The organism is Chloracidobacterium sp. (genome assembly GCA_016716305.1).
Classification (GTDB): Bacteria; Acidobacteriota; Blastocatellia; order Pyrinomonadales; family Pyrinomonadaceae; genus OLB17.
Window position 1 is genome coordinate 973,187 of the sequence record JADJWP010000002.1, and the last position, 922,746, is coordinate 1,895,932.

Genomic DNA, 922,746 nt, shown 5'->3' on the forward strand with positions numbered 1-922,746 from the left:
TTCTGAACGAGTTCTGTATTCCGCCGACCAAAGCCGTCGAGCCAACCACAAATAGCGAGTATGCGGTAGCGAGCACCGGATCGACATGCGCCATGTAAACAAGAACCGGAACGGTCAGGATGCTGCCGCCGGCGCCGATCAATCCCAACGAGATCCCTATCGCCGCGGCGAAAATGTATGCAAGGATCTCCATTGTCAGATGCCTCGCTGCCCGCGGCCCATGCCGTTACCTCGACCAGGACCTGTTCCCTGTCCTTTACCGCCTCCGCATCTTTCAAATGCGGGCAGGTGATTCTCCTCGGACGCCCTTTGCAGGTAGCGATATGTTTCGATAATGTCCTTGCGTTCTGTCGATCTGAAAAGCCTTGTGTAGAGGTCACGGTTCAATATCTCACCATCAATTCCCGCTTTGCATGCATCCGCAACACTTGCGAACCTGGGAACGTTGCCCTGCCAAGGATTGTCCGGAATCGGAACGCCGTATTTCGTGAAGATCTCCTTTAGCATTTCGGCGTGACGGATCTCTGCCCGAACGATATTCGAAAACGGCCGTGGATCGCCAAGATCCTTGTTCACCTGTTGGTAGGTCGCAGTTGCCAAATATTCATCGTTGAGTGCAAGCAGTAATCCGTTGATCTCTTCTTTATTCAAATCACCTTTATATGAGGCCATATCGAAATTGCAGACCTTGCACTCGTTTTCTGCCACCGGCTTATCGGCATCCACGGCCGGAGGCGTTGCGTTGTTCACAGGCCGGTTTTCCGCAGCTGAGGCATTGTTCCCAAGCCGATCGGCACAACTCCCCATAAACATCGACGAAATTGCGATCGTTAAAACCACTATGTATCTCATTCCTTTGCTCCTAAAAGATCGGCCCGAGTCACCCCGGGCCGTTCCAAATGTCTATTTTTGGCTGCTCGCACATGCTGTTGCCAGCACATCGGTCTTAAGCCCAGAATCCATCCACGCGTTTGTTCCGCCGGTGACGTTATAAACCTCCATGAAGCCGGCGTTCTCAAGAATGCTCGTCCCAAGGCTTGAGCGGTAACCACTCTGGCATATAACGTAGGTCGGGATCTCGGGATCAAGCTGATCGATCTCACGCGAAAGCCGATCCAACGGAATGTTGATCGCATTCGCGGCATGTCCGTTCGCATACTCGGCCGGACGCCGTACATCAACGAACTGTACCGTATTCTCAGATTCGATGATCTTTGCGACCTCGATCGCAGCGACCTGCGGCACGGATTTCTTTTCGCCTTCGAAGTCTGTCAGAAGAATGAAGCCCTTTACGGTCTCGATACCGACCCGAGCAAGCCGCATGAACGCTTCATCTACCTGCGCCTGAGTGTCTGCGGCGATCGCGACCGGCGTCCCGATCGGGATCAATGTCCCGGCCCACGACGCGAACTGGCCGGCCAACCAAATGTTGATCGAATTCGGTATATGCCCAGCCCCAAATTCGGTATTCTGCCGAACGTCGACAACGACCCCATCGAAATTCAGGATCTCTCCCGTTGTCATCGCGGCAGGCTGCTCAAGATCCGAAAGTGATACCGAACCCTTAAGGTTCTGGGAAGCGCTGACCGGGAAATATGCGGGAACCTCTGGTTGATCAGATGCGACAACCTTAATGAACTCGTCTTTGCTCATCGGCTTGAGAGCGTAGTTAAACTTCCGCTGTTCGCCAAGCGTTGACCAAGTCTCTTTTGAAAGCGATTTGCCACATAGCGACCCGGCACCGTGAGCGGGATAAACCTCTGTCTCATCCGGCAGCGGAAGGATCTTTTCGTAGAGCGAATCGTAAAGCATGCCGCCCATTTGCTCCGCGGTGAATCCCTTCGATCCTACGAGGTCAGGCCGGCCGACATCGCCGATGAAAAGCGTGTCACCAGTGAACATTTTGAGCGGTTCGTCGGGAACTTCGGTGTTCTTCGCCACGATCGTGATCCCCTCCGGTGTATGGCCCGGTGTTTCCAAAAACGTTAGCTCGATCGCGCCAACAGTTAGCCTATCTCCGTCTTTGACCTTTAATGTCTCAAACCGAGTATTCGCCCTTTGACCATATATGATCTGTGCCCCGGTCTTTGACGCGAGCTCAAGATGGCCGCTAACGAAATCGGCGTGCGAGTGGGTCTCGATCACATATTTGATCTTTTGGCCGTTTGCATTGGCCTCGTCGATGTATTGCTGCACGTCGCGCTGGGGGTCGATTATCGCAGCCTCGTCGCCCGAACCAATGTAATACGACGCATGAGCAAGACATCCTAAATAGAACTGTTTGAATTTCATTTTCGTCTCCCTTTTTCCTAAAACGACGTACGGTTAGACCGCGGTTCTTTTATTCCACGGCATCTTTGCAATAAGCAGTCCCATTCCGCACCAATCGATCACAGCAGTGAATGCAAGTCCGAAACCGACGAATCCCGCAAGCGCAATAAAGTACGGATGGACCAGCAGGCTCATAGCGACACCAACGAAAACCAAAAGACCCGCAGTGAACCTGACCTGACGCTCGATCGACCATGGTGCGTGTTCATCCCGCTCAACCGGGAGTTCTTCTTTCTTCCAGGCCTCGATGCCGCCGATAACGTTCACGACATTTGTAAAGCCGAGAGCCTTCAGTTTTTGCTGCGCTTCGGTCGACCTGCGGCCTGTTCGGCACATTACGTAGATCGGCTTGGTATGATCGATCTCTTTATGTCTTTCCTCTAGTTCGCCCAATGGGATCGAGCTGGCGCCCGAAACGCGTCCACCGGCAAACTCCATCTGTTCACGGACGTCAACGAGGTGTATCTCGCCGTTGTCCAGTTGTTCCTGCAATCCTAAAACTGTGCATTCACTCATAGTCGTTCTTTCTCCTAAACTGTTGCAAAGAGCTCTGCCTTCGCTTTTAGCCTCTCTCCAAGGGAATCGCATACAAGATCGCAAAGCTTAAAAATATGGTCATCGATTATCGAGTAATAGACCGTATTCCCTCTTTGGTCCCGGCGCAGTATCCCCGAATCTGTCAGCAGCTTCAGATGTTTGCTAACGTTCGGCTGACTCGCCTGACACGCCAGCGTCAATTCGGTTACGCTCATCTCTCCTTCTCGAAGAAGATTCAGCAGCCGCAGCCTGTTCGGTTCTGACAGCACGCGAAACCGCTCGGCGACCAATTCCATTGCTTGTAATGACATTCCCTTACCCATGTGAATAACTATATGCCGATATAGTTATATTGTCAAGCCAAAAATGGACGCCTTACTGATTTTTCATCGATAAGGCGCCGCCGTTCGTTAAACGTATTTTCCTACAACCTTGGCGATCGCGTCCTTGGAGACCGCACCTACAATGCGTTCCTGTTCTTCTCCGCCCTTAAAAAGAATCAGTGTCGGAATGCCCCGAATGCCGTAACGATTAGGTACATTCTGATTCTCATCGACATTCATTTTGTAGAATCCGGCCTTGCCGTCGAACTCTTCGGCAACAGCCTCTACAGACGGCGCGATCATTCGGCATGGACCACACCATTCCGCCCAAAAATCGACCAGAACCGGTTTGTCCGAACCCAAAACATCGGTCTCAAATTCATTATCCGTCACATTCTTTGCAAAGTTTCCCATTTCGATCTCCTATATATTGCGTTGATTATAACTTACACCGTTTGATCGCTCAAACCGCAACGCATATTCCCGTTTGTTCAGGTCGATATCTCGAACCTTGGCTTTAACTGTAACAAATCGTGTTACAAATGTCAACTATCCTTTGAGCAATTGAAACGGCGCCTTTTCAGGCTAAACGAGATTCGCCTTCAGCGTAATGCTGGTGGCTGCCAATGCCTTGCTTATCGGGCAGGCGAGCTTGACCTCTTCAGCCACGGCCGCGAATTTCTCACTATCGATTCCCGCAACTTCGGCTGTGGTCTCAAGTTCGATACGGTTGATCTTGAACCCGCTTTCGTCCTTGCCCAGAAAGACATTTGCCGCGACCTTTACGTTTTTCGCCGGAGTTCCGGCACGCTCGAGTGTTACATTCAGGGCCATCGCATAACAGCTTGCGAGCGACGCTCCGAGCAACTCTTCCGGGTTGGTGCCCGGCGTTTCGCCGAAACGTGTGTCAAACGAATAGGTTCCGCTAAAAGTGCCGCTGCCGAGCGCAAATTTGCCTTCGCCTTCCTTCAATGTTCCGTTCCATTCTGCGGTCGCTTTTCGTTCTGCCATGTTAGGTCATTCTCCTTGTTTGAGTCAGTTTAGCATCCGGCCCGACTGCTTACGCCGAGGCCGCCTGGGCGAGAGTCGGATAATCTGTGTACCCCTTTTCGCCAGGTGTGTAAAATGTCGATTCATCCCACTCGTTGAGTTCAGCCCTGAGGCGAAATCGTTCGGGCAGGTCAGGATTTGCCAAAAACGATTTCCCGTAAACTATCGCATCAGCCCCGTTTGCCGCGATCATATTTTCTCCTCGTTCCCGATCGAAACCGACGCCGGCCATATAGACACCTTTGTACCGCGGCCTGAGAACAGGATGCCAATCCCTGTTCTGGTCGAACGTTCCGATGTGGAGATAGGCGAGGCCCCGGTCATTCAATTCGTCAACCACATAATCGTACAATTCCTCGGCATCATCTTCTTTTATGTCGTTGAATTCCCCGCCCGGCGAAAGCCGCAATGCGGATCTCTCTTTTCCGATCTCCGCGATCATTGCGTCGATAACCTCAAATAAGAACCGCGCCCTGTTCTGGATCGAACCACCGTATTCGTCGGTTCGCTGGTTTACATTTGTAGACAGAAACTGCTGCACCAGATAGCCGTTTGCGCCATGGAGTTCGACGCCGTCAAAACCAGCGCTGATAGCGTTTCTGGCGGCCGTCGCAAAATCGCGCACAATTTCCTTGATCTCGCCGACTGATAGTTCTTTCGGTACGACAAATTCCTTCATCCCGTCATCGGTATAGTTCGATCCGGCAGCCTTTACGGCAGACGGCGCCACCGGCAATTGACCGTTGGGCAAAAAATCGGGAAGCGCTATCCGACCTGTATGAAATATCTGCATGAAGATCTTTCCGCCTTTCGCATGTACACCTTCGGTGACCTTTCGCCATGCTTCGATCTGTTCGTTCGAAAATATTCCCGGCGTTCGGACATATCCCTTGGCCATCTGCGAAATGTTGGTCGCTTCGGCTATAAGGAGCCCCGCAGATGATCGCTGAACGTAATAATCGACGGCGTAGTCAGGCTGGACGCCATTGTCATTTGCACGACTCCGTGTCATCGGGGCATAAATGATCCGATTTGCCAGCTCCAAATCACCGACCTTCAATTTATCAAAAAGTGTTGTCATTCCTTTTCTCCCTTTGTTCGCTTTAATTTGTTCCGGCTTCGACTTGTAGGTCGAGTTACCGTTCAGTATTTCCAGTGTGCGCGTGAAGCCACACGTACTGCATTGTCTAGTTTAGTTCCACGACGATCTTGCCGAAATGTGATCCCGTTTCCATGTAGCGAAGCGCGTCCTGAACGTCCTGGAATCCGAATTTCCGGTCGATGACGGGACGCATTTCGCTGACCGTTAACGCCCGGTTCATGGCTTCGAACATCGCCCGAGACCCGACATAGATCCCCTCAATCCGCACCGCTTTCATGAAAACCGAAGTGGGGTTGAACGACGCCGCACCAGACAAGGCTCCGATCATCGCGATTTGACCACCGAAACGTGTCGCATTTATCGACCTTGGTAGCGTGCCTGCTCCGCCGACCTCGATCACATGGTCGACCCCCTTGCCGTTCGTAAGATCGAGCACCGCCTTGTCCCATTCGGGTGTATCGATGTAGTTGATCGTATCGTCGGCCCCGAGTTGTTGAAGCCTCTCGATCTTTCCGTGGCTGCTCGAGGTCGCGATCACTCGTGCCCCGGCCATTTTCGCGAATTGAAGAGCAAATATGGAAACCCCGCCAGTACCTAGAGTCAACACAGTGTCGCCCGGCATCACCCGTCCTGACTCAACAACAGCGTGCCATGCAGTCAACGCAGCACACGGTAGTGTTGCGGCCTCTTCAAACGAAAGATGATCAGGGACACGAACAAGTCCTTTTTCATCAAATGCGGCATATTCCCGTAGTACTCCGTCCCACTGCGAACCCGCTCCGATCGACGTTCGGCGAATCGCATCTGATGGGTCACCGTCGTACCAATGTTGGGCAAAGATCGGCATTACACGGTCGCCGACTTTCCATTTTGTAACCCCGGCTCCTATCGATTCAACCACCCCGGACCCGTCCGAAAAGGGAACCGCCGGCAGCTTCATTCGAGGATTATAAGTGCCGTTCACCACCATCAGATCACGATAGTTTATCGACGCCGCTCGGATCCGAACCAAGACCTCACCGATTTTGGGTTCGGGAACGGGCCGTTCTTCGATCGTAAGACGATCGATACCGAATTCGTTGATGACTGAGGTTTTCACAATGTTTGATCCGTCGTGACAGCCGCGTACCCAGGATGCCGCGACATCGGCTTTCCGAAACCAGAAGACAGTGAACGGTCCCAAGGCAAAAGCAAGCGCCGCGGCACAACGTAAATTTCTATTTCTTTCGGGCTGACTTCAGATCGAGTTTGATCACGACCTCGTCGCGGATCAGATCATCTGCCTTCCCGGCATACACGATCCCAAAGTCCTTACGGTTAATTGCGAACTCGGTCTTAACGGCAACGGCCTCGTCGTTGATCGATATGGACGCAGGAAATGTCACCGACTTTTTAACACCGCGCATCTCGAGGTCGCCAGTGATCATATACGAACCGGCACCTTTCGCAGCGTCAGGAACTATCTTCGTTGAAACGAATGTCGATTTGGGGTATTTTGCCACTTCGAAGAAATCACCGGTCTTTAAGTGGTCTGTGAGACCGTCCGCATCTGAGTACACAGAAGCCATCTCAATATCCACGGAAACCGTGCTTTCCTCGGCTTTCGAATTCACGAGGTCGATTATACCCGTGAACTGTTTAAAGCCGCCATCGTGCTTGCCCGTGACCTTCGATCCTGTAAACTCGATCTTCGAGTTCCCTGGCGTAAGTTGTACGGCTTCACCCTTCGTGGCCATCGAGGGCGTGTTAGCCGGCGTCGCACCGGAATTAGCCGGCGATGAATTGGTCGACGGAGCGGAAGTTGTCGCCTTTGGCTTGTTTGCCGCCGGGTCCTCACACGCAGTAGCGAAAACTACGGCCGCAACAATCGTGAGTGTCAAAAGTTTCATCTGTTCAAGTCTCCTCTAAGATAGATTCATTGTAAATGGAACGCCGTTTTTGTCATCCGCGAAATATCACAGTCGTATTCTTCAACCTGTACGCTTGCTCTCACTTCGCATTGGTCCAAATTCTAATAATTCGGATCGGTTACTGAACAAATCGATTCAGCAAAAGGCTCGCCCGAAGAATGTAGGGATAAAGACGCATAAGCTCGGACATCGCACCGAGCACAATGCCTGGTGGATGGAATTCGAATGTGACGCATTGAGTAAAGTTCACTGTCATACTTTCCCTTGATAAGACCTTCCCCGGCTCGATAGAATTTCCCTTGATCGCAAAGGCTGTAATAATTTTGTAACAATGCTGGCTACAAATAGTCTCAAAAAAAATCACGTCTCGACGTGTTCGACCATCTCCATGACATTCTGAAGCGTAAATCGTGAGAGTTTCTCTGCAATACTCTTATCGATCTCTTTTTGGAGATTACAGAGCACTGCCTCGATGTTCCTGCCGATCGGGCAATCCTGGTTCGGCGCTTTTGCGTGAAGAGCAAAAACCTCCCCACACGCCACTGCCTTATAAACTTCGGAGAGATTGATCTCATCAGGACATTTCGACAACCGTGTCCCTCCGGATGCACCGGTTTGAGAAACTACGAGATTCGCATGGCTTAACTGGCCAATCAGCCGTCTGATCACGACCGCATTCGTATTCACGCTTGCGGCGATGCAATCCGACTTGACATTCTCGTCGCGTTTCTTGGCGAGCATCGTCAAAATATGTACTGCCATGGAAAATTGACTGTTTGCCGCCATATCTGTAACGAGTATAGTTACAAACGCCGTCAATGTCAAGCCCTTAGAAGCGTTTGCGATCTGACCTGAGATCTTGCGTCCCGCTTTACGGCGATTGATATATCAAGCGGTCTTTTTTCATGCCGCCCCCGACGAGCGCTCCAACCGCCGCTCCTGCCGGAAGTCCGTAAAATACCCCTGCGGCCGGCGCGAGTCCGTCCCCTTCCCGAGAGCCAACCTCATACAACACACCGATCCCAACACCGATCCCGAGCCCGACTGCGGCTCCGATAAGTCCGGACTTGAGCTTTGACCCGCTTCTCCCGCTGTAAACCCGAAAGATCTCGCCCCTGGGTACCGAACGAATGCGGCCGTCGATCTTCAGATTTAGAACACCATCGCTCGCATTCACGAATCGCCCCTTTAACTGCTCTCCCCCGTGGAGCTGAATTACGATCCGACTCTCGCTCGCCTGGCTCATTACTGTGTTCCAGTCTCCGGCGTATGTTTGAGGAAACGCATGTAACGTGAGGGCTATTATAGAAATGACTGTGATCGCAACGGTCGTACGCTTTTTCATAAGTATATCTCCTTGCATCAACGAGGATATAACTTATCGAAAAGCGTTATTTCTCAGACTGTGGCACTATCTGAAAGTGTCCCAATCCGCCAGTTCTTTCAGTTCGTTAATAGATTCCTTCGAGATGATCCGAAAAACGGCAACACCGTCATGATTTTCGAGTTTTCTGGCTGAAACGACGTCGCAAATGATGATAGCAGCCTGATCGAGGCCGCTTTGCCAGTTCTTTTCGCAAGTAGAACGGGTGATGATGGTATCGGGATCGATATTTGCCGCGACCAGAAAAAGCTTTGCCAGAGAGAGGAAGGGAGCCCATCCGGAGACTACTGCAACCATGTCATCGTCGTCCGGACGTGTACGCCCGCTAAGCGTATTCGCCACTGAACTGACCTTTAGGAACACGCGTTTCGTATCGCGTTTTAGTCTTTTGTTCAACTCATCACGCTCATCGTACATTGCGGTTATGACCAAATTCTGGCCGAACTCAATTTTCTCCGGGTCGATCGATCGGACACCTTTAACCTCGGTTCTCAGCGACTCTTGAATTTCGGCTGCCAGTATCTCCTGAAGTCTGAGATCTGATTCGACCAAGACGATGAGAGTGTTTTCCGATGACGCGATGTACTCGTCCAGCATCGATCGAAGTTCGATCGGTGTTACCCCGTATTTCCGAGCCTCATCGATGATTCGCCCGATCAAGTCCCCTGCCCCCTGCTCGTCGATCGGGATCCGGGATTGGTTTGCTACAAAAACGCCACTGCCTTTACGAAACTCTACTAAACCATTCTCAGCAAGGTTACGATAGACGGAGGAAACGGTATTTGGATGGATCTGAAACCTTCGAGCGATCTCTCGCACACTTGGAAGCCGCTCACCGGAATGTAGATCGCCAGAGGCGATCCCGATCGAGATCTGCTCCAATAGCTGTTCGCGAATTGGAACTTCAGAATTTTTCGAAAGCCATATCTTCATCGGAAAGGATCGAGTCAGCTCTCGAGATCAAAAAAGCCAAGCCTGAAATTCAGACCTGGCCTCTCGGGTGATCGATGGGTTCGAAAACTACTTTGCAGGTATCTTGATCTCGCGGCCCGCACCGAGAACGGAATTTGGCAGAAGTCCATTATATTTTGCAACAACTGTCGGATCTGCACCGTGACGTACAGCGACCTTCGAAACCGTATCGCCTGCCTGGGCCTTTACGACGCGGGCATTCGAAGCCGTAGCGGCGTTTGCCGATGACGGACGGGAATAAGATGTAGCCGTCACACGACTTCCGGGTACTGACGCAACCGGCACGAATACCTTTCCTCTCGGTTCCTTCATTCCCGGATTTGCCGCCATCAGATCAGCAACAGTGACACCCGTCCGATTCGCGATATTTTGCCACGACTCGCCCTGGACAGAGGTAGCAAGGTTTGTATTGTTTACCTTGGAGGCCGGGATCCGCCTGAACACAGCCAAAACGTCATTTGCCTTTCCGGGCGGGACGTTCACAATGTATGGTTCGGGAGGCGTCATATTCGAACGCAGATGCGGATTAAGATAACGCAAATACTGCACGCTTGTGTCAGAGGCCTGCGCGAGCAAATTCAAGTTTGTGGACGCAGGTACGCGGATACGGTCGTACAAAAGAGCCGGCGCCGGACGAACGTGGCCAAAACCATACTGATGCGGGCTGTTCGCTATAAGGATAGTTGCCAAAATGTTCGGAACGTAATTTCTTGTTTCTTTTGGCAGATACGGATACGCCGCCCAGAAGTTCGCCGTTCCCGCTCGTCTGATCGCTCGGTCGACGTTTCCTTCACCACAATTGTAGGCCGCCATTGCCAGTTCCCAGTTTCCGCCGTACCGGTTCGCAAGAAACTTCAAATAACGAGCGGACGCTCGCGTAGCCTCATCAAAGCTGTTCCGCTCATCAACATGTGCCGTCCGACGCAGACCGAACCTTGATCCCGTTCCCGGGATAAACTGCCATAGCCCCGATGCTGAGGCCCAGGACATCGCCGTCGGCTTCCAGGCACTCTCGACCTGCCCTAGCCAAGCTACGTTCTCAGGAATCCCCTCCTCGCGAAATATTCGTCGGGCCATTCGCATGAACATCCCGGAACGATAAAGCCCTACTTCCATCGTCTTACGTCCGCGTCCGCGGTAATAATTGATGTACTGCTGGATCATCGGATGAACCTGAAACGTAAATCCCAGCGATTTATTGGCGACTGCGTACTGGATGTATTGGTACTGCTGCTGGGCGACCGGGTTATTTTCAACGTCTAACTCATCTTCCGTAAGAACAAGTTTTGAAAGTTCGTCTAAGGGCGACGCTTCAAATTCCTGAGAGTTGAACCCAACAAGGTTCTCTGTCGGCAACGCAACATTGACCGAAGTCATGTTTACGTTTCCCGATGTGGTCGGCGAGTTGGTCCGTTTAGCTGGCTTCAGCCGATTCGCAACGTCGTCAGCCAACGCGTAATCCGTTTCATTCCACCTCCAACCGCATGTTGCGGATAGAGCCTTGATCTGCGGCGTCTGAACATCGGACGGGAATTCTATCCGATAGACCGTCTCTAAAAGCTGTGCATAGCAATTTTGAAGCCTGACGTCAGATTGAACGCTCAGAGTCGACGAAAGAAAGATCTCCACCGAACGATCGAATTTTTGTCCCGATTCGGCCCGTTTGTTTTCCTTGAGGGCAAACAACCCTTCACGAAACGCAGATCCCGAATCTTCGATGATCTTATTGATCTGCGACTGCACTCTCTGTACGTCGGCGGTTTGTGCGTTGGCCGCGTGGAACACTGCCAAGGCTATGAAAATTAGAAGGAAAAACTTTATGGTAAAAAATGATCTCATTGAATCTCGTCTGTTGACCTTACGGATTACCTTCAGGGCTAAGGCGAATTCGTCGAACGAAAACACTCGAAGCGTCATAAACAAAACGCTTCAAGCTCGGTAAAGTTCCCAAAATGCCGGCCTGTACAATTACAGACCATCTTCAAACCTACCATGAACCGCGATTTCGGTCAATTTTTAACTGGTTGCCGCTATTCAAAAACAAAACGAACGCCGATAGTAAAACTACGCCTTTACAGCTACCTTTGCAGCCGGTTTCGGCTCTTTGAGTGCAACCTCGAACACCTCAAGGACGTTGTCAACGAATACAAACGACAAATCGTCGATTACTTCCTTGGGCATATCCTCAAGATCGCGCCGATTCGGCGCCGGCAGGATCACGGTCTTTAACTTTGCTCTCCGCGCAGCAAGAAGCTTTTCTTTGACTCCGCCCACGGGCAGTACGTTGCCACGCAAAGTGATCTCACCCGTCATTGCGACGTCCTTTCGTACCGGCCGTTGAGCCAAAACCGACACGAGCGCCGTCGCCATTGTGATGCCGGCCGACGGTCCGTCTTTCGGGATCGCGCCTTCGGGCAAATGTATATGAATATCGTAATTTTCGAGCACATCATCGGAAATCCCTAATTCCCGTGACCGCGCTTTTGCATACGAAAATGCCGCCTGGGCCGATTCCTGCATAACTTCTCCAAGCTGGCCAGTGAGCATCAGTTTTCCCTTGCCCTTAGTCAAAAGGGCTTCGATAAACAATATATCTCCGCCGACGGCGGTCCAAGCGAGACCTGTCACAGTACCGATCTGGTCTTTCTTCAATGCGCCTTCATTGAAGATCTTCGGGGCCCTTAAGAAGGACTTAACATCGTCGGCCATCACCTTCACTGGCTTGAACTGGTCTTCGAGTTCAGCTTTCTGGCGGGCGATCTTGCGGCAGATCTTTCCAATATCCCGCTCAAGCTGTCGCAAGCCGGCTTCCTGGGTGTATTCCCCGATTATTCTTGCGATCGCTTTTCGATCGAACTTTACGTCGTTCTTCTCAAGCCCGTTTTCCTGGACCTGTTTTGGTATCAAATGCCTGCGGGCGATCTCGACCTTTTCTTCTTCGGTGTAGCCGGAAAGCTGAATGATCTCCATTCGGTCACGAAGAGCCGGCTGAATGGTATCTAAGACATTTGCGGTCGTCATGAACATCACGTTAGAAAGATCGAACGTGATGCCGAGGTAATTGTCTCGAAAACTGGCATTCTGTTCCGGATCAAGAACCTCAAGGAGAGCACTCGACGGGTCGCCCCGAAAATCGGCTCCGACCTTATCGATCTCATCAAGCATTATCAGCGGATTGTTTGTGCCGGCCTGCTGCACGGCCTGAATGATGCGCCCCGGCATTGCTCCGACGTAAGTCCGACGATGGCCACGGATCTCAGCCTCATCGTGAAGGCCTCCGAGGCTCAAGCGTACGAACTTTCGATTTAATGCCCGTGCGACCGACCGGCCAAGCGAAGTTTTGCCTACGCCCGGAGGCCCGACAAGGCATAAGATCGAGCCCTTCGGCTTTTCCATCAACTTTCTGACGGCCAAAGATTCTACGATGCGTTCTTTCACACGCTCGAGGCCGTAATGATCATCGTCAAGGATCTTTTCCGCCTTTTTCAGTATCAGATTGTCTTTGGACTGTTTGGACCAAGGCAGTTCGGTCATGATATCGAGCCAATTTCGTAGCGTCGCTGTTTCGGCAGTATCTGGATGCATTCGCTCGAGCTTTTTCAACTGCCGCAGCGATTCCTCTTCGGCATTTTCCGGCATCTTCGCCTTAAGTATCTTGTCGCGATACTGTTCGATCTCCTCGTAAAGCTCGTTTCCCTCACCGAGTTCCGACTGGATCGCCTTCAGTTGTTGTCGAAGGAAATACTCACGTTGGGATCTGTCGATGTCAGCTCGAGCCTGAGTGTTTATCTCCTGCTGGACAGTGAGCACATCGATCTCTTTACTCAAAAGTTCATTTACCCGCCGCAGGCGCTTCACAGGTTCCGCGATATCCAGGACGCTTTGTGCATCCTCGACTTTCAGCTCGAGATTCGATGCCGAAAGATCAGCCAGGCGACCTGCATCGTCAAGGTTGGCAATGATCGCCAAAACCTCAGGCGAAATCCCTTTTCCGAGAGATGCCGCACGCTCCATCGAACCGCGAACATTGCGAACAAGAGCTTCGACCTCGAGCGAGTTATCAGGTGCAAGTGGTTCTGATATCGGTGTAATGCCTGCCTTGACATAATCGCCTGTGGAATCTATCGAGTCGACCTTTGTTCTCGAAAGTCCTTGAATCAGAATACGGATCCGACCGTCGGGCAGCTTTAACATCCGCATGATTATCGCGACCGTACCAACGGTATAAAGATCGGCCTGTGATGGGTCTTCTTTATTTACATCCTTCTGCGAGACCAGAACTATCATCCTGTTCTCTTTAAGGGCCTCTTCGACCGCCTTGATCGATTTGTCGCGAGACACAAAAAGCGGAACGATCATGAAAGGATAGATCACAATATCGCGCAGGGGCAGCGATGGCAGCTCCGAAGGAATCTGCATCATTGGTTCGATCACGTCGCCCTCGGCGAGCGAAATCGGGAAATCTTCGATCTCTACCATATCCCTTAATGTTAGGCAATTAAGCTTAAAAGGGCAAAGCATGAGAAAACGGGCCCGATCGGCCCGTTAATTTCTACGTTCGCATTGTTGAGCGCTTAGTTTCCTAAGAGTCTGAAGGTGTAGAAAAATTGTGCAAACTCGACCGGCCCACTCACCCTTGCCCGGATCCCGAATTTCAAGGTCATTGGTCGGTTGAACAACCTGTTGATGACCGATTGCGGCAGCCCAAGTGCTGCGAAATAATCGCGTGAAAGGCCCCGGCTGGCGACCGACGAATTGTTCGAATAATCAGACTGAAAATCGCCCGCTGTGACCGAAAACGATCGAACGCGTGAGCCCGCAAGGCTTGTGGTGAACGAGCCGTTCATTGGCAGCCCCGTGTTTGGATCGATCGCTGAGGGATCGTTCAGTGCTTCACTTTCGATCGTCAATCTAGGCGAGTATATGAAATTGATCACGCCCGATTGATTCGCAAAAGAATCGAACCCGATCCCGTTGTTCAACATTGGATAAATAACGTTGTCGACCGCATTCCGAGGGATCGTGATCTGCCAGACGGTATCGAAGACTTCCGTCGTTGCCATCGGCGACGCTAAAGTATGTGCTGCACATTTGTCGTCCGCTGCAAGGACCAAGCCGACCTCGTCGAGCAATATCTGAGGGTCGCAACTCCGGTATACATATAATGTGCCGGCATAAAACGAACCAAGGAACTTTACGTTCCGGCCGAACGAATTCGGATCATAAAACTCTTCAGTCTCCGGATATTTGTTTTTCGATGCGGCCAAAAGATAGCCCTGTTTGGATTCACGAGCGTCCCTTACCGCTTCCTGTCTTGCTTCTTTTATATCCTGGCGAACAGCTCGCGGCCGTTGAGCCTGGCCGAACTCAGATGCGATCATGATCAATGCGACGATCAAGAATAGATTTTTCATATTTTCCTCCATTGGAATGTGTTAACGATAGATTTGACCATCGATCCTGATGGAAATCGGTTCGAATGGGAGATGAGATACATTTACAGCACTCTAACCTTGTCGCTATATCCGGATGAGAACAAAGCGAGGCAACTCTCGGATCAACTGCTAAAAGTGAAAGAAGACAGGCATCTCGAAAACACTACGCGAGCTAAGGTGAAGCTTCGGCTCATTGTGTAGTCCTTGTTCGGGCGGAAAGGCCCGATATGTCGGAAGGGTCGGTGCAAACACCGAACGAGAATTTGGCAGGTACGACTACTTTACTTTTTTCTTTGGTTTTTTTGCCAAAGAGCGTTCACGCGATCTTACAAGATCCTTGAGTTCCGTCATGAATGCCGATACGTCCTCAAACTCGAGGTAAACGGATGCAAAACGAACATAAGCAACCTTGTCAAGGCTCTTTAGCCGACGCATGATAACCCGCCCGATCTCGCTCGTTGCGAGTTCGCGGTCAAGAGAGTCCTGGACGTTGCGTTCTGCTTCGTCAACGATAGCCTCAAGCTGTGGCGTAGAGATCGGACGCTTTTCGCAGGCCCTAAGCAAGCCTGCCATCACCTTTGCACGGTCGAAAGCTTCCCGCTTCCCGTCTTTCTTCACAACCATATACGGTATCTCATCGATCCGTTCATAAGATGTGAAGCGTCGACCGCAGCCGAGACACTCGCGTCGGCGACGGATCGAATCACCGTCCTTAGCTTCGCGTGAGTCAACAACTTTGTCTTCGATATGGGCGCAGAATGGACAACGCATAAGGGTTTTAATCTTGATTACGCAACAGTTGGACCGGCATTCGGGGCTTCAGATTCGATCTCCTCCACTGCGTGTTCGCTGGAAAGGAGACTTCGAAATCGCTCGATACTGATATCACCGTGAGCAAAATAATATATTCCAAATACAAGTGCCGGTGCAAAATAAACGAGGTGCATCGCGATCGAGGCCGCAGCTGCATCTTCGGAACGGATGTCCGGCTTGAGGAATATCAGACTCGCATAGGTTGCAGCGTGAAAGGCTCCGGCGGCTCCTCCCGGTGTTGGAACTACCGAACTAACGACCGCAAATCCCATTATGAAAAGTGAATCACTAAACGTTATCGGAAGATCGAACGCAAGCAAAACGAACCAGGTCGGAAACGCGATCGCTAGCCAAAGGGTCACGGACCAGAAAACGACTGAAGCCGTTTCTCGCCAATCTTTCAGAATTGCTGCGGCAGATGCCAACTGCCGAAGCAAGCTCAAAATTATTGCACGAATTCTTGAAGGAAAGTACCTGCGATCGGTCAATCGGCCGACAAATTCGATCACTCGAGGGGCGACCCTTTGATAGACAAACAGAGCAACAAAACCCAACGCAACGCCGACAAGCATAAGGTAGCCCGCCATTGAAACGTAAGCAAAATCCCCTTCACGCCCAGCAGGGGCAGTGAACCAAAGGAGATTGACCGCAAAGAAACAGACAAGAGCTGCGAGATCAAATATGCGTTCGAGGCCGAGGGTCACCAATGCGGCCGAAGGTCGGACCCGCTTATCACGCATCGGCAGCCACATCGGTCGTACGATCTCGCCCGCACGTCCTATCAGAAAGATCGCGGCAAACCCCACGGTGGTTGTGGCAAAGAGCTCTTTCAGGCTGCTTTCGGTAATTGGAGCCAACAAGACCTTCCACCTTACGGCTCGAAACAAAAAACCAAGGCAAATGATCAAAACAGCCGCGAAGAGATAATACGGATCAGCTTTGGTGAAACTACGGCGAACCTCTTGCCAATCAAGATCCCTGCCGAAATACCACAGAATGAGGACGGCGAACGCCAACAACAATATGAATTTGATGTATTTTCGCAATGGAGAAAACGGATCTTCGATTTCTAGTTTCCTGCTGATCTCTACATACGTCACCAGATACCCCGAACGTCGTGCAAAAGATCAAGAACAAGAAGATACCGTAATACTTTGTGAAACGCTAACGTGGGTGAGCGTGGACGACATATGGTCTTTGGGTTTATAGTTTTCATGGAACTTTTGAATTGTCGTGTCGTAAACCAATAACGGCGGAGTTGATGATGTTGCCTTGCCGCGGCAAACGCACTGGATTGTGGGGATAAACGCGTTGGAAGCTTCTAAAGCGGTCGAATTTAACGGTGCTGACCTTGTGCGTCGCGCGCGATCTGGCGACGGCGCGGCTTGGGAGGAGATCGTTACCGCATTTTCGCGACGGATCTTCAATCTTGCGTACAGGTTTACGTCGAGTGTTGACGCTGCAGAGGATCTAACACAGGAAGTTTTTATTCGGATCTACCGGACGTTAGATCAATACGACGCCAAGCAGGGCGACCTCGCAAACTGGCTGATGAGACTCGCGAGGAATTTGATAATCGATGACTATCGGCACCGCCAGCGAAATCCGCAAAACACGATGGCGGATGCGGTCGATGATCACCAGTATCATCTTAGAGCTGTCGGCACCTCTGCTCATAAGGAAATGGAACGCCGCGAACTTGCGGCCCAGGTACAAGACGGAATTGATAAGCTGCCGGCCGATTTGAAAACCTGTGTGATTCTTCGGGATATCGAGGAATTGAGCTATCAGGAGATCGTTGAGGTACTCAAGATCCCTGAAGGAACCGTAAAATCGCGAATAAACCGAGGGCGTATTGAACTTGCGAAGATATTAAGAAGAATGAGGGTAGTGGCGGTGTGATTTAGGCGACGGGCAAATGTGTCAATTTTTGACGTCAAATCAATGGCCAATGTTCAAGGGGTTAGAGAAATGGCAAGTGAACGAGAAATTTTGATTGACTGTTCGACTTTTGAGGAATCGATCTCAGATTACCTTGAGCGAACCCTTAGCAACTCGGCCCACAAGGCGGTTGCAGAGCATGCATTGAAATGCCCTCTTTGCCACACGCTCTTGAATGAAGTAAAAGAATCTCTTGCTGCCTGCCGCGAACTCGCCGCGATCGAGTCTCCTTTAACTCTCTTGGAGGCACGCATCTTATCAAAGACGATGCCTGAGACCTCGATGCAATGCGAGGAATTCGAAAGCCACTTGACGGACTATCTCGACGGCTTTCTTCCTGCACAGCTTTTCCATCGATGGGAGCGGCATGCGGTTCTTTGTGACGATTGTACAGATCTACCGGGAACAGTAGTCAGGTCGCTCGCTGCTCTTGTAACCTATAAATTGGAAGAGCTGCCGATCCCGGCTGGCCTCAATGAAAGAATCTTGCAGAGCACGTTAGGATCGGAGATCGCTGTTGGTGCGAATGATCCTTTGATGGGCCGGATCATGGATTGGATTCGTGAAATACGCTTCCCGATATCGGTTCCGCAGCTTGCACCTGTCGCGATGATGCTAATGTTCGCGTTCTTGTTCATAAGTCAAACGGTCTCAGCAGATGGAACGCTTTCAGATGTCTATTCGAAGAGCATACAGATCGCCGAACAGACATACCGTCAGAGTTCTGAAGCGTTCTCAGGCACAAGCGACGGACAGCCGCGTCCGGCCGAACCGGCGAATGGAACTACCTTTGTTGAGGGCGATCGACGATGAATTGTGCATATCACAGTCAGAACGTAGCGGTAGTCCAGTGCAACGGATGCGGGAAGGCCTTATGCCCTGCGTGCGACCATCGCATCAAGGGATTCCCTTATTGTCAGGATTGTATCGTCTTGGGCGTCGATCTTCTTCGACAGCAGAACCAGTCGAATTACGTACCGTTCATAAAGAAACGGACCTCTCCGATCGTCGCCACGCTCCTGTCGTTTGTGTTGCCCGGGCTCGGGGCGGCCTATAATGGTCAGACCGTTAAAGCGCTTGTATATTTCGCGATATTTGTTGGCCTTTTTCAAATGTCGGTGTTGACGGGCGGAACTCCGCTCTTTGTCCTCGGCTTTGTCGGAATGTGGTTCTTTGCCGCCCTTGATTCCTGGCGAACCGCGCAAATGATACGCTCCGGCTTAACACCGGACGTTGCAGAAGACATTTTCGTGAAGCGATTTTCGGGGAACCCGAAACTGTGGGGCATTGTTCTTACGATACTCGGCGGCGCATTTCTATTGCAGAGTATTTTCAACATCCGCGGCTTGATGCGCGGCCTAATGCCCGCAATGTTGATCGGCTTGGGCATCTATATACTTCGCGGTTATATTTTCAAACCGAAAGACGAAGAAAGCAATTGGGTAGATTTCGACAGTGCCCGTCCGGCCCCATTATTTGTTAGTGCTAAGACCGATCGCGGCGTTAGACATGAGAGTTACGGTGAAGGGCGAGGTGAAGCAAAGGACCATCGATTTGGCGGTTGGAGCAACCGTTGATCATTGAGTTTCTAATTTAGGAAGGGTATCATTTTATTAAAGCGTTTCTTGTGAGGACGCCAGGCAGTTTAGGAGTATTAATATGCCACTTTGGGTAAAAGCAGCGAGTAAATGGGGAAGCATTCTGGTCATCATCGCATTGGTGATCACGCTTCTCAAGCAGCTCATCGCCTTCGTTGGCTTCGTTACCGGAGCGATCAAGATACTTATCATTTTGGTTTTTGTCGCATTGATCGTCGGCGTTGGTTTCATTGTCCTGAAAAGCTGGAGCGACTCAAGGCGCTCAAAGGATTAGGACATTTCTCGGCAAAAGTGGTATAGTTCCAGAACGGTTTAAGCGAGCCTTCCGGGTTTGCCAAATCGTTTGCTGTTGTTTATCATCTAACAAATTTTTGCTTTTTCATTAATCTAGCGGCAAACAGCCTCTCGATTTGCCCGCTTGGATCAGCAGTAATTTAGCAATCTGGTTTCGCGTTAGTCGCTCGCGGCTATTCTTGCGTGATTCCGTGTGCCGGGACGGTGGATTCCTGGTACGAAATCATTAAAAGGAGCTTAAAAGCATAATGCAGAATAACGCTAAGTACTTTACTTTTCTTTTTTCGCATTCATCAAGATCAAGAATTCAAATACGCCGGGTGCAGGTCTCAAAAAAGATCCTGCAGAACGGTTTACTCAGTATCGCTTTTATAATCGGTCTTTCTACTTTTGCGACGGGTATCTACGGTGTCTTTTCAAATTCAGATCTATCGATCGCCGGGATCGCCGAATCAGCCTCACCAGTTTCGACTCAATTCGTTTCTTCCGTCTCAAGTCAGCCATTATCAATAGACTATTCACGTCCGGCGGCCTCAAGTCATCTTGCATTAAATAGCGGCGGCCCGGCTTTATCGGAAACCGAGATCGAAGACGCTGAAACGGAAAGCCTATTAAAGGTCATAGAATCTACCGCAGATCCGGCTAATTTACCTTCGATCTGGGCGCACTTAGGAAAGATCAATAACGAATTCGGCTTTAGGCGTAATCCTTTCGGCGGACGATCGTATGAGTTTCATTCGGGAATGGACATCGACGGAGAGCGTGGAGATGTAGTCGTTGCTCCGGGCAATGGAACAGTCATTGAAGCAGGTTGGAAAGGTGGTTACGGAAATATGATCGAGATCGATCATGGGAATGGGCTAACAACCCGATACGGCCACCTTTCGAAGGTCGACGTTGCAGTAGGTGATACCGTGACACGCGGTCAGTTGGTTGGATATGTCGGATCGACCGGACGTTCCACCGGACCTCATCTTCACTACGAATTGCGGATCAACGACAAGCCGATAAATCCACGGCGATTTTTACCGCCCGAACCGACCGAGCTGAGGAAGGCCGGATAGGGCCAACGCAATAGACGACCAAGCCGCATTGCTAAGGTCTTGGCGAAGCGTTCTTTTAGAATCCTTTATCAAGTTCTTTTTATTCTCAACCAGCTGTCTCAGGGTTTGTTTGTCTACATTGGTCATAGTGTCATGTGACGGATGATATTTTAGTGTCGTAGCCTCGGACTGCATCTGTATCTGATTACTTTGCATCCGATAGGCTTCTCCAGCCGTGAATAATTTATCTTGGTCTGCCCTATTCTTTACGCCTAAAATATCAGACATATATTGTCGCACCTGATTCTTCTGTTGTTCATTCTGATTTCCGCTTATGAATCTCAACACTAACCCAAGCGCAACGTCATCAGTTATAGAAGGATCAGGCGGCTGATTTCTCTGTTCTACTTTAAGCATATCGTTTCTTTCAATGACAGATCTTGTATGTTGTTCAAATCTTTCACGCTTGTTGTCTTCAGACTCGGCAGAAACCGTACCCGCATCTGACGTAAAAGCGAAATACGTAATAATTGTTGAGATAGTGGCTGCTGATGCAACAGAGTATAAAAGTCTTGGTTTCATCTAATTTCTCCTCCTTTTATCGGTTACGGGTTTGATTCTCACTTTAGACCTCTCGACCTTCTAGGGTGATTATTCTTCGAAGGTCATGAAATGCCGGGTCGTCTTTTAGCCTTCTTATCACCGGCCCTTCCGAAACTTGATATGAAATACCTTCCAAAGTACTCAATAATCGCAGTCCATCCTCAGACTGCGCCCTGAACAGTTTTCGAATATTCATCTGCTTCAAAGACAAAATCATCGGGCTGCTGCTAAGGCCCTTTCCACCCTTGTCTTTATACCCCGCCTCTTCCAAGTAATGAATGATTGCTGCTACGGCCCCAGTCACTGGATCGGGAACAGGCGGTTCATAGGCCATCTTTTCAAGTTCTTGAAACACCGCGCTGTTGACCAACGCATTACCATTTGAATCTTTATAATTACCGGAATCTAATCGAGTTATAATGTCCTGCAAGGTTTTGTATGGGTATAGGCCGAATTTCTCATATTCTCTATGTTCTACTTCGATCCAGGACAGTTCTTCATTCTCCATTGATTCGCTCCCCCCTCTTTCATCAATGTACTTCTATTGTCAGTCTTCACTCTATTTGTAATCTTCACGCCATATTGTTCATACTAAGCTTCGATCGGGACTTCACTTTTCGTCAATAGACTACTCCGTTTCGCTCCGAAACGAGCGGGAAATCGGTTGACAGGAAGTCCTTTTGTCTCAGGTAGGCGAAACAACAGGAGAATGTTGCTCGATTCGAAATAAACTTTCATTTTCGCCGCGATCGTAACGCGGTTCGTTCGTAAAGTCAATGACTTTTTCTGAAACAATTCAAGTCGAATTTAATGCAGCAGAAAGGTGTTTTGATGAAGTTTGGTCTATACTCTCTTCAGCTTGAATCACTACAAGAAAAGGAACTTCTGAATGTATAAGAAACTAACTACTTCTCTCTCTCATTGCGTAGTCTCCGCATTACTACTTTCGTCCGTTTCCTTCGGCTTTGCCCGATTCGACGAAGGAATGTTCACGCCCGATCAGATAGCCACTCTGAATCTAAAGAAAAAGGGGCTGAAAATAAGGCCAGAGGAGATATATAACCCGGCGGGTGGTGGCTTGACTGACGCTGTGATCCGATTGAGTATCGGATGTACTGCTGAATTCGTCTCACCCGTAGGATTGATCTTAACAAACCATCATTGCGGGTTTGACGCTCTTGTTTCGGCTTCGACACCGGGTAATGACCTCGTCGAAAACGGATTCAAGGCTGATAATCGGAGCGGCGAGATCCCCGCTAAAGGATATTCGGTCTTTATCACTCAACGTGTCGAGGACGTGACTGCAAAGGTCAGGGCCGGGACCGACAGTCTATCCGGCGATGCATTAACGGCAGCGTTGAAGAAAAATACCGACGAACTACAGGCGGCCGAGCAGTCGAAAGCACCGAAAGGATCGACGATCCGCATCCAAATGCTCAATAACGGATTCTTTCATTATTTGTACCAGACCATCCAGATAAAGGACATCCGCGTGGTCTATGCTCCGCCGAGGAACATAGGCGTCTTTGGCGGCGACCCTGACAACTTTGAATGGACCAGGCATACCGGTGATTTCACCTTCTTAAGGGCTTACACCGCTCCCGACGGAAGTTCAGCGGATTACTCACCCAGCAATATCCCATATAAGGCAAACCGTTTCCTGACGATGAACATCGGCGGACTCAAAGAAAATGACTTTGTGTTCGTACTCGGATATCCGGGTGGTACGACGCGTTATCGCGAATCGCAATCGATCGAGTTTGCGCGTGATGCGAATTTCCCCTTTTTAGCATCATGGCTTGATGCCCGCAGCAGGGCTCTTCGACTGATCGGCGAGTCCGATGAGAAAAAACGGATCGAACTCCAATCCGAGATCGCAAATTTCGACAATGCAAGAAAGGTCTATGACGGTGGGCAATGGCGTCTCAGACGCGCAGGAGTCGTCGAAAAACGTAAAGCTGAAGAAGCTCGCTTTGCCGCCTGGGTCGCCGCCGATCCGGAAAGGCAAAGAAAGTACGGAACCGTGCTGTCCGAACTCGCTGCAGTCTCGGCCGAATCGAACCGATTTGCAAAACGTGACGTCATTGTTCGGCGTATCCCGGACGCGACCATGCCGATGTTTCGTGCGATCGTCCAGGCGGTGAGCGAAGGTAAGATGTTGAGCGAAACCGAGCGGACGGACAAGCTGGCAGAGCTGAAAGCAGCACTGAAAGACCGTGATCGTGTCTATGAACGCGAAATGCTTAAATACTTCTTGAAGGCATTTGCCGACTTGCCGGAGGGCCAGAAGTTTGAAGGCGCCGAGAATCTTTTTAAGTCGCTCGAAGGCAGCGGGCGGCGGGCTGCCGAAGCAGCATTTGCGGAAACCGTCGCGGACGGCACATATTGGACGCCTGAGACCGTTGCGGCACTTTACGGACCGCAGACAATGGACTTTCGCCCCGAACGCGATAATGTACGCGGATTCGCTACCGCTCTCGCCCAGGAAAAAGCTGCTTCAAATGGACGGGCCGCCGCATTTGCATCGAAGATCGATCGACTGAGGCTCCTGTACCAGCAAGGGTTATCAGAGATGCGTGGTATCCGACCTTATCCGGATGCTAATTCAACGCTCCGCTTTTCATTCGGCAATATCAAAGGATACAGCCCTCGGGAATCTGAATTCCGAACGCCCTTCACCACGATAAAGGGCATGATCGAAAAAGACACCGGGATCAGGCCTTTCGACATGCCGCAGAAACTCAAAGACCTTCAGGCTGCACGGGACTTTGGCCGTTTTGGCGAAGGCGACAGCGTTGTTGTTAATTTTCTTTCCACCAACGATATAATCGGCGGCAACAGCGGCAGTCCGATACTGAACGGAAATGGCGAACAGGTTGGCCTATGCTTTGATGGGAATTATGAAGGACTCGGAAACGACTTCTTTTACGATCCCGAAGCGAACCGGACGATCTCGGTCGATATTAGATTCGTTCTTTTTGTAACAGAGAAGTTCGGCGGTGCCGGATGGATACTCAATGAAATGAAGATCGTTGGCGGCCCAAAGGTTCGCGGGGCTACGAATTGAGAGGATTATTCCACTAACAACTAGATCGACCAACAAGAAAGGAGACTTCAGAATAGAGGTCTCCTTTCCTTTTCCGGTTCAACTTGCCGATCATCCGGTTTTCTTGTGGCACATCATACACTGCGTCGTCGTCGGAGCCTTTGATGCAGGCAGTTGCTTTTTCACTTCGGTATGACAGCCCGCACAATTTCGATGCAACGCCTGCTGATTTGTGAGAGAGATCATTGCAGTACTCGACTCGTGTTTGATCTCCGGGATCGCCGGCATCAACTTCGGAACGGCTCCCGCCCGTGCATGGCAATCTCTGCAAGCGGCAACTCCGGCAGCCTTAGGGTCTTTCGCAAAAAGATCCGCGGTCAGGGTCGTCGTCCGATCGGCCGGCCATGCCGTTTTCAGCGGTGGGTGCTTTATCAATTCAGATGCAGGCTTCGCCGTATGGTGACACTCTGCGCAACCGATCGGACCCGTGCCGTCGATGCTGTATTTGCCGCCATTATGGCTCACATGATTGAACGTGACCGACCCGAGTTTTGAGTCCTTGCCCAAGACGATGACCTCGGGCATTTTGATGTCGTCTGTAGTTGCCGATTGAGCCTTACCTCTGATCGCCGAATCATCGACGAATAACGCCAACGAAAAGACTGCAGCCGCCAGTGCAGTCGCTGCGATCAGGAACATCCGTTTGATCATCCTCTTGCCTCCTATTTCGATACGTTCTACTTGTCGTAGTTGAGCTTGATCGAATTCATGCCTCGAAGTATAGCACGTTGACGGCGTACGACACGTTTTCGATTCTTGGCCGGATTGAAGATGTTTAGCGGACTCGGGATCATTGCTGCAAGGTAAGCGGCCTCTTCGCGAGATAAGCCGGATGCCGATTTTTTGAAATATGTTCGTGCCGCCGCCTCGGCCCCGTAGACGCCATCGCCCCATTCGATAACATTAAGGTATAGTTCAAGTATTCGCTTTTTCGATAGTTCTCGTTCGAGAAAATACGTGTAAACGGCCTCCCGCCCCTTTCGGAGGAAGTTGCGGTCTTCAGAGAGAAAAAGGTTTTTCGAAAGCTGCTGAGTGACTGTCGAAGCACCTCGTTTGAAACTTGGCATTGGGGGTATCCAGTCATTGGGGTCGAAGTCTCCCTCTTCTTTTGCTTCCTTTTCCCCTTGTTTTACGGCTTCGTCCCACGCCTTTTCGATCGCTTCCCAATCGAAACCATTGTGCTCGAAAAACCGGGCGTCTTCACCTGCCAGCACAGCGCGATGCAAATTGGGTGAGATCTGTTCGATGGGCGTCCAGATCATGTACTTTCGTGGTTCCCGTCCTTCGGCTTTTGCCTCGGCGAGACGAAACTCTATCATCGACGAAGTAGCTGGATTCTCTGAGCGTAGGGCGGAAATATTCGGGAACGTTATCAACTCGTAGGCCAGCCATACGCCGATCGCACCAAGGAGAATGAGAAACAGGATCTTTGTCCAATACCACATAGTCAGAACGACGATAAACTGAACTCAGCTTTGTCCAATCACCATTTTCTATTTTCCATTTTCCTTTGTCCATTTTATATTTACAATACTCTTTATGGGACAATTTGATAACGTCGTGGCGGTTATCCTCGGTGGCGGTGCAGGCTCGCGGCTGTTTCCGCTGACCAGAGAGCGATCGAAACCTGCCGTACCACTCGGCGGCAAATACCGGCTGATCGACGTGCCGGTTTCGAATTGCATAAACTCGAATGTGACCCAGATATTTGTACTTACGCAATATAATTCCGCATCGCTCAATCGGCACATATCGCAAACATACCGGTTCTCGAGTTTTTCAACTGGGTTTGTAGAGATCCTCGCCGCCGAACAAACAAAAGAAAGCCCTGATTGGTTTCAGGGAACCGCCGACGCCGTTCGTCAGATACTTCCCCACCTTCGCGATTGGCGTGTTGGAAATTTGTTGATCCTTTCGGGCGACCACCTATATCGGATGGACTACAGGAAGTTTCTCGCGCGTCACACCGAGACCAATGCGGACGTGACAATATCAGTGATACCAGCGAACCCTACGGATGCGGAGGGGTTTGGGCTTTTGAAAACCGACGCGGATGGAAAGATCGTCGAGTTTCGCGAGAAGCCAAAAGGAGCTGACCTCGAAGCGATGCGCGTCGACACCTCAAATTTTGGACTTAGCGAAGATGAGTCAATAAAGCGCCCCTTTCTTGCCTCGATGGGGATCTATGTTTTCAACTACGCGAAACTCGTAGAGCTATTGAACGAGAATCCTTCTGCAATGGATTTTGGCGGCGAGATCATTCCTTCGGCCATTGGAAGCTGCAATGTGCAGGCTCATCTGTTTGACAGCTATTGGGAAGATATTGGGACGATCCGGGCATTTTACGATGCAAATCTGGATCTCGCGTCCCCGCTGCCGAAGTTCAACTTCTTTGACACGTCGGCTCCGATCTATACGCGCAGCCGCTATCTGCCTCCGTCAAAACTCCACGGCTGTGACATCGATAATTCCATGGTCAGCGAGGGCTGCATCTTGAATGGCGTATACGCACGCAACTCGATAATCGGGCTTCGCAGCCGCATCGACTCAGGTGCAAGGATCGAGAATTCGATCTTGATGGGTTCTGACTTTTTTGAGTCGATCGAGGAGATCAAAGCCGATCTGGAAAGCAGCCGCCCGTATCTTGGAATCGGGAAAAACACCGAGATCAGACGCGCTATTATCGACAAGAATGTAAGGATCGGGAAAAACGTAAAGTTACTTAACGAATCGAATATCAAGTTCTACGATGCCGACGACGGCTCTTTCTACATCCGCGAAGGGATCATCATAGTTCCAAAAGGTTCCACGATCAGCGACGAGACCGTGGTTTGATCTGGCAGAGTTAGTTTTTTCTCTTTGTTTCGGGAACAACGTAACTGTCGCGGGCCCGAACCGCGACGTTTGCCTCATCGACCCTAACCTTCACTTTCCTGGTCCTGCCAGATCCAGTATCCTCTTTCGGGTAGTATCCGATACTGTAAAACTCGCGAAGCTCGCTCGCGATCTTTGCAAACGCCCGATTCAGATTTCCGATAGAATCAGCCACGTGAAGCCGACCTCCGGTTCTGTATGCCAATTGGTCAAGATATTCCTGGCCGCGGGCATACTCCTCGGGCGTCGTTCCACGGTCGCCGGGCGTAACTACTACCGGCTCCTGCGCGGGTAACGGAAGACCGTTCTTCGATTGAGCGATCGGAGGCGTCCCCTGAGGCTTCGAATCCGGGATCATAATGGTGGATCTGCCCTTCATTGCCTGTACATCTTCAAATGTGTCGTAGCGGATCGGATAGATCAACGCGTCCATTTCCAGCGCGTCGCGAAGATTGTCAAGGTCGTGAGAATTTCGGCTTGTAGTATCGACGCCGTCGGTAAAGATCACCATCGCCTTTCGGCCTTCAAGTTTCCTCAGCCGGTCGTTCATGGTCATATCGACCGCTTCGTAAAGGCTCGTTCCCGTCGCAATTCGGGTGTTCCTGATCGCACGGTAGATCGTGTTCCGATTATTCGTCGCCTCGCACATCATATGAACTTCTTCGTCAAATGCTATGACCATCACCTGATCGTCGGGCCTCAATTGGTCGATGAATGCGATCGCCGCTGATTGGATATCGCCGATCTTGAATTTCGACGAATAGCTCATGTCGAGGACAAGGGCGACAATAAATGGCTGAGCTTCGTTCGAAAAATGCGATATTTCCTGGTCAACGCCGTTCTCAAAGACCTTAAATTTGCTTCGTTCAAGGCCGCCCACGAACCGACCTTTTCGATCGAGAACCCGCACTGGTACGGTAACAAGTCGGGTATCGACCGAAATGACCTCGTCCGAGTCTTCCGTGGCGATCGCCGAGATGTCATTCTTGGCTTCGACTTGTGGCGTCGGTGTTGGCGACGGGGCCGGGTTTCGACTATTCGCTTTGCCTTCACGCGAAGAGGGCGGCACCCGCCGAGACTGTCCCGCCGTCTCGAAGACAAAAAAGTGCAGCGCGGAAAAAATAAGACAAATCGAAACGAATGGTTTCATGATCAAGTTGCTTCAGCGATTGTACGATGCTTTGACCTCTCCGAAAAGATGTATTTGCGCAATAAAGGCCGCCAACGCGGCGGCCAAGTGCACAGATCGAAATAAGGCCCTAATTTCCGGCAAACTTATTTTCGCTCTGACCGACGATATAGCTCGATTTCGCGCGAACAACGAGGTTGGGGCGCATTACGCGGATGCGTATCTGCTTACGATCACCAATATTGCCGACATTTTCGGGATAATAGCCGAGCGAGTACTGACGCCTGAGTTCCTCGGCAATACCTGCAAATGCCGCGTCGAGATTATATGTTGTGTCCGCTTCAAACTTTCGTCCGCCGCTGTTCTGTGCAAGCGTCTCCAGATATCGACGCCCGGTCTCGTAATCCGTACCGCCGGATCCTCCGCCACCCATTCTGACATTGCCGCCGCCGAGTATCGCTCCTAAAATATCGCCGAGACCTATGCGCACACCTCGCCGCGAGCCCCGGTTGATTCCGCCACCACCGCTGTTACCGCCAAATCCGTCACTTTGTGTGTTATAGCGGATCGGATATATCAAAGCGTCAGACTCTTCGGCATCCTTGATAGTGCTGTCGTAAGATGCTCTGCGCGAGGTAGTGTCGACGCCGTCAGTAAATATTACGACCGCCTTACGGCCTTCGACGCGGACCAATTCCCTGTTGAGAACCTGATCGACCGCCACGTATAAACTTGTTCCATTGCCAAATTGCGCCTGCCTGATCGCGTTGTGCAGTTCATAACGGTTATTGGTCGGTCGGGTCAGCACGGTGACCTTATCATCAAAAGCAACGACCATAACACGGTCATTGCTTCTAAGCTGGTCGACAAATGAGATAGCGGCACGGTGAATTTCATCGATGCGATAAGCAGTTGAAGGACTGACGTCGATCATCAAAACGACCGTAAATGGCTGTTCGACCGACTGAAAGAAGCCGACCGGCTGTTCGATCCCGTTTTCGTAGATCTTGAAATCACGCTGTTGAAGCCCGCTTACGAACCTGCCATCGCGATCTAAAACAGAGACCGGGAGCGTAACCAGATTTGTCTCGATCTTGATCACCTCATCTTCCTCGTCACCAGCGGCCGGGAGATCTTTGCGGGTCGTGCCCTGGGGCGAACCTTGAAGCACAGGTGCCTTTCTGCCGGACTGCGTATCCGCAACATCCTCAATTACTTCCGGCGTTGGTGTTGGCGTGGGCGCAACTCGAGGCCGTGTTGCTCGATTTGACTGGGCAAACGCGGAAAGCGAGAGCATTCCCAAAAGTAAAAGCGCAGTAGCTGCTTTTTTCATAGTTACTGATCCTCCGGGCCTAGGATGTCTTTTGGGGAAAGCGCTGAATATGATTGAGTTCAGCAGAGTATAGTTGCTAACTATTTTTGTCAAGAACTTTTATCGCCAGATCGTGAAAATCGCGTCTAACGGCGTTGATGTTAACGAAGGGCAGAGAGTGATGGTGGGTCCTGTTGGTAAGAAGCACAAAGACGCGTTCTTTGACCGGGTCGATCCAAAGGCTTGTGCCCGTAAACCCATTGTGACCAAAGCTTTCCGGTGACATTCGTGTTCCGGCAGTGGAATCTTTGGTCGAAGCAAGCTGAAATGTGAATGAGCGATCTTCGTTCAGCCCTTTCGTGAAGTTAGTACGGAAGAGTTCGCAAGTCTCCGGCTTCAGCAAGGTCGTGTACTGCGGCAGGAACTGAAGAGCGATCTTGAACACCTCTTCCGCCGTCGAAAACAACCCCGCATGCCCCGCGACACCGCCCATAAAATATGCGTTCCCGTCGTGAACCTCGCCCCAGATAGGATAGCTGCGAAGTGCGGAGGGCGGGATGCGGAGCTCCGGAAACTTTTCGATGCAGGTTCGCCGTTCGTATTCGTTGCCGTTCTCGCTGGCCGCGACCACTAAGCGTTCGATTCCGCGATTCGAAGGATTGAAACTCGTTCTTGACAGGCCTAGGCTCTTTGCGACCCAATTATCAAATTGCGAGTCTCGGCTCAGTTTTTCGATCACGAGAGCCAATGCGATGAAATTGAGGTCACTGTATTCGACCTTTGAGCCACGCCCTCTGATTTCTTGAGCTCCGATGATGTTCGCAAGGTCAATGTAGCTCGGTGTTCTCGCAAGAAAATAGAGCGGCAGCCACGCGGGAAGCCCGGAAACATGCGTCCCTAGCTCCTGTATCGTCAGATCAGAGACACGCAAATGCTCAAATGCCGCATCTTGATCGACCAAGGAAGTTCCAAGCCCTATCTCGCCATCCTCGATCTTAGACGCAGCGAACAAACCGGTCACAAGCGGCTTCGTCAAACTCGCCAGATCATAGATCGTATCGAGCCTGGCGGGTATGAGTTCGGGCTCGACAACGGCATATCCGAGTGCATCATGAAATTTGACCTCGCCCTTCTCCGCGACCAGATAGACCGCCGACGGGAAATCGTTGGCGGCGATGCGTTCTGAAAGAAATTTTGAGATCTGCTCGTTCATTATCGTTTCTATGTTACCTGAGTGTTGCATGGTTGACACCAACGGACGATATAAATAGACTCAGCATTCGAACTAATTCAATTTGGAGGTTTCATTTCGATGAGCAAAGAAAAGAGCGCCGCACGTTCGGCTGAGTTGATCATGCAGTTGTACGACCTTCGTCGCGAGGCGACCATGCGAAAGGCTCGCGACTGGATGTTCACGTTCAACCCGACGAGCGCTGATGAAATTGAAAAAACGATGATGGATCCCGAGGTCGGCGGCTATTTGCGAATGGTATTGTCTTATTGGGACATGGCCGCGTCCTTCGTAGGTCACGGCGCGATCGACGCCGAGATGTTCAATGATACCGTCGGTGAGCACATCGGTGTTTTTGCAAAGATCGAGCCATTCATCGAAGAACTTCGGACGAAATGGGACATGCCCGATGCTTTCAAGAATCTGGAGAAAGTAATTTACGACAAACCCGGCGGCAAAGAACAGCTTGAAAAAACGCGTAATTGGATGAAATCGATCCAGGATCAAATGAACAGCGACCAGACAAACGAAGCTGCCGCTTAGTCTTCCGCATTTATTTGGTTCTCACTAATAGCGGTCAACCCAATAGCTATCAGCTGTTTCTTGCGTTCAGGCGGCCTACGTGCTGCTCGATCTTTTCAAGCACACCCACGGCGAGCGAGAGAGCACGACGGCCGTCAAGTCCAGTGACCGGTACGGGTGTGTCGTATTCGATCGCGTCGAGAAACGCGTTTATTTCTGCTCGCAGAGGTTCGACGTCGTTGATCTCAAGCCGGTTGATCGAGATTCCCAAAAGCGGGTGGGCCGCTTCGGGATTCAATGATGTTAACGAAGCGAATTTCGTCGCATAGTCCAACACGACGTAAGCATTTGTCTGATAGAACCGCGTCTTTCGGATCTTTTCTGTTCCTATTCGTGACGCGGTGATATTCGCGACGGCGCCGTTCTCAAATTCGATTCGAGCATTGGCAGCATCGACCTTGTCGGATATTACCGGAATACCGACCGCACGAATTTCGCTCACCTTCACGTCGTCGCCTACCAGCCACTGAACTGCGTCAAGATCGTGTATCATCACGTCCAATACAACATCGACATCAAGCGAGCGGTTCGGGAACGGCGACACGCGATGGATCTCGAAATAGAGCGGTCCATTTACATGCGGTCGAAGAGCGACCATCGCGGGATTGAACCTCTCTAACTGGCCGACCATCAGTTTCGCACTCGAACGGATCGAAGCAGCGATCATCTTATCGGCTTCGGCAAGCGACGCAGCAATGGGCTTTTCGACCAGAACATGCACTCCAGCCTCAAGAAACGAGCATGCGATCTCACAGTGCGTCTCGGTTGGAGTAGCGATAGAGACCGCATCGACCCGACCGACAAGCTCGCTCCAGTTGTTGAAGACGGCACCACCGTGCTTGAAAGCGATCGCTCTCGCAGTGTCAGAGTTGACATCGCAAGCTCCGACATATTCCAAACGTCCCTCTTTGGCAATTTCGGAATAGTTTCGTGCATGATGCTGACCAAGGCTGCCTACACCAATCACCGCAGCCCTCAGTTTTCGTTCGCCTGCCATTGTTTGAACACGATCTCCATTTCAGTAATACTTACTATTTTCGGCTATGTTCGTTTAATAAACAAAGATGGACCTGTTGAATCGATCTCTAAACTCAAAGCACTTTTGGCCGATTTTCTTTACTTTGGCTATTTTTATCTATTTTTTTGGGCTGACGATCCCGCTTCTCGGTCCAGATGAACCACGCTACACCCAAGTTGCGAGGGAAATGTTTGAGCGAGGCGATTGGGTGACGCCAACGCTGGGCGGGTTCAACTGGTTTGAAAAGCCTGCCCTACTTTATTGGCTTCAGCATGCGGCATTCAACGTGTTCGGGGTCAGCGAATTTGCGGCTCGGTTAGGTTCGGCATTCTTCGGATTAGGGACGGTCGCGTCGCTTTTCTTACTTGGGCGCACCGCCGAGGCTGAAAAGGACGATTTTGAGACGAATGGCGCATGGATCGCGATGGTCGGGGCATCGACTTTGGGTCTGATAGTCTTTTCGCGCGGAGCAAGTTTCGACATTATCCTCACATTCCCAATAACAGCCGCGTTAACCGGCTTCTACCTTTACGATCGATCGGACAGATCGTCCCGCGTCCGTTTCGCCGGGCTGGCTGCGTTCTACGTATTTACCGGGCTGGCCATTCTCGCCAAAGGCCTTGTCGGACTTGTGTTCCCGTTCGCGATCGTCGCATTTTACCATTTGATCTCTCTGAAAATGCCCTCCAAAGAGGTCCTGATTTCTTTGATCTGGGGGACTCTTTTGACTGTCGCCGTTGCCTCGTCGTGGTATTTACCGATGTATCTGAGACACGGATACGGTTTCATCGACGAGTTTTTCATTCAACATCATTTTCAGAGATACACCTCGAACAAATATCAACACCCTCAACCGTTCCATTTTTTTCTATGGGTATTGCCATTGATGACGATCCCGTGGATGCCGTTCTTTATCGTAGAGGTATGGAGGAATATCCGTGACCGATTTTCTCGTGAGCGCACGCGATCCTGTTCAGCCAGTGCGTCACTTGTACGTTTCGCATTCGCCTGGATCATCGTTCCGCTTGTCTTCTTTTCGTTTTCGGGTTCGAAACTGCCGGGTTATATACTGCCTGCGGTTCCCCCAGCAGTCGTCTTAGCAGCGATCGCCGCAGCGAGATTTGCGAACCGAAGCTCGTTTCGTGCGGCTTGTGTAAAGCTTCTCGCGGTAACGACCTTGGTTACCATAATCATTATTTTGCAGTTCGTGCTTCCCGGCTTCGCTGATAACGACTCCGTCAAACGCCTGATCACGTCGGCTGACGATCGTGGGTATGGCATGAACAAAGTCGTTGGCTTTGTGACGATCTCGCATAATGCCGAGTTCTACGCCGCCGGACGGCTGCTTCGGGGAAGCGACGGTAAGCAGCGTAGGTTGAATGGCCCGTCCGAGGTTACAGAACTGCTTATGTCTGAAGGGAAACCAGTGCTGTTGCTGATCCGTCCGGAACACCTGAAGCACGTCGTTGACGATCCGGAATTTGCTGTCGAGATGATTGCGGACAATGGCGAACTGGCGATAGTTGCAGCTACACTCCGCCGGGATGCAACTCCGAAGCTCTAGTTAGCCGATCCATCAATGCGGCTCCAATACCCTCGGGGCTAACGGTTTCGCAATAGATCGTCTTGATCCCTTGTCGATCGCACTCGCGAAAAAACTCATAAAGATTCCGGGCATATTCGTCGACCGATTGACAGGTGCGAACTGCCCCAAGGTTGGCTGATGGGGTTGAAATACCAATAAAAGCCGCATCTGAAGACGAATCGAGCGTCTGACCCGGATCAACAACGACGACACTCGCGGTCGGTGAATAGTGACGGTGTTTTAGGCCGGGACTCTTGGGGCTCTCAACATCAATTCGAGTCTCTTTCCTGATCGAGGGAATCGCCCGCCGAAGTTGTTCGACCGATATCGCTCCGGGCCTCAATACCGCTGGCGGTTCAACTGTACAGTCGACAACTGTTGACTCAAGCCCGATATTCGTTAGTTCGCCCTGAAGTATGCAGTCGATCCTGCCTTTCAGATCTTCGTATACGGCCTCCCATGTGGTCGGACTCGGACGGCCCGAAAGGTTCGCAGATGGTGCAGCAATGGGGGTTCCGCATGCCGAAATGAACCTATTCGCGATCTTGTTTGACGGCATTCGGACCCCAACGGAACCCAAGCCGGCAGTCGCGATCATGGGCACACGATCTGACTTCGGAAGGACCACCGTAAGCGGTCCGGGAAAGAAGGCATGGACTAGTCTGTGGGCTGATTCAGGAACATCGCTCGCCAGTTGGTCGATCTGGCCGACGGATGCAACATGGACGATGAACGGATTATTGGCTGGCCGATTTTTCGCTTCAAAGATATTGCCTAGCGCTTTCTCATCAAATACATTCGCGCCGAGCCCGTAGACCGTTTCCGTCGGAAACGCTACGATCCCGCCATTTCGTATGAATTCTGCGGCGACATCCGGAGAAGTTGTCAAAACGGTCAGCACAACAAGAGTTTCACCTACAGCGGCTGAGAAATCAATCGTTCGTCATTTTGGCAGTTCGGAAATTTACTTACGCAAATTCCGAACGTCTCCGCGTCTAAGATATGTGACCGAGTTTGAAATGCCTTGATGAGGCGGATCATCGAGTCAATATTAATACTGATAGGAGATACTAGATCATGTTTACAACGGTTGGAATCATTGCAATACTTATCGGCCTTTTACTCCCAGCGGTTCAGAGATAATTTTTTCCCACATTTTCCCCCAAGCCGCCCGCTTAGCCCCTCTACGGCCAAGCGGGCTTCTTATTTTTTCTGACCCATTACGGTAAGATTTGTTTAATGACCATCGCCGACAAACTTGCCTCGCTTCCGACCTCTTCGGGAATTTATCTGCACAAGGATGATCGCGGTCGGATCTTGTACGTCGGTAAGGCAAAGAACCTCCGAAGTCGCGTAAGACAGTATTTTCAATCGAGCCGTAATCAGGACGCAAAGACGCGGCGACTTGTAAAGTTGATCTCAGATTTCGAGTTCATTGTTGTCGACAGCGAGGTCGAGGCTCTCGTACTTGAATCAAATCTGATCAAGAAGCACAAGCCTCGTTTCAATGTGATGCTGAAAGATGATAAGCAGTATCCACATTTGAAACTGACCAACGAGCCATTCCCGAAGGTCGTGATAACTCGGCGTCTGGTTCGCGATGGTTCGAGCTACTACGGCCCATTCCTGCCAGCGGTTCTTGCCAGAAAGACGCTGAATCTTATCAATCGTGCGTTCCAGCTCCGGACATGCGAGATCGAGATCGACGGCAAATTGCCCAGGCCGTGTCTTGAATATCACCTAAAAAGATGCCTTGGTCCGTGCGTTAAGGGATTATGCAGCCAGGAAGAGTATCAGGAGGCAGCACGCGACGTCAAAACGCTTTTGGACGGAAAGAACAAAGAACTTGCAGGTGACCTTGAACAGCGAATGTGGAGGTTCGCCGACGAGAACAAGTTCGAATTGGCTGCCAAGTACCGTGACCTGCACCAAACGGTGATCTCACTAGGCGATCAACAAAAAATGGCCACGACAGCAGACCGAGATGTAGATATCTTCGGATTTTATCGCGAGGGTCAGCGTCTTGCTTTGCAATTGTTCACAATGAGAGAGGGGCGGATCGTGGGTCGACGGGAGTTTTTCTGGGAAGACCTTGCCGAAGATGAGGGCTTCAATGCAAGCGAATTTCTGGGTGAGGTCCTTGTGCAATACTATTCTACCGATTACGTGCCGTTGGAGATTCACGTGCCTTACGACTTCGAAGACCGGCCGCTTCTCGAAACTCTGCTTACCGAACGTCGCGGACGTCGCGTGAAGATCCTTGACCCGCGTCGTGGAAAGAAACGCGAACTCGTCGTGTTGGTCGAAACAAACGCCAAGATCGCATTTGAACAGCGATTCCGAGTATTAAAGCCTGATTTGGAAAAGGTCTTATCCGAACTCCAGGAATTACTCGAACTTTCTTATTTTCCGGAGCGGATCGAATCGTTCGATATATCCAACATCTCCGGTTCAGAGAACGTCGCAGGTATCGTTGTTTATGAAAACGGTAAGCCGGCAAGGGGCCAGTATCGACGATTCATTATCAAGTCCGTCGATGGAGCGAACGACTTCGCCTCAATAAACGAGGCGGTACATAGACGATATCGGCGAGCACTCGACGAAAACCACGCGTTGCCGGATCTGATCTTCATCGACGGTGGAAAGGGACAGCTTACGGCAGCCGCGGCGGCGATGAGCCAACTTGATCTTGAGCAGATAAAGCTCGTCGGATTGGTAAAGCCGCCCAATCGCCATAATGAAATCTCGCATATGCTGATCCACGGTCGTGAGGATCGCCCGATCGAGTTCGATCGCAATTCGCTTGCTTGCCGACTGATCTTGCAGATCCGGGAAGAGACACACAAAACCGCGATCGAATTTCATCGCAAACGGCGGGAAAAACGAGATTTCACCTCTGAACTAACTGAGATACCCGGAGTAGGAGATAGCCGGAAACTGAAACTGCTGCGACATTTTGGCTCGATCGAAAGAATCGCAAAAGCGACGGTCGCAGACCTAAAACCGCTGGTCGGCCCACGAACGGCAGCGGAGATCTTCGAACATTTCGAGCGACAGCGCGAGATCGGTCATCGTGATTCTGTTTAGGGTTCCTCACACATAAGCGTTTTCACCTGCTTAAACAATTTCCTGAACTCTTTCTCGCGCAGGTCATTCTCCGGACCATCGGAACCATCGTATTCGATCGATCGGTTAGCACAATTCCACCAGCCGAAAGACATCGTTTCGACCAACGCGAACTTGAATCGATCCGGAGAATTGAATTGGTCGTCAAAAATTCGCTTCAATCGAGCAGGGTCCGAATTGACCTTGCGTGACGCCATATTAACGTCGGCCCAGACTCTTAGCAATGCCTCGCCGCCGGCAACCAGTGCAGGTAGGTAAGTTTCCTTGCAGTCGCTGGCACCACCATAGCTTTTCAGTGCCTCAGGATTTTTGTAAGCCAACATGGTGACGCGCGAAAGCTGGTAAACCTGATCGATCTCTTTCAGTTTCGCGTTACGGACGTTCTCCCAAAAGCCCGACTGGACCAACTTTAGTCCAGCGAGTTCACCGCGAACCCTCGCATAATCGGCTTCGAGAACTTTAACATCGAGCTTCTCGATCTCAGAGTAATTCCAAACTGTCGCACTTGTTTCGATCCTGAATTCGCCCGGCCGCAACAGTCTCTGTGTGTTCCGAAGCTGCTCCGCCGAGTATTTACTTGAATCGTAAACGCCGCGGTATTCACATGCCTCGGTCGACCAGTCAAAAGTCTTGTTCTGACCAGTTGCGGCGAACGAAAATAACAGAATAGCGAGGATAACCTTAATTCTCATAATCCATCACAGGCGTTTGTGATCCATTCAGAATGACGGATGCCACGCTGAGATTTGCATACTCGATCGTTCTTTATGGATTAAAACCGCCGACCGAGTGTTCGTCCGGATCTGCCGCCGGTTCCAAAAACTCGATCGCACGCTCGATCTTTTCGCGGGAGCCAAGCAAAACGACGGTATCCGCTTCATGTAGTTCGTATTGTGCACCCGGACTTATCTTGGTCTCGTTCCCGCGAAGAACGGCGATGACGGTCGCACCGGTTTTTCCTCGCAGATCGATCTCTCCAAGAGTCTGGCCTATGACATGCGAACCGGGCTTTACCTTTACGGTCTCGGTGCTTGCAGCATCAAGAGCGACGCTTAGGTCATCCATTTTCAACGGAACGATCGAAGGCGAACGAAGCATTTCATAACCTTGCTTGCGAATTCTCTCAACCTGACTCTCGATCACATTTCGAGCAATTCCATATTTATGGAGAACCCGTGTGAATATCTCAATGCTGGTCTCAAATTCCTCGGGAATCACTTCATCGGCTCCAAGTTCGAGCAGTTCTGTGATCTCAGCGACATATCGGGTCCGCACGATGATATGAAGTTCCTCATTTAAGCGGCGTGATTGTTTTACGGTTAGTCTCGCCGCATGAGGATCGGACATTGCCAACACCAGTGCCCATGCTTTTTCGATCCCGGCATGACGCAAAACTTCGCGTCTTGTCGCATCGCCAAAGTTTATCTTTTCGCCTTTTGCTTTTGCCCGCCGAACCTCTTCGGCATTCACTTCGAGAACAACGTAGGGCACGCCGATAGCCCTCAGTACACGAGCCAGGTTTCTTCCGTTCAGACCATAACCGACGATGATAACGTGCTGCTGCAATCCGCCGCTGGACGTCATATGAATGTCTTCGGCTTCGGCATTTTCGATCGAATGCCGGCCGCCATCCTTAAAAAGACGCTGAACCGCCGACCCGAAAAGCGGAGCGTAACCGATCACGAAAGGAGTTGCGATCATCGAGATCACAGAGGCCGCTAAAAAGTTCTGATAATCTGCGTCGGGCAACACCCCGGCAACGCGGCCTGATTTCGCCAATACGAACGAAAATTCTCCGATCTGAGCAAGCCCGAGTGCTGCCATCGCCGAGACACGCTGCGGGTAACCGAGCAACCTGACTATCGCCCAAACGATCAAGGCCTTTCCGGCGATCAGACCGACTACCAACAGGATCACATTTACCCAGTTCGCAGCAAATGCCGAAAGCGATAGCAGCATCCCGATCGAAACAAAAAACAGGCTGTTGAAGACATCTCGAAACGGAAGGATATCAGCAGCGGCCTGATGGCTGTAATCTGTATCGGCGAGCACAACGCCGGCGATGAACGCGCCGAGTGCCAGCGAGAGGCCGAACTGCGACGTCACCCAGGAAAGTCCGAGGGCGAGGAGTACGATCGTCAGCAGAAAGACCTCCGGGCTACGGAGCTTTATCACTTCTTTCAGGAAACGCGGTATGACCAGCCATGCCAGGAACACGATCAACGTCAGTGTCAGCAGCGAGACCGTCAGGTTGATCACGATCGAAGCGGTGGAAACGACGTCCTTTCCGGCGAGTATCGGTATCATCAGAAGCATCAACACGATGCTGATATCTTGAAATAGGAGAATACCGATCGCGGCGCGCCCGTGCGGAGAATCGACTTCATTCCTGTCAACGTAGCTCTTCAAGACGATCGCCGTGCTGGAAAGCGCAACCAGAAAGCCGAAAACCACCGACTGTGCTGCTGTTCGGCCGAATGCCATCGAAACGACCGCCGTCGCCGCGGTTGTTATGGCGACCTGCAACCCACCGCCGATCAAGACCAACCGCTTCATCTCGCGGAGTTTTCGAACCGAGAACTCAAGCCCTATCGTGAACAGAAGCAGCATCACGCCGATTTCGGCAAGTAGCTCGATGCCCTCGAGTTCCTTTATAAAGCCCAGACCATAGGGACCGATGGCAATGCCCGTCAAGATCAGGCCGACCAACAGCGGCAATTTCAAACGCAAACAGATGTATGCCACCGGCAATGCGGCGAGAATGATAATGATCAGGTCATTGAATAATTGCGGCGTGTGCATTATCCGCTAAATGATATACCAGTTCGGGTTTCACCTCACGTGTAATTGATTTTCAGCAGATTAACGGTGACAATGTCCACGATGTAAATGTCATTCAGGAGGATAACAGATGCAGTCGTTTCTGAGTTTTGGCTTGTTGCTTATCGTATTGTCGTTTTGCGGTATCGGGGACCGTCTTAAGAGCCTGCAGGGCGGCTCGGAATCAGGGCCTGCGTCAAACTCGCCGACAACGACGGGCGACGGAACGGCCGAGAAGGCGAAGATGTCCGCCTCGCAGCAGGCTATCGCCGATAGCGGTATCGAGGTGAAATGGGATGATCAGGGAATCGCGTGGAAGCTGCCTAGTTCGTGGAAGAAAATGAGCGTAATGAAGGAATCGTTCAATTACGGCTCCCCGGACAACGCTTTCTTGATCGGATCGGTCTCTGTAATGGCTGACAGTTTTCCGTCAGATGTTAGCCTGAAAGCAACGTATGAAAGTGCATTGGAACAATTGAAACAAGGAAAGTACGAGAAGGTCCGATATCTTGAGATCGATGGTGTTAAGGGTGTCGAATGGTGGGAATCGATGCCGGAAGACAAAGACGGGCCGCGGCGTCATCAATGGATCGCTTTCAGGCGATATCAGGGTCAGAATCAACAGCTGAACATCATGCTCTCGACCAAAGGCACGAATTTCGAAAAGCACCGCGATACATTTCCCGCGGTCATGTACTCAATGACGATCCCAAAAGGATAATTAAGAAAGCCCGGCTTGCCGGGCTTTTGATCGTCATGCGGCCGCGGTTAGCAGAAACGCTTTGTTAGCGGCGGCATTATCGAAAAACTCCTTGAAGCTCGATATCTTGCCGTCCCGGACCGTGCAGATGTGGACCCATTCGGTCGAAAAACTGTGCCCGGTTGCCTTTACCGTAGCGGTCGTTTCACCAAGAACAACGACGCGGTCGCCCTGTGCGATGAACTCCGTAGGGGCAAAATGTGAAAATTCCTCACTAGCTCCCAACTGCTCGAAGAATTCGGCCACCGCGTTTTTTCCTTCTCGCGCGCCTGAATATGCCGCATTCTCGACGATCGGGGTCTGCCATTTTATATCGTCTGTATAAAGTTCAAGCAATCCTGCAACGTCGCCATTTGCGAAATACTCGTACGCCTTTTTTACTATTTCCGTATTTTCCATTGTGTATATTCACACCTCAAATGCAGCTCGAATCAACGGCTGCGGAAAATGATCGAAGGAGACATTTGCGATTACGGAGGATTGTAGCGCCGTTCTTACTCAAATGCACTATTACGGATGCAGCGTTGGCGCATCAGCATGAGGAACAAAACACTTTCGGCAGCGAGCTTCATACTTGTCTGCTGCGCCGACCTCTACTCGAGCGTCCGATTCGACCGTCCGCTGAGAGTAATTGGCGGTGCTGCCGCATTTTACACAAATCGCATGCGTCTTGGTGATAAACTCCGCTATCGATAGAAGCTGGGGCATCGGTTCGAAAGGCCTGCCGGTATAGTCCTGGTCGAGACCGGCAACGATCACACGTTTGCCGCTGCGGGCAAGCTCGTTAACCGATTCGATCAAGGCCATATCGAAAAACTGACCCTCGTCGATCCCGATCACTTGTGTGTCGTCCAATACGAAAGACATCAATTCGGCGGCTGAGGCGACTGGGGTTGAATCGTGTTTTTGTCCAGAATGGGATGCGATCTCCTCTACGGAGTATCTTGCATCGATCCTGGGTTTGAACACCTGAACTTTTTGGCGAGCGATGCGGGCTCGGTTCAATCGCCGGATCAGTTCTTCGGATTTACCTGAAAACATCGATCCGACGATGACTTCAACCCATCCAGTTCCGTTCAGTCTGTTCTTTCTGCGTTCCTCTGTGTTATCGAAAGTAAACTCTTCAACCATACGTATTGCCGTTGTTTAGGAAAACTTTGATTATAGGTAAAAAAAGGCCCCGTGAAAAACACGAGGCGCGAATTCTTTCAGCTGTCCGGTACCGGGCGCTTAGTTTGTTTGCATCAACGCCTAAGGTCCCGTCCGGTCATCTCTTCGGGCGCCTGAATGCCAAGGATGCCTAATAGGGTCGGAGCGACATCCTGGAGAGAACCGCCAGTTCGAAGTCCGACTCCTGCACTCGATTCGTCGATGATGTGAAAAGGAACCGGATTGGGCGTCGCAAGCCGATCTGGCTCGCCATTCGATGCGATCATCGATTCAGCATTACCGTGTGAGGCGGTAATGACGGCTATACCATTTACTTCTCGGATCTTCTCCAAGACACCTCCAAGACACGTATCGATGTACTGGGCTGCTTCAATCGTCCGATCGAGATTGCCGGTCTCCGCAATTAATCCCGGCACGGGATAATTGACAATGAAGACAGCCGAAGGATCGGACTCGATCTTTCGGATCAATCGGTCGGTCACCTTGAAACTTCTCATTTCGGGTTCCGTTTCTCGATTGCTTGTATCGCCCGCCGGGATCTCGATATGCTGCTCGAAGGGGCTCATTGCCTCGAGGCCGCAATTAAGAAAGCTGCTGACATGCGGGAATCGGTCAGTTTCAGAAATACGAAAATTGATAACCGAATTTGCGTCGAACGCGTCAGCGAGGCCACCTCGCTCGTGCCGTGGAGGGAACGCGACCGGGAGGTTAAAAGCCCGGTCGTATTCAGCAAGACAGACGGCCTCAACACGCGGCTTCGCCGACGGTGTGACCAGCCCTTGGTCCGGAACGGCGATCGACCGAGCGAGTTGACGCATCGTATCGGCGCGATGATTAAAGAAGATCACAAGATCACCATCCGCTACGGTTGCTACCGGTACGCCCGGAGAACTCTCGATCACGATCGGTGAAATGAATTCGTCCGAGATACCGCGGAGAAATGAACTTCGAACGGCGGTGACCGGATCTGATGCTCGCTCGCCCTCAGCATGGACCATCATCGTAAAGGCACGAGCCGTTCGCTCCCAGTTTTCGCTGCTGTCCATCGCATAGAACCGTCCGCAAAGCGATGCGATCTTTCCGATACCGATATCAGCGATCTTGATCTCGAGTGCTTCGGTATATACATCGGCCGTTCGCGGCAACACGTCACGTCCATCGAGGATCGCATGGACATACGCTTCTGACGCACCGTCGCGTTTCGCCATCCGTAGAAGTGCGTAAAGATTTTCCATCGATGAATGGACGTCAGCATCGCTAAGCAGACCGACGAGATGGATCTTGGATCCGCGCGATACCGCCGAGCCGATCGCGGCTCGGATAACGCTGTTGTCAAAAAAACCGCCGTCTACAACCGCGTCCTGGATCCGCGAGAATACCGTCTTGACGACGCGGCCCGCTCCTAGATTCATGTGGCCGAGTTCCGCATTTCCAGCAACACCTTCGGCCAGCCCGACGTGGACGCCGGCCGCGTTTAGCAGGGTTCGGGGATATCGTCTGCAGATCTCGTCGTAATACGGTGTAAAGGCTCGGGTGATCGCGTTGCCTTCCGAGTCAGAGGCCACGCCCCAGCCATCAAGAATGATCAATACGGTAGGTCGGATTTCGCGGGTGGTCATAACAAATGGTTCTGAAAAGTAGGATTTCGGCTTCGGATCAAATCGATGAGGGCGGACAAGAGTGAGGAACTTGAATCGGTAACCGGACAGTCTGGCCGACCTCTTGATTATAACCGATTTGCGGGTCCTTTTGGCAAGGATTTAGTTAATATGCGTTTGGTGCGGTTCGTTCCATCCAGCGTTCGGGAAATCGTAGCGGTTCGAAGTCAAACTGGCTGTAAAGTCCATGTGCGTCACGAGTTGCCAAGATCCAACGGCGCAATCCCTGAAGCTCAGGGTGGTCGATGATCGTCTGCATCAGCCATTTGCTCAAACCGCGGCCTCGATGGGTTCCGATCACGTAAACGTCCCCGACGTAGGCAAAAGTAGCGCAGTCGCTGACGACTCGTGCAAATCCGACCTGCTCATTTCCATCGTAAATACCAAAACAGATCGAATTCTCGATCGCAGTGATTGTCTGTTCTTTCGTCCGTTCCGCAGCCCAATACGACTCTTGAGAAAGAAACCGATGGATGGAATCGATCTGCAGCAATGATCGCTCCGTACTGATCAACAATCCATCACGCTCGACATTCATGTTCGACCAATCTGATAAAACGCGGACATGCCGGGATACCTAGCCGATTCTCCGAGGTCTTCTTCGATCCTCAAGAGTTGGTTGTACTTTGCGATCCGGTCAGAGCGGCAGAGACTGCCCGTTTTTATTTGTCCAGCGTTCGTCGCAACCGCAAGATCCGCGATAAATGTATCCTCGGTCTCACCTGACCGATGAGAGATGACAGCTGTCATTTTGTTCGTGCGCGCGAGTTCGATGGCATCAAGTGTTTCTGTGAGAGTTCCGATCTGATTGACCTTTATCAGGATAGAATTTGCCGCTCTTTCTTCAATACCGCGACGCAAGAACTTCACGTTTGTCACAAAGAGGTCATCCCCGACCAACTGCACATGATCACCAACCCGTTCTGTCAGATTCTTCCAACCGTCCCAATCGTTCTCGGCCATTCCATCCTCGATCGAGATTATTGGATACTTGTCGCACCAATCAGCCCAGTAAGCTGCCATTTCATCGGACGACAATTTCCGGCCGTCCGATTTCTTAAAAACGTATTCTCCATCAACAAAAAACTCGCTTGATGCAGGGTCGAGCGCGAGCATGACGTTTTCACCGGCATTGTATCCTGCATTTTCGATCGCTTCGAGGATCGTCTCTACCGCTTCCTCATTAGATCTCAGGTTTGGAGCGAATCCACCTTCGTCACCAACCGATGTCGAATAGCCGAGCTTTTTCAGTACAGCCTTGAGGTTGTGAAAAATCTCCGCGCCCATCCTCAGAGCCTCTGAAAAGCTCTCGGCACCGACGGGCATGACCATGAACTCCTGAAAATCGACGTTGTTATCTGCATGCGCACCGCCATTGAGAATGTTCATCATCGGCACCGGAAGCGTTTTTGCATTTGCGCCACCAATATAGCGGTACAGCGGGATCTCAAGGATCGATGCGGCTGCCCGTGCATTTGCTAACGAAACGGCCAGGATCGCGTTTGCTCCGAGATCTGACTTGTTTGCGGTGCCATCAAGCCCAAGCATCGTCTCGTCGACAAGTGTTTGGTCGAGCGCATCAAGGCCTTCGATCTCGGGTCCTATCTTCTCATTTACGTTCGCAACCGCATTCAAGACGCCTTTTCCGAGGTAGCGGAGTTCGTCTCCGTCGCGCAGTTCGACGGCTTCGTTCTCACCAGTCGAGGCACCGCTGGGTACTGCGGCACGACCCGTAGTGCCGTCTTCAAGAATAACCTCCGCTTCGATCGTCGGGTTGCCACGCGAATCCATGATCTCGCGTGCCCACACTTGTTCAATTAAGCTCATATGTCACCTAGTCCCAAACACTTAGAAAGTTCACGATATCCCTTAATTTAACTTGTATTCGCTCGAAAAACAAAAGACCCCGATTCGCGGGGTCAAAGTACCAATGCGAATTCTCACACTCGGTTCCTATTCCCGATCGGTCGAGGTCTTTTCCATTCGGACCTTCAGTATGCGCCGTTTCGCGGCTTTTTCAACCTTGAAGACATGTCCGTTGTACTTTACTGCGTCGCCCTCGTTCAAGATCTGCCCAGCTTCGGCCATGAGAAATCCGGCAACGGTCGTGTAACTTTCGGAAACGGGAACATTCATGTTCAAACGCCGATTGAGGTCGCGAACGGCAAGGCCGCCCTCAAGCAGAAAACTGCCATCCGATTGCTCGTGTATCTGTTCGTTGACCTCTTCGTCATGTTCATCTGAAATCTCGCCGACAATCTCTTCGAGCAGGTCTTCCAACGTAATGATGCCCTCAACGCCGCCGTGTTCGTCGACCACAAAGCCGAAATGGAACTTTTCCCGCTGCATCTGCTTGAGCACGTCCTCAAGCCGGGCGGTATCAACGACGTACATCGGTTTCTGTATGATGCGCTCGATCTTAAAGGTCTTCGGACGATTCATGTAGATCAGAATATCTTTGCTGTGTATGACGCCGCGGACATCATCAAGCGATTCGCCATAGACCGGCAATCTCGAATAGCCATGCTGACGAAATGCCTTGATGATCTCCTCCAGGGTCGATTCAGCCGAAACCGCCACGATCTCGGTCCGCGGGATCATTGCCTCTTTGACGGTTGTCTCTGAGAATTCGAAAACCTGGTTAATGAGCCTCCGCTCATCCTCGTTCAGCAATCCCTTTTCCTGCGATGCATTTATGAGTTGTCTGATCTCGTCTTCAGAGTAACTCGAACCATGATCGCCTGACGGACGCAGACCGAATGCCCGAGCCGTTTTCGTTCCCGCCCAATCCAATAGACGAATAGGGTAATAGAAAACCTTATAGAAAACCTGCAAAGGTACGGCGATGAAATAAGAGACCTTTTCGGATATTTCGAGGGCCGCGGTCTTCGGTGCGAGTTCTCCGAAAACAATGTGCAAAAATGTGATAAACGAAAATGCGATCGCAAAGGAGATCGTATGAAGGATCGGTCCAGAAGCAAGAAACGCCATCCCGGTGATAGATGCCACCTGAGCAAGGAATGGTTCCAGGACAGAGGCAACGGCCGGTTCGCCGACCCATCCGAGGCCGAGCGATGAAAGAGTGATCCCTAATTGCGTAGCAGAGATATACGCATTCAGGTTGTTCAGCATCGACAGCACTCGCTGAGCAGACCGATTCCCCTCTGCGGCCAAAGCCTCGATCCTCGATTTACGAACGGCAACGAGAGCAAACTCGCTGGCGACAAAGAAGCCGTTCGCGAGGACAAGGAAAAGAACCACGAAAAGACTAAAAATTATCGATGATATCGAAGGCGTTTCTACTATCGTCGAAGCTTCGGCGAATAGCAGAAACACGGATAAACTGGCAGGATCGTCCATTGCGGCTAACTACTTGATTCAGAACAAAGCGAACCTATTCGAAAACAACTACTCCCTATCAACTGCCGCACAACGGCATGAAATAACGGGATTATAACACAACGTTGACACGTTACGACAATAGTCCCGAAACCGACTAAATAACAGATCGGTTGTCGATTATCTCCTGTAGTAATAAGCGGCACGACCCGCATCCGTTTCCCGCGTTGCTAACCGTCAGCAGGGTTTCGAGGTCATTCATCTCCAGCTCTTGTACCAATTTTACGATCGCCTCTTCGCTTAAGCCGAAACATGTGCACAACAATGCACTCTCACCTGAAAATTCCGATATCAACGAATTGCGATACTTAGTTAGCGCCTTGCGAATCGCATAATTGACCGCGGCCAGGCACTGCCTTCGATCGCTCGGCTCGGTTCCGATCGCGTTGCGAAATATCCCCGAAACAAAATCGTCATCAATTCCACCGAGCCGGGAAAGAAGGGCATTTTTCAGTCGATCGGCCGCAAGTTCAGCTGCTGCTGTCATAAAGCCACAACCGTTTGTACTGAATCGGGCATCCAATATCCGTTTGCTTTGTTGATCGATCTCGAGTTCGAATGTCACTCCTGAACCACACACGAAACTCACTGCTGATCCGCTTGTATTAGCATCTTGAACTTGGCCGGTTCGCTGCAAGTCGGAGATTATTTCGACCATTTTTTCCGGGTATCGACTCACTACATGATTTTGACACAGACCGATTCTAACTAACAGACGGCTTGGTAGGAGTCAGTCGGTATGACCGTCGTCTGCAATTGGTGTAGAATCTGTCTGGAATGAAGCTAATCCAAGTTTTTATATCGATTGCCGCCCTTTTGACGATAGCGTCCTGTCGACCTGCGGCGTCGCCGGTGACGGTCGGCAACAAGCCGATCTCGATCAATGACGTTCCGCTCAAAGACGCTCCGCGGCAACCGATGAAACCGGTAAGTGAAATGAATTGGACGACTTTCGATGGAAAGGTCCAAAAGTTGAAAGATTTCAACGGTAAGGTCGTCATTCTCGATTTTTGGGCAACTTATTGTCCGCCGTGTATCGAAGAAATACCGCATTTGATCGAACTTCAAACTCGGTATGGCGATGACCTTCGTGTCATCGGGCTACATGTCGGCGGTGAGGAAGACAGGCCCAAGGTTCCGGAATTTGTCGAGCGGCTGAAGATCACCTATCCGCTTGCGTCGCCTGAGGACGAGTTGACACGCTTTGTTTTTGGTGACGAAACTGCGATCCCTCAAACAGCGATCTTTGACCGGAACGGAAAACTCGTGAAGAAAATTGTCGGGTTCAATGAGGCTATCAAGAAAGAGCTCGATGAAGCCGTTGCTAATACCGTTGCAAAGTAACGCGTGGGCGTTGTTGCGGTTAACCACCCTTTTCTTCAGGCCATGAAGCCCTTTTGGAATTCAACTAGATTATGAATCCGAAGATCCGCGAGCAGATATCAGCGGGTGGAGTGGCCGTCCGCCTGGATCGACCGTTGCCCGAACTTGCGATCGTACTTATGGTTCCCGAAATGCGTTGGCAGTTACCAAAGGGTTTGATCGACGAAGGTGAATCGCCGGAACAGGCCGCATTACGGGAGGTAAGGGAAGAAGCGGGAATCAACTGCTCTATCGTTTCGCCGATCGAGACTATTGATTACTGGTTCACCGTTGACCGCGACAGCCCGCCGCTGAAGATCCATAAGTATGTTCATTTTTTTCTCATGAAGTATTTATCAGGCGATGTCGCCGACCATGATCACGAAGTTGACGAGGCGCGTTGGGTGACTTTAGATGAAGCGATGGATCTGCTGGAATTCGAAAGCGAAAGAACGGTCGTTTTGAAAGCATTCCGATCTATTTCAACATCGGATCTTAGCGGAAACAAATGGTAATTTATGCGTGACATCCCGGTCGGAAACGGATCCCTACTGGTGAACTTCGACGAACGCTATCATCTGCGTGACGTCTACTTTCCGCATGTCGGCCAAGAAAATCAAACCGACGGCTATCCGAGTCGATTCGGCGTCTGGGCAAGCGGACGTTTTTCATGGGTCGATTCGGACGAATGGTCGCGTGAACTTGGCTATGTTGGCGAAACGCTTGTCACCGACGTTAGACTCACGAATTCAACCATCGGTGTTGAGATAGTCTCGAACGACACGGTCGCCAGTCATGAGAATGTGTTTCTCCGGAGAATTCAGGTTAAGAACCTGTTTTCAGAAGATCGGGAAATTCGAGTATTCCTTCATCACGACTTTAGGCTTTATGAGAACAAGGTCGGCGACACCGCGTATTACGATCCGGAGACCGGGGCGATCATTCATTATCAAAAGCACCGCTATTTCCTCATAAATACCGACCCCCACTTCAATTCGTTTGCGACCGGTCGCAAGGATTTTAAAGGCCAGGAAGGCACGTGGCGCGATGCGGAGGACGGCGAACTTCATGGAGGCGCGATTACCGAAGGGTCGGTCGATTCAACCGTCGGAGTACATTTTCGCCTTGGAGCGGGCGAGACGTTCGGGTTCTTTTGCTGGCTTGCTGCTGGGACCTCTCATAGCGATGTGGCGACGCTCGACTCGCTTGTACGTACACGAGGGCCGCAGAAGTACCTTGATTACACTTCAAATTACTGGCGTGCCTGGGTCAATAAGAATGGGACCGATCTGTCTGAATTGCCCGAACCGATCGTCGATCAGTACAAACGGTCATTGTTGATCATACGCACACAGATCGATAACGACGGCGCGATCCTTGCAGCAAATGACTGGGACGTAACCGAGCGCGCAACCGACCATTACAGCTATTTGTGGACCCGCGACGGTGCCCTCGTTGCAAATGCGTTGGATCAGGCGGGTTACTCGCATTTGACACGAAAGTTCTTCGAATTCTGCGCTCGGATCGTTCATCCAAACGGCTATTTTCTCCAGAAATACAATGCAGATGGCACGGTAGCTTCGGGTTGGCACGCATCGTGGGATCTGAATGCGAAAAAAGAGGTCGTCGCAATTCAGGAGGACGAAACAGGGCTCGTACTTTGGTCACTTTGGGAGCATTATCAGCTTTTTCGTGACATCGAGTTCGCCCATCGGATGTACACGAAACTTGTAATACCTTGCGCTGATTTCATGGACAAGTTTGTTCACCCCGATCTCGGCTTGCCTAAGCCAAGCTGGAATCTGTGGGAAGACCGTCGAGGGATCCATACATTCACATGTGCGACAGTCGTTGCTGGCCTGCGTGCGGCGACGGCGTTTGCACGGCTGTTTGCAGAGGAAGATCGGGCCGAGCGTTACGTTGAGACAGCGGAATCGATGCTTGATGCGATGCGGTTCTCGCTTTACAGCACGGAGCATGGGCGATTTTACCGGTCGCTCCAGCTTCATGGTGACGACCATTTCGAGCCAGATTCCACACTCGACGCTTCCCTGTTCGCTCTTTTCTACTTTGGCTGCTTCGAAGCCGATGATCCAATGGTTGTCAGTACAATGGAGGCGATCGAAGAGGGACTTCGAGTAAACGGCGGCATTGCTCGATTTAGCGGTGATGGGTACATGCGGGTCTCTGAAGCACCGAGCGGGAACGCATGGATGATCTGCACGTTGTGGTTGGCCGACTACTACATAACACGAGCGCGGTCAAAACAGGACCTTCAGCCGGCAATGGAGTTCGTCAAATGGTGCTGTGAGCATGCTCTACCGTCCGGCGTGATGGCTGAACAGATCGACCCGTCGAATGGAAGGAGCTTGTCGGTCGCCCCCTTGACGTGGTCGCATTCGACCTTCGTTTCAACAATACATAGATACTTAGAAAGGTATCGATCATTGGAGATTTGAGTTTCAATTAGGTGGACTATCGCATCCTAAAGTCCATTAATTCATGCATGCCGTGACCTTGCACTATAAAATAGAACCAACGTAATGAGAAGAGCAAAAATTCTAGCCACACTGGGACCTGCGTCGAATACCGAATCGATGATCAAATCAATGCTCGAGGCTGGTGTGAATGCGGTGCGTATAAACATGTCTCACGGTACGCACGACGAGCATTCGGCAACAATTGGGCACGCCCGATCAGCAGCACAGAAACTGGGTGTGCCGCTCGCAGTTCTTGTCGACCTCTCGGGGCCGAAGATCCGGACGCGCACGCTCGAGGGTGGTTTGCCGGTCGAACTCGTTGCCGGCGAGACATTTACGATCACGACTCGTGATATTACGGGAAATCGACTTGAAGTCGCAACGAATTTTCTTGAGCTTCCTACCGCAGTCAAACCGGAGACGATCATCCTTCTCGACGACGGAGCACTGGAACTGCGAGTGGAATCCGTTACCGCAACCGATGTTCTATGCCGCATTGTCGTCGGCGGCTGGCTGAAAGAACGCAAGGGCATCAATCTGCCGAATACACCGCTCCCGATCCCGTCAATGACCGAAAAGGACCATGAGGACCTCAAATGGGCAATGGATCAAAACGTTGATTACATTGCACTTTCATTCGTGCGCAAAGCCGAAGATTGTCGGGAAGTGAAAGACCTCATAAAGAACCTCAACCGACGGACGATGGGGCGGGCACTTCTGGTTGCGAAAATAGAAAAGGCCGAAGCTATCGAGAATCTCGATTCGATAATAGCCGAGACAGACGGCGTGATGGTCGCGCGCGGCGACCTCGGTGTCGAGACAACTGTCGAGCACGTGCCGGTCTATCAAAAGCGGATCATCGAGAGGGCCGTAGCTAATGACAAGTTCGTGATAACCGCGACACAGATGCTTCAGTCAATGATCGACAGTCCGCACCCGACGCGTGCCGAAGCGTCAGACGTCGCGAATGCTGTTTGGGACGGTACCGATGCAGTTATGCTGTCGGCCGAGACTGCGACCGGGTCATATCCGTTGGAAACGATCAGAACGATGGCTCGAATAATAGATGCTGCCGAAACCATCAAGCCGGAACAATTAAAGAAACCGGTAAAATTCTCACTGCCTCCTTCCGGCCGCACAAGCCAAGCTCTTTGCAAGGCTGCAGCCTACGCCTCAAAAGAAGTCATGACGGAAAAGGTCGCTGTCTTCACGGAATCCGGGTTAATGGCAAGGCGATTGTCTTCAGTTCGTTCCGGTTTGCAGACATTTGCCCTTACCGCACTGACGGACGTTTATAACCAGCTATCGTTGATATGGGGTGTAATACCCTTCGTTCACGGCGAACTCAGTACGACAACTGACAAACAGATAGGCGAGGGAACAATGCTCGATCTGCTTGGATCCCAGCAGGACTCGACAGGTGACCTTCTAAAGGTCGGCGAAAAGACCTTGCTTGAAGCAGGCGTCGTCGAAGACGGTGAGACGCTAATAATGATGGCTGGCCGCCTTTCCGGGCATGGACTTTCGAGTTCTGTGATCGTTTGGACCATCGGCGAAGATATACCCGCCCGCTGATCGTCTTGCGCTGGTAAGGTTCATGAAGTGTGGTTAGAGTTCTGGTCGCCGTCGCAATTTGAACTATTCCACATTTGGCTGGCTCGTCGCCGACAGCTCCCTCACTTTCGTTTTGAAATAATTCTGGTCTGCTCGGCTCAGACGACTGTTCCGAACAGCTTTCCAACCAGCGCCGTGGCGCCCATCGCGATCGCTCCCCAAAACAAAACTCGAACGGCGCCAACGACTATACTGGCCCCGCCTGCTCGTGCAGCAACGCCACCAAGCAACGCGAGGAAGGCAAGCGAGCTAACAGCTACTAACGGGATCATGTTCGACATGTTTAGAACGGCGGCAACGCCAAGAGGAAGCAACGCTCCAAGAGCGAAACTAACAGCAGAAAAGACAGCCGCTTGTATCGGCCGAGCGCTCAGCGTCTCCGAAATACCCAATTCATCCCGGGCGTGAGCTCCGACCGCATCATGTTCTGTCAGCTGGCGTGCGACTTCCTGAGCAAGACCGGGTTCTAATCCGCGGGCAACATAAATTCCTGCGAGTTCCGTCAACTCATGTTCAGGATCGGCAGCAAGCTCACGTCGTTCACGCTCCAAGTCCGCATTTTCGGTATCCGACTGCGAATAGACCGAAACGTATTCGCCCGCGGCCATTGACATCGCTCCAGCAACGAGGCCGGCTGTGCCCGCAACAATGACCGCGCCGTGATCCGCGTTCGCTGCAGCAACCCCGATGATCAAACTGGCGGTCGAGACGATACCGTCATTAGCACCTAAGACCGCTGCTCGTAACCACCCGATCCTGTCCGTTCTATGGAGCTCGCGATGGCTCACAATGACCCTCCCATTAACTGCCGCTTACGCTATTGATGATGTTTCGAGGGCAAATTCTCACGGCCCCACCGAAGCGTCCGCGCCATCCATACTAATTCTTCTATAAAGCCGACAATCCGTTTAACGTACGCCGGATCATTCAGATCTCCGTCTTCGCCAAATGCACTTCGCACGGACGGAAAATTTAGATCAAGAAACGTTGGCACCAGGCCGAGTTCCCTTACCATCGGAACCATAGACTCGACGACCCGAGTCCCGCCCCACGGGCCGGCAGAAACGCCTACAAACGCAACTGCCTTGTGAATATACTCCTTTAATAGAAGATCGAGAACGCTCTTCAAACAGCCGGGATATCCATGATTGTATTCAGGGGCTACGATCACAAGGCCGTCTGCCTTTGCCATCGCCCCGCGCCATTCAGGAAAAAGATGGCCAATCGCAGTGCCATAATCATCCGTCGGCAATTCGAAATCTCGAACATCGAAAAATCGTGTTTCGATCTCGTGATGCTCAGCCAGCTTGGCATGCACCCATCGTGCAACATGCGCGCTGCTTCGGTCTTTGCGGTTGGTACCGAGGATTATCGGTATGAAAAGCTGATCGGCAGGCATAGATCGAACCCCTGGTAAGCGCAAATACTATACAGATTGATCTCTCAGATATGAAGCTACGTCCCTAATGAACTGGTGTACCGATGCCTCAGCTATCCGATGGCCGACGACCGCGTCCATCAGGCTCCCGACGATACCCAGCGGAGGTTCGTAGCTGCCAGCGAGATCGAGCTGAGTTTCGGTAGCCGTAAGAGGATACATAAGGAGTTCCGCTTTCATGAACGGAAACAACCGCGGCATTTTCGCAGCTTCCCATTCAAGGTCGATACGGGTTGATTCCGGCGAAGTAACCGACTTCGGAATGTCCGTAACCGACAGCACACTGATGGCGATGTCCGTCCCGACCTCGACCCCCGCGATATTCACATGAAGTTCTGACGCAAGGCTTCGGGCCCGGTCGGCAGCGACTTTCGTCGCATTCCGGAACACGGCGGCCGCGTCAGATGAAAGCGTAGCTCGAACCGCGGAATAGGGATGATTTACGTAGTCGAAAACTCGTATGTATTTGCCTCCGCTCACAGACACCCCCCAAACAAATGTTTGAATTATCCAAAGAGATCGAAATTCACCGTCAAACACGGCAAGTATAGTTTGATTTATTTGATTCGCAAAATGAGCATTCGCCGACCTCAAATTATGTCTGTATCGCCTTCCCTCGAGGTAGCCAGTCTGCGACGTAAGTGGTCATCCGCGGACGAAGTGTCAGTGCATTTAGTTCATATGCGCAAACGGTGCGGTAGATCACAGCCACTAACTTGTCAGACCGACTGTCTGCCAACTCCAGGGTTGATCTAAAGAGGATTACTTAGTGCCTAAAACTTCCGCGACGGTTTCTTTCTTGATTCCCTTGCCTTTTTTGTTCTTGAACTCGCTAACCGAGATCTGAGGGTCGCGCCAAGCATCAAGATGGCCAACCTGATGGACACACTGGATCGTGCACGTCGGAGCGCACCATTTTTCAGTTATATACTCTCGTTCCATGTCCTCACGGGTATATTCAAGGATCGGGATTCCGGGAGTGCCACGCTGTTGTGAACACCAACTGACGATGCCGTTCTCATCAATATAGAGATATCGTGCTCCGGCTCGACAACGCCACTCGTATTCTTTGCCCTCGACAAGTTCGTCCTGAAACCAGTTCCACCGCGCATACGACCGAGTTCCCTTTGACTTGATCTCTTTGTATACTTCTTTCTCCCGATCGGTAAGGCCTTTGTTCAGTCCCATTTCGTCGTGTATGACACCAACGGTCGACGAAAATCCAAGCTCGCGAGCCCGATTCGCAATGATCAGAGCTTCGTCCGGATTCGCAACGCCGCCTCCGACAACTGAATTTATATTGACTTTGAATTTCGCGTAGTCCCTTAAATTTACTAGTTTTGAGTCGAGGACCTTAAGACTCTTTTTTGATACGTCGTCAGGCGTGACATTATCGATCGAGATCTGAAGATAATCGAGACCCGCATCATTTAGTTTCCTCACCTTTTCCGGCTGGAAATAGTATCCATTCGAGATAAGACCGGCGATCATCCCATGATGCCGAATACGAGCGATTATTTCATAGATGTCCGGGTGCATCATCGGCTCACCGCCCGAGATCGTAATGACGGACGAACCGAATTCAGCGAGCTTATCGATGCGCTGAAGCATTACGTCGATCGGCACCGGGTCGCTGGTCTTGTCGTATTCGTTGCAGTATGTACACGAAAGATTGCAGCGACGCATAGGTACGATGTGAACAAGTACCGGATGTTTGGTCGATGCGAACGCGCGGACGGTGTGCTTAACGCCGCGGGTAAATCTGCTGAAGCTACTCGCCTTGGGCATAAATGAAAACTTTGAAGCATCCGCGATCGGGGAACAATCACTAAACGCTTGCCGAACTGAACTCTTAATTATAGGTTTCGTGCCGGTGCTTTTCAAACCAAACAAAAGGCCTCAGCCTCAAAGACCAAAGCCCGGAACAAGAAATGCTGGAAGATCTGACTAGCCTTTTATGATCTTCGTACCTTTTGGTAAGTTGACCTGAAAAGAATCCGCCCTCAAGGTGACATTCTTATTCAAATTCGAGAGGTGGACAGTTGTCGTATCATTATTGATCTCGACTACCTTCGATTGAATGGGCATACCGTCGCTATCTATCCAGATCTCGGCCGTTTTATAGCTGGTCTTCACCTTTGGCGTCAACTGTAAATGCCACGTTTTAATGCCACCTTTAACGGTCGCCTCGCCGAGGTAAACGACGCTGTAATTAGCTCTAAGTTGAGCTCGCGTCATATTCATGAATGCCAGTGCACCGCCCGCAGTACCCTTGCCTTTCGCTTTATCTACATTTCCAGTGTACGCCTGCTTTAGGTTCGGCTGATACATCACATACTGCTTGTCTACGACCGCCAGCGATTCTTCGGGCCGTTTCCAATCAACTCTGATCAACGGGTTCTTGTTTCGCTGCGGCAAATATTGAACCGTGCCTTCCGTCGTATCGACGACACCAAGCTGGACATTCTCTTTCGCCATCGTGATGCTTGCACGCAGCGAAGTAAGTTTCTTGTTATGCTCGTCCATACGTGTCAGGATCGTATTGATCACGTCCTGGCCAAATATACTGTTGACCGCCGCAGTGTTGAAAAAGATAAAGGTCAAAGCGGCCGTCAGCCCGATTTTGTAATTCAACTTCATATAAAAATAACTGTCGTTCGTTTCATCATGTGCGATCTTGACCAGCCCGACAGTTTCGACATTATTTGATCTCGACCTCGTAAACGGTTTCGCCATTCGCATTCTTCGTTTCGCGAGTCTCAACGATCACCGCATCCGGATCCCCACTCAATTCTCTCACTTTTTTCTCAAGAACCGGTCTATCAGGGCTAAAATCCGATGCTTGGACGACGAGACGCGACGTTGGGGTTGCAAGCCTTTCACGTTTGTCGAACCACGATTTCGGCGTCAAAAAGATGAATGCGACGATCAAAAGGCAGAAAATGACATAGATCGACGTCTCGCGGCTATGATTCCATAAAATAATTCGCTTGACTCTTTCCATTTCGAGGGATCGACCTACGGCTTTACTGATCGACGATTCGACCATCGCGCATCCTGATGATCCGCGTACACACCGCGGCAGCCTCAGGATTATGGGTGATCATTATGATCGTCTGGTTGAATTCTTCATTAAGCTTGCGGAACATATCCAAAACGATCTGCGAATTCTCAGTATCAAGATTGCCCGTCGGCTCATCGGCCAGAATGATCGCCGGACTATTAATAACTGCACGCGCGAGTGCGACGCGTTGCTGTTCTCCGCCAGACATTTCGAGCGGCTTGTGATGCATTTTATCTTCGAGTTTCAGGAGCCGCAAGACCTCATGCCGGTTCGTCGAACTGTTGTTGCTGCTTCCCGTATGGATCTTTTCAGCAAGTTTCAAATTTCCTTCTGCCGTTAGAGTCGGAAACAGGTTGAATCTCTGAAATACGAATCCTATCTTCCTCCGCCGTATATCCGTCCGCTGCGCGTCGCCAACTTTTGCAAGATCCTCACCATCGATAAGGATCGAACCGCTGGTCGGGCTCAGCAAACCGCCGAGCAGGTGCAGTAAAGTCGATTTTCCGCAGCCTGAAGGACCCATGATGGCAACAAATTCACCACGTTCGACCTCAAGCGATACCCCTCGAAGTGCGGGGACATCCAATTTGCCGATTTTATAAGATTTGGTCAGATTCTCGGTCCGTAAGATTGCGGTCATTTGAAGCTATTGAATTCTGGTTACACCGGCGTTGGGGGTCGAAGAAGGGTTAGCGGTTTTTGCCTCAGACAACTTCTTATCAAGGTCGACCTCTTCAAGTTCCCAGCTATTCTGAAGAACGAACGCAGTTGTCGGATATTTTTGTCCGATGACGACCGATTCGGGCATTTTGTAGGTCAACTTCATCGAATACTTTTCCTGAGGCCTCGTAACGATGATCTGAAGCGGTAAGTTGGCATAATCGGCCGTTTCTGTCAGCTTGCCTTCGAGCCCGTAGACTATATCGCTCTCGATCTCGCCTTTCCCGTCGAAGATCTGCTGTCGTGCGAGCCGAATTCCGCCGACGCGGTCGAACCAAAATCGCCGCGTTATCCGCAACTCGCTGCTGTCCGTTCGAACGAATTCATCAAGCAAGTAATATCCGCGATTCACGACCCTCAGCGGCGATTTTTTCGGCTGCGATGCGTCTTCCTCTATTTGAAATATCGAACTCCTTGTGTAGATCCGGTCACCAGAGGTCGGACGAACCAACATCGCATCTGTAAAATGCTGAGGCCGAAGGTTGGCAAAGGCGTTTACATTCTGTGTGATCGTACTGTTTCCATTGTCAGTGACGATCTCCTTTTGAAGTATCGAATAATCAGCGTCGTTCGTGCCGATCACGAACTTTTTATATTTTCCGCTGCCACCGTCCTGCAGGATCGCTACGCGGAATTTCTCACCATCGGAGGTCATTTGAGCAACATCGGTTTTGAGAACCGGAACCTGCACCTTTAACAAAATGCTTGCCGGGCGTTGAACCACGACCTCGCCGTCCGCAGCCCGATAGACCTCTTTGCTCCCAAACTGGGCGAACGAGTTGTCCTCGAATTTCAGGTCCATCTTCGCCCGCATCGAACCTACACGAGCGAACCTGTTGATCTCAGCCTCTAGCTCCTTTTGCGACGCTTCTTCAGCTTTGAGCAGGGTCGGTGTCTTGCTTTCTTTCTTGACGATGTTACAGCCCGTCAAAAACAGGATCGCAAAGACCGATAGGATCGCAAACGACCTCACGCATGAATTCATGAAAAACATTCTCAATCTCTGATGTCCCGCTCGACTTGGCTGTTGTATATTAATAACGCTTCAAAACAGACTGAAAAAGCGATCCAAACCGAAAATAATAGCACGTACGGCGACTTTCAACTAGTCGGGCAAAAACAAACGGAGCGAGGAGATATGAATCCCGGCTCCGCTAACAGGCGTTATATTAAGACAAGGCTTTTTAGCTCGAAAACACTCCCGGACCTCGGGTGAAATAGTCCTGCATGGTAAATGCAAACATGATCACCAGCCAGAAGAAACTGGCTATCGCAGACAGCCAGATCAGTTCCTTGCTCCACCTAACGTGCATAAAATAAAGCATCACGAATGTCATTTTGGTGAAGGCGATGAATAGGGCAAGGAGCGTGTTTGCACCAGCAAAGAATCGTCCGTCAAGATCCCATTGCGAGGTAACGTACGTGATGATCGTTCCAAATACCAGGATAAGGAATATCACGATGTAACCCGGGATACCGATGTGAGCGTGTTCGCTATGATTTTCCGACATGATATCGTTTTAATGAATAAAGTGACGTCCTAACAAATACAGAAGCGGAAAAAGGAATATCCATACAATGTCGACGAAGTGCCAATACAGCCCGGACATTTCGACCGGTGCAAAATACTGTGCACTGAAAGTTCCGATCCATGCTTTCCACAATAGCCACGTCATCAGACCGAGACCGACTATCATATGCAGAGCGTGAAGACCGGTCATGACAAAGTAAATGAAATAGAACATTCGGACTCGTTCCTGAAACTTATGCGGGTCGAGAACCCCGTTGGAGAAGTATCCGATCTTTTCGCTTTCGGTCAGATACCCTTCCTTTTCGGCCTGAATCACTAGTTCGGTCCCGTAGTTCCACTGGAACTCACCACGCGGATTGATGTAGGGTTTCTCCTCGCTTCCGCTCGCCGATGCAGCCGAGGCGACCGTTTCGAACGGCAGGATCAGCTTGGTCGAAGATCCGACGTGCGTCCCGGCCTCTCCTTCCTTCACCTTCTTGTTCAAGCCGCTGATCGGCACGAGGCCGTGATTGTATTTATCGGTATATTCGATAACCTTGACGCCAAGGAAGACCGTCCCGAAAAACATGGTCAGAACGATCATTGCAACCTGCATGTTGCGGTTGCTCCGCTGAGCGTAATATACCGTCAACGCCATCGTAAGGCTGCTGACGATCAGTACCAACGTGTTCAACCCGCCCCAAAAGGCGTCAAGATGGTTACTTCCCGCAGCAAACGCCATCGGATAGCGCCATCTAAAGACCATGTAGGCCGTGAACAATCCGCCGAAGAACATGATTTCCTGCACAAGGAACATCCACATCCCGATGGACACGGACTCTTCCTGTTGCTTCATGTCTTCAAATTGGTGTTGAAGACCCGGAGGATGATGATGTTCGTGTGTGTCTGCGTGTGTCGACATTTATGTTTTACTTGCGGATGATCAATGCCGTCAGAAATCGTATCCTGAAAGAGGCAATGAACCTCGCATTTTCTAGTTGTGACCAAAGACTAACCCGCGGGAACAACTTCAGCTCGTTTTCTGGCGCCATCAATATCGAGACCGCTTTCCTCGCCAAACTCGTATGCCTCCCACGTAACAACCGGCATTTCCTCAAAATTCTCGGTCGGCGGCGGTGAACTCGTTCGCCATTCCAGTCCCGGAAGCATCCAGGGGTTGTCGCCTGCTGCCTTCCCTTTCACTAATGAATGAGCGAGATACACCACCGGCATTATTAGCCCGACGCCAAGCACCGAGGCACCGGCTGTTGAAAAAATGTTCAGAACCTGCAACTCCTCGGGATACGAAGCATACCTACGAGGCATGCCCTGATATCCGAGAATGAACTGCGGGAAAAACGTCAAGTTGAAGCCCACAAAAACAAGCATCGCTGAAACCTTGCCCCAAAACTCCGAATACATTTTTCCGGTTATTTTCGGCCACCAATAATGAATGCCGCCAAGGTAGGCGATAACCTGCCCGCCTACCATTACGTAGTGAAAATGGGCAACAACGAAATAGGTGTCGGTCAGATGAACAGTAAGCCCGACAGAACCTAGGAACAAACCCGTCAGTCCGCCGATAAGAAACAGCCCCAAAAAACCGATGGCATACAACATTGGGGTGTCATATGAGATCGAGCCTTTGTACATCGTCGCCGTCCAATTAAACATCTTTATCGCTGACGGCACTGCAACCACCATCGTCAGGAACGAAAAGACAAGGCCCGCATATATCGACTGGCCGCTAACGAACATGTGGTGTCCCCAAACAAGGAAACCGAAAACAGCGATCGCGATGCTTGAGAATGCTATAAATTCGTATCCAAAGATCTTCTTACGCGAAAAATTCGAGATCAATTCGCTGACCACACCCATTCCAGGCAATATCATGATGTAGACGGCGGGGTGCGAATAAAACCAAAAAAGGTGCTGGAACAAGATCGGATCTCCGCCGATCGCCGGGTCGAAAATACCAACCCTCGCAACCCTTTCTATCGCTACCAGAAGGATCGTGATCGCAACGACCGGGGTTCCCAGGATCATCACAAGGCTTGTAGCATAGTGAGCCCAAACGAAAAGCGGCAGACGAAACCATGTCATTCCCGGGGCACGCATGGTATGTATCGTCACTATAAAATTTAGTCCCGTCAGGATCGATGAAAATCCATTGATGAATATCCCGAGTCCGACGGCCATTACATAAGAATTCGAGAACGTCGTGCTATACGGAGTATAAAACGTCCACCCGGTATCAACGCCGCCCTGAAGCAAAGCGTATACCGTCAAGATACCGCCGATCCAGTAGAGGTAAAGGCTCAAGAGATTGATACGCGGTAAAGCGAGGTCCTTGGCACCGATCATGAGCGGCAAAAGGAAATTACCAAGTATTGCCGGGATCGAGGGGATCAGGAAGAAGAAGATCATCAAGATCCCGTGCTGTGTGAATGCCTTGTTGTAGGTCGCCGACTGCATCAGGTCGCTAGCCGGTGTGAGTAGTTCGAGCCTGATGGCCGACGCATAGAGGCCTCCGCCCAGAAAGAAGAGCGAAACCGATATCAGGTACATCAACGCAATACGTTTATGATCCTTCGTCAATAGCCACGACTTAAGCGTAAACCCATTGGTGAGATAATTTACCTTTGGCTGTTCCGGAATCCCGGCGTTAATTGCGTCTGCGTTTTGCATAAAAATTCACCACCCTACTTGTTGCTGTTGGCGGTTGTATTACTGTTCGTACTCGACCCTGGTGCGCTCGCCGGCGATGACATCGGCGTTGTGGCCGTCCCGGTTACACCACTGAGAGATTTGATATAAGCGACAAGCGAAACCAATTGTTCCTCTGTTACCTGGCCCTTGAATGTCGGCATTATAGGTTGATATCCTTCAACGATCTGCGAGCCCGGATTCAGGATCGAGTTTCGCAAATATTCTTCGTTCGCTACTACTGTCTGGCCTCCGACGAGTTTCACGTCTTTGCCAAATATACCTTCCAGCTTTGCCCCACGCTGCTGCGGCCCGCCTGCATGGCATGACGCACAACCAAGCCTGTTTTCGAAGAGGTCTCGGCCTTGTTCAACAGGAGTCTGCCCTGTTACATTTCCCTGTAACCAGTTGTCGAAATCGCGCTGCTCCATTACATATACGAAACCGCCCATTCCAGAATGGTTCAGGCCGCAGTACTCGGCGCAATATAAATGGTACTTTCCGGGTTTTGTCGCTTCAAACCACAAGTAGGTGTAGCGTCCCGGAACGACGTCGGCCTTTGTTCTGAATGCAGGTATCGAGAAATCGTGAAGGACGTCTTCCGTCGTCATTGTCAGCTTGATCTTCCGCCCGACCGGAACGTGAAGTTCGTTGATCTCGCGCTGGCCGGTTTCATGCTGGATCTTCCACATCCACTGCTTTCCGACCACGTAGACCTGCATGGCGTCTTCGGGCATTCGATACTGGTTGTAATATACGACCGCTCCGCCGAGGAATATCGTCATCGAAATGACAAATGGGATTATCGACCAAACGGTCTCGAGCATTATCGACCCATGCATTTCTTCGGGTGTGGCAAACTTTTCGCGTTCCCGAAATTTAACGACAAAGAAAAAAACTGCTGCAACGATCGGGATCGCAAAAGCAACACTAACCGCGATAAGGTAAAAATAGAGATAGTCGACCTGCCAAGCAAATGTCGATGCTTGGTCCGGAAATAATGGGATCCACGAATTCGTTTGCATAAGTTAAGTCGTCACCGCACAAACGCGGCACACATCCTATTCCTGCCTCTTGGACTTATTCCGCCGCCAAAAAACAAATCCCATCGCACCCATACCGAGAAGTGTGGCGACGGCTGCTGCCCTCATCAAATTGAGTATGGCAAAACCATATTTGCCCGTCGACGGGTCATAATGAAAACAATAGAGCAGGAGCTGATCTGTTACACTGCCGACCTTGTTTTCGGCTGATTCGACCAAACCAAGCTTTACGTCACGCGGGGCGTAATCAATCCCGTAAAAGTACCGTGAAAGCCTGCCTTCGGGAGTTACGATCATGATGCCGCTCGCATGGGCGAATTGCTTTGTAGCCTCGTCCCACTCGTAAGTGAATCCGACCGATTCGGTGACGCGGTCGATCATTGTTTGTTCGCCGGTGAGAAAATGCCAGCCTTTTTCAGTTCCTGGACGACCGTACCGCTCCATGTACGAGGCCTTTTTATTGCGGGCCAGGTCGGGTTTACCGTTCTCCTTGGCATCAAAACTTATGGCTACGACGTCGTAATCCTTCCCCGTGTCGAGAGCGATACCTTTCAGCGTTCCGGTCAGCCCATTGAGAACCTGATTGCACAGCATCGGGCACTCGTAATAGACCAAGGCAAGAATGACGGGCCGGCCTTTGTTGAAATAATCTCCAAGAATTACGTTACTGCCATTCTCATCTTTGAACGCGGCATCGAGTGGAAGTGTCTCGCCAAGCCTTTGCGTGATCCCAACGGCATTCAACTGCTTTGGCAACCCTGACGCGACCTCTTTTCCAGGCTCATATTTTCGCGGCGAGTATAGGGGCGAATTGTAATGCTCGTTCTTCTGCGCCGGAACGATCGCAACGTAGACCGACGCTAACACCAACAAGATGGTGAATAAACGGCTAATTGTCATTGATACGCCAGCTTTACACATTGCATTTATCGGACTACTGCTCTGCACATAGGTCGCCAATCTAACGAATCGTTTCAGAAGCCATTCTCCCGGCACTCGAATCAGAGACGACCATTTTCGAACTGGCCGCAAGTTGCTCGGCCTCGGGTCCCGAACGCGCTTTTATCGGCTGACTCAGGTACTTCTCTTTCGCCTTGTTAACGGGCATCACAATGAGCGTACCTGTTTCAGGGTGCTTTATTCCGTTGGCCCAAACGTCTTTCCACTGTTTTTGCAGTTCCCAATACTCTGATTGCGGCGCAGTGAGTTCAAGATTGACCCTGCCCTTCGGCGAATCGACACCGAACCCGGGAGCACCCTGCAGTCGTGGCTCGGCCGGCAGGCGGTCCTTTTCGCTTACGAGCATCGGGTTATTCGACTTGAGTCTTTGAGATGCCTCGTCTTCAAGTACACCATAGAGTGCCCACATCAATCCGAATGTGATAACAACTAAAACGAACAGCCCGACCGCAAAATAAACGATGCCCTTTATCTGGATATCATTTCTTTCGTAGCCAAGGTCGAGGTCGACCGCCGCATTTTCGTGACTTGAGTGTGCCATATCGAACGTATTCTTTGTCTGAACCTCTTAGTGGCCTTTTCCATGCTCGATCGCCTTTTCAAGGAATGGATCCATCACCGGCACGATCGGTCGTTTTCGAAGCTGGCCAATGAAATACCAGAGCCATATGCCGCCGATCGCGATCGGGGCAGCAAAATCGAGCCAACTAACAATGAATGCTCCTTTTTCAATGGTCTTGTCTATTCGCGGATTTGGTGCGATCAGATAGAACATGTCGACCAGCCGCATTATTAATATGAACACCGCTAGTGTTGCAAGCCATTTTGCCTTTCGCTTGAAATCCTGCTGCAGCAAGATCAAGAATGGGAACGCGAAATGGAAAAGCACGAGCAGCGCCCCGACCGCGAGCCAAGGCCCCTTCATGCGGGTCAGATACCACCCTGTTTCCTCAGGAATGTTACCGGACCAAATGATCAAGAACTGAGAAAAATTAAAGTAAGCCCACACCATCGTCAATGCGAGCATTAGTTTGCCAATGTCGTGAAAATGGCGTTTACCGAGAACCCGATTCATCGGAGACCGGCCCGCCAGATACATCAGCATCACCACACAGAAGCAAAAGCAGCTGAGTGCCCAGCCGGCGACAAAAAGAAGCCCCCATATAGTCGAGAACCAATGGGCATCGAGCATCATCACCCAATCGACAACAGCGAATGTTACTACGAGACTGTAGACAACCAACGTCGGTCCCGAAAATGCCGTGGCGGTTCCAAGATATCTTGCCGATTCATCGTATGACTTGGCATTGTCCTGCTGCGAAGACCACTTATTAAGCAAATAGACGATGACAAGCAAGATCGAGAAGTAAATGGCCGAACGCAAAATCCAGCTTTCCTGTGTCATGAACCAGCCCCGATGCGCGATGGCATAGTCATCCGGTGACCAGGTCGTCCAATAGTGGTAATACGTTATAAATGCTAGCGGTATGAATAACACCACAACAAGCGGGAGCGTTCTTGAGCCCGCCTCAACGAGCCTACGGATAACGACGCCCCAAGCTCCACCGGTCAAGTATTGAAGCATCAAGACACCGATCGACCCGATCGAGATGCCGCCCCAAAATATGAACCCCAGAAGCCACGAACGAAGAGCCTGCTCGGGTGAAAAATAAAGCCCGACCGCCCAAGCGATCAAAGCGATTCCACCTGCACCGAGTGCGATCGTGCGAATTCGCTCGAGATCCGCCGGAGCCTGATAGTTTTCCATATCAGCCATTAACGTGACCCTCCTGCGGTGTTTGAATTTGAGTTAGCAGCAGCCTGCATGGTCGACGCCGGAGTATTAGCGGCCGTATTCGAAATGGACCGGATCGTATCGTCTGGATTCTGTCCTGCCTGAAGCGCCCGTATGTAAGCAACGATCGCCCAACGATCAGCTGCGGGTATCGACGCTGAGTATCCGTTCATGCGGCCCCAACCATTTGTGATCACATCAAAAAAATGACCGACCGGAGCATTTCTGAGCCGATCATCATGATAGGTCGGCGGCTGAGGGAATCCACGACGGACGATCATCCCGTCACCAGCCCCGATAGGGCCATGGCAAACAATGCAATATATGTTGTATCGGTCTTCGCCGCGATCAACTAAGGCTCGTGTAACCGGTATCGGAAACTCATCGATCGCGTTCGGGAAACTCGATACGAGAGTGTTCCCGGACGGGCTGATAGTCGTTTGAACCTGAACGTTTGGATCTGGGTTGTCGACTTTGCCCGTATGGAAGGCCTTGTTCTCTTTCAAAAGCCCTCGAGCAACGGTACCTTCAGGGATGTCACGCGACGCACGCTTATCCGAGAAAAATTCACTTTGCTTGTAAGCCTTATATCGCGGCTGATCCTGCATATCGAATCGAACCCCGCAGCCGGTCATAACAACAAGTGTGAGAACACCAGAGGCGAACGCAGCCGTGCGTTTCATAAACGTCCTGTTCAAACTTTCTACACCGGAGTTACTCTTCGACATCGAAAACCTCCTGTGCATTTAACCCTTCCATGAAATCCCGCGTCTGCTCGTAGTCGTAATTAGGGTCTTCCGCCTCGACCAGCAGAAAAAACTTCTCTCTTGATGCCAAAGCAAATCGTGGGACATTGAAGACCGGATGGTACGGCCGCGGAAGCCCGTTCAAAAAAAGCATTCCAAAGACCGCCGTAAACCCAGCGAGCAAGATCGTCAGCTCGTAAGCCGGTGGCACAAAAGACGGCCAGCTAAGAAACGGACGGCCGCCGACATTCATCGGGTAATCGATATAGTGGACAAATACCTGAAGACCGATACCGAGACACAAACCAGTGATTCCGCCAAAAAAAACGAGGATCGGCAATATACTGCGTTTTATTCCCAATGCCTCGTCGATCTCATGAAGCGGAAATGGCGAAAACGCGTCGGTTTTCGTATAGCCAGCTTCACGGACGCGATTCGCCGCGTCGACCAGATCGGTCGCCGTATCGAATTCGGCCATCAAACCGTAAAGTTTCTTTTCCATAGCGCTTATACGTCGCTCTAAACCCTTTTCCGATCAATTATTTGGCGGATCTGTCCGGTCGTATGTGTACTCGACCTCAAGAACGCTCTCGTCAAAGTCCTGCTGATGCCCATGAACGTTTGCATCAGGAAGCAACGTGCGAACCTCGAATATTGAAATGATCGGCAAAAATCGTACGAACAAAAAGATCAGCGTGAAGAAGAATCCGATCGTCCCGATAAACATCGACCAATCGAAGACCGTCGGCGAATACATCGCCCACGACGACGGCAAAAAATCACGATTGAGGCTTGTTACGATGATCACGAAGCGCTCGAGCCACATACCGATACTTACCACTATCGAGATCATGAAGAGCCAAAACGGACTTTCGCGAAATCGCTTGAACCATAGAAGCTGGATCGACAACCCGTTACAAATGATCAGCAGCCAATATGACCACCAATATGGGCCGCCGAACACTCTGTTCTTCATCATGAACCACTCATAGAGACTTGCGCTGTACCATGCAAAGTAGGCCTCCATCGCATAGCCATACACTACGATCAGGCCAGTAGCGAGCATCACCTTGCCCATGTATATCAAATGGGTATCGGTAATGAAGTCCTTCATGTTGTACCAAACACGCAACGGAATGCAGAGGATAAGGACCATTGCAAATCCGGCGAAGATCGCCCCGGCGACAAAATACGGTGGGAAGATCGTTGCGTGCCATCCAGGCAGCTGCGAAACGGCGAAGTCGAATGACACGATCGAGTGCACTGAAAGTACAAGCGGGGTCGATAACCCTGCCAACAACAAATATGCTATTTCATACCTGTGCCAATGTCGGGCCGACCCTCGCCAACCCCACGAGAGTATCCCGTAAGCGAACTTAAAGAACTTGTTCTTTGCCCGATCTCGAAGCGTGGCAAAATCGGGGATCAGACCGACGTACCAAAAGAGCAGGGATATCGTTGCATAGGTCGAGACCGCAAATACGTCCCATATCAAAGGACTTCTGAACTGAGGCCAGATGCCCATCGTATTTGGGTACGGGAACAGCCAATATGCAGCGAGCCAAGGCCGACCGGTATGCAGCAACGGGAACATCGCGGCACAGGCTACAGCGAATAGCGTCATCGCCTCAGCAAATCGATTGATAGACGTTCGCCATTTCTGGTTGAGCAGTAGAAGGATCGCTGAGATCAGTGTTCCGGCATGACCGATACCGATCCACCACACAAAGTTGATGATATCGAAAGCCCATCCGACCGGTTGGTTGTTACCCCAAATTCCAATACCTTTCGCAAGCAGGGTAACCACAGAAAGAAGCAGCAACTGAGCAACGATGAACGAGATGCCGAATCCGATAAACCAAAAGAACGGCGTCTTCTTTTTCAGCGTCAGGTCACTGATCTTGTCTGAAACCGTACCGAAGGAATGATCGCCTTCGACCATCGGCGGATAGATCTTCTTTTGGATCTCTTTTAGGTCCTGCATAAATTTGCGATCTCAGAATTGCCGGAGAGTCACCCGCCGACATTCAAATTAACGTTGTGCTGTCTCGCCGTTCGTTGCGACGTTTCTTTCTGACCCACTTTCCTCGGCAGTTCAATGCCCGCCTGATGACTTATTCTTGTCATCTGCCTTTTTCTTAAAAACCGGAGCCTTATAATCGGGCATTTCTTTATTACGGTTTTTCATTTCAGCCATGTAAGTCGTCCGAGGCTGCGTGTTTAATTCATTGAGAAGATTATAGTTCCGCTTATCCTTCTTGATCTTCGCCACCTTACTGAGCGGGTCATTCATGTCACCGAATACGATCGCCCCTGTCGGACATACCGACTGACACGCTGTGAGAACTTCCCCGTCACGAACCCTACGGCCATCTTTCTCAGCCTCGATCCGTGCCGCCGAAATGCGTTGGGTACAATATGTACATTTTTCCATGACACCGCGACTGCGAATGGAGACCTCAGGATTACGCATCAGCTTGTACTGTGCGGTATCCCAGTCCTGATATAAAAGGAAGTTGAATCGGCGAACCTTATAGGGGCAGTTATTAGAACAATACCGTGTACCGACACAGCGGTTATAGACCATGTCATTGAGGCCCTCAGGATTATGAACCGTTGCAGTTACCGGACAAACAACCTCGCAGGGTGCCAACTCACACTGCATACACAGAACAGGCTGAAAATGTGCTCCTTCCGGCTCATTGATGCTTCCGCCACTGTAATAAGTGTCAATGCGCATCCAATGCATTTCACGGCTTTTCTCGACCTGTTCCTTTCCGACAACCGGAATATTATTCTCTGACTGGCAGGCGAGGACACACGCATTGCAGCCAACGCAGGAGTTCAAGTCGATCGACATTCCCCATTTGTGGTTTTCTGCGTACCATTTTTGGTATGTGGTGTCGTCATACATCGACTTGTCCGCGAAATTCTCTTGATGACCCTCTACAAGGTGCTCGTCAAGATGATGCACATCCCAAACTCGCAAGAGATCACGTCCTTCCATGTTGAAATGGATCTGAGTCGAGGCTATCTGAACGTTATTCCCAGTTTTCGCGATCTCACCGAAACCGAAATTCATCGCGTCCGAGCGGACGATCTTGAACGCGTTGTACCCCAGACCGGTTCCGACCTTGCCCGCCCTTGTCCGGCCATAGCCCATATAGATCGTTATAACGTCGTCGGGCTGGCCAGGAGAGATCCACATCGGTACGCCATCGAGTTCGGCGCCTTGATATGTGAGTTTCACGGTATCGGACCCCATGTTCGAGCCGTGAGTATTGATGAACGCCCTTCCTCTTTCGCCACCTGAGATCTCGCGCGGATCGTTGCCGCGGTTTATCTGTAAACGGGCTGCAGTTGCAGGGCTGATCAAAGCGACGTTTTCCCAAGTGATCTTTGTTAATGGGTTTGGCAGCTCTTGCATCCAGCCGTTGTTTACGAATCGGCCGTCATAAATGCTTGGGTCAGGAAGAACGGCAATCTCAAGTGAACCCGATGCGGCAGGCTTCGAATCGACCGCAGCCATGAATCCCGTATTCACCGCAACAGTCTTCGACGCAGCGGCAGTGTTTGGCACGATGCCGTCATGCACCGCCTTTCGCCAATTGTCTTCGAATGTCTTTGCACCCGAAGTTGCAGCGCCTGTCTGGGTATTCGTGTTTCCGACTGCGTTGGCCGCCGCAGCGGCGGTCTGACCAGTTGAAATGTTTTGAGCCTGCCAATATTCGCGTACAATATCGTAGTCCTTTTTGTCGAAGTTCTCGCGGAAGAAAAGCTGGACTATCTCATGGACTGATTTTCCGTCATAAAGCGGCTGTATCAGCGGTTGGATGATCGACGCTGTTCCATCATAGGCCCTTGCGTCACTCCACATTTCCAAAAAATGCTTCTCAGCGACATGCCAATGGCAAACTTCTGCCGTCTCATCAAAGTACTGGCCCAAATGAACGCGCAACCCAACCTTGTTCTCGAGGCGGTTCAGATCGATCTTTAAGTCAGCCGGCGTGTTGTAAACCGGATTGCCGCCAAGAATGACGAGCATTTTTACCCGGCTCGCATCAATATCCGCAACAAGTTCGCGAAGCTGCTCGATCTGTGTCTTTTCTGGATTGGCGACGATTGGATCGGTATAAACAACCGTCTCCCCTACATTTCCGAGAGCGCCGTTGATCGCGTGAGCTATGGCGTGAACTATCGGCGGCTGATTATCGCCGACGATAACTAATGATTTACCGCGCTTCGCAGTCAAATCTCTAGCCATCGCCGCGATCCAGGCTTCATTTTCAGTGTAGGTAGACGAGGCGCCGGCAACCCCGATCGCCTTCGCGATAGCTTTCGCGATCTCAACCATTTGGCTCGGCTTTACCGCCAGCCTGTGGTCTGCTTTTGCACCCATCAGGGTTGTGGTCGTTTCGATCGCATAGAGGCGATTCATTTCCTTCTTTTCTTCGGAAATTTTCCGCCCCTTCGCAAAATCCGCCATGTAACGGACATTTGAGCCCGAAAAAATATCGGCATCGAGAGAAAGGATCCGATCAGCCTTATCAAATCGATACACACAGTGTACCGGCGAACCGAAGGCAAGTTTTGCTCCCGCCAGGGCGTTATCTCGATTGACCGGTTCGTATTGGATCCATTTGGAGTTCGGGAGTTCCGCTGTCAGCTGTTTGAATTGGGCCTGAAGTGTCGGCGACGTGACCGTTGGCGTCAAGAAGCGAACGCCCGCTCCTCCGTCCTTTCGGTTCTCTTCGATCGCTGCCCTGATCGCATTCACAAAATTCTGCCACGAGCTTGGGCTGCCGCGATACATTATCTCTTGCGACCGATCCGGGTCGTACATATCCAGCAACGCAGCTTGAGCATAGATATCGGTCGCGCCGAGGCTTCCTGGATGTTCCGGATTGCCTTCCAGTTTTACCGGCCGGCCTTCGTACGACCTCGCAAGCAAGCCCGTTGCAATACCCCCCATTGTCATTGCGGTCGCATAGAACAACGGCTTTCCGGGGAGCATATCGTCGTTCGGACGAACATACGGCACGATCTTTTCCGGGGGTTGAATTACACACCCCGAAAGTCCGGCAAGTGCAAGTGATGCACCCATCACCTTAACAAAGTTGCGGCGGCTAAGTCCGTCATTCCAGTCTTCGGCATGCAAAGGAAACTCGCCTTTCACAAACTCGGCAAATTCTGGCGTGTCAGCGTATTCTTCGACACTGCGCCAATATTCTTTGCCGGTGCTTGCGGACAGTATCTTGTCCCTTATCGATGCAAAATTCTGTTTGCTTTCGTGACTAGGCATCTTTTCGTGATTCCTCAAAAATCTGACTTGATCGATCGGCCCTGAACCCTGTCTCTCATCGGTTTGGGCCTTTCTGACCGGTTCGGACCGTTCTGACGTCTGATCTACCGATGGCAGATCGAGCAGCTTGTCAACATATCCTTACTTCTTATCCTGTAATCGCTCTTCAATTGGATCCGTTCCTGCGCGGACAGGTCACTATCCTGCCAACGCATATTGTAAATCTCGGATTTTGGACGAATGAACTTCTCGGGTTCGCGGTGACAGGCAAGGCACCACTCCATTTGCAAGGTATTCTCTTGGTAGACCGACGGCATGTTATCGATCGCACCATGACAAGTCGAGCAACCGACTCCCTTAGCAACGTGAATACTATGATTAAAGTAGGTGTATTCGGGCAGATCGTGGACTCGCTCCCATTCGATCGGCTTATTGTCTCGATAGCTGGCCCGAACCGGTTCAAGGTACGGACTGTCGGCCCATATTTGCGTATGACAATTCATGCAGGTCTGCGTCGAGGGCATTCCCGCCGAGGCGGTCGTCTCGACCGTCGTGTGGCAGTATCGGCAATCTATGCCGTCATCACCGACGTGATGCTTATGGCTGAACTGTACGGGCTGCTGTTTCTCGACGTATCGCCCGGTGAGGTACGAAGAGCGGGCAACCTGCGTGTAAACGTAAAATGCCGTCCCAGCAAGGACCACCCCCAAGATCATACTGATCCGGGCAATATTGTTCGCACTTTTAGGAAAAAATTGTGCCATTTTTGAGTCTCTTCAACCGCTGAGGTACGCGGCAGCTAAAGTTCGCCTGTTCCCAGATTTGCGACGAAACCTAAGCCGGGGAATGCGAATTAATAGAATGTTAAGAGAATGCCTTACGTAAAACTGACGCTAATTTTACTAAATCCTATAAAATCCGCAAGTTTCAAACAATTATAATCGATTGCCCGGCTCCGATTGTGCAATAGTTCACAAAATTAGTTCTTCTGATGAGGTTAATTAATCAAAACCAATACCATCCGACAATTCGCAAAGTGAATCGGCCTCGACGGCCGGTCAGCCGCCGAGAGTCTCATCGTTTGATAGGGCGGCACCGATCGCCGATGCCAATTCTCCGAGCTCTCCGGCGACGATGGTCGTATTTGAGAAAGACGGCCCGAAAGAAAGTTCGCGAGCCCGCTTGATGATCGGATCAAGCAGAAGTCTGCCCGCTCCCATTATCTCCCCGCCAAGTACGATTCTCTCAATATTCAAAAGATTGATCACGCTCGCGATCGCCGACCCAACATACATTCCTGTTCGATCGAGCATCAGCTGTGCGAAGTCGTCTTCGCTCCGCGCCGCTGCAACAATGTCGGCGATCGTGATCTCCTGCTCATCAAACTTGCTAAGGACCGACGTACTGTCTTGGTGAAAGCGACTCCGGGTGCGGCGAACAATGTTCTCGCTAGATGCCACATCTTCAAGACGCATACCATCTGAATTGATCGCTACGTATCCGAATTCACCTGCGAACCCCGACACCCCACGCCATATTTGCCCGTTGAATATAAAAGCACCGCCAACACCGGTGCCGAGCGTCGCATAAAACAGGTCTTTCGCTCCGCGTCCCGCACCAGCTTTGAATTCGCCTATCGCCGCAGCATCCGCGTCATTCATAAGTACACACTCAAGCCCGGTCGCAACTTTTATCTCATTTGCAATATCGGTCTTTGAATGCTCGGGAAATCCGATAGAATATTCGACCCGATTAGATCTTCGGTTTATCAGTCCCGGCACAGATAGTCCAAATCTCGATGTTTCGCCTAGGTTGTCATTCAACTTGCCGACAAAAGCAATCAGCTGAGCGATTACGTCGCCGTTCCGGTCAAGTTTTTCAGAAATGCTAGCCGCCACCTTGCCCGAAGCGTCGACAGAAACGGCATGAAGGCCGGAAACGGAAACGTCCACTCCGACCGAAAGTTGTTTTTCTTTGCTCGACTCGCTCATATTTATCCTGCCCAAGACTAGGGCGATTTTAGTCACAACCTATCAGGCTGTCAATAAAGGCGTTGTTCAACGTGCGTTTCGTCGTTTGTCCGGCTAACCCTGACCGCGGGACCTTGATTTTCCTTGATTTCGGCAAACCAAAAGCGGACAATCGGTGTCTAATCCTTAAATGTTTTCAGAGGTTGGCAATTTATGAAATCAAACCTTCCCCGTTTTGCCTTGGTCTTGCTGATCGTGCTGAGCGCCTCAGTATTTGCTCCGATCGGCCTCGAAGCACAGTCCCGTCCACAACGCCCAACACCGAAAGGCGACGAGAAAAGAAATCAGCGTCCGGTACCAAAAACGGAAGAAGAGCTTAAGAAGGAAGCCGAGGAAAAGGCCAGACTCGAACAGGAGAAGAATGCTCAGGAGGAACCCGGCGTCATAGCGGTTGAGACCGAGATCGTCAACGTGGATGCGGTAGTCTTCAATAAAAAGTCGGGTCAGATCATCACCGGTCTTAAGAAAGAGAATTTCGGTATCTTTGAGAACGGCGTCAAACGCGACATTTCTGTGTTCACAACTCCCGAATCGCCCATCACCGTTACCTTGCTGCTTGAATACAGTAAGTGGTCGGAGCTATTTGGTTCGGCTTCGGGCGGAATATTCGAACCCGGTGTATACGAAACCGTTCGACCGATTGCTCAGTTCCTTTCACGTTTCATCAAACCGCCGGATGATTATGCATCGGTCGTCGCGTTTGATATGCGTCCGGCAGTGATCACGGATTTTACCAATGATCCGGGCCGAGTTCGCGGCACGATCGACCTTTTGCTAAGAAGCCAGCCTGCGTTCCGTGAAAACAATCTTTTCGACGCCATGAAGTTCGTCTTGATCGGTGGCAACAGCGAATCTGAATTTCTCGACGGCGCCAAGGAACGTTCGGTCTCATACGGTGGAATGGTCGATGTCAAAGCCAAGCGACGCGCGATAATTCTTGTAGCCTCCGGTATCGATACGTTCAGCAAAACGAATTACGGCGAGATCCGCCGGGTTGTCCAGGAAGCCGGGATACCGATCTATATAATAAGTACCGGAAACCTCTTCTATAAGCGTTACGAGCACCTTTTGCCTGCGACCGACGGTATTAGCGGAATGCCGGGACGCCTTACTTTTCTCCAGGCTAAGAACCAGATGAATACGTTTGCCAAGGAATCAGGGGGAATGCATTTCGAAATGACTTTCGAAGGCGAGGTGCCTGGATACCTCAATTCGATAAATGGACTTTTAAGAAGCCAGTACAATCTCGCGTACGATCTTGTTGAAAAGCATGATCCCGGCAAGAAATACAAATTAGAGGTCAAGGTCGATGTTGACGGCGACGGCACGTATGACGACAAGCAGTTCGTCGTCCAGCACAAGCCGTTCATTTACGTGCAGAAAGACGATAAGAAAAAGAAATAGTCACGTTAGACCGATGTGCGATGGAACAGGCGGCTATCTGCCGCCTTTTTCATTAGAATTAAGATGGTTTCTGGGTCGAAAAACGTGATCGCTCGAGGTTGGGCCACAGATTGCGAACAATCTCGTTGTATTAACACATAGTCAACTGCTATTCTGGGTGTTTCGGATAATTATGAGCAGACGCATCGTTGAAAGCTATAGGGCGAAGCTCGCTAACGAGGAAGGTTACGTCAGAACTTCTGGTGCCGCACTGAAGATTGCTTTGTGCTATCCGAACACGCACTCGATCGGAATGGCGAATCTCGGTCTTCATACGATGTACGAGCTCTTCAATTCGATTCCAGAGGTCTCCTGCGAACGAGTCTTCCTGCCTGATTCAGATGAATTGAAAGAATACGAAAGGTCCGGCTCGCCACTTCTTTCGCTCGAAACTCAGACTCCTGTCAGAGACTTCGATGTAGTAGCGTTTTCGATCTCGTTTGAAACCGATTACCTTAACATGGCCCGAATGTTACAGCTTTCGGGGATTCCTGTATGGTCCGGGGAACGCAATCATTTTCACCCGTTGATCGTAATGGGCGGTGCTGCATCATTTCTGAACCCGGAACCGATCGCCGATTTCACCGATATCATCGCAGTAGGTGAGGGCGAGATATTGGCGTACCAACTGGTGGATTCGATCTTCGAGCACGAGACCAAAGACGATATTCTGCTTGCTCTCGCTCGGATCGGTCGAGGCTTTTATATTCCTTCGTTTTATGACGTCGTTTATAACGATGATGGAACGGTTTTCGAATATCGACCTAAACACATCGGTGTCCCTCGCCGAGTCGGCCGCGCTCTTGCGTCGGTGAATCCAAAGGAAGGGACGTTGCGGCGGGCCTTAAAACGTGGCGAGAATGAACTTGCCGAATTTCTTGTCAACCAAGATACGTTTTGCCCTTCAACGGCGATATGGTCTCCCGGTGCCGAAATGGGCGACCGGTTATTGGTCGAGATCTCACGCGGATGCTCGCAGGGCTGCCGATTCTGTTGGGCCGGCTACAATTACTACCCGCCTCGTGTCGTTCCGGCAAAAGACATTCTCGCGAAGGCCGCGGAATGGCGCAGTAAAACTGACAAGATCGGCCTCGTTTCGACCGCCGTCTGCGATCATCCCGAAATATCAACGATCCTTAGAGAGCTGCGTGCGATGAACTACCGGATATCTGTATCCTCACTTCGACTCGATCAGATCTCGGAGGAACTTCTCGACGCCCTCGTCGAATCGAACGACCAGCAGATCGCCGTAGCTCCCGAAACCGGATCTGACCGTCTCAGGCGAGTAATAAACAAGAATCTAACGAACGATGAGATCGTCGACATCTGCGGAGCCGTTTTCGACCGCGGCATGCTGACCCTGAAGCTCTATATGATGGTCGGCCTTCCGACCGAAACACAGGAAGACCTGGATGAAATGTTCGTCCTGGTCGAACGCATCAAGGATCGAATGCTCGAGGCTGGCAAAAAGATCGGTCGCGCCGGCAAGATAATTCCGTCGTTGAATGGCTTTGTTCCGAAACCCAACACGCCGCTCCAATGGGATGCAATCTGCAACGAACGAGACCTTAAAAAGCGTATCAAATACGTTTGTAAGGGCCTTTCAAAGATTCCTAATGTTGACGTTCGATTCATGTCGGCGCGCATTGCTCACGAACAAGCGCTATTCTCGTCAGGTGACCGAACCGTGGCAAGGGTCATCGATGCTGCCGCTCGTTTCGGCGGCGATCTGGATCGCGCTATTCGAGAGACGAATGTCGATCCCGGGTTTCATACGTCCCGAGACCGATCGTACGACGAATTTCTTCCCTGGTCGATCGTCGATTCCGGACTGTCATTTGATTTTCTCAAGGCCGAACATGAAAAAGCACGAGAAGCTCTCTCGAGCCTCCCGTGCCCCGCTGTTGAAAAATGCACCACGTGTGGAGTTTGTCCGACAACATGGCTCGCTGACGCACCGGCATCCCTTATTCAGATACAACCTGTAAAGATCCGCGAGGCAATGGCCGCGGCAGTTCTTGCGTGATCGCCGGCCCTTACTGCTTGAGTAAATAGCCTTGCGGCGAAGCGTTATGGTCAAAGTTGTACGTGTATTTGTAAATGCCGAACGGCAGAAGGTTTACACTCTTGGTATATGCGACCCGAGCTGTGATAACTGTACCCGAAGCTTTGACCTCTACAAACGCGTCCGGCGGGACGTTGTAATCATGAGCAGCACGCTGGATCGATGCCTGCACTACCTCGAGCGGCTTCAATGAACCTGATGTCGCAAGGCCTTTGACAACGGCTGTGTCCATCTCTTGCTTGAAGCTCGCGCCTTCGTATGCGACCGGAATGTAGTTGTAACCGGCATGTCCGACAAGGGCTATTATCACGAAGATTATAAGAAATTTGACTCCGGCACTGCCCTGCTCGGAGCTTTTCTGCGCTTGAAAGGTTTTCATTTCGAGATACTCCTCGATTCGAAGGATTCTAAGAGGATTTAGTCTGCGAGAGGAATCGTTCTAATAAGTCTTTGATCAAAAACGGGTCGATGTTCGCGCTGTCTACGATCACCGGTTTACCGATACCACCTAACAAGATCCATTGGAGCGATCTGCCTATTACCTTCTTGTCGAATGCGAACGCAGCAATGATATCCGAAGGCTCGATGTGGTCGATCGCAGGCAACTGCCCTAGCCGATGAACAACATCGTACAACAAGTTTATATCATCCGATGCCAATAATTCAAGCCTTTTCGACAATTCTGCGGCGAACAAGATACCGTAACCAACCGCTTCACCGTGCAGCAAGTATTTGAAATCCGTTACTTTCTCGAGTGCGTGTGCAAAAGTGTGCCCAAAATTGAGAACCTTCCTGGAATATCTGTTGTTATTACCAGCCGATTCGCGTTCATCTGCCATTACGATCTTGGCCTTGAACGTGATCTGGTCGGCGATAAGCTTCGAGAGTGCTGAATCACGTCCGCTTAGATCGCCGGTGGCCAACAGTCCGTTTAATGGATATCGGTGAAGAAATTCTTCCGTTCGGCGAAACAGTTCTTTACCGCCGACCGCTCCTTGTTTGATGGCCTCACAGAAGCCAGCCCTCATCTCTCTCGGCGGGAGCGATCTGAGGGTATCGATATCGGCGTAGACGCCGGTAGGCTGATAAAACGCGCCGACCATGTTCTTTCCATACTTGGTGTTGATCCCGGTCTTCCCGCCGACTGATGAATCGACCATCGCCATCAATGTAGTAGGTAATTGAAAGAACCTGATTCCGCGGAGATGGATCGCGGCAGCAAATCCGGCGAGATCGCCGACGACACCACCGCCGAGGGCGACGATCACATCGGTTCGCGAGATTCGTTCAGACCCGAGAAAATCAAGCACTGACTCGGCGGTCCTAAGAGTTTTATATTTCTCGCCGTCCCCGATCAGAAAGGTCGATACCGTAAACCCGGCTTCCTCCAGGCTTCGTTCGATGACATCCCCAAAAAGCCTATTTACTCGTCGGTTAGAGATGATCACGGCCCTTTCGGCCGAATCGCCCGCAACAGATCGGATCCGGGCGCCCGAAGTCGCCAAAAGACCGCTACCCACGGACACATCGTAGCTGTGCTCCTGTACGGACAGGTTGATCGGTATTTCGTAGATCATTCAGCGTGTAAAAGAAAGTGCACAGATCACCAATCTAACCGATGGCCTTTGCGATCACGGCAGCTAAACGCTTCGCTTGCTCTTCGATAGCCGACTGATCCGCTCCTTCGATCATCACGCGAGCAAGTTTTTCAGTGCCCGAATAACGCAGCAACAGCCTTCCTTTACCTTCGAGTTCCCTTTCGATCTCGTTTGAGGCGTTCATGATCGCTTCGACCTCGTCGAATGGCTGCTTGTCTCGCACCGGTACGTTTACAAGGATCTGCGGATAACGTACAAACCCTTTCACCGCCTCAGAAGCCGACGTCCCGCGTTCGTTGATAGCTTTCAACAGGAGCATTGCGGTCATCATCCCGTCACCGACAAGGCTGATCTCCGGGAAAATAATGTGGCCCGACTGTTCGCCGCCGATCTCTGAGCCGGAACGAATGAGTTCGTCAAGCACGAATTTGTCACCCACGCTGACTCGAAGCATCGAGATGCCCCGAGATCTCAATGCGAGTTCGAGACCGATGTTGCTCATCACAGTTGCAACAACCGTCTTGTTGACCAGCCTGCCATGATCAGCGAGGTAGTTGGCCAAAACCCAGAGCGTTGCATCGCCATCGACCAATTCACCGTTCTCATCAACAAAAAGAGATCGATCGGCATCTCCGTCAAATGCGATACCGATATCGGCACCGGTTTCCGTGACATGCTTCCGAAGGTTATCAATGTGAAGGGAGCCACAATCGCGATTGATATTCCGGCCGTCAGGAGAAATGTGGAGCGCGGCAACCTCGGCGCCAAATCGAGCAAAAAGGGCGGGCGCGAGCCCGGAAGCGGCCCCATTCGCACAATCAACGACGATCTTCTTCCCGCCGAGGTCAAGTTTTGAAAATCTCGATTCGATGCTGTTCAAATACGAGTTTTGAAACTCCTCTGCACGCTCGGTGTGCCAACTTGAAGGATCGGGTGAATTAGGCGTTATGATCTCATGCTTTAGCTGATCCGCAATTTCGGATTCGATCGCCCTCTCCAGATCGTCGTCGGCCTTCTTGCCTGTGGGGAAAAATATCTTGATGCCGTTATCTTGATACGGATTGTGGGATGCACTGACGACGATCCCGGCATCAAAACCAAACTCTTTTGTCAGAAATGCGATGCCTGGCGTCGTGATCACTCCCGCAGATTCACATTCGGCGTCAGCCGCAGACAATCCGAAATGCAGCCCGCGTTCGATCGCTTCGCCCGACTCTCGTGTGTCGCGACCGGTAATGACCCTTGGTACTCGTCCAATTCGATACGCCAGATTTCGCGCCAAAGATCCGCCGATAAGTGCGATCGTTGTCGGATCAAGCGGGAATTCATTCGAACGTCCGCGAATACCATCGGTTCCAAAAAACCTTTCTGATATTGCGTTTGTGGGATAATTCATATGAGTCAAAAACAACAATTTATACAGTAAAACCGTTGACTCGTAAAACGCAAGAACGTCATAATCCTTGATTGTGGATAGTATAAATTTTCATTGCAGGTTGACAACCAAAACCATATTAAGGGAATCTATTCTCTGAGGGATGTTCACCCCCAAAGCGATCGTTCAAGGTTTACCACTCTCCTTTAAAATAGATTATGAAAATTGCGGGATATAGCGCCCTGCTGGCGGTTTTCGGTATTGCTGCTTCGGCATCTACTTCAGCCCAGGGTGTCAATGTCGGTGACCGGAAATTTAAGGTCGTTGTGTCGGACACGGTGAAGGTAAAGCCCGCGACCGCGGGCCCCAAAGCTGTTCCGACCCCAATGGTGGTCGGTCGTACCAGAATAGCCACGGAACCGAAGGCAGCCGAAACCCTCGTTTCGACCCGGTCGCCGTCAACCGACGACAGGTCGCTCTCTTTTCGCGAGATCAAGAGTAAGATTGCCGAAGCCAAGCGGCAGATGCAAACACGACCGATCGCAACTTCCTCGGTCGGCAGTGTTTTTGAGGGCATCGAGATCGTACGAATCGCTTTTCATGACTGGCGTTCTGACGAGATCGATTATGCCGTGATCACCAAAGAGGCGTTCCTTTCGACCGCTGAAGACAAAGTCGTGACATCGCAGAATGGCCGTAACCTGACGATCCGTACGATCCGTGGGAACGGTGTCAACACGCCGATAACCGTAACTGATAATACAGGAATGCAGCATCTTCCGCTTATGGTTCAGTATCCGGTTGTTCGCAATGGCAAATATATCGAAACGGCATATTATATGTCGACCCATCCGGGTCTTGTCACGACCGAGGTTGTCAATGCCGGCCGGATCTACGTTAGAAATGTGATCGAGATCGCCCGTGAGCGTTTGAGATCTCGTGGGATACTTATTCAGCCGAAGACTGCCGATATTGCCGAAAGGCTTGCAGCCGTCGAACATGTAGATCATCTACGCTTCCGTACTGAGCCGCACAAGGCCATTTACGACGATGTCTACACCCTTTTTGCCTTGAACGAGGGACAAACTTACCGGTATGCGGTTAGTTCCGCCGGTGCCGGTGGAATGGTCCAGATGATTCCGTCGACCTATCGCATGGTTCGCGCACAGTTTCCACAAGTGCCGCTGATGCCGGATTTTGTGGAAGGGATGCGCGACCATGTAAATGCCGCCCAAGCGATGCTTTTATATATGCAATGGACATGGGACGACCTTCGCTCGAGGCCGGCGATCTCAAGCGCTATACTTAGCGGGATCGCGAAACAGGAACAACTAATGGCTGCGGGTTATAATTCGAATCCGGCAAGGCTCGCAGGGTATATCGATCGCGGCGGACCGGCGTGGACCAACCTAATTCCGCGCGAAACAAAGATCTATCTTCAGATATATGAATCGGTCGAAAGGCATGTACCTATGAACGAACGGACAAGGTAACCGATCAATGACCAAAAGAACATCAGAGCCGCCTGCCTTTGAGCGGCTTCTTTTGTTTACAGGAATCGAAGCTCTTGATTCTGATGAAAGAAAAGATATGAGTTCGCTTTCGTCGCCCTAATCGTCCGGTTTGGCTGAACCAACAGGCATTTCCCTGGCAAGTTCCCCAACTTCTGCCTGAATATCTGCGAAATTCTTTGTCACAAGGTTTTCACCGAAAAAGAAATCATCCTGAGTGATCTCAAATACCGCAAAGGGAGGAGCAATGAATCTTGCCAGTTCACTTTCGGTGTCGAACTCGACCTTTACGGTGTTTAGACCCCACAGTTCCCCAAGATATACGTCGAACAGCATTACGGCCCCGTCGTATTCATGAAAATAACGATTCTTGCGAATCTCGTCGCCTTCAAACTGCTGAAAGTGTGTGTATTCCGTTTCGTTCAAATAAATCTCGGCGATCTTCCAAATACCGGCGTCGGATGATGCGACCGGAAATCTCTGTTGGATGATATGAGTCCATTCTTTGGTTTCCGGCAGACGTACCGACCGCAGCCTAAGCCTTGTGTTTGCTATGTAGTTATCGAAGATCTGAATGTGCGAACTTGCACGCGTTAATGGCTCCGGCAGAGCCTCGACCAGAAATGTTCGGTGCAATTCGGTGCGATAGCTTTTGTCCATAACCCTTAATTTAATTATACTTTTGCTTTTCACCAAATCAGGAGACCGATATGTATCGTACGACATTTTTGATTCTTATTGTTTCGTTCACTCTCGCGATCGCGGCAGCTTGTGGCGGAAGCGGGGATCCGGCCAACAAGCCCGTCGCCAATACCAACGCCAACATACCAGCGACTAATTCAAACAATCCGTTAGCCGTCTCGACACCGACTCCGGCCCAGGTTCAGAATGACGCACCAACTTTAGGACCGGTTTTCAAGGCATTTTGCGCTGCCGTGGAAAAGAAGGATGACGCAGCACTTCGCAAGGTGTATTCATCAGAGTCGTTGCGCGATGCTCAAAAGATAATGGACGAGGACGGGATATCGTCACTCGGGGAGTACTTTTCGCAAGATGGGACTTCAAGCGAGCTATGCGAAGTCAAGAACGAAACCATCAACGGTGACACCGGCACAGCTCAGGTGACCACGAAGAGCATGAAGAGTGTTGGCGTCGTATTCGTAAAAGAGGACGGACAATGGAAGGTCACAAATCGAGTTCCGGGCTTCGAAAGGAAGTGAGCACTGTCTAGATCAACGAGAAAAGGCGGCCAAAAAGCCGCCTTTTTCTGGTTCAACTAAACTCTAGCCTAATTTGATGTTCCTTTGGCTTCGTCGGTTTGGTAAGGCGGAAGTATTACCCTTGCAGCCTTTTCTCGTTTTAGCCCGAGAGCCCAATCCGCCTGCATGAGCGTGTGAATATCACGCGTTCCTTCATAGATCACCGCGGCCTTGCAGTTTCTGAGGTAACGTTCGACCGGATAGTCGTTCGTATATCCGTTCGCCCCGTGTACTTCGATCGCCATCGATGCTGCCTTTTCTGAACGAATCGTTGCCTGCCATTTCGCCAGACTCGCCGCCTTTGCTGACGGCTTACCCACATTCTTGAGGTAGCCGCATTTCAGCCAAAGAAGATGAGCCATCTCATAATCGGCTTCCATCTCTGCGATCTTTTGCTTGACGAGCTGGAAATTGGCGATCGTCTGTCCCTGCACCTCGCGTGTATTTGCATATGCTACAGAGGCATCCCGCGAGGCCTTGATCACGCCCGTTGCTCCCGCCGCGACCGTATAGCGGCCATTCTCGAGCGAGAACATCGCGATCTTGAAACCCTCACCCTCGTTACCGAGCATGTTCGCATGCGGAACGCGAACGTCCTGCAACGAGAAATAACCGGTATTGCCGGCTTTTATGCCAAGTTTGCCGTGAAGAGTTCCGCTCGAGAATCCTGGCATTGACCTTTCAACAATGAAACAAGATATCCCGGTATGATCGCGTACTTTTTGCTTCTCAGTGTCGGTCCAACAAAAGAACAGGAAATGATCGGCAACGTCGCCAAGCGATATCCACATCTTTTCCCCATTCAAGATCCAATCGTCACCGTCGCGGCGTGCGTAGCTTCGCATACCGACGACGTCCGAACCCGCGTTCGGCTCGGTCAATCCGAATGTCGCGAGCTTTTCGCCCTTTGCCTGCGGCACGAGGTACTTCTGCTTCTGCTCCTCGGTTCCCCAGGCGAGTAGGCTCATGCTGTTCAGCCCGACGTGGACGCTCATCGCGACCCGAAGGAACGTATCGCACGCCTCAAGCTCCTCGCAGACCAGCCCGAGCGAGATGTAATCAAACCCCGCTCCGCCGTATTCCTCCGGAATGCAGACGCCCATCAGCCCAAGCTCGGCCATCTTGTCAAAAACGCTCCGCTCAAAATGCGCTTTCTCGTCCCATTCCTTAATGTGCGGAGCAACCTCGCCCGCACAAAACTCACGAACAGTATTCCTCAACTGCTCCTGCTCTACTGTCAATTCAAAATCGATCACAATTGTTAAATGTCCCCTCTGATTGGTTTTAGTGTGATAAAATCGCTTCGCAAATTCAAACAAAAGCTTAGCACTTAAAAGATCATTAGGCGATTTAGTTGAGGGCATTTCCGCTAACAGACAATGCACAAACTTCTTATATTTCTGATTCTGATTCTCACGTCTTCAGTAAGTTTGTTTAGCCAGGACAATACCCCGCAGCCAGAAACGGGGCGGGTAATCAAAGTAGTTTCAGGCGACTTGATCGAAGTTCGTTCGCAAGGGCGAAAGTTGACAATCCGGTTGCACGGTATCGTAGCTCCAACTCAAGCTTATTCGGCGGAATCGCGAGAATCTCTTTCCAAACTCCTTCGAACTAGTACCGTTGAATTCGTTCGCATCCAAGAAAGCAGTGATGAAGTTCTGGCAAAGGTTTTCGTTGCAGGAGTCGATGCCGGCTATTCGCAGTTAGTAAGAGGTCAGGCCTGGCCTGCAACTAAAAAGGAAGAGACCGATAACGCCGACTATCGAGCAGCGATGGAAAATGCGCAACGGTCAAGCACGGGCCTATGGGGAGTCGGATTTATTTCCTGTGGTGAAGTTGAGATCGATAAAGCCGCACCGAAAGATATCTCGACGACAGACACGCCAAATTCCTCCTTCAGAATCTACGGAAAAGTGGACCTCGAAGTAGTAATTAATACTGACGGAAGTGTAAAGTCTGCTCGAGCACTTTGCGGCCATCCCCAATTGCAGACAGTAGCCGCGAAAGCGGCCCTTGCAGCAAAATTTGAAGGTGGAAGAGAGTATTTAATCAAGGGTAGATTGACCTACAACTTTAAGCCGAAGAATTGATTTTGATGACCGTTAAAATGAACCAAACTTACACTAAGGTAGTTTTAGTTTTATCGTTTGTCGCTTTCATGGCAGGCGTCCCTCAGCACCTCTTTTCCCAGAGTAAACAGGAAATGCCTGCCCTCCTTTCCCAGCGAGAGCAGATGGAGGTACGGGAGGGTTGGTTGCGGAAGCGGTTAGGGACGCTTTTGCCGGGGATGATGAAGCGGCATGGTATCGATATGTGGATCGTTGTGAATGAGGAATTTAACAGCGACCCCGTAACGCCGCACATCACGCCGCCGATACCGATAGTCGGCCGGCGGGATGTTTTCATCTTCATCGACCGCGGTGAAACGATCGAGCGGATCGCGATGGTCCGCTATGACGAGGAGCGGCTCAAGAACCATTACCGGATGGTGATGCCCGCCCGCGATAAATTTGGCGAGGAGCTGAAAAAGATCGTCGATGAGCGCGCGCCGAAAACGATCGCGCTCAACATCGGCGGCAGCCGCGGGCAGCAGAGCGGGCTTTCTTATGATTCCTACCGCTTCCTGGCGGGATCGCTCGGTGCCGAGAATGAAAAGAAGTTCATTTCGGCGGCCGATCTGCTCGTTGAGTTTTTTGACACGCGGCTGCCCGAGGAGCTTGAGCATTATCGCAACGCCGTCGCGGCTACCGAGTTGATCGCCCGCCGTGCTTTCTCAAATGAGGTGATAACGCCGGGCAAAACGACGGTCGGCGACGTTCGCTGGTGGATGCTTGAGCAGGTCAATAAGCTTGGGCTGACGGTTTGGTTCCAGCCCGATCTCCGCATCCAGCGGCAGAAGGCACAAACTGAAACGACCGGCCCTTTCCTGAGCACGGCAAGCGAAGCTGAGGTGATAATGCCAGGCGATCTCCTCCATGTTGATTTCGGCCTGAACTACATGGGACTCTCCACCGACTGGCAAAAGCACGCCTACGTATTGAAACCGGGCGAAAGCGCAGCACCTGCAGGTTTAACGGCGGCACTTAAGAACACAAACCGCCTTCACGACATCCTTTTCAGCATCGCTCGAGCAGGAATGACCGGAACCGAGGTCTACGAAAAAACGATGGCCGAAGCCAAGAAACAAGGCATCGAGGCGATGATCTATTCGCACCCGATCGGCACGCACGGCCACGGCCTCGGGCCCTCGATCGATTTTCGCGGCAACATCGGCGGCGGCGGGAACAAGGTCATCCTCGGCTCGTATATGTCCATCGAGCTCAACACCTCAACGCCGGTCGCCGAATGGGGCGGGCAAAAGGTCACAATGATGGCCGAAGACGACGCCGTAATGACCCCAACCGGATACGAGTTCATTCGACCGCGCCAGACCGAGATCTCCATTATAAAATAAAGATCCGAGGGTGTATCCGCTCTTAATGAATTGTCGCAAATATGAACGATCTCCGATCTGAAATGATCTCAGCGCAGAAGGCAATGAAGATCATCGCCCGTGAGGCGACCGGGCTCGGTCCGGAACGGATCGATCTTCACAATTCGGTCGGCCGCGTTCTTGCGGAGGATGTCGTTGCGGATACGGACATGCCACCGTTTGACCGGTCGCAGATGGATGGCTATGCGGTGGTTGCGGCTGATACTAAAGACGTTCCGGCGGTGCTGAAGCTGGTTGGCGAATCGGCCGCCGGCCGCGGCTGGAAGGGACGGCTTAAAGCCGGCGAGGCCGTCAGAATAATGACCGGAGCACCGCTGCCCGCTGGGGCTGATGCCGTGCAAAAGATCGAGCTCACGCGTGAAGCCGACGGCACCGTCATCATCGATAAGCCGACTGCAAAGGGCCGCTTTGTCGTCCCTAAGGGCAAAGAGGTCGCGAAGGGCAAGGTCGTGCTTCGCCGGGGTGAGCGGCTCACTGCATCCAATATTGCCGTTCCGGCCGCCTTCGGTTACGCAAAGTTGAAGGTTTCGAAGAGGCCGCGTGTCGCCATTCTCGCCACCGGGACGGAGATCGTGCCTATTGCAAAACGCCCGAAGCCCGACCAGATACGCAACTCCAACTCATTAATGCTCGCCACGCTTTGCCAGGCAGCAGGGGCCGAGACGGTCATTCGTCCGACGGTCGGCGACAAGCTTGCCGACCTGACCGCCGCCATCGCATCGGCCGCGAGATCCGCCGATCTAGTCATCACCACCGGTGGCGTTTCGGTTGGCAAATACGACCTGACAAAGGAAGCGATCGCCGGGCTCGGTGCGGAGATATTTTTCGAAAAAGTGAAGCTCAAGCCCGGCAAACCGACCGTTTTCGCACGGATGAAGAGGTCATATTTCTTCGGCCTTCCCGGCAATCCGGTCTCTGCCGCTGTTACGTTTCATCTCTTCGTCCGGCGGGCATTGATGCTCATGCAGTCCGCTTCAGCCATCGACCTGCCATCGGGCTTCGCTATCGTCGAGGGCGAGGCAAATGGCACCCGCGAACGCGATTCTTATCTCCCCGCTATCGTCGCGACCGACGCAAATGGCCGCCTGCTCGCGGTTCCGCTCCGCTGGCATGGCTCATCGGATTTCATTGGCTTTGCGAGTGCAGAAGCTCTTGTCCGCATTCCCGCCGGCGGTTCCCTCACCTCCGGCGAGGTGTGCGAAGTGCTTTTCCTCTGATACATTAGCGGTACCCACAACGAGCGAAACTATGAGCGAACTCTCGCATTTTGATGAAAGCGGACGCACCCGGATGGTCGATGTTTCCGGCAAGGAGCCAACGAAACGCGTCGCAGTCGCCTCGGGCCGCGTACTGCTCTCGCCGGAGACGGTCGCAAAGCTTCGCGCCAATGAAACGCCAAAGGGTGACCCGCTTGAGATCGCCAGAATTGCGGGAATAATGGCCGCAAAACGCACCTCCGAGCTTATTCCGCTCTGCCATCAGGTACCGCTTTCAAAGGTAAATATCGAGGCTCGGCTGACGGATTCGGGCATCGAACTTCGTGCCCAGGCCATCACAACTTCGCCGACCGGCGTCGAGATGGAAGCGCTCACAGCCGTTTCGATAGCAGCCCTGACCGTCTATGACATGTGCAAGGCCGTTCAGCGGGATATCGAGATAACGGACATCCGGCTCGAATCGAAGGCCGGCGGCAAACAAGACTACAACAGAAGCTAGATCACGGACCTAACCCGAAATTCCTTTTAACCGACCGAACTTTGCGGTAAACTGGCTCGTATACCAATCGGACGACCAAAGGAGTAATGAAAATGGAATATAAAGTTGCAAAAGACGCCGAACCTCAGTTCACACTGTTGTTGATCGCAACGCTGATCAGCATCGGGCTGTGGGTCGCTTCGTGGTTCTTACCGTTTGTGTCTTATCTCGTTTATCCACTGCAGCTGTTCGCGACATTCATACATGAAGGCGGCCACGTTCTTGCAACTTTGTTAACCGGAAATTCTGTACAAAGCCTGACCGTTTCGCCAGACACCAGCGGTGCGGTATGGTCACAGGGTTCGGGTTGGTTATCGCAGCTGTTTATATCCAGTTCGGGCTATTTAGGCACCACCGCTTTCGGTGCAGGACTTTTGGCCTGGAAGCGTTACGGGTTTTCATCCCGATACGCGTTGTACGGGTGTGCGGCGATCATCGCGGTTCTCACAGCTGGATTCGGGTTCATGGCCCCGATCCTTAATCTGTTCGCGACCGTCACGTTCGGCGGCATGTTGTTCACAGTCTTTTCCGGAGCTTTCATCGCTTCCGCGCTGGTCGCGATCGCAAAGTACGCAGAGATAAGGTGGGTAAATTTCGCGCTCGCGTTCATAGCGGTCCAAGTTTTACTTAATGCTGTCTTTAGCCTCGTAGACCTGTTTTTCATTTCTACGTTAACAAGCAGCCATTCTGATGCCGTGAACATGGCCGCCGCCACTGGCATTCCGGCCATGCTCTGGGTCGTTATATGGATCGTCATCTCGCTCGCTATGATCTCGGTCGGGTTGAGAATTTATACTGTTTCAAAGAGCTCTTCGACTGCAGAATCTCTTTTCGAGGATCAGTAGACAATGAACAATCTGCCGATCCTACTTTCGATCCTGACGCTCGTAGGGGTTGCGGCTGGACAGATCAAGTCGCCGCAACCACCGCCGGTCAAAACACCATTTGCCGAATCGCTTCAAGCCGTTGTTGTTACCTCTAAGGATTGGGAAGCGACGCAAGGCACAGCTCGGCTTTTTGAGCGGACCAACCCGCGGGCAAAATGGAAGTCGGTAGGCGATCAGTTCGCAGTGGTTGTCGGGCGTTCGGGCATGGCATGGGCGATCGATTCAGCACCTGAGAACATCACAGAATTCAAAAAGGAAGGCGACGGAAAAGCCCCAGCAGGGATGTTCCCGCTCACGTTCGTTTTTGGGTCGGCAACGAAACCGGAACAACTAGAATTCCCGTACACAAAGATCGAGCAGTTCACCGAGTGTGTCGACGACCCGAAATCGACCCACTACAACAAGATCGTCGATCGAATGAAGGTTGGGATCTTCGATTGGAAAAGTTCTGAGAAGATGCTCGAGGTCGGCGAAGAATACGGCCTCGGGGTCTTTGTGGCCTACAACTCTTTCCCGGTGCGTCCTGAGAACGGTTCTTGTATATTCCTTCACGTGTGGAAAGATGCCTCGACCCCGACTGCCGGATGTACGGCCATGGAACGCCTCGATCTTGAGCGATTAATAACGTGGCTCGACGCGTCAAAGACCCCTTACCTAGTCCAAATGCCTGACGGTGAACTCAAAAAGTTTCGAAATAAATGGAAACTGCCGAAAATCTGAAGACTCTTGCCGAAATGCCGATCGGCGGCCGGCTCGTTGTTCGATCACGAAAGGATTGGCGCTTTGCTTCGATCGCATGCATTTCTGAGGGCACCGTTACGATCTCGGTCGCTTCGGCATCTGGACGCACATATCGCATTCGCCGAAACACCGACACCGAGATCGTAGTCGAAGGCCTGATCCCTTTGCTTTTGGCCGACGAATCTGACCACTGGCTTGACAACTTTTCGGTCTACGACTCACGCTGGTAATCGCCCGCTGGCCCGCGCTTCCTGCAGCCCCCTCGATTTGCTATCATTGAAGTTTGCCTGATACACAGGTTTCGCAACAATGCCGGCTGTAAAACAAATCGAAGAGGCGATCGTTGTCCGCGGCGCACGCGTTCACAATCTCAAGAACATTTCGGTATCGCTGCCGCACAACAAGCTGACCGTGATCACGGGTGTTTCCGGCTCGGGCAAATCGAGCCTCGCATTCGATACGATCTATGCCGAGGGCCAGCGCCGTTACGTTGAATCGCTCTCGGCCTACGCACGTCAATTCCTCGAGCGGATGGATAAGCCTGACGTCGACGAGATCACCGGCATCGCTCCAGCGATCGCGATCCGACAAAAGAACTCAACCCGTAATCCACGCTCGACGGTTGCGACACAAACCGAGATCTACGATTATTTGGGGCTGCTCTATGCGCGTGCAGGCCAGACGATCTGCCACGTCTGCGGTCGCGAAGTAAAGAAGGACTCCCCAGAGTCTGCTGCCGATGAGATCTTAGATACTCTTGCCGAGGGAACGAGATTTTATGTTCTCTTTCCAATACTTCAGGGAATCTCCGGTAAAACTGAAAAAACCAAGGGTCGGTCAAAACCCAAAGCATCTGCGAGTGACCTAAGTGTATCTGCGTTTCTTATATCCCTTCTTCAGCAAGGATTTTCGCGCTTGTTCCGAAACGGCGAAACGATCGAACTTCAGAGGCCCGAGGACTATTGTTTCGACGACTTTGAAGACACATTTGTACTTATCGACCGTCTAAAGGCCTCGTCGGATATTCGCCAGCGCCTTGTTGACTCGCTCGAGACATGTTTCCGCGAAGGCCACGCTGCGATCATACGATCAGGTGGTGCGTTGACCGGAGATTCGACAAAAATTGGCCCTGGAAAAACGAGTGATAGACCCGTAATAGAGATCCTCAATTATTCGGACCGATTCATCTGCAAATACGACGGTACCGAATACGAAATTCCTGAACCACAGCTTTTCAGCTTCAATTCGCCAGTTGGTGCTTGCCCTACATGCCAGGGATTTGGAAACACGATCGGTGTTGACTATGGGTTGGTCATTCCAAACCCCTTGTTCTCTTTGAAAGACGGGGCGATCGAGCCTTTCACAAGACCACAACACGCATGGGCGCAGAAAGAACTCCTTAAATACGCATCGTCAGCGAACATAGATACGCGGATACCTTTTGCCGATCTTCCTGACTTTCAACAGAACTGCATTATTTATGGAGATGAAGGCTGGCGCGGGATCAAGGGCTTCTTTCAGTGGCTGGAAACCAAGAAATATAAGCTCCACGTAAGGGTGTTCCTTGCAAAGTATCGTGGATATACGAGGTGTCCGGACTGCAACGGTGCCCGTTTGCGGCACGAGGCTCGCGATGTAAAGATCGGCGGGCGTTCACTGCCAGAGATCCTCAACCTTTCGATCGATGATGCATTCCGTTATTTCAATGAACTCACGCTCACGGAAGAACAGGCGAAGATAGCAGAAAAGCTCCTATTGGAGGTCCGACGTCGACTCGAGTTTCTTGTGAACGTCGGGCTTGAGTATTTATCTCTTGATCGCCTGGCAGCAACGTTGTCAGGCGGTGAAGCGCAGCGCATTCAGCTTGCTACAAATCTTGGATCACTTCTCGTCGGAACGCTTTACGTGCTCGATGAACCTAGTATCGGCCTTCACCCACGCGACAACGGACGGCTGATTTCTATTCTTAAGGATCTGCGTGACATCGGAAACACCGTTTTGGTCGTCGAACACGACGAAGAGACGATCCGTGCAGCCGATCATATAATCGATATTGGTATCTACGCAGGTGAACACGGTGGCGAACTTGTTTTTGAGGGAACGCTTCCAAGGCTCCTTAAGAATTCAGATTCGCTTACCGCGAGATACCTTAGGGGCGACGCTGAGATCAAGATTCCAAAAACACGAATGAAAGCGGAAAAGGGAAAGATCCGCATCGAGGGTGCCCGAGAGCACAACCTTAGGGATGTAACGGTCGATTTCCCGCTTGGAATGTTGGTCGCGGTCACAGGAGTTTCGGGTTCGGGCAAGTCCACGCTTGTGCATGATGTACTTTTCGCCGGGATCAAAAAGCAGCGAGGTGAATGGAATTCGCACGTCGGACTTTTTCGAGATATCACGGGGCATGAACTGATCGACGATATAGTCTTGGTCGACCAATCGCCGATCGGCCGAACGCCCCGTTCCAATCCGGTTACCTATATCAAGGCATACGATGCGATCCGCGATGTCTTTGCCGGAACTCAGTCGGCTAAGACCAAGGGGTATAATTCGTCACATTTTTCTTTCAATGTGCCAGGCGGACGGTGCGAAATATGTCAGGGCAGCGGTACCGTTACCGTAGAGATGCAGTTTTTAGCGGATGTTGAACTGACATGTGAGGTGTGTCGCGGAACAAGATTCAAGGAAGAGATTCTCAACATAAAATACAAGGGAAAGAGCATAGCTGAGGCTCTAGAACTTACCGTCCGCGAAGCGATCCACTTTTTCAAGGAAGTCAATAAACTCGTTTCACGACTAAAGGTACTCGAGGCCGTTGGGCTCGGTTACTTGAGGCTCGGGCAATCGGCCACGACCCTCAGCGGCGGCGAAGCTCAACGCGTGAAGCTCGCATCGTACCTTTCGCAAAAGACCAATTCGAAGACTCTCTTCGTCTTTGACGAGCCGACAACCGGACTTCATTTCGATGACATAAACAAACTGCTTGCCGCATTTCGGGCGTTGCTGGAAGCCGGCGCGAGCATTATTGTGATCGAGCACAACATGGATGTCATCAAAACCGCGGACTACGTGATCGACCTCGGACCCGAAGGCGGCGTCGGCGGTGGTCAGATCGTCGCGGTCGGAACTCCTGAAGAGATAGCGGGTGTTCCGTCGTCACACACCGGACAATTCCTCAGCGGTATCCTGAGATAAAGTGACCGCGTAGGTCCATCAATCGTCGCCAAACTTCGCTCTCCATATCGGAGCGATCTGTTCGAGAACTTTACAATCGCAATAGCCGCCGTTTCTCGTTAGCCAGTTGGTCAACTTACCAAAATCGAGACCGTTATCCATCATGAATTTCATCGAATGCTGTAGACTGTGATTGCATTCTGATTCGTAAAGTTCGTCTTCGACATGATCGAGCAGTCCGCTTATCGAATCTTGACGGGCCGGCATCGCCGCCAGAAACTCCGACAGTTCGTCGCCGGAAAGTTGTTCGAGATTATCGATCTCGCGCTTTCGTAAAATTGCCATTGTTAGAATTCTGCTTCAGACAGTCTCAACATTTCAGCCCTTTCCGCCTCTTCGCGTTCCTTTTGTTTCACGCCCTCCCTGCCGTCGTATGCAATGAACTTCGGAAGCAATATTGCCGCACCGACGACCGAAACAACACACAGGAGGCCGCCAGAGATCAGTGCCCCCTTCACACCAAATCTTTCGGCAACGATTCCCATCTTGGCGCTTCCGAGCATCGGACCTGTCAAATAGCTTATCATCTCGATGCTTGCCAAGCGCCCGCGAAGATGGTTTGGGATGGTTTGGTTCCAGATCGCACCTCTGAAGATCCCCGATATCATGTCAAAAAAACCAGCCGCGGCGAGAAAGAGCAGTGCGATGACGACGCTGTCCGAAAAACCGAAACCGACGATCGCCGCACCCCAAAGCACCGCTGCCCCTGTCACCATCACGCCATGCCGATGAACTGTCTTGGTCCAGCCTGAAGTGACACTCGCGAGCAACGCACCCGCGGCGATGGCAGCGGGAAAAAACCCGACATACTGTTCACCGAAATAGACAGCGAGCGCCGGATAAAGGGCCTGCGGCATTGCGAAGAACATCGCCGCAATGTCGATAAAATATGTTCCTAAGAGTTCCTTTCTGCTAAAGGCATATTTCCACGCGTTTTTGATCGACCTCAAGCTGGGTCTTTCGGCGTTTTCAGGGGATTCCACCGCGGAGATCGCGTATACTGCGTAGATCGTTCCGCCAAACGAAACCAGATCAAGTGCATATGCGAACGATGGCCCGAGTTTCACGGCGATCAACCCCGCGATCGCAGGGCTAATGATCGCACCGATACTCCATCTGATCGAATTGAGAGCCATGACCGCAGACATCAAATCTGGCGGGATGACCTTTTGGATGAATGATTCGAACGCAGGCCTTTGAATTGCGGCCAACCCCGCTTGTAGTGCGACACAAAGAAACAAAACCCAGATCCGAGGATTCGATGAAAGCGAATTGATAAGCAAAATCGCAGAAGCCAAACCTTGTCCGAATTCTGTGAGTCGCAAAAGACGGCGTTTATCGAAATAGTCGGCGAGTGCCCCGCCGACGAACGCCAGGATCACCATCGGAACAAACTCAGCAAGATAGATATAGCCAACCATTGCCGATGAACCCGTTAGCTGATACATCTGCCACGGGACGACGATAAACGTCATCATCGAGCCGAAGAACGAGATCAGTTGGCCGAAAAAAAGGAGTCGGTAGTCACGAGAGACCCTGAGTGGTGATAGGTCGAGCAGCATCGGGTTGACAATGCACGAATCTGTGCAACGGAAAACCTGCCGCAGCCCAAATGGCTAGGTTCCGTGGATCTTCAATTTGAATTCGTCATTGGAGGTGTAGACTTCTGCCCGCTTTCCGGAGATACGCTCGGATTGCTTGAGGACCATCGGCAGGCCGCCTCGGGGAACATTGGCTCCGTACTCACGACGTGCGAATACCGATGAAATCTGTGGATTCAAACGCTGCGTTATACCGAATCTGATCGCGCGAGAAGCCGGCGGGACGAATCCGTTGGTCCGCCTGCCGTTTACGAATTCAATCGAACTTTCATATATATTGATCCGCGTCAGCACATCGCGAAGCACAAAATCGCGGTGAACCAACAAGTTAGCGATGGCCTCGCGAACAGCATAGACATGAAAGTTTGAACGTGCCTTGACCGGAGAATCAACGTCTGAAACGGATCGTTTTGGCTTGTCCTTGACGAGATCGCAGTAGCGCTGCACAAACGCGAGGATTCCTTCAAATTGATGAAGCAGGTTGCCGCGGATCTCTTGGCGCTCTACGAGTTGTGCATTCCCATTATCGCCCGAGTAACGTGCGATGAATACAACCGATCGCGGAAACATAGCCTCGATTCGGTCGGCCTTGCCGAACAGCACGAGCGCGGCAACGGTCGGAAAGAACTCATCGGAGTTTCCAGCCGCCATTAGCAGGTCCTTCTTAATAAATTCCTTAGTATCGTAAAGGTTTGATACAGGATTGAAGTCATCAAAACCGCGAGCGAATGTCCAAAGTAATCCGTCGTCAAAATCGTCTTCATTCGCGGTAAAAAGAGGAATGTTTTCGTATCCGAGCGGTCTTATCTCGTCCAGCCACATCGACAGCTGTTCCCTTGAAACTTCCCGCTTCTCGGAGCCGAACCGCATATAAAAGCGGCCGTCACGTGTACGATAGGGACGACGCTTTGCCTCGACATCAAGTGCGACGATTCGCTTACCGCTGTCAAATGCAATGCAGTCGATCAACGGAACGATAGGAGGGACGATCTCGTCGCGACATATTCGATTGATCTCTTGTTGAACATCCTCAGGATTACTCACACCTTCAATGCGTAGTTGATCATTCACACCAAAGATGATGGTTCCGCCGTCAGTATTCGCTAAAGCTACAATGCCCTGAGTGATCCTTTCCGGATTCGAAAGCTTTACTTTGAGTTCGAGGTAAGTGTCCTCACCGCCACGGATCAGTCGAAGCAATTCGGTCCGTGTCGTTATCTGTGCGGATTGGTTGTGAAGGTACTCCTGATGAGAACGCTCGGCGGGGGTGTCAAACCTCGGACTGTGTCGGAATCGTCTTCGCGGCATAAGTACCGGCGTGAATATTTTTGTCTAGACGGACCACACCCAGTATCCGCCCGAATGCCCCGGTTCAGGTGCATTTCTGGATTTCCCCCATCGGGGCTGTCTACTATTGAACCATTTCGCCTGTAAAATGTAAAAGTATCAGCAAACGCTCGGTAACATTCATGAATGGTACCGACACGATCGTCCCGTCTTAGACTTGAGATCGGCAAATATCAACTTTCGATTAGGCGGGGGATCGAGCCTCCTTAATCTCTAAATGCAAGAAAAATAGAAGCATATTTCAATGAAGTAAGCCTCAGAACGGACTGCTTTTGGTTTCCAACAGCGTTTCAGGTCCAAGATCGGGCGATTCTGATCGTTAAAAAGAATGGCTGCCGAGTGGTCCACCAGTCAAATTTTCGCCAGGCGACGTTACACCGCCTGATCGCAAATCATTTGTTTTTCCATTGGGCTTTAGGTTAATGTTTGGATATTGAACCGCTTCGCAAAGAAAACTGACATTACGTATTCGGTCATATGAGTCGGACGCATCGCTTGCGCCGATCTGACCTTTGGTTGGACCAAGCTTCGTCGAAGCCATCTTCGGCGAGGCTATTCGTTCATTAGGTAGTGATAAACGGTCCGATTCCGTGCTCGACGTCGAAGGTGAATGGCTCGAAGGTGGAGTGTTAGCGGCCAAGAATCGATAATTGTGCGATCTGAAACAATAACAGCGTATGTGGGTCTGGGCTCGAACGTAGGCGACCGAGCGGGCAATTTGGTATACGCAATTCGTGGTTTGCTGGAAGCGAGCTTTGAACTGATCAAATTGTCCGGGGTCTATGAGACGGAACCAATTGAGATCGAAAACGCGCCGCCATTCCTCAATATGGTCGCCGAAATCCGAGCTACAGGTGTCACACCGTCTCAAATGATGGCGCGGATGCTAAGGATCGAGTACCTTTTGGGCCGAAAGGAGAAGTCACTAAAAAAACCAAGAACTATCGATCTTGACCTCTTGTTCTTTGGCGATCATCGAATCGATACGCCGTTCTTGACGGTCCCGCATCCCCGGGCTCATATTCGGAATTTCGTCCTTGTCCCGATGGCCGAGATCGCTCCTTATTTCGTACATCCATCACTGAACAAAACGATCGATTGCCTTTTAACTGAATCGGTTGATGATTCGTCCGTAATTCGATGGAGTCCCGTGGCAAATTCGGTCGATGCGATACTGCAGAACGGCTAGACTTGCTAGCCCCAAAGTTCTAGACTCTACTTGCATTTATGGCCTATCTCAAACCAGATAAACCCGAAAAGGTATATGTACCGGCTTTGCGGGCAGCAAAGGAGAAAGGGGAGAAACTAGTTTGTCTCACCGCCTACGATTACCCGACCGCGCGCATCGTCGACGAAGCGGGCGTCGATATGATCCTTGTCGGTGACAGTATGGGTAACGTGATCCATGGTTATGGCAATACGATCCCGGTGACTTTGGACGAAATACTCTCTGCGACGAAAGCGGTCAAGCGAGGCTCAAACCGTGCACTTATAATCGCCGACATGCCATACGGCAGCTATCATACTGGTGATAACAAGGCGGTACGAAATGCATTGAAATTGATGAAATACGGCGGAGCCGAGGCCGTAAAGCTCGAAGGAGGCCGCAATCGGATCGATCTCGTCAAACGTTTGGTAGACGAAGAGATACCGGTAATGGCTCACATCGGACTAACGCCGCAATCGGTCCACAAGATGGGCGGCTACCGCGTTCAGGCAAAAACGGCCGATGCCGCTAAGGTGTTGATCGAAGATGCGAAGCTGCTCGAAGAGGCCGGAGCATTTGCGATCGTGCTCGAGTTAGTTCCGCGCGAAGTTGCCGAGATCGTGACCGACGAACTTTCGATATCGACAGTCGGCATCGGTGCGGGCAGTTCATGTGATGTGCAGGTACTGGTCCTTCACGATCTGATCGGATTTACATTCGGACGTCAGCCGCGATTCGTCCGTCAATATGCCAATGTTAGTCAGGTGATCACCGATGCGATCACGAAATGGATGGCAGATGTACGCGGTGGCTCGTATCCGGCAGAAGCCGAATCGTACGCAATGCCCGAAGACGTTGACCTTTCGAATTTGTGACGCTTACGATCGCTTCAATTGAATGGAGATAATCAACCGCCGTCAACGAATGTTCTCGATCGCGCGAAAGCTCCGACGCGAGCATAAAACCGTTGGATTTGTGCCGACGATGGGTGCACTTCACGAAGGGCATCTTTCGCTGGTTCGGGAGGCAAGGCAGATTTCGGATGTGGTCATCGTATCGATCTTTGTTAATCCGACACAGTTCAACGATAAAGTTGACCTCGAACGCTACCCCCGCGACCTGGCAGCGGATGCCGCGCTGTTGGCCGACCACGGTGTCGATTATATTTTCGCCCCGGAGGCATCTGAACTATACCCTCCGGACTTCTCTACGTATGTTTATGTTGAGGGACTGTCTGAGAGTCTGGAAGGCGCATCTCGTCCAGGTCATTTCCGCGGTGTCGCTACCATCGTCACGATCTTATTGAACACGGTGAGACCAGACTTCGCGGTATTTGGTCAAAAGGATGCACAACAACTTGCCATTATTCGGCGTCTGAACCGAGATCTCGGATTCGAAACCGAGATCGCTGCGGTTCCGACCGTTCGCGAAGAATCAGGTCTTGCGATGTCGTCTCGCAACCGGCTCTTGACCGAGGAAGAACGCGAAAGAGCATCAGTGATCTATCGTTCGCTGCGGGACGCAAAAACCGCCTTCAAGCAAGGTGAACGAATTGCTTCAAAGCTCGTCGATTTGGTCAACACCACACTCTCTTCAGAATCTCTTGCAAATGTAGAATACGTCGCAGCCGTTGACTCAGAATCCCTGGAACCAATTGAAAAGATTGATGATAGAGAAGCCCTCATCGCCGTTGCGGTCCGTTTCGGGAGTGTGAGGTTGATCGACAACGTTGTCTTGAACCGAAGACAGTAGATTGGCCCCTAAATTGCATCAAACAACTACGGGAGAATGGTCTTCGACCTGATAGCTGCTATGAAACACATTATTATTTCTCTTGTGGTATACCTTTCAATGGTTTTCGCTGCGCTTACTGTGAGTGCTCAAACATCATTGACCTCTCTGGACGGCGGAAAGAAGGACATTGAGGATCAAAATGGTAAGGTGGTCGTTCTTGCGTTTGGCGCTAGCTGGCTCCCGTTATCCGGAAAGCAGGCGGAATATGCTAATTCGATCGCAAAGAAATATGCAGGAAAGAACGTTGCCGTCTTCTTCGTGATGACCGATTCCAATGCGCCCAGATCAAAGAACTTTGCGAGCAACGAGGCGCTTTTGAAATTTGCGTCCGCAAATAAGGTAGCCGTACCCGTGCTTCGAGATCCGGATGGTAGTTCGACGTTCGAGAAGTTTGGTGTCGACCAGGTGCCCTCCTTCGTCATCCTGGACAAGAACGGACGCAAAGTAGAGGTATTTGGCGGGATCGACCCTAAGTGGGATATAACTGTGCCTATCTCAAGAACTATCGACAGGCTTTTGTAATGCGAAAGAAGCTCTTTGATGAAAAAAGCAGGCGATCTTCGGCCTGCTTTTTCTTTTGACTGTGGGCCACTATAGAATTACCTTTCAAGCACCAATCGATAGACCAAGTTGATCGGCAGTCCTACCACATTCCAATAATCACCCTCAATACCTTCGATGAAAAGTGCCGCCTGTGCCTGCACAGCATACGCACCGGCCTTGTCTAACGGATCGCCGATCTGGGTGAGAAAGTCGATCTCCTCGTCGGACATTACCGCAAACTTGACGTGTGTTCTTTGGAGCCCTGTTCTTATCTTGCCCGGACCAACGACCGCAACGCCGGTCAGAACTTCGTGCCATATTCCGGAAAGCGACGCTATCATCTTACGGGCATCGGCCAGATCGATCGGTTTGCCGATGATCCTCCCGTTGACCACGACGGTCGTATCAGAGCCGAGTACGATGGAATCCGGCATCTTATCGGCAATTACTTGTGCCTTGGCTAGAGCCAGTCGTTCGACATAAAGTTCAGCCGATTCCCCCTCGAGCACATTCTCATCGATATCGGGCACTGCCTTTTCAAATTCCCACCCAACTGATGCGAGTATCTCGGATCTACGCGGGCTGCCAGACGCAAGCACCAATTTTGGCAGCCTGACCTTCAAATCGTTCGTATTTAGCATTTAGATATGTTCTCGTTTAAGATGATAGTTGATTGTCCTCGGATGACAAATGAAGGAATTGTTTCAGACAATGGCTGAATTAATAAAGGTGCTTCCGGATAACGAAGCCCTTCGACGGTCGATCGTCTTTGCAGCGTGGGCCAAGATCGCCGGTGCCGACATGAAGCCACACACGACCGCTCACGAATTGCGTGGAACACGCTTACAGGTTGCGGTGGCAAACGAAACCTGGCGTAAACAGCTGAGTTCGCTGGGTCCGGAGTACATCCGACGGCTTTCGGCTCTTGTCGGTGACGGCGTGGTCACTTACATTGAGTTCTTGGTCATTCCGGAGTCGTTCGCAGAAAGAAAGAAACGAACCGTCGAAATAGTTTCCGTGCTTTTGGATAACGAGATTCTAACGCCCGATTTACTTGAAGCATCTCGTTCGATCCGCAACGAGGAGTTCAGAAAGGCATTCTTGCTGGCTGCTGCAGGCAGTCTGATGTATAGGGAAAAACATGGACATCCGTAAGATCGCTAAACTTGCGCACCTGGAGATTTCAGATGCCGAGGTCGAACTTTACACACCTCAAATGGCTGAAATCGTTAAGTATGTCGAGCAATTGAAAGAGTTGGACACCAGTAACGTTGAACCGATGCTTGGCGGTCTGACACTCGAAGGCGAGCGAACGGACACGATCCGAGCCGACGTTCCTTTGCCTTCATTCGATCAAACAGAGGCTCTTGCTGAAGCACCGGCGGGAGTCTCTGGACATTTTCAGGTCCCGAAGGTTCTATGATGGGTCGATCGGTATTTCAAAAGCATCGGTCGGGTCTTTCGTCGAGACCGATCTCGATCGGCATCGTGGTCCTGATCGCGTTCAGCGCGTATTCGTGCAATATCCCGAATCTCGACACTCCGGAATGTCTCGCATCGAGATCGGTTGTTCGGGAATTCTACTCATTCCATTTTGGCAATGACATGCGTTTCTCTGCAGGTGGTTTAGAGGCAAGGAAGCGATTTTTGACGCCATCATATTACAATTCGCTTCTAAATACTGTATCGGACGCAGACGTTTTTACGACTAACAATACCGATTTGCCGCGTGCCTTTCGTGTCGGCAAGTGTGAGACGATCGGCGAGGGACGCTCGTCATTTGAAGTCTTGTTATTTTGGCGAGACGATACCCGAACAGAACAGCGTGCAATAAAGGTCGAAACCGCGTTGATCGCGGACGATTGGCTTATCGACCGCATCATTTACTAATGAACAGAATGATCCGAACCAACATCGAACGCACTCTTGACAACGCCGAGCGACTGAATGAGTCGCTTAACTCATTTCTTTCGATCGAGCGGGAGCAATCGCTCGCAGCGGCAGGCAAGCTTGCAATGGATGAGGGTCAAAGACCGCTTTTCGGATATGGAATCGCCATTAAGGACAACATCTGTACAAAAGGTCTCCAAACATCCTGCGGCTCTCGCATCCTTCGGGGTTACCGAGCTCATTACGACGCGACCGCGGTAGAAAGACTGCATGCGGCGGGTGCTATCGTTATCGGCAAAACGAACATGGATGAATTTGCAATGGGCTCGTCCAACGAAAATTCAGCGTTCGGTGTTGTCAGAAATCCATGGGACGTCGACCGTGTTCCAGGTGGCAGCTCGGGCGGTTCTGCTGTTGCAGTCGCCTCGGGTGTTGTACGCGCTGCTCTTGGTTCAGAAACCGGCGGTTCGGTACGTCAGCCAGCTTCACTCTGCGGTATTATCGGCCTAAAACCCACCTACGGCCGTATTTCGAGGTATGGCTTGGTCGCTTTTGCGTCGTCGCTCGATAATATCGGCATTTTCGGCCAGACCGCACGCGACGCCGCGAAGATACTCCACGTGATCGCCGGACGTGATGAACGCGATTCGACTTCAGCGGACGTTGCCGTCCCCGACTACGAATCCACGATCGACTCGGAAATTGCAGGGAAAACGATCGGTGTCCCGCGCTCGCTCTTCGGGGATGGTTTGGATCCCGAGGTCAGATCATCGGTCGAACGAGCGATCGAAAACTTCGTCTCGCTCGGCGCAAGCGTTGTCGACGTCGAACTTCCGCATGCCAGTTACGGTATCGCCGTTTATTACATCATAGCGACGGCCGAAGCTTCTTCTAATCTTGCCCGCTATGACGGCGTGCGTTTCGGATTTAGGGCCGAAGGTGCTCACGAACTTCGGGCAATGTATTCGAGAACCCGTGAAGAAGGCTTTGGGGAGGAAGTTAAACGGCGAATAATGCTTGGAACCTACGTTTTGTCCAGCGGTTATTATGACGCATATTATTCGAAGGCCCAGCGCGTCCGGTCCCTCGTTAAACAGGATTACATGTCGGCATTCGAGAAGTGTGATGTGATCATTACGCCTACGTCGCCGTCGACCGCCTTTAAGATCGGAGAACGATCGAGCGACCCCTTAGCAATGTATCTAAGCGATGTCTATACCGTCTCGGCGAACCTAGCCGGCGTTCCGGCGATCAGCATACCTTGTGGACTTTCATCAAACGGCTTGCCGATCGGGGCTCAGCTTGTTGGAAATTTTTGGAGCGAAGATGTTCTGCTCAATATGGCGTCGGTATATGAAACAGCATTTCCGCTGGGCGAAAAGCCGGACATCTTTGCCGAATAGCGACGTACGTTTTTCTGACCGAGATCACTGTAGCCGCAATTGGGTGTATTCAAGATTTCTAGCAATAACGCCGAAATCGTTCACCGGCAAGATATTTTGCCAACGGTGCGGGTCTTCGAGAAGTTTGTTCACTTCGGCAACAGGTATGGGCCGTGAGAAGAGGTAGCCCTGCCCATAATCGCAGCCTAGAATTCGCAGCTGATGAAACTGATGGATGCTCTCGATCCCTTCGGCAATAACGCCTAAGTTGAGTGCTTTTGCAAGAGCGATCACGGTCCGGACTATCTCGCCGTTTTCCGACCCCTCTTCCATCGAACTAACAAACGAACGGTCGATCTTCAGCATGTCAATCGGAAAGCGGTGGAGGTAGCTAAGGCTTGAATACCCTGTACCAAAATCGTCAATGCTGATCCTCACGCCAAGTTCCTTGATCCGATTCAGGACCTTTACAGCATTCTCGGCATTCTCCATGACGGCGCTCTCAGTGATCTCCAGTTTGAGACACTCCGGTGCAATCCCGGTTTCAAAGACGATCGTACGAAGTTGATCGATGATTCCCGGCTGGTCGAGATAGGCGGCAGAGAGATTTACGCTCACGACCATTGACGGACGAGCCAAGCCTCGTTTTTGCCAATCGACGACCTGGGTGCAAGCCATTCTTAACAGCTGCGCCGTCATCGGAATTATCAGTCCGGTGGTTTCGGCGATCGAAATGAATTCGCCCGGCGTGATCAATCCGCGGCTTGGATGATTCCATCTCACCAGAGCCTCGAATCCCATCAGCTCGACATTATCGAGATTCACGAGCGGCTGGTAGTAAAGTTCGAATTCGCTTTTCTCGACCGCGAGCCTGAGATCGGTCTCAAGTTCGAGAAGGCAGACGGCACGTGCGTGCATTATCTGGTCAAATATTACGTGGCCAGTATTAGTCTGCTTGGCGTAGTACATCGCAATATCAGCGTCGCGGAGCAGATCCTCAGCATCGGTGTACCGTGGATGACTGAAAACGATTCCGATGCTTGCGGTCGTAAAGATCTGCCTTCCATCAAGGCTGTAAGGAACCGCGATCTTGTCGTTGATATATTCTGCAAATCGGACGGATTCATGAGGGTCCACGACATCCTCTATCAGGATCGCAAATTCATCGCCGCTAAAGCGGCTAACCATTCCCTTTTCACCAACCGCCTCGGCAAGACGGACGGCAACGTCCAGAATGAGTTTATCGCCGACCGAATGGCCAAGACTGTCGTTGACCGTTTTGAACCGGTTCAGATCCAGAAAGAGAACGGCGAACTTGCCTTCGGCGTTGGCGTGGGTCTTTTCGAGTTCGGATCTAAGATGTTCGATGAACTGGATGCGATTCGCGAGCCCGGTGAGTGAATCGTGATATGCAGCATGACGAAATCGTTCGCGGCTCTCCCGAAGCATCTGGCTGCTCCGCTCGAGTTCAGCTACGTAGTGTTCCAATTCGGTTACGTGGATCTCAGCCTGTTCTGCTCGATTGCGTTCTGCAGTCTCCGCCTTCGCGGCTTTTACCTTTATCTCACCGACATAGCGAAAATGACGAAGTACGATCAGTCCGAAACAGACCACGCCGACAGAAAGAGTCAACAGCGCTGAGGTGTTGTCGCGATGTTGTGCGAGAAGAATCGCACAAACAAGCGCGATCAGCCCCAATGGCAGCAGGAGCAGAAAATACAGGTTTATTAGCTTATCTTTCTTATCCATTGAGCGGACACACTTCCAGAAATGTGAAATGAAAAATCAGGCGGGGAAAACTGGAAAGGCGAACTTGATGGCCGGGCGAAAGTGACCCGACGCAAACAGGATAACCGAAATGGCGTCAAAATTCCATAGTTTTCTTCATCGAAGAACGCCTCCCATTGTTGGAGAACTAACGAGAAAACGGGCCTCTTTCGAAGCCCGTCTGGTAACCGACACTACGTTTTCGGTTATTTTGTAATGCCGACCTGCGTCAAAGCATAAGCGTAGTCAAAGGCCACTTCTTTAAGACGGTCGTACCGTCCGGACGAACCACCGTGTCCCGCGCCCATGTTGGTCTTCAGCAACACGATGTTCTTATCGGTCTTGAGTTCACGCAGTCGGGCAGCGTATTTTGCTCCTTCCCAGTACGGAACCTGGCTATCGTTCAATGAGACCTCGATAAGCATATTAGGATAGGCCTGCGCTTTGATGTTCTCATACGGCGAATACTGGATCATGTAGTCCCAGGCTTCTTTTTCGTTCGGATTGCCCCACTCGATCCACTCGCCGGTAGTCAAAGGCAGAGTCTCGTCAAGCATCGTATTCATGACGTCAACGAAAGGCACCTGTACTATCGCAGCCTTGTAAAGATGCGGAGCTTGATTCATTACAGCACCCATCAACAGCCCGCCCGCCGAACCGCCCTGTATCACAAGCCGATCAGTTGAGGTATAGTTCTTGGCGATCAGCCATTTCGAACAGTCGACGAAATCGTTGAACGTGTTCATCTTTTTGAACATGCGTCCGTCCTGCCGCCATTTTTCACCAAGCTCGCTGCCGCCGCGAATATGAGCGATCGCGTAAATCATCCCTCGATCGACAAGCGAGAGCCTCGCCGTCGAGAAATTCGGCGTCATCGACGCACCGTAGGAACCATAGGCGTACAGCAACATCGGCGATTTGCCGTCGAGCTTGGTTCCTTTTTTCATCATTATCGATACCGGAACTTTGACCCCGTCGCGGGCGTCCGCCCAGACCCGTACAGTTTCATACTGCGACTTGTCGTATCCGCTTGGAATCTCTTGCTGCTTGATCGCCTTGCTTTGTCGCGTACGAAAATCGAACTCAAATGTGGTGTTTGGTGTGATCATTGAAGAATAACCATACCGAATGACCGGCGTATCGTACTCAGGATTATTTGCAAGGCCCATCGTATAGACGCTTTCAGGCGTTTCGATCCGGGCAGACGCCCGACGCGTTTTCATGTCCATCACCCGAAGATATTCGAGTCCGTTCTCAAGTTCGGAAACAACGGCGTGATCCCTGAAGAAGCTGATCCCCTCTATCTTTACCGCAGGATTGTGCGGGATATAGTCCTTCCAATTCGCCTCGCCGGGGTCAGCAACCGATGCTCGGACCACCTTGAAATTTTCGGCATCCTTGTTCGTGACAATGTAGAATTCGCCATTATTGAAGGTCGCTGAGTATTCGTGGCCCTCACGACGTGGAGTAATGACCCTCCATTCACCGAGCGCATTGTCAGCCAGCATATATCGAAACTCGTTCATCGTCGCCGCACCGGAATTAATGAAGAACATCTTCCTATCTCGCGAGCGGCCAATTCCTACGTTGAACAAAACGTCCTTATCTTCAAACACCAGATCGTTCTTATCCGAACCTAGTTCATGCCTAAAGATCTTATCTGTTCGCTTCGAAACTGGATCCTCTTGCCCGAAGAAAAGGTACTTTCCGTCACTCGACCATTCGATCGACGTGACTCGCTCGATCTTGTCCCTTAAGATCGCACCCGTGCGAAGATCCTTCACCTGCAAAGTGTACTGTCGATATCCTGTGGTGTCGGTCGAAAACGCAAGCAAATTTCCATCGTCGCTCGGCTCAAATGCGCCGATCGAGAAATATGTATATCCTTTCGCCATCTCATTTTGGTCGAGCAAAATCTCGGCATCCTTGCCGTCCTGCGTTTTGCTGCGAAGAAACGTCGGGTATTGCTTGCCTTCCTCAACCCTTGTAAAGTACCAAAATCTGCCGAGCTTATACGGCACGCTTAGGTCGGTTTGCTTGATCCGGCCGAGCATTTCTTTATAAAGCGCGTCGACAAATGGCTTGTGTTTGCCCATATGTGCCTCGACGTACGCATTTTCGTCTTCAAGGTATTTGATGATCTCTGGATTTTTTTTCTCGTTCCGGTCACGCAGCCACGCATAATTGTCGGTGATCTCGTAACCATGGATCTTGAGGACTTTCGGATCCTTCTTCGCTACAGGTGGTTTCATATCGTTCTGTGCCAGCGCGGCGGTTCCCGTACAGGCAATGATAGCTAATGTCGCAACAGACAGCAGTCTTTTCATCTTGTTACTCCTTATTATGGCTCGTGGAATCAAGTGTCGTCTAATATCCTTTTTACGTAACTTGTTGCTCGATTGTTTCGAAACCGGCACGGTACGATTCACTTTCGCCGCAAACCAATCGGCAAAAGCGAAAAATGGAGAACAGGTTTATTTCCCGTTCTCCATTTTCGAAATTGTTACCAATTCTTTTTGTCTACCTCTCAGCGATAGGAACGTATTTAAGGCCCCGCGGCCCGACATATTCTGCTCGCGGCCGAATGAGCTTGTTGTCAGCGTATTGTTCAAGAATATGGCCCGTCCAGCCCGAAATACGGCTAACGGCAAATATCGGCGTAAACAGGTCAAGCGGAATGCCCATCAAATAATATGTTGAGGCAGAATAAAAATCGACATTGGGAAACATGCCTTTCTTTTCGTGCATCAGCTTTTCGATTAGCTGCGACATCTCGAACCACTTCGAAACACCCGTCTTGTCCGCCATTTGCTTAGAGTATTTACGCAGCCAGGTCGCCCGGGGATCTTCGGTCTTGTAAACGGCATGACCGATACCCATGATCTTACGCTTTTCTTCCAGAGCCTTTTCGATCCACGCCTCGACCTTGTCGAGTTCGCCGATCTCGATGAGCATCTTCATTACGTTGGTATTCGCACCGCCGTGAAGCGGGCCAGCCAGCGCCGCGATCCCGGCAGTCACTGCTCCGTACATGCCGGCAAGCGTCCCCGAGACGACACGCGTCGTGAAGGTCGAAGCATTCAACTCATGGTCGGCATGAAGGATCAACGCCACGTCGAACATCCGTGCCTCTTCCGCATCAGCCCGCTCGCCGCGAAGCATATAGAGAAAGTTCTCGGCGATCCCAAGGCTCGTGTCAGGTTCGACAACCTCAAGGTCGCGGCGGATCCGATCCCAAGCGGCTGCGATTGTGCCGATCTGTCCGGTGATCCTGATCGCTGCCCGGGTTGCACGCTCTCGATCGGTTCCATGTCCGTCCTTGTCGTAAAAATCGAGAGATGAAACTGACGTCCGCAGAACATCCATCGGATCGGATTCCTTCGGAAAAGTCTTCATCATGTCGATGACCGCCGAAGGCACATTGTAATTTGCCCGGAACTGCGATCTCAGAGCTTCCAGTTCGGACCCCTTCGGCAAGCGTCCGTTCCAGAGAAGGAACACCACCTCTTCGAACGTCGAATTTTCGGCAAGATCATGAATATCGTAACCCTGATAGATCAGAACACCGTTCACGCCATCAACGTCGCCTATCGAACTCTGTGCAGCCACCACGCCTCTAAGTCCTGCTGCTGCTGTCGATTCTGTTGCTGTACTCATTGTTTTATAATCTCGTTCTCAATAATTTAGTTGAAATGGATTTCCTCGATTTTATCGAACAGAAGCTGTATTAACAAGTTCCGTGTTTCGGAAATATAGCCGTCGTTCGACTGCAGCTGTTCGGATCTGAGGAACGAATTGTGGGAGATCATCAACACGCGGGTGCGTTGCCGGAAGAATGCACCCTGCGAAAAAAAACTCCACATCAAAGGCAACGACCCAAAGGAGGAAACAGTCGTTGTACTAAGATGCGGAGTAAATTGGTAAATGCTTTAGGTCCGGTTTTCTATCACCGGATCTTGGTCTCGAATGCCGTTCGAATACGAAGTTGCTGATTCTTATTAAGGCGAATATGTTTGCCGCGTTCGATAACGACCGCGCCAACGCCGAAAGCGGCACCGACACCCGCTCCAACCGCGGCACCGACCGGTCCCGCTGCGATCGCACCGATACCGATACCGGCTCCGGTGGCAGCACCGATCTTGATCGAATCATCTTTGATCGATCGTTTTCCGATCGCTGTGCCTTCGGTATCGACCATCCGAACATTATCGCCCTTGATCGGCAATACCTCGGTAAGGATCGCGTCGAAGTTGGCCCAACGCTCGTCAGACAATACGATCCTGTCAAAAGATAGCAACATCTCAGACCGCCGCTTGATACGGCCGGGCTTGGTTATTCGGTCGATCCGTCCTTCAATGATCGCACCTTCGAGCTCAAATGGAGACATGACCTTGGCAGTAAACTTGTCGCCTTCTCGATTCTGTTCGGTATTCAGATCTTCCTGAATTTCGACTATGAGCTCTAAGTCCCTTGGAATGACAATGATCGGCTCACCATTGTTCGAATAACTTACCTTTTGAACTGTTGTCGGAACGTCTGAGGCTGCGGCGGTCGAAGGTGACGCCGGCTCTTGGTTCACAGGCAGGCTCGGTGGCGTCTCTACCTTGTTGCCACCAGATATTGGCTTGGGCTCAACAGATTCGGTATTCGCCACGTTTTGCGTCGGAATTGCTCCTCGGCGAGAAATTGTACTCGGAACCGTCGATTCAAATGAGAGCTTGTCGAATCCCGCGGCGTAACCGAGTTCAAAGCCTTGCCTGTAGCCGTCACTGTAATCCTCAAGAGCACCATATTCAGTGTTGTAGGCACGTTTCGCCTCTGAATACTCGGTATGGCGTGAAAGATCTTTTCCGAGGTTATCGATCGAATCGCGGTAACCGGCCATATACCCATCGGAGTATCCGGTCCGATATCCCCGCTGCAGCGCGGCTCTGGTATCTTGTGCCGAAACTGTCTGTACTGAAAGGGTTAAGTCCGCAACGATCACGAAAGATAAACAGATGAGGACAGCTAAAAAACTCCTGGTAAGCTTCATTTTGACTCCTTTGATATTACATGTGGATTAGAAGAAATGGTTTGTCCGCTATGATTTATACACTATTACTTAATTCAATACAAGAAGTTTTTCGAATGTATGAAACAAAAAAAGGCAGCGGGCCGATCGGGCCAGCTGCCTAAGCGTCTTCAGGAGGAATCACGCTAAAAGCTCTTTCGAAACAGATACGACATTCTAATAAAAAATGTTCGGCTGTTTCTTTCGAAACCGTATTCACGCTGCGCTGTGAACGGGCTCCACCCATTGTAATTCGCGTTATCGTTATAGCCGGCGTAAAACGCGGTTCCCGGACTGGGCGTCCAGCCAAAAAGCAACTGTCCGGCGTAGTTGTTTCGAGTCGAATCAAAATCTAAGCGCATACGGGTGAATACGAACCTGGAAAATTGGAAAGTGGAACGCAGACTAACGAGATCGGCATCGAATGCACGTTTTCTCGTGTCGGTGCGTACCAACCTGCTCTTTCTGTAGCTCAAAGAGACCCGTAACGGATCGACCGGCTTCACCTCGGCAAATAGTTCAGCGTCGAATTGTTGTCCTGTTCCCGGGTCGAGTTGTCCGCTTGACCCGAAGTCGAAGTCGAACGAATTGTTGATGAACCCGACAAAGGCACCATAATTAAATCGTTTGTGAGGCGTTTGGTTGATATTGCCTGAAACGTATTGCTGCCACGAACCGCGTGTAGGTTCGCCCTGAAACGCCCCTTGGGACCGAGTCGGAATACGCTTCAGACCGAATTCTTCTTCATAGAGTTTTTCGTAGCCTATTCCGGCCTCTAGAAATACATAGGTGTTTCGCTGAAGGTTGAGATTGGCGTTGTTGCCCAAATTGAAGCGTTGCAGCCTCCCGCTCCAGTCATAATCGACCCCAGAATATTGGGCCCAACTCAGCCGGATTATTTTGTTCTTGGGTTCCGATTTTGTGCTGAACCGGTTATAGAAAAACGCAAAATTCGTGTTCTTTCGTCGGGTAAATCCGGCGTCAGCATGGTAATCGCTGCTTCTTCCACCAAATTCCACAAACCAACCACGCCGGTCCTCTGAATAATCAAGATTCGCATAATAGCCGACACCGTTGCCGGTTCGATACTCATTGAACGGACTTCCCAGAACGGTCACGCCGCCATAAGTGCCACCGCCACAGATCTCCCTGTTTTTGACCGTTTGAATTGGATCCGCGTCCGGGTCGAATCGCGGGTCAAAGAAACATCGCCGAGTAGTGGTTCCAAGTACTTGAAACGTCGAGGTGAGTTTCGAAGTGAGCTTGAGTCTGCCGTCGATGCCTGCAGTAAGGTTCTTCTGTTCCGGAAAACTCCGAAATGTGCTCATAAATCCGATATTGTTTGCTTTTCCGAAGTCACGTTTGACACGGATGACGGCAAACAACGAATTCTTATCGATAAACTCGTCTATTCGCGGCCTCACGGACGGATCGTTCCGATCATCTTCATCATAGTTTCCGGGCGCATTATCGGAAGCCACAAGGAATCCGAACGAGGTTTTCCCCACCTTACCTGTGAGTTTGGCAGCAAGATCGGGATCAACGATCGTGCGCGAATGAAACACACGTAACGGTGTATTGAAGATATCCTGGCCTTCAAGAAAGAACGGCCGCTTCTCTTCAAAGAAGATCGGGAATCGCTGGTTTGCGGTGACGACCGGAGCATCTGCTTCGATCTCTGCAAAATCAGGATTGATAGCGGCGTCAAGCGTAATATTCGGCGACAGCGTATATTTAAGTGTTACACCGATGTCCTGTTTTATCGGCTCATTGACAAATCGGCCTGGATCGATGGCCCCCGGCGTTAGCTGAAATCTCGGAATCGTTCTGACACGACGGCCCGTTTCGGAAACGGTAATACTGGGAACGACCTCGAGCGTTCGCTCGTAAATGATCTCGTCAAGACCGCCTATCTTCCCGTGTTTGATCAAAAACCCGGAAATATCACGGTCATCGGGGAGCCATTGAGTGAATTCATCGTTGAATCGGTCTATATTGCGGGCGACGTTGAATCCCCAAAGCTTACCCTTGCCAGCTGAATAGCGAAGTGATTTGAATGGGATCTTGACCTCAACGGACCATCCCCAATCTTCTATCACCCCTTTCGACTCCATTACGATATCCACCGAAAAATCAGCTCCCTGGCCCTCGGTGTAGATCCCGTCTTGCTGAATGCCCAACGGGTTGAACCCAAGTACGTAGGCGCGCCTTTGATCGTTGTAGGTATCCAGCCAGACCCGGACATTATCCTCGCCAAATACGTTGTCTCGACGGGCAACGGTTGCCCGGATCTTGTCCTTTTCGTCAAAGCACTTGAATGCGATGTACAAGTGCTTTTCGTCGTACATGAGATATGCCTCCGTCGGCCTTGACGGAGCTATGTTATCGCCCGGAAAAGTTTGGTAGAAGTCCTTGAAAACTGCCGCACTTTTCCACGATTCTTCATCGATTCGGCCATCGATGACGATTCCCAAGGCCACTTTCGGTATCGAGATCGGAACCGACTTCTCATGCGGTAAGACGATCTTTGAGCCTTTCGCCGGGGCAGGAACTTCCGTTGTCGAAACAGACGGAGCGGACTCCTTTTTTGCTGGCGAACTAGTTTCTTTACTGCCGTTACCACCGTTCCCATTGCCGTTTCCACTGGGTTGGGCGTTCAAAGAAAAGGCGAGAACAAGGACCGCGAACAACGGGTATAACTTTTTCATGAATGCACCTGAAATATGAAGATTGTCTCGGTACCCCTTGAGTGTTCGATGCGTTGCTGACTAGAACGTTATTCCGGTCAGAATGTTTCAATTAAAATGTGCGTGGGTTAAATGACCCACGCACATTGCTCTGATCAAAAAATGTCTAAAGCCGAGGCACTGCGAACCAGTAGTTTACCGTTTGCAAATTCGAAGTCGTATTTTTTGTCGCCCGATCCGAGCCGGAGCGTTCGCGAGCGTTCACGTGCGGGACCGATATTGAAAGTCTCTATCTCACTATTGGAAGTAAGTGAAGCGCTGGCGGTATCAGGCAGCGTCAATGTGATGACACCGTCTTCAGCCTTTGACGATATGCGTTCGAAAGCGCCCTCCAGAAATACGTTGGCGTTTATCGTATTCGATTCAAATTCACCATTGAAGCCGATCACCCTCACCTGCCCGTCATCAGCATCCAGAGTCAGCTTTCCCTGCGAATCCCTTATGTCGATCGGCGAATCCGAGCCTTTGACATCGAGCGTACCGGAAACTCCGCTCAGCCTGATCTCACCGTCAGAGGTGACTTTCACGTTCGATTCGCGTGGCAAATAGATCTCGAGCCGTACCCGTTCAGCATTGAACAAACCGCCGCTACGGACTGACGATGCGTCACCTGAAACCTTTATTGTTATTTCAGGCCCATTCTGCTCTTCCGAAATATTCGCCGGTGACATTGTCCTGGCGTTGCCGGATTCGCTCAAAACGTATCGGACTTCTTTCTGCGCGCCACCACGGATTATTACATCGCAGCCGTTCGCTTCGACCACAACTCGCGGCGTGCCGTTGACCTCGAACGACTTCGTCCGTCTTTTGATCGTCGGTGCCGAAGATCGCCAATTGATCTCTGCTAATTGGGCCAATACTTCAGCTTGCTTTGCCATCCCTTCCTTGATGCTTGCCTTCATCTCATCAGTGGCGATCGTGGCCTGGATCTTTTCGAGTTCTGGCTTCACTTTTGAGATCGCGATCTGCGCCTCTTTCATCGCAACGGCCGCTGATCTTTCTGAATCGCGCATTGCACGAGCGATCGCACGGTTTGCAATAGCAGAATTCAAGGCGGCTTCATCGACTGCTTCGACTTCGCCGACGTCACCCTCTTTCAGAAGATTCGTCGCCGGACTTTGGGTTCGACCATCTTTCTGCCGCAATATCGATAGTCCGCCGTTGACGCTGTTGAGTCTCACCTGTGCCTCACCATTACCAAGTCGGCCATGAAGATTTCGCCCGATGTATTCTCCTTTCTTCACCGGCAGGCCAAAGTCATTGGCGATCACGCCGTTCAGGGAATCGGCCTTGATGGTCGCGTTGACATCGGAAGGCAGTGTCAAGTTAGCCCTGCCGTTCACTGTGTTAAGCGATATCCTGCTTCCGGCCTCAACGCGTTCGAACGCTGCTGAGACTTCCCCGTTCACGGTTGAGAGTTCGGCATTTCCCCGAAGGTTCGAGGCGTTTACATTGCCATTCACGGCTGATGCCTTTGTGAAATTCACGAAATTAGCGACCGTAACCGATCCGTTGACCGTCTCTATAGCGCTCAGGACCGCAGTCCTTGGGACCGAGAGTTTGTAATGGACCTCGAGCTTGCGTGTGCGGCTCCGATCGCTTCGGTCGCCATATCTCCAGCCCTTATAATCGGTCTCTACCTTCAACGAATCCGGGCGATCTGTCACGATTATTTCGACTTCGTTGAGCGTCTCGGCCGAATCCGCAACTTTAGTAGCCTCCAGCCTTACCTCGCCGCGATCCCATGCTTCGATAGCGATCGACCCGTTAATGTTCGAGACACTGACCTTGCCATTCGGGGTCAGCGTGTAGGTCTTTTCAAACTTATCCGTCACGTCGTGAACCGCAATCACCTGCAACGAACGTTCAGCGACCGCGTTTTTTTCGTTCAGACTGACAGGCGTATCGCCGCCAGATGCAAGGAATAGGCCGGCAACAACTATCGAATATAACCAACTCATTATTTTTCTCCGTTATGACTGCTATTTGGGAAAACTCCCGTTTCTGCAAACAAAACACCGCCTCCAAACTATTTGTGACATTTTTTTTGTTAGATTCGGACATTGATTTACCGATCGATAATGGCTGCAACATATGTATGCCCTGCAACATCTGACAGATTTACATATAAGGTGTGATTTGGTAGCCTACTGTGTTTGATCAGCGATTGGGACGGAGATCATCATGAATCTAAAGAATACGCGTTTACACATTCTTCGAAAGCCTACGCAGCTGTCGGCTTGCGCGAAGACCGGCGTGTCTCTCCATTGTCATACTGAGCATTCAAAGGAAATGCTCGACTTCGTTCCACACTACGCCGAAAAGCTTCCGATAATTGCGCAGTTCTGGAAACGCGAAAGAGATAATTACCTGAAAAAAGAAGGCAAGGGCATCGACTTCTCTAGCGCCTATTGGTCGCCACCAATGAATCCTGATGCGGTTTACGAGATCGAGAAAAAGCAGATCAACGATACGGGAATTGATGCGATCGTTTCATTGACTGACCATGACAGCATTGATGCGACGCTGAAGGTCAATGAAACCGAGCCGAATACACACGCGCCGATCTCTATGGAATGGACGGTTCCTTTTGAGTATGGCTATTTTCATGTTGGTGTCCATAATCTGCCAAAGGCCCGAGCAGTTGAACTGACCAAGACACTGCTTGATTACACCTTCATCGACGAGAATCATACGAACGAGAAACTCGCCGAGATGTTCGCGATGCTCAACGAGATCCCATCTGTGTTGGTAATACTGAACCACCCGCTATGGGATATCGAACTTGTTGGAAAGGAACGGCATGAGGCTTTGCTGAAAGACTTCATTCGTGTCCATGGAAAATGGATCCATGCATTCGAGATCAATGGTTTCCGTGCATGGTCGGAAAACAAGGCGGTCATCGAAATGGCAGAGTCCCTCGGAATGCCGATCGCCACTGGCGGTGACCGACACGGCTGCAAACCGAATACGGTGATCAATCTAACCAACGCCTCGACGTTTGATGAGTTCGTAGATGAGATCAGGGGCGAAAAACGGAGCGAGGTTGTGTTGATGCCGGAGTACGAGCATCCCATCCACTCGCGGCAGCTGCAAAGTTTCTCTGAGATACTGAACCACTACCCTGAATTTCCGGATGGCAGACAGCGATGGTTCGACCGCGTATATTTCGACGTCGGCGACGGTCACGGACTTCGCCAGCTTTCAGTCCACTGGCAGCGTGGCGGACCGACGTGGCTGCGATGGGCGATATGGACACTCGGAGTTTTGGGCAGCCCAAAGGTAAGGCCGGTCTTCCGCCTTGCACGCAAAAAACGCGACCGTGTGCCGAAACACGCGGCTGAAACGCGATTTGAGATACCGAATGTCGAAGAGGTCGCGCACAGTTTGTCCTCGGAACCGGCTTCTTAGTTCGCATAATACGTTTTGTGGCACATGATCGGTGCCGAATAAAAGGGATCATTAGATGGCGGTCATGGGCCGCCTATATATTTTAAAGAGCCAATTTTTTGTGAGCGAACTTTTAAGAATTGCATTTTTCCCCGATTCGTATCTCGAGGTTAACGGAGCGGCAATGACCTGCAAGCGGTTGGTCGATTACGCCAAGCGAAACGATCGTCCATTCCTTGTTGTCCATGCAGCACCAAAGTCAGAGGCCTGGAAGGACGGCAGTGTTGATTATTTGGCCTTGAAACGCTCTCCGATCTCGTTCTCTCTCGACGAGGAACTAGCTTACGACCCATTGTTTCAGCGTCATACGAATAAGGTTTTACGAGCGCTGCTTGAGTTTCGCCCGGATATTATTCACATCACAGGACTTAATGATGTAGGTATAATGGGTTCTTATCTTGCCTGGAAACTGCAGATCCCGCTACTTGGCTCGTGGCACACGAACGTACACGAGTTTGCTGCACAACGATTGCGAAGAATGCTTCGCTTTTTGCCCGACAAAATGGTCAACGGCATTTCGAATTTTGCCGAACGGAAGATACTCGACGGGACCGTTCTTTATTACAAGATGCCGAAGGTCGTACTTGCTCCGAATCAAGAGCTTGTCGAACTTCTCGGCCAAGGAACCCACCGGGTTTCTCGTCTGATGGGCCGCGGCGTCGATACCGAGATGTTCTCACCGTCAAAACGTACGGTTGATGATGAGATAATTCGACTTGGGTTCGTCGGTAGGCTTCGCGCGGAAAAGAATGTCAGGTTGTTGGTCGAACTGGAACACGCGTTGATCAAAGCCGGAAAGAAAGGATTCAAGTTTCTGATCGTCGGCGAAGGCAATGAGCGCGAGTATCTTGAAAAAAATCTCAAGAACGCTGAGTTTACTGGTTTTCTCTCGGGTGAAAAGCTGTCAGAAGCATACGCGAACATGGACATTTTCGTATTCCCGTCTGAAACTGATGCGTTCGGAAACGTAGCTCAAGAGGCCGCTGCATCGGGTGTTGTGCCGATAGTTTCGGACAAAGGCGGGCCTAAATATCTCGTGACGCACGGAGAAACCGGCTTCATCGCCGCCGGTTTCGACGATTTTCTTAAATACACGATCGAATTGATGGAAGACAAAGACAAGCTTGAAGCAATGCGAATTCGGGCTCGTGACGGAGCCCTTTCGAGTTCCTGGGACACGATCTTCGCAGGCGTGTTTGATGCCTATGAAGAGACAATTCGCGTTGCCGAAATGCGAAAGAGAATAAATGAAGAAAAGGCAGGTGAACGGTAGGATAATGGAGTAGTCAGCTTCCTTTGTTCGACACTCCGAAGCGGAGTTGGGTCGGATTTATGAAAGAGATCACGTTTGAAGAAACTGCGGTAGAAACATCGTCGAATACGATCGGCGATGCCCTGCGGTCACTCTGGAAAGACCCGGGTCAGTTCGTCCGACTTTGGAATTACAAAGGTGCCATCTTGAGCGGCATTGTTCGTGCACCGATTTTTCTTGCCACCTATTTGATCGGAAAGGAAACGCTCCGACTTGCGATCGCTGCGGCCCTTGTTCAGTTCAGTTTCCGTTTCTTATTTGCGGGTGTCGCAGGTGCGTTGATCCAATCGTTTCGGCGTGTAGAGCCTTTCTGGAAGGCCCTTTTGGCGATCTTGCTATTGATCCCTCTCGTCAGTCACGTTCTTGAATTCCTTCTTCAGACGATCTTCGGCTTTCTAACATCAACACAGGACCTGACCGGTGACGCGATCCTTCGTTCGATCTGCTTTTCGATCATTTCGGCCCTGTTCACCCTCTTCGCCATGCGGCGCGGCGTCATGATCGTCGGTGAATCGGAAAGCAAATCGTTGATGAGCGACCTCTCGCGGTTGCCGGTGATCATTTTCCATTTCCTCGCCTTCATCCCGAACGAGATCTCGTTCATGCTTCGCCGCGGAGCGTTCCTTGCCGCCCTGATCGCTCTCGGTGCTTTTGGCATTTTTTCGCAGCTCATCTGCTGGGCATTCACGAACAAGGCTTCATGGACCTACGGGAACGGAAGAGAACTCGCTGTCCTGAAATACTGGGGTGTCGACGGCATGATACTCCTCGTCATTGCTGTTGCGCTGTCGTCGTTCGTATATTCGAGGAAGCGAAAACACTAACCTACTCCGCCGTGACGCCGCAAGATATCAAGTCAGTCCACATTACGAATTATTACCACAAGAACTCTGGTGGGATCAGCACGTCGTTCAATAATCTATTAGCGGCCGCCGGCCGACACCAGCGTCACGTTCGTTTGATCGTACCGGGCGAGGTCGAAACCATCGAAGAGGTCAACGAATTCGCCAAGATCTACTACGTTCCGGCCAAGTATTCGCCTGTTTTCGACAAACGATATCGAGTGATGATGCCCTGGCATTACATGAGATCAGAGTCGCCGATCAGAAAGATATTATTGGCCGAGATGCCCGACATAATCGAGGTCACCGACAAATATACGCTCAGTTTGATCGGCGCAATGATCAGAACGAATAATTTCAAACGGTTGGGAAGACCCATACTCGTTCACTTTTCATGCGAACGAATGGATGACAATGTTGAATCGTTCCTGCTCGGCGGATCGATCGGCCGATGGCTGTCGCGGCGAATCGTTGGCAATTATTTGATGCCGAGCTTCGATTTTCACATAGCAAACTCGGAGTACACTGCCGAGGAGTTCAGACAGTCAACCTTACCCGCCTCGAACGACCGCCGCTTGAAGTTCTTTTTCAACAAATGCTGGCAATGGCTGAAAAGTCCTCGCATCGATCTAAGTCAGCGCATCATCGTTTGTCCAAGGGGAGTTGACTCGGTCCTTTTCACACCCGACCGGAGATCGGAGAAGATTCGGGTCGATATGTGTCGACGAGCCTCGATCCCGGAAAGCTCGGTCGTCATGTTGTACGCCGGCAGGATCTCGCCCGAAAAGAACATCGGACTTCTTGTCGATACGATGAAAGAGTTGACGAAAGATGCTACACGCGATTTCCGTTTGATCGTTGCCGGTGCCGGACCGCTGAGTGACGAACTTCGCGAACGATCGACCCGCGAGGCAGACGGCCGGATTATTCAGATCGGCCACCTCGAAAAGAAGACACTTGCAGATTTTTACGCGAACGCTGATGTTTTCGTGCACCCGAATCCGAAAGAACCGTTCGGGATCGCACCTCTTGAGGCAATGGCCTCGGGTGTGCCGACCGTCGCACCGAACTCCGGCGGCATACTCTCATACGCAACTGAATCGAACGCCTGGCTGACCGAACCTAACGGACCCGCATTTGCGAAAGCAATACTGAGGGTGCTCGACGATGACCCGGAAAGGCTCAGGAAAGTCACTGAAGCGGTCGCGACCGCGCGTGCAAATACGAGAGAGATCGCGACCGATCGGCTTTTTGATGCGTACGACCGGATCTTCGAGGTGTTTCACACCGAACCGGAACTCTTCACGGATGTCGCGGCGTCGCATTCGTTCGACTATACTGTGCTTTTGGATGATTGATCTCGTACTTGCAAATTTGCGTGTTCGTCCGCTTCGTACACTGATCAGTGTCGTCGGGGTCGCATTGGGCGTTATCCTCGTCGTGCTGTTTACGGGTTTAGCCCGCGGAATGACCAACGAAATGGCAAAACGCGCGGCGAATTGGAAGGCCGAGATCGTGTTCACGCGCCCGGGAGCAATGGGCCTTGATAGTTCAAACGCTCCCGTGCAGACGGCCTATGCCGAAAGGCTTCTTCGAATCGAGGGTGTCAAATCGACGGTTCCTGTTTATCGTTATATCACTGCAAGCACAAAGGGTCGTTGGGGTATCCAGCAGATCGATGGCGTCGATTGGGAACCGTTTGCGGCAATGAACGATATGCAGATCCTTGCAGGCCGCCCGGTTCGGGCGGACGACGAGGTGATCTTTGATGAGCGACAGATGAGGGACGACGGTCTTAAGGTCGGTGACCCGGTCGAGCTCTTTGGCGGCAAGTCCTACAAGGTAGTGGGCGTTTTTTCGCCACCGTCTGGCTCACGCATTAAGATGTCGCTAGGCGCTCTCCAGCGCGTGCTCGAATCGGAAGGCAGGTGTACATACATTCTCGTCAAGGTGCATGATGACGCTGACGTCAACGCCGTCGCCGCGCGCATAAATCAGGAATTGCCCGGAAACAAGGTAAATCTTACTAGCGATTTTGTTATCGATGCACAGCAGCGTATCCCCGGGTTGAATACGCTCCTGCGCGTTCTGGTTGGCTTAGGAGCATTCGTCAGCACCATCTTTGTTTTGTTATCGATGTATACAACGGTCACGGAACGACGAAAAGAGATCGGGATCTTAAAATCGCTCGGAGCGTCAAAGGGATTCATCATCAAGACGATCGAAGGCGAGGCATTATTGATCGGCGTGCTTGGGGTCGTTTTCGGACTTCTGATCGCATTGTTGGCAGCTGAGGCGATCGGTCGCGGATATGAGCTCTCGATCGAATTCAGTGCGGGTTGGGTCATAACAGCGATCTTGATCGCGATCGTCGGCAGCCTTATCGGTGCGCTTTATCCTGCCTGGAGAGCATCCGATATTGATCCGGTAGAAGTGATGGCAAACGAATAGCCAAAGTCCTTTTTTGTTCACACAGTCTTAACTTCACTGTGATGCAGATTTCCGCTCGGGCCGACAAACTTGCACATTCATGCACGTTTACATATCGATGGCGATCTCCTCAGAATGAAACCCGAGACCACAATTCGTACAGCGGTTCAGAACAAACATCTCACATCAAAAGAGGGAATGCTGCAGCGACTCTTCGCCGCATGGTTCGACGCCTTCGTCTATAACCAGATCTGGGAGGATCCGCGAGTCGATATTGAAGCACTTCGGATCGATGAAGATTCTAGGATACTAACGATCTCGTCAGGCGGCTGTAACGCGCTGAATTACCTGCTTGAATCGCCTGAGCATGTTACTGCCGTCGATCTTAATCAAAATCACATATATCTGCTCAACCTAAAGATCGCGGCTTGTAGATTCATGCCTGGATACTCGGAGTATTTCGAATTCTTTGGTACGGGTAAAGGACCAGACACTCAAGCCAATTACATCAAATACATCGCGAACAACCTGGATCGCAGAACTCGAAGTTTTTGGGAATCGAACACACTTGGGGGAAGCATTCTTTTTGGTGACAGGATCAGCTTCTTTCGAAATGACGGTCTTTACGAACATTCGAGAAACGGTTATTTTCTCAGGTTTTTTCATCGACTTGCCCGGCTGCTTGGATGTCGTCCGGAAGCCGTTCTCGAGGCCCGAAACCTCGACGAACAACAGCAGCTCTTTGCCGAACACATCGATCCTTTCTTCGACAGCCTTATCATCAGAACCGTTGGCAAATTGCCAGTCACGATGTTTGGACTCGGAATACCGCCGCAGCAGTATGAAGAGCTGAAAAAAGATCTGTCCGAGAACGGCAGTGTTATCGACATCTATCGCGAACGAGCAAAGCGGCTCGCCTGCGATTTTCCGATCACTGAGAACTACTTCGCATGGCAGGCGTTCGGAAGGATCTACGACACAGAAAAAAGACAGGCAATACCGGAATATTTGAAAGAAGCGAATTTCGAAGTGCTGCGGTCAAATATTGGTCGGCTGACATCCAAGGTTGGCAGCGCAACTGACGAGATCGTCAATAGTCCCCTTGGGACATTCAATCGGTTTGTTCTGCTCGACGCCCAGGATTGGATGAATTCCGAACAAGTGGCCGAACTGTGGGCCGCCATCGCTGAAAGATCGAAACCAGGTGCACGGGTCATTTTTCGAACGGCCGGTTCCGCCTCACCAGTCGAATCCTCGCTGCCCAATGAACTGCGTAGTAGATTCCAATACGACGGAGAAACTTCGGCTAGACTTTTCAAGAGCGACCGAGCGTCGATCTATGGCGGCTTTCATTTATACGAATTTCTGGCCTGAAGGTTAATTCAAATGGACGATGCCTTCAAAACGATGGATCGGATGTATCGGCTTCAACGGTACTTCTACGACGCGACCCGCAAATACTATTTGCTTGGTAGAGACCGGCTTCTGGACGAGATGGAAATAAATCCGGACGAGAGCGTTCTCGAGGTTGGCTGCGGAACGGCAAGAAATCTGATCATACTAGCAAAGAGATATCCGTCGGCATCATTTTATGGTCTCGATGCTTCAGCAGCGATGCTCCAAACGGCGCGATCGAAGATCGCTGCATCCCGGGTACCCACAATCACGCTCCGAACTGCTCTCGCTGATGATTTCGAACATCAAAAAACGTTCGCCTTGAATGAGCCGTTTGGTAAGATATTTTTTTCGTACTCGATCTCAATGATCCCCTCGTGGCGGAACGCGATCGAAAACTCCCTGCGCAACCTCCCTTCAGGCGGTCGACTTTACATAGTAGATTTCTACGACTTTGAGGGCCTTCCGCGTCTCTTTCAGAAACTCCTCAAATGGTGGCTGATAAAATTTAACGTGCAATTCTGGGAAGATCTGATGCCTTTTCTCGATTCGCTCGAAACCGACGGGCGCTTTGGTGTCTCGATAAGACCTCTTTTCAACCGCAACTCGTTCATAGCGTCCATACAGGTTCGCTAGCCCTGCATTCCGTCCTGTCCATTCATAATTGGCCTTCGCTAATCTCCATTTTTTTGGAAAAGACATCAAATTATTGTTACAAATTCGTGAATGAGCCTATTTAACTTATTTATGTGCAACAGTTAAGTATTGGTACGACTTTTGCTAATTTGTCCAGCAAGTTACGCTAATTCATTGTTTACGTTGTTCTGATCTTTCAAACAATGAAAGCGGCTTTTGTTTAGACGATTCAAATGGAGGGCAAAATGAGAAGACTTTTCAGAATTGTACCGATCTCGATCCTGTTGGTCGGCCTCGTAACACTTAGCTTCGGCCAAACATCGACAGGAACGATCTCGGGAACCGTTAGTGATCAAGCCGGAGCTGTGGTGGCTGGTGCCACAGTCAGCATCAAAAACGCTGAAACTGGATTTGCTCGCACCGCAACCTCTGGTTCGGACGGCCGATTCAGCTTTACGAATATCCCAACAGGTCCGTACGAGCTGACGGTCGAAGCCGGCAATTTCGCGAAATTGGTTCAAACCGGCATCCAACTTGTTGTAAATCAGAATGCTGTCGTTAACCCTAGCCTGAAACCGGGTGGAGTTGAAGAGGTCGTAACGGTCACCGAAAACGCTTCACTTCTTAACACCACAACAGCTGAGGTCGCGACTCGCTTTGACGAACGGCGTTTGTCCGAGCTGCCGATCGCACCGAATCGCAGCGTTTTTAACGTGCTTCTTTCGGTTCCGGGCGTCAGTCAACTCGGAAGCGGTCAGACCGGCTTTGCTAACGGCATCAGCTTTTCTTCGAATGGTGGCCGGCTTCGATCTAACAGCTTTTTGATCGACGGACAGGACACCAACGACCCGAGCGTCGCCGGCGGGCAAGTTGCCTTGAACAATCCTGATGCGATTCAGGAAGTTCGTATTGTTACCAACCAGTTCCTCCCCGAATATGGACGAAATTCGGGCTCAGTAGTCAATTTCATCGGAAAATCCGGCACCAACGATTTCCGGGGCTCCGCGTTCTGGTTTCATAACAACCAGACGCTAAATTCGTGCAGCAATCTCGACAAAGCAGCCGGTTTTTGTAATCCAAATGCGACCGACCCCGCGCGCACAAGCCCGCCCAGGCGAAACGAGAATCAACTTGGTTTCACGGTCGGTGGCCCGGTGATGTTCCCGTGGCCAGGTGGCGGTGACGACCCGTTCTTCTGGAGCGGGAGAGACCGAACCTTCTTTTTCGTTGACTATCAGCGTTGGACGGATCGGGCTCTCGGCTCAGGTTTCACATTGAGCGGGGCTCCCACAGAAGCTGGCCGCCAGATCCTCTCGAGTGTTGCGGGCAGCCGTCCGCAAGTGCAGGCTTTGCTTAATTTCGTTCCCGCGGGTACGCCGAACGGAACGAATGCAACATTTACTCTCGGCGGAAATACATATCTTGTCCCGCTTGGCAACCTGACCGGTTCATCGTCATTTACATTTGATGACGACCAGGGATCATTCCGCATCGATCACAGATTCAACGATAAGAATTTGATCTATGGCCGATATCGATATGATTATCAGTCGACCGCCGGTACAGGTCAGGTAACCCCTCCCGGACTTACAACCATCAACGATACCAAGACGAAAGCGGCGAACCTGGTCTGGAACTCGATCCTTAACAGCCGGACATCCAACGAAGCAAGGATCGCGTGGTCGCGTTTCGACTCGATCACGGGTGCAGAAGATCCAAGTTCGGAATCCATTCCTTCGCTTGAGATCCCAGGTCTGGGATTGAATGGGTTCAACGCCGCGGCAAACCGAACTGCGATCGGACTGGCGGTGAACCTCCCGCAATTTCGTATCAACGATACGTATCAGATAACCGATGCTCTTACATATATGACGGGGAATCACACGTTCAAATTTGGCGTGGACCTCCGACGTTCGGACGTCAAGAGCTTTTTCTTCCCGACGGTCCGCGGTCGACTAGTTTACAGTTCACCCGTAGGACAGCCGGTCAACATTCAGAACTTCATCGATGATATAGCTCAAACCGCGACGATCAACCTTCCGCTTGCGGGCGGCGATACGATCGGATTTTACCGTTGGTATGAGTACTATTTCTTCGCGCAGGACGAATGGAAGGTGGCACCGAATTTCACCCTCACCTATGGAATTCGATATGAATATCCGGGCGATTCATTCAGTTATCTGAAGGATCTGAATGAGAGAATCCTTGCCGCAAACGGGGGCAATTCGGCATTTCGCCTTAATCCGGTGCCTGAAACCGATACCGACAACTGGATGCCGCGCATCGGGTTCAACTGGAATCCGCGAACAAGCGGTAAAGGCATAATGGGCTTTATCACCGGCGGCGATAAGCTTGTTATTCGCGGCGGTTATGCCCGTTCGTATGACGCCAGTTTCATCAACATCAATTTGAACGTTGCGAGTTCGTTCCCATTTGTAGCGGCTCAAAACGTGAACACGGTCGGAGCCTTCGTCAACCTTCGGAATACGACAGTACCAAATGTCGGGCAGCCAAATACGCTTGTGCGTACGGTAGTGTCCGATGATTTTCGTGCTCCGGCTTCCGATCAGTTTTCGCTTGAGTTTCAACGAGAATTGACCCGTGATACCGTCTTCAAGATCGGGTACGTGAGAACGCGCGGTACTGGTTTATTCCAGACCGTCGACGGCAATCCCTGCCGGCCGGGTCTTATTTGCCGAACAGTTGGTGCCAACCCCAACTTTGGCAATCGAGTCAATCCTAACCTCGAAACGATCCGACTGAGGACCAACTCGGGAAGTTCGACCTACGATGCAATGCAGGTCAGTTTGGACAAGCGCTTAAGCAACAACTTCAGTGCCGGTGTCCACTACACCTGGAGTACTTTCATCGATGACGGTTCTGAGATCTTCAATCCGTCTTCGGCTGAGGTCGCTGTTGCGCAGGATTCGTTCAACCGACGTGCCGATCGTGGCCGCTCGAGCTATGACCGCCCGCATCGCTTTACGGGCAACTTTGTCTACGAGCTGCCTTTCTATCGTTCACAAGACGGTTTTGTAGGAAAGGTATTGGGCGGATGGCAGGTAAATTCGCTCTTCACGTTCCAGAGCGGTGCTCCTTTTACCGTATTTCTCGGCTCAGATCCGGCATGTGCGGTTTGCGGTATTGACGGCCTCGTGGGCAACCCGATCCGGCCGAATTTGAACACCACGCTCGATCTTTCGAGAATGTCGGTCAAAGAGATCCGTGCGGCCGGCGGTGCATCGCTCTTCAGTGCTTTGGCGGCAGGTCAACGTGTAGGTAATGCAGGAAGGAACATTCTTCGCGCCGACGGCATAAAGAATGTCGATTTTGGCATTATCAAGAATACACGGATCACCGAGAGCGTACGCGTACAGATCCGTGCGGATATGTTCAATGCGTTCAACCTGCGTAATTACGGCATCCCGAATGCGACCATTACAGCCGGTGCCAACTTCCTCAATGAGGGAGCCACCAACGGCGGTAACCGTCGAATTCAGTTGGGCGCACGTCTCGTGTTCTAAGCTGAACGTTGCGGTAATTTCATGGGGCTGTCGTCGGGCAGCCCCTTTTTATTTTTCTTCTGCTGGTTTTGCCGTGATCTCATTGTTTGGCAGCGGCTGCATCAAGTCTTTCAGCTCGGCTGCGGGCGTCTCGGGATCGAGCCATTTCTCGTAATCCTGTTTGTGAAGTATTACGGGCATTCGGCCCTTTGCGTGAATCGGTCGTACGACATCGTTGGCTTCGGTGGTCAATATAACGCCGCAATTGCGGGTTTCGCCTTTGATCTCACATTCGCGCGATATGCCTGCGAACGCAAAGAGCGGCTCATCCATTTCGAACTCGTACTTTTCTTTTCGTTTATCGGGCAGATCCTTCCATTCATAGAAGCCGGTCGCGGGTATCAGCACGCGGCCGTGAATGAATGCATTCTTGAACATGGGTACGAAATGGACGGTCTCGCTTTTGGCGTTGATCACCTTTCGCATCACACCTTTGTAATCGCGATCTTCGATGGTCCAGAATATACTCTCAGCCTTGCGGTTACGATCGACAGCAAGAATGTTCGTGCCCGGAAATATCTCGTTGCTCGGCGTGAAGTCGAATTTTCCGTCGATCAGGTCAAAGTGTTTCTGCACGTCCTCGTGGCGTGCACTTAATTTGTATCGTCCGCACATACGCTTAATGAAAATCGTGTGATCTTATTTGACTCATAAAAGCATTTATCGGCTCGAAATACAACGCTTTTATCATGCCGCCTTCTTCGGCGGTTCCCTTGATCAGCAAAAATGAACTGTGAGTGATGACGCGGCGAAAGCGTTCGAAGACGTCCGGCATCACGATGAAATTCGAGTGCCCGGTTTCGTCTTCCATTGTGATGAAAACAACACTGTTTCCGGTACTCGGCCGCTGGCGAACGATCACAGATCCCGCAACTGTCACCACATCCTTCTTTCGCAGGCTGTGGGTCTCGATCGCCTCGATCACTCCGAGCTTCTTAAGCTCATCTCTCAAAAAAGCCATCGGGTGCTTGCCGATCGTTATTGCCATCGACCGAAGATCCGATTCCATCGCCTGCCATTCGGACATCGGCTTTATGAACTTTGTGTCCTTGCAGCCTTGAGAAAAAGCTTTATCGTCGCTGCCGTTACCGGTGCCGATAATTTCGCGCTCGGCATTAAACAAATCGCCGTTCGGTTGTATCGCAAGTTCCGATCGCCAAAGCGCCTCGCGGCGATGAACCTGCCTTTCAAAATTCAAGGCACCGGCGAGCGACAATGCACGTATCTCTCTTTTGTTTATCAGCGGTACACGGCGGACGATGTCTTCGACCGAAGCATAAGGGATGAATGGTGAATGGTCTTCTTCGGAGAATTCCGAATGCCGAATTCCGCATTCCGAATGTCGCATTCTGCCTTCGACTATCGCCTCGGCAACCTCCTTCCTCAGGCCTTTTACATATTTCAGACCTAACCGCACCTCGCCGTCCTCGATCGTGAATAGATAGTCTGACCGGTTCACATCGACATGTCGGAAATGCAGCCCGTGCCGCTGTGCGTCTTTTATCAGTGTCGCCGGGACGTAGAACCCGAGCGGATAATTATTTAGCATCGCGGTGGTGAATTCGGCAAGGTAATAGACCTTCAAATACGCCGAGGCATAGGCCAGCAATGCAAAGCTCGCGGCATGCGATTCTGGAAACCCGTAATTCGCAAATGCTGTTATGTTGTTCACTATGCGGTCCTGTAATTCGGGCTCGATGCCGTTTCGGGTCATTCCATCGCGAAGATTTGTTTCGATCTTCGCCAGCCGCTTATCCGCACGCTTAAAGCCCATCGCACGCCGCAATTCCTCGGCCTGTCCGCCGGTGAAACCAGCCATTATCATCGACATTCTGAGAAGTTGTTCTTGAAAGAGCGGTACGCCGAGCGTCCGCCTAAGGGTATCCTCAAGCCACGGATGAATGTGGTCGATCTCTTCTAAGCCCTGCCGCCGGCGGATGTAATGGCTGAGCATCTTGCCGACGATCGGGCCGGGGCGGATGATCGCCACCTGCACGACCACGTCGTAGAAAGTCTGCGGCCGCGACTTAGGCAGAAAGTTGATCTGGGCGCGGCTCTCGACCTGGAACATCCCAATTGTGTCGCCTTTCTGCAGCGTCTCAAAGACCAAATTATCGTCCTTCGGTATCTTTGCCAGATCGACCACTTCACCGCGATGCTCTTCGATCAGCAGCAGCGTGTCGCGAAGCACGGCCATCATACCGAGCCCGAGCAGATCGACCTTTACGATACCGAGCCGTTCGCAATCGTCCTTGTCCCACTGGATTATCGAACGGCCTTCCATAGATGCCGGTTCGATCGGAACTACGCTGTCCAATCCTTCCGGCAGCATCACCATCCCGCCGGAGTGCTGGCCAAGATGCCGCGGAAAATCGAGTATCCGTGTGTAAAGCTCAACGAATTTGCGAGTGCGAAAATCATTCTTTAGGTCAAAACCATTTTCCTTGAAACGCTCGATCATCTCGCCGAATTCCGCCACCCCGTAATGTGAGATCGACTTCGAAAGCGGGCCGAGCATCTCCTCGGGAAAGCCGAATGTCTTGCCAACTTCCCGCACGGCCGACCGGCTTCGGTAGGTGATCACATTTGCCGTCATCGCGGCACCGCGTCGACCGTATTTTTCGTAAACGTGCTGAATGACGAGTTCGCGATCGTCACCCGATGGCAGGTCGATGTCGATATCGGGATATTCACCGCGTTCTTCCGACAAAAACCGTTCGAACAATAGTTCGCCTTCGATCGGATCGACCGCAGTTATCCCGAGCGAATAACAGACCACCGAGTTCGCCGCTGAGCCCCGCCCCTGCGACAATATCCGACGCGAGTGGCAAAAATTCGAAATATCCCAAACGAGAAGAAAATACCCGGCAAGTTTTAGCTTGGCGATCAGTTTGAGTTCGTGATCGAGTTTCGCCTGCACCTTGGGTGTAAGCGAACCGTAACGGTTTATCGCACCCTTTTCCGTCAGCTTTCTGAGCAATGAATCCATCGTCTCACCCGGCGGGACCTGGAAATCGGGGAAGGTGTAGCCGACGTCGTCCATCGAGAAAGAGATGCGGTCAGCGATCTCGTGTGTGCGGGCAACCGCCCCGGGAAACTCTTCAAAAAGCCGCAGCATCTGCTCCTTGGATTTCAGATGCCGCTCGGCATTCTGCGACAAGATCTTTCCGGCCTCATAGATCGGCGTGTGGTTCTTGATGCAGGTAAAGACATCAAAAAGTTCACGGTCGGCTTTCTCCGCGTAATATGCACCGTTGCTTGCAAACATCGGCAAATGCAGTTTATGGGCGAGCCCGACGAGCTGCTGGTTCATATTCTCTTCGCTCCGCAGATAATGGCGCTGCAGTTCAACATAGAGCCTTTTCTCAAAAACGTAATTGAGCCATGCCAGATCGCGCGTTCCCTCGCCGCGTCGGATGCTCCGATGCATAAAGCCATCCTCCCCGCCTGTGATGCAGATAAGGCCTCTCGAATGCTCCTCAATGTCTTTCGGCGTAGCGAAATGCTCACCCTTCGGCGAGCGTAGTTTAATGGTCGTTATCAGCCTGCAAAGATTTCTATAGCCCGCCAGATCGATAGGCAGAAGCGGCAGAAAACTGCCGTCGTCCATCGTGATCTCAGCACCGATCATCGGCTTTATGCCCGCACCTCTCGCCTCGAAATGAAATCTCGCCGCGCCCGAGACCGTATCGCGGTCGAGTAACGCAACGCCGGGAATATCAAGCCCCACCGCCCGCTCGATAAGAGCCTCAGGCATCGAACCCGATGCAAGAAAACTAAATGCCGAACGCGCGTGCATCTCGTAAAACATCAGTCGTATCCTCCCGTCACGAACCAGCCTTCCTGCGTCCGGGCAAGACGGTAGATGCGTCGGCCGTCGAGCTCGACATCCCACTCCATCTGCTGCCAAAACCGCTTGGTCCACCATTGTGAAGACCCGAGCCAAGCACCGCCGTACTCTGTCACATGCCCGACAAAATACTGCGTGCTGACATATACCAACCGGCCATCCGCCGTTCTGATGTCAGCCGGAAGCGGCGGGTGGAAATAATTCAACGCAAGCACGGGATACTGATCTTCTATCTCTTGCCTCTCGTTTCCCGCCGGCAATTTCGTGTGGTCCAACTCGAACGCCTCGGGGAGCCGCTGATCGATCAATGCGGGTACGCCGACGTTCTCTGCGCCGACGATCTTTTTGATCTTGTCCACCGTCAGCAGAAGACTTTCCGGCTCAGGCCGTGTCGCCGCAAAAAGTCCGCGCTCGATCGCCCTCGGCCGTGCGAAATGACAAACGAGCCGCATCGCCTTGATCGCGGCCTCGGGTGGATCATTGCCGATCCGCAGGTTCGCCAATTTCAGCCAAAACGCCTTGTCACGCGTTGGGAACGAAAGCTTGATGCTGTATTCGGCCGTCGTTCTGTTATCCAGCATTAAATTGATATCCATCTGTTCAGAGCTGCATCCGATGCCGCTCGCTTCGGCCAGGACCTTGCTTATTCCGTGGCCGAGAATGAAGATGAGCTGCTCGAAATCCTCGACCGGAAAATCGAGATCGTAGTCCCACGCGACGCGGTTCTCTGTCAGGTTCGGGGTCAGAATGTGCGTGCCGTTCCGGTTTATCAGGTCGAGCGTCCGGCGAAAGTCCGGCCCATAGCGTGCGATCAATTCATCTTCGGGAACAGACTTCAGGTCAGCGGTCGTTTCCATCCCGAGTGCGGTAAAAACACTCAGTGTGTCCTCGCTCAACCCGATCGCGGCGAGCGGAAGCGGCTGATCCGCATCTTCCTCGATAACGGTAATACCATCTTTCACGCGGGCGTAAAGCAAAGCGGTACTTGCATTTGCGGCTATAGCAAGAGAGCCTGTTATGCCCCGCAGCTTCATCTCACAGGCAATGCTTTGTGCGATGCGGCCCGGCGGCCCGATGCGGTTCTCAAGTCCGCTGACATCAAACAAAACACCGCCGTCGATCGCCTCGATACGATAGGCAAACTGTTCGGCAAAGGCGGTCAGCGGCGGGTGGTGAGCGGTGAGCGGCGAGTCGGGACCTTCCTTATCGCCGCACTCCTTTTTGTCTTTGCGAGAAACCTCCTCGCCCGAATTCCGTATTCCGCAATCCGTACTCGGAGTTTGAATGATGCATGCATAAAGCCTACTCATCTGCATACTCCGCCTCGATCTTCCTGAATTCCGGCCTGACGATAAAAGGCTTCCGCGTATTCATATTCACCTGCAATTCTCCGAGCAGCTTGAATCGGCCCATTCCCTTCCACACTACCTGATAAGTATCGAAATAAAATGCCTGGTCCGCCGCCGAACTCACTAGCGAACGATTACCCGTCACGACCAACATCGTCTGACTGTCGCGAATCTTAGTGCGAAAGCGATACCAATAGGTCTTCGGGATAAGGTTCAGTTCCTTGTGCGGAATGCCGCCTAAATTTAACCAGACCATCCCAAACCCTTTTGCCTGCAGTACGTAATCTGCCGCGGTCAGAGCGTGTTCGACGCCGCCGCCGCATCGTACCCAAAGCAGATTCTCAAGTACCACGCCGTTGGCCGCCGCCGAATACGGATCAAGCGCGTCATTAAGATCGATTGCCGCACAAACCTCGCCTCGCTGCGTCAGCCACGAGAGGATATTGAGCGTCAGGCTCGTCTTTCCAGCAGTATGCTCACCTGTAAACTCAGTAATGCCGCCCCGCAAGAGCCTGAGCCCGCCGGCTTCGATATAAGAGCGCCCGACCTTTTGCTCTTCGTGTAGATGTGATAATTTTTTGACTACACGTAAGACAGCCATGTGATCTCAAAGCGGTCATTGACCGCTCGCCGGATTTTGCGTATCTGCAATTATATCTCATAGATGAAACATAGGTAAAGTATTTCCCCCTATAATGGACAAATAAATCCTCCAGCAATTTGTCACTGAACCGTCCTACTACCGATGATCGTTACAGCGATGCCGCCCAGGATCAACACAGAAGCGATTCCCAAGCGGAGATCTGCGCTCTCGGACAAAAACAAGACCCCACCTAAAGCCGCGATCAAAGGGACCGCAAGCTGAAGGACGGCAGCGCGCGTCGAGCTATGGTATTTCAACGCAGCGTACCAGGCCGTATACCCAAGACCTGATGCAACAGCTCCGGAAAGAACGGCCATAACAATGCCGCGCGACGAAAGACGCAATTGCGAAAGGAATGGAATCGCAGCGATCAACGCGAACGGCACTGACCGAACAAAATTCCCCGCAGTATCGGCAAGGGCGTCATCACTTTTCTTTCCACGCAAGGAATAAAAACCCCAGGCGATGCCTGACACTCCCATCAACAATGAACCCACCAACGGCGGAGCGGAAAGCCCAGGAAACACAAGATAAACAAGCCCGCCAACCGCAATGACCAAACCCAACCACTCAAGCCCACCCGGCAATTCACCCTTGACGATCGCAGACCCGATCATCGTCATCTGAACACATCCAAAAAGTATCAGTGCCCCGGCTCCGGTCGTCAGACCGAGATATGCAAATGAAAAACAGATGGCATAAATGAACAGAAACAAAGACGAGGCCCAATTTCCGGTTTTCACAGGGCATTTCGTCTTCCCTGTCAGAAAAAAGATCGCGGCGAGAACGATCGCACCCGAAACGAGCCTGACAGCAGTAAATCCGGAGGCATCAGCTTCGGCCGAACCAAGCGCCGCCCGACACAGGATCGAATTGAAGGCAAATGCGAAAAGAGCGAAGGATGTAAGAAAGATCGGACGCATATTATCGTTGAAAAATAGCACGTGTAGATCCGTTCAGAAAAATTTCACAATTTTCTTAACGATATCTCAAGACTTCTCGGATGCCGGATAACTAGAGTGGTGTCGGTGCCGATATTCAAAGTTCGGTATCCGACGAATGAATAACAATAGGAGCATTTATGTTAGACACTACATTCAATCAACAGAAAGCCGAGGCGTTTTCGCAAGGACTCGTCGAAATCCTGAACAAGAGCGCCGTCGCTCTTGCGATGAGCATAGGCAACCGGCTCGGGCTCTTCGAAACAATGGCCAAACTCCCGGCGTCGACTGCCGAACAGATCGCCGGAACCGCGGGCCTTAACGAGAGGTACGTGCGGGAATGGCTCGGGACTATGGTGACAGGCCGTGTCGTAAACTACTTTCCGGAATCGAAAACATACCAACTGCCGGCAGAGCATGCTGCCTTCTTGACGAACGAGGGCGAGTTCAATTTCGCTTCGACAATGGAGTTCATTCCCGTTCTCGGGAACGTCGAAGACAAGCTGATCGATTGCTTTAGAAACGGTGGCGGGGTTCCATACACCGAGTACCCACGCTTCCATGAGGTAATGGCCGCCGAAAGCGATCAAACAACGGTCGCCGCTCTTGATTCACACATCATTCCCCTTGTGCCGGGCCTGCACGAAAAACTTGAAGCCGGTATCAAGGTCTTGGATGTCGGATGCGGAAGCGGGCGAGCGATGATCGAACTCGCCAAACGATATCCGAACAGCTTGTTTGCCGGATATGACTTCTCAAAAGAATCCATCTTGCGTGCAAGATCCGAAGCGAGAAAGGCAGATGTCGGCAACGTCCGATTTGAGGTCCGCGATGCCGCGAATATAGGCGAATCCGCTGCATACGATCTGATCACATCATTTGATTCGATCCATGATCAGGCAGATCCGGCGGGAATGCTTGCGAGTATTTCGAAAGCGCTTCGATCCGACGGCGTCTATTTGGTCCAGGATATCAGGGGTTCGTGCCACATCGAGAAGAACCTCGAACATCCGCTCGGACCGTTCGTTTACACTATTTCATTGACGCACTGCATGACGGTATCACTCGCATACGGCGGTGCGGGGCTGGGGGCGATGTGGGGCGAAGAAACCGCGATCGAGATGATGACGAAAGCGGGTTTCACCAGCATCACGAAAAACTATCTCGAACACGACTTTATGAACACATACTACGTTGCGACGAAATAGGTCGCACGGCCACGGATCTTGCTGATCCAATGGAACGACCGTTTTTTCTGTCTTCGGATCGTGTCTTATCAGCTGATTCGTGGCCGATCACGTCATTTCGTGAATCCGGCCTTCAAAGCAGCACCGCTGACCCTGATCAGGGTAATGTTAGGCGGGCCTTCCCAACCTCGGTGCTCTTCGACTATCAACACTGCGATCCGGTCTTCAAAAGGACTCTTCAATAGCCCAGCGATCTCGGCATTACGAAATCCGCTGATCTGTCCCTTTCTATATGATTCGCGGCTAATGACCTTTGAGCCGCGGCGTATTGATTCCAATTTGACCGTAACATTGCCGATTACCTCAAGGTCATTGTCGGTCTTGATACGAACATCGATCTTTGGTGTCAATTGGTCATCCTCAAACTCTAAAACGGGAAAAATCAAACGAGAATCACTGATCGGCCTGATACCATACTTCGCAAGCTTCGCGGAATATTGTTTCTGCTTCTTTGGCCAAAATGTGGCCAGGTTCTCGGCCTCGGGCTTTTCGAGCGACTCGCTTGAATAACGTTCGGACCAGAGTATTTTGTCAGTCACGAGGTCTTGGATCACGATCTCGGCGAAATAACATCCGCACGCTTCGTCGGGGGGTTCGACAAGATACGCGAATTTTCCGTCGCGTGACCATCCGATCGGGTAAAACGATGCCGTCAGGAACGTGGTGCTCGTCGGTTCTTTGTTCGGATCGGGCTCGCCAAAACCGTTCAGAGTGAGACGCTCGGGCTTTGCGAATAGCCTCGTCTCCGTTGTTTGCGTAATTGCCTGATCACACAGCAGCAAAACAAGTGTGAGGGTCAGCAGTGACCCAAATGTAAACCAACATTTCCGCATAATTTCTCCACCAACCTAGACGATCATTCAGGAGCTTCTTGCGTTCTTTTTTCGGGCCGCATATGCGGGAACAGGATCACATCGCGGATCGAATGCTTATTGGTCAAAAGCATCACGAGCCTATCGATGCCGATGCCGATGCCCGCGGCGGGCGGCATTCCGTAGCTGAGTGCCCGGATATAGTCTTCGTCCAAGACCATCGCTTCCTCGTCGCCGCGTTCGCGTTCCGACATTTGATCGACAAAACGGTCGTACTGCTCCTTCGGATCGTTTAATTCACTGAATCCGTTCGCCACTTCCATTCCGTTGATGAAAAGCTCGAACCGCTCCGCGATCTGCGGATTCTCGGGCGAAGCCTTTGAGAGCGGCGAGATGGACTTCGGGTAATCAATGATGAAAGTTGGGCGAATTATAATCTCTTCACCGTTTTTTGCTACTCCTACTACCCTTTCGATGTGATCATCAAAAATAGTCAAGATTGCTTCAAGATAGGCGCCTTCACCTTGCACCGGAGGCGTGATATCTGGAGAAAGGTCAGTTAGCTTTGAAGTAATGCTCTCAAACGCATCTTCCTCTGAAATTTCAACGGTTCCTTCATCTTCGCTATGATGTACAACTTCGTTCATTAAATTGCCGAACGATGAAAGCCAATTCAACTGCTGCAAGAGTGCCTTTGCGTTGTTCTCGGACTGCAACCAACTAATAGGATCGTCGCCAAATTGCTTAGCGAGCCAGTTGGAGACCTTTCCGCCCAGCGATGGTCGAACATGTCGAAAATACCAATCGACTATGAAAGGCAAGCCGCGATAAATGGCGGTCTCCATCTTGATTCGGTCAAAAGATGAAAAATCAATAGTCACCCAAAATTTGCTTCGACTCCCCAAAACACGAGGATCGACATTCAGGTTTTCCAAGCTCAGCCCGCCCGTTGCTTTCATGACTGATTGGCGGAGCAACTCCTCACAGAAGTCCATCATCCCGTTCACGTCCATGTAGGCACAGTAGAATTCGAGCATTGTGAATTCGGGGTTGTGCTTGTACGAAATGCCCTCGTTGCGGAAGTTGCGGTTCAGTTCATACACCTTCTCAAAGCCGCCCACAACAAGCCGTTTGAGATAAAGTTCAGGAGCAATGCGGGCGTATAGGTCGATGTCGAGCGCATTGTGGTGGGTTTTGAACGGCTTTGCGGCGGCTCCCGTTGCTTTTGGCGTAAGCATTGGGGTCTCGACCTCGACATAACCATGATCCTCCAGATACCGGCGCAAAGACGAGATGGTCTTTGCGCGGGTTTCAAAAACCTCGCGCGTCGTTAGTCCTTCGCGCTCGACTTGCAGGCTCGATGCGATCAGGTCCGCGTATCGCTGCCGCTGGCGGATCTCAGGATCGGCAATGCCGTGCATTTTGTCCGGCATCGGCAGCATTGCCTTTGAAAGGAACTGCAGTTTTTCGACATGAACCGAAAGCTCGCCGGTATTCGTGACAAAAAGAAATCCTTCGACACCGACAAAATCTCCGTGATCGAGAAGACTGAAGACCTCCCATGCACGTCCGTCTTCTTCGATCACTTCACCCGTGTCGTTATTGATTGCGACGGCGTCCTGTTTGCGGACGTATATTTGTAACCTCGATATCCCGTCAGAGAGGTGTACGAACGCGGCCTTACCCATCACCCGAGGCGGTACGGCCAGACGCCCCGCAATACGAACATTTCCGAGAGCCCTCAGTTGTACATTGAGAGCGTCTTTCTGCTCCGACGGCGGGCGTTCGCCCTCGCTAAGCTTCGCAACAACTGTCGCCATTTCTTTGATCGCCGCAGCGACCGGCCCATGTTTCAGAATGCTCGAGATCGTATCTTCAGAGCCTGATAGGTACGAGCGGTCAAAACGGTTCGGATATGTATTGCCGACAAGTTCGCGAAGTTTCGCGAGATGCTCCTTTCGCGCCTCCGTTTGGTCATTCGGTTCGATGATTTCGTGAAATTGCGGAATCTGCATAAATTTTTGTCAATCGTTAGAACCTTCGATTAAATCAGACAAACTACACCGAACGCAAAGGAAAACTATCCAGGGCCGCACAGGGAGCAGCGTCACCTTCGCCAAAGCTCTTGTATGTGGCATTATATAAGTTCCGCAAAAGGTCTCGATCTAGCCCGTGAAATCGCGATCTTTGCGGATAGGTGCGTTTATGAAGCCTTTCCGTCGAATGCCTGGCCTGATCGAGAGGATCGCAGCCGAGATCGATTCCGGTCGCCGTTCTGTAACGCTGTCGGGTCTGTCTTCGGTGGCGTCAAAGGCCTATATCCTCACCCAGCTTCGCTCACTCACCGGAAAACGTTTTGTTGTTTTGACCGAGTCGAACATTTCCGCGGATCTTTGGACCACCGATCTTCGCTTCTTCGGCGAATTAGCGGAAAATCTGCCAGCCATAGTCGAATTGCCGGGATTTGAGACCGAGGTGTATTCGGGTGTCTCACCACACGCTGAAACGCTCGAACGTCGTGCATTGGCGCTTTGGCAATTGTCGCACGGCACGCCTGATTTTCTTATTCTGCCTCCGCGGGCATTGTTGGCACGAACCGTTTCGCCGCGTGAGATCGGGAAGATCGGCCCGCGGATCGATCGAGACGACGATATTTCGCCCGAGTCGCTGATTGTGTCATTGGAAGCCGCGGGTTACGTTCGCGAGGATCCGATCTATAACGTCGGTCAGTTTTCGGTGAGGGGTGGAATCGTCGACGTTTGGTCCCCGCAAGACGCAATGCCTTCGAGGATCGAGTTTTTTGGCGATACGGTCGATTCGATCCGTTCCTTTGATCCGGAAACACAGTTGTCAACCGAACAAATACGTTCGCTGAGCATCGCCCCGATGCGCGAATTTGCGGTTTCCCCAAACGACCTCAGGGACTGGGCGGATTTAGCACGCGAGCATTTCGCCGACCCGCGGTTTGAACGAGCGCTAAGGGATCGGACTGATTTTGCGGACGAAGGTGAATCGTTCCTGGGCTGGGAATTCCTACTGCCTTTATCCCGTCCGCTTGGATCAACCGTTCTCGACTATTTCAACGATGTCGTGTTGATCGTAGACGAACCGGCGATGATCGAGCGGGAATTTCAAAAACTTTACGACGACATCTCGACACAATATGCGGCCCTGATGGATGCCGGAGGTATCGGACTCGAACCAGATCGGCTGTTTCTGAAGCAAGAAGAGTTGAGGGCTCGCTTGGACACGGTGAGCCGAGTAGAACTTAGAGCTTTGGGGAAAACTGCCGCAGTAACTGACGAAGAGTTTGCCGCTGCTGAATTTACGATGTCGTCAGACTTAAGCATCGGCCAACGAGCTCGCGATCCGCTTTTCTTATTTCCATCGGTCGAAAATAGCGGGGAGATCGTCGTCTCGTCCCGAGCAACCCGCAAGTTTCATGGCAATTTCGCTGATTTTGCGGCTCATGTAAAGTCGCAGAAGATGAGCGATCGGGTCATTTATGCGATGGTGACAAAAGGTATGGCTGAAAGGATCGACGAGATCCTTCGCGATTACGCAGTCGTTGCCGAAACCGGAACGATCGTAATCGGCCATCTTTCGGGCGGATTCGAAATGCCCGAGCAAGCGCTGATCATCTACACTGAAAGCGACATCTTTGGTGAAACGTCCGAAGTTCCGGCACCCACGCCGACGGCCACGATCCGCAAACCGCGGCTCGGTGCCTTCATCTCGGACTTTCGTGACCTGAAAATCGGAGATTATGTTGTTCACGTTGACCACGGTCTTGGCAGATTCGAAGGTCTCAAGACCATCTCGTCGCATGGAACCGAACGCGAGTTCATGCTGCTCGTCTATGCGGACGATGCAAAGCTCTTTGTTCCGGTCGAACGTCTGGATCTCGTCTCGCGGTATTCATCGGGCGAGGCGACATCGCCCGCTCTCGATAGACTTGGGAGCATTGGATGGCAAAAGACCAAGGCAAAGGCCAAACGCGCGATGCGCGATATGGCCGATGAGCTTCTGAAACTCTATGCTGAACGGAAGCTCGTTCAGGGTTACGCATTCTCGCCCGATGCACCATGGCAACACGAGTTCGAAGACGCATTTCCTTTCGAACTTACGGTTGACCAGGCCTCGGCGATCGTTGACATAAAAGCCGATATGGAAACGCCGCGACCGATGGACAGGCTGATCATTGGTGACGTTGGATACGGAAAGACCGAGGTAGCGATGCGGGCCGCTTTCAAAGCGGTAATGGACGGGAAACAGGTCGCTGTGTTGACCCCGACAACGATTCTTGCGTATCAGCATTTTGAGTCCTTCCGCCGTCGTTTCGCGGCCTTTCCGGCTAAGATCGAACTGCTGTCACGTTTCCGAAGCTCGAATGAACAAAAAGCGGTCGTCAAAGCCGCTGAGACTGGCGATGTCGACGTAATCATCGGGACACATCGGGTTCTTTCCAATGATGTTAAGCTGCCGAAACTCGGGCTTGTTGTCGTTGACGAGGAACAGCGATTCGGCGTCGCCCACAAGGAAAAGCTTAAGCAGTTGAAAAAGAAGGTCGACGTTTTGACCCTCTCGGCAACCCCTATCCCGCGGACACTGAACATGTCACTCTTGGGCATGCGCGACATGTCCGTGATCGAAACCCCGCCACGCGACCGCCTCGCGATCAATACGCAGGTCGTGCAGTTTTCGGAGGGCGTGATCCGGACAGCGATCGATCTCGAACTCGCTCGGAACGGCCAGGTCTTTTTCATTCATAACCGGGTCGAAACGATCGAGTCGATTGCTGCCTTGCTGCAAAAGATCGTCCCCAATGCCCGGATCGCCATCGGTCACGGGCAAATGAACGAAAAGGAGATGGAGCAGATCATGCTCGATTTCATCGACTACAAATATGACATACTGGTTGCGACGACAATTATCGAAAACGGAATAGATATTCCGCGTGCGAATACGATCATCATCAATCGAGCAGATAACTATGGCCTTTCGCAGCTATATCAGCTTCGTGGCCGTGTCGGGCGTTCGAACCGTCGTGCATACGCGTACATGCTCATTCCGAGCGAACTTGAACTTACGCCGATAGCGAGACGGCGATTGAGTGCGATCCGCGAATTCTCCGATCTCGGGGCCGGATTCAGGATCGCAGCTCTCGACCTCGAACTCCGGGGCGCTGGAAACCTGCTCGGCGGACAGCAATCGGGGCATCTCGACGCTCTAGGGTTCGACCTTTACACGAAAATGCTCGAACGGACGATCGCCGAGATTCGCGGTGACGATGTTGCCGACGACAGCAGTGTCTCCATAAATCTTGGTATGGACGTTTCGATCCCGAAAGACTACATCGCCGAAGCAAGCCAAAGACTGCGAACATATAAGCGGATATCGTCTGCTGAGGATGAAGCAGCAATACATCAGATCCACGCCGAGATCGAAGATCGTTTTGGCAAGATCCCGGAATCGGTCGATAATCTTTTCGCTTACGGCCGATTGCGTCGGCGAGCCGAACTAATGCGTATTGTTTCGATCGACCGTGCGGGTAACGAGATCGCAATAAAAATGAGCGAATTAGCGAAAGTTCGACCCGATGCCATTATGGGATTGGTCTCAGAAACGGAGGGCGTGACGTTTTCCCCGAGTGGTATTCTCCGAGTTCCACTCGGATCCGCAAACCCGATCATTGCGGCACAGGACATTCTGGATTCGATCGCGGTGAGTTGATCATTGCTCGGTGCAATCGTCGCCAGGATTAAAATCGCACACGAAAAGGATCGGAGCATATTCGCGGGTCTGTTTTCTGACGTTCTGCCAAACCAGCGAACCGGAGTATTTTTCTCGAGTCCAACCGAGTTTCTTGCGGTTCTTCCAGACATACTCATAGGCGGCCTTTTCGTCTTCGCCCCATAGATGTTTGGATTCGTGAAGCAGAATCGCCGCCCGTTCGACATTGTCCGACGGATACTCAAAGAAATCAGGATAGAGCGTTACGATACCGAAAGGAAAATTCGTAGCAGCATAGGCGTTTTCTTTCTCAACCGAGGCATTTAGCCAGTTGTCATTTCTGCGAAACCGGGCAAGATGTTTGAGCAAAACAACGTCTTCGGAAAAGCCGCGTTCCTCGAGATGCGCTATCGCCGCTTCGGTCGCCTCACGTTCGACGGGCAACAGACCGTCTGATGAAATGATCAGCGAAAGATAAAATCCGATAAGGAGCGCTGCACACACGACCACAACAGAAGCGATACGCCGGAACAATTTCCCGAAGATCATTTTTCGAGATCGAATAGGAGCCATAGAATACATTTTGTGCAGCGGAGTTTAGATCGATCGACTTCTGCATCCCGGACAATGATGTCGTTCCCACGGGGCGAATTTTCGCAAAGAAACTGGTATTATTTAAGTTTGATCCGGTGTTAACCTTTGCGGACGCATTTTTTTCTGCTTGAATAAACGCGAAGCAGGATGTGTGCATCCAAGTGACGCATCATCATTGTAACAAAACGAGAATATTTCGGAGTCTTTGAATGAAACCTAATTTGTTGAGCCTTTTTGCTGTCTTCTTGGTACTTTTTTGCGCGGCGTCGGTCTTTGGCCAGGAAACCGAAGAACGGGTCGTTGACGAGGTTGTCGCGCAGGTGAATGAGGGCGTTATCACGTTGTCGCGTATCAAACGTGAGATGAAAGCGATAATTGCGGCTGAGGTTGAACAAGGTAAATCACGCGAGGAAGCCGAAAAGCGTGTGAACGAACGCCAAGGCGAATTGATCGCAAATCTAATCAATGAAGAACTTCTCGTCCAAAAAGCGAAAGAATTGGGCCTTGAACGCGAGATCGAGGGAAATGTTAATCAGCGCTTTCTTCAGATCATGCAGCAATACAATATGAAGACGCTTGATGCGCTCTATACCGAAATGCGTCGAACCGGCGTAGAGCCGGATGAGATCCGCGAGTTGTGGCGTAAACAGGCGACCCGTGAGATCGTTTTGCAGCAAGAGGTTCAGCGAAAAGTTTACTGGGAGGCCACCAGCAAGGATCTAAAGGATTATTTCGAAAAGAACAAAGCTAAGTTCACCAAGCCTGAAACGGTAACACTCAGCGAGATATTTCTTAGTTTTGCCGGCAATACCGAGGCGGCCGTTAGGGAAAAGGCCGCTCGGATCGTCAAGGAACTTCGTGCAGGAGCGGACTTTAACAAGATGGTCGCCGAGAATTCTGACCGTGAGGGTGCGGCGAAGACAAACGGAAAGGTCGACACCTTCAAGGTCAGCGACCTGGAGGAGAAATTCGCAACCGCGATAAAGGACGTGAAAGCCGGTGGAATTACAGAACCTATCGAGATCGATCAGATCGGATTGACGATCTTGCGTGTGGATGAACGGACCGCGGCGAGCAGCGAGTCGCAGTTTGATGAGAGCGCGGTCCGATTGGCGATACTGAGTGAAAAAGCTCCCGAGGCCGGCAAAAAGTTCATGTCCTCGCTGCGAGAAGATTCTTATATCAAGATCAATGATACATATCGGCCGCTCGTCGCCCCGATCCTATTTTCTGAGGAGCGAAAAGAAAAGGCTGCTAATTAGCAAGTTCATAGGAAAATTGATGACGACGCAGAAAGGCAAGGAGCCTGATTGTGTCGTCATTTTTATGCAGACCATTGATACCAATGCGACTTGACCTATTTCTCAAAATCAGTCGCCTCATTCCGCGACGCTCGCTTGCACAGAGATTCTGCGATTCGGGTCAGATATTTGTGAACGGAATGGTCGCAAGATCTGCAAAAAATGTAAAGGCAGGTGATTTGATCGAGATCCGAGCGCGCGAGGAAATTAGGGTTTATCGCATAGAATCGGTCCCGATCTCAAAGCAGATTTCAAAGGGTGACGCTGCAAACATTACCTTGCTGATTTCTCAGATTCGAAAAGAACAGATCCTATCTCCCTAAGATCTCCTTTATGGCAGACTGATATATCTCGACCCGGCGCTTTGCCCGTTTTATCTCCGGATGTTCGTCTTTATACGTCTTTGAAAGCTCCCAAAGTGCCGCCTCGAGCGAGACCTTCTTGATGAGTAGCTTGCCGAGGGCGAGGGTCAGTTTACCTGCCTCAACAGGTTTGACCGCCAAAAGTCGTTCCGCTTCGCCATTTACGAGCGAGAGTTCGTACTTAAGTTCGGAGACTTTTGGAAAGTCATCTGTATAGTCGATCAATAACGCCTCCAGCTCTGACTCTATCTCGGTCTTTCTGAGAACAACCTCAGCAAAGGCCGGCGTTGAACGCACAGGATTTCCGTCGGGAGTGATGGTCGGCCGTATCTTATTAGGAGACGTCTGGCCAAAAGAAACGCCGCTCAGGAATAGACAGGCAGCGGTCAAAACTGTTAGACGTGCTACTGTGTTTCTCATCTATCCGGCGCGGACCGCAAAGGTAGCATCTTCGATCGGTTGATTGACGGCGAATTCCGTCAGGACATAGTTCCATACTATCTCTGTCGTACCATTCGCACCTGTGACCAGATATTGCAACGAATAGGCATGGGGCATCACCAGGCCTTTCACGTTCCTGAAATCTGCAAAATTCTCAACAATCTTGAAGCGCGTCTCACTTTGTCTGGCGGATTCATCTATAGTTCGCCCGATCGATGCCGACGATGTTCTCGTGTATTCGGTGCGAACGTGGCGAAATGTTTCTTTATCAAAGAAAAGCGTGATATCCAGATCGCCTCCGCCTCTGGGAGAATATCCGAGAGCGTAGACTTCGCGTCCATCGATCTTCTTGGTGCCCTGGCTGCTGAGCTTTGGCCTTCGCGATTCTGTCTTCATAATCGCCCAGTTCGTCGACAGTACTCCGCCGAACAATCCGTTCGAGACCAAAGCCCCGTTTGAAATAATGAAGTTCCCGAGAGTTGAACGATTTCCCGGGCGCACGAAATCGACGGACGTCTTGTTTCCGTCAAAAACGATCCGCTCCGACGGATAGTCTGCGGCGTTCAGGCTGTACCCGATAAAACTGCGATCACCGGCCGAGGCAAGCACGACCCGTCCGCTGGCACTGGGATTCTTCTGTGTAACGTAATTGACCGTGACCTCGCCAACCGCGATGAATGTCTTGAATGCCGCACGAACGTCTATTGGTGCGATCGAATCGAGATTCTTCGCAACGATCTCCTCTGGTTTTAGTTTCTGAGCATGAGCCGCTCCAGCAATTATTGCGACCGCCAAAATGGTCAACAAGGCTCGTTTGCACATATGGCTCTCTCCTTCCAAAAGACGTTATGGTCTCCGAAAAATCGAATTCCAGATCTAATTATCCGGCCGTGTTAAATGAATTCGGGTCGAGGTCCTGATTAAAGAAAAACTCAAAGTACTCGGATTTGAACTCGTACTCCCGCACACCGCGTATATCTTCAAGCCTCAAATACATTTTGTGAGAATGAGGCAGATTGATATCGTTCACCTTTTTAAAATTCGAGAAATCTTCAGTAAGCGTCTGTCTGACCTCACGCTGCTGTGACGAGCGGTCCGCGGCGTCTGCACCGCTCCCCGACCCGCCGACACGCTGTCCTTGCTGAACAGCGATAGTCGCACGATACTCGGTCCTTATGTGTTGAAAAGTTTTTGAGTCAAAATATAGTTTGATGTTCAAGTCAGAACCGCGCCGTGGGGTGTAATCGAGGACGACCGCTTCGCGTCCTTCAACGCTTTTCGTCCCGTCATACTTCAGCTTTGGTTTTTTGAGATCAAGATTTGCAAGGGTCCACGAACGGGCAAGCGTGCCGCCGAGCAATCCTTCTTTTACGATATCGTCAAAACGGAAAAGGTAATCGCCAAGATATGACCGTGCGTTGCCCGAAGCAAATGCCACCTTCAATTTCTTTCCGTCGTAAACGATCGTCTCGCCCGGATAGTTGGGAATGCGAAACGCCATTCCTATTAACGAGCGTTCTGCATCAGATGCCATCACTATTTGACCATCACCGCCGGTGCCCGCCTGCCGAAGAGCGGTAAACGAAACATTACCGCGAGCAACGAGGTTCTTTAGGCCGGTTCTCTTGTCAATCGCTGCGATAGAATCGAGGTGCTTTGCCACCAACTCTTCGGCGGTCATTTTTTGAGACGCGACGCTGATCGACGCAAGGGCTAAGAAAACTAGACAACCGGCGATTGAAAAGGATCTTGAAATCATAAATTTCTCCAAAACAGGTCTGACAACGATCTAAACGGCAGCACACTCGCCGACCGGATCGCTCATAAACGCTTCACACGACTCTATTATCGGAACTTCAGCTTCGACGAGCCCGTCACCAAATTGGTTGCTTTGAGCAAGCGTAGAGAAGTATATCGAAATGTTCTCCAGGATCTCATCCGCCGAATGCGAGTGGTATAAAGTTTGACGAAATTGCGCACCGCCAACGAGCCCTTTTGTGAATTGTCCGGCAAGCTGCTTCATTTTGCCAAGAGCAACCAGTTCAGGCATTTCTTCAAGGCACATCTCAAAAAATTCGAGCAGCACGGCTTTCTTCTCGTCCAGATCAGGCTGGTACGGCTCGCGACCGGCAAGCACATCCGCAAATTGACGAAAGATCCAAGGATTCTGCATTGCCCCTCGGCCGATCAAAATTCCGTCAACACCCGATTCGCGCCATTTTCGCAAACCGTACTCGATCGTAGTGATATCGCCGTTGCCCGAAACCGGGATCTTCACTGCAGCCTTAACCGATCTTATAAAATCCCAGTTCGCAAGACCCTTGTATCCTTGTTCCCGCGTCCGGCCATGAACCTGTATGTGTTCGACGCCACACTGTTCCGCCATCTTTGCGATTTCGACGACGTTTATCGACGCGTCAGAGTACCCGGTCCTTAGCTTCAGTGTTAGTGGTATCGTTATTGCGTTCTTGATCGCTTTCAGTATTTCCTCGAGGCGGCCCGGCTCACGAAGCAAACCCGAACCGCCGCCGTTCTTCACGACTTTCGGCGCAGGGCATCCGCAGTTCACGTCAAGAATGTCAGCTCCGACCTCTTGCGCCATCTCGGCGCCCATCGCCATACGCTCAGGTCGGCCGCCGAAGATCTGTACCGCAAACGGCCGTTCCTCTTCGTCAAAGTTCATTTGGCGCCTGGATTTCGGATTTCCCCTAGTCAATCCCTCGACCGAGATGAATTCAGACACGACGAGCCCGACCCCTCCGCGCCTTTTGATCAAACGGCGAAAGGTGTAGTCGGTCACTCCGGCCATTGGTGAGAGTATCAACGGCGGGTCGATCGGAATGTCGCGTATCTTGAACGGCTGCATTGATCAGACAATCATGGGCAAACTGGAAAAAAGGGGCACCTAACCGGTTTTCTTTCTGTTCTTCAAGACAAAGATGAGGCCGACAAGGAACATAATAAACGATATTACAAGTACCAGTGCGCCGCCGATGACTCCGAAGATCGGCCCCTCGTCCCAGTCAACACGGCCGTCCGTGGCAAACGGTAAAGCTGCCGAAACGCCTGTTAACGCGACGCCAAGCAAAAATCCTAAAACACCAATTACGAGAACGATCTTCCAGAGCATGTTTTCTTCTCCCTTCCTGCGTCTTCTAAAAAAGATGAGAACAAAATGAGACCGGCTGACTCAAACGAAGTCTTGAGGTTAACATAATAATACATTTTGACCGAAATAATCCCGTGAATATCGATGCTCATATTCCGCTAAGATTTAACGCACGGAAGTTTGTAATTCCTTGGGCGACGGCAGTATAATCCGTCAGTTTTGATTAATTTCACATCCGGTTCACTTTTCCGTAAGGCATCGCTCACACCGTCGAAAAGGTGCAATCCAGGATCGTTGAATACGAATCGTAAGGACAACACAACTCGAACAGATTGAGGATAACATCATGAGAATCCCTGCCAACTTTCTTTCGATCATGGTCATTGTGGCCATAACTGCGATTTCTTCCTTTGGACAATCACAGTCAACGACCGGTCTGATACAGGGCACGGTCGTCGACCCGAATGGTGCGGTGATTTCTGGAGCATCGGTCTCAGCACGCAACATTGCCACCGGGTTTGAACGCACTGTCACATCAAATTCTGACGGTTTTTTCACGGCTCCGCTGCTGCCGCTCGGGCGTTATCGCGTTACGACGACCGCAGGCGGTTTCGCATCTACGATACTCGAAAATGTCGATGTTTCGGTAGGGCAGACGCTCTCGCTTCGAATAGAGTTGAAGGTCGGTGAAACTGCCGCTACCGTCGACGTCTCAACTGACGCTGAGGCGGTCGAGACCGCCCGAACGGAACTTTCAACCCAGATCAACGAACGATCGGTTGAGAACCTGCCTATCAATCGGCGTGACTTTTCGCGTTTTGCTCTTTTGACTCCGGGTGTTTCCATCGTTCAAGGGCCGGATGGCGACGAGATCACGATCAATGGTCAGAAAGGGATTCAGAATAACGTGTCCATCGATGGTGCCGACGCCAACAACCCGTTCTTCGGCGAACAGCGAGGCGGACAGCGTCCTGCGTTCACGATCAGTCTCGAATCTGTAAAGGAATTTCAGGTAGTTCCGGTTGGAGCTTCCGCCGAATTCGGCCGCAGTTCCGGCGGTTTTATCAACGCCGTAACTAAATCGGGCACAAACAGTTTTTCAGGAGCTGCATTCCTGTTTTTCCGTAATCAATTTCTATCCGGACAAAACCCCGACGCAGTTGATGCCGGGCTTCCGGTCGAGGATTTTACGAACTACCAGTTCGGCGGGAATGTGGGCGGACCAATAAAAAAAGACAAGGCCTTCTTCTTTGTTGCCTATGAGCGTAACGACGGCGAAAGCAGCAAGCCGAATTCGATCGATCCGATCCTGGCCAACATTTTCGCGACACGTTTCAATTCACCTAACGAGCAGACCGTGATACAACGGACGAACGACGCAGACGTTCTCCTGGGCAAAGTTGATATCAACATAAATAACAATAACCTTCTCACGTTCAGGCACAATTACAGCCGTGCCGAGCAGGTAAATGGCACCTTTGACGTTCCGACTTGGGGTTCAAGCGCTAATGGTCGCGAAACGTCCACTTCAAACTCTTTTATCGCTCAACTGGTCACCAATTTTTCGCCGACGCTTCTAAACGAATTTCGTTTCCAATGGGCGAAAGAAGAAAGACCGCGCTTTTACGATGGGCCCGACCTTCCGGATACGACAATCGGCACGTTTGACGGGTCGATCTCTTATCGATTCGGCCGACCGTTCTTTCTTCCCGTTCCGTCCGACGACGACCGGCTCCAGTTTACCGACAACCTTACTGTGATCCGCGGAAATCATTCGATCAAGCTGGGTGTCGATTTTAACCGCGTCAAGGTGTCGCAGACGTTCATCGGTTTTGCCCGCGGCCGGTACATCTTTGCGGCTCCGACAATAAGCGAAGCGATCGATGGCTTCATCGACTACATCGACGAGGTGAACGCTGACGCACTTGCCCTTTACCTGCAGTTCGCACCGATCGGAAATCGTACGGTCGAAGAAGCCGGAACTCAGGCGTACACTAACATCGAACCCGGGTTGTACATTCAGGATAATTGGCAGGCAAAGCGAAACCTTACGGTTAACCTTGGGTTTCGATGGGAAGCACAGTTTCAGCCCGACCCGATAAACCAGCCTTCGGCAACCCGTTACGGACAGTTTCTGAATGACCCTCGCTTTACTTCTGACGGTACGATACCGGATTTTACAGATGGGTTTGCTCCTCGTTTGGCGATGTCCTGGTCGCCTGGCAATGACGGTAAAACTGCAATCAGACTGGGGGCAGGAATCTATTATGCCCGCATTCCAGGACTTGTTGTTGCAGGCCCCAGGAATACTGACGGCGTGATCGCGGGGAACATTTTCTTTGCCAATTTCCTATGTACGGGCGACAAGATAGGCGGTTTGAACGGTTGTCCCGATTATCCGGGCATCGTTCCAACGGCCGGTTTCAGCCCGTTTAATCCGGGTGTTGCGGTTTTTGAGCGAAACTTCAAGAATCCGCGTACTATCCAATATAGTGCCAGCATCGAGCGCGAGGTTTATAAGAATACCTCGGTGCTCTTCGCATACAACTATGCAAAATCGACTCGGCTTACGCGGTTTGTAAATCGAGGCGACTCAAGGCTTTACGGTGGTGTAGCGATATTCGAGCGGCCTGACGGTTCGGGAATCGGCGAGATCCGATCGACCGAAAGTTCTGCTCGGTCCCTTTATCAGGGGTTAACCTTCACACTGAACAAACGGTTTTCAAACCGCTGGCAGTTCCAGGCCAATTATCTTTTGTCGTTCGACAAATCAGACGATGACAACGAACGTGATCCGTTCACTTTCCGATATGTTGATCCTCGCGATCTCTCGCCCGAATACAATTGGTCCGATCGCGATCAGCGACATCGCTTCAACGCGTTCGCGACCTTCTTGCTGCCGTACGAGATCAATCTCTCACCGATCGTCCAGTATCGTTCGGCTCAGCCAACGTCTGTCGTAAATCGAGGATCGTTTCCAAACATCGTCAAACGCAATACACTGCGTCTCGAGAATGATTTCTTCACGTTCGATATTAGGGCATCAAAGGCCTTTAAGATAACGGAGAAGGTTTCGATCGAGGGCATCTTCGAGGCATTCAATCTCTTCAACAATCGCAACCAACGGAGTCTGCCTCGGCCACTTACCTTTAACTTCGACGGAACGGTCTCTGCCGGTTTCGGCGAGCCGCGACAGGCTCAGGTCGGCGTCAGGTTGAAGTTCTAACAGAATGAAGCGAAGAATGAAGGCTCGCGACCATTTTGGTCCCGAGCCTTTTTTTGTGACAGATGTGTTCGGGTCTAGTTGGCTTTGGTCAATTCGACGCCGGTTGCGTCAAATGAGATCTCGGTCACGGTACCATCTGGATTTCGTTTATCAAATTTTGCACCGTCATCATTGATCAGATGATCGACCTTTTCTTTTGAAAGCACTGTAGTAACAAACTTCCCTTCGGCCTTTACCTTCATGCCGGCCGAGTTCAAAGGTATAAAAAAGAGATGATCGCCAAAGGTCACTCGGACCGATCTGCCTCCCTCCTTATCTGCCATTTCCATCCAACAGCCTTCGGTCTTGCATGATCTGACGATCACGCCTGCGACGGTCACCGTCTGACCTTCGTACTTCTTCGGATCGGCAAATGCCTTTTCGACAGTTGCCTTTTTTGAAGATCGGCTGATCGCCGCTCCACGCGTTATTTTCTCGCCTTTTTTAAGATCTACCGGCTTGTTCTGTTCGTTCTTGGCTACCGGCTCGCCCTTGCTGTTCAGTTCCTGTCCAAAGACCGGAGCGGAATAGACCAACATCAATGCACAAACTACAAAAAGAAATTTCATAATGTCTCCAAAATTCAATAAGATCTCTGATAAACGATCCGTCCGTTCACAACCGTTACTGATACATTGGCAACGTGCGGGGCATCCGGGGCGGAACTGACTCTATTTTGCGATAAAATGACCAGATCTGCCAATTTGCCGACCGCTATCTGTCCCTTGACCTTCTCTTTGAACTCCGCAAATGCAGAACCTATAGTGTGAGAATGTATGATTGATGTCAGCCAGCTGCCATTGTTGAATTCTAATTTTCCGTCATTCCCAGCCGAAAGCAGCAATAGTGGATCAAATTCGGTCATTGGAGCATCCGAACCAAGCGCCAGTTTCGCTCCGGCACGACGTAATCGCTCGTAGTAACCGCTTCGGTACCCGGCACCTCGGCCAAATAGATAGGGTTGGATCGACAAAGTGATGCCAAGCCTTCCGAGCCTCGAAAGGTCGGCCGGTGCGATCCCTTCGGCGTGTTCGATTCTGAATCGCCGGTCGCGTTTGCCGTTCAAGCGGATCGTCTCTTCAATAATATCGAGGACTATTCGATTTGATTTTGCCCCGATCGCATGGATCGCGACCTGCCATCCCGCTTTGTCAGCGGCGATAACATCTTCACGCAGTTTCTGCGTCCAATCATCATCGCCTTCGTGAAATCCCTTTACGCAACCGGTCGTGACCATCGAATCGGGATTGTCGAATTCGGGAAGTTTTTTTGTCTTGGCCCATTCCGAGAGACCCTTGCAATCGTAGATACGTGTCTTCAGTTTGCCAAGACGTTCGAGCTCGCGATATACATCCGCTCGATCGTCTGAATCGGTATCTTGTGCGCTGGTAACGCCATACGATGCAGCATAATTCGATGCCGTTTCTGCTATCTCGGACCATCTGCGGGTATGGTCGGGCGGAATGTGACGAATCAACAATTGAAGTGCTTTTCCCTTTAGAACGCCCGTCGGTTCGCCGCTGATATCGCGAACTATCGTTCCATCAATTGGGTCTGGGGTATTTCGCGAAATACCCGCGATCGTCAATGCTCTCGCGTTCGCAAAAGCAACACTTGGGTCAGCACTGTAAACGAAGATCGGATTGTCCGGTGTCAGGTCATCGATCAAACGAATTGTAGAAGCGCTCGGCGGCTGCAGGTTCCTATCGTTCCAGCCGCTGCCGAGGATCCAGCGCCCCTTTGGAAGAAAACGCACGAAATATGCAAAGAGCTGCCGCATCTCGTCGAACGAACCAACATTGCGGAGATCGACCGACGAAAACTTGTTACCGATCGCCATGAAATGAACGTGGGCGTCATTAATTCCGGGGATGACGATTTTGCCGGCTGCGTCAATGACGGTCGTACGTATTCCGACCAGTCTGCGAACCTCGGCATTGGTTCCGACCGAAACGAATCTGGTACCAATGATCGCGACTGCCTCGACCCGCGGCTTACCGGGGTCCATGGTTAGTATCTCGCCATTAAAAATAACAAGATCGGCGTCCCTCTCTTGTGTCAAAGCCGAACCGCCGATCGATAATATGAAAAGGAATGTTGCGAGAGCCTTCACTTGACTTCGTAAACGACCCGGCCGTCGACAACAGTCGTCAGCACCTTCACATCTCTGATCTTTGACGGTTCGATCGTAAATATGTCGTCCGATAAGATGACAAAATCGGCAAGCTTACCGACTTCGATCGTGCCCTTCTCTTTTTCCTGAAATTCGGCAAAGGCCGATCCAAATGTAAACGCTCTGACCGTTTCTTCAACCGAGATCTTCTGCTCCGGTATCCAACCGTTCGGGTTCTTCTCGTCCAGCGTTCGCCGGGTGACGGATCCATACACTCCCCATATCGGATTAAGCGGTGCTACTGGCGAATCCGATCCAAAAGCCAGAACCCCGCCGCTGTCCAGCAACGTGCGGAATGCGTAAGTCCCTTTGAGCCTTGGCTCATCAAGTCGCTTCCACGCCCATCGGCCATCGTCAATGATATGAAACGGCTGCATCGATGCAACGACCTTTTGGGATCCGAATCGCTTTATATCTTCCTGCCGAAGGTGTTGTGCGTGCTCGATCCGAAATCGACGGTCGCGGTCGCCATTGGCTGCCGCGGTCTTTGCAAAAATATCCAAGACGGTCGCATTAGCTTTGTCGCCGATCGCATGAACGTTGACCTGCAGCCCGGCTTTGTCCGCGTTAAGGACCATTTCAGGCATAGTGGGTATCTCGTCCGAGGCGAGTCCGACGGAATTTGGTGCATCAAGGTAGGCTTGAAAGAACCACGCCGTTGTCGAACCAAGACTGCCATCGGAATATCCTTTGAGACATCCGACCCGCAGCCAGTCGTTGCCAAACGCAGCACGCGCCCCGGTTCGTTCCCAGCGCTTGTAGTCAGCTAACGGAGAGCAACCGTAAACACGCGTTTTCAGCGATCCTCGTCGAAGCAATTCTTGATAGACTCCGATATCGGTTCCGGCCGATACGTCCTGAACGCTCGTCACCCCAAGCGATGCTGCATGGTCTGTCGCTGCCTGCGCGGCTTCCAGACGTTCTTCCCACGACGGTGCAGGAATTATGCGGGTGACGTAGGACATGGCAGCATCTTTCAGCACTCCGGTAGGATTGCCGAGTCCATCGCGTACGATCTCGCCGCCGTCGACGTCCTTAGTGTTCTTATCGACCTTTGCCATCCTCAGAGCTAGTGAATTCGCAAGCGCCATGTGGCCGTCAAGGCGGTCGATAAATACGGGATTGTCCGGCGTCACAGCGTCGATCATCGCTGCGGTGGGAAGGTTGTTCGGGGTCCAATTTTCGTGATCCCATTTACCTCCAAGGATCCAACGTCCTCTTGGGAGTTTCGCAACGAATTTCCTGATCCTTTCGACGAACTCCTCGGGTGTTTTCGCATCGCGCAGATCGACTGAGGAAAGCTGCTGACCGGTCTCAAGAAAATGCACATGCGCATCGTTGAAGCCCGGGATCACGAGTTTTCCACCGGCATTGATCCGGCGAGTGGAACTACCGATATATGGCCTGATGTCAGCGTCCGAGCCGACGGCTATGATCCTTCCTCCGGCGACGGCTATTGCCTGAGCTTTTGGTCGTTTTGTGTCCATCGTTTGGATGGTCGCATTGATGACGACAAGGTCAGCTTCGCGGCCCTGGGCAGCGATCTGGAACGATGTAGCGACGATAATGATGACGAGAAAAATAGTTCGCATTATCAAAATAAAGGGCAGTGAGAAGCCTGAAAGTGTATTCTAAGATTTAGCTACCGGATTATAACAGTGAAAGAGAAGTATATCCATTTTATTGCGATAGTGATCGTGGTGACATACGGCGGTATCATTGTTTTCCTTTACGCGGCCGAACCGCGCTCCATCGAAGAGGCGACGTCAAAAGCCCGCACAACGATCGAGACAATTGCGACCAAAGGCACTGTCGTAATCGGAACTTACCAGGTGGACGCCGCGAAATTCAACGACGGATTAGCGGCATTTCGGCAAGACCGATTTGTCGCAGCCCGCGATTCCTTCGAGCTTGCAGATCCTGAAATGCGCGACCCGCGAACGCAATACTATGTCGCTTACAGCTATTACCGACAAGGTTGGGGCCGCATTTCGAACGACGATCAGTTGTTTCGGCGGTCGCTCGAAACACTCGACCGATTGAAGGTGATGGATCCTGATTTTCGGAGTGACGACGCCGACCTCAAGGCCGCATCGCCGGCCGAACTGCGTAAAGAGCTCGAAGAAGGATTGAAAGTAACAACGAGTGATCTTAATCCGCTTCGCGTCTTCCGCGAGCGAATGTAAGCGGATAACGCGGAAGCAAGAAACGATAACGGCGTGTACCGAGTTTCCAGTATCATCAAAGATGGACACAGAGATCGATAAATCCGATTTGGCTAATTCTCTGGTTCTGCCCCAAAGTGGCAGAGTTAACGAGACTGACGCGGTCGCTGAGACGATTGAAGACGCGGCCGTGACCGATCAGGTTGCTGCACGTCACCCGGCCCGGCAAGCCACCTATATTTACCTACCATTTATTTTCCTGACCGTTACGCTCCTCGGCGGTCTGCGATTTAGCGGTGGCGACAGTTCATTCATATTCATCGCACCGGCTTTGATCTGCCTGGTGTTCGCACTTATTCTGCTGATCTTGTTTTTCCGGGCCAGGCTTATTTCGATCGATGGTTGGTTCACCGAAGAATTCTCAACACTAAAGAATCTTGCGAACGGTTCTGTGATGTTGACGCTATTTGCGGCCTCCGCCCAGATCTTCAACTCACTGCTTCCGGAACGAGGACTTCCGTTCTGGGTCGTCGCATTTTGCTTCTTTTGGATCTTGTGGAACAACCTTTTCGCCGACTTCGACACCAAAAAGCTTCTGCGTAGCCTCGGCGCCCTTTTCGGCCTTGCATTTGTCGCGAAGTACATGCTGCTCGCGAATCTGACCGCCCCGGCCGAGCGAAGTTGGTTGAGGTCGTTGTTCGAAAATCCCGCACAGGAAGCGTTGACCTGGCTATTAGACCTGCCGCGGTTTTCGCCTGTAACCGGCTATGTACAATTTTTTGCGGTCTCGCTGTTCTTCCTAGGGCTGTTTCTAATGCCGTCATCGACGCTTGATAAGAAATGAAATTCCTTACAGTCATCTTTACAGTTGTTCTCGCCTTTTCTGCAGTCCAGGCACAATTGCCTTCGCGTCTGATCAAGAATGCCGAACGGTCGCTCGGCGGCTCGAAGCTGCTTAAGAACCTGCGCTCATGGCAATTGTCTGGGACGATCCGACGCGAAAGCGACGGCAATACCGGCCGATTCGTCATGCAAACCACACAGCCGAATCTCTTCAATTTATCGTACGACCTCAACGGATTTGAGTATGAATGGGGTTTCAACGGCCGCTCGGGTTGGGCACGCGACTCCCGCGATGGACTGCGGACACTGACCGGCGATGAGAGCGTTGATCTTCAGGCTGAAGCCGGCTATCGCAACAGCCTTTGGCTCAGGGCTAAGCAAGAACGTTCGAAGGTCGTGGCAGCCGGACCGAACGCGATCGCCATAAACACATCCAAGGGTACAGGTATTCGTGTTGTTTTTGATCCGCGAACCGGACTTCCCGTCCGTGAGGAATATTCACTCGGCAGCGCAAAACGCACATTCGAATACAGCGATCATCGCAATGTAGGCGGAATGTTGCTGCCTTTCGCGATCAAGATGCAACTCGATTCAGAAGTATATGACCTGACGGTCGAAGATGCCGGCATCAATCGCCAGATAGCTCGCACCGAATTCGATTTTCCTCAGATCTCGGGTGAGCCGCTGCCTGACATCGCCCTATTGCTGGCCGAACTTCAGGACAACGAGGACAGGGTCGAAAAGATCCTGGACACTTATTCTTATGTTCAGAAAAGCATTCGCCGTGAGCTTGGGAAAGACGGGGTCCTCCGCGAGGTCGAGTCTGAGACATTTCAGCTCTCGTTTTACAAGGGCAATCGAATTCGGCGTCTGATCGAAAAAAACGGAAAGCCGCTCAACGAACGTGAACAGGCCACCGAAGATAGATCAGTAGAAAAACGTGTCGAGGAGATCGAAAGGCGATTAGCAAAACAGGAGGCAAAAGCAAACTCCGGTCCGCCTTCCGAAAATGGCCAGCGGGTATCGATCGCAGAAGTGTTGAGGGCATCGCGTCTCGTTAACCCTCGTCGTGAACGCTTCAGAGGCCGTAGCGTAATAGTCTTCGACTTCGAACCTAATCCTGCGTTCGACTACAAAAACGCAAAAAGTATGTTGAAGTTCTTTGGTAAGACGGCCGGAGTGATGTGGATCGACGAAAAGGACAAACAGGTCGCACGGCTCGAAGCCTTTTTAGCGGACAGTTTTAATATCGGCGGCGGCGTGCTTGCGAAGCTGCGAAAGGGAGCGTCTTTTACGCTCGAACAGGAACGAATCAACGACGAGATATGGCTGCCGTCGACGGCTGACGTCAATCTCTCCGTTCGCGTTCTTCTGGTTCGAGGTATCAATGTGAACCAGATAGTCCGTTCGTACGATTATCGCAAGTTCGCGACCGAGGTGAAAAGCGCTGCGGTTGACGAGACAAAGAACCCGTAGGTCCAAAGACTTAGTTCTTTATCGGCAAAACGATCTGTCGGCCGTCGCGTAGGATGCGGATGGTCTTGAGCGTAGAACCATCTTCAAATGTCGTACTTTCGTTGACTGGCCGATCGTCGATCGCTTCGATCGAGTCACCGCTCCGAATACCGGTTCGATCTGCGATCCCGTTCTTGCGAACCGATCGCACTGACACCCCTGAAACGGCCCGATCAGTTTCGACCCCCAGCAATTCGAAGATCTCAAGAAGCGTCGGCTTGCCCTGACGGTCAAAGTCCGGAGGTCGATCGGCCGGTGAAATTCGTTGAGGATCGATACCAGGCGGGAGGATGGGTTTTTCCGGCTCTGTAGCAGACAGGACGATCGAACTGCCGGTCTCGGGCTCTCGCGCAGACGAACTTCGGCGTGTTTGTGTTGGGCGCGTAGCTGTACGCGCCTGCTCAGCTATAGGTGGAACCGCAACGGCTGCCGTCTGTTCTTTGAGGCCGTCAGCGTCGTGGACTACTTTTGGGCTTTCCGATTTTTCGGCCGCCGCCGCTTCATTTGTCACGGAGTCTGAAACTACGACATCCTTCAATCGCTCGTCCGACGGAACGATCAGATCGTTGACGTATAAAAACATCCCAAGAAGCACTAACAGCGAAGCCGGTACAACAAACACCAAAATAGGATTTGACCTTCTTGCGGTACGAGGCGATCCCGCGTTAGCGATCCGCGCTTTCAGCCTGTGTTCAAAATCCCTGGGCGCATCAACACGTACGAGACTGCCGAGCAGCCGTGACATCCGCTCGTCGTCCGGAATGGTCTTATGTCGTTCTGTCTCACCCATTTTCTTTAGACCTGCCCCTTTAGTTTCTCTTTCAAAAGGCCCCGAGCTCTGTTGATCCTCGATTTGGTAGTTCCGAGACCGAGATTCATCACAGAGGCTATTTCGTCGTATGAAAGCCCCTCAATATCGCGCAGCACGATCGGAACACGATATTTTGGCGGCAGCGTCGTTATTGCCCTTGCTATCGCTCGGCTTTGTTCCGCGTCGATGATATCGGCGTCCGCCAGCGGTTTCGTGTCAGCGGGCTGGAACTCGGTCGGATCATCGAGATCATTCTGAAATAGTCCAGTTAACGACAACAGCTTTCGTCGCTTGCGTTTTCGAACCTCGGTTATCGCAAGGTTTGTGGCGATGCGATAAATGTAGGTCGAAAACGCGAACCCTGTGTGATAACGCTCGATAGCAAAGTAGACTCGTACGAATGTCTCTTGTGCGAGATCTACTGCCTCCTCGTAGTCGTTCAAAAACCGGTATAGAAAGTTTGTGATCGGACTGCGGTACCGGGCGACGATCTCGGCAAACGCGTTCTCGTCGCCATTCTTTGCAGCTTCGATGAGTTCGTGATCGGACAACACCCTATCATCCACGGTGATTCTTTGAACCTCCGTTGTGCAATGATCGGTGTTGTCGAGGGCCATACACTCATACTTTTTTACAATACAAACTTTCTTCGGACAAAAGCTGTCCTACGATTACGTACACGCGACAACGCTCCTAAAGTTGCGTTTTCGCTTCTCAATTGCCTTATTGTCGAACAGAAGCCACGGTGATGACGATGAATAGGCTTCCACCATTTTGCGGCAGTGTGATGGTGCCAACCAACGTCGGGACCCCCTGGTCGAACTTGAGCTTTGATGTAGTGATACCTAATCCCTCGTAATTCACCACACCACCCCCATTGTCGACCCCGATCGGCCGGTGACGGACAGGCATCCTCAGACCAAATCGAAAGCTCTCGACCGTAACCGTCCACGCATCCCCATTTAGGACGCGTTTAGGGCTGCCGACACGCCATTCGATAAAGCTTGGGTTCTCCCCCAGCTGTCCCTTTCCGCTGATGGTCGAAATACTTTTGGAGTCGAACACCCCGTTGGCGGCCATACGTCCCACTTGAACGTCCGCGACGCGATAACGCGCCGGACCGAACGACGATTCGAGTTGGCGCAATATCGGGGCGAGCCGTGACTGCATCGTGTCGTCGATACCGGTTTCGTCGTCGGTTACGATCAAATGGAGCGTTATCTCAAGGTTCGGTTCACTTCGGTCCGGGTCAGGCTGCTGAGCAGAAATGCTCAAGGCAAGCTGTGAAGCGATGGTAAAAAGTAGAAGCGAAAAAAGGGCTCGGTTCTTATGCATAGGATTATTCTCCAGATTGGTAGTTCGGAAGAGTAACCCTTTGCACCGCGAGCGGTCTGAAAAGTTGCAAAACTGTGTCTAGTTTGAAACGAAGATCGCATCGTCGATCTTCTGCCCGAATGTGATCGTACCGATACTCGACTCCTCAATGATCTTGTCCTGGGCCCAAAGGACGGTTCTGAAAGGGACGAGCGTCCCCTGAGAGTTGCGGTAGTCGTAGAAGCGACGGCGATATTTCTGGCCGCCGTCATCATATTCGAGCATCATTACTCGCAGGCTCTTCACACTAATATAAAATCTCGTCTTTCGCTCTACCTTGTCGGTGAGATCAATGACATAAAACTCAACGCCCATTATCTTCTCGCGTTCGCCGAGTTCGATCCTTGATTCGTTCTCCTTGTATCGGAGCAATGCCTCGATATTCCGAAAGTGTAGATTCTCGAACGAACGCAGGGCATCGGCGTTCGGTGTGAAGACCGAATCGTTATAAATACCGATCACCTTTGCGTCCTTATAGAGAAGCGAGTAACGCGCGTTTGCGAAGTCTTGTTCGAATCTGATCTGATCGGTCTCCTGCTTATCTCCGCGGCGCGTCCACCGTTGATAACTGATCGAATCCACCCGGCCATCCGGGTTCGTCAGGGTTGCTTTACCTCGTTCGAATGCAGATTTCCTGATCTGATCGAGAACTGCGCGTCCGCCGCCAAAGCCGTATATGAATACGGTTGATTCGACGATCTGTTCAGCGGTAAAGGCCGTGTTCGAGTTTTTTCCCGTCGACGGCTGGACCGGTCGGTTTCCTTCTGGCGAGGGGGTCGGTTGTTGAGCGAACAAGATTGCCGACGACAAAAACAGAATCGGGAGTAGGGCAGCAAGTCTGCTCGAGCGCAATGACACCAATGAAATTCTCCTGATCAACATTTGAAAATTGCAAAAGCGGATTGTAGCACAATCGCAAAGCACGGAGCATCGTAACGCTCGCGAATCTGCTTTACTCGATGAGGTTTGTAAGCAAAAAGATGCATATTACTTGAAGAAAGCTTCCGATGACCTGGTTTATCGCATATGATTGCAATAATCTCATTCACATGCTTCACGTCGCGCTTTTTGAACCTGAAATACCGCCAAATACAGGCAATATAGCGCGTTTGTGCGCGGCGACCGGATCACCACTTCATATCGTCGGAGTGCCTGGATTTCGAATGGACGACCGTACGCTGAAGCGAGCGGGGCTTGACTACTGGCAGCATGTCGAACTCCATAGACACATCGATCTTGAATCGCTCCAAAAGTCCCTTCGGTCGTCCAGATTTCTCTTTCTTACGACCAAGTCAGACCGGCTATACACTGATGTTCGTTACGAAGAAAACGACTGTATTGTATTCGGGCCCGAGACGCGCGGTCTTCCTGGCAGCGTACTTTTGGCAAATCACGATCGATGCCTGAAGATACCGATGCAAAACCCGAATGTTCGAAGCCTTAACCTCGCTACGAGCGTCGGGATCGTGTTGTATGAAGCGATACGCCAGCATTCCACGACTAATTCGACACAACAGTTGCCTTCCGCTCGAAATTAGATGCCGGACATCCTTTCAATTCGTCAATTCGTCTAAACATCGTGTCGGGAATACGACACGATAACGTAGAAGGGAGAAGTTTTGAAGGATGAGAGTATTTACCAAGTTTTTTGTGTTGACTTTGGCAGTTGTTGCTATCTCGTTGAGCGGTGCCTACGGGCAAACCGCCGCATCGGGAGTTTCAGGTGACAGTATTGATCGGCAAGTTCGGAAGAAGATCAATATGTTGCCTTACTACGAGGTGTTCGACTACATTACCTACTCGGTCAATGGCGACACCGTCACTCTCTCCGGCAAGGTTCGTAATGGTGTAAACAAGAGCGATGCAGCGAGTGCGGTAAAACGGATCGAGGGTGTTTCGAATGTAGTCAATAATATCGAAGTGCTGCCGCCGGGCGGCTTTGATGAATCGATCCGTCGCAATCTGTTGCGTTCGGTGGCCAATATGGGCGGATTGTCGCGATACCTTTGGCCCGTAAATCCGTCGGTCAGGCTCGTCGTAGATCGAGGACACGTGACTCTCGAAGGTTACGTCGCGAACCAGACTGATAGCGATCTCGCGAGAATGGCGGCGAGCACGGTCTCGGGTGTTTTTTCGGTCACGAATAACCTTGTCGTTGACAAAAACCGTGCGGGCTAGCCATTGACGATGGTCACAATTTACCGAAGACCGGCCGGCGTACGATTCCTGCCGGTTTTTGCTTTTTGTGGCCTAGACATCTCATTCGCCGATCGCCCACGACCACACTCATTTGCCTTTACCGCACCAATCCGTCATTATTTCTGTTTGCTTTAGGGGACGGAATATCGACTATGATACCCAACGACAAGATACGAAACATCGCCATTATCGCTCACGTTGACCATGGAAAGACGACGCTCGTTGACGCAATGCTGGCTCAATCAGGCACGCATCGTGACAATGAAACGGTCGTTGACCGAGTGATGGACTCAATGGACCTCGAGCGTGAGCGCGGTATCACGATCATGGCGAAGAACACGTCAGTCCGTTACGGCGACTACAAAATTAACATTCTCGACACACCGGGTCACGCTGATTTCGGCGGCGAGGTCGAGCGTGTTCTGAAAATGGTCGACGGCATTGTTCTTCTTGTTGACGCTGCTGAGGGCTGTCTGCCGCAGACAAGATTTGTGCTACGGAAAGCGCTGGAACTCAAGCTCCCCTGTATCGCTCTCGTCAACAAAATCGACCGTCAGGATGCTCGTCCTGAAGAGGTTTTGGATGAGATCTACGACCTGTTCATCGATCTCGGGGCCAATGATCAACAGATCGAGTTTCCGGTTCTTTATTCGATCTCACGTGACGGCGTTGCCAAAAAGAGCCTCGCAGACGAAAGCAAAAACCTGATCCCGTTATTCGACCAGATCATCGAAACCATACCCGCACCGCACGCGCTTCGTGACGATTCCCTCCAGTTGCTTGTGGCAAATATTGACTACAATCCATTCGTTGGGCGCCTTGCGATCGGCCGGATCTTCTCAGGACAGATAGCCAAGAACCAGGAAGTCGCGGTCGCCAAGCGTGACGGCACCATCGGCAAGACACGCGTAAAGGAGCTTTTCGTTTTCGAAGGCCTCGAACGAACGACGGTTGCAGAAGCAGGTACTGGCGAGATCGTCGCGCTGGCCGGTTTTGACGATATCGAGATCGGAGAAACGATCACCACAACAGAAAATCCGAAACCTCTGCCCCTCATTAACGTCGACGAGCCGACCATCGCGATGATCTTTGGCGTTAATACGTCGCCATTTTCAGGCATCGACGGTAAATTCGTGACCTCGCGTCAAATCAAAGAACGGCTCGATCGCGAGTTGCTTGGCAACGTTGCGCTGCGTGTCGAGCAGACTGAAGCGGCGGAACAGTTCAAGGTCTCGGGCCGCGGTGAACTGCAGCTCGCGATCCTGATCGAAATGATGCGTCGCGAGGGATATGAACTTCAGGTATCGAAACCGGAAGTGATCACCAAACGGGACGAGAAGACCGGTGAATTGCTCGAACCTATCGAACTCGTCGTGATCGATGTCCCGGAGGAGTTCATCGGCGTTGTAACTGAAGCAATGGGCCGCCGCAAGGGTCAGATGACCAAGATGATCAATAACGGCAGCGGCCGCGTCAGGCTGGAATTTGAAGTACCCTCGCGCGGTTTGATCGGATTCCGCGGCGAGTTTCTCACGGAAACAAAAGGGACTGGCTTGTTAAATACACTGTTCCTGCGGTTCGACAAACACCAGGGCGAAATGAAATCGCGCCAGACCGGCTCGCTTGTATCTGACAGAATGGGCGAGACGAACACGTACGCTTTATACAACCTGCAGGAACGCGGTGTTTTGTTCGTCAAACCTCAAGTGAAGGTATACGAAGGCATGATCGTCGGAGAAAACGCCCGAGCGGTCGATCTGGATGTAAACCCGATCAAGGAGAAAAAGCTTTCGAATATGCGCACCACGAGCGCAGACGAAGCGATGCGTCTCGTCCCGCAGCGTGAAATGTCGCTCGAACGAGCGCTCGAATTCATTGCGGACGACGAATTGATAGAGGTGACGCCCAAAGCGATCAGGCTCAGAAAGCGCGTTCTGAAGGCAAATGAGCGGCCTAAGAAGTAAAGGTCATTTTTTTGTGCCGTGTGCAGTGAAATCCAGTTCGTGCAGATCCCCCAACAGTTCGAATGACCGCTGTTCAGGTTCGAAGACATACCGCTTATGGCCGGCGGTCAACACATAAAACTCGCCAGCCTGCATTTCATCGAATCGAAAGTAACCGAACGGATTGGTCGCAGCTTCGACGGTGGTGCCGCGGAGCGCATTCAGCAGCGTCAGTCGCGCCCGTCCCAATCCATTACCGTTAACGTCAACGATGCGTCCGCTTATCGAAGCATTCCCAGATGTTGGAGCAATATCGTTCTCCAAGCGCGCTAAACCGATGAGACCGCTCGACGTTCCGGAAAGGACTATCTGCTCGTCTGATTGAAGGTTCATTACCGGGTTGAGATCGGAGTTGCGAAGATCGACCGATGCGATCCCGCCGTTTCCGAATATCTCGGCCGAACTTGCGGATCGGAATGAACTATCGAGCGTTCCGTCAGGGTTATATCGGACAACAATATAATTTGAATTGCTTCCGAATGTGCCCCAGCCGGATACAAGGATCTTATCGTCTGACTGGATGACAACGGAACGTGCCTGGCTGTGACCGGTGCCGATCGCAGTGGTCACGATGCCGTCGCCTCCGAAACTTGTGTCAAGGCTGCCGTCGTTCTCAAATCGAACGACAGCAATCTCCGTGAATGTGCCGTTGTTTGCCTGGCCGGCTAACACGATCTTACCGTCGGACTGTAGTGCGACCGATGCGGCAAGGTCTGATCCAGAAAAGACAGGCGTTGTTGCGATGCCATCAAGATCGAAGGTCGTATCGAGACTGCCGTTCGCATTGTATCTGACAACCGTGAAATCGTCGTTCGATCCGTTAGATGAAGATCCGGCAGCGATGATCTTGCCGTCCTTCTGGATCGCGATGTCAACGATATTGGAATGGCCGGATCCGACCGACGTGGTCACTATCCCATCGGCATCGAAAGTAGTATCAAGGGTTCCGTTCGGATTATACCGAACGACCGTAAAGTGGAAAAAGCCGGGGTTGGCCGCGCGCCCTGCTACGACGATCTTTTCATCGGACTGAATTTCGGACGTAAACGCCTGGTCATTCCCGATGACAACCGACGTAGTGACCTTCCCATCGGTGTCAAACGAAGTATCAAGCGTGCCGTCGATGTTATATCGGACAACGGCAAAATTATCTTGCGAACTAACGCGGGTCGAACCCGAGACGACGATCTTGCCATCAGGCTGAACGCTGACCGATCGAGCTTCATCGATTCCGGTTCCAACCGCGGTGCGTACCCGTCCGTCACCGTCAAAAGTGTTGTCGAGCATTCCGTTTGGATTAAGACGGGCCACGACAAAATCGAAGTTCCCCGAAAACAAGAGCGTGCCGACTGAAATGATCTTTCCATCTGATTGGATAGTCGAATCGCCATGTGCAACCTCGAAGTTACCTGCCTGAACACTCACACGCCCGTCCGTATCGAACGCCGTGTCAAGAGTTCCATTCGTATTGTAACGAGCAAGGGCCGAATCTATATCGGTTGATGTTGAGGTCAGGCCAACGGCGATGATCTTCCCGTCAGGCTGCATCGCCGATGCAAGGGCCTCGTCGCGAGAGGTCCCGAATGTCGTAGTGACTTTGCCGTCGCCATCAAAACTGGTGTCGAGGCTGCCGTCTGCGTTATAGCGTGCCATCGCGAAGTCGTTGTTACCTACCAATGCAAAACCTGTCACGACTAGCTTGCCGTCTGCCTGTAACAATACGGAACGGCCCTCATCCGAACTGGCGGAAATTGGGGTTGTTGCCAACCCGTCGACGTCGAACGACGCGTCAAGGCTTCCGTCCGGGTTGTACCTTGCGATCGCAAAATCAAGGTTCGTCATAGTTGCAATACCCGCCGCGACGATCTTGTCGTCGGGCTGTATTACAACCGAATAAGCACCATCCCTGCCGGCACCGAATGATGTCGTGACACGTCCGTCGAGGTCGAACGTAGAGTCAAGACTGCCGTTAGGATTGAATCGGGCGAGGGCGAAATCTTCGGCTGTAGAACCTGAAAATCCGGCAGCGACTATCTTTTCGTCGTCCTGGATCGCAACCGAAAACGCTTCGTCAAACCGGCCGGCAAATGCGACTATCACTTTTCCGTCGCCGTCGAATTCCGTGTCGAGGCTGCCGTCCGTGTTGTAGCGGGCAACTGCGAAATCATCGTTGGACGGCCCTTCGCTGATTCGCGCCCTTCCCGCAACGACGATCTTTCCGTCGGGCTGTATCGCGACCGATCGGGCAATGTCTATCAAATTGCCGGAGGAAATTGGCGTAACAGCGAGTCCGTCACCATCAAATGTCGTGTCCGGCGTTCCGTCAGAGTTGTACCGTGCTACCGCAAAATCGGACGATGTACCTACACCTACGGTCTGGCCAACAGCAACGATCCGACCGTCCGCCTGGATTGCCACGCCGTGAAAGATGTTATTGCTGGTGGAGCTGGGGAAAACAGGCCTGACGATTCCCGAATTGCCAAACGTCGCATCAAGACTGCCATCTTCGTTGTGTCTGGTGATCAGCGTTTCGAGCATTGCGGACCCGTCAGCATGCACGCCAACAGAAACTGATTTGCCGTCCGGTTGAATGGCGACACCGTTCAATTGATCGTTACCAATGCCGAAGCCTACTCTGACAGTACCCGTTCCATTGAAGGTGGGGTCAAGGTCACCGGCGGCTTGAGGCGATGGCATCAGACTCAGATCGTCTGCGAGTTGACCGTACATAAAACTGATCGCCAAGACTCCTAGCAACACTGACATCGAGATGCTCTTTTTCATCGGTATCGCCCCCACAGGTCATTTTGACGATTGTCGCTGGCCTTTGATTCGAAAGTCTTCAATATTTTCTGAATTATTTGTGGATTTTTGTTATCTGATGGCTTTGAGGCATTAAGCAAAGAAAGGTCCGTGAACGTGCTAAATGCGTGTTCTGTCCTACCGAATGCCTTCTTGACACTATGCACCGTCTAAGATATTTTACTGATCGGTTAATTAACCGATCAGTTTTATATACTTTGGAAGCTCTGGGATTGAACCGAGAAAGTCGCTCGGCATACTTGAGTCTTTAACTCACTCTGCCGATGAAATTCGTTCGCACATGACCAAATGGTCTTTGTCGATGTCGTGATGCTGAAAACCCGGTACCGACAAGAAATATACAGCGAATGGCCGAGATGGCCGCAGAAATGGTCATTTGGCCGCACCTGCCTAAACTTACCGAAACCATGCAACCAAAATTTGACGACCCGCTCAGCTCCACGTTTTCCGCACTTGCGGACCCGACCCGGCGCGCGATACTTGCGCGCCTCGCTTCGGGCGAGGCGACCGTGACTGAACTTGCAAAGCCGATGAAGATGTCGATGCCGGCCGTTACCAAACACCTCAAGGTTCTCGAAAAGGCTCGGCTCATCAGACGCGGACGCAAAGCCCAATGGCGCCCCTGTTATCTCGAGGCAACTCCGCTAAAAGATGTGGCGGACTGGGTCGAGCGTTACCGGCGATATTGGGAACAAAGCTATCAAATTCTGGATGTTCATCTAAAAAGAATACAGGCGAATGAACCTGGCTTTGGCGACATCTTTGATAAGGAGACAAGATAGTGGCGAACACGACCAAAATAGTTGCTGAACCGTACAAGCAGGAATTTCATATCATTCGAGAATTTGGCGCTCCGTGCGAGTTGGATTTCGAGGCTGACGTCGACCCCGCGATACACGTCAAGTGGGTGCGTCCGAAGGGATGACGATGACGATCGAGACATGGGACTGCCGCAACGGCGGTTCGTATAAGTACACCCATGAACGAGATACAAAAAGATATTCGTTCTTCGGCGTCTTCCATGAAGTGCTCACCCCGGAGCGCATTATCGGGACATTTGAATTTGATGGGCTGCCCGAACGCGGCCATATGATACTTGGAGCAACCGTTTTCGAAGAGTTGGCAGATAGCTGCGAGATAAATTCGGTATATCATGGCAGGTAATCCCGCCAATCTTAACCGAGCTATTTGCCGACGCGAACCGCGTGAAAGCCGGTCGTGTTGCTCAGGCGATGTTCAAGATGAACAAGATGATCATCGCCGACCCCGAAGCCGCTGCATTCGATCAGAAAGCTTAAGTCAGCGATCGAATCGACTCCATTCCGGCGTTGCGACGAAAGTTGGTCAAGTATTCAGCTCAACTCTCGGTATCGCGAAGAATAGCTAATCAAACGGGGCATCGCGGTCGGTATTCGCGGAAACATCTTGGTCGTGTCCGGAGTGAATAATTCTCTGGTTGAGAGTAAAATTGCGGGAAACGGCAATCGCCTCGTCAGCATTATGCAAAAGCGTCTCTCGAAATCAGATTTTATTAGCTATCTGGAATGTCCCGGTGAGTTTTGGCTTCGATCTCACAAACCGTCGTTATTCAACATTAACGATACGGTTGAATCTGAACATTTGCGCCAACAAGGCTATGAAGTTCAACGAATGGCACGCCAACTCTTGCGCTTCGAGAGTACCGACGCCTCGGTCGAATTCGAACGAGTATTTGAGACCGATGCTTTCTACGCCCGGAGCGATATCGTTCGGATCGACGCCGCAAGCCGCACGGTCGATCTATATGAGATCAAGTCATCGACAACCATTAAGGACGAGCACATCGAAGACCTGGCATTTCAAAAGTTGGCCGCGAAGAGTTCGGGCACCTCGGTTGGCCGCTGCTTCTTGGTCACTCTGAATGGTGAATATATCCGACGCGGTGCGATCGACATCGAACAGCTCTTTATGATCACTGATGTGACCGAGCGGGTCGACAGTTTGATGGCTTTGACAGAGCAAAAGGCTGCGGAAGCACTAGGTTTTCTCGATACCGTCCCGAAGCCGTCGCTAACGGATTATTGTGATGCGAAAAAGTTGGACTGCGAGTTCGTTCGCCATCACTTCCCGAATCTGCCGGAATACACGGTCTTTGATATCGCACGATTGAACAATGGCAAACGACGACAATTGCTTGCGGATGGTATCGTTGATATTGCGGATGTCCCGACCGATTTTCCACTGTCAGACAAACAGCGTCGTCAGGTCGAGGCAGCTCGTTCTGGTGAGGTCGTGATCGACCGCGAAGAGATCGCGAAACGTGTCGAATCCTGGCAGTACCCGCTGCACTTTCTCGATTACGAGACGTTTTCCTACGCCATCCCGCCGTTCGATGACATAAAGCCATTTCAACACATGTGCTTCCAATACTCGCTTCACACGATCGATGCCCCGGGCGGCAGACCCAGGCATGTATCTTTTCTCTCTCGTGACGAAGAGACTCCGGCTCGAGCGATGGCGGAAAGCCTTGTTCGCGCTATGTCGGGCGGTATCGGGACCGTTTTTGTCTGGTACGAACAGTTTGAAAAAGGGCGCAATTCCGAGATGGCCGCGATGTATCCGGAATTTTCTTCGTTCTTCAACGAGGTCAATTCCAGGATGTACGACCTGATGAAGATCTTTTCTGACCATCTATACATACACCCAGGATTCAAAGGACGAACTTCGATCAAGAAAGTCCTTCCTGTGCTCCGACCGCAATTGTCGTATGCCGAACTCGGTATCGGCGACGGTATGACCGCTTCGATCAATTGGTATCGAACCCGAACATGGAATTCGATCGGAGAAAGCGAACGACAAAAGATCTTTCAAGACCTGGAGGCCTATTGTCATTTGGATACGCTTGCAATGGTCGAGATCTTTAACGAGATCGTATCGCTCTAAGGTCCATGGTTCGGCCTTTTGACAAATCGATCGGCTAAATCTACTTTCGAACTTTAATTCAATGGATGAAAGTCGCGAAGAATGGAAGGTCTGTCATGTGAATGCATACCAACTATCGTTGTTGGAGCACCAGTTCACGCCGTGGTCTATCCGAAGCCGACAGATCTCTGCGCATCGCGGCATGGTTTGATCGCATTTCGTGTGAGCTTGGCGAGATCGAATTTCGCGGCGGCCGAGACAACCATATTGAAACCAAAAGGAGATAAGAATATATGAAGATAGCGATGATAATTGTCCGAACCCTTATGGGACTGCTTTTTCTGTTTGCTTCAATAACGTTTCTCTTTGGACTTTTCCCACAGCCCGAGTTAACCGGTCCGATGAAGACGTTTAACGAGGGACTTGCCGCTTCGGGCTATTTTTTTATGCTCTTGAAGATCACCGAGCTCGTTTGTGCCATAGCGCTGTTGGTCGGCCGTTTCGTGCCGTTGGCATTGGTCATCCTTGCACCGATCGTCGTAAATATTTTCTTCGTCCACTTGTTCCTTGATCGTACTGGCCTTCCGATCGCCATCTTTTTGGTGGCCGCGATGTCGTTCGTCGCTTATTACTATCGAAAGAACTTCGAAGGTGTGTTATCTGTGAGCTAAGATCGGGGTTAAATTTGGATCAGAAGTTTGTAAAAGCTGCCTTCGTAGTTCGCCCTTAGATAAAGCGCGAATCGTCTTTTAGGATCTTACGGCTCTGTTTCGGGTATAGGACGATTGCCTGCGGTTAGCTATACTTATGTCTTGCCGCCGCTCGGTCAAGATCCAATGACAGAAGAAACCAGCGTAGAAAACGAATTCACAGAGAAGTTCGTAGCCGAATCCACGCCCAAGAAATCGCGATATGATCGCTCAATAGTCGAGGGGCCGCTTAGCCGCGCAGTATGGAAGATCGCCTGGCCGACGATGTTAACCAATGTCATCGCCGGGATGCAGGGAATAATCGATCACGTTTTGGTCGGTAATCTTGTCGGATACAAAGCAAACGCCGCCATTGGGATCAGTTTTCAGATATTTCTGGTCGTGATCGTTTTCATTTCGTCGTTGTTTACGGGAATGAGCGTTTTAGTTGCACGGTTTGCCGGCGCGCATGATGTCGAGAAAGTTAACAACACCGTCTATCAGGCATTTCTGACAGCCGCATTCATAGCAGTCGGTATCATGGCCCCGGTCGGTTACTTTGCCGCGCCGTATCTGCTTGATTTTGTTAGCCCGGACGCCGGTGTCAAAGCAGAGGCGCTTCCGTTCCTTCGGATCACATTCGTATTCAGCTTTGGGCTTTTGATCTATTTCATGACGAGCGGAGCACTCCGTTCTGCAGGGGATGCCAAGACACCGATGATCCTCGGTATCGTTATGACGGTACTCAACCTAGTGCTGAATATCGTATTCATAAGTGGCTTCGGACCGATACCAGCATTCGGTACCGCCGGATCGGCGATTGGGACAAGCATTGCCACCGGCATAGTCGGGCTATACGCGATCTTTAAGCTATGGAGCGGCGGATGGGTCGTCGGATTTCCCCGCGGTAATGGTTGGGGGCCAAATTGGAATGTTATCCGATCGCTCTTCAAATTCGGACTTCCGACAGGCTTTCAGGGCATAGCAATGAATATCGGCGGTGTTCTGATGCTTTATTTTATCGGTTCGCTTGCGCAGAGTGCAGCGTCTCAGGCAGCGTTTGCCGTTGCGTACACGCAATTGTTTTCCTTGGTTACATGGACATCTGTTGGGTTAATGGGTGCGGCGGCGGCTGTCGCCGGGCAGAACCTGGGTGCCGACAATCCCGACCGGGCGAACGCAGCTGTACATACAGCGGCAAAATTCGGCCTTGTCGGAGCAACGTTTTTGGGCCTGCTGTTTTTCTTCTTTCCCCGACTGCTGCTTGGATTGTTTGGTATGAGCGAACCGGCGGTTCTTGAGATCGGGACGCAATTACTTCGCGTATTGAGCATCTCCGGCATTTTTATTGCGATGGCGCTCACCTATACCGGTGGATTACAAGGGACCGGCGACACCAAGAGCCCACTCTATATATCGATAATTTCACAATTGGTGCTCCCACTTAGTATTTGCTTTGTGATCAAGCAAACCATCGGCCTCGAGCCTATACACATTTGGCTGGCGATCCTCGCGGGGCATTTTACGCGGTTCATTCTTAGCTTCACCCGATTCAGGCAAGGCCGATGGCGAAACATCGTGGTAGATATAACGGTCAGCCCGAACAGGTGATCAATGCTAATGTACCTGCAGCTTATTTTCCCTGATTATCACTGTCCGATTCTTCGTCAATATCCTCATCAGAATCGGGGTCGTATTCTCTATAGCCGTGGGCATCGTCGTAATAGTATGAACCGCTAAACTGTTCGGCATATTGTGGCTTATCATCGCCGTGACCCGTGTTCGGCGATCGCGGATCGTCATTCGGACTCTGCAAAAAGTCCTTTGATGGTCGTTTTCGGGCGGTATTACTCATTTCTGTTGCCTATCCGACGATTATATACGATTATTTATCGACTCCACTTGCGTGCGACTCGTCATGAAAAAAGAAACCTTTTTTTTGAAGCTCTTTGCTCTCCTTGCACTTTCTTTTTCGGTGCATCTGGTCGTCAGCGGCCAGACGCTTACCGTGCGCCAGATCATGGCTGAGCCATCGATCGCGGGTCAGCGGGTCGAAGGCGAAAGGCTTTCGCCGGATGGAAAGAAGGTCATTTACTTATGGAATGCCGAAGGCAAGATGCCGCGCGATCTTTATTTGGTGCCGACAGACGGAAGTTCGCCACCCGTTAAGATACTGAGCCCTCGCGACCTTCCTATTCCTACGCCGTCGCCGAGCCCGGAAAACAAACTGAACTATGGCTTAGAGATCCGTGACCAGTTCGTGCGAGACCGCGAAAATCAGCTTGGCAGCGTCGAATGGTCGCCTGATTCGAAGAAACTGGTATTTTCGCATTCGGGCGATGTTTACGTCATTACCCTAGGCGAAGCGAAACCAAAGCGATTTACCAAGACCCAATCTCCCGAGTTCGGAGCCCGCTTTCTCAGCAACGAACGAATTCTCTATATGCAGGGCGGCAACGTGTACGTGCTGAACACGGCCGACGCGACCGTAGTTCAACTCACGAAAGAGGCGAATCCGCAGCAAAACATCGGCGTCGGGGCGGTCACACCGAGCAAAGACGGCAAAATGCTCGCTTATGTTGTAACGGATAGCTCGAAACAGCGCGGGCTGATAGTTCCGAATTACCTGCCCGAATTTGCCGTCGCGAACACATTTCGCCGCGGTTGGACGGAGCAAAAGGTCCTGGTTGTACCTACTGACGGCAGCCGCGATTCGGCGTTTGAGATCAAATTGCCAAGATCCGAGGGCGTCTCGAGTTTTCGCCGTATGGTCTGGGCCGCGGACAATCGCTCGTTGATAGTTGACCGATTGGATAAAGACACCAAACGCCGCCAGCTTTTTTACGTTTACAATGTCGGCAGTAAAGACGAAAGGGTGATATTAATCACCGAGGAGACCGACGAAAAATGGCAGGCTCCGCTTTCAACGATCTTCGAGCCAAACCCAAAGAACCCGGCTCAGCTTTTCTTCGGCTCCGAACGCGACGGCTACAACCATCTCTACCTCGCTACGCTCGAGGCAGACACGCGGGGCGCGGCGAGTGTTTCAGATCCGAATGCGAGAGTCGCCGAAGGCTCGCCTGGTTACACATCAAACGTAAAGATCGAACAGCTTACAAAAGGCAACTGGCAGGTAGAATGGGCAAAGTGGATAAATGGTGCTCGACTGATCTACATGTCCACAGAGAACGGTTATCTCACTCGTACTTTTAGCCAGTTCGAAGTCTCAAGCCGGCAAAAGGTTGAGTTCTTTGGGGACAGTGGCAATCCGAGGATGATAACCGGGCCACAATTATCGGAGAATGACGAACCATTCTTGATCTTTGAAGCTTCAAGATGGAACGAACCCGGCGAGTTGATGAGGGTGAAGGCCCATTGTCCTGTTGGTCAACTCTCGACCGGAGGATGTCCCCAGATCCGAATTCCGGACTTTGTTACTCAAACCACTCCGAAAGATTTCGGAAACAGAAGATGGACAGAACCAAAATTCATCGAAATAAACTCAAAGGATGGCAAGAAGATCCCGGCAAAGATATATCTACCGCCCGGCCATGACCCCAAGAAGAAATACCCAATGGCGATATTTGTTCACGGTGCGGGTTACTTGCAGAACGTTATCAACGGCTGGAACAACTATTATCGCGAGTTCATGTTCAACGATATGCTTGCTAAGAAAGGCTACGTTGTTTTGGACATTGATTTTCGCGGATCGGCCGGTTACGGACGCGATTGGCGAACCGACGTTTATGATTTCCTCGGCGGCAAGGATTTTGACGATCACATCGATTCGATCGATCACATGGTCGCCAACTACGGCGTCAACCAAAGCAAAATTGGTGTTTACGGGGGCAGCTACGGCGGCTTTATGGCAGGAATGCTGGCTATGCGGGCTCCTGAACGGATTGCGGCGGCAGCGGCGTTGAGGCCTGTTTTCGATTGGAAGAACTATTACGCTGCCAATCCATTCTACACGGCCCAACGACTTGGTTTTCCTGAGAAAAATCCCGAAGCATACAAGCGCAGCTCGCCGATATCTTATGCGGACAAACTCGAACGCCCGCTTTTGATCCTGCACGGAATGGCCGATGACAACGTCCACGTTCAGGATTCAGTTCAGCTGATCGAAAAGCTAATTCGGCTAAACAAAACACAGTATTTCGACGTGATGTTCTATCCGTCGGAAAATCACGGCTTTATCCGACCCGAGAGTTGGGCCGATGAATACGAACGCATTTTGTTGTTGTTTGAGAAACATCTTAAGTAAATGGACATTCGTGAACGGAAAATGGAGAATGTTGCGATGGCTCTCGATTTTAGAGGCCGGATCATCCGTTTTTCATTATGCGCATCTTAGTCACCGGCGGTGCCGGTTTTATCGGCTCGCATCTGTGCGAGCGGTTGCTGAACGAGGGGCATGAGGTCGTATGTCTCGACAACTTCTTCACCGGTCGAAAAAGCAATGTTCTTCACCTGCTGGATGACCGTAATTTCGAATTGATCCGTCATGACGTTACCGAACCGATATTGCTCGAAGTAGACCAGATCTATAATCTTGCCTGCCCGGCGTCGCCGGTCCATTATCAGTACAATCCGGTCAAAACGGTTAAGACAAGTGTGATGGGAGCGATAAATATGCTTGGGATGGCCAAACGTGTTCGAGCAAGAATACTTCAGGCGTCGACAAGCGAGGTCTACGGCGATCCATTGATCCACCCGCAAACCGAGGACTATTTCGGGAATGTCAATCCGATCGGGCTAAGAAGCTGTTACGATGAAGGCAAACGCGTCGCCGAAACACTGATGATGGATTACCATCGTCAAAACGGGGTCGACACGCGCATCGTTCGCATTTTCAATACTTACGGCGAGCGAATGCTTGAGAATGATGGCCGGGTGGTCTCGAATTTTGTCGTCCAGGCCCTTCGAGGCGAACCGTTGACGATCTATGGTGACGGCTCGCAGACACGTTCGTTCTGTTATGTCAGCGATCTCGTCGACGGCATTATACGCCTTATGAATGCCGAGGCGGACGATATACATCTACCGGTGAACATCGGAAATCCGGGTGAGTTCACGATGAATGAACTCGCTTCCGAAGTCGGCTTCGCCACCGGAATGCAGATCTCGATCGCGTACTTCCCGTTGCCGAAAGACGATCCAAAACAACGGCGTCCCAACATAGAGCGTGCAAACAGACTTCTCGATTGGGAACCAAAAGTCCCCCTAGCTGAAGGTCTGAAAAAGACCGTGGAGTACTTTTCAAATACGATAAAGAACCTGAAATGAAGATTTTAATTACCGGCGGAGCCGGATTCGTCGGCAGCCATCTTGCAGACAAACTGATCGCCCAGGGGCATGAGATCACGGTGATCGATGATCTCTCAACCGGTCGCTACACTAACATCGCCCATCTCGAAGGCGCCGATCGTTTTCGTTTGATCATCGATACCGTCCTCAATCAGAGCTTGATGGAAGACCTTATTAGGGAGACCGATCGGGTCTACCACATGGCAAGTGCGGTCGGTGTCCGCCTTATCATGGAGCAGCCTGTGAAAACGATCGAAACGATCTTTCACGGCACGGACGTCATCCTGAAGTTCTGTTCACGGTATCGAAAGCGTGTCCTGATCCCGAGCACGTCTGAGGTTTATGGAAAAGGTGCTTCGGTGCCGTTTCGTGAGGAAGACGACCTTCTGACGGGAGCGACCGATAAGCATCGTTGGGCATATGCGTGTGCGAAGACGCTCGACGAATTTCTCGCCCTCGCACATTGGAAGGAATCGCGGCTGCCGGTCGCTGTCGTCCGTCTTTTCAACACAGTTGGCCCTCGGCAAACCGGTCAATACGGAATGGTGGTGCCGCGATTTGTTCAAGCCGCAATAAAAAACGAACCGATAACGGTACACGGTGACGGTACGCAATCGAGATGCTTCGGACACGTCGGCGATGTCGTTGAAGGGCTCGCAAAGATGCTTGATATACCTGAGTGTTTTGGCCAGGTCGTTAATCTCGGTAACGAAGAAGAAGTCTCGATCAAGGCTCTTGCCGAAAGGGCGATCGAATTGACTGGCAGCCGAAGCGAGATCCGGTACTTGAGCTATGACGAGGCATATGGAGACGGTTTTGAGGACATGCGTCGACGCGTACCAAGCCTTGAGAAAGCCAAGCGTTTGATCGGTTACCAGCCAACCCGGACGCTTACTGACATCATCAATGATGTTGCAGCGGAATATCGCAATGAGGTCGGGACCGCAAATTCAAATGGCTAAATTGTTTCACTTAAGAATTCGTAGCCTGATCGTTGTGGGAGGTGTGCTGGTGGTTTTCGCGGCATTTGCTCAGGCTGCATTTGCTCAGGGCGGAATAAAGGGCAAAGTGCGGAACAATAGAGGTTCTGGCATCCCAAATGCTTCAGTAACCGCTCGGCTGGATGGAAAAGACATCAAGACGGTAAAGGCCGACGAAAAGGGCGAATTTGTTATGACGGGGCTGTCATCAGCGACCTACAGTGTGCTTTTTGACGCCTCAGGTTATGCTCCCGGGGTCATGTATGGGGTTGAAGTTAAAAACAGCACGCGCGACCTCGGGAGCCGTTTGATCCTAATGCCCGATCAGGGAACGCAGGTCATAGTTCGCGGCAGCGTTTTCTACCGCGAAGGGACAAGTGTCACCGGAGCGAAGGTCGAGTTGCGTCAGATCAATGCTGATGGTTCGACGAAATTGATCGGAACGGTCTACACGAACATCAGCGGAGATTTTTCCTTCAGACGCCCCGAAGGCGTCGCAAAGTATCGCGTCACAGCTAGCTTTAAAGGGGTTTCCGGATCGAAAGACGTCGAGGTCGACAATCCCGCGATCTACCGAACAGCCATAACTCTGGATCTGCCTCGTACTGAGAAATAAAAATGCCGGCAAAACCGGCATTCCTTGTCGCTTACAATTCACGACGTCAATTAATTGTCTCTGAGATCTCGTCAGGTGCATGTGCGGCATTCATATTGCCTGCATCCGTAACGATCAGCGGCATCTCCTCAAGCACAACAGTGTCTGCGATCGTCTGGATCCAATAAGTTCCCGCGCTCGGAAACACGACGTTCACAAAAAAGCTGACATTATCAGTAAATCCGCCGGGTGCGAGTTCGATCGCGGTCGGCTGCGACGTTACGACAAGATTTGATCGGTCCGGCGAAAGGATCCGAACCTCGGTCTGATGATTTCCAGTGCCGGTCCAATGGTTGATCACAGCAAACTTGATCAGGGACACCGGCAGTTTCTCGACCATGATGTTTTGAAAGATACCCATTAGCGAGATCTTGTTTCCCATCTCGATTCGAACGTCGTCGCACAATAACGTGTAAATTAGCTTTAGATTTGCGGTTTGCATTTCGATGTTTGTTTAGAATTCCAATGGGCGTACCTTTCCACGTAACAAACGGCTTGGATAATTTGTTTCGTTCCGGAATTCGATCTTCGGAACGGGCGATCCCGCATCCCAATTCAACGCTCCCCGTTCAGAAAGCAGCCCAAAATATAGACACACCTAAATATTTGCTTTTAATCCGAATCCGGTCAAGGTTATAATTTCATTAAACAGAATTTCGACGATCGGTACCGCCATTATCCGGCGTCTGCTTTTGGGATCGTTCTTACTGTAGTCACCAAGTCTTCGATTATCTGAAATGCTCTACTACGTATTGATAGGACTTTCGCTTGTTTTGACGGGTGTTGCTGGTCTGCAAATGGCCTACATGTTCTATCTCGACCGGTTGGATAAAGACCGAAAGAAACGCTTAAGACACCTCGAACGCAGATGCAAAAGCCTCACGTTGAGGCTCGAGCAGGCTGAATCGAGGATCGAAGAGCTGAACATTGTGCTGGAACTGCATTATCGAGACCAGAACGATGAGGAGCAGTGGGCCGACGTCATCGATGACCGTTAGTCTGCGACCTCGAGTTTGACGATCGTAGCGCCCCAACCGCCGGAAAATTCATCCCCGGATCTGAAACTTCTTACAAACTTTGTATCTCGCAAAACCGACCTCACGATCTCGCGCTGAACTCCGACACCTTTACCGTGAATTATCCGCACGATGGAGAAGCCTCTTTTCCGCGCTTCTTCAAGATATGCCGAAGTAGCCATCTTCACTTCGCTCGGATGGAAAGAATGCAGATCGATCGAATCTGTGATCTCGATATCGACGGTTTCGGGAAATGGGTTTTCTGCGGGATCTTCAACCATCACGCGACATTATAGGTTCGCCAACAGTTCCCCTTATTTCTTGGCGGGCTGCTGGTATTGCGCTACATCTTCAGGCGGCGTCACACGCATACGGTTGCGGTCCCTGAATACTACGAAGCGCTTTTCGTCCATTCGGCCTTCAGGATGCCGAAGCTGAATTGTAAAGGCCTTATTGTCACCCTGCCCGTCCACGCGGAGCGGCAGCGTACCCCACACTTCGCCCTGGGTTCGCCATGCCGTGTAAAAAGATTGATCGTACTTATCAAAAGCAAGAACAAGTATCCCGTCGAAATCAGGCTCGACCCCATCGATCGGTTTTGAAATATTTGTCCGGGTCAGGATCACCCAGTTTCCGGGAGTTGCCGAGCGGTCCGTTGAAACTGTCTTAGCCGCAGATTCAGTATCCAACCGCTGCCAAGTGACAAACTTGCGATTGTTTTGTTGAAAGAAGACTATATCGCTAGGAACACTCAGCTCGACCTGGCGGCCAAACAGCCACCCTGCCGGCGCCGGTGAAACCGATGGATCGAGCCTCACGAGGTACCAAATATCGTACTTTTCATCCAACTTCTCGGGTTCACCAGCGATCCGTGCGGCTTCGATCTCCTCATCCTTGTCTTTTGCGGCCGACTTCTTCTCACCTTTGGCAGCGTCGTCGATATCGGCGACCTCCTGTTTCGGAACAAAATTCCAATCCATGATCTCAAAGGTCGATCCGTTCGCCAATCGAAACAAAACGTTCTCCGGACTCATCTCGGCAGCTAAACGCAGATTCGAGGCCGCACGAAGCTTTCCGGCGGCCTGAGGCGGCTGCTCCTTGAATTGCTCGGCGAGCTTCTGAGATCTCTCGAGCGTTTCGTTGGTGATAACGTTCTGAGCTTCGATCCAGCCCTCAGTGTTTTCCTCGTCTCGCGCCCGCACGCGATACCAAAGCACCTTCTCGAACTCCATCTGATCGATCACGTCAAGCCGATCCCCGCGTTTCACTTCAAGCAGGTCCGCCGCAACAACCGCATAAGACGTTCGTATCTGTGCGGTCTTTGCAATGACGATCGCAGTATCAGAAAGTCCGACCACATTCGAGAGTCCGCTCACCGTTGAATCCAATAGACTGCAACCCGTCTGAGTGACTAACGAGACGGCAACGAATAATATTGCAATGAGTCGCTTCTTCATTTCTGCTCGCGGGACAATTTCCGCCAGTTATTATAACCCAAGCGATCAAGAATTGCTTTTTGGCGTGCGGTTAGCTTTGCGGCGACCTTAAATCCTGTCTGGGGCCCTCTTCCGGTGCCCTCGATACCTGCAAGCTTGTTGATCTCACCGAGGTCGATCGATTCGTTCCCGCGGACAAAACGATCGAATACTTTACGCAGACCCGGTCGCGAATCTACTGCTGCAAAGATCGCCGCATTTGCGTCGGTCGATGGGGCCGGGTGTTGGTGTTCAGAGTAGATCTCGCCAAGAAAATCGCCTATCGACACTCTGCCGTTAGACTCTGAAAGAAGCGCGATGTCCGCTCTGAATGCTGCAATAAGGCCACGAGCATAGATCTCAGTATTTCTTCCCGACCATCGATTCGAAGAGACCTCGATCAACGGGGCCCGCGTACCCTGCCCTGTATCGATCGCATGGGCCCGTCCAAGAGTGGCAAGAAAATCTCCGAAGCCGATCCGATTCAAAGCAAGGCCGGTCTTCAGTGATTGATACAACGCGAAACCCTCGTAAAACCAATCGTATGGCCCGGTTAGCGAAATACCATTCGGTATCCAAAGGTGAAACAGCTCGTGCCGCAGTTGTTCGTGAAGTCGCTGAAGCGACTGCGTGCGAAACGCCATATCGGATGAGACGATCGAAACTGTCCGGCCTCGAGTCTCGGCATACCATGTGCCGAACGGTACGTTGTCTCCTGGACGCGATAATACGACGGTAAACGGTCGGGTTGATTCTGTACGAAACAAATGTCTGTATTCGCCATAGATCTCATTGACAAATCTAGACGCCTCAACATCCGTAAAGAGCCAGTCACCAGACAAAAGCAATTTTCCTGGCGTACCCGAGACGGCGATCGATCGCCAACCGGGGCCGATCGGGATCACGGCTGATTCAAGATCTTCGAAGACCAATTCACGAACTCGATCTGGGCTGTTCTCCGCAAACGCCCTCCATCCTGCCGGAAGTATCAGATCGATATTTGCGATTCGCGGAGAACTTCGCTGCTGCTTAAAGGGCAGTAGATCCGCCATCATTAAGACGCCGGTTTCGCCACGGGCCCACGTTATGTGCGCTCCGGCATTTGCCTGTCTTAGAGGTTTCAGATCTACGGAATACGTCCATCGCTCGTATTCGCCTGACGCCAGATATTCGCCCGGTCCGAGTTTTCGATAGGAAACCGGTTCACCTCTCGGTCCATACAATTCGATCGAGGTTATACGGTCAGCGATCCCATCAACGCCAGCAATTGAGGTCTGGAACGAAAAATTGAGCTTATTATCGAGTACAGCTTCCGGCACAAAACGCCCGGAGACCTTTAGAACCTGGGGTCCTGCCTCGCCCATTTCGAGCGTTGCCTCTACACCCTGGCCATTGCTGTTTGTAAAGAATTGTAAAATCAACAAAAGTGAGGCAAATAAGCTCGAATTTGATGGTAAATTCTTTGACATCGAATAATCTTGGGAACTAAGATAATGGTTTACTCGTTGTTGTAACAGGCTCCTTGTTCAGGATAGAGAATATTATGAGTCTAATCAAAATCGTAATTTACGCTCTCGTATTTTTGCTGAGTCTTTTGTTTCTTGGCCGGTTTTTCTTTTGAGTCAACTGAGCCAACAAATGCGTTGCTTTAGCGGTTCAGAGCATCTGATCGCTGCCGCGGACGATAGTCATTAGAAAGTGTTGCTAACACTAGCGGTCGTCATTGACCGCTAGTTCTGTTTTGTATGAACGAACTAAGAAAGGTCAAACGGGCGCTGATCAGCCTTTCGGATAAAACAGGAGCGGCCGAATTCGCTCGGGCGCTTGCCTCGCTTGGTGTACAGATTATCTCGACCGGAGGCACAGCTAAAATGCTCCGCGAGCATGGACTCCAGGTCACCGAAGTCGCTGACCTAACCGGCTTCCCGGAAATGATGGACGGCCGTGTGAAGACGCTGCACCCAAAGATCCATGGAGCATTCCTGGCACTTCGTGATAATCCCGATCATATAGCCGCAATGGCTGCGCATGGCATTGAACCCATCGACATGGTCGTTATCAATCTTTATCCCTTTGAAGAGACGGTAGCGAAGACTGGCGTTGGCCTCGAGGAGGCAGTGGAAAACATCGACATCGGAGGTCCGGCGATGATCCGTTCGGCGTCAAAGAATTGGCGCGATGTAGCGGTATTGACCGACTCACGGTTGTACGACGAAGTTATCGAAGAAATGAAAGCAAGCGATTGCTCGTTATCGGTCGAAACGCGTCAGCGGCTTGCAACACTCGCATTCACACGTACAGCTGCTTATGACCTGGCAATTTCGTCGTATCTTGCGAAACAGCTTTCGAACGATGAGCTCGATCGGTTGGAGCCGTTCAACCCGCTCGGCGATCTGGTATTTTTCACGCCGGAAGAGGATGATCCCGAAAATGACGAAGAGTCGATCGATAATGATCCGGAGTCAAAATTTCAGAGCATCATTGAACTCACATTGAAAAAGCACGCAGATCTTCGGTATGGCGAAAATCCGCATCAGAAAGCTGCATTGTACCTGACAGGTGAGACAGTTGGAATCGCCAATGCAAAGCAACTGCATGGAAAAGAAATGTCGTTCAACAATTATGTTGACGCCGAAGCCGCATGGAACTTGGTCAACGATATTGACGATCTGGCGGCTGCAATAATCAAGCATACAAATCCTTCCGGCGTGGGCATCGGCGCGACGAGCGAGGAGGCGTACCGACGAGCACTATCTACCGATCCGATCTCTGCATTCGGTGGAATCGTCGCTTTTAACCGCGAGGTCGATATCGGCGCTGCGGCCGCCGTCAACGAAGTATTCACAGAGGTCGTCGTCGCCCCCGGTTATACTGTTGACGCAATTGAACTTTTCAGGACAAAGAAAAATCTCCGGGTGATCAGGGCAAAACCGGGGTCATCATCGGGCGTTGAGTTCGAACAGATCAGCGGGGGCATGCTGGTTCAGGAAAAGGATGGTCTCCGGATCTCGATCGATGAGATCAAGATAGTAACCGAAAAACAGCCGACGGAAATGGAACTTCGATCAATGATATTAGCGTGGCGGGTCTGTAAACACGTCAAGTCAAACGCTATAGTCATCGCAAACAACGTTCAGACGATCGGAGTGGGTGCCGGACAAATGAACCGCGTGGATTCAGTTCGCATTGCCGCAATGCGCTCGGAACGTTTCGGACTTCCTTTGATCGGGGCCGCACTGGCATCTGATGCTTTTTTTCCATTTCGTGATAACGTCGACGAGGCCGCAAGCATTGGCATTTCGGCGATAATTCAACCGGGCGGATCTATAAAGGACAAAGAATCGATCGCGGCAGCTAACGAACACGGTATTGTGATGGCGTTCACCGGAATCAGGCATTTTAAGCACTAGTGTTCAAATTTGTTAGTTAATGTAATACTTTAATAAACACTTGACATTGTGGATGCGATCCTATAGCATAACTATATACAGCACAACTGAAGGAACGCCCGGTTGGGTTCGATTGCATCGAACCTGCCGGGTTTTTCAGTGCGACCGGCGGGCCGTCTCAATATCACGAACTCGGCAAAATCGGTAACTTCGGAGTCGCAGACCTCAAGAAATTGGCATTTGACGCATGCCAAATTGTCTTTCGCGATCAACTGTGACCAATTGCTCAAGGCAGGAATGTTTCGATCCCGAGTTTATGACCATCGCTCGAGATCGAAACTGTACCGCGATCTCCGGTCGTGATCACCTGTGCTCCAACCGCTCGCCAACGTTCGACGACCTCTGAGTGTGGGTGGCCGAACATCGATCGCCGACCGACCGGAATGACGGCAATGTCCGGCCTAACCGCGTCTATAAATGCCTGAGTAGACGACGAGCGACTCCCGTGGTGCGGAACCTTAACGACGGAGGAGGAAATTGTCTGAGACTCGTATAATATCCGTTCCTCAGCTTCTTTTTCTATGTCGCCCGTAAAGAGAAAGGAGTGCTCACCGAAAACGATCCTGATGACGACGGAGTCATTATTGTCCGAAAGACCTGTGAACCGATCCTCCGGAGGCCAGATCACTTCGACCGTGACACCATCAACATTGATTCGGTCACCCGTTTTTACTTCACTGACGGGTACGCCTCTACGAATCGCAGAGTCGAGCAAACGCTGTAATTCAATGGATGAACCCCGCGTCGGGCCGCGAATGACCTTTCCGACTCGGAAGTTTGAAACTACGTCTGATAGCCCGTCCGCATGATCTGCATCAGCATGCGTAGTCAGTAAAAGATCGACACTAGAGTAACCCTTCTCCCAAAGGAATTCAGAAACTACGATCTCACCGATCCGCGGCACGTCGGGCTCAAATCGCTCATCATCATCGGAGTCCGCACCATAATCGGGTCGGCCGCCTCCGTCGATGAGCAATGTGAATCCATTCGGAAAAGTCACAAGCGCGGCATCGCCCTGTCCAACATCAAGATAGTCAACGATGAGCTTCGCGTTTGGAGTCGGTTCGCTGTAGGGATGGAGCACTATCGTCGCCGCAAGTACGGTCGCGGAAAGAAACGATAAAGACAATGTCCCGAACGACGGCCTCGGATCTTTTGGAGTTGATCTGAATGGTTCCCAAACATATGCCATCCCGGCGAAAAACAGCAATGGTGCAAAGTAAACAAAATATATGATCTCCATTGCCCCCGAGTATACTGGTACCCGCAGATCGGCCCATTCGTTCATGACAAAGATCCGTTGTCCGAAGATGAGAAGATCATTAAGTAATTCCGTTATCCGCACGAACGGTAAAGAAAGCGAGTTGCTGAATTGACCCGCCGCAGTTGCAACTACAGCGACAATGCTCTCTATGGCCAATAATACGCCGACCCAAATATTCAGAATCAGAGCAGTCAGTGAAACGCGATGAAAGTAGACCACTGACAATGGCAGCAGCCAGATCTGAACGACAGTCGAAACGAAAAGTCCCTCAAAAACCCTGGAAACAATACGCCGCATGCCCTCACGTCCGAACCACGAGGCTTGCTGCCATTTGAATAGCCTCGCCGACCAGACTTGCCGACCAAGATCGATCCGCCATGCGGCTTCGTTCCAGTAAAGCAACTCGCAAAACCATTTCACCGGTTTCGGGCAAATAGGTGGAAATGGCCTTTCCGCGGTCGGAAACCACGAACCGATCAAGCGCAGCTTCTGGATCATTGGAAACGCAAATGCAACGATCGATGCAACACTTATGAACGTCAGCTGAAATGAAGGATTGAAAAGGTCTGACGGTTTCCAGAAAAGTAATAGCAATCCACAGCCACCTAGAGCATTGAGCATCGATGCGTTCCGATAGATCACGCGTGCAAACAGGATGATAGTGAACATTGTCGCTGCACGAACGACCGGCGGTTCGGCTCCGACGACAAGTGCGTATATCCACAAAAACACGACCGCTAGTCCAAACTGGATCCTCCGGTCACGAGAAAATGTGCTGACGATCACTACGATGATCCCGCCAATGAATGTTATGTGAAGGCCCGAGATGACAAGGACGTGAAATGTACCGCCCTGCCGAAATACTTCTGCTGTCTCGCGATCAAGGAAGAATTTATCTCCAAGCGTCGACGCGATCAACACTCCGGACGTTTCTGGGCTAAAACGAACACGCATGTCTTCGATCAGCACGCGGCGCAGGTCATATGCGATCCGAAGGGGAGCGATCCCGTTCGCTTCTGAAAGAACTTCTATAAGCATCGGGCTTTTTATCGTTCCCGTTGCATCGATGCCCTGATGATCGAGGATCAGTTTTCGACTACGAGTGCCCGGATTCCGAAATCGCTCGTCGCGTTCCAAAGCTGTCGCCACACGAACCCGATCCCCTTCCCCGAGATCCAGTCGTTCGAGATCGAGCTTTGCATCCGCTTCGGAAACCGAAATGAAAAGCCTGACACGACCTGAAACGCTTAACACGCGGTCCCTGTACGTCACATTCTCACTGTCGATATCTATGACCGATCCTTCGTAGGCAGGCTCGGGCCCACTGACGATCCGTCCGGTCACCTCGAGTGGATCGCCCGATGGTATTTGGCCGTTATCATAGATCGCCTTCAATCTATCAGAACCAATAGAAAGCTGTTCGAGGTGAAAGACCACGGATCCCAGCCCGATGAAGGCCGACAGGCAAAACACTATCGCGAATTCTCGTTTGAGGAGGACAAGGCACAGCAACGCAAATAATGCAGTCGCGATCGTTGAGGTATAAAGGGAAAGCCAACCGAAACCTGCAAACGCAATTCCCAAGGCAAATGCAGAACCGATCCAAATCAACGGACTCAGCGAGAATTTGCTTGGGGTCGGCGCATTCTTCATCTCAACGGTCATTCAGTTCGGACGAGGTGACGAATGCGGCGAAACCGGGCGTCGCTGATGCCCTTTATAAACATAAGGTTCTCGGGCCTTCGAAATTTTCCGTGCGTAGTGCGAAATTCGATAATTCGATCAGCAACAACGGCACCTACGTACGGCAGCCGTTGAAGTTCTTCTTTGCTCGCAGTATTGATATTTACCGCTTGCGGCGAGATCTGCAGGGGCTCTACAAAAGGCTGTTTCGAGGCCGGACGAACAGATGAACAACCCGCACTAATAATAAGCAGCGTCGACCAGACAAACACCGACAAAAGAACAGAAAAGCTGTAAGGTTTGCACCTACTTCTATCGTCCATTTCTTTGCATCTTATATGTGCAAAATGCTAAAAGTGCCCGTGTTACAAAGACTTGAACTAATTAACATTGCGGAAATTGACCACTTTTCCACAGAAATTGTGGAAATCAGCGTTGATCGGTCATGACCAGCACAAGCCGACCCCATAACATTAAAGGTTGAAACTAGATCCTGCCCCGCTTACCAAAGCCGATATCGTCTATTTCTCCATTTCAGAAAGATCCTGGAGATCGTCATACGCTTTTTGTAGCACCGGCCTTGCGCGAGTACTTCCGTCCATGTCGCCGATATAGCCTTCCCTGACCATAGCGTCGAGGATCGCGGCAGCGCGTCCATATCCGATCCTCAAGTGCCGCTGCAGAAGTGATGTTGATCCCCGCTTTGCATTTACAACACATTTCAGTGCATCAAAGAACAGCGGATCGCGGCGTCCTGGCAGATCGTCCGATTCGTCCAGTTCATCTTCACTTTTGGTGATCGTCGTATCATAGTCGGGCCTGCCCTGTCGTTTGATATGTTCGACGATCTTGCCGATCTCTTTCTCGTCCACAAAAGCTCCGTGGACACGAAGAACCTGCGAACTGGCGGGCGGTAAGAACAGCATGTCGCCGCGACCCAGCAATCCTTCTGCACCGTTGGCGTCAATGATCGTTCTTGAATCGACCTTTGACGAAACGCGGAATGAGATCCGGGCAGGAAAATTGGCCTTTATCAACCCGGTGATGACGTCGACCGAGGGCCGCTGTGTCGCGAGGACGAGATGGATCCCCACGGCTCGCGCCATCTGAGCAAGCCGAGTGATCGAATCTTCCACCTCTTTACCACTGACCATCATAAGGTCAGCGAGTTCATCAATTATGATGACGACATATGGCAGTATACGGTGCGGATCGCCGTTGTCATCCCACTGTTCCAACGAGTTTCGCCGGCGGGCCTCGAGGTTATAGCCGTCGATATTTCGCACGCCGTATCCGGCAAGGTCCTTATATCGGCGCTCCATTTCGGTCACTGCCCATTTCAGAGATATCGCCGCTCGTTTCGGGTCCGTTATTATCGGTGTCGCAAGATGCGGGATATCAGCATAAACGCCGAGCTCAAGCCGTTTCGGGTCGACCATGATGAACTTGACCTCGTCGGGTTTCGCTTTATATAGGATCGAAACGATCAGTGAATTCACACCGACCGATTTGCCTGCCCCAGTGGCACCGGCGATCAGTAGATGCGGCATCTTGGCCAAGTCGGCAACATAATTGTGCCCGTCGATCGTCTTGCCGAGAGCGATGGTCAGCAATGACGCCGAATCGCGAAACTTCTTAGATTCGATCACGTCGCGCAAGTAGATGGTCTCCCGCCTCTGATTCGGAACTTCGATCCCAACAAATGCTTTTCCCGGTATGCGGTCTATCCTGATCGATTCGGCTTGCAGCGCGAGGCATAGGTCGTCGACCAATCCGGTCACACGTGAATACTTTACTCCCGGGTCAGGCTTGAATTCGTACGTCGTGACAACTGGGCCAGGATTGATATTTTCAACTCTTCCGGATACATTAAATTCGCGCGTTTTCTCGATAAGCGAATCGGCGATCTTGATCAGCTCTTTTCGTTTGTGTTCGATATGAGGCGGAGCGGGAGTGAGGAGTTGAGAGCTTGGCAATACATATCGTTCGAAGGCGTTCGCAGACGACCCGATCTCGATCTCGCCTGGCTCTTCATTGAATTCCGGAGTGTCATTATTGTCCGCGCCGAGATCGCCGGTGGTCTTTGGCGGCGTGATCGGAATATCTAAAGACTGGCCTTTTGCAGTTTCTGACGATCGACCGGCCGCTGCCACCGCAGCCAATTCGTTTTCGGCAATTTCCGGAACTTTGACGGTGGGCGGAACATCATTTTCATCTTCGGCTGTTATGTTTGCCTCGTTCGTGGAAAACGGGTCAAAACTGCCTGTACCGGTCGTTGTTTTCTCGACCGCCTTCGTCTTCCTCGCATCTCCGATCGTAATCGTCGGAGCGTCGATCGTCACCTTGCCACTTCGCGATTCGCGACGCTTTTCGAGCCGTTCTTTAGCAATATCACGTCTCTCAGCCTTTGCCTTGAGCCGTTTCGCGTTCCATTCGTCGAAATGGATCTTGAAGTTTTGACGGGCGACATCGAAATGCCCCCAGAAACCCAAAAAGGTAAGGTCGGTAATCAGCAGAAAGGCAACCGTGAAAAAAGCGGCAAGCAAGATCACAGCGCCGACCGTGGACACGAGGATGAGGGCGTAATACGCAACAAAGCCACCTATCAATCCACCATGCCAGCCCGCAAGATTTGCCAAAGCAGCAGCCGATGTAACAAATAAACCGAATCCGATTATCCGATGTATTTTGGGCCTTAAATTCTCAGACTGAAATACCCGCCAGGCGATCAACGCCAGAAGAGCCGGAAAAATATATGCCACGACACCGCCGATCGACAAAAGGAGTTCGGCAAAATTGGCACCGACCACTCCGATCCAGTTCCGCACGTTCTGTGACGATGCGGTGTTGAAGGTCGGGTCGCTCGGACTGTACGAAACAAGGCAGAGAAAAATCAGAACAGCTGCGGCGAGCAGAATGACGGCCACTACCTCATTCATTCGCGAGTGCTGTTTGCCAGCCGCATTTCGGCGCTTCAACAAAGTAGTGCCATCGTCGAGGCAAAAATTCAGCTCATCGTCGCGATATGTCTTGTTACATTTTGGACAGATCTTCATTCGACGTCTAGATATCAGCTATCTGTGCTCATTGCCCTGCCTGCTCTTCTGAACTGCAAATACGCCGCGATGAATCCGTCGATATCACCATCGAGGACAGCATCGACATCGGTTACTTCAAATTTTGTCCGCGTGTCCTTAACCAAACGGTACGGATGCATTACGTAATTCCGGATCTGCGAACCGAATGAAATATCCAGCTTGGTCGACTCGTGCTCGGCCGCGTCCGCACGGCGTTTCTCGAGTTCGATCTCGTAAAGTTTTGATCGCAGCACGTTCATCGCCACGATCCGGTTCTGCAGCTGCGAGCGTTGGTTCTGGCACGTCACTACCGTGTTCGTGGGAATATGGGTGATGCGAACAGCGCTGTCGGTGACGTTGACGTGCTGGCCGCCTGCACCAGACGAACGATAAGTATCGATCCGAAGATCCTTATCCTCGATGTTCACTTCGATATTCTCGTCGATCTCTGGCGAAACGAACATCGATGCAAATGACGTCTCACGGCTGCCGCCGGAATTGAACGGCGAGATCCGCACCAACCTATGAACGCCCGCCTCGGCAGAAAGCAGACCGTATGCGTAATCACCTTCGACACGAAACGTCGCCGACTTGATACCCGCCTCGCTTCCCGATTGTTCGTCGAGGATCTCGACCTTAAATCCCTTTCGCTCAGCCCATCGTATGTACATTCGGAGCAACAACTGGGCAAAGTCCTGCGCATCAGTTCCGCCCGCTCCGGCCTGTATCGAGCAGATCGCGTTATTTGTGTCCGTCTCGCCAGAAAGAAGCGTTTGGACCTCGGCTGCGGACACCTCCTTTTCAAGGCTGCCGATCAGCGTTGCAAGTTCTTTTGCGGAATCAACATCTTCCGCGGCAAATTCAAAGAGCACTTCAGCGTCGGAAACCCCGGTTTCGAAATTCTTCTGTTGCTGCAGAGCTTTTTCGATCCGGCTCCGCTTGCCCATCACCTTCTGTGCGGCGGCAGAATCGTTCCAGAATTCCGGATCGGAGATCTGGGCCTCAAGCTTTGCCAATTCGGCTTCTTTCGCAGGCGCGTCAAAGAAACCTCCCAAGTTGGGTAACTTTCTCTTTTATCTCTTCGTATTTTGTCTGTAATTCTGTAATTTCCATTGCTACTTATCGCTTCCGGCATTCGCGATATATTGTCTGATGCCGAGAAATGTATTCTTCCAACCCAATTCACAAGCTGCGAAAAACTCATCTGCAGCCGGTTCACACGGAAATCCGGTTTGTTCGGCCCGTAGAATGCAACCGTCGTCGGCGGTCTCTATTTCAAAGGACGTCAACGCATCATCAGCAAACTTGAACGGGAGCGAGCCCGACTTTGCGTAATAATGGCCAAACTTCATCGACATCCGACGCGGCGGGTCAAATTCGACAAGCGTTGCGCTGGAAATAAAGTCCGGATCGTCCTCTTCACCCCAAGAAGCCGTCCAAATTCCATCTTTGCGTGCGTCGACGATCGCTCTCGATGCTCCCCACCATTGCCTGATCGCCGAGGGTGTGATCAGCAGGTCGAACATCCTCTCCGCGGCGACGTCGAACGATTCTTCGTGGGTATGCGAACGTGTTTCAGGGCCAATCGCCATATTTGACCGTACTCAACCGTTTATCCATTTGATCGGCGGATAATTAAGGGTCTGTAATTCCCGCCCAAAAGCTCGTCGCGTTCGTATCCGGATCGGCTTTCTTCGCTCGGTAAGGCGCTTTCCGAACGGATGACGATGACGCTGCCGATATAGAGAACCGACGCGGGGCCCGCGATCGCGAGAGTCCATTCAAATTGACGGACGTCCTCGTCGAAAAAACGTATATCCGAGGAGCCAGAGAGACACAATCGAACACAGCCATGCGAACCAATCGCCGTATTTCACGTAAAACGTTTGCGAGCCATCCGATTTTGCCACCGACCAAACCCTCATATCCTCAGTATAAACCGGAGCCGCATCCAGCACCTCCCCGCGTTCATTTATATACGCAGTGATGCCGACATTCGTAACACGCAGCACTGGCCGGTTCGTCTCGACCGCCCGGAAGACCGCATTCGCGAGATGCTGCCGCAGCACAGGCGTCGGGCCAAGGTAACCGTCATTCGTCATTTCAATGATCACATCGGCGCCATTCTTCGCATACTCCCGCGAAAGCTGGCCGAAGTGCGATTCGAAACAAATCATCACACCCGCCTTCGCATCACCGAGCGGAAACAGGTCGTGTTCCGAGCCGTAAGAAAAGCTGCCTACAAACACAGGCACAAAACTCTCGAACGGAACCGGGACGGCCTCGCCGAACGGAAGCAGGTAAATCTTATCATACTGCGCGACCTCGCGGCCCTGTTGATCGACCATCACGGCCGAGTTAAAGAACTTGCCGTTCGACCGATCCGGTTCGGCCGAATTGAAGAGCACTGAGACGTTGTTCTTCTTAGCAAAACCATCGATGAATGACTTTGTTTCAGGGTCGTCCTCGTACATGAAGTTCATCGGCGATTCGGGAAAAATCACAATGGTCGGCAGTCGTCTGTCCGTCGCCGGCCGTCCTTTCGATTCAGCCAATGCAGATTCGGCAAGATCGATATGCCGCAGGCGAAGTTCCCGCCATTTTTCGAAGGTCAGCCCGGACATCGGAACGTTTGGCTGTAGAGCGACGACCGTCGCTGAACGATCATTCTTTGCAATCGATCGAATGCTGTCGACAAAGAAACTTAGAAGCAGGATCCCGGCTAACCATATTCCTATTGGAATTGAACCAACCAGGATCTGCTTCAGAGTGCGCTGGGAAAATACCAACAGTAAGGCCGATGAAACAAAGATGCAAAACCAACTCACAAGCAAAACGCCGCCAGCCTTTGACACGAAGATCAGAGGTTCGGAGAACGCCTGCGAATATCCGACCGCATTCCAATTATTTCCCGTCAACCAATACCGTGCGAACTCTGTGAATACCCAAACGAACGGAACCGAAAGAAACGCGGATGACCCGTAACGCATCAGCAAACGCGCCGTTGCTGCCGCAAATATACCGGGAAAAATGGCGGCCGCCGAAGTCACGATGAACAGTAAGAAGTAAGCCAGCGGTCGGGGAAACCCGGCGTAGTTGATCGGAGCGAACGTCAACCACCAACACGTGCCGAAGAAAAACACGTTACCGAAAAGCCAGCCAAGAACGAACGACTTGAAGATGGATTCTCTCTCACGTTCGATCGCCAAAAGCAACGGCACAAACGCGAACCACGCCGTGAACCACCACTCAAACGGCGGGAATGCAAATATCAACAGCAACGCCGAGGTAAGGGCCAGCAAAACACCCGTCCTTTCCGCAGCAATTTTCTTTCTAAGTCGGCGAATCACGTTAGAAGTTTATCAGAATTTTCCTTTCGGCCTTTATGCCGGATTCCAAGTGTGAGGACACAGGCTCACAGATCGAAAGATCGCAGTCAAAAGGAAAACCATACCAGGCAATGTCAAATTGAAAGAGTCCCGACCACTTTGACCGAGGGACCCTTCAAATTGCACAAATTTTGTCATACCGAAAATGACAAAATCCGTCATTGGCCGAAACTATGGGACCGTTGTCAGGTCAAACTGAAATATCCCGCGGTCTTTCAGCAAGCAAACCGCTCAACTTGAACGCAAGATCGAGCATTTTACTAAATGTCCTGTAATCTTCGATTTAAAAGAAGGTGAGCCCGGTCGGTTTCGACCAGGCTCATATAGGAAGGACAACTGAAGGAACGCTCGGAAGGGTTTCAAGCACAGTGGCAAACCGCGCTCGGAGAAGTGTTGGCGGCGGGGTCTTGATCTTCCGGATCAAGCTAGCCGCTTTCTACTATGCATCTACTGTGCCAAAACTTCCGGCTTCCAAACGACCATTCAAAGAACTATTTCAGAAAGCTGCTATCTCGTTATTTCTTATGAGGTTACGGCGATCCGTGGCATTGATCCATTGAATCCCATTCGATCTAATCTGCGACGACTGACGATCTCAGGCTTACACTATTTGGAACATCGAGCCGCTTGTCTTTGCAGTCCGTTTGCGTCTTGATTTTCTTTGTCGATCTCTAATGCAGCAGCAGCATAAGTGCGCGCCTGTTGGCAATCACCGCGCTCGAGGTATATTTTACCGAGCGAAACGTGTCCGTCGATTAGTCGGTTATCCCAAAATAGAGCCGTCTTGAAAGCACTCGCCGCCTGATCGCGGTCGCCGCGTCGAAGATGGATCTTGCCCAATATCAAATAGCTCTCTGCGCTCATCGGTTCGCTGACGAGAATTCGGCGAATAACGGCCATCGCCTCATCGTCATTGGCATTTTTGTACAACGTCCTCGCCTGTACCAGCAGAGCCTCTGTCGCGTTGAGAGGAGCCTGCGGCTGCTCACTGCTACGCTGGCTTAAAACGACACTCACAAAATCCCTTCGCTGAGGCTGTTCGACTCGTAAATTTATCTCCGATATACCTTTTGTCCGACCCCATTCGCGCTCAAGCATTGCGTAGCGGTTTCCCGAGGTCAACATTAAACGAGCTTGATTGTCGACACCGGCTGCCGTCGGGTCTTTCAACTCGGCAAGCGACTTGGAGAGCACATAGTAGGCTTCGCCGTCACGAGCATTCGCGGAGATCACGGCCCTAAGTTGTTCCGCAGCACGCAGGTGATCGTTATGCAAGTAAAGGGCGATCCCGTAATTGAATCGAATACCCGAATCATCAGGTGCCGATTCGGCCGCTTTTTTCAATAAGTCGACCCCCTCGGTGAGCAATGCCGCAGCCCTCGCCTGGTCCTTCTTTTCAGCACGCGATGCCTCGACCGCAATGGCTCCGAGCATATTGTAAACACTTGTGATCTTGAGGTCGTCTGCCAAGGGACGAAGAACGCCCAAGGCCTGCTCATAGTTCGCCTGCTGCCAACGGATCACACCTATGTAAAATGAAGCTTCGGCGAAACTCTCATCATTACACTGCGATATCTTGTTTTCCCCTTTGGCCTTTTCGCGACAGATCTGATTCGTATTTACAACTCGTTCAAATGAATCGATCGATTCGGCATACTTCCGTTGACCAAGGTAGAGGTGTCCAAGTTCTAACGCCGCGTCTGCAAATGCGCCATCAGAACCTGAATCTGCGTATAGCTTGATCGCATTCTTAAAGTAGTTTTCACGAATTTCGGGGGTTTGTGTAAGCAATCCTTTGATGTATGCCTCGAAAGCGCGAGCAGGAACCTTGTTAGCTGATTCGATCAAAGCATTTTGCGAAAATGGCAGCGCTTTATCGCGTTGATAAAGTATCTGATAAGCGATTTGGCCTTGTATCGTCTGCAGGTTGCCGAGTGCGTCATTCAGTGCGATATCACGAGTGATCCTTCGGCCATCAGGCAGTTCCTCGCTTAAGAACCTGCCTTCGATAACCCGAATTATCCGTGCAGTGATATTGATCGTCGCGGCAACATCGTCCTGTGCCGGGACAATGTTGTATCTGCCCGATATCAGTAGCGTAGCCCCGCTTTCGCGTGCGAGCCGCAGCGACGTCGCGAGACTTGGGATACTTGTCAGCGGGATCCGGAGCCTTTGTTGAATGATCTTTCGCTCGCTGTTCGATACGACGTTAAGTCCGGGTACTCTTAGCAGATCTGAAAGTGAGAGGGCAAAACTCTCACCGACCCAGTTGAACTCCGGCCTGTTCGAGGTGTTTTCAAACGGCAGTATGATGACTGTATCGCCCACACGACTCGGCGACTGGGCGAACATAGGTAAAGCAGCGGCCGCAATTAAAAATAGACATGAGATCGATTTCTTGAACATTCTCCACCTGAAAAGCAAAAAATTCGCTTGGTTCTCAAGCGAATCTTAACAGAGTATGATGCAATCGCTGCGTATAAAGATGGTATCCGGTACGGGATTTGAACCCGTGTTGCCGCCGTGAAAGGGCGGTGTCCTAACCCCTAGACGAACCGGACACACAAACAATGTGCGTATTACGCACCGCCTGTAGGCCGTGATCAGCCGGGCCTAGGCGAACAAGAAGAATACCTTTTTGGAAAATTTGTTGTCAAACTAGCTGATACATGTTCCTACTGGCAAGACCGAAATATGCTGAGATCGAGGCGTACCTAGCTGCAGCTGAAAGCACCACATTCTCCTATCTGGATATCGGCGCTACTCAAACGCATCCTCCAGACGGTTATGTCGTCGACCACAATCGGGTTCAGATAGGGCGGGGTTTTGAAGACTGGGACCGGGCAAAACATGCGGTCCGTAAATGGAAAATGTTCGATCTCGGATGGGCTGAACTGCTTTTTACCGACACGCCCATCGAGAAAGATAGGATCGTTGCCATCCTCGTAAACCATTTCGGTTTCTATTCGCTCAATGCAGCCCGAATCGTCTTTACGATCAACGAGCGGAGCCGCTTTGGGTTTGCTTATGGCACTCTAACCGATCATGTCGAATCGGGCGAAGAACGCTTCATGGTTGAGATCAACGAACGGACCGGCGAGGTTTGGTATGACCTCTTTGCCTTTTCGCGACCAAACCATTTATTGGCAAAACTCGGCTACCCGCTGACCCGCCGACTCCAGAGACAATTTGCATCAGATTCCAAGTCAGCGATGCTTCGCTCTATGGAGATAATCAGATAAGATTAACGAAAATGAAACGCGTATTCTTGATCGATTCGATGTCTCACATCTTTCGGGCTTATTTCGCTCCGATGGGTGCCAGACAGGAACCCTTACGGAACAGTAAGGGTCAGGTAACTCAGGCCGTATTCGTTTTTACGAATATGCTTCGTAAGCTGATCAATGACGAAAGGCCCGACTATATCGCTGCAGTTTTCGACACTGCGGCCCCGACATTCAGACACGACGCATTCGAAGCATACAAAGCAAACCGTGAGGCAATGCCGGAAGACCTGGCCGCTCAATTGCCCTTTATTGTAAGGGTTTGCGAGGCATTTAATCTTCCGATACTTAAGTACGACGGTTTTGAGGCCGATGACATCATCGGCACGCTTGCAATAAAGGCAGCTGAAAAGGGACTTAAGGCGGTGATCGTTTCAAACGATAAAGATCTCTGTCAGCTGGTCCGTGACCCTAATATCGTTGCAATGCGCCAGAATTCAAACAACATGAAGCGGAAAGTACCGGTTCCGCCGATCGAGTGGTGTGACGAGGCATGGGTAGAAAGGAAATTCGGTGTTCCGCCGTCCAAGATCATTGACCTGCTCGGCCTAATGGGTGATTCGATCGATAATATTCCCGGGGCACCTGGTATCGGGGAAAAGGGTGCGTTAAAGCTAGTCTTGGAATACGGCTCTGCGATCGGTGCGATGGAAAATGCCGCGAAGGTCACACATAAGACATATCGCGAGAGCCTGCAGAATAATCAAGATTTAATTCGGCAGTCGCTTGAGCTTGCTACAGTGCATTGCGAGGTTCCGATCGATCTCGACCTCGACCGATTGAAATTCCGAGAGCCCGATCGTTCAAAGGCCTATGAACTTTTTCGCGAACTCGAGTTCAATACTCTCACCAAGGAGTTTTCAGATGCAGCCACACTTTTCGATATGCACGAACCGGCGGGAGGTGGCGAGCGGGTCGAACAAATTTACCAGTCAATTCGAACACGAACCGAACTTGACGGTTTGATCCGGAAGTTGTGGGAAAATGAACGGTTTGCGTTTTATGTTGACGATTCGAACGAAGCTAAGTGGCATAGTGCGTTCGACAAACTTCCCCCACTCGGAGTGGCCATTTCTTATTCGCCCGGCATTTCAGCGTATATCGATCTCGCGAACTTTGAAGGAGGCGCGCAAGCCGCATATCGGCAATTAGCAGACACGTTTGCCAACCCGTACCTCGAAAAACTTACTCACGACTTCAAAAAGAATCTATCCGTTTTGCGCAAAATAGGAGCCGAGATCAATTCGGTCACCGATGACATAATGATCGCCTCGTACCTGCTCGATTCTGGTCGGCCCCATCACGAGATCGAGTTTCTCGCACAAAACCATCTTGACGCTTATCCGCAAAACTCAAATTCTGAGGGATTTACGGCTTCCGGGTGGCAAGCAGCTACGCGCGCGGACTGGGTCTTTCGGCTTGCGCCGTTGCTCCGTAAGAAGATCGTTGCTGATGGCCTCATTAATGTCTACACTGAGATCGAGATCCCGGTAGCACCGATCCTGGCAGACATTGAGACGTCCGGAATGAAGGTCGATGCAGAAGCGCTACACAAATTCTCCGAGTTCATTTCAAAAGAACTCGATGCCCTCCAGCTAAAGATCTTCTCGATCTCGGGTCGCGAGTTCAATATTGGCTCGCCAAAACAGGTCGGTGAGATCTTTGAGGAACTGAACATTGCCACCGGGAAGAAGACCGCCACGGGACAGATTTCGACCAGCAAAGACGTTTTGGCGGAACTCGCCGCCGATTACGAGATCGCCCAATTTATAATTGATTATCGAGAACTCGACAAATTAAAGGCGACATATGCCGATGCTCTTCCAAAGATGATAAACACCGATGGCCGCATCCACGGTGTCCTTAATCAGACTGTGGCTGCGACCGGTCGACTAAGTTCAACGGAGCCGAATTTACAGAACATCCCGGTCCGAACGGAACTCGGACAACGTATTAGAAAGGCCTTCATTCCGGAAAGAGGCAACAAACTGATCTCCGCCGACTATTCTCAACTCGAGCTTCGTATACTTGCCCATATAACCAAAGATCCGGTAATGCTTGAGGCCTACCAAAACAACGAGGACATTCATGCGAAGACCGCCCGGCTTGTTTTTGGTGCAACGGATGAAAAAGATCTGAAAGAAAAACGCCGCCTGGCAAAGATCGTCAACTTCGGCATTGCCTACGCGGTCGAAGCGTTCGGGCTCTCGCAGCGTGTCGGCATTTCGAAACAGGAGGCGCGAAAGGTCATTGACGACTATTTTGCAACCTATAAGGGCATCCGAGCCTATATGGACCGTATTCCGGAAGAAGCCCGCGAAAAAGGCTATGTCACGTCGCTGTTCGGCCGCCGAAGGTATTTTCCGGGGATAAAGGACCGAAATTTCGCCGTCCGCTCGCGGGCCGAACGCGAAGCTATAAATATGCCGATCCAGGGAACCGCATCGGATATCGTGAAGATCGCGATGATAAACGTTGCAAAGGCTCTTCGTGATTCCGGACTCAAGACGCAAATGATAATGCAGGTCCATGACGAACTGCTATTCGAAGCTCCCGAGGCCGAGGTGGCTGCTGCCTCCGAAATGATCAAACGCGAAATGGAATCTGCGGCCGTTCTCGATGCTCCACTGATCGCGGAGATCGGAGTCGGGGACGATTGGATGAGTACGAAATGACACGAAGCTACATTAATCAACCAAAGTGAACACATTGGCGAGATCCGAACGAACGAAAGTGAAGCGCTTGCCGGCTCGTGGAGCTTATGACCAGGAGACGATCTATTCGATTCTCGACGACGGCTTTATCTGCCACGTCGGATTCGCGATCGACGGGCAGCCCTACGTGATCCCGACGGGATACGCCCGGATCGGCGATCATGTGTACATTCACGGTTCGTCTGCCAGCCGGATGCTCCGAAGTCTGGCCGAGGGCATTGATGTTTGCGTTACGGTGACGCACGTTGACGGATTGGTCCTCGCACGTTCGGCGTTTCACCATTCGATAAATTACCGATCCGTCGTCGTCCTTGGTCAAGCGAAAATGGTCGAGGACCCTGCAGAAAAAGAAATGGCGCTTGAGGCATTCACTGAGCATATCATTCCAGGCCGATGGCCCGAGATCCGCTGGCCCAGCGAACTGGAACTAAAGGCAACAACAGTATTGAAACTTGCTATCGACGAGGCCTCGGCAAAGGTACGCACTGGCGATCCGAAAGATGATGATGAAGACTATGGGATGAATGTTTGGGCAGGTGTTGTTCCTCTCAGTTCCAAACCCGGCCAGCCGATTCGTGATTCAAGGCTTGCCGACGAGATCGACCTGCCGACCTACATTTCCGAATACCTGCGAAAATAAAAAGGACGGGATAGGCCCGTCCTCTGCATCTTTGGTGGAGATGAGGGGGATCGAACCCCTGACCTCGGCATTGCGAACGCCGCGCTCTCCCAGCTGAGCTACATCCCCTTGAGAAACTTGATAATAAAAATCACGTATCAAACTGTCAAGGAATTCGGCTCGCTCCGTTTCCGAAAGCGAGCCGAAGGTCAAACTCTATACATCGAAATTCGATTACTGCACACCCGCAGGCAAAAGCGAGCCCTTCGGATCGGATACGTATGCGAAACCATCTTCGATCTTACCTATCATTCCATGAAAGTGGATGTCAGCCCCCGAAACTACAACAACCGCGTCGCCGGGGCTTACCTTCTTATCATTGACAGGAAACTTTATGATGGTCGCGTTGCCGTTCTCATGTGCAACTGCCTCATATTCGAATGTAGCTGCGTCGAAACTAAGTGTTTGTGAAAATGAAACTTCCATTAAATTTCTCCAATTACTGACCTACTGGAGTGTATTACTGCGTGAGCCGAAAGTCCAAAGCAATTGCGTCATGATCTGACAGGGGCGTCCCTTTGTCGTCCTGCAGCCTGCCGATCGTTCTGGCCGCATGGTCACCCGCTGGTTCGATACCGCGGCCGGCAAACCAATCAAGCCTGCCCGAAACGCTTCCTCCAACGCGATTTGCCGCCCAGAAAATGAACGGAAAGCACCAGGCCGGAACCCAATCCCGGAGATTGGTGTTCTTTTCGATGCTCTCAACATGATAATGAAGCGTACCTACGCCAGTTTCATTAAGTGTACGAAAATCGTAGCCACGCTTTTCCAACATTTCGAATAGCGGCCGCTCAAAATACCGTTCAGGATGCGGCAAGTGATTTTTCGCCACGTTCTTCGGCCCCATAAAGACACGCCGCCAATATCCCATTATCGCCCGCGTCGAGCTTTGCGAATTGAAGGTCGTCGTGTTCCAATCGCCACCGATCAACGTCGGCATCGGCTCGAGTGTTTCAAGATGATCGAGAATTATCTTCATCTGCATCTTGCGATGCGCCCGTGAACAGTGGGCGTCGAGATGCACCGTAACCGCGCGAAAACGCCCGGCCGGATGTTCGATCTCGGCGATCAATGCGCGAAGCCAACCAAGCCGCTTCTCTTTTCCCCACATCTTGTCCTTGCCATTCGGAAGAGGCACGGCCCGGATATTTCTCATTGGCCATTTTGAGAACATCGATAGTCCGTGGATAGACCTCGTGTTATCGCCTTTTGCCTCTGCCTCAACGCCGCTTCCCTTTTGCAGGGCGATATAGACCGGTGCAAATGCGTAGTTCAACCCAAGAGCCGAAGCGATCTCTTTGGCAACGAACCTGTTACTGCTGCGCGCCATCCCATGGTCAAGTTCTGTAAGCAAAAGAACATCCTTATGGCTCAGTCCTTCATGGTCTCTCAAGGCGCTGACGATGCCATCAAACACGATCCCTCGCTCAATGTTCCAGGCGAGTGCCGATATTTCACGATTATTGTCAGACTCCGGCCGGGCATCTGAAAATTCTTCGTAGACCACGGCATTGAGAATCCGTTCGGCCTCCACTTCGATAACTTCATGAAGCTCGGCTGCTTTCAGCGCGTCGATCGAATCGAATCTCAGAAGAGCGTCAAAGTGACGATTCAGATCGTGATCGAGATATTCTGGCGGATGCACCTTGTCGGAAAATCTGGGCGTCATAAAAAGATTCAGGATAGCGGTTTAGAAACCAAATGAAAAGAGCGGCCACAGCCGCTCTCGCACACTGGAACGCTAACCTTGCTAGTCGTCGTATCGCTCCTTAGCCGGAGCGATCGCCAAGAAATCATCTGAGATGCGTTGTGAATAGGTCTCCAACAATTCTAATACTCGTTCCCGTCTCTTGGAATGAAAGATCAGCCCGACATGTCTTGCTTTCTTTACCCGATAGACGATCTCGGGCTCATCATAGCCAGACGTATCCGGCACCTCGTCCTTTGAAAGTGCTAAAGCAACACCTGCGTATTCCTTTCTTAATTTCGGTGGCTTATACGGATCATCCTTGTCCGCGATCGAGAGCTTTGCCCATTCGCGCCATAAATTGAAGCCGCAAGCGTGCTCGAGGACGTTCGCGATATATGCTCCGCCTACCCGACAAGCAACCTCGAGCAGGTAAAACTTGCCGTCCGATCTGCTGTGAAGGAACTCGCCATGTGTTACTCCGTTTTCGTACCCGAATGCCTTCAGTAATTTTGCATTCAACTTTTCGAGTTCCTTACGTTCCTTTGAACCGTAATCGACAATAGACGTCGTAAAGACGCCGCCGTAATGCGTCACGGAAAAAGGCGGACGTCCATACCGGCTTACCCCTGCACACACAACTTTTCCTTCATTCACAACAGAATCGATATGGTAAACGTCACCGTCGATAAACCGTTCGACCAGAAACTGCGAAGGGTGGTCGCGCCAATTATTTCGTTCGTCCAGATCTTTCAAGACTTTCCACACCTGCTCCTTGCTTTCGCATTTTCGGATGCCGAATGCCGATACTTCATGACGCGGCTTGACGATCACCGGCATCTGCACCCGATCGAGAAAGACGTTTATCTCATCAGCATTGAGCGGACAGATATAATCAGGACATGGTATTCCGGCCTCATCAGCAATTCTACGCATCGCATATTTATCGCGAAAACGGATCGCATTCGAATAAGACATTCCGCCGAGCTGCAGATGTTCGCGGACCCGTGCAGCAGTCGTCACGTCAAACTCATCAAGGCCGACAACTCGGTCGATCGGCCGCGAACCCGCAATATTCGTCACGACTCGAACATAGTCTTCGACCGAGGCTTCGTTCTCAACGGTTTTCACGTCGTTTAGTGCGGTCCAGATCCACGGCTCGTCAAGCAGTTTCTTACGCGTTACCAGAGTCACATGCCAGTCGGCATTCTGGCATTCTTCCAGAAATTCATTCCCCTTGTGCTCGCTTGCTATGCAAACAATGTGCTTTTTCATAACAACTTCGAAAGTGCGCCGAACATATCATCAGCTAACGAACTCCCCTGACCCTTAACTACGCCCTTCGCTTTCACCTGCGGAGGAAACTATCGATGCTCCAATCGCCGGAACCCTTTAACAGGAATGCGATGGCGATGAATAGAAAAAGAAATGCCTTCTCCTGCGTCGCAAACGGATCCGAACCATGTACGCCTACCAAAGCCACGATCATCGTGATCGCGATAAAAAATGAAGCAAATCGAGTAAACAAACCAATTGCGAGCAGAATGCCACCCGCAAATTCGGAAAGCCCGGCAGCCCAGGCAAAAAACGTCGGCATCGGGAAACCAAGCGATGCGGTGCGTTCGATCAGTCCTTCTTGCGGTGGCACCTTGCCAATTCCGTGTGCAAACGCCATCGCGATCCCGGTAAAGATCCGCAAAAGTGTCAGGCCAGCGTTTGCGGCGAACGATAGACCGGTTTCGCCGCCAAACATCAACTTATTCAGCATCTGTATTTCTCCAGTTGAGATTTTATTTTGAAGTAAAAGAATGGCACAATTTAGGGTCAAAGACAACATAATTTGGCCTTTATACATTTCAAGGTCGCGGCTCTAACTTTAAGATTTTGGGGAATTTAGATGGGTGACATAGATCTGGCGGTACTTGTTAGTCATTTGGTAATATTCATGGTCGTGCTCTTGTTGGCGATCTCTGCGCACGAAGCCGGCCATGCGTGGATGTCACACAAATTCGGTGACGACACGGCATATATGCTTGGCCGCGTTACGCTTAATCCGGTCGCTCATACCGACCCGATCGGAACGCTGTTGATCCCGATCGTAGCGTTTATCCTGGGCTCGATCGGCGGAGCGGCAGGGAGCATTCCACTGATCGGGTGGGGAAAGCCGACGCCTGTAAATCCGCGGAACTGGACCAACTACAAGCTCGGAAACGTGATGGTTTCGATCGCCGGTGTACTGGCAAACCTGATACTGCTGATCATCGGCATTGCCCTTACAAAAGTTCTTTACCTGTATGGTTTTACGCCAAACGACCTTTTTCGCGGCGCGACCAACCCGATAGCGATGTTCGTCAGCAATCTGATGTTTCTTAACTTATCGCTCTTCGTGTTCAACCTGCTGCCGTTTCCGCCGTTGGACGGCAGCAAAATACTTTCGACGTTCTTGCCCGAAAGTGCCCAGCCGATCCTGAATATGCTCGAACAATTCGGATTTCTGATTTTGATGTTCTTCGTCTACATCGGGCTTTTCAGCATGATAATTTATCCATTTTACGTCGGGCTCCTTTATGTCCTCGTCGCCATCTATTAACCATCAATGAAGAAACGCATCTTTAGCGGCGCCCAGCCGACCGGTCAACTTCACATTGGCAATTATCTTGGCGCATTGAAAAACTGGGTCGCGCTTCAAGATGAGTACGAGGCATTCTATTGCATCGTCAATCTCCACGCGATCACGCTGCCGCAGGATCCGGCGTCGCTCCGCAAGGCAACATTTGACCTTGCCCGCATCTATTTGGCCGCGGGCGTTGATCCCACGCGTTCGACCATCTTCATTCAGTCCGACGTCCCCCAACACGCCGAACTCGCATGGACACTCTCCTGCATGGCCCGCATGGGCGAGCTTGAGCGGATGACACAGTTTAAGGACAAAGGCAAAGGCAACGCGGAACGTGCGGGCGTTGGTTTGTTCACCTACCCAATCCTGATGGCCTCTGACATCCTGCTTTACCAAACCGATCTCGTACCGGTCGGACAGGACCAGAAGCAGCATCTCGAACTGACCCGCGACCTCGCCGAGCGGTTCAACCGCGACTATGGCGAGACGTTCAAGGTACCCGAGCCTTACATCCCGAAAGCCGGAGCTAGCATCAAGTCGTTGCAAGACCCCGAAAAGAAGATGTCGAAATCGGACGAGAACGCCGCCGGCTCGATCTTCCTGCTCGACGAGCCAGACGCAATCGCAAAAAAGATCAAACGGGCCGTTACCGATTCTGGAACCGATATAACGTTCGATGATTCGCGGCCCGCAATAACGAACTTACTCACGATCTATCGGCTTCTGACCGGTAAGACGGACGATGAATGCATCGAGCATTTTGCAGGGAAAGGATACGGCCACTTAAAAACAGAACTCGCCGAGATCGTTGTCGAATTCCTCCGGCCCTTTCAGGAACGCGTAAAGCAGTACGACGACGAGGCCTTGATGCAGATCCTCAAACCCGGTGCCGAAAGGGCCCGCAGTAAAGCTGCAAATACTCTCAGCACCGTTTACGAGAGAATGGGCATCACGCAGGTTTAGGCAGTCTCGTTGTGTTGTCTGATTAAAGGTCAGTACTTGCCCTTGCACAGGGTGATACAATTGTTTATCCCTTTGCCCATGATATTGATATTTCGAGTTAGATCTGCCGGGAATCCCTCCGGTTCCCGCGTGCAAAAGGAGCCAATATGGACGCAGTAAAAAAGTCTTTTGACATCCCGAAATTCAAAGAACAATACGAAAACTACATCGGCGGCGAATGGGCCGCCCCAAAGAGCGGCGAGTATTTCGACGTGATCTCGCCGGTTGACGGTCAGTCGTTCACAAAGGTAGCCCGCTCGAACGAGCAGGACATCGAAGCTGCTCTCGATGCTGCGCACGCCGCATTTGAGACGTGGGGCAAAACCTCGGCCACCGAACGCAGCAACATCTTGCTGAAGATCGCCGATCGAATGGAGCAGAACCTCGACATGCTGGCCCGTGCCGAGACCTGGGACAACGGCAAGCCGATCCGTGAGACGACGGCCGCCGATATCCCGCTTGCGATCGATCATTTCCGGTATTTCGCGAGCGTGATCCGTGCCGAAGAAGGAAGCGCCTCGGAGCTCGATCAGAACACGCTTTCGGTGATCATCAAGGAGCCGCTCGGCGTGGTCGGCCAGATCATCCCGTGGAACTTCCCTATCCTCATGGCGACCTGGAAGCTGGCACCGGCTCTCGCAGCCGGAAACTGCATCGTCCTAAAACCCGCCGAACAGACACCCGCAAGCATTCTGATCTGGGCAGAACTTGTTGGCGATCTGATCCCGAAAGGCGTGCTCAATATCGTCAACGGCTTCGGCGTCGAGGCGGGCAAACCGCTTGCGACAAATCCAAGGATCGCAAAGGTCGCCTTCACCGGCGAGACGACGACCGGACGCCTGATAATGCAGTATGCATCGCAGAATCTGATCCCGGTGACGCTCGAGCTCGGCGGTAAATCGCCGAACATCTTCTTCAAGAGCGTGATGGATGCGGACGACGAATTCTTCGACAAGTGTCTCGAAGGCGCAACGCTATTCGCGCTCAATCAAGGTGAGGTCTGCACGTGCCCGTCGCGGGTACTCGTTCAGGAATCGATTGCTGACGAGTTCATTCCACGCTTCATCGAACGCGTTAAGCAGATCAAGATGGGCCATCCGCTCGACCCGACGACGATGATGGGCGCGCAGGCGAGCCATGACCAGTACGAAAAGATCCTGAACTATATCCAGATAGGCAAGGACGAGGGAGCCGAGGTGCTCTGCGGCGGCAACGCTTACAAAAACCCGGACCTCGAAGACGGATATTACATCGAGCCGACCGTGCTGAAAGGCCACAACAAGATGCGCGTCTTCCAGGAAGAGATTTTCGGCCCGGTGACGTGCCTGACCACGTTCAAGGACGAAGCGGAAGCGATCGAGATCGCCAACGACACGCTCTACGGCCTCGGCGCCGGCGTCTGGACCCGCGACGCCCACGAACTCTACCGCGTACCGAGAGCGATCCAGGCCGGACGCGTATGGGTGAACAACTATCACAATTACCCGGCACACGCTCCGTTCGGCGGATACAAGAAATCCGGCTTCGGCCGCGAGAATCACCTGATGATGCTCGACCACTACCGCCAGACAAAGAACATGCTCATCTCTTACGACAAGAAAGCGATGGGATTTTTCTAGGCAATTAAGCTGCTTAGCAGCGACAGAATGTATCCCCAGGTGGAGCGAGCGAAACCTGGGGTTATAGTGAGAAATGAAATCTAAGCCCCGTGGGGGCGACAGTGTTTCAATGTCCGTAAAATTGCTTCTCGCAAGTTTGTTTTTAGTACTCGTTCCTGGCATTGCATCGGCTCAGAGAGCAGCCGGCTGCGAACGGGTCGACCCATCGGAGAAAACTTTCTGGGGTTGGATTAAGGAGAACAATCCAACTGAAGGTGGAGTATTTCAAAAGTTAGAAGGTCGTGTTATTTTGCCCGATGAGTCGGTCCTGTCGGGAGCTTTAGTGGAATTATTTAATAATCCTGATCTTGACGTTGATAAACGGAAAAGGCTGGCCGCCTGTCGTACTGGTGATAAGGGATTCTTCAGGTTTAAAGGGGTGCGTCCTGGTAGGTACGAAATTAGGGCGAGCTATGGCCGTGGCCTGGATGCTGGTCAAACAATGGTAAATCTTGACCCAAAGAATAAGGACGCCTCTAAAAAAGACATAATAGTCCGAATGGAAATAAGCAACTAGAAGCGCGCAACCTAGATGACTAAGAGAGTATTAAGAGTGCAAATCACTCCCGAAGCCGCCGAGGTCGTCGACGAACTCCGTGCCAAACACGGAGACCTGATGTTCCACCAATCCGGCGGGTGTTGTGACGGGAGTTCGCCGATGTGTTATCCGAAAGGGGAGTTCATGGTCGGATCAAGCGATGTTTGGCTGGGCGAGGTGGCCGGTTGCGATTTTTATATGGCCAAGGACCAGTTCGAATTCTGGCAGCACACCGAACTGACCATCGACATCACCAAAGGCCGCGGTGCGAGCTTTTCACTCGAGATCCCTCTCGGGCTGAGGTTTGTGACGAAATCGCGCGTGTTCAGCTACGATGAATCACAGAATCTGATCGAAACGCACCCCGGCGATGCAACCGAGGCCCGAGTTGCAGAAGCCCGCACGTAAGTAAGGGCGTAAAATCCAGCTTGAATATTTCGCCCCTGCTCACGCGCGGGCTTGTGCATATGAAGATCACCGTCTACGAAAAACCCACCTGAACGACCTGCCGCAATCTTGCGACGCTGTTTCGTGAAAACGGCATCGATTTCGAGCAGGTAAATTATTTTGTCGAGCCGCTGACGGCAAAGGTCATTACGGATCTGCTCAAAAAGCTGAAGATCCCGGCGTTCGGTCTGCTGCGAACCAAGGAAAAAGAGTTCAAAGAGCTTGGGTTCGACGAGAAAACCCCGGAGGGCGCCATCATCGATGCTATCGTGAGAAATCCGGGTCTACTTAATCGCCCGATCGTCGTCGTCGGCGACAAAGCGGTCGTAGCCCGACCGATAGAAAAGGCACTGGAACTGATATGCTAGGCCAACGGGTAGTCAGTAATTATGAAGTTCACACTAACGATCATTGCCATGTTTTTCGTTTCGGCCATTGTTTCCTGCGATGTTCAAAGCGGCATCACAAAGAACGCTGTAGAAAAATACGGCCCGACGCCGACGCCTTCGGTAATGCCGACTCCGGTCGAGGAACCGATCGACCCGAAGGATGTCGTCAAGGTCGATTCAAGCTTGCAAGGGCCGACGATATCGATCAGCGAATCGAACCGGAAAAGATCAGTTGTATGCGATAAATTCAACCGCGTGATGGTTAACGGACGCGACAATGAAATTACGGTCACTGGGGGTTGCCGCCAGATAATGATCAACGGCGACCGTAACGAAGTGACGGCTGCGGCCGCGGCCGAAATCGTCTTGAACGGCAGCGACAACAAAGTGAGATACTCACGCTATGCAAACGGCAAGCGGCCCGTAATTTCTGATAACAAGACGGGAAATGTGGTTGAGAAGGCAGAGCCACCGACCAACAAATAGTGATATCCAGTACCGAAAACGACTCAATCCCAGCAATTGTCAAGGATCATCAAAATGAGCTTTACGAACGGAAATGGAAACGGAAACGGGCATCGGCCGAAACCCAAAAATGTACTCGGCGGCGAATTAGAAATTTGCTGCATGGACCCGATGACCGGATTTTATCGAGACGGCTTTTGCCGCACGGGCGTGGATGATACGGGCCGCCACACGGTCTGCATCGAAGCCACCGATGAATTCCTAGCATTTTCCAAAGCCGTCGGCAACGACCTTTCGACTCCGATGCCGCAATATGCTTTTCCCGGACTGAAAGCCGGCGATAAATGGTGCCTCTGCATGCTGCGGTGGAGAGAGGCGTTGCAGGCAGATATGGCACCGCGTGTTTACCTTAATGCAACTCACGAGGCAGCCCTCACGGTCGTTTCGCTCGAAGACCTGCGCGCGCACGCCGTTGACGACGAATAGAATGAACACTGTCGAACATCTTCGCCAGCTCTTTGCTTACAACGACTGGGCCAACCGCCGGATCATCGTGGCACTTAAGACCTTCAATTCACCCAGATCGCTCGAGATCGCCGCTCATCTGCTGATCACCGAAAAGGAGTATTACGAGCGACTCTATGGAAAGAATTCGAGCGGCTTCGATTTTTGGCCAAGGCTCTCGCTCGACGAATGCGGTGCACTTGCCCGTGAAACAGCCGAATCGTTTGAAAAACTGCTTCGTCGCTTCGACGACGAAGGACTCGACATTCGTGCAAAGTATCATTCTAGTGAGGGTATACCGTTCGAGAACACCTATCGCGAACTCCTTACACATGTCCTTTTCCATTCGTCCATCCATCGGGGGAACATTGTCCTTCGCCTCAGAGAAGACGGGTTCGAGCCGCCGATGACCGACTACATTATCTATTTGCGCGAGACAAAATATATCTAGCACCTTCGCCCTACCGGCCGCTTTGCGTTAAAATCCTTTATCGATGCAAGAGCAGCCCGAACAATTTACGTTTGATTTTCATACCGAGACCGCCGAGATCGTCGGCGATTCGCGTGATGAACTAAAGATCAAGCTTGGCGAATTCGCCGGCCCGCTCGATCTGCTCCTGTATCTCATCAGGCAGGAACAGGCCAATATCTTCGATATCCCGATCGCGACCATCACGGACGAATACCTGAAATACATCCGGCTGATGAAGACGCTTGATATTGCTATCGCCGCAGACTTCCTCGTAATGGCCGCAACCCTGATCGAGATAAAGTCAAAGATGCTGCTTCCGCGTGACCCGCTTGCCGAGCGCGATGAAGAGATCGAAGACCCCCGGCAGGAACTTGTTGACCGGCTGCTTGAATACGAGAAATTCAAATCGGCCGCGGAAATGCTCTACGAGCGTACCACGATCGAGCAAGCCGTCTTTCAGCGCGGAAAGATAGAATCTGACGACAACAATGCCGAGATCAGTGCTTCCGTCTTTGACCTGATCACGATATTTCAGAAGATCCTCGCCCGACACAAAGACGAGGTCCAGATGGAGATCCAACGTGAAGAAATATCGCTTGCGGATATGATCAAAAACCTCCGAAAGCGGATCTTTGAGTTGGGCGAGTTGAATTTACTGACCTTTTTTGAGGAAATGCATTCGCGTCGTGAACTGGTGACGGCTTTCGTCGCCGTGCTTGAGATCGTGAGGACCGAGACCGTCAAGCTCGTTCAAAAAACAACCTTCGGTGATATCGTTCTTAAGAGGACGTAAGTTCGAATGGAAAGTGAGATCGAAAAACCAAACCGCAGCAGTTCCGAGCTTATCGCGCTCGTAGAAGCCTTGATATTTGTCTCTGATGAACCCATTACAGCCCGGGCCCTGAGTGAGGTCCTTGGGGAAGACAAAGAGAGTATCATTGCCGCTGTCGAGGCTCTGATCGAAGAGTATAGTTCGCGGGAAAGCGGCCTCCAGATACGCGAGATCGCCGGCGGCTGGCAGATCGCAACTCGAACCGAACTGCACGAGACCGTCCGAAAGTTCCTTAAGACCCGTCCATCCGCAAAGCTATCGCTTGCATCTCTCGAAACGCTCGCGGTAATCGCCTACAAACAGCCGGTCACGGTCCCGGAGATCCTTGAGATCCGTGGTGTTCAGTCTGCTTCCGCGATCAAAACGCTTCTTGAAAAGAGGCTTATCGTCACCAAAGGCCATAAAGAAACCGTTGGCCGCCCGATGCAATACGGCACATCGAAGGAATTTCTGATCCAGTTCGGCCTTAAGGACCTTTCCGAACTCCCGAGCATCGAAGATTTTGAAGATCTGGTCCAATGAGGGTCAAAAGATCGGCCAACATCCTGGTCATTCGCGAAACGCCTGGTTGTTTATGGATCCTCGGGGTATTCTTCGCGGTTATCGGAACGGCGTTCGTTTATGGTTCGCTTGGTGGATACACCAATTTTGACGAAGCTCCGCCGTGGGTCCTCGGCTTGCACTTTTTTGGCGGAATCTGTGCAATTGCCGCTGGGTATTGGGTCCTCTTCTTCGCTCCCATCACGACCGTTATTATCGATCGAAATAAGCGAATGGTCTCGATACGGCGAAAGGGCATAACAGGAAAGACCGACACCGAATTTGGCTTCGACGAGGTAGGGAGATTCGATGTCTTCGAAGAGTTCGACAGTGATGGCGACGACGTATACACTTTGGGTCTCGTCCTCGCTGACGAAAGGAATTTGACGATATCATCGCTTTCGAGCCCTCTTGAAAGCGATAAACGAGATTTGGCTTTTGAATCGAACCAGTTCATGGGTAAACAAATGCCGAGTTATCGAAATGCCGACCGTGAGACCGAAGAATAAACGGACGGAAGAAAACAAGTAGGCGTACTATGCCAGAAAGACTACAAAAGCTCATTGCCCAAGCGGGCATCGCGTCGCGACGTGCTGCCGAAGAATTGATCGCAAGCGGTGCGGTCACTGTTAACGGAAAGATCGTGACCGAACCAGGCACAAAGGCCGATCCGGAAAAGGACCACATTAAGGTCAACGGAAAAATGATCAATGCTCGTCTCGAGAAACGAGAGAGCGTCTACCTTCTTGTGAACAAACCAAAAGGTTATCTCTCGAGTGCGGCTGACCCGGAGGGAAGGAAATTGGTAACTGACCTTGTTAAGGGCTACGGCAAACTGCATCCTGTTGGGCGGCTCGATTACAACACCGAAGGCCTGATAATCCTCACTAACGACGGAGATTTCACAAACTATGTCGCTTCGTCAAAGAAGATACCAAAGATCTACGAAGTGAAGGTAAAGGGGTTGCCGACCGATGTGGCAATTCGCAAGCTCACCCGAGGCATAAGACTCGAAGACGGCTACAAGACCGCACCTGCGGACATCAAAGTGTTAAAACCTACTGACAAGAACGGCTGGTATGAGGTCACGCTGCGCGAAGGCCATAATCAGCAGATCCGAAAGATGTTCGATGCTGTTGGTCATTCGGTGGTTAAGTTAAAACGTACTCAGATAGGGCCGATTGGCGACAAATGGCTTGCGGTTGGGAAATTTAGAAAACTCAATGCGGACGAAATCATTGCGCTTTACCCGCTTTCCAAGAAAAGTCCATCTTAACGGATCAATGCTCTGTGTTCGACCATAATGCAAAGGTTCTGTACGACTTTGATCCCCGCGCTCGCGAATGCCTCCGCCGCCGGATCGTTCGTGATGCCTAATTGGAACCAAACCGATCTCGGACTTTTTTCGATTATTTCGTCAACGTGACGTCCGATGTCTTGCGTCCGCCGAAATACAATGACCATATCCAGGTCACCGGGAATCAGGCGCAAGTCCCGGAAAACATGCTTCCCCAAGATCTCCGTCACGTCAGGATAGTAAACCGGAACCGGAACTATCTCGTATCCAGAGTCTTGAACATATTTCGATACGTAGAATGCCGGTTGGGCCGCGCGCGATTCGGGTTTTATGCCGAGGATCGCGATTCGCCGGGTTTCTTCGAGCAGAGTTCGGATGTCATTGTCAGAGGTCAAAATAAGCTTGGGCCGATCCATAAGCCCAATATTAGCTTACCGACGTTACAGAGAAAACTCACCGTTGGTGCAAGCCAAAACTTGCCGAATCAATATCCGTTATGACATCATAATTGTTGTTTATACCTATCGAATTTATGAACTTTGAACTAAACGAAGAGCAAAAACAGATAAAGGCAAGTATTCGCGAATTCGCCGAGAAGGAGATCCGTCCGCACGTAATGGAGTGGGATGAATCGCAGCATTTTCCCATTGAATTACGTCCAAAGCTCGCCGAACTCGGTCTCATGGGAGTGATCTTTCCGGAAGAGTACGGCGGTGCGGGAATGGGTTACGTTGAATACGCATCGATCATCGAAGAACTTGGTCGAGTTTGCGGATCGGTTGGGCTTTCGGTCGCTGCGCACAATTCTCTTTGCTCAAATCACATATACACCTTCGGAACCGAGGAACAAAAGCTGAAATACCTCGTTCCCCTTGCTCAAGGTGAGTCGTTCGGAGCTTGGGGACTGACCGAGTCGCAGGCCGGTTCAGACGCCTCCGGCACCCGCACGACCGCAACCCGTTCGAACGGCGGGTGGATGGTCAACGGATCAAAGAACTTTATTACACATGCCATAGCGTGCAATACACTTGTCGCCGTCGCAGTTACGGACAGGTCAAAAGGAAATCGAGGTATCTCGGCGTTCATTTTCGACAAAACGATGGATGGGTTTCGATCGGATAAGAAAGAGAACAAGCTTGGGATGCGGGCATCCGAGACGGCATCAGTGGTCTTTGAGGATTGTTACGTTCCTGACGAAAATAGGCTTGGAGGCGAAGGTGAGGGCTTTCTGCAGGCAATGAAGATCCTGGATGGTGGAAGAATCTCGATCGCGGCCCTTTCGGTTGGAATAGCACAAGGCGCTTACGAGGCTGCCGTCAAATATGCGAAAGAGCGTCAACAATTCGGAAGGCCTATCGCTGAATTTCAGGCTATCCAGTTCAAACTCGCGGACATGGCAACCCAGATCGAGTGCTCACGGCTTTTGACGCTGCAGGCGGCAGCCGCAAAAGATGCAGACAAGCCGGTGACCCAGATGTCAGCAATGGCAAAGCTCTATGCTTCCGAAACGGCGGTTCGAGTTTCTGAGGAATCGATCCAGATTCATGGCGGGTATGGTTACACTAAGGACTATCCTGCCGAAAAATACTGGCGCGACTCGAAATTATGTACTATTGGCGAAGGAACGAGCGAGATACAGAGAATGGTGATAGCTAAAAACCTGCTAAGAATGTAAGAACCCGATCTGATTCAGCTTCGAGTTCCGATCATCTCGCTGCGTCATGTGAAACACTTTGCGACGGTTGGTTGTTTCATGTTGCATTTGTGCAACATCGATGTTAGACTTTCAGTCCATATTTCATTTCAAAGGAGACGCAAAATGAGTACAAGTACTGTACAGAGTTCAAACAACATCGCCGCTGCGCTGATCGGCGAATTGGAGCATGAAGCTGCAACGACACGAACATGCTTTGAAAGAATCCCGGCGGAAAAGTTTGCCTGGAAACCCCATGAAAAATCGATGGAGTTCGGCAAACTCGCTTCGCACGTGGCTGAGATGTTTGGGTGGACACCTGTCACCCTGCAAAATTCCGAACTAGATTTCGCTAAGATGGACTACAAGCCATTTGAGCCACAGTCATCTGACGATCTGCTCGAGTTCCTTGATAAGAATGTTGCCGAGGCTATCGAAACGCTCCGGAACACACCCGACGAGGTATTCATGGAAAACTGGACGATGCGAAATGGCGATACGGTCTATTTCACGATGCCAAAGGTCGCAGTAATGAGGTCTTTCGTGATGAATCACATTGTTCATCACCGTGGACAGCTTTCGGTCTATCTCCGCCTAAATGACATTGCCGTTCCATCGATCTATGGCCCGTCGGCAGATGAAGGACAGATGTGATCCGGGTCGATTGCTGTTGATTTTCTAGGGCAGGCCGTAAACGACCTGCCTTTTTTGCATTTATCCACAAAAATGAGAAAATTACGCTTCCCCGACACCAGATGGATATCAAGCAGTTAACCGAAAAGCTCCTCTCGGGCGACCATCGATCGGTCGCAAGGGCGATCACGGCGGTCGAGAACGGCACAAACGTGGCCGCGGCTCTGATGCGCTCGATCTTTCCGAAAACTGGAAAGGCCGTAGTGATCGGTATAACGGGGTCACCGGGTGCAGGCAAATCTTCGCTGGTTGATAAGCTCGCACTTTATTACAAGAACAAAGGCGAACGAATAGGCATCGTGTGTATTGATCCGTCAAGCCCGTTTTCCGGCGGTGCGATACTCGGCGACCGTATTCGTATGTCGACCCTCGGACTTGATAAGAATATCTTCATTCGTTCGATGGCGACACGTGGCAATCTTGGGGGCCTTTCGCGTTCGACCGTCGATGCGGTAGCAATTCTCGATGCCGCGGGATTTGATAAGGTCATTGTCGAAACGGTCGGTGTTGGGCAAGACGAAGTTGAGATCGTCAAAACTGCAGACGTATCGGTCGTGGTCCTCGTCCCTGGGATGGGCGATGATATTCAGGCGATCAAGGCCGGTATTATGGAGATCGGTGATGTGTTTGTTATCAACAAAGCCGATCGTGAGGGCGTCATCCGAACCCAGAAAGAACTGGAATCTTTGTTGACACTTGCTCACAGGCCCGATATGTGGGATCCGCCGATCGTCAAAACCGTCGCGACCGAAAGTAAAGGTATCGAAGACCTTGCGACCGCGATCGAAAGATACGATCAACACAGCAAGAGGAACGGCGACACCGTGCTTGTTCGGAAGCAGGCGATCGCTCGGTGGCGGTTGGTCGAACTACTGCAGGATCGTCTTCTTGAGAAGGAAATGGATCGCAACGGAACTCGCGAAATGCTCGATGATCTTTCCGGTGAAATAGCCAGGAAAACGATCGACCCGTACACCGCCGTAGACAGAATACTTGTTCGAAAATGAAGATTAACCACCTTGGAATAGCTACAAATGGCATCGATGAAGCTCTGGAGTTTTGGGCCGAAGCCCTCGGGCTCGAGAACGTGCATACCGAAGTTGTCGAAGATCAAAAAGTGCGTGTTGCGATGCTTCCGCTCGGCGAGAGCCGAATAGAACTGCTGGAACCGATTGCTGATGATTCGCCGATCAGCAAGTTCCTTCAGAAACGCGGAGGTGGAATTCATCATATAGCGGTCGAGGTCGACGATATTAAGGCTTCGCTCGAGCGCTTGAAATCTCAGGGAATGCGTCTGATCGATGAGTCACCGCGTGTAGGTGCAGAGGGTTGTTTGGTAGCGTTCGTTCACCCCGGGTCGACCGGCGGTGTCTTGTTGGAATTGGTGCAAACTAACGATCGAGAGATGTATCCTAGCTGATCAACGTTAGATTTGGTATGATGGCGGTTTGAGATTCATTCGGGTTTCAGAACAAACAGAATCGATAAAAGTGAGGATTTAGGAATTGAGTAATTTAACAAAAGGCTTGGTCTTATTGGTTGTGATCCTGGCGATCGGCGGTGGTCTGGTTTTCTGGAAGAGCAAGGTCGGCGGCCATACGGGAGGTGCGTTCAACAGCATCAGCAAAGAAGAGGTTGAAATGTTGATCGCTGACGTCGCGAAGCAAAACCCGATGGCTCTGAAGCGGCTCGCTGAAGATGCCGAACTGCGCAAGCAACAGCTCGAAAACCTCAAACAGCTGCTCGCTTTCGCAAGTCAGGCACAACGCGAAGGGCTTGGCAATGAACAACCGAATCGCCAAGAGCTTGAGAATATTCGATCCGAGGTAATGGCCGTCAATTACGATCGCGAAATGAATGCTGATAAGGGTCCCATGCCGCCATTTGGCTTTATAACCGAAGACCAGATAAAGCAGTTTTGGGGCGAAGGCGAACCGCCGCAGCAGAGTTTCTTTGCGTCCCTTAAGGACAAGATCGGCCTCGGTAAACGCGATAATGAACTCGCGTTCAACAAATTTCTAGATACCAAGGTCACTCTGTTAAAAGCCAGCAACCCGCAGATGAAAGATCGCGAGATCTCTGAAGACGAGCGGACTCAGGCACGCGAATTTTTTGCTAAAGTAAGCATCTACGAACAGGAATATCGTGAAAAAGCTGCGGCCGGCCAACTGCCAAAAGAGTTTCAGGATAAGGTCAACCTTCAGATCAAGCTTCAGCAGGCACAGTTCCTGGCACGTATTTTCTCTGAAAAACTGGCCGAACGTACAAAGGTGACCGACGAAGAGGTCAATAAGTACATTGCCGAAAACCCGGAATACAACACATCGGAGAAAAAGGCGAAAGCTGAAGAGATACTTGCGCGTGCAAAGAATGGCGAAGATTTTTCGGCGCTGGCGAATGAGTTTTCTGAAGACCCAGGCAACAAAGGCGGAGCCGATGGAAAGTCGCGCGGCGGTTTATACGAAAATGTCAGAATCGGGCAGATGGTCAAGCCGTTCGAAGAAGCCGCTCTTGCACTTGAACCTGGCCAGATAGCTCCCGGATTGGTCGAAAGTGATTTCGGCTATCACATCATCAAACTCGAGAAGAAGGGGCAGACACAGGAAACGAGCGGCGAGCAGGGAGCGACTTACGACGTGCGTCACATTCTTATCTCAACCGGATTCAAAGATCCAACGAATCCGATGGGACGCGAAACGCCCGTTAAGGTGTATGTCAGGCAAAAGATCGAAGAAGAACGTGAGAAAAAGGTCATCGACGAGATCGTAGCTAAGAACAATGTTCAGGTCCCCGAGGACTTCACGGTTCCCGAAGTAACTGATGAGCAGATCCAGGAGATGATGAAGAAACAGCAGCAAACAATGGGCATGCCTGACGAAAATGAAGAAGCTCCACCGGCAAAGCCTGCGAGCAAACCGGCTGCACCTAAGAAAGAGAAGTAGTCTTTGTGGTTAATGTCGGTATTGATTGACGGCCCATGCCGCTTACTATGTTCTTAGGCGATTATTGTATTGAGATCATTCCGGATACGGAATTTCGATTAGACGGAGGGGCGATGTTCGGAGTCGTCCCTCGCGTTTTGTGGGAACGCGTTTGCCCGCCTGATGAGCTCAATCGCATCCGCCAGCAAATGAACTGTGTCTTTATCGACACCGGCAATGAGAAGGTCTTGATCGAGACCGGTATCGGCGAAAAATGGTCCGAGAAAGAAACCATGATGTATGGCATCTTTCGTGAAAAGCCTTTCGCAGAAACGCTGTTTGAAAAGACCGGTTGCCGCCCTGAAGACATCACGTTCGTCATCAATACTCACCTTCACTTTGACCACGCCGGCGGAAACACTGTTATCAGTGGTCAGTCAGAACAGCTTGCGTCAGCGGGCGGCCAGTTCGCCGAGGCCCAAGTAACTCCCCAATTCCCGAATGCCCGCTATTTGGTTTCCCAGCGCGAGCTTGAGCACGCCGAAGCTCCGCATGAACGCGACCGTGCAAGCTATCTTCCCGAAAACTGGCGGCCGATGATCGAGACCGGCCAGCTTGAGCCTATGCCCGACGAATACGAACCGATTCCCGGCCTAAAGCTCCAAACCGTCCGCGGCCACTCAGAAACAATGCAGACCTGGCGGCTCGACCGCGGCGGCAAAACTCTCTACGGCTTTGCCGACCTCATCCCGACCCGCCACCACGTCCCGCTCCCATGGATAATGGGCTACGACCTCTACCCGACCGAAACGCTGGCTTTCAAAAAAGAAGTTCTCCCGAAAGCGGTAGCGGAAGGCTGGATGTGTCTTTTTTATCACGATTTTGAAACACCGCTTTGCAGAATTTTTTCCGACAAAGGAAAATTTAAGGTAGTTCCGTACCAACAAGAAAACTAAGTGCAACTGAGCAAATAATGGAAAACGTTAATATAGGCATTATTGGCGGCAGTGGTTTGTACCAGATGCCGGAGTTGGAAAACGTTCGCGAGCAGGAGGTGGAGACGCCGTTCGGTAAGCCGTCGGATGCGTTCATTATTGGCGAACTGGATGGCGTGACGGTGGCGTTTCTGCCGCGGCACGCCCGCGGGCACAAGTTTACCCCGACGGAAGTGCCGTACCGGGCGAACATCTACGCGATGAAGCTGCTCGGCGTGGAGTATATCCTGTCTGTTTCGGCGGTCGGATCGCTTCAGGAACAATATGCCCCGACCGATATGGTCATTCCCAGCCAATTCTTTGACCGTACCCGTGCCCGTGCCAAGGAATCGACGTTCTTCGGCGAAGGCATCGTCGGTCACGTCACTTTCGCTCATCCCGTATGCGATGAGCTTGGCGACATCCTCGAGGCCTCCTGCAAGACAGTCGGTGTAAAGGTCCACCGCGGCGGAACATATCTCTGCATGGAGGGCCCGGCCTTTTCGACCAAGGCCGAGTCGATGGTTTACCGCCATTGGGGCATGGACATCATCGGCATGACCAACCTGCAGGAGGCCAAACTCGCCCGCGAGGCCGAGATCGCCTACGCGACTCTCGCTCTGGTAACCGATTACGATTGCTGGCACGAAGGCCACGACGACGTCACGATCGACATGGTCGTCGAATACCTGAACAAGAATGTTCGAAATGCTCAGCTCATCCTGAAAGACGCCGTCAAACGCGTCGCCGCAAAGGAAACGCCGAATCAGTTTGCCGGAGCCACAAAGAACGCGATCTTCACCGCCCCCGACCACTGGCCCGAAGCGACGGCGAAAAAGCTAGAGGCTATTGTAGGTAAATACGCATCTAAGTGATCCGAGGCGATGTTTTGGAGAGCCGAGTAAACTAAATCAGCCTGCGTGGCATCTTTGTGTAGTTATGAGAATTTCCGTTCTGGCAATATTCTTGGCGGCCACTCTTTTCAGCATTCCTTCAGTCGCCCAGCGAAACGTCACGCCAGCGATCGAGCGCGATCCGCTGCTTGAGGCCGACGCAAAGCATAATCTCGATGTCGCCTGGCAGGCATTTGGTCCCGCTCGCAAGGCCTACAAACAGGTTCTTTTGCGATTTGAAGAAACGTTCGCCGCCTATCCCGATTTTTCAAAGATGGATGAATTTCTGTACCTTGCCGGAATGAGCAGCTATTACCTATCGAAGAATGAAGGTAAGCAAAAGGTGAATCTTAAGATCGAAAAAGAAAAGGAAAAGTATGCACCTGAAAAGCTTCGTCAGGACGCGGTTGCTTACCTCAGCCTGATGATCGACAGAAATCCGGATAGCCAATACAGATCCAACGCCGATCGTATTCTAAAAGAACTCAAACCGTGAACCTCGATCAGGTAACAATTCACTGTTCGAAAACGGTTGAAACGGTCGAGTTTTTTCAAAAGCTCGGCCTTCGTCTCATCGTTGATTCCCTTCCGCGTTATGCCCGGCTTGAGTGTCCGGACGGCGATTCCACTCTTTCCATCAATATTGCCGATGAGGCCCCGGCCGCAAACCAGATCGTTCTATATTTCGAGTGCGATGATCTAAACGGCGAAGTTGAACGGCTCAGATCCCTCGGCCTTGAATTCACACAAGAGCCCAAAGACGAGCCCTGGCTATGGCGACAGGCATATCTGCTAGACCCAAACGGCAACAAGATCTGTCTCTTTCACGCCGGCGAGAATCGCAAAAACCCACCTTGGCGTGTAAAATAGTGGATTGCTATTCTCATTCCAATATTTGCGGAGAAGTCCATTATAAAATGTCATTAACAGTAGTAGGTTCCGTCGCTTTTGACGCGCTTGAGTCCCCGTTCGGAAAGCGCGACAGGGTTCTGGGCGGTGCGGCGACGCACTTTGGCCTTTCGGCCAGCTTTTTTACCGAGGTGAATGCGGTCGGTGTTGTCGGCGGCGATTTTACCGACGCTGAATGGGAAGCCTTCAGGCGTCATCATATCAACACAGCTGACATCGAGGTTGTCCCGGACGGCAAGACATTTTTTTGGAGCGGCCGTTACGATTACGATATGAACACGGCCCATACGCTCGATACACAGCTAAATGTGTTCGAGACCTTCGACCCCAAGCTGTCGGATCGCTCGAAAGGCGCGAAACTGCTGTTTCTCGCAAATATCCTGCCGATGCTTCAGAAGGGCGTCCGGGAACAATGTCCTGACGCCAGGTTTGTAGCTATGGATACGATGAATTTCTGGATCTCATCGATGAAGGACGCGGTTATCGAAACCATAAAGGTCGTCGATTGCATCATCATTAATGATGCCGAAGCCCGTCAGTTGACCGATGAGCCCAGCATTTATAAAGCCGCTCGAGCGATTATGGATCTCGGATTAAAGGCCGTTGTTATTAAACGCGGGGAATATGGTGCTACGCTTTTCACTAAGGATGGGTATTTCGCGGCTCCTGCTTATCCGCTTGAGAGTGTCTTTGATCCTACCGGTGCGGGTGATACGTTCGCCGGCGGTTTTATGGGTTACCTAGCGGCACAGAACGATATCAACGATGAAACGATGCGGCGTGCAATGATATACGGCTCGGTCATGGCTTCGTTCAACGTCGAGAAGTTCGGTACCGAGCGTGTCGATGCACTTGATTACCCCGAGATAAACGAGCGATTCAAAGCGTTCAAGAGAATGACCCATTTTGACGACATCCCGTTCGAAAGAGCGAATGTAGCCTAAGTCCCAAACCGCCGGATGGCTAAACAGCTGGACAATTCATTCGTCGCACTTTCCAGGCCTGCATCGATGTATCCGCATGTTCTTCTTGGCGGAGGGGTTGCGATCCTGCTTTTAGTAGGCCTTGGTTTGGCAATTTCGACTTCGACTTGGCCGTTGGTTGCGGTATTTGCGTTATCGCTGGTCGGCTTGTCGGCGTATTCGTGGATATCGTTTGACAAGCTACGCACACTTTCGGCCATCGAGAACCAAAAGCACATTGCCTGGGAATCGGCTCTTCCTGATATTCAACGAGAGAATCTGAACGTCGAGGTGCTCGAACTCTCGCGGATCCTCGATGTCGACCTTGACCAGGTCAGCGACCTGCAATCGGCTTACATTGTTGCCGAGGATCTCGCCCTGCGGCAGATCCAACAGGAAGACAATGTTCCCCTCATCCGGCACGTTAGCATTGGCGGCATTCCGTTTGACGCGGTCTTGTTAAAAGAAGGATTGCTGATCTGTTGTGACGTTTCGTTTCTGGTCGCACCCGATGTTCGTCAGGAAAAAGTAGACGCGATGATGAGGAAAATAGCATCGGTCAAACAGGTAGTCGAGGCAATGAAGCTAGGGCTGACGGTAAAATTGATGATGATCATCATCACACAGTTGACGCCTGAAGATGAAGACTATCTTCGTCGCACATTAGGCACGAAGCGATTCTCCTCGACCCCGGTGGACATCGACATCAGACTGCTTGATTTTGAGGCATTACAACGAATTTATGTCACCGATTGACCGCTTGATCAAGCGGTCCTGATCGGTCTCGCTGTGACGGAACAAATACGGACATTTCAAAACTATATGCTCGAGAACAAAGTTGGAATGATATTCGGAGTTGCTAACAAGCGGTCGATCGCGTGGGCTTGTGCGTCGGCATGTGCAGCTCAAGGTGCTAAACAAGCGTTCACGTATCAGGGCGAACGTTTGCAGGAAAACGTCGAAAAGCTCGCGGCTGAGCTGCCCGATTCGCTCGTCGTGCCTTGTGATGTTACCGATCAGGCCGAGGTCGACGCCGCATTCGATGCTGTTAAGGCGCGATACGGACGGCTTGATTATTTGGTTCATTCAATCGCGTTTGCCCCAAAGGAAGCACTCGAAGGCGAGTTTGTGACAACGACCCGCGACGCCTTTCGCACGGCTCTCGAGATCAGCGCGTTCTCGCTGACGCAGGTCTCGCTCGCCGCAGCCCCGCTCATGACAAACGGAGGCAGCATCGTGACCATGACCTATTATGGCGCGGAAAAGGTCGTCTCGAACTACAACGTAATGGGCGTCGCAAAGGCGGCTCTCGAGGCATCGGTGCGATATCTCGCCTCCGATCTCGGCAAGCAGAACATACGTGTCAACGCGATCAGTGCCGGACCGATAAATACCCTTTCGGCGCGGGGCGTCAAAAACATGGGCTCGCTTCTCGGCTATGTCGGCGAAAAATCGCCGTTGAAACGCAATGTGACCGCTGCCGAGGTTGGCAACACGGCTCTTTTTCTAGTAAGCGAACTAGCTTCGGGCATCACGGGCGAGACGATATACGTCGATTGCGGTTATAACATCATGGGGATATAACGTCTTCGACACGTTGATCCTGAACGCGATTTTCGATCGCCCCAATTGGAATAATGGCTGAAACTGACAAGACAAAGCCCAGAAGGCTGAAGAACAAGAACAAACCGCCGGAACCGAAGACCGTCGCCGAAGCGAAGAAGCGCGAGGAAGAACCTGGCTACTGGCAAATGACCGACGACGAAATGCTTTTGCGTTCGCCGGAGCCTGAGGACGAACTGAAGACGTCCGATTCGTGGCGTGTATTTCGCATCATGGGCGAGTTTGTCGATGGATTTGACAACCTTGCGACAATAACTCGAGGCGTTTCGATATTCGGATCAGCCCGAACCCGAGAAGACGACGAAATGTACATCGCCGCCCGGGAAACGGCACGACTCCTCGCAGAGGTCGGATTCGAGATCATCACGGGCGGCGGCCCGGGAATTATGGAAGCTGCGAATCGCGGCGCCTTTGAGGCCGGAAAGGTCTCTGTTGGCTGCAATATCCAACTCCCGTTCGAACAGGCCGCAAACCCGTATCAGAACAAGTCGTTGACATTCAAGTATTTCTTTGTCCGGAAGACGATGTTCATCAAATACAGTAACGCCTATATTATTTTCCCTGGCGGGTTCGGAACAATGGATGAACTGTTTGAGGCACTCACCCTAATTCAGACCCGCAAGATCCGCAACTTCCCGGTTGTATTGTTTGGTTCGCAATATTGGCGGGGCCTACTTCAATGGATAACATCGGCGATGCTTAATGAACACAATATATCCCCGGAAGATCTGAATCTGATACACCTGACCGATTCACCCGAGGATGCCTTGGATTTTATCGTGAAGGTCTGCGGAGTAGATACCAAACGCCTGGGCGAGAAGTTACCGTAAATATTTGGTCATCCATTCGAGATATCCGTCAGCCGCGCGTTCTGATCGCACAGCGACGATCTCAGGGATCTCGTAGCTGTGATTCTCGCGGATAAATTTCTCCAGTTCATCGTATTTTTCTTCGAGCGTCTTGATGAGAAGCAGGTGTTCGTCGTCTTTTTGGATCGCCCCATCCCAGACGTAGACTGACGTCATTCGCGGCATCACCTGCACGCACGTGGCCAACCTCGCTTCGACGATCTTTTCGGCAAACGCTTTGCCGACGTCCTCGTTGCTGACCGTTGTCATTACTAAGAGCATTTTGTCAGTAGTAGGCTATTTCTCTTCTGATCAGACGAATTGGCTTTGCCGCTTTCATCTTGAGTTCTTGAAGTTCGTCCGGTTTTGCCTCATGGCCCGTCGCTTTCAACATTAGCTCCAAAAGCCCATCATCCGATTCACTCACAGATGTGCTTTTTATCCAATTTCCATTTGCATCGTATTCGTACGTATAGGCGACGCTGGTGACAGAAGACGGCGATCTGACCGTGTAGACAAGGTAGTTACCCTTTTCATCATACGAGAACGACCAGCTTTTCTTTTTGTCACCTTCGATGTCAAAGAGCGTTTTTGAGATCGGACGGTCACGATCGTCATACTCAAAAACGACCCGGTGTCCACCGAGACACGGACCGAAAGGCGCCGTCGCTTTTTGGCCGTCAATCAGGAAAAAAGCGGCTTCGACCACGTTTCGCCTTTGGTCGTAGGTGAAGATCGTCTTTGCACGCTCGTTCTTCGGATCAAAATACCTCTCTTCGGCCACTATGCCGTTCGACCCCAGAATTCGCACGGTCCTTTCACGAAGAGCACCGCTCGCGTCAAATCTTTGGATCTCGACGGGCTGCAGGCCTTTGAAAGTGAATCGCGACTCTTCTTTTTCAATGCCGTCGGGATCTACAAGCGTCGAGCGATCCAGATTCCCCGCAGCATCGAAAACTCGAAATTGGGTACCAATTTGCTCGCCGAAATCGCTTACTAACTGTCGTTCTACCTCATTGCCGTTAGCGTCATATTTGATCGTCTCGCGCGCACCCGATCTGGGCCCGCTTTCATGAATTACACGAACGGACCTCACCGGGCCTTTCAGATTTGCAGCTTCACGGTCGCTAACGCGTTGAGCCAGGGACGATATGCATAACGATGCAGTGATCAGAATTGCTGTCAGAATCAGGATTCCGAGTCTCATCATTTCGATTTCAGAACTCTTTCGTATTCCCCACCTTCGACCCATTTCAGTATCTCAGCAACGCGCCATATCGGGAAAGGATGCGATAAGCCTGCGTTGATGATATCTGCCCAGAATTTGTCGAGCTTGCTTTGGTCGTAGTTCTTCTGGAATTCGCGAGCCTGTTCCAGAAACAGTTCATAATTGATCTTTGAAGCAAACGTGCCGCCGGCGAGCTTCATCATCGTTCGCCCGACCACATGCGGATCCTGTACAACGAGCAATGCGGCCCGGTCACACGAGAGTTCGGCCCGCCGCATCCACGCCAGGAGGGCGCCTCTCATTGTTGCCGTAAGCAGTTCCTTAAGAATTCCCGCGATCGGAAGCGAAGCAAGCGGGATCGTTGCGATCGCCAGTATTAGTTGGGCCGCGGTCAAATAAAGCACATGCTCAGCATGAATATGGCCAACCTCATGCGCGATGACGGCAAGCGTTTCTTCTTCGTTCAGCCGCTCGATCAGCGCCGAATGCAGTACGATGATCGGTTTTTCAACACCGCCAGTGAATGCGTTGACGATCGGGTTTTGCTGGATATAGAGATCCGGCATTGGGACTCCGAGCGTTGTACATGCGATCTGCAGTTTTGCATGAAGGTCAGGGCACTGCTGCGGCGTCACCTTAACGGCGCTTGCCATGAAGGTAACCCTGATAGCCGATTCCCCCGTCACTTCAAGCAGCTTTTTCAAGGCGGTATCAATGCCGGGAATCGCCCGTAGGGCAGCAAGAGCCTTACTGTCTGCTGGATGAATATAATCGTGCTTTCCTAGATCGGCGAACTTCTTGTGCGGCTCGTTTGATAGCGGAAGCTTACATTTCCCACAGTTCGCTGTATTGTTCTTATAACCTTCTTTGACCGAGTTCCTTTGACCGCAGTATCTGCATCTAACAAACAGACTTTTTGTCACCGCGGTTGATTCACTCTCGCCTTCGCTTTTTTTCTTTGCCATAGATAGAGTTTAGTTCACGCCTTTCGTAATCTTCAAACTTGTAACATAACTGAATCTAACGCCGAAAAGCCCAGAAGTGTTTCGCTTACGTACGTGAAAGATGTGCGACCGTCTCGACATGATGGGTTTGCGGGAAAAGGTCGATCGCGGTTATTTTCGCGATCCGATAGCCGCGATCGACAAAGCGCCGTAGGTCACGCGCAAGTATCGACGGTTCGCACGCAACGTAAGAGACGCGCTCGGGATCGAGATCGATCAAATTTTGGATCGTTTCCTTTTCCGTACCGGCTCGAGGCGGATCGAGTAGTACAAAGTCAGGCTTCGGAGCTTCCCCCGACGCCAGATAGTCGCGTACGCTTGCCGCATAAAAGTCCAGGTTTGCGGCATTCGCGGCCTCAGCATTGCGATTTGCCATTTCAACTGCGGCCTCATTGTCCTCAACCCCGATCACACTCTTAAAACGCCGTGCTAACGGCAGCGAAAATAGCCCGACACCTGAATAAAGGTCGAGAGCAATTTCGCCTTTCGAATCACCGATGGCGATCTCGACAAGCGTGTCGATCAGATATCGATTACCCTGAAAGAACGATCTCGCTGAGAAATTGTACCTTTCATGCTCGGTCCTGAAGGTTATCTCGTTCGTCGGTTCGAGCAATTCCGGAGAAAAAACGGATATCTCGCTGCTGCTGCCGCACGCCGCATCGATCTGGGCCTTTTCTCCCGAAAAGCTGCTCCATCTCATTGATATCCTGAAGCGTTCGAGCTGGGCTTGGAGTTCGGGAACAAGAACACGGCACCGTTCAATATCGATCAGATCGCGTGAATTACGGCGGAAATAGCCGATCCGGCGCCCGCGTGGATCTACATGCCATTGCGCTCGCAGTCGATATTCAAATTCGGCAGGACTGGGAATAATGACGATTTCGTCCTGATGGTCGATCTTGCCAATTCGGGAGATGCAGTCGCGTATCATCGCGACCTTAGTTCTAAGCTGGGCGGAGTAGTTAAGATGTTGAAAATCGCACCCGCCGCAGTTGCCGAAATACTCACACGGTGGATCGACCCTATCGCCACTTGGCTCGACGATCTCTTCGATCTCAGCAAATCCGGTTTTTCCTTTGATCTCGGTCAGTACAACGCGAAGCGTGTCGCCGGCGGCCGCCAACGCGACAAATACCGTTAGGCCATCGGCGAATGCAAGACCAAGGCCGCGCGGGACTATCTTTTCGATCTTAACGGTCAACTGATCGCCGATCGTGTATTTTCTGCTCAAGCAACGTTCTCTACTTCGATCTCGATACCGCCCACCATCCCGGCGAAAATGTTGTAAATTAGAGCCCCGATCAAACCACTGATAAAGGCGACGATCGTATAAATGATCGGGATCGCGACGATTGCCACAATACCGCCAACTATACCGGCGCCGCCTACCGCCAAGGCTTCGCTGCCTTTGCCCAGACTTGCCCCAAAGAGTGAGAATCCGATTATGAATAATCCATAAGGAACCGCGAACAGCAGGCTGATCACAAACGCCATCGCAGCGTACATTTTTGCGACAGAAAGCGGGCCGAGTTTCTTTATCCTGAGTTTGTTCATTGAGTTCGCTCCGTAGGGTGAGTTTTTGCGCACCTATTGTTTAGCACAAAATCAGGTCAAAACAAACTTCCACCGATTTTGGCTTTCGCTTGCTTACTTTAGTTCAAAATTGCTGTTCACGAGGATCTTTCGCATTTCCTGCAGGTCTTCATCCCTAGTGTACGTGAGCGTGAATATGACCGCCAGCCCCTTTATCACGGTCGCATACATCCGCTTTTTCCCGGCATCAGACGACGTGTCCAGAAAGGCGAACTGTTTCCGGCCGAGCCGCTCGGCCTGAGTTTCCGAATATTTGAAATCGGCGGGAAGCTTCATTCTCGTGAACTGGCTCCTCATCAGATCAAAATAATCGACGGCGTCCTTTACGGCTGGAACCAGGTGGAGCTCTTCTACCGCGATCCGCAAGATAGCATTGTCGTGCGAACCGGGCGTCGAACGATATGCGGTGACGAGTATGCTCACGCGTTCAAGTGCCCTTTCGATCTGGATCCGGCTGGCTCGATCGACAGTTTCAGGCGGTTTCAAACCGAGATCGATACCTTGGGATCGGGTATATTCGTCGAAATCGTCGCCGGGTATATGCCAGCTATCCGGAAATACGATCTCGAATCCGAGATCGCTGTTCCTGTATGTTCGCCCTTCGAGCGCAGAGCGTCGATCGTCGGTCGAAGTACCCGGCTTGATCGGTACAACACTGGGAATCGGCCTCGCGGGTCCATCCGGAGCCTGAGAATACGCGTTGAATGCGAAAGCCGAAACGCAGAAAAAGATCGAAAACAATCTGATCATAGATGAAAAAGGCTCAAGCGCGGCACACCCGCTTCGTCCCGAATCCTTTTGAGAAGCATTAAGCGAAACGTCTGTTCGTAGGCCTCAGCATCCATCCCGCTCTTATAGCCTCTGAGTTGAGCCGTGGTTTCTCGCTCTAAGCTTTTTAGATGCGCTTTATCGAAATTGGATAGCAACGATCGATCAAGAAAATGCTCGATGTCGCTCAGCGATCTGTCAACGGCCTCGAAATTATCGGTGACGGTGTTCCGCAATCCTTCGAGGCGGAGGCATGCACGATCGATATCCTCCTGCAATTTTTCGATCTTGCATGACCGAAGTTTCTCGACCGCGGTTCGGATGTGTTCGTCCACTCGTTCCTTGGTAAAAGATGGGTCCGCTACCGGAGCACATTCATCGGTTGACCTGCCGACCTGCGAGGTGAGCCACTCCTGATACTGAGCCTCTACTTCCTCACGGCAATATAGAAGCCCTTTGATCGTTCGTGGCCCGGGATTCTTGTCATATTTGTCGAAGACCGACTCGATCGCACGCAAAACGATATGAAGCGGCACACCGCGCTCTTGCCAGCCCTCGATCATTGCCCAGTCGATAGGACTCAATAAGAGGTGCTTTCCGCGGCGGCGGATAAATGCATCTTCGATCTCAGTGAAGTAATTGTAATAGTTCAACTTGGTACCTTAGAAGAGATTGTTCGTGATAAAGATTCGCTCATCACTATGTTAATCTATCGCCAGTATGGCAGACGAACGGCGAGCAAGATTTGAGACCTCATCAGGGATCGAACTTCCCAACGATTTCAACCCAAGCAATACGAAAGCGGTCGACTACGACACCGATCTCGGCGATCCGGGCCACTATCCATATACCCGCGGAGCTCGGCGAAATATGTATCGCGGCAAGTTTTGGACGATGCGCCAATATGCGGGTTTCGCGACTGCCGAGGAATCGAATGAAAGGTACAAATACTTGCTGTCGCAAGGGACGACCGGGCTGAGCGTAGCATTCGATCTCCCGACTCAGATCGGCCTCGATTCCGACGATGAACTTGCGTTAGGCGAAGTTGGAAAGGTGGGCGTGGCGATCGACAGCATTGAAGACATGCTCCGGCTACTCGACGGCATCCCGCTCGATCGTGTTTCGACGTCGATGACCATCAACGCGACAGCCTCGATACTGCTGTGCCTTTACCTTGCGGTCGCCCGAAAGCAGGGCGTTACGTTCGACAAGGTCACCGGCACGATTCAGAACGACATTCTCAAAGAGTATATTGCCCGCGGCACATATATTTATCCGCCCGCACCGAGCATGCGGTTGATAACCGACACATTCGCCTTTTGCGCGGCCGAAGTGCCAAATTGGAACACAATATCGATCTCCGGCTATCATATTCGCGAGGCCGGCTCGACCGCCGCACAGGAGCTTGCTTTTACGCTTGCAGACGGGATCTGCTACGTTCAGGCCGCGATCGATGTCGGCCTCGACGTCGATCAGTTCGCTCCGCGGCTCTCATTCTTTTTCAATTCTCACAACAATTTGCTGGAAGAGGTTGCAAAGTTTCGTGCCGCACGCAGAATGTGGGCGCGGATCATGCGAGATCGATTCAATGCCAAAGATGCAAGGTCACACGTCCTTCGCTTTCATACACAGACCGCAGGCTCCACACTAACCGCCCAACAGCCTGAGGTGAACGTCGTCCGTACCACCCTTCAAGCCTTGGCTGCGGTGCTTGGCGGCACACAGAGCCTTCACACAAATTCGATGGACGAGGCACTCGGACTTCCGACCGAGTCTGCCGCACGAATCGCTCTCCGGACGCAACAGGTTATTGCCTTTGAATCAGGGGTAGCAGATATCGTCGACCCCTTTGCCGGCAGCTATGCGATCGAGGAGCTCACCACCCAACTCGAGACTCAAGCGAACGAATACATCGGGAAGATCGATGCGATGGGAGGAATGTTGCGAGCGATCGAAACGGGTTACGTGCAGCGTGAGATACAGGATGCCGCGTACGACTTTCAACGGGCGGTTGAGACCAATGACGCTGTAGTCGTCGGCGTCAACAAATTCCGTTTAGACGAAGGTTCCTCGATCCCCGTGTTATCGATAGATCCGAAGATCGAGCGCGACCAGGTAGCGCGGCTCGGAGCGCTTCGCGATCGGCGTGATCAATCGACGGTCACTCGATCGCTTGCCCGCCTTCAAGAAGCCGCTAACGGCACCGAAAATCTCATGCCACTGATACTCGAAGCGGTCGAGAACTACGCCACGGTTGGCGAGATAAGTCGTTGTCTGCGAGGGGTTTGGGGTGAATTTCGCGAGGCTGTGACCTTTTGACTTTTATGCTGACACCTTTACGGATAGTGTGTTAAGATTTTATCAGGCTTTCCCGCCACTCGGAATTCGTCTCCGGCAGCCCGCCAACAACGACCAAGCGTCGCCCCCCTAAGTCATGGAACAACTCAACGATTTCCTTCAGTCCCTTATTTCAACATCGAGCTATGAGCTCCATTTGGAACCAAACAAAGTGCCCTACTTAGTATCCGCAGGCGGTCAATCTGACGTGGCGAGCGATCCGCTCCAAGGCACTCAGATTAGCATGATGGTCTTTCCATTGATCCCGATGGATATAAAGAACGAACTGCCTAACAAACCTGAGATCCAGTTCGTACATCCGCACAATCTTGGCAAGTTCAGCTTCACCGTCCAGAAATCGCCCGCCGGGTTCAATGTCACGGTTCGGCCATTGCTTGGCGAGGAACTGCCTGATTCTACGTCGACCGAGACCAAGGAAGTACCGGAAATTCAAAACAACGATCATCTGAGGACGAGTGAACCCCAGACATTTGTCATAAATAGCGAGCCGAATGTTGTGGCGAACGAAGGCAACCTTGAAACCTCTGCGGCAAAGGAGCTTCCTGAAATCGAGATCATTTCTGCGAACGACCCGCAGTTTGCAACGGTCTTCTCCGAAACCGCCACTTATGAACCGCCCGGGCGTCGAGACGATTTTGCACGCGAGGAAATTGTCGAACCAGCCAAGGAGTATGTACCCGAGAATTTCCAAAGCGAGCCCGTTGTCGAACAGCCAACACATGTGGAACCTGTCACACTGGATCGGCGATCTGGTGACCGACGGCGTGCAAACACAGTGATGCAAGCTCGAATGGATGTTCTCTTTCATCGAATGGCCGAGGTCGGTGCATCGGATCTTCATCTTTCTGTCAGCATGCCGCCGATGATCCGAAAAGACGGCAAGGTGCAGCGCCTCGATTGCGACGAAGCGATCCTTACACCGGACGTGATGCGTGAACTGCTGCTTTCGATCATGCCGCTGAAGAATCAAGAGGAATTCGACGTCCGGCGCGACACCGATTTCGCATATGAGATCGCCGATCTCGCTCGATTCAGATGCAACGTTTTTATGGATCGGAAAGGGATGGGCGCAGTTTTCAGAATAATTCCGGCAAAAATGACTACTGCCGAACAGCTCGGACTTTCAGACGCGATACTCAATCTCTGCGATCTCTCAAAAGGCCTCGTCGTAGTCACCGGCCCAACAGGTTCGGGTAAATCGACTACGCTCTGCGCAATGGTCAATCACATCAATATGCAGCGTGAAGACCATATAATAACTATCGAAGACCCGATTGAGTTTGTTCACGAAAATATCAAGTGCCTGGTAAATCAACGTGAGGTACACAACCACACAAGCTCGTTCAAAGACGCATTGCGTGCAGCGTTACGCGAAGATCCGGATATCCTTCTGGTCGGCGAAATGCGCGATCTCGAGACGATCTCTATAGCGATCGAGACCGCCGAGACCGGACACCTCGTTTTCGGCACATTGCATACTACAACAGCAGCGTCGACGGTTGACCGCATCATCGATCAATTTCCGGCTGATCGGCAACAGCAGATCCGCGTCATGCTTTCCGAATCTCTCAAAGGTGTGATCGCTCAGACACTTTTACCGAAGATCGGCGGCGGTCGCGTTGCGGCGCTTGAAGTCCTGATCGTAACGCCTGCGATCAGCAATTTGATCAGAGAAGGCAAGACGTTTCAGATCCCTTCTGCAATGCAGACCGGTAAGAACCATGGAATGGTGATGTTGAATGATGCCTTGTTCGACCTGGTGCAAAAGAAGATGGTCGAACCGCGTGATGCGTACATAAAGGCGGTAGATAAAACAAACTTCGAAACAATGCTAACGCGAGGCGGTTTCAGCATATAGTGGGTTATCTGGCCGGTCCGCGCTGAAAGAATCTTGAATTTATTGCAACTCTTCGTCCGCTTTCGGTCTGAATGAAGCTCTTTCCGTCGCTGACGTTGACGTTATTCGCGGTGAGCGTGGTACCGGTCGCGCGCTGAAACTCTGATATCGCGCGATTAAGATAGGTCTGCGCCAACAGTTCGCGCCCGCGGGCAGAGATCAGTTCGTTCTGTCGCTGCAGCACGAGGTAAAAGGTCGTTGTCCCCGCACGAAATTGCCGCTGTTCGCTTTCGGAAAGCTGCTCGGCCGCCGCCCTGGCGGAAGTTGCCGAAGACAATCTCGCCTCTGCAGACCGAAGCGCCTGCAGCGAGTTTCTGACCTCAGCTTCGATGATCTGTTCTGCCTGATCGCGAGTGTTCTTGATTCGCCTTTCTTCGACGAGAGTTCTGCCGAGGTTCGCCTTTGCAGTTGTATTGCCCCAAGGCAATGTGACCGTCACACCGATGCGATAGGTCGGATAGTCTTGTGCAAACAGGTTTCCTAGCGAGCTCAAATATCCGCCCACGAGATTTGGCGGCACGCGGCTATTACCCGAGGAATCAAAGGCCGCCGGGGTCTCGGTTCCCGCGAGGCCCTGCGAAGTGTAGATACCGACAAGGTCTATCTGCGGCTTCGTCTGATTCCGATAGTAGGTTTGGTCGATCTTATTGATCTCGGCCGTAGTCGTTAGTTGAATGAGTTCGGGCCGATTCTTTAGTGCTTCTGCAACCGCCACCTCGAGCCCGACCCGCGGGGCTTCCAGACTTATCGGCGAAACGGGTGTAATGGCCCTTGACCAAGTTTCCGAGGCCCTATCGCTCAACATCAGCGTCTTGAGGTGATTCTCGGCACGAGTCACTTCTTCCTGCGCAGCAAAGACATTCAGCTCGAACGTCGAGATCTGTGCTGTTGCAGCAACGATATCGATCGGTGCAAGAACCCCCTGTGCGACAAGCCTCTGGTTGCTTTCGAGCTGAGTGCGGGCCTGCCTGACGGCATCTAGCTGCACCTGCATGTTTCGAAGTGCAAATGCTAAATTCCAGTAGGCTTGTTCGACCGAGGCAATGACCTCGATCGCCCGCTGTCGAAACTGAGAGTCCGAAATACTAAGGTTTTTCTTCGCGATCTCGATCGAGCGCCGATTGGCATCTGTACTCCGATTGCGAAGCAGTGGCTGCGTGTACGAAAAACTAAGGACCGAAGGGAACTGCGGGTTAAGAAATGAGTTCGTATTGCTCGTTGTGAACCGTGTCGAATCGAATCTTGCTGAATAAACGCCGCCAAACCAAGGCGAAAACCCCGTTAAACCCGCAGACCCGAAGTAACGGGTCTGCGTAACAGCACCGTTGACCGCACCTCCGATAAGCGAGGCTGTCGGTGTTGTAAGACTCTCGTAGTAGCTTTGGGCATCAATAAGCGGATCAAATACGCCGCGGGCACCTCTCAGGTTAAACTCGGCGATCTCTACGTTATTTCGCGAAGCGTCGACGTCATTATTGTTATCCAATGCGAGCCTGATCGCCTCGTCAAGAGTAAGCGGCAACTGATCTAGAACATTTACGCCGACCCGATCTGGCGAGGGCATACCCTTGACCGGAGCCTCGAAATTCGGTGCGACCGGCGGCGGATCTGCCGGCATGGTCGATGGTGGAGCGGTCTCAATCGATATCGGAGTCGGTTTTGTGATCGGTGTCGAAGTTGGGGCGGGCGTTGGCACAACCGCCTGCGCATTAACGCCAATTAGAAACAGCAGGTTAAGGCCGGCCGCGGCCACGCCACGATAAAACCATTTGCCGCAATTACTTAAGACCGTCCTATTCGACATCAAACTAATTCCCTTGCGTCGCATCTGCCGCTCCATTTGGCTCCGAAACGCCTGGACTCTTAGATTCGCGCTTCGATCGAAATATCGATTCCCTGATCGCTGACAAATTCCCTCCGATCCGACGCATGATCGTCGATTCGGAAGCATCATCAAACAGCGAGTAGAATACCGGAACCGCCAACAGCGTCAAAAGTAGGCACAGCGACTGGCCGCCAACTACGAGAATACCGATGGAACGGTTTGTTGCAGCACCTGCTCCTGTGCCGAGCGTCAGCGGTATCATGCCGGCAACCAGGGCCAGGGTCGTCATTAATATTGGGCGCAATCGATCACGGTTCGCCTGGATAATCGCATCATAGCGATTCAGCCCTTTTGCTCTGAGCGTATTGGTGTGGTCTATCTGGAGAATGGCGTTCTTCTTGACGATCCCAAACAATAGCAATATCCCAAGTGCGGAGAAAATGTTCAGGGTCTGCCCTGCGAGAGCTGTCGAAAGCAAAGCGAAAGGGACAGCGAGCGGCAGGGTCAAGAGGATCGTGACGGGATGTATGAACGATTCGAACTGCGCCGCGAGGATGAGGTACATGAAAACGAAAGACAGGAGGAAAGCGTACATAAAGGACTCATACGCCTTCTGGAGCTCCTTTGATTGACCTGTCACACCCGTGACGTACTGGGGCGGCATCTGAAGTTCCCGGGCATACTGCTCGATCTTGGCGAGTGCATCAGACTCCGAGGCGTTTGGCGGCAGTCCCGCAGAGACCGTTACTTGCCGTTGGCGATTTAGGCGATTGATCGAGGAGGGGGCAAGTGCTTCCTCAAGCTTGACCACCCGCTCGAGCCCGATAATTCCGCCATTGGAAGAAGCCACAGAAAAATACTTGAAATTGGTGCGATCACGACGAAAGGGTTCATCAGCCCTGACGACCACATCGTATTGCTGCGATCCCTCGCTGTAAGTCGATACGATCTGGCCTGCCGAAAGTATGTTCAACGCTTGGGCCACGTCTCCTGCCCTGACTCCGAGGTCGGCGGCACGCGTGCGGTCGATCACCACGCGTATCTCGGGAGTACCGATCTCGACCGAATTGTCGGGATCCCTGAATATCGGATCCTGCTTCATCCGTTCCACAAGTGTGTTCGCATATTCAGTTAGCCGATCCATATCCGGGCCGGCTATATATAACCCGACAGATGAACCTCCCCGACCGAGACCTATACTTCCGGCGATCGACGATGAGGCCGACACACTGACCTGATAGTCCTTAGATGAGTACTTTCTTGCGATCGCGCGTGTTTGGTTGATCAGATCAGCCTGCGATTTCTCGCGTTCCGAGACCGGCAGCAGAGCGACGTTGATGAAACCATTGTTCGGCCCAGAACCCCGACCGAAACCTGCAAGTACCAGAGTGTTCTTTACACCCGGAACCTCGGCTCGAATGTCCCTGGCGATCCGATCGAGGATCGACTGGGTCGCCGAAAGCGACGTTCCCTGAGGTCCGCGAAGATTCACCTGAAAAAGCGATTCGTCTTCGTCCGGAAGGAATGCCATTCCGACAAATTTATATAACGGATAGATCGACACCACCGTCGCGATACAGATCAAAACAACTACCCATCTATAACGCATCGAGAGCCGCAGCATGAAAGTGTAAAAACCGTCGATCTTTTGATAGAACCATCCATCCTTGCTTTCATGGCCATTTGAACCTGGCGTCGAATGGTCCGTCTCGTTACCCGAATCTATCTCGTCGCCGTTCGATTGCCACGAGCCGGGTTCAACTGCCTCGGGTTCACCTTTCGATCGCCGTTCCACGGGCTTCTTCTTTTTGATCCAGCGCGCGGCGAGCATTGGCGTAAGTGTGAACGAGACGATCAGCGAAACCGCAATTGCGGCTGCGGCGGTCAGTCCGAAAGAAGACATGAACCGACCGACGATCCCGCTCATGAAACCGACGGGTATGAAAACCGCGAGCAGGGAAAGCGTGGTCGCAAGAACCGCAAGACCGATCTCCCGAGTTCCTTCGATCGCCGCTTGAAACGGATCCATTCCCTTTTCTTCAACAAATCGATAAATATTCTCGAGAACGACGATGGCATCATCGATCACGATCCCGACCATCAGGGTGAGGGCCAGCATCGTCATTTGATTCAACGAATAACCGAACGCCGCGATCGCGGCGAATGCGGCAATGATCGAAACCGGAATAGCAAGAGCGGATATGATCGTCGACCGAAAATTCCATAGGAATAGAAATACGATTATGGCCGCAAACAAACCGCCAAGCACGAGATGTTCTTCAATCGCGGTGAGAGAATTCTGAATGAACTCCGATTGATCACGAATGATGGCCACCTTCATGTCGGAGGGAAGATTTGGGATTATCTCCTCCATACGTGATTTCACGTTATTGATGACCGCTATCGTATTCGCGCCGGCTTGCTTGCGGACACCAACTGAAACAGACTGGACGCCATCCAACGAGGCTGCGGAACTCGGTTCGCCGCCTGTTTTCTCAACGTACCCAATATCCTTGATCTTGATCGGAAATCCGTTGCGGGTCGTGATCACGATGTCGTTGAACTGCTCGACCTCGGTCAACTTGCTCATCGTTCGAACACCCAGCGTTCGTTGTCCCTCGACCAAGTTTCCACCAGGCAATTCCTGGTTCTGCGAACGTATTGCAGCCGAAACATCGGTCACCGCAAGTTCAAACGCTCGGAGCCGATCAGGATTTACGCTAATGCGAATCTGAGGCGTTCGTGATCCCCACATGAAGACCTCGCCGACTCCGTCAGCTGACTCGATCCGCTTCTGTATAAGCACTTCGACCAGTTCGGTAAGTTCCATCACGCCGCGCGGAGCGCTGACGGTATACATCAATATCGGCTGAGAATCGGGGTCAGATTTTTGGGCAACAGGTGGATCGGCGGTTTCCGGTAAACGGTTGACGACAGTGCTCAACTTCTGCTGAATCTCTTGATAGGCGACGTCCGGATCTTTTTCAAGGTTGAAGGTGAGTGTTACATTCGAGCTTCCGCGGGACGAACTCGAGCGCATTTCTTCGACACCAGGCACCGTGTTGAGCGCTCCCTCGATCACGTCGGTGATCTCGCTTTCGATCTCTTCGGGCGATGCACCCGGATTACCAACGCGCACTGAAATAGTCGGAAGATCGATCTTGGGAAAGCGATCGACCCCGAGCGTAAAGAAGCTAAAGCCTCCCACGACCGTTAGGAACAAGACGATTACGGTTGCGAATACCGGCCTGTGAACACAAATTTCAGCTAACCACTGCATAAAACCTCATGGCAAAAGATCGGCGAGGAATCTAGGACGAGACTCTCGCACCTTCGAAGAGTAGGTCGAGATTGCTCGTTGCTACCGTTTCGTCGGCGTTTAGACCCGACAATATCTGAACGCTGTCACCTTCTTCTGTTCCAAGTTGGATCACTCTCAATTTTGCGACACCATCGACGATGACGAATGCCCGATATGATTGTGTGGGCTGATGATTGAAGACCGCCGCTTTCGGAACGAATGTCCCGGTCGTCCCACCATCTTTGTTGATCCTCGCAGTAGCGAACATGCCGGGACGCAAAGAATTATCGCTATTCTCGATCGAGGCCTCGACGATCGCTGCCCGCGAAGCCGCGTCGATCGCTGGATTTATCGCCGTGACGACCCCCGAAAATCTGCGGTCGCGATAGGCATCGACCTCGAGCGAAACTCCACGACCGAGAGTGACCGTCGGAACATCGGCCTCTGCGACCTGTATTTGTATCTTGATCGGGTTTGTTCTAAGCAAGGTAGCTAGAACCGTTGCAGTCGAAACAAATTCACCTACAGCTACCTGGCGCTCGCTTATAAAACCTGGAAACGGTGCCTTGATGACAGTGTCGGCCACGGCCTGTTCGGCGATCTGTACGCTTGTGCGTGCTGCTTCAACAGATGCTTCGGCGCTTCGAATCTGTTGATTCGATTGACGCGCGGTATTAACAGCAGCATCAAGCTGTTCCTTAGCAGAATTCGCACGCGCCCGCGCCGTGTCGCGCATAAGCCGATACTGTTCGTAGGTGATCATCGCGACGTCGCCGCTTTCGACCAATTCGCGATATCTTCGTTCATTCGTTTCGGCCTGCCGAAGTTCGGCTTGCAGCAGTTCGTAGTTCGCATTCGCTGCCCTGACCTCCGGGATAGCCGAAGCATTGAACGAGGCACTCGGTGAAAGGCCCAGCCGAGCTTCTGCTTGCCTTACAGCAGCGACTGCCTGCTTTACACTTGCCTGAGCAGCCGCGAGTTGGAGTCTCGCGTCGCGGTCGTCGATCTTTGCGATAACGGTCCCGGTCGAAACGAACTGGCCGACATTGACAGCGATGTTTGAAACCTTTCCGGCAACTTTTGGGGCTATATTTGAAACCTCGTCCGCGACCAGACTGCCTGTGGCCTGAATAAATGCTGGCACCTGCCGAGCCTCAACCTTCGCCACAGTGACCGTAACCGGAGCTTCTGCGTTAGTGCTGTTCGAGTTCGAAACAGGCACCTCAGCGGATTTTGTGGTTCCGCACCCGGTTGCGATAAACCCGACAGCGACTGCCCCAAGCGATAAGAGGCAGGCACGAAAAGGCGATTTGATTCCTCGTAACATAGAGTTCAAAATATAAATTCAATTTTATACTACGAGTCGTCGTGCGTTAAGGTTGCTATTGTAAATTTTTGTAAATGCTATAGTTACGTTTCGCCCGATAACGCCGATCGGATTTGCACAATTCGCAATTTTTGATTAAAGATTGAGAAAAACTGACTTTCAGGGGTAATCGATGATCGAAGAAATCTCAGCTACACGATTGAAGGAACGAATGGATGCGGGCGAGGATCTGCAATTGATTGACGTACGTCAGCCCGACGAATTTGCGTTTGCCAGAATAGCCGGTTCGAAACTCATACCACTTGGGGACATTTTAAGCCGGATCTCAGAACTCGACCCAACCCGAGAGGTCATAATTCATTGCAAGATGGGCGCACGAAGTGCACGAGCGATCGAAGCTCTGAAGGCGGCCGGATTTACTGGTGAAATGAAGAACTTGCGTGGCGGCATAACCGCGTGGTCGAATGAGGTTGATCCGAAGGTCCCAAAGTATTGATTTGATCTTCGCTCAGTTCGGTACTATTTTCCGGTAGCGGTTTCGTCGATACCTTCAGAGCGCAGGTTGTCACTGACGTCCGTTATTGACATCCCCTCGGTAGCATACGTCCTACATGCGATCACCGCCTTCGACTTTTCGCCGTTTCTGACCCAAACCTGGCAGTTGAGGCAGTCACCATTCCAGCAAAGATCCGCATGCGAGACGAACTCCATATCAAGATACTGCAGACACCGAAGTATCGTGTTTCTGTCTGGAACTCTTTCGACCGAACCGCATATTTCAACGTCGATCAAACGGTCATACGGCTCAAACATTTCATCGTTCTGCATAGATTCCGTCACGAAATTTGCACAAAAATTGCGGAACTTGGAACTTGAAGCTAACTTCGGTAGACTAGTTTATCGAAAGGAGCCGAGATCGACAATGTCTTTAGTAATTTATGTAAAACCGGGTTGTCCTTATTGCCAGCAAGCCCGCGACCATTACAATTCATTGGGTGTTGAATTCACCGAGTATGACGCTCAAAACGACATTGCCCGACAGCGAGAGATGCTCGAGATATCGGGCGGCGATCTCGTAGTTCCGTGTATTGTCGAAAATGGAGAATATGTTGCTTCTGGGTGGGGCGATCCGCCTCGCGGCTGAACGATCGTGCCTTCCTGATCGGCAGTTTGCCGGTTAACGCACATTCGCAGTTTCGATTTTGGATAAATGACCCCAGAGCTTAAACTGTTCTAAAGGTCAGATAAAAGCGTTCGAGGGAGATGGTCAACTTTTTGATTGTATCCCGAGAGCGCAGCCCATATGATTGGTTCTCAAATTAACCAATACAAGATCCTGGAGAAGATCGGCTCGGGCGGACAAGGGACGGTTTATAAGGCTCTCGATACGAAGCTCAACCGTACCGCCGTCATCAAAATTCTCCCACCGGAATTAACAGCAAAAACGGCAAACTTCAAACGATTCGAGCGCGAAGCCCAACTGTGTTCACAGCTGGATCATGCCAATATCTGCACGATCTATGATTTCCACGAGGCGAATGGGGTTTTCTACATCGCCATGCAATACGTCGACGGAAAGAACGTAAGACAGCTCGTAGGCGGTAGACCGTTGGAGTTAAAGAGCGCACTTTCGATCGCGATCCAGGTAACCGATGCCCTCGCTTATGCACACTCGAAGAACATAATTCATCGCGACATCAAAGCTGGCAACATTATGGTAACCGAAAGCGGCCAGGCAAAGATTCTGGATTTCGGATTGGCAAAATTGCTAGAGGATGAGCACGAAGAGCAGACCCGCGGTCTAGACAAGACCGAGATCACCGAATTAGGTATCCCATACGGAACGGCGACCTATGCGGCGCCAGAACAAGCCCGCGGTGAACGTGCCGACGCTCGCTCTGACATCTTCTCGACCGGTGTGCTGCTTTATGAAATGCTGACCGGCATATGGGCATTTCAAGGAAAGACGGTTATCGACGTGCGCCATCAGGTGTTGTACGGCACTCCTAAACCGATCGCCGAAATGCGTCGCGACCCGGTTCCACCTCAACTTCAGACGATAGTCGACAAGGCTCTGGCGAAAGAACCTAAAGGCCGCTATCAAAAGATCTCTCAGATGCGCGATGATCTGCGAGCAGTGCTGCAGGAGATTTCGGGGGCTCCGTTAATGCAGAGCGATACCGTGATCCCTAGCCACGTTGATAGCGGTGTTTTCAAACGGGCCTTGAATTGGTTCACTGGTAAGTCAGCACCCGAGAATTCGACCAGCCGACCGGGTTCCGCATCCAACCCGCCTTCATTCATCCCGGAATTGAGTATAACTGCTACATCCACCGGTACCGAAAAGAAAAGTGTCGCGATCTTGCCGTTCAAAAACCTCGGACAGGAAGAAAGTGCAAACTTTTATGAATTTGCGCTTGCGGACGCAATAATTACCGAGCTCGCTCAATTGCGTTCTCTTATAGTTAGGCCAAGTTCCGTGATCGCTAAATACCAGGGCAAGGATGTTGACCCGCGTGAAGCCGGCCGAGAACAGCGTGTCAATGCTGTTCTGTCGGCGGGATTTCTGCGGGGCGGCGACAAAATGCGTGTTACCGCTCAGCTTATCGACGTCTTGACGGGCGACATTTTATGGAGTGACCGGATAGACGCTGAGGGAAATGACATCTTATCGCTACAGGATGGGATCGCTCAGCGAATTCTCGAAGGACTGCGACTCGAACTATCAGATAACGAACAGGAAATGCTCGGCCGGCGCATGACCGAGAACCACGAAGCTTGGGAAGAGTACTTACGTGGCCGCGATAATTTTGGACGGTTCATATTCCGAACTCTTTCAGCGGACGATTGTGATTCGGCGATCCATAACTTCAAGAAAGCCGTCGAATACGACAGTCATTTTGCACTCGCATACAGCGGCCTCGGAGCTTGCTATGCAAATCGGGTTTTCAAAGGAATGGGCGAGGCTAACGATTATACCCTTGCGGAGGCGGCGTTCAGTAAGGCCTTTTTCTACGATCCGAATGTGGTCGAGGCCCGCGTTCTAATGGTCATGATCTACATGGCGCGTGGCGAGAAGAAAAAAGCTCGCGCCGAGATCGAATTACTGCAAAAACAATTTCCGAACGAAGCACCTCTCTATTTTGTCAAGGGGGTCATACATCGGCTTTCGGGCGAGTATGACGAGTCGCTGAAGGCATTCGAAAAGTTATCGAGGCTTGATCCTGCGGCCCGAGCGGTTTCGGCTTATAACCGTGCTCGGATCTTTATTTACAAACGTGAGTACGACCGCGCAATTGCCGAGCTCGAAAAAGGCGAAAAAGCCGAACCCGACCACCCGATGCTTAAGATCTTCAGGTCTGGGACATATTATTACCGAGGTGACGTCGAGGATGCCATCAAACTTATCAGCGAAGTGCTCGCTGACAACCCGCGAATGGACGGCATCAGACCGTTGTACGCAATGTATCTCGCGGGAGCCGGCCGTCGGGATGAAGCTCTGGCACAACTCACCGACGACGCCCTTTCTGTGTCAAAGGCCGACCACGATATGGCATACTGGGTGGCCTCGTCATATGCACTGCTCGGAGACAAAGACCTTGCATTAAAGTGGTTCAACAAAGCAATAAAGCTCGGAAATGAGAATAAGCCTCATTTCGAGCTTGATAAAAGTCTCGATTCGATCCGCGATGATCCGCGATTTGCCGAAGCAATGGCGAAGATCGGAAATGGGACCTAAACCAACGCCTAGGTCGCCACCTCTTCCTTTTCAAATACGATCATTTCACGAACTCTTCGCTTAAGCGCTTTCTCGAACTGACGAGCCTCATTGATCCCGTCAAACGACAACTGCTGCAGATTTGCCTCGATCCGTTTGCGATAGTCCGAAACAAGCGAGTCTGATACACCAAGCATGTCTGCGACCTCCAACTGTGTTCCACTATCCGAGATGAGGTAACAGTGCCAAAGTACATTGATCATGCGGTCGTATTGCTTGGCCTTTCCACGAACAGACTTATTTAGGTTCTCAAGGAACCCATCGACAAAACTTGCGGCTCCATTCTCGGCCTCGTTGCGGAGAAAATCTTGTTCGGGCGTCTCTCGTAAATCCGGAATCTCAAATGAAACCCGATCGTCGTCGTCGCTATCACCGGAACCACCGACAGGTACGAGATGAATGTCCATGATCGGCAGTCGGGACATTACGAACGAACGAAGCGATCGGACATCAACGGGTGAGTCGATTGCCTTGAACACGCGGATTATCAGTTTCTCAAGCTCGACGTTGCTGATAACGATCTGAGCATCGCCGGTGCAGCCAACCATTCTCGTATCGCGACTGTGAAACGAAACGGCCTTCACGCGCTCGTCCATTTCCTGCACGTCGCGTCGCATTTTTGTTTCCGTCCAGCTTGCGAGACCATAGAGCCTGTCGGCCAGTCGGCGGTGGGCTTCAGGATTTCCGATATTATCGAATCTTTTGAAAGTCGCACTATTTTGAATGAGCGTCGAGATTCTGCGTGCTAACCGGTACGATTCCGGATAGCGTTTACGCAGTTCAGACGTGAGCATGTTCGTAAGCTCGATCTGGCTGATCTCGGCTTCGACCTCGGAATCAGACATTCCGGTCTCTATGTAATGCTGAAAACGGTCTTTGCTGAGAAGGGCGACGAAGAGCTCTTGCGTAAGGTCGGTATAGGCGTTGTATTTACCCTCTTCAACAAGGAATCCGGCCCGTTTGGAAGCCCGAACCAACGGATGTGAGGAAACGATGCGGTGCAATTCGATCCAGATCTGATTTACATCAGAGGCCTGAAGGCTCTCGTTCCATTTGCCAACCTTGATGCGCCTTCCTTGGTGTGAGACCGGTACACGCTCTTGTTGATTGAGTGAGTTCATATTTGACCTTGAATCTTTTTTAATGCCGGCCTAACCTCATTGGTTCGAGGGTTTCGCTTTTTCGCTGCAAAAGGTTTGGTGGGGACCGATTCCTACAACAGAGCGGTTGAAGTACTAACACGAGCAAACGCGTATTTAGCTTTGGAACTTCTAGTTGGAGCTTTTTTGAACACTAACCGCTGAGCAACGCAGTCAAATTGGCTGGCGGGTTGTGAGCACGAACGCTCTCACGACCGACAATTAAAATACTAACAGCATTCGTGGAAACGAGCAACAGTTTTTTGCAAGTTTACTTCTTGTTTAATCTCTATGCGTAAATGTTGGCCACACGAAGTTTAATCGGATTATCCGGAGATCAGAGCGATCGCGTCGGACCGGTGTCTTGATTCGAAAAGCCCGTTTATGGAAGCGATGTTACATTGCAGATTTAGTTTTAATGTATCAATTTGAAAGGATGGCAGTTTGTTTCACAAACGCCGAAGCACGGTGGTTTCGATTTGCTGACAAAAAGCAAAACAATGGCAAATTTCTGTAAGAACGGGGATTGTCCAACGTCTCAAGAACTGTTGGCATTCCAAAATGGCGATATTTCAGTTGCGGACGGTAAGTGGATCAGGATCCACTTAGTTGGGTGTGAGTTCTGTACAGCTGAAGCAGATTTCTATGATCGGTACCCGCAGGGCGACGAGCAGTCCGACTCGGTTGAATCGCCAGAAATGCCGGCCCCGCTTTACGAGTTAGCCCAGGCACTTATCGGCAAACGGCGGGATATTGCGAACTTCGAGAGGCTTGTTTCTGAAATAAACTCAGATAACAACCAAATCTGACCGTCAATTCCCGCAGATCTCGTCGATCGCCTCAGAGTATTTTTCGTCAATGACGCTACGCTTAATTTTCAGCGTTGGCGTCATTTCGCCTTTATCTATCGAAAACTCGCGAGGCAGTAGGTAGACGCGTTTCACTCGTTCGTAATCATTCATTTCGCGGGTCAGTTCGACGGCGTCACGCTGTATTCGCTTTATCACATGCGGGTTCTCGCACATTTCTTCCCGTGTTCCGGAAGCGTCAATTCCCTCTTCAATAAGCGTTTCTTTTAGCGCATCCCAATCGGGAACGATCAGAGCGCCAACCTGCTTACGGCCGGAACCAACCGCGACCGGCTGTGATACCAGCGGACTTTGCTTTAACAGGCTTTCGACCTGAAGCGGTGCGACATATTTTCCGTTTGAAAGCTTGAATAGGTCTTTGATACGGTCTGTCACATAATAATGTCCGTCTTCATCGACGTAACCGACATCGCCAGTATGGTAGTAGCCATCTTCGTCTATTACCTTTGCGGTCTCGTCAGGCTTGTTATAATAGCCACGCATCACATTCTTTCCGCGGACCAATATTTCACCTTCGGTCTCCGAAATCTTCATTTCGATGCCCTCAAACGGTGTGCCGATCGATCCGACCTTGTTATCATCTGGACGGTTAGCGCACGTGACACACGCCTCGGTCATACCGTACCCCTGCAAGATCGGGATACCTGCTGACCAAAATGCGTACGAGAGTTTCTTGGAGAGCGGGGCACCGCCGGAGACAAAAAACCGCAGACTTCCCCCAACGCCGTCTCGCCATTTCGAAAAGACCATCCGGCTGGCAAAGGCGTGTTTCGCCTTTAACGCCGGCGAGACAGATTCGTGCAGATCACGTGCTTTTCCATACTGCTGGCCGATATCTAGCGCCCAATCAAAAAGCGATGTCTTCCAGCCGCCGGCGGCCTTACCTTTTTTGACAATCTTGTGATAGACCTGCTCGAAAAGCCGAGGTACTGCGGTCATGATCGTAGGTCGTACCTCTTGCAGGTGGGAAGCGATCTGATCGAAGGCCGCACAATAGTGTATTGCGACGCCGTTCGAACAAAGCACATAAAACACGGTTCTCTCGAAGATATGTGAAAGCGGCAGTACGGCAAGCGACCGGTCGGTGTTCTTTATCGGCAAACCCTTTGAAATGGCGACAACATTCGAAACAAAATTCTCGTGCGAAAGCATCACGCCTTTCGGTTCTCCTGTTGTGCCTGAGGTATAAATGATCGTCGCGAGATCGTCGGTTTTCACTTGAGCAAGCAACTCGTCAAAATTGTCGATCTCGGTCTTACTATTACCTAGCTTCTCGACATCATCCAGCAAAAGCGCCCGATTGTCGTCGGTACCGGCCGCATCGGCATCGAAGAAGATCAGTTTTTCAAGCCGCTCAACACTGCGTATCGCGTTTTCAGCATGCTTCCAAAGCTTCTTCCCGGAGATGAAAAGCATCTTCGCACCGGAATCTTCAAGTATATAGCGTATCTGTTCGACCGCCTGGGTCGTATAGATCGGAACATTGACGGCGCGTAACGAAAGGATCGCGATGTCAGTCAAGGACCACTCGGGCCGGTTCTCAGAAATGATCGCAACGCGGTCTCCCGCCTTGACGCCCATTCGCGAGAGCCCGAGAGCGATCCGTTTTATCCGCTCGATCGCGTCGGCACCGGCAAGACGATGCCAAACGTCATCGATCTTGAACGACAACGCGTCAGGTTTGTTGTTTCGACGAAACGACTCGATACAAAAGTGCGGTATCGTTTGCGGCATTGAATCAAAGCCGATGATATTTTGTGCTGGCATTAGTGACCCTTGGGCGATAAGTTCTTTTGATGTACCGTTAACCCGCTATATTCTCAAATCGATCGGGTCAAGTCCAATAGTTGCGGTCAAGCGAACGGTAATTGATCGCTTCGCTGAGGTGAGCCGCATCAATGCTGTCGCTCCCCTCCAGATCCGCTATCGTTCGGGCGACCTTCAATATCCGGTCATGGGCGCGTGCCGACAAACCCTGTCGCGCCATAGCGGTTTCGAGGAGACGTTCGCTCTCGGCATCGATCTGACAGTATTTCCTTATCTGGGCTGGCGACATTGCCGAGTTTGAAAAAATGGCTTCGCCGTCAAAGCGTGCAAGCTGGATGTCGCGAGCCCTTATTACACGTTGGCGAACTTCGGCGGACGTCTCGCCTTGCGGCACACCTCGTCCGCGCAGCTCGTTGAACTTAACTGCAGGAACGTCGATGTGAATATCGATCCTGTCCATCAACGGCCCTGAGATCTTGCCGACATAGCGTTGAATCTGCATCGGCGAGCATTTGCATTCGCGCGACGACCCGAAATAGCCGCAAGGACAGGGATTCATCGACGCTACAAGTGTGAAATTTGCCGGAAACGTCAGCGACGATGCTGCACGCGAGATCGTGACATTCTTGTCTTCCATCGGCTGGCGCAAGACCTCGAGAACGCTCCGGTCAAATTCCGGAAGCTCATCGAGAAACAAAACCCCCAGATGTGCAAGGCTGACCTCGCCCGGACGCGGAACCGAACCGCCGCCGATCAAGCCAGCCTGTGAAACGGTATGATGCGGCGATTTGAAGGGCCGCTCCGTGATCAGACCCGATCTCCCGGTAAGGCCGGCAACAGAATGGATCTTCGTTATCTCAAGAGCTTCATCGAATTCAAGCGGGGGCAGAATCGTCGGCAGACGCTTTGCGAGCATCGTCTTACCAGAACCCGGAGGCCCGATGAACAGTATGTTGTGCCCGCCTGCACTCGCCACTTCCAGAGCTCGTTTTGCCGTTGCCTGGCCGCGCACCTCGGCAAAATCCGCGCGATATTTCGACTCCGGGTTTTTGATCTCGCTTATATCGAGCGTTGTCGGCGGCACACGTGGCTGACTTCCCGCCTGAAGATCCTGTATAAGTAATGCGGCATCACGGAGCGTCCTGACGCCGTAGACATTGACCCCCTGAACGACCGCGGCTTCTTTTGCGTTCTCTTCAGGTACGATCAGGTTCATTTTCGCATTCTCGCGGGCGCTTAGGGCGATCGAAAGAACACCACGGACGGGCCTGACGCGGCCGTCGAGCGAAAGTTCGCCGATGCTCAACGAACTCTCAAGGCTCTCTGCGTTTCCCAGGTCGCCGTTCGCGCCGAGAATGCCCAAAGCGATCGGGAGGTCAAAGCTCGCGCCTTCCTTTCGAACGTCTGCCGGCGCCAGATTGATGGTCGTTTTCAAAAACGGAAAAAAGAACCCGCTGTTGTTTACAGCGGCACGAATGCGTTCGCGAGACTCACGTACCGCCGTATCCGGAAGGCCGACGATAGTCACCGGAGGCGTTGTGTCAGATTCGCCTGCGGCCGGTCGCATATTCACCTCGATATCGACTATCAGTGCATCGATACCATAAACAGCCGCCGACTGCGTAAGGAAAAGCATATGGTCTTCAGAGTTTGGGCTTGAGAGACTTTATACCAGATTAAGCCGCATCCGAAAAATTCAGATCAACGTCGTTCGGTCTAAGAGGTTCGGTAAATTCGAAACGATCGGTTATCACCTTCGACGCCGACAAGATGGAAAAGAAGTTCATCGCCTGTCCCGGGGCCGTTGGGAAAGTGGATCGTTCCGAACTGGAAAAGCGTTGGATGCCATCGGTCTTTCTTGAACTTGATCATTTCATCAAGCCTTCCGTCTGCGTCGACGTGCCAAATGGCGGCGACGTTCTCTGTTTGTGCCGGAGCATTTTCCGCCGTTGTTGTGAAGAACAGATCGTCGCCCATCCGTTTGGAATAGAATACTGTTCCGCTGACCTCACCGATGACGGTCCGCTCAAATGTCGTCCGATCAAGCCGAAAGATCTGGTTTTTTCGATACTCGGCATCCATCCCGTAGTAGATAGCCTGCTCGGTGAAGATCATGCTCACGGCACGCCAGGTCTCATCTCCGCTCCCGACGATTTCGGTCGTGGCAAATTCGTCGTTCGTTCTTACTATCCGGCATTCGTGGTCGTCGTCGCCGGTCAGGCAATAGAGATATCCGCTGAACTCGTCAAAATAAAGCCCATGGATGTGCTTGATCGAACCAGCCGGAAACTCGTGAAGTACGCTCAAATAATCCTCGCCCGGTGCATATTTGTACACTCGCATAACGCCGCGATCGTCGTTCGCAAGATACTCGCCAAAAAAAACGTTGCCGCCGTTATCCTCGGCACACGCCGATCGAAGGACCCGGCAAGGCCGAATGAGGCCCTTGAGCTCTCGGAATTCGCCGTCCCTTTCGATCCCGACCGTCTTATCGAACGTGACGAACCGCTCGCCTTTTTTCAGCGGAAGCACATTCGTCACCATGAACCGCAAGAATCTCTGTCCCGCTCTCGATCGCGACAACGCACGTTTCCAGACAGGCGCCCGGACGGCACTTATCTTTTCGAATGGCGGCTTCAGGTCGGCTGAACGGAAAATCTCGTTCCTGCGCGACAGAACATAATTTCCCGGTTCGGCCCATTCGACCGTGAACCCTGCTAAGTCCTTAAGTTCCTCGATCGCAAAGGTCATTTTCAACCGTCCTTTTGACAAAAGAACGAACCGATCACCAGCACATCCATCTTGGTGCGCATAAAACACTCGATGGCTTGGAAAGGCTGACAAACGATAGGCTCGTTCTCATTGAAGCTCGTGTTCAGGATAACAGGAATGCCGGACTTTTCACCGAATCTCGAGATAAGATCATAGTACAGTGGATTTTCGTGCCGCGAGACGGTCTGGAGCCGTCCGGTGTTATCTACATGATTGACCGCGGAAAGCCGATCGCGCCATTCGGGCCTGATCTTGTAGACATGAAGCATAAAAGGCGAAGGATGATCCTGCTCGAAGATCTCGGTTTGCCGCTCGACCAGAACGCTCGGAGCGAACGGACGAAATGCTTCACGATGTTTGATCCTTGCGTTGAGTATCTCTTTCATGTTCGGGAAACCGGGATGTGCAAGTATCGAACGGTTTCCTAGTGCCCGCGGGCCCCATTCCATCCGCCCTTGAAACCAACCTATGACGTTCCCGTTCATGATCTCATCGGACGTTCTATCGAGCAGTTCGTCTCTATCAAGCTCAACATAACGGAGTTTGTATCGTTCAAGTTCGGTTCTGATGTAATGATCACTGTACTCGTCGCCGAGGTACGCATTCTCCATCTTCCACCGCACGCCTTCATTAAGTATCGAATTGCTTACATAAAGAGCGGCTCCCAACGAAAGGCCGTCGTCACCCGCGGCCGGCTGAATACAGGTTTCACGAAACGGTGTCTCGATTAGCAGTTTTCCGTTCGCGACACTATTCAGCACGCAACCTCCGGCCATTGAGATCCTCGATGTTGGGAGTCTTTCATGAAGAAGGGCTAGTAAGCGGAGGTAGTATTTTTCAAATATACGTTGTAGTCCAAAAGCGATATTCTCATCTCGTTTCGTAATTTCAGAATACGGTTCGCGTGGCTCACCGAGTTCCTGTATGAATTTGTCGGAATATAATCGATGAACGATCATTTCGCCCGAATCATTTATCTCCATGCCCTGATTCGCACCAAACGGAAGGAAGTAATCCGGATTCAGTTCAAATCCTTTCGACGTCGGCCTGAGCATTCCCTGAAAGAACTCGGCGTACTCGTCAGAGCCCAAGGGTGCCAGACCCATCACCTTTCCTTCATCGCCGTATTTTCCATAACCGATGAATTGGCATACGGCAGTGTAAAGAGTCCCAAGCGAATGAGGGACATAGATCTTCTGAAGCGGCCTTATTTCACTTCCAACGCACTCTGACATCAGGCACGATACGAAATCCCCTGAACCGTCGATGGTGATCCCTGCGGAATATTCCCATTCCGAGGCAAAATAAGCGCTCGCCGTATGAGCAAGGTGATGTTCGACGTTGTAAGAGTCAAACCTGAGTATTGCCTCCTCGACGCCACACTCTTTTGCGATCATCGTTTTGAGATCGTCGAATCCCTTGCTTTTCTGCCTGATCTTCGCCAGATTCAAGAGCCTTGAAGGATTTTTGATCGCAAACTCGAGCTTTTTGTGAAGATTTGCGGATGAATCTCGTCCAACGGCGACCGCGTCGATATCTGAGAATTTGAGGCTTGCGATCTCCAGACATTTGAGGATCGCCAATTTAGGAAACCCGGCGAAATATTTGGTCCGATTCAAGCGTTCCTCTGCGATCGCGGCAATGGGTATACCATCGACGACAACAGCGGCCGACGAGCCGGCGTGAAATGTATTTATCCCTAAAATTGTGCTCATTATTCGACTTTCGGACTTTGTTTCTTGTTGATAGATTCGAGATACACGCTATCGGCGAGTTTCGTTAACGGCCTTATGACCGAACTGACCTTGCGGAGGATTTCGGACGAGTATACGACCGCCTTATATTTTGCGGGAAGCAGGTCGACGTCCGCGCCTTGAATACCTAACCCGAAGTAACAATCTGTCGACATTTCAGTCGGGCCGAACGTCTTGCGAAAGGTCTCCATCATTTCGGACGGCGTCCAATAACGAATGTCGAACCCCTCGCCCTCGGTAAAGCCGCGCCGCCTTAGCTGCTGATACTGTCGTAAGCCATAGCGATTGGGCATTTGGATCACGACTCGGCCGCCGTTTCGCAAGACCCTCCTGTCCTCCGCGAGAGCGATCCGGACATTTTCCTTACTGAGATGCTGATAAACGCCGTACGAAAAAACGACGTCGAACGAATCTTCCCTGAAAGGCAAATATCTGGCATCTCCGACGACAAAATCCGCTTCGACACCTAATTGTGCCGCCACTCGGCGGGCCGCGAATACCGCTTTCAAACTCGGATCGAGCCCGACAGGTTTATATCCTTTTCTCGCAGCCGCAATGGTCCACCGGCCCCAATTGCATCCGACATCGAGAAGTCTTTCGCCCCTGCCGAGACCAAGGCGTGTTTCTGGGATCGGATAGCGAGGAAGGCGGTTCTGTACCGCGAAATACATAGTTCCGGACGTGTATGGGACCTCGGCTTGAACAAACGGGTCAATACCGCCATCGCTAATAGGCAGCCCGGAATCGATAGAGCGGCCAGTTCGACGAAATTCTTCGACGGTTTTTAACGACTGATCTATGTAGCCATGGGTCGACTCGGCGTCGTCGACCAACATTATCGGGATACCATCCAAAAGAGCGTACTTGTGCCCGCCGGGACATACGAGGTCATTATCCTGCGATTCGAGCGATTGTTTGTCACGAGGACACACAACGTGGTCGGCCAGCCATTTGTTCATTGAAGGTCTACGGGCAGGAATTATTAGATCGCTCCGCGCGTAACTTACTATCGTATTTTCGTTACTCAAGGAATTCAAGTTGTAAGCGGATCCGACACCGCCGAAAAAACTTTACCTTTTATCGATTTCGCATTAATATTCCTTAACGGTCGAAGCAACCAGTATCGGAGGGCTAACATCATAGACGCGGACAAAGTACGAAAATCCGGCAGTTTTAAAGGAGTTTCCATGGACTCGAACTCTGCGACGATGAAAGCTGATACTGTGTTTGGGTTTGAAGAAGCAGTCGACCTTCCACTCTTTCAGTCTCCCGCTAAGAAAGTCATCCCTTTCGAGCCGTCTCCGACTATCGTCGATACGACGGATGACCTTGAGCTTTGCCGTCTCGCATCCGAAGGGAATCTGCCTGCGTTTGAGATGATATATCAACGGTATCATCGGCGAACTTATTCTCTCTGCCTTCGCATGACGTCAAGCCAGACCGAAGCTGAAGACCTGACTCAGGAAGTTTTCATTCAGCTTTTCCGCAAGATCGGCAGTTTTCGTGGCGACTCGGCGTTTTCGACATGGCTGCACCGATTGACGGTAAATCAGGTTTTGATGCACTTTCGCCGCCGAAGCGTAAAGAACGAGAGGACTACGGACGACGGTGAGATCCCCGAGCGCTCAGTTCCGGGTTCAGCCAACCCGGGCCGAATGCAGGTAGTTGACCGAATAGCCTTAAAGAACGCGATCGCCGAACTTCCGAACGGTTATAAGAACGTCTTCGTTCTTCATGACGTTGAGGGATTTGAGCACGAAGAGGTTGCAAGACAATTGGGGATCTCGGTTGGTACGTCAAAATCTCAGCTTCATAAGGCTCGTCTCAAGCTTCGGGGATTGATCTTGAAGCAGTTAGATTAACCTGGCAAGATTTAAGTTAAAACGCGGATAAGACGTGTGCTTGTTCGTGTTTATTTTTTGCTCGCAGATAAAGGAATTTTTGTTGAAAAGGCAACGGATAACGCATTGAGATAATCTATAATTCAGAGATATATCTCAACAATTTTCCTCTATGAAGTGTCAGGATTGTCAAGAGTTGGTCAGCTCGTACCTTGATGGTGAGTTGGATGCCGCATCCGCGGCTTTGGTGCGGGACCATCTGACCGATTGTCCAGAGTGCGGAAAGGTCTGCGAAGACCTCGCAGCAATACTGATCAACTGCAAGGAAACGGACGTAGACGAAGTTGTGCCACCCAACGCTGACGCGCTTTGGTGCAGGATCAACAACATCCTTGAGTCGGATGTGAAAGCCACCTTGAAAGAGTCTGAGCCGGTTCCCGAGACGAAGGCGAGGCGATTTCAATTCTCGTTCTTGCAGGTCAGTTCTGCGGTGCTCGGTATCGCTTTGATCAGTTCACTGTTAACGGTCGTTGGGATCAGAAATTATTTCGAACCATCGGGCGACGATTTCACATCGCGTTCAGTGGAAAGTCAGACCACGTTCGAAAAACTCTTGAGCAGGGTCGGGCTGGCTGAAACGCCTCAGCAGGCGAGGGAGCGGCGCATCCGCGAACAGCAGGCCGTCATTGAGTATTGGGACAAGCGGGTCCAGGCTAGAAGAGCACATTGGGATAAGCGTATGCGGGATGCGTTTGACCGAAATTTGGTCGAGATCGATCAAACGGTCAATGAATATACAATGATCCTCGAAAAGGATCCCCATGACGAACTTTCGGGTGAAATGCTCGATTCGGCCCTGAATGATAAGATGAATCTGCTTCGACAGTTCTCCGAGTTGTAGTTTTTACTGATGTCTTTTACGTCTGATCACACGGCGCTAGACCGCCTAGCTGCGAAGACTACGGTTCTGCTGTTGTTGAACGTGGTTTTTTTCTTTGCGGTCGATGTCGACCCTGCTCACGCTCAAAAGAGATTTTCAAAAAACTTTCCAGCTGGCAACAAGGTTCGGATCCAGCTTACCAACCGATCCGGGACGATCACCGTCGAAGGATGGGATCGGCGCGAGGTGAATATATCGGCGTATCTTGAGGCTCCAGCAGCCAATATTTCACCTCAGGAGATAAGCGACACGATCTACCTTAACCTGGTCAAAGACAATCAGGGACGCGTCGACGTCGGCAATGTGAATTTTACTATCCGCGTTCCCCACACATCGAGCGTCGACATCGAAACCCTTATTGGAAACCTGATCGTATCGAACGTTCGCGGCGGCCTTGTCCGCGCTCATATAACGAGTGAAGGTGACATCACGCTCACCAATATCGGCGCAGCAGCGGTTTCCGCACAGAATGGTATCGGCGACATTTTTTACGACGGCGAATTGCAGCCCGGCGGCAGTTATCGTTTTACATCAATGAAGGGCAATATCAATCTGAGGATCCCATTCACCTCTTCGTTTCGACTGGTCGCAACTGCCCCCTCGACCCGCAACATCTCGCTTGGGTCGTTTTCGAATGCGAACATGAATTACACCGGCGACGGACGGCGGGTTGTCGGCCGCTTCGGTGATGGCGGAGCTACATTGACCGTCACCAATCAGCGCGGAAGCATAGCATTCCTCAGCCGTTAGCGGCCCTTATTCCCGGTTCCAAAAAAACTGTTGCCCTTCGAACACAATAAGGCGTAGACTGTAGTTGGCTCTCGCCCGCGCTCACGTCCTTTACCATCATGAAAAAGATCAACTATCTGCTTGTATTCTTCGCCGTTTTTGTGTTTGTTTCGACCGGAATCGCGCAATCGACGCCGCTGTTAAAACGCGTCACGTACAAAACTGACCGTTTGGATTTCGGCGTAGGCGGGACTCTTGCCATCATAGGCGCTCCGAAGGGATCGATACGGATCGAGGGCTGGAACAACCGTGAGATCGAAATGATGGCCGAGATCGAGATCGAAGCGCCGACAGAAGCAGACCTCGACAGATTGTCGACCGTGACCGGCTTTGTCTTGGAAGAGAGCCTGGGCAGGACCGGCATAGTCAGCATAGGGGTCAACGACAAGAAGAACATCAAGCGGGTCGACAAAAAGTTTCCGAAAGCACTGTTGTCGATGCCGTTCCGGATAAATTATGTGATCAAGGTACCGCGTTATACCGATCTGCAGATCGACGGCGGCTCCGGCGACCTCAATATCTCAGGCGTTGAGGGAACGATGATAATAAAATACCTCGAATCGAATGCGAAGATAGACCTGGTCGGAGGCGGAATAAACGCTACCTTCGGTACAGGATCGGTCGATGTATCGATACCGAGTTCGAATTGGAGAGGCAGGTTTGCCGACGTTCAGGTCGCCTCAGGCACGATGAATGTTGTGCTGCCGAGCGGACTTAATGCTGAATTCGACGCGTCCATACTTCGCAACGGCAAGATCGAGAATGGCTATATGGGATTCAAACCGCGGGCGCGAAAGGGCGAATTTACCGATCGGTCGATTGTCGCCAAAACAGGTACCGGTACGGTTCCGCTTAAGTTCACGGTCGGCGACGGCACACTGAAGATCATCGAACTCGGCCGCCCCAGCTAGCGGTTGGCAAACTTCATTTCAGAATATTTTGGTGGTAACGTTATACGCGTTACCACTTTTTTATGTCTATAAAATCAGATATCTGGCTCCGAAAAATGGCTGAGGAGCATGCGATGATCACGCCATTTCTTTCCGAACTGCTGCGCGAGGTTGACGGCAATCGGATCATATCAGCCGGTGCATCAAGCTATGGTTACGACATGCGTCTGGCGGACGACGGTTTCCGGATCTTTTCGTCTGTTCATGCAAAAGAGATCGACCCGAAGCGGTTCGACGAACAGTTTTCGCTCATCGAACCGCAGCTGCATTCGGCCGAGGACGGCGCGAAATTTTATCTGCTGCCTCCGCACCATTACGGCCTCGGCGTAACGGTCGAGACTTTTAAGATGCCACGTAATGTGACCGGCGTCGCGCTAGGCAAATCTACTTACGCGCGGGCGGGCCTGTTGGTCAACACGACGCCGCTTGAGGCCGGCTGGACGGGACGGCTCGTTGTCGAGATCGCAAACCTCGCAAACCTGCCGCTTCGAGTCTATGTCAATGAAGGGATCGGACAGATCCTTTTCTTTGAATCGGATGAAGAATGCGCCGTTAGCTATTCCGACCGGGGTGGAAAATATCAGGGCCAAACAGGCCTAACCTACGCCAAGGTCTAGTTCGGCATGCCAGCGACCGGATCTCTACTGATCACCGATACATATGTTCTGTAGAATACTCGCACTAACACTCTGTTTGTTTGTATCGTCGGCAACGTTCCCACAGACCGCGAAGGACGCACGTCCGCGCGCTCGTGATATCGGCATCGCGATCGGTATTTTGCCGACGGGGGCGAATAACGCGATCACGGACGTTAGGGGAGTTACGGTCGGGCAAACGACAATCATAAAGGGCGAGAATGTGCGGACCGGCGTTACCGCGATTCTTCCGCACAACGGAAATCTGTTCAAGGAAAAGGTGCCCGGAGCCGTATTTATCGGCAACGGTTTCGGAAAGCTCGCCGGATCGACGCAGGTCAATGAACTCGGCGAGATCGAAACGCCGATACTTTTAACGTCGACCCTAAGCGTCCCTAAAACTGCTGATTTCCTAATGGATTACATGCTCGGTCTGCCCGGTAACGAGCAGGTCCGTTCGATCAATCCCCTCGTCGCCGAGACAAACGACGGCGGCCTGAACGACGGCCGAGGCCGACATATCACCCGCGACGATGTATTTAATGCCCTCAGAACCGCAAGAGGCGGGCCCATCGACGAAGGCTCCGTCGGCGCTGGAACTGGGACTGTGGCTTTCGGCTGGAAAGGCGGAATCGGAACGTCGTCGAGAAAACTGCCGAAAGGCCTTGGCGGCTATACTGTTGGCGTGCTGGTCCAATCGAATTTCGGCGGTGTCCTGACCATCGACGGTGCGCCTGTCGGCGAGGAGCTAAAGCAGTTTTACCTCAAGGAGGCGGTTTCGGCAGGCGGAAGGCGAAATGGCGAGCGGCCGCTGGATCGAGATGCTTTCCCGACAATTGCTACGGACCGCGGCGGCGACTTCTCGGCTGACGGCTCGATCATAATCGTCATAGCTACTGACGCTCCGCTTGATTGGCGGCAGCTCGAACGGCTCGCCGAACGGTCGATCGCCGGACTGGCCCGGACCGGATCGTCAATGACTAACGGCAGCGGCGATTACGTTATTGCCTTTTCAACGGCCAACCCCATAAACTCGGGTGACCGCGTTCGTACCATCAGCGTGCTTGGCAACGATGCGATGTCACCATTGTTTCAAGCCGTGATCGAGGCCGCTGAAGAAGCCATCATCAATTCCCTATTCAGGGCAACCGGCATGACCGGAAACGGCAGAACCATCGAATCACTGCCGATCGACAAGGTCACCGAAATACTGCGCAAATATGGGAAGATCAGATGATCTTCCCGCGAAATGTAGACTCACTACCCGGACCCTTGTCAGACCGTGTCGTCTGTAGACGTATCATAACTGGCTGCGCTTGTGTCAACCGAAGCGTCGAATCCGGTGTCGACTGAGGCTACTGAAGCATCGTACGTTCCGGCATCGTACGCCCCAGCGTCATATGTACCGCCCGTTTCGACTGCCGATGACGGATCCGCATCATACATCACCGAATTCGGATCAGCCTGATCAGCATAATTGTCAGCCGAAGCCTGATATTCTCCCGCCAGATCAGCATTTCTTGCCGCACCTTCGGCATCGCCTTGGGCCGCGTACCATTCCGCATTGTCAGCATGATAATCGGCGTTCTTTTCCTGGTAAACGGCGTTATCCAGGTTGTATACATCGTTGTCGGACTGGCCAGTATGATCGAAGCCTCCGGCGGAATAATCGGCATCGCTGGTGGCATAACCGGCATTCAGTGCATCTTCCTTCGCGGCTTCGTAATCGCCCTCAGCGATGTGTTCGGCCTGTTGAGCACGATAATCCTCGGCGATCTCTTGCTTGTACGCCGCATTCTCAAGGTCAGAGGAATCTGAGGTCCCGAGCATGCTCGAATCACCCGCTTGATAAGCCGCTTCCTCGGCGGCTTCGCGGGCATCGGCAGCCGCAGCATAGTCGCCTTCGGCAACAAATTCGTCGGCCGCCGTCTGAGTCTCACGAGCCTCATCGGCATGTGCCTGTTTTTCAGCTTCGGCCGAAACATCTGCATGGTCGTCGACCGAGGGCTCGGCCGACACCACGGATTCGGCAGGTGCCGCGATCAAAGGTTCGGATACCACATCGTAAGATGTGTCTTCGGTACCAATGTCAGCAGATTCATCAGATGCAGACTCCTCCGTGATCGGAAAGCCGTCGGCTCCTACGGTGAACTCGACAGAATTGGACGCAAGTTCTTCTTCGGTCGGCAATCCCTCGGCCGACCCAAGATCGGATGCCGTCGATTCTTCGCCGTCAACCGTCATGCTATCGACAGTTCCGTCGCCGTCCTCATCGACAAGATTCGTTTCAAATTCACCGTCACCATCAGAATCAACAAGGACATTGTCGATCGTCCCATCGCCGTCAGTATCGGTACCGACAGCGTCGACCACGCCGTCGCCATCGACATCAGACGCGATAACATCAAGCTGGCCATCGCCGTCAGTGTCAGCCGCAACGGCATCGACCCTGCCATCACCGTCAATATCGCCGGCGACCATATCTAACTCACCGTCGCCATCCGTATCGACGGCCGCGGCATCTATATGACCGTCTTTATCGAGGTCTGCGTATGTGATCTCGCTGCCTTCGGCACTATCGTCGAACAAGGCCTCGACGATCTCTTCGACCAATGTGCCCTCGTCGGCCTTTTCGGTAGTGATCTCAAAGGTGCTTTCGGTCCCATCGGGGGCCGTTTCGGTTACGAGAATTTGATCGTCAGTCGCCATAATTTAAATTATCCTCCATTCGTCTCGGCTTTTGAACGTCGGACGCGCTATTCGCCGGTTTCGTATTTTTCTTTAATCGCGTTATTACTCCGCATTTTGTATCGGGGCATTTGACCGGAAGTTCGGCCTTGCCGGCGAGGATCGAAAGCGGTATGCGCATCCCCGTGCCGCAGCCCGAGCACTTTACCCTAAGCACTTGTTCCTTACCAGGCGCAACGGCCGCCGGTTTTGGCGCCGAGGCCTTGATCGTATCACCGATTATCTTCAGATAACCCTTCAACTCGGCACTTTGAGAATACTGAGTCAATAACTTAAGACGCGGGCCGAGATACGGCGTTGATGAAGTCGTTAATTCTGAAAGGCGAAGCATGTCTCCGTCGTCGACCGCCTGCTGCTCGAGCCACGAATCGATGTTGATCTGGCGATATATTAATGATGACTTGAGCGACCAAGAGAGTAATACCCTGCGTGCTATCTCCTCATTCCCAACAGTCAGCAGTCCGGCACGATCAGCCGTTATTTCAGCCTGTCTGGCCCAAGCCAGAAGCGGCATTTCGATGGCGCCGCCGATCAAAGCAGTTGGGCTCAGTATGGCGTTGAAGATGCCGCCAGCCATGAACCCCTTCGCAGTTCCCTGTTCACCCAAAAAGAACCTAATGACAGTTTTCCATAATGCATGGCCGGCCTTGCAATGGCCCATCTCGCGAGCCAAAAGAAACAGCATGTCGACGCCCTGAAAATTCCCGGCCATTGCCGATCCGACCACGATGAACGAATCGCGGTCGCTTCCGAAAGTAAGCATGTCCCACGGACGTTCACCCGAAAGATAGACGTCCGGCATATGCGACATCCCGAGGATCCTTGCAGCCCTGACTGCCTGGCCGAAGATATGCGGCATTTGCCGTTCACCGAGCAATACACCGTTGAAAGTGACCTCGATCCATCTGCGTCCGACCTTTTCAGAAACTGCCTTTGCTGCGGCGTTCAGCGGCGTCATTGCTCGAAGCGCGGCCATCGCTTTGGCATCTGCCGCCCATGCGAACGATGATGAGTCGACCTGATAACCCGGAACCAATGGTCTTAGCCACCTGCATTCAGGACACATCACCTTTCCGTCTGCGAGGCCTGCCCCGGCACCCCCGCACGTTCGACAGATCATCTGCTGCTGTATGTACTGTGGATGCGGTTGTCCGACATAGGCCGCGGGATACTGCTGCGGAGTTGGGACCGCAGGGGTTTGAGGCCTGAATTGCGATGGCTGCGGCATTACACCCGCGGGATCCTGAGCGCTCGGTTGGGCCGAAGCCGAAGATCGCGGTGCCTGCATTGGAGCTGCCGGACTTAACGGCGGAGAAGCGGGCGTTACGGCGACCGGAACGCCACAATAGATACAGAACCTCGAACCATTGACCGGCTGCTCGTGGCCATTCTGACATTTCGGTTTTGCAGTTGCCTGATCGGTCATTTTTTCGATGCTATCAATACCCGTATGGATTTGTTGCCGCTGACATCATCGACATCAAGATCCACAGCAAATAGAAACCCGCGTGAATTACAGTCGACGCGATCCCGCCCCAAAGCGCGACCAGGGCCATCCAACGCCCGTCTTGCGGCGAACGCCCGTTCTTGATCGCATCAAGCTCCATCCATCCAAGTATCGCGGCGGGAAGGCCGGTGAAAGGGCCGCAGCAAAGCAATGCGGCAACGGCAAGGATGAGCGCGATCATTGCCTTCTGACTCGACCCTGTTGCGGCGGAAATCGGCGTACCGCCGGCAGCCGCAGCCGATCCCTGCCATTGTTGGGCCGGCTGCTGACCGATGAATGGTGGCGGTGCCGACAACGGTGCAGCACAATTGAGGCAAAAGGCCGCTTCGTCAGGATTTGGTTGATTACATTTTGAGCAATACTTGGGCATAGGTGATTTTGAGGCCGACGCGAAGATCCGTCTGGGTCACATCGCACGAATGTCTCTCTTCAACAAGAACGTCCCTACTTGATCAAGCGAAATTTCGCGGCGGAACAGGTCAAATTAGTTCGTGAGTTTTGCTACTATATCGTAACTTCCTGTTTTTGCGAAGCAATGCAAAAACTTGATGTCGGTAGAAGGATCCCTTGACATATGGCGTCTATCGAAAACTATATCGGCGGCAGTCTGGTCGAGCCGCTCGCTGGTCAATACCTCGACAATTTTGAACCGGCCACGGGTATCGTCTATTCACTTATCCCTGATTCGGACGAACGAGACGTCGAACTGGCGGTCGAGGCGGCGAAAGCAGCGTTCCCGGCCTGGTCGACGACGCCGCCTGATGAACGATTCGCTATCCTGATGCGGCTTGTGTCGCTGATCGAACGCGATCTCGAACCGCTTGCAGCGGCCGAATCAAGAGATAATGGCAAGCCGATATCGCTCGCCCGAACCATCGATATCCCGCGTGCGGCAGCGAATTTTCGATTCTACGCGACCGCCGGTATGCACCTCGCTAACGAATCGCATGAGACATTTGGTGCAGGCGGAATTCACGCGATCAATTACACGCTGCGGCAGCCGCTCGGCGTCGCGGGCTGCATTTCGCCATGGAACCTTCCGCTGTATCTATTTACATGGAAGATCGCACCGGCGATCGCCGCGGGCTGCACGGTTGTAGCGAAACCAAGCGAAGTTACTCCAATGACCGCTTTCTTGTTGTCAAAGTTATGCATCGAGGCGGGCTTGCCTGCCGGAGTACTTAATATCGTCCACGGCACCGGACCAAAGGTCGGATCGGCCATCGTCGCACACCGCGACATCAGGGCAATTTCATTCACCGGCGGCACAACAACCGGCGAAGAGATAGCCCGCGTCGCCGCACCGATGTTCAAGAAACTCTCGCTCGAACTGGGCGGCAAGAATCCGAACATCATCTTTGCCGACTGCGATTACGAAGAAATGCTTGCGACGGCCGTGCGCTCGTCCTTCTCCAATCAAGGCGAGATCTGCCTCTGTGGTTCACGAATCTTCGTAGAACGGCCGATTTTTGAACGTTTCAAGAACGATTTCGTTGCGCGTGTCAGTTCCCTGAAGGTCGGTGACCCGAATGATGCGGATATCGACGTCGGCGCGATCGTTTCGAAACAGCACTTCGAAAAGATCCTCTCGTACATCGAACTCGCCAAAACCGAAGGCGGCACAATATTAACCGGCGGACACGTGTCAGAAGCCCCTGCGTCCGCGGGTGGCCGGTCGCTCGGCGGATATTTCATCGAGCCTACGGTCATCGAGGGCCTTCCGCACGATTGCCGCACGAATCAAGAAGAGATCTTCGGCCCGGTCGTAACGATAATGCCGTTCGACACCGAAGCCGAAGTTCTCGACTATGCTAACAGCGTTCGTTACGGCCTTTCGTCGACCGTTTGGACGGAAAGCCTTTCCCGTGCCCATCGAATCTCAGGTAAATTGGAATCCGGCATCGTCTGGGTCAATTGCTGGATGCTTCGCGATCTACGCACACCTTTCGGCGGCGTGAAGGACAGCGGCATAGGCCGCGAAGGCGGCTTCGATGCATTAAGGTTTTTTACCGAGGAGAAGAATGTTTGTGTTCGGCTTTGAGGCTCTTTTACGCGTTTCTTAATTAGAGATGTGTTGGAGGCATGAGCAATGAAAAAACTTATTCGGTTCGGTTTTCTATTTCCTTTGTTGGCGATAATTGGTTACCTTGTTTTCGGGATCATACTTGTTAAGATACTGAAGCCGACCGAAAAGCGAGATCTTTCACATTTTTTCCATCCCGGCGACCGGCTTGTGAGTAGATTCGAAGGCTTTGACCAGACAGTTCTCGCGATCAAAGACGGATGGCTCCACACACGGCTTGAGGTAAAGCCGCACGCGGCAGGCCCGCCCGAACATTTTCATGAGCATTTTGCGGAATCGTTTACAGTGAAATCGGGTACGCTCAGCATTTTGGTTGATGGCGAAAAAAAGTCACTTCGAGCAGGCGAATCCGTCACAATTCCGCCGATGACGAGGCACAAGCCGTTCAACGAAACAGGTGAAACTGTCATCATAGAGAGTGACGACCCGAAAACTCTCCCGGTCGAATTCGGCTATCTTCTTGTACAGCTCTATGGTTTCATGGACGAATATCCCAATGGCCCAAGCACTCCGCAGATGCTCATGCAGCTTTCGGTCTATGGCGGCGAGGCCGATTCATGGATCGCTGACGGCCCTCCGATCAGTGTGCAAAAGGCCTTGCGTACGTTAATGGAACCGACTGCGAGATTGATAGGATATCGAGACAACTACGAGAAATACAGGCCGAAACGTTCACCGCAGGTTTAGTTTGTTGCCCTCGACACCAAAAAATTGTTATGAAATTTCTATTTACGGTAGTTATCACGATTGCATTTGCAGCCGGGTCGCTTGCGCAGATCAAGGCTCCAGCGGAATCTGCCATGGACCGATTTCTTCGGTACGTCAAGATCGACACACAGGCGGTCGAGGAGGCAGGCAAAGTGCCGAGTTCCGATAAGCAATGGAACTTGGCCAGGCTGCTTGAGAAGGAACTCAAGGCGCTTGGCGTCCAGAACGTTCGAATTAGCGAACACGCGATCGTATACGGGCTAGTGCCGGGCAACCTCCCTGATAATTCGAAGGTCCCGACGATCGGCTTTATTGCTCACATGGACACATCGCCGGCCGTTTCAGGCGAAAATGTGAACGCCATCATTCACAAGAACTATCAAGGCGGCGACATTGTCCTGCCGAACGATAAGACGCAGGTGATCACGGTAGAGAAAAACCCTGCGCTGAAGGAACTGATCGGGGACGATATCATCACCGCCGACGGCACGACACTGCTCGGCTCTGACGATAAATCGGGAATTGCTGAGATCATGACGATGATCGATATTCTCCGCAATAATCCGCAGTTCAAGCACGGCAACATCGCTGTGGCCTTTACACCTGACGAAGAGGTCGGCGGAGGCATCGATAAGTTTGACGTGAAAGGGTTCGGCGCGAAGTACGCCTACACCGTAGACGGTGGAGAACTCGGTGAAATTTCGGACGAAACATGGACCGCAAAAACCGCGACGATCACCTTCAGCGGTAAATCGACCCATCCCGGCTATGCAAAAGACATCCTTGTAAACTCATCGTTTGCAGCAGCCGACTATCTGTCGCGTTTCAACGACCCGAAGGTCCCTCGGCCCGAAACTACCGAAGGCCGCGTCGGATTTGTTCATCCCTACAATTCCACATTGGATATCGAGACCTCGGTCGTCAGGGTTTTGCTTAGGAACTTTGAAATGTCCGGCGTCGACGAACAGGAAGCAATGCTCCGTCGAATGCTCGATGATACGATGAAGAGATTTCCGAACGTTGCTGCGAAATTCGATATTCGCGTCGGTTATTTGAATATGAAAGAAGAGCTGAAAAAATATCCTCAGCTGGTTCAATTCGCTAGCGACGCCGCGAAACGTGCCGGGGTCACGCCGAAGATGAAGCCCATACGAGGCGGAACGGACGGGGCTCGGCTCACGTTCATGGGTCTGCCTACTCCCAACCTATTTACAGGCGGGCACAATTTCCATGGCAAGCTCGAGTGGAACTCACGAAAAGGCCTTGAAAGATCGACCGAGACTTTGGTCAACCTGGTTCAGATCTGGGCCGAAAAGGGCGGCAACTGACCCCTCAGCTCAATTTACATCCGGTTCGCTGGGTTGACGGGTCACGAGCACCTTGTCTACCCTCCGACCATCCATATCTACGACCTCAAACTTGAATCCTTCCCAATCGAATCGCTCGCCTTCGTTCGGCAACTTCTCAAGTCGGGCCAAAACAAAACCGGCGAGCGTTTGGTACGCGTCGCGTTCGTCCTCTGGAAGTGGTCTGAGGTCGAGTAGATCAATTAGATCTATGACCGAGAGTTGTCCGTCGAGCAGCATCGATCCATCCTCACGTAAAACTACGCTCCTTTGAACGATCCCTCCTGCGGGCAGATCGCCAACAATCTCTTCTAGAATGTCGTTGAGAGTAACAAGTCCGACAACGCTTCCGAATTCATCGATCACTAGAGACATCGTAGAACCCGATCCTTTGAACGTCTCGAGTAGTTCTAGAACCGTTTTCGTTTCGGGGACGAAAATCGGCTGTTTCAGTACCGCTTCTATATCCAACTCGCCAACCGTCAAGTAGTGAGCAAGCAGATCCCTCGCTTTTACGACGCCAACGACGTTATCCAAAGTCTCTCTGCAGACCGGCATCCTTGAATAACCGGCCTCTGATAACTCTTTTCGAAGCACCTCCGGATCATCGTCAAGGTCGATCCATTCGATCTTGATCCGAGGCGTCATCACTGCCGTGATCCTTTGATCGTCGAGCTTAATGACGCTTTCGATCAGCTCCTGTTCGACCTCTTCCAACACTCCAAGCTCAGTGCCGTGTGCGATATGCGCTCGGATCTCTTCTTCGGTTATTCCCGATTCACTTGTCTGTGTCAACCGAAACAACTTCAAGATCGTTCTCGTCGAAACACTCAAAAGCCATACGACTGGTGCGGTAAGCCGTGAGACGAAATACATGGGCCTCGAAAATAGTTTCGCGATCGTTTCGGGCCTCGCAAGGGCAATGTTTTTCGGAACGAGTTCGCCGATGACCAGCGAAAGATAGGTGATGATCACGATCACCACGCCAAAGCCGATCGAATGGGCATATGGTTCGAGCAACGCGATCTGCGACACCACACTTGCGACCTCATCTGAAAGCAGCGCCCCGCCAAATGCCCCTGAAAGAACGCCCACAAGCGTGATCCCGATCTGGACTGCAGAGAGAAACCGATCAGGATTCTGTTGAAGTTCTAATGCCTTGGCTGCGCCCGCATCTCCGTCCTCTGCCGCCTTTGCAAGCCGAACCCGCCGCGAAGATACAACGGCGATCTCCGTCATCGAAAAAAGTCCGTTGATGACTATGAGAAATCCGATCAGGATAGCTTCAAATGCAATTTCGCTCATATCGTCATTGTTACACACCCCACCCGACCCATCCGAATCGGTCATTTTTTCTCGTCGCAAATGTGCGATAGAATAGTCCAAATGTCTGAAAGCGATCAGATCAATTCGTCAAGGGCGCCCGAACCCGTTGGCCTTTATCCGCACGCACGCCGTGTCGGCAACCTGTTATTTCTTTCCGGTGTCGGACCACGGGAACGCGAGTCAAAAACAATTCCGGGCGTTGACCTGGACGAGACCGGGGCGATCGTTTCTTACGATATCGAAACCCAGTGCAGGTCGGTCTTCCAGAACATTCGCTTCATTCTGGAGGATGCGGGTTCATCGTGGGACAAGATCGTCGACGTGACCGTATTCTTAACAAATATGAAAGACGATTTTGCTACATACAATCGGGTCTATGCAGAATATTTTGCCGATAACCGGCCGTGCCGGACAACGGTGGAGATAAGCTCGCTTCCGACGCCGATCGCTATTGAATTGAAGGTTATTGCAACTGTTAAATAAAAAAGGGGAGAAAGATTATGACAGCACCAGCAGCAGAAGGTATTGCCACACGCGGATTTGCCGTTTCAGGGCCAGAGGCCACGTTTGAACCGTTCGAATTTCAGCGCCGCGAGGTCGGCCCGAAAGACATCCTTATCGACATACTATATGCAGGGATCTGCCATTCGGACATCCATCAGGCTCGCGCCGAATGGGAGCCGATGATACCGTCGCTTTACCCGATGGTTCCGGGCCATGAGATCGTTGGGCGGGTTACCAGGGTGGGCAGCGATGTGACAAAATTCAAAGAAGGCGACATCGCCGGAATCGGCTGTTTCGTAGATTCGTGCCGCGAGTGTGGTGCCTGCCACCACGGCATCGAACAATATTGCATCAAGGGCTCGGCCCAGACGTATAACAGCACCGAGATGGACCGGACCACACCCACCTTCGGCGGTTATTCGAAGCATTACGTCGTCGATGAAGCGTATGCTCTAAATGTGAACGCACCCGACGAGGACCTTCCCGGTGTCGCACCGCTGCTGTGCGCCGGCATCACCACGTACTCGCCGCTCAGGAAATGGGGCGTCGGCCCAGGCAAGAAAGTCGCGATAGCCGGACTAGGCGGGCTTGGACACATGGGTGTGAAGCTTGCTGTTGCAATGGGCGCCGAGGTCACGGTGTTGAGCACGTCGCCGTCGAAAGAAGATGATGCTAGAAAGCTGGGTGCCCACAAATTTGTCAATATCCGCGACGATGAAGCACGGACCGCCGCGACCGGCAGTTTTGACTTCATCCTCGACACGATATCGGCAAATCACGATTACAACGCGTATCTGTCGCTGCTCGGGCTTAATGGCGTAATGGTGATCGTGGGTGTGCCGACCGAGCCGGCCCCGCTGAATGCCTTCTCGTTGATCGGCGGCAATAAGGTGCTCGCCGGTTCGCTGATCGGCGGAATTCCGGAAACGCAGGAGATGCTCGATTTTTGTGCGAAACACGGCATCACCTCAGACATCGAACTGATCAAGCCTGATTACATCGATACAGCCTACGATCGCACCGTCAAAGCAGACGTCCGTTACCGTTTCGTCATCGATATGGCGAACGCGTAAGTCGTTTTCAACATTGCGTCTTTGCAGGCATTCGGCGTCCTGCAAAGACGCGATAGGTCACATCGTTTCAAGCTTTATGCGCCATGTCGCACTGCTCCGCGGCATCAACGTCGGCGGAAACACGATGATCAAAATGGGAGAGCTTCGGGCGATGTTCGAAGCTCTCACTTTTGAAAACGTTGCGAGCTACATCAATAGCGGCAATCTGGCTTTCGACATTGCCCGCAGGATGCCTGCAGCTGCGGGTTCAACGCTTGAATCGACCCTCGTTGATCAGATAGAATCCGCCCTGCAATTGACCTTTGGCAGGACGGTTTCGGTGATGGTCCGCGAGCAGCAGCACATTCAAACCATTCTTGATAGCAATCCATTTGCCGGCCAGTTCGAAAGCCACAAAGAGATGCACGTCTTATTCCTCAGGTCGGAGCTATCGGAAGACAGCGCCGCCCTGCTTGGCGAATTGGCGCCGCCCGGCGAACGCTTTCAATTGATCGGGCGCGAGATATATTGCCACCTTCCGATGGGCGTTGCCGACAGCTATCTTGGCAGGGGTCAGTTCGAAAAGAAACTCAAGATCGCCGCCACCGCCCGCAACTGGCGGACCGTCGAAAAACTCGCGGTCTTATGAGCATTTTTCGTGTATTTCGTGGTTTAATTCTCGTATGATCCGACGTCCTTTCAACTTCAAACAGTGGATCGACGACAACCGTCATTTGCTGAAGCCTCCGGTCGGCAACAAGTGTGTCTACGACGATGATGATTTCATCGTGATGGTCGTCGGCGGGCCAAACTCGCGCAAGGATTATCATTGGGACGAGGGCGAGGAGCTTTTCTATCAGCTTGAGGGTGATATTAAGGTGCAGGTGCAGGAAGACGGCAAGGCGGTCGAGGTGCCGATCCGCGAGGGCGAGATGTTCCTGCTGCCGCCGCGGATCCCGCATAATCCGATCCGCGGTGCGAACACGGTCGGGCTCGTCATCGAACGCAAACGCCGGCCCGGCGAACTCGACGGCCTGCTCTGGTTTTGCGAGAGCTGCAACGCGAAACTCTACGAGGAATATTTCCAGCTTGAGGACATAACTACCCAGTTTCAGGGGGTTTTCAAACGATTTTACGGCGACGAAGGCCTGCGGACGTGCAAGGCATGCGGCACCGTGATGGAGCCGCCGCCGGTGGTCAGTTGAATCTGCAGGCGGCGTCGGCCGTGTTTTTTGAAGATCGCTGCGCGGCAGTTACGATCGGCTGACGAGCGAGGCGATGAGCCGGGCGACGATCACCGTCGAGCCGCATTCGGTGACGCGAACGGCCGTGAAAATGAGGCCCGCGGCGAACCGGCGAGAGGCACGCAAGCCGCCGTATCGAGCAATTTCCCAGGCAAAAACGCGGTTCGCTTTCGCTGGTCGCCCGTATTCACCCTGTGGCCGAGCGAGGTCACCCGCCCATCGTCGGCTGTCAGGGACGCGTCGCCGGCCGAGCCTGCACATCGGCATTTCGGATGGCCGCTGCCCGGCTCGCTGCACCTTGATAGTGCCGAAAGCCCAGCCCGGACGATCGGCGACCAGCACGCGATCGAATATTCGACCACCGACCCCGCGCGACCTGACGACCCGCAGCACTTTTTCCGCGTTCCGAATTCCCCGTTCCGCATTTTCTTAACAGAAACTTCTTGACTCGACCGAGGCTTCGGAATATTCTTGGCTGCAAATGGATTTTTACTTTCTGCTATTTTCGCTGTTCTTCCCGCGGATCGTGATGCTCGTCTATCTGGCGATGTATCCTGACCTTTTCCCTGCGAACAGCGTTCCGCAGTGGGCCGACATACTGCTCGGCGTCGTTTTCCCGCGAGTGCTCATCCTGATCTATATCTATCAGAACATGGGCTACGAGAATATCTGGTTCGTCGCCCATCTGGTCGTCGCCGTCATGGCATATCTGGGCGGAGGCCGCGAAACCCACCGCCGCCGCTCGAACCGGGACGAATAGACCCGAACATCCGAGCAGCTCGGATCGAACCTCGAAAAGACGGAACTTATCCGATAACCGTTACATCGATGGATAAATGAAAAGACCCGCGAGACTGCTCGCGGGTCTTCCAATTTTCCAAGCTCTATCTTGACATTCGTCGTTCGAACAAATTATAAAGATGTCGAACGATAATCCAATTTCCCTATGAAAAAAATCCTCGTTTTTGCTGTAATTGCTGTGTTTCTATGTTCGCCCATTATTGGCAGACCACAAAGTGAGTCGAGTGGTAAAGCCTCGCAGGAACAACGTGACCGCGAAAAGCGAGAGCAGAAAGATCGCGAACGTGAAAATCGGGAAAAGTATAAATTCTTCTCCGTTACTAGCGATCCGCCTGGAGCTACGGTAACCATCGGAAACGAGGAGATGGGGCGAACACCATTTCGTAATCCCGTAAAATTTAAATATTTTTATAATGGACCGACCTTCGCATTCTCTAGCTACATTCCAACGCATTGGACGATGACCGTTTCAAAGGAAGGTTATGTAACCAAGACTATTCAGATAACTCGCGGCCCTTATCAGTGGGTAAGTTTGAATGGGCAAAATCGAATTATTTACTATGTGTTAGATTCGCCTGAATTCCATGTGAAATTGGACAAAATTGGGGAGTTTTTAGGAACCAACCCGTTTGCAAAGAGTTCTCGAGATTCGCAAGATACAACTCTCCAAACGCGGCCTATCCTCGTGACTGAGGAAATTGTAGCGAGAAGCCTACCAGCTGTTGTCACAATCCAAGCCGGATCATCATCTGGCAGCGGTTTCTTTATTTTGGAATCTGGCATTGTCGTAACGAATAAGCACGTAGTCCAATCAAATCAGGTTGTTAACGTTGTTACTTCAAAAGGGGAGACATTTCGCAGCTCTTCGATCTATGTTCATCCACAAAAAGATCTAGCCCTAATAAAAGTTGATGGGTCAAACTTTCCAATTGTTCCCATAGCAAATCCTGCCGATGCCAAGGTGGGCGCAGATGTACTGGCCGTCGGCAATCCCGGTATAAGTACGGTTACGCTTAACAACACTGTTACCCGCGGGATTTTAAGTTCATTCCGGAATTCCGCAACCGACGGATTGTTGATTCAAACTGATGCAGCGATTAACAGCGGAAATAGTGGAGGGCCATTGCTGAATAATCGAGGCGAAGTTATTGGTGTTAATACTTGGAAAATTATCGGTGGTGACAAAGAGGGGCTAGGGTTCGCGATATTTTGCAGCGAGATACTTCAAATGCTTAAGGAGCATTTTGATTACACACCTGTTTACGAGGCACGGGAAGGTGTGATTGCGAGAGTGCCGACAGCCGAAAAGGTTGTGGCTGAAATCGTTTCGGAGCCAGACGGTGCCGAAATTTTCGTAAACGGAAAGTTTGTTGGGAGCACTCCCTCCCGGATCAGTTTGAGTCCCGGTGAGCACGAAATAAAGGTAATCCGAAAAGGCTTTAAGGAGTGGGTTCGAAGCGTGACCATTGCGGTTGGTAGTTCTCCTAAACTAAACGCGATTCTGGAGTCGGGTGATCCACAGTAGTACTAGACTTTCTTTCAAATATTGATCCTAGTCTCCCTTGGCGACCACAAACAAAAAGCCTCGCCGATAGCTCGACGAGGGTTTCATTAGCAAACTGGCCGCCCGCTTACGCAAGCGGTCCTGACTTATTCAGCGACGGCTAATTCTAAGCATAGGGCTCCGGCCAAACGGGGCCAACTTCTATTGCAGACGGTCTTGGTCTATTTGCCTTCTTCTTTCAATTCGCTAACAGTGACGCCGTGGGTTCTAAGTTCAGCGACGATCTGGCGGTGGCTCGACGTACCGAGTTTGATCACCGCAAACTCTTTTTCCGTCTGCACGGTAAGCCAGTGTTTTTTCTTTTTGATGAACAAAAACGGCAATGCAAAAATAAATCCGACCAACAGCGCGGTTGCGACAGCTCCGCCGCCAGACAGCATAGGCTTTTTTGCGTATGAATAATCGGCAACCTTGATATCAGTGTAGTTAAATTCCTTTGCTTCAGCTTTGAATGCTGTCTTGTCAGGCACAACACGAAACGTAGTCTCGCCGATTGTGAGCACTGCGTCGGTCTCGATCGATTTCTTACCCGAAGGCACGACCATTTCTACCTCATAAGTTCGAGCCGCAGTCTGAGCAAATGCCGAAGAAACGATTAACACCGAAATTATCAAACAACATGCAACAGCTTTGCGGACAAAGAAATGTCTTGTTGGGATTCTGTACATTTATCTTTTCTCCTAGTTCGATCTTTTGGGTTTGCAGAAGAGTCTATCGGGGGTTGTGATTTCTGTCAATCTTCGTCGTGTGGCGTTTTTCCGGCTGGATATTCACGGGTATAGAAAGTCTTGTGTCTAAATTAGGTGATTCAAGATTCGCAGTTGGCATCGGAAGAACTAAATCGACTCCAAACGAAGAGCTGCGCCTGATCAAGGCGGGGAGTTTAAGGTTATTCAGCGACCTTCGTTTCTTTGGCGTTCTCTTTCTTTTCGCGTTTGATGCCGCCGATCGAAACGAATGATGAATTCAGAATGATGAATGACGAATATGCCGAATCTGATCGAAATCTATTGAGCGATCCTTTCGCGGAGCCATTGGGCCAGTTCGTCTTCGGAGAGGGTTCCTTCGGCGAGAGAGAGGAAGGTCAGGTATTTCTCGACCTGGGTCGCGTTAAATTGATAGCCATTTAGCAATAAGAAGGTGCGTGTCGCGACCAGCGACGTTCGCTTGTTGCCGTCAACGAACGGATGATTTTTCGCGATCCCGAAACCGTAAGCCGCAGCGAGCCTGGCGATGTCGGCCTCGGGTTCGTAGGTGTGGATGTTTTGCGGTCGTGCGACGACAGATTCCAGGAGCCCGAGATCGCGGACGCCGCCGCCGCCGCCGTGTTCTGCGATCTGGCGTTGGTGAATAGCGAGAACGGCATCGAGTCGGAGCCATTTCATCGTTCAGCCAGTTTGCGAAGAACGTCGCGATCTTCACGCATAACCCGTTCGGCAATCGCCATCTGCTCGGCGAATTCTGGGTCATAGGGAGTCAACTCTATACCAGCTGGCGTTTCCAGCACAAATAGTTTGTCACCTTTATCAACCCGTAGGCGCTCGAGGACGTGTCGTGGCAAGACGACGCCAATTGAATTTCCAACCGTGGTAACACTTAGCATTGCTCTCTCCGGTGCGATCCTCAATGATTGCCTCCCCGTCTCTCGCGATGAAAGTTCGAGAACGAAATCAGAATCCGCATTCATGAGTTCGTCGTGAATCTCTCGGTCATCGAAAAAAGACCAGAAATCGTCTTCGGCGCGCTTGAAATTGACGCGGACAGAATTAGGATATCCGGGCCTAAGTACAAATGTTACTGGCTCGCCGTCGATCAGACCTTGACGATTTATTCCATGTTCGCGATATACCGGATAATGCGGCTGCGAGTGGTGATGGGCTGTGATCGATCGTTGATTCCGCTTGTCAAAAAGGTGTATTGTTTCCATCGTTATAACCTCTAATGTAAAGTTAGGTTAATGTTATAACAATTGTTTGTCAAGAGTTTTCTTACAAAAAAACCTCGCCGATTTCTCGACGAGGCTTCTCTGTTTCTAACTAACGCGCTGACTTACTCAGCCACGGCCATTTCTTTGGCGTTCTCTTTCTTTTCGCGTTTGATGCCGCCGATCTGGACGAGGGGTTCGGCCTTGATCTGGTTCTTGTCCATGACCATCTGCTGATAGAGCTTACGCATCATCTGCATTTCCTCGGCAGCGGTCTTCGGGCCTTCCATTTCAGGCTTGTTCGGACGCTGAAGATCGATCTCGTTGAGAACGAGGTTGTGCGATGCATCGCCGAGCTCGACCTCTTTACCGCGAGCAAAGACCTCGTGGCGGCCGTGCTCTTTGTACCACTGAGCAACGGTCGCGTTCTGGTGCATGTGCTCGATGATGTTGCGCCAGCCGATGCCGGTGTTGTATGCACAGAAACTGATCTCGCCTTCCTGCGTACCGTACGGGATGATGCACATCTCGGTCCGGCGGAAATCGTAGTTGAACAGATCCTGGAACCACATGCCTGCAATAAAGAGGAAGTTCCACGGGTCTTTACGGCGTTTCTCGATATCCTCGATCGTGCGGTCGGGGCCGACCTTTCCGTAATCCTTGCCCGAAAGGCCGAAGGATTTGTCGAACTTCATCAGGATGCCCTTCAGCGTAAGGCTGTTCGGCGCGCCGTATGGGTTGTAGTTCTTCAAAAGGGCGAGGCCCATCATTATATTAGAGAACCACTTTCCGCGGTTCGTGTCGGTGATGTGCTGCATGTCGGTCACGAGGCCCTGAATGTTCAGGAACTGCGGGACCGGCGCCATCTCTTTTGTTTCCTTGTTGACCATCACCGCAGTTCCGACGCCGCAGTTCGGGTGGCAGCCGCAGCTGACCTGTCCCCATTCGCTCTCGGGCCCGTGGACCACGTCAGCAAAATCGGCGAATGCTCCCATCAAGGAAAGCGGGAACCAATCGCGCGTCGGTTCGGTGATGCCGACCTGGCCTTTTACATCGTGAGCAAGGTGAGCAAGCGTATAACGCTGCTGCAGGCGACGCTGTTCGGTGATCAGTTCGTCGCGGCCGGTAAATGATACGGGCTGGAACGCGATGAACGAGATCTTTTTGGGATTCTCAAGCGCGAACCGGATGATCGATCCGACCTGGTCGTTGTTGATGCCGTTGACGAGCGTGGTAACCAGGATGATGTCAACGCCGGCTTCGTGCAGGTTGTTGATCGCACGCAGCTTTACGTCAAAAAGGTTGCCGATCTGGCGGTGCGAGTTTGCATCGTTGCCGATGCCGTCGAACTGCAGGTAAACGAAACGAAGTCCGGCTTCGGCCGCCTCACGGCAAAACTCTTTCGATTTAGCGAACTCGATTCCATTGGTCGCGGCCTGCACCGAATTGTATCCGACCTTTCGTGCATAGCGGACCGCATCAAGAAAGTAAGGCGAGAGCGTCGGTTCGCCGCCCGAATACTGGACCGACATCTGACGACGCGGTTTGATCTGGATGGCGTTGTCGAGGATCTCTTTGACGTCTTCCATTGAGAGTTCGTGAACGAACCCGACCTGATTGGCGTCCATGAAGCACGGATCGCACATCATGTTGCAGCGGTTGGTCAAGTCGACCGTCAAAACGGCACCGCGGCCGTATTTGATCGTCGATGAACCGTGGTTATGGAGCTTCTCGTCATTGTGCGACTGCATGTCGCGGCCCGGAAAGAGCGATTCGATGTGCTGAAGGAACTTGGAATCCATCGCCATCATGTCTTCGAAGTGGCCGTGCTTCGGGCAGTCCTTGATCATCCAAACCTGGCCGTCTCGCTCAATGATCTGGGCCTTGATCTCGCCCACGTTCTCATTGATCAATGTCGATACGTCGCGCGAACCGCTAAGGATCTCTTCGCGGGCCTCGATAACGCAATTCGGGCAAAGCGAATCGGTCTGCCGCGGGAAGCCAAGCGTCGGCTTGGATTTCTGCCACGACTTTAGGATCGGCTTATCTGCCCATTTCGGTGTGAACGATGGATTAGGTTTGAACTGATTGACCGAACGTATGGCATTGAAAGCCCCGGCCGCAATGTATGTAAGGCCTTTCTCAAGGTGTTTAACAGGTCTCATAATAATGATCTCCACGATTTGCAGTTTTTCTTAAACCGCATAGTGTCCGCAATGTTCTCGATTTTGAATTAAAAAAATGCGCGGAAATAGCTTCTTATCTAGTAGCAAAAGGCGTGCCAATAGAGCCTGTCGATCGATGATCGCGTAAGTACAACGGCTATAATCATTTACGAGCCTGATGTGCGATCGATCCCAATTATCGGTATGTATCGTGTTGACACAGCCACGGACCAACAATGAGCTGTAGGCCATTTCGACACAAAGCGAACGCCCTTGGCCCTTAAACAAATTCGTTCAAAATGAACGAACAGCCGGTTCGATTATGCCATCGTTTAAGCGCCATAGGAGTGGACAGGACGCCAAATCACATTCATCGATTCGCCGCTTCGATATTTGCTAAGTCCTGAATCGATCGCCCGATTTTTCGGCAAAACACGGAATCTTAAGCGCTCAAATCATCCCTTACCTTAGGTAGCATACATTAACTGCTCAAAACAAATATGTTATGAAATTGCATTTAGCGCTTTACAACAATATTTTTTTGTGTTAGATTTTTGTCCACTTCAAGGTAGTTTGGGTCGCAATCGGGAATTTTCGAACAACCAACTTATGAGCATACGCTTCGGGACGTCGGGTTGGAGAGCCGTAATAGCCGACGAATTCACGTTCTCGAACGTAAAGCGGGTTACGAATGCGATCTGCAGTTATTTGAAAACCGAAAAAGACGAAAGCGGACAGATCTTGATCTTAGGGCATGATTCGCGGTTCATGGGCGAGAAATTTGCTTCGGCTGCGGCCGCGATCGCGGCAGAAAAGGGCTTTCGGGTGTTGAAATGCACCGGCCCGACGCCGACACCAACGATCTCACATTCGATCCGTGATCAAAAGGCTGCCGGAGCGATGAACTTCACCGCTTCGCACAATCCGCCGGAATATCAGGGCATAAAGTTCTCGACGGCCGACGGTGCACCGGCTATGCCCGAGATCACAAAGCAGATCGAGGCCGGAATCGAGAGCAATATCGAGGCGGCAAACGCGACAGGCGGCTCGATCGAGGACTTTGATCCGCGGCCGGCGTATCTCGCCGATCTTGCCGCAAAGATCAACTTCGCGGCGATCGCAGATGCAAATGGCCGGTTCGCATACGATGCACTTTGGGGTACAGGCCGCGGTTATTTGGATAAGATCCTCCGTGACCATGGGCTCGAGGTCGAAACGATCCACGATTGGCGCGACGTCACGTTCGGCGGCAGGTCGCCGGAACCGGCGGAAGATCATCTCGACGAACTGCGTGAGGCCGTCACGTCAAAGAAGCTCACGCTCGGGATCGCGACCGACGGCGACGGTGACAGGTTTGGGATCATTGACAGCAACGGAGCATTTATCACCGCGAACGAGCTCGTCGCATTATTGACAGATTATTTGGCGGAGAGCCGCGGATGGACGCAAGGCGTTGCCCGCAGCGTGGCGACCTCGCATCTGGTCGACAGGGTTGCCGCAAAGCGCGGCATTAAGCTTTATGAAACGCCGGTCGGGTTCAAGTTCATCGGCGAATTGATAAATCGGGACGAGATAATCCTCGGCGGCGAAGAATCGGCAGGATTATCGATACGCGGCCATTACCCTGAAAAGGATGGCCTGCTCGCATGTCTTTTAGCGGCTGAGGCGGTCTCAGTAAGAAAAGCCTCGCTGACCGAGCAGCTCGACGTGCTTTATAAAGAGGTCGGGAAGCTCGAATCGGGCAGGATCGGCGTAAAGCTGACCGATGAGGTTGCGGCAAGTTTGAAAGAAAGGCTCGCTCAAGAGCCGGCAGAGATCGGCGGGCGGCGGGTTGAAAAGATAAATCGGATGGACGGCGTGAAATTCATTTTCGCCGACCAGAGCTGGATGCTGATGCGTCCATCGGGTACGGAACCTCTCGTCCGGATCTATGCCGAAAGCGAGAGCCGAAAAGACCTTGAAGACCTGCTCGAGCAGGGACGCAAATATTTACTTGGTTAGATAAAGCTGTATGCGATCGCGAGCAAAGATCACAGTAAACCGTAAAGCGGCAAAAAAGAAGAAGACGCTGATGCCGCGTTGGGTTCCGTATGCAGCGGCGATAACGCTGACGGCAATGATCGTGCTGACCGTGAATTATCGTGCGTTTACCGAATTCAGCCGCGAGCGGGCGCAGAATACGCAATTGCAGGAAGAAGCACTCAACCTGACGGACGAGAATATCGCTCTGCAGGAAGAGATACATTATTTGAAAACAGATCCGAAGCGCATCGAGCGCGAGGCCCGCAAGTTCGGGCTTCGGCCTCGACAGGAGAAAATTTCCGCGCCGGCAAAATAGATATCGCGGAGCAGTCTATTAGCCGGCATTCACCAACCCGTAAACAAACCGCCTTTTGCCTATCTCCTCCGCGTTGCCTACAGGTAAGCCTTCCGTAAAATTCGAGGCCTGTGTTTCCCGAAAACACAGGCCTCACTTCTTTAGATCACTCGCCGGTCGATCGTATTTGCGATCTCAAGGAGTTTCGGGTGCCACGCGTCCCTTTGTCTTGCCTTCCAAACTGAACCGATAGACGAAATGGTTAAGACCCGACACTATTTCGTCCAAGATCATGCAGCAAAACAATGCAAATTATTGCTTCTGCGTGCATAAACCCGCGCGGAACGGTGATTGCAGACAGGTCAGTTATTGAACGCAAATTTTTGTGTTTGCAGGGGGACTTAGTATGCGATCTAAATCATTTGTCCGGATCTTTGCATCGGCCGTTTTTGCGATGCTCTTTCTTTCGATAAACAGTTTCGACGTCAACGCCCAGGGCCGCGGCAAAGGCGGCGATCGCGGCGATCGACAACAGAATCGCGATGGCCGTAATACGGCGAACGACCGCAGAGGAGATCGCGGCCGTGATGAACAGGTACGAAGCGACCGAGGGTCGCGTAAACAGCAGGAATACAGCGACCAGAACTCGCGACGCCAACAGGAATACAGTGACCGTAACTCGCGACAACAGCAGATTCGTAGCGACCAGAACTCGCGACGCCAGCAGGAATACAGTGACCGGAACTCGCGACAACAGCAGATTCGTAGCGACCAGAACTCGCGACGCCAGCAGGAATACAGTGACCGGAGCTCGCGACAACAGCAAAACCGTAGCGACCGCGAATCGCGACGAAAGCAGGAATACAGCGACCAAAATTCGCGACGCCAGCAGGAATACAGTGACCGGAACTCACGACAACAGCAAAACCGAAGCGACCGTGAATCGCGTAGACAGCAGGAATACAGCGACCAAAATTCGCGACGCCAGCAGGAATACAGTGACCGGAAATCGCGACAACAGCAAAACCGTAGCGACCGCGAATCGCGTAAACAGCAGGAATACAGCGACCAAAATTCGCGACGCCAACAGGAATACAGTGACCGGAATTCGCGTCAGCGAGGGTCGCGAAATGACCGCGTCGGCGACCGAGATTCAGGTCTTTGGGCCGGATACGACTACGAACGAAGCCGCCGCTCACGATCGGACGATCGGCGCTATGATCGCAGCGATGACCGCTACGATCGCGAATACAGGTCAGACCGGGGCCGGCAAAGCGAAAGGGCACGCTGGAACCGTGGTTACGCGGGGACACCTGTTTGGGCCAACCGGAATTACGATCGGCCGGCCTGGAACCGATACGCGAGAGATCAGAGAAAATATCAAAAGGAAGTTTACAAGGACTATCGCAAGCAGCAACGCGGGCGATACTATGCCGGCTGGAACCGATATGAAACGTACGGCCAGGGTTGGAACGGCGGCTATGGCCTCTATGGCGCTCCTTACTATCAGACGAATGTCTACGGCGTCCGAGATCGTCGGTTCGACGATCATTATTACGATCAAAACCGATCGTATCAGCGGTACCCGAGTTATCGGTCGAGTTATTACAGCCCGGTCTACTATCAGGGGATCGATCTTAACTATCTGAACGACGATCAGTACGGCGATCAGTACGGCGATTACGGATATGCCGACAACGGCAACTGGAAGGATGTATTGCTGCGGACCGTTCTAAGTGCGTTCCTCGGTGGCCAGGGATCTCAGTATGATCGGGATGCATATTATTCGCGCGAGTATCAGACGATAAGCTATCTTCCGTATCGAAATGGCGGCCCGCAATATTATGGCCAACAGCCGCTTTACTCGACCTATACATATGGGTATCCGGAGTATGATGACGATTCGGACGCTTACGGCTACGATCCGTACGGCCGATCATACGACGACTACAGCGGGATCGACCCGATATTGATGAACATTTCGGGTTCCGGATCAGGAACGTATCTCAACGAGCTTTTGGGACGGGCGGTCGCAAGCGGATACCAACAAGGTTTGGCCGACGGACTCTATGCACGGAAGCAGGGTTGGAACGACCAGTATTATCGCGATCCGTATAGTTACGAAAACAACAATTACGCCTATGGTTCGTGTTCGACGAGCCTGGCAGAAAACCGTCAACTGCTTAGTTCCGGCTATGAACTCGGCTATCGCGATGCATTGAGCGAAAGAGATGCAGGTTACTATCAGGAAGGATCGCAGGGCGTTGACCTTGTAAGCCTCTTGTTGAGCAACGTGCTTCGCGTCGGGGCTTGATCGTAACTCTGAGCCGATATTTGGGCCTCACGAATGGTCGTGAGGCCTTTTTTCTTACACATCGGGACGATGGATGGCCGGGCGGGCTTGCCTTTCGACGTGAAAAATTGTTTAATTTTAGTTTGCCTTTTCAGGCACAGGTCGCGCCGTTGATGGCGAACGACCGCACCACGGCCGAAAGGAGGTGAGACGATAAATGGCATATATTTCAGTAAACAACAACGAATCGATCGAGAGCGCACTTCGAAGGTTCAAGCGAAAGGTTATCAGCGAAGAGATCATCAAAGATCTCAAAAAGCACGCTCACTTCATCCCGCCGGGACAGAAAGCAAAGCTGAAATCGGTAAATGCTCGCAAACGTAACCGTCGCCGGTTCCGTCAGCAGCGTCCGATGAATTCATCACCGCGTCCGGGTGGTTTCGGTCAGGGACGCTAGGCGTCGAGTTTTTGTGAAACATCGTGAAAAAGTGAAAAAGGAAAGACTCATTTCCGTTTTTCACTTTTTCTCTTTTAAATAAGCGAAAGCACGTAAGATGAGCCCGCAAAGACCCCGCATTTTGATAACGAACGACGACGGCATCCATTCTGATGGGATAGCCGCCCTCGAATCGGCGCTCGGCGAGATCGGTGACATCTATGTGGTCGCCCCGGAATCTGAAATGAGCGGAGCGGCACACAGTCTGACATTGGCCCGCCCGCTGAGGATCAGACAGATCGACGAACGCCACTGGACCGTCGACGGAACGCCGACCGATTGCGTTACGCTCGCAATTAACCAGATCCTCGCGCCCGATATCCGCCCGACGATCTGTGCTTCCGGCATAAACCATGGCGCCAATCTCGGCGATGACGCAACGTATTCGGGAACGGTCGCCGGCGCTCTAGAAGCGACGATCCTCGGCGTTCCCGGCCTCGCGTTCAGTCTCGTGGCCAATCGCAGCCACGACTTTTCGGAATCGGTGAAGATCGCAAGGCAGGTCACCGAACGCGCGCTTCGCGAAGGCATCCCCGACGGCACTCTTCTGAACGTGAATATCCCGAAAGGCTCACCGAAGGGGCTGAAGGTAACGAAGCAGGGATTTAAGACCGCGCGGCCCGTGATCAGCGAGCATATCGATCCGCGGGGCAAATTGTATTATTGGATCGGCGAAGTACGCGAAGGGTTTCGTGCCGAAGGCGGAACCGATTTCGAGGCCGTCGATGAAGGATACGTTTCGATAACGCCGATGCGAAGCGACCTTACGAGCCATTCGGCGCTTGAATTGATAAGGAGCTGGGAAAACTAAAGGGCCCGAATCGAATGGACGATCTGGCGATACCGCGACACAGGATGGTCGAGCATTTGCGATCGCATTACAAGATCGCCGATGAAAGGGTCCTCGCGGCAATGGAAAGCGTTCCGCGCCACCGATTCGTTCCGGAGGCGTTGAGGACGCAAGCTTATAAGGACAACGCCCTGCCGATCGCCGGCGGACAGACGATCTCGCAGCCGTACATCGTTGCAAGGATGACCGAACTTCTTGGGCTTAAGGGAACGGAACGCGTGCTCGAGATCGGCGGAGGCTCGGGCTATCAGACAGCGGTCCTCTCGGCACTCGCAAAACGCGTCTACACGATAGAGCGCCTAAGCGTACTGGCGGCTGAATTGAAGAAGAAGGTCGTCGAGTTCGGCCTCAGGAACGTATCGGTAAGGTGTGACGACGGCACAGCCGGCTGGAAGGTCTACGCACCATTCGACGCGATCCTGGTTGCTGCCGGCGGGCCCGAGATCCCGGAACCGCTCCTTGAACAATTGGAGATCGGCGGCAGGCTGGTAATTCCGGTCGGCGAGACGCAAAAGTCGCAAATGCTGATACGCGTGACACGTACGGCGAATGGATACGAAAAGGAAAACTGCGGGCCTTGCGCGTTTGTTCCGCTGATAGGTCAGCACGGGTGGGAGAGAAGTTTTGGTCGCGACTGAGCGGCCGGATAAGAAGAGGAGTAATTCTATTTTGAAGAAACTTTTTGATTACTTGCGGCGATTGAAGGCATGGGTCGAGGGGTATGCCGAAAAACCGCACGCCGAATGGGCATTGTTTGTCATCGCTTTCGTCGAATCGTCTTTTTTTCCGATCCCGCCGGACGTTCTCCTGATCGCGATGGCCGTGATCACGCCGAAAAAGGCATTCCGTTTCGCGCTGATATGTACCGTAGGGTCGGTATTGGGTGGTATTTTTGGGTATTTCATAGGCTGGGCCTTTTTTGAGACCATCGGGCAGCCGATACTCCAGTTTTACGGTGCGATGGGTCATTACGAGACTGTTCGCGTCCTTTACAACGAACATGCGTTTTGGGCTATCCTCTCAGCCGCATTTACGCCGATCCCGTACAAAGTATTCACAATTGCAGCCGGGACCTTCGAAATCTCGTTAACGACAATGATCGCGGCTTCGATAATAGGGCGCGCCGGTCGTTTCTTCCTGGTTTCCTCGCTCTTTTATTTCTTCGGTGCTCCGATCAAGAAGTTCATCGACAAGTATTTTGAGATCCTCACGATCGTGTTCCTCGTCCTATTGGTCGGCGGATTCGTGCTGATCAGAGTTTTCTTAAGATGATCGCAGTTTGACATGCATCGGATGCTTACATAGACTTATCTATCGCGGTTCGACCGTGAAGAAAGCGGGGCGTAGCGCAGTCTGGTAGCGCGCACGGTTCGGGACCGTGAGGTCGGAGGTTCGAATCCTCTCGCCCCGACCATATATTAAAATTCGGCTTGCCATCGGTCTCTCCCGTGCAAGCCGTTTTTCATTGGCTATAGAAATTCAGCGACGCCTGGATCTTTTTGATGGCTCAAAGCAGATTCAAGTGGGTTTGACGATGATCAGACAGTGACCAATTCCCTTTCAAACCTTTCGATCAGAAGAGCGGGCGTCGATGATGCCCGTCTCCTCGCCATAATCGGGACGGTTTCTTTCTACGAAGCGTATTTCGAGCAGGACACGCCGATCGATATAGCAAATTATCTTTGCGACAATTTCAGCGTCGAGCAAATGACCGCCGAACTCAATGATCCGAACGCTGCATTCTTTATCGCACTCCAAAACGAAAAAGCCGTTGGCTACGCAAAGCTGCTTTCGAACGCGAAAGCGGAAGGCGTCAGCGGCAGCCGTCCGATCGAATTGAAGCGAATCTACCTCGTCGAACGCGTTTGGGGATCCGGGATCGGCGAAGCACTGCTTTCCCGTTGCGAAGATTTTGGCCGCTCGTCCGGGCATGACACGATCTGGCTCGGCGTTTGGCAGGAAAACCAGCGAGGTCAACGGTTCTACGCAAAGCACGGATTTTCAAAGGTCGGCACGATCACCTTCCCTTACGGCGATTCCGTCGGCATTAACGACGTGATGGAAAAGGAGCTTTAGTCGATCTGATAGGTCGCAATGCTCGTCGGCGTCTCGAAACAACGCACCTTGTAAACATTCACACGCTTGTCGCCGACCCGCGAATTCAGATATTCGACGAAGTACCGGGCAATGTTTTCGGCCGAAGGATTCAGTTCTTCGTCAAAAGGCGGAAGTTCGTTCAGATTACGATGGTCAAGGTATGCAACGATCTCATCGGCGGCCTTTTTCAGGTCGCCAAAATCGATCAGCAGGCCGATGTTGTTCAATTCGTCGCCGCGAGCGTAGATCTCGACCTTGTAGTTGTGGCCATGAAGGTTCTCGCATTTCCCTTTGTACCCGCGCAACTGATGCGCGGACGAGAAATCACGTTCGATCATTACTTCATAGAAGCCTGCCATTGGCTAAATGATAACACCCTCACCACTACCCTCAAAAAGCCGCCTTGCATCTGAAAGTTCGCTCGTGATGCGCATTCGCGGCAGGCTTTGGAGGAAGTCGCGTCCGTAGCCCTTTGTCCGAAGCCTCGGGTCGAGGATCGCGATGACGCCGCGGTCGGTCCGGCTGCGAATCAACCGGCCGATCCCCTGCTTGAGCGAGATGACGGCTTGCGGAACGCTGTATTCGAAGAACGCACGTCCGCCATTATCCTCGATGAATCGAGAGCGTGCCGCCACGATCGGATCGGTCGGAACAGCGAACGGCAATTTGTCGATGATCACACACGAAAGCTGTTCGCCCTGAACATCGACACCCTGCCAGAAACCAGCGGTCGCAAAGAGCACGGCATTCGGCGTTTCACGAAACCGGTCGAGCAGGCCCGCACGCGACATCGATCCTTGTACAAGGCACGGAAAATTAACGCGTGAAGAGACCAATTCGAAAAGTGCGTTCATTGACTGGTTGCTGGTGCAGAGCACGAACGCATGACCTTGTGTCACCTCGAGGATCTTTATGATCTCGCCCGCGGCCATTTGCGTAAATTCCGGCGACCTAGGATCGGGCATCGCCTTTGGCAAATAGAGGATCGCCTGCTTTTCATAATCGAACGAGGTCGGCGCGACCATTCCTGTCGTCTTTGAGGAATCAAGCCCGAGCCTTTCGCGGATGAAGTTGAAACTCCCATTGCTTGAGAGCGTGGCCGAAGTGAGGATGCAGGTATCGACCTTTTCGAAAAGCTTCTCGCGGAGCAGTTCGGAAACGTCCACCGGCGAAGCCCGCAGGAAGATGCCCTTGCCGCGCCGCTCGAGCCAATAGACGTAATTTCGTTCGGACTGCGACACAACGAATTCGAGGTCAAAACGTGCCTGTCGGGCGCGGCGCAAAAGGCTTTCTGCCTCGGGCAGCGTTTCGGCAAAGGCATCGAGCGCAGTTTCGAGGTCTTTGACCGCCGTATCGAGCGCAAAATGAGCCTCGCCAAGCGGCGTCGGTTTAGATTCGCCGCTTGATGTCCGATGGGTGAATACATCGGGAAGCAGCGGATAGCGGCCGTCGGTTCGGGCCTGCGTAAATCTTATCCAAAATTGATCGGCCAGCCCGATGATGCGTGCTGAAAGGCGTGTCAATTCCCGCGTCGAGACCGCATCCGTTATCGGAAGTCCATCGATGTCGCGAACGAGTTCGTCGATCTGAAAATTCGAGACCTGAAATCCGAAATAGTCCGACGCAATATCCTCGATCAAATGCGCCTCATCGAAGATCACCGCAGAATAATCAGGTATCACTCGCCCAAACTGATTGCCCCGTACGTTCAGGTCGGCAAAAAAAAGGTGATGGTTGACGACGATCAGATCGGCGGCGTCTGCGCGGCTTCGCATCCGGGTTATGAAGCAAGGCTCGAACTCGGGGCATTTTTGGCCTATACAGATATCGGCACGTGCGTTTATGCGGTTCCAAAATGAGAGCTCCTCGGGCAGATCTACGAGTTCACGCCGGTCGCCCGTCGCGGTCTCATTGACCCAGCGGCTGATCGCGCGAAAGTGATCCATCTGTTCGAGCCCGTCGAGTACGGGCTGATTCTCGGCTTTCTTGATACGGTATAGGCAGGCGTAGTTCGAACGGCCCTTCATGTATGCCGCAGTGAATTTGTTAGGCAAGATCTTTTGCAGGAACGGGATGTCCTTTTCCATCAGCTGTTCCTGCAGATTTTTGGTGCCGGTCGAGATTATTATTCGTTTCTTGTCACGAATGATCGCAGCGATGGCAGGTATCAGGTAGGCGAGCGTTTTACCGGTCCCTGTGCCGGCTTCGACCATAAGGTGCTTTTTGTCGGTGAAGGCGGTCGCGATAGCGGCAGCCATTTTCACCTGGCCCTCGCGGTACTCGTATTTGTCGTGAAAACGCGAGACGAGGCCGTCCGTGCCAAAAACCTTTTCGATCAGATCGTCTTCCATTTGCCGATGAATTACATTGACACCTAAGTTGGCGGAGTGTCAAAATCAGAGTTTACGGCTTGCTTTGAAATTATCCCAGGGCCGATGGCTTCTCGTCATTCCCTCACGTAAACAAGGACCAGTATCGGTAGCGCATCCGATCAGCCGAAAAGTTTTGCCGCCGACCGTGCGCCGCCAGCCGCGAGCGTGGCAAAGATCGACCACTAAAGTAAGAAACACAACCTATTTGTTCTTTTTCTATTCTTCGGAGGAATTTTCTTGATGAACCGATCTCTGCTCAGCGAAAATCGTCTCAGCATCGTATTAACACTTTTCACGCTTGCGATCGTCACGGCGCTTCTCGTCGCGCCGGGCCAACTCGCGTCCGAAACAAAAGGCACGAGCGGCCGGGGCTTGATCGAAAGGACAGAGAGCCATGACCCGGCGATCCCTAATTACGATATCCGGTCGGACAAATCGGCGTTCGAAAAACTCGCAGGCTTTCGCGCAACAGCCGGCCGAGACGCATCGGCGGTCGCCGACCTCCGGGTCGGGTTCGTCAGCGGCGAGGAGAAGCTGAGACGAACGGTTCCGACGCTGAAACTCGAATACAACTCGGACATCATGACGCCTGAGGTGATCGCCCCCGACCCGCTTCGCGGAAAGGCCTCGATCACAAGCCTGGACGGCCGGACACGGGTCGAGACGCTGCGGGAATTCGTCAAGGAAAACCCCGATCTTTTCGGCACGAACGATAACCAGGCAAACATGTTGAAGACCGCTGCCGACTACACGAACCCGGATGGCAATCTTTCGTACGTCCATCTTGAGCAAGAGATCAACGGTATTCCGGTCTTTCGCGGCGAGGTCAAAGCCGGGTTTGCGAAGAACGGTGAGATGTTCAGGGTGATCAATAACCTTGCGCCGGGCTTGGACCACGGCTCGCTTTCGAGCGATTTCCGCGACCCGGCCGACGCGGTCCGTTTCGCCGCACAATATATCAACGTTGATGTTTCGAAGCTCGATATGGCTCGCGACGCATCGGCGTCAGATGAGAATAAGGTGGTCTTCGGACGCGGCGATTGGGCAACGACGGCAGAGCGGATGTACTTTCCGACCGAGCCGGGCGTGGCTGTTCCGTCTTGGCGCGTCCTGATCTGGCAGCCGGTGAACGCCTATTACATCATTGTCGATGCCGAAACCGGTACGATGCTCTGGCGTAAGAACATAACCGAGGATCAGACGCAGGCAGCGACCTATCAGGTTTATACGAACCCGAACGCGATGGTCAACTCGGCAGATTCACCCGCTCCGTTGACACCGGGGCCGATCGATCCGAACCTCGGAACGCAGGGTCCGCTGCTGTCGCGTACGAACGTAACAAGGGTCGGGAACGAAGCTCCATATACCTTCAACAACAACGGCTGGATAACAGACGGTACAAATCTGACCGACGGCAACTCGAACGAGGCAGGCATCGACCGCGATGGGGTCAACGGTGTCGATGCCGCGCAGACCGGTTCGCCGAACCGCGTTTTCGATTCGGCGTGGAACCCGCCGCCCGGAAGCCCAACACCCGGCGACACACCGTTGACGCCTGCCGCACAGCGTGGTGCCGTAATACAGATGTTCTATGCGATGAACCTTTATCACGACGAACTCTATCGCCTCGGGTTTACCGAACAGGCAAGAAACTTTCAGCAAGACAATTTTGGACGCGGAGCATTGGGGAATGACCGCGTATCATCGGAAGGCCAGGATTCGTCAGGAACAAACAACGCGAACTTTTCGACTCCGGCCGACGGCGGACGTGGTCGGATGCAGATGTACATCTTCACGGGCCCTGAACCCGACCGCGACGGAACAACTGATATCGATATCGTTTATCACGAAGCGACACACGGAACGTCGAACCGTCTGCACGGGAACGGCAGCGGGCTTTCGCTGAACATGTCGCGCGGCATGGGCGAAGGATGGAGCGATTTCTATGCCCATGCAATGCTTTCGGAACCAGGCGATCCGATAAACGGCGTCTATACGACCGGCGGTTATGTGCTCGTCACGCCGTCGTACTTTGGCAATTTCTATTACGGCATCCGCCGCTTCCCAAAAGCGGTAATGGCGTTCACCGGCGGCCCGAACAATCGGCCGCATAACCCGCTGACGTTCGCCGACATCGACGGTTCGCAGATCAATCTGAACGACGGAGCCTTTGCGCCAAGAGGCGGCGGAGCGGCGGACCAGGTGCACAATGCCGGTGAGGTCTGGAGCAGTGCTCTTTGGGAAGTTCGTGCAAAATTCGTTACGCGGCTCGGTTGGGAGGTCGGCAATCGCCGATGGCTGCAGTTCGTGACCGACGGAATGAAGCTTGCTCCGCTTGGCCCTACGTTTTTGACCGAACGCGACGCGATCCTTGCGGCAGCTCAGGCTAGCGGGACGGGCGCTGACGTTACGGATATCTGGGCGGGATTTGCGATCCGCGGGATGGGATTCTCGGCTTCGATTCAAAACACAGGCTCGGACTCAGGGAACGCCCGTGTTACCGAGGCATTTGACCTGCCAAATCTCGTTCAGGTCCCGACCTTCTCTTTTTCTGACTCTACCGGCAACGGCAACGGTTATCCCGAGCCCGGCGAGGTTCTTGCGTTGACGATACCGTTAACCAACACGACCGGCGGCCCGGCGACGAATGTGACGCTTCAGGTAGTAGGCGGCGGCTCGGCAAGTTACGGAACGATCAACCACCTTGCGAGTTCGTCGCAGGTCATCAATTACAACGTGCCGGCCGGAACGCCCTGTGGATCGGTCATAGATCTGACGTTCAACGTGAACAGCAGCCTTGGGGCGACCAGCTTCACCCGGACATTGCTCATCGGCCAGCCCAATGTGACATTCACCGAGAATTTTGACGGTGTGGCTGCTCCCGGATTCCCGGCCGGTTGGACCGCGGAAGCCGTCAGCGGCGGCATCAACTTTGTGAATTCGACGACGACACCCGATACGGCTCCGAACGCGGCTTTCGCGCTCGATCCGCTGACGGTCGGCGGCGGTACCAATCTGACCTCGCCGCTTATTCCGATATCGTCGCCTGCCGCGACCGTCTCGTTCCGCAACAACTTCAACACCGAAGCGGGTTGGGATGGCGGCGTTCTCGAGATCAGCATCGGCGGAGGCGCTTATCAGGACATCGTTGCCGCGGGCGGAGCGTTCACGCAGAACGGTTACAACAGCACGCTGGGCTCGAATGGAACGAACAATCCGCTTAATGGACGAGCTGCATGGAGCGGGACTTCGGGCGGATATGTCACTACCGTCGCTCGGATGCCGGCAGCGGCAAATGCCCAAAGCGTAAGGCTCAGATGGCGATTTGGTGCCGACGACAACACAGCCGCCGTAGGTTGGTTCGTCGACTCGGTCTCGGTCGTCGGCAGCTATTCGTGCACGATCATCGACAATCTCAGGTCGCCGTTCGATTTCGACGGCGATGGCAAGACCGATGTTTCGATATTCAGGCCGACGGTCGGCGAATGGTGGATAAACCGCAGTTCGGGCGGCGTTTCTGCAGCCCAGTTCGGAACAACGACCGATGTCATCGCGCCGGGCGATTTCACCGGCGACGGTAAAGCGGACCTCGCATTCTTCAGGCCCTCGACAAGCGAGTGGTTCATCGCGAGAAGCGAGGATGGGACGTTTTACTCGTTCCCCTTCGGAGCGGCGACCGACAAGATCGTGCCTGCCGATTACGACGGCGACGGAAGGACCGATGTCGCGGTCTTCAGGCCGTCAAACAACACGTGGTACATCCAGCGGTCGTCAGACCTCGGCGTTTCGATCGTAACCTTCGGAGCGGCGGGCGACATGCCGACACCGGCTGATTACGATGGTGACGGCGAAGCCGACATCGCGATCTTTAGGCCGGCAGCAGGCGAATGGTGGATCGCTCAGAGCGGCAGCGGCGTCACGGCATTCCAATTCGGATCTGCCGCCGACAAGCCGGTTCCCGGCGATTTTACCGGCGACGGTAAAGCGGACGCTGCTTTTTGGCGGCCGTCGACAGGCGAATGGTACATTTTGAGAAGCAACAATTTCAGTTTCTACTCATTCCCTTACGGAACGAACGGTGACGTGCCAACGGCCGGGGATTATGACGGCGACGGGAAGATCGATGCCGCCGTTTTCAGATCGTCGAACACCAACTGGTATATCCTCGGTTCGACCGCGGGCAGCCAGGTGATCACGTTCGGCGCGGCGGGTGACAAACCGGTTCCGAACGCCTTTGTGCCCTGACGTCAGACCGATCTGATCGGAGCACGGTTTCGGCCGTGCTCCGGAAAGGTTCAGCACCGGCCCAGACCCTGGCCGGTGTTTTTTTTGTGATCCGATTCAGCAGAACTCACAAATTTTGTGTAATTTCCGGCGATCTGCCGAAAATCGGGGTGATCTTCTTCCCTTTGCCGGGATCGATACTAGCGGTTTTTCCATTGACGAAAAATCGGAATTCTGTTACAAAGTATTCAACTCTATATTCGTTCTTTATTTTTTCCGTCATACAGCGTCGGCAAAACGGCGACAGTGTTTATATCGAATCGCCCCTCACAGTTGCGTCATCGATCTTGAAAGCGGCGAATTTTTAACTTTCATACCCCGTAATATTGGACTTATTTTCCGATTTGTCACTTGCTTGAGCTGCATTATTGCGGCTAGTTCTTTTCTCTTTTCAAAGCTTTAGGAGGGCTTTTAAATGCAACACAGTACGCGAACAGAGACTCGTGGAAGTCTGCTGTTAAGTCTATTCGTACTGGCGCTGGTCACGACATTTTTCGTGTTGCCGACACAGCTTCAGTGGGAAGTCAATAGCCAAGGCCGGGGTATTATTCAGAAGACCACGAGCCATGAAGAAGGTATCGAAAATTACGATATTCGCAATCAAAAAGGCGAAGAGATCGATAATCTTTTTCAGAAGATGCGCAATACGGTCGGGAAGGATGCCGCCGCAATTGCTGACATTCGGCAGAAATTCGTGACGGGCGAAGAATCCCTGAGAACTCGCGTCCCGTCTCTGAAGATCGAATACAACACCGACATCAACATCCCGGAAGTGATCACTCCTGATGTTTACCGACACGAGATCGAAAGGCTTTCAGGCCCGACGACGGTAAAACGTTCGGAAGCCCTTCGGAACTTTGCAAAACAGAACAACCAATTGATCGGAATGGAGATCGATCAGCTCGACCAGCTCAAGGTCATCGCTGACTACGTGAACCCCCGTGGCAACATGGCGTTCGCTCACCTCGAGCAGCAGATCAATGGTGTGCCGGTTTTCCGCGGCGAGATCAAGGCTGGCTTTACGACCTCGGGCGAGATCATCCGTGTGATCAATAACCTCGCACCCGGCCTCGACTACAACAGCCTGTCGACCGACTTCCGCGACCCTGCCGACGCAGTTCGCGCAGCCGCCCGTTACATAAACAGCGATGCATCGAAGCTCGATATGTCGCGTGACGATTCGGCCTCGACCGAAAATCGCGTGGTCTTCGGACGCGGCGATTCGGCTACTACGGCAGAAAGAATGTACTTCCCGCTCGAACCGGGCGTTGCCGTTCCGGCATGGCGAGTACTTATCTGGCAGCCGGTAAACGCGTATTACATCATCGTCGATGCCGATACAGGTGCGATGCTTTGGCGAAAGAACACGACCGAAGATCAGACCACAGCGGCGACGTACAACGTTTACAACAATGCGAATGCCTACATGAAGGCAGCTGATTCGCCGGCTCCGCTCTCACCCGGACCGGTCGATCCGACGACGGGACAGCAGGGTGCCATCATTTCCCGGTCGAACATTACGTTGATCGGCAATGAAGCACCGAACACGTTCAACAACAACGGCTGGATCACCGACGGAGCCAATATCACCGACGGTAACGCCGTTGAAGCCGGTTTGGACCGCGTCGCCCCGGACGGCGTCGACGCACCAATGCCCGGCGACACAGCTTGCCCCGGCGCAGGCTGCCGTGTTTTCTCATCCCCGACATGGAATCCTCCTCCGGGAAGCCCGACGCCCGGTGACGATCCGCTTACGGCCCAAGCCCAGCGCGGTGCGGTCATTCAGATGTTTTACGTGATGAACCGATATCACGACATCATGTACCAGCTTGGCTGGACCGAACAGGCGTTCAACTTCCAGACCGATAACTTCGGCCGCGGCGGTACGGGCAACGACCGGCTGAGAGCCGAAGGCCAGGACTCGAGCGGAACGAACAATGCGAACATGTCGACCCAGGCCGATGGAACCAGGCCGAGGATGCAGATGTTCCTCTGGACGGGTCCTACACCCGACTATGACGGTACAGTCGATTCCGAAGTGCTGATCCACGAGGTCACACACGGCCTTTCGAACCGTCTGCACGGCAACGCCAGCGGTCTTTCGACCAATATGGCTCGCGGTATGGGTGAAGGATGGTCTGATTGGTACGCGTACACGCTGCTTGCCGAACCGACCGATCCGATCGACGGTATTTACACAACCGGCGGCTACGCTACCTTGCTGGTCGCATCCGGATTCACCGGCAACTACTATTACGGCATCCGCCGCTTTCCGCGGGCGCCGATCACCTTCCTCGGACCGAACGGAAAGCCCCACAACCCGTTTACGTTCCGTTACATAAACTCGGATTGCAATACGCTTATCGGTACTACGACCTCGAATCCGCCGCCTAACAGCGCGTTTCCGAGAGGCCCGATCGGCGTTACTACCTGCGACCAGGTCCACAATATTGGTGAGATCTGGAGCTCGATGCTTTGGGAAGTTCGTAACCGCATGGTCACACGTCTCGGCTTCAACGCCGGAACAACGCGTGCACTTCAGGTGGTCACGGACGGAATGAAGCTTGCACCGATCGGCCCGACGATCCTCCAGGAACGCGATGCTATCATCGCTGCTGCTTCGGCATTGCCGGCGGCACCTGAAGCGGCGGCTGACGTATTGGACGTCCGTGAAGGATTCCGCGTTCGCGGTGCGGGCTTTAGCGCCGCCATCTCGAGTGCCGGAACCGGCGCGAATAACACCGTCGTAACGGAAGCTTTTGACGTTCCGAACGCGATCTTCACCAATCCGATCAGCGTCAGCGATTCCAGCGGCGACAACGACGGGTTCCCGGAACCTGGCGAAAGCGTCCTGGTAAGTATTCCGGTGACGAATAATTCGGGTGGCGGAACGATCAACAACGTGAACATTAGTGTCACAGGCGGCGGCACTGTCAATTATGGCAACATCGCTAATGGTGCGACAGTTACGCAGCAGGTTCCGTATACGGTTCCCGGCGGCGCAGCTTGCGGAAGCCTGCACCAGATCACGATCACGGGAACGTCCGCACTCGGTGCGATGAACCCGCAGAACTTCTCGTTCCGTCTCGGCGCACCAGTCGGCGGGGCTCCGGTTGCGTTCACAAATTCGACCCTGATCAATTTGCCGAACGGACAGCCGACGACCACCTCTGGACCGGCATCGCCTTACCCGTCAACGATCAATGCGACGGGCCTGACGGGACAGAAGAACATCCGACTGACGCTCAACGGCTTCAGGCACGAATGGTATAACGACATGGACTTCCTCCTGGTCGGCCCGGGCGGTCAGAAGTTCATCTTTATGTCAGACAACGGCAACAATGCGACCGAGGCTCTTCCGCCGATCACATTCTCGATCACGGACACGGCTGCAGCATTGCTTCCTGGCACGAACGCAGGCGTCATTGCTGACGGCGGCGAATATAGGCCGTCAAATGTCGCGACGCCAGATCCGTTTGTTGCACCTGCACCCGCAGCTCCGTACGAGAGTGCGGCTCCGGTCGGTACGGCGACCTTTGCCTCCGTTTTTGGAACTGACGGCACTGCAATGAACGGCACATGGTCGCTTTACGCCGTTGACGATGCCGGATCGGATCCGGGCACGATCAATGGTGGATGGACGCTCACGTTCGAAGCCAACGACTATGCCTGCTCGGTTACCCCACAAACGGGCAACGGGCGTGCTGACTTTGACGGCGACGGAAGGACCGATGTATCGGTTTACCGCGGCAGTCAAGGCACATGGTACCTGAACCAGAGCACAGCCGGATTCGGAGCAATTGGTTGGGGCATCGCAACCGACGTTCCGGTTCCTGCTGACTACGATAACGACGGCAAGACCGATACGGCGATCTTCAGGGCCGCAGCAGATCCGGCATTCCCGGACTTCTACGTCCTGAACAGCAACGGCTTTACCGTTTCGGGCGTCTCTTGGGGAATCCCGGGCGACGTACCGACCGTGTCCGATTACGATGGCGACGGAAAGGCAGACTTTGCCATTTATCGCCAGTCAGACGGAACGTGGTATATCCTGCTCAGCAGCAACGGCGGAAACGCCATCGTCAATAACCCCGGAACGACACCCGTACCGGCGGATTACGACGGTGACGGCAATTCCGACGGTGTGATATTCACGAACGGAAACTGGGTCGGAACGGCATCGGGCGGCGGATCGATAAACATATCGTTCGGCTCGGCCGGTGACATCCCCGTACCCGGAAACTACGACGGCGATAACAAGGTCGACCAGGCCGTGTTCCGCCCGAGCACCGGAACGTGGTATATCCTCCGCAGCAGCAATGCCCAGGTAGATATCATCACCTTCGGTACGACCGGTGACGTCCCGGCTCCGGGCGATTACGATGGCGACGGCAAGGATGACCTTGCTATCTTCCGTAACGGCACCTGGTGGATCAATGCGTCAACGGCCGGTGTATCGGTACAGAACTTCGGTTTGGCTACCGACCTTCCGATCGTTTCGGCGGCTCGTCCGTAGTCATAGGACACAGGGTCGCCTTGGCGATCTTGTGATGCAATAAGAACGGCTGCCGGCAGATGACCTCTGCCGGCAGTCTTTTTTGTTGACTTTTAACACCCCGAAGCCTACCTTTGTTTTAGGCCCATTACTCAGACTTTCGCTTCGATTCGAACGTCAAATCTCCAGACATTACTTTCAGCAAGAGGAGTCTAGTGTTGTATGAAGTTCTCTTTTCGCTCGCGTAGCGGGTTTAAGTTCATCGCCCTATCTGCGGTCGCGGCCGTCGGCATCGTCGGCTATATCGGCCTCGGCCCCGAGATCGACAAAGCGGCCGCATCGGCCTCTGGCCCGTCGCCGTCCCATACCGCCGCGCCGGGCGAGATCAGCTGCACCGCGTGTCATGCCGATTTTGAGGTAAATACCGGGACCGGCAATGTGACCATCACCGGCATTCCTGCCTATTACACGCCGAACCAGCAGGTGCCGGTGACGGTGACGGTAAATCAGGCCGATGGCGTGATATTCGGATTTCAATTGACCGCCGTCACCTCGACCGGCCAGCAGGTCGGCACGTTTACGCTGCCCTCGGGAATGCCGCCGACCATGCAGCAAAATACGGGCTTTGTGAACAACGTTGAAAGACGCTATGTCTCGCATACGATCGACGGCGTCACGCCGACGACATTCGGCACCAAATCGTGGACGTTCACCTGGACTGCTCCGTCGCAGCGCGTCGGAAAGGTGAGGTTTTACACCTCAGGTAATGCCGCGAACAGTGATGGCGGGCCCGGCGGCGACTACATCTATACCCGTAACCGAGGAACCCTTTCGGGCGAGATCATCTCCAATTTCGATACCGATAGTCTGACGGACGTAGCGGTCTTCAGGCCATCGACCAATGCATGGTATGCCCTCAACAGCACGAACGGCGGCTTTCAGGCGGTCGAGTTCGGCATCGCTGGCGATCAGATCGCACCAGCGGATTTTGACGGGGACGGCATTACCGACCGGGCTGTTTTCAGGCCCTCGACCGGTGTCTGGTTCGTGGAGAAGAGCACTGGCGGTTATCTCATCACCCAGTTCGGCGCGGCAGGCGATATTCCCGTGCCGGGCGACTACGATGGCGATCTGAAAGCCGACCTCGCGATCTTCAGGCCGTCGACGGGAGTTTGGTATATTTTCCGCAGCTCCGATTCGGCATACGACATCAGGCAGTTCGGCATCGGGACGGATAAGGTCGTTCCGGGCGATTACGATGGCGACGGCAAGTCCGACATCGCTGTCTGGCGTCCCTCGACCGGCGTTTGGTACATCTTCAGAAGCTCCGATCTCGGCTACTCGATATTCGGCTTTGGCTTGAGCGAGGACCGGCCCGTCCAGAACGACTATGACGGTGACGGCCGCCTCGATGCCGCGGTCTTTAGGCCCTCTAACGCCACCTGGTATGTGCTTGGCTCGACCGAAGGATTTTCGGCGGTCCAATTCGGTATCGGAACCGACGTAAGCGCACCGGGCGATTTCGACGGCGACGGAAAAGCGGACCGCGCGGTCTATCGCGACGGCGTTTGGTACATCTTACGCAGTTCGGACTTTGGTTATACGATCCTTGGTTTCGGACTGCCGGGCGACATCCCCATCCAAAAGGCTCAGCTTCGCAACTGACCTTTTCCTAGATACTGACCGGCCAAACAGAAAGAGCCCGTGACGCTTTTGAAGCACCACGGGCTTTTGATCGGAGGAAACAACGCACCTGATCAACTGTTCAGGTGCCGGCCCCAGTTCCCTTTCGGGACTACGGCCGCCTGACTACGGCTTTTCTGGAGCAGGCTGCTGCACGACCGGCTGGATCACCGGCATCGGGGACGGAACCGGCACGGGAGCCGACTCAGAAGAACCCGAGTTCGATACCGGATTGCCCAAAGGCACCGGCTGGATGATCGTTGCATTCGGCCTGGTTCCCGACGAACCCTTCTTCGTCTCATAATCCGGGCGATAAATACGCGGGGTTATGAAGAAGAGGATCTCGTTGGTATTTCGCTGAACGCCTTTTCGCTTGAAGAGTGCTCCAAGGATCGGAATTCGTGAAAGGCCGGGTGTACGATCTTGATTTTCACGTTCGTCGTCGAACAGAACACCACCTACAACCGTGGTTCCGCCATCGGGAACGGTCACCTGCGTCTGCATCGTCTGGGTGTTGATGGCCGGGGCCGCACCTGAGACAAGCGTTGCCGTCGAGCTGTTTTCCGCGACCACGTCGAGAACGATCGTACCCAGATCGGTGATCTGCGGTGTGATCTCGAGTTTGAGCGGAACGTCGATGTATTCCGTTGTGGCGATCACGGCTCCACCGGCGGCCGATCCGGGCTGGATCGTCGTGATCGGGATCTGCGTTTTGCTTTCGATCACAGCCTGACGGTTGTTAAGAGCGGTAACACGCGGGGTCGCGATGACCTTAGCCTGTCCCTTCTGCTCACCGGCAGTGATCAGCATGTTGATCTGTGCGGTTCCAAAAACGCCCGTCGTCAGGCCGATCGCCGTATTTGCGATCTGCGAGGCGAGGTTGTTGTTGATCGAGCCGACCGGTAAGCTCGGCGGGATCGGCAATCGGGGGTCGACCGGGGCTTCGGGCAGGGTACCGCCGCCGGCTCCGCTTCCTCGGGCGCCGATTACAAGTGCTGAAATCTGAACACCGACGTCGCGGCTGAAGTTACGTGTCGCGACCACGATGCGTGCTTCGATCTCGACCTGCGGCTCAGGCTGGTCAAGAATCTCGATAAGCTGACGGATGGCGTCGATATTTTCGCGCACATCCGTGATGATCAGAGAATTGCTGCGGAGGTCGACCTCGACCGAACCACGACGCGAGAGGCGACGCTTGACTATCGGAAGAAGTCCTTCGTTGCCGACGCCGGCACCGCTGCTCATCGAGGAGCCCATTCCGCCGCCTGAACCCGACTGTGTACCGCTGGTCGCGGAACCGCGGCCGATGTTGCCAACGGCACGGGCGTAGTTCAAACGCATGAACTCGGTGTAGAGCGGCGATGAATCAAGCTGATTGTCCATCTGGAGACGCCGGATCTCGCCTTCCGTCGCAAGTGTTTTCGAATCTGCGACCCGGAGGATGGTTCCGTTTACCTGGACGCCAAGCTCCTGCGATCTCAGGACCGAATCAAGGGCGACATTCCAGGGCACATCATTTACATTGACTGTGACCGGAACGGCCTTGACCGATTTATCGATCACGAAATTGATACCGTACTGTTCGGTGATGTAGCTCAGAAGTTCGCGAATGTCCATATTCACGATCTTGAGATTGATCGGCTCGCCGACGAAACCGGCGTCGCCGTACATCTTGCCTTGCTGCCGCACGTCCTGGCCGGCGACAACAATGCCTAACAGACTTACTAAGATCGACGCGATCACTGCCTTTCGCAGGTAACCGCTGATGTTATGAAGAGAATTCATGTTTCCTCCGTTGCATAGTCCATCCACGCCCAGATATCACAAGCCGTGGTATGAGTTGAAGTGCTTCGCTATTTGCGACACCCGGCGAATTTTCCGGAATGTCCAAAACTTGTTTATTTGTTGCTCTTGGCAACCTTGACGGGTTTCTTTGCGCCTTTGGCAGGTTTGCCTTTAGCTTCTTCGGTGGTGGTCACCTGACGGTTCATTTCATCAAGCGGCGAGACGACCGGCCCGACCGCCGGCTTGCCGTCGGTGGTTACCGTCGTTCCTGGCTGGGCGGTTGACGCGGAACCCTGTACCGGAGCGGTCCCCTGTATCTGTGCCTGGTCAGAGAACTGACGAAGCGATTTGTTTTCGACCGATGAAACGAACTTGCCGTTGCTCATCTTGGTCACCTTACGGAAAACAAGGCGGTTTTCCTCAACAGCTACGAGTTGCCCGTCAAAGAATCGTTCGCCCGGATAGATCGTGTACGAAAGCCTGATCGGCGTTGCTTCGACCATCGCCGCATATCCGCGGGGTGTTCGGAAAATTCCGGTCACGCTCATCTCGTTGAGCGTTAGGACGCTCGTTACTTTCGGCAGAGGCTGGCCATTCGCCGCAGCGTTTTCGCGCATCTGTTTGTAATACGCTATGCGCTGCTCGATCGCTGGAGCACCAAGATCGATCACCGGCGGAGGTGTCTTCTTCGTACCCGTCGCAGCACCTGCTCTCGAGTCTTTCGTCCGGGCCCAGCCGGGCTTCGCGAACGGGTCGCGTGTCTGCGCATCGGCCCCGGTGACGTAACCGCTGATCAGGACGAAGCCCAACACGGCGAGGTTCATGCTCAAGAGTCGAAATAACTTTGCTTTGTTCATCATGGCTTTATCTCTCTAGATCCTTTTCAGTAGAAAAAAGGGCTGGTTATTTGGCGGCGGGAGGAGCGGCTGTCGGCGGTACTGCGGTTGCCGGCGGCTTGGGCGCACCCGGTTTTGTCGGATCCGGTTTCGGTGTCAGGGCTTCAGGATCGGCATAGAAAGCCGTCAAAAGAAACTGCGCATGCAAGGTCTTTTCGCCGGTCTGCTTGTCAAGCTGATTGATCTTGAAATCCGAGATCGAAACGATCCTGGGCAGCTTTGCCATCTTGTCGAAAAAGGCCCGCAGATTGTTGAAATTGCTGTCAACCTCGACCTCGACCGGCTTGGCCATGATCGAATCCTGCTGGGTATCGTCACGAGGCGAGAACCGCATTACGACGAGACGCGAATCCTTGGCATTGTCCTGCAGTCCCTGAAGTACGTTTGTGATCTCACGCTGTTCCGGAAGAAGGACCTTCAGTTCTTCGTATTCCAACGACTTGCTGGCAAAAAGTGCCCTGAATTCATTGATACGCTGGGTCGCAACACGAGCGGCCTCGTTCTTGGCAGTGATGGTCGCGATCTCTTCGTTGAGTTTGGCAACCTCGGCCCGCGTTTCGCTGGTGATGAAGTACCAGACCGTCATGTAAAGCAGCGAGGCAATGCTGACCAACAAGATCAGTTGGAAGTGCCATTTAAGGTTTTTGATTTTCTCTAACATTGTAGTGTCCTTCTCTTTCGTAAGATCAACAATTCGTATTGACCGAAAAGGTCCGATCAGTTCTTAGCTACTTGCGGCTGGCCGGCAGACTGAGCTGCTGGGCCTCCAGGTGCGGCCGATGCATTCGTCGGCATCGGATTGTTGGCTCCGGCTGCCTTCGAGGGCGTATATGCGGTCTTGATCGTGAAATCGACGACATTGACCTTTGGCTGTTCGCCGCCGCCCGCCGGGACCGAAGCCATCTGATTGACGACCTCCTGACGCTGCGTCTCGATGTTGAGGTTCGAGAACAAGCCGTTCGAGAATTCGAGGCTGCGACCGAACTGGGTGACCGCGGCTTCGTCGGGCGAGTTGCCTTTGATGATCACCTGATCGCCGGCCTGTTCGATACTCTGAAGGTATAGTCCGGGAACCATGGCGATACGCTCTCGCATTGCTTCAAGCACCGCACTCGGACCCGCCTGTTTTGCCCTCAGATTCTTGATCGCCTCGATACGCATATCGATCTGCTGTATCTTCTGTTCAAGCTCTCGCTGTTCTTTCATCACGACCTCGAGCTCGGCAGCGATCTGCTTCTGTTCAGCCAGCCTTCGCTCGGCATCGGTTTTGGCCATTTGCGAACTGATAACATCCCATCCGACAACGGCCGCGAGCAGGAATGCCGTAGCGAGCGACATCAAAAGGAGTCGCGAAGCCGGGCTGCCGACCTTGCGGTCGACCGCGACGACAGCGCCGCCCTGACGTTCAGTTACTGAATTCAGTAGGTTTATTTTGATCATGGTTATTAAACTCCCCTCATCGCCAGGCCAACGGCAACAGCCATTTCGGGCATGATTTCGCTCAGGTAATCGGGATCGAATTTACGTGCGTCGACCTTGATGTTGCGGAAAGGATCAAGCACCTCTACCGGCAATTCGAGCCGTGCCGATAGATCCTGTGCCAGGCCGGTCAGCTTCGATCCGCCGCCCGAGATAAGGATCTTCTGGACGATGGTCTCGTTGTCTTCGGTCGTGGCACGGTAAAAATCGAATGTTTTTTGAATTTCCATTGCAACGATCTCGGTCACGTTGCTGATAAGCGGTTCGATCGCGGTCTCTTCAACACCTTCGACGGCGTTATTGACTCCACGCTTGACGGCCTCGGCCTGTTGGAAGCTGAGTCCGAGGCTTCGCTGTAAAACGTCTGTGAACTGGCTGCCGCCGACCGTTATGTCACGCGAAAAGAGCGATCTCGTTCCTTTGACGATATTCACGTTCATCGTCGATGCTCCGATATTGAGCAGCGTGACGACCTGCGAGTCGGTCGGCTGATAGTTCAGCTCGTAACAATTCTGGAGGGCAAATGTATCGACGTCGATGACGTACGGCTCTTTGCCGGCAAGTTGGACCGCCTGACGGATATTGTCGATACGCTCGCGTTTGCAAGCGGCGATCAGAACATGTGTAGAATCGGAGTTTGAAGCGGTGATCTGATAATCGAGGCTGACGTCGGATAGGTCATACGGAATATGCTCCTCGGCATGCCAATCGATCGATTCTTCGAGTTCTTCCTGGCTCATCGGCGGCAAGATGATGTTCTTGATGATGACCGAATGGCCGCTGACGCCCGTTACGACGAGGTCGGCATTCACACCGTTGCTGCTGCAAACGTTCTGGATAGCGTCAGAAACGGCGTTGAGCTCCATTATCTGTCCATCGATGATCGTTTCGTCGGGTAGATTCTGATAACCGAGGCTGACGAGGTTAAGGCTGTTTGCTTTGCCGTCGAGCTCGACCATTTTGACAGAGCTCGATCCGATATCCAGACCGGCTGCGCTTTTCTTTTTACCGAACAGCATTTTCTTCTTGCTCCTTCACGGCTCTAATGCCAATGATCTTTATATTGTTCTAGGGATTTTTTGGATACATCGGATCGGAACGGCTGCGTTGCACTCGGGGAACTTTGCCACCTTTTGATCTACAGCATCGGAAGGACGTTCACAGACAGGCCAACTGAAGGCAGTGATTCGCAGCCGTTCCTTTCCGGATGTTTGTGACGGCGTTAGAAACGCCGTCGCAGGATGTTGTATTTCAGAAAAAGTTTTCGCATCGGGTGGCGAAGGGAAACGGTCATTCAGCACCGTCAAGTGATTAAGTTACAGGAATGGTCAACATCTGTCAACACTTTTTTGCACTGTTGAACGATTGTTGAAAGAAAAATATTCAGAATGACCGATGCTCGTATTTACGGGCCTTTCCGCAGATCCGATATGTTGCGTTATTTCAGGCTGACCGAATTTCTTTCGGCTGGAAGGCAAAAATGTTCGAACAGCTTTCTTAGAACAGAATGAATGAACCGTCATCGGTCGCCCGCGGCATTCGATGGAACACCGATCATGACAATCTTTGTGACATCGGCTTGGGTGAAACAAACCGGGAGAGCAAAAGGTTAGACGACTCTACGAACCGTGCCTGGTCCTGATCTCCATCTTTGCGATCGATTCGAGATGGACCTCATCAGGGCCGTCGGCGAGCCTGAGCGAACGTGCGTAGGTCCAAAACGCAGCAAGCGGGAAATCCTGAGAGACTCCGCCTCCGCCGTGGACCTGGATCGCACGGTCGATCACCTTCAGAGCCATCTGCGGAACCGCGGCTTTGATCATCGCGATCTCTTTTTGTGCGGCCTTATTTCCGACCGTATCCATCATCCACGCTGCTTTGAGCACTAATAAACGAGCCTGGTCGATCGCCATCCGCGATTCGGCTATCCATTGGCGAATGACGCCCCGGTCAGCGATGGGCTTGCCGAAGGCGACACGGTCCATACCGCGCGTTATCAATAGCTCTAAGGAACGCTCGGCCACACCGATCAACCGCATACAATGATGTACACGCCCCGGCCCGAGCCGTCCCTGGGCGATCTCGAAACCGCGTCCTTCGCCTAAAAGCAGATTCGATCTGGGAACGCGGACATTGGTGAAGGTGATCTCGGCGTGGCCGTTCGGCGCATCATCGTACCCGAAAACACTGAGCAATCGCCGGACGACAACACCCTCGGTGTCCATCGGCACAAGGATCATGGATTGCTGACGGTATCGCGAAGCGAATGGGTCAGTTTTGCCCATGAAAATGGCAAGTCTGCATCTGGGATCGCCGGCGCCGGTCGACCACCACTTTTTGCCGTTAAGCACATATTCATCGCCGTCGGCAACTATCGACGCCTCGATGTTCGTCGCATCGCTCGAGGCAACTTCCGGTTCGGTCATCGCAAAACATGAACGGATCTCGCCGGACAGCAAAGGCTCTAACCAAGCTTCCTTCTGCTCGTCGGTCCCGTAGAGATGCAGCACCTCCATATTGCCGGTGTCGGGCGCGGAACAATTGAAAACCTCGCTTGCCCAGGTCACACGGCCCATTATCTCAGCCAACGGTGCGTATTCGAGATTTGAAAGACCGGATATGTCCGGGAGGAACAGGTTCCACAGTCTCGCGTTCCGGGCCTTTACTTTGAGGTCTTCGATCACGCGGCTCGGCTCCCAGCGGTCGCCCGAGTTTATCTCGTCAAGATACCTCTGCTCGTTCGGATAGATATGCTCGTCCATGAACGCCAAAAGCCGTCCCCTGAATTCGTTTGCTTTTTCGGAATATTCGAAATCCATGTGTTAGTTCGTCCTCGCAAGCGGTGCCAGCCATCCCGGCTCTAAGGGCTCTTCGCGCATCGGCTTACCTTTTGCGATCGTCCAGCGATGAATCCATGACAGCCCCCGGGAAGAAATGGCCTCGGGGAGTTTGTACGCCGGGTCGGCAAGGGCCTCGTCCAATGTTATGAAGGAATATCCTCGCTTTCGAATCATTGCAGCGAGTTTGTCAAAATGGTCAGCATTCAATTCGTTAGCGTGAAGAAGGAGGGTCTGTTTGACCTCATATCCGAGCAGCTCCACGCTGATCTTTTCAAAATGATCGAAGACCTTATCCATGTATTCGATGTACGAGGCGACGATCTTCTCGGCGGACTGCATATCACCTCTCTGCTTTGCATTCGCGTAGGCCATCGCATAAACGTAATCATTGTTATCGACAGTGACCGGAGCGGTGATGTAACCGCGGCGGGAGAGAAAGTCGTTAAGCTGTTTGCGGTACTCTTCGGTGGGCCCGGTTCTGAGTTGGGTGTGGCGGTAATAGCGAAGTTTCTTGCCTTTTGCATCAAGAAGCATTCGCGTTACCGTCTCGCCGCGGACGACGTCTTCGGCGTATTGCTCGAATGATGCACGGTCGATCTGAATGTGAGAGAAGGAGTGGTTGCCCAGCTCATGGCCATCATCGAGCCAACGTTTTAGCAATGCGGTTCGCCGGTCGATCTCGCCAACGACAAATAGTTTTCGCTCATTAACGAATCCGATCGCAGGGACACGGGCGGCCTTGAGTTTCGAAAGAAGGTTTTCGGTAACGTATTCATATTCAGCCAGACCGCCGTGGGTCGCTGGAAGGTCGTCAAATGTGACCGCGACCGAGCGATTCGCGGGCTGAGCGGCCGCGGCTGCCGACATTGCAAGCGACAGAAGGAACAGAAAGAGATATTTCGGCCGAACGACGGAGGCCCGCCCCATTTGATACATTCGAGTAAGTTAGCACAGGTGCCCCGCGAGGCGTAATCTGCCCTCATCGCCGGCCGAGGGCATCCTTCCATCGTTTTCCCCACGAACGCCCGGTGCGAATGTCAGCGAACTCGTTATGCGGCTCGACGAGGGAGAATCGATACTCCTCGCCGCCTACACAAAACTTGAACCCGCCGCCGAAGTAATACCACGGAAAGGTAATGCCGCTTATTTCGTCGATCGGTACGTCGAATCGAGGGCTGTCGTCCTCAATGTAACTCAAGCGTCCGTTGGAAAGGCTAAGCGTGCCTGGCTCGCTGTCTCTGAGGCCGGTGAGCCGCCAGACCGGTGTGCTGATCGAGGTCATCAGAGGGCATTTTAGCGCCATTCGGCGGACTGTCCTATAATCGAGCGAATGACCGAGTCGATCAACGAAACCATAGCACCGCGTGAAGGCATCGAGACAGCCAAATTGGGAGTGTACGTCAACGCTCGGATCGGCGGGGTTCAGACCGAGGTTGGCGTGCGGCAGTTTCCCGGCGGGAGCTCGAACCTGACCTACCTGATCACGATCGGCGATGAAGAATTCGTTCTCCGCCGTCCGCCTTATGGCAACACGGTCAAGACTGCCCATGACATGCGGCGTGAGTATGATGTCTTGTCAAAACTCTCGGCGGTTTATACCGCGGCTCCGAAGCCGCTTCTTTTTTGCGATGACAATGACGTGATCGGATCAGAGTTCTACCTTATGGAGAGGCGGCGGGGTCTGATCATTCGCGGAGCCGCTCCCCCGGAGATGGAGAATTCGTCAGAGTTGCAGCGGTCGGTTTGTCGGGCATTTATCGGCAATCTTGCGGACCTGCACAACCTGAACTATGCGGCGGCGGGCCTCGGCGATCTCGGACGGCCTGAGGGCTATCCGCGCCGGCAGGTCGAGGGCTGGACGAAGCGATACTTTGCGGCGAAGACCGATGAGCATCCGGAACTCGAAGCGGCGATCGAATGGCTCAATGCCAACATTCCGCCCGAATCCGGTGCCTCACTCATTCACAACGATTACAAGTTCGACAACGTGATGCTCGACCCCGATGACCTGACGCGTATCACAGCAGTGCTCGATTGGGAGATGGTCACGGTCGGCGACCCCTTGATGGACCTCGGAACCACGCTCGGCTATTGGATATCAGCCGACGCCGGTGAAGAAATGATGCGGATGCCATTCAATCCGTATGTGCTTATGAAGAACGTTTCGCGAAGAGAGTTGGTGGAAATGTACGCGGAAATTTCGGGCCGGGACGTGTCGAACATTCTCTACTACTACGTCTTTGGGACCTTTAAGATCGCCGTGATCGCTCAGCAGATCTATGCGAGATATGTAAAAGGACTTACTCAGGACAAGCGATTCGCAAACTTTGACCGCTTCGTCTGCGCTCTCGGTCGCATTGCCGGGCACACTATTCAAAAACGCTCAGTTTGAATCGCCGCCTGTTCGCTGCTTCCACGTTTGGGGATTTGACCCATCGTCGCGGCGCAGCATTGTGATCGCACCAGGTGATGGACAGACAAGAGCGCAGAGGTTGCAGCCGACACATTCTTCTTCTATCACTCGCGGGTAGCGATGGCCGTTGGATTGGACGAATTCGAACGACTGGTGGGCGCCGTCCTCGCAGGCGATGTAGCAGAGGTTGCATCGGATGCAGTGCTCTTCGTTGACGTGGGCCTTGACGTCGTAGTTCAGATCGAGGTTGCCCCAGTCGGTTACGCGGTTGACGGACTTGCCGACGATGTCGTTGACCGAGGCGAAGCCTTTCTCGTCGAGATACGTGTTCAAGCCGTCGATCATGTCTTCGACGATGCGATACCCGTAATGCATCACCGCCGTGCATACCTGAACGTTGCCGGCACCGAGCAGCATGAACTCCACCGCGTCGCGCCATGTCGAAATACCACCGATGCCGCTGATCGGGATGTTGAACTCCGGATCGCGTGCAAGCTCGCTCACCATATTCAACGCTATGGGTTTGACCGCCGGCCCGCAGTAACCGCCGTGGGCCGCTTTCCCATTAACGTTTGGATACGGAACAAGCGTGTCGATATCGACGCCGATCACCGAGTTGATCGTGTTTATCAGCGAAACCGCATCGGCACCGCCTTTCATCGCCGCACGTCCCGGCGGCCCGATATGGGCGACGTTCGGTGTCAGTTTTACGATCACCGGTATTTCGCTGACCTCTTTCACCCATTCCGTCACCATGCAGGTGTATTCAGGCACCTGGCCCATCGCGGCTCCCATTCCGCGTTCGCTCATGCCATGCGGGCAGCCGAAATTCAGTTCAAACCCGTCGCATCCGGTGTCCTGTGACCGCTTGACGATCTCGTGCCATGCTTCCCTTTTTGACTCGACCATCAGCGACACGATGACCGCGTGGTTCGGATATTTCTTTTTGCACTCGGCGACCTCTTTCAGGTTGACCTCAAGCGGCCGGTCGGTGATCAGCTCGATGTTGTTGAGCCCGATCATCCGCGTCGACCCGTGATCGATCGCCGCCAACCGCGACGAAACATTTACGATCGGTTCACCCAACGTCTTCCAAACCGCACCGCCCCAACCCGCATCAAACGCGCGCTCGATCATCGAACCCATATTCGTCGGCGGCGCCGACGCGAGCCAGAATGGATTTGGTGACTTGATCCCGGCGAAGTTGATACGTAGATCTGCCATACGTTATCGGATTCTAAACCTACTTCGATAAAGTAGATAGTAAAGGAAAGTGCAAAGTACCAAAACCAAACCCGCGTCGAATAGCGAATACTCGGATGATGGCGGCGTTGACCTTACCTCGACCGGTACTTCTCCTAGCTCGTTTTCTGTTGTACTCGGCCGCTCCTCGTTACTATTTGTCAGCATTTCGTCAACTACAGCGAGCCTAGTAAGGCTCCTCCTAAGCTTTGTCTCGCGAACAACCTTCGATAGTTTATCCAATTCGTCGAGCTCACTAAATCGCCAGGGATAATCCGAGCTTACTGTGCCATCGCTTTCTACTTCCAGAAGCCAGATCCCCTTAACGTTTTCATCACCTTTATGTTCAACACGAGGACAGGCGATCATCGACGAGTTTTGCCACTTGATAAAGATCTTATCGCCGGACTTAAGTATGTCGCCGGACGTTGTTTTATCATTTCCTGCGATCACTTTCTCGACGACAATGAACCCTTCAGAATAGTCGACATTGTCCCGAGTGAATTCGCTAACGTTTTGTAACGTGCCGACCAGGATCAAATCAGAATCCTTTACAAGCTCCGCAGTCGATATCAATGCCCACTTTGCGATGAGATTGGAAGACAACGAAAGAGCAATGACTATAGTAAGGATCGATCTTTTCATAATGGCATTTGGGTAACGGAGCCTAATCTATAGAATATAGACGCGCGAAAAGGAATATTGTTCCCAAACCTACTCGAGTCCTTTAAACCCCTTCCAGCTTCTTCTTCAACGCCTTCAAAAACTTCTTGTTGTTCAGAATATCCTGCCCGACCGACTCCGTGTCGGAAGAACGATTTTCCATCACTTTCCTAAGTTCGTTGTTGATCTGCGTTTGATAGGGAGCTGCGTTCGGTTGCTCAGCGCGTTGCTTGAAGTAATCGAGTACTTCCCCATCGAGGTAGATCGAAACCTTGACCTTATTGCTCTTATTCAATTTTTCGGCCCAACGCGAGCGTCGAAACTTGTGAACACCGACGGGCATCATGTCGTCAGCGTCCCAACCTTTCGCCAGGCCCTTATCGTACTCTTCCTGCGTCATTTCGAAGAGAACTTCTTTCTCAGAACTTTTTTGCTTCCTCATATATCCTGGATTCAGTCCGGCTCGCCTTTCGAGCTGAGATTATGCGGATCTTATCGCTGCCCTTGATAGTGTGAGCAACTATCAAAAGCCGAACATCCGACCGGCCGATCAATGTGAATCGCTGCTCTTCATCGGAGGAATGGGCATCGTCAATATCATCCACAGCGAATGGGTCGTAGAACGCTTCGACAGCCTCAGTAAACGAAACGCCGTGCTTTTTGAAATTCGCTTCGGCTTTTCGCGGGTCCCATTCAAACTCCATTGACTAGTATACCTACATGTATGGATATATCAAGATATTTGCCGGGACCTTCTCCGTCGGGGCTAGAATGTCCCTGGCTGGTCTTCCGCCGGCATTATGTTCTCGGCGTCGGGTTCGTGTTCATGATGGATGCCGGGAACGGGGTGAACAGCTTCTTCAGGCGGAACACCGGTTTCGTCGACCGTGTCTTCATGTTCAGGTTCCTGGTCTATGTCATTTCTTTGCATATTCGCGCCTCCGATCTACGGATATGTATATGGTGCTTGAATGCCAAGCGGTATGCCGAGTGCCCAATAAATAATAAGAAAGATGATCCACGTGATCATGAATACGACCGTGTAAGGCAGCATCAATGACACGAGGGTCCCGATCCCGGTGTTCTTCACATATCTTTGAGCAAAAACGACGACGAGCGGGAAATAGGGCATCAGCGGTGTGATGATATTGGTCGTCGAATCGCCGATCCGGTACGCGGCCTGAGCCAATTCGGGCGACATACCCAATTGCATTAAAAGAGGAACAAATATCGGAGCAAGCAATGCCCATTTGGCCGATGCCGAGCCGATCAGCAAATTAACAAATGCAGTGAGCAAAATTATGCCGATGATAGTAACCTGCGGCGGAAGTGCCAACGACTGCAGCGCACCAGCGCCTTTAAGGGCGAGCAACGCGCCGAGATTAGATTGCCCGAATGCGGCGATAAAGAGCGACGCAAAGAATGCGAGAACGATGTAGTAGCCCATCGTGCTCATCGTCTTGCTCATTCCCTGAACAATGTCCTTATGGCTCTTGACCGTTCCGGCTACATAGCCGTGAACGATGCCCGGTATCAGGAACAGCAAGAAAATAAGAGAAACGATCGAGAGCATCAGCGGTGCCGACGAAGCCGTCAACTGCGGCGAAACCGGCTCGGCATTCTGTTGGAACGCCTCGCCGTATTTCTTTGCGTTCTCCTCGCCAAGGCGGGATTTCAACGCATTGTCGTAGGCGGTCTTTCCGAATATCTCCTGCCCGACTATCGGGGCCGCTTTCGCAAGCACGTCGTCAGGTACGCCCGAAGCTCTCAATCGATCGACAGATGCCTGTGAGACGCGAAAACCGGGAGCCGAACGCATGGGCGAATTCTCAGGGATCGACACGGCCACCAGGATGCCGATGCCGATCAGCATCGCAGCAAGCCCTGCGATCAACCCTTTTCGCTCCGCCGCTCCGAGTTCTTCCATCTTTGGCATTTCATCGGGATCGCCGTCGATCTCTGCGGTCTTACGGAGTCGCGGCTCGATGATCTTGTCGGTAAGGAACCAGCCCACCCCGACGAGCATCAATGTCGACGATGCAGTGAAGTACCAATTAGAGAGCGGGTTTACGACGTATGACGCATTAATGATCTGTGCACCTGACTGTGTTAATCCAGCCAAAAGCGGATCAAGGCTGGCCGGAATGAAGTTTGCGCTGAAGCCGCCGGAAACGCCGGCGAATGCCGCGGCGATCCCGGCCAGCGGATGCCGGCCAGCCGAATAGAAGATCACGCCCCCGAGCGGGATGACCAGAACGTACCCGGCATCGGCGGCCGTATGGCTGATGATGCCGACGAAAATGATCATCGGCGTCAGCAATGCCGGCGACGTGAAGCTCAGCAGTCCTTTAAGCGATGCATTTATGAATCCGGTATGCTCGGCGACGCCGACGCCAAGGAGCGCGACGAGTACGACACCAAGCGGATGAAAGCTCGTAAAGGTCGTGACCATGTTCGACAAAAATGCCGCGATGGCCGTGCCGGTCATCTGGTTGTTTATTACCAGCGCTTTCCCTGACCTCGGATCGATCTCGGCAAATGTCATTGTCGAGAGGATCGCTGAGAGTATCCAGACAACGAAAAGCAACAAAAGGAAAAGCGCGGCAGGATCTGGCAGTTTGTTTCCGACCCGTTCGATCAGATCCAGAGCCTTCTCGACAAAACTTGTAGATTTGATGACTTCGGCTGAACCGTTTTCATTTTCCATAGTTACAATTTACGAAATTGCCGCGGGAGAATGGGCTTAGATTTATTTCCAAGAATATTACTTTGTAATCGCCGAACCGGCAAATTCCACATCTTCGGCGAACAGCTGGCGATGTATGCCGATCGCAGCAAGCTTGCCCATCTGCGCGGCATCGACAGCCTCAGCACCGCCGTTCACGCAATCGCCGCCGGCAAAGATCATCGGGTCGGTGGTCTGCATTCGCTCGTTGACGACAACTCGTCCTAGTTCGTCGGTCGCAATGCCGCAGACCTCTGAAAAGAACGGCGTCATTTTAGTTTGCCCGATCGCCTTTATGACCATGTCGCACGGTATCTCGTATTCGCCTTCCGGACCGCTGACCCGGAGTGACGATAAAAGACCAACGCCGCCGATAGCTGTCGGCATGGTGTTCCAGAGGAATTCCACGCCGTCCTTCTTTGCCAATTCCATCTCATACGCGTAGGCAGGAGCATCTTTTTCTGCCCGGCGATATATCAGTGTCACGCGCTCGGCCCCAAGCCGTTTCGCCTGTGTCACGGCATCGATCGCGGTGTTTCCGGCCCCGATCACGGCCACGTTTCTGCCGATCCGAATGTCCTTCCAATTGCGCGTTTTTATCTGTCGAATGAACTCGAGCGCATCCAATACGCCGTCAAGCTCTTCGCCCTCGATACCCAGTTTTCGGGTTTCGCCAATGCCGACCGCGAGAAAAAGAACATCGTGGGAATCGCGAAGTTCCCGGATGGGAACATCTTTTTGCATTCGGAATTCTTCAACTTTCTCCGGTTCCGATCCGCCAATGGACGCCGATGGCTGCGATAGATCGCCCACGATACGCGTGTTCGTCCGGATCAAAACGCCCAAAGCCTCGATCTGACCGACCTCAGCAAGCGAATCTGCCTGCGACATTTTGTATTCGGCCATACCGTAGGTGTCGAGCCCGCCCGGCTTTTCGTTTCGATCGTAGATCGTGACGTCATAGCCGAGCCTCGCGAGGTACATAGCACACGAAAGGCCCGCCGGACCGCTGCCTATGATACCGACAGACTTTCCGTTCGATTCGCCCTTGGTGAATATCTGCTTGTCGCTGGAGAGGGCGTGGTCGGTAGCGTAACGCTGAAGGCGCCCGATCTCGATCGGTTTCTGCACCAATGTTTTCTCGACGCATGCACCTTCACACAAGACATCCACCGGGCAGACACGCGCACATGTCGCCCCGATCGGGTTTGCATCAAAAATGACGCGAGCCGAACCGCTCAGATTGCCGCTCGCGATCTTCTTTATGAAGGACGGAATGTCGATGTGCGTCGGGCAGGCGTGCATGCACGGCGCATCGTAACAATAGAGGCAGCGGCCAGCTTCGACCGCGGCCTCGGCCGGAGTCATTGCAGGATCTATCTCGGCGAAATTCGCCTCGATCTCACCAACGCTCAGAGGTGATCGGAAATTATCGGGCATATCAATTTATGCGGCAACACGACCGGTGGCGAATGTGTCTCTCGAACAGTCGTGCGGATGTTTATCGATCGTGCCCGGACGCCGTCGGGCACACTCTTTACGGCTCGTATCTCCGCCTATAGTTCGGCGTCGGCTTCTATTTCGATCAGCATATCGGGGTCGATCAATCTTGAAACTTCGACCATCGTTGTCGCGGGCATGATCTCACCAAAATACTCGCCGTGGCCCCGACCAAATTCCTGCCATTTGGAGATGTCGGTTACGAACATCCGCGTGCGGACGATGTTTTCGAGACTTGCGTCAAAGTGCTTTAATGCTCGTTCGATATTTAAGATGCACTGAACAGTCTGAGCGTATGCATCGCCAACGCCGACGATCCTGCTGTTTTCATCGGTCGCAGTGGTGCCGGTGACATAGATGCGGTCGCCAACCCTTACAGCGCGCGAATAGCCGACGATCGATTCCCATTTTGCTCCCGACGAATATCGCTCTCTATGCTGCACAATGTTCAATCAGCTACGATCGGCCCATAAAGATCCGGCCGGCGATCGCGGAAGAATTGCCATGTGTTGCGGACCTCGCGGATCTTTTCCATGTCGAGTTCTGCAACGATAAGCTCGTCCTGATCTCGGCTGCCTTCCGCAATGATCTGGCCACGCGGATCGCAGAAATAACTTTGTCCGTAAAATTCACCGATGTTCCACGGAGCCTCGGTGCCGACCCGATTGATCGCGCCGACGAAGTATCCGTTCGCGACGGCGTGCGCCGGCTGCTCGAGTTTCCACAGATATTCGCTAAGCCCAGCGACCGTCGCTGACGGATTGAAGATGATCTCCGCACCGTTCAGCCCAAGACAACGGGCGCCTTCCGGAAAATGCCTGTCATAGCAGATGTAAACGCCGATGCGTGCGAATGCCGTATCGAAACACGGATAGCCAAGATTCCCCGGGCGGAAATAGAACTTTTCCCAGAAACCGGGAGCCACGTGCGGGATGTGGGTCTTGCGGTATTTGCCCAGGTACTTCCCGTCCGCGTCGATCACCGCCGCGGTGTTGTAATAGATCCCTGAGATCTCTTCCTCATAGATCGGAACGATCAGCACCATACCAAATTGCTTTGCGACGTCCTGCATAAGCTTGACGGTCGGGCCATCGGGGACTTTCTCGACCGCATCGTACCAGCGAGTTTGCTGCTCGGCACAGAAATACGGTGTCGTGAAGATCTCTTGAAAGCAGAGCATTTGCACGCCCTGGTTTGCGGCCGATTCGATAAACTTCATTTGATTATCGATATTCGCCTTTTTGATCTCGTCGATCGACGCATCGACCGGTGCAACGTTATGTGCCTGTATAAGGCCTGCTTTGATCGTTCTTGACATAGTTATCTATCCCCGTGCGTCTTCCTGGCTTTGCTCACACGGCAGGCCGCGAACAAAGGCATGAACCTCATCGAAATTGGATATCTTGTTCGGTATCAGCCACGCTGCACTGCCGTCTTTGAAGCGGAGTTCCGTACGCCAAAGCCCCTTTTTTGTTGCAGATCGCATCGCCATTGTATCGACAACGCTTCGGAGTTCGGAGTAGGGGATCTCACCCCCACCTGCCAGGCCGATCCCGCTTTCCGAAAAATACTTGACGCCCTTTGATGTCGCACGCGTCATAAGAAAAAATATAACGACAAAAGTCAATATCAGCGCGGCACCAAGCCCAAGCGGGACAACCTTTCCACCCTGAATGCCGTTGAAAATAAAAACGATGCCTATTGGCACGAAGAAAACACCAAGCAAGATCATCAGGATCTTTGTAAGCTTGCTTTCTCTCACGTCGAGTCTTTGCGCGTTTAGCGGTACTGACATATTGAATTACCTCCGGGAACAGAAATCGTTTCGATGGATAGAGCGTTCACCGTTCAGGCCAATTGCCGTCAAGAAGACCGTAGAGTGCGAAAACTCATTAGCAGATGATACAACACAAAAGCGATTCCGAACGTAACGAACCAGGCATAAGTGTAAAGCGTGTCAAAGAAATTGGGATCGGCAACCTGACCACCCGGTGTCGTTGCTGCTCGTAAAAATCCCGGAACGACAGGAGCGATAGCGACAACCAGGGCAACTATCGCACGCCAATTAAAGCCGCTGCCGTAGGAATATATGCCATCCGTTTTAAAGAGTTCGGCAAGTTCCAGATGCTTCTTCCGGATTAGAAAATAATCGCAGATCAAAATGCCGCCGATCGCGCCCATTAAGCCGGAATATCCGATCAGCCACGTAAAAATGTATGCCCCCATCGAAGACATCAATTGCCACGGCATCATCACGATCCCTATCACGGCGGTGATCAAACCGCCCGCGACGTACGAGATCCGTTTCGGATTGAGATTCGAGAAATCATTCGATGGCGACACGACGTTCGCGGCCATGTTTGTTGAAAGCTGCGCGGCAAAAATGACGATCATCGCAAAAAGTATCACGGGTACGCTGTCGAATTTTTGAATAAGCTTGACCGGATCAGGGATCGCCTCGCCGTAAATGATCACCGTCGCGCTCGTCACAGCAACGCCGATGAATGCAAACGCAGTCATCGTCGTCGGCAATCCCAATGCCTGTCCCATCATCTGAGAACGCTGGCTCTTGGCATATCTCGTAAAATCAGGAATATTCAAACTCAGTGTCGCCCAATATCCGACCGATGCTGTCAGCGCACCCGGAAAGATCGTCCAGAAATCAGCCTGCTGCTTTTGCAGAACCGAAACACCTGTAAGCACATTCCCCAATCCACCGGCGGCATTCGTTGCCCAAACCAGCAAGACAAGGCCGCCGAACAGCAAAAGCGGTGCGGTCCACGATTCAAGATATTTGATCCCTTCGATCCCTTTTAGAATGATCACAACCTGAATGATCCAGAAGAGGAAGAATGACATCCATGTGTGCAATGGATGCCCGCCGATCATCGAGTCGATCCCGGCCCAGCCGTTCCAGAGTGCCGTAAACAAAGCATCGATCGCGGTTCCGCCGATCCACGTTTGAATTCCGAACCAGCCGCATGCAACGATCGCCCGAAGGATGGCCGGAATGTTCGCGCCTTTGGTTCCGAACGAAGCGCGAGCCAGAACCGGAAATGACACGCCGTACTTCGTTCCCGCATGAGCATTCAAGACCATCGGGATCAGTACGATGCAGTTCCCGAGCAGGATGGTCATCATGGCCTGCCACCACGTCATCCCGGCCTCGATGAACCCGCCAGCCAGCGTGTAGGTCGTAATGACAACGCTCATCCCGATCCACAAGGCCGCAATGTTCCATGTCGTCCACGTTCGTGTCGCCTGCGATGTCGGTGCGAGATCGCGGTTCCAAAGCGGCGATGATTCGATCTCGAAAGAGGTCGCGTCGTCAAGATCGAAGCTGCCATCCGGTCGGGTTTTATTAGTTGCCGTCATATATGATCTGCTCGTCCCGCCTGTAGTACCACGGCGGCAATAACAATATTTATTGACAACACTTGCGGGGAGTTATACAGTTATTCCACGTACCACTCGAACTTGGCCGCAGCCGAAGGCTCACGCTTGTTTTTTACGAAAGCTCCCTAAATTGCGACATTTTTCGAACTCGTGGTCTGCTCGAAACCGATCAAAGAAACGGAGAAATACATGGCCGATCCAAGAGAACCAAACACAATAGACGAACCTGATGTCGAGGCTTACCGCGAGCCGAATACGAAAGAGGCTCCGGAAAGCAGTAATTTGCGTGAACCAAATACCGGCATATCTTTAGAACCGAACCCGGACGACGAGTAAACGCTTCGAGGTTCTGGAGGTTCACAAACCGACTGCTGCCAAAAATTCGGGCCAGCGCGCGTCACCCTGCAACGACCGCAGCCTCGGATCTACCTTGGCATGCGTAACTCCCGGATCTCGCTGATCGATCGCACGGTCGAGCCAGGTGAACGCGACATCGGCCTCGCCGCGCATTGCGTGAATTTCGGCGATCTGAAATTCATTGCCCGCCGTTTCCTCATTCTTGATACGTTCCAATTCACGGTCAGACGCCTCGACATCGCCCTGGCGGTGGTAAATGATGGCGAGTGCCCATGATCGCCAGAAGCCGTCTGGTTCTGACTTTGCTTTCTCAGACGCTTCGTCGAAACGCCCTTGGTCCAAGTATACAAGAGCTAAAAGGGCGTTAGTAGCTGACCGTCTCGGAGCGATCTCCAACGCACGTAGAAACGCGGTCTCTGCCTCGTCAAATGATCCGGCCGCGTGACAAAGCAGGCCGAGGTTGTGCCAAACGGCGGTGCTCAACGGATCCTGGGCAAGAACCCGTCGGCTCAACTCCATCGCCTCATCAAATTTTGCCATTTTATACGCCAGGATACTGGCTCCGTCAAGAGCCGACGCACTTCCCGGAGCGAACTCAAGTGCACGAGCGTACGATATTGCGGCTGCATTCAGGTCCCAATCGTAAGATGCCTGAATACGGCCCATTTGTGCGTGGCCTTCGGCGAGATCGGGTTCTAAGGCCAGCGCCCGCTCGACCGCTTCTCTCGATCGGGCAAACCCTTCGTCGACGGGCGCCCACGAGGCTCCGGCCTCGATCGAGAATGCACGGGCAAGCTCGGCCCAACCAAGTGCAAATTCAGGGTCGATCGCGATCGCCTGCTGAAAACACTCTATCGCTTTTGCGGTATCCTCACGGGTCGTTCGGTCGAGGCGATAGCGGCCAAGCAGCAACAGCCGCTGCGCCTCAGGGTCATCCGCGCGGCCTTTGAACGCTTCGGCAACTTCTGAAACTACAAGGTCACTCGGATTCGGATCGGGCTCTATTCCCGTAAGCAATCCGCGAAGCTCCTCAACGACGGACTGAGCGATATCGTCCTGCACCGCAAAAATATCATTCAAGGTACGATCGTACGCCTCGGACCAAAGCTGAAAGCCATCCTCGACCTTTATGAGCTGAACTGAGATCCTTACGCGTTCGCCTGCGGCCCGGACACTGCCTTCAAGAACTGTCGCGACATTGAGTATCCGGCCAACCTCGGCGATGGTCATCTGCTTGTCCTTGAAGGAAAAAGCAGACGTCCTGGCTGCAACCCTCAAGCCGCTGATCTTGGCGAGCACGTTGAGAAGCTCCTCGGCCAATCCGTCCGAAAAGTAATCGCCGTCTTCGCCGCGGCTGAGGTTTCGAAAGGGCAAAACGGCGATCGAATTCAATTTTTGCTCAATTACCAGGGGCTCGATGGCGTATCTGAGCGTCGGTAGATCGGCAATATTCGCAGGATGAAACCGTACGGTTGCCGGTTCGAGAGCGATCGCGCCAAAACTCGCCGGCCCTTCGAGCAGCGCATTGCCGTCATCGAGGCAATACAGCAGCGTATCGTCGTAATAATCTCGCCTACATTCAGGGCATCGTTTCATAGCTGTTCATTTACCTAGGCCGACGGACCAGTTTAGGATGACATGGATGGGCGGCAGCGAGCCGTCGGTGCCGCGGCTGATGAACATCAGGCGTTGACCGTCTTTCGAGACTATGTAATCGTCGCCGCGTGGAGCCCTCGCGAGAATGACGTCGAACAAGACCTGCGGCACACCCGCCTCGAATGTACCTCCGGCCTTTACTGACACTGACATCACCTTGCCGTCTGGCTGTACATAGACCAGCTCGTTGCCCTTTTGACTCCAACGCGGGCTAAAGCCGCCATTAGTTGAAACCAACCATTTGTCCGCCGACGCCGGGAATGGTTGGACATAGATCTCGTCCTTACCGGATTCTCCGGATGTATAAACGATGTACTTGCCGTCTGGCGAAAAGAAAGGATCGCGGTCCTCCATTGGAGACTTAAAGAAAACGTACGGCTTTCGCTCGCCATCGAGCGGCAAAACGCAGATATCCCGCTTATCCACGTTATCCAGCAAATTGTAAAGAACAGCGCGACCGTCGGGCGACCAGCTCGATGGAAATACGCGGACGGGCGACTCGAGCAGCACCTCGAGCTCACCCACACCGCTTGCAAGCTTCTTGACCAGGCGGAATTTACCATCGCTAAAATCATTCCAAACAACAAACTTGCTGTCCGGCGACCAGATAGCCTGCGGAGTCTCGCCCGGCGACGTCCCGAGCCGCGAGGTGGTACCACGAAGCGTGTCAAATATAACGAGTTCGTTCAATGTTGACCCGATTGGCCGACGAGCGATAGCAATGAACCTCTCGTCAGGCGAGAGCTCAATGTTGATTATCGGCCCCGGCTGTCCGATCGGTTCTAAGGCTTTGCCTGCTCTGTCATACCAAATCACCTGTCGAGCATCCTCGTTTTCGGTGCTGGGGTCGAAAACTAGATTTCCATTCCCAGAGACCGAAAAAAATGCCCGATTGTTGAAATTTATCCGAATCCGATCGGCTACGCGGAATGGTTCGCCGATAAGCTGCTGAGAAGTAGGATCGAACCCCTGAGCCAGCAGTGAACCGCCACGGGCAAAAAGGATGTAGCCCGAATTTCCGTCCGGCGACGGCGAATAGATCGCGTTTGAGTCAGCCTCGAATAAAAATTTCCGCTCCGGTTTGTCAATCGAGCCTACGTATACTTCGGATCTTGCCTGATCAGCGCTCGTGTTAAGGAATATAAAGCTCCTCCCGTCGGGCAGGAAACGCGGCCACCTGTCCACGCCATCGTTTCGCTGTTCGTAACCCGGGACAGGTTTCGGTTTGCCGCCGGACGACGCGATCTGGTAGAGACCGCTACCGCCTTGAAAATAAACTATCGTCCCATCGCGATTCCAAGTGCCGTCAAATCCGCGAACGTCCGATGGCAGATCGGCAAGTTCCCGAACCGTCCCGTCCACAAGGTCGATACGCTTTAGCTTGCCCGAAGCCTGAAATCCAAGCGACCGGCTGTCAGGTGACCAGAACGCAAAACCTTGAGCCCCCTCGGTCCCGGGCACAAGACGCCCCTCTATAGAATCGGTCGGACGCAGCCAAATGATATTCGCTGCATCTACCGTAACCAGCATCGCAATTTGTCGCCCATCAGGAGAGATGGAGATCTGGCCGTTCCCGGAAAATCGTCCGGGGGGCTGTATCGTGAACGCGGCCCTCATGGATTCTGCGGAGCCAGAAGGCCGATCTGATCGAAAAGAACCTACGGCCAGCACGACGACAGCCAGCAGTAACAGCCCCGCCAACAGCCACGGCAGCCGCTCCCACGACAAGAACCCTGGTAGCTGTATCGTGACCGGACCGCTATGAGCCACCGTCCGGTCGCCCTTAAGCAGGGCAGTAACGTCTTCATCCACGACACGGTCAGCAGACAATATCGCCGTCTTGGGCTCATCCGAAACGCTGCCCTGCACGAGCGGCGTACCGTCATCGAGACAATACAACAGAGTTTCGTCCAGGTAATCCTTTCTACATTCAGGGCATCGTTTCATAAGATTCTACTCCGGTAGATTTACGCGTTTGAGTATTGCCTTAAATCGCGGATCATCACGCAGGGGCCGCATATATATATCGACGCTGATGCGATGCATTTCCCAATCACGTGCCTCTAATGCCTTTTCCAACTCAGCGAACGCTTTGTCCTTCTCACCCAAAGCACCATAGATCGCAGCGATCCGGGCCGTCGGCACCCACTCCGTTTTTGCAAAATCCCGATACCGGGCGATCATTTCCTCCGCCTTGTCGCGGCGTCCGGCTTTGGCATAGGCAAATCCCGCATCACGAATGGCCATTTGGCTATTTGGCTCATCTTGGAGCCATTTCTCACATATAGCAATCGCCTCATCGTACCTACGCATTTCGGTGAGGACCGTTGCAAGTATCCATCGCGAAAGCTGGTGGTTCGGTTCAAGGTCGTGAATCTTTCGCGCCACCTCAAGCGCTTCCTCATTTTGTCCTCGTATAAGGTACGCCCAGGCGACAGTAACCCCCATATTCACATCCAGGGGTTCTGCTTTGAGTCCTTGTTTGATCTCGCTGATGGCTTCGTCAGTTCTGCCGGTGGGGAGCAGATATATTTGACCGTAGCGAAAATGGGCGGAGAAATTATTCGGATCTAGTTCGAGTGCCCGTTTGAACGAGCGTTCGCCCTCAGCCCAGTTCCAGTCATAGATCACCTGTACATAAGCGAGAAAAGTGTGGGCCTCGGATAGCGTCGGATCAATTTCCAATGCTTTTTCGGCTGCGGCTTTTGCTTCAGGAAAGGCCTCCCTTGGAGAAAGGTAAGGATAGGCCGGCATAGTGCCATAGACTTCGGAGAGCCTCGCATATGCCAATGCGAATTTTGGATCGAGCTTGACAGCCTGTTTGAAGTATTCGATGGCGCGGAGCATGTCTTCCTTTGTCCGCTTGGCAAAGCTGTGGCGTCCGCGCATGTAAAGCTGGTAGGCCTCATTACTGTCTGTATATTTTTTGGTTATGCCCGTTTCGTTGCCCGACAACTTCAGCTCGAGCTTTTGCGTGATGGTCGTAGCGATCTCACGCTGCGTGGCCAGCAGATCGGCCATTTTACGGTCATACTGCTCGGCCCAGATCAGTTTTTTTGTGCGTGCGTCGATCAGCTCGACGCTGATCGTCAGATCGTCACCGCGCTGAGCGACGCGGCCGGACATTATCGCATCGACCTCAAGTTCCCTCGCGATCGTCGCCACGTCCGATTGAGAACCTTTATATCTAAGAACGGTGCTCGTAGGACTTACCTTCAGACCGGGAAGCTGAGAAAGACGATAGATGAGCGATTCCGCAAGACCGTCAGAAAGATAATCCGTGTCGGCATTTCCGCTGCGGTTTTCGAACGGAAGAACAGCTATCGAATTTATTTGACCGCTGTCCGAAGCGGTAAAATATCGATATCCAAAGAATCCACCGAGGATGATAACCGCCAGAGCGAGCGGGGCAAACAACAACCGTTTATCTAAACCGCGAGGCTTAGAGACGATATCACCCGTGCCGGTCGGCAAGACCGCGGTCTGGTCTGTCATTTGTATCTGCGCGCGGGTCGGAGCTTCGCCCGGAGATGCCGTCGAGTGCAAGATCGCGGTCTGAGGTTCGTTGGACGGGAACCCGGTCGCTACCGCTCCCGGTTCTGACCTTGCCGGGCCGTAGAGCAACTCTGCTCCGTCATCGAGACAGAACATCATCGTATTGTCGTACTCGCGGCCGCACTCAGGGCAACGTTTCATAGATGTTTAGTGGAGCAATGCGGCTTCAATCCGAAATACGCCCCTCGGCATATTTGTGCAAAACGCTTGATATGAGCGTTTGGTACGGTATTCCTTCGGCGAGTGCTCGCTTTTGCAAGGCACGGAGATCACGCGAAGCGATGCGGATGTTTATCCGAGCATCCTTTTTGAACGTGCTTTCGGCTACTTTGCGATGCCGCGCCAGCTCCTTTTTCTCGGACGGCACTGCTTTCGTTCGTCCGCTTTCGTAAGCGGCTAGTATTTCTTTCTCTTCGGGGTTCAATTTACTCATTGTCATCTCCAAGATACTTTTTTGTCGCTTTCCGGCTCGGGATTATGGTCTTAAGAAAGATCTCATCGTCGTTCTCGACGAAGGGAACGAGATATACATATTCCTCGACACGAACCACGATAACCTGCTGTCCCGGATACTTTTCCTGTTTCGGATGTTCGAATATCTCGACCGCGTCGCCCGCCTCTATGTGAAAAACGACGTCCTCAAAACAGATGCCACGCTCTTTCCTGAGCAGCTCATTCTTTTCCGGATTCCAGGCGTAAGTTTTCACATTCTCAATGTATCACAATGTGTGCCGAATGTCATCAATCCGGCAGATTCATCCGTTTCAGAAGATCCTTATATCGTGGGTCGTCGCGGAGTGGTTTGAGCATTGGTTCCGTCTTCATTAGGACCGACATTCGCCAATCGCGTTCTTGAAACGCGGTTTGCGGTTCGTCCGACGGGAACCCAGTCGCTATCGCTCCCGGTTCTGACCTTGCCGGGCCGTAGAGCAACTCTGCTCCGTCATCGAGACAGAACATCATCGTGTTGTCGTATTCTCGTCCGCATCGTGGGCATCGTTTCATATTACCTATTCCGCTGCCTACTTCATTTTCCAAACCCGCTGATCAAGACGACGTCTTTGGACGTGGAGCCGCGTGAGAAGAGGGTTGGCTTGCCGTCGCGGGAGAGGTCGAACGACGCGATCTGATCGGTCGTGAAATTGGTCAATTGTTTTGGTGCTCCGCCGTCGATCGGCATACTCCAGATATTCGAGACGCCGTCGCGGGTGACGATGTACGCGAGCGAGCGGCCATCGGGCAGCCAACGGAGAACCCTACCTTCTGCCGTACTTGTTATTAGTCGGACAGCGTTGTAACCGGCGGGAGCCTCAAGGGACTTGGTCGGTTGTCCGCCTTCAAACGGAATGATGGCTATCTTAAGCGGCGAGTTCTGCTGCTCACGGTAGGAGAAGGCAATCGACTTTCCGTCGGGCGAGACGGCCGCTCTTCCTGAACTGTAGTCAGTGAGCCGCACCGGTTCACCACCGTCGATCGAGACCTTCCACAACCCATTTTCTCCCGGATTCGAGATCTCATAGACAACCCAACGCCCATCAGGTGAGATATCGGGAAAGCTTCCTTTTTCTGTCAGCTGTTTTGGGTTGCCGCCATCGATATCCATACGCCAAATGCTCTGGTTCTCAACAAAAACGATGTAGCGGCCATCGGGCGAGACCACCAGATTCGCACCACGGGTTTGCGTCAATTGCCGTGGATTGCTGCCGTCTCCGTCCATGATCCAAACGCTTGGAGAAATACCGCTCAAAAGGTTGTATACGATCTTCCCGTCCGGCGTCCAACGAAGCCCGAATTGGCCTTCATATTTATTCGGGCCCCTCGTCACATGCTTTAGGCTTCCTGCTGTACCGTCCGGTGCGATCCAAATGTTTACGACCCGCTCCTCCTGCACTGTCACCATTGAAGCAGAGTCGGCCGTAAGGCTCAGGTCGTAATAGACATTAAAGTCGTTAGTGATCTTTCGCCCTTCGCCGTCCGGGTAGGAGAATTGATAAACCTGATTCGTGAGTGTGCCAAGCTCGGAGCAGGCGGTGATTAGTCCGCGGCCATCCGCAAGCCACGCAACCCGGCTTACATTTGACCACTTCTGGGGACCAATTGGCGTGATCGAGCCATCTTCGACGTTTATCGCAACTATATTTTGGTAGCTCCCGCTCCCGTCATTATTCGCAAGTCCAGTAGCAATGACCTTTCCGTCCGGCGACCATGCCGGCCCGGTTTCCCTAAAGCCGTTAGGACCGTTAGTGGTCGCAAGCGGTTGCTCTCCTGTACCATCAGCGTTGGCGATGATCATTGTGCGTTCGCCTACCTGAGTGCGGACAAACGCGATCCGCTGGCCGTCAGGCGAGAATGTGACGGGACTGTTGACATGCGAGTTCAGCTTTTTTGGATCACCGCCTAAAACGGGCACCTGATAAAGAACGTAGTTCGGTTCGCCGATCCCTCTTCTGATGAAATAGATGTAGCTGCCGTCAGGCGAGAAGGTCATCCGTCCATAAACCAGCTCGGCGGGCGGGATGATCTGTACATTGCTGCCGGTGGCGATGTGCCTAACCCAGAGGCTCTGCTGGCCGTCTTCCTTTACATGTACGACGTACTTGCCGTCCGGCGAGATCGCCGCACTTCCCGCCTTGCCGTTGTCGGTGAGCTTTGTGATCTTCATCGAGTCGAACGACAACTCCGGGCCGGATTGCTTTCCACTCGCGAATTTGTAAATAGCAAAACCGATCCCGGCGACGATGAGAACCGCAAGCACTGCAAACAGCGGCTTCGCCGCCCTATTTGCGGAGAAGCCCTGCTTCTCCGGCATCCCACCCAAAGATTCCCGAGGCTCCGCCTCCGCCCCACTCGGAAACACCGCGGTCTGCTCCGTAGTGTGAATCTGCGCCCGAGTCGGAGCCTCGCCCGGTGCAGCGGTCGAGTGCAAGATCGCGGTCTGCGGCTCGTCGAACGACTTCGGTCCGAAAAGAAGCTCAGCTCCGTCGTCGAGACAGAAGCTCATCGAATCATCGTTATAGTCTCTACCGCATTCAGGGCATCGTTTCATAAGATTCTATTCCGGCAGATTCGCTCGTTTCAGGATCGCCTTGAATCGCGGGTCGTCGCGGAGTTCGTCAAACTCGGGGTTGATCGCAAAGTGGTAGGAATGATGCCAACGGTCGGCAATGGTTCTTTCCATCCAGGTCAAAGCCTCTTCCTTGTCGCCGAGTGCAGCAGAAGCCTGAGCTGCCGAAAAGGCCGAAACATTCCCGTTTGCCGCCTCAGCTTTAAGCTCGTTGAGGATCTCCAGTGCCTTAGCCCTCTGACCCGATCTGATCATGGCAACAGCCAGGGCGCCGATTACCCGCCGACGTGCGGCCGGGGTTGTCGCTTTCTGAAATTCGGCTATGGCTTCCTGTTCCATGCCCTTGTACAAATACGCCTTGCCCAAATAAAAATGAGCGGCGGAGAAATTCGGGTCGAGTCTTAGAGTTTCGTTCAATTGGACGACCGCCTCATCATATCGCCCAGCAGAAACAAACGTGTTTCCGACCTCGGCGCTTGAGATCAGCGACAACGGGTCGAGGTCTCTCGCGATCTTTGCTTCAGTAATTGCCTCATCAAAACGCTTTTGCCACGAAAGAACAACTGCGAGCCATGAGTGGGCGGTCACGTATTTGGGATTTAGTTCGATGGCCCGGCGAAGTTCCTTCTCACCACCGGCAGGATCAAACTCATAGTCATTCAAATAGCGGCCAAGTGCAGCGTGGGCCTCCGCCAGCGTATCGTCCAATTCCAGAGCCCGAAGGGCCGCTGCTTTTGCCTGCGGCATACTCTCCTTTGGCGCGCCCGCCAGATAACTCGGAAACAACACATACGTTTCAGCGAGGCCTGCATAGGCAAGAGCAAATGCGGGGTCTTTTTCGATCGCTTGCTTGTAAAACTCGACCGCCTGTTTGAGCGACTCGGCGTTTCGCTTATTCCACGCAAAGCGGCCTTTCAGATACAACTGGTACGCTTCGTTATTGTTTGTGTATTTCTTTGTGAGGCCCGTCTCTTCGCCGGATAGCTTCAATTGCAGCTTTTGCGTTATCGTCGCCGCGATCTCACGCTGGGTTGAGAGCAGTTCCGACATTTTGCGTTCGTACTGCTCACCCCACAGCAGTTTGTTGTTTCGCACATCAACAAGCTCGACGCTGATCGTCAGATTGTCGCCGATCTGCGCCAGCCGTCCCGTCATCACCGCATCGACGCCAAGCTCGCTCGCAATGGTCGCAACCTTGGTGTCTTTTCCCTTGTATTGAATGACCGAACTCGTCGGGCTGACCTTCAGATCCGGCAGCTGCGAAAGCCGATAGATCAGCGATTCGGCCAAACCATCGGAAAGATACTCTGAATTCGGGTCACCGCTCCTGTTCTGAAACGGCAAAACCGCGATCGAGTTGATAGAACCGGAATTTGAGGAGTTAATGTATCGATAGCCGAAGAACCCGCCAACGAGAACTAGAACAGCCACGGCCAAAGCTGCCAGCGACTTGGCTCGCCGAGCGGAAACGCTATGCTCTTCCGGCAGGCCTCCCAAAGATTCTGGAGGCTCCGCCTCCGCTCCTGTGCTTAGAATGGCGGTCTGCTCCGTTGTATGAATCTGCGCACGAGTCGGAGCTTCGCCCGGAGCGGCGGTTGAGTGCAAGATCGCGGTTTGTGGTTCGTCCGTCGGGAACCCATTCGCTATCGTTCCCGGTTCTGACTTTGCCGGGCCGAAGAGCAGTTCGGAGCCGTCATCGAGACAGAAGCTCATCGAATCATCGTTGTAATCTCTACCGCATTCGGGGCATTTCTTCATAACCTACAATTTTCGATCTCGGCGATCAGTCTAACCTTGATTGCTCTACTTTTCGGATCAGGGCTGCGAAACGCGGATCATCGCGAAGGTCGTCCCAAATAACGAATAAGGAAAATACTATCGGGCGTGACGCCCGTTCGGCTACTTCCTTCTCCAGGATCAAAAAGGCTTTGTCCTTTTCACCGAGGGCACCATAAGCTATGGCTAGGCCAGAGCTGGAAACATAACGGCGCTCAGATTCTGACTGTAACGCAGCAAGCAATTCGGCGGCCTCGCCTCGCTCACCGGCCTTTACGAGCGATTGGATCAGAAGTGCCTTCGCAAATGGATGATCACTGCCCGCCAGGGCTCTCCGATGCGCGGCGACGGCTTCCGCGTACTGCTTCTTACCGTAATAAGCGAAACCTAAATACCAACTGGTGACCCAGAAATCCGGATCGAGAGCCGCAACCTGGTTTAGCTGCGCGATCGCCTCATCAAAACGACGTGCTCGAATAAAAATAAGGCCCAGATCCGCGCCGATGATCGGTGATACGGGGTCAAGTTCCTCCGCCCGCTTTCCTGCAGCAATTGCCTCATCAAATCGTCCCGCTGCCGACAGGCATTCAATGCCGAACTGATGGTGAGCATAAGCGTAGTTCGGATTAAGCTCGATCGCGCGGCGAAACTCTTTTTCCGACGCCGGAAGATTCCACGCGAAATTGGAATAATAGATCCCGAGGGCGACATGAGCTTCAGCTAGTGAATCGTCCAATTCGATGGCTCTGAGAGCAGCCGCTTTCGCCTTCGGCATGCAGTCCATCGGCTGCGCAACGCTGTAGTTGGGGAAGAGCACGTAAGTTTCGGCCAACGCTGAGTAGGCAAGCGCGTAATTCGGGTCCTTTGCGATCGCCTGTTCGAAAAACGCGGCCGCTTGTTTGAGTGATTCTCCGGTCCGCCTATTCCATTGGAACCGCCCTTTGAGATAGAGCTGGTATGCCTCGGGATCTACCGTGTAGGTCCTTTGAACCTTCGCAACATCGGCTCCTGACAGTCTTGATTTCAGGTTGTTCGAGACATCACGGGCGATCTCGCTTTGCAGTGACACGAGGTCGGTTTGCTTTCGGGTGTATTGCTGGCTCCAGATGGCGTTTTCGGTGGCGACATCTACCAATTCCAGACTCACGGTCAACTGGTCGCCGCGTTGAGCAACCCGGCCGTTCAAGATCGCCTGAACGTTCAATTCGCTGCCTAGAGTTTTCGCGTCCGTCTCTTTCCCCTTGTAACGGAAAACGGAAGAACGTGCCTTAACGTTCAGATCAGGCACCTTGGTCAGGCTCCCGATCAACGTCTCTGTCATTCCGTCGCTTAAATACTCGACATCCGGATTGCCGCTCTCATTAGTAAACGGCATCACGGCGATGGAATTGATCTGTGTCGAACCAAATGGCCCCAGATATCGATAACCGAAATAACCGCCAACTGCGATCAGTATCGCCAACAATGGTGCCGCGATCAACCGCTTATCAAATCCGCGAGGCTTCGCGGCAACATCGGCTGTGCCTGCCGGCAATACCGCCGTCTGATCGGTCATGTGGATCTGCGCTCGGGTGGCCGCTTCGGCCGGTGGCGTGGTCTCGTGCAGTATCGCCGTCTGTGGCTCGTCGGGCGAAGGCACCGAGCCCTGAAGCAGCGCAGTTCCATCTTCCAGACAAAACGCTAGCGTATCGTCGTAATAATCCCGTCTGCATTCAGGGCATCGTTTCATAAAATTCTATTCCGGCAGATTTAGCTGTTTCAGCATGGCCCTGAATCGAGGTTCCGTGCGCAGATCATCAAGCTCGCCCGCAGTGGCGAAGTAACGGGTGGCTGATCCGCGTTCCTCGACTTCCTTTTCAATCCAGTCGAGAGCCTTCTCTTTTTCCCCAAGCCCGATGTGGATCATTCCAAACGAAAAACTTTGAACATAACGACCAGTTGAATCCTGCTTCATCTCTTCGAGCATTTTTTTCGCTCCGTCACGGTCGCCGGATAGTGCCAGCCATAGTCCTATATAACCTTTTGTCGACGGATCAGGGTCCAAGTCGAAAGCTCTTCGCGTTTCGTTTAATGCCTCGGGATACATACCTTTCAGGCCGTAGACCTCGCCCAGCGCAAAGTGTGCCAATGCAAAATCAGGATCGGCGGAAAGTAAACGTTTATAAACGGCGATCCCTTCGTCATAACGCCGGTCGGCAACCAGCGTATCCCCAACATTTAGCGCAATGATCGACGAAAGCGGATCAAGTTCTTCTGCCCGTTTCAACTCAACCAAGGCCTCATCAAACCTCTTGACAGAAGCAAGCAAGTTACCAAGCCACTGATGAGCGGTCGGATAGTTTGGATTTAGCTCGATCGCACGGCGAAACTCCTTTTCCGCACCGACACGGTCAAATTCATAGTGGACAAGATATTCCGCGAGGGCGGTGTGTGCCGCGGCAAGGGAATCGTCCAGTTCAAGTGCCCGTAGGGCTGCCGCCTTTGCCTTCGGCATACTGTCCTTCGCCGTGGCAACGGTGTAGCTCGAAAAAATGACATAGGTCTCAGCCAATCCCGAATAGGCTAGCGCGTAGTTCGGATCTTTTTCGATCGCCTGCCTGAAGAAATCGGCCGCCTGCTTGATCGCCGGGCCGGTTCGTTTGTTCCAGGCAAATCGGCCTTTCAAATAAAGCTGGTAGGCTTCTGGATTTGCCGTGTAGGTCTTTTCAACTTTGGCTGAATCGGCGCCCGTTAGTTTCGATTTAAGCTTCGCCGAAACGTCACGGGCGACCTCGCTCTGCAATGCCACGAGATCCGAGCCCTTTCGCTCATATTTATTGCCCCAAATTGTGTTCTCGGTCAGCCCGTCGATAAGCTCCACGCTCAGCGTCAACTGATCGCCCCGTTGGACAACTCGGCCGGTCAGGATCGCCTGAACACCTAACTCCGACGCCACCTTCTTCGGATCGATCTCTTTACCCTTATACCGGAAGACGGACGAACGGGCCTTCACGCTGAGGTTCGCAATCTGCGACAGGCTGTTGATCAGCGTCTCGGTCATGCCGTCAGAAAGAAACTCCGTGTCCGGATTACCGCTTTCGTTGACAAACGGCATCACGGCGATGGAATTGATCTGATTGGCTGGAGTGAAGTATCGATATCCGAAAAATCCGCCGAGGACGATGACTGCAAGTGCCAGCGGAGCAAACAACAAACGTTTATCGAAACCGCGAGGCTGAGGGACAATATCGCCCGTGTTCGCAGGCAAGATCGCCGTCTGGTCTGTCATCTGTATCTGCGCGCGGGTCGGAGCTTCGCCCTGAGCCGCTGTCGAATGCAGGATCGCCGTCGTCGGTTCGTCCATCGATGCCGGGCCGTAAAGCAATTCAGCTCCGTCATCGAGACAGAACATCATCGTATTGTCGTATTCACGACCGCATTCAGGGCATCGTTTCATAAGTCCCTATTCCGGCAGACCCATCCGTTTCAGCAGATCCTTGTATCGCGGGTCATCGCGGAGCGGGTCGAACAGCGGTTCGACCTTGGCCCATCTAAACCATGAATCACGCTGTTCGATCGATTTATCCAACTCGGCAAAAGCTCTGTCTTTTTCTCCCATCGCACCGAAGACCACCGCAACAAAGCTTGGAATGACATACTGAGTTTTTGATATTTCGCGAAATTTTTCGATGACGCTCTCGGCATCCGCTCGTCGTCCGGACCGCCCGTATGCATAACCGGCCACCATAAGCATTTGCTGATTATTCGGATCGTCCTTGAGTGCGTTTTCGCTAAGAGCGATCGCTTCAGCGTATTGTGAGACTGCATTAAGCGTCATTCCATACAATAGCCGCGCGATAACGAAGGTCGGATCGGCTTCGTACGCTCGCCTTGCCTGAGTGAGCGCACGGTCGCGTTGTCCGTCATACAAATAATGCCGTCCGAGATTCGCGACCATGTTCGGATCGAGTGGCTCAAGCTCCAACGCCCGCTCGACTTCGGCGAGAGCCTCTTTTGTCCGACCGACGGAAATAAGATACTCGGACGCATACCTATAGTGAGCTGTAGCGCTATTTGGATCGAGTTCGAGCGCGCGTTTGAATTCGCGTTCAGCTTCCGGCCAGTTCCGGTCGAGCGAGGTGAGCGTGTTACCCATTGCCGTGTGAGCTTCCGACAATGTTGGATCGAGCGCGATCGCACGCTCCGCAGCCGCTTTCGCTTTTGGAAAGGCCTCCATTGGCGAAGCATACGGATAGTTCGGCATCTGGTTGTATGCCTCGGCGATCCGCGCGTAGGCAAGGGCAAAATTTGGGTCAAGCTTTATTGCCTGCTCAAAGCTTTCGATAGCCTTGTTAAAGTCATCCCTGTTTCGCCGGGCAAAATGGTATCGCCCTTTTAGATACAGCTGGTATGCCTCGCTGCTTTCGGTGTATTTTTTTGCGATCCCTCTTTCGTCGCCTGTCAGCTTCAGTTGCAGCTTTTGTGTTATCGTAGTCGCGATCTCGCGCTGAGTTGCAAGCAGATCGGCCATCTTGCGGTCATATTGCTCGGCCCATAGAACCTTCCCTGCTTTGACATCTATCAATTGAACGCTGATGTTAAGATTATCGCCGATCTGAGACAGCCTTCCGGTCATAACCGCATCGACGCCGAGTTCGTTTGCCACCTTTGCAGCGTCGCTCGCCATGCCTTTATATCTCATCACTGAACTCGTCGGACTGACTTTTAGATTTGGCAATTGGGAAAGACGATAGATAAGCGAATCCGCCAAGCCATCCGAAAGATAATCGGTGTCAGCACTGCCGCTGCGGTTTTCGAATGGAAGTACCGCGATGGAATCGATCTGGCCAGTGTTAGACGGAGCCAGATAGCGATAGGCACCAAACCCACCGAGGACGATCGCTGCCAAAACAATCGGAGCAAGCAACAACCGCTTATCAAAACCACCGGCTTTCTTAGTTGTCTCGGCCCCCGGGTGCGAAACGGAAGTTCGATCGGTCGTGTCTATCTGTGCCCGAGTTGGAGCTTCGCCCTGAGCGGCGGTCGAGTGCAATATCGCCGTCGCCGGTTCGTCGTCGCCGAACTGGCCGCCCGCTGACGCCGACCGGTCTGACCTTGCCGGACCGTAGAGTAGTTCGGCTCCGTCATCGAGACAGAACATCATCGTATTGTCGTACTCGCGGCCGCACTCAGGGCATCGTTTCATAAAATTCTGCTTGGTGGATCAGAATGATCCTGTTACCACTCTGACCTCGTCACGTCACGCACCGAACTGCCTTAGATGGTGGTCGATATGCTTATGGGCGATCAATGCCCATTGCTTGGCCGACAACCTTCCAAAGAATGGATGTTCGCGGCAATCGTGCGTTTCAGAAAGTGTTCCAAGTCTTTTGATCGCCTCGATCACCAATGCTCGATCTTCGTCAAAACCTTTCGGCGGACGCCCGTCCTGCAGCTGGTCGACCTCACGAGGCATTTTGACATCTTTCGGCATCGGAAGCAGATATATCACCAATGGCTTTATGATCGTTCGTGAAAACAGATTGCTGCGATCAGGCACCGTTCTGACGAACGGCCATTCGGAGGTTTGAGCCAAATGCGAAAGCATCTGCTCGACGTTCATCTTTCCCCACAAGGGCTGGGCCCCGCTATCAAGGCCGTTCAAACGCCTGATCATTTCGGCCCGGTCATTTTCATTTCTAATTGTTTTCATAATCCCAGGCACGTCACCGTTTGAAAATCGCGCCTGCATTCAGGGCATCGTGTCATAGGTTTTAGAGACGGATTTGAGCGCTTTATTCTAACTTATTAACTGCCATTTGGTGCGCGTATATGCGATCTGAAATCCATTGCGCTGGGCGTTCTTTTGCGATTGACTTCCGGGGGCAGCGCCCATCATCGCCATTTCGCAGCCCTTTTCGGCCGCGAGCGTAAGGCGGGCACTCAAAAGAGCATTCTGCGCACCTCGATTTCGGCCTTCCGGGATCGTACTCGCTCCGGCAAGAAAAGCGATCTCATCAAAAACGAACAGCATTCCGGTAGCGATCGGACGGTCTCCCAACTCACCAATGAATGGGTAGGCACCCGAACACTGCGCGCTTACACGGCCAAACTTCAACATGAAATCAGCCAACGCCGCGTCCTCGGTCGTCCATGCATCAGCTGACGTCGTCGCCCAAAGTTCCGCCTCGCTCGGCTCGATCACGCGCGTCTTCACCTCGGAGCCCGAATTCGGGGTCCGATCGACGGACTTTCCAAGCATCCGAAATAGAACGTTCGTTAATTCGATCGGGCGATACCCGCGTTCTCCGAGCAGGGTCATAAGCGACGGATCGGTCATCGGGCTCACCTCGTGAAAAACCGGTGCGTTGCGGCTCTGAAAAAACTCCTCGATCTCGTCTAGCTGGCCAGCGGTAGTTGGTGTAAAAAGCCCGAGCCCGAACGTCTGCGTGAGCGGCGACTCAATGCCGTCGTAGATGAGATGAGCACCGCCGATCGTGCGCCATGCTGATGTGCTTGTTGGATCCAGACGAACTCGGGTTTGGGCAAAGTCGGTGCTCGTGCGCCCTTCTGTATGTTCGAGCTTCTGCGATAGGGACCTATCTGAATAGAGCATATTTCAACCGATCAAGAGCAATGTTCACACGAAGACGCGCTATCGCACACCAACTTCGCCAACGATCGATCCTTTATTCAGGCAGACCGATCTTTCTGAGCAGATCCTTGAACCGCTGGTCGCCGTGTAAAAACCTGTAAGCGTCAGTCGATTTTATGGTCAGGATGTCCGGTTCGCGCTCTTCGTAGGCCTTATTTAGAAATTCGATCGCTCTGTCGGCATCGTTCGCCGCTGCGTATGCGAATGCAATGTTCGCATTAGCGACATATGCTTTTGGGTCGCGATCCAGTGCGGTTTGTCGATTTGACAACACTGTCTTCAAATGGTGATCCCAGAAGCCCTCCCAGCCTTTTTTGACAAAAGCCGATCTGTATTCACCGATCATTTGCTCATTTTTTCCATCCAATTCGAATGCGGCCAAATACTGTTCAACGGCTTCGGGATACATCTTTAAAGTAGCGAAAGCGTCACCGAGGTTGTATCTGACCCGCGGGCTTTCAGGATAAAGGTCAACTGTCCGTTTAAGCTGTGCCAGAGCTTCATCGGGCCTGCCTGCAAAGCCAAGGATATTGCCCATCATCCGATTGATCACCAAAGACAGCGGATCGAGTTCAAGTGCGGTCGAGATCTCGGAAAGAGCTTCATCGTTCCTTCCTATACATGCAAGGAACTCAGCGTACCACTGATGAGCGGTCGCATAGTTTGGATTTAGCCGGATCGCATTCTTGTATTCGCGCTCCGCCGATCCCCAATCAAATTCGTAGGTGTTTATTATGTAACCGAGTGACGCATGAGCTTCCGCAAGGTTTGGATCAAGTTCGAGGGCCCTGAGGGCTGACTGTTTAGCCAGCGGTTTATATTCGCTCGGCCTTAAATTGTCGTATAAGGGCATCAACGCAAGCGCATCGGCCAGGCCTGCATGTGCGAGTGCAAACTCACTGTCGGTCCCGATGGCTTGCTTAAAGTAGCCTGCCGCGCGTTCGATACTCTTGATCGTTCGTTTGTTCCAGTGGAACCGTCCTTTGAGGTAGAGCTGCTGAGCCTCGGCGTTCGATGTGTAATTTTTTGCAACACTTTTTTGCACTTCGGACGAGAGTTGCGGCCTTAGCCGGGCCGAGACATCACGGGCGATCTCGCGCTGAAGTGTGACGAGGTCATTCATCTTTCGCGAGTAGCTGGCTGACCACAGAACGTCCTGTGTCGCTGCATTGACCAACTCAAGACTGATCTTCAGATCGTCACCGGACTTTGCCAGATTGCCCATCAATACGGCCTCGACATTCAACTCTTCCCCGATACGCTTTGGCAGATTTTCCTTCCCTTTGTATGTAAATACGGTGCTTCGCGCTTTTACGGACAATTTAGGGATCATCGAAAGGCTGCTGATGAGATTGTCGGTCAACCCGTCAGAAAGGTAATCAACATTCGCGTCGCCGCTCTGGTTCACAAACGGCATGACGGCGATCGAGCGGATCTGTTCGGATTCGGAAATGAAGTAGTATCCGAGGATCCCGCCGACCGCAGCGAGACCGAAAACGACCGCGGCAACCATAAGGACGTGTCGGCGAATAAAATGAACTGACGTCGAAGTTTGCGATCGACCTCGGACTGCCGTGTTGTCTTCATCCGGCACCCCAGCTAAACGAGCCGTGGACGTATCGATGGTTCGAATCGAACCATCGGCGGTTTTCGATCTTGACGGATCGGTAACGGATCGTCGCGGATCGGTCGCAAGATCTGTTCCGACCTCGTCGAGATCCAACCGGCGCCGCACGCTTTTAAGATCGGTCAGGACATCGTTGATCGACTGGTATCGATCATCAATGTTCTTCAGCAAACACCTGTCGACGATCGAGGCGACGACTGGCGGGACCTCAGCGGCAACGATCTCGAGCGGAGCGGCGTCCTTTTTAAGTATCAATCCGATCGTCTCGATCGCGTTTTCGCTGGCGAAAGCCTTCTTCCCCGAGATCATCTCGTACATTACTGAGCCGAAACTAAAAATATCCGACCGCGTGTCAACGCGGCCTCCTTTGGCCTGCTCAGGTGACATGTAGTCGGCGGTTCCAACGATCACGCCTGGTTGAGTATCACCGCGTTTGACCGCTTTCGATGAAGCAGATACAAATGGGTCTGCCGCCGATTCGGTCAGCTTCGCAATTCCAAAATCCAGGATCTTTACCAGCCCGCTTGGGCGGATCATTATGTTGTCAGGTTTTATGTCGCGATGAATAATGCCTGCGGAATGCGCTTCATCGAGGGCTGACGCGATCTGGATCGCAATGTCGATCGATGTTCGCAGGTCCACCCTACTCAACGTCAAGAGTTCCTTGAGTGTCTTTCCATTTATGAATTCTGTTGCGATGAAGTGCGTTCCGTCCGCTTCGCCGATCTCGTGGATGGTAATAATGTTCGGATGATTTAGGGCGGATATTGCCTTTGCTTCAAGTACGAATCTGCTTAATCGATCTTTGTCGTCAACGAATTCTTCGGGAAGCAGCTTGAGAGCGACCTTGCGGCCGAGCCTTGCGTCCTCCGCAAGGTAAACTTCGCCCATGCCGCCAACTCCCAGCAAGCTTTCGATCGTGTAATGGCCGATCGTTCGGCCGATCATCGGTTTTTGCTTTACACCATTCGAGAACAGTTCGGCGGCGAGCGATAGCGGCGGTTCGTTGAGAAAGTCGTCCCTGGTCTCGTCGAAGGCGAGCAGCGATTCGACCTCGGCCCGGATTTTGATGTCATCGCCGCAAGCATCGTCGAGAAACGCGGCCCGCGGAGCGGGCTCCAAATCAAGGGCAGCATGAAAGATCGCCTCGACCTTTTCTAGTCTTTCAGGGTCCATTGAGCTAAGCCTTAAGTATCGCGGGCATCTTTGTTCGGACGATCTAATTTGCTTTGCTCAATTCACGCAGCAGCCACGTGCGAGCAAAACGCCAATCACGCTTGACCGTTTCGGACGACATCTTCAGCACTTCGGCGATCTCGTCGGTAGTCAGGCCGCCAAAATATTTCAATTCGACGACGCGGCTCTTGCGTTCATCCATGGCCGCCAGCGTATTCAGTGCGTCGTCAAGAGCGACAATGTCGGTCGTCTGGCTGTTAGCGAGTGATGCCGCGTCGGTCAGTGTCACCCGTTCTTGCCATCCGCCTCGTTTCTGGCTGTGTTTGGATCGGGCGTAATCGACCAGAATGTGGCGCATGGCCGTTGCTGCAACGCCAAAGAAGTGTGCCCGATTCATCCAGTCATTATCATTCTGTTTCGCGAGTTTGAGGTAGGCCTCATGGATAAGCTCGGTCGTCTGAAACGTGTGTCCAGAGGGTTGCTGGCGCATGTATCTGCGTGCCATTTGACGAAGTTCGTCATAAACGAGCGGCATCAGGTGCTCAAGCGCAACTTGATCTCCCTTGCTCCAATCGATCAGAAGAGCCGTGATCTGCTGCGTACTGCTTTCAAGCATAAATCGTAAGGATGTGATAGCTGCGACTTGAGTATAAAACTTAACCCGGAAAAATAAAATTGCCGCGAGCGTTACACCTTTCCACAAAAATTCCCGTTTATATGTTCAGAGAATAACTTTTGAGCTCCCGATCGAATGTCTCTTCCCTCGATCAGCAGGTATTTCCACGCACGGGTCGAAAAATGTGGGTTTGCATGAAACGAAACCGTGGCTGATCGAACGATCACGGCTCGAACAGGTTTTCGATCAACAGAACTGAAGTTAATGGAGAAATAGATGAAATCAACAAGGTCGGTCGCCGTTCTGACGTTTTTAATTGGCATTTTGCTTTGTATTCCGGGCTTCTTAACCACCGAGGTGTCGGCCCAAAGCTCAAAGACCATCGTCGTGGTCAACAAAACCGGTGTAGTGATCTCGGCGCTTTATGTGACCCCCCACAGCTCGAAGGAATGGGGCGAAGACATTCTGGGAGCCGACGTACTTCCTTCAAATGACGAGATCGGCATCGTCTTTTCTCGTAAAGAGACCGCGAAGCTTTGGGACCTGAGGGTCGAGGACGACGAGGGCACCTATATCGAATGGGAGAACCTCGATCTTCGGGCGATCTCAAAGGTCACGCTCTATTACAAAAATGGCAAGGCAACCGCGATCTTCGACAATGCGATCCCTGATATGGCCGGCAACTGGATCGGTTATTACGACGACGGAACCCGATCGCCATATGTCTGGCGGATCACTCAAAACGGCAGTAATCTCGCGATCACCGACACAAAGAACAGTTCGACGAAATCTCGCGGAACGGTTCAGGGAAACTCGGTGCGGGCGCTGGATTTTGCTACACAGAATGGGACGCTTTCAGCTGACGGCACACGGATATCATGGTCGGACGGTGTCGTTTGGGTAAAGGCCGCGAAGGCACCCGACCTGAACGGTGTATGGGTCGGCTATTACGACGACGGCACGAGGTCGCCGTACGTGTGGAATATCGGACACATCGACTCGACATTGACCATACAGGATGCAAGGCCCGGCGGTACGACCCGATCTCGCGGGACGATACAGGGCAACAGCATACGAGCTCTCGACTTTGCTACTAAGAACGGAACGCTCTCGGCCGATGGAAATCGCATCACCTGGTCTGACGGCGTCGTTTGGGTAAGGCAATAGGTTCTGCCTTGCTTCCCCGATCGGGAATCAAACAGTTCAAAACAAATCAACTAAAGAGGAGAAATATTATGAGAAACATTAAGACTCTTGTCTTGGCCGCATTGTTCACGCTCGGTCTTTTCTACTTTCCGGGAATAACCACAGTTGACGTCGCGGCTCAGGGCGCACAGGACTTCATACTGGTCAACCGGACCGGTGTCGAGATCTATGCGCTTTACGTCACGCCACACAATGCCGACGAATGGGGCGAAGACATACTTGGCGCGGACACGCTGCTGAGCAACGAGGAACTCGAGATCACGTTTTCCCGAAAGGAGCGTGCAAAGCTCTGGGACCTTCGTGTCGAAGACAGCGACGGAAACTTCATCGAATGGGAAAAACTGAACCTGCTCGAAATATCGAAGGTCACACTTTATTACAAGAATCGAAAACCAACGGCGATCGTTGAATAACGATCGCGAACAAAAACACCAAGGAGAAATTATGAAATCAAGACTTTTGACCGCGATCGCGGTTTCGGTGCTCGGAACGTCGATGATCGGATGTTCATTTTCAGTAGGCACCGGCGACAATACGAGCACGGCAAAGCCCGCTAACACTGCCAACTCGAATGCTTCCAATGCGAACAGCAAATCGGGGACAACTACGGCTAAATCTGACAGCACGGCGAAGCCGACGCTGAAAAATGAAGCCAAACCGGAAGGCAAAGCCAAGTCAGCAAAGAAGAATCCGATCCCGTCCAACTGGATATACGTTTATGACGATGTCAAAGGCTACGGATTCTCGGTACCTGAGGGTTCGCAGGGACAGAGCGAAACCATCGAGGGTATCGACGTTATGGCCGTCACAACGCCCGCTCCTTCGGAGATCGATGTCTTTGTCCTAGCCTACAAGGACAAGACCCTTACGAAAGAGGACCTTCTCAGCGATGCGGTCGAGTTCCTCGAAGGCCTCGGTCAAAAGGTTACGCCCGGCGCGCTCAAAGCCGAAAGTGACGACTATGCCGTCGCTGACGCGACGACCGTCAATGCTAATGGCGAGAAAGGTAAGTTGAGGATCCTTGTCGGAACCGATATCACGGACAATTACGTGATGATCCTTGGCACCGAAGAGGGCCGGTTCGCCGCCAATGAGTCGATCATCGATTCGATCTGGGGAAGCTTTGAAATGTGGAGCGATACCGGAGAGTAGTATGGTCTAGATGGGTTAAGCGGGCGATCCATTCCGGGAAATTCCTGTCACGCGCCGCCAATCAGCGGCCCGCCGGAAAAGATGGATCAGCCTTGTGAACGTGGCGGCTCTGGGAGATATCCCAAAGCCGCCGCGTTTTTTTTCAGTTTCTCACACACTCGCCGCGTTTGAGGAACTGCCCGTCGCCGGCTTTGCCTTTGTGCTCGCCGTTCTCGATCACAACACTGCCGCGTGAGAGGACGGTCTCGACCTTGCCCTTGATCTTCCAGCCTTCGTATGAGGAATAATCGACGTTCATGTGTTCATTCTCGACGCCGAAGGTCGTCTCGCCATCCGGATCGAAGATGACGATATCAGCATCCGAGCCAACCGCGATCGTCCCCTTTTTTGGGAACATCCCGAACATCTTTGCCGCCGCTGTCGATGTCAGCTCGACAAAGCGATTAAGCGAAATGCGGTTCTCGACCACACCGCCGTTATAGATCAGAGCGAGCCGATTCTCGACACCGGGTGCGCCGTTCGGGATCTTGGAAAAATCGCCTAGACCGAGTTCCTTTTGCTCTTTCATGCAGAACGGGCAATGATCGGTCGAGATCACCTGTAGGTCGTCCATCTTGAGGCCTTTCCACAGCTCGGCACAGTTGTGCTTCTCGCGCAGCGGCGGCGTCATCACGAACTTCGCACCTTCCCAATCGTCACCGTAATCTTCGATCGAATGAAAAAGATACTGTGGGCATGTTTCGGCAAACGCCGCAATGCCGCGGTCGCGCGCCTGTCGCACCTGATTCAGCGCATCGGTACACGAAAGGTGAACGATATAGACCGGCGACTCGGCCATTTCGGCGATCGCGATCGCGCGATGGACACCCTCGGCCTCGGCTATTGTCGGCCTAGTAAGCGCGTGATATTTCGGTGCGGTTCGTCCATCGGCAAGAAAACGCTTGATTATCTCGTTGATGACGACCCCGTTCTCGGCGTGCATGCAGATCAGGCCGCCTCGGTCACCGGCCGCCGACATCGCGCGAAAGATCGTCGCGTCGTCCGCGAGAAAAACCCCGGGATACGCCATAAATAGCTTGAAGCTTGTCACGCCGGAATCCATGACCCGATACATTTCGGCTTCATCGCCGTCTTCGAACTCGGTTGTTATCAAATGAAAGCCGTAATCGATCGTGCATTTTCCGTTCGCTTTTGCATGCCAGTTATCGATACCCTGTGTCAACGACTCGCCTTTGTTCTGCACCGCAAAATCGATGATCGTCGTCGTCCCGCCAAACGCCGCCGCCCGCGTTCCCGTAAAAAAATCATCGCTCGACGAGGTCCCGCCAAACGGCAGCTCCATATGCGTATGCGGATCGATCCCGCCGGGGATCACGAGTTTCCCGGACGCATCGATGACGAGATCGGCTTCCATATCGAGTGACTTCCCTATCGTCGTCACGGTCTCGCCGTCGATGAAAATGTCAGCGTGATAGTCGTCAACCGCTGTGACGACGCGGCCGTTTTTAATTAGTGTTTTCATCGTCTTTGCCTTTTCTGTTAACCCTAGTGGAATGTCGTTGTCCTATTCTAGCGTTGAGTGAAGTGTGGAGACGACGGCTCGTGTATTTCGCGATATTTCATCATTCTCCGAACTGTATAGTATTGTCTATGTAATCGATCACCGGTCGCCAATCGTTCGATTCGGACTCTGGGTATGCATGTGCAAAAGTAAACATACTTACGCCCACAAAGACTCTGGTAACCCTAACAATAATATTCAGTCCTTGAGGTCCCTGGACGTTGAGTTGGATCCTATATGCCGGATGAGACCCAATCCGCTCCCATCGGGACGTTTGAACTTTCGCGTTCGTCGAATATTGTTGTTTCAGACCGTCAATTGCGTAGTTGAGAATCTTTTCAAGATCGGCCGTTGAAGACGTCATGATCTCGTCAGAATTCCCCGGTGAGGTTTGTGCAGCAACTTCCGTTGTTGCAAACGGCATCCGGGGTGCGGACTTAGCCCAAAAAATATTCTGATTTGCCGATGTTATTAACACCGCCGCCATGTCTAGATTACTCTCACCGACCGTCCCTATTACGCGGCCACTTTGTTCCGCTCTGTACCATTCCGCCGGGACTTCTACGCTACCGTTCAATGGAAGGGAAAGCTTAACAAAATCTAGACTTGGTTTTAAAACTTTGGATGTGTCGAGAGTTCGAGAATCTTGTGAAAAATAGAAGTTATTTCTACCTCGCTCACGATATGCCTGAAATTTGCCTAAAAGGCTGCCTAAAAGGCCGCCGCCGATTCCTAACCCAATTACAAGAAGTACCGTTATTCCGATAGCCTTAGATTTCGGGGCAATTACCCCACCGGGCTTTTCGTCCAATGGAACATCCTTCTCATCTTCCTCCAAACCGAATATTGACATGGTTTTGTTTCCTCCTACGGTGCTGGCGCCTTTTTTCTTCGGTGCTTTCTCGACGTGGCTGGCTGAGATCCAGGCGGCGAGTTTGCCGGGGTCGACAGCGTAGTTGTATAAGTTACAGCGAATGTCCCCGACGATTGTGTTTAATGTGACGACTTCTTCTTCCGCGTTAGACCCGACTCTTTCTGAGATTTACGGACGAACCCCATTGCTCCGTAAAGTGGGGTGTCATTGCCGTAGGCGAGGTCGGCGTCGATAAAGATGTCGGCAAAATAGCCGTCCACCGCAGTAACGACACGTCCGTTTTTGATCAGTGTTTTCAATTTCAATTTTGTCCTGTAACGGAGTGAAAGCCAAAAACGTTAACGGTCCCTACTCACTGTTAGGGTCGAGTGCTTCGCGCAGCGCCAATAGTTCTGGTAGAACAAGTTGATCCTTTGGTCGGTTGGCCGCTTGCTTGGCAGCGATCAAAGCATCCAGGGACAGCACCTTGACAACCCGGTCGTAAATTGTAAAATCGACCGACTTTTCTCTCGCCACAGTATAGTCGCCGACACCCGCAACCTCTGCCAACAGATCTATATCGCCGATTGTCGTGCTGAAAGTAAAATTCGTACCGTTTCGAAGCGTGCTTTCGTCGAAGATAAAAGGCAGTTCGTCAGGAATACCTCTCGCACGCGGTTTGAACCGGCCAAGCGCCGCACACAGCTTAACAAGGTTAATATTGGTCCTCGAATAGCAAAGATCGAGATCCTCGGTCACATACGCCGAAGAATGAAGCGTGATGGCTACGCCGCCAATGAGAACGAATTCGACATCATTATCGACGAGTGCCGTAATTGCGTCTTTGAGCTCGATCATTTCTTCAGAAGCCGTGCTTCTCTCGCTTTGTCCAGTTCGACATGAAACCTCATTGCCGATTGAAGGTCATCGATACGCTGTTGCGGAGTCTTTCTAAGTTTCCCGACGATCAGAGTGAGGTCAATGCCAAAGTCCCTCGCCTCAGCGATCTTGCTTCCCGGACGCGGGTTCAGCAGTTTTTCTTCAGGCGTTCTCATACGTACATTTTAACCCAAGACCACATGTTGGAAAGCTTGAAATGATGCCTCGATCAATCTTCCAGCGACTTCCCGCCGATGCTCTCTCAGTCTCCGCTCGGGATCACTTCCGGACTCGCTCAAAAAGCATATCTCTCATTCTTGAACCGCCAACATGTAATTTTTCGATATTACCCTTCGCGTCCCGCGTTACCCAGACGACGAAGCCCTGGGTCGCGAAATGGTCTTTGTAGATCGGCCTGAGCGCAAGACGTGTGATCGGTCGCTGGATGATGAATGCCTTGTCACCGTCGACCGAAAAGGTCAGCGTAGCCTGAGCTTCTTCACTGTACCAATCACCTGCGAAAGTGGCTAGGTCAGCGGCGGATGGCGTCCAGCCGGTTACGAGAGTAAGGCGTGTGACGGAACCGTCTGGGTTGTTAATGACTGCGGTCGCCGGACTGCCGTCGGTGAACTTCATCTTGCGGTCCCCGAGCATGAAAGATCCGTCAGCCACAGGTTTCAATGCCGTGTTGCCAAGCTTTAGTTCGCCTTTATCGAGCGTGATCGGGTTAACGTTCCTAGTGATATCGTTTTTCCAGATGCCCGCGTACTTCTTAAGTCGCCCTTCGGGTACGGGCACGCCCTCCACCTTCGAGGGCTCGGGGAACGGCCCAAAGATCTCGTCGACCACGCTATATACGATCTCGCCCGATGAAGGCGGAAACCCGTTACAAAGAGCGGCCACCGATACTTTCTTCTCAGGGAATCTGGCGAGATATGTCTGATATCCCGCAGTTCCGCCACTATGCGTTACTTCCTTGATTCCCCTGTAGCTGTCAACGACGACACCCAGCGCATAACTGATCTTACGCCCGTCATTCAGGACGGCTTGTGTTTCGAGTGCGTTGACAAACGGCTCGCCGAAGGTCTTCGCGTCGAGAGCGGCGTTCCATTTCAGCCAATCGCCGACGGTCGTCAGCATTCCGCCGTTCCCGACGACGTTCATGAACGGCATGTTCAGCATCCACGGAGCGGTCGGGCCGGCTTTCGAGTACGCCTGAGCACGGCCCGGGACGATGCGTTGATAGTTGTCACGCCAAGAGCTTTTTGTCATGCCCAGCGGCTTGAATATCCGCTCACCGACAAAATCGCCAAACTTCTGCTTCGACACACGCTCGACGATCTCGGCCGCGAGCTGATAGCCGCTATTCGAATAGGAATACTCGGCTCCCGGAACGAAATCAAGATGTTTCTGCCTATAGATAACATCCAGAGCAACCGCCTGGTTTATTACACGGTCACCACGCCCGACACCGGTCAATTGCATTACCGAGCCCCAATCGCGAAGGCCCGCTGTGTGCGTAAGGATGTGCCGGATAGTTATCGGTTTTTCATATTCGGGAAATTCGGGGATGTACTTACGCACAGGATCGTCGATATTAAGTTTCCCGTCCTGCTGCAGCAAAATGAGAGCCGCGGCAGTGAATTGCTTCGCAACGGAACCCGATTCAAAGATCGTCTGCGGCGTGTTCGCGATGCCGTGCTCCAACTCAGCCATCCCAAACGCCTTTTCAAAAACGCTCTCACCGTTAAGCGAAACGCCAACCGCACAGCCCGGAGCCGGCATCGGATTGGTCTTTGCGGCCTTGTCAAAGGCCCGCTCCGCTCCGGCGATGACCTTTGCTCTGTCAGGTACCTGTGCATACAGACCCAAACTAAACACCAGTATAAAGACGAAAGTTATCGACTGTTTCATAAGCTAATCCTCTGAAATACGCTTCCGCATCTTTGAAATGCTCGCCGAATATCCGATCTTTTCATACGCCCGAATCGCTGAGACATTGTCCACATAGACCTCAAGTCTCATCTCGGTCACGCCGTTTGAAACCGACCATCGTTCAAGTTCCTTGATGATCTTTTGGTTCACACCTTTGCCGCGATGTTCTGGAACGGTGAACATGAAGCCCATGTACGCGTGTTGTTCATGATCCAGATACGGTTTCGAATCCTCGATGCGAGCATAACCCGAGCCAACGACCTGACCATCAAACTCGGCCACCACTACCCGAATGTGCGGTGCCGCGAGCATTGCCGCCATATCGTAATAACGGATGCTCTCTGGCTTCAGAGTCTCATCAAATGGCCGCTCGGCCTCGATCACTCCCTGTTCAAAGTCAAGGAGTATTTCCAGATCGGCAACTTCGGCTGTTCTGACCGTTACGTCCATAAGTTCACGGATCCTTTCTTGTCGCACGAACAAAAGGCATATCTCGCATGCGGCCTTCGCCTATATGCATCCTCACAACCTTTCCCGACGGATCGCGGTCAAACCATACGATCTGGCCCGAACCAGCAAAGCAGTCCTTGTATAACGGCCTTAGCGCTATTCGCGGCGAATTTTTGATCGACAAAAACGCGTTTGAGCCCTCGGCCTCGAACCTGACAGTTGCTTCGGCATCGTCGCTGTACCAGTCGCCGGCGAATCCGGCCAGATCAGCCGCCGACGGCTGCCACTCGGCTTCTGCGGTGAAGCGGATGCTGTCGCCGTTGGTTATCGCGTCGAAAGAGACCGGTTTTCCAGCGCTATCGTTGATGAAGACGATCTTATTCGAACCGATCATCATTGATCCGTCGGGCATCGCACGCACAGGCGTAGCACCCGCGCGCAATTCGCCATTGTTCAGGGTAAATCGCGTTGCTGTCTTATTCCGTTCGTTCTTCCAGAGCCCGACATATCTCTCAGGCTGCTGGATCGGCAGGTTTTCTGCACTGGCGGCGGCCGGAGGTTCGGGAAAGGGGCCGAGGATCTCGTCAGCGATGCTGTTCGCAAGGGCCGTCGAATCCGGCGCTGTTCCATTGCACAGCACCGCGATCGAGAGCTTTTTATCGGGAAAACGCGCAAGAAAAGTCCTGTAACCTGCCGTCCCTCCGCTGTGAGCGACTTGTTTGTTGCCTTTATACGAATTGATACCAAGGCCGAGCGCGTAGCTGATCTTTTGTCCGTTGTTCAGAACGCCCTGCGTTTCAAGCGAATCGGCGAGCGAAGCGTTCCACGTTTTTGCATCGAGCATCGCATTCCATTTAAGCCAATCACCGATGGTCGTCAGCATTCCGCCGCCGCCGTGGGCGGTCATCATCGGCATGCTCAGTCGCCAAGGGCCATCACCACTCTTTGCATAGGCCTGTGCCCGGCCGGGTACGATCCGTTGAAAATCGTCGCGGTAACCGGTGCTCTTCATTCCGACCGGCTTCAAAATACGCTCAGTGACGAACTCGGGTAATTTTTGCTTGGAAACACGCTCGACGATCATCGCCGCCAGCTGATAGCCGCTGTTCGAATACGAATACTCGGCCCCGGGCATAAAATCCAGCCCCTTTTGCCGCACCACCGTATCAAAGATCATCTGCTGCGTGACTATATGCTGGCCCGCGCCTTCCCCGCTCAACGCCCTCACCGCAAACCAATCCCGCAGCCCTGCTGTGTGATTGAGCAGATGCCGGATGGTAAGGGGAGCTCCGTAGTCCGGCAGTTCAGGGACATATTTCCTGACAGGATCGTCGATACTCAGCTTCCCGTCCTGCTGCAGCAGAACAAGAGCCGCCGCGGTGAACTGCTTCGCAACAGAGCCCGATTCGAAAATGGTCTGTGGGGTATTTGCAATACTGTGCTCCATTTCAGCCAGCCCAAACGCCTTTTCGAAAACGGATTCTCCATTCAGCGAAACCCCGACCGCGCAGCCCGGAGCAGGCATCACGACCGACTTTGCGACCTTTTCAAATGCTCGTTCAGCGGCTGATGTGACCTTGTCTTTTTCGAGTAGCTGGCCAAACCCGGTGCCTGCAACCAGCAAGATCACTGCCGCGATCGTTTTACCAAAGAAATACCTCATAAATTCACCTGGACAAGTAGATCCGATCAATCTTGTTATTCCGGCTGGAGTTCAAAATGGCCGATCCTTCCCTGTTGATCACGACCAAGTTCCAGTACTACGGTCATGCTCTGAAACTCGACGTTATACCGATAGAGCATTTCATCGCCCATATCGGTCTTTTCGAGAAGTTCAAATTTTAGTATCCCGCCAAGCGTTTTGAGGTGAGCGATCAGACGATCATTCGGATCGGAAAGGGCTTGACGCACACGGGGCGTAAATCGCTTCTCATCGACCTTTCCCTTGAGAACATCCTCGAGCGCTCGGCGCATATCAGCTGTGAATGCAGGTTCTGCGTCCGCGATCGGCTTAGGCTTTAGCTGCGGGTCGATGACCTCCGCAACACCGTTGGCCAAACGGGCCGGGTTCGTGTTGGACGAGTTGGCGAACGCGATGACCGTCAACTTTGCCGACGGGTACCTCGCGATAAAAGACTTGAATCCCTGCCAGGCACCGCCATGCTCGATCACGCCCTGACCATTGACAGTCCGAAGTGCCCAACCAAATCCGTAACGCTCTTTCTTGCCATTATTTAGACGAACAGGCGTCCACATTTGTTTGTATGATCGCTCACTGAGAAGTTTGCGCTCTGCCAGGCACGCTTCCCACTTGATCATGTCAAGTACAGAAAGATATAGTGCGCCGTCGGCAGTGGTGTTGAGCGCCGGCGACACCCACGCTTGATTTTTGACCTCGCCATTTCTGAGTTCGTACCCTGCAGCCCGATTTGCAACGATATCGTATTCGCTGATAACGCGAGCCGTTGTCATCCCGAGCGGCTTGAAAACGCGCTCCGCGAGGAAATCGCCATAAAACTTACCCGAGACTTTTCTGATCAGAATTCCCAGCGTTACGAATCCAAAATTGCTGTATTGCCACTTTTCACCGGGAGCAAAGCCTAAGGGGGTTTCCTTGATGATCTTAAGGAGGTCGTCCTCAGTGTAGTCTTTGCGGAAATCGAATTTCTGCGGATAGTCTCCCATTCCGCTAGTATGCGTCAGCAGATTTCGGACAGTGATGTTCGCCCAACTTGGCGGCACCTCACCAAGGTATTTGCCGATCTTCTCATCGAGGCCTATCTTTCCTTCGTCGACCAAAAGCATCACGGCAAAGGCAGTAAACTGTTTGCCGACCGAGCCCGACTGAAAGATCGTCTCGGGCTTGACCGGGACATTATGCTCAACATTTGCGAGACCATAGCCCTTTACGATCATCGGCTTGCCGTCCTTTATCACGGCCAGAGAAACGCCCGGGATCTTTTCGCGTTCCATTTGCTGCTTTACAAACTCGTCGACGTCTGTTTCGGACTGCGCGGCGATGGTCAGCACTTGTGAAAAAACGAATACTGCGGTCAGTACGTATCTCATCATATGAATTTCTTTGAATTTCTATCGCAGATCACGCTGCGGGATACTTCGCCATCCCCGACTCCCATGCGCCAAATTCGCGTCTCGCGTCGTTGAGGATCCCCGGGTGCTTCAGTTTAAAGTCCGATTGCTCGCGTTCGTCGACCGACAGATCATACAAATATTCATTCTTTGCATCGCGGATATATTTCCATTTACCGTTGAGCATTCCGCCTTGTGATTTTGTTCGCCAAAAAAATCTCCGGTCGTGGTTCGGCACTGTTCCGCGGAGCACTGGTAAAAGATCCTCGCCATCCAACGGAAAATTAGCATCGGGCCGCGATCCTGCCGCCGCGATCATCGTAGCCGTCCAATCCATCGTGATAACTGGCTGATCGGAAACAGTGCCCCGGTTCGTTACGCCCGGCCATCGAACTATCGCCGGAACACGAATACCTCCTTCGTATAGTTCCATTTTCTGACCGCGAAATGGCCAATTGAACGAAAATCGTTCGCCGCCGTTGTCGCTCGTGAAGATCACAAGCGTATTCTTTTCAAGGCCGGTCGATCTGAGGGCGCTCAAGACTCGCCCGATCCCAGAATCGAGAGACCTCATCATTTCTCCATAGATCTTGAGAGAACCGCCAGCACGAAATCCGGCCGAGCTATAGTCAATCGTGTCACTAAATGCACGGTCGTTCGGGCCTTCCCACGGCCAATGTGGGGCGGTGTAATGAAGGCTCAGATAAAATGGATCCTTGCGGGGTCTTTTGAGATAATCGACGGCTCGATCTGAAAGCAGATCGGTCATATACCCCACTTTCTCGACAGGTGTCCTTCCTTCATAAAGGTCCAATTCGGCCTTCATGTCCTTGTGGGTAAAATGATCGACGGCGCCGCTCATGATCCCGAAAAACTCATCAAACCCGTAATGGAGCGGCCCGAAATCCGGCCAATAGCCAAGATGCCATTTGCCGATAAGGGCCGTTTCGTAACCCGCTTCCTTAATTAGCGACGAGACTGTCGGATGAGATCGAGGGATACCTGTGGTTTTGATTCGATCGCCGATAGCACTTCGTTCATGTATCGGCTCTTCCAGACCGACGGGCAAGCGTGCCGGATAGCGGCCGGTATGAAATCCCACACGGGTCGGTGTGCAGACGGGTGCGGCCGAATAGGCTTTCGTAAACCGAGTTCCCTGTCGGGCAAGCCGATCGAGATTAGGCGTCTGGTAGTCGGGGCGCCCATAGCAACTCAGATCTCCCCAGCCCATATCATCGGCAAGAATAAAAAGAATGTTCGGTCGACTAGCCGCCTCTGAACGGGACGCCGCAAGAGATCCTGCAACGGCGATCCCCGCAGCACCAGCAATAAACTGTCGCCGATCCACTTTCATCATTATAGTTGTCAACAAAGAGCCAATCCCGCATCTAAAGCCTCGATCAGCCGATCTACAGTGTCCGTCGTCGTATTGAGCATCATCCCGGTTCGGATAACGTTGCCGTAGAGGCCGCCTTTGCCGATCAGAACGCCTTGTCGCTTTGTTTCTTCAAATACGCGCAAAACAGCTTCGGGGTTTGGTTCTTTTGTATTTCTGTCTTTTACGAGTTCGATGCCCTGCATCAGCCCCATTCCGCGAACATCGCCGACGCATGCGTATTTTTCCTTCAGTTTCAGCAACTCGTTGTGGAAATGATCGCCGACGATGCGTGCGTTTGTCCGCAGGTCGTCCTCTTCGATCACGTTGATCACCGCAAGGGCGGCGGCGGACGAGACCGGGTTGCCGCCGAAGGTTGAAAAGGTCAGGCCGGGAAAAGCGTCAGCGACTTCCGGTGTTGCGATCGTCCAACCGATCGGCACTCCGTTGCCCATTCCTTTGGCCGATGTGATGATGTCCGGCTCGACGCCCCAATGCTCGATCCCGAACCATCGGTCGCCCGTGCGTCCCCAGGCCGCCTGGACTTCGTCCGAAATGAACAGGCCACCGTGACGCCTGGCGATCTCGGCGACACGCGGGAAATACTCCTTCGGCGGGATGATAAATCCACCCACGCCGAGTATCGTTTCGGCCATGAAGGCGGCAATGCTCCCGGTCGTTGTCGTATTGATAATGTCCTCGACGTCGTCGGCACAAGCGACCCCACACGACGGATACTCAAGTTTGAACGGGCAACGATAACAATAGGGTGCAGCGGCGTGAACGATTCCCGCAACCTGCGACGCGATCGGTTTCCACGTTTTATGCCCGATCGTGGAGAGTGCCGTCGCCGAGCGCCCTGCATAGCTATGCCGAAGTACGATGATCTCGTTGTTGCCGGTCGCGATCTTTGCGGCGAGAATGGCGGTATCGTCGGCCTCGGTGCCGCTGTTTGTAAAGAACGACTTTTTCAAACGCCCCGGCGAGATCTCTGCGAGCTTTTCTGCCAGGTCGCTCTGCGGCTGGTTTGCGTAGAGTGTAGATGTATGTGCGATCTTATCGACCTGTTCTTTCCACGCCGCGTTGACCCTCGGATTTGCATGACCAATGCTTACGGTGAGCACTCCTCCAAAACAATCAAGGTATTTGTTTCCCTGGTCATCCCAGACGTATTCGCCCTCGCCTTTCACCAATGCGATCGGCTCTTGGTAATAGTTGGCGACGGCCGGAAAAAGAAATTCCTTGTGCTTACGGACGGCATCAGACACCGTCGATCGTGTTTCTTGTGGTTCCATTTCAATAAAGGTTTCCTTCGCGTTTGCGGCCGGTGTAATCGACGTAAACTACCTTAAGTTCGGTGTAAAAATCGAGCGACGTCGAGCCCTGTTCGCGTGCACCGAGTCCGGTGTGCTTGACGCCGCCAAACGGAATATGTGCCTCGCCGCCCGTGGTCGGTGAGTTTATATGGGTCATGCCGGTCTCGATCTCATCAATAAAGCGGTACGTCGAATTTACATCGTTCGTGAAGACAGACGACGACAAGCCATATTCACTGTCGTTCGCCACCGCCATTGCCTCGTCAAAGTCCTTCACACGAATTACCGAAAGGACAGGGCCGAATATCTCTTCCTGCGCGATACGCATATCGGTGGTCACGCGGTCGAAAACGGTCGGCTCGACGAACCAGCCGTTTTCGAGCCCGTCACCCTCGGCACGGCGCCCGCCGCACACCAATTCGGCTCCGTCCTCGCGGCCTATATCGATGTATTTTAACACGGTGGTGAATTGGCTTTCGTCGACCGAGGGTCCGATATCCGTGTTCGGATCGTCGCCCGGCCCAAGGCGGAAACTCTTCGCACGTTCGACTATTTTCGAGACGAACTCATCCGCGACCTTGTCGATCACGATCGCCCGCGACGTAGCCGTGCAGCGTTGCCCGGTCGAGCCGAAAGCACCTTGTGCAGTCGATTCGACCGCGAGAGCAATATCGCAATCTTCGAGGACGACGACCGGGTTCTTGCCGCCCATTTCGGCCTGTACCTTCACGCCCCTCGGCGCGACCTGAGCGTACAATTTCAGACCGGTCTCGGTCGATCCGGTGAACGAGATCGCCTTGACGGCAGGATGGCAGACGATCTCATCACCCGCTTCGCCCCCGGAACCGAGGACAAGATTCAAGACGCCCGGCGGCAGTCCGGCTTCGTTGAAAACTTCCGTTAACAAAACCGCGGTCATCGGCGTAAGAGTCGCCGGCTTGAAAACAACAGTGTTCCCTGCGACCAACGCGGGAGCGATCTTCCACGCCGGGATCGCGACCGGAAAATTCCACGGAGTGATCGCAGCAACGACACCATGCGGTTCCCTGATCGTATATGCAAAATTAGCGGGCAGTTCTGAGGGGATCGTCTCACCGACCATTCTTCGCGACTCGCCTGCACAAAACTCGACGACGTTAATCGCGCGTGTCAGTTCGCCGCGGGCCTCGGCCAACGTTTTCCCTTCTTCGCGTGTGATCGCGGCGGCAAGCTCTTCCTTGCGTTCTTCCATTAATCGCGCTGCCCGAGCAACGATCCGTCCGCGTGCCGGTGCCGGAGTGCGTTTCCACGATCTGAATGCAGCATGGGCGGCTTCGACCGCACTTCGAGCCTCTTCACGCGACGCGAGTTCGATGGTACCGATAACATCATCGGTATGCGCCGGATCGATGTTAAGCGATGTTCTGCCCGAAGCTGAGTTGAGCCATGCACCGTTGATGTAGCTGCGGAATATAGTCATAAATTGCTGCAATAATTGAGGGTTAAACAATTAGAATCGTGCGGTTTATAGTGATAATCTTATACACGCAATGAACGCGGAAAGCAACAAAAACCTATGTCAGCTTTTGGAGGAAAGGGCGGGTTTCGCGCCCGATAAAGCGTTTTTGTTCTCAGAGGCCGATGAACGCGTCTGGTCGTATGCCGAGTTTGTCAAAGATGTGAACCGCACAGCTAACATGTTGAGTTCGCACGGAATCGGCAAAGGAGATGTCGTCAGCCTGCTGCTTCCAAATTCGGCGGAATACGTCATTGCATATTTCGCCTTCTGGAAGATCGGAGCACTGGCAGGGCCCGTGAATTCGCTGCTAAAACCAGAAGAGGTCGAATGGATCGTGACAAATTCCGAGGCAAAGCTAATGCTTGTCAGCTCAGATCTTGTCGCGAGCATCCCCTCGCAATTCCGCGGTGATCGCCGAAACAATGGCCGAGACCGGTTCGTGATGTTCGACGAAATAAATGCCGCCACCGAGGGTTTCAGCGGTGAGATCGGGACGACCGATCTTGGGCCCGATGACGAGGCGATAATCATCTACACCTCGGGAACTACCGGAAAGCCGAAAGGATGTCTGCTGACGCACGGTAATCTGATAGCGAACGCTCGGCAGATCTCGGGATGGATGGGTTTCGGCCCCGATGACAGACTGCTTTCCGTGATGCCTCTTTTTCACATGAACGCGGTCTCGGTAACAACTATATCGGCATTATACGCCGGCGGTTCGACCGTGATCTCACCAAAATTTTCGGCGTCGCGGTTTTGGGAGATCATCGAAAAATACCAGATCACCTCATTCGGCTCCGTCGCGACGATGCTTTCGATGCTGTTGGAGCGAAAGGACGATAGCCGCACGCTCGCCGGAAGTCCGCGTTCCCTGCGATTTGCGATGTGCGGCTCGGCCCCTGTTCCGGCAGAGGTGATGAAGAGGTTCGAAGAGACATTTGGCGTTCTTGTCGTAGAAGGCTACGGCCTGAGCGAATCGACGTGCCGCTCGACCTTCAATCCGCCGAATGAAAAACGACGGCCGGGCTCGTGCGGCATGCCTATAGGGAACGAAATGCGTGTTGTAGACGAAGAAGACAACGAAGTTCCGGACGGCACTCTCGGCGAGATCGTCCTTCGCGGCCCTAATATCTTCAAGGGCTATTTCAAGAACCCGGATGCGACCGAAAGGGCGTTTGCCGGCGGATGGTTTCATACCGGCGACATAGGTTACCGCGATCCTGACGGCTTTTTCTACATCGCCGACCGCAAAACCGACATGATCATCCGCGGCGGCGAAAATATCTATCCGCGTGAGATCGACGACCTGCTTTATACGCACCCCGCGATCGCGCATGCTGCGGTAATCGGCGTTCCTGACGAATTATATGGAGAGGAGGTCACGGCATTTGTCGTCCTAAAAGACGCAGATTCGGTAACCGAAACCGAGATCGTTGACTTTTGTAAACAACATCTCGCCGATTTCAAATGCCCGAAGACCGTGCATTTCGTTGATGATATTCCGAAAGGCCCGACAGGGAAACTTCTCAAGAGAGAGTTGGCAAAACTCTTTGCGGAATCGCGTGCGAAGTGATGGCTGTTTATCTGAGAAAATGCACGCCATTTGTGCGGCCTTCGGCACTTGTATGTTGTAAACTTAGCGTTTCTTTATGTCGAAACGAAAACTAGGAATTGCAGTTGTCGGAATAGGCGGTGCGGTCGGAACGACGATGGCCGCCGGTATCGAACTGCTCAAGAAAGGCCTGATCGGCACCAATGGTCTGCCGCTTGCGGACCGCGCGATCAAAGGACTTGTCGACTACACCGACCTAGCCTTTGCCGGCTGGGATCTTTTCCCCGAAGATCTTGCAAAGGCGGCCGAGAGCCACGAAGTGCTGACATACAAACAACACGTTGCCGTTGAGGACGAACTCCGGCAGATCAAGCCGTGGCATTCCGTCGGTGATGAACGATTTCTTTCGCTAATCGAAGGCCAAAACAAGATCGGTACCCGAGGTCACCGGGCCACGATCGATAAACTCAGAGCCGACCTCGCCGGGTTCAAGGCCAAGTGCGACTCCGTTGTCGTGATCAACCTTGCCTCAACTGAAAAGCTTGCAGTAGAAGGAAATGAGATATTTAACACGCTTGCCGGTTTTGAGAATGCATTGGATGAGAATGCAGACGACATTTCGCCAGCAATGCTTTACGCTTACGCCGCGATCGCCGAAGGCGTTCCGTACGGCAACTTCACGCCGTCCGTATCTGCTGATACACCCGCATTGATCGAATTCGCCCGTGAGCGAAATGTTCCGATCGCCGGAAAGGACGGCAAGACCGGGCAGACCTTTATCAAAACCGTTCTGGCCCCTGCGTTAAAGAGCCGCTCTCTTCATGTTGATGGCTGGTACTCGACCAATATTTTGGGAAACCGCGACGGGCTGGCGCTTTCGAACGAAGATTCGCTGGCTTCGAAGGTGAAAACGAAGAGTTCCGTGCTCGACGACATTCTCGGATACGAGGTCGAAGATCACATCGTTGATATCCGATATTACCGGCCGCGAGGCGACAACAAAGAGGCGTGGGACAATATCGACATCAGCGGATTTCTCGGCCAATCGATGCAGATCAAGGTGAATTTTCTCTGTAAGGATTCGATCCTCGCGGCACCGCTTGCGATCGAGATCGCCCGCTGTCTCGATCTTGCCCAACTGCGCGGCGAAGGCGGAATTCAGGAACAGCTTTCGGTCTTTTTCAAACTGCCGATGATAAATTCAACCAAGCCTGAGCACGCGTTTCACAAACAGGAAGAACTACTGCTCTCCTGGCTGGCGTCCTAACTCGGCCTCGGCCGCGATAAACCCAAAACTCGACCATTGATTACCGGCAACGATCTGTCGAAAGATCGTCACGGCTTTTTCCATATCGCCGTTGTAGAGAAAATAATTCCCGATGCCGTAGCCGAGCGAGGCCGAACCGAGCGTATTTGCGTCGCCGCGGATAGTGGAAAGAAGGTTCTCGGCCCTCGCCTCACCTTTGTTGAGTTTCAAAAGGTTCAGGTAATCTGCGTTCTCTATGATCTCGATATCAGTGGGAAAGCCTTTCAATAGCCTTTCCGCTTTGCTTCTCTTGCCCATTCGCCGAAGTGTCATGTAATGCCAATACGTGGTAGCAACCCGCATGTCATTGTTCTTCGAGACCATTTGACAATTCTCATATGCTTTGAGCGCCTTGCCGAAATGACCCTTCAAATAGTATGCGAGGCCGAGGTGATACCAGATATTCGACTGCAGGGTGCTTGTCGGGATGTTCCTGGCATTCGGCATCCCGTCGGGTTCGATCTCGTCAGGCTTACCCTTTATCAAAGCCGCTGCTTTTTCGAAGTCCTTTATCGCATCGTCAAAACATCTGATCGTTATGTAACGATGCCCGCGGTGGCGGTAAAACCGCGCATCTTTCGGAAACCGCTCGATAGCTTTCGAAAACACCCCGATCGCGTCTTTGTATCGGCCAAGATATGCGACGCGTCGGCCGACCCAGATCAGATTGTCGGCGGTCGGTTCGGCCTCGTATCTGAGGGTCGCAGCCTCGATATTTTTGACATTCTCGGCCTTTGCATCGACACTCATCGATGGAGCGACGACCTTAGCATTTTCCGGGCAGTTCTGTGCAAATACGGAGACTGCTGAGACTAGAAGCGCGATGATCATGCCTGGAATTTTCATGGCCAAGATTTTAACAGCAAAGTCACACCTCGGGGAAATGCGATGCCGTCGGGGCTTTGCGTTCTGTGCGGCTTCGCGTGAAAATACAGGCTCACGAATTTTATGAACGCTCTGAGGTCGAACGCATTTATGTCCAACTCTTCATTTACATTCTCACTCCCTGAATCGATCGAAGCGGCCGTTGGGGCTGAGATCGCGGCATGGCGATCGGCCGACAAGATCGCTCGGATCTGGGCAAAGGACGCCGGCGTATGGACATCGTCCGGCGAAGAAAAATGGCTCGGGTGGCTGGATATCGTCGACCGCGAACTCGATGACCTCGAAAAGTATCGTGCCTTGCAGGCCGATCTCGCCGATGCGGGTTTTGAAGACATCCTGCTGATGGGAATGGGCGGTTCGTCGCTTTGCCCCGAGGTCCTCGCAATGACCTTCGGGGTCAAGAATTTCCACATTCTCGACTCGACCGTGCCGGCGCAAGTGAAAGCGATCGAAGAAAAGCTCGATCTCGCCAAAACCCTTTTCATCGTTGCGAGCAAATCGGGCTCGACTCTCGAACCGAATTGTTTCAAACAGTACTTCTTTGACCGCGTTTCAAAGATCAGCGGTGATCCGGGCAAGCAGTTCGTCGCCATCACAGACCCTGGTTCGAAGATGGAAGCGGTCGCACGCGAAGACGGATTCCGCCATATAATCTACGGCGAACCCACGGTCGGCGGACGATTTTCGGCGCTGTCGCCATTCGGTATGACCGCGGCGGCCGCAATGGGGCTTGATGTCGCACGGCTCCTCATCGGCGCGAAAGAAATGGCCCGATCTTGCCGAGAGAGCGACGTTTCAGAGAATCCTTCGGCCCTGCTCGGCCTGATCCTCGGAGTTTGCCATGAGCACGGTCGCGACAAACTGACGATCTTGACCTCGCCTGATATCCACGACATTGGTGCCTGGATGGAGCAGCTGATCGCCGAATCGACGGGCAAGAACGGCGTGGCGATCATACCGGTCGATCGTGAGCCGGCCCAACCGGCGGTCAGCTATGGCGTTGACCGCGTTTTCGTTCATGTTACTCTAGCCGATTCGCAAAGTAATGCTGATCTTGCCGAGCTGCGGGCATCGGGCCACCCGGTGATCGAGATCGTCATGAACGATCGAAACGATATCGGTGCCGAGTTCTTTCGATGGGAATTTGCGACCGCCGTAGCAGGTAGCGTAATGGGCATCAACCCTTTCGATCAGCCCGACGTGGAATCTGCAAAGATCGAGGCCCGAAAGATCACCGAACAGTATGAGGTGACCGGTGAATTACCGGCTGAGACACCGTTTTTCGAGCAGGACGGGATCAAGCTCTTTACATCCGAAGCGTATGCGGCACGGTTGCGAGAAATGGTCGATGAGCCCGATTTGGACGATTATCTTTCTGCACATTTTTCGAATACAGAGGACGGCGACTATTTCGCGGTGCTCGGTTACGTCGAGATGAACGATCAGAATGAAGACCTATTGCAGTCGATCAGGAAACGAATCCTCGAGTCGCGGCTCGTCGCCACATGTCTCGGATTCGGACCTCGATTCCTGCACTCGACCGGACAGGCATACAAAGGCGGAGCTAATAACGGCGTCTTTCTCCAAATAACCTCAGACGACGTAGTTGAACTGCCGGTTCCCGGGCAGAAGTATTCGTTTGGCGTGGTAAGGGCCGCTCAGGCCCGCGGCGATTTCCAGGTTCTGCTCGACCGCGGCCGCCGTGCATTGAGGGTTCATCTTGGGACCGACGTTGCCGAAGGTCTGCGTCGACTAGGTTCGCTTCGAACGGTCTGACCCGTCCAGGATTCATTATTCGATCGCGATGAAATCGACTCCTGCGAGATCGTTGTCTACCCGGAGCACGATCGATGCCGGATCAAAAATGGACCGTTTAGATGCGGCTTCGATCGTATACGTCTCGCCTGCCCGCAATCCTTCAAAAAGATAGTAACCAAAGGCGTTCGTGTTCAAAGTTCTGACCGCGCCGTTGATACCGCTTATCGAGATCCTTGCACCGGCGATCGCACGTCCGTCTGATGTCAATACTCGGCCGCCGACCGAAACCGATGCCGCTGTCGGAGCAACGCGGGCGATACCGCTGGCAACAAGAGCGAAATCGGCATCGATAACGCCGGGCGTTTCAAGACGCGCATCCTGATTGATCTCGGCTGCAACGACGTCGACCCTCCAGGTTCCGGCGATCGGTGCTTCGATAAAAACGTTCTCGACCGTATCGATGCTGTTAGCATTTCCATCGGGCACGGACCACATTCCCTGCCCGACACCGAGACCGTTATTCCCGCGATAGACCGTTCCGTCGGGCGCTGTCACGGTCAGGTTCAGATCGTTGATCCTTGCGACCGAGGAGGCCGGATTACCCATCGGGTCGGCGAACGCCATAGTGACCTTGAGCGGGTCGGACGAATCCGGCGGAACGGTGACGTAGTACGTTTTGGACTGCAGCGTCGTCAGAACGTCTTGCTCGTCGACTATCAGCATCTTTTCGCGAAGACCGTAAAGGTTCGCGATACTCACGCGGCCGAAGCCCTGGTTGACGCGCCGGACGTCAGTTCCGGCGATCGTCATATCCCATTGAATGGCCGTATTGATCATTATCGCCTTTGCCGTCATCATATGCGGCCGGCTTTCGAAAACGGTCGCACCGGTCGCGTTGTCGAACGCTCCGCTGTGCCACATCTGATAAAAAAGGCCAAAGTGACCTGCGGTTATCGGGGTTGCCGCGCTCGTCCCGCCAAAATCCAGAACGTAATTGCTGTTGCTTGCGTTGGCGGTCGTATGGATGGCGTCGTTGAAATGGGCGAGATCCGGTTTTATCCGTCCGTCAGAGGCCGGCCCGATCGAAGCCGCGCCTGCCCATCTGTCATCATTGGAACCGGCGGTCCCGAAATGTCTGATGCCGCCGACGGACACTGCGTTCTTTGCCCATGCCTGCGGCCGCGAACTTCGTGTTCCGGTGTTGCTCTGCGAATTGAGAACGAGAATGTCGTTTCGAAAAATGATGTCGTCAAATTCCGCAGCGATCGTGTTGTAGTTCTGCGTCAAGCCATTGCCCCAACTATTCGATTGGAAGACAGCATTGTAAGGCGGCTGATTCAGGCGTGCAGTATGCGCATAACGGTCGGTCATGAAATCGTAATCGGCAAAGATGCCCTGGGCCTCGGGCAGCATTCCTCGCGCCGAAGAGTTGACCGTGCCGCGGCCAAAAAGTATGCCGTATGTTGAGGTGCCGTGGTTGTTCGGCTCGTTCGTATTCGCGGAATTGTGGATGAGCGGCGGAAGACCTGATTGGAAATCGGTGTGAGTCTGCCGAAGCCCGTTATCAGCGACCTCGGCCCGTACGCCTTCCCCTCGAAAGCCCTCGATCGTCTCGAGCTGTGCGGCCCCGCTGGTCGTCCGGACGATGTCCATGTCGCTTTCCGCCGCGCTCCATTGATCTATGAAAAGCACATTTTCGTCATGTGCGATATCGATCAGCTGATTTGGATCCAGCGTCGCCTCAAGCCGAAATCCGTCAGGCAAGATCGTATGCACGTCGCCGCCCTTGGTGCGGATCCGCTCTGCTACCACGCGATGCATTTCGCCGCCGCGTTCGAGAACCATTATGTTGTAACGTCGCGTCGTGAGCTGGCCGCGGCCTAGCGGGCTCAACAACTCGGGATCGATCTTGTACGCCGGGTGATATCTGCCGACCCAACGAACAAAAGGAAGCTGTTCGACCTGTGAACGCGTTTTGTCATCCATTTGGACGATGTGAGCATGTTCGGAGAGGTAGATGAAAACCCTGCCGCCCAATTCATTGATGGCGTCCCGATACTCGTCGAGGGGTTGGGTGACGAACTGAACGATATACGCCGAGCGATGCTCGGCTTCAGGATCGAAAGCCCGCAAGTTGTGTTCGACGTCGGGCGGATCGGTCAGCGGGTCGAAATGTGTGTACCGAAGCTTGATCTCATAGTCTGTTTCTCTAATGGTGCTGATCTCGTTGCCGTTCAAGCTCAACGCATATCGATCGATCACGCCGCCGTTCGCATCATCTTCCCGCCAAAGCAAAGCCTTGCCGCCGCTCACCGGAATATCGATAACGCGGATGTCACGTCTGCCCGGATCACCTGAACCGGGTCCGGGCGGCAGCAAAGCCCGTCTTGCGATCACAAGTTCATCGGAGAATACGGCCGCTCCGACGAACGTCAATATGAAGAGTAACGAAAGTGAAAAAACAAACCGGACCTTTGCGGTCATCTCACAAACCTGATCAATTAAGGGCTTCGCGGGACAAACCTCGACCTAAGCGAGCAGGGGTAAAGCTCAATCGACAGAAAAGCCGGAACGCGCCATCGATACGGACCTTGACCCTTAACGATGCCGCACAGATCTGTTTGTAACTTCGTAAATTCTAAGCGCCGACCGATTCGCGATCTTCCGATTCGATCAGGTACGGCGTGACCGCGGGACGGTCAATATCTTGTTCCAGAACCTTGGCGATGACCGGCAAAGAGAGCGACCGGGTCTTCCCGATTCCGGGCACTTCTTTGCCCTTGGCGTAAACGGCATGTCGCCCATGCTCCTGATACCATTCGCTCAAGCTGGCGGTCTTGTGCATCTCTTCGATGATCTGTCGCCAGCCGACGCCGGTGTTGTAAGCGCAAAATGAGACCTCGCCTTCCTGCGTGCCATAAGGGATGACGCACATTTCCGTCCGACGGAAATCGTATGTAAAGAGGTCTTGGAACCACATTCCCTCGACACAAAGTACACGCCAGACGTCGTCGTCGGCTTTTTCGGCCTTCATTCGGTCATTGCGGTCGGAGTTAGATGTCGTTGAAGATGGCTTGAAAAGATTAACGATCTGCGAGATCGGAAAACCGTCAGGCGCCTTCGCCGCGTCGTAATTTCGCATGATGGCCATGCCTAGCTGAGCCATCGTCAGCTTTTTGCCGCGTGCCGTATCGGTGATCGTGGCAACATCTTTCATGAACTGCTCGTAGTTGAAGAATTCGAAGAGCGACTTCATCTGATTGGTCTTTTTATTGACGACCATCAGCGTAAAAATTCCGCAGTTCGGATGGCAATTGCACGACGACCATCCCCACGGAGCATCAGCCCCCTGGAGCATATCCATGACGGATGTGAACGCCGAATAGCTGGAAAGCGGAAACCAATCGCGCATCGGTTGAAGGACACCGCCAAGCTGATCTTTCAGATCGTGCGTCATGCCGGCGAGTGTGTAACGCTGTTCGATCCGGTCTTTATCTGAAACGTCCTCATCGCGGCCCGTAAAGCTCACAGGCTGAAAGGCGATCGTCTGCACCTTGTCGATGTTCTCGGCGGCAAACTTCACGATGCTTCCGATACCGTTGTTGTTCCACGAATTTACGATCGTAGTGACGAGAGTGACCTTGATCCCGACCGCGGCGAGATTCTCGATCGCTTTGAGCTTGACGTCAAAGAGGTTGCCTACGCCTCGGTGTTTGTTGTCCTCTTCGTTTGTGCCGTCAAATTGAAGATAAACGCCGTGTTGCCCGGCCTCTTTTGCGGCTTTGCAAAACTCGATGTCCTCGGCATATCTGATGCCGTTCGTCGCGGCAAGGATCCGATAGAAACCGATCTTCTTAGCGTACGCCACGGCATCGAGAAAGTACGGCGAAAGCGTCGGTTCGCCGCCAGAGAACAAGATGATGATCTGTCGCCGCGGCTTGAACGAGACTGCCCGGTCAAGGATCGCCTTCGTGTCCTCGAACGTCGGTTCGTGAACGTAGCCAACCTGATTCGCATCCATGAAGCACGGATTGCACATCATGTTGCAGCGGTTGGTCAAATCGACCGTTAAAACTGCACCTCGGCCGTATTTGATGTCGCTCGTGCCGTGATGGTGAACGTGTTCATCCTCGGCAGATCTGAAATCGCGTCCGAAAAAGAGGCCTTCGATCCGTTCCAAAAAACGAGCGTCGGTTGCCAGAATATCTTCGAATTCGCCGTGTGTCGGACAAGTCTTCCGCATCAGGACCTGGCCATTTTCTTCGACTATGTCGGCCTTGATCTCGCCCGGATGTGAATGCATCAAAATGTCGAGCGGGATGTCGCCGGAGATGACGCCCTCGCGGACCGACTTGACGCATTTCGGACAAAGACTGTCGGTCTGCCGCGGAAACCCAAGCGGCGGAGCCGTTCGTTCATAAGACTTCAGAAGCGGCTCCGCTGCCCACGCGGGCTGGATCGACTCGCCCTCTGGCAACGCCTTGTTTATCGTCTGAAACGCCTTCCATCCAATATCGGCCAGTTTCGAAACGGCCTTCGAACCGGTTCGTCCCTTTCCGTTTTCTTCGCCTCTTCTGAAGTTATCGCTGAACATTATTTCTTTGATTTTGCAGTTAAAGAACGGAATTTTACCAGACTTCGTGCATTCTGACCAGCAAAGCAACGGTTCAAATCGCTCGGCCGTGGCACAACGATTGCACCCCAACCTGGCAGGAAGTGAATTGTGTATCGAATCGATACTAATCGTTCAGGATTTATGATCCTGATATTTGAGGAACAAGGGAATAATTATGAACAAAGAGCAACGAAATGAGTTACTGTATCAGGCACTGGAAACAGAATTGGGCGGCGTTGAGATCTATCGAACCGCAATTAGCTGCGCGGTCAATGCAGATCTGAAGAAGGAGTGGGAAGAGTATCTTGAACAAACCAAGAAACATGTACAGATAATCGAGGATGTGTGCGAACAGTTGGGTCTTGAGACTTCGAAAGAGACCCCGGGCCGTGTTGTAGTAAGACATATTGGCGAATCGCTGAACAAAGCAATGGAAATGGCGAAAGCCAATGGAACGAAAAAAGCCGCCGAGCTGGTTGCCGCAGAGTGTGTAATTCTTGCCGAGAGCAAGGATCACATGAATTGGGACTTAATCGGGGAACTTGCAAAAAAGGAAACCGGTGAAGCTAAGAAAATTCTGAGCCAGGCTTATGATGAAGTTCACGAACAGGAAAGCGAGCACCTCTTTCACACAAAAGGCTGGTGTCGCGAGCTATGGATCGACTCTTTAGGCATGCCGGCGGTGCTGCCGCCGCCAGAGGAAGAAAAGGACGTAAAGACCGCAATTGGAGCGGCAAGAGCGGCTCAGGCACGATCAGCAATGATCTAAATGAGCGGACGAGTATTGACTGGGAACACTGCGGAGCGGGCGACCGCTCCGTTTTTGTTTCCTGGCCCTCATTGAAAAGACTCGATGGACTTCACTACGGCCTTAGTGTCCCCTTTGCCTTTGCCGCGACTGAAATTATCGCTAAAATACAGGTTTCTTGAATCGCAACCATTTTTTTGCAGAAGTAATAATCTTGCGAAAGCGAAATGGAAGCTTATTCAGTCAGTCTCGCTACGGCAAAAACATTCCCATTTATAGCAATATCTGGGTTTCTTGCCTGGCCAGCCACCACAACTTTACCATCCGCCTGCAACGCAAGATCGGAGGCCGTAGCGAATTGACCTGTTGAAAATGCGAAGTTTGTTTGGTCCTCGAGAGATCCGGTCGAAGAAAACCGCGCTAAAAGAAAAGTTGCAGCAGATGTCTGGCCGAGCTGGCCGGCAATTCGGATCTTGCCATCTGCCGAAACCAGTACCGAGCTGGCAAAGTCCACGTCGCCCGGCGCGAAATCATTAATTGCGATGCCGCTGCTCCCGAACGTCGAATCGAGCCTGCCGTTTGGCCTGAAACGAGCCATCCACACGTCCGTATCAGGGCCTACGACGCTGCCGGATAGAAGTATATTGCCATCCGATTGCGCAGCTACTGCGCGAACGGTACCTGTCAGTCCCGGGCCGAAGGGGACACGGAGAGAGCCAACGTGCCCGAACGTCTTGTCTCGGCTTCCCGTTTCCGTCAAGCGGGTCATGAAAAAATTGCTGAAATTGGAACTAGGGTCATTGCCGACAATGAGGATCTTGCCGTTGTCAAACGTGAGCATCTGGACAATCGACGGCGACGATACCTTGTTAAACACGATCGCAACAACGCCGTTGTTCCCGAAACTAGAGTCGCGGGTGCCGTCCGGATTTAGACGATAAAGAAAATACTCACCTTGGTCGGTCATAAGAGCGAGAATTTTCCCGTCACCCCTCACCGCGATCTGTTCCGGCCGCGCTGAAAAAAAACCAAAGCAGCATGGGCCAATACTCACGTTAGAGGCAAAGAGACTGTCTATCACCCCGTTTGGCGAGAGACGGACTGCTGAAACTGTGCTGGATCCGACGGGCAGCCTGAAAACCTGCGACATTCGCAACGTCGATCCATCCGCGTACATCAGTGCATCCCGAAAGTTTGTAAAGGCGTCTGACCGCCAATCGGTGATCTTTCCTCCCGAACCGTAACCCGGATCGAGGGATCCACCCGGCGTATATCCGACCCAGGCGATCCCGGTCAACGCCCCGTCAGGTGTTCGGTTTGTGAATGTGCCGCCGACTAATATCCTGTTGTTAGGCTGAACAAAAACCCTCAAAGCGCCGGAGTTATAAGTGGTGGATGAATCGGGAAACGAGATCGTGACCTTTCCACCGCTTCCGAATGTCGGATCCAGTGTAAAAGATGCGAAGACGGGAGTGCCGGAACACGAAAAAATGATGATGAAGCTAAAGGCTCTTAACCTCATCAAGCCAAAACGCTTGAAAGTAGACATCATATAGCAGTCCCCCAAGAAAGTTTTGTCGCTTTTATCCGGGTAGCATAACACGGATCTTTGTTCGAAGGTGAAATAAAACGGAGGGTTCACGGGTGAGGTCCGGGCACGGCAATTTTCGCACACCCGCTGCAATTTTTGGTTGCGTAGTCAGAAAGTGTACAGATTTCATCAACCAGTTTATTGGACGAAACCGAGAACGGAATGATCTGGACGACTATTGTTATTTTATTGCTTTTGTGGTCGCTGCATTGATCGTTGACCGTATTCGCGGGCGCCGCGGTTAAGGATCGGTCTTTACTTAGGTGATGTTTGTCGCGACGATCGAAAGTTCTTTTGCGGTTTTTTATTTAGACAAGCTGGTGAGATCAGTGGATCAGGGAGACTTCGACCATAACACCTTCGCCTTCGTGTGTTGCGGCGAAGAAGCTCGGTGCGCAGATCGGCATTGAAAAGCATTTTAATTTCACCTGCCATCAGCTTGGCAAAGGGCTTCAGGACAGGGCCGCCGACAGCATTGATCAAGTAATCCATCGAGGGGAACTTTTCGACAGCCGAGGCGACAAGCTTTTTCGAGTCGATCTCGTTGGATGCATCAGAGTAACAGCTGAAATACTGCCGTTCCGTAGTCCAATCAACTTTTAGTCAAGCTCCAGCAACTCGCTTTCGGTCCGCGAGGTGAGCACAAGATTAGCACCGCTGCCCGAAAGCAATACCGCTACGCGACGGCCGTCACCGCGACCTGCGCCCACCGTCAATGCCGTATTTTTATCAAGAGTCTTAGTCTTTCAAAATAAAAGGGCCGAAATTCGGTAAGCAATGAGCTTACGATACAACCATCTCGGTGATCAGGGCACGTAAGAAAAATCCTTGGAGGAACAGAATTCGGAAATCTAAAAACATTCGAGATATTTCACACCCGCGCCGGTGTTGAAGAGGACCACTTTTTCACCGCCGGCCACAAAGCCTCTTTCTATCAAGTGTCTCAGTGCGGGCAAACACGCGGCGCCTTCGGGGGCAGTGAAAATGCCCGTCAGTGCTCCGATCTCTTTGACGGCGGCGACCAATTCATCATCTGTGACCGAGACCGCGGTCCCGCCGGAGGCACGTATCGCATCAAGGATCAGAAAATCGCCGATGGCTTTTGGCACACGGAGTCCGGACGCGACCGTCGCGGCGTTTTCGAATTCGTCGGCAAAGCGTTCACCTGCATGGAAGGCGCGGACGATCGGGGCACACGTTTCGGATTGGACACTGACCATCCGTGGCCGCTTCGGACCGATCCATCCCATTTCCTCCATCTCATCGAAGGCCTTCCACATCCCGATCAGGCCTGTACCGCCGCCTGTCGGATAAAGAATGACGTCAGGCAGTTCCCAATTGAATTGTTCCGCAAGCTCATAGCCCATCGTCTTTTTGCCTTCGACTCGGTAGGGCTCTTTTAACGTCGAAACATCGAACCAGCCCTCTGCCTCTTTTCGCTCAGCGACGATCCTGCCGCAGTCGGTGATAAGGCCGTCGACCAACGTCACGTTCGCACCGGTCTGCTCGCATTCGACGACGTTTGCACGCGGGGTATCAGCCGGCATAAAGATGAACGCCTCCATTCCGGCCCGCGCCGCGTAAGCGGCCATCGCCCCTGCGGCATTGCCGGCCGATGGCACGGCGACCTTCCTGACGCCAAGTTCCTTTGCCATCGAGATCGCAGCCGTCATCCCGCGTGCTTTGAATGATTGGGTCGGGTTCTGGCCTTCATCCTTTATATAGAGATCGACCGGAACCGTCAGAGATTCTGCAACACGCACGGCCGAGAGCAGCGGCGTCCAGCCTTCGCCGAAAGAGACTATGTTGTCCCAATCGCTTACAGGTAAGACCTCACGGTAGCGCCAAAGCGATGATTCGCGCTCGGCGAGATGCTCCTTTTTCAATGTCTGAGAGGCCGCGGCGAGGTTGTATCTTACAAGCAGCGGTTTCCCGCATTCCCGGCAGAGGTTTTGAAGAGAGCGGGCCTCGTGGCGAAGCCCGCATAAAGCGCATTCCAGATGTGTGACGTTCATATCCAAAACGCTACCCCGGGTCAGAAGATCAGTCAACAGATCTCGGCCCGATCGCGCGTTTTTGAATGCCTATTTTTTCCAGACGAATTCCCTGAATAAATTCAGGACGACATTGAATCCGAGATTTGCTGTGCCGCCGCGGACCCCGCGTTTCCAGTTGTATTCGCCGGGATACCAAGTTTCGGCGATCATGTTCGAGGCATACACGCCGGCCAATCTCGGAACCCCGAGAACACGTTTGCCGTTCGGTTTCCGCGCGGTAAAGGTTGAAACGACTGCGTTTTTCAGCCTGGAGCCAACGTCACGTTTCTCGCTTCGATAATAGTGTCCGTCGAGCTTCATTGCTTCGTCCAATCCGTAAATAACGCTATTTTTGATCGTATTACGGCCAAGGCTCGAAGCGAACCTTCGGCCAAAGCCTTTCCACTGGCCGCCCCACTCTTCGGGGCTGTTCGTCGCTGTCGCAAATCCTGCTCCAACAGCGACGCCTGTGAATGCAAATGGCCCGAACGTACTGTTCATGTACCGCTTGAACCTCTTTTCTGCGTTTGGTCGAGTATAAATGGAATAGGTCTGCGTCGGTGCTGCCGCGGAATCGGTTTCCTGTTTATCGACCGAGACTTTTTCAGACCCTGCCTGATCTAACAAAGGTACAGCGTTTTTGAGAGAAGAAGGTACAGCAGGTGTATCCTGCGATACTGCTGAGCTAACTGAAAGCGCGAGGACGATAAAGAGTCCGATTAAATTTTTCATGTTTCCCATTGCTCGTAAATTAGTTTTCAATTGCTTCGAACCAGAAGTGGCTTTAGTTCACGGTAAATATTTTCAGTCATCAATCGCGTTCCTTCTGCGTTCGGATGGATACCGTCAGCCTGATTGAGTTCTTTCTTGAGCGCTATTCCTTCCAACAGAAATGGAAGAAAGGCGACCTTATACTTATCGGCAAGATCGGGAAATGCATTTCGAAAATCTCTTTCGTAATCCGATCCCATAGCGGGCGGAGCGACCATTCCGCAAAGCAAGACCTTTACATTCTTAGCCTGGGCCTTTTCAATGATCGTTGCGAGATTCTTCTTCATCCGATCGACCGGCATTCCGCGAAGCAGGTCGTTTGCGCCAAGTTCGAGGATCAATATCTCGACCCGTTCCTGCTCCAATACCCAGTCGGCTCGCTCTAGGCCGCCGAGGCTTGTATCGCCCGAAACGCCCGCATTGATGACCTCGTAATCGAATCCCTCGGAACGTAACTTCTCCTGTAAGAGGTACGGATAAGATTCTGGCTCAGCCAGGCCGAATCCGGCCGTAAGGCTGTCGCCGAATGCCACTATCTTTGGCTTCGAGGCGGTGATCTCAGGCAGGACGAGCGGACGGTCAAGATCCTGAACGGCAGCGGGATCGCCCGCCCCTGACCCGCACGCCGAGAAAAGGGCCGCGAGAAAGCTGAAACTTATTATTGCCGTAAATCGAATAATAGGACGCATGGCTGAAAGTGTTTTTACGAACGAATGTGCGATTTGGATGCAATTTTAATGACCTATCATGCAAATATCTGCTGCCGAGGCCCACGCGACAGCGCGACCGCGCTTGTCCGCGATTGCGGGCGTTTGCATTTTCGACCCGGACGAATCACGATTCAAGAGTAACATTTTGCTGAGCAGCACATTATGATCCATCTAAGAAATGTGACCAAAACGGTCAGGTCAGGAACCGAGGACCTGACGATACTTTCGGACGTTTCGCTCGAAATACCCGATGGCCAGTTCGTCGCCCTAACGGGTGCGTCGGGCAGCGGAAAATCGACGCTTCTCGGCCTGCTTGCTGGTCTAGACTCACCAAGTTCGGGAACTATTGCGATCGACGACGACGAGATCACGACAATGAGCGAAGATGGGCTCGCCGCGATCAGAAGCGAAAAGATCGGGTTCGTTTTTCAGTCGTTCCACCTCATACCAAGTCTCACCGCGTTTGAGAATGTTCTGATCCCGATGGAGATCCGCGGAGCAAAAGACGCCAAAGAAAGGGCGAGCCGATTGCTCGAAGACGTCGACCTGACAAATCGCGGGCATCATTATCCGACCGAACTCTCAGGCGGCGAGCAGCAGCGTGTTGCGATCGCTCGTGCTTTTGCGAACCGGCCAAAGATCCTCCTGGCGGACGAACCGACCGGGAACCTCGACTCCAAGAACGGCCAGCACATTTTTGAATTGATGACCGACCTCCACCGCCAGAACGACGTCACGCTCGTCCTTGTCACTCACGACCAGGCTCTGGCAGCCAACGCCCAAAGGCAGATCGTCCTCAAGGATGGACGCGTGGTCAGCGACACGATCAACGGATGAATTTCATAATAAATCTTACCGCCCGCGAGATCCGTTCATCGTGGCGGCGGCTGTTGTTCTTTTTTCTCTGCATCGCACTCGGTGTCGGGTCGGTGGTCGCCCTTCGATCGTTGATCCAGAATGTCACCAAAGCGGTCGGTACGGATGCCCGTGCATTGATGACGGCAGATATCGAAGTGAGTTCGACAAATGACTTTTCGCCCGCCGACATCGAAAAGATCGAGGACGTCATCACCGCGTCTGGCATCGTTGAAGCACGTAACGAGGCGATCACCACGTCGTCAATGGCGCGGCCGATCGACCCGACGAACGAGAATCTGCGCCTCGTGGAACTTAAAGGCATCGAACCCCCGTTTCCGCTGGTCGGCAGCTTCGAACTCGATAACGGCGAGCCGTTCGATCACCGCTTGCTCGAGGGCAACGGAGCTCTGGTCGCGAAGATATTGCTCGAAGATCTGAAGGTAAAGGTAGGCGACCGGATCAAGATCGGCGAAGGCGAATTCGAGATCCGCGGGAGCTTTGACGAGGAACCCGGCGGAACTGGCGGATTCCGGCTTGGTGCCCGTGTTTTCGTCGAGAAGCGGGCGTTCGACGACGCCGGCATTACAAGAAATGCGAGCCGTGTCCGTCACCGCATACTCTACCGAACGTCTGAGAATCCGACACCATTGGTGACGCGCCTTCGTGAATCCTTGAAAGGAACGACAGTTACGGTTCAATCATATCGCGAGACTCAAGAAAGACTTGGTGAACAGTTTTCGCGGACAGAAAACTATCTGGCTCTGACGGGCCTTCTGATCTTGGTGTTGGGCGGCGTAGGCGTATGGAATGTTTCGCGTGCCTTTGTCGAGCAGAAGCGTAAGTCGGTCGCTGTGCTTAAATGCCTTGGTGCTGGCGGCAACCGGATAATCGCGGTCTATCTTCTCCAGATACTCACTCTCGGGCTTATCGGCAGTCTTTTCGGCGTTGTATTGGCACAGGCCGGCCTTTGGTTCGTCAGATCGCAGTTCGCGGCGGATCTGCCCGACCGAATGTCATACGCTGTCGGTAGTTCGACCGCGGCACAGGGCATTGTTTTGGGCGTTTTGATCTCGATGTTATTTTCGGCTCTGCCGCTTCTTCAGGTGAGGAATATCAAGCCAAAGCTCCTGCTCCGTGACGAGAACAACGAAAGCCTGAGGCGGCTTGATAAGACCAAATGGCTTTTCGGAGCTTTGAGCTTGCTCGGCCTTTTGGTTCTCGCCGCATGGCAAGCCGGTTCTCTGACCGTCGGAGCTTTTTTTCTTATCGGCCTCGGAGCCACGTCGGCCGTGCTGTATGTATCGGCGGTAATACTCACCCGGATACTGCGATCGATGAGGCCGATGGGAAACTTCGCTCTAAAACAGGCGATCAATTCGCTTTATCGCCCCGGGAATCAGACCCGGATCATTCTGCTTGCTGTCGGTCTTGGCGCATTTGTCGTACTTGCCGTGCAATCGCTCCAGACCAATCTTGTTCGTGAATTCGATTTCACGCGCAATCAGCGGTTACCCACGCTTTTTTTCATCGACGTTCAGAAGAGCCAGATCGACCAATTGGCAGCCTTGATCGAGAAACGGATCGGCGAAAAGCCGGAAACGACACCGACCGTTCGCGCCCGCATCGCGTTCGTAAACGGTAAGCCGCTGGATTTTCAACAGCGTGAGGTCCGGCAAATGCAGGGTCAGATCGGCCGTGAGTTTGCCGTAACATATCGTCAGGCGTTGGATCAAAATGAAACGGTCGTCGCCGGTCGATGGTGGCCGGCGGGTGAACCGTCTGAGATACCTGAGGTTTCCGTACAGGATGAGATGGCCGAGCGCTTGAAGGTGGTGCCGGGCGATTCCATAACGTTTGATATTTCGGGCCGCAAGGTAACGGTTCGGGTCGCCAACATTCGCAAACTCGACCTAAGGAATACGCGCACAGCTTTTATTTTCGTCTTCCGGCCCGGTGTGCTTGAAAAAGCGCCGCAAAGCTATGCTGCGACCGTTCTGAGCCGCGTCGGGGCGACCGAACGTCAGAGGCTCCAACGCGAGGTCATCGGCGAATACCCTAACGTGCAGATCTTCGACGTCGCGGATATTGTCGCGACGGTTCAGCGGCTGGTCAACAATTTCGTTCTTGCGATCTCATTCGTCGGGAGCTTTGTCATCCTGAGCGGTATACTCATTCTCATCGGTTCGATCGCTTTGACAAAATCTCAGAGGGTATATGAGAACGCGATACTCAAAACTCTCGGGGCAAAACGCGGGACGCTGTCGGCCATCCTCGTTGCGGAATACGGGATCCTCGGGCTGCTTGCCGGATTTATCGGAGCCGGTTTCGCCGCTGTATTATCCTTTGCGGTCAGCCGCTACATTCTGAATATAGATTGGGAATTCGATCCGGTCCTTTCACTGGCCGGAATAGCGGCAACCGCCGCGGTCGTGTTGGTCGTCGGCGTAATTTCGAGCTTTGACGTGCTGTTCCGCAAACCCCTTGGCACGCTGCGTTCACAGTGATCAGCTCGGTATTTCGAATGGGTGGTTGATCAGGACGGCGCGCATGTTGACCTGCCTGAAGAGGGTTTCGGCGTAGGCGGCGAATCGATGCAGGATCGGAACAAGTTCTTTCTTTTCATCGACGGCATGTACCTCTTCGCAAAATCGCTCAAAGGCTTCCCGATCCTTATAAAAGAGAAAACCGAGATTTTCGCCGAGAAAGATGCCGAGTACGCCGCGAAGATGCTCGATGGATTTTGTCTCCGGAGAAGACTCAGCAGCCTGGACGGCCTTTAATACCGCTGCAAGGCCTGTCCGCAGGGTCAACGATTCGGTGAGTTTCCGCGAAAATTCAGGGAACAGCTCGGCCGTTTCGACACCGGGCCTGATGATCTTCGCAAAACCGGTGAGTATTTGCTGAAAGCTATCGTTCAGAAGGGCATGAGCCGTCTCGACGCGTGCGTAAACCGAAGGCGCAGGCCGCAGCCCAACAATGCCGGTCAGTTCCTGGAAGTATGCCTTTTTGAGTTCGAGCGAGGCCATGTATGACGCGCCGTCGAGAAGTGCGAACAGCTCCGATTCCTCATTGGGAAATCTCGATAAGCTGATATCGATGTGGTCAATGAGTCCGCGTGTTTGCTCAAATATACTGCAGAACAACAATATAGATGGTTTGAGCGGTTCATCTTCGTCGAGCATTCTGCCGACGATCTTGAGCGTCCTGAGGATGCGGCCGAGCCTTGAGGTCACACCCGCAATAGCCGAACGATCGGCGAATGCAAGTTCGGCATTACCGGAGACATTCCGGAGCTCGGGCGGCAAACTGACTGCTCCAAGCGAGTAGGACGCATTTTCGAGCTTTATTGAAATTGGCCCCGATCTAAGCCGATCTGCAAGCAGCGATCGCCAGGCTTTCCATTCGGCGTAACCTAGCCCGCTGCTCTTGATCAAAGCTGAGTTCAGGGAAAGGCATTCTTCGATCGCCGATGACTGTTCGTCCAGGTCCTTCGGGCCTGCTCGCATCAGTCGAACGGCCGACTCGCGATCCAGTTTTCGTGCAAGGCGAAGCAGATCGGCGATCCTCGCTAGAGCGGAATGCGTCAGTCTGAATTCTGAAAGCCGGTCCTTCGTTACTGATCGTATGCGGTCCGAATCCGAGATCGAACGATCGTAAACGTTCAAGAAACTCTCAAGCCCGGCGGACCAGGCACCGAGATCGAACAAAAGATCGGCCGGATCGCCGCCGCTGTAACGTGAACCGAGACCCTCGAGGAGTTCGTCCGTATAGACGGTGTCGGCAAAAGGCGCTTGTATTTGTGAAGAGAAAGATGCCAAAGAAACTCCTTTCGGATCGGGCGGGTGAAGTCGGTATGCAGGAGAAAGCCTCCTATATAATTTATAACTCTTTCCGAGGTGTTGATGCAATAAAATAATGATCGCCGCATCGCCGATCGATGCCCTGAACCCGCCTGTACACACAGATTTGCACGAATTCGTGCGGTATCGTAAAAAGATGGAGATGTCGAAAACGGAACTCTTGATCGCAACACGAAATTCGGGAAAGACGCGCGAATTCCGCGAACTTCTGCAAAAGGCCCCGGTCATATTGCGAAGTCTTGATGACTTTCCTGAAATAGGTGATGTCGAAGAATCGGGCACGACATTTGAGGAAAATGCCACATTAAAAGCCGCAGAATACGCAAAGCGATCGGGCATTCTTACCGCTGCCGACGATTCTGGTCTGGAGGTCGCGGCTCTTGGTGGCCTGCCCGGCGTAAGGTCGGCCCGATTTGGCGGTGCATCAGCAAACTACGATGCGAAAATGTCCTTGCTGCTTGATTCCATCAAAGCCGTCGGCGGCGGCGACCGTCGCGCTCGATTCGTAAGCGTGATAGCCCTTGCACGGCCGAGCGGTGAGGTGATCCATCTGTCACGAGGTGAATGTGAAGGCGTGATCGCGTTCGAACCGCGCGGCGGCAACGGATTTGGCTATGACCCGATCTTCATTCCGAACGGCCTTACCCGCACGTTCGGGGAATTGCCCGACTCGGAAAAAAGCCAAATCAGTCATCGAGCGAAGGCCACTGCGACATTTATTCGATATTTACTCGATTTTATCGGGCTTTGACTTGACCAATCGATTTTTCGCCTGTAAAATTCGACACTTGGAACCGTTTCTTAGATGAAACACGGGGCGTAGCACAGCCTGGTAGTGCGCACGGTTTGGGACCGTGAGGCCGCAAGTTCGAATCTTGCCGCCCCGACCATCAGGCTGGCTCAAACAACTCAATCTTGCCCGTCGTTGCTTTCCTATTTCGCCGGCAAATTAGGTTTGAAAAATTTTATATACTCAATCACCTTGGAGGTTAATTAAACTATGGCTCGAATGACACAAACGGAGATCATTAACAGCTTGGCTGATTCATCGGGGCTCAAGAAAACCGATGTCAAAGGAATATTTGATGCGCTTGCCGCTCTGGCGACCGCAGAAGTAAAGAAGAATGGCGAGTTCACGCTGCCAGGCTTCGGCAAACTGGTCAAAGCCACCCGAAAGGCCCGCGAAGGCCGCAACCCGGCAACCGGTGCAGTTATCAAGATCCCGGCCAAAACGACCGTTAAATTCCGCTTGGGCAAATCTATGAAAGATGCCGTGAGCTAGTCAGGAGTTTCGATCCGAAAGAAGATCTGCGAGAAAAAGGCGGGCCTGTCGGGCTCGCCTTTTTCTTTGACGCGAAGTGTTTTTGCGAAAATTGTCACAATCTTGAAAAAAAAGTGGTGACAAACATAACTCGATTTGTTAACATTTCATTACAAAGTTGAGTACAGCGAAATCCCCGATCTTATTGCAGCAAACTGGTTGATAACTTCAACTTGATCTTATCGGGAAATTCTTTGAAAAAAGGGATTTTCTGGGGAGTATAGCGTTCTCGGCTCAAAGGTGTTTTTTGTGGAAGTAGTACAAAAATACGTAGAAGGAGAACAAAACGTGGCAGCAGCTAAACAGATGACCCTGCAGGATAGGATCTTGCAGATCGATCACATTCAAGCTCGTCGTTTTTCTAAATTGACGGGTGACGCGATTGATATCGCGGCAGAAGGCATTATTCGGCATCTCCGAGCCTGCGCGAGAATGGATGTAAATCCTGACGCCTCGGCGGTGCGCGAGATCATCGACGATGCCCTAAATGGCCGCCGGGTCTTTGCGGAAACGTCAAACGACCTCCTGGCCGCTTGATAGTTTAGATAAGTTTTACTAGCAATACATATTGGACCGCCGTAATTTTGGCGGTCTTTTTTATTTTCACTGCGGCTTTTCCGGTCTCAAGGTAGCCCTCAATAGCCTAAAGTCCCCGATGTCTTCGATCTGATCGAGAACGTACCAGCGCTCTAGATTCGAACGGTCAGTATTGTCGTCATTCTTAATTACGACGTATGAGATCAATGGGTCGGACGCCTCTTGAATGCTGAACGCAGAAATAAACCGCTCATAACTTCGAACCTCTTCGGCGATCTCGGCATGGGTCAACGGCTTTGCTTCACTGCTGAGCCGGTCAGTGTGGCGTCCCCAACCGAAGAGTGCGATCATCGAGACGAAGTCGTTTTTCAATAGATAGTCCAAGCCTTTCCCGTCGATCCCCTGATAATAAAGCTGAAGATAGTAGCGCCGTTTGCTCTCTTCCCCGCTCAGGCCGGCGAAAACATGCTGATGTCGTGCCCAAACTATGTTCTGTGGAGCCACGGTCGGCATATCATCTGCAAAGATGCCGTCAAAGGACAACACCGTCGTCCTGTATGCATCCGGGATCGTCCTCGCAAGCTCTTCAAGCCTCTGTGCCACTGGAAGGCCGGCATCGCGTTGGGCGTTGGCCCAATCGAGAACGCGCACCGTGTAATGACATTCGACAAATCCCCAGATCACCGCAGCGAGAGCCGTTCCGGCACAGATCGATCTAATGGTCTTTCCGGCCTCGGCCGATCGGCTGCGCAACAATGCAGCGACGGCTACGATCAGGGCGAGGACCGAAACGTAGTTGCCAATAAACACCTGATAGTGGATCGGCTGAAGCGAACGTCCGGTAATGATCTGTTGGTTAAAAACTACGAACGGAACAAGCGCCAAAGCCAATGCGAACAGAACGATACGCTCCTTTATATTTATAAGCTTTGTCGCAAGGCCAGCTATCAGGATCATAAGCACAGCAAAACTTACATACTCCGGGAAACGCAGAAGATCCGGGATGCGTGTGTGTACGAGCAGCTGGACATTGTCCATCGTCGCAGTTCGCTGTGAAAGGAGATACGCGTACGGTATCAGAGCTGCGATGCAAAGGCCGCCGAGCAGGCCCAATTGTTTTATATCCTGTTTCCAGCCTTCAGGCCGTTCCGCGAGCCATACGACGCAGACGCATCCGAGAAAAGCCGCGGCGGTCGTCCATACATAAAAGTAGCTGAAAACTGTATATGCGAAGCACAATGCGGCGATCGCGATCGTGATCAGCTGCGACGAACCGACGCCTCCAAAACTGCCCGTTCTTTCAACTGAATGATCCTTACCCGAAATGATCTTCCATACCAGGCCAACGAATGCGAAGAAGGCCGGAAAGGCCATCGCTGGAATATAGCGGCGAAAGCCGGGGAAGTAGGGATACGAGAACCCATCGAACAATATCTCACTGATCGCCCCTTCCCCGGCGGCCAGAGTTCCGAAACAAAAGACCGCAAGAGCCGCTGCCATTGCGAACCACGAATCGCCCGTCATTCGGCCAATGAACCAAAAAACAGCGAACGCCGAGAGAAATCCGGCAATTGCGCCGGCGAGGACCATCGCCCACGGAGTTCCAAAACCCAATATTCGTGCCGGGATCGCGATCGTGTACGGAGCGGCGAACTGAATCGAGAAAAGCGATTCAGGTTGAGGCGATTCGGGGCTATCATCGCGGCCTGTATACGGATCGTTCTTGCGCGGCCGGCCGTCGATCAACGCCCTCACGTAAGACGCGTATGCGACCTCGTCGATATCGTTATAAGCGTAGTGGCCATTCCATTCACCGCCGCGTTCATACCACATCTTGAATTGCGGATAGGTGCAGAATATGGCGAGGAATAGGCCGGCAATAATGCCGAACCGCCAGTGTAATTTCATAAACTATAGAGTGTAACGGTCAAACAGATCCGATGCCCCGGTCTTCTCATTCTCTATTTTCCTGTGATAATTGTCCATTTCCTCAATTGATCCGCCGTTCGTACCCTTGCTGAGATCTACTCCTTGCGGAATATTCCGTGAAACGGAAATTTCGTGATATTCTTTGGGAAATTTGCCCAGAGATTTCATGCGTCCGCTCTTACCGACATTCATTTTCCTCGCCGCCCTTCACAGTCAGGTCGTCTCCCAAAGGCCAACCGTCGACAAGGAACCTGAGATACTTCATCAGCCGGTATTCGAACTATCGCAGGAAGCTATCGCCGCCGGCATCGATGGTACACTTTGGATGGCGGTCAAGATCGACAAAACGGGTGCCGTAAGCAGAGTGGATATCCTCGCCGGACCCGAATGGCCTTGCAGTTCGAAGCCAAGAAAGGAGATCGAGCGGGTCAAAGAGTCTGTAATGGAGAATCTTAGGCAAACTAAGTTTTCACCGGCGGTGAAGAACGGAGAACCCGTAGAGATCGATATCGGGATCAACTTCTGGATCGGTAGGGCATATGAAGAACTCCTGAGAAGGCGTGAAGAAGCCTCGAAAAGTGCAGGCGTCGCAGCACCGAAGACGATCAAAGCGGGCGTCATGAATGGCCGTGCGATCTCACTTCCAAAACCTGAATACCCTTTCGAAGCCCGTTCGAGCCGCGTTTCGGGGACAGTCACCGTGTCTATTCTTATCGACGAGGAAGGCAAAGTGGTCTCCGCCGGTGCAAAAAATGGTCATCATGCCCTACAGGATGCCTCGCGCAAAGCTGCGTGCGGCGCCCGATTCTCACCGACCGTGCTTGATGGTAAACCCGTAAAGGTATCAGGAGTGAACACATACAATTTTGTTGCACCCAGATAGATGGCGAGCGCGATCGATCGGCGCATGACCTGACCGGCAGCCCAACCAACGATATGAGCTTAAAAGAAATAATAATCGCCGACATCACGGCCGCGATGAAGTCAAAGGACGCAGATCGGCTTTCGACGCTGCGAATGGTCAAGGCCAACCTGATGAACCGACAGATCGAAAAGGGTTCGGAGTTGACCGATGAAGAGGTGCAGAAGGCACTGCAGTCGTTGGTAAAACAGCGGCGTGACTCGATCGAACAGTATGAAAAGGCCGGACGGGCGGAACTTGCAGCAAAAGAAGCGGCCGAGATCACACACATTGAGGCATACCTTCCTCAAGCTGCCACTGCTGAAGAAGTAGAAAAGGCCGTCGCCGACGCTATCGCAGAGACCGGGGCAGCTTCAATGAAAGAAATGGGAGTTGTGATGAAGGCCGTGACCGCCAAACTAGCAGGCAGATCGGCCGACGGTCGCGTGGTCAGCGAGGCAGTAAAGGCAAAACTCTCCTAGCCAAAGATATTCCTGAGCTTGTCCATGAACGACGCGTCGTTAAAGTCGGTGTCTTCAACATCGGCTAGTTTCTCTAGTATCTTCCGCTGTTCCGTCATTATTTGTTCACGCGTTTCAATTCAGCGCAGGCCGAGATCGGTATGCAATGGAGAAGTTTGTTCCGTGAAATTCTTTTCGAGTCGGGTAAGAATCACGCGATGATAAGTTGCCTTTTGCCAATCAACGGACGATTTTGCACGACGACCCTCGATAGCCCTCCGGCGAAGCCGAGTTCATCGATTGCCATGCCAATACCAAAAAACATCGCTGTTTCGGCCCCATAGGTGCCAAAAATGAAACTTTTGTAGAAGTAAGCCTGCGTTCACTGTATAATAAGGTACGTGAATGACTCCCATCTGCGGAATTTTTGGTTTATCCGATATATCGCTTTTGGGAATAAAAGCAATTTTGATGGTTTTTCCGCAGTTAACGCAGTATTTATGAAAAAGCCAATTGTGTTTATTTTTTTGGTGTTTGTTGCAGTCTCTCTCACCTTTTCGCCAGCTGTAAGATCGCAGGGTTTCAGTCAAACTGACTTTATTGTCGCTGACGCGTTTGGAAATCGAATCGCAGTTTACGATCAAAATCTAGTATTTCTCAGGTATCTGGATACCACAATAATTGAACCGTGGGGCCTAACCATTTTGGCGAACGGAAACCTAGCCGCGGTCGGTCGAAATGATACCCCGGGCGTCGGTCGAATCCGTGTTTACGCACCGACTGGTGCAATAGTTACTGACTTCACCGACGCAAATATTGGCAATCCGGTCGATATAAAATCTCTTTCAGGCGTACTTTATTGTCCTCAAGATAACGTAGGTGGTGGAATCGCTAAATTCACGTCAGGCGGCACATTTACCGGCACCCTTGGCAGCGGTGCATTCTTTAGTGCAGCAATATTGTCGGGCAATGTACTGTGGGCAGGTAACACGACGAACACAATTTCCGTTTTTGACTTGAGCACGAACTCGCAGACAGGGTCTTTTGTTTTGGATAACGGCCAAGTTCAGACCAATACGATGTACTACAGCGCGATTACCAACACAGTCCTCATGACCGGATCTCCAACCTTTAATACCGTTTATGAGAGGGACATAACAGGTGCTTTCGTTCGTCAGTTTGTCGTTCCGGCGGGTGAGTTCGTGAATTTCGGTGTCACGCGAGGGCCCGGCAACGACGTATTCGCGACCGTATTATTCGGCTCGAAAGTTCATCGCTGGAATCCCGATGGCACCTTCGTTTCGAGCACTGATATTCCTCAGGTCTCAGGTCCGGCGAATATCGTTTGGGCAGGCGGCTTCGCTCCGACCGCTGCGAATGCCAGCGTGCAAGGCCGCGTTCTTGACGAAAACGGACAAGGGATCGGGTCAGCAACGGTGACTCTAGCAGACACTGAAGGCGGGTCTCGAACAGTTCCAGTTAATCCGTTTGGCTATTTTAGATTCGACGAAGTCGTGGCCGGACGTGACTATGTCGTCACAGCTTCTCACAAGTCGATCGAATTTTCGCCGCAGGTGATCAACGTTACCGATGATGTCAACGAACTAACAATTACCCCGGTCGCTCGATCGACCAAATCCAGTAGCCGGCGTCCGCGATAGCTAACTGAAAGTGCGTATCGGATGGCGGCCCTCATTATCCGAAGATATTCCTGACCTTGTCCATGAACGACGCGTCGTTAAAGTCGGTGTCTTCAACATCGGCTAGTTTCTCTAGTATCTTCCGCTGTTCCTTCGTCAAAGATTTTGGGGTCACAACCGTTGCAGCGACAAACAGGTCACCTTTGCCGCGGCCGCCCAAGGCCGGCATTCCATGTGACTTCAAACGGAATACGGTACCGGTCTGCGTCCCGGCCGGAATCTTCAGGTCCTCTTCGCCGTCCAGCGTTTTCACTTTTATTTCAGCACCGAGAGCCGCTTGGCCAAATGTGATCGGGACGGCAGAATAGAGATTCGCACCCTGCCGTTCAAAGGTTTCATGCTCTGCAACGTGGATCACGACGAAAAGATCGCCCGAAGGGCCGCCATTCACGCCCGATTCACCCTCACCCGAAACACGCAATCGCGAGCCCGTTTCAACGCCCGCCGGGATCTTTATTTCGAGAGACTTTTCGTTTTCTACCCGGCCCTGACCTCGGCACTCCTTGCACGGGTTACGGACGATCTTGCCCTTTCCTGAGCAATTCGGGCAGGTCCTCATAACACTGAAGAAACCTTGTTGGTATTGCGTCTGTCCGCGACCGCCGCAGCTTACGCAAGTCTCGGGCTGGCTGCCGGCTTCGGCACCGCTGCCCTCGCAGGTTCCGCAGGTTTCAAGCCGCGGGATGCGAAGCTTTTCATCTTTACCTGACGCCGCATCCTCCAGCGTGATCTCAAGGTCATACCGGAGGTCGGAACCGCGCTGTACCGTTGACCGCCGCGACCCGCGACCTCCGAACATATCTCCAAAACCGAAGAGGTCAAAAATATCCTCGATGTTCGAGAAGCCGGGGTCAAAACCGCCAGCCCCGCCGCCGGCATGGCCGAAACGATCATATGAAGCGCGCTTTTGCGGATCGGAAAGCACCGCATACGCTTCGGCACACTCTTTGAATTTCTCTTCGGCGTGAGGATCATCAGGATTCTTATCTGGATGAAACTTCACCGCCAACGATCTATAGGCCTTTTTGATCTCGGTGTCGCTCGCGGTCCGCGACACGCCCAGAATCTCGTAATAATCTCTCTTCGCCATATTGAAAGCTAAGATCTCAGGTCAATGAAATCGTAATGACCGATGCATTTTCCGTTCATACCGCAAACAAAAATCAAAGATGCGCCAGCTCAACCGTTTGAACTGACGCTCCCTGATATTGTAACCAAATTGTCCGTGCTTTCTCAAGCAGTATGGGTCAGACGGCTGCAAGCATCGCGGCGGTAATACGGCCAGCGGCCTCTTCGACCTTGACGAGCACCAGGTTGATCTCGGTTATGTCGTCGGTACTGAGCGATTCCTCGGCATTGTTCAGAATGCCGTTGATCTCTTGCTGTTCTTCGAGGGCGAACGATCGGCCATACTCGACCATTGCCTTCCTCGCGTTCTTGATCATGTTCTCGAGCCGGTTACGCTGCACGATAAGCTCGCGTTCTTCGCGGTCTCGGTCGACCGAGGTTTCGGCTTCCATTATCAATCTTTCGATCTCGTCCGGCGAAAGCCCGGATGAAGGCGATATCTGCATAGCCTGTTCGAGACCGGTCATCTTGTCCTGAGCCGAGACGTTCACAATACCGTTGGCGTCGATCTCAAAACTCACATCGACCTGCGGTACGCCGCGGGGTGCCGGCGGGATTCCGACCAGTTCGAACTTTGCAAGGCTGCGGTTCGCCGAGGCGATCTCGCGTTCGCCCTGAAGAATATGAATCTCGACCGACTGCTGATTGTCGACGACGGTAGTGAACGTCATCGTGTTCTTTAGCGGGATAGTAGAGTTTCGGTTGATCAGTTTGACGAAAAGTCCGCCGCGAGTTTCGAGGCCAAGGCTCAACGGCAGAACGTCGAGCAGCACGATATCCTTGACGTCACCGGTCAAAACTCCGCCCTGGATCGCCGCACCCATTGCCACGACCTCGTCAGGGTTGATCTCGGACGATGGCTCTTTACCGAAAACCTCTGAAACCGTTCGGGTGATTATCGGCGAGCGCGTTTGACCGCCGACCAGAATCACCTTGTCAATATCGACCGGCTTGAGCTTCGCATCCCAAAGGGCTTTCTGGCATGGTTCGACCGACGAATCGACAAGGTCCCGAACCAGCTCCTCAAACTTCTCTCTCGTCAAATTGGCGTTGATGTGTTTTGGGCCGGTCGGGTCAGCGGCGATGAAGGGGAGGCTTATGCTCGTTTCATCAACGCTCGAAAGTTCACATTTTGCCCGCTCGGCTGCCTCTTTCAGCCGCTGCAGGGCAAGGCGATCTTCTTTTAGATCGATGCCGCTGCTCGTTTTGAAATTATCAACCAACCAATCGATGATCCGCTGGTCAAAATCCTCACCTCCGAGAAATGTGTTACCTGAGGTCGAAAGCACCTCGAAAACACCGTCGTTTATCTCGAGGATCGAAATATCGAACGTTCCGCCGCCAAGGTCATAGACAGCGACCTTTTCGGATTTATTCTTGCCAAAACCATACGCGAGCGCCGCGGCCGTGGGCTCATTGATGATCCTTTCAACCTCAAGCCCGGCGATCTTACCGGCATCGCGGGTCGCCTGACGCTGCATATCGTCGAAATAGGCCGGCACGGTCACGATGGCTTCCGTGATCTTGTCGCCCAGAAACTCCTCGGCGGCTATCTTCAGCCGCTGCAGTACGATCGCGGATATTTCAGGCGGGCTGTAAACACGGCCAAGCACCTTGATGTGAGCGTCGCCGTTCGGTGCCTCGACGATCTCGAACGGGACCGTTTCGCGCATTTTCTCGACTTCGGGTGAATTGAACTTACGACCGATCAGTCGCTTAACGGCATACAACGTGTTCGCCGGATTAGTCACCGCCTGTCGCTTGGCGATCTGGCCGACGAGCCGTTCATCTTTGTCCGTAAAGCCAACAACGGATGGGGTTGTCCGCCCGCCTTCTTTGTTCGATATGATCTGAACCGTTCCGCCTTCGAGTACGGAAACGCAACAGTTCGTAGTGCCAAGATCGATTCCAATTACTTTACTCATAATTTAGGTCCTCAAACGGGGGTTAATAGGGAGGTAATGATCAGGCGGGGAAGATTCGTTCAATTCTCATCGTCTGGAATGCTTTCGGCTATTTCTTCATCGGTCGTGGTGAAAGTTGCCGATTCGTCAACTTGCATAGCAGAGTTGTCGGCCGCGGCGGCCTCATCACCGATTTCTGCTTCGTCCGATACCGCCGGAGTATCCGCGTCGTTGATCGATCGGGCCGTTTCGTCCTTTTCGGACGGACCAGTGCCATTGTGCCCTGGCGGAGCAACGTATACTTTCACCATCGAATGGCGAATTACCCGGTCGCCGATGCGGTATCCGCGAAGTAGTTCCTCGCAGATCACGTTTGCCGGAAATTCATCTGATTCTTCAGTTGCGACCGCTTCATGCAAATGCGGATCGAAAACTTCGCCGACAGCCGGGATCGGCTTAATGCCCATACCCGCAAAAATGTCGTTGACCTGTTGATTTACCAATTCGATGCCTTCAAAGAACTGTTTGAATTCACCCGACATTTTCTTGCCAGTCGAACCCGAATGTTCGAGCGCCCGGTTCAAATTGTCGATCGCAGGCAAGAGCTGGGTCGCAAGTGTACTGACCTGCGAATGCATTATGTCATTGCGCTCTCTTTCGGTCCGGGCCTTGAAATTCTCGTAATCCTTTGCCCTACGCTGCGAGTTCTTGAACATCTCGGCACGCTCTTCTTCCATTTTGGAGATCGTTTCATTGAGGCGTGCTAGTTTGGCTTCCATGTCGGATTTTTCTTCTTTGAGTTCCTGAACAAGAAGATCTTCCTCCGGATCGGCCTGTTTGACTGCCGGAGCAATCTCGGTCGGCGGTTCGAAGGAATGCATCGACTTGAGAAAATCGGTGGGATTACCGTCGTCAAATCCCTGCTCGATCTCGATGATCGTCGTCTCGGCAGTGATGTGAAGGTCTTTTTCCTTCGCCTCAAGTTCACGGATGAAATCGTCGACCGAGACCGTCTCGTCGTCAGAATCTTCCGCAATGACCTCAAGGTCTTCTATTTCCTCATTGGGATCCATGTTGAATCGAACCGCGAAATGCCGGTCAGGTAAGGTTAGTTATTCGAAATGTCCCTGGACATCATCTTTTCGAGGACGCGGGCGACGTATGAGACGATCGATATCATCCTTGCATATTCGATCCGCGTTGGGCCAAGCACCGTGAGGGTGCCTACCGCCGAGGTGTTGCCGATTCGGTAGGGTGCCGATATAAGCGAACAATTTTGCATCGATGGCGTGCGGTTCTCGCTGCCGATGACGACCTGAACGTCGCCCTTCCCAGTCTTATCGCGAGCAATGCACTCATTCAAGATCTCGATGAGACGCGATTTCTCGCCGATCGTCGAAAGCAGTTCGCGAAGCCGTTCAAGGTCGACGAAATCCCTTTTGGTCAAAATATTCGACGTTCCGTCGACATAGACCTCACCGGGCATTTCCTCGTCGTCCTCGATACTCTGAGAACACAGAATGACGGCGGTTTGCAGCAGTTTATCGAAAAGTGCCTTTTCCTCGTGCATCAACGCGAGTATCTCGGCCCTTATTTGCGATAGGTTCTTTCCCGCGTATTCGGTGTTCAGATAGTTTGCACACCGATCGAGTTCTTCTTTCGTAAAGGCGACATTTAGCCGAATGATCCGGTTATGGACGATATTCGGAGCAGAGACCAGAACGACAAGAATTCGATTCTCGGAAAGATTTACGAATTCGATATGCTGCAAGCGGTCGCTCGACAAGCTGGGCGAAACCACGATGCCAACATTATTTGAAAGAACAGAAAGGAGTTGGGATGTACGTTCCATCAATCTGTCCGGTGTTTCCGCAAACTCGTTCGTCGACAGGCCGAATTCGTCACCGATCCGGTACAGATCTTCGTTCGAGATACTTAGGACGCCAAGCAGATTATCAACGTAATACCTATACCCCTTGTCGGTCGGGACTCGTCCGGCTGACGTATGAGGTTGCTCGAGAAGCCCCAGCTCCTCTAACTCGCCCATAACGCTGCGGATGGTTGCTGAGCTCAGACCTGAAGCATTTGCAAACTTGTCCGCAATGGATTTAGACCCAACAGGCTCGCCCGTGACAAAATGTTCGTTGATTATCGCTGAGAGGATGGTCTGCCCGCGAGAATCGGGAAAATCAGAAGTTTTCTCGACTTTTCGGTTTGGTTCGCGAACCAGCATCTTATCACGGTGAGTCTTGAGCAAGCCGCGTGATGACGGTATGCTCCTTTAAAAGGAATATCACTTTAGAGCGATTTCTGTCAACGTTTATTAGTTAAACTCTGATTAACATGCAGGCATCAGCCGATACTACGGAATTTAGGGGATTTTTCGAAGAGGCATTCGCCCATTACGATCCTTCGCGCAGATTGCCGCCGATCAGCGTCCGATTTTACCCATATGTCGGCATCAACCACACTATAAGGGTAAGGGACGGTATGATTTACGTCCGTATCGCTGAGATCTGCCACGATATGCCGCCTCAGGTCCAGCGATCACTCGCATACATACTTGTATCGAAACTGTACAGACGTCGGGTTCCGAAACGAGCGCGCGAGGTTTACGGCGAATACATTAAGGCAGAAACGATCCGCGAACGGTCGACCGCGAGCAAGCGTGACCGGGGCCGCAAGGTCGTTACCGGCTCGTCTGGCGAGATCTACGATCTTAACGAGATCTTTGACGACCTGAACACAAAGTATTTCGGCGGCAGTCTGGCCAAACCGACGCTCACCTGGTCGGCCCGCAAGACCTTTCGGATACTCGGGCATCACGACGCAACGCACGAAACTATCGTTATCAGCCGATCATTGGATTCGGCCGAAACGCCGCGGTACGTCATCGAATACGTTCTTTATCACGAAATGCTTCACATTCACCATCCGACGGTCCACCACAACGGACGGCGATACAACCACACCGCGGAGTTTCGACGCGACGAAGAGAGATATCGCTATTTCAGGGAAGCCGAACGATGGATCGAGCAGAACGTACGGCGATTAAAGCGAAACGCAAGACGCGGCTAGAGTCTGTCAGTCCTGGGCAAATTGCGCGACTATCGTCCCGATAAACCCAAGATCTGAGATAGTTAGTCGTTCGATCCCCTTCGAGTTGAAACGAGTTTCAACAAAATATACCGACGACGACTTCTGTCCGCCTTCCTTCTTTTCCGAGATGACGTCCGCGATGCGGTCGGCGAGGCCCGTTTCGTAACCTAGAGTAGCTGCCGGGGCATTGGATATTGCGATCTGATGCAATCTCGCGGCTTGTTTCACGTCGGGTCCGCGGCGATATGATTCGAGACACTTGATCACCGATTCCGGGTCACCGATGATCGCCTTGCCATCGACCAGGACCATCGCAACATCGCCGTCGTCCGTCGCCCAGTAATCGGCGTCCGATCGCCGATCGGGCTTGCGATCGGCTCTCAATTCAGCAGCGACCGCCTTTTTGAGGTCGGCCGGACCTCTGACATCTGCGATAACAACTTGTCTTTCGCCCTCGGGATCAAAGCGGATGGTGACAGCGTTCGAGCCGATCGCGCTCAGGAAAAGCTCGCCATTATCGACGCCGTACGGCTCGAAGATACTGTCGGAAAACGCCGACAACAGGCTGCCCGCGGTCGGGTCGATCTGTTTCTGAGCGGTCAACACGACGCTTCGCCACGCGATCCGCGGGTCGGTCAGGTCATAGCGGGTAACCGAATCGAACTGCTGATTCATGAACGGCTCGAACCCTGCAAATTGCCCTCCGGCAGGCTTGATCGTCTCGTTGAGCACAGTTGCGATCTCGGCCGAAGTCTCGATCTTGAACCGGTCTTCTATTCCATTTTCCGTAGCTCTCATTGTCCAATCAAGGCCTTTCAGCGAATTGCGGAGTAGTTCCGGAAGAACTCGGGCGATGAACGACTGAACCTCCGCTTCGTCACTCGATCGTTTGGCGAGCGTGAGACCTGCAATGTTAGATAGCTGGGCAATACCGTCTGAAGAGATGAAGCCAAACGCAAGTCGATCGCCGCCGGCCACTCTCGGGTTCTTTGCAATGCTCTCGATCTCGCCCCGCTTTACAGCCAGGCATTTCTCGATCGCCGATTCGTCATTCCCGAAAAGGATCGATCCGCCGTCGACCAACGCAAATGCCTTTCGTCCATCCTGCGCCGTCCAAACAAAATACTTCCCGCCATATTTCTCGGAAGTCTCGAGCAAGGCTTCGCCCCCGTAAGCCTCGCTGATGAAGAGCCCAAGCTGGTGTTCGACGAAAGAAATGACCTGAAAATTCCAGAGCCTCGTTTCTGCGGCCGCGACAAATCTCGGCTGAAAGCTGAGCACCGAATTCTCTTCAGTTATCTGCTGCTCTGACGTCTCGAAGCCCGTCACCGCGACGCCCAACTCGATACCGTCGATCGATCCGAGGTCGGGCTTCGTTTTTGCGGCATTTTGATAGGCCGCACTTTCCGTCACCGTTGCGATCGCTCTGCCAAGATCGCGGGTCTCAAGGTAGATGAGAGCATCGCCCGGAAGCACTGTCCGGACATCTATCGCCGGTGAACCGCATGATAGTGTGAATAAGCAGAATAACCCCAGACCGATGGAGAGACCGGACTGAAAACCGGATCTACCAAACGACTTTGCCGACCGCCGGAAAAACGACACGCGCACGCGGGATCGGCCGCTGCTGGCATCAGACCTGGAAAGCTTATGTGATAACATCGTCGGAATATGGCGGAAAAAATTTTTGCTGATGACATTTTACAGGGAAAGATCGCGTTTGTAACCGGCGGCGGGACCGGCATTACCGGCGGCGTTGCCCGCGCATTTGCCGAACATGGCGCCCGGATCGCGATCACAAGCCGCAAGGAAGAGAATCTTGCCGCAATGAAAAAAGTGATCGAAGATGGCGGCGGCGAGTGTTTTACGGTCGTCGCGGATGTGCGGGATTACGCGGACGTCGAGAATGCGATAGCACGGACCGTCGAACATTATGGAAAGATCGATATCGTTGTGAATGGGGCTGCGGGCAATTTTCTTTGCGCGGCTGACCAGCTTTCGGCGAATGGTTTTGGAACGGTCGTTGATATCGACACAAAGGGAACGTTCAATGTATGCCGAGCAGCGTTCGAGGAGCTGAAGCGGTCAAACGGTCAGATACTGAATATTTCAGCCACGCTGCACTATCTTGCCACGCCGATGCAGATCCACGTTTCCGCGGCCAAGGCGGGCGTCGATGCGATCACGCGTAATCTATCGGTCGAATGGGGACGCCACGGAATAAGGGTGAACGGGATCGCACCGGGGCCTATCGAGGACACAGAAGGAATGAAGCGGCTGCTGCCAGAACCGCTGAAGGAAAAGATCACCAAAAAGATCCCGCTTGGGAGATTTGGAAGGATAAAGGACATCGAGAACGCTGCGTTGTTCCTGACATCGGATGCCGCCGGTTACATAAACGGCGTGACTCTCGTCGTCGACGGCGGGCAATGGCTGCTCGGGACAAGCTTGGGTTGATCGTTATTTCTGATCTGAACGCTCGGCTTGCGGCGACGTACCCAGAACGCTTTCCGGCGAATCGGACCTTTGCTTTTGTTCGGCGCTCTTGCCCAATACCGCTCGAAGAACAAGGACCTTTGCAAGAACACGTACTTCGGGACGATCGAAACGATCGGTCAAGATCCTTGTCCGGGCAAAATCAGCACGTACCAGCGACTTGATGGTCGATTCGGCAATGCCGATCTCTTTCGTCAATCCACGGATCATCTCGCCGCCAAAGGCTCCGACCTGCATCTCGCCATCGACGAACATCTCTTCTCCGACATCGATGAATTCGCCCACCTTTACAAACGCGGAGATGAGGTCATTGGCTCGGTAGATCGCACCATCAAGGGTCTTAAAGGCATTGTCCGGATCGGCCTCGGCATAGCCCGAGATGAGGAGCCACGTAAAAATGAAATCCTGATAGTTCTTCGGTTGCGGATTCACCAGCTTCGAAGCCTCGACCATCAGTTCCGCGGCGAGTTCCGCATCGCCTGCGCGTTTTACACCCGCGGCAAGAGCGCTCAGGCCCATCAACTTGCGCTCGCGTACTGGTTCCTGCGCCAATAGGCGTCGGGCTTCTCCGACGATACGCTCGCGTTCCTCTTTCGGCAGCGGCTTCGTTCCGATGCTCGCAACCTCTTGTATCAACTTCTCTTCCGCCCGCTGCTTTTCTTTCTCCTTCGGATCCGGCGGCTCGACCGCCGCAACAGGCGGTGGGGGCACAGCTCGCCCTGACGTACTACGGAACCGGCCGCGGCTTTGACCTTCCGTTTCAGGTATCTTGAATTTTGCCCTGATCTGCTCTGCACGTCCCGGCAAGATCGATTCGATAGAAGCGGCATACCGAAGAGCCGTGTGAGGATCCCATAACTCGGCTGGGCTCAAGATCTGTTTTGCGAGTATTTCGCCGATCTCGCGCACCTCGTTCTCCGAATATACGGGCTTCTTTCCTTCGCCTTTCTTCGATTCTTCAAGATTCGTTTTTGCGAAATCAAAAAGCAGCAGCGTTACCGAATCGTTCAACTTCTCGCTCGGCGCCGACTTGAACTCGCTCAAGACCTTTGCCCCAAACTCGACGCCTTTGTCGACGTCTTTCGCATAAATGGTCTTTAGTAATTCGATGTGATTGAAGTTAAGTCCCTTCCCGATCGAGGCCTTGCCGAGTTCGACCGCGCGAGATGCGTCGTTCTCGGCGATCTTTGTCATCAGCCGGTATCCGAAATATTCGTCACCTGACTCCATCTGTTTTCGGAACTCCGCATTGGTGATCAGGCTTAGGCTGTCGTGATAGAAGTTGAATGCGAGTTCAGGCGCATGTTCGGCAATACTCATTGCGATCTGTTGACGGACCGCCGATGCTGTGCGGAACTTTCGCATCGCTTTCGTGCGTTCGGACGCCTCGGGAACGAAACTGCCTGCGGTGATCGTGGAAGCCGATTCACCAGCAAGGTCAAGAGCGTTCATTTGAGCGTCATATTGAGCCAAGAGTGTTTTGAAATCGGCTACGACCGCTCCGTACATGGACCGGGCCTCGCGGTCATCGTGAAACCACATAAGCGCGGCCATTTCAGAGGCAAAGCTGATGCGATTTTCGAGCGTACGCATATTTGCGACATCAGAGCTCGTTTCGCGAAGAAAGGCAACCGCTTCCTTTCTGATCCTTTCTGCTTCTTTCGCAGCGTCAGGCTCGGCCTTGCTTTGTGAATGCGCGGTCTGAGCGCAGATCGAAACGATAAGCAGGAACATCTTCAGATATGACGACATTAAAAGGCCTCCAGATAGTGGACGTCTCAATCATAGATTTCTTGCGAACTTATGTAAACAGAATGTTTGTTCTCAGCATGCGGACGTTCGAAGCGGCCACAGCAATTTTGATTTGCCTTCGTTTAGTGCAGAATTACTCTATACCTATGCTGCTCGTGATCGACAACTACGATTCATTTACCTACAACCTCGTCCAGTATCTCGGAGAGTTGGGTTCAGAAATGACGATTCTCAGGAACGACGCGATCTCGATCGACGATATCGAAAACGAGCTCAAGCCCGAGCGGATATTGATCTCGCCGGGACCGGGAACGCCAGACGACGCAGGCATCTCTGTTGGTGTGATCGAACGATTCGCGGGCCGCATTCCGATACTCGGTGTCTGTCTTGGCCATCAGGCCATCGGCCAGCATTTTGGCGGCAAGGTCGTTCGGGCACCCGAACCAGTTCATGGAAAGCCCGTCGTCGTCGATCATGACGGCAGGTCGATCTTCTCGGGCATACCAAACGGCTTCTCGGCCGGACGATACCATTCGCTGGTGGTCGATCGTGCCACATTGCCTGAATGTCTTGAGATCTCGGCCGAATCACCCGACGGTCTGATAATGGCGATGAGGCATCGGGAATTCACGCTCGAAGGCGTGCAGTTCCATCCTGAATCCATCCTGACCGAGCATGGCAGGACCATGCTGCTGAATTTCCTGTCGTTGCCTGCATGAGCGTGAATGAATCTTGAAGATCTCTTGATCCCGTTTGGCAAGGTCTTCGGCCGATCGGTCGACATCCGGAACGCGCTTTATGATCGGGGAGTTTTACGATCGTACGACCTTGGTGTCCGAACGATAAGCGTCGGAAACCTAACGACGGGCGGAACCGGTAAAACACCTATCGTCGCGCTTGTCGCTGAGATCCTTGCTGGTGAAGGCGAACGTGTGTGCATCCTGACAAGAGGCTACGGAAGAAAACATACCGGCAGACGCGTGCTGGTCTCTGACGGTCAAAAGATCCTCAGCGACCCCGAAGCGGGCGGAGATGAACCGATAGAATTGGCTCGGAGACTGGGTGAAAGGGCGATCATCATCGCCGATGCCGACCGCGTTTCGGCCGCCGCATGGGCTCGCGAACGATTTGGCGTAACCGCGTTCATCCTCGATGACGGCTTTCAGCATCGACGGGCAAGACGCGACGTCGATATCGTTTGCATCGATGCGACCGACCCCTGCGGTAACGGAAGGATGCTGCCCGCCGGGCGGCTGCGTGAATCGTTCAGGAATCTGGATCGGGCCGATGCGATCGTCATCACGCGTGCTGACCTGGTGAGTTCGACCGCCGAGATCGAGGCTCGACTGAGAGCGCGAAATGCCGACGCCCCGTTGTTTCGGGCAGTAACGCAGATAAAACGGTTTACCGAACTCGTGACGTTTCTCGATCGGGAGCCGCAAACCGATCGCGATCTGACCGGCGTAAAGGTCTGGGAAGACCTTGTTCGCTCAAGGATTTCGAATGATAGCGGATCGCTCCGTGTCGGGGCTTTTTGCGGTATCGGGAATCCGGACGCTTTTTTTGAACAGCTTCGCCGTTCGTTTATCGGCATCCGGGACAGCGTGGTTGAGATCGCTATGACCCGCCGATTTAACGATCACCACCGTTACGGGCAGAATGATATTGATTCGATCGAACGTGCGTCAAATGAGAATGGGGTTGACGTACTAGTGACAACGGCTAAAGACGCTGTGAAACTGGACGGCCTGAAGTTCAGGATCCCGTGCTTTGTAGTCGAGTCCGAATCGGTCATTGACCGTCCTGAGGATCTCCGCGTTCTGCTGTTCGGCGTTTAGGCGGCTCCTTCTTGTCTCCCCAATAGAATGCCCGCACGACGAGAACGTAGACGAGTATCGACAAAAAGAGGAAGACAAAAAAGAAAGCAATGAGCCAGGCAGCAAAGGACATATTCTTGGTCTATGCCGGCGTTTCGGTGTCGTTCGGTTCGAGATCGGAAAGCAGCCGTGTCTTGCCTTGATGTTCGAGAACGTGGCGATAGACCACGGTGATGATCGCAACTATCGGTATCGCTATGAATACGCCCGGAATTCCAGCGACCTGTTCGCCCGCGATCACCGAAAGAATTATAAGTACCGGCGGTAAATGAATGCCGCCGCGGACGATCCGCGGATACGATACATAATCGTGAAAGATCCGGAATACGATCAGAAATATGGCGATCCAGACCGCACGCCGCGGGTCGTCACCCAACGCAGCGGTCGTAGTCGCGATGAGCCCGATCGTAAGGGGGCCGAGCAAAGGTACGAATTCGAACACGCCCGCCAGAATACCCAACAAAAGCGCGTACTTGAGGCCAAGCGCGTAAAACCCGATGGTGCAGACCGTGCCAACGAGAAGGCATGAGATCAGCTGTGCGCGCGTATAGGCAGCGAGGGTCGAATTGACCTCTTCCAGGACCGATTCGGCTCGCATCCGCCATCGGCCGGCGGGAAACATCCTTAAGATCCCAAGTCTGATCGCATTCACGTCCTTCAGGAAAAAGAACGAAAGTATCGGAATGATCACAAGCCAAGGCAAATAGTAGATCAGGCTGATCAGAAAATTCCCAAAGCCGGAGGTGATGCGTTCCCCCGCGACAACAACTTGATCGTTGATCCTTGTTTGAACCTCCTCAGGGATCCTCAGCCGGTCAAACCGGCGGTTCATATCGTTTAACGACTGGCGTATCGCGGCGGCATAGCCCGGCAGGCTTGCACCAAATTCCCTTCCCTGTTCGGTAACGCGCGGGGCGAGATATGCGATACCAACTCCCAACACCGTAAAGACGACAAGGTACGCTATGAAAATAGCGAGCGAACGCGGCATGAAGCGTTCGAGTTTTCGGTGCTTGAACGGACTGCGGATGAGCTGGACAAGCGGCGTCAGTAAATAGGCGAAGAAGATCGCGAGCACCAATAAGAAGAAAAGGTAAGTAAGCGAACTGATCACCGAGGCCACAAACCCGCCGACGAAGATCAATATCAGAGATATGACAACGATCCTAAAAACGGCACGCGCCGAGAACGAAGCCGGATCAAGAATCACCCGTTGTCCATCGTTCGCTCGCGGCTCTTCAATTGCACCGGCGTTTTCTAATGTCTCGATCGTGTTATCGGCCACCTTATTCCTCAGTCCTTCGAGTTCGTGTTCGAGTTTGCATTCGCGTTCGCATTCGCAGCCAATTTCTGCAACTCGCTTTCCGGTTTTGAAAGATCTTCAAATGCGAATCGTTCAGCGAGCTTTGCGATAATTTCCGGAGGAAATCGGAAATTCGAGCCGAGAATGATGGCCCGTTCTCCGTCCGAGACCTTTCGCCGGTTAGTTTCGACCGGTGTGTTTGCTATCACGAACGAACGATCTTCGGCTGTCATCGCAGCTCCGTCCTTGCGGCGAAAGACGTAAATGAAATTGAAATCCGCGGTCCGCATCGCCTCGATATCGGTCTCGTATGCAGAGCGGACAGGCTGCTGCGAAACAGACTCCGGCGTTTCGGCCGCCGAGTTCATTATCCGCGGGTTCGGCCCGCATGCAATTGACGCCATTGAGACCGCGCTCATGGCAGCAATGATCGGCAAAGCCGATGATCTCGCAAAAGAACGAATATTTCCGCTCAACCTCATGGCGTTTCCTCTGTATCTTCCGCCGCGTTCGTATTTTGAGCGGTGTTTGCGTTGGTCTTCCGCTCTTCTTCATCCAGCAGTTTCTTTTCTTCGTCCGTTTCGGGCTCATCTGCCGAGTCGGCAGGTGCGTCCCCTTTCTGCTTCCGAATACGGAGAATCCTTGATTCATCGTCTTCGTAGATCATTTCCGCCCATCCGCTGTCGAGCAATTTGGCGACCATATCTTCATTCTCTTTCGCATCTGTAAAGACGTAATTGGCGCCAAACTTGTCGCGTATCTGCGGGCCTGCTTCATCTACTTTGCCTGAGGTGATCTCGGTCAAAAGTTTGTACAGATCAGGATTTTGCGAAAACAAATAGTTGGGGTCAAGGCCATACACGTAGCTGTGTTTCTGATTGAAGAAGAACAGCTTCGGAAAATCGTCCCAATTGGCGTTGAATATCCGCTCGCCGGCAGGAATGTTCTCTTTTCCTTCGCTGTCGACTCCGGTAGCGAAACTCATCGCGCGTTCATATCGGTCGTTCGCATCATTGCCGGCGATCGTGGAGATGAGCCCGCCATATTCGATCCCCAACCTCTGAAGCCCGACCATATTGACCATAAAGATGATGAAGAGCACAATGCCGAGCGTCCACGCTCCGGCCGCTTTGATGTTTTCGATGCGTTGATCGCGGATCGGCGGCTGGGCGTCGAGATACGGCTCGATATCGCGTTTGAAGTCAGCCGGGAGTTGGACGGCGTCGCGGAGCGAGAAGGCCTGCCAGCTAAATGCCGCAAAAAGTACGGCGAACGGCGGGAAGTACTCAGCGAACCGTTTCGAACGAAACTGAGCAGCAAGCAAAATTGTGACGAACATCAGAAAGAACGTTGCCTTTTCAGGGAGCTTTCCTTTCTTCGGCATGAAAAGAATGTAGCCGACAAGCATCGCCGCCATCGCGATCGGGAAGTTTGTCAACAACTCCATTCCGGTATAGGGATACCATTCGCCGCCCACCGCGACCGCAAAATCAGAGCCGATCTTGATCTTGGTGTAGGCGTGTTCCCAAAACAGAAGCAGGTTGTTCGGAAAATAAGGATTGATAAGATTCCCCAGGATCATTCCCCCGGTCGTATAAGCGAGCGGCCTCCATTCAAAACGGTGTTCGTTCCAGGCAATGATGATCACCCAAATAAGTGCCGCGATCCAAAGCAGGGGAAAAAGGCTGTAGGTCCAGACGAACGCGAACATCAGGGGCAACAGCCATATATATTTCCGTTCGAAAAGGAGATAGATGCCCGCGATCGTCATTATGATCGTCAGTGGCGGAGCCTTCGCCATGTTCATCCGGTAATAGAACATATTGGCACACGTCAGCAATGCACCAAGCCAGATCAGCGGATAGTCGACCTTATAGATATGAAGGAACCAATAGACCGAGAAGATCGCACATGTTGCGAATACGACGGTCGCCACCTTTGCCGCCATCACCGGTTCGAGAAACCACAGAAACGGGATCTGCATCAGGTGAAAGAGGAAATGATGGTCGTTGTAATGCTGTGGATTTAGAACCGTGAGCGGAAGCCACTCGAAAGTAGGAAGCCATCTGCCGCTGGACAGGCTTTCCCAGAGCAGCTGGCTCCAACGGATGTGATAGTAGCCGTCCCAATCGCCGCAGCATATCGCTGACGTACGAAACTGTAGAAAGCTCATCACCATCGCGATCGCGACCAAACCAAATATCAAATAGACCGTTCGGGTCGCTTCTTCGCTTTCAAGATAATCGCGCCAGCCGGTCCGGACCGCTTCGGGCAAGGTACGCTCGGCCGGCACGCCGGCAAAGTTATCGTTTGGGTTCTGTTCTTCCATTTGCAAAAGAAAGCCGTGCAGCAGGCCCCGGGCCCGCAGAATATTAAACAGAAACGTTATCACGAAAGGACGGGCAAATTCTATCGGGTCCGAGCGAACTGTTCATTGCCGCAAAAGAGAAAAAGCTTAACAGATCGCTCAATTCCCGTTATTATTAGCAGAATGAAGCGGCACCTTGCACCCACAAGCCTTGTCGTAGGCTTTTGTATGTTGGCTGTTGCGGCGTTTGTCCCGGAGTTATACGGACAGGAAAAGACCGACGAAGCCGTCTGGCATCGCTACTCGACCTCGGCCGGTGACCTCACTTTTGCCTTTCCCGGAACAGACATTTTAGTTGACCAGGACGGCCCAACCACGTGGGTGCTTTACGTGAAGGGCGGACTGTCACTTTCGGTCCGTGCGGATCGGACAAAAGGGGCAAAGAAAAGGTTCATGGAAATTGCTGAATTTCCCTCGTCGAAAGAGTACAAGGGATTCACTCTCGATGATTTCTACGGCCTGTGGAAACGTGACACCGATGCGACAAAGGGCACTGACTCCGCATCTTTTCAACTTGCATCAAAGAACGGTTTGTATCGCATAACTGCCCGGTCTAGAGACGGTCGGAATGCAAACCTGGAGCGGTTTTTGGGAAGCATTCGGTTGGGCGGAAAGCAACTTGTAAATGCTGAGATATCCAAAGAGGCTGAGGACGTCTCGGTAACGCTGATCGAGGGCCTACCGACAAGTGAGGAGGTTGCGGAAGCGTTGAAGCGTTCGACGCCGAAGGGACTCAAATATACCCTTTCAGGCGCCACGAAAGACGGTAATGAACCTGAAAAGGACATCGAGATTACGGAGGAAGATTCCCCGAAATACTCAAGTAGTTTAATCATACTCCGTATGCCTCGGCCTGGATTCGTTGACGCTTACCGGGCGGAAGGGTTTTCCGGAGCCGTAAAGTTTCGCGCCACGTTTCGTGCCGATGGAACCGTTGGGCCGGTTGAACTGCTACAGTCGGTCAACAAAGCACTCAATGAACGGGCATTTAACGCTTTGAAGGGAATAAAGTTTATCCCGGCCAAAATTGACGGAAAGCCCGTGGACGTTGTCCGGACCATCGAATACGGCTTCTCGGTGTATTGAGGCTGGCCACTTTCCTTCCCACCGGTTGTTTTGCCAGCCTGCAGCTCAAACCTTTGCATCTTCGTTGCGCTGAATATCACCCACTTTGCTACAATCTAGGTTTCGCAATGTACCCGAAAGGAAACCTGCAAATTCCGGCGCCGCACGGGCAGCTTGAGGCGATCTTGAAAGAGCCCGTGGGGGAGCGGCGAGGCGTCGGCGTCGTTTGCCATCCGCATCCGCTGGGCGGCGGGACGATGCACAACAAGGTTGTCTTTAGGGCTTCGGCCGGCCTTGTCGATGCGGGGCTTGCTACGCTCCGGTTCAATTTTCGTGGTGTTGGGTCATCGACCGGTGTGCATTCTGAGATACCTGGCGGACTCGAGGACGTACGGGCGGCTGTCGATTATGCAGCATCGCGATTTCCGGGCGAGGACGTGACGCTCGCCGGTTTTTCGTTTGGTTCGCGAACGGGAATGGAGGTCGGAATGGCCGATGACCGTGTCAAAAGGCTGATCAGTATCGGCACGCCGGTCGACAAGTACGACGATTATGAATTTCTAATCAGGCTGCGAAAGCCTATCCTTTTCGTTCACGGTGACAGCGACGAATTTGGTTCTGTCGCGAATCTCAAGGAATTGGTCGACCGCGTCGCAGAAAACACAGATTGCGAGTTGGTTTTGTTCCACAGCTGCGGCCACTTTTTCGACGAGCACCTGAACGAATTACGTGACACGGTTCGCGAATGGACCGAAAAAAAGATCGCGCAAGCCTGAACGCCGCACCGCTCAGGCCATATAATGTCCTTTATCACCCAAATATCATGAACGAACAGATACACTCGACCGCCGAAGAGCGCAACGCAGCGATCCGGCTGACTATGATGCCGCGCGACACGAATGCACACGGTACGGTTTTCGGAGGCATAATTTTAAGCTATATAGACGTAGCCGGCGGCGTCGAAGCGGTCAGGCATACGAGACACGACCGTTTTGTCACGGTGGCGATGAAAGAAGTGATCTTTCACGAACCGGTCTTCATGGGCGACCTGGTGAGCTTTTATGCCGAGACACTAAAGGTCGGTAATACGTCGATAACGATCCACGTTGTCGTCGAGGCCGAACGATTCGGCAGCCAGGGTCAAAAGGTGATGGTCACTGAGGCCGAGGTTATCTACGTCGCGATCAATCAGTTTCGCGAAAAGGTATTGATCGGGAACAAGTAATGCCGACCTGGAAACTCGAGATCGAATACGAGGGAACCCGCTATCGCGGCTGGCAGATGCAGCATAATGCCCGGACTATCCAGGGCGAACTTCAGGACGCAGCCCGCCAGCTTTTTGCATCAAAGTTCGAGCTTTTCGGCGCCGGACGAACCGACGCGGGCGTGCACGCCCTTCACCAGATCGCTCATCTGAAGGTCCCGGAGCTCAAAGTGAACATCACCCCTCGGCAGATCCAACACGGTTTCAATGATGTGCTACCGCACGACATCAACATCCTCAAGGTCACAAATGCGCCCGATGGCTTTCACGCCCGGCACGATGCCGTTTATCGACAATATCTCTACAAAATATCCCGACGGCGTAATGCCTTTGCGAAGAGCCTTGTCTGGTGGGTAAAGGATGATCTCGACGCAAAAGCCATGGCCGAGGCGGCACGACTCTTGATCGGCAGGCAAGATTTTCGTTCATTCTGCGAATCCGAAGACGGAAAACGGCAGAATACATCGATCGATGTACAGCTCGCGGCTATTTCGATCGAGGATGACATCATCTGTTTTCGCATCGGAGCGTCGCATTTCTTGTGGAAGATGGTCAGACGGATCGTCGGCATGCTGGTCGAGGTCGGCCGCGGCGATCTGACATTCGACGCATTTGACAGACTCTTGAAATTCGAATCGAACGTACCGGCCAAATTTACGGCGCCGCCGTCGGGCCTTTACCTTGAAAAGGTCGAGTACGCACGATAGAGGTTTGCGTTCGCTAAACGGTTATGCGAAATTCGACGAATAAGCGGAAATAAGATCTTATTTAGGGGAGAATAATTTATGCCAACTATAACGGCTGAAACAGCCACCGGTCAGGTGGCGATCGTGGGTGAGGCCGGCAAGAAACTCGTACTTTGCCTTGAGGACAGCGGGGTCGACATCCTGCACCGCTGCGGTGGCAACGCCAGATGCACCACGTGCCGGGTCGAGATCTTGTCGGGCGATCCGGGCCCGATCGGCGAGGCCGAGATGGCTGTACTTGCGACCAAGACAGACATCGGCGACCATACGCGGCTCTCTTGCCAGATACGGGTAGCCGATGATCTTCACGTTAAGGTGGTCAGGCAGGCCAGCGTGGACGGGATCGACGCCGGGCCGCGGCCGGTTGATTGAATCGCGGTGCTAAACGCAATCTGCTATAATCGTGATTCAGCCATAATTCAAAGGAGATACAACAATGGGTTTGAATACTGTTTATAAAGCAAAGACCTTTGACCTCAGCGACCTGACCGGCATTTCGAACGAAACGCTGGCCATGCATTTCAAGCTTTACGAAGGCTATGTGACCAACACTAATGTGCTCAATGAAAAGATCGCCGAACTGATCGGCGGCGGAGAACTTGACGCTACCAAAACAGCTGCGTTCTCTGAGATGCGCCGCCGTTATGGCTTCGAGTACAACGGCATGGTGCTCCACGAATATTACTTTGAGAATATGGTGAAGCAGGGCACGGGTGATCCGGCTAAGGATTCGGCCTTCGCAAAGGCGGCTGCGGAGAGCTTTGGCAGCTACGATATCTGGAAGGCCGATTTCATGGCCACGGGCAAAATGCGAGGCGTGGGCTGGGCCGCAACTTATCAGGATCCGTCAAATGGTGCGCTCTCGAACCACTGGATCAATCTGCATGAGACCGGCAACGTCGCAGGCTACAAGCCGATCCTGATCATGGACGTTTGGGAACACGCGTTCATCAAAGATTATGCTCCGGCTGATCGGCCAAAGTACATCGAAGCGTTCTTTGCGAACATAAATTGGGAGACCGTCAACTCGCGTCTTTCGGCGGCCGGCGGCGCGAGTGCGTAAAAGCCGGGCTCAGGTGATAGAATCACAGGATAGGAAGACAGTCGGGAGGCACGAGGCAATCCCGGCTCCGGCCTGTCCTGTTTTGTATTTATGATCGAGGAAAAAAAACTGGTTCAGAGTTTTTTGAACCGGAAACAGCGCGAACGCGTCAAGAAACCAGATTGGCTTAAGATCAAGCTTGGCGACCCGCGGAACCAGAATCAGGTGCTGAGCCTGATCGACGGGCTGAATCTACACACGGTATGCCAGGAAGCGAAATGCCCGAACATCTTCGAGTGCTGGACCGATAAAACAGCGACTTTCATGCTCGGGGGCGACACCTGTACGCGACACTGCGGTTTCTGCGCTGTCAACAAAGGCGAACCGATGGACCTCGATCCGATGGAACCGACACACGTCGCCGAAGCCGTCAAACATCTCGACCTTAAACACGCCGTCATCACTTCGGTCAATCGCGACGACCTCGCCGACGGCGGCTCGATGCACTGGGCCGAGACTATTCTGAAAGTCCGCGAAATGAATCCGGCGTGCAAGGTCGAAGTGCTGATACCGGATTTTAATGGCGACGAGGACGCGCTGAACAATGTCCTGACCGCGCGTCCCGACGTTCTCAACCACAATACCGAAACGATAGCGAGACTCTATCGACGTGTCCGGCCGGATGCGAAATATGAGCAGACCCTTGAACTGCTTGAACGTTCCGCTCATTACCGCGACACCCATTTTCCTTCGATGAAAACTAAGAGCGGCATCATGGCCGGACTTGGCGAAACGTTTGAAGAGGTCGTAGACCTAATGAAAGACCTCCGATCGGTCTCGTGCGACATCATGACCATCGGCCAATACCTCCAGCCATACGAAAAACGCCTTCCGGTCGAGCGATACGTCACACCGGAAGAGTTCGCGGAATGGAAGAGGATCGGGATGGGTTTGGGCTTTAAACACGTGGAATCATCGCCACTCACCCGCTCGTCGTACCACGCCCGAGAACAGGCTGAGACACCTGCTTAATTAACATTCGTATGAAGAAGCTGTCGATTGCCGGATTCGCTGTTGTTCTTATATGCGTAAGCTTCTATTTCTATTCGTGTCGGAATAATGACCTGAGAGGCTGGTGGAAAACTTCGAACGATGGAAAGACCTATCTCGTCGTGGATGATCCCGACGGCGGATCGGCTGACGCGAAGTTTTCGCTCGACGGCCGACCTTGGCCATACCGGATTGGTGAACGCGGGGAGATAGAGCCCGGATGCCATGATCTCGACAAGGTTGGATTCTGTGTAAAGCAAGGAACCGAATATCATTTCGACTACTGGGGCCCGTAACCGTTGCGAAATTCGCACTAAATTTGACAACGGTGATACAATGATCTCATGAAGATTTCCCGTGACATCCAGAGCCTCAGTGTTTTTAAGCGAGATACGGCAAAATTCCTCAAACAGATGAAGAAAACCGGGCAGCCAATCGTTCTGACGGTAAACGGTAAGGCCGCGGCTGTGGTACTTGATCCGGACGATTATGAGTACTTGCGTGAGAAGGATCGACGAGAAACTGTTGCGGCTGTAAAGCGAGGTATTACCGATGCTGAGGCAGGACGGGTAACCGACGCCGAGACCTTCTTTAAGGAGTTTGAAAAGAAGTACGGTATCCCGAGCGAATAATGAAGCGATATCGCGTAGTATTCACCGAGGAGTCCCTGAGAGATATTGCCAATTCGTTTGAATGGGGATGCCAGGAATGGGGTGAAGCCCTCGCACGACGGTGGTACGCAACGCTCAGATCGCATACCCGCAAGACCTTGATGCGATTCCCGTTGGGCCAACCACTTGCTCCGGAAAGCGACGAAGCCGGCCGCGAGATTCGACAATTAATGTTCGGCCGATACCGCATTCTTTATGATATTAAAGAGGGTATTGTGAGAGTTTTGCACGTCCGCGGAGCATTCATCGGCTCAGATAACCAGAACCTCGGAGTAGACGAATGAACGAAACCGAAAATCAAAAGGCCATCGAGATCCTCAACCGGATCATGGAACTCGAGCTTGCCGGCGTTGTGCGTTACACGCATTATGCGCTGATGGTATTCGGATACAACCGGATCCCGATCGTGTCGTGGCTGGATGGCAATGCGAACGAGAGCCTGGCACATGCGAAAAAGGCGGGCGAGTTCGTGACTATGCTCGGCGGGCATCCGTCTCTGAAGATCGGGACGCTGCTCGAAACCCACAAACACGACATCGGCGACATTCTTCGCGAGAGCCTTGAACAGGAATCGACTACGCTTGCCGCTTATTACGACCTGCTCACACTTGTCGAAGGCAAAAGCGTCACGCTCGAAGAATATGCACGAGAGATGATCCTCCTCGAAGAAACACATCTCGACGAGGTCAACAAGATGCTGCGCAAGCCCGGCGAGATCGAACCGTTCAGTGAATAGCGTCTTAGAGCAAATCGTGGAAATCCCGTAAAATGCAGGATATAAGTTCTGCATTTTCTTTTAATGAATTACGGCCTTATTGCTGGCAACGGCCAGTTTCCATTTCTGGTGATCGAAGGTGCGAAGCGCGCGGGTGCTTCGCTTTCGGTCGTCGCAATCAACGAAGAGACCGATCCGCGTATTGATGACGTTGCCGAAAAGGTGGTCTGGGTAAGTATCGGTCAGTTAGGAAAGATGATCGGTTTCTTCAAGAGTCACGGAGTCGAAAAGGCGATAATGGCGGGCCAGGTAAAACACGTTCAGATCTTTTCCGGGTCTTTGCCCGACGTGCGAATGCTCAAGATGCTTTGGAATCTGGAGAAACGGAACACAGATTCGCTGATCGGCGGTGTCGCCAACGAAATGGCCAAAGAAGGTATCGAACTCATCGATTCGACGTTTTTCATAAAGGACCAACTAGCCTCGCTGGGCGTCCTTACGAAGCGGAAGCCCGATGACAACGAACTTGGCAATATTGAATATGGCCTTCATGTTGCGAACGAGATCGCCCGGCTTGACCTGGGGCAGACCATAGTTGTGCGGGCAAAGGCGTGCGTCGCCATCGAGGCTATGGAAGGAACCGATGCGACCATTCGGCGTGCCGGCGAACTCGCGAACGGCAAGCTTACCGTTGTAAAGGTCGCAAAGCCCGGTCAGGACATGCGTTTTGACGTACCGGTCGTTGGTGTCCCGACGATCGAGACGATGATCGCCGCGGGCGCTACGTGCTTATCGGTTACCGCCGGCAAGACCCTCATATTCGACCGTGAGGAGGTGATCCGGCTGGCGAACGACAAGAAAATAGCCGTCATTGGCTCACAAGACGAAACTTAGCCCCCTACGCAAGCGTATTAAACGCTACGATCATATCCTCGATCCAATTAACAAAATTTCCGGAGAAGAAATGAGAAAACATCTGTATCTATTGGTGCTGTTCGTCGCATTGCTCGCGCCGACGGCGTTTTCACAAACCGTGAAAATTTCAGCTGCCGAAAGAAAGATCGCCGAAACCATAACGGCCGATCAGCTCAGCAGCTATCTATATTTCATTGCGTCCGATGCAATGGCCGGACGCGATACCCCATCGCAGGGACTCGACGTCACCGCCGAATTCCTAAAAATGAACCTTAAGAAGTGGGGTTTCAAACCCGGCGGCGACAACGGCACCTTCTTTCAAAAGATCACCCTTCGAACCGAAAGCGTCGAAGCTGCAAGCAATTCTGTCCGCATCGGCGATCGGGCGTTCGCCCTTGGCAGCGATTTTTTCCGCATGGCCGGCAATGGCACTGGATCGGGATCGATGGTATTTGGAGGCAACGGCTGGATGATCAGATCGAAGAATATCGATCCATACTCCGGCATGGATGTCCGCGGCAAGATCGTAGTTCTTTATACGGCCGGTTTCCCCGACCTTCAGACGGTGACCCGTCGGCCTGCCGGAGTAACGGATGACGATCTCGCGGGTGCAAAGGGTACGGACTGGGCCGACCCGATGACCTATGCGATGCAAAAAGGAGCGGCGGGAATTATCCTCGTGGCGTCCCCGCAGCTGCAGGCAAATTGGCAGCAGGCTCGCGGGTTTCTTGGGCGTGGACGTACATCGATGGAGATGCCCGGTGATACTGCTCCCTCCGCGTCAGCGCTTCCGGTCGTCCTTGTTTCGACAGCGGTCGGAGATGCGATATTCGCGGGCGAATCGGCCGGCAAAGAGTCGGCCGCGGCATTCGCCATAAACAAGTCCGCGAACGTTTCGACGATGGCAAAGGTCGAACGCAAATCGACTCAGAATGTGGTCGCGATCTGGGAAGGACGAGATCCGGTCCTGAAAAGTGAAATGGTTGCGATCGGAGCCCATTACGATCATGTCGGAACGAACCAGAATGCCCCAGGGGACGATAAGATCTGGAACGGCGCCGATGATGACGGCTCGGGCACGGTCGGCGTTCTCGCGATAGCTGAGGCTCTCGCTAGGTCCAGCATCCGCCCAAAGCGCTCGGTGCTGTTCGTCTGGCATGCGGGCGAGGAAAAGGGGCTTTGGGGAGCTGAGTATTTCAACAAGAACCCGACGGTCGATATCAAAAAGGTCGTCGCACAGTTGAACATCGACATGATCGGCCGCAGCAAAAAACCGGGTGACACTAACGAGCGGAACAAGGATCTTTCTGGACCGAACGAGGTCTATGTGATCGGTTCTGAAATGATGAGCTCAACTTTAGGCGCGGTGGCAAAGGGCACCAATGCTGCATACCAGAAACTCGATTACAACCTGAAGTATGACGACCCGAAGGATACGAATCGTTTCTTTTTCCGGTCGGATCATTTTCATTACGCGGTCAACGGCATACCGATCGTATTCTGGTTCACGGGCGTTCACGAGGATTATCACCAGCCCGGCGACCATCCGGACAAGATCGACTATCAAAAGATGGAAAAGATCACCCGGACGATCTTCTTGACGATGTGGGAATTGACCGATCTGAAACAGCGGCCTGCAGTTGACAAGAAGTTGCCGCCGGAGCTTACGCAGCGTTGACCACTGCATCGTTACGATCAGAAGAAAATCACGTCATCAAAAAAGGAGCGGCCGCAACCGCTCCTTTTTCACGCTACTTTTCCGAACACTTATTTGGCAGCCAACTGTCGTTCCGGATCTGCCAGCACCTGCTCGCTTTGCAATACAAAAGCCGACATCAGTTCCGCGCGAAGCTCGCCATAGGTCTTTCGTTTGACCTTTGATCCGGCGCTTTCAATATCAGCGTCAGCCTCCTTCGACGGTTCGCCAGTCTCGGGAATTTCCGGCGTGTCGGTGTCGGTTTTTTCCATGACGACGGCCTCCGCATCGTCGTCGGTAATTTCCTCGCTGTCTTCGTAATAGATCCTGCCATAGCGTTCTGCAAGATCCTTTACCCTCTGGTCGTCCAGCACCAGCGCGATCTTTTCCATCAACTGCGAGTTAAGATAAGGCACATCAGGATTTGCTTTCAGCTGCTCTAGCAGAAATACAGCCAGGCGGTCATCGCCCCACCGTGCAACAAGCTCAAGAAGGATTCGGTCACCTTCGCTCATCTTTCGGAGTTTGCCCTCACCCTCGGCGCCGTCTTTGGCAGGCATCTGTTCGAGAAGCACGTTTAGCAATCGCTGCTTTTGTCCATCGGTCAATAACCGAGCATATGCCGAAGTGTCGATCTCGGTCTCATCTCCTTCACTGCCTTCTTCGGGATCGATCTCCCAGTCTTCCAGCTTTTCGCCGCGGGCCGTTTTTTCCTTAACGATCGCCGCGCGCTTTTCTTTCCATTCGAACGTCTCAAAAGCGGTGTTGAGTTCGTAAGCACCTTCCCAACGCGTGATCGGGTCTTCGGTGGTTCGTACAAGCCAGGAAACGATCTCAGCGTCGTCAACCTTTCCGGAACCAAAAATACCATTGAGTTCCTTTACCCGCTGTTCATATGCGGCCATCGCTTCCGGGTTTAGCTTCTTTACAGCATCACGGTAGTCAGTCAGCACGACGGAACCCTCGGTCTCGCCGTTCTTCACAAAGATAAGGACCTCATCGCCGGGCTCGAGTCTTGGCGGGCCAAAATATTCTTCTTCCTCGGTCTCGGTGTCAGCATCGGTTTCAGGAGTTTCGGTCTCTGCGGGCAGTTGCTCTTCCGATTCAGGTTCCTCGGGCTGTATGTCCTTGCTCCGATATTCTTGTTCCTCGACAACTACAAACTTTCGGGCTTCGCCCTTCAACGTACCGGAAACACTGAAGTGTCTACGAATATCGACGACCGAATACTCTTTTTCATCTTCGATGACCGCAAAATCTTCAACGCGATCGAATCGCGAAACATATATTCCCGTACTGTTTCGGTAAAGCGAAAGAAGCGTTTCCGGGGGCTTCTCACCGCATCGGCGTGCTTCGGCGGAGGGCGGCATGACGAACGTAGCGGCAAGCAGCAGCATGATCGCCGCAAAAGATACAAAGGACCTCAACATATAACCAAGACTCCTTAATGACTGAATTTGGAAACCGCAACTATTCAGAATCTGCGACTCATGAAAGCGTTGCTCGCCCGGCACATTTTTTCTCTTTGATTTAGACACCGGACCGCGGAAATAGTTCCCTCGCTGCCGCCTTTCGTGCTTTTACTTCCCGCTTTCGGATTGAACCGCACGATAGGCTTCAGAACGGCTAAGGCCAAACTCTCTTGCCGCTTGTTTCAACGCCGCCTTTCTTTCAAGGCCCTCGCCTTCAAGTTGGCTGATCCGCTCTTTCAAAGATTGCGTTGACCGATCTTCGGCCCGCGCATTTTCATCTGCACGGTCAATTACAAGAACGAATTCTCCGCGCGAATTTGCAGAAGAAAAATGGCGGGCAAGCGAACTGATCGAACCGCGAATGACCTCTTCATGAAGCTTCGTCAATTCGCGACCGACGGCAGCTTGCCGATCGCCGAGGATATCAAGACAATCAGACAGTGCGGCTGCTATTCGGTGAGGCGTTTCATAGAAGGTAAGTGTTGCAGGTATGTCTTTTACGGCGTCGAGGCGCTTTCGCCTCTCGCCTTTCTTTGACGGAAGGAACCCGCCAAAAAAGACGGAATCGGCAGGAAGCCCCGAGGCCACAAGAGCATTGACGAATGCGACGGCGCCCGGGATCGGGACGACCCTGACCCCGAGCTCGATCGCCGTTCTAACGAGCCGCGCACCTGGGTCGTTAATCGCCGGTGTTCCCGCGTCGGTGACGACCGCTATCGAACTTCCTTCGGACAACTGCCGTCCGAGTTCGACCGCGCGTTCAGCTTCGTTGTGTTCGTGAAAGCTGATCAGCTTTGCTGCGATCTGAAAGTGATTCAGTAGCTTTCGGGTATGCCGCGTGTCTTCACAGGCGATCAGGTCAACGTTCCTTAGTGTTTCGATCGCACGAAACGTCATGTCCTGCAGATTCCCTATCGGCGTCGCTACGAGGTAAAGTGTTCCGGGCATAGACGAATGTTAATTCGGCAACCCAAAAAACGGAAAAGGCCCGGACAAATTAATTGCCCGGGCTACCCCTTGCGTATTTCGTTCAACTAGAAAGGAAGCGGAAACGGTATGCGGTTGCGCCAATCGCCGTTGCGGTTGTTTCCGCGATTGCGGTTATTCTGGCCGCCATTGTTGTAGTTGTATCCGTAGACCTGCGAAACGACGTTCAGGTCTCGCCGGATCATGTTCCATTCGTTCTGCAGCTGCCTGTTTCCACGTGTGCTGTAGATCATCTGGTCGATCTGGCCGCCGAGGTCAAGAACGCGTCGTGCCTCGTCGCGGCTATTGTTCAGATTGCGGCCGTTGCCGTAATCGTCCAAAAGGTCATTTGTAGCCTTACGGAAGCGATCTGCAAGATCCTCGATGCGGTCGATCCCGCCATTGTATCCGCCGCCGTATCTGCCGTTTCGGTTGCCCCAACGGTCGTCGTTCCGATCCTCGATCCGGTTTGTGATCTTCTCGAAGTTGTTCGCACGGTTTTTCAGATTCTGCAGCGTGCCGCGGATGTTTCGGTTATAGCTCCCGTTACCATATCCGCCGTTGCCGTAGTAATCGTCGTCACGGTCACGCCATTGCGCGGATGCGACGGACGGCAGTGCCAAAACCAAAAGCGAAAATGCAGTGATCGCGATAATTTTGTTGATTCGATTCATTCTCTTTCTCCCCCTAACCTTTTTTGTTAACGCAATGGTTTCGGCCACTGCCGCTGATGAATAGGGCAATGAGCGTGCCAAACCGCCACAAAACACCTCGCTGAAATGCTTAGCTATTTGTTTGCAATAAGATACGGAGATGTATAGAAGCGAAATGGAACACCGTTTCCTTCGCGTAAGGAACACAATGCTCCATTTCGTAGATGGATTGAATCAGATGGTAAGCAAGCTAATTAGCAAGGGCCTTTGCTGCATTGATGCGGCCGCCCGAGACGACCTTGCCGTTAAGCTGTTCGATCTTGTCAACGGCAGCCATCACGCGTTCTTTAAGCTTTTCGACGGTGATGCTGCGATCTCTTGCAACGATCAAGGCGGCAATGCCGGCAACATGCGGCGTTGCCATGGAGGTGCCGGATGCCTCGCGATATGCCTCGTTTAGCCACGTCGAGACGATCTCTTTTCCGGGTGCGGCTACATGAACGGTCTTTGCACCGTAGTTTGAGAACGACGCCAGAGAGTCCGTGCGGTCCAGCGCCGCAACGCTGATTACATTAGGCAAATTGTAGTTCGATGGATAATGCGGACGCCGATCGTTATCTGTACTGCTGTTGCCGGCAGCCGCAATGAACAAGATCCCTTGTTCGCCGGCAGCTCGTATCGCATCCTCAAGCGCTTTCGAATACTGCGTCGATCCCCAGCTGGCGCTGATTATGCGGACGTTGACACCCTTCTGCTTGCGATCGACCGCATAATTGATCGCTTCGATCGCATCTTTGGTCGTACCAAAGCCGCCTCGACCCAGAAATTTGAGCGGCATTATCCGGGCCTTCCAATTGATCCCGGCGATCCCGAGTTCATTGTCACCTTCTGCACCTATCACGCCTGCGCAATGCGTTCCGTGCCCGTTTTCGTCCATCGGGTCGGCGGCGTTGTCGACGGCGTTGAATCCATACCTGTCATTGAATGCACCAAGTTCGCCGTCGGAATACTGGGGGACATTTTCAGGCCGGATCCACATATTCGAGATCAGGTCCGGATGTGTGTAATCGACCCCTGTATCAAGAACCGCGACGACCACCTCCGAACTGCCTTTCGTGATGTTCCAGGCTTTCAAAGCATCGATATGTGCTCCTTTGCGTCCGCCGCCCGAACCGTCATTGTTCAATGCCCACTGATCAGCAAAATGAGGATCGTTAGGCGAGGATGTGACGTCATCTTCAAACCGTTCTTCGACCGGTTTGGCGTCGGGTGTTCCCAGCTCGATGCGATAGTTAGGATGGGCATACTCGACAAGGTCGGTCATTGCGGTATATTGCGCAGCGACCGCCGCCGGATCGGCATCGTCAAGATCATCGATCGACGTCAACCCACGAACGAATTCGACGTTGTCTTCGACGCGATCGTTATTCCTCGCAACCAGCTTGGCGATCTGGGTCATGCTGACGCCCGGCTTGAACCGCACAAGCACTTCAGGCTCTGAATCTGAACGGCTTCGTTTCACCGCGTTAGGTTTGCCCGCCGATCTGGCAATATCGCGAGTTTCCGATGTCGCGGGACGCAGGCCTGCCCGCCAACGGTCGATCTGCCCAAGCACTGCTGCCAGCGTGACGAGGATCAATGCGATACCGATGTGTATCCAGATATTATTGCGATTCATACTTCAAATCTCCCGGAAACTTGCTGGCCAAAACGGCCAGACCTGATATGCCCCAAAAATGCTGGTCAATATACGATGACGTGGTTCTTCCCGCCGTAACCTTTAAGCCGAAGCTGATATTTATCGGCTCGGTAATCGTAACTTTTGCCGCCGGCTCCCAGACTTATCTGCCAGCCATAGGCGATCATCTGGGCCGCCATTTCGCCATCGGCCGGCGCACCAAGCGACATGTCAGAGAACTCTTTTGACGAGACCGAATCGACCTTTATGTCGTCCTCGTTCAATTTAAGCCGTTCGGCCAGGTCCTGCTTCGCTCGTTTTACCGCACTGTCTTTATCAAAGCTCATGTTTAGTCGTATTACTTCCGATTCTGCGACTTTTACGACCAATAGTCAATGAATGTTTCGACGCAATAGCATACGCCTTCAGGCACGCCGTGCGCGGGCGTGGGCAAAGTTCTGGGCGATCTCGACCGCGGCCGGAATGATGTAGGTCGCACACGCCGCTCCTAAGATCAACCCGGTTACAAACCTGGAGAAATGCGTGTTCTCCCAAATGCCGAAAAAGGTCAATGCGAAATCGATGCCTAGCGGAACGATAGATGCGAAAAGCCAAAGCCTCGGAAGCGGTTCGATGTTTTCGATGTTCCGCCAAAGTGGATATACGGCGAACCCGACCAGCAGTCCGAAATAGACTCCGAAACAGCGTGAACAGACCCCTAACTGCTCGCCGGCAAAATGGAATGAACGCTCAGGGATCTGGTGACACATCCAGCCAAAAAACGAAAAGACCCCGGCAGCAGCCGGGTGTGAACCCAGCGATGCAAGCACCGGCGGCGACACGATCGCGGCCAGCCATATAAACGCTATCGCGAGGCAAAAAACCAAAACGCGGTACGACCGTTTCCGCATTTCGCCCCGCGCATACACTGAGTTATAAACTCCTGATCGGTCGTCGGCTACTGTATTTCGCATTACGTATGACTGCGCATTCGAGAGCCCGGCGATCGACCTCACATCGTTAATGGCGATGGCCGGTTATTCTCGGATATTACCATGTTAACGGTCGGGTTTCGAATATCGGAACTCGGCCACCGGCCGCGCATTCAAGAGTGATCCGAAGAGACCTGACCTTCCACACTCGCCAAATTTCTTTTGATTGTGAGCTGTGCGCTATGTAATTATCAGTGCGTCGTTCTGAAAAACGATCCAACGCAGTCAGCCGGCACACGAACCGTGGAACCTAAGACCCTGCGAACCAAATGGCAGCTCGACAGCGAGGCACTTGCCCGGCTGTTGGGCAGTCTCGCGTCCGAAGGGGAGGACGGCGGTGAAGCTTACCTGGAACTCAGGCGAAACCTGGTCAGGTTTTTCGAGGTCCGTTCGGTCGCATTCGCCGATGACCATGCCGATGAGGTCTTGAACAGGCTGGCACACAAGCTCGCGACCGGCACCGCGATCGAAAATGCAAAAACCTACGCCCTCGGCATCGCCCGGATGGTAGTCCTCGAAGTACGAAAATCGCCTCAGTCGAGAACAGACTACATCCTGCCCGACATTCCGGCGACCGAAAATGCATTCGATACGGCCGTAGACGAGGCCAGGGCGTCGTGTCTCGACAAATGTCTCGACGATCTGACAGTCGAGAATCGTGAGCTGATCGTTGGATATTACTCAGGCGAAAAGAGCGAAAAGATAGGTAACCGCGTGAACATCGCCAAACGACTCGGCATTGCACAAAACGCATTGCGCAATCGCGCAGTTCGGCTCAGAAATACGCTGGAGGCATGTATAACGGACTGCCTCGGCCGATCGTGAACTTTTTCGGGCGATCGGCGACACGTTTTCGTTGATCGAACCAGTACATTGTGAGGAAGTGTTGCCGAACGGCGAATTCAAGCATCGCGGGCATACGTTGGTCCAATGGCAATCAAGAACAATTACAGCAATGCCGATTTCCGAGATTACCTTTATGGACTCTTCTCGAACGAGGCTCTCGGCGAATTTGAGGATCGTCTTTTTGTCGACCCCGATCTGGCGGCCGCTCTCGATGAATTCGAACACGACCTTGCTGACGCTTACATTCGGCGTGAGATGTCGGAGACGGATGCGCAGGCCTTCGAGAAGAACTATCTTAACAGCGACAGCCGACGGGCCAGGGTCGCAGCTTCGCGGGTGCTCCATCAAAAACTGAATATCGGCACCACCGACGTATCAGCGGTGGCGAATGATGAACCCGTATCGATCTGGGCAACCATGCAGGCCTTGTTTGCAACACGACGGCTCGTCATGACAGGTTTAGCGGTCGTGATAACGGTCCCGCTGATATTCCTCTGGTGGATGGCGTTACGCCCTGACTCGAACGAGATCGTATCAACTGTTCCAACACCCACGTCAGAGAACGTAAACACTTTGATCGACCGACCCGAACCGCGAAATGATCTGCAGGTCAATGAGAACACAAATGCAACGCAAAATTCGGTCAATGCGAGTAATGGCACCGAGATACCGAACGAAGCGAACCGTGGACCACGGCCGGAGACACGAGGTGATGGGAAAAGCGTCTTCGCCGTAACGTTGTTGCCGTCGGTAAGGAGCAGTGACCGAAAGGTGATCCAGATACCCGAATCGGCTAAGATCGTTGCATTTAGCGCGGCGTTCGAGAATGAAGCCAGGTACGCTCGCTTGCTTGCTGAAGTCAGGACCGGCGGTGGAACACTTATTAACCGCCGCGAGACTGCCGCACCAAAACGCGAAGGATCGAACCGATATTCGGTCAGCGTCGCCGCCGCCAAGCTCAAGCCTGGTGTCTACGAACTAGCGCTATTCGGAATCCTCGATGATGGTTCTCGTGAGACCATCAACTACTACGAGTTTTCCGTTGCAAAGAGGTGAGAATGAGTCGATTCAGAACAAATCGTTTGATCAGGCCGCTCTTGGTTGTTGTGATGGTCACCGCCATCTGGGTGCCTTTGTCCGCCCAGTCCTCTGACGAACGAGCCGAAGCTGAAGGCCTAATGCGGCAGGCCAATGAACTCCTTGCAAATGAAACACCACGGTCGCGTGACGACGCGTTGGCTAAATTCGCCGCTGCATTAACGATATGGCGGCGTCTGGGCGACGAAAAGCAGCAGGCCGCTGCCCTGCAAAAAATGGCTGATATTACCTACTACCGCGGTGATGTCCGGCAATCGCTCGAACATTCTTTGATGCTTTTGCCGATCACGCGGAGGTTAGGCGACCGCGATCTTGAGGGAACGGTCCTCGCAAATATCGGATGGACCTATGATGCGGTAGGTGAACCGCGAAAAGGCCTGGAATTCCTTCAGCAGGCCCATGACCTATTCGTCGGATCAGGCCAGAAGCAAAAGGTCGCTTCAGTGCTGAACGGCATCGGGACATTCAATTATTACCTGGGGAATATCGAGATCGCACTTGAGAATTTTAACCGTTCGCTGGCGATTCGCCGCGAGGTAAATGACCGGCGTGGCGAGGCCCTTGTGCTGATAAACCTCGGAAAATCTTTCGACGACGGAGGCGAAAAGCAAAAGGCGATCGAATACTACGAGTCGGCACTAGCTATCACAGAGGAACTCAAAGACACACGGAACAAAGCTACCGTCTTAAATAACCTTGGGAGTGTTCAACAAGACCTAGGAGACTTTCAAAAGGCTTTCGATCTTTACCAAACATCTTTACGGCTCCGACGAGAGATTGGGGACGGCTTTGGTGAAGCAGCCTCACTCAATAACCTCGCTTCGCTTTACCGGACGCTCGGCGATTTCGATCAGGCTCTCGCCCTGATGCAGGAGGTTCGTTTAAAACACAATAAGAGTGGTTCGAAACGGGAAGAGGCCAAGAGCCTCGGTTCTATCGGGGCTGTCTACTGGGCGATGAATGACCGCTCGTCAGCTTTGGATCACTATTCCAAGGCGCTCGAACTTCACCAAAGCATTGAAAACAATGAGGGACGAGCTGTTCTATTGCGAAACATCGGCCTCGTACATCTCGAAAGCAACGACGCAAGAACGGCAATTCCCTATTTCCAGCAATCACTGGAATTAGCTGAGACTGCGGGTGACGCGGCTTCCGTCGGCGATATTGTCCTTTTACTTGCCCGCGCGTTCGCATCGCTGAACGAGAACGAAAATGCAGTTGCTGGTTTTGCTCGTGCGGAAGAGATCCAGCGAAAGAATAACTTTCTTGCCGATCTGCCTGAAACTCTGTTCCGATCGGCACAATTCGATCTTAAGAACGGAAAGAACGCCGACTCGCTGAAAAAAATGGCGGAGGCCCATCAGATCCTCGACGACCTTCGGGTCACGATATCAGCACCCGGTCTGCGTGCGAGTTTTCTTGCCGAGCGTCATAAGTTTTTCGACAGTTACATCACGCAGCTCGTGGCTCAGCATCGGGCCGAACCCGGCAAAGGCTGGGATGCCATTGCACTAAAGGTCAGTGAAAGCGCACGTGCAAGAAGCTTGCTCGATTCGCTGGGTGAGTCGCATGCGAATATCCGCAGCGGGATCGACCCCGGCCTCCGGACAAAAGAGACGCTGCTTCGGCAGACGATAAACTCAAAAGAATCGCAACGCATTGAGGCTGTCCGTAGCGGATCCGTTGAAGGTGCCGCCGCCTTAGAACGCGAACTGACCGGGCTTTTTCGCGAGTATCGCCTCATCCAGGCCGAGATACGCCGGACGAGCCCGAATTTTGCGGCACTGACCAGTCCCGAACCGCTCGATCTGCCGTTGATCCAGGCTTCGCTCGACCCTGATTCAGTTTTATTGGAGTATTTTGTCGGCACAGAAAATTCATTCCTTTTCCTCATCACAGATAAGGAGCTCTCGATATTTCAGATCCCAAAACAGCAGATCGTCGACGATCTGGCCCGTCGAGCTCTTGGGGCCGTCAAGGCTCGCGGGACCGACGTCAAAATTGAAACGCTGAGGCAAAGAAATGAACGCATCGCGCGTGCCGACCGCGACGCTATCACGTATTTGAACCGCTTAGGCGACGTTCTGCTTAAGCCGGTCGCGGCTAGGCTTGAGAAAAAACGTCTTTTGATCGTATCGTCGGGCATTCTGCAGTATCTTCCTTTCGGGGCTTTAATGAATCCTGCCAGCGGAGCGGGTGCGTCCAGAAAACACCTTATCGAGACCAACGAAGTCGTTAGTCTCCCATCGGCTTCGATCATTCCGCTTCTCAGGCGAAAACCAGCCGAGACTTCGCCTTCCAGAAATCTGATCGCAGTTTTTGCAGATCCGGTTTTTAGCAATGACGACCCGCGGGTGAGTTCGAATGAAGATAGCAAGAAGGATGAAACGGCACTTGCGGTAATGAACGCCCCGAAGCTGATATCGCCCCGATTGCGGTCCGATTTCAGCAGGCTCAGATTCACCCGGACCGAAGCCGAAGCGATCGCGACGCTCACACCAGACAGCGATGTATTCCTGGCCATGGACTTTGCGGCAAACGTCGAAGCGGCGACCGGAGATAACCTCCGCAGATCGCGTTATATCCATCTTGCGACCCACGGCGTGGTGAATAGCGATTTTCCCGAACTATCGGGGATCGTCCTGTCGCTTTTCGATCAGAGCGGACGTCCCAGGGACGGTTTTCTGCGGCTCCATGACGTTTATAACCTGCAGATCGCCGCCGACCTCGTCGTTCTCAGTGCGTGTGAGACCGGCCTCGGAAAAGATATCAAGGGTGAGGGCATCGTTGGCCTCACGCGAGGTTTTATGTATGCCGGTGCCCCACGGGTGATGGCCAGCCTTTGGCGCGTCGAGGACCGAGCAACTGCCGATCTGATGAGGCGCTTTTATCAGCGTATGTTCCGCGAAGGCCTGGCTCCGGCCGCCGCGTTGCGTGATGCACAGGTCTCGATGCTTAAAGAGCGCTCTACACGTCAGCCATTCTTCTGGGCCGGTTTCACCCTGCAGGGTGAATGGCGCCCGATCCCAAATTAGACCCGGATCATCCTCGCAAATGTGGTGGGAAGTCATTGGTGCGATCGAAATATCGTTCGATCGTCGCGGTGTTCTCTGCGACTGTGCGCCCTGTTTTCCGCGATAATTTGACAGCTTCCGATAAGTTCTTTTTTTTGCGACACATTTTCCGATATTCGCCAGTTAATAGTGAGACCCGTTAGAAACCGTTATGGAGCGGACGGGATATCGCAGACAAACTAACTGAGGAGATAAGGAAAATGAAAGCAAAATCACTGATCAACTGTTCCGCCGTCTACCGCGCGATCCCCGCGATCGTTATCACCATGCTCGTGTGTTTTGGTTCGGCACTTGCCGACGACATCAAGCTTGATATGGAAGGCACGACCGCAACGATCCCAAAGGGCAACACCGTGACCCGAAAGATCTACGGCATCCCGGCGTTTTCGGGCTCTCTCAAGCTCAAGTATAAATGGCACGCCGTCAACATCATTCCCAACACGTTCAATAGCCTAAAGGTTGAAGTGCGCAAAGGTTCGACCGTTCTCTCGTCAAAGCCGAGCTGCTATTCCACCCATTCGAACAAGACCCCGAAATGCGACATAACGCTGAACGTTACTCAGGCTCAGGCCGAGGCAAGCGGCAATTGGACGATCGTCGTCACGAACAACAGCAATGACGAGGTGATCGCATTCAATATTGAAAAAGGCAGCGACGTCAATCCGATGGTTCCGAACTTTAAGAGTGTGTATACGCCTAATTGTCCAAACACCGTAAACCTCGATCTTGAGGGAGCCGGAACGACGACGATCACAAAAGGAAGCGTTGTCACCCGAAAGGTCTTTGGGATCGGCAAATCGGCAGGCGACCTCCTGCTGCGTGGAAAGTGGCATGCCGTCAACATCGTCCCGAATACGTTCGCACCGCTTAAGATCGAGCTGTTGAAGCCAAACGGCTCTGTAGCAAAAACCGGTACATACTATTCGTTCCATTCCAATCAGTCGCCGAAACTCAACTTTGAATATGCTATCTCGGCCGCCGACGCTGCCCTCACGGGCCAATGGTCCTTGCGGATCACGAACAACAGCAACTTCGAGGTGATCGGGTTCAACATTACCAAAGAAAGCGGTGAGATCAATCCGCTGGTTCCCTTTTTCACCAGCACATACAAAGCAAAGTGTCCGTGATCGGGACGATCGAGACGGCAGAGCTTAAGGCTTTGCCGTCTCAAGTCCCTCGACCCTGATATCGCACACGCGGTCACGACCGCAAGCGCCCGTCTCCATTTCCCGGAGTTGACCGAAATGCAGAACCAGAACGAAAAAAAGATCTTCTTTTCAGTACGGCCGATTGCTGTGTTCGTCATGTTGATCGCAGCCCTAGTTTACGTCGGATCGACCGCACAAACCGCCGGCACCGACGATATCGAGGTCACGGCAAATTTCACCGGCAAAACGATCGGCCGCACTTCCCCTATAGTTCTGACCGTCAGCCGGACGATCGAACCCGCCGACGGCCGAATCGCGGTGATGATCGATAATACGGACGTCACTGCCCTTTTCACTTCGTCGGGAAATGATCTTAGCTATAAGCCCGAACTCTTTCCGTTTCCGATCGGAGAAAGCCGCGTTACTGTCTACCACGTACTTGTCAGCGGTGAGTGGAAACAGATAAACGAACTCGCTATGAAGGTCGCGGCGGAACCCGAGATCTCCATCGCTGATGCTTCGGTCCCGACGGCACCCGAACCGCAAGCCGCAGCGTCGTCTGCAACCGATGTCGGCGGAACGAAGTTTCAGTTCACGCCGACCATTACGCTGAACGTAAAAGGCCAGAATCAAACGCTGACTTTCCCGAGAGAATCGGCACCGACACGCAACCCCTTCACCGACGTCGACGGACAAGCAGGCCTCGAATTCAAAGTGGCACGACGGGGCTGGACATTCACGAACAAGTTCGATCTCGTAGGCGTCGGCTTCAAACAAAACGCACTCAGGTTCGGCGAACTGCAGAACGAAGCACCGATGATCGATCTCTCAAGCTACCTGATCGAACTGAGCAAGGATCGGTTCAAACTGAACATGGGCCACGTCTCATTCGGTTCGAACCGTCACCTCATCAACAGCTTCTCGAGCCGTGGGATATCCGCCGTGATACCGATGGGCAAGCAAAACGAGATCACTGTCGCGGCGATGAATGGCACATCGATCGTCGGATATGACAATTTTCTGGGCATCACTCGTCGAAAACACAACGTGATCGGCCTCGGCTTTGCGCGCGAGTTCATAAAGGAGCGGCCAAATGGGCTGCGTGTGGAATTTACGGTGATGCGCGGCTCACTACTGCCTCTCGCTAACGCCAATCAGGGCACCGTTAACGATGCCGAACGCAGCTTCGGTTTCGGGTTCCGCGTAAAAGGCAACGACAAAGGCGATCGAATAAGATACGAAGCCGGGATCACCCGAAACCGGTTCACGAATCCCGCCGATCCCCAACTCGAACAAGGCCAGACACTTACGGCTATCCGCGAAACATGGCGAACGGCAAGGTTCGCCGAAATAAGCTTCGATTTTCTGCGAGGGCTAAAGCTCTGGCGAGAAAAGAAGCTGAAGCTCACCGGCACCTACCGGCACGAAGAGATCCAGCCGCTTTACAGAAGCATCGGGGCATCAACGCAAGCCGATCGGCATCAGAATCAGTTCGAATTCACCGGTAATTTTGGTGAACTGACCTTCGCCTTCGGCAACTTGCGCGACCGCGACAATCTTGGGAGAGTAGCCTCGATACTGAAGACATTGAACCGCAGAAGCAACATCATCATCGGTCTGCCGATAGCTCCGTTCGTGATGACAAAGAAGCCTCTCAAGTGGCTCCCTACGATCTCGTACACATTCGATCAGTTGCATCAATTCGGTGAATCCCTGCCGTCGAACGGAGAGTTCAGGGACCCGTCACAGGTGCCGGACCAAAAGAGCTTTGCACAAGCGTTCAGCAGTCAGTGGACGTTATCCGAGGCCCTTTCGTTCTCGTATCGATACTCGCGGGCCTTTCAGGACAATCGTCAGCCTGGGCGCGAACGCGCGGATTTTCGGTCAACGGTAAATGCTTTCTCGATCGGGACGAAGCCGACAAAAGATCTGGATCTTGACGTCGAGATCGCTGATGAAATGCAGAATAATCTTGAGCAGCCCCGAAAAGATAGGACCCTTCGGCTAGGCACACGGGCGACCTGGCGCACCGCATTTTTGAAGAATTCGGTCTTCACGAGTGGTATCTCATTCAGCCTTGCAGGTGATACCGGTAACCAGAATGACGCCAGAAATGCCGAGTTTGACCTGCAGTGGTCGTACCGATTCGCTTTCGGCAAGAAGAAATTCAAAAAGCTCGACACGCAGTTCTTCATCCGCTATTCGAACCGATACGGCAACACGATCGACCGGATCCAGACCGTCAATAGCTACAACAAGACGCAGGCCTTCAATTTCGGGCTTAGCTTTAACATCCTCTGAACGGAGACATAACGATGAATATCACAATTGGTCCCATCCTGATGCTCGTGATGCTGGCGGTCTGTATCGATGCGCAAACGATAGTCGTGAACCCTACGGGCGTGAACGTTAACTCGCAGAACCCGACGACCGTCTTTCTGACATTTGGCCAGATACCTGCGGGCTACGTCGCCGCCGAGGCTATCTGGTGCGGCGAACTCGAACCTGCCGTGCCGCCCGCGGTGGGTTTGCAGTGTCGGCCTGACACGATATTCGGATCTCTTCCGCTTCGCTACGACCGTTCCACAGCCAGCGGAAACAGCGGCTTTACCGACATAATGGCGATCCCGCCGTCGGTCGTGAGGCGTGCATATCAAGCTGCGGTCGCAGGTGAAAATTCGGGCTTCTTTTATGTGCGCCGATTTGTATCGACCTCCGGCGGTCCTGATCAGTTCGTCAACGTCACATGCCGAATGACGGGCGGTGGAGCTCGCGTGCCTTTTGCTTTGACCGACGTGAAGATCAAGACGCCTGGAGGTGAACCGGTCCTCTTCGTTCGTTCCGGCGAAGCTTTTCCCGAGATCGCCGCCGAGATCCAGTACAACGGTACCGGACGCTTGAAGGGCCGTTGGGAGATAGTTCAACCAGGTGAGGAATTGCCGGCCGACCGTGATCTGTTGACCGAAGCAACGCTTCCGATCGAACTGCGTGGGACTCAAAGACGCTATACACAGGTCGCGCGTTTTAACCACTTTTTGCTGCCGACCGGAAAGTTCACCCTAAAGCTCGATCCCGCCGTCCGTATGCCGACGATCGCCGCAGGCCAGTACCTTCTCCTGTTGCGGGTCGAGGCGGTCGACGACAAAGAGTCGGATTCAAATCTCGGTGCCGTTGGCGTCGGAAACGGCATTGTGCACAGCGGCGCGGTGGCCTCCTTTCCTATGCCGGCTCTTCGCTTCTTTGTCACTGCAGAGTCGCCGTCTGCAGCATGGGTGACAAACGGTGCGGTCTATCCTGCCAACAATGCGACTGCCGATCGCGATGCCGGACTGGTCTTCACCTGGCGTGATCTTGAGAACGCATCAGCATACCGGCTTGTTCTGCGTGACGAAAAAGGAACGGACGTGTTGAAGGCGCTCCTCGTCCCGCCAATGACCATGTATCGGGCGCCGAGTTGGATCTTTGAACGATTTGCGGATCAGAAGCTCACATGGTCAGTAACTGTCATCGACACGAGCGGTACAGAGATCAACACGACACAATCGCGTTCGTTCGTGATCGGGAAGAACGCTGATAAAGCTCCGCAACCACAATAGCGAACCCGGTCGGGCGCGACACATTTTATCTACTTTTACCAGTCATCGATAGGAGTAAGAAAAATTATGAGTTCACAATATCAATTAAATGGCTTTTCGCGACGCGACGCGATCGGGTTGCTTGGCAAGGGCATTCTGACCGGAGCGATCGGGATGGCGTTTACCGGAAGAGTGTCGGCCCAGACACTGTCGCTTTCGTTCGTGGTGAGAGATTACAGACTTTATATTCAGCCAAATCCGCAATATTCGTGGTCGGCGCGGTTGATCGTAAGGAACGCGCCCTATCAATGCAGCTTGATCTTCATCAGGCCCGATCTGGCAATACCGCAAAATTCGGTCGCAAGCAACGGCCTCTCTGGAAACTTTTACCTGCCGGAATCGATGCTTGAACCTGTGATGGGACTGATCCGATCGCAATCGCCGCTCCGGGTAACGATCAGCTCTTCGCTGATCGGGACAATAGCAAACGACGAGGACGAGGCACCCGGACAGCCGTGAATGCGGCGGCAATTTCGATCGGTGGCCGGGCCGGGATAGCCTCGATCAACCGCTTGCAGCCATGTCGAGAGTCTTCTCGGTCTCGAGAATGTGGTTTGTCGTCTGGATCACCGTATCGGGATTCAGCGAGATCGAGTTGATCCCTCGTCGAACGAGGAATTCGGCAAACTCGGGGTAGTCTGAAGGGGCTTGGCCGCAAATACCGATCTTTTTACCGCTTCTTTTTGCGGCGTCGATCGCCATCGCAACCATTTTCTCGACGGCTCCGTTCCGCTCGTCAAACAAATGCGCGACCATTTCCGAATCCCGGTCGAGCCCGAGAGCGAGTTGGGTGAGGTCGTTGGAGCCGATCGAATAGCCGTCGAACACCTTTAGAAATTCATCGGCGAACACGACATTCGCGGGCAACTCGCACATGGCGTATATCTCAAGGTCGTGTTCACCCTGGACGAGTCCGTATTCGGCCATCAAAGCAATTACTTTCTCACCTTCTTCGACCGTCCGGCAGAATGGGATCATCGGTTTGATGTTCGTCAGGCCCATGTCTTCGCGTGCCCGCAGAAGGGCGAGGCACTCGAGCTTAAAGCCGGCCTTGTATCGGTCATCGTAGTAACGCGACGCACCGCGGAATCCGATCATCGGGTTCTCTTCGACCGGCTCGAACTCCTTTCCGCCGATCAGCATCGCGTACTCGTTCGATTTGAAGTCTGACATTCGCACGATGACCGGCTTCGGATAAAACGCTGCGGCGATGCGGCCGATGCCCTCGGCAAGCGAGCGGACAAAGAATTCTTTCGGGTCTTCCTCAAGGATCCGATTTGCGATGGTTTCGATGTCCTCGCGTTTCTTGAGGTTCGGATAATTCACAAGCGCCATCGGGTGGATACCGATGTGGTTGTTGATAATGAACTCAAGTCGCGCGAGTCCGACACCATCGTTCGGCAGACGCGATACCGAAAATGCGTGGTCCGGGTCGCCAACGTTCATCATGACCTGCGTTCGGGGCCGTTCGGTACTGGTGATCTTGTGTTTTTTGACCTTGAAATCGACCTTGCCGTAATAGATATTGCCAACATCGCCTTCGGCACAACTGACAGTTATATCGGTGCCGTTTCTGACTTTTTCCGTAGCGTCGCCGGTACCGACGATACACGGAATGCCAAGTTCGCGGCTGATGATTGCGCTGTGGCACGTACGGCCGCCTCGCTCGGTGACGATCGCAGCGGCCCGTTTCATTATCGGTTCCCATGCCGGGTCGGTCATGGTGGTAACAAGGATCTCGCCTTCCTTGAACGTGTTCAGTTTTGCGGAATCGAGCATGACATGTGCGGTCCCGCTTCCGATCTTTTCACCGACCGCTACGCCCGAGGTCAGCGGAGCGCCATGTATCCCTGTGAGTTCGTATGTTTCGATGTAGTTTTCAGCCTTCTGAGCATGAACGGTCTCGGGCCTTGCCTGCAGGATGAATAGCTCGCCGGTGATGCCGTCCTTTGCCCATTCGATATCCATCGGCTGCGGCTTGCCGGCCAATTTAGAGTAATGATCTTCGATCGCGCATGCCCAATGCGCCAACTGAAGAACCTCAAACCCGGCAAGACAAAGTCGATTCCGTTGTGTTTCGACAACGTCTCGCACCTGGGTCCCGGTGCCGTCGTCGGCGAAGACCATCTTGACCTCTTTGACGCCAAGTTTTCGGGTAATGATCGGACGAAATCCGAGCTTGAGTGTCGGTTTGAACACGATCCATTCGTCCGGCGTCGCCATTCCCTGCACGACGGCTTCCCCGAGTCCCCAAGCGCCGTTAATGACAACTGCCTCGCGAAAACCCGATTCAGTATCAAGCGTGAACATCACGCCTGAACATGCGATGTCTGACCGCACCATAGGCTGAATGCCGATCGAAAGCGCGACGTCAAAATGATCAAATCCTTTGGCCGTTCGATACGAGATGGCGCGATCTGTCCAAAGCGACGCGTAACATTCGCGGCATGCTTCGATCAGACGCTGTTCGCCGCGGACGTTCAGGATCGTGTCCTGCTGGCCGGCAAACGAAGCATCAGGCAGGTCTTCGGCCGTTGCCGAAGACCGAACGGCAACCTCGAATGCTTTTTTGCCGATCCGGTCGCCGAGCCGAACGTACGCGTCCAATATCGCGGCCTCGACCTCGGCCGGAAACGGCGTTTCCATCATCATCTTGCGCGCTTCGCCGCCGACCCGGGCCAGTTCGTCAAGATCGTTCACATCGAGATTCTTGAGCAGTTTCTTGAGCCGGTTCCTGAGTCCCTCGGTGTCAAGAAGCGTGTGATAGGCATGGCTCGTCGTAGAAAAGCCGTCGACGGCCCGGACGCCCTGCATCGTCAGTTCACGAAACAATTCGCCGAGGCTCGCACACTTTCCGCCAACTATCGCGACGTCGCCTGCACCGACCTGACTGAAATCAAGAACGAACGCTCTGTTCTCACTCATTATTCACTGCCTCTCGGGGACCTGGTAAAAATGCCAAGAAAAACCACCGTGTTTGCGCGATTTGCACACTAAAAACGCGGATTTAACGCTGAATTCCTAGAAACGGATCACGGCATCAGGGCCGCCCTCGACATGAACCGTATCGACGAACCGAATACTTTTCGAATCGGTCGTCATGACCACCGAATGTGTCCTTTTCCCTTCGCCAAAGAAGCGGACGCCTCTGAGCAGCGAGCCGTCGGTGACGCCCGTCGCAGCGAAAATTATCCTCTTTCCGGGTGCCAGGTCATTCGTATCGTAGATCTTATCGGTATCGGTTATCCCCATCTCATGGATACGTTCGAGCAGCTGCTCGAGCGGCGGGACCTTTGTGCGGTCAACCCCGAGCCGGTCGTGGTCAAATACGAGTTTGGCCTGTATCTCGCCGTTAAGGCATTTCATGGCCGCCGCGGTTATCACCCCTTCGGGGGCGCCTCCGATGCCCATCAGTGCATGAATATTGGTACCCGCAACGGCCGCCGATATTCCAGCCGAAAGATCGCCGTCCGAGATCAGGCGGATCCGGGCACCCGAATCGCGAACGTCCTGGACAAGCTTCTTGTGACGAGGACGGTCGAGACAGATCACGGTCAGATCTTCGACGTCACGGCCAAGCCTGCGGGCGATGTTCTTCAGGTTTTCGGCAACTGGGGCATCGATGTCAACGGCCCCGCGGCACGATGGCCCGACGACGATCTTGTCCATGTACATATCCGGCGCGTTCAGGAGTCCGCCGCGTTCTGCTGCCGCTAATACGGCGATCGCGTTATTTGCTCCGAGAGCGCACAGGTTCGTTCCCTCCAGCGGATCGACGGCAATATCGACCTCGGGAAACTCGGCCCGCGCTTCGTCCGAGAATACTCCGCCGCCCAACTCCTCGCCAATATAGAGCATCGGAGCTTCGTCGCGTTCACCCTCGCCGATCACGATCCGGCCGCGCATCGGGACCGTATCCATCACTTCCCGCATTGCCTCGACCGCTACATGGTCTGAGTGTTTGCGGTCGCCTTGTCCCATCGTCTTGGCCGATTCGATCGCAGCCGCCTCTGTAACGCGTAAGAATTCAAGCGCCAGATCGCGCTCAGCTCTGATATTTTTCATCCGATTCTCCGTGCCGAAATTTTACTTGATTGTCCTATGAAATGCCGCATTTTACCATTTGTTTAGGCTGATTTGACAAGTTTCGCTCTGGATATTACGGTTTTACTTTGGTCTTGCACCCATAGAGAGGAGACTTATTGCCAGATGACCTATATTGTTGCCGAACCGTGTGTTGAATGTAAGTATACCGACTGTGCCGCCGTATGCCCCGTGGAGGCGTTTCACGAGCTGCCCGATAAGCTACTGATCAACCCGGACACATGTATCGACTGCGACGCTTGCCTCCCGGAATGTCCGGTCGAGGCCATATTTTCTGATATGTCGATACCGGAGGAATATTTGCCGTGGCTCGAGATCAATAAAGAGGCTGAGAACTATCCGATCATCAGCACCAAGCAGCCTGCATTGTTCGGTTCGGGATGCAAGGGCCAGCCTGAATAGCGGCGGGAAAAGATCATTTTCGATCGGCGGGCGAGTCCCGCCTTTTTTTATTTCCAGCGAACCCCGATCCGTAGATTGAGCGGCGAACTTATCGTTCTGACGGGCGTTCGGCCAACGGAATAGCGCGAATTGAAAATGTTTTCGACCGCGGCATAAACGCTTATGCTCTTTTTGATCCGACGGCTGACGAACAGATCGGCCTGAAGATACGGTTCGAGCCGGAATAAGTTGAGGTCGTCGTCAAACTGTTGACCCGCGGCGCGGCCTTGAACCGATATCGACCATTTTTCGACAGTATATCTGAATTGGACCGTGAATTGATGGCGCGGCACCTGAGGTATCTTCCGTCCGACCAATTGCGGGGTTGCTGAAAATGCGGTGACGCGCGAATCGGCGAACATGTACCCGGCGTTGACGACAAGATCCGCAAACCGCTTTTCCGCATCGACCTCAAAACCGGCCGCCCTTGTCTTCCCGGCGTTTTGCCTTTGCCGTGTGATCAGGTCAGGCGTCGATCCGATAGTCACGTTCGCGACCGCCCGATCGACATCGGTCAGAAACGCGGTCGCTCTGAGATAGATTCCCCGAATGACCACGCTTGATCCGGCCTCGATGCTCGAGGCTCTCTCGGCCTGCAGAGCGGCATTGGCGACCGTGACGACATTGCCGACCCGAAAACCGCGGTAGAGTTCGTTGAGCGTCGGGGCTCGAAAGTTCCTCGAGGCCGAAGCATGAAATGACACCGCCTCGTTTACCCTTATCAAGGCCGACAGTCGTGGACTGAAAGCAGACTCTTGACGATCCGGAAATTCTGTAACGGTGATGTTTCCGGACGCAAGATTGCGCAAGACCGAGAGTCCGCGTTCGTTGCTCCAGCGGTCGAAACGAACACTTCCCGATATGACCGCACGCTCGCCGAGCGCGAGTATATCCTGCACGAAGGCGCCGAATGAATGTTCTCGCCCACCAGATCCGACCAACGATGAAGCAGTGTTGTTTACAAAGACCACTTCGTCGCTCGATCCGCGAACCGAGCGTCCTTCAAACCCGCCGATGATCGTGTTTTTTCTAAATACAGTACCGACCTGAACCGAGAAGCCCGAATACCGTGCCGGCGAACGCTGCAGGCGTGTCAAATTCTCGGAGGAACGACCGGCATTCACCGCTGAAAACGTCTGATCGTACACCTGAGACCCGCCGTAGAGCCGCCACTCCACATCGAAATCGGAGGTATCAAGGGCAGGCCGAGAGAATCGTGACCACGTGCCCCCAACGATGAGACTTCGGGAGTGTGTCTGATTGGTTTGCAGCGGAGTTCCATTCGTTCTGTTTTCAGTGAAATACGACGGGCGTACGAATAATTTGAGCTGCGCACCGAATTCGCGGCCTAGACGTCCGCTGGCGGTGGTCGATGAGACCCCGGCGGCCGAATCGACTTCCCCGCGCTCCGCCTCGTCGACCGTAATAAAGCCGCTTGTCTTGAACTGGCCGACAGCGATGTCGCCTGCCCAATTGCCGAATTTACCGCCCGCAAAACCCGACGCAGAGATCGTCCGTTGAGTCCCGCCGAAAAGATCACCGGCAAGCGAAAGCGGTTCGGCGGCCGACCGTGGAATGATGTCGATCGTCCCGCTGAGAGATCCGCTCCCGTAAAGGCTTGAGGCTCCGCCGCGAACGACCTCTACCTGCTCGACGGCGATCGGGGCCATCCGGTTCCATTGGACCCAACCGCCGAATACGTCGTTTAGCGGCACGCCGTCGAACAATACCAATGACCGGCTGGCTCCGCTTGCTCCTACGCCGCGAAGCGAAACGCCTTGCGTCGTCGGATTCGAATTTCGGCTGCTCGAGCGCCGAAAGATCGAGAACCCTGGAACCTGTCGCAGAGCATCGTCGAGTGTCGGCGCGGCGGCCGAAGCAAGAGTTTCGCGTCCTATGATCGAGACGCTCACCGGTGTATCGCCAAGACGCGTTTCAACACGGTTTGCCGATACGACGACCTGTTCCCGGATCCCGGCCGGCCGCAGTTGCACTTCAACCTCAACGCGCTCTGCTTCATCTGCCGGTATCGGCACCGAGCCGTCTTCAAATCCCCTGGCCGAGACGACCACCTTAACGTCACCTTCGCGGATCGAGCATTGAGATCTTCCGGAGACGGTAGAACACAGGCGTGTGCTGTTGGCTGCGTCAACGATCACCGCACTCGTCGGCATTACCGGCTGGCCGAACGAATCACGCGCCGTGACCGATAACACACGATCTTGAGCCGCGACCGAGCCCGTGACGACAATGGCTGCCATCAATGAAAGGCATCTCGCTGTTATCCGTGGACTTATAATTGATCCAAACACTATTCAGCTTTACCAAAGATTGGCGGCGGGTGGACTGGTAATGAGGTAAGCCCGATCTGATCTCGAAAAGTTTTGCTGTTCAAATAACGAGCTTCGGCGATACGAAGATCCTCAGGCGTATTGACATTCATGAAAGGGTCTTTCGAATTCGCGATCAACTCGAAGCTTGAAAATGGTACCGGACGGACGCGGATCCGTTCCAGAAGGGCATGCAGACTTCGATCCTCTCCACGAATCAGTTCGTCGGCTGCCGCTAGACAAGTCGCTCTTCTGTAAAGAGCACAGATCGGTTGGGCACGACCATTTGCCTGCATCGGGACAACCGCATCAAACCCAACGCGGTCTACCGATGCCAGATAGGCGATCAGGTCCGCTGAGACAAAAGGCATATCGCACGCCAGTACGAAGGCCCACGCTGAACTGCAATCCGACAATGCGGAATAGATCCCGACGAGCGGGCCGCGGGCACCGCAAGTGACAACGTCGGGGATCGTCGCCCATTTATCCGATTCGCGGATCACCCCGCCAACGATCTTGATATCTTCAGAGACAGCCCCGAGAGCACGAGCGGCAATTTCAACAAAACTGTATCCGCCGATCTTAAGTCGTGCTTTTGGCGTTCCCATTCGGCTGCTCTGGCCGCCGGTCAATATGTAAGCTCCGATCCGTTCCAAGAATGATCCTCACGAATATGATTCAAGTCATTTTTACTGCGATCGCGTAGTTCGATAATAGCATTTGAAATATTGGATATCGGAGGATCTATGCAAACTTTGGAAGGAAAAACGGTGCGAGAGATCGCTTTGGAGCTGCCGCAGACGATTCGCGTCTTCGAGGAATTCAAGATCGATTACTGTTGCGGCGGAAGAAAACTGCTGTCGGATGCGTGCGAGAAAGCCGGTGTTGACCCCGTGAAAGTGATGGCGAGGATCGAAGCTCTGCCTGAGGCCGAGACCTCTCGGGATGACATGAAAGATAAATCGTCATTGCCCGAACTCATGGATCACATCGTTGACAAACATCATGTCTTTACCAGGGACGAGCTCGCCAACCTTACCCCATTGATGGAGAAGGTGGCCCGCGTACACGGCGATAACCACCCTGAGCTCATCGAGCTGAAGTCCGTATTCGAGGAAATGACCGACGATCTTATTCCGCATATGATGAAAGAGGAAACCGTACTATTCCCCTACATCGACCGAATGGCCCGAAACATTAAAAAGGGGCTCTTACCGCCGATCCCGCCGTTCGGAACGGTCGGCCATCCGATACAAATGATGTCAATGGAACACGAGGCCGTTGGCGATCTGCTGGCCAAAATGCGCCAACTGACCAATGATTACGTAACGCCGCCCGATGCGTGCCCGAGTTTCACGGGTTTGTATTACAGGCTTGCGGAACTGGAACGCGACCTTCATGTGCACATTCACCTCGAGAACAACGTCTTATTTCCAAACGCGGTCGAGATGGAGGCAAATGCTTCCGCTCTGGCCGTTCAGCGCTGATATTTTTCAATGCGTGAGCTTGATCACCGCCGATTTGCCCCGTTTCGGTTATTATCTACGCGTGTGATCAGATGGAGGCTGGATCGAACAGTTGTATCTATGGCCCGGTGAATTCCTGGCGGCTTGGCCGTTCCTTAGGCGTTGACGTTCTCTGCATCGATTCGATCTGTTCGTTTGCGTGTGTTTATTGTCAGCTTGGTAAGATCAACCGGCTGATCACCGAGCGGGCCGTCTTTGTTCCTACTAGCCGTATTCTGAGCGACTTGCGGGTATCCGATTGGCGCAATTCCGATATCATCACTTTTTCAGGCAGCGGCGAACCGACACTTGCCCGTAATCTCGGTGAAACAATCGAAGCGATCCGGCGTGAGACCGGTAAACCGATCGCCGTGCTTACCAATTCGACGATGCTTGGGGACAAAGCAGTTCGGGACGAGATCGGGAATGCCGACCGTATCTACTGCAAGCTCGACGCGTGGTCCGACGATGTACTTCGACGAATCGACCGCCCTGCTCCGGGGATCACACTCGAATCGATCATCGGCGGGATAAGGACCCTGCGGGCCGACTTCGACGGGTTTCTCGGGATCCAGACAATGATCCTCAGCCAGCCGGACGAAAGCGAGGTTGAGAAACTCGCTTCGATCTACCGCGATCTTGGCCCGAACGAAGTGGAACTCAACCTGCCGCTCCGCCCGGTTCCGGCGAGTTGGAACATCGAATCGCGCGGTAACGTCACCGAGACGCACAGTACTTCGCGGCTGCTGAAGACCATTACGCCCGATCAGGCTGCCGAGATGGGCCGATCGATCTCGGCAATTACCGGCATCCGTGTGATAACCCCTTTTGAACGAACTGCAAAGACGAACAAATAAATGCACGAAGTTGACATTGACCTGATCGAGATGACGCTCGACGTCATGAAATATGCGATCAACCGCATTACCGACACCAACCCGCATCTCGGTAAACCAAAAAGCGAGCTCGAGCTGAAGGCCCTGACCGGCGATACCATAACGCCGAAGGGGATCGGCGGTGAGACCGCGTTCAAACTGTTTCGCGACGTCCTTGTGAAGGCAAGTGTGCCGATCGACCATCCGCGTCACCTTGCGTTCGTTCCCGCCTCACCGACGCGTGCTGCGATCATGTTCGATCTCGTCACCTCTGCCACCAGCGTTCACGGTGCGTTTTGGATGGAGGGCGGCGGCTGTATTTTTGCCGAGAATGAAGCGATGCGATGGCTCGTTTCGTTGACCGGACTCCCCAAAGGTGCATTCGGAGTATTCACTAGCGGCGGGACCGAAGCGAACCTTTCTGCAATGGTCGCCGCCCGCGAGGCCTGGCGTGAGAGCGATGCTGAGCGGGCCGTTCGCCGCGGCATCGTGATCACGTCGTCAGGTGCCCATTCGTCGGTCAGGGCGATGGCAAAGGTGATCGATGCCGACGTAATGCTCATCGATACTGAGGCCGAGCTTGAAGGCCGGATGCTCGCTGATCGGATAAACGCGCTTTCATCAGAGGAACGCGGCCGCCTCTTTGCGGTCGTCGCGACAGCCGGAACAACGAACGCCGGGATCATCGACGACCTTACAGGGATCGGCGAGTTATGCCGGGCCGAAAAGCTTTGGTTTCATGTCGATGCAGCATACGGCGGAGGTGCTCTTGCCGCGCCGTCGGTCAGGCATCTTTTCAATGGGATCGAAATGGCCGACAGTATCACGATCGATCCGCATAAATGGCTGTTTTCGCCTTACGATTGCGGCGCGGTAATCTACCGCGAGCCTGAATTTGCCCGACGCGCACATTCGCAGGGCGGGTCTTATCTGGACATCTTTTACGATGAGGGAGCACGAGGTTTTAATCCTGCCGATTACCAGATCCAGCTTACCCGGCGTGTGCGGGGCTTGCCGCTCTGGTTCTCGCTGGCTATGCACGGCACTGACCGATATGCGACCGCGATCGAACGCGGTATCGAACTTGCGTTGATCGCCGGCCGTATTATCGAAAGCGCCGACCACGTTGAACTCGTCCGCGAGCCGAGCCTGTCATACGTGCTTTATCGACGAAAAGGTTGGAAAGCCGAGGATTACAATCGTTGGACCTATAAGAATCACAGCGACGGATTTGCGCTCGTCGCCCCGACGAAATGGCGTACCAATGGACTTCACGAGACGGTCTCTCGCTTCTGTTTCATCAACCCGGATACGACCGAAAAGGACATCTCCGATATCATCGAATCGATGCGGTGACACCGATCATCAGCTCCGAAAAACGCGTGATACGGCAGCATCAGACATCCTCGAATCGCAGAATGGTGTTCTTTCCGTCGAACGAAGTTACATCGATCCCGTCTTCCTCGCCCGATTGGCTGAAATGTATGGTGATCGACCTTACGTTCACAACGCGATGGGTGAATGAACCGAGAATGATCTCGACCTCAGGTTCGTCCGAATGAGTGTCGATATCGATTCCGGTTAATGGCAGACCTGACTCCAGCCAGTAATCGTTACCATCCTCGAAAACGCCGATCCGCGTCTTCCTGCCTTGATACTGTTGACTGAAAAACTTCAAGAATGTCGACCAGCTGTGTCGTTTTCCTGTTTGTGTCATTTTCTTATACCTCTTGTTACACCGGCGTTTCGGTGCGTCCTGGTGTGCAATTCTACTCAATTCATGCGTGATATTTCGCGCATTTCAACCCGCCGTAAACGCGTTCTTCAGGTTCGGTTCGGGGGCAGTTTTTGATAGGTCCGCCCCTCTCTTCGGCGACCCGCGAAATAGATCTTTCTCTATCGATATCGTGAGTTCGACACCGTCGGGGAGGTGAATCGAGCCGCTGATCCCGACCTGTTCCGTATCGATCCAGTGCCCGGCTAGTTCTTGTGGGACATCGATGATGATTCGATTTGAGTGATACGACGCGTGGAAACGGTCGCCGACCTCGGTCGCTTTCAGCTCAAAGCTCAGGACCGAATCGTCCGTCGTGCCGAACCTGATCGAGTCCTCGATCATTCCGTGCTCCGCAAATCTCTTGATATCTTCGGGGGCTAGCCGAAGCCGAACTGAATTGCCCTGTATCCTGAGTTTCATATGTCATAAGTACACTCAATCACCGTGCCGAGGATATGGCAGTCGGATTGCATCATGATCGATAGAACGCCTATTTGTTCAACGATCGAGCGGGCTTGCTTTCCGGAAGATTTATGCAGAGTATATCGGAACACACGCCACTTCAGCTGATAGAAATGACGAATATCGCATTAACCGATCTGAAGCCGGATGCCGTATTTCAGGTTCGCGGCCTTTCAAAGATCTACAGGATGGGCGAGGTCGAGGTCAGGGCTCTGCAGTCGGTCGATCTTGACCTTTACCGAGGTGAGTTCGCCGTTTTGCTTGGGGCATCGGGAAGCGGCAAATCTACGCTGCTCAACATCATCGGCGGCCTCGATGTCGCTTCCGAAGGCACCGTGATCTATCGCGACCACAACCTGACATCGGCAACCGATGCCGAACTGACAAGGTTTCGGCGTGAGCACGTCGGCTTCGTTTTTCAATTCTACAATCTGATCCCGAGCCTGACAGCACTCGAAAACGTACAGTTGATCACCGAAATTGCCGAGAATCCCTTGCCTGCCGAAGAGGCTCTCAAAATGGTCGGGCTTGTTGAACGGCTGAACCACTTTCCCGCTCAGCTTTCGGGCGGCGAACAGCAGCGAGTGGCGATCGCCCGGGCGATCGCGAAACAGCCCGACGTCCTGCTTTGCGATGAACCGACCGGTGCACTCGATGTAAGGACCGGCAAGATCGTCCTCGAGGTCATCGGTCGTGTTAACCGCGAACTCGGAACTACCACGGCGGTGATAACTCACAACGCCGCGATCGCAGCTATGGCCGATCGCGTCATCCACATTGGCAGCGGCAGGATCACCTCGATCGAAAGTAATGAACACAAGGCTAGTCCGGATGAACTTGTTTGGTAACAAATGAAGCCGATCGACCGAAAACTCGTTCGCGACCTTTGGCATCTCCGCGGCCAGGTAATAGCGACGGCGCTTGTTGTGGCCTGCGGAGTAGCTTCGTTCGTTGCGATGCGCAGCTGCTATGAATCGCTCGTCCAAAGCCGCGACATCTATTACACGCTATACCGCTTCGGCGATGTATTTGCCGGACTGAAGCAGGCTCCCGATTCGGTCGCAGCACAGATCGCTGCAATACCAGGCGTTGCCGCCGTCCAGACCCGCGTCGTAACAAAGGTCACGATCGACCTGCCAGACCTCCCCGAACCTGCTCAGGGACGGCTCGTCTCCGTCACAGATCCGGGCGGCGGCCTCAATGGCCTTTTTCTGCTTCGAGGGCGCGTGCTTGAAAGGACCGGCATCGATGAAGTGATGATCAGCGGTGCGTTTGCCGACGCGAATCGCCTGAACCCCGGGGACACCATCGATGCGGTGATGAACGGCCGTCTGCGTAAGCTCAGCATTGTTGGCGTCGCACTTTCGCCCGAGTATATTTACGAGATAAGGCCGGGCGATATTTTCCCTGACAACCGCCGATTCGGAATTCTGTGGATGAACGCCCGAACCGTTGCATCGGTCTTTCAGATGGAAGATTCGTTCAATGATGTCGCGCTGACGCTCGCTCCCGGGTCAAGCGAAAGCGATGTCATCGAACATCTCGATCGGACGTTGGAGCAATACGGAGGGTTTGGGGCCTACGGCCGTGCCGACCAGAATTCGCATCGGTTCGTCTCGAACGAGCTTGCCGAGCTCGAGGTCTTCGGAACGTTCATTCCGGCTATCTTTCTCGGAGTAACGGCATTTCTCCTGCATTTGATCCTTTCTCGCTTAGTCAATGTCGAACGCGAGCAGATCGGACTGCTGAAAGCTTTCGGATATACGAACAGCGAGGTCGGCATTCATTATTTCAAGCTCGCCATTATCGCAATATTTGGCGGTATCGTTGCCGGTATCGGACTGGGCGCATGGTTCGGGACCGGCATGAACGCCCTGTACGGTGAGTTCTTTCACTTTCCCGTGTTGGAATATTCGATCTCCCCGCTCGTGATCGGTTGGTCATTGGTCATAAGTCTCGCGGCTGCGGCCGTCGGTGCTGCGGGGGCAGTTCGAAATGCAGTTGCTCTTCCGCCAGCCGAGGCGATGCGGCCCGAACCGCCGGCCAATTTTCACGCGGGATTCGTCGAAAACGCCGGCATAAGGCGATGGCTTTCGATGGAGTGGCGGATCGTTGTGCGAAACATCGTGAGGCAGCCGTTCAAATCGCTTCTTTCAGCCTTCGGCATTTCGCTTTCGATCGCATTGCTCTTTGTCGGCTTCTATTTTTTTGACGCCATCTTTCGAATAGTGACCGTCCAGTTCGATCAGGTTCAGCGCGAGGACGTCGAGGTCACGTTCAACGAACCGCGGCCCGGCCGCACGGTTTATGAACTTGCCTCGATGCCCGGTGTGACCCGGGTCGAACCGTACAGGATCGTCCCGGCAAAACTGCGGTTTGAGAACCGGACGCGCCGCGTCGGGCTCACAGGTCTGCAAGGTCGCGGTGAACTGCGGCGCATTGCTGACAGGAACCTGAACGTGATAAACCTTCCGGCCGAAGGCATCATCCTAGGACGAACTCTAGCGGATTCATTGGGAATAACAAAGGACGATCTCGTCACGGTCGAGGTGACCGAGGGTGCTCGGCCCGTCCGTCAAGTTGCGATCGCAGATGTCGCTGACGAACTACTCGGCCTCGGCGCTTACATGGAAATTCGTTCGCTGAATCGATTGATGCGTGAAGAAAATACCATCTCCGGCGCATTTCTTTCGGTCGACGCCGACCATCTGGATGAGCTGAACGCCAGGCTGAAACGTACGCCTGCGGTCGCCGGGGTCGGCCTGCCCGATGCCGCTCTCGATAGTTTTAATGACACGATGGCCAAGACGATAGGTACATCGACCAGTTTCTTGATCGGCTTTGCCTGTGCGATCGCTTTCGGTGTAGTTTATAACGGCGCTCGGATAGCTTTGGCCGAGCGGGGCCGTGAGCTTGCCTCTCTTCGGGTGCTCGGATTTACCCAACAAGAGATCGGCAAGATGCTGCTCGGCGAACAGGCGGTGTTGACGGCGGCAGCCGTTCCGATCGGCTACATCATCGGTATTGCGACCTGTTACCTGATAACGCGGGTGATCGATGCCGAGATCGTTCGGCTGCCGCTGGTGTTTTCATTTCGAACGTTTTTTCTATCTGGGCTGATCGTCGTGGTTGCTGCGATCGTCTCGGGTTTGCTGGTGACAGGCCGGATCAAACGAATGGATCTGATCGCAGTACTGAAGACACGGGAATAGGACGATGAAATTTCCGAACCGAAAATACCTTTATTACGCCGGCGGCGTTTTGTCGCTGCTCGTTTTGGTTTACTTTGCGATTTTCAGGTCGGATGCGGTGGCCGTCGAAGCGGGGACGGTATCACGCGGCGAGCTTCAGTCGACGATAGACGCCGAGGGAAAAACGCGCTACCACGAGCGGTTTACGATCACGGCGCCGGTTTCCGGCAAGATGTTCCGCATTCAGCTTCACGAGGGCGATCGCGTTCCAAAGGGCTATGTTCTGACGCGGGTTGACCCGGCACCGCCGCGGCCGCTCGATCCGAGCCGCGTTCCCGATAGCGGTGTTTATCCCTACGCCTACAACGTCTACGTTCCGGTTGACGGCGTTCTCACAAGGATCTTTGTCACAAGCGAAGGGATCGTCCAGGCCGGCGCTCCGATCGCCGAGGTGAGCAAGCCATCGCAGCTCGAGATCGTGACCGATGTGCTGTCGGCAGACGCAACGAAGATAAAGCCTCATATGGCAGTGTCGATCGAGAATTGGGGCGGCGAGGGATCGCTTAAGGCTCGTGTTCGCGCCATCGAACCTCAGGCGTTCACAAAGGTCTCTACGCTCGGTGTCGAAGAGCAAAGGGTCAACGTGATCGCCGACTTTGAATCCGTCCCGGATCGCCTCGGCGACAATTATCGCGTCGATGTCAAGATCGTGCTTTGGGATGGCAAGGACGTATTGCGGGTGCCTGCGAGTGCTCTCTTTCGGCAGGGCGATCACTGGAGCGTTTTCGTCATTGATGGCTCAAGAGCACGACTGCGAAATATCGAGATCGGGCACCGTTCGCCGGCGTTCGTCGAGGTGTCGAGCGGCCTGGCCGAAGGCGAAAGAGTGATATTGCATCCGCCGAACAGCGTTGCCGACGGCACACGGCTCTCGGTCAACTAGATATCGATGAGATTCACGTATCAAGGAGCATATTGGCAATTTTGTTGAAATCACCCTAAACTGATTAGATAGTCAATTCGATTCAGACAAACAAAATGATCACCGCCATTGATCCTAAGACCATCGAGAAACCAGCCGTCCGCTGCGGTACGTGCGACCGCGAAATGACTCATTACAACACGTTCCTTTCGCCGACCAACGAACGATCGAATGTTTGCTGGCAATGCCTTGCACGCGATGAAAAGGGTTTCAATGCAAAACGGGATTTTCGCCGAGGAGCCCGTTCGGGAACGATTCCCAGATAGATCAAGAGCGAGTTTCGATGAGCCAAAGCTTTTAATTCATCTCATTAAGGTAAATTACTGCGTTCTCTCTTATGGCGGTCCGAAAGATCACCGAATACCCCGAAAAGGTCCTTGGCGAGGTTGGTAAGCCGGTCGAAAAGTTCGATCGGGAACTGGCCGAACTATGCTCCGATATGTTCGAGACGATGTATGACGCTGAGGGCGTCGGGCTTGCCGCACCTCAGATCGGGCTGAACCTGCGGCTGTTTGTGATGGACTGCGACGGCATCAAACTTATCGCCGCTAACCCTGAGATAATTCACACGGAAGGCGAACAATCTGGCCAGGAAGGCTGCCTGTCGGTAGGCAAGGTTCCGGCCGTCGTCGTCCGCCCCCTTAAAGCCCGGCTCCGTGCCCAGAATGAAAAAGGCGAATGGTTCGAACGCGACGCCGAAGGCTACGCCGCGCGTGCTTTCATGCACGAAACCGATCACTGCGACGGGAAGCTATTCATCGATCACCTGCCGAAGCTCCGGCGTGACATGCTGGTAAAGCGCTTTAAAAAAGAGAAGAACTGGAAATAGCTTCACAGCCGGGTCCAGGATGCCCGGTAGACAGCGAGCGACTTGTCTTCCACGGCCTTTTCGCGTTCGGTCTTCACAGGAAACGGGTTATGGTCGATCGGCGATTCCAAGAACCGGCCGTCGGCTCGAAATAGCGCAAACATCTCTTCTGCAAGCGATTCGATATCGGTCTGAATGAAAACGCCGCCGCCGCAAGAAAGATGGCGTGCAATGGTCGCGACCATTTCATTGTTCACCATCCGGCGTTTGGCGTGTTTCTTTTTGAACCACGGATCGGGAAACTGGATCGTGACGGCTTGCAGGCTGCCATCGGGGATTCCCTCGAGAAGCCGTCCGAGCCAGAGCATCGCATTGCAGAACGAATAATGCAGATTCTCAAGGCCGGCTTCCTCTGCCAGACGGTTCGCCTCGTCGACGAGCGGATGTCGGATCTCGACGCCGAGGTGGTTCCATTCCGGTTCAGCCTCGGCCATTCGCAGCAAAAACCTGCCGCGTGCGCATCCGATATCGAGCAGCAGCGGCAGGTCCGGATCGGCAAATGCCGTCTCGATGTCGATCGGCGTGGGCTCGCGCCGATAGAACGGTGAGAGCGGATTTACATGTTGATGAACGCGTACGCGAGGCATGGTCAGGCGACGTCCGTTATTCGCAGGATCGCAAACACCGCTTCGGCGATGTAGATCCCGATCGCGACCGTTCCGGCGACGTCGAGTGCCGTGCTGCTTCGCCGAGGATCCGCAGTAAGATCTTTGGGGACCTGGATGAAAGCATATACCGCCCCGACCAGAAATCCCCCGACGTGGGCAAAATTATCGACAAGCTGGTAAGCGATCAGGCCAAAGGCAGCGATGAACCCGACGTTGACAAGCATACTCCTGAGAAAATCGGGCGGGAGTTGCTCCTTTCTCCGATAGGCGTAAATAGCGAGGTAACCGATCAATCCCATGATCCCGCCGGAGGCTCCGACCGAAGTGCCATCGGGCATGAATACGTAGCTAAGCAGCCCGCCGCCGACAACGGCGAGCAAAAACACGATAGCAAGATGCGCACGGTTCGAAAGGTATTCCATCAACCCGCCGAATCCGAAAAGCGCCTGCGAATTGAAATAAATATGAAGCAGTCCGCCATGAAGTGCTCCGCCGGTAAGCACACGCCAATATTCGCCTTTCTCGGCGAAATCGGGCTTTACGAACCCGGCAGCAGCGACCGATTGCTCTAGACCGGCAACGGTCTGAGCAATGAAAACGGCCAGAATGCAGCCGATCAGAATGATCGTGTAATAAGCCGTCGACGTTTCGGAACGGCGAGCAAACTCGATCGCCTCCTCGGAAGGGATGATATCAGCAAGAGAAAGGCTGCGGGCGTAATACAGGCCGTACAAACCGGCGATCGTGGCAAAAAGCCCGAGTATGAAAAACACGCTTCGCAAAAGGACCGAAAAGTCAGGTTCCATGCCGGCCATCGAAAAAAGCAGGAGCCATCCGAGGTGTACGATGACAACTAGCCCGCCGATCCCCAGAGCCCAATACGCTTTTTTCCGGATCGATCGTTTTTGTTCCGCGAGGTATTCCTCCGGTGTGACCGGTGAGACCTCAGGCTCATTTTCGGGGGGTTGAAATTCGTATGACATTTACATCGCCAATCCGCCGTCGGGCTGGATCACCTGGCCGGTCAAGTAGCGGGCCGACGGGGAAAGCATGAAACAAGCGATCTCAGCGACTTCGCTGACGTTACCGAGCCGGCCGAGCGGTATTTGAGAAAGTATCTTCTCGCGATATTCGGCGTTCATTTCAGATGCCATTTCGGTCTCGATCAAGCCGAGAGCGAGTGCGTTGACCGTTATCTTGCGGCTTGCCACTTCTTTCGCGAGCGATTTGGTGAGGCCGATCATTCCGGCCTTTGAGGCCGAATAGTTCGACTGGCCCAGCATGCCGACTACGCCCGAGATCGATGATATGTTAAGGATCGAACCGCCTTCCTCGTTCTTCATCATCGGACGAAGAACGGCTTTTGAAAAATTCCAAGCTCCTTTGAGGTTAGTATCGATCACGGCATCCCAATCTTCTTCTTTCATTCGCAGAATAAGCTGATCGCGCGTGATGCCGGCGTTATTGACCAAAAAATCGACCTTGCCGAATTCGGCGTGAACTTGCTTCACAAAATCGGCAGCCGCCTCGGTATTTGCAACATCGCATTGAGCCGAAAACGCTTTCACGCCCAAAAGCTGGATCTCGGCCGCGAGCCTCTCGGCTTCGTCCGAACTCTTCGAAAAATTGAAAGCTACGTGAGCCCCGCGCGCGGCGAGTTCCAATACGATGGCTTTCCCGATGCCGCGCGTTCCGCCGGTGATGATCGCCGCTTTGCCTTCAAACTGTTTCTCGCTCAAATGTTGAAATCTCCATAGTTAGTATGACCTCATTCTATGTTCGCGAGGGCAGAAGGTCAAAAGCCGTCCGATATGGCGGTGGACTCATTCGGCTTTATTGAATATGATTCACTAGAATATGAACTCAACCTTTGCCTCATTCTTCACTATTGTTCTTGTCATGATCGCGGCCATCGCGGCACCTGCCCAGGTCGGCCCGATACTCATTCAAAACGTCACGATAATCGACGGCAGCGGACGGGCGGCCATCATCGGGGACGTTCGTATTTCGGGAGAAAGGATCGTCGGCGTCGGCCGACTGAAGCCAAACAAGAGCGATCGGGTCATCGATGGCAGCGGGCTTGCGGTTGCGCCGGGATTCATTGATATCCACAACCATTCCGAATCGGGCCTTTTGCGCGAGGGCACCGCGGCCAATCAGGTCTCGCAGGGGATCACGACATTGATGGTCGGACCTGACGGCGGTTCGCCCGACAGGATCGGCGATTATTTGAAAAGCATAGAAGGCAAAGTTGCGGTGAATGTCGGGGCGTTCATGGGTCACGGTACACTACGCACGCTTGTCATGAAAAGCGGCCTGAGGCGTGAGGCGACTCAGGTCGAAACGGCTGCAATGATCGAACTCCTTGATTCCGCAATGCGCGAGGGGGCATTCGGACTCTCGAGCGGGTTGGAATACGATGCAGGTTTTTCAGCGAACATCGACGAACTGATCGCCCTTTCTAAGGTTGCGGCAAAGTATGGCGGCATCTACATGACCCATATGCGCGACGAAGAGGAAGGTGTCCTTCGGGCCATAGCCGAGGCACTGCGGATCGGGCGCGAGGCGAAGTTACCGGTGCAGATCTCTCATCTGAAAATGGGCAACGGCAGCGTTTGGGGCAAGTCGGCCGATGCGATCGCCTTGGTCAATGCAGCACGAAAGGCCGGACAGGACGTCACCGCTGACGCCTATCCGTATACTGCCTGGGCTTCGACGATCACGGTACTTGTGCCGAGCCGTAAACACGAAGACCGGGCCGAGGTCCAGAAAGGGATCGACGCGATCGGCGGGCCTGACAAAGTGTTGATAACAAGCTGCCGGGCGTTTCCGGCATACGAGGGCAAGAACCTCGCTGAGATCGCCGCGATGACAAATAAAACGCCGGTCGACGTGTATATCGAGATCGTTAAGCAAGGTGGTGCCGGCGTCGTCGGCCACGGGATGACGGAATCTGATGTAAAGGCGTTTTACCAAACGCCATGGGTGATGGTCTCGAGCGACGGCGGCATCGGAAGCCGGCACCCGCGCGGCACCGGGACGTTCACACGCGTACTTGGCCGATTTGTGAGAGAGAACAAATGGCTGCAGCTCGAAGAGGCCGTCCGTAAAATGACCTCAATGCCCGCCGCAAGGTTGGGCCTGAAGGACCGCGGTTTGATACGAAAAGGAATGATCGCAGATCTTGTTCTCTTCGATCCAAAAACTGTGATCGACCGTGCATCATTTACCGAGCCCCAGCTGATCTCCGAGGGCATCCGGACGGTCTTCGTCGGCGGATCGCCGGTTTGGGAGAACGGCAAGATAACAGGCTCGCTTCCGGGAAAGATGCTTCGTCATAAATGAACGGTCAGCCCGCAAGCACGCTGCGTTGGATCTCGAACAGCTTATTTATCCCGATCTCTGCAAGTATCAACATCTCGTCCATCTGCTCTCGCGAGAATGGTTCGCGTTCAGCAGTTCCCTGCAGTTCGATGAACTTGCCTGATCCGGTGCAAACGACGTTCATGTCGACATCGGCTTCCGAATCTTCGGTGTAGGCAAGATCGAGTATCGACGTGCCTTCGATTATCCCGACGCTTACTGCCGCAACCTCGCTAAGGATCGGCGATGTCTTAATGACACCTTGTTTTAGCAATCGGCGGCAGGCGAGAGCAAGAGCCACGTATGCACCCGTTATCGAGGCGCATCTGGTACCGCCATCGGCCTGGATCACATCACAATCGATGTAGATCTGCCTTTCGCCCAGTAGCTTGGTGTCTACGATCGCCCTCAAACTTCGGCCGATCAATCGTTGTATCTCCTGAGTCCTGCCCGACGGGCCACGTTGCGTTTCACGCTGGGTTCGGGTATTCGTCGCCCGCGGAAGCATTGCGTATTCAGCCGTGACCCAGCCCAGGCCCTTGTTGCGAAGGAACATCGGAACGCGGTCTTCGACCGATGCGGTGCAGATCACCTTGGTACCGCCAACCTCGATGAGCGCCGAACCCTCGGCATATGGTGAAATGTTCGGCGTGATCTTTGTGTTTCTGATCTGGTCGTAGGTGCGTTTATCTGTGCGTTCGTAGGTCATTAAGTTTATAGAATGCTGTGGTCTCCAAGATTTTCCGGTTCGAGCTGCACGGCAGCGTACGAATTTACTTACCGATCGCGGATAGCTCGATCGCCTCGAGTATTGAGGGCCTTATTCCCAAGAACCGCTCAGCCACCCGGCCAAAACGTTGCGCAGCATCGGTAACAAAAAAATGGTCGATGTCGTCGCATAATCTCCGGCTGCCGGTCACACTGTTCGGGTTCGCGAGGTCTTTTTCACGCAAGAGCGTCACCACCTCGTCCGCGGTCGCCTCGCCTGAATCAATAAGCGTAACATTTTCGCCGACCGTTCGTTGGATCACGTCGCGCAAGATCGGATAATGCGTGCATCCCAACACAAGGGCATCCGGCTTGAGGTCGCGCATTGCCGCAAGGTACCGTTCGGCGATCGAGAAGGTCTCCGGTTCGTTCGTCCAACCCTCTTCTGCAAGCGGGACGAATAGCGGGCATGGCGTCTGGAACACCTCGGCTTCCGGACAAGCACGGTGGATGGCCTCGGCGTACGCACCACTCGCTACGGTCGCCTCGGTTGCTACCACACCGATCCGCGGGCTGTCACACATGGTCACTTCGACCGCCTTTCGCCCGCCCGGGCCGATAACGCCGACCACATCGAGCCCGATCTGCGACCTTATCGACGGCAATGCGAGTGCGGATGCCGTGTTGCAGGCAACGACCAGCATCTTGATCCCTCGTTTTGCCAGAAACTGTGCGTTTTCAAGCGCATATCGTTCGACGGTAGCCAGGGATTTCGTCCCGTAAGGAACACGTGCCGTGTCACCGAGATAAACGAAGTGTTCGTTAGGCAACCGGTCGTGAAGCGCCCGGTAGACCGTCAAGCCGCCCACGCCTGAGTCGAAAATACCGATCGGCAGGCTCTTTATCTCGTTCGGCTTGTCCATTCTGAATCACATCCGGCAGAAAGCAATGAGAATAGAGACCGCGCGGCCGAAAGTCAATTTGGTCGCTCGGAACGATCAGCTTGGCCTGTGACCGGCATCCGGTGCTTGATCCAACTTGAGTGTTAAACACTGTTCAATTTTCGTATTGCCAAACATTTGCGGATTCGATAAAATATTCCTGCCCTTTGCAGGGAGCGACCTTGATCGATCCCCCGCCCGATTACCCGTCGCGGAACCTCAAGCCTTCCGCGCCATCATCTAAAGAAATCCGGAGAAATCTTGATGCGAAAAGCCGTCATCTTCACGACCGTTTCCTTGCTCTCTTTGTGTATCTGCCTTTTGTCGGACTTCGGCCGCTCGTCCGCACAGCGGCTTGGCGACACTGCGATGAATGAAAAGCCGTCGCGTACCGATGACCGGCAGCTCGGCGCTTTGATCCGTTCGCTTACCAACCGCACCACCGACGGGCTCCAAGAATTTGTCACCCCCGGCGACGGCACCGCACTAAACCTCGACGGCCGTTTTCAGAACGTGGTGATCGGTAAAATAAATGCGAAAGGCGATCCGGTTGCCGCATGTGTGACAAGCATCGACGAGGCGAATCAGTTTTTCGGGCGGGACCTTGATACCGGACGCCCGATCGCAACTCCGTTTCCAGAAGAAGACATCGAATCGATCGCGACGCGGCATGGAATGAGCGTCGATGAATTTCTTTTCTACAGCCGAATGGTAAGCGAAGCTGTATTGAACGAGGTCGTTGCCTCCCCCTCCAGTGCGACAATAACCATCGTCAACAATGACGGCGCGAATGAGGGATTTAATGACACCCTCCCGGCCTTTGTTGTCGGTGAGGGCGGGAACAGCGGAACAACCCGCGGTCAGCAGCGGCTTAACGTATTCAATTTTGCCGGTGCTATATGGGGGGCGTTTCTTGATTCCAATGTGCCGATCCTTGTGGGCGCCCAAATGAACCCCCAGACCTGCTCGACGAGCGGTGCGGTACTTGGGTCCGCCGGCACAACCTATCTGATACGTGATTTTGGCGGTGCCGAACTTACCGGCACCTGGTACCATGCCGCCCTTGCAAACAAACAGGCGGGTTTTGATCTCTCGTCGGCAAATCCGGACATCAATACGATATTCAATTCTCAGATCGATACCGGATGCCTTGCTGCAGGCAGCCGATGGTATTACGGCCTCGATAACTCGACGCCATCGCTGAGAATAAACCTGCTTGTCGTCGTCTTGCACGAAATGGGTCACGGGCTTGGATTCTCGACCTTTGCAAACGGCAGCACCGGTACGCTGAACGGAGGCTTACCCGATGTTTGGTCGAGGTTCATGTACGATAATGTGACCGGCCTGCATTGGAATGCAATGACCGACGCTCAGCGGCAAGCGTCTGCGGTAAGCAACGGCGCTCTGCGTTGGGATGGCCCGAATGTGGTGATCTCGTCCGACTTCCTTACGGCGGGCCGCGACACGGCCGGAAGGGTTCATCTTCACGCTCCAACGACCTTTGCCTCGGGGTCTTCGGTCTCTCATTTCAGTACCCTGGCAACACCTAACCTTTTGATGGAACCGTCGATAAATCCCGGTTTGCCGATCGACCTTGATCTATCTAGACAATTGATGCGCGACATCGGCTGGTATCGCGATACGACGACCGACAATGTGCCGGATACGATCACAAATGTGACGCCGAATAGCGGATTTGTGCTCGTCGGCAACAATGTGAATATCACCTGGAACAATACGGGCGGCTTCAACCGAAACGTCACAATAGAACTCTCAACGAACGGCGGGACAACCTATTCGGCGATCGCCACAAATGTCGCCAATTCCGGATCGTTTGCCTGGACGGTACCGGGAACGACGACCACTCAGGCAAGAATTCGCGTCCGCGAAGCTGGATTTGTCGCGCCGGCGGGTGTCTCGTCTGCAAATTTCTCGATCTCGTTGGTACCCAGCTCAGGACGGGTGAGTGTTTCCGGACGTGTTTACGAAAGCAGCGGACGCTCTATCGCCAGTGCCACGGTCCGACTTGTCGGTGAAAATGGTGAGACGTTTTCAGCGATCACGAATGCCTTCGGATACTACACGATCGGCGGACTGCGTGGCGGCTCGAGCTATACTGCGACCGTTGCTCACAAGGGTTATGCGTTCGAAACACGTTTCATTACGCTGGAGAACGATCTGACCGGGCTAGATTTTGAACCATCACAAAGCGTCTCGAGAAAGAGTAAATAAACGCTATCGTTTGAAACGATCTCGTTTCATCAGCCAAACCGCGATCGCCACTGCCAGGATGGCCAAGGCCGCGATGATCATCACGGCTCGGTTGGTCAATGTGCCGCTTGCCGTGTCAGTTTGCGGCTGCTCAGGCCCCGCCGGAGTGACCGCCAGGCTTGCTTTCAGCTGATCTCGCGACCTTTCCAAAATCTGCTTTACGCGTTCTTTGCCCTGCTGTTCTGCAACCGAGCGTGCAATTCCGCCAAGCAGGCCGCCTAAAGCATCCGAGCGCGTCCGATCTGCAAAAACGAGGTACGCCTCCGACTTACCGTCGTCTGCAAATCGAAACAAGAAGGAAAGGGTCAGAGACGAATCGATATAGCGGCTGGCATATATTTGCCGAGTTGCGATCGCGAATCGCTCTCCGCCGCCGCTTTTTTCTGCATCGGCGGCAACGTGCGAGATCGCGATCATCGGTTTCAGGCCGAATTCGACCGTCGACCAATACAAGGCGTTCTCGACATCGTCGTCACCCTTCGGGAAATTCTGAAGAAACGAATACAACTTTGGCGCTGCGTCGCGCAGGAACAGCGATCTGCTCAGAAGCGATCGGTGGTCTTCCCCGATCGGTACCGGTTTCCGCCGGTTCACGAGCGGTTCAAGCGACGCTGCCCCACGCGCTTCGTATGCCGCCGCGATCTCGGCCAAAAGCGTCCGATAGGCTTCGCTCATTTTCTGGCTGCGATCCACCGCCGATCCATCGACCGACGCGTTGATCCGAACGATCATCTTCTCGGTCATGTTCAGATCGCAGTTGCCGACGAAGCATCTCTCTAATTCCTCGATGTCCTTTTCTTCAAGTTCGAGTGATCGCAGGTCATCGTTGATCGGCGGCGAGCTGAATTTCGCTCCGGGACCGATCTCGTCGCTGCGTTTCTGTGAAAAACTCGCTCTGAATCGATCTAATGTGACACTCCCGTCAAGTGTGGTTCTTACAACGCCGACCACTGCGGTCTCTTGTTTATCGCCGGTCTTGATGGTCTTGACGACGGTCTGTCCCGCCTCGAGAGCGGCTAGGTCTTCGGGCGCGAACGCCGCTTTCTCTCTCAGGTGTTTCAGAAAATAGCTGCGATCGAACTGCGCAGCTGCGTCCGTAACCGCCGTGGCGATCGCAAGCACGGTCACCACAAGTCCGATCGAGCCGGCTATCGGCAGCTGACGCATGACGCCCATAGGCGTCGATTATAGCCGAACAACCGAGTTTTGACGGAATTTGAAAAGCTGTGGATACGAAATGGTGGAGGCGGCGGGAATCGAACCCGCAGGCAAAATAGTGGCGTTGAACCACTTAACATTAGCTGCCAGGAGACGGATCGAGCAGCCGCCCGAGGTCGAACCGCGCCCCGCCAAGCGAGACGACAAAGCCGTACGCAACTATAGCTAACGTGACCAACAAGCCTGCGATCGACGCTTCGAAGTAGATGCTCTCGGGATTGAAAATAAATGGCCTGTTCGCAAGCGTAAAATAGAAAAGCTGGTAAACCAAAAGGCCGACGATCCCAAACCGCATCAGGGCGGCGATCATAATCCCCACCATTAAAAGAAGGACGAATAGCTCAACCCCTAACGGAAGATCGCCCCAGCGGCCAAAGCCACCGCCGCCGCCGAGACCGAAAACGCACGCGAAGACCACAATTGCGATCCATTTTCGACGAGTTATGAACAGAAAGATAAAGATAACGAAAGTAATAATGAGTGTCGACAAAAGTGCCGCAGGGAGCCACGAGAAAGAGTCCGCAACACCGGGCAAAAAGCCATCCCACCTAAAATAGTGCGACGCGGTTGGAGTCGGCTCTCCCATCAGCCAGTGCGGGAGAAACGCATGCAGCGTTCCAATGGCATACACGACAGTTCCGAGCAACGCGCCCATCAGAATATCGCGCCCGATCATCGGGTCACGCACATCGCCGGCCACGAGACGGCTCCAGGAGATAAGCAATTCGGGCCACATCCGCCTGATCTGTGGTTCAAGAGCGCTGTACATTAACCCAACAAGAACCGAGAGAAAAACGCTGTTTCTCAGAATGACGAGTAGTATCCACATCTCGCCGACCAGGCTTATTGAATGATCGGCCAGAAAGAGTCCGGAGAAAAAGCTGACAATAAAGAAACACACCATCACCCGCACGCTGCCGCCGATATCACCTCTGCCCGATCGGAAGTTATGCCAGGAGAGCACGATTATCCCGATGCCTATTAGGAACGAAAAGACCAAAACTAATATTTGGATCGCGATCGGCGGTACCATCCTCTGCTGATCGGTTTGGCCGTCCCCCGAAGCCCAGGGCATTATGATCTGAAACCATACCGGCTTGCCGTCATAGGCTGCAGCTTCGATCTGTACACTCATTGATGGATCGGAAATGAATGGACCTTTCCATTTCGCTTTCTCTTCGGCAAAAACCGGCGGCAGATGGTCTGGATCTAGTTGTTCGTACTTTGTAATGTCGAGTCCGGCTTCTGTAAATAGCTGCTGCCAATTCGTCGGCGTCGTCTCGCCTGCAGGCCCTGATCGCTTTTTCGGGATGGCCTTGAACTCGAGCAGCCTTCCGACCGGGTCGGTCAACACTCTTAACTCGCCGGGAACCTCCATCACCGGGTCTTGGGCAGTGACTTCTGCGCTTGCCGAGGGAACTATGGGTTGAGGCGATTCGCGGTAACGAAACATTCGCAATCCGGGCTGGCCGGTCTTCATTAGTTCCCAAGCATTCTTGAGACTTTCGTTTTTAGCGAAACCCTGCTCAGCGAACACCGCATCGAGAGCAAAACCATACTTTACGTCCGCAGGTTTCTCGGGATACCCGAGATTTGCCGCGATAGTTCGCGATCGGGCAACTAAAAGCTCTCCTGATTTTTCTTCGGTTGGAATGACCCAATACTTATATTCAAAAAACGCATTGAATGTAAGGGCGAGAAGGATAGCTGCCAGAACAAGTCCGGCCGTTCTCAAACTTAGAGTCCCCTTCTTCGGAGCCGCGGCAACCATCGCCGGCGACGGTGTTTCACCCGCTGCGATCGCTGCCTCGAGCGGATTCCCGCCCGGCAGCATCAGGGCGACTTGCAGTGCGTTCTTTGGCCTTTCCTCCGGATCTTTTTCGAGGCACTGGAGAATGGTCTTCTCGACCAGCGGATCGATGTCTTTAAGGATCTCGGACGGATTCGTGGGTGTCGTGGTCTGATGCTTAACGAGCAGTTCCGGCAAAGAATCAAACTGAAAAGCTTGTTTGCCGGTGAAGATCTCGTAGAGAAGAAGCCCGAGAGAATAAATGTCGCTCTTCGGCGTAACACCCTTGCCGTCGAGTTGTTCCGGCGACATATAGGCCGGTGTGCCTGAGCGGAAGTCGTCGCGCGTAAGATCGCTCTCGACACCCGCAATCCCAAAATCGGTTATCCGAGCCTTGCCCTTTGAATCGATGATGATGTTCGCCGGTTTCAGATCGCGATGCAGGATGCCGGCTTCGTGGATCGCGTGAAGTCCGAGGCACAGTTGGCGGGATGTCTCGATCGCCTTATCCGACGGCAGCCGCCCGATCCGCCTCAGGAGCATCGAAAGGTCGTCGCCCTCGATAAACTCCATGGTGATGAAGTAAACGCCGTCGGCCTCGGCGATGTCGAACACGCGGCAGACGTTCGGGTGAGCCACCTGACGTGCCGTCCTGACCTCGCTGCGAAACCGTTTGAGCGCGGTTTCGTCCTTCGCGATCGCCGCCGGCAGGAACTTGAGTGCGACGGTCTGGCCGAGCTCGAGGTCGTCGGCCTTATAGACCTCGCCCATGCCGCCTTTTCCGATCGGCATGATCAACCGGTATCGCCCCGCAAGCACGGTGCCGGGAGAGAAACCGCCCTCGTGACCCGTCGCGAAGGCGGATGACATCAACTCGGTCCGTTCGCGGCTCCGATCGTCAGAAAGCTGCGTCGCTTCGAACTCGCTCGATAGATCAACTCCACATGCTGAACATGTTGGCGAAGATCCAACGATCCTCGTATTGCACTTGGGGCAGCTTTTCATATCGATCTTTTTCGCGTGGCTTTGAGGTATCAGTCCAGCGTAAGAGACTTTTTCGGAAATGGTACTACATAGTAGAGTTCCCAAAAAGCGGTTTTGGCAACGGTCGGCGTTCCAAAACAAAAAGCGGATTCCGGGAAATTCCGAAAACCGCTTTTAAAAATGATGGTGGAGGCGGCGGGAATCGAACCCGCATCCAAAGGTTGCGACCAGTGAAATCTACACGTTTAGTCGATTCACTTTAAGTTCGCCTTCGAAGAGCAGATGAACCGACAAGACCTCTTCGAAAGCTAACCCGGCTAACTTTAAGCCGCGTCCGCAGGTGGAGGACGCGCCCGAGCCCGAACTGAGTTATGCCTTGGCCGGTCGCATCAGGCTGACTTCCGGTAAGACATTGCTGTAGCTAAAGTTAATTAGGCAGCAAGAGCTAATTCTTGATTAGCATTTGTGTTTTGCGTGTTTTTTTAACGAGCTAACAAGCAAGCCCGACGTGCATTCAAAGATCTATACAAGCCCCTGTCGAAGCCTGTCGCCCCCATTTCAGGATCATTCGTTTATGACGAACGTCCTTGGCGGAGTGCCAGTGTACGAGATTCAGATGAAAAATGGAAGCCCCCGGTTCGCCGTTATCAATACGGCGAGCACGGGGACTTTCGGATCGGATCACTTCGCGTGGCGAGTGATCGTCTGCTGAAGACCTCTAGTCGCTGCCGGTATCGAAGCCAGCGGCACTTTGTTGATGCCGGTCAACAGCTCCTTCGCCGGATAACCGTATAGAGCCATATTTCGGTCGTTATCAGGGCTGATGACTCCGCCCGTAAGCGAGATGCCGGCAAAAAGACCCTTGCTTCGAGAATAAGATAGTATCTGAGCCTTGAGTTGGGCATCGGTCGATGCCTTGGCCGTTCGGCCCACCGGACCCGCCGCGGCCGATGCCTCGCCTCCGATCTCGAAGCGGTCCTCCAGTAGATTCTTGAGGCTGTTTTCTGTCATGAACAGCATCACGAAGTCGGTTTGCGAAGCACCGATCTGGAACCCAACGCTGCCGCTGGCAATTTTGAACGCTGTCGGAGCGCTCCATCCACTTTGGAGCCGCCTCGATATTAGGCCCTGGCCTCCGCTGCCGCCAATGCCAAAAGCCGCCTTCACGACCCCGGGAAAAATAGCGATCGCCTTTGCATCCTTTAGCAATGCTTCCGGGATAGAATTTGCTGGGATTCTCATTAGTTCATCAAGCGTTTTCGATGCCGACCTCGCGGTTTGGCTGGCCTTCTTGACCTGGCTTGCTTTTTCCTTATCGCTCATTTGTGCGAAGGCGGAATGGCCGGCGACCGACACGATCGAAACTACGCCGAGCAAAAATATTATTGTTTTAAAATGTTCTTTCACGACAACCTCCTTGTAGGGTCAAATAATGCAGGTAAACGGTCGCAATAAATACGGCCCGGGGAAAGGTGAACAGCAACTGTTGCTTGCTAACAGCCTATTCCTCTCGATCGTTGATGTCAACGGAAAGACCTCGTTACCTGGCAGTTGTGAGTGCGATCATGCGGCGTGGCTGTTAGCGATGAGCGTCGGGTATTTGCCCGACCAGCATGCGGTACACGAACCGGTCTGCCCAAGCCCGATCGCGGCCAACATTCCCTCATGCGAGAGATATCCCAGCGTATCGGCACCGATATATTCGCGAACTTCTTCGACGGACATTTGGGCAGCGATCAACTCGCCCTGGCTGGGCGTATCGACCCCGTAGTAGCACGGTGAGATCGTCGGAGGGCATGAAATGCGCATGTGTACCTCGGCGGCACCCGACTCGCGGACCATCTGAACGATCTTCTTCGATGTTGTTCCGCGGACGATCGAATCATCAACGAGGACGACTCGGCGGCCGTTGATCAGATCCTTTATCGGATTAAGTTTGAGCCGGACGCCGAAGGATCGGATCGATTGCGAAGGTTCGATAAATGTCCGGCCGACGTAATGATTGCGAATGATCGCCTGCCGGTAATTTATACCCGACTCGGCTGCATACCCGATCGCTGCCGCGACGCCCGAATCGGGAACGGGCACGACGAGGTCTGCGTCGACCGGTCGTTCAATGGCAAGCTGGCGACCCATCTTGTGACGCGATTCATTGACCGAGCGGCCGAAAATGATCGAATCGGGCCGCGAAAAATAGACGTGCTCGAACGTGCAGACCGAGCGCGGTTTTTCTGCGAAAGGCTTAGATGAATGCAGCCCGTTTCCGTCGATGATGAGCATTTCACCTGGTTCGACCTCGCGGATATATTCAGCATCGATAAGGTCAAAGGCACAGGTTTCCGACGCGACGCACCACGCGTCCTTTAGTTTGCCGAGCACAAGCGGCCGAAAACCGCGCGGGTCGCGAACCGCAACAAGAGCTCCGGGTGTAAGAAAAAGCAGCGAAAATGCACCTTCTGTATCGGCAAGGACCTTTTTGACCGCCTCGATCGCATTGACGGCCGGCGTTCGGGCGATGCCGTGGAGGATCGTTTCGGTATCGGACGTCGAGGAGAAGATCGCGCCGCTTTGCTCAAGCTCACGGCGGCGAGCTTCGGCAAAAGGGAGATTACCATTGTGGCAAACGGCGATCTGTCCGTGTTGGCAGGTTACGGAGAACGGCTGGACCTCTTTGATCGTGTTGCGGCCGGCCGTCGAATAACGGGTGTGGCCGATCGCAGCCGAGCCGACCAACTTCTTTAGAACCTCTTCGGTAAGAACATCTGCGATCAAGCCCTGCGAACGGTACTGGTGCAGATCCTCGCCGTCGCTGGAAACGATGCCGCAAGCTTCCTGCCCGCGATGCTGGACGGCGAAAAGCCCAAGCTGGGTCAACGTTGACGCTTCGGGATGGCCGAAAATGCCGAAAATTCCGCACTCTTCGTGAAACTTATCCAGGATCAGATCCATTTCCTCTATTTTGCCACAACAGATTCAGATGAGGCGAACGCCCAGAAAAATGGTGTCTAAGCATCGCCGCTCTTTGCGACCGAGACAACGATGCATTTCGACGTCGGGGTAAAGCTGCGGCGGGCCACGCTGCCGAGCGGAACAAGCGGATTAGCCTCGGGAAAATAGGTCGCCGCACATCCCTTGGGGATCAAATACGGCACCACCGAAAAGCCGTCTGCATGCCTATCGGCATCGTCCCAGTGGCTTGTTATATCGACCTTCTCCCCGGCCGTGAGGCCTTGTTCTTCGATGTCGTTCTCGTTCATAAAGATCACGCGGCGCCCGCCGTCAATGCCGCGGTAACGGTCATCGAGCCCGTAGATCGTCGTGTTGAACTGGTCGTGCGAACGGATCGTTGTCATCAGCATTCGGCCCGGCGGGACGTCGATCTTTTCGAGCAAATTAGAGGTGAACATTGCTTTGCCGGACGCGGTCGGAAAATCACCGTCACGCGGCGGGTTCGGCAGATAGAAACCGCCCGGTTTCCGAATACGCTGGTTGTAATCCCTAAAACCAGGAACAACGCGTGCGATTGCTTCGCGGACCTCGTCGTAGTCGTCGGCAAACGCCTGCCAGTCGGCCGTACTCTCATCGCCGAGCGTAGCTTGCGCCAGCTGACATACGATCCACGTCTCGCTGCGGAGATGTTCGCTCGCCGGCTCGAAGATGCCCTTCGACAATTGAACATTAAGCATCGTACTTTCTGTCGAGACGAACTGTTCGCCGCTTGCCTGACGATCGATCTCCGATCGGCCGAGACATGGCAGTATGATCGACGTCCGGCCCGGTGTCAGGGCGGTTCGATTCAGCTTTGTGATCACCTGTACGGTCAGGTCACAGCTTCGCAATGCGTCGGAAACAGCGTCGGTATCCGGGGAAGCGGCGGCGAAATTCCCGCCCATCGCGAAAAAGACCTTCGCACGGCCATCACGCATCGCGGCGATGCTCTCGACCGTATTGAGGCCGTCGGCAGGCGGAGTTTTGAAGTCGAATTCCCGTTCGAGGTTTTCGCGAAATACCGGATGCATTTTTTCCCAGATGCCCATCGTCCGATCGCCCTGGACGTTCGAGTGCCCCCGGACCGGACACAGGCCCGCGCCCGGACGTCCGATCGAACCGCGAAGCAGATGCAGATTTACGATGTCCTGTATCGTCGCAACGGCGGCCGTATGCTGCGTCACACCCATCGCCCAGCAAGTGATGAACGAGCCCGCTGCAATTATCATCCCGGCGGCCTCATCGATCTGTTCACGCGTGAGCCCCGAGGCTGAAACGATCTCATCCCATTCCGTTGCTTCGATACATCGTAGCAACCCGTCGTATCCGGTGGTCTTCGACTCGATAAAGCCGTGATCAAATACCGTGCCGGGCTCGGTACGCTCACGTTCGAGCATTGCTTTCATCAAGCCTTTCAAAACTGCCATATCGCCGCCGATGCGGACGGGCAGGTGAAGATCGGCCAGTTTAGCCGGCTTAAGGCCGAGAATGCCAAGCGGGCTGCCGTGCTGCGGGTTGGGGTCGACGAAACTCGTCAGCCCGACCTCAGGCAGCGGGTTGATCGCGATCATCTTCGCACCTGATCGCTTTGCCGACGCCAGTGACGCGAGCATTCGCGGCGCGTTCGTGCCCGGATTCTGGCCGATCACTATCACGAGATCGGTCGCTTCGAAATCCTCCAATCGGATGGTCGCCTTGCCCAATCCGATCGATTCGGCCAGGGCAACGCTAGTCGATTCGTGACACATGTTCGAGCAATCCGGAAGGTTGTTCGTGCCGAACATCCGCACGAAAAGCTGATACAGGAACGCGGCCTCATTTGATGTTCGGCCCGAAGTGTAAAAGATCGCTTCGTCGTGCGAGGCAAGCGAGTTGAGTTTTTCCGCGATCAGGCCGATCGCCTCGTCCCAAGCGACCGGTTCATAGTGCGTGGAGCCCTGCCGTAAAATAAGCGGCTCCGTGATGCGGCCCTGTTTGTTCAGCCAAAAGTCGCTTTTGGCCGCAAGTTCATCGACCGAATGCTCGGCAAAGAATTCCCACCCGATCTTCGCCGTCGTTGCTTCATCGGAGAGTGCTTTTGCGCCATTTTCACAGAATTCGTTTATAGTGCGGTGTTCGGGGTCGGGCCAGGCGCACGACTGGCAATCGATGCCGCCTTTCTGATTTAGGCTCAGCATGCCGCGAGTGCCGCGGACGATCCCCATTTTTCCGTAAAGATGCTTCAAGGCATTGGTCACTGCATGAATGCCCGCCGAGACCTCGGGCGGCGGTGTGATCTTCAATGGGGCTTCGTCTTGGTGTTTAGCCATGGTCAAGCACGCGGGTTTTCACTTTCGGTCATGATTTTGTCGCGATTCTCTGCTCGCCGCAATAAATATTAAAACGTCCGTCGCGGACAAAACCGACCAGCGTCATTCCAAATTCGTCGGCGAGTTCGACCGCAAGGCTCGACGGAGCTCCGACGGCGGCGAGGATCGGAATGCCGGCCATCAAGGCTTTCTGCACCAGCTCGAAACTCGCCCGGCCGCTAACGAGCAAGACCTTGTCAGACAGCGGCGGTTGGCTTTCTAGAAACTTCGCCCCGATCACCTTGTCGAGCGCGTTGTGCCTGCCCACGTCTTCGCGAACTATGTCGAGCGTTCCGTCTGCGTTGAACAATGCCGATGCGTGGAGGCCGCCGGTTTTGTCGAACGTCGATTGAGCGGCTCGGAGTACGTCGGGCAGGCGATGGATGGTCTCGGCGTTGATCGTCAGTTCACTTTCGACCTTCGCTGCACCGGACTGCAATGCTTCGATCGACGATTTCCCGCACACTCCGCAGCTTGATGTGGTGTAAAAATGCCTTTCGAGTTTCTTGAGATCAAGTTCGACGCCGTCGGCCAGATCGACTCTGATCGTATTGGCAGAAACACGACCGGTAGGGAGTGTGCCCCGTGCAACAAACGGAATTTCTCGCAATAGGGCACCCTCGCTACCGCTCAGGTTTCCGCCTTTGCCGCAATGACGGATCTGCTTTATCTGTTCGGGAGTTTTAATTATGCCTTCGGTGAAAAGAAAACCTGCGGCAAGCTCGGCGTCCTCACCAGGCGTCCGCATCGTGATCGAGATCGCCCGATGCGTCCCGTCCGCAAACCCAAGCCTGATCTCCAGCGGCTCTTCAACCGCGAGCACGTCCGAAAACTCAAGCCCATCCGACCCCGTTACGGTCGCGCGACTTTCAGAAACTGCTGTTGCGGGTTTCACAATTGAATTCTACCAAACCTATAAGAAGGAACCACGAACGAACACGAAAATACACGAACAGTTGAACTTGTTCGTGCTATTTCGTGTATTTTCGTGGTTGCTCTTAATCTGCCGGCAGTATTCGTCCGCGGCATTCGCCGAGGCCAATCCGCCGGAAGCCTTCGCGTTCGCAATAGCCGCGCATGATGATCTCGTCGCCGTCTTCGAGGAAGCGTCTTTGTTCGCCGCTCGGAAGTTCGATCGGTTCGGTGCCGCGCCAGGTCAGTTCCAGCATGCAGCCGCGTTCCGACTTTTCTTTACCACTGACGGTGCCGGTGGCCATCAGATCGCCCGTTTGCAGGTTGCAGCCGTTCGACGCGTGGTGCGTGAGCATTTGGCCGATGGTCCAGTAAAGGTCTTTCGTATTCGAGCGCGAGAGCATGTGCGGTTCGATGCTTTCGGCTCGCATCTTTTCGGTTTGAATATAGACCTCAAGATTGATGTCGAGGCCGCCGAGCTTTTGATTTTGCTCGCCGTTCAGGTAATCGAGCGGCTGCGGATCGTCGGCGTCGCGTTCGAACGCTTTCGTTCTAAACGGTGCGAGAGCTTCCATTGTGACGACGTAAGGCGAGATCGTGGTCGCGAAATTCTTTGCCAGAAAAGGTCCGAGCGGCTGGTATTCCCACGCCTGAATATCGCGAGCGGACCAATCATTTACGAGGCACACGCCGAAGATGTGCTCCTCCGCCTCGCCGATCGCGATGCTGCTGCCAAGCTCATTTCCCCTTCCGACGAAGAACCCAAGCTCCATCTCGTAATCCAGATTCTTCGCCGGAATAAAAACCGGCGGCTTCTCCGCATCACTCCGATTCTGTCCCTTCGGCCTTTTTATATCCGTCCCCGAGATCACAATACTCGAAGCCCGCCCGTGATACCCGATCGGCACATACTTATAGTTCGGCAGCAGCGGATTGTCAGGCCTGAACATCGACCCAACGTTCGTCGCGTGATAGATCGAGCTGTAGAAGTCAGTGTAGTCGCCGATCTGGTCGACCGGTAGTCGAAAGTAGGCCTCAGTCAACGGTCGGAACGCTCGCTCAACGCCTGGGTGATCTCTTAAAGAAGGATTATCATGTCTCAAAAGGTCAGAAACGCGACGGCGGATTCCCGATGCTAGATCGCCATGCATCACACTCCAATCCAATCCGGGGTCATCCGCGAAAGACGGATAAACTTCCGAGCGAACGTCCTTCAGAAAGGAAAGCTTTGTCCCATCAAGCCACTCAGCTTCGAGCGCAGCTAAATCAAGCACGCGGTCCCCAATCGCCACCCCAATACTTTCGATCGCGACTGCCTTCGAGTTACCGATGACACAAAACGGCAGATTCTGTATCGGAAAGTCCGTATTCGGGTCGTTGGCGGATTCGACCCAGCTTTTGAGGTTAGGGTCGTGCGTTTCGTTTATCTCGTGCATCGTTTTGTAATTCTACACCCTTGTTACCGAGCGGGTTTCTGCCTCTATCATCACTCAGGCGGAAACCCGACCTGTAGGGAGGGTGTCAGCCTTTAGAGCAATCCCATCGCTCGGAGGTCTTCTACCGGTTCGTCGAACGAGCACGATCCGAAGGAGTGCATACCGCGCGTTCGCAATAGGGCGAGATGGGCGTTGGTAAGAAAGTGTTCGCTGCGCCATGCGACACCTGCCGGCGAAAATGAAAACACCTCTTCAAACTCTTCTTCCATCAGCTCTTCCAGCAGCGACGGGCGAAAACTCTCGCGCGCAAATGCCGTCATCAGCAGTGTGTTAAGAAAACCGTGCATCGTGCCTTGCGGCGCGTCCGGTGCATAGGTGAGGGGTTTGAAGCATCGAAGCGGATGATGAAGGCCCGCCGTAGCTTTGAACGGGAGATTAGCCGCCATGCAGGTACGGACAAACCTGACGATCTCGCGCGACGGCGGAAAATCTTCGGTGGTAACACCGCCCGTTCTGATCTTTGCACGCTGTCCGCTCATCGCGAGCGCCGTTACCAGATCAACAAACTCATCGCCCATCGAGATCTCAAAGTATCCGTTGATCTCGGGCGGCAATGCGGTCAGCGTGTTGTCCAGCTTCGAAAGCGTGTTGGCTTTGACCTCGAGCGCATCGATAACTACACCCTTTGGGTGAAGCCGGCCAAATTCGTTTATCGTCCGCATCGTCGCGGCAATGTCCTCGCCCGCAAGTACGCTCAGCCGCCAATCATCGCTGCCGTCACGCGAGATGAATTCCTCGGCAAACTCGATGAATTCGTCCAATCTTGCGACCGGAATAATGAATCGTCCGAGCATCCAGCCGTAGTTGCTGTTACGGTACGTGGCATAATTCAGAACGGCTTCCTGCATCGACACCTGCGAGGGCGGAAACAATCCCGCGTAGTCGATTATCTCTGAAAGCAGTATCCGGACTGATTCGAGCGGCTTGTTTAACTCGGTCTTGGCGTTCATTATCTGTTGATTCTGCGATCGTTTGCTACAAAATGATAATGTTTATCGGGTCGATTTACAAATTTGGTGTCGCCCGCCGAGATCGGCTTGTCATCGGCCCCGACATCGGTTATCTTTTCTAAATTCACCAGGCGAATATTTAATAAATGCGTGTTTTAGGCATCGATCCCGGAAGCGAAACGCTCGGTTGGGGCGTTGTGGAGGGAACGGGGTCAAGATACTCGGCGGTCGGCCACGGCACCGTCCGTTCGAACAGGCGCGATGCGTTCGCTAAGCGTCTATCTAACATATTTGCCGGTGTCGATGAGGTGATCGGACGCTACAAACCCGACGTTCTTTCGATCGAGGACGCGTTCTATGCGGTAAATGTGAATGTCGCGATGAAGCTTGGTCAGGTCAGAGGTGTGGTACTCCTCCTTGGCGAACAGCGTGGGCTGACGATCGCCGAATATGCACCGCGATTGATAAAGCAGACGGTTGTCGGCTATGGAAATGCTGAAAAACACCAGGTCGGCGAGATGGTAAAGGTGCTGCTGGGCCTGCGATCGGTTCCGGAGCCGCACGATGCCGCCGATGCCCTCGCTATAGCGATCTGTCATTTCCATCACAGCGGAGCATCCGAAAGAATAAAGAAAGCACTTGGCTAGATCGATATGAAAGTATCTTTCCTGCTTATTATCCTGCTGCTGGCTTCCACCGCAGCCGAGGCCCAGCGTCGCGGTGCGTCCGCCGCCCGCCCGCAGCGAACAACCGCCGTTCGTGCTCCCGAGATCGGAAAAAATGCGGTCGTGATCGATGAGACCCTTTCGGTTCTTCGCGATAAGCCGAGCCTCTTTGGCAATGCTATCCAGCGAATGCGTCGCGGACGCACGGTGAAGATCATGTCTGTCGCTGAGGCCGACGGAGTCAGGTTCTACAGGGTTTCGGCTCCACCGACGAATTCAGGTTGGGTGCAGGCAGATGCCGTATTCGGATCGTTTCGCCCGGACGATGAAGAACGCCTCGCGCGGCTTGTGCAGGCGTCGCGCGGATTCGAACAGGTCGAGGCCGCAACCCATTTCTTTCAGATGTATCCGGCATCGAGGTTCCGTCCCGCGATCCTGCTGTTATTCGGCGATATACTCGAGGACACGGCAGGAAGATTGACCCGCGAGGCGACAACGCGTCTGGACCGCCGCGAGATGGCTGCCTCCGCGGCACCGCTTCACAGCTATTATCTTAATTACGTCGGACTCGATCGCTACCGGCGTCTTGGCATCACATTCGTCTTTAATTCATCGACGGTGCTCTTCCATTACGATGGTCATTCATGGAAAGAGATCGTGTCCAAATTTGCCGGATCGCCCGAAGCCGAAGAGGCCAAAAAGCGTCTCGAATCTCTGCGTGAAAAGCTGGATCGGAAAGCGAAGTAGCAGGGACCGCTATATCGCGCACGCGATACGGGCCGCGATGCGTGCATTGTTCTCAAGCAGGGCAATGTTAGCCAGAAGGGTCTGGCCATTGCTCCGGGCGGACATTTCGGAAAGCAGAAACGGCGTTACGTCCTTGCCCTTGATCCCGAGTTCGTCTGCGGCCGCCATCGATTCGGCCAAGATGCGTTCGACGTCGGCTGACCCGACCGCAAACTCGTCCGGAACCGGGACCGTAACGATCACAGCACCTTTGAGCCCGAGGCCGTCACGGGCAGCTGCTATTCTGGCAGCGTCCTTCGCAGTCTCGATCCGGTCATCGACCGGCAGGCCGCTTGAAACGGTATAGAACGCGGGCATCATATCGCAATTCCAACCCAATATCGTCACGCCGTAGGTCTCAAGCCATTCGCGCGTCGCCGGCAGATCGAGTACGACCTTTGCACCCGAGCAGACGACTATGATAGGTGTCTGAGCTAGTTCGGGCAGATCTGCCGATACATCCGTCGCATCGCCCCGATGAACACCGCCGATACCGCCGGTGGCAAATACGCTGATCCCGGCTTCGCGGGCAATGAACGCCGTGGTCGATACGGTGGTCGCACAGTTGAGCTGTCGAGCAACGGCTATCGGCAGATCGCGTCGCGAGATCTTTCTGATCTCTTTTTCTGTAACCAATTTAGCGATCTGATCTTCATTCAGGCCGACACATATCTCGCCGTCGAAAATAGCGATCGTTGCCGGGACCGCGCCATTGTCACGGACGATCCTTTCGAGCTTATATGCGGTCTCGATATTCTGCGGGTACGGCAGGCCATGTGCGATCACGGTCGATTCGAGCGCGACAAGCGGGCGTCCGAAATGGATCGCACCCGACACTTCTTCGCTATAGTTGAATTTCATCACAACAAGTGTGCCAGGTTTGCATCAGATCGATCCCGATCCCTAACTTTTGATGTCCGGGGGCAATGCACGAACTTCATCGGACATTAGGTCGGCCGTCATTTAACGAATTTGCCTATTCGGCTTAGACGCGGATGTGTGATGCAGCCGATCATACTTCCGTTAGACGCTCCGCGGTCACATGACCAATAAACGAACATCGCACGGCCAATGACGAGTTCACGAGGTACAAACCCCCAGCCTCGCCCATCGTCGCTGCGATCGCGGCTATCCCCCATCACGAAAAAGCTATTCGGCGGCACGACCATCGGTTTGCCCTGGACGCCGAAATTGTATCCGCTGCGCGTTATCGATCGCCCCTCCATTACCGGACGCATCGTGTCCTCTGAATAGAATACTGTCCATTTCGCATCGGGATTCGCCGGCTCGAATTCGCGCGTCTCAAGTGCGGAGATGTCGTCGTTTGCATCACCGATCACTCGCGTTTCGGGAAGCAGATTTCCATTGACGAAAACCTGGTTGTTCCTGAACTCGACCGTTTCGCCCGGAAGCCCGATGACGCGCTTTACGTAATTGATCTGATATTTAACGAGCCCGCGTTCGCGGTCAGACCTCGGATTAACGCTGTTGCCGGGATATTTGAAAACGATGATGTCGCCGCGTTCGATCTCTCGCATCGGAAGGAACGGAAGCGGATTTCCCCCGGGATTGAATATGAACTTGTTTACAAGCAGATAATCGCCTACAAGGATAGTGTTCTGCATCGAACCGGTCGGTACGGTAACCGCCTGCAATATGAACGTCATGCCGAAGATCGCCATGACCAACGTTACGGCAAACGATTCGAGGTACTCGCGGAAGATCGATTTTGGCGGGCCGGTCGGTTTCTTTTCCGGTGCGTCCTTTACGGCTGTTTCAGTTGGATCATCTGTCATAGTCAAATTTCTTAAAACTTAAGCTCACGCCAAGCCGCCTTTTTCTTCGATCTTGGCAAGGGCCGCACTCGCGGCCATCATCTCGGCAAGTTTTCTTGACCGCCCGGTTCCCTCGGTTCGGCCGCCTTCCCAAATCGCCTCAACGAAAAACGTCCTTTCGTGCGGCGGCCCCTCGCTCCGCAATAGTGAATACGTTGGTGCCGCGAGTTTCGCTGCCTGAAGCGTTTCCTGAAGCAATGTTTTGTAATCGAGCGAAGCCTTGGGCGTTGACTTCCGGAACGCGTCGGCGAAGATCCTGACAACAAACGCCCGGGCAGTGACGTATCCGGCGTCGAAGAAAACGGCGGCGATGACTGCTTCGAGCGTATTTGCCAGCAGTGCTCGTTTGGCACGTCCGCCGGTGCGTTCTTCGCCTTTACCAAAGCGAATGAAATCGCCAAGCTTCATTCGGTCGGCCGTGTCGGCCAGCGAGGACGTACTGACCAGCCGATGCTTCATCAGCGTCAGGTCACCTTCACCGAGCTTTGGATGCCGCAAAAACAACTCCTCTGCGATCGCCAGGCCCAGTACCGAATCGCCTACGAACTCGAACGTCTCATTATCGAGTTCGCGAAGGTCGGCCTCGGTCGCCCCATCCATATTCTCGTGTGCCCACGAACGATGCGTGACCGCTCGTTCAAGCAGTTCGGGCTTTGAGAAACGGTGGCCGATCAGATTTTCGAGTTTCGCCAGCTTCATTCGGCACAATACACAAGTTTATGCAGAATGCCTGAAAAAAGAAAGCCGGACGCTCAGTATAGAGCGCCCGGACGTTTATCGGTCTTGCTGTCGGTTCGAACAGCTGATCAAATCAACTAGGGCCGCGAAACAGCCGACGCACCGGTTGTGGAGGTTGTTGTGGTCGTGGTCGTCGGTTCAGGGTCCTTGATCGGCTCGACCTCAGTGGTCGGGTTGGGCATAGGCTTCGCGACCGCCGATGACAGCCAAGTGTTCACGCCGTCTTTCTTCTGAAAACGAAGTTCGTAAAGGCCGCTGATCGTAGCGTACAAAGCGTCTTTGTACTTTTTCTGATCGGGTGTCGTCGATTGCGAAAGCGAATGTGCACGGCCGTATGCATCCATCGCACGTTCGGCATATCCGTTGAACAAGGCTTCTTTGCCTTTGATAAGGCCATCGATGCGAAGCTTCTCTTCGTCGGTCGTTGCGGCCTCAAGGTCCTTGATCATCTTCCGAATATCTTCGGTGATCTTCAGGGCTTCGTCCCGATAATATTCGCCGATCGTCGCATAAAGCGCCGGCTGCGACTTGAACGATCCGGGCAGCTGAGAAGTTTCGTAGAAGCTTGCGAGCCCGCCCTTCTTATCACCCTTGTCCCAGTATTTGATGAAACCGATCGTGTAGGTCAATTCGCTGATCGCATCCTGTCGCGAGCGTTCGAACTGGAAGATGCCAAATACATCGTTCTTGTCTTTATCCTGCTTGGTCGCCTTTCCACCTGCTTTGAGTTCGGCGATAGCGATGTTTGCGTATTTTAGAGATTGATCGTTGTTCTTGAAATTCTTGCTGTAAGAGGCCGGAAGCCCGATCAAGCCAAGCGTCACAGCCTGGTCGATACTGTTAAAACCTGTGAGCTTATCGGTCTGCCCTACCGGATATTTTGCGATTATCTCGCCGCCGGCGGCAAAGGCATCATCGTAATTCTGACTCTTGACACTGTTATCAAAACGGGCAAAACGCTCCTTGAGCCATGCTGCCGCTTCGAGGAACTTGACGCGCTCTTCCCACTTCGGCACCTGAACTTTCAGCCAGTCGCTAAAATCCTTGAAAACCTCGCACGAGCCATATTTTTCAAGATACTGCTTGCCCGATTCGACAGCGACCTTGAGAGTCGCATCTTTTGGATAGCTTTCGCGAATCTTGGCGTCAAGAGCCGCATTGCCATCGTAGTCCTCGCAATTCTGTGCGTAGCCGACGGTCGAACCGATCGCTACGAACGCTGCCAGGAGCGCTGCCATTCCAGCAAATCTGATAAACGATTTCATTAAAATACTTCCTCCAACCTGTAATCGAACCGAGATATCTTTTCAGCGACGCCCAGTGCGTTCTCGCACTTGGTTTCGCGTGCTTTTCGGATGTAGAGCAAATTCAAAAAGTTGCAAATAATAAATGACGAGGGCGGGTCAACGAGCGCCGCAAACGACTCGATCCGCTCAAATTCGGAAAGCTAAATAATCACGCAATAAACGCACCTGTGTCAAGCGAAAACGCAACATTCGCGAGGCCGAAATGCGTGCTCTCAATGACGGTTGCCCGGCGTGCTCACGTTAATGTTGAGTTTGGAAGCTTTAACCTGATCGCTATTTGTTCTTTACGACCCTGGGCCTCGATCTGTCACCTTTGTTCACAGTATCGGATTTGCCCTTGTCCTTGCTGTATTGAATGACCACCGGAGGAAAAACTGGCTTTGACTGAGATGTCCTGGTAACGATCTTTTTCTGGGCCGGCTCTTGCACCGCGGGTGTTCGAGGAGCTGAATTGGCAATACTGTTCCTGCTTTCCGAGCTTTCGACCAGAACAACATCGTCTTCGTCTTCGTCGTCAACCGCAGCAACGTCCGTACCGACGGGCTGTTTTGAACGGATCTGTTTCAAAGCAAGGCTTTTTTCAGCATCGCGTTTTATATTGCCGCTAAGCGCCCGGTAGATCTGCCCTGCGATCGCCGCGGCGTTTCGGCCCCGTTCGCCTTCACCGCGGGTTATCACCACAACGGCGTATTTCGGATCTTCGACCGGAGCGACCGAGGCGAATAGTCCGACCCACGAACCTCGTCCGATGCACGAACCCGTTTTGCCTGCCACCCCCATCGATGCGTCTACGCCGCGGCGGGCCGTTCCGTACTCGGCCGCCCCTATCATGCCCGGCAAAACACCAGCGATACTCTGGTCGGGCAGGTTTACAGTGGCGCGATAGGTTGATTTGAAAGCGGCACGTTCGGTGCGTGTTCGTTGAAATTGCGGAATCACGCGCTTTCCGCCGTTCGCGATCGCCGTGACCATGACCGCCAATTGCAGCGGAGTCACTTCAAAGTCGTCCGCGTGCGAATATATCCTTGGATTGTTGTTGCCATAAGGCAGTTTGCCGGCAGTCTCGCCCTCGGCGTTGATGCCGGTCTTTTGTCCGAGGCCCAAACGCTTGGCATAGTCGATCATTTTCTCGCTGCCCAGATTTGCCCCGACACGTTGAAAATATGCATTGTTCGATCGAGCCAGAGCATCGTCGAGGTTCATTTGCATCGAATTGCCAGTAATGTTTCCGTCGCCGTCGATCAATTTCTCGTTTATACCGGCCACACCCGTAACAAGCTTGATCGTAGAGCAAGGTTTGAAGCCTTGTTTGATCGCCCATTCCTGATTGACCATGGTCAAGACCCGCCCGGTCTTCGCCTCCATTACGACGACCGTTCCGGCACGTTCACCGAGAGCATTGACCGCTGTCTGTCTTATTTCGAGGTCCTCGCCTTCGGTCTTGTCAGCGAGGATATTAGCAGCCGTCTCGGTCCGGAGTCCGCGTTCGAATGCGATCTTGCGGGCACGCGCTTCACGGGCAGCCTGTTCTCGGCGGCGTTGTTCGGCCAGGGCAGCTTGCCGTCGGGCTTCTTCAGCTTTCTTTCGGGCAGCTTCCTTTCGCCGCTCTGCCGCGGTCATTTTCTTATTCGCGGGTGCCGCCGATCTCTTTTGAGCAGTGCTCTTGTTGTTTGAGGTTTTCGATTTCGAAGCTGCGTTGGACTTTGCGGTCGCGGCTTTCTTGGAAGTTGTTGCTTTGCTCTTAGCGGTTGCGGTCTTTTTTGAGGCAGTTGAAGCGGACTTCTTAGCATCCTTTGATTGCGTCGTCTTTTTAGCCGCGGGTTTTGCGGAAGTGGACGATCTGCGGGTCTGAGCGTCGGTCCCGGTCGTGATCGCCGAGATAACGAACGCCGCTAAAACACAGAACCGCACAAGACGCATTTTGGGACACATTGACTTCATGGTTTACCTCAGCTCGCAGGGCTTGATTTTTTGATTGAAGAGAGTGGTTCAGAGTTCCGCGGGTCAGAACGTGTTAACATTGCGGAACTTTGCGAATTCGCTAAACCTCAATATATCATTCAGATTTCGTAAGCGCAAGCGAATTTTAAGCAACTGTTTAGCCTCATTGGACGGATGAACTTCCTAAATACATTTCGCGGGCGGCTGCTGCTGATACTTGCGCTGATGCTTATCGGCACGATCGGCGTCCAGTATTATCTGAACCTGGTTTCGCAGGAAGAGAACAATGAGCTGCGCGACGAGCAGGCACGCGCTATCGTATCGGGCTTTGCCCTTGGCGCATATACCCTTACAGGCGAGGACCGTGTAAAGGACCTCGTAGATCAGCCTGGCCAGCGCTGGTTGGATGACCAATGCCGTGCCCGGATCAAAGACATCATCATCATCGATAACGAATGGCGGATCTCAGACAGTCTTAATGAGGATTATTTGCCAACGACCGGCGACGGAGGCGAGGTCGTTTATCGCCGCCTCTCCGAGCTTACCGACCTTCCGCCGCTAATGGAGGGAGGCCGTCTTGGCGATGACCTCGCCCGATTTCCGAATCGAAAATCAGCGGCAAACAAGAATGCCGACGACGAGGCTCATGTCGTACCGATCGAAACAAGTAAAGGCCGATGGTACGTGATGGTGATTCTCAGGAATGACCGGAGTGAAGCGGCACGGCGTGCAGCTCAGCCATTGATCGTCACTCTGGCCGTTCTTTCGATCTCGACCCTCGTCACCTTCTTGCTGGTCTGGCGATTCACCCGGCCGATCGCAAATCTCTCGGCTGCCGCTCGGCGTGTAGCGGAAGGCGATCTTACTTTCAGAGTCCCGGATGAAAATCGTTCTGACGAGATGGGCCGTCTCGCACAACGCTTCAACGAAATGACCTCCGAGCTGGAGAAATCGAAGGAACTCGAAGAGCAGCTGCAGCAAGCCGAGAAAAGCGCCGTGATCGGGCGGCTCGGCTCGGCGATCGCCCACGAGATACGCAATCCGCTCAATTACATAAATCTGACGCTCGACCATCTTCGCTCCAAGTTCGCACCGGACGATAAAGACCGGCAAGCGACATTCAAGAAACTCATTTCGCAGATCAAAGACGAAGTTGCGCGGATCAATAGTCAGATATCCGATTTCCTTAACTATTCGCGTCCGGCGAACGCAAACCTCCGCCCAGTGAACGCCCGTCAGGTGGTCGAAAATTCACTTCGGATAATCGAAGGGCAGGCTGAAGAGAACCACATAAAGATCGCCGTTATCGAACACGAGAACGTCCCCGAAATTTTGGGCGATCCGGAATTCCTGCGATCGGTCTTCACCAACCTTTTCATTAACGCAGTGCAGTCGATGGGAGCCGACGGAGGGCATCTCACTGTAAAGATCGGCCGCGATGATGGTGGGCAATACGTACGCTTTGAGGTTACCGACACGGGCAACGGCATTCCGGCTGAAAACCTCTCAAAGATATTTGAACCATATTATTCGACGAAAGAAACGGGCACGGGTCTTGGCCTCGCGATCGTTCAAAAGATAATTGACGTCCATAACGGCACGATCGCTGTCGAGTCGATCGAAGGCGAAGGGACAAAGTTTTCCGTCAGGCTACCAACGGCTGATGGTCGCGGGTGATAGAAAGAACTCATTTGGCGTCAAAGAACCTTCGAACATTGGATGTTCTTTGCGATAGAAACATCTTATGGCACGTAAATCGATACTCGTCGTTGATGACGAAAAGAACCAACGGGAAATACTGGAAACGATCTTGTCGGGAGAGGGTTATGACGTAACCACCGCGAGTTCGGGCGAGGCGGCAATGAAGTTCGTCGAATCGCGGCGTTTCGACCTTGTTCTGACCGATCTGAAAATGACCGGCATGTCGGGTCTCGACCTTCTCAAGGAGCTGACCAATTACGACAAGTCGATCATCGTCATCTTGCTGACGGCCCACGGATCGGTCGATTCGGCTGTCGACGCCTTGCGGCTCGGCGCCTTCGACTATCTGCAGAAACCGTACGACAGCGAAAAGCTGCTCGACACCGTCGATCGGGCCCTCAAGAAGCTGTCCGCTCTCGACACCGAGATCGTTTCGGTTTCGCCCGAGATGGACAAGGTCAAGAAGCTGATACTTAAGATCGCGAAATCGAATTCGACCGTACTGATCAGAGGGGAAAGCGGCACAGGCAAAGAGCTCATCGCCCGTTCGATGCACAAGAACAGTCTTCGCTCCAACGAGACATTTCAGGCCGTCAACTGCGCAGCTATAAACGAGAACCTGCTCGAATCCGAGTTGTTCGGCCACGAGAAGGGGTCGTTCACCGGTGCGGTTGCCGAAAAGAAGGGTCTATTCGAGATCGCCAACAACGGGACGCTGTTCCTCGACGAGATAGGCGAACTCGACATCGCGCTTCAGGCAAAGATCCTTCGTGCACTTCAGGAAAAAGAGATACGGCGGGTCGGCGGCATCAAGGATATCCCGGTCGACGTTCGCGTCCTTGCCGCAACCAACCGTGACCTGCTCAAAATGACCGAAGAAAAGCGGTTCCGCGAGGATCTTTATTATCGGCTCAACGTTCTTTCGATCGAGATCCCGCCGCTTCGCGAAAGGCGCTCGGACATACCTGTTTTGATCGATTACTTTGTCAAAAAACACACTCGCGGCACTGACCGAAAGATCGAGATCGAGTCGGCCGCAAAAAAACTTCTTATCGATTACCACTATCCCGGCAATGTACGCCAGCTTGAATCGGCCGTCGAACGCGCGATCCTGCTCTGCGAGGAAGACACTATCACCACCGATGATCTGCCGCCTGAAATGACCCAGGGCACGGTTCACGCGTCGGCAGATACCGATGCTCAGTTCAAACTGCCCCCGGAGGGCATCAATTTTGAGGACGTCGAACGCAGCCTGATAATGCAGGCAATGGACCGTACCGACAACAACATAACAAAATCGGCCAAGCTTCTGGGCCTGACGTTTCGGACCCTGCAGTATCGACTTGAAAAGTTTGGCTTTAAGAAGGATGGCGAAGGAACCGCAGACGACGAAAATTCGTAATTCTGTGTTAAGATTCGCTCGTTCTCATCGCGATCGAAAAGGAGGATTCTACAGTGGAATGGTTCTCGACTTTGACGCTCGCGCTAGGTTCCGCGTGGACAAGTGGCATCAATCTCTACGCCACCGTTTCCGTTCTCGGGCTTCTCCAGCGGCTCGGCGGAGTAAAGCTTCCCGGCGGCCTCGACGTGCTTGATAATTGGTGGATAATCGGCATCGCCGGCGGCCTTTACATTATTGAGTTCTTTGCCGACAAAATACCCTATGTCGACAGCGTCTGGGACGTAGTTCATACGTTCATCCGGGTTCCGGCGGGGGCCGTAGTCGCATATGCGGCGGTCGCTGATATGGATCCGGCGATAGTTATTCCGGCGACGCTGATCGGCGGCGGTTTCGCGTTTGCGTCACATGGTACGAAGGCAGCGGCCCGGATGGGTGCCAATCTTTCCCCTGAACCGGTCTCGAATTGGACGCTTTCAATAGTCGAGGACATCATCGCATTCGGGGGAACATTCCTTGCCGTTTTTGCTCCGGTCGTGATCGCCATCGTGCTTGCGATATTTACGATCCTCTTTTTATGGTTCTTTCCGAAGATATTTCGGGCTATCAGACGATTATTCTCAGGCGTTAAAGCATTCTTCAATGGTGAGGAAATGAAAGAGGTCGCACGCAAGGCGGGCTGATGCCGAACGTTCTATCTCCGTGGTTCGAAGTTGAACGGAGGAAAAACAATGAAAAGACTCTCTCTGGTGATCGCCCTTTTTTCGCTGGCTATTTCAGGTTGCAGCGGCCGGGCCGCTGATTCGCAAAACGAGAAGATATCGCTCGGCCTATATGACACCTCGGGTTCACCGGCGTCGCCGGAGCTCGCACGGAGCGCTTCAAACACCGGCGGCGGTGGCGGCGGACGTCAGGAATCCCCCGTCGCTCAGGCCGTTTCGCTGAATGAGACCGAAAGCGCCCGCCAGCCCGCCGTCCCGACCGATCGCAAGATAATCCGCAATGCCGAGCTAGGCCTCGAATCCGATTCGCCCGAGGAAACTCAGAAAAAAGTAGCTTCGATCGCTGAGGCCAAAGGCGGTTTCGTGGTTGAGTCGCAGCAGAGCAGTTCCGACCGAAGGTCGTCAACGCGCGATACCGTTACCATGACCGTCCGTGTTCCGGCCGAGAAGTTCAACGAGGCACTTGACGAGATCCGCACGGCGGCCGGCCGTGTCGTTATTGAGACCGTAAAGGGCCAGGATGTCACCGAAGAATTCATTGACATCGAAGCACGCCTGAAGGCAAAACGAGCGCTCGAGGAACAATTCATGGAGATCATGAAGCGGGCGAACTCGGTCGAGGACGCATTGAACGTCCAGCGTCAGTTGGCCGAAGTTCGCGGCGAGATCGAAAAGATCGAGGGCCGAAAGCGTTTTCTCGAGAATCAGGCGACCCTTTCGACGATCAAGCTACGCATTCAAACCCCATCGGCGATCTCAGCCAGCGGGGCCGGTTTTTTCGCCAAGCTGGCTGATTCGATCAATACCGGCATCGACGCGGCGATGGATTTCGTGCTCGGGCTGATCACCTTCGCAATAGCAGTAATTCCGTTCATTCTGTTCATAGGCTTGCCCGCGTACCTTCTAATCCGTTACTTTTGGAGAAAGGCACGCCGACGCAAAACGGCGGCTGAAATTGCCGACGACGAGATCAAGAGCGAATGACGATCGACAGAGCTTTTCAATTATTGGCGGCCATCCTTGCCGGGATCGCCGCCTATTTCTTTTTGAACGACAACAGAGACGGTATGTTTGTCGCCGCAGTATTCGGCGCGGTCGCTTTTTTGTTAAGTGTGCGTTTTCAGGCAAAGAAGCGTAATCGTGAACGTGATGCCGAAAGCGACGCAATGCAAACTGCGGGCGACGAAGACGCGTCGGCTGACGATTGACTTTCATCTGCCCTCCCTTCTTAAGAATGGCAAAGATCGTGTTGGCAACATTCGGGTCCCTGGGCGACATGCACCCGAAGATCGCATTGGGGCTCGAGCTTAAGACCCGCGGCCACGACGTATCGATCGCGGCTATGGAATTCTACCGCGAGAAGATCGGCCAGGTTGGCCTCGGGTTTTCGCCGATGCGTCCGCATCTCGACCCTAACGACACGCTGCTGGCCGCCGAACTGATGGACGCCGTAAAGGGCCCGGAAAAGATCATCAAAGAGATCATCTTCGGCAATATCAGGGCGATGCATGACGATCTGATGGCCGCGGTCGCCGACGCCGACCTCGTCGTTACCGGCGAGATCGTCTATCCGATAAAGTCGGTCGTTGAGCTCACCGGCATAAAATGGGTCTCAACGAGTCTGCAGCCCGGTACGCTGTTTTCGCCTTACGATCCGTTCGTCCCGCCCGCTGCTCCGTGGATCGAACACTTGCGGTTCATGCCGCCGTGGTTTTTCCGGTCGTTCTTTCGGGTCATGCATTGGACGGTAAAGGATTGGTATCGGCCGTACAGGGAGTTCAGACGCGATCTTGGACTCGGCGAAGATCACGACCCGATATTTGCAGACAAATATTCAGAGCTTCTCCATCTCGTCCTATTTTCGCGCGTCTTGGGCGAGCCGCAGCCTGATTGGCCCTCCAAGGCGAAGCAGACCGGCTTTTGCTTTTACGACGGTCAGGCGGACAGCGGTCAAATGCCAGACGAACTCGAGGCGTTTCTCGACGCCGGAGAACCACCGCTGGTCTTTACCCTTGGATCGGCGGCGGTAATGGATCCGCGCGATTTTTTCGAGCAAAGCATAGATGCGGCAAAGAAGCTAAACAAAAGAGCCGTCGTGATCCATGGCGTATTTGGCGAGCCTCCTCAGGGATTGACGGAAACGGTGGTCGGTGTCGATTATGCTCCGTTCTCAAAGGTGTTCCCGAGGTCCGCGTGCGTGGTGCACCAAGGTGGCGTCGGCACGACCGGGCAGGTCCTTAGGGCGGGCGTCCCTCATCTGATCATGCCTTACAGCCACGACCAGCCCGACAACGCCGCACGGTGTCGAAGGGCCGGTGTCGCCGAGGTCATCCATCGCGATAGTTATCATGCTGACAGCGCGGCAGCGATGCTCGAAAAGCTGCTCCGCGACCCGTCATATGCCGCCAATGCAAAGAACCTTGCGGCAATTGTTGCCGCCGAGCCCGGCACGGCCGCAGCCTGCGACGCTATCGAAGATGTTTTGAACGCGGGGCCTCGCAGGGTAGAATAACAGTTTGAGGATAAATTGATGCCCGTACTGAACGAACTCCTCGCCGGTAATCGGCGATGGGCCGAGAGTCTCAAAGAGAGTGATCCGGGGTTTTTCGAACGTCTTTCCGAGATCCAAAACCCCGAACTGCTTTGGATCGGTTGTTCGGACAGCCGCATCACGCCTTCATCCAGCGTCGGGCTTCTGCCGGGTGAAATGTTCGTCCATCGCAACGTCGCGAACCTGGTCAATCACACCGATATGAATTGCCTTTCGGTGCTTCAGTACGCTGTAGAGGTATTGAAAGTAAAGCATGTGATCGTTTGTGGCCACTACGGGTGCAGCGGCGTCAAAGCTGCATTTGACGATTCGAGGTTTGGCCTTATCGACAATTGGCTCCGTCACATTCAGGACATAATGCACAAACACGTCGCCGAACTGGCCGCCGAACCGGACTATCAGTCAAAACTGGACAGACTTTGCGAAATAAGCGTCATCGAACAAGTTGTCAGCGTAGGTGAGACGACCATCGTTCAGGATGCATGGGATCGCGGCCAGGAGGTCGCCGTTCACGGTTGGATATATACGATAGCGGACGGCATCTACCGTGATCTGAATGTGTCTGTCGATAATTTGCCTGATCTTGACGCCATGAGGATCAGGACCTTCGATCGTCTTACAGCTGGAAAAGGAAAATGAGGTTCTCCAAACACCGGGATCTTTTCTCAATTCTATTGGCCATGACACTGGCTTTTGGCGCCCTCGTTGAAACGGCAGGCGCTCAAGAGGGCTCATCGATAGCCGAAGGCCCCAAAAGCGAAACGCCTCTGAACTCGATCGGCTCCGTTGGGTCACAGGTCGAATTTGACTCCATCGCACGCACCTACCATCAAGGTACGCCTTATTCGCTTCCGCACGCGATGTTCGTCATCGACCGCCGCGATGGCAACAAGATCTACTACGTCAATTCTCTCAGATTTCGGTTTCACAAGGATTTTTTGTATGCGACCTATCTTGCGCCGCTGGGAGCCGATGTCTTCAAACCGGTTTACATAGACGAGGACCGAAGGTTCATCGTCGGCAGCGTCGCATGGCAGCGAACGGTCGAACGCTTCACATGGGAGCTTTGGGAAGGCGACATGGCGACCGCCGAGCATATCAAAACGGCGAACGATGTGATCAACAAGACGTTTTTCACCGCCGTCGCTTTCAAACCGAATTCGTCGCATCAGCAAGACGCTTCGGCAAACCTTGAGATCGCTCGGATACTGCAAAGCGATATCAATAGGAATCAGGAATACCTTGCGCTGAATACCGGCCGGGCCGTCGGGCGCCTTCACATAATCGATAAGCTCGACGATACGGTCGAGATCGGCGACAACGAGATCGTCGTACTCAAAGAACTTCCGATATCGCTTCCACCCGTTCGCGGGATCATTGTCGCAAAACCTTCGTCGCCGCTTTCGCACGTAAATGTGCTCGCAAAAGGTTGGGGTATTCCCAATGTCTATATCAAGGATGCAGACAAGCTGTTTGCTGACAAGAACACATTCGTCTGGGAACTCGAAGCCACATTGACCGGGTACAAATTAAATCCGGTCGATGCCGAGAAACTAAAGACGGCATTCGTTTCGCCCGATCAGCAGGTTCCGCCGGTCGATCTGAAGGTGACCAGGCTGGCAGATCTCCGCCAACAGCGGCGCACCGACAGCGTGGCATATGGCGGTAAGGCCGCGAACCAGGGTGAGATCATACATGCCCGCGTACCGGGGATCACCATACCCGACGGTTTCTCGATCCCCTTCTATTGGTACGACAAGTTCATGAAGGCCAACGGTCTCGACAAAACGGTAACTGCCCTTTTGGACGATTACGATTTCATCCACAATCCGCGTTATCGGCGCGAAAAACTTGAGGAACTGCGTGCCGCGATAGAAAACGGTCGCTTCGACCCCGCACTTCGGAGACAGGTCATACAGAAATGGCGAACGCTTGGTTTTCGCCCCGTATTTGTCCGCAGTTCGTCAAACGCCGAGGACCTGCCGAACTTTTCGGGGGCCGGGCTTTATTCGAGCGTCCCGAACGTACGAACTCAGGCCGCTCTTATCAACGCGGTCAAGAAGGTCTGGGCTTCGCTGTGGAAGGCTCAGGCCTACGAGGCCCGGGTTCGAAATTACGTTAGCCAGACAGACGTTTATATGTCTGCCCTTATCCAGGTCGGCGTAGACATGCAAAAGGGCGGGGTCCTGATAACCAAGGATCCGTTCAATAACACCAAAGGCGATGCCGTTTACATAAGCGCGGTATGCGGCCACAATTCGCGTGTAGTTAACAACTCAGGGCTGCCCGAACAAGTGCTTTACTTGCCGGGCTCTGATTCCATCTCGGTGATGACGCTTTCGGATCAGGAAAACTCGCTTAGATTTGACATCCGCGGAGCTCTCAAACAGACCAATGATAAATGTGCAGATCCGCAGGGCCGCGTCCTGACCGACACACAGATCCGATCGCTGGCGCGTTCGGCGATGACGATAAGCGATGTCTTTGGCTCGGGCGCACAGGATATTGAATGGGGTATATTGGCGAATAAGATCTACGTCGTACAGGCCCGGCCATACATCGATTCGGTAAAGCCGTTCGAAAACAATTCGGCACAGCCTTGAAGTACAATAGAAGAAATTATGAAATTACCAGCTGCAATGATGATCGCTTTCTCGGTTCTCGGGTGCGGGACTTCCGGTACACCGGTCGCCCAAAACTCTGAGGCAAATTCTGCTTCGGGACCGATGCGTACCGAAAGGGCGCGGTCGACCATCGATCACACGACCGAAAATCAAACGCCCAAGGGCCCCGCGTCTAATTCGAATTCGACCGGCGGAAAATGGTCGCAGAGCGGTGAACCGATAGACACCAAACCGTTCGATGACGCGATCGCGGCTGCCGAGAGATCGCTGAAGGCGAAGTCGTCAGACCCGGTCGCGAAACTCGCCGCCGCCGATGCATATTTCAAGCGAGGGTTTGCTCTGACCGAAGCACGCCAATATGCCTCCGCGCTTGGCGATTACCGCCGGGCATTGAAGATACTTCCTGATCACGAAGACTCGCTGAAATGGGAGAAACAGATAATCGGCATCTATGAAATGATGAAAAAGGACTATCCGAAACCGGGCGAAGAACCGCCGCCGCTTCCTTTCAAGGGTGAAAAAGGCACGATCTAAAATGCCGAGAACGATCACCTTCGCGCTCGCTGCCGCTGCTATTTGTTTGCTTGCTTCAAGCCAAACGATGTCGCAGGCACCGACAAGGATAAACTTTGCCCGGGGTTCGACCTCGGCCTTGGTTACCGGCAGGTTAAGCGGATATGAGGAGCAGAGATCATTTGTACTGAGAGTCAGGTCGGGTCAGACGATACGTACCTGGCAACCTGGCGATCCGGGTCCGATCACGATCGCGATCGCCGACCCGGACGGCAATGATGTCGGCGACATGGACGCGTCATGCAATAACCGCCGGGAGGTTTCGCCCACCAAGGCCGGAGATTATGTCCTCACGGTCGTTGAGTGCAGAAAAGCGGACGAATGGCGTGGCCGCTTCAATTTCCGCGTCAGCGTCAAATAGACAAACCGCCCTTCAAGGCTCTAAACTATCGGTTTTGCGATAACATACATTTTTTACCTATTGGAGACGACTTTAACAGAATGGCACTTTCAGCAAACGATATCAGAAAGGGAATGGTGATCCTCCATGAGGGCGTTCCGGTAAAGGTGATGGAATTTCACCATCACACGCCGGGCAACCTGCGAGCGATGGTTCAGGCAAGGCTTCGAAACCTGTTGACGGGCAATTCATTCGAATTCCGGTTTCGCTCGAACGACACCCTTGAGCGCGTGATCCTCGATCAGCAGAAAATGGAATATTTGTATTCAGATGGCTCTCATCACCATTTCATGAATCAGGAAAACTATGAGCAGGTCGCGTTGACCGAAGACGAATTGGGCGACGCGGCGCAATGGCTGATGGCGGGGCTCAAGATCGAGGTCGAATTCTACAACGGAACCCCGATCGGGGTAACTCTGCCGGCTTCGATGGAATTGACGGTCACGCAGACCGAACCGCAGCTTAAGGGTGCGACCGCTTCGAATTCGAATAAGCCGGCGACGCTGGAAAACGGGGTAACGCTTTACGTTCCGCCATTTATCGCCGAAGGAGAAAAGATCCGCGTCAACCCGACCGAAGCTAAGTATATGGAACGGGTCAAGTAATCTGGCGTAACCTTCGATCAGCACTTAAAATGTGCCGAGCCGTTGACGGGCTTTAGCCTCAATACTATTGTTGGGCTAAAGCCCTATCTATTTCTGAGAAAAGATATCCGTCGGCTGAAGCAGTTGGCAATTGAATGTACCTTTTATATTCGATCGCGTACTCGATAGTTTTTCTTTTAATGCTTCCGGCATTTCTTCTTCGGCGCCAGAAATACGCATCAGGCTTTAAGCAGCGTCTCGGCAGCTATCCCAGCTTCGACCAGGACGAACGAAAAGTTATCTGGCTTCATTGTGTTTCCGTCGGCGAAGCGAATGCCGCGCGTCCGCTCGTCGATAAGCTGCTCGCCGATCTTCCGGCTCATCGGCTTGTGATCTCGACCGTGACAAAGACGGGACAGGACCTGGCGAAAACGATCTTCGCCGACAAAGCGGATGCGGTCTTCTACTTCCCTTACGATTGGAGATTCAGCGTCCGAAAAGCTCTCGCAAACTACCGACCATCACTTGTTCTCCTGATGGAAACTGAGATCTGGCCGCGATTTATCCACGAAGCAAAGCTCGCGGGTTCTAAGGTAGCAATCGTAAACGGCCGTCTGTCGGAGACTTCGGCTCATAGATATGCAAACCTCCGCGCTTTTATCAAACGCGTGCTCTCTGATATTGATGCCGCATTGATGCAGGGCGAAGCTGATGCAAGAAGGCTGATGTCGCTTGGCATGGCCCCTTCGCGCGTGACCGTCACCGGCAACCTCAAGTTTGATATCACGGTCTCGCCCGACGACCACGCGATCGCTTCGCACCTTGACGAACGGTTTCATTTCGACGGCGAGCGGCCGGTCATCGCCGCTGCGAGTACACACGAGCCCGAAGAACGCTGGATTCTCGAAGCTTATTGTTCGCTCATGAATGATGACAAGCCGCTCAAGCCGCGGCTGCTGATCGCCCCTCGGCACCCTGAGAGGTTCGAGTCGGTCGTCCAACTGCTTCGCGAATTTCGTGACGACCCGTCGTGTGAGTATCCGCGATATAGTTTCGCTCGTCGTTCCTCTGAACCGGAAAATGGTGATAGGACCGCCGATGTCATTCTGCTGGACAGTATCGGCGAACTTCGTGCCGCATACTCTCTTTGCAATATAGTTTTCGTTGGCGGATCGCTGATCCCGCATGGCGGTCAGAGCGTTCTCGAACCGGCAGCTGTCGGAAAGGCCGTCATCACCGGGCCATATACGCATAATTTTGCCGATGTCGTCAGAGTTTTCCTGGGCAATAGTGCTTTGATCCAATTACCCGTAGTTCAAGATGTATTAAAGGCAGACGAGCTTTTTCTCGCCCTCTCCGATCTGCTCGAATCGCCGAAAACGATCGCCGAACTGGGGCACAACGCCAAAGCCGTTATGAACGCGAACCGAGGAGCGACGGAGAGCACAGTTAAATCGCTCCGAGTGATCATCTCCAAGAGCTGACCGCTTCAAATGACCTATATCTTTTGTATCTTCGCTGCAGTTCTGATCTGGTTCAGCGTCAAGTCGTTTCTCGGTGGTATCGCATACCTGCGTTATTTCAGAGCAGAGCTTTCCGCCGTGAGGCCTGACTGGCAGCCCTTTGCGACGATCATAGCTCCATGCAAGGGCCTTGATGACGGGTTGGAACAAAACCTCACGGCGTTGATTGAACTGGATTACCCGGAGTATGAGGTGATCTTTGTCGTTGATGATCCGGAAGATCCGGCGGTAAAGGTCATTCAAGCCGTTTCGCAGACGGGGGAAGGCTATCGAAAGAAAACGGCTCTGACAGTCGCACCGAAGGCGACCGATTCGAGCCAAAAGGTCGAGAATTTAAGAGAAGGAGTGATTCATGCCGATCCGCGAAGCGAGGTCTTTGTATTCGTAGATTCCGATGCACGTCCGTCGCCTGCCTGGCTGAGGGCGTTGGTCGCACCTCTTCGCGATGAGACGATCGGGGCAACGACGGGCTACCGCTGGTTCATTTCCGAAGATCCGTCGCTGGCGAGCGAGATCCGTTCGTCGTGGAACGCATCGATCGCATCGGCGCTCGGTCCGAACGCCAGAAGCAATTTCTGTTGGGGCGGCTCGATGGCGATCCGGCGTGACACATTCGAAAGACTAAATATCCGTGACCGCTGGCACGGATCGCTCTCGGACGACTTCACCGTAACACGCGCGATGAATGCCGGAGATCTGCCGATCAGATTCGTACCCGAAGCCCTCGCAGCCTCGGTCGAAAACTGCACCATTGGTCAGCTGTTCGAATTCACCAATCGACAGATGAAGATCACACGCGTTTATATGCCAAAGCTCTGGCTAATGTCGTTCTTCGGGTCGGCTTTGTTCAATTCGGTGTTGATCACGGCCTTCCTGATCGTCATTTTCAGCAGGGCCAATACGGCTCTGGTCTGGGCAGCGATCTTTACTCTGATCACGGTCTCTGGGTTCAGCGTCGGCAAGGCGTGGACCCGACTTCGGGCAGTTCGTCTCGTCCTTTCCCAGCACGCAAGAGCCCTTGATAGACAATGGCTCACCCAAAATACTCTATGGCTGATAACTCCGGCCGTTTTTCTCGTCAATTGTTTTTCCGCCCTTTCACGCCGAATGCGCTGGCGCGGTACCGAGTACGAAATGGCATCGCCCGAGGTGACAAAGATAATCGAGCCAGGTTAGATCGGGGCCCAAACGTGGCTTTCGCCCGATAGCTCCGGCCAAATGTAGTAAGATACTCTTTATCAGATCGATTCTCGGCAAGCCAGTATCGGCCCGGCGACATCGTAACTATATGAGCTTACTTCGTGCGGCTTTGGCCTTTGCCATAATTTCATTATCTCTTGTTGCCGCGAACGGACAGAGCGTCCCTTCGACCGCGACCGGCAAAGATCCGGTCATCATCATTCCGGGCATTACTGGCTCCGACCTTATAAATTCGAAAACTGAAAAGACGGTTTGGTTTAGAGCCGGGCGTGCAAAAGACGACGACATACGGCTTCCGATCTCGCCAAATCTAGCGGCCAACCGCGATAGCCTTGTAACCCGTGACATCATTCGGGGCGTTAAGTTGGCCGGGTTCCTGCCCGAGATCGAGATCTATGAGCGATTGATAGATGGGCTCCAAAAGCGTGGCGGTTACCGCGAAGCCAAATGGGATGACCCGGGCGTAGATGGCCACCAGGACACGTTTTATGTTTTTCCATATGATTGGCGCCGCGATAACGTCGAAAGCGCCCGACTGCTGATCAGACAGATCGAGGACCTCAAAAAGAAACTCGGGAAACCCGATCTTAAGTTCAATATCATCGCTCATTCAATGGGCGGCCTCATCTCGCGCTATGCCGCAATGTACGGCAATGCGGACATTCCTCCGGGAATTCCGCGGCCATCTTGGGCCGGGGCGATACATTTCAACAAGATCTTTCTTCTCGGAACGCCGAATGAGGGCTCCATCCTATCGCTCGAGGCTTTGCTGAACGGTCTTTCATACATTCGCGGCGGGGTAAATCTTCCTTTCATTCGTGACATCACGCGGTTCGACGTTTTCACGATACCGTCGATATATCAGCTTCTCCCCCACGAAACCAGCCTGATCGCCTACGACGAAGAACTCAAGCCGATAGCGATCGATATTTACGACCCGGCAACCTGGGACGAATACGACTGGAGTATATGGAAGGACAAGAATTTCAATCGCCGGGTGGATGCGGACGACCGGGAAAGGGCCCGGCCTTACTTTAGAGCGGTACTTAAACGTGCGAAAGACTTTCAAAGGGCGATCAATGCCCGAACTGTCGGGAAAGTGCCGGTCTCGTTCTATTTGATGGGCGCCGACTGCAAGGATACTCAAAATGCGTTAGTGCTCTACCGCGACGAAAAGAAGGACCGTTGGATCACTCAATTCAAACCCACGGCATTCAAACGCTCTGACGGAACGCGGGTCACGGCCGAAGAGCTCAAACCTCTCTTGATCGCAAAGGGTGACGGCGTCGTTTCGCGTCGGTCGCTGGCGGGTGAGACATTCACGAAAAATGGCGGCCCGGCGATCTTGCCGATAGTCTCCGAACTCACACAATGCGAATCGCACAGCAGGCTTGTATCGAGCATTGAGATCCAGGACAAACTGTTCAGCATTTTGACCGAGATCACGGAAAAGTAGTTTCATGGTCTTCAGGATCCGTCACAGATGAAAGGGGCGTTGCGGCTATGATCAAAAACCTCTTGGACAGCGACATCGACCAACCGCAGACGGCACCAGCGGCAGAGAAAAGCTCATCTTCCTCCGAGATCCTGGGTCTATTTGACCCGATTTCGGATAAGAGTGAAACGAGATCAGATTCAAACGAAGATCGCGTACCGTTGAGCATTCACGAGCCGCCATTGCCGTTAGCTGACTACTCGCCGCCATCTGCCGGAGAAACGGTTCGCATGACGGGGCTCGCATGGTCCGCGGGCATTTCGCTCTTCGGATCGATAATATTCCTCTTGATCATCGGTTGGTTTGCCGACCTCCTGCTCGGCTCATCTCCATGGGGCATCGTCGGCGGGATCGTTCTCGGTTCGGTGATCGGGTTCATTCAGTTCTTCAGAATGAACGCCGAGATATTCAAGCGGTCCGAAAATGACGAGAAATGAGCCTGCTCGATAGACCTTACAATCTCGACTGCGTCCTTTGAGTTTTCTCGATTTAACTTGTAGAATTTAGGGTTTGAATGCGCGATGAGAACGAGCCTTTACGCAGCCCTGCTGAGGGTGTGATGCCCGATTCGCACCGGCGAATATTGATCTTGATGGGCACATTAGGCGTCATTGGTTCGATCGCGGGCGGATCTTTTGTGTCACCGTTGTTTGGCGGGGGTGTTTTGATCGGCATTGGCCTTGCCTTTGTCAATTATTACTGGCTCAAGTATTCGCTTAGACGCGTCTTCGAAAATGCAGCCGATGGCGAGAGGCCGAAAGTTTCGGCTATCCGCTATCTTGCGAGATATTTTTCATTGGCGTTGGTTATCGCCGTGATCTTCGCGACGGATCTCGTTCCGATCATTGCGGTCATTCTCGGGCTCGCCGGCTTTGGATTTGCGGTGGTCGCCGAGGGTATTATCAGGATCTTTTGCAGCTTTCTTAACGGGAAGGAAATTTAAGAATGTTCTTATTTGCTGAAGGCGGTCATCATACTCCGCTGATCGTTGAGTTTATAAACCATTATCTGGGCGAACCGGTCCACAATTTTCAGATGGCTTACACAAAGCCGATCTGGGACAAGATATTTTCGAATTTCGGCACCGACGCCGAGACCGTTTTCGGCTCGCCCTACACCGTCGAAAATGCGATTCCTTGGTACACGATAATGTTTGTGATCGCCTGTGTTCTGTCGGTGATCCTTATCGGCATATTTAAGGGCAAGCTTTCTGAGGACGACCCGAAAGCCGGACAAATGACGCTCGAAGCGGGATTCCTCGCAGTAAAGGATCTGATCGTCAGCGTTGTCGGCGAACATGGATTCAAGTACTTCCCGGTCGTTGCCTCGTTTGCGGTGCTGGTCCTGATATCGAACCTGATGGGGACGTTCCCGATGTTTATGTCGCCGACCGCTTCGGTCAATGTGACGTTCGCTCTCGGTATCTCGTCATTTGTTTATTACAACTACCTCGGCATCAGTGAAAACGGCTTTTTGAATCACATCAAACATTTCGCCGGACCGAAATTGCCGCTTTTGATGGCCCTTTTCATTACGCCGCTGATCTTCTCGATCGAGCTTATCAGCAACATGATCCGGCCGATCACGCTGGGCGTTCGCCTATTCGCGAACATGTTTGCGGACGAACAGATCTACTTGCAGATCACTAATCTGTTCCCGCCTTTCACACAAATATTGCTGCCCGCCTTTCTGTTGATAATGGCGGTATTCGTTTCGTTCGTTCAGACGCTCGTATTCACATTGCTTTCGATGATCTATATAAGCGAAGTGACCCATGCGCCGCACGACGAACACCACGATGAGGATGCAGCCGGTCATGGAGAACCGGCCGCGGCTCATGCTTAGGCTTTTGCTCTCTGGGCCACGGCCGAGAGGGCAAGAATGTTGACCCAACAGGCTTTGGACGTTCTTTGACTCGTGTTTTATAGCAGATATGCCCGCACGCAACAGGAGCCTTGACTCCAACGAGAGTAGAAATCAAGGCATACCGGAAGCGAGGCGAAATAATAACCGCAGTCGGGTTTCGAATTGTCCGGACCTGTTGGTCTTCGAATAAATAAAACTGGAGACTATCAAAAAATGAATAAGATCAAATATGTTGTTTTCTCGACGCTTGCAATGGCGCTGATGGCATTGCCGGCAATGGCACAGGGAGCAGCGGACAATGATTCGACGGTCGCATCGTCGAAGGCGCTTGCCGCAGGCCTGGGTTTCGGTATCGCTGCGGGCTTGGCCGCTATCGGTCAGGGGCTTGTCGGTTCGCGTGCCGCTGAAGGTGCTGCCCGCAATCCCGGAGCAGCAAGCACCGTCCAGACGATCATGATCATCGCCCTCGCGCTGATCGAATCGCTGGTACTTTTCGCGTTGGTTATCGTTTTCGCGGTACTTCGCTAATCTGACAGCACAAATTAGGACGCGGGCCGGGTTTTCAAACTCCGGTTCCGCGTTCTCGCTTTTAAGGCGTTTTTGCAAAAATTGCGTTCTGCTTTCGTCTAAGTTTGCAACCTCCGCACTATTTTGACGTTCTAAACACTAATGACCGAGGATCTTTTAGGAAAAAAGATTGCCGACAAATATCGTATCGACGCTTTGATAAAGCGCGGAGCGAATGGCGACCTTTACCAGGCAACTCACCTTTTGATGGACAAACCCGTGGCGATCAAGGTGCTTGCGCTCAGGCCCCCGAATGACAAAGAACCCGCCGTACGGTTCTTTGACGAAGCCAGGGCAGCGGCAAAGATATCTCATCGGAACATTCTCGGATTCAGCGATTTTGGAACCGATGGGCAGGGTTACGCCTATGCGGTTTGCGATGGGCTGGTAACTGAAACGCTGAAATCGATGATCTTAAGGAGCGGACAAACGCAGCCGGAAGATGTGGTCTTGATCGGCCGACAGATCGCTGCCGGACTAGGAGCGATCCATGCCGTAGGGTCGATCCATGGGAATCTTACTGCTGAAAGTGTTTTGATAACCGAAAAAGCCGACGGCGATGTTGAAGCAAAGGTGACCGATATCGGAACGCCGAACGCGATCGCTCGCACCGGTGATGTGCTTGATTCGACCGCTGCCGATTTTGCCTATCTTGCTCCGGAACAATGCGCCGGAGGGGACATGCCCGATGCGCGCGGCGATATCTACGCTTTGGGCGTGATCCTTTACGAAATGCTGACCGGGGTGGTGCCATTTACGGGTGTGAAACCGACCGATGTGATGTTGAAGCACATCGAAGAACCGCCGTCGCCGATGATGGCATTTCGGGGCGATCTGCCGCCGGGAATTGAAACGGTCGTACTGAAGGCGATGTCGAAGTCGCCCGAAATGCGTCAACAGACGGCGGGCGAATTGGCTGATGACCTCGCAAGATCGCTCCAAGGCTCGGCCTCAGCGGCGAGCGGCGCAGCGGCAGACTCAAAGGGCGGTGACTTTTGGAAGACCGCAGCCATGGTCGTCGTCGGCACGGCTTTGCTCGCAAGTGCGTTGATCTACGCGACGTCGGTAAGACAAACCGATCCGACCGCCGCACTGCAGCCTGACGTGAACAGCCTGCCTGTTCAACCGATTAATCCGGCGACCGGTGTCGAAGAACAAGCCCTTGCCGCGATGCCCGGCACTATGTCTGATTCGTTGGGCAATTCGAGCATGCCGGTGCCGCCGGACACGATACCGGGCGGCGATAATTACAATCCCTGGGGCACCGGGATGCCGCCGCCGGGAGCACCGCAATATACGCCGCCGACCGGACAGGTCTACACTATCGACCCTAATAGCCCGAGTCAGTTCATGCCGCCCGAAGGAGGCGTGGTCCTCGTTCCGGTACCGGCGAACACTGCGGCAAACGTGCGGCCGACCCCGTCTCCGCGCGCCGATACACCGACAAACAGCAATACGGCAACTCCGGCAGCGACCCCGACCCCAAGGACGTCACCGACACCGGTTCGTACACCTGCGCCGACCCGCAGCCCGGCCGTATCACCGGCCGGAAATCGTCCGGATCCGAACGGCACGGAGAGTTAGTCTCTAAGCCGGCTCACGCAAAAATAACCTCATATCATCTCGGGACTTCGACAGATCGAAGAATGTCGCTGACAACGGCGTCGGTCGTCGCCCCCTCGAGTTCGGCTTCGGCTCGCAACGCCAAACGATGCCTCAGCACTGGAGCCGCGATATCGCGGACATCGTCCGGCGTCGGAAATTCGCGGCCGCGGATCGCAGCAAGAGCCTTCGAACATAACAATAGGGCGATCGAGGCTCGCGGACTCGCGCCGTAGAGTATCGTAGGATGGCTGCGCGATCTTCTGACGATCTCGACGATATACTTCTGAACACCGGGTTCCATTCGCATGTTCCTGACCTCGTGCCGGCAATGCGAGATCGCGGCGGCATCGGGAAGCTGCTGGATGTCGAGACGGTCGAGATGGTGCGAATTGAAGCCCGCGTCCCATCTGGCGACGACCTCCTGTTCGTCGGCCAGATCCGGATAATCGATCAATATCTTCAGCAGAAAGCGGTCGAGCTGAGCTTCAGGCAGCGGATATGTGCCTTCGTATTCGATCGGATTCTCGGTGGCGAGTACCGTGAACATCGGCGACAATGGGTACCTCTCGCCGTCGATCGTTGTCTGACGTTCTTCCATTGCTTCGAGCAGCGCGGCCTGGGTCTTCGGCGGTGTCCGGTTGATCTCGTCAGCCAGCAGGATATCGGTGAAGATAGGGCCGTGGCGCAGAGTGAACTCGGACGACTGCATATTGAACACATTCGTGCCGGTTATGTCCGAAGGCATCAGGTCGGGCGTGAACTGGATGCGCGAAAATCTCGCACCGATGATCTCGGAAAGTGTCTTGACCATCAAGGTCTTTGCCGTCCCCGGAACGCCTTCGAGCAATGCATGCCCTTCGGCGAGAATTGCGACGAGGACCTGTTCGATCACGTCGTCCTGTCCGACGATGGTCTTTCGCAATTCGTTCAAAATATGTGCGATCGTTGTAGGTGTATAAGTAAGCATTTACGTTCTGATCAGATCAAATATCAATTTCGCTGCAAGCAATAATACTGTTATCAAAAAGATACGCCGCAGCAGCGTTTCGTTCATTTTAGCCACGAAATGCGCTCCCGCATAGGCACCGATGAACATCGTCACGGCCAGAACAGCCCCGAGTCGATAATCCACCAGGCCTTGCCACATGAAGACGAGGGTCGCAATTGCCGACGAGAAGACATTCACGAGTTTGGTTGCGGCGATCGCACCGCCGTAGGTCATACCGAAAAACGCGACAAATGAAGCCGTCAGGACGGTAACGTATCCGCCGCTGTAAAGTCCGCCGTAGATCGCAAGAAGAAATGTCGCCGCGACCCCGGCAACAGTCAGGCCCCACTTGTCTACTCGACCGGGCTCGGAACCGTCGGATCCGCCTTTATCGCGTTGGAACAATGTGAACAGCACGACCGCGATCATCGCCATCGAAACGATCAGTTTGATGCCTTGATCAGTGAGCCGCCCTACGAGCAACGCCCCGATCGCCGAGCCGATGATCGTCAGTACGATCAATGGCGACAGCCGCTTTGCCTCGATCTGTCCGTTTCGAAAGAACGGTATCGTCGCGCCGATAGCCATAAATGTCAGACCAAACATGTTGGTCGCGATGGCCACCTTTTCGTCGATGCCGAACTGAAACATTATCGGGACCGTAATGAGCGAGTTGCTTCCCGTCACGACACCGACCGCACTCGTTAGAAAGAACAAGATCACGAGCACAGCAAGAATGTAAATGGTCATCGTCTCAGATCCTCGTCTTGCTTTGCCGTCCAAGTCGGAGCTGACCTTCGATCTCGCGCAATCGGGTGGTCAGCGAGAGCATTTCGCGCTTTCCCGTCGGCTCGCCGTGTATGATATTTTCACATCTCTCGATCAATTCTTCGATCTTACGCACGTCTGATCCTGTCCGGTCGGCAATTAGCAATGCCAACTCGCTCCGCGGTGTGGTCATCTGATCGACGCCAAGAAGTTTCGCCGCCCGCCGACGGAAGTCTGTAAAGATGTTCTCCATCGCCAGATCGTAAGCGTTCGTTCGCTGCTGCAATTCGGCCATCGCTCCGACGTATTCGAGCTTTGAGAGCCGGTCGGGCTCGGGTTCGGGAACGGGACGAGCGAACCGGCGGCTGCGCGAAAACATCACAAATGCAACGACCGCAATGATCTGCAAGATCATCGCGGTCACCGGCGTACCTTCAAAATACTCAAGGATCCGGTTATTGCCGGCCCCAAATCCATGATGGTATTCGTCAAACACGATCAGCCCGTCGCCCGCGATGTTCAACGCGAACTGGGCATTGTCGGCCATCGCTATGCCGCCATTGGCTACGATAAACGGGTCGGCGACGAAGACTATCTGGCCCGAACCATAAGGAACATCAACGACCAGGTTTCGATCGGCCGATGCTACATGGACGACCGGAGCCTCGAACCATGGAGTTGAACTTTCAGGTTCGATCGCACTGGTGTTCACCTGCGGTTCCGGTGTGCTTTGCGATTCCGCGTTCGGGTCGTCATTTTGCGTGGCAACCCCCGTTCCCTGTTCATACTCGTCGTCTGATTCGGTCGCAAAGATCTCATCGTTATCAAACCGTTCGATATCAACGGCGGAGGCAAATCGCGATGGCTGGACCGCGTTGACTCCGGCGGTAAACACGGTCGTCTGTATCGGCCTGATCGCCGGCGTCTTGGCGGTCATCTGAACCTGATCGGCCGGATCGACGGTCATCAATTCGATGTCGGTCCTCGGTGCGATCTTGATATTCCATTCAGTGGATGATCTGACAAGTTCCCCAGCAGGTTCGCGATCGATGATAACGAGCCTGCCGCCGGATTCTACCCAACTCAATAGGTCCGTCCGTTCATCCTCGGTAAAAGGTCGCCTGAAAGGACCAATGAGCACGAAGGTCTTTGGTGCTTCGCGCATCTCGGTCCGGAGTGTCGCCGGAGGCTGCTGCCATCGCTGGACGCTGCGGCCGGTCTCGGCAAGCAGCGTGAAGTAGGCCTGCGTTCCGGTCGAACCGGAATTAAAGCTCGACCGATTAGGCATGAATTCATTGTCTGGTTCCTTCACCTTCTGCACGTAGGTTGCGGCGTTGAGCCCGATCATAAGAGCGATCAGGAGCACCAGTGAACCAAAGATGAGTAAGCGCTGTTTCATGCCGAGACGCCGGAACTATTTGCGGCCAAGAGCCTCCTTGTATCGGGCCCGAAAGCTTGCCCAAGCCGATTCATCCGAAGGCATCGGGCCGTACCATCGGCTTTCGAATACATCGGTGAGGCCAGTGACGCTCTGATAGATCTCGCCGCGTTTTCTGAGGTCGCGAAGATAGTCGCGGTTCGTCTTATGCGGTGCAAGGCCGATCAGCTTTCGATCATCGAGTTCGCAAAGTAGAGCGATGTATCCTTTTCTGATCGCTCCGCGAAGGTCTCCGTCACGTGCCATTCGTTCAGCTTCGGCGAAGAGTTGCTCGGCTGATTTGTCGATTGCTACCTTTTCGCCGAGAACGATGCGTTCCGCTTTTTCATCGGTCCGACGTCTTTTGAGCGCCGGAAATAGCATCGGAGCAAAACGAAAAACAGCAAACCCGATCAAAAGCACGGTGACGACGATGATCACGACCTGAAGCCAGTATGCGAGCCCCGGAAGTCCGGTCTTGCTTGCCGGCTCGCCCGATGGGCGCGGCAGCAGTCCTTCAAGCCACTCGAGAAACTCGGTCAACCAACGCCCGAAACGGCTTTGCTCTTCTTCGGCCGGTTTTCGAAACTCTTCTCGCTTTAGTATCTCTGCCAATTTCTGTTTTGCTTCGTCCTTAGAGACGGATGACCGAGGTGCGCTTTCCAGTTCGGCTATTTTTGACGAGATCGACGAAAGGCGTTCTTCGATGCCGGAAAGGATGTTTGCCTGCTTGGCAGGGTCTTCGCTAACAACGTATTGATCGAGAAACGTATGAAGCCAATGATTTGAGACCTCGACCGGGCCATCGCCTGACTCGACGCGGTAGACCACCGGCAGTGTCCGCCGGATCTGTACAACGCGCCCGGCATCGAACGTCACGACCGCGCCCTCACGAATTCCCTTGCGAAGATCCGTGCTCATTTCGATCGTTAAACGACGGGCGGAATCGACGGCGTTACGGTATTCAGCCAAATTCGCTCCGCTCGCCGGCATGGCGGCGAACAGAGTAAATACGGCGATGGCCGTCAGGTTGCAGATCCGCATCTTATTTCAATCCGAGGGTCGTGAACGAACTTGATTCTGACGATCCGTTGGCCGGTATTGCCGCATCTTCGCGTGCACCGAGTGCCGGCTGAAGCGGATTGTAATACGATTGCGGAACCGAGGGTATCTCGCCAAGGCGGCGTGCGGCCATCAGCTCGATATCATAGCCTTCGTGACGGACGCGCTCGTCAACGTAAAGCAGGCAGAGCCCGACCATCCAGACCGGCGAGAGCAGAATAATGCTTACCTGCCAACCCATCTGCGACGCGATCTCGTACCAAGCCGGAGCCGACTGCCCGCCAAATGCGAAAAGCTCGACGCCCTCGGCCCATGCGTACCACCCGAGCGGTACATAGATCAAGGCAAGCGCCGAATAGGTTGCGGTTAGCGTGAACGCGAACAACGCCGCAAATCGCTTGACGTTGCCGCTCGCGAGCGAGATGCTGCGGCCGATCGCTGCAATAACGCCCTGCCCCTCAACAAGCATCACCTGCGGCACGTATGCGAAGCGCGAAGCCGCAAGGCAAAAGAGCCAATAGACACCGCCGACGGTCACGAGTCCGACGGCAAGTGACAAAAAGAAAGCAAGGAACGGAACGGCTTCGAGCCCGACCGCGATCAATGCGATCAGGATGGCGCCGATACCGAGACCGAAGTAGAAGATCATCAGTCCGACGATCCCTATTATCAGCGTAAGCAATACAGATGCGGCGATCAGCCCGGCGACCCGATCCCAGACATTAAGATACGTGTCCTTGAAGCTGATCGGTTCGCCGAAGAGCAGGTGTCTTACAAAGTTGCGCGACGCCCCGCCCATTACCGAGAGTGTCGCGACCGTCTCGGTAAACCAGATCACCGACGAACCGAGTGCTGAGAACAGTACGTAAACGGTCGATTCGAGCGGATCGTAGCTTCCGGTAAAGAAAAGCCATCGCGACAAGAATAGCCAACCGACGGAAAGCAAGGTGCCGACAAGCACCGGCGGAGCCGCTACGAAGATGAACGTGAGAAAGTTCTGACGATAAAATCTGACCGCACGGTCGATGAGGTCACCTGCTCCGAGCGGGACGATCGACATCATTGAGTGGTCTGGGGCAGAAGAGGCCATTGCGTGAAAGAAATGTTGGAATTATAACGTTTTTAGCAGACTTCGACCATGCCATAAATTACAAAAAAGCCTGCCGATCGCGATGACCGGCAGGCAAGTGTTTTCACTTAAGATAGGTCAAACTACCATTCGAACCGGAGTGCGAACTGCATCTCACGCGGACCGAAGGCACCCGTGATCTGCCCGAAGGCGGTCGAATTGATGTTTGCGAACTGAGTGTTCTGGACAAAGTTCACATTGTTCAAAAGGTTGAACGCCTCAACGCGGAACTGAAGCCGCATCGTTTCCGTAAAGCGGATGTTCTTCAGCAAAGCTGCGTTGATGTTGAAGTATTTCGGACCGTTGACGATGGTTCGGCCGAGATTGCCCGTTTCACCCGGATTGGTATTGAAGAATACCTGTCCCGGAAAACTTGCACCGGTTATGCTGTAACCGCCCGAGGCCGCTCCGCCCGAAAGTATCGACGGATTGATCCAGTAGATAATGTCAGTTCCGCCGACATTCTGCTGGAAGATCCCCATCAATGCCCGGATCTCGTCATTCGTCAGATTGCTGTTTGCCGTCTGACGGGCCGAACGCGCCGAACGGTTCAGCGTACCGCGCGTATCGACGAACGTGATCGGTGCACCCGATTGCCATTGTGCCAGGCCTGAGATTTCCCAGCCGCCGAACAGCTTGTCCCAGCCGCTGCCGAAATCGAGGAATTTCTTCCCGCGGCCAAATGGCAGCTGATAGACACCGTTGAAATTGAACACATGGGTCGTGTCAAAATCGGCCCGCTGTTTATCGAGGTCCTTGTTTCGGTTATCGAGATACGGCTCAAAAAGCTGCTGCGACGTGCCGACGGCATTCGTCAGGTTCTTTGAGAACGTATAGTTCGCCTGGAAATACAATCCGTTCGAGAACCTCTTTCGAAGCTCGGCCTGAAGCGAATTGTAGTTGTGGTAAGCGTCGTTGACGAAAAGGTCGATAACACCTGTCGAGTTGTTCGGCAGGAAGTTGACGAACGGCGTCGCCGACGGATTGCAGACGAACGATCCGGCCGAACCGACACACGGCTGATTGTTGAGATTTCGCGGATTAGTACTGTTGATGTACGAAAGTGCGAGATCGAGCGGTGTGCCGTTGGTCAGAGCGTTCAGGAAGGTCGACCGGGCGATATGGCCTGCCGGGGTCGTCGTCGTTGTCGGAGCAACGCCAAGTCGTCCGGGTGCACTCGCCGCCTGTTGGAAGATCAGCAGCGGTACACAGCCTGCCGCGATACAGAACGGATCGCCGCCCGAAACGCGGTAGTTGTTCTGTGCACGGAGAAAGTCGGCGAGAAATCCGTTGTTATTGACGTCGATCTGTCCGAGGTCGATACCGCGGGCGAGATTGTCGCTGCGGCTGCCGACATAACGGATCTCGAACGCCATATTTCCAAAGATCTCACGCTGCCAGCCGAGGCTGTACTGCTCGACCATTGGGGTCTTGAGTTTCGGATCGATCCCGAAAACGGTGCCGAAATGGTTGCCGATATTCGGGCCGTTGTTGGTCAAGTACGAAAGTGGCAGTGTCGGAACGGACGGTGGGCCGGGAATGACTACAGGAGCAGCATCCAGACGCCCAACTTGACCAGATTGTGTGATCGTCGTTCTCGCCAATCCGGCGTTACCGACCGACGCGTTATTGATCGATGTGATGATCGAATCGTTTCCGTAAACGTTGCTGTAACCGGCACGAATGACCGATTTGCCGTTTCCGAAGATCGCGCGGAAAATGCCTTTCTCAAATGTCGGTGCCCAGGCAACGCCCAGGTTAGGGGCGAAGTTGTTCCAGTCGGTTTCGTAATATTGAAATTCCTTTCCGATGCTGGTCCCAAGGGCAACGTAACTGCCTGCCGGATTGAGAAGGTCGCCGGTGGGATCGTCGAGATCCGTTATCAACGGCTCAAGGCCGCGGCCGGTCAGGTTGCGAAGCGCCGGGAAGATCTCGTACCGGACGCCAAGGCTGAGCGTCAATCCTCTCGCCGCCGACCACCTGTCAGCAAAATAGAGCGAGTGGTTCTCGTTCCTGAATGGCCGAAACTCGGTAGCCCCTGGAACAAAGCCCTCGTCCAGTGTTGTGATATTGAACGAGCGTGCTACTGCATTGTAATGCCCGCCGAGAAGCGTGAGCAGGCCGTTCGCCGTACCAAGCTGAGTGGTGTTGATGCCGCCGAGGCTGGCGAAGTTGGTCGCAGTGAATACGGTTCCGGTCGTGTTGCCGACCGTGACCGTCGGGACGGTTCCTGCGTCGTTGTAGGCATTGACCTTGAAGAACTGCATCTGGCCGCCAAATCGTAGAGAGTGTTTGCCAAGTATCCAATCGGCATTGGCCTGATAGTTGAATGCCTTGGTGTTGCGTCCCTGATCGGTAAATGTATTCATACCGCTTACCAATGGGACCGCAGCAATGTACGTCGGATACTCGCTGATTCGGTCGAACGGCACTTCGCTAGTAAAGAGCCCGCCGCGAAACTCGATAAGAAAATTCGGCGTGAAAACGCGTCGATACGCAGTGGTGAACTGCTTGTTGGCGGACGATTGGACCCCGTCCGGAATTGGTGTGAATCCGGTCGTGTCGATATCGGGCCTGAGATTCACTTCTTTGTTGTAGTTGTAAATGAACTGAAGCGAATTGCTGTCGTTGATATCAACATCGACTCGCGTCGAATACTGGTCGCGTTCCTGGTCCGACCCGCGAAGCAGCCGGTAGCCCTGGGTGTTGAGGCCGTCGCCGCCGGTGAAGTTGCTTGCCGTCGGCAGTTGACTAAGGACCAGAGCGTCGATTATCGGCGACGTGGTGCTCCGGATGTTGCCCGACGGGAAGACGGTCTGCGCGAACTGCAGGAAATTGGGGATCGTGCAAATACTGCCTATGGTCTGCGACGGACAGAAAGGCGTCACCGACGTGCTGTTCGTCCGCTGATAAGTGAAGGTGCCCGCACGCGCGGCAGGCGAGAGGATCGTTCGCGTTGCGGCCGTCGAAACCGGATCCTTGATCTTTTCGTAGGCAAAGAACCAAAAGGCCTTGTCCCAGAAAAGCATCGGGGTTCCTTCGCCAAGCCCGGGAACCGGAAGCCTCCAACTTGCCTTGCCTCCGTATTGATTGCGGTTGCGATAGGAAGGCTTTTCGCTCACCGTCGGATTCGAACTGCGGTTGTTGAAAAAGCTGTTTGCTGCAAACGCCGAGTTGCGGTTGTATGCAAACAAAGCACCGCGGAAATCTTTGGTGCCACGCGGGGTAACGAGGCGGATCTGCGCGCCGCCATATCCCTGATCGGCTTCCTGGTTGGTCGTCGTGATCGTGAACTCCGCCGTGTCGTCAACTGACGGCCGCCCCGGAGCAAAGTCGGTCGCGTTCGTTCGGATGAACGTATCCTGAATGTTGATGCCGTCACGGGTTATGTTCGTGAAGGTCGTACGCAGGCCGTTGATCGTTGTGTTCTGCGCGCTGTTCGACGACACACCGGCCTGAAGCGTTGTTAGAGTCAGAGGACTGCGAGTGAGAAGCGGCAGCGAGAGTATCTGCTGCGGGCTGACCGTGTTGCTGACTTGGGCCGTTCCCTGTGTAACGATGTCCGAGCCGGCGGTCACAACGACCTCTGCCGTTACTTCGCCGATCTCCATTGTCGGGTTGAACGCCGCGTCGCGGCCGACGTCGATCTTCTGCTGTGTCGCTTTCAGGGTCTTGAAACCGCTGGCCGTGACAGTGATTGTGTAGGTGCCGAATTCAAGCTGCGGAAACTGGTAGAAACCAGCCTGATTCGTCGTGGTGGTCGTTTCTCTGCCGGTCGTATTGTCAGTGGCCGTAACGGTTGCTCCGGGCAAAACGCCGTCGGGCCCCGAAACGGTTCCCGAAAGGCGTCCTGTTGTACCCTGTGCAAAAACAGTTGCCGCACTGAAGACCGTCAGTAGAAAGGCGATAAGAAACCTTTTCATCGTAGTCCTCCGTAGGTTGGTGATCTTTCTGCTTTTACTCTTGATATTTTTGTATTAAGAGAGCGAACAATTTGAACAAAACGATTTTGGAACCATACAACGGAGGTGAGAAAAAGCCGCTATAGTATGGCCGAAGACCGCAAAACCAACTGCCCTTTAAGTTCGATGCAACGGATTATAATACAAGTCAATCGATAAGACCAAATTGTCGACAAACAAAAAAAGGGCAGAAACCCAATGGTCTCTGCCCGAAAAATTCATCGGCTTTCGCCGGACAAATTAGAATTCAACACGGCCGACGAACTGGAAGATCCTCGGACCAAAGGTTGTGGTAACACGGCCAAAGGTCGTGCTGTTGATGTTTCCGTTGAACAGGCCAGCAAAGAAGTTCGCCCTGTTGGTCAGGTTGAATGCTTCTCCGCGGACCTGGAAACGAACGCGTTCCGTAATGCGGAAGTTCTTGAACAGCGAAGCATCGATGTTAAAGAACGTCGGGCCACGCCATGCGTTACGCGGAAGTGCACCGGTCGTTCCCGGAGCAACGTTGGTGAACACCTGTCCTGAGAACGGTGTGCTTCCAAAACCGTTGGCCGCGTTTCCGAGACCAAGGCTGCCGCACTGTCCGGCATTGAGCGCGTTCTGGTTGATGTTCGTGACCGAAGGATTGATCCAGTAAACACCGCAAGGTGTGCGGAAAATGCCGATCAAAGCTGCGATCTGCTCATGGTTCAGGCTCGAGTTCGCTGTCTGGCGGCCCGAACGTCCTGCACGGTTGAGCGTTCCACGCGGGTCGGTAAAGGTGATAGGTGCACCCGACGACCAACGAACGATACCCGTCATCTGCCATCCGCCGATGATGTAATCGAGGATGCCGCCCTGATTTGCCCAACGCTTGCCCTTGCCGAATGGAAGTTCGTAAATGGCGTTGAAGTTGAAGGTATGACGTGTGTCGAAATCGGCCACGGCATATTCAAGCCTCTGTTGAGCGTTGTCGATAAGCGGATCGAAGCGGGTCTGTCCTACACCGGCTGCATCGGTCAAAGCCTTTGCGAAGGTGTAGTTTGCCTGCATGTAAAATCCGTTAGCGAAACGGCGTCGGAACTCGAGCTGTGCCGAGTGGTAGTTCGACTCTGCACCGTTGGTGAGTACGTCAGCGACCAACGCGTTCGGATTGGGAACGAGCTGGACCGAACCGGCGAGACCATTGATCAAATAGGTGATCGCAAGGTCGGCCGGCGTACCCGCACGGATCTGGCTGAGGATGGTCGCATTTGTAAGCAGACCGCCGCCGCCAAGATTCGGGAATACGGTCAACACCTGGCTACCGGTGATCGCAGCGTTGAAAGCCGCACCGGTCGTACACGAACCCGGTGTGGTCTGGTTCGCAGCCTGGCAGAGACGGTCGTTCGAGTAAGCACGGTTGAAGTCAGCCGCAAAACCGTTCTGACCGATGATGACCTGGTTGTAGTCGAAACCACGGATCAGGTTGGTACTGCGGTTTCCAACGTAGCGAAGTTCGACCGCGGTCTTCCACGGCAGCTCGCGCTGGATGCCAACAGTCCACTGATAGAGGCTCGGCGTCTTCATGTCAGGATCGATCGCAAATACCGTTCCCTGAAGAGCGGCAAGTGCGTTGTTCTGAGCGTAGGTACGCGGAACCTGGAAGGTCGGAGCAGCAAGCGTTGCATTGAACGTGCTCAGGCGGCCATTCTGGTTCGTTATCGTACGAGCAGCCGAAAGGCCCTGGTTGCCGATAAGGGCGTTGTCAGCGGAACGGACGAATTCGTCATTAACATAGTTGATGCTGAATCCGCCGCGAAAGACCGTCTTGCCTTCGCCCGGGAAGAGTTTGCCAAGAGCTCCGTCGAATGACGGTGCCCAGGCAAAGCTGACGTTCGGAGCAAAGTTGTCCTTGTCGGTCCCAAAGAAACGGTTGTCGCCATTGTTCGTGCCGACAAAGTTATAGGTGCCGGTCGGGTTAAGGACCGCGGCAACGATATCGGCATTCGAACCGATGACCGGCTCGAGAGCGAGACCATCCGGTTCGCTGACCGGCGTGAAGATCTCGTGACGCAGACCGAAGTTGAGCGTCAACTGCTGATTCACACGCCACGAATCACCGATGTACCACGAATAGTTTTCGTAGTGCAGACGGCGGTTCGGAAGTGTATTCGGAACGAAGCCGCTGGTCTGGCTCGTTACGTTGAACGTCTGAGTGTTCGCTGAAACGATACCGCCAAGCAAAGCGAGCATCCCGTTTGCCGTTCCAAGCTGTGCCGCCGAAAGTGTTCCGGTCGGGAAGTTGGTGGCGTTGTTCTGGATCGACGGAGTCGTCGTGTTCGTACCGATCGTGATGGTCGGGATGGTCGAAGCACCAAAGGCGCCCGGGCCATAAGGATTGATACGATACCAGGCGATCTGGCCGCCAAAGCGGATCGAGTGATCGCCCCAGGTGTAAACAGCATTGTCCGAGACCAGCCAGGTCGACGTATTACGTCCCTGTGTCTGGAAGGTCGATTCGGGGCTGGTCACGACCGGAAGGGTCACGAAATAATCGCTCGGCTGATTGTTGCGGTCAAACTGCGGCCGGCTGAGCTGGTTAGCGACACGAAGTTCGTTCGTGAGGTTTGAGCTCGGCGTATACCGCCACGCAACGTTGGTCGTCCAGGTCTTGGCAACCTGAAAACCGAACGGTGTGTTGTTGAATCCGCCGTTATCAACGTCAGGACGGAGAAGGAATTCATCACGCCACGACCAAACACCGTTGATCGAGTTCTGCGAATTCATGTCGTAGTCGAAACGAAGCGTTACGGCTTCACGATCCTGGTCCTGCTTCTTGGTGAAGCTGTATCCGATGGTGTTCAATCCGTCACCAATGCTCTCGTTGTTACCTGCCGGCATGTTGGCAAGAAAACGGCTCTGGATAAGCGGATCGATACCGGTAACGGTTCCCGGATTCGGGCCTTGTGCCGCAGTGAAAATGTTCAGCGTTCGAACTACGTTCGACGTATCGCGGTAGGTAAAGATACCGGCGCGTGCCGACGGACGAAGAACGGTCGAGTTGACGTTCGTCGACTGACGGAGACGGAATCCTTCGTACGAACCGAAGAAGAACAATTTGTTCTTAATGATCGGGCCGCCGAGGCGTCCGCCGAACTGGTTACGGTTAAGGAACGGGTTTGCCTGGCCAAGACGATTTCGGAAGAAATCGTTGGCGCCAAACTTTGAGTTGCGGTTGTAGATGAAACCGGCACCGGTGAAACGATTCGAACCACGCGGGGTCACGAGCTGAACCTGCGACGCACCGTATCCGGCCTCAACACCGGCGTTCTGGGTCGTGATCGTAAATTCGCCTACGTCATCCGTGTTCGGGCGATCCGGAACGAAGTCCGTCGCGTTTGCACGAATGAAGTTGTCCTGGATGTTCAAACCATCGCGGGTGATGTTGGTGAACGAGGTACGCTGGCCGTTGATGGTCGTATTGGTCGCACCGTTGGCCGATGTGCCGGCCTGAAGAGCGATCAACGCAAGCGGGTTGCGGCCGTTCAGCGGCAGATCCTGGATCTGTCGTGTGCCGACGGTGTTCGAGAGTTCAGCGTTGGCCGAGTTGATGACCTCGGTTCCGGCGACGACCTCGACGACCTCGGTTACCTCACCGGGTTCGAGCGTGACATTGCGGACGGTCGTCTGCGCGATGTCGATCTTAACGCCGGTCGTTACGCTCGTCTTGCGGCCGGGGGCCGAAACGGTGATCGTAAATGTACCTGCGTCCAACTGTGCAACCGAGATCGAACCTCCGTTGCCGGTCGTATATGTTCTCTCGCTGCCTGTCTGTTCGTCCTTGACGACGACAGTCGCACCCGGGATCACACCCGACGCATCCGATACGTTAACCGTGAGGTTACCCGTATTGGACTGTGCGAGGCCGATCACGGCCATTGCGAAAAGCAGCAAAGAGGAAACAACAAATTTTCGCATTACAAGTCCTCCTAATTGGTCTTTCTTAAAATTGGGAAGTCAAAGTGACTCTTCAAAAAGTGCAAGCGCCGTGCCATTGAGCTGTGAAAATGAATGAAATGCACAATGTATTGCCTAACCTATTGCAAACGCTTAGCTTAGGTGTCATTTTTCAGCCCAGGGCCGCTGCGTTTTCTGGGATAAAACGCCCGCTGACGTGTCAGACTGACCAAATTTTCGAGTTTTTGCACGGAAATTTGGATAAATTTGTAAGGATTCGCTGGGTCAGGAACGAATGTGGATATTGTAGGACTTGATCTTGGAGTTCAAAGTGGTCGCATTCAGCCCCAAAAGCCTGGCTGCCCTTGATTGGTGACCGCCGGTCTGGTCGAGGGCTCTTCGGATCAGATCGATCTCAAATCGCTTAACTTCATCGTAAAAATTCACGCCGCGGGCGATGTCGATCTCGGCCGATGCCCCCTCGGTCTGCTGCAGCAGCGCATGCGTTACGCCGGGATCACGAACTTCAGGACGCAAACACTCCACCGAGATCTCGTCGGTCGTCGCAATTACCACAGCACGCTCGATTATGTTCTCAAGTTCGCGCACATTGCCCGGAAAATAATAGTTCTCAAGCAGCGAGAGAACTTCGGATGATAGATTTTCTGAGATCGACCGGCCATTCTCTTCGTTATATTTGCGGATGAAATGCTTGGTCAGCGGCAGGATATCTTCGGGCCGCTGCCTCAATGAAGGCAATTCTATCGGAACGACCGAGAGCCGGTAATAAAGGTCTTCGCGAAACGATCCGTTCTTCACCGCATCTTTTAGGTCGACATTCGTGGCTGCGATGATCCTGACGTCGACTTTCGCAGGGGTCGTATCCCCGAGCGGCGTAAATTCGCGTTCCTGGATCACGCGCAATAATCGGACCTGCGTTTCGGGCCGCAGATCACCGATCTCGTCAAGAAAGATCGAGCCCGTGTCAGCGACCTCGAACAACCCTTTTTTTGCGGCGACCGCACCCGTAAACGCTCCCTTTGTGTGTCCGAAAAGCTCTGATTCCAACAATTCCGACGGGATATTCGAGCAATTGACCACGACGAATGGCTTGTCGGCCCGCGGGCTCGCTTCGTGGATCGCCTTGGCCAGCAATTCTTTTCCCGTACCGCTTTCGCCGGTGATCAAAACTGTCGAACGTGCCGGAGCAACTCGCTCGACAAGACGGAAGATCTCTTCCATCTTTTCTGACCGGCCAATGATCGCGTCTCGCCGTACAGAACGGGTCATCACCTGCCGCAGTGTTTGTCGTTCTTCCTCTTTCCGGCGTTTTTTTACACCCTTCGAAATAAAGGTCAGGATCTGATCGTTTTGAAACGGCTTGCGAATAACACCTGTCGCGCCCTTTTCCCAGGCCGATATCGCAGTGTCAAACGTCGCGAATGCCGTGATCATCAGAACGACGGCTTCCGGATCGAGCTTTATCAGTTCCTCGAGGGCCGTCAGGCCGCCCATTCCCGGCATCGAAACGTCCATCAGAACAACATCGTGGTTTCGTTCTGTATAGAGTTCGATCGCCTCTTCGCCGGTTTTAGCCAGATCGACCTTATAACCCGCGGACGAGAGAATTGTCTCCAAAACGTCGCGCATGATCTCTTCGTCGTCGCAGATGAGGATCGAACCTTTCTTGGCCATAAACGTTGAATATAACTCAAACCCGCAACTGAGCAAAGACGCGCGCCTATCTGCCGATGTATCGGACGCACGGCTTTGGCTTACGGCAAACGGTGCGATATCGTCGATGCTGATATGGCCGTCTACGACAGTTTTGCGCGTTTTTACGACCGGCTCTTTGCACCTTTCGAGAAACGATTCCTTGGCCGCTGGCGTTCCGAGACACTCAGCGTTTTGCCTTTGGACGCCGCAATTCTCGAACTTGGAGCCGGAACCGGAGCCAATTTCAAATTCTACCCAACCTCAAAGATCGCGATCTCGAGCGAGATCGCCTCCGAGATGCTCATGGTCGCCGTGACGAAACGACGATCGAACCAGCTCGTCCAGGCCGATGCGCAGTCATTACCCTTTGATGAGAATTCGTTCGATGCTGCATTCGCAACTCTTGTGTTTTGTTCGATCCCGGAACCAAAACTGGCTTTCAGTGAACTGCTCCGTGTCGTCAAACCGGGCGGAACTCTCGTTCTGCTCGAACATGTCAGGCCCGAAGGACCACTCGGAGTCGTTTTCGATGCATTGAACGTCTTGACGGTTGCGTTGATCGATGACCATTTCAATCGCCGAACGGCGGATATCGCCGCGGCCGCCGGATTGGAGGTTCTCGAAATTCGGCGAAAGGCATTTGGGGTAATAAACCTGATCGTTTGCCGGATCCCGTGATCTACCCCCTCGCCCGCTCGCTGTGACGAAACGCTAGAATATCGTGCGGAATAAACCTTTTTTTGACGCTGAGCGTATTAGAACTGTTACGAGCCGCGGCAATTCGCGGAGCTTTGATCGAAATTCGAATTTAGAAAATATTTATAATGGCTACTTCTAAAACAACCAAGATCCTACTAATTACCGGAGCAGTGTCTCTTGTGCTGATATTGATCGCTATCATCGGCATTGCGCTGATCGCCGATCAGATCGGGCGGCCGAGCGTCGCGAACAACAGCGTTTTGGTGCTCAATGTTTCGGGCGATCTTCCTGACTATATTCCCGAAGATCCGGTCGCAAAAGCGGTCGGGATCTCGCAGGGTCAGAGTTTCACCAGCCTTTTGACGCAATTGCGGAAAGCGAAAGCCGACAACCGCATTGGTGCGGTACTGCTCGATATAAACTTTCCGGGCATCGGCTGGGGCCGGGCCGAAGAACTCCGCGATGCGATCAAAGATCTCCGTTCGTCAGGCAAACCTGTTTATGCATATATGCAGCTCGGGATGAACCGAGACTATTTCATCGCCACAGCCGCTGAAAAGATCTACATGCCGCCGCCGGGTGATCTTTGGATCAATGGGTTCGCCGCCGAGGCAATGTTTTATAAGGGTTCGCTCGACAAGCTCGGGATCGAAGCTGATGTGATTCAGATCGGGCCAAAATACAAGAATGCTCCGGATCAATATACTCGCAAAGAAATGGGCGAGGGTCAGAAAGAAGTGATCAATGCGATCCTCGACGAATATTATGGCCGCTACTCCAACGCGATCGTCGAATCGCGCGGCAAGTCCGCCGAGGATGTAAAGGCGATCATCGACAATGCTCCGTACAATGCCGGACAGGCAAAAGAGCAGGGTTTGATCGACGGCGCTCTTTATATCGATCAGGTTCACGAAGAGCTTAAGACGAGGCTCGGTTACAAGGCTGACGAAAAGCTACGGACCATCAGCGGATTCCAGTATCGCGATATTCCGTCCGATTCGCTCGGTCTGAACAATGGCGAACGCGTTGCGATAATCTTTGCGAGCGGTGCGATAAACGTCGGCCGCTCGAACGACGGCCCGTTCGGCGGCAATATGGTCGGCTCGGATACCGTTGTCAAAGCGGTCAATGAGGCGGCGGCCGATAATTCGATCAAGGCGATCGTCCTTCGTGTGGATTCGCCCGGCGGATCGGCTCTTGCATCCGATCTCATGTGGCGTGCGATCGAGAATGCCAAGGCCAAGAAGCCGGTCGTTGTATCGATGGGCGATGTCGCCGCATCGGGCGGTTACTATATCTCTACTAATGCGAGCAAGATCGTCGCACAGCCGACGGCCATCACCGGTTCGATCGGTGTCTTCGTCGGCAAACCGGTGATCAAGGGCCTCTACGATTGGCTCGGCGTAACCAACGAATATACGATGCGCGGCAAGAACGCCGGGATATTTCGCGAAACCGAAAAATGGAATGCCGATGAGCGGGCCAAGATGGAAGAGCAGACGAATAACATCTACTTCAACAACTTCATTCCGAAGGTCGCATCCGGCCGCAATATGACCGTCGAGGCGGCGAACACGATCGGTCAGGGACGCGTATGGACGGGCACCCAAGCAAAGGCCAATGGACTGATCGACGAATTCGGCGGTCTCGAGAAAGCGATCAGCATCGCCAAGGAGCTGGCGAAACTGCCTGCGGATAAGGACGTTCGGCGGGTCGTTTTGCCGGCCCCGCGGCCATTCATAGAAACGCTATTCGGCAGTCAGGAATCGACCGTCTCTGCCGAGCAGAAGGCACAGCGAGCGTTGATCGACTCGCTGCCCGAAGATGCCAGGCGGGCATTTCGATATGCCGCGCTTTTCGACACAATGAAACGCGGCGAAGCGATGATGCTTCTTCCGTTCGAACTTCAGATAAAATAAACGCGCGATCGCCTGATGTAAGGAAGGGCGGGATTTCCCGCCCTTTTTACTTTCGTACGACGGATGCAGATGGCTTGTTTCGTTCGGGAAGTTGACCTATAATCGCCGCGCCGCGGCTGTTCTGCCGTGCTTGCCTGACCCGATCGAAAAATTTGCAGAGGAGAGCGTATGGTTAAAATCATCCTGGCTGTGATAGGCGGTTTCATTGCGTGGTCTATTCTTTGGATAGGGAGCGATCAGGTGCTTCAGTCGGTTTCACCGGATTGGTATGGTGCTCACCAGATCGGCTTTGAAAAGGCGATGTTCAATAAGTCGGAGTTTTCGCCTGATTCGACGATTTTGCTTATGCACATCGTACGAAGTGTGATCTTTTCGATAATTGCCGGATATCTTGCCGCTCTGATCGCAGGCGAAAATGCCCGTTCACCGATGATACTTGGCATACTCTTGCTGCTTTTCGGCGTGATGGTCCAGCTTATGGCGTGGAATTATCTGCCGATCTGGTATCACGCGATCTTCTTGCTGCTGCTGGTACCGATGTCGGTCGTCGGCGGAAAGCTCAAGAAATTTGACGCAGCGTCTGCCTAAAGGAGAACTACATGATCCGGATAATTCTGGCGGTGATCGCCGGCTTTCTTGCCTGGTCGATCTTGTGGGTTGGTAGCGAACAGGTCCTGAGCGCGGTGTTCGCTGATTGGTTCGGTGCTCACCAGATCGCATTCGAAAAGGCGACGTTCAACAAGGAACCATTCACGGCCGAAACAACGATCTTGGTCTTCAACGTGTTTCGCGGCATCGTTGTCTCGTTCGTTTCGGGTTATCTTGCGGCTCTCATCGCTGGCGAAAATAAGAAGTCGACGCTGACGCTTGGGATCCTGCTGCTTGCATTCGGCCTCTTCATCGTGTCGATGACCTGGTCGATAATCCCGTTGTGGTATCACGTCGTCTTCTCGGCGATGCTGATCCCGATGACGATACTTGGCGGAAAACTCAAGCGTTTTTGATCGCCTCTCTCAAAGCGAGCGGTATCGGGAGCCATCGGGCCGGCCGGCCGTAAACGCGCTGGTTCATTCGGTCAACGACCGCCTCTTGTTCGGCCAGCAAACGCTCGTGCGGCACGTCGTCTTTTTTCTCGTAACACGCGTGGGTTATGCACGGCAACGGCTTACCTTCGCGGTGAACGAGACATCCAACACCTTTCTCGAAAAGCGGACAGGCGTAGGTCTGCGAATACGTGTCGCCGTTCTCGCTTAGTCGGTATTTTTCGATCGCGTTTTCCAGCCGCTCGATGACCTGTTGTTGTGTTGCGCCCGGAAGACGCCGCAGCACGCGCTCGATCGCAGCGGCCTCGAGCTTCGAAATATGTACATTCACAAAATGCGCATCGAGGCAGCAAGCGCCCGGCGTCTCGCATGAAGCACAGTCCTTGGCCCGCACCTCATATTCGAGTCGGATCCGCTCTGCGAAATTTTCTTTCAGGCGGTTAACTCTGGTTATCGCTATATTCTCCGGGATATATCTCATTTCCTTAGCTCACCATATTCTACCCGATCTCAAAGACCGGACCGGTCGCGTCATAAGCACTGTTGATTCACTTTGCGATTTCATAATGATATCTTAGGAGGTTCGCCCTGATCCGGCGGTTCGCCCCGATCAATTAAATATACGCCCGAAGGATAACAAAATGACCAAGTATATTGCTTGGCTGCTGGTGCCGCTTATTTTCCTCAATGCATTTGCCCTGGCCGCCGAAACCGAGATAACCCTGAAGAACGGTGACCGACTCAGCGGCAAGATCGTCTCTAAAAATGACGAGACCGTAGTTATCGAGACGGAATATGCCGGAAAGGTCACGATCGTCGCTGCACACGTCGAAAAGATCACGGAGCTCAGATCGAAAAGCGCAAACCTCGGCACCGCAAAAGTACCTGAACCGATAAAAGCAGCGCCGGTTGCGCCAAACTCCGCGGTTTTAGAACAGGAACCGCCGCGGCCTCGTGCCGTCGATCGCGGCCCGCGCCTTTTTGGCGGTCGCTTTATGGGCATCGCCGAAGGCTGGGAAGGAAATGCAAATATCGGCTTCAGCTACACGACCGGTAATTCGCGAACGAGCACGATGACGACCGGCATTCGCGCGGTCAAGACCGGCGGCCGCGACAAATTGACCGTCTATGCCCGCAGCCTTTGGTACAGTAACCGAAACGCTGCGATCGCGACAACGCAGAATGCCGTGTGGGGCGGTGCCCGATACGATCGCAATCTAGGCGACCGGACTTTCGGTTTCGGTTCATACGATTTTGAACGAGATCGTCCAAAGAAACTGTATTTTCGCTCGGTGCTTGGCGGCGGCATCGGCCGCCACATGGTCAAGAACGAAAAGACCGAGATCGACGTTCTCGCGGGCGGAGCCTGGAATCGCACATGGCAGGTCGGGCCGAACACCGACACGCCCGAGATTCTTGCCGGGAACACCCTAAAACATCAGTTCAACGGACGGCTTAAATTCCAACAAACTTTCACGTTCTTTCAGAACGCCACCGACAGGAACGAATTCCGCTTTCTTTTCGATTCGTCTGTCTCCGCTGATATTACCAAGCGCGTCGGACTCCAGTTCACGATCGGCAACCGTTTCAATAACGATCCGGCCGGCAATGCAAAGCGAAATGACTTTCTTTTTGCGACCGGCTTGCGTTGGAACTTCGGAAAAAAGAAGTGACGCCGACCGGCGCCTTTTCGGCGATCTCAACGCACGTGATAAACTCGGGGTGTTACGAACAAGGAGGAATAATGATCAAAGAAGGTGACAAAGCTCCGGCTTTCAAAGGCAAGAATCAGGACGGAAAGACGGTTCAGCTATCTGATTTCAAAGGCAGGAAGCTCGCGATCTATTTTTATCCTAAAGATGATACACCGGGTTGTACAAAGCAGGCCTGCTCACTGCGTGACGGCTTCGGCGACCTGAAAAAGGCCGGGATCGCGGTCATCGGCGTTTCGATCGACGATGAGAGGTCGCATCAAAAATTCATTTCAAAATACGAGCTTCCTTTCGATCTCATCGCTGATACCGACAAGTCGATAGTCGAGGCCTACGGCGTTTGGGGCGAGAAAAGCATGTACGGGAAAAAGTATATGGGCACGCTCAGAAAGACATTTCTTATCGACGAAAAAGGCAAGATCGTGAAGATCTTCGATAAGGTCAAAGTAGCCGAACACGCCGATGAAGTACTGGCGGCCTTTGGTGCCAGATAAATATTGCCAACTGTTTTAGTTTTCAGGATCAAGGAGAACTTAATGAAGGTCAGTGTATTAGTTTTGATCGCCGCAGCAGTTTTTGTCGCGGCTTGCGCCGAGGCGGAAAAGCCGGCGCCTCCGAAGAACACCGCCGCTGCTGGTGCGACGCCGGCCGCCGCACCGCCGCTACCGATACCATATCCGGGCGTACCGCGAATTTCTCTTGCAGACGCAAAGGTGGATTTTGACGCTGGCCGCGCCGTCTTCATCGACACGCATTCGGCGGCATCATTTGCGTCAAGCCGCATCAAAGGTGCGATCAATGTGCCCGCCGGCGCACTCGAGGCCAACCTGAACAAAATACCGAAAGGCAAAAAGATAATTGCCTACTGTTCCTGACCGGCCGAAAATTCGAGCGCCGGTCTGGTTGCTCAACTGCGTAGTAAAGGATTCAACGATTCATATGCATTACTTGGCGGAACCGCCGCCTGGCGAACCGCCGGTTATCCGATGGAAGAAAAGCCGGGCCCATGATCGGTTCGGTCGAGATCCGCTGATAGGGAATCAAAAAAGACACACGCCTGAGATCTTCAGGCTTGTGTCTTTTTTTTGTCCGGAAGATCGATCAGAGCCGAACGATCTTCGCGTTGCTGCCGTTTCGCTGGTCTTGAGAAAGCGCGTTTCGCGTATCAACGATAAGCGAGGCGAGTTGGCACACGCGATGATAGTCGACGCCCGAATGTTCGGTACATATGATCACGCAATCTGAATCGGCGATAAGTTCGTCTGTCAGTTCCTGATTAAAGATAGGTTCGCCATCGCCGATCGTATACGCATGATCGAAAGTGACCTCAGGGACGAACGGATCGTGATATTTGAGATCCGCCCCACGTGAACGCAGAAGATCGATGATCGATAAAGCGGGCGATTCGCGCATGTCGTCGATATCTTTCTTGTAAGCGACGCCGAGGATGAGTATCTTTGAACCATTGACAGCCTTTTTCACATCGTTCAACGCCGTAGAAACAAGCTTCACGACATATGCCGGCATGCCTGAGTTCACCTGTTCGGCAAGGCTGATGAATTGCGAATCGAAACCGTGCTGACGAGCTTTCCACGAAAGATAATGCGGATCGAGCGGAATGCAGTGGCCGCCGATGCCCGGCCCGGGATAAAACGGCATAAAGCCGAAAGGCTTCGTCGCCGCTGCCTTCACGACCTCCCAGGTATCGATACCGAGCGTGTTGCATAGCCGTGCCATTTCGTTGGCCATGCCGATGTTTATCGCTCGGAAAGTGTTTTCCCAAAGCTTGCATGCCTCTGCCACGCGGGCAGAAGAAACGCTGTGAACGTGGTCGACTATCTGTGAATATAGGAAAGACGCGATCTCGGTCGAATCCTTAGAGACGCCGCCGACCACCTTTGGTATATTGTGTGTCTGAAACTGCGGATTGCCCGGATCGACCCTCTCGGGCGAGAACGCGAGCAGGAAATCATCATCTAGCTTAAAGCCCTTTTCCTCGAACATCGGCAAGAGAACTTCGTCCGTGGTACCGGGATAGGTGGTCGATTCCAGGATGATCATCTGTCCCCGGCGCAGATATTTCTGTATCTCTTCGCCCGCCGCGATGATGAAGGACATGTCCGGGTCTTTGGTCTTTCGCAGCGGCGTGGGGACGCAGATGATAATGACGTCGCATTCAGCAAGGCGGCCGAAGTCCGTTGTCGCGGAAAGCTTGCCGTCATCGACACACGCTTTAACATTCTCATCTGTTACGTCGACGATATACGAGCGGCCGGCGTTGATATCGTCAGCTTTCTTCTGATCGACCTCGAACCCGATACCCTCATAGCCCTTCAGGCCAAACTCTACGATGAGCGGTAATCCTACGTATCCAAGGCCGATAACGCCGATCCGGGCCTTTTTGTCAGCGATCAGCGATCTTAGTTCATTCTTAATCATTTTTTGCGATCGGGCTGTATAAGCCCCTCATGTAACTAAACTTAAGTTACCCACTCGAGTTAGTCAACCGCCTCAATATCTGTGTTAAAATGCCGGTAATGGGGCGCACTCGGCGTCAAAGTACGAGATACTTCCAATCCTCCTGTTTGTCCAGCAGAATATGCAGTCCACGATAGAATCGGCGAATCCAGTTGTTAAGGCGATAATCGAAGGGTCGGCTCCGCGCCCAGCGCAGCTCGCCGCAGCGCGGGGAATGCTCCCGCTGCCGCCGAACGATCTGCTTGAAGTGCTCGTCGCCTTCGCTGCGGCAAATGATGCCGAGATCGCCGAGCACGCCCGCGAGACATTGAACACGCAGGATACTGTCCTGCTGCGCGAAACGCTCCGCTCTGAGGACGTGCCGAAATCCGTACTTTCGTATTACGCCGGGAAGCTGAACATCGAAAAGTCGCTCCACGAGGCGATCATCTTAAATCCTCAGACGCCTCAATCGACGATGGTCACGTTCGCCCGCAATACTCAGGACGGCGAACTGCTCGAACTGATCTCGATGAATCAGCAATTGCTGATCCGAACGCCGGCGTTGATCGATGCGATCATCGGCAACCCGAACCGGACCTCAGAGGCCGAGCGTCGGGCAGCAGAAACAAAACGCGAGTTCTTTGAAAAGGAACGCGGTGCACAGCAGATAGCCGACGAACTTCGCGCTCAAGGTAAAGAGGCGGCCGCCGAATTTATCGAACAGGCCGAATTTGCCTCGGAGGAAGCGAATCTCGACGACGCGCTCTTGATAGCCTCGATGATCGAGGTCCCTGACAGCGAGACCGACGATTCCTGGATGGGGCTTGAATTTCTCGAAGAACTCTACGAAGAGACAGAAGAGCAACGACAGCGTATCGTCGACAAGATCATCGGCGAGATGAAGATCGACGATGCAGATATGCCCAACGAGCGGATCTCGGTCATCAACCGAATCATGAAGATGGGTATGAAAGACCGCGTCAAGCTCGCCATGAAGGGCGACCGCGAGGCCCGCAATATCCTGATCCGCGACCCCAACAGGATCGTTTGCCAGGCCGTGGTCAACAATCCGCGCATCACCGAACAAGAAGTAGAAAAGATCGCGGCGATGCGTTCCGTGACCGAGGACGTTCTTCGACAATTGGCCAATAATCGTCAGTGGTCACGAAGCTATTCGATCGTGCATAATCTGGCACGGAATCCGCGGACGCCGATCGCCAACGTATTGTCGATACTCACCCGGCTGCAGGGCCGCGACCTGGATGCGCTGTCGAAGAACAAAAATGTTTCAGATGCGGTCCGCCGCCAGGCTCTGAGGCTTTCGCAGGCTCGGAAAGGCAAGTCGTCCTAGAGAAATTCGGTCACACGGCCCGTCTTGACGTACGATCCCGCCATGTCGGTCAGCGTGTGACTTGCGGCACCCGACCACAGACCGGCAAAGATCGCCGGCAGAAAATAGGTGCTTGTCTTCGACCTCACCGATTCACCTAACACGCTCCACGTCAACGCAAGCTCAGATAGGCGTGGAAGATCGGAGCCGTTGTAGGCTGCGATCAGATATGCCGCCGCGAAAGAAAGCAGTGTCGCTGCTCCCATAAAATAGATAACACGGATCAGCGTACCGAAGAGTAATCCGTGCGACCAACGCGAACGATGCTTGAAAAAAGACCTGTAGGGATACCATAGAAACCCCAGAACACCCCATCTCGAATGTTGTTTCGAGAGAATGTCGAGATCGGGACCGAACATCAATCCGCCAAATAAAAAGCTCGCTGCAACGAGCGCAGAACCCCCAATATCCAACCCCGCGGCATAAGCTGCAGCGGCGGCCGGTGCTGTCAAAAGCAATGTTACTGCGTCGTGAGTTCGAGATCCGGGCATACACTCAGCTTTGAGATCGCTGCTCTTTGATATATTGCAACGGTTTGGCGAACGAACAAAGCGCGGTCTGCAATTCCGGTCGGGTTTTGCTACAATTCGTTCTTCGATCCGATCGGATGACCAAGTTAAATGATCGCACACCGCTGCTTCTGATGGCTGGTATTTTCGCAAAACTGAAGACCACGCTCGAAATGATCAAATTCGAGCACACACTCTTTGCATTGCCTTTCGCATTTCTCGGCGCCGTGATGGCGGCGAACGGTCTGCCGACATGGCGACAGCTTGTATGGATCACGGTCGCGATGGTCGGAGCGAGATCGGCGGCGATGACCTTCAATCGGATCGTTGACCGCGATATCGACGCCGCAAACCCGAGGACAGCGAATCGCGAATTGCCGAGCGGAAAACTCTCGGTAGGGTTTGCCTGGGGTTTTCTGTTCGCGTCGATCATTTTGTTCCTTGTCGCGGCATATTCCCTCAATAGGCTTACATTTGCGCTTTCACCGGTCGCATTGCTGAGTGTTCTTGGATATTCATACGCAAAGCGATTCACCGCTTTTGCCCATGTGCTGCTCGGCTGGGCTCTTGCGATCTCGCCGACTGCAGCATGGATCGCAGTTCGCGGAACGATCGATTCAGAACTCCCGCTCCTTTTGTCGCTCTTCGTTCTTATGTGGACCGCAGGCTTTGATGTTCTTTACGCCTGCCAGGATTACGATTTTGACCATAAAGCCGGCCTGCGATCGATCCCGGCACGGTTCGGGATCGCTCGCTCGCTCTGGATCGCGAGGCTCTTCCACTTTCAGGCGTTCATCGTCCTTCTTTTGCTGCTCGCTTTCTCAGGGCTTGGCTGGCCGGCGGTCGCCGGCGTCGCTATCGTTGCGGCGTTGCTCGTCTACCAACACACTCTTATAAGACCCAACGACCTTTCCCGTATGAACGCTGCGTTCTTCACGACGAACGCCTTCGTAAGCGTGATCCTGCTGGCGACGTTCGGTTGGGCGGTTTATCTCAGTGATCTGCCGAAATGATCCCGTTTTTAAGATCGATATCCGAAGATCTGACGACGGCTCTCCACAGTCGCGGTCAGCTGCGGCCGTTTGCAGAGAACGAACAGGTCTTTGCCGAGGGTGATAAAGCCGCATTTCTCCCGATCGTCATTTCCGGAAGGATCAAGATGATCCAGTTTCTCGAACCCGGCAAGGAAGTGATTCTCGGGATATTTGAACAAGGCGAGATGTTTGCTGTTCCGCCGGTGTTTGACGGCAAGGTGTATCCGTCCACAGCGATCGCGATGGTGCAGAGCGAACTGTTGCTGTTGGATCGGCCGGTATTTCTCGAACTTATCCGCCAATACGATGAGTTTGCGTTCGGTGTTATCGGTTGGATGTGCGAGATGCTCCGCGAAAAGACGTCAACAATTCAAAATCTTGCGACCGCCTCGCCCGAACATCGGGTCGGCCATGTGCTGCTCAAGCTGGCGAAACGCGGCAAAGGAGACACGCCTGTGAAGATCACGGTCCTTCGCCGCGACATCGCCGAAATGGCAGGACTTACGACCGAAACGACCATTCGCGTCATTCGTAAATTTGCAGACGCCGGACTGATCGAAATAAAGAACGGCAAGGTATTCGTGGATCCCGCCGGGCCGCTTAGCAGGCGCTTCACTCTATAGCGTCAGCTAACGGAGCGCTACTGACAAAACTCATCATACGGTTCGCGATCGCACGAGCACGCGATTTAAGAAACTCTGTGCGATCGCCGGCAAAGCCCTCGTCAACGACCGAGTCGAAGATCTCAAGCCATCGCTTGAAATGTTCGATGCGCAGCGGCGTCTTTTTATTAAGGGCAGCGTGAATCTGCAGCGGATTTCTACCATGGCGCGCGTAAGCTCCGGTCTGAAACAATATGGTCTCCCAGAAGTCGCCAATGACCGGCAAATGAGATGCAAGGTCGAGTTTTGCGACATCGGTAAAGATATATCCGATCTCAAGGTCAGCTATCGCTCGCGAATAAAAACTACCCATCAGTCGATCGATGTCTTCACGATCCTCGATGTCACGTTTCTCCATAATTTGTTCAACCCCGGCTGCCGGCCGAACGCAAAACAGCCGGTGCACGCCCGCTAAAGCGAACAGGCACACCGTTATCATCGCTTAAGATGCCGCGAGGTCTTCGATCTTCTCGCCTTCCGACCGAACGTCGCGTGTCAGCATCATCTTCATCGCAAACCAAACGAATGCGACCGCACCGATCGCAAATATCGTATCGCCCACCATTCGCATCCAGCGTAGAAACTGCATCAGATCCGTCTGCATGAACTCGGGGCTTCGTGCAGACCAGTAGCCAACGTTCACAGACTGATATGTCTGCAGCAGCCCGATGGGCAAGAGGCTCAGCATAAGCTCGAGGAACATTCCGATATTTATTGACCAAAAGGCAAATCCCAACAGTTTAGTGTTCCACTTTCTTTCAGGCTGCATTGCCCGCATACAGAACAGCAAGAGGGCAAGGCCGAGAGTTCCATAAACGCCGTAAAGAGCTCCGTGTGCGTGAACTGCCGTAGTGTTCAACCCCTGCATGTAATAGAGAGCGATCGGAGGGTTGATCATGAATCCAAAAACACCGGCACCAACCAGATTCCAAAAGGCCACGGCAACAAAGAAATAGACGATCCACTTATATTGGGCCAGCCACGGTTTTGCCTGCGAATGCCTGATATTCTCCAGGGCCTCGTAACCAACGAACACGAGAGGGACGATCTCGAGCGCACTGAAAACGGCGCCGAAGGCCAGAGCGACCGTCGGCGTCCCGGCGAAGTATAGGTGATGAAGCGTACCAATGATTCCGCCGCTGAGATAGATCGCGCCCGAAAGCAGCGCAGCGTATGCGGCATGATCAGCGCGAATGACCCGAAGCCGTGCAAAAAGGAATGCGATCACCACGGTCGCAAACACCTCGAAGAAACCCTCGACCCATAGATGAACGACCCACCATCGCCAATATTCGACGACCGTGAGGTGTGAGCGCATTCCCCAGAAGAGTCCGGGAGCGTAAAAGAACGCGATTCCCGCGGTCGTGAACAGGTAGAGTAGAACGAGCGATCTGCTTCCGTCGTTTCGCTTTAAGGCCGGTATCGCCGACCGAGCGATGAGGAAAAGCCAAAGAAGGAGGCCTACGAACAGAGCGGCCTGCCAAACGCGGCCGAGATCCACATATTCGTAACCCTGATGTCCGAACCAGAACCAAAGGTCGCCCGGAAGCAGGTGCATCACGCTCATCCATTGCCCCGCCATCGAACCAAGAACGACGACAAGCAGCGCCCCGAACAACAGGTTGACGCCCAGCCTTTGAAATTTTGGCTCGTAACCGCATATGTAAGGCGCGATGTAGAGCCCTGCGGCCAGCCACGCGGTTGCGATCCAGAATATTCCGAGCTGCGTGTGCCATGTTCGCGTCACTACATACGGCAGGTATTCGGCAAGCGGAATTCCGTAAAGGCCTCCGCCCTCAACACCGTAGTGGGCCGTGATTATCCCCATCGCTATCTGCAACAGAAACAAGAGCGAGACGACGACGAAGTATTTGACGGTCGCCTTTTGCGAAGGCGTGACACCGGCGCCGATAAGCGGATCGCTTTCCGGTGTGTCGTGGTCGTCCTGTTCGCGGCGCCACCCGGCGTAGAACCAGACCATACCTCCGATACTGGCGATCAGCATTATTACGCTGACGCCGGTCCAGACGATCGCCGAACTTGTCGGGACATTTCCGACGAGCGGCTCTGACGGGAAATTGCTTGTGTACGAGATCGTATTATTCGGCCTGTTTGCTGCGGATGCCCAGGCCGTCCAGAAGAAGAATGCGTTCAGATCACGAAGCTTTGCCGGATCGGATTGAGCGTTGCGTTGGATCGCGTAATCATCGCTGCCATTCGAAAAAATGTCCGTGTAATGTTTGAGATTGTCTTCGAAAGCTCGTGCGCGGATCGGGTCGACGGTTATCGAACCGTTGACCTCGTTGTAGGTATTTGTCCGCATCAGATCCTGCAGACGCTGGCGCAGAGCGGCCTTTTCTTCGCTCGGAAGCGAACTGCCGTCTTTTCCATAGCGCCCGCCGGACCACTCGTTCAGAATGAAGATCGATTCGCGATGAAGGTAATCAGCGGTCCAATCAGGTGCGACATAGCTTCCGTGTCCCCAGATCGAACCGACCTGCATTCCGCCCATCGCCTGCCAGACGTTTTGACCCGTGGAGACGCTCTCCTCCGGTATCATCACTCGCCCGTCGGTCGTAACGACCTGCCTTGGGATCGGCGGAACCTGTCTGAAGATCTCGCTCCCGACCCATCCGAGGATCGCGAACGAAATGACAAAAACCGCGGCCAGCAAGATCCATAGTTTCTTCATTGGTTTTTCTCCATCCGCTCAAATTGCAGAGCGAGAAATATTGAAATTACGAAATGAAGCTACCACGGATCCGGCGATCGCAATATGATTTCAATCACCTTGTCGAAAATTCTGAACGGGCCGTGTCGAAACGATGAGGCTATTGGCTTTCGGCAAACGCCTTGAATGCTTCCAGATATTTCATCGACTGCTTGCGAAAGGCTCCGGGCATCAGCCAGCCGAAGATCTTCATAAAACCGGTGAACTGAAACTCCTGTTCTGAAATGTAGCGGGTACGCGTCGGGTTTATCGCCTCAAATCGGTTCTTGACTATATTGAAAACGCCTTCTGCATCGTACGTCCCGGTAAATTCATCGGGCAGATCGCGAACGGTGATCGTCTCGATCATCTCAATATCGCGCTTGCCCATTTTGAACTTCAACCGCGACTTTGCCCCGACCTGGCCGGGTTCGCCGCTCAGGTGTTCAAAACTCTCAAGGCCTTCCATCCAGGCATAGAGGTTGTCAGCGTTGTCGAACAACGCAACGACCTCGTCAATTGGCTTTTCGATCTCGATCGTTACTGTGTATTTCATAGGTGTTTATTCATTCTTTAGGATCGACCGCATCTCACGGTCGGTCAGCCCGACGCGGCCCTTCAGGATCGCTGCGTATTCGGCCGGAGTGTAAAGGGGATAATCCGTTCCGAAAGCTATCCGTTCCGGCCCGAGCCGCTGGATGTATCGCCTCAGCACGCCAAATTCTTCAACGGTCAACCGGCGCACGCCTTCGCTATCCTTATCGAGAGCAACGGCCGAAATATCGAACGTGATCCGATGCTTTTTGAGCTTGGGCTCGGTGGCAAGCTGGTCGATGAAGGCGTTCAGGAATCCCCGCGTTCGCTGGTCGAATCCGCCTGAAGTACCAAAATGCGCGATCCTAATATCGATCGGCTTAAGGTCCTTCAAGATCGAACCGACGAGCAGATCCACATCCGGTTTTCCGAACCTTCTGTGGCTGTTATCGAAATGCAGCAGGATCGGCAATCTGTTGTCGGCCGCGAACTGGAAGACGCGTTTCACCTTTGCCAAGTGGCCCGGAACCGTAAGATATACCTGATTGGCGTTGTGATGAAGCTTGATGCCGTCCATTATTAGCGTCGTTCGGCATCGCTCGAGCTCGTCCAGGGCATAGTCCCGCAGCGGATCTACGCTGCAGAACGCGCGGGTCTTCCCGGGGTGTTTATCCCTAGCCGCCGCGACGTAGCTATTCTCTTTTTCGACCAATTCGCGCTCGTTCTTGAAACCGCCGAATTCTTCCGAAGAGAATACATGTGCCATTGAGATCAGATCTATCCGTCTGACCGCGGTGTTGCTTAAGATCGCGTCGATGTCTGAGTAGTATTCGTCCGGGCGTGAAAACGGGATCCCGAGGCCTTTCCATATCTTTATCAACTCGGGACTCAGAATATGGACGTGGCCATCGGTTTGCGGCTTGATCTCGATGGCGAGGTCGAACGCCTTTGCCGGCTCGACGCAGAATGGCGCCGTCAACAACATCAAAAGGATCAGGATTCTCATTCTCGGCCTCAAAAGGTGCGCCGAAGTTTATCGACGCTCCTTCGAGCCTGTCAAGTTCACACGAATTCGATGACTTACGTCAAACGGCCCGATTGCCTTTAGCTGACGAGAGTGAACCGTCCTGCGGCCGGATCGAACTTAAGCTCATGAATATCCCATTTTCCCCACGGCGCGTCGATCTCGAGCTTTTGAGCGATGATCATCTTTTCACCGTCGGTCCGCAGATTGATCATTCCATATTTCGTCAGGTGCGAGTTGATGGTCTTGTTTTTGGCGATCAGCGACTTTTTGATCTCTTCAAGCTTTGCCTGGTCAGCCGGCGTATTCGTACCCGCGGCGATGATCGCATCTCGCTGGATCCGTAAGGCTGCAACCTCGTTTTGAAGTTTGTTCACCTTTTCGAGACTCTTGCGCGAAACCTCTTTGCCCGAGCGTGCGATCTCGGTCGAAAAGATCAATGGCCGATCGCCGAAACCGCATTTGCCCAGTGCTCCGATGGCGTCCGGTCGCGGGTGCGCATAGTTCTCTTCGTCTCCGCTTGAGATGACGGTCGCCGCCGCATTTACGGCCTCGATGAAAGGCAGGTGAAAATGATTGCTCCCGTGATGGCACGCCTTCGCCGCATCGACCTGCAGTTCGCCGAGCGCACCGGCGTTTTTGTAATGATCGACTATCGCCTCGCCGGCCTCTTCGTTGATGTCGCCTCCGAGCAACAGTCGAACATGTCCGTAATCGAGCCTGATCATCACTGAATGGCCATTCTTCGACTTGCCCACGTCTTTGATGAACGGCAGAGCGTCTTTTCCGTTCCTTTTTTCGGTTATCGGCGCGAGCAGCTTTAGCGAGAGTTGCCTTCCATTCACCTGATTAAGTGCGTCAAACCCATCGACGAATCCATCCTGCTTCGAGAGCATTTTGAATGTCACGCCCGGATTATGGGTCAGGGCGGCCCAAAGCACCTGCGGATATTTTGAGTTGGTTCCTTTTCGCTTTTGTGGGTCGCTGATTATCGTCAGCATTTCGGCGGTGTCCTTTACGAGCGTCGTTATGTAGCCTGCGGTTACCTGCCCGAAGTCGTGGGCGTCACCCGGCCGCTGAACTATGCCGTTGTGAAATATCTTTGCGATCTGAAAAAGCGGGCTCTTGAAAATATGCCCGAATCCGCCAAAGTGATCTTCGTCAGAATGACTGATGACCACGTTGAAGGGGATCGGCAACGGCGTCGTTTTGCCGTATAGGTTAAAGCGCCACACCAGATACCTGACCATATTGTCGCCTTCGCCCGCGTCGATCAGAATATGCTGGTCGTCGGGCGTTACGACATGGCAGCCGTCGCCCTGCCCGATATCGATAAAATTTACCTCGAGCACGCGTTCACGTTGGACCTTGTCGACGCTGATCCAACCGCGGCTGTTTCGGCTTTTTACGAGGATCCGGTTATTTTTGACCTCGAGGTCGAGTATCTGTATGTAGTCGCCGAAGATAAGATGTTGATTCCAGCCGGAACCGGTCGATTCTTTATGTATCTTTGCCGATGGGTATCCGGCAAAGCAAAAATTACGCGTGCCGGCGGTTTGGAACTTAGTTTGCGAGAGTTGCGCCATTTTCAGCCTCCATTTTGCGGACAAAGGGTCAAATTGGTTGGTACTTTTCTTGTTGACGTAACGCCTGAGCGAAATTGCGTTGATTTTAAGAGATTTTTATGCCGCTTTACTTGAGCTCTCGGCCTAAGACTTTCAGTTCGTAGTTTGTTAAAATTCAATTGAGCTTTTGTCGAAAGATCCGCTTTGGGCTATCAGGCGAAAGCAATAATATGAAGTTCTCATTTGATCGGGATCTGATCGACATCGCCTTTAAGGTCGAAGACGGCGAACGGCTCAGCTTTGACGATGGCCTTGCGCTCTACAACACCACCGACCTCAATGCTCTTGGCAAGCTGGCCGACACCGTCCGCCGCCGCAAGCACGGGCTGACGACGTATTACAACGTCAACCGGCACTTTAATCACACGAATATCTGTGTCGCCGACTGCAAATTCTGCGGCTTTTATCGCCGTGCGAGACAAGAAGACGCCTACACCCACTCGATCGAAGAAGGCATCGAGATCGCACGCTCAGCCGTCGCCGAAGGGGCGACCGAGCTCCACATCGTCGGCGGGCTTAACAGCAAATTGCCCTTCGAGTACTACACCGACCTTTTCTCGTCACTGAAGCGCGAGTTTCCGAAGCTGCATCTGAAGGCCCTGACGATGGTCGAGCTCGATTTCTTTGCTCGGTTCTACAAGATGACCGACGAAGACGTCATCGAAAAGCTGAAAGCCGCCGGAATGGATTCTTGCCCCGGCGGCGGTGCCGAGATCTTCGCCGAGCCGACGCGTTCAAGAATCTGCGACCACAAATGCGACGGCGACCGCTGGCTCGAGTTGGCCGGAAAGGTTCACAACGCCGGCCTCAAGACCAACGCCACGATGCTCTACGGCCATATCGAGTCGATCGAAGACCGCATCGACCACCTCGTGCGCCTGCGTGAACAGCAAGACAAAACCCATGGCTTTCAGTGCTTTATCCCGCTCGCCTTTTACCCGCCGGGCACCGCGCTCGACAGCCTGCCCGGCCCTGACGCGATCGACAATCTCAAGACCATCGCCGTCTCGCGGTTGATGCTCGACAACTTTGACCACATCAAGGCCTACTGGGTCATGCTCGGCAAGGCCACCGCCCAGACCGCCCTCCATTTCGGCGCCAACGACCTCGACGGCACCATCACCGACGGCGGCGAGCTCACCCACGCCTACGCCGCCGAGGGCGAGGTGAAAATGACCAAAGCCGAGATCATCACCATGATCCAAAACGCTGGGTTCGAGGCGGTGGAAAGAGACACGATCTACAACCGCGTGGAAAAGGTTGGTGCGTAGTTTCTGCAACGCAGTAACTGAATTACATCAAACGACGCTTGAATTGAGGTCAGAACGGAACATGAATATGAGAAGAGTTTTTGTATTGGCCGTGGGCATTGCGACGTTGGCTGTGTTGAACGCCCAAGGGCAGACTTGGGGGTGCGGTGAACGCGATTTCAAGTGTCAGCTTGATGGTCGGATAAAAGCACTACAGGCCGATCCCGCGAACCCTGAGAACTACTACAATATTGGAATTGTTTTTCATCGGAGCGGGGCACACACACAGGCCGTCGAGTCGTTCAGCATGTACATCATGATTCCCGGTCTCAAACCGGAATTCGTTGCCGACGGATATAACAATCGTGGCATATCACAAAGAGCGCTCAAAAAGCCCGACCTAGCATACGCAGACTATACGAAGGCGATCGAGCTGAATCCGAAAAAGCCTGAATATTTTGTCAACCGAGCCAATTCGTCCGTAGACATGAAAAGAATAGACGACGCCATGAAGGATTACGGGCAGGCAATCAAGATCGATCCAACATATGGCCAAGCCTACGCACAACGCGGAGTGGTGTATAGCAGTCAGGGTCGAGTCGACGACGCCTTGCGTGATTTCGCAAAATCCATTGAGGTTAGTCCTACATATGCGGAGCCGTATTATAATCGTGGCACTATCTATTCGGCCATGAAAGAATTTGCAATGGCGATTCCTGATTATGAAAAGTACGTTTCGTTAATAAGTGATCCAGACTATCTCGCTGACGGCTACATGAATCTGGGAATCGCGCATTTTTATACCGGCCATCCCCAAAAAGCTGTCGACTCTTTTACTAAAGTCATTGAGGTGCAACCAAAACGGGCAAACGGCTATAAAGCCAGAGCGATGGTTTACCGCGAAATGAAAAAACCTGACTTGGCCGATGCCGACGAGCGCCGCGCTGCAGAACTCAAATAAGTCAGACAGGACCCGAAGCCCTGCGCTCTTGGGCTTGCCCCAATACTGGGCGGGCGGTCAGGCTTGCCTGACCGGCAGACTTACCCCACAATCCTCAGAGCAGGCTGTGCCTCCGACGCTCTTTCGCTTAGAAGAATCAGTCGAACGGATTGCAGGCGTCGACAGGTTTTTCAAGACAGGCCGTGTGAAATGACCTGAGCCGAGATCATCACCATGATCCAAAACGCCGGATTTGAAGCCGTCGAGCGAGATACCGTCTACAACCGTGTTAAGGAAATTGCCTTATGAGAATGAACAACATGTATCGAATGGTATTTTTTCTTCTACTAGGCGCGATATTCTGTACCGGCGTGCGAGGGCAAGATACCAAGCCGGAGCCATGCCCTGATGTGAAAGTTTTTGGTCCCGCCACTGAGGTTCAGCCAAACGAGAGCGGAAAATTTCGCATTGTCGTCGATTACAAAGGATTTTATCGTCCTATTTCCATCAGCTGGTCAGCGATCGGAGGCGAGATTGTCAGCGGAATGGAAGAAACAGAAGTGACCGTCCGTAGAAAATCAAAAGAAGACTTTGACGTGTATGCAACAGTAACCGGATTCCGCCCCCGATGTGAACGAACGTTTACTGAAGATAAACCCGATCTTACGGTTCCCGAAACCGTTTTCTTGGACACCTTCGAAAAAATGGTTTCTGAGTCAGATAAAGATCGGTTACTTCGAATCGTCGATGACATTAAAAGTCAGAGGAGTCATGAACTCTTCATCGTTCTTCGATACGACAAAGATAGGCCCTCCAATTCTGCACGAAGTTGGCGCGAAGCCCCTTTAACCGGTTTGACTAATGCTGGGATTGGCTATCATACTTTCATGACTTTTATCGATGTTCCTGCCGATAGTGATTCGCTCGAAATTTGGCGGGTTACCCGAGGAGCAAAGCCGCCTATAGATTGAACGTTGAATCCGAAATCGCTCACGAAGCGGTGAAGGTGCCTCATCAGGCACCAAAAGTATCTCACGAAGCGCATAGAATGGCTTGTGAACGGTAAAAGCAACGTCTTATTCTCAAAAGGCGATAGATTAACCTGCTTCAGCACCATCCGAAGCTCCCTATATTCAACAACAACCGGCAGAAACTTTTTCCACGTTTGTGGCAGTTAAAGGCCATTGAAAAGACTCACGATTATAGCTAATTTGCGCTATTATGACCGTATGAATACAACTATCGAGACGAGTGTCATTTCGCAATCACCGGAGGTAATGAGTGGTGCGGCGGTTTTTGCGGGGACCCGCGTTCCCGTGCAGAGCCTGCTCGACTATTTGGCAGGCGGCCATTCGCTTGATGAGTTTCTCGATGACTTTCCGACCGTGAAACGTGAGCAAGCCGTTGGTCTGCTGCATGAACTTAGCCATTCCTTTGAGGTGATCGGGTAATGAAGATCCTGCTCGACGAGTGTTTGCCAAGAAAGCTTAAAGCTCACATCGTCGCAGATCTTGTTCAGACAGTTCCTGAAGCAGGCTGGGCCGGCAAGCAAAATGGCGAATTATTGAGGCTTGCCGAACAAGAGTTTGACGTTATCGTGACCAACGACCAAAACATCGAACATCAACAAGTCATCATCCGCTTTGATCTGGCCTTCATCGTACTTGTCGCTCCTACCAATGATATCGCCGACCTACTGCCATTGATGCCGGAACTCAATCGCCTATTACCAACAGCCGAGGCAGGTACGATCGAGTATGTCAGATAAATCAATGAGCGACACCAACATATTGATCTCCGCACTCGCGACGGCGCCGGGCGTGATCATTCCGCTGATCCGCGAGGTGCCGCCGAAGGCGAAGTAAAAATGACGAAACAAGAGATCATCGAAATGATCCACCGTGCCGGCTTCGACCCCGTCGAACGCGACACCGTCTACAACCGCGTGGATCAAGCATCTGCGCGGGGGTGATTATGAAGAAATGGTTGTTACGAATGATTTTGCCTGCTATTGGAATAGTGGCCGTCCTATTCCTCGCATATTTGCAGGTTGAGCATCGTTACAATTACGGCCACTTATTTGGTTATGGTGTTCACGTTGATGCTGTGAGCCGTTATTCATATATTGGCATTCCCGGGCAGACTCACATGTATAATGCCCGTATTTTTAACTTCACACTTCTGCCCGTCGGCTTTGATACATGCGGGGAGGTTCGGGACGCATTGATGTCCCAAATCGAGTTTCCCTACGGGGTACAGCGATGGGACGACCAGTCAAATTCATGGATCACCTCCGTCGCCGACAAGTCGAACAAATTTTGTCATCCCGATCCACTTAACGCTATCGAGACTAACGTAGTCACCAGATGGATCTGGCCCGGCATGTCCGTAGACGTTTCGTCCGGGGAGGCAACTGCTGCAAGACATCCTTTCCAACAAGGAAACTTGGCGCGGTTTGTAGTCTTTAGAAAGCTTGGGACTGAAAACGATTGGCAATATGCCATTCCTTCAGAGCCGTTCATAATCGTAGACAATGTAATTCGTGACAACAATTCGAATAAGGTCGCTCACTAACCTTTGTAAGTCGTTCGCGAAGCCGTGAAAGTCCCTCACGAAGGGGTGCAAGTTGGTCACGAAGTCCTAAAAGTCTCTCACGAGGTGGTCAAAGTGCCTGTCGAAGGGCAAAAAGTGCCTCGCGAAGCCCACAAAGTGCCTTACGAAGGGCAAAAACTGTCTCACGAAGCACACAAAGTGCCTTACGAAGGGCAATAACTGTCTCACGAAACCCTCAAAATCCCTCATGAAGCCCTCAAAATTCCTCAAGAAGCGCATAGAATGGCTTGCGAAACGGTAATAGTGGTGTCTTATTCTCAAAAGGCGATAGATTAACCGGCTTCAGCTTCAGCCGTAGCTCCCAATGGTCCTACGTACCATCCCAAAAGCTATTAGACCTTTATCAAGTTGTGCTCATCAACGACAAAAATCGGTGTATAATCAGCAAACAAAGGTTTGGGGAGGCAGGAAATGAAACCATTAGCGAGAATCACATTTGATCCCAATGTTATGGGCGGAAAGCCATGTATTCGCGGCCTTCGTGTAACGGTTGGAACGATCGTCGGCCTCATCGCTTCGGGACATTCGTTCGGAGATATCCTTAAGGCCTATCCGTATCTGGAGGAAGGCGACCTTACTGAGGCACTTGCATATGCCGCTTGGCGTGTTGAGGAGATCGAACTCCCGCTTGTTGCTGCATGAAGGTCCTCATCGATATGAACCTATCGCCAGATTGGACAGCCGCATTTACGGCTGCTGGTATCGAGTCGGTTCATTGGTCAACTTTCGGCGACCCTCGAGCCGAAGATACCGAGATCGTCGATTTCGCTCGTTCAAATGGTTTCGTAGTCTTTACACACGACCTCGATTTTGGAACGATCTTGGCTTTGACTTACGCAATCGGTCCGAGCGTTATCCAAGTGCGAACACAAAATGTCATCCCGTCAGACCTTTCGTCCACCATCATTTCCGTAATTCGCGAACACGAGGTCGCACTTGAACAAGGTGCTTTGATCGTCGTCGACGAATCACGAGCGAGAGTCCGTATATTGCCATTGGGATGAAAGACATAAGCACTTTAATCTCCGCACTAGAAACGGCACCCGGCGTTATCATTCCGCTGATCCGTGAGGTGCCGCCGCTGATACTGAAGCGTCGCCCCGCTCCGGCGAAATGGTCGGCGTACGAGCACGCTATTCACCTGTCGCAGTCTGACGTTGCGTTTCGGGCGCGGCTTGATCTGATCTTGTCCGAGCCTGAGCCCTTCATTAAGACGATAGAGAATTCTGCTGAGGACGAGGCAGGAGCGATGCTCGAAATTGACCTTGACGAGAGCCTCGACAGATACGTCCGCGAGCGGGCTACGCTGGTCGAAAGATTGAAGACGCTATCGGAGGAAGAGTGGCAGAAATCGGCCGTGCACGAGGCGTTCGATCGTTATTCGGTGTTCATAATGTTCCGGCATCTTTTCAACCACGAGATGTTCCACGCCTACCGGATCGAAGAGCTGCTGCTCAAGAACGATTGGGATTAGATCCAAAGCAATACCGGCGCGGATGTCACACGCCGGATCGAAAGGATCGTAGCACGGGCGAACGAGGAAAATCTCGATCGGTTCACAGCCGAGGTGTTGCCTTTCGACTTCATTAGCCGATAGTATATTGAGCCACTCAGGACTCTTTCATTTTGAGCGGTAAGAACTATGGGCACCTCCAAAACCAAAACACAAACAATATCGGCGGCGCATCGTGCGGAACTCGTCGCCACGCTGAAAGAGCGTTTTGAAAACAATTCTACCCGCCACAATGGTATTAAGTGGGTCGACGTGGAAGCAAAGCTGCAAGCCAACCCCGAAAAGCTGTGGTCGCTGAGCGAAATGGAACGCACCGGCGGCGAGCCCGACGTTGTCGGGTTCGATAAGAGGTCCGGCGAGTTCATTTTTTTTGATTGCTCACCTGAGACTCCAAAAGTACGCCGGAGCCTCTGTTACGATCGCGCCGCGTGGGAATCGAGAAAGGAGCACAAACCCGCGAGCAGCGCTCTCGAAGTTGCGGCCTCGATGGGCATCAAGATCCTTAACGAAGATGAGTACAGGTCTTTGCAAAAGCTCGGGCGATTCGACACCAAAACATCCAGCTGGATCGAAACACCAGCCGATATCCGCGAACTCGGCGGTGCCATCTTCGGCGATTGGCGTTACGGCCATGTCTTCATCTACCACAACGGCGCCGAATCATATTACGCCGCCCGAGCCTTTCGCGGCTCGTTGAGGGTTTGAGATATGCCTGAAAAGAAATCAAAACTAGTTGAGATCAAGACGAAGCAAAACACTGCGAGCGTTGAGGATTTTCTGAACGCGATCGACGGCGAACAAAAGCGTAGCGACAGTTTTGTGATCTTGGAGATGATGAAAAAAGCAAGTCGTGAAGAGCCGAAGATGTGGGGCGGTTCGATGATCGGCTTTGGCCTTAAGCGGTACAAAAGCCCGGCGACGGGCCGCGAGGTCGATTGGTTCCTGATCGGATTTTCACCGCGGAAGGCAAATCTGTCGTTGCATTTGACGATGGATATTCAGAAGCAGGCGGACGCCCTCGCAAAGCTCGGAAAACACAAAACAGGCGTCGGCTGCCTCTACATCAACAAACTCGCAGACGTAGACATAAAGGTCCTCGAGGAATTGATAAAGACCTCATTGAAATCAGGGTCCGCAAGCTAAAAAACGACGGCCCGCTGCCGGACCGCCGTCTTCCATTCATCGATCGAAAGATCTTATGCCAGATCGAACCGGTCAAGGTTCATTACCTTGTCCCACGCCGCGACGAAATCCTTGACGAATTTTTCTCCGCCGTCGGCACATGCATAAACCTCAGCAAGAGCCCGTAGCTCCGAGTTAGAACCAAAGATAAGGTCAACTCGGGTTCCGGTCCATTTGACGCTGCCCGTCGCACGGTCAACGCCGTTGAAGACCTGGCCGTCGCCGTTTGCCGATTCCCACTTGGTCTTCATGTCGAGCAGGTTGGTGAAGAAATCGTTCGTCAGCGTCCCCGGCCGATCGGTGAAAACGCCATGCTTCGAACCGTCGTAGTTTGCTCCCAGAACGCGCATTCCGCCGACAAGGACCGTCATTTCCGGAGCCGTTAGTGTCAGAAGATTTGCCTTATCGACCAGCAATTCCTCAGCGGGCGTCTTGTGATGGCCTTTTTTGTAATTGCGGAAACCGTCAGCCTGCGGTTCGAGAAACTTGAACGAATCCACTTCGGTCTGTTCCTGGGTCGCGTCGCCGCGGCCCGGCGTGAACGGAACCGAAATGTCGTAGCCCGCATCTTTTGCCGCCTTCTCGATCGCAGCACAGCCGCCAAGCACGATCAGATCGGCGATCGAGACCGTTTTGCCGCCTGCGTTGAACTCAGCCTGGATGCCCTCGTAGGTCGAAAGCACACCCGCGAGCTGTCCGGGATTATTGACCTCCCAGTAGCGCTGCGGCGTCAAGCGAATGCGAGCGCCGTTCGCACCGCCGCGATTGTCAGAACCGCGGAATGTCGATGCCGATGCCCACGCCGTTGTGACCAACTGCGAGACCGAAAGCCCCGAAGCAAGGATCTTTACCTTGAGTGCGGCGATGTCCGATGCATCGATCCGCGTGCCGGCCGGGACCGGATCCTGCCAGATAAGGTCCTCTTGCGGAACAAGCGGACCGAGATATCGGGCTTTCGGGCCCATATCGCGATGCGTCAGTTTGAACCAGGCACGAGCGAATGCATCGGCAAATTCTTCTGGATTCTCCATGAAATGCCGCGAGATCTTCTCATATGCCGGGTCCATACGCATCGCCATGTCGGCGGTGGTCATCATCGGCAGATGCTTTTTGTTCGGATCGGCCGCGTCTGGGACATTCGGTTCCGCTCCAACCGGCCGCCACTGGTTTGCACCCGCGGGGCTCTTGGTCAGTTCCCATTCGTTGCCGAACAATGTCTCAAAATAGCTGTTGTCCCATTGGATCGGCGTCGGCGTCCATGCACCTTCGATACCGCTGGTGATCGTATCGGCACCTTTTCCGGAAGCATACGTGCTGAGCCATCCAAAGCCCTGAGCTTCGATCGGGGCGCCTTCCGGCTCGGGTCCGACGTGTGCCGCGTCGCCTGCACCGTGGGCCTTGCCGAACGTGTGGCCGCCGGCGGTCAAGGCAACGGTCTCATAATCATTCATCGCCATCCGGGCGAACGTTTCGCGGATGTCCCGAGCCGACCCAAGCGGATCAGGATTGCCGTTCGGCCCCTCGGGATTGACATAGATCAAGCCCATCTGCACGGCCGCAAGCGGATTTTCGAGTTCGCGATCGCCCGTGTAACGCTTGTCAGCAAGCCATTCGCCTTCTGATCCCCAATAAACGTCTTCCTGCGGCTGCCATACGTCTTCACGTCCGCCGCCGAAACCGAATGTCTTAAAGCCCATCGATTCGAGAGCGGCATTGCCCGCAAGAACGAAAAGGTCCGCCCACGAGAGCTTTCGGCCGTATTTTTGCTTGATCGGCCAAAGCAAACGCCTGGCCTTGTCCAGGTTTCCGTTGTCAGGCCAGCTGTTGGTAGGCGCAAACCGCTGTTCACCGTTACCGGCACCGCCGCGGCCGTCCGCAACGCGGTATGTTCCGGCCGCGTGCCAGGACATACGGATAAAGAACGGCCCGTAATGACCGTAGTCAGCCGGCCACCAGTCCTGCGAGTCGGTCATCAACGCTTTGAGGTCATCCATGACCGCATTCAGGTCAAGCGTTTTGAATTCTTCTGCGTAGTTAAAGTCTTCGCCCATCGGGTCGGCAAGCGAAGAGTTTTGCCTGAGCATCTTCAGATCCAATGCATTCGGCCACCAATCACGATTCGATCTCTTGGTGCTCGTCGTAAAACCGATCGCACCGCCCGTGAACGGACATCGGCTCGATTCGTTTATTTCCAAGGCTTCGCCACTATTTTGTTCTTCGGTGTTTCCCATTGTGATCCCTCTATCTTCTCCTTAGTTTCTGATTTTGTAGATTTCTATTCCGAGCAGGCAGGGCACAGCCCGTGAAGCGTCAATTCGATCGACCCGGCAGCGAACTGAGAAAGCTCCGCGGCTTTTTTGACAAGGCTGTTTGGAATTTTCAGGTTCAGATCGACGAGCTCGCCGCATTTGTCACAGATCGCATGATCATGCCGCGTGAGCGTCCGGTCATAACGGGTTGCGTCGTTGCCGAACCGAACTTCGCCTATCAGCCCTTCGCTCTTCAGGTAGTGGAGCGAATTGTACACGGTCGCGAACGAAATGCCCGGCAATCTACGCCGAGCATCTTCAAATACCTCATTCGCGGTCAGATGCTTTTCCGACTCGCGGATCACCTGAAGCACCGCCTGACGCTGCTTGGTCAAACCTAAGCTCTCGATTTCGTTTATTGGGTGCATTCTAATACTCGATTTCAATTTAGAATAATTCCAATTCTAATCAATGTCAAACGGCAGTTCGGTCCCTGCAACTGAACTTTCTCGCATTACGCGGTGATTCGGTTACAATCAAATCAAATTGAGAACAGCCCGCGAAAATCTGATCCGCATTCTGCAGAACGCTTATTCCGGCGAGGTCGCAGCGGCATATGCCTATCGTGGGCATTGGAGGTCTCTGAAAGAGTCGCCGGAACGCGTTCGCATCATGCAGATAGAAGAAGAGGAATGGGACCATCGCCGGCGGGTCGGCCAGTTGCTCGAAAAGCTCGGTGCGAAACCAAGACCGATCCGTGAAAAAGTGTTTTGGACCATCGGCCGAAGCCTCGGCGTGACCTGTCACGTCTCCGGCTGGTTCATGCCGATGTATTTCGCTGGGCGACTGGAGAGCAAGAACTCCATCGAATACGAAGATGCCGCGGCCTTTGCAAAAGAACTCGGCATGGACGACTGCGTCGCCGAGCTTCTGGACATGGCTCGCGTCGAACTAGAACACGAAGAATACTTCCGCTCCGTCGTCACCGGCCACCGCCTCTTGCCCGCGATGAAACGAGTTTTTGGCTGGAGTTAAGCTGAACGTTTCTACCCCGATCTGCGTATCAGTATTGTTGGAATACAAAATTCGCACAGGATAGGCCGAGGAAGGAGAATATGAGCAGAAACGCGGTTGGTTGGTTTGAGATCTACGTTGACAATATAGAGCGGGCGAAGAAGTTTTACGAAGCGGTTTTCGCGGTTACGCTTGATCGCCTGGAGAGCCCCGAAGTCGAAATGTGGTCGTTCCCGATGAACGACGAAGCCCCGGGTTCGTCCGGTGCTCTGGTTTATATGCCTGGCTTTAAGGCCGGCGGCAACAGCACGTTGGTCTATTTCAATTGTGACGATTGTGCCGTCGAAGAGTCTCGCGTCGAGCAGAACGGAGGCAAAATATTCAAGACAAAGTTCTCGATCGGCGAATATGGTTTTGTCTCGCTTGCAAACGATACTGAAGGCAACATTTTCGGCCTTCATTCAATGCGCTAGATCAGGTGATCGACGAGCGAAACCATTCGACGAACTTGGGAATTCCGTCTTCGATCTTTGTGGTCGGACGATAGTCGAGCAATTGCCGAGCCTTAGATATATCGGCAAATGTGATCGGCACGTCGCCGGGCTGCATCGGCTGACGGTCGATGACCGCTTTCTTGCCGAGAGCGTCCTCGATCAATTCGATCAGTCGCGATAGCTCGGTCGTTTCAGATTCGCCCAGATTGAATACCTCGTGCATCGACCCGTCGTAGTCCATTGCGGCCCTGACGCCCTGAATGATGTCGTCGATGTAGGTATAGTCGCGCCGCGTTGTGCCGTCGCCAAATACCTGGATCGGTCTGCCCTCCGCTATCAGCCTGCAGAATTTGTGGATAGCAAGATCAGGCCGCTGCCGCGCTCCGTAGACGGTGAAGAATCTGAGACCGACCGTTCTTATCCCGTATAGATGCGAATACGTGTGACACATCAATTCGCCCGCTGCCTTGGTCGCAGCATAAGGCGAGATGGGACGCTGCACGTTGTCCGATTCTGCGAACGGCATCTTGCAGTTGACCCCGTACACGCTCGACGACGAACCGAAAACAAATTGCCGAATTTGATGTTCGCGGGCAAGTTCGAGCAGGTTGAGCGTACCCGTCACGTTCGTCTCATAGTAAAGCCTCGGTTCAGCAAGCGACGGTCGGACGCCTGCCCTGGCTGCCAGATGAACCACACATTCGAACTCGCCCGCAGCGAAGACGTCCGCCATTGCACCGAAATCACGGATGTCAGCTTCGACGAACTCGACCTCGCCGATCTCGCGGATCTGCGACAGGTTTTTCTGCTTGATCGCGGGTGAGTAGAAGGTGTTGAGGTCGTCAACTATCGTAAGCCGCCAACCGCCTTCGCGGAGCAGATTTTCAGCCAGATGCGAGCCGATGAATCCGGCTCCGCCAGTTAAAAGGATCTTTTTTGCCACTTGATTCAAGAAGGACCGTGAACGACAAAGCCATCGCTCGGAGTTTCGAAAAAAGTAACACGAACGCCGATTTCCAGGCAATCGGGCTAATTCAAAAACCGCTGTTTGGCATGAAAGCGATGTAGTATCTCTTCGAGGAAGCCCTCGTACGTGAATGTCTGAAGGTCGTAATCGGGTTTGAGTTTGTACATTATCGGCAAAGCGACACGCCAGGCCATCCAGGCACGCTGTCGCTCGGTCAGATCCCATCGCCGCCGCAAGAGATTTTCGACCACTTCGATCTCTTCGCTCGACAACAATGCGACATTTGCACTGAAGTTTGTTCGCGGCTGAACACGCCTGAATGCGGCGTCGGCGATCGGGTTCGAGAATGTCTCGGCGAACGTCGGGGCTTCGTCGGTCCGTTCGCGGATGACCACGGTCCCGGCAAATATATCGCCCACCCGCTGGTCGCGATTACTTAGAAAAATGACTATTAGCCCGACCGAATAGATCGGAACAACGAATCCTGGCACGGCGTCAAAGACCCTGAGCAGGTTGCGGGCTACGGCTTCCCAGAGCGTCACCGGGCGCCCGTCCTCGCGGATCACCCGCAGCTTCAAAAGCCGCTTTCCGGGCGTTTGGCCATTCCATAACCACTCGAAAAGAACAAAATATCCGGTGAACAGCAAGAAAACGACGATGATCAATATCGCGATCACCCATTTCGGAGCATCGGCAAAAAGGCTTTCGGCCGTGTCGCCGGTCGGCCCGAAAAGCGATATTCCGCTTGCGGTGAGCGCGATCCAAATTACCGCGATGATCGCGGCATACTGAAGCAAATGATCGATCGCGGCGGCAAGGAACCTGTTGCCGATCGAGGCAAGCGAGAATGCCAGCGGGACACGCTCAGGTGTTTCGATGATCAGCGTTTCTTCTGTTTCGATTATCGCCTGCTGCATTAAAATGGGCCTAACCCGATATTATTCAGGCAGGCCGGGCATTTTGCAAAGCACCTTTTTTGCTTGTCATTTAGATTTAACGTTCTCTATACTTGGGTTTGGCATTTTTGTTTTTTGAGGTCACAAGATAGTGCAACCAAAAGTTCATCGCGGCAGGCTTAATGCAGAAGGATTTCGATTCGCCATCGTGGCAAGCCGTTGGAACGATTTTCTGACATCCAAACTGATCGACGGTGCAGTTGATGCACTCGAAAGCCACGGTGCTGCCGAAAGCGACGTCGAGATATTCAAAGTACCCGGATCGTTCGAATTGCCATTGACGTCGCTCAAGCTTGCCGAAAGCGGCAGGTTTGATGCCGTGATCGCGATCGGCGTCGTCATTCGCGGCGAGACGCCGCATTTCGAATACGTCGCCGGCGAGGCCGCAAAAGGCATCGGGCAGGCCGGAATGCAGACCGGCATACCGGTGATGTTCGGCGTCGTGACGGCCGATACGCTCGATCAGGCGATCAACCGTTCTGGCGTGAAGGCCGGCAATAAGGGTTATGAGGCTGCCATTTCCGCGGTCGAGGTCGTAAATCTTTATCGCGAAATGAGCAGCGATCGAGCTTCGGGAAACGATAAGGTTTTGCAGCATGTCGTTTGAAAAATCAACCAAGAGTTCGGGTACCCGACGAAAAGCACGCGAATGCGCCCTCCAGATGCTTTTCGCGGCCGACGTCGTGAAACACGTCCAGGAGTTTACGCCCGAGATATATTGGTCAGAACTGGGTGAGACCGATTTCGACGAACGATCTCGGGCATTCGCCGACAATCTTGTCATTGGCACACTCAAGAACATTGCGGCGATAGATGACCGCATCCGGACCCGGGCCGAACACTGGCGGATCGAGAGAATGGCCATTGTTGACCGCAATGTGCTCCGTCTCGCGGTCTACGAGTTCCTTTACGAAACCACGCCTCACACCGTCGTCATAAACGAAGCACTGGAGATCGCCCGTCGATTCTCCACGTTCGAAGCAACCCAGTTCATCAACGGCATTTTGGACGCAATAAAACTGGACCTCGAGGCCTCGGCCAAAGAGTCGGCGCCCGACGAGGTGATTAGCTCACATGCTTCGACGTCTTGAAGGCTTTTGGGCTCCGTACATTCATCCTGAGATCATTTCGAACGCCCGAGCCGCCCGATCGACCGCGATAGCGTTCATCGCGATCGCTGCGGTCTTTGGTGTCGCGCCGCTTGCTGCTCAGACGCTGCCGAGTTCGATCCGCGGTTACAAGGTCCATCGAAAGCCGATCATGGTCAGCTCGACATCGTCTGACCGATCGAGATCGGGCGAGGAACAAGCGGTCGTCACGATCGGGGACCCAAAACTCGTGGATGTCGGCCTGACCGGCATAAATTTAGAACTCAACGCCGAGATCCGGGCGCTTGAACAATCGGGCACGGTCGAATTTCTCACTTTTCACGACTTTCGCGTCAACGAAATTCCGGTCGAGATCGACGAATACACAGCGAGCTTCAAATTCCGGAAAAATGAAGCGATCGTATTACCCGAACCGGCGACGATCTTTCTTCCGACCGGACGTTTGATCGAGGCCGCGTACAGAGAATTGCGCGATTCGAAAGAACGATGGACGGTTCGCGGCAGGGTCTTCGTTTTTGGCAAGTTTCGCCGATTCGGCTTTCACCATAAACGCGTCGTTCCGATCGACATCGACATCGAGATCGCAAATCCGCTAAGAAGCAGTTGACCCTTGAAAGAGGCCCCGACCTTGATGCCCTTAAAATTTAGCTTTTCTGCCCGATTGCGATAAGATATTGGTTTACACCATCTGATCAGATCAAGAGGTTGAGAATAAATAACGTGCGCGAATCGAACACATACATTTCGGAATTGATCACTGAGAATTTCGGTGCTAATGCAAGTTACGTCGAAGGGCTTTTGTCACGCTATCGTGCCGACCGAACGACGGTCGACGAATCGTGGCAGGCATATTTTGACGAGCTTTTGTCAAACACCGGAACAAAGCCCGAGCCAGTTGCTGCGGCCGTCCCTCCAACAGAAACAGGGTCCGCCGAGCCTCAAAAGCAGAAGGCTGTTGCCGGATCGGCCGCGATACCGGCGGGTTCCGAATCAAAACCGCTCGTCGGCCCGGCGAAAAAGATCGTCGAGAACATGGAGCAGAGCCTCACCGTGCCGACGGCCACGAGCCTGCGGACGATACCGGTCAAGGTGCTCGAAGAGAACCGGCGGATCATCAACGAACACCTCCATGCCGTCGGACGCGGCAAGGTCTCGTTCACGCATCTGATCGCCTGGGCGATCGTTTCCTCGGCCCGGGCCTATCCGGCGATGAACAACGGCTTTGGCGTCGTGAACAACGCTCCGGCCCGGATCGAAAATCCGCACATCAATCTCGGTATCGCGATAGACATCGAAAAAAAGGACGGCTCGCGAAATCTTCTCGTCCCGAATATCAAGGGCTGCGAGGCGATGAATTTCGCTCAGTTCTTCTCCGCCTACAATGAAACGGTCCGAAAAGCTCGCGACGGCAAGCTCGAGATATCCGATTTTCAAGGAACGACCATCTCGCTTACCAATCCAGGCACGATAGGCACGGTCGCATCGAATCCGCGCCTTATGTCCGGCCAGAGCACCATCATAGCCACTGGTGCGATCGAGTATCCGGCGGAATATCAGGCTATGACCGGAGCCGCGCTTTCGCAGCTCGGCATCAGCAAGATCATCACGTTGACGAGCACTTACGACCACCGCGTGATCCAGGGAGCCGAAAGCGGCCTGTTTCTTGCAAAGATCAGTGAGCTGCTCGTCGGGCAGCACCGGTTCTATGATGAGATCTTTGCCGACCTCGAGATCAATATTCCGCCGCTGCGATGGGCCGAAGATTATAACCCGTCCCTGCTCGGCGGCGACCGATTTACCGAGCAGGCCGAAAAGCAGGCGAACGTGCTGCAGCTGATCAACGCGTACCGCATCCGGGGTCACCTGCTGGCCGATATCGATCCGCTTAACATGACGTCGCACCACTCCGCCGAACTTGATCTCGAATCGTTCGGCCTGACGATCTGGGATCTTGACCGCGAATTCATCACCGGCGGGCTTCACGATGAAAAGACCGCGACGCTTCGGCGAATACTCGAGATCCTTCGCAAGGCATATTGCGGAAAGGTCGGGATCGAATATCGCCACATTCAGAGCAAGGAAGAAAAGGACTGGATCCGCCGCCAGATCCGCGAACAGTTCGTCGACACCGTTCCGCTCGATCCGGCGATCCGAAAAGAGCTTCTGCAGAAGCTGATCGAAGCCGAGCAGTTCGAACAGTTTCTTCACAAGAAATATCTTGGGCAAAAGCGTTTCTCCCTCGAGGGATGCGAAACGGTGATTCCGATGCTCGACCAGCTGGTCGAGGGCTCAGCCGCACGCGGCATCAGACAGATCTTTATGGGTATGGCCCACCGCGGCCGTCTGAACGTTCTTTCGAATATCGTCGGCGATGCGGAAAAAGGCGATATGGCCGAGCGCATTTTCACGATCTTTGAGGGCAGTTCGCACCCGAGCTTTCCGGCCGACGAGGGCGACGTCAAATATCACCAGGGCGCTGTCGGCACGCGTATCACAAAGTCGGGCAGCGAGATCAAGATCGAGCTCGCTTGTAACCCGAGCCATCTGGAATTCGTCAATCCGGTGGTCGAGGGCATGGCCCGCGGACTTCAGGACGACGTGCGAAACGGCGACCAGCGGCCCCGCGAAGAGGCTTACGACCTTGTGATGCCGGTCCTGCTCCACGGCGACGCGGCATTTGCCGGTCAGGGGATCGTGATGGAAACGCTGCAGCTGGCGAGTCTTCCGGGCTACCGAACAGGCGGGACCATCCATATCGTCATCAATAATCAGATCGGGTTCACCACCTCGCCCCAATTGGGCCGCAGCTCGATCTATTCGACCGACGCTGCGCAGATCACGCAAACGCCGATCTTTCACATCAACGGTGACGACCCCGAGGCCGCCTACCGCGTGATCCAGATCGCACTCGATTATCGCCACGCGTTTAACAAAGACGTCGTCCTCGACCTGGTCGGATTTCGCAGGCTGGGGCACAACGAGGGTGACGAACCCAGCTACACACAGCCGCTGATGTACGCCCGGGTCAAAGCACACCCCGGAACGCGCCATCTTTACGCGGAACACCTGATCCGCGAGGGTGTCATCACCGCAGAGGTGCTCAGCGAAATGACGAACGCGGTCGTCCACAAATACGAAGGCATTCTCGAACGTGCAAAACAGATCGCTTCGCAGGGTTCGAAACGAAGCGAACTGCCGCCGGTCGCCGCCGAAGACGACGGTTCAGCCGTATTCGAATCGGGGACGCCGCGTGAGATCATCTCGACCGTCGCCGAAAAGATCTCGCTCGTTCCCGACCATTTCAACATCAACCCGAAGATGGTCGGCCAGCTCGCCCGGCGGGCAAAGATGGGCAGCGGCGAAGTGCCGATGGATTGGGGTTTTGCCGAAGCGATGTCGGTAGGTTCGCTCGTCCTCGAAGGAACGCCGGTCAGGCTTTCGGGCCAGGACTCCGGACGCGGGACCTTCTCACAGCGGCACGCTTCTATGTACGATACGGTCACCGGTGAACGATGGTCGCCTTTGACCGAGCTGAAGACCGAAAGCGACCCACGCTCGCGGTTCTACGTTTTCGACAGCTCGCTGTCCGAAGCCGGTGTGCTCGGATTCGAGTATGGATATTCGGTGATCTGCCCGAATGACCTCGTGATGTGGGAAGCTCAGTTCGGCGATTTTGCCAACGGAGCGCAGGTAATAATCGACCAGTACATCGCTGCTTCCGAAGACAAGTGGAATCAGAAATGCCGTCTCGTGCTGCTGCTGCCGCACGGTTACGAGGGCCAGGGCCCGGAACATTCCTCCGGCCGGCTCGAACGATTTTTACAATTGTGCGCCGAGAATAACCTTCAGGTGTGCAACCCGACGACGCCCGCGCAGTATTTTCATCTCTTACGCCGACAAGCCAAACAAGAAATGCTCCGTCCGCTGGTCGTGATGACGCCAAAGAGCCTGCTTCGGCTGCCGGCCGCCTCGTCGACGATCGATGAATTGACGACCGGCGGATTTCGTCCGCTGATCGATGATGCGAAGATCGCCGATCGTGCAAAGGTGAAGCGGATCGTGCTCTGCTCGGGTAAGGTCTTTTACGACCTCGATGCCGGCCGCGAAGATTCGAACGATGGACGCGTTGCCATCGTCCGCGTCGAGCAATTCTATCCGTTCCCGGCCGCCGGGCTGAAAGATGTCTTTGCATCATATCCAAATGCATCGCAGGTATTTTGGACCCAGGAAGAGCCCGAGAACATGGGTGGATGGACGTTCGTCGAAAAACGGATACGCGACATCAAACCGGAGCATCTAACGCTCAGGTACGTCGGCCGCGTCGCATCGGCGTCGCCGGCAACCGGTTCGTATGCGATCCACGAGCTGGAACAGAAAGCGATCGTGGAAACATCGCTGATCGAGGATTCCGATGAGATCTCAGCGGCAAGCGAACCTGAAGTGTCCGAGAAACTTGCCCCGGCGACGGCCTAGGGTTCACACCGCTGAGATTATTTGAACTGAAGGAGTGCCCGCACCTTCGTGATAATGCGTGCCCAAGTTGTTCCCCCGATGAATAGACGACGCAATATGGTTCTGTCGTTCGGTTTGGCACTTTCGATATGCGCTTTTGCGTCCGGATGCACTGCCGGACAGATCGAGAACGTTTCGGCAACCCGGTTTGTCGAGGCTGATGTGACCCCGACCCCTCAGAAAAAAGATACGATCACGATCGCCGCCGTCGGCGATATCATGCTCGGCTCGCCCTATCCTAACGATACGAGAATGCCGCCCGAAGACGGCAAAGCGTTGCTAAAGGCCGTGACGCCCGTTATTTCGGCAGCCGACATAGCTTTCGGCAATCTTGAAGGCCCGATGGCAGACAGCGGCGAATCGGCCAAGTGCAAGCCGCCAAAACCGCCGCTTCCCGGCAAAGAACCCGAACCGATCCGCTGTTTTGCGTTTCGTATGCCGACCCGTTACGGAAAGTATTTGAAAGATGCCGGCTTTGATGTCGTCAGTCTCGCCAACAACCACTCGTTCGATTTCGGAAACGCGGGTATGACAAGTACCCGGCAGGCACTCGATGCGGTAGGTATAAAACACGCCGGAAGCGATCGACTTCAGCGTTCGACAGCTTTCCTCGACGTCAAAGGCATCAAGATCGCGTTCGTCGCGTTTGCCCACAATGCGATCGTCCCGAACGTCAATGATCTCGTCGCGGCGAAGCGATTTGTCACTGACGCGGGCAGAAACGCAGACATCGTCGTCGTTTCTTTCCACGGCGGTGCCGAAGGTACTGCATCCCAAAATGTGCCGAATCGCACCGAGCTGTATTTTGGCGAGAAACGCGGCAATCTGCCGCTCTTCGCCCGCACCGTTATCGATGCAGGAGCAGACCTCGTTCTCGGACACGGCCCGCACGTCCTTCGCGGAATGGAGATCTATAAAGGGCGGCTGATCGCTTACAGCCTCGGCAATTTCGCGACCTATGGCTGGTTCCGGCTGCAGGATGAAACTGCCCTGACGATGATCCTCGAAGTTGAACTAGGCCGCGATGGTAAATTCGCTGGCGGACGGATCCATTCGGGCCGGCAGGAAGGACGCGGAATACCGGTCCTTGACCCCTCGGGCGAGTCGATCCGTAAAGTTCGCTCGCTTTCAAACACCGACTTCCCCGCTACCGCACCAAAGATCGCCGACGACGGGACGATCTCAAACTGACGGCGGGCAGAAAGTCGCGGCCGAACTCTCACACTTCGACGGCGGTTTCCGGTTCGTTGCCGAATGGTCCATACGTTCGCTATGCTGATGACGCCGTGGCCGATGAAGAGACGGTCGATCGTCAAGTTGTTCGGATATCGGCACTATCAATTAGCAGCGAAGGCCACGAACAACTCCGCGAACAGCCTGTAACGGCCATTGCCCGCTGCCGCACGCCGACTGGAACCGATCGCCCTGAAACCTCGGGCGGCGACGCCCCGACAAACCGCTCAGTACCCAATACAAACAGCCGCCTCCGTTGGTCACCCATTGCTCATATGCCCGTCAATACTGGGCTAATCGTATTTTTTGCAGATTTTCATACTTGCAATACTGTCACTTTTGTGATACACTCTGGGTGTTTTGGGGTGGTATTTGAAAACCTACGAGACCGTTTCGGGATCAATTCGCTCGGACGCGGATCATTTTGCGGCCTTTTCGACCTGTTTCAAAATTTGGGCAATTAACCGCGATGCGTTGTTACGAGCCATTAGCGGGAGCCTTTCGTCGTTATTCAGCTCGGTAAGAAAAGGTATAAGGTGGGGTGGATCGGAGATCTCGTTGCGTTTTATAAGTCCTTCGAGGCGGCTCATTATCTGCGGTGTTTCCAGCGGTTGATTTTCGCGTGCAAGCTTGATGTCGAATATCCAGACATATTCATTTGTGATCTTTCGATATTCGTCGGCGAGCTTTCGGGCGCTTTTGTTCTCCGTCCAATTGAAAGCAGCTGTCCTTTGACGGCCGTCCTTACGACGTGTGATCTTTATATTTCCGAGGTGAGAATAGTCTTTCTCGTATTGATAATCCTCGTTCGAATCGAGAAAATTCAATTCGTCAAAGAACGTGTTCAACCGATCGATGGTTGCTTTTGAGAGGCTGACCGGATCAGATATCGCCTCATCATAATCCTTTCGGGTGAACGAGATCTTGCCCTTGCCATTTTCGTCATGGTCGACCCGGATCAGGGCAAGCGTGAAATTCGGTTGTGAGAATTCGTACGAGAACGCGGTCGGTTCGGTCCCCGTGGATCGCTTTGAGACCGCAACGCCAGGATTATTCGTTGATCCGCTCGGCCGTTCGTTGCGTTTCGGCGGTGCCGAAACCGTTTCAGGAACGGGCTCCTCTCGTTTGGTTTCGACCGGAACCGCCGCTTTTGCGACCGGACGTTTGACAGTCGACTTACGCGTTTTGGTTTGCCCGTCAATGCCGGAAGCAAAAACGGACACAAAGATAGCCGCGATCATTGTTGCAAATAATGCTTTCATCATCATTGGGCTGGCCTCAAAACGGGCCGAACGCGCAATTGTACACCGGCTTCTTCGATGAGTCGAAAGCAAGTTTGGTTCGATTTAGATGTTAAGCTACTCGAATTTCACCGAGACCACCTTCGATACACCGGCTTCCTGCATCGTAACGCCATAAAGCGCCCGGGCGGCCTCCATCGTCCGTTTATTGTGGGTGATCACGATAAACTGGGTCTTTTCGGACATTTCAGCGATCTTTCCAACAAACCTGCCGACGTTTGCGTCATCTAGCGGTGCATCGACCTCGTCGAGCAAACAGAACGGCGATGGTCGATATTTGAAAATGGCGAGCACGAGAGCAATGGCGGTCATTGCTTTCTCGCCGCCCGAGAGCAGGAGGATATTCTGAAGACGCTTGCCTGGCGGCTGAGCCGAAACCTCGATCCCGGCTTCGAGTATGTCGTCAGATTCGAGGAGTGTCATTTCGCCCCGTCCGCCGCCGAAAAGGTCGCTGAAATAGGTCTTGAAATTTTCGTTGATGGCCTCGAACGCATGTTTGAACCGCTCGCGCGACCGCTCTTTGATCTCACGCAGAGCTTCTTCGGCCGAGGCAATACTCTCGACGATGTCGTGCCTTTGAGACGTCAGGAAAAGTAATCGCTCTTCGGCTTCAGCGAGTTCATCTACGGCGAGCATGTTTATGGCCCCAAATCCGTCCAACCGTTGCCGCAGATCGTCTACTTGCCGCCGGGCATCGTCCAGAGCAAAATCCGGCGGCAGCTCTACAGAATTAACCAGCTGATCAAGCTCGATGCTGAGTTCCTGATTACAATTCTCCTGAATATTCTTGAGATGCGTGACCGCCTCGGTCTGACGAACCTCGATCGCAGCCCTTTCGTTCATTGCCTCGGCAGCTTTTCGGTTCAACTCTGCCAGGGTCTCACTCGATTCGTCCGCAATTATGCGCGCCGCATTGACCGCACTGACAGCCGTATCAATTTCGAGCCGCTCCGCCTCAAGATCCGCTTCGACACCGGTGATCCGGCCGGCGATCTCTGTGACCGATTTGCGGAGTTCCCCTAATTTTATATCCGTCTCGGATAGGTCAAGTTCGAGAATGGCGATCCGGGATTCGACCTCTTTTTGTTCGTTCTCGATCCGACGCAATGCTGCTTGGGCCGATCGGCGCCTCTCACCGGAGGTTGCGGCAAGAGTCCTCTTTTCGTTTAGAATCCGGTTTTCGTCTTCAGCATGTTCGCGTGCCGCAGCAAGGCGTCGAGTGGTCTCATCAAGATCGGCCTGTGCTTCGCGACGAGCCGCCTCGGCCTCGATCCGACTCGTCTGCGCGGCGCCGATCTTGGCACGCATATCGGCGATCTCTGCAGTCAATTGAGCGTGCTCTTCTACAACGACCTTTCGATGTCTCTCGGTCCGATCGATCTCTTGACGCACGTTCTTTTCGTGAAGCTCAAGGCTCAGAATATGGCGCTCTACTTTGATGATAAGCGACTGAAGATCAACTGTCCTTTCCTCAAGGTTTGTCAGTGCCGACCGTTCGGCATTAGCAGCCTCCTCAGCCTTTGCGACTTCGTTTTCAAGCCTTTCGGCAGACCGAGCAAGACCGGTAAGTTCGCGTTTGAATGCAAGAAGCGAATCGTTTCTTTCACCGGTCGAGGTTTGGCCGCTTATGAAAAGACTGTTGCCAAAACGTATATCTCCGTTTTCTGCAACAGTCACGCCGCCAGCTGCCGAGGGTGTATCATCGAGCTCATCGACCAGATCGGCCGACATCTCTCGGGGAAACGCGTTTCGCAATACCGCGAGTAACTCTGGCGAAACCCCGAGGACTTTTTCGATGCTCTTCGAGTTGCCGATCCTGACGGATGTGTTTTCAACACGTTTTGCATCGGGTGCGATCAAGATCGAAACGCGTCCGATCGGCTTTTGCCGCAGCCAGTCGGAAACCTTCTTTGCCTCGGCCAAATTCCGGACCAATACCGTTTGCAGATATCCACCAAAAAGGCTTTCAACGGCTCTCTCTGCGGTCTCATCGACGTTCAGAAAATCTGCGAGCACGCCGAGCGGCTGCACACCCATTTTGTCCTTTTCGGAAAATAGCTTCTGTATCTGGGGCGCGTACACTGCTCGTTTTTCTTCAAGTTCCTGGAGCGTCTCAAGCCGATTGCGCGTTCGTGCAAGTTCAGAACTTCTAAGTCTGAAATGCTCATCGGCGCGCCTGAGCAATTCGCGAGCGGCCGCGGAATTCTCAAGAAGTTGTTTCTTCTCAGAATTTAGCGAATCGAGTTTTTCCCGCTCACCGGCCAGCTCTTTCGAAGCTCGTTCAGCTTCCGCGACGAAATCAGCGTGCATCTCGTCCGCGCGTGAGCCCTCGCGTTCCAGACCTTCAAGCCTCTCGAGCAGTCGAGCGACGTTCATTTCAAGCTGCCGACCTATCTCGTCAAATCGTTCGACAGCCGCGTTGTGTATCATCAATTCGTTTCGACGGGACTCTGCCTCCGCCTCGATCGTTCGAACGTCGTCAACTTTTGCCGCGTAGGTCTTTTCAGCCTCTACAAGTATCAGCCGCGAGGCGTCGGCTTCAGAACTTTCTTTCTGCTCCTCGATCTCAAGCCGTTCGCGTTCGTTCGCTGCTAGCCTGAGTCGCTCATTCGAGGCGTCGATCTCACCGCGCAATGCAACAACGCGATTGTTGAGATTTACGATCTGTTCTGACTGATAGCGGTGTTCTCGATCCGCTCTATCGCGTTCAAGTGCGTTCTGGGCATGCCGGCGCCGAACCTCCGAGAGAGCTTCCTCTGCTTCGCGGGCGCTGATCGTTGCCCTTCGAAAGGTCTCTTCTTGATCACTGACCTTGACGATGAAGCCACGCTCGGTCTCGATCGCTTCAGCCAGTTTTTCACCGAGCTCATCGATCAGGCCCGATAGATGCTTGCCTTCGGCTGCGAACAGCTGTCTTAAAAGGACCCGAAAATCCTCTTGCAAAACGACATACCGCCGGGTCTTCGCAGCCTGACGTCTCAATGAATTCGCTTGTTTCTCGATCTCTGATACGATGTCCGAGATCCGGCCAAGATTGGACTTTGCTGACTCGAGCCGGGATTCTGCCGCACGTTGTCGGGTCCGAAACTTTGATATTCCGGCCGCTTCTTCGATGAGATTTCGACGGTCAGCTGGTTTTGCCGATAGTATCTGACCGATTCGGCCTTGTTCAATGATCGCGTAATGAGCGCCTGATAGTCCCGTTCCCGCGAACAGGTCCTGAATATCACGAAGCCGACATGTTTTCCCGTTGAGGAGATATTCACTTTCACCCGATAGATAAAGTCGTCGGGTGACGGAAACCGCTTCTCCAGGTGCGAAATCCAAAGCAAACGAACGAGGCCGCCAATGGCGCTTTGACCTCACGGTTCGCTCTACCACTTGTATCGAACCGACCTGTGCCGCCTGAACCTTCTGGATCTCGATGTCGCCTTCTTCGTGAAGGCCATTCTGCTCGGCCTCGGCAACGTATGCAGCATCCGCGGCCGCCTCCGCCGACGATTCCGTGGTCTCAGCCTCAAGGGCGTCGATGTCGACGGCAAGCTCGTCAATATTGCTTAATGCCTCATCGATGTCCTCGAGTTCACGGTCATCAATATCAAACGCATCGTCGTCACGGACTAGGTGCAAAACAACCTCGGCCATGCCAGACGGCTTTCGGTTTTTTGTACCCTGAAAGACGACGTCCTTCATTTCGCCTCCACGAAGCGACTTGGCACGCTGTTCTCCCAGTACCCACGAGATCGAATCCGAGACATTCGATTTGCCGCAGCCGTTCGGACCAACAACCGCCGTTATTCCGTTTCCCGTAAAGACGATCTCCGTGTAGTCCGCAAAAGATTTAAAACCTGTGATTTCCAGGCGTTGGAGCTTAAACATTCTATAGTGCTAGGTTATTCGAGGTAGCACTATATTTTGGGGTAATCGGCGGTTTTAGTCAACTGAAACTGTCGGATGAGACGTTCCGTGACGATATGTGAATAAGCGGAATTGGATTGAATCCCTGGGGGGCCACACTGTGAGTTGTGCGGCTAAATCAGCTCGCTCCCAACGTCACGAAGCCCCTGCTGTTCAGCTCTTTCGTTATCGAGTTCGGTAAGAACATCGAGCAAAAAGTTTGTATTGCTCGAAACGCTGATTATGACTTGAAACTCGTTTTCGGACGTAGAAAATTCGAATGTCCCGCTGCTGATCTCAATGATCTCCCTGAATGCGCCAACACCATTATGTCCGTTACATTCCGCATCGACTATCTTGCCTTCGTTGAAAGAAACACTGGCCAGGTGCATGTCGGATTTTAATACCAGAAGCCCGGTCATTTTTGCATTTTCTATCACCTGAACCGCATCAAAAATGCTGACGTATCCGAGATTTCCTGCAAACGTCACATCGGTTCTGACTTTTTGCGGTGTTCTGTCACGGTTTGTAGCAAATTCTGGTCGCCGGGCACGACGGATAGCTTCGAGTCCAGGAGCTACTGAGATCCGCGGATCGAGTAGTTTCGCTTCCTGAAGTCGATCGTAAGCCAGGTCAAAGTCTTCACGTGCAATATATAGCGTTACCAATGCAAGGCATTGTTTTGCAGCCTCGGAGAGGTTCTTCTGCTTGATACTGATGTCGCGCATCTTTTCGCGCAGAGATATCGAACGCGGGCTGCGCTCGATCGACTCCCGAAGCAGGGTGAAGGCCTTTTCAGGCGAACTGTACTTCACGAACAGATCGGCGTCCAGCAACACCGATTCGATCGAGATCTCACTTACGGGGATGGCAGACTCTAATACTTGATTCATCGTCGGCACGGAACAAAGATGTTCAACATTTTAAAACTATCACATTCACTGTGAATTCGTCATCAAAAATCTTTCTTCTGAAGAACGAAAAAAGACCGCTTCGAGTGGCGGTCTTTTATTTCGATCGGTGTAATTAATCTAAAAATCGAACCGAATACCAAACCGAATCTGCCTTGGGCGAAAGGTGCGGGTTGGAACCAGGAAATTCTCTCTAGCGGTAGCCGACGCGTTCGGCCCTATAAAATCAACAAACTCAGAGCCAAAACTGAACACAGCCATGTTAAGGATATTGCCGAACTCGACTGTTGGCCGTAAACGGAAACGCTCGCCAAACTTCCATTCACGAGTAACGTTCAGATCAAATATATACTGTTTCGGACCTCGGCCGGCATTCCGCGGAAGATTTCCGCTTCGCGACCCGATGGGCTGCAGCGAAAATTGAGCAAGCAAAGCCTCCGGAACCCCGGAACCCGGCTCACGCCAAACTAGATCTGAAAGGTTGCCATTGAACTGAACCCTATCGGTACTCGAGTCATTCAGATTTCGATCAATGCCATATCCAAGATTGAAAGGCGCTGAACTTCCAAAACGAAAAATCGGAGAGAACCGAACGCTCCCGAGCCACCACGGAGTATCGATGGAGCCCGACAGAGCGAAACGGTGTCGCCTGTCCTGCAGGGCTCGAGCCCATTCGCGGCTGAAATCACCGCTGACCTCGGCGTTCGAAGTATTGTTGAGTCCGTCATCCATCAGTTTCGAAAGAGTATATACTGCACGAAAAGATCCTCCGAAACCGTAACCCATCTTTCGGTAACGGCGGCGAAACTCCAAAACCAGTCCTTGATATGCTGAGTTCCCGATCGACGCGACTCGCTCTTTCTCATCTACGGTTGGGTCGGGACGCAGACTCCGAAGTGCTTCGATCGCAATGCCAATTGGCCCACCGATCGAATTTGATGAAACACCGTCCGATGCGTTGGTGTTCGGAGTCGTCGACGAGGTGTTTACGGTATTCAGATTTATCCAGCAGGTGACATTCACCGTTGTGCCACAGGTACCGGTCTGAGTTGCTGGATTTGTAGAAACTCCGCTGGGATCCGTCGTCGGACCAAGGTAAAAGCGATATGTTCGCTGGGTACCGTTAAAGTTAGTAAAAACGTACTGCGATGCGACAAGGTACGCGGTATAATCCTGGAACCCGGACGGAAGTATCGGAAGATTTGTGTTGTATTCTCGCCAAAGGTGAGCAGTCTTGTTCCATGTATAGTTTGCTTCAAAAACCCATCCGTTGTATATCTCACGCTCAAACCCAACGTTGAACTGATAGCTCTCAGGGATTTTGAGGTCAGGATCGACGGACCGTAGCGGGTTACCGCCGCTGGCGGTATTAGCAATGAAACCTGTATTTGGCCCACACGGAACAGGAGTAGCCACTGGTCCGCAATTTGCCGACGTGACTGCCGCTCGAAGAGCTTCAACAGATGGATAAGCGTTCGGGAAACTGGTCGCGATCTGGGCAAGGACGTTTGCTCTCGAATTATTGGTTGTGGGTATCGTATTGGAGTCAAATGATGCAAGGCTGCCTAATTGGTTCTGTATGAAGTCGCCGACCGTTCGCAAAAGGACCCGATTGTAAAAAATCCCTGCTCCGAATCGAACAACCGTTTTGCCCGCTCCACGCTTCTTTCCAAAAGGATCCCACGCAATACCGACACGAGGCCCAATATTGTTGTTGTCAGAGATCGCAGTCTCGCGTTCATAACGGACCCCGTAACTGAGTGTAAGGTTCGAAGTGAGTCTGAACTCGTCGTTGATGAACAAACCCCAATACGTGTTTGTAACGTCTGTGGCTGTCCCAAAGTTATGCCGATATCTCGATAAAACATTGTTCGAATAGTTCAAAACGCTGCCAAAGTTGTAGGTACCCGTCGCATCGCCCAGCGCTACTGCCTTCGAATTGACGTCCTGAACGTCGATACCCATCTTAAGCGTGTGTGATCCTGCAATATAGGTGAACGAATTTTGAAACTGCAATCTTCGTTCTTCGCGGCTGTCGGCAAAATTCTGCAAGCTGCTTGCTGTAGAATTACCTGCAATAAGTGTCTGTACGCTGTTAGTTACCGGATTTCGATACCCGATCAAGATCACCGGTGCCAATGGGTCGTCCGTTTGATAACTCGGTTTGTAATTGGACCATTGAAACCTGAACTGATTTACGGCTTTAGATCCAAAAACGTGGTTGTCAGTGAAGTTTATTGCGTCTGTATTTATGTTCCTTGCCTGCAAGGCTTCTTCTATACGAGTAGTTGAAGTCCCACTAGTTCTACGGTTTTTGCGCCGGCCAAACTGCCAACCGACGGTAAAATCATTTTTCTTGGTCAATCGGTGATCGAATCGCAGCGTGAGGATATTTCCTGCGTTCGGAGTCGCATACAAATTCGAATAATTAGAAATAAAACCTGCTGTAGCCGGGCAGTTCGCGGGATTCGCATTGTCGCAAAATTGCTCCGTCCCGGTCGGCGAAGGTAACGTAAATCGTGGATTCGGAACCACAGGAATATACGTATCGATCAGAGTCGTATCTTCAAACCGCTGATATTCGTATGCAAATGCGAAAAATGTCTTGTCTTTTCCATTGTAAAACGGCAATTTGACAGGTCCGCTGAACGTAAAACCGGGATTGTAATACGTGAGCGGCAACCGATCGATTCCTCGGCTGTTGTTGTACCAAGTATTCGCATTGAAACTGTCATCGGCGAAGAACATGAATGCCCTGCCGCGATAGCGGTTTGAGCCGGAGCGAGTTCGTAAATTGATACGTCCGCCAGATGCACGTCCATACTCAGCCGAGAATTGATTTCTTATTACCTGCACTTCTGCGATCGCTTCTAAAGACGGCTGAAACCGGTCTCGAGCTGACCTGTCGTCGTTATTATCTAAACCGTCGATCGTAATGTTATTGGAATAAGAGGCCCCGCCCGAAATGGTGAAATTGCCCTGTTCAAAGGGTGTGCTCCGCGGATTCGCGTTTCGGTCCTCGGCGAGATCTGAAGTTGAGAGAGCTTCTTCGGAGGTCCCCCCAAGAGTTAAGACCAGGTCTAGCGGATTTCGATTAACATTCGGAAGTTCTTCGATCTCCCGCTCCTCGATCGTTCCGCCTACAATTGTTCGGGTCACGTCAATAGCTGGTGCGTCATCGTCAGTTACCGTAACTGTTGTCTCCGCTTGCACATCGGCCGGCAACAACGAGAGGTCGAGTCGAAGGTTTTGTCCGGCGATCGTGACCAAATCGATCCGCTCTTTTGCACCGAATCCGGTCGCCGAAGCCCTGATCTTGTATGTTCCCGGGGGCAATTCGACAAACCGGTACTGGCCGTCGCTATTCGTCACTGCTGTCCGTGACAGCCCAGACTGAACTTGACTTGCAATGACAGTCGCGCCAACGATGGCCATCCCGTTCGAATCGGTTATTCGGCCCGCGATCGTAACGTCATCAAGATCTTGGGCACTCGATCGTACGACGGCAAAAAGGGTGCAAAACACCAAAGACGAAAGCAAGAACTTTCCTGCAAAAACTTTCATCACGATACTCCTGAAGAAATTTTTACGGTTTAAAGGGACGGGATATTTTGCAACACAAAACGATCAATTGCAAAATCTACGTGAATCGTTTAAGCCTGACTTACTCGTCGTCGATCGTAACTTCCGCATAATGGGCTCTGCGGACTCGCGAAACGGGTATTAGGGCATCCGAAGGAGCTGTTTGCTGACCGCTTCGCGGGATCTCACTCGCGTGACTGCGGATGTATTCAAAAAAACGCTCGAACTCACGCTGCATCGCATCCATTTTTTCCCGCATATTGAGAATTATCTCAACACCAGCAAGATTGACTCCAAGATCGCGCGTGAGCGATAGAATTATTTCCAGACGCTCGAGGTCCGAGTCCTCATAAAGTCGCGTATTCCCCACCGATCGCGAAGGCTTTAGTAGCCCCTCACGTTCATACATCCTCAGTGTCTGCGGATGTATTTCGAACATTTCCGCGACGGCACTGATCGTATATGTTTTGACGCGCTTTTTCATCGTTAATTAAACGGCGGAAACATCTTAATTCGGGTGCAACAGGCTCATGTCGACATTGCCGAGACCTTTCTTCAAGGCATTTAGTGGATCAGTCTAACCCCATTGCATTTCGGGGGTTCTCCGGATTAAGTTTCTCAAATTGTCTCAAGATGTCCTTTGTCTCTTCGGATATTACCCTCGGGAGCGCGATCTTTACCTCAATGAACTCATCCCCTCGCAACGATGGATTTCGCAAGCTTGGATAGCCACGCTCACGCAGTCGAAACTTTTGCCCAGACTCTGTGCCTGGCGGAATCTTGAGTTGAGCTTTTCCTTCGACTGTTGGAACTTCGATCCTCGCACCTAATGCAGCTTCTGAAACCGATATCGGGACCGAAACGTAGACGTTGTCTCCTTTACGTGTCAGGAACGGATGTTTTCCGACATTTGTAAGGATAAAGAGATCCCCTGGTTCTGCTCCTAGCCTGCCACCATGGCCTTTCTTTGGAATCCGTACACGGGAACCAGTATCGACACCGGCAGGAATCCTGATTTTCACTTGTTCGGATTTCGGGGTTGTTCCTTTGCCGCTGCAAAGCGAACACGGGGTTCGACGTCGACCGGTTCCGCCGCAATCTGCACAATCCTGGGCGAACTGTAAACGCCCTCCTGACCGCATGACCTGTCCCGTTCCTTTACAGGTAGTGCATTGAACGACCGGACCGCCGGTGTCACCCGCTCCGTTACATCGAGAACACTGCTCCGACCGGTTTACCGTGATGTTGGTTGTCAGACCAGTAAATGCCTCCTCGAAACTGAGTGCCAAAGGCATTTCGATATCTCGGCCTTTCTTAGGCATCGCCCGCGGCGGTTCAGGCTGTGGCCGCGCGCCTGCCCCGCCACCTCCACCGCCAAAAAGATCAGAGAAAATATCGCGAAAGCTGGATCCGCTACCGCCGCCCGACGTACTCGAAAAATCGAAGCCCGAAAAATCAAAACCCGGTGCACCAGTACCACTTGCGGCGCCGGACGCAAACGGTGATTCAGCATCCAAATTGTCGTTGTAATAGCCGAATCGGTCGAATACCTTTCGTTTTTTTTCGTCCGAGAGAACATCGTAGGCTTCTTGTACTTCTTTAAATTTCTCTTCGGCGGTTTTGTCGTTAGGGTTGACGTCAGGGTGAAATTTACGCGCCATCTTGCGGTACGATTTCTTTATCTCGTCCGCATTTGCGTCTTTTTTTACCCCAAGGATCTTGTAATAATCTTTTTTGGCCATCGCGAATCAGCGACAATTGTAAAGGGACAAGGGATGATCGGCAAATTTCGTTCCAGTTCGTCCCTCGTCCCTTATCGTTCTTATAAGACGCTTAGTCCTTCTTTTCTTCTTCAACGTCGACGTATTCGGCATCGATGACATTGTCATCCGACGAAGCAGACGCACTGTCGCCGTCGGCTCCCGCGGTTGCCGACGATGCCTGCTCATTTCCACTGTCGGTCGGTGTCGCGCTGCCGGCCTGGCTGTAGAGTACTTCGGCGATCTTGTGCGAAGCGGTCTGGAGCCGTTCGTACGCGTTGTTCATCGCATCCGTATCGGTGCCCGCGAGTGCAGATTTCGATTCCGCGATCGCGGCCTCAACCTCTCCTATCGCCTCGGCATCGAGCTTCTCCTTGTTTTCCGAAAAAGTCTTCTCGACGCTGTAAACCAAACCGTCCAAACGGTTTCGTGCTTCGATCTCGGCCTTTTTCTTTTCGTCTTCGCCGGCGTGCGACTCTGCGTCCTTCATCATCCGATCGATCTCGTCCTTTGAGAGGCCCGAGGTCGCGGTGATCGTGATCTTCTGCTCGCGGCCGGTGCCGACATCCTTCGCCGAGACGTTCACGATGCCGTTGGCGTCGATGTCGAACGTGACCTCCACTTGCGGCACACCGCGAGGTGCCGGCGGGATGCCGACCAGGTGAAACTTGCCGAGCGTCTTGTTGTCAGCGGCCATCGGCCGTTCGCCCTGAAGCACGTGAACCTCGACCGACGTCTGGTTGTCGGATGCGGTCGAAAAGATCTCGCTCTTGCGTGTAGGGATCGTCGTGTTACGCGCGATCATCGGCGTAGTAACGCCTCCGAGCGTCTCGATGCCGAGGCTGAGCGGTGTAACGTCCAAAAGCAGAATGTCGGTCTTCTCACCGCCCAAAACGCCTGCCTGTACGGCCGCACCGAGAGCGACGACCTCATCGGGATTAACCGATTTGTTCGGCTCTTTGCCGAAAAATTCCTTGACCATTTCCTGGACTCTTGGAATGCGGGTCGAACCACCCACGAGAACGATCTCTTCAATGTCCTTCGGGGTCAAACCAGCGTCTTTGATCGCCTGTTCGACGGGCGGCATGAGCCGTTTCAAGATCGGCTCAGCTAACTGCTCGAACTTCGATCGCGTCAGTTTCATCACTAGGTGTTTTGGCCCGGAAGCATCCGCCGTGATGAACGGTAGGTTGATCTCGGTCTCCATCGCAGACGAAAGTTCGACCTTGGCTTTCTCGGCCGATTCTTTCAGCCGCTGAAGCGCCATCTTATCGCTGGTCAGGTCGATGCCCTGATCTTTCTTAAACTCGTCTATGATCCATTTGATGAGCACTTCGTCAACGTCATCGCCGCCAAGGTGAGTGTCTCCGTTCGTCGATTTGACCTCGACGACGCCTTCACCGACCTCAAGCACCGAAATATCGAAAGTTCCACCGCCAAAGTCGAATACGGCGATGACCTCGTCTTTCTTTTTGTCGAGGCCGTAAGCCAGGGCAGCTGCGGTCGGTTCGTTGACAATACGAAGAACCTCGAGGCCGGCGATCTTGCCGGCGTCTTTCGTTGCTTGACGCTGAGCATCGTTAAAATATGCTGGTACCGTAATTACCGCCTTTTCGACCTTCGAACCAAGATAATCTTCGGCCGACTGTTTCAACTTCTGCAGTACCATCGCGGCGATCTCAGGCGGGCTGTACTGCTTGCCGTCGGCATTGATGCGGACGTCGCCGTTCGAGGCTTTTTCGACCTTGTAGGGCACCTGTTTGACCTCGCCCTGGACCTCGTCGAACTTGCGGCCCATGAAACGCTTTATCGAATAAAGCGTGTTTTCGGGGTTCGTCACCGCCTGCCGCTTTGCGACCTGGCCGACGAGACGGTTACCGTCCTTGGTAAACGCGACGACCGACGGCGTCGTGCGGCCGCCTTCGGCGTTTGTGATAACGACCGGTTCGCCGCCTTCCATAACGGCGACGACCGAGTTCGTCGTTCCCAGATCGATTCCTATGATTTTGCTCATTCTCTTATCTCCGCTTTTGTAAAATTGCTCTGCTCAAAATAATAACCTTAATAAAACCACTTGAGCATGGAGCAAATATAATACTTGAGTGTGTCATTGTCAAGTTTATTTTCCAACCTAAATGCAGCCTAAACACAACAAAAAAAGCCCTGCCGGGATCCGGCAAGGCACGGGGTAAACGATCGATAGTTCGGTTATGGGAGATACATCATCGGAATAGGCACATTCTTGTCGATCCTGGCGTTGAACCAGGCCATATCGCGAACGACCGGAGCGCCGAATGCCGGGTCATTCACATAAAGGGTCCCGTCTTCATCGACGCCGCTGACGACAATGATGTGATTAACGCCATTCCATTGTCCGGCTGCCCAGATAGGCCCAACGGAGGCGAGGTTATCGTCAATGAAACGCCAGCTAAAGGTCTGATTGACCTGCGGAAGGGTTTCGAGGCCCATTGCGCGGGCGAGATCGATGAATTCCTCGGCCTGGATGCCCTGATCATCGTCGTATTCCTGCGGAAGCGGATGTATGCAGGCGCTTCGCTTATAGCCGTAGAGCATACGGGCCGAGGCGTGCCAGCAGTTGTTCTGCCGTTCCTGCATAATGTGCATAACATCTAATCTCATGTGAACCTCCTATCGATCCTGAATGAACTGCGAACCTGTCGAACGAAAAGCATCAAAGCGGCTTTCAGGCAAGACGCGATCGCTAAACTGAATTTGCCGAAAATCGGTCGCTGACGAAGCGACCGCCGCGTTTTCGGCCTCGGGAGAATGGCCGGACCGAGGCCGGCAACGCGCGGTCCGATAGCGGGATATCGGATGATATTCGCGGCAGACACGCGGTATCAAGGGGGCGAATGGCGAGATATCCGCTTGCGAGAGGTGCCGAATGGCGGGTTGATAAAACAATGTGCCGTGGCTTCGCCGATGGTCTTTCCGGTCGCGGTCTCGCCCGTTTCGCGTGCGGATCCGGGGTCATCCAAGGTCGCGTTGTCGCCGCTGTCGCCCAATTCGCAAAAAGCACACAAGACCGTCGATAAAACAATTGTTGCAACAATGTGCCGTCTGTGATACATTTCCGCATCGGAGGTGTTTTTTTTCAGAGATGATGAGGAATTGGACGATATTCGAGGGCAAACCGCACGGCGCCGACCGCGACAAGCCGCGCGTGACCATCAATCATAAACGCGTTATCTTGCTGAACGGGCCGGCATTCGAGGCGATCGGGCGGCCAAAGGCGGTCGAGCTTTGCTTTGATCGGAAATACGGCATCATCGGGCTGCGTCCGCTCAAAGATCCGAAAGACACAAAGAACGCATTCCCGCTAAAGCCCAAGCGTCCGGGCAACTATTGGACGATAACCGCCGCTGCTTTCTGCACGCATTTCAATATCCGGATCGAAGGGACGCAGGTCTTTACCGAACCGACGCTCGACCACACCGGCATCCTCGAACTCGACCTCGCAAAAACCCAGAAAACGGTTCGCGGCGGCCGCTGACCGACCGCATCGCGATGAGGCAAAGTAATTGCCGCCGACGCCGGGTCCCTGATACGGACGGGGATAATCGCCCAAGGGTATTCCTTCGCCCGTTATCCCTGTCACAATTGGCGACGGTCGGTGTCTTTTGCGGTATTTCTTGTCAGAAACCGCCCGAAGATGATACATTTGCCGTATTTTCATGACCGCTCCCTGTGTCGGTAGCCCGACCGTGAGGGAGGGCTCATGGTGGCCGAGATGAGCCCTTACTAACGTGCGGGCTACTGACACATTTCCCATGAACACCCTTTACTACGGCGACAATCTGACCATCCTGCGGGAGTACATAAAGGACGAGGCAAGAGTGACCCTACGAAGAAATCAACGAAAAGAACCTTCAGCCCACAAGATCCAATCTGAGCTTCTGAAAAAGCTCAATCCAGTGCGTCGAGAACAAATTCGACACCAACTTCTGGAAAACACATTTTGCTCAATGGGTTGGGAATGGGTTGCAGCATAGCAAAAAAGATCATGCGCGTTTTGTATTGCGATGGACGGACGGAGATTTCCACTACACGTTTTGTTTGAAGCGATGAACGACTGCGAGAATGAATATTGCCGATGTACGTTGATTGCTATCGTCGATGGGTTAGAACGTCCGACGCGAACAGTTGGTGCGCAATGGTTCCAAACGCTATCGGATGCCGACAGGAAACGTATATTGGGCGAGACACGCAATCTCGAATATTCGAATCGAAAAAGCCTAGTTGAATTGTTTGCGTAGTAGCTTTCTAAAGTGCAGGTGAATAGACACCATCGAATATTTATGAATTCGATACACTACAAAACTTGGAACCCATTTGAAACTGGAATCACAAGAGATTCTGAATCGATCTCACACCCCCTTCGTATAAAGCCTGCGAGCAGATTTCTAGTTCAGGCCGTACCGGATCTTTTTCATCATTCAATCGAATTTGAAGTAATCGAACGCATTTTTGCTGTCATGAGCCTTTGTCCAAGTCACAGGTTTCACGTAATAGCCAGCAATCAAGTGAAGAAGGACGAGTTCTTTCAACACCATATGTTTGACTTTGCCAAATCTATTAATGAAAGTATGGAGCACTTCGATGACTACATTCGGGGACGGAATGGCACGGTAAGGCGGAGTTTGAAAAGTGTCGGTTGGGATTATGCCTTTGAAAGATCTGGTGATGATGAACATGACTATAAGTTCTTTTACCACGGTCCCTCAATACCGGCACAAATCACCCTTCAGAGAAATGTAGAGCAATCACTGTGATTAGCGTGAATTCGTCCCGATTTGCGACTTCGGGCGCTTAACCGATCGCGAAACAGCTGATATCGATGTCTATCTCACCCTCGAAATCCCATGACGCCCCACGTTCAGCGCAGTGGTTGGAAAGTCCTCCTATCATTCGCCTTGCTTGATGCTATAATGAGAGCGTCGCTGATTGAGTCGAACTAAGAACTTTGGGGTTTACAGTGCTTATAGACGCGGAGGAGTACGACGAATGAGAAAAGTGATCCTGGTCGCCGCGATGATGTTAATGGCGTCGGCGGTCGTTGGGCAGGAGAACGAGCCTGAGTATATCGGTGAGGTAGGCGTGCTGAAGACTGACGGTACTTTCGCTAAGTTAGACAAGGAAATCGGCGACCTCACTTCCGGCTTTTCGTGGTCCGCAAACTCCGCTCGTGCCTTCTGGCTGGAAGTTGCCGGAGGCAAGGCGAAAAGCAGGTTCCCGCTAGGTTCACCGCTACAACTAGTAGTTCGAGCCGTTGATAATAATTCAGATCCGCTGACGATAATCAGCATTTATAGGCTCAAAGCAAAGAAGAAATCGAGGTCAGTTTTGTTAGGTGAAGACAATTCCGGCACAATCATGAAAAGTCGGACAAACTCAAAGGATCTGATTAGGTTCACCGGAAAGAAATACGGCGTGTCATCCTACCTTTTGACGCTGACGGACCTCGCGGCCGGCGAGTATGGGATCGTTGTGGCAAACCCGAATAGCAGGGATTCTAAAAGGGTGGTCGTATCGTGCTTCGCGATCGGTTAATGAGCACGGCGGGTTCACGAATGCGATGCGGAGATATGAGTCGAATTTGCGAACCCTCCGATATTGAGCAACCGCAAAATGGTTTCCGCCTCGCGATTTCGTCAGTTCAGACAGTATTAGAGTGATAGAATAGCACAACTGGAGGTTCGACTTCATTCGTCCCATACTTCGAGGGTAGACATCAGTCGGAAAGATGGATCCGTGCGGTTGGAGGCGTCTGATAATTCCACTCGTTCGACAATTGCGGCTTTGTGTCGGATGAATCGAGGGGTTTGAAATAGCTCTTTACATAACGAAAGTCAAGAAAATTGAATATGTACAAAAAGATTGAGGTGTGGGATGCCGAAAGGATCGTTTATATGTAAGAACTGCAAACGCGATTATAAAGCGAGCGGCGTGATTTGGAGCTCCGAAAAGTATAAATGCTTAAGGCATGGAGAGATTTGTGTCAGATGTGTTCGAACAAAATTTCTGGGCGGTAAGTTATGCCCGAAATGCGAAAACACGGTCGTTCAATATGAGTACAATTCGAGTTATGGAAAATGGATGAAGGCGTAGTATGGGTCGGTACATATCGAAAGCTGTCAGAGATGAGGTATTTGAAAGAGATCGTGGCCGTTGCCAACTGTGTGGAAGCACATCCAATCTTGAGTTCGATCACATTACGCCGTTCAGCAAAGGTGCTCCAGCTACGGCCGGAAATCTACAGTTGCTTTGCCATCAATGCAACAGAATGAAAAGGGATAAGACGAAGAAGTGTCCTGAATGTTCCTCGTGGATCGCTCACGACGCCGCGTTTTGTCATTCGTGCGGTCGAATGGTTCCGCATCGGATTCGCAATTCTCCCGTCGTTGATTCCGTATCGAGATGGTCGCTTGCGAATTACGTCGGCCTGCTGATACTCATAGGCATCGGTCTCTACCTGCTTGCAAGCTGGTTTGTCCCACAGTTTTTCCGGTGAAACCAAAATGCAGGGGAATCAGGGTCAGAGCGGAAATCCAAGTCAAAATGAGAAGAACGAGGATAGACACAAGATTCGGAGATGATCGAGTACGTCAGTCGACAAGTCGATCTTTTTACTAACGACAACGAATACATCATCGGTAATTGCAACTCAATACGTGCTGCAGAAGTCTGAATCAGGAATATGTAGAAAAATACATTTACGTGGTCGGACCAGCGCGACGAGAAAATGAATTCAAGAATATTCTGGCGCAACCAACATTCAAGCCGATCGAGAAGCAAGTTCAGTTTTGGAACTACGAAAAGGTTGAGAAGCTCTTCAATGCGGAGCGCGAAACACATGACCTCAGAACCCAAATAAACTAGGTCTTTTTTGGATTCGCTCTGCGGCTCCCCGAAGGGCAAATAGCCACGCCGTTGACGGCGTGGTTAGAGTGATAAAAGATTTCATAGGGCGTTTTAACGTCCTTACCTCCTCAAACAAAAAGGCAACTATGTCCGACGCTGTCTATTCCGAGATAAATTTCCACATCACCTGGCACACGAAGAACAGCTTGCCGATGATTTCGCCACGGATCGAAGAACGGCTGTATCACTATCTAACGCATCGAATTCTGGAAACGCCTGAGGTCCGCCTTCACGCGATCGGTGGAATTGAGACACATATTCACGTCGGACTCAGCGCCCCGCCAAATCTGCTGATCTCGGATTACGTGGGAAAATTGAAAGGCTCAAGTTCGCATTACATCAATCACGAGGTACAGCCGAAAGCGCTGCAATGGCAACGCGGATACGGCATCGTGACCTTTGGGACTAAAGATCTGCAGTGGGTTGTAGATTACATAAACAATCAGAAGGAACATCATCGTCGCAGCACGATACAAGAACGACTGGAACGATTTACCGGCGATGATTCCGGTGATGGCTGAAGCCGAGCAGTGTAAGGACGTTAAAACGCCCTCTTTAGTGATCCGCAACATCATCCACGCCGTGAACGGCGTGGCTATTTGCCGCGAAACGCGGTAAAACGGCTATCGTCGCCTCCGGGAGCAAGATGGTTGTTTACGCGAGGTCTGGATTCCATTTCGGAATGGGCAGGTCGAGATAGTTGGGCTACAGCCCGACCCGACTCACAAGCCCGGATCGATGTCGTTGAAATAAGCCGGGGACGGTATTGCCGGCGTGGTAGAATGTCGGGGATGCGTGAACGGATCTCATCGCAATTGACGGTGTTTCATAAGGTGATCACGCCGGTCGTTGCGGCGGTGTTGTCGGCCGCAATGCTTTTGTATCTGGCGTTCGGGGCCGCGACGGTGCCGAAGCTGGTTTTGGCCGGCATCGCTGTGTTTTCGGCGGCGGTGGTCGCGGCGCTTTTCGTGCTCGGCTCGCGGCTAAAACACGTCAGTTTCGACGGCGAGTCGCTCTACGTCGGAACGGGCGGCCCGGGCGAGACAAAAATATCTATCGGCGACGCGACGGCCGTAACGCAGAGCCGCTGGTTCAAGCCGTATCCGATCACCATCCGCCTTAAGCCAAACCACCCTTACGGCGACAAGATAGTCTTCGTCCCGCCGCTGCAGTTCCTTGGTTCGCGAGATCATCCGATCGTTGCCGAGCTCAACGAGGTGATCCGCCGACGCTCGGCCGCGTGAATCCGCACGGAAATACACGGTGCCGACCCACGCTCACTGTTTTTGCGGAATGCGAAAGCGGCCGATCTTTTGCCCCGCCTACGACGATGCCCTGAAATAGTTACACGAGGCCTCGACCTTTACCTTGTTTCCGAGCTTGGTCGACCGGATAAGCTTGCACTGGGCAAATTCAAGGTCGAAACGAGTGCTTTCGTTCGAACTGTCGTCCGCGATCCGAAGCCGAAGATCGAGCGAAAAGTCGGTTCCCGGCTTGACCGCGTTGGTGAATGACGGCGGAATGTGCTTGTCGGGCACCCAAACGAATTCGAGCGGGAATGGTTTCTTGCCTTTTTCGAAAATGGTGATCAGCGATGAGATGACGCCGGGTTCTACTTTCGTCGTTTCAGTGATCTTTGTGTGGAGATCGCCCAACGACACTATCTGGATGACCTTGGTGTCGTTCATGTGGGCGTATGCGTACATTCTGTATTTGGCCATTTGATCGTCTCCTGTTCATCGGCTCTATGGATCTGCTTATATGCCCCGGCACGTTCATATATTAGACACGCCGCCGCGATCATTTTGCTTAACCCTCCGGAAAGGGCACAAAACTTGATCGGGCAAGCGTACGGATCAGTGAATCGGATAATTCGGAAGACTTATATATCAGTTTGTTTGGATACGCAACAGAAAGCTTCGTGTCCGCTTGAAATATCTGATGATCGTTGGGATAAAAAGCAGAACGGCTCCGCATATCGAAATGCGAAGCCGCTCATTTTTTATGCCTGCAGAACTATGCCGTTAATGACGACAACTTATCTGACGAACGCATTCGGGATCGGGCGGTCGGTGGCGGCACCGAACGGGATGATCTGCGTGCCCGAGGTCGAGCCGAGCATGAACCACGTCGCCGATGACGGCCTGAAGACCGCGGCGTCCGTCTTTCCGTCGCCGTCGTAGTCGCCGGGAACGGGCGTGTCGCCTGCTCCGCCGAACGGGAACGAGTAGAACGACCCGTCTTCCGATCTCAGGATGAACCATTCACCGGTCGTCGGCCTGAAGAACGCGGCGTCTGCCTTGCCGTCGCCCGTGTAGTCGCCGACCACAGTCTTGTCGGTCGATGTCCCGAACTGGAAAGCACGGTTGCCGCCGTCAGACGACCGCAGATACCACCATTCGCCCGGGCCCGGACGAAAGATGCCGATGTCCGACTTGCCGTCGCCGTCATAGTCGGCCGTCACCGGCAGGTCGCCCGAGGCTCCAAAGGTGATGATCGAGACCCCGAGGTCGGACGAACGCTGGATGTACCATGTGTTGTTGGTCGAACGGAAGACCGCGACATCGCCCTTGCCGTCGCCGTCGTAGTCCGCCGGGACGGGTGTGTCGCCCGCTCCGCCGAACGGGAACGAATAGAACGATCCGTCCTCAGATCTCAGGATGAACCACTCGCCCGTGGTCGGACGGAAGAACGCCACATCCGACTTTCCGTCGCCGGTGTAATCGACCGGTGCGATCGCGTCGGTAGAGGTGCCAAACTGCAATGCCGGGACCTGTCCGTCAGAGCTTCTCCGATACCACCACTCAGCCGGGCCCGGACGAAAGATACCGACATCCGTCTTCCCATCACCGTCGAAGTCGAACGGCGGCCCGCCGACCACTGTAAACGGCATCTCATATTGCACCGTTTGGTAGGTTGCTCTGAACTTCCATTGCCCACCGCGTGCATTTGCGGGAATGGTCCAGCTCCAGAACCAATACGATGCGTTGTAAGTATTTGGGCTTGTATGCTGCCAGTTGCTGTGGGTCGAGCCGTCCGGCCGGAGCAATGCGAACTGGGTAACATGGCCCGTCGTCTGGTCGCGGTAATAGGCCGAGGTCGTCAACGCATCGCCTCGCTTGAATATCCGCTTCTCGTTCGTTACCTCAGGCGTCGGGCAGGTCGGGAAAGTAGGCCCTGCCGATCCGGTCATCAGCCGGTTTATCTTCGGAACGCGATATGCTTCCTGCGCGGCCCACCACGAAGCTGTGTTCATGCTGTTGCACGGACCCGAATAGGGATCTTTAAGCAGGTTGTCGCCGCCATAAAGTTCGAAGTGAAGGTGCGGGCCCGTAGAACTTCCGGAACTTCCGACAACGCCGAGATACTCGCCTGCGGCAACTGTTGCACCGACCGCCTTTGAGGTTGTCGAGCCGCTCTTCATATGTCCGTACCACGCGACCGAATTGTCAGCGTGGCGAACGTAGACCGCGTTCCACTGCCCGCTGCCGATCGCGCAGCTGCGGTCGAAATTGCCATCAGTCTTGGAAATGATCGTGCCGGGTGCGGATGCAACGATGACGACCTCGTTGTTATCCATCTTGTTCCAGCCGAAGGGCCACGTGAAGATATCGATGCCTTTGTGGTTGTAGCCCGAGCTTAGGTCGTAAGTTCGGGTTCCGCAGTTGTAATCCTGCAGCTGGTTCGGGAATGCCGCGTTATGATCGACGAAGTTCGAGATGCCGATCACGTTGAAATCCAAAACTCCCGGAGCCTTCGCGATAGGCCACGAAAGCGGAACGTCAAGCGGGACTGCCGGAGCAAGCTTGCCTTCTTTTTCGAGCCGGGCAGTGTTTCGCGCGATCTCGGCCTGGATCAATCTGCGGTCGGCATCGCTGATCTCATCTCTGGGCTGAAATTTGAACTCACCGCCGCCGGCTGGTTCGATGACCTGCACCTGATCGTCAGCGACGAGGGCGGTCACCGGACGCGGAAGATCGAGAAAGAACCCGATCGCCAAAAGCCCGATGAGCAACGATAGAACAACACCGATAAAGTAACGTGACATTCTTACCTCCTAGCGATGAACACCATTAAGGGAAGTTCCGTGATAAGTAAAGCGGATTATTGATCCTAACCAAGACAAAATAATCTTGAACGCGCCTTTTGGCTGAAAATAATGAACGACGTCCGCCGGGCATTTACCTTACAAAGGCGTTCGGAATAGGACGGTCAGATGCAATGCCGAACGGTATGATCTGAGTGCCCGAGATCGAGCCGAGCATGAACCACGTCGCCGACGATGGGCGAAAGACCGCAGCGTCGGTCGTACCGTCGCCGTCATAGTCGGCCGGCACGGGAACGTCGCCCGCCGCCCCGAACGGGAACGAATAGAACGTCGAATTCTCGCTCCGGACAATGAACCATTCGCCGGTCGAGGGACGGAAAAATGCTGCATCGGCCATGCCGCCGCCTGAAAAATCGCCGGCAAAGACGAGGTCGCCCGGCGACCCGAATGCAAAGATGATGATCCCGCCGATGCTGCCGCGGATCCACCATTCCGAGGTCGACGGTCTGAACACGGCTACGTCAACGATGCCGTCGCCGTCGAAATCGCCCGTCAGCGGACGATCGCCGTTCTGTCCGAACGGGATGAAGATCGCCGCCAGATCGGACGACCGGATAATGATAAATGTTCCGGTCGTCGGCCTGAAAACCGCAGTATCGGCCTTGCCGTCGCTATCAAAATCGCCTGCGACCGGAATGTCGCCGACGCTGCCGAACGGGAACGAATAGAACGAGCCGTCATCGCTGCGGAGAATGAACCATTCCGAAACAGATGGACGGAAGAACGCGATATCGGCCTTGCCGTCGCCCGTGTAATCGCCGGGAACGACAATGTCGGACGCCGTGCCAAACTGTGCGGCAGCCGCCTGGCCGTCAGAGCTTCGGCGATACCACCATTCACCGACCGCGGGCCTGAAGATCGCAACATCGGCCGCGCCGTCACCGTCAAAATCGAACGACGGGGACGTCTCGACAAAAAAGCTCTGCGTATTCGAAAGATCTCCGTTCGAGTTGCGCAGGACGATCCGCCACGTTCCGGAATTTGGCAAGATCAGCCTCACCTGCACCGCGTTGGGCTGGACCGAAACGACGTCGGGGCCGCTCACGCCGTAGCCCGAACCGTTCGGACGCGTGATGAGCGCCGTAACGCCCGAAACGAAGCCGCCGCCCGTAAGCGTCACGATCCGCGGAGTACTTCTTGCGTAAATAGGCGTCGGGGCCAGCTGTGAAATTGTGAGGCAGTTTTGAACCGATACGATGAATGCGCCTGAGACGCCGCCGTCAAGATTGTGAACACGGAGCGTGTAATTGCCCGACTCGGGAAATTCGGCAAGGACGGTGAAAGAGGCTGCAGATACATTCAAAATACGGTCGCCCTGCAAAACCGCGGTCCCGCCTCGAGGAAAACCCAAGCTCACATGCAGCCCGGCAGCGAAATTAGACCCTTGAACAATGAGGGGCATCGGCTGATCGTTCGCACACGGCGAGCCGGGAACGACCGCCGTTATGACAGGCGCATCAAGAAGCAGTGATCCGGGCGCTCTTTGACCCGACACGTCACCTACGAACAAAAGGCTCAGATATATTGCTCCGGCCGCGGCAAGGCGAAGCAGTCGTCGGATCATACCGACAATTTAGCCCAGAAAGGAAAGTATGTCCATCAATTTATAATCATGCGGCCCGGTGGGCGATCATCTGGCCGATCCGGCGTCGGGCTCGTTCTTCTCTTCGTCTTTCATCAGCCGTGCTACCTGAAAGATATAGTGGATGCCCGAGATCACGGCAAGAAGTACGACGAAGAGATAGACCGTTGGAAGGTAGAATGTATAACCCGTAACGGCGGCGATCAGGATGAGCGTAACGGCGACGACCTGGACAAAGGTAGAGAGTTTGCCGAGCCATGACGGCTTGAAGCCGCGAAAACCGGTGATGACATTGATCGCCGCAGCGATCGTGATGATCAGCACGTCGCGGCCGATGACGGCGGCGGTCACCCAAAAGGGTACCGGCAAGAACCTCACCGGTTCGAGCACGCCGGGCAGAGACAGCACGATGAACGCCGTGGTCATCAGAAGCTTATCGGCGATCGGGTCTAGGATCGTTCCCAACTCGGATTCCTGCTTGAAACGTCGGGCGACAAAACCGTCGATGCCATCTGAAACGCCCGCGATCACAAAGACCAGTAGTGCCCAATTGCTGTTGCCGTAAAACAGCAAACTCGCGAAGACCGGTATCAGGGCCATGCGGAGAAACGTGAGGAGATTGGGGATCGTGAGGATCATCCGGCGCGCAGCTCGAGGAGGCTTATTTCCGGCGGGCACTGGTAGCGGACGGGCAGGACGACCGTCCCGATGCCGCGCGTTATATAGATATGCGAATCCTTACGTTGATGCAGCCCGGCCGAAAGCCGGCGGCGCGGGATGAGGCGATCTTTCGGTGTACGCGTCCGGACCTTGACCTGTCCGCCGTGTGTATGGCCGCTGAGGGTCAGATCGATCGCGGCCCTGACGGCCTTTCTGAATATGATCGGGTTATGCGCGAGCAGCAATTTGAATTCGTCGGGAAACGAACCCTTTAAGGCCGCCGGAAGATCGGTCTTACCGACCATATGGTCGTCGACACCGGCCAGCCAGATCGAGGCTCCGCGGGCTTCGAACCGATGGCCCTCGTTTATCAGAACCTGAATCCCCGCATCTTTGAGCGAACGCGTGACAAGTTCGGCGTCGGTCCAATGATCGTGATTGCCAAGACACGCGTGCGTTCCGAACTCGGCCTCGAGGCGGCCGAGGACCTCGGCGACCGGCCCGATATATTTGGCGTCATGCGAAACGTAGTCGCCCGTCAAAACGAACATATCGGGTTTCAGGCGATTTGCGATCTTAACGGTTCGTTCGATGTGGTCGAGTCCGGTGAACGGGCTGTGATGAATATCCGAAAGATGAATGACCTTGAATCCGTCGAGCTTTTTCGGCAGCCGCGGCAGTTTGATCTCGACGCGCTCGAGCGAAAGGCTCGCGGCTTCGTCGATCGCATAGCGGGCGACCTTTGAAAGGTTGCCGGCGAGGGAACGAAGCGGCTGGTCGGCCGCGATCATCGTATTGATGCGGTCAGTCAATCGTACTCGTTTTGCTCGCGGCGTTCTCAGCATTTTCTCAGATGTTGGATTATACCGCTTCGATCACTGTTTTCCAATCAATTTAACAAACTTGCGTTTACCCACCTGGATCAGCATCTCGCTATCGGTTACGACCATTTCTGCTCCGGGGTTCGTAGCTTTTTCGCCGTCGACCTTGACGCCTCCCTGTTCGATCAGGCGTTTAGCCTCGCCTTTCGAGGCTGCAAGGCCGCTCTCCGCAATGAGGTCCGCCAGACGGTAAGTACCAGCGTCAATTGCTTTTTCCTCGATATCATCGGGAACTTCCTTTTGCACGAACCGGCGTGTAAATTCGTCCTCGGCGGCATCGGCTTCCGCCGCTGAGTGAAAGTCTTTGATGATGAGTTTTGCAAGCGCGGCCTTGGCGTTTCGCGGATTCTCGTCGCCCGATCCGCATCTGTCGCGGAGCGATGCGATCTGAGCGGGTGCAAGGTCGGTCAGCAGTTCGTAGTAGCGCCACATCAGATCGTCGGAGATGGACATCACCTTGCCGAACATCTCGTCCGGCGGCTCATCAATGCCGATGTAGTTGTTAAGCGATTTCGACATTTTCTGCACGCCGTCGAGGCCCTCGAGCAGCGGAGTCGTGATGACCACCTGCGGTTCCTGGCCGAATTCACGCTGCAGATCGCGTCCCATCAGTAGATTGAATTTCTGGTCGGTGCCGCCGAGTTCGATATCGGATCCGAGCGCAACGGAATCGTAACCCTGCACGAGCGGATAGAGCAGCTCGTGGAGCGAGATCGGCTTTTCCTCATTAAGGCGTTTGGTAAAATCGTCGCGTTCGAGTATCTGTTTGACGGTCGTCCTGGCGCATAGCTTGACGAAATCGGCGGCGTTAAATTTGTCCATCCATTCGCCGTTGAATCGAAGCTCGGTCCTATCGGGGTCGAGCAGCTTGAACATCTGCCGTTTGTATGTCTCGGCGTTGGCGTTTACTTCTTCACGCGAAAGCGGCGGCCGCGTTACGTTCTTTCCCGAGGGATCGCCGATCATGCCCGTAAAATCGCCGATCAGAAAAATGACCGTATGCCCGAGGTCCTGAAACGCCTTCAGCTTGCGGATGACGACCGTGTGGCCGACATGAATGTCAGGCGCCGTTGGATCAAGGCCGAGCTTTACGCGCAGCGGCTTGCCGGTCTTTGCCGCCCGCTCAAGCTTTTTGCGCAGATCGTCGTCGCGGATCAGGTCAACTGTCCCTTTTTTGAGAAATTCCAATTGTTCGTCGATGGTCATATCGAAAGCCGTAATTATAGCTTACGATACATAATATAGGCATCCGTCAGGCCGTTTTGTTGGTGGCGAAAGGCGTCGGGGATCGTGCCGATGATCTCCATGCCGACCGATCTCCAGAGACGGACCGCCGCCGTGTTCGACGCAACGACGAAGTTGAACTGCATCGCGGTAAAGCCAAGCCGGCGAGCCTCGTCGAGCGAGAATTCCGCCATCTGTCGGCCGACACCTCTGCCGTGAGCCGCGGGCGAGACCATATACGCGGCGTTGCAAACGTGATCGCCGAGCCCGGGCTGATTCTTTCGAAGCCAGAAAATGCCGAGAACTTCGCCGCTTTCGTTCTCTGCGGTGTAGCAATGATGGCCGTCTGCGAACCACCAATTCAGCAACTCTTCCCGCGAAGTTCCGGGTGCAAAGGTGTAAGTGTCGCCCGCCTCGATCACCGGCTCAATTATCGCCCAGACAGCGTCCGCGTCGTTTTTTTTATCTGAAGCCTTGAACTTGATCATATTTCCATTCCGTAAAACAGAAGACGTAAAGGTAGAATCGAAAATGCCATTCTACCGAAAGATATATCCGGGGGCGAAAGAACGATGAGCGAACTAAGTAAAGATCTGGGGTTGGCATTTATCGGCTGCGGCGTGATGGGCGAATCGATGCTGGCCGGACTTTTGAAGAAAGGCATCGTCGAGCCGAAGAACATCTCGGCGAGCCACCCGCGCGAAGGCCGCCGCGACGAGCTGACGGAAAAATACGGCATCGCCGCTTACGCAAGCAATGCGGAAGCGGCAAAGGCCGTCGCGGAAAATGAGAACTCGGTGATCGTTCTCTGCGTAAAGCCTCAGAGGCTGGCGAAAGTGTTATCTGACCTTGAGGGCGTTCTGCATCCGAACGACCTTGTGGTTTCGATCATCGCCGGTGCAAGGATCGAAAAACTGGCCGAAGAGCTTGGGACGGCAAAGGTCGTTCGGGCGATGCCGAACACGCCGTCGCAGATCGGCGCAGGCATTACGGCATGGACCTGTACCGAGGCGGTCGGTGATCAGGATCGCGGGCATGTACGCCAGATACTCTCGGCCCTCGGCAAAGAGCTTTTTGTCGAGACCGAGAACATGATCGACATGGCTACATCGCTTTCGGCCACCGGGCCAACATATATATTTATGGTGATGGAAGCGCTGACGGATGCGGGCGTGCACCTCGGGTTTTCGCGTGACATGGCGAAAGAACTGGTGCAGGAAACGATGCTCGGTTCCGTAAAGTTCGCGATGGAATCGCACAAGCATCCGGCCGAACTCCGCAACATGGTCACCTCGCCGGGCGGCACATCGGCGGAGGCAATTTATCAAATGGAAAAAGGCACGCTGCGGACCGTGTTGTCAAAAGCCGTCTACGCCGCGTATAAGCGCGCGGTCGACCTGGGTAAGAAATGAAATGACGATCGGCGCTTTTGTTCGTTCGGCCGCGGCGGCCGCGACGTTGCTTATCGCAGCCTCGGCGGCCCTGGGCGGTGAGATCATCAAGTTTTCGCTGTTCGACGGCGAAACGGTCGAGGGCCGTTTGAGTCTTCCGGCCGCTCAAGCCAAGATCAGAACGCTGGTCATCTATGTTCACGGGACGGGGCCGTCGACGTACCTCAACCGCCGCGGCACCAAACAGTTCGCTTTTAATTATTTCGATCATTTTGCCGATGAGTTCAATAAACGCGGCATTGCTTTCTTTTCGTACAACAAGCGGGGAATGGGCCTCGCCGAAGAACCGCCGTTCGAGACCGTCGACCGTGTGAAATTCAAAAGAGTCGTGCCTTCAGTTGAGGTCAGGGACCTTGCTACGTTCATAAAGTCGCTGCGATCCGATAAGCGATTGAAAAAGGCAAGGGTCATTCTGCTCGGATGGAGCGAAGGAACGATCCTCGCGGCGATGGCCGCCGAAGACCGCCGCAACAAGATACATGCTTTATTCCTGGCCGGCTACGTTCATGACAACATGACCGAGGTGATCAAATGGCAGAACTCGGGAGGCTCGGCGATGGTCAACTTAAGGGCGGCGTTCGACGCCGACAAAGACGGCACCATCAGCCGGGCCGAATACGAATCGACGGAAAAGAACGTTGCCGACTATCGAACGCGCCGTCTGCAGAATGCCAGGTTCGAACAGATCGATATCGATAAGGACGATGCGATCACGATCAAGGACTTTGGGTTGATCCAGGCACCGAGGTACAAGCTGATAACCGACGCGATAGCAAAGGGCGACGAAGAATGGATCTGGAAAAACTATTTTCGTGTTTCGATCGACTGGCTCCGTGAACACGATAAACTCGAAGCGAATAGGACGCGACTGCTTCGGCTTAAACTGCCGATCTACGTCTTTCACGGTGAGTCGGATGCCAACTGCCGGTCCGACGCCGTTGCAGAACTCCGAGCGAGTTTTGACAGAGCGGGAAAACGCAATCTCAGTGAGTTCGTTTTTCCGGGCCACGATCACGACCTGAACTTTGCGGAGTGGATAACCAAAAAGACCATCTCGCCTGGCATTACGCGAATGTTCGCGACGGCCGATCAACTCAACCGTTGAGGCTCACCGCGATACGGGCATGCGAAGGCGCAGCCTACCTCGTTCCGACCAGACCCTGCACTGATTGGATCAGCTTCTCGGTGTCGTAACCGACGCCGTTCTTGAAGACGATCTCAACGTTCCTGATGTCGCTGATCCTGGCAGACGGGTTGCCTTTTACGACCACGAGGTCAGCCATCTTCCCTTCGGCGACCGAGCCGATCCGGCCATCCTCGCCAAGAAAGACCGCACCGTTGAGGCTCGCGATCCTGACCGCCTCTACCGGCGTAAATCCCGCCTCGACAAGCAGTTCAACCGCCCGCAGATCGCCAAAACCAGCGACAACACCGCCGTTTCCGGTCGGGTCGAGACCGGTCATCAGCAGCCCGCCGGCCTTTACGAAGGCCCGCTCGAAGTCCATCGATTTCCGTATCAATGCGGTCATCGGCGAATTGGCCGGCGTGCGTGAACGTGACGAGAGATAACGAATGCGAGCATCGGCGGACATCGTGTTCAGCATTCGCTGATCGAGAAGCGCAGAGGCGGCGCCGATGCCGTTCGGAGCGATCGGGGCCATTGCCTCGAACACCGGAAGGGTCGACGTAATGGCCACCTTTTTCTCGACCAGTACGCGGATCGTTTCCTGCACCGCGGCTCCATTGATGTCCAGGTTCAGAAGGCTTGCCGTTGCCCCCTCGGGACAGACATCGGGTTTCTTGTCGGGTGCGTATTCCGAGTTTGCGAGCAGTCCGTGTTCGAGATTATCGATGCCGATCTCGGCCGCTTCCTTGTAGCCAACAGAACAAAGATGGCCGGTGACCTTGAGGTTTCGCTTGTGAGCTTCCTCGACGACCGCACGCAGTTCGTCGCGGGTGATGTTCATATAGGCCTTGAACGACGTCGCTCCTTGATCGGCCCAGAAATTCACCATTCTCCGGGCGTCGTCGACGCCGGTCAGCTCACGCATTACCGGCGTGAATGCGCCTTTGCCCTCAAGATACGGCGCCGTGACGTGCATCTTAGGCCCAAGCATCTGCCCGCTGTCGATGCGGCGTTTGACCTCGAGGTCGTTGTAAGGTGAGACGCTTCCGGTCGTCCGTATCGTCGTCACGCCAAGCGCAAGATAAAGCCGCGGGAAGCTGATCGCCATGTTCGAGTAATGCTGCGGCGAGCCTCCCTGCGGGAAGAACATGTGATTGTGCATCCCGACGAGTCCGGGCAGAACGGTGTAGCCGGCAAGGTCGATAACCTGCGCATCCACCGGGATCGCAACGGACTCTGACGGCCCGATCGAACCGATGCGGTCGCCGGTCAGCGTGATCGACTGGTTCTCTTTCGGGGCGGCTCCGGTCCCATCGATGATCCTAACGTTCTTCAGCACGACGGTCCTTGCCCGAACGCGGACGAAGTCTTGGAAGGCGGTGCCGCCCTGGCCCTGCGAAAGGGACGTGACGGCGAAAGAGACGACAAGCAAAACTGTGACAAGTATTCTCATAGAAATATCGATCTGCTCCCGTATTGTAAACGCGTCGATCACTTCAGATACTTATCAAACCAATCCAGATTGCTCTGCATTGCGGCGATCTGCATTTTGGGTTCGTTCGGGCCGTGCGGCATCCGGGGCAGAACGATCATTCGCGTCGGGACGCCCTGACGCTTAAGCGCATTGTAGAGTTCGTAGCCCTGCGATATCGGCACGCGGACGTCGGCCTCGCCGTGCTGGATCAGCGTCGGCGTTCTTGCGTTCTTTATATTGAACATCGCCGAGTGTTTAGCATAGATCGCGGGGTTGTCCCAAAACTCCGATTCGAAATAGTCGGGGACGAAGGACGGGATGTCGGCCGTTCCGTTAAAGCTCATCAGGTTGGTCACCGGAGCACCTGACGAAGCGGCCTTGAAACGGTTGGTCTTTGTGATGATCATCGACGTCATATAGCCGCCGTAGCTCCAGCCCATTACACCGAGCCGGTTAGGATCGCCAACGCCCATCGCGATCACGTGGTCGACACCGGTCATCAGATCTTCGTAGTCCATTCCGCCCCAATCCTTGATGTTCGCCTGGCGAAAGGCGACGCCGTATCCGCTCGATCCTCGCGGATTAGGCCGCAGTATCGCGTAGCCCTTTGCCGCAAGGGATGCCAGCGGATAGACTCCTCGTCCGCCGACATAGCTGCGCTGAAAGACGCCCGCCGGGCCGCCGTGGATGTTCAGGATGAGCGGCACTTTCGTGCCCGCCGTATATCCGATCGGATAAGTCAGCAGGCCCTCGATCTCGCGGCCGTCTTTGCTCTTCCACTTAACGACGTCGGTCTTCGGATGGGTGTAGCGGGCGTGGTCGGCATTTGCATTCGAAACAACGGTCGTCGTCGACGCGCCTGATCGGACGACATGCAGCTCGGGCGGCGAATCGTCCCTTTGGCTAACGAAGGCAAAAAGGTCGGCGTTTTTGTTCACAAAAACCGACGAGATGACCGCATCGGAATTCTGGACATCACGGACGGCACCGGTCGCGACGGTCGCCTCATACATCGATGTCCCGGTTCCCTTTGGTTCGAAGAACATTATTTTCGATCCGTCAGGGGTCCACCCGATGACATTTGGTCCGCCGTCAAAACTCGCGGCCATCAACCTGGGTGCACCGCCGGCGGCGGGATAGACCGCGAGCCGGTTGCTCTGCGCCCATCTGACCGGAACATCGCTGACCGACGCAGCGACCCAGTTTCCGTCCGGCGAAAAGCTCGGAGCGGCCTCGGCCGCCGCGGTCGCCGCAAGCGTCGAGACCGTCGCGGTGGCAACATCGACGATCGAGAGATCGGACGTCGGCCAATGGTCGACGACCGGCGAACTTACATGGGCAAACACGATCCGCCTGCCGTCGGGCGACCAATCGAAACCGGTGACATGACGGTCAACGGCAGTAAGCTTTCTTATCTCGCGTTTGCCGCCGGCGCCTTTGGCGAGAGGTACGTGATAAAGCCTGGCGAGCTTGACGTTCTCATCTATCCAGCGAAAGTCGTTCCGGCCCTTGTCGTTCTTTTCCTCATCGTCGGTCTTCGGATCGGTCATCGTGAAGGCGAACGACTTCCCGTCAGGCGACCATTCGAAGTTAGCGACGCTCGATTTGATCTCGGTCACCTGCTCAGGCTCGCCGCCCGAGAGACGCATCACATAAAGATAGTTGCGGTTATCCTTTCGGTTCGACGTGAAAGCGATCATCGTGCCGTCAGGCGAGAACTTCGGATTGGTCGACGATCTTTCGCCGAATGTCAGCTGATAGTTCTGACTGCCGTCGGTCGTCGCCATCCAGATCTGGGTGACGAACTCGCTCTTGTCGGCCGCCATCACTGCATCGTTGACCGTATACGCGACCCATTTGCCGTCAGGCGAAATGTCGGGCGATGCAAGCGCCCGGACCTTGACCTGAAGCTCGGGCGACCACGTGTATTGAGCCGAGACGGCGAGGGCAGAGATCGAGAGCAGAAAAAGCAAAACGGCTAAGCGGCGAACGACGTTCATCTTGGTGTCTCCTTTTGGTTTGTCTGTGGGGATGCGCGAGGTATTGTGCCCTAAATCTCGCCGGCTGGCAATTGATCGTCGGCCGATCGCCGGAGCGTAAATTTCCACACCATCCGCCCGCGTGCTTCGTCGTAGATATATCGGCTGTCGGTGACGTGCCAAAAGCCGAGAAATTCCCATCGATTGACGCCGAGTTTATTAAAAAGCGGGACTGAGCGGCCGGTATTTATCGCATCGATCAACGCCCGGTTTGCGGCGTCCAGCTTCTGATCGCCGCGTCTGCCCGAACCGGTATAGTGGATGATGTCGCGCGAATCGCCGTGAAAATCTGGATAGCAGGGATTGATGCGGCCAAAATCGGTCAGCAGCGAGACGAGCCGCCCGTTCTTTTGATAAATGCCGTTGCGAGAACGATGGAGTCTCGAGACATCGCTCCAGGCGTAGATCTTTCCGGATTCCGGCACGTCGATCGGATCGGTCATGTCTGCAGCGTGATGATGCCTAGTCTTCCGCCGGGCCGAAACGGTACACCAGGAACCCGATCGCCCTCGCCGGCTTTCCGCCGAAAGTCGGACGATTGAATTTGGATGCAAGTGCCGCACGCTCGGCTTCGGGCCAAAGCTCCTTATTGCCGGTCCGCCCTTTCGCCGTCAGCACGCTGCCATCGACATCGATCAGCAATTCGACCTGAACAAGGCCCTTTGCCCCTGAAGCTTTTGCAGCCCGCGTATGGTAAGGCTTTTCTGCCGAGACGACCTCGAAATTGAGGAACGTGTATTTATCGCCGACGACAAAGCCGTCGTACTTTCCCGGAGGTTTTGGCGTTTTTGCCGCCGATGACGTCTTGGACGCTGTTGACGTCGTTCTCGATGATCTGGAACGCGTCTGGGCCGATCGGTTCGATCTCGAGGCCGCGGACGCACCGGTTCCGGCACCGGCCTTACCGGCAACCGCCGAACCGCCGCCGGCCGCGGGCTCCGGCTCATCGACGGCGGCGATCGCGCCCATCTGGCCGTAAGAAATACCGGCAGAAAAACATGCAAAAGCAAAAACTAAGAATAACGATAGGATGGTGAACGGTCGTCTTGATCTCGGCATAACTGTGGTCAGCGAACAACGCAGCAGGCTCACCCGACCGCAGAATTCGTCTGCGGAAGGCCCTCGCGTTCGATCGCGTCGTTTGAGATTATACACCGAAATCCAGAGAGCGATCGCTATCCTTCGTTAATGGCCATCTGGTCGGGCCGCTCTACGGTTCGGCGACAAAATCGACGTCGGAGAGCGCTTCGTTGACGATCAATACCCGTGTAGATTCCGGAAATACATGCCGTTTCGCCGATACTTCAATAATATAAACCGCTCCGGCGGTTACTCCATCGAAGGTGAAGTGGCCGAATGACGACGTGACGAACGTACGTACGATGCCGTTGGGTGATGTCAACGAAACCGTCGCGTTCCTGATGCCGCGGCCGTCGGCCGTCGAGACCCTGCCGCTTACAGATACGGCGGCGGCGGTCGGAGCAAAAGCCGCCAGCCCGAATGGCGACAACGAATCGACAACACCGCAAACATAACGACCATCAGGATCGGTGATCCGTTCGGTCGTCCGATCGACGAAAACACCGCCTTCGCCATGGAGGAGACGCAGAAGCTGGAAAGTCGGATCGTCTATCTCGGCCGGTACGGTGAGGCAGACGGTCACGGGCGGTGAATAGGTTCCGGTCGTCGTGATGTCGTACGCCGGACACGTCGGGCAAAGCGTGTAACCGGTCGGCATCTCGTCCTGCGCCAACGTGATCGGCACGAATGATGTACTCCCTTCTTCGGTGACGTCCGAAAATGTTACCGATGCCCCCGGTGCGTCGACCCTCACGTCGCTGCCGGTCCCGGTCTGAACGTCATACGAGCCGTCGCATGCGTCGCCGATCCCGTCGGAGTCGGCATCGCTTTGATCGGGGTTGACGACGAGCGAACAGTTGTCAAATGAGTCGGGCACGCCGTCATTGTCGTCATCCGGATCGCAGGCATTCCCGATAAGGTCGCCGTCGGTATCGGTCTGATCCGCGTTTGATGCAAACGGGCAATTGTCCGCCACATCGAGTACGCCATCGTCGTCGTCGTCGGGGTCGCATGCGTCGCCGAGAGCATCGCCGTCATTATTCGCCTGATCCGGATTGCTGACCTGAGAGCAATTGTCACAGGCATCGGCAATGCCGTCGAGATCGGTATCGGCTTGGTCCGGATTTGCTACGCTGCAGTTGTCGCAGGCGTCGCCGACGCCGTCGCCGTCAGTGTCGAGCTGCGGGCCGAAGACCGCCTGATAGCTGACCCCGGCGGCGTTCGTCAATTGTGTGACATTCGTGCCGTCGAGGTTCATCACATATAGCTCAAGGTCGGCCCCGCGGGTAGATGAGAATACGATCTTCTGGCCATCAGCGCTGAACGACGGGTAATTGTCGTTCGCCGGATCATCGGTGAGCCGTGTTTGGCCGGTCCCGTCGGAGTTCATTATATAGATCTCTTGATTGCCGTCACGGTTCGAGACAAAGACTATCTTGCTGCCGTCACTGCTGTATGACGGATCGGAATCCTGGCCTCCACTAGTGGTCAGCCGAACTTCGCCGGTCCCATCAGGGTTGATAGCGAAGATATCCCACTGAGCGTTACCGATCGTTCCACGCTGGCTTTCAAAGGCGATCCGAGTCCCATTATGGTTAAAGCTCGGGAACTTGGCGAAGGTTGATGTCGAGGTAAAGAACGTCAGCTGAACTGTATTCGTACCGTCGGCATCCATAACGAACAGGTTCTCGTTGTTATCAAAGCGGCGCGAAGTGAATGCGATCTTTGTCCCTTGCGGGTTAAAGACGGCCTCGGCGTTGCCGCCGGCGACATTCGTCAGGCGTGTCACGCCGGTGCCGTCAGGATTCATTACATAGATCTCTCTGCGGCTGTTGTTGCGGGTAGAAGTAAACAGGATCCGGCTGCCGGTCGGATGGAAGCTTGGCTCATCGTCGCTCGCGGTCAAGTTCGTCAACCGTGTCACTCCGGTCCCATCTGCGTTCATCGTGTAGATCTCGTAATTCCCGCTGCGGTTCGACGCGAACGCGATCTGATAGCCGTCGGCGACCAGCGGACAGCTGTCAAAGGTGTCTTCAACGCCATCGTTGTCATCGTCGGCGTCGCATCCGTCGCCGGTTCCGTCACCTTCGTTATCAGACTGATCGGGGTTGGGAACCGTCGGGCAATTGTCATCGATATCGTCAACGTCATCGCCGTCCACATCCGGATTTCCGTAAGTGGGGTTATAAGCGGATGGATCGCCCGGATTGTCCGTCAAAGCTGTCAGGCCGGTGCCGTCAGGGTTAACGACAAATATTTCGAGTCCCTGGAATCCGCCGCTCGACGATGACGAAAAGACTATCTGTGTGCCATCGGGACTAAAACTGGCGTAGCCGTTATGCGCGGAATTATTTGTCAAACGGATCTCATTCGTACCGTCGACATCGATCACATGGATGTCTGGATCTTGAGTTGACACCCGTGTGGTGGTGAAGACGATCTTCGCACTGTCCGGACTGAATGACGCATGGTGATCCCAAACCGCGCTCGACAGAACTCTTTGATCCGATCCGTCGGCATTCATCACACAGAGCATGTACTCCCCGTTGCCGCCTACCTTTCTAAATACGATCTTGCTGCCATCGGGACTGAATATCGGATCTAATTCGTCGAACTCATCGGTAGTGTCGGTAAGGGGAACGAATCCGCTCCCGTCAGTGTTAACGGCAAAGATGCCTTTGCCGATGTCATCGGGGGGTCGTCTGAATGCAATTAACACTTTTGTGCCATCGGGGCTGAACGAAAGGTACTGTGGCGGGTTTCCGCCGAGAGTTTGGACTATTCCGTTGTTACGGAGCGGAAACGTCCATTCGATATTTCCACCGGTATAAAGAGGTGTCAGCCCGGTCCCGTCGGTGTTGATGATCCAGAGTATGCTGAGGGAAAAATCAGGCAGCGGCTCGCCGGGCGGCAGATCGTTCTCAGGATAGGTTACGAAAGCGATCTTGCTTCCATCCGGGCTGAACCCGGCGCTCGCCACCGAGTAACCGCTGAGGTCGGGCTGCAAAATGTCGAAGAGCAGATTCGCCCCGGTCCCGTCGCTGTTTACGATCCCAAGGCCCTGACGGTAACCACCTCTTTGCAGCGGATACGTTTTGAGGAAAAGTATCTTGCGGCCATCTTTGCTGATCCGCGGCGAGTACGTCGCACCTATGATCGGGTCCGTCAGTTCTGTGACGTTCGATCCATCCCGGTTCATGACGCATATACGTCGTTCAGTATTTAGCCCATTGCATGTATATGCGATCCGGGTCTTATCGGCACCGCCGCCGGTCGTTCTTTTGGCCCCAGCTCGACGAGGATCCTCTGCAGATACGGTCGAGACCTGTAAGGCGAATGCGGTCAGGGCCGCAAGGGTCGCGATCGAGATGATAATTGCAATTTTCTTATTCATGGTTACTTCCTCTGATAGATCCGCGGCGTCACGTTCTCAGCGCAACAACTGATACATTCGGAGATCGTGCTCGATCGCATTACTGACGAGCGTTCTGCGCACAGCGATCACTCGGCCGCTTCGTTCACAAATCTCACATCGCCGCCAAAATGCTCAATGAGCGACATGCCGCATAGCTGGCTTTCGTCCGTTTGGTGCACGGCCGAATCGGCAGCAAGGCGGTCGACAGTTTCCGAGTTGACGCCGAAAACCACCGCGGCCTGATGCCGGGTCATTTGGCGAACGCCGCGTCCGCACGTCGAACAATGGACAAGGCCGCCGCTGTTGCGGCTGGTTCGGATGACCGTGACGCTGTGTGTTTCGATCGAGATCTCGGTCCGCCGCTTGATTGATCCGTGCATCTGTTCTCCCGGAATTTTGTTGTCGGTGCCGCGGTTATCTGCTATCCTCGACAACGAATTTGAAGGTTTCAGCCCGTGCGTGCTGGCATTTCGGAACGCACCTAGTCTTCACCGGTATCCGCCGCCGCGTCCTTAATTTCATGGCTAAATCTTCTTAAAAGTTCCTAATCGGGATGGAAGAGCTCAAAGCAGGCAATTTAAGTTTCGGCCCGTACGAGATCGATCGGGCAAAGAGACGACTTCTTCGTAATGGCGAAACGCTGCCGCTGAACTCAAAGACATTCGACCTGCTTCTGTTTTTTGCGGAGAACCACGGAAGACTGCTGAGCAAGGACGAGATCCTTTCGAACGTATGGCCCGATCAATTCGTTGAGGAGAACAACCTTTCGGTCCAGGTGTCGGCATTGCGAAAGGCGTTCGGCGAAAGGCAGGGCGGCGAAAAGTTCATTACGACCGTTCCGGGCAAGGGCTATTGTTTTGTCGCCGACGTCCGTCAGCATCCCGACGACGAAGAACTCGTCATCGAGCAGCACAGTATTTCAAGGGTCGTAATAGATGAAGAGTTGTTTGTTGATGCCTCTGGGGTCGCGCGTACCGAAGATGCAGGCCCGACGAACGAACCCGCGCCAGTATCCCGCACGGGTTTCCGGTACGCCGCGCTCATATCGCTTTTGATCATCGCCGGTTTGACGGCGATCGCGTTCACTTATTGGAACCGCGTGGTCGAAAAGACCAATGGTTCGATCGAGTTCTCAAGATTGACCACAAACGGCGTCGTTACCGCCGCGGCGATCACGCCTGACGGCAAGTACGCTGTAATTGCGCAGACCGAGGACGCGGGCGAAAGCCTTTGGCTGCAGCAGGTAGCTTCGGGCAGCAGGCAGCAGATCGTTCCGACCCGGCCGGTCAGGTATGTTGGGCTTGCGTTTTCGCCGGACAGCGATCAGATCTACGCGACAACGTTTTCACCAGATCTCGCCGATCCGCAGGTCTGGCGGATGCCATTGCTCGGCGGCCCGATAGAGACGATCGCCGGAATCTCGACCGGAGCGGCCGTTTCGGTCTCGCCAGACGGCAAACAACTGGCATTTACCGAATCGCGTTCGTCGCAAAAGCAAACGCATCTCCTGATATCGAACACGGACGGCTCGGGAAAGCGCATTCTAGCGGTTGGGATCGACGGAGAACGATCGTTCCCGAATTTCAGCGCAAATCCGGTCGCATGGGCACCTGACGGCAGGTCGATCGCCTGCGCGATCGAAGAGATCAGGAACGGCCGGCAGACCAGGATCGTTCTGATCGATCCGCGTGACGGCAGCGAAAAGGCGGTCACGAACGAAACCTGGGACAACGCAGATCATCTGGCGTGGCTCGACAATGAGAACCTTGTTGTCGCCGGCTTTTCCTATTTGTCGGCCAGCGCTCAGGTCTGGTCGGTCAACATAAGGTCGGGGACTGCGACCAAGATGACCAACGACCTCAGCAGCTATTCCTGGGTCTCGACCTCGAACGGAAGCGTACTTTCGGTAAAGCAGAACCCGGTCTCTTATATTTCGACGATCGACCTCGACGCTGACGGAAAGATCGCCAGGACCCGCGATGTTCACAAAGAGTCGGGGATCATCGAAAGTGTCGCCTATGCTCTCGACGGCTCCATAATTTTCACTTCGACCGCAAACGACCGACGCGAGATCTGGCGGATAAATGATGACGGTTCTGAACCGACGCAATTGACCGTCAATGCGAATGCGACCTTTGGAATGTCAGTATCGCCGGCCGACGGATCGATCGTGTTCAGTTCGAACGACGACGGGAAGAACAGGCTGAAGCGGGTAAATGCGGACGGCGGCGGGATGCGCACACTCACGGACGGCCCGGAAGATGTCTATCCGAGTTTTACGCCGGATGGCGCTTCGATCGTGTTTCAGGAAGGCCTTGTAAATCGCGTTGTCGCGATGAAACGTCTCGCGTTCAGCGATGGATCGGTAACCGGTATCGGGCCGGGTTTTGCGGTCAGGCCGGCCGTTTCACCCGACGGTTCACACGTCGCCTTTTACTTTATGGATACCGATCTTGACGGGCTTTGGCGTATCGGCATTGTATCGGTCGTTGACGGCTCGATCGTGGGCAAGATCAGCTTTCCGAAATACGTGGTCGAGCGACGAATGCGTTGGCACCCGAACGGGCGATATATCAGCCAGGTGGTCGGTGAAGATGAGGAGATCGGCCTGATAATGCTTGCGACCGACGGTACCGCTTCACGGACGATGACCGGCCTCGGCAAGGGTGAGGCCGCGTGGTTCGAATGGTCGCGAGACGGCAAGCAGATCGTGCTCGCGCGGATAGAAAAAACGCGCGATGTCGTCGTACTCGCTCGTCAAAGCGAATAGTTCAGTTCTGATCTGAGGGGACCGGGCGGTCGCCGCTGAGCCCGAATTGTATCGCGCTGAAAGCGCCGTTCGAACTGTTGAGCCGATACCAGACGCCGTCCGCCGGACGAAAGACAGTAATGTCAGACTTACCGTCACCGTCGAAATCCGCCGGAGCCGGGATGTCGCCCGAAAGGCCGAATGCGACGGCATAGAATGCGGCATTCGAACTCTGAGTAACGTACCAAACGCCGTTCGACGGGCGAAAGACCGCCCGGTCAAATCGGCCGTCGCCATCAAAATCGCCCCCGACAGGTATGTCGCCCTGGATGCCAAATGGGATCGCGACAAAATTACCGTTGCCGCTGTTAAGCCTGTACCAGACACCATTTGACGGTCGAAAGACATTCACATCGGCTTTTAGATCGCCGCTGTAATCGCCTGCGACGGGAATATCGCCGCTGAGGCCGAAGGCGATCGCCGAGAATGAACCGTCGCTGCTCGCAAGCCTGTACCAGACGCCGTTCGAAGGCCTGAAGACCGCGACGTCGGTCCGGCCGTCGCCGTCGAAATCCGCGGGAACCGGAATGTCGTCGGCCAGCCCGAAGCCGATCACGTCCACCGTACTCGTCATACTCAGCAGCCGCCACCAGACGCCGTTGCGATAGATCGCCGCATCGGCCTTGCCGTCGCCGTCATAATCGCCCGCAGCCGGCTTGTCGCCATTGGTCCCGAACGAGAATGCTCGGAAACCTTCTTGACTCTGATTCAAATACCAGGCGCCGTTCGAGGGCCGAAAAACGCTGATATCTGCCTTGCGGTCGCCGTCGAAATCGAATTCCGGATCGAGTACCGGTGCAAGGCAGTAGCCGCTCCCGACCAGAAAATTACTGATCTCCGTCCGCGAATATGAACAAAAGGTCATCGGCGTCGAACCGCTAAGCTGCGTATTCATCAGCGTGTTCGAACAGCTTTGACCGGCGTCGGCATGATTTGCCCCGAGGTTGTGGCCCAATTCGTGCGCGGTGATCAGGTATTTGCCGGGCGCCCAGCTGATATATCCGCTTAGGCCGTAAGCCGCGAGCGGATTGTTGCAGATCACCGAAAGATAGGCGAAACCCTGCGAAAGGGCGTTCGATTTTGCGGTGAAAAGGTGGGCGGCGCTCCGCGGGTTTAATGTCGTCGGGTAGGTCGAGTTCCAGTAGTTCCTGAAATTGGTCAAGATCTCGTTCGTGTTGGCTCCTCCGAACGGGTCGGTCACCGACCAGGTATGTTGAAAAACAACGCGGATCGTCAGGCTAAGCTCGGCGGAAAAGGTCCCTTCGACCATGTTCAGAATGCTGAGGATCTCGTTATTGGCCTGTACGGCCCCGCCAAACTGCGAAACGTATTGGCTGTCGGCCTCGGTCGCCAGATCGATCCGCCTGACGGTCTGAACCAGGGCGGCGTCCTGATCCGCGACAATGCCCTTGCCATATCGGATGCGGGTCGGAATGTCTGAATGACACCAGAACGAATCAGTTACCTTTGAGTCTTCCGCCCGGTAGATCACCGATTCATCGTCCCGCGCATGATCTGAGTATTTCTTTGCCGGCTCGATGAAATATCGTTCTCCGCCGGTCGAGAAAAATCCCTCGATCCGAGAACCCTCGATGCTCAGCCTGACCTGCGAGCCTTGTTCGCCATCGACGACGCCTTTGAAGGTCGTAACCGGCGAGCGTCCGAGATCGACGGTACCGTTCGGCCCTTCGTCCTCGGCTCTGAAATGCGGAGCCCGCAGATCGTTGGCCTCGATCGACAGCCGAAGATCCCGTCCAGCCGCCTGAATGCCGATCTCTCGGCGCGTACCATGGCCGGCGGACGTCGGCGGCAACTCGATCCTTACAAGCTCGAACTTGCTGAACGAGCGTTCGATATCATTGCGGACGACACTTGTTTGGGCGCTTATCGAAAGGGTCGTTGTCAAGAACGTCAGGACAACGGACGCACAGACGGCTAAAAAACTTCGTCGGGCCATTCGTGTATACTTTCCTTAATTTATTTCTGAACGGGATGAAGGCAAGGACACCTGAAAAAAGAAATCAGGCTCGTTACTGTTAATAAAGTTATAACGCTGTTAAACTTCCAGGAAATTTGAGCCGTTTTTCAGGGGCAAAGACAGTCCTGAGGATAAGAATTTGAAGAGATCTATCCGAAAGATCTGGCGCATGCTGCCGCCGGCGATCAGGCTACAGATCGTTCGGACGACGCAGCGGAAGTTCACTGTTTCGGCGGCGGCATTGATCCGCAACGATTCGGGTGAGGTACTGCTGCTGAACCACGTCCTGCGTCCGCTTTCGGGTTGGGGCCTGCCGGGCGGTTTTGTCGATAAAGGCGAGCAGCCCGAAGAAACGATACGACGCGAAGTAATGGAAGAGACCGGGATAAGACTCGCCGATCTATCGCTGCTCCGCGTGAGGACCGTCAACAAGCATATCGAAGTACTCTTTACGGCTGTCGCCGCGGGCGAACCGAGCGTGATGAGCCGCGAGATATTCGAGCTTGGCTGGTTTTCGCCCGGTCGATTGCCCGACGAAATGAGCACCGCCCAAAAGACGATCATCAAAGAGGTTTTCGGTGCGGTTAATTGATTATGTCTGACCTGATGTCTAGAATGGTAGTTTCACAACATCAGGCGATCTAGCTTAAACCTGCAGGAGACAATAATGGTTGATTTGATTCCCTCTTCAGAATCGGTAATGGAAATTCTAAGGACCACCGGCGCCTATCGCCGCGGTCATTTTATTTATCCGAACGGAAAACACGCTTCGCACTACTTTCAGATGCCGCTGGCGTTTCGTTACTACGATAACGCCCGGATACTATCGGTCGGATTGAGCCGTATGTTCAGGATGGAAAAGGCGATCTCAAGCCGGCTTCCAAAGGTCTCGGTGATAAGCCCGAGCCCGGGCGGCATCATGGTGGCGTTCGGCGTGCGTGAGGCACTCGGTGCCGACCAGATCTACTGGGCTGAGATGGAAGACGGCAAAAGGCAATTTCGTCAGTACATCGGCGAAGGCGACGTTTATCCGTCGATCATCGTCGACGACATCGTGCGGTCGGGCCGAGCGATCCAGGAGACGGTTGACATCGTCAAGAGCGTCGGTTCAGAGGTGATCGGGATCGGTGCGATCGCGAGGTTTGAGGATGGGCCGACGGAATTTGAAGGGATCGAGGTCAAGAGTCTTTTGACATTTGACGTCAATTTCTACGAAACAGAAGACGAGTGGAAAAAGTCGCGAAGCGCTTCGGACGCTGAAGAAGAAAAGGTCCGGTATTGATGCCGGAAACCGGGTCAGATCTCATGCCGGTTGGTCAAGGCCTTGTCCATCGTCACTTCATCGACGTATTCAAGGTCAGAACCGACCGGCATTCCCATTGCTATTCGTGTGGTCCTGACACCAAGCGGTCTTAACAAACGGGCGATGTAATTCGCGGTCGCTTCCCCTTCGGTCGTCGGATTTGTCGCGACAATGACCTCTTTTACCTCTACTCCCTCATTCTTTTCGGGCATCAACCGAGGAAACAGATTTGCGATCATCAGTTCATCGGGCCCGACGCCGCGGATCGGCGACAGCGAACCGTGGAGAATGTGATAAAGCCCGCGAAACGAGCGCGTCTTTTCAACCGCAACAAGGTTGTAGGGTTCTTCGACAATGCAGATGATCGAACGGTCGCGTTTTGGATTAGAGCAGTAGAGACACGGATCTACATCGGTCAGATTGTTGCAGACCGAGCAAAAGACTATCTTTTCTTTGACCTCGCGAAGAGCCGCGACAAAATTATCGACCTCGTGCTGCGGCCTGCGAAGTATATAGAACGCCAGCCGCTGCGCCGATTTATGGCCGATGCCCGGCAGGCGTTTGAATTCGTCGATAAGCCGGGCGACCGGTTCTGAATAATCAAGCATCTGATTCACTGCGGAGTTCCGCGTTCCGCATTCAGATCAGCCCGGGCGGAAGCATCCCGCCAAGCTTGCCTTTGAGCGACTCTTCGACCTTGCGGTGAGCTTCATTCAAAGCCGCGACGGTCAGATCCTGGATCATCTCGACATCGCCGTCTTTGACCAGCTCGGGCGAGATCTTTACCTCGATCACTTCAAAATCGCCTCGCATCTTGACCGTCACGGCACCGCCGCCGGCCGTTGCATCGACCACCGTCTCTTTCATCTCGCGGCCCATCTTTTCCTGCATTTGCTGGGCCTGCTGCATCATCGAATTAAGGTCAAATCCACCTGGTAACTTCATCGTTTTTGTTTCCTTTGATCAAATCCTGTCGATTGAGCAATCGTAACTTTACCCACCCAGTTTTGCAAACCACACTTTTTTTACGCGACCGGCTGCTCAATATGAAAAAACGGCTTTGGTTTTTGCGAATTAGGAGTATTATCACTCTGAAGATCAGCAGGTTACTTGAGAGGATGAATATGGATAACGGGCGTACGTTTCAATGGTTCAATTCCGGTACGGCACTGGCGATCGGGATCGTGATCGCATCGGTCATTTTCGGATGGTTCTATTCGACGGCGAAACGGGGTGACGAAGCGATAACCGTCACAGGCTCGGCGAAGAGGCGAATAACCTCGGATCTCGTCGTCTGGAGCGCCGGGGTCTCGTCGCAGTCGGCGCAGCTCACCGAGGCCTATCGGCAATTGTCAGACAATATCCCGCGGATAGAGCAGTATTTGCTTTCAAAGGGAATACCCGAAGACCAGATGACCGTCTCGTCGATCGCGTCGTCGACCATCAAGAAGCGCGACTCCGAAGGAAACGAGACCGGCGAAATAACCGGCTATAACCTGACGCAGCAGATCGAGGTCCGCTCGACCGACGTGGCGAAGATCGCCCAGATCGCCCGCGAAGCCACCGAACTTATCAATCAGGGCATCCTGATCGAATCGAGCGCTCCGAAGTATTACTACACGAAGATCGGCGACCTAAAGATCGAAATGCTTGGCGAAGCGGCGAAGGACGCAAAGGAACGCGCCGAGCGGATAGCCCAGTCGACCGGAAACTCGATCGGCTCGGTCCGGTCCGCGAAAATGGGCGTGCTTCAGATAACGGCGGCCGATTCGACCGATGTTTCGGACTACGGGATGTACGACACAACGACCATCGACAAAGATATGACCGCGGTCGTGAATGTCAGCTTTGCCGTGAATTGATCGGACTCATTTGCCAATGCTGAGATCGGCAAATGCGTGTAGAATTTCGGCGACATTATGAAAGGGATAATATTGCCGCTTGTTGTGCTCGTGCTTGTCTTTTCAGCCGCCGGCCAGCAGCCCGTGACCGCCGAAGATTATTTCAAACGGGCGAATACTTCGCTCGACAAGGGAGATTACGACGCGGCGATCGCTGATTGTACGCAGGCCATCCGGTTGAGGCCGATCGCCTGGGGAGCTTTCAACGATCGCGGAAAGGCCTATCAAAAACGCGGCAACCTGAACGCGGCGATCGCAGAGCTTTATTATCTGCGAGGTATAGTCTACCGCGACCAGAAAAAACCGTTTCAGGCGGCTGCCGATATGCGGCAGGCGTTGAAAGTAGATCCCAGTTATGAGGATGCAAAGAACGAGCTTGCCCGGCTGAGCAAGCCCGTCCGAAAGGGCCGCTAGTGCTTCATTTTCGATGGGCGAAACCGCAGGAACAGCTGCCAGCCGGTATGCTGCGTGCCGCCGTAATACGGTGTTAGAGCCGACGGATTGGAATTGAATGTAAGCATTCCGCCAAGCCCGACATCGACACCCTTGCCTTTCACGAGGTCGCGAACATAACCGGCCGAATAGGTTCCCAGCCAGAAAGTCCCTTCGTGGAGCGGGTCCTCGTGCGGTATGACAAGCTCATGTCCGTCTTTCTGCGCTCTTTCGATCCGGCCGAATAGCGAGTTCTTGCCAAATGTGTAATCGGTCTCGAAAAGGAACGTATTGGTCGCGTGTCCTTCCTTGTAATTCTGGCCCCAGATGAAAGTACTTGCCCAGTTTCGATCCTCGCTGATCGCTTTGTTGTAAATAGCGGACGCTGTGGTCCGCCGGAGATGGTCGAGTTCGGGTTCGGCCCGCTCGGGTCTTTTCAGATAGCCATGCGAGATCTGGAACGACCAATCCTCTGTCGGGTTGAAAGTAAAACGGCCGCTGAACGAATTGAGCCGCAGCGTATCGAACGCCCAGCGGTTCTCGTCAGGCTCGGTTCCGTTGAACACACTGCCTTCGATCTTGAACTTGCCAAAATTATAGCCGCCGGTTATCACGCCCCAGGTGATATGCGATGCATCCTGCCAATGATGCCCGATCGGGGCATCGGGGTTGTTTGCGCCCGACGGCCGATGGAGAAACATCGGCGGCCCAAGCGCAGGTTCACCGACGATGCCTCCGTAGATAAAAAACGACTGTTTGTCATTCACTTTGAATGAATATGAGGCCGCGAGTTCCGAGATCAGATCGTGCGGGTGCTGGCGATCGTGGATCGGCTCGCCGCGGTAAAGCTCGCCCGATTGGTAAAGCAGCGGGTAGCCCCAGCCTCGTTCGATCGCCGGATCGAGGCTTGCCATCACCCGAAGCCCAAGCTGCGAGCGTTCGCTTAGCGGCCTGGAATACATCGCCATGAACATCGTCGGTGCACTGACGCGCGATCGGCCTCCTTTTCCGGCGACCGAAATGTCGCGGTCAGATCCGACCTGCGTATAACGCAGAAATCCCGTGCCCATAAGCATCAGCATTCCGCCATCCTGATACATTTTTGAATAGGCGTGCATCGGCGACGAATCGGGCAGCCACGACGTCCCGGAACCTTCACGATTCATCGGGTCGCCGATATCAATGGTCGAGCGCATCTGATGGCTGCCATGTTCGGCTTTCTTCTCGCCGCCCTTGCCGCCGTGATCGTGCGGTGTCGGGGTCGGCGTCGGTGTCGCTGTATGTCCGTGATGCGCGGCCGGTGTTGGGGTCGGGGTAGGCGTCGGTTTTCCGTGGTCGTGTTGCGCCGCTGCGGTTGCGGTAAGTGCAAATAAGAATAATGAATACAGAACGATCTTCACAAAGTCCCTCCTTTGCAAAACAGTAAACGCTCGATCGGCAGTGATGCCGAATGGCTTTTGAACGCGAAAATTCGCTTGAATGAAAAAGCTATTGGCGGTTTACAGGCGCGGAGGTGCCCTGGCCGGGCCGGAATGCCGTTGGGGTGAAAGGTATTTCGAGCCGATCTGCGAAGGAGGCGGTTGAGTGATGACCGACGCAGATTCGAACGAGATACCGTCGTCGGGAGCTTCGGCCGTTAGATCATCGCTTGAGTCGGCCTTTGCCTTCTTGGTGTCCGATTTTGCGGCGATGACCGGAACCGGATTGCGGACGAAGCATTCGCAATCGGTGTCGATCGCATTCGACCGGACACCTTCGATCGGCGGTGCTTTGTGAACTTCGCCGTGCGACGATGCGTGACACGACGACGAGGCCTTTGCCGGTTCGTCAGGCTGGTGGTGCGAACACGCGCACGCCGAAACCGCCGACACAAGGAGTGAAAGCGTTACGAGGATCAAGGTCAACGATCGTCGGATTCGGCCGGCCATTGATTCCAGATTATAGAAACTAAGATCGCGATTGCAAATGAGATAAAAACTAAATTGACCGCATGGCTCGGGCTTGCTTTCGCGGTTGTTGAGACGGTCGAGGCAGGCCAATTCGACTTCCAACTCACGGCATGGCGTGTTATAAATGAAACACGCATGGCCCGATATGTGATAAAACGCGACCAGAGTTCGCTGCCCGAGCGGCTGACACGATACAAGAGCGAGCTTAATGAAGAACAGTTCGCGGTGGTCACCGCGCAGCCCAAAGCGACCCTGGTGGTGGCTGGTGCGGGAACCGGCAAGACGCGGGCGATAACGTATCGCGTCGCTTACCTGATAGAACAGGGTGTATCACCGCAGCGGATCTTGCTGGCAACATTCACCAACCGTGCGTCGCGCGAGATGCTCCGCCGGGTAGAGTCGCTAACGGGTTCGCAAAATGTTCATCGGGTTTGGGGCGGAACTTTCCACCGCATAGCAAACCTGATACTCCGCCGCCACGCGACATCGCTCGGGTACGACCAGAATTATTCCATTCTCGACAGCGAGGACGCGCGCGATTTCGTGAACGTCTGCATCGACGAGGCGGCCATCGACACCAAAGCGAAACGCTTTCCGAAGGCCGAGGTCGTACAAGACATCATCAGCTACGCCAACAATACTGATCTTCCGCTCGAGAACGTGATCGCCGGTAAATATCCGTATTTCGAAATGCTTGCTCCGCAGATCAAGCGCGTCGATGCGATATATCAATCGCGGAAGGTCGAGCGCAACGTGATGGACTATGACGACCTGCTGCTAAAGCTGAAACAACTGCTTGTCGAAAAGAAAGAGATCGCCGAGCTTTACGCCGAGCAGTTTCAGCACATTCTCGTTGACGAGTATCAGGACACAAATCGACTGCAGGCCGAGGTAATCGACCTGCTTGCGGTAAAGCACCGGAATGTGATGGTCGTCGGGGATGACGCTCAATCGATATTTGCCTGGCGTGGGGCCGAGTTCACCAACATATACGAATTTCCAAAGCGATATCCCGAGGCTCAGTTGTTCAAGCTCGAGACCAATTACCGCTCAACACCGGAGATCCTCGGCTTGGCCAACGTCTCGATCGCAAATAACAGGCGTCAGTTTCCCAAGATGCTGAAAGCGGTGAAGCGCTCGCGCGATATCAGGCCGGCGCTTGTTCCCTGCTCTGACGTCGAACAGCAATCGGCTTTTATCGCCTCGCGGATACTCGAACTTCGCGACGAGGGCACGAGCCTCGAGGACATCGCCGTAATGTACCGTTCGCACTATCATTCGATCGAGCTGCAGCTTGAGCTTTCGCGGCGAAACATTCCTTACCGTGTGCAGTCGGGCGTAAGGTTCTTTGAACAGGCCCATATCAAGGACGTCATCTCATATCTTCGCGTGATAGTAAATCCCCGCGACGAGCTTGCGTGGAAGCGGATCCTGAAACTCTTGCCCGGCGTTGGGAATGTAACGGCGAACCGGGTCTTCGAGGCTATCGCGCTGTCCGACGCGGTGAAGCTCCGAGCCGGAGACGCCGAAACGTACGGCCTTGTTCGCGGATCGGTCTCGGGCATTACCGGTGCCGTCGCGGCGATCAAACAAGCCGTCCAGGTCTCGAAAGGTGCCCGAAAGGGGCTTGAGGATCTGATCGTGCTTCTCGAGACGCTGGTCTCCGATGAGTTTCGCGACCGGCCGGCGCGGCAGATAACCCACATCTTCGAGAACGGATACGAGCAGTTTCTGCTTGAGAACTTCGAGAATGCCGAAGCCCGCAGCGAGGACATCCGCGGCCTGGCACAGTTCGCACAGAGGTACGAAACGACCGAAGGCTTGCTTTCGGAGCTTGCCCTGCTCGCGACCGAACGATTCAAAGAGCCGCAGCCGTTAGTTGGCGAAGAGGTGATCGAAGGCGGCGAGGACGACGAGCTGCTGACGCTCACGTCGGTCCACCAGGCGAAGGGCCTGGAATGGAAAGCGGTCTTCATCATCTGGGCCGCCGAAGGCAAATTCCCAAGCCCACGATCGCTCCGCGAGATCGACGCCGAGGAGGAAGAACGCCGCCTTTGGTATGTCGCCCTGACGCGTGCCAAGGACGAGCTTTACATCACTTATCCGCTCTTGATGACCGATTACAACCGGCAGACCGTGCTGCAGAAACCTTCGCGTTTCGTCAGCGAATGTCCTCCCGCACTTTTTGAGATCTGGGACCTCGAGGACGAGTCTCCGACGGTCGATGGCCCACAGCTGGCCGCGGCCGCGACACCAAGCGAATACCTCAACTGACCTTTCCGCTGATACGAAATCTTCCGGTGCTTCGCGTGAAACAGCGAAGGAGGTTCGTATGGCCGTAAATACCGCAATCTTAAGTCCGCGCATTGCCGAGCGAAAGCTGTTTTCGGCAACGGCGATCGCATTTCCGCTGATCGTTTTGATCGGTTATTTCAAGTCGTATTATTTCAGCGCATTTTTCGACGTGCCGGCGGTCGCCAACAAACTGGTCCACGCCCACGGCATCGTGATGTCAGTATGGGTGCTTTATTTTGTTGCCCAGACCGCATTGATCCGAACGCGGAACGTCAAACTTCATATGACGATGGGAATGTTCGGCGTCGCGCTCGCGATCGTCGTGATCGTGGTCGGGATGGCGACCGCCTACGATGCGCAGCTTGTCCGCGGCGCGGCACCGCCTGGAGTCGATCCGCATGGTTTCTTCGTTTTGCCCGCATCGGATATGTTGCTTTTTGCAATATTTTTCTCGGGTGCGATCTATTATCGAAAGCGGCCGACCGAGCACAAAAGCCTGATGTTCCTGACGGCGATCGCGTTCGTTCCCGCGGCCTTGTTCCGGATACCGGTGGTCGCTCCGGAAAATGCTTTGGTCTGGGCTTTTGGAACGCCCGCGATCTTTGCCGTTGCCGCACTCGCCTGGCATACATGGAAGACCGGCAAGCTCAATCGGGTATTCGCATCGGGTGTTTCGCTTTTGTTGATCGCGGTGCCGCTGAGGCCGGTGGTGATGGAGTCGCAAGCATGGCTTTCATTTGTCGGCTGGCTCGCGCCGTGACAGCTGACGCAGCACGTCAGAAACGGATCTGCACGTCAGATCGGACATGGCGGCTTTGCAGGTGGACGATCTCGTGATAAATAATGCCCATGATCTCGCCGCAAATTGAGGCGGCCGATGACGTCAACGTGGTGAAAACCAGCAGCGGAGGTTCGAATGGGCGCAAAAGAACAGATGATCGAGATACTGCGAAGCGGCGAGACCTCGCGGATCAGTTTCAGCTTCACCGGCAGCGGCGGCACACAGGTCTCTCTGGACGGCGCGGCATTTCGCCGCGTCGCGACCGCGCTCGCGAACGGCGATCTCTCGGTCGTCGAAGGCCGGTTCACTGAGAATCGAATGGTCTATGCCGCCTGGAGCGACCCCGAGAACAACTACGCATCGAACACCTTCTATCTCGGTTCAAACCCGAGATGGTCGCGCGATTTCAACGCCCTGGTCGTTCACGAATCGGTTCATGCTTTTTTTGATCTTTCCCGGACGACCATTCCGTGGGTCGATAATGAAGCGGCCGGTTATATCGCGCAGGCCTACTATCTTCGCAATTCGGGTTACCCGATGAGCCGGATCGAGCTTGGCTCGTTGATCAGGCTCGGGGCATTGATCGTCGGTGATATGACGTCCGGCGGCGACGTAACGACGCTGATCGATGCGATACGCGACTCGCTGCGAAACGATCCGCGTTACCACAGCTACATCAACGACACATTTACCGGGAACGGATGAAGAAAATTTAATCTCCCACGAAAGCAACCAATCGAAAACCTCAAATCACTAAACAGTCAAGACGATCGCGATCAAGTCATTTCCGGAACAAACCACTCAGCAATTTGTCTAACTAGTTGACAAACGCTTTGGCAGTAAATTTTCAGCGTTTTGTGAGGATACCCGTATGTCTAAAAGACGAATGATCGAATCGATAGCGGTCGCGAACCCGTGCACGAAAGCATGGGACGAGATGGCCGGAAATGACCAGGTAAGATTTTGCACCCATTGCGAAAAGAGCGTTACGGACCTTTCGTCAATGCGGCGAAAAGATGCATTACGGCTGGTACGCAGTTCGGGCGGAAAGCTCTGCGTTCGGTACGTCGAGCATCCCAAGACGAAAGAACCGCTTTTCGCCGAGCGGCTGATCCAGATATCGCGCCGGGCGCCGACGATCGCCGCAGGCGTGATGGGCGCATCGATCAGCCTTGCATCGCTGACGTATGCGCAGGGTGACGGCCGATTAACGCGAACGCCGGAAAACCAGGAAACGGCGGCGTTGAGGCCGGCCGATGATCAGAAAACAGCGGTTCAGGGACGTGGCTCATTGTCAGGAACAATGGTCGATCCGGTTGGTGCGGTCATTCCCGGCGGACAGATCTATGTAAAGAACGACGCGACCGGCACATCAAGAACCGTTGCGACCGATGCGTCGGGCCAGTTCAGCTTCAACGGCATCGACGCCGGCAGTTACACGATCACTGCCACTGCGCCCGGGTTCAAACGAATCGTCATCGAGCGCGTCGCTGTCAATGAGAACGCAAACACAGACCAAACGGTGCGGGCCGAGGCCAGAGAGCTATATATAACGACGGGCGTCGTCGCGATCTCGGTCACCGAATACCGAAGCCTGCTCTCGTCGGCGATCCAGGACGACGAACCCGAAACGGTCCGCGATCTGATCGCGAACGGAGCGAACGTGAACGAGCGCGAAGAGGACGGCACAACGCCGATGTTTGCGGCGGTCGAGCGCGGAAATTTTGAGATCGTCAGAATGCTCGTCGAGCAAGGTGCAAGGGTCAATGCGCGAAACGACGAAAAGCAGACGCCCTTGATGAGGCTTGACGACGATTCGCCGCCTGAGCTTGCCGAGTATCTGTTGAATGCCGGAGCAAAAGTGAATGCGGTCGATAAGGAAGGTTCGACCGCCTTGATGAAGGCCGCAAAGTACGCCTCGGCCGAGATCGTGAGGCTGCTGATCAATGCCGGTGCCGACGTCAATGCAGCCGACAAGAAAGGATGGACGGCGCTGATGCATGCGGCATACGGGGACGACCTGGAAAAGGTCCGGCTCCTGCTCAATGCCGGTGCCGAGGTCAACGCGAAGAACGATGAAGGCGAAACGGCGTGGGATCAGACGACGAACGAAGAGGTCGAGGATCTGCTTGTTGCCCATGGTGCGATCGTCGACGACAGCGATGACGCAGATGACGACGAGGCCCCGGAAGAAAGCGACGAACCGCCGTCGGAATAAGAACTGATGTTCCCCCAAGTGCGTTTGGCCGCCGCCGTGCGGCCTTTCGCATTTTTGCCCATCTGATCTCCTTCTGATTCCTCTGCACGACTACTTTGTGAAGTTGATATCGTGTTAGAATTCAGCCCAGATCGATTTCAGAAACCGAAGCGCCCGAACGACGAGCTTATGAAATTCTGCCCTACCTGCGAGACACGTTACGACGAAGAGATCCTGCGTTTTTGTATGAAGGACGGCACACCGCTCGTCGACGAAAAAGAGCCGAGTTTCATCGGGATGCCGAGCGAAAGCCTCGACGCCGCCGCCGCAGACGACGATCCGGGCGAAGTGACGATAATCCGCAAAAATCCGCCGGTGCCGACGCCTCCGCCGGTTCCGATCCTCGACGACGATGATTTTTCTGACCCGGGACAGCCGCAGGCCGCACCGAGGATCGTCGTTCCGATGACCCAGGAACTGCTTGACCCTCCGAGAACGTATCCGATACCGCCTTACCAGGCGCCGCCAAGGCCGAATACGCTCAAGGTCGTCATCCTTACTATCTTTGGAACTTTGTCGCTGCTCGGTCTGGGAGCCGCGGGGTTTTGGCTTCTGCAAAGCGAGCCGGTAAGCAATACGAACGTCAATGCGAATCTCTTTAATCAGAACACCAACTTGAATACGAATCTCGGTATCGATTCAAATTTCAATTTCAACCTCAACGCGAACTTCAATACGAACAGCACGTCGGGCATCAACACGAATACGAACGTCAACGCCAACAGCCGGACGCCGACTCCGACCCAGACGCCATCACCGTCACCCTCGGCTAGCGTGACTCCGCGGCCGTCGCCGACGGACTCGCCCGACGCCGATTCGACACCGACACCTTCGCCGACGCGCCAGCCGACGCCTGTCCTCCAGCCGACGATAATCCGGCCGGGGAGCTCGCCGACACCTCGGCCGACCACCGCACCGGTCAACCGGCCGAATGGCCGCGACCGTTAGTTCACGTCGAGCGAAGGGCCAGGTCGACCGCACGGCGCGGATCGACGACGCCCCAGCCCTGACGATCGACCTCGTAATGCGGGAGCCTTTCGGCTGACGATATCAGTATTTTTTTGATCTTTTGCGGGGTCAGCGTGGGATTGGCCTCGATCATCTGTGCCACGATCGACGAGACGATCGGGGCCGAAAATGACGTGCCGTCGACGTACTTGTAGTGTTTCGTGATCACGTTCTCGCGGCGGAGTTTGAGCGTGATGATCTGCCGGATGCTGTGAACCTCGCGGTCGAGAGCTGCGTCGAGTTCGGCGTCGATCAGCGGATTGTCGCGGATGATCGTGTGCAGTTCGTCGTCCGAACTCTTGTCCAGTTTTTCAAGCAGCGACGCCTGCTGCGCCGTCGGTGTATTCGGAAGGATCGGGGCCGGGACCCAGATCGACGGTGCGATCACCTCGGGTTTCTGAAGGCCGTCGATGGTCGGCCCGTAAGACGAGCGGTACATCCCGCGTTTTGCGCGGTTCATCGAATTCTTGTCATCTAGTCCGCCGACGGCGATACACGACGGAGCACTTGCCGGCGGCACGACAGGATGATCGGGCAAATGCCCGGCGTTACCGACGGCGCAAACTACAGTGATCCCGGCTGCGGTGCATTGCTCGACCGCCTGTGACAGAGGGTCGTTCAGATAGCTTTGCTCATCGTCGCCGCCTGCAGATATGTTGACGACCCTGATCGAGAATCTTTCCTTGTTGGCGAGCACCCATTCGAGCCCTTCGCGAATATTGTCGTCGGTGATCCGGCCGGTCCGGGCGAGCTTTACAAGGACGACATCAGCTTCCGGAGCAAGGCCGCGATAAAATCCGTTCGAGAGCGATCCGTTTCCGGCCGCGACGACCGAGGTCATCATCCCATGCCAGCTTGCGACGTCCGGCTGAAAAAGCGAATTAAGATCGCCGTCGCCATGCAGCAGATTGCGATAACCGAGGATGCGGTTCTTCGGCGTCGTCAGATCGACGTGAGGGTAAAACCCCGAATCGAGAAATGCGATGGTCACGCCGCGTCCTGTGAAACGCTCGTCGGCATCAAGACGCAGCGGCGTCGAGAGCACGTGCGAACCGTCTTTCTGCATTGCCGCATCTTTTACTATTTGATCTTTTGCACGCTCGAACAGCCTTACACACCGGGCACATATCGCCGGAAAATCGGCAGTGTCCGGCGCATTGGCAGCGATCAGACGCTGCAAGTCGTCCTCGAGCACACGCATCGGCACAAATTCGTCTCGTGTCTCGCGTGAGCAGACGGGGCATACCGTTTCGCCCGCGGCGATGTCAGCACTCGTTGTATGCCTTGAGAATGAGGAAGATTGTAGCGGAGTCATTTTTGCGGTTTAAGTTTTCCACAATGGGTGGTTAAAATCAATTGCGTTCCCGATCGCGGCCGAGCGGCCGTCAGGAACGATCGTTATGACCCGTAAGCAGATCGGCATTGCATTATCCGGCGGCGGAGCGAGAGGCTTTGCACATGTCGGCGTACTGAAGGCACTGGCAGAAGCCGGGATCCCGATCGACATGGTCGCCGGAACATCGGCCGGCGCGTTCGTCGGCGGTGCTCTGGCCTCGGGCATGACCGTCGATGAGATCGCCGAACTCGGACGAGATATGAGCTGGTTCTCGGTCGCGGGTTTTTCATATTCTCCGCGAGGGCTGCTCTCGAACGAGCCGATGGGACGTTTCATCGAAAAGAGCTTTCCCGTCAAGAGGTTTGAAGAGCTAACGATGCCGTTTGCCGCGGTGGCATGCGACCTCGCGACGGGCAATGAGATCGTCTTCAGAGACACCGGCGATCTGGTGACGGCCATCAGAGCGAGCTGCGCCATTCCCGGCGTTTTCGTTCCGGTCGACGATGAGACCGGAAGGCGGTTGGTCGACGGAGCGGTCGCCTCGCCGATGCCGACGCGGGCGGTAAAGAAACTAGGTGCCGAGATCATCATTGCCGTTGACCTGCTGACGTGCGGCTCGGATTTTGCGGCTGACCCGTCAACGCTGGTCGGGACATTCATCCAATCGGCAATGATGCTGGTCCGCACCGCGTCAAAGCACCAGCACTACCGCGCGAATGTCGTCATCGAACCAAAGATCGCACACATCCGGCCCGACGAGATCAAGCGGATGGACGAGCTTATTCAACTCGGCCACGAGGCCGGGCTTGAGGCCGTGGCCAAGATCAGATCGCTAATCGAATGAACCGGGCCCCGTTTGCGATTTGACCGTTTTCGCATAAACGTCTCTATTTATTTGCGTCACGGCATTCCGCCGTGCAAAATGGTTTTCAGTAAATCCTACTCTCGCGCATCAACGGTGATGCGCCCCGATACGACAGTGATTTGTTCGACGGCGTTATGGAAGTTCGAGGGCGGGTTGGTTTTTTGGAATAGAAGCAGCTCTTGAGCGTCCGGAACCGAATCTTTGCGGGCAGACCGTTACTCCAAAGAAAAATTCGAATTCCCAAGCTTCTTTTAAGATCGCTTATCTAAGCGAAGGGAAAATATTTGATATGACAATGAAACTTTATGTTGGCAACATCTCGTTCCAGACAACGAGCCAGGATCTGGAAGAGCTGTTTGCATCGATCGGCACCGTTGAATCGGCTTCGGTCGTTGAGGATCGTGAGACCGGCCGTTCACGCGGATTTGGCTTCGTCGAAATGGCGTCGAAGGAAGATGGCGAACGCGCGATCGCCGAATTGAACGGCACCGAGCACAACGGCCGTGAACTGAAAGTGAACGAAGCCAAACCCCGCGAAGACCGCGGATTTGGCGGCGGCGGCGGACGCGGCGGCAATCGCGGCGGCGGAGGCGGCGGTTACGGCGGTGGCGGTGGCGGCGGACGCAATCGCTGGTAAGAGTTTTTTGCAGGTACAAAAGCCCGGGGCAGTTTGCTCCGGGCTTTTTTGTCGTGACCTTCCAGACTAGTTTCGCTTGCGGGGCCGATCGGGCGAGTTCTTGACGCGAACGAATCCGTTCGCTTTTACTTTTGTCACCGGTTGCGTAATGGGAAATTCCAGACTCCTGACGAGTTTGTCGTCGACAAAAATATCGGCGCGATATCGCCCGGCGACCCAATTCCCTTTTGGCCTTCCCGAAAAATTGACCCGATCTTCGCCGTTCTTGGTCACGTAACTGGTCGAAACGACCCTGGTTTCTGCCTTTACGCCGGCAACATCCACCACGACGAGGTTCATACGAACGGTCGCAGCCTCGGCCATTGTGAGTTTGACCACACAGAAGATCGGAATATCGGTCGTCAGAAATTCGGTCGCGGATTCGCCGGCCAGCCCGTCAACGCCTGCTTTCGCCAGGTAGACCTCGTCAACGATATCGTCAGGTCCGGATATCTGGCCGGCAGCCGGCATTATCGATGCCGCCAGGATCAAGATGAGTGAATAGAGCATATTGCCAGCGGCGACGACCTCCTGCCTTCGCCGGCTGCATTCTTTGAACACTTCCCGGGCGATTTGGTTGCATCACGCCCTTTCGATCTTCACGGCCCGAGGTCGGGCATAAAGCTTGCGGACATGATTCTCTGTCTGGTTTTGGAATGATATCATCCTCTGGTAAATGCGATTCGTATTTTCAGGCCGTTTTTTTCTCTTGCTGGCGCTTGGGCTGGTGCCGCTCTCGATGTCGTGGAGTTTCCCTGTGCTTCGGACGGCCGTTCTTGTCTTTGATGTACTGTTGATCGCCGCAGCCGTCGTCGACTATCTTATGAGCCGAAAGCTGCCCGAAGGTTTCAGGATCCGCCGCAAATTCGAAGCCCGATTTGCGATCGGTGATCCGTCAGACGTAAAACTCGAGATCGAAAACGACACTGAACGGGCATTTCGGATAAAGATCAAGGACGAATACCCGGATGCGATGAAGCTCGGCGACCCGCGCGAGGCGGCGTTCACTATTCAGCCGCGCTCGAATGCCGAGTTCTATTACAGCCTGACGCCGCCGAAACGCGGCCACTATGAGTTTGGACGCACGGCCGTCAGATATCTGTCGCGGTTCGGGCTTGTCTGGTGTCAATCGGAGCTCGGAGAGCCGCAGGCGGTGAAGGTCTACCCAAACATGCGGCGGGCACGCGAGATGGAGCTAAAGGCCCTCGGCAACCAGTCGTTCATCGCGGTCCAGCGGAAAGCGGTGAGGCGTGGCGAGGGCCGCGAGTTCGAATCGATGCGCGATTACGTCCGCGGCGACGAGCTTCGGCATATCTCGTGGACTGCAACGGCGAGGCGTTCAAAGCTAACGACGCGTCAATACCAGATCGAACGCGATCAAACCGTTATCATCGCCCTTGACGCCGGACGGCTGATGACCGGGCGGATCGACGGCGAGACGAAATTCGATACCGCGATACACGCTGCGCTGGCGCTGATGTCAGCCTGTGCAAGGGCCGGCGACAATGCAGGCGTCGTCGTATTTGGGCGTCGGGTCCGTAAATATCTTCCACCAAAACGCGGGCTCGAGCATATGGATGCCGTGCTCGAGGCTCTGCACGACATGGAACCCGAACTGATCGAACCATCGTACGCCCGCGCCTTTCAATTCATTTCATCGAACCTTAAGAAGCGCGCTTTCGTCGTCATCCTGACAGATCTGGTCGACAAAGACAGCTCGCGTGAACTGATCAATTCGCTCAAGCTGATGCGGCCGCGGCATCTGCCGCTGGTCGCAACGATCGGCGACCGCGACCTTAACGCGATGGTCTCGACCAGGCCCGAAGACATCCGCGATGTTTTCAAACAATCGGCCGCTGAAGAGATCATCCATCAACGCGAATCGGCTCTTCGCCTCGTCGAATCGCTCGGCGGACTCGCCCTCGACGTGACCACGCAAACGCTCGGGCCGCGGCTCCTCGAATCGTATCTGCGGGTCAAGGAGCGAGGATTGCTGTGAGGAACGGCAAGATCTATTTCACTTGAATTGATGGTCGTGGCTGAACTCGCCGGTGCACGTGAGATCGAGTAGATACGGTTCGCAGTTCTTTCAAATTCTAAGTATTTAGGATAGGATAGCCGCCGATGTCCAAACGGTCTAGATTTCGCCTGGTTCTGATCAAGCCGTCTCATTACGATGACGATGGTTATGTGATTCAATGGTTCCGCTCTGCGATCCCTGCCAACTCGCTGGCGTGCCTTTACGGGCTTGCGCTGGAGTGCCGCAACGAGCAGGTGCTTGGCCCCGAGGTCGACCTCGAGATAGACGCTTTCGACGAGACGAATACCGTGATTCACCCGAGCCGTATCGCCAAAATGATCGAGCGGGCAGACGACGGCATGGTCATGCTCGTCGGTGTACAGTCAAATCAGTTTCCGCGGGCGCTCGATATTGCGCGGCCGCTCAGAGATCGCGGTATCAAGGTCGCGATCGGCGGCTTTCATGTGTCGGGAACGTCATCGATGCTGAAAGAAAGGGATCCTTCGGTTCAAAAGGCGCTCGACATCGGAGTGACGATCTTTGCCGGCGAGGCTGAGGGCCGACTTGGTCAGGTCCTGAAAGATGCTTTTAATTCGGAGTTGCCAGCCGAATACAACTTCATGGATGACCTCCCGAACATCGAGGGAGTTGCCACTCCGATGCTCCCTGCCGACCGCGTCCACTTGACTGCCGGTGCGACCACAAGCTTCGATGCAGGACGCGGATGCCCGTTCACCTGCTCGTTCTGCACGATCATAAACGTTCAGGGCCGCGTATCGCGCCGACGTTCGCCGGAAGACATCGAGCGGATCGTAAGGGTCAATGTTGCTCAGGGCCTGCACTCGTTTTTCATCACCGATGACAACTTCGCGAGAAATAAGGACTGGGAGATCATACTGGATCGGCTCATCGAATTGCGCCAGAAAGAGGGCCTGAATATCAGCTTTATCATCCAGGTCGACACACTTTGTCATAAACTTCCAAATTTTATCGACAAGTGTAAGCTCGCAGGGGTAAAGCGCGTATTTATCGGTCTTGAGAATATCAATCCTGACAATCTGCTCGGCGCCAAAAAGAGGCAGAATAAGATCACCGATTACCGAGCAATGCTGCTTGAATGGAGGCGCGTCGGGATAGTCACATATTGCGGGTATATCCTCGGTTTTCCCGGAGATACGCCTGAGGCGATCCTCCACGATATCGAGGTCATCAAGAACGAACTTCCGGTCGATCTTCTCGAGTTTTTCTACCTGACGCCGCTGCCGGGTTCTGAAGATCATCAAAGGCTTCACAACAGCAACGTTGCCATGGATGCGGATCTGAACAGATATGATCTTTGCCACGATGTCACAGAGCATCCGAAAATGTCGCGTGAAGAATGGAGAGATGTATATCAAAAGGCGTGGGACACCTACTACACCGATGAACATATCGAACGGATCATTCGGCGTTCGATAGTTTCGGGCACGAGTCCCGGCAAGACGACGTTCTTTATAATGTGGTTCAAGGGCTGCCTCGCTATCGAGGGCATACACCCGCTCGAGGGCGGCTTTTTCCGACGCAAGGACCGGCGGAACAGGCGTTCGGGAATGCCGTTGGAAAATCCTTTGATCTTCTATCCGAAATACGCTTTTGAGACCTTGATGAAACAGGGCCGCTGGATCTGGCTATACCTCAGGCTGCGGATCATCTATAAACGGGCCGCGCGCGACCCAAAACGGTTCGAATATACAGACCTTGCACTCGAACCTGTGTCCGACCATGAGGAAGAGCGCGAGATGTTCCAGACTGTCGCGGCCAAAAGCTATCTTGAAAAGGTCCACCGCAACCAACGTCTCACTCGTGGTGAGGTCATTTAGCGGAATGGACCTAGGTCGATCGGCGGGCTCGCTTTCGATACGGCGACGCAGACACCCGGGACGCAGCCGTATTAATGCTGTTTCGGGTGAATTAACTGGCACTACTTTGACCCTCACTCCAGCGCGGCCGCCGGATCCATCCTGCGCCCGCTTTCTTATTTCTATTTTCTAGCGAGATAGCCGAAAGTTTCGATGTTCGGATATCGCGAAAACTCTTTGAAAAACGCATTTTTTCGGGGTAGAATTTTGTAAAGTATGTCTTTGATTTACTCACCGCGGCGGCATATGCCGTCAGGTAAAATTACAACTATCCGAGGGTAAAAATGAAGAAACTAACAGGGGTATTCTTTCTGCTTTTCGCTGTCGGCATGGCGCCGGCTGCTGTTTTCGCACAAACCGCGACATCATCGCAGGGCGACGACTGGCGGCTCGTCGCCTACAATTTCGCACGGGTCAACAACTACAACATCGATGACAAAGAGGTGACGATGACGCTCGACACACGCGAGGGCCGGATCGCCGGAAATTCGGGCTGCAACCGCTTTATGGGCCCGTTCATATTCGAGGATTCCGGCCGGCTCACCGTTGGACCTTTTGCCGGAACTCTGATCGCATGCCCGCGTATCGACAACCGCTTTGAGGCGGCCTTTCGCGAGACGCTCGGCAATATCGATTCCTTCGCGTTCGAGACCGGTTATCTGACGCTGACCGATAAACGCACCGGCCACTTCATGCGTTTCCAGCGGATCATCAAGCCCGAGCGTTACGTTTGGTACGTGAACAAAGAGCTTGCGGACTGCGTCGGTGTAGTGAAGACAAAATGCCTTCAGGTGAAAGATGCAAAGGAAGCGGCCTGGCAGAACTTCTTCGGGCCGATCGAGGGTTTCAACTTTAAGAAAGGACGCTATTACCAGATCGAGGTCGAGCGGACCAAGGTCGCTAATCCTGCGGCGGACGGTTCGGCGTATTCTCACAAACTGATCCGCGTGATCAAAGAAGTAAAGAAAGAAAAAGACCTTTGATCGTGAAAACATCGGGAGAGCGGGTGGCCGGCAGCGGTCATCCGTTTTTTATTGCGGCGAGCTGCAATTGACGTGGCATCGGGCTTTACTAGCGAACCGGAGTTCTCTATTCTTCTAACCGCGACCCGCGCAACTATGTCTCCTGACCCGCTCATACTCATAATCTATACGACCAAATACCGGCTTGGCGGGGCACAGTTTCCGGCCGTCGCCCGGACACTCGCCGATGAGAAACGCGATGCGGTTTTCAATGGCGAGATCGTATGCCGGGCGGTCGAAAGCAAGGTAGATGTGCTGCGCGCTATAGCAGAGGTTCGAACTGCGGGCAGAAAGATCGCTGAATTTCATTTCGTCGGGCATTCCGGAATGTACGGGCCAATGTACGGAACTGTCGCCTTCCCAGAACAGTTTTCGCCGTACGAATGGGAGCAGATGGATATCCCGTTTGCGAAAGGTGCCGCGGCCTATTTCCACTGCTGCCGATCGGCACGCTGGTTTGCGCCTTTCTTTGCAAGGACGTTCGGCATCAAGGCCCACGGCTATTTTTGGTACACGACGTTTTCGCTAAGCAAAACGAAATACCTATATGCCGGTGACCGGACCGACGGCAAGATCTATACGATCGGCTGCCCGGGCCGAAAGTCGCACGGTCTGCTCGCCTCGGCGAAGAAATTCGCCGGTGCGATGCCCGCCGAGGAGATGAGATCGTTCGACCCGGGCGAGGTCAACGGTGCCGACACCTACAACACGGTGGCCGGGCTTTATGACGAGGTCTTCACCGATATCCGCGTCCGCCGCGACGAATGGAGATGGCTGAACGAGCATCTGCCTTCGGGGAAGATCGACGTGCTCGACATCGGCTGCGGAAACGGCGCATTGCTCAACGCACTCGCAGACCGCATCGAAAGCGGTGTGGGCGTGGATGAATCGGAAGCTATCCTCGAACGCGCACGCGCGAGGAACGCGGGCCGGAAACATCTCGAATTTCGAAAGATCGCGGGCCCGGTATTACCTTTCGGTAATGCCTCGTTCGACGTCGTGATATCGATGATGTCGTTCCGTTATCTCGACTGGGATCCGCTGCTTGCCGAGATCAAACGCGTAACGAAGCCGGGCGGCAAGCTACTCGTCATCGATATGGTGACGGTGCCCGTGAAAATGAGCGAGTATCCAAGACTGCTCCGCGATAAGCTGAAGACAATGCGTGATCAGAAAACAAATGCAAGATTTAACGCCGCACTCGGGCGGTTGGTCTCGCACCCTGATTGGAAGAAGATGCTCGAATACAATCCGATACGCTCGGAACACGAGATGAAATGGTATCTCGAAAGCCGATTTCCAGGACGAAAAATGGAGACACTAAATCTCGCGTGGAACTCGCGGATGGTCGCATTTGACAGCGGGCCGGTTGAGGAAGGTATCGAGGCTAAACTCACGTATCCTTAAGAAAATGCTTGGTATCTTGGATTGGGGCATAGGCGGCATCAGCATTTATAAGCTGATCAAGGAACGGCGGCCGGAGGTTTCGCTGGTCTATTTTTCCGACACCGGTGTGACGCCATATGGGAAGATGTCGCGGGTGGAACTCGTCTCGCGGTTGAACGCCGTGATCGGTTTTCTCGGTTCAAAGGGCGTTACGCATCTGGTGATCGGCTGTAACGCGGCGAGCACGGCAATTCCCTTTATCGATCCGCAGGGCCTGAAGATCGAAGGCGTTATCGACCCGGCGGTCGAGATGACGGCAAGGCTCAAACCTGAACGCCTGGGCCTGATCGGCGGGCGGCGGACGGTGGTGTCGGGCGTTTATCGGAGAGCGTTCGCCCAACGCGGCATCGCGGTCAAGCAACGCATCGCCCAGCCGCTGTCGGGGCTTATCGAGAGCGGCGACGTCTCGTCACCGAAACTGCGTCAGGAAGCTGGACACATCCTTCGGCCGCTGCGAAACTGCTCGCACGTTCTGCTTGCCTGTACACACTACCCTGCCATCGCGAATATTCTGTCCGACCTCGTTTCGGCTGAGACAAAATTCATCGATCCGGCGTCGGGCGTTTTGAACGCGACCTCGAAATGGAAGATCGGATCGCACGGGCCCGACGTTCTCATTACCACCGGCGACGCGGAGGCCATGAAACGATCGGCTGACCGCGCATTCGGCGTCAAGATCGGGAAAGTCCTTAAGGTGAACAGAATAGAATGATGCCGTCCGGCCGCGGTCTTAGCGCGATGCGATGACGGAGGTTTCGTCGGCGGAAAATTCGCCCGTCTTGCCGGGATCGCCGTTGAGGTCGAGAAGATTGGTCGTTCCTTCGGTAACAGACCCGATCAAAGCCCGGTCGCCTGCGTCCGGCGGTTCGAAATATGCAGCGGGCGGCGAAACAAATTCCTTGAAGACCGGCGCCTCGCGCGGCTTGCTCTTTAACGCACGATTCATCCGGTTCCATCCAAAACCGGCAAAGAGCGTGCTGAACGCCGTTACGACCAGGCTGGCTATCAATAGCGCCCAAACGCCCTTGGTCAATACGACCCCTTGGACGACCAGGGTCAGGATCACCGCTCCGAGCAAAAGGCTCACGGCGGTCGTGGCAACGGCGGTAGACACGACCGATGTATGACCGGCACGCACCTCGGCCGACATCCGCAGCACTTCGAGTTCGCTGTTCTCGAACGTCATCTGCGTCCCGCACCGCCTGCAGAATCGCGAATCGTCGGTAGATTCGGTGCCGCAGGTCGAACACATCTTCTCGGCCGGTCGGACCATCGCCAACGACGAAATCGCCTCGGCTTCGCGGGTCAGAATTTCCTTCTCGCCGAATGACAATGCCGGATGCTTGACGATGTAGTCGAACGTCACGCGTGTCGCCCGCGGCCCGTTCGCTTTGAGCCGTACGATCAGCGTCATCGGATAATCCAGAACATCCGCCGACGAATGTGCGGTCGCCCAGCCGCGAGCACCGCGGCGCCCCCTGACGATGTTCGCCTCGTCATCGAGGATGTCGTATTCCAATCGCTCCATGGCCCCGATTATCCGAGCCCGGACGCTCTCAAGATCGCCGACCAATACCCGCCGCAGGTAGTGCTCGGTAATGTGATATGGGTTGGCCGCACCATCACCCATAAGCATCATATCTGGCATATATTTACCTCGCGTTAGTTCTTATTACGTCAGTGTTAAGAGATTACGAAGGATCGGCCCGATCGGTTGCATTCGAATCGAAAAGTTAATGGGTCTGTAACATCGGTTCGCGGTCGCGGCCGACCAAAAAGAGGTAAACGAACATCAGGATGCCGGTCGCGATCCCGATCAGCCATTTAACTGCCGGTGCGAGGTAAGAGGGTGAGATGAAACCCTCGATGATACCGGCAGCAAAGAGAAACAACGCAACACCGACGACGAGCTTTGACGCCTCGCGACCGCGAAACTTCAAAGCCTGGCCGCGCGTCAGATCGCCCGGATCGATGATCGCGTAACCGATCGACATCCCCGCACCTGCGGCGATAAAGATGCATGACAGCTCGACCACCCCGTGAGCAACCATGAAATCGACCAGGAGATTTCCGAAGTTGGGGTCGACCCGATAACAAACGCCAAGCACGCCGCCGATGCTGAGGCCGTTTATCAACAATACGTACAGCGTACCGATGCCGAAAAAAGCGCCCAGAGCGAATGCGTAAAAGGCAACGCGAATATTATTTGTCAGGATCGCGCTCGACCCTATCTGGTTCGCCGCATTTAGTTCGGTCCACCATTGCGTGTTCGATCCGGCGGCGGCCTCGATGTCGCTGAGGCCGAGAAGGTTCGAAAACGCCGGGTCGTAAAGGCAAAGTAAGAACGAGGCCACGGCGAAGAACATGAAAAAGCCGAATGCGAGGCCGGTGAATGGCAAGGTGCCGCGAAAGGCGGCCGGCAGTTCGTAGCCAAAAAAACGGCGGATGACACCGAGGCCGTCGCCTTCGGCGCGATAGATCTTGCCGTGGGCCCTGATCACGAGGCTGTTCAGATAATTGATCAGCTTCGGGTCGCGCGTCTCGGCGCGGGCTATCGCGAGGTCGGTCGCCGTGCGGCGGTACAACTCGCCAAACTCGCGGACCTCCATCCGCGTCAGACCGCGCAGGCTCGTACCGCGAAGCATCCCGAGCAGATCTTCGAGCCTCTGCCAGTTGTCCTTTTTTTCATCGATGAACCGGTTCACAACTGTTTTTGGATTCTAGATTGGCATATCGCGAAATGCCAATCTAAAATCGAGAATTCAAAGTGTCGGACGAAGTAAAAAAATATCACGAAGAAGAGGCGATCGGGAAAACCTATGACCTGCGTGTTGCCCGGCGCCTGCTTCGTTACCTTCGCCCGTACCGCCATCTGGTCGCCGCGGCCCTGGTCCTAACGCTGCTGAGCAACGTGCTTATAAGCACGCAGCCATATTTCACAAAGGTCGCGGTCGATGATTTCATCACGCCCAGAAATACTGAAGGCATCTGGCTCTTTGCGTTCGCCTTTTTTGGCGTATTTCTCTTTCGCTTCATCTTTTCGTATATCCAGGAGATATTGCTCAACAAGGTCGGCCAGCGGGTGATGTTCGACCTGAGGAGCGAGATATTCTCGAAGCTTCAAAGGCAGGAAGTCGCCTACTACGACAAATATCCGGTCGGCCGCATCATCACGCGGATCACATCGGACGTAGACGCGCTTAACGAGATGTTCACGTCGGGCGTTATCGACGTGCTCGGCGACCTTGTGATCATCGTTGCCATCATCGCGTGGATGTTCGCTATCGACTGGAAACTTGCCATCGTATCGCTGGTAACGGTTCCGCTGCTTTTCGCCGCGACGAATTGGTTCCGAAAGCATGCCCGCATCGGCTTTGACAAAGTTCGAACTCGCAACGCCCGGCTAAATGCCTTTCTGCAGGAGTATATTTCGGGCGCTCAGACCGTTCAGCTGATGAACGCCGAGAAGAAGGCCGAAGAGCGTTTCGAAGCGATAAATGACGATTACCGCAAAGCGAATATCGAGACCATCTATTACTATTCGATATTTTATCCGCTGGTCGATTTTATCGGTGCGGTCGGTATCGCGGTCGTGATCTTTTTTTTCGGGTATGAATATCTCAGCGGAATGTCGGCGGCGGGCGCCGGCCTTTCGGTCGGCATCCTTGCCTCGTTCATTCAATACTCGCTTCAGCTTTTTCAGCCGATCCGCGATCTTTCAGATAAATTCAACGTCCTTCAGGCCGCGATCGTCGCTTCGCACCGGATATTCATTCTCCTCGATCTGGATATCGCGATAAAGAGCCCTGCGAACCCGAAAAAACATGGAAAAGCGGCCGGGCATATCGAGTTTCAGAACGTCTGGTTCGCCTACAAGGACAAGGAATGGGTGATGAAGGATGTCTCGTTCAAGATCGAACCCGGCGAAAGCGTCGCCCTGGTCGGGCACACCGGTTCGGGCAAGACGACGATCACCAACTTGCTGATGAGGTTTTACGACGTCCAGCGAGGCAAGATCTTGCTCGATGGCGTGGACATTCGCGACTGGGACCTGAATGACCTGCGGTCCAACTTCGCCGTCGTTCTTCAAGACGTTTTTCTTTTCAGCGGCACGGTCGCCGATAACATCAGGCTCGGCAGCAACGCGATCCGCACCGAACGTATCGAATGGGCGGCGAAAGAGGTTCACGCTCACGAGTTCATAGATGATCTGGACGGGAAATACGATTTTCGCGTTCGTGAACGCGGCGCCGGCCTCTCGGTCGGCCAGAAGCAGCTTATCTCGTTTGCACGCGCGCTTGCCTTCGATCCGAAGATACTGATCCTCGATGAGGCGACAAGCTCGATCGACACCGAGACCGAACAGCTTATCCAGCAGGCGGTTGAGCGGGTGATGACAGGGCGCACCTCGCTGGTCGTTGCCCATCGGCTGTCAACAATACAAAAATGCGACCGTATACTCGTCCTACACCATGGGGAACTGCGTGAAAGCGGCACACACAATGAACTTCTGCTTGAGCGCGGACTCTATTGGAGGCTTTATCAGCTCCAATATTCAGGCTCGGAATTCGACGGCCCGGCTCCTCTCGGAACCGCAGAGCTTGATACCGATGCGGTTCGATAGGTCGCCAAAAGCCGGCAAAAAAGCACGCGCCGGTCACGACATCCCGGTCCCGGAAGTGTAATTGGTCTAATGTTTGAACTTTCGATATAATGTCTCGCACATCTCCCTGCGACCCTATGAACGACGCACGTCTAAACCAAGAGATCGAATCGACGGTTCGCGAACTGTTCGACCGGTGCGCCGAGAACGCTCCGAATTACGGCCTGCAGTTTGACGTGTTTGCCGCATCGCTCAATAAGACCCTAACAAAATATCTGCTTCTTGATCGGTCCGAACCGGTCACGCCGGACGAGGTCAGGGCGTTCCTGGGCGAGATACAGATCGACGATCTTTTTTTGGCGCTGGCATGTGCCAACGGCAATGAACGGGCCTGGTGGGAATTTGACCAGCAGCACCGCACGTATCTCGAACGCGTTGCCCGCCACCTCGCCAAGACGGACGTCGATGCGCAGGACGTTATTGATACCGTTTACGTCGAACTTTACGGGACACGCGTAGTCGACGGCGAACGCGTTTCGAAATTTTCGACCTACAGCGGCCGCGGGTCGCTTCGCGGATGGCTGCGTACGGTCATCTGGCATTCACTGGTAGATCTTCACCGCGCAAGCCATGACGAGGTCTCGCTCGACGAAATGACGGAGACCGTCGGAGAAGGCGCGGCGCATGCAAGCTTTGCCGAAGCGGCTCCGGGCGGCGAAGCCGAGATGATCGATCACATCTCTCGCGAACGGTACCGAAAAGCGACCGTCGCGGCGATCAGGACGGCATTCGAATCGCTCGAAGATCACGAAAAACTCTTGCTGCTCTATTATCACGTCGAAAACCTCAAGCTCCGCGAGATCGCACGCCTTGTCGAGAATGAGGCATCGCCGCTAAGAGGCTGGTTCCAAAGGCGGTCGCAGTCGAAGGATGGCGGCGGACGGACCCATGAATCGACCGTAATGCGTTGGCTTGAAAAGAGTTATTCAAAAACGCTGGAGCTTTTCAAGGCCGAGCTTGAGACGGCTCATTCGCTTTCGGCCCAAGAGGTCGAGATCTGCCTCGAACTCGCTACACAAGATCTGTCAGGAGGCAGCATCTTCGGAAGCCTTTCGTCAGCGTAGCCGATTTGAGAAAAAAACGATCTTTTTTCAGGATCGACAAAAAAGTTAAGCAAATATTGATACGAGGTTACGTCTGACTTACGGAGGTCAAGTATCATCATGACGAACAAAGGGAAAACGGATGAAATGGCAGCCCGCATGGAGAACTTGCTTGGCCGATATCTTAACTCGCGTAACGCTCCCGGAAGTTCTGTAGCGAATGGCCCGCACATGGATGACGACCTCCTGGCAGCCTTTACCGAAGGCGTTTTGACCGAACGCGAGGCAAAGCCGGTGGTCGCCCATCTGGTCGATTGCTCGTTCTGCCGCCACGTGACGGCCGAACTTGTCAGACTCGATCTCGCTTTTGCCGAGCAAGAGGCCGAAGTGGTCGTAAGCGAAACTCAGCCGTCGACCATATCTGAGGTCCTGAGCAATCTCTTTGCAAAGATATTTGGCACCAGCGACGGTGCGGTCTTTGCTCACAACGAAGAAAAGAAAGCCGACGACGACCAGGCCGAAGAATCCGGCAAAAAGAAAGATCCGGAATAGACATTAAAGTAAGTGCCCCACACCCGGCCGTTCGCAGGAGAGATCTTGCGGACGGCTTTTTCTATTTCTCGGGCCAATGCAACTGATAACCTCGGTTGCGCGAATACATTGTTACCAATAGCCGATCCAAAGGGGTATAATGATATGTTTGATCAAGGATTCGTGGAGATACAGGATTTGACCGCAGCGAACAACGATTGCCCGCCCCGCCCGCGAGAGATCACGGTCGAGAAGGTCGCGAAAGCCAAGCTGCCGACGCAGATCGGCGACTTTGAGATCGCCGGTTACCGTTCGCTCAGCAGCAATGAGGAGTTTGTGGTCCTTTACAAAGGCGAGATGCGGCCTGACGTTCCGACGCTTGTCCGCATTCATTCGCAATGTCTGACCGGCGACGTCTTCGGTTCGATAAAATGCGACTGCGGGCCGCAGCTGCATCGTGCGATGGAGATGATCGAAGCCGAAGGCCGCGGCGCGATCGTTTATCAGCAGCAGGAAGGCCGCGGTATCGGCATCATCAACAAGATACGCGCATACGCGCTCCAGGACGAAGGTGCCGACACGGTCGAAGCGAACGAAAAGCTAGGATTCGCTATCGACGCGCGCGATTACCGACAATGTGCCGAAATACTCTTTGACCTTGGACTTTGCAAGGTTCGCGTCATCTCAAACAACCCCGACAAGCTCAACGCGCTCGAAGAAGCCGGACTCGAGATCATCGAACGAATTCCGATCGAGATCGAGTCAGAGGCTCCTGCCGCCCATTACCTTAAGACGAAAAAAGAAAAACTCGGGCATTTGCTGAATTTCTGAGGAAGTTCAGTTATCTGTAGCGAAATTCAAAAAATTGGATATTCCAAGGTGAAACACGCTGTTAAAACGTCGAAAACAGCGAAAAAACGCAGTATTTTCAATGTTCCCTACGTGGCACAGTGCTTGCAATAAATAAGTGCAGAGCGTGGTGTTGGTGAAATTGTTTCCCAGCCTACTATTGTTTGGTTGAATTCTGAGACACGGCGGTTGCCGGTCAATAATAAAAACCAACTGACAATTTTGACGGGTCCGGTATATCCGGACCTTGAAATAATTGAGTGAGGCTTGATTCTTGAGCTTTTAATGTCCACGGGAACAGACCCCGCTCAATGTGATCCTATAATTTTCTACAGGAGAAAAAAATGAATAAGAACTTCAAATTCATAGCCTCCGTTCTCGCGTTCGTATTCGCCTTTTCGGCGATGGCGTTCGGTCAGGGAACGACGGGCAGTATTGAAGGAACCGTTACGGATGCGAACGGCGCGGCAGTTCCGAATGCCACCGTTACCGTCCAGAGCGTCGGTACAACAACCGGCTTCTCGCGTACCGTTACCGCAACGTCGGGCGGATACGTAAACATCCAGGGCGTTCCTTCAGGAACGTATAAGGTGACGATCTCGGCGGCGAACTTTGCTGAAAAAACAGCAGAGGTCAACGTTGTAGTCGACAAAGCAACGAGCATCAACTCAGTATTGCAGGTAGCCGGTCTTACCGGCGAGGTCGAAGTCATTGCAGATAGTGCGGTGACCATCGATACGGCTAACAATACGGTTGACACGAACATCACCAAGCGAGTTTTCGAGGCGCTCCCGAGCGGAACGCAGTTCGGCAGCTTGCTCAAGATCGCTCCGAACGTTCGTCCGGAACCGCTCAATGCCGGTTTCCAGATCGACGGTGCTTCGGGCGCAGAGAACGTTTTCGTCGTTGACGGCCAGGAAGTGACTAACTTCCGTACCGGCCAGCTCAACTCGAACAACAATCTTCCGTTCGAGCTTCTTCAGGAAGTACAGGTCAAATCGACCGGTTTCAGCGCCGAATACGGCGGTGCAACAGGCGGCGTTATCAACGCAGTAACCTCGGGCGGCAACGACCAGTGGCGCGGAAACTTTGGTGTTTCGTTCACGCCGTCGCAGCTGCAGGGAGCACCGCGTGACTTCCTTAACCGCTTTTCGACGACCGTTGCTCCGGAGTACTTTACTCCCGCGAAAGACGGCGGAACGGGATTCTTCCCGGTTGCGAGCATCAGCGGACCGCTTGTAAAGAGCAAGGTCTGGTTCTCAGCGATCTATGCTCCGCAGATCTTCGAGACGACCCGTACAGTTGATTACTACACCACCGGAAACAATCCGAATGGCCGTGCGATCAGCGAAACGATCAAGTACAACTCGAACATCCGAACGGATGAAATGTTCTTCCGTCTCGATGCTCAGCCGTTCTCGAAGCTCCGCGTGTACGGAACTTTCCTCTTTAACCCGATCATTCAGGAAGGTGTTTTGCCGGGCGGCGCACTTGCCGGCGGAAGTCTCGCCAGCTGGGGCAACGGCTCGATCAACAACGAAGGCTTGAACGGTGCTCCGCAAGCGGCTGGCTCGCTCCGCGGCGCCGAATTCCTCGGACAGCAGGGCGGCCGTCAGAACAGTAACTCGTTCAACGGACAGGCCACGTATACGCCAAACAACTGGATGGTGCTCAACTTCCGTGCAGGCCGCAGCTTCTTGAACGAAAAGCTGAACTCGTATGGACTCCCGCGAATCACTCGGTTCATCTGCGCAGCCGGATGGGCAGCCAGCACAACGCCTGGTTCGAACTGTACCAGCGGCTTCCAGAACATCGCGAACAACTTCCAGATCAACTACGACGTTTCGACCCGTACGACCTTTGATATTGACGCAAGTTTCGTCGGTATCGAGGCCGCTGGCCGTCACAACTTCAAAGTTGGTTATCAGTTCAACCGATTGTTCAATACGGTAGATCAGGGCTATGCCGATCTCGGCATCGTCCAGCTGTTTTACGGACGCGGTATCGACACCCTGACCGGTGAAAATACTCCGACGGCGGGCAACCTCGGTTCGGGCTTCATGCAGCGTTTCGGAACGATCGGTGAAGCGAGCAGCAAAAACCAGTCGTTCTTCGTTCAGGATTCATGGACGATCAGCAAGCGTCTGACGCTTAACCTCGGCGTCCGCTTTGAGAACGAAGTTGTTCCCAATTTCGGAACAACCGGCACACAGGCTATCGAATTCGGATGGGGCGATAAGATCGCACCGCGTCTTGGATTTGCATTCGACCTTACGGGCGACGGCAAGACCAAGCTTTTTGGTAGCTACGGCTGGTTCTACGACCGGTTCAAATACGAATTGCCCCGCGGTTCGTTTGGCGGCGACTTCTTCCGTCGTGACTATTTCGAGATCCTTCCGTCACGCGGAGCCGCTTATCAGGGCTACACGTTCAATGCGATCCTCGGCGGACGTCCCGACGTACTGGGCGGAACCTGCCCGATCGTCGGCGGCCCCGGTTATTCGGTTTGCCAGTTCGACTTCCGTATCGCAACCAATAGTGAAGGTGCCGACATCTTCTCGACAGGTGCGATCGATCCGAACATCAAAGCCGCTCGCCAGAGCGAATACACGTTCGGTCTTGAGCGTGAACTCGGCAGCAACTTCGTCATCGCCGGCCGTTACACCCATAAACAGGTTGACCGTGCTATCGAAGACGTAGGTGTTTTCAACGATCAGGGTTCGGAAGCTTACATCATCGGCAACCCGGGCTTTGGTCTGGTTTGCGAGATCTCGAACACAGCAAATCTGCCGTGTCCGAAAGCCAACCGTGACTTTGACGCAGTTGAGGTTCGCCTCGACAAGCGTGCGACCAAGTACTTCTTCAACGCCAGCTACACCTGGAGCCGTCTGCACGGCAACTATTCAGGTTTGGCCAGCTCAGATGAATTTGGCCGTTCGTCGCCGAACGTAAACCGCTTCTTTGACCTTCCGATGTTGGGCTTCAACGCGAACGGCGATCCGGACGATGGACCGCTCGCAACCGATCGCCCGCATGTCGTCAAGGCATACGGCGGATACACGTTCAATTGGTTTGGCGCGAACAACAACGCCACGACCATTTCGGCATTCACTACGTTCCAGTCAGGAACGCCGCAGACAACGCAGTACACCCAGTATGCTGTGACCTCGGCCATCCTTTTCGGACGTAATGACCTTGGCCGTACCGAGATGTTCTCAGAAACGGACCTCTCGTTCAGCCACCGCTACAAATTCGGACGCGATGGACGATTCACAGTTGAACCGTTCGTCAACATCCGCAATCTGTTTGACGAAAAGAATGTGTTGACCGTTCAGAACACGATCAGCAACGTTGACATCCGAGCTGCTCAGTTGGCAGCCAACGGCTGCACGACCTGTACCGGTGAAGGTGAAGTATTCGATACGATCTTCAACCGCGGCGGGATCACGCAGTTCATTCTTGCCTACCTCGCGAATCCGACGACATCGGCTGCGAACGGCCGCCGCAATGACTACGGTCTTGCGAACCGCTTCCAGAATCCGAGAGACGTCCGATTCGGTTTCCGCTTCTTCTTCTAATCTATGATGAGAAGATGACACTCGAGCCTGTCTGGAAACGGACAGGCTCTTTTCATTTCCGTATCCCTGCTATCTTTCACGCAGAACCCATTCACCAAGAATACTTCGTCATGCATTGGCTACGACTCGGAGACGAAACGAAAAGGCCCGATCTTAACGACCGGGCCTTTTTCTTGGTCTTCTTTGACCGCTGATCTTTGGCGATGGCGTCCCTCGATAGTTCGAGCGTCGGTTTTCTTGAGGAATGGCCTTATTGGCCCTTCGGCGTGTTCTTTGCCTTTTCCCGAAGGTCCGAAATGATCTTTCGGGTCTGGGTCTGTTCTGCCGCGGCCACCTTGCTGGCCTTCAAGTAAAGCTCAAGTTCGTCAGCCGCTTCGTTATATTTCTTCAGGTTATTGCCGTAAAGCTGTGCGAGTTCGCTATGGATCTCGGGCACATTCGCCTTAGTCAGTTTCTTCGCCTGAACAAGATTCTTTTCGGAATTGGCATAATCGCCCTCGATCCGCTGTATCTTGCCGGTTAGAAACAAGACCTGCGGCGAAGCCGGGGCAAGTTTCAGCGAGCTGGTCAAGGCAACAAGAGCAGCCTTATTATATTGACGATCGATGTTATGAAGCGAATAACCAAGGTAATAGAGCGATGTCGCACTCTTCGGATTTACCTCGACCGCCTTCATGTACATCTGAGCCGAATCGCCATATTGTCGCCGCGTGAACATCTCGCGCCCGAGCCGGGCAAGAGCGTCGAAATACGTAGGAAATATCGTGATCGCATTCCGAAGTGCAACGATGCCCTCATCGGGACGGTTTCGCGAAAAGCTAGCGAGCCCTGCCTCGTACAGCTCACGTGCGTCCTTAGGTATATCCTGCGCGAACACCACTCCCAATTCGGCGGCCTCTAATCCTCCGCGTTTTGGCGAGAGATAAAAGTCCTGCGTGTAATAGGCATTTCCCTGGCCCGATCCGGTGATCTTTATCGTCGTAACCTCGAGCGTCGCTTCCTGATCCTCGAGGTCATAGCGAAACGGCATCACTCTGATAGTGTAATAACCGTCGGCAAGCCCGGTGAACGTATAGCGCCCCGAGCTATCGGTTTTGGTCCTACCGCGGCTTTGGTAGTTTTCGTTGAGCAATTCGACGTCGATGTCGGCAATGGCAACGCGATTCTTGGTATAAACAAAACCGGAGATCGTACTGGCGAGAGACGTTTGGGTCAGAAATACGACTGCGGCGGCGAGAAAAAGGCACTTCTTCGTCAGCGAAGAAAATGCTGGAAAAGACGGATTCATACTGACCTCCAGGGAATACAGCTTTGGGATGTTGATACCAACGGATTATAGCACCGGACAAGTCTTTGCGGTAGCGTTTTAAGGGAGATTTGTTAAGATTGATTCATTCAATTCAGCATCGCCAAGGTCCCGCTGGAGGCACGACACTGTCCGAGAGAATTTACCGCGATTCGGTACACAATATAATACGCGTAAGGACGAATACGCCTGAAGGTGCGCTGATCGTCTCGCTCATCGATACGCCCGAGTTTCAGCGGCTGCGACGCGTTCGCCAGCTTGGCCTTGCTCATTTTGCATATCAGGGCGCCGAGCATTCGCGATTTACGCACAGCCTTGGTGCGTTTCATCTCGCCACTCGCCTTCTCGAGAAGCTCGGGATCAGCTACGCGCTCGCCCCCGAAGACGTGACCGCGGTTCGGCTGGCAGCTTTGCTTCACGACATCGGCCACGGGGCTTTCTCGCACGTTATCGAATCGATCCTGCATTTTCATCACGAGGATTTTACGGTCGAGGCCGTTTTGAGCGATTCGACGCGCGTCGGACAGCTTCTAAAAGCATTCGACGCCGGCCTGCCTGCCCGGATCGCCGATATCATTCGCGGCACATTTCGCCCGATGGCGCTTTCGCAGCTGGTCTCGTCACAGCTGGACGTTGACCGGATGGATTATCTGCTTCGCGATTCGCTGATGACCGGCGTGAAATACGGCGTTTACGACCTTGAGTGGATCATCAAGTCGATCGAGATCAACGAGGCGGCCGATCAGCTCTATGTTTCGGCTCCGGGCATTTATGCGGTCGAAGATTACCTTCAGGCGCGCTATTACATGTTTCGTCAGGTCTATTTTCATCGCTCGCTCCGAGCCGCTGAGGCCGTGCTCCAATCGCTACTTCGCCGAGCCCTCGATCTATACGCTGCAGGCGAGGCTGTGTGGTTCGTTCCGGGAACGCCCTTTGAACGTATCCTGAACAGAGAGAGCCTCTCGCTCGACGAACATCTGGCGCTTGACGATTCGGACGTGCTTTTTCACATAAAGCGATGGAAAGCCTCGGATGACGCGGTGCTTGCCGATCTCGCCGGCCGGTTCATCGATCGACGTTTGTTCAAAGCATTCGATCTCGACATGCCGGAAGGCGAACGCGACGGGTTCGTCAACGCGGTGCGGGCGATCGCTGAGAAGCAAGGCCTTGACCCTGACCACTATGTGATCGAGGATAAGGGCGGCGATGTCGCGCACAATTTTTACATCAAGGACGATGCGAAACCAAAGGATCTGATCTACGTCGAAGACGGCTTTGCCCACCCGCAGATACGCGAAATATCGGAGGTCAGTTCGGCGGTTCGCGGGCTTCAGAAAGGCTATCGGATCCACCGGCTTTGTTTCGCCGACGAATTGAAGGACAAAGTCTCACGCCTTTATCATTCCTGACCATGACCGAAGTCTTCCGAGCGCAAATGCAGCAGGCCGGGCAGGAAAGCTCGCTGCGGGCGGCTGCGGTTCGCTGTCTCGTCCTCGCGGCCGCGGCAACACTTTTCGCCGTCAGCGGCCACACGCAAAAGCTCGCCTTTCTAACGCCTGAGAACGACCCCGCGAATGCCGAATTCAAACAGCGGCTGTCAGACGCTGTCGGCAGCAGCGGGCTAAAGATCGTTGACAGTGACGCAGCCAGGATCGCTTTCGAAACCGTTGCGGTCGAAAATCCGCTGAACATGGCGGCCCGTGAGGCACAGCAGGCCGGAGCCGTTATCGGGTGCGACATATTCATCATCACCGCGGTGACAAACCAGCGGAGAAGTTCGTTTCAAAAGGCCCAGTATTACGAAGCGGCAGCAAGCGTTTTCGTTGTAAGTTCGCGCACCGGCAGGCTGGTTCACTGGAGGCTGGCCGATGAAGAAGCGGCCTCGCCGGAGGAGGCGAATCGCCTGCTTTTCGATTCCGCCTTACCGATCGCGGCCGAGCTGCGCAAGGTCATCGCCGACGCTTACAAGAACGACGTCGCCCTTCCGTCAGGCGGACAGGCGATCCAGGCGCTCGACCCCGAATCGGCCGCGGCGGCAGGCATTCGTTCGCCGATACCTTACAAGCGGATCAAACCGGTCTACACGCCGCAGGCTTATCTTTTCGGAGTTCGGGCAACGGTCGACGCCGAGGTCGACATTGACGGGTCGGGCAATATCCTCCGGATCGATATCGTTCGCTGGGCCGGATACGGCCTCGACGAATCGGTCGCCGAAGCGATCCGGACTATGAATTGGCGGCCGGCCGAGCGGGGAGGCAAAACATTGCCGATGCGGGTTTTGCTGCGTTACAATTTCATCAAGATCGAGAAAGAAGAGCCGTGATCGCCTGCAAAGGAAATGGGTACGCTTCACCGGCCGCAGATCGCTTCACCCCGCAATGAAAGATATCAGAGCAACGGTCAGATTCGTTTCGTTCGTTATCGCTACGTTTGGACTTTACGGTGCGTGGTGGATCACGTCGTTCTTTATCCCTAACAAACTATATTGGCGGCAGCTTGCTTTCGAGCTTTGGACCCGCAGCTTCGTCGTCGTTTCGGGTATGAAGATCGAGGTGATCGGCGAGGCGCCAAAGCCGCCGTTCTTCCTGGTCTCAAATCATCTGAGCTACGTCGACATCGCTGCCCTTCGTGCCGTTGCCCGGGGCGTCTTCGTTGCCAAGCACGAGATAAAGGACTGGTTTCTGGCAGGCAGGATCGTCCGGGACATGGGCATCATCTTCATCGACCGAAAGAACCGCCGCGATATACCGCGGGCCGGAGCCGAGATCATACAACGACTCAGCGACGGCGAAGGCGTCATCGTCTTTCCGGAAGGGACGAGCACAAAGGGCGAAGAGATACTGCCTTTTAACTCTTCATTTTTCGAGTTTGCGGCAAAGACCGATCTGCCCGTGTCGTATGCCTCGATCTCGTACCGGACGCCGCCGGGCGGCCCGACCGCAAGCGAGGTCGTTTGCTGGTGGGACGATACGACCTTCTTGGCGCACATGTATCGGTTGTTCAAGATCCGCGAGTTCACGGCCGTCGTTACATTTGGCGATGAGCCGGTGCTGAACATCGATCGCAAGAAACTTGCCGACGAGCTCTGGACAAAAGTACATGAGCGTTTTGTCCCGGTCATCTGACGCAATAGGTGTTGAACCATGATGGAGCCGCGGCGTCGTGCCAACTCTGATCCCGCCGTTCGATCGGCCTCAGTACCGATCGTCGCCGCGCACCGATCTGCAACGGCGAACTGAGCAAACAAAAGCCCCGGCCGGTAACGGCCAGGGCTTTGTTATTCTGCGTAAGACCGCCGGTACGGCGTCATCGGCCAACGAACTATATCTCGTCATCATCGTCGAGTTCTATTTTCATAGCCTCGTCGATGTCGAATTCCTCTTCTTCGAGATCTGCCGATTCATCATCGAGATCGAGATCCTCGTCAAGTTCGACGTCCTCGACACCCGGAATTCCGGCGAGCGGCGGAAGGTCCAGGCCGCCCCGGATATTCTCGAGCTCGTCAAATTCGTCCTCTTGCTTACGGTTCTCGGTCGCGTCAGGGGCGATCCGGACGTTGCGGTAATATTTCATACCGGTTCCGGCCGGGATAAGGCGTCCCATGATCACGTTCTCTTTCAAGCCGCGAAGGTAATCGACACGGCCCGAGATAGCGGCTTCGGTCAAGACCCGCGTCGTTTCCTGGAAGCTCGCCGCCGAGATGAACGAATCGGTCGAAAGCGACGCCTTGGTGATGCCGAGAAGAAGAGGTTCGCCGACCGAGGTCTTGCCGCCTTCCTCTGAAACGCGGCGGTTCTCGTCCTCATAACGGAATCGGTCGACCTGCTCTTCCATCAGGAATTCGGTATCGCCGACCTCCTTTATCTTGACCCACCGCAGCATCTGACGAACGATCACCTCGATATGCTTATCGTTGATGTTCACACCCTGCAGGCGGTAGACTTCCTGGATCTCAGAAACGAGGTAGTTCTGCAACGCCTCGGTCCCGAGAACGCGAAGAATATCGTGCGGATTGAGCGGCCCGTCCATCAGCGGTTCGCCCGCCTTGACGTGATCGCCGTCCTGGACGTTGATATGCGTACCGCGTGGGATATCGTATTCGCGTTCCGCACCGTCCTCGCCGGTGATGATGATCTTTCGCTTACCTTTTGAGATCGTCCCGAGCGTGACCGACCCATCGATCTCGGACATCACCGCCGTCTCACCCGGACGCCGTGCTTCGAAAAGCTCGACGACACGCGGCAGACCGCCGACGATGTCTTTTGTCTTTGTGGTCTCACGCGGGATCTTGGCGATGACGTCGCCGGCCTCGACCGCCTGTCCGTCCGTCACCTGAAGGTTCGCCCGGATAGGCATTTGGTAAGTCTTCTGGACCTTGTTGCCAAGGCGGATCTCAAGACGCGGCTGATTCTTTTCGTCCGAATCTTTTACCACAAGCCGGATCTGGCCCGTGACCTTATCGACCTCCTGTTCGACCGTCTTGCCTTCCTTCAGGTCCTGGAATTTCACGGTTCCCGATACCTCGGTGAGGATCGCGAACGTGAACGGATCCCACGTGGCAAGCATGTCGTCCTCTTTGACCTTTTGGCCATCCTTGACGTGAAGCTGCGCGCCGTAAACGATCTTATAGCGTGCGACCTCGCGTCCGCGCTCGTCCATGAGGCCGAGTTCCGAAGGCTGACGTTTCATCGAGATCATTTCACCTTTACGGTTCTTGATCACCTTCCAATCGTCAATGAACTTAACGGTCCCGTCCATCGCAGCGGCGTGTTTCGTCTCTTGCTCGAGACGTGCGGTACCGCCGACGTGGAAGGTTCTCATCGTCAGCTGGGTTCCCGGTTCGCCGATCGATTGGGCAGCGATAACACCTACCGCCTCACCGATCTCGACCGTCTCGCCGGTCGCAAGGTTGCGTCCGTAACATTTGACGCAGATGCCGCGGCGGCTTTCGCAAGTGAGAGCCGAGCGGATGCGGATCTTCGAAAGGCCCGATAGCTGAACGGCTGCGGCGAGATCTTCGTCGATCTCGACGTTGGCATCGACTATCTTGGTGCCATCGACCGGATCGATGATATCGTCGAGCGATGTACAGCCGACGATGCGGTCGCGGAGCGATTCGACCTCCTCACCGTTGCGGATGATCGCCTCGGCCCATACGCCGCGGAGCGTTCCGCAATCTTCTTCCGAAACGATCACGTCCTGAGCGACGTCGACGAGGCGGCGGGTCAGATAACCCGAGTCGGCCGTTTTCAAAGCCGTATCGGCAAGGCCCTTACGAGCGCCGTGCGTCGAGATGAAGTACTGCAGCACGTTGAGGCCCTCGCGGAAATTCGCAACGATCGGGGTTTCGATGATCTCGCCTGAAGGCTTGGCCATGAGGCCGCGCATACCTGCAAGCTGACGGATCTGAGCATCCGAACCACGAGCACCGGAATCGGCCATGACGAGGATCGGGTTCAATTCCTTTCGCTCATCTTCGCGGGCATGCATGGCAAGGAACATCTCTTTAGCGACGCGGTCTGTAACATCTGACCAGATCGCCGTCACCTTGTTTTCGCGCTCCATGTTGGTCATGGTCGCATCTTCGTACTGCTTCTGAAGTTTATCGACCTCGACACGGGCTTCTTCGATGATGCCCTTCTTGCTGGCCGGCGTGACCATATCGTCGATACCGATCGACATGCCCGACTTGGTCGCGTAAAGGAAGCCCATCGTCTTGAGGTCATCAAGCAGGGCAACGGTGTGTTCGCGTCCGAGTTTGAGGTGACAGAAGCTGACCAGCGACTGCAGGCCTTTCTTCTTGAGCGTTCCGTTCACGAACGGCAGGCCGTCGCGCGTCAGACGTTCATTAAGAATGACACGGCCGACGGTCGTATCTATCACGCGATCGACATTCTCGCGGATCGTCGCACGCAGAACGTCCTGCGGACTGTGTTCGAGCGTAAGGTCGATCAGGTCGCCGCGCCAACGCAGCCTGATCTTGGTCTGCGTTTCGATCACGCCTGCGTCCAAAGCAAGCAGCACGTCATCGACCGAGTTGAAGGCCTTGCCTTCGCCCCGCATTTCGTCGCGGCCGAGCGTAAGGTAATAGCAGCCGAGGACGATGTCCTGCGACGGTACCGTGATCGGCTGGCCCGAAGCCGGCGAAAGCAGGTTGTTCGACGCAAGCATCAGGACGCTCGCTTCGATCTGAGCTTCGGCCGAGAGCGGAATGTGGACGGCCATCTGGTCGCCGTCAAAGTCGGCGTTGAACGCGGTACAGACGAGCGGATGGATCTTGATCGCCTTGCCCTCGACAAGGACCGGTTCGAAAGCCTGGATACCGAGGCGGTGAAGCGTCGGCGCACGGTTGAGCAGGACAGGATGTTCGCGGATCACCTCTTCGAGGATGTCCCAGACGATCGGTTCCTGGTGTTCGACCATTTCCCGGGCCTGTTTGATAGTAGCCGCATGAGCATCCTTTTCAAGCTTGTTGTAAATGAACGGCTTGAAAAGCTCGAGCGCCATCTTTTTCGGCAGGCCGCATTGATGGAGTTTGAGTTCCGGCCCGACGACGATCACCGAACGGCCCGAATAGTCGACACGCTTGCCGAGCAGATTCTGGCGGAAGCGGCCCTGTTTGCCCTTTAGCGTACCGGACAGCGATTTCAGCGGACGATTGTTGGCTCCGCGAAGCACGCGGCCGCGGCGGCCGTTGTCGAACAATGCGTCGACCGCCTCTTGCAGCATCCGCTTTTCGTTTCGAACGATGACCTCAGGAGCACGCAGTTCGATCAGCTTCTTGAGACGGTTGTTGCGGTTGATCACACGCCTGTAAAGGTCGTTGAGATCTGAGGTCGCAAAGCGTCCGCCATCAAGAGGCACAAGCGGGCGAAGTTCGGGCGGGATCACCGGGATCACGTCGAGGATCATCCATTCGGGCGAATTACCCGAACGAAGGAACGAATTGGCGACCTTTAGACGCTTGGAGTATTTCAGCTTTTTCTGCTGCGATGTCTCTTCGCGCATCTTCTGACGAAGCTCTTCAACGAGTTCCTCGACGTTGATCTTCATCAGAAGTTCTTTGATCGCTTCGGCACCCATCTTTGCAACGAACTGATTGGGGTAATCGCGTGTCAATTCGCGATAACGTTCGTCCGTGACAAGGTCTTTCTGCTTAAGGTCAGGGACATCGCCTTCATCGATGACGATGTAGGTCTCGAAATAGAGGATCTTCTCAAGATCGCGAAGCGTGATGTCGAGAAGGTGCCCGATCCGCGAAGGCAGCCCTTTAAAGAACCAAACGTGCGAACATGGGCTTGCAAGCTCGATATGCCCGAGCCGCTCACGGCGGACCTTCGACTGTGTGACCTCGACGCCGCATTTATCGCAAATCACACCGCGATGCTTCATCCGCTTGTATTTGCCGCACAGACACTCCCAGTCCGAGACCGGGCCGAAAATGCGGGCACAAAACAGTCCGTCGCGCTCCGGCTTGAAAGTTCGGTAGTTGATCGTTTCCGGTTTTGTGACCTCGCCATGCGACCACGATCGGATCTTGTCCGGTGAAGCGAGGCTGATGCGGATCGCTTCGTAATTTGTGGTCAATTGCGTCTTGCTTTCGTTATTGAATCGAAACATTCTTTTCTCCATTGTGGAATGCGGAGAGCGGAGTGCGGAACGAAGAGTTCCGCATTCGGCAATACGCAGTCCGCACTAAACTAATCAACTCCAACCAGTGCATCAACGCCCGCGGCGATCTCATCGGGGTCGATCTCATCTTCCTGGATCAGCTCGACGTCGAGGCACAAGCTCTGCAGCTCGCGTACAAGCACGTTGAATGATTCCGGTATGCCGGGCTCAAAGTTTGAAACGCCCTTGACGATCGTTTCATATATCTTCGAGCGGCCCGCGACATCGTCCGATTTGCACGTCAGCAGTTCCTGCAGGATATGGGCGGCACCATAAGCCTCGAGTGCCCAAACCTCCATCTCGCCGAAACGCTGGCCGCCGAACTGCGCCTTACCGCCGAGCGGCTGCTGCGTGATCAGACTATACGGCCCGATCGAACGAGCGTGGATCTTGTCGTCGACAAGGTGCGAGAGCTTAAGCATGTATATGTAACCGACGGTCACTTTCTGCTCGAACTGCTCGCCGGTTAACCCGTCATAGAGCCTCGTCTTACCCGATGGCCCGACCGATGGCGGCAAACCAAGTTCGTCGTACCGGTCATTCGCCTGGCCGATATACTCTTTGATCTCGTGTTCGCTCGCGCCGTCGAAGACCGGCGTCGCGAAATGGAGCCCAAGCACGCGGGCGGCCCAGCCGAGGTGGGTCTCGAGGATCTGCCCGACGTTCATACGCGACGGCACGCCGAGCGGATTGAGCACGATCTCGACCGGAGTTCCGTCCGGCAGATAGGGCATATCCTCTTCGGGCAGGATGCGTGCGATAACGCCCTTGTTTCCGTGGCGTCCGGCCATCTTGTCGCCGACCGAGAGCTTACGTTTCATCGCGACAAAGACCTTGACCATCTTGATAACGCCCGGAGGCAGTTCGTCGCCCTGTTTCAGCTTGGTGATCTTCTCGTCGTAGATGTCCGAGAGGATGCTGATCTGACGTTCGGTACGCTGTTCGTACTCTTTGATCTCGCCTTTGATGTCGATATTTCCTGACGAAACTTCGGCGTTCTTGAGCAGCTTGGTCGAGATACCGGTCAAAAGGTCACGTTTAAGCGTGGTCCCCTTTTTGACAATGACCTCTTTGCCTTCGAGCAGGTCCTTGGTCAGCTTGCGGCCTTCGAAAAGCTCATAGATACGCTCGTCACGCTGTTCTTGTAGAATACGGATCTCGTCCTCAAGGTCGCGGCGTAGATCTTCTTCCTCCATTCCCTCGATATCGAGCGAACGTTCATCCTTATCCTGACCCTTGCGGGTAAAGACCTGAACGTCGACGACCGTTCCATCGATCCCGGGCGGGCAGGTCAACGAAGCGTCTTTGACGTCGCCGGCCTTTTCGCCAAAGATCGCCCGGAGGAGCTTTTCTTCCGCGGTCAGCTGCGTTTCGCCTTTGGGCGTGACTTTTCCGACGAGTATCGAACCCGGCTTTACCTGAGCACCGATGCGGATAATGCCCGACTCATCAAGGTCGCGAAGCATATTCTCGCCGATGTTCGGAATATCACGCGTGATCTCCTCAGGGCCAAGCTTTGTATCGCGGGCCTCGATCTCGAGTTCCTCGATGTGGATCGACGTATAATAGTCGTCCTTGACGAGGCGTTCCGAAACAAGGATCGCATCCTCAAAGTTATAACCTCGCCAGGGCATGAACGCGACCAGGACGTTGCGCCCCAGTGCAAGCTCGCCGCGATCGGTACACGGACCGTCCGCAATGACCTGGCCTTTTCTGACACGCTCACCGACCTGGACGATCGGCCGCTGGTTGATACAGGTGTTCTGATTAGAACGCTTGAATTTGACCAGCGAATAGATGTCAGCCGTCACCTCGCGCGAGATGGTCCCGTCGACGTGATGATCTGCTTTGACGATGATGCGTTCCGAATCGACGTAATCGACTACGCCGTTTCGTTTGGCGATAACGACCGCACCCGAGTCGCGGGCAGCGATCTTTTCCATTCCGGTCCCGACATACGGCGATTCTGCCCGCAGCAGCGGCACCGACTGACGCTGCATGTTCGAACCCATCAGGGCACGGTTGGCGTCGTCATTCTCAAGGAACGGGATAAGCGATGCCGCAACCGAGACAAGCTGCTTCGGCGAGACATCCATGTACTGGATATCGGCACGGTCGGCTGTGATGAACTCGCCTTTCTGACGTGCGGCGTTGCGCTCGTTTACGAGGTGGCCTTTCGCGTCGAGTTCGATGTTCGCCTGGCCGATGATCCACTTGTCCTCTTCCCATGCGGTCAGATAGAACGGAAACGGCTCATATTCGGCGATCTTTCCGCCTTCCTTGGCGACCTTCTTGTTCGCTTTCTCGACGTCTTCGAGCGGAACATGCTCCCGCGGCTTGAATTTGGTATCTCCGCCGTTCTGCACCTTTACATATTCGATCACGCGTCCATCGACCACCCTCCGATAGGGCGATTCGATGAAGCCGTACTCATTGATCCGGGCAAAGCATGACAGCGACGAGATAAGGCCGATGTTCGGTCCTTCAGGCGTCTCGATCGGGCAGATGCGGCCATAGTGGGTCGGGTGAACGTCGCGGACCTCGAACCCGGCGCGTTCACGCGAAAGGCCGCCCGGCCCGAGGGCCGACAGGCGTCGTTTATGCGTGATCTCGGAAAGCGGGTTGGTCTGGTCCATGAACTGCGACAGCTGCGACGAGCCGAAAAACTCGCGGACGGCCGCCGTCACCGGCTTGGCGTTAACGAGGTCGCGCGGCATTGTCGTGAACATGTCCTGTTGAATGGACATTTTCTCTTTGATCGCCCTTTCCATCCGCTCAAGGCCGATACGGAACTGATTTTCGAGCAATTCGCCGACCGCGCGAACGCGGCGGTTGCCGAGGTGGTCGATATCGTCCTGCGAATAATGTTCGCTGTCCCTTTTCATTCGAAGCAGATAGTTGACCACTTCGATAAAGTCTTTCGCTTCGAGCAACGGATCGTTGATGCGGTCCTTTTCGGGCCGGCCCATCTTGATGTTGAACTTCAAACGGCCGACGCGCGAAAGATCGAATCGCCGTGTGTCAAAGAACATTCCCTCCAGCAGATGGTAGGCGGTCGGTACGGTCGGGGGATCGCCCGGACGCATCTTTCGATAGATCTCGAGCAAGGCATCGACCGGTTTCGAGATCGCGTCTTTTCTCAGCGTGTTCGAGATGACCTCGCCGATCGTGTCGTTCTTTGGAAAGAAGACCGAAAAGCTTTCGACGCCCTCTTCGATTATCTGCTGCAGCTTGGCCGCGCTGATCTCGGTGTTCGATTCGATTATGACCTCGCCGGTCTCGAGATTGATGACGTCGTTTACCGCGAACGCACCCTCGAAATCAGCCGGTGCGACCTCGACCTTTTCTTTCCCGAGCCGACGCAGATCAGCGAGTGCTGATTTGGTGATCTTTTTGCCGACGCGGGTGATCTCTTCTTTCTTGTCCTTGATGTCCTCTTCGGCTCGCATTCCGGCAAGGTGTGTCTCACCCTCGCGTTTGACCTTGACGTAGAGCTTGCCCTTTTCGACAACGGCATCGTCGACGACGTAGAAGAGCTTCAGTATCTCGGCATTGCCGTATTCGGCGTTCTTGACTACCTCTTCGAGTATCGTGTCGGAGACGGTCTTCATGTCGATCTGCGGATTGAGCCACAGGCCGAGTGCCCGGAGAAAGATCGTCGCAAGGATCTTTCGCTTCCCTAAGCGAGCATGAAGCAGGCCTTTCTGATCGTATTCGAATTCGACCCACGAACCGCGGTAAGGAATTATCTTTGCGAGATATTCGTCGCGGTCGCCCTTGAAGAAAACGCCCGGGCTGCGATGGAGCTGCGATACGATGACGCGCTCGGTACCGTTGATGATGAACGTTCCGTTATCGGTCATCAGCGGGATCTCGCCGAAGAACACGTCCTCTTCCTTGATGTCGCGAATTGTCGAAACGCCGGTTTCCGCGTCCTTGTCGAAGACCGTCAGACGGATCTTGACCTTCAGCGGAACGCTGTACGACATGCCCCGCTCCTGACATTCCTGCTGGTCGTGTTTGTGTTTAAGGCCTACCGGCTCACCGCAGTTGTTGCAGAGGTTAGGCCGGACGGCGTTGAACGTTCCGCAGCTGTTGCAGAGCACATCGGCCGGATTGAACGGATCGACCTTGACCTTCGAACCGCAGTTCTTACAATTTGCCCGAAGGTGTTCGAGGCCCTCGAGGTTGCCGCATTTACACTGCCAGTTCCCGATCTGGTATTCGACGTATTCAAGCGTTGCCGTCTCGCGAAAATCCGAGACCGGAAATATCGATTGGAATACAGACTGGAGTCCGATATGATCGCGTTCTTCGGGGATCAGGTCCATTTGAAGAAAGCGGTTGTATGACTCCCGCTGAACTTCGATCAGGTTCGGTATCTGGGCGGTCGTATAGATCTTTGAAAAATCTACGCGCTCAGGCGATTGGCTTGTTCGCCGTCCGAGTCCTATCGAGTTGATTTGTAGCGGATTATTGATCATATAATTGAGATCCCTGCGGAAAAAAAACCTGTTGATTTATCCGTTCTTTCTTGGTAGGATTCTGGAATCGCCAGCCCTCCCGCGAAAACTTTTTGAAAAAGACGGCAAATGCGGTCGAGGGCAAAGTCCGCCCAGACCGCTTTTGTAGCAGCTAAATGCCGTTATATATATTTTCGAGAGTGCCAAAAAAGAGACACCGACTCTCCATTGCGACTTGATCGCCCGTAAAAACCCTGAGGAAAAGCCGCCTGGCCTCGCCTCATACCGCTGCGACGATAAGCGTGGAGAAAACACCTTCCAATACGCCTATCTGGCAGTATAGCAGTCAAACCACCGGCTCGCAAGATTTCAGAGGGCCTGGCCGGCATCGACGCAATTGCGACCGCGATAAAACGGTGTAAATGCGGCAATGCCTGCCAGACTCTTAGTTTTTCGGTTGACTATTTGACCTCGACCGATGCTCCGGCTTCCGTCAACTTGGCCTTGATCTCTTCGGCCTCGTCTTTCGAAACGCCTTCCTTCAGCGGTTTCGGAGCACTGTCAACAAGGTCTTTGGCCTCTTTCAGCCCGAGTCCTGCGACGATCTCGCGAACGACCTTGATGACGGCGATCTTGTTGCCGCCGGCTGCCGTAAGGACAACGTCAAAGGAATCTTTCTCTTCGGCTGCGGGTGCACCGCCATCACCTGCGGCTGCGGCTGCGACCATCACAGGTGCGGCTGCGGCTGCGGCCGAAACGCCAAAAACCTCTTCGAGTTCCTTGACCAATTCAGACGCTTCCAAGAGCGTCATACCTTTCAAAAATTCGACTACTTCGTCTTTCGTGATTGCCATGTTCTTTATCTATCTCCTATTCAGGGTTCTAAATTTAGTAAATAGTAACTAGCGGATCGGAATCAGCGTCCAAATGGCAGCTGCCTTCGACTCACTATTTACCGCTTCTTGCCGTTAGAACCCACGGGACCAAGGATCCGGGTGCATCTCCGTTTCGTTTGGCCCGAGCAGCACAGGCGACCTGACAAATCGCCCGGCTCGTTTTCCTTGAGTACGGCTATTAGGGCCTTTCGTCCCAATTTCAAAATCGAAGCTCCTGATCTCCGAAACATCGGGAAAGAGCCTCAAAAACCTATTCCGCTTTGTCGTCGGCTTCGGCTTCCGCGGCCGGAGCGTCCACATCCGGAGCGGCGTCCGTCGCGGCCGGCTCGTCTGCAGGTGCGGCTTCTGCTGCGGCCTCTGCAGGTGCTTCTTCGGCTGCCGGAGCCTCCTCCTCTGCTGCGGGTACGGGCTCTTCAGCCTTCACCTCAGCCGCCGGAACCTCTTCGGCTGCCGGTGTCGCTTCAGCAGGAGTTTCTTCGACCGCGGCAGGCGCAGCCTCTTCCGCTTTTACCTCAGCAGACGGAGCACCCGATGGAGCCTTTTCGCCGATCTGTTTGATCACAACCGCCAGGTCGCGCGGAACGGCATTGATGACCGTTACGATACGCTGAGCCTGAGCGTTGAGCACATAGAGGAGCTTCGACATCAGCTCTTCCTTTGAAGGAAGGTTTGCAATCGAGGTGACCTGAGCCAGATCGACCAGCTTGCCGTCGACGACGCCTGCCTTGAACGTGTAAACGTCGGCGTTCGCCTTCATGAACTTCGAGATCGCTTTCGATAACACCACAGGGTCATTATCGGTCCATGCGATCGCGGTAACGCCCTTCAGATGCTCGGTCGCTTGCTCAAAGTCAGTGCCCTTTACCGCGATCCGTGCAAGGGTGTTCTTTACCACCTGATATTTCGCACCCGCTTCGCGAAGGCTGTTTCGGAATTCCTGGTCTTTCGTCACCGACAGGCCCTTAAAGCTGACGACCATCGCCGATTTCGACTTCTGCAGCGATTCGGTGAGGGCGACAAGGTCCTTCTGTTTTGTTTCTCGTGATTTCATTTCTCTATTCGCACCTCACTATTAAACGTACGCGAGCTCGTCGAGCAAAACGCCCGGGCTCATCGTCGCTGCAAGATTGATCTTCTTAAGATAACGGCCTTTTGCGGTGGTCGGCTTTGCTTTCATTACCGCGCTGATAAGGACCTTGGTATTTTCGGCAAGTTTTGCCTCGTCAAACGACACCTTTCCGACCGGCGAATGGATCACACCCGTCTTATCGACGCGGTATTCCACCTTGCCGGCCTTGGTCTCTTCGATGGCCGTTTTCACGTCCATCGTCACCGTACCTGTTTTCGGGTTTGGCATTAGGCCTCGAGGACCGAGGACCTTACCGAGCTGGCCGACCTTGCCCATCATGTCGGGCGTCGCGATCAGAGCATCAAAATCGAGCCAGCCGCCTTTGATCTTCTCGACGATGTCGTCGCCGCCGGCCTCGTCCGCCCCAGCTTCCTGAGCCTCGCGGATCTTGTCGCCCTGAGCGATGACAACGACCTTTTTCGCAGCTCCGCCCAAACCGTGCGGGAGAACGATGGTCCCGCGAACGAGCTGATCGGCCTTTCGCGGATCGACTCCGAGCCACATCGTCAGCTCGACCGTCTCGTCAAACTTTGCAAATGCGATCTCTTTCAGTTTTGAGACCGCCTCTTCAAGCGTGTGCTTCTTGTTCGGCTCGATCTTCTCCAGAGCCGCAAGATATTTCTTGCCTCGTTTCATTTTACCTCCAGGTGCTAACGGATGAGCGAGTCATCCTCCCTTTCTTGAATATTGGCGGTTGGCAGTCGCGGTTGACCGTCAAAAGCTATGCTTTTCGGCCAAGAGCCGCTGCCTTCTGCCTAAACTATCGTCAGGCCCATCGACTTCGCCGTGCCCTCGATCGTCCGCATTGCGGATTCGAGATTGGTCGTGTTGAGGTCCTGCATCTTCTTCTTCGCGATCTCTTCGATCTGAGCCTTTGTGATCGTTCCGACCTTTTCCTTGTTCGGCTTGCCTGAGCCCTTCGGGATGCCGGATGCTTTGCGGAGCAGATCTCCGGCCGGTGGTGTTTTGGTCTCGAACGTGAATGAACGATCGGCATAGACCGTGATGACGACCGGGATCTTCATATCCGGGTCATCGTTCTGCGTCTTTGCGTTGAACGCCTTGCAGAACTCCATGATGTTGACGCCGTGCTGGCCCAATGCGGGACCGATCGGCGGAGCCGGGTTGGCCTTACCCGCCGGTATCTGTAATTTGATGTAGCCTTCTATCTTCTTTGCCATTGTCTTTTCGATTAACGATCTCGGGCGAACCCGAAAATGTCCTCATTTATTCTTCTTCAGCGAAAGTCACCTTCTCGACCTCGAGAAACGCCAGTTCGTACGGCGTTGAACGGCCAAAGATGGTGATCGATACTTTCAAAGTATTCTTGTCCTCGTTCACCTCTTCGACCTTGCCGGTGAAGCTCGCAAACGGCCCCGACTTGATCCTTACCACCTCGCCTACCTGATAGGTGAACTTCGGTTTCGGCTTTTCGGTCGCGACCTCAATATTGCGTACGATCTGGTCGACCTCTTCCTGTGTAAGCGGCGTCGGCTGCTTACCGCCGAGGAAACCGGTGACCTTCGGCGTCGATTTGATCGCGTGAAACACGTTGTCAGGTATCTTGCCCTTTTCGTCACACTCGATCTCGACGAGGACGTATCCGGGATAGAACATCCGTTCGGAAACGTGCTCTTTATTGCCCCGCATTTCGACGACCTTTTCTTTCGGAAGCACGACGCCGGTGATCTGCTCGGCAAGCTCCATGTCGCGAATGCGGGCATTAAGGCTTTCGACGACCTTATTTTCGTGTCCCGAGTATGTGTGGATAAAATACCACTGCTTCATCTCAAATATCCTTAAATACCGGCGATCCGGTTAACGACCCATGTGATCGCTTCGAGAAAATAGATCCAGAATCTGTCGATCAGAAAGAGAAAGACCGCGAAGAAAAGAACATTGATGATAACGATCATCGTGGTCTTTTTGACATCGTCGCTTGACGGAAAGCTGACGCGGGTCATTTCCTCGCGCGTCTTTCGGACAAATTCGCCGACGCTCTCCTTACTCTTGCCTTTTTCCAGGCCGGACACTGCTTCTGACACGATTGCTTCTCCTATTCGAACGACCCAATCATTTCGCCGGGGCCATTTGAGCGGCCACTCAGCCGATCCAAGTAATTAATGGCAGGGGTACCAGGACTCGAACCCGGACCTAAGGTTTTGGAGACCTCCATGCTAACCATTGACACCATACCCCTAAATCGAAATGGTGATCTACGAATGATGAATGAATCTCACGATCCATCATTCATCATTCACCACTCACAATTTATTTATTCTCTTTATGCAGCGTGTGGCAGCGGCAGCGACGGCAGAATTTCTTGAACTCGAGCCTGTTCGGCGTGTTCTTTTTGTTCTTGGTCGTCACGTAGTTGCGCTCTTTGCACTCGGTGCACTGCAAAATAATGTTATCTCTCGGCATAAATCCTCAACAGGCGGTTGGCAGCAGCAGATGGCAGTCAAAATTGCTGCCGCCTGCTGCCGATCGCCAATTCTTACTCTACGACTTCCGAAACGGTGCCTGCACCGACGGTGCGGCCGCCTTCGCGGATAGCGAAGCGGAGTCCTTTTTCCATCGCGATCGGGGCGATCAGTTCGATCTCCATCTGGATGTTGTCGCCCGGCATCACCATCTCGACCCCCGCCGGAAGGTGTGCTACGCCCGTCACATCCGTTGTCCGGAAGTAGAACTGCGGCCGGTAGCCCGTAAAGAACGGGGTGTGGCGTCCGCCTTCTTCCTTCGTCAGCACATACGCCTCGGCCTTGAACTTCGTGTGCGGGGTTATGCTTCCCGGTTTGGCGATCACCTGGCCGCGTTCGATCTCTTTTCTTTCAACTCCACGCAACAGCAATCCGACGTTATCGCCCGCCATTCCTGAGTCAAGCAGCTTCTTGAACATCTCGACGCCCGTCACCACCGAGTTGCGTGTGTCTTTGATACCCACGATCTCGACCGGCTCGTTGACGTTGATCACCCCGCGTTCGATCCTTCCCGTCGCAACCGTGCCGCGGCCCTGGATCGTGAAGATGTCCTCGACAGGCATCAGGAACGGCTTGTCCGTCTCCCGGGCCGGTGTCGGGATGTAGTCGTCCACCGCCTGCATCAACTCGTCCACCTTTGCTTCCCATGCCGGATCCCCTTCCAGTGCCTTCAATGCCGATCCCTGTACCACCGGGATCTCGTCTCCCGGAAACTCGTATGAGCTCAGCAGTTCGCGGATCTCCATCTCGACCAGCTCAAGAAGTTCTGCGTCATCGACCATATCCACCTTGTTCATGAATACGACCATCGACGGCACGCCTACCTGACGCGCCAGCAGGATGTGCTCTCGCGTCTGCGGCATCGGACCGTCAGTCGCCGCCACCACAAGGATCGCTCCGTCCATCTGTGCCGCTCCCGTGATCATGTTCTTCACATAGTCAGCGTGCCCAGGGCAATCGACGTGTGCGTAGTGACGGTTCGCCGTCTCATACTCAACGTGCGCCGTCGCGATCGTGATCCCTCGAGCCTTCTCCTCAGGTGCGTTGTCGATCGAATCAAATGCCCGCACCACCATCTTCGGATTGTGCTTCGACATTACCTTCGTGATTGCCGCCGTCAACGTCGTCTTGCCATGATCCACGTGCCCGATCGTCCCGATATTCACGTGCGGCTTGCTGCGATCGAATTTTTCCTTGCTCATCTTCTGTTATCGTCTCCGGTCAAATAAATAAAGAATTAAAAAGCCTCTTGTCTGGAGCCCAAGGCGGGATTTGAACCCGCGACCTCATCCTTACCAAGGATGCGCTCTACCCCTGAGCTACTTGGGCTCACTCGTAAAACTTTTTGGAGCGGGAGACGAGACTCGAACTCGCGACATTCAGCTTGGAAGGCTGACGCTCTACCAACTGAGCTACTCCCGCCCGCATGGTGCAAGGGGTAGGATTCGAACCTACGTACGGCTCTCGCCGGCCGGGTTTACAGCCCGGTGCCATTAACCACTCGACCACCCTTGCGAACCTTTTCTTTGTTGCCTTAATCGACTTTTAGAGCCAATTAGCAAATTTCCAATACTAACGAATGCCGCGGAAGCGCGCAAGTCGAAAAGGGACGATTTCCGGACTTTTGGCGTCAGATCAGCTTGTCGGGCGTGATCGGCAGTTCTCGGATCCTCTTTCCGGTGGCATGAAAAACGGCGTTCGCGATGGCGGCCGGAATGCCGACAAGGCCGAGTTCGCCCAGCCCTTTTGCCCCGAGAGGATTGACGATCTTATCTTCTTCGGGGACGAAAATGGTCTCGATCGAGCCTATATCGGCATTGACGGGAACGTGATAACCGGCAAGATTCGGATTCATGATGCGTCCGATCCGATGGTCGATCTCGGTCTTTTCGGTCAAAGCCATGCCGATCCCCCAGACGACGCCGCCCATTTCCTGGCTGTGAGCACCTTTAGGATTGATGATCTTGCCGGCGGCGGTTCCCTGCACGACGCGGGTGACGCGTACAATGCCGATCTCTTCATCGACCTTGACCTCAACGAATTGAGCGCCATGCGATGCCGTCGCATATTTGCCGCGCTCGCCGTAATCGGGTCGCGTCGTGTGGGTAGCAGCAAGATGGCCAAGGTTGTTTCGGCCCAAAAGCTCGGCGATCGTCGAACCGGTGTCGGCCCGGCCTTTAACGAACACGCGTTCATTTTCGAAAACGATGTTCTCGAATGCGACACCTGCAAAAGGCGAGCCCTCGCGTTTTGATTCGAGTTCGATCAGCTGTTTTTGAACGATCTGTGCGCATTCCTGCACCGCCGTACCGACGCTTGCCGTCGTGATCGAGCCGCCCTGCGATGGCGCGGTCGGAAGATCGCTGTCACCGAGCACGAACTTGATCTTTTCGATCGGCAGGCCGAGCTGTTTTGCCGCGATGATCGAGATCGTGGTGTAAGTGCCGGGGCCGATGTCGGTCGTACCGCTTTCGACCAGCGCGGTGCCGTCGGCGCGAAGCGTAACGCGGGCAGACGAAGGAGCAAGAAATGCTCCCCAGGTTCCGGTGGCCATTCCCCAACCTACTAGCAGCCGCCCGTCACGCATAGATCGCGGCTCCGGTTTGCGGTCTTTCCAGCCGAATCGTGCCGATGCCTGCCGATAGCACTCCCGCAGTTCTTTGCTCGAAAAAGGCCTGCCCGTATCGGGGTCTTTTTCGGCATAGTTGATCAGCCGCAGTTCGACCGGATCGATCTTCAATTTGTATGAAAGCTCGTCGAGTGCGGACTCGAGCGCAAATACACCCGAGACCGTCCCAGGAGCACGCATCCAAAGCGGCGTCTGCATATCGGTCCGGGCGATCGCACCCGAGGTTCGGACGTTCGGACAGGCATAAAGGGTCCGTGAAACGCCGACAAGGTCTTCGGTAAAGTCCTCATGGGCCGACGTATTATGAACGGCTTCGTGAATGATCGACGTCAGCTTGCCGCCTTTATCGGCACCAATGCGGATCCGCTGTATCGACGCCGGCCGGTAGCCATGGGCGGTCGCCAATTGCCGGCGGGAATACACTACCTTGACCGGCCTCTTGGTCTCGCGTGCGGCCATTACCGCAAGCAGGGTGTTCGGCGTCGGCCTCAGCGATGCGCCAAATGCGCCGCCGACAAACGGCGAAAGAACGCTTATCTTCGTTTTCTCGATGCCGAAGTGGGTCGAGAGATAATTGCGAACGCCATCGACGCCCTGCGTTTTGTCATAGACCGTCAGTTTCTCGCCGTCCCAATTTGCGACGGTCGCGTGCGGCTCCATCGCATTGTGATGCTCGACGGGAATGATGTACTCGGCCTCGACCTTTACGTCGGCGGCGGCGAACGCCTCGTCCGGTGTGCCTCGAACAGGACGAGGCCGGCCCTCGATGCGTTTATCGGCTACCTTACGAAGATCGGTCGATGGCGGCTGTTCGTCATAGGTCACCTTTACCATCGAAGCGGCATAACGCGCCTGTTCGAACGTGTCGGCAACGACCAATGCGATGGGTTGGCCGCTGAAAAGAATGGTATCGGTGGTAAGCGCGAAAAACGGCCGGCTGCGAACGCCAAACTCCTCGTCCGGCTGCTGCGATGCGAGCTTAGGTGCATTCTTATGCGTGAGTATCCTGACCACGCCCGGCTGCTTTTCGGCCTCCGCCGTATCGATCTCGCGTATCTTTCCGCGGGCGATGGTCGATTGAACAAGATAGCCGTAAGCGAGATCCGGAAAACGAAATTCAGCGATATACGTGGCCTTGCCGGTCACCTTTGCGCGTCCATCGACCCGGCTCGGCTGGTTCTTTAGATCGTCGGTCATCATAGGTTTGCCGCCCTCCCGAGTGCTTTTGCGATCGAACGCTGAACAAGGCGGACCTTATAAGCGTTTTCCGAAAGCGGTTTTGCATCCTGTACCGCAACTTCCGCCGCTTGCTGAAACAAGGTCGCTTCGGGCTTCTTACCGGCAAGTATTCGTTCGGACGCCTCGGCTCGCCAGGGCCTATGGGCGACGCCGCCGATCGCAATACGTGCCTGTCGAATCACGCCGCCGCTTATTTCCAACGCTGCTGCTACGGAAACCAGAGCAAATGCATAGCTCGCACGGTCACGGACCTTCAGGTAATAGGAGTTCGCTGCAAAATTGTTCTTCGGTATATCGATCGAGACGATCATTTCTCCATGCGAAAGGCTGTTGTCCACATCAGGCCGGTCGCCGGGGAGGCGGTGAAACGCCGTGAAATTCATCTTCCGCTCCTGGCCATCGACAGTGCGTATCTTGACGGTCGCATCAAGTGCGGCAAGGGCAACACACATGTCCGACGGATGCACCGCGACACAAGAATCGCTCCAGCCAAAGATCGCCGAATATCGGTTCAGCCCGTCCTTTGCGCTGCAGCCTGAACCGGGCTGACGCTTGTTGCAGGGCGTCCCGAGGTCGTAAAAGTAGGCACATCGCGTCCGCTGCATAAGGTTGCCGCCGTTCGTGGCCATGTTGCGGATCTGCGGCGACGCTCCCGAAAGTATCGCCTGCGTCAAAAGCGGAAATCCCTGTCGGATAAGCGGATGATTTGCCGTATCGGTGTTCTTTGCCAGGGCGCCGATCGAAACTCCGTTACCGCCGAGCGAACGGATGAGATTAAGCGGAATGCGCGAGATATCGACCAACTCGCTCGGGCGGTCAATTCCCTCTTTCATCAGGTCGATAAGGTTCGTCCCGCCGGCAATGAACCTCGCGTCCTTATTGGCGGCGACGAGCTTTACGGCAGCCTCGGCACCGGCCGGACGCTTGAATGCAAATGGCCTCATTTCGCACCTCCTGCCTGCACGTCCTCGATCGCGGCGACGATGTTCGGGTAAGCCCCGCAGCGGCAAATGTTGCCGCTCATCCGCTCCTGTATCTCGGCCTTTGTCAGCTTTTGCCCGCGTGGAATGGCGTTAATATTCTCCGTAACGAAACTCGCCTCGCCGTTCCGTGCCTCTTCAAGCATTGCGACCGCCGAGCAGATCTGGCCGGGTGTGCAATAGCCGCACTGCATACCGTCGCGTTCGATAAAAGCGGACTGCATCGGGTGAAGCTTGTCCCCATCGGCAAGGCCTTCGATGGTCGTCACTTTTCGGCCATCGCACATCGCGGCAAGCGTCAGACACGAAAGCTGTCGGCGGCCGTCGATGATGACCGTGCAGGCACCGCATTGGCCGTGGTCGCAGCCTTTTTTCGAGCCTGTCATCTCAAGCTGCTCGCGGAGGGCATCGAGCAGCGAGGTCCGCGTGTCGACCGGGAGCGTGTGCTCCTTTCCGTTGACGCTGAGCTTGACGGTCAGCTTCTCGACCGCAATGCCGCCCTCGACCGCAGGCTCGCTCGCCACCGCCGGCACGGCATCGCCGATCTTGACCGCGGCAACGCCTATGCCCGCGACCGCCGACTTCTTTAAGAAGTCGCGACGTGAACCATCGGCAGAAACAGCCTGATCCTGAAGAGGTTTTTTTTCGTCGTACATAGTTTTTGTTTGGAAACGCGATTTTAGCACAATCATCGCGTGTTTCCTAGATTCCGGATCGCCGCTGACGTTTAGCCGCGGCTCACTTTTTCGAACGCGGATGAAAATCGTCGTACGCCTTTTTCAGGTGGGCGTCCGTTATGTGGGTGTAGATCTGCGTGGTCGAGATATCGGCGTGGCCGAGCATCTGCTGGACGCTGCGGATATCGGCGCGGTTCTGAATAAGATGCGTGGCAAAAGAATGCCGAAGCGTGTGCGGCGAAACGCCCTCGAACCCGCAGCTTTCGGCATACTCCTTGATAAAAGCGTAGATCGCCTGTCGGTTGAGCGGACTGCCATGGGTTGAAACGAAGAGGTTCTCGATCTCGACATGTTCGTGCTTGCGCCGAAGCGCGAGATAGCTTTTGAGCCATTCGACCGCGCTCGTCCCGATCGGTATTCTCCGCGTCTTGCTGCCTTTGCCGATCGTCGTGAGTATGCCGGCATCGATGTCGGCATCGCGGATCTGAAGGTTAACGACCTCTGATACACGAAGCCCGCAGGCATACATCAATTCAAGGATCGCCCGGTCGCGAAGGCCGGTTTCGGTCGATGTGTCCGGCGCAAGAAGAAGTTGTTCGATCTCGGTTTGATTAAGAAAACGCGGCAGGTAAAAGCTCTTCTGGGGCGTATCGAGGTCTTCGGCTGGGCTCTTGCTGATATGCCCGTCCGTCATGAGGAACTTGTAAAAGCCGCGGATGGCGCTTATCAGCCGCCGCTTGGAGTTTTCGGAGACCTTTGCCCGAGAAAGATCGATAAGCCATTCGCGGAGGTCCGTCCGCGAAAGCGTGAGCATTTCAAGTGCGTTCTTATCGGCCCACGCCGCGAGCTTTCGCAGATCGCGCTCATAAGCCTCAAGCGAATTCTTCGCCAGGCCTTTTTCGACGCGAACGTACGAGATGTATTCGCGGATGAGGTCTCTCGTCACGCCGCCTATTTTAACATCAAAGCCGCGTGTTCGACCGAAAACCGGTCAATATCCCTCAGCAGTGTTTTGCAGATACGGTGGACAATCTGCGGTCTCGTGCATCACTGGATCGTTCTCACGCATAAGTTCGAACGCCGCACGGTTCGAAAAATTAAAGGTCCGCAGATCGGTCATTTGGCCAAGTTCACGATAACGATAGTGCATGGTGGATTTCGCTTCGCATTGGTCTTCGGCCGACATCAGCCGCAGTCCTTCGATGAGTGCCGGAAAGGCATCATCGCTCAGCCTCGCGTTGTAGTATGCGTCGAATTCCCGGCCCTGCTGCATTAGCTGGATGTTCTTGCGGGCTATGAAATCGTCAGGGTTCATCAGGTTGGTCGCCCCCAGAATGATGATGGCGGACCACAGCGCACCCCATGCGAAATTATTGCGATTTCCGCGAAGTACCGTCCAACCGAACCAAACAAAAACGACCGCCAGCCAGATCATAAAGACCATTGGATAAAAGCGAACGGTCGTCCAACCGTAGCCAAGCTCGCCGGTAAGCAGAATAAGACGCTGCATTGCCGAAGCCATGATGACGAAAAGCAGAGCGATCTGGACTCCCGCGAGCACGCGAAAGATCGTTTCGTTCTTTGCGTTATCGCGGCGGAGCAGCCAGTGTGACGCAAGCAGCATCGGCAACACCAGAAATGCGACGGCGACAAGTTCGCCGAATCCGCGGCGTGCAAAATCGGCAAGCTTGAGATCGGGCGTGTTCTGCACGAGGTCCATACCGCCAAAAAGGTATGGGATCTGAAAAAGGACGAAACTCAGAAACAGAGCATCGATCAGGCCGAGAATAATGATCGTCTCGACCCTGCCGAGCGTGAATACCTGCGGGAATTTTGTATTGTCCCAATTCTGCCAGTCGCGTTTTTGGGCTGCCGGTGCGGGTTCATCAGAAACCGCGTCGCTGTCGCCCCCGGTTCTGACTTCCGCATGCGGCAGGTCGGTAATGTTGATGTGCTCTACGACGGTGGCATTGTTGGGCAGCGACGTGTCTTCGGCCTGCTCCGCGGCAAATTTGTCGACAAAGCTTGTCCCCGTTTCGCCGGCGTCGGTCTTCGCTTCTTGTTTTGCATCATCGGCCTTCGGGATCGGCGATGTTGCCGCCGCGGCCGCTCGCGTAAAGCTGTCGATCAGCGTTCCGCGGAAATATCCGGCCGTTAGCCATGCCAGCAGCGACGTGAGCATTACGTGAGAGATCACGGTGTCGATATCAAAATTGACGATCCGGTTGGCAAAGTTCTCGAACGCCGCATCCGCCGCCATGAACAATGCACCGAATATCAATACGAGCGGCAGCGCGATGGCCAGGCCGCGAAGAACCGAAAACACGCTCTTGCTTAGCCGGTTGCCGGGCATCTCTTTCCAATCGATGTCAGCGCCAAGTAAAACGAACGGTGCAAAGAGCGAACTGAGGCCGGACCATACGAATCCGGCGGCATAGTGAAACACGCCGGCGATGCGCTGATTGACGCCGAAGTTCGGCAGCACCAGAACGCCCATGATGACGATGATCGCGATCGTGTCGTAAACCCGCAGCTCGATCGAATCGCGGATGAGATAGACCGATGCGAAGAAGATCATCGCCGCCTGAAGCGCAATGCTTCGCGGCGTAAGCAGCTCGGGCCGCCGGCGAATGGCGATCAGGAACATCGCCGCCGTAAAGACCGCCACGAAAAGAAATGCGTTCAGCCCCCAGGGCGTCGCACGCAGCATCAGGTTGCCAAATACACCGATGACCGATGCTGCCAAAAGTATCTCCGTTCCGGTCCGTGTTCGTGATCTCATAATCGTTTACTTCCTTTTCATCGCCTTGATAAGTGCTTCCATGTGGTCGAGGTATCGCTCGAGCGCCTTGCGGCCGGCGGCGGTTATTTTGTATTCGGTCAGCGGCATGCGGCCGGCGAAGGATTTCTTCATCGTTACGTATCCTGCATCTTCGAGCTTGCGGGCGTGGACGCTGAGGTTGCCGTCGGTGGTGTCGAGCAGCGTTCTCAGTTCGCCGAAACTGAGTTTATCGTTCGCCGCCAACGCGCTGATGATGCCGAGACGCATCCGTTCGTGGATCACCTTGTCGAGATCGTTCGAGACGGTCTCGGCCGCCTTCGCCACAGAAAGCCGCGGCGGCGATCCGTTATTATCTACCTTTGCTAAATTGGACTTCGCCATAAAATTCAAACGGCGCTTTCCGCCTTTTTCTTCTTTTCCCATTTCGTGGTCAATGTTTTCGTCACAAACACGAACTAGAAAAGGGGAAAACCCGATCAGACTAGCTTCCCGCGAGCGGCGTCCCGAAAATGCCGACCGCGAGTTCCGCCCAAATGAGCAGGAATGCGAGCAATATCGCCGCGACCAAAGCGAGCCGATGGACGGACCGGACGACTGTTCGAAGAACGACTTCGATCGCGAAACCAGCCACCAATAACAATACGGCCATGGCGATAAAGTCGGACCCGCTCCAGCGGACCTCGTTCGTAAACTGCATTGCGACAGCCGGAATGGCGAGCACAATTGCGATGCAGGCGACAATAACGATCGCGCGTTTGTTTTGGTCAAAAAATGTGTTTTCCATAGATCTAGCCTCCGTAACGCCGGGCGATCACTGCCCCAAAAATAATGTGAAGCAGGCCGAAGCTCGCGGCCATCATCTCGTCGCCGCTGCCTTTTGGCAGCGCCAGCGTTATTGCCCCGAGTACGATGAAGCACCAGCCCATCACCGGCACCGCGCGGACCGAATAGGCACCGCCGCCGATGACCGCCGCTCCGTAACAGAGCATCCACATCGCCGCCATCACGCTGTAATTATCAAACCGCCAGAGCCCGAACGTGAGAGCGATGCCGACAACGATCGGCGGAAAAAAGCTGTATGCAAATTTGCGTGCCGGCGTCGAGAATAGCGATTGGCCGCCGATCTTTGATTTCTGCCACATCGCTAGAAATCCGATCGCCGCCGCAAGAAACGCCTCTGTAACCCAGACGATCAGCCAATCGCGAAGATAGATCTGGCCGTTGGCGATCACGGCCGCAACGATCGCCGTCACGCCCATAAGTATCCCGCCGTAACCCGGAACGGCCGTGAAGCTTGTCGACCGCTCCATTGCATCGCGGATGTATTTCAAATTATCCAGAGCGCGGTCGCCGAGGCTGACGGGCTCGTCGGGCTCGGACTCGGTCTTGCGAAGTTGAGAAACGTTTGACATCGAAGGGAAATATATGCCAAGTAGTTCCGCTTGTCAAGTACTTTGTATTACAAAGTTATTCGACATGAAAATGGCGGGCCGCAGCCCGCCGCAAAGCCCGGATCAATGCTCCTGGCCGACAGAAACCTTTCCTTTGAACGTGCGGAAAAGGAATGTGTAATAGCCGAGTGCGATGATGATGCCGATCGGCCACCAGATCAGAGCGACGCTCAGCCCGTAATCACCTGCTCGGGCGTTGTAGACCGTCAGGCTGTTCGCCGGCTCGAGCGCCGGCAGCACGAGCGGGAAAAGCCCGTAAACGGCTCCGCCGAGCATCGTCGCGAGATAGACCGAAGACGAAAGAAACGCCTTTTTGTCGTCGCCCCTGGTGTTGAAGTATTTGATCGCCGCAAGCGAGGCCACGACAGCGATCGGGATCAGCCAGCCGACAGGCAATGCGAAATAATTATCGAGCAGCGTCGGGCGGACATACATCACGGCCCAAAGGCTAATGAGTGTGACCGCAACGAGAGCAAACCATCCGAGGCCGACGACCCTGCGGGCACGCTGGTTCATATCGCCCTCGGTCTTCAGGGCCAAATAGTTCGCTCCGTGAACGGCAAGGGCCAGAAAGGCAACAACGCCCGAAAGCACGGTGAACCAATCGAGTATCCCGGTCTCGCCGGTCGTTCCCCAGTGGGTGAAGAGCGGCTCAAAAAAATAGCCCTGTTCATCGAGCGGGACGCCGCGAATGACGTTGCCGAGAGCCGCTCCGTAAAAGATCGCGAGCAGGATGCTGGCAAGCGAAAAGACGAAATCCCAAAAGTTCGTCCACATCTGATTGTGCTCGAGCTGATGGCGAAGCTCGATGCCCGCTGCCCGCAATATCAGCAGCCAGAGCACCATCATCAGCGGAAGATAAAAGCCCGAGAACGCCGATGCGTAAAGCTGCGGAAACGCGAAATAGAGCGTTCCGCCCGTTGCCAAAAGCCAGACCTCGTTGCCGTCCCAAACAGGGCCGATCGAACGGATGACCGCCGCTCGCTCGGCGTCGCTGCGGCCGACGATGTAATGAACTATGCCGGCTCCGATGTCGAACCCGTCGAGGATGACATAGCAGACCAGCATGAACGCAACTATCATGAACCACGTTAATTCCATATCCTCCTCCTACAGGTATGCGGCCTCCGTTGTCTCGCTGATGCCTGCGCCGAGCTCGTCGGCACCGTGTTCGATCCGGCGAAGCATCAGGAAGATATATAGCAGCGAAAGCACCGTGTACATCCCGAAAAAACCGAGCAGCGTGAACATCACGTTGCCGCTGGAGACCATGTGGGACGCGCCTTCCTCGGTCCTGAAAAGGCCATAAACCAGCCACGGCTGGCGGCCTAGTTCGGCGACCATCCAGCCGACGGTGTTCGCGATGAATGGGAACGGGAAAAGAAGCATCAAGATCCAGAGCAGCCAGTTGGAATCGTAAAGCCATCCGCGCCAAAGCCAAAGAACGGCGATGCCCATAATGGCTATAAAGATCGTCCCGAGGCCGACCATGATGTGAAAACTGTAATAAAGCAGCGGGATGTTGTCGGGGTGCTGATCCTCGGGAAACTCGTTCAGCCCGCGAACCTTCGCATCCCAACGCTGATAGGTGATGAAGCTGAGCATGTTCGGGATATGGATGGCGTTATCGAGCCGCTTCTTTTCCATATCCGGCTGCCCGATCAGGACAAGCGGCGCGCCGTTCGTCGTATCGAATAGGCCCTCCATCGCCGCGAGCGTGACGGGCTGATGTTCGGCGACCATCCGTCCCTGCAGATCGCCCGAAGGGAACAGCATCCAGATGCTTGAAACACATCCGGCGATGACGCCCGCTTTGACGAACATCTTGCCGTATTCGACCTGACGTTTTGAAAGCACGTAAAAGGCACCAAGCGCCGCGACGGCGAACGAGCCCGTGACGACGGCTCCGCCCATATTGTGCATGTATTGGTAAACCGCGCATTCGTTGAAAACAAGCGCCCAGAAGCTGGTCAGTTGGACGCTTCCATCGGCAGCGACCTCATACCCGACCGGATGCTGCATCCAGGCGTTGGTCGCGATGATGAACCAGCCCGAGAGCCACGTCCCGACGAAAAGCAGGAATGCCGAAAGCCAGTGGAGCGTTTGGCCGAGCCGTTTCTCGCCAAACAGAAATAGGCCGATGAACGATGATTCGAGAAAGAATGCGAACGTCCCTTCCATCGCCAATGTCTGGCCTATGACGCCGCCTGCATACTTCGAAAAGACGGCCCAGTTCGTGCCGAACTGAAACTCCATCGGGATGCCGGTCACGACGCCGAAAAGAAACGTGATGCCAAAGATCTTGCCCCAGAACCGTGCGGCTTCGTTCCAGCGTTCGTCCTTTTTCCAGATCGCAAGCGATTTGAAAATGACGATCAGCGGAGCAAGGCCCATCGTAAGCTGAGGAAAGAGATAATGGTAAGTTATCGTGAACGCAAATTGGATGCGGTCAAGAGTAAGGGCTTCCACAGCAGATCCTCCGTTTGAGTGTCGTAGATCAGTCGTTTACCACCGCTGCAGGTTTCGGTTGGGTCTGTTACAAGCGTATCTTCTAACGTTTTCTTTTTTGATGCAAGGTTTGGGAAAAAACAGATGTGCCGTTCGTCATATTAACGATACTAATTTTTGAGCGGATGCGAATTGAGTGCCGTCAGATGAGGGCTGAAACGGGTTAACGTTTCTTTGCGGGCGGCTTTTTGGCGTTGACGACATCGCCCATGTTCTCGACCGGCGGTGCCGTCGGATCGGTCGTCAGATAGGTCAACCGTTTGCCCTGGCGAAGGAAGTTCTTGCCGTTCCATTTATAGAACGAGCGGGTAAAATGCGTCGGGCAGCAAAGCTGTTCCTCGTCGCCGGTTATCTTTCCGGTCTCGATCGAGCCGAGCATGAAGCGGTCTTGCCCGAAGAGCTCGATCGCGAGTGCACCGTCCTCGACCCTGATATCTTTAAGGCCGCCATCGGCACGGTCGCCGGTACGGAAATGCCAGATCAACTCGGGCTTTTCATCTTTCCATTCGAAGATATATGCGAGCTGGGGTATCGCATTTCCGGCCGTTTCGATCTTGAGAATCACGACCGCGTCGTCCTGGCCGTCGCCGGTAGCATCGAAAAACCGGGTAGAGACGTATGAGAGGCCGATCCGCCGCTGTGATCTTGCCTCGGCTTTTTCGGTATCCGACATATCGTCCGATACGGTTCCCGCGATCGGCTCGAGCCGGCCGTTCTCGAGTCTGATCTCGTCGGTCCCGTCGGGATTATGCCACCCGCGCGGCAATGGATAGGTGTGATTGCGAAAATCGAATGACCCGATGGGCGACGATGTCGCCGCAAAGCGGCCGTCCTTGATCTCAGCCTGAAGATCGGGGAATTCCGGTTCGGCCGGCGGCGGCACAAAACTCTTCGGCGGTTCGGCTTCCGTCGTGTTGGCGTCAACCGACGCTATCGCGTTTCCGCTATCCGCCGACCCGCCGCACGATGCGGCAAACAAAAGAACGGCAATAGCAAAAATGACGGCTATTTCTTTCGAGTTGGGTCTCATGTTTTCCAGCGGGGAGCGATGAATACGATCTTAGGTGCCAAAGCTGGCACCGACTGCTTCGGCCCGCCGCCTATGCTCGGCCGCCGCGTCCTGATCGCCCAGCCGATCGAACTTGTCAGCGGCCGTTGCATAAAAACGGCGAAGGGCCTTTCTCACGAAATCCCGATACTCAACAAGCGGGAACGCCGATCCCTGGTCGGCCTCATAAAGGCCCTGCAGTTCCATGTCTCCGACCTCTTTTGCGACCACCGCCGCCCGCCCGGCATCGGCCGCAGCCGACAATATCTCGGTCAGAACGTTAAGAAGCGTTCTCACAATGACGTGGTCACGGCGGCCGAACTGATAGAGCTGGTCAAAGGCGTCGTCGATATACTGTTCAAATGACGGCTCTTTCACAAAGATGCCGTGGCCTTCCAGCGTTGCTGACTTCCTCGATCGCAGGTCACGTCCCGCAAGCTCCTTGATTATCACGCCAAGGTAATGGATGCAATTGACACATGTCGTTGGGTCGTTCACCGCGGGCGAGATGGCTTTGACGCCAATGTCAACAAGCTGCCTAACGCCGTACTCGATATCCTGATCGATGCTCCGGAATTTATGAAGAGCAAAACACCCCTTTATCTCGCTTTTGATCGCGGCTGGAAGCGGCGTCTCGGGCTCGATCACCGCGAGCGGTGAACCGACCTCGACAAAGCTGCCAAGATAGTTTGAGACGCACAAGACCGCTTCGGGATGATCGCGCCTTACATTGGAAAACACCGCCAATAGGCGATCTGTGTCTATCGCCGCGAGAAAACCGCTCGTTTCTGAGCAGACCGTCGACGGCGGCGGGGCCGTAACCTCCTCGATCCGTGGAAGGTCACGTTCGATCTCTTCGAGCGTGCGGTTCGCGATGTTATGGGTGATGCTGGCGGCATTGATGTTGTCGGCAAGATAGCTCAGAAATGCCGGAAAAAGAACAAAGACGCCGTAAGCCGAAAGCATGACCGCAAGCAATTGAAGCTGAACGACGCCGACAAACTGCACCGCGAACAAAAAGCCGAAGATGCCGATGAACGACCAAAGGAAAACGCGGCGAAACTTGTCGCCATGCCAAAAATGCCGTACGACCCTCGGCGAGAACTGGACCGAGACGAGCGAGAGCGCAACAAAGACGAATGAGAACGTCGTGACCAGCACCGTTATGCCGACACCGATCATCGCGATCCCGAGCGACGGCAGCATCTGTTCGAGCACCTTCCAGGTCGGTCTGCCGAGCACGACGAGCAGCAGCAAATATAATGCAAGAAAGCCGATAAGGACGGACACGAGCAGCCCGGCGTGGTCGCGGTCGGCTCGCACGGTCCGGCGTTTGCTTTGTGATCGCCGAAGATCGTCAGACATTCATTTCAGCAAGAGTGCACTTTAGGCACGGGTAAGGCTGCGATACTTGATCCGGTGCGGCTGGTCGGCGTCATGCCCGAGACGCCGTTTTCGGTCCTCTTCGTATTCGCTGTAATTACCGTCGAAATATTCGACGTGCGAATCGCCTTCGAACGCCAGAATATGCGTCGCGATACGGTCAAGAAACCATCGGTCGTGGCTAATTACGACCGCGCATCCTGCAAAGTTTTCTAAAGCTTCCTCGAGTGCACGCATCGTGTTCACGTCGAGATCGTTGGTGGGCTCGTCGAGCAGTATAACATTTGCGCCCGATTTCAACATCTTTGCAAGATGGACGCGATTGCGCTCGCCGCCCGAGAGCTGTCCGACGCGTTTTTGCTGATCGCTGCCCGAGAAATTGAACCGCGACACGTATGCTCGAGCGTTCATTTCGCGTTTGCCGAGCGTCACGAAATCAAGGCCGTCGGCGATCTCGTCAAAGATGGTCTTGTCGGCATTGAGCGAATCGCGCGATTGGTCAACGTAACCCAGCTTTACCGTCGGCCCGACCTTAAATGTGCCGCTGTCGGGTTCTTCCTGGCCGGTGATCAGTCGAAAAAGCGTCGTTTTTCCCGCGCCGTTCGGGCCGATCACGCCGACAATTCCGCCCGGCGGAAGCGAGAATTCAAGATCCTCGAACAGCAGTTTGTCGCCGTAGGCCTTTGAAACGCCATGTGCTTCGATGACCAGATCGCCAAGACGCTCGCCAGGCGGGATGAATATCTCGAGATCTTCGCTGCGTTTTTCCGATTCGGTCGCGACCATTTTTTCATAGTCGTTGATACGCGCCTTCGATTTCGCATGGCGGCCCTTTGGCGACATGCGTATCCATTCAAGTTCGCGTTCGAGGGTCTTTTGCCGTTTGTCCTCGGTCTTTTGCTCCTGCGCAAGCCGCTGCGATTTTTGTTCGAGCCAGCTCGAATAATTACCCTTCCACGGGATGCCCTCGCCGCGGTCGAGTTCGAGTATCCAACCGGCAACATTGTCGAGGAAATACCGGTCATGCGTTACGGCTATGATCGTCCCCTCGTATTTCTGCAGGTGCTGTTCAAGCCACGAAACGGTCTCGGCATCGAGATGATTGGTCGGCTCGTCGAGCAAGAGGATATCCGGTTTTTGCAGCAGCAAACGGCAAAGCGCGACGCGGCGTTTCTCGCCGCCTGAAAGCGTAGCGATATTCGTATCCGCCGGCGGGCAGCGGAGAGCGTCCATCGCCATCTCAAGCCGCGAATCGAGGTCCCACGCGTCGGCATGATCGAGTCTTTCCTGCACCTCGCCCTGCCGTTCGATAAGCGAGTTCATCGCGTCATCGTCCATCGGCTCGGCGAACTTGGCGTTGATCTCCTCAAATTCCTTGAGCAGATCTACGGTCTCCTGCACGGCTTCCTCGACGATCTGCCGAACCGTCTTGGTCTCGTCGAGCTTTGGCTCCTGTTCGAGATAGCCGACCGAATAGCCTTTCGAAAAAACGACCTCGCCGTTGAACTCTTTGTCGGTACCGGCGATGATCCTCAGCAATGAGGATTTACCCGCGCCGTTGAGGCCGAGCACACCGATCTTTGCCCCGTAAAAGAACGAAAGATAGATGTCCTTAAGGACGGGCTTCTTGTCGTAAAACTTTGATACTTTGACCATCGAAAAGATGATCTTGCTTGGTTCTTGATTGCTCATATCGCGAAAAGCGTAATTCTAACAAAAAAAGAGGCGAGGTCTAACCCGCCCCCTGTCAATAGAGGTTTCGCGTGCTGCGGTCGAGATGAAGGGCCGATGAGCGCCAGGCATTTCGCCTGCTGCTAAAAGATACGGACGGCCGTCAGGTCAGTGTCGGTATATTTCTGATCGAAATACCAGGCGTTATTGAATGTCGTGTTTCCGCTGAACTGGCCGTCACGCAGGGTCGGGCTATCGGCCTGCAGCACGAGGTTCCATTCATCGATCCCGGAGAAATAATGAAAGGTGAACCTATACGACACGGTCTCGAGTTTGCGATCCTGTGTAGCGGCGACCGTCCCAAGCGCGTCGCCGCCACCGGCTTTTCTATATGACGTGATGGTGCTTTTTGTCGGGTTGACCGTCAGCGTGCTGCCGTTGACAGAGTATCTGCCGCTCTCTCTGACGATGAAGATCACAGGATGCGTCATCCTGAATGTACGCTCGGTGTAGGCGTAGGTTCCGTTCGAGTTGAACTCATAACGGCTTCTCGTATAGCCGGCGGTGCCCCAACTCGCCGTGTTGCCGTACGAGGGCGCGCTCGAACTCGAACGCTGCCATCGGCCGATGAGCTTTGCGGCATCGCCTGAAGGCGCCGCCGCGGGCGGAGCGACCGAAGCCTTTGGAGCCGCGATCTGCGGGAGTTTTACGCTGTCGACGAACACCTCGATGTCCTGTTGGCACGATTCAGAATTGGTGATCGACAGGATGGCAACAACTTTGCCGTTGCCCGTGAAAGTCGTCAGCAAAGCTGCCCCTTTCAGCCCGTCCTTCTCGAACCCGGCAACGCCGACTTCCGCCTGCCAGCCGTTCTTTTCGCCGCCCTTTCCACGCTGAGGTGCGGAGGCGTTCAGGCCATCGGTCGCCATGCCTTTCCAGAGCAACTCGAAGTTCTTCACCGGATCGCCGACGCCGTCCACTGACCGTGTCAGAGATATCACGCAAAAGCTGCCGCCTGACTCTTTTGTAAAACGCAGCGAATCGGCATCTTTTTCGAACGCAAAACCCGCGGGCGGCGTGTAGGCAACAATGTCGAACTTCGCAGTCTGGGAAATGGCGACGGTTAAGAAAATGTGGATACAGATCAGGGCCAGAATTATGTTGGGCTTTTTCATTGATTTTCCTCGCATCAGTTCAAGCTGTTTCAATACGCGAGTGCGAACAAAAAATCGGTTCAAAAAAGTGCTCGAACGAGCATAGCCACCCAAACATAATTTGAGCTTGAGCATAGCCACGCCGTTCACGGCGTGGTGAACCCAGCGAATAAAACCTTAGGGCGTTTACGCCCTTCGAAGGTAACCCCGTAAACGGGCTGTAGAAATTTGGGCGACCCGTCCCACGCCGTAAACGGCATGGCTATGCGAAGCCAACCGCTATTCATCCTTGGGGCTACGGCTTGAAACCCTCATTCCTGCCATGAGGCGAAATTCCTCGGACTCAGGCCCTTTGGGATCGCCTTCGTCGTCGTACTCATAACGATGGCTTATAGCGACAACCTTTGCGACAGCAGTCTTCTCACTTACCGAGGCGACCGAAATCTTTACTTCGGTGTTCTTTACTCCGGTCAGCCAAAAGCTCATCCCGACGATCACGCCTTTGTCCTTGCCGGCATCGATGGTGACATCCGGGTACCACTGCTCGGGTTTTTCTCCGATACGCTCGATCCTTGCCTTGACCGGTTTTCGGTTGAGGAGGTGTTTGAACTGGGTTGGAAGTTCGGGCTGGCCTTTCGGCGTATCGGCGTTTCCGTCCGACTTTGAGTAGAAGCTGTGGTAGTCGTTAGATGACCCTGAATTAACTGCGTAAGCAAAAAGCTCAAGCTCATCTGTTGGTATCAACCACCGCTGTTGGCCCCATTTCACCGGCGTATATTCCCGTTTTATCGAAAGCACATGTTCGCCGGCAAATGTCTGTTCCGAGGTTAGAATGAGCAGCCCATTCTCGAACCCGGCGGATCCAAAATTCACCCATGCACGAGGACCGTAGCTACACGTGTCACGAAAGGCGGCGAATCCGAGCTCCGGCGTCCATACGAGGACATCAGACCAGGTCTCGCCAACGTATCGCGCGTAAGCACCAGCCCATTCGTCCGATGGAGTACCTTGTATTTCAGAGGTGATCTTGATGAATCGCTCGCGAAATGGTGCCTTAATCTCGTCGGGCAAGATATCAACGTAACCTTGCGCATTTGTCACCGGAACACAAAGAGTCAACAACACGAAGCCGAGGATGACGATGGCAGGTTTACGAATCATCGATCGTTAGTTTATCAAAACATTTCGTACTGCGACACGATTTATTTGATCGCACTTTACCTCAAACCCGATTCCCGGGATGTCGGGGGCACTGATCAAAGGTCAAGATTTCTCAATAGCTCATCCCGGCTCAATTCGTGGTGCCGGGCGATGTCGGCGAGAATGCCGGCGAGGGTTCCTATCTTTAATGGGTCGTGGGCCGGGATCGTTATGTGGTGTTCGCCGTTAACCGCTGTTGTCAAGCGAATATGACTTCCGGATTGGCGGGTTATTTCATATCCGAGTGCTTTCAATGCATTCGCGAGCGAAAGTCCGCTGATATCTCGGGGGAGCTTCATGCTGCCAGAACTTCCTCCGAAACAAAGTGAAGCCGAATCATTTTCGGTTTGGCATCCGGTTCAAAATGACAATCAACGGCATCACGAATGTTGGTTCTCAACTCTTCGATACTCTCGCCTTGCGTAAATATCGACTCACCCAAGGCCCGGGCGTTGTACCCACCCTCAATGTCGTCTTCGACCACGAAAATTATCTCATTAATGTTACTCATCACCTGATTATAACTAATTTTCGCATCGGTCGGTTACAAAAGCGCGTAAACCAAATCGGGGACAACCTCCGCATGAAATTGTCGCTAGTGTCTACGAACCCACTATGTTACTGCTCCGATTTTTCCCGTTCTGCGTTTACCAATGCTAGCGTTGATTCATAGAGACCGCCGAAACTTATCATTGTAACGTCTTCAAATTTGTACTTTGTGAAACCATACCAAACCGCATCAGTATCCATTTCTTGTTGCTTGAAACTCTTCTTCCTGATCTCGGTAACCTTGCCGATGTAACATTCGTTCTTGTGCAGACGCTCTGTCTCGACGACCAAAAGAGGAAATAACTTGCTGACGCTTTCCAAAACATCCGACCAGCTGGCAATAGAAATTTTCGGCAACGGCTTGGGCACGATCTTCTTGGCTCGAATTACTTCGCTCAAAAAAGACGTTTCGTCGTCATAGACCGCATACTTCTTTACGTCAGCGTTGGAAAAGACACAGTAGCCATCTAGGATAAAAAGTTAATGATCAAAAACGTGTAGCAGCGTAAGGTCGTCGTTGCAATCCACAACGAAGCCGTACAACGGATGTTTATCTAATGGCTTTCGATCAAATTCAACAAGCCATTTATTCAAAATTATCTCATCGATGCTTGCCACTTTCTTCTTAGCCATTTACTTAACCTCCGAAGTTCTTACCGTCGCTTGATCGATCCGTTCGCGTTTTACCTCAAAACCGATTCCCGGGCGTGTGCGTGCTTTATAGCTATGCGAAGCCCAAACTAATCGCCGTAGAACTTCACATAAGTATGAATTCCATCCACATGCTTTTTCAAAAATGCGATGATCTTGTGAAGATGTTCGCGTTCACTCAGGTCACAGAGTGGCTCTAAGGCTAACACTTCGTTGAGGAGAATCGGCTTCTGAAGCATATTGAATGTCGTGTCTCCGTAAGGATCGATGTATTGAAGACAATGTGTTTTTGCCAGAGTCGCTTTGTCTAATTTTGTCAGAATCAACTCCAGGAGCCGTTCGTCAGGCATTGCATCGATGGTCGCGCCATTTTCGCTTTCAACAACCATAATCAATTGATCCGAACACTTTTTGCCGAGACCTTCTTTATGCGATCGAGTCTTACCTCAAACCCGATGCCCGGACCGTCCGGGGCGGTGATGGTGCCTTCGGGCGAGACCTCGACTTCCGGGGAGATGATGTCTTCGTGCCAGTAGCGTTTTGAGGCCGAGACGTCGCCGGGCATGGTGTAGCCGGCGAGGGTCGAGATGGCGATGTTGTGTGCCCTGCCGATGCCGGATTCGAGCATGCCGCCGCACCAGACAGGCATGTTGGCTTCGCGGCAGATCTGCTCGATCATCTTTGATTGCGTGTGTCCGCCGACGCGGCCGTTTTTGAGGTTGATGATTTTGCCTGACTTGAGCTCGATCGCCTTGCGGGCGTCCTCGGGCGATTTTATCGGCTCGTCGAGACAGATCGGCGTTTTGATCTCACGCTGGAGCTTTGCGTGGTCAATGATGTCGTCGTACGGGAGCGGCTGTTCGAGCATCATCAGGTCGAATTCATCCAGCGACTTGAGCTTATCGATATCCGCAAGCGTGTATGCGGAATTCGCGTCGCCCATCAACAAAATGTCGCCAAACTCAGCCCGCACGGCCATGATAACGTCGTAGTCCCACGAGGGCGAGATCTTTATCTTGATGCGTTTGTAGCCCGCCTCAAGCTCGACGCGGATCTTGTCCAGAAGCTGGGCGATCGAATCCTGTATGCCGATCGAAACCCCGCATTCGATCACCTGATTTACACCGCCCAAGTGCCGCCACAAAGGCACGCCGAGCTTCTTGGCTTCGAGGTCCCAGCACGCCGTTTCGATGCCCGATTTCGCCATCCGGTGGCCGCGAACCCATTTCATCAGATTCCAGACTTCCGCGGCCGACGCAACCTCTTTCCCCACGACCATCGGTGCAAGGATCTTCTCCGCCGTCACCCATGCCGAATCGGTCCATTCGTCGGAATAACCGGGCTCTTCGCCGCACGTGATCTCACCCCAGCCTTCGGCTCCGTCGGCGTCTAGAACGCGGACCAGAATTATACGGCGTTCATAGGTCCGGCCAAAACTGGTCTCAAAGAAGTGGACGAGCGGGAGGTTTATCTCGGTAAGTTCTATTGCTCTAATGTTTAGCATAACGGCAAAGCAATTAGATTAGTTTTAGTTGCGAATAATTGCAATCAAAGCCGTTCTGCATTCGCTGACCTACTCGTAGACCTCAAATTGAACGTACGATGTTTTCAGCTTTCGCTTCGACTTCGCCAAATTGTCGATGACGATGACCTGAAGGACATAATCGCCGGGCGGCATTTCTCGCCCGAGACTAATGGCTCCGGCGGCCTTGAGCCGTTCCGGGTCGGTCTGGCCCGCCGGATCATACGGAACATTGACGCCGTCAAGAACGACGGTCCTGCCTCTGAAAAGCCGTATCTTGGTGGTCAGGCTTGGCCGCTTAGCGGCATCGAGCCTCGCGTTATAGATCTCGAATGCATATTGAAGGACGCCGTTCGACCGAAACCGACGCAGCGACGTGTCGGTCAACGCCGTCGAACCCTCGGAGGCCGATGCGGGCCGGCCCTCGGCGAGAGCCTTCCAATTTTCAAATGAATGGCGTTCGAGCACTATGCCGGAAAGCGTCAGGTTTCCCTTCTTCATGCTCGGCACTTCAATGAACTGATTCGCCGAGCCGACCGTCCCGGCGGTCTGATCTCTGATCGCAACGCGATACTGATAAGCGCCCGGTTTCTTGACCGGAAACGCAAAATGATAAACGAAGCCCTCGGCCATTATCTTGCGATAGCCGCGGTCATCGACGTTGATCGTGTAGGCCCGCGAGATCTGATCGACCGGGACGCCGTTATCGCCAAAGCTGACCGCGAGTATTGCGATCTCAGCCTTTCGGCGGCCGTCGGGCATATCCACGAACTTCAGGCCGCCGGCATCGACGTGGAGCAGCGACCGGACAAAATTGCCCGACCTTGCATCGTTACCGTAAAGCGAGTTCAGGCTGAGACGGATGTCGTTGACAGCGAAGGGCGATGTGAGTGCCGTCTGGATCTGCTGCACCGGAGTGAGTTCGGCCGTCGGCGCGCGGGCGATATTTTCGTTTGCGACGTTAAAGAAACCGCTGCGATACCTAACGGTCAGGTCCTTGCGGGCGACGCGCACCTCGAGCCGGTTATACCGCCTCTTTATCGGATCGAACGTATCCGAATCGGGTTCGTAACCGATCAGGTAATAGCTCTGATCCTCGATCACCTTTCGCAGCCCGCCGATGATGTCGTTGTTGTTCGTGACGGCAAACCCGCCGGTCTCTTCGGCAAGGTATCGGAGCCCGGCCTGCGTTTCGATCAGCTCATCGGAACGCGTCGAGAGCGTTCGCTGTATCGCCTGCGGCGATGTGTCTACGATGCGGTCGGCGGCCGTAAAGCCGGTGAAGACCAGCCCGCGCGGATCGATGGTATAAAAAACGACCGATGAACGGTTCGCCACGTCGACCAATTTCCTCAGGAATTCGAGGACGCCCCCGGCACCCGAAAATCCCTGCGAGTCGCGCTCCAGCAGCCGAAACCCGTCGGAAAAAAGCACGACCGATTTTCGGCCCGGCAATTCGCCCATACCTTCGACAATGTATCGAAGAGCGCCAAGCGTACCGGTGGCAAAAGTGCTCCCGCGAAAATCGTCAAAGCTATTGTTGAAGTTGCGTTCCTGTTCGAGATCCTCGTCCGATACGGTCGAGTCGCCGGCGGCCCTCGCTTCTTCGAGCATCGTCGGCTCGATCGGGGCAAATGCCCCTATTCCGCCCCGGCCGATCGGGTTCCATCTGACGCGCTCGATCGCGGCATGCAGAAGGCGCTTGTCGGCGGTGAATTGCTGCAATGCTCCGATACCCGCGCCTGTACGAATTATCGCTACAAGATCGCCGTCCTGCATCTGTTCGTCGACGAACTTCTTCAGTGCTCTCCGGGTTTGATAAACGCTTTCGAACGAAAGTGCCAGATCGTCGACGACCAACGCCACCGTCCGCCTGACCGAATCCATCTTAACGGCTGCCGGCGGCGCCGGAACACCCATCGCGTCAGGCTGGGCTGCGATATCAGGACCGATCTGTTTCTCGGCCGAGATGAACGAAAAATTACTGATCTTTTGTCTTTCGCCGTTCTCGAGAATCTCAAAGTCCTCGGGCTTGAGTCCGCGGACGACCTTTCCCTTTCCGTCAACGACCGTCACGTCGAGCTGGATCAGCGTCGTCGAGATCTTGACGACACCAGCCTCTTCGGGCGTCGGCGTCGGCGTCGGACGCTGGGCGGCGACGGCGGATGCTGCCGACAGGACGATAAGCAGAAGTTTGAAGAGTTTCATCTACGAGCCTTTTTGATCTATTGCTTTCAAATAATGCGATCGGGCTAATTTACTATCTCGAACTGAACGAACTGCGAAGCGACGCGTTTCTTGCCGCCCGCTGCTTCGGTGACGACGATCTGCAGAATGTAATCGTCGGGCTCCATGTCGGTGCCAAGGGTAACACCGCCGGCGAACGGGAGCGTATCCGAACGACTGCCGCCGCCGTCGATCGGAGTATCGCGGCCTACGAACACCGCTCGCCCGTTGCGAAAGATCCTCGCCTGTGCCGTTACCTTTGGCGAACGTCCGCCCGATGCCCGGATGTTGAAGACCTCCAGCCCGTAACGCAGGATCGTGCCTCGCCTGAACCGTCGGCGCGACGTGTCATTGAGCGGATCGGTGGTTATTTCGGCGCCGGTATTGCCGCTCTGGCCGGTGATACGAAGCCATTGCTGGTTGGTGAGATTCTCGAGAATAATGCCCGAAAGCGTCAATTCCTGCTTTCTGAGATCGGGCATCTCGACAAATTGGTTTGCCGAACCGACCTTGGCGCTGCCTTTGTCGCGAAGCGCGACGCGCATCTGATAGGCTCCGGGCCTGCGGACCGGAAAGACAAAACCGTAAACAAAACCGTCGGCGACTATCTTGCGATGCTCTTCGGGCGAGATGTCGAGGAACGCGGTGATGTCCTGCTTGTCGACCGGAACGCCGTTATCGCCGAAACTCATTGCAAGTATGTCGAACTCGGCTTTGAGCTTCCCATTCGGCTGTTGTTCGAACTTGAGATCTTTCGCCGCAATGTGAAGGAACGAGCGGAGGTAGGTCTCTTTTCCGACGACCGTAAAGACCGTGTTCAACGTCAGCTCGACGCCGTTTGCCGAGAACGGCGACGTGAGTGCATCCGTTATGGTCATGCCCGCCGTCGCCGGACCGCCCGGTGCACGTTCAGCATCGGCAGCCGCGAAAAAGCCGCTTCGGTAGCGGACGACCGCATCCGGTCGGCTGACGCGAACGGTCAAACGATTGAACCGGCGCTTTTCGGGGTCGAACGTTTCTGTATCGGGCAAATAACCAAGCAGGTAATAGCTTTGGTCATCAAGCATCCGGCGAATGCCGCCGTTAAGATCGTTGTTGCTGATGATCGCGATTCCGCCGGTTTCGCGGGCGAGAAATACGAGGCCGTCCTGTTTATCAAAGAGTTCGGTCGTCCTGCCCGTGATCAGTCCCTGCGTTGAAGCATAATCGACGGTCTCGGTCTTGTCTTCAGCTCGCTGCGCGGTTGGCTGCAGGCCGCGGGCATCCATCGTATAGACGACCACCGACGCCCGGTTCGCCACATCGACCAAAGCCTGCAAACCGCGAAACGTCCGCGAGATCTCGGGCGGGCCGCTCGCATTCGATGTGTATAAGTAAAACCCGTCGGAGACCAGCATCAATGATTTACGGCCCGGCAGTTCCTGCATGCCGCGAATGACGTAATCGAGCGCACCGAGCGTTCCGGTCGAGAAAACGTCGCGTCTGAAATCCTGGTATTCCTTTTGAAGCGCGGCGGGCGACCGCTCGCCCGGGCCGCTGCCGGGCGTCTCGAACTGTTCGCCGGCAAGCTGCGGCGTTCCCTCGATCGGGGCAAACGCGCCGCTCGTATTCGCTATCGGATACCATTTGATCCGCTCGATCGCAGCTATCAGCTGCCTGCGGTCCGACGTGAATTGCTGCAGTGCTCCTATGCCGCCGCTTGTGCGAATTATCGCGACCAGATCGCCCGGCTGTATCTGTTCGTCGACGTATTTGCGAAGCGCCCGCCTGACGAAATGGACGCTCTCGAAGGAAAGGTTCAGATCGTCGACGACCAATGCGACCGTCCGCCGAACCTGCTCGGGGCGGAGCCTTGCCGCCGGTATCGGAGCTCCCTGTGATTCCCCATCGCTCTTTGCCGGCGATGCGGTTTCCTTAATGCTCGTGACGAACGAGAAATTGCTGATCGGCTGTTTCTCGCCATTTTCAAAGATCTCAAATTCCTCCGGCTTCAGGTCACGGATGATATTGCCCTTCCGGTCGGTCACGGTAACGTCGATCTGAACAAGCGCGGTCGTGATCTTTACCACGTCCTTTTCGTCGGGCGTCGGCGTCGGCCGGGCGTCTTGTGCGAATGTCGCTGAGGAAGCCGCGATCAGCAGAACTGCCGCAGCCAGTTTTAGACGTTTCATCGTTTGTTTAGGTAGACCGTTCAACACTCGGGCGTTGTTTGGTATAATAGGGTTTATCGGCCGAATTGGGAAGCTTTTCCCGCGGACATAACCCTCGCCGTAATTCGCATCAAACCGCAAAGGAGTTCTAAAGAGTAATGATTCAAAAGTCGATCTTAGTGTTGTCCGCTGCAGTGATCAATTTGGTGGTTTTCACTGTCGGGTGTTCGGCCCAGCAGACCGAGCAGCAGGCACTTGAATCGCTGCGCGAGATGACAAAAGGCAGTAAGCTGCCGGTCGAATCGGTCGTTGAGGACATCGAACGCCGTTTTCGCGGTTCGCGGACCGGAGCGCTTGCAAAGCTCGTCAGGGCTCGGATCAGGTTTGATAACAAAGATTTTCGCGGTGCCGCCGCGATCTTGAACACTGACGATTTCAAGAAACTGACGAATCTCGGCGATTATGCCCTTTGGCTGCAGGCACGGTCATTGCAGAGCGATGGCGACCACGCCGGAGCAATGACGGCTTTTGATCGGGTGGCCAACGAATACCCGACATCGCTGAGAGCGGCAGATGCCCGGCTTCGTTGGGCCGAATCGGCTTTGGCTGCCGGACGCTACGGCGACATTCCGCCGAAATTATCGTCGATGAATGCGGCGCATTCGGCCGAATCGCTCCTTCTCACCGCCAAGTCGTTCGAAGCCGCAGGCGATCAGCGAAACGCAGCTGCTTTCTACCGCAAGGCTTTCGTTTACGGAGGCTCCGGAACGGCAGGTACCGAGGCTGAAACGAAATTAAGGTCGCTCGGCATCGAGACATCGGCTGCTGACGCCGAAGAAGCGAAGGTCAGGGCTGACCGTTTGCTTTCGACGGGCGCGGCCGCACAAGCTTTTGATTCGTATACAGAACTGATCGCAAAATATCCGGCCGACGTTACGCCGGAGGTCCATTTGGGCCGCATCAACGCCGCCGTCAAAGCCGGTGACCCGATAAAGGCACAGACGGCATTCGACGCGATGCCCGCGGCAATGGAAGGCCGAGATCAGGCATTTCGCGCGTTGGTCAATGCGTATTCGAAAGCCAAGCTCTGGCCGAGAGCACGCACTGCCGCTGAAGAGATGCGGCAGCGTTATCCGAACAGCCCGCTGACGGTCAAGGCATGGGTCGAGGCCGGTTATGCGGCCCGCGATGCCAAGAACAAAGGCGAAGAGAACTACTTTTTGCGTGCTGCACTGGTCAATTATCCGAGCGCCGTCGAGGTCGCCGGTGCGCAATTCGAACTCGCATGGCTCGAACATGAATCGGGCAACAGCACACGTGCCGCCGATATGCTGATCGAGCACCTCGCGCGCTACGCCGGAAAGGATTCGAGCAATCGCGGACGCGCCGGTTATTGGTCGGCCCGAAATGCTGAAAAAGCCGGCCGCCTCGCCGAGGCCTGTGCGCTTTACGATGCACTTGTTTACCGGTACGCGGCGAATTGGTACGGCCACATCGGTTTTGAACGGCTGAGCTCTCTACGCGGACGCGGACAATGTAACGGCGAGGTAAAATTCCCCGCCGGTTCGCTTGTTCCACAGGCCGCTGCCAATCTCCGCACCGTCACGGTCGCACCCGAAACATCCGGACCTAAAGAGATCGAACGCGCCGAAAAGAGCGAACAACTGAGTGCGATCGGGTTGTTCGACTGGGCGATCGATGAACTCAAGGCGGCCCAGAAGACGGCTCAGAATTCGCCACGGATCAACCTTGCTCTCGCAAAACATTACCGGATGAAGTCTGACAACGTGAATGCGCTGCTTTCCCTGGCAAAAAGCTATCCGGACTATGCACAGATGTTCCCCGAGGAAATGGGCCGCGAGGAATGGGACATCTTTTATCCGCACATTGCCTGGGATCAGATCGCACGATGGGCGAAGCATCGCGACCTCGACGTTTACAAAGTAGCGGGATTGATCAGGCAGGAATCGGTTTTCAACCCGACCGCCCGCTCGTCCGCGAACGCCTACGGCCTGATGCAGCTTCTGCTGCCGACGGCGCGGATGATGGCGCGAAAGAACGGCACCACCGCACCTCTTGCATCCGCAGCCGAACTCTATCAGCCTGCCCTCAATATCGAACTCGGCACCGCATACATGCGCGAACAGCTGGATAAATTCGGCCGCATCGAATATATGGCCGTTGCCTACAATGCAGGGCCTGGCCGCGTGCCGCAATGGCGTGCGACATTGCCGATCGAGATGGACGAATTTGTCGAGGCGATACCCTTCCGCGAGACAAAGGGTTACGTTCAGGGCATAATCCGCAACACGGCGCAATACCGCCGGCTTTACGACGAGAACGGCAACTTCAAGCCCAACGTCGGCGCGAACCCGCTTCGTGCGGCGATCGATTCGATGCCGCGCGAGCAGCTCGCCACGGCCTTTCCTTATGTCGTGCTTGATGCCGGCAGCGGCGGTGAATAGGCTCGCTTACGCCTTCGGGTGGGCGCGGTCGTAAACCTCGATCATCTTTTCCATCGAAACCTGCGTGTAGATCTGGGTGGTAGAAAGGCGCGCGTGGCCAAGAAGCTCCTGAATGTCGCGAAGGTCGGCGCCCTGATCGAGCAGATGCGTCGCGAACGAATGGCGAAGGCTATGCGGCGAAATGTCGTGTATGTCGGCACACTGCTTGATGTATTTGTCGATCAATCGCCCGACACTCCGCGTGGTAATGCGGCCGCCGCGGCGATGAAGAAAGACCGCGCGTTCGTCGCGTTCCGCCGGCGGACATTCATTCAGAAAGGCCTTTCGCGAGGTCTCGAGATAAAGCATTAACGCCTGCAGCGCGTGGTCGTGAAACGGAACGATCCGCTGTTTCTTCCTTTTGCCCATTACGCGGACCATCCGCTCGCGAAAATCGATGTCGCCCATGTTGATCCCGACGAGTTCGCTGACGCGAATGCCGGTCGCATAAAGGAATTCGATGATCGCCCGGTCGCGACGGCCGAGATCGGTATTGATGTCGGGCGTTTCGATGAATCGCACGGCGTCCTCCATCGAAAGGTGGTTCGGCAGCTTGCGTTCGATCCGCGGTGTGGCGACGAGCTTTGCCGGATTGCTTTCAAGTTTCCCTTCGCGGACCAGGAACTGAAAAAAAGTTCGAAGACTGGCGAGCTTGCGCGCTATCGAGGCCTTTTTCTTGTCGGCCGCGTGGAGTGACGACATCCATTCGCGTATCGTCAGACGGTCGATCTGTTCGACCGAGATATCCTCTCGCCGTTCGATCCTCAAAAGGTGATCGCGAAACTGCCCGAGATCCGATGCGTAATTTCGCAGCGTATGAGCGCTCAGATTTCGCTCATATTTCAAATGCTGAAGAAATTGTTCGAGGGCTTCGTTGAACATCCCTGAGCTATTTTGGAACGTAGTAACCTTTTCGTGTCCGCACCTTTAGATCTTCGCGGTTCTTTATGATCAGGTCGATCATCCGAAGCTCGCCCCGCTTTGCTGCGTCATCGTCAGGATAATAGCTAAGCACGTATTGCTGCGAGAGCTCGGCCGAGATCTGGCGGAATGCGTCGTCAAGCTCGTCTTCGTCGATCGGGGAATAGACCGCGCCGCCTGTCTGACGGGTGAATTCCTGCATTCGGCGTTCGGCGGCAAGCTGGCGAATATTAGCGTTGCCGGTTCGTGAGCGGGTTCGGATATAGTTCTCGAAATCGGTCGTCTTAACGACATAGACCTGAACATTGGCGATCTGGATCGACCGCATCGCCTGTTCGAACGTAACGTCTGATTTTGTATCGTCGCCGTCAGAAACGATGACTATGACCCGACGCCCGTCCGCCTTTTCGAGATATTCGGCCGCCATCACCAATCCTTCGAGCAAGGCCGTGGCGCCGGTCGGCGGCGGGAAAGATTCGATCGAACGTACGAGAGACGAAACGTCACGAGTCAGCGGCTGCTCGAGCTCGGTCACGGTCGAAACGCTAAACAGGGCTGCGAGGTCGCGATCGGGCCGCAGAACGCGGCGAAAAAACCTCACCGCGGCCTCTTTCTCAAATTCACGGGCGGCCAGAACGCTTGATGAATTGTCAAAAAGCATCGCCAGCCGGATGGGCGTTTCAGACCGCGAGAGTTCGCCGATCTCTGCCGTAACACCGTCGATCTTCAACGCAAAATCGGCCAGTTTCAAATTCGTCACCGGCCGCCCGTTTGCATCAACCACCGAGACCGGGATCGGGACGAGCGCCGAATCGACCTTGATCACGTCGTCATCGTCGGTCCTATTCGGGGTCGGGGTCGGCGTAGCGGAAACGCGTTCGCGTATCGGGCGAGGCACCGGAACCGATCTGACCGATGGCCCGTTGATCGGCTTTGGCGTAGGCGTCGGCTCGACCTTGACCCTGCCTGATTGTGCAGACGTGGTCATCGCGAGGGCCAGAATGATGGCGGGCAAAAACTTCATCCGAGGGTTTGATTACAAAGTGCTGCGAAAATATGCCTAAGTGAAGATAAGTTTAGCACCGGCCACAACAAGCACAACGGCCAACACCCTCCGAAGCGTAAGCGAATCGAACCTTTTGGCCCCGAGCGTTGACCCGATCAGGCCGCCGACGATCGCTGCGCCGATCCAAAACCAAACCTCCGACGGCAACGTTGGCATCTTGCCCCAGGCACCGGCAAGCCCGGCAGCCGAATTCACAAAGATGAACAGGGCCGAGACGCCCGCTGCGGTTTTTGCATTTGACCAGTGCATCAATAGCAGCAACGGCGTCAGAAAAATACCGCCGCCGACACCGACAAGCCCCGACAGCAGCCCGAGCACCGCACCGACCGCAAACGAAAGCCATACCGGATGATCTTTTACGTAGTCATCGCTCTTTAGGTTCCATGCGAGCCGTGCCGCCGCAAGCATGAGGATGACGCCGAGCACGATCTTATAAACGCTCGTCGGAAGCTGGATCGTCCCGCCGATGTACGCCATTGGTATGGACGCAACGGCAAAGGGCAGGAAGAGCCGCCACGAGAAATGCCCGGCGCGGTAATATTGGATCGTTGCGATCGAGGCGACAAACAGGTTAAGCGAAAGTGCCGTCGGCCGCGTTACCTCGGGCGCGACCGCAAGCAATGCCATCACCGCCAGGTAACCAGACGCCCCGCCATGCCCGACCGAGGAATAAAGGACGGCGACCAGAAAAATGGCCAGAATGATCAAAACTGTGATTGGTTCCATTGTTTCGCCGCCGTTGGCGACAGATCCTCCAGCCACTTATCCCAATCCTTTAGCGCACGTTCGACCTGTATCATATGCCGCTCGCGTTTTTGGCGATGTTTCTTGCGAAGCACGACGGGCAGCGGTTCGAGCAAGCCGAAGGTGATGTTAACCGGTTGAAAGTTCTTTGTTTCGACGTTCGAGACGTAGCGACAGAGAGCGCCGATGGCTGAGGTTTGCGGCGCAGTGATCATCTCTTGGCCGCGCAGAACGCGGACGGCATTAATTCCGGCGAGCCAGCCGGTGGCGACCGATTCGACGTAACCCTCGACGCCGGTGATCTGCCCGGCGAAAAATAGATTCGGATCTTTTCGGGTCGCGAGCGTTTCGTTCAAGATCGTCGGACTGTTGATAAATGTATTCCGATGGATCTGCCCGAACTGCAGGAACTCGGCGTTCTCCAGCCCCGGGATAAGTTTCAAAATGCGTTCCTGTTCGCCATACCGAAGGTGATTTTGAAAACCGACCATGCCGTAAGCGTCGGCCATCAGGTTTTCCTGCCGAAGTTGGACGCAGGCGTACGGCTCCTCGCCGGTCTTTGGGTGACGCAGGCCCTTTGGCTTCATCGGGCCGAAGCGGAGTGTTTCGGGGCCGCGGCGGGCGATCTCCTCGATCGGCAGACACGATTCGAACCAATGCGTGTCCTCGAACCGCTTGAGCGGCACCGATTTCGCGTTCAGCAGTTCCGAAACAAAAAGCTCGTAACGCTCGCGGTCCATCGGGCAATTTATGTAATCGTCGCCGCCTTTGTCGTAACGCGCCGCCTTGAACGCGACCGACATATCGATCGAATCCGCCGCCACGATCGGCGCGATCGCATCGTAGAAATAAAGCTGATCGTCACCCGTAAACCTCATGATGTCGGCAGTCAATGTATCGCTCGTCAGCGGGCCCGTTGCGACTATGGTGGGCGCTTTAGCATCAAATTCCGCATCCCGCATTCCGCATTCCGCAATCGAAATGACTTCCTCTCTTACGACCTCAATATTCGGATGCGCCGCAACCCGCTCGGTTATCATCTCAGCAAACTTTATCCGATCGACCGACAAAGCCGCCCCGGCCGGCACACGCGTCGCCTCGGCAACTTCCATCACCATCGAACCGCCGCGACGCAGTTCTTCCTTTAAAAGATAAGGCGCCGAGCCCGGCTCGTCGGTCTTCAGCGAATTCGAACATACGATCTCCGCCAGTTTGTCCGTCCGATGCGCCGGCGTTTGCACGACAGGCCGCATTTCAAAAAGCCGTACCCTCGCCCCTCGCTCCGCCGCCTGCCAAGCCGCCTCGACACCTGCCAACCCACCGCCAATTACATTAATCATTGCCCCTCTTTACTATTCTAAGAACCACTGCCGCTACCTGAAGTGCTACGAACGTGATCAACGTTCCGAGACCAAAATACGCTGATGGCAGGAACCAAGTATCGACACTAGTTACGGCATCGTTGCCGAATGAGAACATGAGTTGGTCAAATAGCTTTATTACGATAAAACTCAAGAAAACGATCAAGGCTGCGGCGAGACCGTGCGAGAGCCAGAACAAGCGCTTTTCAAATAGAATCACGATAGATAAAAGTCCTGAACATGCACAAACCGCAGCGAACTGGGATGCCATTACTGGGAATCGGCTGTGAAAAATGTGAAAGGACATATATTCGGTACTCCCTAATTCGTAGCCCCAGTAAGCTCCGGCAAGGAGAGCCGTCACTACCATTAGTAGGATCAGGATCACCTGTCGAATTCGTCTTAGAACATTCATCTTCATTACCGATTCTCGGTTACGCCGACCCACAGAAACTTACCGGTTCGATCAATACGCGTCAAAGCTATTGGATTCATCCGACAGCAGTTTCATCAGCCTCGGATTGATGAATAGCTTTTCTTTGAGCTCTGCATTTTCGACTAGCACGCCGATGTCTACAAGTTGCTTTAAGTATACAGAGGCTGTTTGGCGTTTGGCGATGCCTTTATCTACTACGTTTCCGATACGGCAATACGGGCGTTCAAAGATGAGGCTGACCAACTCGTAGCTATATACTTTCGGCAGCTTAGCCTTGACGTACTCGGCAGTTGCTTCCGATAGCGACCTGATCGCCGCGATCTTGTTAGTTGTCCATCGGGAAGTGTCGGCAACCGCATCAAGAACAAATTCTATCCAAGGTTCCCAGTCTTCATCTCTAGTGACCGAAAGTAAAAGCTGGTTGTAATCAGCCCGGCGTTCCAAGATGTATCGGCTAAGGTATAGGACCGGAATGCTCAGAAGCTGTTGCTCTATTAAGAAAAGACTGTTTATGATCCGCCCCGTCCGGCCATTTCCATCGGTGAATGGATGTATTGCCTCAAACTGATAATGGGCGACCGCAAGACGGATCAGCGGGTCGATCTCGGTCGCGTTGTGAAGAAAATTTTCCCAGTTCGAAAGCAGGTTGCGTAGCGCGTCCTCGCCGACTGGCGGTGTGTACACGATCTCGCCCGTTGCCTGGTTTCCTAGAGCGGTTCCGGGTATTCGACGAACGCGCATTTCAACACCCTTTATCTTGGAACAGATCTCTTCTGCCGTACGAGTGCTAAGCGGATACTTCGAAAGCGCCTGAAATCCTTGAAATAGGGCGGTGCTGTATCGCAATGCCTCTTTTGTCGCAGGATCAGCATTCGCTTCACTGTTCAGATGTTCGAATAGCTTATCGGTGGTTGTGACGATGTTTTCGATCTCGGAACTCGCCTTCGCTTCGAGTAATGGCAAGGTATTGATCAGCATTGAAGGATTTGGGATCAATTCGGCCGCTTGTTTTAGCTCCGCAAGCGCGGCACGCGCCTCGATACATTTCCGCAAAATGCGTTTTGTCTCTATATCTGCCTTGGGCGGAAGTTGTGGCAGGTCTTGATAAGGCTTTGTCGGATCCCATTTCGGCATATGTTTACGTCATCGACACATTACAACGATATGTCGACGTTTTGCGTTTTTATCGACATATCGTGAGGATATGTCGATGGCATCGACATGTCAAGAAAATATGTCGACGTTTTCCGATTTTATCGACATATCCGGCATGAGGCCCGATGAATAAGAAACCAGCTGAAACCCAACAAAAGTTCAGGGCAATGAAACAAACTGCAAAAACCTGCGTAAGATTCCTCGGTATCATTACCTGACCAAAATCAAAAAACGTTCAGTGACCGAGGAGAAACTATGAGCTTTGCCGATCCCCTGAAGAAGCTATTTGCCTTGTTTATCATCGCTTTTCTCGCGATGCCCATCTCGCTAATCGCCCAGGATGAAAAAAAGGACGAACCCAAGGCCGACGAAAAGAAAGACGAGAAAAAGAAAGAAGAACCGCTGCCGCTGAAGCCGGCTCGAACAGTAAAATTTACGACCAACGAGGGCACATGGATGTCGCTCGACGTCTCGCCCGACGGCAAAACGATCGTCTTTGACCTGCTCGGCGACATCTATACGATGCCGGTCGAGGGCGGTACGGCGACAAAGATCCATGGCGGGATGTCGTTCGAAAGCCAGCCGAAGTATTCGCCCGATGGCTCGACGATAGTGTTTCTCAGCGACCGGAGCGGATCAGAGAATGTATGGGTAATGAAATCGGACGGCAAAGACCCAAAGGCCGTCACCACCGGGCCGCGTGCGATGTATGTCTCGCCTTCGTGGTCAGAGGATGGCAACTATATCGTCGTCTCGCGTTCAGACCAGTCGATCGGCGCGTTTCACCCCTTTATGTACCACAAGGACGGCGGCTCGGGCGTAAGCGTCGGCCCGCCTCCGCCGCCACTTCCGGCACCGGGACAACAAGGCCCGCCGCCGGCACCGCCGCTCAACCGCATGGGCGCGATATTCTCGCCCGATGGCCGGTATATCTATTATTCGCAGCGAACCGGCCCCTTCAACTACAACGCGAGTTTTCCGATCTGGCAGGTATTTCGTTTTGACCGCGATACGGGCGAAACGTCACGGGTCACCAATTCGCAGGGCTCGGCGATGCGCCCGGTGCTTTCGCCCGATGGCAAGAACCTTGTTTATGCCACTCGGTTCGAGACGCGGACCGCCCTTCGCGTCCGCAACCTCGAGACCAACCAGGAACGCTGGCTGATCGACAACGTCACGCGCGACGATCAGGAATCGCGCGCGACCCGCGACACCTATCCCGGTTACGACTTTATGCCCGACGGCCGGTCGATGATCGTCCCGATAAACGGTAAGGTCGCACGCGTCGATTTCGCGACCGGACAGGCGACCGATGTTCCCTTCACCGTCAACGTTGAGGCCGAGGTTGGCCCGCGTGTCCATTTTCAATATAAGGTCGACGACGGCCCGACGGTCGAAGCTCGGCTTATCCGTTATCCGGCCGTATCGCCCGACGGCAAGCGCGTCGCATTTACCGCATTCAGCAAGCTATATGTGATGGATCTGCCCTCAGGGACGCCGCGTCGCGTAACGACCGGGACCGACGGCGAATTCATGCCCGCGTGGTCGCCCGACGGCAAAACCCTCGCATACGTCACGTGGTCGCGGCAGGGCGGCCAGCTGCTTTCGGTCTCGCCGGACGGCGGACAGCCGAGACAGTTGACCAACAAGACGGCGTTCTATTCCTATCCGACCTATTCGCCTGACGGCTCGAAGATCGTCTTTATCACCGGCGCGGTCGATGATCAGCTTTTTGCCGACATTCGCGAAGGTCACGAATTCATGTCGCCCGAAGAAGAGGCTCTTCATGGCCATCACGGCGAATGCGAGGTCACGGGCGCCGGCGGCTCGACCGGTACCGATCTGAAATACATTCCTTCCGGCGGCGGCGAAGCGGTCCAGATCGCACCGACGCAAGGCGGCCGCTTTCCGCATTTTTCGGACGACCCTGATCGCGTTTATCTGACGACCGGCATGGGCCTCGCGTCGATCAGGCTCGACGGCTATGACCGCCGCGTTCATATGCGCGTTACCGGCAAAGGGACTCCGCCTCAGCAGCCTTCGGCCGGCACGATGAAGATCTCGCCTGACCGAAGCAGGGTGTTTCTCGAACTGCAGGGCAAACACTACATCGTTACGGTGCCGCGTTCGGGCCGCGATACGGTCAACGTAAACCTCGGGGGCCCGACGGCAAATGTGCCTTTCAAAAAGATGTCGGCCTTTGGCGGCGATCATCTCAATTGGTCGCTTGACGGCAAATCGGTCAGCTGGTCGTGGGGAACGAGCCTTTACCGCCAGAAGATCACTGACGAAAAGCCGGAGACCACCGATATCAAGGTGGCCGCCGCCCGGCCGAAACCGAGCGGCACGGTCGTGCTCTCAGGCGCCCGCATCATCACGATGAAAGGCAATGAGGTGATCGAACGCGGCGACGTTGTCGTTACCAATAACCGCATTGCCGCGATCGGCCCGAAGGGCAAAGTGGCCATCCCAGCCGGTGCCCGTACGATCGACGTCACCGGCAAGACGATAATCCCGGGCTTCGTCGATGTCCATGCGCATATGTGGCCGCCGCGCGACCTGCATCAAAATCAGGTCTGGCAATATCTGGCGAACCTCGCATACGGCGTAACGACGACGCGCGATCCGCAATCGGCGACGACAGATGTCTATGCCTACGCCGACCTCGTCGAGACAGGCGAGATCATCGGGCCGCGCGTTTACACGACCGGGCCAGGCGTTTTCTCGGGCGTCGGGCTTGATAATAAAGAATCGGTCGATGCTTATATTAAACGCTACCGCGACGCCTATAAGACCGATACGCTGAAGCAATACGTCGTCGGCGACCGCAACGTCCGACAGATGGTGGCGATGGCGTGTTACGACAACAAGATATCGCCGACGACCGAAGGCGCTCTTGACATGAAGCTCAACATCTCGCAGATGATCGACGGCTATTCGGGCCACGAACACTCGCTGCCGCTGCAGCCGATCTACAAGGATGTCGTCGAGTTCGTCGCACAGACCCAGACGTTCTATACGCCGACGATCCTTGTCGCATACGGCGGGCCATGGGCCGAGAACTACTTCTTCCAGAATACCGACGTTCTCAACAACAAACGTCTTGGACGCTATATCCCGAAAGAGCTGATCAACGGCATGATGCGCCGCCGCGGCCAGTGGTTCCGTGCGGAAGAATACAGCTTTAAGCAGATCGCCGCGGGTGCGGCCGATATCGTCAAGGCCGGCGGACGTGCCGGCATCGGCGGCCACGGCCAGATGCAGGGGCTGGGCGTTCACTGGGAGATCTGGGCGATGCAATCGGGCGGAATGTCGACGATGGATACACTGCGGGTCGCCACGATATTTGGCGCTGAGGCCATCGGGCTCGATAAGGATCTCGGTTCGATCGAGACCGGAAAGCTCGCCGACCTCGTCATCATGGACCGAAATCCGCTGACCGATATTCGCAACACCGATTCGATCAGCCATGTGATGAAGAACGGCGAACTCTACGAAGCCGAAACGCTGAACCAGATCTGGCCGGCACAAAAACCCCTCGCTCCGCAATACTGGTGGGGAACCGATCCGAAGTAACTCTCGGCCGGCGCAGCACAAGAAAGCCCCGACGATCTCGCCGGGGCTTTCTTGCGTCTCTTCTACCTTTTGCGGAAGAACGTTTTAAAACAAAAGCGGCCCTGCCTTTAAGACAGCCGTGTATATCGATCTACCGGACATTTAGGTGTCGATCGAAATCGTACTCACCCTGCGTCGTGCGTAGAAGCGCGCCATGACGATGCAGTTGTCGAAGACCTTTGATGTGACGATGCCGCTTTCGGGCGGATCGACCTCGGTCAGCGCCGATGCCCTTGCGGCCTTTATCAGCCAGGCTTCGGCAGCGGCCTTATTGATGTCGTAGGTCGGTGACCAATCGTCGTTCGAGGGCGAATTCCCTTCGTTATCCGCGACAGCCGCGGCATCGAGCACCTCTTCGACCTCGGTTTCGGTCAGCACGGGTTCGGTCTCCCATGCCGCGAGTGTTTTGAGTCGTTCTAATGGTGTCATATTGGTCTATATAAGCGACAGCGACGAACCGGCCTTAAGCTTTGTCGGCGATGAGCATTGCGAGCGCGGCGGGCCGAACGGCCTTGGCACCGTAAACGTGGAGTCCTTTGACCGCATCGCCAAAGCGCTTTTCGGGCTTGAAGGCCTGCAGGTCGAGGATCTGTTCGACGTAGGCGGTTGCGACCGAATGTCCGGCGACGATGCGGTAGGCCTCACCCGCGTCGTTCGGGACGTTGTTCGATTTTAGAATGCTGAAACCGGCGGCCTCGCCGACCTGTCCGTTCGCGAGCCGGCGGTCGGAACGCAGCGTGCCGGCGCCTGTGAACCGGTCGTCTTTCAGCAAAAGGCCGTGAAACCAAGCCGGCACAACGACGAAACGGCCTTCGATCGGCGCGTTCGCTTCGTCGAGCAGCACGCCGAGATCGACGAGATATTCGTACGCATTCTCAGAGGTAGGCACGACGGGTGTCGCGACCGAACCGATCTTGTTGCCCGTCGGAACAGCAGCCTCGATGATGCCTGCGAGATAAGAGTCAGCAGCGTCGCGGAGCGCCCATGCCGAACGCCGCATGGCTTCGTCAAGGACGTTGACGTTCTGCTGCGCACGGTCGATGCTGTCGACAAAAAAGTTGAAATATTTTGCCTGGTCGATATTCAGCGTTTGCTGAGCATCGGTCAGGACCTCGGGGTCGTCGATGTCGGTATTCTTTGTATAGTCGCCGATCGTCACATCGCCGATCGATGCGATCTTTACAGCGTTTCCGGCCTCGCGTATGTCGCCCTCATATTCGCGGTTGGCAACCTGTGCCTGCCCGTAGACGAGGGTCTTTTCCAATGCCGTGAGCAGCCGCGCTGCCCAAACCGTGGGGATGAATGTCAATGCCATAATTTTTCTGTGTGGTCGTTTTTTGAATGGTGTGAGCCGCGGCCTTCGCGGCAGGCGTTTGCCGCGCCTTCGGCCTCGGCATGGGTCGCTATTGGTTGGCCAAAGCAGATCTGACCTCGGCCCAGTCGAGCCGCTGGATCTCGGCCGGGGTCATTCGGGCAAGCGAGTCGGCGGTAAGCGGTGGTGCGAGGTTTGCCGACCCCTTGCCCGCATCGATCGATGCCGCGGCGTGGACCCGTTCGAACTGCTCCGGAAATCGTTTTCGGATATCCGCGATCAATGCCGCTGCATTTACCGGCTGGCCACTTTCATCAAACTGCAGATCGCCTCGGACCGCGTCGAACAGCAGCTCGGGCGAGCGGCCGCCTTCCCTGGCGATCTTTGCAGTCATCACGTCGCGAGCATCGCGGAGCCGTACGGCGAGTCTTAGTTCCTCGTTCTCATGCCGCAATCGATCTAGTTCTGCGGCGGTTTCGTTTGCGTCGGGTATGTTCTCATTCATACAGCCCGCAGATTACCGAACTGCAGGGTGATCACGTTACCGCGCATTTCATGCGATTCACGGAGTGCACGAGATGCATCATTTGCAGGTCGTCGATCACCGATCTTCGGCCTCGAGCCCGTGCGCCCAACTCCAAAAGCTATCCTCATAGATGAGCCACCCAAGCCGCGTCGGGCCGCTGCCGGCCGTTTCAAACGTTCCGTCCTCGCACATGTTTATGAGCGTGTGACGCGCGAGCGGCGGCACGATGATCCGGTGCTTCCTGATCAGGCGTTCAACCTCGCCGAGCCTCAATTTTGGCCGGATCTTCTTCTCCAACGATCGTTCTATTTGTCTATTTTCCATATTTGTCTGGCTTCGAGTCTTTGCAGATCGTGTAAAACGCGCGTTTCATGCAAGGCAGTAAGTCTCTTGCAGGCTGCATTACCGATCTGATGTCCAATTCGATAATCTTCAGTTGGCCGGGCGATATGTAAGCGGCGATGGAAGTTGTAAACGAAGGATCGTCCAATATCGTCCGTCCGTTTTATGATACTGCACGATTGTGCTATTTGCAAGAGAATAATTCACAGATGCAACAGATCAATACCATATTTGATGAAAGGGCAATAAAGACGGCCGCTGCGATCGTACGGATCTTCGAAACCGGTTCGCCGGTCGGCAATTATTCCGAGGTCGCGGTGCTCAACGACGGTGCCGGGATATCGTACGGCGTCTCGCAGTTCACACACCGGTCCGGCTCCCTCGAGGCTGTTATTGATCGTTATCTTGCGAACGGCGGAGTCGTCGGCTTGCGGGTATTCGCGGAAAGACTGCCGCTGATCGCTTCACGTTCGAATGCAGCGATCCGCTTGCTTGCCGCCGACCGGATCTTCAGGAGGGCGCTTTCCGCTGCAGGGATCACCGCTGAAATGCGCTCGGCACAAGGCGCGATCGCCTTCGAACGCTATATGGTCCCGGCGATCAACGCATGTGTCGGTTCCGGCTTTGCGCTTCCGCTTTCCCTCGCCGTCATCTACGACGCGATGACGCACGGTTCATTCAACAAGATCCGCGACCGGGTGAACGTCGCCGCTTCGGCCGTCTCCGGCCTAGATCTCGAAAAGCGCTGGATCACCGATTTCGTCCGACGGCGAGATGCGTGGCTCGCATCTATCCCGCGGCTCAGGGCAACGCGCTACAGAACACGGTTCTTCATGGATCACTTGATGACCGGCCGATGGCAGCTCGAACTTCCGCTGAATGTAAACGGCATCGTCATTACTGAAAAGCTCCTCGGTATTTCGCCGCCAACATACGGCGAGAACGAAACGACGGTCGGGCCGAACTCCGACAATACACAAACCAACGCACACACTCCTCCTCAAACATCCGCAGGTGATCCCGCCAACAATCCGCAGGCCCGACCGTCGATTATCGACATTGTCTCCGCCCGATCGGAGGGTACACGCGAGGGCCTTTCACCGATAGGGCTCGACGGGATCGAAGCCCGTATCAACGCTGCCGCCGCCCGTTACGACCAGGTCGAAAGAATGACGCTGACCGTCGCCGACCGGACCGACCGCGCAAAATCGCTCTGGACGACCATCGTCGGCACGATATGGCAAACCGCCTGGGCCGTATTCGGTTCGCTCGCAGGCCTGCAGCGTGAGGTTTGGTTTGCTGTCGCTTTGATCGCGGCCGTACTGACGCTGGTTTACCTATACCGACAGATCGCACTCGGCAAGATCCGTGAGGCCACGAACGCAGCATTACTGGATCGACCGTTCGCGAGATGAATAGAACTGATCACATTTCTTTGATCTTTATGAACGACCTGAAGAATTTTCTGCTCGCTTATCTAAGCACGGTCTCGTCGGTCTTTACGGCGATCGAGACGCGGACGCTGATCACGATAATTTCGGCCATCGTGCTTCCGATATTGTTTTTCGGCATCGGCAAGACCGTCGACGTCCTGCTCCAGATCTATCTCGACAAAAGGCGGAAGCATGATCGTTAGCATGCTTGTCTACACGTCCGGGAACGAATGCTCATGGAACTAAGAACCAAACTGCTCATCGGCGCCACTGCCGCGTTTATTGCAGCTTCGGCCGCAGCCGGCCTTATCGGCCACATCCGGATCGCCGGCCTCGAACAGAGGATCGACAGCTTAAAGGCCGAGGCCGAAACAATGGAAACACACGCCGCAAAGCTTGAAACAGAAACGCATGTATATAAGGAAAAGATCGTCCTTCTCGAAAAGCGGCTCGCCGAGGTCATGGCAGCCACCAGACTTCAAGATGCTCAACTTGAAAAACTTGCTGCTGATACCGATGCTGCTCGGCGTGCTCTTGACCGCCAGCGCCGCGGGGCAAAGCAACGAAGCTGAACATTCGGATGAACTTGCTCTCTCACGCCGCCTGATCGCTGCGCTCGAACGTGAGAACGCCGCACTACGCGAGCGGCTTGCGAGTGAGCGGTCTGCCAACGCGATGCTCATTGAGCTAAATGAAACACGCAAAGCCGAGACGGCCGCACTCCGTGACGCGATCGCGGCGAAGAACGATGCGATCACTGCAAAGGATGCTTCGATCGCCGCACAGGACGCTCTGATAGCGCAGCTCAAAGCTAGGAAGAACTCGATCTGGAAGCGTCTTGGCGACATCGCCATCGGTGCTGCGGTCGGAGCTATCATCCGATAACCGCCGAGCCCCACCGAACACGATGTCATCCGATGAAACACCGGAGTTTCAAGATTGGCTGTCAGCCGATATGCCGACCTGGACGTGGACCTGGCCGCACCAGCTTTTGATCTTCGAACGGCTTCGGAAGATCACCGACGGCACCGCAAAACGGCTGATGATCTTTATGCCGCCGCGGCATTCGAAATCCGAAACGGTCACCGTCCGATATACCGCGTGGCGGCTGCTCCGCGAACCGAAGATGAACGTAATAGTCGGGAGCTACAATCAACGCCTTGCAAACCGCTTTTCGCGAAAGATCCGCCGAATTGTCGAGGGTCATATTCCGCTTTCCAAGGAGCGCAAAGCCGTCGACGAATGGGAGACGACGTCCGGCGGCGGGCTGTGTGCGGTCGGCGTCGGCTCGGGCGTGACCGGTTACGGTGCTCAGCTGATAATGATCGATGACCCGGTCAAGAACCGGGCCGAGGCCGAAAGCCGAACGCGCCGCGAGACGGCGTGGGATTGGTTCAACGACGATATTTACACGCGGCTCGAGCCCGGAGCCTCGATCGTCCTTATCCAGACCCGCTGGCACGAAGACGACCTCGCCGGCCGGCTGATCATCGAGGCCGCGAACGGCGGCGAGAATTGGGAGGTCCTTTCGCTTCCCGCACTCGCATACGCCGGTGCCGCGGACGCAATGGATCCGCTCAGTCGGGCCGAGGGCGAGCCGCTTTGCCCTGCTCGATACGACCGCGAAGAACTGCTGAGGATCAAGAGGAAGATCGGCAGCTACGCATTTTCCGCACTCTATCAGCAGTCGCCGATCCCGCGTGACGGCGGTATTTTCAAGCGGGGATGGTTCTCACAGATAGCTGAAAGGGCCCCGGACGGGCTTCGATGGTTTCGTGCCTACGACCTTGCGGTCTCGACCAAAACGTCAGCCGACTATACTGCGTCGTTTCGCTGTGCGAAGGACGCCAACGGCGATCTTTACATCTCGGACGGCTTTCGAGACCGTATCGAGTTTCCCGCCCAGCGGCGATACATCATCGATCGGATGCGTACCGAAAGGGACACGATCCACGGCATCGAGGATGCACTACACGCCCGAGCCTTCGTCCAGGAACTCCGTTGCGAAAGTTCGCTTAGCCGCATTTCTTTTCGCGCCGTCCGGGTCGATTCCGATAAGTTTGCGCGGGCGTTGACATGGTCGCCGTTGGCCGAAGAAGGAAAAGTGATACTCGTTCGCGGCCCATGGATAACTGATTTTCTCGACGAGGTCTGCAGCTTTCCCCGCGGCCGCCACGACGATCAAGTCGATGCCGTCTCGCTCGCAGTTCAAATGATGTCCGAAAGCCCGAAACGATCCAAAGGATTCTGACCTCCCGCGTTTACGCGCGGCACCTAAACACTATGAATACACACATCGAAGAAGCGATCCATAACTTCCGAACCGCCGGTGCACGATACGCCCGGACCGAGAGGTATTACCGCGGCGATCATGACCTGGCGTTTGCAACCGAGAAATTTGCAAACACCTTTGGTTCGCTGTTTCGCGAATTCGCCCTCAATCTCTGTCCGGTCGTTTGCGACGCGATCCGCGACAAGCTTCGCATCACCGGTTTCGCGGCCCGAAGCAAGCCCGATGATCAGATCGACGATCCTGCGGTTCGGGCATCGGACGTCTGGCATCGAAATCGTATGCCGGTGCGATCGGGTGAGGTCCACCGCGAAGCTCTGATAAACGGCGACGCGTTTGTCATTGTATGGCCGGATGAAAGCGGCGAACCGGCGATATACCCGAATCGCGCGGCCAATTGCTATGCGGTTTACGACGACGACCATCCGGGACGTATTGTCCGGGCCGCGAAATACTGGCGCACGCTCGACCGGAATACGCACCTAAACCTCTATTATCCCGACCGCATCGAGCGCTACATCACGGTCAAACCCGGCGACGCTTTTCTTCCTGAGGCCAAGGAATTCTCGACCGCCGGCGATCCTGTTTCGAATCCGTATGGCGTCGTTCCGATGTTTCATTTTGCCAATAACGCGGAAATCGGGTCCTTTGGGCGATCCGAACTCGACGCCGCGATCCCGATCCAGGACGGGCTCAATAAATCTGTGCTGGATATGCTTGTTGCGATGGAGTTCTCGGCCTATCGGCAGCGGTGGGCGGCTGGCATCGAGATCGCATACGACAACGACGGCAACGCTGTCGCTCCATTCAAAGCAGGCGTCGATCATCTTTGGATAACCGAAAATCCTAACGCTCGGTTCGGCGATTTTGACACGGCCGCGCTTGATCAGTTCATCAAGGTCAAAGACAGTTTCAGGATCGATCTTGCTTCGGTCACGGGGACACCGATGTATTACCTTTTGCCGCACACGCGCGGCTTCCCGAGCGGCGAATCGCTGACGCGGGCCGAGGCGCGGTTCATTGCAAAGATCCGCGACCGGCAAGCGGTCTTTGGCCACGTGTGGTCAGAGGTGATGGAATTTGCGCTTCGGATCGGCGGGTTTGTGGATGTTCGGCTTGAAACTGAGTGGTCTGAGGCATCCTAAAGCGAAGTGAAAGGGCGGCCAAAAGCCGCCCCTCGGTGCTGTTCAGACCGCGGTGAGAAACTGAAAATCTGCGTCGGTGATCCCCTTGATCGCTTTATTTATCTGATCCCAGGTAAGCCACATCGCCGTACCTTTATTCATTGGCTCCGGGTCATGGATCAGGACGCCGGTGTCTGCAACGCCGCAGATAACGACGACGTGGCCATGATTGTGGCCGCCCCAATTCTTCTTGAGACCGGTCCAGACCGGCCCGTGCTTGGTCATGAATTTGTTGAGGCTGTCATAGTCCATCGAAAGGCTGCTGTGGGTCTTCATGTTGAACGTGCGGGCAAGAATGCCGTTATGCCCGGCCCACCAATCGCCGTTGTTTTCGTATCTCGTCTTGAATCCCGAATCGGACATCGGGTCCTTCATCCCTTTGTTGCCGCTCGTTTGTGACCATTGATAGACCATCTGTGCGGATTTCATCCAGCAAACCCCGTCGGTCGGCTGCGGCAAAAGCGGAACGTTTTGGATCGTAGTTATTGGCATTAAGAAAAAAGTGCTCCTATCAGAATTTGTGTAAAGCCTTTTGAACTATTTGGGGCAATCAACACTTCCCCTTGCAATGACGGGCAACATGGCGAAATTTGCGAATTGCCCCGATTCTCGCCATTCTTTGCCGAAGTTCGGTTCGTACTACGATATACGTCGCTCGGTTGTTCGGGTAGAACGGGTAAAAATAAAGTATCAGAGGCCGTGTTTTTCGTAAACGGCGAGACGTTCGCTGAGGCGGGAAGGCGCGATCGAGTCGTGGTCGATGATATCCTCGGGCGTCCGCGTTTCGAGCCACGTCCGTGGGATCATCGCGACAAGCGCGAATATATCTGCCTCGACCTCTTTTCTTGTCTTGTGGCCGACGCCGTGATAACTCGCTGTTTCGTGTGTGTTCGGGGCATGCATCAGGTAATGGGCAAATTCATGAAACATCACGAACAATTTCTCTTGTCTCGGCAGTTTGCTGTCGATCGCAATGTAATGCCCGCCTTTGACGCAGTAATAAAATCCGCTGACGCGAAGCGGTATCTCATCGACAACTATCTTGTGCCGACGGCAGAGCGCGTAAAAATCTGATTCGGTAAGCGGCCGCTCGTTCCAGCCGATGCCGAGTTCTCGAATACGTTTGAGGAAGAAGCGCATAGCGTGGGAGCCTGTTATTACAGATGCAACACTATATCATATACGCTACAATTTGCAAGCGTTACCCGACCGGGTGATCAGGCTTCGCGCTTTACCTTGAGCGTCCGGTCGAGCACCTTCTTTGCGTCCATTATTGCTTCGATCTTGTCGACATCAGAAAAGCTCTCCCAACCCTGAAAGAACACGACACCGAAGTCTTCCGGATATTCGCGGCCCTCGTGGCGAAACCATTCGCCCATCACACGCTGTGGATCGCTGAATCGGGCAAGTGCCGATTCGACATCAAATGGCGGCGGATCGTCGATGCTGCCAAGATTCTGGATCTCGTCGGCGGCACGTTCGAGCAGCATTCGTTCGACCACCTGCTCGATCCTTCGGTCGATCAGTTTGCCAAGATCGAGCGGTTCGCCGCCACGCACGTACATATCGCCGGTTCCGAGCAGGAGCCAGTTTAGCGATACGTTCGTTTCATTAGCGATCTTGATCAGAACATCCGGCGCCGGAAGACGTCCGCCGAAATAGTTTCTTATGGTTGCATGCGGCAACTCTAACCGGCGTGCAATATCCGCCATCGAACCGTGGCCAAAGGCCAATTTCAGCCGTTCAATAAATTGGTCGCTCATAGGTTTGCTACAACAAATGTTTGGCAATTCACCCGATCATACATCCTTTTGCGATCAACCGAAAGCTGTGGTTCGCGAGGTCGGACACGACACAAGATCTATGGGCTGCTATTGTTGAGATACCCCCGCCTGCGATCAAACACTTCGGACGACCTGAATGCCGTGCAAAAGATCGACTTTCGTTGCATGCTAAGGATTTGGCATCAGAGTTCGCCTGGCAGTTGCTTGACATCACGGGCATCCGGAAAGTATATTTTTCAATTCGGCGTCGGCAAGGCCGCGGCCCCGCTTCCGCATTCGCCACCCTAGCTCAGTTGGTAGAGCATTCGATTCGTAATCGAAAGGTCGTCGGTTCAAATCCGACGGGTGGCTCCATATTAACGTCAATACGATCAGTAAGTCACGGTTAGTCGACATTCCCCAACACCGCGCCCCATAATCGAGTAGGACTCAGATTAGGACTCAGCATGCCCAGGAGCTGAGAATTTAATGGACGTCATCCACCGAGGAATGCTCGGTAATCGACAGACTTTTAATAAAGCCCCTGAACATGGAGAGACCTTTTGATTTCCTGGATAAGATTCTGTGTATAATGTTGCCGAATTGATTTGAGAGGACGAGACTGGCACGAAAATGAGATTGCATGAAATACGTAGAACGGTTGTTGACTGCGTGATACTCTTCTGGTGAGCTCTTCCAATTAATTCGTAAGAGATCTGCAAAGGGTCTCGGAACTAAGACAAAGATTCTTATTTTCGCTCCGTGCCTAAGGATCGGAAGGAATGGCTCGCTTCCAGTTTACCCCTTAAATGCATAAAGCATTTCGGCAATTATGGCAGTGCTTATTGAGGCAATTTCTGTAGTCTTCCGGAAAAAGACTATAGAAGGTCTGATTCCCGGTGGGTGGTCGGCATTTCTTGAGGGTGCCCCGAATCGGACTCTGTTTAGTGACGGCAGCCTTGGTTGCGTCAGCTTTATGCATCCGGAAGATGTCGGGAACTATATTTTCTATCTTGAGTCCTTGGGGCTTGATTTTGAGAACTCCGGAGTTACAAAGGACATAGCGGTCGTCGATCAGTTACGTGGAATGACGGTCGCGTCTCCCTGGCTACGCTTTGCGGAAGTCATAAAGGATGGTAACAGCGTAAGTGCATGCTGGTTGGCATCGGAGGAACCAGGTTTCGTCTTCACCCGCAGAGGATGGAGTTACGAAGGTTCATTAAGCGAAAAGCCCGGGTTTGTCGCTAAAGAAGACGTAAACCGTAAGCTTCGTTTCCTCAGGTCTGATGATGGCGTGGACGTATATGTCGATCTCAAAACGGGAAATGAAGTTTTTCTAGGTCGTCCTGAAATCAGCGGGATGAGCAAACAGGAACTTTTTGAGAAGCTTAAAGCATTCTGTGGTGAAGTGCTCGAATTGGGGAGCCAAGCTGAAGCGGCTCGATCAGACGGCGATGCCGAAAAAGGCGCGAATATCCTTTCTCGTCTGTCGGATGAGTTGCTCCCTGTAGTAGAAGAGATCGTGCAGGGCGCAGGACGAAATACGGGGTTTGCTCATTTCACAAATGGATTGATCCTGCGGGTTTTAAAGGAGTATGCATCTGCAGAGGCGTGCTTTAGAATGGCCGATGAACTCGACCCGGACGTGCCCAATACTCTATTGGAGATAGTTTTGTGCTTAGGGGAGCAGGGCAAGTACGCTGACGCACTACCGTTTGCAAGACGAGCGGTTGAGGTTCAGCCGAACGATCCTGCGGCCCTAGGTAATTTGGCGATTACTTTGTTCTCTTTAGGCGAGATCGCGGAAGCTCGTCAATACATCGAGACAGCATTGGAGATAGAACCAACAGATCAAATAAATCGAGCTATTTATTCACAATTCGTAGGGTAATCTGGACTGAAACGCCAACGAGATTGGAATATCGAGCGCCTAGGGGTTTCCGAGCCACGACTCTCCTGGGTCCTTCAACGGGCCTCACAAATGTCATCACAACAAATTCAAGAGGTCCCCATACAACGATGCCGTTGATTATGCGTCTTAATACAATTCCTAACAAGCAAAACCTCTTCGGTTTGGTCGAAGCTACTCGTACCGATGCGAACCCTATTTCGGCGACTCAACTTTGCATTGCCACGGAGAACTGTAAGCATCCCGTAAATTGGCTGCCCACAGCAACACTGTAGAATTCTGCCAGTTGTTCGGCTTCTGGTCGATCAACACCATCGGGCAGTTCGCCGCCTTCGATAAGCTCTAGTTAACCCGCGCCACCCGCATCGAATCCGCGGTTAAGGTTACAAGGGAAACCACGTGTTGGCGGTAATCCCATTTTTTTGCATCTCAAAAATTCGGGCGGGACATGTTGATTGATTATGATACACTGCCGTTCAACCCATAAAGGCATGTATGGAGATGTCCCAGTCCACATTTGTGTCGTACATAGTACCGTGTGTTGTAGGTGTCGCTATTGGTGCCCTCGTCACATTCCTGGTGATGAGGGTTCGAACTACAAAATCGGAAGCCGCGAGTAAGATCGACTACCACGCTGAGTTAAGCCTTCTTCAGGCGGAGAATCGTTCATTACAAAATACGATCGATTCTCAGATGGGGGCGGCTCAAGAGTTGACCACCCGAAATCAAGAATTGAATGACCGCTTGTTCCTTGTCAGCAACGAGAAAACTGCCCTCGAAGAAAAGTTAGAGAATGAAAAAGCTAACTCCGCGGAGAAACTCGGTCTTTTAAATGACGCAAGGAAGAATATGCTTGATGCGTTTGCCGCACTTTCGCGGCAGGCACTTGATCAGAACAATCAGTCCTTTGTTAACCAAGCAACGGAAGTCTTCAAACAATTTCACTCATCCGCAGTTACCGACCTTATGCAGAGACAGGAAAAAATCTCCGAGATTGTAATTCCGGTGCAGAAATCTCTCGAGGCTGTTGATAACCACATCGTGCAGCTTGAGAAGGAGCGACTCAACACGTTCGCAACAATTGGTGAACAGATTCACCAGATGGCAAGCTCTCAGCAGAAACTAAGCGAAACAACACTGAGTCTGGTGGGCATTCTTCGGAACACAAGAACTAGAGGCCAGTGGGGTGAAATTCAACTTCGAAGAATCGTAGAGCTGGCTGGAATGAGCCAGCATTGTGATTTTCGAGAGCAGTTCCACGTTGTCGGCGAAGACGGTGCTCAAAGGCCCGACATGGTTATAAACTTGCCGGCCCGGAGGACAATCGTTATTGACTCTAAGGCCCCGATGACAGCATTTCTTGAAGCGTTCGATGCGACAGATGACGATTCTCGGAATCACCATTTTCGCAAACATGCGCGAAGTCTGCGGATGCATGTCGGACAGTTAAGTAAGAAGGCATATCAAGAAAATTTCGACCCATCACCTGAATTCGTTTTGATGTTCTTGCCAAATGAGGCTGTATTCAGCGCTGCCCTTGAACAGGATCCTGACCTTCTCGATTTTGGTGTATCAAATAACGTTATTATCGCTACTCCTCTCACTCTCATTGCTCTGTTGAAATCCGCGGCTTTCGGATGGCGGCAGGAAGCTATCGCGGAAGATGTTCGGCAGGTCGCTGTATTGGGGCGCCGCCTTTACGACCCGATTGGTAAAATGGCGGCCGATGTGGCGAAGCTTGGACAGTCTATCGACAGGAGTGCTAAGGCCTATAACAAGATGGTTGGTTCAATGGAAAGTCGAGTACTCGCAAGTGCAAGAAAATTCAAGGATCTTCCGGCCATCGGATCGAATAGTGATTTGCCCTCGCTGGACCCTGTCGAAACAGTCAGTCGATCATTGCGAACTGGAGAGATGATTGCTGAAAATAAAGACGAAATCGATGACATAGAAAACTGCGAAGATTTTCCCCGTGACGCAGACTAATATGAATAATCTTTTTGCACCTCTGCTCGAGCCAGTAAACGCCCTCGGCATAGATGTTCCGCTTTTTATAGTGATCGTGTCGGGTATCATGATCCTGGTCACGATCTTCCAAATCGTTCGTCTATGGTTTCAAGCACGAGGACAACTCCGTAGTTTGAGCGCCGTAGTTAGTCGCATCGACGTACTTCTAAGAAAGAATCGCGAGGGAAGAAAGCAAAAAGAAGGGGTTACTCAAGACGAAGTGGACAACCTGAGAGGGATTTTTGATGCATCGAAATCAGAATTACTCCAAGACGCATGGATTGATTACGAGGCTCAGTTAGTGCAGAAAGGAAATAATGGCCTTCATTGGGCGTCGACTCCAGCGGACAATATATTTACCGACGCAAATATTGTTTCCATAAACCGTGATTGGTACGCGTCATATCCCGGAGTGGTAACTGGTCTGGGGCTTCTATTTACGTTCCTGGCAATTCTCGTTGCACTCTTGAATGTTAGCGTTGTGGATGGTCAAGTAAAGGGTGTTGACCTGTTAATTCGAGGACTCTCGGGAAAATTTGTTTCGTCGGTGGTTGCTCTCGCTTGCGCAACGATTTTTGTAGTTTTCGAGAAGAATAAGTTTCATGCTCTCGATGGAACGAGAAGTAAATTAGTTTCGATCCTCGACAGACGAATTCCTCAGTTTTCCGCTACTCAAGTTCTCGTGGACATCGCTGACTCCCTATCCCGATTAAATGCTGATACCTCTAATGGTTTTGTTGCCTTAAAGGATGAATTGGGAAAAATGGGTAAGAATGTCGAAAACCTAAACACATCCGTTCAGGATCTGGGGACAAGTTTAGTTCCGATTTTGGTTCAAGGTGTCGGCGAAAGTGTTAATCCAACGATCAATCGAATGGTTGAAACCATTGAGGAGCTGAACAAGTTCCTCCGACTGGCTGAAGAGACGCGAAACAATCAACTAAATGAATCCCTTAGTGGACTTCTGTCTCAGTTAAAGGAGGATTTGTCCCGAGTCTTTGGCGAAATGAGCCGCAGTTTCCGCGAATCGCTTACCGGTTCAACCCACGGACAATTTGAGAACGTAACTCAAACACTCGGAGAAACGGCCAATCTTCTTGGGTCTATGAACTCGCAGTTTGAGTTGTCTCAAAATAGTCTGCAAAACGTAATGAGGGAAGTGTCAGATACGATGCAGCAATTGATGACGGGACTGAGCCTGCAGGTTGAACATCTCGGCCAACAGATGAGCGATACAGTTAAAGAAAATTCACAAAGCGCTGTAAACGCGGCCCGAGATGTTGTATCTCAAGCCAACCAATTGACTGCGGCCAACGAACAGCGTTTAGAGCAACTCCTTACAACCCATGACACTCAACTTACAAGAGTCGAACAGACCAGTTCAACTTTAGAATCCGTGATAGCGGAATTCAATAGATTGATGACCGGACTTAGGCAGACTTCAGAAACATCCGCTGCTTCAGTCACGGGAATCACAACGGCAGCCACTTTGATCGGTGAGGCAGCTACTAAAGCCGCTGCTGTTCATCAACAATTACAATTGATCTCCGATCATGTCAAAGAATCAAACGAACACCAAGAAATGGTATGGAGGGGAATTTCCGAAAATCTTGGGAATTACCAAAACCTCTTTAAGCAAACCGAAGGTTCGGCCACAAAGCTCTTAGATCAGATCGGAATCAATCTAACGAATTATCAGGAAGTAACTCAGAATGGGTTCAATAACCTTGTGCAAGCCGCCGACCAGCACTTCACAAATGCCGTGCAAAAACTTGGAGGCACGGTCAATGAGTTAGGTGATGTGCTAGAGGATTTGACAGAACAGTTGGAGAAAATAAAGAGCAATGGCAACAGACAATAACTCGGGCCTTTCAAGTTCGATGACAGACTTGATGACCTCGCTGGCGGTCATTTTTATATTGCTGCTCGTTGCCACTATGAACAACAAGCAACAAGAGGTTCGACAAACTCGAGAAAACATTCTCGCCAAACTTAGAGAAACGTTGAATCAAGAACTTGTGGAGTACAAAGGGCTTGAACTTAAAGACGACAAGGACGATCCACTCAGTCTGATAGTTGTGGTACCCGAAGGCCTCCTTAATTTCCCCGTTAACAAGGCGGACATTCCTAGCCAGGGCCTTGTTTTCTTGCAACGAATCACTCCCAAGTTGGCAGAGACTTTGTGTTCAACCGAGTTTAGGCCGGAGGTCAGTTCCATCGTCGTTGAAGGGCATGCAGACAGGTCAGGCGGAGATGAAATAAATTTGCCGCTTAGCCAGCAGCGTTCAATGTCTGTCGTTAGAGAGACTTTAGGAATATTGGGTAAGACCGATGCTCAAAAAATTGATCACGAGCAAATTACACGTCCTTGTTTTCTCAACCTAGTGTCTGCGACAGGAAGGGGAAGCGTTGATCCTTATCGAAATGACGAGGGTATTGAGGACTTAGATAAAAGCCGGCGCGTAGTTTTCAAGATACGGGTACGATCACACGAGGAAAAGGTCGTAAACAAAGCGGTGTCTGCCGTGGAAGTAAAGTGAATCAGTGAGTTTAATAGAAGGGCTTCAAAACTTGACGTTTGCTAATCGCGGTTTCAAAGATACCGCCGCGCGTCACCATCGAAATTTCTCTGACATAAGTTTTCCTGCCTTGGTGAAGGCAGTAGACAGTATTGACGCCTTAGCCAAACCACAAAGGCCAGCGGATTCTCATATTCGGGAATGGCAAGCGTATATTGATGGACAAACTGAGCTGCTCTCACCAAGGGCCATCCGCAACTTATCGTGGTATCCGGACGTTGCCACAGATTGCCGATTTTGGGATGTGGTAAAGCTTTCCGAGAGAAGCAGAAATTCCGCAAAGACAATACAGGGTCTAGTTTATAGCTATCACTCGAAATGGAAGGAAGTGCAGCAACTGCCGCAGTTCTTAGGCCTACGAGAGGCCGTCAAAGGTTTTAGGGGTCCGAATGGAATCCTTAAAAAATGGCAGGAAAATCTTCATCTAATTCTGTTTGCTGATTCGGTCGCTAAGTTAGCACAAGAACTCTCTAGTGGAAGAATGCCGTTGGATTACTCGATCGAGCAACTTAGATTGTTCGAAGACACGCAATTTTTTCGGGAGGTAGTCTCCGAATGTGCTCGATCATGTTCCCAAAATCTCGGAGTTGCGGAGATTCTCGATTTTTTTCTTAACCAGATTCTTAGCTGGGATAAACATGACATTCAGATTTTCAGAGAGCATGTGGACGCTGCGATAAAGTGCGAGGCGTTCGATCGGTCCGAGGATGTTAAAGCGCGACTTATCAATTATGTTGTTAACGACGTGCAACGGCTCGGAGATCCGCGATTAAATCCGGCGCGGTGGATCGGGATCGAGGAATCAAAGGAAAAGGTTCTCCAGCACTTGTCGAAAAAGGACATTGTATTTTTCTTTGAGAAAGTAATGACCGATGATGTGCATGGAAGGGCGAAATTTTGGCTCAGGTATGTAAAGTCTATGTCGCGCTCGCGCCCTCTGTTAACAGATCTTGATCGTAGTCGACTAAGTACCGCGTTAGCTCGCCGCGGAAATGCCATACGACATTATGGACGGACTACCGGCCAACACAGCGCTTTTTTGCTTGATTTCGGCAGCGTCTTGGCAATCGAATTTGAGGGAGTAGGTGCGTGCTACTTATACGATGCTAAAACTCGTGACCGCTTTTTCCGCGATTTCTTTACTGGCAATCCGTTTAATGATCAGATTCTCAAGATGCCAAAACAGGCTCTCTACCGCAAAAGTCATCAAGGAAACTGGCAGTGGGTGTTGGGGCAAGCCCTGGCCCAAAGCGGCATTTACCCGAGTTAAGAACAATGAATGAATGGATAATTCCGCAACCTGTGCCTGAAATCGAGATCTCGGTGTCAGACGAATCGGTTTGGATCGAGGGTGCTGGGCGCATTGCGTTCGACCCCGAGTGGAAAAGTTCGAGTGAATCGATGCTCGGACGCTTACTACCTATACTCACCACTCAAATTCTTGAACTTGATCTTGCTGAAAGTCAGGGTGACGATCTTCGGATTACATTCACCGACTTCGCTAATTTTCCAGAGAACGAGATTACGGCTTTCGCTGATCTGTTGGAAAGGTCCCCGTTCTCGATCAGGATTAGAATGATTAGCTTCTTGGGTGCTCCGAACAGTGCTTTCGCAGTGGAGTTCTTCCTGAATGGAAGAGAGGTCGAGCCTGAAATCAGGGGTTGTTTCTGTAAGAATGGCGACAAGATATATCTATTTGATGCACCGACATTCAAACTTCTTTCAGAGATTTACAGGTTCAACAACCTATCCCCAGCTCACAAGCAAAGTCCGGATGCTTTCCGACTTTTTGGTGAAGTTAAAGCGTTAGCCGAGGCCGCGGACGTTGAAACTGATGGTTTTACAACGGGACGAGAGATCGTTGAACCCTTAGAGATCGGTATACAGGTTCTCGAAGAAGAGGGGGACCGTATAAGCCTAGCTCCTACTAGTGAAACGCTCGACGAAGAAGACTTTGCTCAAAAATTCAAACGCAATCCGGATCTGCCTCAATACGATGTAAAAACGAAAGACGGAAGGAACGCTAGTGTTTTGTTGACGCCGGAAGTTAAGGAGGTCTTTGGCAGGATCTCTACAGCACAACATCTCGGCGGTGCAGAGAAAGCAAAGATACTAAGTAATCCAGAGGCACTATTCGATGGGGTCAGTGGTTCCGTTTCTCTGAAGGGTTTCAGTGAGCGCATCCAAGGAATAGGCGATTTTCCATTTGTCTCGAAGCCGTTCGTGCAGAAAAGCGTTACTGGGATCTTCGACGATGTAACCGCATTGAATCTGGCCGATAGATTCACCGCCGGTATCAAGTTTACGTACCCGAATGGTGCCGAAACCGAAATTAGCTTTGATTCGATTGAAAAATTAGAGCAATTCTCATCACAAGTTGATACCGCCAGACACGAAGGAACCGGATACGTCGAGTTTGATGGAAAGACCATTCAGCTTAATCAAGCATTCGTGAGTGCGTTTCAAGAGTTAACCAACAAATTTCTGCCAAAAGAAGATAACCGAGTCGAAAAGAGTGAAAAACGCGGTGGAAAATATCTATTGATCTTGACGAATGAGGGTGAAGTCGAGTTTGAAAGTTCTCAACGCATAGACCATTTCGAAGGACCTCTCGCCGACCCCGAGTTACCCCGTTCCTTACTACCTAGCACTGTTCTAAAGGACCATCAAAAGCGCGGAATTGCGTGGCTCCAACGAAACTTCGATCTCGGTCGCTCGGGTTGCTTGCTTGCCGATGATATGGGTCTAGGAAAGACCCTTCAGTTGCTTACCTTTCTTGCGTCTTTAATAGAACGCGGCGGGGTAATTTCAGAGACAGAGAGCCCTGAAGTGCCCCCATGGAAACCTATATTGATTGTGGCTCCCGTAATTCTCGTTGAGAACGAAACCTGGATCAGCGATATGAGGCGTTTCTTCGAAGACGAGGGCTCAATATTCTGGCCGTGTTTGACGTTGCGTGGGAATAGCTTGAATTTATTAAGACGGGTCACCGGACGTGAGACGCAGATCGGGGAAGCTACGCTCGACATTACGGAACTGCACAAACATCGGGTTGTTATCACAAACTACGAGACGGTAGTAAATTACCAACATTCGTTCGCAAAGACTGATTGGTCGGTAATTGTTACCGACGAAGCTCAGGAGTATAAGACCCCTAGCACAAAAGTTTCCCACGCCCTCAAGAGTCTTTCGGCGTCGTTTCGTGTGGCTTGCACAGGAACACCTGTAGAGACCAAGATTTCTGACGTGTGGAACATTTTCGATTTTGTAGAGCCCGGGAAACTCGGCAGTGCTCAAGACTTTCGATCCAGGTATGAAATACCTCTTGATGCGGAGACGGAGGTTACCCTTGCTCTTCAAGAGCTCAAAGAAAAGTTGCAATTTAATACTCCGAACGCGCACCTCCTGAGACGAGATAAGAATGAGCTGACAGACCTCCCGAGAAAGCATGAACATCGGCTCGAATGCGAGTTAATGCCATCGCAAAGAGACTACCATCTGTCCTTGCTGACACGGGCCGTGGTCGGCGGAGCAGCCAACCACCCGTTTAAGTTGGTTAATGAGTTTCTGAGGTTATACCAACACCCTTCATTGGTTCCCAACTTCCAGTTGCCTGACCCGGAAAGTGCGGTAGCAGATTGCCACAAACTTAGCGTCCTTGTCATGAAGCTCGAGGAGATAAGAGGTCAACGGGAAAAGGCCCTAATTTTTGTCAGAACGCTCGACATGCAGCAGATACTCGCTGATGTACTGAGGCATAGGTTTGGGCTTTCGGTGAACATCATCAATGGCTCGACTAAAAGCGGCCTGTCATCGAAAGCGCAGCCAAAAACTCGCAAGGCGATAGTTTCCCGCTTCCGCGAATCAGTCGGATTTGACGTGCTTATTCTTTCACCTGAGGTCGCCGGCATGGGGCTTACTCTGACCGAGGCGAACCATGTTTTTCACTATGGACGATGGTGGAATCCGGCAAAAGAAGCTCAGGCAACCGACCGTGTATTCCGGATCGGCCAAGAGAAGGACGTTCACGTTTACCACTTGATCGCTAAAGATCCAACGAACGAAGCTTTCGCAACATTTGACCAAAAGCTCGACACGTTACTACGCCGAAGGATGGCACTCGCAAAAGATTTCCTCACTCCACTTCCCGCTGAAGACGAGCTCTCGAAAGAGTTCATGTCGGAACTATTCTCGGGCTAGAAAGGGAAAAGTCGGGGGTGTAAGCTTCCCATTAAGATGCATAGTGTAAAATGGGACATTTTCTTCACTTCTTAAAGTATGTAGGCGACAGATGAAAAGGTCAAGATTCAATGGGACGCAACCAGGGGCGATATTAAAAGGGGCCAAAGCTGGGTAGCCTGCGGCAGGCGTTTGATGGGAACACACAATCAGCAATGCGATCTAATGCGCGTGGAAGTCGAAGTACAGCGGTTATGGACGCCTCCGCATACACCGGAAAATGGCAGCGACTTACGAGGCGGCGCTGATCGAGGATTTGAATCGCGGGTCGGAGTACCCTTCCGCGACTCCTGCCTTGAACAACATCTTGCTGATGGTGACGATCGGGTCGAGATCGAACGGCTTGCCCGCCCTTGCCTCAAACCCTTCGACAAACGATTCCAGGGACGTGCTGCTTGAGCTAAGTTCAGCCCACCTTTCTGCGGCCAGCTTGTGCTCGACGGTCAAGGCAGTTAACTTCTTTTCGGTTTCAGGGAACATTGGTAGTGCCTCTAAAAAGACCATACCATCTAGCAGCAAGCAGATCGTCGAGATAAATCTAAGCCAATCCGATCGCAACCGACACTGCATCGTCACGAAAGATCGAGCTCGACGTCATCGTCGATAAGGAGATCTGTACTTACGCCGGCAAGCCGAGCATACTTCAGAAGCAGTGGATACGAAGGTTCTCGGACACCTCTTTCAAACGCAGAGATCGTACTGCGAACCACTTCCTCTTCAACTCCGAGCCTTTCGATCAACCCGTCTTGAGAAAGTCCGAGCGAGAGTCGGATCTGCCTTAGCTTCTTCGCTAAATGCTTCGGCTTTGGTCGAGAACGCGTTCCCATTAGAAGCTACCTCCCAATGAGTCCAAGTGCCGACCAAAAAAGTTGTAATTAGAGCCATTTGGCTCTACACTTGATCTGTTTGAACGCTGAGCCGCGGCGGTTGGGGATGACTCAGCGTGATGCCTCAGATGTTAGCCCTCACGCTATTGGGCATAGGTTCATTATCTTACGATAGGAGGGGCCACGGGCAAATAGTCGCGACGGTTATGGCCACGAAAGAGAAGGTGTTTTGGGAATGGGTTTGGATCGTCGCAATTGTCGCCGGGTTAGGCTTTTCTGTTTACAGCCTCTACATCGAGAAGGTTCGACAGTGGCATATTGATGCGGTAATGAACGGGCCTATTCGAGCGAACACGCAATCTCGTATTTATCAAGTTCCGACATGCCCAAACTACGATTCGATCCACGCGGACAATCTCCGGCTTTTTCAAACAATTGAGAAGGCAAACGCGGCAGGCTATCGGCCGGCCCAGAACTGTGGCAATGACTTCCGCATTCGTCAGGTCAACGAATCCGGTGACTTCGACGACTACCGGATCCAATACGACTATGACGACCCGAGACAATGAGGGCACACCCAGCACCGAACCCGGAAAGCAAGTCCAGGATACTTGCTTCGTTTTCCACGACTAGCTTGTTGACTTTGTCTCAATTTGGCGTATTCTAAAACATGAGACGCCCAACGATAACGTTGTACGGGATTGCTTCCGGTCACAACCGCATCCGTTGGGCATTTTTGCGCGCAAAAGTGCGCCCCACCACGAAGTCTCGTTCTATCTCACGAGGCGGAATCAAAGAAAAACGAACCGACAAGATCGGACGGCCCGATTGTCGGGCCATCGGAATTGTTAGGCTCAACTACCAGAGAATCAACACACGATAAAAATATGGCAACACTAAATAAAGCGACACAAATAGCGGCCCTTGTTCATGAAGGGCAGAGTGACAAGGCTGGCGCTGCCTACATCCTACACCCTCTCAGGATGATGATGCGGCTGCAGTCCGAAGCCGAAATGATGACGGCTGTAATGCACGATGTGGTCGAGGAAAGCCGAAACAACCCACCCGAAACTAAGTGGACGTTTGATCGGCTTCGAGAGCACGGATTTTCAGAGGAAGTTGTCCAAGCTCTCGACGGCGTGACCGATCGAAAGGCTGAGGGTGAGTCGTACGACGCCTTTGTTGAGAGAGCGGCCCTGAACCCTATTTCCCGTGTCGTGAAGATCGCTGATTTGGAAGACAACATGAACATGCTGCGAATGAGCGAGTTGCGACCGAAGGATCTTGAACGGCTCGCAAAGTACCACCGCTCGTGGCACAGGCTATCCGCTGCCAGCGAAGGAGTAAATCTATGACAATGCCTATAGATCTAATACTTGTACGCCACGGACACAGCGAAGGGAACCTCGCCGTCAGTCGGTCCAAAAAAGGAGACGACAGTCTGTATACCCCCGATTTTCGAGAACGCCCGGGTCATCGTTGGAGGTTGACGGCCGAGGGACAAGTGCAAGCGTCAACCGCCGGCAAATGGATACTCGACAATATCGGAGTTCAGTTTGACCGATATTACGCGTCACCTTACGTGCGAACTCAGGAAACGGCCGCTCTGCTCGATCTTCCCGGTGCCGAATGGCGGCTCGACCAGCGGCTTCGCGAACGCGACTGGGGCGAGCTAGGATCGGTGCCGATACCGGAACAGGCCAGTCTCTATCCTCGAAACATAGTCCTTCAGAAAGCAGACGCCCTCTACTGGCGGCCACCTGGCGGTGAGTCGATAGCGGACGCCCGAATGCGTGTCCGGACCTTCTTCGACACTATGCACCGCGAGTGCGAAGGCCAGTCCGTCGTCGTCGTAACGCACGGGGACATTATCTCAGCCGCGAGAGGAGCTCTCGAGTATCTAAGCGATGAGGAATGGCTGGCCTTCGATGGTGACGAATCGAAGCGGATCCTGAATTGTCATATCTATCACTATTCCAGACGCGACCCGGCCACCGGCGAGGTCGGGAAATACCTGAGCTGGCGGCGTGCTGTCTGCCCTACCGACACCGGTATTGACACCGGCTGGGAAACGATCACCCGCAAAAGATTCAGTAACGCAGAGTTGCTCGAACGCGTAAACGGCGTGGAGCCAACCGTGGAGGTGCGATGATGATTCCCAACCCACAAAAGAAAACGATCAAGATACCGATAAGGATCGTCGATGGCCAGGTCCAATACCTCTACGGCGGCGACCTCCCGAAGATCAGAAACGTGAGTGGCGACCTGGTAATTCCCGCTTTCGCTCTTCGTGATCCGGTGCAGGCCGAAGAACTTTCCCGGGAAGACGGCTCCGAAATGTTGCCTGCCGGTTCGGAGCTGATGATCAACGTGAATGTCGATACTTACTCTAAAGGGGTATTGACGAAATTGCGAAATCCCTTCCAAGACCTTCCTGCTGTTGCGCCAAAAGAAGGTTTTGTAAGGTTTCGTTTGGATGAACCTTTATATCTCTGGCATCGCGGGACCAAATCGAGTCAACTTAACCCGTGCAAAGCCTTTATTGTTGACTTAAACGAAAAGGCGACAAGCCTTAATCACGCATACACGATCGCGTCTAAGAAATTCGAGACGAAGAGGACGTCGAACACCGGGAACGTCTTCAAGCATGTTTATTACAAAAGCAAACATGGATGGGAACCGCTAGAGTGGCTGCGTGAAAGGCTCGACGCACAATTTGAACAAAGGTACCTCAGATCCGACAATGCCGAAGTTGGACTGCCCGAGGGTGCTCGTGGTTTGTTTCCCAAGGTGGAAGAATTTCCCGACGTCGAAATTGAGAAAGTCCCCGAAACAGAAGCCGAACCACACATCCATCAACGCTTTCCTGATGATTCCACCAATAAGACGTTCGACGAATATATGGCGGAGGGATGTTATCACTATGATGAAACATACTGGCGATACAGCCGGAGCGGCGAGCTCAGATCGATCCCCCTTCGAATTCGCCTGAAGGATTTTCGGTTGTCAAAAAGTCAGAAAAGGGTTCTGAGAATAAACGCGGACATTGACCTCCAAAAGCTGCCATTGAAAGTGACGAAGGATGGTGAAGAATGCAAGTTGTTTAAGCGCCACAACGTCCGGTTCGGGGAGCATGCCCCGGAAAAGGTAAATCTGCCCGAAGGAGAACGGAACAAGAAATTCTGTGTTTTCGAAGACGGCAACCTAGTCGCAGCGAGCTTTTTTGAAATGGGGGCCAACACCTCACATGGGTATTACTGCATTTTCGACCCCGACATCGAATGGCGAAGCCTCGGCATTTTCACAATGCTCAAAGAGATCGAATATGCGTCGGAACAAGGGAACGAGTTTTATTACCTGGGCTATACGTTTGATAAGCCGACTCTCTATGATTACAAAAAACGCTTCCACGGTCTCGAGAGCTATGACTGGAAAACCGGAGAATGGATAAAGTTCAAAAGATCAGTCTAGCGATCAATCCGGTAGTTCATGCAAACACATCCTGACTCGGCGACTCTGTGATCCGCATGAGGAGGGTCCAGGCGGAACAGAGTCTATCTGACGAACGCATTCGGGATCGGGCGGTCGGTGGCGGCACCGAACGGGATGATCTGCGTGCCCGAGGTCGAGCCGAGCATGAACCACGTCGCCGATGACGGCCTGAAGACCGCGGCGTCCGTCTTGCCGTCGCCGTCGTAGTCGCCGGGAACCGGCGTGTCGCCTGCTCCGCCGAACGGGAACGAGTAGAACGAGCCGTCCTCCGATCTCAGGATGAACCACTCACCCGTAGTCGGCCTGAAGAACGCAGCGTCTGCCTTGCCGTCTCCGGTGTAGTCGCCGACCACCGTCTTGTCGGTCGATGTCCCGAACTGGAACGCACGGTTGCCGCCGTCAGACGACCGCAGATACCACCATTCGCCCGGGCCCGGACGAAAGATGCCGATGTCCGACTTGCCGTCGCCGTCATAGTCGGCCGTCACCGGCAGGTCGCCCGAGGCTCCAAAGGTGATGATCGAGACCCCGAGGTCGGACGAACGCTGGATGTACCATGTGTTGTTGGTCGAACGGAAGACCGCCACATCGCCCTTGCCGTCACCGTCGTAGTCCGCCGGGACGGGTGTGTCGCCCGCTCCGCCGAACGGGAACGAATAGAACGATCCGTCCTCAGATCTTAGAATGAACCACTCGCCCGTGGTCGGACGGAAGAACGCCACATCCGACTTTCCGTCGCCGGTGTAATCGACCGGTGCGATCGCATCCGTCGAGGTGCCGAACTGAAGTGCAGGCACCTGTCCGTCAGAGCTTCTCCGATACCACCACTCTGCCGGCCCCGGACGAAAGATACCGACATCCGTCTTCCCATCACCGTCGAAGTCGAAGGGCGCCCTAGAATTAACAGTTGGACTGACAACAACAAACTGAACCTCGACGGTCTGAGGACTATTGGGGGCGTCGGTGGTTAAGATGGTTATTTGTCCTGCGTACGCGCCGATTGGCAGCCCGGTAGCGTTTGCGGTTACGGACAAATTGAATGGAGCTGAGCCGGAAGTATTTCCGAGTTGTATCCAGCTTTGGTTCGCAGATGCAGTCCAATTTAGATCTCCGTCGCCGTCGTTTCTGACCGCGAGTACTTGCGGGTCGGTCACGCCGGAACCTTGGTTTGCGACAAAAGACATCGCTGAGGGCGCGAGGGACAGCCTCGGAGGCAAAACAGGCTGCGAACGGTGAATGGTAACGGTTACCGATTTTGTTCCAATGAAACCTTCACTATCCTGGGCGGAAAGCGAGATAGTGTGAACGCCTTCAGTCAAATTTATTGCAGGCATACTTAGCGACTGGCCTGTACCGATTTGTCCGTCCAGGTTGGAAATCCATTTCAACGCTGTTCCCGATAATTCGCCGTCTTCGAGATCGTTAGCCGTGCCCTGAAGCATCACCGGCTGAACCCCGACATATGAAGAATTATCCCCAGGAGTCAAGATGTTAACTGTGGGTCCGCGACCTGCGACTGTAAAAGTATTGTCTGATTGATCCAGCGCAGTGTGGAAACCATCGCTAGCGAGCACCCGAATTCGACCTTGACCAGTACCGGGTAAGGTGTCAAGATTCACTGAATGATGATTCTCCGTCAAATTACTGTTTAACGTCGTCCACGTGGAACCGTTATCCCCACTGAATTGGACAAGAAAGTTGAGTTGATCTCCATCGAGATCGGATGCAACCCACTCAATAGTTGAGGAGTTACCATTTAATATTTCACCGCCGTTGGGTGAAGTTACAGTAACGGTCGGGACGTTCAGTGAAGCGAGTTTGTACGCTAATTCCTGTCCATTCCTTTCCAGACTGATTCGAGTGACATTCGGATGAGGCGGCAAAAGTAGCCCAAAAGACCCGACCTCGCCAACAGAACTAAATTCTGGTTCAAAATCATAGCTCACAAGACGGTTATTGATTGAATCATAAAATGCTATTTCATAACCCCCACCCACGGCGGAATGGACATTGGATGCAGCGGGAAGTTTGTACACTGGGGTTAGGTTTCCAATTGGCTGATTTCGCTCAAGGGTGCCACTGATGAGAAGTACATCACTGCCCTGGTAAGCGATGTTTGCGGAATCTTTAACATTCTGAGAAGCCGCGAAACGGTCCCGAACATGCTCCAGAATCTTTTCGTATGTAAAACGTGAAATGAACGGCCAGTCACCATAACTCATAACGTCCGGCGTATTTGACGGAAATGAATTGACGCCGTCAAACCCATAGACAGCGTATGGAGAATACTGCGAAGGTACAACAAATCCAATAGTCCCGTTTGAGGGCACATGCTGGCAACCGTCTCCAACACCGTTATAGTTTGTATGAAACCTACCGAATAGGTGGCCCAGTTCATGAACGTGTGTGAATCGTGCATCGTCTTGAAACGGAACGAAGAAAGCGGCGGCCACATCACCTCGTCGATTTTGATTACAGTCATAATCAAATGAGGTACTTGCGTAACCTAGGATCCGCGGAGAAAGCGGAAAGGGATTGGCCAATTCTTGGTCTACAATACCGAGGTAATAGGTATCGCACCCGTTCCATCCGCATTCACTTAAGCGCTTGACAGTTAATTGAGGAACGACTATCTGCTGAAAGTAATCTTCTGTGAAGCGTGGTTGGTGTGTTGAATTTATACTGCCATTGCTTATCTGTATGAGACCGCTCGGTAACATAACCCTTATATCATTTTCCACCTGCTTCATTTTGTCATCACTTGGACCCGTGAGTATGGGCCAGTCGACACGGACAAGTTTAATTTTTAATGGTGGAGCATTTTGGAAGATGACTCGGGCGCGACCGTCACTCGTTCCGTCGACCTCGTTAAACATAAAGCTATGGCTTATTCCAGCGAACGTAAGTTCAACACTCCCATTTACCCAGTCCGGGGGCAACTCGAATAAAAAGCTGTCATTACGTGACGACCGTTGTGGTGAGGACTTTACTTTGATTGACCCAGTGCTGAGACCTGAACTCGAATTTATAGCAGTGAGCGGCGATCCTAGGGAGCCTCCATTTCGAGTTCCAGAAAGTTGAGCTCTCACATTGCTGACGTCACCCGCTAGGCTTCGAACATGAGCTCGTACATAAGTCTTTTTCGAACCAATTAGAACTATATCATTCCAGAAATTTTGGATTCCTTGGGTTACCTCAAGGGCTATTAACTCAAGGACTGGGGTGATTCCGACAACTGAAAATTGTCGCGTAGCGCTTTGCTGATCAGGATTCTTAACGTGTAACGTCGCCTGATACGGAGGCGTGCTGCCCATATTCACTTCGACTCGTATCTGATTGCTATTATCGAACTGAACTTTCGACGGATGAATGTCCCAAGTTCCGTCGGGAGTAGTAACCTTTACAGTCGGCTCATTAACAAAATTGGTACCCGTCACTGTTAACGTCGTTGTCTGATTGACCGTGACCGGGTTGGGGGCAATGTTGTTTATCGTGGGTTCCGGATTCCCGGCACCGGTCACTTGAAACGTTTCAGTATCGAATTGACCGTCGTCATTTACGACCTTCAAGGTTGCCGAATACGGAGGAGCTCCGAGCATGACAACTTGAACGCGCAACTGCGAACTGTTAACAAACTCGATGGCCGGCTGCTGTATCCAGCACGGGTTAGCTGACGGACAATTGGGAGTGATTATCGCCACATTTAACCCCGGTCGAAAATTGCTGCCGTTAACTGTTACAGTTGTCGGTTGGTTGTACGTCACCGATGACGGAGAGATCGGTGGCGTGATCGTTGGTGCGGGATTTGACGAATTTACCGTGAGACTTACAGATGACTGTACGCTTCGGCTAAATGATCCATTCTTGCCGAAAAGCGTCATGTTTCCATATGTTCCCGGGGTTGTACTAGCGGAGGTTTGGATCGTAAAGGTGGCCTGGCCACTTCCGCCAGAGGGTACATTTACTTCGGTTGGCGTCCACGACGCATTTGTGCCAGGTATGTTAGACCAATTCAATGCGAACGGTTTTACCTTGCCCGCAAAGCCGCCCATGCTCGAGAACGTAACTACGTAACTAGCCGTTTGTCCGCGAGTAATCGTTCGACTGGTTGCGTTAACCGATGATGAAAAATCCCCTGACCCGCTGTAAGGCAGACTCAACTCCTGACCGGTGGTCAGATCCCGCAAGAGACAGACATACTGACCAAGCTGGGGAATGATGTATGGACCAAACGTGTAGTTACCCGAAGAGTTCGCCTGAACCTCATAAACCGCTATCGTGCCGTCCGGCGATGTGTCGGTACAGCGAACTGTCCCATTAGGCGTTGCGGTTCCGAGAATACTAACCGGTGTTACACCGACGATTCGGGTTGTCGGCGTCATTGATCCAGTAAGCTGCGGCCCATTGACCGTGACGCTGACGGCCGAGGCCGCCTTGGTGATAGCTCCGTTAGTGCCGCGCAGTATTATGTTCCCGTAGGTCCCGGGCGTAGTGGTCGCCGAGGTCTGGATGGTGAAGTTCGCTGTTGCCGGTCCGTTCGACGGCACATTGACCGTGGCAGGAGACCACGAGGCCGTCGCACCGGGAATGTTGGACCAGTTGAGAGCGGACGGCGTAACCGTGCCGGCGAAGCCCAATGCACTCGTGAAGGTCGCTGTGAAGACCGCTTGCCCGCCTTGGGTGACCGTCCGTGACGACGGGCCACCGTGACATTGAAGTCGCCCGTTCCCGTATAGGTTATGGGCGATAGTTCCTGTCCGGACGACATGTCCCGCAGGACGCAGCTGTGCTGCCCGATCTGCCTCAGGGTAAAGGGTCCGAAGGTATAGCTGCCCGAGGAGCTGGCATTCACTGAAAAGGGTGCGACCGTGCCGTCCGGTGCCGTCTCGGTGCACCTCACCTGGGCGTTCGGCGTCGCGGTGCCGGTGATCGTGAAGTTCGTCACCCCGACGGTCCCGCTCGAAGGCGAGACGCTGCCCGTCAACTGCGGGCCGCTGACCGTGACGCTGACGGCCGAGGCCGCCTTGGTGATAGCTCCGTTAGTGCCGCGCAGTATTATGTTCCCGTAGGTCCCGGGCGTAGTGGTCGCCGAGGTCTGGATGGTGAAGTTCGCTGTTGCCGGTCCGTTCGACGGCACATTGACCGTGGCAGGAGACCACGAGGCCGTCGCACCGGGAATGTTGGACCAGTTGAGAGCGGACGGCGTAACCGTGCCGGCGAAGCCCAATGCACTCGTGAAGGTCGCTGTGAAGACCGCTTGCCCGCCTTGGGTGACCGTCCGTGACGACGGGCTCACCGTGACATTGAAGTCGCCCGTTCCCGTATAGGTTATGGGCGATAGTTCCTGTCCGGACGACATGTCCCGCAGGACGCAGCTGTGCTGCCCGATCTGCCTCAGGGTAAAGGGTCCGAAGGTATAGCTGCCCGAGGAGCTGGCATTCACTGAAAAGGGTGCGACCGTGCCGTCCGGTGCCGTCTCGGTGCACCTCACCTGGGCGTTCGGCGTCGCGGTGCCGGTGATCGTGAAGTTCGTCACCCCGACGGTCCCGCTCGAAGGCGAGACGCTGCCCGTCAACTGCGGGCCGCTGACCGTGACGCTGACGGCCGAGGCCGCCTTGGTGATAGCTCCGTTAGTGCCGCGCAGTATTATGTTCCCGTAGGTCCCGGGCGTAGTGGTCGCCGAGGTCTGGATGGTGAAGTTCGCTGTTGCCGGTCCGTTCGACGGCACATTGACCGTGGCAGGAGACCACGAGGCCGTCGCACCGGGAATGTTGGACCAGTTGAGAGCGGACGGCGTAACCGTGCCGGCGAAGCCCAATGCACTCGTGAAGGTCGCTGTGAAGACCGCTTGTTGTCCCGGATTGATGGTTCGACTGGAAGGCGTGCGCGAAATGCCAAAATCGCCGGTGCCCGTATACGGAACTGTGGTCTCAGTACCATTCGACATGTCACGTAAGCGACATGTATGAAGCCCTATCTTAGCTAATTTGAATGGACCGAACGAATAAAAACCGGATGAGTTGGCATTCACTGAAAAGGGTGCGACCGTGCCGTCCGGTGCCGTCTCGGTGCACCTCACCTGGGCGTTCGGCGTCGCAGACCCTGATATTGTAAAGTTTGTTACTCCGACCGTGCCACTGCTCGGTGAAACTGACCCGGTAACAGCGGGGCTAAAGACCGATGCAAGCCAAATATCGAAGAAAAACGGTGCGTTCGCCAATTCGACAACGAGCGGGGAACTTTGGGTATTGGGACGTTGCGATGCGATAGACTGTAATGTTCTGACCGAGATTGCCTGACCTTGGAATAACTGTTGATTAACGGGCACGACCGATTGACTGTATTGAGGATGCACCAGAACTACGAAAAAGAAGAAAACGGCTAGAATGCGCCGTACACAAAGTCGAGCGATATTAATCATCTGAACCTTCCATCTATCATTGCTTGGTTTATTTCTATACGTTAGGAACTACTCTACGCTGAAATCGAGTACTTTCCCGCCGGCCAGTCCAAGGCCTGAGACGTTACCCGTGTAGTAAAAGCAATATTCCCCGGGCTGAAGAAGCGCATTTGGAACCACCTTATATATCCCGGATTTGATCTTTTTGAAGGAACCGTCACTAATGTTCTTGTCGCAGGCCCCCGTGGACATACCGGTGAAAGCGCCGGATTCGCTGTCGTTCCAACTGACAGTTTATCTTTGAAGTGCGTTGCATTCGTCAGAAGAGCTATGCTAACTTTCGTTACGCCGATCTCTTTACTTGGCTAATCGGGATTACAGGTTTACGTGACCTTCAATCTACGCATTGCGGGTTATAAGTCCATAACGGACTCATAATGAAAACTTGAAGAAATCGTGAAGCGGTATATTCGCTGTGTTTTTTGATGATCGACAGGCAGCCCACGCGATATAAATTTGGAGATTTTGAGTTCGATCCGAACCGGCTCGCACTTTACCACGCGGGCGACCTTCTTAAAATAGAAAAGAAAGCCCTCGAGCTTTTAGCGGTATTGATCGAAACGCCGAATGAGTTGGTCTCAACCCAAGAGATCATCGAGCGCGTTTGGCAAGATAACCGGATCGGCGTAACTAGTACACACCTTGCACAAAGTGTCAGCAAACTCAGGAAGGCGTTTGCGGCCGTCCAACCAGGTACCCTTTTCGTCGAAACGGTTAAGGGCCGGGGCTTGGTCTTTCACGCCGATATTGAAGCGTACCCCGTAGATAATGGCCCGGTAACAGATGAACGGGTGACGATGGAGTTGGCCGCCGAGCCCGTTGCAGCCGTAGTCCAGAGCAGAAGGTTTTCGAATTCTTCTGTCGCTGCAGGGCTCAGCTTCCTCATCATTGCAGGACTGATCGTCGTCGCAGCGTTAACCTTTTTTCCAACCGATGAAGAGCACGAGATCCGCAAGGTGGTGGAAGAATCGCAGAAATACGAATCACTTGTCCTATATCGCAATCCCGAGTCCATCGACGAATCGAAAATCAAGGAATACTGGCTGGGAGAACAGGAATTTGGAGCTGAGGTAGATATTCGCCGTATTCGCGCCGGCATAGACCGCTTGAAGCGCGACGGAAAGCGATACGGACCTGAAACCAAGAACGAACAGTTCGAATTCCAATTCGTCGAGATAAATAAGGATCGAGACTTCGCAACCGTGAAGACGCTTGAGCGGTGGTTCATCACTGAGTATCAGACGGATGGTACTTTGATCAGAAACAAGACCGTCGGCCCATATTTTGTCCACTATATTCTGAGAAAGGTCGATGGCCAGTGGAAGATCGAGCGGTCGTCCACCGCAAGGGCTAGTCTTCCTCCCCCGATAATCGAGTCGATTAGGCTGATTACCGAACCCGTCGCCGGAAGAGAGTTCTACGTTTCGATTGCGGGCCGATCGATTTCGCCCGATCAAGTATTTATCAAGGTTATCGGGCCCGGTTGCCCCCAGGTTTCACCCTGCATCGTCCCGAACAGCGCGCTCCGCATCCATTCAAAACTTTCTGAGACCTCGATCGAAAAGGTCCCGCTCACACTCGCCTCCGGCGAATTTACTATCTACGCACAAAACGGCGAATCAAACCCATCTAACTCCATCACGTTGACGGTCCCTTGATCGTGAGGAGTTCGAAGACGGCGGCAAAAAATCACTAGGTGCTTACCTTCTGCGCATAATCCCGACTTCCTCTGCGAGTTCATCCACACCGATCTTCAGCCTGTGAGCAAACGCATTCAGCATTACTTCCCGTTCCTTGCGCGAGCTGTTCGGGTAATCTGTAAGCCACAGCAAATACGCCTCTGCCCCGCTTTTTACCATGCTCTTAGTCTCCGTGCGTCCCCTACCGAAATCTAGCCCATCTCTTTCATTCCAACCCCGATCTCTGCCCTTCGTCTTTAGCGTAAAGATTATCGCTGCTATGTCCCCATCGGCGACTTTTTGCATTAGTCTCGACTCTGCAAGATCCACTAGGCGATCGTTGGCACGAACCAGTTTAATCCGCTCCCTGAACCGAACGTTCACCGGCGTTAGACTCTTGATCCAGCGATAGTATGTTTGGCGCGATATTCCAGCATATTCGCAACTCGCACTTACGTTGCCGCACGTCCGCTCGTAAGCCTCGATGAAACGCCTCCGAGTGCCCGATTTCTCACTAACTCTGCTCATGGCGGCACCCGGTTCATCGGTTTTTTCTTCGATCTGTAACATCTGTAACTCGGAAAATGGCCTCCTTCGCTGAACTATCCGTCGATTTGATTCGGTGTTTGACCCTCTTGCCCAGTATCCCGAGGCTGTTTGGGACGGTATTGACTGTATTTGTTTCCTCATCCACCGTTCTCACATAGCGCAGATGCCTTGGTCGCCTTGTCTGCGTTAGTGCCTTCGTGGTTTGTTCCTGCTTCACCTCTTTCATCGTCGTTTCTGGTCGAAGATGCTCACATGAGCACCTTAAGGTTTGAGGGTGAGCATCTTCGATTTCACCCTGTATTTAGAAGGGTTTTGCGTTGTCACAAAATCGAAGATGCTCAAATACACGGTATATGGGTAAAGTGAGCATCTTCACCCTCTCGGAAGATGCCAAAACCACGCCCCGTTCGGTGCGTCATCCTTTACCGCCTCGATATTCATCGCGGCTTTAGCCCGGCGTAATGTCGCTTCCGAGATCCCCGCTTCCCGAGCTGACTTCTGGACCTCTTTCGTCGGCATCCGGCCTTTACTGAGTGTTTCCCGAAGGAACTCCATGGCATCGGTTCTTTCGTTTCGCTCCTCGGTGCTTTCTTGCCGAGTGTAACTCAAGATCGTTTCCGGGGTTAATTGGCTCTCACCTGTCCAATAGAAGCGGCCGTCACGAATGGAATAGCCGAGAGCCTTGCTATAACCTTCGGCCAAATTCGATTTGGTCTGGCAGATTGCCCGATCCTTATCGTCCTGCGGATTCCTGCCGATTAATAAATGCGAACGTGCGGCGGCCCGCCATCCTACGCCATTCAAACCGGCGTTGCGGGCTTCGCCAAGCCCTTTTGATTTACCAATATGCCGGATGCCAAGGATCGTGCATTTATGCACTTCGGCAATTCGCTTTAGCGGGTCTGTCACGCTTCTTATCTCATTGTCGTTATTGAGATTCACCCCGCCGGTATAGGAAAAGAGCGGGTCGATGATCACTAACCGCGGCTCATACAAAGCGATTGCCTTGCTGAGACGTTCCACGCCCTCAGGTGAAAGAGCAAACACTTCGTCGGTCAAATAGATGCGTTCGAGGGGTGCATCCATTGATACTAAGCGGGGTTTCAAGACCGCCGAAAGCGAATCCTCTGCCGAAACTATCATTGCGTTAGAAGGAGGCACCGTGTATTCGCCTCGCAGTATCGGCAACCCCCGGCCGTTTGCCACGGCGGTCAACAATGCACACGAAAGGAAGGTCTTGCCGATGCCTTCCTCACCATCGAGAAGGCAGAAGTTCCCGAGCGGTAGAAAAGGCTCCCAAAGCCACTCAACCCTTTCGTCCTTTACGTCTGCAGCTCGATAGACCTTTAGCGGTGGTTCCTCATCCGGCCCGTTGCCTCGCTGCGTAGGCTCTACGTCGGCAATGCTCTTTTCGGGGTTCCACGTATCGGCACCGTCAACAATCCGGGCAAGCTCCTCGGCGATCTCTTCGTCCTTATCGCCCGCCGTCCTTCGTTCGTCTATCCAATCGGAAACATCCTTGCCGTTTTTATTTGGCATTGGCTCACTTGGGTAGAGGTCGGTGATTCTCACGCTCGCCGCCTGCGTTGCCAGGATACGGGCGATACTCACCGCTTGCTTTGTGCCGGGTTCGTCGTGGTCCTGAATGATCGTGACGTGCATCCCGGCGAAATATTCCGCCCATGCGTCTTTGATGCCCTTCAGGCTTACCGCCACGAACCCGAGACCGCGAACGTTGTCGCAGTCCTTCTCACCTTCGCAAACGAAAACATGCTCAATGCCGTCCGCCCTTGCCTTGAGAAGTTCGGGCAAGCGATACGGAAGACTCTCGGCCCCACTTGGCTTTCGATAGTATCGCCCCGCCCCTGAATGTCTAACATTGCGATAGCGTTCAATTCCGTCAGCGTCTCGATAGACGTACTCGGCAATAGTCGCCCCGATGCTTTTCGTTGGTGCCTTTGAATCCCCGTTGCTTGCGTTATAGAAGCCGTTCAGCGGCTTTTCAAAAAGCTCCGACAACGAGATGCCCATGGCTCGGCAAATTGACTCAATGTCGCATCCCGCATGGCATTTCAAAAGCACCCTGCCGTCCACGCCGCGAACGCTCAGCGAAGGGTTACCGTCGTCATGGGACGGACAAATGGCGATAAAGTTCTTGCCGATTTTCTTTAGTCCTTCAAGCCGTGAGACGATTTGATCAAATGTCATCGGATCTCCCTCCCTGCTTTCGCCGGCACGATTGCTGCCAGTTGTTCGCGAATCACGTATTCGACAAGCTGTTGGCAACCCTGGCAATAGCCATCAACCGAAAACCGCATGTAGTCCGAGCCGCATTTTTCGCATTGAACTCCATCGCAAAATGGACTAACATACCTAACAGAAAACGCCTTTCTTGAATACCCGTTCAAGTTTGTTTTTGGGCCGAAGTTACAGCTTCGGCCTTTCTTATTTTTGATCATCTTGCTTGCCCTCCTTGCTTTCGGCTGGCTCACTCTTCCACGAGCGTGGATTGCAAAAATGGGCTTCCAGATCCTCCGGCCTGTAGCACACATACGCACCCAGGCGAACAAACGGTAAGCCCTTTTTCCTCGCCCGAATCAACGTCGCCTTGCTCATAGGCCATTGCTCCAGAACGTCCTTTTCGCGAATAAACTCCGTCAGTTTCATCAATCAGAATCCTTCCTTTTGTTGATCTCGACGTCCCACGTAAAACGCAAGAACGCCGTGCAAATCTCTGCACAGCGTCCATAAAAACAGATAGATTTTCACTTACGCGTAATTTGCGCATAAGTTTTTATACACCGGAATCGCTCCTGAGCTTTTCCGCTTCATTCCCGAGCCCCATTTCCGAAAGTATCCTTGTGACTACTTTAACGTCCTTATTATAAGCGTCGGTTTGATTATTGAACTTCTTGATGCCCTTTTCTTCATTTGGCAAGACGTGCGAAAATCTCTTAACAAACTCCCCCTCCTTGAATCCAGTCAAATAACTCAACGCTATTGCGACATCCTTGTACACGAGCCCCTTCAGCCGTGAACCGCCGATCGCATACAGGAGCATTATCGCCCGATCAATGGTAAGCCCACGCTTCGCCGGATCAAAATCTCTAGTTGTTCGCTTACTGCCCGCCGACCCAGTAGATTCGATTCCTCGCTTTAATCCGTCTGAGGCTCCATTCGCGTCAATCGTGCGCGGCCTCACCTCATCATTCAGGTCCGGGTAATCGCCAAATACATTAAAATAAAACTCAGAAACTCCGGGGTTTGTAAAAACGATGCCGCTACCGGCGGGTTTTACAAACCATCGAGCCAGCCCGTCTGCCACTAGTTTCCTGTGAAAGTCGTCAAGTCTAAGTTCGTTCAAATGATCGCGAACAACTAACGGTTCGTCGCTGTGGCTCTCAACGAACTCAATCTGGGCTATGTACAGCCTGAGGAATTTCAGTGCTTCAACGTCGGCATACTCACTCTTTTTCCGAAGTCCCCGATAAACCGCCCCAAAATGGGGATTTAGCAACAGAGTTTCCAGTTCTTTGCGATCGCTTTCCTTGAGAACCCGTTTTCGTGGCATTTCAATAACCTTCTTTTCCCGAGTATGGGGGCTCTTCGTTAATATCCAAATCGTCCCGATTGAGTCGGCCACTCTATATGTTTATTCAGACTCAAACCCGTGCGAGGTAAACTTGAGTATACGACTATTTTCGGTCACGGTCCGAACGACATTTTCTGGAACGCCACTTTCTATATCAGCCTCGATCTCAAGCGTCACTCTGACGTTTGCCCCGATCAGACTCGATAGATGGGCAATCACCTCATCACCGATCTGTCCTGCATCTCGGCCAACGCGTGTAGGATCGAGTGGAACCGTTCCATAGAACCGGCGTGGCGTGGTCGGTTTCGCCGGGCTATCGCTCTCTGGGGAGGCAGGATAGCCGGAATCTACGGTCGAACCTGAAGGTGATGCCAAAGATGGTCGATTCGCGTCGGAATCATCTGCAAGGCCAACCAAGGCTCGTTCCGCTTCAATTTGCCGGAACGCAACGTCTGGCATAACTATGAGTGCGTCGCTGTCTAGACCGTCGAATGCGATGTTCTGGCCCGCCTGTAGATTGCGGAAACGTCCATTGTTTTCGTCATAACCATCGGCGTAGGCAAATGTGTCGGTGGTCCAACTGAGCGACGCTACGCCGTTCTTTATGGAATCAAAAAGCACCGCCTGATCTACAAGTCGAGGAAGATAGATATAACGTGGGAAGTGGTCAGCTAACTGGCGAATTGATGCACGATCTTCCTGCCAAAGCGGAACCCTGTCCAGTTCCATTCGCAAACGTGTTGGGGCGAAGCCAGTGATTAAAAGTTCATCGCTTCGGAGTTTTTTGCTTGCCCGGACGGCCAGACCATCTTGTCCCGAAAGTTTGATCGCTTGTAGCTCAACACTTGCCTGCGGGTTCCCCTGAACCGGCACGATCAGCCAATAGAAAGTTTCCGGTATACGGGCGTTGACGGTGCTTTCGGCTGCAGTCCGTTGATTTATAGCCTGCTTTACCTGATTCGGTGCAAGGTCGAGAGACGTCTGGTCGGCTATTATCGAATCCCATGCAAGAAAATTCCGAACTGCTTCTTCAAGATCCTGGAGCCTGGCCTTATCGGCGGCAAGGAAGACGAGCGTATTTCGATATATTCGAGGGGCATTTCCTCGATACTCAAGAATAGCTCGGGCAGCAGAGATTGCCGTGTTCGCCGGGTCCTTCGCATTAGTAAAAGATTGGTCGGGCGTGAGAATGACAAGTCGTACATCTGTGTCGTCCGGGACATCCTGGCCGGAGGCCGGGAACGGGTGTACTCTGCGAAAATCGCCCTTCTCATTCAGGTTCTTGATGAGACGGCCTCGCAGTTCTTCGGTCACCTTTTCGGATTCACGTTTGAGCTGCTCTCGGCGATCCTCCGCGAGCTTTGAAACGGTAGGTTGGGTCGAGTACCAATACCGTGTACCGTCCTGATAGAGATAAGTCGCAGATGATGATAGCCGACGAAGAGCGTCACCAAATACCGGCGAGGATTCTCCGGGGGTAACACATCCCAACTTCACCCGGCGTTCGTCAAGTCCCTGATGAGCTACGCCTGATGTCGGCGCGGAACCGAGGTAAATGGTCCGAGCTACGCGGCGAGCGGCATGAACCTTGCCGAGGTTTGGCAGATCGCTATCAATCTTGAGCGGCAGGGAGTTGGGGCCGTCTACGTCCTTTTCAATTATTGGCACCCAATTGTCAGAGAGGTAACGCGTCAATTCAAACTGGATTCGCTGATCGTCGATGGGAATCGTCGAGGGCATTATCAGCGGGCTATGATCGCCCTTTTCCCAAAGACTATGAATTACTGCTGCCATCAGCCTCAATACTCCACGGGTCCGTTGAAACTTGACCAATGTTGACCAGTCGCTATATAGCCGATCAAATATTTCCGGGTGTATCGGGTAAGCGGCCTTTATCCTTTTTTCATAGTCTGATTCGGAGCACTCCGCGGGAAACTCTTGCTGTTGTGAACGATAAAGATCTGAGAAAGCTCGAGCTGTCACGTCCCGGTTCTTGTATTGATCCGCCGCCAGTGGCTCAAATAGCCGACGTCGGACGATCTCAAATCCTTCTTCCGCCGTCGCCGGACGCCAAGAGGATTCGATGCGGCCGACAACGTTCCGCAGTCGGTCGAGTGCCGCACGACCGCGAATGCCGCCGACCTCGACATCATCGGCCTGGGCGTGCGGAGAACCCGAAGTGTCCGAAGCGGGAAGAGAGATCACAAGAAGGCAGTTCCCTGCCAATTTCGCTGATTCCGTCAGTGCCTGAGCGAAGGTGAACTGCGTTTCAAAGCCGCCGCCCGGCAGATCGCTTTGGTCATGAAGCTGGCGTGCATATGCCACCCATTCATCTATAAGGATCAGTGAAGGCCCGTTCTCTTTTAACAGCTCGCGAAGCACATCGCCGGGGCTGGTTGCATTACGATCGTCCTCAGCAATTCGGTCGAACGCCTTTTTACCGCCCAGTTGCCACGCCAATTCCCCCCAAAGCGTTCGGACTACTGTGCCATCCTCTTTTGTAACTGGATTACCCGGCGATATTCGGTTGCCAACCAGCACAACCCTTCGTGCCGCGGGAAGCGAACTGACGCCTGCTGCGGTGACCAAGCTATCGACCCCGGGAAGATCGGCGGGGTTTACTCCCGAGAAAAGATGATACAAGGCGAGCATCGAGTGCGTCTTGCCGCCGCCAAAATTCGTTTGCAACTGAAGTACCGGGTCGCCGCCCGTGCCTGCGAGTCGTTGCATGGCGCCGGTCAGCAGTTGACCCAAGCTTTCTGTGAGATATGTCCGGCGAAAAAACTCAACCGGGTCCTTGTATTCGTTGGAGCCCTCACCTAAATGAACCTGCCAAAGGTCGGCAGCAAACTCGGCCTGCTGGTACTGGCCGCTGGCGACATCTTTATGTGGTGTTACGACCTCACGCCAGGGCTTCACAACTCCAGACGCAGAAGCCTCGACCAATGAGCCGCCTGCTTTTCGCTTTTCACCTCGAACCTGTTCGTCAAAGCGGAGCCGGAGCAGCTCCATTTTCATTTTCTCAACGTCATCCGCTTGGGCGGCAGAAACCGCTGACAACAGTCGGCCGGCCGAGTCCAATACCCGATATGCATCATCGCTCGAAAATGTCCGTTGATGAGCCCAGGCATTGCGGTGATTCCGCAATTCAGAAACCAGACTGCGCTCCGAATGCCCGAGCGTGTATCTGAAGATTGAGTTCCAGGTATCCCACATCATTCTGAGAAGGCCCGACACGTCCCACTCCGATGGCGGCTTGTTACCGAGATTCTGATCCTCTGTAAATGGTGCGAGTATCTCCGCCGTCACGCGGCCCTGCTCGATCGAGGACTGTACCTCGCGGTCCACATATGGCCCGAGACCGGCCTTTAGCAGTTCCATCACTTTTCCTACTCGTTCGTGGTTCGTTATTGCCATTGCTGTTAAAGCTCCAGATCCTTGATCGAAAAGCGTGTGGGAGCTTCGAGAAGGCTCTTGATCCTCACTTTAAGTGCTTGCATTTCGACGTTCGGATAAATGAATTCGTTCAGGTATTCTTCGATCTCATCGGGGTTGTAATTCAATACGACCATCGCACAAAGCCCGTAGTAACAGATGTTCTCTTTGGCCGCAGGCAACAACTCGAAGAGGTTCGTTTCCATGATCCAATCCGGGATCGGTTCGAGAAGTTGTTTGTTATCATCTTCAGCGGCGACGGTCCATGTGTCGCAGATCAGGTCACTTCTTATCTTCGACGAAAATGGAACCAATTCGATACCGTTGTACAGAACGACGCGGCTCACACGGGTTCCGTTTCGTTCGCGAAGATTGTAAGCAATATCGAGGACCAACTTCTCAGGGGATTTGAATCTGAAGCCGTTTCCCAAAACATCTAGCAAGTAGGTCAGAGTATGCCGATCCTCTGCGTTGTGCCACGGTTTCGGGTTGTGGTCGAATTCATACAAACCATACAGTATGCCCTCAAGTAACTGGCGTTCGTTTAGCTGGACACCTTCCTTGTTTTCCAGTTTTTCGGCATCCTTGCCCGATATGAAGAACGGCAACATGCCCCGATAGCCCGGGACATAGAACCTTTGGGCGAGCGGTTCACCCGCCTGCTGCCAAACAATGCTGTACCGCTCCTTTTCCGGCATTCTGGCCTAGTAGCCCACACAAAAGGGGCTGATCAATCCTCGCTTTGCGCAAGCTTTTCGAGCTCTCCGATCGCGGCTTCGCTCTTGATCTTGCTGAATCCCCATGCAAAGTTGCCTTGTTCCTGTTTGAGATCGTGAAACCACTCCGCGTTCTTGTCTATCGGGATCATCGGATCGAACTTTCGACCAGTCGTTCCGCTTATGCATGTCGCAAAGCCCTCATCTTCCCCCGAATCGATATGATCGATGAAGAACCAGGCACAGAGGAAAAACTTTCGCGGTTTGCCCTCTCCCGTCAGCAGCCAAACTCGGTCACCTATGACGTCGGAGACCCTTTTGTTGGTTAGAACAGTCAGTTCGGGATGCTCGCCGGCCGGGTAGCCCATCGCGTTTGGATTGTGGTAAACAACGAAGTCCTTCATTCTTGCTCAGTAAACTCGAAAGTCTGTACTGTGCCGCCCGTCGATGATGTTTGTTGTTGCGCGAGCCGCATTATCTCCGGCCAGGATTGGACTAGGCCGTTATAGCTGAGCGCTTCGGCGGCGCGTTTCTTTCGTTCGCACATGGTGTAGAGCAGATAGCAGAGTTCACGGGCGGTTTCTGCTTTGGCTCCTAGTTTCGCAACGATTGCAGCGGCGGCGGTTTCGCCGTCATTTTCGAGGACGCGAACGAGTTGATGCACCATATCCCAGACCGTCAGGCGGCCGTCGCTTTCGGGGGTCCAGTCTGCCTCAAGCTCGTCGGGCCGGAACAGACGAACCTTGCCAGCTCTTGCTTCGAGTATCGGGCTTGTGCGCGGATCGGCCATCTCGTTAACCGAAGTGTTCTTGGCTTTTGAGAGCGTTTCGGCACGACCGTATTCGCCTGCCTCGAAGCCAAACTCCTCGAACCATGCGAGTGCCCAGCGAGTGTCGCCGTCAAAATCGCCTTCCTGCTCCGCCAGCACCTCGTCGAGCGTCTGATTTATCAGCGCCAGAGCTTCGCGAACCGTTAGCGGCTTGCCCCCGGCATCCAAAACCTTTTCATACCTCGTATAAACCGCCATTCCCGGCCCGATCGCCGCCTGTGCGAGATCGACAGGAGCGATATTGCCGCGCTGAAGAAGCCTGAGAGATTCTGGAAGCTCGGATTTGAGAGCATCAACAAATTCACGACGGGTGACTCTTTGCGATGCTTTATCTCGTGGCCGACATACAATTACTATGTAAGACCCTAACGCGTTGGCTCGATGTGCACGCATACGAGCTTCCCCAGTTCCTGAAATTGGCCAGGTGCCTGTAATTGCTAGATTTGCCCGAATGATTGCTTCCAGCATCGCTTCCCATCCTGTTGAAACCGTGCTTCCACTCGATTGCTCTTCCTGACGTTGGGCATAAACGACAACTAAAGGTAGTCCGGACCTATTTATCCCTGCTAGATTCTTAAAAGTTTCAGTAAATCCTTCAACGAAGTACGCGGCCGCGTTAGCCCTGCTGCCGTGACGCTTCGGTGAAGCAATCAATTCATTAAGTTTTGGCACTGCAATCGTTGAGAAAAATGCGGGTTGAATATCCTTCAATGCAATGCGAATCCAGTAGTAGAAATATTCAGAAAGATCCGCATAGCCAATCGCTGCGAAGTAAGGAGGATCAGTAATAATCAAATACTCTCCTTTATGAGCTTTACCTGCGACTCTTGCATCGGATTGATGGACTTCGGCCGCTGGCCCGCTCGGATCTATCAATTTGTAGGCTCGTAAAGCAGTCGTAACAATTTGGTTCCAGTCACCAACACTTTTTGCAAAAGGGTTAGTCTCTGCAAAATCCCAGTTTAATTGGAGATCACCCCTTGCGAAGGCGGGCTCAGCCTTTGCGTTAGGGCCATTCCTAACGTTCAGCCGAACCACTTCCGAGCTTGCTTGCGCAAGCTTTCCAAGACAGAGACCTAAAAATGATGCAATGTCACAGCCATATTGTAAGGATTCACCGTCAGACTCGACCCATTCCGGAACTCGCTGAATCGCTTGAGCAAAAGCCAATAACGTTTGTTGTTGTCGTGGCGTAAAAAGATCCTTCCATTTATGGAAACCGTAGTTTTGAACACTTATACCCAAGCCATCGCTGGGAATCTCTAAATCTGGGAGATTTGATGGCGATCGGACGTTTGCGCTAACCTCATTCTTCGTATCCGCAGGCCATTGCTTCCTACCATGTTTTCCATCCGAGGCGTAGGCGAGTAACATTCGACCGAGGTGGCCTTGGCGGGCCTGCTCACGAACATACTCATAGGTAATTGGATCATTAGAAAAGATACACCTGTCTTTATTTGGCGAGGGCGGCGTGCGACCTTTTACAACTTCGAAATCAATCCGACCTGTCTCCTTATTCGGTGACGGCTGCAAGTACTGGACTTCGCCGGACCGACGTGACAGCCACCACGACGTAACCAAAGGCGTTCGGAACCGGCCAAATGCGGGATTGGGAGAACGAACAGTGTGAGCCCACCACCAATAGATGATTGGATCACCATTCGGTGCGACCGGAAACATGTGAGCAATCGAACCCTTTACAACCTCTCGAACTTTTTCGGCATACTTTCGAATATCTGATTCAAAAGTCGCTAGTTGCATGGAACCGGCCGCACGGCTACGATTTCTTGCCGGAAGCACTGTAAGAGCTTTAGAAATCATGAGTGGAATTGGATTTAAGTCCGAGCCCTCGCTACGCAACCCGAGGCGTTGAGCCTCGACGAGCGTTGACCCACCACCGCAAAAAGGATCAAGCACCCAGAGTGGTTGACCATCCAACTGTTTCTTAATTAAATCTCTTGCTTCAGCAAGAACTCGGTCCGCAGGGTGCTCTGGTCCACTTGAAACCAGGTCGGAGATAACTTTAAGGAGATGCTCTCGAGATGAGTCCTCTCCTGGGTCGTCAATTATCGAGGAAAAGATGATGGCCCTGAGTGCGGGCAGAGGCATCGGCGCGAACCACTTATGTATGTTGCGAATATGTCCTGTCTTTCGGTCCTTGTCCGACTTGCAGGCATTATTTATCGCCTGTAACGGCAGAGCTACTTCGATAAGTTTTTTTGAAAACGTCATATTTAAGCATACTGAGCGAACAAACAAATGGCATATTCGCGAACGGAGATTGATTTCTACTTAGGATTTGCAGACGGCATTTCGGCGAATTTCGGCGGAATCTTATTGATCAGGACCGCCACAGGGTTGAGGTCCGAAGCACATGCCTCAAGCCCCAGCCGCTGGGCCTCAAGCGGCAACGCCCCGCCGCCCGCAAACGGATCGTGAAATGCCGGTCGCTTGTTTCGGTCAAAAAGCTCCTTCGCCCGCGGATGGTCGGCATTATCCGCACACGTCCGCCGCCAGCTCTGCCATATCTCCGCACGTGCCTTATCAAGCACCGTCTCATTCGTAGTGTTCTCCCAAAGAACAAGCTCCTCGATGATCTTGAACAACCTATCCCGTTCCTGCTCCGCAATAATGTCGTCCAGCGTCGGCTCCGGCCCGGGGTCAGGTGACTCGATCCCCGGTTCGTCCGCCTTCCTTTTTACTTCAGTTGCAGTAACCCAAACAGCATGACGATCCCTGAGAACACGCTCCGCTTTTTTGCGCAGCTTGTCATCCATCTTCAGCGTATCGACATACTCCGAAGGATCATCCACCATCTGCGAAAAAATAACCGCCCTCGCCGCCGCCAACGGTCGCCGAGCCCACCACAAATGCAGAGTGCTAGGATGCCCATGCCGAATCGACTTCTCCCGAGCCGACGCCTTCTTTATAGCGTCAAGCGGCAATGCTACTTCGATAAGTTTCTTTCTTAATTTCATTATTGTTCCCGCAATGCCTCGAGCCGACGACGGTCGATCCCGTATTCAACGCGTTCCAGGTCCCGCCAAGAAAGCACGAAATCCGGCCGGTCTAGATCTGCCCTCAGAACCTCGGCCGCTCGCTCATCCATTAGCTTCAATAGATCACTGCCCCAAAGCCGTGTCAGCAACCGATATTGCGTCTCCATCCGCTCCTGATAGTGCAGCGCCAATCCGAGGTAACCAAGGAAATCGGGAAAGCGGCAGGTGGCCGCGATGCTGGCAATATTAGCAGATGCACAGATCAGATAAAGCGGCTCGCGATGGAAGAAAGCCCTCCGATCGCGCAGACTTTCGGTAAGCCGCGGATCGGAACTGCGGATCACATCCGGCGGAACCCACTTTTCGCTTTCCGGGTGGATGCGGCGAGAGATCTGCACCAGTCCCATGCGGAAATCCTCATGGCCGCAGGTCGTGCAAACGAGATTCCAGCACCATTCTTTCTCACTGGCAACCTTACACAACGCCTCAAATGCATTTTCGGGCATAGCTTCTGAAGTCCTCGCGAAACTAAAGGGTCGTAACGATCAAAGGATGCTCTTTGGTCGAAGCCAAAGCTGTTTCCCTTAATTCCGCATCGTCACGAAAGTACCACGAACCGTTCGGGTGCTGAAGGCTCAAACGGCGGCTCACATTGCCCTGCGGTGTCGGCCGGGGGTTCATCAAGATCCGACGCGGACTCGACTCTCCTTCCACCCGGGCCCACCCCACCAGCGGCTCAATGCCCCGGTACGGTTCCTGGTCCGGCTTGTGCAACCGAAACGAATATTTGATTCCGTTGACTTCTAAGACCATTTCCCCAATGCTTCGCGTTCAAATATGAAAACCCACCGCTCCCATCGGCTCACAGCACATCCACGGCCTCAAGATCGCTCATCTCGGTCAACCCAGTTACGCTCTTTATCTCTTCCCATATACGCTTCTGCCTCCAGTCAAGAAATGCTTCATAGTCATTGGACCACAAGGGCGAGTCATCTCCGACGGGAAGGATGTGTGATTCAAGGACGGCATCGAACGGGAAGCCGACCGTTGCCTTGATCTCGCTCATGTAATCTGACGGCGGCCGATTGCTGATCTTGCGATTTGTCGAGGCGTCGATGAGAGTGCGGTTAAGGACACAATCTCGAACTCGGGGAACGTCAATGCCCTTTTGCTTCAAAAGATAGTCTGACGGAAAAACATGATGGTCGTCGATACCCTCTTCGTTCATCAACCTCGAGGTGATGACAGATTGTTTGTGAAAATCACGCGTGCCTGAGCAAAGGATCAGGCAGATCGTAGCACTATAGATCGCCCGCTGTCTCGGGGTCACGTCTCGAAGTGCAGCCGGGTCGAAGCGCACCGATTGAACGCTATCCGGTGGTTCTCCGCCCCCGAACCACGTTAGCATTTCGCCTGTATCCTTTACGGCTTGTGTATTCGCACCACTCTCATATGCCTGTCCGAAAGAAGCACACCAGAACCACTGCTTTATCTTCTCGCGTCGAACTCCTTCGTCAGGTGGGTTCTCAGCTTTCCCCGATTTACCCAAGAGTGCTGCAAGCGTCAAGAGCATTGGTTGGTAAGGCAACCATCGCGGAAGAAGTACTCTGCAGTCGTCACGTAAGATCTCGAGGCCGGCGACCAAACCGCGTACAACTTTCGGCCACCAATCGTTTATGTTATCTGCTGTAAGCTCGAGGACCTCGCTTCGCTTGCAGCCAGGCGTTGGACGACTGCAGATCGCGATCGCCTGAAGCAGGTAGTAGGGATCAACATTGTATTCGAGGATGATAGGATGGTCGGCAACTGCAGTTTCCCAAAGTTCACGCAGTTTGACGCCCTTGGGCCAAAAACGGGCAGTGAGCAGCTCGAAAACGCTCAGTTTGACTCCAGTTCGGTTCAATGTTTCAAAGATCGTGCAAAGGGCCTCAGCTGAAGTCGACTCTGCGAGAGTGACCACAGGAAACTTGTAATCGTCAATCGTCTGGATCCAACGCTCTTCGACCTCACACAATTCATCTTCCAGTTTAATCCGTTCAGCGTCCTTCAGTTTTCGAGCAACCGCTCGGCACCACTTGCTGAATCCGCCAGACCCGTTGCGAAGAACGCTAAGGGGCACGACCAGCTCCGCGGCCTGTACATCCTCATTGTCAAAGGCCTTTACCTTTTTCGTTGTCGTTCGCAGATGAAAAATGCCCTCTTCGAAGTCAGCCCCATCCAATAACTTCTTCAGGTTGAGAAAATAGCGATGCTCGCCAACCCCAAAGAACGCTTGATATAACGAAGTAAGTCTTTGTTGCCCGTCGAGAACCAAAAACGTGTGCTTATGGCCTGAAATGTCCGGTGCCCCCTGAAATGCTCGTGGGGCAAAAAACTCACTCTTCGTATCCCGAACGCGAAGGAGTGTACCCGCTGGGAAGTTATTTGCTATCGAGATGATCAACTCCTGCGTCATCCAAGGATCCCAAACGAAGTCTCGCTGAAAATCCGGAAGGACCATGTTTCTGGAGTGAATGTCATTGAGCAGTTCCTTTAGCTCGCGTGGGTTTGTATCCTCAAAAATGCTCACGTTGGTTCTCCTGCCTGAGCAAGTAGCTCAGCAAAGCTGTAATTCACACTCGTAACACCAAAATCGGGTTCCTTTTTGAATGGGCGGCGAACGTAGTGGACCGCGTGAGCGTCCTCGCCCTGAAACTCCACGATGGCCAAGATGAAGTCATCAGGTTTGTTGAGCGAATAAAGGATCTCGTTCTTGGTCACAGTGATTGTTTCCGCTCCAGATATACGCCCCTTAACCTCGATGAACCGCAGCTTTCCGGTACCGGGGACGCGACTTTCAATATCGTAGCCTAGCTTTTCCAACTCGCGATCGACCGGGTCAAAACCTAGCTCCCTTTCGACCCGCATTATGATCTCGCGAGCCTTCGCAGCCGAGATCTGGGTGTCCACCGGCGTACCAATTGTCGGCAGTGGGCTGCCGGTCATTGCGGCAATCAACCCGGCCGGTACGACCAACATACCACCGAGGACAACTGGCGGTTGCGGAGAGATCTGGCGTTCAAGTGCCAAATCCGCGAGCCTCTTTTGCAATGGTCCCTGAAGAACATCTGCACGTTTTCGGGCTTCCGACGAATTTAAGCGTGCATTGACTTTGCCGGCCTGTTCGTCGAGTTTTAACTGCTCAGCCCGATGGTCCCAGTAGGATATTTCCTTGGTTAGCCGATCTTTTACCGCCGACTCCGTTTTGTCTATCAAAGCGATCTTCGGTCCTTTAACCTCGGCAAGCTGCTCTGGGATAACCCTTGCTATTGCATGCCGTTGCGCGGTCTGCTCAAGGGAACTATTGATCCACCCGCATTCTTCTCGATGTAGGATAGCTTCAACCGTGGGCTCCCCATCCGCAAGCGGACGGAAGTCTAGGTACGGAGCATAGTTTAGGTGCCGAGTGTTGCCGTCCTTGTCGATCTCGACATAAAGGATCTTTTTCGAGATCACCCGCCTCTCGCCAGTCCGTGTCTTTGTGGCATCGACCACCGCGTTCTCCAAAAAAAAGACAACACGCGGCGATGTGCCCATGTCCCGTTCATCAACCAGGCTCGCCCCGAGCCGAAGCAGGTCGCGGTTGCGTTCGATCGTTATATCGAGCGTTGCATCTAGCAGCGGATTCCCGGGACAAACGAATGCTGCCGGGGCCTTACCCTGCAAAGCGATCAATGACTTTTCAAATACTATCCGCTCGTAGCGCGGCTGAACCGGCTCGCCGATGCCGATCTGCCGATCGCGTTGACGGACCAATGAGGGTACGTGTGTGACTTCATATCGACGAGCTTCTCGCTGTTGGGCATTGCCGCCGAGCTGCTTAAATGCCTCAAGAAAGAACGATTCGACATAATGCGGCTGAAGGCGACGGGCCTCGGCTCGTTCCATTTCCTCACGGATATGGTTCACGCGGGTCGCGTCCATCGCATCGCGTGCTAGTGCCCGATCCTCAAGGAGATTGCGAATTTGATCGGGATCGAAAGTCGATTCGATAGCCCGGGATAACCGGGCTCGCACTTCCGGGCGTTCGCCGTAACGAATCGCCTGGATAAGCAGATCCCGAAGGGGCTGTCCTTCAAACTGCAGCTTGCCAAGGACATCAAAAACCTGCCCCCCCAGCGACTGACGCGCTTGTTCGAGCTTTTCAAGCAAACGCCTGTAAACATCGCCTTCGCGGGTCTCTTCCGCAACCAGGTTCCAGAGATGGCAGACCTCTGTCTGGCCAATTCGATGGATGCGTCCAAAACGCTGTTCCAATCGGTTCGGGTTCCACGGCAGGTCATAGTTGACCATGAGATGGGCACGCTGGAGGTTTATACCTTCACCAGCGGCGTCGGTCGCGAGCAAAACCTGCACTTCTGGGTCGTGCCGAAACGCTTCCTGAGCATTCAGTCGGTCCTGTCGTCCCATGCTTCCGTGGATCGTAACGAGTGATTCTCGGCGACCCAACAGGGAAATGATCTTGTTCTCAAGATAGTTTAAGGTGTCTCTGTGCTCGGTGAAGATCACGAGTTTCTGGCGAGCAGAACCGTTTATGCTCTTGGCCGGGTCGGGTAACTCAGAATCGGGAACGCCCTTTGGGGTCGAGAAAATTACGTGTAAGAGGTTCGCAAGTTCGCTCCACTTTTTATCTTCCCCGGAATGGCGAACCGCATCCGCCAGAGATTGAAGATGTCTAAGTGTTTCGATCTCGGCTTTCAGTTCGACGATCGTACCAGCGGCAGTTGCCTGATCGAGTATCTGTTCTTCGGTTATCTCAGCTTCGGCATCCGGGGCTTCTTCGTAGTCCTGAAAGTCTTCGAGATCGAGCGTTGTTTCAAACGGCGGAACTACAATTGAGGCTACATTGCCTCCTCTTTGAATCAGTTCCATTTCCCTCAGTTTCCCCTCAAGACGCTCCCGCCGCCGCCGAAGAGATTGGTAGATGGCCTCGGGCGACGACGCAAGCCTTCGCTGCAAGATCGTTAGGGCAAATCCCACCGTACCTGCTCGTTTGTCATTTTTAAGGGCTTCCGCTCTGTTAAATTCTTCGCGCACATAGTCAGTAACTGCTTTATAGAGTTGTGCTTCGGCGGAAGAAAGCCGATAGGGCACGGTGTACGCGATGCGTTCAGGAAAGAGCGGCGTAGAGTCGAACTTCAAAAGTTCCTCTTTGACCATCCGACGCATCATGTCAGAAACATCTGCAGCGTGAACCCCGTCTCGGAATCTTCCTTCAAATCGATCACCATCAAGAAGGGCCATGAACAGCTGAAAATCTTCTTCCTTGCCGTTGTGGGGGGTGGCAGTCATCAAAAGAAAATGACGGGTCAATGATGAAAGCATCTGTGCGAGGCGGTACCGTTTTGTGAACTTCACTTCCCCGCCAAAAAACGTGGCCGACAACTTATGTGCCTCGTCGCAAATAACCAGATCCCAGCCACAATCCGGGGCTCGCAGTTTCTCCTGAACGTCCTCGTTCCTGGCAAGCTTGTCCAAACGGGCGATCGCGAGATCTGTTTCGAGAAACCAGTTCCCCGTTCGAGCTGATTCAAGTTTGTCGTTGGTGAGAATCTCAAACGGAAGGTTGAATCTGCGGTAGAGCTCGTCCTGCCACTGTTCTGCAAGACTTCCGGGACAAACTACCAGGCAACGGTGCAGATCCCCGCGGGCAATCAGCTCCTTTATCAGCAACCCGGCCATGATCGTTTTGCCAGCTCCTGGATCATCCGCAAGAAGAAATCTCAGTGGCAATCGCGGTAGCATCGACTCATAAACGGCCGTTATCTGATGGGGTAAAGGATCGACAAGCGATGTGTGCACCGCAAGCACAGGGTCGAAAAGATGGGCTAAACGAATGCGGAGAGCCTCCGAAACCAAACGGAACGACGAGCCAGAACCATCGAAACTCCATGGGCGCCCCTCCGTCGCTACCTCAAGCCGCGGCTCATCATCGCGATACAGCAAAGTGTTGTCAACTTTTCCGTCTGGAGTCTTAAATGTAAGTTCGAGGGCCTCGGAGCCGAACCATTGAACGCTAACTACCGTAGCCGAACAGTTCGGTATTAGCCCTCTTACAGTTGCATCAGGCGTCAGATCCTCTAGTTTAAGCATAGTGGTGAGCGATAGAACGTTTCTGTTCCGGCGTTTAATGCGGCGAGTCACCGCGGAATTTCAAGTTGCATCATTCTAATACAGGAAACCGTCAAAATGAACTTAAATGCCCAAAACCATCCACGCCTAAGGGATCGCAAACCTGAAGAAAGAATCGGGTAAATCGAAGGCCGCGTCGCCTGTCAAAGGTTAGAAGTCCTGGATATTCTAATTCGCACACCAACATAGCTTTACAGCGCACGCCTAGCCACGAACTCCATAAACCTGATCTCTTCGCGTGGGATCAAGCGATCCTAAACGGATTCGCTACCTACTTTCCTCAATTCTGGCCTTCGTTCATTTTACAAGGGACGTCACAGCTTGACAGCTTTTGCGTTTCGATTTAGGATTCTGATCAGCATTAGGAGATGCCCTTTCGGGGGCACGGCAACCGGGTCAGAGACACCACGGTGCTTTGGGATGAGGAGTCCCGATGTGCAGTTAGCGAACTGAAACTAAAGTCTCTGGATCAACTTACCCGTTTTCAAAAGGCCGCTGCTATTGCCAGCGGTCTTTTTTAGTTGGCACTCCTGATGTGAATTCTATTGAAAGAGGAAACACATTATGAGCTATAGATACACGTTCACATCCGAATCGGTTTCAGAGGGACATCCTGATAAGGTCTGTGACCTCATCGCTGACTCTATCCTAGACGAATACATCGCCCAGGATCCCAATTCGCGGATTGCCTGCGAGGTCTTGTGCAAAGAAAGTTCGGTGATCGTGGCCGGTGAGATAACTTCGGAGGGTAACGTCGATCACGAGACCGTCATTCGCGACACCATTCGCAAGATCGGCTACACCGACCCGGCTCAGCCGTTTAACGCGGACACCGTTACGATCACTGAGTTGATCACCATGCAGTCGGAAGAAATTTCCAATGGTGTAGATGAGGGTAGCGGGATCTACACGGAACAAGGAGCTGGCGATCAGGGAATCATGTTCGGTTATGCTTCAGGTGAAACTCCGGAATTGATGCCGCTTCCGATCCTCCTGGCTCACCGGCTAGCAAAAGGCCTGACCGACGATCGCAAGGCTCAACGGGTATCCGGTCTTCGCCCTGACGCCAAGACACAGGTATCGGTCATCTACAAAGACAACCGTCCCATCGGAGTGTCGGACGTTCTAATCTCGACCCAGCACGCTATTGAACTAAATCGTGATGAGATAAGAAGCTACGTGGTTGAAGACCTCGCACCGAGAATACTAGGCGAGTGGATGACGCCGGCGATCCGTTTTGAGATCAATCCGACGGGCAGCTTCGTCCTGGGCGGCCCGAGCGCTGATTGCGGAGTCACCGGCCGGAAGATCATCGTCGATACCTACGGCGGGATGGGCCGGCACGGCGGGGGTGCATTTTCCGGCAAGGATCCGTCGAAGGTAGATCGCAGCGGTGCGTATTTCTGCCGTTATGTCGCCAAGCAGATCGTAGCCAACGGCATTGCTGAACGCTCGGAGGTCCAGGTCTCATATGCGATCGGGGTTGCACAACCGGTCTCAGTTAAGGTGGACACTTTTGGGACCGGTGACGAGAACAGTGCCGAGAAATTTGTTCGAGGGTTCGATTTCCGCCCTGCTGCGATCATCGAACTCCTCGATCTCCGGAAGCCAATTTTTAGCGGAACCACGAACTACGGTCATTTCGGCCGGTCCGGGTTTTCCTGGGAACAATAAGTCTTATGAAGGCATGCTCGTCGCAGGTCTTGCTATTGTGCTGAGCGAATTTATTTGGAGTGATGAGATATGCAGACCCGACATGAGTTAGAAGAAGCCTATCAGGCGACAGATTATGTGGTCGAGGACGGAAACGTAAATATTGTAATTCGGCTCGACAGAAAGAACAGAGAACTCGATCAACTGCTTGCCGAGCTCGCAATTAACAGTTGGGCCTTCATAACAGCGTTCAACCCGCGGTCGGCACAGTTCACGGAAAGAGAGAATGCTGCACGGCATTCTGAATTACTGGCCGCAACAAAGGCCGGCAATTATGAGTTTTTGAACGGATATGGGCGCGGCTCTATCGGCGACTGGCCGCCAGAGAAAAGTCTTTTCATTTTCAATATCGACCGCGAAGCGGCTATTGAGATCGGCAAACGATTCGGTCAAAACGCCATTGTTGTCGGTCAGGTCGGAGGTGTTCCGGAGCTCGTCTGGTGCAACTGAATCGGCTACATAGAATCTTGGGCTGTGAAATGAAATTGATCGACCAATGGCGAGGACATACGTTCCATGTGCCGGTCGAGTGTTTCCTGAAATCTCAGGAGAGTGAAATAGGAGGCTGAAATGGAAGAGTATAACGGAAGACAAACTATTGACTGGCTTTACGAGGAACAACTCCACGTAGATGATGCCTGGGCTGTTCGCACCTCGAATGGTTTCAAGTGGTGGCCCTACAAAACGGCTCAAACTGTCGAGGTTATTGGCAAGGAGATCGGACCTGACGGGCAACATGGTTTCCTTATCTCAGTCCGAACGGATTTTCTGCGCGGCGTCACTCTGGATGAAGAAATTCTTCGGTATCTCGGTTCGATCTTAATGCCGATTTCTGCAATGTGTGGGCCAGTTTATGATGAAGCCTCCGGCACGTTAAGCCTATGCTCGCTGGTCCGCGTTCATAAAGAGATCTCAGGTTGGATGAACCCGTTGATTAGCCTTGCGGCGGCCACCCAAATTTCTGAGGCGTTTCATTACGCCCGCATTGTCACCGATGAGCTCGACGTCAAAGAAGCGATCAGCGAACATCCTTCGAGCGGTTTACGGCCCGAACCGGACGAAATAGCCGGTGTCTTTGAATCGCTAATAGCTCCACTCGGTGGACTGCCGTGCCGATGGAGTCATTTAGAATTCGCCGACGTGGCTGCTAGTTGTGGTCGAGGGTTGCCCTCGTTAATTCTTAAACAGGGCGGCGCGGGGGTTAACTTAGATTTCCCGTTCGGGGATCAGTCGTCGCCTTGCCGACTCAGCGGCAATTTTCCCCATCCCGTTTACGGGAATGGGCTCTTTATGCTTCAAAGCTTTCCGACGCCCGAGATGTCGGAAATGGCAGGCATACGATTGGCTCTGGAGCTAAATCGAAGAGAGTTAACCCGAAAACCGACCGGATACGGTTTTGGCAGTTACGCATATCGTGACAATTCAATGCACTTTGCCGGTTTCTTTCCAAACTTAATTTACAGCTCAAGTTTGCTTCCAAATCTCGTTTATTCTTGTGCGGAACGGTCGAGGGTAATGTCGCTTACTCTCGATAGCGAGAACTCGTTCGAGACCTACCTCATGAAGATGGGGCCGCGGGAAAACCTTGTTACCCCTCGCAGTTATGACGAACCTACCTGACATGCCAAGACGGAAAGAAAATAGATAGTTGAGTTAGGCACAAAGGGGCACATCACTGATGGAGATCGAAGCCCACCGCCAATATGTGCGGGTACGCGTCACTGAGAGGCTCGTTTGCACCAGCCAACTTAGACAAATCGCCGACGATCAAACCTTGAACGGATGCGGAAAGTTCTATTCGATAGTATCCGGCCACTGATTCGACCGTGCTTCATTGGCCGCGTTTATTCGTGCTGCAGCATCAAGTATCACTTCCACATTGTCGATGGATGTGTAGTGTTTTTGTGTCGTTTCGATCCGGGCATGTCCTGCCAGTTCGGCCGCTATCCCGATCGAGAGACCGTCAGCCTGAAGCCGGGTAACAAATGTTCGTCTCAGGTCATGGAACGTCAGCCCTTCGATTTCTGCGACTCTAAGGGCCGTCCGCCACGATCGTTTGAAATCATTGAACGGAAACACCTTTCCTTCCGTAGCGAAGTTCGGCAAACTGCCAAGCTCTCTCCGCGTCCGCTCCGATAACGTGGTCAACCTGGTCTTCTGCGTTTTGGTATGCGTGCCCAACACGCGGACAACGCCTCGATCAAAGTCGATGTCCTGCCAATCGAGCTTCAGAATTTCCCCGCGTCGCAGGCCCGAGTCTAACCCCAGCAGTATAAGGGCTTTCAAATGCTGGTTGAAGCCTTCGACGTTGGCGCTTATCGTCTTTCCCTTGCGTTTGTAAATGATCTCCCGGTCTCCGTCACAAGATGCGAGCAAACGGCCTTCTTCGCTCGCCGTCAGCGTTCGGGTCCTTGCCGTTTCTGCGTCCGCGTCTATCGCCTTCGATCCTAACGTTATGTCACGACTGATCCATCCTTCCGCGTGTGCAAACTTGACCATGTGTTTGAAGATCGCAAGGTCTCGGTTCACGGTCGAGAGCCTGACCGGATTCCTTTCCGAAGGCTTGAGTTGACCTTTTGCTCCTCGCCGATCGCCTTGCTTCAATCTCCATGATTTGTAGCCATCAAGGTCGCTGCGTGTTAGGGAAGCAAGTTTGCGCCTTCCGAAATACCCGACAAGCGAATCGATCGACGAGTAGGTCTGCTTGTACGACTTGATTCCCGCGACTTTTCTTCCGTCAACGATCTCCGCGGGACGGTAGAAGGTTCTCTTTGAATACTCGGCAAGGTCCCTGAAGGTCATCTTGTCGCCGACAGCGCTTTGGCCGTGCGTCTTTTTGATATCGGACTCCAGGCTCTGTCTGGCATCTACGGCATCGTTCCTCGTTGCAAACTGATACGTTTTTCGCTTCGTGGCCCCATGTTGGTCGGTGAACGTAAATCGCAGCGTCCAGGGTCGCTGATACGGTTTCGCCGTCTTAGAGCTTTTCTTACCGCGCCGAAAAATTGAATGTCTGATCTCCATACGCACCCTCGATCAAATAGTAGGACTCATTTTAGGACTCAATCTGAGTCCTAATTATGCCACAACATGATAAAGGGTGCGAAACGCTGCAAAGGAATAATCGCCACTAAAGCCAATGTTTATAGGGGCTTGGGCGTTCATTTTCACGTTTTCACGGGGTAATACCACATCTAGCCCATTCCATTCGTAATCGAAAGGTCGTCGGTTCAAATCCGACGGGTGGCTCCAGTAAACAAGGGCGTTTCAGTAATACCGCTGAAGCGTCTTTTCTATTGCCCAACACGATCCCTGCTGAAGCACGATCAAAACTGATTGAAGCATCGTCGATAGTTGTACCCAAAGCCATCGCGGCGAGGCCATCGGCCGCGAGGACCGATCGGCATTCGGCTTTAATACGGAAGGTCCTTCAATATTGCCTCGAACCTCGGATCGCCGCGAACGAGGTCAAAGGCGGGCAAGTATCTGATGCCTCCGAGAGTCGTGTCACCTGCGGAATGCGCCTTTTCAAGCCAGACGAGTGTCTGCTCTTTGTCGGCAATGGTCGCCGCCCTTACGGCGACGAACAAAGCTGAGACTCCAGCACCATCCGCGTTCGATTTTTCGAACCAGACCCGATTTGCGGCCTCAACGCCCTGCTCCACTCTGACCGCCCGAAGTTGAGCAGCAAGTTCGGGCCCGCCGTCGATCTCAAGCGCGCGCATATTTGCGGCAAATGCCAGATCCTTGTTTCCGGCCGCCTCGTGGGCTGCGGCCAGGAACCAGAACGCATGCGAGAAATCGGGGTTTTCCCGCGTCGTCTTCTCGAGCTGTTCGATCGCATCAGCGTATCGGCGGGCGCAAAGATACGTGAGGCCGATGTTGCTCTGAGCGATGCTCGAAAGCGGATTAAGCTCGGTCGCTCTTTGGTTCTTTTCGAGCGACTCTTCAAACCTGCCGAGCCGCATCAGAAAATATGCATACCGAACGTGGGCGTCGGCGTTGTTCGGATCTATCTCGATCGCTTTCAGAAGGCTTTGCTCGGCCGCGGCCCAGTCACGATCGACCAGAAATTGGATCAACGACGTCGATGTATATGCATTCGAAAGTTCTGGATTCAGCTGAAGCGCTCGGTTAACCGCCCGGCGCGCCTCTGGGATCACTTCGTCCTTCGCAGCACCGAAATTGAACTTCAGTACGTTGATGTCCGCGATGCCCGCATGGGCCTCGGCAAAATTCGGATCAAGTGCAGCGGCCTGTTGGTAAAGTTCGAGGCTGCGGTTAAAGCCGGCGACGGAATTCTGGCTCTGGTAAAAACGGCCGCGAAGATACATTTCGTAGGCTTCGACATTCTCGGTTCCGCGATGCGCCAGCTTTTCGGTATCGGCCTTATTGAGTTGGAATTCGAGCGTCCTGGCAATATCAGATGAGAGCGCGTCCTGCAACGCAAATATTCCTGCTTCGGGTTCCTCGAACCGTTCTGACCATATTTGTTCGCCGCTCTCGATCTTTATAAGCCTTGCGTTGACACGCATCCGTCCCTCTGCCCGCTGTATCGTACCCTCGAGCACGGCGTCGACGCCCAATCGTCGACCGATATCGATCGGATCGTTCCCTTCACCAAACGACGTCACCGAATTGATCGGCCTTATGATTATGCGACGCGTGTTGCCGAGTTTTGTGATCAGAGCATCTGCAAGTCCGAGCCCTATCGCTTTTCCATCCTCATCGCCGTTAAGCGACCGGAGCGGCAGCACGGCAATGGTTCTGACCGCCGGCGGCGGCATTTCACGGGTCAGGTACCAGACCGACCCGATCGAAAGCAGGACGACCGCAATGAGCGCACCGGCCCATCGCCGCAGCGGGCCGGCTTTGCCGGGGGACAGCATCCCTATGCCGGGAGCAGCATCCTCATCGGTCTCGACCGCAAGCTTTACGCGCTTTACGACGCGCTTTTCCAATAGCACCTCGCTGTCGTCATCCGTCGCGACACGGCGAAGATCGGCCTTGAAACGGTAACCGTGCTTGGGGATCGTTTCGATCAATTCGGTTCCGTTAGCTTTCAATATCTTTCGCAGCCTGGAGATCTGCTTGGCGAGATTTCCCTCCTCGACAAATGCATCGGGCCATAGCGCCGAGATCATTTCCTCTTTCGAAAGAGCGCGACCGTTGTGCTCGACCAGAAGCATCAGCGTCTCGAACTCTTTCGCCGGTAAACGTATCGGCTCGCCGTCAACGAACAAGACCCTTTCGTCAGGGTCAAGGACGAAGCTGCCGAATTCATAATTAAACCGTTTGTTTTCAGTATTTTCCATTAAGTCATAAAAACGTCAGGAAATTACGAACAAAACGACAGTATTTTTCCGAGCGAATCGAACAAACATGCCGGTGACCACGCTTCACGAACCGACGCAGGACAAGATCGGGTTCAGCAATTTTAGTCCTAACAATCGCAGGGAGCAAGAATTTTAATGAAACAGCGAGCCGAGATCACTTTTGAGATCGAAGAGACGATAGTTCACCGCGAAGGCTCACAGATCGCACGAGCATACTGTTTCGGGTGTGCGCAAGAGGTGCTCGTCGCGCCATCGCGAGTGGCTTCGCTGATCTCCGGCCTCAGCGAACGCGAGATCTTTCGTCGTTTAGAGGCGGGCGCGCTTCATTTTTTCGAGAACGAAGTGCTGATGATCTGTCTGAATGACCTTTTGGCAAGCGGTCAGGACGCGATCGTGAATATCGAATCTGATCTGCCTGCAATGTCCGGTGATCGAAACAGGTGAGACAGCGCATCAGGAGATACGGGTCAATTTTGGGAAAGGAGACAATCGCTATGAGATCGACGATCATTCTTATAATTTCAGTGACCATCTTTGTCGGTACAGCCTCGGCGCAAACGACCGAGTTCGCGTTTCAGGGAAGTTTGAAGGACGGCGCCGCTGCCGCAAACGCAAACTATGATTTTGAATTCGCTCTCTTCGATTCGCTGTCCGGTGGCGTTCAGATCGGTCCGACGATCGCTAGGAATGCGGTCGCGGTTACGAACGGTTCGTTCTCGGTCAAGCTCGATTTCGGAAGCCAGTTTGACGGATCGGCGCGATTTCTGGAGATCAGGGTCAGGCTCAGCGGGCAATCCGGCATCACAACGCTAAGTCCTCGACAGCAGATATCGAGCGCGCCGTATGCTCAGCGAAGCCTCATTGCCGCAACCGCCGATACCGCAGCGAACGCGACAAATGCAGCAAACGCGGCAAATGCCGCTACCGCTTCGAATGCGCAGCAGCTCGGAGGCGTCGCGGCCGATCAGTACGTTCTGACAACCGACCCGCGAATGTCCGACGCGCGGCCGCCTGCGGCGGGAAGCTCGAACTACATTCAGAACTCGACGACGCAACTGCCGGGGAGCTTTAACCTGATCGGTTCCGGTTCGGTGACATCGAGCCTGAGCGCCAACCGATTCGATATTGGCCCAAATCGAATGATGTCGATATTCGACACCAACCTGTTCGTCGGCCGCGATTCGGGACGCGAGGCGCTTGCCGGCCTCGGCAATTCGTTCTTTGGATATTTCACCGGACCGGCGATAGACACCGGTATCGATAATTCGCTTTTTGGCTTTCAGGCAGGCAACTCGATCACTGCCGGAAACCGCAATGCTCTCTTTGGCACTCGCTCTGGCAGGCTGAGCCAAGGCAATGAGAACGCGTTCTTCGGAGCAAACACCGGCGTTGGCGATCTGGGCAGCAACCAAACTACTCTGCTCGGATTTTCGGCCAATGTCGGATCGGCCGGATTGACCAACGCTACGGCGATCGGGGCGAGGGCTTTGGTTCAAACCGATAATTCACTCGTGCTCGGCAGTATCAACGGCATAAACGGTGCGACAGCCGGCACCAATGTCGGTATCGGAACGGCATCGCCGACACAGCGGCTTCACGTAGTGGGCAGCGGACTCATCACTGGCGACCTTACCGTTAATGGAACGATAAATGGTTCGGTTGCGAATGCGACGAACGCTGCTACGGCGACCAACGCCCTCAACCTCGGCGGCGTCGCCGCAAATCAGTTTGTTCAAACGAGCGACGCGCGGCTTTCCGATTCTCGAACCCCTCTTCCCGGCAGTGCGAACTATATACAAAACTCTTCTTCGCAGCAGGCCTCGTCCAATTTCAACATCAGTGGAAACGGAACGATCGGGAACAGTCTTACTGTTGCCAACTCGCTGAGTGTCGGTGGAAGTGTTTCGGTAAGCGCGGCTCTTTCAGTAACGGGTGCCCTGAACGCCAACGGCTCGAACCTCACGAACCTCAATGCTTCGAACATAACATCGGGGTCTCTCGCAATAGCCCGCGGCGGAACGGGATTATCGTCTGTAGGGACGTCCGGCAGTTTTTTGAGAAGCAACGGAACAAGCTGGACGAGTTCGGCGCTTCTCGCCTCCGACGTTCCTGCCGGTAGTGGAAACTATATCCACAATTCGGCCGTCCAGCAGGCAGCCTCAAACTTCAATATCGGCGGCAACGGGATCGTCGGTACACGGCTCGGCGTAGGGACCAGCTCTCCGACATTTAAGGCGGAGATCATTGACCCATCAAACACCGGCCTGCGAGTTCAGACAAATGCTGTCGGCGGGACCGTTGCGTCATTCGGCGGTAATGGTACATTTGCCGTTGATAGCCCGGGCCAGTTTGGCGGCCGACTTACGATACTCGAAAACGGCAATGTCGGGATCGGCTCGGTGACGCCGCTGAGCAAACTGCATATTACCGGCTTCGGCGGAATTCGCGCTCAGGTGAATTCAGATATAAACGCCGGCCTCTTACTCAGTTTGAACAATCAGCTGAAGTGGTCGGTCGCAGCGGTCGATCCTGGCCAGTTTCAGATCTACAACGAAAATCTTGCGCAAAACGCCTTTTGGATAAACAGCAGCGACAATAACGTCGGCATCGGCTCGACCTCGCCGCAGGCCCGACTCGACGTAAACGGCGGCGTATTTGGCCTCCGCGTTCAAACGCTGAATTTCGGCGGTTACGTTGCAAAATTTGGCGACCTTGGCGAATTTTTGGTCGATTCGAATGGTGTAAGCGGAGGACGGCTTCGAATTTCTGAAAGTGGCGGAGTATTCATCAACAACCCGCCGCCTCCCGGAACAACGATCACCAACACCTCACAGCGCCTGACCGTAAATGGGGTCATCAGGACCGGGCTGGGCGGCATAGGTGCGATCCCGATCTGCTTGAATCCGGGCCAGGAGATAGCGGTTTGCGTTTCTAGTTTACGATTCAAAGAAAACGTGCTAGGCTTCAAGCCCGGGCTTGACCTGATCAACAAACTGCGGCCTGTTTCCTTCACCTGGAAGGACAGTCGGGTAAGAGACGTTGGTTTCATCGCTGAGGAAGTTGCAGAGGCTGAACCGTTGCTTGCGACGTACGAGGCCGACGGAACTGTCCAGGGAGTAAAATACGACCGCGTCGCCGTGGCCGCGGTCAATGCGATACAGGAACAACAGACCCAGATCGAAGCCCTTTCGAAACAGGTCGATGAACAAAAAGAAAAGAATCGCCGATTGCAGACACAGATCGATCAGTTAAGGAAGCTGATATGTAAGGCCGGTCCGACCGCGGAGGTCTGTAAGGAGGACAAATGAAACTCGAAGATTTGAAGGTTCACGCCGCAAGACAATTGCCGACCCGTCCGACCATTTGCCGATCGATCGTGTTGTTGGCTATCTGTATTTCGGCACTATCCTCATCGGTCGCGGCTCAATCGGGCGGAACATTCGTGATCGAACGCTCAGTCATCGCGGGCGGCGGCGGCCGAGCCAGCGGCGGAACTTTCACTATCGATGGTACGATCGGCCAAGCTGTCGCGGGAACAAAATCGACCGGTGCGGCATTCAGTATCGAGAGCGGATTCTGGGCAGCACCGTTCGCGTCACGTCGATCGCCCTTCGACTTCGACGGTGATGGGAAGACGGATGTCGGTATCTTTCGTCCGGGGCCGGCAGAGTGGTGGTATCGGAGAAGCTCTGACGGACAGGTGCCTGCACTTCAGTTCGGCACCTCGACCGACGCGATCGCACCGGTCGATTACACCGGCGACGGAAAGTCGGATGTGGCGTTCTTCCGTCCGACTACGGGCGAGTGGTTCATTTTAAGATCTGAGGACGGCTCGTTCTATTCGTTCCCGTTCGGCGGAGCGGGCGACACACCCGTCCCGGCCGACTACGACGGCGACGGCAAGGGCGATGTGGCGGTCTTCCGTTCGACCAACAACACATGGTACATCCAGCGTTCGTCCGACCTCGGGGTCTCGATCATCACCTTCGGAGCCTCGGGCGACCTTCCGGTGACGGCCGACTACGACGGCGACGGCAAATCGGACATCGGCATCTTTCGTCCGGGCCCGGGCGAATGGTGGTATCTGCGGTCGTCTGACGGCGGCAACCGTGCTTTCCAGTTCGGGACATCGACCGACAAGACGGTCGTCGGCGACTACACCGGCGACGGCAAGGCAGACGCTGCGTTCTTCAGGCCGACGACCGGTGAATGGTTCATCCTGAGATCGGAAGACGGCTCGTTCTACTCGTTCCCGTTTGGCGGAGCAGGCGACACGCCGGTTCCCGGCGACTACGACGGCGACGGAAAGACGGACGCTGCGGTCTTCAGGCCATCATCGGCGACGTGGTTCATGCTCGGCTCGACCTCGGGCACGCAGATCATCCCGTTCGGTGCCGCCACCGACCGCCCGATCCCGAATGCGTTCGTCAGATAGATTCATCTGTTGACCCGATCGGAATTCCGCGGGCCTCAAGCAGATCGACCAGATAGACTCGCCGCTGTTTCATCTCTTGTGAACGGCGGCGAGTTCGTTTTTATTGACGCAAGAACCAAAAGTTGTTTGGTCCAGCAAACCCTTCGCCCAATCCAGCTTTCTCGCTCGATCTGATGATGTGCCGAAACACAAAACGAAAAAATGCATCTCCTGCCAGTCTTTTCAGCGTGTTACCGCCGATCACGTGCCGCTGACGTTGGATCACAGATTGCGTTGAAAGCGGCTCGGTGATAATCTGAGCGAAATTTTCACTTCGACCTTCTGTTCTAACCGGCAATTTCGCGACGATAAACTTTCCTGCTTTCGGTGATGCGAAAAAGGGTTAGCGCTCGACGAGATCATCGAGTCCATCAGAGAACAGATGACAACCCCACTTTAAGGAGATTTCGTCTGATGACATTTAATCGATCATTTGCCATTTTGTTTCTGCTTGCTTCAGCCGCATTGTTGACGGTTGCACAGACGCCGCCTCGGCCATTGAAGCTCGACGATCTGTTCAGCATCAAAAGCGTTCAGGATCCGCAGGTTTCGCCGGATGGGCAGTGGGTCGCATATGTTGTCTCGTCGATCGATACCAAGGCGGACCGATCGAATTCGGACGTTTGGATGGTCAGTTTCGATGGTAAGGTCCAGCGTCAGATCACATTCTCGACCGACAATGAGACCTCGCCACGCTGGAGCCCCGACGGTAAGTACCTGTCTTTTGTTTCTTCTCGCCCGGGACCGAACCGCGGCAGTCAGGTCTGGCTTCTCGACCGAAGCGGCGGCGAGGCAAAGCAGCTAACCGAAGTGAAGGGACGTCTTCAGGGCTATGAGTGGTCACCGGATTCGAAACGAATGTCGATGGTGATCGGCGATCCCGATCCTGAGGATCCGGCGGCACAGCCGCCCGGGGCGACGCCGAAACCTCCAAAGCCGATCGTCATCGACCGGTACCGGTTCAAACAGGACGGGCAGGGCTATCTGATCTCGGGGCGCAACAGCTACATTTATCTATTTGAGATCGAATCGAAGAAGCTGGACCGCCTGACCAAAGGCAAGTGGGACGAATCGTCGCCGGTCTGGTCACCCGACGGCGCACGGGTCGCTTTCACCGCCAACCGAAAAGAAGACCCCGACCGTGACCCGGTGTTTCAGATCTATGTTGCAGATTCGAAGCCGGGAGCAGCTGATAAACAGGTGACGCCGAGTAGCAGCCGCGGTACCCGCGGCGGCCCGATCTGGAGCCCCGACGGAAAGACGCTTGCCTTTCTCGAAACAGACGAGATCGGCTACGGTGCTTACAGCATGTCTCACCTGACGCTTGTACCTTCAGACGGATCAGCGGCACCAACACGTGTGAAGGCGACGGAAGATCTTGATCGGGGCGTTTCAAACCCGATCTTTAGCCGAGATGGAATTTCGATCAACGTATTGGTGACCGATGACCGCTCGGTCTATCCCGTAAGGGTCGACCTCAAATCCGGGAAGGCCACGCGGCTGATGGAGCCGCCGGTCGTGATGTCGAATTGGGATCATGCGAATGGCCGAATTGCGGCGATCTCGGGCGGCAACTCGAAGCCGAACGAGATCTACTCATTTGAAAACGGAAAGCTTGTCCAATTGACCCGGCACAACGACAAACTTTTTGCGCAGATCGACATTCCGGCAACGGACGAGGTCAGCTTTGTCAGCAAAGACGGCACGACGGTCAATGGCTTGCTTACCTATCCGGTCGGCTATGTAAAAGGCAGCCGGGTGCCTCTGCTCCTGCGAATACATGGCGGACCGAATGCCCAAGACCAGCATTCATTTGCGGCCGAGCGACAATTCTTTGCTGCAAACGGATATGCCGTGCTGGCTGTGAACTATCGCGGAAGTTCGGGACGCGGCGCCAAATTCTCGCGTGCGATACATGCCGACTGGGGAAATCTCGAGGTACAGGATCTTCTTGCGGGCGTCGATCACGTGATCAAGATCGGCGTTGCCGATCCGGACAAACTCGGTGTCGGCGGCTGGAGTTATGGCGGGATCCTTACCGATTATCTGATCGCCTCCGATAACCGATTCAAGGCAGGCACGAGCGGAGCCGGAACGGCTTTCACCGTCGCGTTTTACGGAACTGACCAGTACATCATTCAATACGATCACGAGATCGGGCCGCCGTGGGACCCGAAAGCCTGGGAAACCTATCAGAAGATCTCATATCCGTTTCTGCATGCATACAGGATCAAGACCCCGACGCTGTTCCTTGGCGGTGAGCGTGATTTCAACGTCCCGATCCAGGGCAGCCAGCAGATGTATCAAGCGCTCAAAACTCTTGGCGTGGACACGCAGCTGATCATCTATCCGAATGAGAACCATGGGATCCAGCGGCCCAGCTATGTCCGTGACCGTTATGAGCGCTACCTCGGATGGTATGACAAATACGTGCTAAAGAAACCTGCCGCACCGAAACTTGCGATCGCGGGCTGGGAAGGCAAATGGGAAGGCAAGCTGGTAAACCTGCCGGCAAAACCGGGGGCCGCTCCGGTCGATGTCAAAATGGAGATCGGCCCGATCCCGGTTGCGGATGACACATGCGCCAGGTGGACGACCTCATATACCGAATCCGGAAAGCCTGAGACCGTGAAGGACTACAAGATCTGTCGCGGCAAGGGCCCGGACGATCTTTTTATCGATGAAGGTGCAGGCGTCAGGCTTTCGGCCCGGATCATCGGAGACGCATTGGTCATCCCGTTCAAATACGGGAACACACTGCTGATCTCGACGATGCGTCTACGCGGCGAAACGCTCGAGGAAGAGATACTGACCGTCGACGATAAACCGGCGACGGCAGGTGTGCTGCCAATGCTGCCAAAAGGTATTCAGCGTATCGAGCTGAAACGGGTCAAAGACGACGTAAATTAGCCGCACGATAAAGCATAAAGAACTGCGGGTGCTGAACGGATCGGCACCGCAGTTCTAATTTGCGCTCTTCTTATATCGAAATGCGAGATCGCCTGTAGAGAATGGTCATCTGACCAACAGCTTGCCGTGAAGCATATTCATTCCGCAAGTAAACGCGAATTCGCCGGTCCTGTCGGGCGTAAATTCGACCGTTGTCGTCTTGAAAGCAGGCAGATCACGCGCAATTCCAAGGTCGCCCAGCACGACCCTCTCACTGCACGACGACGTTTCGTCGCGAAAGAAATTAAGCCGCACAGGAACGCCGTGAACGACCTCGATCACATCAGGCGAATAACCGCCCTTTACCGTGATATCGATCTCCTGCAGGCCGCTTTCGTTTAGAGAGGCGGCAACGCGGGTCCGTTCACCAAAGAAATACCAGAGTGTCGCTGCGATCGTGACTGCGCCGCCGACCAATACTATTATCTCCAATGTGTCCATATTCATGCTCCAGGTCTGCGGTCGAAATTACGAAGCCTCAGACTGTTCGTCACCACCGAAACGCTCGATAGGCTCATTGCCGCACTGGCGATCACCGGCGAAAGCAGCAATCCGAATAACGGGTACAGAACCCCGGCCGCTATCGGTATACCGATGACGTTGTAGATAAAGGCCCAGAACAGATTCTGCTTCACCGTCCGGATGGTCGCCTTTGATAATGCGATCGCACGTGCGACCCCATGCAGATCACCGCGGATCAAGGTAATATCGCTCGCTTCGATCGCTACGTCCGTTCCCGTGCCGATCGCAATTCCCACGTCAGCCCGAGCTAGAGCGGGTGCATCGTTGATGCCGTCGCCGACCATCGCGACCGATCTGCCTTCTCGCTGCAGCCGCTCGATCTCGCCTGCCTTTTCGGCCGGAAGCACCTCAGCCAGGACCGTCGTGATCCCAACCTGGCGTGCCATCGCTTCGGCCGTAGCACGGTTGTCGCCGGTCATCATCGCGACCTCGAGCCCGAGCCGCTTCAGTTCCGCGATGGCTTCTTTCGATCCCGGCTTCACTGTGTCGGCAACGGCCAGGATGCCTGCGGGCCGTCCGTTTATCGCTGCGTACATCGCCGTCTTTCCCTCGCCGGCCAGGCTGACCGCGGTTTCGGCAAAGCCGCCTGTATCGATATTACGTTCTTTCATCAGCCGCAGATTGCCGAGCAGCAGTTCGTCATCACCCACACGCGCCTCGATCCCGCGTCCCTCGATCGCCAGGAAACGCCCGGGTGCGATAAGTTCGATGCCCCTATCTAGGGCGGCAGTTACGATCGCGGCCGCAAGCGGGTGCTCGCTCAGCTTCTCAGCTGACGCTGCGGTTCGGAGTAATTCGTTATCTGAAAGGCCGTCCGCGACAACTATGTCCGTCAGGCTTGGCTCGCCCTTTGTGATCGTACCGGTCTTGTCCAACACGATGGTGTCGAGCTTGTGCGCCGTCTCTAGGCTGTCGCCTCCTTTTATGAGGATCCCGAGCTCCGCTCCCTTGCCTGTACCGACCATGATCGCGGTCGGTGTCGCAAGGCCCAATGCACATGGGCACGCGATGATAAGCACCGAGACGAAGTTGACCAATGCCATTGTGAACCTGACCTCCGGCGGCGCCGCGATGAACCAGATCACGAATGTCGCGACCGCGATCGAGATGACCACGGGTGTGAAAACTCCGCTGATCTTATCTGCGAGGCGGGCGATCGGCGGTTTGGAGCCCTGGGCGTCGCGGACAAGCTTGACGATCTGCTGCAACGCTGTATCCCTGCCGACCTTGGTCGCGCTGAACCTGAATGCCCCGGTCTTATTCATCGTTGCTCCGAAGACCTCGTCGCCCGTTCGTTTCTCGACCGGCATGCTCTCTCCAGTCAGCATTGATTCATCCACCGCGGATGTGCCTTCGGTAACGATCCCGTCAACAGGGATCTTCTCTCCAGGCCGGACGATGACGATGTCGCCCAGGATCACGTCACCGGTCGCGATCTCGAGCTCCGCGCCGTCACGGACAACGCGTGCGATCTTTGGCTGCAGACCGATGAGCTTCTTTATGGCGTCGCCGGTGCGTCCTTTGGCACGTGCTTCCAACATACTGCCGAGCAATATCAATGCGATGATCACGCTCGCAGCTTCGTAATAAACCGGCACCATCTCGCCCACGTGTGCGGCGTGCTCTCCGTTCACAAAAAATGTCGGGAACGCTGTCGCGAATACGGAATAAATGTATGCCGCACCCGTGCCGACCGCGATCAGTGTGTTCATATCGGCTGCACGATGCCGAAACGCCGCCCATGCTCCGCGATAAAACTGGATGCCGCTGTAAAATACGACCGGTGTCGTCAATACGAACTGCAGCCAGTTGACGCCTCGAAAATCGAGTATCTCGATCGTACCGTGTGACATCGCGATCACAAGCACTGGCAACGAAAACACAGCGGCAACGATGAACTTTCGTTTCAATTCGGCGTACTCGGCCGCGTGGGCGGCCTCGAGGCTTTCCTCGACGCTGCCATCTTCGGTCTCTGCCGCGACGTCGTATCCTGCGTCGCGAACGGATCCGATCAGTTTCTGTGCGTCGATTGCCGCAGGGTCAAAAGTGACCGTCGCACGCTCGGTGGCAAAGTTTACCGAGGCGGCCTTTACGCCAGGCTGTCGATTCAGCGTTCGTTCGATCCGGCTTGCGCATGCGGCGCAGGTCATTCCGGTGATCGGGAGGTCGACGCGTTCGCAAGCCTCGTCGTTCTTAGATCTTTTCTGCATCGCTTTCATTACTTTTCACACACCGTTCATGCCGCAGGAAAACCGGCCTGGTCGAGCGCTTCAATTATTTGTCCGCGGCCGACCTTCTCGCCGTGTTCAACACTGACCTCTTTCGCTTCAATATCGACGTCGACCTTTAGAATTCCGTCTACCTTGCCTAAGGCGTTCTTGATCGCGTTCGCGCATCCGCCGCATACAATGTCAGGTACTGTCAGTTTTGTATTTATGTCGCTATTCATAACGTCTCCTCGTCTATGCTTATTTGATCAGGTGCCTGGATCGATCGATACCGTGCTCGATCTCGGTTCCTTCGATGAGACCGCAAACGTGTCCTTCCGTTTCGCCTTTTTCCTCCCAATCTTCGAGCGCCGATGCGAGTTCGTCGCGGTACGCGAGCATTTGCTCGATTCGTGCATTTAGTTCCGTGAGCCGGCTCCGGACGACCGAACGAACATCGGCACAGGGGTTTTCGCCTTTGCGTTTGTGATCGATCAATTCCCTGATCTCTTGGAGTGCGAACCCCAACAATTGAGCTTTCCTGATAAAATCAAGTCGTTCGAGCACGCTTCCGTCATATATCCTATAGCCGCTGTAAGTCCGTGCAGGACGGTCGAGCAGACCGCCCCGCTCGTAAAATCGTATCGTTTCGATCCCAACTCCGCTCAGTCGTGAAACCTCGCCTATTTTCAAGCCGGCACTCGAAACCGCTATTTCATCCTCGTGCTTAAAACCGCTTCTGTTCATAACGTTTCTCGATCAGCGATGGCCGCATGCTCGGCCTAAACCGCCAATACGTCCACTATACACCCTGTAGTCGACTACAGAGTCAAGTGTTATTTTGACTTTTATTTTCGCCGATCGAAATTGCCGAATGAGAACGGCAAATATAGACGAAAAAAAAGGAGCGTCATCGACGCTCCGAGGCCTCCGGACAAAACCGACGGCAAATTTGGAGAGAGAATCGTTAACGGCTCCTAACGGATCGGGAGAGCCGCTTTCTTGTTCTAAAGGACAAGCGTCAAAACGCCTTCACCGAATTTATGAACCGTAGAATAGAACGCCTGCAATTTGCCAAGGTCAGTAGTGAGTGTATGCACCTGTTCGCCGGGCTTTATCGCACCTGGAACGTTGATCTCGGCGCCCTCGATCACTTCGGGCCGCCAGTTTCGAACGATCTCATCGGGCAGTATTGCCGAAATTTGATTTGATATTTCAGCGACCTCGGGCGGGCTTAAATATCGGATCGGATGGCCCGCTGCAGTTTTTGCGTCGGCGTGTATCTCATCGCCGCCTTTCATCGCGCGTTCTACCCAATTGCCCTGACCATTGCCGCCGGCGGTTCGGCCGTGTTCGCTCAAGAGCAAATGTATGGTGTTCCAATTGTTTCCAAGTCGAAGACTTCGCTCTTCGATCCATGGGTTTTCTTCGACCAAAGCCCTCGCTTCATTGACAAAATCCGAAAATACCGGATCGTCGGCCTTGCTTATCGATGGATCGTTGATGATCGATGCAAACGCGCTAAGACTTTCGAGGAACGAACCAAAACGAGGGTCGCGACGCGCCCGTGCGAGCAGCCGGCAGTTTTCTGGTATCGCTTGAAAGTGAAGTTCTGATCCCATTTATGTAAGTTGTGTGAGACGGACACAGGTATGTGAAATCACATTTCTTTATAACATCTGAAGATGGTGTATTCGCCCAAGACCATTGAGTATTCGCTTACCGGAAAATCGCCGTCGTCCTTTCCCACCGCAGCATCGCTGATCGTACCGCTTTCATCCCGAATTGTACGCATCCAGAAGGCGTCACCGAGGGGCATTATCCTGGCATGCTGTCCTTCGAATTCGGCGCCACCCAGCACCAGATCGCAGTCTTTCGAAGAACCTACGAGCAAGCCGCGAGCTTCGAGAAAAAACAGCTGTTCTTCGCCAGTCAGGTTATGACGCACCAATAGTTTTCCGTCAGCGTATTCCATCACGTTGCGAACCCTTGCCGCTTGACTCCTGAATATCACACTTAAATGCGTGAAAATTCGCCAATTACGGACAAACGATACCCGGATTGTTTTGTTTTCGAAGCGGCCTTTTTCGCGCTCTGCAGGTGTGACGGCACGTCAGGCCTTACGTTTGACGGTAGAAAAAATGACTTTTGCGTAATTTTTGCAAAAAAATCACAATTCTTGAAAAATAATTCAGAAGCTATCGTTTTTTGAGGATATAACGATCGTAGACGGCAGCCGGTGTGTCGAGATTTCGGCCCGCTTTCAGGTTCGTCGCGAGCCTGATGAATTGGGCCATCGACCACGCCAGTGGCGTCGCCGACCCCGTCCCTTCGCCAAATTTCAAGTCGGGAATGAACTGACGATCAATATTCTTAGGCGTTTCTTTACGATCCCACACCTGTTCGGGGATCATCAATCCCTCATTCGCAAAGGCGAGCATGTGGTCTAGACGCGCTTTTGGCCTATTGTAACAACGCTCAGCCGCCGACGATTCAAGTAACTGAGCTGCACATCGGGCTATCTCATACTGCCCGCGTTCGCCTGAAAGCAACACCCACAACCTGCCTTTGCCTGTGTATTTCCCGTCCCAGTTCCAACGGCGGCCGTCTGGCATCTCGCCGTAGCCGTCGTTGTTATAGCGGTAAAATGCGGGGCCGTTCGGCGTATCGATCTTGATGACTTTGTCGATGACCTTAAGAGAATTGACAATGATCGGATCGTCGGCCGGGCGGATGCCGAGCCGGACGAGTTCGAGAAAACCGGCATCGACGATCTCACGTTCGTCGAAGAAACCGGCACCGTTGTTCAGCTCGATCTTGTCGCCGGCATCGGGTTTGCCGTTCTGCGCGATGCGGATGTAATAGGGCTCCCTGGAATGCGGGCCCGTCTTTGTCACCGTCCATTTCTCGATATTCGCTTCCCATTCGTCAGCGGTCTTGAGATAAAGTTCGGCCGAGGCAGTGTCGCCATTTCGCCGGGCGATCTCGGCCGCACAAACGAGTCCCGCGATCTCCGCCGCGATGGTCGAGGGCGAATAGCCCGCTTCTTCTTCCCAGCGTTCCTGCGGCGTCGCGGGGCCGTTCTTAACAATGAAATCGGCCGCCTTCTTCACGTGGTTTTCCCACGTCGCCTTGTCGAACCGCTTCAGCTCATATGCCATTATCAGCGGATAGGCGACCTCGTCCATCTGCAGCGAGCCCCAGAATGGCCGCCCGTCGAGCCACGAATTCTGCGGGAAGCTGCCGTCCGGTTTCTGCTGAACCTTGAACAGAAAATTGAGCGCACGTTCGGCCGCCGCACGGTCGCCGATGGCCATAAATGCCGTAAAGACCTGATAAAGATCTCGGGACCAGACGAGGTGATAGCCGCCGATGTTCGGTTCATTGGCATTCGCACCGCCGCCCCACGGCACGCTCATCGAAGCAATGTTAGCTCCCGGATTCGCCTTGTCCTCATGCGCCTTTAGCTGCATCGCCGCCATATTGAACTGCGCTTGATACTTCGCATCGACGCGCGGCAGCGTCTTCACATAATCCGCCCAGCCTTTTTCATAAGTGCTTTGGATTTCCTCGAAAATCCGACTTTTCCGGTCATCTGGATGCAGGTATTCAGCATTGTTCCAAGCCTCACTTTCCGTTCTGCCAAAACCGAGTGAGACCATAAAATCGTCACTCTTCATTCGTGCTGTTGCGGCTAAATTCCCGCCGTTCATTCCGCTCCGCTTATCAACAAATCGTCCGTGTTTCCGGAGATCGTCCAACCCGTCGTTTACACCTGCAAAGCCAACAGTAAAATCTGAGACAATATTGGTCGGAACGAACAGCGCCGAGTAAACATCTTTCTCATAGGCCAGGATCTTATTACCGGCACCACGAACGTTGTCTCCCATTCCGCTATTTCCGATCGATGGGTCAAAGTACAAGTACAGAACCAAGTTAGGATTGCTCCTTCTAAACTGAATATCGATCGCGACAACGTCCCGACTCGGGTCGGTCACATATGTTTTAGTTATCTTCCACTCGCCGGACTTCGCCGTGTTGATCTGCTGAAACGTGAGTGAATCCGGACGCGTCACGCGGATCTGGTGGATGGCGTCGTCCTGCTCGGTCTCGACCTTTTTTGTCTTTGGGTTTACGACGATAAACTGCAGCAGGTGGACGTTTGCGACGGTGACGTCCGGGTAATAGACCTCGGTCAGGACGCCCTGTGCGAGCGTGAACCACACCTTGCTCTTTGCAGTCGCCGAAGTGCCGACGCCCTGCTTTGCGGCGGTCGCCCACTGGGCATCCTTGCCCGGGCCGCCCGGTGCCGCCGTTTGTCCGAATCCGAACGAAGCAAAAAGTAAAAAAGAAAAAGGCAAAACAAATTTGCCTTTCAGTCGACATCCCCGATGAAAATTGAAACTCGTCATACCTCTTCCCGTTTTCGTATTGCCATTCGCCTTTTTACTTTTACTTATTACTTTTGCTTTGCGAACTTCCCGTCCATCCAAGCGAGTGAGTAAAGCAACTTGCCCTTATCGCTGATCTCGAATTCGGCGGTCTCTTCGACGATCTTCTTTGAGAAGACCTTCATCGTCGTCCCGACGCGTGGCAGCTCGTACCAGTTTTTCTTGCTGTATTCGGGCACAACGCTCGTAGAGACATCGGTCCATTTCCCGTCGGCATAGTCGAGGAAGTAGAAATCATTCATCATCTCGGCAAATGTCGCTACCCCGACGAGATACGTGCCGTCGGGCCGTTTGAATATCGCCATCTCGATGCAGCTTTGGGCTCCGTCGCAGCCGCCCTTGAAGTAGCCGTTCTTAACGTCTTCCACCTCGGTGAAGGTCTTCAAATAGTCAGCGCGGGCCTTTTTACATTCCTTGTCCGTCGCCCTGTCGCAGCCCTCGAGCGTGAAATATTTTTCGGGCAGCAAAGCAAAGTAATCCATCACCGTCCGCGGGCCTGTCTGAGCGGGCGTTGGTGCCGCGGCCGTTGCGTCGCCCGGCCCGGCCGTTCTGACCTGCTCGGCGGGCGAAGCCAAAGGGCCTGAATTACCGGTTTTTGTAGTGTCGCCACCACCACAGGCATAAAGGGCCAAGAACGAACCGAAAATAACGGATATTAGCTTCATCTGGATCACCTCCTGCGAAACAGTCTGAACCCATGGCCGTCGAGGCTTATCGACGGCAATGCAACACGCCGTGTGCCCGCATTCGGCGTCACCTCTTCAAAGCTGCCGCTTGCCTCGACCGTGCCGACAAAGGGCGTGCTCGACATATTAATTGCGACCACGATCTCTTCATTCCCGGCACGGCGGGCAAATGTCACGACGCGGGATTCGTCCGAGTTCCGCAGCCACACAAGGTCGCCGCGTCTAAGTGCATTCGACGATTTTCGGAGTGCTATCATCGCCGGATAAAACTTGACGATCTCGGGCCGACGCTCGGCAAATTGCCAAAAGATCGGACGTTTTTCGAATAACGCCGGAGCTCCGGATTCGGTCGTGTCGCCGGCTTCCATTCCGTTATAGACGAGAGGCACGCCGTCGAGCGTAAAGACGAGGGCCTGTGCGGCAAGGGCGCCCTTTTCGCCAAAACGGGCGATCGCACGTCGCTCGTCGTGATTATCGGAAAAACGCATTCGCAAGCTTCCCTTCGGAAATTTCGCCGCCTGATCTTCCCACACTTTCCTCAGCTCATACGCCGGCATCTGCCCGTGAAGCACCTTATCAAGCGTTGCGTGCATCGCCCACGAGTAGTCCAGATTGAACGCCTTAGGGTGCAGGTCGGGCGATTCCCATTCGGCCAGCCACAGAGTGTCGGCCTTTACCTTGTCGACCTCGGCACGTGCCGTTTCCCAGAAATCGGTCGGGATGAATCCGGCGACGTCGCAGCGGAAACCGTCCAGGCCGTAATCCCTGACCCAGAACTTCAGCATATCGATAATGTACTTGCGAAGCTCGGGATTGTCGTAATTGAGGTCGGCGACATCTGCCCAGTCAGCGACCGGCGGAATTATCTCGCCCTTGTCATTGCGAGTGTAAAACGCCGGGTTCTTCATCATCACGCTGTCCCACGCCGTGTGGTTGGCGACGATGTCGATGATGACCTTCACCCCGCGGCGGTGCGACTCGGCGACAAGGCGTTTCAGGTCGTCGGGCGTGCCGTAATCCGGATTGACCGCGTAGAAATCCTTCACAGCATAAGGCGAGCCGATCGTGCCCTTCTTCTTCGCCTCGCCGATCGGATGTATCGGCATCAGCCAGAGCACATCGACGCCAAGCGTCTTCAGCCGGTCAAGGTCTTTTGTGATGCCGTTGAAATCGCCGGTAGCAGAATATTGCCGCGGGAAGATCTGATAGATCACCGCGTCTTTGATCCAATCCTGCGATGCCCTCGCCGACTCCTTCGAAAAATCCCTCGCCGGCTGCTGCGCCGCGATCGTTATGCTTAAAACAACCGCAGAGACGCAGAGACGCAGAGCTCTTCTGAAAGCGAGTTTAACGATCGGCGATCTTCTTCTCATTATCCTTTCCATCCTGTCTATCCTGTTTTAATTACCTCTGCGCCTCTCCCTGCCGAGGTTCACAATGAGCTCAATGCCCACCCGTGGCTGTTGCCTTTACACCTGTAGCCGCAACGTCCTTTACGATAACGACACAAAGTGCTGCAACGACGAGCGATACGCCCCCAAGCATCACGGCAAACAACGATACTTTGCTTAGATCGTCACCGAATATGCTCTGATATATGGGACTGAGCAAAATTAAACCGATTTGCTCGAACACCCAATTGAAATGGGTGAAGAGAAATATCCAGACGTTGTACAGGGTCGACACGAATCCATCACCGATTTCAAGAGGTCTCAGCTCTGTGGTTTTTCCGGAAAACCCTCGGAGGATTGGGCCAAAAATGATACCTTGCAAACTTTGTGGAATCACGATGAAGAGATTGAATACGCCCATGTAAACGCCCATGCGTTCGGGCTTGATAGCACCGGCTAATATCACGTAGGGCATTGAGAGTATCGACGCCCACGCGATACCGACGCCTGCCATGCCAACCCATAAGAAATATGGATTTGCCGCGAAATAGGTCGAAATAAGCCCCAGGCCGCCGAGCGTCAGACAAACGATATGCACGCCCTTACGTCCGATCTTGTTCGCAAGCGGCGGGATGCCGAACGCGACGAGAAAACAGACAAAGTTATATACCGCAAAGCAGACCCCGCCCCATTCCGTGCCCTCCTTGAACGCAGCGGATGATTCATCGGCTGCTCCGAAAACGTGACGGGCGACCGTAATGCCGTAAAACTGCCACATAAAAGGCAATGCGAACCACGTGAAGAACTGGACGACCGCCAGCTGCTTCATCGTCGTCGGCATGTCGCGAACGGCCTCGGAGATCTCTTTGAAAATGTTGCCGACTATGCTCCCTTCAGCATTCTTCTTTCGAAACGCCTCGATGTCATCGGGGGGAAACTCATCGGTCGTGTAGACAGTCCACAAGACCGCACCGAGAAACGCCGCCGCACCGACGATGAAGGCGATGAGCGTTGAATACGGAATACCACTCTGCATAATGCCGACAACGCCAACCCAGGTAAGGATGTACGGCAGTGCGTTCGCGAGTGTCGAGCCAATGCCGATGAAGAACGACTGCATTACGAAACCGAGCGTCCGCTGTTCTTCAGCAAGTTTGTCGCCGACGAACGCGCGGAACGGTTCCATCGTGATATTGATCGAAGCGTCCATTATCCAGAGCAGTCCGGCCGCCATCCAGAGTGCGCTCGAGTTCGGCATCAGCACCAGACAGATGCTGGCAATGATCGCACCGACGAGAAAGAACGGCCGCCGCCGCCCGAGCCGCGTCCAGGTGCGGTCGCTCATCGCTCCGACGATCGGCTGAACAAGCAATCCGGTCAGCGGCCCGGCCAGCCATAGATACGGCAAATTCGCCTCATCCGCGCCGAGGTATTTGTAGATCGGCGACATGTTCGCCATCTGCAGTCCCCAGCCGAATTGAATGCCGAGAAATCCGAAACTCATGTTCCAGATCTGCCAAAACGTCAGCCGTGGTTTGTTTGTCATCAAAAGCTCCGCTTTTTTAAGTATGAAGTCGGAACGATGAACGATGAATCGTTCTAGCGTTTCGACTTTGCCCGCTTGATCGAAGTTACGAAAATTGCCATTAGCTGATCGGCTTCGTCCTGGAGGGTCGCTAATTTAACCTCGGGAACGATGCCGCTTTCTATCAATAGATCAAACCAGTACATCGTTTCGTCCAATTCCTGATCTGCACTTTCAAGTTTGCTAACGAACTCCGCCGTTGATCGAGCCCGGTGCCCCTCGCGATACTGTGCCCCAACCTACGTTCCGCTTCGCAGTACTTGCCTTCCGATGATCTGAGCTTCCGTATCCTTCGGTAAATATCTGTAAAGAGTGATGATTCTTAACGCGAACTGCTTAGTGCGTATCCGAAGATCAAACGGCTTATTCAAAGTGCCTTCATCGTTCATCGTTCCTAATTCCTACTTGACCACATATATACCCGCCGAGCGGGCCGGGATCGTGGCCTTGACCTTGCCGTCATTCACCTTGAGATCGCTGAGAGAACCGAGAGCGTCCCGCAGCGTGGCATCGGTCGCGATCTGCTTGCTGATGAACGAGATGTCAAAGACCACCTCAGCCGGTATTGTATCGTTGTTGAATATCACGACGGCGGCCTCTTTATCAGTGAGGCGTGCATAAGCATATTGCTGCTCGGCGTCGAAAAGATCTAGGGAACGGCCGCGTCGGAGCGGTTCGATCGCTTTTCGGAGCGAACCCAATTTCGCAAGGTGGTTCCAAACGTCGTTCTCATCGGCGGTGCGTCCCGCCGATGTGAAGGCGTTACGAACATCGCCCGGAAAACCACCGGGAAAGTCACGCCGATTGTCGGGATCGGCTCCGCCCGGCATAGCTATCTCATCGCCATAATACAAGAGCGGAGTTCCGCGAGACGTCATTATCAGTGTCTGGGCGAGTTTCAATCCGGTCGTCGTTGCTCCCGGCTCGTTCATGAACCGCGGCATATCGTGAACGCCAAGAAACGTCACGAGCACGTTTGGCTTCGGATAAAGCCAGTCGCGGGCGAACATCTGGTGGATCTCGCGGATCGGCTTGCCCTGGGCGAACGCATTTCTGATCGGATAAAAAAGTCCAAAATCGTAGAGTGTATCGATCTCGGGATCGATACCGTCATGGCCGCGCCGGCCTTTTTGAAAATACGACAGGAGTACCGGATCGCTATCAAAAAGCTCGCCTAGGATATTGACCTTGGGAAACTCGCGATGTACGGCCGAGCCCCATTTCGACCAAAACGAACGCGGCACGTGTGGCAGCGTGTCCATCCGGATGGAATCAAAACCAACCTGGGCGATCCACCAGAGCGAATTCTGGATCAGATATTTCTCGACCTCGGGGTTGGTCTGATTGAGATCGGGCAGGATGTCGATGAACCAGCCGTCGATATTCCGCCGCTGCGTTTGAAAGGTCGCACGCGGGTTCATCGCGGTCCATTTCTGCCAGTTATTGGATTCGTGTTTATCGACCGTGCCGTTGAACCAATTCGGGGTCGGCGGGTCGTTCGCCCACGGATGATAAGGGCCGGTGTGATTGACCACCTGATCCTGCAGCACAACAAAGCCGGCCTGATGCGCTTTTCGAACGAATTCACGGAGCTTTGCCATATCGCCCAAATGCTCGTCGACGCCGTAGAAGTCGACCGCACCATAGCCGTGAAAACCGGTGGTCGTGGGCATTTCCGGCGGGTAAGTTTCAAGCGTATCTTCCCGGTCGGCGTTGTCGTAAACGGGCGTCGTCCAGATCGCGGTCGCACCGAGCGATCTGATATATGCGAGCTTCTCGATTATTCCCTGCAGATCTCCGCCGTGATAATGGCGGCCCTTCTTTCGGTCATAAAGCCCTTTCGACTTTTGCGGATCGTTGTTCGTCGGGTCGCCATCGGCGAAGCGGTCGGTAAAAACGAAGTAGATCACATCGTCCGGCATGAAGCCATTGTAGTTACCGAGGCGCGGCTGCGGCGTGAAAACCTCGAAAGGCGCATTAACGCTCCCGCCCGAGGTGACGACACGAAGCTGATAATTGCCGGGCCTAACGGTCTCAGCCAGCCGCAGATCAGCGAACAGATAATTTCCGTTCGCGCTCGTCATGAAGTTCGAAGCTGTGATGCCCGGCGTTGCCGATTCGATCCTTGCACCGGCGAGATTCCTGCCCTTGATCAGAACACGAACCGGGTCGATGGTGCTCCCGACCCACCAACTCGGCGGATCGATCTTTTCGACTCCCGGAGCCTGGCCGGCTATGAGGACAGCCGCAAAGCAAGCAAATAAAAACGAACCGATCTGATTTCGAAGAGTAATTGTCATAAATTCGGTTCCGCCAAGCGCACCGCGGCTATCTAGGATCGCTGTCTGCCATATGTTTCGGTCAATTCAAGCAAACGTTCCGTGATCTCCGCCGTCAGGGCGCCGGCCTGATATCTCCAATACCAGTTTCCGGAATCCGATGCCGGCAGATTCATTCGGCCTTCGGTCCCGATGCCGATCAAGTCCTGGACCGGAGCGATCGCAGTATCGGCAACCGAGGCCCATACGGCCCGGATCATATCCCAATGTATCTCACTGCCGTCGGTACAGAGATATTTGAGGCAATAATCGCGCTCGCGTGTGATGTCCTCGGCATCGCGGGTCGAACCTGCGCCAGCCTGCGAGAGCCACCAACCGACGGTGGTGTCGTTATCGTGCGTGCCCGTATAGGCGACACAATTCTGCGTGTAGTTGTGCGGCAGGTCATGGTTCTTTGCGTCACCGCCAAACGCGAACTGAAGTATCTTCATCCCGGGGAATCGGTACGAATCTCTTAGTTCCTCGACATCCGGGGTGATGACGCCGAGGTCTTCGGCAATGACCGGCAGCCTGACAAGATGCTGTCGTAAGGTCGAGAACAGTTCCTTTCCGGGAACATCGACCCAGCGGCCGTTCTCGGCCGTCTCATCGCCGCCCGGAACTTCCCACGAAGCCGCAAAGCCACGGAAATGGTCGACGCGGACGATATCGACCGTACGAAGCGTGAACTCGACGCGTGCGACCCACCACTTAAAGCCGTCCGCTTTCATAGCATCCCAGTCGTAGATCGGATTGCCCCAAAGCTGCCCTGTCTCGGAGAAATAATCCGGCGGGACTCCTGCCACAACCCGGGGGCTGCCGTCGGCGTTGAGTTTGAAACGCTGTTGATTGCACCAAACGTCTGCCGAATCGAGAGCGACAAAGATCGGGATATCGCCGATGATCATCACGTCGTGCTTATTGGCATATTCCTTGAGGAGCCCCCATTGCCGGAAAAACAGGAATTGGTAAAACTTCTCGGCCATTATCTCGTCGAAAAGCTTTTCTTTGATCACGGTCAATGCCCCGGGCTCGCGCAGTTTGAGCGGCGCCGGCCACTCGTACCACGGCTTCTGATCCTGAGATGTCTTGATGGCTCGATATAGGGCATAATCATCAAGCCACCAACCGTTCTCCTGCAAAAAGGTCTCGAATTTCCCGCGCAGATCGACGCTCGTCGTGTGTTGAAAGCCCACGTAAGCAAGCGGCAGCAATTTCGATTTCCATTCGTATACCGCACCGAAATCGACCTTGTGGGATGGAAACTCCGGCCGGTCGGCGATCTGTCCGGCCGTCAGAAATTCATCCTCGACGAGTTTTTCCGGAGAGATCAATAGAGGATTGCCGGCGAAAGCCGAAAAGCACTGATACGGTGAATCGCCATAGCCCGTAGGCCCGAGCGGCAATATCTGCCAGTACGTCTGCCCGGCGTCGACCAGGAAATTGACGAACGAATACGCATCCGGCCCGAGGTCGCCGATGCCGTAATCGCCCGGCAAAGAAGTCGGATGAAGCAGTATGCCCGATGCTCGTGGAAATTTCATAGCTGCGTTCTTAACGCCTTGCCGCAAAACACTCGTAAGCGATCACCGTCCGTGCCGGCAGCACTAAATTGATGGTTCCGTCAATTCCGCCGTGATCACTGGCCGGGACCGTTTTTGCCCCGCCAACTGGACGGCAAACGTTGTTCCCGAAAGGCAGACCGATAAGGCCGGCATCAAATTTCGAATTTTTCGACGTCGCAGATCTGTTCACGCCGACCACAAAGATCTCACCGTCAACCAGACGGCCGAACAAATAAACACCGTCGCTATATTCGATATCGACCGTGCGGCCTTCCCGCAGGGCTCGAGAACCTTTCCGTAATTCGATCCAGTCGCGCACTTCTGAAAACAACCTTTGTTCTTCCGCCGTTCGGCCGTCCCTCGTAAAGGCATTTCGCTGGTCGCCGCGGAAGCCGCCGGGGAAATCCTTTCGGTTGTCCGGGTCGTGGCCGCCGGTCATGGCGAGTTCATCGCCGTAGTATATTTGCGGAATTCCGCGGACGCTGAGCATAAATGCCATGTGCATCATCGCACCTTCGAGCGTCGCTCCCGGCGTTGACATAAATCGATCCACATCATGGTTCGCGGTCAGCGTCGTCACACGATTCACGTTCGAATAAAGCCCGTCATATTTCATCACGTCGCGGAGTGCCGATGCCGGCCTTTTGCCGGTGAAAACATCCCGCGAGGCTTCCCAAAGATTGAAGTCGAAGACACTCGGAAGTCTGGTATCGATGCCGTCCCAACCTGTCTTACCTCCCTGAAAAAACGCAAGGTGTGCCGAGTCCATCTCGAGCACCTCGCCGACGAGGTAATAATCGGGATACTGCTTCAAGATCGCCGTCGACCAATCCCGGATGAAGGTGCGCGGCATGTACTGGATCGTGTCCTGACGGATGCCGTCGATGCCCGTCATCCCGATCCACCACAGAGCGTTCTGTATCAGGTATCGCGAGACCTCGGGTTCGTCCTGGTTGAGGTCAGGGAGAAACTCATTGAACCAGCCGCTGATCAGATTTTCGCGTTCGGCTTTCGAAGCATTGGGCGACATGACCACCGAATCGTTAAACGTATTCTGCGAGAACCGCGAGAACCAATTGGGGAGCGGCGGCCGCTTTACCCATTCGTGCTGCACGCCGACGTGGTTCGCCACCTGGTCCTGTATCACCTTGATACCGCGTTTGCGAGCCTCGCTTACAAGCTCGCGAAGGTCGGCCATCGTGCCGAAGTGATTCTCGACGCCGTAGTAATCAATGGCATGATAGCCATGATAATTCGTGTAAGGGCACCACGGCTGGGCACAGGTGTTCGGCTCGTCCGGGTTGTCGTACCAGGGCGTAAGCCAGATTGCCGTGATGCCCAGTTCCTTCAGATAATCGAGCCGCGAAATAACGCCGCGAATGTCTCCGCCGTGCCATCCGCGGGGATTCTTACGGTCAACGTCCTTGTTGTTCCGCTCGTCGCCGTCCGCAAAGCGGTCGGTCATTATCAGATAAATAATGTCGTCGTTCGTCACGCTCTGCCGCGATTCAGTTGGCCGAAACGCTTGCGATATATCGAATCGGATCTTCGAACTGCCGCTTTTCGCCGATAGATCGAAGACGTATTCGCCCGGCTTGGCGTTCTTGCCGATCGTCAGATCGAAGAAGAGATGGTCGCCACGGCCATTGACCAGGACGTTCGATATTTTCAAAGATCGGTGCGATGTACGGATGGTTGCTCCGAACAATTCATTGCCGCGTACCATCACCCGAACCGTTTCGATCGAGTGTCCTGCCCACCAATTCGGCGGTTCTACCTTTTCGATCGTCGGTGCGGCGATCGCGACGCCGCAACCAACGAAAAGGAACACAAAAAACAAACTGGCCGTCGGTCTGAGTGTCATAAGAAAGGGGCGTGAGAACGATTATCGTCCACGCCCCGGTAAAGAACAAGGTTGTCCGGGTTTAGAGGCGATGCACAAAAGCCTACATCTCAAGATGGGCAATCGAAAGCTGCTGGTCGATCACCGCCTCTAAACCAAGCCTCTAAAACTCAAGCCGCAAACCAAGTTGGATCTGGCGGTTGGTGAAACCGTAGGTCGACCTGATCGTTCCAAACCCGAATACCGGATCCGTATTTCCGAGATCGGTATTCGGCGGCGTGAGCTGCGGAGAGTTGAATATGTTGAAGAACTCGGTCCTGAGCTGTACCTTGAAACGGTCGCCCGCGGTAAAGTTCTTTGTGAGCCCCATATTCAGCTGATTTGAGATCGGCCCGCGAAGGCCGTTCCGCTTGAGTGTCCCGAATCGCCCTGCCGGTGCTTCGGTAAATGCAGCCCGTCTCAAATAAAGGTCGTTATCACCCGTGTACGGGTCGCCATTCAAATCGACCAACACGCCATTTCTACGTACATCAAAGGTCTGTCCGCTCTGGATCCGGTAGATTCCGTTGAGTTGCCAGCCGCCGATTATTGCGTCGAGGGCTTTCGGCATATCGCTTCCTATTCGTCGGCCGCGTCCCCATGGCAGATCGTAAACGGCCTGCAGCGAAAAGACGTGCGGAAAATCGGACCGCGAGGTAGCGAACGGCTCGACAAAGTTGATGTTCGTATCGCCGACCGAATCGAACGCACCTTCGCCGTTGTCCTTCGTTTTTGAAAGAGTGTAAGCGACGCGATACTGCAGACCTCGGGCGAAGCGCCTTTCGACCTGTATCTGAAGCGAATCGTATTGCGACTTGCCGTTATCGTCACGAACGCGAACAGGCCCGTTCGTCGGATAGCACGGCGAACCGACCACGCCATTCGGGCAACGCACGTTGGTTCCGTCCTGCACCACCCTGCCATTGAGGTTGTAATACAGGATCAGGTTTCGACCGGTAGTTCCAACGTACCCGATGCTTAGCGTCGTGCTGTCGGTCAACTGCTGCTGAAGCTGGATGTTGTATTGATGCACGTTAGAAACCTTGTTGTCCGGGCGGACCGCAAGGATGCTGACGTTCGTCGGATTATTGAGATTTACGCTTGATACATCGCCCAAAGGTAGAGCACCGGTCGCAAGACGCGAGTCGAGCGAACCATTCGGAGCGCGGCCTGAAAGAGCGATCCTTACTCCATCCTGATTGTTGAATTGCGAGAAACCGCTGTACGGCGGATTCTGTGCCAGCTGATTATCGATACCGCCGCGATCAAGGAAAAAGAACATTCCGTAACCGCCGCGAAGCACCGTCTTACCCTTACCTCCGAAATCGTAGGCCATGCCGAAACGCGGGCTGAAGTTGTTGGTGTCGTTCTCGACCAGAGCGTCGCCACCGTCAGAAGCAACCACCAGACGGCCCGTGCTCAGATCGAAATTTGCCTGTCGGCCGTACATCTCTGTCGGGTTGGTGAAAAGCTCGTATCGAAGACCAAGATTAAGCGTGAGATTCTTGCGAACGCGCCAGTCATCCTGAACGAACAATGCGTTTTCCCAGTTGCGGGTTCCGACGGTACCAAACGGAGGCCCGATCTGATAATTGCACACGAATCCGATCAGGAGATCGGACTGTTCCCAACCGGTCGAAGCTGCACCGCCGCACTGCGACGGATCACCGTTCCCGATAAGGAAGAAATACCCCTTTCCGCGGTTGGGGCGGTACAGAGCCACATCGCGCCGGAGAAGTGTGCCTCCGAACTTGAGGGTGTGGTCTCCGGTCGTGTAGCTCAAACTGTCAACGATCTGATATGTGACCTGCGGTACGAGATACGGGCCAAAGTCGCCGGTATACTCGAGCTGGCCGTTGTAACCGCCGATCAAGGCTCCGCCGCCGAGGTTGGCATCGCGGTTCGCATTCGGAATTCCGAGATCCGCAGAGATCGTCTGATCAAAGAAAGGCGGCGTATAGCCGTAACTGATGCGGCTTACCTGGACGCGGAGTTCGTTGAACAAATTGGTCGAAAGAGCTGTATTCAAACCAACGACCGCGCCGCGGGTGTCCGTCGGATTCGTGCCCGATCCGAAACCCGCGGGAAGCGCCGGAAGCCTCGACGACGTCGTCTGTTCAAACTTGCCCCAGCTCCAGCGGCCAAAGAGTTGATTGCTGTCATTCAAGCTTGCGTCGATCCTGATGTCGTACGTATCTGAGTTTGTCGTCTCGTTGCGAGTGGTCAGATAATTGTTAAAGATCCCCGCGCGATTCGGTGCCGGAAAGGCCCGAAGATAATTCAGCCCGACCGGATTGAGACGGTTGCCCGGCAAAAGGTCAAGGCGATTATTCGCGATCGGGAGTCCGGTAAGGATATCCGTCAACTGGATCGGGCTGCTTTGGGCAAGCAGCTCAGAAAAATTGCCGGTCCGCATCAATGCGGTCGGGACGGTCGCCGATTCCTGATTGAGCGGCAAAAACTGCCGCAAGCCCTCGTAGTCGCCAAAGAAAAAGACTCGATCCTTCCAGATCGGGCCGCCGATCGAGCCGCCGAATTGGCCGCGGCGAAACTCGCTCTTCGTGCTGTTGAAGGTCGGCCGAGCGTCGAGGTTATCGTTGCGCAGAAAGAGGAAAGCGCTTCCGTAAAACTGATTTCGTCCCGACTTTACAACCGAGTTGACGATCGCACCGCCACCGCGGCCAAATTCGGCCTGAGCTACGCTCGTTTGTACGCGAAATTCCTGTACCGCCTCAGCCGATGGGAACACATTGATAGTGTTGACGAGAGATTCGTTGTTGTCGACGCCGTCAAGCAAGAAGCTGTTTGCCTGCGTCCGCTGTCCGTTGACCGAAAGAGCGGCTCCGCCGGTGTTCCGTCCGCGATAGGTCTCGGCGTTGCCCGAAACACCCGTCGCAAATCCGGCGGGAACACCCTGGGTCACGCCCGGCGAAAGTCTTGCGAGTTCAAGAACATTTCGGCCATTGAGGGGCAGTTCGACCGCCTCGCGGCCCTGTATGACCTGACCGATCGCCGACGTCGCCGTTTCGATCTGTGGTATATCGGCCGTCACCGTCACGGTCTCTGATACCTCACCCGTCTCGAGGGTGAAATTCAGAACGGCCGTCTGTGCAACCTCTAAGGTAACGTCCTGTTTCGTCGTCTTGAAATTGGCTTGACCAACTTCGATCTGATATTGACCGGGCTGGAGGGCGAGTGCACTGTATGTGCCGTCGTCCCTGGTCGTCACCTTTACCTCGCGGCCGGTGCCCGTCGAACGGATCGTTACCGTGGCTCCGGCCAAGGCAGCTCCGTTAGCATCAGCGACCGTTCCCTGAATTCTTGCCGATTCGGTCTGGGCAAAGCTTGTGATCGCAATTGCTGCCACCGAGATCGCGAAACAGAAGAACTGTCGCACTATTCTGGTTTTTTGAATTTTCATATGTCTCTTACCTCGTCGATCTCTGATTGCGGGTAGTCTGGCAAGCCCGAAAGCTGTCGTTTCCGCAAGAATTCTTGATTTCTGAAATGCGTCTGGACTTACGAACCGTCGATAGAAATAATTGTTTGTTGTCTAAACAAACAAACTTCTAATACAATTGCAATATAAAGTCAAGAGATATTGCAAAATTTAGTGAAGCGAAAGATGCGCCGAAGCGAACTTTCGCGCCAACACAAGCCCGATCGAACCAAGTATCGTCGGCTCGTCGCCCAATGTCGACGGCACGATCGGCGTTCTTTTCAATTCATTTCGGATGCCGCGTTCGGCCAAAACCTGCAGATCGTCCTTTATCAGATCCCAGGCCCGGACGATACTTCCGCTTATGACGACAGCCTGCGGGCTAAAACCGACGATCAGATTTGATATTCCGATCCCGAGATACCTTGCGGTCTCTTTCAAGACGCCGATCGCCCGCTGCTCACCGTTGGCTGCCAGACCGATCAAATGATCTATATCGATCACTCCATTCGCCGCAGAACCATTTTTGGATGTATACCGGTTGATTATCGCTTTTTCGGATGCATGCGCTTCCCAGCAATCGCGTCGGCCGCATGAGCAAACTACGGGCGAATTCTCGCCGACGAACATGTGGCCAAACTCCCCGGCAGCGCCCGATTCGCCGCGATAGACCTCGCCATCAATTATGATCCCGGTCCCGATCCCTTCTGCCACGAGGACCGTTATGAAGTTTCGCGTTCGCCGAATTTCGGCGTCACCAAACCACAATTCGGCAAGAGCGACGGCATTCGCGTCATTGTCGATCGTCACCGAAAGTCCTGTTTTTGCCTCGATCTGGCGGCCGATGTCCCAGTTAGCCCATTGAAAGTATGGGATATAAAGGATCCCGCCGCTGCTCGGATCGGCTATGCCGGGAATGCTGATGCCGACCTCGAGTTCGGCTTCCGGAAACTCGTCGACAAACTGCGACACTTTGCCCAATATCTGCTGATTCATGTAACCGATATCGGACGAGGTCGGGAACTTTTCGGTCTTCAAGAGATTGCCGGCGAGATCAGCAAGCACGACGGTCGTAACGCGCGGCGTTACATCCACGCCGATCGCGACCGGCGAACCGGTCTTCAATTTCAGCAATGTGGGCTTACGTCCTCCGGTCGAATCGCCTGTTCCGATCTCTTCGATAAAGCCGTCGGCCTGGAGCTCATCGACGATCGCGGAAACTGTCGAACGCTGAAGCGATGTCTCCCTCGCGATCTCGGCCCTCGAGATCGGCGAACGCACCCGGACATAGTTCAAAACTATTTGCCGGTTGATATCCCGGATCGTATTGTGGCGTGCGATCTGAGATTTTGCCTTTGAAAGGTATATCTTCTTCATTCGGGTCGACGCTTCGCGGTTTTGATGCGTTAACTTTGTTGTTCTAACGAACAAACAATTAAGATATACATCGCTTTTCAGATTAGTTCAATACCGAAAATGCTGTTTACTCGATTTTGTTACGAAACGCGAGGATTACTTCGGGTGTATCGGGGGTGAGAGCCTTATAAAGCAGTGACCTCTAAAAGGGCTTTGACGACTGCCGGGTCGAACTCGATCGCGGCCCATTCGGAAATCTGTTTTTGAGCTTCGGCCTCGGTCATCGCCGCTCGACGCGGGCGGTTGTCAGTCATTGCGGCGTATGAATCGGCGACACGAAGTATTCGGGCGGCAAGCGGGATCTGCTCGCCCTCGAGGGCATCGGGATAACCCGAGCCGTTCCACCATTCATGATGCCATCGGACCAAGAGCTGAACGCCTCGCGAAAACCCTCTTTTGGCAGCTTCCTGTTCACCGATGACCGGATGCCGCTGGAGATCGGCACGCTCGGTTTCGGTCAAAGCGCGATTCTCGTGGATATACGATCGGCTCATCACGTATTCACCGATGTCGTGAATAAGCGCGGCCTGCTGCATGAAAAACCGATCGTGCGCCGCCATTTTGAAATGCTGGCCGATGCGATCGGCGATCTCACCGATCCGTAGGCCGTGGGCATGCCCATAGCCCTCAAAGGCATCTATCGCCGCTGAAAGTTCAAGCAGTTTTTCGTCAAATTGTGATTGTGCCAAGCCGGAACCCTGCATAGATCAAAGGCCGCTATCAAAGCCCGGATTATAACAAGTTCCGGCGGCTTTCCGGAAACCTAAACGGTCGATTGCAGTTTTCTCAGCAATGCCTCGGCTTCCTTGTTGCCGGGCACGGCCTCGAGAAAGCGCTTCAATTCGCCCTCGGCCCGCTTTGCCATGTTCATCTCGATGAAGAATTCGACAAGCATCAGACGTATCTTGGGGTTCTTACCGTCTAGCTTTACTGCGGACTGCAATTCAGCTTCAGCCTTGTGTCGATGACTGCTGAATGCTGAAAGAGCCTTTCCGTAATAGGCATGATACAAAGCATTCTCCGGGCTGTAGTGGACCGCACGGGCGAGATGTGTCGCCGCGGATTCGTACTCTTCTTCGCTGAGCATCAGTAAGCCTTGCTCAAAGCTTTCGAGTCCCTGTTCGGACTTTCGCTCTGTAGAATCCGGAACTTCCGTCAGGCCTTCGGCCCTGCGTTTCTCTCGTGCCTCGATCTCTTTGCGGATCTTGTAATCGTACGATTCGCGCGACTCTTTCGTCTTGAGGGTCTCGTATGCATGGGCAAGTTTCGTGAAGGCGACCTGGATACGCCTGAGCATTGCTTCGCCCTCGCGATGATACCGGTCCGGGTGGAACAGTTTGGCGAGCCCGAAATACGCCAATTTTATTTCGGATATGGGAGCCTTTTCGGAAACACCGAGAACGTCGTAATGCGTTTCTGATACCTCTGCACGCTTTAGATACTCGTCGAGCGTGATGTCCAACGCGGCAGCTTTTGGCTGAGCGGGTTCGGGATCAGCCTCCGGTGGCTTGCTATCGGCGCTTTCAGCTTCGGGTTCAGGCGCATCGTGACCGGCGATCGAAGCGGCTTTTTTCACGACCGAAAGTCGTGCGGTGAGTATTTGAGCGATCTTCAACGGTGAGAACGCGGCGTTCCAGTCCTGCCGGACGAGGACGCCCCCGAGCCACAGAACGTATAGGGCCTGAAGCAGGCCCTGCTCCGGCAGCGTCGTCATGTTCCGCAGATCGGCGATCTTTAGAGGGACATCTCGAAACTGCTCGGCAACATGCTGCTCGTGTGCCAGCAGATGCAACCGGGCGAAATCGGCCGCGGTTCTCAGAAACGTCTCTTGAACGCTCTTGAACCTCTCGAATACGGTCTGGATCGGTAAGCATCGAGCGTAATTGATCAGCACCTTATGAACTTCGACATCGTAAACGAGATCGGACCGAAGGCGGGCAAGAGGACTGAAGAGCCATTCACCTTCGATCCACGACATTGCCTCTATCAAGATCGCTTCGATCTGCGAAACCACCGCGTCTTCGAGATCCTTCTCAGTGAGTTTTCCCTCGGCGATAAGGCTCGCCCCGAGTTCAAGATCGTTAGCGTAATGCGGATACTTCGAGATCTGGCCTTTTTCTACCTTCTTTCGGCTTATCAGAACGCTGAAGAGCCTATGTTCTTTACTGTTCGAGACCCCGTAAACGACCCGACCGTCTTTGAAATAAATGACCGCCTTCTGTGCATCGCGCGAGAGCCTGAGGCTGCCGCTGAGATTGGCCTGGATTATCTCAACGATCAATTCACCGAGCGGATATTCGTTGAGCGAGCCATTGGTTTCGAGAGTGTTTTGCTGGGTCATCTGCGAAGGTGAGAGTAGGGCGGCGAAGTGCGGACGGAGACGTCCGCTGCATAATGATAGCAGAATTCGGACCGGAAAGTCTCTTGTTTTTTGCGGCAGAATCGCCTGTTTTCGACGTGTGAACGAACTAACCCATCGATTTGACAGGCAATGGACAAATTGCGAAAGTTTCTTGGTAACTAAGCAATGGAGATGTGCCGTCCGGAAGGATTTAGGATGAGGTCCAGATGAACGCTCAGATCGAGATAAGGGAATGCGCGACGCTGGACGAACTCGGTGCCTGTGTTGACCTACAGCGAGAGGTCTTTTCGCTGCCGGAGATCGAGCTGTCGCCTGTAAGGCATTTCGTCGTAACGAAAAATGCCGGTGGATTTATCCTCGGCGCTTACAGCGGTGACGAACTGATCGGATTCGTACTCAGCGTGCCTGCCTTTTTGCGCGGTGAAAAGGCATTCTATTCCCATATGACCGCGGTCAAGAGTGAATTTCAGAGTTTCGGTATCGGTGCCAGGCTGAAATGGGCTCAACGCACACGGTCGCTTGAACTGGGCGTCAAATATGTGAAGTGGACGTTCGAGCCCTGGAAGGCTCGCAACGCATATTTCAACCTCGAAAAACTCGGAGCGATCGTCACCGAATATCAGCCGAATTTTTACGGCATCGATTATTCGACGGCATCGACCGGCGGTGTCGCTATCGGACTTGCCAGCGACCGCCTGTTTGCCGAATGGCATCTTGAGAGTGAAAAGGTAGTTGCACGCTCGGAAGGCTTGCCGTTCACCGACGATCGCGTCCCGGATCGCGAGATCGAGGTCACGCCCGATTGGAACAAGCTGGTTGCGACCGACACGAATGCTGCGATCGCCGAACAAGCCAGGATCAGGCATGAGTTCGAAACGGCTTTCGCCGACGCGATGATCGCTCGCGGGTTCATTCGTGATGCTGAACATCCGAAGTATCTTCTTTACCGAGACTAAGATGCCGCATTTTGAGATCGATCCTGAGATTCGAAAGGCGTACACCCTGCCGTCCGAGTTCTATACCGACCAGCATTATTTCGATCTGTCAAAAGAGACGGTCTTTTGCCGGTCATGGCAATTCGCCGGACACGTCTCGTCTCACGATGATCTGACACCATTTACGCTGCTTGCCGGTTCTCTTGACGAACCCCTGTTATTGGTAAGAACCGAAAGTGAATTGCGCTGTCTCTCGAATGTCTGCACTCACCGAGGGATGCTTTTGGTCGAGAAGCCGTGTAAGGCGAATCTGATAAAGTGCGGCTATCACGGACGCCGCTTTTCGCTGGAGGGCAAATTCCTCTCGATGCCGGAGTTTGAAGCGGCCGAAAATTTTCCGGAGTCACGGGACGATCTGCCTACGATCGAATGCAGCGTATCCGGAGACTTTGTCTTTGTCTCGCTCGACCCGGCAGCAGCGTTTCAGGAATATATCAATGGCGGCGATGTTGTTTTGAACGAGATCGCTGATCTGAAATTGAAGCTGCATGAGACGCGCGAATATGAAGTGAACGCTCACTGGGCGTTGTACTGCGAGAATTATCTTGAAGGATTTCATATTCCCTACGTTCATAGATCCCTGAACGAGGCCGTGGATTACGGTACATACACAACCGAAATATTCAGGTATTCGAGCTTGCAGACGGGCTATGCAGAAAACGGCGAGGTCGCCGGCCGGTATTTGTTCATTTTTCCGAATATGATGTTCAATATATATCCCTGGGGCGTGTCCGTTAACGTCGTCCGACCGGTCTCGATGAGTAAGTCGGTGATCGAATATTTGACGTACGTAGGCGATTCATCGAAGCTGGGGACAGGAGCAGGTGCCGACCTTCACGGTGTCGAATTAGAGGACGAAGCCGTGGTCGAAAGCGTTCAGCAAGGCATTCGTTCGCGGTTTTATGACCGCGGCCGATACTCACCTACCCGCGAGCAGGGCACGCATCATTTTCACCGGCTGATAGCTGAGTTTCTGAATTGACCGATCGATGAGTTCTAAGATACAGAGCGAGATCGAGGGATTGCGTGCCGAGATAGAGCGGCACAACGAGCTTTACTATCAGAAAGCCGAGCCCGAGATCTCTGATTATGAATTCGACATGATGCTCGAACGCCTTCGAGCGCTTGAAGCCGAGCATCCTGAATTGATCACGCCGGACAGCCCGACCCAGCGCGTCGGCGGAAAGGCCGATTCCCTTCGGCCGTTCAAACACACCGTCCCGCTGATGTCGCTCGATAACAGCTACAGTCTTGATGAGCTGAAGGCATTTACCGAACGCTGTGAAAAGCTGGCTGAAGGCCGCAGGCTTGAATACGTAGCCGAGCTCAAGATCGACGGGCTCAGCGTATCGCTGCACTACGAGAATGGGATATTGATGACCGCAGCGACCCGCGGCGACGGCCAAACGGGTGATGAAGTAACGCAAAACGCAAAGACCATACGCACCGTTCCGCTCAGGCTTAAGACAGACGCCCCGCAACACGCAGAGGTACGCGGCGAGGTCTTCCTTTCGCGTTCACAGTTTGCCCGCATCAATGCCGAGCTTGAGATGCAGGGCGAGAAGACATTTGCCAATCCGCGGAATTGCGCCAGTGGTACGCTGCGAATGCTTGATTCGCAGATCGTTGCCTCACGTCGGCTCGACATGTTTCCGTACGACGTGATCCGCGGCAATCAGAAAATGTTTGCGACGCACTGGGAAAATTTCGAATGGCTCGATCGGAACGGCTTTAACGTCAACCCGAACCGAGCACTTTGCTCCGGATTTGACGATCTCGTCGCGTTCATCAATGAAATGGAGACCCATCGCGACGCGCTCGATTACGAAATAGACGGCGTCGTCGTAAAGGTAAACTCGACTGCGCTGCAGGAAGAGTTCGGCGCGACCACCAAGGCTCCGCGATGGGCGATCGCTTATAAATATCCGGCGCGAAAAGCGACGACCAAACTGCTTGCCATCACGATACAGGTCGGACGGACCGGAGCGTTGACGCCGGTCGCGAATCTCGAACCGGTACTCTTAGCGGGATCCACTGTTGCGCGTGCGTCGCTGCATAATGAAGACGAGATCAAGCGGCTCGGAATTCGCATCGGCGACACGGTAGAGATCGAAAAAAGCGGCGAGATAATTCCCCAGGTTCTCGGTGTGGTCGAAGCAAAGCGCGACGGCACTGAGACCGGTTTCGAATTCCCGACGGTGTGCCCGGTCTGCGGTTCGCCCGCGGTCCGACCTGAAGGCGAGGCTGTTCGCCGCTGTACGAATCCCGATTGCCCGGCGAAGCTGAAGGCTCGCATTCAATATTTCGCTTCGCGAAAGGCTATGGACATCGAAGGACTCGGGGAGGTTCTGGTCGAAACGCTTGTTGACAAAGAGATGGTCCGCGACGTCGCCGATCTCTACAGCCTGAAGTTGGAGGACATCGCCGCTTTAGAACGAATGGCAGAGAAGTCAGGCACGAACCTTATTGAACAGATCGAAGCGAGTAAGTCGCGTGGGCTCCAGCGTCTGCTGTACGGGATCGACATTCGCCACGTCGGCGAGAGGTACGCAAAGATACTCGCCGGTAATTTCCGCAGCATCGACCGAATTGCTGCAGCAAGCGTAGAGGAACTCGACGACATCCCCGAGATCGGCCTCGCCGTCGCCGAGAGCGTTTATTCTTGGTTCCGTGACGCCAAGAACATCGAACTCGTCGAAAGGCTTAAGGCTGCCGGCGTGCACGTCGAAATGGATGCTTCCTCGACCGCTGCTCTCGATGAACGCTTCATTGGCAAGACCTTCGTCCTTACCGGCAAGCTCGAAAACTACACCCGCGACGAAGCCGCCAAACTGATCGAAGACCGTGGCGGCCGCGTCTCGTCATCCGTCAGCAAAAAGACCGACTACGTAGTCGCCGGCTCCGACGCCGGCTCAAAACTAACAAAGGCGGAGAGTTTGGGTGTTGCAGTTCTGAACGAAGCTGAATTCGCGAAAATGGTGTCATGAATAACGGGATCTCAATGATTGAGACATTGCGGGATTTCGTCTTGAAAGCGAACGAACTCGGCATTGAATATATGGTAACCGGTTCGTTTGCCATGAGCGCATACGGCGAGATCCGATTTACACGCGACATCGATGTCGTCGTCCAGATAACAGAGAAAGATGTTGCTCGAATTACCAGGAAGTTCGAGACTGAATATTACGTCAGTGATGAGTCAATTAGAAATGCGATCGCGCGTAAATCGATGTTCAACGTCATTAGCAATACGCACGGCGGTAAAGTTGATTGCATTGTGATGAAAGACGATGAGTTCGCTCGCTATAGTTTCACCCGTCGGTGGAAGGCGTCTGTTTCAGGCTTGGATTTCTGGGTGACAACAAAGGAAGATCTGATAATCGCTAAATTGAACTGGGCTCGAGATTCGCATTCTGAGATGCAAATTCGCGATATTGCCAATCTAACATCAAGCGAATATGATTCAATTTATGTTTCGGAGTGGATAGAACGGCTTGATTTGAACGGTATCTGGTCTGAAGTCGGACAATGGAAGACACATCAAGACAAAACCGAAAGCTAGTCCAAGACATTGTCATGTCAAAGTCGGTTGAAGAACGGTTTTTGATGTGCGCGGGCTTGTACGAGGATGCGAAGGCTCTTGCGACAATTGGTATGCCTTCCGGACTTTCAATCTCTCAAAAAGAGGACTACATATTTGAACGCATCCATGGAGCGAGTCCAATGGAACTTGTAAAAAGTAACCTGATTGGCTGAATATTATTTATAGCGGTTTCTGGGATTACCCATTTGCTCTCGTAGTTGAGTTTGAGGGCAATGTTTATCTGTTTCGACGTGGTTATTTCGACGACAAGTTGGACGAATATCCGAGCGAATTTGAAGTTATCCTAGATAATTCCCGTCGATATTGGTTCTTTGCAGAAGAATTTTGAGATTGACGATAATGGGGAAGTGATTGCGCGCGTCGATATGCATGAAATTAACTTCGACCCCACACATAGAGAACGGATTGATTCAAAGGTGTTCATAGATTTAGGCTTGCAGAAGTAATTAGTTTTTCCAAAATGAATGAATTTTTCACAGCGAACATTTCGGAAGCTGATCCGTTGATCAGCGATGCCATTGATGCAGAGGTTCGGCGGCAGGCGGACGGGCTTGAGCTGATCGCTTCAGAGAATTTCGTTTCCGAAGCCGTGCTCCAAACTATGGGCACGGTCTTTACGAACAAATACGCCGAAGGCTATCCGGGCAAGCGTTATTACGGCGGCTGCGAGTTTTCGGACGTTGTTGAGCAGGCCGCGATCGATCGTGCAAAGCAGATCTTCGGTGCCGAGCATGCCAATGTCCAGCCGCACAGCGGCGCACAGGCCAACATGTCGGTATTTCTCGCTGCGATCAAGCACGGCGACACCATCCTCGGGATGAACCTGTCGCATGGCGGGCATTTGACGCACGGCCATCCGCTCAATTTCTCCGGCATCAACTTCAAGGTCGCCGATTACGGTGTGAATAAGGAGACCGAGCAGATCGATTACGACGAGCTGCAGCGAAAGGCCGAGGAAAGCCGCCCTGCCTTGTTGATCTGCGGGGCGTCAGCGTATCCGCGGACCATTGATTTCGAAAGGATCGGCGAGATCGCCCGTTCGGTCGGTGCAAAGGTGATGGCCGATATCGCCCACATCGCCGGACTTGTCGCTGCCGGATTGCATCCTTCGCCGGTGCCGCATTGCGAGTTCGTAACGACGACGACGCATAAAACGCTTCGCGGGCCGCGCGGCGGCCTGATACTTTGCAAAGAGGAGTTTGCGAAAGACGTTGACCGGGCAGTTTTTCCGGGCGTTCAAGGCGGTCCGCTCGTTCACATAATCGCGGCTAAGGCGGTCGCATTCGGTGAGGCGCTTCGCGACGATTTCAAGTCTTATCAGCAACAGATTCTGAAGAACGCGCAAGCACTCGGCGATACGCTCGCGGCATCGGGACTTCGTTTGGTGTCGGGCGGCACTGACAATCACCTCCTTCTCGTTGATGTTTATCTTGACGGCAAAGGTATCACCGGCAAGGAAGCCGAAAAAGCGCTCGAGGACGTTCACATCACAGTGAACAAAAATACGATCCCGTTCGATACCCAAAAGCCTTTTACCGCATCGGGAATACGTCTCGGCACACCCGCACTGACCACGCGCGGGATGCTCGAAGACGATATGCGGCAGATCGGCGACATGATAGCGTCGGTGGTTCACGAACCCGGATCCGACGATGTAAAGAAGCGGGTACGTGGGGCGGTCGCCGAGCTTACTGCAAAATTCCCGATGTATCCCGGCCGTTACAAGTCAAAGCAGACCGAGGCGAACACCGCCGTTTGAGGCCTTGCCGACTTGATCAAAAAAGCCCTCGGTCACCGATGACCGGGGGCTTTTCACGTGGAGCTTAGTAAGCTTAGATCGTCACGAATTATCCGTCACCGATGTGTTTTCGTTCTCCAGTTGATCCAACAACTCACGAGCCTCTTCGGAATCGTATTCGTATGCTTTTTGTTCAAGGGCGTTCGCCGCGATATCTGCATAAAGCGGATCGTCGAGGAGCGGAACGAGAGCCTGCACGGAGAGGAGCGAAAGGGTCTCGTAAGCAATGGCTCGGATCTGCGGAAACTCGGTCTGCCTGACGATCTCTGCGATCTCGCCTGCCGAAAATCTTTCGAACAGGCCGTCGGCGAGCTTGTCGAGCTTGTCGTAATCGTGCTGTTTCAGGGCACGAGCTGCGAGCTGGATGAAAACCTCGGCCGATCCGCTTTGGGCCTCGAGAATCTTCGCACACGTTTCGGCAAGTTGGGCCGCCTCTTCCTGTGTCTCAACATTCTTGGGTTTGCTTTGCGCGTCGAGCGCTGAAAGCAGCTGACTCAATTCCCAGTCTGAGTGAGCATCGTATTCGATCTTTTGAGAAGGCGGACTTGTCTGGAGGGTGCCGCTCGACTGCAATAGGCCGACCAGCATTTTCTTTGTCATCGGCCGCAGTTCTTCCCAAATACGAACAACTCCGGCATCGAGGTCTTTTATCATCATGTCAACGTCTTAAGTTTGAGGTCTCATGATGATCTTGTCAAGCATTCTGTTCCGGCGGAGCTGAAACGGGAAAAACCGTCGTCGCTGCCGGCATTCGACCGCTTATCATGGCCGTTCGATAAACATCGGGAGAGCATTCGGCCTTCAGATCAAGGGGCATCTGTAGGGCTGCTGGCAAGCATTTCGAGTTCGATCTGATTCAGTATCTCTTCGCGTTCTTCGTCGCTCGAACGATCGTCAACAATAGCGATAAGCGCGAATGGGATCCCTTCGAGCCGCCTCAATTCCCATGTCTCTGAACCCGGTTTCGACCTCCTTGAAAACCACAGCCCGTTGAGGTCGGATACAATGACATCGGCATTCCCGATCACCGCTCGATCAACCTCGCGCGAGCCCTCCGGAACCAGTAACCGGCGAAGCTCCCAGCCGTATTTCTTATATTGAGCTATTATATCCCCGACCCCGGCGTCGATCATTTGGAATTTGTCGGAAGCGGCGCTTCCGTTCGCGTCGGTTTGATCGGTGTGATGTTTGCAACATTCGTATTTGCAGCGGGCATTGCAGGGACCATCGAGTTTGACATTACGTTTGCCGCTTCGCGTTCACGCTGGTCGCGGCCCTTGCCGGGCGACTTGAAACTGCCGGCAAACTGCTCACCGACGGCGAGTTTCCATCCTCCGTCTTCGTTAATGAACGCAAGATCCTCCCACCGGCTGTCGCGTGCGTTCCAAACCTCGACGGCGCCCATGTTGCCGCTGATCCTCTCGTCCCTGATCTCTGGCAGCGATTCTGCAAACGTCGTTGCGGTAAAACCGTTCTCGTAAACCTTTTCGATCGGATTGTTATTTCGCTGTGCCACCATCTGGGCAAATTCCTGCGTCTTTTTGGTCATACTGGCCTTTATAGCCTCAGTATCTTTTGACTTCACAGCCGCATAAAGCGTCTTGTAAGCTTCGGTCGGCGAAGCCGCTCCGCCGGTCTTGATATTGGCGGTTCCTCCGCATGCGGCAGTTAAGACGAGAGCGGCCACCGCCGCCAATATTCCTTTTGTTTTGAACATAGCTTCTTAAAAGTGCGATCAATTGATAATCTTTCCAGTTGGAAGTATAAGTTTATGCTCCGGAAATGTAAATTTTCATGAAAGCCCTGAGATTCGAACAAGATCGACTCGGCCTGCACGAACTCACTATTCCGAACGCTAAGGGCGAAGCACGAGTGCGCGTATTGAAATCCGGCATCTGCAATACAGATCTCGAGATAATTCGCGGATATGCCGGCTTTGAGGGCACCATCGGTCACGAGTTCGTTGGCGTCGTCGAAGCCGCCGAGGATTCCCCCGGTCTGGTCGGCAAACGGGTGGTCGGCGAGATCAACGTTGGCTGCGGTACGTGCGAGCTTTGCCTTCGGGGTGACCCGCGTCATTGTCCGGGCCGTACGGTGCTGGGGATAAAGGGCAGGGACGGAGCACATGCCGAATACCTCACGCTCCCGACTCGTAATCTGTATGAAGTTCCCGACGGCCTGACCAACGAACACGCCGTTTTCATCGAACCATTCGCAGCGGCCTTAGGGATCATCGAACAGGTCGATGTTGAGCCCGACACAACGGTTGCAGTGATAGGCGACGGCAAACTTGGCCTGCTGTGTGCGATGATCCTGGCACAAAGCTCAAAATGTACATCCCTGATCGGAAAGCATTCATCAAAACTCAAACTAGTCGAACGACGCGGGATCGAGACCGTATTGCTGGCCGAGACCGATCCGATCCTAGGCCGATTTGATGTGGTAGTCGAGGCGAGCGGGTCTGAAAGCGGTTTCGCGACCGCTCTTGACCTCGTTAAGCCCCGCGGCAGGATCGTGCTGAAATCGACGTTTCGCGGAAAGCCAACCTGGGAAGCGTGGAGAGTTGTGGTCAACGAGATAACCGTCGTCGGATCGCGCTGCGGCCGCTTCGAGCCCGCACTGAAGCTACTTTCGAACGGATCGCTCGATCTGAGCGACCTGATCAGCGACGAATTTCCCATTAGCGAGGGAATACGCGCCGTTGAGCGAGCGGGCGAACCCGGTGTCCTGAAAGTGCTGTTGAACATGACGAATTGAAACTTTTCGGGCGTTATCTGCGAATTTTGTTATAATCAAAGCCCCGATCGGGGCAGGTCGAGAATAAGGGCATCAAGGAGATAGATTTATGACATTCAGCTTTGCGGCACGTGCCTTTTCCATGCTAAACGGACGATTTCACAGCCTCTCGCTTGTTGCGGTTTCGATCGTCGTTTTTCTTGCCGGAACCCATTCGATCGAGGGGCAGGTCCAGCCCGTCCAAGCTGCTGCGTCGCCATTGCGAATTTCGGACTCGTTCGCCGATATCGCAAAAAAGGTCGAGCCGGCAGTTGTGAGCATTGACGCGAAAGCACGCATGCCCGAAGTAAGCTCGCGAAACCGCACTCCGCCGGTCGACTCGGACGACATTCTGGAGTTCCTGCAGCGACAGATGCCTCGTCGGCAGGCCGCCGCCGTCGGGAGTGGTTTCATCGTCGATAAGGCGGGATACATTTTGACCAACGGGCATGTGGTCGAAAATGCGACGCGGATCATCGTCAAGCTGAATTCCGGCGAGGAGTTCAATGCGGAACTATTAGGTGTCGATGAAGAGACTGACATGGCAGTGCTCAAAATCGATGCCGGACGCGATCTTCCGTTTGTCACTTTGGGCGATTCGGATCGAGCGCGAGTCGGCGATTGGGTATTGGCGATCGGCTCACCTTTTGGGCTTTCGCGGACGGTCACTGCCGGGATCATTTCTCATGTCCAGCGCGATACACCGACGGGTTCGCCCTTCCAGCGTTTCATTCAGACCGACGCAGCGATAAACCGCGGCAATTCAGGCGGACCGCTGGTAAACCTCGCAGGCGAAGTTATCGGAGTGAATTCACAGATCGCTACTTCGACGGGCGACTACAACGGTATCGGTTTCGCCTTACCGTCTCGCGATGCCTCTCAGGTCTATGAACAGCTTCGGACGACCGGAAAGGTCCGCCGCGGGTATCTCGGCGTTTTCCTTGATTCGGTAAAAGCAGAATACGCAAAGGTCTATGGGATGCGTGATGAGCGCGGCGCGATCGTCACGCACGTTCGCGATGCTGACGGGCCGGCCGCCGCGGCTGGCCTCAAAGCGGGAGACGTAATCGTCGAATTTGACGGGAAGCCCGTTGCGAGCGCCCAAGACCTCATTTCAAAGGTCTCGTCTACGGGGCCGGATCGTTCCGTCGTTGTTGCATATCTTCGCGATAGCGGCACGGCGATCGAGAGAAAGAACGTGACGATGCGTTTGGGCGAACGCCCTCCTAACAGAACGTCGCGCGACGGTGACCGTCCTACAAAACTGCCGGTCGATCCTCCGGCTCAGGAACAAAAGCCGTTTGGCCTGACCCTGACCGCGATCACACCCGAGATGGCAACTTCTCTAAATATCGATCGCACTGCCGGGCTCGTCGTCAAAGAGATCAGCCCCGAAAGCCTGATCGCCGACGTCAAGCTCTCAAGCGGCGTCGACGCGATCGGCGAAGGTGACATTATTCAGCGCATCAACCGAAAGCCGGTCGCCGACCCGGCCGCTTTCGGCGAGATCGTCAGGGCCTTGAAAAAGGGAGACGCTGTCGTTATGCATGTTTTGACACCGGTCTCGGGCACGCAGACGCAGTTAAAAATAGTTCAGTTCACGGTTCAATAGGTTCTGTTGTAAATTAAATCGTAGATCGCGGATGGAAAAAGTTTCGTTCGCGATCTACGATTTACCATTTATGGGAACCAACAATATGGCAAAAGCAAAACAGGCAAAATCGAAGAATTCATCCAAACAAAAGACCGCTACTTATCACAATTATATCGCCGGGGAATGGGTAAAGAGCTCGTCGGGAGAATGGTTTGACAATGTAAATCCCGCGGACACGACAGACATCGTCGGCCGTTTTCCGAAGTCAAATGCTGACGACGTGAACGCGGCCGTTGCCGCAGCGAAGGCGGCGGCGACAAAATGGCGTCAAACGCCGGCGCCGAAGCGTGCAGAGCTGCTTTTCACCCTGGCTGAGATAATTCGCGACAATAAGCAGCGTTATACCGAAGAAATGACCCGCGAAATGGGGAAGGTGGTCAAGGAAGCGGGCGGCGATGTGCAGGAAGCTATCGACTGTACTTACTACACGGCGGGCGAGGGCCGTCGGCTTCATGGCTTCACGACGCCCGCCGAGATGAAGAACAAATTCGCGATGTGCGTCCGCCAGCCGGTCGGCCTTTGCGGACTCATCACGCCGTTCAATTTCCCGATGGCGATACCGTCATGGAAGCTGATCCCAGCTCTGGTTTGCGGGAACACGGTCGTCATAAAGTCGGGCGAGGATGTGCCGCTATCGGCCCTTAATCTGGTGAAGGCATGCGAACAGGCCGGCATCCCTAAAGGCGTCGTCAACCTGGTCAACGGCTTTGGCGAGGCAGGCGCCGCTCTTGTCGAACATAAGGACGTACGTCTGATCTCATTCACGGGCTCGACGAACACCGGAAAGATGATCGCCGAACAGTGTGCACGCGACAATAAGATCGTCTCGCTCGAAATGGGCGGAAAGAACGCAATAATAGTGATGGACGACGCCGATATCGATAATGCTGTCGACGGGTCGCTGTGGGGAGCATTCGGCACAAGCGGACAGCGGTGCACCGCCAGTTCGCGGCTCGTGGTTCACAAGAAAGTGTACAAGAGATTCGTCGAGAAGCTTGTCGACCGCGTGAAACAGCTGCGGGTCGGCAATGGCCTCGATCCAAAAACGGATGTCGGGCCGGTGATCCACGAAGATGCGATGCAGAAGATCCAGGGTTACATCGAGATCGGGAAAAAGATCGACAAGGCGACACTCGCCGTCGGCGGCGGCCGCCTCACAAAAGGCGATTATGCGAAGGGCTGGTTCCTCGAACCGACAGTCTTCTCCGACGTTAAGCCCGGAATGCGCATCGAACAGGAAGAGATCTTTGGCCCGGTAACGAGCGTCATTCCTTTTTCGACACTCGATGAAGCGATCGAGATCGTCAATGGCGTGAAGTACGGCCTTTCATCAGCGATCTACACCCAGGACGTCAACAAGGCATTCTACGCGATGCAGGAACTCTACACCGGAATTTGTTATGTCAACTCGGCAACGATCGGAGCCGAAGTTCACCTGCCTTTCGGCGGGACCAAGGCGACCGGCAACGGCCATCGCGAAGCCGGCACCCAGGTCCTCGACATTTTCAGCGAGTGGAAATCGCTATATGTCGATTACAGCGGCAAGCTCCAAAAGGCTCAAATAGATGCCGTAGAGATCTAGCTCGTTCGCCCGCTAGCTGCCAAGGTCGGCCTCGATACTGGCTCTTAAGCGTTCGTCGTCCGGCGTGACGTCGGGTGCAAAGCGGGCGACGATCTCGCCATCCTTGCTGATCAGAAACTTTTCAAAGTTCCATAAGACATCCGTAGGATCGACGCGCGTGTGGCCGAAGTTGCGGAGGCGTTCTTCCATGCCGTCGCCGTTGTTTACGTCGGTCTCGGGATGTGCCTCGATCAATCTTGCGTAAAGCGGATGACGGTTTTCGAGAATGCCGACCTTTGAGAACATCGGGAACTGGACATTGTAGTTGGTCGAGCAAAACTCTTTGATCTCTTCTTCGGTGCCCGGTTCCTGGCCTTTAAAATCGTTGGACGGGAATGCGAGGATCTCAAAGCCCTGCCCGCGGTATTCTTCGTAAAGCTTTTCAAGCCCTTCGTATTGAGGGGTAAGGCCGCATTTTGACGCGACATTCACGATCAGAAGTGTTTTGCCTTTGTAATCGGCCAAGTTGGTTTCCGTTCCGTCGATGGTTTTGACGGGAATTTCATAGATATTATTTGCCATATAGTTAAGATTGTCTCTTTACTTAGATTTTCGCTGAATAACCCGACTTGTTCAAATGCCTCACTCCGTTCTTCCTCAGTAGAAACACAGTTTAAGAAACTTTGGACAAATCATACTGGCCCAATTCTGCCTGCTCTGAAAGAAAACAAAATTGTTCATAGCGTCAGATGGAATTCTGAGTATAATACCCGATAAAAACTGGCGGAGGTGTATATCATCTTAATCAATGGGTTAGAGCACTGCGTTCGTGTAACTGCTAGCCAAAATGGAGTCGAGTAGCTTCGATTGGCACATTCTTTGTGATGTTGACAAAGTGTTGTGATGTGAGAATCGAAGAATTAGTAGGAGAATTTCTAATGAATAACAAATCCAAAAATGGAGTCTTGGTATTGAGTATTTTCAGCGTATTAGTTGTGAGCCAATGCACGCCCGTGGACCCACTTCCGGATGCGTTATTTGAAATAAGAAATACTGGATATTGTCCTGACAACGAAACCAGGACTCGTCTTAGAGATGATATTCAAGCCCAAATTAACGGTCTTAAAGACAATGACCTGCGGGAGCTTCTTCGCTTTGCCCAGATTGAAGATAACATCACTCAAAACATCGGAGCATGCCCTCCTGAGGGATGTACTTGTCCTGACAATACGTTTCGTCTCGGGATCTGGCGGAATGACATAGTTAAACAACTTGATCGTGTTGCATCCCTCAATTCCGTTCCTGCGATTGTTCCTGAAGGAAACGCATTTGCAGTTCGAATTCGAGGATCGTTCATTCGAGATATTGTTATGTTCAAGTGGAACTCAATTCCCAAGCGATACAACGGTTCAACACGAAAAGCGAGCGACAACGGAAATATTGAACTACTTGGATACGAAATAGATTATCCTGAGTCTAATCAACTGAGATTAAAGGTAAACGGGGTTTTTCGCGAATATAACGACCCGTCATTCGAGTTGGTTGCTGTAGACACATTGTCAACCAACCCTGACGTTGCTGTAAATTCTGAAGCCATCAATAGAGCGCAATGTCAAACAAATAGAAGCGCATCTGCGGATACAAGCTTGCTAGATGGTCTGTCGTGGTTTCTCATTCCATTTGCTTTTGAGCGGAACGCGAATGGCAACTCCCTCGAAGACCTGTTCGGAATTACAGGAGCTCTCAACGAGGCGAAGAATTTTTTACCCACCGGGGCCGGATGTGCCTCAGCCTCGGTTCTTCCAAGCTATATCCCCATACCGACTTCGGCGTTTGGAAGAGCTGTCAGAATCGACTATGATTACAACGCGGTTTCAATATCACCGGATGGGTTGACAGCATTTGGAAATATTGTACTGGCTCAGCGGGAGCCGCAAGTTAAAATCGGCTATCCCACGAAAGATCGAGATGGGAATATCGGGTGGTCTGAAGCCACAGGCCCAACAGGCCCATGGTTGCCATTGCTTGTCGGTGCGCCTGAATATGGTGCGAGAATCGCAAAGTATAAACTACAAGCGAGGGCATCAGATATGCGAGAGCCAATAAGTTACTCATGGTTGATTTCACCTATTACCTGGCCTTCGAGTGAAATAGTATTGACCGGAGCAATTCAGGATTTCACCATTCCAATCGGCACTTCTGCCCGTCCGGGCGATATAGGTTACGCTTTTGTCTGGATTACTGCGGTCGATGCTGATGGTCTAAGAGCAACTTCTAACGCGGGAGCCGAGATCAAAATAACAACCTGCTGTGACGTCCAAATGTTTAAAAGCTATTTCAATCAGTTTTGCTGACGAGGTCGGGGTCAATCGAGAAAGATGTCGATGAGTCAAAGCTTCTAAATCGAGCTATTGACCGGTATATGCGATTTCCGATAATCGTACTCTCGTTTTATAATCGGTTATTCAATTTAGATCAGAAATTATTATAGCTTAGGAGCTCACACATGAAGATCGGATTACCGAAAGAGATAAAAGACAACGAATATCGCGTCGGGCTTACACCTGCCGGCGTCAATGCCTTGGTCCACGCAGGTCACACCGTTCACGTCCAGCGTTCGGCTGGCGAAGGCTCGGGCTTTGCCGATGAGCAGTATGTGAAGGCAGGCGGCAAAATATTGGAAACTGCCGATGAGGTTTGGGAGGCGGGCGACATGATCGTAAAGGTCAAGGAGCCGATAGCACCCGAATATCCGCGGATGCGCGAGAATCAGCTGCTTTTCACATACCTGCATCTCGCACCCGAATTCGAACTCACTAAGCAGATGATGGACCGTAAGGTGACCGGCGTCGCATATGAGACGATCACCGATATCCACGGAAAGCTGCCGCTTTTAACGCCAATGTCAGAAGTTGCGGGCCGTATGTCCGTTCAGGTCGGCGCGACGTTCCTTGAGAAAATGAACGGCGGCCGCGGGATACTGCTCGGCGGTGTTCCCGGAGTTCCTGCGGCTAATGTCGTCATCATCGGCGGCGGTGTTGTCGGGACCGAAGCAGCAAAGATGGCTGTCGGCCTCGGGGCCAAGGTCACGATCATCGACCGCAATCTCGATCGGCTTCGCCAGCTCGATGACATTTTCCTCTCGAAGGTCCAGACCCTTGCGTCGTCGCGTTATGCGATCGAGGAAGCGATCTCGCACGCAGATCTTGTGATCGGCGCCGTTCTCGTGGTCGGAGCCGCTGCCCCGAAGCTCGTCACTCGAGACATGCTTCACCTGATCCCGCATGGTGCCGTTCTTGTTGACGTTGCTGTTGACCAGGGCGGATGTTTCGAGACGACGCATGCTACGACGCATTCTAACCCGACCTATTACGAAGAAGGCGTTCTGCACTATTGCGTCGCCAACATGCCGGGGGCGGTCCCGCGCACATCGACCTTCGCATTGACGAACGCAACACTACCTTACGCTCTTGCTCTTGCGAACAAGGGATTCGAACAGGCGATCAAGGACGATACCGGTTTGCAGGAAGGTGTGAACACCTATGCCGGCAAGCTGACCTATGAAGCGGTCGCGGCGTCGCAGGATCTCGAGTACACACCGCTCTCGAGTCTGATCGACCTCAAGGCAGCATCGGCAGGCTAGTTGTAAATAGACACCCAGGCCGCGAATTACGCTGATCGCACGCATTCTTTCGGAATGTCCGTGCAATTCGCGTAATTCGTGGCTAAACTGCTTTTAGTGTACGAATTTGCAGTAACACCGGCTGTCACGCAGCTTCGCCGTCCGGGGGTGATCATTACCGAGGTAACGCCGGAAAGCCTGGGCGAGGAGCTTGAATTGCGTCCTGGCGACCGGATCGTCCGCGTCAATGGACGTCAGGTCCGCGATTATCTGGATTTCCGCTTCCAGACCGCCGGCGAGGTCGAACTCACGTTCCAGGTCAAAAGATCGAACGGCGAAACTATCGAGATCGAATTTGACCGTGAGGAAAGCGAGGATCTCGGATTGATGTTCGAGCAGATCGTTCCCCGCCAATGTGCGAATGAATGTCTATTCTGTTTTTGCAAGGGTAACCCGGACGATGCCCGGCCGTCGCTCTTTGTTCGTGACGAGGATATACGGCTTTCATTTCTTTACGGCAACTACACCACGCTTTCGTCGATAACCGACGACGAGATGAACCGGATAATCGAACAGCGCCTGTCGCCGCAATACGTTTCGGTACATGCGACCGACCTTAAAACGCGGGCGTACCTTCTCGGCGTTGATGAAAGCAGGGCCGACATCTCAGGAAAGCTAAAGACGCTTCTTGATAACGACATCGAGCTTCACGCCCAGGTCGTACTCTGCCCTGGGATCAACGACGGCAAGATCCTCGAGAAAACGCTCCGCGACCTTGCTGAACATTACCCAAAGGTCGTTTCGACCGCGGTCGTCCCCGTAGCCCTGACACGTTACAACACAGACGACCGCCTAACACGCGTCACACCCGAATTTTGCCGGGTAACGATCAGAGAGGTCGAAAAATTGCAGAAAGAGTTTCGCCGTGAGCTTGGCGTGACGTTCGCTTTTCTGGGTGATGAGATCTACATAAAGGCAGGAATCAATATTCCGTCGCGGCAGCATTACGGCAATTATCCGCAGATCGAGGACGGGGTCGGAATGGTACGGTCGTTCTTAGCGAAGTTCGACCGCATGTTCACCCGTCTGAACGCAGCAAGAAAGCAAAAAGAAGCAGTGGCGATCGCGAAGAAGTTCTTCGTTGACGCACGGACACATCCGACGGCACGCGTTCCTGAACCGGTGAGATTCGATACGATCCCGGCTCGTTCGAAAGGCCGGAAGCTCTTCGGGTCGATACTTACCGGTGCGATGTTTGCCCCGATCCTCGCGGAACAGATCGAGAGATTTAATTCCCTTTGTGGTTCCCGGCTTCGTGTCGTTGCCGTGCCGAGCACATATTTCGGCGGTGACGTTTCGGTTGCAGGACTTATAGCGGGACAGGATTATTTAGCCGTACGAGACAAGATCGTCGGCGATTTCGTGATCATTCCGAAACACACGATCAAGTCGGACGAACCTGTGCTTATCGATGGAATGACGTTCGAAAAGCTCGGATCGGGTTTCGACGTGCCTGTTTACCCAATGGACACTGACGAATTGATCGATTTCCTTGAAAAATAGGCTCCCGGGTCTATTCCGCCCTTCCGGAATAATAGCCCATTCTCGATCAATGTAGGGTTTACTTGCACTCGTTTTGATGTTCTACAAGATATCCGTTCCCATTCAGCTGAACAACATCCGAATCCATACCTCTTGAGATGTTATATTCGCGTCGCTCGCCATTCTCAGGCTGGACGACCAAAATACCCGAAGAAATTGTCCAGCGCCCGAGTTCGACATCCTCATCGGCCATCGAAAACGAGCCCGCTCCGCCGGGTGAAAAACCGCTGAACTGTGTCTGCATCGCATACTCACCATTCGGACAAAAATAGAACGCGACCTTGTCGCTGATCGAACCCGACGTGCTTGCCCGGCTTAATTTCTTATTCGCAAGTGTCCTTTTCCAGTCGTCGTCCGAGACAATATTGCATGCGATCCCAGCCAGCACGACAAAGAAAACCGAAACCGCCGCGATGCCGATGTTTCCATACTCACGCGTCTTTCTGAACATAAGCGCCCTCCGTAGAATGAAAATACGCCCGGTTGATAAATTCTGCAATCATTTTGCATCGGCGCACAAAAAAACGGCCGGTTCCGACCCCGGCCGCTGACCCCGTTCCAATAGTTACCGTTGCTTGCAGGCGATCATCCGCGTTTGAACTTGTACACGATGATCCCCGTCACCTTGACCGGCTGGTTCGAGAGCTTTGTCGGCGTGAATTTTGCCGACCATGCGGCCTTTTCCGCCGCTCCTTTCAACAACGGATGTCCGGCTATCGCTTTTGACGAGATCACCTTGCCGCTTTCGTCGATCAGGACCTGAACATTTACGTCGCCTTCGACACCGACCGCCTTTGCCGGCGGAGGATAGGGCGGCGGCGGAATGCTGACCGCGCGGCCGTTTATCACCCCAAGCGACTGAACCGGCGGCGGTGCGGGCTTTTTGACAGCCGGCGGCGGTTCGTCGGGCCTCACTTCGGCCAGCGATCGCTCCGAGATGACCGAACCAGTGCCGACGGGATCACCGCCTGTGCCGATCGGGCCTTGACCGGGAATTCCGGGTCCGTCAGTCTCTGGCCCTTCGCTGATAGCAAATCTTCCGTACGGCCGTTCCCGCGTCTGATTTTGGGTGACCGAAATACCGTCCGGGATCTTTGGCACCTCATCAATGCGAAGCATGTTGCTGTTGCGGGTCGGCGTATCGGCAGAGCTTGGCTGTAACGGGGAACGCCGTAGTTGCTCCGGCGGTTTCGGAGCTTCGATCAACTCTGGCGCGATCACCACTGACATGTCCCAATCCGCTCCGCCTATGTCGATATCTGCGGCATAAAGGCTAAATACCACTGCCGACAAGAAGAGAATTCCAACGATGATCGAAGACACCAGGAAATATCGGTTCCGATCCTTAAAATCGGCCTGTTTCGAATCCGATTCGATGAGTTTTTCAAACATTTTCTTTCCTCCCTCAGGTTCACCGGTGCCAACCGTGCACCTACTTAGACACCGTTCCCTGCGAAATGTTCCAAACGCATTCGATGCGGCCATTGCATAGATACTGCGGACGGTCGTAGACTTACAGGTGCAGCACAAATCCAAATATGTTCGCGGATCTTGCAGGAAACGAGCTCGTCAAACGTTCGCTTAAGCGGTTGATCGCCGATGGGCGCGTACCGAACGCGCTTCTGTTTACGGGACGCGACGCGATCGGCAAGAGGCGATTTGCGATCGAACTGGCTCGGGCATTTTTGTGCAATGAGACGTCGGATAGCGAGGGATGCGGCAAATGTCCGGCCTGTACTCGCGCGGCAACGTTTCATGAGCCTGACCGCGAGCGTAAGGATGAATTCGAACGCGTCAACTTTAGCGAACATGGCGACGTCGGGATGATCGTTCCCTACAGACGAAGCATACTGGTCGCAGCTATACGCGACCTTGAGCGAGAGGCGTTTTTTCGGCCATTCGAAGCTCGTGCCCGTTTCTTTATCATTGACGATGCCGACAGGATGAATGATTCCGCATCAAACGCTCTTCTAAAAACGCTTGAGGAACCGCCGGCATCATCGCACATCGTTTTGATCACGTCGCGGCCCGATCGCCTTATGCGAACGATCCGCTCAAGATGTCAGACCATCCGTTTTGCACCGGTGCCGACCGAGGCGATCGAGAAGCAGATCGCCGCTCAAGGTCACACGTCGAACTCCGAGATCACTTCGCGATTCGCCGACGGAAGCCTCGGCCGGGCGATCAGCCTTGATACCGAGTTTTTTTTGGAGCGGCGTGAAATGATGTTCGGGGCATTGGAAGCGGCGATCTTAAAGACCGACATCGGGTCGCTCTTGCAGGTCGCTGAAAGGATGAACGATGCCAAGAACAAAGACGTATTTGACGATTCGATCGATATTCTGGAAAGCCTGATCCGCGACCTATGGCTGGTCTCGATCAATGCTGCCGGGTCGTTGGTCAATATCGATCAGCGTTCCCGACTCGAGACGCTTTCAACCGCGATCAGGCCTAAAGAGATCTCGGCGTGGCTTGAAGAGATCGAGACGCTGCGGCAAAACCTCGATGTGAACATAAATCGAAAGCTCGCAGCCGATGCATTATTCGTTACGATCGCCGGCTGTGGGTGACGCACAATTTATTAAAGGAGATGACTGAAACTCTTTCGATGTCGCAGATCGCCTCGAAGACCGAACGAAAGCTAGCTGCCGGCGGATTCGCCGCGATGACCGCAGGTTCGGCATTAGTGTGGTATTTTGACCCGACAAGCTCGAGGTTTATGCCCCCATGCCCATTGTTGGCGACGACCGGTTACGCATGTCCGGGTTGCGGGCTGACGCGCGGATTTCATGCACTTTTTCATGGCGACATCGTCGGCGCTTTGGATTTCAACGCACTCATTCCGATCTTTGTGCTCATCTTTGTCTATTTGTATCTGTCGCTGTTCCTGGTTGCGATCCGTGGTCGGGCATTTCCGAAATGGACACTTTCACTGCCCGCGATATGGGGATTTTTGGGCTTTCTGCTGATCTTCGGGATCGCACGAAATCTGCCGTACTATCCCTTCAGCGTTCTCTTTCCTTGATCCGAAACACGGTCGATCCACGACCGACAAAAAAACCGGGGTTTGCGCCCCGGTCCGTTACTTTTTCCTGTTTACGCAATCTGCGATCATGTTATCTGAACGAGCGGCTTTTCTTCGACCAGCGATCTTGCCGCTGAGCCCTCTTTTCTAAGAATTTCGACCTCTTTGACGAATTCCTCGACGATGTCTTCGCCCGAGACTCGACGCATCGGCACACCGTCCTTAAAGATCATCCCGACATTGCGGCCAAATGTGATCCCGAGCTGGGAGTCGTGAGCCTCGCCCGGACCATTTACGGCGCATCCCATTATCGAGAGATGAAGCGGTTCCTCGACATGCGCGAGGCGACGCTCGACCTCGGTCACGATCTCAACGAAATTATCTATATCCAGCCGGCCGCAGGTCGGACAGGCAACGACGGTAACGCCGCGTTTGCGAAGCTCGAGCGATTTCAGGATCTCCCAACCGACCCTTACCTCTTCGTGCGGCTCGGCGGCGAGCGAAACGCGGATCGTATCGCCGATGCCCTCGTGCAGAAGGATTCCGAGCCCGATCGCCGATTTTATTGTTCCTCCGAATGGCGTTCCGGCCTCGGTCACCCCAAGATGAAGCGGATAATCGACCTTCGCGGCCATTAACCGATAGGCTTCGACCATTCGGTTTACGTCCGAGGCCTTCAACGAAATTATCGTATCGCCGAATCCGAGATCTTCGAGTATTTTTATGTGCCGCATGCCCGATTCGACCATCGCCTCAGGCGTAGCATGTCCGTACTTCTTGAGCAGGTCCTTTTCGAGCGAACCGCCGTTGACGCCGATACGGATCGGGACCTTTTGAGCCTCAGCCGCCCGAACGACCTCACGCACACGGTCGATCGATCCGATGTTGCCCGGATTGATGCGAAGCTTGTCGATGCCGGCGTCAAGGGCCTTGAGGGCCAGTTTGTAGTGAAAATGAATATCAGCAACGATCGGGACATCGGTTCGTTTCCTGATCTCATAAAGTGCGGCGGCGGCATCGTCATCCGGCACGGCGATCCTGACGATCTCACAGCCGGCCTCGACCATCTGTTCGATCTGGCGCAGCGTACCGTCTACGTCCGTCGTGTCCGTTTTGGTCATCGATTGGACCGCAACGGGCGCTCCGCCGCCGATCTGAACTCCGCGCACCTTAACCGCTCTTGACACTCGTTTCATCTAAAAACCTTCTATTCATGCAGACGGGCTAATGCCCGCCACAATTTTGCTGATCAACAAAACACTCGTAATGTATTTTTCGCGTTGAGATCAGAAGAACCGCGAAATATCCAAAAACAGTGTGAATACCATTAACAGAAGAATAATGCCGAGGCCGGCCATTTGGATCTTTTCGCGAACCGCCATCGAAAGTGTTCGCCCAAACCAGGACATTACCTTTTCTATCCCAAGCACCATGATCTGACCGCCATCGAGCAGCGGGATCGGCAGCAGATTGAACACGCCGAGATTCAGGCTGATGACCGCAAGGATCGAGAACAGGCCGACGAATCCGGCCTCGCGAACGACCTTTGCGATTATCTGAACTATCCCGACCGGACCGGCCAGGCCCGCATCTTTCACCGATCGTTCACCGGCAAACAACTGCCCGAAAACGCGGCCGGTCAACTTCAGTATCCGGATATTCGAGTCATACGCGAATCCGGCTGCACCAACAATGCCGACCGGCACCCGCGTTGCAAAAGTTCCGGGGCCAAACTGGGCACCGATTCGATAGACGCCGTCATCGCTCACTCGAGCGACGGTCGTTAATTCGACTCTCTGACCGTCTCGCTCTACCGTCAACTTGCCCGGAGCATCTTTATTCTCACGCAGCTGAACGGTAAGGTCCTGGCTGTTTCGAACGGTCTTGCCGTTGAACGCGATCACCCGGTCGCCGGTCTTTAAGCCTGCTTCTTCTGCAGGACTGCCCGCAATTACCGTACTGGCCTCGACAGGCTCAACCCCGGCGTCCGGCGCAAGCCCGATCTCCCCGATCTTGTTTCCGTCGACCATTGTTTCAGCGGGCGTCAATGTCAAGGAGACCTTGTTGCCACCTCGATCGACGGTTAGCTGCAGCGGTTTTCCCGGCGAGATCAACGTCTCGTCTTTTACGGCCTCCCATGTCGGGTTTTCGACGCCGTTGAAAACTACGATCCGGTCTCCTGCCTGAACGCCTGCAGCTTCGGCTGCTCCACCGGGCGCTGTAACCCCGACGATGGGCGCCGGCATCGAAGGTATCCCATAAATCAAGGCTGCCGCGAATGGGATCGCGAGTGCGAGCACAATGTTCATAAAAGGCCCGCCGAGCATGACGAGAAACTTCTGCCAGCGCGGCCTTAATTCATACAGTTCTTCGTCAGGGACCTTTTCGCCGTCAGATGCTCCGCCCTCGAGCGAAGCCGTTGCCTCATCGCCATAAAGCTTCACATAAGCACCGAGGGGGATCGCAGAGATGCGGTAATCGGTGTGCCCTTTCTTGAATCCCCAAACACGCGGGCCAAGACCAAAGAACGAATAGGCCTCAACACGCATCCCGAACATCTTAGCCACGATAAAATGGCCGAATTCATGGATGTTTATCGCTACCCCAAGGACAAAGACAACTGCTAATATGACGATTAGAATATCTGGCATAAAGTTCGGTTCAGGTCACCAGCGACCATTCAAATTAGAGCAGAAATCGCAAGATTTCGTTGTAAATTAAAGTTTAAGGCCCTCTAAAACTCGAGTCAAACTATTTATCAGGACGCGGCGGATGTTACATCTGCGTGCATCATTGCATTTGCGTCCTCGCGAGCGGCTTTATCCACGCGAATGATGTCGTCGATATTCGCCGTCGGTTCCGGTTTATGACGGTCCATAACGCGGCCTATCAGAACGGGGATCTCGCCAAGCCCGATTCGCCCTTCAAGAAATGCGGCGACAGCAACCTCGTTGGCTGCATTGAGTACCGCCGGCATCGTGCCGCCCTTACGTAAGGCGTCATACGCAAGGCCAAGGCACGGAAACCTATCAAGATCCGGCTCCTCGAACGAGAGTTGACCCAATTTCGCAAGGTCAAGCGGTTCGAGACAATTCTGCAGCCTATCAGGAAAGGTCAATGCATATTGGATAGGGTGTTTCATATCGGTCACGCCAAGCTGGGCGATGATCGAGCCGTCGACCATTTCGACCATTGAGTGCACTGCAGATTGCGGGTGCACAATGACCGAGATCTGATCGGCTCCAAAACCGAAGAGCCATTTCGCTTCGATCACCTCGAGCCCCTTGTTCATCAACGTGGCCGAATCGATCGTGATCTTTTCGCCCATCTTCCAATTTGGGTGATCGAGAGCCTCTTGCCGCGTCGCACGCGCGATCTCCTCTTTTGTTTTCGTGCGAAAAGGCCCACCCGATGCGGTCAGCACGAGACGGCGAACTTCGGTCAGCCTTTCACCACGAAGACACTGATGTATCGCATTATGTTCGGAATCGACCGGCAGGATCTCAGCTCCGCTTTTTGCTGCTGCAGCAGTCATAAGCTCCCCGGCCATTACGAGTGTTTCTTTATTTGCAAGTGCAATACGCTTGCCGGCCTCGATCGCACGCAAAGTCGGGACAAAACCGACGGCTCCGACAGTTGCCGACACTACGGTCTGAGCTTCTGGATGGGTGGCCACAGCGACAAGGCCATCGACGCCGACACCTATTCTTGGTATCGAAATATCACGGCGATCAAGTTCACGTTCCAGGGTCTCTGCACAGACATCGTCGTCACACGACACGAATTCGGGTTTAAATTGTGCAATTTGGTCGGCGAATGCCTCCATATTTCGGCCGGCGGCCATCGCGACAACTCGAAAATCTCCGAGATGTTCAATGACCTTCAGCGTACTGCAGCCGATCGAACCCGTGGAACCAAGGATGGAAATGCCTTTCATAGACCTGCCCGAAAGCTAAAGATTAGCATATTGCCTGCACTAACGGCACGCTACTTGCGGTCGAAAACAAGTGCAATCCAATGATGTGTATCGGCTTGGTACACATTTACCCCGGACCGTTGTTGATGGGCAAAGGGTATCTCACCCCGTCTGGACATGCAGATCTTACTTAAAAAGGGGAGAAATGCGATGAAAAAGACATTTGTTTTAGGACTGATCTTTAGCTCGGCTGTCTTGTTGGGAACTGCATTAGAGACAAAAGCGGCCGTTTCGACAGCGGCGTCATCAGCAGACCAGTTTTGGGATGATCGGCGTCGCGGACACAATGACCGGCGCGGTCGCTACGATAGGTACGACCGCCGTGATAGACACGATGACCGGCGTTACGACGATCGGCGTTGGAATCGAGGTCGTCCGTATTCCTACGTGACCACGCGAATCGTCCGGCGTTGGTTCAACACATACCGCGAGACGATCCGTGTCACCCATCTGCCGAATGGCAGAACAAAGACGCAGGTCATCCGTCGAGTCCGTATTCGCTAGATCTGAATGTGATGGCGCTCTCCCCGATCTTCATTTCTCACCGGTTGGTTCAGACGGCTTTTCTATGGATGCGGCAAATGCCGCCGGTACATCGAGACGGTCGGGTTTACCGACACCGGAGGCCGGTTGTTCGGCGAGAAACTGATTGAACTCAGCCGATCGGCCGCGAGGAACGCTAAGGGACTTCCAATCCGCGGCTCGCAGATGCTTGGCAAGAAATACGATCTGTCCAACGTGATAAGCATAATGCGTCAGTTGACGGTTTACGGCTTCGATGACGGTATGCGGTTCACCGCGAATCGAAACGATTCGCCCAAAGTCGTCTTCGTTCAGCGGTTCGAGAGCATCGAAAAGGATCTGCCACCCCTCTTCCCAACGATTCATTAACAATTCTCGGGTGTCCTCGAGCAGCTCAAATTCAGTATCGCGGGCGCGGTCAGGCTTTTCCCCGTCTGAGTTCAAAAAGTCGCGCCACCGCGACCGCTGATTGCCGGCGATGTGTTTGACGATCAACGCAATCGAATTCGACTCTTGATCTATCGTGGCGAAAAACTCCTCGTCCGAGACTTGGCCGATCGCGCGCTCGGCAAGACTCTTGTAGCTGCGAAATGAGGCGATCGCGTCCTCTTTATAATTGTCGATCAAATGGTTCATCGCGTCGTGTCGACTTCGCCGGGATCGAGATGGAGTCGTGCGATCTCGAGCGCGCCGAAAATGTCTGTAGCAAAATTTCTCCTATCGACCATATCCACAAAACCGCTTTTCCGCATCACGCGGTAAACCGAACGCGACACCGCGGAAAATACGATAATACACCCGTTCGAATGCGCCTCCCTCACTAGCTCTTCGAGGATATGTACACCGCTCGCGTCAATGGTCGGAACATAACGCATCCTGAGAATAATGACCTTCGGCTTGTTGGAAACGATCCGGATAGATTCTTTGAATTGGCTGACCGCGCCGAAGAATAGCGAGCCGTAGACCTCGAACACCTCGACCCGCTTCGGAATATCGATCTTCGACATGTCGCGGGACCTGAATTCCTCGTCCTCTTCGAGCGTTTCCGTGATGATGTCTACGTGGGCCTCTTTCGACATCTTTTGGAGGAATAAGAAGGCGGCAAGCAGAATGCCTACCTGTATCGCGACCGTCAACTCGATGAAAACGGTCAGAAGAAAAGTCGCCAGGAGCACGGCTATGTCGCCCCGCGGGCTCTTGAGCAGATGCTTGAATTCGCGCCACTCGCTCATGTTGTAAGCGACGACGATCAGGACCGCCGCGAGCGTCGCCATCGGTATCATTGCCGCCCATTTGCCGATCAGCAGAAGCACAAGCAGCAGGAAAACCGCATGAATGATCGCTGCAATGGGTGTATTGCCGCCGCTCTTGATGTTGGTCGCCGTACGAGCGATCGCCCCGGTCGCGGGAATGCCTCCAAAAATTGCCGACGCGATGTTTCCGGCACCCTGGCCGACGAGTTCCATGTTCGAACGGTGACGCGTTCCCGTCATGCCGTCGGCAACGACAGACGACAGTAACGATTCGAGCGCCGCGAGTATTGCGATGGTGAGTGCGGGTGTGAACAGTTCCTGAAACACGGCCCAGGTCACTGTCGGCATCTGCGGAGACGGGAGGCCGGTAGGCATTCCGCCGAATCGTGTTTCGATCGTGGCAACCGGCACCTGAAAATACTGAACGGCGAACGTTACGGCGAGGATCGCGATAAGCTGGCCTGGCACCCTATGAGTGACCTTTGGCCAGACGATAATGATCAGGAGAGATGCGGCACCGACAGCAAGCGTGTATGGATCGATATTGCTGAAATACCGGATGTACTCGACCCATTTCTCAACAAAATCGGCCGGCACCTTTTCAATGTTCAGGCCAAGTAGATCATTGATCTGCGAAGAGAAGATTATTACCGCGATACCAGAGGTGAAACCTACAATGACGGGGTAGGGTACGAATTTGAGCAATGCTCCCATCCGTGCGAGCCCCATCAGAACAAGCATCACACCCGCGATCAGAGTTGCGACGACGAGGCCGTCGTAACCGTATTTCTGAACGATGCCGTAAACGATCACGACGAACGCGCCGGTCGGGCCGCTTATCTGCGTACGTGAACCACCCAAGATGGCTATCACGAATCCTGCGACGATAGCGGTGTAGAGCCCTTGTTCGGGCTTTACGCCCGAAGCGATAGCGAGCGCAATGGCTAGCGGCAAAGCGACTATACCGACCGTAAGTCCGCCCGTCAGATCGCCCTGAAACTGCTTGAACGTATAGCCTTCTTTCAGGACAGTGAGCAGTTTCGGTTCCAACTTGCGGTGCATATGCCTAGGTGTTCATCCGGGCTGCAGCTTCAGATATCACGGTTGTTTCCTGGGTACCGGTCCTCATATTCTTAACCGTCACCTGTTTGGCTGCGATCTCGCTTTCACCAAGGACACAGACCCAGGGGACCTTTATCTGATCCGCGTATTTTATCTGTTTGCCAAGTTTATCCGGTTCTGGATAGACGCTCACTCGAAGCCCTTTCGAACGAAGTTCGGCCGCGAGTTTGAGCGATTCGCCGACGGTCTCTTCACTCCATACCGTGACCATTACGTCTGCGGGGGTCGATTCGGCGATCTCCGGCGGGAACATCCCACGTTCGTCCATTACGACCAAGATGCGTTCCAAGCCGAGTGAAAAGCCGCACGCCGGGATCTGCTCTTTGCCAAACATTCCGATCAGGCCGTCGTAACGCCCGCCGCCGCCCAAGCTGCCGCCGAGGTCGGGGACACTGATCTCCATGATCGCGCCTGTGTAATAGGAAAGTCCCCTGGCAAGCGATGGATCGAGTTGTACGGGACAGTCATCGGCGTAGGTCAGAATGTGTCCGATGTCGGTCAGTACTTCATTACTCACGATGTTTATCAGGTTGCTGACTATCGTCCGATTGACCTGTTTTCCGTCATCGACGATCTTTTGCGTCTGCTCGAAAATATTCAAGAGCATGTCAGCCGCGTTCTCCGAGATACCTCGTTCAGCAAGTTCCGCTGCCACCCCTTCGCTGCCGATCTTGTCGAGTTTGTCGATCGCGACCAGGGCAACACCGTGCTTGTCGGCCGCAACCCCGGCTGTATCCAGAATGTCCGCCAGAACCTCGCGGTGATTGAGGCGAATCGTGAAATCACTAAATCCCAATCGGCGCAGAATTGCGGTGACGGCCAGGATCAGTTCGGCCTCGACCATCATCGAGGATGAGCCGATAGAGTCCACGTCGCACTGGTAGAATTCGCGAAAACGGCCGCGTGCCGGGCGGTCGGCACGCCAGACGGGCTGTATCTGATATCGTTTGAAGAATTTTGGAAGTTCATTCCGGTTGTTGGCGACGACACGAGCCAATGGCACGGTCAGGTCGTACCTTAGAGCCAGATCGGTGAGTTCACTCTCGGCCTTTGCGTTCAGCAGATCGAGCTTCTCTCCACGTTTCAGAATCTTGAAGATCAGCTGATTCCCTTCTTCGCCGTATTTGCCCATCAGCGTATCAAGGTCTTCGACCGCCGGCGTCTCGAGCGGCTCGAAGCCGAAGCTCTGGTAAACCTCCTTGATGATCCCGATGACGTATTCGCGTTTGCGGACGTCGGCGGGAAGAAAGTCGCGCATACCGCGGGCCGGATTAGTTTTGGACATAGCAGAATATATTACCGCAGAGTCGGTCGAAGAGAAATTTGTCACACTACGCATACCTCACGAGTGTGGTTCGTATGATGGCAATGGAGCGAAGGGTTTGAAAAACCATCCGAACATTTAGTTCATGTAACTTGTTTCGTTAACGGCTAGTTTTTATATTGCTTTTTCAGCTCAACGTAGTTCTGCCAGAATTTAGGAAGATCGGCGAGTTCGTCGCCGGTCAATGGTCGTTTCACTTTTGCCGGTGCACCCATGACCAAAGAACCCGGAGGTATTTCTGTGCCGGGCGTTAGCAGGCTGCCCGCTGCGACCAGCGAGTTTGCGCCGACCCGGACGCCGTCAAGCAAGATCGCTCCGATACCGATCAGGCATCCTGTCTCGACGTAGCAGCCGTGGAGCGTGACGCGGTGGCCGACCGTGACCTCGTGTTCGAGAACCGTCGAATGGGTCTTTGAACTCACGTGGATCACCGTCGCGTCCTGAATGTTGGTCCGTGCTCCGATGCGGATGTAGTTGACGTCTCCGCGGATTATCGAACCGAACCAGATGCTTGCGTCCTCTCCGATCTCGACATCACCGACGACGATCGCATCCTCCGCGACAAATGCCGATTCGTGAACTTTTGGTGACGTCCCCATGAATGATCTGTACATCGTCTTTACCTGCCGAATTTCCTTCGAAGCATCGATACGACCTGTTCCACTTCGCTGATCCTCAATAATTTAGCCATGATAAAAAAAGCAAGACCGCCGAGCCCGATCGGGATAAAAGCCTCGAGCATGCGGACGCCGATATTCTCCACGTTGAAAAATGCGGCGACCGCGCGATAGCTCAAATAACACACGAGTGTCATAACGGCCGATGCGATCGCCACGCGGACAAATGCCCCGAGGATGTCGCGGCCATTGAGCCGGCCTATCTTTTTCCGCATGAAGTAGGTCAGGGCCGTAAAGTTCACCAGCGCGACGGCCGACGTGGCAAGAGCGACACCGACATGGCCGTAGCCGTTCGGCCTCTCGGCAGATACGCCGATGCCGGACAACAGATACATCATTCCAAAGCTTACCGGTGCATGCACCGCGATGGTCGCAATGCTGATGAACATCGGCGTGCGGGCATCGTCCATTGCATAAAATGACGGCGAAAGTACCTTGATCGCAGCGTATCCGGCCAGCCCGATCGAGTATGCCGCGAGGGACCATGCGACCATGTTCGTATCGAACGCTCGAAAGGCTCCGCCCTGATAAATAAGTGCTACGATCGGCTCACCGAGAACGATCAATCCGCACGCCGCGGGGATCGTAAGTAGAAATACGAGTTTTATCGCATCTGAGAGGGTTTCACGAAACCTGACGATATTGTTCTCGGAAGCCAGCCGCGAGAGTGTCGGAATCGCGGCGGTGCCGATGGCAACGCCAAATACCCCGATCGGAAACTGCATCAATCTGAACGAATAGCTGAGCCATGATTGGCCGCCGTCGATCGTCGAGACCACGAAAACGTCCACAAGGACCTTGATCTGAACTGCCGACGTGCCGATGAGAGCAGGTCCCATCAGCCGCATAACGCGGCGAACCCCGGGGTCGGTAAAGCTAAGATTCGGAGAGAACCTGAAACCGACACCTAACATTGACGGCAGCTGGATAAGCAGCTGAGCGGCGCCGCCCGCCAGTGTACCGATAGCCATACCGATGATCGCCCATTGGGCGGCCAAACTCGGAACAAGGTCCTTATCGGGTGACCTTTCCCAACCGCCGCCGCTTAGCCAGTAAGCGAAAAAAAGTCCGGTGGTTATCGAGAAGATATTGAACGCTGTGGACGCCGAAGCCGGGATACCGAACCGGCCCTTTGTGTTGAGCACGCCCATCGCAAGTGCGGCAAGAGCGACCAGCAGAATGAAAGGGAACATTATCTGCGTTAGGGTCACGGCCAATGCCGCTTTCTCGGGCGGGAAACCACGGGCGAGAAGCGGCACCGTCCACGGCGCGAGCAATATGCCGATCACCGTTATGATGCTCATCACGACCGCCAGGACGTTAAATACAAGAGATGCAAGCTGCCACGCTTCGAGTTCGGTCTTCTTGATCTGGTAATCGGTGAAGACCTTTACAAAGGCCGCCGAAAGAGCTCCCTCGGCAAACAGATCGCGAAGAATATTCGGTATCTTAAAGGCAACTACGAATGCGTCGTAAAGATAACCGGCGCCGAAGAACCGCGCGAAGATCGTTTCGCGCACAAGCCCCAGAACTCGTGAAAACATCACCGCGATCGAAACGATCCCGGCCGATCGTGCAACGCTGCGTTGTTCGGGTTTGCCGACCGATGCCTGCCCGCTCACCGGGTCGGCGATCTCTTCGGGTGTTTCCGATTCGGCTTGTCCTTCTTTGATCTCGCTCATTGCAACCTACAGCAAAAGTAAGAAGGTATATTACGCCGAACGTTAAAGCAAAAAAAGAAAAAGGAAGCGATCTGACGCTTCCTTGTCCAAAAGATCTCACATTCGGCCTAATCGCTGATCCGCGGCCGTCCGTCAGGGTACGAGATACGCGTTTTCGCCAATCTTGAATCAAGCGAAACCGGTGCATAAGAGAACGGGACGGCTCCACCGAATTGTCCCTGAATGATCGAAATGTAGTTGTTTTGGAAACTCCGGAAGCGAGCCACGCTGCCTCGCTGATTGAAGATCACGAACAGCAGCTTACCGTTTCTTGTGTTGAGTTCGCCGGCAAGGGCGCTGACGCCGCCATCGGTATTTCCGAGCGTACCTGTCTTACCGATAACGCTGCCCTTTGAGAAATCTGTTGCGAATCTGCCCTCAAGCGTGCCCTGATCGAGGCCGGCAACCGGCATCACGTCAGCAAATGTCATTCGCCAGTTCGAAAGGTCGTCACGCAGGACGCGAAGCAGACGCATCATCGCTTTCGGGGTAACTCGGTTTATGCCAAGTCCGCTTGCGGTCTGGATCGAGAACTCCATCGGAAGTGAGCCGGTATTTTGCTGAACCATCCGAGCGATCGCGTACGGCCCGCCGACCATATCGCCAAGCCGATCGGACAAGAAATTGTTCGAGTAGCTCATCATCACCTTGACGATCTCTCGCATCGGAGCCGATTCGTGTGAGAACAGTAGTCGCAAGGTGCTCGGCATTGGCTGGACATAAACGCTGCCAGTAAATGCAATGCCTGGTATTTCGTTCAATTGGCCGTATTTACCTGAATTGATACGATAATTTCCCCATGCTCGGTTTGCGGTCGCACTTCTTTGCGATGCATCGAGCGTAGCGAACAAAACCTGACTCGACCGCGTCGGCGATTGAGTGTGATTCATCGAGAAATCGTCGGTTACGATCAGATCGCCCTTGATAATGCGGATACCGATACGGTTCAGTTCATTTGCTATATAGATCGCGTGCTCGAACGAAAACACCGGATCACGTCCTGAAATGTACAGATTGCCATGGATCGTTGCCGTTTCCTGTTCGTAACTGCCGTCGGTCCATACATTGGTAGGAAAACGGTAATCAGGCCCAAACGTCCTCAATACTGCATACGTGGTGGCGACCTTTACGTTCGACGCGGGGTTGAGTGCCATGTTCGCACCGCTTTCGACCACGACGTTGCCATCGAGCGACTCGACCAAAATGCCCGAGTACCCCGGAATGACCGCGTCTGCAAGGATCGGGATCGATGTTTTGATCGGATTCGACGAGACCGAACCCGGAGCGACGACGTCACCGGATTTTGCAGTTACGCTGCCGGTACGCCTGATAAGAGGTGTAGCCGAAGGTTCGGGTGCTTCGCGATAGACCTGAATGTCCTGCATCAGAGGACGCGAATTCTGAGCAGTCTGGCCGAAGGCAGCGACACCGCTAAAGATCAAGACGGCAATGCTGAACCAATTGGTTTTACTTCGGCAAATTCTTGTCATTTATATTTTCTTCTATAACGGGTGGTGCAGGACGCCCCTTTTTCAGAACTCAGAGGCTTTTATCAGTATACCACATTCCTGCCCGATCATTTCAACCCCTTTTCAATGCCGTCGACGAACCTTCTCCATCGATATGACGAGGCATATGATGATTTTTGTCATTCTGAAGATGCAATTCTTTGCAAATGCAGCTTATGGCAGCAATAGTTCTGCCTTATGGTAGCTAAAACGATAACGAGCGATCGACGGTTCCGAATTTTATTGACATCACTTTGGCACAGGAATAAAATCGGGATTACTCCGGGCGTGTGACCAAGACCAAAGAACCTCTCACGATCGAATCGATCATTTTGGCTTACGCTGAACGCCGCGAAGAGATTCAGCGCCGCGTTGCTGAATTTGACAATATATGGCTCAACGGAACTGATGCTGATATTTGGGAAGAAATGGTCTTTTGTTTCTTCACCGGCGGATGTTCGGCCCGGATGGGCCTACGTTCGATCGAGGCAGTGAAAGGCCTGATCATGTCGGCATCACAGCAGCGGCTTGCTAAGGCGTTGACCGGTGTCCACCGATACCCGAACGCCCGATCGCGTTACATTGTCGCATCACGTGAATATTTGACAGCAGATTGCGGGATGCGGTTGCGTGAGCGACTTTCCGGGTTTGGCGATCACAACGAAAGGCGCGATTGGCTCGCACGCGAAAAAGGCATCAAAGGCTTAGGTTATAAGGAAGCCAGCCATTTTCTGCGTAACATCGGTTTCCGAGGTTATGCGATCCTAGATAAGCACGTACTTAACTGCCTTGCCGAGTTGGCGATCATTGACGACCCAAAGCCGCCAGGCAATCGTGACCGCTATTTGAAGATCGAGGATTCACTAAGAGGTCTCGCGAATGACCTCAAGATCGATTTTGACGAAATGGACCTTGTTCTTTGGTCGATGAAGACAGGCGAGATCCTAAAATAGAAAGCTGAAAAGAAAAGGAGTTAGAAACATGAAGTTAAACCGTCTGACGCCACTTGGAACCAAGCCTCCTTTTCTCTTAAGACGACTGGCCCTCATTTTTATTTTCTCCGTATTCGTTTGCGGGACTGCTTTTGGCTCAGATATCCAGCAGGTCAACGCTGAAGACAACAAGAAGTTGTTGAAGCAGGCCGACCGTCTGATCAAGCAAGGCAATTTCGTCGAAGCTTCGAAGATCTTTCGCAAAGTTCTTGAGACAAACCCAACAGATTCGTCGGTCAAGCTCAAACTCGCCCGTGCGCTGCTAAAGCAGCGGTCGATAGTCGATGCGTACGACATAAGCTACGCCGTCGTGGCAAGTGAGCCCGAAAATGCACACGCCTACGCGGTTTTGGGTACGTCGCTTTTGTCCGCCGGTAGGTTTGCCGAAGCACGCCAGGTGCTCTTCACCGCCCTCAGGCTCGATAAGAAGGAAGCATTGGCGTGGGCCGGTTTCGGCTTGCTCGAGTTTTATGAGAACCGGATCGACGACAGTCTTCAAAATCTTCGCGAGGCCGTATTTCACGATCCAAACCAACCCGATTTCGTTTTCGCTCTTGCTCAGGTATCGGCCCGGGCCGAAAGGTACGCTGAAGCCGCAGACGCTTATAACCGCTTTTTGTCGATCTCAAAAAACACCGATGACGAACGCCGTGCCCGCATCCGCGGCCTCATTGATTTCCTTCGGTTCCTCGGGTACAAACGGTCGCTTTATCAAACCGCCGGACCGGACAACTCGAAGGTGAAATTCTCATTGATCGGGAATCGCCCGGTCATCGAACTTCGAATCAACGAACGTGATGAGCCATTCCGATTCGTACTCGATACCGGATCAGGGATCTCTGTGATCTCGGAGGAAACCGCCGCCAGGCTTAAGATGACGCCGATCACCCGCGGGGGCTTCGCCAAGGGTATTGGCGGCAATGGCCGGTTTGAAATAGTTTACGGGTTCTTGAGGGAGGTCGAGGTCGGTGAGGTCAAGATCAGGAACGTACCGGTTTACATACGTAAGTTTCACAGTAACGTCACAAGAGTGGATGGCTATATCGGCCTCGCCTTGATCTCGAAGTTTTTGACAACGATCGATTATGGAGATCAGACCTTTTCGCTCACGAAAAAAGACAGCGAAGGGGCGATAACTGTGAAGAACGGCATAAGCGTTCCGCTGCGACTGACGTCAAGCGGTTTTCTGAGCGGCGAGGTAGTTCTTGAGGGTGTCGAGAATCCGCTAAATTTCATCGTCGATACCGGTGCAAGCGTCTCGGTCATCTCGGACGAGGTTGCCAGTCTCGAATCGGTCAGCTCATTCGAGCGCGGTGCCCGCATGCGAGTGATAGGTGCCGCTGGTGTCACCGAAGACGTCCCATCCTATCTTCTTCCGAAAGTCAGTTTTGGCACCCATTCGCGGACCAGCATTGCTGCGATCGCACTTGATCTTGATATGATCAACGAGGCGTCAGGTTTTGAACAGGCCGGTATACTCGGAGGAAATTTCCTTCGGAATTATCGAATGACCTTTGATTTTAAGAATTCGAAAGTGACATTTGAGCCCGTAGTTCAGGAACCATAAAGATCCAGCCGCGAACTAATGAAACAAACCCTTTACCTCGAAACGTCAGTCATCGGGGCGTATCTCGACAATGACGACGCGTTTCGCCGCGACCTGACAATCCGCTGGTTCGAACACGAACTTTCTGAATACGATTCGTTCACATCGATCCTGGTCCAAAGGGAACTTGAACGGATCTCGGAACCGCATCGTACAGGCTACCTCAAGATCATCCAGACGACATCGCGCCTCGAATTGACGGAAGAGGTTGCGATCCTTGCGGACGGTTACATCTCGCGGGGCATTTTTCACCGCAAGTTTCTAGCCGATGCAATGCATGTAGCGCTCGCGTCAGTTCACAAGATCGATTACCTGGTAACGTGGAACTTCGGCCATATCGCCAGCGTCAGAAAACAAGCCCGCATTCGCTTGTTCAATACGACGGCCGGATTTTTTTCACCGACGATCGTTACTCCAGAATTTCTCGTACACACGTAAATGAAAAAGCACCGGTTTCGGTGCCTCTCCTTAACGAATATTTGGTGGAGTCGAGGGGGATCGAACCCCTGACCTCTGCAATGCCATTGCAGCGCTCTCCCAGCTGAGCTACGACCCCATGACCGATCTTGCCGCGTTCGCCGGCAAAGAACGAGACTAGCGAAAATTGCCTATTGCGTCAAGCAATCCGCCTATCGTCCTTTGAACACCGGCTTGCGTTTCTCGAGAAATGCGGCGACGCCTTCTTCTTTATCTTCGGTCGAAAAACAGATCGCAAAAAGGTCGACTTCTCGACGAAGGCCTTCGTCGAGGTTAGACCGCGACGCGAACTTCACCGCTTCTTTGCAGAGCTGCAACGCGATCGGGGACTTGTCGGCGATTTTCTCCGCCAGCTCTAATGTTTTGGCCTCGAGCTCGGCCGAAGTGTGAACGTGATTCACCAGGCCGAATCGATACGCCGTCTCTGCATCGATCATATCGCCTGTCAGCATGATCTCCATCGATCGGCCTTCGCCGATCAAACGGGTCAGCCGTTGAGTTCCTCCGCCGCCGGGCATTATCCCGAGATTGATCTCAGGCTGCGAGAATTTCGCATTCTCGCTGCAGATCCTGAGGTCACATGCCAACGCCAATTCGTTGCCGCCACCAAGGCAAAATCCGTTGATCATAGCAATGACGGGCTTGGGAAATGAATCGATCGTATTGAAAAGCGTCTTTTCTTGAAACGTAGCACGCTGCGTTACGGGTGTTTTACCGGCAAATTCGCCAATATCCGCCCCGGCGATGAATGATCTCTCGCCCGAGCCGGTGATAACGAGTACCCTCGTCTCGTCATCGACCCGAAGTTCTTCGAGAGCGGCCACGCCCTCGGAATGCACTTTGCTGTTGAGCGCGTTAAGTTTGTCCGGGCGGTTGATCGTCATTACGGCGACCTTGCCACGTTTTTCGACTGTTATCGTTTCGTATTGCGGCATAAAAAAGTAAAACAGGCTCTAAGGCCTGCCGATCTGGTTCAAAATCTATTCCCTCGAGGCAGCTTATTCGTCGATGCCTTCGTTTAAGTTGTCGTCAGCGATCCAAGAGACGAAAAGGCGTAGCCAGCTCTCTGTCGATTCGACGATCGAGACACCGACCCGCGTCGTGCCATAGCTTGCCGGCGTAAGCCTGACGACCTTGGCTTTGACTTCGACCGGTACGCCGTCAGGCCGATGCGAGCGAATATAAAGGCTTTCGCCTTGCGAAACTTCCTGATTCAATTGAAATAGGGCACCAAGCGTGGAAATATCGTCGGTCTCGGTCGGCTCGCTCCATGCAGCGCCGTCCTCGGTTCGTCCGGACACGACTATCGGCAGGCGGAGAGCCATCCGGAGAGCAAAGCGTTTTTCCTCGTACTGAGGCCTGCTGGTTGTTTGCATCAATTGATCTGGAAACCGCGGTCAGTCTAATTGTTACAAGTCTAACACGGAAAACCGCGAATTATGCAAACCGTAGACGTTGGCCGGCGGGAATAAGTCAAGCCGAATTGGTGATCATCACTACAGCGTCGGTCGGCGTCTGATTCGACTTACCCGACCGGCGATAGTTATACTATGAATTCGTTCCTGAATTCAAACTTTTTGCTCCCCCGTCAGGGGCCCAATCATCCGATGTCACGAACATTTATCGAACGCAAAGTTGTTATTTTAGGCTCGGGCCCTGCAGGCTTGACCGCCGCCATCTATGCTTCTCGTGCTCAGCTCGAGCCGCTCGTTATCGATGGTCCGCAGCCGGGCGGCCAGTTGACCATCACGACCGATGTTGAGAATTATCCGGGATTCGCCAAAGGGATCATGGGACCTGAGTTGATGAACGAGTTTCGAGAGCAGGCTCTTCGATTCGGAACCGAGATTATCAATGTTTGGATCGACCGTGTCGATCTATCCGAGCGCCCATTTACGTTATACGGCAAGGAAAGTCAGGATGCCGAGGACGTGACCACGGAGATCAAAGCCGACACCCTCATCATTTCGACCGGAGCCTCGGCCAAATGGCTGGGTATTCCGGGCGAGGAGCCGGTTCCCGAAGGTCTCGGAGGCAACGGGGTCTCTGCATGTGCGACGTGTGACGGTTTCTTTTTCAGAGGGAAGCCTATAGTTGTTGTCGGTGGAGGCGATACTGCGATGGAAGAAGCACTTTTCCTCACCAGGTTCGCTTCAGAGGTGACCGTGATCCATAGGCGCAATGAGTTTCGTGCGTCCAAGATAATGGCGGATCGTGTTTTGGGGCACGAGAAGATCAAAGTGCTTTGGAATACCGAAGTAACTGCCATTCATGGTTCGAAAGAAACAGGCGTCGAGAGCATTAGTCTGTTTAACAACCAAACCAACGAGGCGTCGGATCACCCGACTCAGGGCGTCTTTATCGCGATCGGGCATAAACCGAACACAGAACTTTTCGAAGGTGTTTTGGATATGGACGACGTCGGTTACCTGATCACAGAAGGCAGGACGATGAAAACGAACGTCCCGGGCGTCTACGCTTGCGGTGACGCTCAGGACTCTTATTACCGGCAAGCGATCACGGCCGCCGGCACTGGGTGCATGGCGGCGATCGACGCTGAAAGGTTTCTCGCCGAACATGAAGAAGGCTCTGACCCGGACGCCGTTAAGGCTGGCGCCTGAGGCCGCCGCCACTACGATCGGTTCCTAGCCGCCCCTTTTGCAGGATCGAGATCCTGCTGGGTCCTCACGACCTTTCCGCTATCGTAGCCCATAACTTCGGCCCGTTTCAAAATGTTCTGATAGGTCAGATCATTCATCACGGGTTCGCGGCTCAAGATCCAAAAGTATTTCCGGTTCGGCTCGCCAACGACAGCGTATTCGTAATTAGGGCCTATGTCGATAATCCAATAGTTCGCCCATACGAATGGAAGGAACGAAAGTATGCTTGGTGCGAACCGGACCTTCAGCTTCGAAATGCTGCTTTTATCCGCAAATTTCCCTTCAGCCTTCGCCGCTTCCATCACGCCATCTTTTTTGAGACATTCATTCAGCACCTCGATCCGGTCATTCGATTTTTTCGAATAAGTAGCCGTGACGTTGCCGACACACTGTTTCTGAAAACGATTCGGGTATTTTGCGATCTCATACCATTTTCCGAGGTATTTATTTAGATCGAAAGGATTGACCGTTTCGAGTTTCGATGTGTTCGGTTGGGCCGCGGCGATCGTGCCGCTTACTAGTATCGCTATTATTAACAACAAACTTTTCATATAATATCGTTTGATGCACTTATATCTGACTATCGTGGTATCAGAGTTCGGATGTACAAAAACTGCTGACGCAATGCGATTTCGATGGGTCGCCAAATACAGTTTCAATTAACGAAACGTCATAAGGCCCGGCGGATCGAGGTATCCATTATTTATGCCAATTTACGAATATCTTTGTAACAAGTGTGGACGGCGAGTTGAAAAACGCCAAAGCGTTTCCGACGCACCGCTAAAAACGTGCGAGGAATGCGGCGGCGAACTCGCAAAACAATGGTCGCTTTCAGGATTTCAATTCAAGGGCGAAGGCTGGTACGTCACGGATTATGCCGGCAAAAAGGCAGTTAACGGCGATTCGACGCCGACCACCGAAAAAACTTCGCCGGCCGAATCAACCGTTAAGACAGAACCGGCATCAAAGGAAAAAACTGAAACGGCCACTAAGCCGGCCGCGGACGGCAACGCAATGAAAACCTAATTGATGATGTTCAAACCTCGATCGGTCCTTATTTTGGTCATCACGCTCGCGATCTTTGGCGACGCGATCGGCCAATCGCGGCACAACGCCCGCGGGACCGACCTTGAGGGAACGATCCTCAGCGTTTCTGCATGGCGAACGGATGACAAGAAAGATCCGATCAGGATAGAGAATCTGTTTCTGTACGAAAACGGTATCGAGCAGCGGATCAAGAATTTCAGCTTTGACCCTTCGCCGGCGAAGATCGTACTGTTGGTCGATAATTCCCAAACGCTGCCGGCGGATCTCGAAAAACTAAAAGCTGCGACAATGGAGTTCGCCTACGAGATATTCGACGGCGACCAGCTTTTTGTCATCGCGTATGATGAAAAGGCCGAGATCGTCCAGGAATGGACCGACGACGCGAAAAAGATGGAAACGTCGCTTGCCACTTTTCGGAAAAAGGGCAATCCGCATTTATTCGACGCCCTTGATTCGACCGTTCGTGAGATCCTCAGGCCTTTAATGCCCGGCACGCGCAAGACTGCCGTCGTGGTGATCGGTGACGGCCTTGACCGCGGCAGCGAAACCGCATTTGACAAGATACTTGCCGAACTCCAGTTCATGAACATTACGGTTTATGCCCTTCAGATACCGGATCGAACTGGTGGTGCGTTCAGGCGAAACCAACCGAAGGCCGGTGCCGTTATCAGTCAACTGACGGAAGGAACTGGCGGTAAGGCGTTCCCGCTTGACGAGGCTCAAGCTGCGGCGAAGTTCGTTTGCGATGAACTTCGTCGAAATAGATATCTGCTTTCTTATCTTCCTCAAAATACATCCACATACGATGCCCGTCGCGTGTTCCTGCTCGCCGATGAAGGCATTGCGATCAGGACCAAAACCGCTCAACCGCCGAACATCAAATAGCCCATCGAACAGCTCTGATTTAACAATTATTAAGTTTACGGGCGCACTTGTGTTAAACTTTCGTCAATTAACCGTTCCCGATCTGTCTGGAGCCTGATCAACTGTGAGCGATTCGAGAAACAATCCGGGCCCGCCTCCCGATGACTTTTCCAATACCGTACCGAACGTCAAAATGCCTGACGATATCGGCGCGAACGATTGGGATAAGACCAATTACAATCTTCCGAAACAACCCGCTCCCGACGATTGGGGCCGCACGGTTACCAACATAAAACCGATCGACACCGACCGGCAGGATTTCGGAAAAACGATGTATCCGGGAGCCGCACGTCAGCCCGACAGCGATTGGGGAGCGACCCGCCCCGATGCTCGAGTTCCCGATACGGACTTCGGCGCACCTGAGGGCCAGTTCGAAAAGACCACACCATATTTTCAATTACCTGAGACCGAGAGACAGAAGTATCAGAACCTGCCGCCTACACCGACCGAACAGGCAGCACAGGAAGCTCAGGAACAAAAAGCTCAGGGCGGCATTCCAGGATGGGTCTGGGTGAGCGCCGGGCTGTTTTCGATGTTCTTGTTCTCGATCCTCGTCTTGCTCGTCGTCTATTTCTTTTTTATCCGCGACAGTAGCTATTCGGTAACGGTAAAAAGCGCACCTCCGGGAAGCGACATTTTCGTCGATGACGGTTCATGGGGCTTGACCCGTCCTGACGGTTCGATCGAGTTGACGCCGTTGAAATCGGGCCGACGTGTTATCAAGATCGTTCACCCGACCTATGAGTGTGAGACCCGCGAGGTCGATCTGAAGGATGGCGTCAATCCGGCCCCGCTCATTGCCAGGTGCAAGGCAATGGCTGTTAAGCCGGGTGAAACGTGCGAGAGCTTTAGTCCGGGCGAGTTCGATAAGGCCGAGCGTTGTTATAACAAGGCTCTCGATGACCTGCCCGATCCGTTCACTGATGAAGCGCTTGTGCGGGCTTTGAACATCCTGATAATCAATTTTGACTCCGGCAAGTACGACGTTCCGCCTCAGCGCCTCGCGGCATTACAAAAAGGTGCGACGTTTATTAAGAAACTTCAGGATCGAGAGCCGAATACGGTTCTCGAGGTCGGCGGACATACCGATTCTGTTGGCAACGATTCCTCAAATCAGGCCCTTTCGGACAACCGTGCAAAAGCGGTCAAAGACGTTCTCGCACGCTATGGCGTTAACCCCGCGGGCCTTCAGACGCGAGGATACGGCGAAACTCAGCCGAAATTCGACAACAACACCGAACAGGGCAAGTTCCTTAATCGGCGGATCCAATACTCTATCGTCAAACGGTGATCAGACCGCGACCGGAGCCGCGATCTTACCGTGAGACCGGTAACCGACAAGATCCAGATCCTCAAACTTGAACGATAATAAGCCGTCGAGGCCCTTTAGCTCGGCGGCGTTCTCAATTCTAAGCTCAGGCAATGGAAGCGGTTCGCGTGAGAGCAGCTCGTTTACCTGATCAAGGTGATTTGAATAAATGTGCAGGTCGCCGAATGTGTGTATAAAGTCGCCGACCTCAAGCCCGCATACGTGGGCGACAAGGTGTGTCATCAATGCGTAGCTTGAGATGTTGAACGGCACGCCGAGAAATGCATCAGCCGATCGCTGATAGAGCTGGCAATGCAGTGTTTTCCCGCCGTCGATCTTGAATTGGAAGAGCGTGTGGCACGGCGGCAAAGCGACGTCGTCGCAGGTCTCGGGATTCCAACCGGTCACGATCAGCCGACGCGAATTCGGGTTCGTTTCGATCTCGCGGATCAGCCTCGCGATCTGATCAACTCCGTTCTGTTGCGGATAATCGCCGCCGAACGATCGCCACAAATAACCATAAACGGGCCCGAGGTCGCCCTCTTCCCTGCCAAACCTCGCCGTCTGTTCCGCGGTCGCCCATTCCTGCCAGATATCAACGCCGCGAGCACGCAGAGCAGCCTCATCGGTCGAACCGCTCAGGAACCAGAAAAGCTCTTCGGCGACCCAGCGAAACGGAACGCGCTTGGTCGTCACTATCGGAAATCCTTTCCGGAGATCGAACCGCGTCTGATATCCAAACGCCGAGATGGTCCCAACACCCGTCCGGTCTTCATGCCGCGTGCCGTTCTCCAAAATATGCTTAAGAAGGTCGTGGTATTGCCGCATGCGTTAATCGTCTTCGATCGTATTTTCAGTTTCGAAGTAGACAGACGTTTGTGAACCTCCTTCCAACTCGATCGTCCAAACGCTCTGCAGATCGAAGCTGGTAAGGTGAATCTGCAGCGTCCAGTGAACGTCCTCAACCCCAAACTGATCGCAGATGAAGTCGTGCTCGGCTGCAACGCGCGATCTTCGACCGCTCGGTTCGAATACAACAGCGGTTTCAGGGCTTTTTCCGTCACCTGATAAGACCTTTGGCTTGAGATGTGTCATTTTCGACGTTTGTCTAATCTCCTTCTGAAAAGCTACCATAATCTACTTATGACGCGGAAACTTGAGATCAGCTTTAACAGTCCGCAATGCGGATGGATGTCGATCGGATTTTCCGACGGCAAGAACGAGTTTCACACGACGACGGCCCATGCGCCGCATGAAACCGCATTACCGGATCTGATGCGGATCTTGACCACTATCGCCGACGCAGGCAGAAACCCGACCGGTAGGGAGGGTGTTTCGTCTGAGCATCTACTCAAATGGAATCGCGATCCCGAAGAATTCGATTTCCGCTTCGTGCGAACTGGCGATGATCTGACCATCGAAATATATCAGTATCCGACCGACGACCGCGACCTGAACGACCGCGACCTGGTTTACAAACATACGGCACCGACAGCCGAAGTTTTAGCCGCATTCGCAGAAACATTCGATCAACTCTACGAAGACCGCGACACCGACGAATTCGAATTCAACTGGCGCCAGCCGTTTCCGTATTCTGAGTACGAAGAATTTAAGCAGAGATCGACTTAACCACTAAAAGATACCGAAGCCACAAAGATATCAGGTTCTAAGTTTTTGTGAATTTTCGTGTAGTTTTGTGGTTATCTTGTTATGAAAGAAAAACTCCTAGACCTTCTTGCCTGCCCGACGTGCGGCGGAGACATTCTGCTGGCGTATGCGAGCAAGTACGAAGAGAAAGAGATCATCGAGGGCGTTCTGACCTGCAAAAAATGCGACCGCGAGTATAAGGTCGTCCGCGGCGTGCCGCGATTTTCGGATCTAGCCAAGATCGAAGCCGACAAGGCAGAGACCGCTGAAAACTTCGGTTGGCAGTGGACGCATTTTACTCAGGAAGATCCGAAATATAACGATCAGTTCCTCGGTTGGATCCAGCCCGTTAAGCCTGAGTTTTTCGAAGGCAAGGTCGTGCTCGAGGGCGGGTGCGGCAAAGGCCGGCACACAAAACTTGCGGCCCAGTGGGGAGCGAAAGAGGTGGTCGGCATCGACCTCGGCGATGGCGTCGAATCGGCTTTCGCTCTGACCCGCGAAATGCCGAATGCCCATATCATCCAGTGCGACATCTTCAAGCTGCCGCTGAAAAAAGTATTTGATTATGCATTCAGCGTCGGCGTGCTCCACCACACGCCTGATCCGAAAAAGGCATTCCTCTCGCTCGCCTCAAAGGTGCAGAAAGGCGGGCACATTTCGGCCTGGGTCTATGGCGCTGAGAATAACGAGTGGATCACGAAATTCGTCAATCCGATACGTGAGAGCTTTACGTCAAAAATGTCGCAGCCGATGCTCTATCAACTGTCGAAACTCCCGACGCTTTCGCTGTTCCTGACCACCAAGCTTGTCTATCGTCCGGCAAACATCGCTGCGAAAGGCGTCGCGAAGAGGCTTTTCTACAACGATTATCTTAACCACCTCGGCACATTTGGCTGGCGCGAACAGCACAATATCGTCTTCGATCACCTTGTGGCCCCGACCGCATTTTATATTTCAAAAGAGGAATTTGTGGATTGGTGGGAGGACATCAAAGCCGAGGACGTCGAGATCATCTGGCATAACAGCAATAGCTGGTGTGGGTTTGGCAGGGTCGGCAGTAAGAACCGCGACCGGTAGAACTCGGGTTCGCAAAACAAACAGACCAACGGTATGAGATTCGAAAAGGGTATTGCCAAGAAGTATCGCCGATCTGTCGAAGATGCGTTTCGATCGATCCTCGAAAACGGTACCGACCTTCAGAAGTCGATCGCCGGCAACATCGTAAGGTCAAAGATGCTCGTGCGCGTAAAGCCGGTGTCTGAGATCAATGCATCGGGGATAACCGGGCTGATCGATCCGGATTCAACGAACCAAAGGATCGCCAACGAGATCCTGAGTCTGCGTGATGCTCTCGGAGAGGTCTACATCGCCATTGCCGAAGAGACGATCGACACCGGCGGACAGCGCGGCTGCGAGGGCACATTTGTGCATGAAGGCCGACATGCTTACGATTTTGCGCAGACCATCGCGAGTTTTTCTGACACTGAAACCAATCCGCTAAGTATTTTCGATCCGACCCTTTTCGAACTCGAATGGGAAGCTCATCGTATATCGGGTGAGTACATGCTGTGTATAAATAAGGACGAATACCTCCATGAGGGGCTGCATCTGATGATACTCGGGCGCGAAGCCGAAACCGGCCCGTGCTTTGTCGATATCGAGGGCATCGCCCGCCGCCTTCGTGAGAGCTATGGCCTGGAACGGGGAAAGAACGAAGGTCCGCATGCCAGCGCGCTTTTGGGACTGCGGCTAAAATAGCCGCGTTATGGCATAATTTTCCTTATGAGCACCGCACTTCCGCAGGAAATGCAGCAGCACACCTACGCGATAATGGATCGCGTCGAGGATAGCCATTGGTGGTTCGTCGGCCGACGTGCGATCCTTGAATCATTCCTTAAGAGCATTGTCGCGAAATTCCGCATTCCGCATTCCGAACTCCGCATTTTGGATGTTGGCTGTGGTACCGGAGCCAATCTTGAGATGCTCTCACAGTTCGGGTCGGCCGAAGGCGTCGATGTTTCCGACGATGCTCTCGAATTCTGCCGCAAGAAAGGCCTAACGGTTCAAAAAGGTTTGGCAGAAATGCTGCCATACGAAGACGAAACGTTCGACATCACGACGGCTCTCGACGTCGTTGAACACCTCGACGACGACATCGCGGGACTAAAAGAAATGTTTCGCGTTACGAAAACCGGCGGCTATTCGCTGATCTTCGTGCCGGCGTTTATGTGGCTCTGGGGCGTGCAGGATGATATCTCGAACCACCGCATCCGCTACACCAAAAAACAGATCGTCGAACGGCTCGAAAGGGCCGGATACACGGTCGAACGTGCAACTTACGCAAACTTTACGTTCTTCGCACCGATCCTCGGCGGCCGAACGATAATGAAGCTGACCGGAATCAAACCCGAATCCGAGAACAACATCACGATCTCCGGCCTAAACGGCGTGTTCGGTAAGTTATTTTCCGCCGAACGCTTCATTCTTAACAAAATGAATTTCCCGTTCGGTGTCTCGATCGTCATCGTGGCGAAAAAGTCAGAATCGCCCGCGTAAGCGGGCGGCCAGTTCGTTGGTGAAAGACGATTTATTCTCGCCGAATATCATTTTTATGTCCGAAGATTTCTACTGCGATGAGGTTTTTTCAGGAAGGACGCAGGTCGAGAAGGTGCACGAGACCGCGAATGTCCTTGCCTATCACCACACGCGGCCGTTCTGGCCGGTGCACATCGTCGTAGTTCCGAGGCAGCATGTTTCTTCGGTTTTAGAGGTCGATGACGATCTGCTGCTCGAATTGTTTAGTGTGATCAAAGTGGTCGCGGCAAAGGTTCACGCAGAAACCGGAGCTGCGCGGGTGCTGACAAATGTAGGCGAATACCAGGATTCAAAGCACCTTCACTTTCACGTAAACTCCGGCGACCAACTTCAAAAGTAACTCTTCGCCGCGAACACTTTTCCGTTCGGATGCTCCGTGTTCGTGATCGAATAGGTAAATCCCTTCTGGATGGAAAATGCCCCGATCTCGCCGCGACGCGAAAGGGCGACGAAACCGACCTGAAACTCCTTTGCCTTCGCCGGGTCTCGCTTAACGATGCGGCGGATGGCCTCACGGCAAGCCTGCTCGGGCGAGCGGCCCGTCCGCATTTGCTCGACGACGGTGTGCGTGCCGCAGATGCGGATAACCTCTTCGCCGACGCCCGATGATGTCGCCGCTCCGACCTCGTCATCAACAAAAAGTCCGGCCCCGACTATCGGCGAGTCGCCAACACGGCCGCGCATTTTGAATGCCATTCCGCTTGTTGTGACCATTCCGGCCAATTTGCCGCTTGCGTCCATCGCGACCGTGCCCATTGTGTCGTGATTGAACGAACCATCGTCGAACCGATATGGCGGCGCGACATTCGAGACGGTGCGGCGGTTTTCGATGTTTATCATCGGCTTGTATTTTGATCTTTCAAGCCACTCTTTCCACTCTTTCTCAGCGTCGGGCGAGAGTCTGCCGTCCTCAAGCGGAAAACCGTTCGCCACCGCAAACGCTTGTGCTCCCTCGCCCGATAGCAGAACGTGCGGTGTCTTTTCCATCACCGCTCTCGCGACCGAAACGGGGTGCTTGATCCGTTCCAGAAAAGAAACGCCTCCGCAATCACCATTTCCGCTCATTATTGAGGCATCAAGCGTCACCCTACCGTCGCGGTCGGGAAACGCCTCAAGCCCGACGCAGCAACTCGGCTCGCTTTCGGCGGCTCGCCCGGCGGTCTCGACCGCATCCAGAGCTTTACCGCCTTTCTGCAATATCGGCCACGCGCCGTTGTTCGCCGTGATGCCGCTGTCCCAGGTCGAGATAACGACCGGCGTTTTCACACGCAGTGTCGAACGGATATCGTATGAAACCTGTCCGACTGCATTTTCGGCAAGCATCAATGGGATACCGGCAAGCGGTAGTTCTAAAAATCTTCGACGATCCATACTTTCGATTTCTTCAATACGATCAGCGGGTTACGCACAAACCCGATCAAGCAAACTGTATTTTCTTGCGTGAAAGTTCTAGATTATAGAGTTTGTCACGTTTAATTCCATGCGCTCGAACGAAATAGTAAAAATGACCGCGGCCCCCGAGCTTTCGCTTTTCCTTCCCGTCCTTGACGAGGAGGACAATCTCCGCCCGATGCACGGCAAGATCGCCGCTGCGCTTGACGCTCTGGGCAAGACGGCCGAGGTCATTTACGTAGACGACGGCTCGACCGACAGATCTCTCGAGATCTTGCGCGAAATTGCGGCCGGCGACGATCGCGTTCGGGTGATCTCGCTGCGGAGAAACTACGGCCAGACCGCCGCGATGTCGGCCGGCATCGATGCCGCCAAAGGCGAGATATTGATACCGATGGACGCCGACCTGCAAAACGACCCGGCCGACATAAAACGCCTGCTCGACAAGTTGGACGAAGGTTATGACGTCGTTTCCGGTTGGCGCCGCAATCGGCAGGATAAGATGGTCTCACGCAAGATCCCTTCGATGATCGCAAATCGGATCATTTCGTGGATCGGCGATGTTCATCTGCATGATTACGGCTGCTCGCTAAAGGCATACCGCCGCGACGTGTTGAAAGACGTAAGACTCTATGGCGAAATGCATCGTTTCATTCCGATCTATGCGTCATGGGCCGGCGCCCGCGTGACCGAGATTCCCGTCGACCACCATGCCCGTACTGCAGGCCGATCGAAGTACGGCATCTCACGCACGATCAAGGTTATCTTTGACCTGATAACCATTAAGTTCATGGCCGAGTATCACACCAAGCCGCTGTATGTCTTCGGCGCATTCGGCACGATCGCGTTCTTGATTTCAATGATCGCAGGCGTTTGGGCGCTCGTCCTGAAATTCGGATACGACGTTTCCTTCATACTTACGCCGCTGCCGATAATCACCGTCGTGATGCTTGCGATCTCGGTGCAGTTTTTCCTGATGGGCCTCTTGGCCGAATTGCTCGTGCGGACGTATCACGAATCGCAGGATAAGGCGATCTATGCTGTGAGGGAGAAGATCGGGTTCAATAGCGAACAGTAGGGGGTAAGAGGTGAATTGTGAGTGGAACAATCGACAAGTCTGTTATGGCTCAGAAGATCATCCAACAACATGAGGCGATGTTGAAGCGCCCCGCAATGTATTTTGGGGCTGATGACGACCTTGAACTCGTACGTTCTTTTTTCGCCGGTTATCACGCAGCCGCCTTTGCTTTTTTCGACATTGGTGAAGAGTTTTCAATCGCCGAGTTTTATCGCGAGGCAGTTACCAGCCGGGGTTGGGAACTGCGGGCAACGTCGGTTGCTATGGAAATGAAAGAGCGAGGTATTCCGAACAAAGCGATTGTCCTGGAGTTGATCAATGTGGAGCTCGACGCGTGGCGTCGTTTCTTTGCCGCGAACCAGACTTAGTATTTGTAGGATAGCAGGTTGGAAAAGCGTGAAAAAAGCTGACCTAACGGACGACGCTGGGCCTAGCCGAACTCCTCGCCGGCACCTACCACGAATCACAGGACAAGGCGATATATGCGGTGAGGGAGAAGATCGGATTCAAATAGATTCGTATGGAAACTGAAGATCCGCTAGCGGGAATATGGAACGACCTACCACTCACGGACGACGTTGATGAGAACCTTGCTTGGTATCGTAGGCTTACACGCGTCCAACAGGTGATCTATTCAACTTCAAATCTCACTGCTGAGGTCTATAACGGTGGATTTCATCAGTATTTCGACAATAGTTCGGGGTTAAACGCGCCAGAGGCCGCTGATAATTTTCAAGAACTCGGACTCGACGATGTAGCCGATCTTGTAAAGGAAGCTATGCTGGTATTTGGTTCTGACTTTCCACGTGACAGAGAAGCAAGACAAGCATTTCTTGAAGCGATTCCAGGCGATGAACCTTCAGAATGGAATCCATTTTTCTTGTTGGACGACAGATTCTACGAAATTATTAAAATTCCGGGAGCTCCACCGCTTCACGACGAGGATCGTTTAACGGTTGCATTAAAGAATCTCGTGGTAAAGGCGGATAGTTAGCAAATGTGCGGAATAGCAGGTTGGATCAACCTGGATACAACCAAACCCAATCAAAACGCCGAGGCGGTGCTGCACTCGATGTGTGAGACTATCGTGCATCGCGGGCCGGATTCGGAGGGGTTGTGGACGGATGAGACGGTCGCGTTGGGGATGCGGCGGTTGTCGATCATCGATCTGAAGACGGGCGACCAGCCGGTGTTTAGCGAGGACAGGTCGGTCGTCGTGATGATGAACGGCGAGCTGTACAACTACCGCGAGGTGCGTGCGGAGTTGGAGAAAGACGGATTTAAGTTCGTCACGAAAAGCGATACCGAGATACTGCCCCACCTGTACCAGAAATTCGGCGATGCATTTATCGATCACATAAACGGCATGTACGCCTTTTCGCTCTGGGACTCGCGGCGAAAAAAACTCATCATCGCCCGCGACCGGTTTGGCGAAAAGCCGCTTTATTACGGCGTGTTTGACGGCAAGCTCATATGGGCCTCCGAACCGAAAGCGATCCTCGCCCACCCGTCCGTCAAGCCGGAACTAGACCTAAACGCGCTGCGCCACTACGTCTCGTTCGACTACGTTCCGGCCCCGATGTCCATCTACAAAGGCATCCACAAGCTGCCCGCCGCACATGTGCTTGTCGTGGAGAACGACGAAGTAAGGACTCGTCGATACTGGGATATCAGTTGGAGGCCGACAAACTTCAGATTGCCGAGCAAGTCTAATGGTTCGGGCTCTGCGTCAAACAGCAGTTTGACGGACTCGGCGCGAGAGCTCCGCGATCTGCTCTCCGATGCCGTTCGGATGCGACTGGTTTCCGACGTGCCTCTTGGAATATTGCTCTCCGGCGGGATCGATTCATCCACCGTTGCCGCGTTCGCAACGCAGCACGCGACCGAACGCGTCAAGACATTCTCTATCGGCTTCGAAGAAGATTCGTTCGACGAATCGAAATTTGCACGCAAGGTAGCGAAACACCTCGACACCGATCACTACGAAGAGAGACTTTCGGCCGCGACTGCCGGCGATCTGATCTCCGACATCGGCAAATGGCTGGACGAACCGATCTCCGACGGTTCGCTGATACCGACGTTTCTGCTGGCTCAGTTCGTCAGAAAACACGTGACCGTTGCCCTCGGCGGCGACGGAGGCGACGAGCTCTTCGCGGGTTACCCGATGTATTACGCACACACCCTGGCGGCGAAGTACAACGCGATCCCCGCGTTCGTCCGCTCCGGTTTGATCGAACCGGTCGTCAACGCCCTGCCGGTTTCGACGAGTAATATGTCGTTCGACTACAAGGCGAAACGCTTTGTCCGCTCGGCAAAGAACGACCCGATCACGCGGCATCACGGCTGGTTCGGATCGTTCGCGGTCGAGCAGCACGAAAAGCTGTTCACAAAAGATGTCCTCGCCCAGACCAAAGCCGACATCTATCGCGGCGTCCGCGAGCTGGTCGACGCGTCCGACGCTCGTGACATCATCGAAAAGGCCCAGTACGCCGACATCAACTACTACCTGGCCGAGGACATCCTCACAAAGGTCGACCGTTCCGCCATGGCCGTCAGCCTCGAAACCCGAGCTCCGTTCCTCGACCCGCGAGTCGGCCAGTTCGCTGCGTCGATCCCGGTCGAATACAAACTAAAAGGCAAAAGCGGCAAGGTCATCCTCAAAGAAGCGATGAAAGACCTCCTCCCGCACGACATCCTGCACCGCCCCAAAAAAGGCTTCGGAATCCCGATCGCCGAATGGCTGAAAGGCCGCCTGAACCCGCTGATGCGCGACATGCTCGCGCCTGAGCGGCTGAACAAACAGGGGCTGTTCAACGTAGATTACGTGGAAAGGCTAATAACGGAACACGAGACTGGAGCGGCTTCGCATCACAAGGAACTCTGGACGTTGCTCGTTTTCCAGCTTTGGTGTGAAAATTTTATTCGCTAAGCCTTGTGAACCATGTTGGAGTTGGTTCGACAGAGGTCATGAGAAAATGTACCACTTACACCTTCGGAGAGTATTGATAGTAATTGCGGTTGTACTCGTATATGTTGGTTGCCGCGGTCCAGAAGCATCCGAAATCCCTTTTCAATCGGAACAGACGCCCGCACCCTCACCAGTTCTAGAAAAAAGTGGCATTTTAATAGAATTCCCCGAACTTGGCCTTTCGTTCGGCAATGTAGACGCGGACGATTTCTATGTGAATTTGCAGGCACGAACGGCGACGATCGAACAACGGACGTATACAGGAATCGACGGAAGTACAATTCGAGTTGAAAGGTCCCAACTCAGTGGACTGACCGCGCGAATCCGGTTCGAACTCGGCTTCCTTCAATATTTGACTGATGACGTCCGAGCTAGTCCGCTCGATCTCTCACATCAAACAGAGTGGACTGCTCTCGAAATTCGGAATAGCGAAATTCAGATTCCTCAATTCTACAAGGACAGGGAAAATGTCATAGAGGTTTATGAGCAGCTTGGCTTTCAAAGTGAACAGGACTTCCTGCGTTCGCTGGAAGATGAATACTTTGAAAAAGTAAAACCCATCTCATATCGTACTCAAAAGGAATACTTCACCAACTTATTGAGGAGTGATAGAGCGCGGTACGAACAATGTTGCCCTGAATACATTGAACAAGCGGCAAAGTGGTTAAGCCGTCCGATCGGCGAGTTCCGGACTTTTGAGACTCTAGGTGTTGAGATCTTTCTTCAAAAACTGACCTTGGAGATCGATGGCGTCGATAAGGCGGGTAAGCCCTTGAAGTTCTCCGTAATCGGAACAAACTAGGGGATGTATAGTCTTTGGATCCCTCTAGATATGTAAAGGCTTTTTCTGCTGGACCACTAATTAAGTTATATTCGAGTATATGAAAACACTCTACCCAGAGATCGAGCCCTTTGATTCGGGCATGCTGAAGGTGTCGGATATCCACGACGTTTATTACGAGCGTGTGGGCAATCCCGAAGGCGTTCCTGTCGTTTTCCTTCACGGCGGGCCGGGCGGCGGGCTGATCCCGATGTACCGCCAGTTCTTCGACCCGAAGGCATATCATGTGATCTTGTTCGACCAGCGTGGCTCGGGCAGATCAACGCCGCATGCAGAGCTTAGAGAAAACACGACCTGGGACCTGATCAACGACATTGAGGCCCTGAGGGAAAAGTTCGGCATCGACAAATGGTACGTCTTTGGCGGTTCGTGGGGCTCGACGCTGAGTCTCGCGTATGGGATAAATCATCCCGACCGGTGTTTAGGATTGGTGCTTCGCGGCATCTTCCTGACGCGTAAGAAGGAACTCGCCTGGTTCTATCAATACGGCGCGTCCGAGATCTTTCCGGATTTTTGGGAGCGTTATCGTGATGCGATCCCCGAAAACGAAAGAGGCGATTTCATCACGGCTTATCATGAACGCTTGACCAGCGACGACGAGACAGTCAGGCTGGCCGCGGCGCGTGCGTGGAGTACCTGGGAAGGTGCAACGTCCAAACTCTACCCTGATCAAGACCTGATGGACCATTGGGAAGGCGAGCATGAGGCCTTGAGTCTGGCACGGATCGAATGTCACTATTTTATGAACGGCTCTTTCTTCCCGAGTGATAATTATCTGCTTGAGAATGTCGACAAGATCCGCGGTATTCCGACCGTTATCGTGCAGGGCCGATATGACGTCGTTTGTCCGATAACCTCTGCTTGGGACCTCCATCGGGCGTTACCCGAGGCTGAGTTCATCGTGGTACCCGATTCGGGCCATTCAGTTTCGGAGAAAGGCATTACATCAGCCCTGGTTGACGCGATGGATCGCTTCAGGCCCTCGAAGTGAGATAAATAGAGTGAAAATTCCCTCAATTCGCGTTAATATCTAATCTGGACTGACGGCTAAGATCTCTAAAGATTCGCGTCCGGTGCCGGTACCGGTCAGCTGAAGAACAACATTATGAATTTCGGAACTACTGAAATTATCCTGATCGTCGCGGTATTGTTTTTGCTTTTTGGTGCGTCACGTCTCCCTCAGCTTGCCAAATCACTTGGTCAATCGCGAAAGGCATTCAAGGAAGGAATGCGCGAGGCTGAAGAGGAAGAAAGAGCCGAAAAGCAGATATCGTCGGCGGCCGCTCCGCAGATCTCGCAGCTGAGTGACGAGGCCATCGCCGAAGAGCTTCGGCGGCGGACGGAAGCAAAGCAATCTTAGGCAGACCATGCCGACAGGACTGACACTTTGTCTGCCCGACTGCCGTTCCTAGAGCTTTGTTCCCGTCAAAAGCACCGCCTTTACCGAAAATCGGTACGAGAGCGGCCCGTCTTCGTCATCGATGAGTTGAGCAAGTTTATCGATAACTTGCTCTTTTTCGTTTTCCTCGAGACCATTCAGCCATCCCGGCATCAAGAAATCGATGATCAGCGGCGACGCAGCGAAGGCGGCTCCGTCATCGTATTCGAAGACCTCCGCGGCCGATCTTGTCTCGACCCTGGTCAGCCCGGCACCATGGGCCATTTTCTCAATGTTCGCTACCGTCGGTAACTGGGTCACCAATTCTTCGGTCTCGGCCCCATTTCTGCCGATGCTCTCGTTGAACATAACTTCCCATAGCAGCGAGAATATCTCACCAAAACTACCAGAAGCAGGAATCATCACCCCGACCCGGCCACCGGGTTTGGCCACACGGGTACTTTCTTGAATAAGCGCAAAAAGCTCAGATGGAGAAACGAAACTCGCATCGGCGATGACCACATCAAATGCGTCATCTTCGAATCGGATGGTCGAAAAATCTACGTCTGATCTGAGGGCGATCGCTTTGTCACGCGCTATGGTGAGCAGATCCTCGTTTTCACACGAAGCGAACACGGCGGCATCGTCGCCGAGTTTTTCTCGCAATTCAAAACAATGGCTGCCGGTTCCCGCATTCAGATACAAAAGGTTCTCAACCCTCTTCAGATCGACGTGCTTATCGGCCAGTTCGGTAAACCGGCGGGTCCAATCGTCGGTAATGTACAGATCGCGAAGAAATGCGAGTTCCCGCTGTGTTTTCGCCATAATAGTATTTAACCGCAACACAACTGCGCAGTCCATCAGCGGTGATTAGAGTGATCATTGTGCTAGACTCGGACTCTTGAAGAGCTGCTTCTGGCGTAACACGATATGAGCAAAAATGTTGTAGAACTTTTCGATCTGACCGGCAGATCGGCGATCGTAACCGGCGGCTCACGCGGCATCGGCCGTGAGATCGCCGAAGGCCTTGCCGAGGCGGGAGCGGATCTCATGCTCTGTGCCCGCCGTCAGGAGTGGCTTGATGAGACGGTCAGTGAGTTTCGGGATCGCGGCTTCAGGACTGAGGGAATGGTCTGCGACGTCTCGGTTCCCGACGATGTCGAGGCTGTCGTCAAACGGACGGTCGAGATCTTCGGGCGGCTCGATATTCTGGTCAATAATGCCGGGATATCCTGGGGAGCGATGCCCGAAGATATGCCGCTCGAAAAGTGGCAAAAGGTCCTGGATGTAAATTTGACGGGGTGTTTCCTGATGGCTCAGGCCGCCGGCCGCGAGATGCTGAAACGAAATTCCGGTTCGATCATCAATATTGCCTCGATAGCGGGTCAGACGTCGTCAGCAAATGGCCCATTTTATGCCGGTTATGTTGCAAGCAAGGCAGGACTGATCGGGCTAACCCGCGAACTTGCTGCAAGCTGGGGTCGACGCGGCATTCGCGTGAATGCGATAGCTCCGGGATTTTTTCATTCTCGGCTGGCGGACGCAGTGATCGACATCTACGAGCGGTCGATCCAGGAAAATAATGTGATCCCGCGCGTCGGGGAGGAAGGCGAACTCAAAGGTATCGCCGTATTTTTGGCGTCAGACGCGTCCAGCTACATTACGGGACAGACGATCGCCGTCGATGGCGGAATGACGGTTTGATCCATCGCGGAGCAACATTGAACAGTATGGAACTAAACGCTCAAGCATCTTCGTTCGCGGTACTACTGCTCGGATTTCTTATCGGACTCCGACATGCACTCGATGCCGATCACCTGGCGGCTGTCTCGGCGATCGTGAGCGACAAAAAAAGTCTGCTAAGTTCGTCGTTCGTCGGCGGGCTTTGGGGCATCGGCCATACGATATCGCTTTTCGTGGTCGGCGCATTGGTTGTATTCCTCAAGATCTCGATTTCCGAGTCCCTTGAAGGCTATTTTGAGGCCGCGGTCGGGGTGATGCTGTTCATTCTGGGTGTGAATGTCCTCCGCAAGGTCGTTCTTTCCCACCGACTACATTTGCACACTCACGAGCACAACGGCCACGTGCATAATCACCCGCACGTTCACGAAGCCGAAGAGTCTGAAGAATCGCATCACCGGGGCCCCCGGTCCCTTGTTGTCGGCATGGTCCATGGCCTTGCCGGAAGCGCCGGACTGATGCTCCTGATTCTGCCCACGATCGCATCGCCATATACCGCGATGATATTCATCGTAATTTTCGGGGTCGGATCGATCCTCGGAATGGTCGTAATGAGCTTCCTCATGGGTCTGCCGCTGTATTTGACTGAGGGTCGCTACAGTATGGTCAACAATGCTTTGAAGGTCGCCGCAGGACTATTCAGCCTTGTATGGGGAGCAATTCTCGTACATGAAAAGTTGATCCAGGGTTAATTCTTGATCTCAACGGAGCAGGCGAAAATACGGTCCGTAGGACGCCCGAAGTGATCGACCTGCACCCAATTTTCACGTGAGAGCTGCTTTACAGCGGACACCACCCGCAATCGGTATTTAGGCAAGATCTTAGTCGATAGAAATCTTGCCGGCGAGTTTGCCTGGGTTCTCAAGGGATTCCAAATAGGCTTCAGCCGTTTTCAAGTGGGAAAACCGCTTCTCGCTCGACATCTTATCGAAGGTCCTGACGAGCATTCCGAGCCTGGGGTTTCGTAGAAAGAAATCGCGGTGAGCATCCATAAATCGCCAAAACAACCCATCCCAGATCGTCTGCCAGTCACCTTTGGGGAAATCGCTCATTTTCATCAAATAGTTACTGCCGCTGATATAGGGTTTTGTAGCCATCAGGCCGCCGTCTGCAAACTGGCTCATGCCGTAGACGTTCGTCACCATCACCCAGTCGTAGGAGTCAATGAACAATTCCATGAACCACCGATAGACCTCGTCAGGATCGAATTCACAAAGAAGCATAAAATTACCGATGACCATAAGCCGTTCTATGTGGTGGCAGTAGCCCGTTTCAAGGACTTTCTTAATGGTCAGGTCAAGCGGCAATATCCCGGTTTCGCCGGTCCAAAAGGTACGCGGTATCTTTCGCGTGAACCCCCAAAAGTTGGTCGTCCGCTCACGCGAACCTGCGACTTCGTAAACTCCGCGAATGAACTCGCGCCATCCGATTATCTGTCGTATGAACCCCTCGAGCGAATTTAGCGGAACGTCATTTTCGCCCGCAAATTTTATCGCTGTTTCGATGATCTCATGCGGCGTCAGCAGACCGACGTTCATCATCGGCGTAAGAAGGCTGTGATGCAAAAGCCGCTCGCCGGCCACAATTGCGTCTTCATAATCTCCGAATTCGACGAATCGGCTTTCCAGAAACTGTCGGAGCCATTTTCGGCTTCCCTCGTAAGTTGCCGGATAGACTATATCTCTGGTCAATTCGCCATAATTCGCGCCGAAATGTGTCTCGACGTATTTTTCTGCCTCTGCCTGAAACCCATCCTGCGGCGGGAATTCGACATCCGGCGGAGATTTGCCTTTCGGATACTTCAGCCGATTGTCGGCATCGAAACTCCACTTGCCACCAACGGGCTTCTGGTCTGTGTCTAGGAGTATCCGCCGTTTCTTGCGTTGTTGGACGTAAAAATCCGTCTGAAAATAGTGCTTCTTTGATCGAAAATAGGCGGCCACCTCATCCTTCGAATTCAGAAACATCGGGGTTTGATATTCAACGAGTCTTATCCGATCACCGTACTCATAAATTCGCGTTTCGAGCCAGTTGTCCGCTGCATCACAGAAATGGACCTCGTTGTAACCGTTCTCGATCAAATGCGGCATCAACGCACGCACATCAGCGAGCGGTTGGGCAGATTCGATGTAGGTGACAATGAAGCTCTGACCACGAAGATGTGCTTCGTAAAACTTCATCGACGCCCGATGGTATTTCAACTTCTGACGGTGGAAATTGTACTGCCGAAAAAACAGATACTCCTCGACTATGAAGATATCCGCATCGTTGACGATCGCCGGGTTGTTTTCAAAAAGTTGGTGAGGAAACACCACTGTTGCTTTCGTCATATTCACAATGCTCAAAGATCGGAAAAGAGCTTCGAAGGTTTTTCAACGAAATAGCGAAATACGGTAACCACACTTTACAGCCGGCGTTCGTTATCAGATCGCATTGCGCGAACCGGTACGAACAGAGCCAAGCCTTGGCGGTGCCCCGTCGAAGTTTCGCTTTGCGGTCAATCACATCCCGGCACACCGCCGAGAAAGCAAGGCATCTGGTCTCTGATTAGATTCAGCCACAATAACGACAGAAACAGCAGAAATAACATCCGCAATGCCAATGAGATCGGACGCTCCAGAACGGACGCGCCTGACCAAAAGCTTCGCACGATCGGCGTTGCAACCAGGAAGAGCATGACCGGCGTGAGCCATAGTCCGAGAAAGAGCATAAGGGGAAAGGGGCTCTCTCCGGACTGAATTACGGGATTGTTCCAATATTCCATGAACGCGAACGGTGCGATCAGCAGCAAACCGAAAACGCCCGCTGCAGCCAATGTTGTGACCAAATTTTTCGCTGATACTGATTCTCCTGAACGCAACCCGCTGACAATGAAGGTAAAAACTATGGTCTGGATCAGCCAACCCCTGAAAAAGTCCAAAACAGGAAAGGAAAACTCGCTCAACTGCTTTCCGGGATTGTCAGAAAAAAATGTTCCGAAAGTAAAAAGCACCGCTAAAAAGAAGCTAATAAGGCCAGCTATTACAACATTCTTAAGCCAATAGTTCATTGGATTTGCTCCATTTACTTTATCCAAATTCTCCTTGACAACGCCTGCCGATGTTTCTACAAACGTCGAAACCACGAATTGCAGCGAGAGCCTGCCTTTCACGTTCGATTGTTCATTACACAGGTCACTAAAAGTCTGCTCCATTGACTCGCCGAATCGTTCCTTAAAATCCCGCGGATACAAGGAGATCAGCCGTTTGTAAAGAGCAAAGGTCTCTTCCTTTTCAAACTTCATACCGAAACGCTTTAGGGAGCAGTTCTAGTTTCTTGGCCAAAGTAACGATACTGCTGTAACGCTCAAGTTCATCCGAAAGTGCCTTTTTGCCATCGCCGGTTATCTGATAATAAACTCGCCGCTCATCGTCGAGTTCAGGGTCGATCCGCTTCTCCGATTCCTTTACCAACTTCGCTTCAAGCATCCGTTTGAGCGAGCCGTATAGAGTTCCGGCACCCATTTTGACTTTGCCTTTCGAATCTTCCCTGACCTGTTTCATGATCCCGTATCCGTGCAGTTCTCCACCCGAAAGCGCAAGGAGAATATGAAAGACTGCGGGTGTGAGGGATCGTTTACTTTCTTTCTCAAACATAAAAAGCACTATATCCGTCGCGGATATAGTTTGTCAAGAACGAATTTTAAGTATCGGCAATGACGAAGGCTTGATCGGTTCGCATTCGCTGGACGAAACTCGGTGATGCTCGCCTGATATCTTGGGCAATCCCGCAACAATTCTGCTGCTTAAAGGTCCACAACCTCCTTCCTCGATATTCGCAGGAATAAAAAAACCTGACCAGCGGGATATATGGTCAGACGGGTACGTTTATGAGGGATCCTCAAACAATATCTGCTGTTACAGCCGCTTTTTCCCGGCCGCGAATATTCGCTATTGCGGCTATTGTCCAACTTTCAGTTTTATCAGTATTGGCAGGTCCGGTCGCAATTCCTGCACCAACGGAGCAAGCCATCGCCTTCCACAACATCAGCAATCTTGCGTGGGGAATAAACCAAACGCTAACAATAGTGCTCCCGGTACTTTTCCTGATCTTAGGACTGGGGACGCGGATCTCAAACAAGCTCCTGAAGTTTGGAAAATACGCTACCTTCGTTATTTTCGCCGCGATCTTCTTCGTCCTTAACTCTCTGATTCAATTGCCTTTAGAACGGATCCGAACTATCACTCGAAATCAGCTTGAAAACGATCCGAGCTTGCCCGTTCTGCAGTGGATCTTCGAGCAATTCATGTCATCGCTGCCACCGATCGTTTTCTCAATTTTAGCGAGTCTGTTTGTTTTTTGGCTGATAAACAGAAATCCGAGGAATTGGTGGCTTTGGGCGGCCGGTGTTTTTTCGTTTCTGTTTCTTTTCTTTTTGTTGATAGAACCTTTCACTTTCAGCCACAAACCGCTTGGGCAATCGCCCTTAGAGATCACAGTATCCAGCCTTGCCGAACAGATCGGCATTCCGAGAGATTCCATAGTCTTGGAGAACTGTGAACCTTTTGATAAATGTGAGATCGCTCATGTCTCGGGGCTCGGACCGACGCGATTGATTTTACTGAACGAAGGGCTGCTTAGTAATTACCCCGAGAGCTGGACGGTCCAAACCGTAGCACATGAAGCAAAACACTTCGTCAAAGACGATAACCTTCTCGGCTGGCTGGTCCTCACGATCATATTGCTGGCTGGCCTTTGGCTAACGGATCGTATCTGCCGCGCGATAATTCGAAGATATTCTGATCAGCTGGGATTCAGCTTCCTCGGCCAGGCTGCAGCTCTGCCCTTGATGATCTTGGTCCTGAACGCCCTGTATATAGCTGCTTTGCCGCCGGTGAATGCGTTCAGGCAGCACGTCGAATTTGAAGCGGACCGCTATGGTTTGGAGTTGACTCAAGAAAACGATGTGCTCGCGGAAATGGTATCAAGTTGGACTTCCGGATCAAGGCTCCGAATGCCAGATCCGAGCCTTTTCTTTATGCTTTTTCGCAGTTCTCACCCATCAGACGCTGCCCGCATCTCATTTGCCAATGAATATCAATTGAAGGGCAAACATGATTAGTCGCGTTCCGATATAGTGATGATCGTCCGCCCCACAGGGCACATTCCCGTGATAGATCGAGCCTGCAGTAGCGACAAATTCCTTCGCTTTGACTGACATTCCAACTGGGTGGACATTCGCAGCAGCGGCACCGTGTCTTTCGGCGTATTCGCGGACGTCCTGACCTGTTCGCGCCAAGGGATTTCGCCCACAAAATGGCCAGTACTCAAACCGCTCGAAACCTATACCTACTGTGATATTATGTTCGCGCTTCCGGCCATGAACATGACTAGTGGCGAGATTTCGAGAACCCTACGGAGGTGCCAAAATGAAGTTCGCAATCGAAATAGTAAGAAATGAACTGGCCTTCGCTTTTTGTCTTGCGGCCGCTTTCGTTCTTGTGGGCGAAGTGTATTCGCAAAATCGTGGAGATCAAATAGGAATATTCTGCAATGGCCAGACAAAACCAGAAATGGAGACGAGATGGAATGTCAACAGCGACGGCGAACACTCGCCGGCCGTTCCGGGCGTTCCAAAGGTCTTGCATTACCCTTTCACGCTTGCCGACGATGCAAAGGGAAAATATTCGCTTCGTTTCAGCAGTTACTGGAGTTTTGAGGCCGGAATTTGGACGCGCGGCCTCAGCACCGACGAGTGGAAGCCTTACCGTTATGTACAGAATCCGCCCTCGAAGAAGGACAATCGAAATCAACCGTTTTGGTACGTTGATCTCGATATCGACGCACCCAGGGCCCGATCGTCCCAGCTATTCGTGCGAGTCGTTCCCGTTCCTTATGATCCTACCTTCGTCATGGTCGCGAGAGTCTACAGTTCCGGGTGTACAAAACAAACTACGGTGCAGCCGCCATCGCCTGATCCCGCTTGCCGGTGGGTAGATACGATGCTCGGACAGCCTATAGCGAGCCCCTACTGCGAATGCGGTGGACGCGTCGTTGACAAGTCGCGATGCGGCCGCTAAGACCTATCCGAAGGCTCAGCTGTGATCGATCTCGCCGCCGATCCTGCCGTGATAGATCTCGGAACCTGTGGCTTTGAATTCGGCAGCCTTTTCTGACATACCGACGGCGAGCGCCTTTTCTGCCTCGACACCTTGTTTTTCGGCGTATTCGCGAACGTCCTGAGTGATCTTCATCGAGCAAAAATGCGGGCCGCACATTGAGCAGAAATGGGCGAGCTTTGCGCCCTCGGCAGGCAGTGTTTCGTCGTGAAACTCCTTTGCCTTTTCCGGATCGAGCCCGAGATTGAACTGATCTTCCCAGCGGAACTCGAAGCGGGCTTTGGAAAGGGCGTTGTCACGATACTGCGCTCCCGGATGGCCTTTTGCCAGATCGGCGGCATGAGCGGCTAGTTTGTACGTGATCACACCTTCCTTTACATCCTGTTTGTTCGGCAGGCCGAGATGTTCCTTCGGCGTTACGTAGCAAAGCATCGCGGTGCCGAACCACCCGATCATCGCAGCGCCGATGCCGCTCGTTATGTGGTCGTAGCCGGGTGCGATATCGGTCGTCAGCGGCCCGAGCGTGTAGAACGGAGCCTCACCGCATACCTCGAGCTGCTTGTCCATGTTCTCCTTGATCAGGTGCATCGGCACATGGCCCGGTCCCTCGATCATCGTCTGACAATCCATCTCCCACGCGATCTTGGTCAACTCACCTAGGGTGTCCAACTCGGCAAACTGAGCTTCGTCGTTAGCGTCCGCGATAGAACCAGGACGCAGGCCGTCGCCTAAACTGAACGCGACATCATAGGTCCGCATGATCTCGCAGATCTCTCTAAACCGTGTGTATAAGAAGCTTTCTTCGTGATGCGCGAGGCACCATTTCGCCATGATCGAACCGCCGCGGCTGACGATTCCCGTCGTGCGTTTCGCTGTCATCGGAATAAAGGGCAGACGAACGCCCGCGTGGATCGTAAAATAGTCAACACCCTGCTCAGCCTGTTCGATCAGCGTGTCGCGATAGATCTCCCAGGTCAGGTCTTCGGCCCTGCCGTTGACCTTTTCGAGTGCCTGATAAATAGGCACCGTACCGATCGGCACGGGCGAGTTTCGCAAGATCCATTCGCGGGTCGCGTGGATATTTTTCCCCGTCGAAAGATCCATCACCGTATCGGCACCCCAGAGCGTCGACCACCGCATTTTCTCGACCTCTTCTTCGATCGACGAAGCGACCGCCGAGTTGCCGATATTTGCGTTGATCTTAACGAGAAAATTGCGGCCGATGATCATCGGTTCGCTCTCAGGATGATTGATGTTGCTGGGAATGATCGCACGGCCGCGGGCAACCTCATCGCGGACGAATTCCGGCGTCACGAACTCGGGGATCGAGGCTCCGAATGACTCGCCTCTATGTTGGTGCAAGAGCGAACTGCGATCGCTTCTCTCGGCGATGCCGGCAAGACTCGATCGTTCCGAATGCCCTAGATTTTCACGGATAGCAACATACTCCATTTCGGGCGTGATGATGCCCTTGCGAGCGTAATACATCTGCGTCACGCATTGTCCGGACTTAGCGCGGAGCGGAGCACGGCGAAGGCCGGGGAATTCTTCCAGGGCCCCGCGTTCATTCGCCTTTGCGATCTCCTCGGCACCCTTCGTCAAATAGCCATTGTCCTGAGGCAAGATCGCGCGCCCCTCGTATTCTTCAACGTCGCCTCGCGCGACGATCCAATCTCGCCTCAACGCCGGCAATCCGTCTCGCACATCGTGGCTCGTATCAGGATCGGTCCACGGCCCGCTCGTGTCGTAAACCCGCACAGGGGGATTTTCTTCAAGGCTTCCGTCCATGTTCTTTGACGGATTCAGCGAGATCTCGCGAAATGGCACGCGTAGGTTGTGTTTGAGTTCGTTGACAGTTGAACCGTTTGTCTCGAAGTAGACCTTGCGTGATGCGGGCAGCTTTACCTGGTCGCTGGTTTTTTGCTCAATCGTATTCTCTTCGTCACTGCCCTTACTTGCGTTTGGGCTGATCACACCATTTGCTTTCATCGTTTTTCTCCCTTCGTCGGTATTATCCGCATCAGGTTTTTAGGGTAATGTTCATTAGGAACAACTCTCAGTCCCGATACCGGAACTCCCCTGAAAACTTTTGCCTGTAGAAGAATACTAGCAATAAAAGCGGCCGCCGTGAATACACGACGGCCCGGTTTGATTCAATTGCATTTGAGATCAAAAGATCACGGGACGTTCGATCGGCTTGACTTTCGTTAGGTCGATCGCGTATCCGACCTGATCATCACTAAACAGAAATAACCGTTTTCCATCGAGGCTGAATCGCGAGAATGCTAATGTGCCCTTTAGCAGAAAATCGATGACCTTGTCGCCCGTGTCGAGACTGTAGAGCGAAACATCGCCAGGAAAAGTCTCGACGACCAACTGGTTCGCTGTCGGGTTTATTGCCACCTTCGTTCCGAAGAACCGATGGCGAAGCGTCCCGTCCGAAAGCGAGTAAACCAGAACACGGCCTTGAGAATCGTTGAAGACCACCCAATCCCGTTCCGATATTCCGTTTCCGACGCTGAAGGACCCCTTGCCGGTTTCCAGCAGAAGGCTTCCGATAACTTTCCCGGCAAATGAGTCGATCACATCGATCAAGTAGTCGCCCTGCTTGTTCCCAAGTTTGTCGGCTTTAGCCTTTAATTCTGCATTCTCTTTCAATCGGGCCTTGCCCTCGTCGGAGGCGATACGCCAGAAGAGCATAAGGCGTCCCGAATAGGTGTCGAAGGAATAGCGTGGGACTGTACCCTTAAACTCGCGCGTCCAGATCACAGTGTCTTGCATCCAGTCCCTGATCTCGAATCTGACATCGCTTTGAAGACGGATCTCGGCCTCTTCTTCGTCAGAACGTGGAGCATTCGAATTTGCCGGATTCTTGTCTTCTTTGGAGCTAGATCTGGTGCGGGTCAACAGAAACCTTCCGTATTGACGAACACCATGCTCGGAAAGTGAGCGCAATAACTGAGCTTCGCCGCTCTTGGAATTCAGTAACGCGAGGCTCGGTTTCTCGTTCTGGAATTTTGGAAAATTAGCGACACTGTTTCCTTGTGCATCGATCACGCCAGACAGAAATCCGCGTGTAAAGACCACTCGCTCTCCTGTCTTGAGGTTCCATACGCCGCCACGCGATCGCGAGGAAAGAGCGGCCCATCCAAAGTCGTCCGAAACTTCAGCGGTCTGTAGATCGCTCATCGCACCGACCGGAATATCGATAGTTGCTACATCAGTGCCTTCAAGACTCTTCTTTGCGCTGTCGTAAGTGACCTTTCGAATCAGCACTTTTCCGTTTGCTGCCTCAAACGCGATCTCGCCACTGATCACCGCTATGTCCTTTTTCATGAGCCCGGCAACGATCTCTGAACGGGAAATATCGAAAATGCCGGTTGCCCCATTTTGAAGCGGCTTGATCGTTACGTAGTTGGGGTCCGACGTTGATCCGACATGCTCACCACTAAATTCGAGTTTTTTCAGTCGTTTACCGGTCGGGAACGAAAAGATCCCGCCCGCTTCAAGCTTTCCGTCAGTATTTCCGATTATCCGGTTCTCGTCAATGAATGCGTACGAACGAGCGGCGATCTTCTTAAGATCACCGCCAATATCAATTTGCTTCAGAGCCCTTAAATCGACGGCGATCGCCGTATTCTCTGACTGGTCCAATGTAACGCCGTCAAGGCTAAATCGAAATCTAAATTTGTTGGAGCGGCTGAAAAGAACATGTTTTGAATCTGGTGAAAAACCGATCCTGAAAAAGTTTACGCCATTTTCGGCTTCGCTCCTGCTGCGAGAGAGCCATCTGATGTATTCGAAGACATTAAGCGGATAAAATTCCTTCTTTTCCCAAACGCGTTTACCCGATTTGGTCTCGATCACATTGATGTTCGTTGCCTGGTCGACACATGCCAGAAAGTTGCCGTCTGGCGAAAGTCTTTCCTCCCAACAGTTTCGCCGAAGCACCAGTTCGCGAACTTCCAGAGCTTCGCTACTATTCAGATCCCATCGTTCAAATCGAAGATTGCCGGTCAATAGTACAAGCTGAGAGTCACCGACAAAATAGGCCTCAGATACTTCTTCAGCCTGGATCTGATTTGTTACCCGACCAGATTCACGATCAATTACTGTGACGGCAAAATCATCGATCACCAAAAGCCTTTTTCCATCGGCACTATATTTGAGCTTGTTTACATCGCTCCGCAGTTTCGGCTCAAGTTCCTTCCTCCACATCAAGCCGGGAAGGATCTCCGTTCGCTTTGCATCAGTGAACCGTACGACGTCAGCCTGCCACTGAAGAAATGCGGCGTTCCCATCGGCGCGTCGTCCGGCGCGACACGTTTGCGGCAGCTGTTCTGTTGCCTTTGAGATCTCCCGCAAGCGCTTCTCTTCGGGTCTCGTATTTCCGAAAAGATCGCTGAACCAACTACCCGTCTTGCCGTCGCTTTCGGTCAAACGGTCGAAAAAAGTAAATGAAGCATTCGGGTCGTAACCCGCCGCAACCATTGCAAAAAAGCCAAGCTTGTCGGCCTCAAGCTGTTGTTCGTTCTCATGGCCGCGGCGTGCGGGTGCACGTTTTGTTCGAGCGTTTTCGATAAGGCGATTATATTTGTCAACGATGTCTTTTCGGTCGCCGAGCGTGGAAATACCGAGGACCCTTTTCATCGCCGAAGAAATATCCTGTGCACCGTGGCGAACCGCTGCATGTCCTAATTCGTGGGCAATAACGCTTGCCAACTCGTCTTCGCTTGTTACAAAGCCAATCAATTTACGAGTAAGAAAAACGTGTCCGCCGGGGATGTTGAATGCGTTCGCTTCCGGATACTCAATTATGTGAAAGGTGTATTTCAATCCGGTGTTTGGAAACTTTTCGAGCAGCTTTGCTCCAATGGATTCGACATAAGCAAGAAGTTGCGGATCACGAATAGGTCTGAACTCCGTGGAGAGTCTCTGCAAAGTAAGCTCGCCTAGAACCATTTCTTGTTCGGGTGTGAAGATATTGTCGGTTCTCGCATTCGCAACGATCTGCGGCGGATCGCACGTTTGTCCGAACGCGAAGGAAACAGAAAGAACTACGACAAGAAACAGAACGACGGACTTCATGGTGAACAATTTCTGTATTTTATGCGTTGATCGGGATAGCGAAAGGTAAAACCAAATTCGCAAGACTTTGAGACAGTTTATTCGGGAATTCGAATGTGTCAAGCTTTTCTTGGAGCTGCGAGCTTTGTGAGTTTGCAGCGACTTGTCAAGAGGGGGAAACGAACGGGTCCTCATCGACGTCTGATATAATGGGAGGCGATGATCATGAATAGTTTCGCAGTTTCAGCGTTGTTGGCTTCAGTATTATTCATTGGCTGCACAAACGCGGCGCCGTCCGGCGGCATAGAAGATGCTGTTCTCGAGACTCAGGACGGATCTAAGTTTCGAGTCGAAACGGTTGCAGCGGGACTGGAAGTGCCTTGGGGCTTCGCCTGGCTGCCGAATGGCGACATGCTTGTTACCGAACGGCCGGGCCGAGTGCGGATGATACAGAAGGGCAAGCTGCGCGATGAACCGGTTTACGAGGTACCTGACGTCGAACCATCGGGCGAGAGCGGCCTGATGGACGTTTCTATCCATCCGCAGTTCGCGGCGAATTCGTACGTATATTTAGCCTACGCCTATAACGCGGATGGCAAACATGTGAAGGTCGTTCGATTTAAATTCGTCGCGGAGAAATTTACCGAGCCAATGGCGATCATTGAAAAGATCCCTGCGGCCCCAAACCATGCCGGAACGCGTGCACGCTTTGGACCGGACGGAAAGTTATATGTCACGACCGGCGACGCGACCGATTGGGATCTCGCACAGGACAATATGTCGCTCGCCGGCAAGACGCTCCGGCTGAATGACGACGGCAGCGTACCGAAAGACAATCCGTTTATCGGCCGCGAAGGTTACCGGCCCGAGATATTCTCGACGGGCCACCGAAATGCACAAGGGTTGGCCTGGCAGCCGGGATCGGGGCTGATGTTTCAAACCGAACACGGGCCTAGCCATTTCGAAGCCCGCGGCGGCGGGGCCGATGAGGTCAACATCGTCGAGCGGGGGAAGAATTACGGCTGGCCGACGATCTACGGCACCAAGACACAGGCAGGGCTGGAGCCGCCGCTGCTCGAATATTCGCCGGCATGTGCTCCGGCGAGCGCGGCGTTTTACAGCGGCGAGAAACTGCCGGCATTCAAGGGAAATTTCTTTTTCGGCTGCCTCCGCGGAGCCAGGTTGATCCGCGTAGTGTTGGATGGCCGAAAGGTGGTCAAGCAAGAGAATCTGCTTGTGGGAAATCTCGGCCGAGTTCGCGAGGTCGGCGAAGGTCCGGACGGTTTTCTATATCTTTCAACCTCGAATCGGGACGGAAGGGGTTCGCCGGACAAAAACGACGACCGGATCCTACGTCTCGTCACGGTTGAAAAGACGCCTTGAGCTGATCAGCTGTTTTTCCTCTTTTCTTGCTGCAGTTGTCGCGTTGTATGCTCGGTCACCGATTGGAACAGGTCTGCGGCGGCCGGTGTACCTAGCTTCTTTGGCATTTCGTACGCCGCATCGATCTCTCGCTGGCTGTCGGCATCGGCCGTGCGGTCAGGAAGGGTCGCTCGAGAAACGGTTAGAAGTACGCCGTTGAGAATGAACGCAAGGCCGACAAAAAAAGCGACAAACCCTAAAACCGCCAAGAACATAAGGTCGTCTTCCTGCATGAAAAAGCTCATAAACGAGACGCCGATAGCAGCTCCGATGCCGACACCCGAAATAATCGTCCCGTTCCGCATTCGCCGCAGACGCTTCTCTTCCGGTGATTCGAGAAACTTTTCGATCTCAGGCAATACTTCTTCGGTTACGACGGAGAGTTCTTCCGCCGACCTTGTCTCGCGGATCTTTGCAGCGACCGCCCGCCCGATCTCGTCGCGGGCCGAGACCGCCGATGCGGTGATCGAATCCGGCGCAGCAACTGCCAAGCGGACCCGTCGGAGGTCAATTCCGCACGCTCGGCAAAACTGATTTACCTGCAGCTCTTCAATACCGCATTGCGGACAAAACATAAATGTTCAGGTCTCCTCAGATCGTTACAACGAGTGCGACGCTGCCTAAGTTTCAGCCTTCTTGTTCAAGCAGCTTTTTTGCTTCCGAAAGCTCACTGAGCTGCTTTTCGTCTATCTTGGGATAGTGCAGGTTCATTGATTCCAGCTTTTTGACGATTATCTCAGACACGGCTAGCCGCGTGAACCACTTCCTGTCCGCAGGTACGATGTACCAAGGCGCGAGGTCGGTCGACGTTGCCGCGATCGCTTCGGTATAGGCGTGCATATAATCGTCCCAATGGCCGCGTTCCCTTACATCGCCTGCCGAGAACTTCCAGTTCTTTTCGGGTTGGTCGATCCTCTCAAGGAACCGCTTTTTCTGCTCTTTTCTTGAGACATTGAGAAAGAACTTTAGGATGTGCGTTCCATTCTCGGCAAGATGCTGTTCCCAATCGCGGATGTGCTCAAAGCGCTTTTTCCAAATGTCCTTGTCGCTTTTGATCTCAGGAGCCAAATGCTGCGCCTGCAGGATGACCGGATGAACCCGAACAACAAGAACTTCTTCGTAGTGCGAGCGGTTGAAAATGCCGATCCGGCCGCGTTCCGGCAGTGCTTTTTGATGCCGCCAAAGATAATCGTGCGACAGCTCTTCGTCTGACGGCTGCTTGAAAGATACGACGTGGCAACCCTGCGGATTTACGCCGCTCATCACATGCTCGATCGCGCCGTCCTTTCCCGCAGCGTCCATCGCTTGAAACACGATCAGCAGCGAATAGATATCCTGGGCGTAGAGCATGTCCTGCAGCTCGGTCATGCGCCGGATATTCTTTTGAAGATCCGCGACTGCGGCATCTTTGTCGTCGTAGACGCCCGTAAAATCGGTCGCGTGATCCGATAGCACCAGTTGCTCGCCTTCCTTTATCCTGAATTTGTCAATGTTCATGATTTCGTGCTCACATCTCGCTAAAATTTGGCGACCGCAGATTCCAGTTCACCTAGTAACTTATTGTCGACCTCGGGTAGAGCATTTTCGGCCTTCAGTGAATTGAGTATTTCGATCGCCTGACGCAGGTTTACTTTCGCCGCTGCCGCGTTACCGATCTTCGCATAGTTCTCACCAAGATTCTTTTGTGCAAGCGCGACATCGCGGCGAGCATTCTTGTTCGCAGGGTCTGCTTCCACGATCTTTTGCCAGAGTTCCATTGAGAGGAGGAATGATTCGTTCGAACCACGAATGTCATTCTGCAGCCGCTTTGCAAGACCGATTCGCGTATGAATTCTGGCAAGGTCGGACTGGTAAAAGCGGTTTCGCGGCTCACGTCTGATCAGGCCTTCAAAAAGACCTTTCGAAGTATCGAGTGCAAGAACTGCTCGGGCGATCTGCTTCAGATTGACCGCAACGACACCAACGCGGTAATTACTTCGCGCAAGATTGTGTTTTGCCTGGATGTCGGCCGGATCGTTCTCGACCCCCTTTGCCGCCGTTGCCAAGGCTTGCTCGGCATACTTCATCGAGGTCACATCATTGATCTCCTCGAAAATACCGCTCGCCAGCATATAGACACGCCACATCAAATGCCGCGACCGCGCATCTTTCGGCATTTCGGAAAGCAGCGTCTCCATCTCGGAAACACCTCGTCCCATTACCGCTTCAGCTCGCATTTGGTCGCCGTTCCATGAAAGCGAATTTCCGAGATCTGCGCTGGTGACCGCGACGAGCTCGCGCGTCTCTCTCGCCGATCGATCGAGCGCGGCCGAACGTTCGATCACCGATTCAGCGTATTTCACGGCTTCTGCATACTGGTTATTCGATTGGTAATACTGTGAGAGTTCGGTCAGGATCTTCAGAAAAGAAAGCAACAGGCTGTCGTCTTCCGGATGCTCCGCGACAAGAGACTCATAGATCGCTTTCGACCTCATCAGAGCATCGAGCGACCCGGCCGTGTCTCCCTGCCAATATTTCGCATCGGCAAGATGCCGATAATTTTCTGCGAGCAGGCGGCGGTTGACATAAGTTTCGGGCAAGACGAGCCTTATCGAATTCGCCTTTTCGAAACTCGTTAACGAGCCGGCAAGATCGCCGAGATTCGGTTTGCTCGGGTGGCCCTGAAGCTCTCCGATCTTTTCGTAAGCCAATGCAAGCTCCGCCTGGAGATCGACATCACCGGCCGATTCGCCCGCGAGGCTGTCCAAATACTCGAGTGCCCGCGTCACGAGTATCTCGCGAGCCTCGGTCGAGCCCTCAAGAGTTTCGATCTTCGGTGTGATCTCAAACAAGAGCGACGTCGAGAGCTTTCTCACGTCCTGAAAGCGGCGTTCGGCGCGGTCACGTTCGCGTCGGGCGAGGTTCGCTTGCCAAAGTGAAAACACGAAGCCTGTCAGGATCGAAACGACCACGATCGCCGCGGCTGCAACGGCAACTTTGTTGCGTCTGACAAATTTTGAAGCCCGGTATGTGAACGTGCTCGGACGTGCAAGTATCGGCTGTCCGTCAAGATAACGCCGGATGTCGGCCGCCAGATCCTCAACCGTCTGATAGCGCTGACTCGGGTCTTTCTGGAGGCATTTCAAGACGATATTGTCGATATCATTATTCAAGCCGGAAATACCTGCGATCGCGGCGGTTCCGGCCGTTTTTGACGAGAAGACCGAGCTCGGCCGCGTCGGCTTGGTGTTTGTTATCGTTAGGACGATCTGCTCGAGGCTTTTTCCATCGAAGCGGAACGGCTTTTCGCCTGTCAGTATTTCGTAGAAAACCACGCCGAGGCTATAGATGTCTGAGACCGCTGTTATCTTTTTACCGAGGATCTGCTCGGGCGATGCATAAGCTGGCGTGAATGCCCGGTATTCGGTCACGGTTTGCTCGGCATCGGGCATGTTTTCATCGAGAAGTTTAGCAAGGCCGAAATCGAGTAATTTCGGATTGCCGTCCGCATCGATAAGGATATTTGACGGTTTGATGTCGCGATGCACGGTCAAATTTCGGTGAGCAAATGCGACAGCTGAACATATCTTCAAGAACAGCCGGAGCCGGGCATTCAGGTCGAGCTTTTGGGCAGCCGCATGTTCGAGAACCGGTTTGCCTTCGACATACTCCATTGCGAAATATGGTTCGCCGGCTTCGGAAACGCCGCCGTCGTGAAGCTGAGCTATGTAGGGATGATTTAGGGACGCAAGGATCTCACGCTCGCGGCGAAACCTCTTCTCGGTTACCGGATCGGCTATTGTTTGCCGAACGAGTTTGAGTGCGACGCGTTGTTTGAATTCCCCGTCTGCCCTCTCCGCAAGGTAAACGGTACCCATCCCGCCGTGGCCGATCTCTTCGATGATCGAGTAGTGGGCGAACTTTCGCTCTAGCTGCGAGCTTCGGCCGGATGTTATCTCATTTCGAAGGTCGAGAACGTTGTTCTCGATCGGGTCATCCGGTAATTCATGAGCAGCAAGCAAAGAGTTGACCTCGGCCTCAAGTTCTTTGTCGCCGCCGCAAGCCCGCTCGACGAACTCTTTACGCTCGCTTTCGGCAATCTCGACAGCGTCCGCAAAAATTGTCTTCAATTTATTCCAATGCTCGTCGACCATAATCGAATCGATCCGGAAAGGTGCGGGTTACGCCGTACAAAACGGTTCAGCTAGTCAATTCTCGTTGAAGCCAGGCCTTTGCGAATGTCCATTCACGCTTTACGGTCGTCTCCGAGATCTCGAGAACATACGCGGTCTCCGTGATCGTCAGCCCGCCGAAAAACCTAAGCTCAACGATCCGAGCTTGTCTTGGATCGACCCTTTCAAGTGTTCGAAGTGCCTCTTCCAATCGAACAACGTCGATCTCTCTGTTCGAAGAAAAACTGACTGCTTCGTCCAGCAATATCCGCTCGCCGCCATCGCGTTTTGCGGCCTGCTTGCTCCGGGCATGATCGATCAGCACTTTCCGCATCACCTCTGCGGCGACCGCAAAAAAATGGGCGCGGTTCTGCCAGGTGACATTCTCCCAGTTTACAAGGCGGATGTAGGCTTCGTGAACCAAAGCCGTTGCCTGGAGCGTATGTTCCCGCCGTTCGTTGTTGAAATAGGCCCGGGCCAGTCGCCGAAGGTCGTCATAGACGACCGGCAATAGGCTCTCGGGCGCATTCTTATCGCCATTGGTGATCTTTCCAAGCAGAGCTGTAACGTCGGGGCTAACGGACATCGATCGCAGTGTAACAAGGGATTTCGTTCGCGATTATACAGCTAATTAAGTTCGAATCGAAATTATTTTCCTTCAATGGTCCTATCGAGCAGATTTTCTCGCCCTATCAAGCGGAAAACAAATGTTTGCAGGAGTGCACGTTATGAGATCCCCCAGGAAACGTAACCGATTCACATTCGTCATCATCGCCTTTCTCGCGGCCTGCGTTGTCACGATCACCGCGTTTTCGGAACGTGTCGTATCGATTGCGGCCCTCGCTGAAATTCCAAAAGATCTTTCGGCCGAAACCGTCAATGACCTCCAGAGAATGGACAAAAAGACGTCGCCAAAGGGCCAATCGCTCCTTCCGGTTTCAGGAAGACTGGTGTTCGAGGTAGGCGGCTACTCAATTCGCGGGATCGACAACGTCGGCTCCACGAACGATCTGACCGAGATCACCTCGAACAGAGACGGGGAGCCCGTATTTTCCGGCGACGGAAAAAAGATCCTTTTTCGAAGTTCGCGTGACTCCGATAACGCATTTAATGAGACCGAGTTGTACGTAATGGACCCTGATGGTTTCAATCAACGCCGCCTTACGTTCAACTCAGAGCGCGAGGACGAATATTCGTTTTCTTTAGACGGTTCAAAGATAACATTCTCAACATACGGCCGAATCTGGGTAATGAACGCCGATGGAACGGGGCTGACCGAGATCTCCGATCCCAATACCAACGATCTCTCGGAACCCGCACTTTCACCTGACGGCTCTCTTATTACTTACGTTCGCGACGGTTATGTTTGGAAAGCGGACTCTGACGGTTCGAACGCAGTTCAGATGTCATCGCAGAACGGATCCTACCCGCGGTTCTCACCGGACGGGCAGCACATTTTTTGGACCTATGATGCGACGGTCAGCCGGATAAACGTCGACGGAACAAATGAAACGCTGATGATCGACGGCAGCGTTAACGGATACAGCTATTTTCGAAGGTTCGCATTCTCGCCGGCTGGCGACAGACTGGCTTTTTTATGCGAAGGCCAAAGCGGTCCGGGAGTATGTGTTGCGAATTCGGACGGAACCGGTGGGTTAAACAACTTCGGTTCGCTGGTGGTTTCATACGTCGACCCGGTTTGGTCACCAAATGGCGAAAAGGTCGCCTTTCTTCAATACGATTCAAGCTACAAGATCATTGTCGCGAATGCGGACGGTACGGGCGAAACTGAGATCTATGCGACTCAAGACCCTGATTCGATCGCCTATCTCTCCTGGCAGCCCTCGTGCACCGAGACAGCAGGAAATACGAACGGATTGGTGTCGTGGTGGCGTGGCGAACTTAATGCCAACGATTCATTCGGTAGCAACAACGGTATATTTGAGCCGCCGACCTATGCGACGGGCCGGATCGGCAATGGCTTCTTTACGACAGAGAACGGACATTTTGTCGAGGTTCCCGATTCAGCATCGCTCGATGTTCAGACCGGCGACTACACCGTTGCGGCATGGGCGGTCATCTTCGATTCGCGCGAGCATTTTATCGTAGGCAAAGGCGCCTGTGGCGGAAGCGGGTCGAACTTTTACATCGGGATCGACGATACAAACAAACCGTTTCTCGATATAAGTCACGAAAGCGGCGGCTCGCGTTATTCTGTGGCGGGAACTGAGGTCGGCCTTGCGCAATGGAATCATTTCGTACTCAAGAAGGAAGGTACCAGCCACACACTTTACAAAAACGCGCAGCCGATCATCAACTTCGACGAGCCGAACACGATACTCGCGAATGACGCCCCTTTTACGATAGGCAGAGGCGACAGCTGCGATCCGCCCCAATTGACGAGCTACGGGATCTTCGACGAAGTGTATCTATATAACCGTGCCCTCTCGCAGGCAGAAATAGCCGCAAACTACAGTTTGAACACGGGCCCGACCTCGTGCCCGCCGCCTGTCGATCCGGCTATTGCCCTTCGGATCGCGTATCCGAATCCGGTCGCTCAGGGCCGTCAAGGAACGGCAGAGTTGCGGCTCGGCGCGGCTGCCCCGCAGGGCGGTACGACAGTTTCTCTGCAATCGAGCGATCCGGTAAAGCTCGCTGTACCAACGAACGTTTTTGTCCCCGAGGGTTCGGTAAACACCTACTTTCAGTTCACGACCTCCGTCCAGTCAGATCCGACCGTCTTTACCTCCGCAGATATAATTGCGGCCAACGGGACAGACAGCGCGCGGGCAACTGTCAGCATCGCACCGGCGGCACCAGACGTTGCGGGCTCAAATATCATTGCTCCGGCCACCGTTAATATCCTCGAAGGGTTTTCCGCCTCCTGGACAGTGACCAACGTTGGGCAGGCAGCAACCGGCAGTTATCGTCAGGATACAGTGTTTTTGTCAGCTGACGACATCCTGTTTAACGACCCCAGCGACGTTTTTATCGGCCATCACTATGATAACTCGGGAACGCTGGCTCCCGGACAGTCGAAGGTATTCAGTGCATCGAACATAGTCATTCCGTCTGCGGCTGCGCCAGTTGATGGCACGTACTACTTGTTCGTTCACGTCGGCCCGAATATCAATGAGCGCAATGGCAACTTTCAGAATAACTATACGTCGGTCCCGATCCAGGTTAACCGAAATCTGCCTGATCTGATCGCCGAGAATATCGTGGTTCCGGCCGAGATCGAACCCGGCGTCCAGTTCACGATCAGCTGGGACGTTCGGAACGCGGGCAGTGCCGGTACGATAAACGCTCATCAGAGCAACGTTTATCTTTCATTCGACGACGTCGTCGGTAATGCGGACGATGTTCTCGTGACCGAGCGAGTGTCGCCCGCATTTGCGGCCGGTCAGAGCCAGTCATTCGCTCAAAACTATGTAGTTCCTACCGTGCCTTCCAGGCCGTCGAGCAATGCTCTCGTTTATGTGCGCGTCAATTTTGGCGGAACGGTATTTGAGGATAATCCCGGCGGACCTGCCGAAGCGAACAATACGACCTCAACGCCGGCAAGGTTCGAATACCGGGTTCCCGATCTACAGGTAACAAGTGCGCTTACACCGGCCGAGGTCGATTCGGATACGGCATTCGCGATCGAATGGACGACGACGAATGCCGGCCTGCGCTCGTCAGATGCAATGAACGAACGCGTCTATTTCTCGACTGACAATCAGGTGGGCGGCGACACATTGCTTGGCACATTTGTCTACAACTCTCCGATAGCTGCAGGCAGTTCGATAGTTCGCATTCAGAACATTACGATCCCGACCAACGCGATAACGTCCACCGGCGACTATTTCGTCTATGTACAAACGGACGCTTTCGGCCAGGTCAACGAAGGCGAGAACGAAGCGAATAATACCCGGTTCGTACCGCTCAGGGTCCGCCGCCTTTTGAGGCCCGATCTCGAGGTCACCAATATTACGGCGCCTTCGACCGCCTTCTTTGACCAGGAGATCCAGGTTCAATGGACCGTCGGAAACAACGGCACCGGCCCGACCAACTCGCCCAACTGGACCGACGAACTCTTTTTGAACATAAACCCGACACTTAGCGGTGCGACGCGGCTCGTCGTAACCTCGAACATCAGCTTTCTCGAAGCAGGCGAAAGCTACATTGCCTCGGCAACCGTTCGCATTCCGAGGGGATCCACCGGTTCGCAATACTTGATCGTACGGACGGATGTAAACAACACCGTCAATGAAGAGGTCGAAACAAACAACCTGTCGAGTAGGCCGATCACGCTGAACGTGCCGCTGCTGCCCGATCTGAGAGTCTCCAATGTTCAAGCGCCCGACGAGGGTTTTGGCGGCTCTCAGATACTTGTCTCGTGGACCGTAACGAACCACGGCGATGGGGCGGTCCCGTCAGCCGAATCTACGTGGTCGGATACGATCATTCTTTCGCGTGACGCAATTTTGGATGGCAGTGACCGCGTGATAGGAACGAGGCCGAGGATCGGTGCGATCGCAGCCGGTGCCGCGTATTCGGTCAACAACTTCTCAGTGAACCTTCCGTTGGATGCGGTCGGTGAATACTACGTTTTCGTTCAGACCGACGCCTTCAGCCAGGTCTATGAGTTTACTAACGAAAACAACAACAGCGATCACGACAGAACCGAGCCCGGATCACCGCTCAACGTCCTTGGTACGCCACCTGATCTAACGATCTCGACCGCTGTTGCCGCTCCGCCCTCGATCGTCGCAGGACAATCTCTGACGGCATCCTTCACGGTACGGAATCAGGGGGCTTTCGACGCCGTCGGCTCTTGGCGCGAACTGCTCTATCTTTCCGCGGATCAAAGTCTCGATCCGGTGAATGACATCTTTCTTGGTTCCTCGATCCGTACGAACCTGAGCGCCGGACAAAGCTACGGGGCCGCGATAAACGCGACCATTCCGACCTGCCTCAACGGCACATACTATCTATTCGCCGTTACCGACGGTTACAACAACATTTTTGAGTTTGATCCGAACGGCAGCGGAGAGACCAACAACATAAGCGCACCGAAAGCCATCGATATTTCTAATCTGGCTCCTGACCTGCGGGTGACGAACATCGCCGTTCCGCCGGTCGTGATAAACGGCGCGATGCCGATAACATGGACCGTTAAGAATTTCGGGACGGCCGCCGCGACTCAGAACTCATGGGCCGATCGCATTTTCCTGATAAACAACGGTCAGGTTTACACACTCGGGACATTCCAAAGACAGGGCGGCTTGGCCGTCGATGCGGAATACACTCAAAATCAGGTCGTGAATATCCCGCTGTTCCTGCAGGGTCAGGTCACGATCTATGTCGAGGCCGACTATTACAACGTCGTTCCTGAGTGCAGTTTCGAAACCAATAATCAAAACAGTGCTCTCACCGATCTCCAGAGCGAACTTCCCGACCTGCGTGTCAACACGGTCAACGCTCCCGGAGCAGCCGCGCTCGGCACATCGATAACTGTCGGTTGGACAGGCCAGAACTTCGGAACGCCGGTCAATGCGGCGAGCTGGGCAGATCGGGTCTATCTCTCGTCAGACCAGAGCTTTGGATTTGGTGATATTGATCTCGGCGGCAATATCTACAATCAGCCGCTCGCCACGAACCAAACGTGGGCCGGACAGGCCATGGTGACGGTTCCCAACGTTGCGGTCGGAAACTACTATCTGTTGGTAGTTGCCGATGCCGGCTCGAACATCAGCGAGGGCATCAACGAGAGCAACAACGTATTTTCAGTTCCGATCACGCTCACGACACCGCCCGTCGACCTCCAAGTGACAAATATTTCCGCGGGTCCCGTGATCTACTCCGGCCAGTTTGCGGACATCTCATGGACGGTCAATAACAATGGAACGCAGGCCACCGCCAGCGCCGCTTGGTCCGATTGGGTCGTGCTTTCACGCGATGCCATTTATGACCAGAGCGACACCGTTCTCGAGTTTCGCAGACATTCCGGCTCGCTTGGGCCCGGAGCGAATTACACCGAGAATCGGCAGATAGCGATGCCGCCCGGTCTTACGGGCGACTATAAGATCCTTATCATTACGGACCGGCATAACGAAGTTGTCGAAAGCAATAACGCGAACAACCAATCGAGCACAAATGTCGTTCTGCAGCTGCCTCCTCCGGCGGAATTCAATATCACTGGAATCGTGCCGCCTGCAACCGTCATTCTGGGTGAAACATCGGTCATCGAGTGGACCGTGCAGAATTCGAGTTCAAATCCGGCATCTGGTATATGGCAGGATTCGGTCTATCTCTCGGCCGATCAGGTCTGGGACAGCTCAGATCACCTCGTCGGGACACGGTCGCGCTCAGGAACTGTCGGCGGTTTTGCGACCTACACCGAATCGATGACGACCGTGGTACCGCCGGTCGATCCCGGAGTCTACTACCTGATCGTCCGGACGGATTCACGAAACTCGGTTCGCGAATCGAACGAAGCCAATAACGTTGCGACATCAGCAGCGCAAACAACCGTAACGCTGCAGAACCTGACGCTGGGGATGCCGGTGAACACGAGCCTCGTCACGGGCCAGGAGCGATTTTTCAGCATACTGAACACCCCGCTCAACGAGACGATGCTTATCACTCTCGACGGCCAGCCCGGATCGAGCAATGAACTTTTCACACGTTTCGGCTCTATCGTCTCACGTTCCAACTATCAATTTCAGGGTGACCGCCCCGGGGAACCAGACCAGCTGAACGTCGTCCCATCAACGAACGAAGGAACTTACTTCACAATGATCCGCGGCGATCTGGTTCCCGGATCTTTCAAGGATCAGTTGTCACCGAGAGGCGGAAAGACCGGAGCCGAGACCAACGACGGCGCGGCACAGAACGTCACTCTTCGTGCTGAGCTTCTGCCATTCTCGATCCGAACGGTAACGCCGAGCACTGCGGGAAACAAAGGTCTCGCTTCGCTTCAGATCGACGGAGCAAAGTTCGATCAGAACGCTGCCGTGAAACTTGTCGGCGCCGGCGGTGTCGAGATCACACCCGTTCAAATGGCGGCCGAGACTTCCAGAATAGCTGCGATCTTTGACCTCACGAACCGGCCGATCGGCACATACGACGTTGTCGTAACAAACCCGAATGCTGCGACCACGACCCTGGTAAGCGGTTTTCAGATCGTGCCGAACGGCGGATATCAGCTTCGTACATCGATCGTTCCCCCGACACCGACCCGCGGAGGTGTCACCAAACGTATCGTCTTCACGGCCCACAATGACGGACTCAATGATGCGCTGAATGTGCCGATCTTCATTCAGTTCCCTGCGGGTTACAACTACTCGATCGATCAGCTTAATTTCCTGCAATTCCCCGAGAGCGAATTGCCGCCGGATGCGATCCCCGGACAGATACCGCTGCACGTCGATCAGGGAGGCTTCCGTACGCTCATGCTGTACGCCCCTCTTGTTAGAAGCAGGTCTTCGATCGAGATCAAGATCGATCTGGCGATACCGGTCAATTACGGACAGTTCCCGGCGTCGATCCAGGTCCTCCGCCCGCTTGGCGAACTCGCGCCATATCTCGGCCCGAATGGTTCGCCCGCCCTTCGCGGCTTGGTCTTGTCGTCGTCCTATCTCGATGGCGGGAATCAGGTCAACGCCGAATGCTGGGCCGAACTCATGCGGCAGATATTCTTTGCCGTACTTGGTGAACTATTGCCAAGCGACTGTCTGAAAGCCGGATGGACGGTCCTGGCGGGTTCGGTCGATGTCGTCAGCGGTCTTTTATTGAAGAACGCGGCCGGCAGTCAGGCATCGGGATGGGATCTGGTCTCAAGCCTTGCCGGCAAGTTCGTGAGCACCACCGGCAAGCTGGCCGAATGCGCCGGAAAGACGATCCCATGGCTGCGAGCGATCTCACTCGCCCTGACATTGGTCCAGCTTCTGTCCCAACTCGATGATTGCCTCTTGAACGGCAACTACAAGCAGGTCGTTATCTTCCGGCAGCCGGTCTCTCTCGATCCGAACGAAAAGCTTGGCCCTGAGGGCTTCGGCCCCGAGCGATTCGTCGGTATACGACGGCCGATCGAATACCGGATAAATTTCGAGAACCTCGCGGATGCCGAAGCTCCGGCTCAGGTGGTTCGAATAGTAGATCAGCTTCCTCCGACGCTCGACCCGCGGACCCTGCGCCTGCGTGAGATCGGCTTCAAGCAGTATCGCGTTGAAGTTCCCGAAAATCGGGCGTTCTATCAGACGCGTCTTCAGCTTGGCGAAGATCTCGGCAACATTCAGGCCGAAATATCGGCGGGCCTCAATATCCAAAACGGCACTGTCACCTGGACCATGACGGCGATCGATCCGCAGACGAACGAACGTCCGTTGAGTCCGCTGGTCGGGCTGCTTCCGCCTAACAACGCAAACCGCGATGGCGAGGGTTATGTGACATTCACCATTGAGCCGATGACCGGCCAGACTACAGGGACCGACATCGCAAATTCGGCGACGATCTACTTCGACGAGAATGAACCGATCGTTACGAACACAACGACCAACATGCTCGACGCTGACATTCCGGACAGCACGGTTGCCGTCCTGCCGGCAACTTTCGACCAGCCGACCTTCAATATCTCGTGGTCGGGGTCTGATGCCGTGGGCGGTTCGGGGCTCAAACGCATCGACGTCTACGTTTCAGAGAACGGCGGCCAGTTTGCGCCGCTCACGGGCAGCGAAGGCGCCGGAACGGCCGTTTTCGCGGGCAAGTGGGGCCGGAGCTATCGGTTCTTTTCGCTCGCGACCGATAATGCCGGCAATGTCGAGGCCGCTCCGGCGATACACGATGCTGAGACAGCGGTGCTTGGCGGCGCCTTCGAAGCCGATGTTGCCCCTCGGCCAAACGGCAATAACGACGGGTCGGTGTCGGTTGCGGATCTGACGCAGATCCGCCGCTTCGTCGCTGATCTCGACACTGATCTTCAATTCAATGAATTTCAACGGATCGATACGGCCCCGATCACCGAAAAGGGTGACGGAGCCCTCTCGGTCGCCGATATCATACAGGCACGCAGATATGCGGCCGGCCTCGATGCCGTTTCGGATGCGGCCGGGCCAAATCAGGCGATCACGCCTGTCGCTGTCAAAACGATCCGCGGTGCAGCGATCGGCGGCGGTCAGCGTGAGATTAGGCCCGTACGTGTCTCGAGAGTTGCCAACAAAGTAACGATCGGGGTCGAGATCGATGCCCAGGGCGATGAGGTCGCTGTCGGGTTCACGCTCAATTTCAACCCTGCCGTTATTAGCAACCCGGCAAACATCTCGCTCGGGAGCGGTGCCGCCGGTATGTCGCTGACGGCGAATACTTCGCAGGCTGCGGCGGGCCGCATCGGGATCGTTATGGACAAAGACCCGACCCAGCCGCTCCCGGCGGGCGTGCGCCAGCTTGTCACGATCGAATTCGACGTTGCCGCCGGCAATCCGGCGACCGCAATGCTTGCGTTCGGCAATGCACCGGTACGCCGCGAAGTAGTGAACGGGCTTGCACAGACACTGACGGCGGCCTTCACCGATACTGAGATATCGCTCGTCGCGCCGACTTCGGCGACCGTCGGCATCGCCGGCCGCGTCGTCAATTCGTCAGGTAATGGAATTCCCAACACCGTCGTCACCATCACTGATGCGGGAGGCGAAAGCCGCCGGGTTTTGACGAACGGATTTGGAAACTATTATTTCAACAATATAACGGTCGGCCAGACATATATCGTTACCGCGTCGCACAAACGATTTCAGTTCGAACCGCCTAACTATCTCGTCACGGTCTCTAATGACCTTGTGGATGTCGACTTCAGAGCACTCGAATGAATTCTGGGGGAAGTGCTCTTCAGTTCGACACACCTGGCCGCCGGTCCTCTCACGGCGGCTTTTTGCTTTCTTTACTATTGCCGGCGGCGTGATTACCATTGACATTTATGCTCAAGCGCTACATGCACAAACGCGAACGTCATTTCGCGATGCTCAACGACAATCGAGTGGTCCGCCCATTTGAGTGGGGAACGGAGTTCATCGAAGAATTTGTTGAGGGCGGCGAACCGGCGGCGATGTTTCGTGAGCATACCAGGCACGTACTGGCTGACAGCGACAAGTATTTTGCGGCACCGATGCCGGATGAATTCACCTTGGAACGCCGTTTATATCCCTCGGCGGCCTCGATCAACGCCGCCGATCTTAAGACCGCCGTGGTGCAGACCGAGGTTCCGGTGCTCACCTGGCGAAGCACCGTTGCGACGCCGTCGGCCGAGAACAACACGGCGGTCGCGACATATTTTCCGCACGCCAATAAACGATCGGCGGTCGTCATTCTGCCCCATTGGAACGCAAAGGCCGGGACCTATTTTGACCTTGCCAAATTCTTCAATAAGGTAGGGCTCTCGGCCCTGAGGCTCACTTTGCCCTACCACGAAGAGCGGATGCCGCCGGAACTCGAACGTGCGGATCACCTTGTTGCTCCTAATGTCGGCCGCTCGCTGCAGTCGATCAGGCAATCGGTAGCCGACACGCGCGCGGCGATAATGTGGCTAAAAGGCCGGGGTTACGAAAAGATCGGTGTTGTCGGCACGAGCATCGGTTCATGCGTTGCGTTCCTGGCTTTTGTCCACGACCGTAATATCGACGCTGCGGTCTTCAACCATGTTTCGGGATATATGGCTGACGTCGTCTGGCACGGCCTTTCGACCTATCACGTCCGAAACAGCTTTGGCGACAATCTTGAGCTCGATGAGCTCCGGGAATATTGGCTGCCGGTCTCGCCGATGGCGTACATGGAAAAGCTGGCGGCTCAGCCGTGGCGTCCGCAGCGATACATTTATACGCTCTACGACCTGAGCTTCCCCGTCGACCTCTCGCGTGACGTGATGCGCGAGCTGACGCGGCACAACATCAAGCACAGCAAGGCATCGATCCCCTGCGGACATTACACTCTTGGCGAAAAACCCTGGGTCTATCTCGACGGCTACAAGATAATCCGCTTTCTTCATAAACATCTGCGTTAGCGATCGTCTGCCACGTGCGATCAAATGATCACGACCGCTCTGAAAGTCAGAACCGGATATCCCTGCCATACGCTCGATATGATAATGAGACCATCGCTGTCGCTGACGCGACACCGGCTTTATCGCATCGAGCCCCAGGTCGCGCGTTGCCGGGCGAACAACGGGTCCTGATCTGACCCGAAAGAACGCGTTCGGGTGCAAACAATTCATGGTCAAATGCCCGTTTCTTGTCTGGAAATGGCGACTTCTCGCGTGGAAATGCCAATTTCTAGCGTGGAAACGCCGGTTTCTTGCGTAGAAATGCCGGTTTCTTGCGAAGAAATGCCGGTTTCTCGCGTTGAAATGCCGGTTTCTCGCGTTGAAATGCCGGTTTCTTGCGTTGAAATGCCGGTTTCTCGCGTTGAAATGCCGGTTTCTTGCGTTGAAATGCCGGCCATTCCCCGGCAGCCCGCGTATCCTTACCGACCAAAACGGTGCCACCATCTCCGGCCGCGACTTCATGCCCTACGGCGAAGAGATCGCCCGCACCGCCTACGGCTCCGGCATTGATCGTCAATGGCCAATGGAGCTGTATGTAGGGCAAAGGAGCGAGGTCTCTTTTGTTTCGTTTCAGCGCGCGCGGCCCGTATGTTTCCATGAAACACATGAAACAAGCGAGCCAAAGATCGGTGCACGCTCCGGAAATTGAATTTTGCAAGGGTGTTTTGTCCGCCGCCATTGTTGGAACCGTCATGACCCTATTTTCGAATATCTGTAGCGTGATCGGAACTGCAGTTTGCACGATATGCACGGTTTGACACAGAAAGAAAGCAGAAGGAAAAGCGCTCGATCCGGCAAAACTGCGATATTTTGCTTGAGTCCCAGAAACCGGCGAAACAACCGTCTTCGCGTATGATGCTTCAAACAGGCTGGTTGCCGAGTATTCAACCGTCGTCGAACCGACCGCAACCGCCAAAACCAGCTATTTGACAACCGACCACCTCGGCAGCCCAAGGATCACGACCGACCAGTTCGGCGGTGAAATACCCTCGACGGAGCCGCCCTCGCCCATACCCGACTGGATCCCAATGGGCAACGGGGGATCGAAATGTTTATTCCAACCAACGCTACCAGTGGTGTTATTGGGTACTCGTCGATTGAAATTAGAGATTTCTCTGGAAACGTAATCAACGTTGTTCCCGGCAGACTAGGATATTCGACCCCGATGTCGGTTAGGATAAATACCAGAGGGCCATTCTTGCGGCGTATCCCGGCCTCGAATTCTATGAATGACCGGCTCGGCGAGTTCGGGCGCTTTGCTGCAGGTCGACTGCGGTCGCGTGTCACGCAGTTGTTGCATGAAATTGGGCATTTGGTCTTTAGGAATAGGAGCGTGTTTCCATTACATTCATCGCCCAATACTACTAATGAACATGTTGCGTGGGACCGTGTTTTGAGGCTGGACGGATCTGATGCCGACCTTAGTGACGTTAATACAGATTTAGTTCTCGAAGCTTGCAGGGATCAAATCAATCAATTAAGGCAATAAGTTATAAAAGCTGATATGCCTAAGGAGGTTTGGGACATGTCCATAAAAGTGCTCGCATTGGTAGTTTTGCTCCTGATAGCCTCGACAGCATCGTTGGGACAACGCTTGCTCATCGTTACGGGCAATGTTGTAGATGAGAATGGGACACCGATCGCTGGAGCCAATGTGTGTCTTCGAGGGGAGTTCGATGCGATCGAAGTTTATACGACCGGAGACGATGGATTTTTTCGAGTCATTCGTAATGTAAAGGACTCGACTGACGTATTTCTTTTCATCGAGGGCCCGCAACCTGCCGGATACTGGGTTCCGGAGACAACTACTTACTGGAGTCTCGGAAAATTGCCGGAGCACAAAGGCACGCTTTTGCACCGGACAGATTCAGGAATTGTTCGTATCGGTAACGTGAAACCCAACATTGCCTTTAGAGGTGTTCGAATTGACCTTTCGAAGATCCTTGGGCCGAATTTTGTTCTTTCGTCTAACCCTCTTCCCCAATTGAGAATGGATATATATCGTGGAGAGACTGTGCTTGCATCCGATTTTTCGGTTCCAACGGACGCTATAAATGAGGGGGTCGTGCAGATTTCTCTACCCAATGTAGAACTTGAACTCGTATTCACAATCATTGAGAACGATAAATCGCGAAAGGCAAGAATTAAAGTCCGGTAATCAGATTTTCCCGAAATCCGTTCAATGCGCTTCTGCATTGTTTTTTTTCAATCGGTCGTATGATAACGGGATGGAGGAGAAGCGGACGCAGAGGATATTGAAGGAGATCGAGCCTGAGGAATGGGACTGGGAACAGCAGCCGGCGAAGTATTACATCCGCTCGACCGTGCTGGGCGGAGCTGTGGTCACGGACGTATACGACATCGGCACAAAGAAGCGGACCTACGTCAGGGCGGGCGGCGAGGAGATCGCCCGCACCGCCTAAAACGCTGGATCCGATCGCAGCTCTACACGAAGTGATTCACGTCGCTGCTCGTGCAAGTGATATAGAATTATCGAAAGCTGTAAGAGACTTGGGCACAAAAGTTATTGGAACGGGATGGAAAAACCGAAATCGATTATCCGACAGACGAAGATAACAGCAAACGAGCGTATAGCGGTTATTGGGGCCAGGCACTAATTAATCATTGTTCGGAAACGGCGTCACATAGAAAGCCTACAACAACACGAAGATAAAAATGATCAAAATCAGATAGGGGTGAGTTTTATGTACTTAAAGATGGTTTTGCCTTTGATGGTAATAGCATGTTGCCAGTCAAATATATGGAATGATATTGTCCCGCTAAAATCGACGCGAGCGGATGTCGAGAAAATACTTGGGAAGCCGATGCGTCATAGCATCGCTAAACATGCGGCAGGGTATAAAACCGAAAATGAAAGGGTTCATGTTGTATATTCAACCGGACTTTGTAATGTCAATTCTGAACACGGGTGGGATATTCCAGAGATGACGGTGATAAGTGTGGGCGTAACTCCAAAGGTGCTGCCGAAATTCACTGATCTCCAGATTGACAAGAATAAATTTGAGAAGCGGCCGGACCCTGACGCTATAGATACTTTCTTTTACACAAATGAGACTGACGGAATTAGCTTGACGGTCGATGAAAAAGATGAATTTGTACTGGATATCCGGTATTTCCCTGAAGCTAAATATAACCATCTCAGATGTAAAGCAAAACAGGAGAAGTGATCTAAGTCAGGCGTGCAAAATTGCGATTTTCTGCCAGCATTTCGCGGCTACGATGCTGACGGCCGGCAGGTATCGGGCGACACCGGCCTCAAATACTCCTCCGGCCCCGCGGACAAACGCGAACTTTCCTGCTTTCATCCAATCGGTGCTAAACTTCTCTCCGTTCGCCGATGGTTTCTTTGACCGAAAAACATTCAGATGCGATCGACGATGCGGTTCATCGTCTGATCTCGCGTGCCTCCGATTCCCGCGGTCTTTCGGCGGCTGATATCCGTCCGCGGATCGTCGCATCGCTCGAAAAATACATCGCCAGATCGGAATCCGGAACCGAACGGCCCGACATCGTCGCATTTGTCGACGAGATCAGGCCCGACGATCTGTTCCTGGTCGCCGCCTGCGAACGCGGTGATGAAAGGGCATGGGAAGACCTGGTCGCAAATTTTGATTCGACGGTCAGATCGGCGGCCCGCAAAATGACCTCGAATGCAGAGGACGCCGAGGACCTCGCGAGTTCGATCTGGGCGGAGCTCTACGGCCTGAGGCAAGACGCCGAAGGCAACAAAAAGAGCAAGCTTGGCTATTACTCGGGCCGCGGCTCGCTCGCCGGATGGCTTCGGGCTGTAGTATCACAGCTTGCGGTCGACGAGTTTCGAAAACAGGCGAAGTTCGTCCAGATCGAGGAGAATCGAGAATTTGAGAACCTGGCCGAATCGGCGTCGAACAACTCGAACAACGAACAGGTTCTCCATCATGCCGATGACCCCGAACAACTACTGACCGAAAAGCGAATGTCGGCCGATGTCTCGGCGGCTTTGCAGGATGCGATGGCCGGTCTGGAAGCCGAAGACAAGGTGATCCTTAAGCTCTATTATTTCGACGAACTCAAGCTCAAAGAGATCGGTGCGGCATTTGGTTATCATGAAGCTACGGCGAGCAGGAAACTTGTCCGCATTCAGGCCGAAATACGGAGATCGGTCGAAAGAAGCCTGAAGAAAGAGCATGGATGGTCAGACGGCGAGGTGAAAAAGCACCTTTCGGAAACCGCCGAAAGCCTCGGTATCAGCCTCGAAAAGATGATCGCCGTATTTGTGCTGATGATGGTGCTGCAAGATTTCTATTGGTGAGGCGTTCACTAAATGAGGCAAGTTTTCGCCGAGGACGTGAATTTGCGGTGAATCTTGCGAAAAATGGTGTTTTGATCGAAACGATCGCGTTTTTGGGTCATCGCACCGAGATCGAGAAGATGGAACAGGATTTCGACAAAGTAATAGACGCGTTGCTGAGGAGTTCGCCGGAGAAAAAGGGCGTTCTCGTCGGCGACCGTCCGTCCGCGCATCTTTCTGCGGACGAGATCTCGCTGTTCGTCGAAAACGCCTTGCCCAAAGATGTTCGGCAGGGTCAATTGATCCATTTCGCCGAATGCGATCGCTGCCGGGCGGTGCTCGCGAACGCTATCCGTCTTTCTGATGACCAAGCCTTCGAAGCCGGGTCGCCAACGGTCGACGCGCGGCCTGTTATCGACGCGCCGTGGTACCGACGGCTTTTCGCTATGCCGAACCTTGCTTACGCAATGGGCGGCCTCGTATTACTTTTCAGCGGTTTCATCGGATACACGTTGATTCAGAATACCGGCAGCGACACGGCGATGCTTTCTGATCAGGCTGAGAGCAGGGCGGCCGAGCCGGCACCCGCGGCCGCCGACGAACCTTACGTTTTTATGGATAGCGCGGCGAATGCTGCCACGAACACGAGCAGCGCAGCGGCAAATTCGGCGATCGTCCCAGGCAGTCCGTTCGTACCCAACGGCAACGATGCCCGGACGGCATCGGCATCCAATTCGGCCGCGACGCTCGATGTTGCCCGTTCGCGTGATGAGGCAGACCTAATGATGGCAAAGCCTGCAGCGGCGGCTCCTGCCGATGCGGGCCCGACGGGCTTGAACAAAGCGGAAGCCGAGAGCAAGGTCAATGCCAAAAGAGAGATGAACGAACTTCCCACCGTTGCGAGGCAAACCCAAGAGTCCCTGCCTCCACCGCCTCCGCCGGCAAAGTCGCTGCCCGTTCCAAAAGACGATGCCGCGGGCGAGCGAAGCAAGGCTTCGGATGCCGCGAAAATGAAAAGCGTCGGCCGGCTTTCGACCGACACTGCACGCAGGCAGATAAGCGGCAAGACTTTCGAACGCCGCGACGGTACGTGGTACGACTCGGCGTACACGGGCCAGCCTTTGACCGACGTTCGCCGCGGCACCGACGATTACCGCAAACTCGACAGTGGGCTCCGCAGAACGGCCGACGATCTCGGCGGTACGGTCGTGATAGTCTGGAAAGCGAAGGCGTACCGCATTCAGTGACCGGCCCGGCCCGATAATTAACTGACTCAAGCAAAGACGATCGATGTAGAATAGTGCGATGCGTCCAATTTCGGGATTCTTGCTGATTTGCCTCTGTGCCGTCGTTTCGTTCGCCCAGCCGGCGTGGAACAAAGCGCTCGATTCGACGATAGGGTTTTATCAGACGACGGATTTCGGAATAGTCCTGGCCGCGACCGAAAGGAGTCTATACGCTCTAGACGCGCAGACCGGCGAACAGCTCTGGCGGCGATCGACCGGCAAGATCAACGAGACCGCTCTGACACCCATTCCGGGAACAGACCTTGTCCTTTTCTCACGTGACCTCGGCGACCGCTCACGGCTTGAGGCCGTAGACGTGATCACCGGCCGGCCGATCTGGCAAACCGAGAAATTCAAAGGCGATGTGCTGCAGCTTGCGGCCGACCCTGAAAGCGACCTTCTGGCGGTCGTGATGGTCAAGGACCCGCGCGGCGATCACGGCAGCGAGGTAAAACGCGAGCCGGTCGTCCGGATGCTGCGTTTTTCCACCGGCGACGAGATCTGGAAAGAAACGCTCCGAAGCGACGTCGAAATGATGCCGTCGCGTTTCGGCGAGAATCTGGGTGAGGTCGGGTTCACGCTCGACAATTACCGGGCACCGCTCCTTATCGACGGCATTCTCTATTTGTTCTACGAGGGAGCGACCAGCTTCGACGCACGAACCGGCGAAGAGATCGAACGCGAGACGTTCAATGTAAACGAAAATGGCCTGGCCCTGACCGAGGCCGATCCGGTCTTTGACGACGATCATCTTTTCATTTCGGGCCGCGGCCGCATCCGAGCGGTAGAGAGACGAACCGGAAAGGTCAGGTGGAAGGCCGACGACCTCGGCAACGCATCGGAGATGGCCGTTTTCGGTGGAGTGCTTTACGTCCGGACAGGCGGACAGTTCACTCGGCTCCGCAACGGCGAGATCGTTACCAAAGGGCCTTTCGGCATTTCGGCGATCGACACTAAAAACGGCAAGACGCTTTGGCGATATAAAGGAGCGGACAAAGGGCTGACGAACTTCGTGTTCGCTGACGACAGAACCATCGTGATCGCCGACGGGGACGAACTGATCTCGATCAACGCCGCAAACGGCAAGCGGATCGCGAAATTTGACCACAAGGTCGAAAAGGCACAGTTCGTGCTGGTCAACGAGAGCGGGCAGACCGTTATCGGCGGCATCGGCGAACTTGCCGCATTCTCCGGCAAACAGGAACGATGGCGTGTCAAACACAAAGCACCCGGACGCGGAATACTCCGGACGATCGGCGGTATCGCACTGCGGGCCGCGGCATTGTACTTTCGATACGGCGGCATTGCGACATCGGCGATCGGTCTGGCTCGCGGCGGCGTCCGGCTTTTTTCGGCGGCGCGATCGATCCGCTGGTCCGGCCTTCGAACGCGATTCGCTTCGTTCGACCTTACGACACTTGCCGCAGCAGCAGCTCGCGATGCGGCGCTCAGCCGGGTCTACTCATTCGGATCGCTGGCGACGCTGCCTGACGCCGCACGCAGGCTCGGCGGTCTGCAGGTCGTAACGCCGTCAGCGATCCGTTCGCAGCTGTCGCGCGGGGCCGCCGGGCGGGTCTTGCCATCGACCGGAGAGGTCCGCGAGAATGTGTTCGACAGGCTCGATCCGGCGCGATATGCAGAGCGATTGTCGAATTATCTGCTGCGGCGGAAGCGCCTTGCCGAGCTTCGCGGAAGCCATATGTATTTTTACACCGATCTGCCGTGGCCAAACCGGCAAAAGGGTCTGGTGGGTGTGAATGTGCATAGCGGTATCGACGCGCGAACCATCCTCGTCTCAGACCCCGACGATCGCTTTACATTTGACGAAACAAGCGGCCTGCTCTATTCCGCGAACGGCAACAGGCTGCAGGGCTTTGCAATGATCAGCCGTTGACAAGGATCGCGTTGAGGTCCTTGGCGAATTTCTCCGGCTCTTCCCAATTCGGTGAGTGGCCTGAGTTAGGATAGACAACGAACTTCACATTCGGCAGCCCTTTGATCAACGGCTCCTGTTCGGCTCGCGAAAAAATGGTCTCCTTTTCGCCCCAGATGATCGTGACAGGCATCTTTAAATTATCAAGCTCCGGTTTGTAATCGCGAGCCGCAAGTCCGGCAAGGGCCTTTTTCCACACATTCGCAGGCAGTTTCAAAGTGGCATCCACCACTCCGTCAAAGAAATCTTTTGGCAAGGAAGGTGATGACGTGCCGACCTGGAAATCACGGGCAAATTCGTGCGGCACCGGATCTGACAATTCGTTGACTGCACTAAGAAGCTCTTTGATCACGGCGTTGCTCGGTGTCGATGTTGTACCTACGAGGACGAGACGGTCGACCTTTTCCGGATGGTCGAGCGCGGTCTGCATCGCGACGAAGCTTCCCATCGAGTGGCCAACGACCGTGGCTGACCGTACTCCGACAGCCTCCAGGAAAGCTGCTGCATCTGCAGCGAAATCGCTCATCTCATAACCACTTTCCGGTTTGTCGGAATCGCCATGTCCACGCTGATCGATGGCAAGGATGCGAAATTTCTTATCAAGCAACGGTATCACCCGGCTGAATGAGAATGACGAATCGGTGTAACCGTGGATCAGCAGGACGGCCGGCCCTCTCGGGTCGCCGGCCTCCACATAATTCATCGAGATACCGGTCTTCAGCTTGATACGTTTTGTTCGCACATCACTGACGGTTTTCCCTGACGGGCGGAATGCATCGGCCGAAAGCTGAATATCAGAGTTTTTCCAAGCATCACGGAATTCGATCCGGACGAGTGCCGCCGACGATTCCTTTCCCTGCCGCGAGAGCGATTCGGCAAGCCCGAACAGCGCGCGGCCGTTACGCGGGTTCCGGTCTATCTCTTCGCGAAACGCCTTCTCGGCCTCGGGGTATTGCCCGTCCATCATCAGGGCCCTCCCCAGCCATTCGCGGATCGGCAGGTCCCAATCCGGCGGTTCGGCATAGTTTACCTTTGCCTCAGACGCGGCTGCCTGACGCAGCATATTTATCGCCGCCTTGCGATCACCTTTTGCGAGGGCGATCTCACCCGCGAGGAGTTCATCGGCAACCTTCAACGCAACGCTTACCGGCGTCGTGAAAAGCATCGCGGAGGCCGGGATCTTCTTTGCCGTTTCGCGCAATGCCGCAAGTTCCCGTTCCGCCTCGGCCGCCTTGCCGGTCTCGGCTAGCGCGATCCCGCGAGCCATGTGCCAGTGTGCCGCTGTCGTCAGCATTTCCGGATCCGGCTTCGGGTATTTCATTATCTCGTCCCACTTGTGAAAGCGCGTCAGCGTGATGATCGGGTAAGGCATGAACATCTCAAGCATCGGCATTGCCTTTACGTTGGGGCCGACGTTGGCCGCAAGCTCGTTGGCCGCCTTGATCGAACCGGCATAATTGCCCGCTTCGGCCTGCGCGGCGGCAAGCATGTGGATGTTGTGGTTGTAGTACATCAACGGGTAGATGCCGCTTGCGCCGCTTCGCTCGATGTAGTTGCGGTCGGCGACTATCGCCAACTCATTGCTCTTTACAGCCTTTTGATGGTCGCCGGTGAGCAGGTAGATGTGCGACGGCATATGAACCAGGTGGCCGGCATTCGGAGCAAGGCCCATCAATCTGTTGGCAGCCGCTGTGCCGCGTTCAGGGTTTGGCGATGCCTCGATGGCGTGAATGTAATAGTGATTCGCCCCGGTGTGATTGGGGTTCCGCCTGAGGACACCCTCAAGGACCTTGATGATCTCAAGAGTCCCGTCTGCCGGTCTGCCGTCCAGTGTCCAAAGCTGCCACGGACGCAGATTCATCATGCTTTCGGCGTAGAGCGTTGCGGCGTCGAGGTCATCCGGATAGTTCTTTACAAGTTCAGCCATCGCCGCCTTGTAAGCGGCGGCCAGCGTTGCAGGCGGCGTATTCGGATCGGACGAATATCGTTTTGAAAGCGCGGCGATATAGTCCTGTTCCGCTTTTGAAGCTTTCGGAGCGAGTTTGATCGCCTGCTGCAGTTCTACGTAGGCTCGTGCGAACCTATCGGTGTTTCCCGGATCGTTATAATTCGCACCGAGGCCAAGAGCCATTCCCCAATATGCCATCGCCATTTCGGGATCCAGCTCGGCCGCACGGCGGAACGAGGCAACTCCTTCGTCATGGTTAAAGGCGTATAGATAAGCGAGTCCCTGGTCGAAGAACTTTTGCGCTTCGGCACTCTTCGTTGTGACCGGATGATGAACATCACCAAGACCGTTATCAAGCCATACCGTCCTGGGCCGCGGCGGATTCTGCGTACCGTGCCCATGCTGGCCAAAAACCGAAACGGCTGCCGCTAGATAGAACATCAGAACTATGGTTTTCATAATTATTCTCCTTCGCGCCCTCGCGGTCGGGTAAATGCGGATCGGCGCGTTTCTCTACAATTGAAAGACGCGCTCGCCTGGCGGAATAGGACATTCTAATTGGCTCGGAAGTTTATCACAGCAGAGAATTATGTCAACGAATTTTCGACAGGCATTGCCATTTCCGCTTGATAGCCTTACATTTGATTCGATCCCTATTTTCCGGTTCGGCCCTTATGAAAAAGATATCTGTTTCAGCTGCAGTCCTTCTCTTCTCATTCACGGTTCTTTTAGCCCAGAGACCGGCGCCTCCGCGGCAGCCTGTAGACGCCGCGATACAAAAGATGCTCAAAGAGGTCTCGGCGAAGAACATCGAAACGAGTATCCGCAAACTGGTCTCGTTCGGGACACGCAACACGCTCTCAGAACAGAACAATCCAACGCGCGGTATCGGAGCGGCCCGCGATTGGATCTTCGCCGAGTTCGAGAAGATCAGTAAAGATTGCGGCGGTTGCCTCACGGTTGAAAAACAGGCGTTCGAACAGCCAAAGGCAAATCGGATCCCTGAACCAACGATACTTACTAACTTGGTGGCAACGTTGAAAGGCACCACCGACCCGACGCGTATCTACGTAGTTTCCGGACATTACGATTCGATGTGCTCATCTCCGACCGACGGAAAATGCGACGCGCCCGGTGCAAACGACGATGCCTCGGGAACGGCGGCGGTCATTGAACTCGCTCGCGTGATGTCGAAGCAAAAATTCGATGCAACAATAGTTTTCATGGCGGTCGCGGGCGAAGAGCAGGGCCTTCTTGGAGCTGCCTATTTTGCCGAACAGGCAAAGCAGAAGCAGATGAATATCGAAGCGATGTTCACGAACGACATTGTCGGTGGCGTTACGACCCAAAAGAATTCGGCAAACCGAAAACGGCTTCGGGTTTTTGCAGAAGGGGTGCCGTCGAATGAGAATGAACGCGAAGCGGCGACACGCCGAAGCGTTGGCGGCGAGAACGATTCGCCCGCGCGTCAGCTCGGCCGTTACGTCAAAGAGCAGACGTCGAGATACATGAAGGATTTCAGCGCATGGGTCATCTATCGCCGGGATCGGTATGGACGCGGCGGCGACCACATACCTTTTCTCGAACGCGGTTTTGCCGCGGTCCGTTTCACCGAACCGGACGAGGATTACACGCATCAGCATCAGAACGTCCGAACGGAGAACGGAACGTTTTATGGCGATACGCCTGAGTTCGTCGATTTCGGATACGTCGCCGACGCGACCCGCGTTAATCTGATCACTCTCGCCTCGATCGCCAACGCACCTGCAAAGCCTAAGAACGTTGGCATCGTCACAGGACGCCTGACCAACGACACCGAGTTGAAGTGGGACGCGAACACCGATGCCGACATTGCCGGGTATGAGATCGCATGGCGCGAAACATCGGCACCCGATTGGACAAACTTTACGCCGGTTGGCAACGTGACCTCCTATGTCGTAAAAGGTATGTCAAAAGACAATTACTTCTTTGGTTTACGAGCGGTCGACCGAGCCGGCAATCGGAGCCCCGTGGTCTATCCGCGGCCGGTTCGTTAGCAAAGCGATTTTTTTTCGGTTCCTTCAGCAAAAAACTTGGCTTCGATACGTCCTCGCGTTGAAGTGTTGAAAACCAGCGTTTGGCTCATTAGTTAACACCGGGTCGTTCAACGAGCTGATCCGTCGCTGTTAAGGTCCGCATCCTTTCGAGTCGCTCTCGATTATCTCAGAGAGTTGTGAGTATGTTCGTGGACGGTAAAATTGGCCGGTACAAGATCGTAAGCAAGATCGGTTCGGGCGGAATGGGCGAGGTATATCTTGCTGAGGACAGCAAACTCGACCGCAAGATCGCCCTTAAGATACTGCCGGCCGATGTTGCGTCCGATTCTGAGAGGATGCATCGGTTCGTCCACGAGGCAAAGTCCGCTTCCGCCTTAAATCACCCTAACATCATAACGATCTACGAAATAAACGATGAACAGGACGTTCCGTTCATCGCGATGGAGTATGTGACCGGCGAGACGCTTGCAAAAGCGCTGAGGGGCGGACGCCCGATCGAACTCAAACGAGGTCTCGATATCGCTGCTCAGGTTGCCGGTGCACTCGGAGCCGCGCATGAGGCCGGTGTCGTTCACCGCGACATAAAGCCCGACAACATAATCGTCCGGCCTGACGGGCTGGTCAAAGTTCTCGACTTCGGCCTCGCGAAATTGACCGAGAATGACGGCCTCTCCGACCCCGAGGCGGAGACGATCGCCCATCGAACGAACCCTGGGATGATACTCGGAACGGCATCTTTCATGTCGCCGGAGCAGGCGCGTGGAAAGGAGATAGACGGACGCTCGGATATCTTCAGTTACGGAACGCTTCTTTATCACATGCTGACCGGCCGCCTCCCTTTTGTAGGTGAGAACTATATCGACGTCATCGCTTCAATACTTCACAACGAACCGCCGCCATTCAGCGCTACGGTCACCGGCATTCCCTCGAGTATCGAAACGCTGGTCAGAAAATGTCTGCGGAAGAATCGCGATGAGAGATTCCAGACCGTGAAAGAGTTACTCGCTGATCTTAAGGACATCCGGCAGGAACTCGAACTGGATGTGCGGTCAGGCCAACGGGTTTCACTGGTCAGCAGCAACCTTTTAGTGCAGCCGACTGACGACGGCCTGCAGGCGCCATTTTCGACCGATGGCCACACTCCGCTGAATACCAGTTCGATAAGCCAGATCCTGATGGCTGAGGCACGACTTCATCCGGTTCGCGTAGTTTTGGGGGCGGTCTTGTTTCTGGCCGTCGTCGCCGGTTTCGGCGTTGGCATCAGCAGGCTGACCTCTACGTCGATCGCAACGGCCGCCTTCCAGAACATGCGGTTCGCCAAGATCACTTCGACCGGAAATGTCGTGACCGAGCAGATCGCGATATCGCCTGACGGCAAGTTCGTCGTTTATGTCGCTTACGAAGACGGCAAACAGAGCATTTGGGTAAAACAGGCCGAGGCACCGAGCAGCATTCAGACGGTTCCGCCGTCGGATGTCGATTATCGCGGCCTGTCGATCTCACGTGATGCGAACCACGTATATTACATTGCAAGGGTCGCCAGCGGCGAGACGACGCTGTACAAGATGCCGGTCCTCGGCGGCGTACCTCGAAAGTTGTTTAGTGACATCATCGGGCCGGTCTCGTTTTCCGCTGACGGAAAGCAGATAAGTTTCGTCCGCGACGAGACCAAGTTGATGGTTGCAAATATTGATGGAACCGGAGTTCGCCAGTTGACCGACGGCCCGAACGCGGTCCGGTTCCTTAATTCGACCTGGTCGCCCGATTCGTCAAAGATCATGGCTTCGGTCTATTCGCCGATCGACAATCTTTGCCGGCTGATCGAGGTCTCGGTGGCCGACGGTGCCGTAAAGCCGATGCGTGGCCCGGACTGGATCAGGATCAGCGGACTTGCATGGCTTCCGACCGGTGAAGGCGTCGTACTCACCGGACGCGACCTTGAAACGCAGCTTTCCCAGGTTTGGTTCGTCTCGTATCCCGACGGAGAATCGCGGCGGATAACGAACGACCTGGGGAATTACCTCGGGCTTAGCCTGTCGTTCGACGGTCAGGCGATCGCAAGCGTTCAACAAAACCGGATAACGAATATCTGGACAACGACACAGAAGGCCGGCTATCACAGCGAACGCGTAACCGCGAATGTTGGCCGTGATGAAGGCATGTCGGGCGTCGCCTGGATGCCTGACGGACGAATAGCTCATACGGTCAGAGCAACCGCACTTCAAGACATTTGGATATCTGATCGCAATGGAAGTCAGCAGTTGACGTTCAATGCTAGGGCCAATTTCTCGCCGGCCGTATCGCGCGACGGAAAAGCGATCGCGTTCGTCTCGACGCGCGCAGGCGGGCCCGATATCTGGAAAATGGATTCGAACGGTGAGAACCAGGTGTCCCTTACAAATCAGGAAGGGATCGAAGGTGAGCCCGAGTTTACGCCGGACGGGAAATGGGTCATTTATCAGCTTACGGATCTCGGAAACAGATCTTCGATTTGGAAGGTAAGCGTTGACGGCGGCGACCCGATCCCTCTGATAAAGGACGAGTGCGCCCGGCCCGAGATATCGCCCGACGGCCAGACGATAGCCTGCATGTACGGCGAACCTCGTTCCGGCATCAGCACACAAATGGCATTATATCCGATATCCGGCGGCGCGTTTCAGCGCATCATCAACCTTCCTCACGTTATGCGCTCGAGGGTCTTTCGATGGTCGGGTGACGGAAAGTCGATCCTGTACATCGACGGCCGCAACCGCATCGACAACATCTGGAGTCAACCGATAGCCGGCGGTGAACCGCGACAGTTGACGTTTTTCGAATCGAATCGGATCTACCGCTTCGATGTTTCGCCGTCAAATGGTGATCTTGTGCTTTCGCGTGGCAGCGAATCGTCTGATGCGGTGATGGTGACGAATATCAACTGACCTTCGCCTTGCGATTTGACGCGGCCCGCCGCATATGCGACCAATATACTGTTTCAAAAATATAGTCAGGGGGAACCGCTCGTGGAAGAACTTCATGAAATGACCGGCTGCACCGGCAGACAATGCGAATACAGCATTGAAGGGACCAGCATCAATTGTCAGAACGGCAGCGGAGGTTGTTTTACCGCAAAGATGCTCGTCGCAAAGCCGTCCGATTTTCACGATGCGCCGTTGGTTGACGCTTCGGCTCAGATCAATAAGATTCTCGACAACATCAAACCCGATCCGCATGGTCGTAAGCTGTCATTTCTTGCCACCAACATGGGAGCGATGCTCGCATGGGTCAGACACGACGTGGTGCCATCGCCCGGCGGTGTGACCTCCGCCGATTCGGATGAAGAGATCGCTGAGGCACTTGGCGTCACGCCCTAGTGGGTCAGCCGACAATTTATCGACGCTCTTGCCGGGCCTTTTGAGGAGCAAGCGAAATTCAGGAAGGGCTTGCGAAATGACCCGGGCCATCCTGAACATAGACGCTGTCGCACCTTTATCTCCTATCAGAACTTTTTTGCAGCGGATGTCCATTTCAATGGCCCCGGATCGTCTAGTCAGTGAAAGCACCGAGATGCTTAATTGAACTGACGAAAAAAAGGAGAATAAAAATGCCAGATTTCATGATGTTGCTGCACGAAGAGCCCGCCGATTATTCGCAGTTTTCTGCCGAACAGATACAGGCCGTTATCCGCGAATATGTTGCGTGGTCGCAGAAGCTCGAAGCAGAAGGAAAATTGGTCGGCGGACAAAAATTGAAAGACGACGGGGGTAAGCACCTTCGCGGCTGGAACGGCGATTTTCGCGTTACTGACGGTCCGTTCACGGAGACCAAAGAGGTAATTGGAGGCTATTTTGCGATCTCGGCGTCCGACTATGACGAGGCTGCGGCGATCGCATCGAGCTGTCCCCATTTGAAGTTCGGCGGCCGCATAGAGCTTCGTGAGATCGAACCGACGGCCTGATATGCAGACCGCCGAATCGAGTGTCTCGAATTCATTGGACCATCTGTTCCGGCATCACGCCGGGCAGATGGTTTCTGTTTTATGCCGTATGTTTGGGCTCACAAATCTTGAGATCGTCGAGGATGCCGTACAGGAGGCAATGGTCGTCGCCCTAAAGCGCTGGCCCTACAGCGGGATGCCCGAGAATCAACGCGCATGGCTCACCCAGGTAGCAAAGAACAAGGTAATCGACCGCCTGCGCTTTTCGGCTCGCGAATTTTCGGCCGATGAATTGGCAGAAACGCTTGTTTCAGGCATAGAGCCGAACCGCGAAACGTTCGCCGGCGAGCTCGGTGAGGACGAATTGCGAATGATCTTTGCCTGTTGTGATCCGGCAAACACCCCTGATAGCCAGGTGGCCTTGACTCTCAAAACCGTCGGCGGCTTCAGCGTATCAGAGATCGCACGAGCCTTTCTCAGCGGCGAGGAAGCCGTGGCAAAGATGCTCGCACGTGCGAAAAAACGACTTGCCCGATCCGGAACGCGCTTCGAGATCCCGGGTCCTGACGATCTCGAACCAAGGCTCGATGCGGCGCTCAAGGTGCTTTACCTCATGTTCAACGAGGGTTATACAGCTTCGTCCGGCGATGATCTTGTCCGCAAAGACCTTTGTTTCGAGGCTATACGACTTTGCGGGCTGCTTGCTTCTCACCCGGTCACTGGGCAGCCCAAGGTTCACGCGTTACTTTCTCTATTCTTGTTCCAAGCCGCGCGCCTGTCGACACGAAGCGATCATTCCGGCGACTTGCTGCTCCTTTCTGAGCAGGACAGAGATCAGTGGGACACGGCGATGCTTGCCCGGGCAGCCGCTGAATTGAAGCGATCGGCAGTCGGCGACTTGCTGTCCGATTATCATCTCGAGGCCGAGATCGCCGCACACCATTCGTTGGCGCCCGATCTCGAATCGACGAACTGGGAACGCATCCTTTCGTGTTACGACATACTTCAAAGCCGCCGCTTCTCTATCGTTGCCGAACTAAACCGGATCGTCGTCGTTGAACGTCTTAAAGGGCCTGTCGACGCGATGAAAGAGCTTGACGGGCTTGAAGCGACTCACCCGTCTGATGGCCTGAATCTCTTCCACATAACAAAAGCCCATTTACTTGCGGCGATCGGCGAAACCGAGCGATCGCGGGATCATTTCGCGAAAGCGATCGAGACGACGACAAATCAACCGATCAGGCGTTTTCTCGAAAAGCGCCTCGGATCGCTCCATAACGAACGCCGCGAAACCGCCTGAGATGAAGCTCTAAGCGGAAAAGCATCGGCCGGAACGCATTTATTTGCCGGCTGAAATGTGCTAAACATTTAGTTTGCATTTTTCGGTTCCCCGATCGATCAAGGACGTATTTTTAATGAAGCTTTTTGTTCGCCTATCTGCCGGCTTATTTTTCGCCGTCGTTTTCCTACTCTCTAACAACTCTCCGGATGCACGGGCTCGTTCAGCAGCGTTCGTTTCGCCGCACATCGTCATCAGCCAGTTTCAGACCGGTGGAAGCACTAATGTCAACGACGAATTCGTCGAGCTTTTCAACCGTGGCGTCGATCCGATCGACCTCAACGGTTACAGGCTCGTATACCGCTCGGCCTCAGGCTCGAACGACGTAGCAAATCCTCTGGCATCATGGAAAACGACGACCATCATCCCGCCGGGCGGATATTACCTTATCGCAGCCACTTCTTACGACGGGCCGACGCCGCCGGACGCCGATTATAATCCTTCATTACTTCAGGTCTCGATGGGTGGAACCGGCGGGGGTTTGGCGATTCGCCTCGGGCCCAATAATACGGGAGCGATCATCGATTCGGTCGGCTGGGGAACGGCGACGAACATCTTTGTCGAGGGAACGGCCACAGCAGCTCCGGCCGTAAACAACAGTCAGGTGCGACTGACCGGCGGTTGTCAGGATACCGACAGCAATTCGAGTGATTTTCAATCGCAGATCCCGGCCGCTCCTCGAAATTCAGCATCGGCGCCGGCTCCGTGCTCGGGCGGGGGAACAACGCTTTTTGCGGCGATAAGTGCGAATCCTAACATCGTTTCACCGGGCGGCAACACGCTCCTTACCGTCACCGTCATCCCGGCGACGACACCGCCGAGCACCGGCATTTCCGTCGTCGGCGACCTCTCTCAGATCGGCGGGGCCAGCACGCAGGCGTTCTTTGACAACGGTACGAACGGCGACCAAACGCCCGGCGACAACGTCTTTTCATTTCTCGCGACCGTTCCGCCCGAGAGCGTCGGCGGTATTCGGGCCGTAACCGCCGTTGCCTCAGACGCGCAGGCCAGAACGGTAAACGTAAACCAGAATATTACCGTCAACGCGCCGCTGCCGGGCGAAGATCCGCTGATATTCGGTAACCCGAGCAACGCCACCCCTGATATTTCGAATGAGAACAATTATCTGATGCTTAAGCCTCAGTATTCCCTTTCGTACAACCGTTCCAAAGCGACGCCGAACTGGGTTGCGTGGCGGCTGGACAGCACTTGGGTCGGCACGACGCCGCGGCAGGATGATTACCGGCCCGATCCGGCTCTGCCCGCTGGCTGGTATCAGGTCCTCGATACAGATTACTCGGGCTCGGGTTACGACCGCGGCCACATGTGTCCGTCGGGTGACCGGACGAATTCCGTCCCGAACAACTCCGCGACCTTCCTGATGACCAATTTCGTGCCCCAGCTGAGCGCGAACAATCAGGGCCCGTGGGAGGAATTCGAGTCGTATTGCCGAACGCTCGCCGCACAGGGCAAAGAGATCTACATCTTTACCGGGCCGTCGGGCAACGCCGGTACTATTGCTCAGGGCCGGATCGTCGTTCCCTCGGTAACGTGGAAGGTGGTTCTGGTTCTTCAGAACGGTACCGACGACCTTGCTAGAGTTAATAAGTCGACACGCGTGTTTGGCATCGTCGTCCCTAACCAGGGCCCGCTCGATATCAATGCCCCGTGGCGCAATTTTCGGGTAACGGTCGATTCGGTCGAGCTGCTCACAGGTTTTGACTTCTTTACTCAGGTGCCAAAAAACACACAGGAGATCATGGAACGCCGCCGGGATAGAGAATGATGCACACATATCGCCCGCAGAAGCTTACAAACCGTGTCGCCTTTGCCGCGGTACTTCTTTTGCTTTCGCTCAACGTTGCTGCCTTCGCTCAGCGCGACCTGGCGATCGCGGCGATACAGGGCGATAAGGACCTTTCGCCATACGACGGCCAGGCCGTCAGGATCACTGGCGTCGTCACCGCCCGGATTCGGACCGGATTTTTCGTCCAGACACCTGATGATAAGGCCGACGCCGATCCGAATACCTCGGAAGGGATCTTCGTTTTCACGCGAACCGACCCGCCGACCGAAGCCTTGGTCGGCAATCTTGTATCGGTAACCGGCAAGGTCGAAGAATTTCGGCGTAATAACGAACCGAACAGCCTGACGATCACCGAGCTCGCCTTTCAGGCCGATCGTGACCAGGTTCGCGTCATTTCGACCGGCTACGAACTGCCGAAACCGATCGTGCTCAAGACGGATGACTTCAAGCCGAACACCATCGATCAGCTCGAAAGGTACGAAGGAATGCGTGTCCAGGCGAATGAACTGATCGTCATTTCGCCGACCGACGGGCAGGTCGATGTAAAGAACACACGCTCGGAATCGAACGGGACCTTTTATGGCGTGCTGAAAGGAATTAAACGGCCGTTCCGCGAACCAGGACTCGAAATTGCCGAGTATTTGTTCATTGACGAAAAGGCCCGCGCAAAATTCAAGTCCGAATTCCCAAAGCTGCCGTTTTTTGACATGAATCCTGAAAGGCTGCGGATCGAATCGTCGTCTCAAACGGGAGCAAGGCCGATCAATGTGACCGTCAGCACCGAACTTAGCGGGATAACGGGCGTCATGCACTACGCATTTCGCACGAATACGCTTATCGTAGACGCAGATAACCGGCCGAAGCTTTCCGGCACCATCAAGCCGAATCCGCTTCCTGTGCCGAAACCGGGACAATTTTCGGTCGCGGGGATGAACATCGAGAATTTCTTCGATGACCAGGATGACCCGGCATTTCGTGAAGATGTGGTCGCGCCCGAGGCCTTTCAACGAAGGCTGAACAAGATCTCGATCGCCATCCGCGATGTGATGAAGCAGCCCGATGTGATCGGGATCGTCGAGGCCGAGGGCATCTATGCAATATCTAAGCTCGCTGAGAAGATCAATGCCGACTCAGTTGCCGCGGGCCTGCCAGATCCGAAATACGCTGCATACCTGTTTGAAGGCAACGACGGCCGCGGCATCGACAATGGATTTCTCGTCAAGACCTCCCGAGTTACGATCCTGGACAATAAACAGTTTGGCAAAGCCGAAAAATACAAGCATCCGGGAACCGGTGAAGAGGTGTTCGTGAACGACCGGCCGCCCCACATGCTAACCGTCGCGATCAACGACGCCGCTCAGCGGCCATTTCAGTTCACGATCGTCGTCAACCATATGAAGTCGTATTCCGGTTACAACGATCCGCGCCAGCAGGACAACGTCAGGCTGAAGAAAAAGCTACAGGCCGAATTTCTTGCCAAGTGGGTGAACGAAAGACAGCGCGCGGGCGAAAAGGTGATCCTTGTCGGCGACTTTAATTCTTACGAGTTCAGCGATGGGATACTCGACATGATCGGGACTATAAAGGGTGCTCCGGCGGCGAAAGATGCGGTGTTCAATGCCTCGCCCGACCTGGTAGAGCCCGACCTGATCAACCTGGTCGATCTGATCGACGTCAAGCAGCGATATTCATACACGTTCGACGGCAATGCCCAGACGCTCGACCACATTCTGATAACTCAGTCGCTGCGAAGCCACGTCAACGGGTTTGGGTTTGCCCGCGTCAACGCGGATTTTCCCGAGGCGTTCCGAGCGGACGGTTTACGGCCCGAGCGCTTTTCTGACCACGATCCCGCGGTGGCTTACTTTTCTTTTCAAGGCACAACCGGCAAATAGGATCTGAAGGGGGGACGTATCGGTTAGCCTTCCAGGATCACCTGAGCGATCGCCTGATCCGCCGTATGCGAGATCGAGAGGTGGATGCGTTTTACACCGCCTTCCTTCATAAGCCGCTCGGCCTCGCCGGTGATCTTGAACGAAGGTGCTCCATGATCGTCGTTGACCACCTCGACATCCTGCCATTTCAGTTTCCCGCGCCAGCCGGTCCTGAGAGCCTTAAATAGAGCTTCCTTCGCGGCAAAACGTGCTGCGAACGATTGATCTGCGGCCTTTCCTTTGCTTTCGCAATATGCCCGTTCGTCGGGCGTGAAAACACGCTCGGCAAAACGCGGAGTTCTGGCGATGGAATCGCGTATGCGATAAACTTCGATCATGTCTATGCCTGTCGAGACTATCATGGAAAACGATCCGGAGGTCGATGATGAGACTTTAGCAGACTCTGGGTTCTATTGGCGAGAACACAATGGCGTCAAGGTCCTTGTCTGCCGGCCGCTTGAATCAGCCGGCTTCGTGAACGGATTTTCGACGCGTCTCGGCGGAGTTTCAGATGTTCGATCAGAGACGTATGGCCTGCTCGGGAGCGACCTCAACCTTGCCGGGTATGACGAGGACCTGGCCGAGAACATCGAAGAGAACCGCCGCCGATTCCTTGCCGTCCTTGATGGCGAATATACTCTATCGACCGTTTGGCAGGTTCACGGCGACTCGATCAAAGTGATTCGGTCGTATGCCGATGCACGCGAAACGGACCAAAAGTTCGATGCGCTGGCTTCCGACTTGCCTGATCTGCTGATCGGCGTCAAAACCGCCGACTGCGTCCCGATATTGATCGGCGATCCGGTCTCGGGTGCATTCGCTGCCGTTCATGCCGGATGGCGCGGGACTGCTCGGTCGATCGCGAAAAAGGGGGTCGAAACCCTGGCCGGTGAGTTTGGAGCAAGGCCCGGATCGATGTTTGCTGCCATCGGGCCGTCGGCTTGCGGGCGGAAGTATGAGATCGGTAAGGACGTCATTGATGCATTTGCCGAGAATTTTTCCACAAGTGGAAAATACTTCACCCCGACCGTCGAGGGACACGCATTGGTCGACCTTCAGGGAGCAAATATCGATCAACTGACGAATGCAGGAATCGACCCCGCGAACATCTTTACATCGCCATTTTGCACCATTGAGCGAACTGATCTTTTCTATTCTTACCGCGTTGAAAAGAAGCTTTATGGCAGGACCGGAAGATCGCTCTCGGTCATCGGGCGCCGGAACCCCTGACGGACATCAGCGAATCCGGATCGATGACCCCGCTGTTCGGCTGTCGGGTAAGTAGCAGACCTCGTCGGTACATGCCTGGAAATCGACTTTTGCAGATACCTGTATAGTGCGGTTTCGAAGTTGTTTTGGAATGGTAAGGGTGAACGGAAACTCGACGCGGCCTTCGTAGACATTCAAAGCATCAGACGAGAATTTGAACGTCCGATCTCTTCCCTTCGGATAGCGAATTTTGCCAGCACGGATCCCGGAGGCCTTTACGACAACAGTGGTCGGGATCAGATACTCACTTTCAGGTCGGTTTGAGTTGACGTGCAGCCCTTCCGGTAAATCGAGAACTACCACGCCGCGGACCGTTGAGCCGCGTTCGACCGTATTTTTCTCGAACCTGATCTCAGCGGTCTGAGCCCCCGCCCTGCTCACTGCAAAACCAAGGACAAAAAGCGTGATGAGAAATAAGGTACTCCGATTCATCATGTAGGTTAGATCAAACTTCTGGTGCGGTTTCGACATTCTTGATCCTGAAACTCGCCGCCATCGATTCTATCCGCTCGCTATACTCGTCGCGATGATCGGCCAGGACGACCACAGCGAGCTGAAATATGCCGTCAACCGCTTCGATCCACCGATAGAATTTCGCGGTTCTGACCATTCCGCTGAGCGCCTCAGTCTCCAATGCCAGACATCGGGCACCGCCGATTGTCAACGGCGTTTCGGACATGATCTTTTCCCCGCGTTGGCTCACCACTGTCTTCATACCGCCGAATGTCTCGCCCGAAAAGAACTCGATCTTAGCGACCACATGGTGAAGATCTTCGGCTTCGTCGCGGCCAAGATCCTTCGATCGGGCCGAAAATAAAACCCCATCTTCAGGCTCGGCAAGATCTATCAAACCGTCTGGCTTTTCGATCGCAAAATACTCGGTCTCGATCGATTCGGCCGCGTAGGCCTGAGCGGCGCTTCGCTTGATCTTGGTCGAGGCCCATACCATCAGCGCGACGAGGATCAATCCGGGAATTAGAAGTTCCATATTAAGCGAACAAATGTCCTGAGGCAGATCGATCGCCAATATAGACGCTACGCCGCCTTCGCGGCAAGCTGCCCGCAGGCTGCGTAAATATCACGGCCACGCGGCGTTCTGATATAAGCCGATATGCCTTTCGATTCGAGGACCTCCTTAAATCTCTTGACCTGATCTTCTGTCGAAGGTGAATAATCGAGCCCTTCCGCCGGATTGTGTGGGATCAGGTTGATCTTCACCTTTCTGAGTTTGCTTTGCTTTATAAGCGCCGCGAGTTCGTTCGCGTGAGCATCACTGTCATTCACGCCGCCTAGCAACACGTACTCGAACGTAAATCGTTCACCTCTCTTAAGGCTCTTCTCGAACGAGCGGGCCGCTGCCATCAGATCGGCGATCGGCCACCGTTTGTTTATCGGCATCAACCGATTTCGCAGCTCATCATTGGCGGCAGTCAGCGAGATCGCAAGATTCGGCCGCCGGTCGAGCTCTGCAAATTCATATATCCTGGGGACGATCCCGGCAGTCGAGACAGTCACCCGTCCGGGGACGATATGAAGGCCGGCGGGGTCTGACATAATGTCGAGTGCCTTTATCAGATCTTCGAAATTCAGGAACGGTTCGCCTTCGCCCATGGCGACCAGGTTCGTACCATGAGGTGTCGGAACGCCCGGCCCGTAAATCTCGTTGAGCACGATCGTTATCTGTTCGACGATCTCGCCCGCGGTAAGGTTGCGAAGCAGGCCGAGCTTCGCGGTCATACAAAAATCGCATTTCAAAGGACAGCCGGATTGCGAAGAAAAGCAGATCGTATCGCGGTTCTCAGTTGGGATAAAGACCGTCTCGACCGGATAGCCGTCGTGTGTTTTCATTAGGAACCGCCGCGTCCCATCGGACGACGCGAAGCTGGATTCGACAGTCAGCGTTGACGCAGTGGCTGTCTCGGCCAGCTTTTCGCGAAGCGCTTTCGGCAGATCCGTCATCTCAGCGAATGAGGCCAGCCGCCGATCGTGCAAACCGCGGAAAACCTGATCGGCACGGTAGCGCGGTTCGCCAAGCTCCTCGAAATACTCGATCAGCTCGATCCGCGACGATCCACGTATATGCATTAGGTCGGGCACAACGTTGATTTTAACGCATTCAGACCGCCTTCGACATCGGTATCGGTCGATTTTATGCTGCGGCAGATTCGGCCGCCTCAAAGTAGATGTCCGTTTTGTTACAATCTTTCTCAATGCCGAAGGTCAGTAAAATACCGGATCGCTGGATGTTGGCGATCGCGCTTTTGATCTTCTCAGCTGTGCCGGCGTGTCAGAGACCGGCCGTGACGACCGGACCGGCTATCACAACTGGGACAGAAACAGTTTCACCGAATCCGCGAACAAATGGTTCCGAAAGCGAACATCTTGCCTTTGGCAATCTATCGAACGCAACGACGGATCCTGCCGATCAGGACAATTTTCTCATTCTCGGGAATGGCTCTGCGTTCTCCTACAATGACAGTCGCGGAACGATCAACTGGGTCTCATGGCGAACGGAGCGCTCGGATCTTGGCGACTCGATCCCCAGGCCGGATTTCAGGCCCGATCCGCGACTCCCCGACAATTTCAAGCGGATCGGATACTACGACTATTCCGGAAGCGGTTTTGACCGAGGCCACATGGTACCGAGTGCGGACCGATTCGCAAGCAAAGAACTTAACGAAGAGACGTTCCTGATGACGAATATCGTTCCTCAGTCTGGTGCGTTGAATCAATACCCCTGGAACAAGCTCGAATCGTTCGCCCGGGGTCAGGCGTGGCGCGGAAGCGACTTATATCAGGCTGCGGGCGTTTACGGAGACCAGGGTTCGCTCAAAGGAAAGATCGTCGTCCCGACGAATTGCTGGAAGGTGATAGTCGTGGTGCCGCGCGGTAAACGGATCGAGGCGAACGACCCGAGAATGCGCGTTTTCGCCGTCGATATGCCAAATGATCCCGGGATCGAGAACGTCCGCTGGGAGCGGTATCTAACGACTATCCGCACTATCGAATCAAAGACCGGCCTTGACTTCTTTTCAACATTCCCGGCGGAACTGCAGGACCGTATCGAGAACCGCCGCGACACAAGATCCGGGAAGCCGTGAAACTTTGTTTATCAGATCGCGTATGAGATCGAATGAAACATGCATTCCTGATCGTCGCGCTTTCATTTCTGTCGTTTTCGGCAATGGCCCAAACACCTGTACCAAAAGAAGCCGCACCGGCTGATGTCGCATCGATCGACGCGATAATGAAGGCGGTCTATGACGTCATATCGGGCGACGCCGGTGAGCCTCGCGATTGGGATCGGTTTCGGTCGCTCTTTCACAAGGACGGACGATTGATCCCGACCGGAAAGAATCCGCAGACCAACGTCTTTGCTGCGCGGGCGATGACGCCCGACGATTACGTTGCGAGAAACGAGCCGTTCTTCGCCAAGAACGGTTTTCACGAACGCGAGATCTCGCGCAAGGTCGATCAGTATGGCAACATCGCCCAGGTATTTTCAACGTATCACGCGTTTCGGAGCAAGACCGACAAAGAACCGTTCCTGCGCGGCATCAATAGTTTCCAACTCGTTAATGACGGTAAACGTTGGTGGGTCCTCACGATCTTCTGGCAGGCCGAGACCCCCGACAATCCGATCCCGCAGCAATATCTGAAGGGCAAGAACTGATCCAAAATTAGCGCTTGACATTGAATGATGCGCTGAGTTAACTTAACACCGTTTAGTTTGTTAACACTGTTAAGTACCATGCCGTCGAAAAGCAAAAGAGAAAATGCGAAAGAGAGTTTGCGGCAGGAGATCATGGATGCGGCTCGCGAATTGTTTGTCAACGAAGGATACGAACGTGTTTCCATGCGAAGGATCGCGGACCGCATCGGCTATTCGGCGACAACGATCTATCTTTATTTTGACGATAAGGCCGACCTTATGACGCAGATCTGCGAGCAGACATTTGGCGAGCTAACGCGCAAGATCACCGCGATCAATAGAAGGTCGGCCGACCCGATCGAAGGCCTTCACGCGGGTATGGCCGAATACATAAACTTCGGACTCAGGCACCCTAGCCACTATCTTTTGCTCTTCGGGACCACTTCACCAAAAGAAATGAAAGTAAGTTTTGAAAACTCGAATGGAAAGCTCGCTTTCGAAACGCTTCGCGAGGCGGTGTCGAGATGCATCGACAGCGGACGTTTCCGTACCGGCGACGTCGAGCTGATCAGCCAGTCGCTTTGGGCCGGGCTGCACGGGATCACATCGCTTTTGATAACACAGCGGCACTTTCCGTTCGTCGCCCGAAAGAGGCTGATCGAGAATACGATTCAGACAATGATCGCCGGCGCCGCACGTTAATTTTTTTTGACCGCTGCTTAACACTGTTAAGTAAGCGCTCAGGCCAATTTAGGAGCTAATAGAGATGAATGCAGAAACGATCTTTTCAGTAGCGAACACAACCGCATTATTCAGCTGGATACTCATTGCTGCCGCGCCGAAATGGAAATTCACGCGTGTGGTTGTCGTCTCGGGCGCGATACCGATACTGCTGTCGGCGGCCTATCTCGTCCTTGTCGTTACGTTCTTCGGATCGGCAGAGGGCGGATTCGGGTCGCTTGCCGATGTGATGAAACTCTTCACCAATGAATGGGCCGTGCTTGCAGGCTGGATACACTACCTTGCTTTCGACCTCTTCGTCGGTATTTGGGAGGTTCGTGACGCCGAGGAACAAGGTATCTCTCATTGGTTCTTGATACCGTGTTTGTTCTTTACGTTCATGCTTGGCCCGATCGGCCTGTTGATGTACACCGGCCTGCGGTTCGCACTGAAAAAGAGAGGTGAGAAATGATAGCGCGATTGTTCGAAACTCAACGGCCGTTGATGATCGCCGGTACGGTGTCGTTCGCGTTGTTTGCGATCACGGCGGTTCTGATATTTGCCGACGCGACCGAAATTCTCGGGATCAACCGTTGGATAAAGCCGATGAAGTTCTTTATTTCGATAGCGATATTTCTTTGGACGATCGCCCTGTACTTCGACTTACTTCCAACCGGAGCCGGGCGGCTTAACAAGATCGCATGGATGATCATCGCGATCTTTGTAATTGAGATGGCTGTGATCGCAGGACAGCCGCTTCGAGGCGAAACGTCGCACTTCAATACATCGAGCGCTTTCAATGGTGCTCTTTTCGCCGCAATGGGTACGGCGATAGCGACCCTGACCGTCATTATGTTCTATGTGGCTTATCTGTATTTCAGGAGCGAGGTCCAACTGCCGGCGGCCGTCGTGCTCGGCTTGCGTCTCGGGCTCGTTGTAATGCTCCTGGGAAGTCTTCAGGGAGCGTATATGTCGTCCCAAATGGGCCACGCGGTCGGTGTGCCCGACGGCGGTGCCGGATTGCCGCTGGTAAATTGGTCAACCGAGGGCGGCGATCTGAGGGCGGCTCATTTTATCGGGCTGCACGGGCTGCAGGCGATACCGCTTTTCGCCGCGATCTACCAGCGTTACAGGCCCGCAGCTGCCACTCTTGCAACAGCGGCCTTTGCCGTCGTTTATGCCGGTGCATTCACTGCTGTCTTTATTCAGGCTGTTTATGGGCAGCCATTACTTGCCATCTTCTGATCAAGTTCGGCATCCAAACCGGCACTGTGCGCGAACTGGAAATTTCGAAGTTACTTTCGAGATCCTATTATGGCCGAGCACATTTTGAAACGGGAATTAACGATCGATCTGCCGCGTGGCGACGTCTTCGTCTTTTTTGCCGACGCCGGGAACCTTGAGCGGATAACGCCTCCGGAACTCAATTTTCATATCATTACACCGCAGCCGATCGATATCAGGCAGGGTGCGTTGATCGACTACAAGCTAAAGATGCGCGGCCTGCCTATGAAATGGCGCACCGAGATATCGGTGTGGGAGCCGCCTTTCCGCTTCGTCGACCAACAATTGATCGGGCCGTATAAACAGTGGATCCATACGCACACGTTCACAGAAATATCGGCGGAACGGACGCTGATCGAGGACGAAGTGCGCTATCGCCTTCCGCTCGAACCGCTTGGGGACCTTTCTCATTTTATCGTTCGCCGCGAGCTTGATCACATTTTCGACTTCAGGCAAAAGGCCGTCGCCGAGATCCTTCAAGGCGCCGGCCACTCGCCGGTGTAGGCGATGTCCGCACGGCCCGTGATGAGCATCTCGCCATCGTCACGCCACACGAAGTCGGTGGTGCCGCCGACCGCGTGAACCGCGAGGTTCTTGCCGGTACGGCCAGTGAATGCCGATAGGACCGCTGCTCCGCTTGAGCACGTACCTGATGATGACGTCTCGCCAGCGGCGCGTTCCCAGATCCTGATCTCAATGTTCTCGCGGTCGATAACCTTCACAAAAACGATATTCGCTTTCGACGGAAAGACCGGATGGGTTTCCAACGCCTTTCCATATTTACGCCAATCAAGATCAAGATCGTCGACGAATGTGATCGCTACAGGGTTGCCGACATTAACGCAAGACATCCTGAATTCCCTACCAGCCGCCGTGACTGAAAGATCGATCACGGATTCAAGCGGTTCAGATGTAAGGACGGGAACATCCCGGCTCGCGAACTTTGGTTCGCCGATCTCGGCCTCAAATCGATAGTGGCCCGGTGATTCCTCGTCGATCAGGCGAAATCGCTTGTTGCCGCTGCGGGTTTTCAGTCGAAGCACCGGCAAACTCCAGAGCTGTTTGAAGTAAATGTACGAGACGGCGCAGCGTGTCCCGTTCCCTGAAAACCCGGCAACGCTGCCATCCGGATTAACGATCTCGCAAAAGAAATCAGCATCGCTGTCGGGTGTTCGCTCGATGATGGCGATGCCGTCTGCACCGGCGCCCGTGTGTCGGTTGCAGATGCCGATGGCCAATTCGGAAAGATCATTGTCTTCGGCGATCGCTGCTTTTTCAATGACTATGTAGTCATTGCCGAAACCGTGAAACTTGCAGAACGAAATGCTGCTCATCTTATTCGTGCGATCGCGACGATGATCTCCTGGCCGTCGGTATATCTGAGGGTGAAATCGACCGCATCGCCGACCTTAAGTCCGTCAAGCAGTTTTTTATCCGAAACGAAAAACTCCATCCGCATCGGAGGCATAATGCCGGGAATGTCGTCATGATCCATCTCGACAGAACCGAGATCGGCGTTGATCTTTGTGACAGTTCCTTTGCCCGGATAATCGCCGTTTTTCGGCTTCGGCAATTGTGTTGCCTGCGGCGATGCGGCTGGTTTGTTCGATGCGTTCGACGGCGAGGCTGATCTTGAGCCGCCGCAAGCGACGGCCGCGATCAACATGGCAAACGTGCAGATAAGAAGAAGTAAGGCGTTGGTGCGTCGCATAGACACGAATTCCGGGACATCGGCGTCCGGTAAACTTCTTCCGGTAAGTGATTCAGGACCGAATACGCCCGCGATCCGGAACCTCGGCCTTAATGCGGCGGCTAATTTACCCAGTCCGCAATGAAGACATTTGTGTCGCCCACTGTGGCCGTATTTCGGTTCGAGGCGAATACGAGCTTTTTGCCATCCGGCGAGAAGATCGGAAACCCGTCAAACGTCTCGTTAAAAGTAACGCGCTCGATTCCGGTGCCGTCGAGATTTATTAATGCCAGATCGAAATTTGGCTGGCGACGTCGGTCAGTCCTGTTCGGGTCGAAATAGTTGGTGCAAAAGATTATCTTTTTGCCGTCGGGCGTAAAGAACGGAGCAAATGACGCTGACCCGAGATTTGTTACCTGACGCTTGTTCGATCCGTCTGCGTTCATCACCCAGATCTCGAACACGGTCGGGACGACCAGCTTCTTCGCAAGCAGGTCCTTGTAACGTGCGATCTCGGCCTCGGTCTTCGGGCTCGAACGGCGGTATACGATCATTTTCGAATCCGGCGAATAGAATGCGCCGCCGTCGTACCCGATCTCGTTGGTCAAGCGCTTTACATTCCTGCCATCCACATCCATTGAATAGAGGTCAAGATCGCCGTCGCGCTCCGATGTAAATACGATCTTTTTGCCATCAGGGGAAACGGTCGCTTCGGCATCGTATCCGGGAACATTGGTAAGACGCTTGATGTCCGTGCCGTCGGCCTTTGCGGTGTAAAGTTCATAGTCACCGTAGACTGGCCAAACGTAGCCTTGCGAACGGTCGGGGTCGGGCGGGCAGTCTTTTCCTCCGCTCTGTGTCGATGCATAGATCACACGCTTTCCGCCTTTGAAATAATAAGCGCAGGTCGTGCGGCCTTCGCCGTTCGAGATCTGCCGGGTCGCGGTACCGTCGATATTCATCGAGTAGATCCGATCGCATCGGTGGCCGTCGCGTTTCGATTGAAAGATCAGCTGCTTGCCATTCGATGAGAAATACGCCTCGGCATTTTCACCGCCAAACGTCAGTTGTTTGATATTCTTGAGCCGCTTTTCACCCGCGACGGCAAGACTCGGAGACTGTGCCGCTGCCGGTACGAATTGCGATATAATCAAAGTAAGGATAATAATTATTAGCTTCGCCATAATGGGTAATGTAACATTTACGCTCAACTTGATCTTAGTCTTGAGCTATTAGAATAGCGAATATCGGCCCATTGTTAAACTGATCGCGGCAAACCATCTCGCAAAGGCCCGTCGATCACCAGAAAACACAACAAAGTTCATCGTCCGAATTATGATGTTCGAATCGAAACAAGAGGTCTTGGATTGGTACGATAGGCAGGAACGAGCCCTTTCCGACGAATTCATCGATAACGTCGAATGGGGCAAGGTTCGTGATCATCCGTTCGATGAGAGATTGATACCTGTACTGCTCTACATGCGCGACGTCGAAACGCTCACCGATATGTATTGGCAGGAATTGAAACGGACGCCGACCGGCCGAGATCCTGTGATCTCCAAATTCATGGAGCGTTGGGGCATTGAGGAAGTCACCCACGGCGAGGTGTTGAATCGATTTCTGAACGAACTTGGCCATAAGACCGAAACGGATTGGGCATCAGGCGTTAGACGTGCCGTATCGAAGTTCTATCATGTGAACACTTATCTGCTTACCTCGCTGACCAATCTGATCGGGCATCGATTTACGGCGACGCATATGACCTTCGGTGCGGTTCATGAAATGACAACGGCGCAGGCATACCGCCGGATGATCGAGATCGCCGACCATCCGATACTGACCGGAATTCTAAAGGCGATAATCCGTGAGGAATCTGCGCATACGCAATTTTATTGGAGCGTTGCCCGTCTGGAGTTAAGAAAAAACGACAGCGCCCAACGACTTGCCCGCCGTGTGATCGAGCATTTCTATTATCCCGTTGGCCAGGGCTCGCTGCGGAAAGAAAGGACCAAGCGGGTCGTTTCGGTCTTGTTTGGTGAAGACGACGCACTAGCCGTATTGGATCGGGCGGTCACGCAGCGCGTACAGCAATTGCCCGGCTTCGATGGTGTTACGAAGGTGACCGAAAAGATCGGGCAGGTCGCCGGAAGCCGTCTCATGCGTTGAGATGCGCGACCCAAATGAGCATTCAAACCAGGTCAATTCCGATAGAACTCAACCCCGTTCTTTACCTCCAATTCGACGCGGCCATTTGCCTCTGCGTAGTCGAGATGAGCAACCGCCTCTGAGATCGCGAGAAAGCGGTGTACGTCGTGGTCGAACGAATTTGGAAAGAGCCGTTGCGCAACCTCAAAGGCAGTTACGCCGCGATGGTCGACAAGACCGGCAACCCGTTTCTGACGGTCGTCTATCGCCCGAACGTATCGATTAAAGATCTCTTCGAAATCGGTCACCGGCTCGCCGTGTCCGCCATGCGTCAGAGTCGGCTTTTGGGCCCGCAGCTTTGCCAGGCTGACCAGATATTCAGCAAGCGACGCAAAACGGCGGTCAGGATCGACCGGATCAGGCGACAGCATCGGATTTGGAGTGATCCGTTTGAGGACACAATCGCCGCAGACCAATGTCCGGTTGGCCTCGCGCACAAATGAACAAGAACCCGGCGTATGTCCGGGCGTGTGGAGAACGCGAAGCGAACCAGTCTCGAACTCCAGTTCCATGTTGTCGGTCAGATCGGTCAGTTCGCCGTGCTCAAGCGAATCGGTCAGAAGCGATATCTCTTCATAGAGAAGCCGCATATCTTCGATTACCGCCTCCGGAACCCCCGAGCGCACCAACAACCGGCGATGCTCCTCACGCGCCAGCCGACCAAAAAGATGTCCGGTCTCCCAATTATGGATCAATACCTCGGCATCCTTTGCTTCGTCTCGGACCTGTTTTGCCAGACCGCAGTGATCCTCATGGGCATGCGTCAGTACGATTCGGCGGATATCTGAAAACGCTATCCCGTTCTCGGCAAGACGCAGCCTTAACGCTTCGGACGCTTGTCTGGTCTTTGGTCCGACGTCGATTAGGGTGACCGGATCTTCCTTTATCAGGTATACGTTCACATCGCCGACATAGAACGGGGTCGGTATCGAGAGCGGGATCATCTGCATTGGATAATATTGATGTCTAAGAGTGCACCTTGCCCTTGGCGGCGATTTCAGATCAGATCACTGTTATAATAACGAGACCGGTGCTCGATGACCAGGCAAACAACAATGGGAAACACGCGCAAAGAGATCGTCGTGGCGGGCGCGGGCCCGGCGGGGTCGAGTGTGGCGATACGCCTTGCCGATGCCGGCCATTCGGTCACGATCATCGAACGCGAACGATTCCCGCGTCATAAACTCTGCGGGGAATTCATCTCACCGGAGTGTATCGGGCATTTTCGCGAGATCGGTGTCAGCGATGCGATGCTGAGTTCTGGCGGGCAATCGATCAAGGAAACACGGTTCTATGCAGCGAGCGGCCGCAGCGTTGGTATTCAAAGCGAGATCTTCGGGGGCAATGCGCTGAGCCTGAGCAGGGCTCGTATGGACGACGTCCTGCTCGAACGTGCCCGATCGGCCGGTGTAAGAGTGCTGACGGAGACCGCGGTGATCGGTGTGGAACTCGGAGCGAACGGCATCTCGTCTCTACGGGTTCGAAACGAAAGCGGACTATCGCAGATCGAAGGTTCGATCTTTATCGATGCGACCGGACGTGCCGGCACGCTGTCGAAACTTTCGGCAAAGAAAGCAGATAAGGCGTCGAAGACCCGGCAAGCGAAACAGCCGGGATTTGTTGGCTTCAAGCAGCACGTTCGGGGAGCAAAGATCACTCCGGGAACCTGCGAGATATATTTCTTCCCCGGCGGCTACGGCGGCGTCACGTATATTGAGAACGGCCTCGCCAATCATTGCTTCATCATGACCTCTGAGAGGGTCCGGTCATTAGGTGCAGACCAGAATCGGATCCTGACCGAGGCAGTTTTTCGGAACCGGCGTGCTCAGGCGACGCTTTCGAACGCCGACCCGGTAGGTGACCGGCTTGCGGTCGCTGTCGATTCGTTCGGTTCGCGAAACACGACCGGCCACCAGAATCTGTTTTCGGTCGGCGATGCCGCTGCATTCATCGATCCGTTCACCGGGAGCGGAATGCTCCTGGCCCTTGAGAGCTCGCGCGTACTTTCCGACTGCCTAATAGAAAGCGACCTCGAAACCCTCTCGGCCGTAAACGCGTATACGGTCCGGTATGCGAAAAGATTCTGCGGACGTCTTCGGACGTCGTCGCTGCTCCGACGGGCAGCATTTGTTCCCGGGATCGCATCGTTCTCGATCTTCTCGCTTTTTCATTCGCAGACCGTAATGAGAACATTTGCTCGGGCTACGAGACGGGGATTTTCACTCAGCAGAAAATAGCGGCCCGACACCGATAAATTGACGATTTTGCTTGCCTTACGGCTGATTTTGCGATACAAACATCAAAGCAAATCTTAGCAATTCTGCAACCTGTCGAAATTAATTGAATTAACTGGAAGTTTCGGGCTCGGGATCAACCCTTTTCTCACGTCGGCATTCTGATGCTGAAAGCCCTCGGCAGTTACCGGAATCGATTCAAACCGCAAAGGAGATTTTATCTAATGAGAGCAGTTTCTATAACCATCCCCAAATTCGTCGAAAAGTTCATCACAGTAGCGATGTTCTTATTCGTCGGCGTAGGATCGGCGTTGGCCCAAGCTCAGGCCAGCGCAGCCGACCTCGTTGGCACGGTCGTCGACCAGAACGGTGCTGTCATACCGGGCGCTAGTGTTTCGGCACGAAACGCCGGCACCGGGATATCGCGATCAACTACGTCTGGTTCCGACGGCAGTTATCGGTTTATCGCACTCCCGCCGGGCGAATATGAGGTAACGGCCGAAGCTGCGACCTTTAAGAAGGTTTCGATATCGCCGGTCCGGCTTACGGTCGGGCAAAGCGCGGAACTGCGGATCACGATGGAGGTCGGTGCCCAGGACGTTACTGTCACGGTCACGGGCGAATCGGTCGAGCTAATAGAAACAACCAGAACGACGGTATCAACGACCATCGACCAGACCCGCATCGAAAATCTTCCCATCAACGAGCGAAGCGCGACCGGATTTGCCCTGACCATCTCGACGGTCGGACGCGATAACGGTAAGGCGGTAGGCCCGGCACCAACGTCCGGACTCAACATCGGGGGCCAACGCGGCCGCTCGACCCTCGTTCAGGTGGACGGTGCAGATTTCACCGACAATTCGATCAACGCGGCACGATCGACGGTTTCGCAGGAGGCCGTGCAGGAGTATCAGGTCACGACCAACTCATATATGCCTGAGTTTGGTCGTGCGACAGGCGGCATCGTCAACGTGGTAACGAAGGGCGGAACGAACGAATTCCGAGGCAATATCTTTGGATTTCTCCGTCACAAGTCGATCCAGTCGCGCAACGCTTTCGCCCCTGTGATCGACGGCGATCCGGATAAGCGTCCGCCATATACGCGTGTCCAATACGGTGCGACGTTCGGCGGCCCTTTGGTCAAAGAACGGACGTTCTTTTTCGGGTCCTTCGAACAGCGTCGACGGCAGGAATCCGGCTTTTTCACAAGCGACCTGATCGCGGGTGCGACAGGCAGCTTTACATTCCCGACAGCAATAATTCCGAATGGCCAGGCGTTTACGGGCCTGACCGCGGCGCAAGTATCATTTTTGCAGACCGAGGTCTCGAGCGGGGACGCGGCCCGCATCCAACGCGCCGTTGCGTACGCTCATTTTGCTTCGATCGGAACGCAGACCGCGCTTAACGGCGCAAGCTCGCTGGTAAACTTCCTGCCGGGCATCGGCGTTCCCCAGGGTTCCGTCGTCGGCGGCCGTTTTCTGCTTTCGGGCACACCGGTGCCGCTTACACGCAATGCGAATGGCGAGTTGATCGCGTTCCGTCCGTTGAACCAGCTTCGCCGCATTTTCCCGATCTCAGAAGCATCGACCTACACGTCGCTGCGTCTTGACCACCTCATTTCTCAGGGCCAGCAGATCTCGCTTCGGTTCAGCTATAACCCGAGCAAGATAAACGGAATTCAGGACGAATCACAGAACCAGACGCTCGGCCAGAACGATTATTCACGAACCGGAATTCAGCAGCTTGAGGACGTATCGTTCGCGGCATCGCTTTCGAGTATTTTGCCCCGCAACGTCATCAACGAAGCCTATTTCAACTTTGGCCGTCGTGCCGCAAAGTTCGATTCTCAGGTTCCGAGCGTTGCCCATCAGATCGCCGGTACGGGCTTTATCGGTTCCAATCCGTTCTCGCCGGTCGATCGCGTTGAAGAACGATTCCAGCTTCGCGACAATCTCACATGGGCGACTGGCAGCCATCTGTTCAAGTTCGGTGCCGACTTCAATTTCATCGATGTCAAAGCCGTCTTCGAGCTTAATTTCCCCGGCCTTTTCAATTTCAGCCAGCAATCCTGCAGCGGTTTGATACCGGGCTGCACCGGGCCGGCGTTCACCCCGAATCAGGCATACGGTCTGGGTTTCCCGAGCGTATTCATTCAGGGATTCGGTGACCCGAATAGTGCGATAAAGAACAAGCCGATCGCTTTCTTCGCTCAGGATACGTGGAAGGTCTTTCGTAACTTTACGCTCAATTACGGCATTCGTTACGACATCGAGTTCACCGACGAGTTTGCACCCGTCCCGTTCAGAGACCCGCTAACTGGCATCACGCTTACGGCAGCCGACGTTCAGGCCGCGCAGGACATCCTGAATGTTACTCAAGGTTTCCCGCGTGACACCGACAACTGGGCACCGCGGCTCGGTATGGCGTGGGATCTTTTTGGCAACGGAAAGACAGTTCTCCGAGCGGCGGGCGGAATGTTCTATGACCATCCGCTTCTCGTTGTTGCTTTCAACTCGGATATTGCAGATGGCTCGCAGCAACAGCAGGCTACGCTGCTTCCGATCGGCGGCCCTTCGCCGACCGGACTGTTCAACGCATTTCAGGTCTTTCACGGAACCGTTTGCGGTGTGCAGGGCTCGGTCCCGACGATCTGCGGTGCGACCGTTACACCAAATGTCGCGACATCTGCCCGGTATCTTTTCGGTCAGCAGCGGTTTGATTCGAGCACCTTTACCGGATTCGGCCCGATCCTGCCGTTCACGCTCCACGTTTCGAAAGATTTCGAGTTTCCTTACGCATTGCAGGGCAACCTCGGGATCGAGCAGATGATCGGGAAAGACATGGCGATATCGGCGAGTTATATAACCGTTAACGCAAGGCACCTTGCCCATCCGCAGGATGTGAACAATGTAAATACCGATGCACTTCGCGAGAACTTCCGTCGGTTCGCGGTAAACAACCCGGCCTTCGCGGGCTGCACGACGGCGACCCCGACGGCACCGAGCTGCTTCCCGACAAACCTCTCGACTGCTGCGTTCTTCCCGATGCCGACAGCGTCGAATGCATTGTTTACTGTTGTCCTTCCGGGCCTTATCGCGGTGAACAATACGACAGGCCAACGGATCGTTAGCCCGATCGCGGCCAATTTCTTCCGCCGGCTCGGGCCAAACTACTTCTTTGTTTCGAGCGTAACTGGCGGCGCGGTCAACAAAGCGGCGTTCGATTCACAGCTTGCAGGTACCGTCCGGGCCCCCGGCCCGCTGAACGCTTACGCAGACGTTAACGCGCAGATGTCAGACGGCAATTCGTCGTACAACGCACTGAATCTGGAATGGAAGAAGCGATTTTCCAACAACATGCAGTTCTTTGCTACGTACACCTGGTCACATTCGATCGACGACTCGTCAGATCTGCAGACGCTCCTGAAGCCGCAGGATAACCTTAACTTCAGGGCCGAACGTGCCGATTCGCTTTTCGACCAGCGTCACCGCTTCGTATTCAGCGGTATTTTCAGTGCACCTGATTCGTGGAGGAATGGCAACGGATTTCAGAAATTCGTTCAGGGATTCCAGTTCGCCCCGATCGTTGAATACGGTTCGGGCCGTCCATTCAACATCCTCGCGGTCGGCGACGCAAATGGCGATTTTCAGAGCACCAACGAACGTCCGACGGTACGTCCTGACGGGACACTCTGCCAGACGGCCGTCGATGCCAATTGTCAGACCGGCATCTTCCCCGCAAACGGCAATCTTGGCCGTAACATGGGGATCACCGGCAACTTCTTTTCGGTCGATATGCGCCTTACCCGAAAGTTCCGGATCGGCGAACGAGTCAGCATCGACCTCATTGCGGAAGGGTTCAATCTCTTCAATCGCTTTAATGAGGCCGCCGCGAACCCGTTCTATCAGGTAGTGAATGCCGTCGGCCAGAAGAAAGGTTCGAAGTATTTGAGCCAATCGACATCTGCGTTCGATCCGAGGCAATTCCAGTTCGGTTTCAAACTCAACTTCTGATGGTTCGAATTGTTTGATTCTGATCGGCCGGACGGTTAACGCTGTCCGGCCTTTTTTTTGGCAGTATGTCCGGGGGTCGCTTGTATTGAACTTCGTTTCACAGATGAGCAGGCTGTCGCAAATGATCAAGGCCGCAGCGGCTGAATTAGGATTTGATATCGTCGGGATCGCAAAAGCGGAACCGCTTGACGTTGAAGGAGCGCGCTTTATGAACTGGCTCGCCGGCGGTTTTCACGGCGAGATGAAATGGCTCGAGCGTGAACCGGAAAGGCGAACCGATCCTCGATCGATATTTCCGGAGGCCCGTTCCGTGGTGGTCGTAGCTCTCAACTACTACACGCCCTACGAACATCTATCCGAAGGAAATAAAGGAAAAATATCACGATATGCCTGGGGCGACGATTACCACGAGGTGATCGGCGAAAGGCTGCGCAAGCTGCTTGATCTCATTGTGTCCGAAGTTCCGGGCGCAAAGGGAAAGATCTGCGTCGATACGGCACCGATGATGGACAAGGCTTGGGCTGTACGGGCCGGCATCGGGTGGCTCGGAAAACACTCAAATGTCATCACGACCGAGGTCGGCTCGTGGATCTTCATTGGCGAATTGCTGCTCGATGTCGAACTCGAACCCGATACCGATCTCGTTCCTGATCATTGCGGCTCATGCACCGCGTGCATCGATGCCTGCCCGACCAAAGCGATCGTCGATCCGTATGTCGTCGATTCGCGAAAGTGCATATCCTACGCGACGATCGAGCTGCGCGACGAAGAGCTCCCCGATGCGATCGTACCGCATCTTGACGGGTGGCTTTACGGATGTGATATTTGCCAGGAAGTATGCCCATGGAACCGGTTCGAGAAGCCGTCGAACGAATCGGCGTTCGAACCCAGATACGGTGAAACATCGCTCGATCTCGATTCGATCGCAGATATGTCGCACGATGAATACGTCGACCGCTTTCGAAGAAGCGCGATGAAACGCACAAAGCTGTCAGGACTCAAGAGAAATGCAAAACACCTCAAGAAACGACGTCTGTGATCTGAACCTATGAGCGATCGAACAATGAAATTCTCATATCAACTACTCTCGTACTTTGCCGCCATTACGGCTGCCGCTGTCTTTGGGCTGTCGGCCGAATCTGCAGCCGCGCAGAATGCGACTTCGCCGATTGCCGGTACGACGAGTCAGGCTAGGGCCGAATTCAAACGCCTGCTCGACCTTCAGGCGGCATTGAAAAAGATCACGATGAACAGGCAAGATCGTGAGCCGCATCGGTCATTCTTGAAGAAAAACGAAAAGAATATCGTTTACAGTGAGCCGTCCGCCGAATACTACGTTCAGTCCAGGCTCTTCTGGTCGCTCAGTGAAAAATACAATCATCTGCCGATCGCCGATGAGATCGCATGGGCGGCGGCAAGAAATCCGTTGCCCGGCGAATGCGAAGGCTATCTGAATTGTTATCTTTATGTGATCCGAACGACCGATATTGAATATTTGAGCCGTTATCCTAACGGGAAATACAGCAAGCAGGCGTTAAGGGAATTGATAAGCGGCCTGGAATCAACAGTTGCAGATCTTGGCAAAAACGAGATGCATACCGGGCCGGCCGAGGCGTCGGAACGGGCCGAGCTGGCAAAGATGCTCGGCGAAATGCTCACCATCGTATCGAAGGTGCCGCATCCGGAAGCCTCGCAGCTGCTCTCGCAGTTAAAACGGATCGGGGAAACCTATAGGCAGTAGAGAGTTTCGCTGCTTATTTGCGTTATCATGTGGTAAATGCTCCGCGACGCACACAACCGGACGATCCGCGACCTCCGCATCTCGCTGACCGACCGCTGTAATTTCAAGTGTTTTTATTGCCTGCCTCACGGTGAGCCGTCTTGGGCAAAAAAAGAGACGCTCCTGTCATTTGAGGAACTCGAATTTCTTTCGGAAATATTCGTCTCTCTGGGGATCGAAAAGATACGGCTTACCGGCGGAGAACCCCTTATTCGCCGAGACGTCCCGGTCCTGGTCGAAAAACTCACACGATTAAGACCCCGGCTTAAAGACATCGCTCTCACAACAAATGGTCACGATTTCGCACGCCACGCTCAGCCGCTCAGATCGGCCGGCCTCGATCGGGTGACGATAAGCATAGACAGCCTTCGACCCGAACGCTTTGCCGAAATAACCGGTTCGGATTCTCTTGATCGGGTGCTCGAGTCGATCGCGACAGCAAAACAGATCGGCTTCGAGCCGGTCAAGGTCAACGCCGTCATTGTCCGCGGCCGCAACGATGACGAGATCGTCGATCTGGCACGGTTCGCACGGACAAAAGACGTAAGCATGAGGTTCATTGAATATATGCCGCTCGATTCCGGACATGACTGGGATCGGAGCAAAGTAGTTTCAGGCAAAGAGATACGCGAGGCCATCGATGCGGTGTTCCCTCTGAGACTCGATTCAAAAACACGCGGCACATCTACGTCGTGGAATTTTCGCTTTGCGGATGATGCACCGGGCGAGATCGGAATAATCGCGCCGGTAACCGAGATGTTTTGCGGGGCGTGCTCACGCATCCGGCTGACTGCTGACGGCCAGATCCGCACGTGTCTTTTTTCAACGGTCGAGTATGACCTGGCCGGATGCCTTCGCAGCGGAGCGGGGCGTGAAGAGCTGATCGACTTTATCAAAGCCGCCGTGATAAAGAAGGAAGCCCGCCATCGTATCAACGACGCCGATTTCGTTCAACCCGAACGAACGATGAGTTTTATCGGCGGTTGACCTTAGCCCTGTTTACGCCCGAACATATCTAACCCGACCGCCGCAACGAGTATCGAGCCTTTGATTATGTCCTGCATGAAATCGCGGACGTTGAGAAGCGACATACCGTTATCGAGGCTGGCCATTATGAGTGCTCCGAGGCACGCTCCAAAGACCGTACCGCGGCCGCCCATCAACGAGGCTCCGCCGATGACGCAAGCAGCGATCGCGTCAAGCTCTTTCAGAACGCCAGCGTCGGGGGCAGCACTGCCGACACGCCCGGTAAAGATCAATGCGGCGATACCGGTGAATGCACCGAGGATCGCATACACTTTGATCACGTTCAGCTTGATATTGATGCCCGAAAGCCTCGCCGCTTCTGAATTTCCGCCGATCGCGTAAAGGTATCGGCCGAAGGTCGTAGATGTGGTGATAAAAGCCCCGAGCAATGCTACCGCGACGAATATCAAAACCGGTATCGGCACACCCTGATATGAGTTCATGACCCATATAAAGGCAACAATACCGCCGATAGGTACCACGGCTTTCAGCATTGCTGCCCCATAATTGGCTTCGCCGAGGCCATACTCTTTGACCGACCTTGCACTCCTGTAAGCCAGAACGATCACAAATGCGATCGCCAGGCCGGCGAGTATCCACCCAACGCTCGTCTGCAGGTTGCCTTGCCCGATCGACTTGAACGTATCGTCTGAGATCGGGACCGTATTGCCGCCGATCAGCCATTTTACGGCACCGCGCCAGGCGAGCAATCCACCGAGCGTAACAATAAATGCGGGAATGTTAAGATAAGCGGTCAGCGAACCCTGAAATACGCCGATCGCTATGCCGACGATAACGGCGAACAAGATAGATGCCGGAAGGCCGTGACCGAGCGTTGTCAGCGAATACGCCGCTATCCCGCCGGCAAAGCCGAGCACCGACCCGACCGAAAGGTCGATATTTGCCGAGACGATCAGCATCAGCATCCCGACCGCAAGGATGCCGGTAACCGACATCTGGGTCATTAGATTAGAGAGGTTTCGAGGGGTCAAGAAGATCGAATCGGTCGCCCAATGGAAATACATCCATATGATCGCAAGCACCGCGATCATTATGTACGCCCTTAGTGACGATGTGTCGATCTTTGGTCTTTCAGTTTCAGCCATTGGTTTGCTGTTCAAAGCCGCCGGTTGCGGCGGCCATCACCTTTTCAGGTGTCGCTTCCGACTTTGTGAACTCTCCTGTGATTCGCCCTTCATGCAAGACTATTATCCGATCCGATAGGCCAAGCACTTCTGGCAGCTCCGAAGAGACCAGAACTATCGCGAGACCGTCTTCGGCAAGTTTGTTGATCTCAGCATAGATCTCCTGTTTTGCTCCTACGTCGATGCCGCGGGTCGGCTCGTCGAGAAACAGAACCTTCGGGTCGGTCAAAAGCCATTTCCCGAGCACGACTTTCTGCTGATTTCCGCCTGAAAGCGTTCCTGCTATTGTCATCGGCGAATTTGCCTTTACCCGGAGTGCTTTCATCGGGCCGCTGACCGCATGGGTCTCGCGGCTGACATGGGTCAGAAATTTGCCTGAGATCTTTTTCAGCGCCGCCAGCGTCATGTTGTTGAGGATCGTCTGGTCGAGAATCAAACCGTATCGCTTTCTATCCTCGGTAACAAAACCGATCCCGCATTTTATCGCGTCGGCGGGCGATCCGATCGCGACGCTGCGTCCATCGACCAGGATATCTTTCGAACATTTCCCGTCCCAAGCTCCGAACAAGGCCGCCAACAGTTCGGTTCGCCCCGCTCCCATCAATCCCGCAACCCCGAGGATCTCGCCTTTGCGAACCGAAAATGAAACGTCCTCGACGACCTTTTTGTCGGCGATGTCGGCCGAAAACGCCGTGAGTCCCTTTACCTCGAACGCAATGTTGCCGATCGTGCGCGTAGAAACCGGATAGATATCTCCGACGTCACGCCCGACCATTTCAGCGATAACACGATCTTTTGTGAGTTCTGCGGCAAGGTGTGTACAGACCGTTCGGCCGTCTCGCAAAACCGTGATCCGGTCGCTCATTTTGAATACTTCGTCGAGCTTGTGCGAGATATAGATCATGCCGACGCCCCGCTGTCTGAGTTCTTGCAGTATGTGAAACAATGTGTCTACTTCAGATTCGGTAAGCGCAGCGGTCGGCTCGTCGAGCACCAGTATCTTTGCCTCATGCGAAAGAGCCTTTGCGATCTCGACAAGCTGCTGCCTTCCGATGCCGAGGTTTCCGACCTTGACGCGCGGATCGATATCGAGGCCAAGGTCGTGCAAAAGGCTCGTGGCCTTGTGATAAAGAGCCGACCAATCGATGACGCCAAATCTCGACGGCTCGCGCCCCAGAAAGATGTTCTCGCCGACCGTAAGTTCTTTAACCAGCGACAATTCCTGAAAGATTATCGCAACGCCCGCGCCTTCGGAATCGCGGATGTCCCGAAACGACCGTGCAGAATCGTCGATCCGGATCTCGCCTGAATATGTGCCAGCCGGATAAACGCCCGACAGCACTTTCATCAATGTCGATTTCCCTGCCCCGTTTTCGCCGACAAGCGAATGGAATTCACCTCGCTCGAGCGTAAAGCTCACCCCGTCGAGAGCCCGCACGCCGGGGAATTCCTTTACGATGTCTCTCATTTCGAGCAGGGGCATTTCTTCTGAGCGGCGGCTTTTGCGGAGACCGCAGGGTCGGTCTCGCATTTCTACAGATAATAGTCAGGATTTTACGCGCACTGCGGACCTTTCCACAATCTTGCACAGGTGGTGTTACGGACCATAGTTTTACGCCCGACACCGCAATAATTTATACTCTAGACCTATGTCCGAAACAAATGCGATCGAATCAGTCCTGAGCGAGACGCGGGTCTTCCAGCCGCCTTCAGATTTCGCATCAAAGGCACATATCAGCGGCTTCGAGGCCTACGAAAAGCTCTATGCCGAAGCCGAGGCCGACCCCTCGGCTTTTTGGGAAAAGCAGGCTGCCGATCTGCATTGGTTCAAAAGATGGGAAAAGGTGCTTGAATGGAACGAGCCTTTCGCGAAGTGGTTTGTCGGCGGAAAGATCAATGTTTCATACAACTGTCTTGACCGACACGCTTCGACGTGGCGGAAGAATAAGGCCGCAATAATCTGGGAAGGCGAGCCCGGCGAGATCAAGACCATAACCTACCTGCAGCTTCATCAGGAAGTCTCCCGTTTTGCGAACGTGCTGAAAAGTCTGGGCGTCGCGTCGGGCGACCGTGTAGCGCTGTATATGCCGCTTGTGCCGGCATTGGCGGTCGCGATGCTGGCCTGTACGAGGATCGGGGCAACACACACCGTGATATTTGGCGGCTTTTCAGCCGATGCGATCAGCGATCGGGTCAACGACTGCGGCTGCAAATTGATCGTTACTGCAGACGGCGGATATCGACGCGGAAGCGAGTTGGAACTGAAAAAGGTCGTTGACGAGGCAGTGGTCCATTGCCCAACGGTCGAGAATGTAATTGTCTACCGCCGTACCGGAACAAAGGTTTCGATGCTGCCCGGCCGCGACCATTGGTGGCATGAACTTGATAAGACGGTTGATTTTGATTGCCCCGCCGAGGAACTCGATTCCGAGCATCCGCTTTATATTCTCTACACTTCCGGTACTACCGGAAAGCCTAAAGGAATACTGCACACCACGGGCGGATATCTTACGCAGGCCGCGTATACGTCGAAGATGGTCTTCGATCTCAAAGACGACGACATCTATTGGTGTACGGCCGACATCGGATGGGTCACCGGACACAGCTATGTCGTTTACGGGCCGCTCGCGAATGGGGCAACGGTCTTTATGTATGAAGGAGCCCCGAACTTTCCGGATCTTGACCGGTTCTGGGACATGATCGAGCGGCACAAGATCAACATTCTCTACACCGCGCCGACCGCGATCAGGGCGTTCATAAAATGGGGCGAACAATATCCGCTCAAACACGACCTTTCGAGCCTGCGCCTGCTCGGCACGGTCGGCGAGCCGATCAACCCTGAGGCTTGGATGTGGTATCACCACATCATTGGCAAAGGAAAGTGTCCGATCGTAGATACCTGGTGGCAGACCGAGACCGGTTCAATAATGATCTCGCCGCTCCCCGGCGCGACACCTACGGTTCCGGGCACTGCGACGCGGCCGCTCCCGGGCATAATCGTTGATATTGTGACGAAGGCCGGCGTCTCGGTCGGGCCGAACGAGGGTGGTTATCTTGTGATCAAGCATCCGTGGCCGTCGATGCTCAGAACCTTGTACGGCGACGATGAGAGATACCGGAAAACGTACTGGTCCGAGATTCCGGGCTGCTACTTTGCCGGTGATGGTGCCCGACGAGACGCCCTCGGCAATTACTGGATAATGGGCCGTGTTGACGACGTGATAAACGTCAGCGGCCATCGTCTGGGGACGGCTGAGATCGAATCGGCGCTCGTTTCGCACGAAGCAGTCGCTGAAGCTGCCGTCGTCGGACGGCCTGACGACCTAAAAGGGCAGGCGATCGCCGCTTTCGTAACGCTCGAAGGCGGACGAAAGGGCGACGACGAGCTCAAAGAGGCTCTTCGTGCCCACGTCGCCAAAGAGATCGGCGCCCTCGCAAAACCCGACGACATCCGTTTCACCGACATGCTTCCTAAGACGCGGTCAGGCAAGATCATGCGAAGGCTTTTGCGCGAGATCGCTTCTGGTTCGGCTGTCGCGGGCGATGTTACAACGCTTGAGGATCTTTCGGTACTCGAAAAACTTCGTCAGGACGAGGAATAGAACTTATGGCGGCCAAACCATCAGGAACAAGCGCGTCGCAGGAACTTGCCTTGGCCGGCCGCGAGTTTTATCGACGCGGCTGGGTTCTGGGAACAAGCGGGAATTTCAGCATGCTTCTTGCGCGAAAACCGCTGCGCATTTGTGTGACCGCGAGCGGGATCGAAAAAGGCGATCTTGACGAGACCAACTTCCTTGAGCTCGACGACGACGCCGAGATACTGCAGGGTTTTGGGAAACCGTCGGCCGAGACGCTGCTTCACCTCTCGATCTACCGCCACGTGGCTCGGGCACGATCGATATTGCACACACATTCGGTCTGGGGAACGATACTATCGGACCATTTTTATGAACAGGGCGCTATTGAGATCGACGGCTACGAGATGCTCAAGGGCCTTTCCGGTGTGACAACGCACGAACACAAGGAAGTAGTTCCGATCGTCGACAATTCGCAGGACTACATCGCGCTTTCTCATGTGATCGAGAACGTTCTCCGTGAGCACCCAGATTGTCACGGCATTTACCTTCGCCGCCATGGGCTTTATACGTGGGGCGAATCGGTCGCCGATGCCCGCAGGCATATAGAGATCTTCGAGTTTTTGTTTGAAGTACTTGGACGGCAGCAGCTCGGTCGTTGATATGATATGAGACATGCTGCATAGAGCGTTTGCGGCAATGCATGAACATTTGTACTTATGGCTATATTGGATGTACCAGAGCAGGGTGTCCGACTCACCGATTCGAACGAGGTAAAGGAATACCTGAGGTCGATCGCGATCGACTATCAGCGGTGGGACAACATCGCCGAGCTCGGGCCGGATGCGAGCGATGAGGAGATCCTCGACTTCTATTCGAATGAGATCGACGAGCTCAAGGCAAAAGGCGGCTACGTCACTGCAGACGTAATAAATGTCACGCCAGATACACCCGGCCTCGAGGCGATGCTCGACAAATTTAACAAAGAGCATTGGCACGAAGAGGACGAGGTGCGGTTCATCGTGAAGGGGCATGGGCTGTTCCACATCGCTCCCGAGGGCGGAGATGTCGTTTCGATCGAGATGGAAGCCGGCGACCTTATCCGCGTCCCGCGAGGTACGCGCCACTGGTTCAATCTCTGCGGCGACCGGACCGTAAGGGCTATCAGGCTTTTTCAAGATGCTTCGGGCTGGACGCCGCATTATACGAACTCCGGCGTCGACGCCGGGTTTCAGCCTGTTTGTTTCGGCACGGCATATTTCCCTATTCATCCCGCACCCTGACGCGAAATGAACGGGCATCCCGCACTAACTTGATGCCCGCAGGCATAAATGAACAGAGCAATACTTCTCGACATTGAGGGAACAATGACCCCTATCGATTTTGTTCACCAGACGTTGTTTCCATACGCTCGCGCACGCATTTCCGGCTTCGTGTCCGAAAACTCAGCACGTCTAAAGACAGAGATCACACAGTTGGTGACCGAGCATCGGGACGATATTGAATATTCGAATGGGTTGAATCCCGATTCGGCGAATTCGGTTGCTGATTACCTAAAGTTCCTTATCGAAACCGATCGAAAATCGACGCCGCTGAAGTCGATCCAGGGAATGATATGGCAGACGGGTTATGAGAACGGCGATCTGGTTTCACCGGTCTATCCCGACGTCGCTGAGGCATTTGAGCGTTGGAAGTCAGACGGCAATATGATCGCGATCTATTCCTCGGGCAGCGTGCTCGCCCAGCATTTGATCTTCAAATATTCGGATCAAGGCGACCTTACACGATTTATCGATAGATATTTTGATACGCAGATCGGCCATAAGCGTGAAACCGTAAGCTATCAGAGAATATCTGCCGAGCTGGGTCTTGACGCCGGATCGATCCTGTTCATCTCGGACATTTCGGAAGAGCTCGATGCCGCATCCGCGGCTGGATTCGAGACCGCACTCTCTCTCCGGGCCGGCAACGCCGTCGTTGACGGCCAAAAACATTACCGAGCTATCTCGACCTTCGACGAATTGGAATAAACGGCTGCGGTCTCTTGATTTGGAGCTGTCGGTCTGATTCTATTTAGATATGGAAAAAGTTCTTGAAACGGCCACTTTGGCTGCGGGTTGTTTTTGGTGTGTTGAAGCAGTTTTTGACGATCTTAAGGGTGTCGAGGACGTTGTATCCGGATATTCCGGCGGACACAAAGAAAATCCGACATATCAGGAGGTCTGTTCTGAAAAGACAGGCCATGCCGAAGTCGTACAGATACGTTTCGATCCGACGGAGCTCGGGTACGCCGACCTGCTGAGGGTCTTTTTCTCGGTACACGACCCGACGACTCTCGATCGGCAGGGCAACGACATCGGCTCGTCGTACAGATCGGCCATCTTTTATCACTCCGAAGACCAGAAACGAATTGCACACGAGATCATCGACGAAGTAACGCGTGAAGGCGTATACGATGATCCGATCGTAACCACGGTCACGGCTTTCGATAAGTTCTGGCCGGCCGAAGACTATCATCAGGAGTACTTTGCAAATAACCCTAACCAGCCCTACTGCGCGGCGGTCGTGGCTCCTAAGGTCGCAAAGTTTCGCAAGAAATTCGTTGACAGACTGAAGCGATAGGCGCCGGTTAAGATCGTTCAACGCAAAATTTGAAAAAGTGAGAACTCATAAGATACATGACCTGGCGCACAATAATGTTTGACATTGTTGGGCACATCAAATAGCATTTAATAGGCTTCTGTCCCGCCAATCTCCCTGCTGTTCAAATCCCTTCCTCATAACGACCGTTCGTTTCAGTTAAATTCGCTATGTCATTACATCGCCTTCGTTCATTACGCGGCCCCGCGTCGGTGTTCATTTTCGTCCTCACTTTGCTTATTGCAGATGCATTTGAATTCAACCGAATAGCCGAAGCGCAAAAGCTCTTTGCCGGTACGATCACCGGACGGGTCTTTCGCGACTACAATGGTAACGGTGCGTACGACACAACAGGCGGAACCGCCGCTCAGCCAACATCGGTGGACGCCGGGCTCGCCGGTGTGACCGTCTCGGCATACGACGCAAACGGTGTCTTTCGCGGTTCTGCAACATCCATCGCAGATGGGACCTACTCGCTTTCGGCAACCGGAACGGGTCCATATCGTCTCGAGTTCACAACGCTCCCGACAGGCTATCGGCCGTCGGCTCGCAGCACCGATTCGACACTCGGCGGAACCGCCTCGAACGCCGGATCGACAGTTCAGTTCGTTGACGACGGAAATACGTCAAACGTCAATCTCGCGGTCAACCGGCCCGGCGACTATTGCGAAGATAACCCGACGATCTGCTCACAACTTTACGGCTACGGCGGCGCGACACAGGTCGATGCGGTCTTCACGATCCCGTTTTGGGGCGGCAGCACGCGAACGACCGGCGGAAATCCGGTTACCGATTTTCAGTCGCCGGGGAATACTAATCTTGCAACGACCGACGACGTTGGTACGACGTTCGGCATCGCTTATCATCGCGAGACAAGGCGGATCTTCGTCGCGTCGTACATGAAAAAACACGCCAAATTTGGTCCCGGCGGACCTGGCGCGATCTACCAGATCGATCGCAATTCAGGCGTCGTCTCGGAATACGTCAATTTGAATACCGTCTTTGGCGCGGGAACCGCGGGTACAGATCCTCATAATCCGCTCGACTACAACACAGATAATGGCCAAACAACGTGGAATGCAGTTGGCAAGATCGCATTCGGCGGAATGGCAATCTCGGCCGACGAACAGTACCTTTACGCGATGAACCTGGCGGACCGTCGACTCTATCGCATCCCGACGTCCGGAACGCTCGACAGCTCGACGATAACGAGTACCGCATTTCCGACGACAATGCCAAGTTGCACGACTGCATCCGAGGTCCGTCCGTTCGCGGTCACGTGGCATGAAGGAACGATCTATGTCGGTGCGGTCTGTTCGGCCGAAACCGCGGGCGGAACGATCTCGACCAGGCTGCGGGCATACGTTTTTAGCTTCGATCCGGCGACAATGACCTTCAACACGACGCCGTTGATGAACTTCCAGCTCAATTACACTCGGCAGGAGACAGATCCCGGGTACAGCGCGAATTGGCGAAACTGGCGAGCGACATATCAGACCATCAGCACAAGCCACTTTATTTATCCGCAGCCGATGCTGACCGACATCGATTTTGACCGCGGCGACATGGTCCTTTCGCTTCGCGATCGAAACGGTGACCAATCGGGTTACAACAGCGCAAGTAATCCAAACAACCCGAGTCAGCTGTTTAAGGGGATAACGGCCGGCGAAATGCTCCGGGCGTGTGCTAACGGCGCAGGCTGGACGCTCGAGTCCAATGGCCGCTGCGGCGGTGTTGGAAGCGGCCCGCAAGGCAACAACAGCGGTCCGGGCGGCGCGGAATACTACTATCAGGAAAATTATCACCCGAACGGCAATCCACACGATGAGGTAGGGCTTGGCGGTGCCGCACAGGTTCCGGGCAGCAATGTCCTTGTTGCTACCATCTTCGATCCTACCTATATCCCGAATGACAATATTTACGATGCCGGCGGCTTTCGCTGGTTCGTGAACGGGACCGGCGCGCAGAACCGCGGATATCTTGCTTATTCGATGAGCGATTTCGGAAAGGCTAATGGCATCGGCAATGTACACCCGCTTTGCGAGGCATCGCCGATAGAGATCGGTAATCGAGTTTGGCGCGATTCGAATGCGAATGGCGTTCAGGATCCGGGCGAACTTCCGATAGCCGGCGTTACGGTTAGGCTCTATTCAGGTTCCACCCTGGTCGGCACCGCGGTGACCGACGCGAATGGCGAATACTATTTCGTTTCGTCAACCGGTGTCGATCCGAATCCGAATGATAATATTGGTCTCGTCAACGGCGGCGTCCTTTTCAATACGGCTTACCAGGTTCGCTTTGACAACCCCGCCGATTACCTCGTCGGCGGGCCGCTCGCGAGCCTTGCCCTTTCACCGGCAAACTCGAACTCGCAGGCAGGCGACACCGATTCGTCAGATTCGGATGCGGGCTACGTGATAAATCCGGCAGGTTCGCCTACGGGCACATTTCCGGTCATTTCGGTCACGACCGGCGGGCAAGGAGCAAACGATCATACATTTGACGTCGGCTTCACGTTTGTCCCGACGGCCTCGAACGTATTTATTGAAGGGCGGGTCATCAGCGCGTCCGGAGCCGGGATCCGCAACGTTGTTGTGACATTGGAAGATAGCAACGGCCAGATACGAACGGCAGTGACCGGAGGATTTGGCTACTATCGGTTCGAAGACATCGCTGCCGGACAATCGGTCATACTCAGCGTAAGCGCAAAGCGATTCACGTTCTCGAAACCCGTCTATTTCATCACGCCGGAAGACAATCTTTCAGGGATCGATTTCTTTGCAGACAATTAGTTGTGCGGACAAAGGGTATCTTTCGGGTCGTCTTTGGGGCGGCCCTTTTTCGTTCACAGCTTGCCGGCGAGCATCAGGATCCCGATCACTATAAAAGCGACGGCGACGACGCGCTGAAGCCATTCGGTCGGTACATACTGGCTTAATACGCCGCCGACCAGAACTCCCAACAGCGAAACGATGACAAGCGCGAGGCTTGCTCCGAGAAAGACGGCCAGCTTAGATTCGGTCTTTGCGGTCAGCACGATGATCGCAAGCTGCGTCTTATCGCCAAGCTCCGCGAGAAATAATGTCAAAAAGGCGGTGCCGAAGATCTTCCATTCCATAAGAATAGAGTCTATTCGGTTCGCCGCCGTATGCAAATGTACCACGTGAGTGCCGCGGCTGTTCCGCGTTCGCGATCATGCCCTCAAAAGCGTGTCGATCGAAGGCGAGAGGCCGAATTTTGCGAATTCGGCGCTCCGGTTCCGGATCAGAATAGAAACGCGCCGCTGGGTGTACTTCAAAGCCTTGCTGAAGGTGTATTTGCCGCGAAGCCGGTCAAAGACCCGGTCGATGACCTCAACGATCCCGGCGGCGAACAAGCCGGGTTCAACTATTATTGTCGACTTAACACGGCCGTTGCTAAACACGATAGATCCGGCGGCGGGATCTAGGAACGGAAAGTCGTTTTGGATGGCATTCGCTGCGTTTCTGAATGCGACCGGGAAATTCAGGTTGGCCTTTGCGAGCGAATCGTCGATGGTCTCGAGGATCTCGTTGATAAGCAATGAGAACTCTTCGATCTCGGCATTGCTGAACGACGGCGACACGAACTGACATGAAGCGACCATGTGGCCCGCCAGACGATCCCCACGGCCGGAGGCCATCAGCAGTGCCTGCCGCGAAATATCTTTGTCAACAAAGACTTTGGGCGATTCCGCCTCGGCGAGGCTCTCGCTCGAACGAAATACGTGTATCCGCCCGAGCGGTTCGCGTGAACGTTCGAGCACACGTTTGAATGCTTCGCTGCCCTTCGAGGTTCGGCCCGATCGGTGATCGAGTTCTTCGACCTGCAGTCCGTTCGTTCGGGTGAAGATGATGTTTGCTTCGTAGTTACTCAGCTCGAGGTGCACAGTCCCTACGAACTGAAGCCCTCGTAGATAGCGAACGAGAGCAGAAAGGTCGACAAACGAAGTACTCAGATTCTGGTGAATCGGCAGTTTTTTCATTATGTTCGAAGAAACGCATTTCTGCGCTTTTCAGTTTCTCAGTTTAGAATTGTTGGAGCGTTCTTTTGCGATATACGCCTAATTCCGGTCGAATTCCATTGCATCTTTCAATGATTTCGTTCAAAATTCGCTAGACTTTTGCTTTCAACGCTCGATCGCAATTCTTCTGATCGCGGCATTTGTCCAGAATAACCAGCAAAATAGGGAAAATATGATCGCTTCTTTACTCCGAAAGAAATCCATCGAACAAATTCAGGCCGATGCTGCCGCCGGATTGACCGATCACGCGATCGCAAGCAATGAGGGCGGCGGCTTGCGGCGCACGCTCGGAGTTTTCGACCTGACGCTAATGGGTATCGCCGCGATCATAGGTGCCGGCATCTTTGCCATGGTCGGCAAGGCGTCGCACAACGGCGGCCCGGCCGTCGCATTACTGTTCGTATTTACGGCGACGGCGTGTGCGTTCTCGGCTCTCTGCTACGCCGAATTCGCATCTCGTATACCCGTTGCCGGTTCGGCATACACGTATGCGTATGCATCGATGGGCGAATTCATCGCCTGGATCATTGGTTGGGATCTGATCGTCGAATATGCGATCGGCAACATCGCCGTCGCGATCTCGTGGAGCGACTACTTCACAGGTTTGATGAAGGGATACGGCATCGATATCCCGCTCCATTTCACGATGGACTTTTTGACCGCGAAACGTGGGTATGCGGCTGTGACAGAAGCCGTTGCCGGCGGTGCATCCGTCGAAACACTGACCTCGGGTTGTGCTTCATCAGACTCCGTTATCGGCTGCGGCCAGATCGATGGATATCTCGCCTGGCTCAATGCCCCAATGCTCGGCCCGATACCGATGGTTGCCGACCTTCCGGCTTTGCTGATCGTCGTTGTCATAACAACGCTTGTGTATATCGGCATTCGTGAATCGAAATTAGCGTCCAATGTAATGACCGTGCTGAAGGTCGGAATCATTCTGCTTGTCATCTTTCTCGGCCTCAACTACGTCAATCCCGAAAACTGGTCGCCTTTCGCGCCCAATGGGATCGAGGGTGTTTTGAAAGGTGTATCGGCCGTTTTCTTTGCGTATATCGGGTTCGACGCACTTTCAACCACGGCTGAGGAATGTAAGAACCCCCGCCGCGACCTCCCTGTCGCGATCATCTTGTCGCTTGTGATCTGTACGGTGCTTTATATCGCGATCGCCCTGGTGCTGACCGGTATGGTCAGCTACACAAAGCTCGACGTCGGCGATCCGCTGGCGTTCGTTTTCGGGCCTGAAGGCGCAAATATACCGTGGGTTGCAGGGATCATAGCGGTGAGTGCCGTCATTGCACTGGCTACGGTGTTCCTCGTCTTCCAGATCGGACAGCCGCGTATTTGGATGGCGATGAGCCGCGACGGTCTGCTGCCGAAGATATTCTCATCCATTCACCCGAAATTTCATACGCCATGGTTTGCAACGATCATTACCGGGATCGTTGTCGCGATCCCGGCCCTGTTCATGAATCTGACCGAAGTCACCGATCTTGCGAGTATCGGAACCTTATTTGCGTTCGTCGTCGTTTGCGCGGGAGTACTGTTCAAAGACGAGGAATTCCGTGAAAGCGGAACGCGGTTTGTTCCGTATTTCAATTCTCAGTTCATCCTTCCTATCATTCTTGCCGCTGTCGTCGGTATCGTTTATTACTTCAACCCGACGTTCGTATCCGATTTTCTTACGCTTACGCCTGCCGAAGGTGAGGGAATGCTCGGAGCTTTTTCTCACAAGATACCGATGATCTTCTTTCTGATCGTCGCGGTCATACTGGTCTATTTCAGCTTGACGAAAAAGCTGTCGCTCATTCCAATTCTGGGGCTCTTGTCGTGTTTGTATCTGATGACCGAACTCGGGGTCACGAATTGGATGAGATTCGGGCTTTGGCTGCTTGCAGGCCTCGTCATATATTTCATCTATGGCCGCAAGCACAGTAAACTCAACGCCTCTCCAGATCCGGCTGAAAATTAACTGAGCTGTTGTCGCTTCACCGCAAAAGACGCGAGCCTCGAGGGTCCGCGTTTTTTGCATTTCTTTACAAAAAGCCGAAAACTTTCATTCCCTCTCGCGCGTCTTAGGCTGAGTAAGAATCGATACTTTTTTGGAGAACAAATATGATGCAGATAATGGTATTCTTTGCGATCGTCGTATTATCGGCCTTTTCCGTATTTTCGCAGAGTTCCGTCGCCAATTATTCCGGAACATGGACGCTCGACCTCGCGAATTCGAAGCTCGATGAGCGGTCGCGGATCGAATCAATGAAAATGACCGTTTCTCAGACCGATAAGGAGATAACCGTGGCAACTGAGACAAAGCGGCCGGCACCACCGGCGAATGCTCCCCAGGGCCGTCCGGGCGGCGGTATGGGACGCGGGGGATTTGGCGGAGGTGATGGGAAGTTCACCTACAGCCTGGATGGAAAAGAAACAAGCGATGTGCAGGTGACCGGTATGGGTTCGACCCCTGTCAAACTCAAGGCCCAAAGCGAAGGCGGCAAACTCAAACTCAGCACGACCCGGACCATAAATTCGCAAATGGGCGAGGTTACGCTGACGACCAAGGAGGAGTGGGGTCTTTCGGCGGACGGTAAGACGCTTACCGTGAACCGCGAAATGGAAACTCCGCGCGGAACAAATTCCGTGACGCTGGTATTCACGAAGAACTGAAGAGCAGATGCACGTGAACGAACGAGCCCTCGAGATCCGAGGGCTTTCTTAGTTTTCAAAACGAAGTTCAGCGATTATTTCGTTCAGATATCGTTTGCCGAGTTCCAACTCATCGGGCGCGAGCGAGACCGCTCCGACGACCGCGTGTCCGCCGCCGCCATATCTTTCGCAGATCTCGGCTATATTGTGAACTCGCGGACGGGGAGCCCAAGGGTTCGAACCGACCGAGATCTTGGTCCGAAACGAACTTTGGCTTATCGAGACGACATAGGTAGTTTCCGGGTAGAAGTAATAAGGAATGAACTTGTTGTAACCCTCGATCCCGGTGCCGACAAGATCAAAACTGACGACGCCCCGATCGTAGACCGCCCGCTGTTTGATCGTCTCGACCGTCGCCCAGTGCTGTTCAAGGATCGGATCCAGCCGCGCTTGTATCTCTTTATTTGCGATCACATCGTCGAGAGATCGTTCGCTTAGCCATTCGATGATCCGGGAAACAAAGTTCGGATCCTTTTCGCCCTCGATGACCTGCATCAACTTTAGGGCCGAAGATCTTAGTTCGACGCATTGTGCTGCATTCTCGTAGAAGGCTCCGTCGATTATATGTGCCCACTCTATCAACTCTGTCAGCGACGGATCGTCGAAATCGTATTTCTCTTTGGCCACCCGCGCGATAAATTCGGCGCAAGATGCACTTTTGGTATCAAGAAACTTCTTACCTGACGTATCAGCATGAAAATGGTCTTCGTCGGCTTTCGACAAGAATGCCGACTGATGATGATCGAACCACCAGGTCAGGCGTTCGTCCGGACAGTATTTGAAATCAACGATCGCGTTCTCGTCGCCGTCCAGTTGATCTCGGTCAAATGCATTGCCGGCCCGATGCATTGTCGGCGTGAACACGATCTCTGCATCAGCGTTCAGCTTTGTGCGGTAAAATTTTGAAAAGATAGCGGCAGAGGAAACGCCGTCAAAGCAGTTTCCGTGATAAAGTATGCGAAGTTTCATAGAGACAGAAATACCCGTAAGCAAAACATTCTAGGTTAATTGGCGAGACGATCGACGTCAAGGCAGGCAGAATGAACATCAGGATCGCAACTGAGGAAGATGCATCGGCCCTGGTCGATTTTAACCAGGCAATGGCGCTTGAGACCGAAGGGAAAGAGCTTGACCGCGAAACGCTTTCGCTCGGGGTTAGCGCGGTGTTTGCCGACAAAACAAAGGGTTTTTATGTCGTCGCCGAAGAAGATGGAACGATCATCGGCGGCCTTATGGTCACCTACGAATGGAGCGACTGGCGAAACGGCTGGTTTTGGTGGATACAGAGCGTTTTTATCGTGCCGGCGGCGCGTGGTCGGGGAATCTATTCCGACCTTTACGACTTCGTTAAGTCGCGAGCCGACGAGGTCGGCGGCATTTGTGGCTTCAGGCTGTACGTCGAACGCGAGAATGAGCATGCCCAGGCTGTTTACGAAAAGGTCGGCATGACCGCCTCTAATTATTTGATGTTCGAAGAAGAGGCGTAAATAAAACCGGGATCGCAAATCAATGCGACCCCGGCCATTTTCCATGAAAACCTGAATCCGAAAACCCAATTAAGAGGCATGAGAGTTGTTCTGTAGATTAATGTTCACCCTATAAAGATTGGAGGATGAGTTGTCCGGATCTGGGTTTTCAAAGATCTTGAAGAGAATTTATAAATTTGGGGAAGAACCCGACTTAGTCTTCGTGCCCACACTCGAAGATTTCCCCCAAGCAATCCGGGCCCTTCCCCAAAACTTGTAAGGCGGGCGATCTGTGCCCGTTTTTGTCATCAACGCTATCGGTCGACGACATCCTTCAGTTGACCTTTCTTGAACGGTAAAATACTACCTTCCGATGCTGCGTTTACTGAGAGCAATCAGTGTGCCAAAACGACAAATCGCCGAAAAATCCAGTAAAATTGAGTTGGTCTCAAAGAGACTGGCCGAAAGTTATGATTATGTATGTCCTCAATCAATACAATTTTCTAATGCTGCGATCAAATATGTTCGAATTTCGGTCATTGTCGTTCTGTCATCTGCTGTGCTGTAATTCAATCGATGGCAACCATTAGTGAAGCCGAATTCGCGCGTTTGTGTTCGGGAATATTCGAAGATCGGGCGTCGATCTGGAACCACAACCCGATCGGGACGCAGGAAGAAACCCTGTTGTGGATGCTCTTAGGGTGCCTGATCGCCTATTTGAGCCTTTCGGAGATCGAGACGCCGTGCTTTACTGGAACGCCTGATGCAGGGACATATCGCGAAGCGATCAAATTCGTACTGAGCGGCCGGACGGAGGCCCCTTTTGACATCGACGTCCATCTGGATCGTCTAATGACCGTATGAAGATCGAGACTTTTGTCCTCACGCTATTTCAACAAAATACACGGGTCATCGTATGCGAATCGACCGCAACAGCGATCTGTATCGATCCGGGATGCGAAGCACCGGAAATAGCTGCGTTCATTCGCGAGAACGGTTATCTGCTGCAGGCGATCACGCTGACTCACGGTCATCTTGACCACGTCGGAGGCACGAAATACCTTCACGATCAGTTCCCTGATGTCGAGATCATTTTGCACAAAGACGATGAAGACCTTTATTACGGCCTGCCGCAGCAGCCGCTATTGATGGGAATGTCGCAACCGCAGCTTGCCGCTTTGGGGCTTGATTTCGAACCGCCGCCGAAGCTGACCCGCAACTGGAAGAACGGTGAGGTCTATATAGTGGGCGAATTGAGATTTTCGGTAAGGCACTGCCCGGGACACACCCGCGGCCACGTAATTCTCGCCGAAGAGAAACAGCGAAAGGTCTTTGTCGGTGACTGTCTATTTGACGGTTCGATCGGGCGAACCGATCTGCCCGGTGGCGATTTTGATCAGCTGATCGCATCGATCAATGATAATATTCTCTCGCTCGAAGATGATTTTGTGGTCTATTCCGGCCATGGCCCTGAAACCACTGTCGGCCGTGAGCGCGAATACAATCCATTCCTTAACGGAAAATACACGTTGGGCCGCGGCCGATTTATCTGAGGCCGGCCAAACCTTGAACATATGAAAAAACTGCTTAGCCTACTTTTGACCGCGACCGTTCTTTCACCAAGCATCCTTGCCCATGGCGACAACAGCCATTTTCCCCGAGAGCAGGACATAACCGTTCGGACGACCAAGGTTGCCGGCAATGTCTATATGCTGCAGGGCCGCGGAGGCAACATTGGTGCGATAGTTGGGCCAGAAGGCATCTTGATCGTCGATGACGATTACAAGGTCGTCAGCGAAAAGCTCGCCGCAGCGCTTAAGGAACTCGGATCGGCGAGTCCGAAGTATGTGTTCAACACGCATTGGCACGGTGACCATACCGAGGGCAATGAGTATTTCGGAAAGAGCTCGACGATCGTTGCGCATACAAACGTCCGCAAGCGGCTTTCGCAGACCAACACGGTCTTTGGCCGAACGGTTGCGATCGCACCGGTCGTCTCATGGCCGGTGATAACGTATACCGCGAGCATGTCGATCTTTTTCAACGGTGAAGAGATACAAGCGGTCCACTATCCTAACAGCCATACCGATGGCGACACGGTCGTCTTCTTCAAGGGGTCGAATGTCGTCCACTTTGGTGACATGTTCTTTGCCGGACGCTTCCCGTTCGTCGACCTCGAGAATGGCGGGTCCGTCCAGGGCTTGATTAACAACATCGGATCGTTGATACAAAAGATCCCTGCCGACGCAAAGCTCATTCCCGGCCACGGCCCGATCTGTACCGTTGCCGACCTAAAGAATTATCATTCGCTTATCGTCGATTCGGCGAAGATCGTCGAGGACGCGATGAAGGCGGGTAAACCGCTCGAAGATATCAAGAAAGCAGGGTTTCCCGAGCGGTTCAAAGAGGCCGGATCGGGCTTCATCAAGACCGATCAGTGGATCGAAACGATATATCGGAGTTATTCGTTGAAATAGCTCATTGCGAGCTAAGCCGTTTTATCGCCTCCGCAGATGCGGTCAGTTTCGGATCGATGCTGACCGCTTTTTTGTAGTTAGCCAGCGCATTTACCTTATCGCCTTTGATGTCATAAACGTCACCGAGGCTTTGATAGACAATTGCCGAACCTGGATTGTCTTCCGCGTTGACCTTGAAGATCGTCAGCGCCTCATCCGGGCGCCGCTCGTTCAACAAGAATTGTCCGACGCGGTTCATGATCGTCGCGGTATCTACATACTTGTGAAGCGGATTTGACCTGAATTCTTTATAGTTGGCGATTAGATCCGCAACACTTCCTCCGCTTCGAGCTTTCGCTATGATCTCCTGCATCGAAGGAACTGGCTTGAATTTCAGGATCGCCTCTAACGCCGGATCACGGCCGTTACGATAATCGTCCGACGAAAGGTCTGCCGCGACGGTCGGCGCCGTCCATTTTCGCGTGTCCCTCGGATCTTTATCCTGCCACCATAAGGTCGAAGCCTGTATCCTCAGTTTGCTATTCGGCAGAATTATCGGCCGGGCGTCGCCGTAGTGATTTGGCGAGGCTCCGGTCGGTTCGCCGACAAAGATCGCATTCGTATATTTTTCGAGATCATTGACGGTATTTTGCGCCGCTGAAAAGGTCTCGCGGCCAATAATGACGAAGAATCTGCCGCGAACGTTGAGCCTCGACCTGATCACGCCGATAATTATCGGCAAATTCAGATAGTTGTTGCCGCCGCCGTTCAGCCTGATATCGAGGACCAGACGTTCCGCCGGCGACTTTTCGGCAGCATCTAATGCACGTTTGAAAAAGGCCTCGACCGTTTCGTCCGGTTTGTCCTGCACCTGGTTGAACTGGATATAGAACGTCCTGGAATCGTGAAGCATCTCGAACCTGAAGTTGTTTCGCGGCTCTTTTTGCCATGCCGGGACAGGGACATTCGATGAACGGGCGTCGAGCCATGCCGCGGGTGGGTTCATTATCTCGTCGAGTTTGCCCGTCGGCTTGAACTCGATCTTTGATTCAAGGCCATCCTTCAAGATCGTGAATTCGGCCGAGTCCTTTGCTGCCGACAAACCGACCGCATGAAGGATCTTCGGCGAGGCGAGATACCACGGCACCGCGCTCTTGACACCCATTTCGTTGTCGCGCCACATATACGGCTTCATTTTTTCGATCACGTCGTTGATCGGAATGTTGCCGACCTTTACGACCTTACCGCCGACAATTTTCGAATACTCCTGTGCTGCTTTTTGAACGAACACGCCGTCCTCGTACACGTAGAAAATAACAGGAAACATCCCTGATTGGGCGATCATTCCCCATCGAACGCCGGTATGGCCGTCACCGATCATTGCGACTATTTTCATTATCTCGACGACCACTTGATGGTCTTCGAGGTCTGCGAGCCTTGCATCGAGTGAATTGACCGCATTCAAGAGATCATCACGAGTGACCGTGTGATAGGCGTTTTTGTGTGTACGTTCGATTTGCGTCGCCAAGTACTTCAGATCGGCCCGCCATTTGTCGGGCGACATTTGGGCGGGCTCTGCCGACGTCTGAGAAAAACCGGCGGATGCCAGTACAATTAACGCGAGAAGAGCCGAAACAAATTTCATATTGAGACTCCATGCGGCAGAGGTACGCCTGAAACTAAAACACCGCAGAGAAAAGATATGTGACCAAAATATGATTACGGTCATTTGACCAAGCTTGTTCAATAAAAAAAGGCAGCCTTGATCGGCTGCCTACATATTTCGACAAAGCAATTCTGAACTAAGCAACAGTCACTTCTTTGCAAAGATATACATCCTGTATGGCATTGAGAAGTTCGATTCCTTCGGCCATCGGACGCTGGAATGCTTTGCGGCCAGAAATCAGGCCGGTTCCGCCGCCGCGTTTGTTGACGACCGCCGTTCGGACCGCATCGGCAAGGTCGCCCGAACCTTTTGACTCGCCGCCTGAGTTGATCAGGCCCTGCCGTCCCATATAACAATTGGCGACCTGATAACGGACAAGATCTATTGGATTATCTGTAGTCAGTTCCGAATAGATCTTCGGATTGGTCTTGCCATAGCTGCTCTCGGTGTTGAGGACGTTATAGCCGCCGTTTCGTTCAGGCAATTTTTGCTTGATGATGTCGGCCTGTATCGTCACGCCTAGATGATTTGCCTGCCCGGTAAGGTCGGCTGCCGTGTGCATATCGCCCTCAGCGGTCTTAAATTTAGAGTTTCGCAGATAACACCAGAGGATCGTCGCCATTCCGAGCTCGTGGGCATAGGCAAAGGCCTCGGCGACCTCAGTGATCTGACGGGTTGACTGATCGGAACCGAAGTAGATCGTTGCACCGACGGCGATGGCGCCCATGTTCCGCGCCTGCTCGACCGTGCCGAACATCACCTGATCGAAGGCATTTGGGTAAGTCAACAGCTCATTGTGGTTGATCTTGACGATGAACGGGATCTTGTGGGCATACTTCCTTGCGACCGAACCAAGAACGCCATAGGTCGAGGCAACGCCGTTGCATCCGCCCTCGATAGCGAGCTTGACGATGTTCTCGGGGTCGAAATATGCCGGATTGGGCGCAAAGCTAGCACCCGCCGAATGCTCGATTCCCTGGTCAACCGGCAGGATCGAGACGTAGCCCGTACCGCCGAGTCGCCCGTGATCAAAGAGTGCCTGCATGCTCCGCATTACATTCGGGCTTCGGTCCGATTGCGAAACGACGCGATCGACAAAGTCGCCGCCCGGAAGATGAAGGTTTTCTTTAGGGATCGTTGTGGATACGTGGTTTAGAAGCGAATCCGCATCTGCGCCCAATAATTCTTGTATTTTACTGTAATCAACAGCCATCGATACTCTCCTGAAATAGGTACGAAATAAGTAATACTGCTAAGGAAATCACGGATTATAGCACAGTTCGTAGACCAACGCCCGAAATCGAAAACCATTGCTTTTGAGAACTGATTTGAGTAAACTAACGGCAAGATTCAAAAGAGAAATGTCCCGGCTGCCATTTCTTATGTCGCGCCCAACAGTATGGAAAGACGTGGCGTAACCTTTACGATTAATCTACAAAATTCGAGGTAAGTATGACCCATCGTTCCCCCGAACGGCTATTTTGCCACCTTTTCGCTATCGTCTGTTTTGTTGTTTTTCCCGTTACTTTCGCCGCGCAGGACAAAGACTGGCGGCCTATTGCACCACAAGAATTAAGTGCTTCGACGGCGGTCGTAGAACAGGGAGCCGATGCCGAAGCTCTGTTCTGGGAGGTGAGGGTCGATGACAGTCAGGCTGACCAGTTGTCGCTTCGGCATTACGTCAGGATCAAGATCTTCACCGAACGCGGTCGCGAAGACTTTGCTCGCCATGACGTTGCGTTTACAAAGGGCACAAAGATCCGCGACCTCGAAGCACGCGTAACGACCCCGAGCGGCGCTGTTTCATACGTAAAGAAGGAAGACGTTCTGGAGCGAGATGTACTAAAGGTAAGCGGCTTTAAGGTCAGAGCTAAAACGGTGGCTTTTCCGTCTTTAGAGGTAGGCTCGATCATAGAATATAAATATCGCGAGGTGATCGAGGACGGCTCGGCGAACATGCGGCTCGTCTTTCAGCGCGAGATACCGATACGGAACATCTCGTACTTCGTCAAGCCATTTTCCGGAACGATGGGAATGGCGTACCAGCCGTTCAACGTCGGGAACACGAAATTTGAGAAAGAAAAAGATGGTTTCTTTCGTGCGACGATGTTGAATGTTCCGGCTTTTCGTGAAGAACCGAGCATGCTGCCCGAAGATGAGGTCAAATCATGGATCTACATCTATTACGTTCGTGAATATCCAAAGAATCCCGACGATTATTGGAAAACGATCAGCAAGAACGCATTTGAGGCCGCGAAATCGAGTTTCAAGCCGAGCGCTGAGGTAAAGCAGGCAACTGATACTCTGCTTGCCGGAGCCGCAACAGATGACGAGAAGCTGCGACGGATCTATCAGTTCACAAAGACCGAGATAAAGAACACGACCTATGCCGAGAACGTCACTGAAGAGGATCGAAAAAAGGTCCGCAGTGCAAAATCGGCAAGCGACACGCTAAAGCTCAAGATGGCAAGCGCCGGCGACGTTGACCAGCTTTTCGGCGCAATGGCCCGGGCCGCCGGTTTCGATGCCCGGATAGCTTTTTCCGGCAGCCGAAACGAATTGTTTTTCGATCGCAAGATCCCGATAGTGCGTCTCATGCTCAATTCATCGAGCGTTGCCGTCAAGGTCGGGGAAGATTGGCGGTTCTTCAGTCCGGCATCCTACTTTGTCCCCTACGGAATGATGAGCTGGATCGAGGAAGACCAGCTTGCGCTTATTTCCGACCCGAAAGAGTTGATATGGAAGCAGATCCCGCTTTCCGCGGCTGATAGATCGATGGAAAAGCGAACCGGCAAGTTTACGCTTCAGCCAGACGGAACTCTTGTCGGCGAAGGCCGGATCGAATACACCGGCCACCGTGCATTCGCGCAAAAAATGTCCAGTCGTGAAGATTCGCCGGCTGAACGCGAAACGACCCTTAAGAATATCCTCAGATCGACGATCCTCGGAACGACCGAGATCGAGAGCTTTACGATCGAGAATGTCAACGACCCTGAAAAGCCATTTGTCTACACATTCAAGGTAAAGGTTCCGGGCTATGCTTCGCGAACGGGACGGCGATTGTTCTTTCAACCCAATATACTGAAACGGAGCGCCCAGCCGCGATTCACCGCTAATGCGCGTAAGTATGACGTATACATTTCTTATCCGTACTCCGAGGTGGATGAATTCACGATCGATCTGCCTGCCGGCTTTTCACTTGAGGCCGGCGAGGTTCCCGCACCGATAAAAGACCCGCAAGGCATCGGTTCGCACGAGACCAATATCACCGTCGAAAACCAGGGCAGGCTGCTCCGGTATAAACGAAACTTCTCGTTCGGCAACGGCGGTTTCCTTCGCTTTCCGGCGCAAAGCTATTCGGCCGTAAAGAATTTGTTCGAGCTCTTTAACCGTGCCGATGTCCATCAGCTCACGCTTCGTGACGGTTCGGCCGGGGGAACGAACAACGAATAGCCGCGTCCAAAACTATGCAAGGCCGCGAGTGATCGCGTCACCGAGGCCTCGTTTTTTTTACACGATCGGAGGTATAGATCATGAAAAGAAGCTTGCTTCTGCCACTGCCGCTAATGGTTTTGACGCTTTTGTTCGTCAACGCGGTCGACGCTCAGAGGGCTCCCGCCTGGCTCGAACAGGCGGCTGCCCTTCCGACGCCGGCATTCACGATGAAAAATGTTCCGGCCGTGGTGCTGCGAAGCGAGCAGAGCATAACCATAAGCCCTGATGGAACGGTCGTCCGAACGGTAAGACATGCGGTCAGAGTGCTCGAACGTGAAGGCCGGATCGAGGCCGTGGCACGGGTGATCTACAGGACCGATTCTGACAAGGTCCGCGACCTTAACGCGTGGCTGATCAAACGAGCGGGAGAACCGAGGTCTTTCGGCAAGAAAGAGGCCATCGATGCCGCGTTGATGGACAATGACCTCTTTAACGAGGCACGTCGGCGGTACATCAATGCCAGCGGCGAAGCTGAGGTCGGCGACGTATTCGGCTATGAAACGACCACGGAAGAGAAACGCATCTTCAGTCAGTTTCAACATTTCTTTCAAGACGACATTCCGGTCATCAATTCGCGTTTCGTTCTGAAAATGCCGGCCGGTTGGCGTGCAGACAGCGTGACATTCAACGCCGCAAAGGTCGAACCGGTGGTCGCCGCTGACACTTATACCTGGGAAATGCGTGACCTTAAACCGATAAGTCCTGAACCGCGCAGCCCGAGATTCATGAGTCTTGTGCCGCGTCTTGCGGTCAGTGTATTCCCGGACCAGGCGGCGGTCACAAGGATGAAGACCTTTGCCAATTGGAATGAGGTCGCAAAATGGATGAGCGAGATCGAAGACCCGCAGATGACGGTCAACGACGCAATGGCCGCAAAGACGCAGGAATTGACCGCTGGCGCTAAGACCGAATTCGAAAAGATTCAGGCCATTTCACGTTATGTTCAGCAGATCCAGTACGTTTCGATACAGGTCGGGACCGGGCGCGGCGGCGGTTATACTCCGCGGTCTGCAACGGATGTATTCGCAAAGGCTTACGGCGATTGTAAAGACAAGGCAAATTTGATGCGGGCAATGCTGAGCCTTATCAATATTCCGGCATATATGGTCAGCATCACGGCCGACGATCCTTCGTTCGTCCGCGCCGAATGGGCATCGCCGCATCAGTTCAACCATTGTATCATCGCCGTGAAGATCGGAGATTCGACCGTTGCCGAATCGGTCGTCACGCACCCGTCACTCGGACGGCTACTGATCTTTGATCCGACCGATCCTTACACCCCGATCGGCGATCTGCCGGAAGACCAACAGGGCAGCCTGGCTTTGATCGACCACAAAGATACAACAGAGCTGATCACAATGCCGACAATGTCGGCCGATGCCAATAAGGTCGATCGGCAGGTCGAGGCCGTTCTCGGATCGGATGGTTCGATCTTCGGGAAAGTGACGGAAAAGACGATCGGGCAATCGGCTCGGCGGGAACGGGCACAGCTCAAGGGACTTTCCGCGGCAGATTACAATCGGGTCATCGAGCGTTGGATATCGCGGGGAGCGACAGGAGCAAAGACCTCGAGGATCGAGCCGCGCGATAACCACGCCGAAGGCAAATTTGACCTCGCGGTCGAATTTTCTGCAAACGGTTATGCCCAGGTGATGCAGCAGCGATTGATGGTCTTCAAACCTGCCATCGTCGGCCGTCTTGACCGTTTGTCGTTCAACGACGGCGTGCGTTCGAATCCATATATGATCGATGCGTCAGCATACAGCGAGAGCGTCACGATCAAATTGCCTGAGGGATTTGAGGTAGACGAAATGCCGGAAGCCGTTAAGCTCGAGACCGAGTTCGGACGTTTTGAGGCGACCTACAAAATAGTCGGCGGACATCTGGTCTTCAATCGGTCGATGAAGCTGAATCGAGCCACGATACCGGCGAACAAATACGAAACGGTCAAGTCATTCTTTGGCCGCGTTCACGCTGCCGATCAGTCGCCGGTGGTGCTGCTTAAGAAATAGACACCTGTGTAAAAACAAAACAGGGAGCCGGACGTGCCCGGTTCCCTGTTTTTTTATTGCCCCTGACTTCCTACTGTAACGGCATGCCGTTGGTGTCAAGGTAATTGATCTTGCCGCCCCAGCCGTCGATCTCCCGCAATTTGGGTTCAATAACGCTCTTGTCGCCGACGATCAGTATCGCCATCCTTTCCGGCTGCAGGTAACGGTTCGCAACACGGTTGACATCCGCGAGCGTCACGGCCTGGATCTTGCCGATATACTCATTGAAATACGAATCGGGCAACCCGTACACAACCAGATTTGCGAGCTGTGCGGCGACCTGACCGTTGGTCTCGAAGCCAGCGGGGTATCGCCTGATCAGGCTTTGTTTGTTGTAATCAAGCTCGGCCTGCGTTACCGGGATCGAACCGCGGATGCCGTTCAGCTCTTTCATGAACTCCATCACCGATTCTTTTGTAACGGCCGTCTGGACGTCAGCCGAAGCCTCGAACGGGCCTGCACCGCGTCGGAAACCCCAATTCGTCCGTGCGCCATAGGTATAGCCCTTGTCCTCACGGAGATTCATGTTCACGCGTGCCGAAAACTGGCCGCCGAGTATTGAGTTCATGACCGACAGCGGAAAGAAGTCGGGGTTATCGCGGGAAACACCTACTTGGCCGATCGAGACGACCGACTGTGCCGCACCGGGCTTGTCAATGATGTAGATACCCGGCTTATCGAACTCCTTTGGCTGTGGGACCGAGGCCGATGGCACGTCAGCCGGCTTCCAGTCCTTGAACGCCTCTTCGAGCTTTTTGGTCAATTCATCGGTCCTGAAGTCGCCAACGACGATGAGGGTCGAGTTATTCGGCCTGTAATATGTCGAGTAAAATGCCTCGATCTCGGCCTTTGTGATCGCCTTTATCGATGCCTCGTCACCCTGAAGCGAACGTCCATACGGATGGTCGCCGTAGAGCAGCTTGTTGTAAGCAACATTGGCTATCGCGTTCGGATTATCCTTTCGCTGAATGAAGCCGACCAGGTCGCGGCGGCGGCGGGTTTCGATCTCGTCTGCCGGATACGCCGGATTGACGATGACATCTGAAAATATCTCGAGCGCTTTGTCGAGATTTTTTGTCAACGTCTGGATCGACGCATTCGCCGAATCCCAGTTCGAACCTGTTCCGAGATTTGCGCCGATCGCTTGCAGCTGATTGGCGATCTCAACGGCCGATCGCGTCTTTGTCCCGTCATCGATCAATGCAGCGGTTAGATAAGCCAGCCCGCTTCGGTTCGCGGGGTCGGCCGATCCTCCGGCATTGACGACAAGATTCATCGAGATGATCGGCAACTCGGAGCTTCGAACCATCCAGACATTCAGACCGTTTGAAAGCTTTTGCTTTTCTATCGAAGGCAGTGTGAGCTTCGGATCGGCCTGTGGTTTAGGAAGGTTTGCCGAATAGTCGACCTTTTTGACGTCGTCTTTCTTCTGCGCCGTCGAGGTCGGCTGATTTACCGCCCCTCCGCGTTGGGATGCAGCTCTATCCTTTCGCGGAACGAACTGCATTACAAAGCGGTCGGGTGTCAAATACGTTTTCGCAACACGCTGAACATCGGCGGCCGTGACGCGGCGGTACCGATCAAGATCGGCCTGAAAATAGTTCGGCTTGCCAGTATAGGTCGCGTAGCCGTTGAGCGAATCTGCCTTTCCGAGGACGTTCTGCATTCCGAAGATGGTCTGGGCCTCGATCGAATTGATCGCCCGGTTCATCTCGTCAGCCGAAGGTGCCTCGCCCTTGATCCGTTCCAGTTCCGCGTTGATCTCTTTTTCGATCTCGTCAAGCGTCTTGCCCGGGCGTGCCGTCGATTGAACGATCACCATACCGCCGACCTCGAGCGCATAGTTGAATGAGGACGCATCTTGAGCCAACTGCTTACCGTAGACCAAATTGCTCTGAAGCCTTGAACCGCGACCGCTGGAAAGGATATAGGTCAGGATGTCGAGCGCCGGTTCATCCGCCGAATACGCTGGCGATCCGGTCCAAACCATGTAAAGCCGCGGCAGCTGCACCGAATCCTCATACGTTTTACGGACCTCGCCGTTAAGCTTGGGCATCGAAGGCGTTGGCCGTTTGATCGGTTCACCCGCCGGGATCGGGCCAAAGTACTTCTCGACCCATGCCCTTGCCTGTTTTTCGTCAAAATCGCCCGCGATCGTCAGCGACGCATTATTCGGAACGTAATATTGACGGAAAAACGCCTTTACGTCGTCCATCGATGCCGCCGAGAGGTCTTCAAGCGATCCGATCGTGGTCCAGTTGTATGGGTGATCTTTCGGGTGGATCTCGGCGAAAATTTTCTCGAATGCCGTTCCGTAGGGTTGATTGTCGTATCGCTGTCGGCGTTCATTCTTTACAACGTCACGCTGATTATCGAGTTTCTCCTGCGTCATCGCTTCAAGAAGCCCGCCCATTCGGTCTGCTTCCATAAAAAGAGCCAGCTCAAGAAAATTCGACGGCAACGCCTGGAAGTAGTTCGTCCGGTCAGGGTTGGTCGAACCGTTGATGGTCGCCCCAACTTCCTGAAGCGGCTTGAAGTAATCCTGATTATAATTCTTCGAACCCTGGAACATCATGTGTTCGAAGAGATGGGCAAAGCCGGTCCTTCCGACAACTTCGTTCTTCGATCCAACGTGATACCAAAGATTCACGGCTACGATCGGGGTCGATCTGTCCTCATGCAGGATAACCCGCAGCCCATTTTTCAACTTATATTCCTTGACCTTCAACGTAGGAAGCTGATCGGCCTTTTGCGCCGTGATACTCAGAGACGTCATTAGCGTGAGAGCGAGACAGCCTGCGATAATTCCTTTCAAACGCATTTTTAACTCCTTGAAGTTTGTTTAGATAAAGAAAGCGACACCTTCACAATTACTCGTAAAACCGCGAGCAATGAGAAGGTGGCGTCTGATTAAAATTTTTTACGAAGCTCAGCTGGTCGCAGTTTCAGTTTTCGCCAGAGCAGCGATCTTTTCACGGCTCGAAACCACAACACCACCTGGCTTTTCGATCGTCACTGCAAAGACCTTCGGGTCCTTTGTGACGAGCTTTGCCTTGATCGGGACGATCACCTCGCCATCAGCGGTCACGTCAAATACACCGCCGTCCTTCGGATGCGGCTCCAATTTGCCGTCCTCAAATATCCAGAGCTGATACGTTTCCTTCGTCGGATCGTTCTTCGGCAGCCCGCGAAAACGCATGTAGCCTTCCTGCTTGGCGTCGCTCCAGACAACATCGCCCGAGATCTCTTCGATCTCTTTGACGTTGCCTTTTCCCCAGTTCGCTCTCCGCACTTCGGCACCTGCTGCTATCAGAGCTTCACGAAGTTGGGCAAGCGATGGGGCAACAGACTGCGTCGCCGACGGCTTTGGACCCTCAGAAATGATCGTTTGCTGACGGGTCGTGAATATGTTTACCGCGAGAGCGACACAGGCAGCGGTCGCAACTGCCCATCCGAGCCAATTCCACATCGAACCCTTTGCTTCGGACTCGACCTGAACGGGACGTCTCGGAGCGGTAAAGATATTCTCTTCCACCGGATCAGCGGCAGCATTCGATCCGACAAAATTCATCGCGTTCGCTGCGATCTTTGACTCAAGATGAGCCGGCATCGGCTCGATCTTATCTATTCCGGCAAGGCTGATCATCGCCGCCGTCAATTCTAACGCTTGCGAATCCATACTGCTATCCGCATCCTCACCATACTTCGCGAGTTCGGCTGCTTCGGCATCGGTAAGGCCGAAAACCGCCTTGTTACAAAGAAGGTCGATCATCGCTTCATCCATATCTTTTTTCATACGGCGACCTCCTTCATAGAATCCGAACCGCCTAATCCTAAAACTTCCCTTGCTTGTAATAGTCCACGCCTTGCGTGGGTCTTAACCGTTCCCAACGGCATTCCGGTAGCGTCTGCGATCTCCTGATGCGACAACCCGTGGATGATCGACAACTGAAGCACCTGTCGCTGTTCAGGACGCAACAATTTCAAAGCCTTGAATGCCTCACTTGCTTCGACCATCGTCTGCATCTGCTTGTCGGCCCGGTCAGCAGGCTCAGCCAGAACGTCTTCTAACGAATCGGCAGAGATTCGACGCTGAGTGAACCGTATTCGGTCGATCAGCCGTCGCCTGGCGATCATCGCTATGAACGTTGTTTCGGACGATTGACCGGGGTCGAAACGCCCGGCATTCTTCCAAACATCGACAAATATCTCCTGAACTGCATCTTCCGCATCGTCAGAATTTCTCAACATTCGTCGCGCCAACGACCAGACTAGCCCGCCATAAGTCTTCAGGCACTCCTGAACGGCGTTCTGGTCTCCGCTGGCGATTCTTTTTAAGATAGCTTCAGCCACAGTATTCAAATCAGATCTGATACCTATAAGCTACCTTATTTCAACATTACCTGCCAAGTGCGCTCCGGCAACCCAGCGGCAAAAAGCTTCGGTCGAGGGCGTCGCTCATCGCGTTCGCTCTCAATCTAAGTCTTCGCAAAGAATAGAAGATCGGTTTCAAAACAGAACTTTATCGTGAGACCACGCGTGAGGTAATAAATACGGTGAGAAGCCCAAGCGTGGAAGCCGCCGATACGAGACAAAACTGACAAAAAGCGCCGATCACGAAACCCTGCAGATAAAGCAGCCATAACGTGACGGCCGACATGATCACGGCCTGTAAACCAAAAAGGTTCCAAGCCACGCGGTTTCCGAAGGCCGCGAGGATGGCCAACGAAAACGCCGCGAAATAAGCCGCCGCACCGATAGCGGCGATCGGGACCCCGGCGAATGCCGCATAGGCGCTCGTCAGCACCTTTTCACAGCCCTCGATCAAACTGCACGGGACCGGCTCGTCGGTATAGTGCTTTACCGTTAAGTAGACCGAATCGGCGAGGCCGACAAACGCGATCAACGAAGCGAGAACCGGCATTTTTGCGATTGGCTCAGCTGAGGTCTCGGTCAGGTCGAGGGCTTCGTTCATTTAGCGTTCGATGGAGCGGCAGGCGGTGGAGCCGCCGCATTCTGTATCTCTGCGTCGATCAGTCGGCGAAGCGAGGCGATGTTGATCTCCTGATAAGGGACCGCCTGCCCGTTGATAAAGACGGTCGGCGTTGACGTAATGCCCAATGCCCTTCCGCGGCTTATGTCCTGGTTTACCCTTTCTTTGGTCTGAAGCCCGGCGAGGTCGCTCTTGAACTTTTCCACATCCATGCCCAGGTTCGTCGCGTATTGGGCCCACAACTCACGATAATTGGGATTTCCGGTCCATGTTCCCTGATTTCGAAAAAGCTGATCCTGCATCTGCCAGAATTTGCCTTGTAATCCTGCTGCCTCGGTCGCTGCTGCAGCATCATACGATTTATCGTGGCCTGCGATCTGCAGCGGGTAATGGCGAAAGATGAAACGAAAATTCTTGTTTCCCGCATATGCCGACTGCAGTTCTTTCATGACCGGGTGCACGCTTGCACAAGCCCCGCACTGGTAATCGGCAAATTCCTCGACCGTCACGGCAGCTGTCGGTGATCCGAGCATATTGACGCCGACTGCCGCGCCGCTTGGTGCATTCACGGGGGCGGTCTGGGGCCGGGCGGCATTGGTCACACCGGCGCGGTTTGCGTCAGTCGCCGTTCGTGGTTTGCTCGACGTGTTGTAAAGCCATATCCCGCCCAATACGACCACGACAAAAGCGATCGCGATGATCGAAAGTGGGAGGCCTGAGTTCTTCTTAGCCTTTTTCGATTGGTTGTTTTTCTCTGTCATTGGTTATTTGACTGCCCTTAGAGGCTTGCGGCGCCCTTTACTCGAAACGGCATCCGCAGCCGCTTCTTTCGCCTTTTGATATATGCCGTCAGCATCGAGGCCGTATTTCGCCAATAGCAGCTTGGCATCGCCGTGCGTAACAATGCGGTCCGGCACACCCATTCTGACGATCTTGACGGTGTCCTGCAGCCCAAGAAGTTCGAGGGTCTCGATCACGGCAGAACCGAACCCGCCGGCAAGATAAGCTTCTTCGACCGTAACGATCACGCGATGAGTCTCGGCAAGTCGCCCGATCAGTTTTTCGTCGATCGGCTTTGCGTAGCGTGCATTGATAACCATCGCCTCGATGCCTTCCTTAGCGAGGCTGCCGGCCGCCTCGAGCGACGGATTGACCATCGATCCATATGCCAAGATCGCAATGTCATCTCCCTCGCGAAGAACTTCTGCTTTTCCGATCTCTATCTTTTCCGGTTTGCCCGAGATGTCTACGCCAAATCCGTTTCCTCTCGGGTAACGGATCGCGGCCGGGCCCGGATGATCTATCGCCGTAAGCATCATATCCCGCATCTCGGCTTCGTCCTTCGGGGCCATAAGTACGATATTCGGGTAACCGCGAAGATATGCTATATCAAGAAGGCCGTGGTGGGTCGGGCCGTCGGCACCGACGATGCCGGCGCGATCCATCGCAAATGTTACGTTCAGGTCCTGCAGGCAAACGTCATGGATAAGCTGATCAAAACCACGCTGCAGGAACGTCGAATAGATCGCCGCAACCGGTTTCATACCTTCACAGGCCATACCGGCACAGAAGGTCACGGCGTGCTGTTCGGCGATACCGACATCATAGGCCCTGTCCGGGAACTTCTCGAGTATCTTATCAACGCCGGTGCCATCGGGCATTGCCGCGGTCAAAGCGACAATGCTCTCGTCCCGTTCCATCAGTTCGCACATCGTCTCGCCGAAGACCTGCGTGTAGGTCGGAGCAGCGGCCGAACTCGATTTGTGCGGAAGACCGGTCTTCGGGTCGAACGGGCCCGTAGCATGATAGGCGTAATAATTCTTTTCAGGGTTCGGAAAGCCTTTACCTTTCGTTGTCAAAGCATGAACGATCACCGGCCCGTCGTCGACCTTTTTCGCCTCCTGAAGCGCCCGTACGAGCATCGAAACGTTGTGGCCATCGACATAGCCGATGTATTTGAAACCGAGTTCGTTGACGAGTGCACCGGGAAGAACCGCGGCGGCTATCGCATCCTTAAAGGATTTAGCCGCCCGTCTCAGCGATTCGCCAATACCCGGAACGCTTTCCAGAGCGTCGCCGATCTCTTCTTTCAAATGCTGGTAACTTTGTGCTTCTTTGATCCGGTTCAGGTAACCGCTTAACGCTCCTACGGCCGGCGCGATCGACATCTCGTTGTCGTTCAGAAGTACGATCAGCCTCGACTTGAGATGCCCTGCCTGATTGATCGCCTCCATCGCCATTCCGCCTGCAAGACTCGAATCGCCGATCAACGCGCAAACGTGAAAATCCTCGCCCTTGTGATCACGGGCGACGGCCATTCCCAATGCAGCCGAGATCGAGGTCGAGGCGTGGCCCGCGCCGAACGTGTCGTATTCCGATTCGTCGCGTCGTAAAAAGCCTGAAAGTCCGCCGTACTGCTTTATCGTGTGCAATTCGTCTCTGCGGCCGGTAAGTATCTTGTGTGCATATGCCTGATGCCCGACATCCCAGACCAAGCGGTCATTCGGTGTGTCGAAGACGTAATGCATCGCGACCGCAAGTTCGACGGCGCCAAGCGAAGCACCTGTGTGCCCGCCAACGCGTGAACAGGTATCGATAATGAACTGCCGCACCTCGTCGGCCACTTCCTGCAGGTCGTCGATCCTAAGTTGTCTGAGGTCTGCCGGCGAGTTTATCTCGGATAAAAATCTCATTGTTGTTCTACTTGTTGGAACTTCGTCCAAAGTCCGCATTTTAGCCTTTTGCACGTTGATTGTTCAATGTGCCGGCCGTATTTGTTTCGTCGCGAAGCCGCGTTCGGTTTACATTTCTTTACAAGAACTTTCGGCCAAACCTCACCGGGATTCATCCTAGTAATCGAGGGCGAAAGCCGAAATAAATGAAAAGAGGTAAAAAAATGTCATTAAGATCAAAATTCTTCTCGGGCGTGGCAGTGGCTGTCGCCGCAACAGCATTCTCGGTCGCCGGGATCGCCCAGGAAAAGGTGGAAAGATCGCCGGAGGCCGGCCAGAAGAAAGAGCGTATGCGTGGCGAAGGCTTCGGCAAAGGCATGCGCGATGGACACGGTAAGGGAATGCGCGGCGGGAAACACGGTGGTTTTGGCCTGCGCGGTATCGAACTTACCGAGGCTCAAAAAGAACAGCTCAAGGCGATCCGTGAGGCAAACAAGCCCGATCCGGCAATTCGCGAGGAAATGAAGACCATCATGATGGCTCGCCGCGACGGGACGATCACCGAAGAGCAAAAGGCCCGCGTCCAGACGCTTCGTGCCCAGCAGATGGAAAAGGCCCAAGCCGTACGTGCTCAGGTCGATGCCATCCTGACGCCGGAACAGAAACAGCAGATCGAAACACGAAAACAGGAGATGCGTCAGAAGATGGAAGAGCGCCGTCAGCAATGGCAGCAGCGACGCGAGGAATTCAAACAGCGGAAGGAAGCTGGCGAAACCAAACCAGCGGAAAAGCCGGCCATCTAGTTTACGAACGACGTCCTCCTAAAGACGACTAAGCGGGAGCTTCCACTCCCGCTTTTCTTGTTCGTTCAATCGGGGCGAACTCTCTCGCGAACCGACTCAGCGAGGCTTCGCCCGTTCTGTATTTCATACGCATGCCGAGTTTCGCTTAAACCGCACGCTGCCTGCGATGAAATTTCAAAGCGAAACAAAAAAGACAGCCGCAAGGGCTGCCTTCAATACTCCAATTCCTTTCCGTGCGGCCTCAGCCAATGAACATCTCGTCATCGAGATAGACACGGTCGATCTGTTTCGGCGAGGGTGCAAAAAGAACTTCGAGCCCTTTCTTCACGCCCGCCATGATCGCGGCTATCTCACGCGCCGGCTCGACGATCTTTTGCTGAACGAAATCGGTTGTGTTGGTGACCTGAAGATGCGTCCTGTCGATCGTACGGCTGACCATTTCTACCTTGTCTCGTGCGACCAGGGCGGTCGACCCGACGATGGTTCGCAATTCCGCGACTTCGTCCTTGATCAGTTCCGTCGATTCCGCAAGGTATTTTGTCGCAGTTGAAAGGTTGGCCGAGACCTCAGTAAAATGCACCGACATCTCTTTGCCCTGAATGCTGATCGCATCGACCTTAGCGATCAAGGGTTCGACCCTTTCTTCCAGACGATTCACCGTTCCGATAACGCGACGGACAATGACCGCAATGGCGATCAGAGAGATCGCCATCACAATAAAACACACCGCGATAACGATCGATGCGATCATCATCCAGAACTGCGGGTCATTCGCATTCATAGGTTACTTGTTTTCTTCGTCCTTCACCGGATAGCTCGGACGGCCTTCTGCGATCGATTTCACTTCCGTCCGGCGCTTTTCGGCCACATAAGCCTCTTTTCCGGCCTCGACCGCCGCGGTGAACGGGTTTGCCGTCCTTACGGCAGCCGCCCGCGCCTTTTCGCCGAGTTCCTCGGCCTTTTCCTGAGCCGTGTGGACAAATTCGGTCGCTTTTTCACGTGAAACTTCGTAATACTCGCCGGCTACCTCCTGCAGATGTGCTGCGGTCTCTTTGCCCTTTTCGAGTCCTTTACGAGTGGCATCGGCGATGTCTCCGCGGAGCTCTTGACCCGATTTCGGGGCGAAAAGCAATGCGATCACTGCACCAATGCCGCCGCCGATCAACAAATACGTCAACTTCGTAACCGCACTTGCCTCTTCTCTATCGTATTCGTGTCTCATATAAAATCCCCCTACACAACTATGTGTATTAAAAATACCTGGTTTTACCTGAAACTCAAGTATAGCAGATATTTGCCCTCCGTAACAATCGAAAATTCCCGAGTGTTCGCATCGATACTGGCGTCAAAATGCGGTTGCCTCGTTGATTTGTTACAATTTTTGTTTGCCGTTAAGCATTATGAACCGCGAACTTATAAGAAATTTTTCGATCATTGCCCATATCGATCATGGCAAGTCGACGCTCGCCGACCGCATTCTGCAACTGACCGGCGCCGTCGCGGACCGCGACATGGAAGAACAGCTGCTCGACGATATGGATCTCGAACGTGAACGCGGCATCACGATCAAGGCACACGCGGTCAGACTGGATTACAAGGCGAGCAACGGCAAGGATTATGTGCTGAACCTGATCGACACGCCGGGACATGTCGATTTTTCGTACGAGGTGTCGAGGTCGCTATCAGCTTGCGAGGGTGCGTTATTGGTGGTTGATGCGTCGCAGGGCGTCGAGGCTCAAACCCTTGCAAATACATATCTTGCTCTCGAGAACGATCTCGAATTGATCCCGGTTCTTAACAAGATCGACCTTCCGTCTGCCGAGCCGGAACGCATCAAGGAACAGATCGAGAGCATCATCGGCCTTGATGCGAGCGAGGCCGTCCTGACATCGGCAAAGACCGGCCTCGGGATAGGCGAGGTTCTAGAAGCGATCATTGCAAAGGTTCCGCCGCCAAAAGGCGATGAGAATGCGCCGCTCAAGGCTTTGATATTCGATAGCTGGTACGACAGCTATCGCGGCGTGATCGTGCTTTTCCGGATCATCGACGGCACGATCAAAAAGGGCACCAAAATAAAGTTCTTCAACACGGGACGAGAATACCTGGTAGAGACACTTGGCGTAAACCGCCCGCGGCCGACGCCGATCAACGAACTCGGCCCCGGCGAAGTAGGATTCTTGACAGCCTCGATAAAGACAGTTGCAGACGTTCAGATCGGCGACACGATCACCGAGACCGCTCGCCCGGTAGCGACGCCGTTTCCCGGATTTCAGGAAGTAAAGCCGATGGTCTTCGCCGGTCTTTACCCGACCGATTCGGCGCAGTACGAGGACCTTCGCGATGCAATGGAAAAGCTGCGGCTGAATGATGCGTCGTTCTTCTTTGAACCCGAATCATCGACGGCTTTGGGTTTCGGTTTCCGCTGCGGTTTCCTCGGCCTGCTGCATATGGAGATCGTCCAGGAACGCCTCGAACGCGAATTCAATTTAGACCTGATCACGACGGCGCCCGGTGTGCGTTATCGCGTGACGACGACCGACGGCGAGGTCGCCGAGATCGATTCGCCCGCAAAGATGCCCGATACTGGCCGCATTACCAAGATCGAAGAGCCATTCATCGAGGCGACAATACTTACCAACGACGAATTCCTCGGCGGCATCTTGCCGCTCCTCGACGAAAAACGCGGGGTCCAGAAAAAGTTCGAGTATATTACGACCAACCGCGTGATGCTGGTCTACGAATTGCCGCTGAATGAGATCGTCCTGGATTTCTACGACCGGCTGAAGAGCGTCTCAAAAGGATATGCCTCACTCGATTATCATCTGTCGGGTTACAAGGAAAGCAAATTGGTCAAACTCGACATTCTGGTCTCGGGCGAGCCGGTCGATGCGCTTTCCGTGATCCTTCATACGGCGACCGCGGCCGCAAAGGGCCGGTTGCTGACGGCGAAGATGAAGGAACTTATACCGCGGCAGATGTTCGAGGTGGCGATCCAGGCCGCGATCGGAAACAAAGTGATCGCACGCGAGACCGTTAAAGCCATGGGCAAGAACGTCATCGCAAAATGTTACGGCGGCGATATCTCGCGCAAGCGCAAATTGCTTGAGAAACAGAAAGAAGGCAAAAAGCGAATGAAAAAGGTGGGCCGTGTCGAAATACCGCAGGAAGCCTTTCTGGCCGTATTAAAAGTCAACGAGAGTTAGCAGTTCCATCGGTTGAATATGTTCGGTGATCCTGACGACGAATCAGTTTCTGACCGGCTTTGGGCATTGATCAAGGAAAAGCTCGGCATCATGGCTCCGGTATGGATCGTACCGCGGCCCGAGACCCTGACGATCTTTGATTATCGTCCCACGTTTTTGATGTTCCTTTCTGCGGCGGGTTCTTTGTTTTTCTCGGCGCTTTTCATGGTTTTTTTGGTCAAGATCGACTCGGTCATCGATTCGTTCGGGTTCTGGGTGATCGGGATTTTTGCACTTGCCTTACTTGTCCTTTCACTTCGGGGAACGATCCGCGAGGTATATTTCTTTGACAAGACGAAGGATAGCTACGCGTTCGTCCGACAGTTCATTTACCGTAAGGAGATCATCGAAGGTGCCCTAAGCCAATTCACCGGGGCCTACGTAAGGACGCAGACAAATGACGACAGCGAAACGTATTTTGTGATGTTGAAGCAGGAAGGTATGTTTCTCACCGGTGTTGCTGAACAAACGCTTCGCGAAGAGGTTCCGATCTTCAATTCATTCGACAGCGAAGCCCGCATCGCGAATGCCATCTCCTCGTTCTTAAACACCGGCAAGGACATGACAGACGGCAAATGATCTCATGTACCGCTTTTTGCATTGAGTGATGACGCTACTCGCCCGGGCGATACTGTCGCGTCACCTTGTCTTTTAGCTGCGACGGATAAAAGTAGACCTCGCGCAGGCTGCCGGTCGAATAGCGTTCGGCCTGGTCGTTGAAGTGCTTTGACCTTGGATCGCCACTTTCACCGCCGGCCGTGATCGCTTTAGCACGAACGGTCTTGCCGAACTCGACGACCGCTACAAAGCTGTTTCCGTAAGTTCCGTAGATCCTTTTCGTGCCCGAATTGCGGCGGGCGGCGTACGAGGCAAGCGAGCCAAAATTCCCCGAAACGAAACCGACCGGAATGCTCGGTTTTGCATCGTCGAATGGGTGAACGATGTCATTGGTCAAACGCTGAAAACGGTTTATCTCGCCCCACGGCGTCTGCCATTTTCCGAAATCCGCGGAGATCTTGTCTGAAACTGACACCAACGTTTCGAGCATTTGTTTTGGCGGTGCTTTTGTCGCAATAAATGCGTCGATCGGCATTGCTTCGCGCCGTGCTTCGGCGGCAACGGCACGGCCCATAGCCTCTCCCCAAAAGACAGCGAGCGAAGTTTCGACCGAGCCGGTCGACCAGCGAAAGTCCCATTTTCGCAGCAGCTTGATCTGCGCGTCGAGTCTGGCTTTGAGCGGATCGCCGGCGGGCAAAGCGTCCCATGCTTTCACAAGCGCCGGGATCGGTTTTTCGAACCAAGGCATCTGAGTGCTGTAAGCGGCCGCGTTCAGAGATTCGAGCGTGAAGTCGCTCCGATCCGCAAGCAAACGAATGGCGTGAATTCCGCGGGCGTTCTCAGTTCCGCTATCGACATAACGGGGAAAGTCCGCTTGTTTTAGGCTGCTCGCGCCGGCAGCTGTCCAAGGCCAGTTATTCGTGTTATAGACCCAGCCGCTGGCCGGATTGACAAGCGTGGGCGATTCCTCCATCGTCAGAAGTTTGCCCCAATCCGTCTCTGGATCGCTGCCGTCAACCGGTTTTGTCCAATCAAATTTATCATTACGGCGCGGAATGAAGTTCGGATGGAAATACGCGATGTTGCCGTCGGCATCGGCATAGAGCGTCGCGTTCGACGAATTAGCGTGCAGCTCCATTATCTTTTTGAACTCGGCCAAACTCTTCGCTTTCGTCCGGCCGTATGACTGCATCAGTGCTTCGACCGGTTTGTGCATCAGCGCGACCGTCACCCATTTGTTGCCCTCTGACCTGATGACCGGCCCGTGATGCGTTCGATAGGTCGTGAATGTCCGGTCGGCCATTCCTTCTTTTGTCTTGTATCGGATCGTGATCGCTTTGACCACCAGCGGTTTCTCGGCCGTACCATGTTTGTAATAATGTCTGCCGTCTCGTTTGATAACGGTCTCAAGATATTCATCGATCGCGTCGACATCGCTCGAGGTGTGCATCCAGCCAAGCCTCTCGTTGAATCCCTGATAGATGAAAAACTGTCCCCAGGTCGACGCGCCGTAAGCGTTCAATCCCTCATCGCTCGTCATCTGCAGTTCCGACCGGAAGAAAAAAGACGTGTGGGGATTGATCAGCAGCAATGCTTTGCCATCCTTCGTATTCTTGGGCGCGATCGCGATGCCGTTCGAGCCGAGCGGTTCAGGGAATGGATCGGGTTCGAGACTTGCGACCGACGCGCCGACCGAAGTGTCATAGAATGCGCGGAGCCGCTGAAGATCTATGCTCTCGATGTCGCCGCCGATACTGCCTTCACTAAAGGCAAGCGGCATCCACGGTTCGAAGCGTGTGATCACGCGCGGCTTTACGCCGGGGTTCTTTGCCAGGTAGAAGTTCAGCCCATCGGCCCATGCCGCCATCAGCTTCTTCAACCATTCCGGACTCCTCTCGAATTGTCCCTTTAACTCTACGGGATCGATAAAGATCTTCATGCGAAGATCGCTCCAGATCGCAGCCTCGCCTTCGGCCTCGGCAAGCCGTCCCATCGCATTCAAATAGTTTGTCTCGATGCGATTGAAATCGTCTTCGGCCTGCGCATAGATCGCACCGAACACAGCGTCAGCATCGGTCGTGCCCTTGACATGCGCGATACCCCAATCGTCGCGGGTAATGATGACATTTGCGGCGTGCCGTTCCCAACGATCACGGTCGCCGGCCGGCGCGGCAGCGGAGGTACCCGATAACAGAGCGAACGCAACAAAAAGAATGAGAGGGAAAAACAACGAGGATCGGGTGGGACGGCGCAGTAGATTCGACATTCTGACACTATAACGCCGGTCGCTGATCGAAACAACGAACCGAGGTTATTCTGATCAGCCGTCCTGCCGCGCCGTCTTCGCGGTCATTCTATTTTGCCGTGGCCCTTGCCTTCGGACGCGCTAGCCGGTACATCTCCCACGCGATCCGGTCGGCCAGACCGTCGTTGTAGAGGTCAGAATGCGTCTTTCCTTCGATGTATTCGATACGTGCGTCACTGCCGAGTTTCTTTAGCTCCGCATCAAGCAAACGAACCGATTCGTCAAGGTGAAAGGTGTCTGCAGTACCGACGATGATGTTGATCTTACCCTTAAGCTTTGGGCCAAGCGTCGCCCAATTCCTGCGAAGCAGGAGCGAGATATCGTATCTCTCCCATGCCTTTGCTACCTCGGGATCAATGCGGCCGGTGTCGATATCAAAAAGTTGCATCGGCTGGCCGTCTGGCCCTTTTGGACTGAAGACCGCGTTGAAAGCGCCAAATTGTCCTCCGTAGTAGCCGAGGACGCGTTCCCGCTGGGCGTACTGCCTTATCGACATGAGTTCGGTCCCTTTGTCTCGGACGAGATTGTAATCGCCGCCCTCCGGACGGAGGTATGCGTTTTTTGCGGTATAAATATCGGGTCCTGTAAAGTTGCGAAAATCAACCGGGTCAGGGGCGGTCGACCACGTTGCTCCGAAAAGATCAGGGTTTGTGACCATCAGCCAAAGCGTAGCCCAGCCGCCGGATGAATGGCCGGTAAGGAATCTGCCGGACGGTTTTGCGTCCATCCGAAATTGCTTTTCCAGATATGGGATAAGCTCTTTTGCAAGTGCTGTTCCCCACGGGCCATTGTTGGCGGAATCAGCCCATGTGTGATGCCCGAGCGACATTTGCGACTCGAGATATACATGGATCATCGGCGGCCGTTTACCCGAGGTCATATCAGCCGTTAACTGTGCCGCACCGCGCAAGGCACTAAAGCGCGTGCCTCCATAGCCTGTAATGTGGTAAAACACCGGATACCTTTCTTTCGAACCGTCATAATCGGGCGGCAGAAAGACCGCGGCTTTCATTAACACAGGACGTCCCCAAAATGCAGAGAGCAGCGAGCTTTCAAGATCGATCAACCGTACGTTAGCCGGAATGTCCGGCTTTCGTTCCGGGATCGACTTGTACAGTGTCAACTCGGCCATCGCCGTCGGCATAGCTGCTTTCACGACCTGGCTGTAAACATCGCCCGGTCCGGGGCCGTTGTAGGTGTAAGAATGGTCACGGTCGAGCAACGCGAATATCTGGTAAGAGCCTGCGTCTGCAGTAGAGAACGCCGACGGGAAGGAAAGCCGATCCGGATCGACGATTACCGGTTTTCCGGGCTCGAGATTGCGTATCTCAATACCCGAAACCCAAACCGCTTTCGGATCCCGCGAATTAACTCCAAAACCGTCGCTCGGCTTTCCGTCGTCCTTACGCATAAAGATCAGCAGCCGTCCGGAGAGAGGCTGGCCATCGGTTACTACCGACGGATCGACCTTCACGGTGAACTCAACTGCCATTGCCGCTGTCGCCGAAATCGCCAAAAGGACAGCTGAAATAATTATTGAAAAAATACGAAATCGGATCGGTTCATTCATATAGAAATGCTCCTCGCCTGCATCGGCCCTTCAACGCTGAACCAAGATCTGCAAAAGGGTGAAAAGTGGGGCCATTTAAGCCGTCACTTTTCACGCCGCCTTTCGATCTGAACGTGAATGCTATTACTTTTCGCGGCGATAACAGGTTTCGCCGGTACCATCGTTCAGGCAAAGCAACGTCGCTCCATAATCGTCCATCGTCTGCCTGAATTCAACCGTCTTCCTGACCGGCGTCTTTGCGGTCTGTTTGTTACCGCTCGCGGCGCAGGAATTCGTGCTCTTCCAAAAATCACGAGCCGGATCGAGGTCGATCGTCGAACCATCTACGCGGTACTTGCCGGTGATCTGATTGAACAAAGTAGATCTGCAGCTATACATTGTCGATTCCATATAACCGACAAACTCGTAACTTCCATTCGCGAAGAATTTATAGCTGAAATGACTGCCTCGCCCCGGACTTGTCGAGCCGGTCACACGATCTTTATATTGGATCGACCCGACACTACCGTTGGTCCAGGTGCCGACGAGTGCGGCATTTTGCCCGAAAGCAGAGATAACTTCGATCCCCACGATACCAACGAACATCGCGAGCCAAAACACCAAAGATAGATTTCGTTTCATAACAATAACTCCGTATAAGATTTCGGTGCGAAATGCCCCGCCGTCTCATTACGCGAGTTAGTTGAGAAAAACGTATCTTGGATGTTGAGGTTCGTTCTTTCGTCGGCCGTCAGGCGGCCGTGGCAGCGATCGCATTTGCCACACTTGCCTCTACGATCTGTCTGATCTCCTCGAGGTTGTCGTCGCTGTCGGCTTCGAAGCGAAGGACAAGGATCGCCTGCGTATTTGAAGCACGCACGAGTCCCCACCCATTTTCGAAGAGTATTCTCGCTCCATCGATCTTGATCACTTCATGGTCCCGCGAAAAACGGTCGGCGATCTTCGCAACGACTTCGAACTTTATCTCATCTGGGCAATCAACCCGAAGTTCAGGCGTCGAGAACGTTTCCGGAAGGTCGGCAAGCAGTTCGGAAAGTTTGGCTTCGGTCTTCGAAAGGATCTCGAGCACGCGGGCTCCGGCATAGGTTGCGTCGTCAAAGCCGAAATACCTGTCCGCGAAAAAAATATGGCCGCTCATCTCACCGGCAAGCACCGCCTCGGTCTCACGCATCTTTTCTTTTATCAAAGAGTGCCCGGCTTTCCACATTATCGGGTTGCCGCCGTGAGCTTCGATGTCATCAAAGAGCCTTTGCGAGCATTTGACCTCGGCAATGATCGTCGAACCGGGTCGTTCGTTGAGCACCGACCTCGAAAGAAGGACCATCAGTTCGTCGCCCCAGATTATCCGTCCGGTTTCGTCGATAACGCCGATGCGGTCTCCGTCACCATCGAAGGCGATCCCCAGGTCCGCTTCGAATTCGGGAACGGTCTTGATAAGGGTCGCGAGGTTCTCGACGACGGTGGGATCGGGATGGTGATTCGGGAATTCGGGGTCAGGTTTCGTGAACAGTTCGATCACGTCGGCTCCAAGGACCTGATAGATCGGTACGCCCGTGACGCCGCCCATTCCGTTCCCTGAATCGACGACAACCTTCAATTTTCTCGGGCCCATTGAAATGTTGTTGACGACATCAAGACAATATTCGTTCGTCACCGAAACCGCTTCAATGCTGCCTGAGCCATCGGCAAACGCCTTTGAGAGTGCGATCTCTTTGATCTCCTGGATCTGCGGGCCGAACAAAGCTGCTTTCCCTAGGCAGATCTTGAACCCGTTATGATCCGAGGGATTGTGAGAACCGGTGATCATTACGCCGCCGTCAACTTCTTTTGCGAAGACCGCGTAGTAAAGTACGGGCGTTGGGACCATGCCGATCTTCAATACGTCACAGCCGGAGGCATTAAGCCCGTTTGAAAGGATCTCGGCAAATCCGGCCGAACTCGCACGGGCATCGAACCCGACAGCGATCTTTTTCGCGCCGTATTTCTGAAAGAAAGTACCAATTGCGCGAGAGATGATCGCGACCGAATCGTCAGTCAATTGCTGGCCGACAACTCCTCGTATGTCGTATTCGCGAAAGATGTTTGTATCCATGATGGTCTGCAACGATTTTCACTCAAAGCGATGCTGGTCGTAAAGCCAGTTCCGCGTATTCTCACATTGAGCCCCGATCAGATGGCGGAACCCAAGGTCATGAAAGATGTTGCAGAGGCCGATATTTGCTATACTTTAAGCTTGCCGTGGGCAACATCAATCAATAAAGATGCATCGTATTCTGGGTTACAGCATCTAGCTCCGCGTAATATGAAATTCGCTTTTCGTCATTTCCTTATTTTCGTATTGGTTGTGATCGTTATATCGGTCACAGAGGGATATGGCCAGGTGCCGACACCGACTCCGCCCGATGACACCGACGCCGTCAAGACGTTCGAAGTACGTCTGCCGGTTACCGTGACCCGAAAAAAGAACGAGCTGATCTCAGGTCTGACCCGCGGTGATTTTGTGGTGCTGGAAGACGGTGTTCCGCAGGAGGTCACTTTTTTCAGTGACGAGAGATCAAACCCGCCTGTTTTCGTCGGTGTTTTGATGGATACGTCGCCGTCAACCAAAGGAAAGCTCGGTTTTTCGAAAGAAGCGGCCAAAAATTTTATTTATACGGTCACGCGATTGCGAAAAGACAAGGCGGCATTTATGACCTTTGATCATGAGGTCACGCTGCTCCAGGACTTTACCGACAAACTCGACCTGCTAGACCGTGCGGTCGACAAAGTGAATAAGACCGGATCTCAAACGTCGCTTTATGATGCGGTGTGGCAATTCTCAGATGAAAAGCTCCGAAACGTTCCGGGCCGGCGCGTGATCGTCATCATCACAGACGGTGATGACACATTCAGCAGGGCAGAGCTTCGAGATGCGATCGATATCGCCCAGCGAACCGAAACAACGATCTTCGGCATTTCGACCAAGGCCGGATTCCTGGGAACGGTTCCGGGAGTCGAGGCAGGAACGGTAAAGGATAAAGGCGACAAGTTCCTTACTCAGCTTTGTGAGGAGACAGGCGGCCAGGCATTTTTCACCGGCGACATGCTCGAGCTTGAACGGGCTTTCAAGCGAATATCAGAGGAGCTGAGATCGCAATATATCATCACTTACCGGCCCGCAAATCAAAATTACGATGGACGAGACCGAAAGATCGAGGTCAGGTTTACAGACGGGCAAAAGACGAAGGATTACAATATTCGAACGAAATCGAGCTATCGAGCGATTCGAGACAGCCTGAGATAAAAGGCGAATGCGTTCGGCAATAAAACGGTGTCTAAGATGTACAAATTGAAGTTTTTGATTTTTTTGGCAATATCTGCCGTTGCTCTAGGCTCGCTCGCCGTTGGATCCCGAAACGTCGGTGCCCAGCGACCCGATCAGCAAACACCAACCCCGACGCCGACACCGCCGATCGAAGAAGAAGAGGAAGTAATAAAGGTCGATACTGAGACCGTAAACGTACTTTTTACCGCTCAGGATCGTAACCGGAGATTGCTGCTGACATTGAAGCCGGAGGATCTGGAAGTTTTTGAGAACGGCCAGAAGCAGGAGATCTCGTCGTTTGCCCGGCAGGTGGATCTGCCGCTGAGCCTCGCGATCCTGATAGATACGAGCGGCTCGCAGGAGCGCACCCTGCCCGAAGAAAAGGCAGCGGCAATTTCGTTTTTAGATTCCGTGATCCGTCCGGAAAAGGACGAGGTTGCGGTTATCTCGTTCACCGGCGAATCGACACTAGAGCAGGGAATGACCAACAACATCACCCGTCTTCGGCGGGCGATCGACCGTGTGCGTTTCATACCTCCGTCCGGTTACATCGGAGGCGGTGTTGTGACGAGCGGCGGCAGGGTTCCGGGCACACCTCCGATTTCCGGCGGCAACCAGGTCATTCAGGGATCGACGGCGATCTGGGATTCGATCTGGGTCACGTCGGAAGAGGTTCTTGGCCCGGCGCCTGAAAAGACACGGCGCGCGATCATACTTTTGTCAGACGGAATAAACACCTACGGTAAGAAAAAGCTGGACGATGCGGTTCAGGCTGCCCAGCGTGCCGAAGCTGTGATCTACTCGATCGGTATCGGCGACAATTTTTACGGCGGTGTAGATGAAGGCACGCTAAAAAGGGTTTCGGAACGAACGGGCGGAAGGGCCTATTTCCCGCGTGACGAAGCCGAATTGCGGGCCGCTTTCAAACAGATCCAGGACGAAATGCGATCACAATATCTCGTCGCTTATGAACCGAGCAATCAGACCTTGGATGGTTCGTATCGGACGATCGAGATAAAGGTCATTAACCCGGAATTGCAAAAGCAAAAAGTTCAGGTGACCCACCGAAAAGGCTACTTCGCAAAATCCCGGAATCGAAAATAAAACGGCAGTAAGGCCCTCTCGCACTCAAACCCACCCAAAGGACCAGGGGCATCGTTCACGCAGCAAGCAATTAAGCATGCGGGCGGATGCCCTGTATTCGCTCAAATAGCCAGATAGATCATCGGTCGATGATCTGTATCGGTGACCCCAGTCATTAATGCCGCGTTCGGAAACGATCACCCGATCATCGGCCATGAAGCTCCCGATGCGGTCGGCATCGTTAGAGATCATTGCCTTTGCCCATTCTTCGCCAAGTAAATTCCGTTCTTGTATGGCCTGATCGTCGATGTTAATTACGATCGCTCTAGTCTTTCCAGCCCCATGGCGGCGGCGGAGCCTTGATCTCTTTCGTCAGGTCGAACTTGATGCTGAAATAACGTTCGGATCCCATTCGCCGCAGATTGTAGGTATAATGCTGGCCCGGGACGAGGTCGATCCACCAAACGTTCGTTGCGGCCGCGGCGATCACATCGACCGTTTTCTGGTCGGCAGGGAACATTTGTCTCGTGGCCATTCCGTCGCTTACCGTCCAACCGCCATACATTGTTACCGCGTCCGGTTTGCCGTCCTCGTGACGATGGTCGTGACGCAGCTCGATACGGTCGCCTTTGCGAGTGAGCACCCATGTACGCGATCGGTCATCCCCGACCATGAAAGGTATTCTGATCCGGTCCTTTTCACACGCTCGGACATGCATGACAAGAGTCTTGTCCTTGAACGTGGTGTCATCGGCGGGAGCCGCCGCGACACTTCCGGCAAACGCTTTGCCGCAGAGTTTTTGCAGTTCTTTCCAAAAGACGTTCATACCCGGTTCGGGCTTCGGTGTCGGCTGCGGCATGGTTTGAGCGTTGCCTCTTTCGGCATACATAAAAGCAACCACCACCAATGCGAACGAAAATTTGATCAGATGTTTTATTTTCATAAAGAGGTACGGCACACGACCGCAGCATTTAGTAAGTCAGAGCGGCAAACTCGATCTAGTAACCTAGCAGTTCGAGCTTCGCGACCTTGCCGTTCTTTATCCTGACTAGCCAGATGACGGTGTATTCTGATTCGTCCAAGTTTTTGAACAATTCCTTTTTTGCGATCAGATTGGCGAGCCCGGGGATCGTGTTGCTGTGCCCGGCAACGATGTGACGCTTGTACTTGCTCTTCATGATCGCGTCGATGAGTTCCGCGGGCTTGCGGGCGTCATAGATCTCGACTGTCTTCTTGCGCTTTGCCGCAAGCGGTGCAAGGGTTTCACGGGTTCGTTTGAAGTTGGTCGAATAGAACGCACCTGGCTTGTACTTGCCGGCGACTTTTATCAGCCGCTCGGCCCGCTGCTTCCCTTCGGCAGAAAGCTCCGGATCCTGGCTCGTTGCGTCCGCTTTTTCAGCGTGACGAACCAATACGATCAGTTTGTCTTGTGCAGAGACGTCACCGCAGAACCCAAAAAAAAGAATCAAGGCCGATATTACAATAGAGGTTTGGAGATTCATGGTCAAAAGTTATCCCAATCGGCGATCTGGACATCGCGTAGTACACATGCACATGCAAAAAGGTTTCACACGAACATTTTTCCGGGGTTAAGAATGCCCTTGGGATCGAACACTTTCTTGATGCCTTTCATTATCTCGAGCGTCGGGCGATCGATGGCATAGTGCATATACTGCGATTTGACGTAGCCGATGCCGTGTTCGCCGGAGATCGTACCGCCGAGATCGACCGACAATTGAAATGTTTCCGATACGCATTCCCGAGCCCGTGCGATGGCGGCGGGATCATCGCGATCAACGACGAAATTGACGTGGATATTGCCGTCGCCGGCGTGTCCGAAATTAGCGACGAACGTGCTGTGGCGTTTGCCGATCTCCTCGATGCGTGAGACGAGCTCCGGAACCTTCGACCGCGGCACGACGACGTCCTCGTTGATCTTCAGCGTGCCGTATTTCATCAACGACGGTGATATTGCCCGTCGGACATCCCAAAGCTTGTCTTCCTCTTCCTTCGATCTTGCGCGGAGGACATCAAACCCGCCGTTCTCGG

General features: G+C 53.5%; 803 protein-coding genes, 10 tRNA genes, 1 other RNA gene, 10 pseudogenes and 2 riboswitches (2 of these 826 only partly in view). Of the genes and pseudogenes, 378 read left to right on the forward strand and 446 right to left on the reverse strand.

The window, feature by feature from the left end; translation table 11 throughout:
* The 19 genes from IPM28_06330 to IPM28_06420 all read right to left on the reverse strand — a co-directional run.
* A protein-coding gene (locus IPM28_06330; protein ID MBK9172607.1) for a sulfite exporter TauE/SafE family protein crosses the window boundary here: on the reverse strand, positions 1-193 show its 5' end (the start). Its footprint begins 614 nt before the window's first position; only the first 193 of its 807 coding nucleotides appear in the window; it begins with the start codon at positions 191-193; its stop codon lies off the left edge, out of view.
* A gap of 2 nt (positions 194-195) precedes the next feature.
* Entirely contained in the window at positions 196-672 is a 477-nt protein-coding gene (locus IPM28_06335; GenBank protein ID MBK9172608.1) for a DUF2202 domain-containing protein, read from the reverse strand.
* 231 nt (positions 673-903) lie between these two features.
* A complete protein-coding gene (locus IPM28_06340) occupies positions 904-2,292 on the reverse strand; it encodes an MBL fold metallo-hydrolase (protein MBK9172609.1) in 1,389 nt (462 codons plus the stop codon).
* A gap of 33 nt (positions 2,293-2,325) precedes the next feature.
* Entirely contained in the window at positions 2,326-2,847 is a 522-nt protein-coding gene (locus tag IPM28_06345) for a rhodanese-like domain-containing protein (protein MBK9172610.1), read from the reverse strand.
* Positions 2,848-2,861: 14 nt separating this feature from the next.
* On the reverse strand, positions 2,862-3,191 hold the full coding sequence (locus IPM28_06350) for a helix-turn-helix transcriptional regulator (GenBank protein ID MBK9172611.1): 330 nt from the start codon (positions 3,189-3,191) through the stop codon (positions 2,862-2,864).
* Between the two features lie 87 nt (positions 3,192-3,278).
* Positions 3,279-3,605: a thioredoxin gene (gene trxA, locus IPM28_06355; protein MBK9172612.1), complete on the reverse strand. Its 327-nt coding sequence runs from the start codon at positions 3,603-3,605 to the stop codon at positions 3,279-3,281.
* Positions 3,606-3,776: 171 nt separating this feature from the next.
* Positions 3,777-4,202 (reverse strand): OsmC family peroxiredoxin, encoded by a 426-nt coding sequence (locus IPM28_06360; protein ID MBK9172613.1) that lies wholly within the window; start codon positions 4,200-4,202, stop codon positions 3,777-3,779.
* 49 nt (positions 4,203-4,251) lie between these two features.
* Positions 4,252-5,322, reverse strand: coding sequence for an alkene reductase (locus IPM28_06365; GenBank protein MBK9172614.1), 1,071 nt, complete (start codon positions 5,320-5,322; stop codon positions 4,252-4,254).
* Between the two features lie 106 nt (positions 5,323-5,428).
* Positions 5,429-6,442: an NAD(P)-dependent alcohol dehydrogenase gene (locus IPM28_06370; protein ID MBK9172615.1), complete on the reverse strand. Its 1,014-nt coding sequence runs from the start codon at positions 6,440-6,442 to the stop codon at positions 5,429-5,431.
* 118 nt (positions 6,443-6,560) lie between these two features.
* Positions 6,561-7,232: a YceI family protein gene (locus IPM28_06375; protein MBK9172616.1), complete on the reverse strand. Its 672-nt coding sequence runs from the start codon at positions 7,230-7,232 to the stop codon at positions 6,561-6,563.
* Between the two features lie 139 nt (positions 7,233-7,371).
* Positions 7,372-7,509: a hypothetical protein gene (locus tag IPM28_06380; GenBank protein MBK9172617.1), complete on the reverse strand. Its 138-nt coding sequence runs from the start codon at positions 7,507-7,509 to the stop codon at positions 7,372-7,374.
* Positions 7,510-7,613: 104 nt separating this feature from the next.
* On the reverse strand, positions 7,614-8,015 hold the full coding sequence (locus IPM28_06385; GenBank protein MBK9172618.1) for an Rrf2 family transcriptional regulator: 402 nt from the start codon (positions 8,013-8,015) through the stop codon (positions 7,614-7,616).
* Between the two features lie 109 nt (positions 8,016-8,124).
* The gene (locus IPM28_06390; protein MBK9172619.1) at positions 8,125-8,598 is read right to left on the reverse strand and encodes a hypothetical protein; all 474 of its coding nucleotides are present in this window, start codon (positions 8,596-8,598) and stop codon (positions 8,125-8,127) included.
* Between the two features lie 66 nt (positions 8,599-8,664).
* On the reverse strand, positions 8,665-9,570 hold the full coding sequence (locus tag IPM28_06395; protein MBK9172620.1) for a GntR family transcriptional regulator: 906 nt from the start codon (positions 9,568-9,570) through the stop codon (positions 8,665-8,667).
* An 87-nt stretch (positions 9,571-9,657) separates the two neighbouring features.
* On the reverse strand, positions 9,658-11,448 hold the full coding sequence (locus IPM28_06400; protein ID MBK9172621.1) for a transglycosylase SLT domain-containing protein: 1,791 nt from the start codon (positions 11,446-11,448) through the stop codon (positions 9,658-9,660).
* Between the two features lie 225 nt (positions 11,449-11,673).
* Positions 11,674-14,088 carry an endopeptidase La gene (gene lon / locus IPM28_06405; GenBank protein ID MBK9172622.1) on the reverse strand — a complete coding sequence of 805 codons (2,415 nt, stop codon included), beginning with the start codon at positions 14,086-14,088 and terminating at the stop codon, positions 11,674-11,676.
* Between the two features lie 95 nt (positions 14,089-14,183).
* The gene (locus IPM28_06410) at positions 14,184-15,023 is read right to left on the reverse strand and encodes a hypothetical protein (GenBank protein ID MBK9172623.1); all 840 of its coding nucleotides are present in this window, start codon (positions 15,021-15,023) and stop codon (positions 14,184-14,186) included.
* A gap of 297 nt (positions 15,024-15,320) precedes the next feature.
* A complete protein-coding gene (gene nrdR / locus IPM28_06415; protein ID MBK9172624.1) occupies positions 15,321-15,815 on the reverse strand; it encodes a transcriptional repressor NrdR in 495 nt (164 codons plus the stop codon).
* Positions 15,816-15,832: 17 nt separating this feature from the next.
* Positions 15,833-16,903, reverse strand: coding sequence for a flippase-like domain-containing protein (locus IPM28_06420; GenBank protein ID MBK9172625.1), 1,071 nt, complete (start codon positions 16,901-16,903; stop codon positions 15,833-15,835).
* Between the two features lie 265 nt (positions 16,904-17,168).
* On the opposite strand from IPM28_06420, the gene IPM28_06425 reads away from it, so the two are divergent.
* The 5 genes from IPM28_06425 (at position 17,169) to IPM28_06445 (ending at position 20,754) form a co-directional block, all read left to right on the forward strand.
* On the forward strand, positions 17,169-17,759 hold the full coding sequence (locus tag IPM28_06425; protein ID MBK9172626.1) for a sigma-70 family RNA polymerase sigma factor: 591 nt from the start codon (positions 17,169-17,171) through the stop codon (positions 17,757-17,759).
* A gap of 69 nt (positions 17,760-17,828) precedes the next feature.
* The gene (locus IPM28_06430; protein ID MBK9172627.1) at positions 17,829-18,611 is read left to right on the forward strand and encodes a hypothetical protein; all 783 of its coding nucleotides are present in this window, start codon (positions 17,829-17,831) and stop codon (positions 18,609-18,611) included.
* Positions 18,608-19,375: a hypothetical protein gene (locus IPM28_06435; protein MBK9172628.1), complete on the forward strand. Its 768-nt coding sequence runs from the start codon at positions 18,608-18,610 to the stop codon at positions 19,373-19,375. Before IPM28_06430 ends, IPM28_06435 begins: the two co-directional genes overlap by 4 nt.
* Before the next feature lie 82 nt (positions 19,376-19,457).
* Positions 19,458-19,670 carry a hypothetical protein gene (locus IPM28_06440; protein MBK9172629.1) on the forward strand — a complete coding sequence of 71 codons (213 nt, stop codon included), beginning with the start codon at positions 19,458-19,460 and terminating at the stop codon, positions 19,668-19,670.
* A 268-nt stretch (positions 19,671-19,938) separates the two neighbouring features.
* Complete coding sequence (locus IPM28_06445; GenBank protein ID MBK9172630.1) at positions 19,939-20,754, forward strand: M23 family metallopeptidase; 816 nt, start codon at positions 19,939-19,941, stop codon at positions 20,752-20,754.
* On the opposite strand, the gene IPM28_06450 is transcribed toward IPM28_06445, so the two are convergent.
* Positions 20,716-21,315, reverse strand: a complete 600-nt coding sequence (locus IPM28_06450) for a hypothetical protein (GenBank protein MBK9172631.1) — start codon at positions 21,313-21,315, stop codon at positions 20,716-20,718. The two genes, IPM28_06445 and IPM28_06450, sit on opposite strands and share 39 nt — an antisense overlap.
* Positions 21,316-21,358: 43 nt before the next feature.
* Positions 21,359-21,844: a hypothetical protein gene (locus IPM28_06455; protein MBK9172632.1), complete on the reverse strand. Its 486-nt coding sequence runs from the start codon at positions 21,842-21,844 to the stop codon at positions 21,359-21,361.
* A 381-nt stretch (positions 21,845-22,225) separates the two neighbouring features.
* Between IPM28_06455 and IPM28_06460 the strand changes: the two genes are divergently transcribed.
* Positions 22,226-24,403 carry a S46 family peptidase gene (locus IPM28_06460; GenBank protein MBK9172633.1) on the forward strand — a complete coding sequence of 726 codons (2,178 nt, stop codon included), beginning with the start codon at positions 22,226-22,228 and terminating at the stop codon, positions 24,401-24,403.
* Between the two features lie 90 nt (positions 24,404-24,493).
* Here the strand turns inward: IPM28_06460 and IPM28_06465 are convergent, their stop codons facing one another.
* Together IPM28_06465 and IPM28_06470 are read right to left on the reverse strand one after the other, a co-directional pair.
* A complete protein-coding gene (locus IPM28_06465) occupies positions 24,494-25,093 on the reverse strand; it encodes a cytochrome c3 family protein (protein MBK9172634.1) in 600 nt (199 codons plus the stop codon).
* A 26-nt stretch (positions 25,094-25,119) separates the two neighbouring features.
* A complete protein-coding gene (locus IPM28_06470; protein ID MBK9172635.1) occupies positions 25,120-25,761 on the reverse strand; it encodes a transglycosylase domain-containing protein in 642 nt (213 codons plus the stop codon).
* A gap of 220 nt (positions 25,762-25,981) precedes the next feature.
* Between IPM28_06470 and IPM28_06475 the strand changes: the two genes are divergently transcribed.
* The gene (locus IPM28_06475; GenBank protein MBK9172636.1) at positions 25,982-27,277 is read left to right on the forward strand and encodes a glucose-1-phosphate adenylyltransferase; all 1,296 of its coding nucleotides are present in this window, start codon (positions 25,982-25,984) and stop codon (positions 27,275-27,277) included.
* A 10-nt stretch (positions 27,278-27,287) separates the two neighbouring features.
* Here the strand turns inward: IPM28_06475 and IPM28_06480 are convergent, their stop codons facing one another.
* The 3 genes from IPM28_06480 to IPM28_06490 form a co-directional block, all read right to left on the reverse strand.
* Positions 27,288-28,385: a VWA domain-containing protein gene (locus IPM28_06480; GenBank protein MBK9172637.1), complete on the reverse strand. Its 1,098-nt coding sequence runs from the start codon at positions 28,383-28,385 to the stop codon at positions 27,288-27,290.
* Between the two features lie 190 nt (positions 28,386-28,575).
* The gene (locus IPM28_06485; GenBank protein ID MBK9172638.1) at positions 28,576-29,778 is read right to left on the reverse strand and encodes a VWA domain-containing protein; all 1,203 of its coding nucleotides are present in this window, start codon (positions 29,776-29,778) and stop codon (positions 28,576-28,578) included.
* Between the two features lie 76 nt (positions 29,779-29,854).
* Positions 29,855-30,970, reverse strand: a complete 1,116-nt coding sequence (locus tag IPM28_06490; GenBank protein MBK9172639.1) for a serine hydrolase — start codon at positions 30,968-30,970, stop codon at positions 29,855-29,857.
* A gap of 99 nt (positions 30,971-31,069) precedes the next feature.
* Here IPM28_06490 and IPM28_06495 point away from each other — a divergent pair, with 99 nt between their 5' ends.
* Positions 31,070-31,531, forward strand: coding sequence for a hypothetical protein (locus IPM28_06495; GenBank protein MBK9172640.1), 462 nt, complete (start codon positions 31,070-31,072; stop codon positions 31,529-31,531).
* Positions 31,532-31,580: 49 nt separating this feature from the next.
* Here IPM28_06495 and IPM28_06500 read toward each other — a convergent pair whose 3' ends face one another.
* On the reverse strand, positions 31,581-32,567 hold the full coding sequence (locus IPM28_06500) for a Gfo/Idh/MocA family oxidoreductase (protein ID MBK9172641.1): 987 nt from the start codon (positions 32,565-32,567) through the stop codon (positions 31,581-31,583).
* A gap of 208 nt (positions 32,568-32,775) precedes the next feature.
* Here IPM28_06500 and IPM28_06505 point away from each other — a divergent pair, with 208 nt between their 5' ends.
* A complete protein-coding gene (locus tag IPM28_06505) occupies positions 32,776-34,152 on the forward strand; it encodes a glycosyltransferase family 39 protein (protein MBK9172642.1) in 1,377 nt (458 codons plus the stop codon).
* Here IPM28_06505 and IPM28_06510 read toward each other — a convergent pair.
* The gene (locus tag IPM28_06510; GenBank protein ID MBK9172643.1) at positions 34,118-35,074 is read right to left on the reverse strand and encodes a threonylcarbamoyl-AMP synthase; all 957 of its coding nucleotides are present in this window, start codon (positions 35,072-35,074) and stop codon (positions 34,118-34,120) included. The two genes, IPM28_06505 and IPM28_06510, sit on opposite strands and share 35 nt — an antisense overlap.
* A 338-nt stretch (positions 35,075-35,412) precedes the next feature.
* Between IPM28_06510 and uvrC the strand changes: the two genes are divergently transcribed.
* Positions 35,413-37,260, forward strand: a complete 1,848-nt coding sequence (gene uvrC, locus IPM28_06515; GenBank protein ID MBK9172644.1) for an excinuclease ABC subunit UvrC — start codon at positions 35,413-35,415, stop codon at positions 37,258-37,260.
* On the opposite strand, the gene IPM28_06520 is transcribed toward uvrC, so the two are convergent.
* Together IPM28_06520 and IPM28_06525 are read right to left on the reverse strand one after the other, a co-directional pair.
* Entirely contained in the window at positions 37,257-37,991 is a 735-nt protein-coding gene (locus IPM28_06520; GenBank protein ID MBK9172645.1) for a hypothetical protein, read from the reverse strand. The two genes, uvrC and IPM28_06520, sit on opposite strands and share 4 nt — an antisense overlap.
* A gap of 73 nt (positions 37,992-38,064) precedes the next feature.
* The gene (locus IPM28_06525) at positions 38,065-40,101 is read right to left on the reverse strand and encodes a cation:proton antiporter (GenBank protein MBK9172646.1); all 2,037 of its coding nucleotides are present in this window, start codon (positions 40,099-40,101) and stop codon (positions 38,065-38,067) included.
* Positions 40,102-40,210: 109 nt separating this feature from the next.
* Here IPM28_06525 and IPM28_06530 point away from each other — a divergent pair, with 109 nt between their 5' ends.
* Positions 40,211-40,840: a hypothetical protein gene (locus tag IPM28_06530; protein MBK9172647.1), complete on the forward strand. Its 630-nt coding sequence runs from the start codon at positions 40,211-40,213 to the stop codon at positions 40,838-40,840.
* Between the two features lie 33 nt (positions 40,841-40,873).
* Here IPM28_06530 and IPM28_06535 read toward each other — a convergent pair whose 3' ends face one another.
* The 7 genes from IPM28_06535 to IPM28_06565 form a co-directional block, all read right to left on the reverse strand.
* A complete protein-coding gene (locus IPM28_06535) occupies positions 40,874-41,278 on the reverse strand; it encodes a nuclear transport factor 2 family protein (protein MBK9172648.1) in 405 nt (134 codons plus the stop codon).
* A gap of 111 nt (positions 41,279-41,389) precedes the next feature.
* Positions 41,390-42,010: a thymidine kinase gene (locus IPM28_06540; protein MBK9172649.1), complete on the reverse strand. Its 621-nt coding sequence runs from the start codon at positions 42,008-42,010 to the stop codon at positions 41,390-41,392.
* Between the two features lie 113 nt (positions 42,011-42,123).
* Positions 42,124-43,668 carry a 2,3-bisphosphoglycerate-independent phosphoglycerate mutase gene (locus IPM28_06545; protein ID MBK9172650.1) on the reverse strand — a complete coding sequence of 515 codons (1,545 nt, stop codon included), beginning with the start codon at positions 43,666-43,668 and terminating at the stop codon, positions 42,124-42,126.
* A 145-nt stretch (positions 43,669-43,813) separates the two neighbouring features.
* A complete protein-coding gene (locus IPM28_06550) occupies positions 43,814-44,245 on the reverse strand; it encodes a GNAT family N-acetyltransferase (GenBank protein MBK9172651.1) in 432 nt (143 codons plus the stop codon).
* Positions 44,242-45,534 carry a phosphopyruvate hydratase gene (gene eno / locus IPM28_06555; GenBank protein ID MBK9172652.1) on the reverse strand — a complete coding sequence of 431 codons (1,293 nt, stop codon included), beginning with the start codon at positions 45,532-45,534 and terminating at the stop codon, positions 44,242-44,244. The genes IPM28_06550 and eno overlap by 4 nt, the downstream gene beginning before the upstream one ends.
* A 126-nt stretch (positions 45,535-45,660) precedes the next feature.
* On the reverse strand, positions 45,661-47,067 hold the full coding sequence (locus IPM28_06560) for an HlyC/CorC family transporter (GenBank protein ID MBK9172653.1): 1,407 nt from the start codon (positions 47,065-47,067) through the stop codon (positions 45,661-45,663).
* Between the two features lie 136 nt (positions 47,068-47,203).
* On the reverse strand, positions 47,204-47,785 hold the full coding sequence (locus tag IPM28_06565) for an iron-sulfur cluster assembly scaffold protein (protein MBK9172654.1): 582 nt from the start codon (positions 47,783-47,785) through the stop codon (positions 47,204-47,206).
* 98 nt (positions 47,786-47,883) lie between these two features.
* Between IPM28_06565 and IPM28_06570 the strand changes: the two genes are divergently transcribed.
* From IPM28_06570 to pyk, 4 genes are all read left to right on the forward strand, one after another.
* Positions 47,884-48,450 (forward strand): TlpA family protein disulfide reductase, encoded by a 567-nt coding sequence (locus tag IPM28_06570; protein MBK9172655.1) that lies wholly within the window; start codon positions 47,884-47,886, stop codon positions 48,448-48,450.
* A gap of 71 nt (positions 48,451-48,521) precedes the next feature.
* Positions 48,522-48,983, forward strand: a complete 462-nt coding sequence (locus IPM28_06575) for an NUDIX hydrolase (GenBank protein MBK9172656.1) — start codon at positions 48,522-48,524, stop codon at positions 48,981-48,983.
* Between the two features lie 3 nt (positions 48,984-48,986).
* Positions 48,987-50,927, forward strand: coding sequence for a glycoside hydrolase family 15 protein (locus IPM28_06580; GenBank protein MBK9172657.1), 1,941 nt, complete (start codon positions 48,987-48,989; stop codon positions 50,925-50,927).
* 84 nt (positions 50,928-51,011) lie between these two features.
* The gene (gene pyk / locus IPM28_06585) at positions 51,012-52,523 is read left to right on the forward strand and encodes a pyruvate kinase (protein MBK9172658.1); all 1,512 of its coding nucleotides are present in this window, start codon (positions 51,012-51,014) and stop codon (positions 52,521-52,523) included.
* 137 nt (positions 52,524-52,660) lie between these two features.
* Here the strand turns inward: pyk and IPM28_06590 are convergent, their stop codons facing one another.
* The 21 genes from IPM28_06590 to IPM28_06690 all read right to left on the reverse strand — a co-directional run bounded on the left by IPM28_06590 (position 52,661) and on the right by IPM28_06690 (position 73,837).
* Positions 52,661-53,350, reverse strand: coding sequence for a VIT family protein (locus IPM28_06590; protein ID MBK9172659.1), 690 nt, complete (start codon positions 53,348-53,350; stop codon positions 52,661-52,663).
* 29 nt (positions 53,351-53,379) lie between these two features.
* Entirely contained in the window at positions 53,380-53,961 is a 582-nt protein-coding gene (locus IPM28_06595) for an NAD(P)H-dependent oxidoreductase (GenBank protein MBK9172660.1), read from the reverse strand.
* A 27-nt stretch (positions 53,962-53,988) separates the two neighbouring features.
* Positions 53,989-54,480: a hypothetical protein gene (locus IPM28_06600; protein MBK9172661.1), complete on the reverse strand. Its 492-nt coding sequence runs from the start codon at positions 54,478-54,480 to the stop codon at positions 53,989-53,991.
* A gap of 282 nt (positions 54,481-54,762) precedes the next feature.
* On the reverse strand, positions 54,763-55,788 hold the full coding sequence (locus IPM28_06605) for a radical SAM protein (GenBank protein ID MBK9172662.1): 1,026 nt from the start codon (positions 55,786-55,788) through the stop codon (positions 54,763-54,765).
* Between the two features lie 159 nt (positions 55,789-55,947).
* On the reverse strand, positions 55,948-56,736 hold the full coding sequence (locus IPM28_06610) for an outer membrane lipoprotein carrier protein LolA (protein MBK9172663.1): 789 nt from the start codon (positions 56,734-56,736) through the stop codon (positions 55,948-55,950).
* Positions 56,702-57,004: a hypothetical protein gene (locus IPM28_06615; GenBank protein ID MBK9172664.1), complete on the reverse strand. Its 303-nt coding sequence runs from the start codon at positions 57,002-57,004 to the stop codon at positions 56,702-56,704. Before IPM28_06615 ends, IPM28_06610 begins: the two co-directional genes overlap by 35 nt.
* 22 nt (positions 57,005-57,026) lie before the next feature.
* Positions 57,027-57,704 carry an ABC transporter ATP-binding protein gene (locus IPM28_06620; GenBank protein ID MBK9172665.1) on the reverse strand — a complete coding sequence of 226 codons (678 nt, stop codon included), beginning with the start codon at positions 57,702-57,704 and terminating at the stop codon, positions 57,027-57,029.
* Positions 57,705-57,710: 6 nt separating this feature from the next.
* Positions 57,711-58,769, reverse strand: a complete 1,059-nt coding sequence (locus tag IPM28_06625) for a hypothetical protein (GenBank protein MBK9172666.1) — start codon at positions 58,767-58,769, stop codon at positions 57,711-57,713.
* 199 nt (positions 58,770-58,968) lie between these two features.
* Entirely contained in the window at positions 58,969-59,295 is a 327-nt protein-coding gene (locus IPM28_06630; protein MBK9172667.1) for a cytochrome C oxidase subunit IV family protein, read from the reverse strand.
* Positions 59,296-59,304: 9 nt separating this feature from the next.
* On the reverse strand, positions 59,305-60,060 hold the full coding sequence (locus IPM28_06635) for a cytochrome c oxidase subunit 3 (GenBank protein MBK9172668.1): 756 nt from the start codon (positions 60,058-60,060) through the stop codon (positions 59,305-59,307).
* Between the two features lie 245 nt (positions 60,061-60,305).
* The gene (locus IPM28_06640; GenBank protein ID MBK9172669.1) at positions 60,306-61,982 is read right to left on the reverse strand and encodes a cbb3-type cytochrome c oxidase subunit I; all 1,677 of its coding nucleotides are present in this window, start codon (positions 61,980-61,982) and stop codon (positions 60,306-60,308) included.
* Positions 61,983-61,996: 14 nt separating this feature from the next.
* Positions 61,997-63,025 carry a cytochrome c oxidase subunit II gene (coxB, locus tag IPM28_06645; protein MBK9172670.1) on the reverse strand — a complete coding sequence of 343 codons (1,029 nt, stop codon included), beginning with the start codon at positions 63,023-63,025 and terminating at the stop codon, positions 61,997-61,999.
* A gap of 36 nt (positions 63,026-63,061) precedes the next feature.
* Entirely contained in the window at positions 63,062-63,943 is an 882-nt protein-coding gene (locus IPM28_06650; GenBank protein MBK9172671.1) for an SCO family protein, read from the reverse strand.
* Positions 63,944-64,004: 61 nt separating this feature from the next.
* Positions 64,005-64,544 (reverse strand): hypothetical protein, encoded by a 540-nt coding sequence (locus tag IPM28_06655; protein MBK9172672.1) that lies wholly within the window; start codon positions 64,542-64,544, stop codon positions 64,005-64,007.
* Between the two features lie 27 nt (positions 64,545-64,571).
* The gene (locus IPM28_06660; GenBank protein MBK9172673.1) at positions 64,572-65,780 is read right to left on the reverse strand and encodes a hypothetical protein; all 1,209 of its coding nucleotides are present in this window, start codon (positions 65,778-65,780) and stop codon (positions 64,572-64,574) included.
* Entirely contained in the window at positions 65,780-66,481 is a 702-nt protein-coding gene (locus IPM28_06665; protein MBK9172674.1) for a cytochrome c, read from the reverse strand. The genes IPM28_06660 and IPM28_06665 overlap by 1 nt, the downstream gene beginning before the upstream one ends.
* Before the next feature lie 31 nt (positions 66,482-66,512).
* On the reverse strand, positions 66,513-67,046 hold the full coding sequence (locus tag IPM28_06670; protein MBK9172675.1) for a DUF3341 domain-containing protein: 534 nt from the start codon (positions 67,044-67,046) through the stop codon (positions 66,513-66,515).
* A 33-nt stretch (positions 67,047-67,079) separates the two neighbouring features.
* Positions 67,080-68,528, reverse strand: coding sequence for a polysulfide reductase NrfD (gene nrfD, locus IPM28_06675; GenBank protein ID MBK9172676.1), 1,449 nt, complete (start codon positions 68,526-68,528; stop codon positions 67,080-67,082).
* 111 nt (positions 68,529-68,639) lie between these two features.
* Positions 68,640-71,846, reverse strand: coding sequence for a TAT-variant-translocated molybdopterin oxidoreductase (locus tag IPM28_06680; GenBank protein ID MBK9172677.1), 3,207 nt, complete (start codon positions 71,844-71,846; stop codon positions 68,640-68,642).
* 104 nt (positions 71,847-71,950) lie between these two features.
* Positions 71,951-72,610, reverse strand: coding sequence for a cytochrome c3 family protein (locus tag IPM28_06685; GenBank protein ID MBK9172678.1), 660 nt, complete (start codon positions 72,608-72,610; stop codon positions 71,951-71,953).
* Between the two features lie 294 nt (positions 72,611-72,904).
* A complete protein-coding gene (locus tag IPM28_06690; protein MBK9172679.1) occupies positions 72,905-73,837 on the reverse strand; it encodes an ROK family protein in 933 nt (310 codons plus the stop codon).
* A gap of 192 nt (positions 73,838-74,029) precedes the next feature.
* Here IPM28_06690 and IPM28_06695 point away from each other — a divergent pair, with 192 nt between their 5' ends.
* Together IPM28_06695 and IPM28_06700 are read left to right on the forward strand one after the other, a co-directional pair.
* The gene (locus IPM28_06695; protein ID MBK9172680.1) at positions 74,030-75,280 is read left to right on the forward strand and encodes a VWA domain-containing protein; all 1,251 of its coding nucleotides are present in this window, start codon (positions 74,030-74,032) and stop codon (positions 75,278-75,280) included.
* Between the two features lie 172 nt (positions 75,281-75,452).
* Entirely contained in the window at positions 75,453-77,345 is a 1,893-nt protein-coding gene (locus IPM28_06700; protein MBK9172681.1) for a radical SAM protein, read from the forward strand.
* A gap of 10 nt (positions 77,346-77,355) precedes the next feature.
* Here the strand turns inward: IPM28_06700 and IPM28_06705 are convergent, their stop codons facing one another.
* The 3 genes from IPM28_06705 to glmM are packed head-to-tail and all read right to left on the reverse strand — an operon-like array spanning position 77,356 to position 80,378.
* Positions 77,356-77,763 carry a hypothetical protein gene (locus IPM28_06705; GenBank protein ID MBK9172682.1) on the reverse strand — a complete coding sequence of 136 codons (408 nt, stop codon included), beginning with the start codon at positions 77,761-77,763 and terminating at the stop codon, positions 77,356-77,358.
* Between the two features lie 28 nt (positions 77,764-77,791).
* Positions 77,792-78,961: a 3-dehydroquinate synthase gene (aroB, locus tag IPM28_06710; protein ID MBK9172683.1), complete on the reverse strand. Its 1,170-nt coding sequence runs from the start codon at positions 78,959-78,961 to the stop codon at positions 77,792-77,794.
* A 34-nt stretch (positions 78,962-78,995) separates the two neighbouring features.
* Positions 78,996-80,378 carry a phosphoglucosamine mutase gene (gene glmM, locus IPM28_06715; GenBank protein MBK9172684.1) on the reverse strand — a complete coding sequence of 461 codons (1,383 nt, stop codon included), beginning with the start codon at positions 80,376-80,378 and terminating at the stop codon, positions 78,996-78,998.
* A gap of 197 nt (positions 80,379-80,575) precedes the next feature.
* Here glmM and IPM28_06720 point away from each other — a divergent pair, with 197 nt between their 5' ends.
* Positions 80,576-81,850, forward strand: coding sequence for a hypothetical protein (locus IPM28_06720; protein ID MBK9172685.1), 1,275 nt, complete (start codon positions 80,576-80,578; stop codon positions 81,848-81,850).
* Between the two features lie 117 nt (positions 81,851-81,967).
* On the opposite strand, the gene IPM28_06725 is transcribed toward IPM28_06720, so the two are convergent.
* Entirely contained in the window at positions 81,968-82,528 is a 561-nt protein-coding gene (locus tag IPM28_06725) for a hypothetical protein (GenBank protein ID MBK9172686.1), read from the reverse strand.
* 50 nt (positions 82,529-82,578) lie between these two features.
* Here IPM28_06725 and IPM28_06730 point away from each other — a divergent pair, with 50 nt between their 5' ends.
* Positions 82,579-83,088, forward strand: a complete 510-nt coding sequence (locus IPM28_06730; GenBank protein MBK9172687.1) for a DUF4878 domain-containing protein — start codon at positions 82,579-82,581, stop codon at positions 83,086-83,088.
* 68 nt (positions 83,089-83,156) lie between these two features.
* On the opposite strand, the gene IPM28_06735 is transcribed toward IPM28_06730, so the two are convergent.
* Positions 83,157-84,383: an acyl-CoA dehydrogenase family protein gene (locus tag IPM28_06735; GenBank protein MBK9172688.1), complete on the reverse strand. Its 1,227-nt coding sequence runs from the start codon at positions 84,381-84,383 to the stop codon at positions 83,157-83,159.
* A gap of 123 nt (positions 84,384-84,506) precedes the next feature.
* Here IPM28_06735 and IPM28_06740 point away from each other — a divergent pair, with 123 nt between their 5' ends.
* From IPM28_06740 to uvrA, 8 genes are all read left to right on the forward strand, one after another.
* Positions 84,507-85,217: a thermonuclease family protein gene (locus tag IPM28_06740; GenBank protein ID MBK9172689.1), complete on the forward strand. Its 711-nt coding sequence runs from the start codon at positions 84,507-84,509 to the stop codon at positions 85,215-85,217.
* Positions 85,218-85,360: 143 nt separating this feature from the next.
* Positions 85,361-86,581: an aminopeptidase P family protein gene (locus IPM28_06745; protein ID MBK9172690.1), complete on the forward strand. Its 1,221-nt coding sequence runs from the start codon at positions 85,361-85,363 to the stop codon at positions 86,579-86,581.
* Between the two features lie 41 nt (positions 86,582-86,622).
* Positions 86,623-87,837, forward strand: coding sequence for a molybdopterin molybdotransferase MoeA (locus IPM28_06750; GenBank protein ID MBK9172691.1), 1,215 nt, complete (start codon positions 86,623-86,625; stop codon positions 87,835-87,837).
* A gap of 31 nt (positions 87,838-87,868) precedes the next feature.
* Positions 87,869-88,336 (forward strand): cyclic pyranopterin monophosphate synthase MoaC, encoded by a 468-nt coding sequence (moaC, locus tag IPM28_06755; protein MBK9172692.1) that lies wholly within the window; start codon positions 87,869-87,871, stop codon positions 88,334-88,336.
* 92 nt (positions 88,337-88,428) lie between these two features.
* Positions 88,429-89,220: a M50 family metallopeptidase gene (locus IPM28_06760; protein MBK9172693.1), complete on the forward strand. Its 792-nt coding sequence runs from the start codon at positions 88,429-88,431 to the stop codon at positions 89,218-89,220.
* A gap of 3 nt (positions 89,221-89,223) precedes the next feature.
* Entirely contained in the window at positions 89,224-89,982 is a 759-nt protein-coding gene (locus tag IPM28_06765) for a L,D-transpeptidase family protein (GenBank protein ID MBK9172694.1), read from the forward strand.
* Entirely contained in the window at positions 89,961-90,233 is a 273-nt protein-coding gene (locus tag IPM28_06770; protein ID MBK9172695.1) for a hypothetical protein, read from the forward strand. Before IPM28_06765 ends, IPM28_06770 begins: the two co-directional genes overlap by 22 nt.
* A 79-nt stretch (positions 90,234-90,312) precedes the next feature.
* The gene (uvrA, locus tag IPM28_06775; protein MBK9172696.1) at positions 90,313-93,198 is read left to right on the forward strand and encodes an excinuclease ABC subunit UvrA; all 2,886 of its coding nucleotides are present in this window, start codon (positions 90,313-90,315) and stop codon (positions 93,196-93,198) included.
* Positions 93,199-93,216: 18 nt separating this feature from the next.
* Here the strand turns inward: uvrA and IPM28_06780 are convergent, their stop codons facing one another.
* The 3 genes from IPM28_06780 to IPM28_06790 are packed head-to-tail and all read right to left on the reverse strand — an operon-like array spanning position 93,217 to position 96,146.
* A complete protein-coding gene (locus IPM28_06780) occupies positions 93,217-93,522 on the reverse strand; it encodes a DUF2695 domain-containing protein (GenBank protein ID MBK9172697.1) in 306 nt (101 codons plus the stop codon).
* 2 nt (positions 93,523-93,524) lie between these two features.
* Positions 93,525-94,799, reverse strand: a complete 1,275-nt coding sequence (locus tag IPM28_06785; GenBank protein ID MBK9172698.1) for an MFS transporter — start codon at positions 94,797-94,799, stop codon at positions 93,525-93,527.
* A gap of 54 nt (positions 94,800-94,853) precedes the next feature.
* Positions 94,854-96,146: a putative DNA binding domain-containing protein gene (locus tag IPM28_06790; GenBank protein ID MBK9172699.1), complete on the reverse strand. Its 1,293-nt coding sequence runs from the start codon at positions 96,144-96,146 to the stop codon at positions 94,854-94,856.
* 706 nt (positions 96,147-96,852) lie between these two features.
* Between IPM28_06790 and folK the strand changes: the two genes are divergently transcribed.
* Genes folK through IPM28_06810 form a run of 4 tightly spaced genes read left to right on the forward strand, consistent with a single transcriptional unit; the run spans position 96,853 to position 99,708 of the window.
* The gene (folK, locus tag IPM28_06795) at positions 96,853-97,374 is read left to right on the forward strand and encodes a 2-amino-4-hydroxy-6-hydroxymethyldihydropteridine diphosphokinase (protein ID MBK9172700.1); all 522 of its coding nucleotides are present in this window, start codon (positions 96,853-96,855) and stop codon (positions 97,372-97,374) included.
* Positions 97,375-97,412: 38 nt separating this feature from the next.
* On the forward strand, positions 97,413-98,267 hold the full coding sequence (panB, locus tag IPM28_06800) for a 3-methyl-2-oxobutanoate hydroxymethyltransferase (GenBank protein ID MBK9172701.1): 855 nt from the start codon (positions 97,413-97,415) through the stop codon (positions 98,265-98,267).
* A 22-nt stretch (positions 98,268-98,289) separates the two neighbouring features.
* Positions 98,290-99,144, forward strand: coding sequence for a pantoate--beta-alanine ligase (locus IPM28_06805; GenBank protein ID MBK9172702.1), 855 nt, complete (start codon positions 98,290-98,292; stop codon positions 99,142-99,144).
* Between the two features lie 60 nt (positions 99,145-99,204).
* Positions 99,205-99,708, forward strand: coding sequence for a TlpA family protein disulfide reductase (locus IPM28_06810; GenBank protein MBK9172703.1), 504 nt, complete (start codon positions 99,205-99,207; stop codon positions 99,706-99,708).
* Between the two features lie 77 nt (positions 99,709-99,785).
* Here the strand turns inward: IPM28_06810 and maf are convergent, their stop codons facing one another.
* On the reverse strand, positions 99,786-100,370 hold the full coding sequence (maf, locus tag IPM28_06815) for a septum formation protein Maf (GenBank protein MBK9172704.1): 585 nt from the start codon (positions 100,368-100,370) through the stop codon (positions 99,786-99,788).
* A gap of 70 nt (positions 100,371-100,440) precedes the next feature.
* On the opposite strand from maf, the gene IPM28_06820 reads away from it, so the two are divergent.
* The 4 genes from IPM28_06820 to gatA are packed head-to-tail and all read left to right on the forward strand — an operon-like array spanning position 100,441 to position 103,022.
* The gene (locus IPM28_06820; GenBank protein ID MBK9172705.1) at positions 100,441-100,884 is read left to right on the forward strand and encodes a DUF721 domain-containing protein; all 444 of its coding nucleotides are present in this window, start codon (positions 100,441-100,443) and stop codon (positions 100,882-100,884) included.
* Positions 100,871-101,152 carry an Asp-tRNA(Asn)/Glu-tRNA(Gln) amidotransferase subunit GatC gene (gene gatC / locus IPM28_06825; protein ID MBK9172706.1) on the forward strand — a complete coding sequence of 94 codons (282 nt, stop codon included), beginning with the start codon at positions 100,871-100,873 and terminating at the stop codon, positions 101,150-101,152. Before IPM28_06820 ends, gatC begins: the two co-directional genes overlap by 14 nt.
* Entirely contained in the window at positions 101,152-101,619 is a 468-nt protein-coding gene (locus tag IPM28_06830; GenBank protein ID MBK9172707.1) for a hypothetical protein, read from the forward strand. The genes gatC and IPM28_06830 overlap by 1 nt, the downstream gene beginning before the upstream one ends.
* A complete protein-coding gene (gene gatA, locus IPM28_06835; protein MBK9172708.1) occupies positions 101,619-103,022 on the forward strand; it encodes an Asp-tRNA(Asn)/Glu-tRNA(Gln) amidotransferase subunit GatA in 1,404 nt (467 codons plus the stop codon). The genes IPM28_06830 and gatA overlap by 1 nt, the downstream gene beginning before the upstream one ends.
* 24 nt (positions 103,023-103,046) lie before the next feature.
* Here gatA and IPM28_06840 read toward each other — a convergent pair whose 3' ends face one another.
* The 6 genes from IPM28_06840 to IPM28_06865 form a co-directional block, all read right to left on the reverse strand.
* Positions 103,047-104,750 (reverse strand): EAL domain-containing protein, encoded by a 1,704-nt coding sequence (locus tag IPM28_06840; protein MBK9172709.1) that lies wholly within the window; start codon positions 104,748-104,750, stop codon positions 103,047-103,049.
* A gap of 224 nt (positions 104,751-104,974) precedes the next feature.
* Positions 104,975-107,095: a S9 family peptidase gene (locus IPM28_06845; GenBank protein MBK9172710.1), complete on the reverse strand. Its 2,121-nt coding sequence runs from the start codon at positions 107,093-107,095 to the stop codon at positions 104,975-104,977.
* 193 nt (positions 107,096-107,288) lie between these two features.
* Entirely contained in the window at positions 107,289-108,425 is a 1,137-nt protein-coding gene (locus IPM28_06850; GenBank protein MBK9172711.1) for a citrate synthase, read from the reverse strand.
* A 289-nt stretch (positions 108,426-108,714) separates the two neighbouring features.
* Positions 108,715-109,803 carry a hypothetical protein gene (locus IPM28_06855; GenBank protein ID MBK9172712.1) on the reverse strand — a complete coding sequence of 363 codons (1,089 nt, stop codon included), beginning with the start codon at positions 109,801-109,803 and terminating at the stop codon, positions 108,715-108,717.
* Between the two features lie 164 nt (positions 109,804-109,967).
* Entirely contained in the window at positions 109,968-112,529 is a 2,562-nt protein-coding gene (locus IPM28_06860) for a carbohydrate binding family 9 domain-containing protein (protein ID MBK9172713.1), read from the reverse strand.
* Positions 112,530-112,663: 134 nt separating this feature from the next.
* Positions 112,664-114,529, reverse strand: coding sequence for a hypothetical protein (locus IPM28_06865; protein ID MBK9172714.1), 1,866 nt, complete (start codon positions 114,527-114,529; stop codon positions 112,664-112,666).
* 223 nt (positions 114,530-114,752) lie between these two features.
* Between IPM28_06865 and IPM28_06870 the strand changes: the two genes are divergently transcribed.
* The 8 genes from IPM28_06870 (at position 114,753) to IPM28_06905 (ending at position 126,157) form a co-directional block, all read left to right on the forward strand.
* Positions 114,753-115,979 (forward strand): hypothetical protein, encoded by a 1,227-nt coding sequence (locus IPM28_06870; GenBank protein MBK9172715.1) that lies wholly within the window; start codon positions 114,753-114,755, stop codon positions 115,977-115,979.
* A 100-nt stretch (positions 115,980-116,079) separates the two neighbouring features.
* On the forward strand, positions 116,080-117,291 hold the full coding sequence (locus tag IPM28_06875; GenBank protein MBK9172716.1) for a glycosyltransferase: 1,212 nt from the start codon (positions 116,080-116,082) through the stop codon (positions 117,289-117,291).
* Positions 117,292-117,350: 59 nt separating this feature from the next.
* Positions 117,351-118,154 carry a hypothetical protein gene (locus IPM28_06880; GenBank protein ID MBK9172717.1) on the forward strand — a complete coding sequence of 268 codons (804 nt, stop codon included), beginning with the start codon at positions 117,351-117,353 and terminating at the stop codon, positions 118,152-118,154.
* 11 nt (positions 118,155-118,165) lie between these two features.
* On the forward strand, positions 118,166-119,530 hold the full coding sequence (locus IPM28_06885) for a glycosyltransferase (GenBank protein MBK9172718.1): 1,365 nt from the start codon (positions 118,166-118,168) through the stop codon (positions 119,528-119,530).
* Positions 119,523-120,623 carry an ABC transporter permease gene (locus IPM28_06890; protein ID MBK9172719.1) on the forward strand — a complete coding sequence of 367 codons (1,101 nt, stop codon included), beginning with the start codon at positions 119,523-119,525 and terminating at the stop codon, positions 120,621-120,623. The genes IPM28_06885 and IPM28_06890 overlap by 8 nt, the downstream gene beginning before the upstream one ends.
* A gap of 114 nt (positions 120,624-120,737) precedes the next feature.
* Complete coding sequence (locus tag IPM28_06895) at positions 120,738-121,976, forward strand: BtaA family protein (protein MBK9172720.1); 1,239 nt, start codon at positions 120,738-120,740, stop codon at positions 121,974-121,976.
* Positions 121,977-121,988: 12 nt separating this feature from the next.
* A complete protein-coding gene (locus tag IPM28_06900) occupies positions 121,989-122,633 on the forward strand; it encodes a class I SAM-dependent methyltransferase (protein MBK9172721.1) in 645 nt (214 codons plus the stop codon).
* A gap of 245 nt (positions 122,634-122,878) precedes the next feature.
* On the forward strand, positions 122,879-126,157 hold the full coding sequence (locus IPM28_06905) for a TonB-dependent receptor (protein MBK9172722.1): 3,279 nt from the start codon (positions 122,879-122,881) through the stop codon (positions 126,155-126,157).
* A 48-nt stretch (positions 126,158-126,205) separates the two neighbouring features.
* Here IPM28_06905 and IPM28_06910 read toward each other — a convergent pair whose 3' ends face one another.
* The 5 genes from IPM28_06910 to IPM28_06930 form a co-directional block, all read right to left on the reverse strand.
* Positions 126,206-126,811: an SOS response-associated peptidase gene (locus tag IPM28_06910; GenBank protein MBK9172723.1), complete on the reverse strand. Its 606-nt coding sequence runs from the start codon at positions 126,809-126,811 to the stop codon at positions 126,206-126,208.
* Positions 126,812-126,815: 4 nt separating this feature from the next.
* Complete coding sequence (locus IPM28_06915) at positions 126,816-130,016, reverse strand: error-prone DNA polymerase (GenBank protein MBK9172724.1); 3,201 nt, start codon at positions 130,014-130,016, stop codon at positions 126,816-126,818.
* Positions 130,007-131,356 carry a hypothetical protein gene (locus IPM28_06920; GenBank protein MBK9172725.1) on the reverse strand — a complete coding sequence of 450 codons (1,350 nt, stop codon included), beginning with the start codon at positions 131,354-131,356 and terminating at the stop codon, positions 130,007-130,009. Before IPM28_06920 ends, IPM28_06915 begins: the two co-directional genes overlap by 10 nt.
* Entirely contained in the window at positions 131,349-131,996 is a 648-nt protein-coding gene (locus tag IPM28_06925) for a hypothetical protein (protein ID MBK9172726.1), read from the reverse strand. Before IPM28_06925 ends, IPM28_06920 begins: the two co-directional genes overlap by 8 nt.
* A gap of 122 nt (positions 131,997-132,118) precedes the next feature.
* Complete coding sequence (locus IPM28_06930) at positions 132,119-132,961, reverse strand: DMT family transporter (protein MBK9172727.1); 843 nt, start codon at positions 132,959-132,961, stop codon at positions 132,119-132,121.
* A 158-nt stretch (positions 132,962-133,119) separates the two neighbouring features.
* Between IPM28_06930 and IPM28_06935 the strand changes: the two genes are divergently transcribed.
* Positions 133,120-134,187: a class I SAM-dependent methyltransferase gene (locus IPM28_06935; protein ID MBK9172728.1), complete on the forward strand. Its 1,068-nt coding sequence runs from the start codon at positions 133,120-133,122 to the stop codon at positions 134,185-134,187.
* Positions 134,188-134,279: 92 nt separating this feature from the next.
* Here the strand turns inward: IPM28_06935 and IPM28_06940 are convergent, their stop codons facing one another.
* Together IPM28_06940 and IPM28_06945 are read right to left on the reverse strand one after the other, a co-directional pair.
* The gene (locus tag IPM28_06940) at positions 134,280-135,059 is read right to left on the reverse strand and encodes a hypothetical protein (protein ID MBK9172729.1); all 780 of its coding nucleotides are present in this window, start codon (positions 135,057-135,059) and stop codon (positions 134,280-134,282) included.
* 23 nt (positions 135,060-135,082) lie between these two features.
* The gene (locus tag IPM28_06945) at positions 135,083-137,053 is read right to left on the reverse strand and encodes a lysine--tRNA ligase (GenBank protein MBK9172730.1); all 1,971 of its coding nucleotides are present in this window, start codon (positions 137,051-137,053) and stop codon (positions 135,083-135,085) included.
* 190 nt (positions 137,054-137,243) lie between these two features.
* Between IPM28_06945 and mfd the strand changes: the two genes are divergently transcribed.
* Positions 137,244-140,771, forward strand: coding sequence for a transcription-repair coupling factor (gene mfd / locus IPM28_06950; protein ID MBK9172731.1), 3,528 nt, complete (start codon positions 137,244-137,246; stop codon positions 140,769-140,771).
* Here mfd and IPM28_06955 read toward each other — a convergent pair whose 3' ends face one another.
* A complete protein-coding gene (locus IPM28_06955; protein MBK9172732.1) occupies positions 140,772-141,320 on the reverse strand; it encodes a hypothetical protein in 549 nt (182 codons plus the stop codon).
* Between the two features lie 254 nt (positions 141,321-141,574).
* Here IPM28_06955 and IPM28_06960 point away from each other — a divergent pair, with 254 nt between their 5' ends.
* The gene (locus tag IPM28_06960) at positions 141,575-142,627 is read left to right on the forward strand and encodes a peptidyl-prolyl cis-trans isomerase (GenBank protein MBK9172733.1); all 1,053 of its coding nucleotides are present in this window, start codon (positions 141,575-141,577) and stop codon (positions 142,625-142,627) included.
* A gap of 83 nt (positions 142,628-142,710) precedes the next feature.
* Complete coding sequence (locus IPM28_06965) at positions 142,711-142,989, forward strand: RNA-binding S4 domain-containing protein (GenBank protein ID MBK9172734.1); 279 nt, start codon at positions 142,711-142,713, stop codon at positions 142,987-142,989.
* Here the strand turns inward: IPM28_06965 and IPM28_06970 are convergent.
* From IPM28_06970 to IPM28_06990, 5 genes are all read right to left on the reverse strand, one after another.
* Entirely contained in the window at positions 142,978-143,448 is a 471-nt protein-coding gene (locus tag IPM28_06970) for a hypothetical protein (GenBank protein MBK9172735.1), read from the reverse strand. The genes IPM28_06965 and IPM28_06970 overlap by 12 nt on opposite strands.
* Entirely contained in the window at positions 143,449-144,291 is an 843-nt protein-coding gene (locus IPM28_06975; GenBank protein ID MBK9172736.1) for a hypothetical protein, read from the reverse strand.
* A gap of 58 nt (positions 144,292-144,349) precedes the next feature.
* Complete coding sequence (locus IPM28_06980; protein MBK9172737.1) at positions 144,350-145,150, reverse strand: hypothetical protein; 801 nt, start codon at positions 145,148-145,150, stop codon at positions 144,350-144,352.
* A gap of 108 nt (positions 145,151-145,258) precedes the next feature.
* Positions 145,259-146,335, reverse strand: coding sequence for a tRNA dihydrouridine synthase DusB (gene dusB / locus IPM28_06985; GenBank protein MBK9172738.1), 1,077 nt, complete (start codon positions 146,333-146,335; stop codon positions 145,259-145,261).
* A 39-nt stretch (positions 146,336-146,374) separates the two neighbouring features.
* The gene (locus IPM28_06990) at positions 146,375-146,599 is read right to left on the reverse strand and encodes a hypothetical protein (protein ID MBK9172739.1); all 225 of its coding nucleotides are present in this window, start codon (positions 146,597-146,599) and stop codon (positions 146,375-146,377) included.
* A gap of 325 nt (positions 146,600-146,924) precedes the next feature.
* Between IPM28_06990 and IPM28_06995 the strand changes: the two genes are divergently transcribed.
* The gene (locus IPM28_06995) at positions 146,925-149,804 is read left to right on the forward strand and encodes a TonB-dependent receptor (protein MBK9172740.1); all 2,880 of its coding nucleotides are present in this window, start codon (positions 146,925-146,927) and stop codon (positions 149,802-149,804) included.
* A gap of 74 nt (positions 149,805-149,878) precedes the next feature.
* On the opposite strand, the gene IPM28_07000 is transcribed toward IPM28_06995, so the two are convergent.
* The 3 genes from IPM28_07000 to IPM28_07010 form a co-directional block, all read right to left on the reverse strand.
* Complete coding sequence (locus IPM28_07000; GenBank protein MBK9172741.1) at positions 149,879-150,412, reverse strand: DUF4920 domain-containing protein; 534 nt, start codon at positions 150,410-150,412, stop codon at positions 149,879-149,881.
* Positions 150,413-150,426: 14 nt separating this feature from the next.
* Positions 150,427-151,851 (reverse strand): amidohydrolase, encoded by a 1,425-nt coding sequence (locus IPM28_07005; GenBank protein MBK9172742.1) that lies wholly within the window; start codon positions 151,849-151,851, stop codon positions 150,427-150,429.
* A 101-nt stretch (positions 151,852-151,952) separates the two neighbouring features.
* On the reverse strand, positions 151,953-153,608 hold the full coding sequence (locus IPM28_07010) for an amidohydrolase (protein MBK9172743.1): 1,656 nt from the start codon (positions 153,606-153,608) through the stop codon (positions 151,953-151,955).
* A 66-nt stretch (positions 153,609-153,674) separates the two neighbouring features.
* Here IPM28_07010 and IPM28_07015 point away from each other — a divergent pair, with 66 nt between their 5' ends.
* From IPM28_07015 to IPM28_07025, 3 genes are all read left to right on the forward strand, one after another.
* Entirely contained in the window at positions 153,675-154,202 is a 528-nt protein-coding gene (locus IPM28_07015; protein ID MBK9172744.1) for a hypothetical protein, read from the forward strand.
* 61 nt (positions 154,203-154,263) lie between these two features.
* Entirely contained in the window at positions 154,264-155,025 is a 762-nt protein-coding gene (locus IPM28_07020; protein ID MBK9172745.1) for a hypothetical protein, read from the forward strand.
* Positions 155,022-156,500, forward strand: coding sequence for a hypothetical protein (locus IPM28_07025; protein MBK9172746.1), 1,479 nt, complete (start codon positions 155,022-155,024; stop codon positions 156,498-156,500). The genes IPM28_07020 and IPM28_07025 overlap by 4 nt, the downstream gene beginning before the upstream one ends.
* A 10-nt stretch (positions 156,501-156,510) precedes the next feature.
* On the opposite strand, the gene IPM28_07030 is transcribed toward IPM28_07025, so the two are convergent.
* The 4 genes from IPM28_07030 to IPM28_07045 form a co-directional block, all read right to left on the reverse strand.
* Entirely contained in the window at positions 156,511-157,329 is an 819-nt protein-coding gene (locus IPM28_07030) for a hypothetical protein (protein MBK9172747.1), read from the reverse strand.
* 5 nt (positions 157,330-157,334) lie between these two features.
* On the reverse strand, positions 157,335-157,916 hold the full coding sequence (locus tag IPM28_07035) for a sigma-70 family RNA polymerase sigma factor (GenBank protein MBK9172748.1): 582 nt from the start codon (positions 157,914-157,916) through the stop codon (positions 157,335-157,337).
* A gap of 157 nt (positions 157,917-158,073) precedes the next feature.
* Positions 158,074-158,685 (reverse strand): hypothetical protein, encoded by a 612-nt coding sequence (locus IPM28_07040; protein MBK9172749.1) that lies wholly within the window; start codon positions 158,683-158,685, stop codon positions 158,074-158,076.
* Between the two features lie 78 nt (positions 158,686-158,763).
* Positions 158,764-159,534 (reverse strand): hypothetical protein, encoded by a 771-nt coding sequence (locus IPM28_07045; GenBank protein ID MBK9172750.1) that lies wholly within the window; start codon positions 159,532-159,534, stop codon positions 158,764-158,766.
* A gap of 239 nt (positions 159,535-159,773) precedes the next feature.
* Here IPM28_07045 and IPM28_07050 point away from each other — a divergent pair, with 239 nt between their 5' ends.
* The 3 genes from IPM28_07050 (at position 159,774) to typA (ending at position 162,887) form a co-directional block, all read left to right on the forward strand.
* Positions 159,774-160,262, forward strand: a complete 489-nt coding sequence (locus tag IPM28_07050; GenBank protein ID MBK9172751.1) for a tRNA (cytidine(34)-2'-O)-methyltransferase — start codon at positions 159,774-159,776, stop codon at positions 160,260-160,262.
* Positions 160,263-160,350: 88 nt separating this feature from the next.
* Positions 160,351-160,902: a BON domain-containing protein gene (locus IPM28_07055; GenBank protein ID MBK9172752.1), complete on the forward strand. Its 552-nt coding sequence runs from the start codon at positions 160,351-160,353 to the stop codon at positions 160,900-160,902.
* Positions 160,903-161,075: 173 nt separating this feature from the next.
* Positions 161,076-162,887, forward strand: coding sequence for a translational GTPase TypA (gene typA, locus IPM28_07060; GenBank protein ID MBK9172753.1), 1,812 nt, complete (start codon positions 161,076-161,078; stop codon positions 162,885-162,887).
* Between the two features lie 3 nt (positions 162,888-162,890).
* Here typA and IPM28_07065 read toward each other — a convergent pair whose 3' ends face one another.
* Complete coding sequence (locus IPM28_07065) at positions 162,891-165,710, reverse strand: carboxypeptidase regulatory-like domain-containing protein (GenBank protein ID MBK9172754.1); 2,820 nt, start codon at positions 165,708-165,710, stop codon at positions 162,891-162,893.
* A 446-nt stretch (positions 165,711-166,156) separates the two neighbouring features.
* Here IPM28_07065 and IPM28_07070 point away from each other — a divergent pair, with 446 nt between their 5' ends.
* The 6 genes from IPM28_07070 to IPM28_07095 all read left to right on the forward strand — a co-directional run bounded on the left by IPM28_07070 (position 166,157) and on the right by IPM28_07095 (position 170,950).
* Positions 166,157-166,531 (forward strand): winged helix-turn-helix transcriptional regulator, encoded by a 375-nt coding sequence (locus IPM28_07070; protein MBK9172755.1) that lies wholly within the window; start codon positions 166,157-166,159, stop codon positions 166,529-166,531.
* The gene (locus tag IPM28_07075; GenBank protein MBK9172756.1) at positions 166,531-166,674 is read left to right on the forward strand and encodes a hypothetical protein; all 144 of its coding nucleotides are present in this window, start codon (positions 166,531-166,533) and stop codon (positions 166,672-166,674) included. Before IPM28_07070 ends, IPM28_07075 begins: the two co-directional genes overlap by 1 nt.
* Before the next feature lie 2 nt (positions 166,675-166,676).
* Positions 166,677-166,913 carry an SRPBCC domain-containing protein gene (locus IPM28_07080; GenBank protein ID MBK9172757.1) on the forward strand — a complete coding sequence of 79 codons (237 nt, stop codon included), beginning with the start codon at positions 166,677-166,679 and terminating at the stop codon, positions 166,911-166,913.
* Between the two features lie 486 nt (positions 166,914-167,399).
* Complete coding sequence (locus IPM28_07085) at positions 167,400-168,671, forward strand: DUF2779 domain-containing protein (GenBank protein MBK9172758.1); 1,272 nt, start codon at positions 167,400-167,402, stop codon at positions 168,669-168,671.
* A gap of 272 nt (positions 168,672-168,943) precedes the next feature.
* Positions 168,944-169,321: a DoxX family protein gene (locus IPM28_07090; GenBank protein ID MBK9172759.1), complete on the forward strand. Its 378-nt coding sequence runs from the start codon at positions 168,944-168,946 to the stop codon at positions 169,319-169,321.
* Between the two features lie 165 nt (positions 169,322-169,486).
* The gene (locus IPM28_07095; protein MBK9172760.1) at positions 169,487-170,950 is read left to right on the forward strand and encodes an MATE family efflux transporter; all 1,464 of its coding nucleotides are present in this window, start codon (positions 169,487-169,489) and stop codon (positions 170,948-170,950) included.
* Between the two features lie 22 nt (positions 170,951-170,972).
* Here IPM28_07095 and IPM28_07100 read toward each other — a convergent pair whose 3' ends face one another.
* Complete coding sequence (locus IPM28_07100) at positions 170,973-171,194, reverse strand: hypothetical protein (protein MBK9172761.1); 222 nt, start codon at positions 171,192-171,194, stop codon at positions 170,973-170,975.
* 63 nt (positions 171,195-171,257) lie between these two features.
* Here IPM28_07100 and IPM28_07105 point away from each other — a divergent pair, with 63 nt between their 5' ends.
* The 4 genes from IPM28_07105 (at position 171,258) to IPM28_07120 (ending at position 176,242) form a co-directional block, all read left to right on the forward strand.
* On the forward strand, positions 171,258-173,603 hold the full coding sequence (locus IPM28_07105; protein ID MBK9172762.1) for a S9 family peptidase: 2,346 nt from the start codon (positions 171,258-171,260) through the stop codon (positions 173,601-173,603).
* Positions 173,604-173,680: 77 nt separating this feature from the next.
* The gene (locus IPM28_07110; GenBank protein ID MBK9172763.1) at positions 173,681-174,625 is read left to right on the forward strand and encodes an SDR family oxidoreductase; all 945 of its coding nucleotides are present in this window, start codon (positions 173,681-173,683) and stop codon (positions 174,623-174,625) included.
* Positions 174,622-175,608, forward strand: a complete 987-nt coding sequence (locus tag IPM28_07115; protein ID MBK9172764.1) for a GDP-mannose 4,6-dehydratase — start codon at positions 174,622-174,624, stop codon at positions 175,606-175,608. The genes IPM28_07110 and IPM28_07115 overlap by 4 nt, the downstream gene beginning before the upstream one ends.
* Positions 175,601-176,242, forward strand: a complete 642-nt coding sequence (locus IPM28_07120) for a carboxypeptidase regulatory-like domain-containing protein (protein ID MBK9172765.1) — start codon at positions 175,601-175,603, stop codon at positions 176,240-176,242. The genes IPM28_07115 and IPM28_07120 overlap by 8 nt, the downstream gene beginning before the upstream one ends.
* A gap of 46 nt (positions 176,243-176,288) precedes the next feature.
* Here IPM28_07120 and IPM28_07125 read toward each other — a convergent pair whose 3' ends face one another.
* Positions 176,289-176,723 (reverse strand): hypothetical protein, encoded by a 435-nt coding sequence (locus IPM28_07125; protein MBK9172766.1) that lies wholly within the window; start codon positions 176,721-176,723, stop codon positions 176,289-176,291.
* 295 nt (positions 176,724-177,018) lie between these two features.
* On the opposite strand from IPM28_07125, the gene IPM28_07130 reads away from it, so the two are divergent.
* Positions 177,019-177,279, forward strand: a complete 261-nt coding sequence (locus IPM28_07130; GenBank protein ID MBK9172767.1) for a hypothetical protein — start codon at positions 177,019-177,021, stop codon at positions 177,277-177,279.
* Here the strand turns inward: IPM28_07130 and IPM28_07135 are convergent.
* The 3 genes from IPM28_07135 to IPM28_07145 all read right to left on the reverse strand — a co-directional run bounded on the left by IPM28_07135 (position 177,276) and on the right by IPM28_07145 (position 180,241).
* Entirely contained in the window at positions 177,276-177,578 is a 303-nt protein-coding gene (locus tag IPM28_07135; protein ID MBK9172768.1) for a Smr/MutS family protein, read from the reverse strand. The two genes, IPM28_07130 and IPM28_07135, sit on opposite strands and share 4 nt — an antisense overlap.
* Positions 177,579-177,611: 33 nt before the next feature.
* Positions 177,612-178,673: a hypothetical protein gene (locus IPM28_07140; protein MBK9172769.1), complete on the reverse strand. Its 1,062-nt coding sequence runs from the start codon at positions 178,671-178,673 to the stop codon at positions 177,612-177,614.
* A 77-nt stretch (positions 178,674-178,750) separates the two neighbouring features.
* Entirely contained in the window at positions 178,751-180,241 is a 1,491-nt protein-coding gene (locus IPM28_07145) for a hypothetical protein (protein MBK9172770.1), read from the reverse strand.
* Positions 180,242-180,517: 276 nt separating this feature from the next.
* On the opposite strand from IPM28_07145, the gene purH reads away from it, so the two are divergent.
* Entirely contained in the window at positions 180,518-182,182 is a 1,665-nt protein-coding gene (gene purH / locus IPM28_07150; protein MBK9172771.1) for a bifunctional phosphoribosylaminoimidazolecarboxamide formyltransferase/IMP cyclohydrolase, read from the forward strand.
* 265 nt (positions 182,183-182,447) lie between these two features.
* Here purH and IPM28_07155 read toward each other — a convergent pair whose 3' ends face one another.
* The 8 genes from IPM28_07155 to IPM28_07190 all read right to left on the reverse strand — a co-directional run bounded on the left by IPM28_07155 (position 182,448) and on the right by IPM28_07190 (position 194,195).
* Complete coding sequence (locus IPM28_07155) at positions 182,448-185,150, reverse strand: ComEC/Rec2 family competence protein (GenBank protein ID MBK9172772.1); 2,703 nt, start codon at positions 185,148-185,150, stop codon at positions 182,448-182,450.
* A complete protein-coding gene (locus IPM28_07160) occupies positions 185,147-185,491 on the reverse strand; it encodes a helix-hairpin-helix domain-containing protein (protein ID MBK9172773.1) in 345 nt (114 codons plus the stop codon). The genes IPM28_07155 and IPM28_07160 overlap by 4 nt, the downstream gene beginning before the upstream one ends.
* A 198-nt stretch (positions 185,492-185,689) precedes the next feature.
* Positions 185,690-187,744 (reverse strand): DNA translocase FtsK, encoded by a 2,055-nt coding sequence (locus IPM28_07165; protein ID MBK9172774.1) that lies wholly within the window; start codon positions 187,742-187,744, stop codon positions 185,690-185,692.
* 494 nt (positions 187,745-188,238) lie between these two features.
* A complete protein-coding gene (prfB, locus tag IPM28_07170) occupies positions 188,239-189,300 on the reverse strand; it encodes a peptide chain release factor 2 (GenBank protein MBK9172775.1) in 1,062 nt (353 codons plus the stop codon).
* Between the two features lie 60 nt (positions 189,301-189,360).
* On the reverse strand, positions 189,361-189,837 hold the full coding sequence (locus IPM28_07175; GenBank protein ID MBK9172776.1) for an SRPBCC domain-containing protein: 477 nt from the start codon (positions 189,835-189,837) through the stop codon (positions 189,361-189,363).
* 189 nt (positions 189,838-190,026) lie between these two features.
* A complete protein-coding gene (lnt, locus tag IPM28_07180) occupies positions 190,027-191,595 on the reverse strand; it encodes an apolipoprotein N-acyltransferase (GenBank protein MBK9172777.1) in 1,569 nt (522 codons plus the stop codon).
* Between the two features lie 645 nt (positions 191,596-192,240).
* A complete protein-coding gene (locus IPM28_07185) occupies positions 192,241-193,962 on the reverse strand; it encodes a tetratricopeptide repeat protein (protein MBK9172778.1) in 1,722 nt (573 codons plus the stop codon).
* 158 nt (positions 193,963-194,120) lie between these two features.
* Positions 194,121-194,195, reverse strand: a tRNA-Glu gene (locus IPM28_07190).
* Positions 194,196-194,303: 108 nt separating this feature from the next.
* Between IPM28_07190 and IPM28_07195 the strand changes: the two genes are divergently transcribed.
* The 3 genes from IPM28_07195 to IPM28_07205 are packed head-to-tail and all read left to right on the forward strand — an operon-like array spanning position 194,304 to position 198,272.
* Positions 194,304-194,876 carry a DUF1990 domain-containing protein gene (locus IPM28_07195; protein ID MBK9172779.1) on the forward strand — a complete coding sequence of 191 codons (573 nt, stop codon included), beginning with the start codon at positions 194,304-194,306 and terminating at the stop codon, positions 194,874-194,876.
* Between the two features lie 11 nt (positions 194,877-194,887).
* The gene (polA, locus tag IPM28_07200; GenBank protein ID MBK9172780.1) at positions 194,888-197,593 is read left to right on the forward strand and encodes a DNA polymerase I; all 2,706 of its coding nucleotides are present in this window, start codon (positions 194,888-194,890) and stop codon (positions 197,591-197,593) included.
* A gap of 25 nt (positions 197,594-197,618) precedes the next feature.
* The gene (locus IPM28_07205; GenBank protein ID MBK9172781.1) at positions 197,619-198,272 is read left to right on the forward strand and encodes a pyridoxamine 5'-phosphate oxidase family protein; all 654 of its coding nucleotides are present in this window, start codon (positions 197,619-197,621) and stop codon (positions 198,270-198,272) included.
* Between the two features lie 32 nt (positions 198,273-198,304).
* Here the strand turns inward: IPM28_07205 and IPM28_07210 are convergent.
* The 5 genes from IPM28_07210 to IPM28_07230 all read right to left on the reverse strand — a co-directional run bounded on the left by IPM28_07210 (position 198,305) and on the right by IPM28_07230 (position 201,766).
* Positions 198,305-198,380 (reverse strand) — tRNA-Ala (locus IPM28_07210).
* A 105-nt stretch (positions 198,381-198,485) separates the two neighbouring features.
* Positions 198,486-198,737, reverse strand: coding sequence for a hypothetical protein (locus tag IPM28_07215; protein ID MBK9172782.1), 252 nt, complete (start codon positions 198,735-198,737; stop codon positions 198,486-198,488).
* Between the two features lie 34 nt (positions 198,738-198,771).
* The gene (locus IPM28_07220; GenBank protein ID MBK9172783.1) at positions 198,772-199,980 is read right to left on the reverse strand and encodes a hypothetical protein; all 1,209 of its coding nucleotides are present in this window, start codon (positions 199,978-199,980) and stop codon (positions 198,772-198,774) included.
* Between the two features lie 81 nt (positions 199,981-200,061).
* Positions 200,062-201,273, reverse strand: a complete 1,212-nt coding sequence (locus tag IPM28_07225; GenBank protein ID MBK9172784.1) for an ATP-grasp domain-containing protein — start codon at positions 201,271-201,273, stop codon at positions 200,062-200,064.
* 73 nt (positions 201,274-201,346) lie between these two features.
* On the reverse strand, positions 201,347-201,766 hold the full coding sequence (locus IPM28_07230; protein ID MBK9172785.1) for a DoxX family protein: 420 nt from the start codon (positions 201,764-201,766) through the stop codon (positions 201,347-201,349).
* A gap of 129 nt (positions 201,767-201,895) precedes the next feature.
* Between IPM28_07230 and IPM28_07235 the strand changes: the two genes are divergently transcribed.
* The 13 genes from IPM28_07235 (at position 201,896) to IPM28_07295 (ending at position 210,738) form a co-directional block, all read left to right on the forward strand.
* On the forward strand, positions 201,896-202,588 hold the full coding sequence (locus tag IPM28_07235; GenBank protein MBK9172786.1) for a site-2 protease family protein: 693 nt from the start codon (positions 201,896-201,898) through the stop codon (positions 202,586-202,588).
* 6 nt (positions 202,589-202,594) lie between these two features.
* Positions 202,595-203,578, forward strand: a complete 984-nt coding sequence (gene trpS, locus IPM28_07240; protein ID MBK9172787.1) for a tryptophan--tRNA ligase — start codon at positions 202,595-202,597, stop codon at positions 203,576-203,578.
* A gap of 146 nt (positions 203,579-203,724) precedes the next feature.
* On the forward strand, positions 203,725-205,236 hold the full coding sequence (locus IPM28_07245; protein MBK9172788.1) for an aldehyde dehydrogenase: 1,512 nt from the start codon (positions 203,725-203,727) through the stop codon (positions 205,234-205,236).
* Between the two features lie 109 nt (positions 205,237-205,345).
* Positions 205,346-205,792, forward strand: a complete 447-nt coding sequence (locus tag IPM28_07250) for a carboxypeptidase regulatory-like domain-containing protein (GenBank protein ID MBK9172789.1) — start codon at positions 205,346-205,348, stop codon at positions 205,790-205,792.
* A 15-nt stretch (positions 205,793-205,807) separates the two neighbouring features.
* Positions 205,808-206,221, forward strand: coding sequence for a DUF779 domain-containing protein (locus IPM28_07255; GenBank protein ID MBK9172790.1), 414 nt, complete (start codon positions 205,808-205,810; stop codon positions 206,219-206,221).
* 116 nt (positions 206,222-206,337) lie between these two features.
* Positions 206,338-206,628: an arsenate reductase (glutaredoxin) gene (locus IPM28_07260; GenBank protein ID MBK9172791.1), complete on the forward strand. Its 291-nt coding sequence runs from the start codon at positions 206,338-206,340 to the stop codon at positions 206,626-206,628.
* A 21-nt stretch (positions 206,629-206,649) separates the two neighbouring features.
* Positions 206,650-207,135 (forward strand): DUF3060 domain-containing protein, encoded by a 486-nt coding sequence (locus tag IPM28_07265; protein MBK9172792.1) that lies wholly within the window; start codon positions 206,650-206,652, stop codon positions 207,133-207,135.
* A gap of 54 nt (positions 207,136-207,189) precedes the next feature.
* The gene (locus IPM28_07270) at positions 207,190-207,600 is read left to right on the forward strand and encodes a DUF2237 domain-containing protein (protein MBK9172793.1); all 411 of its coding nucleotides are present in this window, start codon (positions 207,190-207,192) and stop codon (positions 207,598-207,600) included.
* 1 nt (position 207,601) lies between these two features.
* Positions 207,602-208,069 (forward strand): hypothetical protein, encoded by a 468-nt coding sequence (locus IPM28_07275; protein MBK9172794.1) that lies wholly within the window; start codon positions 207,602-207,604, stop codon positions 208,067-208,069.
* Between the two features lie 43 nt (positions 208,070-208,112).
* Positions 208,113-208,883 carry a segregation/condensation protein A gene (locus IPM28_07280; protein MBK9172795.1) on the forward strand — a complete coding sequence of 257 codons (771 nt, stop codon included), beginning with the start codon at positions 208,113-208,115 and terminating at the stop codon, positions 208,881-208,883.
* Between the two features lie 6 nt (positions 208,884-208,889).
* Positions 208,890-209,444, forward strand: coding sequence for an SMC-Scp complex subunit ScpB (scpB, locus tag IPM28_07285; GenBank protein ID MBK9172796.1), 555 nt, complete (start codon positions 208,890-208,892; stop codon positions 209,442-209,444).
* A complete protein-coding gene (locus tag IPM28_07290; protein ID MBK9172797.1) occupies positions 209,441-209,971 on the forward strand; it encodes a hypothetical protein in 531 nt (176 codons plus the stop codon). The genes scpB and IPM28_07290 overlap by 4 nt, the downstream gene beginning before the upstream one ends.
* Before the next feature lie 29 nt (positions 209,972-210,000).
* Positions 210,001-210,738 carry an rRNA pseudouridine synthase gene (locus IPM28_07295; GenBank protein ID MBK9172798.1) on the forward strand — a complete coding sequence of 246 codons (738 nt, stop codon included), beginning with the start codon at positions 210,001-210,003 and terminating at the stop codon, positions 210,736-210,738.
* Here IPM28_07295 and IPM28_07300 read toward each other — a convergent pair.
* Positions 210,735-211,175: a CoA-binding protein gene (locus tag IPM28_07300; protein MBK9172799.1), complete on the reverse strand. Its 441-nt coding sequence runs from the start codon at positions 211,173-211,175 to the stop codon at positions 210,735-210,737. The two genes, IPM28_07295 and IPM28_07300, sit on opposite strands and share 4 nt — an antisense overlap.
* 116 nt (positions 211,176-211,291) lie before the next feature.
* Between IPM28_07300 and IPM28_07305 the strand changes: the two genes are divergently transcribed.
* The 13 genes from IPM28_07305 to IPM28_07365 all read left to right on the forward strand — a co-directional run bounded on the left by IPM28_07305 (position 211,292) and on the right by IPM28_07365 (position 222,257).
* A complete protein-coding gene (locus tag IPM28_07305) occupies positions 211,292-212,434 on the forward strand; it encodes an acyl-CoA dehydrogenase family protein (protein MBK9172800.1) in 1,143 nt (380 codons plus the stop codon).
* A 144-nt stretch (positions 212,435-212,578) separates the two neighbouring features.
* Complete coding sequence (locus tag IPM28_07310) at positions 212,579-213,106, forward strand: DinB family protein (GenBank protein MBK9172801.1); 528 nt, start codon at positions 212,579-212,581, stop codon at positions 213,104-213,106.
* A 101-nt stretch (positions 213,107-213,207) separates the two neighbouring features.
* Positions 213,208-214,152, forward strand: a complete 945-nt coding sequence (gene meaB, locus IPM28_07315) for a methylmalonyl Co-A mutase-associated GTPase MeaB (protein ID MBK9172802.1) — start codon at positions 213,208-213,210, stop codon at positions 214,150-214,152.
* On the forward strand, positions 214,149-214,565 hold the full coding sequence (gene mce, locus IPM28_07320) for a methylmalonyl-CoA epimerase (protein ID MBK9172803.1): 417 nt from the start codon (positions 214,149-214,151) through the stop codon (positions 214,563-214,565). Before meaB ends, mce begins: the two co-directional genes overlap by 4 nt.
* Before the next feature lie 85 nt (positions 214,566-214,650).
* The gene (locus tag IPM28_07325) at positions 214,651-216,087 is read left to right on the forward strand and encodes a peptidylprolyl isomerase (GenBank protein ID MBK9172804.1); all 1,437 of its coding nucleotides are present in this window, start codon (positions 214,651-214,653) and stop codon (positions 216,085-216,087) included.
* Between the two features lie 47 nt (positions 216,088-216,134).
* Positions 216,135-217,022 (forward strand): MBL fold metallo-hydrolase, encoded by an 888-nt coding sequence (locus IPM28_07330; GenBank protein ID MBK9172805.1) that lies wholly within the window; start codon positions 216,135-216,137, stop codon positions 217,020-217,022.
* 17 nt (positions 217,023-217,039) lie between these two features.
* Entirely contained in the window at positions 217,040-217,915 is an 876-nt protein-coding gene (gene mtnP / locus IPM28_07335) for an S-methyl-5'-thioadenosine phosphorylase (protein MBK9172806.1), read from the forward strand.
* A 64-nt stretch (positions 217,916-217,979) separates the two neighbouring features.
* Positions 217,980-218,429 (forward strand): hypothetical protein, encoded by a 450-nt coding sequence (locus IPM28_07340; GenBank protein ID MBK9172807.1) that lies wholly within the window; start codon positions 217,980-217,982, stop codon positions 218,427-218,429.
* The gene (locus IPM28_07345) at positions 218,426-218,803 is read left to right on the forward strand and encodes a VOC family protein (protein MBK9172808.1); all 378 of its coding nucleotides are present in this window, start codon (positions 218,426-218,428) and stop codon (positions 218,801-218,803) included. The genes IPM28_07340 and IPM28_07345 overlap by 4 nt, the downstream gene beginning before the upstream one ends.
* A 47-nt stretch (positions 218,804-218,850) precedes the next feature.
* Positions 218,851-219,786, forward strand: coding sequence for a bifunctional hydroxymethylpyrimidine kinase/phosphomethylpyrimidine kinase (locus tag IPM28_07350; GenBank protein ID MBK9172809.1), 936 nt, complete (start codon positions 218,851-218,853; stop codon positions 219,784-219,786).
* Between the two features lie 15 nt (positions 219,787-219,801).
* On the forward strand, positions 219,802-220,560 hold the full coding sequence (locus IPM28_07355; GenBank protein MBK9172810.1) for a hypothetical protein: 759 nt from the start codon (positions 219,802-219,804) through the stop codon (positions 220,558-220,560).
* A 66-nt stretch (positions 220,561-220,626) separates the two neighbouring features.
* A complete protein-coding gene (locus IPM28_07360) occupies positions 220,627-221,388 on the forward strand; it encodes an enoyl-ACP reductase (GenBank protein MBK9172811.1) in 762 nt (253 codons plus the stop codon).
* 53 nt (positions 221,389-221,441) lie between these two features.
* Positions 221,442-222,257, forward strand: coding sequence for a TIGR00730 family Rossman fold protein (locus IPM28_07365; GenBank protein MBK9172812.1), 816 nt, complete (start codon positions 221,442-221,444; stop codon positions 222,255-222,257).
* Here the strand turns inward: IPM28_07365 and IPM28_07370 are convergent.
* The 7 genes from IPM28_07370 to IPM28_07400 all read right to left on the reverse strand — a co-directional run bounded on the left by IPM28_07370 (position 222,249) and on the right by IPM28_07400 (position 227,524).
* Positions 222,249-222,557 carry a divalent-cation tolerance protein CutA gene (locus tag IPM28_07370; protein MBK9172813.1) on the reverse strand — a complete coding sequence of 103 codons (309 nt, stop codon included), beginning with the start codon at positions 222,555-222,557 and terminating at the stop codon, positions 222,249-222,251. The genes IPM28_07365 and IPM28_07370 overlap by 9 nt on opposite strands.
* 4 nt (positions 222,558-222,561) lie before the next feature.
* The gene (locus IPM28_07375; protein ID MBK9172814.1) at positions 222,562-223,485 is read right to left on the reverse strand and encodes a hypothetical protein; all 924 of its coding nucleotides are present in this window, start codon (positions 223,483-223,485) and stop codon (positions 222,562-222,564) included.
* Positions 223,482-224,468: a M48 family metallopeptidase gene (locus IPM28_07380; GenBank protein ID MBK9172815.1), complete on the reverse strand. Its 987-nt coding sequence runs from the start codon at positions 224,466-224,468 to the stop codon at positions 223,482-223,484. The genes IPM28_07375 and IPM28_07380 overlap by 4 nt, the downstream gene beginning before the upstream one ends.
* A gap of 85 nt (positions 224,469-224,553) precedes the next feature.
* The gene (locus IPM28_07385; GenBank protein MBK9172816.1) at positions 224,554-225,741 is read right to left on the reverse strand and encodes a class I SAM-dependent RNA methyltransferase; all 1,188 of its coding nucleotides are present in this window, start codon (positions 225,739-225,741) and stop codon (positions 224,554-224,556) included.
* A complete protein-coding gene (locus tag IPM28_07390; protein MBK9172817.1) occupies positions 225,738-226,064 on the reverse strand; it encodes a hypothetical protein in 327 nt (108 codons plus the stop codon). Before IPM28_07390 ends, IPM28_07385 begins: the two co-directional genes overlap by 4 nt.
* 93 nt (positions 226,065-226,157) lie before the next feature.
* Positions 226,158-226,853 carry a hypothetical protein gene (locus IPM28_07395; protein MBK9172818.1) on the reverse strand — a complete coding sequence of 232 codons (696 nt, stop codon included), beginning with the start codon at positions 226,851-226,853 and terminating at the stop codon, positions 226,158-226,160.
* On the reverse strand, positions 226,850-227,524 hold the full coding sequence (locus IPM28_07400) for a hypothetical protein (protein ID MBK9172819.1): 675 nt from the start codon (positions 227,522-227,524) through the stop codon (positions 226,850-226,852). The genes IPM28_07395 and IPM28_07400 overlap by 4 nt, the downstream gene beginning before the upstream one ends.
* Before the next feature lie 67 nt (positions 227,525-227,591).
* Between IPM28_07400 and IPM28_07405 the strand changes: the two genes are divergently transcribed.
* Entirely contained in the window at positions 227,592-229,190 is a 1,599-nt protein-coding gene (locus IPM28_07405) for a methylmalonyl-CoA mutase family protein (GenBank protein ID MBK9172820.1), read from the forward strand.
* Between the two features lie 829 nt (positions 229,191-230,019).
* Positions 230,020-231,087 (forward strand): type IV pilus twitching motility protein PilT, encoded by a 1,068-nt coding sequence (locus IPM28_07410; protein MBK9172821.1) that lies wholly within the window; start codon positions 230,020-230,022, stop codon positions 231,085-231,087.
* A gap of 4 nt (positions 231,088-231,091) precedes the next feature.
* Here the strand turns inward: IPM28_07410 and IPM28_07415 are convergent, their stop codons facing one another.
* From IPM28_07415 to IPM28_07425, 3 genes are read right to left on the reverse strand one after another with little or no spacing between them, the layout of a single operon-like run.
* Complete coding sequence (locus IPM28_07415) at positions 231,092-232,930, reverse strand: TolC family protein (GenBank protein ID MBK9172822.1); 1,839 nt, start codon at positions 232,928-232,930, stop codon at positions 231,092-231,094.
* 4 nt (positions 232,931-232,934) lie between these two features.
* Positions 232,935-236,231, reverse strand: coding sequence for an efflux RND transporter permease subunit (locus tag IPM28_07420; GenBank protein ID MBK9172823.1), 3,297 nt, complete (start codon positions 236,229-236,231; stop codon positions 232,935-232,937).
* 31 nt (positions 236,232-236,262) lie between these two features.
* Positions 236,263-237,579, reverse strand: coding sequence for an efflux RND transporter periplasmic adaptor subunit (locus tag IPM28_07425; GenBank protein ID MBK9172824.1), 1,317 nt, complete (start codon positions 237,577-237,579; stop codon positions 236,263-236,265).
* Between the two features lie 172 nt (positions 237,580-237,751).
* Here IPM28_07425 and IPM28_07430 point away from each other — a divergent pair, with 172 nt between their 5' ends.
* Positions 237,752-238,075: a hypothetical protein gene (locus IPM28_07430; protein ID MBK9172825.1), complete on the forward strand. Its 324-nt coding sequence runs from the start codon at positions 237,752-237,754 to the stop codon at positions 238,073-238,075.
* Between the two features lie 23 nt (positions 238,076-238,098).
* Here the strand turns inward: IPM28_07430 and IPM28_07435 are convergent, their stop codons facing one another.
* On the reverse strand, positions 238,099-238,407 hold the full coding sequence (locus tag IPM28_07435) for a hypothetical protein (GenBank protein ID MBK9172826.1): 309 nt from the start codon (positions 238,405-238,407) through the stop codon (positions 238,099-238,101).
* A gap of 94 nt (positions 238,408-238,501) precedes the next feature.
* Between IPM28_07435 and IPM28_07440 the strand changes: the two genes are divergently transcribed.
* Together IPM28_07440 and IPM28_07445 are read left to right on the forward strand one after the other, a co-directional pair.
* On the forward strand, positions 238,502-238,723 hold the full coding sequence (locus tag IPM28_07440; GenBank protein ID MBK9172827.1) for a glutaredoxin: 222 nt from the start codon (positions 238,502-238,504) through the stop codon (positions 238,721-238,723).
* A 159-nt stretch (positions 238,724-238,882) separates the two neighbouring features.
* A complete protein-coding gene (locus IPM28_07445) occupies positions 238,883-241,318 on the forward strand; it encodes a protein kinase (protein ID MBK9172828.1) in 2,436 nt (811 codons plus the stop codon).
* Between the two features lie 8 nt (positions 241,319-241,326).
* Here IPM28_07445 and IPM28_07450 read toward each other — a convergent pair whose 3' ends face one another.
* Positions 241,327-242,478, reverse strand: coding sequence for a hypothetical protein (locus tag IPM28_07450; GenBank protein MBK9172829.1), 1,152 nt, complete (start codon positions 242,476-242,478; stop codon positions 241,327-241,329).
* A 446-nt stretch (positions 242,479-242,924) separates the two neighbouring features.
* Here IPM28_07450 and IPM28_07455 point away from each other — a divergent pair, with 446 nt between their 5' ends.
* On the forward strand, positions 242,925-243,305 hold the full coding sequence (locus IPM28_07455) for a hypothetical protein (GenBank protein ID MBK9172830.1): 381 nt from the start codon (positions 242,925-242,927) through the stop codon (positions 243,303-243,305).
* A 3-nt stretch (positions 243,306-243,308) separates the two neighbouring features.
* Here IPM28_07455 and IPM28_07460 read toward each other — a convergent pair whose 3' ends face one another.
* From IPM28_07460 to IPM28_07480, 5 genes are all read right to left on the reverse strand, one after another.
* Positions 243,309-245,132 carry a long-chain fatty acid--CoA ligase gene (locus tag IPM28_07460; protein MBK9172831.1) on the reverse strand — a complete coding sequence of 608 codons (1,824 nt, stop codon included), beginning with the start codon at positions 245,130-245,132 and terminating at the stop codon, positions 243,309-243,311.
* Between the two features lie 67 nt (positions 245,133-245,199).
* Complete coding sequence (locus IPM28_07465) at positions 245,200-246,768, reverse strand: YifB family Mg chelatase-like AAA ATPase (protein MBK9172832.1); 1,569 nt, start codon at positions 246,766-246,768, stop codon at positions 245,200-245,202.
* A gap of 80 nt (positions 246,769-246,848) precedes the next feature.
* Positions 246,849-247,883, reverse strand: a complete 1,035-nt coding sequence (locus IPM28_07470) for a hypothetical protein (protein ID MBK9172833.1) — start codon at positions 247,881-247,883, stop codon at positions 246,849-246,851.
* 2 nt (positions 247,884-247,885) lie between these two features.
* Entirely contained in the window at positions 247,886-249,619 is a 1,734-nt protein-coding gene (locus tag IPM28_07475) for a carbamoyltransferase (protein MBK9172834.1), read from the reverse strand.
* Positions 249,619-250,617, reverse strand: a complete 999-nt coding sequence (locus tag IPM28_07480) for a methyltransferase domain-containing protein (protein MBK9172835.1) — start codon at positions 250,615-250,617, stop codon at positions 249,619-249,621. The genes IPM28_07475 and IPM28_07480 overlap by 1 nt, the downstream gene beginning before the upstream one ends.
* A 249-nt stretch (positions 250,618-250,866) precedes the next feature.
* Here IPM28_07480 and IPM28_07485 point away from each other — a divergent pair, with 249 nt between their 5' ends.
* The 6 genes from IPM28_07485 to IPM28_07510 all read left to right on the forward strand — a co-directional run bounded on the left by IPM28_07485 (position 250,867) and on the right by IPM28_07510 (position 256,050).
* A complete protein-coding gene (locus IPM28_07485; GenBank protein ID MBK9172836.1) occupies positions 250,867-251,520 on the forward strand; it encodes an RNA polymerase sigma factor in 654 nt (217 codons plus the stop codon).
* A gap of 151 nt (positions 251,521-251,671) precedes the next feature.
* Positions 251,672-252,400 (forward strand): zf-HC2 domain-containing protein, encoded by a 729-nt coding sequence (locus IPM28_07490; protein ID MBK9172837.1) that lies wholly within the window; start codon positions 251,672-251,674, stop codon positions 252,398-252,400.
* A 9-nt stretch (positions 252,401-252,409) separates the two neighbouring features.
* Positions 252,410-253,189 (forward strand): DUF4097 family beta strand repeat protein, encoded by a 780-nt coding sequence (locus tag IPM28_07495; GenBank protein MBK9172838.1) that lies wholly within the window; start codon positions 252,410-252,412, stop codon positions 253,187-253,189.
* 98 nt (positions 253,190-253,287) lie between these two features.
* Positions 253,288-254,139 (forward strand): DUF4097 family beta strand repeat protein, encoded by an 852-nt coding sequence (locus IPM28_07500; protein MBK9172839.1) that lies wholly within the window; start codon positions 253,288-253,290, stop codon positions 254,137-254,139.
* Positions 254,140-254,201: 62 nt separating this feature from the next.
* Positions 254,202-254,795 carry a dCTP deaminase gene (locus tag IPM28_07505; GenBank protein ID MBK9172840.1) on the forward strand — a complete coding sequence of 198 codons (594 nt, stop codon included), beginning with the start codon at positions 254,202-254,204 and terminating at the stop codon, positions 254,793-254,795.
* A 43-nt stretch (positions 254,796-254,838) separates the two neighbouring features.
* Positions 254,839-256,050: a P1 family peptidase gene (locus tag IPM28_07510; protein MBK9172841.1), complete on the forward strand. Its 1,212-nt coding sequence runs from the start codon at positions 254,839-254,841 to the stop codon at positions 256,048-256,050.
* A 1,031-nt stretch (positions 256,051-257,081) separates the two neighbouring features.
* On the opposite strand, the pseudogene IPM28_07515 reads toward IPM28_07510, so the two are convergent.
* The 3 genes and pseudogenes from IPM28_07515 to IPM28_07525 all read right to left on the reverse strand — a co-directional run bounded on the left by IPM28_07515 (position 257,082) and on the right by IPM28_07525 (position 259,438).
* Positions 257,082-257,339, reverse strand: a pseudogene (locus IPM28_07515) (hypothetical protein).
* Positions 257,340-257,511: 172 nt separating this feature from the next.
* Positions 257,512-258,987 (reverse strand): M48 family metalloprotease, encoded by a 1,476-nt coding sequence (locus IPM28_07520; protein MBK9172842.1) that lies wholly within the window; start codon positions 258,985-258,987, stop codon positions 257,512-257,514.
* Between the two features lie 13 nt (positions 258,988-259,000).
* Positions 259,001-259,438: a hypothetical protein gene (locus IPM28_07525; GenBank protein ID MBK9172843.1), complete on the reverse strand. Its 438-nt coding sequence runs from the start codon at positions 259,436-259,438 to the stop codon at positions 259,001-259,003.
* A 204-nt stretch (positions 259,439-259,642) separates the two neighbouring features.
* On the opposite strand from IPM28_07525, the gene IPM28_07530 reads away from it, so the two are divergent.
* The 3 genes from IPM28_07530 to pepT all read left to right on the forward strand — a co-directional run bounded on the left by IPM28_07530 (position 259,643) and on the right by pepT (position 263,187).
* A complete protein-coding gene (locus IPM28_07530) occupies positions 259,643-261,109 on the forward strand; it encodes an aldehyde dehydrogenase (protein MBK9172844.1) in 1,467 nt (488 codons plus the stop codon).
* A gap of 48 nt (positions 261,110-261,157) precedes the next feature.
* Positions 261,158-261,838, forward strand: coding sequence for a cupin domain-containing protein (locus tag IPM28_07535; protein MBK9172845.1), 681 nt, complete (start codon positions 261,158-261,160; stop codon positions 261,836-261,838).
* Between the two features lie 113 nt (positions 261,839-261,951).
* Positions 261,952-263,187 (forward strand): peptidase T, encoded by a 1,236-nt coding sequence (gene pepT, locus IPM28_07540; GenBank protein MBK9172846.1) that lies wholly within the window; start codon positions 261,952-261,954, stop codon positions 263,185-263,187.
* Between the two features lie 9 nt (positions 263,188-263,196).
* On the opposite strand, the gene IPM28_07545 is transcribed toward pepT, so the two are convergent.
* Positions 263,197-264,510, reverse strand: a complete 1,314-nt coding sequence (locus IPM28_07545) for an HlyC/CorC family transporter (GenBank protein ID MBK9172847.1) — start codon at positions 264,508-264,510, stop codon at positions 263,197-263,199.
* Between the two features lie 81 nt (positions 264,511-264,591).
* Between IPM28_07545 and IPM28_07550 the strand changes: the two genes are divergently transcribed.
* The 7 genes from IPM28_07550 (at position 264,592) to IPM28_07580 (ending at position 269,657) form a co-directional block, all read left to right on the forward strand.
* Positions 264,592-265,014, forward strand: a complete 423-nt coding sequence (locus IPM28_07550) for a RidA family protein (GenBank protein ID MBK9172848.1) — start codon at positions 264,592-264,594, stop codon at positions 265,012-265,014.
* 17 nt (positions 265,015-265,031) lie between these two features.
* Positions 265,032-266,108: an NAD(P)-dependent alcohol dehydrogenase gene (locus IPM28_07555; protein ID MBK9172849.1), complete on the forward strand. Its 1,077-nt coding sequence runs from the start codon at positions 265,032-265,034 to the stop codon at positions 266,106-266,108.
* Between the two features lie 76 nt (positions 266,109-266,184).
* Positions 266,185-266,736: a DUF1697 domain-containing protein gene (locus IPM28_07560; protein ID MBK9172850.1), complete on the forward strand. Its 552-nt coding sequence runs from the start codon at positions 266,185-266,187 to the stop codon at positions 266,734-266,736.
* A 34-nt stretch (positions 266,737-266,770) separates the two neighbouring features.
* Entirely contained in the window at positions 266,771-267,292 is a 522-nt protein-coding gene (locus tag IPM28_07565; protein MBK9172851.1) for a 3-hydroxyanthranilate 3,4-dioxygenase, read from the forward strand.
* A 27-nt stretch (positions 267,293-267,319) separates the two neighbouring features.
* Complete coding sequence (locus IPM28_07570) at positions 267,320-267,778, forward strand: hypothetical protein (protein MBK9172852.1); 459 nt, start codon at positions 267,320-267,322, stop codon at positions 267,776-267,778.
* A gap of 34 nt (positions 267,779-267,812) precedes the next feature.
* Positions 267,813-268,091, forward strand: a complete 279-nt coding sequence (locus IPM28_07575) for a hypothetical protein (GenBank protein MBK9172853.1) — start codon at positions 267,813-267,815, stop codon at positions 268,089-268,091.
* A gap of 186 nt (positions 268,092-268,277) precedes the next feature.
* Positions 268,278-269,657: a trypsin-like peptidase domain-containing protein gene (locus tag IPM28_07580; protein MBK9172854.1), complete on the forward strand. Its 1,380-nt coding sequence runs from the start codon at positions 268,278-268,280 to the stop codon at positions 269,655-269,657.
* A 200-nt stretch (positions 269,658-269,857) separates the two neighbouring features.
* On the opposite strand, the gene IPM28_07585 is transcribed toward IPM28_07580, so the two are convergent.
* The 4 genes from IPM28_07585 to IPM28_07600 all read right to left on the reverse strand — a co-directional run bounded on the left by IPM28_07585 (position 269,858) and on the right by IPM28_07600 (position 273,785).
* The gene (locus tag IPM28_07585; GenBank protein MBK9172855.1) at positions 269,858-270,364 is read right to left on the reverse strand and encodes a hypothetical protein; all 507 of its coding nucleotides are present in this window, start codon (positions 270,362-270,364) and stop codon (positions 269,858-269,860) included.
* 339 nt (positions 270,365-270,703) lie between these two features.
* Positions 270,704-271,081, reverse strand: coding sequence for a type II toxin-antitoxin system death-on-curing family toxin (locus IPM28_07590; GenBank protein MBK9172856.1), 378 nt, complete (start codon positions 271,079-271,081; stop codon positions 270,704-270,706).
* Positions 271,078-271,299 carry an AbrB/MazE/SpoVT family DNA-binding domain-containing protein gene (locus tag IPM28_07595; GenBank protein MBK9172857.1) on the reverse strand — a complete coding sequence of 74 codons (222 nt, stop codon included), beginning with the start codon at positions 271,297-271,299 and terminating at the stop codon, positions 271,078-271,080. Before IPM28_07595 ends, IPM28_07590 begins: the two co-directional genes overlap by 4 nt.
* Positions 271,300-271,745: 446 nt before the next feature.
* A complete protein-coding gene (locus tag IPM28_07600) occupies positions 271,746-273,785 on the reverse strand; it encodes a radical SAM protein (GenBank protein MBK9172858.1) in 2,040 nt (679 codons plus the stop codon).
* 609 nt (positions 273,786-274,394) lie between these two features.
* Between IPM28_07600 and IPM28_07605 the strand changes: the two genes are divergently transcribed.
* From IPM28_07605 to IPM28_07645, 9 genes are all read left to right on the forward strand, one after another.
* On the forward strand, positions 274,395-275,786 hold the full coding sequence (locus tag IPM28_07605; protein ID MBK9172859.1) for a phosphoglucomutase/phosphomannomutase family protein: 1,392 nt from the start codon (positions 274,395-274,397) through the stop codon (positions 275,784-275,786).
* 10 nt (positions 275,787-275,796) lie between these two features.
* Entirely contained in the window at positions 275,797-276,123 is a 327-nt protein-coding gene (locus IPM28_07610; GenBank protein ID MBK9172860.1) for a septum formation initiator family protein, read from the forward strand.
* A 385-nt stretch (positions 276,124-276,508) separates the two neighbouring features.
* The gene (locus tag IPM28_07615) at positions 276,509-278,416 is read left to right on the forward strand and encodes a hypothetical protein (GenBank protein MBK9172861.1); all 1,908 of its coding nucleotides are present in this window, start codon (positions 276,509-276,511) and stop codon (positions 278,414-278,416) included.
* Between the two features lie 196 nt (positions 278,417-278,612).
* On the forward strand, positions 278,613-278,852 hold the full coding sequence (locus IPM28_07620) for a 30S ribosomal protein S21 (GenBank protein MBK9172862.1): 240 nt from the start codon (positions 278,613-278,615) through the stop codon (positions 278,850-278,852).
* 97 nt (positions 278,853-278,949) lie between these two features.
* Positions 278,950-279,702 carry a 5'/3'-nucleotidase SurE gene (surE, locus tag IPM28_07625; protein MBK9172863.1) on the forward strand — a complete coding sequence of 251 codons (753 nt, stop codon included), beginning with the start codon at positions 278,950-278,952 and terminating at the stop codon, positions 279,700-279,702.
* Positions 279,703-279,746: 44 nt separating this feature from the next.
* Positions 279,747-280,379, forward strand: coding sequence for a protein-L-isoaspartate(D-aspartate) O-methyltransferase (locus IPM28_07630; protein MBK9172864.1), 633 nt, complete (start codon positions 279,747-279,749; stop codon positions 280,377-280,379).
* A gap of 52 nt (positions 280,380-280,431) precedes the next feature.
* Positions 280,432-281,013, forward strand: a complete 582-nt coding sequence (locus IPM28_07635) for a DedA family protein (GenBank protein MBK9172865.1) — start codon at positions 280,432-280,434, stop codon at positions 281,011-281,013.
* A gap of 65 nt (positions 281,014-281,078) precedes the next feature.
* A tRNA-Pro gene (locus IPM28_07640) sits at positions 281,079-281,155 on the forward strand.
* A 131-nt stretch (positions 281,156-281,286) separates the two neighbouring features.
* Complete coding sequence (locus tag IPM28_07645) at positions 281,287-281,817, forward strand: GNAT family N-acetyltransferase (protein MBK9172866.1); 531 nt, start codon at positions 281,287-281,289, stop codon at positions 281,815-281,817.
* Here IPM28_07645 and queD read toward each other — a convergent pair.
* Together queD and IPM28_07655 are read right to left on the reverse strand one after the other, a co-directional pair.
* The gene (gene queD / locus IPM28_07650; GenBank protein MBK9172867.1) at positions 281,814-282,197 is read right to left on the reverse strand and encodes a 6-carboxytetrahydropterin synthase QueD; all 384 of its coding nucleotides are present in this window, start codon (positions 282,195-282,197) and stop codon (positions 281,814-281,816) included. The two genes, IPM28_07645 and queD, sit on opposite strands and share 4 nt — an antisense overlap.
* Positions 282,198-282,200: 3 nt before the next feature.
* Complete coding sequence (locus IPM28_07655) at positions 282,201-284,189, reverse strand: ATP-dependent DNA helicase (GenBank protein ID MBK9172868.1); 1,989 nt, start codon at positions 284,187-284,189, stop codon at positions 282,201-282,203.
* A gap of 261 nt (positions 284,190-284,450) precedes the next feature.
* On the opposite strand from IPM28_07655, the gene IPM28_07660 reads away from it, so the two are divergent.
* The 3 genes from IPM28_07660 (at position 284,451) to IPM28_07670 (ending at position 294,654) form a co-directional block, all read left to right on the forward strand.
* On the forward strand, positions 284,451-288,455 hold the full coding sequence (locus IPM28_07660; protein MBK9172869.1) for a M36 family metallopeptidase: 4,005 nt from the start codon (positions 284,451-284,453) through the stop codon (positions 288,453-288,455).
* Positions 288,456-288,909: 454 nt separating this feature from the next.
* Entirely contained in the window at positions 288,910-293,010 is a 4,101-nt protein-coding gene (locus IPM28_07665) for a M36 family metallopeptidase (protein ID MBK9172870.1), read from the forward strand.
* 201 nt (positions 293,011-293,211) lie between these two features.
* Positions 293,212-294,654 (forward strand): VCBS repeat-containing protein, encoded by a 1,443-nt coding sequence (locus IPM28_07670; protein ID MBK9172871.1) that lies wholly within the window; start codon positions 293,212-293,214, stop codon positions 294,652-294,654.
* Positions 294,655-294,798: 144 nt separating this feature from the next.
* On the opposite strand, the gene pilQ is transcribed toward IPM28_07670, so the two are convergent.
* From pilQ to IPM28_07710, 8 genes are all read right to left on the reverse strand, one after another.
* Positions 294,799-296,457, reverse strand: a complete 1,659-nt coding sequence (gene pilQ, locus IPM28_07675; protein ID MBK9172872.1) for a type IV pilus secretin PilQ — start codon at positions 296,455-296,457, stop codon at positions 294,799-294,801.
* 113 nt (positions 296,458-296,570) lie between these two features.
* A complete protein-coding gene (locus tag IPM28_07680; protein ID MBK9172873.1) occupies positions 296,571-297,317 on the reverse strand; it encodes a hypothetical protein in 747 nt (248 codons plus the stop codon).
* Between the two features lie 43 nt (positions 297,318-297,360).
* Positions 297,361-298,014, reverse strand: coding sequence for a type 4a pilus biogenesis protein PilO (gene pilO, locus IPM28_07685; GenBank protein MBK9172874.1), 654 nt, complete (start codon positions 298,012-298,014; stop codon positions 297,361-297,363).
* Between the two features lie 56 nt (positions 298,015-298,070).
* Complete coding sequence (locus IPM28_07690; protein MBK9172875.1) at positions 298,071-298,793, reverse strand: PilN domain-containing protein; 723 nt, start codon at positions 298,791-298,793, stop codon at positions 298,071-298,073.
* A gap of 5 nt (positions 298,794-298,798) precedes the next feature.
* Entirely contained in the window at positions 298,799-299,851 is a 1,053-nt protein-coding gene (pilM, locus tag IPM28_07695) for a type IV pilus assembly protein PilM (GenBank protein MBK9172876.1), read from the reverse strand.
* Between the two features lie 600 nt (positions 299,852-300,451).
* Complete coding sequence (locus tag IPM28_07700) at positions 300,452-301,651, reverse strand: acyl-CoA dehydrogenase family protein (GenBank protein ID MBK9172877.1); 1,200 nt, start codon at positions 301,649-301,651, stop codon at positions 300,452-300,454.
* A gap of 3 nt (positions 301,652-301,654) precedes the next feature.
* Positions 301,655-302,608, reverse strand: a complete 954-nt coding sequence (locus tag IPM28_07705) for a polysaccharide deacetylase family protein (protein ID MBK9172878.1) — start codon at positions 302,606-302,608, stop codon at positions 301,655-301,657.
* A 43-nt stretch (positions 302,609-302,651) separates the two neighbouring features.
* The gene (locus tag IPM28_07710) at positions 302,652-302,975 is read right to left on the reverse strand and encodes a hypothetical protein (GenBank protein MBK9172879.1); all 324 of its coding nucleotides are present in this window, start codon (positions 302,973-302,975) and stop codon (positions 302,652-302,654) included.
* Positions 302,976-303,002: 27 nt separating this feature from the next.
* On the opposite strand from IPM28_07710, the gene IPM28_07715 reads away from it, so the two are divergent.
* Positions 303,003-304,064 carry a phosphotransferase family protein gene (locus tag IPM28_07715; GenBank protein MBK9172880.1) on the forward strand — a complete coding sequence of 354 codons (1,062 nt, stop codon included), beginning with the start codon at positions 303,003-303,005 and terminating at the stop codon, positions 304,062-304,064.
* Here the strand turns inward: IPM28_07715 and preA are convergent.
* The 12 genes and pseudogenes from preA to IPM28_07775 all read right to left on the reverse strand — a co-directional run bounded on the left by preA (position 304,056) and on the right by IPM28_07775 (position 313,590).
* Entirely contained in the window at positions 304,056-305,309 is a 1,254-nt protein-coding gene (preA, locus tag IPM28_07720) for an NAD-dependent dihydropyrimidine dehydrogenase subunit PreA (GenBank protein MBK9172881.1), read from the reverse strand. The genes IPM28_07715 and preA overlap by 9 nt on opposite strands.
* Positions 305,310-305,312: 3 nt before the next feature.
* Positions 305,313-305,972: a hypothetical protein gene (locus IPM28_07725; protein ID MBK9172882.1), complete on the reverse strand. Its 660-nt coding sequence runs from the start codon at positions 305,970-305,972 to the stop codon at positions 305,313-305,315.
* An 82-nt stretch (positions 305,973-306,054) separates the two neighbouring features.
* Positions 306,055-306,432, reverse strand: a complete 378-nt coding sequence (locus tag IPM28_07730) for a BrnA antitoxin family protein (protein ID MBK9172883.1) — start codon at positions 306,430-306,432, stop codon at positions 306,055-306,057.
* On the reverse strand, positions 306,410-306,694 hold the full coding sequence (locus IPM28_07735; protein MBK9172884.1) for a BrnT family toxin: 285 nt from the start codon (positions 306,692-306,694) through the stop codon (positions 306,410-306,412). The genes IPM28_07730 and IPM28_07735 overlap by 23 nt, the downstream gene beginning before the upstream one ends.
* Before the next feature lie 62 nt (positions 306,695-306,756).
* The gene (locus tag IPM28_07740; protein MBK9172885.1) at positions 306,757-306,921 is read right to left on the reverse strand and encodes a hypothetical protein; all 165 of its coding nucleotides are present in this window, start codon (positions 306,919-306,921) and stop codon (positions 306,757-306,759) included.
* 15 nt (positions 306,922-306,936) lie between these two features.
* Positions 306,937-307,863: an AbgT family transporter gene (locus IPM28_07745; protein MBK9172886.1), complete on the reverse strand. Its 927-nt coding sequence runs from the start codon at positions 307,861-307,863 to the stop codon at positions 306,937-306,939.
* Between the two features lie 42 nt (positions 307,864-307,905).
* A pseudogene (locus tag IPM28_07750) lies at positions 307,906-308,697 on the reverse strand (AbgT family transporter).
* 57 nt (positions 308,698-308,754) lie between these two features.
* Positions 308,755-310,155 (reverse strand): NAD(P)-dependent oxidoreductase, encoded by a 1,401-nt coding sequence (locus tag IPM28_07755; GenBank protein MBK9172887.1) that lies wholly within the window; start codon positions 310,153-310,155, stop codon positions 308,755-308,757.
* A gap of 116 nt (positions 310,156-310,271) precedes the next feature.
* Complete coding sequence (locus tag IPM28_07760) at positions 310,272-310,667, reverse strand: RidA family protein (GenBank protein ID MBK9172888.1); 396 nt, start codon at positions 310,665-310,667, stop codon at positions 310,272-310,274.
* Positions 310,664-311,533, reverse strand: coding sequence for an acyltransferase (locus IPM28_07765; GenBank protein MBK9172889.1), 870 nt, complete (start codon positions 311,531-311,533; stop codon positions 310,664-310,666). The genes IPM28_07760 and IPM28_07765 overlap by 4 nt, the downstream gene beginning before the upstream one ends.
* Before the next feature lie 6 nt (positions 311,534-311,539).
* A complete protein-coding gene (locus tag IPM28_07770; protein MBK9172890.1) occupies positions 311,540-312,010 on the reverse strand; it encodes a hypothetical protein in 471 nt (156 codons plus the stop codon).
* A gap of 68 nt (positions 312,011-312,078) precedes the next feature.
* On the reverse strand, positions 312,079-313,590 hold the full coding sequence (locus tag IPM28_07775; protein ID MBK9172891.1) for an NCS1 family nucleobase:cation symporter-1: 1,512 nt from the start codon (positions 313,588-313,590) through the stop codon (positions 312,079-312,081).
* 210 nt (positions 313,591-313,800) lie between these two features.
* Here IPM28_07775 and IPM28_07780 point away from each other — a divergent pair, with 210 nt between their 5' ends.
* Positions 313,801-313,947 carry a hypothetical protein gene (locus tag IPM28_07780; protein ID MBK9172892.1) on the forward strand — a complete coding sequence of 49 codons (147 nt, stop codon included), beginning with the start codon at positions 313,801-313,803 and terminating at the stop codon, positions 313,945-313,947.
* A 21-nt stretch (positions 313,948-313,968) separates the two neighbouring features.
* Here the strand turns inward: IPM28_07780 and IPM28_07785 are convergent, their stop codons facing one another.
* The 15 genes from IPM28_07785 to IPM28_07855 form a co-directional block, all read right to left on the reverse strand.
* Positions 313,969-315,564 (reverse strand): tetratricopeptide repeat protein, encoded by a 1,596-nt coding sequence (locus IPM28_07785; protein MBK9172893.1) that lies wholly within the window; start codon positions 315,562-315,564, stop codon positions 313,969-313,971.
* Between the two features lie 6 nt (positions 315,565-315,570).
* Entirely contained in the window at positions 315,571-317,571 is a 2,001-nt protein-coding gene (locus IPM28_07790; GenBank protein ID MBK9172894.1) for a PD40 domain-containing protein, read from the reverse strand.
* A gap of 6 nt (positions 317,572-317,577) precedes the next feature.
* Positions 317,578-319,320, reverse strand: a complete 1,743-nt coding sequence (locus tag IPM28_07795) for a tetratricopeptide repeat protein (GenBank protein MBK9172895.1) — start codon at positions 319,318-319,320, stop codon at positions 317,578-317,580.
* A 25-nt stretch (positions 319,321-319,345) separates the two neighbouring features.
* Positions 319,346-319,612 carry an antitoxin gene (locus IPM28_07800; GenBank protein ID MBK9172896.1) on the reverse strand — a complete coding sequence of 89 codons (267 nt, stop codon included), beginning with the start codon at positions 319,610-319,612 and terminating at the stop codon, positions 319,346-319,348.
* On the reverse strand, positions 319,605-319,886 hold the full coding sequence (locus tag IPM28_07805) for a BrnT family toxin (protein MBK9172897.1): 282 nt from the start codon (positions 319,884-319,886) through the stop codon (positions 319,605-319,607). Before IPM28_07805 ends, IPM28_07800 begins: the two co-directional genes overlap by 8 nt.
* Before the next feature lie 34 nt (positions 319,887-319,920).
* On the reverse strand, positions 319,921-320,184 hold the full coding sequence (locus tag IPM28_07810; protein MBK9172898.1) for a hypothetical protein: 264 nt from the start codon (positions 320,182-320,184) through the stop codon (positions 319,921-319,923).
* Positions 320,185-320,206: 22 nt separating this feature from the next.
* The gene (locus IPM28_07815) at positions 320,207-322,225 is read right to left on the reverse strand and encodes a PD40 domain-containing protein (protein ID MBK9172899.1); all 2,019 of its coding nucleotides are present in this window, start codon (positions 322,223-322,225) and stop codon (positions 320,207-320,209) included.
* Positions 322,226-322,231: 6 nt separating this feature from the next.
* A complete protein-coding gene (locus tag IPM28_07820) occupies positions 322,232-324,001 on the reverse strand; it encodes a tetratricopeptide repeat protein (GenBank protein MBK9172900.1) in 1,770 nt (589 codons plus the stop codon).
* A 25-nt stretch (positions 324,002-324,026) separates the two neighbouring features.
* Positions 324,027-325,748 carry a tetratricopeptide repeat protein gene (locus tag IPM28_07825; protein MBK9172901.1) on the reverse strand — a complete coding sequence of 574 codons (1,722 nt, stop codon included), beginning with the start codon at positions 325,746-325,748 and terminating at the stop codon, positions 324,027-324,029.
* Positions 325,749-325,754: 6 nt separating this feature from the next.
* Complete coding sequence (locus tag IPM28_07830; GenBank protein ID MBK9172902.1) at positions 325,755-327,455, reverse strand: tetratricopeptide repeat protein; 1,701 nt, start codon at positions 327,453-327,455, stop codon at positions 325,755-325,757.
* Between the two features lie 6 nt (positions 327,456-327,461).
* Complete coding sequence (locus tag IPM28_07835; GenBank protein MBK9172903.1) at positions 327,462-329,204, reverse strand: tetratricopeptide repeat protein; 1,743 nt, start codon at positions 329,202-329,204, stop codon at positions 327,462-327,464.
* Between the two features lie 54 nt (positions 329,205-329,258).
* Positions 329,259-329,711: a DUF1569 domain-containing protein gene (locus IPM28_07840; GenBank protein ID MBK9172904.1), complete on the reverse strand. Its 453-nt coding sequence runs from the start codon at positions 329,709-329,711 to the stop codon at positions 329,259-329,261.
* Positions 329,712-329,798: 87 nt separating this feature from the next.
* Positions 329,799-330,614 (reverse strand): GNAT family N-acetyltransferase, encoded by an 816-nt coding sequence (locus IPM28_07845; GenBank protein MBK9172905.1) that lies wholly within the window; start codon positions 330,612-330,614, stop codon positions 329,799-329,801.
* Between the two features lie 73 nt (positions 330,615-330,687).
* Positions 330,688-333,456 carry a protein kinase gene (locus IPM28_07850; protein MBK9172906.1) on the reverse strand — a complete coding sequence of 923 codons (2,769 nt, stop codon included), beginning with the start codon at positions 333,454-333,456 and terminating at the stop codon, positions 330,688-330,690.
* Positions 333,457-333,499: 43 nt separating this feature from the next.
* Positions 333,500-334,072 (reverse strand): sigma-70 family RNA polymerase sigma factor, encoded by a 573-nt coding sequence (locus IPM28_07855; GenBank protein MBK9172907.1) that lies wholly within the window; start codon positions 334,070-334,072, stop codon positions 333,500-333,502.
* 276 nt (positions 334,073-334,348) lie between these two features.
* Between IPM28_07855 and IPM28_07860 the strand changes: the two genes are divergently transcribed.
* The 3 genes from IPM28_07860 (at position 334,349) to IPM28_07870 (ending at position 336,430) form a co-directional block, all read left to right on the forward strand.
* Positions 334,349-335,239: a hypothetical protein gene (locus IPM28_07860; GenBank protein ID MBK9172908.1), complete on the forward strand. Its 891-nt coding sequence runs from the start codon at positions 334,349-334,351 to the stop codon at positions 335,237-335,239.
* Positions 335,240-335,307: 68 nt separating this feature from the next.
* Entirely contained in the window at positions 335,308-335,691 is a 384-nt protein-coding gene (locus tag IPM28_07865; GenBank protein MBK9172909.1) for an argininosuccinate lyase, read from the forward strand.
* 31 nt (positions 335,692-335,722) lie between these two features.
* Positions 335,723-336,430: a hypothetical protein gene (locus IPM28_07870; GenBank protein ID MBK9172910.1), complete on the forward strand. Its 708-nt coding sequence runs from the start codon at positions 335,723-335,725 to the stop codon at positions 336,428-336,430.
* Positions 336,431-336,572: 142 nt separating this feature from the next.
* On the opposite strand, the gene hydA is transcribed toward IPM28_07870, so the two are convergent.
* The 12 genes from hydA to IPM28_07930 form a co-directional block, all read right to left on the reverse strand.
* Positions 336,573-337,952, reverse strand: a complete 1,380-nt coding sequence (hydA, locus tag IPM28_07875; protein MBK9172911.1) for a dihydropyrimidinase — start codon at positions 337,950-337,952, stop codon at positions 336,573-336,575.
* A 100-nt stretch (positions 337,953-338,052) separates the two neighbouring features.
* On the reverse strand, positions 338,053-338,844 hold the full coding sequence (locus IPM28_07880; GenBank protein ID MBK9172912.1) for a hypothetical protein: 792 nt from the start codon (positions 338,842-338,844) through the stop codon (positions 338,053-338,055).
* 140 nt (positions 338,845-338,984) lie between these two features.
* Entirely contained in the window at positions 338,985-339,164 is a 180-nt protein-coding gene (locus tag IPM28_07885) for a hypothetical protein (GenBank protein MBK9172913.1), read from the reverse strand.
* 49 nt (positions 339,165-339,213) lie between these two features.
* The gene (locus IPM28_07890; protein MBK9172914.1) at positions 339,214-339,702 is read right to left on the reverse strand and encodes a hypothetical protein; all 489 of its coding nucleotides are present in this window, start codon (positions 339,700-339,702) and stop codon (positions 339,214-339,216) included.
* Positions 339,699-339,899, reverse strand: coding sequence for a hypothetical protein (locus IPM28_07895; protein ID MBK9172915.1), 201 nt, complete (start codon positions 339,897-339,899; stop codon positions 339,699-339,701). The genes IPM28_07890 and IPM28_07895 overlap by 4 nt, the downstream gene beginning before the upstream one ends.
* Before the next feature lie 103 nt (positions 339,900-340,002).
* Positions 340,003-341,637: a beta-lactamase family protein gene (locus IPM28_07900; protein ID MBK9172916.1), complete on the reverse strand. Its 1,635-nt coding sequence runs from the start codon at positions 341,635-341,637 to the stop codon at positions 340,003-340,005.
* 3 nt (positions 341,638-341,640) lie between these two features.
* The gene (locus tag IPM28_07905; GenBank protein MBK9172917.1) at positions 341,641-342,108 is read right to left on the reverse strand and encodes a GNAT family N-acetyltransferase; all 468 of its coding nucleotides are present in this window, start codon (positions 342,106-342,108) and stop codon (positions 341,641-341,643) included.
* Positions 342,109-342,112: 4 nt separating this feature from the next.
* Complete coding sequence (locus IPM28_07910; protein MBK9172918.1) at positions 342,113-343,771, reverse strand: beta-lactamase family protein; 1,659 nt, start codon at positions 343,769-343,771, stop codon at positions 342,113-342,115.
* 35 nt (positions 343,772-343,806) lie between these two features.
* A complete protein-coding gene (locus IPM28_07915; GenBank protein ID MBK9172919.1) occupies positions 343,807-345,180 on the reverse strand; it encodes a beta-lactamase family protein in 1,374 nt (457 codons plus the stop codon).
* A 28-nt stretch (positions 345,181-345,208) separates the two neighbouring features.
* Complete coding sequence (locus tag IPM28_07920; GenBank protein ID MBK9172920.1) at positions 345,209-346,552, reverse strand: sulfatase-like hydrolase/transferase; 1,344 nt, start codon at positions 346,550-346,552, stop codon at positions 345,209-345,211.
* A gap of 11 nt (positions 346,553-346,563) precedes the next feature.
* Complete coding sequence (locus IPM28_07925; protein MBK9172921.1) at positions 346,564-347,868, reverse strand: aspartate aminotransferase family protein; 1,305 nt, start codon at positions 347,866-347,868, stop codon at positions 346,564-346,566.
* Between the two features lies 1 nt (position 347,869).
* The gene (locus IPM28_07930; protein MBK9172922.1) at positions 347,870-349,348 is read right to left on the reverse strand and encodes an aldehyde dehydrogenase family protein; all 1,479 of its coding nucleotides are present in this window, start codon (positions 349,346-349,348) and stop codon (positions 347,870-347,872) included.
* A gap of 70 nt (positions 349,349-349,418) precedes the next feature.
* Between IPM28_07930 and IPM28_07935 the strand changes: the two genes are divergently transcribed.
* Together IPM28_07935 and IPM28_07940 are read left to right on the forward strand one after the other, a co-directional pair.
* Positions 349,419-350,960: a long-chain fatty acid--CoA ligase gene (locus IPM28_07935; GenBank protein ID MBK9172923.1), complete on the forward strand. Its 1,542-nt coding sequence runs from the start codon at positions 349,419-349,421 to the stop codon at positions 350,958-350,960.
* A 76-nt stretch (positions 350,961-351,036) separates the two neighbouring features.
* A complete protein-coding gene (locus IPM28_07940; protein MBK9172924.1) occupies positions 351,037-352,206 on the forward strand; it encodes an inositol-3-phosphate synthase in 1,170 nt (389 codons plus the stop codon).
* Here IPM28_07940 and IPM28_07945 read toward each other — a convergent pair.
* Positions 352,180-353,091 (reverse strand): tetratricopeptide repeat protein, encoded by a 912-nt coding sequence (locus tag IPM28_07945; GenBank protein ID MBK9172925.1) that lies wholly within the window; start codon positions 353,089-353,091, stop codon positions 352,180-352,182. The two genes, IPM28_07940 and IPM28_07945, sit on opposite strands and share 27 nt — an antisense overlap.
* A 129-nt stretch (positions 353,092-353,220) precedes the next feature.
* Between IPM28_07945 and IPM28_07950 the strand changes: the two genes are divergently transcribed.
* Positions 353,221-354,906 carry a bifunctional transaldolase/phosoglucose isomerase gene (locus IPM28_07950; GenBank protein MBK9172926.1) on the forward strand — a complete coding sequence of 562 codons (1,686 nt, stop codon included), beginning with the start codon at positions 353,221-353,223 and terminating at the stop codon, positions 354,904-354,906.
* 15 nt (positions 354,907-354,921) lie between these two features.
* Here IPM28_07950 and IPM28_07955 read toward each other — a convergent pair whose 3' ends face one another.
* Both IPM28_07955 and IPM28_07960 read right to left on the reverse strand, forming a co-directional pair.
* Entirely contained in the window at positions 354,922-357,372 is a 2,451-nt protein-coding gene (locus tag IPM28_07955; protein MBK9172927.1) for a S8 family serine peptidase, read from the reverse strand.
* A gap of 154 nt (positions 357,373-357,526) precedes the next feature.
* Positions 357,527-359,482, reverse strand: a complete 1,956-nt coding sequence (locus IPM28_07960; GenBank protein ID MBK9172928.1) for a radical SAM protein — start codon at positions 359,480-359,482, stop codon at positions 357,527-357,529.
* A 196-nt stretch (positions 359,483-359,678) separates the two neighbouring features.
* Between IPM28_07960 and IPM28_07965 the strand changes: the two genes are divergently transcribed.
* On the forward strand, positions 359,679-360,272 hold the full coding sequence (locus IPM28_07965) for a hypothetical protein (protein ID MBK9172929.1): 594 nt from the start codon (positions 359,679-359,681) through the stop codon (positions 360,270-360,272).
* 214 nt (positions 360,273-360,486) lie between these two features.
* Here IPM28_07965 and IPM28_07970 read toward each other — a convergent pair whose 3' ends face one another.
* The 4 genes from IPM28_07970 to IPM28_07985 form a co-directional block, all read right to left on the reverse strand.
* Positions 360,487-361,803 carry a hypothetical protein gene (locus tag IPM28_07970; GenBank protein ID MBK9172930.1) on the reverse strand — a complete coding sequence of 439 codons (1,317 nt, stop codon included), beginning with the start codon at positions 361,801-361,803 and terminating at the stop codon, positions 360,487-360,489.
* Between the two features lie 890 nt (positions 361,804-362,693).
* A complete protein-coding gene (locus IPM28_07975) occupies positions 362,694-363,857 on the reverse strand; it encodes a threonine synthase (GenBank protein ID MBK9172931.1) in 1,164 nt (387 codons plus the stop codon).
* Positions 363,858-363,926: 69 nt separating this feature from the next.
* Entirely contained in the window at positions 363,927-364,610 is a 684-nt protein-coding gene (locus IPM28_07980; protein ID MBK9172932.1) for a hypothetical protein, read from the reverse strand.
* Between the two features lie 26 nt (positions 364,611-364,636).
* Positions 364,637-365,338, reverse strand: coding sequence for an arylesterase (locus IPM28_07985; protein MBK9172933.1), 702 nt, complete (start codon positions 365,336-365,338; stop codon positions 364,637-364,639).
* A gap of 183 nt (positions 365,339-365,521) precedes the next feature.
* On the opposite strand from IPM28_07985, the gene IPM28_07990 reads away from it, so the two are divergent.
* Positions 365,522-366,196, forward strand: a complete 675-nt coding sequence (locus IPM28_07990; GenBank protein MBK9172934.1) for an ABC transporter ATP-binding protein — start codon at positions 365,522-365,524, stop codon at positions 366,194-366,196.
* A complete protein-coding gene (locus tag IPM28_07995) occupies positions 366,193-368,721 on the forward strand; it encodes an ABC transporter permease (GenBank protein MBK9172935.1) in 2,529 nt (842 codons plus the stop codon). Before IPM28_07990 ends, IPM28_07995 begins: the two co-directional genes overlap by 4 nt.
* Here the strand turns inward: IPM28_07995 and IPM28_08000 are convergent, their stop codons facing one another.
* On the reverse strand, positions 368,722-370,035 hold the full coding sequence (locus tag IPM28_08000; GenBank protein ID MBK9172936.1) for a hypothetical protein: 1,314 nt from the start codon (positions 370,033-370,035) through the stop codon (positions 368,722-368,724). It lies immediately after the preceding gene.
* 184 nt (positions 370,036-370,219) lie between these two features.
* On the opposite strand from IPM28_08000, the gene rdgB reads away from it, so the two are divergent.
* From rdgB to IPM28_08020, 4 genes are all read left to right on the forward strand, one after another.
* On the forward strand, positions 370,220-370,828 hold the full coding sequence (rdgB, locus tag IPM28_08005; GenBank protein MBK9172937.1) for an RdgB/HAM1 family non-canonical purine NTP pyrophosphatase: 609 nt from the start codon (positions 370,220-370,222) through the stop codon (positions 370,826-370,828).
* 62 nt (positions 370,829-370,890) lie between these two features.
* Positions 370,891-370,967: transfer RNA gene (locus IPM28_08010), tRNA-Pro, on the forward strand.
* Positions 370,968-371,077: 110 nt separating this feature from the next.
* Positions 371,078-371,359, forward strand: a complete 282-nt coding sequence (locus tag IPM28_08015; GenBank protein MBK9172938.1) for an HU family DNA-binding protein — start codon at positions 371,078-371,080, stop codon at positions 371,357-371,359.
* Between the two features lie 327 nt (positions 371,360-371,686).
* Positions 371,687-371,935, forward strand: a complete 249-nt coding sequence (locus IPM28_08020; GenBank protein ID MBK9172939.1) for a hypothetical protein — start codon at positions 371,687-371,689, stop codon at positions 371,933-371,935.
* Between the two features lie 66 nt (positions 371,936-372,001).
* Here IPM28_08020 and IPM28_08025 read toward each other — a convergent pair whose 3' ends face one another.
* The gene (locus IPM28_08025; protein MBK9172940.1) at positions 372,002-373,843 is read right to left on the reverse strand and encodes a hypothetical protein; all 1,842 of its coding nucleotides are present in this window, start codon (positions 373,841-373,843) and stop codon (positions 372,002-372,004) included.
* 187 nt (positions 373,844-374,030) lie between these two features.
* Between IPM28_08025 and IPM28_08030 the strand changes: the two genes are divergently transcribed.
* The 3 genes from IPM28_08030 (at position 374,031) to IPM28_08040 (ending at position 376,887) form a co-directional block, all read left to right on the forward strand.
* Complete coding sequence (locus tag IPM28_08030; protein MBK9172941.1) at positions 374,031-374,747, forward strand: TonB family protein; 717 nt, start codon at positions 374,031-374,033, stop codon at positions 374,745-374,747.
* A gap of 53 nt (positions 374,748-374,800) precedes the next feature.
* Positions 374,801-375,247, forward strand: a complete 447-nt coding sequence (locus IPM28_08035; GenBank protein ID MBK9172942.1) for a GatB/YqeY domain-containing protein — start codon at positions 374,801-374,803, stop codon at positions 375,245-375,247.
* Between the two features lie 479 nt (positions 375,248-375,726).
* On the forward strand, positions 375,727-376,887 hold the full coding sequence (locus IPM28_08040; GenBank protein ID MBK9172943.1) for a carboxypeptidase regulatory-like domain-containing protein: 1,161 nt from the start codon (positions 375,727-375,729) through the stop codon (positions 376,885-376,887).
* A gap of 34 nt (positions 376,888-376,921) precedes the next feature.
* Here the strand turns inward: IPM28_08040 and dnaJ (IPM28_08045) are convergent, their stop codons facing one another.
* The 4 genes from dnaJ (IPM28_08045) to hrcA form a co-directional block, all read right to left on the reverse strand.
* Complete coding sequence (gene dnaJ / locus IPM28_08045) at positions 376,922-378,016, reverse strand: molecular chaperone DnaJ (GenBank protein MBK9172944.1); 1,095 nt, start codon at positions 378,014-378,016, stop codon at positions 376,922-376,924.
* A 157-nt stretch (positions 378,017-378,173) separates the two neighbouring features.
* Positions 378,174-379,979 (reverse strand): molecular chaperone DnaK, encoded by a 1,806-nt coding sequence (gene dnaK / locus IPM28_08050; protein MBK9172945.1) that lies wholly within the window; start codon positions 379,977-379,979, stop codon positions 378,174-378,176.
* Positions 379,980-380,038: 59 nt separating this feature from the next.
* Positions 380,039-381,031 carry a nucleotide exchange factor GrpE gene (locus tag IPM28_08055; GenBank protein MBK9172946.1) on the reverse strand — a complete coding sequence of 331 codons (993 nt, stop codon included), beginning with the start codon at positions 381,029-381,031 and terminating at the stop codon, positions 380,039-380,041.
* Between the two features lie 35 nt (positions 381,032-381,066).
* Positions 381,067-382,191, reverse strand: coding sequence for a heat-inducible transcription repressor HrcA (gene hrcA / locus IPM28_08060; GenBank protein MBK9172947.1), 1,125 nt, complete (start codon positions 382,189-382,191; stop codon positions 381,067-381,069).
* Between the two features lie 110 nt (positions 382,192-382,301).
* Here hrcA and IPM28_08065 point away from each other — a divergent pair, with 110 nt between their 5' ends.
* The gene (locus tag IPM28_08065) at positions 382,302-383,036 is read left to right on the forward strand and encodes a M48 family metallopeptidase (protein ID MBK9172948.1); all 735 of its coding nucleotides are present in this window, start codon (positions 382,302-382,304) and stop codon (positions 383,034-383,036) included.
* 6 nt (positions 383,037-383,042) lie between these two features.
* Here IPM28_08065 and IPM28_08070 read toward each other — a convergent pair whose 3' ends face one another.
* Positions 383,043-384,533, reverse strand: a complete 1,491-nt coding sequence (locus IPM28_08070) for a hypothetical protein (protein MBK9172949.1) — start codon at positions 384,531-384,533, stop codon at positions 383,043-383,045.
* A 195-nt stretch (positions 384,534-384,728) separates the two neighbouring features.
* On the opposite strand from IPM28_08070, the gene IPM28_08075 reads away from it, so the two are divergent.
* Positions 384,729-385,514 (forward strand): SDR family oxidoreductase, encoded by a 786-nt coding sequence (locus tag IPM28_08075; GenBank protein ID MBK9172950.1) that lies wholly within the window; start codon positions 384,729-384,731, stop codon positions 385,512-385,514.
* Positions 385,515-385,517: 3 nt separating this feature from the next.
* Here IPM28_08075 and IPM28_08080 read toward each other — a convergent pair whose 3' ends face one another.
* Entirely contained in the window at positions 385,518-387,305 is a 1,788-nt protein-coding gene (locus IPM28_08080; GenBank protein ID MBK9172951.1) for a hypothetical protein, read from the reverse strand.
* Between the two features lie 146 nt (positions 387,306-387,451).
* Here IPM28_08080 and IPM28_08085 point away from each other — a divergent pair, with 146 nt between their 5' ends.
* Positions 387,452-388,024, forward strand: a complete 573-nt coding sequence (locus IPM28_08085; GenBank protein ID MBK9172952.1) for an aminodeoxychorismate/anthranilate synthase component II — start codon at positions 387,452-387,454, stop codon at positions 388,022-388,024.
* Between the two features lie 6 nt (positions 388,025-388,030).
* The gene (gene lpxK, locus IPM28_08090; protein ID MBK9172953.1) at positions 388,031-389,143 is read left to right on the forward strand and encodes a tetraacyldisaccharide 4'-kinase; all 1,113 of its coding nucleotides are present in this window, start codon (positions 388,031-388,033) and stop codon (positions 389,141-389,143) included.
* Between the two features lie 121 nt (positions 389,144-389,264).
* Here lpxK and IPM28_08095 read toward each other — a convergent pair whose 3' ends face one another.
* Genes IPM28_08095 through IPM28_08105 form a run of 3 tightly spaced genes read right to left on the reverse strand, consistent with a single transcriptional unit; the run spans position 389,265 to position 392,814 of the window.
* Complete coding sequence (locus IPM28_08095; protein ID MBK9172954.1) at positions 389,265-390,467, reverse strand: AI-2E family transporter; 1,203 nt, start codon at positions 390,465-390,467, stop codon at positions 389,265-389,267.
* A gap of 8 nt (positions 390,468-390,475) precedes the next feature.
* Entirely contained in the window at positions 390,476-390,967 is a 492-nt protein-coding gene (locus IPM28_08100) for a hypothetical protein (protein ID MBK9172955.1), read from the reverse strand.
* On the reverse strand, positions 390,964-392,814 hold the full coding sequence (locus IPM28_08105; GenBank protein MBK9172956.1) for a hypothetical protein: 1,851 nt from the start codon (positions 392,812-392,814) through the stop codon (positions 390,964-390,966). The genes IPM28_08100 and IPM28_08105 overlap by 4 nt, the downstream gene beginning before the upstream one ends.
* 162 nt (positions 392,815-392,976) lie before the next feature.
* Here IPM28_08105 and IPM28_08110 point away from each other — a divergent pair, with 162 nt between their 5' ends.
* From IPM28_08110 to IPM28_08170, 13 genes are all read left to right on the forward strand, one after another.
* Complete coding sequence (locus IPM28_08110; GenBank protein MBK9172957.1) at positions 392,977-393,939, forward strand: energy transducer TonB; 963 nt, start codon at positions 392,977-392,979, stop codon at positions 393,937-393,939.
* A gap of 107 nt (positions 393,940-394,046) precedes the next feature.
* On the forward strand, positions 394,047-394,694 hold the full coding sequence (locus IPM28_08115; protein ID MBK9172958.1) for an alpha/beta fold hydrolase: 648 nt from the start codon (positions 394,047-394,049) through the stop codon (positions 394,692-394,694).
* A 47-nt stretch (positions 394,695-394,741) separates the two neighbouring features.
* Entirely contained in the window at positions 394,742-395,143 is a 402-nt protein-coding gene (locus IPM28_08120; GenBank protein ID MBK9172959.1) for an acyl-CoA thioesterase, read from the forward strand.
* On the forward strand, positions 395,143-395,889 hold the full coding sequence (gene truA, locus IPM28_08125) for a tRNA pseudouridine(38-40) synthase TruA (protein MBK9172960.1): 747 nt from the start codon (positions 395,143-395,145) through the stop codon (positions 395,887-395,889). Before IPM28_08120 ends, truA begins: the two co-directional genes overlap by 1 nt.
* Before the next feature lie 78 nt (positions 395,890-395,967).
* Complete coding sequence (locus IPM28_08130; protein ID MBK9172961.1) at positions 395,968-396,300, forward strand: (2Fe-2S)-binding protein; 333 nt, start codon at positions 395,968-395,970, stop codon at positions 396,298-396,300.
* 64 nt (positions 396,301-396,364) lie between these two features.
* A complete protein-coding gene (locus tag IPM28_08135) occupies positions 396,365-396,991 on the forward strand; it encodes a superoxide dismutase (GenBank protein ID MBK9172962.1) in 627 nt (208 codons plus the stop codon).
* Between the two features lie 90 nt (positions 396,992-397,081).
* Complete coding sequence (lipA, locus tag IPM28_08140; protein MBK9172963.1) at positions 397,082-398,002, forward strand: lipoyl synthase; 921 nt, start codon at positions 397,082-397,084, stop codon at positions 398,000-398,002.
* Positions 398,003-398,013: 11 nt separating this feature from the next.
* Positions 398,014-398,316, forward strand: a complete 303-nt coding sequence (locus tag IPM28_08145) for a hypothetical protein (protein MBK9172964.1) — start codon at positions 398,014-398,016, stop codon at positions 398,314-398,316.
* Positions 398,317-398,364: 48 nt separating this feature from the next.
* Entirely contained in the window at positions 398,365-398,652 is a 288-nt protein-coding gene (locus IPM28_08150; protein ID MBK9172965.1) for a type II toxin-antitoxin system Phd/YefM family antitoxin, read from the forward strand.
* Complete coding sequence (locus IPM28_08155) at positions 398,652-398,975, forward strand: type II toxin-antitoxin system RelE/ParE family toxin (protein MBK9172966.1); 324 nt, start codon at positions 398,652-398,654, stop codon at positions 398,973-398,975. The genes IPM28_08150 and IPM28_08155 overlap by 1 nt, the downstream gene beginning before the upstream one ends.
* Positions 398,972-399,427: a bacterioferritin gene (locus IPM28_08160; protein ID MBK9172967.1), complete on the forward strand. Its 456-nt coding sequence runs from the start codon at positions 398,972-398,974 to the stop codon at positions 399,425-399,427. The genes IPM28_08155 and IPM28_08160 overlap by 4 nt, the downstream gene beginning before the upstream one ends.
* A gap of 63 nt (positions 399,428-399,490) precedes the next feature.
* Positions 399,491-400,300 (forward strand): UDP-2,3-diacylglucosamine diphosphatase LpxI, encoded by an 810-nt coding sequence (gene lpxI, locus IPM28_08165; protein ID MBK9172968.1) that lies wholly within the window; start codon positions 399,491-399,493, stop codon positions 400,298-400,300.
* 70 nt (positions 400,301-400,370) lie between these two features.
* On the forward strand, positions 400,371-401,999 hold the full coding sequence (locus IPM28_08170) for a M20/M25/M40 family metallo-hydrolase (protein MBK9172969.1): 1,629 nt from the start codon (positions 400,371-400,373) through the stop codon (positions 401,997-401,999).
* A gap of 89 nt (positions 402,000-402,088) precedes the next feature.
* On the opposite strand, the gene IPM28_08175 is transcribed toward IPM28_08170, so the two are convergent.
* The 6 genes from IPM28_08175 to IPM28_08200 all read right to left on the reverse strand — a co-directional run bounded on the left by IPM28_08175 (position 402,089) and on the right by IPM28_08200 (position 407,760).
* A complete protein-coding gene (locus IPM28_08175; protein ID MBK9172970.1) occupies positions 402,089-403,447 on the reverse strand; it encodes a hypothetical protein in 1,359 nt (452 codons plus the stop codon).
* Between the two features lie 150 nt (positions 403,448-403,597).
* Positions 403,598-404,437, reverse strand: coding sequence for a 16S rRNA (cytidine(1402)-2'-O)-methyltransferase (gene rsmI / locus IPM28_08180; GenBank protein MBK9172971.1), 840 nt, complete (start codon positions 404,435-404,437; stop codon positions 403,598-403,600).
* Positions 404,438-404,523: 86 nt separating this feature from the next.
* Positions 404,524-405,129: a hypothetical protein gene (locus tag IPM28_08185; protein ID MBK9172972.1), complete on the reverse strand. Its 606-nt coding sequence runs from the start codon at positions 405,127-405,129 to the stop codon at positions 404,524-404,526.
* A gap of 229 nt (positions 405,130-405,358) precedes the next feature.
* On the reverse strand, positions 405,359-406,786 hold the full coding sequence (locus tag IPM28_08190) for a S8 family serine peptidase (GenBank protein ID MBK9172973.1): 1,428 nt from the start codon (positions 406,784-406,786) through the stop codon (positions 405,359-405,361).
* Positions 406,787-406,851: 65 nt separating this feature from the next.
* Positions 406,852-407,133 (reverse strand): hypothetical protein, encoded by a 282-nt coding sequence (locus IPM28_08195; protein MBK9172974.1) that lies wholly within the window; start codon positions 407,131-407,133, stop codon positions 406,852-406,854.
* A 78-nt stretch (positions 407,134-407,211) separates the two neighbouring features.
* Positions 407,212-407,760 (reverse strand): DUF2085 domain-containing protein, encoded by a 549-nt coding sequence (locus IPM28_08200; protein ID MBK9172975.1) that lies wholly within the window; start codon positions 407,758-407,760, stop codon positions 407,212-407,214.
* A gap of 261 nt (positions 407,761-408,021) precedes the next feature.
* On the opposite strand from IPM28_08200, the gene IPM28_08205 reads away from it, so the two are divergent.
* From IPM28_08205 to IPM28_08235, 7 genes are all read left to right on the forward strand, one after another.
* The gene (locus IPM28_08205) at positions 408,022-408,603 is read left to right on the forward strand and encodes a hypothetical protein (protein ID MBK9172976.1); all 582 of its coding nucleotides are present in this window, start codon (positions 408,022-408,024) and stop codon (positions 408,601-408,603) included.
* A 105-nt stretch (positions 408,604-408,708) separates the two neighbouring features.
* A complete protein-coding gene (locus IPM28_08210) occupies positions 408,709-409,680 on the forward strand; it encodes a hypothetical protein (protein ID MBK9172977.1) in 972 nt (323 codons plus the stop codon).
* A 2-nt stretch (positions 409,681-409,682) separates the two neighbouring features.
* On the forward strand, positions 409,683-412,757 hold the full coding sequence (locus tag IPM28_08215) for a CHAT domain-containing protein (protein MBK9172978.1): 3,075 nt from the start codon (positions 409,683-409,685) through the stop codon (positions 412,755-412,757).
* Between the two features lie 239 nt (positions 412,758-412,996).
* Positions 412,997-413,923 (forward strand): hypothetical protein, encoded by a 927-nt coding sequence (locus IPM28_08220; protein MBK9172979.1) that lies wholly within the window; start codon positions 412,997-412,999, stop codon positions 413,921-413,923.
* Between the two features lie 117 nt (positions 413,924-414,040).
* Positions 414,041-416,245 (forward strand): hypothetical protein, encoded by a 2,205-nt coding sequence (locus IPM28_08225; GenBank protein ID MBK9172980.1) that lies wholly within the window; start codon positions 414,041-414,043, stop codon positions 416,243-416,245.
* 14 nt (positions 416,246-416,259) lie between these two features.
* Entirely contained in the window at positions 416,260-417,540 is a 1,281-nt protein-coding gene (locus tag IPM28_08230) for a hypothetical protein (GenBank protein ID MBK9172981.1), read from the forward strand.
* A gap of 66 nt (positions 417,541-417,606) precedes the next feature.
* A complete protein-coding gene (locus tag IPM28_08235) occupies positions 417,607-418,038 on the forward strand; it encodes a hypothetical protein (protein ID MBK9172982.1) in 432 nt (143 codons plus the stop codon).
* A 45-nt stretch (positions 418,039-418,083) separates the two neighbouring features.
* Here IPM28_08235 and ppsA read toward each other — a convergent pair whose 3' ends face one another.
* Positions 418,084-420,504: a phosphoenolpyruvate synthase gene (gene ppsA, locus IPM28_08240; protein MBK9172983.1), complete on the reverse strand. Its 2,421-nt coding sequence runs from the start codon at positions 420,502-420,504 to the stop codon at positions 418,084-418,086.
* 96 nt (positions 420,505-420,600) lie between these two features.
* Entirely contained in the window at positions 420,601-421,644 is a 1,044-nt protein-coding gene (gene glpX, locus IPM28_08245; GenBank protein MBK9172984.1) for a class II fructose-bisphosphatase, read from the reverse strand.
* Positions 421,645-421,788: 144 nt separating this feature from the next.
* On the opposite strand from glpX, the gene IPM28_08250 reads away from it, so the two are divergent.
* Entirely contained in the window at positions 421,789-422,085 is a 297-nt protein-coding gene (locus IPM28_08250) for a 4Fe-4S binding protein (protein ID MBK9172985.1), read from the forward strand.
* Between the two features lie 47 nt (positions 422,086-422,132).
* On the opposite strand, the gene IPM28_08255 is transcribed toward IPM28_08250, so the two are convergent.
* A complete protein-coding gene (locus IPM28_08255) occupies positions 422,133-424,385 on the reverse strand; it encodes a TonB-dependent receptor (GenBank protein ID MBK9172986.1) in 2,253 nt (750 codons plus the stop codon).
* Between the two features lie 50 nt (positions 424,386-424,435).
* Positions 424,436-425,110: a molybdenum cofactor guanylyltransferase gene (locus IPM28_08260; GenBank protein ID MBK9172987.1), complete on the reverse strand. Its 675-nt coding sequence runs from the start codon at positions 425,108-425,110 to the stop codon at positions 424,436-424,438.
* 90 nt (positions 425,111-425,200) lie between these two features.
* Here IPM28_08260 and ric point away from each other — a divergent pair, with 90 nt between their 5' ends.
* From ric to IPM28_08275, 3 genes are all read left to right on the forward strand, one after another.
* Complete coding sequence (gene ric, locus IPM28_08265; protein ID MBK9172988.1) at positions 425,201-425,941, forward strand: iron-sulfur cluster repair di-iron protein; 741 nt, start codon at positions 425,201-425,203, stop codon at positions 425,939-425,941.
* A 71-nt stretch (positions 425,942-426,012) separates the two neighbouring features.
* Complete coding sequence (locus tag IPM28_08270) at positions 426,013-426,816, forward strand: radical SAM protein (protein ID MBK9172989.1); 804 nt, start codon at positions 426,013-426,015, stop codon at positions 426,814-426,816.
* Positions 426,817-428,190: an aminotransferase class V-fold PLP-dependent enzyme gene (locus tag IPM28_08275; protein MBK9172990.1), complete on the forward strand. Its 1,374-nt coding sequence runs from the start codon at positions 426,817-426,819 to the stop codon at positions 428,188-428,190.
* Between the two features lie 40 nt (positions 428,191-428,230).
* Here the strand turns inward: IPM28_08275 and IPM28_08280 are convergent, their stop codons facing one another.
* Both IPM28_08280 and IPM28_08285 read right to left on the reverse strand, forming a co-directional pair.
* Positions 428,231-428,551 carry a DUF5335 family protein gene (locus IPM28_08280; GenBank protein MBK9172991.1) on the reverse strand — a complete coding sequence of 107 codons (321 nt, stop codon included), beginning with the start codon at positions 428,549-428,551 and terminating at the stop codon, positions 428,231-428,233.
* Positions 428,552-428,635: 84 nt separating this feature from the next.
* On the reverse strand, positions 428,636-429,031 hold the full coding sequence (locus IPM28_08285; protein ID MBK9172992.1) for a hypothetical protein: 396 nt from the start codon (positions 429,029-429,031) through the stop codon (positions 428,636-428,638).
* 155 nt (positions 429,032-429,186) lie between these two features.
* On the opposite strand from IPM28_08285, the gene IPM28_08290 reads away from it, so the two are divergent.
* The 5 genes from IPM28_08290 to def all read left to right on the forward strand — a co-directional run bounded on the left by IPM28_08290 (position 429,187) and on the right by def (position 434,075).
* Positions 429,187-429,921 carry an ABC transporter ATP-binding protein gene (locus IPM28_08290; GenBank protein MBK9172993.1) on the forward strand — a complete coding sequence of 245 codons (735 nt, stop codon included), beginning with the start codon at positions 429,187-429,189 and terminating at the stop codon, positions 429,919-429,921.
* A 3-nt stretch (positions 429,922-429,924) separates the two neighbouring features.
* Positions 429,925-432,285, forward strand: coding sequence for an ABC transporter permease (locus IPM28_08295; GenBank protein ID MBK9172994.1), 2,361 nt, complete (start codon positions 429,925-429,927; stop codon positions 432,283-432,285).
* A gap of 4 nt (positions 432,286-432,289) precedes the next feature.
* The gene (locus IPM28_08300; GenBank protein MBK9172995.1) at positions 432,290-433,207 is read left to right on the forward strand and encodes an HlyD family efflux transporter periplasmic adaptor subunit; all 918 of its coding nucleotides are present in this window, start codon (positions 432,290-432,292) and stop codon (positions 433,205-433,207) included.
* Positions 433,208-433,302: 95 nt separating this feature from the next.
* Positions 433,303-433,512, forward strand: coding sequence for a hypothetical protein (locus IPM28_08305; protein MBK9172996.1), 210 nt, complete (start codon positions 433,303-433,305; stop codon positions 433,510-433,512).
* A 71-nt stretch (positions 433,513-433,583) separates the two neighbouring features.
* On the forward strand, positions 433,584-434,075 hold the full coding sequence (def, locus tag IPM28_08310; protein ID MBK9172997.1) for a peptide deformylase: 492 nt from the start codon (positions 433,584-433,586) through the stop codon (positions 434,073-434,075).
* Between the two features lie 2 nt (positions 434,076-434,077).
* On the opposite strand, the gene trmB is transcribed toward def, so the two are convergent.
* The 3 genes from trmB to fabG are packed head-to-tail and all read right to left on the reverse strand — an operon-like array spanning position 434,078 to position 436,461.
* Positions 434,078-434,701 (reverse strand): tRNA (guanosine(46)-N7)-methyltransferase TrmB, encoded by a 624-nt coding sequence (gene trmB / locus IPM28_08315; GenBank protein ID MBK9172998.1) that lies wholly within the window; start codon positions 434,699-434,701, stop codon positions 434,078-434,080.
* A 2-nt stretch (positions 434,702-434,703) separates the two neighbouring features.
* Positions 434,704-435,705, reverse strand: a complete 1,002-nt coding sequence (locus IPM28_08320) for a rhomboid family intramembrane serine protease (protein ID MBK9172999.1) — start codon at positions 435,703-435,705, stop codon at positions 434,704-434,706.
* Complete coding sequence (fabG, locus tag IPM28_08325; GenBank protein ID MBK9173000.1) at positions 435,706-436,461, reverse strand: 3-oxoacyl-[acyl-carrier-protein] reductase; 756 nt, start codon at positions 436,459-436,461, stop codon at positions 435,706-435,708. It lies immediately after the preceding gene.
* A gap of 118 nt (positions 436,462-436,579) precedes the next feature.
* On the opposite strand from fabG, the gene IPM28_08330 reads away from it, so the two are divergent.
* Entirely contained in the window at positions 436,580-438,067 is a 1,488-nt protein-coding gene (locus IPM28_08330) for a D-aminoacylase (GenBank protein MBK9173001.1), read from the forward strand.
* Positions 438,068-438,071: 4 nt separating this feature from the next.
* Here IPM28_08330 and rph read toward each other — a convergent pair whose 3' ends face one another.
* Both rph and IPM28_08340 read right to left on the reverse strand, forming a co-directional pair.
* Positions 438,072-438,794, reverse strand: coding sequence for a ribonuclease PH (rph, locus tag IPM28_08335; protein MBK9173002.1), 723 nt, complete (start codon positions 438,792-438,794; stop codon positions 438,072-438,074).
* A gap of 64 nt (positions 438,795-438,858) precedes the next feature.
* Positions 438,859-439,716, reverse strand: coding sequence for a glutamate racemase (locus IPM28_08340; protein ID MBK9173003.1), 858 nt, complete (start codon positions 439,714-439,716; stop codon positions 438,859-438,861).
* Positions 439,717-439,998: 282 nt separating this feature from the next.
* Between IPM28_08340 and IPM28_08345 the strand changes: the two genes are divergently transcribed.
* Entirely contained in the window at positions 439,999-441,966 is a 1,968-nt protein-coding gene (locus IPM28_08345; GenBank protein MBK9173004.1) for a carboxypeptidase regulatory-like domain-containing protein, read from the forward strand.
* 3 nt (positions 441,967-441,969) lie between these two features.
* Here IPM28_08345 and IPM28_08350 read toward each other — a convergent pair whose 3' ends face one another.
* The 9 genes from IPM28_08350 to IPM28_08390 all read right to left on the reverse strand — a co-directional run bounded on the left by IPM28_08350 (position 441,970) and on the right by IPM28_08390 (position 454,690).
* On the reverse strand, positions 441,970-443,181 hold the full coding sequence (locus IPM28_08350) for a hypothetical protein (protein MBK9173005.1): 1,212 nt from the start codon (positions 443,179-443,181) through the stop codon (positions 441,970-441,972).
* A 121-nt stretch (positions 443,182-443,302) separates the two neighbouring features.
* A complete protein-coding gene (locus IPM28_08355; protein ID MBK9173006.1) occupies positions 443,303-446,017 on the reverse strand; it encodes a serine/threonine protein kinase in 2,715 nt (904 codons plus the stop codon).
* 163 nt (positions 446,018-446,180) lie between these two features.
* Positions 446,181-446,551, reverse strand: a transfer-messenger RNA (tmRNA) gene (gene ssrA / locus IPM28_08360).
* Between the two features lie 126 nt (positions 446,552-446,677).
* The gene (locus IPM28_08365) at positions 446,678-447,403 is read right to left on the reverse strand and encodes a lipid-binding SYLF domain-containing protein (GenBank protein ID MBK9173007.1); all 726 of its coding nucleotides are present in this window, start codon (positions 447,401-447,403) and stop codon (positions 446,678-446,680) included.
* A gap of 156 nt (positions 447,404-447,559) precedes the next feature.
* On the reverse strand, positions 447,560-448,945 hold the full coding sequence (locus IPM28_08370) for an amidophosphoribosyltransferase (protein ID MBK9173008.1): 1,386 nt from the start codon (positions 448,943-448,945) through the stop codon (positions 447,560-447,562).
* 56 nt (positions 448,946-449,001) lie between these two features.
* Positions 449,002-451,293: an FdhF/YdeP family oxidoreductase gene (locus IPM28_08375; protein ID MBK9173009.1), complete on the reverse strand. Its 2,292-nt coding sequence runs from the start codon at positions 451,291-451,293 to the stop codon at positions 449,002-449,004.
* 28 nt (positions 451,294-451,321) lie between these two features.
* On the reverse strand, positions 451,322-452,227 hold the full coding sequence (gene fdhD / locus IPM28_08380) for a formate dehydrogenase accessory sulfurtransferase FdhD (GenBank protein MBK9173010.1): 906 nt from the start codon (positions 452,225-452,227) through the stop codon (positions 451,322-451,324).
* A gap of 103 nt (positions 452,228-452,330) precedes the next feature.
* The gene (gene fahA / locus IPM28_08385) at positions 452,331-453,680 is read right to left on the reverse strand and encodes a fumarylacetoacetase (protein ID MBK9173011.1); all 1,350 of its coding nucleotides are present in this window, start codon (positions 453,678-453,680) and stop codon (positions 452,331-452,333) included.
* 92 nt (positions 453,681-453,772) lie between these two features.
* Entirely contained in the window at positions 453,773-454,690 is a 918-nt protein-coding gene (locus tag IPM28_08390) for a hypothetical protein (protein MBK9173012.1), read from the reverse strand.
* Positions 454,691-454,836: 146 nt separating this feature from the next.
* Here IPM28_08390 and ruvC point away from each other — a divergent pair, with 146 nt between their 5' ends.
* Together ruvC and IPM28_08400 are read left to right on the forward strand one after the other, a co-directional pair.
* A complete protein-coding gene (ruvC, locus tag IPM28_08395) occupies positions 454,837-455,337 on the forward strand; it encodes a crossover junction endodeoxyribonuclease RuvC (GenBank protein MBK9173013.1) in 501 nt (166 codons plus the stop codon).
* Between the two features lie 6 nt (positions 455,338-455,343).
* The gene (locus tag IPM28_08400; protein ID MBK9173014.1) at positions 455,344-456,102 is read left to right on the forward strand and encodes a hypothetical protein; all 759 of its coding nucleotides are present in this window, start codon (positions 455,344-455,346) and stop codon (positions 456,100-456,102) included.
* A 9-nt stretch (positions 456,103-456,111) separates the two neighbouring features.
* On the opposite strand, the gene IPM28_08405 is transcribed toward IPM28_08400, so the two are convergent.
* The 5 genes from IPM28_08405 to IPM28_08425 form a co-directional block, all read right to left on the reverse strand.
* Positions 456,112-457,005 (reverse strand): pseudouridine-5'-phosphate glycosidase, encoded by an 894-nt coding sequence (locus IPM28_08405; GenBank protein ID MBK9173015.1) that lies wholly within the window; start codon positions 457,003-457,005, stop codon positions 456,112-456,114.
* Between the two features lie 95 nt (positions 457,006-457,100).
* On the reverse strand, positions 457,101-457,937 hold the full coding sequence (gene lepB, locus IPM28_08410; GenBank protein MBK9173016.1) for a signal peptidase I: 837 nt from the start codon (positions 457,935-457,937) through the stop codon (positions 457,101-457,103).
* Between the two features lie 24 nt (positions 457,938-457,961).
* Complete coding sequence (gene rnc / locus IPM28_08415; protein MBK9173017.1) at positions 457,962-458,675, reverse strand: ribonuclease III; 714 nt, start codon at positions 458,673-458,675, stop codon at positions 457,962-457,964.
* Positions 458,676-458,791: 116 nt separating this feature from the next.
* Positions 458,792-459,979, reverse strand: coding sequence for a hypothetical protein (locus IPM28_08420; protein MBK9173018.1), 1,188 nt, complete (start codon positions 459,977-459,979; stop codon positions 458,792-458,794).
* Between the two features lie 315 nt (positions 459,980-460,294).
* Positions 460,295-461,962: a hypothetical protein gene (locus IPM28_08425; GenBank protein ID MBK9173019.1), complete on the reverse strand. Its 1,668-nt coding sequence runs from the start codon at positions 461,960-461,962 to the stop codon at positions 460,295-460,297.
* A gap of 174 nt (positions 461,963-462,136) precedes the next feature.
* Between IPM28_08425 and IPM28_08430 the strand changes: the two genes are divergently transcribed.
* The 19 genes from IPM28_08430 (at position 462,137) to IPM28_08520 (ending at position 480,751) form a co-directional block, all read left to right on the forward strand.
* Complete coding sequence (locus IPM28_08430) at positions 462,137-463,639, forward strand: HAMP domain-containing protein (protein MBK9173020.1); 1,503 nt, start codon at positions 462,137-462,139, stop codon at positions 463,637-463,639.
* A gap of 67 nt (positions 463,640-463,706) precedes the next feature.
* On the forward strand, positions 463,707-465,065 hold the full coding sequence (locus IPM28_08435) for a sigma-54-dependent Fis family transcriptional regulator (GenBank protein ID MBK9173021.1): 1,359 nt from the start codon (positions 463,707-463,709) through the stop codon (positions 465,063-465,065).
* Positions 465,066-465,136: 71 nt separating this feature from the next.
* On the forward strand, positions 465,137-465,745 hold the full coding sequence (locus IPM28_08440) for a DUF4126 domain-containing protein (protein ID MBK9173022.1): 609 nt from the start codon (positions 465,137-465,139) through the stop codon (positions 465,743-465,745).
* A 48-nt stretch (positions 465,746-465,793) separates the two neighbouring features.
* On the forward strand, positions 465,794-466,768 hold the full coding sequence (locus IPM28_08445) for a DUF4349 domain-containing protein (protein MBK9173023.1): 975 nt from the start codon (positions 465,794-465,796) through the stop codon (positions 466,766-466,768).
* Positions 466,765-466,992 (forward strand): hypothetical protein, encoded by a 228-nt coding sequence (locus IPM28_08450; GenBank protein MBK9173024.1) that lies wholly within the window; start codon positions 466,765-466,767, stop codon positions 466,990-466,992. The genes IPM28_08445 and IPM28_08450 overlap by 4 nt, the downstream gene beginning before the upstream one ends.
* Positions 466,993-467,018: 26 nt before the next feature.
* Entirely contained in the window at positions 467,019-468,296 is a 1,278-nt protein-coding gene (locus IPM28_08455; GenBank protein ID MBK9173025.1) for a glycosyltransferase, read from the forward strand.
* A gap of 18 nt (positions 468,297-468,314) precedes the next feature.
* Entirely contained in the window at positions 468,315-468,974 is a 660-nt protein-coding gene (gene can / locus IPM28_08460; protein ID MBK9173026.1) for a carbonate dehydratase, read from the forward strand.
* Entirely contained in the window at positions 468,971-470,938 is a 1,968-nt protein-coding gene (locus IPM28_08465; GenBank protein ID MBK9173027.1) for a PEP/pyruvate-binding domain-containing protein, read from the forward strand. Before can ends, IPM28_08465 begins: the two co-directional genes overlap by 4 nt.
* Before the next feature lie 18 nt (positions 470,939-470,956).
* Positions 470,957-471,493 (forward strand): tetratricopeptide repeat protein, encoded by a 537-nt coding sequence (locus tag IPM28_08470; protein ID MBK9173028.1) that lies wholly within the window; start codon positions 470,957-470,959, stop codon positions 471,491-471,493.
* A gap of 1 nt (position 471,494) precedes the next feature.
* Positions 471,495-471,893 (forward strand): hypothetical protein, encoded by a 399-nt coding sequence (locus IPM28_08475; GenBank protein MBK9173029.1) that lies wholly within the window; start codon positions 471,495-471,497, stop codon positions 471,891-471,893.
* Between the two features lie 80 nt (positions 471,894-471,973).
* Entirely contained in the window at positions 471,974-472,537 is a 564-nt protein-coding gene (gene efp / locus IPM28_08480; protein ID MBK9173030.1) for an elongation factor P, read from the forward strand.
* 134 nt (positions 472,538-472,671) lie between these two features.
* The gene (locus IPM28_08485; GenBank protein MBK9173031.1) at positions 472,672-474,000 is read left to right on the forward strand and encodes a 3-deoxy-D-manno-octulosonic acid transferase; all 1,329 of its coding nucleotides are present in this window, start codon (positions 472,672-472,674) and stop codon (positions 473,998-474,000) included.
* Between the two features lie 9 nt (positions 474,001-474,009).
* Positions 474,010-475,215 carry a glycosyltransferase family 2 protein gene (locus IPM28_08490; GenBank protein MBK9173032.1) on the forward strand — a complete coding sequence of 402 codons (1,206 nt, stop codon included), beginning with the start codon at positions 474,010-474,012 and terminating at the stop codon, positions 475,213-475,215.
* Positions 475,216-475,327: 112 nt separating this feature from the next.
* Positions 475,328-476,695, forward strand: a complete 1,368-nt coding sequence (locus tag IPM28_08495; GenBank protein ID MBK9173033.1) for a hypothetical protein — start codon at positions 475,328-475,330, stop codon at positions 476,693-476,695.
* A gap of 47 nt (positions 476,696-476,742) precedes the next feature.
* Positions 476,743-477,171, forward strand: a complete 429-nt coding sequence (locus IPM28_08500; protein ID MBK9173034.1) for an AtpZ/AtpI family protein — start codon at positions 476,743-476,745, stop codon at positions 477,169-477,171.
* A 77-nt stretch (positions 477,172-477,248) separates the two neighbouring features.
* Positions 477,249-477,677, forward strand: a complete 429-nt coding sequence (locus IPM28_08505) for an ATP synthase subunit I (protein ID MBK9173035.1) — start codon at positions 477,249-477,251, stop codon at positions 477,675-477,677.
* Between the two features lie 2 nt (positions 477,678-477,679).
* Positions 477,680-478,579 carry a F0F1 ATP synthase subunit A gene (gene atpB, locus IPM28_08510; protein ID MBK9173036.1) on the forward strand — a complete coding sequence of 300 codons (900 nt, stop codon included), beginning with the start codon at positions 477,680-477,682 and terminating at the stop codon, positions 478,577-478,579.
* Positions 478,580-478,813: 234 nt separating this feature from the next.
* A complete protein-coding gene (locus IPM28_08515) occupies positions 478,814-479,128 on the forward strand; it encodes an ATP synthase F0 subunit C (GenBank protein MBK9173037.1) in 315 nt (104 codons plus the stop codon).
* Between the two features lie 141 nt (positions 479,129-479,269).
* Entirely contained in the window at positions 479,270-480,751 is a 1,482-nt protein-coding gene (locus IPM28_08520; GenBank protein ID MBK9173038.1) for a protein kinase, read from the forward strand.
* 34 nt (positions 480,752-480,785) lie between these two features.
* Here IPM28_08520 and IPM28_08525 read toward each other — a convergent pair whose 3' ends face one another.
* The 8 genes from IPM28_08525 to IPM28_08560 all read right to left on the reverse strand — a co-directional run bounded on the left by IPM28_08525 (position 480,786) and on the right by IPM28_08560 (position 495,711).
* The gene (locus IPM28_08525) at positions 480,786-481,739 is read right to left on the reverse strand and encodes a MoxR family ATPase (GenBank protein ID MBK9173039.1); all 954 of its coding nucleotides are present in this window, start codon (positions 481,737-481,739) and stop codon (positions 480,786-480,788) included.
* Complete coding sequence (locus IPM28_08530) at positions 481,740-482,510, reverse strand: sulfite exporter TauE/SafE family protein (protein MBK9173040.1); 771 nt, start codon at positions 482,508-482,510, stop codon at positions 481,740-481,742.
* A gap of 4 nt (positions 482,511-482,514) precedes the next feature.
* The gene (locus IPM28_08535) at positions 482,515-483,927 is read right to left on the reverse strand and encodes a DUF4350 domain-containing protein (GenBank protein ID MBK9173041.1); all 1,413 of its coding nucleotides are present in this window, start codon (positions 483,925-483,927) and stop codon (positions 482,515-482,517) included.
* A gap of 15 nt (positions 483,928-483,942) precedes the next feature.
* Positions 483,943-484,989, reverse strand: a complete 1,047-nt coding sequence (locus IPM28_08540; GenBank protein MBK9173042.1) for a DUF4129 domain-containing protein — start codon at positions 484,987-484,989, stop codon at positions 483,943-483,945.
* 1 nt (position 484,990) lies between these two features.
* The gene (locus tag IPM28_08545) at positions 484,991-486,070 is read right to left on the reverse strand and encodes a hypothetical protein (GenBank protein ID MBK9173043.1); all 1,080 of its coding nucleotides are present in this window, start codon (positions 486,068-486,070) and stop codon (positions 484,991-484,993) included.
* A gap of 149 nt (positions 486,071-486,219) precedes the next feature.
* Positions 486,220-490,059, reverse strand: a complete 3,840-nt coding sequence (locus IPM28_08550) for a TonB-dependent receptor (protein ID MBK9173044.1) — start codon at positions 490,057-490,059, stop codon at positions 486,220-486,222.
* 279 nt (positions 490,060-490,338) lie between these two features.
* Positions 490,339-494,037 (reverse strand): carboxypeptidase regulatory-like domain-containing protein, encoded by a 3,699-nt coding sequence (locus IPM28_08555; protein ID MBK9173045.1) that lies wholly within the window; start codon positions 494,035-494,037, stop codon positions 490,339-490,341.
* 264 nt (positions 494,038-494,301) lie between these two features.
* Positions 494,302-495,711 (reverse strand): sigma-54-dependent Fis family transcriptional regulator, encoded by a 1,410-nt coding sequence (locus tag IPM28_08560; GenBank protein MBK9173046.1) that lies wholly within the window; start codon positions 495,709-495,711, stop codon positions 494,302-494,304.
* Between the two features lie 75 nt (positions 495,712-495,786).
* On the opposite strand from IPM28_08560, the gene IPM28_08565 reads away from it, so the two are divergent.
* From IPM28_08565 to IPM28_08580, 4 genes are all read left to right on the forward strand, one after another.
* Positions 495,787-496,410, forward strand: a complete 624-nt coding sequence (locus tag IPM28_08565; GenBank protein MBK9173047.1) for a methyltransferase domain-containing protein — start codon at positions 495,787-495,789, stop codon at positions 496,408-496,410.
* Positions 496,411-496,556: 146 nt separating this feature from the next.
* Complete coding sequence (gene sppA, locus IPM28_08570; GenBank protein MBK9173048.1) at positions 496,557-498,350, forward strand: signal peptide peptidase SppA; 1,794 nt, start codon at positions 496,557-496,559, stop codon at positions 498,348-498,350.
* A gap of 168 nt (positions 498,351-498,518) precedes the next feature.
* Positions 498,519-498,938 (forward strand): hypothetical protein, encoded by a 420-nt coding sequence (locus IPM28_08575; GenBank protein ID MBK9173049.1) that lies wholly within the window; start codon positions 498,519-498,521, stop codon positions 498,936-498,938.
* An 11-nt stretch (positions 498,939-498,949) separates the two neighbouring features.
* Positions 498,950-499,354 carry a hypothetical protein gene (locus tag IPM28_08580; GenBank protein MBK9173050.1) on the forward strand — a complete coding sequence of 135 codons (405 nt, stop codon included), beginning with the start codon at positions 498,950-498,952 and terminating at the stop codon, positions 499,352-499,354.
* Here the strand turns inward: IPM28_08580 and IPM28_08585 are convergent.
* On the reverse strand, positions 499,341-499,874 hold the full coding sequence (locus IPM28_08585) for a hypothetical protein (protein MBK9173051.1): 534 nt from the start codon (positions 499,872-499,874) through the stop codon (positions 499,341-499,343). The genes IPM28_08580 and IPM28_08585 overlap by 14 nt on opposite strands.
* A 160-nt stretch (positions 499,875-500,034) precedes the next feature.
* Between IPM28_08585 and IPM28_08590 the strand changes: the two genes are divergently transcribed.
* The 3 genes from IPM28_08590 to IPM28_08600 all read left to right on the forward strand — a co-directional run bounded on the left by IPM28_08590 (position 500,035) and on the right by IPM28_08600 (position 501,980).
* Positions 500,035-501,066, forward strand: coding sequence for a DUF481 domain-containing protein (locus IPM28_08590; GenBank protein ID MBK9173052.1), 1,032 nt, complete (start codon positions 500,035-500,037; stop codon positions 501,064-501,066).
* A 68-nt stretch (positions 501,067-501,134) separates the two neighbouring features.
* A complete protein-coding gene (bcp, locus tag IPM28_08595; GenBank protein MBK9173053.1) occupies positions 501,135-501,599 on the forward strand; it encodes a thioredoxin-dependent thiol peroxidase in 465 nt (154 codons plus the stop codon).
* A gap of 42 nt (positions 501,600-501,641) precedes the next feature.
* A complete protein-coding gene (locus IPM28_08600) occupies positions 501,642-501,980 on the forward strand; it encodes a hypothetical protein (GenBank protein MBK9173054.1) in 339 nt (112 codons plus the stop codon).
* A gap of 226 nt (positions 501,981-502,206) precedes the next feature.
* Here IPM28_08600 and IPM28_08605 read toward each other — a convergent pair whose 3' ends face one another.
* A complete protein-coding gene (locus tag IPM28_08605) occupies positions 502,207-503,544 on the reverse strand; it encodes a nucleotide sugar dehydrogenase (protein ID MBK9173055.1) in 1,338 nt (445 codons plus the stop codon).
* Between the two features lie 160 nt (positions 503,545-503,704).
* On the opposite strand from IPM28_08605, the gene IPM28_08610 reads away from it, so the two are divergent.
* The gene (locus IPM28_08610) at positions 503,705-504,916 is read left to right on the forward strand and encodes a hypothetical protein (GenBank protein ID MBK9173056.1); all 1,212 of its coding nucleotides are present in this window, start codon (positions 503,705-503,707) and stop codon (positions 504,914-504,916) included.
* Here IPM28_08610 and IPM28_08615 read toward each other — a convergent pair.
* On the reverse strand, positions 504,913-505,446 hold the full coding sequence (locus tag IPM28_08615; protein ID MBK9173057.1) for a metal-binding protein: 534 nt from the start codon (positions 505,444-505,446) through the stop codon (positions 504,913-504,915). The genes IPM28_08610 and IPM28_08615 overlap by 4 nt on opposite strands.
* 152 nt (positions 505,447-505,598) lie before the next feature.
* Between IPM28_08615 and IPM28_08620 the strand changes: the two genes are divergently transcribed.
* Together IPM28_08620 and IPM28_08625 are read left to right on the forward strand one after the other, a co-directional pair.
* Positions 505,599-506,477 (forward strand): UbiA family prenyltransferase, encoded by an 879-nt coding sequence (locus IPM28_08620; GenBank protein ID MBK9173058.1) that lies wholly within the window; start codon positions 505,599-505,601, stop codon positions 506,475-506,477.
* A complete protein-coding gene (locus IPM28_08625) occupies positions 506,474-507,121 on the forward strand; it encodes a Crp/Fnr family transcriptional regulator (GenBank protein ID MBK9173059.1) in 648 nt (215 codons plus the stop codon). Before IPM28_08620 ends, IPM28_08625 begins: the two co-directional genes overlap by 4 nt.
* On the opposite strand, the gene IPM28_08630 is transcribed toward IPM28_08625, so the two are convergent.
* The 5 genes from IPM28_08630 to IPM28_08650 all read right to left on the reverse strand — a co-directional run bounded on the left by IPM28_08630 (position 507,111) and on the right by IPM28_08650 (position 513,014).
* The gene (locus tag IPM28_08630; protein ID MBK9173060.1) at positions 507,111-507,518 is read right to left on the reverse strand and encodes a group III truncated hemoglobin; all 408 of its coding nucleotides are present in this window, start codon (positions 507,516-507,518) and stop codon (positions 507,111-507,113) included. The genes IPM28_08625 and IPM28_08630 overlap by 11 nt on opposite strands.
* A gap of 84 nt (positions 507,519-507,602) precedes the next feature.
* Positions 507,603-509,852, reverse strand: a complete 2,250-nt coding sequence (locus tag IPM28_08635; protein ID MBK9173061.1) for a nitric-oxide reductase large subunit — start codon at positions 509,850-509,852, stop codon at positions 507,603-507,605.
* A gap of 139 nt (positions 509,853-509,991) precedes the next feature.
* Positions 509,992-510,426, reverse strand: a complete 435-nt coding sequence (locus tag IPM28_08640; GenBank protein ID MBK9173062.1) for an SRPBCC family protein — start codon at positions 510,424-510,426, stop codon at positions 509,992-509,994.
* A gap of 6 nt (positions 510,427-510,432) precedes the next feature.
* Complete coding sequence (locus IPM28_08645; GenBank protein ID MBK9173063.1) at positions 510,433-511,410, reverse strand: amidohydrolase family protein; 978 nt, start codon at positions 511,408-511,410, stop codon at positions 510,433-510,435.
* A 98-nt stretch (positions 511,411-511,508) separates the two neighbouring features.
* Entirely contained in the window at positions 511,509-513,014 is a 1,506-nt protein-coding gene (locus IPM28_08650) for a hypothetical protein (GenBank protein ID MBK9173064.1), read from the reverse strand.
* A 209-nt stretch (positions 513,015-513,223) separates the two neighbouring features.
* Between IPM28_08650 and mqnE the strand changes: the two genes are divergently transcribed.
* From mqnE to IPM28_08705, 11 genes are all read left to right on the forward strand, one after another.
* Entirely contained in the window at positions 513,224-514,324 is a 1,101-nt protein-coding gene (gene mqnE / locus IPM28_08655; protein MBK9173065.1) for an aminofutalosine synthase MqnE, read from the forward strand.
* A 67-nt stretch (positions 514,325-514,391) separates the two neighbouring features.
* On the forward strand, positions 514,392-515,264 hold the full coding sequence (locus tag IPM28_08660) for a tetratricopeptide repeat protein (GenBank protein ID MBK9173066.1): 873 nt from the start codon (positions 514,392-514,394) through the stop codon (positions 515,262-515,264).
* Positions 515,265-515,554: 290 nt separating this feature from the next.
* Complete coding sequence (locus IPM28_08665; protein ID MBK9173067.1) at positions 515,555-516,214, forward strand: hypothetical protein; 660 nt, start codon at positions 515,555-515,557, stop codon at positions 516,212-516,214.
* A 258-nt stretch (positions 516,215-516,472) separates the two neighbouring features.
* On the forward strand, positions 516,473-516,694 hold the full coding sequence (locus IPM28_08670) for a DUF433 domain-containing protein (GenBank protein MBK9173068.1): 222 nt from the start codon (positions 516,473-516,475) through the stop codon (positions 516,692-516,694).
* Entirely contained in the window at positions 516,694-517,011 is a 318-nt protein-coding gene (locus IPM28_08675) for a DUF5615 family PIN-like protein (GenBank protein ID MBK9173069.1), read from the forward strand. The genes IPM28_08670 and IPM28_08675 overlap by 1 nt, the downstream gene beginning before the upstream one ends.
* Positions 517,012-517,217: 206 nt before the next feature.
* Positions 517,218-517,817, forward strand: a complete 600-nt coding sequence (locus IPM28_08680; protein ID MBK9173070.1) for a hypothetical protein — start codon at positions 517,218-517,220, stop codon at positions 517,815-517,817.
* Positions 517,818-518,267: 450 nt separating this feature from the next.
* On the forward strand, positions 518,268-518,498 hold the full coding sequence (locus IPM28_08685) for a DUF433 domain-containing protein (GenBank protein MBK9173071.1): 231 nt from the start codon (positions 518,268-518,270) through the stop codon (positions 518,496-518,498).
* Complete coding sequence (locus IPM28_08690; GenBank protein ID MBK9173072.1) at positions 518,495-518,860, forward strand: DUF5615 family PIN-like protein; 366 nt, start codon at positions 518,495-518,497, stop codon at positions 518,858-518,860. Before IPM28_08685 ends, IPM28_08690 begins: the two co-directional genes overlap by 4 nt.
* On the forward strand, positions 518,857-519,330 hold the full coding sequence (locus IPM28_08695; protein MBK9173073.1) for a DinB family protein: 474 nt from the start codon (positions 518,857-518,859) through the stop codon (positions 519,328-519,330). Before IPM28_08690 ends, IPM28_08695 begins: the two co-directional genes overlap by 4 nt.
* Positions 519,331-519,498: 168 nt before the next feature.
* Positions 519,499-520,074: a DUF4256 domain-containing protein gene (locus tag IPM28_08700; protein ID MBK9173074.1), complete on the forward strand. Its 576-nt coding sequence runs from the start codon at positions 519,499-519,501 to the stop codon at positions 520,072-520,074.
* 3 nt (positions 520,075-520,077) lie between these two features.
* Positions 520,078-520,512 (forward strand): DUF1801 domain-containing protein, encoded by a 435-nt coding sequence (locus IPM28_08705; protein MBK9173075.1) that lies wholly within the window; start codon positions 520,078-520,080, stop codon positions 520,510-520,512.
* Positions 520,513-520,565: 53 nt separating this feature from the next.
* Here IPM28_08705 and katG read toward each other — a convergent pair whose 3' ends face one another.
* Positions 520,566-522,782, reverse strand: a complete 2,217-nt coding sequence (katG, locus tag IPM28_08710) for a catalase/peroxidase HPI (GenBank protein MBK9173076.1) — start codon at positions 522,780-522,782, stop codon at positions 520,566-520,568.
* A 44-nt stretch (positions 522,783-522,826) separates the two neighbouring features.
* The gene (locus IPM28_08715; protein ID MBK9173077.1) at positions 522,827-523,228 is read right to left on the reverse strand and encodes a transcriptional repressor; all 402 of its coding nucleotides are present in this window, start codon (positions 523,226-523,228) and stop codon (positions 522,827-522,829) included.
* A 118-nt stretch (positions 523,229-523,346) separates the two neighbouring features.
* Between IPM28_08715 and IPM28_08720 the strand changes: the two genes are divergently transcribed.
* On the forward strand, positions 523,347-523,835 hold the full coding sequence (locus IPM28_08720) for a ferritin-like domain-containing protein (protein ID MBK9173078.1): 489 nt from the start codon (positions 523,347-523,349) through the stop codon (positions 523,833-523,835).
* An 80-nt stretch (positions 523,836-523,915) separates the two neighbouring features.
* Positions 523,916-524,287, forward strand: a complete 372-nt coding sequence (locus IPM28_08725; GenBank protein MBK9173079.1) for a VOC family protein — start codon at positions 523,916-523,918, stop codon at positions 524,285-524,287.
* A gap of 1 nt (position 524,288) precedes the next feature.
* Here IPM28_08725 and IPM28_08730 read toward each other — a convergent pair whose 3' ends face one another.
* Positions 524,289-525,500 carry a GDP-mannose 4,6-dehydratase gene (locus tag IPM28_08730; protein MBK9173080.1) on the reverse strand — a complete coding sequence of 404 codons (1,212 nt, stop codon included), beginning with the start codon at positions 525,498-525,500 and terminating at the stop codon, positions 524,289-524,291.
* Positions 525,501-526,322: 822 nt separating this feature from the next.
* On the opposite strand from IPM28_08730, the gene IPM28_08735 reads away from it, so the two are divergent.
* From IPM28_08735 to IPM28_08755, 5 genes are all read left to right on the forward strand, one after another.
* The gene (locus tag IPM28_08735) at positions 526,323-526,838 is read left to right on the forward strand and encodes a 6,7-dimethyl-8-ribityllumazine synthase (GenBank protein ID MBK9173081.1); all 516 of its coding nucleotides are present in this window, start codon (positions 526,323-526,325) and stop codon (positions 526,836-526,838) included.
* A complete protein-coding gene (gene nusB, locus IPM28_08740; GenBank protein ID MBK9173082.1) occupies positions 526,828-527,322 on the forward strand; it encodes a transcription antitermination factor NusB in 495 nt (164 codons plus the stop codon). Before IPM28_08735 ends, nusB begins: the two co-directional genes overlap by 11 nt.
* A complete protein-coding gene (locus IPM28_08745; protein MBK9173083.1) occupies positions 527,306-527,947 on the forward strand; it encodes a hypothetical protein in 642 nt (213 codons plus the stop codon). Before nusB ends, IPM28_08745 begins: the two co-directional genes overlap by 17 nt.
* 113 nt (positions 527,948-528,060) lie before the next feature.
* Positions 528,061-531,813 carry a multifunctional oxoglutarate decarboxylase/oxoglutarate dehydrogenase thiamine pyrophosphate-binding subunit/dihydrolipoyllysine-residue succinyltransferase subunit gene (locus tag IPM28_08750; GenBank protein ID MBK9173084.1) on the forward strand — a complete coding sequence of 1,251 codons (3,753 nt, stop codon included), beginning with the start codon at positions 528,061-528,063 and terminating at the stop codon, positions 531,811-531,813.
* A gap of 78 nt (positions 531,814-531,891) precedes the next feature.
* A complete protein-coding gene (locus tag IPM28_08755) occupies positions 531,892-533,043 on the forward strand; it encodes a CapA family protein (protein ID MBK9173085.1) in 1,152 nt (383 codons plus the stop codon).
* Between the two features lie 461 nt (positions 533,044-533,504).
* Here IPM28_08755 and IPM28_08760 read toward each other — a convergent pair whose 3' ends face one another.
* The 8 genes from IPM28_08760 to IPM28_08795 all read right to left on the reverse strand — a co-directional run bounded on the left by IPM28_08760 (position 533,505) and on the right by IPM28_08795 (position 547,176).
* Entirely contained in the window at positions 533,505-534,347 is an 843-nt protein-coding gene (locus IPM28_08760) for a hypothetical protein (GenBank protein ID MBK9173086.1), read from the reverse strand.
* 96 nt (positions 534,348-534,443) lie between these two features.
* Positions 534,444-538,265, reverse strand: coding sequence for a chromosome segregation protein SMC (gene smc, locus IPM28_08765; protein ID MBK9173087.1), 3,822 nt, complete (start codon positions 538,263-538,265; stop codon positions 534,444-534,446).
* A 152-nt stretch (positions 538,266-538,417) separates the two neighbouring features.
* Entirely contained in the window at positions 538,418-539,176 is a 759-nt protein-coding gene (locus IPM28_08770) for a DUF4388 domain-containing protein (protein MBK9173088.1), read from the reverse strand.
* Between the two features lie 138 nt (positions 539,177-539,314).
* Positions 539,315-542,758, reverse strand: coding sequence for a TonB-dependent receptor (locus tag IPM28_08775; GenBank protein MBK9173089.1), 3,444 nt, complete (start codon positions 542,756-542,758; stop codon positions 539,315-539,317).
* A 100-nt stretch (positions 542,759-542,858) separates the two neighbouring features.
* Positions 542,859-543,260 (reverse strand): helix-turn-helix transcriptional regulator, encoded by a 402-nt coding sequence (locus IPM28_08780; GenBank protein MBK9173090.1) that lies wholly within the window; start codon positions 543,258-543,260, stop codon positions 542,859-542,861.
* 88 nt (positions 543,261-543,348) lie between these two features.
* Complete coding sequence (gene dnaJ / locus IPM28_08785) at positions 543,349-544,518, reverse strand: molecular chaperone DnaJ (GenBank protein ID MBK9173091.1); 1,170 nt, start codon at positions 544,516-544,518, stop codon at positions 543,349-543,351.
* 91 nt (positions 544,519-544,609) lie between these two features.
* Complete coding sequence (gene dnaK, locus IPM28_08790) at positions 544,610-546,550, reverse strand: molecular chaperone DnaK (GenBank protein MBK9173092.1); 1,941 nt, start codon at positions 546,548-546,550, stop codon at positions 544,610-544,612.
* A 194-nt stretch (positions 546,551-546,744) separates the two neighbouring features.
* On the reverse strand, positions 546,745-547,176 hold the full coding sequence (locus IPM28_08795; protein MBK9173093.1) for a C39 family peptidase: 432 nt from the start codon (positions 547,174-547,176) through the stop codon (positions 546,745-546,747).
* Between the two features lie 195 nt (positions 547,177-547,371).
* Here IPM28_08795 and IPM28_08800 point away from each other — a divergent pair, with 195 nt between their 5' ends.
* The 7 genes from IPM28_08800 to IPM28_08830 all read left to right on the forward strand — a co-directional run bounded on the left by IPM28_08800 (position 547,372) and on the right by IPM28_08830 (position 552,722).
* Positions 547,372-547,623, forward strand: coding sequence for a hypothetical protein (locus IPM28_08800; GenBank protein ID MBK9173094.1), 252 nt, complete (start codon positions 547,372-547,374; stop codon positions 547,621-547,623).
* Positions 547,624-547,657: 34 nt separating this feature from the next.
* On the forward strand, positions 547,658-548,050 hold the full coding sequence (locus IPM28_08805; protein MBK9173095.1) for a hypothetical protein: 393 nt from the start codon (positions 547,658-547,660) through the stop codon (positions 548,048-548,050).
* An 805-nt stretch (positions 548,051-548,855) separates the two neighbouring features.
* Positions 548,856-549,329 carry a DUF5131 family protein gene (locus IPM28_08810; protein MBK9173096.1) on the forward strand — a complete coding sequence of 158 codons (474 nt, stop codon included), beginning with the start codon at positions 548,856-548,858 and terminating at the stop codon, positions 549,327-549,329.
* A 232-nt stretch (positions 549,330-549,561) separates the two neighbouring features.
* Positions 549,562-550,107 (forward strand): hypothetical protein, encoded by a 546-nt coding sequence (locus tag IPM28_08815; protein ID MBK9173097.1) that lies wholly within the window; start codon positions 549,562-549,564, stop codon positions 550,105-550,107.
* 559 nt (positions 550,108-550,666) lie between these two features.
* A complete protein-coding gene (locus tag IPM28_08820; GenBank protein ID MBK9173098.1) occupies positions 550,667-551,068 on the forward strand; it encodes an HNH endonuclease in 402 nt (133 codons plus the stop codon).
* Between the two features lie 496 nt (positions 551,069-551,564).
* Entirely contained in the window at positions 551,565-551,999 is a 435-nt protein-coding gene (gene tnpA / locus IPM28_08825; GenBank protein MBK9173099.1) for an IS200/IS605 family transposase, read from the forward strand.
* A gap of 270 nt (positions 552,000-552,269) precedes the next feature.
* Entirely contained in the window at positions 552,270-552,722 is a 453-nt protein-coding gene (locus IPM28_08830) for a hypothetical protein (GenBank protein ID MBK9173100.1), read from the forward strand.
* Positions 552,723-552,800: 78 nt separating this feature from the next.
* Here the strand turns inward: IPM28_08830 and IPM28_08835 are convergent, their stop codons facing one another.
* From IPM28_08835 to IPM28_08865, 7 genes are all read right to left on the reverse strand, one after another.
* Complete coding sequence (locus IPM28_08835; protein MBK9173101.1) at positions 552,801-553,199, reverse strand: hypothetical protein; 399 nt, start codon at positions 553,197-553,199, stop codon at positions 552,801-552,803.
* A gap of 317 nt (positions 553,200-553,516) precedes the next feature.
* Positions 553,517-555,526 carry a VCBS repeat domain-containing M23 family metallopeptidase gene (locus tag IPM28_08840; GenBank protein ID MBK9173102.1) on the reverse strand — a complete coding sequence of 670 codons (2,010 nt, stop codon included), beginning with the start codon at positions 555,524-555,526 and terminating at the stop codon, positions 553,517-553,519.
* Between the two features lie 133 nt (positions 555,527-555,659).
* Positions 555,660-557,150, reverse strand: a complete 1,491-nt coding sequence (locus IPM28_08845; protein ID MBK9173103.1) for a VCBS repeat-containing protein — start codon at positions 557,148-557,150, stop codon at positions 555,660-555,662.
* 66 nt (positions 557,151-557,216) lie between these two features.
* Positions 557,217-557,807 carry a CDP-alcohol phosphatidyltransferase family protein gene (locus tag IPM28_08850; GenBank protein MBK9173104.1) on the reverse strand — a complete coding sequence of 197 codons (591 nt, stop codon included), beginning with the start codon at positions 557,805-557,807 and terminating at the stop codon, positions 557,217-557,219.
* Positions 557,804-558,673 (reverse strand): metallophosphoesterase, encoded by an 870-nt coding sequence (locus IPM28_08855; protein ID MBK9173105.1) that lies wholly within the window; start codon positions 558,671-558,673, stop codon positions 557,804-557,806. Before IPM28_08855 ends, IPM28_08850 begins: the two co-directional genes overlap by 4 nt.
* Before the next feature lie 30 nt (positions 558,674-558,703).
* Positions 558,704-559,915 (reverse strand): tyrosine--tRNA ligase, encoded by a 1,212-nt coding sequence (locus IPM28_08860; GenBank protein ID MBK9173106.1) that lies wholly within the window; start codon positions 559,913-559,915, stop codon positions 558,704-558,706.
* Positions 559,916-559,929: 14 nt separating this feature from the next.
* The gene (locus tag IPM28_08865) at positions 559,930-560,421 is read right to left on the reverse strand and encodes a GNAT family N-acetyltransferase (GenBank protein ID MBK9173107.1); all 492 of its coding nucleotides are present in this window, start codon (positions 560,419-560,421) and stop codon (positions 559,930-559,932) included.
* Between the two features lie 84 nt (positions 560,422-560,505).
* Between IPM28_08865 and IPM28_08870 the strand changes: the two genes are divergently transcribed.
* Complete coding sequence (locus tag IPM28_08870; GenBank protein MBK9173108.1) at positions 560,506-561,345, forward strand: pyrroline-5-carboxylate reductase; 840 nt, start codon at positions 560,506-560,508, stop codon at positions 561,343-561,345.
* Between the two features lies 1 nt (position 561,346).
* Positions 561,347-562,489 carry an alpha/beta fold hydrolase gene (locus tag IPM28_08875; GenBank protein MBK9173109.1) on the forward strand — a complete coding sequence of 381 codons (1,143 nt, stop codon included), beginning with the start codon at positions 561,347-561,349 and terminating at the stop codon, positions 562,487-562,489.
* 34 nt (positions 562,490-562,523) lie between these two features.
* Here IPM28_08875 and IPM28_08880 read toward each other — a convergent pair whose 3' ends face one another.
* The 11 genes and pseudogenes from IPM28_08880 to IPM28_08930 all read right to left on the reverse strand — a co-directional run bounded on the left by IPM28_08880 (position 562,524) and on the right by IPM28_08930 (position 570,898).
* Positions 562,524-563,963 (reverse strand): amidohydrolase family protein, encoded by a 1,440-nt coding sequence (locus IPM28_08880; protein ID MBK9173110.1) that lies wholly within the window; start codon positions 563,961-563,963, stop codon positions 562,524-562,526.
* Between the two features lie 38 nt (positions 563,964-564,001).
* Positions 564,002-565,984, reverse strand: a complete 1,983-nt coding sequence (locus IPM28_08885) for a S9 family peptidase (protein ID MBK9173111.1) — start codon at positions 565,982-565,984, stop codon at positions 564,002-564,004.
* A gap of 50 nt (positions 565,985-566,034) precedes the next feature.
* Complete coding sequence (locus IPM28_08890; protein MBK9173112.1) at positions 566,035-566,466, reverse strand: hypothetical protein; 432 nt, start codon at positions 566,464-566,466, stop codon at positions 566,035-566,037.
* A 19-nt stretch (positions 566,467-566,485) separates the two neighbouring features.
* Complete coding sequence (locus tag IPM28_08895; GenBank protein MBK9173113.1) at positions 566,486-567,082, reverse strand: hypothetical protein; 597 nt, start codon at positions 567,080-567,082, stop codon at positions 566,486-566,488.
* Between the two features lie 151 nt (positions 567,083-567,233).
* Positions 567,234-567,761 carry a carboxypeptidase regulatory-like domain-containing protein gene (locus tag IPM28_08900; GenBank protein ID MBK9173114.1) on the reverse strand — a complete coding sequence of 176 codons (528 nt, stop codon included), beginning with the start codon at positions 567,759-567,761 and terminating at the stop codon, positions 567,234-567,236.
* A 129-nt stretch (positions 567,762-567,890) separates the two neighbouring features.
* Positions 567,891-568,361, reverse strand: a pseudogene (locus tag IPM28_08905) (thrombospondin type 3 repeat-containing protein).
* A 552-nt stretch (positions 568,362-568,913) separates the two neighbouring features.
* Positions 568,914-569,048, reverse strand: a pseudogene (locus tag IPM28_08910) (PD40 domain-containing protein).
* A pseudogene (locus IPM28_08915) lies at positions 569,049-569,114 on the reverse strand (PD40 domain-containing protein).
* Positions 569,103-569,468: pseudogene (locus tag IPM28_08920) on the reverse strand (thrombospondin type 3 repeat-containing protein). Before IPM28_08920 ends, IPM28_08915 begins: the two co-directional pseudogenes overlap by 12 nt.
* 198 nt (positions 569,469-569,666) lie before the next feature.
* Positions 569,667-570,497: pseudogene (locus IPM28_08925) on the reverse strand (PD40 domain-containing protein).
* A 107-nt stretch (positions 570,498-570,604) separates the two neighbouring features.
* The gene (locus IPM28_08930; protein MBK9173115.1) at positions 570,605-570,898 is read right to left on the reverse strand and encodes a hypothetical protein; all 294 of its coding nucleotides are present in this window, start codon (positions 570,896-570,898) and stop codon (positions 570,605-570,607) included.
* A gap of 173 nt (positions 570,899-571,071) precedes the next feature.
* Here IPM28_08930 and IPM28_08935 point away from each other — a divergent pair, with 173 nt between their 5' ends.
* Positions 571,072-573,288, forward strand: a complete 2,217-nt coding sequence (locus IPM28_08935; protein MBK9173116.1) for a winged helix-turn-helix domain-containing protein — start codon at positions 571,072-571,074, stop codon at positions 573,286-573,288.
* A 1-nt stretch (position 573,289) separates the two neighbouring features.
* On the opposite strand, the gene IPM28_08940 is transcribed toward IPM28_08935, so the two are convergent.
* Positions 573,290-575,284 carry a VCBS repeat-containing protein gene (locus tag IPM28_08940; protein ID MBK9173117.1) on the reverse strand — a complete coding sequence of 665 codons (1,995 nt, stop codon included), beginning with the start codon at positions 575,282-575,284 and terminating at the stop codon, positions 573,290-573,292.
* 160 nt (positions 575,285-575,444) lie between these two features.
* Between IPM28_08940 and IPM28_08945 the strand changes: the two genes are divergently transcribed.
* Both IPM28_08945 and IPM28_08950 read left to right on the forward strand, forming a co-directional pair.
* Positions 575,445-575,897 carry an NUDIX domain-containing protein gene (locus IPM28_08945; protein MBK9173118.1) on the forward strand — a complete coding sequence of 151 codons (453 nt, stop codon included), beginning with the start codon at positions 575,445-575,447 and terminating at the stop codon, positions 575,895-575,897.
* 75 nt (positions 575,898-575,972) lie between these two features.
* Complete coding sequence (locus tag IPM28_08950) at positions 575,973-576,587, forward strand: phosphoribosyltransferase (GenBank protein ID MBK9173119.1); 615 nt, start codon at positions 575,973-575,975, stop codon at positions 576,585-576,587.
* 14 nt (positions 576,588-576,601) lie between these two features.
* Here IPM28_08950 and recR read toward each other — a convergent pair whose 3' ends face one another.
* Both recR and IPM28_08960 read right to left on the reverse strand, forming a co-directional pair.
* Positions 576,602-577,216 (reverse strand): recombination protein RecR, encoded by a 615-nt coding sequence (recR, locus tag IPM28_08955; protein MBK9173120.1) that lies wholly within the window; start codon positions 577,214-577,216, stop codon positions 576,602-576,604.
* 31 nt (positions 577,217-577,247) lie between these two features.
* The gene (locus IPM28_08960; GenBank protein MBK9173121.1) at positions 577,248-577,553 is read right to left on the reverse strand and encodes a YbaB/EbfC family nucleoid-associated protein; all 306 of its coding nucleotides are present in this window, start codon (positions 577,551-577,553) and stop codon (positions 577,248-577,250) included.
* A gap of 179 nt (positions 577,554-577,732) precedes the next feature.
* On the opposite strand from IPM28_08960, the gene IPM28_08965 reads away from it, so the two are divergent.
* Entirely contained in the window at positions 577,733-578,470 is a 738-nt protein-coding gene (locus tag IPM28_08965) for an SIMPL domain-containing protein (GenBank protein ID MBK9173122.1), read from the forward strand.
* Between the two features lie 57 nt (positions 578,471-578,527).
* Entirely contained in the window at positions 578,528-578,923 is a 396-nt protein-coding gene (locus IPM28_08970) for a tetratricopeptide repeat protein (protein ID MBK9173123.1), read from the forward strand.
* On the opposite strand, the gene IPM28_08975 is transcribed toward IPM28_08970, so the two are convergent.
* Both IPM28_08975 and IPM28_08980 read right to left on the reverse strand, forming a co-directional pair.
* Positions 578,920-580,341, reverse strand: coding sequence for a hypothetical protein (locus tag IPM28_08975; GenBank protein ID MBK9173124.1), 1,422 nt, complete (start codon positions 580,339-580,341; stop codon positions 578,920-578,922). The two genes, IPM28_08970 and IPM28_08975, sit on opposite strands and share 4 nt — an antisense overlap.
* 99 nt (positions 580,342-580,440) lie before the next feature.
* On the reverse strand, positions 580,441-580,869 hold the full coding sequence (locus tag IPM28_08980; protein MBK9173125.1) for a hypothetical protein: 429 nt from the start codon (positions 580,867-580,869) through the stop codon (positions 580,441-580,443).
* 156 nt (positions 580,870-581,025) lie between these two features.
* Here IPM28_08980 and IPM28_08985 point away from each other — a divergent pair, with 156 nt between their 5' ends.
* The 5 genes from IPM28_08985 to IPM28_09005 all read left to right on the forward strand — a co-directional run bounded on the left by IPM28_08985 (position 581,026) and on the right by IPM28_09005 (position 587,171).
* A complete protein-coding gene (locus tag IPM28_08985) occupies positions 581,026-583,164 on the forward strand; it encodes an ATP-dependent helicase (protein ID MBK9173126.1) in 2,139 nt (712 codons plus the stop codon).
* A gap of 58 nt (positions 583,165-583,222) precedes the next feature.
* A complete protein-coding gene (locus tag IPM28_08990; protein MBK9173127.1) occupies positions 583,223-583,945 on the forward strand; it encodes a hypothetical protein in 723 nt (240 codons plus the stop codon).
* A 156-nt stretch (positions 583,946-584,101) separates the two neighbouring features.
* Positions 584,102-584,671, forward strand: coding sequence for a hypothetical protein (locus tag IPM28_08995; protein MBK9173128.1), 570 nt, complete (start codon positions 584,102-584,104; stop codon positions 584,669-584,671).
* Positions 584,672-584,837: 166 nt separating this feature from the next.
* Complete coding sequence (locus tag IPM28_09000; GenBank protein MBK9173129.1) at positions 584,838-586,184, forward strand: ankyrin repeat domain-containing protein; 1,347 nt, start codon at positions 584,838-584,840, stop codon at positions 586,182-586,184.
* A 168-nt stretch (positions 586,185-586,352) separates the two neighbouring features.
* Entirely contained in the window at positions 586,353-587,171 is an 819-nt protein-coding gene (locus IPM28_09005) for a hypothetical protein (protein ID MBK9173130.1), read from the forward strand.
* A gap of 1 nt (position 587,172) precedes the next feature.
* Here the strand turns inward: IPM28_09005 and IPM28_09010 are convergent, their stop codons facing one another.
* On the reverse strand, positions 587,173-588,297 hold the full coding sequence (locus IPM28_09010; protein ID MBK9173131.1) for a S8 family serine peptidase: 1,125 nt from the start codon (positions 588,295-588,297) through the stop codon (positions 587,173-587,175).
* 334 nt (positions 588,298-588,631) lie between these two features.
* Here IPM28_09010 and IPM28_09015 point away from each other — a divergent pair, with 334 nt between their 5' ends.
* Positions 588,632-589,411: a patatin-like phospholipase family protein gene (locus IPM28_09015; protein ID MBK9173132.1), complete on the forward strand. Its 780-nt coding sequence runs from the start codon at positions 588,632-588,634 to the stop codon at positions 589,409-589,411.
* A 310-nt stretch (positions 589,412-589,721) separates the two neighbouring features.
* On the forward strand, positions 589,722-590,069 hold the full coding sequence (locus tag IPM28_09020; GenBank protein MBK9173133.1) for an RNA-binding protein: 348 nt from the start codon (positions 589,722-589,724) through the stop codon (positions 590,067-590,069).
* A 66-nt stretch (positions 590,070-590,135) separates the two neighbouring features.
* On the opposite strand, the gene IPM28_09025 is transcribed toward IPM28_09020, so the two are convergent.
* On the reverse strand, positions 590,136-590,618 hold the full coding sequence (locus IPM28_09025; GenBank protein ID MBK9173134.1) for a hypothetical protein: 483 nt from the start codon (positions 590,616-590,618) through the stop codon (positions 590,136-590,138).
* 166 nt (positions 590,619-590,784) lie between these two features.
* Between IPM28_09025 and IPM28_09030 the strand changes: the two genes are divergently transcribed.
* The 5 genes from IPM28_09030 to IPM28_09050 all read left to right on the forward strand — a co-directional run bounded on the left by IPM28_09030 (position 590,785) and on the right by IPM28_09050 (position 597,206).
* Positions 590,785-592,107 carry a DUF58 domain-containing protein gene (locus IPM28_09030; protein ID MBK9173135.1) on the forward strand — a complete coding sequence of 441 codons (1,323 nt, stop codon included), beginning with the start codon at positions 590,785-590,787 and terminating at the stop codon, positions 592,105-592,107.
* Between the two features lie 125 nt (positions 592,108-592,232).
* Entirely contained in the window at positions 592,233-593,987 is a 1,755-nt protein-coding gene (locus IPM28_09035; GenBank protein MBK9173136.1) for a radical SAM protein, read from the forward strand.
* A 323-nt stretch (positions 593,988-594,310) separates the two neighbouring features.
* Positions 594,311-595,009 carry an META and DUF4377 domain-containing protein gene (locus IPM28_09040; GenBank protein ID MBK9173137.1) on the forward strand — a complete coding sequence of 233 codons (699 nt, stop codon included), beginning with the start codon at positions 594,311-594,313 and terminating at the stop codon, positions 595,007-595,009.
* A gap of 135 nt (positions 595,010-595,144) precedes the next feature.
* A complete protein-coding gene (locus IPM28_09045) occupies positions 595,145-596,455 on the forward strand; it encodes a class I SAM-dependent methyltransferase (GenBank protein MBK9173138.1) in 1,311 nt (436 codons plus the stop codon).
* Positions 596,456-596,459: 4 nt separating this feature from the next.
* Positions 596,460-597,206 (forward strand): aspartate/glutamate racemase family protein, encoded by a 747-nt coding sequence (locus IPM28_09050; GenBank protein ID MBK9173139.1) that lies wholly within the window; start codon positions 596,460-596,462, stop codon positions 597,204-597,206.
* An 18-nt stretch (positions 597,207-597,224) separates the two neighbouring features.
* Here IPM28_09050 and IPM28_09055 read toward each other — a convergent pair whose 3' ends face one another.
* Positions 597,225-598,142 carry a zinc ribbon domain-containing protein gene (locus IPM28_09055; GenBank protein ID MBK9173140.1) on the reverse strand — a complete coding sequence of 306 codons (918 nt, stop codon included), beginning with the start codon at positions 598,140-598,142 and terminating at the stop codon, positions 597,225-597,227.
* A gap of 85 nt (positions 598,143-598,227) precedes the next feature.
* On the reverse strand, positions 598,228-599,199 hold the full coding sequence (locus tag IPM28_09060; GenBank protein ID MBK9173141.1) for a stage II sporulation protein M: 972 nt from the start codon (positions 599,197-599,199) through the stop codon (positions 598,228-598,230).
* 62 nt (positions 599,200-599,261) lie between these two features.
* Between IPM28_09060 and IPM28_09065 the strand changes: the two genes are divergently transcribed.
* The 5 genes from IPM28_09065 (at position 599,262) to IPM28_09085 (ending at position 607,158) form a co-directional block, all read left to right on the forward strand.
* A complete protein-coding gene (locus tag IPM28_09065; protein MBK9173142.1) occupies positions 599,262-601,118 on the forward strand; it encodes an ABC transporter ATP-binding protein in 1,857 nt (618 codons plus the stop codon).
* 116 nt (positions 601,119-601,234) lie between these two features.
* Positions 601,235-602,221 carry a hypothetical protein gene (locus IPM28_09070; GenBank protein MBK9173143.1) on the forward strand — a complete coding sequence of 329 codons (987 nt, stop codon included), beginning with the start codon at positions 601,235-601,237 and terminating at the stop codon, positions 602,219-602,221.
* Positions 602,222-602,320: 99 nt separating this feature from the next.
* Positions 602,321-602,752 (forward strand): hypothetical protein, encoded by a 432-nt coding sequence (locus IPM28_09075; protein ID MBK9173144.1) that lies wholly within the window; start codon positions 602,321-602,323, stop codon positions 602,750-602,752.
* A 144-nt stretch (positions 602,753-602,896) separates the two neighbouring features.
* Positions 602,897-603,562 (forward strand): GTP cyclohydrolase II, encoded by a 666-nt coding sequence (gene ribA / locus IPM28_09080; protein ID MBK9173145.1) that lies wholly within the window; start codon positions 602,897-602,899, stop codon positions 603,560-603,562.
* Positions 603,563-603,924: 362 nt separating this feature from the next.
* The gene (locus IPM28_09085; GenBank protein ID MBK9173146.1) at positions 603,925-607,158 is read left to right on the forward strand and encodes a TonB-dependent receptor; all 3,234 of its coding nucleotides are present in this window, start codon (positions 603,925-603,927) and stop codon (positions 607,156-607,158) included.
* A gap of 250 nt (positions 607,159-607,408) precedes the next feature.
* On the opposite strand, the gene IPM28_09090 is transcribed toward IPM28_09085, so the two are convergent.
* A complete protein-coding gene (locus IPM28_09090) occupies positions 607,409-608,446 on the reverse strand; it encodes a carboxypeptidase regulatory-like domain-containing protein (GenBank protein MBK9173147.1) in 1,038 nt (345 codons plus the stop codon).
* Between the two features lie 98 nt (positions 608,447-608,544).
* Between IPM28_09090 and IPM28_09095 the strand changes: the two genes are divergently transcribed.
* From IPM28_09095 to IPM28_09105, 3 genes are read left to right on the forward strand one after another with little or no spacing between them, the layout of a single operon-like run.
* A complete protein-coding gene (locus IPM28_09095) occupies positions 608,545-609,873 on the forward strand; it encodes an HD domain-containing protein (GenBank protein ID MBK9173148.1) in 1,329 nt (442 codons plus the stop codon).
* 2 nt (positions 609,874-609,875) lie between these two features.
* Positions 609,876-610,787: an energy transducer TonB gene (locus IPM28_09100; protein MBK9173149.1), complete on the forward strand. Its 912-nt coding sequence runs from the start codon at positions 609,876-609,878 to the stop codon at positions 610,785-610,787.
* Positions 610,788-610,842: 55 nt separating this feature from the next.
* Positions 610,843-611,589 carry a 1-acyl-sn-glycerol-3-phosphate acyltransferase gene (locus IPM28_09105; GenBank protein ID MBK9173150.1) on the forward strand — a complete coding sequence of 249 codons (747 nt, stop codon included), beginning with the start codon at positions 610,843-610,845 and terminating at the stop codon, positions 611,587-611,589.
* 196 nt (positions 611,590-611,785) lie between these two features.
* Here IPM28_09105 and rpoC read toward each other — a convergent pair whose 3' ends face one another.
* From rpoC to IPM28_09290, 37 genes are all read right to left on the reverse strand, one after another.
* On the reverse strand, positions 611,786-616,096 hold the full coding sequence (gene rpoC, locus IPM28_09110) for a DNA-directed RNA polymerase subunit beta' (GenBank protein MBK9173151.1): 4,311 nt from the start codon (positions 616,094-616,096) through the stop codon (positions 611,786-611,788).
* Positions 616,097-616,164: 68 nt separating this feature from the next.
* The gene (gene rpoB, locus IPM28_09115) at positions 616,165-620,619 is read right to left on the reverse strand and encodes a DNA-directed RNA polymerase subunit beta (protein MBK9173152.1); all 4,455 of its coding nucleotides are present in this window, start codon (positions 620,617-620,619) and stop codon (positions 616,165-616,167) included.
* A gap of 440 nt (positions 620,620-621,059) precedes the next feature.
* Positions 621,060-621,446 carry a 50S ribosomal protein L7/L12 gene (gene rplL / locus IPM28_09120; GenBank protein MBK9173153.1) on the reverse strand — a complete coding sequence of 129 codons (387 nt, stop codon included), beginning with the start codon at positions 621,444-621,446 and terminating at the stop codon, positions 621,060-621,062.
* 298 nt (positions 621,447-621,744) lie between these two features.
* A complete protein-coding gene (locus IPM28_09125; GenBank protein MBK9173154.1) occupies positions 621,745-622,545 on the reverse strand; it encodes a 50S ribosomal protein L10 in 801 nt (266 codons plus the stop codon).
* 21 nt (positions 622,546-622,566) lie between these two features.
* Positions 622,567-623,259 (reverse strand): 50S ribosomal protein L1, encoded by a 693-nt coding sequence (locus IPM28_09130; GenBank protein ID MBK9173155.1) that lies wholly within the window; start codon positions 623,257-623,259, stop codon positions 622,567-622,569.
* Between the two features lie 119 nt (positions 623,260-623,378).
* Positions 623,379-623,804 (reverse strand): 50S ribosomal protein L11, encoded by a 426-nt coding sequence (gene rplK / locus IPM28_09135; protein ID MBK9173156.1) that lies wholly within the window; start codon positions 623,802-623,804, stop codon positions 623,379-623,381.
* Positions 623,805-623,850: 46 nt separating this feature from the next.
* Positions 623,851-624,411, reverse strand: coding sequence for a transcription termination/antitermination protein NusG (gene nusG / locus IPM28_09140; GenBank protein ID MBK9173157.1), 561 nt, complete (start codon positions 624,409-624,411; stop codon positions 623,851-623,853).
* Between the two features lie 11 nt (positions 624,412-624,422).
* Positions 624,423-624,668, reverse strand: a complete 246-nt coding sequence (gene secE / locus IPM28_09145; GenBank protein MBK9173158.1) for a preprotein translocase subunit SecE — start codon at positions 624,666-624,668, stop codon at positions 624,423-624,425.
* 79 nt (positions 624,669-624,747) lie between these two features.
* Positions 624,748-624,823: transfer RNA gene (locus IPM28_09150), tRNA-Trp, on the reverse strand.
* Between the two features lie 71 nt (positions 624,824-624,894).
* On the reverse strand, positions 624,895-625,047 hold the full coding sequence (gene rpmG, locus IPM28_09155) for a 50S ribosomal protein L33 (protein MBK9173159.1): 153 nt from the start codon (positions 625,045-625,047) through the stop codon (positions 624,895-624,897).
* 73 nt (positions 625,048-625,120) lie between these two features.
* Positions 625,121-626,308, reverse strand: coding sequence for an elongation factor Tu (tuf, locus tag IPM28_09160; protein MBK9173160.1), 1,188 nt, complete (start codon positions 626,306-626,308; stop codon positions 625,121-625,123).
* Positions 626,309-626,360: 52 nt separating this feature from the next.
* Positions 626,361-626,435, reverse strand: a tRNA-Thr gene (locus IPM28_09165).
* Positions 626,436-626,452: 17 nt separating this feature from the next.
* Positions 626,453-626,528, reverse strand: a tRNA-Gly gene (locus IPM28_09170).
* A gap of 5 nt (positions 626,529-626,533) precedes the next feature.
* Positions 626,534-626,621 (reverse strand) — tRNA-Tyr (locus tag IPM28_09175).
* A 115-nt stretch (positions 626,622-626,736) separates the two neighbouring features.
* Positions 626,737-628,932, reverse strand: a complete 2,196-nt coding sequence (locus IPM28_09180; GenBank protein MBK9173161.1) for a xanthine dehydrogenase family protein molybdopterin-binding subunit — start codon at positions 628,930-628,932, stop codon at positions 626,737-626,739.
* Complete coding sequence (locus IPM28_09185; GenBank protein MBK9173162.1) at positions 628,932-629,918, reverse strand: xanthine dehydrogenase family protein subunit M; 987 nt, start codon at positions 629,916-629,918, stop codon at positions 628,932-628,934. Before IPM28_09185 ends, IPM28_09180 begins: the two co-directional genes overlap by 1 nt.
* Positions 629,915-630,646 carry a 2Fe-2S iron-sulfur cluster binding domain-containing protein gene (locus IPM28_09190; protein ID MBK9173163.1) on the reverse strand — a complete coding sequence of 244 codons (732 nt, stop codon included), beginning with the start codon at positions 630,644-630,646 and terminating at the stop codon, positions 629,915-629,917. Before IPM28_09190 ends, IPM28_09185 begins: the two co-directional genes overlap by 4 nt.
* A 46-nt stretch (positions 630,647-630,692) precedes the next feature.
* Positions 630,693-631,577 carry a site-specific tyrosine recombinase XerD gene (xerD, locus tag IPM28_09195; protein MBK9173164.1) on the reverse strand — a complete coding sequence of 295 codons (885 nt, stop codon included), beginning with the start codon at positions 631,575-631,577 and terminating at the stop codon, positions 630,693-630,695.
* 45 nt (positions 631,578-631,622) lie between these two features.
* Positions 631,623-633,413, reverse strand: a complete 1,791-nt coding sequence (locus tag IPM28_09200; GenBank protein MBK9173165.1) for a DUF4173 domain-containing protein — start codon at positions 633,411-633,413, stop codon at positions 631,623-631,625.
* Between the two features lie 6 nt (positions 633,414-633,419).
* Entirely contained in the window at positions 633,420-633,794 is a 375-nt protein-coding gene (locus IPM28_09205; GenBank protein ID MBK9173166.1) for a transcriptional regulator, read from the reverse strand.
* A gap of 100 nt (positions 633,795-633,894) precedes the next feature.
* Positions 633,895-634,197, reverse strand: a complete 303-nt coding sequence (locus IPM28_09210) for a hypothetical protein (protein MBK9173167.1) — start codon at positions 634,195-634,197, stop codon at positions 633,895-633,897.
* 4 nt (positions 634,198-634,201) lie between these two features.
* On the reverse strand, positions 634,202-634,825 hold the full coding sequence (locus IPM28_09215; GenBank protein MBK9173168.1) for a hypothetical protein: 624 nt from the start codon (positions 634,823-634,825) through the stop codon (positions 634,202-634,204).
* A gap of 102 nt (positions 634,826-634,927) precedes the next feature.
* A complete protein-coding gene (cydB, locus tag IPM28_09220; GenBank protein ID MBK9173169.1) occupies positions 634,928-635,965 on the reverse strand; it encodes a cytochrome d ubiquinol oxidase subunit II in 1,038 nt (345 codons plus the stop codon).
* Between the two features lie 9 nt (positions 635,966-635,974).
* Positions 635,975-637,333: a cytochrome ubiquinol oxidase subunit I gene (locus IPM28_09225; protein MBK9173170.1), complete on the reverse strand. Its 1,359-nt coding sequence runs from the start codon at positions 637,331-637,333 to the stop codon at positions 635,975-635,977.
* A 202-nt stretch (positions 637,334-637,535) separates the two neighbouring features.
* A complete protein-coding gene (locus IPM28_09230; GenBank protein MBK9173171.1) occupies positions 637,536-638,402 on the reverse strand; it encodes a hypothetical protein in 867 nt (288 codons plus the stop codon).
* Positions 638,403-638,432: 30 nt separating this feature from the next.
* The gene (locus tag IPM28_09235) at positions 638,433-639,785 is read right to left on the reverse strand and encodes a DUF2254 domain-containing protein (protein MBK9173172.1); all 1,353 of its coding nucleotides are present in this window, start codon (positions 639,783-639,785) and stop codon (positions 638,433-638,435) included.
* Positions 639,786-639,806: 21 nt separating this feature from the next.
* Positions 639,807-641,495, reverse strand: coding sequence for an energy-dependent translational throttle protein EttA (gene ettA / locus IPM28_09240; protein ID MBK9173173.1), 1,689 nt, complete (start codon positions 641,493-641,495; stop codon positions 639,807-639,809).
* Between the two features lie 122 nt (positions 641,496-641,617).
* The gene (locus IPM28_09245; GenBank protein MBK9173174.1) at positions 641,618-642,649 is read right to left on the reverse strand and encodes a hypothetical protein; all 1,032 of its coding nucleotides are present in this window, start codon (positions 642,647-642,649) and stop codon (positions 641,618-641,620) included.
* A 258-nt stretch (positions 642,650-642,907) separates the two neighbouring features.
* Entirely contained in the window at positions 642,908-643,789 is an 882-nt protein-coding gene (locus tag IPM28_09250) for a hypothetical protein (protein ID MBK9173175.1), read from the reverse strand.
* A 95-nt stretch (positions 643,790-643,884) separates the two neighbouring features.
* Entirely contained in the window at positions 643,885-644,127 is a 243-nt protein-coding gene (locus tag IPM28_09255; GenBank protein MBK9173176.1) for a type II toxin-antitoxin system HicA family toxin, read from the reverse strand.
* The gene (locus IPM28_09260) at positions 644,124-644,330 is read right to left on the reverse strand and encodes a 2-oxoisovalerate dehydrogenase (protein ID MBK9173177.1); all 207 of its coding nucleotides are present in this window, start codon (positions 644,328-644,330) and stop codon (positions 644,124-644,126) included. Before IPM28_09260 ends, IPM28_09255 begins: the two co-directional genes overlap by 4 nt.
* 116 nt (positions 644,331-644,446) lie before the next feature.
* Positions 644,447-644,776, reverse strand: a complete 330-nt coding sequence (locus tag IPM28_09265) for a hypothetical protein (GenBank protein ID MBK9173178.1) — start codon at positions 644,774-644,776, stop codon at positions 644,447-644,449.
* An 81-nt stretch (positions 644,777-644,857) separates the two neighbouring features.
* Positions 644,858-645,010, reverse strand: a complete 153-nt coding sequence (locus IPM28_09270; GenBank protein ID MBK9173179.1) for a hypothetical protein — start codon at positions 645,008-645,010, stop codon at positions 644,858-644,860.
* A gap of 107 nt (positions 645,011-645,117) precedes the next feature.
* The gene (locus IPM28_09275; protein MBK9173180.1) at positions 645,118-645,417 is read right to left on the reverse strand and encodes a hypothetical protein; all 300 of its coding nucleotides are present in this window, start codon (positions 645,415-645,417) and stop codon (positions 645,118-645,120) included.
* A gap of 2 nt (positions 645,418-645,419) precedes the next feature.
* The gene (gene menC, locus IPM28_09280) at positions 645,420-646,532 is read right to left on the reverse strand and encodes an o-succinylbenzoate synthase (protein ID MBK9173181.1); all 1,113 of its coding nucleotides are present in this window, start codon (positions 646,530-646,532) and stop codon (positions 645,420-645,422) included.
* Between the two features lie 69 nt (positions 646,533-646,601).
* The gene (locus IPM28_09285; GenBank protein MBK9173182.1) at positions 646,602-648,758 is read right to left on the reverse strand and encodes a VWA domain-containing protein; all 2,157 of its coding nucleotides are present in this window, start codon (positions 648,756-648,758) and stop codon (positions 646,602-646,604) included.
* A gap of 44 nt (positions 648,759-648,802) precedes the next feature.
* Positions 648,803-650,947 (reverse strand): VWA domain-containing protein, encoded by a 2,145-nt coding sequence (locus IPM28_09290; GenBank protein MBK9173183.1) that lies wholly within the window; start codon positions 650,945-650,947, stop codon positions 648,803-648,805.
* Positions 650,948-651,084: 137 nt separating this feature from the next.
* Here IPM28_09290 and IPM28_09295 point away from each other — a divergent pair, with 137 nt between their 5' ends.
* Positions 651,085-653,391: a transglycosylase SLT domain-containing protein gene (locus IPM28_09295; protein ID MBK9173184.1), complete on the forward strand. Its 2,307-nt coding sequence runs from the start codon at positions 651,085-651,087 to the stop codon at positions 653,389-653,391.
* 6 nt (positions 653,392-653,397) lie between these two features.
* On the opposite strand, the gene xerC is transcribed toward IPM28_09295, so the two are convergent.
* The 6 genes from xerC to IPM28_09325 are packed head-to-tail and all read right to left on the reverse strand — an operon-like array spanning position 653,398 to position 659,092.
* Positions 653,398-654,312, reverse strand: coding sequence for a tyrosine recombinase XerC (xerC, locus tag IPM28_09300; protein MBK9173185.1), 915 nt, complete (start codon positions 654,310-654,312; stop codon positions 653,398-653,400).
* A 7-nt stretch (positions 654,313-654,319) separates the two neighbouring features.
* Complete coding sequence (locus tag IPM28_09305; protein ID MBK9173186.1) at positions 654,320-655,375, reverse strand: VWA domain-containing protein; 1,056 nt, start codon at positions 655,373-655,375, stop codon at positions 654,320-654,322.
* A gap of 36 nt (positions 655,376-655,411) precedes the next feature.
* Positions 655,412-656,143, reverse strand: a complete 732-nt coding sequence (locus IPM28_09310; protein ID MBK9173187.1) for a sulfite exporter TauE/SafE family protein — start codon at positions 656,141-656,143, stop codon at positions 655,412-655,414.
* Positions 656,122-657,501 carry a methylenetetrahydrofolate--tRNA-(uracil(54)-C(5))-methyltransferase (FADH(2)-oxidizing) TrmFO gene (gene trmFO, locus IPM28_09315; protein ID MBK9173188.1) on the reverse strand — a complete coding sequence of 460 codons (1,380 nt, stop codon included), beginning with the start codon at positions 657,499-657,501 and terminating at the stop codon, positions 656,122-656,124. The genes IPM28_09310 and trmFO overlap by 22 nt, the downstream gene beginning before the upstream one ends.
* On the reverse strand, positions 657,494-657,943 hold the full coding sequence (locus IPM28_09320) for a hypothetical protein (protein ID MBK9173189.1): 450 nt from the start codon (positions 657,941-657,943) through the stop codon (positions 657,494-657,496). The genes trmFO and IPM28_09320 overlap by 8 nt, the downstream gene beginning before the upstream one ends.
* 45 nt (positions 657,944-657,988) lie before the next feature.
* On the reverse strand, positions 657,989-659,092 hold the full coding sequence (locus IPM28_09325) for a Fic family protein (GenBank protein ID MBK9173190.1): 1,104 nt from the start codon (positions 659,090-659,092) through the stop codon (positions 657,989-657,991).
* A gap of 276 nt (positions 659,093-659,368) precedes the next feature.
* Between IPM28_09325 and IPM28_09330 the strand changes: the two genes are divergently transcribed.
* Complete coding sequence (locus tag IPM28_09330) at positions 659,369-662,689, forward strand: PD40 domain-containing protein (GenBank protein MBK9173191.1); 3,321 nt, start codon at positions 659,369-659,371, stop codon at positions 662,687-662,689.
* Between the two features lie 141 nt (positions 662,690-662,830).
* Here the strand turns inward: IPM28_09330 and IPM28_09335 are convergent, their stop codons facing one another.
* The 4 genes from IPM28_09335 to IPM28_09350 all read right to left on the reverse strand — a co-directional run bounded on the left by IPM28_09335 (position 662,831) and on the right by IPM28_09350 (position 664,890).
* Complete coding sequence (locus tag IPM28_09335; GenBank protein ID MBK9173192.1) at positions 662,831-663,157, reverse strand: hypothetical protein; 327 nt, start codon at positions 663,155-663,157, stop codon at positions 662,831-662,833.
* 34 nt (positions 663,158-663,191) lie between these two features.
* Positions 663,192-664,043, reverse strand: coding sequence for a P22 coat protein - protein 5 domain protein (locus IPM28_09340; GenBank protein MBK9173193.1), 852 nt, complete (start codon positions 664,041-664,043; stop codon positions 663,192-663,194).
* Between the two features lie 88 nt (positions 664,044-664,131).
* Positions 664,132-664,545 (reverse strand): hypothetical protein, encoded by a 414-nt coding sequence (locus IPM28_09345; GenBank protein ID MBK9173194.1) that lies wholly within the window; start codon positions 664,543-664,545, stop codon positions 664,132-664,134.
* Between the two features lie 96 nt (positions 664,546-664,641).
* Complete coding sequence (locus IPM28_09350; protein ID MBK9173195.1) at positions 664,642-664,890, reverse strand: hypothetical protein; 249 nt, start codon at positions 664,888-664,890, stop codon at positions 664,642-664,644.
* 227 nt (positions 664,891-665,117) lie between these two features.
* Between IPM28_09350 and IPM28_09355 the strand changes: the two genes are divergently transcribed.
* The 6 genes from IPM28_09355 to IPM28_09380 are packed head-to-tail and all read left to right on the forward strand — an operon-like array spanning position 665,118 to position 669,776.
* Positions 665,118-666,323, forward strand: coding sequence for a chitosanase (locus tag IPM28_09355; GenBank protein MBK9173196.1), 1,206 nt, complete (start codon positions 665,118-665,120; stop codon positions 666,321-666,323).
* Positions 666,320-666,544: a hypothetical protein gene (locus tag IPM28_09360; protein ID MBK9173197.1), complete on the forward strand. Its 225-nt coding sequence runs from the start codon at positions 666,320-666,322 to the stop codon at positions 666,542-666,544. Before IPM28_09355 ends, IPM28_09360 begins: the two co-directional genes overlap by 4 nt.
* A gap of 33 nt (positions 666,545-666,577) precedes the next feature.
* Positions 666,578-666,913, forward strand: a complete 336-nt coding sequence (locus IPM28_09365; GenBank protein MBK9173198.1) for a hypothetical protein — start codon at positions 666,578-666,580, stop codon at positions 666,911-666,913.
* Positions 666,825-667,226: a hypothetical protein gene (locus tag IPM28_09370; protein ID MBK9173199.1), complete on the forward strand. Its 402-nt coding sequence runs from the start codon at positions 666,825-666,827 to the stop codon at positions 667,224-667,226. The genes IPM28_09365 and IPM28_09370 overlap by 89 nt, the downstream gene beginning before the upstream one ends.
* Before the next feature lie 22 nt (positions 667,227-667,248).
* Positions 667,249-668,592, forward strand: a complete 1,344-nt coding sequence (gene terL, locus IPM28_09375) for a phage terminase large subunit (protein ID MBK9173200.1) — start codon at positions 667,249-667,251, stop codon at positions 668,590-668,592.
* 32 nt (positions 668,593-668,624) lie between these two features.
* Positions 668,625-669,776, forward strand: coding sequence for a phage portal protein (locus IPM28_09380; GenBank protein MBK9173201.1), 1,152 nt, complete (start codon positions 668,625-668,627; stop codon positions 669,774-669,776).
* Between the two features lie 42 nt (positions 669,777-669,818).
* On the opposite strand, the gene IPM28_09385 is transcribed toward IPM28_09380, so the two are convergent.
* The 3 genes from IPM28_09385 to IPM28_09395 form a co-directional block, all read right to left on the reverse strand.
* A complete protein-coding gene (locus tag IPM28_09385) occupies positions 669,819-670,307 on the reverse strand; it encodes a C39 family peptidase (protein ID MBK9173202.1) in 489 nt (162 codons plus the stop codon).
* 198 nt (positions 670,308-670,505) lie between these two features.
* Positions 670,506-670,955, reverse strand: coding sequence for an ImmA/IrrE family metallo-endopeptidase (locus IPM28_09390; protein ID MBK9173203.1), 450 nt, complete (start codon positions 670,953-670,955; stop codon positions 670,506-670,508).
* A gap of 77 nt (positions 670,956-671,032) precedes the next feature.
* On the reverse strand, positions 671,033-671,578 hold the full coding sequence (locus IPM28_09395; GenBank protein ID MBK9173204.1) for a helix-turn-helix domain-containing protein: 546 nt from the start codon (positions 671,576-671,578) through the stop codon (positions 671,033-671,035).
* Between the two features lie 299 nt (positions 671,579-671,877).
* On the opposite strand from IPM28_09395, the gene IPM28_09400 reads away from it, so the two are divergent.
* The 7 genes from IPM28_09400 to IPM28_09430 all read left to right on the forward strand — a co-directional run bounded on the left by IPM28_09400 (position 671,878) and on the right by IPM28_09430 (position 682,273).
* Positions 671,878-671,953, forward strand: a tRNA-Thr gene (locus IPM28_09400).
* A gap of 457 nt (positions 671,954-672,410) precedes the next feature.
* Positions 672,411-673,469 (forward strand): tetratricopeptide repeat protein, encoded by a 1,059-nt coding sequence (locus IPM28_09405; GenBank protein MBK9173205.1) that lies wholly within the window; start codon positions 672,411-672,413, stop codon positions 673,467-673,469.
* A 537-nt stretch (positions 673,470-674,006) separates the two neighbouring features.
* Positions 674,007-675,473: a DNA recombination protein RmuC gene (gene rmuC / locus IPM28_09410; protein ID MBK9173206.1), complete on the forward strand. Its 1,467-nt coding sequence runs from the start codon at positions 674,007-674,009 to the stop codon at positions 675,471-675,473.
* 1 nt (position 675,474) lies between these two features.
* Positions 675,475-677,355 carry a methyl-accepting chemotaxis protein gene (locus IPM28_09415; protein MBK9173207.1) on the forward strand — a complete coding sequence of 627 codons (1,881 nt, stop codon included), beginning with the start codon at positions 675,475-675,477 and terminating at the stop codon, positions 677,353-677,355.
* Positions 677,339-678,034, forward strand: coding sequence for an OmpA family protein (locus IPM28_09420; protein MBK9173208.1), 696 nt, complete (start codon positions 677,339-677,341; stop codon positions 678,032-678,034). The genes IPM28_09415 and IPM28_09420 overlap by 17 nt, the downstream gene beginning before the upstream one ends.
* Positions 678,035-678,038: 4 nt before the next feature.
* On the forward strand, positions 678,039-679,343 hold the full coding sequence (locus IPM28_09425; protein ID MBK9173209.1) for a hypothetical protein: 1,305 nt from the start codon (positions 678,039-678,041) through the stop codon (positions 679,341-679,343).
* A 5-nt stretch (positions 679,344-679,348) separates the two neighbouring features.
* On the forward strand, positions 679,349-682,273 hold the full coding sequence (locus IPM28_09430) for a DEAD/DEAH box helicase (GenBank protein ID MBK9173210.1): 2,925 nt from the start codon (positions 679,349-679,351) through the stop codon (positions 682,271-682,273).
* 270 nt (positions 682,274-682,543) lie between these two features.
* On the opposite strand, the gene IPM28_09435 is transcribed toward IPM28_09430, so the two are convergent.
* Both IPM28_09435 and IPM28_09440 read right to left on the reverse strand, forming a co-directional pair.
* Complete coding sequence (locus IPM28_09435; protein ID MBK9173211.1) at positions 682,544-682,792, reverse strand: hypothetical protein; 249 nt, start codon at positions 682,790-682,792, stop codon at positions 682,544-682,546.
* 92 nt (positions 682,793-682,884) lie between these two features.
* The gene (locus tag IPM28_09440; protein ID MBK9173212.1) at positions 682,885-683,139 is read right to left on the reverse strand and encodes a helix-turn-helix transcriptional regulator; all 255 of its coding nucleotides are present in this window, start codon (positions 683,137-683,139) and stop codon (positions 682,885-682,887) included.
* Positions 683,140-683,345: 206 nt separating this feature from the next.
* Here IPM28_09440 and IPM28_09445 point away from each other — a divergent pair, with 206 nt between their 5' ends.
* From IPM28_09445 to IPM28_09460, 4 genes are all read left to right on the forward strand, one after another.
* The gene (locus IPM28_09445) at positions 683,346-683,708 is read left to right on the forward strand and encodes a hypothetical protein (GenBank protein ID MBK9173213.1); all 363 of its coding nucleotides are present in this window, start codon (positions 683,346-683,348) and stop codon (positions 683,706-683,708) included.
* A 318-nt stretch (positions 683,709-684,026) separates the two neighbouring features.
* Positions 684,027-684,494: a GTP pyrophosphokinase gene (locus IPM28_09450; GenBank protein MBK9173214.1), complete on the forward strand. Its 468-nt coding sequence runs from the start codon at positions 684,027-684,029 to the stop codon at positions 684,492-684,494.
* A 2-nt stretch (positions 684,495-684,496) separates the two neighbouring features.
* Positions 684,497-685,291: a histidine phosphatase family protein gene (locus IPM28_09455; GenBank protein MBK9173215.1), complete on the forward strand. Its 795-nt coding sequence runs from the start codon at positions 684,497-684,499 to the stop codon at positions 685,289-685,291.
* The gene (locus tag IPM28_09460; protein ID MBK9173216.1) at positions 685,291-686,610 is read left to right on the forward strand and encodes a hypothetical protein; all 1,320 of its coding nucleotides are present in this window, start codon (positions 685,291-685,293) and stop codon (positions 686,608-686,610) included. The genes IPM28_09455 and IPM28_09460 overlap by 1 nt, the downstream gene beginning before the upstream one ends.
* Before the next feature lie 83 nt (positions 686,611-686,693).
* On the opposite strand, the gene IPM28_09465 is transcribed toward IPM28_09460, so the two are convergent.
* Positions 686,694-691,268 (reverse strand): VCBS repeat-containing protein, encoded by a 4,575-nt coding sequence (locus IPM28_09465; protein MBK9173217.1) that lies wholly within the window; start codon positions 691,266-691,268, stop codon positions 686,694-686,696.
* 1,383 nt (positions 691,269-692,651) lie between these two features.
* Here IPM28_09465 and IPM28_09470 point away from each other — a divergent pair.
* Entirely contained in the window at positions 692,652-692,930 is a 279-nt protein-coding gene (locus IPM28_09470; GenBank protein ID MBK9173218.1) for a hypothetical protein, read from the forward strand.
* A 170-nt stretch (positions 692,931-693,100) separates the two neighbouring features.
* On the opposite strand, the gene IPM28_09475 is transcribed toward IPM28_09470, so the two are convergent.
* Positions 693,101-693,283 (reverse strand): hypothetical protein, encoded by a 183-nt coding sequence (locus IPM28_09475; protein ID MBK9173219.1) that lies wholly within the window; start codon positions 693,281-693,283, stop codon positions 693,101-693,103.
* Positions 693,284-693,516: 233 nt separating this feature from the next.
* Here IPM28_09475 and IPM28_09480 point away from each other — a divergent pair, with 233 nt between their 5' ends.
* Positions 693,517-694,749 (forward strand): winged helix-turn-helix domain-containing protein, encoded by a 1,233-nt coding sequence (locus IPM28_09480; GenBank protein MBK9173220.1) that lies wholly within the window; start codon positions 693,517-693,519, stop codon positions 694,747-694,749.
* Between the two features lie 42 nt (positions 694,750-694,791).
* Here IPM28_09480 and IPM28_09485 read toward each other — a convergent pair whose 3' ends face one another.
* The 14 genes and pseudogenes from IPM28_09485 to IPM28_09550 all read right to left on the reverse strand — a co-directional run bounded on the left by IPM28_09485 (position 694,792) and on the right by IPM28_09550 (position 713,022).
* Positions 694,792-695,340 carry a hypothetical protein gene (locus IPM28_09485; protein MBK9173221.1) on the reverse strand — a complete coding sequence of 183 codons (549 nt, stop codon included), beginning with the start codon at positions 695,338-695,340 and terminating at the stop codon, positions 694,792-694,794.
* Between the two features lie 351 nt (positions 695,341-695,691).
* Entirely contained in the window at positions 695,692-697,527 is a 1,836-nt protein-coding gene (locus IPM28_09490) for an AAA family ATPase (protein MBK9173222.1), read from the reverse strand.
* Positions 697,528-697,764: 237 nt separating this feature from the next.
* Positions 697,765-697,986, reverse strand: a complete 222-nt coding sequence (locus IPM28_09495) for a hypothetical protein (protein ID MBK9173223.1) — start codon at positions 697,984-697,986, stop codon at positions 697,765-697,767.
* A gap of 127 nt (positions 697,987-698,113) precedes the next feature.
* Entirely contained in the window at positions 698,114-698,890 is a 777-nt protein-coding gene (locus tag IPM28_09500) for a hypothetical protein (GenBank protein ID MBK9173224.1), read from the reverse strand.
* Positions 698,891-698,971: 81 nt separating this feature from the next.
* On the reverse strand, positions 698,972-702,328 hold the full coding sequence (locus IPM28_09505; protein ID MBK9173225.1) for a DUF499 domain-containing protein: 3,357 nt from the start codon (positions 702,326-702,328) through the stop codon (positions 698,972-698,974).
* Positions 702,329-702,333: 5 nt separating this feature from the next.
* Positions 702,334-703,044 carry a hypothetical protein gene (locus IPM28_09510; protein ID MBK9173226.1) on the reverse strand — a complete coding sequence of 237 codons (711 nt, stop codon included), beginning with the start codon at positions 703,042-703,044 and terminating at the stop codon, positions 702,334-702,336.
* Positions 703,045-703,076: 32 nt separating this feature from the next.
* Positions 703,077-703,466 carry a hypothetical protein gene (locus IPM28_09515; GenBank protein ID MBK9173227.1) on the reverse strand — a complete coding sequence of 130 codons (390 nt, stop codon included), beginning with the start codon at positions 703,464-703,466 and terminating at the stop codon, positions 703,077-703,079.
* Complete coding sequence (locus IPM28_09520; GenBank protein MBK9173228.1) at positions 703,463-706,123, reverse strand: DUF1156 domain-containing protein; 2,661 nt, start codon at positions 706,121-706,123, stop codon at positions 703,463-703,465. Before IPM28_09520 ends, IPM28_09515 begins: the two co-directional genes overlap by 4 nt.
* A gap of 83 nt (positions 706,124-706,206) precedes the next feature.
* Positions 706,207-706,515: pseudogene (locus IPM28_09525) on the reverse strand (DNA adenine methylase).
* A gap of 174 nt (positions 706,516-706,689) precedes the next feature.
* Positions 706,690-706,869: pseudogene (locus tag IPM28_09530) on the reverse strand (DUF1156 domain-containing protein).
* Positions 706,869-707,396 (reverse strand): hypothetical protein, encoded by a 528-nt coding sequence (locus IPM28_09535; GenBank protein MBK9173229.1) that lies wholly within the window; start codon positions 707,394-707,396, stop codon positions 706,869-706,871. Before IPM28_09535 ends, IPM28_09530 begins: the two are co-directional and overlap by 1 nt.
* 22 nt (positions 707,397-707,418) lie before the next feature.
* Positions 707,419-707,604 carry a hypothetical protein gene (locus IPM28_09540; protein MBK9173230.1) on the reverse strand — a complete coding sequence of 62 codons (186 nt, stop codon included), beginning with the start codon at positions 707,602-707,604 and terminating at the stop codon, positions 707,419-707,421.
* Between the two features lie 148 nt (positions 707,605-707,752).
* Positions 707,753-709,459, reverse strand: coding sequence for a DUF262 domain-containing protein (locus tag IPM28_09545; protein ID MBK9173231.1), 1,707 nt, complete (start codon positions 709,457-709,459; stop codon positions 707,753-707,755).
* Positions 709,456-713,022 carry a DUF3883 domain-containing protein gene (locus IPM28_09550; GenBank protein ID MBK9173232.1) on the reverse strand — a complete coding sequence of 1,189 codons (3,567 nt, stop codon included), beginning with the start codon at positions 713,020-713,022 and terminating at the stop codon, positions 709,456-709,458. Before IPM28_09550 ends, IPM28_09545 begins: the two co-directional genes overlap by 4 nt.
* Positions 713,023-713,414: 392 nt before the next feature.
* Positions 713,415-713,530: riboswitch (SAM riboswitch) on the forward strand.
* A gap of 92 nt (positions 713,531-713,622) precedes the next feature.
* Between IPM28_09550 and IPM28_09555 the strand changes: the two genes are divergently transcribed.
* The 3 genes from IPM28_09555 to IPM28_09565 all read left to right on the forward strand — a co-directional run bounded on the left by IPM28_09555 (position 713,623) and on the right by IPM28_09565 (position 716,394).
* A complete protein-coding gene (locus tag IPM28_09555) occupies positions 713,623-714,735 on the forward strand; it encodes a methionine adenosyltransferase (protein ID MBK9173233.1) in 1,113 nt (370 codons plus the stop codon).
* Positions 714,736-714,804: 69 nt separating this feature from the next.
* On the forward strand, positions 714,805-715,224 hold the full coding sequence (locus IPM28_09560) for a DUF3293 domain-containing protein (protein MBK9173234.1): 420 nt from the start codon (positions 714,805-714,807) through the stop codon (positions 715,222-715,224).
* A 120-nt stretch (positions 715,225-715,344) separates the two neighbouring features.
* The gene (locus IPM28_09565) at positions 715,345-716,394 is read left to right on the forward strand and encodes a hypothetical protein (GenBank protein ID MBK9173235.1); all 1,050 of its coding nucleotides are present in this window, start codon (positions 715,345-715,347) and stop codon (positions 716,392-716,394) included.
* A 174-nt stretch (positions 716,395-716,568) separates the two neighbouring features.
* On the opposite strand, the gene IPM28_09570 is transcribed toward IPM28_09565, so the two are convergent.
* The gene (locus IPM28_09570) at positions 716,569-717,798 is read right to left on the reverse strand and encodes a site-specific integrase (GenBank protein ID MBK9173236.1); all 1,230 of its coding nucleotides are present in this window, start codon (positions 717,796-717,798) and stop codon (positions 716,569-716,571) included.
* Positions 717,799-718,187: 389 nt separating this feature from the next.
* A complete protein-coding gene (locus IPM28_09575; GenBank protein ID MBK9173237.1) occupies positions 718,188-720,089 on the reverse strand; it encodes a winged helix-turn-helix domain-containing protein in 1,902 nt (633 codons plus the stop codon).
* 156 nt (positions 720,090-720,245) lie between these two features.
* On the opposite strand from IPM28_09575, the gene IPM28_09580 reads away from it, so the two are divergent.
* The 4 genes from IPM28_09580 to IPM28_09595 all read left to right on the forward strand — a co-directional run bounded on the left by IPM28_09580 (position 720,246) and on the right by IPM28_09595 (position 727,494).
* A complete protein-coding gene (locus IPM28_09580; protein MBK9173238.1) occupies positions 720,246-720,554 on the forward strand; it encodes a hypothetical protein in 309 nt (102 codons plus the stop codon).
* 50 nt (positions 720,555-720,604) lie between these two features.
* Positions 720,605-723,418 (forward strand): tail fiber domain-containing protein, encoded by a 2,814-nt coding sequence (locus IPM28_09585; GenBank protein ID MBK9173239.1) that lies wholly within the window; start codon positions 720,605-720,607, stop codon positions 723,416-723,418.
* Complete coding sequence (locus IPM28_09590; GenBank protein MBK9173240.1) at positions 723,415-724,545, forward strand: VCBS repeat-containing protein; 1,131 nt, start codon at positions 723,415-723,417, stop codon at positions 724,543-724,545. The genes IPM28_09585 and IPM28_09590 overlap by 4 nt, the downstream gene beginning before the upstream one ends.
* A 453-nt stretch (positions 724,546-724,998) precedes the next feature.
* Positions 724,999-727,494: a S9 family peptidase gene (locus tag IPM28_09595; protein MBK9173241.1), complete on the forward strand. Its 2,496-nt coding sequence runs from the start codon at positions 724,999-725,001 to the stop codon at positions 727,492-727,494.
* Positions 727,495-727,599: 105 nt separating this feature from the next.
* Here IPM28_09595 and IPM28_09600 read toward each other — a convergent pair whose 3' ends face one another.
* The 18 genes and pseudogenes from IPM28_09600 to IPM28_09685 form a co-directional block, all read right to left on the reverse strand.
* A complete protein-coding gene (locus IPM28_09600; GenBank protein ID MBK9173242.1) occupies positions 727,600-727,974 on the reverse strand; it encodes a cupredoxin domain-containing protein in 375 nt (124 codons plus the stop codon).
* Between the two features lie 2 nt (positions 727,975-727,976).
* Positions 727,977-730,265 carry a copper-translocating P-type ATPase gene (locus IPM28_09605; protein MBK9173243.1) on the reverse strand — a complete coding sequence of 763 codons (2,289 nt, stop codon included), beginning with the start codon at positions 730,263-730,265 and terminating at the stop codon, positions 727,977-727,979.
* A 26-nt stretch (positions 730,266-730,291) separates the two neighbouring features.
* Positions 730,292-730,504: a heavy-metal-associated domain-containing protein gene (locus IPM28_09610; GenBank protein ID MBK9173244.1), complete on the reverse strand. Its 213-nt coding sequence runs from the start codon at positions 730,502-730,504 to the stop codon at positions 730,292-730,294.
* Positions 730,505-730,523: 19 nt separating this feature from the next.
* The gene (locus IPM28_09615) at positions 730,524-731,009 is read right to left on the reverse strand and encodes a heavy metal-responsive transcriptional regulator (GenBank protein ID MBK9173245.1); all 486 of its coding nucleotides are present in this window, start codon (positions 731,007-731,009) and stop codon (positions 730,524-730,526) included.
* Between the two features lie 260 nt (positions 731,010-731,269).
* Positions 731,270-731,884: a DUF1877 family protein gene (locus IPM28_09620; protein ID MBK9173246.1), complete on the reverse strand. Its 615-nt coding sequence runs from the start codon at positions 731,882-731,884 to the stop codon at positions 731,270-731,272.
* A gap of 38 nt (positions 731,885-731,922) precedes the next feature.
* A complete protein-coding gene (locus tag IPM28_09625) occupies positions 731,923-732,237 on the reverse strand; it encodes a hypothetical protein (protein ID MBK9173247.1) in 315 nt (104 codons plus the stop codon).
* 223 nt (positions 732,238-732,460) lie between these two features.
* On the reverse strand, positions 732,461-734,623 hold the full coding sequence (locus IPM28_09630) for a glucoamylase (protein MBK9173248.1): 2,163 nt from the start codon (positions 734,621-734,623) through the stop codon (positions 732,461-732,463).
* Between the two features lie 98 nt (positions 734,624-734,721).
* Positions 734,722-735,378, reverse strand: coding sequence for a hypothetical protein (locus IPM28_09635; protein ID MBK9173249.1), 657 nt, complete (start codon positions 735,376-735,378; stop codon positions 734,722-734,724).
* A 5-nt stretch (positions 735,379-735,383) separates the two neighbouring features.
* Positions 735,384-736,772 (reverse strand): alpha-amylase, encoded by a 1,389-nt coding sequence (locus tag IPM28_09640; GenBank protein ID MBK9173250.1) that lies wholly within the window; start codon positions 736,770-736,772, stop codon positions 735,384-735,386.
* Positions 736,773-736,842: 70 nt separating this feature from the next.
* On the reverse strand, positions 736,843-738,294 hold the full coding sequence (locus IPM28_09645) for an MFS transporter (GenBank protein MBK9173251.1): 1,452 nt from the start codon (positions 738,292-738,294) through the stop codon (positions 736,843-736,845).
* Positions 738,295-738,389: 95 nt separating this feature from the next.
* Positions 738,390-738,764 (reverse strand): annotated as a pseudogene (locus IPM28_09650) (four helix bundle protein).
* 12 nt (positions 738,765-738,776) lie between these two features.
* Complete coding sequence (locus tag IPM28_09655) at positions 738,777-740,675, reverse strand: cyclomaltodextrinase N-terminal domain-containing protein (protein MBK9173252.1); 1,899 nt, start codon at positions 740,673-740,675, stop codon at positions 738,777-738,779.
* Positions 740,676-740,707: 32 nt separating this feature from the next.
* Positions 740,708-742,237 (reverse strand): 4-alpha-glucanotransferase, encoded by a 1,530-nt coding sequence (malQ, locus tag IPM28_09660; protein ID MBK9173253.1) that lies wholly within the window; start codon positions 742,235-742,237, stop codon positions 740,708-740,710.
* Positions 742,238-742,247: 10 nt separating this feature from the next.
* Positions 742,248-744,122, reverse strand: coding sequence for a cyclomaltodextrinase N-terminal domain-containing protein (locus tag IPM28_09665; GenBank protein MBK9173254.1), 1,875 nt, complete (start codon positions 744,120-744,122; stop codon positions 742,248-742,250).
* A 142-nt stretch (positions 744,123-744,264) separates the two neighbouring features.
* Positions 744,265-747,561, reverse strand: coding sequence for a TonB-dependent receptor (locus tag IPM28_09670; GenBank protein ID MBK9173255.1), 3,297 nt, complete (start codon positions 747,559-747,561; stop codon positions 744,265-744,267).
* Between the two features lie 189 nt (positions 747,562-747,750).
* Entirely contained in the window at positions 747,751-748,956 is a 1,206-nt protein-coding gene (locus IPM28_09675) for an ROK family transcriptional regulator (protein MBK9173256.1), read from the reverse strand.
* A 164-nt stretch (positions 748,957-749,120) separates the two neighbouring features.
* On the reverse strand, positions 749,121-749,684 hold the full coding sequence (locus IPM28_09680) for an HD domain-containing protein (GenBank protein MBK9173257.1): 564 nt from the start codon (positions 749,682-749,684) through the stop codon (positions 749,121-749,123).
* A gap of 74 nt (positions 749,685-749,758) precedes the next feature.
* The gene (locus IPM28_09685; protein ID MBK9173258.1) at positions 749,759-751,336 is read right to left on the reverse strand and encodes a DnaJ domain-containing protein; all 1,578 of its coding nucleotides are present in this window, start codon (positions 751,334-751,336) and stop codon (positions 749,759-749,761) included.
* Between the two features lie 227 nt (positions 751,337-751,563).
* Between IPM28_09685 and IPM28_09690 the strand changes: the two genes are divergently transcribed.
* The 5 genes from IPM28_09690 (at position 751,564) to IPM28_09710 (ending at position 757,715) form a co-directional block, all read left to right on the forward strand.
* Positions 751,564-752,313 (forward strand): GNAT family N-acetyltransferase, encoded by a 750-nt coding sequence (locus tag IPM28_09690; protein ID MBK9173259.1) that lies wholly within the window; start codon positions 751,564-751,566, stop codon positions 752,311-752,313.
* A gap of 1 nt (position 752,314) precedes the next feature.
* On the forward strand, positions 752,315-753,334 hold the full coding sequence (locus IPM28_09695; GenBank protein MBK9173260.1) for an aromatic ring-hydroxylating dioxygenase subunit alpha: 1,020 nt from the start codon (positions 752,315-752,317) through the stop codon (positions 753,332-753,334).
* A gap of 7 nt (positions 753,335-753,341) precedes the next feature.
* Entirely contained in the window at positions 753,342-755,339 is a 1,998-nt protein-coding gene (gene ligA / locus IPM28_09700) for an NAD-dependent DNA ligase LigA (GenBank protein MBK9173261.1), read from the forward strand.
* A 14-nt stretch (positions 755,340-755,353) separates the two neighbouring features.
* Complete coding sequence (locus IPM28_09705; GenBank protein ID MBK9173262.1) at positions 755,354-755,914, forward strand: hypothetical protein; 561 nt, start codon at positions 755,354-755,356, stop codon at positions 755,912-755,914.
* Between the two features lie 502 nt (positions 755,915-756,416).
* On the forward strand, positions 756,417-757,715 hold the full coding sequence (locus IPM28_09710; protein MBK9173263.1) for a serine hydroxymethyltransferase: 1,299 nt from the start codon (positions 756,417-756,419) through the stop codon (positions 757,713-757,715).
* An 81-nt stretch (positions 757,716-757,796) separates the two neighbouring features.
* On the opposite strand, the gene IPM28_09715 is transcribed toward IPM28_09710, so the two are convergent.
* The 3 genes from IPM28_09715 to IPM28_09725 form a co-directional block, all read right to left on the reverse strand.
* Positions 757,797-758,411, reverse strand: coding sequence for a hypothetical protein (locus tag IPM28_09715; GenBank protein ID MBK9173264.1), 615 nt, complete (start codon positions 758,409-758,411; stop codon positions 757,797-757,799).
* A 149-nt stretch (positions 758,412-758,560) separates the two neighbouring features.
* A complete protein-coding gene (locus IPM28_09720; protein ID MBK9173265.1) occupies positions 758,561-758,887 on the reverse strand; it encodes a hypothetical protein in 327 nt (108 codons plus the stop codon).
* Complete coding sequence (locus IPM28_09725) at positions 758,884-759,471, reverse strand: hypothetical protein (protein ID MBK9173266.1); 588 nt, start codon at positions 759,469-759,471, stop codon at positions 758,884-758,886. Before IPM28_09725 ends, IPM28_09720 begins: the two co-directional genes overlap by 4 nt.
* Before the next feature lie 77 nt (positions 759,472-759,548).
* Between IPM28_09725 and IPM28_09730 the strand changes: the two genes are divergently transcribed.
* The 3 genes from IPM28_09730 to IPM28_09740 all read left to right on the forward strand — a co-directional run bounded on the left by IPM28_09730 (position 759,549) and on the right by IPM28_09740 (position 763,765).
* A complete protein-coding gene (locus IPM28_09730) occupies positions 759,549-760,511 on the forward strand; it encodes an alcohol dehydrogenase catalytic domain-containing protein (GenBank protein ID MBK9173267.1) in 963 nt (320 codons plus the stop codon).
* Positions 760,512-760,599: 88 nt separating this feature from the next.
* Positions 760,600-762,141 carry a Do family serine endopeptidase gene (locus IPM28_09735; GenBank protein MBK9173268.1) on the forward strand — a complete coding sequence of 514 codons (1,542 nt, stop codon included), beginning with the start codon at positions 760,600-760,602 and terminating at the stop codon, positions 762,139-762,141.
* Between the two features lie 85 nt (positions 762,142-762,226).
* Complete coding sequence (locus IPM28_09740; protein MBK9173269.1) at positions 762,227-763,765, forward strand: aldehyde dehydrogenase family protein; 1,539 nt, start codon at positions 762,227-762,229, stop codon at positions 763,763-763,765.
* 12 nt (positions 763,766-763,777) lie between these two features.
* On the opposite strand, the gene IPM28_09745 is transcribed toward IPM28_09740, so the two are convergent.
* Positions 763,778-764,326, reverse strand: a complete 549-nt coding sequence (locus IPM28_09745; GenBank protein MBK9173270.1) for a redoxin domain-containing protein — start codon at positions 764,324-764,326, stop codon at positions 763,778-763,780.
* A 356-nt stretch (positions 764,327-764,682) separates the two neighbouring features.
* Here IPM28_09745 and IPM28_09750 point away from each other — a divergent pair, with 356 nt between their 5' ends.
* The 3 genes from IPM28_09750 (at position 764,683) to IPM28_09760 (ending at position 768,929) form a co-directional block, all read left to right on the forward strand.
* A complete protein-coding gene (locus tag IPM28_09750; GenBank protein MBK9173271.1) occupies positions 764,683-766,098 on the forward strand; it encodes a hypothetical protein in 1,416 nt (471 codons plus the stop codon).
* A gap of 152 nt (positions 766,099-766,250) precedes the next feature.
* Positions 766,251-767,387: an alanine dehydrogenase gene (ald, locus tag IPM28_09755; GenBank protein MBK9173272.1), complete on the forward strand. Its 1,137-nt coding sequence runs from the start codon at positions 766,251-766,253 to the stop codon at positions 767,385-767,387.
* A gap of 78 nt (positions 767,388-767,465) precedes the next feature.
* Positions 767,466-768,929, forward strand: a complete 1,464-nt coding sequence (locus IPM28_09760; protein ID MBK9173273.1) for a DUF512 domain-containing protein — start codon at positions 767,466-767,468, stop codon at positions 768,927-768,929.
* A 58-nt stretch (positions 768,930-768,987) separates the two neighbouring features.
* Here IPM28_09760 and IPM28_09765 read toward each other — a convergent pair whose 3' ends face one another.
* Positions 768,988-769,419: a hypothetical protein gene (locus IPM28_09765; protein ID MBK9173274.1), complete on the reverse strand. Its 432-nt coding sequence runs from the start codon at positions 769,417-769,419 to the stop codon at positions 768,988-768,990.
* Between the two features lie 134 nt (positions 769,420-769,553).
* Positions 769,554-770,360 carry a TonB family protein gene (locus IPM28_09770; protein ID MBK9173275.1) on the reverse strand — a complete coding sequence of 269 codons (807 nt, stop codon included), beginning with the start codon at positions 770,358-770,360 and terminating at the stop codon, positions 769,554-769,556.
* Positions 770,361-770,506: 146 nt separating this feature from the next.
* Here IPM28_09770 and IPM28_09775 point away from each other — a divergent pair, with 146 nt between their 5' ends.
* Both IPM28_09775 and IPM28_09780 read left to right on the forward strand, forming a co-directional pair.
* A complete protein-coding gene (locus IPM28_09775) occupies positions 770,507-771,538 on the forward strand; it encodes a DNA polymerase III subunit delta' (protein ID MBK9173276.1) in 1,032 nt (343 codons plus the stop codon).
* 20 nt (positions 771,539-771,558) lie between these two features.
* The gene (locus tag IPM28_09780; protein ID MBK9173277.1) at positions 771,559-771,993 is read left to right on the forward strand and encodes a DUF2752 domain-containing protein; all 435 of its coding nucleotides are present in this window, start codon (positions 771,559-771,561) and stop codon (positions 771,991-771,993) included.
* Positions 771,994-772,079: 86 nt separating this feature from the next.
* Here IPM28_09780 and ispG read toward each other — a convergent pair whose 3' ends face one another.
* The 3 genes from ispG to IPM28_09795 all read right to left on the reverse strand — a co-directional run bounded on the left by ispG (position 772,080) and on the right by IPM28_09795 (position 775,930).
* Positions 772,080-773,189: a flavodoxin-dependent (E)-4-hydroxy-3-methylbut-2-enyl-diphosphate synthase gene (gene ispG, locus IPM28_09785; protein ID MBK9173278.1), complete on the reverse strand. Its 1,110-nt coding sequence runs from the start codon at positions 773,187-773,189 to the stop codon at positions 772,080-772,082.
* A 90-nt stretch (positions 773,190-773,279) separates the two neighbouring features.
* Positions 773,280-774,644: a site-2 protease family protein gene (locus IPM28_09790; GenBank protein MBK9173279.1), complete on the reverse strand. Its 1,365-nt coding sequence runs from the start codon at positions 774,642-774,644 to the stop codon at positions 773,280-773,282.
* A gap of 107 nt (positions 774,645-774,751) precedes the next feature.
* Positions 774,752-775,930, reverse strand: coding sequence for a 1-deoxy-D-xylulose-5-phosphate reductoisomerase (locus IPM28_09795; GenBank protein MBK9173280.1), 1,179 nt, complete (start codon positions 775,928-775,930; stop codon positions 774,752-774,754).
* Positions 775,931-776,119: 189 nt separating this feature from the next.
* On the opposite strand from IPM28_09795, the gene IPM28_09800 reads away from it, so the two are divergent.
* Positions 776,120-776,473, forward strand: a complete 354-nt coding sequence (locus IPM28_09800; GenBank protein MBK9173281.1) for a hypothetical protein — start codon at positions 776,120-776,122, stop codon at positions 776,471-776,473.
* Between the two features lie 30 nt (positions 776,474-776,503).
* On the opposite strand, the gene IPM28_09805 is transcribed toward IPM28_09800, so the two are convergent.
* From IPM28_09805 to IPM28_09830, 6 genes are all read right to left on the reverse strand, one after another.
* Positions 776,504-777,127 (reverse strand): DUF1572 family protein, encoded by a 624-nt coding sequence (locus IPM28_09805; GenBank protein MBK9173282.1) that lies wholly within the window; start codon positions 777,125-777,127, stop codon positions 776,504-776,506.
* Positions 777,124-778,806 carry a sulfate permease gene (gene sulP / locus IPM28_09810; protein ID MBK9173283.1) on the reverse strand — a complete coding sequence of 561 codons (1,683 nt, stop codon included), beginning with the start codon at positions 778,804-778,806 and terminating at the stop codon, positions 777,124-777,126. Before sulP ends, IPM28_09805 begins: the two co-directional genes overlap by 4 nt.
* A 4-nt stretch (positions 778,807-778,810) precedes the next feature.
* Positions 778,811-780,151: a histidine--tRNA ligase gene (gene hisS / locus IPM28_09815; protein MBK9173284.1), complete on the reverse strand. Its 1,341-nt coding sequence runs from the start codon at positions 780,149-780,151 to the stop codon at positions 778,811-778,813.
* Positions 780,152-780,297: 146 nt separating this feature from the next.
* Positions 780,298-780,804, reverse strand: coding sequence for a gamma carbonic anhydrase family protein (locus IPM28_09820; protein MBK9173285.1), 507 nt, complete (start codon positions 780,802-780,804; stop codon positions 780,298-780,300).
* A gap of 5 nt (positions 780,805-780,809) precedes the next feature.
* Positions 780,810-782,549 (reverse strand): murein biosynthesis integral membrane protein MurJ, encoded by a 1,740-nt coding sequence (gene murJ / locus IPM28_09825; protein MBK9173286.1) that lies wholly within the window; start codon positions 782,547-782,549, stop codon positions 780,810-780,812.
* A 107-nt stretch (positions 782,550-782,656) separates the two neighbouring features.
* On the reverse strand, positions 782,657-784,078 hold the full coding sequence (locus IPM28_09830; GenBank protein MBK9173287.1) for a D-alanyl-D-alanine carboxypeptidase: 1,422 nt from the start codon (positions 784,076-784,078) through the stop codon (positions 782,657-782,659).
* 308 nt (positions 784,079-784,386) lie between these two features.
* On the opposite strand from IPM28_09830, the gene IPM28_09835 reads away from it, so the two are divergent.
* From IPM28_09835 to IPM28_09845, 3 genes are read left to right on the forward strand one after another with little or no spacing between them, the layout of a single operon-like run.
* Positions 784,387-785,049 (forward strand): N-glycosylase/DNA lyase, encoded by a 663-nt coding sequence (locus IPM28_09835; GenBank protein ID MBK9173288.1) that lies wholly within the window; start codon positions 784,387-784,389, stop codon positions 785,047-785,049.
* A 28-nt stretch (positions 785,050-785,077) separates the two neighbouring features.
* On the forward strand, positions 785,078-786,655 hold the full coding sequence (locus IPM28_09840; GenBank protein ID MBK9173289.1) for an aspartyl protease family protein: 1,578 nt from the start codon (positions 785,078-785,080) through the stop codon (positions 786,653-786,655).
* 18 nt (positions 786,656-786,673) lie between these two features.
* A complete protein-coding gene (locus tag IPM28_09845) occupies positions 786,674-787,132 on the forward strand; it encodes a hypothetical protein (GenBank protein MBK9173290.1) in 459 nt (152 codons plus the stop codon).
* 42 nt (positions 787,133-787,174) lie between these two features.
* Here the strand turns inward: IPM28_09845 and IPM28_09850 are convergent.
* From IPM28_09850 to IPM28_09860, 3 genes are all read right to left on the reverse strand, one after another.
* Positions 787,175-787,250: transfer RNA gene (locus tag IPM28_09850), tRNA-Ala, on the reverse strand.
* Between the two features lie 73 nt (positions 787,251-787,323).
* A complete protein-coding gene (locus IPM28_09855) occupies positions 787,324-788,106 on the reverse strand; it encodes an enoyl-CoA hydratase/isomerase family protein (GenBank protein MBK9173291.1) in 783 nt (260 codons plus the stop codon).
* 63 nt (positions 788,107-788,169) lie between these two features.
* A complete protein-coding gene (locus tag IPM28_09860; GenBank protein ID MBK9173292.1) occupies positions 788,170-788,547 on the reverse strand; it encodes a PilZ domain-containing protein in 378 nt (125 codons plus the stop codon).
* Between the two features lie 231 nt (positions 788,548-788,778).
* On the opposite strand from IPM28_09860, the gene trxB reads away from it, so the two are divergent.
* The gene (trxB, locus tag IPM28_09865; GenBank protein MBK9173293.1) at positions 788,779-789,792 is read left to right on the forward strand and encodes a thioredoxin-disulfide reductase; all 1,014 of its coding nucleotides are present in this window, start codon (positions 788,779-788,781) and stop codon (positions 789,790-789,792) included.
* A gap of 11 nt (positions 789,793-789,803) precedes the next feature.
* On the opposite strand, the gene IPM28_09870 is transcribed toward trxB, so the two are convergent.
* A complete protein-coding gene (locus IPM28_09870; protein MBK9173294.1) occupies positions 789,804-790,382 on the reverse strand; it encodes a lipocalin family protein in 579 nt (192 codons plus the stop codon).
* Positions 790,383-790,536: 154 nt separating this feature from the next.
* On the opposite strand from IPM28_09870, the gene IPM28_09875 reads away from it, so the two are divergent.
* From IPM28_09875 to IPM28_09885, 3 genes are all read left to right on the forward strand, one after another.
* Positions 790,537-790,857: a zinc ribbon domain-containing protein gene (locus IPM28_09875; GenBank protein ID MBK9173295.1), complete on the forward strand. Its 321-nt coding sequence runs from the start codon at positions 790,537-790,539 to the stop codon at positions 790,855-790,857.
* A gap of 3 nt (positions 790,858-790,860) precedes the next feature.
* On the forward strand, positions 790,861-791,763 hold the full coding sequence (locus IPM28_09880; GenBank protein MBK9173296.1) for a VWA domain-containing protein: 903 nt from the start codon (positions 790,861-790,863) through the stop codon (positions 791,761-791,763).
* Between the two features lie 103 nt (positions 791,764-791,866).
* The gene (locus IPM28_09885) at positions 791,867-793,093 is read left to right on the forward strand and encodes an OmpA family protein (protein ID MBK9173297.1); all 1,227 of its coding nucleotides are present in this window, start codon (positions 791,867-791,869) and stop codon (positions 793,091-793,093) included.
* Here IPM28_09885 and IPM28_09890 read toward each other — a convergent pair whose 3' ends face one another.
* On the reverse strand, positions 793,094-793,939 hold the full coding sequence (locus tag IPM28_09890; protein MBK9173298.1) for a thymidylate synthase: 846 nt from the start codon (positions 793,937-793,939) through the stop codon (positions 793,094-793,096).
* Positions 793,940-793,942: 3 nt separating this feature from the next.
* Complete coding sequence (locus tag IPM28_09895; protein ID MBK9173299.1) at positions 793,943-794,206, reverse strand: hypothetical protein; 264 nt, start codon at positions 794,204-794,206, stop codon at positions 793,943-793,945.
* A 48-nt stretch (positions 794,207-794,254) separates the two neighbouring features.
* Here IPM28_09895 and IPM28_09900 point away from each other — a divergent pair, with 48 nt between their 5' ends.
* The 5 genes from IPM28_09900 to IPM28_09920 all read left to right on the forward strand — a co-directional run bounded on the left by IPM28_09900 (position 794,255) and on the right by IPM28_09920 (position 797,693).
* On the forward strand, positions 794,255-794,740 hold the full coding sequence (locus IPM28_09900; protein ID MBK9173300.1) for a hypothetical protein: 486 nt from the start codon (positions 794,255-794,257) through the stop codon (positions 794,738-794,740).
* Between the two features lie 81 nt (positions 794,741-794,821).
* On the forward strand, positions 794,822-795,835 hold the full coding sequence (locus IPM28_09905) for a methyltransferase domain-containing protein (GenBank protein MBK9173301.1): 1,014 nt from the start codon (positions 794,822-794,824) through the stop codon (positions 795,833-795,835).
* A 33-nt stretch (positions 795,836-795,868) separates the two neighbouring features.
* Positions 795,869-796,516: a hypothetical protein gene (locus IPM28_09910; GenBank protein MBK9173302.1), complete on the forward strand. Its 648-nt coding sequence runs from the start codon at positions 795,869-795,871 to the stop codon at positions 796,514-796,516.
* A gap of 24 nt (positions 796,517-796,540) precedes the next feature.
* Entirely contained in the window at positions 796,541-797,314 is a 774-nt protein-coding gene (locus tag IPM28_09915) for a class I SAM-dependent methyltransferase (GenBank protein ID MBK9173303.1), read from the forward strand.
* A gap of 55 nt (positions 797,315-797,369) precedes the next feature.
* Positions 797,370-797,693: an HIT family protein gene (locus IPM28_09920; protein MBK9173304.1), complete on the forward strand. Its 324-nt coding sequence runs from the start codon at positions 797,370-797,372 to the stop codon at positions 797,691-797,693.
* On the opposite strand, the gene IPM28_09925 is transcribed toward IPM28_09920, so the two are convergent.
* Positions 797,684-798,676: a N(4)-(beta-N-acetylglucosaminyl)-L-asparaginase gene (locus tag IPM28_09925; GenBank protein MBK9173305.1), complete on the reverse strand. Its 993-nt coding sequence runs from the start codon at positions 798,674-798,676 to the stop codon at positions 797,684-797,686. The genes IPM28_09920 and IPM28_09925 overlap by 10 nt on opposite strands.
* Before the next feature lie 181 nt (positions 798,677-798,857).
* On the opposite strand from IPM28_09925, the gene IPM28_09930 reads away from it, so the two are divergent.
* The 7 genes from IPM28_09930 (at position 798,858) to IPM28_09960 (ending at position 804,992) form a co-directional block, all read left to right on the forward strand.
* Positions 798,858-799,823: a glycosyltransferase family 2 protein gene (locus tag IPM28_09930; GenBank protein ID MBK9173306.1), complete on the forward strand. Its 966-nt coding sequence runs from the start codon at positions 798,858-798,860 to the stop codon at positions 799,821-799,823.
* Between the two features lie 17 nt (positions 799,824-799,840).
* Entirely contained in the window at positions 799,841-800,191 is a 351-nt protein-coding gene (locus IPM28_09935) for a hypothetical protein (protein MBK9173307.1), read from the forward strand.
* Between the two features lie 152 nt (positions 800,192-800,343).
* Entirely contained in the window at positions 800,344-800,817 is a 474-nt protein-coding gene (locus tag IPM28_09940; protein ID MBK9173308.1) for a DUF4375 domain-containing protein, read from the forward strand.
* Between the two features lie 3 nt (positions 800,818-800,820).
* Positions 800,821-802,752 (forward strand): asparagine synthase (glutamine-hydrolyzing), encoded by a 1,932-nt coding sequence (gene asnB, locus IPM28_09945; protein MBK9173309.1) that lies wholly within the window; start codon positions 800,821-800,823, stop codon positions 802,750-802,752.
* A 73-nt stretch (positions 802,753-802,825) separates the two neighbouring features.
* Positions 802,826-803,593, forward strand: coding sequence for a hypothetical protein (locus IPM28_09950; GenBank protein MBK9173310.1), 768 nt, complete (start codon positions 802,826-802,828; stop codon positions 803,591-803,593).
* A 79-nt stretch (positions 803,594-803,672) separates the two neighbouring features.
* The gene (pip, locus tag IPM28_09955) at positions 803,673-804,623 is read left to right on the forward strand and encodes a prolyl aminopeptidase (GenBank protein ID MBK9173311.1); all 951 of its coding nucleotides are present in this window, start codon (positions 803,673-803,675) and stop codon (positions 804,621-804,623) included.
* Between the two features lie 114 nt (positions 804,624-804,737).
* On the forward strand, positions 804,738-804,992 hold the full coding sequence (locus IPM28_09960; protein ID MBK9173312.1) for a twin-arginine translocase TatA/TatE family subunit: 255 nt from the start codon (positions 804,738-804,740) through the stop codon (positions 804,990-804,992).
* A 48-nt stretch (positions 804,993-805,040) separates the two neighbouring features.
* Here IPM28_09960 and IPM28_09965 read toward each other — a convergent pair whose 3' ends face one another.
* On the reverse strand, positions 805,041-805,835 hold the full coding sequence (locus tag IPM28_09965; GenBank protein MBK9173313.1) for a class I SAM-dependent methyltransferase: 795 nt from the start codon (positions 805,833-805,835) through the stop codon (positions 805,041-805,043).
* Positions 805,836-805,940: 105 nt separating this feature from the next.
* Here IPM28_09965 and IPM28_09970 point away from each other — a divergent pair, with 105 nt between their 5' ends.
* Positions 805,941-806,714, forward strand: a complete 774-nt coding sequence (locus tag IPM28_09970; protein MBK9173314.1) for an SDR family oxidoreductase — start codon at positions 805,941-805,943, stop codon at positions 806,712-806,714.
* A 26-nt stretch (positions 806,715-806,740) separates the two neighbouring features.
* Positions 806,741-807,442, forward strand: a complete 702-nt coding sequence (locus IPM28_09975; protein MBK9173315.1) for a sulfite exporter TauE/SafE family protein — start codon at positions 806,741-806,743, stop codon at positions 807,440-807,442.
* 129 nt (positions 807,443-807,571) lie between these two features.
* On the opposite strand, the gene IPM28_09980 is transcribed toward IPM28_09975, so the two are convergent.
* The 3 genes from IPM28_09980 to IPM28_09990 all read right to left on the reverse strand — a co-directional run bounded on the left by IPM28_09980 (position 807,572) and on the right by IPM28_09990 (position 810,385).
* A complete protein-coding gene (locus IPM28_09980; protein ID MBK9173316.1) occupies positions 807,572-809,080 on the reverse strand; it encodes a cryptochrome/photolyase family protein in 1,509 nt (502 codons plus the stop codon).
* Positions 809,081-809,247: 167 nt separating this feature from the next.
* Positions 809,248-810,033, reverse strand: coding sequence for a hypothetical protein (locus tag IPM28_09985; GenBank protein MBK9173317.1), 786 nt, complete (start codon positions 810,031-810,033; stop codon positions 809,248-809,250).
* Positions 810,023-810,385 carry a helix-turn-helix transcriptional regulator gene (locus tag IPM28_09990; GenBank protein MBK9173318.1) on the reverse strand — a complete coding sequence of 121 codons (363 nt, stop codon included), beginning with the start codon at positions 810,383-810,385 and terminating at the stop codon, positions 810,023-810,025. Before IPM28_09990 ends, IPM28_09985 begins: the two co-directional genes overlap by 11 nt.
* Positions 810,386-810,717: 332 nt before the next feature.
* On the opposite strand from IPM28_09990, the gene IPM28_09995 reads away from it, so the two are divergent.
* The gene (locus IPM28_09995) at positions 810,718-811,851 is read left to right on the forward strand and encodes a M48 family metalloprotease (GenBank protein MBK9173319.1); all 1,134 of its coding nucleotides are present in this window, start codon (positions 810,718-810,720) and stop codon (positions 811,849-811,851) included.
* On the opposite strand, the gene IPM28_10000 is transcribed toward IPM28_09995, so the two are convergent.
* Entirely contained in the window at positions 811,848-812,042 is a 195-nt protein-coding gene (locus IPM28_10000; GenBank protein ID MBK9173320.1) for a hypothetical protein, read from the reverse strand. The two genes, IPM28_09995 and IPM28_10000, sit on opposite strands and share 4 nt — an antisense overlap.
* Positions 812,043-812,158: 116 nt before the next feature.
* Between IPM28_10000 and IPM28_10005 the strand changes: the two genes are divergently transcribed.
* Positions 812,159-812,809 (forward strand): hypothetical protein, encoded by a 651-nt coding sequence (locus IPM28_10005; protein MBK9173321.1) that lies wholly within the window; start codon positions 812,159-812,161, stop codon positions 812,807-812,809.
* Positions 812,810-812,824: 15 nt separating this feature from the next.
* Here IPM28_10005 and thiC read toward each other — a convergent pair whose 3' ends face one another.
* Together thiC and IPM28_10015 are read right to left on the reverse strand one after the other, a co-directional pair.
* Complete coding sequence (gene thiC, locus IPM28_10010; GenBank protein MBK9173322.1) at positions 812,825-814,837, reverse strand: phosphomethylpyrimidine synthase ThiC; 2,013 nt, start codon at positions 814,835-814,837, stop codon at positions 812,825-812,827.
* A riboswitch (TPP riboswitch) is annotated at positions 814,829-814,939 on the reverse strand. Its footprint overlaps the gene before it by 9 nt.
* Positions 814,940-815,017: 78 nt before the next feature.
* On the reverse strand, positions 815,018-817,945 hold the full coding sequence (locus IPM28_10015) for a M48 family metalloprotease (GenBank protein ID MBK9173323.1): 2,928 nt from the start codon (positions 817,943-817,945) through the stop codon (positions 815,018-815,020).
* A gap of 195 nt (positions 817,946-818,140) precedes the next feature.
* Between IPM28_10015 and IPM28_10020 the strand changes: the two genes are divergently transcribed.
* Positions 818,141-819,298, forward strand: coding sequence for a PQQ-dependent sugar dehydrogenase (locus IPM28_10020; GenBank protein MBK9173324.1), 1,158 nt, complete (start codon positions 818,141-818,143; stop codon positions 819,296-819,298).
* Between the two features lie 5 nt (positions 819,299-819,303).
* On the opposite strand, the gene IPM28_10025 is transcribed toward IPM28_10020, so the two are convergent.
* The 4 genes from IPM28_10025 to IPM28_10040 form a co-directional block, all read right to left on the reverse strand.
* Positions 819,304-819,912 carry a zinc ribbon domain-containing protein gene (locus IPM28_10025; protein MBK9173325.1) on the reverse strand — a complete coding sequence of 203 codons (609 nt, stop codon included), beginning with the start codon at positions 819,910-819,912 and terminating at the stop codon, positions 819,304-819,306.
* 52 nt (positions 819,913-819,964) lie between these two features.
* Complete coding sequence (locus IPM28_10030) at positions 819,965-820,834, reverse strand: polyphosphate kinase 2 family protein (GenBank protein MBK9173326.1); 870 nt, start codon at positions 820,832-820,834, stop codon at positions 819,965-819,967.
* Positions 820,835-820,854: 20 nt separating this feature from the next.
* Positions 820,855-823,446, reverse strand: coding sequence for a serine/threonine protein kinase (locus tag IPM28_10035; GenBank protein ID MBK9173327.1), 2,592 nt, complete (start codon positions 823,444-823,446; stop codon positions 820,855-820,857).
* Positions 823,447-823,516: 70 nt separating this feature from the next.
* A complete protein-coding gene (locus tag IPM28_10040; protein ID MBK9173328.1) occupies positions 823,517-824,074 on the reverse strand; it encodes a sigma-70 family RNA polymerase sigma factor in 558 nt (185 codons plus the stop codon).
* Positions 824,075-824,216: 142 nt separating this feature from the next.
* On the opposite strand from IPM28_10040, the gene IPM28_10045 reads away from it, so the two are divergent.
* A complete protein-coding gene (locus IPM28_10045; protein ID MBK9173329.1) occupies positions 824,217-833,336 on the forward strand; it encodes a PD40 domain-containing protein in 9,120 nt (3,039 codons plus the stop codon).
* A gap of 107 nt (positions 833,337-833,443) precedes the next feature.
* Positions 833,444-834,523 (forward strand): abhydrolase domain-containing 18, encoded by a 1,080-nt coding sequence (locus IPM28_10050; protein ID MBK9173330.1) that lies wholly within the window; start codon positions 833,444-833,446, stop codon positions 834,521-834,523.
* A 46-nt stretch (positions 834,524-834,569) separates the two neighbouring features.
* Here the strand turns inward: IPM28_10050 and IPM28_10055 are convergent, their stop codons facing one another.
* Positions 834,570-834,788, reverse strand: coding sequence for a hypothetical protein (locus tag IPM28_10055; protein MBK9173331.1), 219 nt, complete (start codon positions 834,786-834,788; stop codon positions 834,570-834,572).
* Positions 834,789-834,791: 3 nt separating this feature from the next.
* Entirely contained in the window at positions 834,792-835,160 is a 369-nt protein-coding gene (locus tag IPM28_10060; GenBank protein ID MBK9173332.1) for a hypothetical protein, read from the reverse strand.
* A 927-nt stretch (positions 835,161-836,087) separates the two neighbouring features.
* Between IPM28_10060 and IPM28_10065 the strand changes: the two genes are divergently transcribed.
* From IPM28_10065 to IPM28_10090, 6 genes are all read left to right on the forward strand, one after another.
* A complete protein-coding gene (locus IPM28_10065) occupies positions 836,088-836,720 on the forward strand; it encodes a carboxypeptidase regulatory-like domain-containing protein (protein MBK9173333.1) in 633 nt (210 codons plus the stop codon).
* Positions 836,721-836,790: 70 nt separating this feature from the next.
* Complete coding sequence (locus IPM28_10070; protein MBK9173334.1) at positions 836,791-836,985, forward strand: hypothetical protein; 195 nt, start codon at positions 836,791-836,793, stop codon at positions 836,983-836,985.
* Positions 836,986-837,267: 282 nt separating this feature from the next.
* Positions 837,268-837,750 (forward strand): hypothetical protein, encoded by a 483-nt coding sequence (locus tag IPM28_10075; protein MBK9173335.1) that lies wholly within the window; start codon positions 837,268-837,270, stop codon positions 837,748-837,750.
* A gap of 179 nt (positions 837,751-837,929) precedes the next feature.
* A complete protein-coding gene (locus tag IPM28_10080; GenBank protein MBK9173336.1) occupies positions 837,930-838,874 on the forward strand; it encodes a sigma-70 family RNA polymerase sigma factor in 945 nt (314 codons plus the stop codon).
* Positions 838,871-840,100: a hypothetical protein gene (locus IPM28_10085; protein ID MBK9173337.1), complete on the forward strand. Its 1,230-nt coding sequence runs from the start codon at positions 838,871-838,873 to the stop codon at positions 840,098-840,100. The genes IPM28_10080 and IPM28_10085 overlap by 4 nt, the downstream gene beginning before the upstream one ends.
* Positions 840,101-840,158: 58 nt before the next feature.
* On the forward strand, positions 840,159-842,033 hold the full coding sequence (locus IPM28_10090; GenBank protein ID MBK9173338.1) for a PQQ-binding-like beta-propeller repeat protein: 1,875 nt from the start codon (positions 840,159-840,161) through the stop codon (positions 842,031-842,033).
* Here the strand turns inward: IPM28_10090 and IPM28_10095 are convergent.
* Positions 842,023-844,479 carry an alpha/beta fold hydrolase gene (locus IPM28_10095; GenBank protein MBK9173339.1) on the reverse strand — a complete coding sequence of 819 codons (2,457 nt, stop codon included), beginning with the start codon at positions 844,477-844,479 and terminating at the stop codon, positions 842,023-842,025. The genes IPM28_10090 and IPM28_10095 overlap by 11 nt on opposite strands.
* Before the next feature lie 215 nt (positions 844,480-844,694).
* Here IPM28_10095 and IPM28_10100 point away from each other — a divergent pair, with 215 nt between their 5' ends.
* From IPM28_10100 to IPM28_10130, 7 genes are all read left to right on the forward strand, one after another.
* Complete coding sequence (locus IPM28_10100; GenBank protein ID MBK9173340.1) at positions 844,695-846,056, forward strand: M28 family metallopeptidase; 1,362 nt, start codon at positions 844,695-844,697, stop codon at positions 846,054-846,056.
* Between the two features lie 188 nt (positions 846,057-846,244).
* Positions 846,245-848,977: a protein kinase gene (locus IPM28_10105; GenBank protein ID MBK9173341.1), complete on the forward strand. Its 2,733-nt coding sequence runs from the start codon at positions 846,245-846,247 to the stop codon at positions 848,975-848,977.
* Positions 848,978-849,058: 81 nt separating this feature from the next.
* Positions 849,059-849,409, forward strand: a complete 351-nt coding sequence (locus IPM28_10110; GenBank protein MBK9173342.1) for a hypothetical protein — start codon at positions 849,059-849,061, stop codon at positions 849,407-849,409.
* Between the two features lie 230 nt (positions 849,410-849,639).
* Entirely contained in the window at positions 849,640-849,993 is a 354-nt protein-coding gene (locus tag IPM28_10115) for a transcription initiation protein (GenBank protein MBK9173343.1), read from the forward strand.
* A gap of 1 nt (position 849,994) precedes the next feature.
* Positions 849,995-851,272: a sigma-70 family RNA polymerase sigma factor gene (locus IPM28_10120; protein MBK9173344.1), complete on the forward strand. Its 1,278-nt coding sequence runs from the start codon at positions 849,995-849,997 to the stop codon at positions 851,270-851,272.
* Positions 851,273-851,387: 115 nt separating this feature from the next.
* Positions 851,388-853,097, forward strand: a complete 1,710-nt coding sequence (locus tag IPM28_10125) for a DNA/RNA non-specific endonuclease (GenBank protein ID MBK9173345.1) — start codon at positions 851,388-851,390, stop codon at positions 853,095-853,097.
* Positions 853,097-855,013: a hypothetical protein gene (locus IPM28_10130; protein ID MBK9173346.1), complete on the forward strand. Its 1,917-nt coding sequence runs from the start codon at positions 853,097-853,099 to the stop codon at positions 855,011-855,013. The genes IPM28_10125 and IPM28_10130 overlap by 1 nt, the downstream gene beginning before the upstream one ends.
* A gap of 23 nt (positions 855,014-855,036) precedes the next feature.
* On the opposite strand, the gene IPM28_10135 is transcribed toward IPM28_10130, so the two are convergent.
* Complete coding sequence (locus IPM28_10135; protein MBK9173347.1) at positions 855,037-855,414, reverse strand: holo-ACP synthase; 378 nt, start codon at positions 855,412-855,414, stop codon at positions 855,037-855,039.
* On the opposite strand from IPM28_10135, the gene pgeF reads away from it, so the two are divergent.
* Positions 855,413-856,282: a peptidoglycan editing factor PgeF gene (pgeF, locus tag IPM28_10140; GenBank protein ID MBK9173348.1), complete on the forward strand. Its 870-nt coding sequence runs from the start codon at positions 855,413-855,415 to the stop codon at positions 856,280-856,282. The two genes, IPM28_10135 and pgeF, sit on opposite strands and share 2 nt — an antisense overlap.
* A 6-nt stretch (positions 856,283-856,288) precedes the next feature.
* Here pgeF and IPM28_10145 read toward each other — a convergent pair whose 3' ends face one another.
* Genes IPM28_10145 through rlmN form a run of 3 tightly spaced genes read right to left on the reverse strand, consistent with a single transcriptional unit; the run spans position 856,289 to position 858,406 of the window.
* Positions 856,289-856,792: a hypothetical protein gene (locus IPM28_10145; protein MBK9173349.1), complete on the reverse strand. Its 504-nt coding sequence runs from the start codon at positions 856,790-856,792 to the stop codon at positions 856,289-856,291.
* Entirely contained in the window at positions 856,767-857,309 is a 543-nt protein-coding gene (locus IPM28_10150) for a hypothetical protein (GenBank protein MBK9173350.1), read from the reverse strand. The genes IPM28_10145 and IPM28_10150 overlap by 26 nt, the downstream gene beginning before the upstream one ends.
* Positions 857,310-857,356: 47 nt before the next feature.
* The gene (gene rlmN, locus IPM28_10155; GenBank protein ID MBK9173351.1) at positions 857,357-858,406 is read right to left on the reverse strand and encodes a 23S rRNA (adenine(2503)-C(2))-methyltransferase RlmN; all 1,050 of its coding nucleotides are present in this window, start codon (positions 858,404-858,406) and stop codon (positions 857,357-857,359) included.
* Between the two features lie 125 nt (positions 858,407-858,531).
* Here rlmN and IPM28_10160 point away from each other — a divergent pair, with 125 nt between their 5' ends.
* The 6 genes from IPM28_10160 to IPM28_10185 all read left to right on the forward strand — a co-directional run bounded on the left by IPM28_10160 (position 858,532) and on the right by IPM28_10185 (position 862,481).
* On the forward strand, positions 858,532-859,422 hold the full coding sequence (locus IPM28_10160; protein MBK9173352.1) for a DNA/RNA non-specific endonuclease: 891 nt from the start codon (positions 858,532-858,534) through the stop codon (positions 859,420-859,422).
* 32 nt (positions 859,423-859,454) lie between these two features.
* A complete protein-coding gene (locus IPM28_10165) occupies positions 859,455-859,994 on the forward strand; it encodes a nuclear transport factor 2 family protein (GenBank protein MBK9173353.1) in 540 nt (179 codons plus the stop codon).
* A 78-nt stretch (positions 859,995-860,072) separates the two neighbouring features.
* Positions 860,073-860,675, forward strand: coding sequence for a TetR/AcrR family transcriptional regulator (locus IPM28_10170; protein ID MBK9173354.1), 603 nt, complete (start codon positions 860,073-860,075; stop codon positions 860,673-860,675).
* A 64-nt stretch (positions 860,676-860,739) separates the two neighbouring features.
* The gene (locus IPM28_10175; GenBank protein ID MBK9173355.1) at positions 860,740-861,165 is read left to right on the forward strand and encodes a DUF4281 domain-containing protein; all 426 of its coding nucleotides are present in this window, start codon (positions 860,740-860,742) and stop codon (positions 861,163-861,165) included.
* The gene (locus tag IPM28_10180) at positions 861,162-861,938 is read left to right on the forward strand and encodes a hypothetical protein (protein MBK9173356.1); all 777 of its coding nucleotides are present in this window, start codon (positions 861,162-861,164) and stop codon (positions 861,936-861,938) included. Before IPM28_10175 ends, IPM28_10180 begins: the two co-directional genes overlap by 4 nt.
* A 69-nt stretch (positions 861,939-862,007) precedes the next feature.
* Positions 862,008-862,481: an SRPBCC family protein gene (locus IPM28_10185; protein ID MBK9173357.1), complete on the forward strand. Its 474-nt coding sequence runs from the start codon at positions 862,008-862,010 to the stop codon at positions 862,479-862,481.
* Here IPM28_10185 and dapF read toward each other — a convergent pair.
* The 3 genes from dapF to IPM28_10200 form a co-directional block, all read right to left on the reverse strand.
* Complete coding sequence (gene dapF / locus IPM28_10190) at positions 862,454-863,311, reverse strand: diaminopimelate epimerase (protein ID MBK9173358.1); 858 nt, start codon at positions 863,309-863,311, stop codon at positions 862,454-862,456. The genes IPM28_10185 and dapF overlap by 28 nt on opposite strands.
* Complete coding sequence (locus tag IPM28_10195) at positions 863,308-863,643, reverse strand: copper-binding protein (protein ID MBK9173359.1); 336 nt, start codon at positions 863,641-863,643, stop codon at positions 863,308-863,310. Before IPM28_10195 ends, dapF begins: the two co-directional genes overlap by 4 nt.
* Before the next feature lie 146 nt (positions 863,644-863,789).
* Positions 863,790-864,851 carry a PD40 domain-containing protein gene (locus tag IPM28_10200; GenBank protein ID MBK9173360.1) on the reverse strand — a complete coding sequence of 354 codons (1,062 nt, stop codon included), beginning with the start codon at positions 864,849-864,851 and terminating at the stop codon, positions 863,790-863,792.
* 151 nt (positions 864,852-865,002) lie between these two features.
* Here IPM28_10200 and IPM28_10205 point away from each other — a divergent pair, with 151 nt between their 5' ends.
* Positions 865,003-865,833 carry a ferritin-like domain-containing protein gene (locus IPM28_10205; protein MBK9173361.1) on the forward strand — a complete coding sequence of 277 codons (831 nt, stop codon included), beginning with the start codon at positions 865,003-865,005 and terminating at the stop codon, positions 865,831-865,833.
* 32 nt (positions 865,834-865,865) lie between these two features.
* Here the strand turns inward: IPM28_10205 and IPM28_10210 are convergent, their stop codons facing one another.
* A complete protein-coding gene (locus tag IPM28_10210; GenBank protein ID MBK9173362.1) occupies positions 865,866-866,822 on the reverse strand; it encodes an MBL fold metallo-hydrolase in 957 nt (318 codons plus the stop codon).
* Positions 866,823-866,909: 87 nt separating this feature from the next.
* On the opposite strand from IPM28_10210, the gene IPM28_10215 reads away from it, so the two are divergent.
* The 5 genes from IPM28_10215 to moaA all read left to right on the forward strand — a co-directional run bounded on the left by IPM28_10215 (position 866,910) and on the right by moaA (position 874,886).
* Complete coding sequence (locus tag IPM28_10215; GenBank protein MBK9173363.1) at positions 866,910-868,109, forward strand: NAD(P)/FAD-dependent oxidoreductase; 1,200 nt, start codon at positions 866,910-866,912, stop codon at positions 868,107-868,109.
* A gap of 221 nt (positions 868,110-868,330) precedes the next feature.
* Entirely contained in the window at positions 868,331-872,119 is a 3,789-nt protein-coding gene (locus tag IPM28_10220; protein MBK9173364.1) for a TonB-dependent receptor, read from the forward strand.
* Positions 872,120-872,222: 103 nt separating this feature from the next.
* Complete coding sequence (gene queG, locus IPM28_10225; protein ID MBK9173365.1) at positions 872,223-873,158, forward strand: tRNA epoxyqueuosine(34) reductase QueG; 936 nt, start codon at positions 872,223-872,225, stop codon at positions 873,156-873,158.
* A 9-nt stretch (positions 873,159-873,167) separates the two neighbouring features.
* The gene (locus IPM28_10230) at positions 873,168-873,860 is read left to right on the forward strand and encodes a hypothetical protein (GenBank protein MBK9173366.1); all 693 of its coding nucleotides are present in this window, start codon (positions 873,168-873,170) and stop codon (positions 873,858-873,860) included.
* Between the two features lie 36 nt (positions 873,861-873,896).
* Entirely contained in the window at positions 873,897-874,886 is a 990-nt protein-coding gene (moaA, locus tag IPM28_10235; protein MBK9173367.1) for a GTP 3',8-cyclase MoaA, read from the forward strand.
* Positions 874,887-874,888: 2 nt separating this feature from the next.
* Here moaA and IPM28_10240 read toward each other — a convergent pair whose 3' ends face one another.
* Together IPM28_10240 and IPM28_10245 are read right to left on the reverse strand one after the other, a co-directional pair.
* Positions 874,889-876,031, reverse strand: a complete 1,143-nt coding sequence (locus tag IPM28_10240) for a sugar ABC transporter permease (protein ID MBK9173368.1) — start codon at positions 876,029-876,031, stop codon at positions 874,889-874,891.
* Complete coding sequence (locus IPM28_10245; GenBank protein ID MBK9173369.1) at positions 876,024-877,553, reverse strand: xylose ABC transporter ATP-binding protein; 1,530 nt, start codon at positions 877,551-877,553, stop codon at positions 876,024-876,026. Before IPM28_10245 ends, IPM28_10240 begins: the two co-directional genes overlap by 8 nt.
* A gap of 166 nt (positions 877,554-877,719) precedes the next feature.
* Here IPM28_10245 and acs point away from each other — a divergent pair, with 166 nt between their 5' ends.
* The 6 genes from acs (at position 877,720) to IPM28_10275 (ending at position 885,077) form a co-directional block, all read left to right on the forward strand.
* On the forward strand, positions 877,720-879,672 hold the full coding sequence (gene acs / locus IPM28_10250) for an acetate--CoA ligase (GenBank protein ID MBK9173370.1): 1,953 nt from the start codon (positions 877,720-877,722) through the stop codon (positions 879,670-879,672).
* A gap of 5 nt (positions 879,673-879,677) precedes the next feature.
* The gene (gene mtnB / locus IPM28_10255) at positions 879,678-880,307 is read left to right on the forward strand and encodes a methylthioribulose 1-phosphate dehydratase (protein ID MBK9173371.1); all 630 of its coding nucleotides are present in this window, start codon (positions 879,678-879,680) and stop codon (positions 880,305-880,307) included.
* A 57-nt stretch (positions 880,308-880,364) separates the two neighbouring features.
* The gene (locus IPM28_10260) at positions 880,365-880,928 is read left to right on the forward strand and encodes a cupin domain-containing protein (GenBank protein MBK9173372.1); all 564 of its coding nucleotides are present in this window, start codon (positions 880,365-880,367) and stop codon (positions 880,926-880,928) included.
* Between the two features lie 48 nt (positions 880,929-880,976).
* Positions 880,977-881,675 carry an acireductone synthase gene (gene mtnC, locus IPM28_10265; GenBank protein MBK9173373.1) on the forward strand — a complete coding sequence of 233 codons (699 nt, stop codon included), beginning with the start codon at positions 880,977-880,979 and terminating at the stop codon, positions 881,673-881,675.
* Between the two features lie 49 nt (positions 881,676-881,724).
* Positions 881,725-882,267 carry a peptide-methionine (S)-S-oxide reductase MsrA gene (gene msrA / locus IPM28_10270; protein ID MBK9173374.1) on the forward strand — a complete coding sequence of 181 codons (543 nt, stop codon included), beginning with the start codon at positions 881,725-881,727 and terminating at the stop codon, positions 882,265-882,267.
* A 188-nt stretch (positions 882,268-882,455) separates the two neighbouring features.
* Positions 882,456-885,077 (forward strand): carboxypeptidase regulatory-like domain-containing protein, encoded by a 2,622-nt coding sequence (locus IPM28_10275; protein ID MBK9173375.1) that lies wholly within the window; start codon positions 882,456-882,458, stop codon positions 885,075-885,077.
* Between the two features lie 53 nt (positions 885,078-885,130).
* On the opposite strand, the gene IPM28_10280 is transcribed toward IPM28_10275, so the two are convergent.
* Together IPM28_10280 and IPM28_10285 are read right to left on the reverse strand one after the other, a co-directional pair.
* A complete protein-coding gene (locus IPM28_10280; GenBank protein MBK9173376.1) occupies positions 885,131-885,403 on the reverse strand; it encodes a TMEM165/GDT1 family protein in 273 nt (90 codons plus the stop codon).
* A 75-nt stretch (positions 885,404-885,478) separates the two neighbouring features.
* Positions 885,479-886,288, reverse strand: coding sequence for a hypothetical protein (locus IPM28_10285; GenBank protein MBK9173377.1), 810 nt, complete (start codon positions 886,286-886,288; stop codon positions 885,479-885,481).
* A gap of 211 nt (positions 886,289-886,499) precedes the next feature.
* Here IPM28_10285 and IPM28_10290 point away from each other — a divergent pair, with 211 nt between their 5' ends.
* Both IPM28_10290 and IPM28_10295 read left to right on the forward strand, forming a co-directional pair.
* Positions 886,500-888,299 (forward strand): amino acid permease, encoded by a 1,800-nt coding sequence (locus IPM28_10290; GenBank protein ID MBK9173378.1) that lies wholly within the window; start codon positions 886,500-886,502, stop codon positions 888,297-888,299.
* A 143-nt stretch (positions 888,300-888,442) separates the two neighbouring features.
* Positions 888,443-888,994, forward strand: a complete 552-nt coding sequence (locus IPM28_10295) for a hypothetical protein (GenBank protein MBK9173379.1) — start codon at positions 888,443-888,445, stop codon at positions 888,992-888,994.
* 48 nt (positions 888,995-889,042) lie between these two features.
* Here the strand turns inward: IPM28_10295 and IPM28_10300 are convergent, their stop codons facing one another.
* Positions 889,043-890,002, reverse strand: a complete 960-nt coding sequence (locus tag IPM28_10300) for a phosphoesterase (protein ID MBK9173380.1) — start codon at positions 890,000-890,002, stop codon at positions 889,043-889,045.
* A gap of 71 nt (positions 890,003-890,073) precedes the next feature.
* On the opposite strand from IPM28_10300, the gene IPM28_10305 reads away from it, so the two are divergent.
* The 4 genes from IPM28_10305 to IPM28_10320 all read left to right on the forward strand — a co-directional run bounded on the left by IPM28_10305 (position 890,074) and on the right by IPM28_10320 (position 892,976).
* Complete coding sequence (locus IPM28_10305; protein ID MBK9173381.1) at positions 890,074-890,520, forward strand: GNAT family N-acetyltransferase; 447 nt, start codon at positions 890,074-890,076, stop codon at positions 890,518-890,520.
* A 555-nt stretch (positions 890,521-891,075) separates the two neighbouring features.
* A complete protein-coding gene (locus IPM28_10310) occupies positions 891,076-891,363 on the forward strand; it encodes a hypothetical protein (GenBank protein ID MBK9173382.1) in 288 nt (95 codons plus the stop codon).
* Complete coding sequence (locus tag IPM28_10315; protein ID MBK9173383.1) at positions 891,360-892,052, forward strand: MBL fold metallo-hydrolase; 693 nt, start codon at positions 891,360-891,362, stop codon at positions 892,050-892,052. Before IPM28_10310 ends, IPM28_10315 begins: the two co-directional genes overlap by 4 nt.
* 21 nt (positions 892,053-892,073) lie before the next feature.
* On the forward strand, positions 892,074-892,976 hold the full coding sequence (locus tag IPM28_10320) for an MBL fold metallo-hydrolase (protein MBK9173384.1): 903 nt from the start codon (positions 892,074-892,076) through the stop codon (positions 892,974-892,976).
* 1 nt (position 892,977) lies between these two features.
* Here IPM28_10320 and IPM28_10325 read toward each other — a convergent pair whose 3' ends face one another.
* Together IPM28_10325 and IPM28_10330 are read right to left on the reverse strand one after the other, a co-directional pair.
* Positions 892,978-894,600: a hypothetical protein gene (locus tag IPM28_10325; protein MBK9173385.1), complete on the reverse strand. Its 1,623-nt coding sequence runs from the start codon at positions 894,598-894,600 to the stop codon at positions 892,978-892,980.
* Positions 894,601-894,757: 157 nt separating this feature from the next.
* Complete coding sequence (locus IPM28_10330) at positions 894,758-895,834, reverse strand: class I fructose-bisphosphate aldolase (protein MBK9173386.1); 1,077 nt, start codon at positions 895,832-895,834, stop codon at positions 894,758-894,760.
* A gap of 239 nt (positions 895,835-896,073) precedes the next feature.
* Between IPM28_10330 and IPM28_10335 the strand changes: the two genes are divergently transcribed.
* Entirely contained in the window at positions 896,074-898,074 is a 2,001-nt protein-coding gene (locus IPM28_10335) for a DUF3857 and transglutaminase domain-containing protein (protein ID MBK9173387.1), read from the forward strand.
* An 80-nt stretch (positions 898,075-898,154) separates the two neighbouring features.
* Positions 898,155-900,128, forward strand: coding sequence for a DUF3857 domain-containing protein (locus IPM28_10340; GenBank protein ID MBK9173388.1), 1,974 nt, complete (start codon positions 898,155-898,157; stop codon positions 900,126-900,128).
* A 70-nt stretch (positions 900,129-900,198) separates the two neighbouring features.
* Here IPM28_10340 and IPM28_10345 read toward each other — a convergent pair whose 3' ends face one another.
* The 6 genes from IPM28_10345 to IPM28_10370 form a co-directional block, all read right to left on the reverse strand.
* Positions 900,199-902,988 (reverse strand): insulinase family protein, encoded by a 2,790-nt coding sequence (locus IPM28_10345; protein MBK9173389.1) that lies wholly within the window; start codon positions 902,986-902,988, stop codon positions 900,199-900,201.
* A 108-nt stretch (positions 902,989-903,096) separates the two neighbouring features.
* Positions 903,097-903,963 carry an anti-sigma factor gene (locus IPM28_10350; protein ID MBK9173390.1) on the reverse strand — a complete coding sequence of 289 codons (867 nt, stop codon included), beginning with the start codon at positions 903,961-903,963 and terminating at the stop codon, positions 903,097-903,099.
* On the reverse strand, positions 903,960-904,520 hold the full coding sequence (locus IPM28_10355) for a sigma-70 family RNA polymerase sigma factor (GenBank protein MBK9173391.1): 561 nt from the start codon (positions 904,518-904,520) through the stop codon (positions 903,960-903,962). Before IPM28_10355 ends, IPM28_10350 begins: the two co-directional genes overlap by 4 nt.
* Before the next feature lie 169 nt (positions 904,521-904,689).
* On the reverse strand, positions 904,690-905,142 hold the full coding sequence (locus IPM28_10360) for a vitamin K epoxide reductase family protein (GenBank protein MBK9173392.1): 453 nt from the start codon (positions 905,140-905,142) through the stop codon (positions 904,690-904,692).
* Entirely contained in the window at positions 905,139-905,921 is a 783-nt protein-coding gene (locus IPM28_10365) for a thioredoxin domain-containing protein (GenBank protein MBK9173393.1), read from the reverse strand. Before IPM28_10365 ends, IPM28_10360 begins: the two co-directional genes overlap by 4 nt.
* A gap of 3 nt (positions 905,922-905,924) precedes the next feature.
* Positions 905,925-907,853 carry a 1-deoxy-D-xylulose-5-phosphate synthase gene (locus IPM28_10370; protein MBK9173394.1) on the reverse strand — a complete coding sequence of 643 codons (1,929 nt, stop codon included), beginning with the start codon at positions 907,851-907,853 and terminating at the stop codon, positions 905,925-905,927.
* 203 nt (positions 907,854-908,056) lie between these two features.
* Here IPM28_10370 and IPM28_10375 point away from each other — a divergent pair, with 203 nt between their 5' ends.
* On the forward strand, positions 908,057-908,635 hold the full coding sequence (locus IPM28_10375; protein MBK9173395.1) for a Spy/CpxP family protein refolding chaperone: 579 nt from the start codon (positions 908,057-908,059) through the stop codon (positions 908,633-908,635).
* 241 nt (positions 908,636-908,876) lie between these two features.
* On the opposite strand, the gene IPM28_10380 is transcribed toward IPM28_10375, so the two are convergent.
* Complete coding sequence (locus IPM28_10380) at positions 908,877-909,416, reverse strand: hypothetical protein (protein ID MBK9173396.1); 540 nt, start codon at positions 909,414-909,416, stop codon at positions 908,877-908,879.
* 3 nt (positions 909,417-909,419) lie between these two features.
* Positions 909,420-909,857, reverse strand: coding sequence for a YtxH domain-containing protein (locus tag IPM28_10385; GenBank protein MBK9173397.1), 438 nt, complete (start codon positions 909,855-909,857; stop codon positions 909,420-909,422).
* A gap of 178 nt (positions 909,858-910,035) precedes the next feature.
* Here IPM28_10385 and lepA point away from each other — a divergent pair, with 178 nt between their 5' ends.
* Both lepA and IPM28_10395 read left to right on the forward strand, forming a co-directional pair.
* Entirely contained in the window at positions 910,036-911,838 is a 1,803-nt protein-coding gene (lepA, locus tag IPM28_10390) for an elongation factor 4 (protein MBK9173398.1), read from the forward strand.
* A gap of 18 nt (positions 911,839-911,856) precedes the next feature.
* Entirely contained in the window at positions 911,857-912,456 is a 600-nt protein-coding gene (locus tag IPM28_10395) for a hypothetical protein (protein MBK9173399.1), read from the forward strand.
* 34 nt (positions 912,457-912,490) lie between these two features.
* Here the strand turns inward: IPM28_10395 and IPM28_10400 are convergent, their stop codons facing one another.
* From IPM28_10400 to IPM28_10415, 4 genes are all read right to left on the reverse strand, one after another.
* Positions 912,491-914,701, reverse strand: a complete 2,211-nt coding sequence (locus tag IPM28_10400) for a penicillin acylase family protein (protein MBK9173400.1) — start codon at positions 914,699-914,701, stop codon at positions 912,491-912,493.
* Between the two features lie 88 nt (positions 914,702-914,789).
* Positions 914,790-916,232, reverse strand: a complete 1,443-nt coding sequence (locus IPM28_10405) for an enterochelin esterase (GenBank protein ID MBK9173401.1) — start codon at positions 916,230-916,232, stop codon at positions 914,790-914,792.
* Positions 916,233-916,433: 201 nt separating this feature from the next.
* The gene (locus IPM28_10410; protein ID MBK9173402.1) at positions 916,434-916,931 is read right to left on the reverse strand and encodes a hypothetical protein; all 498 of its coding nucleotides are present in this window, start codon (positions 916,929-916,931) and stop codon (positions 916,434-916,436) included.
* Positions 916,932-917,040: 109 nt separating this feature from the next.
* Positions 917,041-918,402, reverse strand: coding sequence for a phosphomannomutase/phosphoglucomutase (locus IPM28_10415; GenBank protein ID MBK9173403.1), 1,362 nt, complete (start codon positions 918,400-918,402; stop codon positions 917,041-917,043).
* 210 nt (positions 918,403-918,612) lie between these two features.
* Between IPM28_10415 and IPM28_10420 the strand changes: the two genes are divergently transcribed.
* Together IPM28_10420 and IPM28_10425 are read left to right on the forward strand one after the other, a co-directional pair.
* The gene (locus IPM28_10420; GenBank protein ID MBK9173404.1) at positions 918,613-919,593 is read left to right on the forward strand and encodes a VWA domain-containing protein; all 981 of its coding nucleotides are present in this window, start codon (positions 918,613-918,615) and stop codon (positions 919,591-919,593) included.
* A 63-nt stretch (positions 919,594-919,656) separates the two neighbouring features.
* A complete protein-coding gene (locus IPM28_10425) occupies positions 919,657-920,718 on the forward strand; it encodes a VWA domain-containing protein (GenBank protein ID MBK9173405.1) in 1,062 nt (353 codons plus the stop codon).
* A gap of 24 nt (positions 920,719-920,742) precedes the next feature.
* Here the strand turns inward: IPM28_10425 and IPM28_10430 are convergent, their stop codons facing one another.
* From IPM28_10430 to IPM28_10445, 4 genes are all read right to left on the reverse strand, one after another.
* Entirely contained in the window at positions 920,743-920,949 is a 207-nt protein-coding gene (locus tag IPM28_10430; protein ID MBK9173406.1) for a hypothetical protein, read from the reverse strand.
* A gap of 73 nt (positions 920,950-921,022) precedes the next feature.
* On the reverse strand, positions 921,023-921,640 hold the full coding sequence (locus IPM28_10435) for a hypothetical protein (GenBank protein ID MBK9173407.1): 618 nt from the start codon (positions 921,638-921,640) through the stop codon (positions 921,023-921,025).
* A 55-nt stretch (positions 921,641-921,695) separates the two neighbouring features.
* The gene (locus IPM28_10440; GenBank protein MBK9173408.1) at positions 921,696-922,199 is read right to left on the reverse strand and encodes a histidine phosphatase family protein; all 504 of its coding nucleotides are present in this window, start codon (positions 922,197-922,199) and stop codon (positions 921,696-921,698) included.
* A gap of 65 nt (positions 922,200-922,264) precedes the next feature.
* Positions 922,265-922,746: the final stretch of an FAD-binding protein gene (locus IPM28_10445; GenBank protein MBK9173409.1), read on the reverse strand. The gene runs 943 nt beyond the window's last position; 482 of the gene's 1,425 nt are visible here — the last part of the coding sequence; its start codon lies beyond the right edge, outside the window — the gene reads right to left on this strand; it ends in the stop codon at positions 922,265-922,267.

What these genes read in the sequence shown, in the direction of transcription:
- IPM28_08900 (MBK9173114.1), bottom strand. Translation starts at nt 567,761, where the DNA reads ATGCCGACCGGTTACACGCTTTGCCCGACGTGTCCGGCGTACGACATC.
- ribA (MBK9173145.1), top strand. Translation starts at nt 602,897, where the DNA reads ATGTTTGATCAAGGATTCGTGGAGATACAGGATTTGACCGCAGCGAAC.
- IPM28_10200 (MBK9173360.1), bottom strand. Translation starts at nt 864,851, where the DNA reads ATGGCGAAGCTAATAATTATTATCCTTACTTTGATTATATCGCAATTC.
- IPM28_08230 (MBK9172981.1), top strand. Translation starts at nt 416,260, where the DNA reads ATGAATATCACAATTGGTCCCATCCTGATGCTCGTGATGCTGGCGGTC.
- IPM28_08800 (MBK9173094.1), top strand. Translation starts at nt 547,372, where the DNA reads ATGATATTCGCGGCAGACACGCGGTATCAAGGGGGCGAATGGCGAGAT.
- IPM28_07925 (MBK9172921.1), bottom strand. Translation starts at nt 347,868, where the DNA reads ATGGAACCACAAGAAACACGATCGACGGTGTCTGATGCCGTCCGTAAG.
- IPM28_09010 (MBK9173131.1), bottom strand. Translation starts at nt 588,297, where the DNA reads ATGCAGAAAGACGGTTCGCACGTGCTCTCGACGCCGCTGCGTCTTGAT.
- IPM28_08895 (MBK9173113.1), bottom strand. Translation starts at nt 567,082, where the DNA reads ATGCCGAGATCAAGACGACCGTTCACCATCCTATCGTTATTCTTAGTT.
- IPM28_07415 (MBK9172822.1), bottom strand. Translation starts at nt 232,930, where the DNA reads ATGTCGAATAGGACGGTCTTAAGTAATTGCGGCAAATGGTTTTATCGT.
- IPM28_07470 (MBK9172833.1), bottom strand. Translation starts at nt 247,883, where the DNA reads ATGACCTTTGCGATCGAGGAACTTAAGGACTTAGCAGGGTTCACGGTC.
- IPM28_08235 (MBK9172982.1), top strand. Translation starts at nt 417,607, where the DNA reads ATGAGTTCACAATATCAATTAAATGGCTTTTCGCGACGCGACGCGATC.
- IPM28_08585 (MBK9173051.1), bottom strand. Translation starts at nt 499,874, where the DNA reads ATGAGATATATCCCGGAGAATATAGCGATAACCAGAGTTAACCGCCTG.
- IPM28_06940 (MBK9172729.1), bottom strand. Translation starts at nt 135,059, where the DNA reads ATGCGGAAATGTTGGTTTACATTTGGGTCACTGCTGACCCTCACACTT.
- IPM28_06525 (MBK9172646.1), bottom strand. Translation starts at nt 40,101, where the DNA reads ATGCACACGCCGCAATTATTCAATGACCTGATCATTATCATTCTCGCC.
- IPM28_09020 (MBK9173133.1), top strand. Translation starts at nt 589,722, where the DNA reads ATGACAATGAAACTTTATGTTGGCAACATCTCGTTCCAGACAACGAGC.
- IPM28_07910 (MBK9172918.1), bottom strand. Translation starts at nt 343,771, where the DNA reads ATGAGGTATTTCTTTGGTAAAACGATCGCGGCAGTGATCTTGCTGGTT.
- IPM28_09690 (MBK9173259.1), top strand. Translation starts at nt 751,564, where the DNA reads ATGAACGCTCAGATCGAGATAAGGGAATGCGCGACGCTGGACGAACTC.
- IPM28_10135 (MBK9173347.1), bottom strand. Translation starts at nt 855,414, where the DNA reads ATGATAGTCTCGACAGGCATAGACATGATCGAAGTTTATCGCATACGC.
- def (MBK9172997.1), top strand. Translation starts at nt 433,584, where the DNA reads ATGGCGGTCCGAAAGATCACCGAATACCCCGAAAAGGTCCTTGGCGAG.
- IPM28_07290 (MBK9172797.1), top strand. Translation starts at nt 209,441, where the DNA reads ATGAGGGTCAAAAGATCGGCCAACATCCTGGTCATTCGCGAAACGCCT.
- IPM28_07410 (MBK9172821.1), top strand. Translation starts at nt 230,020, where the DNA reads ATGGATGTTCTCTTTCATCGAATGGCCGAGGTCGGTGCATCGGATCTT.
- IPM28_06350 (MBK9172611.1), bottom strand. Translation starts at nt 3,191, where the DNA reads ATGGGTAAGGGAATGTCATTACAAGCAATGGAATTGGTCGCCGAGCGG.
- IPM28_07655 (MBK9172868.1), bottom strand. Translation starts at nt 284,189, where the DNA reads ATGGAAGACGATCTGATCGAAAAGGTTTTTGGCACGGACGGCCTCGTC.
- IPM28_07550 (MBK9172848.1), top strand. Translation starts at nt 264,592, where the DNA reads ATGTCTGAAAGCGATCAGATCAATTCGTCAAGGGCGCCCGAACCCGTT.
- IPM28_09960 (MBK9173312.1), top strand. Translation starts at nt 804,738, where the DNA reads ATGAATTTCGGAACTACTGAAATTATCCTGATCGTCGCGGTATTGTTT.
- IPM28_08525 (MBK9173039.1), bottom strand. Translation starts at nt 481,739, where the DNA reads ATGCTTACTTATACACCTACAACGATCGCACATATTTTGAACGAATTG.
- IPM28_08755 (MBK9173085.1), top strand. Translation starts at nt 531,892, where the DNA reads ATGAATAGACGACGCAATATGGTTCTGTCGTTCGGTTTGGCACTTTCG.
- IPM28_10005 (MBK9173321.1), top strand. Translation starts at nt 812,159, where the DNA reads ATGAAGTTCGCAATCGAAATAGTAAGAAATGAACTGGCCTTCGCTTTT.
- IPM28_08705 (MBK9173075.1), top strand. Translation starts at nt 520,078, where the DNA reads ATGCCTGAAAAGAAATCAAAACTAGTTGAGATCAAGACGAAGCAAAAC.
- IPM28_09130 (MBK9173155.1), bottom strand. Translation starts at nt 623,259, where the DNA reads ATGAAACGAGGCAAGAAATATCTTGCGGCTCTGGAGAAGATCGAGCCG.
- ruvC (MBK9173013.1), top strand. Translation starts at nt 454,837, where the DNA reads ATGCGTGTTTTAGGCATCGATCCCGGAAGCGAAACGCTCGGTTGGGGC.
- pilO (MBK9172874.1), bottom strand. Translation starts at nt 298,014, where the DNA reads ATGTTAGAGAAAATCAAAAACCTTAAATGGCACTTCCAACTGATCTTG.
- IPM28_09550 (MBK9173232.1), bottom strand. Translation starts at nt 713,022, where the DNA reads ATGCTTAAACTAGAGGATCTGACGCCTGATGCAACTGTAAGAGGGCTA.
- IPM28_08135 (MBK9172962.1), top strand. Translation starts at nt 396,365, where the DNA reads ATGGGTTTGAATACTGTTTATAAAGCAAAGACCTTTGACCTCAGCGAC.
- IPM28_09320 (MBK9173189.1), bottom strand. Translation starts at nt 657,943, where the DNA reads ATGAAGATGAATGTTCTAAGACGAATTCGACAGGTGATCCTGATCCTA.
- IPM28_07780 (MBK9172892.1), top strand. Translation starts at nt 313,801, where the DNA reads ATGGCCGATCCAAGAGAACCAAACACAATAGACGAACCTGATGTCGAG.
- IPM28_07770 (MBK9172890.1), bottom strand. Translation starts at nt 312,010, where the DNA reads ATGTCAGTACCGCTAAACGCGCAAAGACTCGACGTGAGAGAAAGCAAG.
- IPM28_08880 (MBK9173110.1), bottom strand. Translation starts at nt 563,963, where the DNA reads ATGAGAATACTTGTCACAGTTTTGCTTGTCGTCTCTTTCGCCGTCACG.
- IPM28_10210 (MBK9173362.1), bottom strand. Translation starts at nt 866,822, where the DNA reads ATGCAGATGATCCCGCTCTCGATACCGACCCCGTTCTATGTCGGCGAT.
- IPM28_06500 (MBK9172641.1), bottom strand. Translation starts at nt 32,567, where the DNA reads ATGGCAGGCGAACGAAAACTGAGGGCTGCGGTGATTGGTGTAGGCAGC.
- IPM28_06635 (MBK9172668.1), bottom strand. Translation starts at nt 60,060, where the DNA reads ATGGTCTTTAGATGGCGCTATCCGATGGCGTTTGCTGCGGGAAGTAAC.
- IPM28_09685 (MBK9173258.1), bottom strand. Translation starts at nt 751,336, where the DNA reads ATGACCCAGCAAAACACTCTCGAAACCAATGGCTCGCTCAACGAATAT.
- IPM28_09295 (MBK9173184.1), top strand. Translation starts at nt 651,085, where the DNA reads ATGATTCAAAAGTCGATCTTAGTGTTGTCCGCTGCAGTGATCAATTTG.
- IPM28_09040 (MBK9173137.1), top strand. Translation starts at nt 594,311, where the DNA reads ATGAAGAAACTAACAGGGGTATTCTTTCTGCTTTTCGCTGTCGGCATG.
- IPM28_08080 (MBK9172951.1), bottom strand. Translation starts at nt 387,305, where the DNA reads ATGTCGTCATATCTGAAGATGTTCCTGCTTATCGTTTCGATCTGCGCT.
- coxB (MBK9172670.1), bottom strand. Translation starts at nt 63,025, where the DNA reads ATGCAAACGAATTCGTGGATCCCATTATTTCCGGACCAAGCATCGACA.
- IPM28_08270 (MBK9172989.1), top strand. Translation starts at nt 426,013, where the DNA reads ATGGAGGCTGGATCGAACAGTTGTATCTATGGCCCGGTGAATTCCTGG.
- IPM28_09355 (MBK9173196.1), top strand. Translation starts at nt 665,118, where the DNA reads ATGCAACAGATCAATACCATATTTGATGAAAGGGCAATAAAGACGGCC.
- IPM28_09360 (MBK9173197.1), top strand. Translation starts at nt 666,320, where the DNA reads ATGAATAGAACTGATCACATTTCTTTGATCTTTATGAACGACCTGAAG.
- IPM28_09750 (MBK9173271.1), top strand. Translation starts at nt 764,683, where the DNA reads ATGAATAACAAATCCAAAAATGGAGTCTTGGTATTGAGTATTTTCAGC.
- IPM28_10280 (MBK9173376.1), bottom strand. Translation starts at nt 885,403, where the DNA reads ATGGAATGGAAGATCTTCGGCACCGCCTTTTTGACATTATTTCTCGCG.
- IPM28_10385 (MBK9173397.1), bottom strand. Translation starts at nt 909,857, where the DNA reads ATGAGACACGAATACGATAGAGAAGAGGCAAGTGCGGTTACGAAGTTG.
- IPM28_07375 (MBK9172814.1), bottom strand. Translation starts at nt 223,485, where the DNA reads ATGATGAGACTCGGAATCCTGATTCTGACAGCAATTCTGATCACTGCA.
- IPM28_09440 (MBK9173212.1), bottom strand. Translation starts at nt 683,139, where the DNA reads ATGGGAACGCGTTCTCGACCAAAGCCGAAGCATTTAGCGAAGAAGCTA.
- efp (MBK9173030.1), top strand. Translation starts at nt 471,974, where the DNA reads ATGGCACTTTCAGCAAACGATATCAGAAAGGGAATGGTGATCCTCCAT.
- IPM28_06345 (MBK9172610.1), bottom strand. Translation starts at nt 2,847, where the DNA reads ATGAGTGAATGCACAGTTTTAGGATTGCAGGAACAACTGGACAACGGC.
- IPM28_09520 (MBK9173228.1), bottom strand. Translation starts at nt 706,123, where the DNA reads ATGACGTTTTCAAAAAAACTTATCGAAGTAGCTCTGCCGTTACAGGCG.
- IPM28_07110 (MBK9172763.1), top strand. Translation starts at nt 173,681, where the DNA reads ATGCGCATCTTAGTCACCGGCGGTGCCGGTTTTATCGGCTCGCATCTG.
- IPM28_08195 (MBK9172974.1), bottom strand. Translation starts at nt 407,133, where the DNA reads ATGAGCTTTGATAAAGACAGTGCGGTAAAACGAGCGAAGCAGGACCTG.
- IPM28_08605 (MBK9173055.1), bottom strand. Translation starts at nt 503,544, where the DNA reads ATGATTAAGAATGAACTAAGATCGCTGATCGCTGACAAAAAGGCCCGG.
- sulP (MBK9173283.1), bottom strand. Translation starts at nt 778,806, where the DNA reads ATGCACCGCAAGTTGGAACCGAAACTGCTCACTGTCCTGAAAGAAGGC.
- IPM28_09820 (MBK9173285.1), bottom strand. Translation starts at nt 780,804, where the DNA reads ATGTACAGATCATTCATGGGGACGTCACCAAAAGTTCACGAATCGGCA.
- IPM28_07980 (MBK9172932.1), bottom strand. Translation starts at nt 364,610, where the DNA reads ATGAAAAATTTAATCGGACTCTTTATCGTCCTCGCGCTTTCAGTTAGC.
- IPM28_07950 (MBK9172926.1), top strand. Translation starts at nt 353,221, where the DNA reads ATGTCCAACTCTTCATTTACATTCTCACTCCCTGAATCGATCGAAGCG.
- IPM28_09940 (MBK9173308.1), top strand. Translation starts at nt 800,344, where the DNA reads ATGGAAACTGAAGATCCGCTAGCGGGAATATGGAACGACCTACCACTC.
- IPM28_10440 (MBK9173408.1), bottom strand. Translation starts at nt 922,199, where the DNA reads ATGAATCTCCAAACCTCTATTGTAATATCGGCCTTGATTCTTTTTTTT.
- IPM28_09105 (MBK9173150.1), top strand. Translation starts at nt 610,843, where the DNA reads ATGAAAGATATCAGAGCAACGGTCAGATTCGTTTCGTTCGTTATCGCT.
- IPM28_06780 (MBK9172697.1), bottom strand. Translation starts at nt 93,522, where the DNA reads ATGGCAATTTTACGAAAGCGCGAGATCGATAATCTCGAACAACTTTCC.
- IPM28_09235 (MBK9173172.1), bottom strand. Translation starts at nt 639,785, where the DNA reads ATGTCTGACGATCTTCGGCGATCACAAAGCAAACGCCGGACCGTGCGA.
- IPM28_07710 (MBK9172879.1), bottom strand. Translation starts at nt 302,975, where the DNA reads ATGGCGCTAAAATGCCCTCTGATGACCTCGATCAGCACACCGGTCTGG.
- IPM28_06790 (MBK9172699.1), bottom strand. Translation starts at nt 96,146, where the DNA reads ATGCCGCGAAGACGATTCCGACACAGTCCGAGGTTTGACACCCCCGCC.
- IPM28_10430 (MBK9173406.1), bottom strand. Translation starts at nt 920,949, where the DNA reads ATGATCTCTAACGATGCCGACCGCATCGGGAGCTTCATGGCCGATGAT.
- IPM28_08540 (MBK9173042.1), bottom strand. Translation starts at nt 484,989, where the DNA reads ATGCGGATCTGCAACCTGACGGCCATCGCCGTATTTACTCTGTTCGCC.
- IPM28_08040 (MBK9172943.1), top strand. Translation starts at nt 375,727, where the DNA reads ATGAAAAAGCCAATTGTGTTTATTTTTTTGGTGTTTGTTGCAGTCTCT.
- IPM28_06785 (MBK9172698.1), bottom strand. Translation starts at nt 94,799, where the DNA reads ATGCTGCTCGACCTATCACCACTCAGGGTCTCTCGTGACTACCGACTC.
- IPM28_06685 (MBK9172678.1), bottom strand. Translation starts at nt 72,610, where the DNA reads ATGGCACAATTTTTTCCTAAAAGTGCGAACAATATTGCCCGGATCAGT.
- IPM28_07405 (MBK9172820.1), top strand. Translation starts at nt 227,592, where the DNA reads ATGGCAGACGAACGGCGAGCAAGATTTGAGACCTCATCAGGGATCGAA.
- IPM28_09270 (MBK9173179.1), bottom strand. Translation starts at nt 645,010, where the DNA reads ATGGCTAAGAAGAAAGTGGCAAGCATCGATGAGATAATTTTGAATAAA.
- IPM28_06610 (MBK9172663.1), bottom strand. Translation starts at nt 56,736, where the DNA reads ATGGCGAAACCGTTTACGAGGTCGAGATCAAATAATGTCGAAACTGTC.
- IPM28_07005 (MBK9172742.1), bottom strand. Translation starts at nt 151,851, where the DNA reads ATGGACCCCGGTAAGCCGCGGGTCGAGGCAGTCGCGATCATTGGTACC.
- IPM28_08950 (MBK9173119.1), top strand. Translation starts at nt 575,973, where the DNA reads ATGGTTGATTTGATTCCCTCTTCAGAATCGGTAATGGAAATTCTAAGG.
- IPM28_08620 (MBK9173058.1), top strand. Translation starts at nt 505,599, where the DNA reads ATGGCTGGTATTTTCGCAAAACTGAAGACCACGCTCGAAATGATCAAA.
- IPM28_08400 (MBK9173014.1), top strand. Translation starts at nt 455,344, where the DNA reads ATGAAAGTATCTTTCCTGCTTATTATCCTGCTGCTGGCTTCCACCGCA.
- IPM28_07870 (MBK9172910.1), top strand. Translation starts at nt 335,723, where the DNA reads ATGAAATCAAGACTTTTGACCGCGATCGCGGTTTCGGTGCTCGGAACG.
- IPM28_08455 (MBK9173025.1), top strand. Translation starts at nt 467,019, where the DNA reads ATGGCAAAGATCGTGTTGGCAACATTCGGGTCCCTGGGCGACATGCAC.
- IPM28_08865 (MBK9173107.1), bottom strand. Translation starts at nt 560,421, where the DNA reads ATGATCAAGTTCAAGGCTTCAGATAAAAAAAACGACGCGGACGCTGTC.
- tnpA (MBK9173099.1), top strand. Translation starts at nt 551,565, where the DNA reads ATGTCCGACGCTGTCTATTCCGAGATAAATTTCCACATCACCTGGCAC.
- IPM28_08355 (MBK9173006.1), bottom strand. Translation starts at nt 446,017, where the DNA reads ATGAAAAGCTGCCCCAAGTGCAATACGAGGATCGTTGGATCTTCGCCA.
- IPM28_06975 (MBK9172736.1), bottom strand. Translation starts at nt 144,291, where the DNA reads ATGTGCAAACGAGCCTTGTTGACCATTTTGGCGGTCGCAATAATTGCT.
- IPM28_07500 (MBK9172839.1), top strand. Translation starts at nt 253,288, where the DNA reads ATGAAAAAGATCAACTATCTGCTTGTATTCTTCGCCGTTTTTGTGTTT.
- IPM28_06705 (MBK9172682.1), bottom strand. Translation starts at nt 77,763, where the DNA reads ATGAAAACCTTTCAAGCGCAGAAAAGCTCCGAGCAGGGCAGTGCCGGA.
- IPM28_07105 (MBK9172762.1), top strand. Translation starts at nt 171,258, where the DNA reads ATGAAAAAAGAAACCTTTTTTTTGAAGCTCTTTGCTCTCCTTGCACTT.
- IPM28_08715 (MBK9173077.1), bottom strand. Translation starts at nt 523,228, where the DNA reads ATGCACCCAATAAACGAAATCGAGAGCTTAGGTTTGACCAAGCAGCGT.
- IPM28_10395 (MBK9173399.1), top strand. Translation starts at nt 911,857, where the DNA reads ATGTTCGGTGATCCTGACGACGAATCAGTTTCTGACCGGCTTTGGGCA.
- IPM28_07275 (MBK9172794.1), top strand. Translation starts at nt 207,602, where the DNA reads ATGAACACTGTCGAACATCTTCGCCAGCTCTTTGCTTACAACGACTGG.
- rnc (MBK9173017.1), bottom strand. Translation starts at nt 458,675, where the DNA reads ATGAAGCTGGCGAAACTCGAAAATCTGATCGGCCACCGTTTCTCAAAG.
- IPM28_06850 (MBK9172711.1), bottom strand. Translation starts at nt 108,425, where the DNA reads ATGAGTACAGCAACAGAATCGACAGCAGCAGCAGGACTTAGAGGCGTG.
- IPM28_09670 (MBK9173255.1), bottom strand. Translation starts at nt 747,561, where the DNA reads ATGAAAATTCAAAAAACCAGAATAGTGCGACAGTTCTTCTGTTTCGCG.
- IPM28_06455 (MBK9172632.1), bottom strand. Translation starts at nt 21,844, where the DNA reads ATGGAGAATGAAGAACTGTCCTGGATCGAAGTAGAACATAGAGAATAT.
- IPM28_08175 (MBK9172970.1), bottom strand. Translation starts at nt 403,447, where the DNA reads ATGTTGAGGTCCTTTGTATCTTTTGCGGCGATCATGCTGCTGCTTGCC.
- IPM28_08390 (MBK9173012.1), bottom strand. Translation starts at nt 454,690, where the DNA reads ATGAACGCCAAGACCGAGTTAAACAAGCCGCTCGAATCAGTCCGGATA.
- IPM28_09480 (MBK9173220.1), top strand. Translation starts at nt 693,517, where the DNA reads ATGATCGACAGGCAGCCCACGCGATATAAATTTGGAGATTTTGAGTTC.
- IPM28_10410 (MBK9173402.1), bottom strand. Translation starts at nt 916,931, where the DNA reads ATGAAACGAAATCTATCTTTGGTGTTTTGGCTCGCGATGTTCGTTGGT.
- IPM28_10335 (MBK9173387.1), top strand. Translation starts at nt 896,074, where the DNA reads ATGACCCATCGTTCCCCCGAACGGCTATTTTGCCACCTTTTCGCTATC.
- IPM28_08645 (MBK9173063.1), bottom strand. Translation starts at nt 511,410, where the DNA reads ATGAGAATCCTGATCCTTTTGATGTTGTTGACGGCGCCATTCTGCGTC.
- IPM28_09770 (MBK9173275.1), bottom strand. Translation starts at nt 770,360, where the DNA reads ATGTTTGAAAAACTCATCGAATCGGATTCGAAACAGGCCGATTTTAAG.
- mfd (MBK9172731.1), top strand. Translation starts at nt 137,244, where the DNA reads ATGAAGCCTTTCCGTCGAATGCCTGGCCTGATCGAGAGGATCGCAGCC.
- IPM28_09305 (MBK9173186.1), bottom strand. Translation starts at nt 655,375, where the DNA reads ATGAAGTTTTTGCCCGCCATCATTCTGGCCCTCGCGATGACCACGTCT.
- IPM28_06440 (MBK9172629.1), top strand. Translation starts at nt 19,458, where the DNA reads ATGCCACTTTGGGTAAAAGCAGCGAGTAAATGGGGAAGCATTCTGGTC.
- IPM28_06430 (MBK9172627.1), top strand. Translation starts at nt 17,829, where the DNA reads ATGGCAAGTGAACGAGAAATTTTGATTGACTGTTCGACTTTTGAGGAA.
- IPM28_08775 (MBK9173089.1), bottom strand. Translation starts at nt 542,758, where the DNA reads ATGAAAGTTTTTGCAGGAAAGTTCTTGCTTTCGTCTTTGGTGTTTTGC.
- IPM28_08465 (MBK9173027.1), top strand. Translation starts at nt 468,971, where the DNA reads ATGAGGTTCTCCAAACACCGGGATCTTTTCTCAATTCTATTGGCCATG.
- IPM28_09390 (MBK9173203.1), bottom strand. Translation starts at nt 670,955, where the DNA reads ATGCGCTTCTTCCTCAAACGTATTCGAGAACTCGGCATCGGCTGGAAC.
- IPM28_10115 (MBK9173343.1), top strand. Translation starts at nt 849,640, where the DNA reads ATGCCAGATTTCATGATGTTGCTGCACGAAGAGCCCGCCGATTATTCG.
- IPM28_10435 (MBK9173407.1), bottom strand. Translation starts at nt 921,640, where the DNA reads ATGAAAATAAAACATCTGATCAAATTTTCGTTCGCATTGGTGGTGGTT.
- IPM28_09200 (MBK9173165.1), bottom strand. Translation starts at nt 633,413, where the DNA reads ATGAGATCACGAACACGGACCGGAACGGAGATACTTTTGGCAGCATCG.
- IPM28_09455 (MBK9173215.1), top strand. Translation starts at nt 684,497, where the DNA reads ATGCCTATAGATCTAATACTTGTACGCCACGGACACAGCGAAGGGAAC.
- IPM28_09965 (MBK9173313.1), bottom strand. Translation starts at nt 805,835, where the DNA reads ATGGCGAAAACACAGCGGGAACTCGCATTTCTTCGCGATCTGTACATT.
- IPM28_07350 (MBK9172809.1), top strand. Translation starts at nt 218,851, where the DNA reads ATGTCATTAACAGTAGTAGGTTCCGTCGCTTTTGACGCGCTTGAGTCC.
- IPM28_07365 (MBK9172812.1), top strand. Translation starts at nt 221,442, where the DNA reads ATGGCTGAAACTGACAAGACAAAGCCCAGAAGGCTGAAGAACAAGAAC.
- IPM28_06575 (MBK9172656.1), top strand. Translation starts at nt 48,522, where the DNA reads ATGAATCCGAAGATCCGCGAGCAGATATCAGCGGGTGGAGTGGCCGTC.
- IPM28_08675 (MBK9173069.1), top strand. Translation starts at nt 516,694, where the DNA reads ATGAAGATCCTGCTCGACGAGTGTTTGCCAAGAAAGCTTAAAGCTCAC.
- IPM28_08935 (MBK9173116.1), top strand. Translation starts at nt 571,072, where the DNA reads ATGGAAGAGCTCAAAGCAGGCAATTTAAGTTTCGGCCCGTACGAGATC.
- IPM28_07040 (MBK9172749.1), bottom strand. Translation starts at nt 158,685, where the DNA reads ATGCATAAGAACCGAGCCCTTTTTTCGCTTCTACTTTTTACCATCGCT.
- IPM28_08600 (MBK9173054.1), top strand. Translation starts at nt 501,642, where the DNA reads ATGAAGGTCAGTGTATTAGTTTTGATCGCCGCAGCAGTTTTTGTCGCG.
- IPM28_10415 (MBK9173403.1), bottom strand. Translation starts at nt 918,402, where the DNA reads ATGGATACAAACATCTTTCGCGAATACGACATACGAGGAGTTGTCGGC.
- ric (MBK9172988.1), top strand. Translation starts at nt 425,201, where the DNA reads ATGCAAACTTTGGAAGGAAAAACGGTGCGAGAGATCGCTTTGGAGCTG.
- IPM28_08305 (MBK9172996.1), top strand. Translation starts at nt 433,303, where the DNA reads ATGATCACCGCCATTGATCCTAAGACCATCGAGAAACCAGCCGTCCGC.
- IPM28_08220 (MBK9172979.1), top strand. Translation starts at nt 412,997, where the DNA reads ATGAAAGCAAAATCACTGATCAACTGTTCCGCCGTCTACCGCGCGATC.
- IPM28_09085 (MBK9173146.1), top strand. Translation starts at nt 603,925, where the DNA reads ATGAATAAGAACTTCAAATTCATAGCCTCCGTTCTCGCGTTCGTATTC.
- rlmN (MBK9173351.1), bottom strand. Translation starts at nt 858,406, where the DNA reads ATGCATATACGTGGATCGTCGCGGATCGAGCTGATCGAGTATTTCGAG.
- rpoB (MBK9173152.1), bottom strand. Translation starts at nt 620,619, where the DNA reads ATGATCAATAATCCGCTACAAATCAACTCGATAGGACTCGGACGGCGA.
- IPM28_06740 (MBK9172689.1), top strand. Translation starts at nt 84,507, where the DNA reads ATGCACAAACTTCTTATATTTCTGATTCTGATTCTCACGTCTTCAGTA.
- IPM28_07255 (MBK9172790.1), top strand. Translation starts at nt 205,808, where the DNA reads ATGACTAAGAGAGTATTAAGAGTGCAAATCACTCCCGAAGCCGCCGAG.
- IPM28_07765 (MBK9172889.1), bottom strand. Translation starts at nt 311,533, where the DNA reads ATGTCAAGAACGATCAAAGCAGGCCTTATACAGGCACATAACGTTGCA.
- IPM28_07270 (MBK9172793.1), top strand. Translation starts at nt 207,190, where the DNA reads ATGAGCTTTACGAACGGAAATGGAAACGGAAACGGGCATCGGCCGAAA.
- IPM28_09490 (MBK9173222.1), bottom strand. Translation starts at nt 697,527, where the DNA reads ATGACATTTGATCAAATCGTCTCACGGCTTGAAGGACTAAAGAAAATC.
- ppsA (MBK9172983.1), bottom strand. Translation starts at nt 420,504, where the DNA reads ATGAGTGAGAACAGAGCGTTCGTTCTTGATTTCAGTCAGGTCGGTGCA.
- IPM28_10100 (MBK9173340.1), top strand. Translation starts at nt 844,695, where the DNA reads ATGAAAAAGATATCTGTTTCAGCTGCAGTCCTTCTCTTCTCATTCACG.
- IPM28_09725 (MBK9173266.1), bottom strand. Translation starts at nt 759,471, where the DNA reads ATGTTCAAAACAAAAGGAATATTGGCGGCGGTGGCCGCTCTCGTCTTA.
- IPM28_07575 (MBK9172853.1), top strand. Translation starts at nt 267,813, where the DNA reads ATGGATTTTTACTTTCTGCTATTTTCGCTGTTCTTCCCGCGGATCGTG.
- IPM28_09340 (MBK9173193.1), bottom strand. Translation starts at nt 664,043, where the DNA reads ATGGCATTGACATTCATCCCCACGGTTTGGGCAGCGCGGCTGCTCACG.
- IPM28_07835 (MBK9172903.1), bottom strand. Translation starts at nt 329,204, where the DNA reads ATGAAACGATGCCCTGAGTGCGGCCGCGAGTACGACAATACGATGATG.
- maf (MBK9172704.1), bottom strand. Translation starts at nt 100,370, where the DNA reads ATGCTAAATACGAACGATTTGAAGGTCAGGCTGCCAAAATTGGTGCTT.
- IPM28_08555 (MBK9173045.1), bottom strand. Translation starts at nt 494,037, where the DNA reads ATGCGAAAATTTGTTGTTTCCTCTTTGCTGCTTTTCGCAATGGCCGTG.
- IPM28_07595 (MBK9172857.1), bottom strand. Translation starts at nt 271,299, where the DNA reads ATGCTAAGTGTTACCACGGTTGGAAATTCAATTGGCGTCGTCTTGCCA.
- IPM28_09915 (MBK9173303.1), top strand. Translation starts at nt 796,541, where the DNA reads ATGAGCACCGCACTTCCGCAGGAAATGCAGCAGCACACCTACGCGATA.
- IPM28_08065 (MBK9172948.1), top strand. Translation starts at nt 382,302, where the DNA reads ATGCAGGCATCAGCCGATACTACGGAATTTAGGGGATTTTTCGAAGAG.
- IPM28_09590 (MBK9173240.1), top strand. Translation starts at nt 723,415, where the DNA reads ATGAAACTCGAAGATTTGAAGGTTCACGCCGCAAGACAATTGCCGACC.
- IPM28_07800 (MBK9172896.1), bottom strand. Translation starts at nt 319,612, where the DNA reads ATGAGTAAATTGAACCCCGAAGAGAAAGAAATACTAGCCGCTTACGAA.
- IPM28_08530 (MBK9173040.1), bottom strand. Translation starts at nt 482,510, where the DNA reads ATGACCATTTACATTCTTGCTGTGCTCGTGATCTTGTTCTTTCTAACG.
- IPM28_10325 (MBK9173385.1), bottom strand. Translation starts at nt 894,600, where the DNA reads ATGAAATTTGTTTCGGCTCTTCTCGCGTTAATTGTACTGGCATCCGCC.
- IPM28_10380 (MBK9173396.1), bottom strand. Translation starts at nt 909,416, where the DNA reads ATGAATGCGAATGACCCGCAGTTCTGGATGATGATCGCATCGATCGTT.
- IPM28_09475 (MBK9173219.1), bottom strand. Translation starts at nt 693,283, where the DNA reads ATGTCCACGGGGGCCTGCGACAAGAACATTAGTGACGGTTCCTTCAAA.
- IPM28_08875 (MBK9173109.1), top strand. Translation starts at nt 561,347, where the DNA reads ATGACGATCGGCGCTTTTGTTCGTTCGGCCGCGGCGGCCGCGACGTTG.
- IPM28_06845 (MBK9172710.1), bottom strand. Translation starts at nt 107,095, where the DNA reads ATGAAAAGACTGCTGTCTGTTGCGACATTAGCTATCATTGCCTGTACG.
- IPM28_06820 (MBK9172705.1), top strand. Translation starts at nt 100,441, where the DNA reads ATGGCTGAATTAATAAAGGTGCTTCCGGATAACGAAGCCCTTCGACGG.
- IPM28_07090 (MBK9172759.1), top strand. Translation starts at nt 168,944, where the DNA reads ATGAAGATAGCGATGATAATTGTCCGAACCCTTATGGGACTGCTTTTT.
- IPM28_06730 (MBK9172687.1), top strand. Translation starts at nt 82,579, where the DNA reads ATGTATCGTACGACATTTTTGATTCTTATTGTTTCGTTCACTCTCGCG.
- nrdR (MBK9172624.1), bottom strand. Translation starts at nt 15,815, where the DNA reads ATGCGTTGTCCATTCTGCGCCCATATCGAAGACAAAGTTGTTGACTCA.
- IPM28_07450 (MBK9172829.1), bottom strand. Translation starts at nt 242,478, where the DNA reads ATGAACTCACTCAATCAACAAGAGCGTGTACCGGTCTCACACCAAGGA.
- IPM28_10310 (MBK9173382.1), top strand. Translation starts at nt 891,076, where the DNA reads ATGGCAACCATTAGTGAAGCCGAATTCGCGCGTTTGTGTTCGGGAATA.
- IPM28_08630 (MBK9173060.1), bottom strand. Translation starts at nt 507,518, where the DNA reads ATGGAGAAACGTGACATCGAGGATCGTGAAGACATCGATCGACTGATG.
- IPM28_07740 (MBK9172885.1), bottom strand. Translation starts at nt 306,921, where the DNA reads ATGCAAAGAAATGACATAGACCAGGAACCTGAACATGAAGACACGGTC.
- IPM28_10215 (MBK9173363.1), top strand. Translation starts at nt 866,910, where the DNA reads ATGACCAGGCAAACAACAATGGGAAACACGCGCAAAGAGATCGTCGTG.
- IPM28_08795 (MBK9173093.1), bottom strand. Translation starts at nt 547,176, where the DNA reads ATGAGATTAGATGTTATGCACATTATGCAGGAACGGCAGAACAACTGC.
- IPM28_09385 (MBK9173202.1), bottom strand. Translation starts at nt 670,307, where the DNA reads ATGCCAATAACTACGATCCAAAACGTTCCGCTTTTGCCGCAGCCGACC.
- IPM28_06550 (MBK9172651.1), bottom strand. Translation starts at nt 44,245, where the DNA reads ATGAATGTCGAGCGTGATGGATTGTTGATCAGTACGGAGCGATCATTG.
- IPM28_08990 (MBK9173127.1), top strand. Translation starts at nt 583,223, where the DNA reads ATGGCCGTAAATACCGCAATCTTAAGTCCGCGCATTGCCGAGCGAAAG.
- IPM28_08575 (MBK9173049.1), top strand. Translation starts at nt 498,519, where the DNA reads ATGGTTAAAATCATCCTGGCTGTGATAGGCGGTTTCATTGCGTGGTCT.
- IPM28_10295 (MBK9173379.1), top strand. Translation starts at nt 888,443, where the DNA reads ATGATGCAGATAATGGTATTCTTTGCGATCGTCGTATTATCGGCCTTT.
- IPM28_07465 (MBK9172832.1), bottom strand. Translation starts at nt 246,768, where the DNA reads ATGCTTTTCCTTACGCAGTCGGCGGCTGTTTATGGTATCGATGCACTG.
- IPM28_10075 (MBK9173335.1), top strand. Translation starts at nt 837,268, where the DNA reads ATGTACTTAAAGATGGTTTTGCCTTTGATGGTAATAGCATGTTGCCAG.
- IPM28_08685 (MBK9173071.1), top strand. Translation starts at nt 518,268, where the DNA reads ATGAAACCATTAGCGAGAATCACATTTGATCCCAATGTTATGGGCGGA.
- IPM28_07735 (MBK9172884.1), bottom strand. Translation starts at nt 306,694, where the DNA reads ATGGAGTTTGAATGGGACCCGCGAAAAGCCGAAGCGAATTTCAAAAAG.
- IPM28_10285 (MBK9173377.1), bottom strand. Translation starts at nt 886,288, where the DNA reads ATGAAAAAACTGCCGATTCACCAGAATCTGAGTACTTCGTTTGTCGAC.
- ispG (MBK9173278.1), bottom strand. Translation starts at nt 773,189, where the DNA reads ATGAAACGAGTGTCAAGAGCGGTTAAGGTGCGCGGAGTTCAGATCGGC.
- IPM28_09805 (MBK9173282.1), bottom strand. Translation starts at nt 777,127, where the DNA reads ATGAACCATTTGATCGACAATTATAAAGAGGACGCGATCGCCTCATTT.
- IPM28_09580 (MBK9173238.1), top strand. Translation starts at nt 720,246, where the DNA reads ATGAAACAGCGAGCCGAGATCACTTTTGAGATCGAAGAGACGATAGTT.
- IPM28_07620 (MBK9172862.1), top strand. Translation starts at nt 278,613, where the DNA reads ATGGCATATATTTCAGTAAACAACAACGAATCGATCGAGAGCGCACTT.
- uvrC (MBK9172644.1), top strand. Translation starts at nt 35,413, where the DNA reads ATGACCATCGCCGACAAACTTGCCTCGCTTCCGACCTCTTCGGGAATT.
- IPM28_08250 (MBK9172985.1), top strand. Translation starts at nt 421,789, where the DNA reads ATGACCTATATTGTTGCCGAACCGTGTGTTGAATGTAAGTATACCGAC.
- IPM28_06690 (MBK9172679.1), bottom strand. Translation starts at nt 73,837, where the DNA reads ATGAGCGAGTCGAGCAAAGAAAAACAACTTTCGGTCGGAGTGGACGTT.
- IPM28_09775 (MBK9173276.1), top strand. Translation starts at nt 770,507, where the DNA reads ATGTTCGCGGATCTTGCAGGAAACGAGCTCGTCAAACGTTCGCTTAAG.
- IPM28_10020 (MBK9173324.1), top strand. Translation starts at nt 818,141, where the DNA reads ATGAATAGTTTCGCAGTTTCAGCGTTGTTGGCTTCAGTATTATTCATT.
- IPM28_08185 (MBK9172972.1), bottom strand. Translation starts at nt 405,129, where the DNA reads ATGAATCGAATCAACAAAATTATCGCGATCACTGCATTTTCGCTTTTG.
- IPM28_06435 (MBK9172628.1), top strand. Translation starts at nt 18,608, where the DNA reads ATGAATTGTGCATATCACAGTCAGAACGTAGCGGTAGTCCAGTGCAAC.
- IPM28_10185 (MBK9173357.1), top strand. Translation starts at nt 862,008, where the DNA reads ATGGCCGAGCACATTTTGAAACGGGAATTAACGATCGATCTGCCGCGT.
- IPM28_06410 (MBK9172623.1), bottom strand. Translation starts at nt 15,023, where the DNA reads ATGAAAAATCTATTCTTGATCGTCGCATTGATCATGATCGCATCTGAG.
- IPM28_08035 (MBK9172942.1), top strand. Translation starts at nt 374,801, where the DNA reads ATGAGCTTAAAAGAAATAATAATCGCCGACATCACGGCCGCGATGAAG.
- IPM28_09345 (MBK9173194.1), bottom strand. Translation starts at nt 664,545, where the DNA reads ATGAATGAGAACATACCCGACGCAAACGAAACCGCCGCAGAACTAGAT.
- IPM28_06625 (MBK9172666.1), bottom strand. Translation starts at nt 58,769, where the DNA reads ATGAATTCATGCGTGAGGTCGTTTGCGATCCTATCGGTCTTTGCGATC.
- IPM28_07790 (MBK9172894.1), bottom strand. Translation starts at nt 317,571, where the DNA reads ATGAAACGATGCCCTGAATGTAGAAAGGATTACCTGGACGAAACTCTG.
- IPM28_07610 (MBK9172860.1), top strand. Translation starts at nt 275,797, where the DNA reads ATGCGATCGCGAGCAAAGATCACAGTAAACCGTAAAGCGGCAAAAAAG.
- IPM28_09665 (MBK9173254.1), bottom strand. Translation starts at nt 744,122, where the DNA reads ATGACACTCAGACCGACGGCCAGTTTGTTTTTTGTGTTCCTTTTCGTT.
- IPM28_08850 (MBK9173104.1), bottom strand. Translation starts at nt 557,807, where the DNA reads ATGATCCTCACGATCCCCAATCTCCTCACGTTTCTCCGCATGGCCCTG.
- IPM28_09510 (MBK9173226.1), bottom strand. Translation starts at nt 703,044, where the DNA reads ATGCCGGAAAAGGAGCGGTACAGCATTGTTTGGCAGCAGGCGGGTGAA.
- IPM28_07390 (MBK9172817.1), bottom strand. Translation starts at nt 226,064, where the DNA reads ATGAACAAACTCAGGATAAAGAAACTCGGCCCGCTTTCTGTCGCAAAA.
- IPM28_07475 (MBK9172834.1), bottom strand. Translation starts at nt 249,619, where the DNA reads ATGAGCACAATTTTAGGGATAAATACATTTCACGCCGGCTCGTCGGCC.
- IPM28_08580 (MBK9173050.1), top strand. Translation starts at nt 498,950, where the DNA reads ATGATCCGGATAATTCTGGCGGTGATCGCCGGCTTTCTTGCCTGGTCG.
- IPM28_06395 (MBK9172620.1), bottom strand. Translation starts at nt 9,570, where the DNA reads ATGAAGATATGGCTTTCGAAAAATTCTGAAGTTCCAATTCGCGAACAG.
- IPM28_08160 (MBK9172967.1), top strand. Translation starts at nt 398,972, where the DNA reads ATGAACGAAACCGAAAATCAAAAGGCCATCGAGATCCTCAACCGGATC.
- IPM28_07565 (MBK9172851.1), top strand. Translation starts at nt 266,771, where the DNA reads ATGATCCGACGTCCTTTCAACTTCAAACAGTGGATCGACGACAACCGT.
- IPM28_10220 (MBK9173364.1), top strand. Translation starts at nt 868,331, where the DNA reads ATGAGAGCAGTTTCTATAACCATCCCCAAATTCGTCGAAAAGTTCATC.
- IPM28_08445 (MBK9173023.1), top strand. Translation starts at nt 465,794, where the DNA reads ATGAAAAGACTCTCTCTGGTGATCGCCCTTTTTTCGCTGGCTATTTCA.
- IPM28_09560 (MBK9173234.1), top strand. Translation starts at nt 714,805, where the DNA reads ATGCAGACCCGACATGAGTTAGAAGAAGCCTATCAGGCGACAGATTAT.
- IPM28_06830 (MBK9172707.1), top strand. Translation starts at nt 101,152, where the DNA reads ATGGGTCGATCGGTATTTCAAAAGCATCGGTCGGGTCTTTCGTCGAGA.
- IPM28_09005 (MBK9173130.1), top strand. Translation starts at nt 586,353, where the DNA reads ATGAAATTCTGCCCTACCTGCGAGACACGTTACGACGAAGAGATCCTG.
- IPM28_09890 (MBK9173298.1), bottom strand. Translation starts at nt 793,939, where the DNA reads ATGCGGCAATACCACGACCTTCTTAAGCATATTTTGGAGAACGGCACG.
- IPM28_08190 (MBK9172973.1), bottom strand. Translation starts at nt 406,786, where the DNA reads ATGAATCGCAATAATATCTGGATACACATCGGTATCGCATTGATCCTC.
- IPM28_06545 (MBK9172650.1), bottom strand. Translation starts at nt 43,668, where the DNA reads ATGACCACCCGCGAAATCCGACCTACCGTATTGATCATTCTTGATGGC.
- IPM28_06470 (MBK9172635.1), bottom strand. Translation starts at nt 25,761, where the DNA reads ATGATAGAGTTTCGTCTCGCCGAGGCAAAAGCCGAAGGACGGGAACCA.
- IPM28_06340 (MBK9172609.1), bottom strand. Translation starts at nt 2,292, where the DNA reads ATGAAATTCAAACAGTTCTATTTAGGATGTCTTGCTCATGCGTCGTAT.
- IPM28_10365 (MBK9173393.1), bottom strand. Translation starts at nt 905,921, where the DNA reads ATGACAGAGAAAAACAACCAATCGAAAAAGGCTAAGAAGAACTCAGGC.
- trpS (MBK9172787.1), top strand. Translation starts at nt 202,595, where the DNA reads ATGAAGAAACGCATCTTTAGCGGCGCCCAGCCGACCGGTCAACTTCAC.
- murJ (MBK9173286.1), bottom strand. Translation starts at nt 782,549, where the DNA reads ATGAGCGAGATCAAAGAAGGACAAGCCGAATCGGAAACACCCGAAGAG.
- IPM28_09875 (MBK9173295.1), top strand. Translation starts at nt 790,537, where the DNA reads ATGCCAATTTACGAATATCTTTGTAACAAGTGTGGACGGCGAGTTGAA.
- IPM28_09395 (MBK9173204.1), bottom strand. Translation starts at nt 671,578, where the DNA reads ATGAGCGACCAATTTATTGAACGGCTGAAATTGGCCTTTGGCCACGGT.
- IPM28_07890 (MBK9172914.1), bottom strand. Translation starts at nt 339,702, where the DNA reads ATGATCGAGCTCAAAGACGCAATTACGGCACTCGTCGATAATGATGTC.
- IPM28_07860 (MBK9172908.1), top strand. Translation starts at nt 334,349, where the DNA reads ATGAAATCAACAAGGTCGGTCGCCGTTCTGACGTTTTTAATTGGCATT.
- IPM28_07705 (MBK9172878.1), bottom strand. Translation starts at nt 302,608, where the DNA reads ATGTATCAAATGGGGCGGGCCTCCGTCGTTCGGCCGAAATATCTCTTT.
- rsmI (MBK9172971.1), bottom strand. Translation starts at nt 404,437, where the DNA reads ATGCCCGGAACACTTTACCTCGTAGCGACGCCGATAGGGAATCTGCAG.
- IPM28_09125 (MBK9173154.1), bottom strand. Translation starts at nt 622,545, where the DNA reads ATGAAATCACGAGAAACAAAACAGAAGGACCTTGTCGCCCTCACCGAA.
- IPM28_09675 (MBK9173256.1), bottom strand. Translation starts at nt 748,956, where the DNA reads ATGAAGAAGATATACCTTTCAAAGGCAAAATCTCAGATCGCACGCCAC.
- IPM28_07020 (MBK9172745.1), top strand. Translation starts at nt 154,264, where the DNA reads ATGGACACAGAGATCGATAAATCCGATTTGGCTAATTCTCTGGTTCTG.
- IPM28_08025 (MBK9172940.1), bottom strand. Translation starts at nt 373,843, where the DNA reads ATGAAATTACACTGGCGGTTCGGCATTATTGCCGGCCTATTCCTCGCC.
- IPM28_10175 (MBK9173355.1), top strand. Translation starts at nt 860,740, where the DNA reads ATGAATGCAGAAACGATCTTTTCAGTAGCGAACACAACCGCATTATTC.
- IPM28_08830 (MBK9173100.1), top strand. Translation starts at nt 552,270, where the DNA reads ATGCGTGAACGGATCTCATCGCAATTGACGGTGTTTCATAAGGTGATC.
- IPM28_09980 (MBK9173316.1), bottom strand. Translation starts at nt 809,080, where the DNA reads ATGACGAAAGCAACAGTGGTGTTTCCTCACCAACTTTTTGAAAACAAC.
- IPM28_07095 (MBK9172760.1), top strand. Translation starts at nt 169,487, where the DNA reads ATGACAGAAGAAACCAGCGTAGAAAACGAATTCACAGAGAAGTTCGTA.
- IPM28_08130 (MBK9172961.1), top strand. Translation starts at nt 395,968, where the DNA reads ATGCCAACTATAACGGCTGAAACAGCCACCGGTCAGGTGGCGATCGTG.
- IPM28_09605 (MBK9173243.1), bottom strand. Translation starts at nt 730,265, where the DNA reads ATGCAGAAAAGATCTAAGAACGACGAGGCTTGCGAACGCGTCGACCTC.
- IPM28_07055 (MBK9172752.1), top strand. Translation starts at nt 160,351, where the DNA reads ATGAGAGTATTTACCAAGTTTTTTGTGTTGACTTTGGCAGTTGTTGCT.
- IPM28_06490 (MBK9172639.1), bottom strand. Translation starts at nt 30,970, where the DNA reads ATGAACGAGCAGATCTCAAAATTTCTTTCAGAACGCATCGCCGCCAAC.
- dnaJ (MBK9172944.1), bottom strand. Translation starts at nt 378,016, where the DNA reads ATGGCGAAGAGAGATTATTACGAGATTCTGGGCGTGTCGCGGACCGCG.
- IPM28_08730 (MBK9173080.1), bottom strand. Translation starts at nt 525,500, where the DNA reads ATGGGATCTGACCGAGCGACAGCGTGCCTGGATGGCCTGGCGTGTCGC.
- IPM28_09255 (MBK9173176.1), bottom strand. Translation starts at nt 644,127, where the DNA reads ATGAAGCTCCCCCGAGATATCAGCGGACTTTCGCTCGCGAATGCATTG.
- IPM28_09365 (MBK9173198.1), top strand. Translation starts at nt 666,578, where the DNA reads ATGGAACTAAGAACCAAACTGCTCATCGGCGCCACTGCCGCGTTTATT.
- lon (MBK9172622.1), bottom strand. Translation starts at nt 14,088, where the DNA reads ATGGTAGAGATCGAAGATTTCCCGATTTCGCTCGCCGAGGGCGACGTG.
- IPM28_08615 (MBK9173057.1), bottom strand. Translation starts at nt 505,446, where the DNA reads ATGCCCGGATCTCGAACTCACGACGCAGTAACATTGCTTTTGACAGCA.
- IPM28_10230 (MBK9173366.1), top strand. Translation starts at nt 873,168, where the DNA reads ATGAGCGATCGAACAATGAAATTCTCATATCAACTACTCTCGTACTTT.
- IPM28_07355 (MBK9172810.1), top strand. Translation starts at nt 219,802, where the DNA reads ATGGCTAAACAGCTGGACAATTCATTCGTCGCACTTTCCAGGCCTGCA.
- malQ (MBK9173253.1), bottom strand. Translation starts at nt 742,237, where the DNA reads ATGAAATTTCCACGAGCATCGGGCATACTGCTTCATCCGACTTCTTTG.
- IPM28_10180 (MBK9173356.1), top strand. Translation starts at nt 861,162, where the DNA reads ATGATAGCGCGATTGTTCGAAACTCAACGGCCGTTGATGATCGCCGGT.
- IPM28_09430 (MBK9173210.1), top strand. Translation starts at nt 679,349, where the DNA reads ATGAATGAATGGATAATTCCGCAACCTGTGCCTGAAATCGAGATCTCG.
- IPM28_08280 (MBK9172991.1), bottom strand. Translation starts at nt 428,551, where the DNA reads ATGACACAAACAGGAAAACGACACAGCTGGTCGACATTCTTGAAGTTT.
- IPM28_06990 (MBK9172739.1), bottom strand. Translation starts at nt 146,599, where the DNA reads ATGCTCTGGAAGATCGTTCTCGTAATTGGTGTTTTAGGATTTTTGCTT.
- IPM28_09740 (MBK9173269.1), top strand. Translation starts at nt 762,227, where the DNA reads ATGGCAAAAGCAAAACAGGCAAAATCGAAGAATTCATCCAAACAAAAG.
- IPM28_07100 (MBK9172761.1), bottom strand. Translation starts at nt 171,194, where the DNA reads ATGAGTAATACCGCCCGAAAACGACCATCAAAGGACTTTTTGCAGAGT.
- IPM28_10305 (MBK9173381.1), top strand. Translation starts at nt 890,074, where the DNA reads ATGAACATCAGGATCGCAACTGAGGAAGATGCATCGGCCCTGGTCGAT.
- IPM28_07525 (MBK9172843.1), bottom strand. Translation starts at nt 259,438, where the DNA reads ATGCCCAAGTATTGCTCAAAATGTAATCAACCAAATCCTGACGAAGCG.
- IPM28_07990 (MBK9172934.1), top strand. Translation starts at nt 365,522, where the DNA reads ATGATCCATCTAAGAAATGTGACCAAAACGGTCAGGTCAGGAACCGAG.
- IPM28_09975 (MBK9173315.1), top strand. Translation starts at nt 806,741, where the DNA reads ATGGAACTAAACGCTCAAGCATCTTCGTTCGCGGTACTACTGCTCGGA.
- IPM28_08960 (MBK9173121.1), bottom strand. Translation starts at nt 577,553, where the DNA reads ATGAAGTTACCAGGTGGATTTGACCTTAATTCGATGATGCAGCAGGCC.
- IPM28_09655 (MBK9173252.1), bottom strand. Translation starts at nt 740,675, where the DNA reads ATGACAATTACTCTTCGAAATCAGATCGGTTCGTTTTTATTTGCTTGC.
- IPM28_07430 (MBK9172825.1), top strand. Translation starts at nt 237,752, where the DNA reads ATGATCGAAGAAATCTCAGCTACACGATTGAAGGAACGAATGGATGCG.
- IPM28_07960 (MBK9172928.1), bottom strand. Translation starts at nt 359,482, where the DNA reads ATGTTCAGCGATAACTTCAGAAGAGGCGAAGAAAACGGAAAGGGACGA.
- IPM28_07660 (MBK9172869.1), top strand. Translation starts at nt 284,451, where the DNA reads ATGAACCGATCTCTGCTCAGCGAAAATCGTCTCAGCATCGTATTAACA.
- IPM28_06445 (MBK9172630.1), top strand. Translation starts at nt 19,939, where the DNA reads ATGCAGAATAACGCTAAGTACTTTACTTTTCTTTTTTCGCATTCATCA.
- IPM28_07985 (MBK9172933.1), bottom strand. Translation starts at nt 365,338, where the DNA reads ATGCGTCCTATTATTCGATTTACGGCAATAATAAGTTTCAGCTTTCTC.
- IPM28_08995 (MBK9173128.1), top strand. Translation starts at nt 584,102, where the DNA reads ATGGGCGCAAAAGAACAGATGATCGAGATACTGCGAAGCGGCGAGACC.
- IPM28_08055 (MBK9172946.1), bottom strand. Translation starts at nt 381,031, where the DNA reads ATGGATCCCAATGAGGAAATAGAAGACCTTGAGGTCATTGCGGAAGAT.
- IPM28_08485 (MBK9173031.1), top strand. Translation starts at nt 472,672, where the DNA reads ATGTACCTTTTATATTCGATCGCGTACTCGATAGTTTTTCTTTTAATG.
- IPM28_07940 (MBK9172924.1), top strand. Translation starts at nt 351,037, where the DNA reads ATGTCGAAACGAAAACTAGGAATTGCAGTTGTCGGAATAGGCGGTGCG.
- IPM28_07615 (MBK9172861.1), top strand. Translation starts at nt 276,509, where the DNA reads ATGCGATCTAAATCATTTGTCCGGATCTTTGCATCGGCCGTTTTTGCG.
- IPM28_07715 (MBK9172880.1), top strand. Translation starts at nt 303,003, where the DNA reads ATGACCGAGTCGATCAACGAAACCATAGCACCGCGTGAAGGCATCGAG.
- IPM28_09460 (MBK9173216.1), top strand. Translation starts at nt 685,291, where the DNA reads ATGATTCCCAACCCACAAAAGAAAACGATCAAGATACCGATAAGGATC.
- IPM28_10345 (MBK9173389.1), bottom strand. Translation starts at nt 902,988, where the DNA reads ATGCGTTTGAAAGGAATTATCGCAGGCTGTCTCGCTCTCACGCTAATG.
- purH (MBK9172771.1), top strand. Translation starts at nt 180,518, where the DNA reads ATGAACGAACTAAGAAAGGTCAAACGGGCGCTGATCAGCCTTTCGGAT.
- IPM28_08810 (MBK9173096.1), top strand. Translation starts at nt 548,856, where the DNA reads ATGAATTCGATACACTACAAAACTTGGAACCCATTTGAAACTGGAATC.
- IPM28_09015 (MBK9173132.1), top strand. Translation starts at nt 588,632, where the DNA reads ATGACCCGTAAGCAGATCGGCATTGCATTATCCGGCGGCGGAGCGAGA.
- IPM28_08475 (MBK9173029.1), top strand. Translation starts at nt 471,495, where the DNA reads ATGCCGAGAACGATCACCTTCGCGCTCGCTGCCGCTGCTATTTGTTTG.
- can (MBK9173026.1), top strand. Translation starts at nt 468,315, where the DNA reads ATGCCCGTACTGAACGAACTCCTCGCCGGTAATCGGCGATGGGCCGAG.
- rpoC (MBK9173151.1), bottom strand. Translation starts at nt 616,096, where the DNA reads ATGGAGAAAAGAATGTTTCGATTCAATAACGAAAGCAAGACGCAATTG.
- lepA (MBK9173398.1), top strand. Translation starts at nt 910,036, where the DNA reads ATGAACCGCGAACTTATAAGAAATTTTTCGATCATTGCCCATATCGAT.
- IPM28_08760 (MBK9173086.1), bottom strand. Translation starts at nt 534,347, where the DNA reads ATGAAAGCATTATTTGCAACAATGATCGCGGCTATCTTTGTGTCCGTT.
- IPM28_08610 (MBK9173056.1), top strand. Translation starts at nt 503,705, where the DNA reads ATGCAGTCCACGATAGAATCGGCGAATCCAGTTGTTAAGGCGATAATC.
- IPM28_06475 (MBK9172636.1), top strand. Translation starts at nt 25,982, where the DNA reads ATGGGACAATTTGATAACGTCGTGGCGGTTATCCTCGGTGGCGGTGCA.
- IPM28_07495 (MBK9172838.1), top strand. Translation starts at nt 252,410, where the DNA reads ATGTCTTTTACGTCTGATCACACGGCGCTAGACCGCCTAGCTGCGAAG.
- IPM28_09970 (MBK9173314.1), top strand. Translation starts at nt 805,941, where the DNA reads ATGAGCAAAAATGTTGTAGAACTTTTCGATCTGACCGGCAGATCGGCG.
- IPM28_07605 (MBK9172859.1), top strand. Translation starts at nt 274,395, where the DNA reads ATGAGCATACGCTTCGGGACGTCGGGTTGGAGAGCCGTAATAGCCGAC.
- cydB (MBK9173169.1), bottom strand. Translation starts at nt 635,965, where the DNA reads ATGGAATTAACGTGGTTCATGATAGTTGCGTTCATGCTGGTCTGCTAT.
- IPM28_07160 (MBK9172773.1), bottom strand. Translation starts at nt 185,491, where the DNA reads ATGGACGATAGAAGTAGGTGCAAACCTTACAGCTTTTCTGTTCTTTTG.
- IPM28_09500 (MBK9173224.1), bottom strand. Translation starts at nt 698,890, where the DNA reads ATGCCACGAAAACGGGTTCTCAAGGAAAGCGATCGCAAAGAACTGGAA.
- pepT (MBK9172846.1), top strand. Translation starts at nt 261,952, where the DNA reads ATGGACCGATTTCTTCGGTACGTCAAGATCGACACACAGGCGGTCGAG.
- IPM28_08745 (MBK9173083.1), top strand. Translation starts at nt 527,306, where the DNA reads ATGCTTCGACGTCTTGAAGGCTTTTGGGCTCCGTACATTCATCCTGAG.
- IPM28_06400 (MBK9172621.1), bottom strand. Translation starts at nt 11,448, where the DNA reads ATGAGATCATTTTTTACCATAAAGTTTTTCCTTCTAATTTTCATAGCC.
- IPM28_08155 (MBK9172966.1), top strand. Translation starts at nt 398,652, where the DNA reads ATGAAGCGATATCGCGTAGTATTCACCGAGGAGTCCCTGAGAGATATT.
- IPM28_10065 (MBK9173333.1), top strand. Translation starts at nt 836,088, where the DNA reads ATGTCCATAAAAGTGCTCGCATTGGTAGTTTTGCTCCTGATAGCCTCG.
- IPM28_08815 (MBK9173097.1), top strand. Translation starts at nt 549,562, where the DNA reads ATGAGAAAAGTGATCCTGGTCGCCGCGATGATGTTAATGGCGTCGGCG.
- IPM28_07070 (MBK9172755.1), top strand. Translation starts at nt 166,157, where the DNA reads ATGCAACCAAAATTTGACGACCCGCTCAGCTCCACGTTTTCCGCACTT.
- rdgB (MBK9172937.1), top strand. Translation starts at nt 370,220, where the DNA reads ATGTCGAAAACGGAACTCTTGATCGCAACACGAAATTCGGGAAAGACG.
- IPM28_06630 (MBK9172667.1), bottom strand. Translation starts at nt 59,295, where the DNA reads ATGTCGGAAAATCATAGCGAACACGCTCACATCGGTATCCCGGGTTAC.
- IPM28_09380 (MBK9173201.1), top strand. Translation starts at nt 668,625, where the DNA reads ATGAATACACACATCGAAGAAGCGATCCATAACTTCCGAACCGCCGGT.
- trmB (MBK9172998.1), bottom strand. Translation starts at nt 434,701, where the DNA reads ATGCCTCGCGTACGCGTTCATCAACATGTAAATCCGCTCTCACCGTTC.
- trxB (MBK9173293.1), top strand. Translation starts at nt 788,779, where the DNA reads ATGTCACGAACATTTATCGAACGCAAAGTTGTTATTTTAGGCTCGGGC.
- IPM28_07785 (MBK9172893.1), bottom strand. Translation starts at nt 315,564, where the DNA reads ATGAAACGATGCCCTGAATGTAGGCGAGATTATTACGACGATACGCTG.
- pilM (MBK9172876.1), bottom strand. Translation starts at nt 299,851, where the DNA reads ATGCTGTTCGGTAAAAAGAAAAGCGCAGCCGGTCTGGATATCGGATCG.
- IPM28_08110 (MBK9172957.1), top strand. Translation starts at nt 392,977, where the DNA reads ATGAAGCGGCACCTTGCACCCACAAGCCTTGTCGTAGGCTTTTGTATG.
- IPM28_09795 (MBK9173280.1), bottom strand. Translation starts at nt 775,930, where the DNA reads ATGAAAGGCATTTCCATCCTTGGTTCCACGGGTTCGATCGGCTGCAGT.
- IPM28_07300 (MBK9172799.1), bottom strand. Translation starts at nt 211,175, where the DNA reads ATGGATCGGCCCAAGCTTATTTTGACCTCTGACAATGACATCCGAACT.
- IPM28_06865 (MBK9172714.1), bottom strand. Translation starts at nt 114,529, where the DNA reads ATGAGTTGGTTATATTCGATAGTTGTTGCCGGCCTATTCCTTGCATCT.
- IPM28_08860 (MBK9173106.1), bottom strand. Translation starts at nt 559,915, where the DNA reads ATGACCATCGACGAACAATTGGAATTTCTCAAAAAAGGGACAGTTGAC.
- IPM28_06385 (MBK9172618.1), bottom strand. Translation starts at nt 8,015, where the DNA reads ATGGCAGTACATATTTTGACGATGCTCGCCAAGAAACGCGACGAGAAT.
- IPM28_08665 (MBK9173067.1), top strand. Translation starts at nt 515,555, where the DNA reads ATGAACAACATGTATCGAATGGTATTTTTTCTTCTACTAGGCGCGATA.
- IPM28_09845 (MBK9173290.1), top strand. Translation starts at nt 786,674, where the DNA reads ATGAAACAAACCCTTTACCTCGAAACGTCAGTCATCGGGGCGTATCTC.
- IPM28_06535 (MBK9172648.1), bottom strand. Translation starts at nt 41,278, where the DNA reads ATGGAAAATACGGAAATAGTAAAAAAGGCGTACGAGTATTTCGCAAAT.
- IPM28_06540 (MBK9172649.1), bottom strand. Translation starts at nt 42,010, where the DNA reads ATGGTTGAAGAGTTTACTTTCGATAACACAGAGGAACGCAGAAAGAAC.
- IPM28_07145 (MBK9172770.1), bottom strand. Translation starts at nt 180,241, where the DNA reads ATGTCAAAGAATTTACCATCAAATTCGAGCTTATTTGCCTCACTTTTG.
- pyk (MBK9172658.1), top strand. Translation starts at nt 51,012, where the DNA reads ATGAGAAGAGCAAAAATTCTAGCCACACTGGGACCTGCGTCGAATACC.
- IPM28_09720 (MBK9173265.1), bottom strand. Translation starts at nt 758,887, where the DNA reads ATGATCGACGCCGGGGTCGGGGATATAATAGCTCAATATAAGAAATAC.
- polA (MBK9172780.1), top strand. Translation starts at nt 194,888, where the DNA reads ATGAAACGCGTATTCTTGATCGATTCGATGTCTCACATCTTTCGGGCT.
- IPM28_07830 (MBK9172902.1), bottom strand. Translation starts at nt 327,455, where the DNA reads ATGAAACGATGCCCTGAATGCGGTCGTGAATACGACAATACGATGATG.
- IPM28_09450 (MBK9173214.1), top strand. Translation starts at nt 684,027, where the DNA reads ATGGCAACACTAAATAAAGCGACACAAATAGCGGCCCTTGTTCATGAA.
- IPM28_09505 (MBK9173225.1), bottom strand. Translation starts at nt 702,328, where the DNA reads ATGGCAATAACGAACCACGAACGAGTAGGAAAAGTGATGGAACTGCTA.
- menC (MBK9173181.1), bottom strand. Translation starts at nt 646,532, where the DNA reads ATGCTAAACATTAGAGCAATAGAACTTACCGAGATAAACCTCCCGCTC.
- IPM28_06745 (MBK9172690.1), top strand. Translation starts at nt 85,361, where the DNA reads ATGGAGGTACGGGAGGGTTGGTTGCGGAAGCGGTTAGGGACGCTTTTG.
- IPM28_07905 (MBK9172917.1), bottom strand. Translation starts at nt 342,108, where the DNA reads ATGGACGTAACGGTCAGAACAGCCGAAGTTGCCGATCTGGAAATACTC.
- glpX (MBK9172984.1), bottom strand. Translation starts at nt 421,644, where the DNA reads ATGAAAAATATCAGAGCTGAGCGCGATCTGGCGCTTGAATTCTTACGC.
- IPM28_07955 (MBK9172927.1), bottom strand. Translation starts at nt 357,372, where the DNA reads ATGACCGCAAAGGTCCGGTTTGTTTTTTCACTTTCGTTACTCTTCATA.
- IPM28_10330 (MBK9173386.1), bottom strand. Translation starts at nt 895,834, where the DNA reads ATGGCTGTTGATTACAGTAAAATACAAGAATTATTGGGCGCAGATGCG.
- IPM28_06810 (MBK9172703.1), top strand. Translation starts at nt 99,205, where the DNA reads ATGAAACACATTATTATTTCTCTTGTGGTATACCTTTCAATGGTTTTC.
- IPM28_10240 (MBK9173368.1), bottom strand. Translation starts at nt 876,031, where the DNA reads ATGGCTGAAACTGAAAGACCAAAGATCGACACATCGTCACTAAGGGCG.
- IPM28_09905 (MBK9173301.1), top strand. Translation starts at nt 794,822, where the DNA reads ATGAAAGAAAAACTCCTAGACCTTCTTGCCTGCCCGACGTGCGGCGGA.
- IPM28_09645 (MBK9173251.1), bottom strand. Translation starts at nt 738,294, where the DNA reads ATGAGTTTCGGATTTCTCGGCATTCAATTCGGCTGGGGACTGCAGATG.
- IPM28_08515 (MBK9173037.1), top strand. Translation starts at nt 478,814, where the DNA reads ATGAATAAGATCAAATATGTTGTTTTCTCGACGCTTGCAATGGCGCTG.
- IPM28_07330 (MBK9172805.1), top strand. Translation starts at nt 216,135, where the DNA reads ATGTTCTTAGGCGATTATTGTATTGAGATCATTCCGGATACGGAATTT.
- IPM28_10375 (MBK9173395.1), top strand. Translation starts at nt 908,057, where the DNA reads ATGTCATTAAGATCAAAATTCTTCTCGGGCGTGGCAGTGGCTGTCGCC.
- IPM28_10245 (MBK9173369.1), bottom strand. Translation starts at nt 877,553, where the DNA reads ATGCCCCTGCTCGAAATGAGAGACATCGTAAAGGAATTCCCCGGCGTG.
- IPM28_09620 (MBK9173246.1), bottom strand. Translation starts at nt 731,884, where the DNA reads ATGGGATCAGAACTTCACTTTCAAGCGATACCAGAAAACTGCCGGCTG.
- IPM28_09335 (MBK9173192.1), bottom strand. Translation starts at nt 663,157, where the DNA reads ATGACACCATTAGAACGACTCAAAACACTCGCGGCATGGGAGACCGAA.
- IPM28_09595 (MBK9173241.1), top strand. Translation starts at nt 724,999, where the DNA reads ATGACATTTAATCGATCATTTGCCATTTTGTTTCTGCTTGCTTCAGCC.
- IPM28_10130 (MBK9173346.1), top strand. Translation starts at nt 853,097, where the DNA reads ATGCACACATATCGCCCGCAGAAGCTTACAAACCGTGTCGCCTTTGCC.
- IPM28_06650 (MBK9172671.1), bottom strand. Translation starts at nt 63,943, where the DNA reads ATGACAATTAGCCGTTTATTCACCATCTTGTTGGTGTTAGCGTCGGTC.
- IPM28_10315 (MBK9173383.1), top strand. Translation starts at nt 891,360, where the DNA reads ATGAAGATCGAGACTTTTGTCCTCACGCTATTTCAACAAAATACACGG.
- preA (MBK9172881.1), bottom strand. Translation starts at nt 305,309, where the DNA reads ATGGCAGATCTACGTATCAACTTCGCCGGGATCAAGTCACCAAATCCA.
- IPM28_06465 (MBK9172634.1), bottom strand. Translation starts at nt 25,093, where the DNA reads ATGATCAAACGGATGTTCCTGATCGCAGCGACTGCACTGGCGGCTGCA.
- IPM28_07630 (MBK9172864.1), top strand. Translation starts at nt 279,747, where the DNA reads ATGGTCGAGCATTTGCGATCGCATTACAAGATCGCCGATGAAAGGGTC.
- IPM28_10350 (MBK9173390.1), bottom strand. Translation starts at nt 903,963, where the DNA reads ATGAAAAAAGATATGGATGAAGCGATGATCGACCTTCTTTGTAACAAG.
- rpmG (MBK9173159.1), bottom strand. Translation starts at nt 625,047, where the DNA reads ATGCCGAGAGATAACATTATTTTGCAGTGCACCGAGTGCAAAGAGCGC.
- IPM28_06580 (MBK9172657.1), top strand. Translation starts at nt 48,987, where the DNA reads ATGCGTGACATCCCGGTCGGAAACGGATCCCTACTGGTGAACTTCGAC.
- IPM28_06970 (MBK9172735.1), bottom strand. Translation starts at nt 143,448, where the DNA reads ATGAGAAACACAGTAGCACGTCTAACAGTTTTGACCGCTGCCTGTCTA.
- IPM28_08200 (MBK9172975.1), bottom strand. Translation starts at nt 407,760, where the DNA reads ATGCGAAATACAGTAGCCGACGACCGATCAGGAGTTTATAACTCAGTG.
- IPM28_10300 (MBK9173380.1), bottom strand. Translation starts at nt 890,002, where the DNA reads ATGAAACTTCGCATACTTTATCACGGAAACTGCTTTGACGGCGTTTCC.
- IPM28_09230 (MBK9173171.1), bottom strand. Translation starts at nt 638,402, where the DNA reads ATGAGACCCAACTCGAAAGAAATAGCCGTCATTTTTGCTATTGCCGTT.
- IPM28_06365 (MBK9172614.1), bottom strand. Translation starts at nt 5,322, where the DNA reads ATGACAACACTTTTTGATAAATTGAAGGTCGGTGATTTGGAGCTGGCA.
- gatA (MBK9172708.1), top strand. Translation starts at nt 101,619, where the DNA reads ATGAACAGAATGATCCGAACCAACATCGAACGCACTCTTGACAACGCC.
- IPM28_09370 (MBK9173199.1), top strand. Translation starts at nt 666,825, where the DNA reads ATGCTCAACTTGAAAAACTTGCTGCTGATACCGATGCTGCTCGGCGTG.
- IPM28_07725 (MBK9172882.1), bottom strand. Translation starts at nt 305,972, where the DNA reads ATGAAAAGATCGATCCTTACTATAGTCATTGCTCTTTCGTTGTCTTCC.
- xerC (MBK9173185.1), bottom strand. Translation starts at nt 654,312, where the DNA reads ATGTTCAACGAAGCCCTCGAACAATTTCTTCAGCATTTGAAATATGAG.
- typA (MBK9172753.1), top strand. Translation starts at nt 161,076, where the DNA reads ATGATACCCAACGACAAGATACGAAACATCGCCATTATCGCTCACGTT.
- IPM28_07420 (MBK9172823.1), bottom strand. Translation starts at nt 236,231, where the DNA reads ATGCAGTGGTTAGCTGAAATTTGTGTTCACAGGCCGGTATTCGCAACC.
- IPM28_07580 (MBK9172854.1), top strand. Translation starts at nt 268,278, where the DNA reads ATGAAAAAAATCCTCGTTTTTGCTGTAATTGCTGTGTTTCTATGTTCG.
- pilQ (MBK9172872.1), bottom strand. Translation starts at nt 296,457, where the DNA reads ATGAATTCTCTTCATAACATCAGCGGTTACCTGCGAAAGGCAGTGATC.
- IPM28_08635 (MBK9173061.1), bottom strand. Translation starts at nt 509,852, where the DNA reads ATGAAGAAACTATGGATCTTGCTGGCCGCGGTTTTTGTCATTTCGTTC.
- IPM28_07175 (MBK9172776.1), bottom strand. Translation starts at nt 189,837, where the DNA reads ATGGCGATTGGCCCTGAAACACGTTCGCATACCCACGAAGAATCGTTC.
- IPM28_10400 (MBK9173400.1), bottom strand. Translation starts at nt 914,701, where the DNA reads ATGTCGAATCTACTGCGCCGTCCCACCCGATCCTCGTTGTTTTTCCCT.
- IPM28_06505 (MBK9172642.1), top strand. Translation starts at nt 32,776, where the DNA reads ATGTTTGAGCGAGGCGATTGGGTGACGCCAACGCTGGGCGGGTTCAAC.
- IPM28_09610 (MBK9173244.1), bottom strand. Translation starts at nt 730,504, where the DNA reads ATGAATAGCGACATAAATACAAAACTGACAGTACCTGACATTGTATGC.
- IPM28_08210 (MBK9172977.1), top strand. Translation starts at nt 408,709, where the DNA reads ATGGCAATCAAGAACAATTACAGCAATGCCGATTTCCGAGATTACCTT.
- IPM28_09585 (MBK9173239.1), top strand. Translation starts at nt 720,605, where the DNA reads ATGAGATCGACGATCATTCTTATAATTTCAGTGACCATCTTTGTCGGT.
- mqnE (MBK9173065.1), top strand. Translation starts at nt 513,224, where the DNA reads ATGAAGTTCTCATTTGATCGGGATCTGATCGACATCGCCTTTAAGGTC.
- IPM28_06925 (MBK9172726.1), bottom strand. Translation starts at nt 131,996, where the DNA reads ATGGCTGTCTTACGTGTAGTCAAAAAATTATCACATCTACACGAAGAG.
- IPM28_08680 (MBK9173070.1), top strand. Translation starts at nt 517,218, where the DNA reads ATGAAGAAATGGTTGTTACGAATGATTTTGCCTGCTATTGGAATAGTG.
- IPM28_06870 (MBK9172715.1), top strand. Translation starts at nt 114,753, where the DNA reads ATGAATCTAAAGAATACGCGTTTACACATTCTTCGAAAGCCTACGCAG.
- IPM28_06955 (MBK9172732.1), bottom strand. Translation starts at nt 141,320, where the DNA reads ATGATCTTCGGGAAATTGTTCCGGCGTATCGCTTCTGTTGTGGTCGTG.
- IPM28_08845 (MBK9173103.1), bottom strand. Translation starts at nt 557,150, where the DNA reads ATGATCCGACGACTGCTTCGCCTTGCCGCGGCCGGAGCAATATATCTG.
- IPM28_07370 (MBK9172813.1), bottom strand. Translation starts at nt 222,557, where the DNA reads ATGCTCTTAGTAATGACAACGGTCAGCAACGAGGACGTCGGCAAAGCG.
- IPM28_08450 (MBK9173024.1), top strand. Translation starts at nt 466,765, where the DNA reads ATGACGATCGACAGAGCTTTTCAATTATTGGCGGCCATCCTTGCCGGG.
- IPM28_09215 (MBK9173168.1), bottom strand. Translation starts at nt 634,825, where the DNA reads ATGTCAAACGTTTCTCAACTTCGCAAGACCGAGTCCGAGCCCGACGAG.
- IPM28_06670 (MBK9172675.1), bottom strand. Translation starts at nt 67,046, where the DNA reads ATGGAAAAGAAACTTTACGGTTTGATGGCCGAATTCGATACGGCGACC.
- IPM28_07745 (MBK9172886.1), bottom strand. Translation starts at nt 307,863, where the DNA reads ATGCTGATCGGCATCGGCATCCTGGTGGCCGTGTCGATCCCTGAGAAT.
- IPM28_08350 (MBK9173005.1), bottom strand. Translation starts at nt 443,181, where the DNA reads ATGGGCGTCATGCGTCAGCTGCCGATAGCCGGCTCGATCGGACTTGTG.
- IPM28_06930 (MBK9172727.1), bottom strand. Translation starts at nt 132,961, where the DNA reads ATGCGTCCGATCTTTCTTACATCCTTCGCTCTTTTCGCATTTGCCTTC.
- pip (MBK9173311.1), top strand. Translation starts at nt 803,673, where the DNA reads ATGAAAACACTCTACCCAGAGATCGAGCCCTTTGATTCGGGCATGCTG.
- gatC (MBK9172706.1), top strand. Translation starts at nt 100,871, where the DNA reads ATGGACATCCGTAAGATCGCTAAACTTGCGCACCTGGAGATTTCAGAT.
- IPM28_10205 (MBK9173361.1), top strand. Translation starts at nt 865,003, where the DNA reads ATGATGTTCGAATCGAAACAAGAGGTCTTGGATTGGTACGATAGGCAG.
- IPM28_10160 (MBK9173352.1), top strand. Translation starts at nt 858,532, where the DNA reads ATGCCGAAGGTCAGTAAAATACCGGATCGCTGGATGTTGGCGATCGCG.
- IPM28_10125 (MBK9173345.1), top strand. Translation starts at nt 851,388, where the DNA reads ATGAAGCTTTTTGTTCGCCTATCTGCCGGCTTATTTTTCGCCGTCGTT.
- IPM28_09275 (MBK9173180.1), bottom strand. Translation starts at nt 645,417, where the DNA reads ATGGTTGTTGAAAGCGAAAATGGCGCGACCATCGATGCAATGCCTGAC.
- IPM28_06920 (MBK9172725.1), bottom strand. Translation starts at nt 131,356, where the DNA reads ATGAGTAGGCTTTATGCATGCATCATTCAAACTCCGAGTACGGATTGC.
- IPM28_07520 (MBK9172842.1), bottom strand. Translation starts at nt 258,987, where the DNA reads ATGACCGATCAGGCAACTGCAAAACCGAAATGTCAGAATGGCCACGAG.
- IPM28_08085 (MBK9172952.1), top strand. Translation starts at nt 387,452, where the DNA reads ATGCTGCTCGTGATCGACAACTACGATTCATTTACCTACAACCTCGTC.
- moaA (MBK9173367.1), top strand. Translation starts at nt 873,897, where the DNA reads ATGCTCCGCGACGCACACAACCGGACGATCCGCGACCTCCGCATCTCG.
- IPM28_07945 (MBK9172925.1), bottom strand. Translation starts at nt 353,091, where the DNA reads ATGAAAATTCCAGGCATGATCATCGCGCTTCTAGTCTCAGCAGTCTCC.
- IPM28_09985 (MBK9173317.1), bottom strand. Translation starts at nt 810,033, where the DNA reads ATGAAGTTTGAAAAGGAAGAGACCTTTGCTCTTTACAAACGGCTGATC.
- IPM28_08030 (MBK9172941.1), top strand. Translation starts at nt 374,031, where the DNA reads ATGCGTCCGCTCTTACCGACATTCATTTTCCTCGCCGCCCTTCACAGT.
- IPM28_09635 (MBK9173249.1), bottom strand. Translation starts at nt 735,378, where the DNA reads ATGAAGCTAATATCCGTTATTTTCGGTTCGTTCTTGGCCCTTTATGCC.
- mtnB (MBK9173371.1), top strand. Translation starts at nt 879,678, where the DNA reads ATGGCGGCCAAACCATCAGGAACAAGCGCGTCGCAGGAACTTGCCTTG.
- IPM28_08855 (MBK9173105.1), bottom strand. Translation starts at nt 558,673, where the DNA reads ATGCTGAGAACGCCGCGAGCAAAACGAGTACGATTGACTGACCGCATC.
- IPM28_07995 (MBK9172935.1), top strand. Translation starts at nt 366,193, where the DNA reads ATGAATTTCATAATAAATCTTACCGCCCGCGAGATCCGTTCATCGTGG.
- IPM28_06945 (MBK9172730.1), bottom strand. Translation starts at nt 137,053, where the DNA reads ATGCAGATTCCGCAATTTCACGAAATCATCGAACCGAATGACCAAACG.
- glmM (MBK9172684.1), bottom strand. Translation starts at nt 80,378, where the DNA reads ATGAATTATCCCACAAACGCAATATCAGAAAGGTTTTTTGGAACCGAT.
- IPM28_07530 (MBK9172844.1), top strand. Translation starts at nt 259,643, where the DNA reads ATGGCGTCTATCGAAAACTATATCGGCGGCAGTCTGGTCGAGCCGCTC.
- IPM28_08505 (MBK9173035.1), top strand. Translation starts at nt 477,249, where the DNA reads ATGCGCGATGAGAACGAGCCTTTACGCAGCCCTGCTGAGGGTGTGATG.
- IPM28_06495 (MBK9172640.1), top strand. Translation starts at nt 31,070, where the DNA reads ATGAGCAAAGAAAAGAGCGCCGCACGTTCGGCTGAGTTGATCATGCAG.
- dapF (MBK9173358.1), bottom strand. Translation starts at nt 863,311, where the DNA reads ATGAGCAGCATTTCGTTCTGCAAGTTTCACGGTTTCGGCAATGACTAC.
- IPM28_06760 (MBK9172693.1), top strand. Translation starts at nt 88,429, where the DNA reads ATGGAATATAAAGTTGCAAAAGACGCCGAACCTCAGTTCACACTGTTG.
- IPM28_06450 (MBK9172631.1), bottom strand. Translation starts at nt 21,315, where the DNA reads ATGAAACCAAGACTTTTATACTCTGTTGCATCAGCAGCCACTATCTCA.
- IPM28_07820 (MBK9172900.1), bottom strand. Translation starts at nt 324,001, where the DNA reads ATGAAGAAATGCCCCGAATGCGGTAGAGATTACAACGATGATTCGATG.
- IPM28_07155 (MBK9172772.1), bottom strand. Translation starts at nt 185,150, where the DNA reads ATGACCGTTGAGATGAAGAATGCGCCGACCCCAAGCAAATTCTCGCTG.
- IPM28_09920 (MBK9173304.1), top strand. Translation starts at nt 797,370, where the DNA reads ATGTCCGAAGATTTCTACTGCGATGAGGTTTTTTCAGGAAGGACGCAG.
- IPM28_08590 (MBK9173052.1), top strand. Translation starts at nt 500,035, where the DNA reads ATGACCAAGTATATTGCTTGGCTGCTGGTGCCGCTTATTTTCCTCAAT.
- IPM28_07545 (MBK9172847.1), bottom strand. Translation starts at nt 264,510, where the DNA reads ATGAGCGAAATTGCATTTGAAGCTATCCTGATCGGATTTCTCATAGTC.
- IPM28_06890 (MBK9172719.1), top strand. Translation starts at nt 119,523, where the DNA reads ATGATTGATCTCGTACTTGCAAATTTGCGTGTTCGTCCGCTTCGTACA.
- IPM28_07295 (MBK9172798.1), top strand. Translation starts at nt 210,001, where the DNA reads ATGCCAGAAAGACTACAAAAGCTCATTGCCCAAGCGGGCATCGCGTCG.
- IPM28_06720 (MBK9172685.1), top strand. Translation starts at nt 80,576, where the DNA reads ATGAAAATTGCGGGATATAGCGCCCTGCTGGCGGTTTTCGGTATTGCT.
- truA (MBK9172960.1), top strand. Translation starts at nt 395,143, where the DNA reads ATGCCGACCTGGAAACTCGAGATCGAATACGAGGGAACCCGCTATCGC.
- smc (MBK9173087.1), bottom strand. Translation starts at nt 538,265, where the DNA reads ATGTTTAAGCTCCAACGCCTGGAAATCACAGGTTTTAAATCTTTTGCG.
- IPM28_07600 (MBK9172858.1), bottom strand. Translation starts at nt 273,785, where the DNA reads ATGAGACCTGTTAAACACCTTGAGAAAGGCCTTACATACATTGCGGCC.
- IPM28_07895 (MBK9172915.1), bottom strand. Translation starts at nt 339,899, where the DNA reads ATGAGAACGCCTGAAGAAAAACTGCTGAACCCGCGTCCGGGAAGCAAG.
- IPM28_08535 (MBK9173041.1), bottom strand. Translation starts at nt 483,927, where the DNA reads ATGAAACAGCGCTTACTCATCTTTGGTTCACTGGTGCTCCTGATCGCT.
- IPM28_08650 (MBK9173064.1), bottom strand. Translation starts at nt 513,014, where the DNA reads ATGGCGCAACTCTCGCAAACTAAGTTCCAAACCGCCGGCACGCGTAAT.
- IPM28_09565 (MBK9173235.1), top strand. Translation starts at nt 715,345, where the DNA reads ATGGAAGAGTATAACGGAAGACAAACTATTGACTGGCTTTACGAGGAA.
- IPM28_06995 (MBK9172740.1), top strand. Translation starts at nt 146,925, where the DNA reads ATGAGAATCCCTGCCAACTTTCTTTCGATCATGGTCATTGTGGCCATA.
- IPM28_07115 (MBK9172764.1), top strand. Translation starts at nt 174,622, where the DNA reads ATGAAGATTTTAATTACCGGCGGAGCCGGATTCGTCGGCAGCCATCTT.
- IPM28_07585 (MBK9172855.1), bottom strand. Translation starts at nt 270,364, where the DNA reads ATGTACAGAATCCCAACAAGACATTTCTTTGTCCGCAAAGCTGTTGCA.
- IPM28_10070 (MBK9173334.1), top strand. Translation starts at nt 836,791, where the DNA reads ATGGAGGAGAAGCGGACGCAGAGGATATTGAAGGAGATCGAGCCTGAG.
- IPM28_09445 (MBK9173213.1), top strand. Translation starts at nt 683,346, where the DNA reads ATGGCCACGAAAGAGAAGGTGTTTTGGGAATGGGTTTGGATCGTCGCA.
- IPM28_06375 (MBK9172616.1), bottom strand. Translation starts at nt 7,232, where the DNA reads ATGAAACTTTTGACACTCACGATTGTTGCGGCCGTAGTTTTCGCTACT.
- surE (MBK9172863.1), top strand. Translation starts at nt 278,950, where the DNA reads ATGAGCCCGCAAAGACCCCGCATTTTGATAACGAACGACGACGGCATC.
- IPM28_09840 (MBK9173289.1), top strand. Translation starts at nt 785,078, where the DNA reads ATGAAGTTAAACCGTCTGACGCCACTTGGAACCAAGCCTCCTTTTCTC.
- asnB (MBK9173309.1), top strand. Translation starts at nt 800,821, where the DNA reads ATGTGCGGAATAGCAGGTTGGATCAACCTGGATACAACCAAACCCAAT.
- IPM28_07510 (MBK9172841.1), top strand. Translation starts at nt 254,839, where the DNA reads ATGTTCTGTAGAATACTCGCACTAACACTCTGTTTGTTTGTATCGTCG.
- IPM28_10340 (MBK9173388.1), top strand. Translation starts at nt 898,155, where the DNA reads ATGAAAAGAAGCTTGCTTCTGCCACTGCCGCTAATGGTTTTGACGCTT.
- IPM28_06660 (MBK9172673.1), bottom strand. Translation starts at nt 65,780, where the DNA reads ATGGCTGATATGGAAAACTATCAGGCTCCGGCGGATCTCGAGCGAATT.
- IPM28_09705 (MBK9173262.1), top strand. Translation starts at nt 755,354, where the DNA reads ATGATTGAGACATTGCGGGATTTCGTCTTGAAAGCGAACGAACTCGGC.
- dnaJ (MBK9173091.1), bottom strand. Translation starts at nt 544,518, where the DNA reads ATGGCCAAAAAAGATTATTACAAGATCCTTGGGGTAAAAAAAGACGCA.
- IPM28_06880 (MBK9172717.1), top strand. Translation starts at nt 117,351, where the DNA reads ATGAAAGAGATCACGTTTGAAGAAACTGCGGTAGAAACATCGTCGAAT.
- IPM28_09100 (MBK9173149.1), top strand. Translation starts at nt 609,876, where the DNA reads ATGACCGAAGTCTTCCGAGCGCAAATGCAGCAGGCCGGGCAGGAAAGC.
- IPM28_08520 (MBK9173038.1), top strand. Translation starts at nt 479,270, where the DNA reads ATGACCGAGGATCTTTTAGGAAAAAAGATTGCCGACAAATATCGTATC.
- sppA (MBK9173048.1), top strand. Translation starts at nt 496,557, where the DNA reads ATGGCTACTTCTAAAACAACCAAGATCCTACTAATTACCGGAGCAGTG.
- IPM28_09930 (MBK9173306.1), top strand. Translation starts at nt 798,858, where the DNA reads ATGACCGCGGCCCCCGAGCTTTCGCTTTTCCTTCCCGTCCTTGACGAG.
- IPM28_07730 (MBK9172883.1), bottom strand. Translation starts at nt 306,432, where the DNA reads ATGAGGAAGCAAAAAAGTTCTGAGAAAGAAGTTCTCTTCGAAATGACG.
- IPM28_09435 (MBK9173211.1), bottom strand. Translation starts at nt 682,792, where the DNA reads ATGTTCCCTGAAACCGAAAAGAAGTTAACTGCCTTGACCGTCGAGCAC.
- acs (MBK9173370.1), top strand. Translation starts at nt 877,720, where the DNA reads ATGTCCGAAACAAATGCGATCGAATCAGTCCTGAGCGAGACGCGGGTC.
- IPM28_07250 (MBK9172789.1), top strand. Translation starts at nt 205,346, where the DNA reads ATGTCCGTAAAATTGCTTCTCGCAAGTTTGTTTTTAGTACTCGTTCCT.
- IPM28_06965 (MBK9172734.1), top strand. Translation starts at nt 142,711, where the DNA reads ATGCGACTTGACCTATTTCTCAAAATCAGTCGCCTCATTCCGCGACGC.
- IPM28_08375 (MBK9173009.1), bottom strand. Translation starts at nt 451,293, where the DNA reads ATGGCTAAACACCAAGACGAAGCCCCATTGAAGATCACACCGCCGCCC.
- IPM28_08670 (MBK9173068.1), top strand. Translation starts at nt 516,473, where the DNA reads ATGAATACAACTATCGAGACGAGTGTCATTTCGCAATCACCGGAGGTA.
- IPM28_09695 (MBK9173260.1), top strand. Translation starts at nt 752,315, where the DNA reads ATGCCGCATTTTGAGATCGATCCTGAGATTCGAAAGGCGTACACCCTG.
- IPM28_09325 (MBK9173190.1), bottom strand. Translation starts at nt 659,092, where the DNA reads ATGCCGAAATGGGATCCGACAAAGCCTTATCAAGACCTGCCACAACTT.
- pgeF (MBK9173348.1), top strand. Translation starts at nt 855,413, where the DNA reads ATGGAAAACGATCCGGAGGTCGATGATGAGACTTTAGCAGACTCTGGG.
- terL (MBK9173200.1), top strand. Translation starts at nt 667,249, where the DNA reads ATGTCATCCGATGAAACACCGGAGTTTCAAGATTGGCTGTCAGCCGAT.
- IPM28_09600 (MBK9173242.1), bottom strand. Translation starts at nt 727,974, where the DNA reads ATGGACACATTGGAGATAATAGTATTGGTCGGCGGCGCAGTCACGATC.
- IPM28_07845 (MBK9172905.1), bottom strand. Translation starts at nt 330,614, where the DNA reads ATGCTCTATTCAGATAGGTCCCTATCGCAGAAGCTCGAACATACAGAA.
- IPM28_07825 (MBK9172901.1), bottom strand. Translation starts at nt 325,748, where the DNA reads ATGAAACGATGCCCTGAATGCAGACGGGATTATTACGACGATACGCTA.
- IPM28_07965 (MBK9172929.1), top strand. Translation starts at nt 359,679, where the DNA reads ATGAACAAAGAGCAACGAAATGAGTTACTGTATCAGGCACTGGAAACA.
- thiC (MBK9173322.1), bottom strand. Translation starts at nt 814,837, where the DNA reads ATGAAAGCAAATGGTGTGATCAGCCCAAACGCAAGTAAGGGCAGTGAC.
- queD (MBK9172867.1), bottom strand. Translation starts at nt 282,197, where the DNA reads ATGGCAGGCTTCTATGAAGTAATGATCGAACGTGATTTCTCGTCCGCG.
- IPM28_08965 (MBK9173122.1), top strand. Translation starts at nt 577,733, where the DNA reads ATGGATAACGGGCGTACGTTTCAATGGTTCAATTCCGGTACGGCACTG.
- IPM28_08115 (MBK9172958.1), top strand. Translation starts at nt 394,047, where the DNA reads ATGTACCCGAAAGGAAACCTGCAAATTCCGGCGCCGCACGGGCAGCTT.
- IPM28_10060 (MBK9173332.1), bottom strand. Translation starts at nt 835,160, where the DNA reads ATGGAAACATACGGGCCGCGCGCGCTGAAACGAAACAAAAGAGACCTC.
- IPM28_09210 (MBK9173167.1), bottom strand. Translation starts at nt 634,197, where the DNA reads ATGGAAAACACATTTTTTGACCAAAACAAACGCGCGATCGTTATTGTC.
- IPM28_09185 (MBK9173162.1), bottom strand. Translation starts at nt 629,918, where the DNA reads ATGAGGCCATTTGCATTCAAGCGTCCGGCCGGTGCCGAGGCTGCCGTA.
- IPM28_07865 (MBK9172909.1), top strand. Translation starts at nt 335,308, where the DNA reads ATGAGAAACATTAAGACTCTTGTCTTGGCCGCATTGTTCACGCTCGGT.
- IPM28_07810 (MBK9172898.1), bottom strand. Translation starts at nt 320,184, where the DNA reads ATGAAACGATGCCCACGATGCGGACGAGAATACGACAACACGATGATG.
- IPM28_08940 (MBK9173117.1), bottom strand. Translation starts at nt 575,284, where the DNA reads ATGGCCCGACGAAGTTTTTTAGCCGTCTGTGCGTCCGTTGTCCTGACG.
- IPM28_08295 (MBK9172994.1), top strand. Translation starts at nt 429,925, where the DNA reads ATGAAGCCGATCGACCGAAAACTCGTTCGCGACCTTTGGCATCTCCGC.
- IPM28_09640 (MBK9173250.1), bottom strand. Translation starts at nt 736,772, where the DNA reads ATGAGAAGAAGATCGCCGATCGTTAAACTCGCTTTCAGAAGAGCTCTG.
- IPM28_07775 (MBK9172891.1), bottom strand. Translation starts at nt 313,590, where the DNA reads ATGACGGCAACTAATAAAACCCGACCGGATGGCAGCTTCGATCTTGAC.
- IPM28_06615 (MBK9172664.1), bottom strand. Translation starts at nt 57,004, where the DNA reads ATGGAAAGAGTCAAGCGAATTATTTTATGGAATCATAGCCGCGAGACG.
- IPM28_06725 (MBK9172686.1), bottom strand. Translation starts at nt 82,528, where the DNA reads ATGGACAAAAGCTATCGCACCGAATTGCACCGAACATTTCTGGTCGAG.
- IPM28_06390 (MBK9172619.1), bottom strand. Translation starts at nt 8,598, where the DNA reads ATGAAAAAGCGTACGACCGTTGCGATCACAGTCATTTCTATAATAGCC.
- IPM28_09250 (MBK9173175.1), bottom strand. Translation starts at nt 643,789, where the DNA reads ATGATTCGTAAACCTGCCATCGTCATCCTCGGCTTCGTGTTGTTGACT.
- trxA (MBK9172612.1), bottom strand. Translation starts at nt 3,605, where the DNA reads ATGGGAAACTTTGCAAAGAATGTGACGGATAATGAATTTGAGACCGAT.
- IPM28_09245 (MBK9173174.1), bottom strand. Translation starts at nt 642,649, where the DNA reads ATGAAAAAGCCCAACATAATTCTGGCCCTGATCTGTATCCACATTTTC.
- IPM28_09350 (MBK9173195.1), bottom strand. Translation starts at nt 664,890, where the DNA reads ATGGAAAATAGACAAATAGAACGATCGTTGGAGAAGAAGATCCGGCCA.
- IPM28_06335 (MBK9172608.1), bottom strand. Translation starts at nt 672, where the DNA reads ATGGCCTCATATAAAGGTGATTTGAATAAAGAAGAGATCAACGGATTA.
- IPM28_09000 (MBK9173129.1), top strand. Translation starts at nt 584,838, where the DNA reads ATGTCTAAAAGACGAATGATCGAATCGATAGCGGTCGCGAACCCGTGC.
- IPM28_07915 (MBK9172919.1), bottom strand. Translation starts at nt 345,180, where the DNA reads ATGATGAGATACGTACTGACCGCAGTATTCGTTTTTTCACAAGTGCTG.
- IPM28_07840 (MBK9172904.1), bottom strand. Translation starts at nt 329,711, where the DNA reads ATGAAAACAATTAGAAATGAAAATGACCGGGCCGAAATGATCAGGCGT.
- IPM28_06900 (MBK9172721.1), top strand. Translation starts at nt 121,989, where the DNA reads ATGGACGATGCCTTCAAAACGATGGATCGGATGTATCGGCTTCAACGG.
- IPM28_09800 (MBK9173281.1), top strand. Translation starts at nt 776,120, where the DNA reads ATGAAAAAGACATTTGTTTTAGGACTGATCTTTAGCTCGGCTGTCTTG.
- IPM28_10420 (MBK9173404.1), top strand. Translation starts at nt 918,613, where the DNA reads ATGAAATTCGCTTTTCGTCATTTCCTTATTTTCGTATTGGTTGTGATC.
- rplK (MBK9173156.1), bottom strand. Translation starts at nt 623,804, where the DNA reads ATGGCAAAGAAGATAGAAGGCTACATCAAATTACAGATACCGGCGGGT.
- IPM28_07235 (MBK9172786.1), top strand. Translation starts at nt 201,896, where the DNA reads ATGGGTGACATAGATCTGGCGGTACTTGTTAGTCATTTGGTAATATTC.
- IPM28_06910 (MBK9172723.1), bottom strand. Translation starts at nt 126,811, where the DNA reads ATGTGCGGACGATACAAATTAAGTGCACGCCACGAGGACGTGCAGAAA.
- IPM28_09050 (MBK9173139.1), top strand. Translation starts at nt 596,460, where the DNA reads ATGCTTGGTATCTTGGATTGGGGCATAGGCGGCATCAGCATTTATAAG.
- lipA (MBK9172963.1), top strand. Translation starts at nt 397,082, where the DNA reads ATGATCGAGGAAAAAAAACTGGTTCAGAGTTTTTTGAACCGGAAACAG.
- IPM28_06605 (MBK9172662.1), bottom strand. Translation starts at nt 55,788, where the DNA reads ATGCCCAAGGCGAGTAGCTTCAGCAGATTTACCCGCGGCGTTAAGCAC.
- IPM28_09075 (MBK9173144.1), top strand. Translation starts at nt 602,321, where the DNA reads ATGACGAACAAAGGGAAAACGGATGAAATGGCAGCCCGCATGGAGAAC.
- IPM28_09485 (MBK9173221.1), bottom strand. Translation starts at nt 695,340, where the DNA reads ATGTTACAGATCGAAGAAAAAACCGATGAACCGGGTGCCGCCATGAGC.
- IPM28_09790 (MBK9173279.1), bottom strand. Translation starts at nt 774,644, where the DNA reads ATGCCAGATATTCTAATCGTCATATTAGCAGTTGTCTTTGTCCTTGGG.
- IPM28_08805 (MBK9173095.1), top strand. Translation starts at nt 547,658, where the DNA reads ATGATGAGGAATTGGACGATATTCGAGGGCAAACCGCACGGCGCCGAC.
- IPM28_07880 (MBK9172912.1), bottom strand. Translation starts at nt 338,844, where the DNA reads ATGTCAATATTCGGTTTGGAGGAAGATGAGAAGGATGTTCCATTGGAC.
- IPM28_07670 (MBK9172871.1), top strand. Translation starts at nt 293,212, where the DNA reads ATGAAGTTCTCTTTTCGCTCGCGTAGCGGGTTTAAGTTCATCGCCCTA.
- IPM28_06980 (MBK9172737.1), bottom strand. Translation starts at nt 145,150, where the DNA reads ATGACCGCCGAAGAGTTGGTGGCAAAGCACCTCGATTCTATCGCAGCG.
- IPM28_07485 (MBK9172836.1), top strand. Translation starts at nt 250,867, where the DNA reads ATGAAAGCTGATACTGTGTTTGGGTTTGAAGAAGCAGTCGACCTTCCA.
- IPM28_09030 (MBK9173135.1), top strand. Translation starts at nt 590,785, where the DNA reads ATGCGATTCGTATTTTCAGGCCGTTTTTTTCTCTTGCTGGCGCTTGGG.
- IPM28_08285 (MBK9172992.1), bottom strand. Translation starts at nt 429,031, where the DNA reads ATGAAACTCAGGATACAGGGCAATTCAGTTCGGCTTCGGCTAGCCCCC.
- IPM28_10290 (MBK9173378.1), top strand. Translation starts at nt 886,500, where the DNA reads ATGATCGCTTCTTTACTCCGAAAGAAATCCATCGAACAAATTCAGGCC.
- IPM28_10120 (MBK9173344.1), top strand. Translation starts at nt 849,995, where the DNA reads ATGCAGACCGCCGAATCGAGTGTCTCGAATTCATTGGACCATCTGTTC.
- ald (MBK9173272.1), top strand. Translation starts at nt 766,251, where the DNA reads ATGAAGATCGGATTACCGAAAGAGATAAAAGACAACGAATATCGCGTC.
- IPM28_07935 (MBK9172923.1), top strand. Translation starts at nt 349,419, where the DNA reads ATGAACGCGGAAAGCAACAAAAACCTATGTCAGCTTTTGGAGGAAAGG.
- IPM28_08370 (MBK9173008.1), bottom strand. Translation starts at nt 448,945, where the DNA reads ATGGATCTGATCCTGGATAAGTTTCACGAAGAGTGCGGAATTTTCGGC.
- IPM28_09625 (MBK9173247.1), bottom strand. Translation starts at nt 732,237, where the DNA reads ATGGAATACGCTGACGGAAAACTATTGGTGCGTCATAACCTGACTGGC.
- IPM28_07340 (MBK9172807.1), top strand. Translation starts at nt 217,980, where the DNA reads ATGAGAATTTCCGTTCTGGCAATATTCTTGGCGGCCACTCTTTTCAGC.
- IPM28_08105 (MBK9172956.1), bottom strand. Translation starts at nt 392,814, where the DNA reads ATGGAAGAACAGAACCCAAACGATAACTTTGCCGGCGTGCCGGCCGAG.
- IPM28_09745 (MBK9173270.1), bottom strand. Translation starts at nt 764,326, where the DNA reads ATGGCAAATAATATCTATGAAATTCCCGTCAAAACCATCGACGGAACG.
- IPM28_06905 (MBK9172722.1), top strand. Translation starts at nt 122,879, where the DNA reads ATGAGAAGACTTTTCAGAATTGTACCGATCTCGATCCTGTTGGTCGGC.
- IPM28_07220 (MBK9172783.1), bottom strand. Translation starts at nt 199,980, where the DNA reads ATGACGCCCAGATTTTCCGACAAGGTGCATCCGCCAGAATATCTCGAT.
- IPM28_07920 (MBK9172920.1), bottom strand. Translation starts at nt 346,552, where the DNA reads ATGAAAGTGGATCGGCGACAGTTTATTGCTGGTGCTGCGGGGATCGCC.
- IPM28_07010 (MBK9172743.1), bottom strand. Translation starts at nt 153,608, where the DNA reads ATGCGAACTATTTTTCTCGTCATCATTATCGTCGCTACATCGTTCCAG.
- IPM28_06895 (MBK9172720.1), top strand. Translation starts at nt 120,738, where the DNA reads ATGAAACCCGAGACCACAATTCGTACAGCGGTTCAGAACAAACATCTC.
- IPM28_08870 (MBK9173108.1), top strand. Translation starts at nt 560,506, where the DNA reads ATGAGCGAACTAAGTAAAGATCTGGGGTTGGCATTTATCGGCTGCGGC.
- IPM28_08770 (MBK9173088.1), bottom strand. Translation starts at nt 539,176, where the DNA reads ATGAATCAAGTATTAGAGTCTGCCATCCCCGTAAGTGAGATCTCGATC.
- IPM28_08075 (MBK9172950.1), top strand. Translation starts at nt 384,729, where the DNA reads ATGGCGGAAAAAATTTTTGCTGATGACATTTTACAGGGAAAGATCGCG.
- IPM28_09535 (MBK9173229.1), bottom strand. Translation starts at nt 707,396, where the DNA reads ATGCCCGAAAATGCATTTGAGGCGTTGTGTAAGGTTGCCAGTGAGAAA.
- IPM28_07855 (MBK9172907.1), bottom strand. Translation starts at nt 334,072, where the DNA reads ATGCTTGAAAGCAGTACGCAGCAGATCACGGCTCTTCTGATCGATTGG.
- IPM28_07425 (MBK9172824.1), bottom strand. Translation starts at nt 237,579, where the DNA reads ATGTTACGAGGAATCAAATCGCCTTTTCGTGCCTGCCTCTTATCGCTT.
- mce (MBK9172803.1), top strand. Translation starts at nt 214,149, where the DNA reads ATGAAGATTAACCACCTTGGAATAGCTACAAATGGCATCGATGAAGCT.
- IPM28_07505 (MBK9172840.1), top strand. Translation starts at nt 254,202, where the DNA reads ATGTCTATAAAATCAGATATCTGGCTCCGAAAAATGGCTGAGGAGCAT.
- IPM28_07065 (MBK9172754.1), bottom strand. Translation starts at nt 165,710, where the DNA reads ATGAAAAAGAGCATCTCGATGTCAGTGTTGCTAGGAGTCTTGGCGATC.
- IPM28_10195 (MBK9173359.1), bottom strand. Translation starts at nt 863,643, where the DNA reads ATGTTGATCGCGGCCGTCGCTTGCGGCGGCTCAAGATCAGCCTCGCCG.
- IPM28_09045 (MBK9173138.1), top strand. Translation starts at nt 595,145, where the DNA reads ATGTCTCCTGACCCGCTCATACTCATAATCTATACGACCAAATACCGG.
- IPM28_08970 (MBK9173123.1), top strand. Translation starts at nt 578,528, where the DNA reads ATGAAAGGGATAATATTGCCGCTTGTTGTGCTCGTGCTTGTCTTTTCA.
- recR (MBK9173120.1), bottom strand. Translation starts at nt 577,216, where the DNA reads ATGCTTGATTATTCAGAACCGGTCGCCCGGCTTATCGACGAATTCAAA.
- IPM28_07195 (MBK9172779.1), top strand. Translation starts at nt 194,304, where the DNA reads ATGTTCCTACTGGCAAGACCGAAATATGCTGAGATCGAGGCGTACCTA.
- IPM28_09025 (MBK9173134.1), bottom strand. Translation starts at nt 590,618, where the DNA reads ATGCTCTATTCACTCATCTTGATCCTGGCGGCATCGATAATGCCGGCT.
- IPM28_09830 (MBK9173287.1), bottom strand. Translation starts at nt 784,078, where the DNA reads ATGACAAGAATTTGCCGAAGTAAAACCAATTGGTTCAGCATTGCCGTC.
- IPM28_07700 (MBK9172877.1), bottom strand. Translation starts at nt 301,651, where the DNA reads ATGGATTTCGAATATTCCGAAAAAGCAAACGAATTCAGGGGACGGCTT.
- IPM28_07000 (MBK9172741.1), bottom strand. Translation starts at nt 150,412, where the DNA reads ATGAAATTTCTTTTTGTAGTTTGTGCATTGATGTTGGTCTATTCCGCT.
- IPM28_07665 (MBK9172870.1), top strand. Translation starts at nt 288,910, where the DNA reads ATGCAACACAGTACGCGAACAGAGACTCGTGGAAGTCTGCTGTTAAGT.
- IPM28_07490 (MBK9172837.1), top strand. Translation starts at nt 251,672, where the DNA reads ATGAAGTGTCAGGATTGTCAAGAGTTGGTCAGCTCGTACCTTGATGGT.
- IPM28_07560 (MBK9172850.1), top strand. Translation starts at nt 266,185, where the DNA reads ATGCGCCATGTCGCACTGCTCCGCGGCATCAACGTCGGCGGAAACACG.
- IPM28_06680 (MBK9172677.1), bottom strand. Translation starts at nt 71,846, where the DNA reads ATGCCTAGTCACGAAAGCAAACAGAATTTTGCATCGATAAGGGACAAG.
- IPM28_07755 (MBK9172887.1), bottom strand. Translation starts at nt 310,155, where the DNA reads ATGCCCGATAATTTCCGATCACCTCTGAGCGTTGGTGAGATCGAGGCG.
- IPM28_06855 (MBK9172712.1), bottom strand. Translation starts at nt 109,803, where the DNA reads ATGAAGCTTACCAGGAGTTTTTTAGCTGTCCTCATCTGTTTATCTTTC.
- IPM28_07590 (MBK9172856.1), bottom strand. Translation starts at nt 271,081, where the DNA reads ATGAAATGGCTCCGACTCGATGCCGTTCTCGCTATTCACCAACGCCAG.
- IPM28_08340 (MBK9173003.1), bottom strand. Translation starts at nt 439,716, where the DNA reads ATGGACAAGCCGAACGAGATAAAGAGCCTGCCGATCGGTATTTTCGAC.
- IPM28_09615 (MBK9173245.1), bottom strand. Translation starts at nt 731,009, where the DNA reads ATGAACAGAAGCGGTTTTAAGCACGAGGATGAAATAGCGGTTTCGAGT.
- rph (MBK9173002.1), bottom strand. Translation starts at nt 438,794, where the DNA reads ATGACCTACGAACGCACAGATAAACGCACCTACGACCAGATCAGAAAC.
- IPM28_06805 (MBK9172702.1), top strand. Translation starts at nt 98,290, where the DNA reads ATGGAGATAATCAACCGCCGTCAACGAATGTTCTCGATCGCGCGAAAG.
- IPM28_10150 (MBK9173350.1), bottom strand. Translation starts at nt 857,309, where the DNA reads ATGGAACTTCTAATTCCCGGATTGATCCTCGTCGCGCTGATGGTATGG.
- IPM28_08560 (MBK9173046.1), bottom strand. Translation starts at nt 495,711, where the DNA reads ATGGCCAAGAAAGGTTCGATCCTCATCTGCGACGACGAAGAGATCATG.
- nusG (MBK9173157.1), bottom strand. Translation starts at nt 624,411, where the DNA reads ATGAAGCAGTGGTATTTTATCCACACATACTCGGGACACGAAAATAAG.
- IPM28_07445 (MBK9172828.1), top strand. Translation starts at nt 238,883, where the DNA reads ATGATTGGTTCTCAAATTAACCAATACAAGATCCTGGAGAAGATCGGC.
- IPM28_10170 (MBK9173354.1), top strand. Translation starts at nt 860,073, where the DNA reads ATGCCGTCGAAAAGCAAAAGAGAAAATGCGAAAGAGAGTTTGCGGCAG.
- IPM28_09420 (MBK9173208.1), top strand. Translation starts at nt 677,339, where the DNA reads ATGGCAACAGACAATAACTCGGGCCTTTCAAGTTCGATGACAGACTTG.
- IPM28_06770 (MBK9172695.1), top strand. Translation starts at nt 89,961, where the DNA reads ATGGAAACTGCCGAAAATCTGAAGACTCTTGCCGAAATGCCGATCGGC.
- IPM28_07280 (MBK9172795.1), top strand. Translation starts at nt 208,113, where the DNA reads ATGCAAGAGCAGCCCGAACAATTTACGTTTGATTTTCATACCGAGACC.
- IPM28_10030 (MBK9173326.1), bottom strand. Translation starts at nt 820,834, where the DNA reads ATGAACATTGACAAATTCAGGATAAAGGAAGGCGAGCAACTGGTGCTA.
- IPM28_08625 (MBK9173059.1), top strand. Translation starts at nt 506,474, where the DNA reads ATGATCCCGTTTTTAAGATCGATATCCGAAGATCTGACGACGGCTCTC.
- IPM28_06485 (MBK9172638.1), bottom strand. Translation starts at nt 29,778, where the DNA reads ATGAAAAAAGCAGCTACTGCGCTTTTACTTTTGGGAATGCTCTCGCTT.
- IPM28_08495 (MBK9173033.1), top strand. Translation starts at nt 475,328, where the DNA reads ATGAGCTTACTTCGTGCGGCTTTGGCCTTTGCCATAATTTCATTATCT.
- IPM28_07850 (MBK9172906.1), bottom strand. Translation starts at nt 333,456, where the DNA reads ATGGACCCTGAAAGACTAGAAAAGGTCGAGGCGATCTTTCATGCTGCC.
- IPM28_07795 (MBK9172895.1), bottom strand. Translation starts at nt 319,320, where the DNA reads ATGAAACGTTGCCCTGAGTGCGGCCGCGAGTACGACAATACGATGATG.
- IPM28_07815 (MBK9172899.1), bottom strand. Translation starts at nt 322,225, where the DNA reads ATGAAACGATGCCCTGAATGCGGTAGAGACTATAACGATGATTCGATG.
- IPM28_06595 (MBK9172660.1), bottom strand. Translation starts at nt 53,961, where the DNA reads ATGCCTGCCGATCAGCTTTTCATACCGATAATCCTCGGTACCAACCGC.
- IPM28_08255 (MBK9172986.1), bottom strand. Translation starts at nt 424,385, where the DNA reads ATGGCAGCCATTGTCGTCACGGGCTCGGTCGCGGCTCAAGATCGTGTG.
- IPM28_08150 (MBK9172965.1), top strand. Translation starts at nt 398,365, where the DNA reads ATGAAGATTTCCCGTGACATCCAGAGCCTCAGTGTTTTTAAGCGAGAT.
- IPM28_07970 (MBK9172930.1), bottom strand. Translation starts at nt 361,803, where the DNA reads ATGATGTCTACTTTCAAGCGTTTTGGCTTGATGAGGTTAAGAGCCTTT.
- IPM28_07025 (MBK9172746.1), top strand. Translation starts at nt 155,022, where the DNA reads ATGAAATTCCTTACAGTCATCTTTACAGTTGTTCTCGCCTTTTCTGCA.
- IPM28_09495 (MBK9173223.1), bottom strand. Translation starts at nt 697,986, where the DNA reads ATGAAACTGACGGAGTTTATTCGCGAAAAGGACGTTCTGGAGCAATGG.
- IPM28_08215 (MBK9172978.1), top strand. Translation starts at nt 409,683, where the DNA reads ATGAGTCGATTCAGAACAAATCGTTTGATCAGGCCGCTCTTGGTTGTT.
- IPM28_08985 (MBK9173126.1), top strand. Translation starts at nt 581,026, where the DNA reads ATGGCCCGATATGTGATAAAACGCGACCAGAGTTCGCTGCCCGAGCGG.
- IPM28_07085 (MBK9172758.1), top strand. Translation starts at nt 167,400, where the DNA reads ATGGCACGCCAACTCTTGCGCTTCGAGAGTACCGACGCCTCGGTCGAA.
- IPM28_06640 (MBK9172669.1), bottom strand. Translation starts at nt 61,982, where the DNA reads ATGCAAAACGCAGACGCAATTAACGCCGGGATTCCGGAACAGCCAAAG.
- IPM28_07245 (MBK9172788.1), top strand. Translation starts at nt 203,725, where the DNA reads ATGGACGCAGTAAAAAAGTCTTTTGACATCCCGAAATTCAAAGAACAA.
- IPM28_10275 (MBK9173375.1), top strand. Translation starts at nt 882,456, where the DNA reads ATGTCATTACATCGCCTTCGTTCATTACGCGGCCCCGCGTCGGTGTTC.
- IPM28_09880 (MBK9173296.1), top strand. Translation starts at nt 790,861, where the DNA reads ATGATGTTCAAACCTCGATCGGTCCTTATTTTGGTCATCACGCTCGCG.
- IPM28_08275 (MBK9172990.1), top strand. Translation starts at nt 426,817, where the DNA reads ATGCACGAAGTTGACATTGACCTGATCGAGATGACGCTCGACGTCATG.
- hisS (MBK9173284.1), bottom strand. Translation starts at nt 780,151, where the DNA reads ATGTCCAAAACTAATCCGGCCCGCGGTATGCGCGACTTTCTTCCCGCC.
- IPM28_08345 (MBK9173004.1), top strand. Translation starts at nt 439,999, where the DNA reads ATGCGAAAAGCCGTCATCTTCACGACCGTTTCCTTGCTCTCTTTGTGT.
- ettA (MBK9173173.1), bottom strand. Translation starts at nt 641,495, where the DNA reads ATGAGCAATCAAGAACCAAGCAAGATCATCTTTTCGATGGTCAAAGTA.
- IPM28_07120 (MBK9172765.1), top strand. Translation starts at nt 175,601, where the DNA reads ATGGCTAAATTGTTTCACTTAAGAATTCGTAGCCTGATCGTTGTGGGA.
- IPM28_08300 (MBK9172995.1), top strand. Translation starts at nt 432,290, where the DNA reads ATGAAATTTCCGAACCGAAAATACCTTTATTACGCCGGCGGCGTTTTG.
- IPM28_07135 (MBK9172768.1), bottom strand. Translation starts at nt 177,578, where the DNA reads ATGGTTGAAGATCCCGCAGAAAACCCATTTCCCGAAACCGTCGATATC.
- IPM28_08780 (MBK9173090.1), bottom strand. Translation starts at nt 543,260, where the DNA reads ATGAAAAAGCGCGTCAAAACATATACGATCAGTGCCGTCGCGGAAATG.
- IPM28_07900 (MBK9172916.1), bottom strand. Translation starts at nt 341,637, where the DNA reads ATGAAACAGTCGATAACTTTCGTCTTTATACTGGTGTTTAGTTTGGGT.
- IPM28_10165 (MBK9173353.1), top strand. Translation starts at nt 859,455, where the DNA reads ATGAAACATGCATTCCTGATCGTCGCGCTTTCATTTCTGTCGTTTTCG.
- IPM28_08100 (MBK9172955.1), bottom strand. Translation starts at nt 390,967, where the DNA reads ATGAGGTTGAGCGGAAATATTCGTTCTTTTGCGAGATCATCGGCTTTG.
- IPM28_07480 (MBK9172835.1), bottom strand. Translation starts at nt 250,617, where the DNA reads ATGAACAAATGGCTGGCCGACCACGTTGTGTGTCCTCGTGACAAACAA.
- IPM28_07050 (MBK9172751.1), top strand. Translation starts at nt 159,774, where the DNA reads ATGCTTCACGTCGCGCTTTTTGAACCTGAAATACCGCCAAATACAGGC.
- lpxI (MBK9172968.1), top strand. Translation starts at nt 399,491, where the DNA reads ATGAATTACGGCCTTATTGCTGGCAACGGCCAGTTTCCATTTCTGGTG.
- IPM28_08430 (MBK9173020.1), top strand. Translation starts at nt 462,137, where the DNA reads ATGAACTTCCTAAATACATTTCGCGGGCGGCTGCTGCTGATACTTGCG.
- dnaK (MBK9173092.1), bottom strand. Translation starts at nt 546,550, where the DNA reads ATGAGCAAAATCATAGGAATCGATCTGGGAACGACGAACTCGGTCGTC.
- IPM28_10040 (MBK9173328.1), bottom strand. Translation starts at nt 824,074, where the DNA reads ATGTCCGTTAGCCCCGACGTTACAGCTCTGCTTGGAAAGATCACCAAT.
- IPM28_06530 (MBK9172647.1), top strand. Translation starts at nt 40,211, where the DNA reads ATGCAGTCGTTTCTGAGTTTTGGCTTGTTGCTTATCGTATTGTCGTTT.
- IPM28_09070 (MBK9173143.1), top strand. Translation starts at nt 601,235, where the DNA reads ATGAACGACGCACGTCTAAACCAAGAGATCGAATCGACGGTTCGCGAA.
- msrA (MBK9173374.1), top strand. Translation starts at nt 881,725, where the DNA reads ATGGAAAAAGTTCTTGAAACGGCCACTTTGGCTGCGGGTTGTTTTTGG.
- ligA (MBK9173261.1), top strand. Translation starts at nt 753,342, where the DNA reads ATGAGTTCTAAGATACAGAGCGAGATCGAGGGATTGCGTGCCGAGATA.
- IPM28_09310 (MBK9173187.1), bottom strand. Translation starts at nt 656,143, where the DNA reads ATGGAACCAATCACAGTTTTGATCATTCTGGCCATTTTTCTGGTCGCC.
- IPM28_08470 (MBK9173028.1), top strand. Translation starts at nt 470,957, where the DNA reads ATGAAATTACCAGCTGCAATGATGATCGCTTTCTCGGTTCTCGGGTGC.
- IPM28_10320 (MBK9173384.1), top strand. Translation starts at nt 892,074, where the DNA reads ATGAAAAAACTGCTTAGCCTACTTTTGACCGCGACCGTTCTTTCACCA.
- IPM28_06840 (MBK9172709.1), bottom strand. Translation starts at nt 104,750, where the DNA reads ATGGATAAGAAAGATAAGCTAATAAACCTGTATTTTCTGCTCCTGCTG.
- IPM28_08420 (MBK9173018.1), bottom strand. Translation starts at nt 459,979, where the DNA reads ATGAAATCGTTTATCAGATTTGCTGGAATGGCAGCGCTCCTGGCAGCG.
- IPM28_09925 (MBK9173305.1), bottom strand. Translation starts at nt 798,676, where the DNA reads ATGCTTGCCGAAAATGCAGTCGGACAGGTTTCATACGATATCCGTTCG.
- meaB (MBK9172802.1), top strand. Translation starts at nt 213,208, where the DNA reads ATGGATATCAAGCAGTTAACCGAAAAGCTCCTCTCGGGCGACCATCGA.
- IPM28_08980 (MBK9173125.1), bottom strand. Translation starts at nt 580,869, where the DNA reads ATGGCCGGCCGAATCCGACGATCGTTGACCTTGATCCTCGTAACGCTT.
- IPM28_10370 (MBK9173394.1), bottom strand. Translation starts at nt 907,853, where the DNA reads ATGAGATTTTTATCCGAGATAAACTCGCCGGCAGACCTCAGACAACTT.
- IPM28_08500 (MBK9173034.1), top strand. Translation starts at nt 476,743, where the DNA reads ATGATCAAAAACCTCTTGGACAGCGACATCGACCAACCGCAGACGGCA.
- IPM28_06655 (MBK9172672.1), bottom strand. Translation starts at nt 64,544, where the DNA reads ATGGCACACTCAAGTCACGAAAATGCGGCGGTCGACCTCGACCTTGGC.
- IPM28_07690 (MBK9172875.1), bottom strand. Translation starts at nt 298,793, where the DNA reads ATGATCAAAATAAACCTACTGAATTCAGTAACTGAACGTCAGGGCGGC.
- IPM28_09405 (MBK9173205.1), top strand. Translation starts at nt 672,411, where the DNA reads ATGGCAGTGCTTATTGAGGCAATTTCTGTAGTCTTCCGGAAAAAGACT.
- eno (MBK9172652.1), bottom strand. Translation starts at nt 45,534, where the DNA reads ATGAGCTTAATTGAACAAGTGTGGGCACGCGAGATCATGGATTCGCGT.
- IPM28_06695 (MBK9172680.1), top strand. Translation starts at nt 74,030, where the DNA reads ATGAAATCAAACCTTCCCCGTTTTGCCTTGGTCTTGCTGATCGTGCTG.
- IPM28_07435 (MBK9172826.1), bottom strand. Translation starts at nt 238,407, where the DNA reads ATGCAGAACGATGAAATGTTTGAGCCGTATGACCGTTTGATCGACGTT.
- IPM28_08690 (MBK9173072.1), top strand. Translation starts at nt 518,495, where the DNA reads ATGAAGGTCCTCATCGATATGAACCTATCGCCAGATTGGACAGCCGCA.
- IPM28_07130 (MBK9172767.1), top strand. Translation starts at nt 177,019, where the DNA reads ATGCTCTACTACGTATTGATAGGACTTTCGCTTGTTTTGACGGGTGTT.
- IPM28_09855 (MBK9173291.1), bottom strand. Translation starts at nt 788,106, where the DNA reads ATGCCGCAATACGAAACGATAACAGTCGAAAAACGTGGCAAGGTCGCC.
- IPM28_08725 (MBK9173079.1), top strand. Translation starts at nt 523,916, where the DNA reads ATGAGCAGAAACGCGGTTGGTTGGTTTGAGATCTACGTTGACAATATA.
- IPM28_10405 (MBK9173401.1), bottom strand. Translation starts at nt 916,232, where the DNA reads ATGGCAGTTGAGTTCACCGTGAAGGTCGATCCGTCGGTAGTAACCGAT.
- IPM28_09765 (MBK9173274.1), bottom strand. Translation starts at nt 769,419, where the DNA reads ATGTTCAGAAAGACGCGTGAGTATGGAAACATCGGCATCGCGGCGGTT.
- IPM28_09570 (MBK9173236.1), bottom strand. Translation starts at nt 717,798, where the DNA reads ATGGAGATCAGACATTCAATTTTTCGGCGCGGTAAGAAAAGCTCTAAG.
- IPM28_09330 (MBK9173191.1), top strand. Translation starts at nt 659,369, where the DNA reads ATGAGCTTTGCCGATCCCCTGAAGAAGCTATTTGCCTTGTTTATCATC.
- IPM28_06460 (MBK9172633.1), top strand. Translation starts at nt 22,226, where the DNA reads ATGTATAAGAAACTAACTACTTCTCTCTCTCATTGCGTAGTCTCCGCA.
- IPM28_08820 (MBK9173098.1), top strand. Translation starts at nt 550,667, where the DNA reads ATGGGTCGGTACATATCGAAAGCTGTCAGAGATGAGGTATTTGAAAGA.
- IPM28_07535 (MBK9172845.1), top strand. Translation starts at nt 261,158, where the DNA reads ATGAAAAAACTTATTCGGTTCGGTTTTCTATTTCCTTTGTTGGCGATA.
- IPM28_06750 (MBK9172691.1), top strand. Translation starts at nt 86,623, where the DNA reads ATGAACGATCTCCGATCTGAAATGATCTCAGCGCAGAAGGCAATGAAG.
- IPM28_08640 (MBK9173062.1), bottom strand. Translation starts at nt 510,426, where the DNA reads ATGAAATACACAGTAACGATCGAGATCGAAAAGCCAATTGACGAGGTC.
- IPM28_06620 (MBK9172665.1), bottom strand. Translation starts at nt 57,704, where the DNA reads ATGACCGCAATCTTACGGACCGAGAATCTGACCAAATCTTATAAAATC.
- IPM28_09715 (MBK9173264.1), bottom strand. Translation starts at nt 758,411, where the DNA reads ATGATGATAAAAGACCTCGATGCCGGAGTTGTTCGTATTTGGGAAGAA.
- IPM28_10050 (MBK9173330.1), top strand. Translation starts at nt 833,444, where the DNA reads ATGCTCAAGCGCTACATGCACAAACGCGAACGTCATTTCGCGATGCTC.
- IPM28_08695 (MBK9173073.1), top strand. Translation starts at nt 518,857, where the DNA reads ATGAAAGACATAAGCACTTTAATCTCCGCACTAGAAACGGCACCCGGC.
- IPM28_09285 (MBK9173182.1), bottom strand. Translation starts at nt 648,758, where the DNA reads ATGAAACTCTTCAAACTTCTGCTTATCGTCCTGTCGGCAGCATCCGCC.
- trmFO (MBK9173188.1), bottom strand. Translation starts at nt 657,501, where the DNA reads ATGATTAATGTAATTGGCGGTGGGTTGGCAGGTGTCGAGGCGGCTTGG.
- IPM28_07030 (MBK9172747.1), bottom strand. Translation starts at nt 157,329, where the DNA reads ATGGGTGAGACAGAACGACATAAGACCATTCCGGACGACGAGCGGATG.
- dusB (MBK9172738.1), bottom strand. Translation starts at nt 146,335, where the DNA reads ATGCAGCCGTTCAAGATACGCGACATTCCGATCGACCCGCCGTTGATA.
- IPM28_09730 (MBK9173267.1), top strand. Translation starts at nt 759,549, where the DNA reads ATGAAAGCCCTGAGATTCGAACAAGATCGACTCGGCCTGCACGAACTC.
- IPM28_08550 (MBK9173044.1), bottom strand. Translation starts at nt 490,059, where the DNA reads ATGAAAAGGTTTCTTATCGCCTTTCTACTGACGGTCTTCAGTGCGGCA.
- IPM28_09900 (MBK9173300.1), top strand. Translation starts at nt 794,255, where the DNA reads ATGACGCGGAAACTTGAGATCAGCTTTAACAGTCCGCAATGCGGATGG.
- panB (MBK9172701.1), top strand. Translation starts at nt 97,413, where the DNA reads ATGGCCTATCTCAAACCAGATAAACCCGAAAAGGTATATGTACCGGCT.
- IPM28_08700 (MBK9173074.1), top strand. Translation starts at nt 519,499, where the DNA reads ATGGGCACCTCCAAAACCAAAACACAAACAATATCGGCGGCGCATCGT.
- mtnC (MBK9173373.1), top strand. Translation starts at nt 880,977, where the DNA reads ATGAACAGAGCAATACTTCTCGACATTGAGGGAACAATGACCCCTATC.
- IPM28_07555 (MBK9172849.1), top strand. Translation starts at nt 265,032, where the DNA reads ATGACAGCACCAGCAGCAGAAGGTATTGCCACACGCGGATTTGCCGTT.
- IPM28_09735 (MBK9173268.1), top strand. Translation starts at nt 760,600, where the DNA reads ATGACATTCAGCTTTGCGGCACGTGCCTTTTCCATGCTAAACGGACGA.
- IPM28_08015 (MBK9172938.1), top strand. Translation starts at nt 371,078, where the DNA reads ATGGCTCGAATGACACAAACGGAGATCATTAACAGCTTGGCTGATTCA.
- IPM28_07215 (MBK9172782.1), bottom strand. Translation starts at nt 198,737, where the DNA reads ATGGAAGTTTCATTTTCACAAACACTTAGTTTCGACGCAGCTACATTC.
- uvrA (MBK9172696.1), top strand. Translation starts at nt 90,313, where the DNA reads ATGCCGGCTGTAAAACAAATCGAAGAGGCGATCGTTGTCCGCGGCGCA.
- IPM28_08320 (MBK9172999.1), bottom strand. Translation starts at nt 435,705, where the DNA reads ATGTCATACGAATTTCAACCCCCCGAAAATGAGCCTGAGGTCTCACCG.
- IPM28_09035 (MBK9173136.1), top strand. Translation starts at nt 592,233, where the DNA reads ATGTCCAAACGGTCTAGATTTCGCCTGGTTCTGATCAAGCCGTCTCAT.
- katG (MBK9173076.1), bottom strand. Translation starts at nt 522,782, where the DNA reads ATGGGAAACACCGAAGAACAAAATAGTGGCGAAGCCTTGGAAATAAAC.
- IPM28_09575 (MBK9173237.1), bottom strand. Translation starts at nt 720,089, where the DNA reads ATGGAAAATACTGAAAACAAACGGTTTAATTATGAATTCGGCAGCTTC.
- IPM28_10090 (MBK9173338.1), top strand. Translation starts at nt 840,159, where the DNA reads ATGCGTCCAATTTCGGGATTCTTGCTGATTTGCCTCTGTGCCGTCGTT.
- IPM28_09090 (MBK9173147.1), bottom strand. Translation starts at nt 608,446, where the DNA reads ATGAATCCGTCTTTTCCAGCATTTTCTTCGCTGACGAAGAAGTGCCTT.
- IPM28_08545 (MBK9173043.1), bottom strand. Translation starts at nt 486,070, where the DNA reads ATGATGTCGATCGTCCCGCTCGGAGCAGGTGACCTCATCGACCGTGCG.
- IPM28_10360 (MBK9173392.1), bottom strand. Translation starts at nt 905,142, where the DNA reads ATGAACGAAGCCCTCGACCTGACCGAGACCTCAGCTGAGCCAATCGCA.
- IPM28_07305 (MBK9172800.1), top strand. Translation starts at nt 211,292, where the DNA reads ATGAACTTTGAACTAAACGAAGAGCAAAAACAGATAAAGGCAAGTATT.
- IPM28_08660 (MBK9173066.1), top strand. Translation starts at nt 514,392, where the DNA reads ATGAGAAGAGTTTTTGTATTGGCCGTGGGCATTGCGACGTTGGCTGTG.
- nrfD (MBK9172676.1), bottom strand. Translation starts at nt 68,528, where the DNA reads ATGCAGGACCTAAAAGAGATCCAAAAGAAGATCTATCCGCCGATGGTC.
- tuf (MBK9173160.1), bottom strand. Translation starts at nt 626,308, where the DNA reads ATGAGCAAGGAAAAATTCGATCGCAGCAAGCCGCACGTGAATATCGGG.
- IPM28_09710 (MBK9173263.1), top strand. Translation starts at nt 756,417, where the DNA reads ATGAATGAATTTTTCACAGCGAACATTTCGGAAGCTGATCCGTTGATC.
- IPM28_07080 (MBK9172757.1), top strand. Translation starts at nt 166,677, where the DNA reads ATGACGATCGAGACATGGGACTGCCGCAACGGCGGTTCGTATAAGTAC.
- IPM28_09870 (MBK9173294.1), bottom strand. Translation starts at nt 790,382, where the DNA reads ATGAAAAGTTTGTTGTTAATAATAGCGATACTAGTAAGCGGCACGATC.
- lepB (MBK9173016.1), bottom strand. Translation starts at nt 457,937, where the DNA reads ATGACAGATGATCCAACTGAAACAGCCGTAAAGGACGCACCGGAAAAG.
- IPM28_08225 (MBK9172980.1), top strand. Translation starts at nt 414,041, where the DNA reads ATGCAGAACCAGAACGAAAAAAAGATCTTCTTTTCAGTACGGCCGATT.
- fahA (MBK9173011.1), bottom strand. Translation starts at nt 453,680, where the DNA reads ATGCACGAGATAAACGAAACGCACGACCCTAACCTCAAAAGCTGGGTC.
- IPM28_08435 (MBK9173021.1), top strand. Translation starts at nt 463,707, where the DNA reads ATGGCACGTAAATCGATACTCGTCGTTGATGACGAAAAGAACCAACGG.
- IPM28_08835 (MBK9173101.1), bottom strand. Translation starts at nt 553,199, where the DNA reads ATGGCCAAATACAGAATGTACGCATACGCCCACATGAACGACACCAAG.
- IPM28_07680 (MBK9172873.1), bottom strand. Translation starts at nt 297,317, where the DNA reads ATGATGAACAAAGCAAAGTTATTTCGACTCTTGAGCATGAACCTCGCC.
- IPM28_10095 (MBK9173339.1), bottom strand. Translation starts at nt 844,479, where the DNA reads ATGAAAACCATAGTTCTGATGTTCTATCTAGCGGCAGCCGTTTCGGTT.
- IPM28_06570 (MBK9172655.1), top strand. Translation starts at nt 47,884, where the DNA reads ATGAAGCTAATCCAAGTTTTTATATCGATTGCCGCCCTTTTGACGATA.
- IPM28_06765 (MBK9172694.1), top strand. Translation starts at nt 89,224, where the DNA reads ATGAACAATCTGCCGATCCTACTTTCGATCCTGACGCTCGTAGGGGTT.
- IPM28_08425 (MBK9173019.1), bottom strand. Translation starts at nt 461,962, where the DNA reads ATGAAGTCAATGTGTCCCAAAATGCGTCTTGTGCGGTTCTGTGTTTTA.
- IPM28_10045 (MBK9173329.1), top strand. Translation starts at nt 824,217, where the DNA reads ATGAGATCCCCCAGGAAACGTAACCGATTCACATTCGTCATCATCGCC.
- IPM28_07930 (MBK9172922.1), bottom strand. Translation starts at nt 349,348, where the DNA reads ATGACTATATTCCGCAGCTACATCAACGGTGCATGGCTCAACTCAGCT.
- IPM28_09860 (MBK9173292.1), bottom strand. Translation starts at nt 788,547, where the DNA reads ATGCAAACAACCAGCAGGCCTCAGTACGAGGAAAAACGCTTTGCTCTC.
- IPM28_08170 (MBK9172969.1), top strand. Translation starts at nt 400,371, where the DNA reads ATGAGAAAACATCTGTATCTATTGGTGCTGTTCGTCGCATTGCTCGCG.
- IPM28_09515 (MBK9173227.1), bottom strand. Translation starts at nt 703,466, where the DNA reads ATGAAGGACTTCGTTGTTTACCACAATCCAAACGCGATGGGCTACCCG.
- IPM28_10025 (MBK9173325.1), bottom strand. Translation starts at nt 819,912, where the DNA reads ATGTTTTGTCCGCAATGCGGTATTGAAGAGCTGCAGGTAAATCAGTTT.
- IPM28_09990 (MBK9173318.1), bottom strand. Translation starts at nt 810,385, where the DNA reads ATGTTTGAGAAAGAAAGTAAACGATCCCTCACACCCGCAGTCTTTCAT.
- IPM28_06520 (MBK9172645.1), bottom strand. Translation starts at nt 37,991, where the DNA reads ATGAGAATTAAGGTTATCCTCGCTATTCTGTTATTTTCGTTCGCCGCA.
- IPM28_06560 (MBK9172653.1), bottom strand. Translation starts at nt 47,067, where the DNA reads ATGGACGATCCTGCCAGTTTATCCGTGTTTCTGCTATTCGCCGAAGCT.
- IPM28_06665 (MBK9172674.1), bottom strand. Translation starts at nt 66,481, where the DNA reads ATGAAACGCACGGCTGCGTTCGCCTCTGGTGTTCTCACACTTGTTGTT.
- scpB (MBK9172796.1), top strand. Translation starts at nt 208,890, where the DNA reads ATGGAAAGTGAGATCGAAAAACCAAACCGCAGCAGTTCCGAGCTTATC.
- IPM28_06700 (MBK9172681.1), top strand. Translation starts at nt 75,453, where the DNA reads ATGAGCAGACGCATCGTTGAAAGCTATAGGGCGAAGCTCGCTAACGAG.
- IPM28_08330 (MBK9173001.1), top strand. Translation starts at nt 436,580, where the DNA reads ATGAACTCAACCTTTGCCTCATTCTTCACTATTGTTCTTGTCATGATC.
- IPM28_08145 (MBK9172964.1), top strand. Translation starts at nt 398,014, where the DNA reads ATGAAGAAGCTGTCGATTGCCGGATTCGCTGTTGTTCTTATATGCGTA.
- queG (MBK9173365.1), top strand. Translation starts at nt 872,223, where the DNA reads ATGAGCAGGCTGTCGCAAATGATCAAGGCCGCAGCGGCTGAATTAGGA.
- IPM28_06935 (MBK9172728.1), top strand. Translation starts at nt 133,120, where the DNA reads ATGTTAGACACTACATTCAATCAACAGAAAGCCGAGGCGTTTTCGCAA.
- IPM28_08840 (MBK9173102.1), bottom strand. Translation starts at nt 555,526, where the DNA reads ATGTCACGTTACTTTATCGGTGTTGTTCTATCGTTGCTCATCGGGCTT.
- IPM28_06380 (MBK9172617.1), bottom strand. Translation starts at nt 7,509, where the DNA reads ATGACAGTGAACTTTACTCAATGCGTCACATTCGAATTCCATCCACCA.
- IPM28_09290 (MBK9173183.1), bottom strand. Translation starts at nt 650,947, where the DNA reads ATGAAACGTCTAAAACTGGCTGCGGCAGTTCTGCTGATCGCGGCTTCC.
- aroB (MBK9172683.1), bottom strand. Translation starts at nt 78,961, where the DNA reads ATGATCTACGAAATACCGATCAACCTGTCCGTACAGGAGCACAGCTAC.
- IPM28_07360 (MBK9172811.1), top strand. Translation starts at nt 220,627, where the DNA reads ATGCTCGAGAACAAAGTTGGAATGATATTCGGAGTTGCTAACAAGCGG.
- IPM28_07395 (MBK9172818.1), bottom strand. Translation starts at nt 226,853, where the DNA reads ATGATCAGATTGTTTTCGATCTTTTTCTGCGTTTCGGCTTTCGCATTC.
- IPM28_07310 (MBK9172801.1), top strand. Translation starts at nt 212,579, where the DNA reads ATGAGTACAAGTACTGTACAGAGTTCAAACAACATCGCCGCTGCGCTG.
- IPM28_07265 (MBK9172792.1), top strand. Translation starts at nt 206,650, where the DNA reads ATGAAGTTCACACTAACGATCATTGCCATGTTTTTCGTTTCGGCCATT.
- hrcA (MBK9172947.1), bottom strand. Translation starts at nt 382,191, where the DNA reads ATGCTGGTTCGCGAACCAAACCGAAAAGTCGAGAAAACTTCTGATTTT.
- IPM28_06860 (MBK9172713.1), bottom strand. Translation starts at nt 112,529, where the DNA reads ATGAAAAAGTTATACCCGTTGTTCGCGGTCCTTGTTCTCGCCTTTTCT.
- IPM28_07230 (MBK9172785.1), bottom strand. Translation starts at nt 201,766, where the DNA reads ATGCTGAATAAGTTGATGTTTGGCGGCGAAACCGGTCTATCGTTCGCC.
- IPM28_08120 (MBK9172959.1), top strand. Translation starts at nt 394,742, where the DNA reads ATGAACGAACAGATACACTCGACCGCCGAAGAGCGCAACGCAGCGATC.
- IPM28_09055 (MBK9173140.1), bottom strand. Translation starts at nt 598,142, where the DNA reads ATGCCAGATATGATGCTTATGGGTGATGGTGCGGCCAACCCATATCAC.
- IPM28_09910 (MBK9173302.1), top strand. Translation starts at nt 795,869, where the DNA reads ATGAGATTCGAAAAGGGTATTGCCAAGAAGTATCGCCGATCTGTCGAA.
- IPM28_07440 (MBK9172827.1), top strand. Translation starts at nt 238,502, where the DNA reads ATGTCTTTAGTAATTTATGTAAAACCGGGTTGTCCTTATTGCCAGCAA.
- IPM28_10145 (MBK9173349.1), bottom strand. Translation starts at nt 856,792, where the DNA reads ATGTCGAAACCGCACCAGAAGTTTGATCTAACCTACATGATGAATCGG.
- hydA (MBK9172911.1), bottom strand. Translation starts at nt 337,952, where the DNA reads ATGAAAACACTAATTAAAAACGGCCGCGTCGTCACAGCGGTTGACGAC.
- IPM28_07225 (MBK9172784.1), bottom strand. Translation starts at nt 201,273, where the DNA reads ATGAAAAAGCACATTGTTTGCATAGCAAGCGAGCACAAGGGGAATGAA.
- IPM28_08885 (MBK9173111.1), bottom strand. Translation starts at nt 565,984, where the DNA reads ATGAACGTCGTTCGCCGCTTAGCCGTTTTGCTTTTTCTGCTCTCGATC.
- nusB (MBK9173082.1), top strand. Translation starts at nt 526,828, where the DNA reads ATGTCGTTTGAAAAATCAACCAAGAGTTCGGGTACCCGACGAAAAGCA.
- IPM28_08290 (MBK9172993.1), top strand. Translation starts at nt 429,187, where the DNA reads ATGACGAATATCGCATTAACCGATCTGAAGCCGGATGCCGTATTTCAG.
- IPM28_07380 (MBK9172815.1), bottom strand. Translation starts at nt 224,468, where the DNA reads ATGGCAAAGAAAAAAAGCGAAGGCGAGAGTGAATCAACCGCGGTGACA.
- IPM28_08490 (MBK9173032.1), top strand. Translation starts at nt 474,010, where the DNA reads ATGACCTATATCTTTTGTATCTTCGCTGCAGTTCTGATCTGGTTCAGC.
- IPM28_09190 (MBK9173163.1), bottom strand. Translation starts at nt 630,646, where the DNA reads ATGATTGTGCTAAAATCGCGTTTCCAAACAAAAACTATGTACGACGAA.
- IPM28_09895 (MBK9173299.1), bottom strand. Translation starts at nt 794,206, where the DNA reads ATGACACATCTCAAGCCAAAGGTCTTATCAGGTGACGGAAAAAGCCCT.
- IPM28_09205 (MBK9173166.1), bottom strand. Translation starts at nt 633,794, where the DNA reads ATGGCGAAGTCCAATTTAGCAAAGGTAGATAATAACGGATCGCCGCCG.
- IPM28_10260 (MBK9173372.1), top strand. Translation starts at nt 880,365, where the DNA reads ATGGCTATATTGGATGTACCAGAGCAGGGTGTCCGACTCACCGATTCG.
- atpB (MBK9173036.1), top strand. Translation starts at nt 477,680, where the DNA reads ATGTTCTTATTTGCTGAAGGCGGTCATCATACTCCGCTGATCGTTGAG.
- IPM28_08930 (MBK9173115.1), bottom strand. Translation starts at nt 570,898, where the DNA reads ATGCACGGATCAATCAAGCGGCGGACCGAGATCTCGATCGAAACACAC.
- IPM28_09415 (MBK9173207.1), top strand. Translation starts at nt 675,475, where the DNA reads ATGAATAATCTTTTTGCACCTCTGCTCGAGCCAGTAAACGCCCTCGGC.
- IPM28_08890 (MBK9173112.1), bottom strand. Translation starts at nt 566,466, where the DNA reads ATGACCGATCCGATCGACGTGCCGGAATCCGGAAAGATCTACGCCTGG.
- IPM28_07125 (MBK9172766.1), bottom strand. Translation starts at nt 176,723, where the DNA reads ATGCAAACCGCAAATCTAAAGCTAATTTACACGTTATTGTGCGACGAC.
- dnaK (MBK9172945.1), bottom strand. Translation starts at nt 379,979, where the DNA reads ATGAGTAAAGTAATTGGAATCGATCTTGGCACTACGAACTGTTGCGTT.
- IPM28_07460 (MBK9172831.1), bottom strand. Translation starts at nt 245,132, where the DNA reads ATGCCAGCACAAAATATCATCGGCTTTGATTCAATGCCGCAAACGATA.
- IPM28_06360 (MBK9172613.1), bottom strand. Translation starts at nt 4,202, where the DNA reads ATGGCAGAACGAAAAGCGACCGCAGAATGGAACGGAACATTGAAGGAA.
- moaC (MBK9172692.1), top strand. Translation starts at nt 87,869, where the DNA reads ATGAGCGAACTCTCGCATTTTGATGAAAGCGGACGCACCCGGATGGTC.
- IPM28_06960 (MBK9172733.1), top strand. Translation starts at nt 141,575, where the DNA reads ATGAAACCTAATTTGTTGAGCCTTTTTGCTGTCTTCTTGGTACTTTTT.
- IPM28_07975 (MBK9172931.1), bottom strand. Translation starts at nt 363,857, where the DNA reads ATGAACGTCACACATCTGGAATGCGCTTTATGCGGGCTTCGCCACGAG.
- mtnP (MBK9172806.1), top strand. Translation starts at nt 217,040, where the DNA reads ATGGAAAACGTTAATATAGGCATTATTGGCGGCAGTGGTTTGTACCAG.
- IPM28_09780 (MBK9173277.1), top strand. Translation starts at nt 771,559, where the DNA reads ATGACTGAAACTCTTTCGATGTCGCAGATCGCCTCGAAGACCGAACGA.
- lpxK (MBK9172953.1), top strand. Translation starts at nt 388,031, where the DNA reads ATGAATCTTGAAGATCTCTTGATCCCGTTTGGCAAGGTCTTCGGCCGA.
- IPM28_09180 (MBK9173161.1), bottom strand. Translation starts at nt 628,932, where the DNA reads ATGACCGACGATCTAAAGAACCAGCCGAGCCGGGTCGATGGACGCGCA.